Origin of the sequence: Hamadaea flava (assembly GCF_024172085.1) — a bacterium.
Taxonomy (GTDB): domain Bacteria; phylum Actinomycetota; class Actinomycetes; order Mycobacteriales; family Micromonosporaceae; genus Hamadaea; species Hamadaea flava.
On record NZ_JAMZDZ010000001.1, the window covers coordinates 6,283,502 to 7,192,762 of the forward strand.

Genomic DNA, 909,261 nt, shown 5'->3' on the forward strand with positions numbered 1-909,261 from the left:
GGCTGCCGGTGGACTCGGCGTACGCCGCCGAGTCGGCACGTCCGGACGTGGGGCCGCTTCCGGCGTACGACTTCGTGATCCGGGACGAGACCGGAGGGCTCGTCCTGGTCGACGTGGCCGGCGCCAATCCTCGCGGTCGGCAGGAGACGCTGCTGACGGTGCCGCACGCGGAGTTGCATATGACGGCGGCCGAGAGTGGATACGACTGGTGCCTCCTGCGGCCAGGGCGTGCGCACGTCCTTGTGGCCGGGCGAGCCGGCCAGGTGCTCGACGAGCGGCAGGCCGCAGCCTTGGCACAGGTCGGCTCGGCGAGTCTCGTCGGCGACCCGGCGCCGGGCGAGCTCGGCGCGACGGTGCTGGCCCAGCTTGCGATGACCGGTCTCGTCCTGCACACCCCTGAGCTGCCAAGCGATGTCCGTGCGCGCCTGCATCCCGAACTCCTCGGCTATTTCGACACCGGCCTGGACGGTTCGGACCCGTTCGATCGCGAGGTCCACGGCGTCGGTCAACGCCGGGCAGCTATGCGTCACCACGCCAGTGCCCTGCGGCTTCGCGAGATCGTGGCCGACCGGCACCCCTCCGTCGCGCGGCCGCCGTCGGTGTCGGCTGTGCTGGTCAGCCGTCGTCCAGAGCGCGCGGTGGCCGCCGCAGTCGCCCTGGCCGCCCAGACTTACGCCGAGTTCGAGCTGGTGGTAGGGCTGCACGGCATCGAGTTGACGCCCGAGCAGACCGCCCGGCTGACGAGCCTCCCGGTGCCGATACGCCTGGCTTCGTTCCCGCCCGAAACCGGATTCGGTGAGGTTCTGGCGGCCACCACCAGGATGGCCTCCGGCAGCCTGCTCACCAAGGTGGACGACGACGACCATTACGGCCGCGAACACATCTGGGACCTGGTCCTCGCCCGGCTCCACTCGGGTGCGGCCGTGGTCGGCAAAGGCGCCGAGTTCGTCTACCTGGAGCCGTTCGACGCTACGGTGCGTCGGCGGATGGGCAGCGAGCTCTACTCCGACGTGGTCGCGGGCGGCACGATGATGATCTCCCGCGGGGATCTGGAAGAGGTGGGTGGCTGGCGCCCAGTCGCTCGGTCGGTCGACCGCGCACTGCTCGATCGGGTCCTCGCCGCCGGCGGCCTCGTCTACCGCACACACGGCTTCGGATTCCTCTACACGCGGCACGACGACGGGCACACCTGGGATCCGGGCATCGAATACTTCCTCAACGACCCCGCTCGGCGCTGGCCGGGCCGGCCGCCCCATCGCGAGTTCGACGCACAATGACGATCGTGGGCAACGACTGGTCCGGGCTGGACACGCCGCCGTTGGGCGGCTGGCGGCCCGAGCTCACCGTGAGCGTCGTCATCCCCGCCTACGGCAGTCAGCAGCACCTCGACCTCACCCTGGCCGCGCTGAGCCGGCAGACCTACCCGGCCGAACTGCTCGAGGTGATCGTCGTCGACGACGGGTCGCCCAACCCGTTGCGCTTGCCGCAGCTGCGCCCGTCGCGTACACGGATCGTCCGCGCCGAGGGACCAGGCTGGGGTCCGGGACATGCGGTAGCCCGGGGCGTACGTGATGCGGCCGGAGAGATCATTCATCGGCTCGACGCCGACATGGTGCTCTTCCCGGACCATGTCGAGGCCCTGGCTCGCTGGCATCACCTCGTGCCGTACGCGGTATCGCTGGGAATGAAGCGGTTCGCCGACGTGGCGGCGTCGACCGTGACCGCCGCACAGGTCGCCGACGACGCCGCAGGACTGTTCACAACGGACGGAACCGAGCCCCACGACTACATAGAGGACATGTTCCGGCGGACGCGGGATCTGCGGGACGCGGGCTCCGCCGCATTCCTGGCGCATGTGGGCGCCACAGTGGCGGTGCGCCGGGAGCTTTACGAACGGGCCGGCGGATACGATCCGGACCTGCACCTTGGCGAGGATACGGAGTTCGGGTACCGACTGGCCCAAGCCGGCGCGCTGTTCATTCCGGACCGGCAGGCACGGGCCTGGCATGTGGGGCCGACCGCGATGACGAAGCGCGGTGAGCGGCTGCGGCGCTTCAACCGGCCGTTCCTCGCCACGCGCATGCCGGAACCCCGTTGGCTGCGCAAGAACGGCGGCACGTCCTGGGCGGTCCCACTCGTCACGGCCACGGTCGACGTCGACGGCCAGCCGTTGGAACTGGTCCGCGCCTGCGTCGACGGCCTGCTGACCGGAGACATCCAGGTGGTGCTGAGCGGGCCGTGGAATCGGCTTGCCGACGAGCGGCGCGACGTCCTGGACGACCCCGACCTCGATCTGCGCCTGATCAGGGAGACATATCGGGCCGACCAGCGGGTGCGCTTCGTCGTCGAACCGCCCCGGACGGCGTTCCCCGCACCCTTCCTGCTCCGCGTTCCGGCGTACGCCCGGCTGGCGGCGGACACCGTGCCGATGCTGATCGCCGAGGCCGAACGGCACGAGGCGGCGGTCGTGCTTGCCGGTGCGGTCGAGTTGCGGCGTACCGCCGCGGACTCCCGAGCCGCGTGGAGCGGCGCTTCACTCGAACACCGAAAGGTCAGCCCGGCGGCCGCCGGCATCACGGATCTGCGTCAACTCGCCGACGCGGCGCTTGCCGAACTTCTCGTCGACGCCCAGCTGTCAGCGCCCGAACGCTGGACCCCGATGGTCGTCGAAGTCGGTGGAGTACGCACGCTCCTGCGGGCGGCGGCCATGGTGGCTAAGCTCACCGCGATCCGGGCGGCCCGGCAGTTCGGGCGCCGGAACCAGGATCGAAGCTCGGCCGGGCGGGTCCATCACCCGTCCGGGCGTTAGGGAGACCAGATGCCTGTCGGCGACGTCCTGCTGCTACGCGACCAGACCTGGCCGGACGCCGCCGGCGTGTGCTGCTGGCGTAATGCCGTCCGCGCCGCGTTCACGGAGGCGGGAGCAGCCGTCAGCGAAATCGGTGTCGAACCGGCTCCGGCGGCCACCGCGGCCGTCGGTCCTCCGGGCGCCGGTCGCGCCGCTCGGCTGCCCCGCGTCGTACGCCGACCGGCCGGTCTCGCGTACCGAGGCGCCCAGCAGGTCACCAGGGCGGTGCGAGCTGAACTTCAGGCGTACACGGACGACGGGCGCCGGGCGAAGGCGAACCTTCGCCGGCTCGGCGCGGACACGAGCCGGACAGACGTGATCGTCGCGGAATCGGCCGAAGTCGCGGCGGCCGCGCTCGCCGCCGGCGCACCGGGCGGCCGCCTCTGGGTGGCGACGTGGCCTGCGGAACGGTTGCTCGCCGGGGTCGATTCCGGGCCGGCTGCTCAGATCGCCCGGCTCGCGGCGAACATCGCCGGAGTCCTGACCGACTCCGAACTCGCGCGGGAATCGGTCGAGCGCGCCGCGCACGCGACCAGGCTGCGGGTCGAGATCTTCCCGCCGATCGCTGTGGACCGGCCATGCGACGAGTGCTCGCCGGCGGCTGCGCTTCCAGCGCCGGCCGCCCCGTTGGCCGTCTGGCGAGATCTCCGCAATGGACAGACGCTCGGTTCCTACTCCTTCGTCGCGGCCCGCTGGGCTGGTCTGGGCGCCGGGTGGGAGCCGTCGCCGTTGCTCGACTGGGCGCAGGTCGGCCAAGGCGTTTCGCTGTCGGTTCCGGCCGCCGAGCCGCCGGACCCCTGGACAGCTGAGCGCCAGGTGGCCGCAGCTCGCCGAGTTCTGGCCGCGACGCTGCCGGTGCGGACCGGCTCGGGTCGCCGTCGTCGCGTCCTGGTCTCGGGCTACGACCTCAAATTCGCCCGCGAGCTGGCCGGGCGGCTGGCTGCCCATGACGACCTGGACCTGCGGTTAGACAGCTGGCCGTCCCTAGGGCAGCGCTCGCCTGCCACCAGTGGCCTGCTCGCGCAAGCGGACGCGGTGTTCGCCGAATGGGCACGGCCCAGCGCCGTCTGGCTCTCCCAGAACAAGCGGCCCGGCCAGACCCTCATCCTTCGTCTGCATCGTTACGAACTGGATGCTCCCTATCCCCGTGACATCGACATCGATCGGGTCGACGCCGTAGTCCACGTCTCGCCGCCGATCCGCGGCCGTATCCTCGGGGAACTGGGCTGGCCCGCGGACAAGCTGGTCTACATTCCCAACTACCTCGACGTCGATCTGTTCGACCGGCGGAAGGTGCCGGGCGCGCGGTTCGGCATCGGGTTCGTCGGGATGGAGTTCATGAACAAGCGGTTCGATCTCGCCCTCGACGTTCTGGCCGCGGTCCGCCGGGAAGACCCCCGCTTCACGCTCCACGTCCGCTCGGTCATGCCCTGGGACAACGCGTACGCCTGGCCACGCGCCGCCGAGCGGGAGTTCGTCGGCTGGTGCCTGGAGCGGATCGAACGCGATCCGCTGCTCCGGGGAGCGGTCGCTTTCGATCGCCCCGGCGGGGACATGGCCCGGTGGTATCGCAAGGTTGGCCATGTCCTGTCCATGAGCGACATCGAAAGCTTCCATCTGGCGGCCGCCGAAGGCATGGCATCCCGGGCGATCCCCGTGATCCGACCATGGCCGGGTTCCGCCGAGATCTACTCCGCCGAGTGGATTCAGCCGTCCGTCGAAGCGGCGGCCACCGCCATCCTCGCCTCTGCCGACGAGCAAAGCTGGGTCGACCGCGGGGAACGTGCGTACGCCGAGATCCGGGCGACGGCCGACCCGGCCAGGACCGTCGCCGCCTGGGCGGATCTGCTGCACGGCGACGTGGGCGCGGCCCGGCTCAGAGTCGCCCAGCCGGGCTGACCGAGCTGTCGGGCCGTCCGCGATCACCCGAGCCGGCTAGAAGATGCGCCGCACGTAAGGGATTCGCGAGCCGGCGAGGGCGATCACGAAGGACGTGCACAGGACCACGACGTACGTGATGAGCATGACCGCGAACGAGGTGCCCCGGTCCACAATGTCGAACCAGGTGCGCAGCAGGACGAGGACCAGCAGGTGCGTCAGGAAGACGCCGAACGTGGCCTCGGCGAGTCGGCGGAGCACCCTTGCCTGACCCGCGGACAGCTGAATCATGCCGCCGATGCTCAATCCGACCAGATAGACGCAGAACGCCAGCACCGCCGTGACCGGACCGGCGTACTCGACCGGCAGCAACGCCCAGAGCAGCGGAGCGTCCACCCCGGAACCGACCTGCCACGTCAGCTCGGCCGCTCCGAGCACACCGACAATGGTGGCGATCAGGAGTCCGCGTGGCCCGAGCCGCACGTTTCGCAGCGCCCAGCCCGCGAGGAAGTAACCCACGTAGGGCAGCCAGATGGTCAGACTGCCCAAATAGACCTCGTGCGGCGAGTCGGTCAACCGGGACATGTTCGGCACCATGATCAGTGCGATCGACCACAGCATGACGACGCCGGCGAAGATGTACGCCCGTCGCTCGCCACCGTCTCGGAGGAACGCGACCAGGATCGGGGCAAGCAGGTACAGCCCGAGAATCAGCCACAGGAAATAGAGCGCGGTGAAGAATCGGGACTCGATGAACATCGAGCCGAGCGAGGCCAGGGTCAGGTGTTCGCCGAAAATCCACATGCGAACGCCGACCACATAGACGAGATGCCAGGCGATCATCGCCGGCAGGATCTTCGTCAGCCGTCGGCGGTAGAAGGCACCCGGCCCGTCCTGATGCGCTCGCGGGTTCAGCACCAGCGCGCCACTGATCATGATGAACACAGGGACGGCCCAGAAGGAGGCGCGTTGAATCGCCGTCGCGACCCACCAATGCAGCGTGCCCTGGAGTGCCTCGTCCGGACCGAGAACATGGATTGCCACGACGCCGGCGATGGCGACGACCCGTAAGAGGTCCAGCCCCGGCTCGCGGCGGCGTCGGACGTCGTCGACCAAGCTGGTCGAGGCCGCGGAAGTCTTGCCGGTACGACTGCGCGGAACGTTTCCGGTCTCGCTCAGCTCAGCTGGTTGTGCCACGGTGGTCAGAGCCGGTGCGCGGCAGACGTCGTGGTGACCCCACGCGTGTCGAAGAAGCGCTGCGCCATCCCGGCCAGGCGATCGGCGTCGTATACGGCGTGGTTCTGCACCAGAATGACCAGGTCTGCCTGGGCGACGGCCGGCTCCAGCTCGTCTGCCTTCAGCACCTCGACGTCCGGCACCCGCCAGTCCTCGACGTGCGGGTCGTGGTAGGTGAGCTTGGCGCCCAGCCCGCTCAGCCGCTGGGCCAGTTGTACCGCCGGCGACTCTCGTTGGTCGGCGATGTTCGGCTTGTAGGTCACGCCCAGCAACAGCACCGAAGAGCCGTTCGTGGCCTTGCCCGCCTCGTTCAGGATGTTCTGCGCCCGCCGAGCCACATACGCGGGCATCGTCGCGTTGATCTCCTGAGCCAGCTCGACGAACCGGAAGGGGTAACCGAGCTTGGCCCGGACGTTGTGGCTCAAGTAGTTCGGGTCGATCGGGATGCAGTGACCGCCCACGCCAGGACCTGGGTAGAAGGCCTGGAAGCCGAACGGTTTGCTGGACGCCGCGTGGATCACGTCCCAGAGATCGATGTCGAGCTGGTGGCAGAACTTCGCCATCTCGTTCACGAGGGCGATGTTGACGTGGCGGTAGGTGTTCTCCAGGAGCTTGGCCATCTCGGCCTCCCGGGTTCCCTTCGTGCGTACGACCTCGGTCACGAAGGTGCCGTAGAACGCGGCCGCACGCTCGGTGCACGCGGGGGTGTGCCCGCCGACGACCTTCGGAGTGTTGTGCGCGCCGAAGGTGGCGTTGCCCGGATCGATGCGTTCGGGCGAGAACGCGAGGTTGAAGTCCTCGCCTACCCGCAGCCCATTCGCCTCGAGAATGGGACGGACGACGTCGTCGGTCGTCCCCGGGTAGGTCGTCGACTCCAGGATGACGAGCATGCCGGCGCGCAGATTCCGGGCGATCGAACCGGTCGCGGAGGTCACCGCCCGCAGGTCGGGTCCGCCTTCCTCGGAAAGCGGGGTGGGAACGCAGATGACCGCGGTGCCTGCGGTCGCGATCTCGCTCTCGTCGGACGTCGCGCGGAAGCCCTGGGCCACCATGTCTGCGATGTCGTCGTCCGAGAGGTCGTCCACGTGCGACCGGCCCTCGTTCAGGGACTTGACGACCCGGGTGTTCACGTCGAAGCCGAGTACGCGCAAGCCGGCGCGAGTCGCTTCGCGCGCGAGCGGCAACCCGACGTATCCGAGTCCGAGGATGACGACATCGACGGCCATTGGTGCCTCCTTGGACAGTGAATCGACGGCACGCCGTTGACGATTCCCCCGTGCCTGTCTTGCTTGCCTCTGTGAGAGACGCATGCTACCGGCTCCTGAGGGCGGCCGACGCACCCCCCGGGTTCCGGGCACGGCCACTGTGGCAACTGTACGCATTGCCCAATTCGCCCTAGTAGCAGCGGTTTTCTCGGCTTGCCAGTCAGAGCAGCGACTGATCGGAGCGGGCGGTGAAGGCGGCGTGGACCCACCGCCGGGCCCGGCGAATCGCGCGACCGGCACGACTACGGCCGGCCACCGTCCGGACCAGCTGCGCGCCCCGGTGTCGCCGCCGCAGGTCGTCGAGCTCGGCCGTCAGCACCTCGACACGGTCTCGCAAATCGGATTCGATTCGTGACCGCGCCTCGGCGAACCGGGCCTCGACCGAGGCGAGTTCCCGTCGTCGTTCCCGCTCACCTTGCTGGAACGCGGCTCCGGCAGTCAGCCATGCGGCGGTGAGGGCGCTCGTCACCAGGCTGCTGTCGCGTTCGGCGTACGGCCGGTCGGCAGCCGCGAGGAGGTGCAGGGCGGGCCTGCCCCCGACGAGACTCCAGCCCGACCAGGTGACCCCCACAGGCAAGCTGCCGAGCCAACGATGATCGGCGACGCCCGCCGAGTTCGGCAAGGCCGGGACCACGAGGGCGCAGCCGCCGTCCCGGAGGAGGCCGGACGCGCCGGGCAGCGTCCGCGCGAGCCAGCCGCCCGGATCGCCGGCCGGCTCGACGACCACCATGTCGAAGTCCCGGCGGCCGACGGAGTCGACGTCCCCTGCCAGCCATGCCTCGCCGAAAGGCAACCGGAGAGCCGCTGGGACCGACTGCGGGCGCTCCTGAAGAATCAAGAGGCGATCGGGGACGGGCACGGGAACCAGAAGGTCGTCACTCGCCGTCATCGTCGGCGATCCTTCCAGATGTCCTTGCTCGGTCATCTGGCTAGGATGCCGCACGATGCGGGTCACCACACGCCGGGCGGCCGCGAGCAGGCGAGCACGTGCACTGGGTCATCAGGATGCGGGGGAGCATGGAACTCGACAGCACGATGGGGGAGCGCTCGCATCGGGACGCCATTGCCCCTGGCCTGACCGTTGTGGTGACCGCCGTGGAAGCGGCATCGCCCATCCTGGCCGATCTCCGTCGACAGACGTTGGATCCGGCCTTGATCGAGACGATTCTGGTCCTGGCCGGACGACTCGACCCGGATTCGTGGACCGCTCATGCGGGAACCGACGGCGCCCCGGGGCTCCGGGTCCTGCACGCGCCCAACGCCGATCAACGTCACGCCGAGGAGCTCGGCCTGGCTGCCGCGACCAGGCAGTTCGTTGTCTTCGCCACGGGGGTCGATTCGGTCGGCGAGCGGTTTCTCGCCGCACTCTGGGAAGCCGCCGGGCCGGACCGGGTCGCAGCCGCTCCGATCACCCCGGCGGATGGGCCGGACATCCCGTACGGCAAATGCCTGCCGACCGCCTTGGCACGCGCGAGTGACCGGCCCGCCGATGCGACCGGTGCCGCACTCGTGCTCGCTGCCCTCCAGGTCGAACACGGCCTACCCGTCCGCGAGGTGGCCGGGGTCGATGCCGCGTACGCCCCCGCCACGTCCCGCACGAGCTTCGCGGATTCGGTCGTCGAACCGGTGCGAATCATCGAGCTGATCCAGGCGTACGGCGGGACCGATCGGCCGCGCCGGGACGCCGTCGCCCGAATGGCGGATCACGAAGGGACCCGCATCGGGGAGTATCTCCTCCGGCACCCCGACGATCGAGACAAGGTAGTCGCGCTCCTCGATGCCAGTACCGCGGCTGACATGCCGTACGCCGCCGTCAACCGGGTGCCGGCGGCGGCCCTGGCAGTCGCGTTCGCCTTCCCGCCGTACACCGAGACGAGCGCCGTCGTCGCGGCCAAGCGGTTGCGGGAGTCCGGCGAGGTGTACGACGTGATCAGCAACCGGATGCAGGGTGTGCGTCAGGTGGATCCCACGACGGTCCGGATCGCCGGCCCGTTCACGGCCCGGACGGCGGAACTGCCGACCCCGACGTATTTCGCGCCGTGGAGTTCGATGGAGGAGTTCGCCCGCCGGGGACTCGCCGTGATTCGGGAGTGGCGTACCGGCCTGGGGCCATACCGCACGGTCTACAGCCGGGCACACTTCGCGGCCTCCCACGTGCTCGCGGCGGCGTACAAGCTGACCTCGCCGGCTACCTTCTGGCGCGCGGAGTTCTCCGACCCGTTGTCGCGCGACGTCAACGGAGCGGAGCGGGGGGAGCGCGTCGGCCGTACCGCCTTCGCGCGGGCGCTGCTGAAGCGGCTGCGCGCGCAGGGACTTCCGATGCCTCGGGGCCGGAACGCCTTCGCGTGGTGCGAGCATCTGGCGTACGTCCTCGCCGACGAACTGGTCTTCACGAACGCGTATCAACTGGATTACATGCTCGGCTACTGCCCGGACCCCAGGACTGTGGCGCTGGTGCGGCGCAAGGCGGTCATCCGTCCACAGCCGACTCTGCCCGACGCCTTCTACCGGATGGTCGCCTGGCCTTATCCGCTGGCCGCCGACCGCGTACACATCGGGTACTTCGGCAATTTTTATGCTAATCGTGGCATTGACGACGTCCTTCGGGCGATGGCCGAGGCGGATGACGCCCAGAGCCGCCGGATCGTGCTCCATGTCTTCACGAAGAATCCAGACGAAGTCGCCCGTCGAGCACGGGCGCTCGATCTCGCCGACCGGGTGCACGCGAACGCGTACCTCCCCTATCTGGCGTTTCTGAACCTGGCCGTTCGGCTCGACTGTCTCCTGGTGAACGACGCCGACACAGTGCAGACGCACGGTGCGGTGAACCCCTATCTGCCCTCGAAATGGGCCGATTACGCCGGAAGCGGGCGCCCGGTTTGGGGCCTGGTCTCGCCCGGAAGCGCGCTGAGTGAGCAGAGCCTGATGTATCGGTCGCCGCTGGGCGACGCGGCTGCGGCGAGGGCGGTGCTGACCCGGATCGCGGCCGCAGGAAAGTGACCGCGAGACCTAGTTCGGGCCGGTTCGGTCGTGTTGACCTGGTGGTACGACCCGACTAGTCTTCGCTCGGCGTTTGCCGGGTTGAACGGGGTGGTAGGTAATGGCGGCGACGAATGCCCATGAGGACGCCGGAGCGTTGACCGATGTGGTGAAGGGATGGTTGACCTCCCATTTGCCCACCGGTGCCATCGTGCAGGTGGGCGGCGGGGACGCGGTCGTTCCACCCGGGCCGGGCACGAAGGTCGTCCAGGTCGATCAGCTGGCGAACGCTCTGGAATACGTCGCGATGTTCGATCACGCGGTGGTGACGGGGATCACCGAGCAGCACGGAGACCCGGTTGCGATGATGCGCCGGCTTCACACCGCGCTGAAGCCGGAAGCGGTTCTGTTGGCCGTCCTGCCGTTCGGGGCGACCGACGCGCCGACGCGTGTCCCGTTCTATCAAGGCTCCGTCCGCGGGCTCGTCGAGCCGTTGTTCCACATCAGCGAAATGGCGGTGCTGGACGGGCGGATCGTGCTCGTCGCCCAGCGGCGCGATCAACCTGACGGGGCGGTCGCGCTGACGCTGTCGGCCGATGAGATCGCCTTCCGGGACCACGAGAGGCGGCTAGCCGAGCGGATGCGCGGGCTCGCCGGACAGATCGTCCAGGCCGGTGCCCGTTATCGAGGCGCGATGGCCCGGGTGGAGAAGTCTCAGTCCGAACTGCAGCGGGTCACGCGAGAGCTGGCCCAGCTCCGGGCGCGGGTACGCCGGCTCCGCCCGATCTACGCACTGCCATTGGCGGCCTACCGCCGGGTGAAATCGCTCAAGACCACCGCCCAGAGCCGGCTCGCTCCGACCCTCCCGGCCCTGTCGTCGGCGAACTCGAGCCCAGCCGCGAAGTCAGTGTCCGGTTCGGCGGCGCCGGCCGGTGCCGCGTCCTGGATGGACACTCTGCGGGACGGGTTCGAGCAGTGGCTCGCCGCCGCCCGGTCGGCACCCGGTGACGAGGTCGTACTGATGTTCTCCGGGACCACCTTCGTCCAGGAGGCGCGAGCGAACCGGCCGATTCGCCTCACCCGCGTCTACCTGGAGCGCAACTGCCCGGTCTTTTTCAACTATTACCGGTGGAGCGAGAAGGACCCGCTGCCCGACCATCCCGATCCGCTTCTCTTCCAGAGCCCGATCGACGCGACGCCGAAATTGCTGGACGAGCTCATCACCGCGGACTTCGGCGGCAAAAAGAAGATCTTCTTCGCCTCGTTCCCGCACGAGGTCATGGTTCGCTATCTGACGCTGGCCGCTCAGCATGGCTGGGTGACGGTGTACGACGCCCGAGACGACTGGGAGGAGTTCGCCAAGGTCGGAATGGCGAAGTGGCACCACCCCGGCTACGAGCGATACATCGCCGCCCACGCCGACATCGTCTCGGCTGTTTCCCGGCCGCTTGCCCGTAAGATCTCCGCCCTTGCCGGCGGGCGCGAGGTGCACGTCAACGCCAACGCCCTGGATCCGAAGTTCCCGCGTCCGCGAGGCCGCCGTGATGCGAGCCGGACCACCGTCGGCTACTTCGGGCACCTCACGGACAAGTGGTTCGACTGGCCGTTGGTGATCGCAGCGGCGCAGCGGTATCCCGAGATCACCTTCGAGATCGCCGGGCATGGTGCGCCGACACTGGACCTGCCTCGCAACATCCGGATGCTCGGCCTCCTGGGCCACCAGGATCTAGCCGAACACAGCCTGCGATGGTCGGCCGCGCTGATCCCGTTCAAGAACAGCCCGCTGGCGGACGCGGTCGACCCGATCAAGATCTACGAGTACCTGCACCTCCGGCTGCCCGTGCTCGCCAGTTACTTCCCGCAGTGTCGGGACTATCCGGGCACAGTGATCACCGAAGGGCGGGACGAGTTCCTGGAGATGCTGCCCAAGGTCGCGGCGATGAGCGTAGCGGAGGACGAGATCGTAAGCTGGCTCGCCGAGAACACTTGGGAGAAGCGCGTCGACACCTATTCGGCCCAGGCCGGCGACGTCCGCCGACAAGGCCGCAAGGGCGCCATGGCACTGCTGGAGGACGTCAAGTGACCCGGCCCCGGATCGTCTTCTGCTATCGGTACGGACTGCTCGGCGGGGTCTCCGCGCAGCTTCTCAACCGGTATCCGGCCATGTCGCAGTTCTTCGACGTCACCGTGGTCTACGAACAGGACTACGGCATGGCGAGCCGATTCCCCGCGGGCGCGGCGGTGGTCGCGCCGACCCAACGTGATCGCGAGGCGGCCCTCGCCCAGGCGAACGCCGACATCGTCGTCGTTATCGACAGCCCAAGCTTCATCGACGCCTGGCGTACTGCGGGCAAGCCTGGCCGACTGGTGCTCGAGGTGCACACGACCACCGCCAACGTCAGCTACCTGCGCGATCGGGACCAATTCGCCGACGTCTCCCACATCATCACCGTCAGCCAGTACATGGACGAGCTGCTGCGGAGCCACCGCATGCAGGAGATCGCGCCGATCTCGATCGTGCCGAACTGCCTCGACGACATGTGGCGGCAGCCCACGGTGCCGACGATCATGGACGGGCACCCGCTGGTCTGGGTCGGCAAGCTCGACAGCCACAAGCGCTGGCGGACCGCTGTCGATCTCATGGATCAGGTCGCCGAAGGGGAGCGCGACGGGCTGATTCCGATGCTTGTCGGCGGGCTCACCTCGCCGGTGGCTGAGGTGGCCGCTCTCACGACGCGGCTGGCCACGTCGACGGGGCTGGCGAACGCGGTCTGGTGGCCGCGCGTGGAGTACGACCGGATGCCCGCTCTCTACACTTCGGTGGCCGCCAGTGGCGGTGTCCACATCTGCACCAGCATCAACGAGTCATTCGGCATGGCAGTCGCGGAGTCGGTCGTCCGCGGATGCCCGGTCATCGCGCCGGCCGTCGGCGCGCTTCCCGAAATTCTTCCGGCTGCCGCGCTTTACGAAGCCGAGGACTTCGGCGCCGCCCGCGAGAAGGTACGCCGTGCGCTTCACGACCAAGCGTTCCGGGCCGAGCTTCTCTCGACGGCCGACCGGTTGCGGGAGCTGACCGTGCCGGGCCGGGCGGCGGAACTGTATGCGCAGATCGTCGAGAAGATCCTCGGCAGCCCCGTGCCCAGCCGTTGATCAACCGCTCCTAAGGAGAAGCCGTGCGTTCCAAAGCGCTCATCCTCGTCGCCGCGCTGGCTTCGGGGGCTGTGGTGTTCGCCGTGCCGACCGACTGGCGTGCCCCGGTGCTCGTGGCCCTGGCCGTGCTGGCCTTCGGGCTGTACGCGGTGCGCGAGCGGGCTGCGCTGCGGGCGCTTCGTGATGTGGGGCAACGTCAGTCGGATCGGGTCAACCGGGATGCCGGCCAGTTGCGCATCGCGCTGGCTGAACAGGGGGAGAAGCTGGACGCGCAGGCCGTCCAAGCCGCCCGGATCGAGAAGGCGGTCGCCCAGACGACGGCGCTCGGCAAGGAGATCGCGTCCCTGCACGTGGCGGCGACCAACGAGACGCTTGCGGCGCTGCGCGGCCACGAGGAGGAGAACCGCAAGCGGCTGAACGGCTTCGAGGAGATCCTCGGCCGGTCGGAGAAGCAGCTGGCCGGCCTGCTGTCCAGCGCGGAGGCCCGGCGGCTCAACAGCGGCGTCCTGCAAGGGCTCGAACGTGAATTCCGACAGGTGGAGGCGCTGCTCAATCTCTACGCCACCGTGACGGTCCGGGAGCCGTTGCCGCCGTCACGCAAGTGGGCCATGTCGCCGGATCTGCTGGCCTATCTCGTCTCTCTCGTGCAGGTGCGCAAGCCTTCGCTCATCGTCGAGCTCGGCAGTGGGCTGTCGAGCGTGTGGCTCGGCTACGCGCTGGAGAAGAGCGGTCACGCCGGCCGCCTGATCTCGATCGAGCACGACGCGGAGTTCTTGGCGAAGACCCGCCGGATGCTGGCCGACCATGGACTCGACCACCTGGTGGAACTCCGGCACGCGCCCCTGTCCGAGCTGACCCTCGACGGCGAAAGCTGGCCGTGGTACGACCGTGCGGCCTTCGCGTCGCTCAGCGGTATCGACTTGCTCATCGTCGACGGACCGCCGGCCGCGACCCGAGACCATGCGCGCTACCCGGCGCTGCCCGTTCTCTCGGAGCAGTTGGCTTCGGACGCGGTCGTCATCATGGACGACTGTGTGCGCCAGGAGGAGACGGATATCGTGAGTCGCTGGCGCGACGCCTATCCCGGCTGGAACCTCGAGGTGCTCCCGCACGAGAAGATCACTTCAGTTCTCATCCGGTGAGTTGCCGCAGAAACGCGAATGGAGGCCGAGCGGCCTCCATTCGCTTGTGGATGTTCGGATCAGCTGGGCGCGGTCGTCACCTTCGCGGTGGCGGCGTGCGCCTGGCCCGCGGCCATCAGCTCCGAGACGGTCACGAACTCGTAGCCTTGCGCTTTGAGCTTCTCGATGATGTCCACAAGGCGGTTCAGGAAGGGCGGATCGATGCCCGGAGCCACCGCGTCGTGTGCGAGGAAGATCGTTCCCGGGACCATGTTGTCCACGACGAAGGGGATGACCGCGTCCGGCTTCTCGACGAAGTCTTTCTCCGTCACGCCCTGCGACCACATGATGAAGTCATAACCGAAACGGTCCGCTGCGCGCATTGTGAGGGTGCCGATGTGGCCGAACGGCGGGCGGAAGATCTTCGGCTCGATGCCGAGGTGCTTGACGATGCTTTGGTGGCTCTTGGAGATCTCGTCGAAGTTGCCCTGCCAGTCCAGGGTACTGAGATCCTTGTGCGACCAGGTGTGGTTGCCGACTTCGTGACGGTCGAGCCGACCTTCGATCAGCCCGGCGTTGGCTTCCAACCGTGAGCCCACGAGGAAGAAGGTCGCCGAGACGCCGGTCTTGTCCAGCGCGTCGAGTACGAGGGGCGTGGCGTTCGGAACAGGCCCGTCATCGAACGTGAGGGCCACCAGTTTCCGCGACGACTCCACCGACCAGATCAGCCTGGCCTGTCCGCTGATTTTTACGACGGTCGGGCTCAAGCTCGGCTCGGCGGTCGTCGCCGGATTCTGCTTGCGAAGCCGATCCCACAACATGACTCCCCCTGCTCCCGCTGCACCCGCGAAGGACAGCTTTCCCAGCTGTAGCAACGCCCCGCGGCGGCTGGTCGATGACGCAGACAACTTAACGCCTCCCGTGTAAGCGAACCACCCGCGGATCGCCGTACGTTCTCATCGCGCCGACGCCTCGGACATCAGTTCGTCCCGCAGGATCTTCGCGATTCGTGGCCCTGCTTGGCCGTCCCACAGCGGCGGGACGGTCCACGTCGTCGCCCGTCCCGTGGCCAGGACACCCGCCACCACCGCCGGCAGCTCCTCCCGGGTGACCAGGCGGTTGGTCCCGTGACTGATCGTCACGGGACGCTCGGTGTTGGGACGCAGGGTCAGGCAGGGGACGCCGAGCATGGTCGTCTCCTCCTGCACGCCCCCGGAGTCGGTGACCACCGCGTCCGCACCGCGGACCAGCCCGAGGAACTCCACATATCCCAGTGGGTCGACCACGCGGAGCCGGGGATGTGCCAAGAGGCCGGCCTCTTCTAGGCTGGCACGTCCACGGGGATGCAACGGCAAGATGATCTGCACTTGATCCGCCACCGAGTGCAAAGTCTTCACCAGGGCTTGCGCGTCCGCCGAATCGTCCACGTTGCCGGGCCGGTGGAGCGTTGCGACCACGTAGGACCCCGTCAGGTCGTGCGTCGTCCGCGCGGCCTCGGCGTCGAAGTTCTCCAGGTTGGCCAGCAAGGTGTCGATCATCGGGTTGCCGACCAGGTGGATCTTGCCTGGATCCACCCCTTCGTTGCCGAGGTGGGCCACCGCGTCCGGGCTGGTAGCGAAGAGCACGTCGCTCAGCCGGTCGGTGACCAGCCGGTTGACCTCCTCCGGCATCGTCATGTCGAAGCTGCGGAGGCCGGCCTCGACATGAGCCAGCCGTACGCCGAGCTTCGCGGCGACGAGGGCGGCGGCCAGAGTGGAGTTGACGTCGCCGTAGACGACCGCGAACGCCGGCTGGAGCTCGACGAAGAGGTCTTCCAGCGCGGTCAGCAGGGCGGCGGTCTGGCGTCCGTGGGAGCCGGAACCCACGCCGAGGTCGTAATCCGGACGGGGCAGGCCGAGCTGTCGAAAGAAGACCGCGGACATCTTGTCGTCATAGTGTTGTCCGGTGTGCACCAATCGCTGGTTGACACCGACCGCGCTCAACGCCCGGATCACCGGCGCGGCTTTGGGGAAATTCGGCCGCGCGCCGGTGATGTGCAACACAAGATCAGACATCGGTGACCTTTCAAACGGGGGCGGAGCAGTGACTGTGCCACCGCGTCCGGCTGCGAAGCATGCCAGACGACGTGCCTCGTTGTCATGCCCGGCAGACAAAGGCCACTAATACGGTCAGGTGCCCGTCCATTCGGACAAGCTGGGCTGGCCGGAAGTGTTACGTCGCCGGCAAGTGGTGGCGTTCGGTATCCGCCTTCTGGCACGCTCTAGCAACGTGAGGAGTCAGCAGCCGGGCGCGACGCTCTCCGTCGTCGTCCCCGTCTATCGAGTCGAGGCATATCTGGAGCAATGCCTCGATTCGGTGCTTTCTAATCCCACATCGGACATTGAAGTCATCGCCGTCGACGACGCGTCACCCGACGGCTGTGGTGCGATCCTCGACCGGTACGCCGAAGGCGACGATCGGCTGCGAGTGCTGCACCTGCCCGTGAATCGTGGCCTCGGGCAAGCCCGGAACGCCGGGATGGACGAAGCCCGTGGCCGCTATATCTGGTTCGTGGACTCCGACGATTGGCTGCCGGCTGGTGCCGTCGAGGCGGTCCTGGAGAAATTGCGCCGCAGTAGCCCGGATCTCCTCATCATCGACCACGCCGAGGTTCTTCCCGGCGGCCTGCTGGTCCGGCCGCGGCTGGCCGACGTCCTCGACGACGCCACGGCTCCGCTCCGGCTGTCGCAACGACCTGAACTGCTGCGGCTGGCCCAGTCGGCGTGCACGAAGATCGTCAGCGCCGATTTCGTGCGCTCGCAACGTCTACGGTTCCTGCCAGGCTGGTACGAGGACAGCTACTTCAGCCATCTGGCGCTCATCGCGGCGGGTGAGATCGACGTCCTCCCTGAGTACGCCTACTGCTACCGGCTGCAGACGCCGGGCAGCATCACGAACTCCTTGAGTGCACGGCATTTTGAGGTTTTCGACCAGTATGCGCAGCTTTTTGCGGCGGTGGACGCGCTTCCGAATGTGCCTGACCAGGTGCGGGCGGAGTTGTTCCGCGTCATGCTCAATCATTACCTGGTCATTCTCGGCAATCGCTGGCGGCTTCCACCGAGTGAGCGGCGGCGGTTCTTCGCGCGGATCGTCCATGAGTACGCCGCCCGCCTTCCCGCCAATGGCTATGCCCGTCCAGAGGGTGCGGACGCGATGAAGCACTGGCTCGTCCGGCGCGATGCGTTCTCGATCTACGAAAGCATGCGCCGCGCGAACGTCTTCCTCGCCCGGCAGGCCACGGGACGGCTTGATGAGAGTCCCCATCCCGAGTTGATGCCGGATACACGGCGCCGGCTCGAGGACGGGTCGTCCTCGATCATCCGAACGGCGGCACCTCGCCAACGATTGGATGATGGCCCGTGGTCGTCCCCTCTCGCGCATACGGGTCCTCGGGTTCCCGCACCTGACGAGCCACAGCGCGATCAGTAGTATGGCGCAGCGCCTACCTGGGACTCGTTGCTCGGGCAGGTGTTTGCCATCGCTCGACGGGGGTTATTGGTGAAGGTTCTCATCACCGGCGGAGCCGGTTACATAGGAAGCACCATCGCGTCGGCGCTGGTGGATCACGGCCTCGTGCCGGTCATATTGGACAACCTGACGACCGGCCGGGCCGACTACGTGCGCGATCGCCTGTTCTATCGGGGATGCATCTCCGACGGCGCGCTCGTCGACCAGATCTTCGCCGAGCATCCCGACATCTATGCCACCATCCACTGCGCCGGGCTCATCGTGGTGCCGGAGTCGGTCCTTCAGCCGCTGCGGTACTACCGCGAGAACGTCGCGAAGACGGTCCAGCTCGTGGACCATTTGCTGCGTAACGACTGCCGTCGATTGGTGTTCAGCTCGTCGGCCGCCTGTTATGGAGCTGCCAGCGGCGAGGCGGTCGACGAATGGTCGCCCACCGCCCCCAACAGCCCATACGCCCAGACCAAGGCGATGGCGGAGAGCATCCTCAGTGACCTCGCCGCGGCTGGAGCGCTGTCGGCGATCTCGCTGCGCTACTTCAACCCGATCGGCGCCGATCCACAGATGCGGACCGGTCTGCAGATCCGCAACCCGAGCCATGTGCTCGGGAACCTCATTCGCGCTTGGGAGCGGGGCGAGCGGTTCACCATCACCGGTATCGAGTGGCCCACCCGTGACGGCTCCGCGATTCGCGACTACGTCCACATCTGGGATCTGGCCGAAGCGCATGTGGCCGCCGTCCGGGAGTTCGACGCTGTCGCCGGCAAAGCCAACCGCGTACATCAAGTCATCAACCTCGGCAGCGGACGGGGCACCACGGTTCGTGAACTCCTCGCCGCATTCGAGCACGTCACCGGGGCACGGCTGACTCTGCGAGAGGACCGGCCCCGGCCGGGTGACACAGCCGGGTCCTTCAGCCGCAACGATCTCGCGCAGCGCCTGCTGGGCTGGCGGCCGAAGTTCACCACGGAGGAGGGCATCCGGCATTCGCTCGAGTGGCGTGCGATCGACGGCCATTTGAACCTGGGCGCCCCGGCGTGACGGTGGCCGACATCTAGCCTTGTCGGCAGGACATCCCCTCGGCCTGTGGACGGAAGATTGATGAGCGATCGGCTGACCCGCACACGACGCGTCTTCGCGCCTCGTGGTGGTTACTACCAAGGGGGCTCGCAGACATATCGCCCGGGCGACGGCCTCGGCAGCCTGCCAAAGCTGCTGCCGACGGAGATCTGGCGATGGGTTCGGTCGCATCGGTTGTTCGTGGCGCTGTTCGCGGTGGGGGCGTTTGTTCGCTTTCTGGCGATCATCGGCAATTATCCGATCCTCTGGTTCGGCGGAGACTCGGATCTCTACGTCCTCGTCGCGGCGAACGTCTATCCGCCGGCGGGTAACCCGGCCGGCTATGGCCTGGCACTGCGGCTGCTGAGGCCGTTCCACAGTTTCACCGTGGTCGCGTTGGCGCAGCATCTCGCCGGGCTGCTGGTCGGCCTGGCCATCTACCTCCCCCTGACCAGGCTTGAACGCATCGGCAGACGGCGGGTGTACCGCCTGCCCCGGTGGGCGGCCGCGCTGTTCGCCGCGCCCGCGATGCTCGACGCGTACCAGATTCAGCTCGAACATCTCATCATGTCGGAGGCCATGTTCGGCTTCTGCGTGGTCATCGGCGTGATCCTGGTGATGCAGGCGAGGATCGGGTCCTACTGGGCCGCCACGACCGGTCTTGTGCTGCTGTCCATCGCCTCCGTCACCCGCACGATCGGCCTGCCGATCCTCCTGCTCGCCATAGCGAGCCTCCTGCTCAAACGGGTGGGCGTCCGGGTTCTGGCGGTCGCCGCCCTGGCCGCCGCGCTGCCCCTCATCGGCTACGCCACCTGGTTCGACAACTATCACGGCCGATTCGCGCTGTCCGGAGTGGACGGACTGTACCTGTGGTCGCGGACCGCCGCCTTCGCGGACTGCGCACAGCTCAAGCTCTCCGACGCCGAGCGCCTGTTATGTCCGGATCACGTGCCGCAGGAGATCCGCGATCAACATCCACCGGCGTCGCTGTGGTTATGGAGCGACTGGTCGCCGCTTCGACAGCTGCCCTCGACGATGGACGAGGATGTTCGCAACGAACTCGCTCGACAGTTCGCCATCAAGGTGATCCAGCAGCAGCCGGTGGACTACGCCATCGCCGTCATCAAGGACTTCTCCCTCTCGTTCCACTGGGAACGAGCGCCTCATCCTGGCGAATCTACGCTGGTGTACTACCGTTTCACCCGAAACGACCAGCCGCTGCCGGTCGACCACTCGTCCGGCAGCCTGTCCGTACGCGAACTGGCGGAGCTCTACGCACCGATGGACGGCACTCATGTTCGCCAGCCGGTCGCGAACTGGCTTTACGCGTACCAGAGTATTTTCGCGACCCGCGGGCCGATGCTAGCCCTGCTGCTGGCGGCGGGCCTGGCCGGAATCGCCCGGCGATGGCGGCGGTGGGGCGGCGAGGCGTTGCTGCCCTGGGTCTGTTCGATGGCGCTGTTGGCAGTACCGGTGATGACAGCGGATTTCGACCACCGATACGTACTGCCGGCGATACCGCTTGCCTGCCTAGCGGCGGGGTTGGCGACCAGAGGCCGGCTGTCGGAACTCGCGTCGGCCAAAGCCGCCCACCCCGTCAAAGGCCCGGCCCTCACCCGGGCGAACCACGGGTAGGGCCGGGCAGTACGTCAACGCGCCGGTGGGGGAGCCCAGGGGTTGTCGTTGGTGGTCTTGGGTGAGTCGTCGTCATCGGGCCAGGCGAAGGCGGGTGGCGGGGCCGGCTGACCCGGTTGCGTCGGCTGACCCGGCTGACCCGGCTGGGCCGGATAGCCCGGCTGACCTGGTTGGGCCGGATAGCCTGGATAGCCCGGCTGGGCCGGATGACCCTGCTGGGCCGGATAGCCCGGCTGGGCGGGCTGACCCGGTTGGGCCGGCTGACCCGGTTGGGCCGGATAGCCCGGCTGGGCGGGGTAACCCGGTTGCGCCGGATGACCCGGCGGGCCGGGCGGCGCCACCTGCTGTCCGCCAGCACCGGGGAGGGTCGAGGGCAGCGGCGTCGGGTGTTGCTGGTTCTCCGGCCGGTTCTCGCTGGCTGAAGGACCACCCGGGCCGTTCGCCGTCGGCGGCGCGGATTCCGGCATGGGCGGAGCCGTCCTGGGCAGCTGCACCGGCGGATGTGGCACCGGTACGCCCGGGGGAGCCTGCTCGGGGATCTCCAGGATGGTGGGTGGCGGGGAGGGGCGGTTGGGCTCCGACGGTTCGACCGCCGGATACGCGGCCGTCGGATAATGCCCGTAGCCACCACCGCCCGAGACCGAGTAGGCGCCGGGGTCGGAGATCGGGGCGAACGGGTTCACCGAGACCGGCACCAGGAGTTCGGGCATCTGCTTGTTCGTGCGATCCCGGCGCCGCATCAGTATGACGGTGATGAGAATTCCGAGCAGCAGGCCGCCGACCGTGGTGATCGCGATGATGACCGTCGTCGACACGCCCGGGGTCTCGCCGCCTTCGATGGCAAGGCGGCTGACGGCGAGCGCCCGGTACCGGGTGGCCGTGGTGTTCGTCCGCTGAACCGCGGTCACGAGGTCGAACTTCTTGATGGCATCGCGATACCGGCCGGCAAAGTAGTCGTCCAGCGCCTCGCGGTAGACGCGATCGGTCTGGCGGAGGCTGTTGTGGATACCGAGCGCCGAGAGGGCGGTCGTGACCGCCGCGCCGTCGTTGGCGGTGTCGAACCAGAGCGTCTGCCCGATCATCTTCCCGTCGTTGTCGACGAGCGCGCCGCCCCGCATCTCCGCCGATGGCAGGTTGCTGTCGAAGGTGAAGGTCGGCGGCTCATGGTCACCCTCGGTGCCGGCGATGCGGACGGAATGCTCGGTGACGGCGAAGGACGGCCCGGTCCCAGAGGTCGGGGCGTACCCGACGGCCACCGCGGTCGAGCCGGGTTTGAACGAGGTCGGCGGCGCTCCGATCTCGATCGTGGGCATGTCGCCCCCGGGAATCGTGATCGAGGTCAGGCCGCTGTCCAGATCCTGCGGCGCGGGCGCCTCCATCTGGATGGCCGGCGTCGCGGTGAACCCCGCGGTCGCGGGGCCCGGCTGCACGAACAGCTGCCGGGCCGGGTCGGCGTTGACCGTCTGCTCGGCGGTGAACAGACGGGTGGCCATCATCTGGTCGATGTTGGTCGTGCGCCGCGACTCGGGCAGCTTGCCCGCAGCGATCAGCTCAAGCGTGTAAGTGTGAAACGCCAGGCGGGTGATGCGTTCGCGGGACGGTGTCAGACAGTATCTGGTCGAGACCGCGATGCCTGAGGGGTCGACTACGACCGCGCTGCAGATGATCGAGAACTTGACCGCTCCGTCGGCGATCGGCTTGCCTGCTTTGTCGCGGATCACGCCCTGGAGCGTCAACTCGGTGAAGACGATTGCCGGCTCGGCGATCGCCTGAGCGCGTTCCTCCAAGGTGTAGGCGGGCGTGGCATATGCGGCGCTGCGCGAGATGGGCATGGGAAGAACCACGCTGAGCAGTACAGCTGCCGCGGCGAGCATCGCGCCGGTACGGCGCGACGGTGCTCGGCTTGAAGGCATTCGAGCTCCCGGGGTGGGATGAGGCGATTGCGTCGCCGGTATTCTAGGCGTAGCCGCACCGTCGCTGCTCGTCGATGTCGCGTCGATCGAAGACGGGGAGGACGGCGACGAGTCAGTGGCCAGGAGCGACCGCGCTGATGATCGCACTCGCCAGCTGATCGAGATACGCCGGTTCGCCGGAGCCCCGCATGACGGCGGTCCGCCAGTAGACGGGGCCGACGAGGAGGTCGGTGACCAGATCGGGGTCTGTCCCGGTCGGCAGCTCCCCGCGCGCGATCGCCCGGTTCACCAGCAGATCGCTCGTCTTGTGCTGGTAGGACCGAATGACGTCGTGCAGGGTCTGGTGGACGCGCGGGTTCCGGGCGGCCTCCGCGAGGAGGTCGGGCACGATCTTGGCGGCCAAGGGATGGGTGAGGGCGCGGCCGACGAGCGTCACGACCAGCCGCACGTCGCCATGCAGCGTTCCCGTGTCCGGTAGCGCGATGTTCTGTTCGAGGGCGCTGGTGACCAGTTCCAGAACCATGTCTAGTTTGGAGTCCCAACGCCGGTAGACGGCCGATTTCGTCACGCCGGCCCGGCGAGCCACCCGCTCGATGGACAGGCGTCCGAAACCGACCTCGGAGAGCTCCTGGAGCAGCGCCGCGGTGACCGCCGCAGTGATCTCCGGGCGCAGTACGGCGGCCCCGGCGGGTGGGCGCTTGCTCGTGGTCACGCGGGGACTATACCGCTACGACGATACGGTTGCGTCGCGACGTAAGAGTGGCTAGTCTCCTCCCCGGCGCTCGTCGGGGCGAGCCGGAGCCGGACGATGGGGGATGAGATGGCCGATCTGGTGATAGCTCGGCAAGAGAACGATTCTCCACTCCGCGACTTCGCTGCGCGGCACGGCCTCCACGAGTCGGGTCTGCGACCGTCACTCCCGGCGTACGCCCGGGAGGTGTTCGCGTATCGGCACTTCATGGCGGTCTATGCCAACGCCAAGGTGGTCGCGGGGTTCGGGCAGACGCGGCTGGGCCGGTTGTGGCAGGTGATGACACCGGTGATCAACGCCGGCGTCTACTACCTGATCTTCGGCGTCGTGATCAACACTCGAGCCGGAGTGCCGAACTTCATCGCTTACCTGTGCGTGGGATTGTTCGTCTTCAACTTCAGCCAGACGGTGGTGCAGCAGGCAGCCCAGGCCATCTCCGGCAATCTGGGACTCCTGCGAGCGCTGCGGTTCCCGCGCGCCTCGTTGCCGATCGCCGCGGTCTTGTCGCAGATGCAGCACATGGCGGCGGCGATGGTGGTTCTCGCCGGAATCGTCCTGCTGAGCGGGGAGCCGCTTACGTGGCACTGGCTCCTGCTCGTCCCGACGCTGATCCTGCAGAGCCTGTTCAACACCGGGCTGGCCCTCGTCGTCGCCCGGCTCGGTGGCCGTACCGCCGACCTCAGGCAAGTCATCCCGTTCGTGATGCGGACCTGGATGTACGGTTCGGGGGTCTTCTACAGCGTCAACAACTTCGCCGAGAACCTGCCCGCGGCACTCGCGACGGCAGTGCGGGTGAATCCCCTGCTCGTCTATGTCGAGTTGGCGCGCGACGCGCTCGTCGAATCGTCGCCGCTCTCCTCGTCGAGGCCGGTGCTCTGGGCACTGGGCGTCGGCTGGGCGCTGGTGGTGGCGTTGGGCGGATTCATCTTCTTCTGGCACGGGGAGCAGACCTATGGCCGCGGTTGACATCTCCTCAGTGGAAACGGCGTACGCCCCGCCGCCGCTCGATCCCACCCGGAAACCGACGGTCATCGTCGATGACCTGCACGTCGTCTATCGGGTGAGCGCCGGTGCCAAGTACGACAGCAGTCCCGTCGCGGGGCTTCGGCGGCTCGTGAACCGTACGGCGTCGCCTTCGATGCGGGAGGTGCACGCGGTCAAGGGCGTCAGCTTCGTCGCCTACGAGGGCGAGGCGATCGGCCTCATCGGCACGAACGGCTCGGGCAAATCCACCCTTCTCCGGGCGATCGCCGGGCTCCTGCCGCCCGAGCGCGGTCAGGTGTACGCGAAGGGCCAGCCGTCCCTCCTCGGGGTGAACGCGGCGCTGCTGAACGAGCTGTCCGGCGAGCGCAACGTGGTCCTCGGCTGCCTCGCGATGGGAATGTCCCTTGCTGAGGTCCGCCGGCAGGTGCCGGAGATCATCGAATTCTCCGGCATCGACGACCGGGGCGACTTCTCCTCATTGCCGATGAGTACCTACTCGTCGGGAATGGCCGCCCGGTTGCGGTTCGCCATCGCGGCGGCCCGGAAGCACGACGTCCTCTTGATCGACGAGGCGCTCGCGACCGGCGACGCTGAGTTCCGGCAGCGCAGCGAGCAGCGAATGCAGGAACTGTGCGCCGGAGCGGGCACGATCTTCCTGGTCAGTCACCAACTCAGCACCATCCGGGCGATGTGCGACCGGACGCTCTGGCTCGACTCCGGTGTCCTGCGGATGGACGGTCCCACGGACGAGGTGACCGGCACTTACATGGATCTCTACGGTATTCCCCGCTGAGGGCCCACCTCGGCGGTGGTGTCCCGCTAACGGGTAGCGCCACCCGCTATTCTTGGCGTACAGGCTTCGACCCGGCCATCACCGGTGAGCCTCCGGAAGAACCGCCGGACCGCGACGAACGGGTCAGGCTCAGTAGAACCGGACGGGACGGCCCGTCACAGCCGACAACGAGCGGCCCGCGACATCCTGACCAGGGTGAAGCGGGCAAGCGAGGTGGTACCGCGGGCTGGGCGCGACCCAGTTCGTCCTCGCGGACAGGACCGACGGACTGTACGCGAGAGAGGACCACTCATGGCGTACCCCCTGCACCACCACGAGAGCGTGGCCGCCAGCCCGGATCTTCCGGCGGTCGAGCGGAACGTGCTCGACTACTGGGCGGCCGACAAGACCTTCCAGGCCAGCATCGAGGCCAGGCCCCAGGACGACGAATACGTCTTCTACGACGGCCCGCCGTTCGCCAACGGCCTGCCGCACTACGGCCACCTGCTGACCGGCTTCGTCAAGGACGTCGTGCCGCGCTACCAGACGATGCGCGGCAAGCGGGTCGAGCGCCGGTTCGGCTGGGACACCCATGGCATGCCGGCCGAGGTGGAGGCCGAGAAGCAGCTCGGCATCACGACCAAGGCCGAGATCGTCGCGCTCGGCGTCGACAAGTTCAACGAGTACTGCCGTGAGTCCGTGCTGCGTTACACCAGCGAGTGGGAGCGGTACGTCACCCGGCAGGCCCGGTGGGTCGACTTCGCCGACGACTACAAGACGCTCGACCTGCCCTACATGGAGTCGGTCATGTGGGCGTTCAAGTCGCTGCACGAGAAGGGCCTCATCTACGAGGGCTTCCGCGTGCTGGCGTACTGCTGGCGGTGTGAGACGCCGCTGTCCAACACCGAGACCCGGATGGACGACGTCTACAAGGACCGGCAGGACCCGGCCCTGCACGTGCTGTTCCAGCTGGAGACCGGCGAGAAGATCGCGGTCTGGACCACGACGCCGTGGACCCTGCCGTCCAACCTGGCCCTGGCCGTCGGCCCGGACCTGGAGTACGCAGTGCTCGCCTCCCCCCAAGGGGAGAAGGTGATCCTCGGCGCGACCCGGGTCGAGGCGTACGCGAAGGAGCTGGAGGGCTACGAGCGCGTCGGTACGCTCACCGGCGCCGACCTCGTCGGCCGGAAGTACACGCCGCTGTTCGACTACCTCGTCGAGCAGGCCGGCCCGAACGCGTTCCACGTGCTCGCGGCCGACTTCGTCAGCGACTCCGACGGCACCGGCGTGGTGCATCTCGCGCCCGCGTTCGGTGAGGACGACCAGAACGCCTGCAACGCGGCCGGGGTGCCGACGATCGTGACGGTGGACGCCCACACCCGGTTCACCTCGCTCGTGCCGACGTACGAGGGCCAGCAGGTCTTCGAGACGAACAAGCCGGTGATCCGGGAGCTGAAGGAGCGCGGGGTCGTGCTGCGTCACGACACCTACTCGCACTCCTACCCCCACTGCTGGCGGTGTGACACGCCGCTGGTCTACCTCGCCGTGTCCAGCTGGTTCGTGGCGGTGACCCAGTTCAAGGACCGGATGGTCGAGCTGAACCAGCAGATCGACTGGACGCCGGGGCACGTCAAGGACGGCTCGTTCGGCAAGTGGCTGGCCAACGCCCGCGACTGGTCGATCTCCCGGAACCGGTTCTGGGGTTCGCCGATCCCGGTGTGGAAGTCGGACGATCCGGCGTACCCGCGGGTGGACGTGTACGGCTCGCTGGCCCAGCTCCAGGAGGACTTCGGGGTCGAGGTCACGGATCTGCACCGGCCGTACATCGACTCGCTGACCCGGCCCAACCCGGACGATCCGACCGGGAAGTCGACCATGCGCCGGGTGCCGGAGGTGCTGGACTGCTGGTTCGAGTCCGGCTCGATGCCGTTCGCCCAGGTCCACTACCCGTTCGAGAACCGGGACTGGTTCGAGTCGCACTACCCGGGCGACTTCATCGTGGAGTACATCGGTCAGGTCCGCGGCTGGTTCTACACGCTGCACGTGCTGGCGACGGCGTTGTTCGACCGGCCCGCGTTCCGCAGTTGCGTGGTGCACGGCATCCTGCTGGGCGACGACACCCGGAAGATGTCGAAGAGCCTGCGCAACTACCCGGACGTCTACGAGATGTTCGACAAGTACGGCGCGGACGCGATGCGCTGGATGCTCGTCTCCTCCCCGGTGCTGCGGGGCGGGGACATGCCGGTCACCGAGACCGGCATCCGGGACGCGGTTCGCCAGGTGCTCCTGCCGCTGTGGAACGTGTACTACTTCTTCACGCTCTACGCCAACGCGTCGGGATATCAGGCGAAGCCGAGCACGGCGAGCTCGCACGTCCTCGACCGCTACGTGCTGGCCAAGACGCACTCGCTGGTCGCCGAGGTGACCGGCGCTATGGACGCGTACGACCTGTCCGGGGCGAGCACCGCGGTCCGGTCCTACCTGGACGCGCTGACCAACTGGTACGTCCGGCGTAGCCGGGACCGCTTCTGGGCCGGCGACCAGGAGGCGTTCGACACCCTGTACACCGTCCTGGAGACGGTGGCCCGGGTGGTCGCGCCGCTCGCCCCGCTCACGGCCGAAGAGGTCTGGCGCGGGCTCACCGGCGGCCGCTCGGTCCACCTGGCCGACTGGCCCGCGGCTGCCGCGCTGCCCACCGACGACGAGCTGGTCGCCACGATGGACCAGGTCCGCGAGGTCTGTTCCGCCGCGTTGTCCCTCCGCAAGTCGCAAGGGCTGCGGGTACGCCTGCCGCTGGCGAAGCTGACGGTGGCGGCCGAGGGGGCCGACCGGTTGGAGCCGTTCACGGAGTTGATCGCCGATGAGGTGAACGTGAAGGCCGTCGAGCTGACCGAGGACGTCTCGGCGCACTGCGAGCAGGTGCTGAACGTCGTGCCGCGGGTCCTCGGGCCGCGCGTCGGCGGGGCGGTGCAGTCGGTGATCAAGGCGGTCAAGGCGGGCGAGTGGTCGCTGGTCGACGGTGCTCCGGTGGCGGCCGGCGTGACCTTGGCCGAGGGCGAGTACGAGCTGAAGCTGGTCGCGGCGGCCGGCGAGTCGGCGGCTCCGATGACGGGCGGGGTCGTCCTGCTCGACACCGAGGTCACGCCGGAACTGGCCGCCGAGGGCCTGGCCCGGGACGTCGTACGCGCGGTGCAGCAGGCCCGACGGGACGCCGACCTGCACGTCTCCGACCGGATCGCGCTGCGGCTGGCGGGCTCGCCCGCGGTCGAGGCGGCGGTCCGGGCGCACGAGTCGTTCGTGGCGGGCGAGGTACTGGCCACCTCGGTGGCGTACGGCCCGGTCGAGGGCGGCTTCACCGGCGAGGCGGGTGACGGCGAGTCCGTCACCGTCTCCGTCGCCCGCGTCTGACAGTCCACGTTCGGCGGCGGATCAGGGACCCACATTCCTGATCCGCCGCTGATCTTGGGTGCACCTGGTGTGATCTGCGTTCCAGAAACGCGCGGACGCGTTCCGGCGGCGGTTTCGGCTTCAGCTGACTACGGTATGTTCAGCGGCGGTCTCGTGGGGACGAGCGGACGACGCAGGAGGCAAGCGGTGCCCGTGCTTTACACGGTGGGTCAGTGGACGGTCGCTCCACTCCTGAAGCTCGGCTGGGCGCCCGAGATCGAGGGCCGGGAGAACATTCCCGAGACGGGTGGGGCGATCTTCGCCGGCAACCATCTCTCGGTGGCGGACGAGTTCATGCTCGGCGCGGTCGTCAGCCCGCGGCGGGTCTCGTTCTGGGCGAAGTCCGACTACTTCACCGGCAAGGGCCCGTCCGGCCTCTTCTTCCGGACCCTGATGAACGGCCTGGGCGCGATCCCGGTCAACCGGGAGGGTGGCCGGGCGGCGCTGAGCGCCTTCGACTCGGCCATCCCGGTCCTGCAGGAGGGTGGCCTGGTCTGCGTCTACCCCGAAGGCACCCGGTCGCCCGACGGGCGGCTCTACCGGGGGCGTACGGGGGTGGCGCGGCTGGCGCTCGCGGCCGGGGTGCCGATCATCCCGGTGGGTTCGCAGGGCACCGACAAGATCCAGCCGACCGGCCAGGTGCTGCCGAAGCTCAGGCGCGGCGAGGTGACGATCAAGTTCGGCAAGCCGATCGTCGTCGACAAGTGGCAGGACGCCGAGAGCACCTCGTCGGCCGCCCGGGAGATCACCGACACCGTGATGTCCGCCATCCAGGCTCTGACCGGCCAGGAGTACGTGCCGCGGTACGCGCCCAAGCGGGTGGAGAGCTGACCGGGGCAGCCGGGTAGTCTCAATTCTTATGGGTTCGAACAGTCTGACCGCGGCACCGACCGTCTGGCCGCAGCTGGAGCGGCTGCTTCCGCTGATCTCCAAGCCGATCCAATACGTCGGCGGAGAGCTCGGCGCGACGGTGAAGGAGTGGGACTCCGTCACGGTGCGCTGGGCGCTGTCGTACCCGGACGCGTACGAGGTCGGCCTGCCCAACCAGGGCGTGCAGATCCTCTACGAGGTGCTGAACGAGCAGCCTGACGTGCTCGCCGAGCGGACCTACGCGGTCTGGCCGGACCTCGAGAAGCTGATGCGGGAGCGGGGCGTGCCCCAGTTCACCGTCGACGCCCACCGGCCGGTACGCGATTTCGACGTGTTCGGCATCTCGTTCGCGACCGAGCTGGGCTACACGAACATGCTCACCATGCTCGACCTGGCCGGGATTCCGCTGGACGCGGCCGCCCGGGACGAGTCGCACCCGGTGGTGGTCGCGGGCGGGCACGCCGCGTTCAACCCGGAGCCCATCGCCGACTTCATCGACGCCGCCGTGCTCGGTGACGGTGAGGAGGCGGTCCTCGAGATCACGCAGATCGTGCGCCAGTGGAAGTCCGAGGGCTCCCCGGGCGGCCGCGACGAGCTGCTGCTGCGCCTCGCTCGCACCGAGTCGGTGTACGTGCCCCGTTTCTACGACGTGGACTACCTGCCCGACGGGCGGATCCAGCGGGTCGTGCCGAACCGGGCGGACGTGCCGTTCCGGGTCCACAAGCGGACCACCATGGATCTGGACGCCTGGCCGTACCCCAAGAAGCCGCTCGTGCCGCTGGCCGAGACGGTGCACGAGCGGTTCGCCGTCGAGATCTTCCGCGGCTGTACGCGCGGCTGCCGGTTCTGCCAGGCGGGCATGATCACCCGGCCTGTCCGGGAGCGGTCGATCACCACTGTGGGGCAGATGGTGAAGGAGGGGCTGGAGTTCTCCGGCTTCCACGAGGTCGGTCTGCTGTCGCTGTCCAGCGCCGACCACAGCGAGATCGGCGACATCTGCTCCGGCCTCGCCGACCAGTACCAGGGCACCAACGTCTCCCTGTCGTTGCCGTCGACCCGGGTGGACGCCTTCAACGTGGATCTGGCCAAGGAGCTGTCCCGCAACGGGCGGCGTACCGGTCTGACGTTCGCTCCCGAGGGCGGCTCGGAGCGGATGCGCAAGGTCATCAACAAGATGGTCACCGAAGAGGACCTGATCCGGACGGTCGTGACGGCGTACACCAACGGCTGGCGGCAGGTGAAGCTCTACTTCATGTGCGGGCTGCCCACCGAGACCGACGAGGACGTGCTCCAGATCGCCCGGCTCGCGCACGAGGTGATCAAGGCCGGGCGGGCCGCCACCGGCACCCGGGACATCCGCTGCACCGTGTCCATCGGCGGGTTCGTGCCGAAGCCACACACCCCGTTCCAGTGGGCGTCCATGGAACGGCCGGAGGTCATCGACGACCGGCTGCGCCAGCTCAAGCAGGCGATCAACGCCGACAAGTCGGTCGGCCGGGCGATCGGGCTGCGCTACCACGACGGTGAGCCGTCCCTGATCGAGGGCCTGCTCGCACGGGGCGACCGCCGCGTCGGCGCGGTCATCCGGCGGGTCTGGGAGAACGGCGGCCGCTTCGACGGCTGGAGCGAGCACTTCGACTACCGGCGCTGGGTGGACTCGGCCGCCGAGGTCCTCCCGGCGTACGGGGTGGACCTGGACTGGTTCACCGTCCGGGAGCGTGACGAGCTGGAGGTCCTGCCCTGGGACCACCTCGACTCCGGGCTGGACAAGGACTGGCTCTGGCAGGACTGGCAGGACTCGCTGCGCGAGTACGAGCAGGACGACTGCCGGTGGACGCCCTGTTTCGACTGTGGTGTCTGCCCCGCGATGGACACCGAGATCCAGATCGGCCCGACCGGCCGCAAACTGCTCCCGCTGACGCCCGTCGGAGGACTCCGGCACGCCCACACATCGTGACGTCAGAGGAGTAGCCGCCAGGGGCGTACGCAGTGGTCACAGGGCTGGTAGCCTGACCTCCGCTCACACAGAATCCGGTGAAACCCTCGCCGCCGTACGGCGTGCCACCTTGTGACGGAACGGACGACATGCCTCGGTGGGTTATGGCCTGTGGCCTGCTTCTTTTGGCCTGGGCCCTGGGGTTCGGGCTGGTCGCGCTCCACGTGGCCTGGCTGCTCGTCCCGATCGCCTGGCTGAGCGTCGCCGCGCTGCTGCGCGTCGGGGAGTCACTGCTGGATCGGCTGATCGCCGGTGCGCTGGTGATCACCGGTTTCGTCATGGCGGCCGGTCTCGTCTTCTCGGTCTGGCCGTGGGGGCTCGACCCGGCACCGGTCGCGGGGGTGACGCTGAGCGCGGTCGTCCTCGCGGGCGTGCTCTCCGGCCGCCGCCCGCGCCTGCCCCGCCCGCAATGGCGGGATGCCGTTCCGGTCGGGGCCTCCCTGGTGATCACCACCCTGGCCGCGCTGCCGTACCTCCGGGCGACCGACTTCGCCGGCGTCCTCGGCGCGATGATGAGCGGCGAGGACTCGTCCCGGCATGCCAGCCTGGTCGATCAGATCCGCGACATCGGGGCGTACACCTTCATCCATCCTCGGATGACCAGCGACATCCTCAACCCCGGCATGTCGGACTATCCGCAGGGCTGGCACCTGGTCGCCGCGATCATCGAGAACCTGCTCACCTCGACGACGCGCCTGGGTTCCGGGGAGAACGGCATCGTCCTGCTCGTGGTCCTGATGCTGGCGACCTTCTTCGCGTTGATGCTGGTGGTCACGTGGGGCGCCGGCCGGGTGGCCGGGCCGCGCCGCAGCCCGGGGGCGTACCTGCTGATCGTGCTCGGGGCCGGCTGGCTCGCCGCCTGGTCCGAACTGGTCCGCACGATGGTCTACACCTATCCCGCGGAAATGGCCTGCCTGGCCTTCCTCGGCGCGCTGGTCGTCGCGGTCGTCCGCCCGGCGGTCAAGGTACGCGACCAGATCGTGCTGATCGCGGCGCTGACGATCGGCGTCGGGTCGACCTACTACCTCTTCCTACCGATCGCGGTCGTCATCGCCGTCGGCGGAGTGATCATGGATCGCCGGCGGATGCGGCGGGTGCCGTTCTCGGTCGCCGCCGGTGTCCTGGTCGCCGGCCTCTCAGCCGCACAGGCGGCGGCGGCGGTCGTGCTGGGCAAGCGGGACGAGCAGATCGCCGTGGGCGCGCTGGGCGACATCCGGCCGATCGAGATCGCCCTGTTCGCCCTGCTGATCATCGCCGGGGTGGTGCTCGGGCGCCGGCGGCCCGCCTGGCGCCGGTACGCCGTCCCGCTGGTGACCGCGCTGGCCGCGGCGGTGGGCATCCTCCTCTACCAGGTGCTGTCCGGCGGCGATCCCGGCTACTACTTCGGCAAGATGCTGCACGTCGTCGTGCTCGTGCTGATCCTCGGGGTGGCCGCCGTCGGCGAGGTCGCCGGCCCGGCGCTGCGTCGGCTGTCGAGCCGGCCCCGGGTACGCACGACGGCGGCGGTCGGCGTGCTGGCCGTGTTCGCGGTGGGCCAGATCGTCTTCGGCATTCCGTCGCTGACCGACTTCCCCTGGTTGACCAGTCAGGCCGCCGCGAAGACCGGGCTGCCCAGCCAGGCGCGGACGATCGTGGCGGTCCATCGGGCCTGCCCGACCGATCCGGACCGGCCGACCGTGGTCTTCTTCAGCGATCCCGAGCAGAGGTACGGCTACAGCGAGTCGATCTTCCTGGCCGCCCTGCAACGTCAAGCGGGCCGGGGCTACCGGGTGGCCTACTCGCTGCCGTGGAGTTCGGTGGAGAAGCGCGCCGACGCCATCGTCCGCCGGGCCACCAAGCCCGTCCGAATCGTCGTCGGTGACGAGGGCGCCCGTGCTGCCCTGGCCACCGCCCTGCGGGCGAGTCCGGAGCGGGCGGCCAACGTCGAATTGGTCGACCTCGCCGCGATCACGACGAGCGGGCAGTGCCAGACGGTCGCGCCCTGACGCGTCAGCCGCGCGGCACCTCGTAGATCAGGCAGTCGCCGCTGCTGTACCGCAGGGTCGCCACCCCGTCGAGCGGCCGGGGGTCCAGCCGCCGGTCGGCGAACAACCACCGGACCCCGTACGCCGAGACCAGGCGGTCGACGGCGGCCGCTGTGCCGGTGGTGAAGACGGCGTCGTTGTCGGCCAGCCGCTGCTGGTCCCAGAAGGGCAGCCGGGTGTAGTTCGCGCCCGTCTCCTCGGCGACCCGGTACGCCGTCGGCGTGTACGCCCAGCCTTCGACGAGCACCCGGCGCTCGGCGTACGCCGACACCCAGAAGCTGCGGTAGTCGCAGACCCCCGTGGGCAGCCGTACGCAGTGGACGTTGGTCGCGACGAGGTCGTCCGGCGAGGAGTGCTGCCGCAGCCACTTCCCGGCGTCGAGCGCGCCCGCCGGCACCTGCCCTGGGCGTACCGGATGGTGCCGGGCCTCCTGGAGCGTGGCCCGAGCTGGACCGAGGTAGCGGTGGGGGACCGTGATGAAGGTGAGCGCCATGACCGCGGCCAGGACGAGGCCGGCGACCCGCCAGAACCGGGACCGCAGGGTCAGCAGTCCGGTGACGCCGCAGACGGCGGCGATCGAGAGGTAGGGACGCGCGGATTGGAGGAAGTACGCCTGGCTGCCGCCGGGTTGGGTGGTGAGCAGCAGGGCCGCCATCCCGGCCAGGCCGAGACCGACGCAGAGCACGACCGGCGGGTCGGTCCGGCGGTCCCGGGCGATCGCGAGCCCGGCGAGCCCGGCCCACGCGGCGAGCCAGCCGACGGCGATCGTGCCCACTCTGGCGCCGGTCAGCGAGGTGAGGGGGACTACCCGGAGGCCGGTCGTGGAGCCCGCGAACAGCACGAGCGTCGCGCCGGCGAGGACGGCGACGGCGACGAGTCCGGCGATCAGCACCGGCCGGGTGATCCGCCGCCGCGTGACGAGCTGCACCGCCGCCACCAGGAGCAGCCCGCACACCAGCAGTGGTACGAAGGTGGCCTTCGCCCCGGCCACGGCGACGGCCAGCAGGACCACCAGAACCCAGTCGGCGCGGCGGTGCCGCCCCCGCAGGACGTCGCTCAGCACGAGCATCAGACCGGCGAAGATCATCGCCCCGAAGGTCTGCGTGGGGCTGTTCCAGAAATTGGTCAGGACCACCCCGGAACCGTCGAGGTGAAAGGGGCGGACGGCGAAGAGCGTGAGGGCCAGCGCGCCGGCTCCGGCCCACCAGCGGCCGGCGAGTTTCCAGCCCAGGACGGCGATGGCGACGGCGAAGACCAGGAGCGCCGGTAGCACGGCGAGCCGGTAGATCAGCGTCTGGACCTCGATGCCCGTCAGATTGCTCGCGGACGCCGTCGCGGCGTGGAAGAACCAGTGGTAGCGCAGGTCCTCGCCGGCGACGTAGGGCGTCACCGGGGGCACGTGGTGCTTCAGTTCGCCCGTCAACGCCATCTGGTAGGGCAGGTCCAGGTAAGGCGAGGAGTTGCCGGGGAAGCTCAGCCCCACCGTCCGGTAGAAGATCGCCGCCGTCCACGACAGCAGGAAGACCAGCCCGGCCGCCACCGACCAGCTCCAGGCCAAGGGCGCCGCGCGGCTCGAGCCCCGCCAGAACCGGCGGAAGCGTGGCACGATCGCGAAGACGATGGGTACGCCGATCGGCGCGGCGGCGAGCCGGGGGAGTCCGACCGCGACTGCCAGGAGCTGCGTACCGATGACGAGGGCGTAGCCGACCGCCAGTCCGCCCGCGACGTCCTCGGCTAGCAGCCCGGCCCGGCCGCGGAGGGCCCGCCAGACGAGCAGGCCGGGCAGGGCGACCACCAGCACCGTGTACGCGCCGAACAGCGCCGTCGTGCCGAGCGGGACGTCGTAGTACCAGAGCAGGGCGACGGCCAGCACGGTCACCACCAGCGCCGGAAGATATCCGGCGTACGCCGTGACAGTTCGGCGCTTTCCGTCCGCGCGGGACCGGATCGGCACCGCTCCCTCCAGCACGGCCCCCTGCGTCTGCACGTCCATTCGTCCGCCATCCGCCGACTGCCCTGATTGTTTCGATCGTACGGAACGGGAGAACGACTCGGGCGTCGGTCGGCCGAACGGGGCCGAGCGTTCCACCGCGCTGACATCGGGCGGAACCCACATCTATAGTACGGAGCGTGATGAGGCCGGACGCGGAGTCACCACCGAGGCTCTCGGTCGTGATCCCCATGTACAACGAGGAAGAGGTGCTGCCTCTCCTCGTCCAGCGGCTCCGGCCCGTCCTGGACGGCTTGGGCCGCACCTATGAGGTCGTCGCCGTCGACGACGGGAGCCGCGACGACACCGCCGCCATCGTGCACCTGCTGCGGGCGAAGTGGCCGCAACTGCGGCTGATCAAGCTGCGCCGCAACAGCGGGCACCAGGCGGCGTTGAGCGCCGGGCTGTTCCGGTCGCGCGGCGACTACGTGGTCAGCCTGGACGCCGACCTGCAGGATCCACCGGAGACGATCGCGGAGATGCTACAGGCGGCCGAGGACGGCGAGCTGGACATCGTCTACGGCGTACGCGCCGACCGCAGCACCGACACGTCGTTCAAGCGGATCACGGCCGGCTGGTACTACAAACTCATGCGCCGCATCGTCGGCAAGAAGATGCCGGACGGCGCGGGCGACTTCCGGCTGCTCAGCCGGGCCATGGTGGAAGCCCTGCGCGGGCTGCCCGAGCGGGCGCCGGTCTATCGGCTGCTGGTGCCGTGGCTCGGCTTCCCGAGCGGTCAGGTCGCCTATACGCGGGAGAAGCGGGCCGCCGGAGTCAGCAAATACCCCCTGACCCGGATGATCAAGCTGACCGCTGACAGCATTGTGAGCTTCACCGCTGCCCCGCTGCGCGTCGCCACCTGGCTCGGCGGGTTCGGCGTACTACTGGGACTGGCCCTGGTGGTGAAGACGCTGTGGGCGTACTTCGCCGGGGCCACCGTGCCCGGCTGGACGTCGATGTTCCTGGTCGTCATCTTCTTCGGCGCGTGCCAGCTGCTCTGCCTCGGGCTGCTCGGGGAGTACGTCGGGCGGATCTACGCGGCGAGCCAGGGGCGGCCGGCGTACTACGTCGGGTACGACTCCGACGGCGACGAGGAAACGGATGGCATGATCGACACGATTCGCGCGGCCGACCCCGGCCGCGTACGCGCGACGGCGGGAGAAGGGCGTGCCTAAGAAGCAGCCAGAAGGCGGGCAGGCCCCGGTCGTCCAGCGAGTCCGCGTCCGGTACGCCAAACGCGGCCCGCTGCGGTTCACCAGCCACCGCGACTTCGCGCGGGCCATCGAACGCGCGATCCACCGGGCGAACGTGCCCATCGCGTACTCGCAGGGGTTCACCCCGCATCCCAAGATCTCCTTCGCCTCCGCCGCGCCGACCGGCGTCGCCAGCGAGGCCGAGTACCTCGAACTCGGCCTCCAGGCCAGGGTGAGCCCGGACGAACTGCGTACCGCCCTGGATTCGGCGCTGTCGCCCGGCCTGGACGTGCTCGATGTGGTGGAGGCGGCCGCGCCGGGGAGCCTGGCCGACCGGATCGAGGCGTCGCGCTGGCGTGTCGAGTTGCCGGATGTCTCGTCAGCGGAGCTGGAGCGCGCGGTCGAGGCGTTTCGCGCCGCGCCGGAGGTGCTGGTCGAACGCCTGACCAAACAGGGCCGGCGCAGCCTGGACTGCCGTGCGGCAGTGCTGAACATCACGGTGATCTCGCCACCTGACGGGGTCCCGGACGCCCCGTATGCGATACTCGACCTTGTCGTACGGCAGGTGACACCGACCGTGCGACCCGACGACGTCCTCTCCGGGCTGCGTGTCGTGGCGGATCTGGCCCAGCCGGTCCCGCCGCGGGCCACCCGGCTCGCGCAGGGTTCCCTGAACGCGGCCGGAGAGATCGTGGATCCGCTGGACGCGGATCGCGAGGCTTCGTCGGTCGAGCGCTAGACCCCGGAAAGGTCCGGCACCCGACAGCTGACTTAGGAAGGGCGGTTCCCCTGGGGATCGCCGTCCGAGTGACTATGGAGCAAGTCCTGCGTGGCAGCGTGCGTCGCGCCCGGGGCCTGCTAGAACTGGAGAACGTCCGGATGCTCGACAACGAGCCCGCCGAGGCTGCGGACAACGAATCCGCGGCTGAGGCAGAGAACACCGCGCCACTGGCACGTCCCGAGGACGCCCCGGCCGAGGAAGCGCCGGCGCGTCGCCGGACGACTCGCCGCCGTGGCACGTCCGACCCCGACGACTCGTCCGGTGAGACCGGGCGAGTGACGCGTACGCGTCGCCGGTCGGCCGCCCCCGAGCCCGAGCCGGTGCCCCTCGTCGAGGACGCCGAGCCCGGCGAGGAGGAGCTGGCCGAGGAGGCCGAGTCGGCCGAGTCGGCCGAGGAGGCTGCGCCGGCCGAGATCGAGGCGGCCGCCGCCGACGAGGAGACTCCCGCGGAAGCGGAGACCCCGGAGGCCGTCGAGGAGCCGCCGGGCCGTCGCCGCCCGGCCGCGACCGTGCTGTTCATGGCCCCCGAGCCGCAGACGCCCCCGGCCCGCCCAGCGCGGGCCGAGCGGGCCGAGCGTGCCGACCGGGACACCTGGGACCGCGACACCCGGGGCGAGAGCCGTCCGGAGCGGGACGAACCGGTCCAGGAAGCCGAAACGGAGCAGGCGCCCGCCGAGTCCGGCCGCCGTCGCCGCCGCAAGAAGGCCGCTGCCGAGCCCGTCGAGGCCGCGGAGGCCGTGGAGACCGAGACCGAAGCCGAGGCCGAGGAAGACGAACTCGGCGCCGAGGCGGAGGGGGACGCCGACAGCGAGCACCGTCGTCGTCGCCGGGGCCGCCGGGGACGTGGCCGGGGCAAGGGCACCGCGGAGGACACCGGCGAGGAGGCCGAGGCCGCCGAGGAGCACGAGGCTGAGGAGGAAGAGGGCGAGGAGGACGAGAGCGGCGAGCCGCTGACCCGTCGCCGTCGCCGTCGCCGCCGCAAGGGCAGCGGTTCCGAGGTCGACGAGATCGACGAGGACGGCGTACCCACGATCGTCAAGATCCGGGACGGCCGTAAGCCCTCCGACGAGGTGCAGGGCGTCACCGGCTCGACCCGGCTCGAGGCCAAGCGCCAGCGCCGCCGGGACGGCCGTGAGCAGCGTCGCACCCGCCCCCCGATCCTCTCCGAGGCCGAGTTCCTGGCCCGCCGCGAGGCGGTCGACCGGGTCATGGTCGTACGCCAGAAGGGCGACCGGACGCAGATCGGCGTCCTCGAAGACGGCGTCCTCGTCGAGCACTACGTGACCCGGGCCAGCGCCGCGACCATGGTCGGCAACGTCTATCTCGGCCGGGTCCAGAACGTGCTGCCCAGCATGGAGGCGGCCTTCGTCGACCTCGGCCGGGGCCGCAACGCCGTGCTCTACGCCGGCGAGGTGAACTGGGACGCGGCCGGGCTCGAAGGCCGCTCGCGGTCCATCGAGCAGGCGCTGAAGAGCGGCGACTCGGTCCTCGTGCAGGTCACCAAGGACCCGATCGGGCACAAGGGCGCCCGGCTGTCGAGCCACATCGCGCTGTCCGGCCGCCACCTGGTGTACGTGCCGCACGGCACCGCCTCCGGCATCAGCCGCAAGCTGTCCGACGTCGAGCGCCGCCGGTTGCGCGACATCCTCAAGAAGCTCGTCCCCGAAGGCGCGGGCGTCATCGTGCGTACGGCGGCGGAGGGCGCCTCGGAGGAGGAGCTGGCCCGCGACGTCGCCCGCTTGCAGGCGCAGTGGGAGGAGATCCAGGCCAAGGCGGGCACCGGTGGCGCGCCCACGCTGCTCTACTCCGAGCCCGACCTGCTCGTGCGGGTCGTCCGGGACCTGTTCAACGAGGACTTCAAGGAACTGGTCATCGCCGGCTCCGACGCGTACGACACCGTCGAGGGATACCTCAAGCACGTGTCGCCCGACCTCGTCGAGCGGGTGCACCGCTACACCGGCTCGGTGGACGTCTTCGCGGCGTACCGGGTGGACGAGCAGCTCCTCAAGGGGCTGGACCGCAAGGTCTTCCTGCCGTCCGGCGGCCACCTGGTGATCGACCGGACCGAGGCGATGACGGTCATCGACGTCAACACCGGCAAGTACACCGGCGCGGGCGGCAACCTCGAGGAGACCGTCACCCGGAACAACCTCGAGGCGGCCGAGGAGATCGTGCGCCAGCTGCGGCTGCGCGACATCGGCGGCATCGTGGTCATCGACTTCATCGACATGGTGCTGGAGAGCAACCGCGAGCTGGTGCTGCGTCGGCTCACCGAGTGCCTGGGGCGCGACCGCACGAAGCACCAGGTCACCGAGGTCACCTCGCTCGGCCTGGTCCAGATGACGCGTAAGCGGATCGGCGCGGGCCTGCTCGAGGCGTTCAGTGAGACCTGTGAGCACTGCAAGGGCCGTGGGGTCGTCATCCACACCGAGCCGGTCGCCGAGCGGGGCTCCGGGCGTACCGGGGACAAGAGCCACGACAAGGCGGCGGGGGACAAGGTCAAGGAGGTCGCCGCCTCGGCGCACCGCGACGCGTCCGCCGACGACGAGGACGGCCCGGCCGAGCCGGACGATCCGTTCGCGGGTGAGGCCGAGGTCGTCGAGGACACCGAGGAGCTGAACGGCGACGAGGGCGACGGTCAGGAGGCCGACGAGCACGAGCGCGGCGGCCGGCGCCGGGGCCGGCGCGGTGGTGCCCGACGGCGTACGCGTCCCTGAGAATATGCGCCCCTGAGACTCTGCAGCCCTGAGACTCTGCAGCTGACAGCGGTTGATCGATAACGATCAACCGCTGTCGCGTTTGCCGGGATGGTCTCCGGGGAACGAAGTCCTCATGCGACACACCCCCACCGTCACGCGGATGACCTTGCTGTTCGCCGGGGTTCTCGCGGCCGCCACCGCCTGCGCCGGCACCGGTACGCCGTCGGCCGGCGGAAGCAGCACCGCGACCGCGACCACCGCCGCGAGCGCGCCCCCGACCGTCAGTGCCGCCCCGACCGATCTCGCCGGCAACACCAAGGCTGTCTGCGGGCAGATCCGGTCGGTGGCCGCCGACGGCGCCGCTCAGTTCACCCGGAAGCTCGCCGACGCCGTGGCCGCGGCCCAGAACGGCGGCGCGGCAGCGGATGCCGCGGTCGCCGACGTCAAGTCCCTGCTCGGCCAATGGGCGGCGGGACTACGCGGTCAGGCGTCGCTCGCACTCGACGCGAAACTGAAGTCGGCGCTGACGGCTGAGGCCGATGCGTTCGACCGGGCCGCCGCGCAGCTCACCAAGCCGGCCGACCTCCAGACCGCCGGATCGCTGCTGACCAGCCCCGACGTCACCCAGGCCGGGCAGACCATCCAGCAGACCTGCACCGTCTACTGGACGAGCTGAGCCGAAGCTCGGTTCGGCTCGGTTTGAAGCAGTTTGGAAGATCGCTTAAAGTGCGCCGCAGTGCCGCCTCCCGGGGAGGGGGCGGCGCTTGCCATTCCTCACGAGATTGAGACAGCGACATGCGACGTGCACTCGTGCTGGCCGCCCTCACCGGCGCCCTGCTCGCCTCGGCCGCCTGCGGCTCCTCCGACGACACGAACACGGGTAGCCCGTCGGCCGCCCCGACCACGGCCGCCAGTGTGGACGTGAAGGCGAACACCACCGCCGCCTGCACCGCGATCGACACCCTGTACGGCACTCTGCACACCACGGCCCAGCCGGAGCTGGCCAAGGCGATCGCCGCGATCACCTCCGGGGACTCGGCCACCGCGCTGAAGGCGTGGAACACGGCCAAGCCGCTGCTGGCGGCGGCCGCGGCCACGATCAAGGCGGAGGCCGACAAAGCCGCCGATCCGGCCGCCAAGCAGGCGCTGACCGACCTGGGTGCCAAGTACGAGAAGGTCGCCAACCTGTCCTCGCCGGCCGAGATCGAATCTGTCGCGACCGACCTGGACACCGCGTCGAGCAACGTGAAGAAGGTCTGCACCGACGCGGGCGTCACCCTCAAGAACTTCGAGTAGGGGGACGGTCGGCCTGGTCAGGCCGTCCGCTACAGTCACGACGCCGCCGGGGTCCGCCCCGGCGGCGTTTGTCGAGTCAACCCCCTCAAAGATTGCGATCCGACATGCGACGCGCACTTGCCCTGACCGTGCTGGGCGCCGCCCTGCTGACCGCGGCGGCCTGTGGTACCTCGACCGACAACGGCGCCTCCGGCAGCCCGTCGGCGGCGGCCACCAGCGCCAAGCCGGACTACACGGCGAACACCAAGACGGTGTGCACCGAGCTGAAGACCAAGCTCAGCACCATGCCGTCCGACACGACCCTGCAGACCGCCGTCACCGAGGCGATCAAGGGCAAGAAGACTCAGGCCGAGATCACCGCCGCCACCATCGTCGCGGTCAAGAAGGTTCTCGTGGACTGGGTCGGCCAGGTCAAGGACATCGCCGCTACGGCGGAGGACCCGGCGCTGAAGGCCGCCCTGCTGGCGACCGAGGCCGACATGGCGACCGCGATCAACGGTCTGACCAGCCTTGACGACATCGACAAGGAGCTGGCCGCGATCGACCAGAAGGACGGCTCGAAGACGGCCACCGCGCTTTGCAAGGCCGCCGGAGTTGATCTCGACTCGTGAGCCCTGTGGCCGGAGTCACTTGCTCGCAGCAGGCTGAAGCGGGTGACTCCGGCCACCGCTCAGCCCCACCGGGGCTCCCCGGTTTGGGGTCTGGGCGGCTCATGGCGTAATCTTTCCTGCGGTGCCCACTCGGGTGCCGGGTGCTGGCGTGCGCGCCAGCCGCAGGAGCACTGGCCGAGCCAGTGAACCCGGCGGCGGCAGCGGCCGCAGGCACACCCATCCGCCAGACAGCGCCGGCCGTACGCGATCGGCGTAGATCACTACGCAAGGGAGTCCGCGTCCCATGTACGCGATCGTCAAGACCGGCGGCAAGCAGTACAAGGTCGCCGAGGGCGACGTGATCGAGGTCGAGAAGCTGGCCGGCCAGCCCGGTGACGAGGTTGCCCTCAAGGCCGTTCTCGTCGTCGACGGCGCCGACCTCGTGACCGACGCGGCCAAGCTTGCCAAGGTTTCGGTCTCCGGTGAGGTCGTGGCCCACACCAAGGGCCCGAAGATCCGGATCCACAAGTTCAAGAACAAGACCGGCTACCACAAGCGCCAGGGTCACCGTCAGCCGCTGACCCAGGTCAAGGTAACCGGCATCTCCACCGGGAAGTAGGCGTTCCGATATGGCACACAAAAAGGGTGCGTCCAGCTCCCGTAACGGTCGTGACTCCAACGCCCAGCGCCTCGGCGTGAAGCGGTTCGGCGGTCAGGTCGTCAGCGCCGGCGAGATCCTGATCCGTCAGCGCGGCACCAAGTTCCACCCGGGCGACCTCGTCGGCCGGGGCGGCGACGACACGCTGTTCGCGCTCGCCGACGGCTCGGTGCAGTTCGGCACCAAGCGCGGCCGCAAGACCGTGTCGATCGTGCCGGCCGGAGCCTGAGGGCTTCGCAACAAGCGTCAGCTGGTGAGGCGGGTGGAGCGCGAGAAGCGCTCCACCCGCTCACTGTTTTGAGAGGATTGAACCGTGGCAACCTTTGTCGACCGAGTGGTGCTGCACCTGCAGGCCGGGGACGGCGGGCATGGCTGCGTGTCGATCCTGCGCGAGAAGTTCAAGCCGTTCGGCGGGCCGGACGGCGGTAACGGCGGCCACGGCGGCAGCGTCTTCCTGACCGTCGACCAGGGTGCGCACACCCTGCTGGACTTCCACTTCAAGCCGCGGATCAAGGCCCAGAACGGCAAGGGCGGGGCCGGCGGCAACCGGGACGGCGCCAACGGCGAGGACCTGGTGCTCAAGGTGCCCAACGGCACCGTCGTGCTCAGCCCGTCCGGTGAGGTGCTGGCCGACCTGGTCGGTATCGGGACCACCTTCGAGCTGGCCCGGGGCGGCCGGGGCGGGCGGGGCAACGCCGCGCTGGCCAGCTCCCGGCGCAAGGCGCCCGGCTTCGCCGAGTTCGGTGAGCCCGGCGACCGGCTCGACGCCGTCCTGGAGCTGAAGAGCGTCGCCGACGTGGGCCTCGTGGGCTTCCCGAGCGCTGGGAAGTCCTCCCTGATCGCGGTGATCTCGGCGGCCAAGCCGAAGATCGCCGACTACCCGTTCACGACGCTCGTGCCGAACCTGGGCGTCGTGCAGGCGGGGGAGCACACCTTCACCGTCGCCGACGTGCCGGGCCTGATCCCTGGCGCGGCCACGGGCAAGGGGCTCGGCTTGGAGTTCCTGCGGCACATCGAGCGTACGTCTGTGCTCGTGCACGTCGTCGACACCGCGACGCTGGAGCCCGGCCGGGACCCGCTCGCCGACATCGACGCCATCGAGGCCGAGCTGTCGGCGTACGGGGGCCTGGAGGATCGGCCGCGGCTGGTCGTGCTGAACAAGATCGACGTGCCCGACGGGCGGGACCTGGCCGAGATCGTCCGGCCCGACCTGGAGGAGCGGGGTTACCACGTCTACGAGATCAGCACCGCGACCCGGGAAGGGCTGAAGGAGCTGACCTACGCGATGGCCGAACTGGTCGAGCAGTCGCGGGCGGCCAAGCCGGTGCTGGAGCCCACGCGCATCGTCATCCGGCCCAAGGCGGTCGACGACGACGGGTTCACCATCGAGCTGGACGACGATGGCGTCTACGTGGTTCGCGGGACCAAGCCGGAGCGCTGGGTCCGCCAGACCAACTTCGACAACGACGAGGCCATCGGCTACCTGGCCGACCGGCTGGCCCGGCTGGGCGTCGAGGACGCGCTGGCGAAGGCGGGCGCGGAGCCCGGTGCGCCGGTCCGCATCGGCGAGCGCGAGTTCGACTGGCAGCCCACCGTGTACGCCGGTGCGGCGTACGTGCCAGGCAACCGGGGCACCGACATCCGGATCGACGAGGCGCTGACGACGCCGCGTACCGGCGCTTCCGAACGGTTGGCGGCCCGCAAGGCGCGCCGGGTTCATCAGGAGGTCGAGGGCGAGTGGACCGACGACGAGGGTGCCGGCAAGTAACGGATGAGTGATCGGGGAGTGATCACTCTCACGAACCGTTTGTGCGGAACCGGAAACAGCCCGGAAACGTGCCCTGGCTAGCGTCTCGCGAGTGTTGATCCAGAACCGCGAAGTCACTCACCCCGACGTCACCCTGCTCGTCCTCGCGGCCGAGAAGGAACTGCTCTCGCGGTACCCGGACGAGCACATCACGCCCGTCGACCCGCTGGCGCGCTTCGTGGTCGCGTACCAGATGAGCGAGCCCGTGGGCTGCGGCGCAGTGGCGACCGTGGCGCCGGGGGTCGCGGAGCTGACCCGTATGTGGGTCCGGCCCGCGAGCCGCCGCGGCGGCGTGGGGCGCCGGATCCTCGCGGGCCTCGAGCGCCGCGCGCAGGCGGAGGGCCACGACACGGTGATCTTGGAGACCGGGGTACGCCAACCGGAGGCGATCGCGCTCTACGAAGCCTCCGGCTATCACCGGATTCCGCCGTTCGGGGAGTACGTCGGCAACCCGTTGTCGGTGTGCTTCGAGAAGAAGCTGGCCTGAAGATCACCCCTCGCCTTCGACCGGTCGCCGGGGCGGGCATGATGGGGGGATGGCCAGCCTGACCTACGACGAGGCGAAGACGCGCGTCGGCGTCGTTCGCGACGTGAGCTACGAGCTCGACTTCGATCTGACGAGCACCGAGTCCTTCCGCACGACCACGGTCGTCCGCTTCGGCGTCGACGAACCGGGCGCGGAGACCTTCCTCGAACTCAGGCCGACGCGGCTGATCAGCGCCACGCTCAACGGCGCTCCGCTCACGGCGTACGCGGACGGCCGGCTGCCGCTGACCGGATTGGCCGCCCGCAACGAGGTCGTCGTCCTCGCCGAGTACGCCTATTCGCACGTCGGCGAGGGGTTGCATCGGTTCGTCGACCCGGCCGACGGTGAGGCGTACGTCTACGCGCAGCCGTCGATCGCCGAGGCGCCGCGGTTCATGGCCTGTTTCGACCAGCCCGATCTGAAGGCGCCCATCATCATCCGGGCGACCGCCGATCCGTCGTGGATCGTGCGCTCGAACGCCGCGGGCGTGCAGACCGAGCCGGGCCGCTGGGAGTTCGAGCAGACCAAGCCGGTCGGCACCTATCTGATCACCGTCATCGGCGGCCCGTACGCCGAGCTCCGCGACGAGCACGACGGCATCCCGCTCGCCCTGTACGCCCGCAAGTCGTACACGGAGGCGTTGGCGGAGAACGCGCCGGAGTTGTTCGAGCTGACCAAGCAGTGCCTCGACCGCTATCACGAGCTGTTCGGCATCCGGCTGCCGTTCGGCAAGTACGAGCAGGCTTTCGTCCCGGAGTTCACCTGGGGCGCGATGGAGTTCCCCGGCCTGGTGGTGTTCCGGGACGAGTACATCTACCGCGGCGCGGTCACCGACACCGAGCGGTCCCGGCGCGCGTCGATCGTCGCCCACGAGATGGCCCACATGTGGTTCGGCGACTTGGTGACGATGCGCTGGTGGGACGACATCTGGCTGAACGAGTCGTTCGCCACCTACATGGGCTACCGGGTCACCGCCGAGGCCACGCGCTACACCGACGCCTGGGCCGACTTCGCCAGCGAGCGCAAGATCTGGGGCTACGGCGCCGATCAGCGGCCGTCCACGCACCCGGTCGCCCCGGTGTTCGTCGCCGACACCGAGTCCGCGTTCGCCAATTTCGACGGCATCTCGTACGCCAAGGGCTGCGCCGCGCTCCGCCAACTGGTGGCGTGGTTGGGCGACGACGCGTTCTTCGCCGGGCTGCGGGCACATTTCGACAAGCACGCCTGGGGCAACGCCACCCTGGACGACCTGCTCGCGTCGCTGTCCGAGGCGTCCGGTCGCGACTTGTCCGGCTGGGCCGACAAGTGGCTGCGGTCGCCGCAGGTCAACACGTTGCGACCGGTGCTCACCGAGAACGGCTTCGCGGTGGAGCAGACCGCGCCGGCGGCGTACCCGACGCTTCGGCCGCATCGCATCGGCATCAGCTGGACCGAACCGGCCACCGGCGTACGGAAGCGGATCGAGACCGGTGTGGACGGTCCGGTGACCGAGGTCGCCGCGTTGCACGGCGTGACGATGGAAGACGTGCTGCTCAACGACGGTGACTTGACCTTCGCGAAGGTCAGGTTCGCCCGGGGCGCCGACCTCGCCCGCCTGCTCGGACAGCTGACGTCCCCGTTGGACCGGGCGGTCGTCTGGGGCGCGATCTGGGACGCCGTACGCGACGGCGAAGTCCCCGCGATGGACTTCCTCGACCTGATCCGCAGCTCGCTGGCGGCCGAGACGCACGTCGGCGTGGCCGAGCACATCCTCGGGTTCGCCCGGGGCATCGCGATCAGCCGGTTCCTCCCGGTCGGCCAGCGGGCGGCGGGGCAGGCGGCGGTGAACGACGCGTGCGAGGCGATCTTGGCGCAGGCCGCGCCGGGCGACAGCTTGCAGCTGGCGGCGTTCCGGACCTTGATCAGCGGTACGCCCGCCGAACCGGTCCGCGCCTGGCTCGCCGGCCGCGACCTGCCCGAGGGCTTGGCCGTCGACGACGAGGTGCGCTGGTCGATGCTGCTGCGGCTGGCCGTCCTCGGCGATCTGACCGAGGCCGAGCTGGACGCCGAGCAGTCCCGCGACGGGACCGCGCGGGGTGCGGTCGAAGCGGCTCGCTGTCGGGCCGCGCGGCCCGAGGCGGCGGCCAAGGCGACCGCGTTCGAGCAGATCGTCCGCGACCGTGAGCTGTCCAACCGGATGCTGGAGGCGATCGGCCAGGGCTTCTGGCGCGCCGAGCACTGGGAGCTGACCGACGAGTACGTCGAGCGGTACTTCACCGAGCTGCCCGCGTCGCAGGAATGGCGGTCCGGCTACCTGCTGGCGACCCTCGGCGGGGCGGCCTACCCGGTGACGGCGGCGTACGCCTCCACTGTGGAGCAAGCCGAGCGCATGCTCGCCCAGCCCGGCCTGAACACGCAGTTCGCGCGGGCGATCGCGGACTCCACCGACGACCTGCGCCGGGCGGTACGCCAACGGAACCTGCGATGAGCCGGCGTCGTATCGGCATCATGGGCGGGACGTTCGATCCCATCCACAACGGCCACCTCGTCGCCGCGAGCGAGGTGGCCGACCGGTTCGACCTGGACGAGGTCGTCTTCGTGCCGACCGGGAAGCCCTGGCAGAAGCCGGACAGCAAGGTCTCCGCGGCCGAGCACCGCTACCTCATGACGGTCATCGCGACCGCGTCGAACCCGCAGTTCACGGTCAGCCGGGTCGACCTCGATCGGGAGGGGCCGACCTACACCGTCGACACGCTGCGCGAACTCCGCGAGGTGTACGGCGCGCAGGCCGAGCTGTTCTTCATCACCGGCGCGGACGCGCTGGCGAAGATCCTTTCGTGGAAGGACGCCGATCAGCTCTTCGAGCTGGCTCACTTCGTCGGCGTCACCCGGCCGGGTTTCACCCTCAGCGACTCGCACCTGCCGTCGGAGGCGGTCACCCTCGTCCAGGTGCCCGCGCTGGCGATCTCGTCGAGCGACTGCCGCGCGCGGGTCGCCGCCGGGCAGCCGGTCTGGTATCTCGTGCCCGACGGTGTCGTGCAATACATCGCAAAACATCATTTGTACCGTTAAAAAGGACTGTATCCCCGCGCCGCCGGAGGGCGATAAGCGTCATATCTCGCGGGTGCGAAGGCCACCACCTGTGAGATCCTGGACGTCAGGGAAACGTCCCCGACGGAAGGAACCAGGTGCCAGCATCCGAGCGTGCTGTCGAGATGGCGCTGACCGCGGCTCAGGCCGCGGCGGACAAGAAGGCCGAAGACATCGTCCTGCTCGACGTGGCTGACCAGCTGATCATCACCGACGCCTTCGTTCTGGCGTCCGCGCCGAACGAGCGGCAGGTGCTCGCCATCGTCGACGCGATCGAGGAGAAGCTGCTGGAGCTGCCGGAGAAGGCCAAGCCGGTTCGGCGTGAAGGTGAGCGGTCGGGCCGCTGGGTGCTGCTCGACTACGTCGACATCGTGGTGCACGTCCAGCACTCCGAGGAGCGTGAGTTCTACGCGCTCGACCGGTTGTGGAAGGACTGCCCACGGATCGAGTTCGTCGATCGGGACCTGGCCGACAGCCCGTCATGACCAGCGCGGAGGGCCTGACGCCCGGCACCCGGATCATCCTCTGGCGGCACGGCAACACCGACTGGAACGCCGAGCACCGGGTGCAGGGCCAGACTGATGTGCCCCTCAACGACCTCGGCCGGGAGCAGGCGGCTCAGGCGGCGGCTCGGTTGGCCCCGCTGAAGCCGGATCTGCTCATCAGCAGCGACCTCCAGCGCGCCGCGCGTACGGCGGACGCGTTGGCCGAGCTGATCGAGATGCGGCCGGAACGAGACGCCCGCTTGCGGGAGCGTGGGTTCGGCTTGTGGGAGACGTTGCTGACGCCGGAGATCAAGGTGCGCTTCCCGGAGTCCCGGGCGCGGTGGGAGGCGGCCGACCCCGATCCGGGCGACGGCATCGAGCCCCTGTCCGACCTGGCCAAGCGGGTCGGCGAGGTGATCCGGGAGACGGCGGAACGCGTACCGGGCGGGTTGGCGGTGCTGACCACGCACGGCGGTTCGATCAAGTACGGCGTCGCCGCGTTCCTCGGATTGCCGGAGGAGTTCCTGCCGACCCTCGGCTCGATCGGCAACTGCCACTGGGTAGAGCTGCGTGTCGAGTCCAAGGGCCGCTGGCGGCTTCAGGCGTACAACGTGAATTAACCGCCGGGGAGGGCTTGCCCGAGCCGCCAGGAGTGCGATCAGTGGCCGGACTCCCCCCGTGAGAGTCCGGCCACCCGCGGGTCACGCGAGGCGCAGAGCTGCCGCCGCCGCGTGACCGTTGGCCCGGCTGGCCCCGAAGGTGTTCATGAACGCCTTCGCGCCCGCCGGCCGCCACTCCGCCGGCCAGCCCATCTCCACGACCACCGTGGGATGCGTGGCCGCGAGCGCCTCGGTGAGCCGGCGGGCCGGCTCGGTGCGGTGGATGTGCCGGCCCACGATCACGATCGGGCGGTCGCCCGCCTTCGCGATGAGCGCACCGGTCGAGGTCTCCGCCGCGTCCGTGGTGAGCTGCTCGGTGCCGCCCAGGTGCTGGGCCAGGCCCCACGGCACCGGCCCCTCGGCGATGCTGTAGCCCGCGACGAGCTGCACGACCAGCGGGTTCTCGACACCCTCGACCGAACCCTCGACGCGGATCGCCCGCGCAGCGGCCGCGTAGCCCAGGTCCGGCTCGATCTCGGTCGGGAACGCACCCTGCGTCCACGCCGCGAGCTGCGAGTTCCGCTCGGCGGCCTCGGTCAGGCGAGCCAGCGGCAGTTCGCCGCGCTCGACCGCTGTCGCGATCTCCGCGACGACCCGCTCGATCAGGTCCAGGTCCACGTCCGCGCCGATGCACAGCAGGTCGCTGCCCGCGTTCAGGGACAGCACCGCGGCCCGCTCGATGCCGCCGGCGGCCTGCGCCGCTCCGGCCATCTCCAGCGCGTCGGTCACTATCACGCCGGTGAAGCCGAATTCCGCCCGCAGGAGGTCGTGCAGCACGCGCCGGCTGAAGGTCGCGGGCAGATCGCCCGTCAGCACTGGTACGCGAATGTGCGCGGTCATGATGGACTTGACCCCGGCAGCGACCGCCGTCGCGAACGGAGGCAGTTCCCGTTCCCGCAGCACCTGCTCGCTGACGTCGACGGTCGGCAGCCCGAGGTGGGAGTCGCTGACCGTCGCGCCGTGTCCGGGGAAGTGCTTGGCGCAAGCGGCGACGCCGGTCGACTGAAGGCCGACGACGGCCGCGGCGGTGTGCGCGGCGACCTGCGTGGTGGCGGCGCCGAACGAGCGGGTGCCGATGACCGGGTTGTCGGTGGCGACGTTGACGTCGACGGTGGGCGCCAGGTTGAGGTTCACGCCGGCGGCCCGCAGATCCTGGCCGATCGCCTGGTAGATGCGGCTGGTGAGGCTGTAGTCGCCGATGAATCCCAGCGCGGCGTTGCCCGGGTACGGGCTGCCGCTGCGGTGGTAGAGCCGGGTGACGTCGCCACCCTCCTCGTCGAGGCTGATCAGAACGTCGGGGCGGGCCGCCCGCAGCTGCGAGGTGAGTCGGGCCAGCTGTTCGGGGGATTCGATGTTGTACCCGAACAGGCAGAATCCGGCCAGCCCTTCGGATACCAGGTCGACGGCCCATCGGGGGGCGGTGAGGGCTTCGGCGTCGAGCCGTCCGGCGCCGATGCCCACGCCCGATTCGGTCCGTCCACCGAAGGAGGGGAGCAGGGTCTGCAGGATGAGGCGCCGCAGCCCGGGGTCGATCGTCATCTCGTGTCCCACTGTTCGTCGTGTTCCGGGGTGGACCTCCGCCGGTGCGGCGGGGCCGTGTCGCTTGACCGGGGGGACGTCCCCACCTACTGAGACGTCGTACCCTAGCCGTTAGTGGTAAAGCATTGCCAATCTAATAAGAAACTTTACTAAACGCCAGAGGCTGCCGCCATGTCATCTGCTCGTCTCCCGGGAACCCCCCGTCTCCTGCGCGCTCTCAACGACCGAGCCGCACTCGAACTCTTGCTGGAGCATGGTCCCCTCACGCGTACCCAGCTCGGCGAACGCACCGGCCTGTCCAAGGTCACCGCATCCCAGCTGGTCGAACGCCTGGAGGAGCGCGGCCTGGTCCGGCGCGTCGGCGAGCAGGCCGGTGGGCGGGGTCCGAATGCCCAGCTCTACGCGGTGACACCGTCCAGTGCCTACGTCGTCGGCGTGGATGTCGGCCCGGACCACGTGGTCGCGGCCTGCGCCGACATCACAGGTTCGATAGTAGGCCGTGTCGAGCACTCCACTCGGGACACCGACGACCCCGTGGGCCTCGTGCACTCGGCCGTGCTGGAGGCGGCCGACCTCGGCGGCGCGGCGCTGAGCGACATCCGCCGGATCGTCCTCGGCACCCCCGGTCTGGTCGACCCGTCGACCGGCGACATCGCCTTCGCGTGGGACCTGCCGCGCTGGCATCGCGGTCTGCTCGCCAACCTGCGCGAGGACCTGATCCCCGACGTGTTCTTCGAGAACGACGTGAACCTGGCCGCCGTCACCGAGGCGCACGAAGGCGCCGCGCGCGGTGTCGGCGACTTCCTCCTCGTCTGGATCGACCGCGGCGTCGGCCTCGCCGTCATGCTCGGCGGGCGGCTGCACCGCGGCGCGACCGGTGCGGCGGGCGAGATCGGCTGGCTGCCCGTCCCCGGCGCGGACCTGCCTCGGGACGTCAGCAAGCGGGGGGCCAAGGGCGCGTTCCAGGCCATCGCCGGGGCCGACGCGGTGCTCGCCGTCGCGCGCGAGAACGGCTTCAAGGGACGTACGGCGGGCGAAGCGGTGCGGGCTGCCATCGCCGCCGGCACCAAGGGCGGTCCCGTCCTCGACGAGTTGGCCCGGCGACTGGCGCTCGGCGTCGCCTCCATCGGCGTCGTCCTCGACCCGTCGCTCGTCGTGCTCGCCGGCGAAGTCGGCCAGGCCGGCGGCACACCGCTCGCCGACCGGGTGCAGCACGAGGTCGCCGCGATCTCGGTGGTCTCGCCGCGCGTCGTCGTCTCCGAGGTCGGCGCCGAGCCGGTGCTGCGCGGGGCGCTGCTGACCGGCCTCGACGCCGTACGCGACCAGGTCTTCGGCTCCACCACCAACTAACGTTCCTTGCAGATCAGGGATGTGCGGCCTACCGGAGCCTCCGGAAGCCTGCACGTCCCTGATCTGCACCCGTAAAGGGCTAGGCGAGGTCGCGGCGGCGGAAGACGCCGAACGCGGTCGCCAGCACCACCGCGACGAGCGTCCCGAGCACAACCGCGCCCTGCCACCACTCGACGTGCCCGTACTCGTCGTACCTGATGTAGTACTGCAAGGAGCCGGTCATCCAGGTGCCGACGTAGGTCGACAGGAACCAGGGCTCCTGCGGCCGATAGCCGAGCACCTCCATGACCAGGCGCGCCCCGGCCTCCCAGACGACGGCGTACGCCGTGAGCAGGCCCAGGGCGGCGGCGGTGTGCCGGCCGACGGTGGCGACCCCGAAAGAGACCGCGGTGACCATCACGGCCAGCGCGACACCGCGAGCGACGAGGACGACGAGGTTGCCGACGAAGTCGGAGTCGATCCCGCCGACGTAGCCGGTCGCCTGGGCGATGCCGTAGAACGTCGCGACGTAGATCGCCGAGAACACGACCGAGAACAGGCCGACCGAGCCGAGCAGGACGGCCAGCTTCGCCCCGAGGACGCGTACGCGCTCCGGCCGCCACAGCAGCAGATTGGTCGCACCGCCGCTGGCCAGTTCGGCCCCGATGAAGGTGGCCCCGACGAGGAACCCGAACAACGCCAGGTACGCCGCCAGGAACCCGATCAGCGGCCGGATCGACGTCTTGAAGACGTAGGTGTCGTAGAGGAAGTCCTCGGGCTGTACGACGGTCAGCCGGCAGACGTTCGGGTACTTCGCCCGCTCGACGGCCGTCGAGTCGGGCGAATGCGCGGCCACGCACTCGTCGTAGAGCTGTCGGTGGATCTCGTTCTCGGAGTTGGCCTGCATGACCGCGCTCGCCCAGTCGGCGGCGGTCGGCTGGTGGCTGCCCGCCATGGTCACCGCGACGGTCACCCCGAACACGCCGATCATCACGGCCGTCAGGATCTGCACGAACCGCCGGGAGAACAGCCGTTGCAGCTCGGCCCGGAGCAGATTGCCCTTCACGCGACGACCTCCATCTCGCTGGACTGCACCCGCACCGCGTCGTCGACCTGCCGGTACGCCCCCGGCAGCGGGCGGGTCGCGGTCAGGTCCAGGAAGACGCTCTCCAGATCGGCCCCGATCGGGGTCAGCTCGGTCAGCCACACCTCGGCCCGGCCGAGCGCCTCGCTGATCTCGGCCGCGTCGGCGACCCCGGCCACGACCAGGTGGCCGTCGGTCGCCGAGACGGTCAGGCCCGCCCCTTCGAGGACTTCGCGAGCCCGGTCCAGCTGCTTCACGCGTACCAGATATTCGCCCTTGGAATGCTCGGCCAGCACGTCGCCGACGGGTCCCGCGACCACGCGGCGGCCGCGCGAGATGATCGTGACTGTGTCGCAGACCTGCTCGATCTCGCTCAGGATGTGGCTGGAGACCAGCACCGTGACGCCCTCCGCAGCGAGATCGCGCAGCAGCGTGCGCATCTCGTGGATGCCGCCCGGGTCGAGTCCGTTCGCCGGTTCGTCCAGAATGAGCAGCTCCGGGGCCTTGAGGAGGGCGGAGGCCACCGCGAGCCGCTGCTTCATGCCGAGCGAGAAGGTCTTCACCCGCTCGTCGGCCCGATCGCGCAGGCCGACCCGCTCGAGCACCTCGTCCACTCGCGGAGCCGCCACCCCGCCCGCCGTAGCGAGCAGCGCCAACGTCTTGCGCGCGGTGAAGTTCTCGAAGAACGCCGGGCTCTCCACGATCGCACCCACCCGGTGGGCCACCTGGGCGTAGTCTCCGCTCGGCCGGCCCAGCACGGTCATCTCTCCAGCGTCGGCGCGGACCAGCCCGAGCAGCGTCCGCAACGTCGTCGTCTTCCCCGAGCCGTTCGGCCCCAGGAAGCCGTGCACCTGGCCCGCCTCGACGGTCATGTCGAAGCCGTCCAGGGCGACCTTCCCGCCGCCGCGCAGCCTGCGGAAGGTCTTCCGCAATCCGCGTATCTCGATCACCGCTGTCATGCCCGCTATGACGTCGGCGGAGGCATCGCGAGTTTCCAACCGATCGGCTGATTTCTGTGGCTCGCTACGATGGCCGCGTGATCGAGCAGGTAAGACGGACCTCCGCGCTGCCCGAGGCCGCCGCGTCTGCGTCAGGCGGCGGTGCACGCCATGATCGTCGGTGGCCGCCGATCTCGGCGGTTCGGGGCTCCATGATCGTCGGTGGCCGCCATTCTTGGTGGCGAGGGCGGGCTGATCGTCGGTCGCCGCCGATCTTGTGATGGACCCCGGCGGGCGAGGCCCCGGGCGTACTCGCTCGCGGTGTAGCTGATTTGATAGCCCCGTGGCGCACGATCAGCTTCCCGACCCACCCGTCGTGGACGACCTTCCCGCCGCGGACGACCCGGATCTGGCCGTCGCGGCCGATCACGTGGTCGTCACGCGCTCCGGCCAGCACCTGCTGCGTGACCTGACCTGGCGGGTCGAGCTGGACGAACGCTGGGTCGTGCTCGGCCCCAACGGCGCCGGGAAGACCACCCTGATCAATCTGGCCGCCGGGCGTACGCACCCGACCAGTGGCACGATGCACGTCCTGGGCGAGCGGATCGGCCGGACCGACCTGCACGAGCTGCGTACGCGGGTGGGTCTGTCGACCGCGGCGCTGGCCGAGACCATCCCGGCCGACGAGATCGTCCGCAACGTGGTCGTCACCGCCGCCTGGTCGGTCATGGGCCGGTGGAAAGAGGACTACGACCCCGGGGACCTGGCCCGGGCGGAGGCGCTGATGGCGCAGTTCGGCGTCGGGCACCTGGCCGAGCGGCTCTACGGCACCCTCTCCGAGGGCGAGCGCAAGCGCGTGCAGATCTCGCGGGCGCTGATGACCGACCCCGAACTGCTGCTGCTCGACGAACCGGCCGCCGGTCTGGATCTGGGCGGTCGCGAGGACCTCGTCGGCCGGCTCGCCCGGGTCGCGGCGGATCCGGACTCTCCGGCGTTGGTGCTGGTCACGCACCATGTGGAGGAGATTCCGCCGAACTTCACCCATGCCATGCTGCTGCGCCAAGGCGGGGTCGTGGCGGCCGGGCTGCTGGACGAGGTGATCACCGGCGACAACTTGTCGGCGACTTTCGGCGTCCCCTTGAAGGTGAGTTACGAGGACGGGCGGTTCAGCGCCCGAGCGTCTTGACGCTCTTCCGCCCTGGGGACACCGTCGTACGCCGTGAGGTGATCCGGGGCGAACTGTGGTTCGCGTCGCCGTCGATCTGCGTACAGGACGACGGCGACCTGCTGGTGACCTATCAGCCACCCGGCAGCCCGTTCGCGTTCCCGGACGGCGAGTTCCCGGCCGGCCGGCATCCGTGGGACCTAGCCGGGCACCGTAGCTGGCAGGGCCACGGCCTGCTCTCGCTGCACTGGGCGGACGTCGACCACGCGATCTTCGTGTTCTGGACGGGCCCGGAGCGGCGGTTCACCGGGTGGTACTTCAACCTGCAGGACGCGCCACGGCGTACGCCCATCGGGTTCGACACCCTCGACCACGAGCTGGACATCGTCTGGCCCGCCGGCGCGCCCTCGTGGGAGTGGAAGGACGTCGAGGAGTTCGCCCGCACCGGCGAACTGCGCTACCCGGGCCGGGTCTCCGAGATCCAGGCCGAAGGCGACCGGATCGCCGCCCGGCTCGACGCGGGGGCGCGCTGGTGGGACGAGAGCTGGGCGACCTGGGAGCCGGACCCGTCCTGGACGCCCCGGGCGCTGCCTGACGGCTGGGAATCGGTTCCCTGGGCCAACCGCTGAACAACGCTTGCGCCCACGCGGGATGATCAGAGGATGCGGACCATCCTGAACATCCTTTGGTTCATCTTCGGGAGCGGCTTCCTGCTCGCTCTCGCGTACGCCTTCGCCGGTGTGCTGTGCTTCATCTTCATCGTGACGATCCCGTTCGGGGTCGCCTCGTTCCGGCTGGCCCGCTATGCGCTGTGGCCGTTCGGCTACACGATCACCGAGAAGCCGAGCGCGGGCATCGCCTCGACCATCGCCAACGTGGTGTGGCTGATCATCGCGGGCTGGTGGCTGGCCCTCACGCACGTCGTGACCGGTATCGCCCAGTGCCTGACCATCATCGGCATCCCGTTCGGCATCGCCAACTTCAAGCTCGTGCCCGCCGCGCTGTGGCCGCTCGGCCGCGAGATCGTCGCCAAGCCCTGACGCCCCGCCCGGACGCCCCCGTCTTAGGCGGCAGATCACGGTTATGCCTGCTAAAACCGCTCAAGATCGCAGGTGTAACCGTGATCTGCTGGGAATCCTGGCTAGGTGTGGCAGGGCAGGTGGCACGAGAACCGGCCGAACGGATGATGTTGCGGTCGCCACAACGTGAGGAAAGCTCCCGGGAAAGTTCGCCAAAAGTTTCCCGGAGGCGTCGCACGTGGGACGGAAACGTTTCCAACATGGGACTCACACCGGTCCGGCCACTGTCCGGACCGTCGCCGACCTGGCGGGAGTCTCGATCGCGTCCGCCAGCCGGGTGCTGAACGGACTAGGGGGCAGCCCTGAGCTGTCCGCCCGCGTCAAGGCGGCCGCCGAACGCGTGGGCTACGTGCCCAACGCCATCGCGCGATCGCTTCAGGCGCAGCGTACGGGGCTGATCGGGCTGGCCGTGGCCGACATCGGCAACCCGGTCTACGTGCAGATGATGCGCGCGATCGAGCAGGAGATCGCCGGGTCCGGCCGGCAGCTGCTCATCCAGGCCACCAACGCGCACACGGCGAACGAGACCGAGCTGTTGCGCGGGCTGGCCCGGCGCTACGTCGACGGCCTGATCATGTCGCCGCTGCGGGTCACCGAAGCGCATCTGCACGAGTTGGGGCGTACGGCGGTGCCGGTGGTCGTCGTCGGTCAGCTGCCCGACGAGACCCCGATCGACAACGTCCGCGCGGACTCCATCGCCGGCGTCGCCCTCGCCGTCGACCACCTCGTCGAGCTGGGGCGTACGCGGATCGTCCTGATCAACGGCGCCCCGGACACGGTGCCCGGAGCGCACCGTGACGCCGGATTCCGCGCCGCGCTCGCCCGGCACGGCCACGAACCGGTCGGCGTGGAGAACGGCGAGTTCACCTTCGACGCCGGACTTCAGGCGACCCGGCGGCTGCTCAACCGCACCCGACCGGACGCCATCTTCGCCGCCAACGATCTCATCGCCGCCGGCGCGCTGCACGCGCTGCTGGAGGCGGGCATTCGCGTACCTGAGGAGGTGGCGCTGGTCGGCATGGACAACACCGACATCGCCGAGCTCACGTTCCCCCGGCTGACCAGCGTCGACCTCGGCGCGGCGGCCCGTGGCCGCAAGGCGGCCCAACTTCTGCTGTCCCGTCTGGACGATCCGACGCTGCCCGCCCGCCGGGAGAGCATCGCCCCCGCCCTCGTCCGCCGGGAGTCCGCATGACGGCCACGCTCGAAGAGACCCCGCGCGCGACGCGTCAGCCATCGCGCGACCAGAACAAGCGCTTCGCGTATCTCCTGTTGTTGCCTGCCCTGCTCCCAGTCGTGATGCTGTCCGCGGCGCCGTTGCTCCGCGGTGTGTTCCTGGGTTTCACCGACGCGCGAGCCGGGCGGAACGTGGACATCAATTTCACGGGTCTGGAGAACTACCAGGAGCTGGTGCAGGACACGCAGTTCTGGGACGCCTTCAAGGTGGGCCTGATCTGGGCCTTCGCCGTGACGATCCTGCAGTTCGGGCTGGGCCTGGGCCTGGCCGGGCTGCTCAACCAGCCGCTGCGGCTGCGCTGGCTGGCGCGGACGCTGGCGCTGGTGCCGTGGGCGATGCCGCCGGTCGTGGTCGGCATCATGTGGAAGCTCGTCTACCACCCGGACGCGGGCATGCTGAACGAGGCGTTCTCGCGAGTGGGCCTGGACGGGTTGCGGCACAACTGGTTGGGCGACTTCAGCACCGCCCTGCCCGCGGTGATCCTGGTCGGGATCTGGGCCGGGCTGCCGCAGACGACGATCGTCCTGCTCGCCGGATTGCAAGGCGTGCCACGGGAGTTGCACGAGGCGGCCCAGATGGACGGAGCCGGGGCGTTCCGGCGCTTCCGGGCGGTCACCTGGCCCGCGCTCGCGCCGGTCGTGGTCGCGATCACCAGCCTGGACTTCATCTGGAACTTCAACTCGTTCGGCCTGGTCTACGTCCTGACCGCAGGCGGGCCGGGCGGCAAGACGATGCTGCCCATGCTGTTCGCCTACGAGGAGGCGTTCCGCTACGGCCACTACGGATACGCGGCCGCGCTGGGCAACGTCATGGTCCTCCTCATCGTCGCGCTCCTCGCGGTGTACCTGCGCCGCCGCCTCCGGGAGGCAAACTGATGGCCCGTTCCCGCACGGCTTCGGTGAAAACGTTTAAACGAGCCGCGCAGTACCTGACGCTCGGCTGCTACCTGGTCTTCCTCGGCTTCCCGCTGGTCTGGCTGCTGTCGATCAGCTTCAAGGAGCCGCGCGAGATGGTCGAGCTGCACCCGACCCTGATCCCGAAGCACCCGACGTTGCAGAACTACGTCACGGCGTTCACGGAGCAGGATCTGGCGCGCTCGGCGCTGAACAGCCTCATCGTCGCGTCCGCGTCGGCGGCGCTGACCGTGCTCCTGGCGCTGCCGGCGGCGTACTCGTTGGTGCGCTTCAAGACCCGGCTCAGCACGATCACCCTCGGCTGGGTGCTGGTCAGCCAGTTGTTCCCGTTCGTCCTGCTGGTCATCCCGCTGTTCCTGATCCTGCGGGAGGCCGGCCTGACCAACACCCGGTTCGGCCTGATCCTGGTGTACGTCACCTGGTCGCTGCCGTTCGCGTTGTGGATGCTCCAGGGCTTCGTCCGAGGCATCCCGCGCGAGCTGGAGGAGGCCGCGTCGGTCGACGGCGCGTCCCGGCTTCAAGTGCTCCGCCGGGTGGTGGCCCCGTTGCTCGCGCCGGGCCTGGTGGCGACCTCGCTGTTCGCCTTCATCAGCGCCTGGAACGAGTTCTTCTTCGCATTGGTGTTGCTCAAGAGCCCCGAACTGGCGACGTTGCCGGTGACGCTGGCTCGATTCGTCGGGGTGGAGGGGATCGCGCGGCTCGGGCCGCTGGCGGCGGGTTCGCTGCTGGCCACGCTGCCCAGCCTGGTCTTCTTCGCCGTGCTCCAGAAGCGTCTCGCCGAAGGCTCCCTGGCGGGCGCGGTCAAGGGTTAAACGGCTATGGATGGGAAAACCTCAATGGAGAGATCGCCCGTGAACATCAACAGAAGATCGCTGCTGGCCCTGCCCGGCCTGGTCGCGACGGCCGCCTTCCTCGCGGCGTGCGGTGACGACAAGGAGCCGGAGTCGACCGGCCCGGTCAAGCTGCGGTTCCTCAGCCTCGCCTGGCAGAAGGAGTCGCTGGCCGCGAACAAGCAGATCGTCGACGACTGGAACAAGGCCAACCCCGACATCCAGATCGAGTACGTGCAGGGTGACTGGAACTCCGTCCACGACCAGCTGCTGACCTCGTTCGAGGGCGGCGACGCGGCGGACATCATCCACTACGAGTCGGCCGCGCTCGGCGAGTTCGCCAAGCAGGGCTACCTCGCCGACCTCAGCTCGCTGCTGCCCGCCGACTTCAAGTCGGAGATCTCCGACAAGGTCTGGCAGACCGTGACCGTCGACGGCAAGGTCGTCGGCGTGCCGTTCCTGCTGGAGTCGCAGGTCGTGCTGGCCAACAAGAAGCTGCTCGACGCGGCCGGCGTCACGGTGCCCGCCGCCAACGCCCCGTGGACCTGGGACGAGTTCGCGGCCAACGCCAAGAAGCTGACCAAGCCGGGTCAGTACGGCGTGGCCTGGGCGCTGAAGTCGCCGACCAACCGCGTGATGAACCTCGCCCTCAACTACGACGGCGCCTTCTTCTACGAGGAGGGCGGCAAGTGGACCGTCAAGGTCGGCGACGGTGAGAAGGCGATCCCGCAGCGCATCCACGACATGGTCTACGTCGACAAGTCCGCGTCGCCCGAGGCGCTGTCGTTCGGCAGCACCGACCCGCTGCCGGGCTTCTTCGGCGGCAAGTACGCCATGCTCCCGGGCTCGATCTACCTGCGCCAGCAGATGATCGAGCAGGCGCCCAAGGACTTCGAGTGGGTGACCCTGCCGGCGCTCAAGGGCACCTCGCAGAACCAGGCGGCCAACCCGCAGACCATCTCGATCAGCGAGGACTCCAAGGCCAAGACCCAGGCCATGAAGTTCATCGCGAACTTCCTCAACGCCACCAACATGGCCAAGCTGGCCCACGGCGACTGGCTGGTGCCGACCGGCAAGGCGGCCGGCGCGCAGCTCGTCCAGTCCACTCAGGGCAAGCAGGGCTGGGACGTGGCCGTGGCCAGCGCCGACACCCTGGTGCAGGCGCCGTTCCAGCGGGCCGCCGGCTACTCCGAGTGGAAGTCGAAGATCGCCACCCCGGCGCTCCAGCAGTACTTCGCCAACAAGATCTCGATCGATCAGCTGGCGAAGACGCTGGAGGATGGCGGAAAGCAGGTCCTGAAGTAGTGCTCCTCGCCAAGAGCATCGGGTGCCTCGCCGGCGCCGCCGTGGGTGATGCCCTCGGCGGCGCCGTCGAGGGCCACTCGGCTGAAGAGATCCGGGCCCGCTACGGCGGGCCCGTCACGGGGATCGTCCCGCCGATGCGGGCGCCTGAAGACAAGCCGACCGCGCCCTACGCCAAGGGGCACGGCCGGATCACCGACGACACCCTGGTGACCCACGCGCTCGTCCGGGCGTACGCCCGCAAGCGGGACCACCTGGACGCGTACGACATGGCCGGGCTGCTCGTGCCCGATCTGCTGGAACACCTCGTGTGGGTGCCCGACCTGCAACGCGAAACCGTTGCGCTGCACCGGCTGGCGGCCGGCGAGCGGCACCTGATCACCCGGCTCCACTTCGCCCACGCCGACCCCCGCGAGGCGGGCACCGGCAACGCCGTCAACTGCGGCGCCGCCATGTACATCGCGCCGGTCGGCATCGTCAACGCGGGCGATCCGGTGGCGGCGTACCGGGAGGCCATCGAGCTGGCCGGGGCGCACCAGCACAGCTTCGGCCGCGAGGCCGCGGGGGTCATGGCCGCGTGCGTCGCGGCGGCCGTCGTTCCGTCGGCCACTGTGGACGATGTGCTCACGGCGGCCCTCGCGGTGGCCCGAGACGGCACCCGGGCCGCCATCTCCGCGGTGCTCACCGCCGCCAACGGGTACGCCTCTCGGTCTTGCTTGGATATGGCGACCGTTAAGGGGTTGCGGGCCGCGATGGCACCGTTCGACACGGTCGGAGAGGCGTACCGCGAACCCGGACTGGGCGCGCGCCGCGCGTCCCGGCTGCACGCGATCGAAGAACTGCCCATCGCACTCGGCATGCTCGCCGTCTCCGGCGGCGACGTACGCGACACGATCCTCGGCTCGGTCAACTACGGCCGTGACGCGGACTCGATCGCGAGCATGGCGGGGGCCATCGCGGGGGCTTTGCACGGGATCGACGGGGTGCCCGCTTCCTGGGTCGCTGAGGTGTCTGCGGAGTCTCGGCTGGACTTGGCCGCTGTCGGCTCCTCGCTGGCGCTCGTCGCCTCCGAGGTGCTCGCCTCCGACTTCGCGCGGGCTTCCGCCCGTGCTCAGTCTGTCGGCTCGCTCCTCTCCGCTCCCGCTGCCGCTCCGGCTCCCCGGGACCCGGTGGGTTGATCATGAACTTATGGTCGTTGTCGGCGGTGTGTCGCAGCCCCGGAGTTCATGATCATTCCCCTGGCGGACTTGTCGCCGGGGAAGCCCGCGATATCCGGGATAACGCGGTCTCACAGCGTCGTGAGGCCGCGATATCCCGGATGCCGCAACGATTCCCGGTTCGTTGTCAGTGGTCGGCGGTAGCTTGATGCCCATGCGATTGAGCTGGGTTCAGCCCGAAGACCTGCTCTCCCACGAGCTGGTGACCGCCCGTGACCTGGGCAAAGACGTCTCGAAGGTGACTTGGCGGTGGCTGGACGCAGGCGGATCGCTCACCGCGGGCAGCAGCGGCGCCTCGGCCACGCCCGCGACGCCTGAGCTGCACGCGCTCGCGGAGAAACTGATGGCCGCGCTCGACGAGCAGCCGATGCCGGTCCGCCCCGGCGAACCCGACGACTTCGCGGGCGTCAAAGCGTTGTGGCGCAATGTTCCGCGGCAGCAGCCGCGGCACGACCTGGAGCGGCTGCATGCCGCGTGGGTCGGGCGCGCGGCGGGTTGCGTACTCGGCAAGCCGGTCGAGAAGATTCCCCGGGAAGGCATCCGGGAGATCCTGCAGTCGAGCGGGCAGTGGCCGCTGACCGGTTACATCGCCGGCGATTCGGTGCCCGACGAGGTCACCCGGCGCTGGCCGTGGAACCGGCGATCCGCCCCGACGAGCCTCGCCGAGCCGCTCGCGGCGGGCGTCAGCGACGGGATGCCGGAGGACGACGACCTCAACTACACCCTCATCGCGCTGCGGCTTGTGGAGCGGTGCGGTCCGGGGTTCACCGCCGACGACGTCGCCCAGGCCTGGCTCGACGAGCTTCCGGGCGGGCGCGTCTTCACGGCCGAGCGGATCGCGTACCGGAATCTGCTGCTCGGCCACACGCCGCCGGAGACCGCGCTGCGCGGGAACCCGTTCCGGGAGTGGATCGGGGCACAGATCCGCACCGACCTCTACGGCTGGATCCATCCCGGACGACCGGATCTGGCGGCGGAGTGTGCGTACCGGGACGCTTCGGTGAGCCACGTCCGGGCCGGGATCTACGGCGCGATGTGGGTCGCCGCGATGAGCAGCGCCGCGCTCACCGCCGACAACATCGACGACGTGCTCGATGCCGGGGAATCCGTCGTGCCTCCGGTGAGCCGATTCGCCAACGCCATCATGGACGGCCGTGACCTGGCTACCCGGGGCGACAGTTGGGAAGGCGTGGTCGACGAGATCTACGCCCGCTACGGCAAGCGCCACTGGGTGCACGTTCTGCCCAACGCCGCCCTCGTCGCGGCCGCGCTGGAGTACCACGGCGGCGACTTCGCCGCGTCGGTCTGCGCTGTGGTGAGCGCGGGCTGCGACACCGACTCCAACGGCGCGACCGTGGGCGCGATCACCGCCGCCCTGGCCGGAGCCGTTCCCGACCACTGGGCCGCGCCGCTGCGCGACACCCTGCGGACCAGCATTCCCGGCAGCGACAAGGTGACCTTCACCGAGTTGGCCGAACGCACAATGAAGGTGAGCACATGAAGATCGTCGTCGTCGGCAGCGTGAATCTCGACCTCGTCGCGACCGCAGCCGTTCTGCCGCGGCCGGGTGAGACCGTCCTCGGGGAGAGCTTCACGACCGTCCCGGGCGGCAAGGGCGCCAACCAGGCGATCGCCGCGCAGTTCGCCGGGGCGGAGGTCACGTTCGTCGGCGCGGTCGGCCAGGACGCCTTCGCCCAGCAGGTACGCGACAACATGGCGCAGGCGGGGCTCGACCTGTCCCTGCTGCGGACCGAACCCGGCCCGTCCGGGGTGGCGCTCATCGCCGTGGACGACAACGGCGAGAACCTCATCGTGGTGGCGCCGGGCGCGAACTCGAAACTGACCGCTCTGACGGAAGCCGACCGGACGGCGATCGCGGCCGCCGACGCGCTCGTGATGCAGCTCGAGATTCCGCTGGAGACCGTGCAGGAGGCCGCTCAGGTCGCCCGGGACGCCGGTGTTCCGGTGCTCCTCAACGCCGCTCCGGCCCGGAGCCTGTCGGTCGAGTTGCTCTCGCTGGTCGACGTCCTGATCGTGAACCTCATCGAGGCCCAGATGGTCCTCGGCGACAAGATCGACAGTTCGGCCCGGCGGAGCCCGAGCGCCTCAGCCCGCGGCATGCACGCGTACTCGCTGATGGAGCGGTTGCGGCAGATCGCGCCGAAGGTCGTGCTCACCGTCGGCGCGGACGGGGCGTTCTACGCCGACCGCGAAGGCACCTGGATGCAGATCCCCGCGCCGAAGATCGACGCCGTCGACACGACCGCCGCCGGGGACGGCTTCGTCGGCGCGTTCGCCGTGGCGTACACGGAGGGTAAACCGATCGCCGACACGCTGGCCTGGGCCTGCGCGGCCGGTGCGATCGGCGCGACGCGGCTGGGCGCCTCCAGCTCGCTGGCGTTGCGGGAGGAGATCGACAAGCTGGCGGTCAAGCCGTGAATCCCTACGTGCCCCGGCCGATCGATCAGCCGACGACCGTTCCGTTGGACCTGGACGCCGACCTCTCCGTCCTCGACGAGGCGAAGATCTTCGCCGCCCCGGAGGACCCCGCGCAGTGGCCCGCCTGGCGTAACGCGCTCGCTCGCTGGCGTAAGTCCGCCCGCGAGCGCCTGGACTACGACGGATCGCGCTACGAGCAGGTGCCGCTGGACTGCTTCGCGGTCGCCCTCGTCTGGCTCTGGGACGAGTCGCTGTTCGACCACGCGACCGGTGAGTTCACCGTCGACGCGTTCGTCGACACGTCGATCGAGGAGTTCGGCGGCTTCGACGGGATCGTGCTGTGGCACGCATACCCGGTGATCGGACTGGACGATCGCGATCAGTTCGCCTTCTATCGCGACGTCCCCGGCCTGGCCGACGTCGTGCGGGCCTTCCAGGCTCGCGGCGTGAAAGTCTTCGTCGACTACAACCCGTGGGACGGCGGCTCGGCCGACGAGGTCGCCACACTGGTCGCCGACCTAGGGGTCGACGGGGTCTTCCTCGACACCTTGAAGTCCGCGGCCGAGCTGGTCGACGCGTTGCCCCCGCAGATCGTGCTCGCCGGGGAGTCGCGTGTGCCACTGGATCGGATCCAGGACCACACGATGTCCTGGGCGCAGTGGTTCGCCGATTCGGATGTTCCGGGCGTCCTGCGGGCGAAGTGGTTCGAGCCCCGGCACATGCTGCACCACACCCGCCGCTGGCATCGCGACCACCTCGAAGAGCTTCAATCGGCCTGGTTCAACGGCACCGGCCTGCTCGTCTGGGAATCGGTGTTCGGCGTCTGGGTCGGCTGGTCGGAGCGGGACAAGGCACTGCTGCGGTTCATGCGCCAGACGTGGTCGACGCACGCGCGGTTCTTCCGGGAAGCCGAGTGGACGCCGCTGGCCGGTCATCCCGCCGGGACGGCGGTGTACGCCTCCCGGTGGGACCTCGACGGCGAGACACTGTGGACGATCGTCAACCGGGGGCCGGACTATGACGGTCCCTGGATCGTCGACGGCGGTAGCGTCGTGGCCTCGGGGCAGCTGGCCGCCGGAGCCGTCGCCTGGGCGACGTCCTCGGGAGAACAGTCTTCGGCGACCATGGCCGAATCCGGCTTCCCGGCTCGCGCCGCGGTACGCGTACCGCACCGGGCGGCCGCGGTCGAGCGCCCGCCGAGCGGCTTCGTCGAGGTGCCGGCCGGTCGCGGGGACCTGATCGTGCGCCATCGCCGTCGTGAGACCGGCCTCTACGGTGAGGCACCGTTCGTCGACGAGTGGAAGCCGCTGCCGCCTCGCCTGCACGACACGGCGACGTTGCGACGCCGGGTCGACCTCGGCCGGTTCGCGATCGGTGAACTGGAGGTCAGCGCGGCTGAGTTCGCCGCGTACCGGGAGGCGGTCGGAGTCGGGCCGTGGCCGGTCGCCGATCCCGAGGCGCCGGTCACCAAGGTGACGCTCGCCGAGGCCCGGGCGTACGCCGCCTGGGCGGGCGCGCGTCTGCCGACCGAGGACGAATGGCAGGTGGCGGCCGAACTGGGTGTCATCGACCGGCGCGACCCGCTCGTGTGGAACCTGACCGAGAGCGAACACAGCGACGGGCGTACGCGGTTCGTGATCCTCAAGGGCGGCAGCGCCCATCGTGCCGAGGGCTCGATGTGGTACTTCGACGGCGGCCCGCAGCCGCCCGAGGTGAGCATCAAGCTGCTGCTCATGGGCCTGGGGCTGGACCGTTCGCCCAGCGTGGGCTTCCGGATCGCGGTGGACCTCCCGTGACCGGCCAGAGTTCTCGCCATCTGGTCGCTGACGGACGGGCGGTGGCCGCATGAAGCCGCTGGACGGCATCAAGGTCGTCGAGGTCGCGACCGTCATCGCCGGCCCGCTCGCGGGGGCGTTCCTCGGCGACTTCGGCGCCGACGTCGTGAAGATCGAGCATCCGAAGGTGCCCGACACCGCCCGTGGTCATGGCCCCGGCGGATTGTGGGGACGCGTCCTCATGCGCAACAAGCGGTGCGGCACGCTGAATCTGTCCACACCGGAGGGTGCGGAGCTGCTGAAGCGCCTGCTCGCCGACGCCGACGTCCTCGTGGAGAACTTCCGACCCGGCACCCTCGAACGCTGGGGACTCGGCCCGGAGGTGCTCCACGAGGTGAACCCGCGCCTGGTCATCGCCCGGATCAGCGGGTTCGGCCAGACCGGGCCCTACGCCTCGCGCGCCGGATTCGGCACGCTGGCCGAGGCGATGTCGGGGTTCGCGATGGCGACCGGCGAACCGGGTGGGCCGCCGACGCTGCCCCCGTTCGGGCTCGCCGACTCGGTCACCGGCCTGTCCGCGGCGTACGCCGTCCTCCTTGCACTGCGATCCCGGGACGTCACCGGCGCCGGGCAGGTCGTCGACCTCTCCCTGGTCGAGCCGATCATGGCGATGCTGGGCCCCCAGGTCACCTGGTGGAAGGAGCTGGGCTACGTCTCACCCCGGCTCGGCAACCGGTCGGCCAACAACGCGCCGCGGAACGCGTACCGGTGCTCGGACGGGCACTGGGTCGCGGTCTCGACCAGTGCGACGTCGGTCGCCGAGCGGGTGATGCGCCTGGTGGGGCTGCCCGAAGTCGTCGACGAACCGTGGTTCGCCACTGGTGCGGGGCGCGCCCAACATGTCGACCTGCTCGACAAGGCGGTCGCCGACTGGATCGCGGCCCGCCCCCGATCCCTGGTGCTGAAGGCGTTCGCGGAGGCCGACGCGGCCGTCGGCCCCGTCTACGAGGTCCCCGAACTCGCCGAGGATCCCCAGCTCGCCGCCCTCGGCACGTTCGTCGAGGTGCCCACGGCCGAAGGCGGTGAACTGCTCATGCAGAACGTCCCGTTCCGGCTCTCCGCCACCCCCGGCGAGATCCGTGAGGCCGGCCGCCCGCACGGCGCCGACACCGACGCGATCCTCGCCGACCTCGGCCTGACCGAACAGGAGATAGCCGGCCTGCGCGAACGAGGAGTGGTCTGATGCTGACCTGGCTTTACGTACCCGGCGACCGGCCCGAACGCTTCCGCAAGGCGCTCGCCTCCGGCGCCGACACGGTCATCGTCGACCTGGAGGACGCCGTTGCGCCCGCTCGGAAGGCGTACGCCCTGGACGCGGTGACCGACCTGCTCGGTTCCACCCACTCGGTGCCGGTCCAGGTACGCATCAGCGCGTTCGAACAGCTCGACACCTTGACGGGGCTGCCCGGCCTGGCCGGCGTACGCGTCCCGAAGGTGGAGACGCCCCAGGCGGTCCGGGCCGCCGCGGTCGCCGGAGTCCCGGTGCACGCGCTGATCGAGTCGGCCCGTGGTGTCGAGGCGGCGTTCGAGATCGCGACCGTTTGCGGGCCGGACGGCTCGATCGGGCTCGGCGAGGCCGACCTGAGCGCCGATCTGCACGTCTCCGCCGAGGCCGGGCTAGCCTGGCCCCGATCCCGCGTCGTCGTCGCCGCGCGGGCCGCCGGACTCGGCCCGCCAGCGATGTCGGTCTACCCGCACGTCTCCGACCTGGATGGGCTGGCTGCGTCCTGCGTCACCGGGCGTGGGCTCGGTCTGCTCGGGCGGGCCGCCATCCACCCCCGGCAACTGCCCGTCATCGTCGAGGCGTTCCGGCCGAGTGAACCCGAGGTGGAAAAGGCGGCAGAGTTGCTCTCCGCATTCGATCCGGATGCGGGGACTGCTGTCCTTTCCGACGGCCGATTCGTGGATATCGCAATGGTGGCGGCGGCGCGGCGTACGGTCGAATTGGCCGCCCGCTTCTCCTAGTTGCGCCGGCGATGCCGGTCGGCTAATCTGTCAGCACGTCGTAGGCGAAAGCCGAAAGCGCCCCCTGAATGCCACCGCGAGGTGGCCTTCAGCGTTTCCGGGGTCATGGGATCACGAGTACCGCCTTTCTTATCCACAGAATGCGGTAGCGTTATCCACAGATCAAATGCGGTATTGCTCTGTCCTTATCGGTGGGCCTATCGTCCACGGGTGCATCTGCTCTATCTCGACGAGTCAGGCGGCGTCGAGCCGCCCGACGGCCATCCGTCGGCCACGCCGGCCATGATCGTTCTCGGAGTGATCGTCGACGCCGACGTTCTCCGGTCGCTGACGTTCGCCTTCATGGACTTCAAGCGGGAGTACTTCCCGGCGAGGTTCCCCGGCGAGCCGTCTTATGACGACATCCTCAACGAGATCAAGGGCGCACGGCTTCTCCACCAGACGCGGAGCAATTCACGAGACAGCCGTCGGCATGCCGATCATGCGCGGACCGGGCTGCTGGAGCTGGTGAGTCGCTTCGGTTGTCAGGTGGTCGGCCGGGTGTGGATCAAGCGGCCGGGTGAGAGATTGGATCCCGACCGCACTTACACCGATTCGGTGTGGCACATCGCAAGCCAGTTCTCGCGCTATCTGGAGCGTTCGAGTTCGCTGGGGTTCATCTATGCGGATGGGCGAAGCGAACGTCAGGACAGGATGCTGGCGCATTCGATCTTCACGGCGAAACATGGAGCTGTCGACGATCCCTGCCGTCGAATTCCCGAGGTGCTTGCCTTTGCCGACAGCCGGAATCACGCGGGAATTCAGATCGCGGACATGCTCGCCTCCATGATCACGTTGCCTATCGTGACGGCGGCTTACGGCGCTTCGCCAGGCACGATCCACGACTCGCCTCGCTACGCCGAGGTACGCGAGAAACATGGGAACGCCTTGCAGGCGTTCCCGTTCCGCTACTTCGACGAAACCGGCCGGGCGCGGGGCGGGATCGTCGTGAGCGATGCGGTGGCCACTCGGCCGAGCGCGATGCTGTTCGGGGCGAGCGGATTCGGCGCGGAAGTGGTGAGCGAGGGGGAGTTGGAGATCACCATCCCGGTGCAGGCGGGCGCGGCGGCGACGGCTGGAAGCGTCAGCCCGGCCCGATAGGGTTGCTGAGGCGGTTGGGCTCGCGACGGCTCACAACGGCTCGGAACGGCTCGCGACGGAGGGGGATGCGGTGGGGGACAAGCGCATGCCGACCGAGCGCGAGATCGTGGAGCGGATCGTCGCTGAGGGCGTCTTCGCGTACGACGCGCGGCGGCCGGCTGAGCTGACCCGGGCGGTGCAGGCGCTGGCTGCGCGCCCTGGGGCGTCGGCGGCGGTGTTCGCGCTGATGCAGGCCGAGGTGCTGGCGGTGTGGCAGCGCGGGTGGCAGCCGTTCGAGCTGCACCGGTCGGTGAAGAAGGCGTTGACCGAGGAGCACGCCCGGCTCGCCGGGGCGGCCATGCTCGCGCAGACACGGGCCTATGCCCCGGCCACGGTCGACGAACGCTGGCAGGCGCAACTCGCGCAGATCACAGCGAAACCCCGCAGCGCCGCGAGCCCCGGCAAAGCGGCGGATCCTGGCGGCCCCGGCAAGGCTGCGGGCCCAGATGAACCGGCGAACCCGGGCGACGACGCGAACCGGGATGGCGCGGTCGGGCAGGCCGATCCGCAGCTCGTGATTCAGACCATCTGGCACCTCCGGCGGCTGCCGGGTCTGCCGTTCCAGGGCCCGTTGCCGGGCGAGGCGCGGCCGCAGCACGTCTCGCCGAAGACGGTGGACCAGAAGATGCTCGACCGCGTACGCGCGCTGCTGGCGAAGGCGGAGTCGACGACCTTCCCGGAGGAGGCGGAGGCGTACACGGCCAAGGCGCAGGAGTTGATGACCCGGCACAGCATCGACTTCGCGTTGCTGATGGCGCGGACGGGTGGCAAGGACGAGCCCGCTGTCCGGCGGATTCCGATCGACAACCCCTATGAGGCGGCGAAGACGCTGCTGCTTCAGGCGGTGGCCGAGGCGAACGGCTGCCGCTCGGTGTGGATGGAGTATTACGGGTTCGCCACTGTCACCGGGTTCCCCGGCGATCTGGACTCCGTCGAGCTGCTGTTCACGTCGTTGCTGGTGCAGGCCGTGGCGGCGATGACGCAGTCCGGCCCGAAGCAGGACCGGTTCGGGCGCAACAACACCCGGTCGTTCCGGCTGGCCTTCCTCACCGCGTACGCCCAGCGCATCGGCGAGCGGCTGCGGGGAGCGACCGAGACGGCGGTCAGCGAGACGATCCGGGACGTGGGGGAGAGCACGCTGTTGCCGGTGCTGAAGGCGCGGAGTGAGGAGGTCGCCGCGAAGTTCCAGGAGCTGTTCCCGGCGCTCAAGACCCGTTCGATCACCGTGTCGAACCGGCAGGGCTGGGCCGAGGGCCGGGCCGCCGCCGACCGCGCCGATCTCCACGGCCGCCGCGCCGTCCGCGAATAGCGCGCCGCCGTCCCCGGAAGCACGACGAGCCCCCCGAGAACCACGACGAGCCGCCCCCCGAGGGCCGGAGTAAGCCCTCCGCGAGTGGCCAAGGGCTGCGGGAAGCGGCTGGGCTGATCATGGCTGTCCATGATCATGGTCATTTCTGCGGTGCCATAGCGACATGGAATTGACCGTGATCATGCCGCATGCCCGCCGAGGCAGGTAAGCAGAGTGGCCTCGGCGCGGCGGAAGTAGAGTGATCTACGTGGCGCGCAGCGTGTACGTGACCGGCCTGGATGCGGGCGGCGGCAAGTCGGCCATCGCTCTCGGCGTGGCGGAGTTGTTGTCCCGACGCGTACGCCGGATCGGGGTGTTCCGGCCGTTCACGCGGAAGGACGACGATCCGATCGTGGCGCTGCTGCGAGATCATTACGGGATGCCACCGGCTGCTGCCGCGACCGGCGTCCGGTATGACGAGGCGGCGTTGATGCTGGCCCGGGGGCAGGTCGACGCCATGGTCGGGCTGATCCTCGAACGGTTCCACGAGGTCGAGCGCGGCTGTGACGCGGTGGTGATCGTCGGCACCGACTTCGGTGCGCCGGACGGTGGCGAGGGGGAGCCGACGTTCCCCGACGAGCTGGGCATGAATCTTCGGCTGGCCCGGGAGCTGGGTGCTCCGCTGCTGCCCGTGGTGGACGGCGACGGCCGGAGCGCGGCGGACCTCGACACTGCGATCCGGGGTGCTCGGCAGGCGGTGGCCGGTCATTCGGTGGTCGCGATCGTGGCCAATCGCGTCGCGCCTGAGCTGCGTTCTGGCGTACAAGCTGATCTTGATGGAACGCCGGTTTATGCCGTTCCGCGCGTCGCGGCCGTGAGCGCCCCGACGGTCGCGGAGGTTGTGCAGGTGCTGAACGCCACGCCGCTGCTGGGCAGTTCGCCGCAGGCGCTGGACCGGGACGTGCTGGACATCGTGGTCGGTGGCGCGACCGTGCCGACGTTCCTCGACCACGTGGGTGATGGCTGTCTGGTGGTCACTCCGGGTGACCGGTCCGACCTGATCGTCGCGGCCATGGCCGCGCATTTCGCGGGCCTCGCGTCGATCTCCGGGCTGGTGCTGACGCTGGGCATCGAGCCCGACCCGCGGGTGGTCTCGCTGGTCGGGAGGTTCCGGGGCGAGGTTCCGGTGATATCGGTACGCGAGGACAGCTTCGACACCGTCGGCCGGCTCACCGGGCTTGAGGGTGCGTTGACGGCGCAGAATCAGCGGAAGGTGACCGCCGCGATCGGCGCGTTCGAGGCGTCTGTGGACGTTCCCGAGTTGACGGCCCGGCTGGATGTGACCAGGTCCGACGGCGTGACGCCGCTCATGTTCGAGTTCGAGCTGATCGAACGGGCGCGGGAGGATCTGCGCCACGTCGTGCTGCCGGAGGGCACCGAGGAGCGGGTGCTGCGCGCGGCCGAGCAGCTGCTGCGGCGCGGCGTGTGCGAGCTGACGCTGCTCGGCCCGGTCGACGTCATCCGGGAAAAGGCCCGGGACCTGGGGCTGGACCTCCGGCTCGACGACTCCGGGGCGCGCATCGTCGACCCCAACGCGAGCCAGTGGCGCAACGAGTTCGCCGCCACGTACGCCAAACTGCGCGAGCACAAGGGCATGACCGTGGACAAGGCGTGGGACCAGGTCGGCGACGTGAACTACTTCGGCACGCTGATGGTCCAGAGCGGACGTGCCGACGCGATGGTCTCCGGCTGTGTGCATCCGACCGCCGACACGATCCGGCCCGCGTTCGAGATCATCAAGACTGCGGCGGGGGTGTCCATCGCGTCGAGCGTGTTCTTCATGTGCTTGGCGGATCGCGTACTGGTGTACGGGGACTGCGCGATCAATCCGGACCCCAACCCGGAGCAGCTCGCCGACATCGCGATCTCCAGCGCGGCGACGGCTGAGCGGTTCGGGGTCGAGCCCCGGGTCGCGATGTTGTCCTACTCGACCGGGATCAGCGGGTTCGGCGCGGACGTCGACAAGGTCGCGCACGCCACCGAGCTGGTGCGCAAGCGCCGGCCGGACCTGCCGGTGGTCGGCCCGATCCAGTACGACGCGGCGGTCGACCCCAGCGTGGCCGCCACGAAGATGCCGGGCAGCGAGGTCGCCGGGCACGCCACCGTGCTGATCTTCCCGGACCTGAACACGGGCAACAACACGTACAAGGCGGTGCAACGCTCGGCGGGCGCGGTCGCGGTCGGCCCGGTCATGCAGGGCCTGCGCAAGCCGGTCAACGACCTGTCGCGCGGCGCCACCGTCCGCGACATCGTCTCCACGGTCGCGATCACCGCCATCCAGGCGGCCTCGTGACCGGCCGGGTTCTCGTGCTGAACTGCGGGTCGTCGTCCGTGAAATACCGGCTCTTCGACGACGGCGAGACGCTCGCGAAAGGCATCGCGGAGCGCGTCACCGATCACGAGGCGGCGCTGCGCGACATCCTGGCGCAGCTCGACCTCACCGGCCTCGTCGCGGTCGGCCATCGCGTGGTTCACGGTGGTACGCGGTTCTCCGCGCCCAGTCTCGTCGACGACGAGCTGATCTCCGTGGTACGCGACCTGATCCCGTTGGCGCCGTTGCACAATCCGGCGAACCTGACCGGCATCGAAGTCGCCCGCAAGCTGCTGCCGGAGGTGCCGCAGGTGGCCGTCTTCGACACCGCGTTCCACCGGACCATGCCGCCCGCGGCGGCCACGTACGCCCTGGACTACGAGGTCGCCGAGCGCTTCGGCATTCACCGGTACGGGTTCCACGGGACGTCGCACGCGTACGTGTCCCGGCGTACGGGGGAGTTGCTCGGCAAACCCGAGGCGAACGTGATCACCTTGCACCTCGGCAATGGCGCGAGTGCGTGCGCGGTGCGGGCGGGCCGGAGCGTGACGACCTCGATGGGATTCACGCCGTTGCCCGGATTGGTCATGGGCACGCGGTCCGGCGACATCGATCCGGCCGTCGTCTTCCACCTGGTTCGCGTGGGAGGGATGGGTCTCGACGAGGTGGACGAGCTGCTCAATCAGCGATCCGGGTTGAAGGGCCTGAGCGGCGTCAACGACATGCGGGACGTGCTGTCCCGGGTCGCGGCGGGCGACGAACGTGCCCAGCTGGCCTTCGACGTCTACTGCACCCGGATCAAGTCCTATGTCGGCGCGTACTACGCCCAGCTCGGGGCGCTGGACGCGATCACCTTCACCGCCGGAGTCGGTGAGAACGCGCCGGTGGTCCGGGCGGCGTCGCTGGCCGGGCTGGAACGGCTGGGCATCGAGGTCGACCCCGTACGCAACGCGGCCGGGGAGACGGTCATCTCGCCGGACGGGGCGGACATCGCCGTCCTCGTCGTCCCGACCGAGGAGGAGCTGGAGATCGCCACGCAGACCCTCGCGGCGGTCAGCTGACGGTCAGGTGCCGTCCTCGGAGCCTTGGGCGAATTCGGCCGCTTCGAGCGCGCCCCCTTCGGTGTCTTCGAGTGCCCGTTCCAGCGCTCGATAGATCTTGCCGAACCGGTGGGTGTCGGCGATCCGGATCAGGCGGCGCTCCACGCCGTCGATCACCGCACAGATCTCGTGCACCTGATGGCCCTGGTCGACGCTGTGATCGACGCGGTGCAGAGCCATCTCCAGCAGCGGGCCGGCGAAGCCGATCAGCGCCACCACGCCGGCCAACGGCAGCAGGACGCGCCCGGCGCCGGCCGCCTGGCCCACGACCCCGGCGAACACGTAGAGCACGCCGATCAGGGCGAGCAGCGCGCCGACGATCAGTGCGAAACCGATCACGCCGCGCTGGGTCCGGCGAAGGCGTACGGCGGGCTCGGCCACACCTTCGCGATGCCAGACGTATTGCAGTCGCGCCAGGGGGATCCGGGATTCGCCGACGTGCAGCGCCTCGGAGGTGACCTGGACGTGCCGATCTCGATAGTAAACGATCAAGATTGACCCCCATCAACGTGGAACCATCCTCGCACGCCAAGCCCGTCCGCGCCCCATATGCTCGGCTCGAACGGGCGACCCGAGAATGACAAGGTGCCCGCCACGGTCCTAGCGGCTGACGCCGCTGCGAGCCGGGCGGCCAGCAGGAGTGGGTGACACAACATGGGCGAACTGGTACGCCTGGAGATCAACGACGGCATCGGCACGATCCGGCTGGAGCGGCCGCCGATGAACGCGTTGAACATCCAGGTCCAGGAGGAGCTGCGGGCGGTCGCCGCGCAGATCACGGCGGACGACTCGGTCCGGGCGGCGGTGATCTACGGCGGCGAGAAGGTGTTCGCGGCCGGCGCGGACATCAAGGAGATGGCCGACATGTCGTACGTCGACATGGCGAAGCGAGCGGGCGCGTTGAGCAGCGCCTTCGACGCCATCGCGCGGATCCCGAAGCCCGTGGTCGCCGCGATCACCGGGTACGCCCTCGGCGGTGGCTGCGAACTGGCGCTGGCCGCCGACTGGCGGGTCGTCGCCGAGGACGCCAAGCTCGGCCAGCCCGAGATCAAGCTGGGCATCATCCCCGGCGCGGGCGGTACGCAGCGCCTGTCCCGGTTGATCGGCCCGGCGAAGGCCAAGGACATCATCTTCACCGGCCGGATGGTGGACGCCGCGGAGGCGCTCGCCATCGGGCTGGCGGACCGGGTCGTCCCGGCCGACAAGGTCTACGACGAGGCGATCAACCTCGTCCGGGCGTATGTGGGCGGCCCCGCGCAGGCCATCGCGGCGGCGAAGGCGGCGATCGACGGCGGCCTCGACCGGGATCTGGCCGGCGGGCTCGCCTGGGAGTCGCAGCTGTTCGCGGCGCTCTTCGCGACCGACGACAAGCGCGAGGGCATGGCCGCGTTCGTCGGCAAGCGCCCGGCGGAGTTCACCGGCCGCTGACGCGCGAGACGTCCGGGAGGCCGCGTCATCCCCCATGACGCGGCCTCCGGCTCAACGGTGCGGCCCCGGCTCAACGGTGCGGCCCGGCTCAACGGTGCGGCCCGGCTCAACGGTGCGGCCCGGCTCAACGGCGTAGCCCAGTGGAACAGTCACGCCCAGGCCGAAGGGGCGACCGACAGAGGTTAAGGCGCTACCCGCCAGACGAGCACGTCGTCCACGGTCTCGGCCGGTCGCCCGACGAGCGCCGTCATAGCTGCTGACAACTGGGCGGCGTACTTCCAGTCGCGGGGCAGCATGACGACGCCGACCCGCCAGTTCCGAAGCGACGCGGCGAACGCCCGTCGGTCCGCGGGGCCGAAGGCCGCTGCCTTGCCCGTACGCGCGACGGTCGCGAGCCGCCAGACTTGCGGGGTCAGCTCGCTGGCGAACGTGGCGCGCCGGTCGGCCGAGTGTGGACGCGGTGCGACGAAGTAGCCACGGGTGATCGCGTACGCCAGGCCGTGCGCGGCGGACCAGCGCATCATGGCGATGTCTCCGGGTCGGGAGGTGTCGGCCAGCATGATCGATTGGCCGTCGCCGAGGTATTCGCGGTAGTCCGCACTGGCCAGGAAGCGTGGCGCGGTCGGGAACGGCTTGGTCTTCAGGGGAGCTGGAACCAACGGGAGAATCGCGCCGAGCAGCGCGGCGACAGCCACCCAGCGAAGCCCTTGTGGGCGTAGCCGGAGGAGCCGGTCCAGGCTTACCGCGAGGAGTACGCCGACGGCCGCGGTGACGACGAGGCCGAGCCGGGCCGGCACGACCGAGTTGAGCAGCGGCAGGTCGACCAGGTAGCGCCATGGTCCCGGGAAGGGCGCCGGTCGGCCGTGGATCTTCGGGGTGGCGCCCCAGGAGAGGACGGCGAAGACCACCGCGACGGTGACGCTGAGCCGGACGGCCAACGAGCGCCACTGCCACGCGGCCAGCATCGCGAGCACCACCAACAGCGGCCAGCCGAAGAAGGCGTTGGCTTCGCTGGGGTTGATCGCGAGCCGCTCCGCCGAGGGCGTCGTGAGGAAAAGCGTCCGTGCCGGAAACGAGGCGTACGCCGCGACGTCGATCGCGAATCCGGTGTTCACGATCTCGGGCAGGCCGTGATAGCTCTGCGGGCCGGCGAACTGGAAGTGGATCGGGTACGCGAGGACCACCGAGCTGACGGCCGCCGCCGTCCCGAGTCCCTTGAGGTAGGCCGCCCAGTTCCCGAGGATCGCCCGGGGCCGGCTGACCAGCACCACCGGTACGCACACCAGCAGCGTCAGCGCGCTGAGGAACAGGATCTCCTCGTTGAGGAAGAACTGCAGGACGATCAGCAGCGCCAGGATTCCGCCGCCCGTGCGTGCGCTCTGCTTCGGGAGCCGGACGACCTGCCAGAGGATCAGCGGGACGAGGAACTGGGCGACGAGGTTCGGATGGCCTTGTGCCTGCGAGGCGATCCCCGGCGCGAATCCGGCGAAGGCGGCGGCGATGGCGGCTGCGGCCCGACTGCCGACCAGGTGTCGCGAGAGGACGAAGTACCAGCTGGTGGCGGTGCCCGCGAGGGCGAGGATCAGGAAGACGGCGAAGCCGGCCGACGGGCCGGCCGCCAGTGTCAGCGGAGCCAACGGCACCGCGATCGTCAGCACCGAGGTGTTCGCCATCAGGTTCACGCCGTAGGGCGTGTTGATCTCTGATCCGAAAAGCGGCGACTCGCCGTGCTTGAGGGCGTCGGCGGCATGGGCCAGAACCCATTCGAAAAAGACATGATCATCCGGGTTGGCCGCGATGGCCGCATGCGCCGGATCACCCAGAATCCGCATTCCCATCGCGATTGCCGCCCCGAGAAAGACGATTGTCACTGCAATGTCGAGCCGGCCTGATCGATTGAGTCTTCGGCGCTCACGGCCACCATCGAGCGACTCCGCAATGGACACGGGTGGTTCGGGCAACACCGTCGACGACACGTCAACCTCCTCCGAGATTCGTTGGGCTTAACGTCGGAAGGAGACAACGGGGACTGTGTCCTTGATATACGTTCCCCGGCAGTCGACGGGGATTCTCATGCTTTGCCGGTGGCAGCTCAAGGAAAGTTGACACTCGAGGAAAGCCGACGCTCGAGGAAGGGCCGATGGCCACGGTGAGACCCGGTTCCACCCTCCCTTCGCCACAAGCCCCGAGCGCGACCGTCCACCCCTCCGTCCCGCCACGCCGACGTCCGGTAGACCTGCCCTGGGCTGCGCCGACGCTGCTGATGGCGGTGCTGGCCGCCTGGTATCTCGGCCGCCCGGCGCTCTGGGCCGACGAACTCGCCTCGGTCAACGCCGCGGTGCTGTCCTGGGGCGGGCTCCGGGAGCTGCTGAACGAGACCGATCTCGTGCTGGCGCCCTATTACGCGTTCCTGCACGTCTGGACGGCGATCGCCGGGACCTCCGAGGTCGCCGTCCGGCTGCCGTCCGCGGTGGCCGCCGTCGGCACGGTCGGCGTCACCGCGACCATCGGGGCTCGGCTCTGGGGCAATCGGGCCGGCGTACTGGCCGGACTCGTGCTGGCGGTGCTGCCCGTGTTCTCCCGTTTCGCTCAGGAGGCCCGGGGCTATTCACTGGCGATCTTCGGATTCGCGTTGGCGACGCTGCTATTGCTGCGCTGGGTCGAGCGACCGGGCCCGGCCCGGCTCGCGGCGTACGCGGTCGCCCTCGGCGTCGCCGTCCTGCTGCTGCCGTTCGGCGCGATGATCCTCGCCGCCCACGCCGTGCTCGCCTGGCCGGCGTACGCACGGTGGACTTGGCTGGTCAGTGCGGGTGCCGCCGTCCTTCCCGGCGTCGCACTGTTCACCGTCGCCGCGTCGACCCAGCGCGCGCAGATCTCCTGGATCCCGCTGCTCGGCTGGGCGGGCAAGAACGGCGTGGTGGAACGGGCGTTGACCGTCGCCGGGCCGATCGCCGTGACCGCGACGCTGGTCATCCTCGGGCTGCTCGGCGTACGCCGGGAGCGGCGGGTGCTGGCGATGGCGTGCTGGGGACTGCTCCCGATCGGTCTCCTGCTCGCGGCGGGGATGGTTGCCCCGATCTGGGTCTCCCGCTATGTCGCCTTCACCCTGCCGGGGCTCGCCCTGCTCGCCGCGTACGGGCTGAGCCGGTTGTCCGTACGCCAGGCGACGGCGGTCGTGGCGTTGCTGGCGGTCTTCGGCGCGGCCAACAACGTGATCATCCGGCGACCGGACGGGCACACCCAGGCCGGCCGCCGGATCGCCGAGATCATCGGTCCCCGGCTCCGGCTGGACGACGTGGCGGTCTACGGCGACAACCATCCGTCGATCCCGTGGTCGCCGCGCGACATCGTCGCCCGGTACCTGCCCGCCGGCCAGACGCCGCGCGACGCGCTGATGGTGAGTCCGCAGCGGACTGGCGGGCACCTCCTCGCGGTGGAGTGTGCCGACGTCGCCGGCTGTGTGGGCGCCGCGCCGCGCATCTGGGTCATCCGCGCGGACGATCCCAGCGATCCGCGCGACGGCCTGGACGGCGGCAAGACCCCGTTTCTCCTGGCCACCTACACCGTCGGCGAGGTCTGGCGGTACCCCTTGCTCACCGTCGCGCTGCTCGACCGCAAAGTAGGCGGCCGTGGACGCGAAACAAAGGCGAGAGTCCTTCACATTTCTGGAGAGCGTGGGTAGGCTGCGCCAATGACCGAGACCATCGAGGGCCACGGCGGCGCGCTCGCGCTGGCCGCGCTGCGACAGGCGGGCGTCCGGGAGTTGTTCACCCTCTCCGGCGGGCACATCTTCCCGTTCTACGATGCGGCGGTGCAGGCCGGCTTTCCGCTGTACGACGTGCGGCACGAGCAGACCGCGGTGTTCGCGGCCGAGGCGGTCGCCAAGCTGACCCGCCGGCCGGGCGTCGCCGCGCTCACCGCCGGCCCCGGCGTCACCAACGGCATCTCCGGGCTGACCAGCGCGTACTTCAACGCCGTGCCGGTGCTCGTGCTCGGTGGCCGGGCGCCGCAGTTCCGCTGGGGCTCGGGCAGCCTGCAGGAGATCGACCACATCCCGCTGGTCGCGCCGGTCACCAAGGTCGCGAAGACGGTCACCGATCCGGCGGAGATCGCCCGGGACGTCAAGCTTGCGCTGGAGGCGAGCCTCACCGCCCACAGGGGACCGTCGTTCCTGGACTTCCCGCTGGAGGTCGTGTTCAGCACCGGCGAAGCCGTCGTCGAGGCCCCCGAGGTCGCGGTGATCGAACCCGATCCCGACGATGTGGAGAAGGCGGCCCAGCTGCTCCGGAACGCCCAGCGACCGGTCATCGTCGCCGGGTCGGACGTCTACGCCGGGGACGCCGTCGAGGCGTTGCGAGCGGCGGCCGAGGCGTTGGGCGTACCAGTCTTCACCAATGGCATGGGCCGCGGCGCCTTGCCGCCGGAACACCCGCTGGCCTTCGCGAAGTCCCGGCGCGCGGCCTTGGACCGCGCGGACGTGGTGGCGGTGGTCGGCACGCCGCTGGACTTCCGGCTCGGCTTCGGCGACTTCGGGTCCGCGCAGGTCGTCCACATCGTCGACGCGCCGGCCCAGCGGGCCCAGCACGTCTCCGTGGCGGTCTCGCCCGCGGGCGACCTCCGGCTGATCCTCACCGCGTTCGCCCAAGGGGTACGCGCGACGCACGCGGACTGGGTCGGCGAGTTGCGAGCGGTGGAGACCGCGGCGGCCGAGAAGCACGCGGCGGAGATGGCGGCCGAGACCGAGCTGATCAAGCCCGCGCGCGTCTACGGCGAGCTGCGCAAGGTGCTGGCGCGCGACGCCATCACCATCGGCGACGGCGGCGACTTCGTCTCCTACGCGGGCCGCTACCTGGAGCCCGCGCAGCCCGGGACGTGGCTGGACCCCGGACCCTACGGGTGCCTGGGCACCGGCATGGGCTACGCGATGGGCGCCCGGGTGACCCACCCGGATCGGCAGATCTGCGTCCTGATGGGCGACGGCGCGTCCGGATTCTCGCTGATGGACGCCGAATCCCTGGTACGCCAGCAGCTGCCGGTCGTCATCGTGGTCGGCAACAACGGCATCTGGGGCCTGGAGAAGCACCCGATGCGGGCGGTCTACGGCTACGACGTGGCCGCCGACCTGCAGCCCGGGCTGCGGTACGACACGGTCGTCGAGGCGCTCGGCGGCGCGGGCGAAACGGTGTCCGACGCGGCCCAGCTCGGTCCGGCGCTGGGGCGCGCGTTCGACGCCGGAGTGCCCTACCTGGTGAATGTGCTGACCGACCCGGCGGACGCCTACCCCCGCTCCGCCAACCTCGCCTAGTTCTCCGGCCGGAAGCACCGGTCGGGCAGAATGGGCCGGTGGAGATCTCGCTGCTGGGGCCGTTGGAGGCGCGGGCCGACGACGGCACGCGTCTCGACCTCGGCGGCGTACGCCTGCGCCGGTTGCTGATCCGGCTCGCGCTCGATCCCGGCCGGGCTGTGAGCGCGGCCGGGTTGGTCGACGCGGTGTGGGCCGAGGACGTCCCGGCCAATGCCGCCAACGCGTTGCAGGCCCTGGTCAGCCGGCTGCGCCGGGCCGGTCTCCCGATCGAGGCCGCGCCCGGCGGCTATCTGCTGCGCGTACCGGCTGACGCGGTGGACGCGGTGCGATTCGAGCGGCTGGCGACGGCGGGCCGCGCCGAGGAAGCGCTCGCGTTGTGGCGGGGTGAGGCGCTGCCGGAGGCCGAGGGCGCCGAGTTCGCCCAGGCGACGCTCGCTCGCTGGGCCACCCTGCGCGACGAGGTACGCGAGACGCTGTTCGCGCGGCAGATCGAGGCGGGCACGGTCGAACTGGCCGCGTTGCAGGAATTGGCGGCCGCCCATCCGCTGCGGGACCGCCCGGTCGAGCTGCTGATGCGGGCGCTGCTGGCGACCGGGCGCGGCCCGGAGGCGCTGTCGGCGTACGAGCGTCATCGGGAGTTGCTGGCCGATCAGCTCGGCGCCGATCCCGGCCCGGCGCTGCGGCAGCTGCACGTCGAGATCTTGCGGGGCGACGGCGAACCCGTCCCGGCCAAGGGACCCCGGACGAACCTGCCCGCCCAACGCACGAGTTTCGTCGGCCGCGACGCCGACCTGCTCCGCGTACGCGAGACGCTCGACCGGTCGCGGCTGGTCACCCTGACCGGGCCCGGTGGTTCGGGCAAGACGCGGCTGGCGCTCGAAGTCGCGAGAGGACTGCTTCCGGCGTACCCGGAAGGGGTGTGGCTGGTCGAGCTGGCCACGGTGACCAAGCCGGAGGACGTCGCCCCGGCGGTCGTCTCCGCGCTCGGCGCCCGCGCTCGCGCCCTGCGTAAGGACGTCTTCTTCGACATCGCCGATCCGCTCGACCGGATCCTGTCGGTGCTGGCCGAGCATCGGACGCTGCTCGTCCTCGACAACTGCGAGCATGTGGTGGACGCCGCCGCCCGGCTCGTCGACGAACTGCTCGCCGCGTGCCCGCTGCTGCGCGTGCTCGCCACCAGCCGGGAGCCGCTGGGCGTACCGGGGGAGGCGTTGTGGCCGGTGGAGCCGCTGCGGCTGCCGCCGCCGGACGCGACGGTGGCACAGGCGCTGACCTTCCCGGTCGTACAACTGCTCCAGGAGCGCGCCCGCGCGGTCCGGCCGGACTTCGAGATCGACGAGGCGGGCGTGGAGATCTGCCGGGCGCTGGACGGCATGCCGCTGGCCATCGAATTGGCGGCGGCCCGCCTGCGCAGCATGCCGGCGCGACAACTGGCGGATCGGCTCGACGACAAGTTCCGGCTGCTGCGCGGCGGTTCCCGGACGGTGCTGCCCCGGCATCAGACGCTGCGCGCGGTCATCGACTGGAGCTGGGACCTGCTCGGCGACGACGAACGCCGGGGCTGGCAGCGGCTGGCGATGGCGACCTCGGTGGTCAGCGTCGAGCTGGCCGAGGCTCTGCTCGGCCCGGACGCTCTGGACGTCGTCGGAGCGCTGCTGGAGAAGTCGCTGATCCGGGCAGAGGGCATCGGCTACCGGATGCTGGAGACGATCCGGGAATACGGGCTGGAGCGGCTCGCCGAGTCCGGCGAGGAGGCCGACGCCCGCAAGGCCTGGACGGAGTACTTCGTCGGGCTGGCCGAGACGGCCGAGGCGCGGCTGCGTACCGCCGATCAGCTGCCCTGGCTGCGGCTGCTGGAGACCGAGCACGACAACCTGCTCTCGGTGCTGCGCTGGGCGGTCGCGCACGGGCAGAAGGAGACCGCCGTACGCCTCATCGCCGGCCTCGGCTGGTACTGGTGGCTGCGCAACTACCGCTCGGAGGCCACCGTTCTGGTGGAGGACGCGCTGAACCTGCCGGGCGAGGCGCCGGTGCGGTACCTCGCGCTGGCGAAGGTGTTCTCCGCGGTCATCTACGTCGAGACCTTCGGCGACTTCGAGCACGCCACCCGGGTCCTCCACGAGGCGGCCGAGATCGCCCGGGGCCATGAGTCGGAGCATCCGATGCTGCGGCTGGCCGAACCGATGCGGGCGTTGATGTCCAGCGGGATCAACGGGCTCGGCAGCGAGGCGGAGATCCTGGCCCGGTACTTCGAGGACCCGGACCCCTGGGTCGCGGCGACCGCTCGTGCGCTGCACGGGCACGCCGCCATCAACCTCGGGTGGGACCGGGAGATCGCCGTCCAGGACTTCGAGACGGCCCTGGACCGGTTCCGGCAGCTCGGCGACCGCTGGGGGCTGGCGCTCGTGCTCGACGCGCTCGGCACGATCGCCAACAACGCGGGCGACTACGCCGCGGCGGCCCGGTACGCCCGCGAGACCATCGGCCTGTCCGAGGAACTGGGCGCGCAGGAGGACCAGGTCCAGCAGTGGATGAACCTGGCCTGGGCGCTCTACCTGGCGCAGGAGCCGGACGCGGCGCGGGAGGCCATCGAGGAGGCCACCCGGTTGACCCAGGACGCCACGCAGCCGCACGTCCACGCGGTCGTCTCGTTCGGCCGGGGCAACATGGCGCGGCTCGACGGCGACCTACCCGCCGCCCGGCGGCTCATGGAGACGGCGCTGATCCAGTTGGGCCCGCAGATGTCCGCGCCCCAGTTCCGGGCGATGATCCGCAACGGGCTCGGCTACGTGCTGGCCGCCGAGGGCGAGTACGCCGCCGCCGCGGCCGAGCATCGGACGGCGCTGGAGGACGGGCTGTCCGCCGGGGACTCGCCGATCGTCGGCATGGTCCTCATCGGCCTGGCCGACCTCGCGTACCGGCAGGGCGACGCGACGAAGGCGGCGACCCAGTTGGGCGCCGCCGCCGCGATCGTCGGAGTCGAGGACCAGGCCGTCGTCGACCGGGTCCGGGTCGAGTCCGCGGTACGCGCCGCGCTCGACCCCACGGCGTTTGCCGAAGCGGTCGAGCGCGGTCGTGCGTACACGATGGAGAATGTGATCGAGCTGCTCTGACCGCCGGGTCAGACGCGGCGCTTGAAGCGCCAGACCGCGAGCGGAGCGAAGACCGCGAGGATCGCGGCCGCCCAGGCGAGCGACTGGAGCACGGGGGTCGCGACGTTTCCGCCGTTGAGCATGGCGCGGACCGCGTCGGCCAGGATGGTGACCGGGTTGATCTTCACCCAGGACTGCAACCAGCCCGGCATCGACTCGGTCGGGGCGAAGATGTTGCTGGTGAAGGTCAGCGGGAACATGAACGAGAACATGAAGATCTGCACCTTGTCCTCGGCCGACGCGACCACGCCGACGAGAACGGCGATCCAGGCGACGCAGAGGCAGAAGACCAGCATCAGCCCGAACGTGCCGAGCACGCCCCAGAAGCTGGTCTGCACCCGGAAACCGAGGATCAGCCCGAAGCCCAGCAGCAGCGCGACCGACCAGGCTTGCTTCACCGTGTCGGCGAGGATCCGCCCGGCCAGCGGCGACCACCGCGAGATCGGCAGCGAGCGCAGCCGGTCGAAGACGCCCTTGGTGAGGTCGTTGTTGAGCAGCAGGGCGATGTTCATCGTCGCGAAGATGGTGTTCTGCACGAGGATGCCCGGCAGGGCGAAGGCCAGGTACTTGTCCGTCGACCCGGCGATCGCGCCGCCCAGCGTGTAGGTGAACAACAGCAGGAACATCAGCGGCTGGATGCTGAGATCGATGATCTCGAACGGGTTGTGCTTGATGCTGACCAGGCTGCGCCAGGCCAGGGTCGCCGTGTTCTTCAGCCCGGTCAGCGGGCTCACGCGGCTGGGGACGGCGCTCGTGACGGACAGGGTGGTCACGCCGGGACTCCTTCTTGGTCGGTGCGGTGGCCGGTCAGGCTCAGGAAGACTTCGTCCAAGGTGGACGTGCGCAGGGTCAGCTCGGCCACGGCGACCTCGGCGTCGTCGAGTCGGCGGACCACGGCGGGCAGGGCCGCCGGGTCGGTCACCTGCGCGGTCACCACGCTGTCCGCGAGCTCCGGACTGGTACGCGCGACCTCGGCGACGACCTTGGTGACGATCTCCAGATCGGCCGGGTCGACTGGGCGTACGGCGAGGGTCTGCGCGCCGGTGCGGGACTTGAGCTCGGAGGGGGTGCCCCCGGCGATCACCTTCCCGTGGTCGACCACCACGATCTCGTCCGCCAACTGGTCGGCCTCCTCGAGATACTGCGTGGTGAGCAGCACGGTGACGCCGTCGGCGACCAGGTTCCGGACGATGTCCCACATCTCCAGGCGAGCCCGGGGATCGAGACCGGTGGTGGGCTCGTCCAGGTAGAGCAACCGCGGCCGGCCGACGAGGCTCGCGGCCAGGTCCAGCCGCCGCCGCATACCGCCGGAGTAGGTCTTCGCCGCCCGGTCGGCCGCATCGCTCAGGGAGAAGTCGGCGAGCAACTCGTTCGCCCTCGCCCGGGCGTCCCGGCGGCCGAGACCGAGCAACCGGCCGATCATCAGGAGGTTCTCGACACCGGTGAGGCTCTCGTCCACACTGGCGTACTGGCCGGTCAGCCCGATCAGGCCACGGACCTGGTGCGCCTGGCGTACGACGTCGAACCCCCCGACGACGGCCCGCCCCGCATCCGGCCCCAGCAGTGTGGCCAGAATGCGGACCAGCGTCGTCTTCCCCGCCCCGTTCGGACCCAGTACGCCGAGCACGGAGCCGGTCCGGACGGCGAGGTCGACGCCGTCCAGGGCTTTGGTCTCGCCGTAGTGCTTGACCAGCCCTTCCGCAACAATCGCGTTCGTCATGCCCCGGACTCTGCCGAGGGGCACTGACACCTCGCTGACAGGCGGCTGACGCCCCCTGACGCTTTAGATGCAGATCACGGTTACGCATGCCTCCGAGGCCGTCGGAAGCCTGCGTAACCGTGATCCGCAGGGGTCAGGCGGGGGTGGGGGTGGGTTCGGAGGAGGGGTCGGGGGTGTCGGGAGTGGGGTCTTCGGCGGGGGCGGCGGGCTCGGCGGCCGACTTGTCGCGGAGGAACAGCGACACGATGGCCGTCGGAATCCAGATCACCTCGAGGAGCACCCGGATGAGCGACGGGGCGACCGGGATGAACGGGATCATCACGACAGCCCGGTCCACCGCGCCCAGCAGGGCGAAGGCCGCGACGAGCAGGGTGAGCCAGCCGAGCGCGCCGCGGCCGACCCGGCGGAGCCGGAGGCCGAGGGCGAGCCAGCCCAGTCCGGCCAGGCCCAGTCCGATGCCTTCCAGCAGCGCGTTGTACTGGGCGGTGCCGATCACGCCGAGGACGAAGCCGGCCGCGACGAGACCGGCTCCCGCGGTGGCGACCGGCGACCGGCGCAGGCGGCGGTAGAAGGTCGCGAGGAAGAGCAGCCCCAGCACGACGGCTTCGCCGAACGCCCAGCGCACCTCGATGCGCTCCGACGTGGAGGCGGCGTACGCGCCCCACCAGTCGCAGTCGATCGGCATCTTCTGGCTCTGCAGGCTGTACTGCGCGCACGAGTACATCTTCAGCGTCCCGGCTGGCTCGCCGATGTACCGCTTGGCGCCCAGCGCCGTCGGCAGCTCGTCCGAGCCGCAGGACGGCAGCGGACCGATGTTGGACGACACGTCGACGCTGTCGGACGCGGTGGTCCAGCAGTTGTCCACACCCTGGCCGTCCCACCAGTAGTCGACGCCGTTCGGCTTCGCCTCGCCCTTCTCGCTGACGCCCATGTGGTTGTTGAGGTAGCGGTTGTGGTTCGAGGTGTCGAACTGGGCGGCGAAGGCGGTGTCGTTGCGGACGAAGCCCGGCACCCAACTGGTCACGAAGCCGGAGTACTTGTTGCCGTAGATGTAGTTGTCGCGCCAGATGTTGTAGTTGCCGCCCGGGTTGATCACGCCGTTGCCGACCGGTACGCCGACCACCGGGCAGACCACGCCGTTCTCGTAACCGCGCTGGTCGTACGGCTTCTGGCAGGTGCCGTCCTTGTGGTAGCGGTAGTAGTCGTTGTTGTTGTCGGCGATGACGTTCCGCTCGAACTTGGAGTGGTTCTGCGGCATGCCCGGGTGGTCGGGGAAGGCGCTGTCGGTCGAGATTCCGGTCGAATTGTGGGTGAACACGCTGTCGTGCACCCAGACCGAGTCACCGGCCGTGCCGGAGTACCCCAGCATGTTGTCGTGGCCGTAGCTGTTGCGGATCTCGACGGCGTACCGGGGCGGGGTGTAGCCCTCGTCCTTGTTGATGTTGGACGCGGCGCCCGGGTAGAACGCGGAGTCGCCGTTGCCGTAGCCCTCGGCCTCGGTGTACAGACCGTGGTCGACGGCGAAGGTCAGGAAGCCGTACTCATCGTTCCAGCGGCCGACCGTCTTCTCCAGGACGAACCCGTCGGTCTCCATGATGTAGAACGCGTTGAACTGGCTGCGCTCGGCCGTCATGTTCCGGAAGTAGACGCCGTCGGCGTTGTCCGCCCGGATCGTGTTGAGCTTCTGGTACTGCGCGTCGACGATCACGTCGGTCGGCTTGGCGCCGGTGCCCTCGATCTGCAGTCCGTGCTTGTTGATGATGGCCACCAGGTTCTGGTTGTGCGGGCAGTCCAGCTGCTGCTGCAGGGTCAGCACGTCGTACTTGTACAGCGCCGACTTGCGCAGCCCGCTGAGGTTCTCGCAGGCGCCCTGCGCCGGGGCCAGGCTCGGCTCCTCCTGGTATCGGCCGGGCAGCATCTTGATGATGGTGCCGGGGAGGTTCGCGGCGTCCACCGCCGCCTGCAGATGGCGGTAGCCGTTGGCCTGGCACTGCGTCCACAGCGCCTCGTTCTGCGCCTTCAGATCCGGGGCGAACCCCGTGATCGCCTGGTCGAACGCCGCCTTGTCGGTCTTGCAGACCAGCAGCGTCGGTCCCTCGGTCCGGTAGACCGGCACGCTCCCGCTGCCGTCGAGCGTCCGGGTGGGGCGCTCGTCGTGAGCGGCGGCGGGCGCCTGACCGAGTCCGATGACCAGGTACGCGCACAGCACGGCCGCGGTGCCGAGTGTGATCCTCCTCATGGTCGCGGAGCGTAGAGAAATTCTCGCGTTAACGCCAGAGCGGTAGCGGCCAAAGATCAACTGTCAGTGCGATGCCCACCAGAGCCATGGCCAAACAGGACACGGCGGCCAACGCCGGGGAGCGTACGGCGGCGTTGACGGGCGGCCGCTCGGGAGCGCCGTCCGGAGTGCTCTCCGCCGGCCGGGCCAGCGACCAGATGCGACGCTGCGCCACGATCAGGAAGAACACCCAGACGCCGCAGGCCCCGATGAGGGCGGCCGCGCGTACCGGGGTGATCCCGGGGTGCAGCGCGAGACGCACGGTCAGCAGCGACACGACGGTCACCGCCAACGCCGTACGCCGCCAGGCCAGCCGGGTCCGTTCGGCCTGCGCGCCTCGGTCGACCGGCGCGGCCGTCATACGACCAGGCCGATGAACAACAGGATGGAACCGGCCACCACCAGCAACGCCAGGATCGCCGGAAATCGGGAGGCCGGCAACGGCCTGCCCTTGCGCATCGCGATCTCGCAGCGTACCCAGTGATCGACCGCTCGCAGCGCGCATGCCGCGCCGACCAGGATCAGCCCGAGCGCGAAGATCTCGCGCAGGTGCGGGACGGCGAGCGGCGGCAGGAACTGGGCCACCGCGAGCCCGCCGCCGACCAGCGCCAGGCCGGTCCGGATCCAGGCGAGGAAGGTCCGCTCGTTGGCCAGGGAGAAGCGGTAGTCCGGAGTGGTGCCGACGTCGAGCACGTCGCGCGGGAAAAACCACATCCTGATCAGGCGGAGCACGTGCCTATTATCCCGACGTGAACGAAGCTTTGGACGCGGGACGCCTGCGTGAGATCTATGACGAACAGCTCAAGGCCCATGTGCCGGAGCGGCTGCCCGCCGGTGTGACGGTCGACCGGGACGGTCCGCTGGTGCGCTTCTTCGGGCTCAGCCGCAGCGGCTACCTGACCTATCGTGACCTCGGCGGACTCGACGGCGCCGAGCTGGACGACCTGATCCGTCGCCAGGTGGTCACGTTCACCGAGCGCGGCGAGGAGGTCGAGTGGAAGCTGCACGGCCATGACCAGCCCGCGGACCTCGCCGACCGGCTCGTCGCGCACGGTTTCACGCCCGAGGTGCAGGAGACCGTGGTGATCGGCCGGGTCGCGCCCATCGCGGCCGCGCCGCTGCGCGAGATCCCAGGGGTACGCGTGCGCGAGGTGACCAGCCGCGCCGACTTCGACCGCATCGCGGTGATGGAGGAGGAGGTCTGGGGCGACGGGTCCCGGGACCACCTCGCCGAGTCCCTGGCCGGTGAGCTGGCCGCCGACCCCGACGGGCTGCTGGTCGTGGTGGCCGAGGCCGGGGATCGGGTGGTTTCGGCCGGCTGGACCAGGTACATCCCGGGAACGGAGTTCGCCACGCTGTGGGGCGGCTCCACCCTGGCCGAGTACCGGGGCCGGGGCGTCTACAAGGCGATCGTCGAGCACCGGGCGCGCCGGGCGGCCGAGCGCGGGTTCTCGTTGCTGCAGGTCGACTGCTCGCCGGACAGCCGCCCGATCCTGGAGCGGGTCGGCCTGATCCCGATCACCACCACGACGCCGTACATGTTCCGTCCTGACCTGGCCGCTGAATGACCCGACCTGGCCGGTGAATGACCCGACCTGGTTGCTGAATGACCCGACCTGGCAGGTGAATGAACCGTCAGGGCTGTGATGACGGCATTTCTGGTTCTGCCACCGGAAGGCCGTCGTCCACAACCGGATCCCGGCTCGCCCGGTACGCCCTACCGTCGCAGACATGGCTGCTGAGGAGACGAGGGTCGATCCGGCGCGCGTGAGCCGGTTGGCGTCGGCGACGCTGGACCTGTCCACCGCATTGGCGGATGCGTGGCGTACGCACGGCCCGCTGCTGACCCCGGCGACTCCTCGGACGGCGCCCCGCCGCGCCGCCGAGGAGGCCGCCGTCCGGGCGGATCTCGCCGTACGCCGCATCGCGGAGGTGATGGCGGCCGACGCCGACCGGCTGTGGCAGACCGCGTTCGCGTACGAGGAGGCCGACGACCGGGCCGCCTGGCGCATGGGCGCACCGGGGCGGCGGTCGTGAGGCCCCGGGAGGTGCGCGTCGCCGACCACTGGTACCTCGCCGACGACGGCTACGCCCAGGCGGCCGCGGCCTGGCGTGGGCTGGCCGCCGGTCCGCAGCCCCAACGCCGGGACTGGTCCGGCCAGGCGACCGGCGTGCTCAGCGAGTGGTCGGGCGCGACCGCCTCGACCTACGCCGCCCATCGGGCGCGGCTGGCCGGCGGAGTGGACGGCTGCACGCGCCTGGCGGCGCGCGTCGCCGCCGCCCTGGAGGTCTGCGCCGAGGCATCGGCGACCACCCGCTTCCGGCTGTCGGCGCACTTCTCCGTCGTGTGCGACGTCTTCCAGGCCCGGCCCTACGCCGACGGGACGGTCAGCCTGACGGTCAGCGATCCGGCCGGGGCGGGCGCGGCCCGAGCGGCCGTCGCCCAGGCCGTGCGGCTGCGCGGCGATCTGGAGCAGACGCTGGCCTTGCAGGCCAAGGAGATCACCGCGACGCTGCCCGAGTGGGAGGCGCTGGCGAAGACCTGGCGGACGGCCGAGCCGGCGACCTTCGCCGTGCCGACGGAGGTCGCCGCGACGCAGGTGCTGCGCAGCGGGGACACCGTCGTGATCAGCACCGGTTCGGGTGACGACCGAGTCGAGGTTCGCGTGGATCCGGCCACCGGCGAACAGGTCGTCACCGGGCAGAGCGGTCAGTGGCGGTTTCCCGGCGATCTCCGGCTCGTCCTGCGTACCGGGGGCGGCGACGACACCGTCACGGTCGCGCCCGGCACCTCGGTGCGGCTGACGCTGGTGGGCGGCGACGGCGACGACGAACTGCACGGCGGCGACGGACACGACGTGCTCTACGGGCTGGCCGGCACGGACTACCTCGCCGGTGGCGCGGGTGACGACCGGATCTTCGGCGGCGACGGCAACGACACGGCGTACGGGCTGGCCGGAGCGGACGCGATCGACGGCGGCGACGGCCGGGACTACCTCGACGGCGGTCACGGTGCCGACGTGCTGTCCGGCGACGACGGCGGTGACGTGCTCGTCGGCGGTCCCGGGGCCGATCGCGTCTCCGGTGGGGCCGGCGCCGACGTCGTCTACACCGGTGGCGGGGCCGACGTGGTCGACGGAGGTGCGGGCGACGACATCGCGTATCACGACAAGGACGCGGCTCTGACCAGCGTCGACCGGGAGGTGGCCGTGCAACTGGCCGAGATCCCGGCGCAGATCCAGGTGGAGGGTTCGCCGGAGTTCACCGCGCGGGTCCGGTCGGACCTGGAGTTCCTGGCGGCGTCGCCGACCGGTCAGCAGATGCTGGCCGCGCTGGATGCCGGGCTGACCGGACGCGACACCCTGACCATCCGGGAGTGGAGCGAGCACAACGCGGCCGCGTCGGCCGACGTCTCCCTCGATCGTGGGCATCAGCGCGCCATCGACTACAACCCCGGGTTCAGCACGTTCCTCGGCTCGACGCCGCCGGTCGCGGTGCTCTACCACGAGATGGCGCACCAATACGACTTCGTCAACGAAACCGTCCTGCCGGGACGCCACGACGATCCCGGCGATCCGGACCGGATTCCGTCCGGTTCGGGCGGAGTGGGCGTGCCGAACGCCGAACGGCAGGCCACCGGGCTGCCCGTCGACGACGATCGCGACCCGCGTACGCCGATCCGGGTGGATCCCCGGCATCCGCTGGTCTTCACCGAGAACGGGCTGCGTACCGAGCTGACCTGGCCGCAGCGGCGGCACTACGGCTGACCGGCGGCGCTACGGCTGACCGAAGGGTCGGCGGGCCGGTCAGGTGCCGGGTGACCGCCACATCGCCCGGACGGCGTCCCGTACGCATTCCTCCCGCAGTCGACCGCACGTGCACAAATGCTCGTCCGGTGATTTCCGGGTGTGATGACGGACCTGCCCGTCCTTCCGAGGCCGCCTCGTGGTTGTCTTTTCCGTAGGCACTGACTTCTCAGTGGGCACGGTCTCGGCGACGGGCAGGGGAGCCATTTGTGTGGACATGTGCGACACCTCCTGCATAGAGGACTCTACCGGCCCGCGATCATTACGAGGTGAGTTGTGTCACTCGGTCCCGGGAGCAGCTGGCTGAGCACGGCAAGCTACTAGCGGGTAACATCCGAATCCGGTGTCACATGGCAGCATGAACGAACGTTCGGGCTGTGGCATAACAGGAGGCGTCGAAGCACGATGAAGATCGTCGTACTCGTCAAGCAGGTGCCGGATTCCGGCGCGGACCGCACGCTGCGTACTGACGACAACACCGTCGACCGAGCGTCGGCGAACAACGTGATCAACGAGATGGACGAGTACGCCATCGAGGAGGCCCTGCGCATCCGCGAGGCGAACGCCGGCTCGGAGGTCACGCTGCTGACCATGGGTCCCGACCGGGCGACCGAGTCGATCCGCAAGGCGCTGTCGATGGGGCCGGACAAGGCGGTCCACGTTGTGGACGACGCCCTGCACGGGTCGGACGCGCTGGGCACCTCCGCCGTGCTCGCCGCCGCGCTGCGGCAGTTGGAGCCCGACCTCGTGATCTGCGGGGCGGAGGCCACCGACGCGCGCGGCCAGGTGCTCCCGCACATGCTGGCCGAGCGGCTCGGCGTGGCCGCCCTCACCGGCGCGCGCAAGCTGACCGTCGAGGGCTCGACGTTGACCGCCGAGCGGCAGACCGAGGAGGGCTACGAGGTCGTCCGGGCCGCTACGCCCGCGATCGTGAGCGTCTGGGACACCATCAACGAGCCGCGCTACCCGTCGTTCAAGGGGATCATGGAGGCCAAGAAGAAGCCGGTCTCCAGCCTTGCCCTCGGCGACCTGGGCATCGACGCGGCCTCCGTCGGCGCGGCCGGCGCGTACAGCGCGGTCGTGGAGCACAGCAAGCGCCCGGCGCGCGCGGGCGGCGTCAAGGTGACCGACAACGGGGACGGCGGCTCGCAGCTCGTCGAGTTCCTCGCCACCGAGAAGTTCGTGTGAGGTTCAAGTGTCTGACGTTCTGGTTGTAGTGGAGTCCGCCGGCGGCGCCGTCAAGAAGGTGACGCTGGAGATGCTGACCCTCGCCCGTGACCTGGGCACCCCGGTCGCGGTGGTGCTCGGCGGCGCGGGCACGGCCGAGCCGCTGCTCGCCAAGCTCGGCGAGTACGGCGCGCAGAAGGTCCTCGTGGCCGAGGACGCCGACCTCGACGGCTACCTGGTCGCCCCGAAGGCCGCCGTGCTGGCCGAGATCGTGAAGTCGGCCGAGCCGGCCGCCGTGCTGATCGGCTCGACCCAGGAGGGCAAGGAGATCGCCGCCCGCCTCGCGGTCAAGCTGGACAACGGCATCCTCACCGATGTGGTGGCGCTGGGCGCGGACGGTGTGGCGACGCAGGTCGTCTTCGCCGGTTCGACGATCGTCAAGTCCAAGGTCACGAAGGGCTTCCCGCTCGTGACCGTCCGCGGCAACTCGCTGACGCCGACCCCGGCGCCGGCCGAGCCCGCCGTGGAGAACGTCGCGGTCGCCGTGCCGGACAACGCCAAGCTGGCCACCGTTGTGGAGCGGGTCGCCGAGGCCAAGGGCGCCCGCCCGGAGCTGGCCGAGGCGTCGGTCGTCGTCTCCGGCGGCCGCGGCGTCGGCAGCGCGGAGAACTTCAAGCTGGTCGAGGAGCTGGCCGACCTGCTCGGCGGCGCGGTCGGCGCGTCCCGGGCGGCCGTCGACTCCGGCTTCTACCCGCACGCCTTCCAGGTGGGCCAGACCGGTAAGACGGTCTCTCCGCAGCTGTACATCGCGCTGGGCATCTCCGGCGCGATCCAGCACCGGGCCGGCATGCAGACCTCGAAGACGATCGTCGCGGTGAACAAGGACGCCGAGGCGCCGATCTTCGAGCTGGCCGACTACGGCGTGGTGGGCGACCTCTTCCAGGTCGTGCCCCAGGCCGCAGAAGAGATCCGTAAGCGCAAGTAGGGCCCGCTCCGGCAAGCATGCAGATCAGGGATATGCGCCCTTCCCGAGGCTCGGGACGGCTGCATATCCCTGATCTGCATGAAGGGGGCAGTGGCGGATAGGCTGAGGGGCGATGGCATACCTCGATCACGCGGCGACCACGCCCATGCTCGCCGAAGCGCTCGACGCCTATGTCGCAGCCGCTCGCGACGTGGGCAACGCGTCCTCTCTCCACGGGCCAGGCCGCTGTGCCCGCCGCAAGGTCGAGGAGTCCCGGGAACGGATCGCGGCGGCGCTCGACGCGCGCCCGTCCGAGGTGATCTTCACCGGCGGTGGGACGGAATCCGACAACCTCGCTATCAAGGGCATCTTCTGGGCACAACGGCCCACCGGTCGCTGCCGCGTCGTCGCTTCCTCGATCGAGCACCACGCCGTCCTGGACACGGTGAACTGGCTGGAGCAGCACGAGGGGGCCAAGGTCACCTGGCTGCCGGTCGACGCCGAGGGGCGGATCGACCCCGGCGTGCTCGACGAGGCGCTCGACGACGATGTCGCCTTGGTCACCGCGATGTGGGCGAACAACGAAGTCGGCACCGTCCAGCCGGTCGCCGAGCTGGCGGCGCTGGCGAGCGCGCGGGGCGTACCGCTGCACACGGACGCGATTCAGGCGGTGGGCCAGATCCCGGTCGGCTTCGCCGCGTCCGGGGCGGCCGCCCTGACCTTGACCGGGCACAAGCTCGGCGGCCCGACCGGGGTCGGCGCGCTGCTGCTCGGCCGCGACGTCCCCTGCACCCCGCTGCTGCACGGCGGCGGGCAGGAGCGGGACGTGCGCTCCGGCACGCTGGATGTTCCCGGCATCGTGGCGTTCGCCACGGCGGTGGAGATCGCGGTCGCGACGCAGGCCGCGACGGCTGCCCACTTGGCGAGCCTGCGGGACGAGCTGATCGCCAAGGTACGCGCCGCCGTCCCCGAAGCCGTCCTGAACGGCGACCCGGTGAACCGGCTGCCGGGCAATGCCCACTTCGCCTTCCCAGGCTGTGAGGGCGACGCCCTGCTGATGCTGCTGGACGCGCAGGGGATCGCCTGCTCGACCGGATCGGCGTGCTCGGCGGGGATCGCCCAGCCCTCGCACGTGCTCCTGGCGATGGGGTGCGATCCGGTGGTGGCCCGCTCGTCGCTGCGCTTCTCGCTCGGCCACACGTCCACCTCGGCCGAGATCGACGAGCTGGTGGCCGCCCTGCCCGCCGTCGTCGAGCGCGCCCGCCGAGCCGGGAAACTCCGCAAGGACCGCGCGTAACCTCGCCCTGCCGCGAGACTGCCAAGCCGCGAAACGCCGTCGAGCCCGGCCAAGTCAGGCCAAGGAGCCGCGAAACGCTGTCGAGCCCGGCCAAGTCAGGCCAAGGAGTCGGAAACTCCGCAAGGGCCGCGCGTAGTCCCCGGGTAAGCTCGTCGGGTGCGAGTTCTTGCGGCGATGTCCGGTGGTGTCGACTCGGCGGTCGCGGCCGCCCGAGCGGTGGCGGCCGGGCACGACGTGACCGGAGTGCATCTGGCTCTGTCGAAGAATCCGCAGAGCTACCGGACCGGTGCCCGGGGCTGCTGCTCGCGGGAGGACTCCCACGACGCGCGGCGGGCCGCCGACGTGATCGGCATCCCGTTCTACGTCTGGGACATGGCCGAGGAGTTCCACGCCGACGTCGTGGAGGACTTCCTGAGCGAGTACGCGGCTGGGCGTACGCCTAATCCGTGCCTGCGCTGCAACGAGAAGATCAAGTTCGCCGCCGTCCTGGACCGGGCGCTGGCCCTGGGCTTCGACGCCGTGGTGACCGGGCACTACGCCCGGCTGGGCGACGACGGCGTGTTGCGGCGGGCCGCCGACGCCGAGAAGGACCAGTCCTACGTGCTCGGCGTACTCACGCAGGAGCAGCTGGATCACGCGATCTTCCCGCTGGGCGACTCGCTGAAGTCCGACGTACGCGCCGAGGCGGCCGAGCAGGGGCTGTCGGTCGCCGGAAAGCCCGACTCGCACGACATCTGCTTCATCGCCGACGGCGACACCCGCAAGTTCCTCCAGGAGCGGCTGGGTGAGGCGCCCGGCGACATCGTCGACTCGACCACCGGCGAGGTCGTCGGCTCCCACGACGGCGCGTACGCCTTCACGGTGGGCCAGCGGAAGGGGCTGGCCCTGGGCCGTCCCGCGCCGGATGGCAAGCCGCGCTACGTCCTGAGCATCACGCCGGTCACGAACACCGTCACCGTCGGCCCGGCCGAGGCGCTCGACGTCACCGTCGTCACCGCCACGCGCCCGATCGTCCTGGCTCCGCTGGAGCCGAAGACGGAGGCTCAGGTGCAGCTCCGGGCGCACGGCGAGCCGATCGACGCCGTGGTCGAGATCGTCGACGGCGTCCTGACGGCCAGCCTGCGCCGGCCGGCCCGGGGGATCGCGCCCGGTCAGGCGATCGTCGTCTACCGGCCCGACGCCGCCGGGGACGCCGTCCTCGCCAGCGCGACCATCACGAGTGCCAACGCCACCGACACCAGCGCCACCGACCGCAGCGCCACCGACCGCAGCGCCACCGACCGCAGCGCCACCGACCGCAGCGCGACCGACCGCAGCGCGACCGCCATGAGCACAGGCACCACGGCGGTCACCGCCGCCGCGGCCGTGGCGAGCGCCGCATGATCGAGCTGCCGCGCGGAAGCGCCACCGGAATCGGGTCGCTGCCCGGATCGGACCTGGTCGAGGCGGTCAAGTACAGCCTGGGCGAGCTGCCGGTGGCGTACCTGCCGGAGCTGCCGAATCGAGGTCCGGGCGCGGAGCTGATCGGGCGGGGCGCCGGGCTGCTCGTCGGTCTGCCGGTCGAGCTCTACACAGGACGGTGGCGGATCGCCTCCCGGGGCGGTCGTGACCTTCGGCGTACCCATGATCTCCTCGAACGAGACCTGGACCAGCTGACCGAGCAGGCGGACGGCTTCGCGGGACCGCTGAAGGTGCAGGCCGCGGGCCCGTGGACGCTGGCCGCGAGCATCGAGCTGGCGCTCGGGCAGGCGGTGCTGTCCGACCACGGCGCCGCACGCGACCTGAGCGAGTCGCTGGCGGAGGGGCTGCGCCTGCATGTGGCGGACATGCGTCGCCGCGTGCCGGGGGCGCAGGTGATTCTGCAGCTCGACGAGCCGTCGCTGCCCGCGGTCCTGGCCGGGCAGGTGCGCACCGCCAGTGGGCTGCACACCTATCGATCCGTCGCCGAGTCGGTCGCGCGCGAGGCGCTGACCCGCGTGATCGAGGCCGCCGACGCGCCGGTCGTGCTCCACTGCTGCGCGCCCGACGCGCCGCTCGCGCTGTTCCGCCAAGCCGGGGCGGCCGGCGTCGCGCTCGATCTCGACCAGGTGAAACAGCTCGATCCGGTGGGCGAACTGATCGACGCCGGGCTCACGCTCTTCGCGGGCGCGGCGGCCACGCGGGGCACTCGCGCGCCGTCGTCGGCTGCCGTCGCGGATAAGGTACGCACAACGTGGCGCACCCTCGGGTTCAGTGAGTCCCAGCTTCCCGAGCAGGTCGTGGTGACACCCGCCTGCGGCCTCGCCGGAGCGACACCCGCCTATGCGCGTGAGGTCCTGGCCGCGTGCCGGGAGGCTGGGCGGCGGCTCGCCGAGGTCTGAGCCGGACCGTGAACTGTCGTACCCAGCGGCTAGATTCCTCGTGTGAGCGAGAAGGACTTTGACTCCGCCCGGTCGCGGATCGCCGAGCTGACCAGCGAAATCGAGACACACCAGCAGCGTTACTACGAGCTGGACGCGCCGACCGTCTCCGACGCGGAATACGACGGTCTGCTGCGTGAGCTGGAGGGCCTGGAGCAGGACTTCCCGGAGCTGCGGTCGCTCGATTCGCCGACCCAGCGCGTCGGCGGGCAGGCCGCGGCCGGGTTCGCCACCGTCCAGCACGCGGCGCGGATGCTCAGCCTCGACAACGCCTTCTCCGACGAGGAGCTGACGGCCTGGGCCGATCGCGTGGTGCGCGACGCCGGCGGGCAGGTCGCGTTCCTGTGCGAGCTGAAGATCGACGGGCTCGCCATCAACCTGACCTATCGCAACGGCCGGCTGGTCCGGGCGGCGACCCGGGGCGACGGGCGGACCGGCGAGGACGTCACCGCCAACGTGCGTGCGCTGAAGGACATCCCCAAGACGCTCAAGGGGGACGACGTCCCCGCGCTCGTCGAGGTCCGGGGCGAGATCTTCTTCCCGACCTCCGGCTTCGCCGACCTCAACGCCAGCCTGGTCGCGGCCGGTCAGCGTCCGTTCGCGAATCCGCGCAACGCCGCCTCCGGCTCGCTGCGCCAGAAGGATCCCTCGATCACGGGCTCCCGGCCGCTGCGTCTGATCGTGCACGGCATCGGCGCGCACGAGGGCTTCGAGCCGCCCCGGCAATCCGAGGCGTACAAGCTGTTGCAGAGCTGGGGTCTGCCCACGTCGCTGCGCTGGAAGGTGGTGGACTCCCTCGACGAGGTCCGCGAGTTCATCGCCTACTACGCCGAGCACCGGCACGACGTCGAGCACGACATCGACGGCGTCGTGATCAAGGTCGACGACGTGGCGATCCAGGGCCGCCTGGGCAACACGAGCCGGGCGCCGCGCTGGGCGATCGCGTACAAGTATCCGCCGGAGGAGGCGAACACCAAGCTCGTCGACATCCTCGTCAACGTCGGCCGCACCGGCCGGGTCACCCCCTACGCCGTGCTCGAGGCCGTCCACGTCGCCGGCGTCACCGTCACCAGTGCGACCCTGCACAACCAAGAGGAAGTCAAGCGCAAGGGCGTCCTCATCGGCGACACGGTGACCATCCGGCGGGCGGGCGACGTCATCCCGGAGGTGCTCGGACCGGTCGTCGACCTGCGGGACGGCACCGAACGCGAGTTCGTGATGCCCACGCACTGCCCGGAGTGCGGCGCCGCGCTGGCTCCGGCGAAGGAGTCCGACGTCGACGTACGCTGCCCCAACACGCGCTATTGCGTCGCCCAGCTGCGTGAGCGCATGTTCTACCTCGGCGGCCGCGACGGCTTCGACATCGAGGGCCTGGGCTACAAGGCGGGCGTCGCCCTCATCAACGACAAGGTGATCGCCGACGAGGGCGACCTGTTCGGGCTGACCGCCGCGGACCTGACGCGGTCGCCGTTCTTCACGAAGAAGGACGGCACGCTCTCCGCGAACGCCGCCAAGCTCCTGGACAACCTCGAGAAGGCGAAGACGGTCCCGCTGTCGCGGGTCCTGGTGTCGTTCTCCATCCGGCACTGCGGCCCGACCGCGGCTGAGGCGCTGGCCAACGCGTTCGGCTCGGTCGAGGCGATCAGCAAGGCGAGCGTCGAGCGGATGTCTTCGGTGGAGGATGTCGGCGGCATCATCGCCGAGGCGGTCCGGGAGTGGTTCACCGTCGACTGGCACCGCGAGATCGTGGAGAAATGGCAGGCCGCCGGGGTCGTCATGGAGCAGGAGATGGGCGTCGACACCGGCCCGAAGCCACTGGACGGGCTGACCGTCGTGGTCACCGGCACGCTGACCGACTTCACCCGCGACGACGCGTCCGACGCGCTCACCGCGCAGGGCGCGAAGGTGACCGGATCGGTCTCGAAGAAGACCAGCTTCGTCGTCGTGGGGGAGAACCCGGGCTCGAAGTTCGACAAGGCGCAGAGTCTGGGTGTGCCGATCCTCGACGACGCGGGTCTCGCGATCCTGCTCGCCGACGGGCCGGAAGCAGCTCGGAGCCACGCCGCGTCGACTGCTGCCTGAATCTGCCCCTTACAACGACGTTCGCCGTTCCCCGCGACCCTCCGCGGTGTGGTTTCCTATGTCACATCGGTGACGGGGAGTCGCGGGACGCTCGCTCTGCGCCTGCGGAGGTCCTAGTCTGTAGGTTCGTGTGTCGGCGCTCGATCTAGGGCTCCGACCTGCGGATACGCGGGAAGGTGGGGGTCGCATGACGGCATCGGCGTCGCGCTCGGCCGCCGGTGGGGCGGAGACTCCGTCCATCACCGCTCCTCCCGAATCGCTGCGGAACGCCGCACCCGTCATGGGTTCCGGCCGTTTTATCGGGTATGTGGCGATTGTTGTCGTCCTCGCGGCCGCCGTCCTTGTTGTCGAACTCGCGACGCCGTTCGCCGGTTCCGGCCCCTGGGAGGCCGAGATCTGGTTGATGGCGGCGATGGCGCTGGTTGCGGACGCCTTTCCGATGAGCCCGCCGGGGCGTCGGATGAGTTCGGCGGTGTTCCCGTCGATCTGCTTCAGCTTCGCCATCCTCATCGATTCGAACCTCGCGGCGGCGTTGGTGGTCCAGGCGGCGGCGGTCGTCGTCTCGTCCTGGCGGATGAAGCACAAACCGTGGCGGGCGGTCTTCAACATCGCCCAGTACGCGATCGCGCTGTCGGCCGCGTCGGCGGTGATCCACCTCGGCGCGACGCTGCTGCCGATCGACGCCGCGGCCGGCTGGGCGGTGGCGGTGTGCGTACTGGCCGCCGTGGCCTGGTTCCTGTGCAAGTACACGACGACCTCGGTCGCGGTCTGGCTGCGCTTCGGCGGTCCACTGTGGCCGACCCTGCGCGCCCCGCTGGCCCCGGAGGCGCTGACCACCGGCGCGTTGCTCCTGCTCGGCGTGATCCTGGCCGCCGCGGCCGACCAGAGCGCGCTCTACGTCCCGCTGGCGATCATCCCGCTGATCGCCGTGCAGCGGTTGGCCGTGCTGTCCACCGAGCAGACCCGGCTGGCCCGGCTCGACTCGCTGACCGGGCTGGCCAACCGCAAGGTCCTGATCAGCGAGGTCGGCTCGATCGCCGCCGAGTACGCCCGCTCGCCCGCCAAGGCACGATTCGCTCTGCTGCTGCTGGACCTGGACCGGTTCAAGCACGTCAACGACGCGCTCGGGCACACCGTCGGCGACCGGCTGCTGGTCGCGGTGGCCGACCGGCTGGCGAAGAACATCCGCGAGGGCGACCTCGTGGCGCGGTTGGGCGGCGACGAGTTCGCCATCGTCTCCGGCCGCCTGACCAGCCCCGACGACGCCGTACGCCTCGCCGCCCGGATCACGCAGGCGCTGCAGGACCCGGTGACGCTGGACGGGCTGCCGCTCGACATCTCCGGCAGCATCGGCATCGCCCTCTACCCAGAGCACGGCACCGATTTCGCCACGCTGATGCGGCACGCCGACGTCGCGATGTACGACGCCAAACACCGGGGCGACGGCATCGCCCTGTACGCCGCGGAGTCGGACCACAACTCGCCCCGTCGCCTGAGCCTTGTCGCCGATCTCCGCAAGGCGCTGGAGGACCCCGAGGGCGGCGGGCTGAACGTCTTCTACCAGCCTCAGATCGAGATCTCGTCCGGTGAGGTCGTCGGCGTGGAGGCACTGCTGCGCTGGCACCATCCGGCGTACGGGCCGGTCGACCCGGAGGAGCTGATCAAGGCGGCCGAGCCGAGCGCGGTGATGCGCCAGCTCACCCGCTGGGTGCTGGCCGAGGTGGTCGCGCAGCTCGCCCGCTGGCGGCCGATGGCGTTGCGGCTGCGCTGCGCGGTCAACGTGAGCGTGCGGGACCTGCACAACGACGACATCGTCGAGCACGTCACCGACCTGCTCCGGGAGCACGGCGTCACCGCTGACCAGCTCCAGCTGGAGATCACCGAGGAAGGTCTGATGGCCGACCCCAACCGGGTCCTCGCCACCCTCGCCAAGCTGGACAAGCTCGGCGTGGCGATCGCGCTGGACGACTTCGGCACGGGGTACTCCTCGATGCAGCACCTGCGGCGGCTGCCGCTGGCCGAGGTGAAGATCGACCGCACGTTCGTCTTCGGGATGCGTGAGGACCCCGACGACGCCGCGATCGTCAGCTCGATCATCGAACTGGCCGGCGCGCTCGGCCTGCGCGTGGTGGCCGAAGGCGTCGAGGACGAGCCGACCTGGCGGATGTTGCACCAGCAGGGCTGCGAAGTGGCCCAGGGCTGGTTCTACGCCCGACCGATGCCGGCCGAGGACCTGCTGGCCTGGATCGCCCGAACGACGTTGCCGGGCGCGCGCCGGCTGGCCTCCCGCCTGCCTGCCGCCCACCCACACGCCGTCATCGTCCCCGCCCCCACCCCCGAATCCCCCTAACCCACCCCACCCCACCCCACCCCACCCCACCCCACCCCACCCCACCCCACCCCGTCGCACCCTGCCCCGTTGATCATGAACCTATCGCCATGATCGACCGGTGTGTCGTGTCCGCAGCGCCCTGATCAACTCCGTGGGCAGGTGATCGACTCGGGCAGGAGAACGCGGCGCGGACCCGGAGGCGATCTTGCCGAGCCGGGCAAATAGACTCGCTCGGGGCAGCCCGCCGATGGCAGGCTGAGCCCACCGAACCCGACGAACTCAGTCAAGGGGGCAGAGCATGGCCGCCATCTCCCGCGAAGAGGTAGCGCATCTGGCGCACCTGTCGCGGCTTGCCGTCACCGAGCAGGAACTGGACGTCTTCGCCGGTCAGCTCGACGTGATCCTGCAGGCCGTCGCCCGGGTCGGCGAGGTGGCCGCCGCGGACATCCCGCCCACGTCCCACTCGGTTCCGCTGGTCAACGTGCTGCGCGAGGACGTCGAGCAGCCGTGCCTGACCCCGGCCGAGGCGCTGGCCGGCGCGCCGGACGCGTACGAGGACCGGTTCCGGGTTCCTCGCATCTTGAGCGAAGAGGAGTGACCGGCGTGATCAAGAAGACCGCTGCTGAGCTGGGCGCACTCATCGCCAACCGTGAGGTCTCGGCCGTCGAGGTCGCCCGCGAGCACCTCGACCGCATCGCCGCCGTCGACGACCGCGTCCACGCCTTCCTCCACGTCGACACCGAGGGCGCGCTCGCCGCCGCCGCGGCGGTCGACGCCAGAATCGCCGCCGGGGAGCAGCTCGGGCCGCTGGCCGGTGTGCCGATCGCCGTCAAGGACGTGCTCGCCACGCGGGGCGTACCGACGACGGCGGGCTCGAAGATCCTCGAAGGTTGGCGTCCGCCGTACGACGCGACCCTGGTCGAGCGGCTGCGGGCGGCCGGCACCGTCATGCTCGGCAAGACCAACATGGACGAGTTCGCCATGGGCTCCTCGACGGAGTACTCGGCGTACGGTCCGACCTTCAACCCGTGGGACCTGGCCCGGATTCCGGGCGGATCCGGTGGTGGCTCGGCGGCGGCGCTCGCGGCGTACGAGGCTCCACTGTCGATCGGCACCGACACCGGCGGCTCGATCCGGCAGCCCGGCGCTGTGACGGGCACCGTCGGCGCGAAGCCCACTTACGGTGGCACCAGCCGATACGGGCTCCTCGCCTTCTCATCCTCACTGGACACGCCCGGCCCCTGTGCGCGTACCGTCGAAGACACCGCCTTGTTGCACGCGGTCATCGCGGGGCACGACCCGCGGGACTCGACCTCGATCGACGCGTCGGTCCCCGACGTGGTCGGGGCCGCGCGGCTCGGGGCGACCGGCGACCTGACCGGCGTGAAGGTCGGTCTGGTCCGCGAATTCTCGGGCGAGGGCGCCGAGCCCGGCGTGATGAGTGCGTTCCGCGAGACCGTCGAGGCCCTGACCAAGCTCGGCGCCGAGGTGGTCGAGGTCTCCTGCCCCAACTTCGTGTACGCGCTGCCGGCGTATTACCTGATCGCGCCGAGTGAGTGCTCCTCCAACCTGGCGCGGTACGACGGAGTGCGCTTCGGTCTGCGCGTCGGCGACGACGGCAACCGGTCGCTCGAAGAGGTCATGTCGATGACCCGCGAGGCGGGTTTTGGCCCGGAGGTCAAGCGCCGCATCATCATCGGCACGTACGCCTTGTCGTCCGGCTACTACGACGCCTACTACGGGCAGGCCCAGAAGGTGCGCACGCTCATCACCCGCGACTTCACCACGGCGTTCGAGCAGGTGGACGTGCTGGTCTCGCCGACCACGCCGTTCGTCGCGTTCGAACTGGGCTCCCGGACGTCCGACCCGTACCAGATGTACCTGGCGGACCTGTTCACCATCCCGACGAACCTCTACGGCGGCCCGGCGATCTCGGTGCCGTGCGGCCTGTCCGAGGGGCTGCCGGTCGGCTTCCAGGTGATGGCTCCGACCCTCGGCGACGACCGGATGTACCGGGTGGCCGCCGCGGTCGAGTCGGCCGTGGGCACGTTCGCGCCGCCCACGCTGTAACTGCCGCCGACCCTGTAACTGTTGTCGTACGCGGGCGGGAGGATGGTCGGATGCCTGGCATGCGCCGTCCTCTCCAACGCGACGACGCCATCGTGTTGCGTGTGCAGAAGCTGGGGGAGTCCGACCGGATCATCACCCTGCTGACCCGCCGGCATGGGCGGCTGCGCGCCGTGGCCCGGGGCGTACGCAAGATGACCTCGCGCTACGGCGCCCGGTTGGAACCCTTCGGCCACATCGACGTGCAGTGGGCCGAAGGGGCCGGGCTGCACACGATCTCCCAGGTCGAGGGGATCTCCCTGCTCGGCAAGCACTTCGTCGAGGACTATCCGCGCTACACCGCAGCGAGCGCGATCGCGGAGACGGCCGAGCGGTTGACCGCCGAGGAGGGCCAGCCTGCGCTGCGGCTGTTCCAGCTGACGCTGGGCGCGTTCCGGGCGCTGGCCGACGGCGAGCACTCCGGGACGCTCGTGCTCGACGCGTACCTGCTGCGGGCGATGGCGCATGAGGGCTGGGCGCCGGTGCTCGCCGAGTGCGCCGTCTGCTCCGCTCCCGGGCCGCACCGGGCGTTCTCCGTCGCGGCCGGCGGCAGCGTGTGCAGCCAGTGCCGGCCGCCGGGTGCGGCCCATCCGAACCCCGCCACGATCGAACTCATGCTGGCCCTGCTCAACGGCGACTGGAAGATCGCCGACGCGGCCGAGGAAGCCCAGCGCCGCCAGTGCAGTGGCCTGGTCGCAGCGCACCTGCAGTGGCATATGGAACGCGCGCTACGCTCGCTTCCTCTAGTGGATCGGGGAGAGCGCACGTGATCAGGAAAGTCAGCCTCGGCCGCAGGTCGGCGCCCATCGAGCCGACTCCGCATCCGTCGGGTGCCCGCCCGCCGGCGCTGCCCTCCGGAGCGCTGCCGCGCCACATCGCCGTCGTGATGGACGGCAACGGCCGTTGGGCGAAGGACCGCGGACTTCCTCGGACAGAAGGCCACAAACGGGGCGAATACTCCCTTTTCGACGCCGTCGAGGGTGCGCTGGAGATCGGCGTCCCGTTCCTGTCGGCGTACGCCTTCTCCACGGAGAACTGGAAGCGCTCGCCGGAAGAGGTGCGCTTCCTCATGGGCTTCAACCGCGACGTCATCCGGCGCCGCCGGGACCAGCTCGTCGACCTCGGCGTACGCGTCGTCTGGTCGGGTCGCCGAGGCCGGCTCTGGAAGAGCGTCATCGACGAGCTGGAGACGGCGGAGGAGATGAGCCGCCACAACTCGAAGCTGACCCTCCAGTTCTGCGTGAACTACGGCGGGCAGGCCGAGATCGCCGACGCGGCGGCCGCCATCGCCCGCGACGTCGCCGAGGGCCGGATCAGCCCGGACCGGGTGAGCGAGAAGCTGTTCGCCAAGTACCTGTACCACCCCGAGGTGCCCGACGTGGACCTCTTCCTGCGGCCGTCCGGCGAGCAGCGCACCTCCAACTTCCTGATCTGGCAGAGCGCGTACGCCGAGCTGATCTACATGGACGTGCTCTGGCCGGACTTCGACCGCCGGCACCTGTGGCACGCCTGCGAGCTGTACGCCCAGCGCGACCGGCGGTTCGGCGGGGCGCTGCCGAACCCGGTCCCGCCGCCGCCCGCTTCCGCCTGACGCGGCCCGGCTTCCTGAGCGCGGCCTGGTTTCCTGAATGCGGCCTGGCTTCCTGAGCGTGGCCTGGCTTCCTGAACGCGGCCTGCGTCCGCCCGACGGTGCTCGCGTCCGCCCGCCGCTGCCTTCTACCGCCTGAGGGCACCCGCCTCCGGGCGGCCGTCCGCCTCGGGCACGGCCTGTCTACCTGGGTGCGGCCGTCTTCCATCCTGGCGCGGCGTCCGCCGCCGACTCCACCCCGCGTGCTTTCGGCAAATGTTGATCAGGGCGCTAGGTAAGTGATCATGCCGTCCGGGACACGACACGCCGGTTGATCACGACCGTTAGTTCATGATCGCGCGGAAAGCCGGGGGGACGCGCGGAGGGGGAGTCAGCGGGCGATGACGAGGGCGGCGAGGGCGAGCGAAGCGAGCAGGAGGGCCCAGTCGGCGAGCCCGAAGGGCGAGGGCCGGGCGACGGTCCGGGGCGTACCGGAGTCGAACCCGCGAGCGTCCATGGCCTGGGCCAGCCGCGTTCCCCGGCGGATGGCCCCGACGAGCAGCCCGAACGCGGTGCCGGCGAACAGCCGTACCCACCGCAGGGGGTTGCCACCCGCGTCGATGCCTCGGGCGCGGCGGGCCATCGAGATGAGCCGCCATTCTTCGCCGAGCAGCCCGACCAGGCGGAACGCGGCCAGTGCGCCGATCGCGAAGCGGGCTGGGGCTTTGACGTGCTGGATCAGGGAGTCGGCGAGGTCGGTCGGGTCGGTGGTGGCGTACACGAGGACGGCGGGTAGGGCCAGCGCGAGCAGCCGCAGCGCGTAGCTCACCGACAGGGACAGGACCGAGGTGGTCACGAGGAACGGCCCGAAGTCCACCAGTACCGCACCCGACCGGTTGGCGGCGAACAGCGACAGCGAGATCACGACGCTCGCCGCGCCCAGCAGGGCGGGCCAGGCGCGCCGGAGCAAGCCCCAGGGCGTGAGCCCGAACAGCGGCGTGACCAGCAAGGTCAGCAGCACGATGCCGCCCAGGACGACCGCGTTCAACGTGGTCAGCGCGGCCAAGGACAGCAAGAGCGCGGCGCCGAGCTTCGCGACGGGGGCACGACGGGCCAGGATCACAGCGAGACCGTCCGATCGGCGAGCACGGAGACCAGCGAGGAGTCGTGGGTGACGGTCATGATCCCGTGCCCGGAGTCGCGGAGCGACGCCAGCAGCGAGACCAGCTCGATCCAGGTGCGACGATCCTGCCCGAAGGTCGGCTCGTCCAGGATCAGCAGTCGCGGTGCGGCGGCGAGCGCGGTCGCCACGCTCAGCCGCCGGGCCTGCCCGCCCGACAGCGTGAACGGGTTCGCCCGTGCCAGTTCGGCCAGGTGCAGCCGTTCCAGCAGCTCGTCGACCCGCGCGGGCGGCGTGCCGCCGAGGGCCAGCTCGTCGCGTACGGTCGAGGTCACGAACTGGTGCTCCGGATTCTGGAACACCGATCCGATCCGCGTCGCGAGCACCTTCGCCCGCCACTTGTGCGGCTTGCCGTCCGGCGTCACCACCGCACCGGCCGCCGGTCGCAGCAGGCCACCGAGGGCCAGGGCCAGCGTCGACTTGCCCACGCCGTTGGGGCCGGTCACGGCCACGGTTTCGCCCTCTCGAACGTGCACATCCTGGTACGCCATATGGCGTACCCGTAGCTCTTGAGTGGAGATCAAGGCGTGACCGGGTGACGCCGAGGCGCGCTGCGCGGGGACCGGATGGCCGGGGACCCACACGCCGGCGGCGGCCAGTTCGTCGCCGAGTGGACCGGTCAGCAGCGACGGGGGCCCGTCGGCACGGACTCCGCCGCCGGGGTCGAGGACGACGACCCGGGTGATGAGCGGCAGGACTTCGTCGATCCGATGTTCGACCAGCACCACCGTGACCTCGGCCTCGACCGCCTCGCGGAGCGTTTGGCGCACTTGGGCGGCGCCCTGCGGGTCGAGGTTGGCCGTGGGTTCGTCGAGCAGCAGCAGGTCCGGCCGGGGCGCGAGGGTCCCGGCCAGGACGAGCCGCTGTTGTTCACCGCCCGAGAGCTGGTCGGTACGCCGATCGCGGTCGTACGGGAAGCCGACCTCCCGCATCACCTCGTCGACCCGGGGCCAGATCCGGTCGACGGGCCAGCCGAGGTTCTCCAGCCCGAACGCGACCTCGTCGCCGGAGCGGCGCATGACCAGCTGCGAATGCGGGTCCTGGAAGACGATGCCGGGCCGGCCGTCGACCTTCAGGACGCCCTCCGCTTCGCCCGACGACGTCGGCAGGAGGCCGGCGATCGCCGCGAGCAGCGTGGACTTGCCCGCCCCGGACGGGCCGAGCAGCAACACCCGTTCGCCACGGTCGATCCGCAGGTCGACGCCGCGGACCGCCCATGCGCGGCGGCCGGCGTGCCGCCACCCGTACCCGTCCAGGGTCAGCATCAGACCAGCTCGCGCGTACGCCCGGAGGGGAACGGGTCCAGCACCCCGGTGCTGGACAGCCCCCGGGCCAGGGCGAACGAGCCCGCGCCCGCGATGAGGGCGCCGCTGGCGATCTGGATCAGGGCGTAGGTGATCTGCCACGCCGCCGACCATTCGCCGTACGAGGTGGTGGTCAGGTCGAGGACGGTCGCGGCGGCGCCGATGAGACCGCCGGTGAGCAGTGCGTTCGGCAGCCCCCAGCGCTTGTACGCGCCGATGGCGAAGCCGAGTTCGCCGGCCGCGCCCTGGGCGAGACCGTAGTAGAGGACGGTGACGCCCCAGGCCGAGCCGAGCAGGGCCGAGATGACGGCCGCGACCAGTTCGGCGAACAGGGCGGCACCCGGCTTGCGCACGATGAGCGGAGCGAGCACTGCGGGCAGGAACCACACGCCGGTGATGATCGCTCCGGCCGGCGGGAAGCCGGCGAAGGCGGCGCTGAACGGCCCGAACCACAGTTGGTTCCAGGCCCAGAAGACGACGCCGAAGGCGACGGCGACGACCGCGGTGACGACGATGTCTACGGTTCGCCACCGGTAAGCGGTGTTGTTCATGGACGACTCCTAGTTCGAGGGGGGAACCAGGAGAAGACGCACGCCATGCCTTCAGGATCCCAAGGAGGGATTGATGGCATGGCGCAAACGATGAGGTGAAGACCGAACTCCCTACGCTGGCATCGGCGGCCCTCCCCAGGGCGACGCCTTGTCCAGATCAGGTTCGAGGGTCTGCGGCCGCCTTGTCTGCCAAAGCGGGACGCACTCTCAGCGCTGTGCGCTCCCCTGTCCGTCTGATATTCAGTTGTGCCGGGTAGGTTACACCCTGTCCCGGCCGGTAGCGTACGGGTTCGTGACGACCGTCTCCCCGACCCGGCCCCGGCCGGCCGAAGAAGCGCCGGACGGACCGCGACGATGGCGGGTCGGCTCAGTCGAGGTGCTCGCCGTCCTCCTCGTCCTCCTGGTCCTGTTCCGTACGCAGGTCGCCGACCTGATCAACGGGCCCCGGATCAGCACCTGGACGACGGTCTTCGTCTCCGTGATGGTGCAGGCGACCCCGTTCCTGGTCTTCGGGGTGGTCCTCTCGGCCGTGATCGCGGTGTTCGTGCCCCGGAGCTTCTGGGCGAAGGCGTTGCCGAAGCACCCCGCGCTGGCGGTGCCGGTAGCCAGCTGTGCTGGGGTGGTGCTCCCGGGCTGTGAGTGCGGCTCCGTGCCGATCGCGGGCTCCCTGATGCGCCGCGGGGTCACCCCGGCCGCGGCGCTGGCCTTCCTGCTGGCCGCCCCGGCGGTCAACCCGATCGTGCTCACCGCGACGGCGGTCGCGTTCCCCGGCCGGCCGCAGATGGTCGTCCTCCGGGCGATCGGCAGCTTGATCGTGGCGACCGGGATGGGCTGGCTCTGGCTGCGGCTCGGCAAGGCGGACTGGATCAAGCTGCCGCACCGGCCCGAACTCGACGACCTGTCGAAGTCGCGGGCGTTCTGGGCGTCCTGCCGCCACGACATCATCCACGCGGGCGGCTTCCTCGCGCTCGGTGCGGGCGCGGCCGCCACGATCAACGTGCTCGTGCCGGAGAAGTGGCTGCTGGCGGTCGCGCAGCGGCCGGTGCTGAGCGTACTGGCGTTGGCGGTGCTGGCCGTGCTGCTGTCGATCTGCTCGGAGGCGGACGCCTTCGTCGCCGCGTCGCTGTCGCAGTTCTCGCTCACCGCCCGGCTGGCGTTCCTCCTGGTGGGGCCGATGGTCGACCTCAAGCTGATCTCGATGCAGGCCGGCGTCTTCGGGCGCCGGTTCGCCACCCGGTTCGCCCCGGCCACCTTCGTGATGGCGACCGGGGTGGCCGGCCTCCTGGGGGTGGTCTTCCTGTGAACCGGCAGGCGCAATCCGTCATCATGCTGCTGCTCGGCGGGGCAGTCCTCAAGATCAGCCTCGGCGACCTCTATCTCCGCTATGTCAAGGAGGGGCTGCGGCCGTTCCTCATCCTCTCCGGCGTGCTGCTGGTAGCCGCGGCGGTCATGACGTTGTGGCACGAGTACCGCTCGGCGGAAGTCGGGGAGGACGAGTCCGAGAACCATGATCGCGGGCACGCGCACGCGCACGGCGGGCCCCTCGTCGGCTGGCTGATCATCGCCCCGGTGCTGGGCCTGCTGCTCGTCGCGCCGCCCGCGATGGGGGCGTACGCCGCCGGCCAGTCCGGTACGGCACTGTCCACCGCGGCCGAGTCGGACTATCCGCCGTTGCCGCCGGGCGACGTCGTGCCGATCACCGTCCTCGACTACGCCTCCCGGGCCGTCTTCGACAAGGGCGTGTCCCTCGGCGACCGCAAGGTGAAGCTCGTGGGCTTCCTCGTCACCAGCACGGACGGCCAACAGGTGCTCGGCCGCATGATCCTGTCGTGCTGTGCCGCCGACGCCCGCCCGATCAAGGTCGCCTTCGCCGGTCAGGGCCCGACCGGGATGGCCGACGACGCCTGGGTGGAGATTGTCGGCACCTACACCGACCGGACCATGCGGGACGCGGTCAACGACGAGATCATCCCGTTCATCGTGGTGACCTCGTGGCGTCCGGTCGACCCGCCCAAACAGCAGTACGAGTAGCCCCATTCCCTGCAGATCACGGTTATGCAGGCATCCGATGCCGCAGGAGGCATGCATAACCGTGATCCGCAGGAGTTAACAGACACCTACCGGCGGGTAAGACTGGGCAGTAACGTATAGGGCGACACCACTTGATCCCGTCCCACCGGGGGTGTACGCGAATGACCGCGACCGATGCCAAGCCACAGGTGACCGCAGCCCAGGCCCGGGAGATCCTCGAGTCGAGCCGCGATGAGTGGAAGAAGCCGAGTTTCGGCAAGCAGTTGTTCCTGGGCCGGTTCCGGCTCGACCTGATCAGCCCGTGGCCGCAGCCCGATCCGGAGAAGGCGGCCCGTGCCGAGGCGTTCCTGCCGAAGCTGCGGGAGTACCTGGCGAACAACGTCGACGGCGCGCAGATCGAACGGGAGTCGTTCATCCCCGACGACGTCTTCGCCGGCCTCGCCGAGCTGGGCTGCTTCGGCATGAAGATCGATCCGGAGTACGGCGGGCTCGGTCTGTCCAATCTGCACTACTGCCGGGCCCTGATGCTGACCGGGTCGGCGAACCCGTCGCTGGGGGCGCTGCTGAGCGCGCACCAGTCGATCGGCGTACCGCAGCCGCTGAAGATGTTCGGCACCCCGGAGCAGAAGAAGCGCTTCCTGCCCCGGCTGGCCGCCGGCGAGGTGTCGGCGTTCCTGCTCACCGAGCCCGACGTCGGGTCGGACCCGGCCCGCATGCGGACCAGCGCCACCCCGGTCGAAGGCGGCTACAAGCTCAGTGGCGTCAAACTCTGGGCGACCAACGGGACGGTGGCGACGCTGCTGGTCGTGCTGGCGCGCGTACCGAAGTCCGAGGGGCGCAAGGGCGGCATCACCGCGTTCGTCGTCGAGAGCGAGTCGGCGGGGATAACCGTCGAACGCCGCAACGCCTTCATGGGCCTGCGCGGCCTGGAGAACAGCGTGACCCGGTTCGACGATGTCTTCGTCCCGGCGGAGAACCGGATCGGTGAGGAGGGCCGCGGCATGCGCGTCGCCCTCGGCACGCTCAACACCGGGCGGCTGTCCCTGCCCGCGTCCTGCGTCGGCGCGCTCAAGTGGTGCACCGGGGTCGCCCGCGGCTGGGTGAACGAACGCGTCCAGATGGGCGTGCCGATCGCCAAGCACGAGGCCATCGCGACCAAGATCGCGTTCATCGCGGCCACCACCTACGGCGTGGAGAGCATGCTCGACCTCTGCTGCATGCTGGCCGACGACGACCGCAACGACATCCGCATCGAGGCGGCGCTCATCAAGCTCTACGCCTCCGAACTGGCCTGGCAGGCCGCCGACGAACTCGTGCAGATCCGCGGCGGGCGCGGATTCGAGACCGCCGCGTCGCAGGAGGCCCGGGGCGAGCGCGGCATCGCGGCCGAGCAGATCCTGCGTGACCTGCGGATCAACCGCATCTTCGAGGGCTCGACCGAGATCATGCACCTGCTCATCGCGCGCGAGGCGGTCGACCAGCACCTCAGCGTCGCGGGGGACATCATCGACCCCAAGGCCCCGACCGGCCGCAAGGTCCGCGCGGGCCTGCGCGCCGCCGGGTTCTACGCCCGCTGGCTGCCCACTCTCGCGGTCGGCCGCGGTTCCTTCCACGGGTACGCCGAATACGGCGACCTGGGCCGGCATCTGCGGTACGTGGAGCGGTCGTCGCGCAAGCTGGCCCGGCAGACGTTCCGGGGGATGGCCCGCTGGCAGGGCAAGATGGAGTTCAAGCAGAGCTACCTGAGCCGGATCGTCGACATCGGAGCCGAGCTGTTCGCGATCGCGGCCACCTGCGTACGCGCCCAGGCGTCCGGCCGGGCCGAGGAGCGGGAACTGGCCGACCTGTTCTGCCGGCAGGCCCGGGATCGGGCCGAGCGGGCGTTCCGCCGGTTGCACCGCAACACCGACGCCGCCGACGTACGCGGTTCGACCCGGATCGTCGACGGCCGGTACGCCTTCCTCGAGGACGGCATCCTGCCGCCGCCGGAGTCGGGGGACTGGGTGGCGACCTGGGAGCCCGGACCGTCCAGCGAAACCGACGTACGCCGCCGCCTCCCCCACATCACCCGCTAACCCCACCGCGCCGCCCCACTTGCGGTCGGCCTAGCGCGAGCGCGGCCAGGGCGCCCGCCAAAGGGGTCAGCGCGAAGTGAGCCGCGTACGCAGGCCGAGGCGGCGTAGTTCCAAGGCGGCCAGGCTGTCCATTGTGCCCGGGTCACCGGCGCGCCACTGGCTGGCCGTGTCGTCGGGGAGGGTGGCGAGCCGACGCAGCGACGCACTCGTCAGTGCGCGTAACGCGAGCAGTTCGACGCCGCCCCGACGGCGGCGCAGCCGGGTCGCCGCGCTGGCCGCCCGCACCCACCGCACCCGCAACGGCAGCCAGAGCGCCAGGGCCAGCAGGATGGGGATGCCGCCGATCGCCCAGCCCAGGATCAGGGCGAGATCGTGGACGACGTCCTGCTGGCTTTGGCCGGCTTCGGCCAGCGACTTGGCGGCCTCGGCCGCCTTGCCGAACGGGACGCCGAGCTTGTCCCCGACCAGCGGGATGCCGTCCGCTTTGGACTGTGCGTCGGCCAGATTGTCGGCCAGGCCGTTGCCCGCGTCCTCGATCTTGCGGCCGGGCGTGGCCAGCTCCATGATCAGCTCGAACACTCGGTGGCCCAGCCAGATCCAGGCGGCGGTCCAGGCCGCCACGAAGACGTCGGCGAAGAGCTGGCGGGCGAACCGGAAGGGCTTTTCCGCGTAGAGCTTCGGCATACGTCCATAGTGCCCATTCCTGTCGATGAATAGGCGTTGCCGCGCGAGGTTGCTAGGCCGTCAGGGTCGCCGAGATCCCGTCGAGGAGGTAGCCGAGTCCGACGTCGAAGCTGGATCCGGTGGTGGGATCGAAGTCCGGGGCGGACACCGTGGCCAGCCGGGCGAAGTGCGGATACTCCTCGATCCGGCCGGACGCGACGATGTCGGCCGGGTCGACGGCGGGCCCGAGGCCGCCGGGCGCGGACAGTTGCGACGCCCCTCGCACGTACGCGTTGACGGCGAAGACCATGTCGAGGATCTGGTGGTCCGTTGCACCGGCGGTGGCCAGGATGTCCAGCGCCGCCTCGCCCCAGGCCAGCTCGTTCGGCCCGACCTCACGGGCCTGTCCGATGATCCCGATCGACCACGGGTGCCGGTGGAACACGTCCCGAGTGGCGTACGCCCAGCGTTGCAGGGCCGCTCGCCATTCGCCGTCGCGCAGTCCGGCCGGGGGAGCGCCGATGACGCTGTCGAGCATCAGGGCGACGAGTTCGTCCTTGCCGGGCAAATATCGGTAGAGCGACATCGTCCCCGCCCCGAGCCGGGTGGCCAGTGTCTTCATCGAGACCGCGGCCAGCCCTTCCGCGTCCGCCAGGCTGATCGCCTCGGCGACGATGCGCTCCAGGCTCAGCGCGGGCTTCGGTCCCCGCGCCGCCGACGGCCGACCGGTCCACAGCAGACTCACCACTTGCCACCCTTCTGCGTATGGCATACGCTTTTCTGCGTACGTCGCACGCAGTCACCCTAACAGAGGAGTCGCTATGAAGCGCCCCTGGATCGGTCCCCTCGCCTTCGTCGTCCTGGTGTTCCTCGCCTTCTCGTTGCCGCCCTACCTCAGCTTCACTCCCGACAACTCCCGGCTGCCGCTGGACCCGCGGTACCCGTGGCACTTTCCGCTGTTGGTCGGTCACATCTTGTTCGGCACCGTCGCGCTGATCGCGTGCTCGATGCAGATCTGGCCGTGGCTGCGGCAGAAGCGGCCGGCGTTGCATCGCTGGACCGGCCGGGTGTACGTGCTCGGCGGGGTGCTGCCGGCGGGCATCCTGGGGATCTTCGTCGGCGCGCTCGCCGTCACGCCGGGCTTCTCCGGCAAGGCCGGGAACGTCACGCTGGCGATCGTCTGGCTGTTCGTCACCTATCGCGGCTTCCGAGCCGCCCGCGCCGCCCGGTACGCCGAACACCGCCGCTGGATGATCCGCAGCTTCGCGCTCTGCACCTCGATCGTGGTCAATCGCTTGTGGACGGTGCTGCTCATCGTGGCGCTGTCCCCGATGCTGGACAGCCAGTTCGGCGGCGATCAGGACGCGCTGATCAAGCAGGCCGTCGAGGCCGGGATCTGGCTGAGCTGGATCGTCAACCTGCTGATCGCCGAGTGGTGGATCGAGCGTGCCCGCACGCCCAAGGGCCGCCGGCCGGCGCTCGCCCAGGCGTAACCTCACAGATCATTGCGCCCGCCATGTCGTTTCGCGCGGCGAGATGCCCGCCGAACAGCATGGCTGGCGCAATGATCACCTCAGCGGGCGGTGGCGCAGGCCGAGCACGTGCCGAACAGCTCCAGCGTGTGACTGACGTCGGAGTAGCCGTGCTCGGCCGCCACCTTGGACGTCCAGCTCTCCACCGCCGGCCCCTCGACCTCCACAGTCGCCCCGCACGACCGGCAGACCAGGTGGTGGTGATGGGTGTCGCTGCACCGCCGGTAGAGGTGCTCGCCGCCGGGCGGGCGCATGACGTCGATCTCCTCGGCGTCGGCGAGCGCCTGAAGCGTCCGGTAGACCGTGGTCAGCCCGATCGCGTCGCCGCGGTCGCGCAGCATCGAGTGCAGCTCTTGAGCGCTGTGAAACCCGTCGACCTCGCCGAGCAGGGCGGCGACGGCGGTGCGCTGACGGGTGTTACGCGGAGCGGTCATCAGCGATCCACTTTCAGGAGCACGTCGGGTGGGTCGCAGGCCGGATGGCCGGCCGGGATCGACCGTCGCCGCCAGGCCCGCAGGCCCGCCGATCCTACCGCCACGACCAGGAACAACGCGATCGCGAAGAGGGCGACCGTCGCCCCGACAGCGGTGTTCGACGGCCCGGCGATGACCACGCCGAGGACCGCGCTGGTCAGGCCCAGCGCCATCGACAACGCCATCGTGCTGCGGAAGCCCCGGGTGACCAGCTGCGCGGTCGCCACCGGCACGACCATCAGCGCGCTCACGAGCAACAGGCCGATCGAGCGCATGGCCGTGGTCACGGTCACGGCGGTGGTCACCGCGACGATCACATTGAGGGTACGCACGGGCAGGCCGGCGACTTTGGCGTACTCCTCGTCCTGGCAGACCGCGAACAACCAGGGGCGCAACCCGATCGAGACGATCAGGACGGCCACCCCGAGCACGACGATGGTCACCATGTCGGAGTTCCGGATGGTCAACGGCGAGCCGAAGAGGAACGCGTTGAGGCCCTGACTCGCGCCGCTGAGCCCGATCAGGAAGACGCCGCCGGAGATGCCGCCGTAGAAGAGGATGGCCAGCGCGATGTCGCCGGAGGTCTTGCTGCGCTCCCGGATGATCTCGACCGCGACCGCGCCGATGATCGCCACGACCGTCGCGACCAGCACCGGCGACTTGTGCATCAGTACGCCGATCCCGACGCCGGTCAGCGCTACGTGGCCGATGCCGTCGCCGATCAGCGACAGCCGCCGCTGTACGAGATAGACGCCGAGCGCGGGCGCGGTGAGCCCGGTGATCGCGGTGCCCAGCAGCGCGTACTGCATGAACTGGTAAGCGAAGATGCTCATGGGGCTTCCCAGAGGCTCGGCGAGGTTTGCGGCGCGTGCGGGTGCACGTGATCGTGCTCCGGATGGGCGTGGTGCTCGGCCGGTTCGGGCACCGGCCCGTCGTGCGCCACGAGCCCGTCGTGCAGGACCACCGCCCGGTCGATCAGCGGCGCCAGCGGACCCAGTTCGTGCGCGACCAGCGCCACCGAGCCGCCTTTGGCCACGAAGTCGCTCAGCGCCCCGGCGAAGGTCTCCTGGCTGGCCGCGTCCACCCCGGCGGTCGGTTCGTCGAGGATCAGCAGCTCCGGCTCTCCGGCCAGCGCGCGGGCGATCAGCGTACGCTGCTGCTGACCGCCGGACAGGGTCGCGACCGGATCGCGTACCCGATCGGCGAGACCGACCGCCTCGATGGCCGCCGTCACCGCAGCCTTGTCCGAAGCGGAGGCCGGGCGCCACCCTCGGCGGGCGAGCCGACCGGCCGCCACGACCTCGCCGACCGTCGCCGGTACGCCGCCGCCGGCCCCGAGCCGTTGCGGGACGTAGCCGATCCGGGGCCACTGGCGGAACCGGCGCAGCGGCGTGCCGAAGAGGCGGACCTCACCGGCGGTCAGTGGCACCAGCCCGAGGGCCGCCTTGATCAGCGTGGACTTGCCCGACCCGTTGGCGCCGAGCAGGGCGACGACCTCACCGCTGTGCACGGTCAGCTCGACGCCGCGCAGGACCGGGCGATCGCTGTACGCGACCACCCCGCGCCGGACTTGCAGGACCTCCGTCACGAACACCCCAGTGCGCTCTGCAACGCCGTCAAGTTCTGCCGCATCACCGAGAGGTAGTCGCCGGTAGATCCGGTGGGCAGCCCCTCGAGCGGGTCGAGGACCGCTGTCTTCGCCCCGACCTCTTTCGCGATCGTCTCAGAGATCTTCGGGCTCACCAGCGTCTCGGAGAAGATCGTAGTCGCGCCGTATTTCTTGGCCTCGGCCGCGATGTCCGCCAGCGACTGCGCGGTGGGCTCCTGCTCGGGGTCCAGCCCGGTCAGCGCGATCTGCGTGAGGTGGTAGCGGTCGGCGAGGTAGCCGAAGGCGGCGTGGCTGGTGAAGATCTCCTTGCGCTGGCAGGTCTTCAGGCCGGTCGCGAACTCCATGTCCAGTTCGGCCAGGTCGGCCGCGAGCTTCGCCGCGTTGTCGGCGAACTGCGCCTGGTGGGCCGGGTCGGCGGCGGTGAACTTGGCCGCGACGGTGGCGGCGATGGTCGACAGTCGGGTCGGGTCCAGCCAGACGTGCGGATCCTTGCCCTGGAGTTCCGGCGTCTCGCTGGCCTCCTCGCCGGTCGCGGTCAGCGTGGGTACCAGCGTGAGCACGTCGATCGCCTTGTCCTTGGCCTGCGCGTCGATGGCCTTGTCGACCTCGGGCTGGAAGCCCTTCAGGTAGAGGACGACCTTGGCCTCGGCGATCTGCATGAGCTGCTTGGGGCTCAGCTCGAGGTCGTGGGGCTCCGCGCCGGGCGCGGTCAGGTTGGTCACCTGGACGGCGTCGCCACCGATGCGCTGGGCGACGAACTGCAGGGGGTAGAAGGCGGCGACCACGGGCAGCTTGCCGTCGGCGCTCGCGCCGTCCTGCCCGCATGCGGCCAGGCCCCCGGCGAGCAGTACGCCCGCCGTCGCGACCGAGAGGAGGTGGCGAAGTCTCATGGTCACCACTCTCCTCTAGATGAGAATGATTGTCAAAAGCGTTTTCATGTTGTGACCCATTACGCTGTACAACCGGAGGAGGACGATCAGGATGCTGGTCTTCAACAGGTTCGTGGTCAGCCCCGAGTCCGGGGACGGCGTCGAGACCTTCGTCGAGCGCGCCCACGCGGCGCTGGCGGCGCTGGCGGCCCGGCCCGGCTATCTGCGGGGGGAGCTGACGCGGTCGCTGGACGAACCCGCGTCCTGGTGCCTGGTCACGGAATGGGCCAACGTCGGGGCGTACCGGCGGGCCCTGGGCGCCTTCGAGGTGAAGATGACCGCCACGCCGCTGCTGGCCGAGTCGCTGTACGAGCCCGTCGCGTACGAGTCGCTCGCGAGCGCGCCGCCCGGCGGCCCCGTCGAGCCGCGGACTAGCGACCGAGTTGTATAGAGTCGGTGACCGTGACGCAGCCCACGCTTGAGGGCGTCCCGCCCGGCCCCGGCGCCCGGCCGCCCTTCGTCGCGGCCCCGACCGAGGGGTCGTCCACGCGCCTCTGGTGGGGACTCGGCACCGGGGCGGTGGCCCTGCTGCTGTTCTGCGGTGGCGGCATCGCTCTGCTGGTCGGGCTTGCCATCACCGGCGTACGCGCGGTGGAGGATCAGGCGAACCAGACGGTCACGCGCTATCTCTCCGCCTTGGAGCGCGGCAAGCCCGCCGAGGCGTACGACCTGGTGTGCGCGGAGATGCGCAAGCACTATGACGTCGACGAGTTCGCGGCGCTGGAGCGGAACGTCACCACGAGCACCGGATACACCGTCGGTGAGGTGGATCTCAACACCCTCCAGGTGCCCGTCACCCTGGAGTACGCGTCCGGTCCGGACCGGAATGTGACGTACCAGCTGGCCCAGGACAGCTCGACCGGGCGCATCGAGGTCTGCGGCACGGCCTGACCCTCGGGCACGCGTCCGGGGCGCTCCAGTAGCGTTAATCGGGTGCCGGTCGCCGGACCGGCCCATATGGTCGTCTGGGTACACCCCCAGCGGCATCGCGCCGACAGCCAGCCGGCGCGCCGGGGAAGGCTTGCCTGAGCCGCAAGGAGTTCAGTCAGCCCTCCATGGAAGGAGCTATCTCTATGCCTGCGGATCGCATCGACAAGGTCGTCAATCTCGCCAAGAAGCGAGGCTTCGTCTTCCCGTCCAGCGAGATCTACGGCGGCACCCGATCGGCCTGGGACTACGGTCCGCTGGGCATCGAGCTGAAGGAGAACGTCCGCCGGCAGTGGTGGCGCTCGATGGTTCAGCTCCGTGACGACATCGTCGGCCTCGACTCGGCCGTGATCCTGGCCCGCCAGGTCTGGGAGGCGTCCGGCCACGTCCGGGAGTTCACCGACCCGCTGACCGAGTGCACCAAGTGCCACAAGCGGTTCCGGGCCGACCACCTCGAAGAGGCATTCCTGGCGAAGAAGCCGGACGCGGTCTTCGACCTGGCCGAGCTGAACTGCCCGAACTGTGGCAACAAGGGCACCTTCACCGAGCCGCGGATGTTCAACGGCATGATGAAGACCTACCTCGGCGCCGTCGACAGCGAAGAGGGCCTGCACTACCTGCGCCCCGAGACGGCCCAGGGCATCTTCGTGAACTACAACAACGTCTCGAACTCGGCCCGCAAGAAGCCGCCGTTCGGCATCGCCCAGGTCGGCAAGAGCTTCCGCAACGAGATCACGCCAGGCAACTTCATCTTCCGGACCCGTGAGTTCGAGCAGATGGAGATGGAGTACTTCGTCGAGCCGGGCACCGACGAGAAGTGGCACGAGTACTGGCTCGAAGAGCGCTGGAACTGGTACATCAGCCTCGGCATCAACCCCGAGAACCTGCGTTTCTTCGAACACCCCAAGGAGAAGCTCTCCCACTACGCCAAGCGTACGGTCGACATCGAGTACCGCTTCCAGTTCGGCGGCACCGAGTTCTCCGAGCTGGAGGGCATCGCCAACCGGACCGACTTCGACCTCTCGACGCACTCGCGGGAGTCCGGCGTCGACCTGTCCTACTTCGACCAGGACAAGGGCGAGCGCTGGTTCCCGTACGTCATCGAGCCGGCGGCCGGCCTCACCCGCGCGGTGCTGGCGTTCCTGCTCGACGCGTACGACGAGGACGAGGCGCCCAACACCAAGGGCGGCGTCGACGTGCGTACCGTGATGCGCTTCGACAAGCGCCTGGCGCCGGTCAAGGTGGCGGTGCTGCCGCTGTCACGGAACGAGAAGCTGTCGCCGAAGGCCCGGGAACTGGCCGCCACGCTCCGGCAGCGCTGGACTGTCGACTTCGACGACGCCCAGGCGATCGGCCGCCGCTACCGTCGTCAGGACGAGATCGGTACGCCGTACTGCGTCACCGTCGACTTCGACACGCTCGAGGACGACGCGGTCACGGTTCGCGACCGCGACACGATGACCCAGGAGCGCGTCCCCCTCGCCGAGGTCGAGAGCTACCTCGTCGAGCGCCTGCCCGGCTGCTAGCTCCTATCGTGCTACCGCGCCCCGTCGCCTTCCCTGGCGGCGGGGCGCTCGCCTTGCCGGCGGGCGCCGCATGGTCGTCGGCAGCCGACGATCTGCCACGCGAGAGCTTCATGATCGGCGGCTGCCGACATTCTCTGGGGTCCGCGCGTCCGTGATCGGCGGCTGCCGACGATTTAGCGGGCCGTGCGTCCGTGATCGGCGGCTGCCGACGACCTTGCAGGTCTGCGCCCCCTTGATCGGCGGCTGCCGACGATCACAGGCGGGAAAGCGGGCTGATCGTCGGCAGCCGCCGATCGTTCCGGGGCGGCCGGACCGATCCGTCCCGCGATAATCAAGGTGAGAGCGGGCGAGGGCAGCGGATACCCTGGCGGGTGACATGAGCACACCCGAGGAGAGCCGGCCCGAGCGCCCGACGCAGCGCCCCGCAGACGGACAGACGCCGCGAAAAGCCGCCAATCGCCGCCGCAGGCCGCGCCGACCCGAGACCCGGTCACCCCGACCGGAAGCCGCCCCCGAGGGCAGCCCCGAAGCCACCGGCAAAGGCCGCCTGGAGACCCGTGAGGGTCGTCCAGAAAAGCGGGCAAGCCGGGAGCGTAGGCCGGAGCGGCGGGAGCGCCGAGGGCGCACGCCCGAGCAGCTCCAGCGGCGGCGCGAGAGCGTACCGGTCATCCGGTATCCCGAAGAACTGCCGGTCAGCCAGCGGAAAGACGAGATCCTGGCGGCCATCCGCGATCACCAGGTGGTGATCGTCGCGGGTGAGACGGGGTCGGGTAAGACGACGCAGCTGCCCAAGATCTGCTTGGAGCTGGGCCGGGGTGTCGACGGCATGATCGGGCACACCCAGCCGCGGCGGCTCGCGGCGCGCACGGTGGCCGACCGGATCGCCGAGGAACTCGGGGTCGAGCTGGGCCAGCAGGTCGGCTTCCAGGTTCGGTTCGGCAGCAGCGTCGGCGAACAGACCCTGGTCAAGCTCATGACCGACGGCATCCTGCTGGCCGAGCTGGCCCACGACCGGCGGCTCACGGCGTACGACACGCTCATCATCGACGAGGCGCACGAGCGCAGCCTCAACATCGACTTCATCCTCGGCTACCTCAAGCAGCTGCTGCCCAGCCGGCCCGACCTCAAGGTCATCATCACCTCGGCGACGATCGAGACGGAGCGATTCGCCCAGCACTTCGCCGACGCCGACGGCAAGCCCGCCCCGATCATCGAGGTCTCCGGGCGGACCTACCCGGTCGAGATGCGCTATCGCCCGCTCGTCGTGGAGGGGGATGAGGAGGACACCGACGAGGTCCGCGACCAGGTCACCGCGATCTCGGACGCGGTCGACGAGCTGGCCGCCGAGGGCCCCGGCGACATCCTGGTCTTCCTCTCGGGCGAGCGCGAGATCCGCGACACCGCCGACGCCCTGACGCGCCGCCAGCTCCGCTTCACCGAGATCATCCCCTTGTACGCCAGACTCTCCACCGCCGAGCAGCATCGCGTCTTCTCGCCGCATACGGGGCGGCGAATCGTGCTCGCCACGAACGTCGCGGAGACGTCGCTGACGGTGCCCGGCATCAAATACGTCATCGACCCCGGCACCGCCCGGATCTCCCGGTACAGCCAGCGCCTGAAGGTGCAGCGGCTGCCGATCGAACCGGTGTCGCAGGCCAGCGCCAACCAGCGGGCCGGCCGATGTGGCCGGACGAGCGACGGCATCGCCGTCCGGCTCTACTCCGAGGAGGAGTACCAGTCGCGGCCGGAGTTCACCGATCCGGAGATCCTGCGGACCAACCTCGCCTCGGTCATCCTGCAGATGGTGGCGCTGCGGCTGGGCGAGGTCGAGGACTTCCCGTTCATCGATCCGCCGGACCGGCGCAACATCCGTGACGGCTACGACCTGCTGCACGAGCTGGGCGCGTTGACCGCCGAGGGCACGCTGACCCCGGTCGGGCGACGGCTGGCCCGCATCCCGGCCGACCCGCGACTGGGCCGGATGATCCTGGCGGCCGAGGGGACGGGCTGCCTGCGTGAGGTGCTCGTGATCGCGGCGGCTCTGTCCATTCAGGATCCTCGCGAACGCCCGCAGGACAAGCAGCAACAGGCGAGTCAGTCCCACGCCCGGTTCGCCGACAAGGAATCGGACTTCCTCGCGTACCTCAATCTCTGGAACTATCTGCACGAGCAGCAGCAGGAGTTGTCGGGCAATCAGTTCCGCCGGCTCTGTAAGTCCGAGTACCTGCACTATCTCCGCGTACGCGAATGGCAAGACCTGTTCGGGCAGCTGCGCCGGGCGGTGGGGGACAACGGCGACCAGCGTGTGGCGGTGAGCGCGGCGCCCGACCCGGACAAGTCGATCGACGGCGACGCGATCCACCAGGCGTTGCTGGCCGGGCTGCTGAGCCACATCGGTCTCTACGAGCAGGAGAAGCGCGAGTACGCCGGAGCGCGCGGCGCGAAGTTCGCGATCTTCCCCGGATCGGTGCTCTTCAAGCGGTCGCCGCGCTTCGTGATGGCGGCCGAACTTGTGGAGACGACGCGACTGTGGGCGCGGACGGTCGCCAAGATCGAGCCGGAGTGGGTCGAGCAGCTGGCCGGTCATCTGGTCAAGCGGTCCTACAGCGAGCCGCACTGGTCGCGGAAGGCCGCCGCCGTCCTCGCCTACGAGCGGGTCACCCTGTACGGCGTACCGCTGGTGGTGCAGCGCCGGGTGAACTTCGGGCAGATCGACGCGCCGCTGTCGCGGGAGCTGTTCATCCGGCACGCCCTGGTCGAGGGCGACTGGGACACCCGGCACGAGTTCTTCGCGAAGAACAAGGAGCTGCTGGGCGAGGTCGAGGAGCTGGAGAGCCGGGCCCGGCGTCGGGACATCCTGGTCGACGACCAGACGCTGTTCGACTTCTATGATGGCCGGATTCCCACTGACGTGGTGTCGGGGCGGCATTTCGACAGTTGGTGGAAGACCGTCCGGCGCCAGCAGCCCGACCTGCTCACCTTCGACCTGGACATGCTGGTCAACGCCGGAGCCGGCGGGGTCGCCGAGGCGGACTTCCCGGACGGGTGGCGTACCGGGGAGCACGAGTTCCCGCTGACCTATCAGTTCGAGCCGGGCGCCGCCGCCGACGGCGTGACCGTCCACATTCCTCTTCCCGCCCTCGCCGGGCTGACCACCGAAGGCTTCGACTGGCAGATTCCAGGGCTGCGGGAAGAACTCGTGACCGCGTTGCTGCGCGGGCTGCCCAAGGTGCTGCGGCGGCATTTCGTGCCCGTCCCGGATCACGCCAAGTACGCCCTGACGCAGCTCAAGCCGTACGACGGAACCCTGCTGGAGGCGCTCGGGCGGCATCTGCACCGGCTGGCCGCCGTCGAGATCCCGTACGACGCCTGGGATCTGTCGCGTGTCCCGGACTACCTGCGGATGACCTTCTCTGTCGAGGACGACGGCAAGGTGCTCGCGACCGGCAAGGATCTGGCCGCGATCCAGGAACAGCTGCGGCCGAAGACCAAGGAGGTCTTCCACGAGGCGGTCTCCGATGTGGAGCAATCGGGGCTCCGGGACTTCCCGGCGGCGGAGATCCCCCACTCGGTCGAGCGCAAACGCATGGGCTACACGGTCACGGCGTACCCGGCGGTGCACGACGAGGGCGACTCGGTCGGCGTACGCCTCTATGAGAGCGAGGCCGAGCAGCAGAAGGCGATGTGGCGGGGCACCCGCCGGCTGCTGATGCTGAACCTGCCGTTCTCGCCGGTCCGCTACCTGTCGAGCCGGTTGGACAACTCCGCCAAGCTGGCGCTGAGCCGGGGCCCGCACGGCAGTGTCGCAGCACTCCTCGACGACTGCGTCGCCTGTGCCGTCGACCGGGTCATCGCGGAGAGCGGCGGCCCGGCCTGGGACCCGTCCGCGTACGCGAAACTGTCGACCACCGTCCGCGAGCGCCTGTTCGACGCGTTCGAGGAGGTCGTCTCCAAAGTAGAGTTGATCCTCAAGGCGTCGTACGAGATCGAGCGGCGGTTGAAGGCGGTGTCCAACATCGCGTACGTGGCCGCCGTCAACGACATCCGCAAGCAGCTCAGCGGGCTGATCCGCCCCGGCTTCGTGGCCGAGACGGGCTGGTGGCTGCTGCCGCACCTGCAGCGCTATCTGAAGGCGATCGAGATCCGGCTGGAGAAGCTGCCCGGCAACATCCAGCGCGACCGTTCCCACACGGATCTGATCCACGAGATCCAGCAGGAGTACGCCGACGTCGTCGCCCAGCTTCCGCCCGCCCGCCGGGCGGCCGACGCCGTCACCCAGATCCCCTGGATGATCGAGGAGCTGCGGGTCAGCTACTTCGCGCAGAGCATGGGGACGGCGTACCCGATCTCCGACGTGCGGATCTTCCGCGCGATCGACGCCCTCTGACGCCAGACGCCGCTAGCGGAATCGGCTGGGGGAGAAGAGCGCGAGGTCGAAGGGCGGGACGGCGTCGGTCGCGAGGTCGGCCAGGATCTCACCGACGACGGGCACGAATTTGAACCCGTGCCCGGAGAATCCGGCGGCGACGGTCACCCGGTCGGAGACGGGTCCGATGACGAAGTTCTCGTCCGGCGTCAGCGTGTAGAGGCATTGCTTGCCCCCGGCGTACGGGGCGTCCGCGAGACCGGGGAGACGCGGGCGCAGCCAATCGCGTACCGGTAGCTCCTCGTCGGGACGCGGCGGCTCGGCGCCGGCGTCCGCGTCGACGGTCTCGGGCCTGGGCGGGGCGTGGAACGCGGCCTTGACCTGGCCCTCATACGCGGGCACCCCGTACGCCGTGAGCCCGCCCGCCTCCCAGATCCAGGCCGGGAACTCGGCGGGAGCGAAGCCGGGACCGGGCCGCCAGAAGTGCTGGACCCGGCGTTCCACGCGGAGCGGCAGGGCGCCGAGGAGGCCAGGCGCCCAGCCGCCGGGCGCGACGATCAGTCGCTCGGCTTCCAGCCGGCTGCCGTCGGCCAGCGAGACGGACACTCCGGCCAGCGTCTCGCTATATGAGACGGCGGCTGTGCCAAACCTCAGCGTCGCGCCCGCACGCTCGGCGAGGCCGAGGATCGTCGAGATCGCGATCTCGGGCGTGAGGAATCCGGCGGCCGTGTCGAGGACGGCTACCTCGTCCTCGGCCGGGTGGAACTGCGGGAAGCGGCGGCGGATCGCGTCCGCGTCGAGCAGTTCGTACGCCAATCCGTGCTCGCGCGCGCTGGTCAGCGCCCCGCTCACGGTGGGGCTGTCGGGCCGGCCGAGGTTCAGCCCGCCGGTCGGGGTGACGAGGCGAACTCCGGTGGCCCGCTCCAGCTCGGCCCAGAGCTGGTAGGTCCGCCGCAGGAGTGGGACGTAGGCCGCGCCTTCGGCGTAGGTCATGCGGATGATCCGGGTGCCGCCCGCGTGCGCGCCGCGTTCGTGCGGTGGCGTGAAGCGGTCGACGCCGACCACGTCGAGACCACGCGCGGCCAGCGTGTACGCCGCCGCGGAGCCCATGCTGCCCAACCCGAGAACGATCACTTCCGGCATCGGGACACGATAACGCCGCCCAGCCTTGGGAGCGTTCCCATACTGTGACATCTGCATTGCTGGATTCGTGATCACGTGATGCGCTTGCCGCACTGGGCCTCTCCCACGGCCCTGACGTCCCCGTGCTGATCACCTCCGAAGGGAGAACAAGGTGAAGATCAGACGCGCGACGGTGGGACACTCCATTGTGGTGGGATTGATCGCGGCGGTCGTCGCCGCGCTCATTCCAGCCACAACCTGGGCACATGGCGCGCTGCTGACCCCCGGCAGCCGCACCTATCTGTGCTACAAGGACGGTCTCACTTCCACGGGCGAGATCAGACCGACCAATGCCGCCTGCCAGAACGCCCTAGCGGTCGGCGGCGCCCAGCCGTTCTACGACTGGTTCGGCGTACTCCGGTCCGACGGCGCCGGGCGTACCACCGGGTTCATTCCCGACGGCGCGCTCTGCAGCGGCGGCTTCACGAAGTACGCGGGCTTCGACGCCCCGCGCAACGACTGGCCGCTCACCCACCTGACCTCAGGTGCGGCCTTCAACTGGACGTACGCCGCCTGGGCCGCCCACCCCGGCTGGTTCTACCTGTACGTCACGAAGGACGGCTACAACCCCAACCAGGCGCTGACCTGGGCCGACATGGAGTCGACGCCGTTCCTGTCGGTGGACCACCCGCCGCTCAACGGCTCCGCCCCGACCGGCAACTACTACTGGGGCGGCAACCTGCCGAACAAGACCGGACGGCACGTCATCTACTCCGTCTGGAAGCGGTCGGACAGCACCGAGACCTTCTACGGCTGCTCCGACGTCGTCTTCGACGGCGGCAACGGTGAGGTCACCGGCATCGGCGGGGGCACCAACCCGTCGCCGTCGCCGTCGGTCACGACGAGTTCGTCGCCGAGCGCTTCGGCTTCCCCGAGCGCCAGCGTGAGTCCCACCTCGTCCACCCCGGCGCCCACGGGGGCCTGCACGGCCACCTACTCGATCGTGAACACCTGGGGCGGCGGCTTCCAGGGTGAGGTGGTGGTCAAGGCCGGCTCAGCGGCCCTGAGCGGCTGGACGGTGAAGTGGACCTTCGCCAACGGCCAGACCATCAGTCAACTGTGGAACGGCACGCTGACCGCGTCCGGGTCCAGCATCACGGTCAAACCGGTGAGCTGGAACTCCTCGGTGCCGGCCGGCGGATCGGTCAGCGTGGGCTTCCTCGCCACGCAGACCGGCACGAACGCCGTACCCACCGTCACCTGCACCAGCCCCTAACCCTCACCCGTTAGGCGCAGATCACGGTTACGCAGGCCAAACCCGCAGGGGGAAGCCTGCGTAACCGTGATCTGCAACCAATCCGTCAGAGGGCGGAGCGGACGGCGTCGGCGAGCGGAGTCGTCGGGCGGCCGAGGAGCCGGGCGAGGTCGCCGCTGTCGGAGACGAGTTCGCCGCGCGCGATGCCGAGGTCGGCGTCGGCCAGGGCGGCGGCGTAGCCGGCGTCGAGCCCGAAGCCGGTCAGGGCCTCGGCGTACGCGTCGGCCGCCAGATCGGCGTAGGCGACCGGCTGCCCGGACACCGCGGCCAGCTCAGCGGCGTACTCGGCCATCGTGAACGGCTCGTCGGCGGCGAGTTCGTAGACCTTTCCGGCGTGCCCGTCCGTGGTGAGGACGGCAGCGGCCGCGGCGGCGTAGTCGGCCCGCGGCACCGCGCCGACCCGGCCCGTTCCGGTGCTGCCCAGCACGGTCCCGGCGGCGATGGCGGCGGCGGCCGAACCGGTGTAGTTCTCGGTGTACCAGCCGTTGCGCAGGAGCGCGTACGCCAGGCCGGAGGCGGCCAGGTGGGCCTCGGTCTCCTTGTGCTCCGTGGCCAGCGCGACGCCGGTCGTGTCGGCGTTCAGGATGCTCGTGTACGCCAGGAACGGCACACCGACAGCGACGGCGGCGTCGATGGCGTTCTTGTGCTGCGGCACCCGCTGCCCGACGACGGAGGCGGAGATCAGCAGCACCTTCTGCGCTCCGGCGAACGCGTCCTTGAGCGACTGCGGGTCGTCGTAGTCGGCCCGGCGTACTTCGACGCCCTGGGCGGCCAGGTCGGCGGCCTTCTCAGGGGTGCGGACGGCGGCGACGATCTGCCCCGCGGGTACGCCCCGCGCCAGCAGGTCTGCGACGACGAGGCGGCCGAGCTGCCCGGTGGCACCGGTGACGACGATCATGATGCGTTCTCCCTGGTCGAGATGAGTGATGCTCGCCAGCAATACTGCACTAACTTTTCGAAAGTGCAAACCGATGGTGAGCGCCGACATAGCGGATAGTGCTGCATGAGCGCGTACCGTGGAGGCATGACCGAGCGCATCCCCGAGATCGAGCCGAGCGACGAGCTGATCGCCGACGTGTTCGCCCGTGGCTGCGACTCCCGCAACGCGCTGGAGGACATCGCCGGCAAGTGGGGCATCCTCGCGTTGGTCGCGCTCGACGAGGGCGCGTACCGATTCAACGCGCTCCGTCGCCGGGTCGACGGGGTGAGCGAGAAGATGCTGGCCCAGACCCTTCAGACGCTCGAACGCGACGGCATGGTCAGCCGCGACGTGCAGGCCACCATCCCGCCCCGCGTCGAATACAGCCTCACGGCGCTCGGCAAGCAGGTCGCCGACCGGTTGCGCGGCCTCATCGACCTCCTCGAAGGCCGGCTGCCGACCGTCCTCGCCGCGCAGGCCGCGTACGACGCGAAGAAGCAAGGGTGACCGCGACCCGGCTCACCGAGGTGCCGCTGCTCCCGGAGATCCGGCTCTACCAGGCCGCCGAGCAGACCGGCCTGTTCGACGGCGGCTACTCCAGCGACCGCCCGCCGCCGTTCTGGGCGTTCGCCTGGCCCGGCGGCGTCGCCCTGGCCCGCCATCTGCTCGACCAGCCCCAGACCGTGCGCGGCCGCCGGGTGGTCGACCTCGGCTCCGGTTCCGGGGTGGTCGCGATCGCGGCCTGGCTCGCCCAAGCCCAAGGGGTACGCGCGGTGGACACCGACCCGGAAGCGGTGACCGCGATCGAGCGCAACGCCGTCGCCAACGGAGCCCAGGTCGAGGCGGTGCTCGGCGCGGCGGACCCGATGCGGATCGGCGACGCGGAAGTGGTCCTCGTCGGCGACGCCTTCTACACCGCGTCCGTCGGGGCCGCCATGACGAAGCTGCTCACCGCGACCGCTCGCCGGGGCGTCGAGGTGCTCGTCGGCGACCCCGGCCGAGGTTTCCTGCCGCGTCGCCTGCTGACCGAGGTCGGCCGCTACGACGTCCCGGTACGCCGGGCGCTGGAGGACACCGGCGTCAAACCGACCACGATCTGGCGCTTCACCTAGGCGGTTCCCAGACGGCGGAGTCGTGGGCGAACAGCACCCGCTTCGGGTCGAACTCCAGCAACCGTTCCAGCCACGGGCTGTGCGGCGCGGCGCCGACGGCGTACGCGAGGTGGTCGTGGGAGAACTCCGAGGCGAAGTCGTGTGCCTGCCCGGCCAGTACGACCGTGCCGTCGTCCAGGCGTACGACGAGGGACTGGTGGCCGTCGGTGTGCCCGGGAGTCGGAATGATCCACACCCCGGGCCAGATCTCCATCTCGCCGTCCAGGTCCTCGTAGCGAGCGCCGGTGAAGTCGACCAACTCGGGCAGGGTGTACTCGGTGGTACGCGCGGTGGTCAGCTCGGTCCGCTGGGCCAGGATCGGCGTACCGGGGAACAGCGGGTTGCCGCCGCAGTGGTCGAAGTGCAGGTGGCAGTTGACCACGAGGGAGACCTCGCCGAGGTCCACGCCCGCGTCCGCCAGCGCGGTCCGCAGATCGCGCCGATGCGGCTGGTAATGCTCGTCGACCTCCGGATGCGAGCCGATGCCGGTGTCGAACAGCAGCACGCCCTCCGGGCGGCGCACCACGTACGCCAGGATCGACTCCACCCGGGGATGCTCGGTGCCGGCTTCGGACGCGGGCCGGATGATGTGTCCGAGGTCGAGCCGTCGCAGCATTCGCGCACCCCTTAGGTTTGAGCCGTGCCCGACCTTCGCTTCGAATCCGTCGAGGAATCCGTCGAGTCTGCGGAAGTGCTGCTCGACTGGCAGCACGTCCACAATCTGATCATCCCCACCGACCCGCTGTCGGTCGAGGAGATCCGGGTACGCGCTCAGCGGAACCGGCTCGCCGTGGCGTACTCGGGTGACCTGCTGATCGGCAACTACACCGTCCGGCCGCCGGCCGGCGACCCGACCGCGGCGACCGTGATCGCCCGCGTCCTGCCCGAGCACCGGCGGCAGGGCTACGGCGAGCTGATCTACCGGCACGCCCTCGCCGTCGCCGCCGACCTCGGGGCGACCGCCGTCGAGACGGTCGTCTTGGAGTCCAATGCGGACGGACTGCGATTCGCGCTGCGGCACGGCTTCGCCGAGATCGACCGCTACGTCCTCGACGGGGCCACGATCGCGTTCGTGGACCTGCGGCGGGACAGCCTCACCGGCTGAGTCCCCGCAGCTTGTCCGGGTTCACCTGCATGCGTACGCCGGTGATCCGGCCGTCGGCGAAGTCGAAGCAGACGGCGCCGACCGGCTGCCCGGCCACCGTGCCGAGGATGCCCAGCTCCCCGTTGATCTGGACGAGTTCCAGCTCGGCGCCCTGCGACTCCGGCTTGGCGAAGACGCCGAGGAGCCAGCGCGCGACACCGTCGGCGCCCAGCAGCGGGCGGCGGGCCGCGGTGACCTTGCCGCCGCCGTCGGACCAGCAGACGACGTCGGGGGCCAGCAGTTCCATCATCGCGTTCAGGTCGCCCCCGACACAGGCCTGCCGGAACCGGTCCACTGCCTGATCGCGTACCCCTTGGTCGACGTCGAAGCGCGGCCGACGGGCCGCGACGTGCGCGCGAGCCCGAGTCGCGGTCTGGCGCACCGCGGGCTCGGACTTGTCGAGAATGGCCGCGATCTCGGCGTGGCTGTACCCGAAGACGTCATGGAGCAGGAAGATCGCGCGCTCGCCGGGGCTGAGCGTCTCCAGGACGACGAGCATGGCCACCGAGATCGACTCGGCCATCTCCACCTCCTGCCCGGCGTCTGGGGTCGTGAGAACCGGCTCGGGCAGCCACGGCCCGACGTAGGTCTCGCGGCGGGCGCGGGCGGAGGTGAGCTGGTTGAGGGAGAGGTTGGTGATCGTCTTGACCAGGTATGCACGCGGATTGGCGACCTGGCCGGCGTCCACCTCGCGACAACGCAGCCACGCCTCCTGCACGAGGTCCTCGGCATCGGCGACGCTCCCCGTCATCCGGTACGCGACGTCGAAGAGCAGCCGCCGATGCTCGGCGAAGACCTGGGTGTCGATCATGTCTCGAGGCTAGACCCGCAGCAGGGTCTGGGCCCCGAGCCCCTCCTCGATGGTGGCATACTCCGGCCGCCAGCCGAGTTCCTCGCGAGCCTTGTCGCTCGACACCCGCAGGTTGATGTGGAGCGCGCGGTACATGTACGGCGCGACCGCCATCATCCAGGTCGGCGCGGTGAACGGCTTGGGCGCCTCGAAGGCGTGCGCGATGGCCTTGATCATGTCACCGAAGCCCTTCTCGGCGTCCACGACGTTGTACGCCGGACTCGGCCGGTCCAGCTCGATCGCCTCGACGACGGCGTTCGCCGCGCTCGCGAGATGCGTCCACGGCAGTACGCGACCATGGTCGTTGAACGCCGGCATCTGCCGTTTGCGCAGCATCTGCACCATCGTCTCGGTCGCGCCCGGCCCGTAGAACAAGCCGTACCGGAGCGAGACGGCTTCCAGCCCCGATGCCAGAGCCAAGTTCTCCTTCTCCCGCATGGCCTCCAGATGACGGTTGAACCCGGCGTCCGGGTCGGTCACCCCGAACTCGTCCGCCTCGGTGAGCACCCGGTCGCCGAAGTCGCGGTAGCCGTAGCCGAAGACGATGTTCTCGCCGACGAATCGGCGTACGCCGGCCGGCTTGGCGGCTTCGAGCAGATTCGCGGTCCCCGCGATCCGCAGGTCGTCCGTGCCGTGCATGCCCTTGTGGGTCATCGGCGGCTTCTTCAACGCGGTCGCCGCGTGCACCACCGCGTCGGCTTGGACCCCCGCGAACGCCCGGAGCAGACCCTCCCGATCGAGCAGGTCGCCCCGGATCTCGTTGTGGTCGCCCCGGCCGAGCCCGAGCACCGTGTGCCCGGCGTCGGTGAGGGCATGGCGGATGTGACGGCCGAAGACGCCGCTGGCTCCGGCCACGATCACGGTCTGGTTCTTCATCTCGGTCATGCCCATGGGACAGGGCAGCCTCCTGAAAAGTGACATACCCCGGCGTGACCCCAGTCACCCTCTTCCGCCCGGCTTTCCGCACTCGCTTTTGGGCGCTGGATCAGGGTTCTCGGTCGAATCTTGGGCCAAGATCCGACGCGGATCCCTGATCCAGCGCGAACGCCGGGCGGCCCAACGGGCCCGTGAGCGCGAGCGGGGCGTGCGGACTCAGGCGGAGTCGACGGTGATGATCACCGAGGGTGACTCGTGCGGCTTGGTCAGCAGGATCCGCCCGTCGGGCGCGAGGGCGATCATCCAGCGCTCGTCCTGGCGGCCCGAGTCGGAGACGCCGAACCGGAGCGGGTCGCCGGGCCAGGTCGCCCGGTAGTCGCGTACCAGGGTCGTGACGTGGACGTAGCTTTCGCAGTCCGGGTCGGGGCAGCGGACCAGGCGGACGTCCAGCTCGTCCGGGCCGGCCGGATCGGTGATCACGGCGTAGTAGTCGCCGCCGGGCCGGGCCGCGACCACCGCCGGCATCAGCCCTCGGCAGGTGCCGAAGGAACATCGCGGTACGCCCGCCACCCGGGGAGCGCGGAGAAGATCGTCGGCTGTGGGGGCGTCGGCGTCGGTCTGCCCCTGCCTGATGAGCCGAGTCTCGGCGCAGTCGGTCCGGGTGCACCAGCCGAGCCAGCCCTGGCCGGCCAGGTCGCGGTAGACCGCGAAGAGCCGCCCGCTCCGGTCGACCCCGGCGACCAGCGTCTCCTCGGCGTCGCCGGTCGCCGGTGGGGTGACCAGCCCGAGATCTACGGTCGTGCCCGCGCGGCAGGACTCGTCCCGGCACCGGATCAGGGCGAGCCGACGGTCCCCGGCGCCGGCCGGGGTGGCCTTGGCAAGCACGATCTCGCCCGTCTCCGGCGCCGCGACGGCGAAAGCGCGGGCCTCGTTCAGCAATTCGATCCGGCCCGCGGCCTGGCCGCCGGAGCACTGCCGGCCGGGGTCACAGACGGTCAGCAGACGATTCGACAGGATGACCACCGTGCCGTCGCGCCGGAGGGCCACGCTCGCGGCCGACGTCATCGCCGGGATCTCGGTGCTTCGGAACTCCGAGCAGCGGTCGTCGAGGCAGTCCTCGATCCCGTCCAGCGTCACCAGGACTGGGTGGTGCGCCGCCGGCCACCCCACGGCGAGCACCGAACTGCCGAGGTACGGCTCGTGGCGTACCTCGGTGAGGCGGTGGCTCGACACGATCGCGCCGGCGACTGCGGTGGGCAGCAGGAGAAGGGCAGCCGTCGCGATCACTACCGCCCGGCTCGGCGGGATCGTCGAGCGTGGGGAGAGTTCCGGGATGATCCGCGTACGCCGATAGATCGTCAGCAGGGTGATCCCCGGGAGCACCACCGCCGTCCCCGCGATCAGGGTCAGCAGCAGGTGCACCGCCAACCCCGTCGGCACCGACGCCGGACGCAGGAACCGGTCCGGCAGCGCCAAGGCGGCGACGGGCGCGACGACGCCGAAGGCGAACAGGACGCCCATGTCCCAGCGCTTTCCCCGCAGTTCGGCGTACGTGGTGAAGGCGGCGAACCCGGCCTGTTCGACGACCGCGACGGTGGCGGACAGGGCGAAGTTGGTCGCGACTCCGATGAGGATGATCGCCACGAGGGTGACGACGAGGACGACGACCAGGGGTTCGCCCGGCAGCAGCAGTCCGGTCAGGAATCCGCAGACGACCAGCGGCACCACGTACGCCGCCACGGCGACCAGCGCGACGGGCAGCGCCCGGAGCGCGCGCCGCAGCGGCCGGGGTCCGCCGTCGAGCACGGCGACCCCGGTCAGCACCGTGATCGTCCAGCCGAGCCCGAGGACGATCGTGCTGAACCAGTCGTCCCGGCCGAAGGTCAGTACGCCGTCCGCCACCCGGGCGTCGGCATCGGTGAGCAGGTGCCATGCCGTACGCACCAACAGCAGCGCCACGGCGGCGGGGACGACCTTCAGCGCACGCATGGCCGTCAGCGTAGGTCCCCTCGGCGATAGGCGCAGATCACGGTTACGCATGCCGAAACCGCCGGGGCAGACATGCGTAACCGTGATCTGCAACAAAGGGACTAGGGGAGCGAGTTCAGGTAGGGCTCGTGGCTGTTCATGAATTCCCAGCCGTAGTAACGGTCCCAGTTGATCGACCAGGTCATGAGTCCCCGCAACGCCGGTGAGGTTCCGCCACGCAGGGTGTAACCGCCGCAGTTCGTTCCGCGTACCAGACAGTCCAAAGCCTGTTGGACCGCGGCGGGCGAGGTGAACCCGTTACCCGCGCTGACCGCGGCCGGGGTGCCGAAGGCGATCTGGTCCTCGCGCAGCGCGGGGAAGGTGAACCCGGTACCCGCGACCGTGAACCCGGCGGCGAGCATGTCCGTCATCGCGATGTGGAAGTCCGCGCCGCCCATGGTGTGGTACTGGCTGTCCAGGCCCATGATCGGGCCGGAGTTGTAGTCCTGCACGTGCAGCACCGTGAGGTCGTTGCGCAGCGCGTAGATCACCGGCAGGTAGGCGCCAGCGCGCCGGTCGCAGCCGCCGCAGTTGCCACCGTAGAACTGGTAGCCGAGCTGTACGAAGAACGTCTCCGGCGCCATGCTCAGCACGAAGCCGGAACCGTAGCGGCTCTTGAGCGTGCGCAACGCCGAGATGAGGTTGACGATGACCGGCGTGGTCGGGTTCGTCACGTCGTTGTCCCCCGCGTTGAGCGTGAGCGAGTGCCCCTCGAAGTCCACGTCGAGCCCGTCGAGGCCGTAGCGGTCGATGATGGCGCTCACCGAGCTGACGAAGGTGTCCCGCGCGCCGGTCGTGGTGAGCTGGACCTGGCCGTTCTGGCCGCCGATGGACAGCAGCACCTTCTTGCCCGCGGCCTGCTTGGCGCGGACCGCGGCGATGAACTGCGCCTCCGTCTCGACGCCCGGGCACTCGCTGACCGGGCACAGCTGGAAGCGGATGTCGCCGGAGGTCACCGAGGTCGGCTCGCCGAAGGCCAGGTTGATGATGTCCCAAGCGGCCGGCACGTCGGCCATCCTCAGGTAGCCGGACCCGTTCGCGAAGCTCGCGTGGAGATAGCCGATCAGCGCGTGTCGCGGCAGCCCCGTGGAACATCCAGTCGTCGTCCCGCTTGCGGTCGCGCTCTTCGCGCTCTCGCCATTCGAGTTGTACGCCGAGACGCTGTAACTGTGACTGCTGCAGGCGCCCAGGCTTCCCACGGTCGCAGTCGTGCCGCTGACGGTGGTGACGAGGGTGCTGCCCTCGTACACCCGGTATCCGGTAGCGCCGCTCGCGGCGGACCAGCCCAGCGAGATCGAGTTGGCCGTCGTGGCGGTGACCGACAGTCCACTGGGGACGGGCGGCGCCGTCGTGCAGCCGGTCGTCGTGGCACTCGTCCCGGCGCTCTTGGCGCTCTCGCCCACCGAGTTGTACGCCGCGACGGTGTAGGTGTGGCTCGTGCACTTGGTCAGCCCGCTGATCGTGGCGCTGGTCCCGGTGACCGTGGTGATCAGGGTGCTGCCCTCGTAGATCCGGTATCCGGTGACCGTGCCGGAGGCGGCGGCCCAGGACAGGGCGATCGAGGTGTCGGTTACCGTGCCCACGGCGGGCGCGCCGGGCGTACCCGGGACGCTGGACCCGCCTGGGCCGTCCAAGGACACGTCGTCGGCGTAATAGGTGCCCTGGCCGTACCAGCCGTGCGTGAACACCTGCACGCTCGTCTGCGTGGCAGTCGTCGTGAAGTTCACCGTGAGCTGCGTGTACGCCGCCGCGGCCGGCGTCCACGTCGACGCGCCCCCGACGATGCCGAGGTAGACGTAGTTGCCCCGGACCCAGCCCGTGAGCGAGTACGCCGTGTTGGGCAGCACGGCGACGGTCTGCGTGCACTGCGCGTTGTCCGAGGCCGAGGCCGCCCCGGCGAGCGCCTTGGTGCCACTGTGGACCGGGGTGCTCACCACCGAGCCGGTGCTGCCGGCGCACGTCCAGGGGGAGAGCGTTCCGGTCTCGAAGCCCGGGTTGCTCAGCAGATTCGCCGCGTACGCCGGCGTGCTCACCACCATCGCCGCCCCCAGGACGGCGAGGGCGCCTGCGGCAGCGATAAATCGAAGCTTCTTCATCCGATAATTATTAGTAAACCTTACTGAGAATGTAAATGCCTGTCTGATGCGGCCGTTCGGCTCCGAATGTCAGGGGGCCTCGGCAGAATGCCGTCACATGGGGCTTTCGATTCCAGACACATTCCGTGGCGAGGTGGTTCGGCCGTCCGACTCCGCATACGACGAGCTGCGGCAGGTCGTCGCGGGAGACGTCGACAAGCGACCCGCGGTGATCCTACGGCCGGTCGACGCGGCGGACGTGGCGACCGCCCTCGCGGTGGCCCGCGAGTCGGGGCTGCCGCTGGCGGTGCGCTGCGGGGGACACAGCGGGGCCGGGCACAGCGCCGTCGACGACGGCATCGTCCTCGACGTCCGCAATCTGAAGACTTTGGAGATCGACGCGACCGGGAAGACGGCGTGGGCCGGTTCGGGGGTGACCGCGGGGGAGTACACCGCGGCGGCCGGCGAGCACGGGCTGGCGACCGGGTTCGGCGATACCGGTTCGGTCGGCCTCGGCGGCCTCACCGTCGGTGGCGGGATCGGCTTCCTCGTCCGCAAGTTCGGCATGACCATCGACAATCTGCTCGCGGTCGAGGTGGTCACCGCCGATGGCCGGATCCACCAGGTCGACGCCGAGTCCGACCCGGACCTGTTCTGGGCGATCCGGGGTGGCGGCGGCAACTTCGGCGTCGTCACGAAGTTCCACTACCGCCTGCACGAGCTGGGCGACTTCGTCGGCGGCATGCTGATCCAGCCCGCGACACCGGAGGTGGTCGCGGGCGTGCTCCAGATCGCCTCGACCGCTCCGGAGGACCTGTCGGCGATCGTCAACGTGATGGCCGCCCCGCCCGCGCCGTTCATCCCCGAAGAAGCGCACGGCAAGCTCATCGTGATGACCCTCCTCGGGTACGCCGGCCCGGCCGCCGAGGCGGAGAAGATCCTCGGCCCGCTCCGGGCGCTGGCTACCCCGATCGCCGACACCATCCACCCGATGGCGTACGCCGAGATGTTCCCGCCGGAGGACGCGTCCTACCGCCCGACGGCGGTCGGCGAGAACATGTTCGTCGACTCGGTGGACGACGCGGCCGTCGAGACGATCCTCAAGCAGCTCACCGAGTGCGACGCGCCGATGCGGGTCGCCCAGATCCGGCCGCTCGGCGGGGCGATGGCCCGGATTCCGGCCGACGCCACCGCGTTCGCCCACCGGGATGCGGCGTACATGGTGAACCTGGCCGCCTTCTACACCAGCCCGGCCGACCGGATCGCCAAGCACGAGTGGGTCACGTCGTTCCGGGATCAGCTCGAAACCGGGACGCCTCGGGCGTACGTGGGGTTCGTCGGCGACGAGGACAACCCCGAGCGGGTGCGGGCGGCGTACCCGGGGGCGACCTATGACCGGCTGGCGGCGCTGAAGCGTCGGCACGACCCGGAGAACCTGTTCCGGCGCAACCAGAACATCCCACCCGCCTGACCCGTTCGGGCGCTGGATCAAGGATCCGGGTCGAATCTTGACCCATGATCCGACCCGGATCCTTGATCCAGCCCCTCGCTGGGCGTGGCCCCTGACGGGGCGAGGCCGGCGCGCGGGGTCAGCCCGGGTCAGCCGCCGGAGTCGTCGTGCTCGGCGTCCTCGGGCACGGCGTCGGAGTCGCGATCGTCGAGCCAGCCGTAGGGGAGCACCACCTTGGCGGGCGAGTTCGTCCGGCCGCGCGGCTGGCCGAGGTTGGCCTCGGGGAACGGCGCGGCGAAGTCGAGCTTGCCGAGCAGGTCGTCGAGTTCCATGAGCGACGACGACATCGCCATCGCCTGACGCAGCTGCGGCCCGACCGGGAACCCCTTGAGGTACCAGGCGACGTGCTTGCGGAAGTCGGTGATCGCCTCGCGTTCGGCGCCCCACCACTGGACGAGCAGCTCGGCGTGGCGGCGCATCACGTTCGCGACCTCACCGAGGTTCGGCATGACCCGTTCGGGGCGTCCCTCGAACGCGGCCTGGAGATCCGCGAACAACCACGGGCGGCCGAGGCAGCCCCGGCCGACGACGACGCCGTCACAGCCGGTCTCGCGCACCATCCGGAGTGCGTCGTCGCCCTCCCAGATGTCGCCGTTGCCGAGCACCGGGACGTCGAGCGCCTGCTTGAGGGTGGCGATCGCCTCCCAGTCGGCCTGGCCGGAGTAGCGCTGCGCGGCGGTACGCGCGTGCAGGGCGACCCATTTCGCCCCGGCTTCCTGGGCGATCAGCCCCGCCTCGACGTACGTGAGGTGGTCGTCGTCGATGCCCTTGCGCATCTTCACCGTGACCGGGATGCCGGCCGGCGCGGCGGCGTCGACGGCCGCCTTGACGATCGCGCCGAAGAGACGACGCTTCCACGGGATGGCCGAGCCACCGCCCTTGGACGTGATCTTCTTGACCGAGCAGCCGAAGTTGAGGTCGATGTGATCGGCCAGGTTCTCGTCGACCACCCGGCGGACGGCCTTGGCGGTGATCTCCGGGTCGACCCCGTAGAGCTGCATGCTGCGCGGATTCTCGTCCGGCGCGAACTCGATCATCTTCTCGGTCTTCGGGTTGCGCACCGCGAGCGCGACCGTGGTGATCATCTCGCAGACGTAGATCCCGCCGCCCTGCTCACGGCAAAGCTGGCGGAACGCCACGTTGGTGATTCCCGCCATCGGGGCGAGCACCACGGGCGGATCCACCGGGAAGGGGCCTAGCCGCAAGGTCACGCCACCAAGAATCCCACACGCGTACGCCTTCCCCGCAAGTGACGGCGCTTACGCTGGCGGCATGACATCGCTCGCATGCGACTTGGCGCAAGGGGTGATCCCGGCCGAGTCCGGCGACCGTACGCTCGTCGCGGTCTTCGCCACGCCGGTCGCCGAGTTCCTCCTGCATTTCGGCCAGGACCTGGGCTACCGGACCGTGCTGGTCGAGCCGGACCTGACCCGGATCGGCGGTACGCACCGGCTGGCGAGCAGCGTCGACCCGTCGTTCGCGGACCTGACCGCCGACATCGTGGTGACCGATCACGATCGCCCCGAACTGGGGGCGATCCTCAAGGCGGCGTTGGACACCCCGGCCCGCTGGATCGGGGTGATGGGCAGCGTTCACCATGTCGCCCAGCACGTCGCGGCGTTGACCGAGCTCGGCGTCGACCCGGCGCAGATCGCCCGCGTACGCCGCCCGATCGGGCTCAACATCGGGTCGAAGGCACCGGCCGAGATCGCCGTGTCGACGCTGGCCGGGCTGATCGCCGACCGCAACGGCCGCCCCGGCGGCTTCACTTTCTAACCCGCGCCAGCCCGCCCGCGCTCCGCTCCGCGCGCCCGCCCGCGCTCCGCTCCGCGCGCCCGCCTGCGCTTCGCGTAGGCGTCACAAGCAGATCAGGGATACGCAGGCTTCGGGTGCCGAAGTTTGCCTGCGTATCCCTGATCTGCAGCTCATCCACCCCGCGAGGCGGAACCGCCCCGGTGGGGGCGTGTCAGGCGGTCTTGATCGCCGAGAGCTCGAACTCCAGCGTGACCTTCTCACTGACGAGTACGCCACCGGCCTCGAGTGCGGCGTTCCAGTTCACGTTCCAGTCCTTGCGGTTGATCGTGACGGCGCCCTCGAAGCCGACTCGGGTGTTGCCCCACGGGTCCTTGACCGCGCCCTCGAACGAGAACGGGACGGTGACCGGCTTGGTCACGTCCTTGATCGTGAGGTCGCCGGTCAGCTCGAAGGTGCTGTCGTCCACCTGGCGCGCGGCGGTCGAGACGAACTTGATCTCCGGGTACGTCTCCATGTCGAAGAAGTCGTTGCTGCGCAGGTGGCCGTCGCGCTGCTCGTTCCGGGTGTCGATGCTCTTCGCCTGGATCGTCACGGCGACCTGGGACTTCTCGGGGTTGGACCCGTCCAGGAAGCCGGTGCCCTCGAACTCGTTGAACGCGCCGCGCACCTTGGTCACCATCGCGTGGCGAGCGGTGAAGCCGATGCGCGTGTGGGACGGGTCGAGGGCGTACTGTCCGGTCAGCTCGGCGAGGGAAGCGGTAGCGGTGGTCATCTGAATCTCCTAGGTAGTTGAACTCTCAACCAACGGGTTACAGCTTACCGAAGGTGTTTGAAGCGTCAACTATTCCCACGCGGTCGATCACATGTGAGCTACGCCACACTAACCCACTCAAACCGAGCGTCATCTGCGGGAACGGCCGAAAAGTCGTATCGCACGCCATCTTGCCGCAGCGCGACCAGCGACACCGAACTGCTTCCCCAGATCTCGTGCTCGCCGAACTCCTCGCCGAACTCCCGGCGTACGAGCAGCGCCCGCGAGTCCTCGCGCGCCAGCCCGTCGCCGGTGAACAGCGGCAACCACTCGCGCCACGCCGTCGCCACGGGTCCGTCGCCCGGCTCCGGCCGGGCCGCCGCCAGCCTCGGGCGGAAGTACTCCAGCCGCTGCCGGATGTCGGTGACGGCCTGCTCGGGCGCGTCCCGCTCCCGAATCCCGTCCAGACCCATGTTCGTCACGATGTGCAGGCCAGGGGAAAGCTCTTGACTGTCGAGCTCACGGCCGTCCCATGACCATATGCGTACGCCGAGAGCAGTGGCCCGGACCAGGTGAAACGGGTCGTAGTGGACCGGGTCCTCCAGAGGCGCCCCGAGCGGGAGGTCGCCGCGCGAGCGGCGGCCGTCCGTGCCGGCCGTCGGGCCGAAGCCGTTGAGCACGCAGGACACGGCCGGCTGCACGGGATCGACGGCCAGCCAGGTACCACCGGCCTGAAGATCCTGGCCGCCGAGGACTCCGGGCCGGTCCGGCCAGTGCGCTCCCGGGAACCGCCACGGCCGGGCGAGGAACTCGTCGCGTACGCCGACGACCAGCACGGGGATCGCAGAGCCGGGCTCGAAGCTGACGACGACGGTGCACATCAGAACGCCAGGAGCTGGTCGAAGCCGTCCTGGGCGATCCTCTCCAATGTGTCCAGAGCCTGCTCGGCCTGGGCGGCCGCGGCCGGATCCCGTTCGGCCAGGCCGCTGGCGGCGTACTCGTCCTCGTCGAGGCGCAGGATCTCGGTTCCGTCGGCGGACCGCCACAGGTCGAGGTCGAGGTCGTCGGCGATGACCGCACCGTCCTCGACCGTCACCGGCCGGGCGATGTCGCAATACCAGCCCTTGCGTACGCCGTCGGCGGCGACGATCTCCTTCACCGAGTACCACCGGTCACGCCAGTAGTGCTCCGTGAAGATGTCGCCGGGCTCGAACCAGATGTACCCCAGGTCCTTCGCCTCGTCCCCGGCGAACGGGGCGCGGACGGCGAGGTGGTTGCCGTCGTCGTCGACCACCGTCGCGGCGTACGACAGCTTCTCGCGCCCGTACTTGACCAATCGGACCATGACCTCGTGACCCGGAGTGAGCCTCATGATCCGAAGGCTACGCGCGATCCGGGAAACGTCACCGTTGGGTCGGCAGCCGCCCCGACCGCCGGAGGCACTTCTGGGCGGCGATCCGGGCCTCCTGCGCCTCCGCGGCTGCTTCGGCGGCCTCCTCCGTCAGAGCTCGGGCGGCGATCTGGGCGATCTCGTACGCCTGCCGAGCCGAGCGCTCCAGTATCGCGGCGGCGTCGTAGCGACGCCGTGCTTCGACGTCCTCCGCGCGCAGCCGGGTGAGCTCGTGCGACTGCTCCTCCTGGGTCGCGTCCCAGCCGTCGATCCGGTGCCAAAGGGTCTGCAACTGTTCCACCGAGATCGCCCCCTGCCGGTACGCCACCATCGCGGCCCGGGAGGCCTCGCCGACCGGCTCCCGAGACGGCGCGCTCTCCTCAATGGACACACGTTGCAGCCCGTCCGCCAGCGCGTGCGCCGCCCCGACCTGGTGGCGGTCGCACTCGTCCCGATGGTTCTCGGCGTTCTCCAGCTCGACGGTCGTACGCGCCGCCGTGTCGGCCGCCTCCAGCGCCTTGGTGAACGCCGCAGCCGCGATCTCCTCCAGCTCGCGGGCCTCCTCGACGAGCGGGCGGCAGTCGGGGGCGGACTTACGCGCGCCGGTGTTGCCGGAGACGAGCAGAGCCAGCGCGGCGACCGCGAGCACGGCGGCGGCGAACACGCCACCCCATACGGTGAACGCCGACTCCGACATCCGCTGAGCCTAGCGGGGGTATGCCGAAAGTTCGACCGTCAACTATGTCCGCAGCGTTGATCACTCCGTTAGGGAGTTGATCAGGGACTCCGGGACGCGCCACGCCGGTTGATCACGACCGTTAGTTCATGATCGCGCGGAAAGGGACGGGTGGGTTAGGGGCGGGTTAGGAGGGCTAGGCCATCGTCTTCGGCTTGGACCTGCCAGCCCAGCCGGGCGTAGAAGGCCATGGTGGCCGTCGCGGCGGTCCGGGTGACCAGCCAGGCGGGGGAGTCGTCGAGGACCGTGGTGAGCAGGGTCCGGCCGAGTCCACCGCCGCGGGCGTCCGGGCGTACGGCGAGTTCGACGACCTCGACGGCGCCGGCCAGGTCGTCGACGACCGCGCCGAACCGGTCGCGGAGCAGTCCGTAGAAGCCGTCGGACGGCACCGGGGACGGGGTGCGTACGCGGAAAGCGAAACCGGCGATCGCGTCGGGGTCCCGGGCCCAGGCGGCGAGGAATCCGTCCCGGGCGGTCCAGTCGGGCACCGACGCGACGAAGGTACGCACCTGGTCGGCGGATTCGTCCCAGGGCGGGCCGGAGAACGCGGCGCTGTACACGTCGGCGAGATCGTCGAGGGCGGCGAGGAACGGGGCGGGTTCGGCGTACTCCACCGGGGGGTGCGGCATCCAATGATCTTAAGAGTCGGAAAACACCGTTGCGGGGGTGAAGATCGCGTGGGTAGATTCGCAGTACACGGGAAAGGAGGTGGTCCAGCTGTATAGCAATGGGACTCGTGAGGTGGCTGTCCGCTAGCCGCTGTCCTTGACTGCTTCGTCAGGGCCGTGTGACAACGGTGTGGCGAATAACAGGCAGCTACCCGACCCCCAGGGCTTATCCGGCTCAGTCCAGCCGGTCCGCATCACGCGGAACCCTGGGGGTCGCACCATTTCCGGCGCACTTTCACCGGGCGGTCAGGTACCGGGCGGTCAGGCGGGCGGGCCGGGGATCAGGGCCGCCCTGGTGATCAGGTCGCGCAGCCACAATCCCCGTCGCCACTGGGTCAGGCGGCTGACCCGCCCGGCCGTGGCCGCGATCTTCTGCGTCGGCTTGCGGCGCAGCGCGTCGAACCGGGCCAGTCCAGCGGCGACGTCGCCAGAGCCCAGGCAGTCGGCCAGCGCCGCCGCGTCGATCAGCGTCTGGCACGCGCCCTGCCCGAGGTCCGGGGTCATCGCGTGGGCGGCGTCGCCGATCAGCACCACGTCGCCGGACACGTAGGACGGCAGGGGCGGGTCGAGATACGTGAGGTCGTGGCGCAGGACCTCGGTCTCCGCGTACCGGTTCAGGATGGCGGGAATCGGCTCGGGCCAGTCGCCGAAGACGCCGCGCAACTCGGCCAGGTCGTCTGCCGGCCGGTAGCCTTGGGGCACTGTCAGCACGGCGTACCAGTTGGTCTTGCCGGGCTCTTGCGGAGTGACGCCGAACTTCACGCCGCGCCCCCAGAACTCGCCACCCGCGGCCAGCTCGAGGTCCGTGACGCCGCGCCAGACCGTGGCCCCGGCGTAGCGCAACCGGTGGTCCGGGAAGAGGGCCGCGCGGGCCTTGCTGTTGGCGCCGTCCGCGACGACCACCAAGGGATACGCCTGGCGCAGCGCACCGAGATCGGTGACGGGGTCGCCGAAGCGGACCACGCCGTCCGGCACCGCCTCGGCCAACACGCGCAGCAGCGCCGGCCGCGACAGCAGGTAGACGGGTTCGCCCTGCTTGCGGGCGAGCCGTTCGACGTCGAGGGTGGCGATCAGGGAGCCGTCGTCCCGCCGGATGTGGCCGTTGGCCTGCGGACGGCCGGCGGCCCGAGCGGCCGCGCCGACGCCGAGCTGGTCGAGCGCCCGCATGGCCGACGGCCACATGCCGAGTCCGGTGCCGGTCTTGGGCAGGTCGTCGGCCCGCTCGAAGACGGTGACGGCCCAGCCTTCGCGGATCAGTCCGATCGCGGTGGCGAGGCCGCCGATGCCGCCGCCGACGATCGCTGCTGTTCTCCTCATGACTCGACCGTACTACACCTGTAGTGCTCATGACTACAGGTGTAGTGTGCTGACTGTGACTGATCGCCGTACGCTGCTGCTCGACGCCGCGATCGAAGTGCTGGGCACCCGGGGACTCCGGCAGCTGACCCACCGGACGGTGGACGCGGTGGCCGGGCTGCCCGAGGGATCGGCGTCCAACCACTTCCGTACGCGGGAAGCCCTGATCAGCGGGGTGCTCGGTCGCCTGGTCGACCGGGAGACCGAACTGTGGGGCCGCCTGGGTGGTGCGCAGCCGTTGGACGCGGAGCGATTCGCGACCGCGGCCGGCGCGATGATCACGGAGCTGGCCGGTCCCGGCCGGGCCGTCACGCTCGCCCGGTACGCGATCTTCCACGAAGCGGCGTTCAACCCCGATCTTCAGCGGCGGATCGCGGAGAACCGGGAACGGCTCGCCGCCTGGGGAGTGCCCCTGGTCGCGGCGTTGGGCTCGACCGAGCCGGAACGGCATTACCGGATGCTGCTGGACCTGATCGACGGGCTGCTGCTGAACCAGCTCGCCAGCCCGACCTCCTCCTTCGACCCCGCCACCACCATCCGCACCCTCCTGTCGGCCATCACCCCCACCCCCACCACCCCCGCCCCGTCTGCGCGATCATGAACTCATGTTCGTGATCGACCGGTGTGTCGTGTCCCGGAGACCCTGATCAACTCCTCTGCGGAATGATCAACGAGGCGGGGAGCGGCGTTGGTTTAGGCGGGGAGGCGTACGACGTTGTAGGTCACGTCCGGCGCCGGGTCGACGTCGAACCGGGCGTTCACGGCGTACAGGTAGGGGCCGAAGAGCGCGATCGTCGCCGGGACCTGCAGTCGCGGATCGGTGATCTCGTCGACCAGCACCGCCCGGTCCGTCCCGAGGGCGAACTTCGCGATGATGTTGTCGGAGTTGCGGCAGATGTAGAGCGTCCGGCCGCGGCGGATCATCCCGTCGCCGTTGAGGACGCCGGCCCCGCCGAGGTCGACCTGGGTGGCCTTGCCGCGCCGGGGGTCGAAGGCGAACAGCCGCCCGGCGACCATCTGCACGATGAGCAGCTGCCGCCCGTCCGGCGTGGTCTCGATGCCGTTGTTGAAGGCGTCCACTTCGCCGAGCCCGCCCGGCAGCGTGATCGCGTACGCCGCCGACGGGTCGGGCAGCCGGCCGCCCCGGCCGAGTGGCACCACGAAGAGCTGGTCGCTGGGGGAGTCGGTGAAATAGACGGCGTCCTCGGTCGCGATCGCGTCGTTCACAAAGCCGCCGCCGAACTGGTATTCGGCGAGTTTCGCGCCGGTGTTCCCGTCGTAGACGATCGCTCCGCCGTTCGGGCCGGTGCAGGCCCAGATCCGGTTGAAGCGGTCGATCTCCAGCCCGATCAGGTGGCCGTCGGCCGGTCCCGGGATGAACACGCCACCCCGTCCGGTCAGCAGGCTGCCCCGGTAGATCGAGCCGGTCGCGATGGAGCCGACGTAGAAGTGAGTACCCGAGACCGCGATCCCTTCGGGATTCCAGCCGTCGGGCAGGTCGATGACCTCCGGCAGGGTGGCGCCACCGGCCTGGGCGGGCGTCCCGCCGAGCAGTCCGGCCAGCGGCGCGGCCGCCAGCGCGGCCACCATCGTCCTTCTGCGCATGGATAGTCCTCCTTGGACGGCGGGCCCCGTGCCCGCCGGCAAGGAAACCGGGTGGAGCGGTGAAATGGTTGTCAGTCGCTGAAGACGAGCCCTTCGGCGTGCGCGGTGACCTCGGCCGGAGTCGGCGGGGTGAGCAGGTATCGGGTGATCACGTCGGCGCGGGGGTCGCCGGTGTCCACACACGCCTGGACCGCCGCCTGGACGTCGTACCGGGTGGACCGCAGGGCGACGTCCGGCCCGAGCAACGCCCAGTACGCCGTACCCGGCTTGCCGAGGTGGTAGGGCAGGCCCACGCTGCCGGAGTTGACGCTGCGCCGCCCGGCGACCGCCCGGTCGAACTGGAGGTGGGTGTGGCCGGTGACGATGACATGCTCGGGGACTCCGGCCGACAGCTCGGCGTACCGGGCTTCGGGGGTCTCCGGCGTCACGCATTCGGTGTCCTTGCGCGGCGAACCGTGGCAGAACCGCACGCCGCCCAGCCCTTCGACGTCGACGACGACGGTGAACGGGAAGGACTCCAGGAAGTCGATCGCCTCGGCCGAATGCTGCTGGGGCATCCAGAAGTCCCGCTCCCGTTCCGGCGTACGCCCCTGGCGGGCCAGTTCGTAGACCGCCCGATCGGCGTTCCCGCGTACGCACACCGCCCGGTCGCCGAGCGCCTGGACGAGGTCGACCGTCCGCTGCGGTTCCGGTCCCCAGGTGAGATCGCCGGGGAAGACCACCAGGTCGGCGGCTTGCACGTCCGGCTCTGCCAGCACCGCCCGGAGGGCGGGGACGTTGCCGTGGACGTCGGCGAGGACGGCGACTCGGCGTACCGGTCCGTAGCGGGGTGTCATAACGTGATGATGCCGTGTCACGGGCATTGACGGGAACCGGTCGGCGGAGCAGACTTCTGACCTCAGTGGACAGAGAGGCGGCCGCCGGAGCCATGCGTAAACGTTTGATGCTCAGCGCCGCCGCGGCGGTCACCGGCGTATTGCTGCTGACCGCGGCGGGTGTGGCGGCCTGTTCGGTGGCGACCCGGGAGGCGGCCTCCCTCGGCCAGGAGACCGGCGGGACGGGGACCGAGGCCGGGCTGGACGCGTCGGCGGACCCGAGCGCGAGTGCGAGTGCGAGCGCCAGTCCCAGCGTCGTCCCGGCGACCAACTGCGGCCGGTACGCCTTCACGAAGGCGTCCACGAGTACCCTGCGCGCGGCGAAGAAGAAGGCGTTCGCGTTCTACTTCCCGCCGTATCCGATCTCGATCGAGAACAAGGACCCGGGCAGCGACTACTGGGCGAAGTGGACGACCGAGGCGGACCGGCTCGCCAGCGGCACCAAGCAGGGCGAGGAGATGCTCGATCGGCCGCTGACCCGGGCGCCCTTGTCCGGCAACTGGCGGCAGAAGGACTTCGAGACCGAGATCCGCCAGGCGATCGACATGGGCCTGGACGGGTTCATCTGGGAGTACCACAGCGTCAGCTCGGACGCCCGGTGGACGCAGCTGCCCGCGATGCTGGCGGCGGCGAAGGCGGTGGATCCCGGGTTCCGCATCATGCTCAGCCCCGACCTGCAGCAGGGCGCCAACTCCACGCAGGCGTCGATCGTCAACGATGTGCTCAAGGTCAAGAGCGAGCCGGCGCTCTACAAGGTCGACGGGAAGATCGTGTTGGCCCCGTTCTATCCGGAGCGCGTCGCCGTCTCCTTCTGGGACGGCATCCGCACCACGTTGGCGGGTAGCGGTGTGCAGAGCGTCCTGGTGCCGATCTTCCTCTCGGGCTCGCCGAACGTGCGGGCAGCCGCCTGGAACAACAGCGTCTACGGGTACTCCCTCTGGGGCAACCGATGGGTCGGCGGCTCGGACTCGGTCCGCAAAGGCGCGGTCGAGGCGCACGCCAACGGGCGCAAGTACATGGCGCCGATCGCGTTCGAGGACACCCGGATCTACGACGGCCGCTATTGGGAGTCGTCCAACAGCGGCGCGCTGCGGGCCATGATGGAGAAGGCGATCGCCGGTGACGCCGACTGGCTCGCCCTGATCACCTGGAACGACTACACCGAGTCCTGGGTGGCGCCCTCGAAAGGCCGGGGATACGCCGTCGCCGATACGATCGCGTACTACACGTCGTGGTTCAAGACGGGCAAGCGGCCGGGCCTGGTCCGGGACGCGCTCTACTACTTCCACCGCAGCCACCGGACCGACGCGCCCTACGACACGAGCCTCCAGCAGATCGCGATGCACATCGCGAACGGCGACGGGGCGTCGAACAAGGTCGAACTGCTCGCCTTCCTCAGTGCGCCCGGCAAGCTCGTGATCAAGCAGGGCGGCTCGGTGTCCACGAAGGATGTCACGGCGGCGGGAATGGTGTCGTTCGCGGTCGCGATGGTGCCCGGCACCACGCCGTCGTTCGAGCTGCAGCGCGGCGGCAAGATCGTGCAGACCCTGCAAAGCAAGGTGCCGATCAAGGCCAAGGTCACCCACCAGGACATGATGTACCGGGCGGGCGGCGGCACCGCCTGCGGCGGAAAGGCTTAAGCCAGCAGGGCTTCGGCCCGGTCGGTCCGCAGGTGCAGCGCCGTGCGGCCGTCGCGGCTGGTCGACACCAGCCCGGCTCCGCGCAGCACGCCCAGGTGCTGGGAGATCGCCCCGGCTGTGACGCCCAGCCCGGGTGGCCAGATCCGTCGTCGTCGCGGGCTGCGCGAGGGTCGTCAAGATCTCCGCTCTGGTACGCCCGAGGAGCGCGGCCAGGGCGTCGGAAACGGGTTCGGGCCGCTCCCACAAGGTCGCCACACCGCGCGCGGGGTAGCGCAGGGTGCCGGCCGCGACCGGGCGGACCGACGCGGTGACGCGCGGCCAGCAGAACACACTCGGGCACAGGATCAGCCCGTTCCCGTTGAGTTGCACCGGTTTCTTGTCGTACGGCGGACGCCGCGGATGGACGTGGAGCACCCCGTCGAGGAAGCGCAGCTCGTCGTGCAGACCCGCGAAGAGCCCTTCGATGCCGCCCTGAGCCAGCAGCCCCGCCCGGAAGGCGATGTCGGCCTCCAACACGCGTCGCATCCGAGTCCAATGTGGTGCGATCAGGGCTTCGTAGCAGGCTTCGAGGGCGTCCGCCGCGGCGCGCAGGCCGTCTCGCGGCTGCTCCGCCAAGCGCCGGGTCCGCGGGGTGTCGACCTGCAGCGTCCGCAGCTCTTCGCGTACCCGTGAGGCCGAAACGGACTTGATCCGACGGAGCTCGTCGCTGAGCGCGGGCAGCCGGACGTCCGGCGCGGGCAGCAGGAACGCGGGCTTGAACCGGTCGTTCGCGGCCAGATCGAGCAGGAGATCCACCCCCGGACCGGCAGGCACGCGCGGCCGCGCCCACCGGGTCCACGGCAGGTGGACGGCGTGGACGCCAGGCCGGTGGAGCGCGGCGAGCGCGAAGACCGTCTCGTACGCGGGCGAGACGGCGAAGCGCACGCGGGCCAGTTCGAGCCCGTCCAGCGGGATGCGCAGAGCCATGGCCCCAATTTAGCGTTCGCTAAATCGTGGCCGCGTTCGACGAGTTCGCCGCAGCATCCCCGGCATGACGGCACTTCTCGAAACCCCCGTCCGGCGTGCCCGGCGCGACTGGCGCCTGCTGTGGAGCGCGGGCGCGATCTCCAGCCTCGGCGACGGCGCGTTCCTCGCCGCGTTGCCGCTGCTCGCGGCGACGATGACCACCGATCCGCGGCTGATCGCCGGGGTGACCGCCTGGGGCACGCTGCCCTGGCTGCTGGCGGCGCTGCCGGCCGGAGCGGTCGCCGACCGGCTGGACGCCCGGCGGACGCTCATGGTCGTCCAACTCGCCCAGGCGCTCCTGATCGGGGTGCTGGCCGTCCTCGTGACGGTGCGGTCCGGCGGCATCCTCGCCGTATACGCCGTCGCGTTCGCGGTCGGGCTGGCCGAGACGCTCGCGAAGGTGTCCGGTCAGCGGCTGCTTCCCGCGGTCGTCGACCCGGCCGACCTGGAGAAGGCCAACGGCCGGCAGAACGGGGCGCTCTTCGCCAACCGGCAGTTCCTCGGCCAGCCGCTGGGCGCGTTCCTGTTCTCGGTCGCCGCCGGGCTGCCGTTCTGGGTGGACGTCGCGTCGTTCCTGGTCTCGGCGATCCTGGTCCATCGCATCGGTCGCTCCTCCGGCGTTGCTTCTGGCGCTGCTTCTGGCGTTTCCTCCGGCGCTTCTCCCGGCTTGCCGTCGGGCGTCTCTTCGGGCGCTTCGTCCGGCCGGTCGGCTCAGCGGTCGGTCGGCCGGTCGCTTCAGCGGGAGATCGCCGCCGGTGTGCGGTGGCTGGCCTCGCATCGGCTGCTCCGGACCCTGTCCCTGCTGGCGGGCGTGGCGAACCTCGCCAACTTCCTGGCGATGGCCACCTTCGTGCTCTTCGTACGCGATCGGCTCGGCGTCTCGGACGCGGCGTACGGGGTGGTCGTGGCGCTGACCGGAATCGGCGGCGTGCTCGGCAGCTTCCTGAGTGGACGGATCGTCGGCCGGTTCGGCGGGCGGCGTACCGTGACGACGACGCTGTTCGTGACGCCGACGGCGATGATCGTCCTCGGCCTGTACGCCCACGACATCGTGACCCTGACCGCACTGGCCTCCGTCACGACGTTCAGCGCCTCGCTGTGGAACGTCGCCGTGATGTCGGTGCGTCAGCGCGCCGTCCCGGCCGACCTCATGGGCCGGGTCGCCAGCGTGGGCCTGCTCCTGGCCTTCGGTACGCAGCCGATCGGCGCGCTGCTCGGCGGCTACGTCGCACAGTGGTGGGGGCTGGCCGCCCCGTGGATCGTGGCCGGGGTTCTCCGTCTCGTCGCGGCCGTCGCTTCGCTCCGCCCGCTCGCCGCCTGGCCCCGCTCGTGACGCCCGCTCCGCCGCCCGCCCGCTTGCCCGCTCGGCACCTGCCCGCTCGGCACCCGCCCGCCGCGCATCCACTGCGTGCTCGCCTGCTTCCGCGCTTCCATGATCGTCGGCTGCCGCCGTTCTTGAGGCTCTCGCGATGGTGATCGTCGGCTGCCGCCGTTCTTGCGGGTCGGCGTGTCCTTGATCGGCGGCAGCCGCCGTTCTTGCGGGTCGGCGTGCCCTTGATCGGCGGCAGCCGACGATCAAGGGGCAGAAAGCGCCATGACTGTCGGCAGCCGACGATCATCCGCGCAGCAACGAAACGGGGGTAGATGCACAAAAGCGGCTGTCTGGCCGGGGACTGTGCCCGGGCCAGACAGCCGTTGTGCCCCTCCGGATGCCCCCGTCGCTCTGTTGAGCGTCATCCGGCTGGTCTCCCGGCGAATCCTGAGCTGCGCGCCGCATAAACTGGCGATATAGTCCTAGCCCAGGGCCTTCTCAACTTCAGTTGAAAACACGGAGCTTGAAGTATCGCGGGGGCGGCGCAACGTGTCAAGAGTTTATGTCGCAACGCATTGCCGTAAGCTGATGTTGAGAACGGGGGGTGGTGGTCAAGTGACCTTCGCCGATCGACTGGACCACTTGTTCCGCACCGTACGCCCGGCCGGCCGGGGTGAGTACACCTATGAGGAGGTCGCCGAGGCCATCCGGGGCACGGGCGTGATGATCTCCCACACCTATGTCTGGCAGCTGCGCAAAGGCAGGCGCGACAACCCGACCAAACGCCACCTGGAGGCGCTGGCCGAGTTCTTCGGGGTGCCGGCGGCATACTTCTTCGACGACTCGGTCGCCACGGCCACCAACGCCCAGCTCGACCTGCTCTCCGCGATGCGGGACAGCTCAGTGCGGGCGCTGGCGCTGCGCGCGGCGGGGCTGTCGCCGTCGAGTCTGCAAGCCATTCGGGGGATGATAGAGCAGGCCCGACGCATCGAAGGGTTACCAGCGGAACCGCCAGCTTGAGCGCCGAAAGGTTGACCCGCGCCGGGCGACTGCATGACGATGCACCAATGCGTCTACGCCGCCTGCGCAAGGAGTGCGAAGCGCGGTTGTCCGGGCTCGCGGTGCCGCGCCCGTTCGACGTGCGCGCCTTCTGCGAGCAGGTCGCGCAGTGGCGGGGCCGCCCGCTCCATCTGCACGAACTGCCGGTCGAGGACGCCGCCGACCTCCCGTGTGGCATGTGGATCGCGACCGACCGCGCCGACCACGTCTTCCACGTGCCGGGCGGCAGCAGTCTGCACCGCGATCACATCGTGCTGCACGAGCTCGGCCACATGCTCTTCGACCACGCGATCACGGCGGAGCCCGCCGGCGAGCCGGACGCGCTCGACCGGCTGTTGCCCGATCTCGATCCGGCGATGGTCCGCCGGGTGCTGCGGCGCGGCGGCTACTCCTCCGAGCAGGAGCAGGCGGCCGAGATGCTGGCCTCGCTGATCCTGCAGCGCGCTGCGACGCCGGCCCCGGGCGGTCTCGGCGACGTCTTCGGCCACGCCCGCCGGGTGGACGCGGGGCTCACCGAGCCCGCCGCCCAGCGGTGACCGGTCCCGATCTCGCCGTCCTCGCTCTGCTGTGGAGCGTGGGCCTCGTCCGGCTGGTCCGGCGACGGCCGTCGGCCCATCACCGGGTGATGACGTTCAGCCTGCTGGCGATCTCGCTCGCCGCGACGGCGCACGAGCCGGTGATCGCGTACGCCGTCGACTCGGCCACCGGTGTGGCCGACCTGGCCGCGTTGGTGCGTACGCTCAGCGGCGTCGCGGCGGTCGCCTCGGTCTGGGTGTTCGCCTCGGCGGTGACCGGTCCGGCCCAGCCGCGGCCGTATTGGCGACCGCGGCTCTATCTGGTGACGGCGACCGTCATGGCCGGTCTCACGCTGCTGTTCCTCGTCTCGACCCGGCCGCCCGGTCCGGGGACGTTCACCGACGACCGGGCCGGGCAGCTGTCGGTGGCGCTCTACGCCACGCTCTCCTACGTCGCGTACGCCGCGGGCGCGGGCCGCGGAGCGGCGCTCTTCTGGACGCAGGCCCGCCGGTCCGGCCGTACGCTGCTGCGTACCGGGCTGTTCGTGCTGTGTGCGGCGGCGTCACTGTTCCTGGGGTTCGTGGCGTTCCGGCTGCTCTGCCTCGCCGGCGAACTGGCCGGGCAGCGGACGCCCGGCTGGCTCGGCGCCGCCGGGCAGGGCGAACTGATGCTCGGATTCCTGCTGGTCGCCGTGGGCTGCGGGCTGCCGGGCATCGCCGTGGCGGGGGACTACATCGCCGACTACGCCGCCCTGAATCGGCTGCACCATCTGTGGCACACCCTCCAGCGGGCGGTGCCCGGGTTCGTCCTGGGGCGTACGCCGTCCCGGCTGGGCGATCACGTCAACCCGTTCAACGTCCGGATGCGCCTCTATCGGCGGGTCATCGAGATCCGGGACGCGCAGTGGAGCCTGGGCGCGCCGGTCGACGACGATCCGACGACCGAGGCGGCGTTGTTGCTCATGGCGTTGGCGGTGGCGGGGAAGTCGGCGGCGAAGGGCACCTCGAATGCCCGGGTACGGCGGACCTGGAGCCGTACGGGCGCTGATCCGGGTGACGCCGTCGACCGGGAGGTCACCCACCTGCTGCTGGTCGCGGAGTACTTCGCCAGCGCCTTCCCGCCGTTGCTCGTCCCGGCCGGACGGCTGGCCCCGTTAGAGGACGAGGACGGCGAACAGCCGCTCCAGCTCGAGCCCGGGATCCTCGGTGAGCCCGGTGTGCGCCGGACCGGGCTGCACGATGGTGCTGCGGGGTGAGGTGAGCCAGCGGAACCGCTCGCCCAGCGTCATCCGCCGCTCGTCGTCGCAGACCTGCTGGTAGCCGATGAGCACGGCGTCCACCGCGTCGAGGTCGGCGTCGGGGTCGAGCGCGCGCAGCCGGTCCGGGTCGACATGCGTACGCACGGCGAGGAAGTCGCGGCTGCGGCAGTAGACCACGAGGCCGACGTTCATCATCTCGCCGCGCTCGATCCGGGGGACCAGGCGGATCAGGGCGTACTCGAAGGCGACCCGCGTCACGACACACCCTCCAGCGACGGCAGCCAGGCCGCCGGCTGCTCCAGCCGCGCCAGCAGATGCGTGACGTACGCCGACCGCGCCTCGTCCGGCGTCTCGAAGTCGGCGGTCCATGAGTGCGGATCGACGAGCCAGCCGTCGGGGACCAGCCCGAGCACCTCGGTCAGCACGTCCGGCGTCACGAGCGGGGCCAGCGCCTCGTGCGCGCCCACGATCGAGGACGCCTGCCCGGCCAGCGCGTGGTCGGCCGCTTTGAACGGCCGGAGCACCGCATTCGCCGCGCTCGTCCAGTTGTGGTGGAAGTAGAGGCTCGCGCCGTGGTCGATGAGCCAGAGCGAACCGTGCCACATGAGCAGGTTCGGGTTACGCCAGGTGCGGTCGACGTTCTCCACCAGCGCGTCGAGCCACAGCACCCGGGCGGCGAGGCCGGGATCGACCTTGTGGACGCGCGGGTCGAAGCCGAGCGAACCGGGCAGGAAGTCCATCCCGAGGTTCAGTCCGGTGCTGTTGACCAGCAGTTCCTGCACCTCGGGGTCGGGTTCGGCCCGGCCGAGCACCTCGCCGAACTCGACCTGCGCCAGCTCGGGCATGGGCAGGCCGAGGCGGCGGGCCAGCTCGCCCACGACGACCTCGGCGATCAGCGCTTTCGGGCCCTGCCCGGCGCCCCGGAACTTGACGACGTACGTGCCGAGGTCGTCGGCCTCGACGACGCCGGGAAGCGAGCCGCCCTCGCGCAGCGGGGTCACGTACCGCAGCGCGGTGACCGAGGGAAGGTGCATGACCCACAGCGTACGGGTTGCGCGGTTCTGCCCGATGGAGCGTGCCCACGGACTAGTATGAACTGGACAAGTGTCAATCTATGTGCCATTTCTCACGAGCGGTTTCGACGCGCTCGGAACGAGGAATACCGTGCGGCCTAAGTGAACGTTCAGGTGCTACCGGCCGACCGGGAGGTCAGGGATGACCGATAAGTATGTCTATGCGTTCGCCGAAGGCAACAAGGACCTCAAAGATCTCCTCGGCGGCAAGGGAGCCAACCTCGCCGAGATGACGAACCTCGGGCTGCCCGTGCCACCGGGCTTCACGATCACCACCGAGGCCTGCCGGGCGTACCTGCGCGACGGCAAGACCCCGGCGTCCCTGGACGCCGAGATCTCCGCGCACCTCGCCGCGCTGGAGCAGGCCATGGCGAAGAAGCTCGGCGATCCCGAGGACCCGCTGCTCGTCTCGGTCCGCTCCGGCGCCAAGTTCTCCATGCCCGGCATGATGGAGACCGTCCTCAACGTGGGCCTCACCGACGCCAGCGTGCCCGGCCTCGCCCGGCAGTCGGGCAACATCCGGTTCGCCTGGGACTCGTATCGCCGCCTGATCCAGATGTTCGGCAAGACCGTCTGCGACGTCCCGGGCGAGGCCTTCGAACAGGCCCTCGACGCGGCCAAACGAGTAAAAGGCGCGCACGCGGACGTCGACCTCGACGCCGACGATCTCCAGGCGCTCGTCGACGCGTACAAGCAGATCTTCAAGCAGCACACGGGCCGTGACTTTCCCCAGGAGCCGCGCGAGCAGATGGAGCTGGCGATCCGGGCCGTGTTCGAGTCGTGGAACGCGGAGCGCGCGATCCTGTACCGCCGTCAGGAGCGGATCCCGGGCGACCTCGGCACCGCGGTGAACGTCGTGGCGATGGTCTTCGGCAACCTCGGCGACGACTCCGGGACCGGCGTGGCCTTCACCCGCGATCCGGCGACCGGCGAGCAGGGCGTCTACGGCGACTACCTGCCGAACGCGCAGGGCGAGGACGTGGTCGCGGGCATTCGCAACACGATCCCGCTGCAGGACCTGGAGGGTCTGGACCCGACGAGCTTCACCGAGCTGATGCGGATCATGTCGGTGCTCGAAGGCCACTACAAGGATCTCTGTGACATCGAGTTCACCATCGAACGCGGCAAGCTCTGGATGCTCCAGACCCGGGTCGGCAAGCGGACGGCCGCCGCGGCCTTCATCATCGCCGGGCAGCTGGTCGACGAGGGGGTGATCGACCCGGACGAGGCGTTGCGGCGGGTCACCGGGGCGCAGCTCATGCAGCTGATGTTCCCGACCTTCGCGAAGACCGACACGCAACCGCTGGCCAAGGGCATCGCCGCGTCGCCGGGCGCGGCCGTCGGCAAGGCGGTCTTCGACTCCGCCCGCGCCGCCGAGCGTGCGGCGACCGGGGACAAGGTCATCCTCGTCCGGCGGGAGACCAATCCCGACGACCTGCCCGGCATGATCGCCGCCGCCGGCATCCTGACAAGCCGCGGCGGCAAGACGAGCCACGCCGCCGTCGTCGCCCGGGGCATGGGGCGTACCTGTGTCTGCGGGGCGGAGGCGCTCGACGTCACCGACGACAGCTTCAAGGTCGGCACCACGACCGTCCGCGAGGGCGACGTCATCTCCATCGACGGCACCACCGGCAAGGTCTACCTCGGCGAGATCCCGGTCGAGCCCAGCCCGGTCGTGCAGTATTTCGAAGGGGATGCAGCGCACTCGGTCCCCGCTCGATCCGGCGTCAGCCGGGAGGACGGCGGACTGAATGCTTCTGGTGACACAGCACAGAGTCCGCTGGTGCGGGCGGTCGATCGGGCATTGCGGCACGCGGACGAAATGCGTCGCCTCGCAGTCTGGACGAACGCCGACAACGCCGCGGACGCCGGCCGCGCCCGCCGCTTCGGCGCGCAGGGCATCGGCCTGTGCCGGACCGAGCACATGTTCCTCGGCGACCGCCGGGAACTGGTCGAGGCGCTCATCCTCGCATCCACTTCGGACGAACAAGAGCAGGCGCTCGCCGCGTTGCTTCCGTTGCAGCGCGCGGACTTCGCCGAGATCCTCCAGGCGATGAACGGACTGCCGGTCACCGTCCGGCTCATCGACCCGCCGCTGCACGAGTTCCTGCCGTCGCTGGAGGAGCTGGCGGTCAAGGACGCTCAGGGGCGGCTCGGCTCACGCGAGAAGGAACTGCTTGCAGCAGTGCGCCGTACTCACGAGGAGAACCCCATGCTCGGGCTCCGCGGCGTACGGCTCGGCCTGGTGATCCCCGGCCTGTTCGCGATGCAGGTCCGCGCGATCGCCGAGGCCGCGCGCCAGGTCAAGCAGGCCGGTGGCGACCCCCGGCCCGAGGTCATGGTCCCGCTGGTCGGCGCGGTTCAGGAGCTCGAAGCGGTACGCACCCAGGCGCTGGACGTCATCCGGGACGTCGATCCGGGCGTACCGGTGCCGATCGGCACCATGATCGAGGTGCCGCGGGCGGCGCTCACCGCCGGTGAGATCGCCGGGTCGGCCGAGTTCTTCTCGTTCGGCACCAACGACTTGACCCAGATGGGCTGGGGCTTCTCCCGGGACGACGTCGAGAGCGCGTTCTTCGGCCGCTACCTGGAACTGGGCATCTTCGGGGTGTCGCCGTTCGAGACCCTCGACGCCGACGGCATCGGCCGCCTCGTCCGGATCGCCGTGGAGGAAGGCCGCGCGGCCCGCCCGGACCTGCAGATCGGCGTCTGCGGGGAACACGGGGGCGACCCCGATTCGGTGCACTTCTTCGACAGCGCCGGGCTGGACTACGTTTCGTGCTCGCCGTTCCGCGTACCGGTGGCACGGTTGGAAGCCGGCCGCGCGGCCCTGGAGGTGGGGGGTTCGGACACCCGGTGATGCCTTGCCGACTCTATGTTGGCGACGCCGGTCCACGTAGCCTGTATGGATGGGACTGCGGTGGTATGGCGTGGTTGTCGACGCGGCCGATCCGGCCCGGCTGGGCCGCTGGTGGGCCGAGGTGCTCGGCTACCCGATCCTCGACGAGCGTAACGGCGAGCTGACGATCGGGCCCGACATCGACATGCCGTGTCTCCATTTCACCCCGGCCCACAAGGGCAAGTCCGGGAAGAACCGGCTGCATCTGGACCTCGTCCCGGACGACCAGGACGCCCAGGTCGAGCGCCTGATCGACATGGGCGCCCGGCAGGTCGACATCGGTCAGGGCCAGGTCAGCTGGGTCGTGCTCGCGGACCCGGAAGGCAACGAGTTCTGCGTCATGCGGGAGAAGGCCGGAGAGTAGTGACCGCCCAGGAGATCGACGCCGAGCGCTGGATCGCCGAGGTCCGCAAGGACACCGGCGAGGAGCGGAACGCGTTCGAGCGGGACCGGGCCCGGGTGCTGCACTCGGCGGCGTTCCGCCGGCTGGCGGCCAAGACCCAGGTGCACACCGCCGGGTCGGACGACTTTCTGCGTACGCGGCTGACGCACTCGCTGGAGGTCGCTCAGATCGCTCGTGAGATGGGGGAGCGGCTCGGCTGCGATCCCGACGTGACCGACGTCGCCGGGCTGGCCCACGACCTCGGGCACCCGCCGTTCGGGCACAACGGCGAGGACGCGCTCGACGAGGTCGCCGCGGCCTGCGGCGGATTCGAGGGCAACGCCCAGACGCTGCGCGTACTGACCCGGCTGGAGGCGAAGATCCCGGGCGCGGGACTCAACCTGACCCGGGCCTCCCTCGACGCGACCTGCAAATACCCGTGGCCCCGGCGGCCGGGCAGCCGCAAATTCGGGGTGTACGCCGACGACGCGGCGGTCTTCGCCTGGCTGCGTACGTCTGCCCCCGACCCCGACCGGCGCTGCCTGGAGGCGCAGGTCATGGACTGGGCCGACGACGTGGCGTACTCGGTGCACGACGTCGAGGACGGGATCTTCTCCGGCTTCGTCCAGGTCGGCCTGCTCGTCGACGACGCCGACGAGCAAGCCGCCCTCTGCGCCGACGTGGCGGCGATCTACTCCGACGAACCGGCCGACGTCCTCCGGGAGGCGCTGGCCGAACTGCTCGCCGACCCCGTGCTGGCCCGGCTCTCGGCGTACGACGGCACCCATCGGGGGCAGGCGCTGCTCAAGGACAGCACCTCCGTGCTCACCGGGCGCTTCGTGGCCGCCGCGGTGACGGCCACGCGGGAGGCGTACCCGGGGAAGTCGAGCCGCTATGACGCGGACCTGATCGTGCCCCGCTCGGCCCGGATCCGGTGTGCCCTGCTGAAGGGCATAGCGCTGCGTTACGTGATGCGGCGGCGCGGCATGGAACCCTGGTACGCCCGCCAGCGCGAGATCCTCGCCGACCTCGTGCGGGTGCTGAGCGAACGCGCGCCGACCGAGCTGGACCCGGTCTTCGCTCCACTCTGGAAGGACGCGCCCGACGACGCGGCCCGGCTGCGCGTGATCGTCGACCAGGTGGCCTCGCTCACCGACCCGGCCGCCGTCGCCTGGCACGCCCGCCTCCTCGCCCCCTAACCCTCCCACCCTCACCCCCCCTGCTTTCGGCGCGATCATGAACTAATGGTCGTGATCAGCCGGTGTGTCGTGTCCTGGGGACCCTGATCGACTCCGCGCCGGCATGATCGATTCGAGCCCGGACCGGCGGTCTCGGGCGTGGTGAACGTCGTCGGTGGCTCGCCCTAGGATGTGGGTATGGCCGGACGGATCCGCGACGAGGACATCGCGCTAGTGCGTGAGCGCACCTCCGTCGTCGACGTGATCTCCGAGCACGTGACGTTGAAGGGCTCGGGTGGGCGCAACCTGAAGGGGTTGTGCCCGTTCCATGACGAGAAGACCCCTTCGTTCACCGTGGCCGGCGACCGTAATGTCTACTTCTGCCACGGTTGTGGCAAGGGCGGCGACGCGATCAACTTCGTCATGGAGATCGACCACCTGCGGTTCACCGAGGCGGTCGAGAAGCTGGCCGCCCGCGCCGGCATCCAGCTGCGCTACATCGAGGGCGGCTCGGCGCCGGTCCGCCAGCAGCACGGCCAGCGGCAGCGGCTGATCGCCGCGCACGCCGCGGCGGCGAAGTTCTACGCGGAGCAGCTGATGACCCCGGGCGCCCGCATCGCCCGGGAGTTCCTCGCTCAGCGGGGCTTCGACCGGGGCGCCGCCGAGACCTACGGCTGCGGCTTCGCCCCCGATTCGTGGGACGCGCTGACCAAGCACTTGCGGCAACTCGGCTTCACCGCCGAGGAGCTGACCGTCGGCGGGCTGGCCAAGCCGGCCCGGTCGGGCAGCCTCATCGACCGGTTCCGCCGCCGGTTGATCTGGCCCATCCGGGAGACCGGCGGCGACGTCATCGGGTTCGGCGCGCGGAAGCTGTTCGACGACGACGACGGCCCCAAATACCTGAACACCCCGGAGACCCCGCTCTACAAGAAGTCGACCGTGCTCTACGGCATCGACCTCGCCAAGCGGGAGATCGGCAAGCGCGGCCAGGCGGTCGTGGTCGAGGGCTACACCGATGTGATGGCCTGCCACCTGGCCGGAGTGCCGACGGCGGTGGCGACCTGCGGGACGGCCTTCGGCTCCGAGCACATCTCGGTGCTGCGCCGGATGCTCATGGACACCGACACGTTCAAGGGCGAGATCATCTTCACCTTCGACGGCGACGCCGCCGGGCAGAAGGCCGCGCTCCGCGCGTTCGCCGACGACCAGCGGTTCGTCGGGCAGACCTTCATCGCGGTCGGGCCGGACGGGATGGACCCCTGCGAGCTGCGGCTGGATCGCGGCGACACGGCCGTCCGCGACCTGGTGGCCAGCCGGGAGCGCCTGGTCTCGTTCGTTCTGCGTACGACGATCGCGGGGTTCGACCTCGACTCCGCCGAAGGCCGGGTGGGTGCGCTCCGGGCGACCGCCCCGCTGGTGGCGCAGATCAAGGACCGGTCGCTGCGCCCGGAATACGGCCGCATCCTCGCGGGCAAGCTCGGCATGGAGGTCGAGGTCGTCCAGCGCGCGGTGAACGCGTCCGTCAAGGGCCAGCCGGTCGACGCCCGCCCGCCCCGGCCGCGTACCAGTCCGGACGATCCGCAGATCCTGGTCGAGCGGGAGGCGCTCAAGCTCGCCATCCAGGTTCCGGCGCTGGCCGGGCCGGTCTTCGACAACGCCGAGGCCGACTGCTACTCCGACCCGCAGCACGTGCAGATCCGGCTGGCCATCGCGGCCGCCGGCGGCGCGGTGCGCGGGGTGTCCGGGCCGAACTGGATCGCCGCGATCACCGACGGCTGCGGTGACCTGATGGCGCAGTCGCTGGTGAACCAGCTCGCCGTGGAGGAGCTGCGCTATGACGGCGACGCCGATCCGCACTACGTGACGGTGACCCTCGCCCGGCTCCAGCTCGCGGCGGTCGACCGGCGGGTGCACAACGTCAAGTCCAAGCTCCAGCGGATCAATCCGGTCACGCAGAAGGACGAGTACTTCGGGCTGTTCAGCGACCTCGTGTCGCTGGAGACCACCGCTCGCGCCCTGCGCGACCAAGCATCGAGTGGGTTGTGATGGCGTTCTGGTCGCGGCGGATGCTGCCGAAGGCGTACCGGGAGTTGTTCTCCTCAGGCGAGCGGACCCTGGCCTGGGCCGCGCGGCCCGAGGGCGGTCTGGTCGTGGCCACCAACCTCGGGCTGTGGGTCGATCGGGCCCGCATCGGGTGGCACGAGATCACCAAGGCGGTGTGGGACGGCTCGACCCTGGTCGTCACGGTCAGCGAAGTCGTCGACGACACCGCGGATCCCGTGGTCGTCGCGGACTCCGCGCACCTGAAGCTGGTGCTGATCGACCCTGGTCATCTACCTCACCAGGTACGCCTCCGGGTGACCGGCTCGATCGTCAGCTCCGAGGAGCAGCCGGACGGCTCTCGCCTGGTCGGCCGGCGGATGCCGGGCGTCGACGGGGTCGCCTGGACGCGCTGGCTGTCCGCTCGCCCCTGAAGGTCTTGGCCGAAGGTGTCCCCCGGAGCAGGGGGAAGGCTCCGGGGGACGTTGGGTGTGAGGCTTAGTAGACGTGGACGCCGTACACGGACAGCGGTTCGGTCACGGGCTGGAAGAACGTCGTCCCACCCGAGGTGCAGTTGCCACTGCCGCCGGAGGTGAGGCCGAGCGCGATGCTGCCCGCGAAGAGCGAACCGCCGCTGTCGCCGCCTTCAGCGCAGACCGTGGTCCGGATGAGGCCGGTGACGGTGCCCTCGGCGTAGTTGACGGTCGCGTTCGTCGCCGTGACGCTGCCGCTGCGTACGCCGGTCGTGCTGCCGCTGCGCCGGACCGCCTGGCCGACGGAGGCGTTGCCCGCCGCCGTGATGTCCTGGCTGCCGCTGTATAGGTACACCGAACCGGGGTGGTTGGTGTAGCTCGTGGCGTAGCGCACGATGCCGTAGTCGTTGCCCGGGAAACTGGTCCCGGACCGGGTGCCGAGCAGCGTCGTCTTCGCCGAGTTGGCGTACCAGCTGCTGGCGATGTTGGTGCAGTGCCCGGCGGTGAGGAAGTAGTAGTTCCCGGCCGAGTCCTGCACGTTGAAGCCGAGCGAGCACCGGTACTGACCACCGTAGATGGCCTGGCCACCCGCGATCGTCTTGTGCAGCGCACCGGACAGGTACTCCACGCGTACGGCGTCGCCGTGGCGGGCGATGGCCGAGGTGACCTTGGCGAGCGCCTTGCCCGTGACGGTCGGGTCGATCGAGACGACGACCTGGCCGGTGGCGGGGTCGGTGGCCCACGCCGTCCCGGCTACCGCCGCGGTCGCGTCGAGGTCCGAGGTGACGGCGGCCAGCGCGGCCGAACCGTGCCGGACCAGTTGGGCGACGCCGCCGGATGCGCGTACCTGGGCGGCGGCCGCGGCGTCGGTGACGCTCACGACGCTCTTACCGGTGACCTGGTCGATGTACGCGCCGGCGCTGCGCGCACCCAGTCCGGTGGCGAGGGCTTCGGCGCGATCGGGGCCGAAAGCCTGGCTCGGTGGGGCGGCGTACGCCGACGGCGCGACGGCCAGGGCGAAGAGCAGGGCGGTTACCCCGCTCGCCAGGGCTGCCCGTCGGGTGGGGTGCCTGGAATTGATCACGATGACCTCCTGGGGGTCGGAGTTCGGTGATGCTCGATATTCTCATTCATCTGTTTGGAGGGCAAGGCATCCGGAGAAAGTCGTCGATGAATTCACGAAAAGACGGCAGCTCGTGGCCGTTCGGTCGGTAATCCGGTTCCGAATGTCAGACCCGGCGACTAGGGTCGGGCCGTGACTGATCAGTCTCTGATTCGTGCCCGCGGCCTGGTGAAACGCTTCGGCGACTTCACCGCGGTGGACGGCATCGACCTCGACGTCGCACCGGGTGAGGCCTTCGGCTTCCTCGGGCCGAACGGCGCCGGGAAGAGCTCGACGATGCGGATGATCGGCTGTGTCTCGACGCCGACCGCCGGTGAGCTGAGCATCCTCGGCCTGGACCCGGTCAAGGACGGCACCCGCATCCGCAGCCGCCTCGGCGTCTGCCCCCAGATGGACAACCTCGATCCCGACCTCACCGTCCGGGAGAACCTCACGACCTACGCCCGCTACTTCGGGATCTCCCGGGCGGCCGCCCGTGCGCGAGCCCTGGAGCTGCTGGAGTTCGTCCAGCTGGCCGACCGGGCCGAGAGCAAGGTCGAACCGCTGTCCGGCGGGATGAAGCGCCGCCTGACGATCGCCCGCGCGATGGTCAACGAACCCGAGCTGGTGCTGCTCGACGAGCCCACCACCGGTCTCGACCCACAGGCGCGGCACCTGCTCTGGGAGCGGCTGTTCCGGCTGAAGCAGCAGGGCGTGACGCTGGTGCTCACCACGCACTACATGGACGAGGCGGAACAGCTCTGCGACCGCCTCGTGGTGATGGACGCGGGCAAGATCGTGGCCGAGGGGTCGCCCCGGGCGCTCATCGAGACCTACTCCACCCGTGAGGTGGTCGAGCTGCGGTTCGGCGAGAGCCCGCTCGAAGGTTTCCGTGACAAGCTCGTGGGCATCGGCGAGCGCATCGACGTCCTGCCCGACCGCGTCCTGCTCTACGCCGACGACGGCGACGGCGCGATCAACGAGGTGCACCGGCGGGAGCTGGCACCGAGCGGCGTGCTGGTGCGGCGGTCCACCTTGGAGGACGTCTTCCTGCACCTGACCGGCCGGACGCTGGTGGACTGACGATGGCCCATCCGATGCTGGCCACGCTGGAGCGGGAGCTGACCCTCTACCGCCGCCTCTGGCAGGCCTCCGTGTTCTCCTCGTTCCTGCTGCCGTTGCTGTTCGTGCTGAGCATCGGCGTCGGCGTGGGCAGCTATGTCAACGCCAACGGCGGGCTGGGCGGCGTCGACTACCTGAGCTACATCGCCCCGGGCGTCGTCATCACCACCGCCTTCCAGATCGGCATCGGCGAGTCCACCTACCCGGTGCTCGGCGGGTTCAAGTGGACCCGGTCCTACCAGGCGATGCGGTCCGCGCCGGTGGAGCCGCAGCACATGGTCGGCGGCCACCTGCTCTACCTGATGTTCCGCGGGGTCATCGCCACGATCGCGTTCCTGATCATCGTGGGAGCGTTCGGCGCGATGCACTCCTGGTGGGCTCCGATGACCATCGTGATCGCCGCGATCGTCACCGTCGCGGTCGCCGGTCCGGTGACGGCCTTCGCCGCCTCGATCGAGAACGACAACTACTTCGCGCTGCTGTTCCGGTTCGGGGTCATCCCGGCGACGTTGTTCTCCGGCGTCTTCTTCCCGGTCGACCAGCTGCCCGCGCTGGTTCGTCCGTTGGCATACGCATCTCCGCTGTGGCATGGCGTCGTGCTGTCCCGGGAGGCGACCCTCGGCTGGCCGACACCGTGGCCGATCTGGATCCACGTCGGCTACCTGATCGTCTGGACGGCGATCGGCGTGGCCCTGGCGGTCTGGCGTTTCCGCAAGCGGCTGGAGGACTGAAGCGATGGTCACGACACTCGTCGCCGCGGCGGTCACCCGGCCCGGCGTCGCGCCGGTGCGGGTCGGCGCCGTGGTCAACCGCAACATGGGCGCGCTGCGCTCGGGCGCGTCCTACTGGCTGGTGCTCATCTCCGGCTTCTTCGAGCCGGTGTTCTACCTGCTGTCGATCGGCATCGGCGTCGGCGCACTGGTCGGCGACATCACGCTGATCGACGGGCAGGTCCTGCCCTACGCGACGTTCGTCGCCCCGGCGATGCTGGCGACGTCGGCGATGAACGGGGCCATGGCCGAGACCACGTTCAACTTCTTCTTCAAGTTCAAGTACGCCAAGACCTACGACGCCGTCCTCGCCACTCCGGTGCGGCCGGTGGAGATCGCGCTCGGTGAGCTGGTCTGGGCAATGATGCGGGGCTCGGTCTACACGGCGGTGTTCCTCGGCGTGATGGTCGTGATGAAGTTGACGACGATCGGCTGGGCGCTGGCCGCGTTCCCCGCGACCATCCTGGTCGGATTCGCGTTCGGCGCGGTCGGCATGATCTTCACGACGATGATGCGCGGCTGGCAGGACTTCGACCTGATGGCGACCGCTCAGTTCGCGCTGTTCCTGTTCTCGGCGACGTTCGCGCCGATCCAGAACTACCCGGTCGTGTTCCAGTGGATCATCCAGCTGACGCCGCTCTACCACGCCGTGGAGATGGTCCGGGACATCACGACCGGCCACCCCGACTGGGGGACGGCGGTGCACGCGCTCTACCTCGTCGTGATGATGGCGGTCGGGCTGTACTTCACCGGACGCCGTCTGGAGAGGATGCTCCTCAAGTAGCCGAGCCGCCGATGCGGCAGCCGAGCCCAGGGAACAACCGGCCGAGCCCACGGAACGACCGGCCGAGCCGACGGCACAAGCGGCGGAGCCCGGGGAACAAGCAGCGTAGCCGCCGAAACGAGCAGCCGAGCCGGCGAGACGCTGAGGACGGACCGGCCCGTGACAGCACCTGGCCGGACGGGCTACAACGAGTGGGCGGGCCTGCGATAACGTCGTCGTTGGCACGGCGAACTGTCGTTGATCCGACAGAAGACGGCGCCCGGCGTACGCGAGCATAAGATCTAGGGACCGGACGAACTAGACGATCCGAAATGGACGTTCAGTTGCGTTCCGGCCGCTCGCGACGGGTCCTGGGGGTGGCTGATGCGGTTGCAGCATCGGGACGGCCAGACGGTCCACCTCGCCTACGGCACGAACGTACGGCCGGCCACCGATCTCCGGAGCATTCTCGCTCAGCTGGATTCGGACGCCGTACCGGTGCGCAAGTTGCTGGGCGTCGACGTGCTCGGCCTCGGGCTGTGGCTCGCCGCCCCGGTGGCGTCCGCGCTCGCGGCCTCCTTCTCGATGCGCCGACGGCTGCGTTCCGAGCTTTCCCTGCGTGGCCTGGAAGTAGTGACCCTCAACGGGTTCCCCTACCGAGACCCGGCCGGGCCCCACGAAAGCCCGCCGCGAGGCGGCGTTCCCCCAGCAGCGGAGCCGGCCGACGCCGGCTCTTCGCGTAGCCGCCTCAGTCCGGCCAAGCGAGCCGTCTACCGGCCGGACTGGACTCAGCGAGAGCGCCTGGAATACACCTTGGACCTGGCCCGCGTGCTGTGCGACCTCATGCCGGACGACGCCGAGCGCGGCTCGGTCTCCACCGTGCCGGTCGCCTGGCGGGAACCGTGGGACTCCGACCGCGCCGACCGCGCCGACCGGCTGCTGGAGGACCTGGCCGACGGACTGGCCGAGATCACCTGGCACACCGGGCGGCTGGTCCGGGTCGGCTTCGAGCCCGAGCCGGGTTGCCTCATCGAGACGAGTGCCCAGGCGATCGAGCACCTCTCCGACGTCGACCCGACCTTCCTCGGGATCTGCCTCGACCTCGCCCACCTCGCATGCGCGTGGGAGTCACCGGCCGACGCCGTGCAAGCCCTGCGGGAACATCGGCTGCAGATCGTGAAGGTGCAGGTCTCGGCCGCGCTCGTCGCCCCGGATCCGACGGCCGCGTGGCCTGTCCTCGAGAGCTTCGCCGAACCCCGGTTCCCCCATCCGACGCGGACGCCGTCCGGCGCTGGAACCGATGATCTCCCCGAAGCCCTCGACGCTGACCTGACCGGTCCGTTGCGCGTACACGTGCATGTGCCCTTGCACTCGCGGCCGCCCGCGCCGCTGACGACGACCCTGCCCGTCGCGCGGGCGGCGTTGGCCGAACTCTTCGCGGGGCCTGAGGCGCTCACGGACCACGTGGAAGTGGAGACCGCGACCTGGGCCTATCGGCTGCCCGCCGGCGAGCACAGCGAGGACGCGGCGGCCGAGGTGGAGTTCGCGCACGCGGAACTGGGCGAGCTAGGGCTGCGCGGCCCGGCGCAAGCGCCGGACCGCGCGTCGCGGGCGCCTCGCCGAGCGGCGGACGACCCGCAGGTGACCCACTGCTGAGTCAGCTCGCCAGTCGGCTCTGCGCGTTGGCGAGCTTCCGGTTGGCCTTGTCTGCCGTCGTCTCGATCTTGTCGGCGGTCAGGCCCACCTTGTCCCGAGCGGTGTCCACGAGTCTGCCCGTCTGCGCCTGCACGACGCCGGCGGCCTCCTGAACGGTCGGGTTCTCCCAGATCTGCTTGGCGGTACGCGCGATCTGGTCGTAGGTCTCCCGACCCGCGCGGGCGCCGAGCACATAGCCGACGGCGAGGCCGGCGACGAACCACATCTTGCCCATTGGTGTGCTCCCTCCTCCAACTCCCGTAGACCATGCCCGCTTTTGCCCCCGAGTACACCTTCATCCGGATGACTGATCTCGCCGAGCACTGGTCGTCTGGGAAAATTGTCTCCTTTGACCGCTCTGGAAGGCCAGGCGACCCGCCCGTACGGGAGACACGGACGCGGCATGACATACCCGCTCGCGCGGTGGCCGGTGGGTTGTGTACTCTTGTGCAGTCGCCAGGGCGAGAGGAGATCCTCACCGCCCTGACCTGCGATCCCCGATAGCTCAATTGGCAGAGCAGCCGGCTGTTAACCGGCAGGTTCTTGGTTCGAGTCCAAGTCGGGGAGCCAGTTGGATCACGAAGCCGGTCGGTTCGCCGACCGGCTTTCTCGTCTTATTCCGCCGTTGTGGTCGCCCGACCCCTCTCCAGCAGGTTCAGTAGGGGAGGAAGGGGGAATCACCATGACCCAGACGATGGACGCCGATGCGCCCGTCCTTGAGAAAGTCCGCGAGGTAATCGATCACGCCAAGGCCGATCAGGTCTTCGGCGCGCCGATCTCGGAGAACGGCGTGACCATCCTGCCCGCGGCCAAGATGCGCGGTGGCGGTGGGGGAGGCGGCGGCACCGGACCCGAAGACCAGGGCAAAGGCAGCGGCGGTGGGGTCGGCGTATCGGCGAAGGCGCTCGGCGTCTTCGTCGTCCGAGAGGGCCAGGTCAGCTGGCGACCGGCCGTCGACGTCACCAAGATCGTGCTCGGCGGGCAGGTGGTGCTGATCACGGCCCTCCTGGTCGCTCGCGCGCTGATCGGCTCCCGGCGCCAGCGGTAAGCCGGGCGTCAGGGGTAGGCGCAGGCTGCTTTGCTCGCGGCGGCGTACTCGGCGGTGCTGAGCGTCGCCGACTGCGCCGCGCCCGGATAGCGCCTGGCATCGATCAACCCGGTCGGCCCGCCGCCGCCGAAACAGGCGGCGGCGGCCACCACGACCTGCTCGCCCGGCGTCATGGACACCGACGTCGTGAACTTCTCGGTCAGCCCGAGCGGACGCCAGGCGCCGGTCGAGCGGCGTACGGCGAACCCGACGATCTCCAGGTTGTGACCGCTCGCGGTGGCCTTCAGCCCGCCGGGCTTCGCGCTGTCGGCCGAGAGCACGAGCGCGATGCCGTCCGGCACCGGCCGGCCCTTCGCGCAGGCGACCGGGGTCAACGCGGCCGGCGGGTTGCCGTGCACCAACGCGGACGGGACGACCTTGCCGTCCGGCAACACGAACCAGCGAACGTCGGGCGTACCGCCGGTGGCGTCGTGCACCCGTTGTCCCACACAGAAACCGGTGAAGCCGAGCGTGCATCCACTCGGGACGGTGGAGAGCACGGGATCGGCGAGTGAGGCGGCTGCGCGTACCGGTGCGCCCTTGCCGTAGGTCACGGCCGTGAAGGTGCGATGCGACGGCATGGCCGGGCAGCCGTTCGCGTCGGCCTTCGGCGCCGGGTCGCCGAGCACCAGGACGATCGTGGTCGCCGCCACGATCAGGGCCAGCGCGCCGCCGGCCAGGATCGGCCACCGCAAGCTCCTCCGCCTGCCGGGCGCTGCGATGGGCCCTTCGTCCGGCCCCGCGTCGAGATCCGTGCCGGGTTCCGGATCAGGCTCCGCGATCTCGCGGTCCAACTGCTCCCAGCGGCGCCGCCAGGCCTCGACGTCGCCACCGCAGGCCCCCACGTACGCGAGGACGACGTCCAGCGACGGTTTGCGGAGTCCGGCCGCCGCCTCGGAAAGCGTGGTGGGACTGTAGCCCGCCGTTCTGGCCAGCGAGCGATAGGTCGGATTGCCCGCCTCGATCCGGACCTTGCGAAGGTCGTACGCGAAGGACTGGAGCGGGCCGGCGAAGGGATCGACAGGATTCTCCTGACGCGCCACGACATCCTCCCAGCGTTCGGAAGGGATCATCGTGCCGAGCCGCGAGCCTGTCGTCAAGCCGATGAGCAGCGCACTGTGGATAACCCGAGGACTATCCACAGTGCACTCACTTGGTTACGGACAGGTGCCGCCGGGCTTCGTCAGCCCAGGACCCGGACGACCGAGGCGTGCGAGCCGTACACCGAGGTCTGATGCACGCTCGACGAACCCCGCGGCGGCGCGGCCTCCAGCATCTGGTTGTTGCCGAGGTAGATCGCCACGTGGACGCTCACCCCGCCGGAGAACCAGAAGATGAGGTCGCCCGGCTTACGCTGGCTGTACGGCAGGATCCGGCCGGATCCCCACTGGCTGCCGGTGTTCGGGCCGATGTCGACGCCCGCCCCGACCCAGTACGCGTACAGCGTGTAACCGGAGCAGTCGAAGCCGTAGCGGTTGTAGTCGATGTGACCACCTGGGCTGGGCGAGCTGATGCCGCACGAGGGCCCGCCCTTGCCGCCGCCGCCCCACGAGTAGGACAGGCCCTTGCCCGTCATGGCCTTGGCCGCGGCGATGACCCGGGCGACCTTCTGCGCGGCGGTGCCGGCCGTCGAACCCTTCGCGCCGCCGATCCGGCCGTGCCCGTCCCGGCAGTCGCCGTAGTGCGAGCCCGTGCCGGTGCTCGTCGACGGCCCGCCGGTCGGCTTGTCGTCGTCGCAGCGCGCCAAGTCCGACACGAAGCCGTCGGTGCCCGTCTTCAGGTAGTAGTCGGCGACCCACAGCCCGTCGCTCGTCTTGTCCCAGATGTAGGACCCGTACGCGTATGCGCCGTACGCCTGGCAGACGACGCGCACCTTGCTGCCGGACGCGTACGTCTTGACCTCGGCCGACGACGTCGACTTCGACTTGCGTCCGGCGAGGTCCACCTTGGCTGGGAAGGTCGTGCCACCGGTCGCGGCGGCCGTCGGGCTGGGCGACGCCACCGGTGTGCCCGCACACTTCGGTACGCCCGGCGTGAAGTTGTCGAAGCCGGTCTTCAGGTAGTGGTCGGCGACCCAGAGGTTGTCGACCGTCTTGTCCCAGATGTTCGAGCCGTAGGCGTTGGCCCCGATCGTCTGGCAGGTGATGTAGACGGTGCTGCCCGCGGCGTACGTCTTGACCTCCTTGGCCGAGACGGACTTGGCGTCCCGCCCGGCGAGGTCCACGGAGGCCTTGAAGCCGAATCGCGCGGGCGCCGTGTCGGTGCAGCGGGCGATCCCGGGCGCGAAGTTCTTCTCGGTGCCCGTCTTCACGTACGCGTCGGGGACGTAGACCCCGTCGTCGGTCTTGTCCCAGATGGTCGACCCGTACGCGACGGAGCCGGCGATCTGGCAGACGATGACGACCTTCTCGCCCTTGCGGTACATGTTCTCCTCGACCACCCGGGCGGTGAGCGACGGCCCGGCCCGGCCGTTGAGATCGGCGGTCGCCGGGTACGCCTTGCCGCTCTGGGCGAGGTCGGTGCAGCGGGCGACGCCGGGGGCGAAGCCGTCGGCGCCCGTCTTGACGTACGCGTCCGGCACGTAGACGCCGTCGGACGTGCGATCCCAGATCGCCGACCCGTACGCCATGTCGCCGCGGTCCTGGCAGACGACCTTGATGGTCGCGCCCGCCTTGTACATGTCCTTCTTGACGACGTTGGCGTCCATCGAGGCGCCGTCGCGTCCGTTCAGCGTCTCCTTGGCGGTGAACGAGACCGCCGAATGCGTCGCGGCGGCGGCCTTGCCCTCGGCCACGAAGGTCATGTCGGCGGCGGCCTCGTCGGCCACCGCGCTCGGTTCGGCCGAGGTGGGGGTGAAGGTCGCCGGGTCCCCGCCCGATCTCAGCGCGACCGCCGTGCCGACGGCCACCGCGAGAACGGCGGCGGAACCGATGAGGAACCAGGGTTTCTTGAGCACATTTGCCACGCGTCGTTTGTAGACCGGGCGGCGGCGCGCAGGAAGCCCTTGACCTGCCGATCAATCAATTCCGAACAACGGACGCCCCCACCCTCACCGCGCCTCGCCTCACCGCGCCTCGCCTCGCCTCACCGCGCCGCGCCGCGCCGCGCCCCGGCTTCAGCGCTGGATCAGGGTTCTCGGTCGAATCTTGGCCCAAGATTCGACACAGATCCCTGATCCAGCGCGGAACGGGCGGTGGCAGCGCTGAGCGGGCGGCGACGCGGACTGCGGCCGCGTGCTGACGCCGGGATGCGATAACGATTCCGATAATTTCCGGAAGGTCATTGACGTGTTGTTCGGCACCCTCAATACTGGGGTCGCTTCCATTGATGCGCGCCTGTCCGCTCCTCGCTGACCAGCGCGAACGCCCCATCAACGCAGGGAGGAACAATGCCACTCCGTACCCGCCGGCTCGGTGCAGCGACGCTCGCGCTGACCGCGTTGGCCGGTTTCACCGTCAGCCTCTTGTCGGCTCAGCCCGCCGCGGCCGCCGACCCGTTGCGTACGCTCGCGGCGGCCAAGGGCAAGTTCATCGGGACCGCCGTCGCGACCAGTCCGCTGGCCAACGAGACGGCGTACCGGACGATCGCGGCTCAAGAGTTCAACCAGGTCACCGCCGAGAACGCGATGAAGTGGGACGCCACCGAGCCGAGTGACAACCAGTACAACTTCACCGGCGCCGATCAGGTGGTCGCCTTCGCCCAGGCGAACAACCAGATCGTCCACGGGCACACGCTCGTCTGGCATTCGCAGACGCCGAGCTGGGTGCAGAGCTTGTCGGCGACCGCGATGAAGGCGGCGATGCTGGACCACATCGCGACCGTGGTCGGCCACTTCGCCAACAACTCGGCTGTCCAGTCCTGGGACGTCGTCAACGAGGTGTTCGACGAGAGCGGCGGCTACCGGACCAGCTTCTGGTACAACACGCTGGGTTCGAGCTTCATCGCCGACGCCTTCCGGGCCGCGCGGGCCGCCGACCCCGACGCCAAGCTGTGCATCAACGACTACAACGTCGAGGGGATCAACGCCAAGTCGACGGCGATGTACAACCTGGTGTCGACGTTGAAGTCGCAGGGCGTCCCGATCGACTGCGTCGGATTCCAGTCGCATCTGGCCACCCAGTACGGCTTCCCGGGCCAGGTCACCGAGAACGTCGCCCGGTTCGCCGCGCTCGGGGTGCAGGTCCGCTTCACCGAGCTGGACGTCCGCATCGTCCTGCCGGCCGACGCCAGCGAGATCACCACGCAGAACCAGTACTACACGAACATCATCAACGCCTGCCTGGCGTCGACGGCCTGCCCCGGCGTGACGATCTGGGGCTTCACCGACAAGTACTCGTGGGTGCCCGACACCTTCCCCAGCGAGGGTCAGGCGCTCATCTACGACGCCGGCTACAACGCCAAGGCGGACTACACGGCGATCGCGACCGCGTTGGGCGGCACGCCCAGCGGTGACACCACCGCGCCGAGCGCGCCGACCAACCTCGCCGCGTCCGGCACCACTTCGAGCGGCACGACGCTGTCGTGGACGGCGTCCACGGACAACACCGCCGTCACCGGCTACGACATCCTTCGCGCGCCCGGCGCCAGCGGCGGCGCGTTCGCCGTCGTCGGCAGCTCGACGTCGACGTCCTATGCCGACAGCGGGCTCTCCGCGTCCTCGACCTACCGCTACCAGGTCCGGGCGAAGGACGCGGCCGGCAACCTGTCGGCCGTCTCGGCCACGGTCAGCGTCACCACGCTGGCCGGCGGCGGCGGACCCGGCGGCTGCTCGGCCGTGGGCACCACCCAGACGCAGTGGCAGGGCGGCTACGTGATCCAGCCGGTCACGGTGACCAACACCGGCTCGGGCCAGATCACCTCCTGGACCGTGACCTTCACGCTGCCCGCGGGCCACACGATCACCGGCTCGTGGAACGCGGTGCTCACGGTCAGCGGCCAGACCGTGACCGCCAAGAACGCGAACTACAACGGCACGCTGGGGGCCGGTGCGAGCACCTCCTTCGGCTTCCAGGTCGCGCGGCCCACGAGCAACACGGCATTGCCCAGCGGGTACGCCTGCGCAGCGCCCTGATCGGCAACGTGCCGACGGTGTCCCCGGGCGCCGTCGGCACGCTCGCCGACCGCTTGTCCCGCCGGCGTCGCCACGGATGCCGGCTCTCCACGGAAGAGGTGATCATGCAAACCCGCGTGAAAGCCCTACTCGCCCTCGTCACCGCCGCCCTGGTCGCGGTGACGGCGGCGATGATCAGCGCCCCGCCCGCCCAGGCGGCGACGCTCACCGAGGTCACCGGCTTCGGTACCAATCCCACCAACCTGCGGATGTACCTCTACGTCCCCGACACCGTGCGTACGCGGCCCGCCGTGCTGCTCGCCCTGCACTACTGCACCGGCACCGGACCGGCCTTCTACTCCGGTACGCAGTTCGCGTCCCTGGCCGACCAGTACGGCTTCATCGTCATCTACCCGTCGGCGACCCGCAGCGGCAGCTGCTGGGACGTCTCGTCGCCGCAGGCGTTGTCGCACAACGGCGGCAGCGACCCGGTCGGGCTGATGTCGATGGTCAACTACGTGCTCCAGAACCGTGGGGCCGACGCCAGCCGGGTCTACGTCACCGGGGCCTCCTCCGGCGGCATGATGACCAACGTCATGCTGGGCGACTACCCGGACGTCTTCAAGGCCGGGGCGTCGTTCATGGGCGTACCGTTCGGGTGTTTCGCCACCACCGACGGGTCCAGCTGGAACAGCGCCTGCGCCAACGGCACGATCACGAAGACGCCACAGCAGTGGGGCGACCTCGTACGCGCGGCGTACCCGGGCTATTCCGGGGCGCGCCCCCGGATGCAGATCTGGCACGGCACCGACGACACCACGCTGCGCTACCCGAACTTCGGGGAACAGGTCAAGCAGTGGACCAACGTCCTCGGCGTCAGCCAAACCCCCGTCTTGACCGACACTCCGCAGTCGGGCTGGACCCGGACGCGCTACGGGACCAACAGCGTCACGGCACCCGTCGAGGCGATCAGCGTGCAAGGCGTCGGGCACAGCCTGCCGCTGAGCGGGCAGGCCGCGATGGCGGTCGCCTTCTTCGGCCTGAACGTTCAGCCCACGTCCTCGCCGACGACGTCACCGTCCACCTCGCCGTCGACTTCACCCTCGACTTCGCCGTCCACGTCTCCGACGACTTCGCCGCAGCCCGGCGGGGGTTGCAAGGTCGTGGACACGGTCAACGCCTGGAACACCGGCCTGACCTCGGACATCGCGATCACCAACACCGGCACGACGGCGATCAGCGGCTGGACGCTGACCTTCACGTTGCCGTCCGGGCAGACCATCACCGGCGGCTGGAACGCGACCTACGCGCCGGCCAGCGGCGCAGTGACGGCCCGCAACGTTAGTTACAACGGGACCATCGCGCCGGGCGGCTCGACGAGCATCGGCTTCCAGGCCACCCACACAGGTAACACCGCCAAACCGGCGTCGTTCGCGCTCAACGGCGTGACCTGCACCGTCGGTTAGGCGTCGCGGACAGCGAGGTCCCGGGAAGCGTCCACCCGGGACCTCGCCTCGCGGCGTCGATCAGGTACGCGGCTACGGCTTGGCGGGCTTCTTCGTGCCGAACAGCCAGGCCTGGAACACCGAGTCGAGCTGCTTGCCGGAGACCTGCTCGGCGAGCGTGACGAACTCGTCCGTCGTCGCGACGCCGTCCGCCTTCTGCTCGGCCCACTTCTTCAGGATCTCGAAGAACGCCTTGTCGCCGACCGCCTTGCGCAGCGCGTGCAGTGCCATCGCGCCCCGGTCGTAGGGCGAGTCGCCGAACAGCTCCTTCTTGCCCGGCTTGGCCGGAGGCGTACGCCAGATCGACGCGTCGGAGTTCTTGTAGACGTTGTCGAAGATCGCCTGAGCGGTGGACTCGTGCTTGTGCTCGGCCCACAGCCACTCCGCGTACGAGGCGAACCCCTCGTTCAGCCAGATGTCCTGCCAGGTCTTGACCGAGACACTGTCGCCGAACCACTGGTGGGCCAGTTCGTGCACCACGACGCTGTCGTTCACGCCGCGCCGGAAGAACCCGGCCGAGTAGACCGGCCGGCTCTGGCATTCGAGCGCGAAGTGGAGGTCGTCGTCCTTCACCACCACGCCGCCGTAGGAGTCGAACGGGTACGCCCCGAAGACCGACTCGAGATAGTCGGCGATCGCGACGGTGTGGCTCATGGAGGTGTCCGCCGCCCCCTTGGCAAGCTGCTTCGTCACGCCGAGCACGACCGGCTTGCCCTTGTGGGTGGAGTTCACGACGCGGTAGTCGCCGATGGCGAGCGTGGTCAGATAGCTGGCCATCGGCTTGCTCTCCGACCATTTCCAGGTCGTCCAGCCCGCCTCGGTCTGCTGCGGCCCCTGTACGCCGTTGCTGATGGCGGTCAGCCCCGCCGGGACGGTGATCTGCACGTCGTAGGTGGCCTTGTCCTGCGGATGGTCGTTGACGGGGAACCACAGGCTGGCCGATTCGGGCTCACCGACCACGAACGCACCGTCGGCGGTGTGGAAGAAGCCCATCTTGCCGACCTCGGGATCGGTCACCGAGCCCGGTACGCCGTCGTAGACGACGCGTACGGTGAACTTCACGCCGGTCGCCAAGCCGTGGTCCGGGGTGATCACGAGCTCGTTGCCCGTGCGAGTCTGCGTCGCGGGCTTCTCGTCCACGGCGACCGACCGCACCGTCATACCGCGCAGATCGAGATTGAACGTCGACAGGTCGGCGGTCGCCGAAGCGGTCACCGTCACGTCGCCGTTCAGCCGATTCGTCTTCGGGTCGTACTTGACCTTGATCGCGTACGACGCGACGTCATAGCCGCCGTTGCCATAGGTCGGGTAGTAGGGATCCCCGATGCCGGCCGCACCCGCCTGGAAGTTCAGGCTCGGCGTCGGCGACGCGGCCGGCGCGGACGAGGCGGACGTCGGCGAACCCGTGTCGTGGCTGGTGCACCCGGTCGCGGTCGCGGCCAGTGCCGCCGCCGCGAGGGCAGCCCAAACCGTCTTCCCCCGTGTGTTCAACTCTTCCTCCTGGTCGAACGAAGTCCGCCGAGCATTCGGCGGACTTCGAGGAGGTTAAGCCGATGAGATCACACCCGGATCACGGTCACTGGCCAGCGCGGGTGGTGCTGTCCCGGACGACCAGTTCGGTGGCCAGTTCGACGCGCGGGCTCTCGACCTCCTCACCTCGGGCCAGCCGGAGCACGGTACGCGCGGCGAGCATCCCCATCTCGGCCAGCGGCTGCCGGACGGTGGTCAGCGGCGGCGACGCCCAGCGGGCCTCGGGCAGATCGTCGAAGCCGACCACGCTGATGTCGTCCGGCACGCGCAAACCCTTACGGCGTACGGCTTCGTAGACGCCGAACGCCATCTGGTCGCTCGACGCGAACACCGCCGTCGGCGGGTCCGGCAGTTCCAGGAGCGCGGTTCCGCTGGTGAAGCCGGACTCGTGGTAGAAGTCGCCCGGCTGGATCAGGGAGTCGTCCACCTCGATCCCGGCGGCCTCCAATCCGGCGCGGTAGCCGTCCAGCCGGGCGCGGCTGCACAGCAGGCGACGCGGTCCGGCGACGAAGCCGATCCGCCGGTGGCCCAGCGAGATCAGGTGCTCGGTCGCGGCCAGCCCGCCCGCCCAGTTGGTCGCGCCGATGGTGGGCACGTCGAACGACGGCACCCCGGCCGGGTCGATGACGACCAGGTGCACGTCGAGCCGCCGCAGTTCGGCCTGCACGGGCGGGTCGAGCACCGAGGTGACCAGGATGACGCCGTCGCTGGCCCGGGCGCGCAGGTTCTGCAGCCACTGCCGGGTCGACGAGGTACGCCGGTGGATGGCGGACACCACGGTGCCCGCCCCGCTGGTGTGGGCGACGTCCTCCACCCCGCGGATGATCTCGACCGCCCAGGGGCTGTCCAAGTCGTTGAAGACGAGGTCGATCAGGTCCGCCCGATCGCGCGTACGCCCGATGCGCCGCCGGTATCCGTGCCGCCGCAGCAAGTCCTCGACGCGCTGGCGCGTCTCGGGCGCCACATCCGCTCGCCCGTTCACCACCCGCGACACCGTCGGCACCGAGACGCCGGCCTCCCGTGCGATCGCGGTGATGGTGATCCTCTGCTCGTCCGCCGCCACTACCTGTCTCCTCATCATTCGTCGGTTCAGCGTACGACCGGAATGTTGCGGAAGGCCACGGCCGCCCCAGTGAGCCAAAGTTTCGGAGGACTATCGTTAATTTTCGGTCCCATGACGTACGCTATGTCGGCCCGTCGGTCCGTCACAAGCGTTGCCATGACGAAAACTCGGACCAAAAGTTCCGGAAGACAGGCAGGAGCCGCATGCTCACGGACAAGGCCACCGGCGACACCGCCCGCGAAATCTGGCAGGACGTCGCCCGACCGGCCGCCGACCGGGCCGCCGATCTGCTCGCCCGGATGACCCTCGAGGAGAAGGTCGCCCAGCTGGGCTCGGCCTGGGTGGCATCGTCGCCGAACCCGGGCGCCGAGGTCGCGCCGCACCAGTACGAGTTCGCCGAGTCGACCATCGACTGGGCCAAGCTGGTCCAGCATGGCCTCGGCCAGCTCACCCGGCCCTACGGCACCGCTCCGGTCGAGCCCGTCGAGGGCGCGCAGTGGCTGCGCCGCCGCCAGGCCGAGATCGTCGAGGCCAGCCGCTTCGGCATCCCCGCCCTCGTCCACGAGGAGTGCCTCGTCGGGTTCATGACCTGGCGGGCCACCGTCTTCCCGACGCCGCTCGCCTGGGGCGCCACCTTCGACCCGGCGCTGATCGAGCTGATGGCCACGCACATCGGCGCGACGATGCGATCCGCCGGAGTCCATCAAGGACTCGCACCGGTCCTCGACGTCGTCCGCGACCCCCGGTGGGGCCGGACCGAGGAGACCGTCGGCGAAGACCCGTACCTCGTCGCCACCGTCGGCTCGGCCTACGTGCGCGGCCTCCAGCAAGCCGGGATCATCGCCACCCTCAAGCATTTCGCGGCCTACTCGGCCTCGCGCGCCGGGCGCAACTTCGGGCCGGTCGCGGTCGGCCCCCGCGAACTCGCCGACGTGCTCCTGCCGCCGTTCGAACTCGCGTTGCGCGAGGGCGCCGGCTCCGTCATGCACTCGTACGCCGAAATCGACGGAGTGCCGGCCGCGGCCGACGTCCGCCTGCTCACCGGACTCCTTCGCGACGAGCTGGGGTTCACCGGCACCGTCGTCGCCGACTACTTCGGAGTGTCGTTCCTCCAGACCCTGCACGGTGTCGCCGCCGACCCGGCGGCCGCGGCCGCGCTCGCCCTGGCCGCCGGCGTCGACGTCGAACTGCCCGCCACCCGCTGCTACGGCGAACCGCTGCTGGACGCCGTACGCTCCGGCGCGATCTCCGAAACGCTGATCGACCGGGCCGCGGATCGCGTACTGCGGCAGAAGATCGACCTCGGCCTGCTCGACCGGCTGGACCCGCCCACCGCCGTCGACTTCGACCCGGCTGCCAGCCGAGACCTGGCCCGACGCGTCGCCGAGGAATCCGTCGTGCTGCTCGCCAACGACGGCACCCTCCCACTCCGGGCCGCCAAGATCGCCCTCGTCGGCCCGTACGCCGACGACGTGGCCGCGATGCTGGGCTGCTACTCGTTCGCCGCCCACCACGGCCTCCAAGCCGACCCGGGCGTGGACGTGCCGACGCTGCGGACGGCGTTGCCCGCCGAACTCCCGGCGGCGACCTTCACCGACGACATCGCCGACGCCGACGTCTGCGTAGCCGTCGTGGGGGACACCTCGGGACTCTTCGGCCGGGGCACCACCGGCGAAGGCTGCGACGTCGAAGACCTCAGCCTTCCCGGCGACCAAGACCGGTTCCTGAGCGAACTGCTCGACATCGGGACCCCGGTCGTCCTCGTCCTGCTGACCGGACGGCCCTACGCGCTCGGGGCGTACGCCGACCGCTGCGCGGCCATCGTGCAAGCCTTCCTCCCCGGCGAAGAAGGCGCCTCCGCCGTCGCCGGAGTGCTCAGCGGACGGGTCAACCCCTCCGGCCGCCTCCCGATCGGCATCCCGCGTGGCCCCGGCGGACAGCCTGCTGCGTACCTGGGACCTCGATTGGCCCACCGCACCGGCGTCAGCAGCGTCGACCCCACACCCCTGTACGCGTTCGGCCACGGTTTGGCGTACACGTCCTTCAGCTGGAGCGACGTGACCCCAGCCGAACCCACCGAGCTGGCCGCCGACGAGACGATCACGGTGTCCCTGACAGTGACCAACGATGGCGACCGGCCCGGCGCGGAGATCGTGCAGCTCTACCTCCACGACCCGGTGGCGCAGGTCACCCGGCCGGTCCAACGCCTCGTCGGGTACGCCCGCGTGCCCCTCGACGCCGGACGATCGACCCGAGTCAGCTTCCGCTTCCACCCCGACCTCGCCGCGTTCACCGGCCTGGACGGCCGCCGCATCGTCGAACCCGGCGACCTCGAACTCCGCCTCGCCGCCTCCAGCACCGATCTCCGGGCGACGATCCCGCTCCACCTCACCGGCCCCGAACGCGTGGTCGGCCACGATCGGGTCATGGTCGCCGACGTGACCCTGGGGGTTCGCTGACCCCCTCCCAGGGCCAGGGTTATCCATGCGATCTTGGGTCTGGATCGCATGGATAACCCTGATCCGCTGAAAAGCACGGGACGGTGGATGAAATCGGCTGGCCCCGACGGCTACTCTAGGGACCACGCGAAGGTCAACCGGCCCGCCCGGCCGACCGCCGTGCCAGGGGCCGTAGCTCAGCCGGTCAGAGCAGGGGACTCATAATCCCTCGGTCGCGGGTTCGAGCCCCGCCGGCCCCACACATTCGTCTTGAGCTGCCCGAGCGCGCGCGGCGTTGTGTCAGCATTCGAAATGCGCGTCAGTTGGAAGCCAGCCAGATCACACCGTCCGGGCCGGGCAGGTGCTTCTCCGCCAGCAGCGCTTCGAGAGCATCGCCCAGCCTGACGAGGCCGTTACTCGTACGCGGGAATCGTTGTGCGGACACGAAGACGATGCCGGCGTGGGCGGCCCCCTGTGCGGCGAGACGGGCGAAGTCGCTGACGTTCTCGGTTACGACGCATCGGTTGTTACGCGCGGCCCACGCCAGCACATCGTCGTCAGACCGGGAGGCTAAGCCAACCTCGACGTCCAGTGCGGCGAGCACATCGTGGCCTTTGTCGCGCAGTCGCTTCGCAAGAGCAGGCGGATACATCTCGTCAAGCAGTACGCCAGTCACGACTTCCGTCGCAGAAGCGCCTGTTGGGCCGCCCACAGCTGCTCCTCTCGCTCGGAGACCTCAGCGTTGCTGGCGATTCGTTCGTCGATCTCTCCCGGGTAGGCAGCGTAGTAGCGGAGTGCGACACCGACTCGAGCCGAGCTTAGGCCGGTAACGGCTGCGAGCTCGGAGGCGAGGGCGTTCCCGTCCAGGTCGGGACTCTCCGCGCGGATGGCGTTGAGCGCCGCGACGACCTCCCAGACATCCGGGCCACCCGCTAGTGCGGCTCGGCGGCCGGCTGGACCGGGGCGGAAGACGATGCCGGGATGTTCGTACGCACGCAGCGACTCGTCGATGAACATGTTGGCGACCGATGAGGAGGACGATCCCGGGTGCTCCTTGACGTACTTGTCCAGCCGGGAGAGCACCTCTTCATCGAACCGCACAGAACGCGGAGCAGTCATGACTACAGCGTAGTCGATCGTAGTCACGGAGGGAGGAGTTTCGCGGACCCAAGTCGCCGGCACCGGGGTGCCATGATCCTGTGGTGGCGCGCACGACCGACTCTTCGAATCATGGCCTGTCCCCGGTGGGGTACCTGGTCGCAGGTGCTCTGTGGTTCAGCCTGATCGGATGCTTCCGGGGTGTCTTGGGCGACGAGGGTGTCGCCGAGTCAGCAGCGGTCGGAGCTTTGACGGGACTTCCGATCGGCCTGTTGTGGTACGCGGAGGCGCGACGGGCACGGCGGTATCGCTCGTCAGTTGACCCGGACGCTCGATCACTACGCCCCCCTGAGCCGTCGGCTGTGGTGAGGCCCTGGCACGGAAGTCGCCGCTTTCGGCATTCGGTCGGGCTTCGCGCCTTCGTGATGACGAGTGCCTTGATCGGCTCGGCTGTCGCCGTCTGGGCCACCTTCGCGCCCGACGTCGCGCCCGCTGGCATCGCGGTCGGTCTTTGGGGCTTGGCGGCTGTCCCTGTCGCCTTCGCCTGGAGCCTCCACATGACGTTCACCGAAGTTGGCGCCGACGGTCTCGTTGTCCGTACACCGATCCGAAAGCAGGCGATCGGATGGAACGAACTGGACTTCGTCCGATGGCAGAGGGAGTCGAGCCATGACGTCCTGGTGTTTTGCGCCATCGACGGCCGGGAGGTCAAAGCTGCTGGTGTCGCGGTCGCTGTGGCCGGGCAGGGCGAGCGACGGATGCTGCGGCTGCGGGGCGCTGTGCAGATGGCGTGGGCTGCTGGTTCGGCGCCGCGGCAACGTCGCCGACTTGTGATCCGCCTGGCCGAGGCGCTGAGGGCGCGTCGGGCTCAGATGGCGCCGACCGAGTGCGAGGTGCCCGGCTCTCCATCCGGACTGGCAATGGATCACCTGTGATCATTGGTACGCGTTTCGCGTTCTGACGCTGCGGCCCCACCCGCAAACGGGAAATGTCCGATTAAGGAAAGCCCAGCTCATTAGTGAGCTGGGCTTTCGCTCGTCTGAGGCGGAGCCGACCTGCGAGGCCGGATGTGGGGTACGCGCGCCTAGGCCTTCGGCCGCCGCAGACGGGGCCACGAACGGGACAGTGGCGATTGTCGGGCCGTGGCACGATGCTTCCGCGATACCGCACATCGCGGTTGAGTTGTGCACGGGGAGTTCCCATGAGATTGCGTTTCCTGGCCGCTGGTGCCGCCGGCGGACTGCTGGCGGCATTGCTGCCACTCCTGCCCGCATCAGCGTCGGCCACTGCCGTCCCGCCGCCCGTAGTCAACGGCACTACGACGGCCAACGCCGCCACGCCGACGGCCAGCGCCGTTACCACGACAGCAGGCGCCGTTACCACGGCAGAGGTCGACACTTCCTCGACACGGTGCGAAGGCAACCTGGCCTTCGGCGCGGTTGTCGTGTGCCGCTCTATCACGGGCACACGCAAGGATCTTTTCAAGATCCATACAAGCGTGGCTAACGACACCCTGTACACCCTGCTCGGTCGGTCGTCGGGGGACGGGGTCAGCGCCTCGATCGCCGACTCGCATGGAACAGTCGTCTGCGGCGTCTCCACTGACGCAGGTTCGTGCCAGCTCGGTGCGGCCGGGCTCTACACGCTGACGGTCTGGCTCTACTCCGGCGGAAGCGGCAACTACACGATCTCGGTCGAGTCGATGCGTACGCCGTCGTCCTGCTCCGCGCTCGCGGACTCGTTCTTCTCCTTCGCCTCACCGGGCGTGGCCAGGACCTTGCCGACGGGTTCGGCGGGTCAGTGCTACGCGTTCGACCAGCCGCAGGGTTCGGTGCTCTACCTGTCCGCTCCGGGAGGCGGTGACGTTCAAGGGCCCATCTTGGACGCGCAGTACCAACCGGTCTGCTTCGTTCGGTACGCCGCGAACTGCACGCTGAGCCGGCCCGGCCCGTATCACTTGTTCCTGCACGAGTTCTACGGCAACCAGGCGGCGTACACGCTTTACCTGCCACGGATCTCGAACTCCGTCGGCTGCCCGGCGGCGACGGCCGGCCCCTTCGGCGACCAGGGCAGCGCCGTGGCCTCCGGAACCGTCACCAGCAGGATCGCCTGCCACCAGCTGAGCGTCGCGAACCCCGAAACCGTCGGCGTACGCTTCAGCCAGTTCGAGGACCAGTACCTGTGGTGGTGGATCTACGACAACGCCGGTCGGCAGGTCTGCGAGAAGTACAGCAACGCCGACGGCTGTCCGTTGTCGGCGGCCGGCCAGTACACGATGGTCGTGCTGAACCAGAGTTGGGAGCCCTCGCTCACCTACGAGCTGGGGATCACGAACCTGTCTGGAAGCGCCGGCTGCGGTTCGGCCACCGCCACGAACTGGGACCAGCCGGCACTGGTGCTCCATGTGACATCGCCGGTGCAGATCAATTGCGTACCGGTGACAGGACGGGCGGGCGACCGGATTCTCACCTACGTCGCCCCGACGGCGTACAACGAGGCGCGCGCACTGCTCGTCGACGGCTCCGGCACGCTTGTCTGCACGGGCTACTCCAGTGAGGACGGTTGTCAATTGCCGGCGGACGGGACCTACCGGGTGCTGTCCTACCTTCGCAACTGGGACAGCGGGAGCACCGATCTGACCTACAAACTGCAGGTACGCCGACTCAACGAGCCGATCGGATGCCCGACGGTGACACCGGGGGCCTACAACGCCGCTCCGGCAGGCTCACTGGCGGGCAACCGGTGCCGAGTTCTGCGGATCCCGGCGGCCGGCAGCTACCGGATCAAGCCCGTGGACGCCGGCGGTTATGAGGCGTACGGCCAGATCTACGACGCCGCGGGGATCAAGGTCTGTACCACGCAGATGTGTACCTTCCCGGCGGGGGGCAGCTACACCTTGGTCCTGAACGGTTCGGTGCCAAGCACTGTCCTCGACGAAGATTACAAGTACGCCCTGGCGGTGCTGCCGACGGTGCCGTTCGGCTGTCCCCAGGTCTCCGACGACTTGGGGTCGCTGGCGGCGTATCAGGGGCAGTTCGGTTCCCCGGCGCAGTTCGACTGCGTACAACTGGCCAGCCCGGCGGGCGCGAAGATTATGGAGGTGCTGCCGGGTAACGCGAGCGGTGCTGGACGGCCCTCGGTGACCGTTGTGGACGCGGACGGAAACTACGTGTGCGACTCCACCTACTCGCTCCGGCAGTACTCGTGTGAGCTCACCGGAGCCGCACCGTTCTACGCGGTCATGACTGGCGCCAACGGCAATCCGGCCAGTAGCTACACCGTGAGCTTCCCCCGGGTGAGCGGGACCAACTCCTGTGCCGTGCTGCCGCAGGGCGCCACGGGCGCGTCGATCACGACCAGCCATGACCACTTCGCGGCCTGCTTCTCGGTCCCGGCCGACCAGCATGGCGCAAAGGAGGTCTTCACCTACACCCGGACCTCGGGCACCGGTGACGCCGGCTTCACCGTGGTTGACGCCAACGGGGTTGTGTGGTGCGGGTACTTGGGCTCACCGTCGATCAACCGCAGCACCACGTGCACTCTGCCGGCCGGGCCGGTGACGGTGGTGCTGGAGGCCGACGCGGTCGATGCCACCTACCAGATCTCGCACGTGGCTGGGGCGTAGGCGACGGCGTATGAGACGAGATGCCCGGCCGGTCCGCGACCGGCCGGGCATCTCAGGTTCAGCGCCACCCAGACGCCGCCACGCTAGCCGCCACAGTTCGTCGGGCTTGTTCCATGTGGCGGTGGGCGTCATGCAGTATGTATCGGATCCCCCTACGGTCCGGCGGTGCTGGGGAAGCCGGTCCAGCGCAGGTCGGGTGGGAGGGTGGCTTTGGTCGTTGAATGTGATGATGGCTGGGGCAGGGCCGTTCGGTACTCGATGAGTGTCAGGGCGGTGTTGGCGCTGTTGAGGTCAAGCCAGCGGGTTGGGGGCGCGTCTAGTGCGTAGCGGACCAGCCAGGCGATCGGGTGGGCGTGGGTGACCAGGTCCTCGTGTGTGTCGAGGGAGGGCCTGGGCGCCGTTGCGAAACGGGCGGTCAAGGATTCAGCGAGCCTGCGGCCCGAGGCAGCCTCGGTGGCGTCGTAGCCGTCGAAGAATCCAGCCCCAGTGCGGGGGGCGTTTCGGCGGGGCTGAGGACGTATGGCATATGGTCGATGAGTTCGGCGGCCTCGCCCACGGGCACGTCCGGCAGATGCCGGGCGATCGTGCGGTGACCTCACCGATAAGGTCGCATCGACCGGCTACCCAGGGGGAGTCGCCTGGGGGTCGTCCTATTGGTGGGCACCGCCGTCGTCGGTGTGCTCGCCGTCGCGCGGGCGCGGCGGCTGTTCCAGCTTCGATGACAGCCCTCGAGGTCAGGCGGGCTCCGGGCCTGTGCCCGGGACTTGCCGGCCGCGGCCCACTCCATCATCCTGAGCCGTCAAACGAGGTGGCGCTTGTGTCTTTATGCGAAGCCCGCCGGTCCCTACTCAGCGCTTGACTGATTGCCCCCGCGTTTTGCGGCTAACGTACCGTTGAGGGGTACGGTAGCCGTAGGAATGATGGGTATCGAAGGAGTATCCGATGGTGGCGAGGCAGGCGGGGCTGCCGCCTGAGCTGACTCGGGCACCGATGCGGACGGTCCGCCCGCGGGATGTCACGGTCTATGCCCATGCACGCCCGCAGCTTGCCCGGCTGGCTGAAAGCGGGTTGCTCCACCGGCTCGCTCCTGGTTTCTACGCGATCGTTCCGCAAGACCGCGTCGGCGACAATTGGCTTCCTTCGCTTGAAGGGGCTGCGGCCGGAATCGCCGCCGCAGAGTTCGGCGTCGGCCGTTACGCGTTGATGGGGATGACCGCGGCTCGGCTACATCACGCCATCCCGCGTGCCGTCGCTGTCGCCAATGTGGCTGCTCCTCGACGGAGGGAGCCGCTGAGGCTCACCGATCGTCCGGCGACGATCCGGTTCTACGTTCGCGACGTCGAATCGATGCGAGTGGAGAGGCTTCAAACGGACATGGGCGCGTGTCTGGTGACGACGCCGGAGCAGACGGTGCTCGACCTCGTGCATCTCGCCGTCGGCGAAGGGTCAGGACAGGAGGCGGAGGCGGCGATCCGGATGCTGCTGCCGCGTTGTGATCGGCAGATGCTCGGCGAGATCGCTGCGGGTCAGCGACTGAAGCGGGCGTTGGATCGCGTGCTGGCGCTGGAGGTGACGTGGCGTTAGACGCCGACGTGGCGGAGGACGGCCAGGACCCGACGGTTGTCGCTATCCGAGGACGGCAACCTGAGTTTCGCGAAGATGTTCGCCACATGCTTCTCCACCACTCCGGGGGTGATGACAAGAGCCGCCGCGATCCCGGCGTTGGATCGTCCCTCGGCCATCAGCGAAAGCACCTCACGCTCCCGTGGGGTCAGCGACGCCAGCCCGGCCGTGTCCTGCCCGGCCCGCATCAGGTGGCCGACCACCTCCGGATCCAGTGCGGTACCACCGGATGCCACGCGGGTCAGTGCGTCCACGAAATCGGCGACGTCAGCGACGCGATCCTTGAGCAGGTATCCGACGCCGGTCGGTCGATCGGCGAGCAGGCGGGTCGCGTAGCGGGTCTCCACGTACTGCGAGAACACCAGCACACCGACGTCGGGATGGTCGCGTCGGATGTCGATGGCAGCGCGCAGTCCCTCGTCGGTGTGCGTCGGCGGCATCCGGATATCGATGATGGCCACATCCGGTACGACGGCGGCGATCGCGGAATGCAACGCGTCCGCGTCGGCCACCGCCGCACACACCTCGAAGCCGCGGTCGGTGAGCAGCCGGACCAACCCTTCGCGCATCATCGCGGCATCCTCCGCGATCACCACCCGCATGCTGTCGCCTCCGTTCACACCTGTGTGGGCAGCTCGATCTCGACCCGGGTCGGACCGCCGCTCGGACTGTGTACGCGCATTCGGCCATCCACGACGGCGATGCGGCGGGCGAGGCCGGACAGGCCGGGACCGTCCGGGTTCGCCCCGCCGATGCCGTCGTCCGCGACGGTCAGCGTCACGTGCTCGCCGGATCGAACTACGCCGAGCCGGATGCGAGTCGCCCGGCTGTGTTTGGCTGCGTTCGCGAGAAGCTCGGAGGCGCAGAAGTAGGCGATGGTCTCGATCGCGGGCGCCGGCCGCTCCGGCAGCTCGACGTCTGCCGTGACCGGGAGGGCGGTGCTCGTCGCGAGCGTGGCCAGCGCGTCGCCGAGCCCGTTGTCGAGGACCGGCGGGTGGATACCGCGGACCAGGTCGCGCAGGTCGGCGAGGGCATCCTTCGCTCCGGCGCGGGCGAGCGCGACCAGTTCGCGGGCTTGGGCGAGGTCGGGTGGCGGGCCGTCGACGCCGAGCTTCTCGGTCGCCATGCCGAGGTTCATCGCCACCGTAGCCAGCCGGATCTGCGCGCCGTCGTGCAGGTCCCGTTCCAGGCGGCGCATCATCGCGGCCGCGTCGTCGATCGCGTGGGCCCGGCTGACCTGCAGTTCGCGGACGCGCTCGGCGAGCCGGCGCGGACCGAGCAGGCGTCGCATCGCAGCAAGGTCCAGTGCCGTCCCGGCCCGCATCAACCATGGTGCGACCAGCAGCATGGCGAAGCCAGCCGCGGCGATGAGCAACGTCCCGGCGAACGTCCGCGTACTGATCATGCCGAACGGCGTCAGCGCCCGCACCGGCCCGAGCAGAGTGCCGGCCGGGTGGTTACGGAACAGCGGCCACCACACCGGGTAGCTGAGGTTGATCAGGCCGAACACATAGCAGAAGGCGCCGTAGCCCTCGGGGATGGCCAGTGGCACCTTGAGCAGGCCGTACCCGACGGCACGCCAACCCGGTCCGTCGGAGACCAGGGCACCGATCCGCTTGGAGGGCCGGGGCGGCGGGGCGTCCACCTGCACGGCGAGTAGCCGTTCCGCGAGTGAGCGCTGCACGGCTCCCATCGCGCGCCCGATCGGGGCGGCCAGGACGACCAGGAGCGCGATGGTGACCGTGAACAGGACTACGAACAACGGTGCGACGCCCGGTCCGGGCCGATGGGCCAAAGCCCCGGTCGCCCACAGGATGAGGACGCCCGCGGCCGGCACGACCGCCGGTACGGCCAGGATCGCGACGGCCCCGACCGCGCCGGCGACGCAGAACACCGCCTGGCGCAGGGCCAGCGTGGTGAACGGAGCGCGCAGCACGGTCATCAGCCCATTGTCGCTGGTCACGCGTCGCGAAGGCGGAGCAGCACGCCGCCGAACAGGACGGCCACCGCTGCGTACCCGAACATCAGCAGCGTGCTGATCCAGGCGGAGAACACCCCGGGTATCGGCGAGGTCACCGCGATCGAGTTGAGCAGCATCAGCAGCGGGACAAACCGCCCGACCGAGATTCCACTCTCGCCGAACAGCCCGGCCACGATCATCGGGACGAACATCAGACCGAACAGAATGCCGATCGCGGCGCCCGAGTGCCGCACGATCGTTCCGATCCCGACCCCAATCAGCGCGGTGGAGCCCAGGTACACGCCGGTCAGCAGGACCGCGCGCAGGACCGCCGGGTCACCGACGGAGGCGGCCGGGATCGCGGTGCCGCGGATCGCGAGTTGCCCGCTCAGGTAGCCAGCGAAGCTCGCGACCAGGCCGACGGTCAGCGCCGCGCCGCCGCACACGGCGACCTTCGCGGCCAGGACGATCCGACGTCGCGGCACCGCGGCGAACGTCGAGCGGATCATCCCGGTGCCGTATTCACCGGTCACCATCAGGACGCCGAGCGCTCCCAGGAGCAGCTGGGCCACAATGGCACCGCCGAGGCTGTTGTTCAGGATCTGGGCGACGGTGGCGAGCGGGGTGTGCGACCGGTACCCGAGGCCCACCCCGGCGCCGGTCGCGGCCATCGAGACCACCGCCGCGACGGCCAGCCACCACGTCGACCGGACGCTGCGCATCTTGATCCGCTCCATCCGGGCCGCGTGCCGGAATCCGTACCTGCTCATGGCGCTCCTACTCCGCGATAGTCGGTGGCCTGCGAGGTGAGCCGGAAGAACGCGTCCTCCAGGCTGTCTTCGCCGGCGGCGAGTTCGGCGACGGTTGTCTCGGCCAGCAGCCGGCCGCGCCCGATGACCACCAGCCGGTCGGCGTCAGCGCCATCTCGGCGATGAGGTGGCTGGACACGAACACCGTCCGGCCCTCGGCAGCGAGTCCGCGCAGCAGGTCCCGGATCCAGCGGATGCCCTCCGGGTCCAGCCCGTTGACCGGCTCGTCGAGCAGGAGGACACCCGGATCGCCGAGCAGAGCCACAGCGACGCCGAGCCGCTGGCGCATGCCGAGCGAGTAGGTGCCGGCGCGCCGCGTCGCCGCGTCGGACAGCCCGACGATGCGCAGCACCCGCTCGACCCGGGAAGCGGGAATGTCGTTGCTCGCGGCCAGCGCGGCCAGGTGCGCACGGGCGCTGCGGCCGGGATGGAACGCCCCGGCCTCCAGCAGCGCGCCGGCCGTCTTCAGCGGCCAGTTCAGCTCCGGGTACCGGACGCCGCCGATCAGTGCCTCGCCATGGTCCGGGGCATCCAGGCCGAGGATCATCCGCATCGTCGTGGACTTGCCGGATCCGTTCGGGCCGAGGAAGCCGGTCACCACCCCTGGCTGGACCCGGACGCTCAGCCCGTCGACGGCGACCTGGTCGCCGTAGCGTTTGGTCAGCTCACGTAGTTCGATCACACCATCGACGCTAGGCAACGCCGTCGGCGGTCGGAAGCCGGAAACCATCCGACTCCGCGTGGGGGTTTCCACCCCTATCGCGGCAGCTCGAGTTCGTCTCGTTCCTCAGCGCGAAGATCACGGACTTTCTCCGCGACCAGCGCCGCGCGGCTGAGGCGACGGACGCTCACCGACGAGCGGCCAGGGACCAGCTCAGCCCGTCGTGCGGGTGTCCGTCGCCACCCAGGTGAGCTCCCAGGTCTTGCCGCTGTCGGCGGAGTAGGACTGTTCGAAACGCGCCGAGTCGTCGCTGATCTTCAGGATGACGAAACGGACGAGGACCGCACGTCCGCGCAGCGTGTCGACGCCGAAGAACTCGCCTCGTTCGTCGGTGAACTCTCCGAATGTCGGTGGGGTGAGCAAGCCGTCGCCCATGTTGGCGAAGTTCAGGCTCCACTGTCGAGCCTCGGGGTTATAGAGCCGCAGCGAGACGCCCTGAATTCTGCCCGACGCGCCCGCGACGTCCAGCTCGACGAGATTGGAGCCGCCTTCGCAGAAGGAATGAACAACGGACGTCCCGTCGAACTCGATCCAAGTCGCCTCAGGTGAGAACGCACCCCGCAGCACTCTGACGTGGGTCGCCCAGGCGCCGATCTCCCAATCGAAATCCCGGCTGCCGTCGCGACTCACCGTCCACACCCGCCGATCCGATGGGCGGCATCGTCGGCTACGAGCCGGCCGCAATGGTCAAGCATCGGCATCAGCAGCCCATTCAGCACGTGCACCTCGGCTTGCAGTGGCAAACTCACTCGGCCACCCTAGCGGACCGGACTTCTGCCGGCGCACCATCTCGACTTGCGGTTTCGGACGCCTTCCGACCGATCTTCGTCGACCCGTCCTACCGGAATGCCGAGATGTGGTCGCGGACCCAGTCGGCGAAGGTGCGTGGTGCGCGGCCGAGTAACTGCTCGACAACAGGGCTGACCTCCCGCTCGGCCGGTGTCGGCTCGCCGAGGACGGCGAGCGTGGTCTCGACCGCCCACTCGGGCATGAACCGCAGCATCTGTGCGCGTGCCTCCTCGCGGGTCTGCTCGATGAACTGGACGGGCTCGCCGAGTGCGTCGGCAATCGCCTTGGCACGCTGTCGCGGCGTACTGACCGCCGGCCCGGTCAGCTCGTAGATCGCTCCGGCGTGTCCGTCGTCGCCTAACGCGATAGCGGCGACTTCAGCGATGTCGGAGGGATCTACCGTCGGCATGCCGACGTCACCGAACGGCGCGATGACCGTCCGTTGATGACGGATCGAATCCGCCCAGGCGTACGCGTTGGAGTTGAATCCGCCGGGCCGCAGAACGGTCCAGTCCAGGCCCGATTGCTGTACAGCGTCCTCGGTGGAGCGCATCAGGACGCCGTGGGAGTGAGAATCGGGGCGAGTGCGGACCCCTTGCGACGACAGCAACACGACCCTGGTCACTCCGGCGGACGTGGCCAGGCTCAGGATGTCCCGCGGCTTCAGCATCTCGGCGCTATTGCTGCCGTCGTGGAGAAAGAGCGCCTCGGCGTTGTCGAAGGCGGGCCGCAGGCCCCGCAGGTCGGTGAGGTCCGCGGCCACGACGCGTACGCCCTCCGGCACGGCATCTTCACGGATCTGGCGGGACACCGCGGTCACCTTGTGTCCTGCGGCTGTGAGTGCTCGGAGGAGCGGTCGGCCGACGTTGCCGGTCGCTCCTGTAACGACGATCATCGAAAGTTCTCCCTGGTCAGAGCGATCAGTTCTGGCCTGGCGGCCGGGACGGGATGACGCTAACACCGCCGATATAGTAGGTACCTAGGAGAAAGTGACTATGCCGAAGGGATATACATGCCAACCAAGCCGACCTGGACCGCACGGGCGTCGAACGTCCCCGAGGAGGCATGCCCGATCGGCCCGGTCGTAGACATCGTGTTCAGCCGGTGGACCACCCCGATCCTGTGGAGTCTGCATGAACACGGCCGCCAGCGCTTCGTCGAGCTGGAACGGCGGATCGGCACGATCACGCCGAAGGTGTTGACTCAGCGGCTGCGCCAACTCGAACGGGACGGCCTGATCGTGCGTACCTATCACCCCGAAGTCCCGCCCCGAGTCGAGTACGAGATCAGCGATCTCGGCCGTAGCCTCGCCCCCCTCTTCGCGCACCTGGCGACCTGGGCGAGCACCAACCTCGACACGGTGGAGCGGTCCCGGCACGACTACGACGCCAAGTCGGCCCGATAGCCGGAACACCGTCACCGCCGGGCCGGTTTCGGGCAGCGCGACCCGTTAGCATCTCGACATCCAAAGTCGACAGAGGGAATCGAGATGTCACGCCTGCGCCTGCTCCTCCCGCTGACGCTGCTGGCCGTCGTCGCGGCCGGATGCACGACGCCGGAACCGGAATCGGAGCCGACGCCGTCCGGACCGGCGGCCGAGGTGGTCGCGCCGGACTACGTCCGCATGGCCCAGAACTCGCCGAGCGAGGCCAGCCCGCTGCTGCGGCAGAAACATCCGCTGGCTTCGGCCGACGCGGCGATCATCGGTCCCGAGTACGCCGCGGCCTTCGACTGGACGGCGACGGCGCCGCGAATCGACGAGGACGACGCGACCCGGATGGGTCTGCCGGGGGCGATCGTCGCGCAGTCGGGCGCCGAGCTCTTCCTGGTTCACGTGGCGCAGCCGTCGCCGCGTCCCGTCGGCAAATCCGGCGCGTTGACGCCGGCGACGCAGGTGGTCGTCGCCGGACAGGCTCGATCGTCGTCCGTCCGCTTCGGCCGCAACGGCGTACTCGTCATCTCCGCTCCCATGGGCGCGCCGGTTCTGCTGAAGATGACCGACAAGGGGCGTACGCAGACTCTCGATCTGCGTACGGGGAAACGGGGTTCGGATGCGAATCCGTTGTTCTACACCCGCTATGCCATGAAGGACTTCGACGTCCGGACGAATATCCGGCCGCCGGAACCGGGCCGGATCGGGATGTCGGGCTCGCTGGCCCTGCTGCCTTGGTCCGAGGACCGTGGCTGGGCGCCCGCCGGGAAGGCGTGGCTGCGTTTCGAGGGGTCGCTGTATCAGATGCTCGCCGACACCGACGGCCAAGTGACCCTGGACCTGTCGCACAGCATCACGGTCACGGTGGGTGGGAAGGCGTACCCGGCTCCGGCGGAGAAGCGGCAGCTCTCCGAAGCGCTGAACGGCACCCCCACCTCCGAATCGCTGGACATCGAGGTGCCGGTCGGCTTCCGCACCGGCGTACTGCGACTGAAGCCCGTGGTGACCTGCGGTGACTGCCATCCCGGTACGCAGTCGAGCGTGCGCGTGACCTTGGTGGCGTCGCCCGTGCCGATGGAGCCGTGACGCCACGCTGGCCAATATGCCGATAACCGGCAGGATCTCGCATGAGCGGCCATTATGAGGGAATTGAGCAGCAATTGGCCTGACTGCCGAGGAAGGGAACGCCGACGATGTCAGTCACCCGAGTCCACAACTTCTCCATCTCGCTCGACGGGTTCGGGACCGGCGAGGGGCTGAGTCTGGACGCCCCGTTCGGTCACGCGGGCGAACGGCTGCACGAGTGGATGTTCGCCACCCGGTTCTGGGGCGAGATGGTCGGCCAACCCGGCGGTGGCCACGGCGTCGACAACGCCTTCGCCCAACAGCACGGTCCCGGTATCGGTGCCGAGATCATGGGCGCCGGAAAGTACGGTTACCCGGGATGGCACAAGGACCCGGAATGGCAGGGCTGGTGGGGCCCCAACCCGCCGTTCCACACGCCGACCTTCGTCCTCACCCACCACACGCGTGAGCCGATCGACATGGCGGGCGGCACGACGTTCTACTTCCTCGACACCTCGCCGGCCGAGGCGCTCAAGGCAGCCCGCGAGGCTGCGGGCGAGCTGGACATACGCATCGGCGGAGGCGTCACCGTGGTCCGCGATTTCCTCGCGGCCCGGTTGATCGACCACATGCACGTCGTGGTGGTCCCGATCCTGCTCGGGCGAGGCGTACGCCTCTGGGACGGGCTGGAAGGCATCGAGGAGGACTACCAGATCGAGGCCACGGCTTCGCCCAGCGGAGTCACTCACCTGACGTTCACGCGTTCGGTTCGCTGAACCGCGTCATTTCCGCCGGCCCGCACAGCGCCTCGTCACTCGTCGGTTCCGCCGGCGTCGGCTTGGCGGGCCGGCGGGTGAAGAAGCGGACGATGTCGTCGGCCGCGGTGGGGGACAGCATCATCGCCTGGATTCGGGCGGACCGCTCGGCGATCGGGTGGATTCTGGCGTACATCGCCTCCTCGTACGCCCGGATCGCCGAGTCGGGGTCGGCGGGGTTGGCGGCCAGTTCGGTGGCGAGTTCGGCGGCGTCGAGCATGGCTTGGTTGGCACCCTCGCCGACCGGCGGCATGAGGTGCGCGGCGTCGCCGATGAGGGTGATCCCCGGTTGGTTCGCCCAGCGCGTACCGGTGGGCGTCGCTTCGACCACGCGAGGCGTCGGCCCGCTGTCGCCCGCTTCGATGAGTGCGATGAGGCTGGGGTCCCAGCCGTCGAACAGGTCGAGCAGGGCGCCCTTGCTCCGGTACGCGTCGACGGTGCGATCTTCCGCGCGCAGTGAGATCCCGACTCGGATTGTGCCGTCGCCGAGGCGTTGCGCCGCCAGGATCTGGTTCACGCCGATGCTCCACAGGTTCCCGGGGCCGACCAGTTCGGCGATCGCCGGGTGGCGCCGATCGGCGTCGCTGATGCTCAGCTCCACCAGAGTAGCTACATAGGACAGTGGCGCGTCGGTCAACAGCCGCCGAACGACCGAGCGTGCGCCGTCGGCACCGATGAGGACGTCGCAGTCGACGCGCCGGGCACCTTCGAACTCCAGCCCGAAGCCCTCGCCCGATCGTGGCGTCGCCGCGACGAGCCGGTGCTGCCAGCGGACTGTGCCGAGGGGAAGTGAATCGAGCAGGAGATCACGCAGCGCGCTCCGGTCGATCTCGGGGCGTCCGGAGAACGAGCCGGGCGTGGGCATGTGGTGCACGAGGACGCGACCGGCCGGATCGAGGATGCGGTGCTCCTCGCCTTCCGGTCGCGCTTCAGCCTGAAACCGGACGGACAGGCCCGCCTCGGCCAGTGCCCGCTGCCCGGACTCCGGGTGCAGGTCGAGCATTCCGCCTTGTGACCGGGCGGATGGGTTCGCCTCGCGCTCGTACACCACCGCGTCGATGCCGTGCAGGTGCAGAATCCGGGCCAAGGTCAGGCCGCCGAGGCCGCCACCGGCGATCGCGATTCGCATCAGGGTCTCCCTTACCGTACGCTGTATCTTATGGATACGCCGTACGGTAGCGAATCAGTGCCCGTTTGGGAACGGCCGGAGCCGCAGCCCCGAGCGGCGCCAGTGCCGCTGAGCCGGGCGAAGATCGTCGCCACAGCGATTCACCTGGCCGACGACCAAAGCCTCGACGTGCTGTCGGTTCGCAAGATCGCCAAGGAACTCGGGGTCGGCCCGATGCGGCTCTACGACTACGTGGCCAGCCGATCCGAGCTGCTCGACCTGATGGTCGACGCCGTCTACGCCCAGATCGCCGAGGCTGCCCAGCACGCCGAGTGGCGGGCCACGGTGCTGGCCGTCGTGCACCGGACCCGTACTGCCGCCCTGGACCACGAGTGGTTCGCCGACCTGCTCGGCGGACGGCCACACCTGGGACCTCATGCGCTCGCGGTGGGCGAGACGACCGCGGCGGCGCTCGACCAGGCCCCCGGCATACGCGATGTCGACGGGCTTCAGCGGGCCTTGGGCGCCCTCAACTCCTTCATGATCGGAGCGATTCGCCGAGAGGTGACCGAGCGGCGTACCGCCCGGTCCACCGGCACCGAGTTGGCCGCGTGGCAAACCAGCCTCGGGCCCTACCTGACCCGCATGCTGAATACGGGCCGCTATCCCACCGTGGCTCGGCTAGTGATCGACGGCGCTCACCTCGACGCCGAGGAGACCTTCCACCACAACCTGACCACGATCTTGGACGGCATCACCAGCCATTCCGCCGTGTGACTCACCGTCCCAGGTCTCAAGCGGACGGTTGCCAATCGCGGCGGAGCAGGCCGAAGATCCACGAGTCGGAGACATCGCCGTTCACGATGCAGTCTTCCCGCAGCGTCCCCTCGCGCTCGAACCCGAGCTTCTCCAGGACACGCGCGGATGCCACGTTGCGCGTGTCGGTCTCGGCCTGGACCCGGTTCAGGTCCAGCGTGTCGTACGCCCATCGCAGCAAGGCGCGCGCTGCCTCCGTTGCGTAGCCGTGGCCCCAGGCCGCCTCGCTGAAGCAGTAGCCCAGCGACGCGCTGCGGAACTCCGGGTTCCATTGGTTCAGAGTGCACCAGCCGATGAATGCCCCATCGGATGCTCGATCCACGGCCAGCCGCGCCCCGGTGCCCTCTTCGGCCATCTGCCGGCAGGCCGCGATGAACCGCTCAGCGCGTACGCGCTCGCTCCACGGTGGCGAGTCCCAGAAGCGCAACACGTAGGCGTTGCTCTGGAGCGCGAAGATGTCGTCGGCGTCCGCGTCGTCGAAGGGCCGCAGCTTCAGGCGAGTCGTGTGCAGCGTGGGAGTGGGCAGCAACATGGCCCGATCAGACCCTTGATGTCGGTCGGTCGCAACGGGTTTTTACCGGAAGACAGTTTTGGGGCGGGCCGATGACGGCCCGCCCCATGTCGCACTACGCGATCAAGCGTCAGTGGCTGTAGCCCCGGGTGGCGATCCAGTTGGCCAGATCGGTGGTGTTGATCCAGTAGCTGGCGCTGTTCGGGTCGGCGGAGTCGGCGATCTCGACCTGACGACCGTCGTTGCGGTAGCCGTGGACGGCGATGTAGTGACCGCCCTCGTAGCTGTGGGCTCCGCCGTTGGCGTCCCTGGCGGTGCCGGCGACGTTGGCGACAACAGCCCGGTTGTCGTCGATGGTGGCGACGATGTCCTTCTTGAGGGTGTCGGCCTGCTTGCTCGTGGCCGACGACTTGGGGATCTCGGTGGTGCGGTACTTGTTGCCGCCCATGATCTTGTTGAGGGCGGAGGTGATCTCGTAGGCGCTGTCGGTACCGGCCTCAGTGGTGCCCATCGTCTTCGCGAGGCTGGCCATGGTGACGTTGTGCCCCATGGCGCTGAGGGCGTTACGGGTGGCGGCCGGGCCGCACCAGTAGAAGTTCGGCTGGGACTGGTAGTTGACCTTCAGCACCTTGTAGGTGGCGCGCTTCGTGGTGGAGGTGGCCGCCTTCTTGGTGTCGGCCTTCTTGCTGGGGGTGGACTGCTTGCTGGGGGCGGTCATCGCGGCGGTCGCTACGGAGGCCGCGGCCGCGGGGGTGGCTGCTTCGGTGGTAGCCGGGGCGGCGGACAGCGCGAGGGCTCCGGCGCCTACTACCGCGAGCAGGCCGTACGACGCTGCGCGTCGAGGGGACAGGATGTGGGCACGGACGAAGTTGAAGGCCTTGGCACGGATGGTGGTCATGGCATTGACGTCGTTGTCGTGTCGCATGCCGACAACGATAGGGGCCAGAAGTCCAGTGCCAACCAGGCAAGATAGAAATACTTCTCTGTGTCAGAGATTGACTTCGGAAATGATGGGCCGCCTGGGGTCTGTCGGGTTAAGTCCGGCAAACACCTCGTAGACTTCGCAATCAACGCTCAAAGCCGGAGTCGGGCATGAATCGGGCGGACAATCAGCCCGAAACCTCGCGATCGTCACGGCATGATCAACACGGTGATGTGGCCTCATGCGACCGTGACCTGGGTAACATCCAAAGTGGATCCAAGGAGCCGACAAGGCGCAATTCCGTTGCGTTACAAGGGGTTCACGAAGGGTAGCGTCATTTGCTCACTGGCCGTGTTGGCCCGATTGCGTACCGGAGTTGCGTGATGACGTGCTGACTGTCGGTGGTCGGCCAGGGCTTCGCGTCGAGCGGTCTAACCTCCGGTGATTTCGGCGAGATGGGGACCTGCTGTCCGGTTCGGCCGCTGCCGGATCTGCTGCGGCCGTGGCTCGACCTTTGCCACCGGAGGGCTCAGGAGGCGGTGGAGGCCGCTTCGACCTTGTCGGTCGCGGGCCCGTCGACGATGCCCTCGCGCGTCAGGAAGCGCTCAGCCATGCGTACCGACGGGTGGAACCCCGCCACCGCGAGCAGTGAGATGCCGGCGATCACCAGCCAGCCGGCGCTGGGCAGGCCGGCGGGATGCCACGACATGGCAAGGAACGTGTACAAGGCCGGTGCCCAGCGGCCGCCCAGCGTGCTGAACACCTCGGCGACGCCGCCGTACTCGCCGCGTCGGGCCGGATCCATGAGTTTGGCCTGGAACGCCCAGCCGGCGCCCGAGAAGTACAACTCCGCGCCGGTCACGGCCACGTGCCCCAGCCAGACCAAGAAGATGGTCAGCAAACCGGCTGTGTTGTGCGTGGCCATGGTGATCAGGCAGGAGGCGACGAAGAAGGCGCCGGAGATGCGTACGGAGCGCAGCGCGTCGGAGACTGTCTTGACCCCACGGGAGGTGTACGCGGGCAGGAAGATGCACAGGACCGTGTTGGTGCCGAACAACCAGGCCAGCAGCCAATGGGGCGCATCCGTCGCCTGCACCAGCCACAGTGGAATGACGACGTTGAGGAGCACCTGGTTAGTCCACATGGTGCCGCTGAAGAAACTGCTCAGCATCCAGCCGACGTTGTGCAGCGGTCCGCGCCCCGTCGGCCGTACGCCGGTGGACTTCCGGCCGGAGGACGACCGCGCGATGTCATGAGGCGCCCTCGGCAGCCGCGCGATGAACACGGCGTTGAACAAGCCGATGACCAGCGTGAACAGGGGCATCCACCGGATGAGGGTCAAGTCGTCGACGGCAAGCGCGATGCCGCCGATGATCGCGCCGAGGGTGAAGCCGACGTTCAGCGCCGAATACATGTACGCCTGCGTCGCCACCCGTTCCTCCTCGGGCATGACGTCGAGGATGTAGGCGTTCCGGCCGGCCCCGGCGGCGTTCTCGATGATCTCGAAGCAGATGACCATCGCGAGGTAGCCGGCGAAGCTGCCGATGAACGGCCAGGCGCCGAACAGGACGGCGGCCACCAACGCGCCGACAGCCCACATGCGTTTCGGCCCGATCCGGTCGGTCAGCTTGCCGGCGGGATAGGCCAGCAGGAACGACACGACGCCGGCCGCGGTGAGGCCAAGCCCCACCTGCGCCGCCCGCAGGCCCACGACCTGGGTGAAGAAGACTGCCGAACCGGTGAGGAACGTTCCCTCCGCGGTCGCGAACAACAGAGACTGGGTCGCCAGCCGCCGGGACAGCGGTGTCGGGGGGATCAGCCGGCGGAGGGACGCTCGGAGGTGAGACACGGGTCTATCTGACCAGGAACAGTCGCGGTCTTCACCTGATTATCACGCCCGGAGGTCACTCGGCGTTCGGTCGCCTCGTCCACGCGACGGCGTCTTCGTGTGACATCGGCCGGGCGAACAGAAAGCCCTGGCCGTAGCCGCAACCGATGGACATCGAGATGGCCCGCTGGCGCTCGGTCTCGATCCCTTCCGCCACCACCGTCAGGCCGAGCGTCCTGGTCAGCTGCACGATGCCCCGCACCAGTTCGCGTTGTCGCGTGGAGGTGGCCATCGTGCTGATGAAGATCCGATCGAGCTTGACGATGTCGAGCGGAACCTGGCGAAGGTAGCCCAGGGCGGAGTAGCCGGTGCCGAAGTCGTCGATCGCCATCCGGATGCCCCACTGCCGCAATCGCTTCAGGTCGTTCCAGACCTTGTCGTCGTCGCGCAGCAGGAGGCTCTCGGTGATCTCCAGGACGAGCCGGGCCGGGGGCAGGCCGGTCTCGGTCAGCAGACGGAGCACCGTGTCCACGAAACCGGTGGAGCGGAACTGTTGGACCGACACGTTGATGCTTATGTACGGGTACGTGTTGGACGCGGTTCGCGGCCACTCCAGGGCGTCGCGGATCGCCGTGGCGAGCACCCAGTCGCCGATCGGGGTGATCAGGCCGGACTCCTCGGCGATGTCGATGAACTCGCCCGGTGACAGTACGCCCCGGGTGGGGTGCCGCCAGCGGACCAGAGCCTCGAACCCGGCGGTGTGACCGGTGCCGAGCGCGATGATCGGCTGATACTCCACCATCAGCGCGTCGTCCTGAAGCGCCTGCCGAAGCGCCGTACGCAACTCCAGCCGGTAGCCGACGGCGGTCGACGTCGCGGGATCGTACCGTCGCCAGTTGCCCCGGCCCGTGGCCTTGGCCGAGTCGAGGGCGAGGTCGGCGTGCCGCAGCAGTTCCTCGGCCGTACCGGCGTTCATCGTCGTGGCCACTCCGATGCTCGCGGTGCACGACAACATGTCGGCGCTGTCGAGGATCGGGGTGGCGAAGGCGTCGATGAGCCTGGCCGCCAGCTCGTCGACGATCTCGACGCCCGAGACGTTCGCCGCGAGTACGGCGAACTCGTTTCCGCCGACCCTGGCGATGAGGCAGTCTTCGGCGGCGTCGCCCAGCCGTTTCGCCACCGCTTGCAGAACCGCGTCCCCCGTCTCGCGGCCGAGGGCCTCGTTGATCGCCCGGAAGTTGTCCAGATCGATGAGGAGGACGCCGGTGACGTCGAGGTCCGCGGCGATGGCCTCGCTGACCCGCTCGTCGAAGAACAGCCGATTCGGCAACCCGGTGAGCGCGTCCCGAAACAGCCGCCGGGTCAGCTCGTGCTCCAGGCGGCGTTGGTTGGTGACGTCCCGGAGCGTCACCACCACGCCGCGAATCGACTCGTCGGTACGCAGATCGCGACACGAAACCTCGACCCGGACGGTTCGGCCGTCATCGGCGCGCAGGGTCCAGTCGGCTCGGCTGCCCCCGGCGACGGCCCGGGGGTCGATCGATCGGGCATAACGCAGCAGATACCCGGCCTGTCGCCGCTCGGACGAATCAACCAGGTCGACGAGCGAAGCTCCGGACAGTGCCGAGGTGCCCAGCAGGACGCGGGCGGACGGGCTCGCGTACCGGATCCGGTCGTCGTCGTCGATGATCAGGATGACGTCGCTCGTCTGCTCCACCAGCGTGTTCAGCCGATCATGGTGGCGCTCCATGATCTCCTCGGTCAGGCGTACCCGCTCGAGTGCGAAGGTGGCTTGGGACGCGAGCACTTCGAGAGCGACCGAGAGGTCCGGCCGATCGGCCGTGTCGCGGTCGAGGACCAATGCCCCTCGACGCACGGCGGCGGTGGGAGGCGTCCTCGTGGGCGGGAAGAGATCTGCGAAGACGGCGGGCCCGTCGCGGCGCTCGGCCAGGCGTGCGACGGCGCGTGCGACGACTGTGGCGATATCTTTGCGGCTGGCAGCGGTCAGGAACTCCGCCCCGGCGTCGCGTAACACGTCCAGCACCGACATCGGCGCGACGGTTAGTTCGGCGACATCGCGTCCGCTGGGGCCGGCGACTCTGCGATCGAGCTGTCCATCCGGGCAAACGCCGCTGCGGCGGCGGCCGCAAGCTCTTCCAGTGCGGCGACTTCGTCGGCGGACGCGCGGTGCAGATCGGCCCAGTAGGCGCCAATCGCTCCGATCGGAGACTGCGGACGGATCGGCACCATCACCAGACTCCGCACGAAAGTGGGCCGGTACGCCTCCTGCGGGATGCGACCGTCGACGCGAATGTCCGGAACGACCACGGTCTGGCCGTGCATCATGGCCCACCCGCTGATGCACCGGTCGACCGGGAAGCGTTGCCCCTTCCACAGCGGGCTCATCGCGTCCTCGTCGGCGTAATGGCAGTGCCCGTCGTCGTCGAGCCGGACGATCGTGACACCCTGGGCGTTCACGCCGGCTCGGGCGCTGCCCTTGAGAATGTGCTGAACCTCCTCGACGCTCTCGGCGTCCTCAAGCATCTGGACCGCCCATCCGATCGTATGCATCTCCGGGCTCCCCTCCGCTGCGCTCGATCCGCCGATCGCCTGCTCACCACGGCCAGCACCGATAGCGGTCTCGCCATACTCGACCAAAGCCATCATATCAGACAAACCGAGTCATCCTCACGATCCGATCCCGCACCGAAGTGAGCGGTCCAGAGTGGGAATGCATCCAGCTCCCACGGGAATCCAGATGCCCGGCGGCGATGAGTTTCGCCGTCGCACTCGGTCTCTATCAATAACTTCCCAGGACGTCACAGATTCCCGGGGACGCACAGATTTCCAGGACGCATCGGAGGAAAGATCATCATGACCGCGACCTACACGTTCGACGTCTTCTCCAGCCTCGACGGCTTCGGTTCCGTCAACGGCGGAGACTGGGGTGGATACTGGGGCAAGCAAGGCCCCGAGCTGCTCGAACACCGTCTCGCCCTGTACGCGGGCGAGCAGCGGATGGTCTTCGGGGCCACCACGTATCGGGTCTTCACCCAACTACTCGCCGAGGGCGCCGAGGAGACCGTGCGTGACCCGTGGGTCACCCGGATGACGCACCTGCCGGCCGTCGTCGTGTCGAGCACGCTGGACGGCGCCCCCGACTGGCCGGACGCGACCGTGATGAGCGGCGACGCCGTCGACGTCGTCGCCCGGCTCAAGGCAGAGTCCGACGTGCCGTTGCGCTCGCACGGCAGTCTGTCGATGAACCGGGCACTCATGGCCGCCGGCCTGGTGGACCGGGTCCAGGTCACGATCTTCCCGGTGATCACCGGTCAGACCGGTGCGGAGCCCATCTTCCAAGGGGCGGCCGATTTCGATCTCGAACTGATCGAGAGCCGTACGCTCGACGGCAACATCCAGGAGCTGATCTACCACCCCGCCCTGCACGGCTGAGCACATGATCGAGCTGAGCCGTACCGCCCATCAACAGGTTCTCAGGCATTAGGCGGAGAGCGGGCGTGCGCGGTCGGCGAGCATCCGCACCGCCAAGACGCCCAGCACCGACGCCATCAGATAGCGCTGGACGCGTATCCACCTCGGCCGGGCCGCCAGGAATGTCGCGACCTTCCCGGCGGCCAGCACGATGAGCCCATTGCCGATCAGCGCGATCGCGATCTGTACCAGGCCCAACAGCACCGCCTGTACCGCGACGTGGCCGCGGGCGGGCTCGATGAACTGCGGCAGCAGCGCCACGTAGATCATCGCGATCTTCGGATTGAGCAGGTTGGTCAGTAAGCCCATCGTGAAAAGCCGCCAGGTGGGGTCATTCGGCAACTGCTGGGACTCGAACGGTGAACCCTTGCGACCCCGGAGCGCCTGAAAGGCCAGATACAACAGGTACGCCGCGCCGCTGACCTTGAGCGCTGTGTAGAGCACCGGAACGGCGGCGAAGACGGCGACGAGCCCGGCGGCCGTGGCGAGCAGGTAGACACCGAATCCGGCGGCCGTTCCGAGCAGCGAGGTCAGCCCGGCAGTACGCCCCTGGGCCAGGGTGCGCGAGACGAGATAGAACATGTTCGGCCCGGGGATCGCGACCATTGTGAGCTCGACGAGTGCGACGCCGAGGACGGCACCGGTGCTGATCATGAACAGAGCTTTTCAGCGAGCCCATGACCAGGCAAGTCAGTGCGATCCACGGCACCATACGGCCGACCTACGGCACCGGCCGGATCGGACGGTCGAGGCTTCGGCCCGCCCGCTTACCGGGCGTCGCCGTCGCCGTGGAGTACGCCGCGCGAGGCCCGGTCGGCGAGCTTGGCGATGTTCCGGGCGGCGACGTCCTCCAGCCGGATGTCTAGCCGGGTGCACAGCTCGGACAGGTACCACAGCACATCGCCCAGCTCCATGGTCAGCGCCTCCCGATCCGCGTCGGTGACCACGCCCTGCCGATCACGGAAGATCTTCTTCACCTTCCCGGCGACCTCGCCCGCCTCGTTGGCCAGGCCCAGCGTGGGATAGACGATGGGGTGGTCGGTCGCGATCGGCGCCCCGGTACGCGCGGCGGCCGCCTGGTAGGCGCTGAAGTCGAAGGCGTCTGAGCTGTTCTGGTCCGTCACGGTGCTTAGTGTGGCCCAAGCGAGCTGTCCCGGTTCCCGGCAGCCGGGACAGCCCTGCCGACAGCGGCCGAGGGTCAGTTCCAGACCCAGGCCGCGCCGTGCCGATGCTGCGACGGCGCGGGCTCGGCGTCCACCGGACCGCCGTCGCGATGCTCCTTGACCGCTTCGAGCAGCGTCAGGCGTACGGTCAAGCGCTGCCGGCTGGTCCAGTAGTCCCGGACGAACCACGCCGGCGGATGGTCCGGCCGCCAGGGCGCAGGCAGCCAACGGCACTCGGCGTACTTGCCGAACTGCCGATGTCTCGGGGGAGCGTCCGGCAGCGCGCATTCGCCGCGGCCGGACAGGCACTCCGGCGTGTGCCGGGGCTCCCGTTCGCGGCCCAGCCAGGCCGGGGCGTCCTTGTCGGTACGAGACACAATCGAACCCTGCTTCGAACCACGCGATGTGGCCCTAAGGAGGGTGAGAAGTCGAGGTCACGGCATCAGAGTAGCGATTCGGCCCGCTGTGTCAGCCGAGTATTTCGCGGCGTCGGCGCTCCGACTCCGGCGTGTCCAGTTCGAGCGTCGTCTCGCTGAAGACGTTGTAGAGCTGAAGTTTCCGGCCGTTGTCGAAGACCAGTTCGAGTCCGGCCAGCAACCACGCCTGGGCCCGTTGCCCGTCCACCCGATCGAGGTGGAAGTCGTTCTCCAGCACGGCGACCTGCTGGACCGCCGCGCCGAGGACGGCGTCCAGTTCCGGCCTGCCCGGGTCGGCCCAGGCCAGCGCCAGGTCCGGGTCCGGGTCGGCAGAGTCGGCGGGGTCGGCAGGATCTGCCGTGTCGATCGGTACGCCGGAGTCGATCGTGTTCCAGCTCAGGTACAGCTGGTCGAAGCCGTCGAAGACGAGCTCCAGGCGCGTACCGCCGAAGTCGAGGATGAGCGGATAGGTGCTGCACCATTGCCCGTCGACGGTGAAGCACAGGCCGAGTACGGAGTCGAGCCGTCGCCCGAGGAGCGCCCGCAGGTTCGGGCCGTGGGTGCTGAGCGTCGCGCCGACGGTGTCCGTCACGACGGGCCGGTAACCGGCGATTCCGAACATCGGGGCCTCCCCGCGAGGGTGGAACCAGGGGCCACCGGCAGTCGGTGGCCCCTGGCCAGAGCGGTCGATTCGGTTAGGATTCAGGTCGGCAGTTCCATCGTGCTCTGCTGTTGCGGGCGCGAACCTCGGGGAGGTGTTCCAGCACCTTCCCGGGGGCCCGTCCGATCATCCGGACGGCGTCTACTCGCAGAAGATGCGGACCTTGGCGTCCGGCTGGTCGACGTCGACCGTCAGCTCGTCCAGGTGCTCGATGAGGGTTTCGAGCTGGTCGGGCTTGAGCTGGGTCAGGTCGAACGGGATGCCCGACCGGGAGAGTTCCTTGTTGGCCTCGCCGAGCGCCTGCGGAGGGATCAACGCCGCGAGGCGTACGCCGGCGCGGAGCAGTTGCAGGGGAACCCGGATGTTGACCCGGCTGGGCGTGCCGTCGTCCGTCGCGTCGACGACGACGCGCAGATACTTCGGCTTCCCCTTCGGACGGACATCCGCGGCCGGGGCGGCCGGGGCGGGCTGATCGCGGTCGAGGGCGGCGAGGAGCTGGTCGGCCTCCTCCGCCGTGAGCTTGCCCTCGGCGAGCATCTGCAGAATGTCCTTGCGCTGTTCGTTCACGGTGCACTTCCTTTCCGGGTGACTAACTGATGGTCACGAGTACTGCCGTGCGCCCGTGCTCGACGTCGAGCCGGGTGCCGGGGAGGGCGGACACGATCCGCCAGCCGGAGCCGAGCGCCCGCAGCATGTTGATGCGGTACACCAGGCACGCGACCGCTGCCACGCCCACCGCCAGCACGATCAGCGGCGACAGGACGAGCAGAACGGGGAGCACCGGAATCCAGATCCGGATGGGGCGACGGTTGTGACGCGTGGTCTTCACCGTCAGAAGCTGTGGCATCATGGGCGACCCTCCAACTCGCGCAATGCCTGCTGGGCGTCGATCTCGCCGCGGCGCAGCCGATCGATGACATCGGCTCGCGACGGCGCCGGATCGGTCTCGACGAAGGCGAGTGTCTGCGTGATCCGGTTGAGCCGGGATTTGATCGTCGGGTAGCTCACCCCGAAGATCCGCTCCATCTCCTTGATGGAACCGTGGCACCGGACGAACGCCGTGACGAACACCTGGTCCTCCAGGCTGAGCTGGCCCAGTTGCGGGGGCTCGAACGCGCCTTCGATCGCCACGCCGCTGGCCAGGCGTACCCGCTCGACCACGAAGGGCTGGCCCCGGGTCAGGTTGGTGAGTTCTTGCCAGTCCATCGTCCGTGCTGTCATAACTAAAGTTGTACCTTGAGTATCTTGAACTTACAAGGAGCAGATCTTAATTTTCTGAAACCCGACATCATGTGAGACGGCGGGACACGGTCCGGGTGTCGAGGGCCTCGGGGACGGCGGACGTGCGCGCCATGGCGCCTGGGTGGCAGACATGCGGGACGATCGCCGAGTGGAACCCCAGGCGTTGCATGACACGGCCCGGCGCTACCTGACCGACCGGTACGCCGAACTGTGGGCCGACGACAGCCGGCCGTTCCCTCGGTACCACGTCGTCAACGCGATGCTGGCCGAGATCGAACGCCTCGACGCCGACGATCTGCCGCCCGCACCCGAGCTGGCGGTCCTGCTCCGGCGGGCGGCGTTCGAGGCCGATTCCCTGTTCACCCGCCCGTCCGACGAGACTCAGGCGCAAGCGATGGCCGACGAGCGCGGACTGTTCGCCACCCGCGTACGCGACTGGGCGGCGCAGCCGGATCTCCATGCCGAACCGGTCGGCTATCGGCGCGTGCTGACGAAGGACGAGTCCACGGAGTGGCGTGAACGGGTGGAGATCCGGTGGGGCGTGGCCAACCTCGTCTGGTACCCGATGCTCTTCTCCGACGTGCCACGTGACGTGCTGATCGTCCAGGGAAGCACGATGTGGGAGGAGCCGAAGGCCGAGCTGATCCGCCAGCTCCTCCGGGAACTCGGGGCGCAGCGGGTGATCGAACTACGCGAAGGCGGCCAGGACCTTGCGATCGAACTATCCCTGATGGCACCGCGCTATTACGGCGGCGAGGAAGCAGTCTGGGTCGACGAGTCACTGGCCTGGATCGCGTACGCCTCACACGAGGACACGGTGGCGTTCGGCGGCACGCTGGCCGACCGGCTCCGGCTGCCGTCGAACGAGCTATTGCTGGACGAGAGCCGTGACTACCGTTACTGGAATGGTCGCCATGCCGATGTCGTTGCTGACGATGAACATCCGGCGTGAGTCGTTGGAGTTCTCCCGGTTGTCGCCCATGACCCACAGCCGCCCGTCGGGGACGACGATGTCGAAGGGCCGCTCCGTGCCGGGCGTCTTGAGGTAGGGCTCGGCCAGCGGCTGCCCGCCGACGAGCCACCGCCCGGTGCTGTCGCAGCAGGACAGCCGGTCGCCCGGCAACCCGATCACCCGCTTCATGATCGTCTGGTTGGTGTCGCTGGAGAGCCAGCTCGCCGGAGCGGGGAACGCGATGATGTCGCCGCGCTTCGGCCGGTACTTTCCGGCGGCGACCTTCTCGGCGGTCACGGTCTGCCCGGCACGGATGGCCGGCTCCATGCTGATGCCGGTCGCCTTGAGCTGCATCGTGTCGGCGCCGAACACCGAGCTGCCGAGAACGACCGCCGCCACCACGACCAGGATCAGCGTCAGCCCGCCCGCGACGATGCCGACGACGGCGCCCGTGGACAAGCCGCGGCGGGGTGGGACGACTGGAGTGGTCACCGGGGCGTAGGTCACTGGACTGTCTCCACATTCGAACGCCGACGCTGGACTCGGGCACGGTACCCCAGCGGGCGGGGTGTCGCTCGGCCGCGACTCAGTCCATGACGACGACCAGCTTGCCGGTCTTGTGCGTACCGGCGAAGTCGGCGAGCGCCTGAACTGCCTGGTCCAGCGGATAACGACGGCTGATCGTCGCGGGCAGGCGACCGGCCGCGGCCAGCTCGGCGACCTTCGCCATGCCGCCGTGGACGCCCTCCATGTCCAGCACGAACCGCGTACGCACATCGGCCCGGCCGAGGGCCGCCGGATCGGGCACCGGCCCGGTGATGCTGATCAGGAGGCCACCCGGAATCAGGGTCGAAGCCAGTCCAGCCAGGGATTCGAGGCTCGGAACGGCGTTCACCACGAGGTCGACCCCCGCGGGATGGCGGCGCAGCACCTCCTCGACGGTGTCGACGGCGCGGTAATCGACGGTTTCCGCCGCGCCCAGCTTGAGGAGCAGCTCGGCCTCGGCCGAAGTGGTGGTCGCGACGACATGCGCGCCCGCCGCTGCCAGCAGCGGCACGACAGCGGTGCCCGCACCGCCCGAAGCGCCGACGACCAGGGCCGTCTGACCGGGGCGAAGATCGGCGACGGCGGCGACCGCGACGGCGGTGAACCCGGTCGTCGCCAGCGCAGCGGCGTCCACAGCAGTCAGCCCGGCCGGTCGGTGGGCGACCAGCGGGGTGTCCGCCTCGACCACCACGTACTCGGCCAGCGATCCGGTGCCTAGGGAAGGCCGCGTCGGCGAGGCCATCGAGCGCATCACCCGGGGCAAGGCCACTCCGAACACCTCGTCGCCCACGGCGTACCCGTTGGTGCCGAGGCCGACCTCGGTGATCTGGCCGGCGAAGTCGTTGCCTGGGATGTGCGGGAAGTCGAGCTCGACCATCGCGCGGAAGTCGCCGCGCGGGAGCAGGACGTCGGCGGGGTTGATCGAGGCCGCCTTGACGCGGACCTGGAGCTGGCCGGGGCCGGGCCGGGGGATCGGCATCTCGCGGACGGTGAGCTGGTCGACGGGGCGGTAGGCGGTGGCGACGACGGCCTTCATGAGGGTCCTCCCATTAAACGGACCGGATGGTCACGTTAGGTCGGACCGTAGCCTAACCGGACCGGGCGGTCAACTTAAGGTACGCTCGCGTGGTGACCCGACCGCTGCGCGCAGACGCCGCACGCAACCGCCGTGAGCTGCTGCGCGCCGCCGCCGAGGAGTTCCGCGAGCACGGGATCGGGGCGTCGATCGCCGACATCGCGCGCCGGGCGGGCATCGGCAAGGGCACGGTGTTCCGGCACTTCGCGACCAAGGAGCAACTGCTGGCCGCGATCGTCATCGACCGCCTGGACACCCTGAGTGAGCTGGGCGAATCGCTGGCCGGCGCGGCCGACGCCGAGGCGGCGCTGCACGAGTTCCTCGCGGCCAGCGTCGAGCAGCAGCAGGATCAGAACATCTCGTTCCTGTACGCCGCCAGCCCAGACGTCCTGGCGACCGCCGACGTGACCCGAGCGCGGCAACGCATGTTCGACTCGGTGTACGCGCTGGTCGAGCGAGCAAAACGGCAAGGCGCCATCCGGGCGGACGTCACGGGGCCGGACGTGGTGCTGCTGATGTGCGCGCCGGGACACGTAGCCGAGCCGCTGGCCCAGCAGTCGCCACAGCTGTGGCGGCGCTACCTCGCCGTGCTGCTCGACGGACTGCGCCCCGAAGGCGCGCGCGACCTGCCCCATCCGCCGCCCGCGCAGCCGATGCCGGTCTGAGGGGGCATCGCCGGCGATCATTGGCGCGTACCCTGACCGGATGTCGAGCGACTCCGTCCCCGTACGCGCGGTCTGGCCGGCGGCTGGACTTCCGTTGGCGGCGTGGCTGCCGACGATGTTCCTCTGTGTACTCCTCGCGCACGGCCTGCAGACCGAGTACGTCCCGATCGAGGCCGCGACCGTCGGGCTCTGGGCCGCCGGGATGGCGCTGACCGGCCTGCTGACGGTGTGGCTCCGCCGCCGAGCCCACCCGGTGCCGGCGGTCGTCGCACTGATCGCCGGGGCGCTCGTGTCGATCGACCTTGCGGTGATCCTCGACAGCCACCTCATCTACGGCGTCTACCACTATTGGACGCTCAACTACGACGCCGCCCTGCCGTACGCCTATGCCCCGATGTGGTTCCCGGCCTCGCTGATCCCGGTGGACACGTTCGGCTTCGCGACGCAGGCCCAGATCACCGCGGGCGACTTCGAATGGCAGGACGAGCACGTCCGGCCGGTCGCGGTCGTGCTGTCCCTCGCGTCGGCGGCGGTCGGCGTCCTGCTCTTCCGCGCCACGCGCCCCGCTGCGCCGCTCGTCGCTCCCCGCTGACTCGCTTCGCTCCCCGCTGACTCGCTTTCGCGCCGTGCTGCTGCGCGCCGCGCGTTCATTCGCGCCGCGCCGAGCGTTCAGTCGCGCCGCGCCGAGCGTTCAGTCGCGCCGCGCCGAGCGTTCAGTCGCGCCGCGCCGAGCGTTCAGTCGCGCCGCGCCGAGCGTTCAGTCGCGCCGCGCCGCGCGTTCATTCGCGCTGGATCAGGGATATAAGTCGAATCTTGGCTCAAGATTCGACTTATATCCCTGATCCAATGCCCAAGGCGGGGCGGCCGGAGCCGGGGGCGCGTGGCGGGCGGCGGGGGCACGCGGTGCGGGGGCACGCGGGGCGGGGGCGCGGAAAATCGCCTCCGCGTGGGTGGGTGGCGCGGGTAGGGTGCCGGGATGCGGATGCCGCCCTTGCCCGAGCCTTCGCCGGAGGTCACGGAGGAGTGGCTGCGCCAGCGCAACGCGGGCGGGGTGTTGCCGCGACCGGCCGGGGTCATCGAGATCCGGGACTACGATCCCGCCTGGCCGGAGATGTTCGCCGCGCATGAGAAGCGGCTGCGTGCCGCGCTCGGCCCGGCTGCGCTGCTGGTTGAGCACGTCGGCTCGACGTCCGTGCCGGGTCTGGCCGCGAAACCCCGGATCGACATCGACGTGATCGTGGCCGATCCGGCTGATGAGCCCGCGTACCTTCCGGCGTTGGAGGCAGCGGGCTATGTCCTGCGGGTACGCGAACCCGACTGGTACGAGCACCGTTGCCTGCACGGCTTCGATCCGACGGCGAACGTGCACGTCTTCGGCCCGGATTGTGACGAGTTCTTGCGGCATGTGATCTTCCGCGACTGGCTGCGCGATCACCCCGCCGACCGGGAGCGGTACGCCGCCGAGAAGCGCCGGATCGCCGCCGCCGGGGTCACCTTCATGGCCGAGTACGCGGCCCAGAAGTCGGGCGTCGTGATCGACACCCTGCGTAAAGCCGGGCTGACCGTATCGAATGAGGAGAAGCGCGCGTGACAAGCAGCGACCTGTGGGACCAGGCGGCGGCCGAGCGGTACGAGGAGACCTCCGCCGCGATGTACGCCCCGGAGGTCCTCGGACCAGCCGTGGACTTCCTCGCCGAGCTGGCCGGATCGGGTCCCGCGCTGGAGTTGGCGATCGGCACGGGGCGGGTCGCCGTGCCGCTCGCTGCGCGGGGCGTACGGGTGTCGGGGATCGAGCTGTCCCAGCCGATGGTCGACCAGCTGCGGAAGTCGGCTTCCGCCGAACAGATCCCGGTCGTGGTCGGCGACATGGCCTCGGCGACCGTCCCCGGCGAGTTCTCGCTCGTCTACGTCGTGTGGAACAGCATCGGCAATCTGCGTACGCAGGACGAACAGGTCGAGTGTTTCCGCAACGCGGCTCGGCACCTCGCGCCCGGCGGCCATTTCGTCATCGAGCTGTGGGTGCCGGGCATCCGCCGGTTCCCGCCGGGCCAGTCCGCGGTGCCGTTCGACGTCTCGGAGGAGCACGTCGGCTTCGACACCTACGACATGGTGACGCAGCAGGGCACCTCGCACCACTACTACCGGTACGCCGACGGCAGTGCCCGATACGGCGCCAGCAACTTCCGGTACATCTGGCCGGCCGAGTGCGACCTCATGGCGCGGCTCGCCGGGCTGGAGCCGGTACGCAGACTGGCCGACTGGCGTGGCGCGCCGTTCACCAATGACAGCGAAAGTCATGTCTCGGTCTGGCGTAAGCCCTGATTGTCGGCGGTCGCCGGTAGCCTCGCCGACATGGCTATCGCACGGTTTCCCAGCCTCGTGATCGACTGTCCGGACGCGGCCGCGCTCGGCGCGTTCTACGGGGCGATGCTGGATTGGAAGGTCGAAACCCGGGAGGACTGGGTCGAGATCCGGGCCGATTACGGCCAGTGCATCTGCTTCCAGCAGGTCGAGGACTACGTCGCGCCGAGGTGGCCCAGTCAGGAGGCGCCGCAGCAGATGCACCTCGACGTGGTCGTGGCGGATCTCGACGAGGCCGAGGCGGCGGTGATCGCCCTCGGCGCGACCAAGCCCGATCATCAGCCGGGCACCACGTTCCGCGTCTTCCTGGACCCGGCCGGTCACCCCTTCTGCGTCTGCCTCAGCTGACCCCGGGAAGCGTCTGCTCAGCTGACCCCGGGAAGCGTCTGCCTCAGCTGACCCCGGGAAGCGTCTGCCTCAGCTGACCCCGGGAAGCGTCTGCCTCAGCTGACAACCGGCACGTGAGGACTCAGAGTCGGGTCACCGCGGTCTCCTGGGAGACCCGGGAGAGCTTCTGGGGATTGCGGACGGCGTAAAGGCCGGTGATGCGCCCGTCGTCCACCCGCAGCCCGAGGACGGTGTCGACGTCGCCGTCCACGCGCAGGATCAGCGCCGGATAGCCGTTGATCTGGGCTGGGAGCAGCTTGGTGGTGGCGGAGATCTTCGTCATGCCGGTGAGGAAGACGCGCGCGATGCGGTCGGCGCCGATGATGGGCTGTGGCACCGCCTGCACGATTCCGCCGCCGTCGCCGAGGAAGACGACGTCGGGCGCCAGGATGTCGAGCAGGCTTTGGAGATCGCCGGTCTCCACCGCCCGATGAAAGGCGTCCAGCACCGTCCGAGCCTGCGTCGGGGTCACCTCGCCCCGGGGCCGGCGGGCGGCGACGTGTTCCCTCGCCCGGTGGGCGATCTGGCGTACGGCGGCTTGGGTCTTGCCGACGGCCTCCGCGATCTCCTCGTATTCCACGTCGAACACCTCCCGCAGCACGAACACCGCCCGTTCGGTCGGCGTGAGCGTCTCCAGGACCAGCAGCATCGCCATCGAGACGCTGTCGGCCAGCTCGACGTCCTCGGCCACGTCGGGCGCGGTCAGCAACGGCTCGGGCAGCCATGGGCCGACGTAGGACTCCTTGCGGCGGCGCAGCGTACGCAGCCTGGTCAGGGCGAGCCGGGTGGTGATCCGCACGAGGTACGCCCGTTGATCCTGGACGACGCCGAGGTCGACGCCCGACCAGCGCAGCCAGGTCTCCTGCAGGACGTCCTCGGCGTCCGCCGCCGAGCCGAGCATCTCGTACGCCACGGTGAACAGCAGGCTGCGGTAACTGACGAAGGCGTCGGTGGCGGTGTCGGTCATACGCATTCGACGCCGATCCCCGTGATCGTGTGACCTCGACGGGCGGTGGTCCTCGTCACGCCGCCCGCCCGTCACAAGCCCTGGAGCAGCGGCATCTCCAGGTCAGTAGGCGCCAGAAACGCTGGCCGAGAGAGCAGGGACTGACCATGGACAAGAAGATCGCACTGGTGACCGGGGCGAACAAGGGCATCGGCCGGGCCGTCGCCGAACAACTCGCCGAGGCGGGGATGACGGTGGTGATCGCCGCCCGGAGCGCGCAGCGGGGCGAGGAAGCCGCCGCCGCGCTGCGCGCGGCCGGTCGTGACGCGTACGCCGTCACGCTGGATGTCACCGATCCGGGAACCGTCACGGCGGCGGCTGCCGAGGTCGAGGCCCGGTTCGGCCACCTCGACGTGCTCGTCAACAACGCGGGGATCTCCGGGGCCGCCCCGGACGCGCCGATGGACGTCCGCGCTCAGCTCCCCAGCCTGGCCGACCTGGACGTCGTACGCGCGGTGTTCGAGACCAACGTCTTCGGCGTGATCATGGTGACCAACGCGCTGCTGCCGTTGCTGCGGCGGGCCGAGGCGGGGCGCATCGTGAACCTGAGCAGCGACGCGGCCTCGCTGACCTGGACGAGCGACCAGGAGGGCAAGTTCGGGTCGCTGCCCCCGGCGATCGCGTACGCCCCGTCGAAGACCGCGGTGAACGCGGTGACCGTCCAGTACGCCCATGAGCTGCGCGAGCATGGAATCCTCGTCAACGCGGCCGCGCCTGGGTTCTGCGCGACCGACATCAACGCCCACCTCGGGCACCGGACAGCCGCACAGGGTGCCGCCGTCGTCGTACGCCTGGCGACACTCGACGCGGACGGCCCCACCGGCGGCTTCTTCAGCGAAGACGGCCCGCTGCCCTGGTGACGGCCACTATGGACACAGCTACTGTGCCGGATCCGTGACCAGGGATGCGAGAAGGGAAGCGAGGACGGAAGCCAGCCGCTCCGCCGTCGCGCGATCGAATTCGGGCCGCGCCAGCGAGATCGGCGTACCACGGCGTAAAGCTGTGAGAGGCGCGGCTGGCGGGTCGGCGAGCAGATCCGCCAGCCGCCGGGCCATTGAGGTGACACTGGTGCCGAAGACTTTGGCCGCCCCGCCGACCAGTGCGCGGGTGGGCTGGCTGAAGTAGCGGTGTTGGCCGCTGTCGACGAAGAGCGGGTTGTAGAGGACGTAGCGGATGCGGCTGCCCGGGTCCTGCGCCGCGAAGTGCACGCCGAGCAGGTCGTTGGCCCGCGCGCCTTGCATGGTGGCCTGGAGCAGGCTGTAGCCCTGGGTGAGCTGGAGGTCGTCCCAGTGGAGGTGGCCTTGCCGGCCGCCGGTGCCGCAGAGGTTGAGGACGACGGGTTTCTCGGCCCGGTCGAGGGCGGGCCGGAGCCGTTCCGCGAGCAGATAGCGGGCGAGGACGTAGATGGCGAAGCTCTGCTCGAAGCCTTCTGCGGTCACGACGCGGCGCGGGGTGAACCGGCCCGCGGCGAACACGAGGGCGTCGATCCGGTCGGGGAGCCGATCGGCGAGGGCGGCGGTCTGGCGTACGGAGGTCAGGTCTGCGTCGGCGCTGCCGATCGCGATCACCTGGTCGCCGGCCGTTCGCAGCCGGGCCGCGAGGCCGCCGCCGATGCCGCGGGTGCCGCCGAGGATCACTACTGTGCGCATACTTGATCCTGTGCTGACGACTGCGTTGCCCGACAGAAGGCACATTGATGTGCCCTCCACTCCGGCCGACCGGGAGGTGTGCGCGGCGACCGAGGTGCTGCGGCGAGTCGGCGAGAAGTGGAGCGTCCTGTTGCTGGCGCTGCTCGACGAGCGGGCGTACGGCTTCAACGAGCTGGATCGGGCGGTCGACGGGCTGAGCCGCCGCATCCTCACGCGTACGCTGCGGACGCTGGCGGCGGACGGGCTCGTGGCCCGCGAGGAGAAGCTCGATCGGGTGGAGTACGCGCTGACCGGGTTGGGCCGCTCGTTCCTGCCCCTGGTCATCGCAATCGGCGAATGGGCCGAGGCGCACGCTCCGGAGATCGCCGAGGCGCGGGCGCGTACGCGGGTCGACGGTCGTACTTTGGGCGGATACGCAGTCTGATCCTCGCTCGTACCATCGGGCCGTGATGCACCTCCCACGCGCGATCTGGGCCGAGCCGCGGCCGCCGGACGCACCGCCGCGCGGCCGGCGCGACTGGGTGTTCGTCGGCCTGGTCGTCGTCTTGGCGGTCGTCGAGTTCGCGGCGCGGCCGAGTCTGCGCGGGCATCCGCTCGCGCTGCTGGTGACGCTCGGGCTCGCGCCCACCCTCCTCTGGCGACGGTCGCGTCCGCTCCTGGCGCTGGCTGCCGCGTTCGTGGTGTCCGGGCTGGTGGCGGCGCTCGCACCGGAGGTGCCGGACTCGTACGTCATGATCTACGTGCTGGTGCTGCCCTACGCCTTGTTCCGCTGGGGTTCCGGGCGCGAGATGGTCGCCGGGCTCGTCCTGATGGCGGCCAACCTGGCCGTCTCGGTGGCCGTCGACCGGCTGAGCCGCACCGACGCGTTCGGCGGGGCGGCGATCCTGTGCACGGCGCTCGCGCTCGGGGCCGCGCTGCGCTTCCGGGTCAAGGCCCGGACCCGGGAGCTGGAGCAGGTCCGGCTCGTGGAGCGCGAACGGCTCGCCCGGGACCTGCATGACACCGTCGCCCACCATTTCTCCGCGATCGTGATCCGCGCCCAGGCCGGGCTCGCGGTCGCGCCCGTCCAGCCGGAGGCGCCGATGGAAGCGTTGCGGATCATCGAGACCGAGGCCACCCGGGCGCTGGGGGAGATGCGGACCATCGTCCGCGTACTGCGCCGGGACGAGGCGGCCGAACTGGCGCCCAACCCCGGCATCGCCGACCTCCCCGGGCTCGCGGACCACCCCGGCCCGCCCGTGGCGATCACCGTCGAGGGAGACCTCCGCGAGCTGCCCACGGCCGTGGGCGCGGCGCTCTACCGGCTCGCGCAGGAGTCGGTCACCAACGCCCGCCGCCACGCGCGGCACGCCAGCCGCATCGAGGTCCAGCTCCACGCCGACGACCAGGTGGTACGCCTGACGGTGCGCGACGACGGGGAGATGGCTGGCGCGGCGTCGCCTGGATTCGGCGTACTGGGCATGATCGAGCGGGCCGAGCTGCTGGGCGGCGAATGCCAGGCTGGACCCGACGGGCAACGGGGTTGGGTCGTGTCCGCCGTGCTACCGAGGAGCGGGCGATGAGCGTACGCGTGATCGTGGCCGACGATCAGGAGATCGTCCGCACCGGACTGGTGATGATCCTCAACGCGCAGCCGGGCATCGAAGTCGTCGGGGAAGCGGCCGACGGCGTGGCCGCCGTGCGCCTGGCCCGCCGCGTACGCCCGGACGTGTGCCTGTTCGACATCCGGATGCCGGAACTGGACGGCATCTCGGCCACCCGGGCGCTGGCCGGGCCGGAGGTCGCCGATCCGCTCGCCGTCGTCGTCATCACGACGTTCGACCTCGACGAGTACGTCTACGCGGCGTTGCGCGCCGGGGCCAAGGGGTTCCTGCTCAAGGACGCCGGCGCCATGCTGTTGGCGCAGGCCGTGCACGCGGCGGCCGACGGCGACGCGCTCATCGCCCCGGCCGTCACCGCACGGCTGCTCAAGGCCTTCGCCGAGACCGGCCCCAGCGCCCCGCCCGCCCAGCCGATCGATCCGCTGACCGACCGGGAGGAGCAGGTGCTCGCGTCTGTCGCACGTGGACGGACGAACGCCGAGATCGCCGCCGAGCTGCGGATCACGCTCAGCACGGTGAAGAGCCACATCGCGAGCCTGATGACGAAGCTGGGCGTACGCAATCGCGTGGAGATCGCGATGTGGGCGTACGAGACGCAGCGCGTCCGCCCGAAGTAGCCGGAAGTACTACGGGCGAGCCGTTCCGGGGTACGCCTTCGTCGCGACCTGATTGCCGATGAGTCATCCGCCCGCCGTCGCGACCATCGAATCGTGACCTCTTCGTGGAAATCCCAGTGGCCGGCTCCGGCCGGACTGATCGTGCTCAGCCTCGTTCCGGTGATCGCGGCCTTCGTCCGCGGCGCCGAACTGGCCTCGCGTCCGGAGGTGACGCCGGACAACGCGCGCTTCGTCACCGCGCCATTGCCGATCGTGCTGCACATCGTCGGCAGCATCCTGTTCTCCGTGCTGGGAGCGCTGCAGTTCGCGCCGAGCCTGCGCCGCCGCCGCTGGCACCGGTACGCCGGACGCCTGGTCGTGCCGAGCGGCATCGCGGTGGCCGGCTCCGGCCTGTGGATGACGCTGACGTACGCGATGCCGCCGATCGAGGACTCCGGGCTGAGCGTCATCCGGGTGGTCGTCTCCACCGGGATGCTGCTCTGCCTCGTCCTCGGCTTCGTGGCCGTCCGGCGGCGCGACTTCACCACGCATCGCGCCTGGATGATGCGCGCGTACGCGCTCGGCCTCGGCGCGGGCACGCAGGCGTTCACCTTCGGGTTCTGGACGGTGGCCGTCGGTGAGCCCGGCGTCGGAGCGTACGCCCTCTTGATGCTGGCCGCCTGGCTGATCAATCTCGCCGTGGCGGAATGGTTCATCGCACGACGGAAGCCCCGCCGTCTGGCGGGGCTTTCCGGGTCGGGTGAGATCACCGGCGACGCAGGTGACGGGCGGCCAGTGCCGAGATCCACAGCATCGAGGGGATGACGCCGAGGGCGAGGGTCAGCGAGCCGGCCTTGCCGCCGGTCATCGCCCACAGGTTGCCCACGAGGGTGGCGGTTCCGGTGATCCGGGAGACGATCGCCCGGCCGCGGTCGCCGTCCCGGCTGAACTCCCGGCCCAGCACGTAGCAGGCCGCGATCAGGGCGGCGAACGCGATCGTGCCGGACGCGAAGTGACCGTAGCTGTGCCAGCTCAACGAGGCGGGGATGCCGGCCGGCGTACCGGCGGGGAAGCCGTCCGCCGGGTCCATCACGAAGACTCCGGCGGCCATCATCCCGAGGCCGTTGATCCGGACCAGGCGCGGCGCCCACTTGCTGCGGACGACCCGGCGCAGCCCGGCCGCGCCGATGACGGTGAGCAGCCCGGCGACGAGGAAGTTGGTGATCTGGAGCCAGCCGAGCGAGCCGGTGCTCAGCTGGCTCAGCGGGTGGCGGGTCAGGTCGAAGCCTGCCCGGGTGGCGGCCTGGATCAGGCTCACCGCCGCCCACAGCGGGGCGCTCACTGCCGCACAGATGAGCAGTACGCGAGTGCCGGCCGACGAGGCGGCGGCCGACGGGGCGACGGTGGCGGCGGTGGACGAGGCGGTGGTGACGCTGGCGGTCATGTCGGGCTCCTTCAGCCGTGAGGACTTGTTTCACTGACACGTCGATCGGATGATGTGACAGAGAACAAGGCAGTTACCTGTCACATCGGCCATCCGACGTCCTGTCAGACACGCCCTTTCACACCGGAATGGAGACCACGTCATGCGGTTCCTGATGACGGCCCTGGCCGACGACAACAAGCCCGACGAGAAGCTGTTCACCGAGATGGCGAAGTTCATCGACGAGACGACCGCGGCCGGCATCCTGCTGGCCACCGGCGGCCTCGAAGCCGGCGGGGTCCGGCTGACCTCGGCCGGCGACGAGATCACGGTCACCGACGGCCCGTTCACGGAGGCGAAGGAGGCGGTCGCCGGCTTCGCGCTGATCGAGGTGCGCTCGCGCGAGGAGGCGATCGAACTGGGCCGCCGGTTCCGGCAGATCGTCGGCGACGGCGTCAGCGTGATTCAGCAGGTCTACGGGCCGCAGGGCTGATCGCCCACCAGTGACCGCCGTACATCGGACGGTCGACGCCGTCTGGAAGCTGGAGTCGGCCCGGATCATCGCCGGGCTGACCCGGCTTGTCCACGACGTCGGACTCGCCGAGGAGTTCGCCCAGGACGCCCTGGTCGCGGCGTTGGAGCAGTGGCCGTCGGCCGGGGTGCCGGACAATCCGGGGGCCTGGCTGACGACGATCGCGAAGCGTCGCGCGATCGACCACATTCGACGGTCGGAGCGGCTCGACCGCAAGCACGAGGAACTGGCCCGGGACCTCGACCAGCAGCCGGATCAGCAGCCCGACGATGTCCTGCGGCTGATGTTCATCTCCTGCCACCCGGTGCTGCCCACCGCGGCCCGCGTCGCGTTGACGCTGCGGCTGATCGGCGGCCTGACGGCGACCGAGATCGCGCGCGCCTTCCTCACCACCGAGGCCCGGATCACCCAGCGCATCGCGGCGGCCAAGCAGACGCTGGCCGACGAGCGCGTCCCGTTCGAGCTGCCGGCCGGTCCGGAACTGGCCGGGCGGCTGTCCTCGGTCCTCGAGGTCGTCTATCTGATCTTCAACGAGGGCTACGCCGCCAGCGCCGGCGACGATCTGATCCGGGCCGACCTGTGTCTGGAAGCCCTCCGGCTCGGGCGGCAGCTGGCCGAGCTGGCCCCGGACGAGCCCGAGGTGCACGGGCTGGTGGCGCTGATGGAGATCCAGGCGTCCCGCAGCGCCGCCCGGATCGGCCCGAACGGGGAGCCGGTCCAGTTGCACGAGCAGAACCGGGGCCGCTGGGACCAGTTGCTCATCCGGCGTGGGTTCACCGCGATGCTGCGCGCCCGGGATCTCGGCCGCCCACCCGGTCCCTATGTGCTGCAGGCCGCGATCGCCGTCTGTCACGCGCAGGCACCGACGGCCGAGGACACCGACTGGCGGCAGATCGCCGCGCTCTACGGGGCGCTGGCCCGGCTGCTGCCGACGCCGATCGTCCAGCTGAACCGGGCCGTCGCCGTGGGCATGTCCGCCGGGCCGCAGGCGGGGCTGGACCTCGTCGACGCGCTGCTCACCGATCCGGCGTTGCAGAACTATCACCTGCTGCCGGGCGTACGCGGAGATCTGCTGGCCCGGCTCGGCCGGCCGGCTGAGGCCCGGCGGGAGTTCGAGCGGGCCGCCGCGTTGACGGCGAACTCCGCCGAGCGGGAGTTCCTCCGTCGCCGAGCCGAACGCCTCGCCGACGACGCACCGCCGTCTCTGTCGCTCGGCCAAGCGACGGCGGATTTCCTGCGCCGGGAGGATCTCGACGCGCAGACCCTTCGGGCGTACGCGCAAACGCTGCGACGCCTGTGCCTCGCCGTCGGGGAGAGTCTGCCGCTGGCCGAGCTGACCCCGGATCGGGTGGCGCAGACGTTCGAGCTGGCCTGGGCCGGGGCGGCGGCGCGTACCTGGAATCGGCATCGGGCGGCCGTCCGGTCGTTCAGCGCCTGGGCCGACCTCCCCGATCTCGCCCGTACGCTCGACCGCCGAACCGAGCCGCCGTCGCTGCGGCGTGGGCTCGATCTGGTCGAACTCTGGGCTCGCGAGTTGCCTCTGCGGGAACGCGTGCTGTGGCGGCTGCTGGCGGAGTCGTCGGCCGGGCCCCGGAGCGTGCTGGCGTTGAACGTCGACGACCTGGATCTCGACGAGCGCCGGGCGTGGACCGGGAAGACCTGGATCACCTGGCGGTCGCAGACCGCGTCGCTGCTGCCCGGCCTGATCGCCGGGCGGGAGCGGGGGCCGGTGTTCCTCGCCGATCGGCGGCGCGGGCCGGGCCGGCCGCCCGCTGCGGCCGACGTCTGCCCGCATACCGGCCGGACGCGGTTGTCCTACGAGCGCGCCGAGTACCTGTTCAAGCAGGCCACCGGGCACACGCTGCGGGACCTGCGAGAGTCCTGATCAGCGCTCGACGAGGGCGTGGAGCTGGCTGTACAGCTGCCGGTCGGTGACCGAGCTGTGGAGAACGATCTCGCCTTCGGCCGGGACGATCGCCGCGGCCGGGCAGTCCTTCTCCGCCCCCGTCAGCCGGACGTCGAGAAGCTTCCGTCCCGTCGCCACCTCGTACGCCGTCACCTTGTACACGCCTTCCGCGAAGGCCACGGTGGTGGGCTTGGGAGTGGTGAACTTGCACGTGCCGAGGGACTTCCCGGCGGCGGCGAAATCGACGCAGGCGACGATCTGCGTCTTCGTGAGATCGGCCGGCTGCCAGGCGGCCCGCAAGGACTTGGCGGTCCCGTCGGGCACCTCGATGGAGCTGGGCTGGTTGCGGGTCTTGAAGACCTCGTCCAGCACGGTGACCGTGATGGGGTGGGGCGCCGAACCCGTCAGGGCGGGCGATTGCGGGTAGTACCAGCCTCGGCAGACGCCGTCGAGGTCGGCCGCGGTCGCCACGGGAAAGTCCCGAGCCCAGGCGCTGCCGGGGCTGGCCACCGTGGTCGGCTCGGGGGGTAAGCCGCTACCGGGTGCCGGGTGCCTGCGCAGCTTCATCAGGCCGAGGCCCCCGCCGACCAAGAGCGCCACACTGGCCACGATCGCCAGAATGGGCAGCCACGCGGCACCCCGTGGCGGAGTCGAGCCCGGCGGCGCCAGCCAGTCCGCCAGCGGATCGTCCGCCGTGGACAGTGATTCGTCCGCATCGGGCAGTGAACCGTCCATGTTGAACAGTGGCTCGTGCCCAGAGTTGTTCTGCTCCACCGAACGCCCCCGTCGCGTCGAGTTTCGAGTTCCCGAGTCTACTGGCGAGGGCGTACGCGATGGGGCCGCGTTCAACGGGATGAACACGGCCCCAGCTCAGCAATCAGCTCAGCGAATCAGCGGATCAGGTCGCGGCACAGGTGAAGACGGGTGGCGCGTTGGTCGTGCCGGAGTTCGCGAGGAACCCGAACGTCGTGCCGGCCCCGGCGGCCAGACTGCCGTTCCAGCTGGCGTTCGTCACCGTGGTGACCGTGCCGGCCGTGGTGGCCGTCCCGTTCCACGCGCTGGTCACGACTTGGCCGTTGGGCCAGGTCATCGTGACCTTCCAGGTGCTGATGGCCGCGCCGCCGGCGGTCACCGCCACCTGACCTTGGAATCCGCCGGACCACTGGTTGACCACCGTGTACGCGGTCGAGCAGGACTTGGTTCCGCTCGACGAGGTGGGCGACGTGGACGCCGACGGGGAGGTGGAGGCGGACGGGGACGTGGACGCGGACGGCGAGGTGGACGCCGAAGCCGACGTGGACGGCGACGGCGACGACGAGCCGCCGAAGTTCACGTCCGCGCAGAAGTAGTAGGACTGGTCCATGTGGCTGGCCTGCCAGATGGTGTAGACCATGGCCCGGCCCGTACGCCCGGGGGCGCTCGCGCCGATCAGGGTCGACCAGCCGCCGGCCGACTCGGTGGTCCACTGCGACACGGGGGTGTTGCCCTTCTGCCCGACGAGTTCGAGGTCGGACCATTTCAGGGCTTGGGTGACCGGGTTGAAGCCCGGTTTGCTGACGTACACGTAGACGTAGTCGGCGCCGTGACCGGCCTGGTCGAACAGCTTCACGTTGAACGTGTTCGCGATCGACTGGGCCTTCCAGTCGCCGATCGTGTCCATCGCGTTGTACCGGCCGCTCTGCGTGTGACCGGCGCTGCACAACTGGCCGTCCGGGACGGCGGCCTGGTGGTTGCCGGCGACGCCCTCGCGGTAGAGGCCGTTCCAGTTCCACATGGCGTTGGTGTCGTACTGCCAGGCTTGCCAGCACATCGGGTCCTCGGTGGCCATCACCGGGTCCTGGAAGCGCGAGCCCCAGCGGAGCCAGCAACCGTAGTTGCGGGAGGCGGGATCGACGGTGGTGCCGTGGGCGTCGGCGACCTTCGCGAGGCCGGTGGTCAGGAGCACGACTGCGAGGGCGGCGACGATCGCCAGGGAGAGGGCGATGGACAGCCACCGCCGGTAGGTGTGGGCGGTCATGCGATGACTCCTTGTCCGTGGAGTGCCCGGAGCGACACTTGGGCGAGTGGGAGTCGCGGCCACGCCGGCCGCGCCCTTTGCTCCGGACGTATTCATCTATGGGAAACGATTCAACCGTCCCGCGCCGGTTTTGGGAAGAGGCGGCGGGACTGAGGCACACTACGAGGGTGAAAGACCTGGATGCGGTGGCCGCGCTGCACGACCCGGTGCGCCGGGCGCTCTACGAGTTCGTCGCGGCTTCCGGTCGCGACGTCGGGCGCAACGAGGCCGCCGAAGGGGTCGGCGTCTCGCGTACGCTGGCCGCTTTTCACCTCGACAAACTCGCCGAGGTCGGGCTTCTGGAGACCGGCTTCGCGCGCCTGGGCGAGCTTCGGCCAGGCCCGGGCGCAGGGCGACCGGCCAAGGTCTACCGCCGTGCGCGTACAAGTCGATCTGTCACGGTGCCCGAGCGGGACTACCGCGAGCTGGCGTCGCTGCTCGCGGAGGTGGTCCACGGACTGGACGCCGCCGACGGCGCGATCGCCGCGGCGGCGCGCGCGGGCAAGAGACTGCACGAGCCCGGCGGGTGGTTGGCCACGCTGCGTGAGCGCGGCTACGAGCCCTACGAGCAAGACCAGGTGGTACGCCTCAGGAACTGCCCGTTTCAGCAGGTCGCGGACGAGCAGCCGCTGTTGGTCTGCGCGATGAATCTGGCGTTGTGCCAAGGCGTCGCGGGCGACGACGCGACCGCCGAACTTGACCCGAAGCCGGGCGAGTGCTGCGTCTCGTTTTCTAAAAACAATTCTCATTGACATAGAAGTGCCCGGTCGGCCATGCTGCTGCCATGCATCTCGCGCAACTGAACGTCGGGCATCTCCTCGCCCCGGTCGAGGCGCCCGAGCTGGCCGAGTTCGTCGCCCTGCTGGAGCCGATCAACGCGCTGGCCGATGTCGCGCCCGGATTCGTCTGGCGGCTCAAGGAGTCGGAGACCGATCCGACCGCGACCGTCCAGCACGACTTCGGCGACGACCTACTGATCAACATGTCGGTGTGGCGGACGCGCGACGACCTCTGGAACTACGTCTACCGGTCGCGGCATCTGGGTGTGCTGCAACGGCGCCGTGAATGGTTCACCAAGGCGGTGGAGGTCTACAGCGTGATGTGGTGGATCCCCGAGGGGCACCTGCCGACGGCGGCCGAGGGGATGGCCCGGCTCGACCTTCTCCGGGAAAAGGGAGCCGGGCCGGAAGCCTTTACCTTCAAGGAGTTCTCCGAGTCTCCGGACACCTCTCCGGTCACCGTGGACGGCTGACCGGCCGCCAGTCCGCGGGCGGGTCCTCGCCGGTCCGCCCGTCCACCGCCTCCCGCAGCAGGTCGGCGTGCCCGGTGTGACGGCCGTACTCCTCGATCAGGTCGCACAGCAGCCTACGGAGGCTGGCCTTGCGCCCATCCGGCCAACCGGTGTGCACGGGCTGGTCGAGCCCGCCGTTCTGCAGGGCCGCGGCCAGCCGGGCCCGGGACCGGTCGACCGCCCCGTCCCAGTACGCGTACAGGGTCGCCGGGTCGTCCCTGGCGGCCGACGAGAACTCCCAGTCGTTGGTGCCGTCCCAGCCGGTGGCGTCCCATGGCGCACCGATCGGGTCGCCGGTCAGCTTCGCGGTGAACGTGTAGTCCTCCACGGCCGCCAGATGCTTCAGCAGACCGCCGAGGGTCAGCGTCGAAGCTCCGATCGAGGTACGCAGTCCCGCTTCGTCGAGGCCGTCGGCCTTGAACCGGAACGTCCAGCGCAATCGGTCCAACGCGCCAACCAGGTGTTCTTCCTCGGATCCGGCCAGCGGCGGCTCCCAGGGCGGAGCTGTCTTCTCACTCATGAAGCCCAAGCTAGCGGCTATTCCCGACATCCTTTGTCGGGTACGTCTTTTATTGTGGCCGGATGGAATTGGAGTTCACCGGCGAGATCTTCCACTGGCGCGGTCCCGCCCCGCATCACTTCGTGACCGTGCCGACGGACGTGTGCCAGGAGATCCAGGAGGTCGCCGCCCGGCTGACCTATGGCTGGGGCGTCATCCCGGTCGGCGTACGCGTCGGCGACACCGACTGGACGACGTCGTTGTTCCCGAAGAACGGTGGGTATCTGGTGCCCGTGCGGGCCGACGTACGCCGGGCCGAGAAGCTCGAACTGGGGGACACCGTGACGATCACGCTGATGCTCGATGCCGACTGACCCTGCCGCTCCAGTACGCCGTGCGCGAGTCGCCGACGCGGCCGTCGTAGCCGTGCTGCTGGACGACTTCAATCGGGAATTCGACACCTACACCCCGGGGGCCGAGTGGCTCACGGAGCGCCTGACCAGGCTACTTCCCGGCGACGACCTGGCAGTGTTCCTCATCGGGGAGCCCGCGGCCGGGCTGGCGGTGCTCTCGTTCCGGCCCAGCGTCTGGACGCCCGGCCCGGCGGTCGTGCTCGACGAACTCTACGTACGCCCGGAGCAGCGCAATCAGCGGCTCGGCCACGCTCTGCTGGAGGCGGCCTGCGCGCTGGCCGCGCAGCGGGGCGCGGAATCGCTGGAGGTCAACGTCGACGGGATCGACGTCGACGCCCGCCGGTTCTACGAGGCGCACGGGTTCAGCAACACCGAGCCGGGCGAGACCGAGCCGATGTACTTCTACTACCGGGAACTCGCGTAGATCTGTTCGGCTGATCCGATGACTTGACGCTTCATGTGATCATGCGCGCGTGGATTTCGCCGGAAAACGGCGAGGCATGGGCCTCGCGCTATACGTCATCGCCGCCGTCCTGGTCGTCTGGGGCGGATATCAGGTGATGCGCAGCTGGAACTGGGCCACCGCCGAGGGGAAGGTGGACCGGTGCCGGCTCCAGACCACCGGTAGTGGCAACGGCCGGACGTACACGCAGCACTGCGACGTGACGTGGACCGCCGACGGGGTGACGCACAAGGCCACCGTGGCCTTCGACGGCCGGCCGGACCGCACCGGTACGACGCAGAAGCTGCGGGTCAGCGGCGGTGAGGCGCAGGCGTACGAGGGGCGGCTGGGTTCGATGGCGACCGCCGGGCTGGGTGTGCTCCTCGCCGGGGTCGGGTCGCTGCTGCGCCGTCGTCTCGGGGACGCGACACGCATCGCCACCCAGGGCCGGTAGAACGCCTCAGGCCGCTGGTCCGACTTGGGCCGGGTTCGTCTCGGAGCTGGGGTAGTGCGCGGCCGCGGCGTGGATCTCGGCGGCGACCCGGTCGCGGACCGACGGCGGAGCCAGCACCTCGATCGCGGAGCCGAAGCTGAGCAGCCCTTCGACGGCCCACCACTCCTCGTCGAAGGGCACCGTCACCTCGACGGGCTCGGTGGCGGCCACCGGCACTCTGTGCTGGCCGCGTACGGGGATCATGCGCCGAAGGCGCGGCAGCGCCTGCGGCGTGGCCCGCACCGTCACCTCCACCGCGACGTGCTCGTCCTCCAACTCGGCTCGGGCCGCCGCCCACGCCTCGGCCAGGTCGAAGTCGGCGGGCCGGTGCGCCGCGTCGGCCAGCAGCTCGACCTCGCGTACGCGGGAAACCCGGTAAGTGCGGCGTACGCCGTCCCGCAATGCCAGCAGATACCAGTCGCCGGCCGCCAGCACCAGGCCCATCGGGTCGACGACGCGAGTCGACGCCTTCCCGCCGCGCACGTACTCCAGGCGTACGCGGCGGTCGAAGAAGGCCGCCTCGGCGAGCTGAGCCAGACAGGGCACCGGTTCGGGCGTGCTGTAGAACCGGACCGGGTCGAGGTGGAACCGTTCCGCCGTACGCCCCGCCCGCTGCCGCGCCTCGCCGGTGAGACTCGCCCAGACCTTGATCCGGGCGCCTTCGAGCAACTCGCCCAGGCCCAGCTGCTCGGCCGGGCCGGCGAGCCCGAGGAACGCCAGCGCGCCCGCCTCGTCCAGGCCCATCCCCGTCAGCCGGGTCCGATAGCCGCCGTCGAGGCGGTAGCCGCCGGCCGGGCCCCGGACCGAGCGGACGGGCACCCCGGCGGCGGCCAGCGCCTCGACGTCCCGCTGGACCGTACGCTCACTGACCTCCAGCAAGTCGGCCAGCTCCTGACCAGTGGCCCGGCCGCGTACCTGAAGGTGCAGGAGCAGGGTCATCATCCGGGAGGCGCGCATGCCCCCATCTTCGCGTCTCGTCGGTCCGGCGGATTGTGTCGGTGGGTGCTGCCACACTTCGGCTCATGACTCTCGTCGATTCCGCTCGCGCGTTCCTCGACCGGGAAGGGCGGCTGGTCGAACGCCGTCTCGCCGCCGTTCTGTTCGACGGGGCGGACCCGGCCGGAGCAGTCGCCGCCGTGGCGGCGTACCGCAACGCCGACGGCGGCTTCGGCCACGGCCTCGAACCCGACAAACGCTGCCCGGCCAGCCTGCCCATCGACGTCGAGTGCGCGCTCGACGTCCTCGTCACGGCCGGGGCGCCCGCGCCGGACTGGGTGCGGGCGGCCTGCGACTGGCTCGGCTCGGTGGCGACGCCCGAGGGTGCGGTGCCGTTGGCGTTCCCGGTCATCGAGCGCTATCCCCGCGCCGACCACTGGTCCGACTGGACCTACGCGCCCGGCCTCAACCCGACCGCCGGCCTGGCCGGACGGCTGCACCGGCTCGGCGTCACGCATCCGTGGCTCGACCAGGCCACCGAGTGGACCTTCGGCCGGCTCGAAGCCGGGTTCGCCGAAGACGCACACTCGCTGAGCGAAGTGCTCGTCTTCCTCGCGGCGGCACCCGATCGGGTACGCGCCGACGCGCTCGCCGCGCAGGTCGGCGGCTGGCTGGCGAAGCTCCAGTTCTTCCGCGCCGACCCGGACGATCCCGGCTACGGACTCACTCCGCTGCACTTCGCGCCCACGCCCGACAGCCCGTGGCGGCCGTTGTTCACCGACGCCGCCGTCGACGGGCACCTCGACCGGCTCGCCCGCGACCAGCAGCCCGACGGCGGCTGGCCGATCACCTGGGAGCCGCCGAGCCAGGCGTCTACTGTGGAGTGGCGGGGGATCGAGACGCTCCGGGCGATGCGGGTGCTCCGGGCGTATGGCCGCCGCTGACCGCCGAGCGAACGACAGCGGCGCCGCCCAGAGGGACGGCGCCGCTGTTCCGGTAAAGCTGCTCGGGGCTCAGATGTTGTTGTCCCAGCCCCGCTTGATCGCGCCCGACGACTGCGGCAGGCCGACGCGCAGCACGTCCCACCGGCGCGCGGGCTCCTCCGAAGACTTCAGAGTCACCTGGTCGCCGACGCGGACACGCGGCTCGACCCAGCAGGTGAGGTAGCGAGAGTCCGACCGAAGATCGACTTGAACCAGCATCGTCATGACGATCACGGTAAGCGCCCCCCACCCCCCACGTCACCCGACTTTCCCCACCCCCGTTCCGGGCGGGTGGCCGGCGGTGCGGGCCTGAGCTGGGATGATCGGGGAGTGGGGCACTCGTACGCCGTCACCGCCGAGTTCTACGACCTGCTGCAGGCCGCCGAGTTCAGCCGCCTCGCCGAGCGGCTGCTCGGGCGCTGGCTGGGTACGCCGACCGTCGGCATCCTCGATGTCGGGGCGGGGACCGGGCTGGCCACCGCGCTCCTGGCGGAGCGGGCCGGGGTCGTCGTGCACGCCGTCGAGCCCAGCGCTCCCATGCGCGCCGTCCTGCTCAGCCGGTTGGCCGGGATGCCGCACCTGCTGGACCGTATCCGGGTTCATGCGATGGGCGTACAAGACGTGGGATTGACGGCGGTCGCTGACTTCGCGTGGTGCGTGAACACCATGGCGTGCCTCGACCCGGTGGAGCGGGCCGAGGTGCTGGCGGCGATCCGCGTGGCGCTGGTGCCCGGCGGGCGGCTGGTGGTGCAGCGGCCGCCGCACCGCCTGGAACCGCCCTGGGAGCTGCCGTCCCGGCGGCTCGGCGACGACCGATACACCGGGCAGGTGACCTGCGCGGACGCCGGGCCGGACCGGGCGCGGTGGCGGTTCACCTATCGCGTGACCCACGACGACCGGCTCGTACGCGAGGCGCGCGAGAGCTTCGAGGTGTACCTCGCCGAGCCGGCGGCGTTCACCGGCGAGCTGCGGGCGGCCGGGTTCGACCCGATCGCGCAGGACGAGCCGGAGATCGTGATCGCCCGGGCCGGCTAGACCCCGGCGACGCTGCTGCGCCGTTCGAGGAGCAGGACGTCCCGCCACCCGCGTACGCCGTGCCGCCCGACCCGCTCCCGAGTGCCGATCACCCGGAAGCCGGCGCGTTCGTGCAGCCGGAGGCTGGCGGTGTTCTCGGGGAAGACCCCGGACTGGACGGTCCAGATCCCGGCCGCCTCGGTCGACTCGAACAACGCCGTGAGCAGTGCGATCCCGACGCCGTTGCCGCGCGCGGCGGAGTCGACGTAGACCGAGTGCTCCACGACTCCGGCGTACACCGGGCGGGCGGAGACCGCGGAGACGGCGACCCAGCCGACGATGCGCCCGGACAGCTCGGCCACGTGCCGGTGCTCAGGCAGTCGACTCGCGTCGAAACGCTCCCAGGTGGGTGCGTCGATCTCGAAGCTGGCCTCGCCGGTGTCCAGCCCCGCCTGGTAGATGCGCAGGACGTCGTCGGCGTCCGCCGGGGTCATGGCTCGGATCATGTGATCACCCATGTTCCCGCAGCCTGCCGCGTACGCGGTCGCGCTGTCAACGCGTTTGACGCGTGGATCACTGGGTAGACTCGGTCCGTGCCGTCGTCGCGGTCCGCTTCGGTTGAGGGGAAGCGCGAGAAGCTTGCGCCTTACCGCCGCAAGCGGGACTTCGCGCGTACGCCTGAGCCGTCGGGCGAGGCGCGCGGGCGCGATCAGGCCGCCGGTCTGCGGTTCGTCGTCCAGCGCCACCGGGCCCGCAACCTGCACTACGACTTCCGGCTGGAGATCGACGGAGTCGGCGTGAGCTGGGCCGTCCCCAAGGGACCGACGCAGGACCCGGGCGTACGCCGCGCCGCCTTCCACGTCGAGGACCACCCGCTGGAGTACTTCGACTTCGAGGGCGTCATCCCACGCGGGGAATACGGCGGCGGCGACGTGATCGTCTGGGACGCCGGCACCTGGGAGCCGGCCAAGGAGGAGAACCCGGGCCAGGCCGTAGCCGACGGAGAGCTGCACGTCGACCTCCACGGCGAGAAGCTGCACGGCCGGTTCGTGCTGGTGCGTACGAAGAGGGGCGCGTCGGGCAAGGAAGAGTGGCTGCTGCTGAAGAAGCGCGACGACGACGCGGTCAACGGCTGGAATCCCGAGGACCATCCGAAGTCGGTCCGCTCCGGACGGACGAACGACCAGGTCAAAGCCGATCCGGACAAGATGTGGCGGTCCGGTGAGCCGATCGCCCGGGCGGCCGTCCCGCTCAAGACATCACCGGTGACGGCGGACGAACTGGCCGCGTTGGACGCCCTGGGCTCGTCGGGCCAGTGGGACGTCTTCGGGCGTACGCTCAAAGTCACCAACCTGGACAAGGTCCTGTTCCCGGCGCTGGGGCGGCAGAAGCCGGTGACGAAGCGGGATCTGCTCCGCTATACCGCCGAGATCGCGCCGATCGCGTTGCCCTACCTCACCGGCCGGGCGATGAACCTCCATCGCTATCCCAACGGGGCCGACAGCAAAGGCTTCTGGCACAAGCAACTGCCCGATCACGCGCCGGAATGGCTGCCGCGCTGGGAGAACCCCGACGCCGATCCCGGTGAGACGACGACCTATCTCGTGGTGGACGAGGCGGCCGCGCTGGTCTGGGCGGCCAACTACGGCGGGCTCGAATGGCATGCCTGGACCTCCCGGGTCGACAGACCCGACCGGCCCACGTACGCCCTGATCGACCTCGACCCGGGCGAGAAGACGAGCTGGGCCGACCTGGTGATGCTGGCCAAGCTGCATCGGGACGCCCTGGAGCACCTCGGCGTGACCGGGCGCCCGAAACTCAGCGGCCGTCGCGGCATCCAGATCTGGGTGCCGATCCGCCCGGGGCCGACCTATGACGACACCCGGGCCTGGGTCGAGCAGCTCTCGAAGACCGTCGGCGCGCTCGTGCCCGACCTCGTCAGTTTCAGATGGCAGAAGGACGACCGGGGTGGGCTGGCCCGGCTGGACTACACCCAGAACGCGATCAACAAGACCCTGGTCGCGCCCTACAGCCCCCGTCCGGCGGCGGGAGCGCCGGTGTCGACCCCGATCGACTGGGACGAGCTGGACGACAAGCGGCTGCGGCCGGACAAGTTCACCATCCGGACGCTGCCGAAACGGCTGGCGGAGAAGGGCGACCTGTTCGCCGACGTGCTCACCTTCACCCAGCGACTGCCGAAGTTCCGCTGACGACCTTGCCGTAGCGGTGGCAGGCGACCGCGAGCGTCCCGGCCGCGACCTCGGCCTGGTAGGTGACCATGCCGTCGTCGCTCCAGCCGCATCGCTCGTAGAAGCGGCGAGCCCGGTGATTGCCGTCCACCACGGCGAGCCACGCCCGGTCGTGGCCGCCCGCGGCCACCTGGCGCTCGGCCTCGGCCAGCAGACTCGCGGCGACCCCGCCGCCACGATGGGTCGCGGCCACGTAGACCTGCTCCACCTCGTCGGCGACGACCATGACGAATCCGGCGATCTCGCCTGCCGCGTTCACCGCGACCGTCGTGGCAGCCACCCGATCGCCGGCCCGCCGGCGGAACGCGTCAGGAGTGCGTACGGCGACGAGTTCGTCGGGGACGTTGCCGAGATGGCCGTCGGCCCAGCCCTTGATCCAGATCTCCGCCACCGTGGCGGCGTCCTCGGCTCGGGCGGGTCGGATCGCGTACGCCGGCATCGACCGACCATAACAAGGAATGTCGGTGGTGGCCGGTAGCTTCGGATTCGTGAGCGCGCCTGGTGACGTCCCCGAGGAGATCCTGCTCCGGCTGCGGGCGATCTGCCGTGCCCTGCCCGAGGCCTACGAGGAACCGGCCTGGATCGGCGTCCGCTGGCGGATCCGGCAACGGACCGTCGCGCACGTCTACCTCCGGGACGCCGAGGACGATTGCGTGATGACCTTCCGGGCACCGGGCGAGGAGATCGTCGCCTTGGTCCAGAGTGGACAATCGTTCTATCGGGCGGACTGGGGCGACAACGTCGTGGGCATGATCTTCACCGACGACGTCGACTGGATCGAGGTCGCCGAGCTGCTCACCGAGAGCTACCGGCTCATGGCGCCGAAGCGGCTCGCCGCCCTCGTCGACGGGCCGCCGCTGCTCTCCGATTAGTCCGGCCGGGCCGGGGAAAGGGTGGCGCATGGATACCATCGCCACCCTCGCCCATGACCTCGACGTCACCACTGAGGACGTTCAGGCGTACGTGCAGGAGCTGATCCGCCGCGACGGCGAGCCGGCTGTCATCGCAGCGAAACGGGACGTCTCCACCGAGACCGCCCTCACCGACACCGCGGCCCACCAGGTCCGCGTCCAGCTGACGCACTGAGGACCCGAGCGCGGCACCTTACAGGTCGGTCGCCAGGGCGACGTGCTTCCACTGCTCCAGCTCGCGCCGGACCAGGTCGAGCTTCGCCTCGATCCGGGCGATCGCGTCGGCCCCGAGCTGCAGTCGCAACGGCGGCTCGGCCACCTCGGTCACGTCGATGATGGCGTTGGCCGCCTTCACCGGGTCGCCGGCCTGCTTGCCGTCGTTCGCGCCCATGCTCTGCCGGACCGGTCCCGCGCCCGCCTCGTAATCGGCGATCGTCGCGGGTTCGGTCCGCAGGCTCGCGGGGTTGAGGAAGTCGGTGCGGAAGCCGCCCGGTTCCACGATCGTCACGCGTACGCCGAGCGGGGCGAGCTCGCCCTGCAACGCCTCGGAGAGGGCTTCGACGGCGAACTTCGTCGCACCGTAGAGGCCGACGCCGGGCGCGGTGGCGAAGCCGCCGACCGAGCTGAGGTTGAGCACGTGCCCGGAGCGCTGCGCCCGGAGCACCGGCAGAGTCGCCTTGAGCGTGTTGATCACGCCGAACACGTTCACCTCGAAGAGGTCGCGGGCGGCCTCGTCGGAGACCTCCTCGACCGCGCCGACCAGGCCGTAGCCGGCGTTGTTGACGACGACGTCGAGGCGGCCGAAGCGCTCGACGGTCGCCTCGACGGCGGCCCGGAGCTGGGCGGGGTCGGTGACGTCGGCGGTCAGGGCCAGCAGGTTCGCCGGTTCCTCCGGGTACGCCTTAGCTACCGCGGCGGCGTCCCGGGCGGTCGCGGCGACCTGGTGTCCCCGCTCGAGGGCGGCGCGGACGATCTCGGCGCCGAGCCCGCGGGACGCACCGGTGACGAAGAAGACTTTGCTCATCTGCCGAAGGTAGAAGCTAGAGTCGGCTCTAGATCAAGCACGAATCGCCACCGATGTGACAGGGGTCGCAATGGATCTGACCATCGGCGAGGTCGCCGAGCGCAGCGGGCTCAGCGTCCACGCGCTGCGGTTCTACGAGAAGGAGGGGTTGTTCGCCAACCCCGTACGCCGCACGGCCACCGGCCGCCGTGTCTACCACTCCGAAGACGTGGAATGGCTCGCCGTATGCACGAAGCTGCGTTCCTCGGGGATGTCGCTGGCGGCGATCCGGCAGTACGTCGAGCTGGCCCGGCAGGGCGCGGGCAACGAGAAGGAGCGCCTCAGCCTGCTCCGGGCGCACGAGGAGCAGGTGCTGGCGCGGATCCGCGAGCTCCATGAGTGCCTGTCCGTCATCCGGTACAAGGTCGGGATCTACGAGTCCGCGCTCGATCGCGGCGAGGCGAACGAGCTGTGGAACCCTTCGCACACCGAGCCGGTCGGCCTCACCGGCACGACAGAAGACTGCCACCGCGCCGCTGTGTGAGCAGGAGCAGCCCCTAGAACCAGCCGCGCCAGAACTGGAAGATCTGGTAGCCGTAGTAGATGCCGTTGACCGGTGTGCCGGAGCTGTTGGTGATCCAGAGCGTCAGGTCGCCGAAGCCTTCGCGTACCGGGGGCAGGTAGAGCAGCAGGAAGACCACGAGTAGCCCGAACGGGCGGATCTTGCGGCCGATCTCCTGTACGCGTTCGGGCAGATAGTGCTCGATCATCCCGTACCCGTCGAGGCCCGGGATCGGCAGCAGGTTCAACGCCGCGCTCGCCACCTGCAGGTACGCCAGCAACGTCAGCCCGGCCCAGAAGACCGCGTGCGGCTCGCCGAGGTCGTAGATCCCGTCCGGGCCGAGCACCGCGAGCGCCGTGAGCAGCAGGCCGGCCGCGACGATGTTCACCGCCGGGCCCGCCATCGAGACCAGGGCGTCCCGGTGCCGGCTGCGCAGCCGGTCCGACTCGACCTGCACCGCCCCGCCCGGCAGTGGCAGACCGCCCGTGAGCAGCGCGAACAACGGCAGGAGGAAGGTCAGCACCGGGTGGCCGTACTTCAGCGGGTTCAGCCGCAGATAGCCCTTCTCCGCGATGGTGTCGTCGCCGCCCCGGTGAGCGACCAGGGCGTGGGCGTACTCGTGAAGGCACAGCGTGACGAGCCAGCCGGTCAGGATGAAAGTGAACACGGCGGCCTGGCGCGGCACGACGCCCGACCACATCGCCCAGCCGCTCGCCCCGGCCAACGCCACGAGCAGCAGGAACAGCCACGACACCCCGGCCCGCCGGCGGCGTACCCGGGGGATGCGGCGCAGCGCGCGCCGGCGCTCCCGGGCGACGTCCGCCTCGATGGCGCGGGCGCGTTCGTCCCAGCCGCCCTCGGCCGCGAGCCGCTGCAGCGGGTCGTCGAGCGGCTCGAGGTAGTCCTCCCCAGCGTCGGTCACGAGGCGTGAGGCTACCCCAAATGTCTGGGGTTCTGGTTACCCTCGGGGCATGGGCGAGGAGCGGGCCGGCGTCGCGCTGACCAACCTAAACCAGTCCCTGTTCGAGGGGGCCGAGGCGACCAAGCGCGACCTCGTGGACTACCTGGACGCCGTGCGCGAGCGCATTCTGCCGGTGCTGCGCGACCGGCCGCTGTCGGTGATCCGGGTGCTGCGCGGCCAGAAACCGTTCATGCAGAAGAACGTCCCCAAGTACACGCCCGACTGGGTGAAGACCGTGTCGCTGTGGGCGGAATCGTCGCATCGCGAGGTGTCCTACGCGCTCTGCAACGACCGCCAGACCCTGTTGTGGTTCGCCAATCAACGTGCGGTCGAATACCACCCGACGCTCGTCGTGGCGGAGCGCTGGGCGTACCCGTCGCATTTGATCCTGGATCTGGACCCGCCGGAAGGCGGCGGCTTCGCGCGGGCGGTGACCGCCGCGCACCTGGTCCGCGCGGTGCTTGAGCAGGCCGGGATGGCCGGCGCGGTGAAGACCAGCGGGGCCAAGGGGGTGCACGTGTTCGTGCCCCTCGACGGCGAGACGGGCGCGGAAGACGTCGCGGCGGCCACCCGGGCGGTCGCGGCCCGCGCGGAACGGCTCGACCCCGAGGTGGCGACGACCGCGTTCATCCGCGAGGACCGCGCGGGCAAGGTCTTCCTCGACTCGACCCGCGCGGGTGGGGCCACTGTGGTCGCGGCCTACAGTCCGCGACTTCGCCCAGGTACGCCGGTCTCGTTCCCGGTGCCCTGGGCCGACCTCGATCGGGTGACCCCGGCGGACTTCACGGTACGCACGGCGCTCCCGCTGCTGGCCGAAGCCGATCCGTGGGCCGAACTGATGCCGCCGCCGCAGAAGCTGGACCCGGGGCTGGTCGAGGAGGGGCACACCATTCCGATACCTCGTCTGTTGGCACTACAGTACGGTCGTGAGCGGAAAAAGCGCAAGCAGCAGAGCGGCGATTTACGGACGGAATAGCTCGGCCAAGCAGAAGTCGATCAATGACCAGCAGGCGGAGAACCGTGCCTTCGCTGAGGCGAACGGCTGGACGGTCGTGGCTGAGCTGGACGATCCGTCGTCAGCATCGCGGTACGCGACCAAGTCGCGCACGAACTGGGCTCGCCTGCTGGAGCTACTCCCTTCGATCGATGTCGTGGTCTTGTGGGAGCCAAGCAGGGGCGATAGAACGTTGGCGACCTGGGTGGCCTTCCTCGACGCATGCCGGGAGCACCAGGTGCGCGTCGCCGCCGTGTCGCACAGCCGGGTCTACGACCCGCGGAACCCGCGCGATTACCGCAGCCTTGCTGAGGACGGCGTGGATTCGGCGTACGAGTCGGACAAGACGTCGGGGCGCGTCCGGCGAGGCCACGCCACAGCGGCGTCTGCTGGCCGACCGCATGCGCCGACCACCTACGGCTACGTCCGCAGATACGACCCGGCCACCCGCGCGTTCCTGGAACAGTTGCCGCATCCGGAACACGCCGCCGTGGTGCGCGACATCATCGTCTCGGTGGGCAGGGGCGAACCGCTACACCAGGTCACCCACCGACTCAACGCCTCCCGCACGGCGACGCCGCGAGGCGGGGCAGCGTGGTACCACTCGACTATCCGCGGGATTGCGGGCAACCAGGCGTATCGACCTCACCCCGACGACCCGGCCCGCGGCGTACGGATGCACAACGGCGATCTCCATATCGGGCAGTGGCCGCCCCTGGTCACTGAATCCGAATGGCAGGCGGCACAGGCGGTTCTGGGCGGCAATAGTGAGACGGCCCGCCGGGCACGGAGGAACAGCGCGCCGGGCCAGATCAAGTACCTGTTGTCAGGCAACTCGGCCGTGATGACTGCAGCGTGCGGGTCCATGCTGTCCGGGTTCTGCGCGACCGACGGCCGCGGTGCGACCTACGGCTGCAAGATGGATCGCTGCGCCAGCGCGCCCATGCCGGAGGTGGACGAGTACGTGACCCGGCTGGTCGTCGCCAGGCTGGCCCGCCAGGACGCGAGAAGGCTTTGGGTGGTCGACGACGTCGCATCCCGCGCGGCGGAGGAGGAACTTAGCCAGCTGCGCGCAGAGCTTGAAGCGGCACGGCAGTCGTTCTACCGGCCAGGCGGAATCTCTGCGGAAGCTTTGGCGGGCAAAGAGGCGGCGATGGTGCCGGCAATCGAGGACGCCCGCCGCCGGGCTCAGCCGGCCGGAGCGCCGCTCGCCCTGCTTGAGTTGATAGAGGCGGGCAAGTTCGGCACGGAGCGCGTACAGGCCGCATGGGAGGCGTTCCCGTTGCCGGCCCGGCGCGAAGTCATCGCAGGACTGTTCGGGGCACTGACACTCGGGCCCGCCACGGTGCGGCTGACCCGCTGGACCCCGCCAGCGGAACGGCTTGCGGTCGTGGCCGACCGGATCAGCCACGAGTGGAGCCACGCGTGATGACGACCTATTGGTTTCCGTCCGAGGCGGGCGACGGATATAACCCGGTCGAGGCTGATGACGCTGACGTGACTTGGATCGATGTGCATTGCAAAGCCTGTGGCGCCGCAAGCACGCGCCGCCTTGCTCGGTTCGTCCAGCTCCATGAAGGTGGCCCGGTCGGGATCAAGCCGTTCACGGTGGACGGCCAACCGAGAGGCCCCTGGTTCAAGGTGGCGGGCAACGTGATCCGCTTCAGGCTCAAGTGCTCGCGCGGCCACGATACGAACTGCACCGTGGCGGAGGCGGCGGATCTCCTTGCAGCCCGGCGGCGAGGAGCCCTGCCGACCAGAGTTGCACGCTGACTCCCAGTTGGGTTTAGACTCAGCAACGAGCAAGGTCGCTGTGCCGACTGTGGGCACGCATCAACCGTTCGATAGCTGCGAATCGCGGCAGGACGGGTGGTCCGTGACGCCCAGGAGCGCCAGTGCCTCGCATCCAGGATCTGCCGACAGTCGAAGAGCGCCGGTCTGCGACCGAAGACGCCCGACGTAAGGCCCGTTTCAAGTTCGCTGAGCAGCGCATCCGCAAAATCGTCGACGCTGCGCCACCGCTAACCGAAGAGCAGCGCCGGCAGCTCGCCGCTCTGCTTGCGCTGCCAGCTGGCGGCGCGCGATGAACCGTGAGCCCGATGACCTGGCCGAGCGCCAGGCGCTAGACCGCGTCGAGGCGAAGATCGCCGCCGCCGTCAGGACGGCACCGCCGCTCCGCGATGACTTGGCCTCCCGATTGGCCACACTGATCCGCACCTCGCCCGCCATTGGGCAGACGGGGGCGGCCGCCTGATGCAGCAGATACGAGAAAGCCGCCCCAGCACCCATTCTGAGGCGGCCTCAAATTCGGTCAGCTCGACGACCACCGCCAGCGTAGCAGCGGCGGCCGACATCGCTTGGTGGGAATCGCCCGCGCTTGCGTACGCGAAAGGCATGGCCGACGGTGCCCAGTTGGCGCTGGAAGACATCGCGGCCGTGCTGATCGACACTCTCGGCGCGGGCCGGCAACCCCACGACACCGCCAAGCCGGTCGACGTCCTCATCCGCTACTGCGACCAGCTCGCGGCGCGCGAAGGCCGGGGGTGGGTCGCGTGAACCCGTTCCCTCCCAACACTTCCGAGCACGAAGCTTGGGAGCGCCAGTCCGTTGCGGGCACGGCCGCCGTCGACAAGGTCCACGAGGCGTTCAATCGCTGGCTGGGCAAGGAATACGACCTCGACGCCCTCGACGCGGTGCTGTGCACGGCCGCCGCGGAACGGCTCGACGGCGACCCCGTTTGGCTGCTGGTCGTGTCCGGCTCGGGCAACGCCAAGACCGAGACCGTCGGCGCACTGGCCGGCGCGGGAGCGGCCGTCACATCCACCGTCGCGAGCGAGGGCGCACTGCTGTCCGCGACCTCCCACAAGGACAAGGCCAAAGACGCGACCGGTGGGCTGCTGCGCAAGATCGGCGACGAGGGCCTGTTGGTCATCAAGGACTTCACGTCAATCCTGTCGATGAACCGTGACCTCCGGGCCACCGTCCTCGCCGCGCTGCGCGAGGTCTACGACGGCAAGTGGGAGCGCAACGTCGGCACCGACGGCGGGCGTACGTTGACGTGGGCCGGGCGGATCGTCCTCGTCGGTGCGGTCACCACGGCGTACGACCAAGCTCACGGTGTCATCGCCTCGATGGGCGACCGCTTCGCCTTGGTGCGTATGGACTCCACGGCTGGGCGGGCCTCCGCCGGGCGGCAGGCTCTGGCGAACGTCGGCCACGAGGTCGCGATGCGCAAAGAGCTCGCGGACGCCGTCTCCGAAGTGATGGCCGGGCTGTACGCCAGCGCTGCGGTACTCGGCGACGAGGACATGGACGTACTGCTCACTGCGGCGGATCTGGTGACGCTGTCGCGTACCGCCGTCGAGCGTGACTTCCGGGGCGACCCGATCGAGGCGCACGCCCCGGAGATGCCGACGCGGTTCGCGAAGATGCTCGGCCAGATCCTGCGCGGCGGCCTGGCGCTCGGGATGCGGCGGTGTTGCGCCCGCCGGATTGCGCTGCGGGTCGCACGGGACTCGGTGCCGCCGCTGCGGGCCGCGATCCTCGCCGACGTCGCGAAGCACCCTGTCACCCCGACCCGCGAAGTCGTCAAGCGCGTCCAGAGGCCACGCACGACCGTCGACCGCACCCTGCAGGAACTTCACCTGATCGGCCTGCTGCAGGTTGAGGACGGCGGCTACGACACGGCGTGGCACTACAGGCTCGCCGAGGGGGTCGAGGAGTCGGCCGTACGCAGGCTCCTCCTAAATGATCATGCTTACCAGGAATGTCACAAAGGGAGCGTCACTCTTCCCTACCCGAACACCCGGTGTAGTGACAAATCTGGTGAACAAGATCAGCTTCGGGAAGCGCGGGCACCGTGGTGACCCAAGATCAAAAGCAGCCGGTCGGCTACGCCTCCCTAGAGATTGAAGATCCAAATCTAGCGAGCGCAGCGAGCGGCGGGTCTGGGCGGAGCCCAGGGTCTGTGACCGAGGACCTCCGCGCCCGGCAGCTTGAGCATCGCCGACCGGAAGCCCGACGCGTAACGCCACTCGACGTGCCGCGTCACGCCCGCGTCACGCCGCGAGGGCATGGGGGGCGGTCACCGGACGCCGATCCTGACGCAGTCGCCACCCCGCCGCTACTGGCGGGCATCTCCCCCCGAGATCAGACATTCGGCGACCCCGCCGATCTTGCGGAGTTGCTGCGACTGCGCGCGCTCGAGCGCAGCGCAGATTTCCAGCGCCGCCGCGCCCAGGTACAGGCCGACCGGGCTGCGTTCGCCGTCGCCCGGGCCGCCGGCCTACGGCGCCGGCATGCCTCACGTGAAGGAAGGAAGTGACATGGCCACCTCGACTGAAGAGTTGCGTTTCCGGGCGACCGGGCAGGACGCCGGCGCGGGTCGGATGTTCGACAAACTCGGCGACAAGGCCGACGACGCCAAGGACGAGGTCAAGGGCTTCGACCGGCAGCTCGGCAAGCTGGACGAGCAGCTCGACCTGACGAAACTGCACCTTGCGGTGCTGCTGGACGAGTTCGACCGGACCGGCGACAAGACTCTGTTCAAGGACATCCGCAAAGACCGGTCGACGATCTCGTTCCTGGAGAAGCTGCGCAAGGAGATGCGCGGCGTCGGCGACGACGCTGAGGAAGTCGCGCCGGTCATCCGCCGCAACCTGCTCGGCAGCCTGCGCGACGCACTGTCCAGCCTGCCGTCGGAGCTGAAAGGCTCGCTGATCATTGGCGCGGCCGGCACGGGTGCCGTGATGGCACCGTTGCTGGGCGCGGCGATCGGCGGTGCAGTGCTCGGCGGTGTCGGGACGGGCGGCATCATCGGCGGGATCGCGCTCGCAGCGCAGGACGACCGGGTGGCTGCGGCCGGTAAGGAACTCGGCCAGCATCTACTCGGCCAGCTCCAGTCCAACGGTCAGTCGTTCGTCGCCCCGCTGCTCGTCGCTATCGGCGAGGTAGACGATGCCACCACTGGACTCCTCGCCGATGTCGGCGACGAATTCCGCGGCCTGTCCAAGCTCGTCGTACCGCTCTCCCAAGGTCTGGGCGGGCTCATCCGCAACCTCGGCCCCGGTCTGTCGGACGCCCTGGAAGCGTCAGAGCCCATCATTCGCGCCGTGTCTGAAGAGCTGCCCGAACTCGGCGATTCGATCTCCTACATGCTTCAGGCGATCTCCAGCCAGTCCGACGGCGCCACGTTGGGCTGGATCTCCCTGCTGAATATCGTCGAGGAAGGCGTCGAGGGCTTCGGCAACATCGTCGGGGCGTTGAGTGCGACCTACGAGTGGCTGGTCCGCACAACGCATGCGGTGGCCGAAGGCGAGGCCGGCTTCCTGGGGATCGCCGCAGCGATCGCGCCGTTCGGTCTGGCGACCGGCTGGGTGGACGACCAGACGCAGTCCCTGATCGAAGATCTGGACAAAGCCAAAGCGTCCAACGACACACTCGTGGGCGGCTTCGACGACCTGGCAAATTCGACCGACCGGGCGCGTCGGGCGATGGTCGACTTCTCGCAATCGGTCGAGGACCAATTCGATCCGACGGCGAACCTGATCCACCGGCTGCAAGACGTCAAGGACCGCCAGCGTGAGTACAGCGAGGCGGTCAGGGAGCACGGTAGGAACAGCCGCGAGGCGAAAGAGGCGAACCTCGCGCTTGCGCAGGCGATCCTGGCCGCCAGCTCCGCCAGCGCCGCGGCCGCGGGCACCTTCGACGGCAAGCTCACCCCGGCGCTGCGCGCCACGCTCAAGGCCGGCGGGTTGACCGACGCGCAGCTGGCCGACATTGAGAAGCAGGCTCTCGCGGCGCACCGCGCGCTCGACAAGTACGCCGACGTCTACAAGGCGCGGGCGATCCTCGAGTTCTCCGAGTACCGCGCCGGTGAGCGCAACCCCTCCGGACGGGCGTCCGGTGGCCCTGTAGAGGCAGGACGCACGTACCTGGTCGGGGAGAACGGGCCTGAGTTGGTGACGCCGACCGCGAGCGGCTACGTCCACACCGCCCAGCAGACGCAGGCGATGCTCAGCAGCGGCACCGGCGATGTGGGCGCCGGCAGCGGATCGGTTCAAGTTGCGGTCACCGTCTCGCTCGACCCATCCCTGATCGGCCACAGCCGCGACCTGGCCGCCTCACTTGTCCAGATGCTGCGGTACGAGACACGCACGACGGCCGGCGGCGACGTCCAGGTCATGTTCGGGCAGGCGCGATGACCGAGACCGACGGCGTGGCCGAGCTTGTGCAGAGGATCCAGAGCCGCGCCCAAGACATCGTCGCCGACTGCCTCAAGCGGCTCCCGGCGGACGACGTGATGCGACGGCTGCGCTGGTGCGACGCGAACCATTCGGCGGTGACGTTGCGCCCAGACGGCGAGGATTACGAGATCCACTGGGGCGGCGAGCGCATCGCCATCGTGCCAAAGCGAATCCTGACCGACCCAGACGTAACCACCTTCGCGATCACCGGCGAGCTGCCCACCGTTCCCGACGACCTCTCGGAGCTGACCGAATGACTGCCCTCGACCGCGTCGACGTCGACGCCATCCGCACCCGGGCCGCGCAGATCAACTTCCGCCGGCTGCTGTTGACCCTCATCGTCGGACTGTTCTGGCTGATCGGCTTCGCCGCCCGACGCGCCTTCGTCGCAGCCGCCTACCTCGCAGCCGCCGTCCAAGTCGGCTGGCGCGAAGCAGGACCACCCGACACAGACCAGCGGGAAATCCGCTGAAAGCCGCCCGGCCGGCGGTGCTCGCTGGACTCCCGAGCACGAACCTCCCGCCGGCCGGGCACACCTCCAAATGCCAGAGCTACGAAAGGAGCACCCATGAGAGCCACGTCAAGCACCGTCCGCCGGGTCACCGGCCAGTGCACGCGGTCGTACCAGTTCGAAACCGCCGCCACCGGTGACGGCCGCACCCTTGAGGGTTACGCGGCCGTGTTCAACTCGCCCACGCTGATCCGCGACGCGCAGGGTGACTTCTACGAGACGATCCTGCCCGGCGCGTTCACGCGGTCGCTGGCGCAGCGAACCCCTGTCCTGCAATGGGATCACGGCAAAGACCCGCGGATCGGCCAGGTGCCGATCGGGAAGATCGAGGAGATCCGCGAGGACGCTCGAGGCCTGTTCGTCCGCGCCCGCCTGTTCGCGCACCCCGACGTCGACCGCGTCCGCGAAGCCATCGCCGAGGGCGCCGTGACGGGCATGAGCTTCCGGTTCACCGTCCCCGACGGCGGCGACGACTGGACCCACTCCGACGGGTTCGAGCGCCGGGCGGTTCGCGACGCGACTGCCTACGAACTAGGCCCCGTCGTGTTCCCCGCATACGACACGACGTCGGTGTCCGTACGAGGGGCGCTGTCCACGATGCCGGAGGCGCGCCGGATGGACCGCAAGATCGAGGCGTACGTCGCCGTCTGGGGTGAGGTACGCAGCGGCGAACCGGACGGCGGCGCACTGTGGACGATCAAGGACGCCGACACGTTCCGAGACTGGCTGAAGCGCGGACCGCACCGTGTGCCGATCCTGGTCAACCACGGCCGGGACTACGCCGACGACCGGGCCTCGAGCGTGCTGTCGAAACCGTGCGGCTGGTGGCACCAGTTCACGGTCGACGAAACGGGGCTGCGGGCGACCGGCTACCTCGACGACACACCGCTCGGGGTGCAGGTTGCCGAGCGGATCCGCTCGGGCGAGCTGAGCAGCTGCTCGTATCGAGGCGGGATCCGGGACTGCGCGCCGGCGGGAGTACGCGACGGCGAGGAGCGCGTGCGGCTGCGCGCCGTCGACGTCTCCGAGGCGGGGCCGACGTCGAACCCCGCCGACCCTCGCGCGGTCATCCTCACGCTGGGCGGCCGCCCGGTTCGCGGCCGCGCCGCAACGGTTCGCGCCGCGTTCACCGAACCCGAACTGCGGGCAGTCCTCCGCGCCCTCGGCACGACCCTGGACAAGGAGCGCCGCCATGTCCAGGCCGACCGTGACCGGCGGCGTTTCTCGGCCGAGGACGGCGCAGCACGGGCCGAGCGAATCGCCCTCGTCCTGCGGCGCAAGCGACACGACGCCAACCTGCAGTTCCAGTACGCCCGCGGTGCCCTGGCCCAGTCCGGCGACTTCCGCAGGGCGCTGGACCTCCAGCGGGAAGCGGACGCCGTCGAGCGCGACCTCATGGAACAGCTCTACTACGACCGGGAAGCGTTCGCGATGCTGGCCGAACGGCTCGGCATCCCGCCGAAGGCGAACATCATCGGCGAGGCCCGGAAGCAGTGGTCGACGCGCCGCTGAGCCGGCCGGTACGCGTAACGCAACAGGGGTCCGCCGCAGTACGCGATGGACCCCTTTCGTCGAGTTGATCAAGTCCCAGACCCGTACACATTGCGAGAAGGGGGTCGGCGGGGTGGAGAGCCACGGCCAAGATTACGTCCCAGGGGTACCCCCGCCCTCCCGGCTACAGGTAGCCAGCGCGTACGCAGACGGTCTGCATCCGGATGGATTGAGTGGTCACGTCGAGGGTCCGTGCTACCTCGTCGGACGCGCCTCTCGCTGCCTCGGCCATCTCGAACGAGTCCCACAGCAGGTTCGCCGCGACGGTCACCGCGGAGTCGGATGACTGGCTGGCGGCGAAGACGATCTGCCGCAGCGTCTCGCGGTCACTGAGCTTGTCGTCGGTCTGGGCTTTGACGTTCCATTCGCACGCGTGGCGGGCGTTCAAGTCCCGGGTATCGGGCATGCCCCCCGTACTGGTCGCAGCAGCGGACGGCGTCCCTGTGGGCTGCGGTTCGGCAGTCGGCGAACCCGTGCGGCTGGTAGCGAAGATGACGCCTGTTGTCGCACCTGCAGCGATGACGGCGACGACCAGGAGCAGCAGCCACATCCGAGGGCGCCGCTTCGCTGCGGGGGTCTCGATCATCCGAGGACGGTACGTCCGGCGTCGCCGCCGCAGAGTCGGCTACCTGACCACGAAGGCGTCATCAGTGGGGTTACCGGGGTTCCGTCACGATCGCTGACGGAACCCCGCATCCGCCTTCTCGACGGCGGGCCGCAGCAGGGCCCGCAGGAGTTCACGACGTTCGGGGCTGAGTGGCGGGGCCTGGTCGACCATCCGCTTGACGTATTCGCGCAGGGTCTCGTCGCTGGTCATCGCCTGATCAACGACCTATCCGCCTGGTGACCCCGTCCATCCGCCGGGTGATCCCGGCCTGCGGTCACCTACTCGGAGGATCAGTTGAAGCTGAGCGTGATCGCGCTGTTCAGCTCGGCTCGCGGGTACTGGACCTTGCCTCGATGCGCCACCTCGACGGCGTAGAACTGGCTGCCCTCCGGCACGGCGGCGATGAGGAACACGAACTCGCATCGGGTGGATTCGGCCTTCGGCTCGCCCTTGCCGAGTTGTCCCACCGCCACGGTCTTGCCGTCGGCGTCGGTCACGACGACCTGGGTGCCCTCGCGAATGTCGTCGTATCCGCCGCGGCCCCAGCAGTTCCACGGGTCGCGGGTCCATCCGAACTCCGACGGGCTCAGCACCATCGTGCCGGCCAGCATGAAGGCCGTAGGCGCCGCGGGTGATGCCGACGCCTGCGGCGTTGCGGATCCAGCGAACTTAACGATGGCGAAGGCAATGCCGCCGGAGATCGCGAACAGCACGACCAGCGTGCCGACGATCAACGGCCACAGCGGCCGTGCGCGGCGGGTCGGCGTAGGCGGCGGGAAGACGGGCTCGGACGTCACTCGTGGCACGGTACGGAAGCGACGCATTGATCACCTTCGCCCGCTCGGCCGAACCCAGAAGGACGTTCGTTACTCGATCGGACCAAGTGTGGCCCCGGGGCCACACTTGGAGCGGATATCTATGGATGCCTCAGTGGCCCGCGTCGCGGACTTTCGCCCCGGGGCGAAAGTCGAATCACTCTCCGTAGGCTGGTGAATTCCCGCAGATCTGCGGGAATTTTCCTCCGTCGTTGGCCTGCGCGTCGGACCTAAATGCTTCGCGCCCCGGGGCGCGAAGCGATTCATCATCTTCCTTCGATCTTCTTGGTGCGGTATCGCCGTGCGCCTGACGCTGCACTGCGGCCTGTGCGTACATCGGTTCGCGTAACGGCGTCCGGGCGTAACGAAGCCCTGCCCAAATTTCTTCGGGGAGAGAAATGCCTGACTGGGCGGCGGGGTCAGCGTTTGCCCTGGTCACGTCCATGATCCACCCCCCGGGTACCCCCGATGCGCAGACGTCGGCGCGAGAGCGGAGACGCTTGCAGGCACATAGATGCGTTACGTCACGGGTTACGTCGGCACCTGAGTCAACCGCGGTTGACTCGCTGGAGAGACTGAGGGATTCCCCCCACCCCTTAGCTCACCAGGGAACAACCCGCACGCTTCGATCCCTCCAGCGGTACCAGCCCGCCCACCCGTAGGTGTGCAGGCTCCGCCAATGTGTCGACCGGGGTGATCAGACCAGGGTCGGGCCGCCCACGTCGGCCTGCTGTACGAGGGGCATGGCTGTTCGTCCACATGCCTGCGGACACGGAGACCATGCAAGGAACTCCGTAGAGCGTCGGTCGCTCAGGGCAGGGCTCTACCGATCGGGTAGAGCCCCACTCTCAACGGCCGCAAAGGGTGTCTGTCAGACCGACGCCCTTATGGGGTCGGTACTGCCAACGTCATGGCTTCTTCCCGCCGCCGGGAAGAAGGGGTCCTCGTCAAATGAGGACCCCCGCCAACAGCTAGGGCAGCGACTTTGCGGGTGCACGCAAAGTGGACTCGCCATGAAAGCCCTGGTCGCCCAGCTTGCCGGGGCCGGTAACCTGAGCGACCTGCGGTGACGTCAGTAGTGCTGACGTCATGTCCGTTTTCCCGACGCCGGGAAGGTTGTCGTAGTCGGGCCCGGCGAACAGCGGGAGTTGGGTACGCGTTGGATGCGTACCCCGGGCGATGCCTTTTCCGGGACGCGCCGGAAAAGGCTGGTCCCGGCTGCCCTCATTAGTAGTGACCCCAGGATCACTTTCGCGACGCCCCGAAAGTGATCTGGCCGTGCCGTCAGCACTGCCGGCGGCATCCTCAGAGCGCGGTGCCGGGAGGGGATGGGTGTCATCACTAATGACACCCTCAACCCCCGCTGTAACAACGGGGGTCGCCAGCGCAAGCCGCCCTTGCGCGACGAGCTGGCCGGCGCGCTGACGAGACATGCCGGGTAGCGCCCGGGCAATCTCCTCGTGCGTCATGTCGTACTGATCGGCCAGCAGTGCGGCCAGGCGGGCGCGGGTGAGGCGCGCGGCGGCAAGCTCGGCTTGCACGGTGCCAATGCGCTCTTGCGCGGCACGGAGCAGCGTCACCAGGATCTCGGCGTCCGTCATCGGTCCGCCTCCGCGCCCTGGTAGAGGTTGCCGTCGTTGTCGAGCGGAGCGATCCCCAAGGCGCGCAGCAGATCCGCCGCAGCCTGGTCTGCTGAGTCCTCGTCCATGTGGTAGTCCCAGCCCGCCTCGCGCGCCAGCCATATTGCGACGTGCGCGACGAGGTTGCTGACCTGGAAGGTGATGGGCTTCGCCGGGTGCTGGCCGAGCATCATGTTGGGGGCAGTACGCGGGCCGCGTACGCGGTGGTTGCGCGTCATCGGTCACCCCGCATGTGTGCGACGGCGACCCGCCGTGGTCGGCGCTCACGCTCGTTCGGCCGGGCCGGTGTGCGCTTGTCGACGACCGCCTCGACGCGCGGCAGCATGTCCATCCGGGCGGTCACGAGGACGGCCTTCGGGTCGCCGACGAGCATTGCCAGCGCGTCGTCAGCGCCGAACACGATCGAGGTCACGACGTAGCGGCGCTCGGCGCAGTAGTCGAGGCACAGGTCAATCCAGCGCTGGCGGTCGGCCGCCATCGGCACGAAGACGATCGCGTTCATGCCGCACCGCCAGCCAGCGCCACCAGGTCGCTGAGCCCCGTCGAGAGCATCGAGGTCTGGCGCACGGTCAGCAGCGCCGATCTGCCGTCCGCTTCCGCCGGCTCCTCGTAGGTCAGCAGCTCGACGGACGGCGGGAGCGTCCTGCCGTCGTGGATCTGGGCTACCAGGCGGGCCCTGACGATGTACAGCTCGACGTCGGCCGGGTCCTGACGAGGTGCGCCCGGGTCGGTGACGCGTAGCTGGATCTCGTCGCCTTCGACGGTGTTGGCGCGGACGTCGGCCGACCGGTGCTCGGCGCGCTCGGCGCAGCCTTGCCGGTCACACCACGCGGGGTGCTGACTCATGCGGCACCGCCGATTGCGAGCGCCGTGTCGACGTGAGACGCCCAACCGTGGTCGTCTCGACCATGGTTGGTATCTGCGTTGTCGCCCGAACCACGCAGATCGGTGCCGTCATGGGGCAGAGCCCCACGCAAGATCGAACCGTTGGGGTCGGGGGTACTCACGGGGCGAGTACCCGGCGTACCGCCGCAGCGGCCCTCAGGGCAGACCCGCGCCAGCGCCTTGCCGCAGACGACGCACCGGGGACGACTCGTGCCAGCCGCCATGAGGTAGCCGCCAGCGAACGCCGCGGCGCAGAGCAGGGCCAGAAGCCACCACGGGATCATCGGGCACCTCCCGGGCGCCGCCGGGTCGCGTGGCGGTACAGCTGGTCGGCCGCGTCGCGGAACAGGTCCCAGCTACCGCTGTCCAGGAAGCGGCGGACCTGATCCGCCAGCTGCTCCCCGCGCACGTCGAGACGTAGCCCGGGCTCGCGATCGGGGAAGATCTCCATCTCCGACCGGCAAACCCCACACGTGACCGCAGCCTTCTCGGTGCTCGTCGTCTCGCCGGCCGTGGCACCGCAGGACCACGGGTGGCCGTACGGGAAGTGGATGGGCGGCGTGGCCGCAGGCGGCGGTTCGGGCGCCCTCAGGGACGGTAGTCCCGGCTGGGTGTAGTCGTACCCGTCGCCGCAACGCTTGCCGCTCTGGGCCTGCCCGTCCCTGTGTGCCGTGAACCCGGCCTGCCGCAGAGTCGCGCTGACCGGTTCGACGTGGGCATCGCAGACGTTGACGGACACGTCAAGCGTGCCGTGCGCCAGGCCGTCGCGGGGCGAGTACGCCTCGATTCGGACGGTGGCGGGCTGCCCGCATGTGGGCAGGGTCGGTAGGGTGCTCACTAGCCGGACCTCGTTTCCGGTCAGGCCCCGGATTCACGGTGTTGGCGCACCGCCGGGGCCGCTTTATTGGGGTATCAGTCGGCTTGCTATTCCGATCGCCCGAGTGCAGGCGATGCACGAGGGAAAGCGGCGCGCCCGGGCCAAACGCGAGGCATCCTGAGCCTTTTCCGAGGTTGTAGGACTACAGTCCGGTTATGCCTCAGGAGGCGGACCTTCTCGCAGTGCGTACGCCCGCCCGCGCCGAGCGGGCCGACGCCGCCCGCAATCGCCGGGCGGTGCTCGACGCGGCCGCGGTCCTGTTCCGCGAACGCGGCGCGGAGTCCGTGACGATGGACGAGGTCGCCGCCAAGGCCGGCGTCGGCAAAGGCACCCTGTTCCGCCGGTTCGGCGACAAGTCCGGGCTGGCCATGGCGGTGCTGGACGAGGCGGAACGGGAGTTGCAGGAGCGCATCCTGTCCGGCCCCGCGCCGCTCGGCCCAGGTGCCGCGCCGGGTCCCCGGCTGGTCGCGTTCGCCGGGGCGTACCTGGACTTCCTGCTGGCCAACCTGGAGCTCGTCCGGATGTCGGAGACCGCCTCGCCGGGCGCCCGCTACCGCGTCGGGGCGTACCGCTTCTGGCATCTGCACGCCCGAATCCTGCTCGAAGGCACTCCGGATCCTGATTTCGCCGCGCACGCCCTGCTCGCGGCGTTGTCCGCCGTCCACGTGTCGGCGCTCCTCGCGGAGATCGGCGAAGGGCGCGTACGCGAAGGTGTGGCCAGACTCGCCCGCTCCCTCTTCCTGCGCTCGTAAGCTTCGGGTGTGGCGAAGTACTTCGACGTTCATCCGGACAACCCCCAACCACGGGCCATTCGGCAGGTCGTGGACCTGCTGAAGGAGGACGCGCTCATCGCGTACCCGACCGACTCGTGCTACGCGCTGGGCATTCAGCTCGGCAACCGGCCCGGCCTGGAGCGGATCAAGGAGATCCGGCGGCTCGACGACCGGCACCACTTCACCCTCATCTGCCGCGACTTCGCCCAGCTCGGCCAATTCGTGAAGATCAGCAACTCGGTGTTCCGCCTGGTCAAGGCGACCACCCCGGGCAGCTACACGTTCATCCTCCCGGCGACGAAGGAAGTGCCGCGGCGGCTCATGCACCCGAAGAAGCAGACCGTCGGCGTACGCATCCCGGACCACCGGGTCGCCCAGGCATTGCTGGAAGAGCTGGGCGAGCCGATCCTGTCCAGCACCCTGCTGCTGCCGGGCGAGGAGGAGCCGATGACGCAGGGCTGGGAGATCAAGGATCAGCTCGACCATCAGATCGACGCGATCATCGACTCCGGCGACTGCGGGACCGAACCGACCACAGTGGTGGATCTGTCCGGCGACGAGCCCGAGATCCTCCGGTACGGCGCCGGCGATCCGGCCCGCTTCGAATAGCTGTTCGGTTCTTACGAGAGCAGCTTTGGCTTAGGAGAGCAGCTTTGGCTTAGGAGAGCAGCGTGGTGACGGCCTTCGTCGCCGCGCTCTCGTGTTTGGCGTACGCGTCCGGGAACGCCGACACCTGAACCGCCTGGGCGGCGGCGGTGAGCGCCATCGTCGCCCAGCCGTCGAACCGCTGAAGCGCCTGATAGAACGCCTTCGCCGCGTACGCCGGGTCTCCTCGACGGCGGCGTCCCGTTGGGGGTTCTCCTCGATGGCGGCGGCCCGCTGAGGGTTCTCCCCGATGGCGGTGGCGCGGCCGGGCCGCGAGACTGAGGACGTGGCCAGTGCTGTCGATGACTACGTCCACGCGCTCGCCGGACGGCTCCGCGGCCCCGGGCGACTCCGGGACGGCATGCTCACCGAGGTACGCGAGGCGCTGACCGACGCGGCGGACGCCTACCGCGACGCCGGTCTTACCGGGACAGCGGCGGAGGACCGCGCGGTCGCCGAGTTCGGCCCGGTCCGGGCACTCGCCCCGCAGTTCCAGGAGGTGCTGGCAGCGGCCCGGGGACGGCGTACGGCGTGGCTGCTCCTGATCGTGCTGGGCGTCCACCATGGACTCGCCGAGCTGATCGGCCGGACCGGCGCTTGGCAACAGGACTGGGGTTCGGCCGAACCGAGCGCGCTCTACCTCGGATTCGCGCGATTCACCGACTTCTTCGTCCAGGCTGCGCTGGCGGCAGCGATCGCGGCGGTCGTCGCGATGGGCTGGGGCACTCGCCGCCTCGGCCTCCGGCCCACCCTCGTACGCACCACCGCAGCCGTGGCCGCGATCGCCGTCGTGGGCACCCTCACCGCCGGTACGCTGCTCACCCTGTCCGCCCCAGGCGGCTCGGCAGTGGGGGAGCTGCTGTGGGCCGCGCCGTTCGCGGCCGTGCTCGTGTCGGCCCGGCGCACCTGGTACGCCGCCCGCCTCGCCTCCTGACGCCGCCCCGCTCGCTCTCCCGGCGGCCGCCCCCTTCCGGCGGGCGCCTTCCTTTGCGCGCGGGCGACTTCGTTGGCGGCGTGCCTTCCTTGGCGGCGCGCTTTCTTTGGCGGCGCGCCTTCTTTGGCAGCGGATCAGGGATCTGCGTCGAATCTTGATCCAAGATCACAGGCATATCCCTGATCCAGCGCTCAACGCGTCCGGCGCTCAACGCGTCCGGCGCTCAACGCGTCCAGCGCTCAACGCGTCCGGCGTTCGACGCGTCCGGCGTTCGGGAACGACGAGCGCCGGGGGCGAGTGCGGTAGGGGTCAGGTGAGCCGGAGTACGGATTCGACCGCAGTCGTGAACTGCTGCCAGTCCTGTTTGTCGGCGGCGAGCGTACGCCGCCCCGCCGCGGTCAGTTCGTAGGTGCGCCGCTGCCGCCCGGAGTCGCCCGCCCACGCGCCTTGAACCAGGCCGGCCGTCTCCAGCCGGCGGAGCGCCGGATAGAGCGAACCGGTCGGATAGCTCAGTACGCCGCCGCTTCGCAGGGCGAGTTCCTGGCTGATGGCGTACCCGTGGCGTGGGCCGTCTTCGAGGACGGCCAACAGCAATGTTTCCAGATGGCCGCGAAAGAGGTCCTGACGCACGCAGACAGTCTACATGCGTAGGGTGTATGGTCATACCGTCTACATGTAGACCGCCTACATAAGGAGACGCTTTCATGCACCTCTTGCGCATCGCGCTGACCGCCGTCCTGCTATCCACCACGACGGCTACGACAGGTACATCCGCGGCAGCCGCGATCACGACGGCAGCGACGCCGACAATCGCGGCAGCCGCGACCACGACGGCGACAGGAACGACGACGGCGGCGATCAAAGCGACGACGGCAGCGACGACGACCTCGGCTGGAGTCACCCAGGCGACGGCGGAGACCGGGCTGACGGAGACCGGGCTGAACTGGACGACGTGCGGCCCGAAGACCGACCAGACCGCTCAGTGCGCGACGTTGCGCGTACCGCTGGACTGGTCGCGGCCGTCTGGCCGGAAGATCACCCTCGCCGTCGCTCGGCATCCGGCCACCGACCAGGCCCGCAAGATCGGCACGCTGTTCTTCCGGCCGGGCGCCGGAGTGCTGGCCGTCAACCAGGTCGCCACCCCGTCACACGGTGGCCTCGGCCTGCTGCCGGAGTTGGCCGAGCGATTCGACCTCGTCGGGATCGACTCCCGTGGCGGCGGGCTCGACTTGTCCTACGGGACCGCCGACGCGAACGTCCACAGTGCCTCGTTGGGCTGCGACCGCGCCTTCAACGACCCGGCGGTCAGCCGCTTCCCGGCTGACCCCGCCGGTTACGCAGAGCTCCGCCGGCACAACCAGGCGGCGGCAGCCAGCTGCGACCAGGATCTGATCCGTCATCTCGACGCGGAGACACAGGCCCGGGATGCCGAGGCGTTCCGGGTGGCGCTGGGGGAACCGCAGCTGACCTGGTTCGCCTGGACCTACGCGAGCCTCATCGCCCAGACCTACGCCCAGCTCTTCCCCGGCCGGATCCGGGCCTTGGTGCTGGACAGCCCCCTCGACCACACCGTGCCGACCGCGACCTACGTACGCACCCAGGTCCGTGAGACGGAGGCGGCGTTCAACCGATTCGTCGCGTGGTGTGGCAGCGATCCGAGCTGCGCCCTGTACGGGCAGGACATTCCCGCGATCTACGACGAGGTCGTCGAACGGGCGAATCGAGAGCCACTGCCGGTGGCCGGGCTCGATCACGCGATGACGGGTGAGGAGATCGGCTACATCGCGATGTACGTACTGGAGAACGGCACGGTTCCGGCCGGATACGGCGGCTGGTCCGATCTGGCGGCGGCGCTCGGAGCGCTGCGGACCGGGGACACCACCGGGTGGGCCGGCGCGTACGCGGGTACGCTCGCGCCCCCGTACTACCACCCGTATCGGGCCAGCGGCTGTGTCGACTTCCCGCGCGACATCACCGGGTACGCCGAATTCCAAGCACTGCGCCGGGAGATCCGCCGGCTCGCCCCGCATACCGGCGGCGTATCCGACTCATGGGACTACGTCAGCGGCTGCCAGGGCTGGCCGGTTCCGTCGGTCGCGCCGCGCCGGCCGGTCATCGTCCACAATGCACCGCCGACGTTGCTCGTGGTGACACGGCACAACCCGCTCGCGCCCTACGACCTCGCGATCCGGGTGGCCGGCCAGATCGAGGGCAGCTCGACGCTGACCTACGAAGGCGACGCGCACATCGCGTTCTTCAACTCGCACTGCGTACGCGACGCCGAGCTGGCGTTCCTCACCACTGCGACGCCGGGAGTCGCCGCCTGCGCCGACGGCGCCTAGCCGAGCGGAAGTTGATCAGGCCGGCGCGGAGTTGATCAGGGTGCTGTGGACACGACGCGCCGGTCGATCACGACCGTTAGTTCATGATCGCGCAGAAAAAACGGCGCGCAGAAAACGGCGCGCAGAAAAACGGGGGGAGAGAGAAAAGCAGGGGGTTAGGTGGGGCGCCAGGTGAGGGAGAGGGTGGTGGCGGCGCGGTCGGCGGTGATCTGCATCATGCTGCCGAGGATCGTCGCCCGGTCCGCCACCAGGGCCGTCCCGTCCGGCGTGTAGGTGATCCGGTCGCTGACCAGCACCGGCACGCCTTCGTCGTCGTCGAGGTGCCGGGCCACGTCCGCGTCCAGCGTCGCCGGCCGGATCGTCTCGGCGGCGCGGGCGACTGCGACCCCCTGGTCGGCCAGGGCCGCGTACAGGCTCACGCTGGTGAAATCCACGTCGCGCAAGCGGTCCGCCTGCGGCTCGCGTACCCAGGAGATCTGATGGATGGCGCGGCGGCCGGCGAATGCGCGGACCCGTTCCAGCCGCAGGCCGGTCTCGGTTTCGCGGATCCGCAGCCGCGCCGCGATGCGCGCGGGCACGCGGCGCTGCGCGCAGGAGATCACCGTCGTGCGGACCTCGTGGCCCTGGTCGCGCAGATCGTCGGCGAAGCTCCGCAAAGATCCCAACTGGTACGCCAAATGGGGCGGTGCGACAAAGGTGCCTTTGCCGGGCTGCTGGACGATGAGCCCTTCGGCGCTCAGTTCCCGCAGGGCCTGACGCAGCGTCATCAAGGTGACCCCGTACGCCTGGCTCAGTTCCCGTTGGGCGGGCAGCGCCTCGCCGGGGGAGTAGCGGCCGTCGCGGATCTTGGCGGCGAGGTCGCCTGCGATTTCCCGATACCGCGCCACGCCGCCCCCTTCGCCGTCCGTCGTCGGCAGCAGATCACGGGTACGCATGCCTCACCGAGCGGATTCGGCAGGCATAACCGTGATCTGCGGCTGTTGGGAGGATCATCGCACGTCGAGTGCGGCGCGCAGTGTTCCGACGAAGGCGCCGAGGGTGGCGGGACTGGCGCCGTCGAGGATTCGTCGCATGACGGCGGCTCCGACGATCACCCCGTCGGCGACCTCGGCGGCTTCGGCCGCCTGTTCCGGGCTGGAGATGCCGAAGCCGATCAGGATGGGCAGGTCGGTGATTTGCTTGAGCCGGGTGGCGAGGGTGGCGGCCGACGGGGCGAGGCGGTCGCGTTCGCCGGTGATGCCCATGACCGAGACGGCGTAGACGAAGCCCTGGCTGCGTTTGCCGATCTCGGCCAGCCGGTCGTCCGGGGTGGCGGGGGAGGCGAGCAGGCTGACCGCGATCCCGGGGACCTGCAACTGATCCAGTTCGTCGAGGGGGAGGTCGGGCACGATCAGCCCGGTGACCCCGGCGGCCGTCAGCGCGTCCCCGAACCCCGGCCGGAGGGCGAGGTTGGCGTACGTGCTGGCCACGAGGGGGATGGTCACCGGGTCGGCGGCCACCTCGGCCAGGATCGAGCCGGGCGTCGCGCCCCGGGCGAGCGCGGCGTCCGAGGCCTCCTGGATGGTCGGACCGTCCACTGTGGGGTCAGAGAACGGCAGACCGACCTCGATCAGATCGGCCCCGGCGTCCTCGAACGCCCGCAGGTACGCCGTCCAGCCCGCGACGACGCCGCCGGTGATGTAGGGCATGAGCAGCTTCGTCACAGGTCCGCCTCCGCGATCAGGGTGGTGATGTCCTTGTCGCCCCGGCCGGAGAGGGTGACCAGGACGGTCGAGCCGCTGGGGAGGTCGGGCGTACCGGCGGCGCGGGCGACCCAGGCGAGCGCGTGCGCCGACTCGATGGCGGGCAGGATGCCCTCGGCCCGGGCCATCCGGACGGCCGCCGCGATCGCCTCGGAGTCGGACACGGTGACATAGCGGGCGCGCCCGAGATCGCGCAGGTACGCGTGTTCCGGCCCGACGCCGGGGTAGTCCAGCCCGGCCGCGATCGAGTGCGCCTCCTGGATCTGCCCGTGCTCGTCCTGGAGGAACAGCGACTGGAACCCGTGCAGTACGCCGAGCGCCCCGTGCGAGGCGCCGGAGCCGCCTTCGGCCTCGACTCCGATCAGCCGGGCGGAGGTGTCGACGAATCCGGCGAACGTGCCGGCCGCATTGCTGCCGCCGCCGACGCAGGCGACGACGTAGTCCGGAACGGCGCTCGCCAGCTCGGCTGCGCACTGCCGCCGAGCCTCGTCGCCGATGACGCGTTGGAACTCGCGGACCATCGTCGGATAGGGGTGCGGGCCGATGACCGAGCCGACGCAGTAGTACGCCTCGTCGGTGTCGGTGACCCAGTGGCGCATCGCCTCACTGGTCGCGTCCTTCAGCGTACGGCTGCCGGTGGTGACCGGAATGACCTCGGCGCCCAGCAGCCGCATCCGGAAGACGTTGTGCGCCTGGCGTTCGACGTCCCGTTCGCCCATGAACACCTTCACCGGCAGACCCAGCAACGCCCCGGCGGTGGCGGTCGCGACGCCGTGCATGCCGGCCCCGGTCTCCGCGATCAGCCGCGTACGCCCCATGCGCCGGGCCAGCAACGCCTGACCGAGGACGTTGTTGATCTTGTGTGATCCGGTGTGCGTCAGGTCTTCCCGCTTGAGCAGCACGGTCACGCCGAGTTCGGCCGACAGCCGCAGGGCCGGCGTCAGCGGAGTGGGGCGGCCCGCGTACGCCGACAGCAGCGCACTGAGGCTGCCGCGGAAGCCGGGATCGGCCCACGCCTCGGCGAACGCCTCCGCCACCGCCTGGCAGGCGGGGATGAGGGATTCCGGGATGTAGCGCCCGCCGTATTGGCCGAATCGGCCGAGCACCCCGGTGCTCGGCGATACTGTTATAGAACTCATGGAACAGTTATAGAACAGTTGAGTGCGGCGGGGCAAGCCGGTAGGTTCTCGACGTGATCTATCGGCTGTACGCCCAGCGACTGCGCTCCCGGTTGCGTCCGGAGCAACTGCCCCGGCATGTCGCGATCGTGATGGACGGCAACCGCCGCTGGGCGCGGCAGCAGGGGTTCGAGAACCCCAACATCGGTCACCGCTACGGCGCCGAGCACGTGGACGAGGTGCTGGACTGGTGCGCCGGGCTGGGCATTCCGGCCGTCACGGTCTACGTCTGCTCCGGCGACAACCTGCGCAAGCGCGACTCGGACGAGGTCGCCCACCTGATGCGCATGATCGAGGAGGTCGTCGCCGAACGGCTGCGCCACCCGGAGGGCCAGTGGCGGCTGCACGTCGCCGGCCGGCTGGACGACGTGCCCGAGTCGACGCGCGCCGCGCTGAAGCGGGCGGTCGACGAGACCCGGGACCGGGACGCGCCGTTCGACTTGACGATCGCGATCGGCTACGACGGCCGCGAGGAGATCGTCGACGCGGTCCGGTCGCTGATCGACGTGCAGGCGCGGCTCGGCGTGACCCCCGAGGAACTCGCCGAGCGGATCAGCCCGGAGGACATCGCCGCCCACCTCTACACGAGCGGCCTGCCCGATCCCGACCTCGTCATCCGGACCAGCGGCGAGATCCGGCTCTCCGGCTTCCTGATCTGGCAGGCGGCGTACTCCGAGCTGTACTTCTGCGACGTGTACTGGCCCGGGTTCCGCTACATCGACTTCCTGCGGGCGCTGCGGTCGTACGCCCGGCGGCAGCGCCGATTCGGCGCCTGACCCGTCACGCGTACGCGCGGCGCAGGCGGGCGAAGGCGCGCTCGTCGCTCGGAGCGTCCACGAAGGACTTGATCCGCTCGGCGCAGTCGCGGGGGCTCAGCTCGCTGGTGTCGACCTCGACGTCGTACACGGCGTCGCGATGCACCAGCGGATAGTGCGACTCCGCCTTGCCGATCGCGCGGTCGCCGCGGGCCGCCTCGCGTCGCTGCAACTCCGGCAGCGGGCAGTAGACCTTGACGAACACGACGTCGGCTGGGAAAAGCTCCACACACTCCCGCAGCCACGACGGCTTCCGGAGCACATGGTCCAGCACCACGTCGTTGCCGCCCTCGGCCATTCCGGCCGCTGCCCGGTGGTAGCCCGCGGCCAGCCGCTGGAGCGTCGCCTCCAGCTCGTCCGCGCTCATCGGGCGCTGGTGGCGCATCGAGTTCAGGGCGTCCACCGGCATGAAGTAGTACGGCCGGTCGAGCAGCGGCAGCAGTTCGCGGGCGATGCTCGTCTTGCCCGCGCTCGAGGTGCCGTTGAGGAGGATGATCTGGCCGGTCCGCGGGCGTTCCATGATCACGACCTTACAACTGCTACTTTTCTTGAAGTCCGTCAAGGAAGGGGAACCGATGGCCGAGCAGCCCGTCGACCGCCGTGTACGCGTACTCGGCCAGCCGGTCGACGAGTATCCGGAGGTCCCGCCGGAGGCGGCGCGGGGCGAGGTGCTCCGGGTCACCGTCGTCGGCGAGGAGATCCTTCACCGGCCCTGCCAGGACGTGACCGAGTTCGGCACCCCGGAGCTGGCGAAGCTCGTCGACGACATGTTCGCCACACAGCTCGTCGCCCAGGGCGTCGGCCTGGCGGCGAACCAGGTCGACGTCGACCTGCGGCTGTTCGTCTACGACTGCCCCGACGACGACGGCGTACGCCACGTCGGGCACATCTGCAATCCTGTGCTGGACGAGCTGCCCCCGGCCGCGCGCCGGCTGGTCGAGCACGACGAGGGCTGCCTGTCCGTTCCCGGCCCGTACGCCCCGGTGTCGCGGCCGGACCGGGCGATCGTGCGTGGCCAGGACAAGGACGGCAATCCGCTGGTCATCGAGGGCTTCGGCTACTTCGCGCGGTGCCTTCAGCACGAGACCGACCACCTCAACGGCAAGCTCTACATCGACCGCCTCGGCAGCCGTCAGCGCAAGGGCGTCCTCAAGGAGATGGAGACCCGCAAGGACGAGGTCTTCGCGCGCCGCGCCGAGAAAGCCGCCGCCCTCGGCAAGTAGCCGTGTAGAGAACCGCGCCGCGGCTCCGACCCGCTCGTGACAGCCCCTCGAAAGGAGGGGACACGAGAGGGGGAACACGATGAACGAGCACCGCGCCGGCTGGCGGGAATGGGCCGGTCTCGGCGTACTCGCGCTGCCGACGCTGCTGGTCTCGATCGACGTCTTCGTCATGTTGCTGGCCCTGCCGCACATCTCGGAGGCGCTCGGCGCCACGAGCACCCAGCAGCTCTGGATCATGGACATCTACGGGTTCATGCTCTCCGGCTTCATGATCACCATGGGTACGCTCGGCGACCGCATCGGACGGCGCAAGCTGCTCCTGATCGGCTCGGCCGCGTTCGGCCTCGCCTCGGTGCTGGCCGCGTTCTCCACCAGCCCGCTGACCCTGATCGCCTCCCGCGCCCTGCTCGGCGTGGCCGGCTCGACCCTCGCGCCCTGCGCCCTGGCCCTGATCACGGCGATGTTCCGCGATCCGAAGCAGCGCGGTCTGGCGATCGGGCTGTGGCTGGTCTGCTTCATGGGCGGGGCGGCCGTCGGGCCGGTCGTCGGCGGCGTACTCCTGGAGAACTTCTGGTGGGGCTCGGTCTTCCTGCTGGGCGTGCCGGCGATGATCCTGCTGATGATCCTCGGGCCGCTGATCCTGCCCGAGCACCGCGACGAAAGCGCGGGCCGGCTGGACTTCCGCAGCGTGGCCCTCTCCCTCGCCGCGATCCTCCCGATCGTCTACGGCCTGAAGGAACTCGCGCGTGTGGGCCCCGAGCCGATCCCGTTCCTTGCGCTGGCCGGTGGGTTCGCCTTCGGCATCGCATTCGTACGCCGGCAGCGGCGCCTCGCCGACCCGCTGCTGGATCTGCGGCTGTTCGGCAATCGTGCGTTCAGCACGGCGCTGGGCTGCATGTTCGCCGGGACGATGCTGATGGGCGCGCTGATGATGTTCATCTCGCAGCACCTGCAGCTCGTCGGCGGCCTCTCGCCGTTGCGTGCCGGGCTGTGGATGCTGCCGGGCGTGGCCGCCTCGGGGATCGCGTTCTTCGTCTCGCCGCTGCTGGCCCGGCGCATCCGGCCGGCGTACCTGATCGGCGGGGGCATCGGGCTCTCGTGCGTCGGGCTGCTCGTCCTGACGCAGGTGCCTGCCCATGCCGCGCCTGCCCTGGTGGCGATCGGGTTCGCGTTGACCAATCTGGGCGCCGGGCCGTTCGTCACGCTCGGCACGGACCTGGTCGTCGGCAACGCCCCGCCGGCGAAGGCGGGCTCGGCGGCGGCGCTCAACGAGACCAGCGGCGAGTTCGGCTTCGCGCTCGGCATCGCCCTGCTCGGCAGCCTCGCGACCGCCGTCTACCGCTCGTCCACGCCGCCGGCCGCCGGGGAGACACTGGCCGATGCCGTGCTGGGCGGTGACGGTTCGGTGATCGCGGCGGCGCGGTCGGCGTTCGTGACCGGGATGCACCTGGCGGCCCTGGTGAGCGCCGTGATCCTCGCCGGGGTGGCGGTCGCCGTCGTCTTCCTGCTCCGCCCGACGACCTCCCACTAGTTTGCCGCAGATCACGGATACGCAGCCTTCCGAGGGCGTCGCAAGCCTGCGTATCCGTGATCTGCCGGAGTAGGGTGCGGTCGTGATCAGACTCGGTGCGGTCTTCCTTCCCCAGTGGGCGCCAGAACGGCTCCGCCCGGTCGCCGAGGCGGCCGATCAGGCCGGCCTGGACGAGCTGTGGCTGTGGGAGGACTGCTTCTGGGAGAGCGGCATCGCGACGGCGTCCGCCGCACTGGCCTGGACCTCCCGGCTGACGGTCGGCGTCGGGCTGCTGCCGGTGCCGCTGCGCAACGTCGCGATCACCGCGATGGAGGTCGCCACGCTGCACCGGTTGTTCCCGGGGCGCGTACAGGTCGGGATCGGGCACGGGGTGCAGGACTGGATGGCCCAGGTCGGCGCGAAGGTCGACTCTCCCGTGACCCTGTTGCGGGAGTACCTCGACGCGCTGAAAGCGTTGCTGCGCGGGGAGACCGTGACGACCCACGGGCGGTACGTCCACCTGGACGAGGTCACTCTCGTGTGGCCCCCGGCGGATGCCTCGATCTTCGTCGGCGCGGTCGGACCCCGGACGCTGCGACTGTCCGGTTCGGACGCCGACGGCACCATCCTCACCGGCGGGACGACGCCCACGCGTACGCGCGAGGCCCGGCAGCTGATCGGAGCCGACGACAAGCCGGCCGTGGTCTACCTGCACGCGGCGGCCGGACCGGATGCCGGCGTACGCCTAGAGGCCGAACGGGTCCGCTGGGGCTACGAGTCCCTGGACGACGTGGCGGTCTTCGGGGACGCCGCCACCGTCGCGGCGGGCGTACGCCGTTGGGCCGACGCCGGGGCGACCACCGTCGTGTTGCAGCCGACGCCGGACGACCCCGATCCCGAGGGGTTCATGCGGTTCGTCGCCCGGGACGTCAAGCCCCTGCTGTAGGCGCTTTCGCGGTCCACAGCAGCGCTTTCTCCACCGCCGCCCACATCCGGCGCTGCATCTCGGCGGGGTCGTCGAGTGCGCCCGGCTCGTCGAGGAGCATCTGCAGCGCAGCCGACACCGCGCCGATGAACGCGCCGACCGTCGCGGCGGCCTCCACCGGGTTCAGCTCGTCGGCGTACGCCTGGTGCAGGTGGCCGGCGATCTCCATGAGCGAGTCGAGCTGCACCTGCAACGCCCGGCCCCGGACGGCCGGGGTGGAGTGCATCAGCTGCAGCCGTAGCTGCGCCATCGTGCCGACCATCTCGGTGTTGCCGGTGTTGACCTCGTGCAGCGTCCGGACCAGCACCTCGACCGGGCGTTCGCCCGGCTGCCGGTTGTCGATGGCGGCGATCGCCGCGGCCACGCGCAGGTCGGCCTCCGGGAAGAGCAGCTCCTCCTTGCTGGCGAAGTAGCTGAAGAACGTCCGGGTGCCGATGTCGGCCGCCGCCGAGATGTCGGCGATCGTCGTGCCGTCGTATCCGCGCTCGCTGAACAGCTCGGTGGCGGCGTCGATGATCGCCTGCCGCGTCCGCGCGCGTTTGCGTTCCCGCAGCGTCTCCATGCCGACAGCGTACTGCACCCAACGCCGATCTGCACTGGTTGCAATTCTGCACTGAGTGCAGTTATGGTCGTGGCATGACGAACCGAACCGTTCTGATCTCGGGCGCCGGCGTGGCCGGCCCCACCCTTGCGTACTGGCTGGCCCGGCACGGCTTCCAGCCGACGGTCGTGGAGCGGGCGGGCGAGCTGCGCTCCAGCGGCAACCCGATCGACGTCCGTGGACCGGCGATGACGGTGGCGAAGCGGATGGGCGTCGTCCCGGCGCTCCAGGCGGCGTCGACCGCCGTCACCGAGCTGAGCTTCGTCAACGCGACCGGCCGCCAGGTCGGGCGGATGCCGATGCCGCCGAAGTCGGAGTCGATCGAACTGCCCCGCATGGATCTCGCGACGATCCTCCTGAATGCCGCCCGTGACGAGGCCGAGTTCGTCTTCGGCGACTCGATCAAGACCCTCCAGCCGGACGCCGACGGCGTCGAGGTCACCTTCGACAAGGGCGCACCGCGCCGGTTCGACCTGGTCGTCGGGGCCGACGGCGTGCACTCGTGGACTCGGCGGCTCGTCTTCGGCGACGAGAGCCGGTTCGTCGAGCAATTGGGCATGTGGGTGGCCACGCTGGCGATCGACGGCCTCGGCCTCGATCCCCGGCAGGTGGTGATGTACAACGAGCCCAACCGGTCCCTGTCGCTGCACCCCGGCAGCGGCAAGCCGATCGCCGCCTTCATCTGGCGCGCGCCCGCCGACCCCGGCTACGACTACCGGGACGCAGCCGATCACAAGCGCCGGGTCGTCGAGGCGTACGCCGGAGCCGGATGGCGGGTGCCGGAGCTGCTGCGGCACGTACGCGAGACCGACGACCTCTACTTCGACGCCGTCGGCCGGGTCCGGCTCGACCGCTGGTCGGCCGGCCGAGTGGTGCTGCTCGGTGACGCGGCTTCCTCGGTGTCCCTGTTCGGCGACGGTTCGACGCTGGCGATGGCGGGCGCGGCGACGCTGGCCGACTCGTTGGCGGCGAACCCGGCCGACCACGAGACGGCGTTCCGGGCGTACGAGGCCGAGCACCGCAAGCTGGTCGAGCCGAAGCAGAACGGGGTCGGCATGGCGTCTACCCTGCTCGTCCCGTCGACGCGGCTGGCCATCACCCTCCGCAACACCGCGTCCAAAGTTCTGGCCGCGGTGCGCCGTTGATCATGGTGTCTCCATCCTCGCCACGCCGTCGAGACCACGGTTAACTCCATGATCAACGAGAACGGCGGCGGGGGTGGGGTGGGTGGGTGGCAGGGGTGGGGCTTGGCGGGCGAGCCAGGCGGGGATCATGTCGCCGGGCATCGGCCGGGCCACCAGGAACCCCTGGGCCAGCGTGCACCCGGTGCCGGCCAGCATCTGCCGGGTGTACTCGTTCTCCACGCCCTCGGCCACCGCCCGCAGTCCGAGGGCCCGGGCGAGTTCCACAGTAGAGCGGACGATCGCCGCGTCGTCGCTGTTGCGGGCCATGCCGCCGACGAACGACTGGTCGATCTTGATCTCGGTCAGCGGCAGCTTCCGCAGGTGCTGCAACGAGGAGTAACCGGTGCCGAAGTCGTCGAGGGCCACCCCGACGCCCAGCGCGGCCAGCCGTTCCACTGTGGCGTGCGCGCGCGAGGCGTCCGACATGAGGGCGCTCTCGGTGATCTCCACCTGGATCAGCTCCGGCGGTACGCCGTGCAGCGCGAGCCGGCGGGCGAGCTGGTCGACGATCTCGCCGCCGTGCAGATCCCGGGCGCTGACGTTGAGCGACGCCCGCAGGTTCAGCCCGTCGGCCCGCCACTGGGCGACCTGCTGCACCACCTCGTCGATGACCCGTGTGGTCAGCAGCTGCATGACCGCGGTGTGCTCGGCGACCTGGAGGAGTTCGGCGGTGGGGACCGGGCCCCGCCCCGGGTGCCGCCAGCGCAGCAGCGCCTCGACGCCGATCGGCTCGCCGGTCGTCAGCGACACCTGCGGCTGGTAGTGCAGGGTCACCTGCTCGCGCTTGGTCTCCAGGGCCTGCCGGAAGTCGGTGAGCAGACCGAGCTGCTGCGGGCTGGTGTGCCCCGACGCCGGGTCGTAGACGGCGGCGGTGTCGCCGCGCCGCTTCGCCTCGTACATCGCGAGGTCGGCGTGCCGCATCAGGGTCGCGAAGTCCTCGCCGTGCTGCGGGTAGACCGCGATCCCGACCGACCCCGTGATATCGATCGGCAGCCCGTCCAGCCGCAGCGGCTCGGCGAGCGCGGCCAGCAGCCGCCCCGCGATCAGCTCGGCCTGGGTGACGTCGTGCAGGTTCGTGGCCAGTATCGCGAACTCGTCGCCACCGAGCCGCCCGATCACCCCGTCGACCGGCTCTTCGCGCTGGAGCCGCTGCGCGACCGACACCAGCAGCCGGTCGCCGACCTCGTGCCCCAGCGCGTCGTTGACGTGCTTGAACCGGTCGAGGTCCAGCATCAGCAGCGCGATGTGCGGTCCCTCGCGGGTGGCCACCATGTCGGTGAAGCGGCGCTGCAACGCCCGCCGGTTGGCCAGGCCGGTGAGCGGGTCGACCCGCGCCACCCGGGCACGCTCGGCCGACAGCCGCGCCATCCGCTGGACGGCGTACAGGGGGACGAAGATCAGCAGGACGAACGCCTCGTTGATGTGCGCCGCCACGGCCAGCACCGGGCTCAGCAACAACAGCGACGCCTTGAACAGGGTCTGATAAGGCAGGCTCTCGGTCACCCGGCGTGAGCGGGCCGGTCCCAGCCGCAGGCGGGCCGCGATCCAGACCATCAAGTTGTACGCCAAGAGCCAGGCCAGCGCCGATCCCGCGATGGTGACCGCGTCCCCGAGGCGTTCCGCCGTCGCGGTCTTGTGGAACGGGTCGGGATCGCCGATCACGATCACCAGGTACGCCGCTCCTAATGCGACGGCGTACTCCCCGGCGACCAGGGCCGCCTGGCCCATCGTGTGTTTGAGCTTGGTCGCCACCACGAAGACGGCGATCGACTGCGCGACGATCGCCGGTCCGAGTCCCCAGCACAGCAGGATCGCGAAGCTGAAACAGAGGCTGGGACACACGACCGCGGTGTAGAGCCGGTCGCCCGCGACGAACGCCGACGCGGCCGCGAGCACGCAGAGCCCGGTCATCAGCCAGCAGGCCGGCGTCGTCGCGTACGCGGAGACCGCTTGACCCACGTGTGTCGTGAGCAGAGCTGTCGCCGCCCCGACGACCACCACGACGAACCAGCCGTAGAGCCGGGGCCGCGCCGGACGCCGATTCCTGGGCATAGTCAGCGCTACCACCGAACCCCCTCAACCGGTGTGCCGCCCAACATGTCCGGAAAGCGTAGCTCAGACCATCCGTCGAGAATAGGGGTATTGATTCGGACATTGGCGCTTGTAACGCGACGGCGCCGGACCTTTCACCAAGGTCCGGCGCCGTACTCCTCCTCCCACCGGAGGGCTTCGTCACAAAGGAATCACTGACTGATCGCCGTGATCAGACCCTCGTGAGCCGAACCGCGTCGGCGATCACGTATCCGGTGCCCGAAGTCCACCGGCTGACGGCCACCGCGTTGTAATCGCCGGCGTTGAACGTGTACGTCCCCAGGTTGACCCAGGTTCCGCCGTTGGCCTGCTGGCTTATGTTGACGCTTTGATTACCCGACGCGGTCACCATGACGAACGGTGTGGAGTTGTTGTATCCGGATAGGGCTGGATAATAGGTCTCCACTTTGTACGTGGCGGTCGCCGGGATGTTGAACTTGTACCAGGCGGCGTCGGAGATCGCCTCCGGGTTGGCGAACCGGTAGTCCGCGCCGTACCGCTGCGCGGAGTAGGTCGAGGTGCCCCAGTTCGCCGAGGCGGTGAACCGGCCCGACGTGGTGTTGTCCACGACCTGCTGCCAGGACGGCGGCGTCGACCCGTTCACGTAGGACATGAACGTGGACCAGTTCCAGTAGGACCCGGGGTCGGTGTGCGTCGCGCCCGGCACCTCGTTGTGACCGATGATGTGCGCCCGGTCCTTCGGGATGCCGTACTTGTCGCAGAGGTAGCGCACCAGGTTCGCCGACGCCTGGTACATCGCGGCGCTGGTCCAGTTCGGGTCGTCGATGAAGCCCTCGTGCTCGATGCCGATCGACTGGGTGTTGTAGGTCCAGTTGCCGGCGTGCCAGGCGATGTCCTTGTCCCGGACCGTCTGGGTCACCGCGCCGCCCTTGGAAACGACGTAGTGCGCGCTGACGCCGGCCGACGCGTTCTGGAACCAGTTGATCGTGCCGGAGTAGGACCCCTGCGCGGTGTGGATGACGATGTAGTTGATCGGATAACTGGACTCACGGCTCGACGCGGTGTAGTTGCTCGTGCTCGCCGGAACCCAAGCCGCCGCTGGATAGTCGGTGCTCGCGTGCGCGACGCCGGGGGCCACCAGTACGGTGCCGAGCCCGACGGCGAGGGTGCCGACGGCGGTGGCCGCTCGGCGGAGAAGGGACAGCTGGGCCACAAGTCCTCCTGGGGGTAAGGCCGGAGCTTGCATGAGTGATGAGAAATACTCAGACATGTCGAAGTCTTCTGTCAAGGCTTAACGGGAACTTCTCCTGAGGCGTGAGTGATTAACCGCAGATTTCCCGGCGGTAAGGTGTCGAGGAAGCGGTCCCGGCTCCGACCCCCTCGTGAGACCGCCGAACCACGGCGTACGCGCGAACGAGGAGAGACCGTGAAGTATCTGCTGATCATCACCATGAACCCGACCGTGTTCGAGACGCTGTCGGAGGCCGACCGGGAAGCCGTCTTCGCCGGGCACGACGCCCTGATCAAGGAGCTGAACGAGACCGGGGAGATGGTCGGGTTCGCCGCGCTCGCCGATCCGTCGGCGACCAAGACCGTCCGCGTACGCGACGGCGTGCCGGCCGTCACCGACGGGCCGTACGTCGAGGCGAAGGAGTTCCTGGCCGGCTACTACATGGTCGACTGCGAATCGACCGAGCGGGCGGTCGAGCTGGCTGCCAAGATCCCCGACGCCACCTTCAACGCCATCGAGGTCCGGCCGCTCATGGAGCCCGGCGGGCTGGAGATGTGACGGTTCCCGCCGCCGCCGAGGACCTGCTGCGCCGGTTGACGCCGCAGGTCCTCGGCGTGGTCGCCCGCCGCTACGGCGACTTCGCCGAGGCCGAGGACGCCGTCCAGGAGGCGTTGCTGGCGGCCACGCTGCAATGGCCGGAGCAGGGCGTACCGGAGAATCCGAAGGCGTGGCTGGTGACGGTCGCGTCGCGCCGGATGACGGACCAGATTCGCAGTGAGTCGGCCCGGCGCCGCCGTGAGGAGGCCGTGTACGCCCAGTCGCCGCCGGACGAGCTGGTCGCGGCGGCCGCCGACGAGGTGACCGAGCACCGCGACGACACCCTCATGCTGCTGCTGTTGTGCTGCCATCCGGCGCTCTCCCCGCCGTCCCAGCTGGCCCTCACCCTCCGGGCGGTCGGCGGCCTGACCACGGCCGAGATCGCCGGGGCCTTCCTGGTGCCCGAGGCGACCATGGCGCAGCGCATCAGCCGGGCCAAACAGAAGATCAAGTCGGCCGGCAGCACCTTCCAGGCTCCGCCCGCCCACGAGGTGCCCGAGCGCATGCGGGTCGTCCTGCACGTGCTCTACCTGATGTTCAACGAGGGGTACGCCGCGACCTCCGGCCCGGACCTCCTGCGGGCCGAGCTGACCGGGGAGGCGATCCGGCTCACCCGGGCCTTGCACCAGATCCGGCCCGACGACGGCGAAGTCGCCGGGCTGCTCGCGTTGATGCTGCTCACCGAGGCTCGGCGCGGTGCGCGTACGGGGCCGGACGGGGATCTGATCCCGCTGGCCGAACAGGACCGGGGCAAGTGGGACGCCGAGCGCATCGCCGAGGGCGTCGACCTCGTCACGCGTACGCTCGCCGCCGCCCGGATCGGCCCGTATCAGGTGCAGGCGGCGATCGCGGCGGTCCACGACGAGGCGCCCCGGGCCGAGGACACCGATTGGAAGCAGATCCTGTCGCTGTACCAGCTGCTCGACGTGCTCGCCCCGAATCCGGTCGTCCTGCTCAACCAGGCGGTCGCGGCGGCCATGGTGCACGGTCCCGAAGCGGGCCTCGCCCTGCTCGACCGCCTCGCCGAGGACGAGCGGCTGACGGGCCACCACCGGCTGGCCGCCGTCCGGGCGCACCTGCTCGAAATGGCCGGCGACGACGACGGCGCGCGCTCGGCGTACCAGTTGGCGGCGAAACGCACGACGAGCCTGCCGGAGCGCCGCTATCTGGAGTCGCGCGTGGCTCGCCTGGGCGGCCGCTGACCGTGCGTTTCCCGTGTTCCGGCCCGGGTAATCCCGGACGGTGACCGATGTGCAGCCGCCACCGCCGGACGCCGGGCCGGCGGGGCCGACGAAACTGGGACGGGGTCGTCTGTTCGCCGCGCTGAAGCGCGTCGCGAAGGAGTTCTCCGACGACCACCTGACCGTGTGGGCTGCCGCCTTGACCTACTACGGCGTGCTGTCGTTGTTCCCGGGGCTGCTGGCATTGGTCGCCGGGCTGGGGCTGATCAGCGACTACGCCTTCCAGCGCATGCTGACCGAGGTGCTGCCGCTGGTGCCGGCGGGTGCGCGCGACATCGTCACAGGGGCCGCCGACACGGTACGCCAGGGGCAGGGCCGGGCCGGGCTCGCCGCCGTGCTGGGAGTCGGCATCGCGATCTGGTCGGCGTCGGGCTACATCGGCGCGTTCATGCAAGCCTCGAACGTCATCTACGACGTACGCGAGGGCCGGCCGATCTGGAAGACGCTGCCGATCCGGCTCGCCGTGACGATCGTGATCGGCGTCCTGCTCATCGCCAGCATCCTGATCGTGGTGCTCAGCGGCCAGGTCGCCACCCGGCTCGGCGAGGTGCTCGGGCTCGGCTCGGCCTCGGTGACCGCCTGGAACATCGCGAAGTGGCCGGTGCTGGTGGTCCTGGTCGCGCTGATGTTCGCGATCCTCTACTGGGCCTCGCCGAACGCCCGGCAAGGCGGGTTCCGGTGGATCAGCCCCGGCGGCTTCCTGGCGGTGCTCCTCTGGATTCTCGCATCTGTCCTGTTCGGACTGTATGCGGCGAACTTCGGCTCCTACAACAAGACGTACGGGGCATTGGGCGGCGTCGTGGTCTTCCTGATCTGGCTCTGGCTCAGCAATCTGGCCATCCTGATCGGCGCCGAGCTGGACGCCGAACTCGAGCGCGGCCGGGCCATCGCCGCCGGGCATCCTGCGGACAAGGAGCCCTACCTCCAGCTCCGGGACACCCGCAAACTTCGCTGACCTGCTTTCTTTATTGCTTATATTGACTGTCTTACGAAGTGGGCAATAGCCTTCAGTCGATCGTTCGGTTCCTGCCGTCCCACCGGAAGGATTCCCCCCAATGAACGTTCGGCTTCGACGCGGGCTGGCCACGGCGGCCACCGGCGTCTTGATTCTCGGACTGGCGCCCGCCACCCCGGCGGCCGCCGCACCCTCCTATCGCGACTCCCGGCTGCCGGTGAGCCAGCGCGTCAAGGACCTGCTGGCCCGCATGACGCTGGAGGAGAAGATCGGCCAGATGACGCAGGCCGAGCGGGCCGCCGTCGCGAGCGATCCGACGCTGGTCGCGCAGTGGCAGCTCGGCTCGGTCCTGTCCGGCGGTGGCTCGACGCCGGCCGGCAACACGCCCGAGGACTGGGTCGCGATGGTCAACGAGTTCCAGGCCCAGGCGCTGAGCACCCGGCTCGGCATCCCGATGATCTACGGCATCGACGCCGTGCACGGCCATGGCAACGTCTACGGCGCCACCGTCTTCCCGCACAACATCGGCCTCGGTGCGACCCGCGATCCCGCGCTGGTCGAGCGGATCGGGCACGCCAACGCCGAGGAGGTCCGGGCGACCGGCATCCCGTGGAGCTTCTCCCCGTGCATCTGCGTCACCCGGGACGAGCGCTGGGGCCGGTCCTACGAGTCCTTCGGCGAGGACCCGGCACTGGTCGTGCGGATGGGCACGATGATCGACGGCCAGCAGGGGCACAGCGTCTCCCAGCTCGCCAGCGACGATCGCGTACTGTCCACCGCCAAGCACTTCGCCGGTGACGGCGACACCGAGTACGACGCCGCCGTGGCCGCCGCGAACCTGGGCAAGCCGTGGTGGGAGCAGCGCTACACCATCGACCAAGGCGTCACGGTCACGAGCCGGTCCGACTTCGCCAAGATCGACCTCGCGCCCTACGTGGTCGCCGTCGGCAAGTACGACGTCGGCACGGTCATGCCGTCGTTCTCCAGTGTGGACTGGACTGAGGACGGCGTCGGCAATCCGCTGAAGATGCACGCCCACCAAGAGCTGCTCACCGGATACCTCAAGGGCAAGCTCGGCTTCGACGGGTTCGTGATCTCCGACTGGGAGGGCATCCACCAGATCCCCGACCCGGCCGAGCCGGCCAACGGCGGGCTCACCGCGTACAAGGTGCGTACGGGGGTCAACGCCGGCATCGACATGTTCATGGAGCCCAACTCGGCCCCGCAGTTCGAGCAGCTGCTGCTGGCCGAGGTCACCGCCGGGAACGTCAGCGTGGCTCGGATCGACGACGCGGTCTCCCGCATCCTGCGCAAGAAGTTCGAGCTGGGCCTGTTCGAGCACCCGTACGCGAGCCTCGACAACGTGGTGCGGGTCGGCAGCGCCGCACACCGGGCACTGGCCCGCCAGGCGGTCGCCGAGTCGCAGGTGCTGCTGAAGAACTCCGGCAGGGCGCTGCCGATCCGGAAGTCGGCCAAGGTCTACGTCGCCGGGCGCAACGCCGACGACATCGGCAACCAGGCCGGCGGCTGGACCATCAGCTGGCAGGGCAACTCCGGGGCCAACACGCCGGGCACCACCATCCTCGACGGCATCCGCTCGGTGGCGTCGGACGTGGCCTACAGCGCGGACGCCTCGGCCCCGACCGACGGCGCCGACGTCGGCATCGTGGTCGTCGGCGAGACCCCCTACGCCGAAGGCTACGGCGACGTCGGCGGCCCCGAATGCGGCTGGTGCACCGTTCCGCAGCAGGAGGAGAAGTCGCTGTCGTTGCAGCCCGCTGACAAGGCCGCGATCGACAAGGTGTGCGCCGCCATCGCCACCTGCGTCGTCGTGATCGTCTCCGGGCGTACGCAGCTCGTGACGGACCAGCTCGGCGAGATGGACGCACTGGTCGCCGGGTGGCTGCCGGGCAGCGAAGGCGGCGGCGTGGCGGACGTCCTGTTCGGCCGCAAGCCGTTCACCGGACGGCTCCCGGTGAGCTGGCCGGCCTCGGCCGACCAGGTGCCGATCAACGTCGGCGACGCGACCTATGAACCGCTCTTCCCGTACGGCTGGGGACTGCGTACGGCGACGCCGGGCGACTCGTTGGACGCGTTGCGGGCGGTCGCGCAGAACGCGGTGATCGCCGGGCGGGCCCGGCCGGGGTGGCAGAAGCTCATCGCCGACGCCGAGCACGCGGCTCAGTCCGGTGACACGGTGACGGCGGTGCGGCTGCTGGCGCGGGTTCCCCGCTAGCGGTTCCTGCAGATCGCGGATGTCCATGCCTTCGCGGCACTCGGAGGCATGGACATCCGTGATCTGCCGCTACAGCGAAGGACCGAGGAGGGAGTCGAGGAGGTCGTTGCGGAACTTGCCCCGCGGGTCCAGGTCTCGGGTCAGCGCGGCGAAGTCGCCGAGCCGCGGATACAGCTCGGCCAACCGCTCCGGCGGCGTGCGGTGCACCTTGCCCCAATGGGGGCGGGCGGCGTACGGGGCGAGGCGGTCCTCCAACCGGGCCAGGACCGGCTGAACCGCGGCGGCGTCCGGTTTCCAGGTGAAATGGAAAGCCACGGTGTCCCGGCCGGAGCTGGGGCTCAGCCACAGCTCGTCGGCGGCGATCGCGCGGATCTCCGCGATCAGCAGCACCGGCGCGATGTGCCCGCGGATCGCGGCGACCGCGTCCAGCGCCTCGACGGCGCGGTCGGCTGGGACGAAGTACTCCGACTGGAGTTCGTCGCCGTGGCTCGGAGTGAACTCGAGCCGGAAGTGCGGCAGCCGTTCGTGCCACGGACCCGGTACGCCGAGCTGTGGCGTACACCATTCAGCAGGGCCGCCCGGGATCGGATGCCGGGGCCCGTCGGCGGGCATCGCACCGAACAGCTCGGTGGGCGCACCGTTGACGGACTTCACCCAGACCTGGTCGACGTCCTCTCCGGTCCAGGAGGTGAACAGGCTGACGCTGTACGCCGAGCGCATGATCTCGGCGAAGTGCGCCCGGGCGACGGGACCGGGCAGGTTCTCGAAGACCGACTGGCTCACCTCGTACGCCGGGGAGATCCGCAAGGTGAGCGCCGAGACCACGCCCAGCGCGCCGAGGGCCACGACCGAACCGGGAAAGCGATCGTCCCCTTCGGACACCTCGACGATCGACCCGTCCGCGGTGACGATCTCGACCGCGGTCACCTCGGCCGACAGACTGCGATTGCCGGCCCCGGAGCCGTGCGTACCGGTCGAGACGGCGCCGGCGACCGAGATGTGGGGCAACGACGCCAGATTGCCTAAGGCGTACCCGTTGGTCCAAAGGTGTTGGGAGAGTTCGCCGTAGCGGACGCCGCCCGAGACGCGGATCTGATGCCCGGCGGAGTCGATCTCCATGAGGGCGGGCAGCGCGGCCGGGCTGATCAGCTCGCCGGACGTGTCGGCGAGGCGGTTGAACGAGTGGCCGGTGCCCAGCGGCCGTACGCGATCCGCCCGCGTGACCAGTGCCCGCAGTTCGTCGAGCGTGCTCGGCCGATGCACGGCGCGCGCGGCGTAGGTCACGTTGCCGGCCCAGTTGGTGATCATGCCGCCGAGCCTACCGACGCATATTGCGGGCATCCCGGGGTACGCCGCTCGACATGAAGACCACCTGGAAACCGCATACCAAACACGGCGACCTGACCAAGCGCTCCGACCTGCCCGAGTCGGTCTACGCCTTCCCCGACAAGCGGAAGGAGCCGTTGACCGACGCCGACCACGTACGCAACGCGCTGGCGCGGTTCGATCAGGTCGAGGACGTCAGCGACGACGACCGCGACCTGGCCTTCGCCAACATCAAGAAGGCCGCGCAGCACTATCACGTGGACATGGAGGAGACGGACTGGCACCAGCTGGGCAAGCCGCGGTAGTGCTCGCCCAACCGTGCCGTGGGTTCAGGCCGCGGTGCTCACTCGCGACTTGGCCAGTTCCACGCGGGCGGCCTGTTCTGCGGTGGCCGCCCGCAAATGGTCGGTGAGCCCGGCCAGTTCGAGCAGATACTCGGTGTCCGCCTCGGACGGCGGCGACAGCCGGGCCACCTCGTAAGCGGCGGTGATGTCCGGGACCTCGGCCCCCGCGAGCGCGGCGACCTGACGGGGCCGCCAGCCGTGGTGGGCGACCAGGTTCGCCCCGACGACGTCCCGCGCCGCCTCGGCGGTGTCGTGGAAGGTGCGTACCTGCTGCAGCCGACCCTCCTCCGCCATGAGCCGCTCCAGCGCGTCGCCTTCGTGGGCGAGCGGCTTCTCCTCAGAGTTCTGGATCTTGGCGGCGGCCAGGGAGTGCAGTTCGCGGAGTTCTTCGACCGTCTGCTGGGCCGGGTAGAGCAGGCGCTCCGCGTCCGGCACCGCGCCGGACGGCTCGGTCCAGGTCACGATGGTCTCCGCCCAGTCCGTGTGATGGCGTACGCCGCGGATCGCGTGGGCGACCTCGCTCAGCGTCCAGCCTTCCTCGCGGACGAGGTGGGCGGCGATGGCGTCTCGTTCAGTCAGCGACCGGCGGTACGCGCTGCGGATCTCGGTCAGCGAGCGGTAGCCGTCGGCGAGGGGGTCCTTCATCGTCAGCGTGGCCTGCCGGAGGGCTTCGATCTCCATTAGCCCACCGTAGCTACGTGCTTGCTCTCAGTAACACCCCTCGCCGCGGTGGCCTTTCTCACCGCCCCCACGCGGTTTCGGGCGCTGGGCTGCTTTGCGCGCTGGATCAGGGTTCTCGGCCGAATCTTGGCCCAAGATCCGACCCGGATCCCTGATCCAGCGCGCCGGGGAAGCGCGGAAACGGTCAGAGGAGGGCGGCGTCGGCGAGGAACTTGCCCACCCGGGCCACCTCGTCCGCGTCGAGCGGAATCTGGGGCAAAGCGGTCGTCGGGTGGTCGATGACGCCACGGAGGTGCAGAGCGGCCTTGAACGCCCCGAGCGCCGACGAACTGCGGCCCATGTGCGGACCGCCCACGGCGACCAGCCCGAACAGGCGGAACAGCCGCTCCTGCTCGGTTCGCGCCGCCACCCAGTCCCCGGCGCGGGCGTGCTGGTAGAGGCGTACGTAGCCGTGCGGGTCGACGTTGCCGAGGCCGGGCACCACGCCGTCGGCGCCCATCCAGAGCGCCGAGTCGACGGTCAGTTCCGAACCGGTGAACACGGCGAACCCGGGCAGGTCCCGGTCCCGGCGGCCGAGCAGCACCTGACGGAAGCCGCCCTCGTCGCCGCTGGAGTCCTTGAGCCCGGCGAGTACCCCCTCGGCGGCCAGCTCCAGCAGCAGGTCGGCGGTCAGCTTGCTGTGCACGGAGACGGGCAGGTCGTAGGCGTACACCGGGACGCCGGCCTGCGCGGAGATCGCCTTGAAGTGCCAGGCGATCTCGTTCGGGTGCGTACGCGTGTAGAACGGAGCGGTGGCGACCAGCGCGTCAGCGCCCGCCTCGACCGCCGTGCGTACGTGGTCGAGCACCCGCAGCGCCGTCATGTCGATGACCCCGGCGAGGACCGGGACCTGTCCGCCGACGTGGTTGATCACGGTGTCCAGGACGACCTTGCGGTGCCCGTCCGGCAGGAACGCCACCTCCGACGACGAGCCGAGAATGAACAACCCGTCCACGCCGCCGTCCATCAAGTGGTCGACGAGCCGGATCAACGACCCCTTGTCGACCTCGTAGTCGGGCGTGAGAGGGGTGCAGACCGGGGGGATGACGCCGGAGAGTGCCGTGGCGGCGGTGGTCATGAACGCTCCTGTGCTTGGCTGATCAATTCGAGGTCGGTCGCGCCGTTGAGAACCGGGTGATGGCAACGGAAGATGTGCCCATCTTCGTCCGAAGTGGATACAGAGGGCATCTCGGCCGCGCAGACGTCGGTGGCCTTCCAGCACCGGGTCCGGAACGGGCACCCGCTGGGCGGCCGGGTCGCCGAGGGCACCGGCCCGACCAGGGGGATCGGGTCGATGGGGGAGAGCAGTCCGGGCGTGGCCGAGAAGAGCGCCCGGGTATAGGGGTGCCGGGCGCCGCCGGGGACCGCCAGGGCCGGCGCCTCCTCGACGATGCGGCCGAGATACATCGTCACGACGCGGTCGCTCATCCGGCGTACGGTCGAGATGTCGTGCGAGACGAAGACCATGGCCAGGTTGAGCTGTTTCTTCAGATCCAGCAGGAGGTTGAGGATCTGGGCCCGGACCGAGACGTCCAGCGCGCTGGTCGGCTCGTCGGCGATGAGCAGCTTCGGTCCCAGCGCCAGGGCCCGGGCGATCGCCACCCGCTGCCGCTGGCCGCCGGAGACCTGGCTCGGCAGCACGTTCGCCACGCTCGCCGGGAGGCCGACGAGATCGAGCAGTTCGCTGACCCGCTTCTCGCGCTCGCGTACGGTGCCGACGCCGTGGACGTCCAGCGGGTCGCGGAGCACCTGCCGGATGGGCAGCCGCCGGTTCAACGCGGTCGACGGGTCCTGGAAGACCAACCCCGTCTGTCGCCCGACGGCGATGCGGCGGCGACCGGTCGGCAGCTTCCACAGGTCCTCGCCGCCGAAGGCCACAGTGCCCTGCGTCGGCTTCTGCAGACCCACGAGTACGCGGGCCAGCGTGGACTTGCCGCAGCCGGACTCGCCGACGACGCCGACCGTCTCCCCGGCCGAGACGGTCAGGTCCGCCGCGGTCAGCGCGTACACGCGATCGCGGGTGAACAGGCCGCCCGAGCGGGCCTTGTGCACGACGTGCACGTCCTTGAGGGCTACCAACGGTGTGCTCACAGCGCCTCCCCCGACAGGGCCGCGGCGCCGACCGAGGCGACCGCTGGATGGTGACAGGCGACCTCGTGGCCGGGTTCCCCGGTGAGGGTGGGTCGCTCGGCCCGGCAGATCTCGGTCGCCATCGGGCAGCGGTCGGCGAACCGGCAGCCGCTCGGGAAGTCGGCGGGCGACGGGACGACACCGCGGATCTGGGTCAGCCGTTCCGCACCGGCCTCCAGCGAGAGCACCGATCCGAGCAGGCCCCGGGCGTAGTGGTGAGCGGGTGCGCCGACCAGCCGCGCGGTCACCCCGGTCTCCACGATCTGCCCGCCGTACATCACGACCACCCGGTCGGTCACATCCGCGACCAACGCCAGGTCGTGCGACACCAGGATCAGGGCGAAGCCCAGCTCCGCGCGCAGACGCAGGAGCAACTGGATCACCTGAGCCTGCACGGTCACGTCCAGCGCCGTGGTGGGCTCGTCCGCGATGATCAGCTTCGGGTCGCGGGACAGCGCCATCGCGATCAGCACCCGCTGCCGCTGGCCGCCCGACAACTCGTGCGGATAGGACGAGAGGGTACGCGCGGGGTCCAGCCCCACCAGCTCCAGCAGCTCGGCGGGCGTACGCCGGCGTTGCTGTTCAGGTTGCCGACCCGCCGTCCTCCCAGCTGACGCCGGATCGAGCGGGGGTCGGCGCCAGCGCCGGACGACCTGCTTGAGTTGGGACTTGATCGTCATCGCCGGGTTGAGCGACGAGAGCGCGTCCTGGTAGATCATCGCGATGTCGTGGCCCATCAGCTTGCGGCGGGCCGACTTCGGCATCGTGAGCAGGTCGCGCCCGCCGAAGGAGACCGTCCCGCTGATCCGGGCGCCCCGGGGTTGCAGCCCCATGACGGTCAGCGCGGTCAGGGACTTGCCACAGCCGGACTCGCCGACCAAGCCGAGCACCTCACCCGGGCGTACGTCGAAGGAGATCCCGTCGACGATGTCGACCCCGTTGTGCCGCCCCTCGAAGCCGATCCGGAGATCGCGTACCTCGAGGACGGGTTCGCCGGTCGGCAGCGGCCGGGCGCGGGCGGCCAGTCGCTGGGCGGCCTCAGCCAAGCCGGGCAGCTCGACGACCTGGCCGCTGCCCGGCGTCGCCGCCTCCAGCCGGTCCACGTCGGACCGACCTTGGGTGGGGATCGACGGACGGGCGGCCGGCGCGGCCCAGGCGTCGGAGACGCCCTCAGCGAGGATGTTGAGCGCCAGCACGGTGATCAGGATCAGCAGACCCGGGAACACCGTCGCCCACCAGCCGCCGAGCAGCACCATGTTGCGGCCGTCGGCGATGACCGAACCCCACGACGGGTCCGGCGGGCGTACGCCGGCGCCGATGAACGACAGCGACGCCTCGAACACGATCGCGTCGGCCACCATGACGGTGCAGAAGACGAGGATCGGGGCGGCGCAGTTGATCGCCACGTGCTTGAGCAGGATGTGCGGCGTACGCGCTCCGATGACCCGTTCGGCGGCGACGTAGTCCTCGCCGTACTGGGCGAGCACGTTGGCACGGACGACCCGGGCGACCGACGGCGTGTAGAGGAACGCGATCGCCAGGACGAGTACGGGGATGCTGCCACCGAAGACGGCGACCAGGACCGCCGCGAGCGCGATGCCCGGGAAGGCCATGACGACGTCGAGCGTCCGCATGATGCCCTCGTCGAGCGCCCGCCGCGAGGTCGCCGCGATCGCGCCGATCAGCGCGCCGAGGACCAGGGCGATCGCGGTCGCGCCGAGGCCGATGATGAGCGACCAGCGGGCACCGTAGAGCAGTCGGGTGAAGATGTCCCGGTTGGCGCTGTCGAGACCCATCCAATGGTCCGCGGTGGGTCCGCCGCCGTCCGCCTCTTGCACATACGGCGAATGCGGGGCGAGCACCGGAGCCAGGATCGCGGCCAGCGCGATGAGGACGACGATCGCTACGGAGATCCAGGAGGGGAGACCGAGCCGGCGGAACTGGATTCCCGGCCGGGAGAGGCGTCTAGCCAGACCACTACGCATCAGCCGGCGCTCCTCAGTCGGGGGTTCACGAGCAGGTAGAGGATGTCGACGACGAGGTTCACGACCACGAAGCCGACCGCGATGGTGAGCACGACGCCCTGCACCACCGCCGGGTCGCCGTCGCGTACGCCGTTGATCATCAGCTGGCCCATGCCGGGCAGCGAGTAGATCGTCTCGATGACGACCGCGCCGCCGAGCAGGTAGCCGATTCGCAAACCGAGCACGGTCAGCGGATTGATCAGCGCGTTGCGCAGCACGTTGCGCCCGATGACCACGATCGGCGGCAGCCCGCTGCCGATCGCCGTACGCACATAGTCCTTGTCCAGCTCTTCCACCATCGAGGTGCGGATGGTCCGGGTGAGCTGGGCGGCGACCGGCAACGACAGCGACAACGCGGGCAGCGTCAGGGATTGCAGCCAGCCGCCGATCGAGTCGGCCGGGTTGATGTATCCGCTGGTCGGGAACCAGCCGCGGTCGACGGCCAGCCACTGGATCATCAGCAGCGCGAGCCAGAAGCCCGGCGCGGCCACCCCGACGAGGGAGACGAGCCGGATCAGCTGGTCCGGCCAGCGATCGCGGAAGATCGCCGCGACCACGCCGAAGACCGTCGCGAGCACGACGGCGATGGCCAGGCCGAGGAAGGTCAGTTGCAGGGTGAGCGGCAACGCCGTCATCACCGAGTCCAGGACCGGCGCCTTGGTCAGCACGCTCGTTCCCATGTCACCGTGCAGCAGGTCGCCGACGAACCGCAGATACCGCACCGGCATCGGGTCGAGCAGGCCGTTCTCCACCTGGAACTGGTGGATCTGGTCCTGCGTCGGGTTGGCGCCCTGGAAGTAGGCGTACTCCGGCTTGTTGTTGGAGAACCGCATGACGATGAACACGAATGCGATGACGCCGAGCAACAGCGGGATGAGGATCAGGATGCGGCGTACCAACATCCGGGCGATGACCGCCACCGCGGGCCTCCTTTCGTGTGGCGGTCACCGGCCGCGCGCCGTGGAGCGCTTGCGCGATACGCAAGAACTGCACTCAGCGCGCGACCGGTGACCGGCGAGCCTCCCCAGGTCCGCGTCTCAGCCCTGGCGAGTGGCCTGGAGCAGGTTGATCCCCGGGTACGCCTGCGGCCGGACGCCGCTCAGCTTCTTCGAGTCCCAAGCCGTCATCAGCTCGGTGTGCACGACCGGGTAGAGCACCGCCTGCTCGGCGATGATGTCGAGGTACGCGTGCACGAGGTCGAGCTTCTTGGTGGGGCTGGGCTCCTGCGTCGCGGCGTCCATCTTGGCGAAGAGATCCTTGGCGACCGGGCTCTGGTCCCACTTGGTGTACTTCATCCACGTCCCACCGGACGTGTAGTTGTATCGAAGGATCAGGTCGGCATCGAGACCGAACTGGTTCGGGTTCGACGCGGCCGCCACCACCTGGTAGCTCTGCGACTGGTCCATCTTCGTGAACAGCGCGGCCGTGTCCTGCGGCTCCAGCGTGGTCTTCACGCCGATCGCCTCCCAGGAGTTGGCGATCGTCGGCAGGCAGTCGGCGATCCAGCTGACGTTGACCGCCATCAGGGTCACCGTCAGGTTGGTGACGCCGGCCGCCTTCAGCAGCGCCTTCGCCTTGTCCGGGTCGTAGGCATAGACCGTCTTCGCCTTCGCGTACGACGGGTTCTGCTCGTTCAGGAAGCTCGACGAGGCCGCGCCGTGGCCCTTCAACGCGACGTCGATCATCTTCTTCGTGTCGATCGCGTAGAACAGCGCCTGGCGTACGCGGATGTCGTCGAACGGCTTCTGCGCGGTGTTGAACATCAAGAACATGTGGTTCATGCCCTTGCCGCCCTCGACCGTCAGACCGCCCTTCTGGAGCTGGTCGATGTTCGCGTACGGGATGTTGTCGGCGATCTGCGCCTCGGCGCTGCCGCCGGAGATCTTCGCGACCCGGGCCGGCGCGTCCACGATGGACAGCCAGTTCATCTTCTTGACGGTGGCCTTGCGCGGCCCGTTGTAGTCGGCGAACGCCTCGAAGGTGCTGTTCGACTTCGGGTTGTGCGCGGTCTGCTTGTAGGGGCCGGAGCCGACCGCCTTGCCGTTCTTGGCCGCGTCCCAGCCGCCGGCCGCGCCGAAGATGTGCTTCGGCATGATCTTGGCGATGGTGAGGCGGGGCAGCGCGTCCGGGAACGCGAACTTGAAGACCAGCTCGACGGTCTTGTCGTCGACCTTCTTGACCTCCTTCAACCAGGAGGCGAAGAAGGAGTAGATCAGCGTGGACTTGTCGAGCGCGCGCTCGAAGGTGAACAGCACGTCGTCGACGGTCACCGGCTGGCCGTCGTGCCACTTGGCGCCGTCGCGCAGGGTGAACTTCCAGCTCGTGGCGTTCACGTCGGCGGGCAGCGCGGTGGCCAGCGCCGGGTAGGGGTCACGGGTGATCGGGTCGGTGTCGACCAGACCCTCGTAGATGTGGTTGTTCGCGGCCATCGTGAAGGCCGAGGCCGTCATCGACGGGTCCCAGCTCTGGTTGTTGCCGTATCCGATGACCGCGGTGATGAGGTCCTTGTCGCCGCCGGCCCCGGCGGTGCTCGTCGAAGCGGGTCCACTGCATGCGCCGAGAGCGGCCGAGATGGCCGCGGCGGCGCTCACCGTCCCGCTGATACGCAGGAAGTCGCGGCGGTTGCCGCTGAGGTTGAGAGCTGGCCGAGAAACCGGGGCGCTCACGGTGCCTCCTATTGGGGGTGGGTTTCGGCTTATTGTGATCCTCGGACATTGGACGTCCCACATCCCATGTCCTGTAGAGTGCACGTTAGGGGTCGATCCCGTCCCCGGTCAAGAGGAGATGACCTGGAGATGTCCGCGATGTTTCAGGCCGATCGGAACGGGGACGGTCAGCCCACCAAGGTACCCGCGAATCGCGTTCCCGCTGCTAGGGGCCGTCGAAGCCGATCCGTCGAGGTGCAGGAGGCGGTGAAGGGGATCATCCTTCAGCGCGGCCTGAGCACCGGGGACCCGCTCCCGACCGAGTCCGAGTTGATGCAAGAACTAGGCATTGGGCGCAATTCCGTCCGAGAAGCCCTGAAAGTTCTGCAAGCCGTCGGGATTGTCGATATTCGGCACGGATTCGGGATGTTCGTCGGACGCATGTCGTTGAGCGGGCTGGTGGACGAGCTGGCCTTCCACAGCCGGATGACCATGCCCGAGGAACGCAACCACCTCGGTCACCTCATCGAGATCCGCGAGGTGCTGGAGAGCGGCCTGGTCGTGCTCCTGATCGAGCAGGGGACCACGGCGCCGCAGCTGACCGACGCGCTGGACGCCATCGTGCAGATGGAGGCCGAGGCGGCGGGCGGCGAGGCGATCGCGCCCGAGACGGACCGCCGGTTCCACGACGTCCTCTACCGGCCGCTCGCCAACCCGCTCGTGGGTCAGCTGCTCGGCGCGTTCTGGGAGGTCTACCACCAGCTCCGCGACGACCTCGGCGCGCCCGACGAGGCACCGGCCGACGTGGCCCGCAAACACCGGGACATCTACGAGGCCGTGCTGGCCGGCGACCCCTCCGCGGCGGCGGCCGCGATGCGGGCGCACTTCGCCGGCGTACGCTCCCGGCTCGCCCGCATCGCAGCCTGACGCTGCTACGAAAAGCGCTGGATCAGGGATCCGGGTCGAAATCTTGCGGAAAGATTCGACCGAGATCCCTGATCCAGCGCTTTCAGGTGATGCGGATGGGTGATGGGTCAGCGAAGGGACTGGACCGGGACGCGGTGGAACTCGATGCGCTCGTTCGCGCCGAAGTCACCGGTCTCGTACAGGACGCCGACGGTGTTGGCGTCGACCTGAACCAGATCCGAGTACGCCGCCGGCAGGCCCGACAGCGCCAGCGCCGGCGTGAAGGTGATGCCGGAGTCGTGGCTGATCCGGATCGTCAGCACCGCACGAGCGGCCGGGTCGGCCGGGCCGGCGTACAGCAAAGGCGCGTTCGGGCCGCGAAGTTGCAGCACCGTGCCCTCGACGACGGGTCCGGCGATGGTGCCCTGCGGGTGGAACGGCTTCACCAGTGTCGCGCCGCCGTCCGTGCTGTACGCGTCGGCACGCGTACCGGGGGCGGTGCCGTTGTGGTCACGGGTGTTGAAGTAGACCCGGCCGTCCGGCAACTGCGTCGCGGTGGTCTCGTTCACGTTGACGTAGTTGTCCGGGTTGTCGTCGACGTACCCGATCTGCCAGGTCGCGCCGTCGTCGTCGCTGTACAGCGAGTGCCCGCCGTAGTACTTCGCCTCGGCTCCGGTGTCGGCGGACCCCGCCGGGGGAGCGATCGAGTGGTTCGCCGGGACGACCAGGCGACCCTTGTGCGCCCCGACGGTCAGCCGGGTGGCGTGGCCGGGCGCCGTCGCGTACCAGCGCCAGTTGGTGAGCTTGGTCTGCGCGGTGATGTCGGTGGGCGCGGACCAGGTGGCCCCGTCGTCGTCACTGTGCTGGACGAAGACGCGCCGGGACTGCTCCGCGGTGACCTCGCCCCGCAGGATCATGGCCTCGGTCGCGGTGCCCGCGTTGAAGGTCGTGAGCAGGACGATCCGCCCGCCGGTGGTGACGACGGGGGCCGGGTTGCCCGCGGTGTTGCTCGCGTTGTCGTGCACCACCTGGAGCGGCCCCCACGTGCAGCCGCCGTCGGTGGAGCGCTTGAGGACGGTGTCGATGTTGCCCGCGTCGCCCAGGCCGCCGACGCGGCCCTCGGCGAACGCGAGGACGTCGCCGTTGGCGGCGGTGATCACGGCTGGGATGCGGAACGCGCTGTAGCCCTCGGTGTTCGCCGTGTACGGCGTCGAGGTGACGCATTTCGCCTGTTCAGAAGCGGTGGCTGGCATGACGCTCGCAGTCAGGGCACCGGCGGCGAGCAGGCCGGCCCCGGTGAGTTTCCAGAGACGCAAGGGTGGACTCCCTCCGAACGGGACATGGGATGTCCCACGTTCCAGGCACGTTAAGCCTGGATTTCGGAACGGTCAAGACCAACTCTGGTGGACATCCCACGTCGGACATAGGATGTCCGGCAATCCACTCCGTCTCCCGAAAGGCACGAGATGAGGTACGCACGCCGCGCGGCCGCCCTGGTCGGCGCGCTGGTGCTCCTGGCCACCGGGTTAGCGGCTCCGGCCGGCGCCCAGGATCAGAGCACACCCTTCTTCGACGAGCAGGTCGTCTATCCGCAGAAGAGCATGGGCTACTTCTGCTTCCGCATTCCCGCCCTGGTCCGGGCGGCCAACGGTGACGTCCTCGCGTTCGCCGAGGGTCGCGTCAAGGACTGCGGCGACGACGAGGACATCGACATCGTGTTGCGGCGGTCCACCGACAACGGGCAGACCTGGGGTCCGCTGCAGGTGGTGTCCGAGGGCAACGGCAGCACCCACGGCAACCCGGTCCCGATCGTGGACCAGAACACGGGCCGCGTCGTGCTCGTGAGTACGCACAACGGACCGGCCCCCTGCGCGAACGGTTGCCTGCGCCTGCCCTTCGTGCAGGTCAGCGACGACAACGGGGCCACCTGGTCGGGCGCCCGGGAGATGACCGAGGGCACGAAGCCGGAATGGAACTTCTGGTACGCCACCGGCCCGATGCACGGCATCCAGCTGACCCACGGCCCGCACGCGGGACGGCTGATCGTCGGCGCCAACCACGAGAGCTACGACGGGGTCGGCGACCACCTCTACGGCACGCACCTGCTCTACAGCGACGACAGCGGCGTGACCTGGCACATCGGGGCGACCAGCGCGTTCACCGACGGCACGATCATCGCCCAGGAGGTGACCGTCGCCGAACTGCCGGACGGCCGGATCTACGCGCTCGCCCGGGAACGCGGCACCGACCCCGGCCACCGCGCGGTGGCGTACAGCAGTGACGGGGGCGAGACCTTCGACCGCCCCTTCTCGACGATCGGGCTGTCGATGCCCGACGTGCAGGGCTCGGTCCTGCTCTCCGGCGATCGTCTGCTGCTGTCCGCGCCGGCCCATCCGGTCGCTCGCGAGGTCATGTCGGTACGCGCCTCGGACGACGGCGGGCGTACCTATCAGCCCTGGCAGGAAGGCAAGGTCTTCTGGTGGGGGCCGTCGGCGTACTCGGACCTGGTCGCGCTGGCCGGCGACCTGACCGGTCTCGCTTATGAGGCCGGAGCCGGGACCCCCTACGAATCCATCCGGTGGGCTCGGTTCAACGACGCGTACCTGGCGACGCCGAACGGGACACCGCCGGGGATTCCCGGGCCGCCGGCTCCCGGCCCGACGACGCCGGACGCGTCGCACTCGGCGAACGTCGCCTACGTCCGTGGCGGCGCGGCGACGGTGGCTGACGGCCGCTTCGGCGGCGGGCTCGCCCTGGACGGCGTGGACGACCGGATCGAGGTTCCGTTCGACGAGTCGATCGACCTCGGCGGGGACGACTTCACGCTGATGACCTGGTTCCGGTACAGCGACACCGCCGGCAACCACTCGCTGCTGTGGGCGTACCGGACGGGGAGCGGCACGACTCCGCAGATCTGGCTGCGGGCCGAACCGGGCTCCAACCGGATCCGGGCGCTCATCATGGTCGACCGCTTCAACGTCACCGTGCAGTCGGTCGGGGCATACAACGACGGGGCCTGGCACCACGTCGTGCTCCAGCGGGTGAACGGCCGGTTCGTGCTGGGGATCGACGGGACGACGGTCGCCTCGGCCGCCGTGCCGCCCGGCTCGGTGACCGACGGCAAGGAGTTCGGCGTCGTCGGCCTCCACGTCGGACAGCGGGTCGACGGGGCCGACCGGTTCCGCGGCACCCTCGACGAGGTACGCGTCTACCAGCGCGCCCTGTCGGCCACGGAACTCGACCTCATCCGTACGCGCAACCTGCCGATCGGCGGCCGACTGGGACTGCGCCTGACCCTCGACTGCGTCACTTCCGCCTGACAACCCCTGAATGAGCAGCAGATCAGGGATATGCGTGCTTCCGAGCGCCTCGGAAGGCTGCATATCCCTGATCTGCACCCCAAAGGGGTTAGGGGGTGGATTCGGCGCGGGCGATGCGCGCCTTCACTCCCCGGAAGTGCTGGCGCATCGCGTCGGACGCGGCGACCGGGTCCTGGGCGCGCAGCGCGTCGACGATGCGGCGGTGGTTGGCGACGATGTCCTCCATCACCGAGTCGGGCGCGCCGAGGATCGGCTCGACCTGGTGGTAGACCTGCCAGAACAGGTCGATGAGCTGGAGCACCAGTTCGTTGCCGCTGCTCTCGTAGAGCAGGGCGTGGAAGGCCCGGTCGGCCTCCAGGTCGGTCTGCATCGCGGTGACCAGGGCGTCCAATGCGGACAGCCGGGACGCGTTGGTGGAGCCGGCGACCCGGGCGATCAGGCCGGTCTCCAGGATCTCGCGGATCTCGACGAGATCGTGCAGCGCCTTGACCGCGCCCTGGGAGCCGGATCGGATCCGGAACTCCAGCGACGGGCTCAGGACGTCGAGGGAGGCCTTGCCGACGAACGTGCCGAAGCCGTGCCGGATCTCGACGATCCCGAGCGCCTGAAGGGCCCGGACCGCTTCGCGTACGCTGTTGCGGCTGGCCCCGAGCAGGTCCATGAGCTGCGGTTCGGTCGGCATCGCCTCGCCCGGCACGAGGCCGCGGTCGTGGATCAACGCCACGATCCGGTCCTGAACGGTTTCCCCGCTGCGCCTGGCCATCTGAATCCTCCCGACATCCCACCTTGTCGGTACAGCAATTTACACCGCGTACGCGCTTGACGGCGGGCCGTGGTTTACCTAGTTTCGACACGTGAGGCAGGACATCCCATGTCCTACGACCGCTACTTCGTTGAGGAATCATGAACCGAATCCATTACGGCGGCGACTACAACCCCGAGCAATGGTCGCCAGAGGTCTGGACCGAGGACATGAAGCTGATGACCGAGGCCGGGGTCTCCCTCGTCTCCGTCGGCATCTTCTCCTGGGCCACCGTCGAACCCGCCCCTGGCGCGTACGACTTCGGGTGGTTCGACCAGGTCATGGACAACCTGGCCCAGTACGGGGTCGGGGCGAGCCTGGCCACCATGACGGCTTCGCCGCCGCCGTGGCTGTCGGTGAAGCACCCGGAGATCCTTCCCGAGCGCGCCGACGGCACCCGGCTCTGGCCGGGCTCCCGGCAGCACTACTGCCCGTCCAGCCCGATCTATCGCGAGTACGCCGGCCGCCTGGTCGAGCAGCTCGCCCAGCGGTACGGCGACCATCCGGCGCTCAAGATCTGGCACATCGGCAACGAGTACGGCTGCCACACCCGGCAGTGCTTCTGCGACGTCTCGGCCGAGGACTTCCGGCGCTGGCTGCGTGACCGGTACGGCGACATCGACGCGCTCAACGAGAACTGGTCGACTACGTTCTGGTCGCAGCGCTACTCCGACTGGGCCGAGATCTTCCCGCCGCGGGCGATGCCGACCTTCGGCAACCCGGCGCACAAGCTGGACTTCGCTAGGTTCAGCGACGACGCGATCCTCCAGTGCTACCTGGTCGAACGCGACATCATCCGGGCGCACACGCCGGACGTGCCGGTCACCACGAACTTCATCGGCCTGGTGCACAAGCCGATCGACTCCTACAAGTGGGCCGCCGAGCAGGACGTCGTCAGCCTCGACAGCTACCCCGACCCCTACGACCGGCGGTCGCACGTCGAGGCCGCGTTCGGCTACGACCTCATCCGCTCGGTCAAGGGCGGGCAGCCGTGGCTGCTCATGGAGCAGGCTCCGAGCGCGGTCAACTGGCGGCCCCGCAACGCACCCAAGGCCCCCGGCGTCATGCGGCTGTGGAGCTGGCAGGCCATCGCCCAGGGCGCGGACGCGGTGCTCTTCTTCCAGTGGCGCCAGGCCGTCGGCGGCGCCGAGAAATTCCACTCGGCGATGGTCCCGCACGGTGGGGCGGACACCCGGACTCACCGGGAGGTCCAGGCCCTGGGCCGGGAACTCGCCGCGGCGTCCGAGATCGCGGACTCACGGGTACGCGCGGAGGCCGCGATCCTCCACGACTGGGACAACTGGCGCGCGGTCGAAGGAGACGCCCATCCCGGCGTCGTCGAGTTGCTCCCGGCACATCGGGCGCATTTCGACCCCCTCTTCGACGCGCACGTGACCGTCGACGTCGTGCATCCGGCGACGGATCTTTCGGCGTACAAGCTGGTCGTCGTCCCGAATCTGTATCTCCTGAGTCAGGTGACGGCCGCGGCGCTGACCCGCTATGTCGCGGCCGGCGGGACCCTCGTGGTCTCGTTCTTCACGGGGATCGTGGACGAGCAGGAGCGCGCCTACCTGGGCGGATATCCCGCGCCGCTGCGTGAGGTGCTGGGCCTGAAGATCGACGAGTTCTGGCCGTTGCCGGTCGGCGGCTCGATCGGCGTGGACGGCGGCAGCGGCACGATCTGGTCGGAGTGGATCGAGACCGAGGGCGCCGAGACCGTCGCGACGTTCACCGAGGGTGAGCTGGCCGGTCGGCCGGCGATCACGCGGCACCAGTACGGCGACGGCGTCGCCTGGTACCTCGGGACGCGGCCGAACCCGGCGCTGATGCGGACCCTGCTCGACCGGGTACGCGCCGAAGCCGGGGTCGAACCGGTCCTGCCGGGGCTGCCTGACGACGTGCAGGCGATCGTCCGGCACGGTGCGGAGGCCGATTACCTGTTCCTCCTCAACCATTCCGCGTCGGACGTGACCGTGACGTTGCCAGCACCGGCGGTCGACCTGCTCGGCTCGGACGCCTCGGTGACGTCGGTCTCGCTGACGGCTCACGGCGTCGCGGTGCTCCGGCACTGAGATCGCTTATCGCGCTGGATCACGGTTCGCTTATCGCGCTGGATCACGGTTCGCTTATCGCGCTGGATCGCGGTTCGCTTATCGCGTTGGATCACGGTTCCGGGTCGAATCTTGCACCATGATTCGACCCGGAACCCTGATCTGGTGAGGAAAGAACCCTGGTCGGGTGAGGAAAAAGAAGCCAGAAAAGGGCTCGCCCGCGTGGCCACGGGGGAAGCCATGCGGGCGAGCTACGCCGGAGACGTTACACCTATGCCGCGCTCTGCGCCACGCCTGGGAACGCAGATACCGTTTCCAATTCTCGCGTTGTGAGATCAACGGCGAACATCCCACGTTCGTCGGGCGTATGGCAGATGACCTGGCCCCGGGGATTCAGGCGATCATCGGCCGCAAAGCGTTCGGAAAGCTCGCTTTCAGCCGCTTCCGAGCCGGCGTCCGCGGCGATCAAGAGTGCGGCGATCTCGTCGGCCAGCGCCACTCGCGGATCCTCAGTGGACATCTCGTCCGCGAAGTCCCCACTCATCGCGCCGAACGCGTCCCACAGCAGGATCTCCTCACGCTGCCGGTGGGCCAGTTCGATAAGCACGTAGTCGAAGATGAACCAGGGACCGCCGACCGGCTGATCGGGCCCGATCCCGTAGTTCCACGGGTCGGCCTCGCCCTTCCGGAACGCCGTCCAGACCTCGGCCGCCGTGACGAACGGGGCGCCCGTGGCGGGTCGCGGCATGTCCTGAACGTCGAAGGGCCAGGTCGGCCCGGGGTCGAGCTGGCTGTCGGCCCAGACCCAGCGGTCGCCGTTCCAGTACTCCACGACGACGTGGTCATGGTGGTAGTTCTCGCGGAAGTAGTTCGCGAACCCGATCCGGCTGCGCGCCGGGATGCCGTGCTGCCGCAGGCCCGCCACGGTGAGCAGGGTGTAGTCGCGGCAGCAGCCGAGCACCCGATCGGTGACCTCGCGCGGCTCGGCGAGGGCGTACGGGTGACGCTCCTGGTCGGTCGCCAGAATCCGTTCGACCCAGCGATTGTTGATCTCCAGGAAGTGCTCGTCGGGCAGCGTCTCACCGGAGTGTCGATAGTGGATGACGGTGTTCCGGACGGCGGCGGTGAGCCCCGGGATGTCCGACGGCAGCGCGTCGAGCAGCGCGCCGAAGGGGCCGGGATCGGTGTACGCCGAATGGCGCGCGTACTCGTTCATGGGCGGATCCTCTCGATGGGCTGGGCGACGTACGCGAACGGGTCGTCGTCGCCGACGGAGTCCAGGCAGGTGAAGTAGACCTCGCGGGGTGGCCCGAACGGGCTCAGCTCGGTGTCGCGGACGAACCGCGTGACAGCGTCGTAGGCGTGCAGAATCCGGGGATACAGGCATTCGCGCTTCGTGACGGTGGCGTACGCCTGAATCTGGGCGGGCTCGACGCGAATGGTGATGTTCGCCGTCGGCTCGGCCGGCCCGGTGAACGGGATGCACACCTCGACCGGCGCCTCGCTATCCGGGGACACCGTGCCGTGGTAGATCCACCACTCCTCCCGGCCGAAGCCGAGCTGCTCGGTCTCGGTGCCGCTCGCCGTCAGGTGCCCGCGGATCTCGGCGGCGGCGGCACACATGGTGTCGACGAGGGCCGCCTGATCGACCTCGCGCCGAATCGCGGCGACCTTCGTCTCCGGGACCGACCGCGTCGCCACCCAGTACTCGGGTCGTTGCGGATCGGTGCTCAACCACTCCGACCGCAGATACTCGACCAGCTCCCGGCGTACGCGGTGCTGGTCCTCTTGGCTGTTCCACCAGCGCAGCACCCGGCGTTCGAGTCCGTCACGGGCGCCCTCGGCGACGCCGTCGAGCACCTCGGCGACGGTCGCCAACGGCATGTCGAGCCGTCGGAGCAGCGAGATCAGCTTCGCCCGGTCGAGCTGCTCCGGCGCGTACAGCCGATAGCCGTTGGCCGGGTCGACCTCGGCCGGCGGCAACAGGCCGGACAGGTCGTACAGGCGCAGCGCCTTGTGGGAGAGGCCGGTGCGGCGCCCGAACTCGCTGATCGTGAGGGCCGCACGGCGGGTGTCGCGGTGCATGCGCCAAGTCTGCACCCGGCCCTTGGGGCAGGGTGAAGCCCCGAGTTGACCTCAACTTCGGTCGAGGGTCCATGATCGGGCGGTGACGACCCTCGCCGAAGCCCCGACCAGCGTCTACCGCCGCGTTCTGGCCCGCCGCAGCCTGCGCCGCGTGCTGCCCGGCCTGGCGGTGTCCGCCCTCGGCGACGGGATGAGCATGGTGGCGGTCGCGTGGCTCGCCCTCCAGCTTGCGCCGCCCGCCCAGGCGGGCGTCTGGACCGGTCTCGCGGTCGCGGCCTACTCGCTGCCCGCGTCGGTCGGCGCCGTCGTCTTCAGCCGACTTGTACGCCGAATGAACGGAGCGGCACTGGTGGCGGTGGACGCCGCGGTCCGCGCCGTAGTGCTGGGCACGATCGCGGCGCTGGCGTTGGCCGGAGCGTTGAGCGCGCTGGGCTTCGTCGGTCTGCTCGCCGTCTCGTCGCTGTTGCACGCCTGGGGCAACGCCGGGGCGTATACGTTGGTGGCAGAGGTGCTGCCGGCTGAGGAGCAGATCGCCGGCAACGCTCTGATCTCGACGTTCACCCAGGCCGCGCTCGTCGCCGGACCGGCGCTGGCCGGCTTCCTCACCGCCGCCACCGGGCCGGCCTGGGTCATCCTCGCCGACGCCGGTTCGTTCCTCGTGCTCGCCCTGACGGCGCTGCCCCAAGCCGGCCGGTCGACGGCGGTGCGCTCGGGTGGTGGCGGCATCGCGTGGGGCGAACTGCTGCGGCGGCCGCAGTTGCTCGGACTGGTCGCGGTGACCTGCGTCCTCTACTTCCTCTACGGTCCGGTCGAGGTCGCCCTGCCCGTGTTCGTGGCCCGGGAGCTGGACGCGTCGCCCGGGGTGCTGGGCGCGTACTGGGCCGTGTTCAGCGTGGGCGCGGTCGTCGGCGGCCTGTCGGCCGGCCTCCTCCAGCGATGGTCACTGTGGACGGTCGTGGTCGGCGTCGTCATCGGCTGGGGCTTGGCGCTGCTGCCGATCGGCCTCGCCGCCGGCATCTGGCCCGGCCTCGTCGGGTTCGCCGTGGGCGGGGTGATCTACGGGCCGTTCAACGCCATCTGCACCGCGTTGTTCCAGCGCACTTCGCCGCCGGAGCTGCTGAGCGGCGTACTGGCGGCGCGGACGGCGTTGACCATTCCGTCGGTCGCCGCCGGAACGCTGCTCGGCGGACCGGTCGTGAGCGAGATCGGGGGCCAGCGGACGCTGTTGCTGTCCGGCGTGCTCACCGTGGTGCTCGGTGTCGCCGTCGCCGTGGTCGTCCGCCGGCCCCCGCGTGGGGACGGGTGAAGCTCAGTACGCCTCGCCGATCGCCTCTTCGGGGGTGTTCTCGGCGGTACGCGCGCCTGCGTTGAGCCGCGCCCAGAAGACGCGCTCGCCGATGCCGTGCGCCATCAGCTTGCCGAAGAGCAGGAAGGCCACTACGCCCACGGCCAGCACCGCCGCGCCGACCCAGAACGGGGACGCCGGCGTGGAGTGCTCGACCAGCAGCCCGGCCACGACCGGAGCCGGGGCGGCCGCACCCCACCGGACCAGGTTGAACGCGCCGGTGGCGACCCGGCGGTCGGCCGAGCCGAGGCCGAGGGCGAGGTCGGTGAGCAGAGCGTTGGCGACACCCATGCACAGACCGGAGAGCACCAGGATGACCAGCTTCTCCGGGGTGGTCGTCGACACCGCGAAACCGACCAGGCACAGCAGCAATCCGGTCAGCGCGATGCCGACCGTCTGCACCGCGCCGATCCGGTGGGCCAGCCGGTGCCCGATGCCGAGGATGCCCAGGGCGAGGCCGAGACCCCAGCCGGTGAAGGCCAGCCCCAGCGGGACGACGTCGAGGTGCAGCGCCAGTGGGGCGTACCCGAGGACGATGAAGAACGCGAAGTTGTAGGTGCCGGTGATCGCGCACAGCGCGATGAACGCCTTGCGCTTGAAGGTGCGGCCGATTTCGACCAGCTTCACGGGGGGCTGCGGGGCTGGTTCGCGGAGCCGGGTGGCGGCCACTCCGAGCGCGATCAGCATGAAGACGCCGCAGGCGAAGAACGGCAGTCGCCAGGAGACCTCGCCGAGCAGGCCGCCGATCAGCGGGCCGGTGGCGAAGCCGAGGCCGAGCGCGGTCTCGAAGAGCCCGACGACCCATTCGCGGGACTTGGCCAGGGCGATCATGATGACCATCGCGGTCGCGAAGAACATCGCGTTGCCCAGTCCCCAAACCCCGCGCAGGGTGGCGAGCTGGCCGATGTTCTGGCTGAACGCGGCCAGGATCGCGGCGACGCCCACGGTGGTGACCCCGGTGATGAGGATCTTCTTGAAGCCGAACTTCCCGGTCGCCAGCACGGCCGGGATCATGCCCAGCCCCATGACCGCGATGTACGCCGTGAACAGCAGTTCCACCTGCCAGGGCGACACTCCGATGGCCTCGCCGATGGCGGGCAGGATCGGGTCGACCACGGCGATCCCGGCGATCGCCAGGTACGCCGCGATGGCGGTGGCGTAGATCGCGCCACGATTGGGTTCGTTGCCGCGAGACATCGGCGGGCCTCCGAAGGATCTGTCGAAAAATATCTGTATCGTACAGCTAACTAACCTGTATCATACAGCTATGTCGGACCAGCGGGAACTCGAGACGATCGAGATGGAAGTGGCGTTGCTCATGCGACGCGCCGAGGCGACCCGGCGAGCAGGCGAACAAGCCCCGCACCGGGCACTCGATCGGGCGGCGTACCTGTTGTTGCGGCGGCTGGCCGAACACGGGCCGGCCCAGATCAATGCCCTCGCCGAAGCGCTCGGGCTGGACGGCTCGACAGTGACGCGGCAGGTCAGCGCGCTGGAGCGGGACGGGCTCGTGGAGCGGAGCAAGGGACCGCAGGACGGCCGCGTGATCCTGGTGAGCCCCACCCCGGCCGGGCTGGCCCGGGTCGAATCAGTACGCCAAGCCCGGGTCGCGCTCTACGAACAGATCCTCGCGAACTGGGACGACGCCGACCGGACGGCGCTCAGCCGGTTGCTGGCCCGGCTCAATCACGACATGGACGCGGTGATCCGCGCCCGAACCTGATCTCCTCCAGCGCTACCGGGTCCAGGCGGCTTTCGTCGCGCGTTATCGGGCGGGGTGGCTTTCTCGCGTTATCGCGCGCGGGGGCGGTCGTAGCCGTCGGGGACGGACAACGGCCAGGTCCAGTCCGGGTCGGGCCGGTAGTCCGTCCACGTCCCGTCGAACGGGAACTCAGCCGCCTCGATGACCTTCGTCAGGCGTACGCCCTCGGCCCGGACGGCGTCGGGATCGGGCACCCAGTAGTGCTCGGGGAAGGCGAGGCGCTCGGAGAACTCGTCCTCGTCCTTCCACGCCCAGGTGCGATCGGGCCACACCCAGATGTCGAGATCCTGGTCGGTGGTGTCCACGCCGGCGAGCTGGCCGTCGGACCACAGGACCGAGGGTTCCTCGAGGTTGCCGTACCAGCCGCCGAAGTTGTGGCGCCCGTCCCAGAAGAACCAGACCGAATGGGCCGAGGCGGCCCCGGCGGTCTGCGGCGGGATGAACATCAGCATGTCCGGCCCGTAGCGGACCATCTGCCGCAGCTCTTCGCGCCGGGTGATCCACTCCGCGTAAGGCATGTCCCGGATTCCCTCGCCGGCCTCGGAGAGGCTGATCAGGATGGGCGTGCCGTGGGCGATCCAGAGCAGGAGGCCGCGCTCGTCGTGCTGGACGACCCGGGCCAGTTTGAGGAACACCAGGCGCTCGCCGACGAAGCCGCGGTGGAGGAGGAGCTGACCCGGCGCGAACACTCGTCCAGCCTAGTCGATCTCGCCGGATGCGAGCTGCCGCGCCTGGTGTCCGTTTTCCCAGGTCAGAAGCCATTGCGGACTGAGACACATTTAGTAGTTGCCCCTGTACAACGCGTAATCGAATCGCCAGACTTGTCGGATGGATTCGCGGGAGACCATGACGCACCAGGGCGGATGGCGCTGGTTGAGCCGGGTGGCTCGCCGGGAACTGCCGGCCGTCCTGCAGATCCTCGCCGCCGGTGGGCTGGCGATCGTCGTCGCGCTGCTACTGGGCTTCGACAAACCGGTCGGTGCGCCGCTCTTCGCGATCACGACGCTGGAATTCGTCTGCGCCCGCCATCGGCGCTCCGTCGCCGTCTTCTTCTTCGGCATGGGCTTCGGCCTGGCCATCGCGGCCGTCGCGGCGGGATACCGATCGTTCGACCGGGTCGTGCTCGACTTCGTCGTGGGCGTCGCGGTCGCGATGGTCGTCGCGTTCCTCACCACGCCCCGCAACGCGACGCGACAGGTGAACGCGCAGTTGGAGCCGCTGCTCAACACTCTGACCGTGAACGTGCGGACGATCGCGGGCGCGCTGCGTACGCGGGACGCCGAATCGGCTCGGGGCGCCGTCTACGCCTTGGTCGACACGGAGAACGACCTACGCCGGTTGAACGAGGTGCTCCTGGCGACCCGGCGCTCGTCGGCGATCACGCTCTGGACGACCGGGCAGGACCTCGACGCGTACGCGGAGACCGCCCGCGAGATCGGGTACGCCGTCCGCAACATCCGGGTGATGGCTCGGCACGCCTGGTGGGGCGTCCTGCACGGTGGCGAGCCGGTGCCGGTCGCGTTGCCGCCGATGCTGGAGTCCCTCGCCGATGGTGTCGGTCTGCTGCGCGACGAACTCCGCCGGGACGGCCCGCTCCGGGTGGCGCAGCCGCAGCTCGTCTCGGCCGCGCGCTGGATCGACGTGATGCGCGACGAGCACCTCGGCCTGGCGAGCGCGGCGGTGGCGGCCGACGCCGACGCGGCGGTGCTGAACCTGCTCATCGCGACCGGCATCCCGCTGGCCAAAGCAGACGCCCTGCTCAACCACAGCCGGGCCGAGGCTGCCGCGGCCGACCGCCGCTTAGAGCCCGCCCTCGCCGCCTGACCCGGCGCCGGTCAGGCGAGGCCGTGGCGGACGGCGTACAGGGCCGCTTGGGTTCGGTCGTCGACCTCCAGCTTCATGAGGATCGCCGAGACGTGCGTCTTCACCGTCTTCTCGGCCAGGTGCAGTTCGCGGGCGATCTCCCGGTTCGACCGGCCGAGCGCCAACTGCTGGAGGACCTCCCGTTCGCGGGCGGTCAACTGATCCAGCCGGTCGCCGGAGACCCCGGTGCTCAGCGCGGCGGCGATGGCCGGCGGCAGCACGACGTGTCCAGCGTGGACGGTGCGGATGGCGTTCGCGAGCGCGGCCGGGTCGACATCCTTGGCGACGCAGCCCGCCGCGCCCGCCCGGATCGCCGGCAGGACCGAGGGTGCGTCGGTGAAGCTGGTGACCACGAGCACCTTCGCCGCGCTGCCCGCGTCGCGGAGCCGTTTGATGGCCTCGACGCCGTCCACGCCTGGCATCTTGAGATCGAGCAGGATCACGTCCGGCTGCGTCGCCAAGGCCTGCGCGACGCCCTCCGCGCCATCGCCCGCCTCGCCGACGACGGTTATGTCGTCATGAGTCTCCAGAAAGACTCGCAGCCCACGGCGTACCACTGCGTGATCGTCCGTGAGCAGGACGCGGATCTCAGCCACGGGGGACCTCCAGGGTGACCGTCGTGCCGCCGCCGGGCCGCGAGGCGACCGAGAGCGTGCCGCCCACGCGGCGCGCGCGCTCGCGCATGGACGACAGGCCGAGCCGGGCGTTCGCGGCGGCCGGGACGCTCGTGTCGAAGCCGGTGCCGTCGTCGGTGATCGTGCAGACCACGCCGCGCCCACCGTCGGCCAGGCGCACCTGGACCACCGAGGCGGACGCGTGCCGCAACGCGTTGTGCAGCGCCTCCTCGGCGACGCGCAGCACGACCTCCTCCACGGCCGCGGTGAGCTTGCCGGTCAGCTCCGCGACGAACTCGACCCGCGCCTCGTGCACCCGATCCAGGAGAGCCGCCCGCCGCCGCAGCGTCTCGACCAGACCCGTGTCGGCCAGCTCACGGGGCCGCAGCTCGGCGACGATCTGGCCCAGTTCTTCGGTCGCCTGCGCCGCCAGCCGCCGGATCTCCTGCAACTCGGTCTCGGCGCGGGCCGGGTCCTTGCGCACGTACGCCGCGGCGGCCTCGGTCGTCAGACGCAGACTGAACAGCTTCTGCGCCACCGCGTCGTGGAGTTCCCGGGCGACCCGCTGGCGCTCCTCGAGCAGGGTAAGCTCCCGGCCCTGCTCGTAGAGCCGGGCGTTGGTCAGCGCGATCGCGGCGTGGGCCGCCAGCACCGCCAGCAGACTCTCGTCCTCGGCGGTGAACTCGCCGCTCCGCCGGTTGGCCAGGAACAACGCGCCCAGGATCTCCTCGCCGTCGGTGATCGGCACCCCGAGGAAGTCCTTGAGCACCGGATGCGCCGCCGGCCACCAGCCGAACCGGGGATCGGAGCGCACGTCGGGCAGCCGTTGCGGCCGCATGTCGTGCAACATCGCGGCGAGCAGGCCGTGCTGGCGGGGGAGCGGGCCGATGGCGGCCCATTGCTCGTCGGACACCCCGTCGACCACGAACTCGGCGAAACCGCCCTGATCGTCCGGTACGCCCAGCGCGGCGTACTCGCAGTCGAGGAGCGAACGCGCCGCCTTCACGATCGTCTGCAGCACCTCGCGTACGGACCGGTGCCGGCTGACCGCCAGCACCGCGGTGCTCAGCTCGTCCAGGGTGCTGCGTTCGTCCACGTCCTCAACATAGCCGGGACCGGCGGAGTCGGGTCCTAGGTCCAAGGACCTAGGACGGCGGAGGCTCGGGACCGATTCGCGTGCGCCCAGCAGTCCATAGCGTCGAGACATGCCTACCGCGATCATCACCGGAGCCAGCCGCGGACTCGGCCTGGCCCTCACCCGTACGCTGTCGGCCGCCGGCTGGAGCGTCATCGCCGACGCCCGGCACGAAGCCGATCTGGTCGGCGCCACGAAGGCGCTGCCGAACGTGGTCGCCGTCGCCGGCGACGTCACCGACGCCGAACACCGGAGCGTCCTGATCGCTCAGGCCGAGCGACTGGGCGGGCTCGATCTGCTCGTCAACAACGCCGGAGCGCTCGGGCCGAGCCCGCTGCCGCCGGTGGGAGCCGTTGCCGGGCAGGCGTTGCGGGACCTGTTCGAGGTGAACGTCGTCGCGCCGGTGGCGCTGACCCAGGCCGCTCTGCCGCTGCTGCGTACGGGGCGGGGTGTGGTGCTCAACGTGACCTCGGACGCCGCCGTCGAGGCGTACGAGGGATGGGGCGCCTACGGCGCTTCGAAGGCCGCCCTGGAACACCTCGGCAAGGTTCTCGGCGTGGAGGAGTCGGCCGTCACCGTGTGGCAGGTCGACCCAGGCGATCTGCGTACGCGGATGCACCAGGACGCCTTCCCCGGCGAGGACATCTCCGACCGGCCGCTGCCGGAGTCGGTCGCGCCCGGCCTGCTCGGGCTGCTGGCCCAGCGTCCGTCGTCGGGCCGCCACAAGCTGGCCGACTGGATCCCGACCGGGGTGAACGCGTGAGCGCCTTGTGGGTTCCTTTCGAGGTCGCCGACTTCGAGCGCAGCGCGGATCACTACGGCCGGTTGCTGGCCCTGCCCGTCATCGACCATTGGAAGCGACCGGGGGAGCAGGGCGCGGTCTACGACGCGGGTGGCGGCCGGGTGGAGATAGTCCAGACCACGCGCCCGACCCGGCCGCCGGGCGTGGCCCTCGAACTGCCGGATCGGCCCAGCGTCGACGCCGTGCACCTGGCGGCCGGACCGGCGGCCGAGACGACCCCGGCGACCTTCCCCCGCGGGCACTACGGGTTCGTGCTCGCCGACCCCGACGGCAACCGCGTACTCGTTTGGACGGAAGCATGACGGCGACACTGGAGTTCACCCTCGCCCCCGAATTGGAGGCGCACGAGCCGCCCGAGGCTCGCGGCCTGGCGCGCGACGAGGTACGCCTGCTGGTCGGCTCGGCCGACGGCGTCAGCCACCATCGGTTCGCCGATCTGCCGTCGCTGTTGCGGGCCGGGGACGTGCTGGTGGTCAACACCTCGGCCACGATGGCCTCGGCAGTGGACACTGTGGACAAGGAATTCGTCGTGCACTTCTCCACCCGCCAGCCCGACGGGCGCTGGGTCGTGGAAGTGCGGCGTCCGGTCGGCGGCTCGACGCAGCCGTACTTCGACGCGTACTCCGGGCTGCGGCTCACGCTTTCCGGCGGCGTGGTCGTCAGGCTGGCCGAGGCGTACTCGGACCGGCTGTGGATCGCCGAGGTCTCCGTAGACTCGGTGCCGCGCTATCTGCGCGCCCATGGCCGCCCGATTCGCTACTCCTATGTGGAACGCGACTGGCCCCTGTGGGCGTACCGCAGCGTCTTCGCGATCAGCACCCCGGACGATCGCGAGGGCAGCGCGGAGATGCCGAGCGCGAGCCGGCCGTTCACCGAGGCGCTGGTGACGCGGTTGGCCAGCCGCGGCGTCGTCATCGCGCCGATCACCCTGCACACCGGCGTCGCCTCGCCCGAGGCGCACGAGCGGCCCTACCCCGAGCGGTTCGAGGTGCCCGAGACCACCGCACGCCTGGTCACCCAGGCTCGCGCCGCCGGTGGGCGGGTCATCGCCGTGGGCACGACCGCGGTCCGCGCGCTGGAGACCGCCGCGCGAGCGGACGGGTCGGTCCAGGCCGCGGCGGGGTGGACCGACGTCGTGGTCACGCCGGAGCGAGGCGTACGCGTCATCGACGGCCTGCTCACGGGGTTCCACGAGCCGAAGGCGTCCCACCTGCTGATGCTGTCCGCCATCGCCGGCGAGGATCTGCTGTCCACCTGCTATCGCGAGGCCGTCGAGCACGGATATCTCTGGCACGAGTTCGGCGATCTGAATCTCCTCGTCCCCTGAGCCTTGGTCAATGAGGAGGACGCCGCGGGCTGCGGCGTCCTCCTCATCCGTGCAACCGGTTCCGTGCAACCGGTTCCGTGCAACCGGTTCCGTGCAACCGGCTCGGTGCTACTTGTTCATGGCGTCCTTGGCCTTCTGGCCCATCTCCGACGCCTTGTCCTTGGCCTTCTGGCCCATGTTCTTGGCCTTGCCCGACATCTCCTCCGACTGGCCTTCGTCCTGCATTCGCTCGTCGTCGGTCATGTCGCCCATTTGTTCCTTGGCCTTGCCCTTCCACTCCTGGGCTTCATTGCGGATGTTGTCGTCCATACCCATGGCTCTGAGACCTCCTCGGGCTCGGTTATCCGAGCGGTACCCCCGTCGCGGCCCGCTAACCACCGTTATGGCGCGGATAAATCGGACATAACGGCACTGGTGGGGATGCCGTGGCGGAATGTCGGAGCACGGTGGCACGATCTCGGCATGAGCGTCCGAGACGACTACCTCGCCAGTGCTGCCGTGGCGGCGGCGTTCCTCGCCGAACCCGCCGTGGCGGCCCGCTGGGCCGAGCCGAGCGCGTTGGCCAAGCTGAGCGTCGGCGGGCTGGCCGGCCACCTCTCCCGGCAGATCGTGGTGATCCCGGGAGTCCTGGCCGCGCCACCGTCGGCCGCCGCGCCGATCGACCTCGTCGAGCACTACACCCAGGTCAAATGGCGTGGGGCGGAGCTGGACGAGGAGACGAACGCGGGGATCCGCGAAACGGGAGAGACCGCGGCCGCGCCCGGACCCGCCGCGATCAACGACGACGTCGCCGCGGCCCTCGCCGAGCTACCCGGAGTCGTGCTCGGGCGCTCGGACGGCGGCGTCCTCGTGCCCTGGACGGGCTGGACGCTCACCGTGGACGGCTTCCTCACGACGCGGCTGCTGGAGCTGATCGTGCACACCGACGATCTGGCCGTCAGCGTCGGCGCGGTGACGCCGGAGTTCCCGCCCTCGGCGGTGCAGACCGTGGTCGACCTGCTGTCGCGGTTGGCCGTGCAGCGGCACGGGGCGGTGAACATCCTCCGCGCGCTCAGCCGGGCCGAGCGCGCACCGGCGACGATCGCGGCGATCTGACGCTCGTCTCCGGTTTTCGCCCACGCGTGGGGCCCGCTGATGGCGTCGCTGTTGCTTGGCGCCGCCGGGTCAGAGGCCGAGGAGGGCGGCGAGCTGGGCGACGCCGGGTAGCCGCCGCGCGCCCTTCGGGTCAGCCTCCACTGTGGTCACATCGGCGACCACGACGGTGACGTTGTCCGGCGCGCCCGCCTGGAGCGCCAGCTTCACCAGCTGCTCGGCGGCCTGCTTGACCTCTGGGTGCGTCTGCAGCGCGTGGGCGATGCTGTGGTCGGTGACGATGTCGGAGAGCCCGTCGCTGCACAGCAGGAACCGGTCGCCCGGGCGGATCGAGACGGTGGAACACGCGGTGGTGAAGTCGAGCCCCTGCACGGACTGGGTGATGAGGGACTTCTGCGGGTGGTGGCGGGCGTCGTCCTCGGAGAGGACCCCGCGGTCGATCAGGGACTGCACGTAGGTGTCGTCCTTGGTCAGCCGGCGCAGCTCGCCCTCCCGCAGCAGGTACGCCCGGGAGTCGCCGACGTGCGCCACCAACACCTCGGCCGCGTCGTCGGCGTCGGCGGACAGCAGCACGGCCGTCATCGTGGTGCCCATGCCCTCCTTCAACGGGTCGTCGAGGGTGGCCTGGTAGATCCCCCGGTTCGCGGTCATGAGGTGGTCGAGGAGCACCCGCGCCGGTTCGTCGCCGAGGTCGGCGGTCTCCAGGGCGGCCAGCTCGCGGATCACGATCGCGCTCGCGTCCTCGCCCGCGGGAGCCCCGCCGACCCCGTCGGCGATCACGAGCAACCGGGACCCGGCGTACGCCGAATCCTCGTTGTTCGCCCGGATCAGCCCGAGGTCGGTGAGCAGAACGGAGCGGAGGGCGAGACTCATCCCTCAAGGGTGCAGGCAAGGATGGTCAGATGTCTCTAGGCATTAGTACGTAATTTCTCGCAGACCCCTCTCGGCCGTGAGAGAAATGTGGGGCAACCGTATCCTTTGGGCCGTGAACCCGGTGCCGATGGTTGGGCGCGCCGACGAACTGCGGGAGCTCGTCGGCCAATGGGAGCGGGTCGTATCGCCGGATTTGTCGAGTACCGGGGTGGTCGTCCTGACCGGCCAGCCAGGCGTCGGCAAGAGCCGCCTGGTCGCGACGGCGGTCGAGGCGTTCGCCCCTCGCCCGGCGACGGTGCTGACCGGCACCGCCCGGCTGCACTCGCCGGCCCCGTACGACTGGCTCGCCGCCGTGCTGAGCGGACGGGATACGCGTACGCTGCCCGTCCCGGCCGACGGACTGGGCTGGCTCGCCCAGGACCCCCAGGCTCCGACCGAGCGCTACGCGCCGGACGCGCTCCTGCGCCTCGCCGTACGCACCGTGCGCGCACTGGTCGGCGACGGGCCGGCCGTCCTGATCGTCGAAGACCTGCACGCCCTCGACCCGGCCAGCCTGAGCCTCATCGCCGAACTCGCGGCGGCCCCGAGACTCCCGGCGCTCCTCATCGTGACGAGCCAACCGGCCGAAGCGGCCGTCGCGCGGCACCTGGTCGCGCGTACGCTCGCCCGCCTGTCGGGCACGCCGAACGCCGTCCGGCAGCACCTCGGGCCGCTCGACCCGGAACGCGTGACCGAAATCCTCGCGGCGGCCCACCCCGAACTGCCGGACGCCGAACGAGTCGGGCTCGCCGTGTGGCGGCGTACCGGGGGGAATCCGTATCTCCTCAGCGAACTGCTGGCGACCACGGCCGGACGTGGCCTGGCCGCGCTCGAAGACGAACCCGTCGGGCCGGAGGCCGAACAGGTCGAACTGACCGCCCGGGAACTCCAAGTGCTGGAATGCCTCGCCGCCGGGATGTCCAACAAACAGGTCGCGAAGTCGCTCGACATCTCGATCCGGACGGTTGCCGTGCACGTGTCCAACCTGCTGCGGAAGACCGGTTCGTCGTCGCGTACCGAGGCGGCGCTGTGGGCCGTCAAACGCCCCTGACCCGCGCGCCCTCCCGTTCGCCGCTCCCGCATCGGGCGCTGGATCAGGGATCTGTGTCGAATCTTGCCCCAAGATTCGACCGGGAACCCTGATCCAGGCGCCGAATTCGCGGCCGCCGCGGGATGGTGGCGGATCAGCCGGCGCGGCCACGCGGCTTGAGCTGACCGGGCGGTAGCGCGGGAGCCGGCAGCCGGTCCCCGTCGTAGCCGTGCACTTCGCCGAAGCCGCCCGTCCCCGCGTTCCACGCCTCGCGGGCCTGTGCGACCTCGTCCCCGGTACGCGCCACGAAGTTCCACCACATCACGATCTCCTCCGCGAACGGTTCCCCGCCGAGGAGCAGCACTGCCGTGTCCACATCAGACTCCAGTTGGACGTCCGATCGGTGGGAACCCAGATACAGCAACGATCCCGGCTCCAGCAGTACGCCGTCCACCCGGGCGCCGCCGGACATCGTGAGCGCGGCGTACTCGAAGTCGGGTTCCAGCGGGAAGCGTGCGTCGGCACCGGCCGCCAGACTCAGGTCGGCCCCGACGAGCGGGGAGTACGTCGTCCCAGGGGACGCCGCGCCGTCGATCTCACCGAGCATCACGGTCGCCGTCACGCCGCCGCCGGTGACCACCGGAAGCGTGGGGTGGTGTTCGAAGGCCGGCTCGACATGCCGGTACTCGTCGGGCAGTGCCACCCAGAGCTGCGCGCCGTGCAGCAGCGGAAGATGTTCGCGAGGCGATTCCTCGGAGTGGGCGATGGCCCGGCCGGAGGTCATCACGCCCAGCTGACCCGGGCGCAGCGTCTGGAGGCTGCCGAGGCTGTCGCGGTGCAGCACCTCGCCCTCGTGCAGCCAGCTCACCGTCTGCAGACCCATGTGCGGATGCGGTGGCACCTGCATCCCGGGCTCGGCGGCGATGTCGTCCGGCCCGTAGTGGTCGATGAAGCACCACGCGCCGATCATGCGCCGGCCGAGGGTCGGCAACAGGCGGCGTACCTGGGTGCTCTCGCCGAGCTGCACGACTCGGCCCGGGATCAGGTCGCGTACCGGCTCGGCGGCGACACCGGCCCGGCCGCCGCAGGTGGACATCGCCGGGGCGCGGTCGAGGTTGCTCATGCGCTCAACCTACCCGCGCCCCGGCGCCCCCCGGACCCGAAACCAAGGGGTTAGACGAAGGCGGTGGTCCAGTAGCGGGCCTTGTAGAACTTCGCTCCCGTACGCTTGCCGGCTCCGCCGCTGGAGAAGCCGACCGACGTCGTCCAGTACTGGCTTTCGCTGGGCGCGTCGACGTAGAACCGCACGCCGTTCGGCAGGCTCCCGTACGCCTTGACGTAGGTGGAGGTGCTGATCCGCTTCTTGCCGCTGAACACCCAGCTCGATCCGGCGTACAGCAGGCTGACCTCCCAGACGCCGTGGTTCGCGCCGGTGCCGCCGACAGTGTAGAAGAACTTGCCGGAGGCGTAGTCGGGCTGCAGGTCGTGCCCGGTGCCGGAGAACGTCGTCTTGCAGGCGAGCTTCAGCCCGGTCAGGTGCCCGCTGCTGTTCACGACGAGGTGGTACGCCCGCAGCTCGCCCTTGCCGACGGCCAGCAGCAGCCCGCTGCTGGTGTCGTAGAGCACGCCGTGCGCGCCTTCGAAGCCGTATTTCACCGAGCCGCTGTAGGACGTGCCCGGCTTGCCGCCGTTGCTCGACGGGATGAACAGGCTCAGGCCGCCGCCGTCGACGAACGAGCTGCTGTACTGCCGGGCCCGCGAGGACGCCACGACGATCGCGCCGTAGTTCTTGATGCGCTCGACGGCGTGCGGGTTGCCCGGCACGGTGGCGCTCCAGACGACGCTCTTCGAACTCTGGTCGATCATCGCCGCCTTGCCGCCCGCCGAGGCGGTGCCGGACGCGGTCACCAGCACGACGTCGCCCCAGGCCGCGGTGGGGCGGCGCTTGACGTCGGACAGGTTCGTCCAGGTCGACCCGGACGGCGCCGACCAGCGCCAGCGCACGTTGGAGTCGGTCCACGAGGTGGTCGAGTGGCTGAACACGAGCACGTCGTTCGTCTTCTGCTCGGTCGTGGCCACCAGGTATTCCGCGGCGGCGGCCGGTTCGGCGGCGACGAGCGCGCCGGCCACCGTGCCGCCGGTCGCGGCGACGACTCCGGCCGCGGCGGTGCTGCCCAGCAGGGTCCTTCTGCGCATTGGTCTCCCCAGATCCGCGGGCCGCCGGTCGGGGGCCCGATCGGTCAAGATCCTGACACCGTGGGGCAACCTCGGCAAACACTGGATGTCCGCCCTGTGGATAACCTCAGGGCAAGAGTCGGATATCCGTGACTATCTGGGCGCTAGCCGCTTTCCGTGGGCACTCTGGCCAACGTGGACACCGTCATTATCGTAGGAGCGGGGCCGACGGGCCTGACGGCGGCACTGGAGCTGGCCAACCACGGCATCCCGACCATTCTCATCGACTCCGGCGACCTGAGTTCCGCGGCCGAGACCGGTTCACGGGCCATCGCCATCCATCGCACGGCGCTTTCCGTCTGGGAGCGCCTCGGGTGCGCGGGCCCGATGCTCGCGGAGGGCGTCGCGTGGCGGACGCGGCGTACCTTCCTCGGCACCCGCGAGATCCTCACCCAGGTTCTGCCCCCGGCCGAGGGCGGCCTGCCGACCTTCCTCAACCTTCAGCAGTACCGCACCGAACACCATCTGCTCGCGGCGGCCCGCGCGCACCCCCTGATCGAGCTGCGGCCCGGCCATCGCGTCACCGCGGTGCGCCAGGACCGCCGTCAGGTCACTGTTCAGATTCAGGATCGGACTGGTACGCACAGCGCAACGGCGGCGTACGTGCTGGCCTGCGACGGCGCGCGGAGTTCGGTCCGCCGGGCGTTGGGGCTGGACTTCCCGGGGCAGACCTTCCCGGACCGGTTCCTCATCGCGGACATCCGCGCCGAGCTGGACCTGCCGCCGGAGCCCCGGTTCTACTTCGATCATCCGGCGCATCCCGGCAGCACGGTGCTCATCCATCCGCAGCCGTTCGGGGTGTGGCGCATCGACTGGCAGCTCGGAGCGGACGTCGACGTCGACGCCGAGACCGCGCCGGACCGGATGGACGACCGCATCCGTACGCTGCTGACCGCGGTCGCCGGCCGGGACGTCGACTACGACCTCGTCTGGCTGAGCGACTACCGGTTCCATCAGCGGCTGCTGACCCGGCTGCGGCATCGGCGGGTCTTCTTCCTCGGCGACGCCGGTCATCTCGTGGCCCCGTTCGGGGCGCGCGGTATGAACGGCGCGGTGCAGGACGTCGAGAACCTCGGCTGGAAATTGGCCGCCGTGCTGCACGGCTACGCGCCGGAGTCGCTGCTGGAGTCCTATCAGGACGAAAGGTGGGCGGCGCAGGAGCACAATCGGCAGGTCGTCTCGGCGACCATGCGGTTCATGGCTCCGCGTACGCGGTGGCAGTGGCTGCGGCGGGAGACCGTCCTGCGATTGGCCGCCCGCTGGAAGCGCGCCGCCCGCTGGGTCGACAGCGGACGGATGAGCGAGCCCTACCGGTACGCCGTCTCCGCCATCGTGCTCGCCGACGACGGCCCGGCCCGGCAGTGGCGGGGCGCACCGGACCTGGGCGGCAAGGTGCCCGACGGCGACTGCGTCATTCAGGGCCGGGCCACCCGGCTTCGGCACCATGTAGGGCGCGACTGGGTGGCGCTGTGGTTCACCGGTGAACACCACGACGCCTGGCTGCCCGCCCGACCCGGGCAGGTCCCGTGCCGGCTGATCACGATCGACCCGGCCGACGCCGGCGACCTCGCTCAGGCGTACGCCGCCCGGCCGGGCTCGCTCTATCTCGTCCGGCCGGACGGGCACCTCGCCGCGCGCCGCCGGAAGGCGGGCCCCGGCGCTGTGCGTACCCTTCTGGAGATCATGGAGATGCGCGGACCGTCAGGGACGCACCTGGCCGACGTGCCACCGCACCTCCCGCAACAACGCGGCCAGGTCCGAGGCGACGTTGACGAACTGGAAGCCGGACTGGACCCGGTCGATCGCCGCCCGGGAGTCTGAGCAGTAGATGCCCACCGGCAGGCGGTGCCTGGCCGCCGCCTGCCGGATCGCCGCGAGCGGGCCGGCCAGCTCGGGATTCTCCGGCGCGGGCGTGAGCCCGAGCGAGACGGCCAGATCGACCGGGCCGACGAACAGGCCGTCGAGGCCCGGCACGGCGGCGATGGCCTCCACATTCGACAGAGCGGTGGCGCTCTCGATCTGAGCGATGACGAGGGTCTTCGTGTTGGCCTCCGCGAAGTACCCGGGCAACGTCGTGTCGAAGGCCAGTCCGGCCCACGCGCTGCCCAGACTGCGCCGCCCGATCGGCGGGAACTTGGCCGCGGCGACCAGTGCCGCTGCCTCCTCGGGGGTGTCGATCATCGGACCGATCACCGCCGCGGCTCCCGCGTCGAGGGCGCGTTTGACGTTCTCGGTGGTGTTCTCGGCGATCCGGACGACCGCGCAGCCGCCCGCGTCGGCGATGGCGGCGACCATCGCGGTCATCGTCTCGGCCCCCATGGGACCGTGCTCCGCGTCGACGACGAGGAAGTCGGCCCCGACGCGGGCGAGCTGACGGGCGGCGGCCGGACTGGGCAGGCTCAACCAGACCCCGTACGCCGGGCCGCCGGCCCGCAACCGGTCCTGAAAGATGTTGTCGCGCACCGCTTCGACTTTAGGGGGCGGCCGCCACGCCCCCGTTTGACGTAGCGACCTGCCCAGGCAGCGCGCGGCTGCCGAGGTCCATGGTGCCGAGCGCTCCTTTAACCTCGCTTTATCGGCCGGCGGTGGACTGCCACGAGGCCAGCCAGGCGTCGATCAGATCGGCTTCCGGCCGGCCGAGACTCGCGTAGATACCGCGAGCTTCTGCGGCGTGGAGCTGCGCGTCCTTCTCCGCGCCCTGCGCGAGCCGGGTCTTCGCCAACAGGAACAGGGCGCCGCCCAGACCCAGCACACCGGACGAACGCGACAGCTCGACGGCTAGCACGAGATGCTCCTCCGCCAGCTCGTAGTCGCCCCGGGCCAGCGCGATCTGACCCGATGAGCTGTACGCCTCGCGGAGCGCCCGGGGATGCTGCCCTTCGAGCGCGGCGCGCACCGACAACTCGGCCGCCACCGCTCCCGCGTCCAGCTCGCCGAGGTCGGCCAGGACCCGGACCAGGTATGCCCGCAGGATCGCCGCACCGGTGTTCGACCCGATCGTGGCGGCGAGCTCAGCCGCCTCCTCGAACCGCACCCGCGCCTCCGTGAGCCGGCCGTCCCGCCGCAGGAAGAGTCCGCTGATGCCCAGGATGTTCCCCGCGCCTTCGAGGTCGCCGCCCGCGTACGCCAGGCCCAGCGCGCGTTCGAGGTCGGCCTGCCCCACAGCCGAATCGCCGAAGGTCTCGAAGTGGTAATTCCCTTGGGACAGCAGGATCCGGGCGAGCTGCGCCGGGTACTGATGCGCCGGCAGCCGGGCCGTCGCCCATGCGTTGATCACCGGCACCGCGCGCCACTGTCCACGTCGTCGCAGCACGATGCCGTACTGACCGGCCGCGACCGCGGCCCGGGCCGGATCGCCCTGGGCCAGGTACCGCCGACGAGCCTGACGGAGCAGGGGCAGCGCGTCGTCGTAGCGTCCATGCGTCTGCGCGAGCATGCCCATCGCCAGCAGCAGATCGGTCCGGACCGGCTCGTCCGGCGGGATCGCGGACAGCACCCGCGCGGCGGCCGCCGGCCACTCGGACGCACCACGCAGGCTCACATAGTCCGTCATCGCGGTGAGTGTCCGGACCGCCACCTCCCACCAGCCCCGGTCGGCGGCGTCCTGGGCGACGCCGAGGAACAGCGCCTCGTTCCGCTCGAGCCAGGCCAGCGGAACGCTCGGCGATTCCTGCTGGTCCGGAGGCGCATCGTGCGGAAAGGAACGCACGGGTAACTGGACGCCGACCCGCAGCGCCTCCGCGGCGATGAGGTCGTACGCCTGTCGTAGCACCTGTCCGTCCTCATCGTCGCTCTGCTCACGGGCGTACAGGCGGACGAGGTCATGCAGGCGGTACCGGATGCCGTCCTCGTCATCGCGTTCGTTCAGCAACGAGGCACTCACCAGCGCCTGCGCCACCCGCTCGGCGGCCGGCAACGGAAGGTCCAGGAGCGATGCGGCCACCCAGGACGGCGTTTCCGGCACGGGCAGCAGGCCCAGCCGGCGCAACAGCACACCGGCGACCGGATCGAGCCGGCCGTGGCTGACCGAGAAAGCGGCTCGCACCTCCCGGTCGCCGAATGCCAGCTCGTCGAGGCGGGACTGCTCGTCGGCCAGCCGCGCGGCCAGTCGGCTGATCGGGGTCGACGGCCGGCGGGCGAGGCGTACGCCGGCGATCCGGACCGCCAGCGGCAGGCCACCGCAGAGCCGCACGAGCCGAGCCGCGTCGGTGGCCTCGGCCTCGATCCGGGTGGCCCCGGCCAGCCTTCCGAGGAGCCGCAGCGCGTCGTTTTCGGGCAGGACGTCGAGGTCCAGCAGATGCGCGCCGTCGATCCCGGCCAGCAGCCGGCGTCCGGTGACGAACAGGGCGCTGCCGCCGGTCGGCGGAATGAGCGATCGGACTTGGCCCTCGTCCCGGGCGTTGTCCATGACGAGCAGCAGCCTTCGGCTGGTCAGTTCGGCCCGCAGGCGGCCCGTACGCTCCTCGGCCTCGGCTGGGATGGCCTCGCCGGGGACTCCGAGGGCACGCAGGACCGCGGCCGTCACGTCGGTGGCCTCCGGCGGATGCGAGTCCGTCCCGCGCAGGTCGAAGAAGACGCAGCCGTCGGGGAAACGGCTCTGCAAACCGCGGGCGACGCGTACCGCGAGGGTGGTCTTGCCCATGCCGCCCAGTCCGGCCAGGCAGACCACCGCCGGATGATCATCCTCCGCGCGGAGGAGCGCGGAGATCCGGTCCACCTCCGCCGTCCGCCCGGTGAAGTCCGGGATGTCGGCCGGGACCTGCCACACCCCGGTGGGGGTCTCGGCCACCGGTCCGCGCAGCCACCGGCGTACCACTTCGGACGCCTCGTCGAGTCGGCCGTGCAGCACTCGTTGTTCCAGGTCGCGTAGGGCCGAACCCGGTTCGAGGCCCAGTTCGCGGACGAGCGTCCGGCGAGCCCGGTGGTATTCCTCGAGAGCCTGCGCCTGCCGGCCGCTGCGGGCGTGGCCGAGGATCAGCAGGTACCACAGCCGCTCTCGGAGCGGATCATCGGCGAGCAGTGCGGCGATGTGACCCGCGACCGGCCGATCGAGCAGGACCTCGACCGCGGCCAGTCGTTCGGCCGCGTCCCGCCGGTCCTCGGCCAGGCCGGACACCGCCTCGGCGAGATGAGCCGAGTCCACGTCTTGGCAGGCGTGGCCCTGCCAGATCTGCAGCGCGTCCTCGAAGTGCCGGGCGGAAACGGCCCAGTCGCCGAGGCCGGCCGCTTGCTCGGCGGACCGGACGAGCTGTCGGAACGTGAGGACGTCGGTACCCACGACCGAGCCGGCCAGCTGATAGCCGTTGGGATGGGTCACGATGGCGGCATGCGCGTCGGCCCCGGCGCCGACGAACGCCTGCCGGAGCCGGAAGATCGCGATCTGCACCTGATTGGCGGCCGTCCTGGGCGCTTTGCCACCCCACGCCGCCTCTACCAGTTCGTCGACCGAGACAACCTGATCGTGCCGCAAGGCGAGGGCAGCCAGCACAGTCCGCGCGCGCGGACTGCTGACAGGGTTCACCCCGTCGGCGCCGGCGATTCGCACCGGACCCAGAATCCGGACCTCAACCTGTTCCACGCAGCCGAGAGTAGCGAGGCCTGGCCGGTTGGTCACCGGAGATCTGGGATGCTGGAGCCGTGCAGCAGACGATCTCCGAATGGCTGGATGACCTGGCGTCCGGCGAGCCGACCCCGGGCGGTGGCGCGGCCGCCGCGCTGATGGCCGCCACGGGCGCCGCCCTCGTGGGCATGGTGACCGAGTTGACCATCGGCAATCCCCGGTACGCCGACCACGAAACCGTTATGACGGCCGCCCGCGAACGGGCTGCCCACCTGCGAAGACTTGCGACAGAGTTGGCCGACGCCGACGAGGCCGCCTTCGGCGCGGTCATCGAGGCATACCGGCTGCCCAAGGCGACCGAGGCGGAGAAGGCCGGCCGCAGCGCCGCGATCCAGCAGGCGCTCGGCGGGGCGGCCCGGGTGCCGCTGCGGCTCGCCGCCGTCGCGGCCGAGGTCGTCGAACTGGCCGAGTCCATCCTGGACGGAGCCAACGTCAACGTCCTCTCCGATGTGGCGGTCGCCGCCGACGCGGCCCGGGCCGCGCTCTCCTCGGCCGCCGTGAACGTCGAGGTCAACACGACGGCGCTGACCGACCGCTCGATGGCGGCGGCGCTCGACGGCGAACTGGCCGGGTACCTGAGCGCGGTCGGCCGCGCCGACCGGATCACCGCCGCCGTCCGCGCCCGGATCGGCGGGGCGGCGTCATGAGGCTGATCGACGGGAAGGCACACGCCGCCCGGTTGGGCGAGCAGGTCACCGCGCGGGCGGCCGAACTGCGGTCGCAGGGGGTCGACCCGACGCTCGCGGTCGTCGTCCCCACCGACGACGAGGCGACCGCCTGGTACGTGCGCAGCATCGCGCGTACCGCCGAGAAGGTGGGCGTGACCTGCCGGATCGTCACCCTCGACCGGCCGACCGGGTACGACGTCGCCGGTGCGCTGGCCGAACTGGGCGCCGATCCCGGCGTACACGGGTTGATCTGCCAGACCCCGTTGCCCGGCGGCGTGACGCTCGACCAGGTCGGCGAGCACATCCCGGTCGCGAAGGACGTCGACGGGGCCAACCCCGCGAGCCTCGGCCGGCTGGCGGCCGGGCTGCCCGCGTACGCCCCGGCGACGGCGCGTGCCGTGCTGGAGCTCCTGCTGGCGGAGAACGTGCCGCTGGAGGGCGTGGCCGCGACCGTCGTCGGACGCTCCACTGTGGTCGGTAAACCGGCCGCACTGCTGCTCCTCGCCCAGAACGCGACCGTCACGGTGGCCCATTCGCGTACGCGTGACCTGGCAGCCGTCTGTCGGCAGGCCGACGTGCTGGTGGCGGCGGTCGGCCGGGCGCACCTCATCGGAGCGGACCACATCAAGCCCGGTGCGGTGGTGATCGACGTCGGTACCAATCCGACCCCGGACGGCGGGCTGACCGGCGACGTGGACCCCGCGGTGACCACCGCCGGGGCGTTGACCCCGGTGCCGGGCGGCGTCGGCCCGGTCACCACGATGCTGCTACTCGCCCAAACCCTGGACGCGGCCACCTGACTGACCACGCGAAAGGGGGAAGGGCGTCACCACTCGGTGGGGTAGTAGTCCTTCAGGAAGCAGCCGTACACGTCCTCGCCGGCCTCGCCGCGCACGATCGGGTCGTACACCCGGGCCGCGCCGTCGACGAGGTCGAGCGGGGCGTGGAAGCCTTCGTCGGCGAGCCGCATCTTCTGCGGATGCGGCCGCTCGTCGGTGATCCAGCCGGTGTCCACACTGGTCATCAGGATGCCGTCGGACTGGAACATCTCCGACGCGCTCGTGCGGGTCAGCATGTTCAGGGCGGCCTTGGCCATGTTCGTGTGCGGGTGGCCGGGGCCCTTGTAGCCGCGGGTGAACTTGCCTTCCATCGCGGAGACGTTCACGACGTACTTCCGGCGGGCCGTGGACGCCGCCATCGCCGCCCGCAACCGGCTGATGAGGACGAACGGCGCGGTCACGTTGCACAGCTGCACTTCCAGCAGCTCGAGCGGACCGACCTCGTGGATGACCTGCGACCAGCTGTTCTCGCGGGCGAGGTCGGGGACCAGGCCGCCGGCGTCGATGGCGGTCCCGTCGGCGATCCGGGCCGGGGAGGCCGACCCGCTGAGCAGCGCCAGCGCGGCCACGTCCTCGCCGGTGAGCCTCTGCCGGCCGCTGGTGATCATGGCGGCGGGGTTGCGCTCCAGGCTGTGCCCGAAGGTGACCAGCTCGGGCAGCGGACCGGTCGGCAGCGGCTCCGACTCGGCCGCCACGAGCTGCGAGTACGACCCGGCGCTGCGGCGTACCGTCTGGGCGGCGTTGTTGATCAGGATTTCCAGCGGGCCCTGGGCGGCGACGTCGTCGGCGAGCGCGGCGACCTGGGCTGGGTCACGCAGGTCGATGCCGACGATCCGCAGCCGGTGCAGCCAGTCGGCGCTGTCGGGCATGGCCGAGAACCGGCGTACGGCGTCGGCTGGGAACCGGGTGGTGATGGTGGTGTGCGCACCGTCACGGAGCAGGCGCAGCGCGATGTACATGCCGATCTTCGCCCGGCCGCCGGTGAGCAGCGCGCGCTTGCCGGTCAGGTCGGCATGGGCGTCCCGGCGCTCCCGGTTGAGCTGGGCGCAGTTCGGGCAGAGCTGGTGATAGAACGAGTCCACCGTGGTGTACCGCTGCTTGCAGGTGTAGCAGGATCGCGCCCGCAACAACGTGCCGGCGGTGACGGAGTCCTGCGTCGGCGAGGTCAGCCCGAACACTCCGGCGGTCTCGTCGTCGATCCGGCCGGGCGCCCCGGTCGCGGTGGCCTCAGTGACGGCGCGGTCATTCGCGGTCACCGCGGCACGCCGATCTTGGCGCTTGCGTTGTTTCACCATCTTGTAGAGGCGGGCGGTCGCTCGGCGGGCCGCCTCCACGTCCGGGTGGTCGACGGGCAGCTCGTCGAGTTCGGCCAGCACCTCCAGCGCCAGCTTGAGGCGGTCGGGGTCGATCTGTGTCACCGGAGAACTGTAGCCGGACGACCCGCGGCGCGCGCCGGGCGTTGGCGCGCAGCGGGTGGAACGTCACGCACCCAACAACCCGCGGGATAGGTGCACTGCGTTCCACCGAGCGGCAGCCCCCAGCCCGCCCACCCCGAAGCGCCCGGGAAGCCCGCCCCGAAAGCGCGCCCGGGAAGCGTCAGCGGTGCCAGGGGACGGCGGCCCCGGCGTGGAGCCGGGCGGCGATGGCCGCACAGGCGTCGCCGAACGCGCGTACCTGGTCGGGGGTGAGGGCGTCGAAGACGGCGGCGCGGACCGCCTCGACGTGACCGGGCGCCGCCTTCTCGAGGAAGGCCATCCCCTCATCGGTCAGCCGGGCGATTTGACCCCGCTTGTCCGATGGGCAACTCGTCCGCACGACCCAGCCGCGCTCTTCGAGCCGCGAGATGGCGTGGGAGAGACGGCTTCGGGTGATCTTGGACTGCTCGGCCAGCTCGGTCATCCGCATCTGCCGGTCGGGCGCCTCGGAGAGCCAGGCGAGCAGGCTGTAGTAGACGTGCGGGATGCCGCTGTCGCGTTGGAGCTGCTGATCGAGGTGGTCCTCGAGCAGCTCGGAGGCCTGGAGCCAGGCACGCCAGGCTTGATCCTCCGCAGGGGTGAGCCACCGTGGTGTGGTGATCGTCATAGACCCCAGTCTACCTCGTCTTCTTGAAAGTTAAACAATCAGAGGTACGCTTCACGCCATGAGTTTGAAGGTTCAAGCACCGGCGGCCGAGATCCGGACCCAGGTGAGGGTGCCGTTCCGCTTCCCGGATGGTTACACCACCACGGCGGACGTCTTCACCTTCACCGGCCTGGTCGACGGCAAGGAGCACCTCGCGATCGGGCTCGGCGACTACCGGGACAACCCGATTCCGCTGGTCCGCCCGCACTCCGAGTGCCTGACCGGCGACGTCTTCGGCTCCGAGCGCTGCGACTGCGGTCCGCAGCTGCGAGAGGCGGTCGAGCACATCGCGCAGACCGGCGGATTCCTGCTCTACCTGCGGCAGGAGGGCCGGGGGATCGGCCTGTACGCCAAGCTCGACGCGTACGCGCTCCAGGACGCCGGCCTCGACACGTACGCCGCGAACCGGGCGCTCGGCCACGGCGACGACGAGCGCGACTACACCGCCGCCGCGCAGATGCTGGCGGCTCTGGACGCGACCAAGATCAAGCTGCTGACGAACAACCCCGACAAGGTCGCCCAGCTGGAGGAGGCGGGGATCACGGTCGACGAGACGCTGCCGACCCAGGTCCACCTGTCCACCTCGAACGCCCGCTACCTGCGCGCGAAGGTCGACCACACCAAGCACACCCTGGTCTTCTGATCGGGCGGCCTCAGGCGATGTTGAACGACGTGCGCGCGACGCTGGACGTGTAGCCGAGCCGTTCGTACAGCTTGATGGCCCGCGCGTTGTCCGACATGACTGCCAGCGAGACAATCGCGAACTCCGCGAAGAGGCGTCGAGTGGCGGCGACCGTGACCGCCGCACCCAGCCCCCGGCCCTGCTGGTCGGGGGCTACCGCGATACCCGCCAGCATGCCGAGCGAACCGCTGTAGTCCGCCGCCGCTGCCACCAGCCGATCCCCGTCCCGGATGCCGTACCAGCCACGCACGCCGGGCGAGCCAGGCCGCGCGCTGCTGTCCGGCAGCGCCTCGTCGAGCAGCTTGTCGATATCGGGAGTGGCCTCGGCCGGCAGCCACTCCACCAGTTCCTCGCCTCTCGTGGCGGACGGCGGCGTCGTCGACCACATCTGGTCCCACTCGCCGAAGTACTGCGCGGCGAACCGCTCCAGCACCGCCTCCCGCGCCACCCGCGGCGCGTGCAGCCGCCGACCCTCGGTCAAGCCCGCCGCGTGCAGCTCCGCGAGCAGTTCCAGCGCCGTGGCCCCGTCACCCAGGCCCGCGGTCACCGGCCCCCAGGGCCCGTCCGACACCCACACCCAGGCATTCTCCCGCTGGTACGCCGAAAGCCGTCCACTGGTGTGGAGGGCGACGAACGGGTGGTCTCCGGTGGCGGCCAGAAACTCGGAACGGCTGGTCAGGGTAGGGGTGATCATGAACTTGAGAGTAACTCGGCTCGGTTACCCTGACCGGGTGCCCCTGGAGTTCATCGACTTCCCCCGCGTCTTCAACCTGCGCGACCTCGGCGGGCTGACCACCCGCGACGGGCGCGCCATCCGGCCCGGTCTGCTCTACCGCAGCGACAATCTCGGCGTACTCGCCGACGCGGCGCTGCCCCCGGCCGACCGGGACCGATTCGGTACGCTCGGTGTGCGTACCATCATCGATCTGCGACAGCCCGCGGAGATCGAGCGACACGGCGGCCGCGCACCGGGCTGGTCCTGTTCGAGCTGGCACAACGTGCCGCTGAACAATCCCGCGTGGCGCGACGAAGACTATTCTGAAGTGGACGGACCGGCGGCCTACCTCATCGCGCGATACCACGAGGCGGCCAAAACGTCCGGTACGCACATCGCCCGCACGATCGGCCTGCTCGCGGATCCGGCGGCCGTCCCGGCGGCGGTCCACTGCCTGGGCGGGCGGGACCGGACGGGCATCATCATCGCGTTCGTCGAAGACCTGCTGGGCGTACCCGACGAGACGATCGCGGCGGACTACCACTTCACCGAGCAGGCGACGCGGCGGTTCATGACCTGGTTCCGCACCGTACGCCCGGACGCCAAGGATCTGCTGCCCTATCTGGACGTGACGCCGCCCGAGGTCATCCTGACCTTCCTGACCGAACTACGTGCGGAGTACGGTTCGGTGCAGTCCTATCTGGAGCTTCATGGCCTGACCGAGGGGCAGGTCCAGGCGTTGCGCTCGATCTACCTGACCTAGGGGCACCGAGGTAGCGGGATCCGCACGGGCGCCGGCCGGGCCCCGAGGACGCCCGGCAGCGCACTGCTTCCCTCCGCCCACCCTCGCATGGTCGGGCTGATGACGAACAGCATGTCCTCGTGATCGCGGACGAGGTCCCGTCCGTGCACCGGCTCAGGAGGCGAAGAGGATCGTCCACCCAGGGCTGCGTGAGCCCTCGGCGGAGGTGGTATTCCGTCAGCTGGTCGTGTACCGCGTTGCGTAGCGCGACTTCCACTCCCTGCAGCGTCGCGTAGCAGGCGGCGCTGACGGCCGTATTCCACTCGTACAGATCGAGGCTTCGGAAGGCGTCGTTCGCCGCCAGAAGATCATAGGGAGCAAGCCTCGGGACAGAGAAACCACGCCGGAGTTCGGCGAGCTGAATCGAGCTTGACCGGTCGAATGGCATGCGCTAATCTTTCTTCTCAGACGGCCCGGATGACCTCTGCCTTAGGCAAGCCACCGGGCCTTCAATATGGTCGAAGACCCCGGTGGCCCCTGCCTTTCGGCATACTGCCGGGGTTACGGCTTTCTAGGGGCACATTAGACCTTTGCTGGACCGCCATTCAAATGCGGTAATAGCAACCAGGGTGCTTGCTACGCAACGCATTCGAGCCCTCGGAGAATCGTCACTGATCCGATTATCCAATGTGGAAGTGCCGCATTCGGTCCCCGGAGGGTGCGGTCGGGCGAGCGCGCCGGCCCCGTGACCGGGACCTAGTTGGTTGGCACTCCAAACTATTGACACTCGTGCCCCGGGATTGTGAAATCTGGGTAACCGCGCCGTAGCCCCGGCGCGGGCGCCCACACCCGCGGCACGCGACGCTCCACGGACACGTGCCTCGGGCTGTGCCTTGCCTTTTCACGCCCTCGGCCGCCCCGGTCGCGGGCTAGGTCGAGAGAGGACAGCCCGTTCATGCTCAGGAAGCAGCGAAGTCTGGCCTCCGCTGTAGCCGCCGCGCTCGTCGCGGCCGGGCTCGCGGTGGTCACGCAGGTACTGCCCGGCACGCCGGCCGCCGCGGCCGGGTCGGACCCGTACTCGTTCCGCAACGCGCAGGTGGTCGGGGGCGGTTTCGTGCCCGGCATCATCTTCAATCAGTCCCAGGCCAACCTGATCTACGCCCGCACCGACATCGGTGGGGCGTACCGGTGGGACCAGGCCAACTCGAAGTGGATCCCGCTGCTCGACTGGGTCGGGTTCACCAACTGGGGCTACAACGGCGTGGTCAGCCTGGCCACCGACGCCGTCGACCCGAACCGGGTGTACGTCGCGGCCGGCATGTACACCAACAGCTGGGACCCCAACAACGGCGCGATCCTGCGGTCCACCGACAAGGGTGCGACCTGGGCGACCACCGCGCTGCCCTTCAAGCTGGGGGGGAACATGCCCGGCCGGGGCATGGGGGAGCGGCTGGCCATCGACCCCAACAAGAACAGCATCCTGTACCTCGGCGCGCCCAGCGGCAACGGGCTCTGGAAGAGCACCGACTACGGCGCGACCTGGGCGAAGGTGACCGCCTTCCCGAACCCGGGGAACTACGTCCAGTCGCCCGGTGACGCGTACCTCGGCGACAACCAGGGCATCGCCTGGGTGACCTTCGACAAGAGCACCGGGACCTCGGGCAACACCACCCAGGGCATCTATGTCGGCGTCGCGGACAAGGACAACACGGTCTACCGCAGCACCGACGGCGGCGTGACCTGGTCGCGCATCGCCGGGCAGCCCACCGGCTACATCGCGCACAAGGGCGTCCTGGACCCGGTGAACCACCTGCTATACATCGCGACCAGCGACACCGGCGGCCCGTACGACGGTGCCAAGGGCGACGTGTGGAAGTACAACATCACCACCGGCGCGTGGACGCAGATCAGCCCGGTCCTGTCCAGCAGCTCGGACGACTACTTCGGGTACGCCGGCTTGACCATCGACCGGCAGCACCCCGGGACCATCATGGTCGCGTCCCAGATCTCCTGGTGGCCCGACATGATCATGTGGCGCAGCACGGACTCCGGCGCGACCTGGACGAAGATCTGGGACTGGACCAGCTACCCGAGCCGCAGCTTCCGGTACACCCAGGACATCTCGGCCGCGCCCTGGCTGACCTTCGGCAACAGCCCGTCGTTGCCCGAGGTCTCGCCGAAGCTGGGCTGGATGAACGAGTCGGTGGAGATCGACCCGTTCAACTCCAACCGGTTGATGTACGGCACCGGCGCGACGATCTACGGCACGGAGAACCTGACCACCTGGGACTCCGGCGGTCAGATCAACATCAAGGTGATGGCCAAGGGCCTGGAGGAGACGGCCGTCCTCGACCTGATCAGCCCGCCGAGCGGGGCCAACCTGCTCAGCGGACTCGGTGACATCAACGGATTCCGGCACACGAACCTCGACGCCGTGCCGTCGATGATGTTCACCTCGCCGGTGTTCTCGTCCACGACGAGCCTGGACTTCGCCGAGCTGAACCCCAACTACGTGGTACGCGTGGGCAACGTCGACAAGACCGCCAACCCCAACGTCAACCGCATCGGCATCTCCAGCGACAACGGCGCGAGCTGGTACCAGGGCCAGGAGCCGTCCGGCGTGACCGGCGGCGGCTCGGTGGCGGTCGCCGCCAACGGCAACTCGATCGTGTGGGCGCCGGCCGGCGCGGCCGTCAGCTACGGCGGCGGCAGCTCGTGGTCGTCGTCGAGCGGGGTGCCCTCGGGCGCCCGGGTCGCCTCGGACCGGGTCAACTCCAGCAAGTTCTACGCCTTCGCCAACGGCACGTTCTACGTGAGCACCAACGGCGGGCAGTCGTTCGCCGCGACCGTCACCAGCGGTCTGCCCACTGTCGGCTCGGTACGCTTCAAGGCCGTCGCCGGGCGCGAGGGCGACATCTGGCTCGCCGGCGGCGACACGACCGGGGCGTACGGGTTGTGGCACTCCACCAACTCGGGGGCCAGCTTCACCAAGCTGTCCAACGTGCAGGAGGCGAACAACATCGGGTTCGGCAAGTCGGCCACGGCCACCGGCTACCCGACGCTGTTCACGGTCGCGAAGATCGACAACGTGCGGGGCATCTTCACCTCGTACGACGGCGGGGCGACCTGGCTGCGGATCAACGACGACCAGCACCAGTACGGCAACATCGGCGAGGCGCTGACGGGCGACCCGCGAGTCTTCGGCCGGGTCTACATCGGCACCAACGGCCGGGGCATCATCGTCGCCGACCGGGTCAGCACGACCTCTCCGTCGGTCTCGCCGACCTCGTCGACGTCACCGACCGCCTCCACCTCACCGAGTTCGAGCACCTCGCCGTCGCCGAGCGCGAGCACCTCACCGAGTTCGAGCGCGTCGCCAGCCTCGACGGCGGCCAAGGCCTGCTCGGCGAGCTACGCCATCTCGAGCCAGTGGCCAGGCGGCTTCGGGGCGAACGTCACGGTGACCAACACCGGCACGTCCGCCACCACCAGCTGGACGGTGAAGTGGACGTTCGCCAACGGGCAGACCATCAGCTCGTTGTGGAACGGCAACTACACCCAGTCCGGAGCCAACGTGACCGTGACGAACCTGAGTTACAACGGCGCGATCGGCGTCGGCGGCACCGCCGGCTTCGGCTTCAACGGGGCGTGGTCCAGCTCGAATGCCGTTCCGACGCTGACCTGCACCGCTACCTGAGACCTGACTGGGGGACGAAAATCGGTGGCCCGGCCGGCGCTCGCGCCGACCGGGCCACCCGCGTGTCCGCCCCCGAACCAGATCCTCCGTTCGGGCAAGCCGCCGGCGGCGATCATCCTGATCTGCTAAAAGAGAGATCTATCTATTGACACGATCTTCGATACATGGCTATGTAGGCGCCAACCTACCGGTTTTCCCCACCTGACCCCCGGAGGAAGACGATGACGACCCGAGTGAGATCCACCCGGACGCGGCGCCTGCTAGCAGTGCTCACGGCCGCTGCAGTGGCGGTGCTCGTCGTGCCGGCGACGGCCACCCCCGCACCACCCAGCCCCCTGCCGAGCGCCGCCGAGACGGCGTACTTCCGTGTCGTCGGCCCGAAGAACTTCGCCGACGTCAACGCGATCGCCGCGACCGGCGCAGCGATCGACGGCGTCGAGGACGGCAAGGTCTACGTGACCGCGACCCCCAGTGAGGTCGCGAAGATCCGAGCTATCGGCTACCTCGTGAGCCCCGACGTACGCGACGAGCCGACCTCGGCCGGTGGCGGCGTCACCACTCAGGACTTCCCGTCGGCGGACTCCGGCTACCACAACTACGCCGAGATGGTCGCCGAGATCAACACGCTGGTCGCGTCGAAGCCCGCGATCGCGAGCAAGAGCACGATCGGGACCTCGTATCAGGGCCGCGACATGCCGCTGATCAAGATCAGTGACAACGTCGGCGTCGACGAAGCCGAACCCGAGGTGCTGTTCAACGCCCATCAGCACGCCCGGGAGCACCTGACCGTCGAGATGGCGCTCTACCTGCTGCACCTGTTCATCGACAACTACGGCACCGACACGGAGATCACGAACTGGGTGAACACCCGCGAGATCTGGATCGTGCCGGACATGAACCCGGACGGCGGGGAGTACGACATCGCCAGCGGCTCCTACCGGTCGTGGCGCAAGAACCGCCAGCCCAACAGCGGTTCATCCAATGTGGGCACCGACCTCAACCGGAACTGGGCGTATCAGTGGGGCTGCTGCGGCGGCTCGTCCGGCAGCACGTCCTCGGCGACCTACCGCGGGCCGTCGGCGTTCTCCGCCCCGGAGACGGCGAACCTGCGCAACTTCGTGAACAGCCGGGTCGTGGGCGGCGTACAGCAGATCAAGGTGAACATCGACTTCCATACCTACTCGCAGCTGGTGCTGTGGCCGTACGGGTACACCACGACCGACGTCACCAACACCGTCACGACCGACGTGCGGAACACCTTCGCCACCCTCGGCCAGCAGATGGCCGCCCTCAACGGGTACACCCCGGAGCAGGCCAGCGACCTCTACATCGCCGACGGCATCATCATCGACTGGATGTGGAACGCGCACCACATCTTCTCGTACACCTTCGAGATGTATCCCGGCGCGTCGGGCAGCGGCGGCGGCTTCTACCCGCCGGACGAGCAGATCGTCACCCAGACGACCCGCAACCGGACGGCCGTGCTGCTCCTCGTCTCGTACGCCGACTGCCCCTACCGGGTCATCGGCAAGCAGGCGACCTACTGCTGACCTGAGTCAGGGCACGCCGACGGGCGCTGAATCAGGGTTCTGCGTCGAATCTTGACGCAAGATTCGACCGGGAACCCTGATCCAGCGCTGAAGGCCGGCGCGGAAATGACCGTCACGCGAGTTCGACCGTCGTCAGCCGTTGCGTGGCACGGGACAGGGCGACGTAGAGCGTCCGGGCGCCGGACACCTCCCGGAGCCGCCGGGGCTCCACCACCAGCACCCCGTCGTACTCCATGCCCTTGGCCGCCAACCCGGTGACGACCTGCAGCCGCACCGACTCCGGCAGCCAGGCCGCGACCGTGTCCCGAGTGGACGCCTCCGGCGTGATCACGCCGACCGTCCCGTCGACCTCGTCGAGCAGCTGGGCGACCGCGGCTTCGACCGTCGGCCGCAGCTCGTTTCGCGGCACGGTGACCTGGACGGGTATCACGCCCGTGGAACGGACCGCCTTGGGCAGCGGCAGATTCGGCGCGATCCGCCGGATCTCGGCCGCCGCCACGGCGAAGATCTCCGCCGGGTTCCGGTAGTTCGTGGTGAGGCTGAACGCGTGCCGCTGGCGGCTGCCCAACGCCGAGTCGCGGGCGCGAGCCGGTTCCGTGGCGTCGCCGGTCCAGGCGGTCTGCGCCGGGTCGCCGACGATCGTCCAGCTGGCCACCTGACCCCGCCGTCCGATCATCCGCCACTGCATCGGCGTCACGTCCTGCGACTCGTCCACGATGACGTGCGCGTAGTCGCGATAGTCCGACCGGTCCGCCAGACCGCGCTCGCCGCCCTGAGTGCGTACGCCCAGCACCCGGTAGCCCGTGGCGGCCTTGCGGCGGGCCACCGGCGGCCGGCCGATCAGCCCGTCGATCTCGTCCAGCAGCGCGACGTCGTCCACCGACAGGTCGTCCGGCCGGATCGAGGCGGCCAGCCGCGCCTGCTCGGACCGGCTCAGCGTGCCTTCGGCGTACCAGGCCAGGCGCTTGGGGTCGGCCAGCCAGGTCAGCACCTCGATCGGGCGTAGCCGGGGCCACCAGCGCTTGAGGAACGTGCGGAACTCCTCGTTCTCCGTCAGCTCCTCGTCGAACCGGGACTGCTCCCAGCCGGGCAGCCGAGACTTCGCCTGCTCCCAGAGCGTGTCGAGGATCGCCCCGAACGCCTTGGCCCGGATCTCGTTGCGTCGCTGGCCCCGGACGATCTGGCGACGCATCTGCTCGACCTGACGGGCGGGCACCTCGAGCCAGTCGCCCCGAAAGCGCATCCGCAGCCCCTGGGGCTGCCCCGGAACGGCGTCCTCGGTGGCGCGCCGCAGCACGCGTCGCATCCGCAGGGAGCCCTTGATCGCGTGGACCTCGGCGGTCTCCTCCCGCGTCGCGCGTACGCCCTCGACCAGCTCGCCGAGTGACTTCAGGGTGGCGCTCTCCTCACCGAGGGACGGCAGGACGGCGGAGATGTAGGAGACGAAGACGGGGGAGGGGCCGACGATCAGTACGCCGCCGCCGGCGAACCGGGCACGGTCGTAATAGAGCAGGTACGCCGCGCGGTGCAGGGCGACGGCGGTCTTGCCGGTGCCGGGGCCGCCCTCGACGACGGTGACCCCGCTGCCGGGCGCCCGGATGGCGACGTCCTGCTCCTGCTGGATGGTGGCGACGATGTCGCGCATGCCGGTGCCCTTGGCCTTGGCCAGGGCTGCCAGCAGGGCTCCGTCGCCGATGACCGTCATGCCGGGCGGCGCGCTCTCGGGGTCCAGCAGGTCGTCCTCGACGCCGGTGACCTTCTCGCCCGAGGACTGGATCATCCGGCGGCGGACGACGCCGAGCGGGTGCGCCGCGGTGGCCCGGTAGAACGGCTCGGCGGCCGGCGCCCGCCAGTCGATGACCAACGGCTCGACCTCGTCGGCGGGCTGCGGATCGAGGTCGGTGCTGCCGTCCTCGCGGATGCCGATGCGGCCCACGTAACGGGGGCGCGGCAGCTCGCGCAGATCGAGGCGGCCGAAGACCAGCCCCTCGTGCTCGGCGTCCAGGATCTGGCGCTGCCGGGCGGCGTGGAAGACCATCGCGTCCCGGTCGACCAGGGAACCGGGTACGCGTGCCCCGGCGAGGTCGTAGCCGCCCGCCTCCAGTCGCGCCATCGACTCGCGCATCCGGGCGAGCTGGGTGTAGACGCGATCGACGTGCCGCTGCTCGAGGGCGATCTCCTGTTCGAGCGGGCTGGCCTGCGTCTCCGTCATGCGGCTCCCCCCGGGCTGAAACTTCCTCACGCTCCCCAGCGCGAGGCGGCGTCCCGCGCTCGCGGCGCGCACCGGTGGTACCCCCTCGGCCAGGCGGTATCCGGCGCCGCGCGTTCCCCAGCGCGAAACAATGCCGTCAAAGCCTAGTGCCCCGGCGTACGCCTCGTCGCCGGGTGTGTCATGAGCGACACCGACGGTGTCGCGTCGGCGGCCTACGCGTCGGCGGTCTGCGGCTCGGGCTCGGTCTCGACCACGTCGGCCATCGCCCTGCGGGCGCGGCGCTTGAGCCAGAGCGTGGTGCCGACCCCGATCAGGACCGCCACTGCGAGACCTACCCAGGAAAGGCCCTTCATCCACCGCTCGACGACCGCGCCGAGGTGGTAGACCAGCAGGGCGGTGCCGAACGCCCAGACGATCCCGCCGGACGCGTTGGCGACCAGGAACCGCCCGTAGGGCACCCGCAACGCCCCGGCGAGGGGACCGGCCAGGATGCGCAGCAGGGCGATGAACCGCCCGAAGAAGACCGCCCACACGCCCCAGCGGCCGAACATCTGCTCCGCCCGAGCCAGGTGTGCCGGGCCGAAGTGCTTGGGGAATCGCCGGCCCACCCGTTCGAGGAGCGGACGGCCGCCGCGGCGGCCGATGGCGTACCCCAGCGAGTCGCCCACGATCGCGCCGACGGCGGCGGCCAGGCCGACGAGCCAGGGATCGCCGGTGCCGCTCGCGGTCAGCAGGGCCGCGCTGATCAGGGTGATCTCCCCGGGCAGCGGGATGCCCATGCTCTCCGCGCCGATGACGAGTCCTACCAGGAGGTAGATGACGAGCGGCGGGAAGGCCGAGAGCCATTCCTGCGCGTGTTCCATCTCGGACCTACCTGCGGATCGGGGGACGGGCCTCGACGATAGCCGATAACACGAAACCCCCGCGACAATGTCGCGGGGGTTTCGTCAAGAGCGTGGGCTGTCAGGCCTCGCCGAAGACACCGGCCTCGGCGAGCCGCTTCTCGGTGGCGTCCCAGCCGTGGTCCGGGTTCGCCGACTGCAGGGCGGTCAGCTCGGCGCGGATCTTGGCGCCGTGGCCGGCCGCGGTCAGCACGCGGATCTCCTCGACGAACGCATCCGAGATGGTGCTCAGGTGCGTGGTCTTGCCGTTGGTGAGGTTCCGCACGTACACGTGCTTGCCCTTGTTCAGCGGGATGAGGTACTTGAACTCACCCAGCACGCTGAGAGCGCCGCCCTTGGCCTCACCGGCCCGGACAGACGCGCGCGCGGTCTTCGAGGTACTGCTCGCCACGGAGTTACTCCCAGATGTCACGAGGTCTTCGGCAAGCCGACCGAGATCGGCTTGTCGGTCTAAAAGTGGGGCCTCAGTCAGAAAGGCCCGGCACATCATAGCCGCCGCCGTGGCCTTCCCACCAATCGCTGCCTGGTGGTCGCCTGAAGCGGCACATTCTCCGGACGACTTTGCCGATTCGCTGGCGCCCCGTCCGTCTCACCCGTCATCATGGACCCGTTGTCACCATCAGTTTCAGAACCCAATAAATCGGGCATACCGCCGTCGTTGGCCGCCAGGTCGTAGGGGAAGACGCACCTGTCGACACCGGGAGGTCGGAAGTGCCCACGCGAGGCGTCGTTTACGTCCACTCGACCCCGCTCGCCGTGTGTGCTCACGTCGAGTGGGCGATAGCTCGTGTCCTGGCCGCCCCGGTAAGTCTGGAATGGACGCTGCAGCCCGTCGACCCCGGGGCGCGGCGCGCCGAGTGCGGGTGGACCGGGCGTCCCGGCACGGGTGGCGAACTGGCCGCTGAGCTGCGGCAATGGAACATGCTCCGGTTCGAGGTGACCGAGGAGCCCAGCCCCGGCATGGACGGCGAGCGATACATGCACGTCCCCGGGCGTGGCCTGCACCGCGCCACCATCGGCGCGGCCGGCGATGCCCAGCTCGGCGAGGACCAGCTGCGCTCGATCATGACCCAGGCGCGTACGCCGGAAGCCCTCTCGCTGGCGCTGGACCGAGCGCTCGGCACCGCCTGGGACGCCGAACTGGAGCCCTACCGCTGGGCCGGCGACGGGGCCCCGTTCACGCTGCTCACACAGAGGGCGGGCTGAGTCACAAAGTCGGGCGTGCCCGGTGGCGGATCGGCCGAACGTGTGATGGGATGCCCGCCATGCGGCGGAATGCAGCAGCGATTCTGATCTTGTGCGCGCTGGCCCTGGCTGCCTGTGGCACGGCCCCGGCGACCCCCGAGAGCTCACCCAGTCCGACGACGCTCGCCGGGCAGGTCGCCCGGCTCAGTGACGAAGACCTCGCCGGTCAAGTGCTGATGCCGTACGCGTACGGCCAGGACGCGACGAAGGTGTCGGCCGGGGCGGCCAAGGCGAACCAGAAGCTGGCCGGCGTCACCACGCCGGCCGAGCTGGTGACGAAGCTGCGCCTCGGCGGAGTGATCCTGGTCGGCTTCGAGGCCGGGGATCCCACCGCGCAGGACACCGCCAACATCGACGATCCGGCGCAGGTCCGGAAGTTCACGGCGGGGTTGCAGGCCGCGGCGGCGAAGCTGCCCGCCGGGACGCCGCTGCTCATCGGCACGGATCAGGAGTACGGCGTGGTCACCCGGGTCAAGTCCGGCGTCACGCTGCTGCCGAGCGCGATGGCGCTGGGTGCGGCGAACCAGCCGGAGCTGACCGAGGCGGCGTGGCGTACGGCCGGAACCGAGCTGGCCGCGATGGGGATCAACGTCGACTTCGCGCCGGACGCGGACGTGCAGGGCGCGTCCTCGGTCATCGGCTCCAGGTCCTTCGGGTCCGACTCCAAGCTGGTCGCCGAGCAGGCCGCCGCCGCCGTTCGCGGGCTCCAGGCCGCCGGGGTGGCCGCGACCCTCAAGCACTTCCCCGGGCACGGCCGCCCGGCGGCGGACAGCCACGGCGACCTGCCGCAGCTCCAGCAGACCCGGCAGGAGCTGACCGAGATCGACCTGCCGCCGTTCCAGGCCGGCATCGCGGCCGGCGTCCAGCTGGTCATGTCCGGTCATCTCGACGTGCGCTCGATCGACCCGGGGATGCCCGCGAGCTTCTCGGCCAAGGTGCTGGAGGGCGTACTGCGGCAGCAGCTCGGCTTCGACGGCGTGGTGGTCACCGACGCGCTGAACATGGCCCCGGCCGAGCGCTGGCCCGCCGGGGAGGCCGCAGTCCGGGCCCTCCAGGCCGGCAACGACCTGCTGCTCATGCCGCCCGACCCCGTGGCCGCGTACAACGGGATCTTGACGGCCTTGAAGAACGGCAAGCTGTCGCGGGACCGCCTGCGCGCCTCGGTGACCCGCATCCTCACCCTCAAGCGCGCCGTGACCGACGACGACCAGCCGGGCCTGGACGTGCTCGCGGGCCAGGCGCACCAGAGCGCGGTGGCGGCGGCCGCGAGCGCCGCGGTGACCCAGCTGCGCGGCGCGTGTGGCGCGCCGCTGGTCACGGGCGCGGTCAGCGTGACGGCGGCGAAGGGCCGCGACGCCAGTCGGGATCGTCTGGTGAAGGCCCTGCAAGCCCAAGGGGTACGCGTAGAGCAGAGCACGCCGCCGGCGGATGCGAAGGTGGTGCACCTCGTCGGCTACGGCGACACGGCCGGGGATCTGAATCCGAAGGCGACGATCACGGTCGCCATGGACACGCCGTACGTGCTGACGAAGTCGGCGTCCCCGGTGCTGCTGGCGACCTACTCGTCCAGCCCGTTGTCGCTGGAGGCGCTGGCGAAGGTGCTCGCGGGGAAGGCGAAAGCGGAAGGCCGCTCACCGGTCGCGGTGAACGGCCTTCCGAAGAGTTCCTGCAGCTGAACCCGATCCCAACGCGTCTACGCGCGCGTGAAGATCAGCGCCACGTTGTGGCCGCCGAAGCCGAACGAGTTGTTCAGCGCCGCCGGGATGTCCAGCGACCGCGGCTTGTGGGCGGCGACCTCGAGCGTGAGGCCGTCGTCCGGGTCGTCGAGGTTGATCGTCGGCGGGATGATCGACTCGCGTACGGCCAGGATCGTCGCGATGGTCTCCACCGCGCCGGCCGCGCCGAGCAGGTGACCGGTCATCGACTTGGTGGCGGTCAGCACGGGGTGATCGCCGATGATCCGGCGGATGCCCACGATCTCCGCCATGTCGCCCACCGGGGTGGACGTGGCGTGCGCGTTGACGTGCTTGACCTCACTCGGGTCGAGGTCGGCGCTGCGGAGCGCCGCACGGATGGCCCGGGCGCCGCCCTCGCTCTCCGGGTGCGGCTGGACGATGTCGAAGCCGTCCGAGGTGAGCCCGGCCCCGGCGAGTACGGCGTGCACCCGCGCGCCGCGCGCGGCGGCGTGCTCGGCCGACTCCAGGACCACGATGCCCGCGCCCTCACCGAGGACGAAGCCGTCCCGGGCCTTGTCCCACGGGCGGGACGCGCGCTCGGGATCGTCGTTGCGGGTCGACATGGCCCGCATCGAGGCGAACCCGGCGATCGGCAGCGGGTGGATGACCGCCTCGGTGCCGCCGGCGATGACGACGTCGGCCCGGCCGGAGCGGATGATGTCCAGGCCCCAGGCGATCGCCTCGGCCCCGGTCGCACAGGCGCTCGTCGGCGCGTGTACGCCGGCCTTCGCCCTGTACTCCAGGCCGACGTAGGCGGCGGGACCGTTGGGCATCAGCATCGGGACCGTGTGCGGGCTGACCCGCCGCGGACCGGACGCCTCCAGGATGTCGTCCTGGGCCAGCAGGGTCTGTGCCCCGCCGATGCCGGAGCCGACCACCACTGCCAGCCGCTCGGGGTCCAGCCCCGAATCGCCCAGCCCGGAGTCCTTCCAGGCCTGGTCGGCGGCGATCAACGCGAGCGCCTCCGACCGGTCCAGCCGGCGCATGCGGACCCGGTCGAGCACCTCCGAGGGGTCGACGGCAACCTTCGCCGCGATCCGCACGGGCAGCTGCTCGGCCCAGTCGTCGGTCAGCGCGCTGACCCCGGACTTGCCGGCGAGCATGGCGTCCCAGGTGGTGGCCACGTCCCCGCCGAGCGGGGACGTGACACCGAGCCCGGTGACGACTACGTCACGACGAGACAAGGGGAAGATCAGCCCTTCAGGATGTAGGCGACGGCGTCGCCGACGGTCTTGAGGTTCTGCACCTCGTCGTCCGGGATCTTCACGCCGAACTTCTCCTCGGCCGCGACGACGACCTCGACCATCGACAGCGAGTCGACGTCCAGGTCCTCGGTGAACGACTTCTCCTCCGAGACGTCGTCGGGGTTCACCCCGGCGACCTCTTCGAGGATCTCGGCGAGGCCGGAGGTGATCTCTTCGCGGGTCATGTTCTTCCCTTCATGGTTGGTTCGCTGTGCCGCTGATGGATTCAGGGACGCAGTAGGAGGACTGGTCAGGGGCAGCGTACGACCTGACCGGCGTAGGTCAGGCCACCGCCGAAGCCGATCAGCAGCACGGGGCTGCCGGACTTCACCTCGCCGCGCTCGACCATCTTGGACAGGGCGAGCGGGATGCTCGCCGCCGACGTGTTGCCGGACTCCACGATGTCGCGCGCGATGATCGCGTTGACCACGCCGACCTTGCGCGCCACCGGTTCGATGATGCGCAGGTTCGCCTGGTGGGGGACGAAGGCGGCGATGTCGGCGGGGTCGTACCCGGCCTTCTCGCACACCTCGCGGGCCAGCGGCGGGATCGCCGTCGTGGCCCACCGGAAGACGGTCTGGCCGTCCTGCTGGATGTAGGGCCGCCAGGTCTCGATGCGGATCGCCTCGCTGGGCGCCGAGCCCCAGACGACCGGGCTGATGCCGGGCTCCTCGCCGTCGGCGGTCTTGCTGACCACTGCCGCACCCGCGCCGTCACCGAAGATGACGGCGGTCGAGCGGTCGGTCCAGTCGGTGATCTCGGAGAGCTTCTCGACGCCGACGACGATGGCGTGGGTCGCCGCACCGGCGTTGATCGCCTGGTCGGCCAGCGCGAGGGCGTACGAGAAACCTGAGCACGCGGTGTTGACGTCGAACGCCGCCGGGGTGCCCAGGCCCAGCTTCATCGCGATCCGGCAGGCCACGTTGGGGCTGCGGTCGGCCGATGAACAGGTGGCGACGATGACGAGGTCGATGTCGGAGGTGGCCAGCCCGCTGGCGGCCAGTGCCTTCTCGGCGGCGGCCGACCCCATGTCGGCGACGGTCTCGGTGTCGGCGATGCGCCGCTCCTTGATCCCGACCCGGGACTGGATCCACTCGTCGTTGGTGTCGACCATCTGAGCGAGGTCGTCGTTGGTCAGCACCCGCGCGGGCTGGTAGTGGCCGAGCGAAGCTATCTTGCTCCCCATCAGGCGCAGACTCCTTCAATAGCGGGGCTGCCGCCGTCGCGGTGGATAAGACCGTTGCTCCCCATCAGGCGGAGACTCCTTCAATAGCGGGGCTGCCGCCGTCGCGGTGGATAAGACCGTTGCTGCCCATCAGGCGATGACTCCTTCGGCGGTGGCGCCGTGGCGCTCGATGAGGTCGCGGGCGGCCGCCAGGTCGTCCGGGGTGTTCAGGGTGACGATCTCCAGGCCCTTGACAGCCCGTTTTACCAGGCCGGCCAGCGTACCGGCCGGGGGAAGCTCCAGGACTCCCGTCACGCCCAGCTCGGCGAGCCGCGCCATGACGAGGTCCCACCGGACGGGCGCGGTGACCTGCTGGACGAGCCGCGAAAGCAGCTCCGTCCCCGAGCTTACGGCGGCGCCGTCGGCGTTCTGCAGCAGCGTACGCGTCGGGTCGCTCGGCGTGATCTTCCCGGCGAACTCGGTCAGCACCGCCTCGGCCGGAGCCATGTACGGCGTGTGGAACGCCCCGGCGACCTGCAGCTTGATGACCCGGGCCTTCGTCGGGGGCTGCTCGGCGAGCTTGTCGACGCCGTCCAGGGAACCCGCGGCGACGATCTGCCCGGCCCCGTTGCGGTTGGCCGGGTACAGCCCGTTCGCGGCGATCGCGGCGAGTACCTCAGCCTCGTCGCCGCCGAGGACGGCGGCCATACCGGTGGGCTCCAGGGCGCAGGCGGCGGCCATCTCCTGACCGCGTACGCCCGCCAGAGCGATCGCGTCGGCCGGTGTGAGCGCGCCCGCGACGGCGGCGGCGCCCAGCTCGCCGACGCTGTGCCCGGCCACCACGGCGGCGGGCGGCAGCGGGAGCTGAGCGGCGGCGACCAGGGCGGCCGCGGTCAGCAGTGGCTGGGTCTTCGCGGTGTCCTTGATCTCCTCCGCGTCGGCGTCGGTGCCGAGGTGGACGAGATCCACGCCGGTCAGCGCCGACCACTGGCGAAGCTGGTCGGAGACGCCGTCGACGGCGAGCCACGGGGTCAGGAAGCCGGGTTTCTGGGCACCCTGGCCCGGAGAGAGTACGGCGAGCACTAATCCACCCTGCGGGATCGGCCGTAAGCTAGCCGTTGTCGCTCGCCACCAAATCCGCCTACCGCGTTTGTAGGGTCTCCACAAAGATTGACGTGCGATGTCGCCGCTGTGTCTGATCCGTGAATCCTCATGAGCTGTTCAGCTCGGCTGGCTGGGCTCCAGCCGGCCCAACGTGAGGGCGACTCGGAGGGTGAACGCATCTCTCGGATTGAGCGGGGCGTACCCGGTGATCTCGGCCACTCGGCGCATGCGATAGCGGACCGTGTTCGGGTGGACGAAGAGCGCCCGGGCGGTCGCCTCCAGCGCCCCGCCGTGGGTCAGGAAGGCGTCGAGCGTCTCCAGCAGCTCGCCGCCGGAACGCAGCACCGAGCCGTAGATGTCCTGCCGCAGCACCCGCCGTGCCTCGGCGTCCCCGGCCAGCGCCCGTTCGGGCAGCAGCGCCTCGGCGGCCACCGGCCGCGGTGCGGCGGGCCACGCGGCGGCGGCCCGGAAGCCGGCCAATGCCGACCGGGCGCTCGTGCTCGCCTCGTCCAGCGACGGCACCGCCGGGCCGACCACGATCGGGCCTTCGCCGAAGCCCGCGGCCAGCTTCTCCGCCGCCGCGAGCGGATCGGTCGCGCCGCCCAGGACGACCACGAGCCGGTCGCCGTGGACGCCGCCGAAGACCTCGACGCCCAGCCGCCGCGCGAGCCGGTGCACGGCGTGCAGGACGGCGGCCGCCTCGCCACCCGGGGACCGGCCCACGGCCACCGCCACCGGCGGGGCGTCCGACCACCCCAGCGCGGCGGCGCGGCTGGCCAGGACGTCGGAGGAGTCGCCGCGGAGCAGCGCGTCGACGAGGAGGGCCTGAAGGCGGGCGTCCCAAGCGCCCCGAGTCTCGGCCGCGCGGGCGTACACCCGGGCCGCGGAGAAGGCGACCTCCCGCGAATAGCGCAGGATCGCCTGCCGGAGCAGGTCCTCTTCGCCCTCGGCGGCCAGCGTCGGCACCTGCTCCTCGACGACGTCGATGGTGACCTTGATCAGCGCGACCGTCTGCTGGAGGCTGATGCTGCGGGCCAGCGCCCGGGGCGCGGCGTCGAAGATCTCGTCGGAGACCTCCTGGGTGCCCGCCCGATGATCGTCCTGACGCAGCCAGCCGACCAGCGACTGCACGCCGGACTGCGCGACGAGCATGACCCAGGCCCGCTGATCGGCTGGCATCCCCCGGAACCAGGGCAGCACCTCGTCCATCCGGGTCACGCTGGCGGTCGCCAGAGACCCGGCCGCGCGCTCGATCCGCTTGAGCGTCGCGGCCAGCGCCGGTGCCTTGGTCATGTCCTACAGCATGTCATGTGGGTATTCGACAAGCGTCGGCTCCTCGATCCGGCGCGGCCGGTTGCGGCGCGACAGGAGGAAGACGACGAGCACGGTGCCGACGGCGGCCAGCCCCACGCCGGCGGCGACGAGCGGGACCCACGGGACCGGGCCGTCCACCTTCGCCCGGGCCTGGAGCGTACGTATCTCGCCGGCCTTCGGCTGCCACGACACCGTCTTCCCGGAGAGCACTCCGTTGTGTTCGGTGACCTTGCCGGGGAACGTCACGGCGATCCGGAAGCTGAACTGATCGGCGAAGGCGCGGATCCCCGGATCGAGGAGGTTGACCGTACGCAGATCGACCGAGCCGGAGAAGGCGTACTCGTTGCCGGAGCGCACCAGGGTGAAGGCGTCCCGGCCGCTGACCCCGTTGAACTGGGCCAGTGGCGTCTTGGCATACGACACCCGTACGCCGACGAAGCCCGCGTCCTCGTATCGCTCGATGGTGGCCGTCGCGGGCAGCTTCTCCTTGTCCAGCCCGAGGGTGGCCACCAGGCGATCCTCGGACTGACCGGTGACGTTGGCGAGCCGGCGGTCCACCGCCAGCACGACGTCGCCGGAGACGGTGTCGTCGGAGTTCACCACCAGGGCGGCGTCGACCTTCATGCAACCAGCGAGGGCCAGACCGGCGATCAGCAGCGCCAGCGTCGCACGGGCCGCGGCGAGGGGGGTGCGCATGCCGAGCAGGATACGGCCTGGGCCGCCGTTCGGCGCCAAGACGCCGTCGTCGGCGCTCGGACCTCTCGGCGGCCCAGGTCCTTACCCGTGTTCAGACCTTGTCGGCGGCTCAGACCTTCCGGCGGATCAGGAAGGCGATGCCGAACAGACCCATCGCGATGACGATGACGATCGCGCCGTTGAGCGCGACGACTCGCCGCCACTCGCCCATGACCTCGCCGATGTCGGACGCGGCCTGTTTCGTCTGGGTCGCCACGCCCCCTCCGGCGCCGCCCGCGGGCGGCTGATAGGTCGTGCCCCCGCCCAGCGGTACGCCGGCCGCGCGCATCGTCGACGGCATGGTGAGTCGGCCATAGAACCAGCCTGCCGTCGTCTTCCGCTTGTCCGGCTGGGCTGCCGAGCGGAACGCGCGCGGACCGCCTGCCGCGAGCGGGTAGAGGTCGTACTGCGACTTGCCCACGCCGTCGACCGACAAGGTCACGGTGTACTTCGGACCGAGCTTGTCGGCCTTGGGCGACGAGGCGACCGCCACCCCCGTGGCGAGGAAGTCGACCTCGCCGAGCATCGACTCGAACCGGTCAGGTGTGTCCTTCGCCGAAATCGTCAGGGGCGTGTCGAGCCCCTCGCCCACGATCGTGATCTGGTTGGGCGCCGGGGCCGGTGCGGCCTGTGCCGAGGGGGCGTGCAGGCCGAACAGACCCATGGCGGCCAGCGCGAAACCGCCGATGAGTGCGCGTCGTGCCACCGTGCGTGACATATTCGGTCCCCGTTGAAGATGAATGCCGGTGCGGACGAAGGTGGGAACACCGAAGAAATTCCCGCCTTCGCACCAGAAGACACCTGGAACCTGAAGTCCGTTGCGGTAAGAAGGTCACGATTGCACAACGCTACGCGCTGTGACCATCCTCAGAGGAGAGTAGCGGTCGCCTGCCGTAGCCGGGCCAGCGTCTTCTCCTTGCCGAGCACCTCAAGGGACTCGAAGAGCGGCAGGCCGACCGTACGCCCGGTGACCGCTACGCGTACCGGTGCCTGCGCCTTGCCGAGCTTGAGCCCGGCGGCCTCGCCGACGGCGATCAGCGTCTCCTTCAGCGGCTCGGCCGACCAGTCCGCCAGTCCCTCGTACGCCTCGATGACGGCCGGCAGGATCGCGGCGTCCTTGGCTGCCTTGGCCCGCGCGCCCTCGTCGACGACGGGCTCGTCGAGGAAGAGGAAGTCGACGTACTCCACGATCTCGGCGAGCACCGCGATCCGCGTCTGCGCCAGCGGGGCGACCTGGGCGAAGACGGCCAAGTCGAAGGCGTTGAAGTCCCACGGCGGCGCGGTGATCCCGTATCCCCGCTCGGCCTTCTCCTCGGTCGTGAGGAACGGGCCGGTCAGCCAGGGCAGGCAGGCCTGGACGAAGTCCTCGACGGACAGTGCGCGGATGTACTCGCCGTTGAACGCGCGCAGCTTCTTCTCGTCGAAGAACGCCGGCGACGGGTTGACGTCCTCGAGCCGGAACTCGCCCTCGATCACCGACCACGGCACGATCTCCCGGTCGCCGGACGGCGCCCAGCCCAGGAGCATGAGGTAGTTGCGCATGGTGGCGGCGAGGTAGCCCTCGTCGCGGTACATCTCCAGCGCGACCTTGTCGCGGCGCTTGGACAGCTTCTGCCGCTTCTCGTTGACCACGATCGGCACGTGCGCCCAGACCGGCGGGATGTGCCCGAGCGCCTCCCACAGCATCTGCTGCTTGGGCGTGTTGGGCAGGTGCTCCTCCGCGCGGATCACGTGGGTGATCCCCATGGTCAGGTCGTCGACCACGTTGGCGAGCAGGAACACCGGCGAGCCGTCGCCCCGGGCGATCACGAAGTCCTCGATGAGCTTGTTCTCGAAGGTCGGCTCGCCGCGGATCAGGTCGACGACGACCGTCTCGCCCTCGTCCGGGGTGAGGAAGCGCAGCGCGCGGCCCTCGCCCGGGCCCAGCGCCCGGTCGCGGCAGTAGCCGTCGTAGCCGGAGTACTGGTTGCCCGTCCGCGCCTGGACCTGGTCGCGGGTGCAGTCGCAGTAGTACGCGCGGCCGGCGTCGTAGAGCCGCGTCGCGGCCTTCACGTGCTCGTCGGCGTAGGAGGACTGGAAGTAGGGGCCCTCGTAGGTGCCGCGCTCGATGCCGATCCAGTCCAGGGCGTTGAGGATGCCCTCGGTCCACTCCGGCCGGTTGCGCGCCGCGTCGGTGTCCTCGATCCGCAGGACGAACGCACCCTCGTGCTGCTTGGCGTAGATCCAGTTCTGCAGGGCCGATCGGGCCCCGCCGACGTGGAAGATACCGGTGGGAGAAGGGGCGAAGCGCACACGAACCGTCACCCCTACCAGGGTAGAGGACGACTAGCGCGCCTCGCGATGGCGTTCCCGGGCGGCGTCCAGGTGCGTACGCATCGCCGCTTCGGCCGCCTCAGGATCGCGCGCCCGGATCGCCTCCACGATGGCGTCGTGCTCCCGTTCGGTGGAGCCCACCCCGGGAAAGGCCACCCGGTGGACGTGCAGATGGGCGTGCAGCCGCACGATCGACTCCCGGAGCACCGGGTTGCCCGAAGCCACCGCGACGGCGTCGTGGAAGGCGGCGTCGGCCGAGGTGAACGCGGCGTGGCCGGCGTACCCGGGGTCGGTGGTCGGCGCGGGCATCCGGGGGAACTCGACGGCCGGGTCGCCGAACCGGGCCGCCCGGGCCGCGGCGGCGCACTCCAGCAGCGTCCGGACCTCGAAGAGCTGCTCGAACTCGGCCGGGGTCAGCAGCGGCGCGGTGGTGTATCCGGCCATCGGCCGCTTGACCACCAGCCCGTCCGACTCCAGCCGGGCCAGCGCCTCGCGTACGGGAGTGGGGGAGACGTCCAGTTGACGGCTGACCGCGTCGATGGTGACACGGCCGCCGGGCGGGATCACGTGATCCATGATCATGGCCTTGACGGCCTCGTAGACCTCGTCGCTGAGCGTCCGACCGCCCATTTCGCCCCCTTTCCCTGGCCCGGGTACATCCTATAGGATCGCCGAAGAATCCTATAGGATTTCCGAGCGGGAGGTGCCTGATGCAGGTGGAGCTGGGCCGGACCGGCCTGACGGTCACCCGGCTGGGGCTCGGGCTGGCACCGATCGGCGGGCTCTACGCCGACGTCAGTGAACACCAGGCGCGCCAAACCGTCGACCGGGCCTGGGACCGGGGCATACGCCTCTTCGACACCGCGCCGTTCTACGGCTACGGCCGCAGCGAACTCCGATCCGGCGAGGCGCTGCGCGATCGGGGCGCCCACGTGCTGTCGACCAAGGTCGGCCGGGTGCTCGAACGGCAGGACGACGGCGACACCGATCCGGACGTCTGGGTGGGCGTCGACCCGACGGTGCGGCCCGTCTTCGACTTCTCGGCCGCGGGCGTACGCCGATCGTTCGAGGACAGCCTGCGCCGGCTCGGCCGCGACCGGATGGACGTCGTGCACCTTCACGATCCCGACGACCACCTCGAACAGGCCGTCGCCGAGGCGTACCCGGAACTGGTCCGGCTGCGCGACGAAGGGCTCATCACCGCGATCGGGGCCGGCGCCAACAGCGTGGAGGTGCTGGCGTACCTGGTCGAGCGGGTCGATCTCGACGTGGTGCTGATGGCTGGTCGCTACACGCTGCTCGACCGCAGCGGCACGGATCTGCTCGACCGTGCGGCCGATCGCGGGGTCGCCGTCATCGCGGCGGGCGTGTTCAACTCCGGCATCCTCGCCGATCCCCAGCCGGGCTCGACCTTCAACTACGCGGCCGCCGACGAGGAACTGCTGAACCGGGCGCTGCGCCTGAAGCGGCTCGCCGAGGAGCACGGCGTACCGCTGCGGGCGGCGGCCGTGCAGTTCCCGTTGCGCCATCCAGCCATCGCGGCTGTCCTGGTCGGACTGCGCTCGCCGGAGGAGGTCGACGACGCCGCCGACATGATCGAGGCGGCCGTCCCGGACGAGCTGTGGGCGGTGATCGCGTGACCGAGGACGTGATCGACTCCCACCACCACCTCTGGACTTCCGGGTATGCCTGGCTCGCTGAGCCGGAGCTGGCCCCGATCCGCCGGGACTACACGGTCGACGACCTGCGGGCGCAGCTGTCCCGGGCCGGCGTCGCCAAGACGGTGCTGGTCGAGGCGGGTCGCGGCGACGACGCCGAGACGACCGAGTTCCTGGCCCTCGCCGCCGGCACGCCCGAGATCGCGGCCGTCGTCGGCTGGGCCGACCCGCTCGATCCGCGGCTCGCGGAGAAGCTCGCCGCCCATCGGGCCGGACCGGGCGGCGCCAAGCTGGCCGGCGTACGCAGCCAGATCCAGGCCGAATCCGACCCCGACTTCCTCGCCCGCCCGGACGTGATCGACGGGCTGGCCGTGATCGCCGACGCAGGGCTCGCCTTCGACCTCGTGATCCGGGCCGAGCAGCTGCCCGGCGCGGTCGTGGCGGCCCGGTCGCTGCCGCACGCCCGGCTCGTCCTCGACCACCTCGGCAAGCCGCGGATCCGCACCGGTGCGTTCAGCGCCTGGCGGACCGCTGTGGAGTATCTGGCCGCCTGCCCCACCGTGGTGGCGAAGCTGTCCGGCCTGGTGACCGAGGCGGACTGGACCGGTTGGCAGCTCGACGACCTGCGCCCGTACGCCCACGTGGCGCTGGAGTTCTTCGGCCCGGACCGGCTCCTGTGGGGGTCGGACTGGCCGGTGGTGGAGGTGGCCGGAGGCTACGAGCGCTGGCTGGCCGCCGCGCGCGACCTGGTTCCGGCCGACCTGCACCCGGCGGTCTTCGCCGCCAACGCCGCTCGCACGTATGGATTGGACTGAAACATGAAGTTCCTCAGGGTCGGCCCCGCCGGGGCCGAGATTCCGGTCGCCCTCGACGACTCGACGCCCGCCGTGCTCACCTGCTACGACCTGCGGTCGCTGACGGCTGACATCGACGGGGAGTTCCTGGCCCGGGTCGCGGCCGGGCTCCAGCTCACCGGGCTCCCGGAGATCGACATCGCCGGCCGGCGCCTCGGCGCGCCGCTGGCGCGCCCCGGCGTCATCCTCTGCATCGGGCAGAACTACGCCGCGCACGCCGCCGAGTCCGGGCAGGAGCCGCCGACCCAGCCGATCATGTTCTACAAGGCGCCGAACACGCTGTCCGGCCCGTACGACGACATCCTCATCCCCCGGGGCTCGGTGAAGACGGACTGGGAGGTCGAGCTGGCCGTCGTGATCGGCAAGCGGGCGCGCTACCTGTCCTCGCCCGAGGAGGGTCTGCGCTGCGTCGGCGCGTACGCCGTGTCGAACGACGTCTCCGAGCGGACCTTCCAGATCGAGGCCTCGGGCGGGCAGTGGTCGAAGGGCAAGAGCTGCGAGACGTTCAACCCGCTCGGTCCCTGGCTCGTGACGCCGGACGAGGTCGAGGCGCAGGGCGGGCCGCAGCAGCTCAGGCTGCGGAGCTGGGTCAACGGCGAGCCGCGGCAGGACTCCTCGACCGGCGACATGATCTTCGACGTCGGCACCCTCATCTGGCACCTGTCGCAGTTCACCGTGCTGGAGCCCGGCGACATCGTCAACACCGGTACGCCGCAGGGCGTCGCGCTGTCCGGCCGGTTCCCCTACCTCCAGCCGGGCGACCTGGTGGAGGTCGAGATCGACGGGATCGGGCATCAGCGTACGCGGATGGCGGCGGCGTGAAGATCACCGGTATGCGGGTGCACGACATCCGCTTCCCGACCTCACGGACGCTCGACGGCTCCGACGCGATGAACCCGGATCCGGACTATTCGGCGGCGTACGTCGAGCTGCTGACCGACGACGGGCTGACCGGATACGGGCTGACCTTCACCATCGGCCGGGGCAACGACGTCTGTGTGGCGGCGATCGAGGCGATGCGCTCCTATGTGGTCGGTCAAGCCGTGGACACCGTGGATCTCGGGGAGTTCGCGCGGCGGCTGACGCACGACTCCCAGCTGCGCTGGCTCGGCCCGGAGAAGGGCGTCATGCACCTGGCGGCCGCCGCCGTCATCAACGCCGTCTGGGATCTGACCGCGCGCCGGGCCGGGTTGCCACTGTGGCGGCTGCTTTCGGCGTACACGCCGGATCAAACGGTCGACCTGATCGACTGGCGGTATCTGACCGACGCCTTGACCCCCGCGGCGGCCGTGGATCTGCTCACAGACCGAGTGGCGGGGCGCGGGCAGCGCGCGGCGGAGATCTCCGTCGCCGGATATCCGGCCTACACCACGTCGGCGGGCTGGCTCGGCTATGACGACGCCAAGGTGACCCGGCTCGCGCAGGAGGCGGTGGCCGACGGCTTCGACATGATCAAGCTGAAGGTCGGCGCCGACATCGAGGATGACCTGCGCCGGTTCCGGGCCGCTCGGTCAGCCGTCGGTTCCGGGGTACGCATCGCCGTCGACGCCAACCAGCGCTGGGACGTGCCCGAGGCGATCGACTGGATGAAGCGGCTCGCCCCGCTCGACCCCTACTGGATCGAGGAGCCGACCAGCCCGGACGAGGTGCTCGGGCACGCCGCCATCCGCACCGGGCTGCGCGAGGCGGGGCCGGGCGGGCGGCCGATCCGGGTCGCGACCGGTGAGCACGTGCACAACCGGGTCATGTTCAAGCAACTGCTCCAGGCCGACGCTATCGACGTGGTCCAGATCGACGCGTGCCGGGTCGGCGGGGTCACCGAGAACCTCGCGATCCTGCTGCTGGCGGCGGCCTTCGGCAAGCCCGTCTGCCCGCATGCGGGCGGCGTCGGGCTGTGCGAGCTGGTGCAGCACTTCTCGTTCTACGACTACGTGGCGGTCTCCGGTTCGCTGGACGGCCGTCATCTCGAATACGTCGACCACCTCCACGAGCACTTCGTGGACCCGGTGGTCATCCGGGACGGGCGCTACCTTGCGCCTGAGCGGCCGGGCTTCTCGGCGCAGATGCGTTCGGACACCCTGACCCGGTACGCCTTCCCGGACGGTCCGGAGTGGAGGGTCCAATGAACGACTTCGCGGGCCGGGTGGCCGCCATCACGGGTGGCGCGTCCGGCATCGGGGCGGCCTGTGCGGCGCTCTTCGAGGCGCGCGGCGCGACCGTCGCCGTCGTCGATCTGCCGGACGGCGACGTCTCGCAGCCGTTGGAAGGGGTGTTCGAGCGGATCGCCGCCGAGCACGGCGGGGTCGACATCCTCGTCAACAGCGCCGGGATCAGCGCGGTCGGGCCGGTCGAGGCCAACTCCGACGAGGAGTGGCACCGTGTGCTGGACGTCAACGTCGTCGGGATCGTCCGGGCGAGCCGGGCGGCGCTGCCCTATCTGAAGGCGTCGCCGCACGGGGGCGTCATCGTCAACATGTCGTCGATCGCGGCCACCGCCGGGCTGGTCAACCGGGCGTTGTACAGCGCTTCCAAGGGCGCGGTCCACGCCCTCACCCTGGCGATGGCGGCCGACCTCGTCGGCGACGGCGTACGGGTGTGCTGTGTCGCGCCGGGAACGGTGGACACGCCCTGGGTCGCCCGGCTGCTCGCCAACGCGGCTGACCCGGCCGCCGAACGCACCCGGCTGGCGGCCAGGCAACCCACCGGGCGCCTGGTCACCGCGGACGAGGTCGCGGCGGCGATCGCGTACCTGGCCGGGCCGGGTGCCGGGGCGACTACCGGGACGTCGCTCGCCGTCGACGGCGGGATGAGCGGGCTCCGGCTCGTCCGCTGAGCCTCACCCTCCCCGGACGTTCCTGATCAGGGTCGTTTCCGTGCGCCATAGCGACATGGAAACGACCCTGATCAGGTTCGGTGTTTTCGGTCGGCTGAGGTCGGGTATCGGGCGTTCATGCCACCTGACCACGCTGCGGAGCTGGTCGCCGAGCGGTCCTTCCGGCTCGACGGTCTCTCCGCGGTCCGCGAGGTCGCGGCGGCCGCAACTCACCGGGCCGGCGCGGGAGCCGACCGGGCGGACGTGATGATGATCATCGTCAATGAACTAGCCACCAACGCGATCCTGTACGGCGGCGGGGCCGGTCGGCTGCGCGTGTGGCGTACGCCGGAGAAGGTGTTCTGCGAGGTCTCGGACGCGGGCGTCGGAATGCCCGATCCGTTCAGCGTGGGCTCGGAGCCGGCCACCCCGGACGCGCTCAGCGGCCGGGGGCTGTGGCTCGTCCGGCAGCTCGCCGACGGCGTGGAGATTCATTCCGGCGACGCCGGAACCACGGTGGTCGCCTGGCTGAACCTGACCGACCTGGCCCTGGCGCCGTCGCGTGCCCAGCACGCCGGCCATGCCGCCTCGCCCGGGTGAGATGTCCGCCGAAGCCGCATGACCGGCGCGAATGATCAGATCAGTACATCCTTGTAGTAGACGCTGGCCAGCTTCGCCGTGTCGGTCGGCGAGGTGGTCGACGCGAATCCGAAGGCCAGCCGGATCCCGGCCGGGTCCGACAGGTCGGGGACCTGGATCGCCATCCCCTCGGGCTCCCGGAACGCCAGGTCGGTGCCGTCGGAGACGAGCTGCCGGGCGACGACCGTCCCGGACGCCCACTCCACGCAGGTGAGATAGGTGTTGCCGACCGGCGCGGTCGAGCCGGAGCTGCCGTAGGACGTGCCCTCCAGCAGGTAGAGGTAGCCGCCGCTGGTGGCGTAGCCCTGGAAGGAGTAGGTCAGCGCGGGCTGGTCCACCTCGAAGATCGGGGTGAACTTGTTGCGCCGTACCTCGTCGAGGTCGTAAAGGGCGTACCGGAAGGTGCCGGCGATGCGGTGGCGCATGACGAGCCGGTTCAGCACCGGGTCGATCCCGCACGTCGTCCGGTCCGCGCCCGGGATGGGGGCGATCCGGCGTACCTCGGGGGAGTCCGGCGTGAGGATCGCGCCATCGGCGAACCGGAACCGGGCGAGCCGGCTGCCCCAGCCGTGCAGCCCGTCGTCGGAGATCGCGTCGGTCTCGGTCCAGAGGAAGGCCGACGAGCCGACCGGTTCCGCGCCGATCTGCACGCCGTGCCCGAAGCCCTTCAGGAACATGTAGCCCAGCTCGGTGCCGTCGAGGTCGAGCTGCGTCAGGCACAGGTCGCCGGCCAGATCCCGGTTGGCGCCGCTGATTGGGGCGGCCTCGTCGGCGAGCTGCTGTCCGCCGGCCATCAACTGCACGGTGTAGACGTGCCGGTTGACGTTGTCGAAGGCGAAGGACTGCAACACGGTCTTGTTGTGCAGCCGCTGCGTCCGGAACAGCGGCCGGCCGGGCGCGGCCAGGTCGAAGCGCGCCGGCCCGGCGGCTGCGGCCGTGGTGTCGGCGGCGGTCGTGCCGGTGGCCATGGCGGCCGTGCTCGGCAGGGCTGCGGCGAGCGCGCCGAGCCCGGCGGCCTGGAACAGCGTACGGCGGGCGAGGGACATGGAACCTCCAAAGGGGACGGTGGTGCTACTGGAACCGCTTCATCACCCCGTCGGCGAGGGCGTCGGCGGCCGCCGCGAGATGGGTTCCCGCGGCGTCCAACCGGTGAAGGAGCAGGGTCGCCTTCAGGACGTCGGCGGTGAGCGGCTGATCGAGCAGCCGGGACAGCGCGTGTTGGTACTCCGTACGCAGTCCCTGCTTCTTGGCGCGCAAGGCGAGTTCGGCCGCCTCGACCGGATTGCGGGGCAGGCGCAGCACCGCTTCGGCGAGTCCGGCGAGACCGCGCGCGAGCGCGTCGAGCACCGGCGGGCAGGCCGGCAGGGCGGTGAGACCGAAGAGGTCGGCCTCCCGGATGAAGTCGCGGACGGCGTCGAGCACGTCGTCCACGCTGCGAGACAGGCGGAACAGGTCTTCCCGGTCGACCGGGGAGGTGACGCTGCGGCGCAGGCGCTGGACCAGCCGCGCTCGCCCGTCGTCCCCGGCGTGCTCGATCTCCGCCGCACGCTGCCGGGCGGTCGAGGCGGCCACCTCGCCCCGGGCCAGGGCGGCGGCCAGACGGGTACCGTCGGCAGCGATCGCTATCTGGTCGGCGACCAGCTGGGCGAGCAGTTCGTCGCCGCGTCCGGACAGGTCGCGGAGCAGATCGCCGATACGGGCCGGCATCAGTGGACCGCCGTCCGAGCCAGGACGCCGCCGGCCTCGCCGACCGCGCACGCGCGGACGCGCAGACCGAGTCCCACCAGGGCACCGCCGTCGTCGAACCCGGGGAAGAGGGTGAAGACGGCGGCCAGTGCGAAGCCCAACCAGTTCATGAGGATGTTATTTAACACTCGTTCTCACGCAGTATCAATGCCTCTTTACCGCACGACGATGTTAAGTTAACATCCTCTCGTGATGATCAACCCCGCGGGCGAACTGTGGGCGGGCGTCGACGTCGGGACCCAGAGCCTGCGGGTGTACCTCGTGAACGGTGCGGGCTCGATCGCTGGACGCGGCTCGGGCCGGCTCACCAGTCACCGCGCGCTCGGCAGGGACGGCGCCCCACGGCACGTTCAAGACCCGGACCAGTGGTGGCAGGTGCTCGGCGAGGCGTTCCGCCAAGCGCTGTCCGGTGTGGACGCCGAGCGGGTGCGGGGCGTCGGGTTCTGCAGCACCTCCGGCACCTTCGTGCTGGCCGGACCGGACGGGCTCGCCCTGACCCCGGCCCTGATGTACGACGACGGGCGGGCGTACGCCGAAGCCGCCGAGGTCGCCGAGGCCGGTGCGGAGCTGTGGCTCTCCCTCGGCTATCCGATCCAGCCGAGCTGGGCACTGCCGAAACTGGTGCACCTGATCCGGTCGGGCCATCATGGGCGGCTGCAACACTGCGCCGACCACCTGGCCGGGCGGCTGGCGGGGGAGGCGGTCGCCACCGACTGGAGTCACGCCCTGAAGACCGGCTACGACGTCGAGGCCGGGACCTGGCCCACCCCCGTGCTCGATCGGCTCGGCGTACCGGCGGGCATGCTGCCGGACGTCGTCCGCCCGGGGCACCGGATCGGCAGCGTCGGCGCCGTGGGCGCGGAGCACACCGGGCTGCCCGTCGGCACCGCGCTGCACGCGGGACTGACCGACGGCTGCGCCGCCCAGGTCGCGGCGGGCGCGCTGACGCCGGGCGCGTGGAACTCCGTGCTCGGCACCACCCTCGTCCTCAAGGGCGTCACCCCCGAACGGCTGCGCGACCCGGGCGGCGCGGTCTACTCCCACCGGCATCCCGACGGCGGCTGGCTGCCCGGCGGCGCGTCCAACGTGGGCGCCGGAGCGCTGGAGGCCCGGTTCCCCGGGGCTGACCGGGCCGCGCTGGACGCCGCCGCAGCCGCCTTCGAACCGGCGTCCGGCCTGACCTATCCGCTGCTCACCCGGGGCGAGCGCTTCCCGTTCGTCGATCCGGCGGCGGAAGCCTTCGACACCGGCGACTTCACCGGTCCGGCCGACCGATACGCGGCACTGCTGCAGGGCGTCGCCTTCGTCGAGCGCCTCTGCTTCGCGTACCTCGAAGGGCTGGGCGCGGACGTCTCCGGCCCGATCAGCGTGACCGGCGGGGCGACCCGCAGTCCCTACTGGACGCAGCTGCGCGCGGACATCCTGGGCCGGGACGTGATCCTGCCCGCCCACGCCGAACCGGCCTTCGGCGCGGCGGCGGCCGCGGCGGCCGGCGACGGTTCCCTGACCGCCGCCGCGGAGAAGATGGCTGGGGCCGGGCGGGTCGTGCCGCACCGGCCGGAGGTGCATGAACGCTTCGCCGAGCCCTATGCGAGATTCGTCGGCGAACTGCGTGACCGCGGATATCTGGGGGACGACCGATGACGACCTTGGTGCTGGCCCGGCACGGGCGTACCGCTTGGCACTCGCCGAACCGGTACGCCGGCCGCAGCGACATCCCGCTCGACGAGCACGGCCGCCGGCAGGCCGATGCCCTGGCGAGCTGGGCGAGGTCGCAGGAGTTCACCGGGCTGGCCTGCTCGACGCTGCAACGCGCCCAGGCCACCGTCGCGCCCACCGCGTCATTGCTGAACATGACGCCGGTGGTCGACGCCCGGCTGCGGGAGCTGGACTTCGGCATCGCCGAGGGCAAGACCCTGCCGGAGGTACGCGAGATCGACCCGGCGGCGGTGGATCGGTTCGTCGCCGACCCGGTGGCGCATCACTTCCCGGGCGGGGAGGATCCGCGCGACGCCGTCGCCCGAACGCTGACCGCCCTCGCCGAACTGGCCGAGGGCCAGGAGAAGCTGCTGGTCGTCGCACACAACACGCTGCTGCGCCTGGTCACCTGCGCGGTGCTCGGCGTACCGCTGAGCGAGTATCGGCGACGGCTGCCCGAGCTGGACCCGGCGGCGACCGTGACCTTCCGGCTCACCGGCGACCAGTACGCCCTGCTGGCGTACAACGTGCCGCTGGCCGCAGGATAGTCCGCATGACCGCCTCCGAGACCGCCGACCGCGGCCGCCCGGCCCAGCGTCAGGCCGAGATCGCCGAGTACGTGATGCAGCAAGGGTCGGTGTCCGCCGCCGACCTGGCCGAGATGTTCCACGTCAGTCTGATGACGGTGCACCGCGACCTCGACGAGCTGGAGAAGCAGGGGGTCGTCCGGAAATTCCGCGGCGGCGTCAGCGCTCAGCCGTCCAGCGTCTTCGAGAGCAACGTCTCCTATCGGCTGCGGGCCGCCCGGACCGAGAAGCTGGCGCTGGCGCAACGCGCCCGGGAACTCGTCGAACCCGGGATGGCGGTGATGCTCGACGACTCGACGAGCACGCTGGAGCTGGCCCGGCTGCTCGTCGACGCCGGTCCGCTGACGGTCATCACGAACTTCCTCGAGACCATCAAGCTGCTGTCGGGCGTACGCGGCATCCGGTTGCTCTCGCTCGGCGGCGAGTACTACGCGACCCATGACTCGTTCCTCGGCGTGCCGTGCATGGAGGCGATCGAGGCGCTGCGAGTGGATCTGCTGTTCGCCTCGACCTCGGCCGTCTCCGGTTCGTACGCGTACCACCAGGAGCAGGAGATCGTGCTGGTCAAGCGGGCGATGATCCGCTGCGCCCAGCGCTCGGTCCTGCTCGTCGACCACACCAAGCTGGGCCGGGTCGCCTTGCACCGGGTCGCCCCGCTGCGCGACTTCGACCTGGTGCTGACCGACTCCGGCGCACCCGCCGAGACGTTACGAGAGATGCGGGAGAACGGTGTCGCGTACGAGATCGTCTGAGCCGGTCGTCGTCGGGGTCGACGCGGGCACCACGCTCACCAAGGCGGTGGCCTTCTCGGTCACCGGCGAGCCGCTGGCGCGCGCCGCCCGGCCGACCCGGGTCGATCGCGTCGGACCAGGCTGGTACGAGCAGGACGCCGACCTCGTGGTGGCCTCGGTCGAGGAGGTCCTGGCCGAGCTGCGGGAGTCGACCGGTCCGGTGCTGGCGATCGGCGTGACCGCGCAGGGCGACGGCCTCTGGCTGGTGGACGCCGACGGCCGTCCGGTGCGCCCGGCGATCTCGTGGATGGACGGCCGGGCGGCCGGGATCGTCCGCGACTGGGACGCGGCCGGGCTGCTCACGGCAGGTTTCCGCCGGACGGGGACGCTGATGTTCCCCGGTGCGCAGGCGCCACTGCTGGCCTGGCTCGCCGCCAACGAACCGGAGCAGCTCAAGCGGGCTGCCGGGGCGGCGTACTGCAAAGACGTGATCCTTCATCGGTTGACCGGCGTACGCGCGACCGACCCGACCGACCAACGGGATCTGCTCGACCTATGTGGACTCGGTGAGCACGAGCGCCTCCTGCTCCCGGCCCGGACCGCCCCTTCGGGCCGGCTGCCGGACGGTACGCCGGTCGTCGCCGCCCTCTACGACCTGCCCGCGTCCGCCCTGGGCGCCGGGGTGACCGCCGTCGGCGACGGCCTCCTCATCCTCGGCACGACGCTGGCCTGCCAGGTTCTCGTGGACGCCGTCGACACTGCCGCCGAACCGGCCGGGCTCAGTCTGCGTACCTGGGCGGAGGGCCGGTGGTTGCGGGCGCTGCCCGCGATGGTCGGCACCGCCGCGTTGGACTGGGCGCTGCGGCTGGTCTCGGCGACCGTGGCCGACCTGCCGGACCTGCTCGCCACCGGCGACTCGGCCGGGCTGAGTGTGCTGCCGTATTTCTCCGAGGCGGGCGAACGCGCCCCGTTCGTCGATCCCCGCGCGCGGGGTCGCCTCGACGGCCTGCATCTCGGCACCCGTCCCGCCGACGTCGTGCGGGCGGTGTGCGAGGCGATCGCGTACAGCGCCCGGCATTGCCTGACCGCCGCCGGGCTCTCCGGCGAGCTGACGGCCTGTGGCGGCGGGCTGGCCACCCCGGCCTGGGCGCAGATCTTCGCCGACGTGCTCGGCCGGCCGATCCGCGTACTCGCGGGGCAAGAGGTCGGGGCGCGCGGAGCCGCACTGGCCGCCGCCGCGGCGCTGCCCGGCGACGTCGTTTTCGCGCCCGTCCCGGGAATCGTTTACGAGCCGCAGACCTCCTACGAGGACCGGTACGCCCGGTATCTCGACCATGTCGAACAGGCCCGAAACACCTGGTGAAAGGAATACCCGTGCCACCCCTGAAGATCCTCGCCGCCGGCGATCACTTCGTCACCCCCGCCCTGCTCACGGCCGCGCTCCGCGACCGGGTCGGGACGGCCGAGATCCAGGAGCTGACGCTGCCCTGGCCGCTGGTCCCGTTCGGGCCGGTGGCCGAGGTGGACGAGGCCTCCGACGCCGAGGACGAGCTGATCGCCGCGCTGCCCGGGGTTCAGGTGCTGGTCACGCAGATGGCGCCGGTCACCGAGCGGGTCCTGGCCGCCGCGCCCGACCTGCGGCTCGTCGTCGTCTGCCGGGGTGGCCCGGTCAACGTCAACCTGGCGGCCGCGGACCGCCACGGGGTCACCGTCCGCACCACGCCCGGCCGCAACGCGATCGCCGCGGCGGAACATGCTGTGGCGCTGCTGCTGGCGGCGCTGCGCCAGATTCCCCAGATCCACCAAGGCGTACGCGACGGGCAGTGGCGTAGCGACCTGTACGCCCTCGACGAGGTGGGCAGCGAGCTGGCCGGGACGACGGCCGGGTTGATCGGATACGGGGCGATCGGCGCACGAGTCGCCAGGATTCTGCGCGCCTTCGAGGCGACGGTGCTGGTGTACGACCCGTTCGTGACGACCGCACCTGAGGGCGTCGACCTGGTCGGCTTGGACGAACTGCTCGCCCGGAGCACGGCGGTGAGCCTGCACGCCCGGCTGACCCCGGAGAACCGGCACATGATCGGTGCAGCGCAGATCGCGCGGATGCCGCGCGGATCGGTGCTGGTCAACACGGCCCGAGGCGGGCTGCTCGACTACGAGGCGGTCGTCGACGCGCTCGACTCCGGGCACCTCGGCGCGGCCGCCTTCGACGTGTACGACGCCGAGCCGATCCCGGCGGGGTCGCGGCTGCTCAAGGCTCCGCGTACGGTGTTGACGCCGCACCTGGCCGGGGCGACCCGGCAGACCGCCGAACGCGCCGCGACGCTCGCCGCGGCCGAGGTCGCCTCCCATTACGGCTTGTCATGACAGCGGCGTTACCGTCGGCGGACTTGCTGACCGCCGCGCAGGACGCCGTCGACCTCGCCGCCGGGATGCTGCGTACGCGGCTGCCAGGGGTGCTGACCGCCAAGGGCGACCGGGACATGGCGTCCGAGGTGGACTACGCGGTCGAACGCGCGGTGCGGTCGTTCCTGGCGGAGCGTACGCCCGACGTCGGGTTCCTCGGTGAGGAGGAAGGCGCAGCCGGCGCCGCCGACGGACTGACCTGGGTGCTGGATCCGGTCGACGGCACGGTGAACCTCGTGCACGGCATCCCGCTGGTGGCCGTCTCGTTGGGACTCGTCCTGGCGGGCACACCCATCCTCGGGGTGGTCGACACTCCGTTCCTGCACCGGCGATATCACGCCGTCCGGGGCGACGGTGCGTACGCCGACGGCCGGCCCATCCGGGCGAGCGGGGTGAGCAGGCTGGCCGACGCCGTGGTGGCCGTCGGGGACTACGCCGTCGGCGAGGACGCCGACGTGAAGAACGCCGACCGGCTGGCCGTCACCGGTCGCCTCGTGCCCCGGGTCCAGCGCGTACGCATGCTGGGCAGCGCCGCGATCGACCTGGTCTGGGTGGCCGAGGGCCGGCTGGACGCCCTGGTCATGCTCGCCAACAAACCCTGGGACACCGCTGCCGGCGTGGTCATCGCCCGCGAGGCGGGCGCCCAGGTCGTGGACCGGACGGGCGCCCCGCACACCATGGCCTCCGGCGAGACGCTCGCCGGTGCGCCGCAGTTGCTGGACGAGCTTCTCCCGCTCGTTGGTGTGCGTTAACGGCCTTCTTAACATCGCTTCTCACAGCGTTTCGCGCCGGTTGAGCGCATTAGGGCTTGCTCGCTTTGTGTCCGTCGTGTTAACTGCTTCCGTGATCAAAACGCTGTAGGGCGTTAAGTTGTGTGCTGTTAGGAGAGACCGTGTTCCTGACCATCGCGCACCGGGGTGACCCGTTGGTGCACCGCGAGAACACCATGCCGTCGTTCCGCTCGGCCGTCGACAAGGGCGCCAACACCGTCGAGTTCGACCTGCGCCTGACGCGCGACGGCCGGATCGCGCTCCTGCACGACGCGTCGTTGCAGCGGCTCTGGGGTGTGGACGCCCAGTTCGCCGACCTTACCCTGGCCGAGCTGCGCGCGATCGACGGCGAGGGCTACCAGGTGCCGGAGTTCGCCGAGCTGATCGACGAGTTCGACGACGTCACCTTCCTCGTCGACCTCAAGACCGACGACGTGGTGGCGCCGGCCGTCGAGGCGCTGCGCAAGAAGCCGGGCGCGTTCGAGCGGGCCATCTTCGTGGCGGCCCGGCGAGGCGGCCGGGAGGCGCTGATCAAGCTGCGGCAGGACGAGCCCGACGCGATCATCGGGCTGGACTGGACCGAGGAGAACCCGGCCCCGGCCGACCTCCTCGACGCGATGAAGCCGCAGTACTTCGGCCCACGTTGGGCCGTCGCCGACGCCGCCGAGGTGCCCCGCATGCGGGCCGAAGGCTACCGCGTCTGGGTCGGCCCGCTCGCCGACCCGGCGCAGGTCGCCGCCGCGGTCGCGTACGGGGTCGACGGGCTCGTCGCCGACGACATCGCCGAGCTGCTCTCCCTGCTGCCATGAGCACCCTGGAGACCGCGCGCCCGGCGACCCAGCAGCCGGATACCCCGGTACGCCGTCGCAAGCCGAAGCGTGCGCGGGAGTACCTGACGTTCCTCGCGCTCGTCGCGCCGAACTTCATCCTGCTCGCGGTCTTCTCGTACTGGCCGGTCATCTACAACGCGTACCTGAGCCTCACCGACTGGAACCTGATCGCGCCCATGCCGACCTTCGTCGGCCTGGAGAACTATCAGGAACTGCTGACCGGGCACGAGTTCCGCGAGGTGCTGCTGACGACGGTGATCTTCGTCGTCGGCATCGTCGGCGGCAGCCTCGTCCTCGGGCTGGGCGTGGCCCTGCTGCTGAACCAGAAGCTCAAGGGCCGCGGCGTCGTCCGCACAATGGTCTTCGCGCCGCACGTGCTGTCGGGCGCCGCGGTCGGTCTGGCCTGGGTCTTCATCTTCGACCCGAACTACGGGCTGTCCCGGGTGGCGTTCTCCGCCATCGGGCAGAGTTCCCCGTCCTGGCTGACCGACTCCGGATGGGCGTTGCCCGCCGTGATGATCGTGTACCTCTGGAAGAACGTCGGCTTCTCGGCCATCGTCTACCTGGCCGGGCTGCAGGGTATGCCGAAGGACCTCTACGAGTCGGCGTCGCTGGACGGCGCGGGCGCGTGGACCGTCTTCCGGCGGATCACCCTGCCGCTGCTCTCGCCGGTCACCTTCTTCCTGATGATCACCACGATCATCTCGTCGTTCCAGGCCTTCGACGTCATCGCCGTGATGACCGACGGCGGTCCGGGCGGCGCCACGACCATCCTCTCCTGGTACGTCTACGAGAAGGGCTTCAGCGACTTCGAGGCGGGCCCGGCCGGTGCCGGCGCCGTCGTCATGTTCGTGATCCTGCTGGTGATCACGCTGCTGCAGACCCGGTTCGTCGAGCGGAAGGTCCACTACCGATGACCGTCGCCCGCAAGTTCAGCCTGTACCTGTCGCTGACGGTGGTCGGCGTGATCATGGTCGGCCCGCTGTACTGGTTGTTCGCCTCGTCGCTCAAGCCGTCGGCCGACATCTACTCGTTCCCGCCGGCCTGGTGGCCGACCAGTTTCGAGTGGCACAACTACGTCGACGCGTGGAAGTCGGCCCCATTCGGCGACTTCTACCTCAACTCCATCATCACGACCGTGGCGGGAACGGCCCTGGAGGTCGCCAACGCCGTGCTCACGGCGTACGCCTTCGTGTTCCTGCGGTTCCCGTTCAAGCGGGTGCTGTTCGGCATCCTGCTCGCCGCCCTGATGGTGCCCGGCCATGTGGTGCTCCTCCCGAACTACCTCACCGTCTCCGAGCTGGGCTGGATCAACACCTACCAGGGCATCGTCATCCCCGGGGCGGCCTCGGCGTTCGGGGCGTTCCTACTGCGCCAGCACATGCTGACGCTGCCCGACGAGATCATCGACGCCGCCCGCGTCGACGGCGCCGGGCACCTGCGCCGGCTGTTCAGCGTCGTCCTGCCGCTGTCCAAGCCGATGGTGATCACCGTGACCATCGTGTCGATGGTCGGCAAGTGGAACGACTTCGTCTGGCCCCTCATCGTCACCAACACCAACAGCATGCGGACCCTCCCGGTCGGCCTGCTCCTGCTGAAGAACGCCGAAGGCTACGTGAACTGGGGCTCGGTCATGGCCGCCACCGTCTTCGTGGTCCTGCCCGTCCTCGTCGTGTTCTTCATCGCTCAGCGCCAGATCGTCGCCGGGTTGACCCAGGGCGCCGTCAAGGGCTGACACCCCTCCCTCGATCTGTCCAGAAAGGATCGTCAATGAAGACTTCCCTGAGCCGTCGCAGTCTGCTCGGCCTCGCCGGGGGCGCCCTGCTCGCCGGCCCGCTCGCCGCCTGCGGTGGTGGGTCCGGCGGTGGCGCCGGCGGCTTCTCCCAGCCTGAGGGAAAGGTCCCCGCGCAGTACGGCAAGCGGCAGCGCGTGGTCATCTGGTTCCCCTACACCGGCGCCACCGGTGACGCGTTCACCAAGCTCGTCGGCAAGTTCAACGACTCCCAGCAGAACATCTACCTGGAGGCGCAGTTCCAGGGCACCTACGACGAGGTCGCCCAGAAGCTCGCCGCCGGCATGCAGGCCCGGCAGGTGCCGGACATGTGCATCTTCTCCGAGGTCACCTGGCGGAAGTTCTACCTCAACGACGCCCTCGAACCCCTCAACGGCTACTTCGGCAACGGCCTGGCGACCACGGACTACGTGGACACCCTGATCGCGGAGGGCACCGTCAAGAACGACACCTGGTGGGTGCCCTTCGGCCGCAGCACGCCGCTCTTCTACTACAACAAGACGATGTTCGCCCAGGCCGGGCTGCCCGACCGGGGTCCGAAGACGTGGGCCGAACTGCGCGAGTGGGCGCCGGCGCTGCAGAAGGTGAAGGTCAACGGGCAGTCGCCGAAGCTGCACGCGTACCCGCAGGTGGACGGGGACTGGATGTTCCAGGGCGCGGTCTGGCAGTGGGACGGCAACTACTCGAAGAACCTGGACGTCACCATCGACCAGGGCGGGGCTGTCGAGGCGGGCGAGTTCCAGCGCACGCTGATCCACACCGACAAGCAGGCGTACATGGCGAAGAGCCCGAAGGTCGACTTCGCCAACGGCCTGATCGCCACCCTCCAGGAGTCCACCGGTACGCTCGGCAGCCTGCTCAAGGACGCCAAGTTCGAGGTCGGCGCGGCGTTCGTCCCGGAGCAGAAGAAGTTCGGCTGCCCGACCGGCGGCGGCGGTCTGTCCCTGCTGGCCGGCGTGCCGAAGGACCGTAAGCAGGCCGCGTTCGAGTTCATCAAGTTCGCCGCGCAGGCGGAGAACGCGGCGCAATGGTCGGTCGACACCGGGTACCTGCCGGCGACGAAGGCGGCCCTGACCGCCCCGGCGATGGCGCAGCGATTCACCGAGCGCCCGGCCTTCAAGGTGGCCGTCGACCAGCTGCCCAAGACGCAGGCCCAGGACATCGTGCGGCTGATGGTGCCCAACGCCAACAAGGTGATCTACGGCGGCCTGCAGAAGATCTACGCCGACAACAAGCCGGCCCAGGAGGTCTTCACCGAGGTGGCGACGGAGCTGCGCAAGAACACCGACAGCGTCCGCGACGCCATCTCCAAGCACATCTGATCGGCCCCAGCGGCAAAGCGGGATTCAGCCCGCGAGGAAGCTGAAGCGCACCTGGCGAGTCGGGTTGTCCCCGTTCGGATCGACGAGGCAGACCGACTGCCAGGTGCCCAGCGCGATGCGGCCGCCGAGCACCGGCAGCGTCGCGTACGGCGCGATGAACGCGGGCAGCACATGGTCGCGGCCGTGTCCGGGCGAGCCGTGCCGATGCCGCCAGCGGTCGTCGGTCGGCAGCAGATCGTCGAGGGCGGTCAGCAGATCGTCGTCGCTGCCCGCCCCGGTCTCGATGATCGCGATGCCGGCCGTGGCGTGCGGGGCGAAGACGTGCAGCAACCCGTCGCCCCGGCCGGCCACGAAATCGGCGGCCTGGCCGGTGAGGTCCACCACCGACGGCCGGCCGCCGGTGCGTACGGTGATCACAGTGCTCTCCACGAGCCCAGACTAGGCGAGCAGGGTCACCGGAATCCGGACGACGTCGGAATGCGAACTGTCGTTGGGTGAGATCCAGAAGACCTCGACGATCCCGGCCTGCGCCCGGCCGACCCGATAGGACACCCGTACGCTGAACGACCCCCGGCAGCCGGAACCGCAGGTGGCCGTGGTGAACGTGGTCGCGATCTGCTTTCCGGCGGCGTCGAGCACCCGGATGTTCACGGTGGCCTCGAAGACGTCGGCGGTTCCGGCGACCGTGATCGGGCTGCCGCGCCGCTGCCCGATGACCGGGTTGGTCACGACGATGGCGGGCAGCAGATCGGTGTAATCGGCCCGGCCGACCGGCGCGGCCAGTGCCGTGCCGTCGCGCTGGAACGCGACCTTGGTGACGGTGGAGAACTGGCTCAGCGTGTAGACCACCTGGGCCTGGCGCAGCCGCGCGGCGTCCCGGCCGCCGTCGTAGAACCCCGGGGAGAAGCTGACCGTCTCGACGCCGTCGCTGATGCCGACGATCCGGAACGTGGTCCCACCCGGGAATCCGGTGGTCAGCCCGGCCGAAGCCTCCACAGTGGTCGGTCCGGTGGCCAGCTCGGTGAGGGCCAGCTGCGACGTGCTCTGGGTGGTCGGCCGGGTCCGCTGCGTGTACGCGATCCGCCCGTTCCGGACCAGCCAGAGGCTGATGGTGATGGTCCCGGCCGGTCGGCTCGACGCGGTCGCGTCCGGGGTCGGCGCGCTGGACGGCGACTCGGTCGGTGGGACGGTCGGCGTGGCGGCGGCGCTGGTCGGCGGGGCGCCGGTAGGCGCGTCGCCCACCGTGCCCGACTTGGGCGTACACCCGGCGACGGTCGCCAGCACCACGATGGCAACGAAGAAACGCTTCATGACGGCGTACCCTCCTCGGCTTCGTCCGCAGCGGTTTCACTGCCGGGTAACCGTTGCGTAACAGGCAATTCCAGTCGTGCTTCAGTGCCCCGGCCCGGCTCGCTCGTGATCGTCACCCGGCCGCCGAGCAGGCGCGCGTTCTCCTGGGCGATGGCCAGACCGAGCCCGCTGCCCTGCCCGCTGCGCGCCGGGTCGGCCTTGAAGAACCGCCCGAAGACGTGCGGCAGATGCTCCGGCGCGATGCCCGGACCCGCGTCGCTCACGACGACGGTCACCTCCCGTGCGTCACCGCTGACGGTCGCGCGGATCGGCTCGGCTCCGTGCTCCACGGCGTTCGCGACAAGATTCGCGAGTACGCGCTCCAGCCGTCTCGGATCGGTGAAGAGGCCGACGGGGTCCCCGTCGACCGTCACGGGCCAGTCGTGGGCAGCGGCGAGCGCGCGAAGCAGCGCGAGCGGATCCACGGTCGCAGCGATCACCGGCTCCCGTCCGGCGTCCAACCGGGAGATCTCCATCAACTCCTCGATCAGCCGCCGCAGCCGGACGACGTCGCCGATGAGCAGCTCGGCCGGTCGGCGTACGCCGTCGGGCAGGTTCTCGACCTGCTCGGCGAGCAGCGACGCCGCCGCCACGAGCGAGGTGACCGGCGTACGCAGTTCGTGCGCCACGTCGGCGGTGAACCGGCGCTCCCATGCGATCTTGTTCTGGAGCGCCTCGGCCATCTCGTTGAACGATTCCGCCCACGCGCCGAACTCGTCGCGACCGCGGACGGGCAGCCGGGTCGCCAGCAGCCCTTCGGCGATCGCACGCGCGGCGTCGGAGGCCCGCGCCACCGGATCCAGGGTGCGCCGGGCGAGCAGGTGCCCGACCAGGGCGGCGAGCAGGACGACGGTCAGCCACCCGGCGATGAGCACCGCCCGCAGCTGATCGAGGTCGGAGTGGATGCGGTCCTCCGAGCGGACGACGTAGAGCTGCGCCGCCGAACCCGGGATACGCCCGCCGACCACCAGCAGCCCAGTGCTGTTTGGTCGGTCGTAACCGATGCGGCCCGCCGCCACCTCGCTTCGCAACTCGGGGCTGAGCGTCGGGGCGTACGCCGGATTCGAGGCGGTCGTCTCGCCGTCGGCGACCAGCACCACATGCCGCCCGCTGCTCTCGTACGCCGCGAGCAGGTTGTCCCGCCGTTCGCCGTCCAGTGGTAAGAACTGACGGGCGGCGACCAGCTGCGGGCGTACGTCGGACGCGGCCTGCTGGAGGGAGTCGTCCAGCCGCGCCTGGCGTACAAGGAGAAAGGAACCGGCCGCCAGCGCACCGGCGGAAATCCCCGCGACCAGGACGAACGCGATGGTGAGCCGGCGTCGGAGCCGGCCGGGCGGTACCGCGCGCGCCGCCACGACGCCCTACCCGAGCAGCTTGTAGCCGGCACCGCGGACCGTGCGCACCAGCTCGGGATGGGCCGGGTCGTCCTCGACCTTGGCCCGCAGGCGCTGGACCGCGACGTCGACGAGGCGTGAGTCGCCCAGGTACGGGTAGGACCAGACGCGGTCGAGCAGGATCTCGCGGGTGAAGACCTGACCGGGCCGCCGAGCCAGCTCCAGGAGCAGCCGGAACTCCGTCGCGGTCAGGGCCAGCTCGTGTCCTCCCTTGTGGACGGTGTAGCGCGCCGGGTCGATCTCCAGCCCGCCGACGGCCAGCACACCCTCCTCCGGCTGCGCCGACGCCCGTCGCAGCAGCGCGCGCACCCGGGCGACCAACTCCGGCAGGTCGAACGGCTTCTTCACGTAGTCGTCGGCACCGCACTCCAAGCCGACGACCACGTCGATGGTGTCCGTCCGGGCGGTCAGCATCAGGATCGGCACCTGGCTCGACTTGCGGATCTGCCGGCACACCTCGAGCCCGTCGACACCCGGCAACATGACGTCGAGGACGACGAGATCCGGCTCGTGCGCCCGCCACGCCGTCAGCGCCTGCGCGCCGTCGACGGCCGCGCCGACCCGGAACCCGGCCCGGCGCAGCCCCAGCACCGTCACCTCGCGGATGGCGGCGTCATCCTCGACGACCAGCAGGTCCGCCTCCATGTCTGGATGGTCTCACCACTGGTGGGCGACGTCGACGACTATCCGGCTGTGGGTGCCCGGCCCGTTCAGGGTGAACACCCGGTACGGCAGGCGTGCGCGGACGCCGATCGCGAAGGTCGTGTACCCCTCCGACGTGCCGCCCGCGACGACGTCCCGCAGGGTGTCGTACGGAACGACGGTCGCCACGTGCTCGCCCGTGGCGTACGCCGCCGGCTCCAGCAGCACGAGTTCGATGACCGCCCCGCCGGCGGTGTACGGCGACAGCGGAACCCCGGTGCCCTGCGTATACGCCTCCCCGTACGCCGCGCGATAACCGGTCGCGGCCCCCTCGAACTCGAACACGACCCGGTCGTAGCAGTCGTGCCGGCCCGTCCGCACCGTCAGCAACGGCGCCTGGGCCAGATCTCCGGCGGCCTTGTCTCCGCTGCCCCACGTGATTCCGCAGTACGGCGCGGCCGCCTCGGCGGTTCCCCCTACGCTAAGCCCGCTCGCGATCATGATCGCCGCGGCCAGCATCATCTTGATCCTCATACTCGCGAGAGTCGACGCTGTGCTGCACAGGAGGTTCGCAGCCGGGTAACCGTCGCGTAACCGCCAGCGGTGGTGCAGGGAGGGAGGCGTCGCGTAACCGCCAGGGGGTGCGGGGAGGGAGGCTCAGTGTTAGGCGCGGGCGATCTGCATCAGGAACTCGGCGTTGCTCGACGTCTTGCGCAGCCGCTCGACGAGCTGCTCGCCGGCCTGCTGCGCGTCGAGGTGATGCATCGCCTGCCGCAACCGGCGTACCAGGATCAGTTCCTCCGGCGGCAGCAGCACTTCCTCGCGACGCGTACCGGAGGACTCGACGTCGACCGCCGGGAAGATCCGGCGCTCGGCGAGCCCTCGCACCAGGCGCAGCTCGGCGTTCCCGGTGCTCTTGAACTCCTCGAAGATCACCGTGTCGCCGGTCGACCCGGTCTCGACCAGCGCGGTCGCGATGATCGTCAGCGAGCCGCCGCCTTCGAGGTTGCGTGCCGCGCCCAGGAACCGCTTAGGGGCGTGCAACGCGCCGGCTTCGATGCCGCCGGTCATGATGCGCCCGTTCGCCGGGGCGGCCAAGTTGTACGCGCGTCCCAGCCGGGTGATCGAGTCGAGCACGACGACGACGTCCCGCCCCAGCTCGACGAGCCGTTTCGCACGCTCGATCGCGAGCTCGGCGACCGCGATGTGATCCGACGGCGGACGGTCGAACGTGGACGCGATCACCTCTCCGCGTACCGTGCGGGCCATGTCGGTGACCTCCTCCGGGCGCTCGTCGACGAGCACCGCCATGAGGTGGGCGTCCGGGTGGTTGATCGACACCGCATGCGCGATCGCTTGCAGCACAATAGTTTTGCCCGCCTTCGGCGGCGAGACGACCAGCGCCCGCTGGCCCTTTCCGATCGGGGTCAGCAAGTCCACGATCCTCGTCGTGAGGATGTGCGGCTCGGTCTCCAGCCGCATCCGCTCGGTGGGGAAGAGCGGCGTCAGCGCGTAGAAGTCGGGCCGGTCGGGGGCGGAGCCCGCGGCGACACCGTTCACAGTGGTCACCTCGGTCACGGCCGGGCGGCGGGGACGCCGATCCCGGGCCTCGCCCAGCACGGTCACCGCCTCGACGTGGTCCCCCCGGCGCAGGCCGTGCTTCTGGATCACGCCCTTCGACAGGTACGCGTCCTCGGTGGTGGGCAGATAGCCGTCGACGCGGACGAAGCCGTGCCCGTCCGGACGGAGGTCGACGACTCCGATGATCTCGTTGGTCATGGAAAGCTCCTGAGCAGGATGAGTCGCACCGGGCACGGCTGTGCACCGATGGGGAAGCGCGACGCGTACGCTGCGCGAATCGCGCTGAAATGGAACGGTCGCCGCATCGCCGGACAAAGACGGAAAGCGGATCAGACCGGGAAATCGGCACCACTGGGGCGGGAAGTCCACGCCGGCATCAGCAAGTGCTACGCCGAAGGTAGCTCACGGCGTACGCCCGGCGCAAACACCTTCGCCCAGCCGTCGCCGCTGTGAATCACCAGTGTTCGGCGATCTCCCGGCGGTAGCGCTCCTCGTACTTCGCGAGCTCGGCGTCGACCGCCGCGGCCTGGACCTCGGTCAGCACGACGGCGGGCTCGCGATGCGGGGCGGCCTGGATCATGCGTACGCGCAGCCCCGGCTGCGGATGCGCGGCGAAGATCGAGGCGTCCTCGCGAATGGACAGCTGGCGCAGTTGTCCGGCCGAGGTCGCGTACTCGGCGCGGGTGTTCTCCACGGTCTCCCGCCAGCCGATCACCCCGGCCTTCTGCCGGGCACGAGTGCCGATCCGGGTCTTCAGCCGAGAGGTGAGGAGGAGGACGTCCAGCAGGCCGACGACGGCCGTCGACCCACCGGCCTGTGCGGCCAGGTCGTCGGCGTAATACTCGGCTCGCTGCGAGGACCGTGCCGCCAGCGCGTGCGTGCCCATGTGCAGCAGCAGGAGGGCACCACGGACGGTGTTCACGACGGGCAGCAGCACCAGGCCGGCGAGCAGTGCGGCGCTCGGCCGGACGTTGCCGTTGACGCGGTCCCGGACCTCGGCCAGGACCTGCCGAGGGTCGATCAGATCGGCGATCGTGCCGAACACGGTCACCGCCGGTTGGAGGGCCAGCCGCCGTGAGCCGTCGCCGTTGACGAAGTGCCCCAGCTCATGAGCGAGTACCGCGACTCGTTCCTGCGGGCGGAGCACCGTCCAGAACGGCAAGCCCAGCAGGAGGATCCGTCGCCGGCGAAGGCCCACCACGAGGGTGGACGCCTCCCAACGGCTCGTGGTCGCGATCGTGTGCGGCATGGGTGCGCCGACCTTGGCGGCGACCTCGCGCACGACTGCGAAGAGTGCCGGAGCCTGCGCCTCGGTGATCGTGTCGGCGTCGCTCAGCACCTTGCGGGCCGTGCCCAGTCGTGGCCGGAGCACCACCGCGACCGCGACGAGCAGGAGTCCGAGCGCCTTGCCGAGCAGGGACGCCGTGATCACCAGGTGAAGGCCGACCGCAGTCATACCGATGAGGAGCGCCAGGATCAGCGCGGTCATCCCGACGAGGGCGATCTCGCTGAGGCTGACCGTCGCGGGCTGCGCCTTCTTGCCGGCCAAGGTCCGGAAGAGCGTGGTACTGAGGTCGTAGCCCGCCTTGTGATCGAGCCGCCGGAGCGAGCGGTCGACCCGGCTCGGCGCGTTGGAGGCCGGTGCCGCGTCGAGGTTCCACTCGCAGCGGTCACACCAAGGCTCCCCGTCGTGTTCGGTCACCAGAGCGGAGTGGCACTCGGGGCATCGCCACGGGACGTCGGCCGAGGTCAGCGAGGGGATAGCAGGCACAGCGGCGGAGCGTACATGATCAAGGGCGGCCCGGGTCGCCCCGTGCCGCCCTTGTGGGACGCACTATTTCAGGAATCGCCGCCGGTCTCGCCCGCCGGGGCGGCCGTGACGTCCTCGATCGCGTACTTGCGGGAGGCGTCGGCGACCACGCTGGCCGGGATCTCGCCGCGGTGGGCGAGCTGGGACAGCGTCGCGACCACGATCGACTCGGCGTCGACGTGGAAGTGGCGGCGCAGCGCCGAGCGGGTGTCGGACAGCCCGAACCCGTCGGTGCCGAGCGAGGTGTAGTCGCCCGGGACCCAGCGGGAGATCAGGTCCGGGACGGCCCGCATCCAGTCGGAGACGGCCACCTTCGGGCCGGTCGAGCCGGCCAGCGCCTGGGCGACATACGGCGTACGCGGGGAGTCGGGGTTGAGCAGGTTGTGCTGCTCGCACTCGACCGCGTCGCGGCGCAGCTCGGTCCAGCTCGTCGCGGACCACACGTCGGCCGAGACGCCCCAGTCCTGGGCGAGCAGCTCCTGGGCGCGCATCGCCCACTGCATGCCGATGCCGGAGGCCAGGATGTGCGCCTTCGGCCCGTCGCCGGTCGCCGGGGAGTACCGGTAGAGGCCCTTGAGGAGGCCGTCGACGTCCACATTCTCCGGCTCGACCGGCTGCGAGATCGGCTCGTTGTAGATCGTCAGGTAGTAGTAGATGTCCTCCGGCTGGTCGCCGTACATCCGGCGCAGGCCGTCCTGCACGATGTGGGCGATCTCGAAGGCGAACGCCGGGTCGTACGTGACGGCGGCCGGGTTCGTCGCCGCGAGGAGCAGCGAGTGGCCGTCCTCGTGCTGGAGACCTTCCCCGTTCAGCGTGGTACGCCCAGCGGTCGCGCCGAGCAGGAAGCCGCGCGCCATCTGGTCAGCGGCCGCCCACAGCCCGTCGGCGGTGCGCTGGAAGCCGAACATCGAGTAGAAGATGTAGACCGGGATCATCGGCTCGTCGTGGATCGCGTACGAGCTGCCGGCCGCGGTGAACGAGCCGACCGAGCCGACCTCGTTGATGCCCTCGTGCAGGATCTGCCCGGCGGTCGACTCCTTGTAGGAGAGGAACAGCTCCCGGTCGACCGGCGTGTAGGTCTGCCCGTGCGGCGAGTAGATCTTCGCGGTCGGGAAGAGCGAGTCCATGCCGAAGGTGCGGGCCTCGTCCGGGATGATCGGCACCCAGCGCGAACCGATGTTCTTGTCCCGCATCAGGTCCTTGAAGAGCCGGACGAAGGCCATCGTGGTGGCGACCTTCTGCTTGCCCGAGCCCTTCTTGATGTCCTTGTAGAGGTCGTCGCCCGGCAGCACCAGCTTCTTGCTCTCGGTACGCCGGCTCGGCAGGCTGCCGCCGAGGGAGTTCCGCCGCTCCATCAGGTACTGGTACTCGGTGGAGTCCTTGCCCGGGTGGAAGTAGGGCGGCTCGTACGGGTTGGCCTCGAGGACCGAGTCGGGGATGTCCAGGTAGAGGCGGTCCCGGAAGGACTTGAGGTCGTCCAGGGTCAGCTTCTTCATCTGGTGCGTCGCGTTGCGGCCCTCGAAGTGGGAGCCCAGCGTCCAGCCCTTGATCGTCTTGGCGAGGATCACGGTCGGCTGGCCGGTGTGCTCGGTCGCCGCCTTGTAGGCCGCGTAGAGCTTGCGGTAGTCGTGCCCGCCGCGCTTGAGGCCCCAGACCTCGTCGTCGCTCATGTCCTCGACCATCTTGCGGGTCCGCGCGTCGCGGCCGAAGAAGTGCTCCCGCACGTACGCCCCGGACTCGGCCTTGTACGTCTGGTAGTCGCCGTCGGGCGTGGCGTTCATCAGGTTCACCAGCGCGCCGTCGGTGTCGGCGGCGAGCAGCGGGTCCCACTCACGACCCCAGATGACCTTGATGACGTTCCAGCCGGCGCCCCGGAAGAAGGCCTCCAGCTCCTGGATGACCTTGCCGTTGCCGCGGACCGGCCCGTCGAGGCGCTGCAGGTTGCAGTTGATGACGAAGGTGAGGTTGTCCAGTTCTTCGCGGGCGGCGACGCCGATCGCGCCCAGCGTCTCGGGCTCGTCCATCTCGCCGTCGCCGAGGAACGCCCATACTCGCTGGTCGGACGTGTCCTTGATGCCCCGGTGCTGGAGGTAGCGGTTGAACCGGGCCTGGTAGATGGCGTTGACGCCGCCGAGGCCCATGGAGACCGTCGGGAACTCCCAGAAGTCCGGCATGAGGCGCGGGTGCGGGTAGGACGGCAGGCCGCCGCCGGGGTGGCTCAGCTCCTGCCGGAAGCCGTCCATCTGCTGCTCGGTCAGCCGGCCTTCGAGGTACGCGCGCGCGTACATGCCGGGGGAGGCGTGACCCTGGTAGAAGATCTGGTCACCGCCGCCGGGGTGGTTCTTGCCCCGGAAGAAGTGGTTGAAACCCACCTCGTAGAGGCTCGCGCTGGAGGCGAAGGTCGAGATGTGCCCGCCGACGCCGATGCCGGGGCGCTGCGCGCGGTGCACGGCCATGGCGGCGTTCCAGCGGATGTACGCCCGCAGCCGGCGCTCGACGTGCTCGTCGCCGGGGAACCAGGGCTCCCGCTCCGGGGTGATGGTGTTGATGTAGTCGGTCGTGGTGAGCGGGGGTACGCCCACCTGGCGCTCGCGGGCTCGTTCGAGCAGGCGGAGCATGACATAGCGAGCGCGTTTGGCGCCGCGCTCGTCGATCACGCCGTCGAGCGACTCGACCCATTCAGCCGTTTCCTGCGGGTCGATGTCCGGCAGCTGGCTGGGCAGGCCGTCGCTGATGACCGGGCGCTTGCGTTCGGTGGACACAGGCGTTCCCTCGCGTTTGTGTGGAAGTAGACCTTGTTATTTGGTGTTTAGTGGCGCGGTGTGACTGTGGTACGTCACGTTCATCCTGCCTCGCCGACCCCGTCCTCGTCACGCCGAACGCGAACGGATGCGATCCGCGACACGCCTACTGACCAGTAACATCGCAAGATCACGCTCGGATGATCATGCCCGAGCCTGGAGTGCGGCGCGAATCTCACCCACCACGGCTGGGAAGTCGTCGTGCAGCCGGGCGGCCGTGACGTGGAGGACGAGCCAGCCCGCGCCGAGGACGCGGTTGAGCCGGGTTCGGTCGCGTTCGAGCTGCTCACGCGAGGGGTGCCAGGGCCCGGCGTACTCCACGGCGACCCGTGCGCCCGGCCAGGCGAGGCCGAGCCGGGCGATCACCCGGCCCTCGTGGGCCAGGACGAACTGGGTGACCGGCGGCGGCAGACCAGCCTGGACGAGGCGTACGCGCAGCCGGCTCGCCGGCGGGGACTCGGCGGCCGGGTCGGCGAGCGCGACGGTCTCGGACACACGCCGCCAGCCCGGCTCGTCCCGCTGCCCGGCCAGGTACGCCGTCAGCTCGGGCGCGCGCAGGACACCCCGGGCGAGGAGCACGTCGAGGTGGGCGACCGCCTCCTCGGCCGGATGCCACCGGCACAGATCCCAGCAGGTCCGCAGCGGCGTGGTGATCCGTACGCCGTCGCGTACGGCGAGCACCTGCGAGGGGGCCAGCGGGCCCCGGCGGATCCGCAGGCCCGTCACCGGCCCGAAGTCCCGGACGCTCAGCACCTCGACGGGGTCGTCCAACCCCGCCAGGGACGCCCCGTGCAGAGCGGCCGCGGACCGCCCGCCGATCGCGGCGCCGGGCGGAATCGCGTACCGTCCGGCGGCCCAGGCGCGTACCTCGTGAGTGAGTTGGATGTCGGCGTCGGCGTACACGTCCCGGAAGAGCCGGCGCCAGCCGGTCGAGCGCAGATCGCTCGGGGTGAGCAGGCCGAGCCTCCGGGCCTCGCTGCCACGGAAGATCCGGCGGCGCAGCTCGGGTGGACGGCGCGGTGGTCGGGGCATGCCGACGACGATGCGGCCGGACGCGGGCGAGCCGCCACCGCGGAATCGGCCGCGCTGTGGACGACGGCCGGATGTGGACAACTCCCGCCCGGCGGAGGCGGGAGCCCCGGAAAGGGCGATAGGCGTACGTGTCCGCCAGGCATAGTCTGCCCTCCATGCATACGCCGCGGTGGCTCGGAGTCCTGCTCGTCGGCTACTCGCTGGTGCCGCTGGTCAACGCGACCGTGCCGGCCGTCGCCCACCTGGCCGGGCAGCGGCTGACCGTCTCGCACGACGGCTCCGACTCCTACGAATGCCTCAGCGACCTCGGCGCGCCACCGCTCGCCGGGCTGTACGGCGGCTGCGACGCGTACGCCCGGCCGGCGGGCGGCGAGCTGCGCCCGGTCACGCTGCGCGGCCCGAGCGAGAAGACCTTCCTGCCGCCCAAGGCCCGCGACACCGCCTGGGGCTGGGGGCGTCAGGCGTACCTGTGGGAGGGGGCCTCGACCGCGGTGTTCGGCCTAGTCGGCCTGCTGCTGTTTCTGAGTGGCGTGACGTTGCTCATCCGCGGCACTCGGCGTACCGATGAGGTCCTAAAGTCGCCCGCATGAGCAAGGTGACGGTGGTGACCGGCGGCAGCCGGGGCATCGGCGCGGCGACCTGCCGCCTGCTCGCGGAGCGCGGCCACGATCTCGCGGTGGGCTATCGCCGCGATCAGGCCGCCGCCGACGAGGTGGTCCAGTCCGCGAGCAAGCTCGGCGTCCGGGCGATCGCGGTCCGATTGGACACAGTGGTACGCGATCAGGTGGTGCACCTGTTCGATCGGGCGGAGGCGGAGCTGGGCGAGATCACCGGCCTGGTCAACAACGCCGGGATCGGCAGCACGATCGGCCCGTTCGTGGACCTGACGGAGGCGGATCTCCGCCGCGTCGTGGACGTGAACGTGGTCGGCTACTTCCTGGTCGCGCAGGAGGCGGTCCGCCGGATGAGCGCGGGCGGCTCGATCGTCAACGTCTCGTCGGGCGCGGCCACGACCGGCAGCCCGAACGAATACGTCCATTACGCCGCGACGAAAGCGGCCGTCGACACGATGACCGTCGGACTGTCCAAAGAGCTGGGTCCGCGCGGCATCCGGATCAACACCGTCTCGCCCGGCGTGACGCATACGGAATTCCACGTGGGCAGCGGCGAACCGGGTCGGGCCGACCGGGTCGGGCCGAATCTGCCGCTGGGCCGCGCCGGCCGGCCCGAGGAGATCGCGTACGCGATCGCGTGGCTGCTCAGCGACGAGGCGTCCTACACGACCGGGGCGACGGTGCGGGTGGCCGGCGGCGGCTGACCGCTACGCTTCCGGGATGACCGCCCTCGACAAGGCCTTCGACGTGCTGGAAAGCCTCGCCGAGCACGAACGCGTGACCGACATCGCGACCGCGACCGGGCTGCCGAAGTCGACCGTGCACCGCATCCTGCGGGCGCTCGTCGACCGGGGTTTCGCGCGCAGCGACGGCAACGGCGGCTACCTGCCTGGACCCCGGATCTTCACGCTCGCGGGGAAGGTCACGCACCGGTTCGACCCCGCTCGGCAGGCCGGTCCGGCGCTGGCGCGGCTGCGCGACACCACCGGGCACACGGTGCACTTCGCGCTGCGTACGGGGGACGAGGCGGTCTACATCGAGAAGCTGATGGGACTACGCCCCTACCAGATGACCTCCCGGATCGGCATGACGATCGACCTCCACTCGACGGCGATCGGCAAGGCGATCCTGGCGGACCAGACCGACGACGAGGTCACGGCGTTCTGCGAACGTTCCGGGCTGCCCCGGCGTACGCCGAACACGCGCACCACGCCGGTCGCGTTGCTGGCCGACCTCGCCCAGGTACGCGTACGGGGTTATGCCGTGGACGACGAGGAGAACGAAGCCGGGATCGTCTGTGTCGGGGCGGCCGTCCACGACCACGCCGGCCGGCTCATCGGCGGGATCAGCGTGTCCACGCTGCGCCACGAGGTGTCCACATCAGACGCGTACGCCTTCGGCCCGACCGTCGTGGCGGCGGCGCGCGAGGCTTCCCAGTCCCTCGGCGCCCCCTGAGGCGCTTTGCTGCAGATCACGGTTGCGCATGCCATCTCGGGCGCCGGAGGCATGCACAACCGTGATCTGCATGGAACCAGCGTCAGCGAAAGCGTCAGCGGGGAGCGAGGAGGTCGGGGAGTTCGGTGAGCGAGTCGATGACCGTCGCCCGGTCGGCCTGCGGCCGGGTGGCGTGCAGGAAACCCCAGGGCCCCCGGCGAATCAGCACCGGCATCATCCCGGCATGCGCGGCGGGGAGCACGTCGTTGTCGAGCCGGTCGCCGACGTAGCAGATGGCCGCGGGCGCGGCCCGCGCCACCTCCGCGACCTTGGTGAAGAAGGCGGGTTCCGGCTTCTCCACGCCCCATTCGGCGGAGGTGAAGATCGCGTCGGCGGGCAGATCCATGCGCGCCAGCGCGTCTCGCGCCTGCGGCGGCTGGTTGCCCGCGATGACCACCCGCAGCCCTCGTCCGCGCAGCTCGCCGAGTGCGGCCCGGACGTCGGGGTAGAGGTCCTCGGCGTCGAAGTTCTCGCGCAGCCCGTCCGGGTCGTCCACGGCCCACCGGGAGACGGCGTCGTCCACATCGAACCCTGGCTCGAACATCTCGAAGATGTCCCGGTGCGGGCGGTCGAGGGCGGCCGCGCCGCCGAGCGCGCCGAGGAACGTGAACACCGGTACGCCCAGCCGCTGCGCCCAGCGCGTCCAGATCCGGGTCTCGTCGATGAGGGTCTCACCGACGTCGAAGACCACCGCCTTGATCATGCGTACAACTGTAGTCACCGGGTGAGGCGGCGTCGGGCCTTGTCCCGGAACCCCTCGGTGACCCCGTCGCCGGTGAGTAGCCGGGGCAGCAGGGCCGGTTCGAGGGTGACGGCCCGGAACGCCTCGCCGATGGTGACCCCGTCGGCCGGACGATCCAGGACCTCGATCGAGTCGCCGGCCCGGACCAGGCCGGGCGACACCACCCGCAGGTACGCACCCGGTCGTGCGACCTTCGTGAACGTCTTGACCCAGCCCTGTTCGGCCATCCAGGCGGCGAAGGTGCCGCATGGGATGCGCGGATCGGTGACCTCCAGGACGAGGTCGTCGCCGACGCGCCAGCGCTCGCCCATCAACGCCCCGGTGACGTCCAGGCCGGACGTCGTCAGGTTCTCGCCGAAGCAGCCGCCCGGCAGGTCCCGGCCCAGTTCACCGGACCACCAGTCGAGGTCCTCCCGGGCGTACGCGTAGACCGCCTGGACGTCGCCGCCGTGGTGGCGGCGGTCGCAGACGACGTCGCCGGTGAGCCCGCTGCCGATGCCCGTGTCGCGGGGGCCGGGCGCCTGCACGAAGACCGGCTCGAGGACCGGTCGCTTGTCGATGCCGGTGACCCCGACCTCGGAGGCCTCCGTCTCCCGCCGTACGCCCAGATTCACCGAGATCACATACGCCACCTCCCGATCCTAGCTAACCTGAGGTCATGCGCCGCTTGCTCGCAGTGGCCGCCAGCACCTTGGCCACCGGGCTGCTCATCGGGACACCAGCGTTCGCCGACGCGACCGTCACCGCTTCGCCCGAGACGGTTCGACCCGGCGGCACCACTACCGTCACCGCAGGTTCGCGGGACGGCGAGTACCAGGACAACGTGGTGGTCTTCGCCGTCTTGACCGGCGTCCGCTAGCTTCGGACCATGCGGATCAGGATCATCGACGCCTTCACCGAGGAGGCGTTCCGGGGCAACCAGGCGGGCGTGTGCGTGCTGCCCGACGGCGACTGGCCGGACGAGGGCTGGATGCAGCGGGTCGCAGCCGAGCTGAACTGCGCCGAGACGGCGTTCACCCGGCCCGCCGGGGAGCGGTGGGGACTGCGCTGGTTCACACCGGCCACCGAGGTCGCGATGTGCGGGCACGCGACGCTGGCGACCGCGCACGCGCTGCACGAGGACGGCCTCGCCGACGAGGTCCGGTTCGCCACGCTCAGCGGCGAGCTGCGTACCGCGGTCGGGCCGGACGGGCTGATCACGATGGACTTCCCGGTCAGCCCGCCCACGCCGGCCGACGCTCCGCCGTCGCTTGTGGACTCGCTCGGCGTCCGGCCGCTCGGCGTCTACGACACCGGCGACCTGGGCGACCTCCTCGTCGAGCTGCCGTCGGCGACCGCCGTGCGCGAGCTGCGCCCCGATCTGGCGGGTCTCGCCGGACTCGGCACCCGCTGCGTCATCGTCACGGCGCCCGCCGAACCCGGCTCCGGCCAGGACTTCGTCTCCCGCGTCTTCTGCCCCGGCGTGGGCGTACCGGAGGATCCGGTCACCGGCAGCGCGCATACCGCGCTCGCCCCGTTCTGGAGCATGCGATTCGGCGTGACGTCGCTCGTGGGCCTGCAGGCCTCGCCACGCTCCGGCCAGGTTCGCGTCGAGCTGCGCGGCTCGCGCGTGATTCTCCAGGGGTACGCCGTGACGGTGCTGGACGGAGTCCTGACGGAGCGGGCGGTGCGCTCGTGATCCGGCCGGCGACCCGCTCCGACGTCCCGGCGATCCTGGCGATGATCGCCGAGCTGGCCGAGTTCGAGAAGGCCCCACAGGAGGCGGTCGCCACCGCCGAGCAACTGGACGAGGCACTTTTCGGGCCGAATCCCGCCGCGTACGCCCACGTCGCGGTGGACTCGGCGGGCGAGACGGTCGGCTTCGCGCTCTGGTTCCTGAACTTCTCGACCTGGCGCGGTGTGCACGGCATCTACCTCGAAGACCTCTATGTACGCCCAGCCGCCCGGGGTGGTGGCCACGGCAAGGCGCTGCTCCGCGAGCTGGCCCGCATCTGCGTCGAGCGCGGGTATGCCCGCCTCGACTGGTGGGTGCTCGACTGGAACCCGGCTCGGTCGTTCTACGAGTCGCTGGGCGCGTCCGCCCTCACCGAATGGGTGCCCTACCGCCTCACGGATGACGCGCTCACCGCACTTGCCGCCGGCGAGTAAGCGCGTTTTGTTGATCTAGGCGAGAAATGGCTGCCCGGGCGACCGTTTCTCGCCTAGATCAACCGGGAACGAGCAGGGCATGAACGCGAACAAGATCATGTACAAGCCGGTGGGCCTCATCGGCGGCGCGTTGGCGGGCGTACTCGCCGGCATTGCGTTCAAGCAGGTCTGGCGGCTCGCCTCGGGCGAACCCGACGCGCCCAAGGCGACCGATGAGAGCAGCCACTGGCCGGAGATCCTGCTCGCGGCGGCGGTGCAGGGCGCGATCTTCGCTGTCGTCAAGGCGGCCGTCGACCGTGGGGGCGCGCAGAGCTTCCGCCGGCTCACCGGGAAATGGCCCGCCTGAACGCAATAGCACAATCGTCCGATATACGCCGGGTGAGCGCGCCGTTACCTTCGTGTCCATGAAGGAGGGCGCGGTCGTCTTCGTCGCCATTGGGTTGGGTCTGGGCATGCTCATGGGTGCCCGATGGGTTCGGCTGAAGGGGGCCCAGAGCGGCTGGCGTGGCGCCAAGGCGGGCGTACCCAAGGCGAAGGCGGCCAAGAAGGCCGCCTTCAGCGGATTCATGTCGCACACCCGGCAGGCGTTCCTCATGATCCTGGTGATCGCCGCCGTGTTCTTCGTCCTCATCCGGATCGCCCAGGCGAGCTGAGCCCCGGGCTAGTCCCGCCAGCCCGCGATCTCCACACCCTTGGCGGCCTCGACGCGTACGCCGAACCGGATCTTCGCCGTGCCCTGTGGGGCCAGGGCCAGCTTCCAGGTGAGCACGCCGAGGTCGGAGCGCTCGGCCGGGGCGGGCTCGGCGATCGTCTCCTTGACCGTGATCGCCCCGTCCCGGGTGACGGGGAGCTGGTCGAGGACGGTGACCGTGATCGCCCGGTCGGCATGGTTGGCCACCCGGATCTCGTACTCCGTCTCGGTCCGGCGAGTGCTGCCCAGGGTCGCTTTGGAGGCGCTGCGCTTGGTGAGCTCCCGCTCCACGCGTACGCGGTCGTCGACGCCCAGGGCCAGTTCGCGCTCCTCCTCCGGGGCCCACGGTTCCAGGGCGGTCGCGCCGACGAAGTCGCCGTCGTGGAAGAGGGAGGCGCGGCCCGGCGGCAGCGTATGCGTCGTGGAGTTGACCACGGTCGCGCGCAGCACCGCGTCCTCGGCGGTCACCGGCGCGGTCACGTAGTCGAGCCGCGCCTGCATCTCGAAGGTGCCGATGACGGTGCGGTGACCGGTCCCGTCGGCGGGCACGGCGATCGGCCGTTGTGGACGGTAGGTCGCCGCGACCGGCCCCTGGTCGACCGTCGCGACCGCCTCCTGCATCGGCGCGCGGGCCCGCTTGGCCGCCATGACCTGCGGTGCGGGCGCAGCGCCCGGAGCGCGTGGCGCGGCAGATCCGGCGACCGCGAAGTCCATCTCCGCCATGGCGTACGCGGCCGGCGCCGGGACCGCCCGGAGGATGTCGACGTACCACGGGTCCAGTTCGGGCACCGACAGCGCGCCCGCCGGACGGGCCGTCGACAGCCGCAGGTCGCATTCCGGCCAGTCCTCGCCGGTCTGCTGCGTGACGAGGGCGAACCAGCTCAGGTCGAGCCGTTCCCCGGTCAGCCGCAGGTCGAAGGTGCTGGTCCAGCTCGCGCCGGTGACGACGTAGCTGAGGTCGAGGTCCGCCTCGCCGGCTTCGGTCGCGGCCAGCGTGACGATCGCGAGCAGGCGGTCGGGCTGCCGGCGTCCCCGGAGGTCGGCCAGCCGGCGTTCGGTGGCCGCCCGGCGCTTGAGCAGATCGTCGCGCAGTCGTTCGCGCTCGCGGCGTGCCTTCAGCACCTCCGTGTGCTGCGCGTCCAGCCCGTCCGCGAAGGTGCCGACCCGGTCCATCTCGGCCGTGGACAGCGCACTCGCCGTGCGCATCGCCAGCCGCTCCAGGAAGGCGACGCGCGCGGTCGCGACCTGGTCGGCGTCGGCGAGCGCGGCGGTCTGCGCGTCGATCTCGCGGAGTTCGGCCTCCAACGCGGTCACGACGTCGTCGCTGGGTTCGGCGGCCCGCCGGGTGACGAGGTCGACGCCGAGGACGGTCGCCGGGCCGCGTCCGGTGACCCGGATCGAGTCACGCTGGAGTCCGAGCGGCAGCGGCCCGATCGCCACCTGCTGTTCGCCGGAACTCAGGGTGGCCGAACCGGACCGGGTGACCCGGGCCCGGTCGGGGAAGACGGTGACGGCGGTGATCGGGGCGGCGATCTCGACGGCGCTCATCCCGTGCACTGTAGCCGCCCGGGCACACCCTCAGTGGCAGGTTCCGGAGCCGGAGTCGGTGAACGACTTCCCGGTCACCGGCATGAACTGGTACGCGTACGAGTCGGGGCGCAGGGCCAGCTTCAGCACGCCGTAGGTGTCTTCGTTGCGCACCACCGAGTGGGGGCGTACGCGGTCGAAGCCGTAGTGCGAGGCGCCGCCCGTGCCCACCACGATCGGCAGCACACCCCGTTCGAGGTCCACCTCACCCGACCCGTCGAGCGGCTTGAACCGCTCGTAGTTGTGGTTGTGGCCGCTCAGGTTCAGCTCGACGCCGTGGGCGTACAGGACCTCGAAGAACGGGCTCATCCACTTCGCCGGGCGGTGATCGAGACCTGAGGTGAACAGCGGGTGGTGCCACATCGAGACGGTGCATTCGGCCTTCGACGCCGTCAGGTCGGCCGCCAGCCAGCGCAGCTGCCGGTCGCAGTCGACCTGGTCGCAGTTGGAGTTGACCACCACGACGTGCCAGCCGCCGAGGTCGTAGGAGTAGTAGCCCAGCTCGGGATCGCCCGCGCGCTCGCCGAAGTACGCGAAGTACGGCGCGGCCCCGTCGGTGCGGTAGTCGTGGTTGCCGACCGTCGGCCGGGTCCGGTCGCGGTGGCGGCCCCAGGTCGGGTCGTAGCAGCGGTCGAAATTGCGCGCGCTGCCGTCCGGGTAGACGTTGTCGCCGAGGGTGAACACCGTGCCCGGGATGTCGTCCAGCAGCTTCGCCGTACGCGCCGAGCCGCTGCCGCAGGCGGCGATGTCGCCCGCCCCGACCAGCACCGTGTCACCCGGAGCGGCGGACGCCGGTGTGCCGGGCGCTGGGGCGGCGTACGCCGGGGTGCTGAGGCCGACGAGCAGGAAGGTGCAGGCGAGCAGGCTCCAGCGCTTCACGGCCACCATTCTGGCGCTAAAACCGACAAACTGCGAGAACGCGGATAATCCGCGCGTCGTGGCACCCGGGGTGCTATTGCTGAGCGGCGACGGGCGTACGCGGCATCGCCACGACCGCCGCGCCCATGAGGATCGCGACCACCGCGACGGAGAGGAAGACGCGGCTGGACGCCGCGGCCAGGTCCGGCAGCACGAAGTTGGCGATGGCGCCGAACAACGCGACCCCGACCGCGCTGCCGACCGACCGGGAGAACATGTTGCCCGCGGTGACCACCCCACGCTCCGACCAGCCGACGGTCGTCTGCGCGGCGATGAGCGTCGGGGCGGCCGTCCAGCCCATGCCGAGGCCGACGACGAAGCACACCGCTCCGACCACCCACACCGGGGTGCGCGTACCCAGGAAGGCGGTCAGCAGGCAGCCGGTGATCGCCACCGAGCTTCCGATGATGGCCGTGGTGCGGAACCCGAACCGCATGTACGCCCGCCCGGACAGCGACGCGGCGAGCGGCCAGCCGAGGGTGAACGTGGCCAGCGCGAAGCCCGCGACGAGCGGCCCGGTCCCGAGTACGCCCTGCACGTAGGTGGGCACGTACGACGTCAATCCGATGAGGACGATGCCGACGCCCGCCGAGACCAGGCTGCTGGTGAGCAGGATCCGCCGACGGAACACCCACAGCGGAACCACCGGTTCGGCGGCCCGGCGTTCCACGAACACGAAGACGACGAGCAGCGCCAGTCCGGCCGCGGGAACGCCGATCCCGGCCGGCGACACCCAGGGCCACGCCTCCCCGCCTTCGAGCAGCCCCAGGATCAGCAGCGTCACGCCGGTGGTGAGCAGGACCGCGCCCCGATAGTCCAGGACCGGCTTCCGGCGTACGACGTCCTCGTGGAGGTGGCGCATGAGCATGACGCCGGCGAGCAGGCACAGCGGGATGTTGATGAAGAAGATCCACCGCCAGTCGACGAACTGGGAGAAGACGCCGCCGAGCGTCGGGCCGACCACCGACGAGATGGCCCACACGCTGGCGAGGTAGCCCTGGACCTTGCCTCGTTCGGCGGTCGTGTAGACGTCGCCGACGATCGTCATGCTCATCGGCTGGATGGCGCCGGCGCCCAGGCCCTGCACCGCCCGGAAGATGATCAAGGCGACCATGGACCAGGCGAAGCCGCACAGGATGGAGCCGACCAGGAAGAACCCGATGCCCAGCAGCATCATGGGCTTGCGGCCGAACAGGTCGGCGAGCTTGCCGTAGATGGGCACGGTGACGGCCTGCGCGAGCAGGTAGACCGAGAACAGCCACGGGAACTGGTGGAACCCGCCGAGACTCGCGACGACCGAGGGCACGGCCGTCGCGATGACGGTCGAGTCGATCGCCACCAGACCGATGGACAGCATCAGCGAGATGAGGAGTGGACCACGGGCCGACCGGAAGCCGACATCAGCTCGAGTAATGGGTGACTGGCCGGTCTGCTCGATACTCCGCACCCGCCGATCCTATGCCCGGACCGGTCGGTGGCTGGCTGATGTCGCATCCGTGCGCGATGCTGGCCAACGTGACGACTCCTCAAGATCTCGACGAGCGGTTCCGGAAGACGGTCGCGGGCCTGCCCGTTCCGGCCGAGCCCACGGCCGGGTGGGGTGAGCTGTCCCCGGACCGGGCGCTGCGGCTGTTCGACGCGCAGATGACCAGCCGCCACCTGGACCTGGCGGCACGCTGGCTGCGCGGATTCGGCGAGGGTTATTACACGATCGGGTCCTCCGGCCACGAAGGCAACGCCGCCGTCGCCGAGGCGCTGCGCTACAGCGACCCGGCCCTGCTCCACTACCGCTCGGGCGCGTTCTACTGCGTACGCGCGGGACAGCCGGCGGACTCCGGCGTCGACCCCGTCCGGGACGTGCTGCGGGGCATCGTCGCGTCGGCGCAGGAGCCCATCTCGGGCGGCCGGCACAAGGTGTTCGGCAACCGCGCCCTCAACGTCGTCCCGACGACGTCCACGATCGCGTCGCACCTGCCCCGGGCGGTCGGCATCGGGTACGCCATCGAGCGCGCTCGCGCCGCGGCCACCGCCCAGCGGAAGAAGAGCGCTGCGGCTCGCGTACCAGTCGGATCGTCGGAGCTGGAAGCGCACGTGGCCGGAACCCTCGGCACCTGGCCGGCCGACGCGGTGGTGGTGTGCTCGTTCGGCGACGCGTCGGTGAACCACGCGTCGGCGCAGGCCGCGTTCAACGCGGCCGGCTGGTGCGACCACAGCGGCCTGAAGCTGCCCGTGTTGTTCGTCTGCGAGGACAACGGGCTCGGGATCAGCGTGAAGTCGCCCGCGGGCTGGATCGAGGCGAGTCTGCGGTCCAAGCCGGGCCTGCGGTACTCGCAGGCGGACGGCACCGAGCTGGCCGAGACCTACGAGGCGGCGCGCGAGGCGGCCGACTGGGTGCGCCGCCACCGGCGACCGGCGGTGCTGCACCTGCGCACGGTACGCCTCATGGGGCATGCGGGCGCGGACGCCGAACTGGGCTACCGGACGTCGCGGGAGATCGAGGCCGACGCCGAGCGTGATCCGCTGCTGCTGACCGCGGCCCGGCTGGTGGCCTCGGGCCTGGCCACGCCCGACGAGCTGCTGGCCCGCTACGACGAGATCGGTTGGCAGGTACGCAAGACGGCCGAGGAGGTCATGGTCGAGCCGAAGCTGGCCACGGCGGCCGAGGTGATCGCGCCGCTGGCGCCGAAACGGCCGCTGCGGGTGGCCCGGGTGGTGTCCGAGGCGGGGGAGCGCGCGGCGGGGCCGCTGGCGGTCAAACGCGGACCCGCGCCGAACGGCCCGGTGACGCTGGCCCAGGCGATCAACGCGACGCTGGCCGACGCCCTGGTCACCAACCCCGCCGTCGTGCTGTTCGGCGAGGACGTCGCGGCCAAGGGCGGCGTCTACGGGGTGACGAAGGGACTGCGGGAGAAGTTCGGGCCGAGTCGGGTTTTCGACACGATGCTCGACGAGACGACCATCCTCGGCCTGGCCAACGGCGCGGGGCTCGGCGGGCTGCTGCCCGTCCCGGAGATCCAGTACCTCGCGTACCTGCACAACGCGGAGGACCAGCTGCGCGGCGAGGCCGCCAGCATGACGTTCTTCTCGACCGGCCGCTACCGGAACCCGATGGTCGTGCGGATCGCCGGGCTGGCGTACCAGGAGGGCTTCGGCGGCCACTTCCACAACGACAACTCCCTGGCCGTGCTGCGCGACATCCCCGGCCTGGTGGTCGCCTGCCCGGCCCGCGCCGACGACGCCGCCGCGATGCTGCGGACCTGCCTCGCGGCCGGGCAGGCGGACGGCACGGTCAGCGCCTTCATCGAGCCCATCGCCCTCTACCACACGCGTGACCTCTACGAATCCGGCGACGGCCAATGGCTCGCGGAATACCCGCCGCCCAACCGCTGGGGCGCCACGCACGTGCCGATCGGGCGCGCCCGCACCTACGGGGTCGGCGACGCCGACACGCTCACGATCATCACCTTCGGCAACGGCCTGCGCATGTCGCTCCGGGTCGCGGCCCAGCTCGCGGAACAGGGGGTGGGCACGCGGGTGGTCGACCTGCGCTGGCTGTCCCCGCTGCCCGAGGCAGATGTGGTACGCGAGGCGGCGGCGACGGGGCGCGTCCTGATCGTCGACGAGACCCGCCGATCCGGGGGAGTGGCCGAAGGCGTCCTCGCGGCGTTGGTCGACGCCGGCTATGTCGGAGCCGTCCGCCGGGTCGCCGCCGCGGACACGTACATCCCGCTCGGCCCGGCCGCCAGAACGGTGCTGGTGAACGAAGACATGATCATGGCGGCCGCGCGTAGTTTGCTCGCTGTCTGAGTTTGTCCGCGCCCCGATCGGTGCGCCACTTGCGCGACGAGCTAGAACTGTGTGAACTACCCGTTGACCGGTGTGCGCCGGTCGGCCCGTCCGGATGGACGAGGCGAAGCCGAAAGGGAGGCACTCTAACGTGAGCGCGACCGCTGGTCAGGCCGCCGATGGCGTACGCAGCCTGGCGGACCGGTTCGGTGTTGAGCCGGACATGGTGGTCATGGAGATGGGATACGACGAGGACGTCGACCACGATCTCCGTGACGCGCTGATTGACCGCTGCGGGGAGCTGGTCGACGAGGACACCGACGAGGTGGTCGACGCGGTACTGCTGTGGTACCGCGACGGCGACGGGGATCTGGTCGATCTGCTGGTCGACGCCCTTACTCCGCTGGCCGACAACGGGGTGGTCTGGTTGCTGACCCCCAAGGCCGGCCGAGACGGTCACGTCGAGCCCAGTGACATCAGCGAATCCGCACCGACTGCGGGTCTCGCCCAGACCACCACGCTGAGCGCGGGCAAGGACTGGGCCGCCGCCCGTCTCGTCGCGCCGAAGGCGGCGCGCTCGAAGCGTTAGGTCTTTCTTCTTGGGGAATCCCTGCCTTGTGAGGAGTTGCCATGGCGGGTCCGCTGGACGTGGGCTCAGTCGCGCCCGATTTCATCCTGAAAGACCAGAACAACCAGGAAGTTCGGCTTTCTGCCTTCCGGGGACGCCGTAACGTCCTGCTGGTCTTCTACCCGCTCGCCTTCAGCGGCACCTGCCAAGGCGAACTGGGCCACCTCCGGGACCGCCACGGCGACTACACCGACCTCGCCGAGGTGCTGACCGTCAGCGTCGACTCGGCGTACGCCCACAAAACCTGGGCCATCGACCAAGGCTACGAATTCCCGCTGCTCGCGGACTTCTGGCCACACGGCGCGGTGGCCCAGGCATACGGCGTGTTCAACCCCGACAAGGGGTACGCCAACCGCGGCACCTTCATCGTCGACATCGACGGCATCATCCGGTACGCCGAAATGAACGAACCCGGCGACGCCCGGGACCCAGACGCCTGGCTCAAAGCCCTCGCCGCCCTCTAGCGCTTCCCTCTTTCGCGCTTCTCTCTTTCGCGCTGGATCAGGGTTCTGGGTCGAATCTTGACCCAAGATTCGACCCAGAACCCTGATCCGCTTCCGGCCGACGATGATCCACATCCCGGTATGTGTCGCGAGACCGGCCTGCGGCGACACCGAACGGGATGTGGATCATCGCCACCAGCCCGGCGGCGCGAATGGCGTTCGCGCAAGATCACGCCGATCGGGTAGACTGCCCAGGTTCCCCGGGCCCGCGCGCCTGCGGACGGGCGCGTAGCTCAGCGGAAGAGCATCCGCCTTACAAGCGGAGGGTCGCTGGTTCGAACCCAGCCGTGCCCACACCGAAACGGGAGCGGCGCCCGGCGGAGCCGGGCGCCGCTTAGCAACGATCAGGGCTTGCCGTCGTACGCATCCTGCAGCGCCTGGACGTCCAGCTTCTGCATGCCGAACATGGCCTGGGTGGCCCGCTGCGCCCCGGCTGGGTCGGGTCCGCCGATGAGGCTGCTGAGCTGCTGCGGGATGATCTGCCAGGAGAGGCCGAACTTGTCCTTGAGCCAGCCGCACTGGCTCTCCTCGCCGCCGTCGGCGGTCATGGCGTCCCAGTAGTAGTCGACTTCCTTCTGGTCGGCGCAGTCGACCACGAACGAGACGGCTTCGGTGAACTTGAAGTCCGGGCCGCCGTTGAGGGCCTGGTAGCGCTGACCCGCGATCTCGAAGTCCACCACCATGGCGGTTCCGGCCGGCTTCGGCATCCCTTCGCCGTACCGGGAGACTTCCAGGATGCGGGCGTCCGGGAACAGGCCGACGTAGAACTCGGCCGCCTGCTCGGCTTCGTTGTCGAACCAGAGCATCGGAGTGATCTTCTGCGTCATCGTCTTCTCCTTACGCGATGTGCGTGATGAAGTGCGCTTACACCCAGGCGTCGAACGAGCGCGGGCGGATACGACAACCGCCGGGAAGTAATTTCCGGAGGACCTATTCTGGGGTGGGCGGGTGGTAGTCGATCGTCGTGGTGACTTCTGAGCCCAGTTCCACGGTGCGCGAGACCGTGCAGAGCCGGTCGTGGGACATCTTGACCAGGCGCGGCAGCATCTCTCGGGCGGCGTCGCCGGCGGGGCCTTCGGGGAAGCTCACCGTGAACTCGACGGCGAGGTTCGTCATGCGGTTGCCGCCGGTCTCGTCGCGGATCTTGTCGCCGGTGCCGCGTACGCGGAATTCGACGGGCTCGCCCCGGCGGCTGACGACGAGGTCCACGTCGATCGCCGTGCAGCCGGCGATGGCGGTGAGCAGCAGCTCGACCGGGGTGAAGTTGGGGTCGTCGCCGCCTTGGCCGACGCTGATCTCGCCGCCTCGGACGTTGCGAGCGGTGTACTTGCCCACGCTGGTGCGCTCGATCTCGATCGAGCGGAAGGTCTCGTCTGCCACGATCTCGACGGTACGTCACGGGGACGGCCGGCACGGGCACCTGGCGCATACCGAAGACCCCGGCGGGCTCTCGCGAACCCGCCGGGGCCAAAGAGCGGGCTCGACCGAGCCCACCGGGGAAAGGGATCAGGTGTGGGCCGCCGAGTTCCCGGCGAGCTTGGTCGTGGCGATGTCGTTGGCGAGGATCGCCGTCTCCACCGCGGCCACCGAGGAGGACGAGTCCACCCCGGGCAGCGTCGCGACGTTCAGGGCGTACAGCCGGAATTCGTAGAGGTGGCTGGTGCCGCCCGGGCAGGGCCCGAAGTACTGGAGCGCCTTGTCGCCGGTGCTCATGCCCTTCTGTTTGGCCCCGGAGATCCCTGGGACGCTGAAGCCGAGCCCGAGTCCTTCGGGCAGGAACGTACGCGATGCCGGGAGGTCCCAGATCACCCAGTGCTTGTTGCTGTTGGCCGTGTCGATCAGGACGATCGCGTAGCTCTTGGCGGCGGTCGTCCCCGGTCCCCAGGACATCGGGGGTGAGATGTCATTGCCCGACACACCGTCCTGCTGACAGGTGTACTTCGTCGGGATCGAACCGTTGTTGGCGAAGGCCGTGCTGGTCAGCGCGAACGGCGGCGTGGCGAATTTCAGCCGCACGATGACGTTGTCCAGTGTGCTCGGCGTACCGCCGTCCTTGTCGTTGTTGGTCGAGGTCAGCCACAGCCCGCCGTCGGGCGTCTTGACGATGGTCCGCAGCCGGCCCCAGGTGCCGTTGAAGAACGCCCGGGGCGTGTCGGTGGTGGAGCCGGTGATGTGCATGACCCACAGCCGTCCGCCGCGTACGGCGGCCATGTAGATCCAGTCGTTGACGATCTCCAGGCCACTCGGCGACGCCGAGGCGACGTCCCAGGTGCGTACCGGATTGGTCATGCCGCTGGTGCTGCAGCTGCCCTCGCAGGTCGGCCAGCCGTAGTTGGCGCCGGGTTTGATCAGGTTGAGCTCGTCGAACGTGCTGTCGCCGAACTCCGACTCCCAGAGCCGTCCGGCCGAGTCCCAGGCCAGGCCCTGCGGGTTGCGGTGGCCGTAGCTGTAGACCCGGGTGCCGAACGGGTTGCCGGGCGCGGCGGCGCCGGTCGGGGTGACGCGCAGGATCTTGCCGTTGAGGGAGCTGAGGTTCTGCGCCTTCGTCCCGTCCTGGGCGTCGCCGGTGGTGATGTAGAGGTAGCCGTCCGGCCCGAACTTGATGCGGCCGCCATTGTGGAACCGGTTCTTCGCGATGCCGGTCACCAGCGCCTCGCGGGCACCGATGGCGCCGTTCTCGTACTTGAACCGGACGACCCGGTTGTCCGACGCCGCGGTGTGCATGACGTAGACGTAGTGGTCGCTGGCGAAGGTCGGCGAGACAGCCAGTCCGAGCAGGCCGCCTTCGCCGCTGGTGGTGACCGCCTCGGTGATCTTGCCGATGACCGTGCGCTGCCCGGCCGAGGTCACCTTGACGATCTCGAACCGATCCCGTTCGGCGACGAGCGCGGTGCCGTCCGGCAGGAAGCCGATGCCCCACGGCAGATCCATCGCCGCGTTCACGGTGCGGTCCAGGACCGGGTCGCCGCCCGTGCCGCCGGTTCCGCCCGCGGTGGTCGTCACCGACAGTCCGGCGCTGCGCGCGGACACGTTGCCGTTCGCGTCGAAAGCCTCGACCGAGAACACGTACGTCGTGCTCGGGGTAAGGGAATCGGCGGTCGCCGTCAGATCCGGCACCGTCGCGAACTGCACGCCGTCTTTGAACACGTGATAACCCGTGACGCCGATGTCGTCGGTCGACGCGGTCCAGGCCAGGCTCACGCTGGTCGCGGCCACATTAGTGGTACGCACACCGCTGGGTTGGCTTGGGGGAGTGGTGTCGTCGCTGGGCGGCGTCGTGATGGGCACGTTGTTGCTCGCCTGCGAAGCGTTGCCCACCGCGTCGTACGCCAGCACGGTGATGACGTAGGTCGTGTTGGGCGTCAGGGCGAGCGTGGCCGTCGTGATGTTCCCGCCGACCACCTGGACGATGTTGCCGCCGTTGTAGACCTTGTACTGCGCGACGCCCACGTTGTCCGTGGCCGCGTCCCAGGCCAGGTCGACGCCGTAGGGACGGACCTCGCCGACCACACGCAGGTTCGCCGGCGCGGTTGGCGGCTGCGTGTCGGCGGGCGCGGTCACCCGGAGGCGGTCGAGGTTGGGCCCGCCGTTGACGGTCGTCGCGGCGGCTTTGATCTTGTTGGTGCCGGCGGTCAGGCTGAGGCTGACCGTGCGGTCGGCCCAGGTGTCCCAGTCCGTGGTGCTCGGGAAGCTGATCCCCGGGGCGGCGACCGTTCCGTTGACGCTGACGTCCATCGGCCGGTCCACGGTGGTCCCGTTGGAGTACCGCAGGGTCACCGGATAGATCCCCGCCGACGGTACGCCGACCGTCCATTCGACGCCGGAGCCGACGGCGTTGTCGCCGTTGACGAATCCGCTACCGGTGTATCCGGTGTGGTTGGACTCGACGACGCCCGACATGATGACGGCGTCCTCGGCCTGATAGTCGGTGAAGCTCGGCGGCGCCTCGAACTCCAGGTAGTCGATGTTCGCGTCGCCGTTGGCCGTGGTGGCGGCCAGTTTGATCGTGTTGGTGCCCGCCACGACCGGCACACTGACGGTCTTGGTGACCCAGGTGGTCCAGGCGCCGGTGCCCGCGAAGGACACCGCCGACGCCGCGGCCGTGCCGTTGACGAGGACGTCCGCCGGGCGATCGGTGGTGGTGCCGTTGGCGTACCGGAGGCTCAGGACGGCCGTGCCCGCGTTGGGCGAGCTGACCGTCCAGGTCACCGAGCCGCCGACGGCGTTGGCGGTGTTGCAGAACCCGGTTCCGGAGAACCCGGTCCAGTTCGAGTCGATCGTGCCGTCGCAGACGGCGGGGGCGTCCTCCGCCTCGAATCGGGTCGGGGCCGCAGCGGCCGGAATAGCCGGGGCCAGCGCCGTCATCAGTAGTCCGGCGGCCAGGGTGCTGCACACGCGCCGCGCTCTTCCGCGCATGCCTCCACTCCCTCCATTAGATAGGCAAACTTACTAACTGTTGCCCTGGATCAGAACGCATGGATGCGAGGCATGTCAATAGGTGAGAGCAAGTCGGGGCCACGAGCCGTTGACGCGTCGGTAGCACGTCTGTAACGTTTGGCCAATCCATTGCAAGATTCTTGCATCGGAATGTTCAATTTCTCGCTCATCTCCGCAACTTCAGCAGTGCACCTTTGGGGTCCTGCTGCGTTCCCACCCCCATCACGGAGAGGTTCCACAGTGAGGAAGAGTCCCCAGACGGCCCGCTTGGCGGTGCTGACGGCGATGGCCGTCGCGCTGGCCTGGGCCGCGCCGGTCACACCGGCCGCGGCGGCGGGCGGCCCCAACCTGTCGCTGGGCAAGTCCGCCTCGGCGAGCAGCACGAACGACGTCTACGCGGCGTCCAACCTGAACGACGGCAACCAGGCGACCTACTGGGAGAGCGCGAACAACGCGTTCCCGCAGTGGGGGCAGATCGATCTCGGCACCGCGACCAGCGTCGACCAGATCAAGCTGAAGCTCCCGACGGGGTGGGGGGCGCGTACCCAGACGCTGTCGGTGCAGGGGAGCACCGACGGTTCGTCGTTCGCCACGATCGTGGCCTCGGCCGGTCACACGTTCGACCCCGCGTCGAGCAACACGGTGACGATCAATTTCGGGGCGACGTCCACCCGGTACGTCCGGGTGACCATCACCGCCAACACCGGCTGGTCCGCCGGTCAGCTGTCCGAGCTGGAGGTCTACGGCGTCGCGTCCAGCTCGTCGAACCTGGCCTCGGGTAAGACGATGACGGAGAGCGGCCACAACCAGAACTACGCGGCGGCCAACGCCAACGACGGGAACCAGTCGACCTACTGGGAGAGCGCCAACAGCTCGTTCCCGCAGTGGTTGCAGGTCGACCTCGGATCGGCGGTGAGCGTCAACAAGATCGTGCTGAAGCTGCCCACCGGCTGGGAGGCGCGTACGCAGACGATCGAGGTGCAGTCGGGCACCGTCGCCGGCAGCCTGACCAGCCTCCTCGCGGCGACCGGGTACGCCTTCACGCCGAGCGGCAACACGGTGACGATCACGTTCAACGCCACGACCGCCCGCTATCTGCGCCTGGTGGTCACGGCGAACACGGTGTGGCCGGCCGCGCAGATCGCGGAGTTCGAGGTCTACGGACCGTCCACCGGGGACACCCAGGCGCCGACCGCGCCGGGGAGCCTCGCGTACACCGAACCGGCCACCGGGCAGATCAAGCTGACCTGGGCGGCGGCCACGGACAACGTCGGCGTCACGGCGTACGACGTGTTCGGAAACGGCACGCTGCTGACCAGCGTCGGCGGCACCACCCTGACCTACACGGACACCCAGTCGGCCAGTGCCACCGTCAGCTACTTCGTCCGGGCGCGCGACGCCGCCGGCAACCAGTCCGGCAACAGCAACACCGTGACGCGTACGGGGCAGAGCGGGGACACCACGCCGCCGAGCGCGCCGACGAGTCTCGCGTACACCCAGCCGGCCTCGGGCCAGATCAAGCTGACCTGGGCGGCGGCGAGCGACAACATCGGCGTCACCGGCTACGACGTGTACGCCAACGGCAGCGTCCGGGCCTCGGTGAACGGGTCGACGCTGACCTATACGGACAGTCAGGCCGACACGGCGACCGTCTCCTACTACGTCATCGCCAAGGACGCGGCGGGCAACCAGTCCGCGGCGAGCAACACGGTGACGCGTACCGGCAGCGGCACGGGTGCCAACCTGGCGGCGGGCAAGCCGATCACCGCCTCCAGCACGGTGTTCACCTTCGTCGCGGCCAACGCCGACGACAACGACGTCACCACCTACTGGGAGGGGGCCGGCGGGGCGTACCCGAGCACGCTGACCGTGCAGCTCGGGGCGAACGCGGCGGTCAGCTCGATCGTCGTCAAGCTGAACCCCGACGCGGCCTGGGCCACCCGTACGCAGACCTTCGAGGTGCTGGGCCGCGAGCAGAGCGCGAGCGGATTCAGCACGATCAAGGCGTCGGCGAGCTACACCTTCAACCCGTCGTCCGGCGGCAACACGGTGACGATCCCGGTCTCCGCGACCGTCGCCGACGTGCAGCTCAAGTTCACGGCCAACTCGGGCGCACCGAACGGGCAGGTGGCCGAGTTCCAGGTGATCGGAACCCCGGCGCCGAACCCGGACCTCACCCTCACGGGCGTCTCGTGGAGCCCGGCGTCGCCGATCGAGACGGACGCGGTCACCCTGTCCGCGACGGTGAAGAACAGCGGCACGGCGGCCTCCCCGGCGTCGAACGTGAACTTCTACCTCGGCACTACCAAGGTGGGCACGGCGACCGTCGGCGCACTGGCGGTCAACGGCACGGCCACCGTCACCGCGAACATCGGTGCCAAGGACGCGGGCACGTACGCCGTCTCGGCGAAGGTGGACGAGGCGAACACCGTCGTCGAACTGAACGACGCCAACAACGCGTACGCGTCCTCGACGAACCTGGTCGTGGCACCGGTCGCGACGTCGGACCTGCTGCCGGGGGCGGTCTCCTGGTCGCCGGGCAACCCGTCGGCGGGCAACACCGTGACGTTCTCGGTGTCGATCAAGAACCAGGGCAGCATCGCCTCGGCGAGCGGCGCTCACGGCATCACGGTGACCGTGAAGGACGCGAGCGGCGCGACGATCACGACCAAGACCGGTTCCTACTCGGGCACGATCGCGGCCGGGGCGACCACCAGCCCGGTCAGCCTCGGCACGTGGACCGCGGTGAACGGCAAGTACACCGTGACCACCACGATCGCGGTGGACGCCAACGAGCTGGCCGTCAAACAGGGCAACAACACCAGCACGACGTCCTTCTTCGTCGGCCGCGGGGCGAACCTGCCCTATGACATGTACGAGGCCGAGGACGGCACGACCGGCGGTGGCGCGACGGTGATCGGTCCTAACCGGACGATCGGCGATCTCGCCGGTGAGGCTTCCGGGCGCAAGGCCGTGACCCTCGGCAGTACCGGCTCGTACGTGCAGTGGACCACCAAGAACCCGACGAACACCCTGGTGACCCGGTTCTCGATGCCGGACTCGTCGGGCGGCGGCGGGCAGACGTCGTCGCTGAGCATCTACGTCGACGGGGTGTTCCACAAGTCGATCCCGCTGACCTCGCGCTACGCCTGGCTCTACGGCGCGGAGGCCGGCCCCGGCAACTCGCCGGGCTCGGGCAGCCCGCGGCACATCTACGACGAGGCCAACATCATGTTGGACACGACGGTGGCGGCCGGGCACACCATCCGGCTGCAGAAGGATTCGGGCAACCCGCTGACCTACACGATCGACTTCGTCAACCTGGAGCAGGTCTCCGCGTTGGCGAACCCCGATCCGGCCAAGTACGCCGTCCCGAACGGCTTCACGCACCAGGATGTGCAGAGCGCCCTGGACCGGGTGCGGATGGACACGACGGGCACCCTCGTCGGCGTCTACCTGCCGGCCGGCACCTACGAGACGGCACAGAAGTTCCAGATCTCCGGCAAGGCCGTCCAGGTGGTCGGCGCGGGCATCTGGTACACCCGATTCCAGACGCCGCAGGGCCAGGAGAACACCGACGCCGGATTCGCGGTGCAGAGCACGGCCAACGGCTCGTCCTTCAAGCACCTGGCCTTCTTCGGCAACTACACGTCGCGGATCGACGGTCCCGGCAAGGTCTGGGGCGAGCTGAAGGACGTCTCCAACCTGACCATCGACGACGTCTGGGTGGAGCACACAGTCTGCATGTACTGGGGCGTCCACAACGACCACGTCACCATCAAGAACGCGCGCATCCGCGACACGTTCGCCGACGGGGTCAACTTCACCAGCGACAGCACCGCGCTGTCGGTGAGCAACAGTGAGGGCCGGTCCAACGGCGACGACGCGTTCGCGCTGTTCTCGGCGATTGACGGCGGCGGCAGCGTCGGCAACCACGGCAACGTCTTCGAGAACCTCTCGGCGACGCTGACCTGGCGCGCGGCGGGCCTGGCCGTCTACGGCGGGTACGACAACGTCTTCCGCAACCTCTACATCGCGGACATGCTGACGTACTCCGGCATCACGGTCAGCTCGCTCGACTTCGGCTATCCGTTCGTCGGCTTCGGCTCGTCGCCGCCCACCCAGTTCCAGAGCATCAGCCTGGTACGCGCGGGCGGGCACTTCTGGGGCGCTCAGACCTTCGGGGCGATCTGGTGCTTCGCGGCGTCGAAGCAGTTCCGTGGCATCCGGTTCAGCGACATCGACATCGTGGACCCGACCTACTCGGGCATCATGTTCCAGTCGAAGTACCCGGAGGCCCAGCCGATCACGGACACCACGTTCACCAACGTCTCGATCAGCGGCGCGCAGCGCAGCGGCGACGCCTACGACGCCAAGTCGGGCTTCGGGATCTGGGTGAACGAGATGCCGGAGTCGGGCCAGGGTCCGGCGGTCGGGTCGGCCACCTTCACCAACCTCACGTTCAGCAACAACTACCAGAACATCAAGAACACCACGACCACGTTCACCCTCACGATCAACTGATCATGAGCCCGGAGGCCGTTCCTACTGAGCGGCCTCCGGGTCGGTGACATCGGCGTACGCCGCGTCGAGGGCCTCGACCGCCGCGTCGGCGGAGACCGCCACGGCGATGCCGTGCTCGCCCGCGCCGAGCGTGATCGTCCGGCCGCGCAGCCGCTCGTCGGCGATCACGGGCCAAGGCTTGGCCGAGCCGAACGGGGTGATCGTCCCGCGCTCGTATCCGGTCGCCTCCTTGGCGGTCGCCGCGTCCGGCATGGACAGCCGGCTGACGCCCAGCAGCGCCCGCAGCTTCGGCCAAGAGATCACCCGATCTCCAGGAACCAGGGCGAACAGGTAATCGTCGTCACCCCGGCGGACCACGATCGTCTTCACGACGTCCGGGATCTCCACGCCGCGCGCGGTGGCCGCCTCTGCCAGACTCCGGACGGGCCCGTGCTGGATCAGCCGGTGTTCCAGTTCGGCGGCGGCGAGCGCGTCGAGCGCAGGATTGCTCATAGTCGTCAGCCTATCGGCTGGGCGAGCCGGGCGAGGAAGTCATCGGCCAGCCGGGTCTGCCGGTCGGCCGGAAACCGGTCCGGATCGAAGAGCGCCTGCACGACCAGCCCGTGCGTGAACGCCAGTGCCGTCGCGGCCACCTCGTCGGGATCGCCGGGCGGCAGTTCGCCCCGCCGGTAAGCCTCCACGATGGACTCCCGCAGCGCCGTTCGAATCCTTTCGTAGCGCCGGGTCTGGGCAGCGAACAGGTCCAGATCGGCCAGGGCCACGTCCCAGGAACTCACCCAGATCCGGTTCATCGCCAGCCCGTCCGGGGTCAGCGGCAGGATGTTGCGGATGTGCGTACGCAGTGCGGGCAGCCCCGGTGCCGGGGCCGCCAATCTCGTGCGCTGCGCTGTGCGTATCTCCAAGATGTCGAGGGCGTGGGCGACCAGCTCGCGCTTGCCCGCGAAGTAGTGGGTGACGAGTCCGGTCGACGCCCCGAGTGCCGCCGCCACCGCGCGGAGGGTGAGTCCCGGGAAGCCGTGCTCGGCCAGGACCCGCCAGACGGCGGCCGAGACGTCTTCGCGACGGGCGTCATGATCAGCGCGGGCGGGAGGCATGTACGCTAGTGTACGTACCGAACGTTTGTTATGTACTCGCGGTTGTCCTGTAATCGGAGGTCGTATGTTCGCCCTGTCCCTCACCGACGACGCCGAGCTGCGCCCGCTGGAGCCCTGGGACGCGTCCGAGTTCGCCGAGCACATGGACCGCGCGCGTGAGCACATCCGGCCGTGGGTGGGCGCGGGGTTCGTCAACGACGACGCGCGGCTGGTCCTGCAGCGGTACGCCGACAAGCACGCGAAGGACGCTGGCGGCATCTGGGGCATCTGGTGGCACGGGAAGCTGGTCGGCGGGGTGCTGCTCGTGTCGTTCGACGCCGCCTCGGGGGTGAGCGAGGCGGGCTGCTGGCTGGAACCGGCCGCGGTCGGCAACGGCCTGATCACTCGCGCGGCGACCCACCTGCTGAACTGGGTGATCCTGGAGCGCGGCATCGAGCGCGTCGAGTGGCACTGCAACGCGCGCAACGCGCCCAGCATCGCCGTGGCGAAACGCCTGGGCATGCGCCTCGACGGGATCATTCGGTCGGCGGCTCCGGCACTCGGCGGCGGGCGGTCGGACATGCACATCTGGTCCGTGCTCGCCGACGAGTGGCGCGCCCGCCAAGGCGGAGCCGACCCCGACAAGGCGGCGGTCGACGCGCTGGCGACGGCGTTCTTCGCGCTGTTCACGAACACCGGCGGCGTCGTGCCGGACGTGAGCCGGATCCGTGACCTGTTCGTCCCGGACGGCGTCATCGCCAACGGCGGCCCCAAGGCCGGGCTCTATGACCTCGACGCGTTCGCCGCACCCCGGCAGGCCCTGCTCACCTCGGGCGAGCTGACCGACTTCGCCGAGGCGGAGACCTGGGAGCGGACCGAGTTCTTCGGCGACGTGGCGCACCGGCTCTGCGGCTATCGCAAGGAGGGGGTGCTCCGCGGGGAGCCGTTCACCGGGACGGGAACCAAGAGCATGCAGTTCCTGCGTACGCCGGACGGGTGGCGGCTGACTACCGTCAGCTGGGACGACGACCGGACGCCAACGCCGTGAGCAGGACCGTGCGGGCCTCCGCCAGACTCGGGCCGTACCAGGTCAGATGGCGCCCGGAGAGGAGCACCGACGGAGTCGGCGCGAAGAACTCCGGGCCGTCGGTCGCGGTGAAGGCGTACGGCTCGTCCGGCAGGATGGCCAGCTCGGGTTCCCGCGCCCGGATCAGTTCCAGCGACGGGCGCGGATAGCGCTCCGGATCGTCGCCGAACACGTTGACGATCCCCAGCCGTCGTAACAGGTCCCCGGCGAACGTGCCGCTGCCGAGGACCACCCAGGGCTTGCGCCAGACCGGAATCACCGCCCGAGTGGTCCGGTCCGGGGGTGGCGCGGTCCATGCGACCTCGGCGTCCGCCAGCCACGCCGGCCGGTCCGCGCCCAGCGCGGCCAGCAGGCGGGACAGGGAGGCGAAGGCGGCGTCGAGGTCGCGCGGATAGGTCACCCACACCGGTACGCCGGCCGCCCCGAGCGCCGCGACGTCCTCCTCCCGGTTCTCCTCGACGTTGGCCAGGACCAGGTCGGGCCGCAGTTCGAGGAGGCGATCGACCGACGGGTACTTCGTGCCGCCGACCCGGGGCAGGTCGAGCCCGGCGGGATGGGTGCAGTAGTCCGTCGCGCCGGCCAGGATGCCCGGCAGCGTCATGGCGACCGCCTCCGTCAGCGACGGGACGAGCGAAACCACGCGCCGGGGCGGATGGGGCAGGTCGACGTCGCGATCGAGATCGTCCCTCACAGCGGCTAGTGTTTCATCCCTTTTGCGCCGGGGTACCCCGACCTCATGCAGATCACGATCACCGCGGACGACGTGCGAGCGCTCGCCCAGTCGGGGGACGAGGATCCGGTGCTGGCGCTGATCGACGGCCAGCCCGCCATTCTGCCCGCCGCCGAGCTGGACGACCATGATCACGTCATCTGCACGCAGGTCGCCCTCATCCAGGCGCTCGGGATGGAGGTCACCGACGCCGAGGCGGAGGTCTTCGCCGGGCACCTGACCGCTGATCTGCCCCGGTAAGCCCCGGGTCGCAATCACCCCGGGGCGTCAGCCCACGAGGGAGGGCGAACATGGTTACCGTCACCCATCACGAGCACCATGGCGGAATCCTGCACTGGGACAACGCCATGCAGACCGTGGCCGGCCTCTTCGGGGCGGTCTTCCTGCTGGTCGGCGTCCTCGGGTTCATCCCGGGCATCACCACCAACTACGGGGACATGACCTTCGCCGGACACGACTCCGGCGCGGAGTTGCTCGGGATCTTCCAGGTCTCGGTGCTGCACAACATCGTCCACCTGCTGTTCGGCGTGGCCGGGCTGCTGATGGCGCGTACGCTCAGCGGCGCCCGGATCTTCCTGATCGGCGGCGGCGCGATCTACCTCGTGCTGTGGCTCTACGGGCTGATCGTGGACTCGGGCGGCGACGCCAACTTCGTTCCGCTGAACACCGCGGACAACTGGCTGCACTTCGGCCTCGGCGTCGCGATGATCGCGTTCGGCCTGGCCCTCATGCCCCGGAGGGGGATCACGGGCCGCCGCTCGGGCTGAGGTCCGGGCCTCCCGGCCGCCCGGGCCGCCACGCCTGGGCGCTGCGTGGCTGCTCTCGGCCGCTGCGGGCGCGGGCGGCGGGCCAAGATCGGCGGCTGCCGACAACCTTGGGCGTTTTACGGCGATGACTGGCGGCTGCCGACGATCTTGCCGGTCGCGAACTCGATCGGCGGCGCGAGGCGAGCGCTGGTGCGGGCGAGCGCAGGGAGGTGCGATGGGCGTCAGCGTCGTGGGGCGTGGCGCCAGGCCCGGATGCCTAGGACGCCCACGATCGTCCCGATGACGAGCGAGGCCGCGATGAGCAGGGCGTGCACCCAGAGGAAGCTGGTGGGCGGGCCCTCCCCGATCTGACCGGTCGACCAGGCGCGCGGATCCTTCCAGATGGCCAGCCCGAACCGGGGCCAGATGACCCAGGTCCAGACGCCGACCGCGACCAGGAACGCCGACCAACCACGTGTGATGACCACGAGCAGCGAGTATGCCACCGTCGGCTGAGCGAGGACGGCCGCGGCCGGGGGGCGGGGAGAGACAGCCGGGAATGCCCGGCCCTTTCGGAGTTGTTCTCAGCAACGACGGAAGGAGTGGAAGTGACCTTGTGGCCGGAGCTGGATCTGGCGGAGCGGTATCGGAAGGCTCAGGAGTTCTTCGACGCGCAGGACTACCGCACGGCGGAGAATCTGCTGGTCGAGGTGGTGACGGCCGAGCCGGCCCATCAGGCGTCGCGGCTGCTGCTCGCCCGGACCTACTACCACACCGCTCAGCTGCGCCGGGCCGAAGAGCAGCTGCGCGTGATCATCGAGCGGGAGCCCACGGAGGCGTACGCCCATCTCATGCTGGGCCGGACGCTTCAGCGGGCCAGCCGGCACGAAGAAGCCGTACCGCATCTGCGGATGGCCGCGATCATGATGGGCGAGGGGGCCTGAGCTGCCCGATGTTTGGCCATTGAGGACTGAGGGGCATGCAAGGGCATGCCTTTCCTCTTCCGCAAGATGACCAAGCTCGGACCGCTGCGGTTTCATTTCACCCAGCACGGGTTCTCGTCGTGGGGGCTGAAGATCGGCCGCTGGTCGTGGAACTCCAAGACCCGTTCGCATCGCGTCGACCTGCCGGGACCGCTGTCCTGGAAGCAGAAGCGCTCGAACTAGCGAGCTGGGCGCTCGCCGGGTGGGGCGGTGCGTTGCCTCACCCGGCGAGCCGGTCCGCGCGCCCCCGGCCGGGCGCACGCGGACCTGCCGGGCCCCTGCCTGCTCATCCGCAGGGCAGGCAAGGGCGGGTGGGACCGCACCCCATCGCTTCGGCACGGGGAGAAGCCAGTCCCATGCTGCGCGACGCCGGCGGCCAGCCGGATGCGGTGTGCGACCGGCATCCGCGGCCGGGGGACGGACTCGCCGATCCGTCGACCCGGGCCGAGGGCTCCACGAGCTGCTGGGCAGCCCGGCGGAGTCCACCGTTGACGCAGGCTACCGACGAGGACGTTGCAGGAAGGTTGCACCGTTCGGGGGCAGCCCGTACTCGGCGCGGAGACGGCGTACCTGGGTCTTGGCGAGAGCCTGCTGAGCCAGGTCGGCCCGCCGGGACGCGGCCAGCCGTTCCCAGATCTCCAAGTCGTCGTTCCCGTGTTTGGTGGCCCAGGCTTCCAGGATCGCCGGGTCGTCAGTGGACAGCACCGCGCACCGGACCCGCGCGTCGAGCAGGTCGCGGAGTTCGGCGACGCCCCGCGCTTCCGACATGGGCAGCAGCGGCCCGGCGTACGCCGCCACCGCGGCCGCGGGCTCGCCGCGTTCCAGCGCGTCCCGTACGTCGGCGTAGTCCGCGTCGAGTCCTTCGGCCAGGCGATAGGGCCGGGACTGGACGAGGTCGCCGACGGCCCGCCGCAGCCGGTTGATCTCCACGCGCAGGGTCGCCGGATTGGCGAAGTCCTCGTAGAGCGCGTCGGCGAGCTGGTCGCCGGTCATCCCCTCGGGGTTCTCCCGCAGCAGGACGAGGATCTCGGTGTGCCGCGGGCTGAGGCGTACGCGCCGTCCGTCGAGGAGGAGGACGCCCTCGGACCGATTCAGCGCCGACAGCCGGGCGACCGTGCGTTGTTCGGGCAGCCACAGGCCGTTCTCCGGGGCGCGTCGCCAGGACAGCTCCGCCTCGGCAGCCCGAGCCGCCGCCTTGACCAGGGCCAGGCTGTGCGGATGGGCGACGACGCTGCCGCCGGTGACGTCGATCATGCCGATGATCTCGCCGGTGGCCGGATCGTGGATCGGCGCGGCGGCGCAGGTCCACGGGTGCACCGGCACGCTGTAGTGCTCGGTCGCGAAGATCTGCACCGCTTCGTCCAGCGCCAGCGCGGTGCCGGGCGCGTTCGTCCCGGCGAACCGCTCGTCCCAGATCGCGCCCTCGACGAAGTGGATGCGTTCCCCGGTGTCGCGGACGGTCTTGTGCCCGTCGACCCAGAGCAGCCGGCCCTGGGCGTCGGCGATGGACATCAGGTGGCGGTCGGCCTCGGCCACCCGCCCGACGAGTTCACGCAGCACCGGCAGGACGGCCGAGAGCAGATGATCCTCCCGGTACGCGGCCAGCTCGTCGTCGGTGAGCACGATCGGCGGCGGCGTCTCAGGGTCGACGCGGGCCCGCTGCGACCGTTGCCAGGACTGAGCCACCACGGGTCGCACGTCGAGCTGGTCCGGGGCGGCTCCGGACAGAAACGCCTCGTGCGCGCGGGCTATCTCGCCCGCCCGTTGCTTGTGCTCGGTCCCCGGCTCCGCCAGGTACGGACTGTGCATTTCACCGCCACAGAGAGCTGATGGAACTGAGACTGACACCGCAGTTCCACTCGTGCAACATCCAACCTCGACATGGCCGACTGGGTGACGCTCTCGACCGGGCGACCGACGAAGGATATATTTGCACTCTCAATGCATCTAGTGAGCGGGAGTCGCGATGGGTTCACCCCCCACCACAGCGGACGAGGCGCGTGCGCTGGTCGAAGCCTTCCTCGCCCGGGGGGACCTGCCCACCGAGAAGACGGAGTTCCTCCGCGCCCGGTTCGACGCCGGTCTCGCGTGGCTGCACTACCCGGCCGGGCTGGGCGGTCTCGGGGCGTCCCGGGCTCTGCAACCCGTCGCGGACGAGGCGTTCGCCGCCGCCGGTACGCCGGACAACGAGCCGCGCCGGATCGCGGTCGGCCTCGGCATGGCCGCGCCGACGCTGCTCAAACACGGCACGGCCGAGCAACGGGAGCGCTACCTCCGGCCGCTCTGGACGGGCGAGGAGGTCTGGTGCCAACTTTTCAGCGAGCCCGGGGCGGGCTCGGATCTCGCCGGACTCGCCTGCGCGGCGAGTAAGGACGCCAATGGCTGGGTGATCACGGGACAGAAGGTGTGGACGTCCCAGGCCCACTACGCGCGTTGGGGCATCCTGCTCGCGCGTACCGATCCTGACCTGCCGAAACATCAAGGCATTACGTTCTTCGTCTGCGACATGCGCGCGCCCGGCGTGACCGTCCGCCCGCTGCGGCAGCTCACCGGGGAGGCCGAGTTCAACGAGGTGTTCCTCGACGAGGTCCGGCTCCCGGACGCGGCTCGGCTCGGCGAAGTCGGCGACGGCTGGAGCGTTGCGCGTACCACTCTGATGAATGAAAGGGTGAGCATCGGCGGCGACGCGCTGCCGCGGGAGGGTGGTGCGATCGGGCTGCTCGCGCGGACCTGGCGCGACCGGCCGGAGCTGCGCCGCCCCGGCCTGCACGACGCGGTCCTGCGGGCCTGGGTCCGCGCGGAGGCGGTGCGGCTCACCGGGCTGCGGCTGCGACAGCAGCTCGCGGTGGGCGAGCCGGGGCCGGAGGGCTCGGCGGTCAAGCTGGCCTTCGCCGGCCTCCTGCAGGAGATCACCGGCCTGGAGCTGGAGTTGCTCGCGGAGGCCGCGCTGCGGCACGACGAGTGGCGGCAGGATCGTGGGCCGCAGCCGGAGTTCCCGCTCCGCACCGCGACGCATCGATATCTCCGCGCGCGCGGCTCGTCGATCGAGGGCGGCACCTCGGAGATTCTGCGCACGATCATCGGTGAGCGGGTGCTCGGGCTGCCCGCCGAACCCCGCGCCGATCTGGCCGTCGCGTGGCGGGAGCTGCCGCGATGACCGGGCTGCTCTATTCCGAAGTGGAAAGTGCACTGCGTGCCGAGCTGCGCGCGATGCTGCGGCAGCACAGCGATCCGCCCGCTCGGATCGAGCGCGCCGACCCGGTGGACGTCGACCTCTGGCGCCGCCTCGCCGACATGGGCCTGGCTGGGCTGCTCGTCCCGGAGGAGCTGGGCGGCGCGGGCGCGAGTCCGCGGGAGGCCGCCGTGGTCCTCGAAGAACTGGGCCGGGCCGTCGCACCCGTGCCCTATCTGGGCTGCGCCGTGGTTGCGGGCACGGCGCTGCTCTCCTGCGGCGAGCCGGACCTCCTCGCCGGTCTCGCCGCAGGAGAGCGCCCGGTCGCGCTGGCGGTGCCGTTCGCCGGCCCGCCGTCCGGTGCCTGGTCGCCCACCGTCACGGCGGCGGGGGACCGGCTCACCGGCTCGGTCCGGGCCGTGGCGGACGCGATCACCGCGGAGATCCTGCTGGTCCCGGCGGGTGCCGGACTGTTCGCCGTCGAAGCTCGACGGGTACGCCGAGAGCAGTGCACGTCGTTGGACGAGACCCGCCGGCTGTGCGACCTGAGCTTCGACGGCACACCCGGACGGCTGCTGGCCGAAGGGGCCGACGCCGAGACGGCGGTCCGGGACGCGCTGCTCGCGGGGGCGGCCCTGCTGGCCAGCGAGCAGGTCGGCGTGGCGGAGTGGTGCTTGGACACGACGGTCGAGCACGCCCGCGGCAGGTACCAGTTCGGCCGGCCGATCGGGTCGTTCCAGGCGGTCAAGCATCGACTGGCCGACGTGTGGGTCGCGGTGACGCAGGCGCGGGCGGTCGCCCGGTACGCCGCCTCGGCCGTCGCGGAGAAGTCGGAGGTGGAGGTCGCCGCGGCGTTGGCTCAGGCGCACTGCTCCGGGGTCGCCGTCGAGGCGGCGGAGGCGTGCGTACAGCTGCACGGCGGGATCGGGATGACCTGGGAACACCCGGCGCACCTCTACCTCAAGCGCGCCCGTTCGGCGGCCTTGGCGTACGGGGCGGCCGACGTGCACCGGGCGCGCCTGGCCGAGCTGGTCGATCTGCCGCCCGCTTGACCGCTTGCTGAGCCTATTGACGTGGCGGCCGAGAAACGTACACTCCGAGTGTAAATACTTGCCGGTAACCCGGCGAAGGGACGGTGACGATGGACGAGGATCCGCACGGCCTCACGCTCGACGGCGTCACCGTCCAGTTCGGCGGGTTGACCGCCCTGGAGGACGTCCGGCTGACCGTGCCGCCCGGCAAGGTCGTCGGCGTGATCGGGCCCAACGGGGCGGGCAAGACCACGTTGTTCAACGTGATCTGCGGGTTCGTCCGGCCCACCCGCGGCGAACTGCGGTTCGGCGGGCGTACGCTGCGGCCGCGTCCGCACCGGCTGGCCGCGCTCGGCATCGGGCGCACCCTGCAGGGCGTCGGCCTGTTCGCCGGACTGTCCGTCGTGGAGAACGTGATGGCGGGCGCCACGCATACGGCGCGATCAGGTTTCACCAGCGCGCTGTTGGGGCTGCCCCGCAGCGACCGGGACGAGCGGCGGCTGCGCGACGAGGCCATGGCGCTGCTGACGCAGTTCGGCATCGCCGAGCACGCCCAGGCGGAGCCCGCCGCCCTGCCCTATCCGGTACGCAAGAAGGTCGCCCTCGCCCGCGCGCTCGCGGCCCGCCCCCGCCTGCTGCTGCTCGACGAACCAGCGGGCGGCCTCGGCGCGGAGGACATCGCCGAACTGGCGGAGCTGGTCGTGACCCTGCCCGGCCGGGACGACGGCGGCCACTCGGTGATGCTCGTCGAACACCACATGGACTTCGTGATGTCGGTCTGCGACGAGGTCGCCGTGCTCGACTTCGGCCGCCTCATCGCCGTCGGCCCGCCCGAGACGGTCCGCGACGACCCCGCAGTGGCCGAGGCGTACCTGGGTCCGACGCTGGAAGGCAGGACCGCATGACGCTGCTTCAGGTGGCGGGTCTCGTCGTCGGCTACGGCGCCGCGCCGGTGCTGCACGAGGTCGACCTGACCGTACCGCCCGCGACGATCGTGACGGTGCTCGGTGCCAACGGCGCGGGCAAGACGACGCTGCTGCGTACGCTGTCCGGCCTGCTGCGCCCGATCGGCGGGACCATCCGGTTCGACGGAGGCTCGCTCGCCGGAGTCCCGGTGGAACGGGTGGTACGCCTCGGTCTCGCCCACGTCCCCGAGGGCCGGGGCGTCGTGGCCGAGCTGACGGTCGAGGAGAATCTGCGGCTCGGCGGCGTATGGCAGGCCGACCGCCGCGACGCCCGGCTGGCCCAGGACGAGGTCTACGAGCTGTTCCCGGCCTTGGCGGCGCGTCGCCGGCACGCCGGGCACCAGCTGTCCGGCGGCGAACGGCAGATGCTGGCCCTCGGTCGGGCCCTGGTCGCCCGCCCCCGGCTGCTGCTCCTGGACGAGCCGTCGCTCGGCCTGGCGCCCCGGATCACCGCTCAGATCATGGCGCTGCTCCGGCGGCTCTGCGACGAGACCGGGCTGGCCGTGCTCCTCGTCGAGCAGAACGTCCGCAGCGCCTTGTCCGTCGCCGACCAGGGGGTCGTCCTGTCCCTCGGCCGGGTCGTCGCCGCGGCCGACGCCGCTCAGCTGCGCGACGACGCCGGGCTGCGGCACGCGTACTTGGGGTTCTGACATGGATCGTTTTCTGTTCCTGACCGTCGACGGCCTCGCCAAGGGCGCGGTCTACGCGGCGTTCGCGCTGGCGGTGGTGCTGATCTGGCGCGCCGCCCGGATCGTCAACTTCGCCCAGGGTGCGATGGCGGTCGCCACCGTGTACGCCGCCTACAGCGTGACCCAGGCGACCGGGTCGTACTGGCTGGGCTTCGCGGCCGCGCTCGCTTCCGGACTGGTCCTGGGGGCCGGGATCGAGCGCGTCGTGATGCGGTTCGTGCCGCACACCTCCCCGCTGAACTCGGTGATCGTGGCGCTCGGGCTGGTCCTGCTGTTGCAGGCGGTCCTCGGCGCGCTCTACGGCAACGAGTTCCGGCCGGTCGAGACCCCGTTCAGCCGGACGGGCATCACCGTCGGCGGGGTCGCCCTGCTCTCGCGGTACGACCTGTTCGTCCTCGGCGCGGTGCTGCTCCTGGTCGTGCTGCTGGCGCTGCTGTTCACGCGGACGTCGACCGGCCTGCGGATGCGCTCGGCGGCGTTCGCCCCGGAGGTCTCGCGGCTGCTCGGCGTCAACGTGGCCGGGCTGCTCACCTTCGGCTGGGCGCTGGCCGCCGCGGTCGGCGCGCTCGCCGGGATGCTCGTCGTCCCGACCGAACTCGGCCTGCACCCGAACACCATGGACATGGTCTTCGTCTCGTCGTTCACGGCCGCGGTCGTGGGCGGCCTGGACAGCCCGATCGGCGCGGTCGTCGGCGGCCTGGCCGTCGGGCTCGTCCTGTCCTACGCCGCCGGATACCTGGGCAGCGACGTCACGCCGATCGCGACGCTCGCCCTTTTGCTGGCCGTGCTCCTGATCCGTCCCGGCGGGCTGTTCGCCGGCGTCCGAACGAGGGCCGTATGACCACACTGGTCCGTCATCTGATGTGGACGGCGATCGCGGCGGCCGCGCTCCTCGCGGTCACCTACGCGCTGCCGCCGTTCCGGAACTACCAGCTCGCCACGGCGGCGGCGTACCTGTGCGCCACCGCCGGGCTGACCGTCCTGGTCGGACTGAGCGGGCAGTTGTCGCTCGGGCACGGTGCGGTGATGGCCGTCGGGGCGTACGCCGTCGCGCTGAGCCAGAACCGCCTCGCCGACGCCGGGCTCACCGGAAACGGCGTACTGGTGCTGTCGTTGGCGCTGGGCGTGCTGGCCGCGCTCGTCGGGGGCCTGATCGTGGGGCTGGCGGCCGCCCGGTTGCGGGGACCTTACCTGGCCGGCGTGACGCTGGCCGTCGCCGTCGCGCTGCCCGCTGTCACCACGGTGTGGGCTGGGGTCTTCCACAGCGACCAGGGCCTGAGCGTCTACCTCGACCCGCCGCCGGCCGGACTCGGCTACGACTTCCCGCTGGAACGCTGGCAGTCCTGGCTGGCCCTGGCCGGAGCGCTGCTCGTCATGCTGCTGCTGGCGAACCTGCTCCGCAGCCGATTCGGCCGCTCGCTGCGGGCCGTCCGGGACGACGAGGCGGCCGCCCGGCTGGCCGGGATCGACGTCGCGCGTACGCAGGTGCTCGCGTTCGTGGTGAGCGCGGGATGCGCCGGTCTCGGCGGCGGGCTCCTCGCGGTCCTCACCCAGAGCGTGTCACCGGGGGCGTACTCGCTGACCTTGTCGCTGTTCCTGCTCATGGCGGTGGTGGTCGGCGGCCTCGGCCGGCTCGCAGGCGCGGTCTGGGGAGCGTTGCTGCTCGTGGTGCTGCCCGACCTCACCCACACGATCGTCGCGAGCCTCACGCTCAGTCCGGCCGCCGCGCAGCGGCTGGAGGGCAACCTGCCGCTGGCCGTGTTCGGCCTGACCTTGATCGTCGTCATGATCGCCGCGCCCGGCGGTGTTCAGGGCGTCGTCCGCCGGCTCCTGCCGTAGCCGGTCCCTCGAAAAGTCCCCTTCGAAGATGAAAGGTCGGTGCCTCATGCATCGCATAGCACAGCGCGGTCTCGCTCTCGCCGTATGCGTCTCGCTGTTCGCCGCCACCGTCGCGTGCAGCTCCGACGACCAGGGCGGCGGGGGCAAAGCGGCGGTTCCCGGTGTGACCGACACCGAAATCGTCGTCGGTACGCACATGCCGCTGACCGGGCCCGCGTCGGCGGGCTACTCGAAGATCGCGCCGGCGAGCAAGGCGTACTTCGACTTCGTCAACGCCAACGGCGGGGTGAACGGCCGCAAGATCACCTACAAGGTCATGGACGACGGCTACAACCCGGCCAACACCCAGCAGGTCGTGCGGCAGCTCGTCTTGCAGGACAAGGTGTTCGCGATCCTCAACGGACTCGGCACGCCGACCCACTCGGGCGTGCTCGACTTCCTGAAGACCAACCGCGTGCCGGACCTGTTCGTGGCCTCCGGCAGCCGCAGCTGGGACCAGCCCGACAAGTATCCGGGCACGTTCGGCTTCAACCCCGACTACACCGTCGAGGGCAAGATCCTCGCGAACTACGTGAAGAGCAACTTCGCCGGGCAGAAGACGTGCTTCCTCGGGCAGAGCGACGACTTCGGCACGGACAGCCTGGCCGGCGTGGAGAAGGTGCTGGGCAAGGACGGCGTCACCGCCAAGGAGACCTACGTGGTCACCAACACCAACGTCGCCCCGCAGATCGGCGCGTTCAAGACGGCCGGCTGCCAGGTGGTCATCCTGGCCACGGTGCCCGGCTTCACCGCGCTCGCCCTCGGCACCGCCGCGCGGCTGTCCTACAAGCCGCAGTTCGTCGTCTCCAACGTCGGCGGCGACCTGCCCACCCTGGCCAAGCTGCTCGGCGAGGCCAAGGGCCTGACCGAAGGGCTGCTCGGCGCGAACTACCTGCCGCTGATGTTCGACGCGAACGACCCCTGGATCCAGCTGTTCCAGAAGGTCAACAAGGACTTCGGCGGCGGCGCCGAGTTCGACGGCAACGTCATCTACGGCATGTCGGTGGCGTACCTGTTCGTGCAGGTGCTCCAGGCCGCTGGGAAGGACCTCAGCCGGGAGTCGCTGCTCGCCGCGGTCGAGAAGGGCGGCTACCAGGGTCCTGGCCTCGCCCCGCTCCGGTACGCCAAGGGAGACCACTCCGGCTACGGCGGTGAGCGCATGGTGAAGGTGTCCGGTGGAGTGCAGCAGTTCTTCGGTCCCACCTATGAGACCGACGAGGCCGACGCCCCGGTGAAGGAGTACGCCGGAACGCCCGCCACCCCGCCCGCCAACGGCGTACCCACCGCCTGACGGGTTCGCTCGCCGGGATCCGGGCAGTGCCCTGGGTCCCGGCGCCGCCCGATCTAGACTGCACGGATGACCGGCGTCGGGACCACCACCGGCCGGGTCGACGGCCGGACGCTGCGGGCCGAGCGGACCCGGGCCGCGATCGTGGACGCCCACTTGGCCTTGATCGGCACGGGCGACCTTCGCCCGACCGGCGAGCGGATCGCCGAGCGGGCCGGGATCTCGCTCCGGGCGCTGTGGACGAACTTCAAGGACATGGAGGCGTTGTTCGCCGCGTCCGGGGAGAAGCTCGCCGAACGGCAGGCGGCCGCGCATCGGCCCATCGAATCGGGGCTGCCGCTGCCGCAGCGGATCGAGGCGTACTGCGAGCAGCGGGCGCGGATGCTGGAGATGCTCGCGCCGTGTGCGCGGGCGGCAGCGTTGCGCGAACCGTTCTCCGCTCAGCTGAAGGAGAACCGGGTCAAGGCCATCGCGCTGGTCCGGGCCGAGATCGAGGAGGTCTTCGCGACCGAGCTGGCCTTGGCCGGACCCGGTGACGGCCAGCTCCTCCAGGCCCTGGTCGTGGCGAGCACCTGGGCCTCCTGGTCGATGCTGCGCGACGAGCTGGGCCTCGACCTCGACGCCGCCCGGGGCGTACTGGCCCGGACGGTGTCGGCTCTGCTCGCCGCGGCGATCACCAACAGCCTGCGTTAGAACAGCACTACCGAGCGCGCGCCCTCGCCCCGGCCCAGCCGCTCCAGCGCGGTGGGGACCTCGTCGAGGCCGATCCGATGGCTGATCAGCGGCCGGAGATCCAGCTCGCCGGCCAGTACCGCGGCGGCCAGGCCCGGCAGGTCCCGATCGGGATCGGCTGAGCCGTAGACGGACGACCGCAGCGTCCGGGCCGAGTGGAAGATGTCCAATGCGGACAGTCCGACGACGTCGTCGCGCTTGCCGATGCCCACCACGGTCACCCGGCCACCTCGGCGGGTGCTCTTCCAGGCCGCGGTGATGCTCGCGGACCGGCCGACGCACTCGAAGGCGTGGTCCGCGCCCCGGCCGCCGGTGCGTACGCGGATCGCCTTGATCAACGCGTCGTCGCTCAGCAGGAAGTCGGTGGCCCCGGCCGCCAGCGCGAGCGAGCGCTTGGCCTCGGTGAGGTCGACGGCGATCACCGGATCGGCCCCGGCCGCTCGCGCGGCGAGGACGACGGACAAGCCGACGCCGCCCAGCCCCAGCACCACCACCGAATCGCCGGCCCGCACTCCGGCCGTGTTCTGGACCGCGCCGACCCCGGTCAACGCGGCGCACCCCAGCAACGCCGCCTGCTCCGCCGGCACCCCTTCCGGTACGCCGATCAGCGCCTCTTCGCGTACCACCACCTGCTCGGCGAAGGACCCGAGACCGAGCGTGAGGTTGAGCGGGGTGCCGTCGCCCGCGAAGCCGCCCGGGAAGGACGGGATGCCGGAGGTCTCGCAGATCCACGGCTCGCCGTGGGTGCAGTACCAGCAGGTGCGGCAGGCGGGCGACCAGTTGAGCACGACGTGATCGCCGGGCTTGGCCCGGGTGACGCCGGGGCCGACCTCCTCGACCACCCCGGCCGCTTCGTGCCCGAGGACCAGCGGGAAGGTCGGGGCGAGCGTGCCGTTGATCATCGAGAGGTCGGTGTGGCAGACGCCGGCCGCGGTGACGCGGACCCGGGCCAGGCCGGGACCGACCTCGGGCAGGGTGATCTCCTCGACCGTGATCTGGTCGCGGAAGACGACGGCCCGGGTCATCGCTGCACGGCCTTGACCTGCTGGAACTCCTCCAGGCCGAAGGCGCCGAGTTCGCGGCCGAGGCCGGACTGCTTGTAGCCGCCGAACGGGGCCAGCGGGTTGAACGAGGCGCCGTTGACGTCGACCGCACCGGTACGCATTCGCCGCGCGACCGCCAGTGCCCGGTCGGGGTCACTTGACCACACCGCACCGGCCAGGCCGTAGCGTGAGTCGTTGGCGATGGCGACCGCCTCGTCGTCGTCGCCGAACGGGATCACGGCGAGCACGGGGCCGAAGATCTCCTCCTGCGCGACCGTCGACTTCGGATCGACGTCGGCGAGCACGGTCGGCGCCACGAAATACCCCCGATCCGGTACGCCCTCCGGCGTTATCGCGGTCGCACCCTCCTCGCGGCCTTGCCGGAGGAAGCCGTGGACTCGTTGCCGCTGCGCCGCGCTGGCCAGCGGACCGAGCCGGGTCGTCTCCTCGAACGGATCGCCCATCGCGTACGCCGTCGCCGCCTGCGCGGCCAGGTCGAGCGCTTCGGCGTACCGGGTGGCCGGGACGAGCATCCGAGTCCACGCCGTGCACGTCTGACCGGCGTTGAGGAAGGCGTTGGCCACCCCGACCTTCACCGCGCGCCCCAGCTCGGCGTCGTCGAGGATCACGTTGGCGGACTTGCCGCCCAGTTCCAGGGAGACCTTGGCGATCCGGTCGGCGGCCAGGTGACTGATCCGGCGGCCGGTCGCGGTCGAGCCGGTGAACGACACCATGTCCACATCGGAGTGACCGGCGATCGCCGCGCCCACCTCCGATCCGGTGCCCGGGACGAGGTTGGCCACGCCCGGCGGCAGCCCGGCCTCGTGCACCGCGTCGAACAACAGGTACGCCACCAGCGGAGTCAGCTCGCTGGGCTTGAGCACGACGGTGCACCCGGCGGCGAGGGCGGCGGCCACCTTGGCCATGACCTGATGGAGCGGATAGTTCCACGGAGTGATCGCGCCGACGACGCCGACGGGTTCGCGCAGGATCAGGGAGTTCCCGACCTCCACCTCCGGCTCCGGGGTCGCGGCCATTCGCACGTACCCGTCCAGGACGGTCAGCGGCAGGCCGGTCTGCACCCGGGCGGACACCTTGATCGGCGTACCCAGTTCGCCGGTCACGGTGGTGGCGATCTCGTCCGCACGCTTGGCCAGGCTGTCGTGCAGCCTTCGCAGGTAGTCCGAGCGCTGTTGTGGGGACAGCGCGGCCCACGGCCCGAACGCGTTCCTGGCCGCTGCGACCGCTTCGTCCACGTCGGCGGGCGTACCCGCGGGGACGTGCGCGACGACCCGCTCGGTGAACGGATCCTCGACGGCGATGGACCCGCCGCCTTGAGCGGGTCGCCACCGCCCGCCGATGTACAGCTCGCCACGATCGGCCGGAGTGAAGTCCGCGCGCGCCATGTCGCCCCTCTTAACTATCAGTGGAAGTTTTACCGTAGCGGCGCGGTTTCCACCCGGCAACCCCTTGCGCTCGTCAGGTGCGGATCACGGTTACGCATGCTTCCGGCAGCCGAGATGGCCTGCGTAACCGTGATCCGCAGGGAATGCGATGGGGCCGGATGAGCGGGTCAGGGGTAGGTGGACAGGGGCGGGAGCGGGCCGATGATCCGCTCGTACTCCGCGCTCAGGCCGGTGAGCAACGCGTCGAGCCCCAGCGCGAAGGCGCCCTCGTCGACGCTCTTCTGGTGCTCGGCGAGCAGGTGCGCCTGGCTCAGGTGCGGGTATCGGCCGTCGTAGAACTCCGGGTCCTCGACGAAGCCCCGGGCGAACGAGCCCAGCGCGGAGCCGGCGACGAGATAGCGCATGAGCGCGCCGATGTGGGTCGCCCGCGCGTGCGGCCAGCCCGCGTCGACGAGGCCGCCGTAGACCGCGTCGGCCATGGCCAGGGCCGCCGGCCGCCGGCCCGGACCCTGGGCGAGGAACGGGACGATGTTCGGGTGGGCGGCCAGGGCGTCCCGATACGAGCGGCCCCACAGCCGCAGGGCGACCCGCCAGTCGTACCGCCCGAAGAAGGACGTGTCGACCTGCTCGATCACGGCGTCCGCAGCCGCGTCGAGGATCTCGTCCTTGGTGGGGAAGTGGTTGTACAGCGACGGACCGCGTACGCCCAGCTCGGTCGCGAGGCGGCGGGTGGAGAGCGCGTCGAGCCCCTCCGCGTCGACGAGCGCCAGCGCGGCGGCCACGATGCGTTCGCGGCTCAGCAGAGCCGTGCGGGGCCTGGCCATGGACGTCCTCCCGTGATCCGTTGGCTGAACTGTATCGGGCCGGGGTCTGGACGGCAGAAAACTTACAGCGCTAGTTTATCGCCATGGACTTCCGGCTCACCGCGGACCACGTCGATCTCCGGGACCTCGCCGCCCGCTTCGTCGACCGCGAGATCATCCCGAACGTGCGCGACTGGGATCGGCGCGAGGCCGTCGACCTCGCCATCGTCGGCGAACTGGGCGAACTCGGCTTCCTGGGGCTGACCGTCGGCGAGGAGCACGGCGGCTCCGGCGGCGACCATCTGGCGTACTGCCTGGTGATGGAGGAGCTGGGACGGGGGGACTCGTCCGTGCGGGGGATCGTCTCCGTGTCGCTGGGCCTCGTCGCCAAGACCGTCGACGCGTACGGGACGGCCGAGCAGAAGGCGCAGTGGCTGCCCCGGCTCTGCTCCGGCGAGGCCATCGGCTGCTTCGGCCTGACCGAACCGGACACCGGCTCCGACGCCGGCGCGCTGAGCACCCGGGCCGTCCGCGACGGCGGCGACTGGGTGTTGACCGGCGGCAAGACCTTCATCACCAACGGCACCTGGGCCGACGTCGCACTGGTCTTCGCCCGGACCGGCGAACCCGGCCGCAAGGGCATCACGGCGTTCCTCGTCGAGACGGGCCTGCCCGGGTTCGCCCGCCGGGAGATCCACGGCAAGCTCGGCCTTCGCGGCCAGGCCACCGCCGAACTGACCTTCGACGGCGTACGCGTCCCCGACGCCGCCCGGTTGGGCGACGAGGGCAAGGGCTTCGCGATCGCGATGGCGGCCCTGGCCAAGGGCCGGATGTCGTTGGGGGCCGGGTGCGTCGGCATCGCCCGGGGCTGCCTGGAGGCGGCCGTCGCGTACGCCCGCGACCGGCAGCAGTTCGGCCGCCCGATCGCCGGACACCAGCTCATCCAGCAGTTGCTCGCGCAGATCTCGATCGACGCCGACGCGGCCCGGCTGCTCGTGTGGCGAGTCGCCGACCTGATCGACCGCGGCGAGCCGTTCGAGACCGAGGCGTCGGCCGCGAAGCTGTTCGCCAGCGAGGCCGCAGTCCGGGCCGCCAACAACGCCTTGCAGGTCTTCGGCGGGTACGGCTACATCGACGAATACCCGGTCGCCAAGTACCTGCGCGACGCCCGGGTCACCACCCTCTACGAAGGCACCAGCCAGATCCAGCACCTCATCATCGGCCGGGCGCTGACCGGGGTCAGCGCGTTCTGATCGGAAAGGCCCATCCCATGACGTCCCTCTCATTGGCGAGCGTCCTCGCCGAGGCTTCCCGCCGCTATCCAGACAAGGTCGCCGTCGTCGACGGCCCGCACCGGGTCACCTACTCCCAGCTGTGGCGGGAGGCGCTCACGTACGCCGCCGCGCTGCGCGATCTCGGCATCGGCCCGGACAAGACCGTCGCCGTCGCCGTACCGAACACAGTGGACTTCCCGCGCGCGTACTACGGAGTGCTCGCGGCCGGTGCCGTGGTCGTCCCCGTGCACCTGCTGTTGAACGCCCAGGAGATCGCGTACGTGTTGCGCGACAGCGGCGCCGACCTGCTCATCTGCCACACGGCGTTGCTCGGCGTCGCGGCCGAGGCCGCCTGGGCGGCGGGTGTGCCCGTGGTGACGGTCGGATCCCCCTCGGCGAACCAGGACGCGCCGCGGCGGCTCGAGGAGCTGGCGACGGAGCCGCTGCCCACTTTCGTCTCGCGGCAGGCCGAGGACGTCGCGGTCGTCTTCTACACCAGCGGCACCACCGGATCGCCCAAGGGCGCCCTGCTCACGCACCTCAACCTGGTGATGAACGCGACGGTCAACGTGTTCGACGCCAACGACGCCCGGCCCACCGACGTGGTTCTCGGCTGCCTGCCCCTGTTCCACACGTACGGGCAGACCGTCGGCATGAACGGCACCTTCCGGCTCGGCGCGACCCTCGTCCTGCTGGCCCGGTTCAGCGGCGCGGCGGCGATCGACCTGATGCTGGCCGAGGACGTGACGGTGTTCCACGGCGTACCGACGATGTACATCGGGCTGCTGGAGGCGGCGGCCGGTCGCGAGCGCCTGCCGGAGTTGCGGATCACCGTGTCCGGCGGCGCTTCGCTGCCGGTAGCGGTGCTGGAGAAGTTCACGGAGGTCTTCCAGACCACCATCTACGAGGGATACGGACTGAGCGAGACCTCCCCGACGGCGACGACGAACCAGCCCCACTTCGGTACGCGCCCAGGCACGATCGGCCACCCGATCTGGGGCGTCGAGGTGGAGATCGCCCGCGCCGAGGTCGACGAGCGGATCGAGCTGCTGCCCACCGGTGAACTGGGCGAGATCGTGATCCGCGGGCACAACGTGTTCGCGGGCTACCTCGGCAAACCCGAGGAGACCGAACGGGCCGTGGTCGACGGCTGGCTCCGCAGCGGCGACCTCGGCACGAAGGACGAAGAAGGCTTCATCCGCGTGGTCGACCGGAAGAAGGACCTGATCATCCGGGGCGGGTTCAACGTCTACCCCCGCGAGGTCGAAGAGGTGCTGGCCCGGCATCCCGCCGTCGCTCAGGTCGCCGTGGTCGGCGTACCGGACGACGCGCTGGGCGAGGAGGTCGTGGCGGTCGTGGTCGCCGCGCCCGACGTGGCGGTCACCGAGGAAGACCTGCTCGCGTGGTCCCGGGAGCAGCTCGGCAAGCACAAGTACCCCCGCCGGGTACGGCTCGCGAGCGAGCTGCCGATGGGGCCGAGCCTCAAAGTGCTCAAGCGGGAGATCCGCCGGCAACTCACCGACGGCACCCTCTAGCCGGAGGCGGCGGGTTAGAGGCGGCGGTTGGCGAGGCTCGGCAGTTCCTGCCGGATCGCGGCCAGCCGGTCGAGGTCGAGGTCGGCGAAGGTCACCCCGACGACGTCGGGAGCCTGGGCGACCACGGTTCCCCACGGGTCCACCACCATGCTGCGCCCGTAGCAAGTGCGCCCGGGATCGTGGTCGCCGATCTGCCCGGCGGCCACGACGTAGCACTGGTTCTCGATGGCGCGCGCCCGCAGCAGCACTTCCCAGTGGTCGCGGCCGGTGTGTGCCATGAACGCCGCCGGGACCAGCAGCACCTGGGCTTCGCCTTCGGCGGCCAGCCGCCGGTACAGCTCGGGGAAGCGCAGGTCGTAGCAGATGGACAGGCCGACGCGTACGCCTTCGACCGGGACGACGACCGTCTGGCCGCCGGCCGCCACCGCTGCGGATTCCTGATAGGACACTCGACCGGGGATCTCCACGTCGTAGAGGTGGATCTTCCGGTACGCCGCCGCGAGCGCACCGGACCGGTCGAACAGCAGCGACGTGTTGTACGTGTGCTCGGGGTCCGGGCCGGTCTCGTGGAACGATCCGGCCAGCACCCACAGGTTGAGGCGCTGCGCGAGATCAGCGAAGTGCTGGGCGTACTCCCCGTCGACGGGTTCCGGCCGCGGCAGTCCGGCGGCCGGGCCGAGGTAGTCGGTGTACTCGGGCAGCACGGCCAGATCGGCGCCACCGGCGGCCGCGCGCTCCAGCAGTTCGGCGGCGAACTTCAGGTTGGCCGCACGGTCGGCCCGGGCGTTGAGCTGGCAGACGGCTACTCGCATCGCTTATTTCCCTTCCGAAGGGCGGAACGTCTCCGAAGGCCGGAACGTCGACAGGCGCGAGACGGCGTCGGACAAGACTTCCGGCCGCTTGCAGAAGGCGAATCGCACGAGGCCCTGCCCGCTCGCCGGGTCGTCGTAGAACACCTGCGTCGGGATCGCCACCACGCCGCCCTGCTCCGCGAGGTCCCGGCAGAGCGCGGCGCCGTCGGCGTACCCCCACGAGGCGGCGTCGGCCTGCAGGAAGTAGGTCCCCTGCGCCGGATAGGTGCGTACCCCGGCGGCGGTCAGCCCGGACCGCAGCAGGTCGCGCCGTTCCTGGAGGCTCTTGGTCAGCTCGGCGACCCAGTCCAGCTCGTGCGTCAGGGCGTGGGCCACCGCCGCCTGGAACGGGGTGCCGCTGGCGAAGGTCATGAACTGTTTCGCCTTGCGTACCGCGCCGACCAGCTCCGCCGGGCCCAGCGCCCAGCCGATCTTCCAGCCGGTGCAGCTGAACGTCTTGCCCGCCGAGGAGATGGTCACGGTCCGCTCGCGCATGCCCGGCAATCCGGCCAGCGGCACATGCTCCAGGCCGTCGTACGTCAGGTATTCGTACACCTCGTCGGTCACCGCGATCAGGTCGCGCTCCACGCAGACCTGCGCGATCAGCTCCAGCTCCGCGCGCGAGAACACCTTGCCCGTCGGGTTGTGCGGGCTGTTCAAGACGATCATTCTGGTACGCCCAGTGACCGCACGGCGTAGGTCATCGGGGTCGAAGGCGAAACCGTCATCCGTCGGGCGCAGCGGCACGGCCCGATGCGTCGCCCCGGCCATGGCGACGTTGGCCAGGTAGCTGTCGTAGTAGGGCTCGAACAGCACCACCTCGTCGCCGGGTTCGCACAGCGCGAGCAGCGCCGCCGCGACGGCCTCGGTCGCACCGGCGGTCGTCACGACCTCGGTGGCCGGGTCGTACGCCAGTCCGTAGCGGGCCAGCCGGGCCTGGACGATGGCCTCCTTCAGCGCGGGCAGCCCGTCGACCGGCGGGTACTGGTTGAGCCCGCCCACGATCGCCGCCTGGGCCGCCGCCAGCATCCCGGCCGGCCCGTCGGTGTCGGGGAACCCCTGCCCCAAGTTGACCGCGCCGGTGCGCTGGGCCAGCGCCGTCATCTCGGAGAAGATCGTCGTTCCGATGCCGCGCAGCGCCGTGCGTACTCCGAAGGTCATCGGCTCAGTATCGGGGCAGATCTGTCGAGGCGCAGCAAGGGCAGCGCGCGTCCGGTCGCCGAGGAGATCCGTTCACCGATCCGGACCGCGCCCATCCGCAGGTAGAACGCCTCTGCCTGGGGATCGGCCTCGATCAGCAGCGAGCCGAACCCCTCCTCGGCCGCAGCAGCCGTCGCGCGGTCGAGCAGGACGCGGCCGACGCCGTGGCCGATCGCCCACGGGTCGACGAACAGCAGGTCGACCTCGCCCTCTGGTGGTTCGCCGGTCACCGTCACCATCCCGGCAACCCTGCCGTCCAGCTCGGCGACCAGGGTCCGGTGCGCCTCGACCTGGTCCTCGCGCAGGGTCAGCGCTGGTCGGCAGAGGTCCAGGAATGCCTGGTCATACCCCCAGTACGCCTTCGACCGCAGCACCAGTTCGCTCAGCTCGGCGGCTTCGCCGGGACGGCCGCGCCGTACGGAGATCGCCATGAGCGCAACGTTACTCGGGGAAGTCCGCGGGCAGCGTCCACAGCGATCGGGGGAGGACCAGGTTCCCGGCCGTGAACACCAGGCACAGCATCGGCTGGTCGCCGGACATGGTCAGCGCGATCTTCGGCTTGCGGGCCTGGTTGAGCCCCTTGAGCCCGAACAGCGTCACCGGGCGGTCCGTCCGGGACCGGTCCGCCTCCGCCTGCCACGCCTCGTACGCGTTCGCGAACCGCCACGGCGCGGAGTCGGCCAGCTGCTCGTAGAGCCGGTTGACCCAGCGTTCGGCGTACTCGGCTCGGAAGGTGCGCGTCGGCGTCCCGGCGAGCAGCCGGGTCACCTGCTCGTCGGCGGTCACGCCGGTCATCTGCAGGGCACGCCGCACATCCCCGGCACGGAGCGCCTCCACGACCGGGCGTACGCGCTCCGGCTGCGACACCTGCCACCGATTCCGGCGGCTGGTGCGGGCGTACGACCGGTTCCACAGCCACGGGGTGAGATCCCAGCGGTGTTCCTGGTTGCCACCGATGAGTTCGTCGACCGAGACGGTGAGCCCGTCGCCCACCCGCCGGGCGGTCAACCAGGGGCCTCGTCGGTGCGACGGGGTGCCGCCGACCGGGGTCAGCGCGACGACCGCCGAGCGGTGGAACCGGCCGTCGTGGGCGCGAGGGAAGTTGGCGCACAGGGCGCGCGCGTCGAGCCGGGCGGCGATCGGCTCGGCCGCCTCCGGCAGCGCCATGAGGCGTACCGGTGGGGCTTGCCGAGTCTTGAGCCGATCCGCCTGGGCCCGTTCGCGGCGGCGGGCCGCCTTGGCGTGCGGGCCGGGCGGCGTGGTGTGGAAGAGCGCGGGCCGGCGCCACCAGAGGATCAGCGCGTCGGCGGCCGCCCGCTCGCCGTCGAGCAGTTCGAAGACGACCACCGGCCGCGGGGCGGGCCCGGCTGTCCGCACTTCTAGCGGCTCACGCAAGCGTTCCCCGGCTCCGTCGTCCTCCTCGGTGATCTGGAGTTCGAAGACCAGAGTGCCGGGGGAGCCCAGGTCATAGCCCTCGCGGGCGTCGCGGCCCCAGCGGCCGTTCCAGTCGTGGTACTGATCCGGCACCGGGCGCGCCCGGACGACCGTGAGGGCGGCGTCCCAGGTCCCGTCGGGCGCGGCGCAGGTCAGCGCCACCACCGACGCCTCACCCGGGTGCTCCAGGCGACCCATCCGCACCGGTACGCCCGCCTCCAGGCACAGGCGCGCCACCGGTGCCAGCAGGGCACGCCGCTGCGCCGCCTGGGCCTCGCTCTCCGTAGGCATGCCGGGCATTGTGCCGTGCCTTGCCCGAGAAAGCGACCGGGCGAGGGTTTAACCTGGCCGGATGCCGGAACTCGTCTATCCTCCCGTGATCGCGCTGGCTCGGACCATGTTCACCCTGCTGGACATGCGGGTGCGGGTCGAGGGCGGTGAACACGTCCCGCGTACTGGCGGCGCGGTGATCGCCTGCAACCACATCAGTTACCTGGATTTCATCTTCTGCGGCTTCGGCGCGCGCCCGTCGAAGCGGCTCGTCCGCTTCATGGCCAAGCAGGAGATCTTCGCCCACCCGGTCGGCGGTCCGCTCATGCGCGGCATGAAGCACATCCCGGTCGACCGCGAGGCCGGCATCGGCTCCTACAAGGCGGCGCTGGCCGCGCTCAAGGCGGGTGAGGTCGTCGGCATCTTCCCGGAGGCGACGATCAGCCAGTCGTTCACGGTGAAGGAGATCAAGAACGGCGCGGTACGCCTGGCCGCCGCGGCCGAGGTGCCGCTCATCCCGATGGCGTTGTGGGGTACGCAGCGGATGTGGACCAAGGGCCGGCCGCGCACCCTGACGAAGCGGAACCTGCCCATCAGCGTGCTCATCGGCGAGCCGATGCGGCCGGCGCGCCGGGACAAGTCCGACGAGGTCACGGCCGCGCTGCGGGCGCGCATGGCCGGGCTGCTCGACCGGGCGCAGACGGAGTACCCCGAGAAGCCCGAGGCCCCGGGCGACGACTGGTGGCTGCCCGCCCACCTGGGCGGCGGCGCTCCGCTGCCGGACGAGGTGGAGTGACGGACGAGGCCGGTGTGACGGACGAGATCGAGTAACGGGTGCCCTGCCAGGGACCTCTCAGCAGAGCAGGCTACGGTGGCGTAACCTACGCAACCGTAGCCTGATTTGAGGGAGCCCCGCGTGACTGCATCGCCCGACACCCTGACCCTGCTGCGGGAGCTGGAGCCGACGGTCGAGACCAATCTCAACCGGCATCTGGCGACGGCCAAGGAGTGGTTCCCGCACGAGTACGTGCCATGGAGCGAGGGCAGCGACTTCGACGGCGTCCTCGGCGGCCAAGCCTGGGACCCGGAGCAGTCCCGGCTGCCCGAGGTCGCGCGTACCTCGCTGATCGTGAACCTGCTGACCGAGGACAACCTGCCCAGCTATCACCACGAGATCGCGACGACGTTCGGCCGGGACGGCGCGTGGGGCACCTGGGTGCATCGGTGGACCGCCGAGGAGGGTCGCCACGGCATCGCCATCCGGGATTACCTCCTCGCCACCCGGGCGGTCGACCCGGTCGCCCTGGAGCGCGCCCGGATGCAGCACATGGCGGGCGGCTTCACCAACGGCCACGATGGCGTGCTGTCCTCGATCGCGTACGTCTCCTTCCAGGAACTCGCCACCCGCGTCGCGCACCGCAACACCGGCAAGGTCAGCGGCGACCCGATCTGCGACCAGCTGCTCGCCAAGGTCGCCGCGGACGAGAACCTGCACATGCTCTTCTACCGGAATCTGCTGACGGCCGCCTTCGAGCTGGCCCCGGACGCGGCCATGCGTGCGGTGTGCGACGTGGTCAAGGACTTCCAGATGCCCGGCCACACCATCGAGAACTTCGGCCGCAAGTCGGTCCAGATCGCCATGGCCGGCATCTACGACCTGCGGATCCACCACGACGAGGTGGTCACGCCGATCCTTCGGCAGCTGCGCGTCCTCGAGCGCGACGGCTTCTCCGGCGAGGGCGAGAAGGCCCGGGAGGAACTCGTCGAGTTCATGACCGGGCTGGACACGGCGGCGAGCCGGTTCGAGGCGAAGCGGGAGGCGGCCCTCGCCCGAGTAAAGTCCCGCGCGTGACCGACGCTGACGTGATCGTGGTCGGGGCCGGGCTCGCCGGCCTCGTCGCCACCGCCGAACTCGCCGCCGCGGGCCGCCGCGTGATCCTGCTCGACCAGGAGCCCGAGGCGTCGCTGGGCGGGCAGGCATTCTGGTCGTTCGGCGGGCTGTTCCTCGTGAACTCGCCCGAGCAGCGCCGGATGGGCATCCGCGACTCGGCTCAGCTCGCGTTGCAGGACTGGCTCGGCAGCGCCGGCTTCGACCGCGAGGAGGACCACTGGCCGCGCCGGTGGGCCGAGGCGTACGTGGACTTCGCGGCGGGGGAGAAGCGCTCCTGGCTGCACGCGCAGGGCGTACGGTGGTTCCCCGTCGTCGGCTGGGCCGAGCGCGGCGGCTATCTCGCCGACGGCCACGGCAACTCCGTGCCGCGGTTCCACGTCACCTGGGGCACCGGGCCGGGTGTCCTCGAACCCTTCCTCCGCCGCGTACGCGAGGCGCAGCGCCAGGGCCTGGTCCGCATCGGCTTCCGGCACCGCGTCGACGAGCTGACCAGCACCGGCGGCACGATCGACGGCGTACGCGGAAGCGTCCTCGCGCCGAGTGACGCCGCCCGGGGCGAGTCGAGCTCGCGGGAGGTCACCGGCGACTTCGCGTTCACCGCGCAGGCCGTGATCGTCACCTCGGGCGGGATCGGCGGCAATCACGACCTCGTCCGGCAGAACTGGCCGGCTCGCCTCGGTACGCCGCCCAAGCGCATGCTGTCCGGCGTACCGGCCCATGTGGACGGACGACTGCTGGGGATCGCCGAGGACGCCGGGGCGAACCTGATCAACCGCGATCGGATGTGGCACTACACCGAGGGCATCGCGAACTGGGCGCCGATCTGGCCGCAGCACGGCATTCGCATCCTGCCCGGCCCGTCGTCGCTCTGGCTGGACGCGACCGGTCACCGGCTGCCGGTGCCGCTGTTCCCGGGCTTCGACACGCTCGGGACGCTGGAGCACATCATGCGGACCGGGCACGAGTACACCTGGTTCATCCTGACCCAGAAGATCATCGAGAAGGAGTTCGCCCTCTCCGGCTCGGAGCAGAACCCCGATCTGACCGGCAAGAGCGTCAAGCAGGTGCTGAAGCGGGTCCTCCCGGGCGCGCCCGGTCCGGTGGAGGCGTTCAAGAAGCATGGCGCGGACTTCGCCGTGGCCGGCAAGCTCCCGGCGCTGGTCGAGCAGATGAACAAGCTCGCGGCCGAGATCGGCGGGCCCGCGTTGGCGTACGCCGACATCGAGCGCCAGGTCGTCGCGCGCGACCGGGAGATCCTGAACCCGTTCGCGAAGGACTTGCAGGTCACCGCGATTCGCGGGGCTCGGGCGTACCGGGGCGACAAGCTCGTCCGGGTGGCCTCGCCGCACCGTCTGTTGGATCCGAAGGCGGGTCCGCTGATCGCCGTACGCCTCAACATCCTCACCCGCAAGACGCTGGGCGGGCTGGAGACGGACCTGTCCGGCCGGGTCCTCCAGGCCGGCGGCGAGCCCCTGCCCGGCCTGTACGCGGCCGGCGAGGCGGCCGGCTTCGGCGGCGGTGGCATGCACGGCTACCGGTCGCTCGAGGGGACGTTCCTCGGCGGCTGCCTGTTCTCCGGCCGGGTGGCCGGGCGCGCGGCAGCCGCCGCCGTCAGCTGATCAGCCGACCGGGAACAGCAGGCACGACGAGGTCGCGTGGGCGACCAGCCGGCCGGCCTCGTCGGTCAGCGTCGCCTGGGCCAGCGCCGTCCGCCGTCCCTGCGACAGGACCGTGCCCTCGCAGGTGACCAGCCCGGATTCGACCGTCACCGGTCGCAGGTACTTCACGGTCAGATCCATGCTCGTGTAGCCGATCCCGGCGGGCAGCGTCGAGTGGACGGCGCAGCCTGCGCCGGTGTCGAGCAGCGTCGAGATCACGCCGCCGTGCACCGTGCCGAGTGGGTTGTAGTGGAACTCCTGGGCCTTCATGGTCACCACGACCCGCCCGAATTCGGCGGTGAAGTCCTGCATGTCCAGCAGGCGCATGATCGGCGGGGGCGGCAGCTCGCCGGCGACCATGAGCTGGAGCAGCTCCAGCCCGGTCAGTTCGGCCGGAGCCTGGGCGTATACACCGGGGTCGTCCCACTCGAACGTTCGCGTGCGCTGCTGCTGGGTCTGCGTCATGAACCCAGGCTGCCGACGCTTGCTGAGTCTGTCAAGAAGACTTAGGTTGTCTCACATGAGGCCGGCGGCGTTGGAATGGTCCGTGGAGAACTGCACGGTCGGGCGCGCCATGGCCGTCCTGGGCGAGCGGTGGACCTTCGTCGTGCTGCGCGAAGTCTTCAACGGCGTACGGCGGTTCGACGACATGCGGAGGCACACCGACATTCCCCGGCAGGTGCTCACCAACCGGCTCGCGACGCTGGTCGAGCAGGGGGTGCTGCGCCGCGAGCCCTACCGCGAGCCGGGCGAGCGGCTGCGCCACGAGTACCGGCTGACCGAGAAGGGCTTCGATCTCTATCCGGTCCTCGTCGCGGTCTGGGAATGGGGCGACCGCTATCTGGCCGACCCCGACGGCTCGCCCGTGACGGTCGCTCATCGCGACTGCGGCGCCACTGTCGGCGTACAACTCGTCTGTTCGGAGGGACACGTGCTGAAGTCGCCGCGCGAGGCCGCGACGCGCCCGGGACCGGGCGCGCGGCCGTTCGGAGCGCAAGCATGACGCATGAGGTCGTCAACCAGGCCCCGCCGCTGATCGGCCACGACGTCGCCGCGGACCCGGCGCTGCTGGAAGCACTGGTACGCGAGGGCGCGGAGTGGCATCGCGGCGACCTGCACGCGCTAGGACGCCTGGCGGGGAGCGAGGAGGCGCAGCGGTGGGCTGACGAGGCCAACCGCTACTCGCCGGTGCTGCGCACCCACGACCGGTACGGGCATCGGATCGACGAGGTGGAGTTCCATCCGTCCTGGCACGAGCTGATGGGTGTGGCGGTCGAGCACGGGCTCGCGGGCGCCCCCTGGGCCGATCCGCGCCCGGGCGCGCACGTCGCCCGGGCGGCGGACATGCTGGTCTGGGGCACTGTCGAGCAGGGGCACATCTGCCCGATCTCGATGACGTACGCCGTGATCCCGGCACTGCGGGCGCAACCTGACCTCGCCGCGGTCTACGAGCCGCTGCTGACCTCGCGGGTCTACGACCCGGGTCTGCGTGCGCCCCTCGGGAAGGCCGGGCTGCTCGCGGGCATGGGGATGACCGAGAAGCAGGGCGGCTCCGACGTCCGCGCCAACTCCACGGTCGCCGTCCCGGAGACCGACGGGACGTGGCGGCTCACGGGCCACAAGTGGTTCACCAGCGCGCCGATGAACGACCTGTTCCTGGTGCTGGCCCAGGCCCCGGGCGGGCTGTCGTGCTTCCTCGTGCCGCGAGTGCTGCCCGACGGGTCCCGCAATACGTTCCGCATCCAGCGGCTGAAGGACAAGCTCGGCAACCGCAGCAACGCGAGCAGCGAGCCGGAGTTCGACGGCACCGTCGCGTGGCTCGTCGGGCCGGAGGGCCGGGGCGTGCGCACCATCATCGAGATGGTCACGATGACCCGGCTGGACTGCGGACTCGGCTCCGCCGCCGGGATGCGTGCCGCCCTGATGCAGGCGGTGCACCACACCCGGCACCGGTCGGCGTTCGGCGGGCTGCTGATCGACAAGCCGCTGATGCGTACGGTGCTGGCCGATCTGGCGCTGGAATCCGAAGCGGCCACCTGTCTCATGATGCGCGTCGCGGGCGCGGTCGATCGTGCGTCGCACGGCGACTCCGGCGAGGCGGACTTCCAGCGGATCGCCACGGCGCTGGCCAAGTACTGGATCTGCAAGCGGCAGCCGATGATGGTCGCCGAGGCGCTGGAATGCCTGGGCGGCAACGGATACGTCGAGGAATCGGGGATGCCCCGGCTCTACCGGGAGGCTCCGCTCAACGGGATCTGGGAGGGCTCGGGCAACGTCACCGCACTCGACGTCCTGCGGGCATCGCGTACCTCGCCGTCGACTGTGGACGCGTTGGCCGCTGAGATCGCACCGGCGCTGGGCGCCTCGTCCTATCTGGACGTCGCCTGGGCCTCGGTGGCGAAGCTGCTGACCTCGCCGGACGAGGCGTCGGCCCGCCAGCTCGCCGAACGCGCCGCCCTTGTCCTGCAAGGAGCCCTGCTCGTCCGGTACGCCCCGGCCGCGGTCGCGGACGCCTTCTGCGCCGCGCGCCTCGGCGGCGAAGGCGGCCTGGCGTTCGGCACCCTGCCCGCCGGCGTGGACATCGACGGCATCCTCGCTCGCGTTCCTCCGCTCTCGCCGGTGGCGTGATCATCGCGCGCTTCACCGATGGCGTGATCGTTGCGTCAGCCATGCGGTTTCGCGGGGCGATTCGTCCGGTCAAACAACCTCTATGAGGCGACGATCATGGGTGGGCTACCGCCTCGGAAACGCGGCGATCATGGTCGGGCTGCGGTCGTAGCACCGCGCCGACGCCGTCGACGAGGTCGAGCGGACTCCCGTCGGTCCCGGCCGCGGTGACCATGAGCAGGTCGGCGTCGGCGGTGGCGGCCGCCCGGATCAGGGCGTCCTCGGCGAGCACCTGCCGGGCCGACGTCCCGTCGCCGGGCAGGTCGGCCTGGTCGTGGGCCAGTTGGCCGCTGGCCGGATCGAGCCAGAGCACCGTTCCCGCGAGGCCGATCGGGTCCAGCAGCAGCGTCTCGACCTGACTCAGGTTGAACGCCGCGAGGACGGGTGCGATGCCGATCACGGCGTCACCGTCGTCGCCTTGAAGCCGGTGCAGTACGCCGTCCGCGTGCTGACGCGCGGTCTGCGCGACGACCTGGGCCGTCACGGCGTCCAGCGCTGTCGGATCGTCCTCAGGTCCCGGCGCGCCGACGTCGGTCAGCACGGTCTTGCTGCGCCAGCGGGGTGGCAGTTGGTCGATCAGGAGCCGTCCGGCCTGGCCGTCGCCCGCGACGATGATCACTTCCGGGCCCATCGCGTCGGCGAGCCCGGCGAGCTCCCCGGCCACGTCCTGCGCGTGGTCCAGGCGATCACTCCGCCCGCCGGAGACGATCTTCCGGATCGGCTGGATCTCACTGCCCGAGACGTCGATGCTGCTGCTGTCGGCCGACTCGATGCTCCCACTGGCGGGGTCGACGACCACGCGGAGCCAGCTGATCCGCTGCCCCCGCTGAGCCAGCAGCGGAGCGACGTGGGGCAATACGCCGTACTCGGCGCTGTCGGCCGGCGGCGGAGCCGCCATCACCTCGGTGTGCACCAGATCGGGACCAGCCTGCACGCCGGGATCATCGCGGAGGCGCTCTCCGGCGTTGGCGAACACGGCCAGCCCGTGCTGACCGTTCTCCGGCGCCGTGACGCGTACGGCCTCCTCGACGGCGGCCACCATCGGCTCGGCCGCGCCCTGGCGGAGCAGCGCCTCCCGGAGCGCGCGCCAGCGCAGCCCGACGTCGGCTCGCCCGCGTTCGGTGCCGAGCGAGTCGTCCAGGTAGACGGTGGCCCACGGCCCCGGCGTGTCGTACAAGGGCCTCAGGAAGCGGAGATTCATGCCCGGCCGAGTACCCCGCCCCGGCTGGTCTATTCGAGCAGTTTCGCCCGAAGTCGCGCGATGTCGTCCGCGCTCAGCCCAGCCGCGGTGAGCAGCGCCTCGACCGACCCGTATGCCGCGTCCAGCTCACGCAGCGTCAACAGCATCGCCTCGGGTGGCGTCGAGACGTAATAAGGCACCGGAGGCTTCTCGGCGAACCCCGGCACATGCACGTTCGCCCACGCCACGTAGGCCGGGTCGGCCAGCTCGGTCAGGGCGTACTCGTGGGCGACGGTCTCCTGGTCGACACCGAGGAGGCGCAAGATCAGGGCGATGACGGTCCCGGTGCGATCCTTGCCGGCGACGCAGTGGACGACCGGCGTCCCGGAGTCGGCCTGGGCGACCAGCGAGATCACCCCGGCGATGTCGGCCGCGCCGTGCTTGATCAGTTCGGCGTAGCGGTCGGCGAGGAACCGCGCGACGCCTCGTTCGGCGTCGTAGTCCTCGGTCCGCCAATAGGGATGGTCGAGGTGCCGATGGTGGTACGCGGGCGCGGCCCAGTCCGGTGCGCGGCCGCCCGCACTGACCTCCTCGTGCCGCCGGAGGTCGATCACGGAGTCGACGCCCAGCTGGGCGAACGCCGTGCGGTCGGCGTCGCAGAGCCGCGACAGGGTGTCCGAGCGATACAACGCCTTGGTGCGTACGCGACTGCCGTCGGCGGCGGGCAGCCCGCCCACCTCCCGGAAGTTGAAGACGGCCTGGAAGGGGATGAAACTGCCGGTCGCCTCGATCGTCACGTCCCCGAGAGTAGCGGTCCCGGGCGACAATCCCACAAGAGGTTTCGCCCACATGGCGAGACGACGTTTCCACTTCTTGGCGCGTAGTGGCATAGTCACGCTCGTGACGCAGTTCGCCCTCATTATTGGCGACTAGCGCGCCGGCCAAATACGCAGGCCAGCGCGCAGACCTCCCGCATCCGCGGGGGGTCGTTTTGTTTTGTGGGAGAGAAGGCGCGATGCAGGTATACGACACGACGCTGCGCGACGGCGCACAGCGTGAGGGCCTCACATACTCGGTCGCCGACAAACTGGCGGTGGCCAAGCTGCTGGACGAGTTCGGCGTGGGCTTCATCGAGGGCGGCTGGCCCGGCGCGATGCCCAAGGACGTCGAGTTCTTCCGGCGTGCGCGCGAGGAGCTGGAGTTCCAGCACGCGATCCTGGTCGCCTTCGGGATGACCCGCAAGGCAGGCGTGCACGTCGAAGACGACGCCCTGATCAAGGGCCTGATCGACGCCCAGACTCCGGCGGTCGCCCTCGTCGCCAAGTCCGATCTCCGGCATGTGCTGCGGGCGCTGCGTACCACGCCGGAGGAGAACCTCGCGATGGTGGCCGACAGCGTCGCGTACTTCGTGGCCAACGGCCGCCGCGTCTTCCTCGACTGCGAGCACTTCTTCGACGGCTTCCGGTACGACCCCGACTACACGACTTCCGTGGTCAAGGCCGGGCTCGACGCCGGCGCCGAGATCGCGGTCATGTGCGACACCAACGGCGGGATGCTGCCCTCCCAGGTCACCAAGGCCGTCGCCGAGGTCTGCGCCCGGCTCGGGGTGAGCCCGGACCGGCTCGGCATCCACACCCAGAACGACACCTCTTGCGCCGTGGCCAACACGGTCGCCGCGGTGGAGGCCGGCGTACGCCACTTCCAGGGCACCGCCAACGGCTACGGCGAGCGGCCCGGCAACGCCGACCTGTTCGCCTGCGTCGCCAACCTCCAGTTGAAGCTGGGCCTGCCCGTCCTACCGGACGGCTGCCTGGAACAGATGGTGCGCGTCTCGCACGCCATCGCCGAGATCGCCAACATCGCACCCGACACCCACCAGGCGTACACGGGCAGCGCGGCTTTCGCTCACAAGGCGGGGCTGCACGCGAGCGCGATCAAGCACGACCCGGCCCTCTACAACCACATAGACCCGGCCGTGGTCGGCAACGATATGAAGATCCTGGTCACGGAGATGGCCGGCCGGGCCAGCATCGAGCTCAAGAGCAAGGAACTCGGGCTCGATCTGGCCGGGCGGCCGGACGTCGCGACCAAGGTCACGGAGGAGGTCAAGCAGCGCGAGGCGGCCGGCTGGTCCTATGAGGCCGCCGACGCCAGCTTCGAGCTGCTCGTCCGGGATGCCCTCGGCGGCGGCCCCGCCCCGTTCACCCTCGAGTCCTACCGGGTCATCGTGGAGCACCGCGAGGACGGCGCCGTCGTCTCCGAGGCCACGGTGAAGGTACGCGTGAAGGGCGAACGGGTCATCGCCACCGCCGAGGGCAACGGCCCGGTCAACGCCCTGGACGAGGCCCTGCGGCAGGCCCTGACCCGGCACTACGCGTCGCTGGCGACCCTGGAACTGGCCGATTACAAGGTCCGCATCCTGGAAGGCTCGCACGGCACGGGCGCGATCACCCGCGTCCTCGTGGAGACGGTCGACTCGCGGGGCGGCGACTGGACCACGGTCGGCGTCCACGAGAACGTCGTCGAGGCGAGCTGGCGGGCGCTCGTCGACGCGCTGACCTTCGGGCTGGTCCGCGTACCGGCTTGATCCGCGTACCGGCGTGAGCAGTTCGGACTCCGATGGAGCCGAGTGGTGGAGCGAACCGGGGGCGGCGAGCGTCTATCGTGACGTGCAGTCCCCGGTCCGCCCGGAATCATCGGAGTCGCCATGACGCAGCCACCACCGGAACCGCCGATCCGGCCTGAGTTCCGCGTGCCGCCGATGCGCCCGGTTCAGGCGCCGCCCGCGCTCGACGATCCGGCCGCCCGCAGGCGCCGGATGCGGCTCGGCATCATCGGCGCGGTCGTCGGCATCGGCATTCCGCTGCTCATCGTGGCCGTGGGCATCGTCATCGCGCTGAGCGCCTCGGGCACCGGGTCGGAGCGCTGGATCGGTCTGATGTTCGTGATGGCGGCCGGGCTGGTGCTCGTCGGGCCGGTCCAGATCGTCACCGGGATCGTGCTGACGGCGGTGCCGAACACCCGCCCGTTCGGGGTCGGCTTCCTGATCGGCTCGGCCATCGGTGTGATGGTCATGGCAGGCGCGTGCTTCGGCCCGATGCTGGGCAGCTCGTCGTTCTGATGCTGCGGCCGATTCTGTTCCACCTCGGGCCGTTCGGCGTGCCGACCCACGACTTCTTCGTCGGGCTCGGCGTGACGGCCGCCCTCAGCTGGTTCCTGTGGCAGTTGCGCGGGCGTGACCCGATCGACGAGCGGATCTGGGGCGTCATCGCCGGGGCGCTCGCGGGCGGGGCGCTGCTGTCCCGCCTCGGCACCTGGGCCCAGCACCTGGCGCCCAGCGCCAACGCCGGCCTGGCCGAGCAGTGGCTCTACGGCAGCCGGAGCATCCTGTCCGGACTCGTCGGGGCGTACGCCGGAGCGCTGATCGCCAAGCGGGTCACCAAGCTGAAGGTGAGCACCGGCGACCTGTTCGCCGCCCCGGTCGCGCTGGCCATGGCGATCGGCCGGATCGGCTGCCTGCTCACCGAACTCCCCGGTACGCCGACCGGCGGATCCTGGGGCGTGACGCTGTCCGCCGCCGAGGCCGCGGCCATCCCGCGCGCGGTCGCCGGAGTGCCGTTGCATCCGTCGTTCGCGTACGAGATCGTCTTCCAGCTCGCCGCCTTCGTCGTGCTCCTGCGCAGCCGCGAGCGGTTCGCCCAGCCCGGCGCGCTGTTCGCCGGCTACCTGCTCGCGTACGCCGTCTTCCGGTTCCTCGTGGAGTTCGTCCGCGGCAACGAGGTCGTCGCGCTGGGCCTGACCCGGCCGCAATGGTTCCTGCTGGCCTGCTCGCCGCTCGCCGTCTGGGCCGCCGTACGCCGAGTCCGCCGCGGCGGCTTCGCCCTCGCTCCCCGTGCCCTCCAGGATGGAGTCTCAGCATGACCGTCGGCATGTCCTTGCGGGGTGACCGGATTCACCGGTACGTCAACGCGTTCTGCCCGCACTGTCACGCGACCGATCCCGAGCTGGCCCAGGTCCGGCGGTTGTCGGGATGGCTGGCCGAACGCGACGGGCGGATCTGGCTCGAACGCGGCTGCCCGGAGCACGGCCTGGTGCGGACGCTCTACGACGAGAACCCCGAGATCCTGAGCTACCTGGAGGAGTGGACCGCGCCGACCAAGGCGCACGTGCCCGATCTGGCGGGGAACTTCGCGCCGGTGCCTTCGGCGTACCTGGACGGGTTGCCGGAGATGCAGACCCAGCACACCTGCATCCTGCTGGCCGATCTCACCGACCACTGCAACCTCAAGTGCCCGACCTGCTTCGCCAACTCGTCGCCGCAGATCAGCGGGGTCGTCCCGCTCGCCGATGTGTTGTCGAGTGTGGACACCCGGCTGTCGCGGGAGAACGACCGCATCGACGTCCTCATGCTGTCGGGCGGGGAGCCGACCCTCTACCCCCAGCTCGAAGAGCTGCTCGCCGAACTGATCGCCCGGCCCGTCACCCGCATCCTGATCAACACCAACGGAGTGAAGATCGCCCGCGAGCCGGAGCTGGTCGCGCTCCTGAAGAAACACCGCGAGCGCGTCGAGGTCTACCTGCAGTACGACGGCCCGTCGGCGGCCACCAGCCGGCACCATCGAGGCGCCGACCTCACCCGGCTCAAGGAACAGGCGATCGACGCGCTGTCGGCGGCCGGCATCTTCACCACCCTGACCATGACCTGCGCCCTCGGCGTGAACGACGACGAGATCGGCGCGGTCGTCAAACGCGCCCTCGACACTCCATACATCGGCGGGGTCTCCATCCAGCCCCAGTTCGGTTCCGGCCGCTCGGCGCCGATCGACTCACAGGACCGGTTGACGCACACCGGCGTACTCGCAAGATTGGAGCCGCAGACCGGCGGAATCGTCACGTGGCGCGATCTGACCGCACTGCCTTGCTCGCACCCGCATTGCTGTTCCGTCGGGTACCTGCTGAAGGACGATTCGAACGAGTGGCGGTCGTTGACCGCGCTGATCGGCCATGAGCGGCTGAAGGCGTTCCTGGAACTGTCGCCCGACCTCGTGGCGAACCGCATCGCGGACACCGAGCTGCCTGCGGTCATGCGGGGCGTGGTCAAGCAGTCGTTGCTGGACCTGCTCTCGGAGCAGTCGTCGCTGTCCCACCCGCGTGTCGGCGACCTGTGGAAGGACATCTGCGAGAACTGCGACCTGGGCATCTCGACACTGCTCACGCTGGCCTCGTCGGCGCTGCCCGGCGGCCGGGACCGGCTCCGCAAGCTGCTGGCCGAACGGGTCAAGCGGATCACGATCAAGCCGTTCATGGACATCAACACGATGATCGAGGAACGGCTCACACAGTGCTGCGTCCACGTCGCCACTCGCTCGTCGGCCGGCGCCGATCAGTGCGCGCCGTTCTGCGCGGTCCAAGCCTGGCCTGCGCTGTCGGCACAGCGGCTGCCCCGCGCGATGCTGCCGGTGATCTCGTGAACCAGCAGCCCTACGACCCACTGCGACTGTGCGTGTACGCGACGATCGCGCTCCTAGGCTGGCTGCTCGGCCCGGTCGCGCTGGTGATCTTCGCCGGGATCGGGTTCGCGGGATACTGGCGGGCGCGGCGGGCCGGGCTCACGCGATCGAAGTGCTTCCTGCGGGATACGCGGCTGGTGCTGGCGTACCTCGGTGTGCTGACGCTGGCGGGGCTCGGCGGCATCGTCTGGTGGATCCTCTAACCGTCGACCTTCGCCAGCTGACGGTCATGGACACGGCTCAGTGCGAGCGACGCCGTCATCGCGCCCCACCCACTCCATCAGCTCCCAGAACGCGCTGAACGCCAGGCATACGCAGAAGGTGAGCGGGTTCAACCATCGGCTTCCCGGTAGCCGATGGTTGGGTCAGGACTTCCCGCACGAGGATCGCCGGGGCGAATCCCTGGAGGAAATGGCCGATCCGGTCGTACGGGTTGCGATCCAGTGCGGTATCACGGTGTCACCCGCGCCCGGCCCACTCTGGACGGTGCGCCTTCGGTGGTCGACGCCGACCGTCGTGGTCGCGGAGACGTGCGTGTTGGTGGGCTTCGCTCCGCGCGAGCGTGGTGGTGAGGTTTCGCTCAGCGACGTGCGTGGTGGTGAGGTTTCGCTCAGCGACGTGCGTGGTGGTGAGGCTGCGCTCCGCGATGAGCGTGGCGGTGAGGGTTGGCGTCGCAACGAGCACGATCGTGTGATCTCCGGAGGCTCACGCACCCAACCGCCGCTCGGTGAGGTGCGTGGCGCTCCGGAGATCATCGCGGCGGTCGGCGATCCGCGTGGCGCGCGCACCGCTGGAACACCATCGACCCAACCGTCGACCGGTGAGGTATACGGCGTTCCACCGACGGGCGGCCGATCCGAATCTGGGTTTGCTGTGCCGGCATCATCATCGGCTCAGGCACAAGGGCGGCTTTACGCGAACTGGGCCGATTCCGCTGGACCAGCCCGAACGGCCGTTCTTACGAGGTATTCCCCGAACCGCCATAGCCGGCTGGGCGTACGTCGGGAGGATGAGGTGGTCCCGTCGGAGTATCCGAAGTAGACACAGCGGCGGACGACCGCCGGGGTTGCCCGCGCCTAGCGTCGCGGCATGACTCACCTCTCCCGTAGAAGCCTGATCCTGGGGAGCGCGGCCGTCGCCTCGGCGGCCCTGCTCCCGGCGACCGCTGCGTCGGCGACGTCCAGCCCGCTGCACCTGCTGCGCCCGACCGGCCCGTACGCGGTCGGCGCGACGGCCCGGTATGTGCGGGACACTTCGCGCTCCGATCCGTGGGTGCCCAGCGTGCCCGCGCGCGAACTCATGATCACCATCTGGTACCCGACGCGCGACCGGCGGGGCGGGCGGTGGGCGTACATGTCGGCCGAGGAGTCCCGGCTGTTCATCGAGGGCAAGCAGAACTTCGACCTGCCGCTGGACATCTTGAGCACGGTGCGGACGTTCGCGTACGCCGAGGCGAAGCCGATGGGCCGGCCCCGGAGCCTGCCGCTCGTGGTGCTCTCGCCGGGGTACACGCAGCCTCGCAATTCGCTGTCGGCCCTGGCCGAGGACCTGGCCAGCCACGGCTACGTCGTCGTGGCGATCGACCACACCTACGAGACGTACGCCGTGACCTTCCCGGACGGCCGGGTCGCCGGGTGCGACACCTGCGCGTTCGACGACGACCGGACGTTCTTCGCCCGCCTCTACGAGGTACGCGCCGCCGACGTCTCCTTCGTGCTCGACCAGCTTCTGGGTGCGCAGCCGGTGTGGTCGGGCGGCCACCTCATCGATCCGAGCCGGATCGGGATGTCGGGGCACTCGGCCGGCGGGGCGAGCGCGATTCCCGCGATTCTCGGCGACCGGCGGATCCGGGCCGGCGTCAACATGGACGGCAGCTCCACGGGGTACACGCCGCCCGCTCCGGTGACCCGGCCGTTCCTGCTGCTCGGTACGCAGTCCTTCCACTCCCCGAACGGCCCGGACGCCTCATGGCAGCTCGACTGGGACCTCATGACGGGCTGGAAGCGGTGGATCACCGTGGCCGGGACGGAACACGCCTCCTTCAACGACCTGGCGTTGTTCGGCGAGCAACTCGGCATCGACTTCGGGGCCACGACGACCGGTACACGATCTACGCAGATCACCCGGCGGCTCAATCGGGCGATGTTCGACCGGCATCTGCGGCACCGGGCGGAGCCGTTGCTCGACCGAGCGGACCCGCGCTACCCCGAGATCACGGTCGCTGCGACCGGCGGCTAGCAGACTCCACGGCGGACTCCGTGAACGCGTCGTAGGCGCGACACTGAGCGGATGCGAAATCGATCCGTCCTCCTCGACGCCGGCCGAGGCGCGCTGACCGGAGCCGCCGTGGTGGCCGGCGGTTTCGTGGCCTATCTCTTCGGCGACTGGTACGCCCGTGGCACGAGCAACAACTACACGAACAGCGCCGACGCCTTCGGCGACTTCGCGTTCGCGTTTCTGTTCGCGGCTGTCGTGTTGTGCGCGGCCGGGGCGTACCTCGCCGCATGGTTGTGCCACCTGCGTCGGCCACTGCTGATCGCCATCGGGGGCAATATCCTGAGTGTGGTCGCGATCGTCAGCGTGTTGAGCCGGAGCCCAAATCCAAGCCTGAGCCTCCGCCTCGTCGCGGAGATCGCGGTCCCGATCGTGATCTTCGCCATCGTCGGAGCGGCCTTCTCGACCCGTTCGACCCGAGAGGTCTCGGCGTCGCCGGCCGCGCCGCGCGGCTGAGCGGCTAAGGAGTGCGGGAGGTCAGGCAGTAGACGCCGCCCGCCGGATCTCGCATCACCGTCCACCGCGGACGCGTGTCCACCACGACCGCGCCCAGCGAGACGTGCCAGGCGACCGCGGCGGGGACGTCGGAGCACGCCAGGTCCAGGTGCATCGCCGGACGGTCGGCGGCGCTCCCGAGCCGCTGCACGAGGATGCGGACGGGCAGCGTCGGCGGCGGCACGACCCGGGAGAACTCGGGGAGGGTCGCCGCCTGCGACTCCCAGCCGGTGACCGCCGCCCAGAAGGCGTACTCGGTCTCGAAGCCGTCGGGGAGCGCGTCGACGCACATCTGATCGGCCCGGACGCGCACGCCTGACGGGCCGGTCACCGGGGCCGGTCGGGTCTGCTCCTTGTGCCACGGAACGGCGCAGAAGAAGTGACCGGCGGGGGAGCGCAGCACGGCCCAGTCGCCGTGGTCGGCCGTCATGGCGGCGCCCGCATCGAGCGCGCTGGTGATGAAGGCGCGGACGTCGGTGACGGCGAAGTCGAGGTGCCCGCCGCCAGGTCCGCCCACTGCCTGAAGCTTCAGGAAGGCGTCGCCGGTCACGGGCTGAAAGGTCGCGAACTCGCCGTTCTCGCCACGCCTCGGGGAGAGCGCCGTCTCCGTCGCCTGTGTCCAGAACTCGGCCGCCGTCTCGAACCGATCGGCGGGACGGTCGAGGAACGCGTACGCCCAGCGGATCATCGCAGCGCCGCCCAGACCTCGTCGAGCGACGGCGCGACGGTGACGGCCGCCAGGAGCGCCGGGTTGATCAGCGGCCGCGACCCCAGCCAGTCCACCAGGCCGGCGTAGAAGCCGTCCGCGTCGAGCAGCACGAGGGGCTTGCTGTGCAGGCGCAGCTGTGGACCGGTCGTCCACACCTCGAACAGTTCGTCCAGGGTGCCCAGGCCGCCCGGCAGCACCAGGAAGGCGTCAGCCTTGTCGATCATGATGGACTTCCGGGCGGCGAGATCCGGCGAGACGATCAGCTCGTCCACCTCCGGGCTCGCCCGTTCGAGGGTGACCAGGCCCTCGGGCATCACCCCGGTCACCGGTACGCCCGCTGCGTGGGCGGCCTTAGCCAGCTCGCCCATCATCCCCAGCCCGCCGCCGCCGTAGATCAGCGAATGGCCCTCGCGCGCGAGCCCACGGCCGGTCTCGCGGGCCAGGTCGAAGAAGGATTCGGGGGCGTCGGGCTTGCCCGAGCAGAAAACGCAGACGGCGGCCACGCGACCGATCCTAGACGGGACCGCCGCCCTGCTTGCCGGAGATCAAAGCCCACACGACGGCCGCCACACCACCGGCGGTCAGCAGCGAGCAGAGCGCCAGCCGGCCCTGTCGCCGGCGGTCGCGCAGCGGAAGCCGACTTCGGTGACTCTCGCCCCGAAGGGGTTCTCCCGGCTCAGTTCGCCGGTGACGATCCTGGTCGCCGGAGCACCCGGGGCCGGCAAGGACATGCTCTGCGACTCCTGGACGTCGGCGCAGCGCGGGGCGAACACGCCCGTCACCAGACTCCGAAGGGCCCGGGTGACCTGGCGAACCGGTCAGGCGCGTACGCGGAACGGGGCGAGGACCTCGCGCACATAGCCGACCGCGTCCCAGTCGTCGTCACCGTGCGCGATCGTGCTGAGCACCTCGCGCAGGTGCAGCACCCGCATGCGATCCGCCCAGCCGTCGACCAACGGCGCGATCTCGGCGTACGCCGAGAAGAAGCGCGCCGACGACGGCGGTCGCGGGGAGCACCACATCATGCTGAGGTCGACCTCGGCCCAGGCGTAGGAGACGGCCGGGTCGATGACGGCGACGCCGCCGTCGGGCGTGCCGAGGATGTTGCCGGTCCAGAGATCCCCGTGAGTGAGGCAGGCCGGCTGCGCGGGGATCAGCTCGGGCAGCCGCTCGCAGAGCCGTTCCAGGGCACGCCGGTCCTCGGCCGTGAACTTCGTGATGTCCGGCAGCCATCGGAGGATGCGGTGCTCGGCGAAGAATTCATGCCCGTCGGTGTGCCATGTGTTGACCTGCCGCATCCGGCCGAGCCAGCCGTCGGCGGGCCAGCCGAAGCGGTCGGCGGCCGTCGAGGTGTGCAGGCGTGCGAGCGCCCGGCCCAACGCCGCCCAGGCGTCGTCGGTGTCGGGGAACGCCGGGAACGGCGCGAGCACCAGCAGCTTGGGCGAGACGTGCAGGACGTCCGGCGTACGCAGCCCGGCGTCGCGCAACGCGGCGAGCCCGGCGGCCTCGACCTCGAAGACGTCCGGATCGTCCGTCCGAAGCGTCTTCGCGAAGACCTGCGTACCGGTGGAGAAGAGGGTGGCGACCCCGGCCTGTGCGATCACCCCGCCTCCGGCGGGCTGCACGGACTCCGCATCGAACCCGGCCAACCGCAGGCGCCAGCGCAGAAGCTCGGTCACGCACCAAGAATAAGCGCGGCCCCGCTAAGCTGCCGTCATGATCGATCCCGTCCGCCCGGCCGCCCTCGCCGCCGGTGACCTGGTGGCCCTGGTCTCGCCGTCCGGACCGGTCCGGTCCGTCCGCGCCGACGCCGCGGTCGGCGTGCTGACCGGATGGGAGCTGCGGACCCGGCTGGGCCGGCACGCCCTGGCCCGCACCGGGTACCTCGCCGGCACGGATGAGCAGCGGCTGGCCGACCTCAACGAGGCGTTCGCCGACCCCGAGGTGCGGGCCGTGCTCTGCCTCCGGGGTGGCTACGGCATGCAGCGCATCGTCGACGGGCTCGACCTCGACGCGGTCCGCGCCGATCCGAAGCTGGTCATGGGATTCTCCGACATCACCGCGTTGCACCTGGCGCTGTGGCAGGGCGCTCGGCTCGCGACCGTGCACGGTCCGGTGGCGGCGCAGCTGGACAAGGGCGCGCAGTCGCCGACCGCGCTGGGCGCGAAGACCGTCCTGATGTCGTCCGCGCCGGTGACGGTCAAGGCCGACGAGGCGGAGAGCACGTTCCGCGTACGCCGGGTGGGGCGCGCCGAGGGTGTGCTGATCGGCGGCAATCTCGCGATGCTGGCCAGCAGCGTCGGCACCCCGCACATGCCCGACCTGACCGGGGCGATCCTGCTGGTCGAGGACGTCAACGAGCAGCCCTACCGGATCGACCGGATGCTGACCCAACTGCTGCGCTCGGGCGCGCTCGACGGGCTGGCGGGTGTCGCGATCGGACAGTTCACCGACTGCGACGCCGAGGGCGGCCCGGCCGCGGAGGAGGTGCTGGAGGAACGGCTCGCGCCGTTGGGCGTACCACTCTTGGGCGGACTGCCGATCGGGCACGGCGATCAGCACGTGGCGATCGGGGTCGGAGTGCCCGCGGTCCTGGACGCCACAGCGGGCACGCTGCACGTCCAACCCGTAGGACGAGCGTAACGGGTGTGCGGGCCGGGGGGTCGTTAGTATAGGAAAGGAGTATGAGCCCCCGCATCGACCCCGACAGAAGCAAATCCTGGTTACGGCGGGCGCTCCCGCTGGTTCGCGCGCATCGCGGGATGCTGTTCACCTCGCTCGGCCTGTCGCTGGTCGGCCTGCTGGTTCAGGTGCAGATTCCGGATGCGCTACGGCGCGGGATCGACGACGCGCTGGTCGCGCGTACGTCTGATCTGAACACATATGTCTGGCTTGTCGCCGCGTTGGCGATCGCGCAGGGCGTGCTGAACTTCGGGGCGCGGAAGTATCTGCTGCGCACGGCGTACGAGATCGAGTACGACCTGCGGACCCTCATCTACTCGCACCTGGTCCGGCTGCCCTACGGGTTCTACGACCGCGTCCAGTCCGGCGAGCTGATGTCGCGGGCCGCCTCCGACGTCCGCGCGGTCCAGATGTACCTCGCCTTCGGCCCGTCGATCCTGGTCCAGTGCGGCATCGCGCTGGTCGCCTTCGGGCTGATGGTGTCGATCAACCCGCTGCTCGCGGTGGTCGCGATGGCGACCATGCCGCTCATCGCGCTGCTCGGCGTCTGGATGCGCAAGGCCATCTTCCCGGTGTCCTGGCTCATCCAGGCCCGCCTCGCCCGCGTCGCGACGATCGTGGACGAGAACACCCAAGGGGTACGCGTGGTGAAGGCGTTCGCGGCCGAACCCCGGCAGGTGCAGGCGCTCGCCGACGCCGCCGATCGGGTGCGGTGGGCGTACCGGCGCGACGCGCTGATCCGCAGCCGGTGGGCGCCCACTCTCGAGAGCCTGCCCCGGCTCGGGCTCGCCCTCGTGCTGCTGTTCGGCGGCTGGATGGTCATCGACGGGCAGACCACGATCGGCACGATCGTCGCGTTCAACTCCTACGTCCTCATGCTCCAGCCACCCTTCCGGATGCTCGGCATGATGATCATGCTCGGGCAGCGGGCCGCCGCGTCGGCACAGCGCATCTACGAGATCCTCGACACCGAGTCGGAGATCGTCGAGGCGGACCGCCCGATCGACGCCCGGCTGCGGGGCGAGCTGGAATTCCGCGGGGTCGGCTTCGCGTACGCCGACGGCACGGTCGCGCTGGCGGACCTGGATCTGCGGGTCGCGCCGGGGGAGACGGTGGCGCTCGTCGGCCGGACCGGCTCGGGCAAGTCGACGCTCGGCCGGCTGCTGGCCCGCTACTACGACGCCACGGCCGGGACGGTGCTGATCGACGGCCGCGACGTCCGTGAATACGGCCTGGCCGAGCTGCGCCGCCAGGTCGGCATCGTGCCGGAGGAGCCGTTCCTCTTCTCGGCCACGATCCGGGACAACATCGCGTTCGGCCGGCCCGACGCCGCCGACGAGGACGTGATCGCCGCCGCGCGGGCCGCCGGGGCGGACGAGTTCATCGGGCACCTGCCGGAGGCGTACGCGACGGTGGTCGGCGAGCGCGGTTACACGCTGTCCGGCGGCCAGCGGCAACGCGTCGCGATCGCGCGGGCGCTGCTGATGAACCCGCCGGTGCTCGTGCTCGACGACGCGACGAGCGCCGTGGACGTCTCCGTCGAGCAGCGGATTCACACCGCGCTACGGGATTTGATGGTCGGCAGGACAACCTTGATCGTGGCACATCGCCTCTCCACCATCGGGCTCGCCGATCGGGTGCTGCTCGTCGAGGACGGCCGCGTCGTCGCCGACGGCACTCATCGGGAGCTGCTCGACGACCCGCGGTACGCCGCGGTGCTGGCGAGCTACGACACCCCGACCGACACCGCGACTGACATCCCGACTGACACTGCGGCTCATGTCGCGAACGATGAGGTGACGACGGCATGACGATGTTCGGTGGCGGCTTCGGCGGGCCGGGCGCCGGCGGCGGCGGGGCCATGGGCGGCCCCGGTCGCGGCGGCCTCAACAAGTCGCCCGAGGGTCTGGCGTTCGCGGGCATCCCGCCCGAACTCCAAGCCGGGGTCGACCGGCTGGAGGCGATCGAGAGCCGGCGGCCGCAGCCGTCCGAGCCGGTCGAGTTCCGGCAGGCCGTCGCCGGCGAACGGCGGCTCACCCTGCCCGGCCTGCTGCTGGGCCGGTGGCGGCTGTTCGCCGTGGCCTGCGTCATGCTGCTCGGCGAGACGGTGCTGCTCCAGGCCGGTCCGCTGCTCGTGCAGGTCGGGATCGACCACGGCATCATGCGCGGCGATCTGCGTACGCTGCTGCTCGCGGCCGGCGCCTTCATCGGCTCGGTCGTGCTCTCCTGGGGCGCCTCGGTGGCGCGGATGCGGCAGACCGGGCGGCTGGCCGCCGATGCCGTCCGGGATCTGCGCGTACGCGTCTTCGCCCAACTGCAACGGATGTCGCTGGACTTCTTCACGACCGAGAAGGCGGGCGTGATCCTCACCCGGATGACGTCCGATGTGGAGGCTGTGCAGAGCCTGCTCTCCGACGGCCTGGCCCAGTTCGTCATCCAGGGCCTGACCATGGTCGTGGTCACCGTCGTGCTGTTCTCCTACGACGTCGAGCTGGCCCTGATCACGTTGCTGCTGGTGGTGCCGCTGCTGACGGCCGCCTCGCTGTGGTTCCGGCGCGCCGCCGACGACGGGTACCGCCGCCAGCGCGACACCATCGCCGCGATGTACTCCGACCTGTCGGAGAGCATCTACGGCGTCCGGGTCGTCACGGCGTACCACCGGCAGGACCGCAACGTCGCCGACCACGAGGCGGTGGTCGGCAGGTATCGCGACGCCAACAACTTCACCGGCCACATCAACGCCGTCTACGGGCCGGGCACGTCCGTCATCGGGCTGCTGGGCATGGCCGCGCTGCTCCTGATCGGCGGGGAACGCGTACTGCGCGGGGAGATCAGCGTGGGTGAGCTGACCGCCTTCGTCCTCTATCTGAACGCGTTCTTCGCCCCCGTGCAGCAGCTCGTCCAGCTCTACACGAGCTACCAGCAGGGGCGGGCGGCCGTGGTGAAACTGCGGGACCTGCTGTCGTCGCAGCCGACGGTGGCCGAGAAGCCGGATGCGGCGGCGCTGCCCCCGGTGCAGGGCGAGATCCGGTTCGACCGGGTCACCTTCGGCTACCTGCCGGGCCGGCCGGTGCTGCGCGACGTCGACCTCGTGATCGCGCCCGGGGAGACGGTCGCCTGCGTCGGTCCGACCGGTGCGGGCAAGTCGACCCTGGCCAAGCTGGTCACCCGGTTCTACGACCCGGAGTCCGGGCAGATCCTCATCGACGGGCACGACCTGCGGGACGTCACGCTGTCCTCGCTGCGCCGGCAGATCGGCGTCGTGCCGCAGGAGCCGTTCCTGTTCGCCGGGACGATCCGGGAGAACATCGCGTTCGCCCGGCCGGACGCGTCCGAGGCCGAGATCTGGGCCGCCGTCGACGCCGTCGGCCTGCGCGACCTCGTCGAGCGTACGCCGGACGGGCTGGACGCCCGGCTGCACGAGCGCGGTCAGAGCGTCTCGTCCGGACAGCGCCAGTTGCTGGCCCTGGCACGGGCGTTCCTCGCCGAACCCCGGGTGGTGGTGCTCGACGAGGCCACGTCCAACTTGGACCTTCAATCCGAGCTACGGGTGGAACGAGCGCTCGACCGGCTGCTGGAGGGCCGGACCGCGCTGCTGATCGCGCACCGGCTCAGCACCGCGATGCGGGCCGACCGGATCGTGGTCGTCGACGAGCACGGGATCCTCGAAAGCGGCTCGCACACCGAACTGCTGGCCCTCGACGGCCGGTACGCCCAGATGCACGCCACCTGGGCCGCCCATGCGTAAGGCGGGCATCGTCGCGGGCTGGGCCTTCGCCGTGGGGGTCGCCGTCTGGGCGGTAGTGCGACTCGTCGGGCTCGACGGGTGGTATCCGGCGGTGCAGGTAGTGGCCTTCACGCCCTATGCCGTCCTGGTCGCTGCGCTGGGCGTACCCGTGCTTGCCTGGTGGAAGAAGTGGCCGGAAGCCGCGGTCGCCGCCGTGAGCGCCGTGGTGCTCGCGGCCTGTGTGCTCCCGCGGGCGGTGACGGCGACGCGCTGGCCGGGGCGACCGGGCCGACCCTGCGGGTGGCGAGCGCGAATCTGCTGATCGGCGGGGCCGATCCGGCCGAGATCCTCCGGCGGGTACGCGAAGAGCAGGTGGACGTGCTGGCGGTGCAGGAGATGACGCCGGAGTGGCTCGCGGCGGCCGACGCCGCCGGGCTGGGCGACGTGCTGCCGCAGCGGTTCGTGGCGCCCGCGAGCCTGGCCGAGGGCTCGGCGGTCTTCTCGCGGCGGCCGCTGAGCGACGGCGGCTCGCACCTGATGGCCTTCGGCTGGTTCCAGCAGGTCCACGCGGTGATCACGGTCGACGGCGTGCCGGTCTTGCTGGAGTCGGCCCATCCGGCCTCGCCCTACAACGCCGACGTGACCCCGGCCTGGCGGTCGAACCTGCGCAAGGAGCCGCCCGCGACGCCGGACGGGCCGCTGCGGGTGCTGATGGGCGACTTCAACTCGACCCTCGACCACGGGCTGCTGCGCGACGTGATCGACAGCGGCTACCGGGACGCCGCCTCGGTGGTCGGCAAGGGGCTGGTCGGGACCTGGGGACCGTACAACGGCGACCCCGTGCCGCCGGTGACCATCGATCATGTGCTGGCCGACCGGCGGATCGGCGTACGCGCCTTCGCGGCGTTCACCATCCCCGGCAGCGACCACCGGATGATCGTCGCCACCCTGGTCCTCCCGGGCACTCACTAGACTGGGCGGCGTGAGTGCCGCCCTGGTGATCGAGAACGACCCGACCGACGACGCCCGCCGACTGGGTGACTGGCTCACCGACGCGGGCCTGGCGCTGGACGTACGCCGAGTGCACGCCGGTGATCCGCTGCCCGAGGAGCCGACGGAGCATTCCGCGCTCGTGGTGCTGGGTGGATCGCAGGACGCCTACCCCGAGGGGAACACCGCGCCGTGGTTCCCGCAGCTGGAGGCGTTGCTGCGCAAGGCGGTGCGGCATCGCGTACCCACGCTGGCGATCTGCCTCGGCGGTCAGCTGCTCGCCCAGGCCCACGGCGGCACCGTCGAGCGGTCCGCGTCCGGCCCGGAGGTCGGCCCCGGCCTCGTCGCCCGGCGGGACGCCGCCGAGAAGGACCCGCTCTGGGCGCCGGTGCCGTTCGTCCCGGACGTCCTGCAGTACCACTACGACGAGATCACCGAGCTGCCGCTGGGCGCGACCCTGCTGGCGACCTCCAGCCGCTACCCGAACCAGGCCTTCCGGATCGGCGACCTCGCCTGGGGCACGCAGTTCCACATCGAGTGCGACACCGAGCAGTACGCGGGCTGGCTGGAGTCGACCCGGGCGAGCCTGGCCGAGCTGGGCGTCGATGCCGACGAACTGATCGAGCGGGCGGACGGGCTGATGGACGACCTCTTCGAGGTCTGGCAGCCGTTCGCCCGGCGGTTCGCCGACATCGCGCTCGGGCGGCTGGAGCCGCCGGTGAGCGCCCGCACGACGCTTCCGCTGCTCGGCTGATCCGCGATGGCGGCGGGCATCGGGCGGCTGGCACGGTACGGCTTCACCGCGGTGCCGGGCCGGCCTGACCCGGTGGGACTGCTCGGCCCGCGCGGGATGAACCTCTGGGTCGCGGAGGAGCAGCGGCCGTACGACGAGGAGGCGGCGCTCATCCTCGACCAGCTGCGCCGGGTCGCGGACCCGAACCTGGCGCTGCGGCAGCTCGCCCGGCTGCACGAGCGGGATCCGGCCGTGGTCGAGGCCGTCGGCGCCGATCACGACCTGCGCGATCGGCTGATCACGGTGCTGGGCGCGTCCGAGGCGCTCGGTGACCATCTCGCGGCCCGGCCCGGCGAATGGCGGTGTCTGACGGACACCATGCCCGCCCGCTACGAGGTGCACGCCGGGATCGCCGACGTCGCGGCGCTGCGGCTGGCGTACCGGCGGGGGCTGCTGCGCGTGGCGGCGGCGGATCTGGCCGACCACGTCGACGTCGAGCAGACCATGGCCGAGTTGACCGCGCTCGCCGACGCCACCTTGCGGGTGGCGTACCGGCTGGCCTCGGCCCGGGTCGCCGGGAATCCCCGGCTGGCCGTCATCGCCATGGGCAAGTGCGGCGGCACCGAACTGAACTATGTGTCCGATGTGGATGTCATCTTCGTCGCCGCCGAGGACGAGGACCTGCCGGCCGCCACCGCCATCGCCACCAGGCTGATGGAGATCTGCGGCCAGGTCGCCTGGCCGGTCGACGCCGCGCTGCGGCCCGAGGGCGGGCGCGGGCCGCTGGTGCGCACACTCGCCAGCCATCTCGCGTACTACCAGCGCTGGGCGCGTACGTGGGAGTTCCAGGCGCTGCTCAAGGCGCGGGCGGTCGCCGGGGAGGTGGCGCTCGGCCGGTCGTGGCTGGTCGCGTTGCAACCGCTCATCTGGCACGCCGCGGAACGCCCTGAAGCGGTCGAGGACGTCCGCAAGATGCGCCGCCGCATCGTCGAGCAGATCCCTCGCAGCGAGATCGATCGCGAGATCAAGCGCGGCCCCGGCGGCCTGCGCGACATCGAGTTCGCCGTCCAGCTCCTCCAGCTCGTGCACGGCCGCGCCGACGAAACGCTGCGCTCGCCCAACACGCTCACCGCGCTGCGCGCGCTCGTCGCCGGCGGCTACGTCGGGCGGCACGACGGCGAGGCGCTCGTGCTCGCGTACCGGTTCCTGCGGGAGGTGGAGCATCGGCTCCAGCTGCAGAAACTGCGCCGCACGCACACCGTCCCGGCCGCCGACGGGGGCGCCGGTTCCGCGGCTCTGGTCTGGCTCGCGCAGTCCATGGGGTACGCCGGAAGCGGCACCCGGACAGCGGAAGAGATGTTCCGGGCGGACTGGGTCGCGCATGCCGCCGAAGTCCGGCGACTGCATGCGAAGTTGTTCTTCCGGCCGCTCCTGACGGCGGTCGCGCAGGTCTCCGCCGACCATCTCGCGCTGCGGACGGCACAGGCCCGGGAGCGTTTGGTGGTCCTCGGGTACGCCGACCCGGCCGGAGCGCTGCGGCACATCGAGGCGTTGAGCGGGGGAGTGTCCCGGACGGCGGCGATCCAGCGCACCCTGCTGCCGGTGCTGCTGGAAGAGCTGGCCGACGCGCCCGACCCCGACGCCGGGCTGCTGGCGTACCGGCAGGTGTCGGAGAAGCTGGGCGCGACGCCCTGGTACCTGCGCCTGCTGCGGGACGAGGGCCCGGTCGCGCTGCGGCTGGCCCGGCTGCTGGGCACCTCGCGGTACGCCGTCGACCTGCTCGCCCGCGACCCCGAGGCGCTGCGCCTGATGGCGTCCGACGGCGAGTTGGCACCTCGGGAAGGGCGCGCCCTGGTCGAGGCGATGTCCTCGGCCGCCGGCCGCTACCGGGTGCCCCAGGAGGCCATCCGGGCCGTCCGCGCGGTACGCCGTCGCGAGCTGTTCCGGACGGCTTGCGCCGACCTGTTCCTCCGGCCGACCGAGCTGGAGACCGGGCAGGCCCTCTCCGACGTCACCGACGCGACGCTGGCCGCCGCACTGGAGGTCGCCCGGGCGGCTGCCGGAGCGCCGGAGGACTTCGAGTTCTCGATCATCGGCATGGGCCGCCTCGGCGGGTACGAGATGAGCTACCCGTCCGACGCCGACGTGCTGTTCGTCTACGAACCCGGCTCGGGCATGCGGGACGACGAGGCGCAGGGCACGGCGCTGGCCGTCGCGGAGAATCTGCGTACGCTGCTGGCCGCGCCGGCTCAGGATCCGCCGCTCGGGGTGGACGCCGACCTGCGCCCGGAGGGACGGCAGGGGCCACTGGTCCGGTCGTTCACCGCGTACCAGCGCTACTACGCGAAGTGGAGCGCGATCTGGGAGGCGCAGGCGCTGCTGCGAGCGCGCCCGGTCGCCGGGTCCGAAGCCCTCGCCGCCCGGTTCATCGAGCTGATCGAGCCGATCCGCTATCCCGAGGGCGGCCTGACCCGGGAACAGGTCGTCGAGATCCGGCGGATCAAGGCCCGGGTCGAGAACGAACGGCTGCCCCGCGCGGCCGACCCGCTCACCCACACCAAGCTCGGGCGCGGCGGGATCGCGGATGTCGAATGGACCGTCCAGCTCTGGCAACTGCGCCACGCGTACGAGCTGGAAAAGCTGAAGACGACGCGGACCCTGACCGCGCTCGCCGCCGCGACCGAGGCGGGCCTCGCGTCTGCCGCGGACGCGGAGATCCTGCGGACGGCCTGGAGTTTCGCGGCCCGAGTACGCAACGCGCTGACCCTGGTCCGCGGCCGGGCGGCCGACCAGCTGCCCCGGCACGGCCCGGAGTTGGAGGGCATCGCACAGATCCTGGGCCAGGACGGCGAGCCGACCCTGGTGCTGGAGGAGTACCTGCGCGCGACCCGGCGCGCGCGGGCGGTCGTCGAGCGCCTCTTCTTCACCGACTGACCCCCCTCGCGCGCCCCCGGCCGCCCTCTTTCTGCGCGATCATGAACTATCGGTCATGATCGACCGGCGTGTCGTGTCCGCGCGACCATGATCGATCCCGCAGCGCGATGATCGACTACTCGTCAAGCGGGGACCGGAGTCAGCTCGAACGGTACGCACCGCGCCCCGAGCGCGATCCCGGTGTCGACCGACATGACCAGCCCGTCGGCGTAGACGACCGGGGCGTCGACCTCGGCCGGCGGGACCGCGAAGGTCTCGGGAATGGTCGAGTGGCCGTGCACGATCCGCCGCCCGCCGAGCCGGTCGAGCAGCTGACGGGCGCGGCCGGGCCCGGTGGCCCGGTCGAGGAACTCGAAGCGCCGGAAGATCAGCCGCATCTGGCCGCCGAAGGTCGCCGGATCGCGGTCGGCCATCATCTGCCGGACCGTCGCGTTGATCTCCTCGATGGTGTCCCCGAACTCCAGGTACGCCGTCGTGTCCGCGTGGATCAGCAGGTTGTCGTCGACGAGGGCGACCGCCGGCAGCGCCGCCAGCCAGGCCAGCTGGGCGTCGGTGAGACCCTCGAGGTCGGTGCCCTGGCCGCCGTTGAGCGCCCAGGACTGGATGATCGTGCGCTCGGCGGTGATCGGCGCGTCCGGGATGTATCGCGACCCGTAGATCAGCAGGTCGTGGTTGCCCAGCACGCAGCCCACCTCGCCGCCGGCCGCGGCCGCCTGCGGCTGGAGCGTCATGATCAAGTCGATGACGCCGATGCCGTCCGGCCCGCGATCGGTGAGGTCGCCGAGGAACCAGAGCCGGGCGTCGCCGCCCGCCCACGAGCCGCCCGCGTCGAGCAGGCCGGCCTCGCGGAGAGCCTCGGTGACCTGGGCGCGATGCCCATGGGTGTCGCCGATGACATAGAGCGCCACGGCGTCAGCTTATCCCTTCGGGCGATCTTGTGTGGTGAGGGTCAGGGTGTGCTCCGTGGCGGCGTCGATGGACGCCCGCGCGAAGCGGAACGGCAGCGTCTGACCGGTACGCCAGCGCTCGTACTGGTCGTCGTAGGTGGTCGCGAAGGCATGCCCGGAGTTGCCGGTCAGCTGAATCCACCGCGAGTCGTCCAGGTTGGACAAGTTGACGATCATTCGCATCGACGGGACCGCGTCGACCTCGTAGCCCTCGCCCGCGGTCCAGCCGGTCGCGTTGACGATCGAGTCGCCGCCGCTGACCCCGGTCTTCTCGTGGTTGAACAGCCACTCGATCGGGCCGATGCCGCTGGTGCCGAAGGTCGCGTGGGTCGCGGTGAGCGTGTGCATCGCGCCCCAGCGCCACTTCTTCGGGTCCTTGTCCTGGTCCTCGGTCAGCTCGGCGACCGCGTCCGCCTGTGCCTGGGCCAGGATCTGCTCACGGGTCTCGTGCCCGGCCGTCGACTTGACGTCCCACCAGGCCGCCTCGGGCTGGTCGAGCAGGTGCCGGACCACCTCGAACCAGCGGTCGCCGCCGTCGGCCGGATAGCCGTCGTCGCCGTAGCCCAGCTCGTCGAAGACCAGCCGGAGCAGGTTGCGCCAGACGGCGTTGTAGTACGCCGCCGCGGCCGAGTCCTCCGGCTGCTGGTAGTCCCAGCCGTCGAGCAGTCGCACGGCCTGCTTCGCCGCGTCGGGCGCGGTCCGGGCCAGCCACGGGACCAGCGTCGGGGCGAACCCGTTGCGGTTGTCGAACTGCATCTTCTGGACGTCGTCCAGGGTGATCTTGCCGGCCTTCGCGGTCGCCTGGATCATGTCGTTGATCCGCTGCGACCGGTAGCCGTAGCTCCAGTCGCTGGTCAGGAAGTGCTGGTACCGCGGGCCGATGACGGCCTGGTTCGCCGTCGCGACGTACCCCTGCTTGGGGTTCAGGACGGTCGGCAGTTCGGCGAACGGGAGATAGCCCGTCCAGTCGTACGCCGAGTCCCAGCCGGGCGCCGGCCAGCGGCCGTCGCCCTTGCCGCGTACCGGGATGCGGCCCGGCGACTGGTAGCCGATGTTGCCGTCGACGTCGGCGTAGACCATGTTCTGCGCGGGCACCTCGAACAGCGCGGCGGCCGCCCGGAACTCGGTCCAGTTGCCGGCCTTGTTCAGGGCGAACAACGCGTCGGCGGTCCGGCCCGGGTCGAGTGCGGTCCAGCGCAGCGCGACGGCGTACCCGTCCTTGCTGAGCTTCTTGAGGTCGTCGCTGGCGTCGGACAGCAGCGGCCCGTGGCCGGTCGAGCGGACGGTGATCGTCTTCCGCCCGCCGCCGGCGATCTTCAGCACCTCCTGCCGCGTGGCCAGCGGCTTGAGCTGCCCGTCCACCTCGTACTGATCGCCGGTGACCTTCTCGTAGTAGAGGTCGGTGACGTCCGGGTCGAGGTTGGTGAAGCCCCACGCGATCCGCGCGTTGTGCCCGATCACGACGCCGGGCACGCCGGAGAAGCTGAACCCGGCCACGTCCTGCGACTGGGCGTCGCAGGCGCAGTGCAGCCCGATCTGGTACCAGATCCCGGGCTGCGACGGGCTCAGGTGCGGGTCGTTGGCGAGGATCGGCTTGCCGGTCGCGGTCAGGTCGCCGCTGATCACCCACGAGTTCGAGCCGATGCCAGGCCCGCCGTCGCCCATCAGCTGCGGCATCCGGTCCAGGCCGTCGGCCAGCTCCCGGAGCAGGTCGCCCTGCGCGCTCGTCGGCTTCACGGCCGGCTGCGTCGGCGGCGTCCCGGTCGCCTCGCCGCCGGAAACGATCGGAACATTTCGATCATAGGGGTACGCCGGATAGAGCTGTTCGATCTGCTCGACGCTCAGCCCCTCGGCGAGCAGGGCGGCCCGCCGGATCTCCGTCTCCATGTTGCCGCGCAGATCCCAGGCCATCGCCTTCAGCCAGGCGAGCGAGTCGATCGGATCCCACTGCTCGATCTCGTAGCCGGAGTTCTGCAGACTCAGCAGCGTGTACTCCAGGCTGAGCTGGCCCGCCGAGTGGCCGGCCAGGTAGGCGTTGACGCCCTCGGCGTACGCGGTGAGGTTGGCGCGGGAGTCGGCCGAGATGAGGTCCCACTCCTGCTCGGCGACCCGCCGCCAGCCCATCGTCCGCAGGTACGCGTCGGTCTCGAGCTGGCTCTCGCCGAACAGTTCGGCGAGACGGCCGCCGGTGACGTGCCGCCGGAAGTCCATCTCCCAGAACCGGTCCTGGGCGTGCACATAGCCCTGCGCCCGGTAGAGGTCGGCCGTCGTGGTCGCGTAGATCTGCGGAACGCCATGCGCGTCCCGCTGGACTCGGACCTCGGCGGACAGGCCGGGCAGCGCGATCGTGCCGTCGAGTTGGGGCAGCGCCCGGCGGATGGACCAGACGAGGGTCCCCGCGCCGACGAGCCCGAGGACGATCACCACCGCGAGGGTCCACAGCGAGATCTTTCGGGCACGGCGCAGCCAAACGCGGGAACGGCTCATGTTTTCCGGCACGGCGTGCAGCATATTGGGCGGACCCGCTGGTCAGAAAAGGGGTTGCGGCCACTGGTAGACCTTCGGGTATGAGTGCACTCCTCCGTCCGGCCAATGGCGCCGCCGACGCGGCCGCGTTCAACACGCTGCGGCGGGTCGTCACCCCGTACCAGGTCTTCAGCGCCGAGCGGATCCTGCACTTCTGGGCGGTGACGCCGGAGCGGGCGTACGCGAAGGTGCTCGTCGCCGAGGTCGACGGCCAGATCGTGGCAGCCGGACGGGCCGGGTTCAACACCTGGACCTCCGAGCAGGGAGCGGCCTCGCTCTTCGTCATGGTCCACCCCGACCACCGCCGCCAAGGACTCGGCGCCCAGCTGTACGCCGTCCTCGAAGCCCACCTCGCCGAGCACGACGCACGCAAGATTCAGGTCTGGGGCACCGACGACGAGGACGTGGCCGGCTTCCTGGCGCGGCGAGGCTATGGGCGTACGGCGGAGCTGCGCTATTCCAAGCTCGACCTGACCGACGTCGCGAAGCTGCCGCCCGCGCCCGCCACCCCCGACGGAGTGGCCCTCGTGTCCGCCCGTGAGGCCGGCCCGGAGGCGCTCTACTCGGTCGACGCCGCGACAGTCGTCGACGAGCCGGGCGACACCGCGATGGACGCCGTCTCCTACGAAGACTGGTACGCCGAGATCTGGCAGAACCCTGCGACCGACCACGACGCCAGCGTCGTCGTCCTCGCCGACGGGGTCCCGGCCGCGTACACCCTGGTCGAGATGGACCGGGAAAGCGGCCGGATGTGGTCCGGCGGCACGGGGACGCTCCGGTCGCATCGCGGTCGCGGGCTGGCCAAGCTCGCCAAGTCCGACGCCGTGCGCCGCGCCGCAGCCGCGGGAGTGACGGCCGCGTACACCAGCAACGACGAGGTCAACCAGCCGATGCTGGCGGTCAACGAATGGCTCGGCTATCAGCCCTGCGCGGTCCAGTACTCCTACGTGCGTACGCTCTGAGCTTCCACCTGGGCCTGGAGGGTCCGGGGCTCGCCGAAGGCCGTGAGCTCCCGGGCGGTGTCGTCGATGAGGTGCGCGGAGGCGCGCCACCCGGAGATCGCCGTCCAATAGGTGTGGTCACCGCGACCGGCCCGGATTCCGACCGGCCACGGCCGACCGAAGCCGACCCGGAGGAGGAGCACGACCGGCAGGGCCGGGATCAATGCCAGCCACTCGCCGATCGTGAGCACGATCCCCAGCAGGATCGGGAGCACGAAGCTCAGGATCAGTCCCAGAACGCTCAGGATGAGCCCGAACAGGTCGTCACCGTCCAAGTCGACGTCGAAGTCGCCGTCGAACCAGTTGTGTGGACGCCACGGCAGCCAGCCACGGCCGACCCACCAGTCCGTTCCGCCTGGGGACGTCACACGCATGCGGCGAGCCTAGGCGGCGTACGCAAAAGGCCCCGGCGTTCAGCCGGGGCCTTCTGCGTGACTGCGACGTCGAATTTAGACGTCGAAGTAGAGCTGGAACTCGTGCGGCGTCGGGCGCAACCGGATCGGGTCGATCTCAGTGGAGCGCTTGTAGTCGATCCAGGTCTCGATGACGTCGCCGGTGAACACGCCGCCCGCCTGGAGGTACTCGTTGTCGGTCTCCAGGTTGGTCAGCACGTCGGCCAGCGAGCCGGGGACCTGCTGGACGCTCGCGGCCTCCTCCGGCGGGAGGTCGTAGAGGTCCTTGTCGATCGGTGCCGGCGGCTCGATCTTGTTCTTGATGCCGTCGAGGCCCGCCATCAGCATGGCCGAGAAGGCCAGGTACGGGTTGGACGACGGGTCGGGGCAGCGGAACTCGATGCGCTTGGCCTTCGCGTTCGTGCCGGTGACCGGGATACGCGTGCAGGCGGAGCGGTTGCGCTGCGAGTAGACCAGGTTGACCGGAGCCTCGTAGCCGGGCACCAGACGACGGTAGGAGTTCACCGACGGGTTGGTGAAGGCCAGCAGGGACGGCGCGTGGTGCAGCAGACCGCCGATGTACCAGCGGGCCAGGTCCGACAGGCCGCCGTAGCCGGTCTCGTCGTACATCAGGTTCTCGCCGCCGAGCCAGATGCTCTGGTGGGTGTGCATGCCGGAGCCGTTGTCGCCGAACAGCGGCTTGGGCATGAACGTCGCGGTCTTGCCGGCGTGCCAGGCGGTGTTCTTCACGACGTACTTGAACAGCTGCATCTGGTCGCCCGCCGCGAGCAGCGTGGCGAACCGGTAGTTGATCTCGGCCTGGCCGGCGGTGCCCACCTCGTGATGCGCACGCTCGACGGTGAAGCCGAGGTCCGCCAGGTTGGTGACCATCAGGTCACGCAGGTCGGCGTAGTGGTCGGTCGGCGCGACCGGGAAGTAGCCGCCCTTGTAGCCGGGCTTGTAGCCACGGTTCGCGCCGCCGTCGGCCTCGGCCGCCGCGCCGGTGTTCCACGCGCCCTCGATCGAGTCGATGTGGTAGAACGCCTGGTTGGCCTGGGTCGAGTAGCGGATCGAGTCGAAGATGTAGAACTCCGCCTCGGCGCCGAAATAGGCCGTGTCCGCGAAGCCGCTGCCCGCCAGGTAGGCCTCGGCCTTCTTGGCGATGTTGCGCGGGTCCCGGGAGTACGCCTCACGAGTGAACGGGTCGTGGATGAAGAAGTTCAGCGCGAGGGTCTTCTGGATCCGGAACGGGTCGATGAAGGCCGTCGTCACGTCGGGCAGGAGCAGCATGTCCGACTCATGGATGGCCTGGAAGCCGCGGATCGACGATCCGTCGAAGGCGAGACCTTCGGTGAAGGCGCTCTCGTCGAAGGATTCCACCGGAACGGTGAAGAACTGCATCACGCCGGGCAGGTCACAGAAACGGACGTCAACGAACTTGACGTCCTCGTCCTTGAGGTACCGAAGGAGTTCCTCGGGGTTGGCGAACAACACGTCCTCCTGGCAATGGCTCTAGATCGGTGCGCTCGCGGTCACTGGTCAAGGCGTTCGTCGACTTGCGCAGGTGGCCGTTGGCTGGTCGCGACGGTACGGAGGCGGCGTTGCCCAGCCGTGTCGGCTTTGTTTCGGCCGTGTTACATGGCACGTGCGCTGCGCCACCGTGCGTTCACCAAAGCCTAGGCGAGTACGCTGACGTCCGTGACCGAGACCTCGCAAGAAGCCGTTCCGACGCTCTTCCGCCGGTTCGTGGCGCTCTTCGTCGACTGGCTGCTGTGCTTGCTGGTCTCCGGCTTCTTCGTGCCCGATCTGCGTACCGCCACCTGGGAACCGGTCGCGGTGCTCATCCTGGAGTACGCCTTCTTCCTCGGCCTGTTCGGCCAGACCCCGGGCATGCGGCTGGCCCGCATCCGGTGCGTCAGCATCGACGGCGGTACGCGGATCGGCGTACCCCGGGCGGCGCTGCGGGGCCTGCTGCTGGCTCTCGTCGTCCCCGCGCTGATCATGGATCCTGAGCGCCGGGGCGTCCACGACCGTCTCGCCCGCAGTGTGATAACGCCTGCCTGAGCGGGCAGAGATCGAAGCCGTTAGGCTGCGATCTTGTGACATACCCCCCTCAGCCCCAAAATCCTCAGAATCCGCCACCCTACGGTCAGCCCCCGCAGCCGTACGGCGCGCCGCAGCCCCAGCCGCAGTACGAGCAGCCCCAATACGGGCAGCCCCAATACGGGCAGCCCCAATACGGGCAGCCCCAATACGGGCAGCCCCAATACGGGCAGCCTCAGCCGCAGTATGGGCAGCCTCAGTACGGCGCGCCGGGGCAACAGTTCCCGCCGCCCGGTTCGCAATGGGAGCCGCAGACCCCGCCGCCGTCGGGCACCAACGGCTTCGCCGTGGCGTCGCTGATCTTCGGCATCCTCGGCGGCATCCTGTTCGCCGTCATCTTCGGCTTCGTCGCCCTCAGTCAGATCAAGAAGCGCAACCAGAAGGGCCGGGGCATGGCGATCGCCGGTCTCGTGCTCTCCGTGGTGTGGCTGCTGGCCTGCGGCGCGGGCGTCGCGATCAGCGCGCTGAACCAGCCCGACCGGGACGCCGACGGCACGGTGACCGAGGAGGGCACGGTCAGCTCGGTCGAGCTGAAGCTCGGCGACTGCCTCAAGAAGCTGCCCGCCGAGGGCGTCGTGAAGGCCGTCGACGTGGTGCCCTGCTCGCAGGCGCACGGCGCCGAGGTGTACGCCGTGTTCAACCTGAGCGGCTCGACCTACCCGGGCAGCGACACCGTGATCAAGCAGTCCGAGGATGGCTGCACGGAGCGGGTCGACGCGCTGAGCGCCGAGGCGCAGAAGGACGACACCCTGGAGGTCTACTACCTCTACCCGCACACGTCGCTGGTCTGGAACAGCGGCGACCACTCGGTCTCGTGCCTGGTGGGCAGCGAGACCAAGCAGTACACCGGAAGCCTGCGGAAATAACCCGCGGTGGACTGTCCGCCGGTACCTACGGTCAGCGGCCACGCATCTGGCGCATGGCGCCCTTCGGGGGGCGGAACTCCTTCGGGAGTCCGCCCTTCGGCATCTGGGGCCGCGCCGTGAGCGCCGTCAGCGCCCGGTCCAAGGAGTTGATCTCCTTGCCGGAGAGGTTCTTCGGCAGCCGCAGCACGTGCGTACGCAGCTTGCGGATGGAGACCTGGCCCTCGTCGTTGCCGATGATGATGTCGTAGAGCGGGGTCTGGCCGATGACCTTGCCCAGCCGCCGCTTCTGCTCACCGAGCATCGGCTTGACCCGCTGCGGCTCGCCCTCGCCGATGAGCACCACGCCGGCCGGGCCGAGCACCAGGTGCACGAAGTCGTTGTTCACGGTGAACGCGAGCGGCTGCTCCTTGGTACGCCAGTTGCCGCGCAGCGACGACAGGATCTGGGTGGCCGCGCCGGGCTGGCCCTCGATCGCGTTCATCATCGCCGTGTTGCTGCGCAGATTGAGCACGACCAGGACGGCGAGGAGCGTCACGAGGACGCCCATGGGGATCCAGATCCAGCTGCTCGTCAGACCGACGACGAGCACCGTCACGGCGATCGGAATGAGCACGGCGGCCACCACAAGCGGAACGAACCATTTGTCCTGCTTTGCGGTGAACTTGAACACCATGCCGATCTGCTTCAGCCGTCCGCCGAAGGAGACCTTTTCCTCTGAGGGTTTCGCCATGACCTGAAGTCTAATCAGCTTCAGGCGGCGGCGAGCTTGCGGGCGTCCAGCGCCTGGCGGTAGAGCCGGCCGGCGCGGTACGACGAGCGCACCAGCGGCCCGGACATGACCCCGGCGAAGCCGATCTCCTCGGCCTCGGCCTTCAGCTCGATGAACTCCTCCGGCTTCACCCAGCGGTCGATCGGGTGGTGCCGCGGCGTCGGGCGCAGGTACTGGGTGATCGTGATCAGCTCGCAGCCGGCCTCGTGGAGGTCGCGCAGCGCCTGGGAGACCTCGGCGCGCTCCTCGCCCATGCCCAGGATCAGGTTGGACTTGGTGACCAGGCCGGCCTCACGGGCCCGGGTGATCACGTCGAGCGACCGCTCGTAGCGGAACGCCGGGCGGATGCGCTTGAAGATCCGGGGGACCGTCTCCAGGTTGTGTGCCAGCACCTCGGGCCGGCTGCCGAAGACCTCGGCCAGCTGGGCCGGCTCGGCGTTGAAGTCGGGGATCAGCAACTCGACACCGCACCCCGGGACGAGCGCGTGGATCTGTCGGACCGTCTCGGCGTACAGCCAGGCGCCGCCGTCGGGCAGGTCGTCGCGGGCGACACCGGTCACGGTGGCGTACTTGAGCTCCATCGAGGCGACCGACTCGGCCACCCGTCGCGGCTCGTCGGCGTCGAACTCGGCCGGCTTGCCGGTGTCGATCTGGCAGAAGTCACAGCGCCGGGTGCACTGGTCGCCGCCGATGAGGAAGGTCGCCTCCCGGTCCTCCCAGCACTCGTAGATGTTGGGACAGCCGGCTTCCTGGCAGACGGTGTGCAGCCCTTCGCGCTGGACGAGGCCGCGCAGCTGGGTGAACTCGGGGCCCATCTTCGCTTTGACCTTGATCCAGTCGGGCTTGCGCTCGATCGGGGTCTCGGCGTTTCGGGCCTCGATACGCAGCATGCGCCGGCCCTCGGGAGCAACCATGGTCACGAGGCAAAGACTACGCTCACTGGCCGCCCCCGGGCAGTCGAGGTAAGCACCGCCACAACCCGGTTGCGGCGTCTCTTCCCTCACGTTTACCCTGTTCGGCAACAGCGACGACGGGCCGAGTCACCGGTTGACGCCCGGGTGGACCGGTTCTGAGCTGCGGGGAAGAGGGCGCGTCAGCGCCGGTAGACCCCCGCCGGGATGATCTCCGTCAATCTGATCGAGAGGCCGCTCACCCCGAGCGGCGAAGGTGTGGTGGTACCGCGAGGCTTCCCGCTCGCCCGCACCTCCCTGGGGATCGCGTTGCGATTGATCGAGGAGGTTCACACCATGCAACGCATCCTGTCCGCTGAACTCGCCCGGCACGTCGGCGAGCAAGTGACGATCGCCGGCTGGATTCACCGCCGCCGAATGCTCAAGTCCGTCGCCTTCCTCATCCTCCGGGACCGCTCCGGGTTCGCCCAGGTCGTGACGACCTCGGCCGAGCTGGAGGCGCTCAGCGAGGAGACGGTGGTCCGCGTGACCGGCACCGTGACCGCGAACGAGGTCGCCCCCGGTGGAGTCGAACTCACCGGCCCGACCATCGAGGTGCTGTCCGACGAGGTCGAGGCCCTGCCGGTCGAGCTGTTCCGACCCAGCCTCACCGTGACCCTGCCGACACTGCTCGACCACGCGCCGCTGACGCTGCGGCATCCGGCCCGGCGCCCGTTGTTCGACCTGCGGGCGGCCGTGATCCGCGGCTTCCGGTCGACCCTCGACGGGCTCGGCTTCACCGAGGTGCACAGCCCGAAGATCGTCGGCATCGCCACCGAGTCCGGCTCGAACGTGTTCGAGCTGGACTACTTCGGGCGCAAGGCGTACCTGGCGCAGTCTCCGCAGCTCTACAAGCAGACGCTGGTCGGGGTGTTCGAACGGGTCTACGAGATCGGCCAGGCGTTCCGGGCCGAGCCGAGCGACACCGCTCGTCACCTGGCCGAATACGTCTCGCTCGACGCCGAACTGGGCTTCATCGAGAACCAGCGCGACGTCATGGCGGTGCTGCGCGACGTGGTCGCCGGGATGATCGCCGAGGCCAAGGCAGTGCCGTCGGTCGCCGGAGCCGGGTTCGACCTGCCGGAGGTTCCGGCGGAGATCCCGATCCTGCACTTCAGCGAGGCGCTGAAGATCGCGGGCGCGTCGCCGGACGAGGAGGACCTCGCCCCGGCGCACGAGCGGGCGGTCGGGGAGTGGGGTCTGCGTGAGCACGGTTCGGACTTCGTCTACGTCGAGGGCTATCCGACGCTGAAACGCGCCTTCTACACGCATCCGGAACCGGGCCGGGAACCCTACTCGCGGGCGTTCGACCTGATCTTCCGGGGCATCGAGATGGTCTCCGGCAGCCAGCGCCTGCACCGGTACGCCGACTATGTCTCGACGCTGACCGAACGCGGTGCGCAGCTCGGCCCGTATGAGTCGTTCCTGGAGGTCTTCAAGCTCGGGATGCCGCCGCACGGCGGGTTCGCGATCGGGCTGGAACGGTTCGTCGCGCAGCTGACCGGGATCGCCAACATCCGCGAGGTGACCTACTTCCCCCGCGACCTCCACCGGGTCACGCCCTGAGCCGGGCCTTCCCCTGCTGCGGGCCTACTCCTGCAGCAGGGGGAGGTTGCGCTCGACGAGCGGCAGCACCTCGGCGACGGTCACGTCCCGGCCCAGTTCCTGGCTGAGCGAGGTGACCCCGGCGTCGCGGATGCCGCACGCCACGATGCGGTCGTACCAGCTCATGTCGGGGTCGCAGTTGAGCGAGAAGCCGTGCTGCGTCACCGAGCGGGCGACCCGGATGCCGATGGCGGCGATCTTCCGGTCCGGGCCGCGGTGGTCTTCGCGTACCCAGACGCCGGAGCGGCCCTTGACCCGCTCGGTCGCCACGCCGAGGTCGGCGCAGACGGCGATCAGCATGCGCTCGACCCGCCGCACGTACGCCACGACGTCCATCGCGTGCCCACCGGGAACCCCGGCGAGCCGCATGATCGGGTAGCCGACGATCTGACCCGGTCCGTGCCAGGTGATCTGGCCGCCGCGGTCGACGTCGATCACCGGCGTCCCGTCGAACGGCCGCTCCCACGGCTGCGTACGCTTCCCGGCCGTGTAGACCGGCGGATGCTCCAGCAGCAGCACGGTGTCGGGTCGGGTGCCCTCGACCACCTTCTGGTGCAGCTCGCGCTGCAAGTCCCAGGCCGCCAGGTATTCGAGCTCGCCGAGCCACTGGACCGCGATGGCGGACGGGCCGGCGACGGTGGACGGTTCAGTCGTCGTCACGCTCCCAGCGTAGGCCGACGCGGACCCAGCGCTAGCCGCTGTGCCACGGCTCACGGCGGTCAGACCTGCCAGAGCCAGACGTCGTCGACTCGCTGCGGCTCGCCGAGCAGCCGCTTCATGACCTCCAACAGGGCGGGCTGATGCGTCTCCCAGTGCGCGCCCTGGACGTCGTCGGCGAGGACGACCGCCTCGGCGCCCCAGTACTTCAGGTCCGCCCGGAAGCGGGTGCGCTCGGAGTCGGTGATCGGCGGGGCGTATCCGGTCTTCGTCACGTCTTCGAGCAGGGTCTGGGCGTACGTGGGGACGGGGCCGATGCGTCCGGTGCCGTCGGGGCCGCCCGGCCCGAGGAAGAAGCCGGCCGGGATGCGGAAGACCGGGCCCCGGTCACCGGCCGACCGGGCGAGCGCGTCGGCCTGCCAGCGCTGACCGTCCGGCACGAGGTCGTTGGCGATCGGCACCGAGACCAGCACACCGCGGTCGCTCACATATCGCTCCCATGCGCCGGAGCTGATGAAGTGCGGCACCGGCGGCCGTTCGCGTACCAACAGGGGAGTGGGAACGAGCGGCAGCAGAGCCGCGACCAGCCCCGCGACCCAGACCCACCGCGGGCCTGGCACCACCCGGAGACGGCTCACCAGCAGCGCGAGCAGCGCGCCGACGACCGGTGAGACGACCAGGGCCAGCCGCGACGGCAGCGCCGCGTTGAACACCGGCAGCTTCACGAGCAGCGCGGCCGGCATCGGAACCGGGGTCAGCGAGCCCCACCAGCGCAGTTGCGGGCCAAGGGAGAGCACCGCGAAGACCACTCCGGTGACCGCGAGCGCCCGCACGATCGCACGGTCGGACACTCGGCGCAGCACCAGGTACGCGGCGATGCTGAGCAGCAGCAACGGCAGCCCGAAGAAGGAGTTCTCCTCGGTCGGGTTGGGCGCCAGGTTCAGGTTGAGTCCGAGCGCGCCGGCCAGCGATCGGACCGGCCACGTCCCGTACGCCGCCAGGTCCTCACTGTGGATCTTGGCGTCGAAGCCGGTGCCGTGGAAGCCGTAGGGGCCGGCGAAGTGCAGCCACAGCGGATACGCGAGCAGTACGCCGGACACCCCGGCGGCGACGGCCAGCCCCTTCAGCACCGGCGCGGCCATCGAGCGCACCTGCGCCCGTTCGGTGACGGCCCAGACGGCGACGAAGATCACCCCGGCGAGCGCCGCGAAGAAGAGCTGCTCGGCCGCGATCGAGAAGCAGGCCGCGATGAGCAGCCCGAGGATGATCCCGTCCCGGATCCAGCGCCGGTTCCGGCCCAGCCGTACGACCGTGCCGATCATGAGCGGCACCAGCCATTGCGCGGTCCAGTTGAGGTGGGCGTTCGCATGGGAGACCAGGGCCGGGGCGAAGCCGCAGAAGATGCCCCCGACAGCCGCGCCCGCCGCTGAGAGCTTGCTTGAAGCGCCAGGAGTGCGGTCAGTGGTCGTGCTGGGCAGATAGCGGCGGAACAGCCAGAACCAGCAGTACGCCGTCGCGGCGAGGTTCAGCGTCAGGATCACGGTGAAGGCGACGGCCGGGCCGAGCCAGATCGTCAGCGGCGCGAAGACCACCGCGTACGCCGTGATCGAGGTGTTGACCGCGAGGTTGACCCCGTCGGGAGCGTTGAGCCAGGTCGTCAGCAGCGGGTTCTCCCCGTGCGTGAGCGCATGCGCGCCGAGGCCCAGCAGCCACTCGAACAGCGCCTGGTCGCCGGAGTTGACGCCGATCGCCCGATGCGTCGGGCCCGCCCACAGCCCGCTCGTCAGGTAGACCGCCAGGGCCAGCGAGATCACCGCGACGGCGAGGTCAGGCTTCCTCGACAGTCGCGTCTGCGAAGGGGGCGGTGCCATAGCGGGAGGGTTCTCGACCTGCGTACGCGCCACCGGAGAACTTTAGCAATGACCGGAGTGTCGCCCTCGACAGGCTAAATGAAAACGACTACCACTATCAGTATGAAGACGGCATTCGTCGGCAAAGGCGGGTCGGGCAAGACCACGCTGGCCGCACTCTTCTCCCGGCATCTGGCCCAGCGCGGCAGTCCGCTGCTGGCCGTGGACGCCGACATCAACCAACACCTGGCGGCCGCTTTGGGCGCGCCCGAAGACGAGGCGGTCATGCTGCCCGCCCTCGGCGACCAGCTCCCGGCGATCAAGGAATACCTGCGCGGGACGAACCCGCGGATCTCCTCGGCGGCGGCCATGGTCAAGACGACGCCACCGGGGACGGGCTCCCGGCTGATCACGATCACCGGCGACAACCCGATCTACGACGCCGCCGTACGCGAGGTCGGCGGCGTCCGCCTCGCGGTCACCGGACCGTTCGCGACCGAGGACCTCGGCGTCGCCTGCTACCACTCGAAGGTCGGCGCGGTCGAACTGCTCCTCAACCACCTGGTCGACGGCCCAGGGGAGTACGCCGTGGTGGACATGACGGCCGGCGCGGACAGTTTCGCCTCCGGCCTGTTCACCCGATTCGACGCCACCTTCCTCGTCTGCGAGCCCACCGTACGCAGCGTCGGCGTCTACCGGCAGTACGTCGGCTACGCCCGCGAGTTCGGCGTCCGCGTGCACGTGGTCGGCAACAAGGTCGACGACGACTCCGACGTGGACTTCCTGCGGGAGCACGTCGGCGACGACCTGCTGACCTCGTTCAGGCGGTCGGCGTACGTGAAGGCGGCCGAACGGGGCGTCGCCCGGCCGCTCGCCGAGCTGGAACCGGCCAACGCCGCCGCGCTCGACCGGCTCCGGACCGCCCTCGACGGCTGCGTCCAGGACTGGGCCCGCTACACCGCCCAGGCCGTCGAGTTCCACCTGCGCAACGCCCAAGCCTGGGGCAACGCCAAGACCGGCGAAGACCTCGGCGCGCAGATCGATCCCACCTTCGTGCTCGGGCCGCAGGCGCTCGAGCCTTTCGGAAAGGAAGTACGCAATGTCCCTTGATGTGCCGACCGCGTTGCTGGAGCGAGCCGAGGCCGGTGCGGTCGACGACGCCGAGTTCGTCGACTGTGTCCGTCAATCCCTCCCGTATGCCTGGTCCGTCGTGAGCGCCGCCGCCGAAGACCTCGCGGCCGACCCGGATGCCGAATTCGGCCGGCACGAAGTCCCGCCGCCGAGCGAGGCCGAGCGTGGCCAGCTGCTGCGCGCCCTGGCCAGTGACGCGATCCGTGGCGGCCTCGGCCGCCACTTCGGCGTCACGTTCGCCTTCCAGAACTGCCATCGGGTAGCGGCGTTCCGGCCCTCGGCCGTCGGCGGCGCGACCTACCAAGCCTTCATCTCGCCGCGCGGCCAACTGCTGAACCAGTCGCCCGCTCTCCGCGACTGCTGACCCGGGACGGCGGGGCGGTTCGCGCCATAACTCGGTGCATCGAAATGTGTCGCCACACCATGTCGGGGGTGGGGTGAATCTCCCCATCCTGACGGGCATGAACCGTCCCCTGTCCGCCCTCGTGGCGGCGGCCGCCGGAGTCCTCGCCGCGGCCGCCCTCCTCGCCGCGCCCGCCCGCGCGGCCTCGCTGACTCAGGTCAGCAGCTTCGGGAGCAATCCCGGCAGCCTGGCCATGTACAGCTACCAGCCGGACAACCTGGCGTCCGGCGCCGCCCTGGTCGTCCTCCTGCATGGCTGTACGCAGGACGCCACCGGCTACTTCACCAATTCCGGCTGGCGCAAGTACGCCGACCAGGCCGGGTTCGCGTTGGTGTTGCCCCAGCAGAGCAGCTCGAACAACTCCTCCAAGTGTTTCAACTGGTTCCAGTCCGGCGACATCACCCGGGGTTCCGGGGAGGCCGCCTCGATCCGCAGCATGATCGCGTACGCCGTCTCGAACTATGGGGTCAGCGCCTCGCGGGTCTACGTCACCGGGCTGTCCGCCGGTGGGGCGATGAGCGCGGTCATGCTGGCCGCGTACCCGGACGTCTTCGCGGCGGGCTCGATCGTCGCGGGGCTGCCGTACGGCTGTGCCACCTCCCTGACCGAAGCCACGACCTGCCAGTACAGCCCGCCGACCAAGACCGCCCAGCAATGGGGCGATCTCGCTCGTGCCGGGTACTCCGGCTACTCCGGGCCGTACCCCCGGGTGGCGATCTGGCACGGCACCTCGGACACGACGGTGCAGCCGAAGAACGCCACGAACTCGCGGGACCAGTGGACGAACGTCCGCGGCGTCTCGCAGACGGCCACGTCGACGTCCACCTTGACCGGTGGCACCACACTGTCGGTCTACGGCTCCGACGACGTACGCCTCTATCAGATCAGCGGGATGGCCCATGGGCTGCCGGTCGACCCCGGCAGCGGCAGCGACCAATGCGGTTCGACGGCGGCGTACTTCCTGGACTACATCTGCTCGGCGTACTACGACGCGGTGTTCTTCGGGCTGCTCTCGGGCTCGTCGCCGTCCCCGACCGCCACGCCGACTGCCACTGCTTCGGCCTCACCCTCGCCGTCGGCGTCCGTGTCGCCGACTCCGTCCGCTTCCTCGGGCCCCTGCTACACCGCGAGCAACTACGCCCACACCGTGGCCGGGCGCGCGCACCAGACACTCGGGTACGCGTACGCGAACGGGTCCAACGACTACCTCGGACTGTGGAACACGTACGCCACGACGTCCCTGCGCCAGACCGGCACCAACTACTACGTCCTCGTCTCCGCCTGCTGACCCTGTGGCTGGCCCTGTGGCTGGCCCTGTGGCGGGCCCGCCAAGGCGGGCCCGCCACAGGGTTGGGGCTAGTGGAGGGTGCCTTGGAACTCGTCCTTGACGATGCCGCCGGCCACCGCGCACCACGTGGACAGGTCGACCTTGCCGTTGGCGGGCAGCCCGTGCAGCCGCTGCATCTCCTGGACGGCCTTCATCGTGTCGTGGTCGTACGCCCCGGTCACGGCGACCTGGTAGCCCTTGTTCGCCAGGACGAACTGCAGCCCGGCGACGTGCTCGCCGACCGCGTCCTTGTCGACGTCGACCGCCAGCGTCTCCCAGGTCGGGTCGGAGACGGTGCCGTCGCTCTCCACCGTGATGCCGTGCTTGCCCTGCCAGTCCTGGACCGCCGCGAGCAGGCCCGCGTCGAAGGTGCCGTTCGTGGTGAGCGTCGTGTAGCCCTGGTTGCGCAGCAGGTACTTGGTCAGCACCACGGTCTGCCCGGCCGAGCTGGTGAAGATGTCGGGCCAGGTCCGCTCCGGCACCTCCGACAGCGGCGTGCCGATCGCGACGGCCACCCGGCGCCGCAGCTCCGGGAAGAGCCGGTAGAACGCGATGCCGGGGCACTGCGTGCTGTTCCAGTCCCAGTGCCCGAACATGTTGTGCGCGTGGATCTTGTACTGCGTGCAGATCGTCGCCGACAGCTTCACCAGCGAGTCGAGCAGCGCCTCCGGCGGCGTCTCGTCGATGTAGGTGCCCTCGTTCTCGATGCCGATGCTCTGGGTGTTCTCACCCACGCAGTGCGCCGAGGTGACCTGGGCCTGGCCGGACTTCAGACCTTCGAAGCTGCGGTGCCGTCCTTCGAGGACGTACCCGCCGCGGCTGATGGTGAAGTGCTGACCGGTGTCGGACCAGCCGTTCTTGTCCATGTGCAGGTTCTGGCAGGACTTCGCGAGCGCCAGGGCGTGCTCCCGCGAGTAGTCGGTGACGTTCGGGAACGCCATGTGGTGAATGACGATCTTCCGGGTGGTCCCGGTACGCATGACCAGCGAGCCCGAGGGCGGCCGGGCGCCCCACGAGTCGCAGTCGATGATGAAGTCGAACGCGTCGTCGTCGGCGAACGCCGCGGTCGCCGCGGTGAGCGGGAGCAGCGCGCCCGCGCCCGCGACCAGGCCGCCCTTGAACAGGGAACGGCGGCTGGGGGTAAGTGCCATGGACGTTTCCTTCGGGGGAGGGGGCTCGTGAATGATTCACGAAGGTGATCAAGTCGCAGAATATTCTTAACACCCCGTCGGCACCAGACCCCCGAGTGGATCAATCGTGCAGCGCTGCGGTCAGCCCCTCCCGGATCGTCCGGTGCTCGAAGTCGAAACCGGTACGCCGCAACGCTTCCGGCACCATCCGGGTGCTCTTGAACGCCTCGTTCGCGAATTCGCCGACGAGGAGGCGTACGCCGAACTCCGGGATCGGCATGATCGTCGGCCGATGCAGCAGCCCACCCAGCGTGGTGGTGAACTCGGCGTTGGTGGCGGCCTCAGGCCCGGCCAGGTTCACCGGCCCGGCCAACTCCTGGGTCGCGATGATGTGGCCGATCGCGCGCAGCCAGTCCGTCCGCGAGATCCAGGGCAGCCACTGCCGGCCGCTGCCGAGCTTGCCGCCGACGCCGAGTTTGAAGGCCAGCAGCAACGGTTTCAGCAGACCGCCACTGCGGTGTAACGGAAGACCCGTACGCAGAATCGCGACGCGCGCCGGGGCAGCCGTCATCGCGGCGCCCTCCCAGTCCACGCTGAGATCGGCGAGGAAGTCGCCGGTGACCGTGGCCGAGTCGTCGGTGAGCACCTCGTCGCCGCGATCCCCGTACGCCGCCACGCCGGAGGCGTTGACCAGCAGCGGGACGTCCTGCTCCCGGACGGCCGTGGCAAGCGTGGTCGTCGGCACGATCCGGCTGCTGTAGATCAGCTCCTTGTACGCCGTCGACCACCGGTGGTCGCCGACACCCGCGCCGCAGAGGTTCACCACCGCACCCGTCTCGTCCGGGAGGCGTATCGGCTTGGTCGGGTCCCATCGCACTTGACCTGGCCGCTCGGGCTCTCGGCGTACCAGTTGAGTGACCTGATGACCCGCGGACCGCAAGTGCGCGATCAGCGGCTGGCCCAGGAAGCCCGAGGCCCCCGCGACGACGATCCTCATGAGACCAAGCTATAGAAAAGCCCCCGGCCGTAGTGGCCGGGGGCTGATCAGCGTGCGTCAGAGGCCGAGATCGGCTTCGAAGTTGCCCGCCTCCAGGCGCTCCTTGACCGTCGTCAGGTAGCGGGCCGCGTCGGCGCCGTCCACCAGCCGGTGGTCGTAGGAGAGGGCCAGGTAGACCATGTAGCGCGGGACGATCAGCTCGCCCAGGTCCGGGTCGTCGACGACGACCGCACGCTTGACCACCGAACCGGTGCCGAGGATGGCGACCTGCGGCTGGTTGATGATCGGCGTGTCGAACAGCGCGCCCCGGCTGCCGGTGTTGGTCAGCGTGAACGTGCCGCCCGAGATCTCGTCCGGGGTGAGCTTCTTGCTCCGGGTGCGCTCGGCGATGTCGCCGATGCGCTTGGCGAGCCCGGCCAGGTTGAGGTCACCCGCGTTGTGGATCACCGGCACCATGAGGCCATCCGGGGTGTCGACCGCCATGCCCAGGTGCTCGACGTCGAAGTAGGTGACCGTGCCGGCCTCCACGTCGACCTTCGCGTTGACCGACGGGTGCTGGCGCAGGGCCTCCACCGCGGCGAGCGCGAAGAACGGCAGGAAGGACAGCTTCACGCCGTGCCGGGCGAGGAAGTCCTTCTTGGCCTGCTCGCGGAGCTTGGCGACCTTGGTCACGTCGACCTCGACCACCGTGGTGAGCTGCGCCGAGACCTGCAGCGACTCGACCATGCGCTTGGCGATGACCTGGCGCATGCGGGTCAGCTTCTCGGTACGCCCCCGCAGCGGGCTCGGCTCGGCCTTCGGCTGCGCCTTCGCCGGGGCAGCCGCCGGAGCGCTCGCGGCCGGAGCCGCCGGAGCCTTGGCCTTCGCCGCCGCGTCCAGGACGTCCTGCTTGCGGATGCGGCCACCGACCCCGGTGCCGTTCAGGCTGCCCAGGTTGACGCCGTGCTCGGCGGCGAGCTTGCGGACCAGCGGGGTCACGTAGCCACCGGCGTCGCCGTTGACCTGCGTCCCAGCCGTGGGCCGGCCGTTCGCCGCGGGCTGGGCCGGCACCAGAGCCGCCGGAGCGGGCTGGGCCGGAGCGGGCTTCGGCGCCTCGGCCACCGGCTGCGGGGCCGGGGCGGCGGGCTTCGGGGCTTCCGCCACCGGCTGCGGGGCCGGGGCGGCCGGCTGTGTCGGAGCGGGAGCCGGGGCCGCGGGTGCGGGAGCGCCGCCGGCCGCACCGACGAGCGCGAGCACCGCGCCGACCGGAGCGGTCTCGTCCTCGGCGACCTTGATCTCCAGCAGCGTCCCGGCGACGGGCGACGGGATCTCCGTGTCGACCTTGTCCGTCGAGACCTCCAGCAGCGGCTCGTCGACCTCGACCGCGTCGCCGACGCTCTTCAGCCAGCGAGTGACCGTGCCCTCGGTGACGCTCTCGCCAAGCGCCGGGAGGGTCACCGGGGTGCCCTCGCCGCCACCCTGCGGAGCGGCCTGCGCGGCCGGCTGGGCCGGCTCCGGCTGAGCCGCGGGCGCGGCGGGCTGCTGCGGCGCGGGAGCCTCAGCAGCGGGCGCGGCGGCCGCCGGCTGCGCGGCCGGAGCGTCCTGCTGCGGCGCGGCCGCCTCCCCCTCGTCGGAGATGACGGCGAGCACCGCGCCGACCTCGGCGGTCTCATCCTCCGCCACCAGGATCTGCGTCACGACACCGGCGCTGGGCGACGGGATCTCCGTGTCCACCTTGTCGGTCGAGACCTCCAGCAGGGGTTCGTCGACCTCGACTCGGTCACCGACGCTCTTAAGCCACCGGGTGACCGTGCCCTCCGTGACGCTTTCCCCCAGTGCGGGAAGCGTGACCGATACCGGCATGAGTCCAGACTCCTCGTTATTCGATCTTCTCTGTGACGATCGTAGACAGCTCAGTTGTGGGCGTGCAGCGGCTTCCCGGCAAGAGCCAGGTGCGCTTCGCCGAGCGCCTCGTTCTGGCTGGGGTGCGCGTGGATCAGCTGCGCGACCTCGGCCGGGAACGCCTCCCAGTTGACGATGAGGGAAGCCTCGCCGACCTGCTCGCTCATCCGAGCGCCGATCATGTGCACGCCGACCACCGGGCCGTCCTTGACCCGGACGAGCTTCACGAAGCCCTGCGTACCGAGGATCTTGCTCTTGCCGTTGCCCGCGAGGTTGTAGTTGTAGGTCGCGACGTTGTCGGCGCCGTGCTTCTCCTTGGCCTGCGCCTCGGTGATGCCGACGGAGGCGATCTCCGGGTCGCAGTAGGTCGCGCGGGGGATGCCCGACTCGACGATCGCGACCGGGTTGAGGCCCGCGATCTCCTCGGCGACGAAGATGCCCTGGAGGAAGCCACGGTGCGCCAGCTGCAGGCCGGGGACGATGTCGCCGACCGCGAAGACGTTGGGGAGGTTGGTGCGCAGCCGGTCGTCGGTGAGGACGAACCCGCGCTCCATGCGTACGCCCTGCTCCTCGTAGCCGGTGTTCGCGGTGGCCGGGCCCCGGCCGACGGCGACCAGCAGCAGCTCGGCCTCCAGCGTCTCGCCCCCGGCGATGGTGACCTTCACGCCACCGTCGGTCTTCTCGACCTTCTCGAACGGCTTGCCGGTCTTGAACGCGATGCCGCGCTTGCGGAACGACCGCTCGAGCTGCTTGGAGATGTCCTCGTCCTCGGCGGCGACCAGGCGGGGCAGCGCCTCCACGATGGTCACGTCGGCGCCGAAGGACTTCCAGGCGCTGGCGAACTCGACGCCGATGACGCCGCCGCCGAGCACGATCGCGCTGGCCGGGACGCGGTCCATGGTCAGGGCGTGCTCGCTGGCGATCACGCGCTCGCCGTCCAGCTCCAGGCCGGGCAGCGTCTTCGAGTAGGAACCGGTGGCGAGCACGACGTGCCGGCCGGTGTAGCGCTGCCCGTTCACCTCGACAGTGTCGGCCGAGACGAGCTTGCCGGTGCCCTCGACGTAGGTCACCTTGGCGGCCTTGACGAGGCCCTGCAGACCCTTGTAGAGCCCGGCGACCACGCCGTCCTTGTACGCGTTGACGCCGCTCATGTCGACGCCGATCAGCTCGGCCTTCACGCCGAACGCGGCGGCCTCCCGAGTCTGGTCGGCGACCTCGCCGGCGTGCAGCAGCGCCTTCGTCGGAATGCATCCGCGGTGCAGGCAGGTGCCGCCCAGCTTGTCCTTCTCGATCAGGGCGACGCTCAGGCCCAGCTGAGCCGCGCGCAAAGCGGTCGCGTAACCACCGCTGCCGCCGCCGAGAATCACCACATCGAACGTGTCGCTCACGTCATCTCCCACCGAGTGCTTCGCTGCCGGCCGGGCGGCCCTTCGTGAGAGCACACCCCACGCCGGTCATCTTGTCACTCGGCGGCCCACCCCGCGCACAGAGGTGCCCAAGGACACGTTACCCCCGCGTACTCTGGGAACCTCTTCGACAACGGATGAGGAGCGTCAGTGGGATGGCTTCGGCGGCTTCTCGACGGCGACCAGACGCCTTCGGGGAGCACCACCCGGCAGCAGCCGGTGGATTTGTCGCACCTTGAGTGGTTTGCCCGGAACAAGTATGGCGTCGAGGCGTACATCGAGCCGCAGACGACGGTGACCCAGACCACGGTCATCCTCATCGCCCACGATGGAGAGTGGACCCGGCGGCGAATCGGCTCGCCGCAGGTCGCGTGGCGGTGGGGCCGGTCGCTGAACATCCCCGTCTACGACGTCCACCTCACCGGCTACCCGCAACGGATGCGCGACTACAACGCCCGGCAGCGCCAGGCGTCGTAGTCGCGGGCTCGCTTCGTCGGCGGGCGTCAGCCGTTGGCGGCGATGTCGTCCACGACGGACAGCAGCGTCCGCAGCGGCACCGCGGTGCCGCCCTTGGTGAGGTATCCGTTGGTGTCGCCGGAGAAAGACGGGCCCGCGATGTCGATGTGCGCCCAGTCGACGCCGTCGGCGACGAACTCGCGCAGGAAGATCCCGCCCTGCAGCATGTGCCCGGATCGCTCCATGCCGGCGCTGACCTGCAGGATGTCGGCGATCTCAGACTCCATCGTCTTGCGGATGTCGTCCGGCAGCGGCATCGCCCAGGAGGCCTCGCCGACGGAGTCGCCGGCCGCCTTGATCCGGGCGGTGAGCGACTCGGTGCCCATCAGGCCGGAGACACGCTTGCCGAGCGCGACGACCTGGCCGCCGGTCAGCGTCGAAGTCTCCAGCAGGTAGTCCGGGCCCTCCTCGCAGGCGCGCGCGATGGCGTCGCCCAGGATCATCCGGCCCTCGGCGTCGGTGTTGAGCACCTCGACCCGCTTGCCGCCGCGCATCGTGACGACGTCACCCGGCCGGTACGCCGAACCGGAGACCATGTTCTCCGCGATCGGGATGTAGGCGGTGACCTGGACGGCCGGGCGCAGGGCGGCGATGGCGACCATCGCGCTCGACACCGCGGCGGCGCCCGCCATGTCGCTCTTCATCTCCCACATGCCCTGACCGGGCTTGATCGAGACACCGCCGGTGTCGAACGTGATGCCCTTGCCGACGAGGGCCACCTTCACCGGGTCGGCGACCCCCTCGGGCCGGTACGCGATGCGTACCAGGCGGGGTTCGGCGTCCGAGCCCTGGCCGACGGCGAGGATGCCGCCGTAGCCGCCCTCGATCAGCGCGGCCTCGTCGAGCACCTCGACCTCGAGCCCGGCGTCCTTGGCCACGGCGGCGATCTGCTCGGCCAGCACCGGCGGGCGCAGCTGGTTGGCGGGCGTGTTCACCCAGTCGCGGGCGCGATAGACGGCGGCGGCCACGATCGCGGCCCGGTCCAGCTCGGCCTGGGCCGCCTCGTCCTTCGCGTCCGGCACCAGGACGGAGATCGCGTCCACCGGGTCCTTCCGCAGCGGCTGCGGCTTCGCCTTGTAACCAGCGAACTTGTACGCCCCCAGCTGTGCGCCCTCGACGACGGCGCGCAGGGACGGCGTGTGCGAGACCGAGTCGTCGTCCGACAGCGGCAGCGCGAACGCGACGGCGGTCGTCCCGGCCAGCGCGCGGGTGGCGTTGCCGGCGGCGCGCCGCAGGGTCTCCGCGGCCGGGGCGGCGCCGGTCGGCTCCGGGCCCAGCCCGACGGCGACCACGATCGGGGCGGTGATGGCGCCCAACGTGGCCAGCTTGGTGATCTCCCCGGCGGAGCCGGTCGCTCCGAGCAGGCTCAGCGTGGCGCTCAGCCGGCCGTCGAACGCCGCCGCGACGCTCTGCGCGCCCGAGGCCAGCAGGAGGTCACGGGACTCGGCGTCCTCGCCTGGGCTGTGGACGCCGATCACGACAGCGTCCACGGCCAGCTCAGCGGGATCGGTGTCGAACAAGCTCAGTGCGATAGAGGTGGTCACCCGGGTTCTCCGAATCACAGATAGATCCTGACCCTGCGACTCTAACCACATCAGGGGCACCGGGTAAGTTCGTCCCCATGTCTGACGTGACCAGCGCCGCTCACCAGCCTCTTCTCCGGTCGCCCGCACATGATCGTCACGTGGCGCTGGGCGCCAAGTTCGCCCCCTTCGGGGGCTGGGAGATGCCCCTCGAGTACGCCGGGGGCGGCGTGCTCAAGGAGCATGCCGCGGTCCGGGAGGCCGTCGGCGTGTTCGACGTGTCGCACCTGGGCAAGGCCCGGATCGCCGGACCGGGCGCGGCGGCGTTCGTCAACGCGTGCCTGACCAACGACCTCGACCGCATCAAGCCGGGCAAGGCGCAGTACACGTTGTGCTGCGACAACCTGACCGGCGGCGTCGTCGACGACATCATCGCGTACCTGTTCGCCGAGGATCACGTCTTCCTGATCCCGAACGCGGCGAACACCGCCGAGGTCGTCCGCCGGTTCACCGCCGCCGCGCCGGCCGGGGTGACCGTCACCAACGAGCACCCGGACCACGCCGTCTTCGCCGTCCAGGGGCCGAAGTCGGCCGAGCTGCTGGCCGCGCTGGGCCTGCCGACCGAGCACGACTACATGAGCTTCGAGCTGGCCACGCTCGCCGTCGGGGACGAGCCCGTCGAGTTGACCGTGTGCCGCACCGGATACACCGGCGAGCACGGCTACGAGCTGGTCGTCCCGGCCGCCCGGGCCGCCGAGGTGTGGGACGCCCTCTTCGGTACGCCGATCGAGGCCCGCGCCTGCGGTCTGGCCGCCCGGGACACCCTGCGGACCGAGATGGGCTACCCGCTGCACGGTCAGGACCTCTCGCCGGAGATCAGCCCGGTCGAGGGCCGCGCCGGGTGGGCGGTCGGCTGGAACAAGCCGGCCTTCTGGGGCCGGGACGTGCTGCTGGCCGAGAAGGACTCCGGCTCGGTGCGTACGCTCCGGGGCCTGGTGGCCAACGATCGGGGCATCCCGCGCCCGCACATGAGCGTCTACGTCGGCGACGACATCGTCGGCGAGATCACCAGCGGCACCTTCTCGCCCACCCGCAAGGTCGGCATCGCGCTCGCGCTCATCGACACCGCCGCCGGCCTGGTCGACGGCGACACCGTGGAGGTCGACATCCGGGGTCGCCGGTCGTCCATGACGCTGACCCGGCCGCCCTTCGTGACCCCCTCGGTCCGCTAGTTCTCCTTGCAGATCAGGGATACGCAGCCTTCCGGAGACCCCGGAAGCCTGCGTATCCCTGATCTGCGTCTAAAGGGAAGCCAGCCGGTCGAGGTCGGCCGCCAGGTTGGGTCGGACCCAGCTGAGCACCCGCTGCTCCTCGTCCGGCGGATAGAGCCGGACCGCGAGTTCGACCACGAGGATCAGCCACAAGTAGACCCGGTACAGGCACAGCCGCAGCTGCTCGTCGTCGGTCAGCGGCCGGCCGAGCCAGCCGTCGACGACCGCCGCCGCCTCCTCCGGCCCGCAGAACGTGATCAGCGAGACGAGTTCCAGGATCGGGTCGGCGTACAGCGCGCGCTCCCCGTCGATGATGCCCTCGATCGCCCATCCGCCCGCTTCGCGGCGGACGAAGATGTTGCCGTCCCACAGATCGAAGTGCACCAGCGCCGGCTCGGTCACCGCGTCCAGCACGGCCGCGTTCCGTTCGATCAAGGCCCGCACCTCGCTCACCGGCCGCGTCAGGTCCCGCTCGAACTCCTCCGCGTCGGCCAGGATGTCCGCGATGATCGCCAGGAACGCCTCCCGCCAGCTCGCCGATCTGGTACGCCCATCGCGGCGCGGATAACCGAAAAGCTCTCCGCGTACGCGATTGAGCCGCGCGCAGAGTTCGCCGATGTGCCGCCGGACCTGCTGGATCTCCTCGGCGCTCATCTCCTCCTTGGCCTTGGAGAAGAGGTTCCCGCCGAGCCGCTCCATGATCATGAAGCCGACGTCGGGGTCGGCGTGCCAGAGCCGGGGGAGCGGCACGCCCGCCGTCGCGGCCTTCTCGTAGAACTCGATCTCGGTCCGCATCAGGTCCACTTCGTACCGCAGCTGCCGCAGGGTCGGATCGGGGGCGACCTTGAGCACGACCTGCCGCCCGTCGGCGAGCGTCACCCCGTGCACGGCGGCGTAGAAGCCCTCGGTGAACTCCGAATGCGCGACGACTTCGGCGTCCGGCCCGAGTCCGGCCCGGATGAACTGCCGGATGTCGTCCGGCGTCAGCTTGCGCTTCGTGACGCTCTCCATGGCGGACATCATCGACTGAGAGCGCTCCCACCGGCAACCCCCGTCTCGTCTCGCGTGCTGAGATCACTAGGGTCGCCGGTATGGCGGTGACGTACGAGCAGCTCAAGCAGTGGGTTCTCGACCTGCCCGGCGGCGCGGAGGTCATGGTGGCCGAATGGGGTCACCCGACGCTCCGGGTCAACGGCAAGATGTTCGCCTCGGGTTCCCCGGACAGCCCGAGCTGCACGGTCAAGGCGAGCAAGGACGAGCAGGAACAGCTGCTCGCCACGCAGCCCGACGTGTACGCCTTCGCCGCGTACGTGGGCCGGTTCGGCTGGGTGCGGGTCGACCTCGCGAAGGTCGATCCCGACGAACTGCACGAGCTGGTCGTCGAGGCGTGGCGGCGTACCGCGCCGAAGAAGTTGGTCCGGCAGTTCGACGAGGCCCGATGACGGCGCGTCGCCCGGTGCTGGTGGGCATCGGCCTGCTCGCCGGCGTCATGTCCGCCTTGTTCGGCGTCGGCGGCGGCGCGGTCGTGGTGCCCGCCCTGGTCGCCTGGTGCGGCCGGGACCAGCGGCAGGCCGTTGCCACCTCGTTCATCGCGATCGGCCCGTTGTCGCTCGCCGCCATGATCGCGTACGCCCTGCACGGCGAGGTCGACGTCGTCGTGGCGCTCCCGTTGATCACCGGTTCCCTGATCGGGGCCTGGATCGGCACCCACCTGCTGACCCGGTTGCCGCTTGACGTCCTGCGCTGGATCTTCGGCATCTTCGCCCTCGGCATCGCCGTCCGGATGGCGTTCGGCACGGCCGAGGCCACCGGCACGGTCGACCACGGCTGGCGGCTGGTGTGGCTGATCCCGGCAGCGATTGCGATCGGCGTGCTGGCCGCGTTGACCGGCGTCGGCGGCGGGGCGGCCATGGTGCCGCTCATGCAACTCGGCTACGGCCTGTCCGCCGTCCTCGCCAAAGGGACGTCCCTGCTCGTGATCCTGCCGACCTCCGCCCTCGGCAGCTGGCGCAACCTCCGCAACGGACTGGGCTCGCTGCCCGAGGCGTTGTGGATCGGCTGTTCCGGGATGCTGGCCGCGCTCGCGACCGCTCAGCTGTCCGTACGCCTCCCGCAGGGGGTGGCGGACCGTCTCTTCGCCTGCTTTCTCGTCTTCGTCGGCGTACGCACGCTCTGGCCCCGGCGCGCCTGATCACGGCGCATTCAGCCTGATCGTCGGCCGCCGACGATCAAGGCGCTCTCGGCTCCACGAACGTCGGCGGCCGACGATCATGGACGCGGCGCAACGGTCAGGCGGTACGCAGCGGCGCGGGCGGCACGAGTCCGCAGCGCCGAGCGGCCGCCCGCACCCGCGCACTGATGACGCGCTGCTGGTCCTGACTCAGGTACGCCCGTGCGCCGTACAACGAACGGTAGTGCGGCAGCAGGTGGGGGTGGTTGCGGGCGAGCCAGGCCGCATACCACTCCTTGGCCCCCGTACGCAGATGCAGCGGGATCGGCATCACTCCGGCCGCTCCCGCGGCCGCGATCGCCGAGACGGTGGCGGAGATGGACTCCTCGGTGTCGGTCAACCCGGGCAGGATCGGCGCCATGAGGACGTTGACCTCGAAACCGGCGTCCGACAGCCGGCGCACCACGTCGAGGCGGCGCTGCGGGCTGGGCGTCCCGGGTTCGACGGCACGCCACAGCTCCTCGTCGACGAAGCCGATCGACATTGCCAGCCGGACCGAGGTGACCTCGGCCGCCTGCTGGAGCAGGTCGAGGTCGCGCAGGATCAGCGTGCCCTTGGTCAGGATGGAGAACGGGTTCGCGAAGTCGCGCAGGGCGGCCAGGATCTCCCGCATGAGCCCGTAACGGCCCTCGGCCCGCTGGTAACAGTCCACATTGGTGCCCATCGCGATCGGCGCGCCCGACCAGGACGGCCGGGCCAGCTCCCGGCGCAGCACCTGACCGGCGTTGACCTTGACGATTACCTTGCTGTCGAAGTCGTGCCCCGAGTCGAGGTCGAGGTACGTGTGGGTGTTGCGGGCGAAGCAGTTGTGGCTGACCACGCCGTTGGCGATGAAGTCGCCGCTGCCGGTCGTGATGTCGAACAGGTTCTGCCGCTTCTCCAGCGGCTCCACGTCCACGACGTCGAGGTCGGGCGCCACGCCCACGTACGCCCCCTCCAGCGGGCCGCTCGGCGGGGTCTGCCCGAACCCGGCGAGCCGATCGCCCTCGGCGACGTGCCGCCAGCCCTTGGCGGTCAGGAACCGGTGGTCGCCGCTCGCCACGAGCTGGGTGCCGTCGGCCAGGGTCACCCGGAAGGCCGGCTTGTACGTGATCCAGTGGTCGAGCACCTCGGTCACCGCGTAGCGGCGGCGTGACCCGAACCGGACGGTGCCGTAGATCTTGTCCCCGACCCGCAGCTCGGCCAGCGGGCGGGTGTGGCCGTCGGCCATCAGGATCTGGGTGTCGCCGCCGAGGCAGTAGACGCAGGCGTGCGAGCAGCCGCGATAGGGGTTGACGGTCCACTCGAACGGCACCTGCGACTGGCTGGGCACCCGGTTCAGCAGCGACTTGGCGTTGATCTCGTAGAACGTCATCCCGGCGAAGCCCGGCGTGTCGAACGTCCGTGCGACCGCGCCGGGGATGTCGAACAGTCCCGGCTGCGTCGGCGGCAGGGGTGGGGTCGCCGACGCAGCCGGGAAGTCAGTGGGGGGTACAGCTGAAGAAGCAGCTTGGCCGAGCCATCGCATACGTCGATTAGAACACGTGTTCTAGGACAGGGTCAAGCCGATCAGGACCAGCGTCACGACCGTCTCGGTCGCTGCTCCCAACACGTCTCCGGTGATGCCGCCCAGTCGGCGTACCAGATGGCGAAGGAGCAGGAGCAGCGCGAACAGGGCGAGGGCGACGACGGCCGGCCCCTGCCACGGGCGGCCTGGCACCGCGGGAATGGCAAGCGCCGCCACGGCGACCGCGCTGACCAGCGCGACCACCCGGGGAACCGAGCCCGCGACGAACGCGCCGAGCCCGTCGGGCCGCGCGGACGGGATGCCCCGCGCGCAGGCCAGCGTGATCGCGCAGCGCCCGGCCGCGAACGCCGCGACCACCGCCCAGACCGACGCCTGGGCCAGGGTGAGCGTCTGGAGCAGCAGGACCAGCACCAGCGCGACGACCCCGAACGGGCCGACCTCGGGCGACTTCATGATCCGCAGGGCGCGCTCACGGTCGCGATAGGACCCCAGCGCGTCCACAGTGTCCGCGAGCCCGTCCAGGTGCAGGCCACGAGTCAGCAGCGCGGCCAGCCCGACGGTCAGCGCGCCGGCGATCGGGGCCGCGGTCACCTCGCGCAGACCCGCGAGCACCGCGCCCAGCACCGCCCCGAGCAGCGCGCCCAGCCAGGGCGCCACCGCCATCGCCCGGCCGGCCGCGCGCCGGTCCAGGACAGCCGTCGCCGGGGAGGGCTTGCCCGAGCCGCCAGAAGTGCGGTCAGGCCAAGGCACGACCGTGAACGTGGTCAGCGCCAGGCGCAGCGCGTCACTCCAGACCGTCGGCGGCATCGAGATCCGCCTTTTCTTCCGTTTCCTCGACTGGTACGCCGTCAGCGGTCTCCGGCGCGGCGACGCGACCAGTCACTGACTGCACTCCTGGCGGCTCGGTCAAGCCCTCCCCGGCGTGCTCCGGCCCATCGGCGGCCTGGGCGAGGCTGATCGCCGACTGGATGAGCGGCAACGCAGCGAGTGCCGACGCCCCCTCGCCCAGGCCCAGTCGCAGGTCGAGGAAGGGCTCGAGGCCGAGGACGTCGGCGCCCTGCAGGGTGGCCGGATCGCCGCCCGCGTCGGGCAGCAGGCACCAGTGCCGCACCTGACCGGCCAGATCCCGGGCCAGCAGGGCGGAGGCGATCGCGACCGGGCCGTCCATCAGCACCGGCGTACGCCGGGCGGTCGCGCCCAGCAGGATGCCGACGGCGATGGCGAAGTCGACGCCGCCGATCCGGGCCAGCAGCATCTTCGGGGAGACCGTGTCCTCCCGCAGCCGGTTGAGCGCGTCCCGGGCGGCGGCACAGCGCAGCATCCAGGAGTTGTCGTCCACGCTGCCGTCGGCGCTGACGCGGCGGCCCAGCAGGGCGGCCAGTTCGGCCGAGGTCATGGCCGAGATGAGCGTCGCCGCCACGGTGTCGGCGCCCGCGCCGCAGGAGCCCAGCGCGATGAGGTCGACTCCGGCGTCCACCGCCTCCTCGGCCAGCCGCCAGCCGTGGCGCAGCCCGGCCTCCACCGCCTCCGGGGTCGCGGCGTCGACCCACTCGATGTCGCCCGCCGTCGCCGCGTCGACGACCTGGATCGTGGCCCCCGTACGCGCGGCCAACAGCCCGATCGGGCCCGCTCCGGCGCGCGCCTGCGCCGCCCAGTGCGCCGAGTCGCCGACGTCCACCCCGGCCGCGATGTTGCCCTCGTGGTCGGCGTACAGCAGCATCATGCGCACCGAACGCCACGGGTGCGGCGTCGCCGCCCGCTGGGTCGCCGCGGCGAACCGGATCGGCTTGGCGAGCTTGCCGAAGCCCGACCCGGGCAGGTCCAGTGCGCCGAGCCGGGCCTTGGCGTCGCGCTCGGCCTCCTCGTCCGGCAGCGGCAGCTCCATGTTGGCCTGGATGACCAGCCCGGTCGCGATCATCGGCAGAGCCATCGTCGGCTCGGTGAGCGCGCCGCCGGCGGTGTCCGGCTCGGCGACCGGCGTGATGACCTCCGGGACGTCCATCTCGACGGCCTGAGCGGGCTGCGAGGTGCTCACCGGGCGGGCCGGCGCACCGTCGGCCGACGGGCCGCCCGCCGGCTTCAGCCAGGACGTCTGCCCGGCGATGATCAGCGCGACCCGGTCGGCGGCGTCCGCGACGATCTGGTTGATCTCACCCACCAGGTCGGCGAAGTCCGCGCCGGACTCGGTCGCCGGGACGAGACTGAGCCCGACCTCCGGGCTGACCAGGACGACCTGGCCGGCGCACGCCGCGACCGAGCGCCCGAGCGCGTCGATCCGTTCTCGGCGCTCCTCCGCGGTCAACGGCAGCAGCCGCGTCGCCCAGCCGCCGAGGTCGTCCACGAGCAGAACCTCGCCCGCCTCCGCCGTACGCAGCGCGACCAGCAGATCGGTGGGATCTTCCAGTTCCTCGGTGGTCCACCCGGCCGGCCGGCGGGCGCGGTGCGCCTCGATGCGCTGCTGCCACACCTCGTCGGCGGGATCGGTCTGCGCGGTCGCCACATAGCGCACCACACCGCCGGCGGCGGCCTCGGTCGCGAGGCCCTCCGCGAAGTCCGACTTGCCGGAGCGGATGCCACCGAGCACCAGCGCGGCCGTCCACAGGTCTTGTGCCATGGCACGTAATCTAATGGCTTGTTGGTCTTGCCCGCAGCGAGGGAGGCACGGCGATGGCGTGGACATGGCGTTACGAGGACGCGGACGGCAAGCCGATCGAACACCCGGCCGAATCGTTCGGCGGTCAGGCCGACGCCGAATCATGGCTGGGGCAGACCTGGAAAGAGGCGGTCGCGGCCGGTGCGGTCACCGCGGTGCTGGTGGAGGACGACCGGATCGAGTACCGGATGAGCCTGCTCTCCCCGTAGCCGCGGCTCCGCTCGGCTTTGGGCTGGATCAGGGTTCTGGGTCGAATTCGCCGGGGAGCCTCTTGGGCGAGCCGCCAGGAGTGCATTCAGCGCATGATTCGACCGGGAACCCTGATCCAGCGCGTACTGGGTCAGGGGCGCTGAGCCGGCGACTGGGTCTGGCTCGGGTCACGCTCGATGACCGGCTCCAGCACGTCGTCGATCGCCTTGAGTAGATCCGCGCCCAGCTTCACGCCGGACGCCTTGACGGTGTCCCGGAGCTGCTCCGGCCGGGTCGCGCCGACGATGGCGCTGGACACGTTCGGGTTCTGCAGCACCCAGGCCACGGCCAGCTGGGCCAGCGTCAGGTCGGCCTGCGCCGCGATCGGCTTGAGCTGCTGCACCCGGGTCAGCACGTCGTCAGCGAGCCACTTCTGGATGAAGTGCGAGTTCGCCTCGTCGGTCGCCCGGGAGCCGGCGGGCGGCGGCTGCCCCGGCAGGTACTTGCCGGTCAGGACGCCCTGCGCCATCGGCGACCAGACGATCTGGCCGAGCCCCAACTCCTCGGAGGTGGGCACGACCTGGGCCTCGATCACGCGCCACAGCATGGAGTACTGCGGCTGCGACGAGACCAGCGGGATGCGCAGCTCGGTCGCCAGCGTGTGAGCCTGCCGGATCTGGTCGGCGGTCCACTCCGAAACGCCGATGTAATGCGCCTTCCCCGCGTGGACGATGTCGGCGAACGCCACCATCGTCTCCTCCAGCGGGGTGCTGTAGTCGAAACGGTGAGCCTGGTAAAGGTCGACGTAGTCGGTCTGCAGCCGGCGCAGCGACCCGTCGATCGACTCCATGACGTGCTTGCGGGACAGGCCACGGTCGTTGCGGCCCGGCCCGGTCGGCCAGTAGACCTTCGTGAAGATCTCCAGCCCCGCCCGGCGCTCGCCCTTGAGCGCCCGGCCCAGCACCTCCTCGGCGCGGGTCCCGGCGTACACGTCGGCGGTGTCGAAGGTGGTGATGCCGAGGTCCAGCGCCTCGCGTACGCACGCCTGCGCGGCCTCCTCCTCGACCTGCGAGCCGTGCGTGATCCAGTTGCCGTAGGAGATTTCACTGACGAGCAGGCCAGAGCGGCCGAGATGACGGAACTCCATGCAGCCGACCCTATCGGGTCAGTCACCGGGGAGCCGCTCGGGTGAGCCGTCAGGAATGCAGTCAGAGCACGGGTTTGGTGTCCGCCAGCAGTCGGTCGATCTCCTCGATGACGGCGATCCGGCTGCCCAGCTCCATGTCGATCAGTGGCCGGCCGCGCCGGTCGAGCGCACCCCACTTGCCCTGCGGGCTGGCCACCAGGAACGCCACGGGGTGAATCACCAGCGCCGGGTGCACCGGCGGGACGACCATCTTGCCGGACTTGTCGACCACGCCCTTGCGCCCGCCGTTGTCGACGATGGCCAGGCCCTCGTCGGTGAAACCGTCGACGTAACGGCCGTCGGTCAGCGCGGTGGCGAACGCCGCGAACTGCGTCGGCACCACGACCTTGCCGGCCTTGTCGACCGCGCCCCAGCCGCCGCGGCGTACCGCGGCGACCCCACGGCGGAACGGCCGGACGTCGTCGAAGCCGCCCGGGATCACGACGCGGTTCTTCTTGTCGATCGCGACCCAGCCACTGTGCCCGTCGCGGGACACCCAGGCCAGGCCCTCGCTGAACGAGCCGACCCCGAGCCAGCCCGCGTTCGCGTCGATCAGCCGCAGCCCGGCCTCGTCGATCAGCTCCCAGGTCTCCGACTCCGGGCGGCGTACCCAGGCGACCCCGTCGCGGAACGGCTGGACGTCGGCGAACGCCGGGGAGATCCCGGTCGTGCCGGACGGATCCACGTAACCCCAGCACTGCTTCTTGTCGTCGAACTGCGGCACCGGCGGCTTGTGCACCCGCAGGATCTCGTCCCGCGTACGCGGATAGGGGCCCCAGCCGTTCTCGGCGACCTTGCGGAAGACGGCGTCGAGGGCGATCTCGGTCCGGGCCATCAGCTCCGGGTCCTCGACCTTGCGCAGCTCGAGCGCCTTCTCGAAGTGGTTGCAGGCCTCGATGTAGCGGCCCTGGTCGTAGCAGGACTTGCCGGCGTGCTCATGCATCGTCGCGCGCAACCGGTCGGGCAGCTCCGGCGAGTTCGCCTCGGCGAACAACTGGTCGGCGTCGGCGAAGTCGCCCCGCCACTGCAACACGTGCGCCAACCGGGCCTGCGCGATCGCGATCCGGCGCAACTGACCGGTCGCCTCGGCGTGCATCAGCGCCATCTTGGCGTCCGACAGCGCCTTGCTCAGGTCGCCGAGAATTCGGGAGACCACGGCGCGCAGGCTCAGCAGCCGCGCGCGTACGGCGTTGTCGGTCGCCGGGGTGAGCTTGGTGGTCAGCCGATCCCGGATCTCCCGCAGCAGATCCGGATCGTCGACGAGCTCGCGCAGCGTGTCGTGGTGGAACCGCCACTCGACGGCGGCCAGCTCCTGCTCCGGGTCCGGCGTCTTCTCGTCGGCCGCCGGTTCCTCAGCCGCCTCGGGCTCGTCGCTCGCCTCCCCGACCGGCTTCGGCTCGACCTCGGTCGCCTGCTCCTCGGCCGCCGTGACGTCGGCCAGCGTCTTCGGGCGTACCAGGGGATGCAACATCGTGGGCGCGGACAGCGCGGGAGCCGCGCCGCTCGCGCTGGCGGCGACCGGAAGCACGGTGTCCGGCGTGGCCACGGCGGCGGGCGAGACCGGCGCGTCCGAGTGCTCCTGGTCGACCGGCGCAGGGCTCACCGGCGCAGGGCTCACCGGAACGCCGCTCGCGGGTACGGCACTGGTGGGTACGGCGCTGGTGGGCACAGCACTGGTTGGCACGGCGCTCACCGGAGCGGCGCTGACCGGGGCGGCACTGACCGGGGCCGCGCTCGCCGGAACGGCGCTCACGGGAGCCGCGCTCGACGGCGGAACGGCGCTCACTGGAGCTGCGCTCACTGGAGCCGCACTCGACGGCGGAACGGCGCTCATTGGACCGGCGCTCACTGGCGCCGCGCTTACCGGCGGAGCACTGAACGGGGCCGTTTGCGGCGCGGCTGGTGCCTGCGGTCCGGCAGCCGCCTGCGGGACGGCCGCCGAGCCGTGGGCGCCGCGGCCTTGTCCCTGCTGGCTTTGACCCTGCTGGCTTTGACCCTGCTGGCCCTGACCCTGCTGGTCGGGCTGACCCTGCGGACCGTGCTGGCCTTGCCCGTGCTGACCCTGCCCGTGCTGACCCTGCCCCGGCTGGCCTTGCTGCGGGCCGGGCTGGCCGTAGACCTGGCCGGGCGGGCCGAACTGCGGGCCGTGGCCCGGCTGGCCCTGCGGTCCCGGGCCGTGCTGTCCCGGCTGGCCCTGTCCAGGGTGGCCTTGCCCGGGCTGGCCGTGTCCTGGCTGCCCGTGCTGACCCTGCCCCGGCTGGCCTTGCTGCGGGCCGGGCTGGCCGTAGACCTGGCCGGGCGGGCCGAACTGCTGGCCCTGCGGCTGACCGTGCGGCGGCTGCGGGTGCCCCGGCTGGCCGTACCCCGGCTGGCCCTGCTGACCGTGTCCCTGCTGTCCCGGCTGTCCCGGCTGGCCGGGCTGGCCCTGCGGACCGTGCTGGCCCTGCTGCGGGCCGGGCTGGCCGTAGACCTGGCCGGGCGGGCCGTACTGCGGCTGACCGTGCGGTGCCTGCGGACCGCCCGGGTACTGCCCCGGGGGGAACTGGCCGGGCGGCGGACCGTAGCCGGGCTGCGCGTAACCCGCGCCCGGGTGCTGCGGCTGACCAGGGTGCTGTGGCTGGCCGGGGTGCTGCTGGTGGCCGTTGGGGCCCGGCGGCAGCGGCTGGCCGTTCGGCCCGAACTGCGGCTGCGCCATGCCGGTCGCACGGGGCGGGAACGGCCCCGGCGGCGTGGCTTGGCCGTGCTGCTGCGGATCGGGGTTGTCGTCGGCGGGCTGGCGCTGAGCAGGCACCTTCGACCACGGCGAGGTCGGCGTGCCAGCCCAAGCTGGGACGTCCGACCCGGGCCGGCCGCTGGTGCGCTCGATGGTCACGCCACACCTCGTGAAGATCGGGTCGCCGGTGTCCCGGCGAAAACGGTTGTCCCGCCGTTCCCTGACGACGATAGGGTCACCCCGGCCGGCAGAGAAGATGCGGTTGCAACGGGAGGGTACGGCGTGCCGAATGTCACCGCCACTGTGGCTCGGGTACCTTTCCGAAACTTCTCCGAAGTGGTGGGACGATTCGGGGCATTAGCCGCAATCGGCTTCCGTCGTTATGCCACCTATCGGCAGGCGGCCATCGCCTCGCTGGCGACCAACACGATGTTCGGGTTCCTGAGGTCGTACGTCCTGCTCGGAGTGGCCGCCGGAACGGGTGCGGCGGCCGGCTACTCCACCGAGCAACTGCTCACGTTCGTCTGGCTCGGCCAGGGGCTCATCGGCGTAGTCCAGCTCTGGGGTTGGACCGAGCTGTCCGACCGCATCCGCAGCGGCGACGTCGTGATGGACCTGCTGCGCCCCCAGCGGACCCTGACCACCTACCTCGCCCAGGACATGGGGCGAGCCGGGCTGGCGATGCTCATTCGGTTCGCCCCTCCGCTGATCGTCGCGAGCCTCGTCTTCGGCCTGGCCAAACCGCAGCACGTCTGGACCTATCCGCTCGGGCTGCTGTCCATCGTGCTGGCCGTGGTCGTCTGCTTCTGCTGCCGGTTCCTGGTCAACTGCTGCGCGTACTGGTTGCTCGACAACCGTGGGCCGTCCATGTTCTGGTTGTTCTGCTCCGGCCTGTTCGGCGGGCTGTTCTTCCCACTGCACTTCCTGCCCGAGCCGCTCACGTGGGCGCTGTGGCTGGCGACGCCCTTCCCCTCCCTGCTCCAGGCTCCGCTCGACGTCATCTCCGAGTACGCCGGCCGGCCCGGGCCGCTGGTGATCGTGGGCCTGCAACTGTTCTGGGCCGCAGTGCTGCTCGGGCTGTGCGAGCTGATCCAGCGCCGGGCCGAGCGGAAGCTGGTGGTGCAAGGTGGCTGACCGGCCCTACGTCGCGCTCGCCCTCGCCCAGGTACGCAGCCAGGCGTCCTACCGGGTGTCGTTCTGGCTGGACATGGCGGGCAACCTCGTGGTGCTCTCCGCCGACCTCATGGCGATGCTGGTCATGTTCCAGGTGACCGACGACCTCGGCGGCTTCAGCCGGCCGCAGGTGCTGCTGATGTTCGCGATCACCGCCGTCGCGTTCGCCCTGGCCGATCTGGCCGTCGGCAACATCGAGCGCATCCGCGTCTACGTCCGGACCGGGACGCTGGACACCGTGCTGGTGCGGCCGTTGGGCGTACTGGGGCAGCTGCTCGCGGTGGACTTCAGCATCCGGCGGCTGAGCCGGGTCCTGTACGCGGCGGTCATCCTCGCGGTCGCGCTGCACGCCGCGCACCTCGCCTGGACGGTACCGAAAGCGGTGTTGCTGCTGATCGCGATCGTGGCGGGGGCGCTCTTCTTCGCGGCGCTCTTCGTCGCCTCGGCGACCGTCGCGTTCTGGTGGATCGAGTCGGGCGAGCTGGGCAACATCGTCACCTACGGCGGGCGCGACTTCACGGCGTACCCGATGTCGCTGTATGGGGCGTGGTTCCGGCGGCTCTTCGGCTTCGTCCTGGGCCTCGGCTTCATCTCGTACTATCCGGCGCTGGCCCTGCTGGGCCGGCCGGACCCGATCGGGCTGCCGGACTGGACCGGCTGGGTCGCCCCGCTGGCCGGACCGATCGCCGCCACCGTCGCGGCCCTCATCTGGCGCACCGGGGTGCGGCATTACAGGAGCACGGGATCATGACTGTCATCGAGGTACGCGGCCTGCGCAAGCACTTCACCATCCGCAAGAAGGTGAGCCGGTTCCGCCGGGAGTCCACCGAGGTACGCGCGGTCGACGGCGTCGACCTGACGGTGGAACGCGGCGAACTGCTCGGCTACCTCGGCCCCAACGGCGCGGGGAAGTCCACCACGCTGAAGATGCTGACCGGCGTGCTCACCCCGAGCGGCGGCGAGCTGAGCGTCTGCGGGCTCACCCCGGTGCCGCAGCGGCGGCGGCTGGCCGCCCGGATCGGCGTGGTCTTCGGTCAACGGTCGGCGCTCCAATGGGACCTGCCGCTGCGGGAATCGTTCTCGTTGCTGCGTCACGTCTATCGCGTACCAGCGGGTGATCACGAGACGGCCTTGCGCCGGTGCCGGGACCTGCTGGACCTCGACGCTTTTCTGGACACCCCGGTCCGGCAGCTGTCGCTCGGCCAGCGGATGCGCGGCGAGCTGACCGCCGCGCTCCTGCACCGGCCCGAGGTGATCTTCCTCGACGAGCCGACCATCGGCCTCGACGTGCTCAGCAAGCAGGCGGTCCGGGGTTTCCTCGCCGAGCTGGGCGCCCGGGGCGATACGACGATCGTCCTGACCACGCATGACCTGGCCGACATCGAACGGCTCTGCCGACGGATCGTGGTCATCGACCACGGCCGGGTCGTCCACGACGGCTCGTTGCCCGAGCTGCACGCGCGCTACGGCTCGCGCCGCCGGGTCACGGTCGACTTCGCCGAACCCGTGACGGGGCTCTCCGTCGACGTGCCCGGCGTCACCCTCGAACGAGCCGAGGGCACCCGGCTGGAGTTCGCCCTGGAGAGCACGGCCGAGGTCGGCGACCTGCTGGCGCGGCTCGTCGCCGTCGGCGGCCTGCGCGACGTCACGATCGCCGAACCCGAGATCGAGGATGTGATCTCCCGCCTCTACACCTCCCAGGTCGCCGCCCCGGTCGACTAGACTTCACGGGTCCGCCTCGGTGGACATTTGCTCAGGGCCGTAAGGGGCGTACCGGTTGGGTGGGACGGTGCGCGAAGACTCTTACGCTGGAGCCCTCGCTTGTCTCGCTATCGCGCGGTCGTGCAGACCACCGGCCCGTTCTTCCTCGTCGTCGCTTTCCTGGCCCGGCTGCCCGCCGCGATGGGCCCGCTCGGCGTGGTCACCCTCGTCGCCGCCACCACCGGCAGCTTCGCCGTCGCCGGGGCGGTCGCTGCCGCCTACGGGGTGGGCGCGGCGGTGGGCGGCCCGGTCGTCGGGGCCCTGAGCGACCGGCACGGCCAGCGCCTCGTCGGCGTCACGACCGCGATGATCGACGCGGTGGCGCTGGCCGCGATCGTGCTCGCGGTCACCTCCGGCGCCCCGCCCGCGGCGGTCGCGCTGGTCGCCGCGCTCGCCGGCTTCGCGAATCCCCAGGTGGGCCCACTGGTACGCGTCAGGTGGGCGACCTTGTTCAGTGACCCGAGTCGCACCCGGCTGCTACCCACCGCGTTCTCCTACGAGGGGGCGGCCGACGAACTGTCCTACATGGCCGGTCCAGCCCTTGTCGGCATCGTCGCGTTGGCCGGACCGCCGACCCTGCCGTTGCTCGTGGCGGCCGTCCTCCTGCTGCTCGCGGCGATCCCGTTCGCGCTGCACCCCACCACCCCATCCGTACGCGGTTTCGTGCCGGCCCGCAGCCGCGACCGGCTGCCCGTCGGGGCGGTGTCGATGCTGGTCGCGGCGATGGCCGTGATCGGCGTCCTGTTCGGCGCCACACAGACCGGCGTGACGGCGTACGCGGAAGAGTCGGGCATGCCAGGCGCGGCCGGACTGATCTACGCGGTGCTCGGCATCGGCAGCGCGGCCGCCGGAGTCGCCACCGCCTGGCTGCCCGCCCGATGGGGCCCCATCCTCCGGTACGCCACCGCAGCAGTAGCCCTGGCCGTCGGAGCGATCGCGCTCGTCGTGCTGGGGACGTCGCTCGGCGGCGTACTGGCGGCGATGGCCGTCCTCGGCGTCGTCAGCGCGCCCTACCTGATCGCCGTCAACGCCCTGGCCAGCGCGATCGGCCCGACCCGGCGCGCGTCGGCAGTCATGACACTGGTCGCCTCCGGAGTCGTCGCCGGGGGTGCGATCGGCGGCGCCGTGGGCGGACGCCTCGCCGACGCGTACGGGTACGCCGGTGCTTTCGCCGTCCCCGCCGTCGCCTCGCTCGCCGGGGTCGCGCTCGCCGCCGCCTCCCGGCGCCTGCTCGCCCCCGCGCTCCGCTCCGCCGCCGCGTCGGCTGACGCCGCCGCTCCCGCGCCGGCTTCCACCGCCCACCGCGTCGGCTGACGCCGCCGCTCCCGCGCCGGCTTCCACCGCCCACCGCGTCGGCTGACGCCGCCGCTCCCGCACCCCAAAGCCCCGTCGATCATGAACCAACGGTCATGATCACTAGCGTTTTTACAGGTCACGGGCCCAGTTTCGCCATGATCGTTCCCCGAACCACGTGATCGCTCCGTCCGCGCCACCGTCGGAGTTGATCAGGCTCTTCGGGGAACGACCAGGGAGCTACGGACACGACACGCCGGTCGATCACGCACACAAGTTCATGATCAACGGGGCGGGGAGCGGGAGGCGAGCGGAGCGGAGCGAGCAAGGGGGAGGGGTGGTCACCGGCGGGGTGGCATGGTGAACTCGCCGACGTAGGTCGCCACCCACTCCACCAACGGGGCCAGGGCGTGCCAGTCCGCGCGTACGACCGCAGCCGCAGCGGCGGTGTGCAGCGACGGTGAGGGTTCGTGGTGGCGGCGGGCGACCAGGGATTCGTGTCGCATGAGCGCGAGTCGCGGGTGGTCGGCGGCCACCCCGCGGGGCCGCGTTTTGACTTGGTCGCCGGAAAGCTCGAAGCCGTTGTCCACAAGGGACGTGACGAGCTTGGCGAGCTGGGGTCCGGTGGCGGGGGAGTCGACGGCGGCCCGGTAGCGCGCGGTCTGCTCGCGAGTGTGGGCGTGGAAGCCGGCACCGGTGGTGAGTCCGTCGGCGTCGAGCTGCACGTAGTACCCGACACCGTCGAGGATCTCGCAGAACGCCCCTTGATGCGTCTTGTAGGGCGACTTGTCCGCGGAGAAGCGCACGTCCCGATACGGCCGGAACACCTTCGGCTCACCCCACGAGTCGCCCAGTTCGGCGATCAGCGCCAGCATCGGCGTCTTGATCGCGCGCTCGTAGACGTCCTTGTGCTCGGTCCAGTAGGTCTTCGAGTTGTCCGCGAGGAGTCCCTCGTAGAAGATCAGCGCCTCGTCCGGAAACCCGTCGAACCCCATACGGGCAGCCTAGAGCGCGGCGTCGACCTCGTCGCGCAGGGCCTCCGGGTCGATGCGTGCCCACCGTAGGACGTCCACCGCCGGTCCACCCTCGCGGATCAGCGCGAGCAGCAGGTGCCCGTCGCCGATGTGATCGTCCTTCCGCCGGATCGCCTCTCGCAGGCTCAGTTCCAGCACCTTCTTGCCCGCCGGCCCGAAGCCCACCCGTCCGCGTACCGGTCCCGGCTCGTCCAGCACGCCCGGCCCGAAGGTCGCCTCCAGCTTGTCGCGCACGGCCGCGAGGTCGATTCCGATGGCCTCGAGCGCCTGCGCGTCCAGGCCATTCCGTCGAATCATCTCGTACGCCGAAAGCCGGGTGAGCCCATGCCGGGCGAGGATGCGCCGCGCGACGCCGTCGGGGGAGTCGAGGAGGCCGAGCAGGAGATGCTCCGGCCCGACCCCGGTCCGCCCCGAGCTGGCGAGCGGCCTCCTGGGCGTGCACGACGGCCTGCCGGGCGTCGGTGTGGAACCTCTGGAACGGCATCGCCTACTTCTCCTTTCCGAACAGTCCGCGGCCGGCGCCGAACTTCTTGTGCACCGCCTGCCGGGTGACCCCGAGCTGGACGGCGATCTCCTGCCAGGTCCAGCCGAGGTTGCGGGCGTGCCGCACCTGGACGGCTTCGAGTCGCTCGGCCAGCTCACGCAGGGCGCGTACGGCGCGGAGGCCGACGGCCGGATCGGTGCTGCTCGCCGCGGCGGTCAGCCGTTCGGTGGCGGCGCGATCGGTCTCGCTCATGCTGTCAACTCTAGTTGACACGACGGGCGAAAACAAAGCCCGCACTCGGGCGGGCTTCGTTTCGTGTCAGACCGCTGTTCAGATGGCTTCGCCGAACTTCTTCCGGGCCTGCGGCATCCGCAGCCGCCGGAAGGTGATCGCGCGCATGAACGCGTAGAAGTAAAGGGACCGCATCGAGACGCTCGGCTTCGGGAACCGCTCGCGGACGAGGCGGCTCACCTTGCGGCAGATCAGTACGGTGTCGACCAGCGTCGCGAAGGCGATCGCGAACCAGATGAGCTGGGCGTACATGACGAAGGTCGGGTTGCCGGTGCCGGTGCCGAGCAGCACCACGAAGGCGCTGCCGAAGAACCACGTGCCGATCGTCCGACGGGTGTCGACGATGTCGCGGACCAGCTTGCGCTCCGGGCCCTTGTCCCGGGGCATCAGGTAGCGCTCCTCGCCCGCCTTCATGCCGGCCATCGCCTCGGCCCGCTCGCCGCGCTGCTTGTCCTTCATGCGCCGGTACGCCTCGCGCTTGTTGGCGGGCGGCGGTTCCGCCTTGCGGCGGCCGTCGGTGCGCTTCGGGGTGGCCTTGCCCTTGCTCGGCGTGTACGCCTTCGAGCTCGCCTCCTCCGAAGTCTCCTCAGCGGTCTCGGGAGCAGCGGTCACCGAGGTGACCGAGTCCTCGACGAGGTCGGCGGATTTGCGGCGGAAGAGCGTAGACACGCGACAAGAGTAGCTGACCGAAACCGTACTTACCCGCCGCCCGTCATGCCGCCTGGGTCACGGGCCGCTCGGTCCGCGCGCCGAGGCCGGCGAGCTTCGCCTCGAAGTCCTCGTAGCCGCGGTTGATCAGGTCGACGCCGTGGACCCGGGAGGTGCCCTCGGCGGCGAGCGCGGCGATCAGGTGGCTGAACCCGGCCCGCAGGTCGGGGATGACGAGGTCGTGGGCGTGCAGCTTGGCCGGGCCCGCGATGACCGCCGAGTGACGGAAGCCACGGCGGCCGAAGCGGCAGTCCGCGCCGCCGAGGCACTCGGCGTACACCTGGATCGTGGCGCCCATCTGGTTGAGCGCGTGGGTGTAGCCGAACCGGTTCTCGTAGACCGTCTCGTGCACCACCGACAGGCCGTTGGCCTGGGTGAGCGCCACCACCAGGGGCTGCTGCCAGTCGGTCATGAACCCGGGGTGGACGTCGGTCTCGATGACCACCGGTCGCAGGTCGCCGCCCGGGTGCCAGAACCGGATGCCGCCGCCCACCGGGTCGTCGTCGACCTCGTAGCTGCCGCCGATGGACCGGAAGACGTTGAGGTAGGTCATCATGTCGGCCTGCCGGGCGCCACGGACGAAGATGTCGCCCTTGGTCGCCAGCGCGGCCGAGGCCCAGCTGGCCGCCTCGATGCGGTCCGGGATCGGCCGGTGGGTGAACCCGGTCAGCCGGGACACGCCCTCGATCTCGATCACGCGGTTGGTGTGCACCTTGATGATCGCGCCCATCTTCTGCAGCACACAGATGAGGTCGACGATCTCGGGCTCGACGGCGGCGTTGGCCAGCTCGGTCACGCCTTCGGCGAGGACGGCGGTGAGCAGGATCTGCTCGGTCGCACCGACCGACGGGTAGTCGAGGGTGAACTTGATCCCGTGCAGCCCGTTCGGGGCGGACAGGTGCAGCCCTTCGGGCGTCTTGTCGACGATCGCGCCGAACTGCCGCAGCGCTTCGAGGTGGAAGTCGATCGGGCGCGGGCCGATGTGGCAGCCGCCCAGGTCGGGGATGAAGGCGTGGCCGAGCCGGTGCAGCAGCGGGCCGCACAGCAGGATCGGGATGCGGCTCGACCCGGCGTGCACGTTGATCTCGTCGATGCCGGCCCGCTCGACGTTCGAGGGGTCGAAGATCAGCTCGCCGTCGAGCTCGCCGTCGGTGACGCGTACGCCGTGCAGCTCCAGCAGGCCCCGGACGATCTCGACGTCGCGGATGCGGGGGACGTCGAACATGCGGCTGGGGGTATGCCCGAGGACCGCGGCCACCATCGCCTTGGAAACGAGGTTCTTCGCGCCCCGGACCCGGACTTCGCCGGTCAGGGGAGTGCCACCGGTCACGACGAGTACGTCAGACAACACGACCTCCATGGGCGCGAAGAGTTGGGCGGGCGTACGAACCGCCGAAGCATACTCCCGGAATCGGTCTGCGTCAGAGGAGTCACGCTGATTCGGGAATAGCCGGAATCGCTGGTCACGCACCGGAACTACATTGTTGCGCGCCGTGTCCTTTTCGGGCTTCTCCCGGGTCCTTTTGGTCCAGAGTGGACCTTGGTACTCCTCGATGTGGTGACGCCTCGGAGTCGGGCGATTACCGCAGTTCAGATGGCACCTGCAAAACATTGACGAGTGGCTTTCCGAGACCAACGATGTCCCCTGCGTGCGCAGTCGGAATCGCGCGATCCGCCTGATTTCTATTGAGGACAGGCGGCGAGCGCGACGTCTCCCCAAGGCAGGAGAAGACCGTGCGACGCAGACGAAGCCGCGCCCGATCATCCCGGCGCCTGATCATCGTCGGAGTGACCGTCGCCCTGCTCCTCGGCATCGTGCAGGTCGGGTACTCGATCGCCGACGCCCGCAAGCACAACCGGCCCAGCAGCATCGAGTCGTTCCTGTGCCGCTTCGAGGTGCACGCGCTCGACGGCGCGGGCGACAACAAGTCCCACCCGCGGCTCGAATGGCTGCGGGAGGGCGAGGTCGACGGCGACCTGAAAAACAACAGCGCGAAAATGCTGCTGCCCGACGGGTACCTGCCGCGCCGCGACGCTCATGGCGACTCGGCGACCGCTCCGCCGATGACCCTCGACGGGCGCCGACCCCGCCGACCCCCGTTGATCATGGAGTTCCGGTCCCGACACACCGGTCGATCACGACCGTTAGTTCATGATCGACGGGGAGGGGCGGGGGGTGGGCGGCGGGGGGAGGGTGGTGGGTTTAGGGGAGGGCGAGCATTTGGTCTAGGGCGACCCGGGCGTTGTGGGCCGTCTCAGGGTCGACCGTGATCTGGTTCGGCACCCGGCCGGCGACCAGTTCCTCCAGCGCCCAGACCAGGTGCGGAAGGTCGATCCGGTTCATCGTCGAGCAGTAGCAGACCGCCTTGTCCAGGAACATGATCTGCTTGTCCGGGTGGGCCAGCGCGAGCCGGCGGACCAGGTTCAGCTCGGTGCCGACGGCCCAGGCCGAGCCGGCCGGCGCCGCCTCGATGGCCTTGATGATGTATTCGGTCGAGCCCACGTAGTCGGCGTTCGTCACGACCTCGTGGCGGCACTCCGGGTGCACCAGGACGTTGACCCCCGGTACGCGTTCGCGCACGTCCTGCACGGAGTCGAGGGTGAACCGGCCGTGCACCGAGCAGTGCCCGCGCCAGAGGATCATCTTCGCGTCGCGCAGCTGCTGCTCGGTGAGCCCGCCGTTCGGCTTGTGCGGGTCGTAGAGGACGCAGTCGTCGAGGCTGTAACCCATCTCCAGCACGGCGGTGTTGCGCCCGAGGTGCTGGTCGGGCAGGAACAGCACCTTCTCACCCTGCTCAAAAGCCCAGTCGAGGGCACGCTTGGCGTTGGAAGAGGTGCAGACGACGCCGCCGTTGCGGCCGACGAAGCCCTTGATGTCGGCCGACGAGTTCATGTAGGTGACCGGCACGACCGACTCGGCGATGCCCAGGTCCTGCAGCAGATCCCAGCACTTCTCGACCTGGCTCAGCACGGCCATGTCGGCCATCGAGCAGCCGGCGGCCAGGTCGGGCAGGACGACCTGCTGCGCGTCCGTAGTGAGAATGTCGGCGGACTCCGCCATGAAGTGCACGCCGCAGAAGACGATGAACTCCGCGTCCGGCCGGGCGGCGGCCTCGCGGGCGAGTTTGAACGAGTCGCCGGTCACGTCGGCGAACTGGATCACCTCGTCGCGCTGGTAGTGGTGGCCGAGGACGAAGACCCGGTCGCCCAGCGCGGCCTTGGCGGCCTTGGCCCGCGAGACCAGATCGGGGTCGCTCGCGGGCGGCAGCTCGCCGGGGCATTCCACACCACGCTCGGAGGCAGGATCGCTGCCCCGGCCGAGCAGAAGCAGCGCGGTGGCGGTGTTGCTTGGTTCAACCCATGTGGTCGTCACAAGCCAATCGTCCCATGCAGCGTGTGGTGTGACAGAGGTCCGCGCGATGTGATAGGCACCGCACATGCGTCTGCTGATCTGCCCCGACAAGTTCGCCGGGACCCTGAGCGCGCCCGACGCCGCCGAAGCGGTGGCCGAGGGCTGGCGGTCGGTACGCCCGGACGACGATCTCGTGCTGCGTCCGCTGGCCGACGGCGGCCCTGGTTTCGTGGACGTCCTCGCGGCGGCACACCCTGAGGGAAAGCGCTTTCCGGTGTCGACGACCGATCCGCTCGGCCGACCGGTCACCGGCGAGATCCTGATCGTCGGAGACACGGCGTACGTGGAGAGCGCGCACGCGTGCGGGCTGCACCATCTGAGCCCGGCCGAACGGGATCCGCGGCGCGCCGGCTCGGCGGGGCTGCTGCCGTTGCTCACGGCAGCCGCTGAGGTGGACGGCGTACGCCGGACCGTGATCGGGCTCGGCGGCAGCGCCACCAACGACGCCGGCGTACGCGTCCTCGCCGGGTTCGGGCGGCCGGAGGCGCTGGCGGCGTACGCCGGGAACGGGGACGGCACGGAACCAGGCACGGCAACGGGCACGGCATCAGGCAGGACGCTGGAGACGGCGACGCTGGCCGGAATCGAACTGATCGGGGCCACCGACGTCGACAATCCGCTCACCGGCCCGCGCGGGGCCAGCCGGGTCTTCGGCCCGCAGAAGGGCGCCGATCCGGCGGCGGTCGAGGAATTGGAGGCCGCCCTGACGCGGGTCGCGAGCGTGCTCGCCGAGGGGATCGCCGAGACGCCCGGCGCCGGGGCGGCCGGGGGACTGGGCGCGGCCATCCTCGCCCTGGGCGGACGGCTCACCTCCGGCATCCAGCTCGTCCGCGACGCCATCGGCCTCGACGCCGAGCTGCGCCAAGCCGATCTGGTGATCACCGGCGAGGGCTCCTTCGACGAGCAGTCCTTGCACGGGAAGGTCATCGACGGCGTCGCCGGTGCGGGCGCTGCTCTCGGCGTACCAGTCGTCGTCATCGCGGGACGAGTCACCGCGAAGCCGGCGGCCTGGCACGCGGCCGGTGTGACAGATGCCCTGTCGCTGTCCGAGGAGTTCGGCCTGGAGCGGGCGTTGGGCGACGCGCGCGGCTGTGTGCGGGAGATGGCGGCGCGGGTGGCGGTCGGATAGCCGTCGGCAACCGACGCGCGGTGAGTGGCGTCTTCCCCATCGAAAGACTTCGAACGGGGGTTCGCCATGAAGTTGTTTCGCCGTGTTCTGTCGTTGCTCGTGATCGCTTTGCCGGTGGCCGCTTGCACCCCAGCGGCCGGGCCCGCCTCGACCTCGTCGTCCGCCGCCGTGGCGGTGACGCTGGGCCCGGCCGGATACGGGGAGCTGAAGCTGGGCATGACGCCGGACCAGGCCAAGGCCACGGGGCTGATCAGCGAACCGGCCGGGTCGGCCGGGACCACCTGCGGGCGGTACGCCTACCTGAAGGGCGCCGCCTCGAACGGAACCGAGGGGCGGCTGTATTTCTCGAAGAAACTCGGGCTCGCCGCGATCTACGGATACGCCGGCCTCGGCACTCCGGAGGGCGTCGCCGTCGGCATGTCCTACGGGAAGCTGCACGAGGCCTACCCGGGCTGGAAGCCCGTCGGCGGCGGCGAACGCGACGGCCGGGGCCAGATCGCGGTGCCGGGCAACCCGGCCGCCGTCTACCGGATCGAGGTGTACGGCGGCCGGGTCGTCCAGCTGGCGGTGCAGGTCAAGAACCAGGACTGTTACGAGTAGACCTCTTCCAGCTCCCGCTCGGCGGGGACCGAATCGACGGAGGGTTCCGGCTTCGCCGCGCCTTGGCGTACGCCGAGCAGCGCGACGAGCAGCCCGGCGAGGGTGACGGCGGTGATCACGGCGATGGCGGGGCCGAACGCCGACGGCACCCGGCCGGGCTGGATCACCTCGTTGCCGACGATCGCCGTGGTGATCGCGAGGACCATCGCGCCGCCGACCTGGAACGAGGTCTGCACCAGGCCGGAGGCCAGCCCCTGCTCCTCGTCGGCCACGCCGTTGGTGGCCTGCACGTTCATCGACGAGAAGGCGAGGGCGAAGCCGACGCCCAGCAGCAGCACCGTCGGGAGCATCCGCCAGTAGGAGGACGCCGTGTCGACGCCGAGGAACAAGGCGTACGCGAGCACGAACGCGCCCATGCCGCCCGCGATCAGCCGCCCGGTCCCATAGCGGGTGATCAGCCGGCCCATCAGGGAGCCCGACGAGGCGACCATGAGCCCGGCCGGGAGCAGGGCCAGCGCCATCTGCAACGGCGACCAGCCGAGGACGGCCTGCAGGAACAGTCCGAGCACGAACTGGAAGCTGATGTACGCCCCGGCGACGGTGATCGCCGCGACGTTGGCCCGGACGAGGGTGCGGTTGCGGAAGATGCCCAGCCGCACCAGCGGGTGCTTGATCCGTCGCTCGACGGCGATGAACGTGGCGAACAGCAGGGCCGCCACCGCGAACGAGCCGAGCGTACGCACCGAGCCCCAGCCCGCGGCCGGTGCGTTGACCACGGTGAACACCGTTAAGAGGAGGGCGGCCGTCGAGGTCACGGCACCGAGGATGTCGTGTCCACCGGCGGCGCGCTCGCTGTTCTTGGGGATGAGCTTGATCCCGGCCGCCAGCGCGATGAGCGCGAGGGGAGCGGGCAGGAGGAAGGTCGCCCGCCAGTTGATCTCGGTGAGCAGGCCGCCCAGGATCAGGCCAGAGGAGAAGCCGCTCGCGCCGAAGACCGTGTAGATGCCGAGGGCTCGGTTGCGTACCGGGCCTTCGGGGAACGTGGTGGTCAGGATGGACAGTCCGGCCGGTGCGGTGAACGCGGCGGCCAGCCCCTTGATGAACCGGGTGGCGATGAGCAGCCCGCCGTCGTCGACGAGCGCGCCGAGCAGGGACGCCGCCGCGAAGACCGCGAGCGCCACGAGCAACGCCCGCCGTCGCCCGAGCAGATCCGCCGTACGCCCGCCGAGCAGCAGCAGGCCGCCGTAACCGAGGACGTAGCCGCTGACGATCCACTGCAACGACGCGGTGGACAGGCCAAGGTCGGCCTGAATGGCGGGGAGTGCGACGCCGACCATCGAGACGTCGAGGCCGTCGAGGAAGAGGACGGTGCAGAGGACCAGCAGCGTGCCCCAGAGCTGCGGGGTCCAGCGGGTATCCGGAACGGGACCAGGCACACCTGCGTGCCGGCCGCGCTTGTTGTTGCGTTCTGCGGAGGTGCTGGCCGATGACTCGGTGACGATCATGCGGGGTAACGTACATGCATCCGCATTGAATGCGCAAACATAAAATGCTCTCGCATGTTGTGCAGGCGCATGCTAGGCTTCGGCCTTGTGAGCCTCGAGATCGTGGAACGGGAGGCGCCACCGCATGTCCGGCAGTGGCGCGACCTGGCACGCCTGTTCACATCGACCTCGTGCCAGCTCGACAAGGCCCTGCACGACAAGCACGGACTCGGGATGAGCGAGTTCGAGATCCTCGACCGGCTGGCGGAGGCGCGCGAGTGCCCCGGAGCGGCCCGGATGCAGGAGCTTGCCGACGAGGTTCACCTCAGCCAGAGCGCGCTGTCCCGCGCGGTCGACCGGCTGGAGCGGGAAGGTCTGGTGCTGCGCCAGTCGTGCGCCACCGACCGCCGGGGCGTCTTCGTGCACATCACCGACACCGGCCGGGAGCGCTGGCAGCAGGCCTGCCCGACGCAGCGGGCGGTGCTGGCGGAGACGCTTGAGGATTTCGGCCGTGATTTACCACCCCACGGCCGGGTCGCCGACCAGGAATCGTCGCCGGCGAGCTAGCGTTGGCTTTGAGACGACGATCGCAACAGATCAGGGAGCACTCGTGACCAGTCCTACCACCCAGTCGCAGGAGACCGCCGCGACCGGCATCCTCCTCACCGACGTCGCCGCCGGCAAGGTCAAGGCGCTGCTCGAGCAGGAGGGTCGCGACGACCTGCGGTTGCGCGTCGCCGTGCAGCCCGGTGGCTGCTCCGGCCTGCGCTACCAGCTCTTCTTCGACGAGCGTCAGCTCGACGGCGACGTGATCGCCGACTTCGACGGCGTCGAGGTCGTCGTCGACCGGATGAGCGCTCCGTACCTCTCGGGCGCCACGATCGACTTCGCCGACCGGATCGACGCCCAGGGCTTCACCATCGACAACCCCAACGCGCAGGGCTCGTGCGCGTGCGGTGACTCGTTCCACTGATTCACCTTCACCTCATGCGGTGACGGAGGGCCGCCACGTCGTCTTGGCGACGTGGCGGCCCTCTTCGCTGTCGGTTCCCGGTAGGCTGGCCCGGCGCTGGGCATGCCATGCGGTGTTCCCCGCCCGTTAACGTTCGCCGACCTATCGAGGGCAGCCAATGAAGATCGCCGTCACCGGCTCGATCGCCACCGATCACCTGATGCACTTTCCGGGCCGCTTCGCCGACCAGCTCATCGCCGACCAGCTCGACAAGGTCTCGCTGTCGTTCCTGGTCGACGACCTGGTCGTCCGGCGGGGCGGGGTGGCGGCCAACATCGCCTTCGGCATGGGGCAGCTCGGCCTGAGCCCCACGCTGGTCGGCGCGGTCGGCGCGGACTTCGCCGACTACCGCTCGTGGCTGGAGCGGCACGGCGTCGACTGCGGCTCGGTCCACATCAGCGAGGTGGCGCACACCGCGCGGTTCGTCTGCACCACCGACGAGGACCTGTGCCAGGTCGCCTCGTTCTACGCGGGCGCCATGAGCGAGGCCCGCAACATCGAGCTGGCCCCGGTCGCCGACCGGCTCGGCGGCATCGACCTCGTAGTGGTCGGCGCGAACGACCCCGCCGCGATGGTGCGCCACTCCCAGGAGTGCCGTGAGCGCGGCTACCGGTTCGCCGCCGACCCGTCCCAGCAGCTGGCCCGCATGCCGGGCGAGGACGTCCTGCACCTGATCGACGGCGCGGAGTTCCTGCTGACCAACGAGTACGAGAAGTCGCTGCTGGAGCAGAAGAGCGGGCTCACCGACGCGCAGATCCTCGACCGGGTGAAGATCCGGGTGACCACGCTCGGCAAGAACGGTGTGGAGATCACCGGCCGCGACATCACGCGCATCCACGTTCCCGTCGCCCGGGAGATCCACGCGTACGACCCGACGGGTGTCGGCGACGGCTTCCGGGCCGGCTTCTTCGCCGCCCTCTCCTGGGGTCTCGCTCTCGAGCGCGCGGCCCAGGTCGGTGCGCTGCTCGCCACGCTCGTGCTGGAGACCGTCGGCACCCAGGAGTACGAGGTGCGCTCGGACATGTTCGCCAAGCGCCTCGCCGAGTCCTACGGGGACGAGGCGGCCAACGAGGTCCGGCCCTTCCTCCCCGCCTAGTTCTTCATGTGCAGATCAGGGATGTGCCGCCTTCCGGGAGCCGCGGAAGCAGGCACATCCCTGATCTGCATCCAGGCTATGAGCAGGTGACGTTGTTCAGGGTGAACGCGGTCGGGCTGGTGTAGCTGCCCGTCCAGCGGCCGTTGAAGCCGATGCTGGTCGACCCGTTGGCCCCGATCGTCGAGTTGTAGGACAGGTTCGTCGCCGTCACGGCCTGGCCGCTCACGGCGTACGTGGCGTTCCAGCCGGACTGGGTCAGCGTCTGCCCGGACGGCAGGCTGAACCGCAGCGCCCAGCCGTTGATCGCGGTGGACGACGTGTTCGTGATGGTGATGCTCGCGGTGAAGCCGCCGACGCCGCTGCCCTCCGTCCACGGGTTGGCCGTGTAGACCACCTTGCAGCCGTTCTGCGGAGCCGGGGTGGACGGCGCGGGACTGGACGGCGACGGCGAGGTGGTGCTCACGATGCCGCCGAGCGCCTGATAGATCGCGGTGTACGCCGGTTTCTTGGCGAGGTTCTCGTCCCACGGCAGGGCCGCGCCCTGGCCGGAGAAGACCGACGGGACCCAGGAGTACTTGTCGGTGTAGTCCCAGATGGTGACGCCGACGCAGCGGGTGACGGCCACGCACGCGTTCACGACGTTGGTGTAGTAAGTGGACTGGGTGGCGTCCTTGGTCGCGTCCCGCGGCAGGATCATCCGGACGTCCAGCTCGGTGATCGCGACGTCCAGCCCGAGGTCGGCGAAGCGCTGGAGGTTCGCCTGCATGTTCGTCGGGAAGCCGTACTGGATCGCCAGGTGACCCTGGAAGCCGATGCCGTCGAGCGGCACTCCCTGCGCCTTGAGCGAGACGGCCAGGTTGTACATCGCGTCGGCCTTCGCGCCGGCGCCGTCGGTGTTGTAGTCGTTGATATACAGCTTCGCCGTCGGGTCGGCCGCCCGGGCCGCGCGTAGCGCGGTCGCGATGTATCCGCTGCCCATGGCGTTGTAGAAGACGCTCGTCCGGAAGGTGCCGTCCTCGTTGAACGGCTCGTTGACGACGTCCCAGGCGTACACCTGACCCGCGTAGTGAGTGGCGACCTGCGTGATGTGGTTCTCCATCGCCGCCTGCACCTCGGTGGCGGCCAGGCTGGAGACCCAGCTCGGCAGCTGGCTGTGCCAGACGAGGGTGTGCGCGCGGACGATCTGGTTGTGGCTCTTGGCGAAGCTCACGACCGCGTCGCCCTTGGTGAAGGCGAAGGTGTTCCTGGTCGGCTCGGTGGTGTCCCACTTCATCGAGTTGCCCGGGGTGATCTGGCCGAACTCGCTGCCGAGAATGGCGGTGTAGGCGGTGTCGGTCAGCTCCGGGTTGTCGGTGGCGGAGCCGAAATACTTGCCCTTGGCCGCCGCGAGCTGGTGCAGCGTCGGGTCGGCGGCACGGGCCGTGGACAGGCCGGCGATCAGGGACACCGCGGCCAGCGCGGTGGTCACTCCCATGATCAACAGCAGGCGGGTACGCGTGGAGAACGCACTCTGCGGGGATGAGGACATGTCAGAACCTCCGGGGCGGCCTCACTGGGCGGTGAGGCGGGCGTGTCTATGGAAGCGCTCCCAGAGATCGGTGTCAACCAATAGTCTTCGGCTAGCTGCTTCGCCGCACGTCGTAGACATATTCGGCTGGCGACCCAACGAACTCCTGACTTCGGAGCCGGCACCACGCCGGGATGTCGAGCGCCGCGGCCGGATCGTCGGCCAGCACCCGGATCACGTCGCCGACGGCGACCTGCGGCAGCCGGCGGGCCAGCGCGATCACCGGCAGGGGACAGCGCTGGCCGAGGCAGTCCAGCTCGTGCGTACTCATAGGCCGGTCACCCCCGCCTCCTCGCGCAGCCGGGCGATGATCTCCGGCAGCTCGGCCAGAAAGTGGCGTACCTGCTCCTCGGTCACGTCCCGATGCAAGGAGACGCGGACGTTGCCGTGGGACAGGGCGCCCATCGCGACCAGGACGTGGCTCGGCTCCAGCGTCGAGGAGGTGCACGAGGAGCCCGAGGAGACGGCGTAGCCCCGGCGGTCCAGCTCGCGCAGCAACGACTCGCCGTCGACATAGAGACAGGAGAAGGTGACCAGGTGCGGCGCCCGGTCGACGGGATCGCCGACCACTTCGACGTCCGGAATCGTCGCCGCGACCCGATCGCGGATGTGATCCACCAGCTTGCTCAGCCGCGCCGACTCCGCGGCCGCCTCGCTCCACGCGGCTCGCAGCGCGGCGGCGGCCGCCACGATCGCCGGAAGGTCGGGCGCACCCGGCCCGTGTCCGGCCGCCCGCTCCGGCTGCGACCAGTGCGCGCTCAGCGGCGGGTCGAACCGCGTACCGGTGCGGACGGCGAGCACACCGACCCCGGGTGGTCCGCCCCACTTGCGGGCACTCGCGGTCAGCATCGACCACCCGGTCGGCAGCGGCATCCGGCCCGCGATCACCGCCGCGTCGACCAGCAGCGGTACGCCGTGAGCAGCGCAAACTTCGGCAGCTCGATCGACCGGTTGCAGCGTGCCGACCTCATGACTGGCGGCGATGAGTGCGGCCAACGCCACACCATCGGCGCCGACCGCTGCCTGCCAGGCTTGCTCGTCGAGCCGGCCCATCCCGTCCACGGGGACGGAGACAGCCGTGCCACCAGCGGAAACGTGGTCCTCCCCGGCGTGCAGAACAGCCGAGTGCTCGATCGCCGAATGCACGAAGACCCGCCCCGACCGCCGCCGCCCGGCCAGTCCACCCAGGACGGCGAGGTGCGCTGCGGCCGTCCCGCCGGCGGTGAAGGTCAGCTCCGCTGGGCGTACCCCTAGAACTTCAGCGGTCGCGCCGCGCGCCGCGTCGAGCAGCCCGCGGGCCCGGCGGGCCTGCGTGTAGAGCCGTGACGGGTCCGCCCAGCCGTCCGCGAGCGACGCGATCATCGCCTCACGCGCGGCCGGATGCAGGGGAGACGCCGTCGCGGCATCGAAGTACGCGCCCTGCCTTGCCTGCTCAGACATGGCTCCAACCTACTGCCCCAGCCAGACACGCCGACCCCCAGACCGAAACGGGACGCATGGTCGAGTAGTGTGCGACGCGTCGACAGACGCTCCGCCGGTCAACGCCCGGAGCGGCGGCAAGGGAGGCAGATCTAGGTGGCAAAGGGTCGGTCACGGGCGCTCGGTCTGAGCGCACTCGCCGTGGGAACTCTGGCATTCCTGACCGGATGCGACGCCTATGACGTCGGCAAGCCGTTCGGCGGGTTCGGCTGGCCTGAGGGCGGCAAGACTCCGCAGGCCAACCAGATGTACGAGATGTGGATCTGGTCGGTGGTCGCGGCGCTGGCCGTCGGCTTCTTCGTGTGGGGCCTCATCTTCTGGTGCATCATCGTCTACCGGAAGCGCAAGGGCGACACCGAACTGCCCACGCAGACGCGGTTCAACCTGCCGATCGAGGTGCTCTACTCGGTCCTTCCGTTCCTCGTGATCGCGGTGCTCTTCTACTACACCGCGGTGATCCAGACGAACGTGAACAAGCTTTCGGCCAACCCCGACGTGACCGTCGAGGTCGTCGCGTTCAAGTGGAACTGGCAGTTCAACTACCGGACGGCGCCGGATACCCAGACCAACGCGACCACGGTCGCCACGACGACCGGGGCCAGCGACTACATCCCGGTGCTGGTCGTGCCGACGGGCCAGACGATCCGGATCGAGGAGACGAGCAAGGACGTCATCCACTCGTTCTGGGTGCCGGAGATGCTCTTCAAGCGCGACGTGTTCCCGGGCAACGTGCGGAACGTCTTCGAGGTGACCATCGACGAGGAAGGCTCCTACGTCGGGCGGTGCGCGGAACTCTGCGGCACCTACCACTCGATGATGAACTTCGAGGTCCGCGCGGTCTCGCCGGAGAACTACCAGAAGTTCCTCGCCGCGAAGAAGGCCGGCCAGACCACGCCGCAGGCGCTGACCGCGATCGGTTCCGCTCCGTACGCCACGACGACCACGCCGTTCGACCTCAAGAAGGACGCGCAGCAGGTCCCCGTGAACCTGGGCAACTAAGGAGTACGCACGATGAAGTCTGAATGGCGGATCTTCGGGGGCGTAGCGCTCTTCCTGGCCCTCTGCGCACCGGTGTACGGGTGGTGGACCAACCACTCGCTGGGTCACGTCGACTGGGTCGGCACCACCGCCCTGATCATGTCGACGCTGCTCTGCGCGATGTGCGGCGGATACTTCTGGTTCGTCTCGCGGCGCATCGACCTGCGCCCGGAGGACCGGGACGACGCCGAGATCGCCGAGGGCGCGGGGGAGATCGGCTTCTTCTCACCCGGCAGCTACTGGCCGTTCGGCATCGCGGCGTTCGCCACGACCGCCGGAGTCGGCATGGTCTTCTGGATGGTGTGGCTCATCGCCCTCGGCATGCTCGGCGTCATCTTCGCCGCCTGCGCGATGCTGTTCGAGTACTACACCGGCACTCGGCGTACCGCGGAGCACTGACGCACTGATCTGAAAGCGCCGCCCGGCAAGCCGGGCGGCGCTTTCGCATTATGCGGCGCTTCTCGTGCGCTGCCGTGGGGTGCTTCATGACCGGCTTCATGATCAGGGGAAGTTTCGCGTTGCTATAGCACCGTGGAATTGACCCTGATCATGTAACCGCCGAGCGGATCAGCGGGTGTTGGCCACCGCGACCCAGGTGTTCAGGACCTTCGCCGCCGCACCGGAGTCGATGGCCGCGGCGGCCCGCTCGATGCCCGCCCGCAACGCCACCCGCAGGTCGGTGTCGGGGTCGGCGAACGGGGGAGCGTCCACTCCGGCCACGGCCACCAGCGCCGCCGCCGAGTTGACCAGGACGGCGTCGCGTACGGGGCCGGTCTCACCGGCCAGGAGGCGCCGGGCCACGGCCGCGTTGAACGGGGCGTCGCCGCCGCGCAGGTCGCCGGGAGCGCTGCGGGCCAGGCCGAGGTCCACCGCGTCCACCGTCGTCGTGTGGATCGCGCCACCGCGTACGACGTGGACGGTGGTCGGGGCCGCCGTGGTGAACTCGTCGAGGCCGTCCTCGCCGTGCACCACCAGCACGGAATCACCGCGATCGCGGAAGACGCCCGCGACGGTCAGCGCCAGGCGGCTGTCCGCCACGCCGACCGCCCCGGCGCGCGGGCGGGCCGGGTTGGTCAGCGGGCCGAGCAGGTTGAACGCGGTCGGTACGCCCAGCTCCCGCCGGGTCGGACCGGCGTGCCGCAGACCCGGGTGGAACCGGCCGGCGAAGCAGAAGCCGATGCCCGCCTCCTCGACGCACCGCAGCACGTCGGCCGGGCCGAGGTCCAGCGGGATGCCGAAGTGCTCCAGCAGGTCCGCCCCACCGCACAGAGAGGACGCCGCCCGGTTGCCGTGCTTGACGACGGGCACCCCGGCACCGGCCACGACGAGCGCCGACATGGTGGAGATGTTGACCGTGTGCGCGCCGTCGCCGCCGGTGCCGACGATGTCGACCGCCTCGGCGCGCTGCGCCGCCGACAACGGGACGGCGGGCGCGATGCTCAGCATCGTCGCGGCGAGCCCGGCCAGCTCAGCCGGCGTCTCCCGCTTGGCCCGCAGCAGCAGCGCGAAGCCCGCGATCTGAGCCGAGGTGGCCGACCCGGCCATGATCTCCTCCATGGCCCAGGCCGCGTCGTCGGTGGAGATCTCTTGGGCGCGAGTCAACGCGGACAACAGACTGGGCCAGGTGCGTTCGCCCATGGCGGGTCCTCCAGACGAGGCAGGGGCCGACCCGGCTGCGCCGGCGGGTCGTGACGGGATCAGGCCGACGCCGAAGCCTTCTGACGAAGCAGGTCGGCGACGGTACGCCCGGTGGTCACCGGGTCGAGCGGGTGGGTCAAGGTCGCGGTCACCTTGGCGTACGCGGCAAGCCAGCGGTCGGCGGCGCGGGCGATGACGAGCACCGTCGGCGGGGTATCGGCGACCTCGTCGTGCAGCTGCCGGGCGATGCCCATGCCGCCGCCGGGAGACGCCTCCCCGTCCAGCACCAGCAGGTCGATCTCGTAGTCGTCGATCAGCTTGACGCACTCGGCGTACGTGGACGCGTCGACGAACTCGATGCTCAAGTCGGCGGCGGGGCGTACGCCGATGGCCTGGCGCATGCTCTCGCGGACCGCCGGATCGTCGCTGTAGAGCAGGACGGTGTGCCGTTGGGTCGGTGCTTCGGTCATGTCGAGGGCTCCCGCGCTGTGAGGTACGCGCGCAGCCGTGCTGCGCCGCTAGCTGGTTGCTGCCCGCTGATCGTACTCGGGGGCCTGATGTGGTGTGAGACTGGTCATGTCGGCCGGCTGAGCGGCCGGTGGCCCGCTCGGTTGCCCGGTGGCCTGCGCGGCCGCATGGCGGGCGGCCTCGGCCTCTTCCCGGTCCAGTTGGCGGTCGACCCGGGCGGCTTCCCGTTCCGAGGCCCGGATCCACTGCACCACCAGGACTGCGAGCATCGTCACGCTGACCAGCTCACCGCCGGCCCAGAGGATGCCGCCCGCGGTCACCTGGTCCGAAGCGGGGTTTGCCCAGGTCAGGCCCAGGGACGGGTAGTAGTCGCCGCCGAGGAGGTTCTTCTGCTGCATGATGGTCAGCCCGAGGACGGTGTGAAACGGCACACTCAGCACCATCAGCAGTGCCCGCCCCGGATACGGCCAGCGCCCCGGCAGCGGGTCCAGGCCCAGGAGCGGCCAGAAGAACAGGCACCCGGTGGCGATGAAGTGGGCGTGCATGAACTCGTGCAGCCACGGATGCTCCAGCGTCTGCCGGTAGAGGTCGCTGAAGTACAAGACGAACGGGTTCGCCACGAAGATGGCGTACGCGACCAGGGGAAACGCCAGGACGCGCGCCACCTTGCTGTGCACCGCGCCCAGCAGCAGCGCACGCGGCTTCTTGGGCAACGTCCGCAGGGCGAGGGTGACCGGGGCGCCGAGCGCGAGGAAGATCGGCGCGACCATGCCGAGCACCATGTGCTGCACCATGTGCACGCTGACCAGGGTGGTGTCGTACGCCCCGATGCCGGTCAGGGTGACCAGCGCGATCGAGCCGAGACCGAACCCGACGAACATGATCGTGCGGTTCACCGGCCACTTGTCGCCGCGCGCCTTCAGCCGATGGACGCCGTAGAGGTAGCAGCCGCCCGTGAGGAGCAGCATCGCGGCGAGCCATCCGTCTACTCTGGTCTGGCTGAGGATCGTGGCCGCCGTGAACGGGGGGAGTTCGCCCGTGACGGCGTCGATCAGGCTGGGGAACACCCCTTGAGGCTAGTCCCGCCGCAGGTGAGCGGCACGTCGGGGCGGTCCGCGGCGAGTGAGCGGATCACGACACGCCGCCTTAACAGGCACCCCGACGCCGTTCGATGCTGGTCGAGGATAATAATGACCGCGTGACTGCGGCCCCAGCTATCGCCAAGAGCGGGATCCACTCGTTGACCAGACCCAACATGGTCAGCGTAGGGACCATCGTCTGGCTCTCGAGTGAACTGATGTTCTTCGCGGCGCTGTTCGCGATGTACTTCTCCATCCGCGCGGCGGACTTCAGCATGTGGGAACACCACTTCCCAGTGCTGAACCTGCCTTACGCGCTCACCTTCACGATCATCCTGGTGCTCTCCTCGGTCACCTGCCAGATGGGCGTCTTCGCCGCCGAGCGCGGCGACGTGTACGCCCTGCGTCGCTGGTTCACGCTGACCTTCGTGATGGGCCTGGTGTTCGTGCTCGGGCAGGCGAACGAGTATCGCAACCTGGTGGCGGAGGGCATCAAGATCAACGGCGACGGCTACGGCTCGATGTTCTACCTCACGACGGGGTTCCACGGGCTGCACGTCATCGGCGGTCTGCTCGCCTTCGTCATCTACATGATCCGCACCACCCTGGGCCGGTTCACTCCGGCGCAGGCGACCTCGGCCATCGTCGTGTCGTACTACTGGCACTTCGTCGACGTCGTGTGGATCGCCCTCTTCTTCATGATCTATCTGCTGGAGCGCCTGGGCGGCCTGTCATGACCCGGCGTGCCTCGGATGCAGACGACAAAGGTATGGCCATGACAACTGAAACCGGCAAGGGCGGCGGACTCACCGCCCGAATGCGGCGGTTGGCGGCGCCGCGTCGGCGAGGCAAGGCCGCGCGGCGTACGGGTGCCACCATCCGCATGCTCGCGGCGCTGGTCCTCGCGGGCGGTCTGTACGTCGCCGTCGCGCCGGCCACGCAGGCCGCCGACGCCGCGACGCTGTCGCGCTCGGCCGAGGACGGCAAGGCGCTGTTCGACCAGAACTGCATCACCTGCCACGGCCGCAACGCGCAGGGCGTGGACGGCAAGGGCCCGAGCCTGATCGGCGTCGGGTCGGCGTCGGTCGAGTTCCAGGTGACCAGCGGCCGGATGCCGGCGGCTCGCCAGGAGGCCCAGATCCCGCGCAAGCGGCCGTTCTGGTCGGGCGAGGAACTGCAGCAGAACGCCGACTCGCTCGGGCAGTACATCCAGGAGCTCGGCGGCGGACCGCAGCTGCCCGCGACCATCGACGCCAGCCAGGGCGACGTCGCCAACGGCGGCGCGCTGTTCCGGGTCAACTGCGCCTCCTGCCACGCCTTCTCGGCCGGCGGTGGCGCGCTGTCGTCCGGCAAGTACGCCCCCGGCTTGGAAGAGGCGACCGATCGCCAGATGTACGCGGCGATGCTGACCGGACCGCAGAACATGCCGGTCTTCGGTGACAACCAGCTCAGCCCGCAGGAGAAGCTGGACATCATCGCGTACGTGCAGGGCATGAAGAGCGACCAGGACCCGGGCGGCTGGGGCCTCGGCCGGTTCGGCCCGGTGACCGAGGGCCTCGCCATCTTCCTGGTGGGCATCGTCGCGCTGGTCTTCGCCACCCTCTGGATTGCGGGGAAGTCATGAGCAACCACGAGACCACGGAGGTCCCGGGCGGCGCGAAGGCCGTCGACCCGACGGACCCCAACCTCACCTACCGGGAGGTCCTCGACGAGGGCCTGCGGCGGGACGAGATCGAGATCGTGCACTACGAGCCGCAGTTCCCGGTGCCGGGGACCAAGGCCGAGAAGCGGGTGGAGCGCCTCGTCGCCTTCCTGCTCCTGCTGTGCGGCTTGGCCGCGATCGCCTTCGTCGTGATCTACGTGTCGCCGCTGGGCCAGCCGAAGGAGTACCACTTCGGCACGACCGCGCAGGACTGGTTCACCCCGCTGCTGGGCTTCACCCTGGGGCTGTCGCTGTTCGCCATCGGCATGGCGATCCTCGTCTACGGCAAGAAGCTCCTGCCGCACGAGATCGCGATCCAGCAGCGGCACAACGACCCGTCGTCCCCCGAGGACCGGGCGCTGGCCGCGGGCACACTAGGCTTCATCGGCAGCGAGTTCAACATCCAGCGCCGGCCGCTCATCAAGGGCGCGCTCGGCCTGGGCGGCCTCGGACTCGGCGCGGCCGCGGTGGCGGTGCCGGTCGGCATGCTGCTGAAGGACCCGCACAAGGGCCCGGACGACACCGACCCGTACATGACCACCGGCTGGAACGCCCAGGTCTTCAACGACGGCAAGCCGGTGCGCATGGTCCTCGAGGACAACACCTACGTACGCCCGGAGGACATCAGCACCGGTGGCCAGATCACGGTCTTCCCGGGGCTGCCGGGCGGGATCGGCGTCACCAACGAGTTCGCCGACTCCCCGGTGCTGCTCATCCACCTGCGTGACGAAGACGCGCAGACGCTGCGCGACAACCTCTACAAGTACCCGGTGAACGCTGAGGACGGCGGGTCGATGTGGAACAACTTCGTGGCGTACTCGAAGATCTGCACGCACGCCGGCTGCCCGGCCAGCCTCTATGAGCAGCAGACCAACCGGCTGCTCTGCCCGTGCCACCAGTCGCAGTTCCTGATCACCGACAACGCCCGGCCGATCTTCGGCCCGGCCGCTCGCCGGTTGCCGATGCTCGCCATCGGCGTCGACGATGAGGGATACCTATTCGCGCGGCGCGACTTCGACGTCTCCGTCGGGCCCGCGTACTGGGAGAGGCCATCCAAATGAAGCGACGCAAAGTAGACCTCAAGGCCCTGCCGGGCGCGACGGCCAACGCCGTCGACGAGCGGTTCAAGGTCGCCGGTCCGATCCGGGGGATCCTCAACAAGGTCTTCCCCGACCACTGGTCGTTCCTGCTGGGCGAGATCGCGTTGTTCTCGTTCATCGTCCTGTTGCTGACCGGCACCTTCATGGCGCTGTTCTTCGACCCGTCGATGACCGAGGTGACCTACGACGGCTCCTACGTGCCGCTGCGCGGCCAGGAGATGTCCCACGCGTACGCCTCGTCGCTGGACCTGTCCTTCGACGTCCGCGGTGGTCTGATCATCCGGCAGATGCACCACTGGGCGGCGCTGCTGTTCGTGGCGGCGATCATCGTCCACATGTTCCGGATCTTCTTCAGCGGCGCGTACCGCAAGCCGCGTGAGACGAACTGGATCATCGGCCTCCTGCTGTTCTGGCTCGCCTTCCTGGAGGGCTTCGCCGGTTACTCGCTGCCGGACGACGCGCTGTCGGGCACCGGTCTGCGGATCGCCACGGGCATCATGCTGTCCATCCCGGTCATCGGCACCTGGGTGACCAGCTCGCTGTTCGGCGGGGAGTTCCCCGGGCACGTGATCCTGGACCGCCTGTACATCGTGCACGTGTTCCTGATCCCGCTGGTGCTGCTGGCCCTGATCACGGTCCACGTCACGCTGGTCTTCATCCAGAAGCACACGCAGTGGCCCGGCCCGGGCCGGACGAACAGCAACGTCGTCGGCGAGCGGTTCTTCCCGCGCTACGTGATGAAGCAGGGCGGGTTCTTCATGCTCGTCTTCGCGGTCATCGCGGCGATGGGCGGCCTGTTCCAGATCAACCCGATCTGGCTCTTCGGCCCCTACCGCGCGGCCGTCGTCTCCGCCGGCAGCCAGCCCGACTGGTACGTCATGTTCCTCGACGGCTCGACCCGGTTGATGCCCGCCTGGGAACTGACCTTCTCCATCGGCAGCCACCAGTACATGATCCCCGGCATCTTCTGGCCCACCGTCGTGCTGCCCGGCATCCTGACCGTCCTGCCGATGCTGTGGCCGTTCCTGGAGGCCCGGAAGAACAAGGACAAGTCGATCCACAACCTGGTGCAGCGGCCGCGGGACGCACCGCAGCGTACGGCGCTGGGCATGATGGCGATCTCGTTCTATGTCGTGCTGCTGATCTCCGGCGGCAACGACATCATCGCGGACAAGTTCCACATCAGCCTGAACGCGATGACCTGGGCCGGCCGGATCGGTCTGCTGGTGATCCCGCCGCTGGCGTACTACATCACCCACCGCATCGCGCTCGGTCTCCAGCAGCACGACCGGGAGGTGCTGGCGCATGGTGTCGAGACGGGCATCATCAAGCGCCTGCCGAACGGCGCCTTCGTCGAGGTCCACCAGCCGCTCGCGCCGCTGGACGACCACGGTCACCCGGAGGAGCTGCCATACATCGGCTGGACCGTGCCGAAGAAGATGAACCGGCTCGGGGCGCTCGGCCCGGCGATCCGGGGCTTCTTCCGGCCGATCGAGGTGCCGGTCAAGCCGCAGCTGCCGCCGGCTCCGGAGAAGGACCGCGAGAAGACCAGCGTCTGACCGCAGTACGCGAAGAGGCCCCCGCCGAATCCGGCGGGGGCCTCTCGCTATCCGTAATCCGTAGCGGATCAGGGCGGATCAGGGCTGGTCGGCGGCCAAGACGGCGGTGGGCAGCCAGGCGGTGACCCGGTCGACGATCGCGCCCGGCGCCTTGGCCCAGCGGAAGTGGTCGAGCGGAGCCCCGGCCTCGGCCTCGCTCACGTGTACGCGGGTCACCGTGGTCCCCGTGAGCTTGCCCACGAGCAGCTCGATCGTCGGCGGCGGGGTGTACTGGTCGGTGTCGACGCTGATCGCGAGGACCGGTACGGAGATGTCGCCGAGCCGGTCGGCCACGCCGAGGCGGGGTGCGAACTCGCCGCGCCGGGCGGTGTGCGCCCAGTCCTGGATGACGCCCCGGGACTGGCGGCCGCCGAAGCCCCAGCCCGGCCAGTGGCCGAGCAGAGCACTGATCGCGCGAATGCCGTTCGCGAACCCCAGTACGCCCAGCGACCGCGCCCCGAACAGGCGCCACAGCGGCAACCCGGACGCGATCAGGATCAGGCCGTCTACCGGATGCTCAGGGGCGTTCCGGGCGAGGTGGATGACGCTGGCATGCCCGCCGAGGGAGTGTGCGAACAGGAACGTGCGCCGTCCGGCCCGCAGCTCGGCGGTCGCGGCCAGCACGGCTCCCACGTCGTCGGCGAGGTCGGTCATCGCGTACCGGGAGGCTCGCGTGGCCCTCGGCCGGCTCTCGCCGGTGCCGCGCAGGTCGGCGACGGCCACTCCGCAGCCGTCGGCGGTCAGGCGTGCGACGAGCTGGCCGTAGTAGCGGGCGGGCACGCCCATCGCCGGGAAGACGACGAAGAAGGGCGCGTCAGGATCCGCCGCCGGGGAGACACTGACCGAGAGGCGGTCGCCGTCGCGGTCGAGGAACAACTGCATGGCGACCAGCCTAGCCGTCAGATGTTACCGACGGGTAGCCCGGTGGGACCGCTCGGCGTCGCCGGGCGGCCTCAGGCGGGGAAGCCGATCGAGAAGGTCTCCTCGAGGTCATGCCGCGAGAACGCCCGGAACGCGATGTGGGTGTCGGTGTTGAGCACACCGGGAGTCTTCGAGATGCTGCCGGCGATGACCTCGGCGATCTGATCGAACTCCTTCACCCGCACCACGGCGATGAGATCGACGCTGCCTGCCACCGAGTAGACCTCGCTCACCCCGGGCAGATCGGCCAGCGCCGTGGCGACCTCGGGGATCGAGTCGGTGGCACAGTCGATGAGAACAATCGCGGTGATCACGAGCGTGACTCTACTCGCACGGTGAGATCCTGCGCGCGTACTGCCCGGCTCAACTGCTCGCCCGCGGCCACCTGCGAGCCCGGCCAGATGACGCAGTCGTGGACGTCACCGTGGACGATCGCGCCCGCGCCGACGACGCTGCGCCGGACCTCACCGGTGACGACCGCGTCCGGGGCGATCAGGCTCTCCTCGACTTCGAGCAGATTCGCGTGCAGGTAACTGCGGGGAGTGCCGCAATCCAGGTAGAGGCCGTGCAGCCGGATCACGTCCAGTGTCCCGGCTGCCTCGGCCGGCCGCCACGCCAGGCGTACCAGATCGCCATGGTCGGCGGGCAGGGACGCCGCCGTCGCGGCCGGGAGCAGCGACATGCCCGCGAAGTCGTAGGCGCCGAACTCGCCCTCGCCGCCGACGTGGCGCTGGCCGAGCATGCGCAGGCGCTCGCCATCCCAGTCCTCGACGAGCGCGGCGATGGTGACGTCGGCGGAGAAGTACGCGTCGGCGTTCATCACCAGGACGGGTCGGCCGTCGACCCAGTCCCGCAGGTGGCCGACGCTCCCCGCGCTGCCGAGTAGGTCCTTCTCGACGCTGACGTGCGCGCGGTCGCCGACGTGCTCGGCGACCTGATCGCCCAGCCAGCAGGCGTTGACCGCGACCCGATCGGGCCCGGCGAGGCCGATCTCGTCCAGCAGCGCGAGCGCGCGGTCCAGCATGGGGATGTTGCCGACCGGGCAGAGCGCCTTCGGCCGCAGCGTCGTCAGTGGACGGAGGCGGCTGCCTTCGCCCGCGGCGAGCACGATCGCGGCCAGCTCAGCCATGGCCGGGCCGTCGCTCAGCCGAGCCGTGAGTGTGATCCGTGGGGCTGATGCCGTAGTGGCTCAGGAGGCGTCCAGTCGCGACGGTCAGCTTGGGCAGCTCGTCGAGCGGGTGCCAGGCGGCCTCCCAGACCTCGGCTCCGTCCACCGAGAGCTTGACCCGGTCGGCGTCGACCCGGGCGGTGAACACCGTGTCGACCCAGCGCCCGTTGGTGTGCACGACCGCGTTCGGCGTCGCCGGGACCAACTGCTCCGGGCGGAACTCGATGCCCGTCTCCTCGGCTGCTTCGCGTACCGCACCTTGGAGCGGGGTCTCGCCGCGGTCGAGCAGCCCGGCCGGCAACGTCCAGCCCCGGCCCGGGGGCTGCCGCAGCAGCAGAATGCGCTGGACGGGACCGTCGGGATCGGAGCCGACGTCGAGGATGAGGATCACCGCGCCGATCGTGTACTTCGGCGTGGCGAGGCGTACGAGGCGGAGCCGGAACTTGTGCGGCAGCCGGTAGAAGATCCCGTAGCCGAGCGCGGTCAGCCGGGTACGCAGGGCGGAACGGCGTGGGCTCACCTGGAGACTGTAGCGAATACCGGGCCGCGGCCTCAGCCGGTGGGACCGTGATCGACCAGCTGGATGAGCCGGTCGACGGCGGTGTCGGCGCTCATCCGGTGTTCGGCGATGGTCACCAGCATCGTGTCGAGGTCGGGATAGTCGAGTTGTTCGGCCAGCTTGACCAGCCATTCGTCGTCGGCGAGGCCGCGGGATCGGCGGCGCAGCGCCAGGCCGAGCGCGGCCCGGCCGATCGCGATCCGGTCGGTGATGGTGCCCGATGGCACGTCGTCGGCGGAGTAGGAGCGGAACCGGCGCCGGAGATGGACGCGGGCCTTCGGGGACTTGGCGAAGGTCAGCCAATCTTCGAACGGACCGCACGGCTGCCCGGGGGCGGCCTCGATGATCTCCACGACGTCGCCGTCGACCAGAGCGGTCGACAGTGCCGTCATCTCGCCGTTCACCGCCACCGACAGGATGCGGTCGCCGACGGTCGGCCCGAACTCGTACGCGACGTCGACCGGAGTCGAGCCGCTGGGCAGCACGACGGTACGCCCCCGGGCGATGATCTGGATCTGCGTCTCGGCGAGGTCGCTGCGCAGCGAGCGGACGAAGTGCGCGGCGTTGGAGGTGTCCTGTTCCAGGTCCAGTACGCGGCGCAGCCATTCGAGGTCGGCGGTCTCGGCTGCCTCGGCGGCGGCGGCGCGGGCGTCCTGGGCGTCGCCGGTCAGCTTGCCGAGCGCTCCGGCGAGCGGTCGGCGCAGGGCATCGGGCAGCCGCTTGCCGAGCGCGATGACCGGGGCACTGGTGAGGGCTTGCCCGATCGAGGCGCTGACCTTGTCGGAGAGTACGCGGTTCGGGGGGAACCGGAACCGGGAGATGATGCCGTATTCGACGTCGCGATGCATCTGCTGGGTCCGGATGAGCACCTCGACCGGCCGGGTGTCGGGGCCGAGCACCGTCGTGTGCAGCGAGCGGTAGAGATTGTTCTTCGGCGACGCGATGTAGTCCTTGAAGCGGCCGGGCACGGGCCGGAAGGTGCGGTGGATGGCGCCCAGCGCCGTGTAGCACTCGGTGTCCGGGCCGTCGACGAGGACGACGATGCGGGGCATGTCCAGCGGCTTGATGTTGTCCCCGACCGCCCGGGTGTCGCGCCAGATCGTGTAGTGGTGCCGGTGCCGGGACTGGACGTCGCCGCGGACCTCGTCGGCGCGCAGGGCGTGCTCGGTGGTCAGGATCATGTGGTCGAGGAAGTCCTTCCAGAGCGGACGTTCCTGGACGACCTTGTCGATCTCGGCGAACGTCTCCGGCTCCAGATGCTCCAGGACGACGTCCTCCAGTTCCCGCTTGAGGACCTGGATGCCGAGCCGGTCGCAGAGCGGAACGAGCACCTCACGGGTCGCGCCCGCGATGCGGGCGCGTGAGGCGGGGGAGCGGGCGTCGAGCGTTCGCATGTTGTGGAGGCGGTCGGCCAGCTTGATGACGAGGACCCGCACGTCGCGGCGGGCGGCCACCATCATCTTCCGGATCGTCTCGGCCTCGGCGATCGCTCCGAAATGGCCCTTGTCGAACTTGGTCACGCCGTCCACGAGGTGCGCCACCTCGTCGCCGAAGTCCTCGCGTAGCAGTTCGAGGGTGTAGGGCGTGTCCTCGACGGTGTCGTGGAGGAGCGCGGCGACCAGGGTCGTCGTGTCCATCCCGAGGTCGGCCAGGATCTGGGCGACGGCGACCGGGTGGGTGACGTAGGGCTCACCGCTCTTGCGGAACTGACCGTCGTGCGACCGCTTGGCCGTCACGTACGCCTTCCGCACGACCGTCGTGTCCGCGCCCGGGTGCACCTGGCGGTGCGCGCGCACCAGCGCGGCCATCGGGCTGATGCTCGGCACCGGCCGGCCCAACCGGTCCGGGGCCGCGAACCAGGACCGCACCCGGCCGGATATCGGCGTGGTGCCCAAGGTGGCATTGACATCCATAATGGACACCTCCCTTGTGGCGGACGGTGCTCATGCGTCCCCTAGGAACTGTGGTGAAGGTTCCTACGGAACGGGGGCTCCTCGCGTTCTTTAAGACTAGTAACGAACGTGTCGGACTTTCGGTCAATACCTCATGGGCTTTCGTTCACGATCCGTGTCGTGGAAGCCGCGTCGAGCCTCGCTAACAGGGGTTTTAGTCGCGCTGCGCCACCAATCGGTGACGCCCAGTCGGCGGAGACCTCGACGAGCCGAGTTTCCGGTCGCTCCAGCCAATCGAGGATCCGTTCCGTCTCCTCAGCCGTCGCGCACGGGACCGGACCGGCGACCGCGGGGCGTACGGTTTCGGCGGTCAGCCGGGCGGTCTCCAGGCTGATCCTCGGATGTGTCCCGACTGGAGCCGTGATGGCGGCGGCGAGCCGGCCGTGCCGGACGATCGCGATCTCCCAGCCGCCCTTGGCATCCCGCCGAGCCCCGACGAGTTCGCCGATCCGGGTCACCGCCGACAGCCGTTGCATGCGGATGACGGCCCGCAGGAACGCCGCCAGCCGGCCGCGCAGCGCCGCCGCCTCCTCGAACCGCTGCGCGTCGGCCAGCACCTTCAGCCGTGCCATCAAGCGGTCCACCACGGGAGCCGGGTCGCCGGTCACCGACGTGGCGAACGGATCGGCCGCCAGCTCGCCGTACTCGCCGGGGTCGACCCGCAGCTCGCACGGAGCGGGGCAGCGGCCCAACTCGGCCAGCGCACAGGTGGCCGACGGCTTGCGCGGCGACAGTTTCGCCGTGCACTGCCGGAGCGGCAACGCCTCGTGGCAGGCGTCCACCGCCGCCTGCGCGGCCTGCCGTCCGGAGAACGGACCCAGGCTGGTCCGGCCGCCGCCCGGCTCGCGTACGACGGACAAGCGGGGGAACGGCTCGTCGGTCAGCCGCACCCACCAGGCCCGCTCCGGGAACTTCGACCGCCGGTTGTAGGGCGGCGCGTGCGCGGCGATGAGCCGGAGTTCGCGTACTTGGGCTTCGAGGGCGTGCGCGCAGACGACCGCCTCCACCCGGTTCGCGATGTGGATCATCTCCGACATCCGGGCACGCTTCTCGGCGGCGGTGAAATATGTGCGTACGCGAGTCGCGATGTCGCCGGAGGTGCCGACGTAGAGCGGCCGGTCGTCGGCCGCCCGGAAGATGTAGACGCCGGGGGCGTGGGGCAGCCCGTCGGCGAGCCCGCGTTTGGCCCGCTGCGTCGGCGTGACCGCCTTCGTGAACTCGATGGCGTCGCCGAGCGTCCGCACCTTGAAGCTGCCCAGCCGGCCGATCAGGGCGTGCAGCACGTCCACCGTGGCCAGTGCGTCGTCGAACGCCCGGTGGTTGGGCTGGTGCTCGGTCCGCAGGTACGCCGCCAGCGTCCCCAGCTTCCGGTTGGGCACCTCGTCGCGGATCAGCACCCGGCGGGCGAGTGCGGCGGTGTCGAGCACCCGCGGGTTCGGCCAGGTGTAGCCGTGGCGCGCACAGGCCGCTTTGAGGAAGCCGACGTCGTAGGGGGCGTTGTGGGCGACGACCACCGCGTCCCGGAGGAATTCCAGCAACCCGGGCAGCACCGCCTCGATCTTGGGCGCCGGGGTCACCATGGCGGTCGTGATGCCGGTCAGCACCGTGATGAACGGTGGAATGGGTTGACCCGGATTGACCAGTGTGGCGAACCGGCCCAGCTCCTCGCCGCCCCGCACCTTGACCGCCCCGACCTCGGTGATCCCGTCGGCGTCGTGCGGGCTGCCCCCGGTCGTCTCGAGGTCGAGGACGACGAATGTGGTGTGGAGGAGATCCTGCGCGAACGGATCATCGAGGATAAGGTCGACGGTGAGCTGCTCGGGGATGGGGCGGCTCGTCCGACCCGACGGGTCGGCACGGGGGAGTCCGGACGGCACGCAGCGCACCATATGGGGCGGGTGTGACAGAAGTGCCTCGTCGTGCGGCCCGGCGAGGTGGGAGACTGGAGAGATGTCGGAGCCGGAGCTGACCGGCCGCCCGGATGTGGGCGGCGTCCCCGGCGTGCCCGCCGATCCGCTCGGCGGCGACACCACTGCCGACGACCTGGACTTTCAGCCTGAGCCGATTCTGCCTGAGCCGGTCCGGCAGCGGGTGATCACGCTCACCGCGGCGGTCCTCGCGAGCGTTCCGCAGGACGAGTTGTCGGTGCCGCTGCGCAAGGTGGCCAAGTTCGCGCCCAACCGGCGCGCCCGGATGGGCGGCCCGGTCATCGCGGCTCATCTGACCGCCGATCCGATCTTCCGCCAGCGCGTCAGCCAGCGGGTCGTCGCCGACGCCGGAGACCTGGGCGCCGCCGTGGTCGAGGGCGTCTCGCCCGCCGCGGCCGACCCCGTCGAGGTCGCCGCGCTGGCGTACCTGGCCCGCCCGGCCGGGTGGCGTGACCTGCTGGACGCCGCCGAGCACGCGGTACGCCTGGAGGCCGAGAGCGCGGCCGTCGGCGAGGTGCTGCAAGCGGCCGAGTCACGGGCCCAACGGGCCGAACACGATCGCGCCGTCGCCCGCGTCGAGGTGGAGAAGCTGCGCGACGAACTCGCCAAGGTCCACCAGGAGCTGAGCGGCGTACGCGAAGAGTCCCGCGGCACCGCGAAGGCGCTCCGGGAGGCGCAGGCGGCGCTGAAGAAGGCGACCGAGTCGCTGGCGGCCGAACGGGGCCGGTTGGCCAAGAACGCCACCGACCATGACGCCGAGCTGCGCCGGTTGCGGGCGAAGCTGGCCGAGGCCGAGGCGTCGACGTCCACCGCCCGGCAGGACGCCCGGCAGCAGCGCGCCGTCGACGAGGCGCGGCTCTGGCTGCTGCTGGAGACGATCGGGCAGGCCGCCGTCGGGCTGCGCCGCGAACTGGCCCTCGATCCGGCGACGATCCTGCCGGCGGACGCCACCGCCGAGCTGTACGCCGACCGCCCGGCGGACGCGGGCCCGTCAGCGCGCGCGCAGAGTCAGGACGATCCCGGCCGACTCGACCAGCTGCTGACGCTGCCGAAGGTGCACCTGATCGTCGACGGCTACAACGTGACGAAGCGCGGCTATCCCGAGATGTCGCTGGAGCAGCAGCGTACGCGGCTGATCACGGCTTTGGGCGCGCTCGCCGCGCAGACCCGGGCCGAGGTGACCGTGGTGTTCGACGGCGCCGAGAAGGTGCACGGGCTCCCGCCGAATCCGCGTGGGCTGCGAGTGCTGTTCTCGCGTAAGGGAGAGACCGCCGACGACCTGGTCCGGCGGCTCGTCCGGGCCGAACCGACGGGCCGCCCGATCGTGGTGGTCTCCTCCGACCGGGAGGTCGCCGACGGCGTACGCCGCCACGGGGCGTACCCCATGGCGGCGGATTCGCTGCTACGCCGGGTGGCGCGCGGTTAGGTCACCGGCCGCCGCGCGGCTGGTTGCCCCGCTTGAGGCGCATCGTGTTCGCCTGACCGGCCGACATCTTCGTCCGCATGGACTTCTCGCGGGCGGCCATCGCTGCCTGACGGGACTCCTCCCGCGCCTGCTCCCCGGCGTACCCGTGGTCGTCGGAGGGGTCTCGCAGGTCGAGGTCGAATGCCAATTCGTCCGACTTATGGTGGTTCTTCGAATTGCCGGCCTTCCTGGTATTACTCACGGCTTGCCTCCTTCGTTCCCCCTACGCTAGGACGAACTCCGGATCGCCGCAGCGCTTCAGCCCAGCCTTCGGCCGGCCGCGCCGCGTCTCGGCCCAGCAGTGCCCGCAAGTGACGGGAGGCCGAGCAACGGCGGAAAGTCAGCGTCCGAGCACGGAGCCGCCGTTGACCCCGATGATCTGCCCGGTGACGTAGCCGCCGGAATCGCCCGCCAGCCACCGAACGGCGGCGGCGATGTCGTCCGGCACCCCGGCCCGCCCGACGAGCGTCTGCCCGACCCGCAGGGCGTGGCCTTCGGGGGTCATCCGGGTGCCGAAGAACTCGGTCTCGGCGACATATCCGGGGGAGACGACGTTGGCGGTCACCCCGTCCGGGCCGAGCCGCGCGGCGAGGTCGAACATCCAGCCGTGCAGGGCCGCCTTCGCGGCGGAGTACGCCCCGGCACCGCCACGCTGGGCCGCGATCGAGCTGAGCAGGATCACCCGGCCGCCCGGCCGACGCAGGGCCGCCTCCAGCGTCGAGGTCAGCAGCACTGCCGTCAGCACGTTCACGTCGAACGTTCGCCGCCACTGCGCGGCCTCGTCGGCGAGCGAGTCCCCATCGGACATGACGAACCCGCCCGCGTTGTTGACGAGCACGTCGACCGCCCGCTCGCCGACCGCGTCGGCGACCCGTGTGACCTGGTCAGGATCGGCCAGATCGGCGACTACCGCGGTCACGCCCGAAACTTCGGCCGCCACCCTGGCCAGGGGCTCCTCGCGCCGCCCGGCGATGATCACCTCGTAGCCGTCCTCGGCCAGCGTCCGCGTGATCGCGGCTCCGATGCCCGTTCCGCCGCCACTCACCACAGCCAACTTCGCACTCATGATCGCGACCCTATCTCGGGTGCCCTGCGGCCCGTTGATCATGGTGCTAGGGGAGTGATCAGGGTGCTGCGGACACGCCACGCCGGTTGATCACGACCATTAGTTCATGATCGGGCGGGACGGGCGGGTCCCGCGGGACGGGCGGGTCCCGCGCGGGACGGGCGGGTCCCGCGCGGGACGGGCGGGTCCCGCGCGACGGGCGGGATAGGCGGGACGGGCGGGTCGCGCGGGACGGGCGGGTCGCGCGGGACGGGCGGGTCGCGCGGGACGGGCGGGACAGGCGGGACGGGCGGGGGCGGGGTGGGGAGATAGGGTGCGGTATGACGGTGCGTGGGTGGGCGTGGGTCACGCTCCTGGTGCTGGTGGCAGGACTCGTCGTCACGGCCGTGCTGCTCGTCCCGTGGCACCGGCCGCCGGCGCCCCGCTCGGACCAACTCGCGGCCCTGGCCGAGCTGCCCGCCGACAAGGTCGCCCGCGCCCGCCATTACCGCGCCGAACTGCGCCTCATCGCGTACCCGAGCATGATCTTGGGGATCGTCGTGGCCCTGATCCTGGGTCTGACGCCGCTCGGCGCGAAGATCGTCGATCTGGTGCCGGGACCGTGGTGGGCCAAGGCGGTCGGTGGCGGCCTGCTGGTGCTGTTCCTCGCGGACCTGGTGACGCTGCCGCTCGCGGCCGTGGGCCACCGGATCTCCGTGCGCTACGGGCTTTCGACGCAAGGCTGGGGCGCGTGGTCCATCGATCTCCTCAAGGGGTACGCGATCTCGGCGATCCTGGGAGCGATAGTCCTGTTCGTCTTCTTCGGCGTGACCCGGCTCGCCCCGAACTGGTGGTGGGCGTGGGCGGCGGCCGGCGCCGCAGGCCTGGTCGTGTTGCTGTCGTTCATCTTCCCGGTGCTGGTGGAGCCGGTGTTCAACAAGTTCACGCCGATGGCGGACGGCCCCTTGCGCACCCGGATCATCGCGATGGCCGACGCCGACGGCGTCCCGGTACGCGATGTGCTGGTGGCCGACGCGTCCCGCCGGACCCGGGCGGTCAACGCCTATGTCTCCGGCCTGGGGCCGACCCGGCGCGTGGTCGTCTACGACACGCTGCTGGCGGAGGCGCCCGAGGACGAGGTGGTCAGCGTGGTGGCGCACGAACTCGGCCACGCGAAGCGCAACGACGTCCTCACCGGTACGCTCATCGGCGCGCTCGGCTCTGCCGCGATGGTGGTGCTGTTGTTCCTCATCGGAGGGTGGACCGGGCTGTTGCATCGGGCGGGCGTGGAGTCGCTGACCGATCCCCAGGCCATCGGCCTCCTGCTGGCGTTGGGCACCGTGGCCGGCCTGCTCGGCGGACCCGTCCAGGCGTACGTCTCCCGGGCCGTCGAGGCGCGCGCGGACGAGCACGCGCTGACAGTGACCGGCGATCCGCGTACGTTCGAGCAGATGCAGCAGCGGCTGGCCCTGGTCAACCTCGGCGACCCCGACCCGCCCGCCTGGGAGCAGACGCTGTTCGGCAGCCACCCGTCTACTGTGGAACGCATCGCCGCCGCTCGAGCTTACGCGCGCCGCTAGGCCCCCACTCGTCGCGCCGCTTGCCCGCTGCGCCGCTCGCTGCGCCGTTGATTGGCTGCAGATCACGGTTACGCAGGCTTCCCGGGCACATGATCACATGGATATCCCTGATCTGCACCGAACGGGGGCCGCCCGACGCGGGCGAGCGGGCGAGCGCCGAGCCCGGAGCGCCCCGGGTAGGCTGCGAGGGGTGCGGACACTGCTGGTCACCAACGACTTTCCCCCTCGGCCGGGCGGAATCCAGCAGTTCGTGCACAACCTGGCGTTGCGTCTGCCGCCGGACGAGGTCGTCGTCTACGCGTCCTCGTGGAAGGGGCAGGCCGCGTTCGACGCGGAGCAGTCGTTCGAGGTGGTCCGCGAGAACACCGGGATGCTGCTGCCGACCCGGGCGGTCGCCAAGCGCGCCCAGGAACTCGCGCGCGCCAATGGCTGCGACCGGGTGCTGTTCGGGGCGACCGCGCCGCTGGGGCTGCTCTCCCACGGTCTCCGGGAGGAAGCCGGGATCGAGCGCGCCGTCGGCCTGACGCACGGCCACGAGGCGGGCTGGGCGGCTCTGCCCGGTGCGCGTACGGCGTTGAAGCGGATCGCTCGGGGCTGTGACGTCGTCACCTATCTCGGCGAGTACTTCCGGCAGCGGCTGGAACCCGCGATCGGTTCGCTGACCTCGTTGCGGCGGCTCGCGCCCGGGGTCGACGTGGACGCGTACCGGCCGGACGTGGACGGCACGGAGGTCCGCAAGCGCTACGACCTGCGGGACCGGCCGGTGATCGTGTGCGTCTCCCGGCTCGTGCCGCGCAAGGGCCAGGACAGCCTCATCCGGGCGTTGCCGCACGTGCTGAAGAAGGTCCCCGACGCCGCCCTGCTCATCGTCAGCGGGGGACCGCATCGGGCGGCGCTGGAACGGCTGGCCCGGGAGAACGGGGTCGAGCACGAGGTGGCCTTCACCGGCGGCGTCGAGTGGGAGGAACTGCCGGCGCACTTCGCGGCCGGGAACGTGTTCGCCATGCCCTGCCGTACGCGCTGGGGCGGGCTCGACGTCGAAGGGCTCGGCATCGTCTACCTGGAGGCTTCGGCGACCGGGCTGCCGGTGATCGCCGGCGATTCCGGCGGAGCGCCGGACGCGGTGCTCGAAGGCGAGACGGGGTACGTCGTCGGCGACCTCACCACGCTCGTCGACCGGCTGGTCGAACTGCTCACCGACGAGGCGCTGGCCCGGCGGATGGGCGAGGCGGGCCGGTCCTGGGTGGAACGGGAGTGGGGCTGGGAGCTCCAGGCCCGGAGGCTGCGGGAACTGCTCGACGCCTGACAGAATTCCGGGATGCTCCTCGAGGACGTCTGGCTGCGGTACCACCGTGGCGGCCCGTGGGTGCTCCAAGGGATCCAGCTGGAGACCCACCCCGGCGAGATCGTCACCGTCCAGGGCCGCAACGGCGCGGGCAAATCCACTCTCCTGCAGGTCGTCGCCGGGTTGCTCCGGCCGGGCAAGGGCCGCGTCCGCGGTCGCCCGCCGATCGTGGGCTGGGTGCCCGAACGGTTCCCCGCCGACCAGCCCTTCTCCGCGTACGACTATCTGATCGCGATGGGCGAGATCCGCGGCCTGCGCGCGTCGGCGGCGGCCCAGGCCGCGACCGGCTGGATCGAGCGCCTCGGGCTCGAGCCGTTCCGCGACGTCCGGCTGCCGGAACTGTCCAAAGGCACCGCGCAGAAGGTCGGCCTCGCCCAGGCCCTGCTCGTCCCGCCTCGGCTGCTGATCCTCGACGAGCCGTGGGAGGGTCTGGACGCCGCGGCCCGCGCGCTGGTGCCGGCGATCGTCGGCGAGGCCGCCGCGAACGGGGCCACGGTCCTGGTCAGCGACCATCGCGGGGAGACCGCCCGGCTGCCCGGCGCGACCCGCTGGACGGTCGCCGACGGCTCGGTCACGGCCGTTCCGGCCGATCCCGAGGAACAATGCGTCGTCGAGGTGGTCATGGCCGCGGGCGAGGTCACGGCCTTCCTGGCCCACCTGCATTCCCAAGGGGTACGCGCGCAGGTGCGGTCATGACGGCGTTGGCGAGGATGCGGCTGATCGCGTACCTCAAGACCGGACGGTTTCTGGCGCCGGGGATCACGGTGCTCCTGGCGCTCCTGCTGTTCCACGGCGGCGGGCGCAGTGAGGCGGCGGAGGCGTACGCGGTCTGCGCGCTCATCCTCTTCCCGGCGTACGCCTGGCAGACCCGGACGATCCTCGACGGCGACCCGGACGTGCAGCGGCGGCTGGCCCTGGTCGCGGTCGGCTCCGCCCGCCGGGAACAGCTCGCCGGGCTGCTCGCCGCGACCGTCGCCGGGTTGGTGGTCACCGGGGTGTCGCTGGTCCTGCCGTGGCTCATCGGCGCGGTGGAGGCCGAGGACGAGCCACTGGCGAAGCAGCTCGCGATCGGCGTCTGGGCGCACCTGCTGGCGTTGGCGGCCGGGCTGGCGCTGGGCGCGCTGAGCAGCCGGGCCGCGACCGAGTCGACCGGCAAAGGTGTCGCCGTGCTCGCCGTCGGCAGCGTGCTCGCCATCGTCCTCGGGCTGCCGGACTCGCCGCTCGCCCAGGTGATCCCGCCGATGACCGTCGTCGCCAAAACGGTGAGCCGACACGGGCTGACGCCCGCGAACACGCTCGGGTACACCGTGCTGGCGGCGGTCTGGGTCGCGATCGGACTGCTGGTCTACGCCCGGCTCCGGCGGAACCGGGCGTAGCCTCAGCGCTGCTTGAGCAGGCGGTGCAGTTCGGCGGTGATCGCCGTCCGCAGCTCGTCCAGCTCCTCCGCCTCGGGGGAGCTGAGCGGGTCGTGCTGCTCGGCGAACCGGTCCTCGTAGGCGTAGCGCCAGACCGGTCCCTTGCGGAACTCGGCCGGCTCCCAGGCGTACCGCGCGTGCACGTGAGCGTGCAGGTGGTGCAGGGAGTTGCCGAGGATCTCGTAGTTGAGCCGGCGGAACGCCGGATCGCGGCCGCCGCACACGGCGAAGACCGCGTCGCCGAGCAACGCCATGTCCTCGAGGAACTGCGTACGCTGAGCGCCGGTCAGATCCGTGAGGTGATCGGTGTCGTCGACGTCCGAGAGCAGTACGCAGTAGCCGGGCAGCTGCTGCGTGTCGCCGAAGACGACGTAGCCACTGGGAACCTTCGCCATGACCATCGGGTTCTCGCCCCGGCGGGCCGAGCCCACGCGGTCAGAGCGCCAGTCGACAGACAGCTCGTCGGCAGGCGTGGAGGAGTGCCGTCCCATGAATGAGGCTGACCTCTTCCTAGAACTTGGGTGCGTCGGGGGCCTCGAGCAGGCCCAGGCGCAGCGCGGTCATCAGAGCCTGCGCGCGGTTGGCCGCGCCCAGCTTCTCGTAGAGCTTGGAGATGTGCGTCTTGGCCGTCGACTCGCTGACGAACAGCTGCTTGGCGATTCCGTTGACGCTCATGCCGTCGGCCAGCAGCCGCAGCACCTGGCCCTCCCGCGGGCTCAGCTGCGGACCGGCCGGGGCCAGCCGGCGCTTCATCGCCTCGGCCAGGTCGGCCGCGGTGAACGCGCTGGGCGCGGACGCGGCGTGCCGGGCGGCCGCCACGACCTCGTCGGCCGGCGCGGTCTTCGGCACGAACGCCGACGCCCCAGCCTCCAGCGCGCCGAACAGCTGGTCGTCGCCGGCGTACATGGTGAGCACCACGATGCCCATGGTGGAGCTGGCCTTGCGCAGCGCGCGGGTGGCCTCCAGGCCGCTGCCGTCGGGCAGCCGCAGGTCCATGATCACCACGTCGGGCTGGAGGGCACCGGCCTGACGGACGGCCTCGGCCGCCGTCCCCGCCTCGCCGACGACCTCAAACTGCCGATCGCGCTCGAAGGCGTGCCGCAAACCTTTACGGATGAGGTCGTGATCGTCGACGAGTAGTACCTTGGTACGGCCCGCCGGTACGGTGCTGGTGGACATGCTCGGTGCTCTCCCCTTCAAGGCCGCCGGTTGTGACGGCGTGCTCACACGCTATCGCGCCGACCGGCCGGACCCAACACCACCGCGACCGTTGTGCCATGGGGGTGACGGGGCCGGATCTCCAGCCTGCCACGGATACGTTCCGCTCTCTCTGCCATGATCGCAAGACCGTACCGTCCGTCAACCCGCTGGTCAGCGATTCCCTGTCCGTCGTCCGACACTTCAATATGGGCGTTCGGGGGGTCGACCGAGCACGTGACCCACAGATTGCTGGCGCCGGCGTGCTTCCGGGCGTTGGTGATGGCCTCCTGCGCGATGCGCAGCAACTCCGCCTCGATGGCCGAGGGGAGCCGGCCGGGCGAGTCGTCCAAGGACAGGTGCACCCGGAGCCCGGCCGAAGCGCCGACTATCCGGGCGAACTCGGCGATCGCCGAGGTCAGGTTGCCGTGCCGGTCCACCTGGCTGCGCAGCTCGAACAGGCTCAGCCGCAGCTCGGTGACGACCCGCGTGATCTCCTCCCGGAGCGAGCGCAGCTCCTCGGCCGTCTCGGCGGCCTCCTCCGGCAGGCTGGCCAACGCGTTGTCCACGCCGTAACCGATGATCACCAGTTCCTGGGCCACCCCGTCGTGGATCTCCCGGGCCAGGCGCTGCCGCTCCTCGTTGGTGGCCAGGGAGCGTACTTCGTCGAACAGCAGCGCCGCTTCGAGCCGGAGCGCCGCCTGCTCGGCCGCGTGCCGGATGCGCGCGATCGCCGGGGAGGCGAAGCCGCCCGCGTCGTCGCGTTCCAGTACGAGCACGCCGACCGTGCGTACGCCCGCGACCAGGGGGATCAGCAGGGCGGTGACGTCGATGTCCCGGGGCGCGCCGCGTACCTGGGACCGGGTCGCGACGTGCGGGAGCTGGCTGGCCCACGCCTCGGCGATCCCGGTGTCGGTGTCGAGCATCGTCTCCCAGTCGTGCTGCTCGCTGCCGTCCTGGGCGAGCCCGGCCTGGGACAGCACCATCAGCCGGCCGCCGCCGCTGGCGGTCAGCACGGCCGACCGGTCGGACTTGGCGACCGTACGCGCCTCGTCCAGCAGGTGCTCGGCGATGCCACCCGGGTCGAGGGTCGCACCGGGAAGCTGCCGGGCGACCGTCCGGAGCTGGGTGAGCAGCCGAGTCGCCTCCACATAGGGCTGCGGTTCGCGGCGGGCCAGCACGGCTCGCTGGAGGGCGCCCGTGGTGACCGTGCCGAGGGCGACCAGGACGAGCCACTGCGCGCAGACGATGACGTAGCCGGACGAGGCCAGCAGCGGCCGGCCGTCCAGGTCGGTCACCAAGCCGGCGACCACGAGGGTCCCGGCCGTCACGGCGAGCAGCGTCGCCGCCTCGACCGAGCGGTTGTTCAGCGTCGCCGCGGTCAACGGAACGGCCAGGTACGGCAATATCGCGCCCGCGCCGAAGCCGCCCGTGACCGTTCCCGCGTCGACCGCGGCCAGCGCGATCGCGGTCGCGCCGACGCCGATGACGAGCACCTCGGCGAACCGGCCCAAGGTTCCGACGATGGGCCAGCGGTCGCTCGCCGGGACGGCGGCGGTGGCCAGGGCGAGCAGGCCGACCCAGACCAGTTGCTTGGGATCCCGGGTGGCGAGCAGGGTCAGGACCGCCACCAGAACCAGCAAGGTGACCCGCATCGCCATGGCGAGAAAGGCAGCACGCCCGCCGGCCGTCCGGCCGCCGGGCTGCTGTGCCGCGCCGAGCGCCGTCGACTCGGAACGGCTCCGCTCAGCGGAGGTAAATGGCGTCGATCTCGTCGGCGTACTCCTTCATCACGACCGCGCGCTTGACCTTCATGGACGGGGTCAGCTCGCCGGTGGCCTCGGTGAAGTCACGGGGCAGGATGCGGAAGACGCGGATCGCCTCGGCCTTGGAGACCGCCTTGTTCGCATCGTCCACAGCAGACTGTATCGCGGCCCGGACCGCCGGGTCGTCCCGCAGGTCGTCGAGGGTCTCCGCCACCCGGCCCTGCCCGGCGAGCCAGTCGGGCAACGACTCCTCGTCCAGTGTCACGAGCGCCGCGATGAAGGGCTTCTGGTCGCCGACGACCACGCACTGACTGACCAACGGATGCGCGCGTACGCGATCCTCCAGCACGGCCGGGGCGACGTTCTTGCCGCCCGCCGTCACGAGGATCTCCTTCTTGCGCCCGGTGATCCGCAGGTAGCCCTCGTCGTCCAGCTCGCCGAGGTCGCCGGTGTGGAACCAGCTGTCGGTAATGGCTTCGGCGGTGGCGGCCGGGTTGTTGAAGTACTCGCGGAAGATGATGTCGCCCTTGGCCAGGATCTCGCCGTCCTCGGCGATCCGGACGGTCACTCCGGGCAGTGGCCGACCGACCGTGCCGATCTTCTGCGCGCCCTCCCGGTTGAAGGTGATCGCAGGCGAGGTCTCGGTCAGCCCGTAGCCCTCCAGCACCAGCAGGCCGATGCCGCGGTAGAAGTGGCCCAGCCGCTCGCCGAGTGGGGCGCCGCCGGAGATCGCGGCGGTGCACCGGCCCCCCAGCGCGGCCCGGAGCTTGCCGTAGACGAGCCGGTCGAAGAGCGCGTGCTTGAGCTTCAGCCCGAGGCCGGGACCGCCGGTCTCCATCGCCCGGGAGTACGCGATCGCGGTGGCCTCGGCGGCGTCGAAGATCCGCCCCTTGCCGTCCCCGTGCGCCTTCTGCCGGGCGCTGTTGTAGACCTTCTCGAAGACCCGGGGCACGGCCAGCACGAAGGTCGGGCGTACGCGGGCCAGATCGGCGACGAGGTTCTTGACGTCGGGCGCGAACGCGGTCTGCACCCGGGCCGAGACCGCGCCGATCTGCAGCAGCCGGGCGAACGCATGGGCCAGCGGCAGGAACAGCAGGGTCGTCGAACCCTCGTGGAACAGGACGCTCAGCTCGGGCACGGCGTTGCCGATGTCGGCGAGCATGTTCCGGTGGCTCAGGACGCAGCCCTTGGGCCGGCCGGTGGTGCCACTGGTGTAGATGATGGTCGCGGTGTCGTCGGCGCGGATGCCCGCCCGGCGCTCGTCGACCGCGCCCGGCTCGACCGCTGACCCGCGTGTGGTCACCTCGGTGAGCGCACCCGCGTCGATCTGCCAGACCTCGGTCAGCAGCGGGGCGGCCTCCCGGACGGTCTCGCTGTGCGCGGCGGACTCGGTGACGCAGGCCACCGCGCCGGAGTCGGCGAGGATCCAGCGGACCTGTTCCGGGCTGGAGGTCTCGTAGATGGGGACGGTGACCCCGCCGACGGCCCAGATCGCGTAGTCGGTGAGCGTCCACTCGTAACGGGTCCGGCTCATCAGGCCGACCCGGTCGCCGGGGCCGACGCCGGCCGCGATCAGCCCCCGGGCCAGCGCCACGACCTCGTCCCGGAACTGGGCACAGGTCACCTGACGGTCGTCGAGGAGGAACTGCACGGCCTCCGGATGCCGGTCGGCGTTGGACCAGACGGGGTCGGTGAGGCTGTCGCCGTCGCCGATGGTCACGACCGCCGGTACCGCCATCTCCCGCACGGCGCCCTCCTTGGTGCTGCGGATGCGAGCCGCGGAACGCCACGACTCCGTGTATCGAAGCTACCTGCTCCACGGGAAATCCGGCTGGGCGGTAGCCTGCTCATCATGGCCGACTCTTCCATGCAGTCGATCGTGATCGACGCCACACCCGGCCGGATCGCCGAGGTGATCTGCGACTTCCCGGCGTACCCGGAGTGGATCCCGGCGATGAAACGAGTCGAGGTGCTCACCGAGTACGAGGACGGGTACGCCGCCGAGGTGACCTTCGCGCTCGACGCGGGCGTGGTCTCCGACGAGTACACCGTGCTCTACGAGTACGCCGAGGACCTGACCCGGATCGAATGGCGGCTGGTCCAGCCCTCCAAGATGCTGAAGGTGCAGAACGGCGCGTACGACCTCGTCGACAACGAGGACGGCACGACGACCGTGACCTACACCTTGGAGGTCGACCTCACGATGCCGGTGCTGGGCATGTTCAAGCGCAAGGCGGAGAAGGCGATCATGGACGCCGCGCTCGGCGGCCTGAAGAAGCGCGTCGAGAGCCGGGGGTGAACCGGTGTTCACCGAGCCCTCGACCGCCCGTCAGGAGGCCGAGCGGCTGGTCGCGGCGGCACTGGCCGTCGCCTCCCTGGCCGCCGGCAACCACCCTGAGCTGGCCACCGGCAGCGCCGCCTGCTGCGTCTGCCCCTTCTGCAAGCTGATCGAGGCGGTCCGCGACCCCGATCCGCAGTTCGTCGAGCGGCTGGCCACCGGCGCGGGCGACCTCGCCGTCGGCCTGGCCAGCCTGCTGCGCAACCTGTCGGCCCCCCGGGAGCAGACCGAGGCCGACCCGTGGCGCTCGGCGACCGCCGAGGAGCCCGCTGCCTCGTCGACCCCGCCGTCCCCGGAGCCGGACGCACCAGCGAGCCGGACAACACCGAAGAAAGTGGCGAAGAAGGCGATCGCGAAGAAGGCGGTCGCGCCCCGGAAGACCTCCGGCAAGTCGCCCGATGACCAGGAAGAACTCCCGCCGAAGAAGGCCGCCCCCAAGAAGGCCGCCAAGAAGGCCATGCCCAGGCCGCGTCCCGACGACAACGGATAAGGTGAACGCGCGTATTCGGGAAATGAGGGGTTTGGCGTGGGACTGACCATCGGCGTGGACATCGGCGGGACCAAGGTGCTCGGCGGCGTCGTCGACGAGACCGGCAAGGTGCTCGCGACGACTCGCCGTCCCACACCCGCCGACGACGTGGCGCGTACGCGGGACGTGATCGTCGAGGTCGTCCGGGAACTGGCCGAGGACCGCCAGATCGAGGCGGTCGGCATCGGCGCCGCCGGCTGGATCGACGCGGACCGCTCGACCGTGCTGTTCGCCCCGAACCTCGCCTGGCGCGACGAGCCGCTGCGCGAAGCGGTGAGCGCGGGCACCGGGCTCCCCGTCATCGTCGAGAACGACGCCAACGTGGCGGCCTGGGCTGAGTTCCGCTACGGCGCGGCCGAGGACGCCATCGACTCGATGGTGCTCTTCACCATCGGCACCGGTATCGGCGGCGGCATCGTCCTGGGCGGCCGGCTGATCCGCGGCGCGCACGGCATCGCCGCCGAACTCGGCCACGTGCAGGCGGTGCCGGACGGCCACCCGTGCGGCTGCGGCCGCCACGGCTGCATCGAGCAGTACGCCTCCGGCAGCGCCCTGGTCCGGTACGCCCAGACCGGCGTCAAGGACGACACCGCGGCCGGCGCCGCCCTGCTGGACAAGGCCGCGGGCGACGTCGGCGCGATCAACGGCCCGATGGTGACCGACGCCGCCCTGGCCGGCGACGCGCTCGCCATCGACGCCTTCCGGCAGGTCGGGACCTGGCTCGGCGTGGCGATGGCCGACATGGTCCAGATCCTCGACCCGCAGGTGATCGTGATCGGCGGCGGCGTCGTCGAGGCCGGCGACCTGCTCATGAAGCCGACCCTGATGTCCTATCAGGAGCAGCTGGCGCAGCGGGCCAAGTCGCCGATCGCCGAGGTACGCCCGGCGAGGATGGGCAACCTGGCCGGAATCGTCGGCGCGGCCGATTTGGCGCGAAGCTAGTAGGTCTTACGCTCCCGGGATGGCCGTCGATCTGCGCGTGGTCGCGTACAACATCCATTCGTCCCGGGACGATCGGGACGCGCTGGCCGCCGTCGTGCGCGGGCTGGAACCGGATGTCCTGATCATGCAGGAGGGACCGCGGCGCTTTCGCTGGCGCACGAAGGCCGCGGCGTTGGCGAGTTCGTTCGGGCTGGTGATGGTGGCGGGCGGCCAGCCCGCGCTCGGCAACGTCATCCTCACCAGCCTCCGCGTACGCCGCCGCGACTCGTGGGAGATCCGGTTCCCGCTGAAACCGGGGCGGCACATGCGTGGGGCGGCGTTCGCGCGCTGCGAGGTGGGCGGGGTGAGCTTCACCCTCGCCGGCTCGCATCTGTCCACTGACGACGAAGAGCGGCCGTCGCAGGCGGCGCTGTTGCGCGACGCCGTCGCCACGATCGACGGGCCGGTCATCCTGGGGGCCGACCTCAACGACGTGCCGGGCTCGCCCAGTTGGGACCTGGCCCATCAAGATCTGGTGGACGTCGGCGTGGAGGGCGGCGACACGTTCTCCTGCGCGGCACCGAACCGGCGGATCGACACCGTCGCGGTCAGCCCGTCGATCGGCGTGAAGTCCTACCGGGTGGAACGGGGAGCGCTGACGCTGCGGGCCTCCGACCACTTTCCGCTCGTCGCCGACCTTGTCCTGTGACGCCCTCCCCCTTCATCGGCGTGCCGGCTTTCCGCGCGCCGGCTTTCGGCGTGCCGGCTTTCCGCGCGTCCGCAGCGCCCCATGATCGTCGGCTGCCGCCGTTCTTCGCGGTTCGCGCCTGCATGATCGTCGGCTGCCGACGACCAAACCGCTATTTCGCCGCTGATCGTCGGCGGCCGACGATCATGCAGGGCGGGCCGACGATCATCCGGGGTCGCCGACGATCTCGGTCACCGACGATCTTGCGACGGTGGGCAGACATACGGGAAGCCCGGCTTTTCTGACTTTCCAGAAATGTCGGGCTTCACTTGTGAAATTACGCCTGACCTGCACCGCTGTCAAGGGGCGACTACCACCGGCTGGGTCGGGTCGGCTGCGCCCGCCGAGCCGGTTGGGGAAGTTGATCAGGCCGGCTGGGTGGGGGAAGTTGATCAGGCCGTTGCGGAGTCGATCAGGGTGCTGGGGAGTCGATCAGGGTGCCGCGGACACGACACGCCGGTCGATCACGACCGATAGTTCATGATCGCGCGGAAAGGGACGGCGCGGAAAGGGACGGCGCGGAAGGGACGGGGCGGGGACGGGGCGGAGTGGGAACGGAGAAGGAGCGGGGCCGATAGGGTGCCCCCGTGACGAGTGGTGTGGTCTTTCCGGTCAGCGACGACGCGGGCAACCGCAGCACGTCCGCGCTCGGCCGGGCGGTCGTGGCGGCCGCGTTGCGGGAGGTCGATCCGGTCGGCGCGCGGGCGGCCGAGCAGGAGACCGTCTGGCGGTCGCACTACATCGCCCACTTCCGGCGGCAGATCGAGGCCGGGTTGACGTCGGGGGAGGCGGCCCGGCGGAGTGCGTACGACGGGTTGCGGGAACTGCACGACCGCATGCGGGTGATCACGCCGGGCGGCGGGGAGATCGGACTCCGGGCGGCTTTCGACACACCGGGGACGGAGTTGACCACGGCCGTCCAGAGTGGCACAGGCGAGCGGGAGAAGGAGCTGACGCTGCCGTACCGGGGCGATCGGCTCGCCGGGGACGATCTGCGACGGCAGCTCGACAAGTGGGTCGAGGCGGGTGTCGTCGAGCCGTCCTGCGCCGAGGCGGTGCGTGCGGTGCTGGCGAATCCGGATTGGTTGGTCCTCGACGGCCGGCGGATCGCCGTGCTCGGCGCGGGTGCCGAGATGGGCCCGGTGCATTCGCTGCTGCGCTGGGGCGCCGACGTCGTCGCGGTGGATCTGCCGCGTCCGGCGATCTGGGAGCGTCTGGCCGCCACCGCCGACCGGTACGCCGGCCGCCTGTACACGCCGGTCGGGCCGGACGGGACCACCGGCGCCGATCTGCTGCACGACCTGCCCGCCGTGGCTCGGTGGCTGGTGGGGCAGGAGGGCGATCTCGTGCTCGGCAACTACGTGTACGCCGACGGTGCGACGAACGTACGCGTGTCGGTGGCCGTCGACGCGCTGACGGCGTATCTGCTCGACGAGCGGGACGACGTGGCATTGGCCTTCCTGGCGACGCCGACCGACGTGTTCGCGGCGCCGGGCGAAGCGGTCGCGCAGGCGGAACGGAACTATCAGAGGTCGTCGCTGCTCAAGACGCTGCGGCAGCCGGTGCGGCTGTTGTCGGCGGGCCGTCTGCTTCGCCGCAACTACGCCCCGGGAGCCGATCCCGGGATCTGCGACAGCCTTGTCGCGCAGCAGGGGCCGAACTATGCCTTGGCCAAACGCCTGCAACGGTGGCGGGCCGCCGTCGCCCGGGCGGAGGGGACCACGGTCAGCTTCACCGTCGCCCCGCCGACGCGTACGCGATCCGTGGTGAAGAACCGCGCACTGGCGGCGGCGTACGCCGGGGCACACGTCTTCGGCGTCGAGGTCTTCGAACCGGCGACCGCGAACACCCTGATGGCGGCGCTGCTGGCGTACGACCTGCACAATCCGCTGCCGCCGCAGGAGCACGTCTGGCAGGAGGAGGCGTACGCCGCCGCGCACGGCGGGCTCTGGCGGACGGCATACTCGCCGCGAAGCGCGCTGGGCCTGGCCGCCATGATCGGGATCGGCGGTGCTCGATAAGCCGAGCCCGCTAGCAAGCGCGATGGCATCCGATAGCCAAGGACCGGTTGATCATCTAATGTGCTGCCTCATGGCCGACGCGACGCTATGGCAGCGGATCAAGGACGATGGCTTCCGGCCGCCCGCCGGCCATCCGGTCGACGAGCTGATCGCCGAGTTGGAACACATGCTCACGTACGCCGACTCCCGCCAGCGGGACGACCTGGCCTTCGAGATCCTCGGCGAGTGGATCCAGCTCGGTCTCTGCGATCACGACCTGGGCGGGCTGGGCGACCGGATGGCGGCCGGGCTGTTGCGCGGCATCGGCGAGGTCGGCACCGACTCCGTCTTCGGGCGCAGCTTCTCCGCCGTGGTGCTCGGGCTCGTGGTGGAACGCGACAACGCGGTGCGCCTGCTCGGCCCGAACGATCTGAGTCGCTGGATCGGCGGCTTCACGATGTGGTGGGAGCTGGAGGGCGACCTGCGCGGCGCGGTCGACGCCCAGCGGGGCTGGGCGCACGCGCTGGCCCACGGAGCGGACGCGATCGCCTCGCTGGCCCGCAGCCGCCTCCTCGGCACCGCCCAGGCGCGGGCGCTCCTCGGCAGCGTGGTGATCCGGCTGCGGACGACCGACGGCTGGGCGCTGCTCGCCTCCGAGGACGACCGGCTGGCGTACGCGACGATGGCGCTCCTGCATCGGGGTGACCTGTCGGCGGCGGATCTCGACGGGGTCATCGCCCCGCTCCACATGCTCGGGCGGCAGCGCCTGCGGGTGGACCTCGATCCGGAGGCGTGTGCCTGGATCAACTCGCTGAACTGGCTGCGGGCGCTCTACCTCCAGCTCGGCCTCGGCGTCCAGGCGATGCCCTGGTACGCCCCCGACAACCACTTCGACCGGCCGATTCCCGAGCGCCAGCAGATGCTCGCCGTCGTCGAGAGCGCGCTCCGCGAGTACTCCAGCTGGTTCGCCGACCGCTGAGCCGACCGCTGAGCAGGCCGCTGAGCAGGCCGCTGAGCCCCGCCCAGCTGAGCAGGCCGCTGGAGCCTCGCTGAGCGACACGCTGGACAGTCCGTTGAGCACACCGGGGTTGCCCCGGCGCGCTACCGTTGCGCCCATGTCCGTCGTGGCCGCGTACCGGTGGGTCTTCGCCCTGCTGGGCTTCACCGTGGCCACCGCCGGACTCGCCGGGCCCAGCGCGTTCGGCGCGATCGTCGGCGGGCTGGCCGCGGCCGCCGTCGTCACGGTCGTCGCCGTCCAGCTCGCCCGCCGGTCCGTGCCCGTTCCCGTGCGTGCCCGCCAGACCCTGCGGCACTGGGAACGGCGGGAGACCCCGCTGCGCCTGACCGACCCCGACGCGCCCGGTCGCGCCCGTCCTCGAGCCCCGTCCGCCTGACGCCCGCTTCCGCGTCCACCGTCAGGCTTCTCTCTCCCGTCAAGGGGCTCACTCATGCATCCGCTCGACAGCGCGGCTCAGGCTGCGCAGACTCTGCTCGTCCAGCTCGCGGCCCTCCTCACCCCGGTGGGTGGCACGGTCGCCGCGATCATCGGAGCCACGGCCCTCCTCCGCCTCGCGTTGCATCCGCTCACTCGCTCAGCGGTACGCGTAGAGCGCGCGAAGGCAGCGCTCGCGCCGAAGCTCGCACCACTGCGCAAGAAGTACGCCGACGACCCGGCCACGTTGATGGAGAAGACCCTCGAACTGCACCGTGCTGAGGGGATCTCGCCGTTCGCCGGTTTCCTGCCGCTGCTGGCCCAGGCGCCCTTCTTCCTCGTCTTGTTCCATCTCTACAACAGTTCGAAGATCGGCGGCCGGCCGAACGCGCTGCTCTCGGACACCATGTTCGGGGCGCCCCTGAGCACCCGGTTCATCGGCGAACTCGGTGCTCTCGGCGTACCCATAGTGATTTTCGCGGGACTTTTCGCGGCGCTGGCGGCGGTCGCGTGGCTGATGTCGCGGCGGTCCGCGCGCCTGCTGGCGCTGACGGATCCGCCGCCCACCGGGGTGCTCGCGGCCTTGCCTCGCATCCTGCCGTTCACCGTGCTGATCAGCGCGATCTGGCTGCCACTGGCGGCCGTGCTGGCCCTGCTGACCACGACGGCCTGGACGGCGGCCGAGAACACACTGCTCAAACGAGGCATGCCAACAGCGCCTCCGGCGCGCCGGTAGGGGTGGACAAACAGGGCGCTCGCCCGCGAAAATGCCTCGCGTCGCGCAAACCGCGGCGGGGCGCGAGCGTCCTGCCCTCACCCCTGCCCGCGCGGCGAGAGGGAGCGAACCGGTGAGCGTGGACCAGGACTTCGGCGGCGATCACACCGGGACCACGCTGTGGCGGGACGGCTGGCCGGTCTACGACCGCGGGGAGACTGTCTGCGTCGTCGGGGCGGGGCCGAGCGGGCTGACCGCGATCAAGAACCTGAAGGAAGCCGGGTTCGGCGTCGACTGCTACGAACGGGAGACCGGGGTCGGCGGCGCGTGGAACTGGCGGCACGACCGCAGCCCGATGTACGCGAGCACGCACCTGATCTCGTCGAAGCCGCTCACCCAGTTCCCCGACTTCCCGATGCCGGACGACTGGCCCGACTATCCGCATCACGCGCTGGTGTTGTCCTATCTGGAGCGTTACGCCGACCACTTCGAGCTGCGGCCGCACATCTGGTTCGGCACCGAGGTCGTGAAGGTGGAGCCGGCCGACAACGGCAAGTGGGACGTCACCACTCGCAGCACCAGCAAATACGGTGGCGCCGAACGCATCCACCGGTACGCCGGGGTGATCGTGGCCAACGGGCACAACTGGTCGCCGAAGATGCCCACCTATGAGGGCATCGAGGACTACCGGGGCAACGTGCTGCACGCGAGCGCGTACAAGGACTCGGCGCAGCTGCGGGGCCGCCGGGTCCTCGTGGTGGGCGGCGGCAACACCGGATGCGACATCGCGGTGGAGGCGGCGCAGCAGGCGGCCCGCTGCTGGCACTCCACCCGCCGCGGCTACTGGTACGCCCCGAAATACGTCCTCGGCCGCCCGACCGACCAGGTCAACGACCAGCTGCTCGCGCTGCGCGCGCCGATGCGGCTGCGCCAGTGGTTCGCCCACCGGACGCTGAAGCTGGCGGTCGGCGACATGACCCGGTTCGGGCTGCCCAAGCCGGATCACAAGGTCTACCAGAGCCACCCGGTCGTCAACAGCCAGCTGCTCTACTACGTCGGCCACGGCGGCATCGCGCCGGTGCCGGAGATCGCCCGGTTCCACCGGAACTCCGTCGAGCTGACGGACGGCCGCCAGATCGAACCCGACCTGGTCGTGCTCGCCACCGGCTACCTGCCCCGGTTCGACTTCCTGGAGCCCGAGCTGCTCGGCATCGACCAGCGCGGCAAACCCACGCTCTACCTGCACACCTTCCCGCGCCGCCACCCGACCCTCGCGGTCGCCGGACTGGTGCAGCCGGACGCCGGGGTGTTCCCGCTCGCCCACTGGCAGTCCGTCGTGTTCGCCCGCTACCTGCGCGCCCGGCAGAACGCTCCGCAGCGCGCCGCCGAATTCGGCCGCCGGGTGGAGAAGGAAGCGGCCGGCACCTGGCACGAGGGGCGTACCACCGACTCGACCCGGCACTGGTTCGAGGTCAGCCACGGTCTCTATCTGCGCGAGCTGCAGCGGGCCATCGACACCCTGGAAGGATCGCGATGACCGTCTCGGTGCTGCGGCTCAAGGAGTGGGCCCACCCGGTCGCCCCGGTACGCCGGGAGGTGCTCAGCGCCACCCCGGAACTCGACGAGGGCCGGCCGCCGGTGCTGTTCGTGCCCGGATTCGGCCACGGCGCCTGGGCGTACGCCGAGCACTGGCTGGAACACACGGCGTCGCGCGGCTTCCCGGCGTACGCCGTGAGCCCGCGCGGGCACGGGGCGAGCGAAGCGGCCCCGAAGGCCGACCTCCGGGCGTACGCCCACGACGTCGTGCAGGTCGCGGCCAGTCTGCCCCGCAAAGCGGTCCTCGCCGGGCACGGCGCCGGGGCGCTCGTCGTCACGCACGCGCTGGCCCGGTACCCCGCCCGAGCGGCGGTCCTGCTCTCGCCGGTGCTGGGCGGTGTCTCCACCGCGCTGCGCAACCCCGGGCTGGTGCTGCCCGCCCTGTTCGGCGGGGGACTGCGGCTGCCCGCCGGTCAGCTGTTCAGCCGGGAACTCCCCGTCGCCGCCGCCCGCGCCTACGCCAAGCGCCTCGGCCGCGCCAGTACGCGCGCGCAATGGCAGCTGCTGCGCGGCGTCACCCCGGAACGCGCCGTCGGCGACCCGCCCGTGCTGGTCGTGGGCAGCCCCGACGACAAGATCGTCTCACCGTCCGCGTTGAAGGACGCCGCCCGGGCGTACGGGGGAGCGCCGCTGCTGTTCCCGGGCATGGGCCACGACCTGATGCTGGACGCCCGCTGGCGCGAACCGATCGACGCCACCCTCGACTGGCTCGAAAAATCCCACTAACTCGTTCTTTCCGCGTGCTCGTTCTTTCCGCGTGATCATGAACTAACGGTCGTGATCGACCGGTGTGTCGTGTTCGTGGCACCCTGATCGACTCCCTAGCGCTCTGATCGACTCGAACGCGGTGGGTGCCGTAGGTGATCATGCCCGCCGGGGAGTGATCAGGGTCTGGTGGACACGACACACCGGTCGATCACGCACATAAGTTCATGATCACGCGGAAAGGGGCGCGAGCGGAGCGAGCACGGGGCGGCGCGAGCGGAGCGAGCGGGCGCGGGGCGAGCGTCAGACGACGGCGCCGTCGTCGGGGAGGTCGGGTTCATCGGGGCCGCCCGGCCGGAGCCGCATGATCAGCAGCGCTGCCCCGCCGATGATGCCGAGCAGGCCGAGCACCATCCCGGACTGGTCGCCGAGCGGCAGGAGGCCGGGTTTGAAGAACAGCAGCACTCCGCCGATGATCGCGATGACCCCGATGATCGCCTGCGCGGAGATGCGCGGCAGTGGGGGCGGCGGTGGCGGGACGAAGGGTTCTTCGTCGTCTGGGAGGTCGGCGCCGAATGTGTCGAGCCCGTCGAGCAGGGAGGGCTCGGGCTGGTTCAGGATCGGCCCGTTGGCCGGGAACAGTGGTCCGGTGGGTCCGGCCGGAGCGGCCGGGGCCGGCTCGGCTGGGGTGGCGGGGGTGAGGTCTTCACTCTCCGGCCAGGTCACTTCGGCGGGCGCGGCGTCGTAACTCGCGACAATCTGCGCAAAAGCGGCATCCACCTGATCCGAGGAGCGCCCGTCAGGGTCGCCGACCACAGACATCAGGCCCTCCCTCAGGTCGAACATGGTCGCGCCGGACCGGCCGCGGGAAGACGGGGCGGTGGACGCGGGGACATTTCAGTGTGACACGGGGGGAGCGAGATTGTGCAGTGCGTTGTGGCGTGCCGCATCCGCTGCATAGGCTCTGACTGAACTCCCGGCGGCTCGCCCCGCGGGGCTCCCCGGCGGGAGGATCACTGAGGCACGCCGACGTCACGGAGAGGACCACGTGTTCTACTGGCTGCTCAAGTACGTCATCCTCGGCCCCGTGTTGCGGCTGATCTTCCGGCCGCAGGTCGAAGGGCTCGACAACGTGCCCAGGCAGGGCCCCGCGATTCTGGCCAGCAACCATCTGTCCTTCTCGGACTCGATCTTCATGCCGCTGGTCGTGCCGCGGAAGGTGACCTTCGTGGCCAAAGCGGAGTACTTCACGGAGAAGGGGATCAAGGGCCGGCTCAAGAAGATGTTCTTCGTGGGCACCGGCACCATCCCGGTCGACCGCTCCGGTGGGCGTGCCGCCCAGGCCGCCCTCGACACGCAGTTGCGCGTACTGAGGTCGGGGGAGATCGCCGGTATCTATCCGGAGGGCACCCGCTCGCCCGACGGGCGGCTCTACCGCGGTAAGACCGGCGTGGCCCGGCTCGCCCTGGAGAGCGGCGCTCCGGTGATCCCGGTGGCGATGCTCAACGCCGACGAGGTCCAGCCGCCTGGCAAGGTGCTGCCCAAGGTCATGCGGGTCAAGATCCGGTTCGGCGCGCCGCTGGACTTCAGCCGGTACGAGGGCATGGCGGGGGAGCGGTTCGTCGAACGGGCCGTCACCGACGAGATCATGTACGAGCTGATGGAACTCTCCGGCCGCGAATACGTCGATCTCTACGCCGCCAAGGTGAAGTCGCAGCCGGTCGCCGCCCCGATCCAGCCCGCCGTCGTCTAGCCAAGCCGGTGTGACGGCAAGACGGCCCGTCACGGCAGCAACCTGGGCGCGCCGTTACGCTCGGCGAAGGCGCGTACCTGCCGCTCGACGCCGTCGTGGCGGGCATCGGTGACGGGCAGGACGCGCAACGCCGCCGACAGGGCCAGCACCTCGTCGCTGGGCGTACCGATCTTGGCGTAGATCTCGGCCGCGGCCAGGTAGTGCCCGCCGGCCTCGGCCGGATCCTCGGCGAGCGCGCCGGCCATGGTCGACAACGCCGCCTCGATCCACGGCGTACGCCGAGTGGACCGTTCGAACATGGCCCGAGCCTGTCGTGCCCCGGCCGGGCCGAGCAAGGCGGCCGCGTGCGCCGCCCCGGCGGACCACTCGCAGAACGTCATCATCTCGGTCTGCGACCAGTCCTGCTCCAGTTCGTCGAGGAGCGCCTGCGCCTCCTCCGTCCGGTTCTGCAGGACCCGGCACAGGGCGGCGTGCGCGAGCGCCGAGCGCAGTACGCGGTGGAATCCCGAGCGCCGTGCCCCGATCAGGACGGTCTCGATCGGGTCCTCGCCGTCGATCTCCACCGGTTCCCCGCGCAGGACGCGCATCCAGGCGCCGATCGCGATGGCGTGGAGGTCCCACTCCTCGGTCGGGCGGCGCATCACGACGGCGGTCGCCCCGATCGCGTCGGTCCAATCGCCGGCCATGTAAGCGTTCTGGGCCTGCTCGTTGTAGCTGGGCGACAGGGCGTGCCCGCCACCGCGTACGCTCGCCCGCACCTCGCTGAGCAGTCGCAGGTTGGCCGAGACGTCGCCTTCCTCCAGATACACCCAGGCCAGGTTGCTCGCCGCGCGCCGCCAGCTGCTCAGCTGCGCGCGCCGGCAGTCCTCGGTCGTCTTGTGCAGCTCGTCGAGGGCGTCGGGCTCGCCGGCCATGTACCGCGCGACCTCGATCGTGATGCGCGCACTGGCTTCCGCCTCGGCGAGATGCAGGCTGCGGGCGGTGTCGGCGGCCCCGCGCGCGGCGGCGATCGCCGGCTCGAACTCGAAGTCCAGCATCCGGGCCCGTGCCAGCTCCAGCAGGGCCTCCATCATCTGCGGGCTGTCCGGCAGGCCTTCGAAATAGCCGACCGCGCGGCCCAGCCAGTGCAGCGTCTCGGCGCGGTCCGCGCGGGACCAGGCAGCCTGCCCCAGCAGGGTGCAGCCCCGCGCGGCCCCGGCCACGTCGCCCGCCGCCGCCAGCTGCTCGGTCAGCAGGATCAACCGCGCGACACCCCCGTCGTTCAGGAACGCGTCGCCGTCCCGGTAGAAGTCGATCTCGGCCGCGAGTAGCTCCAGCCCCGCGTCCGGGTCGAGCTTCATCCCGAGGGCGCGGGCCAGGAGGGTCTGCGCGGTCTCCAAAGCGTGCAAGTTGTACGCACGGCGCGCGGCGAGTTGCAGCGCCTCCCGAGCGGGCCGGGCGAACGGCGCCGGATCCTGGCCGAGCGTACGGGTGATCTCGTGAGCCGCCCAGCGATGGTTGGCCAGGACCTCGGCGACGTCGTGCAGCCGCCCGTCGGTCGTCCGCTCCAGCCAGTCCGCCGTACGCTGATGGCACTGCACCCGTTCCGACCGGGGCAGCCGCTGGTAGCAGACGTCCCGGACGAGGACGTGGCGGAAGGCGTACTCCGGCTCATCGGCCATTGTGGAACTGGCGGCCTCGACGACCAGGTCCCGTTGCTCCAGCCGGTGCAGGGCCCGGATCACCGGCTCGGTCGGCAGCCCCGAGGCGGCCGCGATGGCGCCCGGCCAGAACTGCGTCCCGACGACCGCCGCCGCCTGGAGGACCACGCGATCGGTCGGCTCCAGCAGGTCGAGGCGGTTGGCGATGACGGCCTGCACGGTCTGCGGCATCCGGGTGGCGGTGTCGCTCTCCAGCATCCAGGTCGGCCCGACCGGGCGCAGCTCGCCCCGGTCCACCAGCATCCGGACGTACTCGTGCGCGTACAACGGATTGCCGCCGGCCAGCTCGACCAGGGGATCGAGGCTGGCGCTGGGGAAGGCGGCGTGGCCGAACATCTGCGCGTACATGGTGGAGATGTCCATGTCGCGCATCGGACCGAGCGAGATGGACGCGGCGCCGGTGATGGCGCTGGTCCAACTGGGGTGTCGTTCGCGAAGCTCCGGCCGGGCCGTCGCGATGACCATGAGCGGCAGGCCCTTGCCCGCGCCGCAGAGCATCTCGACGAAGCGCAGCATCGCTTCGTCCGCCCAGTGCATGTCCTCGAAGACCAGCACGGTCGGGCCGGAGGCGGCTAGGACCTGGAGGAAGCGACGCCAGGCCGACTCGGTCTCGGACTGGGGCAGGCGCGACCCGGCGAGGCCGAGCAGCGGGCCCATGGCGTCGGCGAGGCGGTCGGCCTCGCCCTCGCCGCCGAGCCGGAGCAGGGCGGCCGACAGGCGTTCCCGCGCCGTGGCGTCGTCGTCGGTGTCCAGTACGCCCAGCTCGGCCTTGACGATCTCGGCGAGCGCCGCGTAAGTGACGTTCTCCCCGAACGGCGGACAGTGGCCGACCAGCCAGCGGATGTCCTGGCCGGGCAGCCGGGCCGCGTAGCGGGACAGTTCCCGCAGCAGGCGGCTCTTGCCGATGCCGGCCACCCCGAAGATGGTGACGAGCTGCGGCGCCCGGTCGGCGATCATCCGGTGCAGCGCAGTGGTGAGCATGCCGCGCTCGTGGTCGCGGTCGACCATCGGCGTCGACTCGTCCCGTTCGCCGACCCGCAGCCGCCCGGCCCCGGTCGCCAGCCAGATGTGGCTGGGGGAGCGCTTGCCCTTGAGGATCGCGGGCGGCTGGGCGGCGTATTCGATCTCGTTCTGGGTGGCGTCGTAGGTCAGCTCGTCGACGAGGACGCCGGTGGGCGGGCAGGCCGCCTGGAGCCGGGCGGCCGTGTTGACGACGTCGCCCGCGACGATGGCCTGGCCGCCGTCGCGCGCGGCGGTGACGTCGACGAGCGCTTGACCGGTGGCGACGCCGACCCGGAAGGACAGGTCGGCCACCGGCCCGGCCTGCTGGGTCAGCGCCCGCTGGACCTCCAGCCCGGCCCGGACCGCGCGGAGGGCGTCGTTCTCGGTCGCGACCGGGGCGCCGAAGATGGCCATGACCGCGTCCCCGATGTACTTCTCCAGGACGCCGCCGTGCTGCCTGACCACCCGGCGGACCACGCTGAAGTACTCGTGCTGAGTCCCCCTGACCTGCTCAGGATCGAGCTGCTCGGCGAACGGCGTGAAGTCCACCATGTCGACGAACAGCACGGTGACCATCCGCCGGTCCTCGCGCGGAGCGGCGGGCAGGGAGACACCGAGGCGCGCGCCACAGCCGGTGCAGAACGCCGCCAGCGGAGCCGCTTGACGTCCACACTGGAGACAGAAGACGGCCAGGCTCGCGCCACAGCCGCCGCAGAACTTGTCCTCCGGGCCGGCCGCACGCGAGCAGGTCGGGCACGTGACAGAAATCGTCTTCTCCAAGCTTGGGGTGTCCAGTATCGGCGAAAGCCCAGGCAGTACAAAGCCATGCTGTAGGGAAACCGACTCCACGCCGCCAAAGTTCGGCGCGATGGATACAGTTCTGCCAGCCTGATGGGCCAAGGCGCGAGGGAGGCGGCCGGTGCTGGTGCGACTTGCGGCGGAGTGGACCGATCCGTTCGGGGTTGATCACCACGCCGGTGACGTCGTGGACATCGATGTGATCACCCTCGCCGAACTTGAACAGAGAGGAGTGGTCCAAGCGATGAGTAACGAGCCCGAAGAGTGGTCTGGTCCCGGCGAGGAGTCCGAGGAGGCCGCGCAGGAGTGGTCGGGTCCCGGCGCCGCCGAGGAGACCGAGGTCGAGGAGTGGTCGGGCCCCGGCGCGGCCGAGGAGACCTCCGACGACGAGTGAGTCGTCACGAAGGCCCGGTGGCAGCTGCCACCGGGCCTTCGTTCGTTCTACGCCCTTGTTCCACGCCGGCGATGCCGGCGGCGGTCAGCGGTCGGCCATGCCGGCCCGGCGACGCAGCGACGCCAGGTCGGTCACCACGATCCGCCGGCCCTCGGTACGCAGCCAGCCGCGGCTGGCGAACGAGCCGATCGCCTGGTTGACGCTCTGCCGGGAACCACCGGCCATCTCGGCCAGCTGGCTCTGGTTCAGCTCGATGGTGATCATCGGCGCCTGACTCTCCCCGGCCAGTCGGACCAGCGTCTTGGCCACCCGACCCGGCAGGTCGAGGAAGACGTAGTCGGCGTTCTGGTCGGTCAGTCGCCGGATCAGCCCACCCAGCGACCGCATCACCGCGTCGAGGATGCGCGGATGCGTGTGGACCAGTTCCATGAAGGCGCCCCGGCTCAGCGCCAGGGCGGAACAGTCCTCAAGCGCCTCGGCCGAGGCCGAGCGGGCCGAACCGTCCAGAAGCGACACTTCACCGAAGACGTCCGGCGGCCGCATGACCGAGAGCACCGCGCGTTCCCCGGTCGGCGCGGTGCGGAACACGGCCACACTGCCCCGCTTGAGGACGATCAGCGACTCACCCGGGTCGTTCTCCACGAACAACAGTTGGCCGCGACGGTACGTACGCGGCACGGCGGCCGCGATGAGCCGCTGCCGCGCCTCCGGTTCCAGACCCGCGAACATCTCCACGCCGGTGAGCGCATCAGCCGGCTCTGGAAGCCGCATCTCCACGGCGCCACCCCTCCCCGCCGGCTTCAGCATTGCCGGTCTTTCCCCTCGGGCCACACCGATCCGGTGCGACCGCCCTCCCAGATCATCGTCTGCCGACCGGGTGTTGTACACCCCCAGGTGGCGGTCATGCATGCCACTCCCGGGTTATCGTCGGTGATGGATCTGCGGTGAGAGTGCCATAATCCGGCCCATGCGCGTACGCACGCGGTGCGACAACGCCCGCACGAAGCGCGACGGCCAAGGAATCCCCCATGGCCGCTGACGATACGGTGCGCGCTGCCTTGCGCGCGGCATGGCATCTTCCGCCGGACGGCTGCACTCGGTTGGCCGGAGGGATGACCTCAGCCACCTGGTCGGTGCGATCGGGCTCCCGCCGATACGTGGCCAAACTGGTCCCACCCGAGGCGCGTACCTCTTTCGAGGCCGGGCTGATGCTCGCCGAACGCCTCTGTGCGGCCGGAGTGGACGCCGGCCGGCCGGTACGCGCGGCGGACGGGTCGTTGTGCGTACCGGTGCCGGACGGGGCGCTGGCCTTGCTCGAACACATCGACGGCCGGCCGCTCGACGGCGCGGACCCGGTCGACCAGCGGTGGTGGGGCGACCGCCTCGGCTCCGTCCACCGGATACTCGTCGACGTCTCCCTACCCGGACTGACCCCGTGGCACTGGGTACGCGAGGACGCCCCGCACCTGAGCCTGGAGCCCTGGCTGCGCCCGGCCGTCGCCGACGCCGTCCACGCGTTGGCCCGGTTGCAGGTCACCGATCGGCTGACGGTCGGCGCCCTGCACGGCGACCCGTTCTTCGAGGCGTTCCTCCTCGATCGGGCGACGGGCCGGATCGGCGTCATCGACTGGGGATCGGCCTGCTGCGGGCCCTTCCTCTACGACGTCGCCAGCGCCGTCATGTACGCCGGCGGCCCCGATCGCGCCGCCGGCTTCCTGGAGGCGTACGCCGCCGCCGGTCCGGTGACGGCCGCTGAGCTGGAGTCGGCGCTGCCGGTGCTGCTGCGCTTCCGCTGGGCCGTGCAGGCCGACTGGTTCGCCGCCCGGATCGCGGCCGGCGACGTCACCGGCGCGGACGACGACGGCAACCGCAAGGGGCTGGCCGACGCACGCCGTGCGCTCGCCGGGTGGAGTTAGGACTTCGCGCTACGCCTTCTCACGCAGATGCGCCAGGACCAGCGGATCGATCCGGCCCGGGATCATGCGCTCCTCCAGGTTCTCGATCCCGGCCCAGTCCGCCAGCGCGACGTCGAGGTCGGCGTCGGTGTGGCCGCGATCGGCCAGCAGCGCGCGTACCTCCTCGGCCAGCTCGCCGGACAGGTCCAGCAGCGAGTCCGGGTCGGCCTTCTCGAACAGCAGCGCGTGGAGGTCGAGCAGCCGGGCCAGCTCGCCACAGGGATCGGGATGGTCGTCCACCCGCAGATCGACCGCGACATCACTGGTGCCGCCGTAACCGGCGCCCGGGGCGACGACGTAAACCGCCGCGCTCTGCCGGCCCCGGCGGTCGCCGCCCGCGGCGTCCCCCGCGCTCAGTGCGCGCACCAGCCGCCGGGCCAGCGCCATCGCCGAGTCGCCCGGCGTACCGTGATCGCTCGCGAGGAAGGCGTCCCGCATCGCGTCGACGACTTCCGGTCCGGTGAGGATGTTCCCCTGGACGGCGTACCCGTCGCCCGCGACGCCGCCCGCCCACTCGTGACACCCCGAGCCGGTGTAGGTCGCGCCCTCGCCGAACTTGCCGACCACGCCCAGCTGCCGTTGGTCCCGGCCCGGGTCGGCAGCCGTCAATCCGGCCACGACCTCCGCCGCCGCCACCTGCGTACCCAGTAGTGTGAGCCCCTGCGGGCGGTAGGCCAGGTTCGCGTAGGACTGGGTGGCGAGCGCGCCGACCCCGGCCTGAGCGGCCGGGACGACCGCCCCCGCGGCCAGGAACTTGCTGGCCACCGCGACACCGTGGGCCAGCCCGTCGCTGGAGCGCGCAACGATCGAGAAGGTCATGCCGGAACAGTAAGGGGACTCATGCCGTACCGCTACTTCTACGACTGTGAGTTCATCGAGGACGGGGTCACCATCGACCTCGTCTCGATCGGTGTCGTGGACGAGCACGGCCGCGAGTTCTACGCGATCTCCAGCCAGTTCGACCCGACCAAGGCGATCCCCTGGGTACGCAAGAACGTGCTCGACAAGCTGCCGTCACCGGGCAACCCGGCGTGGCGGTCCCGCGAACGGCTCCGGGACGACCTCCTGGCGTTCCTGACCGAGCCGCTGCGGACCGACCCGGACGGCGAACTCGAACTGTGGGCCTGGTACGCCGCCTACGATCATGTCGCGCTCGCCCAGCTTTGGGGCAACATGCAGGCTTTGCCGAGGATCATCCCGCGATTCACCAAGGATCTGCGTCAGCTGTGGGACGACGCCGGCCGCCCGCCACTGCCCTCGGCCGAAGCCGCCCGGCACGACGCGTTGGTCGACGCCCGCCACAACCTCGCACGGTGGCAGGCCATGACAGGTTTCCGGCAAGTTACCGGAAAGTAGCCACCAGTTCGCCCGGGGCGAGTGGAAACAGCCCAGCTAGGGGCGATACAGTGCGCAATTGCGGCCCGCCCCGGGCCGGCAGCGTCGCCGATCATGTTGCTCTGGGGCTCCACCACGGGCTTGGTATATGCACCCTCGAAAGGGATCGAGATGCGTATCGGTGTTCTCACCGGCGGGGGCGACTGCCCCGGTCTCAATGCAGTCATCCGCGCGGTCGTCCGCAAGGGTGTGGGAACCTACGGGCACGAGTTCGTCGGGTTCAAGGACGGCTGGAAGGGTCCGCTGGAGGGCCTGACCAAGCCGCTCGGCGTCCAGGAGGTGCGCGGCATCCTCCCGCGAGGCGGCACCATCCTCGGCTCGTCCCGGACCAACCCGTTCAAGATCGAGGGCGGCGTCGAGCAGATCAAGAAGAACCTCGCCGAGATGGGTGTGGACGCGCTCATCGCGATCGGCGGCGAAGACACCCTCGGGGTCGCGACGAAGCTCCACGAACTCGGCGTCCAGGTGGTCGGCGTACCGAAGACCATCGACAACGACCTCGGCGCCACCGACTACACGTTCGGCTTCGACACCGCCGTCAACATCGCGATGGAGGCGATCGACCGGCTCCACACGACGGCCGAATCCCACCACCGCACAGTCGTGGTCGAGGTCATGGGCCGCCACGCCGGCTGGATCGCCCTGCACTCGGGCCTCGCCGGCGGCGCCAACGTCATCCTCATCCCCGAGCGGCCGTTCGACCTGGAAAAGGTCGTCGACCACGTGGAGAACCGGTTCCGGACCAACTACTCGCCGATCATCGTGGTCTCCGAAGGCGCGGTCCCGGCCGAAGGCGACATGATCACCCTCGGCGGCGAACTCGACGCGTTCGGCCACGTCCGCCTCGGCGGCATCGGCACCTGGCTCGCCGAGCAGATCGAGAAGCGTACGGGCAAGGAAGCGCGGGCGGTCGTGCTCGGCCACACCCAGCGCGGCGGAACGCCGACGGCGTTCGACCGGGTCCTCGCGACCCGCTTCGGGCTCCACGCGATCGACGCGGCGCACGAGGGGGACTGGGGCAAGATGGTCGGCCTCGCGGGCACGGACATCGTCCGGGTTCCGCTGATCGAGGCTACTCGGGAGCTCAAGACTGTTCCGGTGGAGAAGTACTCCGAGGCTGAGGTTCTGTTCGGCTGAGGTTTCGCTCGCTCGTGAAGGCGGGGGCGGAGTAACCCACTCCAGGCGGTCAGGCTTGATCCTTCCGTGGGTTACTCCGCCCCCGTCGCGTTCGCCGTCGTGGGTGGTTGGGGCTAGTGGGGTTGGACGGGATGGGTATGCACACCGTTGCCGTAGTGGGTGCGGGGAAGATCGGTGAGGTTCTGCTCTCCGGTCTGGTGAAGGCGGGCTGGCCCGTTGACCGTTTGATCGCCACAGCCCGGCGTCCGGAACGAGCCGACGAGCTTCGGTCTCGGTACGGCGTTCGAGTGCTGGAGAATGCGGAGGCGGTCGCCTCGGCTGACGTCGTCGCGATCGCGGTGAAGCCGCAGGACGCCGGCGCTCTGATGGCTGAGCTTGGGCCGCTCATGAGTTCGGACAAGTTGCTCGTTTCGCTGTGTGCCGGCCTGCCCACGTCGTTCTTCGCGAAGTATCTCCGGGACGAGGTCCCCGTTGTTCGGGTCATGACGAACACGCCAGCGCTTGTCGATGAGGCTATGACGGCCATCTCGGCGGGGGCGCATGCGACTGCCGCGCATTTGTCGCTGGCGGAGGAGATGTTCAAGCCGCTGGGGCGGACTATACGGTTGCCTGAGTCTCAGCAGGACGCGGTTACCGCGTTGAGCGGGTCGGGGCCGGCTTACTTCTACTTCCTGGTCGAGGCGATGACGGATGCCGGGATTCTGCTCGGGTTGCCGCGGCAGGTGGCGCACGATCTGATCGTGCAGACCGCCATCGGCTCGGCGGTGATGCTGCGGGACTCGGGGGAGCACCCCGTCAAGCTGCGCGAGGCGGTCACCTCGCCGGCCGGCACGACGATCTCCGCGATCCGTGAGCTGGAGAACCACGGCGTACGCGCGGCGCTGCTCGCCGCGCTGGAGGCGGCCCGGGACCGGGCGCGCGAACTCGCCGCACAGAACACCTGACAGCCCGTCACCCTTGCGTGGGTGGGATGCCCGGATTGCGTGAATGAATCCGGTTCAGCCTTCCGTCTCGGTCTTGCGCCGCCTTACCGTCGGTTCAGGTCCGAACACAGTGGAGGCGATCATGCGTCGAGCAGTCATCTTCTCGGGCACGGTTCTCGCCGTACTCGCGGTATCTTCCCCCTCGTACGCGTTCGCTCACAACGCGGTGCGAAACCCGGTCTGGCACGCCGTTCTCGACGTCTTGACGCTCGCGGTGGTCAGCGCTCCACTGTGGACGGCGTACGCCTGGGGCGGCCGGCGGCGTGGCGCCCTCATGGCGTTGATCGGGCTCGTGCAACTCCCCGTCGCCGTGATCGGGTTCGTCCCGATCGCCAACCCAGTCCTGCACACGGTCCTCTTCGGATTCGCGCTGACGGTGACCGTGGCAGCCATCGTCTCCGTCCGCCGGCTGTCGCGAGCCGGCCAGGAGACGCCCGTACGCGCCGGACACTGACCCGCACGGGGTCCGGCGCACCTTCCCGCTGTCGGCCGCGACTGTGTGAGGGGCAGTCGTGGTCGACGGCGGCCGGCTGCGTTGATCAGGGAGCCGCGGAGTCGATCAGGGCGCTGTGGACACGACACGCCGGTCGACAACGACCGAAGGTTCATGATCAACCGGAAAGGGTGGGGGAAGGGCGGCGAGGACGAGGGTGGGGTCGGGGCAGCCGGGGTGGGGATCCGTCCAGGACCCGTCCGGCTGCCGATAGGCCGTCCAGCGACAGTGCGCTTCATCGGCGTACCCCCAGGCCATGAAGATCTCGCTGGCGCCGAAGCGATAGACGCCGACGGTCGCGACTCGCGCGGAGTCGGGGCGGCTGTAGTAGGTGGCGTGGAGACCGGGCACCGGGATGCCCTCGACGGTGACGTCGAAGGCCTCCCGGTGCGGTCGGTAGAGCGCGAGGTCGGGCCTCACGGGCAGGCCGAGCCCGTGCAGCGGCGGGCCGTGGCGAGTTTGTCGCGCAACGCGTCGCCCAGCTTGCGGTCGGCGTCGGAGACCTTGCCGTGCAGGACGTTCGTCAGCTCGCCGGGATCGATGTCCGTGTGGTACAGCTCGCGGAACGTGGTCTTGCCCTGCTCGTCGTAGTTCTCGAGGTAGTGCGTCTTGCCGTCCCACAGCGCGGCCCAGGTCGGCACCTTCGAGTTCTTGAGGTCGTACCAGTACTCCGTCAGAACCGGCCCGCTCCGCGCTGGGCCGAGCAGCGACCGCCCGTCCTGCTTGCCGCCGCTCACGCCGGCCGCCGCCAGAAGCGTCGGCATGATGTCCACACTGCTGGCCATCCGGTGGTCCGTGCTCGCGGTGACGTGCCCGTCCCAGCGCAGCAGCAGGGGTACGCGCACCGAGGGCAGGTAGCCGACGAACTTCTCGGTACGCCCATGCTCGCCCCAGAGGTAGCCGTTGTCGCTGGTGAAGATGACGATCGTGTTCTTCAGGACGCCCCGCGAGTTCAGGTCGCTCAGCATCCCGTCCACGGCGTCGTCGGCGCTGAGCAGCGTACGCAGCATCTTGTGGCAGATCTCGTCGTAGGCGGCCGGATCCGGCTTGGTCCACTTGAGCCAGATCGGCTTGTCGGAGACGTCGGACTCGCCGCTCTGCAGGCACTTGCCGACGTCGGACTCGGCGTACTTCGGCTCCGGAGTGGACGGCCGGTGCGGGGAGTAGGGCGCGTAGTAGGCGAACCACGGCTTGCCGCCCGCCTGGTCGAAGCCGCGCAGCCAGCCCTTCAGCTTGTTCGCGTACCAGGTCGTCGAGTACGCGTTCACCCACTCCAGCTTGCCGTCGGTGTACGTCTTGAAGCCCTGGTAGCCGCCGTGCATGGCGCTGTAATGGTCGAACCCGGGTGGCGCGGAGTCCAGCGGCCACGAGTTCAGGAACTTGCCCGCCATCGCCGTCCGGTAGCCCGCCTTGCGGAGCAGCACCGGCAACAGCTCGCCCTGGTGCACCTGCTGCCCGTCGGTCTGCAGGTGGACGTCGGTGTTGTGGGCGTACTGGCCGGTCAGCATGCTGGCCCGGCTCGGGCAGCAGGACGGGATGCTGACCGTGGCCCGGTCGAAGTTCCGGGCGCCCCGCAACCACTTCATGGTCTTGGGCATGACCCGCATGGTGTCCCAGCGCTGGTCGTCGGTGTTGATCAAGAGGATGTTGGGCTTGGCGACCTCTGCCGCCTCCGCCGCCGGTGCTTTTCCGGCGGCTGCGGCGGTTCCCGCGGTTCCGCCGCCTACGGCGGCTGCTGCTGCTGCGCCCGCGAGGGCGAGCGCTACTACGATAAGTGGACGAATACGCACAAATCACCAGTGTTCCGCGCGATCATGAACTTACGCGCGTGCTCGCTCGGCGTGTCGTGTGACCAGCACCATGATCGTTCCTTTTCGCAGGTGATCACCTGGCGGGATGCACCCGGGCGGTCACCGTGGTTCCCCATCGCCGCACTAGGCTGCTGGCATGCGTACGGCTTCCCGTCCCGAGTGGCACCAGCTCCGGCATCCGGGCTTCGAACAGAAGATCAGGACTACGGCTGACCCGGCCGAGGCGGCCGCCCTCGGCCTTGACGAATGGCGCAAGCTGCCCCGGGCGCAGATGCCGCCGTGGGCCGACTACTCCGAGGTCGAGCAGGTCTCGAAGGTGCTGGAGGGCGTACCGTCCATCGTCGCGCCCTATGAGGTCGACCAGCTGCGGATGCGCCTGGCCGAGGTGTGCGAGGGGCGCGCGTTCCTGCTTCAGGGCGGCGACTGCGCCGAGACCTTCGCCGACAACACCGAGGAGCATCTGCTCGCCAACGCCCGGACGCTGCTCCAGATGGCGGTCGTGCTGACCTATGGAGCGTCGCTGCCGGTCGTGAAGGTGGCCCGGGTCGCCGGGCAGTACACCAAGCCGCGGTCGTCGGACACCGACGCGCTGGGGCTTCCGGCGTACCGGGGCGACATGATCAACTCGCTGGAGGCGGGCGAGCAGGCGCGGGTCGCCGACCCCCAGCGCATGATCCGGGCGTACGCCAACGCCGCCGCCGCGATGAACATGCTCCGGGCGTACCTGGGCGGGGGCCTGGCCGACCTGCACGCGGTGCACGACTGGAACCGGGACTTCGTGCGTACCTCCGCCTTCGGCGAGCGGTACGAGGCGATCGCGCGCGAGATCGACCGTGCGCTGGCCTTCATCAACGCCTGCGGGATGACCGACGACGAGGCCCTGCGCACGGTCACCCTGTACGCCTCCCATGAGGCGCTGGCGCTGGAGTACGACCGGGCGCTGACCCGGATCTCGGACAACCGCGCGTTCGGGCTTTCCGGCCATCTGCTCTGGATCGGCAACCGGACCCGCCAGCTCGACAGCGCGCACCTCGACTTCGCCTCCCGGATCGCGAACCCGGTCGGCGTGAAGATCGACCACAAGATCCCCTCCGCGGAGCTGCTGGCGATCTGCGAGAAGCTGAACCCGGACAACATCCCGGGCCGCCTCACCCTGACCTGCCGGATGGGCAACCAGTTCGTCCGGGACGAGCTGCCGCGCATCGTCGAGGTCGTCCGCGACGCCGGGCACAAGGTGGTCTGGCAGTGCGACCCGATGCACGGCAACACCCACGAGTCGTCCAACGGCTACAAGACCCGGCACTTCGACCGGATCGTCGACGAGGTCCTCGGCTACTTCGAGGTGCACAAGATGCTGGGCACCCACCCGGGCGGCATCCACATCGAACTCACCGGTGAGGACGTCACCGAGTGCCTCGGCGGCGCGCAGGCGATCGAGGACGCCGACCTGGCCACCCGGTACGAGACCGCGTGCGACCCGCGGTTGAACACCCAGCAGTCGCTGGAGCTGGCCTTCCTCGTGGCGGAGATGCTCCGTGGCTGACGCGGTGGTGGATCTCCGGTCCGACACGGTCACCCGGCCGTCGGAGGGCATGCGCGAGGCGATGATGACGGCCGAGGTCGGCGACGACGTCTTCGGCGACGACCCCACCGTCATCGAGCTGGAGCGCCGGGTCGCCGAACTGCTCGGCCACGAGGCGGCACTGTTCGCCCCGTCCGGGACGATGGCCAACCAGATCGGTCTGCAGACCCTGGTGCCACCGACCTACGAGCTGCTCTGCGACGTCGGCGCGCACATCGTCACGTACGAGCTGGCGGCGGCGGCCATGTTCGGCGGGATCAGCACGCGTACGTGGACTCCGGGCGGCAGTTCGCTCGACCTGGACCTCATCGAGTCGCTGGTCATGCCGGAGGGCTTCCGGGCGGCCGTCACCCGAGCCGTGGCCGTCGAGCAGACCTACGGCCGCGACGGCGGCACGGTCATCCCGTTCGCCTCGCTCGAGGGGCTGCGCGGGATCGCCGACCGGGCCGGGATCGCGTTGCACTGCGACGGCGCCCGGATCTGGCACGCCTCGATCGCGACGGGCATCCCGCTCGCGGCGTACGGCCGGCTCTTCGACACGGTGAGCGTGTGCCTCTCCAAGGGCCTCGGCGCCCCGGTGGGCTCGGTGCTGGTCGGCACGGCGGAGAACATCGAGCGGGCGCGGCTGATCCGCAAGCGGCTGGGCGGCGGCATGCGCCAGGTCGGCATCCTCGCCGCCGCCGGCCTGTACGCCCTCGACCACAACCTGCCGCGGCTGGCCCTCGACCACGCGAAGGCGCAGCGGCTGGCGGAGGCGTTGGCGCCCTACGGCGTGTGCGACCCGGCGTCGGTCGAGACCAACATGGTCATGCTCGATCTGCGGGAAGCCGCGATCGACGGGCCGTCACTGGCTCGGGCCGCGACCGAGGAAGGCGTCCTGTGCGCGGCGGTCGGGCCGCGTACGGTGCGGCTGATCCCGCACCTGGACATCGACGACGCCGGGATCGACCGGGCGATCGAGGTCTTCACCACTCTGCTGAAGTGAACCCGCGATGATCTAGGCGAGAAACGGTCGCCCAGGCCGCCATTTCCCGCCTAGATCATCTGCGTTCCCGCTGATCTTGAATGGAAACCGTCGCCATGGCGACGCCAACGATTCAAGATCAACGTGCCCGCTCGGGCGGATCCGTGCGTGATGGTCGCAAAAGCCACCAGCGGTATGAGGCTGAGCGCCGCGAGCACCAGCGAGACCGTGCCCCAGGCCAAGGCGGCCACGGCGAGCGCCACAGTGAAGCCGCCGAGCGTCACGACGGGGGCCCAGCGCCAGCGCGTACGCCGTGCGACGAGCTCGCCGATCGCGACCGTCGGCAGCAGCACGGCCACGGTCAGGGCGACGCCCAGCAGGGCGGCCGCGAGGATCATGAACGGACCGGCGAGCGGCCCGCCGAGGCCGGCGTCGGTGATCGTGGCGAAGACGACCAACGCCAGATATGCGAGCGCGGCCGTCACCGGGTACAGGACCCAGGCGACGGCCGCGCCGAGCAGGTAACGCGCGAGCCACACGCGCGTGAGCCTAGCGAACGAGCCGGTCAGGGCTCGGGGTGCTCGGTGACGTTCTGGAGGTAGAGCTGCTCGCCGAGGGTCTCGATCAGGTCGAGCTGCGTCTCCAGGTAGTCGATGTGGTGCTCCTCGTCCTCGAGGATGTCCTCGAAGATGTTGGCCGAGGTGACGTCGCCGACCGAGCGCATGTACTCGATGCCGCGGCGGAGGCGTTCGATCGCCTCCTCCTCGATCTTCATGTCGCACTTGAACTGCTCTTTGACCGTCTCGCCGATGCGCAGCGGGAACAGCTTCTGGAAGTTCGGCAGGGCTTCGAGGAAGAGGATGCGCTCGGCGAGCCGGTCGGCGTGCTTCATCTCGTCGATCGACTCGTGCCGGGTGTACTTCGCCAGCTTCGTGAAGCCCCAGTTCTCCTGCATGCGGTAGTGCAGCCAGTACTGGTTGATGGCGGTCAGCTCCGCCGTGAGCTGTTCGTTGAGGAATTCGATGACGCGGGCGTCGCCTTGCATGGCCGTGTGAACCTCCCAGTGAGATATCCCGGAAGGCAATCTACGCGCGTATGTCCGAAACATCGCGCTAAGGCATGAAACGGCGCGCCGAGCGCGGTCGAGCCAGAGCGTCAAGCAGGCACTGCGGAGAAGTAGTCCTCGATCATGTCGCGCAGTCGGTCGTGGCAGGTGAAGCAGTTGGTGCCCGCTTCGCACTCGTCGCCGATCTTCTCCAGGTCGTGCGCGCCGCACTGGATGGCCGAGTGAACCTCTTCCTCACTCACTCGGTTGCAGATGCACGCGTACACCGGGGTCCTTCCTGAGGGGGGCGGTTAGCCTTGCCTCAGTAAGGGTGCCCTAAAACCCCAGCTCACGCAAGATGTGGTGACACACTGCGCAGTGCCGCGAGATCATCGGCGTGGGATTCGGCCGGGGTTTCGACGATCACGGGGAGGCCGGCGGCCGCCGGATGGGCCAGCAGCTCCCGGAACGGCTCCAGCCCGATCATGCCCTGCCCGATGGCCTCGTGGCGGTCGCGCGTCGACCCCACCGGGTCCTTGGAATCGTTGGCGTGCACCAGTTCCAGCCGCCCCGGGCCGACCGCCGTGACCAGCGCGTCGAGGGTGGCCGTCATGCCGCCGGGGGTGGCCAGGTCGTGCCCGGCCGCCCAGGCGTGACAGGTGTCGAAACAGACACCCAGGGCCGGGTGGTGGTCGACGGCGGCGAAGTACTCCGCGAGGTGCTCCACCCGGGCCGCCAGCGACCTCCCGCCGCCCGCCGAGGGCTCGACCAGCAACCGCGGCCAGCCCGCCGCCGACGACTTGTCCAGCAGCGGCAGGAGCGCCTCGCGTACCTGCTTCCAAGCCTGATCGGTGTGGCTGGGGTCGACCGAGCTGCCCGCGTGGAAGACCACGCCCCGTGCGCCGATGGCCTGACCCCGGATCAGGGCGTGCGAGATGGCGGCCTCCGACTGGGTGACCGTCGCGGGCGTGGGTGATCCCAGGTTGACCAGCAGGGGAGCGTGGATGAACGACGGGATCGCGCGCTCGGCGCAGCCGGCGAGGAAGGCCCCGTCCTGGACGGGATCCCCGGCCGACTGCCGCCAGCTGCGGGCGTTGCCGATGTAGACCTGCACAGAGCCCGCGCCGACCTGATCGACGTACGCCAAAGCCGTCTTCGCCAACCCGCCGGCCGAGTTGGAGTGCACTCCGAGCATCAGACGACCCGGCAGCGGATCACGACCTGCTGCCCCTGGTTGACCATCGTGCCCGGCTTGGGGTCCATGTCGCGCACCCAGCCGCTCTCGCCCATCTGCCCGTCCACCTGTACGCCCAGGTTCATGCTCTCGAGCTGCCGCTTGGCGTCGCCGCAGCCCCAGTTCATCACGTCGGGCATGGCGAACGAGGTCTGGTTCTCGCTGACCGTCAGGGTGATCGTCTGGCCCTTCTCCACGCCCGAGCCGTCCACCGGGTCCTGGGCGATGACCTGGCCGTTGGGCTTGTCTGACTTCTGGAAGGTGATGGCGACCTTCAGCCCCATGCCTTCCAGCGTGGTGCGGGCGACGCCCTGATCCTGGCCGACCAGGTTGGGCACGGTCAGCGGGGCCTTGCCCTTGCTCAGGATGAGCGTCACCTTGTCGCCGGGCTTCAGCTCGGTGCCCACGGTCGGCTGGACCGCGATGACGGTGTTGGCGGGGACGGTGTCGCTGTACTGCCCGGCGCCCTTGACCGGCTGGAGCTTCACCGCCGACAGGTCGACGACGGCCAGTTCCCAGGTCTTGCCGACGATGTCGGGCACCTGGTAGCGCTCCGGGCCCAGGGACAGGGTCAGGTCGATGTCGCTGCCCTTGACGACCTTTTCGCCGGGTGGAGGGTTCTGCTCCAGGACGGTGTCCTTGGCGATCTCCTCGCTGAACCGGCCCTGCTCGAAGTGTGCGGTGAAACCGGCCTTGCGCGCCAGCGCCTCGGCGGAGGCGCGGTCGAGCCCGGTCAGCTTCGGGGCGGCCTCGTAGCGGCCGAAGCCGAGCCACCAGCCACCGACCAGCACCAACAGGGCCAGCACGACGAGGCTGGCGGTCAGCGCCATCCGGCCGCGCGGCGAGCCCTTCACCCGCGCGTACGCGTCGCGGGCGCGCTCGACGAGCGTCGGGTCCTCGTCGGGGTACTGCTGCTGCTGTTGTGGGGCGGGACGGCCGCGGGTGGCCGGGCCGGGTGACGGCAGCCGGGCCCAGGACGGCCGGTCCGACGGCCTGACCTGCCCGACGACCATGGTCGGCTGAGCGGACGGCCGGGCGCGGGCGGCCGCGGCGATGATCACTTCGCGCGCCTGCTGCACCTCGGCGAGCATGGCGCCCGCGTCGGTGGGCCGCAGCGCGGGATCACGCCGGGTCGCGCGGGCCACGAGGTCGTCGGTCACCGGCGGCAGCCCCGGCACGAATCGCGACGGCGGCGGCACGTCCCGGTCGACGTGCTGCCAGGCGATGTCGACCGGCCGGTCCCCGTCGTAGGGAACCCGGCCCGTGAGCATCTCGAACAGGACGATGCCGGCCGCGTACACGTCGGACCGGGGGTCGGCGACACCGCTGGTCACCAGCTCGGGAGCCACGTACGCCACGGTCGCCATGAGCTGACCGGAACCGTCGTCGGCGCTGGCCGCGACCGCGCGGGCGAGCCCGAAGTCGGCCACCTTGACGACGGCGTCGACGAGTTCCGCCGAGCCGCCCGGAGCCTCGGCGATCAGCACGTTCTCCGGCTTGACGTCCCGATGCACCAGGCCCGCGCGGTGCGCGGTGGCGATCGCGGAGAGCATCTGCTCCAGCACGGCGAGCGCCTCGATCGGGCTGAGCCGGCGGCGTTCGGCGAGCAGATCGCGCAGCGTCCGGCCCCGGACGTATTCCATCACCAGGTAGGGCAGCCCGTTGTGGTTGCCCTGGTCGTAGACCGCGACTACGTTCGGATGGGTCAACCGGGCGACGGTCTTCGCCTCGTCGGTGAACCGTTCGACGAACTGCGGGTCAGTGGCGCGACCAGTGTGAATGATCTTGATCGCGACGGTTCGTTCGAGGCGCTCGTCGGTCGCGGTGTAGACAGTCGCCATCCCGCCGCGGGCGACGCGCCCGCGGATGCGGTAGCGGCCGTCCAGCAGCGACCCGAGGAGATTGTCGGCGACCTGAGTGTCCATCGGCGTGCAGTCTAAGTCAGTCTCGGCCGTCCAGACACCATTGGGCCGTTGTACTGGACTGGAGCGCGCCGCGCCGATGGGCTCGATCACCGGGTGGCCCCGGCTCCGGGGCTCTCCGTCGACCCTGGAGTCGCTGTGGGCGAAGTCACACCGGAGGGGGACGCGGTCGGCGTACCGGACGGGCTCGGGCTGGCCGACGTGCCGGGGCTCGGCGGCTGCGTACAGCTGCACGTGGGCACCGGCGCGGGCGTGGGGACCGGCGGCTTCGGGGTCTTCGTGGTCGCGTGCGGTCGCTTCGTCACCGCGACGGGCGTACCGGGCGCCGTGGTCATCACGACCGGCACGCGTACGCCCTCCGACGGCGTCGGCGACGGGGCGGGCGCGGCATGCGCGGGCAGTCCGGCCGGGGGCGCGCCCGGATCGAGCAACGCCCGCATTCCGGTGATCATCGCGAGGACTCCGCCGGCTGACAGCGCCAGCAGCACCAGTCCCGCCGCGGCCAGCGTCGTGCGCTGCCGGGCGGGGGAGCGTACCGGATCACCTGGGCGCGGGCCCTTGGGCCGGCGGCGGCGATGGCCCTTCGGCGGCGGCGGCGCGACGGCCCGCGGGGCGCGCAACTCCACCTCGGTCTCGGACCAGGAGTCGGCCCACGGATCGGCCGGGTTCTCCCCGTCGGCCGACGAGGAGCGCTTGCGCAGGTCGTATCGGACCGAGCGCCAGGCGCCGGCCACCTCTCGCTGGATCACACGCAGGGGGTTCACGTCGCGGTTCCTCGGGTGCGGGATCCCAGCCGGGCTGGTGGATCGGCCCGGCCGATGTGGGATCGTGTACGGGTGACTGAGAACGTCTCAACGTGGGTGAACCTCCCCGACGTGGCCGAACGCTTCGGCGTGCCGATCACGAAGGTCCACCAGTGGAGGAAGGAAGGCTCGCTGCTGGCGGTGCGCCGGGACGGCGTCCTGCGGGTGCCCGCGGAGCTGGTGGCGAACGACACCGTGCTCAAGCACCTCCCCGGCGTGCTGACGTTGCTGCGGGACGCCGGGTACAACGACGAAGAGGCGCTGCGGTGGCTCTACACCGCTGACGACACCCTTCCCGGCACGCCCGCGCAGGCACTCGGCGGAGACTTGGCGCGTGAGGTCAAGCGACGCGCGCAGGCGCTCGCGTTCTAGATCTCGCGTTCTCGATGGCGCTGACCTACCTCGCGGTCCTCGCGGGCTGCCTGATCTGCGCGATCTGGCTCGAACCCGTCCTGCACGTCGGGGTGCTGCGCCAGGTCCGGCGGCTGGCGCTCACCATCGCGCCGGTCGCGGCCCTGTTCCTGATCTGGGACCTGGCCGCGGTCCACTCCGGCTGGTGGTCCTTCGACCCCGCGCAGCTCCTAGGCGTACGCATACCGGGCGGGCTGCCGCTGGAGGAGGCGCTCTTCTTCGTGGTGGTGCCGCTGTGCGCCGTGCTCGGCTTCGAGGCGGTGCGGCAGGTCCTCAAGCGATGACGTACACGGTCTCGGTGGTCCTGGGGCTGCTGGCCGCCGTCGCGATCGACCTCTGGGTGCTGCGTACGCGGCTGGTGGCCGGGGTCGTGTTCTGGGCGACCTATCCGATCGTGCTGCTGTTCCAGTTGCTGTCCAACGGCGTGCTCACCGGGCGCGGCGTCGTCGTCTACGCCGACTGGACGATCCTGGGCCTGCGGATCGCGTACGCCCCGGTGGAGGATCTGCTGTTCGGCTTCGCCCTCGTGCTGCTCACCCTGTCGGTCTGGGTCTGGCTCGGACGGCGTACGCCAGCAGGGCGATGACGGCCGCGAGCGCGGCGAAGGCCCCCGGCCCCTTCGTCAGCACGGCCAGCCCCAATCCGTTGGGCAGGACCAGGAAACACAGCCCGACCGTGACGGCTATCCGCGTACGCGTCCACGCCTCGGTCCCGGCGGCGGCCAGGACGGCCAGCGGCGCCAAGGCGTACCAGGGGTAGAAGACTGGACCGAGGACGGCCAGCGCCGCCAGCACCCAGCCGCAGGCGGCGATCACCGTCGCGGCCGGCGCCCGCCAGGACTTCCTTATCGCGTACAAGCCGATGATGAGGAGGGCGATCAGGCCGAGCGCGCGCGCCACCGTGATGGACGCGGACATCGCGTCGATCCCGAACGCGCGGAGCAGGTAGCCGACCGCCATGCCCGCGCCGGTCGGCAGTGAGGTCCACTGCTGGAGGTCCCCGGTGTCGCGCAGGCCGTTCACCCAGCCGAGGCCGAGCCCCGACGCGAGGGTGAGCGCGGCGAACGTGCCGACGCTCGCCGCGAGCGCCGCCCAGCGCTGCCGCCACGGCGGGAGCAGCAGCAGCACGAACGGCAGCGCCACCAGGGCGGTGACCTTGATCGCCACCGCGCCGCCGATCAGCACCCCGGCGATGAGCCAATCGTTCTTGCGCTTGCTCGTGGCAGCCGCAAGCCCAGCCACGATGAGCCCGGCCAGCACCGCGTCGTTGTGCGCGCCGGAGACGGCGTGCAGCGCCACCAGCGGCGTGAGCAGGCCGAGCCACCAGCCTTTCCCGTTGCGACCCAAGGTTTTCAGACCCCAGCCGAGCAGCGCGAGTCCGCCCAGCGCGATCAGGCGGAGCACGGTGACCGCGATCGTCAGCTGCGTGTCCAGATCGGTGGCGACGAACTTCGCGATCGCCACCGCAGCTCCACTCAGGACGATCGCGAGCGGGCCGTACGGCGTCGGGGTGTGCCACCAGAGCTCCGGCACACTGGGCGTCCACAGACAACCGCCGTCGGCGACGCCGAGCTTGTAGGGATCCAACCCGGCGAGCCAGATGTCGCCCTGACACGCGTACGCATACACGTCCCGGCTGGCCAGCGGCGGCGCGAACAGCAACGGCGCGAACCAGAGCACACTCGGGTTCCTGCTCCGCCACCAGATCAAGCCCAGCGCCGCCGTCGCGACCAGCCACAACAGCAGGCCGAGCTGGAACCGGCCGCTCGTGGAACCCAAGCCCGCCAGGCGGAGCGTCGGCGCGGGATCACCCGACGGCAGCGCACCGGCCAGCCACGCCGCCACCGCCAGCACCGCTGACGCCGCCAGGCCCGCTGCCGCTGCTCGCCCCGCTCCCGCTGCTCGCACCGCTCGCCCCGCCCTCGCTCGCCGCTTTCCGCGCGATGCTTTCCGCGCGATCATGAACTAACGGTCGTGGTCGACCGGCGTGTCGTGTCCGCCCCACCATGATCGATCCCGCCCGCCCGTGATCGACAGCGGCGGGCCGACGGGGACATGGTCGCATCCGCGTCCGGCGCGTGAGCGCATGGCACACTGCCCGGATGGAGATCAGCCGGCGTCGCCTGCCCGTCCTCGTCGCCGTGGCGTCGGTGCTGATCGTGGTCCTCGCGACCGTGCTGGGCTTCTGCGCCGGCCGGTCGGCGGACACCCCGGCCGGCTCGCCGACGTCAGCGATGTCGGCCTCGGCAGCGAAGACCCCGGTCTCCGGCCTGCCCACCGTGGCCGTCGCGAAGTTGCCGCAGCAGGCCCGGGACACCCTCGTGCTGATCGACAAGGGTGGTCCCTACCCGTACGACCGGGACGGGATCGTCTTCGGCAACAACGAGCGCCTGCTGCCCCAACAGACCCGCGGCTACTACCACGAGTACACGGTCCCCACCCCGGGGTCACGAGATCGGGGCGCCCGGCGGCTGGTCGTCGGCCAGGGCGGCGACATCTACTACACCGACGATCACTACGCGTCGTTCCGGCAGGTGCTCAGGTAGCCCGCCGGGTGCTGGCCTCCGCGAGCCGCAACAACATCCGCTCGCCGTCGGCGTCCAATTCCGCGCCGCGCAACGCGTCCAGCGCCGCGCCGGTCAATTCCGCGATTCTCTCCTCGGTACGCGCGAGAGCGCCCGTGCCGACGATGATCTCGCGGAGGGTGGCGACGCCCGCGGCGTCGAGGTCCGGACTGCCGAGCCGGTCGAGCAGCGCCTCCCGCTCGGCGGGGGTGGCCCGGTCGAGGGTGGCCGCGATGAGATAGGTGCGCTTGCCTTCCCGCAGGTCGTCGCCCGCCGGTTTGCCGGTGACCAGCGGGTCGCCGAACACCCCGAGGATGTCGTCGCGCATCTGGAACGCCTCGCCCAGCGGCACCCCGAACCCCGAGTACGCCACCCGCAGCGCCACCGGGGCGTCCGCGATCGCCGCGCCGAGCAGCAACGGGCGCTCGACGGTGTACTTCGCCGACTTGTACCGGGCCACGGTCCCGGCCCGGCGCATCGAGGTGTCCCCGGTCGCCTGGGTGAGCACGTCGAGGTACTGCCCGGCGGTCACCTCGGTCCGCATCGCGTCGAAGACCGGGCGGCAGCGGGCCAGCGTCACCGGGTCCAGCCCGCCCGCGTGCAGCAGTTCGTCCGACCAGACCAGGCAGGCGTCGCCGAGCAGGATCGCGGCGGATGCGCCGAAGTCGGCCGATTCGCCGTGCCAGGCGTTCTTCAGGTGCAGTTCGCTGAACCGCCGGTGGGCCGCGGGCTCGCCGCGCCGGGTGTCGGAACGGTCGATGAGATCGTCGTGGATCAGGGCGCTGGCCTGCACCAACTCCAACGACGAGACGGCGGCCACGACGGCGTCCGAGTCCACGCCGCCGGCCGCCCGATATCCCCAGTACCCGAACGCCGGCCGAAGCCGCTTGCCGCCGCCCAGCACGAGCGCGTCGATCGCGTCGGAGAGCGGGGCCAGCTCAGGGTCGATCGCGACGAGCTGGGCCCGCCGATCGGTGAGGAACGCACGCAGCGCCCCGTCCACCCGACGGCGCAGATCGGCCTCGTCGGTGGGGTGGGGCACCGCCGATGAAGTCACTCGTCAGACTCTATAGGCGTACGCCGCCTTCCTTGATCCGGGCCGGTTCCCGGTGTCATACGTCTCGGGTAGGTTCCCTTTCGTGACTGTCATCGCTGATCACGGCAACGATCACCGGGCAGAGCAGCTCGAGCCCTATCGCGGCGAGCTGACGGGTTACTGCTATCGGATGCTCGGCTCCGGCTTCGAGGCCGAGGACGCCGTGCAGGAGACCATGGTGCGGGCCTGGAAGGCGTACGACCGGTTTGAGGGGCGTTCGGCCCTGCGGTCCTGGCTCTATCGCATCGCGACCAATGTCTGCCTCGACATGGTCGGCGGCGCGCAGCGCCGGGCCCGGCCGATGGACCTCGGCCCGGCCTCGACCGCGGCCGGCCTGCCCGACGCGCCGCTGCCCGAGCCGACCTGGCTGATGCCGGTGCCGGACAGCCAGGTGCTGCCGTCCAACGGCGACCCCGCCGACGTCGCGGTCGCGCGGGACAGCATCCGGCTCGCCTTCGTCGCCGCGTTGCAGCATCTCGCGCCCCGCCAGCGGGCCGTGCTCATCCTGCGCGAGGTGCTCCAGTGGTCGGCCGCCGAGACGGCCGAGCTGCTCGACACCACCGTCGCCTCGGTCAACAGCGCGCTTCAGCGGGCGCGGGCGACGCTCGCCACAGTCGACACCACCCGGTCTGACACCCTCGACGCGCTCGACGAGGCGCAGCAGGAGTTCCTCGGCAAATACGTCGCCGCCTTCGAGAGCTACGACCTCGACGCGCTGGCCAGACTGCTGCACGACGACGTCGTCCTGTCGATGCCGCCGCTGGAGATGTGGCTGCGCGGCCCAGTGGAGATCCGGGCCTGGATGCTCGGCACCGGCAACGGCTGCCGCGACTCCCGGCTGGTCCCGACGGCCGCCAACGGGAGCCCGGCGTTCGGGCAGTACCGGCCGGCGGCGAACGGCCAGGGGCACGAGCCGTGGGCGTTGATCATCCTGGAGATCGTCGACGGGAAGATCTCGCACGTGAACAACTTCCTGGACACCGAACGGCTGTTCCCCCTATTCGGGCTCCCGCCCCGGCTCGACTAGACGGCGCCCGCCGTCCTGGTGCGTTCGCCGGACGGGCGTCGGAGACGGGTCGGGCGTCGGGATGGACCGCAGCCAGGACGGAGGAGTCAGTCGAGGGGGAGGAGACCGTCGACGCCGATCAGCGAGACGAGCAGGAGGAGCCTCGGGCTCGCCCCGGTGATCACGATGCGGCGTCCGCGCCGCCGGGCGGTCAGCTGCAGGCGGGCCAGGGCGTCCACGGTCACCGCGTCCGGACGACAGACCGCGCTGACGTCGAAGACCACCACCCCGTCGACGGCGTCGAGCAGGGTCGTCAGCCGTTCGCAGAGCACCGGGATGTCGGCGCGGACCAGCACCGGGCCGAGCGTCCAGACGACCGGCTCGGGCGGCGGCGTCTCTGGGCTGAGCACGGTCGGCCTCCTGTCGTCGGGGTCACCACTACTGACGACTGGCAGGTCCGGAACTCATCGCCGCCGGCCCGATCCGTCGGAGGAAGGGCGTGCGGGCGGCCACCGATTGGGACGGATGCGGCCGTTTGTCCTGGTCGGCGCTAGAGTGACGGGCATGACCCTAGGCGCCCCCTCGACCTTGCCCGGCGACCGGCCGACCGTGGGACATCTGCTCGCCTCGGCGGAGCCGACGATCTCGTTCGAGTTCTTCGCGCCCAAGACGCCGGCCGGCGACGTGCTGCTCTGGCAGGCCATCCGCGAGCTGGAGGCGCTGCGCCCGGCGTACGTGTCGATCACCTATGGCGCGGGCGGCACGACCCGCGACACGACCGTGGCCTGGACCGAGCGGATCGCCGGGCAGACCACCCTGGTGCCGATGGGCCACCTCACGGCGGTCAACCACTCCGTCGCCGAGCTGCGCAACGTCATCGGGCATTACGCGGACAGCGGCGTACGCAACGTCCTGACGGTGCGCGGCGATCCGCCCGGCGATCCGCAGGCCGAGTGGATCGCGCATCCGAAGGGCCTGACCCACGCCGACGAGCTGGTCAAGCTGGTCCGCGAGAGCGGCGACTTCTGCGTGGGGGTGGCCGCGTTCGTCGAGCAGCACCCGCGCTCGCGGTCGCTGGCGGAGGACGTCGACACTCTGGTGCGCAAGTTCCAGCTCGGCGCCGACTTCGCGATCACCCAGATCTTCTTCAACTGGGAGGACTACGCCCGGCTGCGCGACGCGGTCGCGGCGCGCGGCTACGACAACCCGATCGTGCCCGGCGTCATGCCGGTTACGAACGTCTCGCAGATCGAGCGGTTCGCCCAGCTCACCGGCATGGTCTTCCCCGCGGATCTGGCCGTGCGGCTGCGCGAGGTCGCCGACGATCCCACGGCGGTACGCGCGATCGGCGTGGAGGTGGCGACCGCGCTGAGCGACCGACTTCTCGTCGAGGGCGCACCCGGATTGCACTTCATCACGTTGAACAGGTCGACATCCAGCCGGGAGGTCTGGCGCAACCTGCGAGAGGGTGCGCTCGTGTAGGAAGCGACAGCGGGGGATCATGATCGGCGACGGCGCGACGGACTGGACGGAGACCGAAGGCGAGGTACCCGCCGAGCCCGCCGTGAACCCGCGGGCGATCATGGACTGGCCGAGGTTCGTGACCGCCTGGGCCGCCGCCAACGACGGATTCGACCTGCGGCACGCCGGACCTGGGCAGCGCTGGTGGGCTCGGCTGGCGTACCGGTGTGGGATCGCACTGACCCGGATCGGGGGCACCGCCGCGGTGACGACCGCCGGAGCGGTGCTGGCCGCCCTGTTTGTCCCGCTGATCGCGGCGGGCGGCGGGCGCTGGCCGTTGCTGGCCGTCGTCCTCATGGCGATCGGGCTGCTGGCCGAGGGGGCCAGCCGGGCGGTGAGCGTACTGCTCGGCGGGCCGATGCGCCGGGAAGCGTTCTACCGCAGCCTCGCCGAACGGGCGGCCGAGCTCTGCTGGCTGTGGGCGGCCGCCGCGCTGGGCGCGGCCACGCTGCTCATCCTGATCTGTGGCGTGCTGATGGCAGCGCACGAGTACGTCCGCGCGCGAGCCATGGCCGGTGGCATGCGCCCGGCCGGCACGTCGACGGTAGGCGACCGTCCACTGCGGATCGCGTGCACGTTCGCCCTGCTGATCATCGCCGCCGTCGTTTCCCCGCTCGCCGAGGATCTGCCCGCCGGCACCAGCACTCTAGTGCTCGCCCTGTGGGCGTTGCTCGGTCTGTTCGGGTTCGTCCAGCTGCTGGCGGCCGCCCGCAAGGGACTCCGCTTCTGACCCGTCCCTCTCCCGGCTGCAGATCAGGGTTACGCATGCCTCCGGGGGCGATGTCGGCACGCGTAACCGTGATCCGCCCGCTTGAAGAGCGCCGGGGATCAGTCCAGCGGCAGCGGACGGCCCAGCACGGCGAACGGACGGAAGTCTCCCGGGAAGAGGAAATGACGCAGCACATCGGAGAAGCCGAACCGGCGGTAGAGCCGCCAGGCACGGGACTTCTGCTCGTCCGCCTCCGGTGTGGACAGCAGCGCGGTCTCCCCGGTCGCCATCTTCAGCAGGGCGCTGAGCTGCTGGGCGCCGATGCCGTGGCCCTGCGCCGCCGGGCGTACGTGCAGCTCGACGATCTCGAACGGATCGGTCATCCAGAGTTTGCGCTGGTCGGCGTCGAGCGCCGAGCTGACCTGGTCGTGCCACCACTGGCCGGGCCCGCCCGGATAGCCGTAGCCGAAGCCGAGCAACTGCCCGTCCGTCGTCAGGGTGGCGACGCCCCGCACGTCGGGACGGCGTACGTGGGCGGCGAAGCGCCCGGCCCGAGCCTGCAGGTCGGCGCCGGAGTGTCCCATCGCCTCCCCGTAGACCTCGATGACTTCGGACAGCCGCCGTTGCAGGTCTTCCGGAGTCCAGGCGATCAGCCGGATGCCCATGGGTCAGTTCACCTTCACAGGTACGCCGCCGGTGATCCGCAGCAGCTCGGCGTAGGTGGTGGGGAATACCGACTGGGGCACTCCGCCGGCCGCCCAGACCTCGGCGTACCCTTCGAGTGCCTGATCGACGATCGTGCGCACCGGCTTGGGATGACCGAGCGGCGCGACGCCGCCGATGGCTTGGCCCGTGTGCTCGCGGACGAACTCCGGCGTAGCTCGGTCTATACGCGACAGTTCGAGGGTCCGGGCGATCAGCTTGGTGTCCACGCGGTGCGCGCCCGAGGTGAGGACGAGGAGGGGATCGCCGTCGGCGGAGAAGATCAGCGAGTTGGCGATCTGGCCGACCTCGACGCCGAGCGCGGCCGCGGCCAGCGCCGCGGTGTGCACCGCCTCCGGGAGGATGCGGACGGTGCTGGGGCGGCCGCTGCCGTCCACCGCGTCGGCGCAGGCGAGGGCGTCCTGCACGGCGCGGACGTTGGGGTGGTCATGCATCCCGCGATTGTCCCACTTGGCGGCTGGAAGGGGGTCCGGCAGCGCGCCGCCGCGAGGTCGGTTTTTGTCGTACCTTCGCGGTAGACTTGCCCAAGAGTTCGAACGAGCGTTCTAGACTTTCGAACAGTGTTCGAATAGAGTGTCCTGCAGGGGGAGCGGTTCGCGGCCGTGACCCCGCAGGCGGCGCGCTTGCGCAGCGCGCCACTCCAGAACCGAAGGACATTCGCGGTGTTCGCGGTTCTGACAGGCGGGATCGCCATCCGCCGCCCACCCGACCCCCGGGTGGCGGATGGCGTACCCGATCGGTTGGCCGGTCGGGTGTGGTGTGGGGAAGCTCCACACCCCCCGGCCAGCCGGCGAGGCGGTGGCGGCGACGCCGACCACCGCCACGCCCCCGCCTTGCGTACGCGAGGTGTGGTGAAGCAGCCGCGAGCTGCTGCGTCTTCCCCCGCAGTGGTGTGTTCGACCAGACCGTCGACCGCCGAATGGAGACGCACAGATGACCACGCCATCGCTGATCGCGGGTGCCGCCCGTACCACCGTCTCCGCTCATCTGCTGCCGCATCGCACCCCCGTCGAGCTGATCGCGCTCGCTCGCCGCGGCCTGCTCGAAGCCTCCGCCGCGCCGTCGGCCGCCCAGCGATACGCCACCGCTCACCTGGCCGCCCTGCGCGCGGCCGCCGCCGTTCTCGCCATGCGCGCTCAGCCCGTCGCCGGTCGTCGCCGGTCCCGGGTGACCAGCGCCTGGCTCCTGCTCATCAAGGTCGCCCCGGAGCTGGCGGAGTGGGCCGAGTTCTTCGCCGTCGGCGCCGCCAAGCGGTCGGCCGCCGAGGCCGGCATCGCCAAGGTGACCACCCGGGAGGCCGACGACCTGGTGCGCGCCGCCGGCCAGTTCATCGACGTCGTCCAGGGCTCGCTGGGCCTGTCCCATCCCGCCCCGGTCGCCTGACACACCGAGCCGGGGGAGCAGCACAACCATGTCCAGCGCGCGGCGGGCGGCGGAACTCGCCGAGCTGGTGGCCTCGTCCGGGGCCGGGCCGATCACGGTCGCCTCGGCCGCACGGGGGCGACGGCTGACGCCCGGTTCCGGAGGCTCCGCCGGTTCGCCCGGCGGCGGGCCTAGAGCAGCGACCAGCGTGGCCGTCGCGGCCGAGTCCGTGACCACGGCCGGGGAGCTCGCCGGCGACGACGTCAGCCGCATGCTCCCGGTGACGGCCGCGTTGCAACCGCTGCTCCCCGGCGGTGGGCTGCGGCGGGGCAGCACGGTGACGATCACCCGGGCACTGCAGACCCCCGGCGGGGACGGCTCGCCGGGCGGGGCGCTGCGCGCGGCGGCGACCAGGGCAGCCGCCGCACGCAGCGCTCGAACCCCGAGGCTGACCCCGTTGCGGTCGGCCGAGCGGACGAGCTGGGGCGGGACCTCGGTGATGCTCGCGTTGCTCGCCGAGGCGTCGCGCGCGGGTTCCTGGTGCGCCATCGTGGGGCTGCCCGAACTCGGCGTGGCCGCCGCTGCCGAACTGGGCATCGTCCTCGAACGACTGGCCCTGGTGCCGCAGCCCGGCACCAAGTGGCCGGAAGTCGTCGCCACCCTGCTCGACGGGTTCGACCTGGTGGTCGTGGCCGTCCGCGAGCAGGTGACCCCGCAGAACGCCGCGCGGCTGTCCGCCCGCGCCCGGCTGCGGGGCAGCGTCCTGCTCCCGATGGGGCCCTGGGACTCCGCCGACCTGGTCCTTGAGCCAGTCGGCGCGCAGTGGCAGGGGCTGGGTCCCGGGCACGGCCGGCTGCGGTGCCGGCACCTGACGATCGCCGCCCGGGGCCGTGGAACGGCCGCCCGGCCCCGGGAGGTCGACGTCTGGCTGCCCACCGAGACGGGCGGGATCCGGCCCCACGTCACCGAGACCACAGTGGACCCCCGGTCTTCGCGCGGCCACCTGCGCGCGATCTCCGGTGGCTGACGCCGGGCGTACGGCGGTGGTGTGGTGTCCCGACTGGCCGGTGATCGCCGCCGAGATCATCGACGGAGTGGACGCGGCGGGACCCGTCATCGTCCTGCAGAACAACCGGGTGCTGGCCTGCTCGGCGGCGGCCCGGGCGGACGGCGTACGCCGGGGGATGCGCAAACGCGAAGCGCAGAGCACCTCGCCCCGGTCGGTGGCGGTCGACGACGACCCCGGACGTGACGCGCGCGCCTTCGAACCGGTGATCGCCGCCGCGGAGGAAGTGGTCGCGGGGGTCGCCGCGCTCCGCCCCGGGACGTGCGCGTTCGCCGTACGCGGTCCGGCCCGCTACTTCGGCGGTGAACAGATCGCCGCCGAACAGGTCGTCGAGCACATCGCCCAGGTCTGCGGCGTCGAAGCCCAGATCGGCATGGCCGAAGGCGTGTTCGCCGCCGGGATCGCCGCCCGGGCCGGCCGGCTCGTCCCCGCCGGGCAGACCGCTGCGTACCTGGCGGGACTGCCGATCGGCCTGCTCGACGGCTTCGGCGGCCGGGCCAAACTCATCGACCTCCTGCGTCGCCTCGGCGTACACACCCTGGGGGCGTACGCGGCCCTGCCGCCGTCGGACGTGCTGGCCCGGTTCGGTCTCGACGCCGCCGTCGCGCACAAGCTCGCGGCCGGACTCGACACCCGCCCGCTGGCGATCCGCAGCGCCCCGCCCGACCTGGCGATCGGCGAGGAGTTCGAAGAACCGATCGACCGGGTCGACGTGGCCGCCTTCGCCGCCCGATCACTCGCCGAACAGCTGCACGAACGGCTGGCCGCGTACGGGATGGCCTGCACGCGGCTGGCGATCGACGCGGTGACCGTGCACGGGGAGGAACTGCACCGGACCTGGCGGCACGACGGCATCCTGACCGCCGCCGGGATCGCCGACCGGGTCCGGTGGCAGTTGGAAGGCTGGCTGCTGCGCCCCGAACGGCCGACCGGCGGAGTGCTGCGGCTGACGCTGACGCCGGACGGCGTGTTGCGGCAGGTGGGGCTGCAGCCGGGGCTGTGGGGCGAGACCGGGCCGGAGCGGGACCGGGCGAACCGGGCGGCCACCCGGGTGCAGGGCCTGCTCGGCCCGGACGCGGTGCTCACCCCGGCGCTCGGCGGCCGCCAGTACGGGCGGCTCGTCCCGTGGGGGCTGATTCCTTGGGGAGACGAGCGACCGCCGCCGGACGACCGGCCCTGGCCAGGGCGTACGCCCGCCCCGTCGGGTGCGCTGCTGGCGGTCCCGCAACGGCCGGTGCGGGTCCTCGACGAACACGGCGAACCGGTGACGATCGACGGGCGACTACGGATGAGCGCGCCGCCCGCCGCCCTGCTCCTCGACGGGGCAGCCGTCCCGATCGTGGGCTGGAACGGACCCTGGCCGATCGACGACCACTGGTGGGACGGCCGGGTCGCCGAACGGTCGGCCCGGCTCCAGGTCCTGCTCGACGACCGCGCGGTGGTCGTCACGCTGCGCGGCGGCGAGTGGTACGCCGCAGTCGTCTTCGACTGACCGATCCGCCAGACCCCGAGCGGGTGACGGACGGGGCAGCGCGGGGGGCCATCGACAGGCATGCTGTGTGGCCGTGGAGATGGTGTTCCGGATTCTGTTCACGATCGGGGCGATGGAGTGCGTGGCGTACGTCGTCGCGGTTTCGCTCCGGGCACGGGGCAAGAGCGGCGACGCGTTGCGGCTGCTGGCTCACCCGCGCGTCCTCGCGACCGGGTTGGCCCTGGGCATCGGCGGGCTGGTCGTCGACTACCTCTGGACCATGTTCGCCTTCCCCTTCTGACCGTTCGCGTGCCGAGTTGATCATTGAGTTAGGGGAACGATCAGGGCGCTGCGGACACGACACGCCGGTTGATCACGACCGTTAGTTCATGATCGCGCGGAAAACCCGCGGGGGGTTAGTACAATTGTTCGGGTGAGTCGGTTCAATGGTGGTGAGGCGCTGCCGTGGAAGGAGCTGGAGCGGCGGCTGTCCGGGCCCGAGGCGGGCCGGGTGGTGGATCCGCTGGCCGAGGACGAGATCGGTCCGCAGAGCCGCAAGCGGGAGCGCCCGCAGGCGCCGGCGCTGGTCCGGCGGCAGGCCGAGGTCGCGTACGCCGAACTGCACTGCCACACGAATTTCAGTTTCCTCGACGGGGCGAGTCATCCGGAGGAACTGGTCCGGGAGGCTGTCCGCCTGGGGTTGACCGGGCTGGCGGTGACCGATCACGACGGGATGCCGGGCGTGGTGCGGTTCTCGGAGGAGGCCCGGGACTGGGGCCTGCCCACGATCTTCGGCTCCGAGTTGAGCCTGGATCTGCCGGGCGCCCAGGCGGGGGAGCCTGATCCGGCCGGCCGTCATCTGCTGTTGCTGGCCCGGGGCCAGCACGGGTACGCGAGGCTGTCCGCCGCGATCGCGGAGGCGCAGCTGGCCGGGGGTGAGAAGGGGCGCCCGAAGTACGACGTCGAGCAGATCGCCGCCGCCGTCAAGGATCACGCGGTGGTGCTGACCGGCTGCCGGAAGGGCCACGTTCCCCAGGCGCTCGCCCGGCAGGGGGAAAGCGCCGCGGAACGGGAGCTGGATCGGCTGGTCGACCTGTTCGGGCGGGAGAACGTCGTCGTCGAGCTGATCGACCACGGCGACCCGTTCGACGTCGACCGCAACGAGGCGCTCTTCGCGTTGGCGGAGAGCCGGAGGCTGACCGCGGTCGCCACCAACAACGTGCACTTTCACGCGCCGGGGCGACGGCGGCTGGCGACGACGCTGGCGGCGGTCCGGGCGCGGCGGTCGCTCGACGAGATCGATCCGTGGCTGCCCGCCGCGGGTACGGCGTACCTGCGGTCGGGGGAGGAGATGGCGGCGCGGTTCGCGTACTTCCCGGGGGTGGTCGCCAACGCCGCCCGGCTGGGCGAGGAACTCGCCTTCGACCTGCACCTGGTCGCGCCGAACCTGCCGCCCTATCCGGTCCCGCCGGGCTATGACGAGAACTCCTACCTGCGCAAGCTCGTCTACGAGGGGGCCGAGGCCCGCTACGGGCCGAACCATCCGGCGGCGTACGCCCAGATCGAGCACGAGCTGGCGCTGATCGCCAAGCTCAACTATCCGGGGTATTTCCTGATCGTCTACGACATAGTGAAGTTCTGCAAAGAGAACCGGATCTACTGCCAGGGCCGGGGCTCGGCGGCCAACAGCGCGGTCTGCTACGCCCTCTGGATCACCAATGTGGACTCCGTGGCGCATCGTCTGCTGTTCGAGCGGTTCCTCGCCGAGGAACGGGACGGCCCGCCGGACATCGACGTCGACATCGAGTCCGACCAGCGGGAGAAGGTCATCCAGTACGTCTACGAGAAATACGGGCGGCGGCACGCGGCCCAGGTCGCCAACGTCATCTCGTACCGGCCGCGGTCGGCGGTCCGCGACATGGCCCGCGCCTTCGGCTTCTCCCCGGGCCAGCAGGACGCCTGGTCCAAGCAGCTGGACCGGTGGTCGGGGATCGACGCCCAGGACGGCCGCAACGAGGGCATCCCCGACCACGTGGTGGAGTTCGCCAACCAGGTGATGACCTTTCCCCGGCACCTGGGCATCCACTCCGGCGGCATGGTGATCTGCGACCGTCCGGTGATCGAGGTGTGCCCGGTGGAGTGGGCGCGGATGCCCGGCCGGACCGTGCTCCAGTGGGACAAGGACGACTGCGCCGCCATCGGCCTGGTCAAGTTCGACCTGCTGGGGCTCGGCATGCTCTCGGCGCTGCGGTACGCCTTCGAGTTCCTCGGTGAGGAGATGGATCTCGCGAACATGCCGATGGACGACCCGGAGGTCTACGACATGCTGTGCCGGGCCGACTCGGTCGGCGTGTTCCAGGTGGAGAGCCGGGCGCAGATGTCCACCTTGCCCCGGCTGAAACCCCGCGAGTTCTACGACCTGGTGGTGGAGGTCGCGCTGATCCGCCCCGGCCCGATCCAGGGCGGTTCGGTGCATCCCTACATCCGCCGCAAGAACAAGCTGGAGGAGCCGACCTACCCGCATTCGCTGATGCGCAACGCGTTGGAGAAGACCCTGGGCGTACCGCTGTTCCAGGAGCAGATGATGCAGCTGGCCATCGACGTCGCGGGGTTCACCCCGAACGAGTCCGACCAGCTGCGCCGGGCGATGGGCGCCAAGCGGTCGGTCGAGAAGATGGCCCGGTTGCGCGATCGGCTCTACGCCGGGATGGCGGCCAACGGGATCACCGGCCCGGTCGCCGACGACGTCTACGCCAAGCTGGAGGCGTTCGCCTCCTACGGCTTCCCGGAGAGCCACGCGATGAGCTTCGCGTACCTCGTCTACGCCAGCTCCTGGCTCAAGCGGTACCACCCGGCCGCGTTCCTCGCCGCGCTGCTCAACGCGCAGCCGATGGGGTTCTACTCGCCGCAGTCGCTGACCGACGACGCCCGGCGCCACGGAGTCGAGGTACGCCGCCCGGACATCAACCGGAGCCACGCGAAGGCCACTTTGGAGAGTGAGGGGGCTGCCCGCTGGGGGTCGGTCGCCGGTGAGCCGCCGAGCCGCTGGGGACTGGGCGGCCCCGCTGTCCGGCTCGGGCTCGGCGCTGTGCGTAACCTTGGGGAGGAAGTGGCCGAGCGCATCGTGACGGAACGGGACCGCGGCGGCCCTTATCGCGATCTGGCGGACCTGGCGCGGCGTGCGGAACTGACCACCGCGCACCTGGAAGCCCTGGCCACCGCGGACGCCTTCGCCCCACTGGGCCTGGACCGGCGGGCCGCGCTGTGGGCCGCCGGGGCCGCCGCGCAGGACCGGCCGGACCGCCTGCCCGGGACCATCGCGGGCCTGGACGCGCCGGCGTTGCCCGGGATGGACGATGTGGACAAGCTGGTCGCGGACGTGTGGGCGACCGGGATGAGCCCGGACGACCACCCGATCCGGCTGGTCCGCGCGATGCTGGACGGGCGGGGCGCCATCCCGATCGCGCAGCTGGGCCGGGCGCCCGACGGCACCCGCGTGCTGGTCGGCGGGCTTGTCACGCACCGCCAGCGGCCCGGCACCGCCGGCGGCGTGACCTTCCTCAGCCTGGAGGACGAGACCGGCATGCTCAACGTGGTCTGCTCGCCGGGTCTGTGGGTGCGGCATCGCCGGGTCGCCCGCACCAGTGGCGCCCTGCTGATCCGGGGACGGCTGGAGGTCGCGAGCGGTGTCGTCAATCTGTCCGCGGAACGGCTGGAGCATCTCCCGATCGCGACAAGACCGTCCTCACGCGACTTCCGGTAGCCGATCTTGACCGGAACGTGACATCCGTCGGCACGGATGGGTCTTGCCCGCTGCGTCCACTCGCGACTACCTTGCGTTGCAAGTTGCACGGCAAGCGCGGGGAGGGCATACAGATGCGATCGAGGTCACTCACGGTGGCGGCCGTCGGGATCCTGGTCACGGCGCTGATGCCGCTGCCGGCCACGGCGGAGCCGGCCGCTTCGTCCTGTGTGGTCACCGGTGGGACGCCGGCCGTCGCCGCCGCACTGCGCACCGCGGCTCCCGACGAGGACGGGACATATCCGTATCAGGAATGGCTGGTGGGGGAGAAGGGCCAGCGCGCCACCGCGGCGCTCGTCGGGGTCGAGGACCGGATATTCGGGCACGTGCCCAGCTCCGCGACGGTCACGAAGAAGGTCACGCGCGGGCTCATCGGCTTCGCCCCGGACTACTCCAGCCAGTCGCTGGTCGCCGTCGTCACTCCCGAGTACGCGGGAACGCCCGAACTGGCGAAGCAACTGGCTGACGCGCAGTCCAGCCTTGGGGAAGGCGCGCCCGAACTGCGGGTGCAGACGGGGTGCTTCTCCGCGACCGCCATCGCCGACGCGTACGCGGTCCTGACGGGAACCGAATGGCGCAACGCCAACTCGAAATTCGCGTACGCCTTCCACCTGGACCCGGTGGACTCGAAGTTCCACGTCACGGTGGACGCCGCGCAGACCAAGGCGGCCGAGAAGCTCGCCGCCCTGCTCGGCGACCGGGGCGTGGTGGAGCTCGGCCCGGTCGGCCGCACCGGCCGGCTCAACGACGGCGAGCCCCACTTCGGCGGGGCCGGCATCCGGAAGAACTACAGCTCGAACACCGCGTCCAACACCTGCACCAGCGGGTTCATGGTGCGCAGCCGGAGCACCAACGGCATCGTCGGCATGACGACCGCCGGGCACTGCTTCGCCACCGGTGACTCGGTCTACTCCTCGACGCAGTACTACGGGGTATCGCAGGCCACGATCCAGGGCGAGTACCCGTCGACCGACGCCCGCCGCGTCTACTCCTCGGCCGAGACCTACGACAACGTCATCCACGTCGAGCCCTGCTCGCCCTGTACGCGTACGGTCACCTCGCGGACCTATGTGACGACCGGGAGCAGCGGCATCTGCTCCAGCGGCATGGTCACCACCGCGATCTGCAGCCTGACCGTCATCAGCGTCACCGGGCAGATCTGCGACGGCGTCGGCTGCACCGCCGGGCTGCTGGTCCTCTACCGCAACGGCGAGACCATCGTGCGGGCCGGCGACTCGGGCGGACCGGTCTACCTCCGCAACGGCAGCACCACCGCCTCGGCCGTCGGCCAGATCGTCGGCGGCGCGGGCACCCGCACCAACACCTCGACCTACATGTACGCCGAATCGTTCGACTCGATCGAGGCCGCCCTCGACGTGTACATCGCGACCAGCTGATTGTCTGTGGTTTTTCTGGCGCTGGATCAGGGTTCCCGGTCGAATCTTGAAGGAAGATTCGGCCCAGAACGCTGATCCAGCGCTCACGTGAGGTAGGGAGGACGCCGCCGATGCGACGCTCAATCGTGCTCGCCGCGCTCGTCACCGTCGCCGGCGTGGCCGCCGGTGGCTGCGCCCAGCCGGGGGTGCAAGCGGCCAACGGGCCGGCGCCGCAGGTGCGCCCGACCGACGACCCGGCCGACGGGGTGCGCGTCCCCGACGTCAAGGGCCAGTCGGCGCGGTACGCCCTCAAGCTCATCGCCGAGAGCCGGCTCGCCGCCGTCGTCCGGTACGCCCCGGAGGTCCTCGTCGACGCCGGCACGGTCATCCTGAGCGAACCGAAGGCGGGCGCCGGGCTCGGCGCGGGCGACGTCGTCGTCCTCGTGGTCGCCGGGAACCCGGCCAACGTCGGCGGGTTCGACGGGCACCCCGGCGCGAAGGCGCTCACCGACCTGGCCGCGGGCCGGTCCGACGTGTTCGTCGGGGCGGGCTGGGACGGCGGCGACCCGCGGAAGGCGTATGTCGTGGCCATCGGTCCGACCGCCGACCAGGCGGCCTGGGACGAGCGCATCGCCGTGGCAGCCGGGGCGCAGGCGTACCGGGTCGTGCGGTGCGACCACAGCCTGGCCCAGCTCAGCGGGGTCAAGGCCGAGCTGCCCGACGCCGGGCTCAGCGACTACTCCTCCTACATCGACCCCGTACGCTGCGCCGTCGTGGTCCAGGGCACGTTCACCCGCGACCAGGTCGAGCGCGTACGCCAGCGGTGGGGGACAGCCGTCGCCGTCTCCCCCGCCCACTGACCGCCCCGACCGCTCGCTCCCGCTCGCTCGCGCCCTCCGCTCCCGCTCCCTCCCGCGCTCGCGCCGTTGATCATCGAGTTAACTGTGGTGTCGCCGGTGTGTCATGACCGGAAACTCCATGATCAACGCCGGGCGGGCGCCGGACGGGCGGCGGGCGGTCGGCGGGACCGGGGACGGGCGGGCGGCGGGACGGGGGACGGGCGGGCGGCGGGCGGCCCGATCCGGCCGGGGTCCTTCTATGCTGAGGCGATGGAGGCTGTCCCGATGGAACGCACTCACCACCGCAGCGGCTCCGCGCGTACCGCCGTGATCTGGGCCGTGCTCCGCGGCGAGCTGGAGCGAGCCGGCGACCGGCAGTTGCGCGTGATCGACGTCGGCGGCGGGACCGGCGGTTTCGCCGTGCCGCTGGCCGAGGCGGGGCATCGGGTGACCGTGGTCGATCCGAGCCCGGACGCGCTGGCTGCGGCGATCCGCCGGGCGGCCGACGCCAACCTCAGCTCCCGGCTCACCGCCATCCAGGGCGACGCGGACGGGCTGGCCGACCTGATCGAGCCCGGCTCGGCGGACCTGGTGCTCTGCCACGCCGTGCTGGAGGTGGTCGACGATCCGGCGCGGGTCGCCGCGGCGCTCGCGACCACGTTGCGGCCCGGCGGCGCGGCCAGCGTCGTGGTCGCCAACCGGGCGGCCGCCGTGCTGGCCAAGGCCATGTCCGGGCGGATCGCCGAGGCCGAGTCGCTGCTCGCGCCGGGCGCGCTCGACGGCATCCGCCGTCGCTACGACGCCGAGGAGATCTCCGCGGTGCTGTCCGGCGCCGGGCTGGCCGTCGAGCAGATCCACGGGGTACGCGTCCTCGCCGACCTCGTCTCCGGCCCCATCGCCGACGCCGATCCCGAGGCTCTCGTGCAGTTCGAGCTGGCCGCCGCGGCCCGTTCGCCGTACCGGGACATCGCGACGCAGTTGCACGTCCTGGCGCGGGCATGAGCTTTCCGACCTTCGCCGAGGCAGGCGCCGGCGATGCCTACCTGTTCGACGAGATCGCGCCCGACTACGCCAGGGGCTGGCTGGGCGACGTCCTCCCCGGCGCGCTGACGGCGTTGGGCGTACCGGGGCTGGAGGATCCGCTCGGCCTCGCCGGGCGGCTGGCCGGCGTACGTCAGGTCGTGGTGCTGCTGCTCGACGGGCTGGGCTGGCATCAGCTCGCCCTCGGCCGGGAGCAGGCGCCCGCGCTGGCCGCGCTCACCGCCACTGGGCGGCCGATCACCTGTGGCTTCCCGTCGACCACGCCGACCAGCCTGATCAGCCTCGGCACCGGGGCGAAGTCGGGCGAGCACGGCGTACTGGCGTTCACGACGATCGTGCCGGGCTCCGACGAGGTCCTCGTCCACATCGCCTGGCGGGACGACCCGGACCCGCTCGTTTGGCAGCCGGTCACACCGCTGCTCGATCGTGTACGCGCCGGCGGAATGACGACCGCCGTGGTCAACAACCCGGTCTTCGAGGCGACCGGGCTGACCCGGCGCAGCACCGGCAATCTCGGCTACGTCGGCGCGACCGGTGCGGACGAGATGGTGGCCGGCGTCGCCGGCGCGCTGCGCTCCGGAGCCCGCTGCGTGTACGCGTACCTGCCCAACGTGGACAAGGCGGCGCACGAACACGGCGCGGGTTCGCCGGAGTGGCAGCTGGCCATGTCGGATGTGGACAAAGCCGTGGCCCGTCTGCAGGAGGAGCTGCCGCCGGACAGCGCCCTGCTCATCACCGCCGACCACGGCCATCTCATCTCGCCATGGGATCGGCGGATCGACCTGGACTCCGTGCCCGAGTTGTCGGCCGGGCTCCGGGCGGTCGCGGGCGAACCCCGCGTCCGGTACCTGCACACCGAACCCGGTGCGCTGCCGGACGTCCTCGCCGCCTGGCGAGACCTCGCCGGCCACGCCGCCTGGATCGGCGTACGCGAGGAGGCCGTCGCGACCGGCTGGTACGGCCCGATACCGCCGGCACACGCGGAGCGGCTCGGCGACATCGTGGTGGTCTGCCGGGAGGACTGGTCGATCCAGGCCAGCGCACACGAACCGGCCAGCATCCTTCAGCTCGTCGGGCTGCACGGGGCGCGGACGCGGGCCGAGATGGAGATTCCGCTGCTCGTCCACTCGACCCTCTAGCGCCGACCTTCTAGCGCCGACCCCCTAGTGGCTGACAGTGGGTGTCAGACCCGGGCGCTAACCTGCGGACATGGGGCGAGAGCGCGGGCGCGAGGAACGGGACTTCGGCCCCGGCGGCGACGACACCGACTGCTCCATCCTGCACGTCGACATGGACGCGTTCTTCGCCTCCGTGGAGGTGCGGCGGCATCCGGAGCTGCGGGGCAAGCCGGTCGTCGTCGGCGGCACCGGCGGCCGGGGCGTCGTCTCCTCGGCGAGCTACGAGGCCCGGGCTTTCGGCGTACGCAGCGCCATGCCGACCAGCCGGGCGCGGGCGCTCTGCCCTCAGGCCATCTTCATCCCGCCCGACTCCGGGGCGTACGGGGAGGCCTCCCGAGCGGTGATGGCGATCCTGCGTGACGTGACGCCGCTGGTCGAGCAGTTGAGCGTGGACGAGGCGTTCCTCGACGTGGCCGGGGCGCGGCGGCTGCTCGGGCCGCCCGCGCAGATCGCGATCGATCTCCGCGCCCGGATCGCGCGCGAGTTGCAGCTGCCCTGTTCGGTCGGGATCGCGCCGACGAAGTTCCTGGCCAAGCTCGGCTCGGCGCGCGCCAAGCCGGACGGCCTGCTGCTCATTCCCCGCGCCCGGGTGCTGGAGTTCCTGCATCCGCTGCCGGTCTCGACCCTCTGGGGCGTCGGCGAGCGGTCGGCCGAGCAGTTGCATCGGGTCGGCCTGCGGACGGTCGGCGACGTGGCGCAGGCCCCAATGGGTCTGCTGCGCTCGGCCGTCGGCGACGCGGCCGCCACCCACCTGCACGAACTTGCCTCCGGCCGGGACCCGCGCCCGGTCACCACCGGCCGGGAGGAGAAGTCGGTCGGCTCGGAGACCACCTACGACATCGACGTGTCCGATCACGAGCGGATCAAGCAGACCATGCTGGCGTTGTCCGGACAGGTCGGCGCGCGCCTGCGGGCAGCCGGCCAAAGCGGACGCACGATCGCGATCAAAGTCCGTTTCGCCGACTTCAAGACGATCAACCGGTCCCGGACGCTGCCGGTCGCCACCGACGTTTCCCAAGAGATCTTCCAGACGGCGTGGACGTTGTTCCGGGCGCTCGGGCCGACCGACCGCATCCGGCTCATCGGCGTCCGCGTCGAAGGCCTGGCCGGAGCCGAAGGCGCAGCTAGGCAGCTTGCCCTCGGCGAGCCCGAACGCGGCTGGCGGGAAGCGGAACGTGCCATCGACGCGGCGGCGAGCCGGTTCGGCCGGGCCGCCGTGAAGCCCGCCAGCCTGCTGAAAGCAGGGGACCGCCGGAGGCAGCCGGACAAACGCGCCGAGCCGGACCGACTCGACCCGCTTTCCGACGGCTTCACCGCCTCGTAGACTTGGGGTGCAGCGGCCACCTGGCTGCTGGGAGTCCGTCGACCCCCGCTCGTCGCCTCCGGAGGTGGGAACATCCCACCAACCGGCGTCGGTGTGAGTCGACCCGGGGATCACCGGGGAGGAGTGCCGTGCCGCTCTCCGAGCACGAGCAGCGTCTGTTCGAACAGATCGAACGCTCGCTGGCCGAGGACCCGAAGTTCGCCTCGGCGGTGCGCAGCACCGATCCGCGTTTCCACGCGCGTCGGCGCATGATCATCGCAGGCCTGGTGGTCGCCGCCGGGCTGGCCCTCGTCGTCTGGGGTGCGATCGACGGCAACACCCTGATCGGCGTGGCCGGCTTCGTGGTGATGCTCGCCGCGGCCGCCTTCGCCATCCAATCCCAACGCCGTGCGCACAACCGGGAGCTGCGCGCGGTCGACGGCACCGCCGCCCGACGCGTACGCAGCGGTGGCGGTCGCTCCTCCGGCGGCCTGCTCGGCCGCCTCGAGCAGCGCTGGCGGGATCGGCCCGAAGGCCGCTTCTAGCCCAGTCGCTGCACCGCGTGTGGCCCTCGTCCAGCGGGACGAGGGCTTTCGCGTACCCCGCCGGCCCTGGCTGTGTCCGCCGTCCGTCGCGCCCGCCGGCCCTGGCTGTGTCCGCCGTCCGTCGCGCCCGCCGGCCCTGGCTGTGTCCGCCGTCCGTCGCGCCCGCCGGCCCTGGCTGTGTCCGCCGTCCGTCGCGCCCGCCGGCCCTGGCTGTGTCCGCCGTCCGTCGCGCCCGCCACCCTCGCTGCGTCCGCCGTCCGTCGCGCCCGGCCCTCGCTGCGTCCGCCGTCGGCCGTCCGCCACCCTCGCTGCCGTCCGCCGTCCGCCGTCCGCCGTCCGCCGTCCGCCGTCCGCCGTCCGCCGCGGAGTTGATCATTGAGTTGGGGGAACGATCAGGGTGCCGGGGACACGACACGCCGGTCGATCACGACCGATAGTTCATGATCGCGCGGAAAGCGACGGGGGCGCGGAGAGCGACGGGGCGCGGAGAGCGACGGGGCGCGGAGAGCGACGGGCGCGCGGAGAGCGACGGGCGCGGAAAGCGACGGGCGTGCGGAGAGCGACGCGGGAAGCGAGCGGGCTCGGCGCCGGAGGCGCCGAGCCCGCGAGAGCCCGCGAGTGGAGCGAGCGTCATCGGGAGGCGAGTAGCCGCCGCGGATTGAACCGGAGGAGGAACTCGCGGAGCTGTCCCGTCCGCTGGACGCCACGGCTGAGCCCTTCCAAGAGTCCGATCCGCCACCGGGCCAGCACCGACGGCGGCATGAGCACGGCGAAGACGCGCGTACGCCGGTCGGAGGTGCTGGCGAGGTGCCGCCGGATGAGCCGTAGCGCGTCCGGCAGTGCTTGCGGGTCGAGCGGGTTGCGGGCGTACCGGGCGCGTTCTTCGGCGAGGGCGAGCCGTTGGGCTCCGTCGGCTGTCGCCTGGGGCAGTTCCTGTTCGGCGATGAGTCGCCGGGCCACCGCGCGCGGGGTTTCGGCGGGGTCGGCCGGCACCCGGAAGTCGACCAGGGTGTCGAGCAGTTCGTCCCAGGCGTCGTGGGCCAGGTTCCGGGCCCGGTCAGCGTTGGTGTCGGAGATGACCACCATCGTCCCGGTCGGGGTGACCTCCAGCGGGTCGGCGGGTATGCCGTCGGACCGGGATCTGCGGGTTCGCAGCATCCGGCGGCGTACGCCCGGCACGCTGAGCAGCAGCACCAGGGCCACCGCGCCGGCGAGCAGGTACCACGGCCACATCACGGTCTGTTCGATGGGCTGGCCGTCGGCGCCGAACTGTGCGTCCGGGTCGTTGGCCCCGAGGCCCTTGTCGGGCAGGTCGTCCCCGGCGTCTCCGCCCGGGCCGGGGCTGAACGACGGGTTCGCCGACGGCCCGGTGGTCTGGTTGGGGTCGGGAGCCCACGCGGAGGCGACCGAGCCCGCGACGTAGGTGCTCGGCGTCGCGTCGAACGGCACCCAGCCGAAGCCCTGGAAGTAGACCTCGGTCCAGGCGTGCAGGTTGCGGTTGGTCAGCGTGAACGTGTACTGCCCGTTCGCGACGCGCACGTTGTTGCCCCGGGCGAAGCCGAACGCGACCCGCGCCGGGATGCCCGCCGTACGCACGAGCCAGGCCATCGCGGCGGCGTACTGCTCGCAGAAGCCCGTCTTGTTGTTCAGGAAGTCGACGATCTTCTGGCCGGACGTGCCGGTCGGCACTTCGAGGCTGTACTTGAAGCCGTTCTTGGCGGAGAAGTAGTCGTAGATCGCACGGACCTTCTCGTACGGCGTCTTCGCGTCCTTCGTCAGTTCGTCGACCCGCTTGCGGACCTCGGCCACCAGGGGCACCGCGGTGAACTGCCGCCGCATCGCGTTCTCGGCCGACAGCTCGGGCGCCTCGTTGAGTTCCTGCGGCGTGTAGGTCGAGCGGACGTAGTCGAAGTCGTAGGTACGCCCGCCGGACCGGGATCGCAGTGAGAAGACGACCTGCATGTTCTGGTCGTAGGACCAGTCCGAGCCGATCTTGCGGGTCTGCACCGGTTCGGCGTACACCGGCAGCAGCGGCATGTCGAACGTCTTGGACACCTCGACATTGGCCGTGTACTTCTCCCGCGTCACGCCGAACGACGGCCGCTGGTACGGGTCGGGCAGCGGGTTGCCGATGCTCGTGCCGTTGGGCACCCGCGTGCCGAAGCCGCCCGCGCTCAGCTCGTCGGCCACCCCGAACCGCAGGTAGTAGGGGTTGGCGTCGGTCGTGGTGACCTTGACGAGGTCGATGACCTCCTTCTGGTTCAACCGGCCGCTGAGGTCGGCGAACAGGTTGGCCTGCAGGCCGCCCCGGCCGGAGCCGGTGCCGTTCCCGCCTTCGCCGTTCCCGCCGAACTGGTCGAAGAAACTGGAGCTGAGCTGGGGGATGAGCAGCGGGATGACGATCGCGACGATCACGCTGACCACGCCGAGCCGCCGGCCGGCCGAGGCCAGCGGGGACGGCTCCCACACGTCGACGTCGCGGCCCTCGCCGGTGAACCGCCGCCCGAATCGGCGTACGCGGTCCACATTGTCGCTGACCAGCAGCCACAGGTACGCGGCCGCGGCGAAGACGAACGGGACGACCGCGACCGAGTCGGGGTAGACCGCGATCGGCACGGCATAGATGGCCAGCATCGGCAGCCCGGTCAGAGCCGGCCGCCGCATCGCGACGGTGAGCAGGTCGTTGATGATCGCGACCAGCCCGATGCCGAACACCGTCAGGAACAGCAGCCCGTCCAGATCGGGCACGGGTACGCCGTTGTCCCGGATCTGGTCACCGGCGGTCGACAGCAGCGACGCGAAGTACTTGATCGTGTCCGGCGTCGGGATGATCCCGATCAGCGAGTGCCCGTTGGAGAACAGCAGGGTCAGGATCACCACCAGGGCGGCGAGCATGCCGAAGCCCTGCGCGGCGGCTCGGCCACGCAGGGCGCGTACCCCTGCCGCCGTGGCGGCCACGACCCCGACGGCGAACGCGGACTCGATCAGCCAGGTCCACGTCTGGAAGATCCCCGCGAGCGGCGTGGCCGCGAGCAGGGTGGCCGCCGCGGCGACGAAGCCGAGGTGACGACGGTTGGTCACGAGAGCACCAGCCTTTCTGCGGTCATCGTCGGCCCGTCGTGGGCAGGGCGGTCTCGGCGAGCGCGGCGCGCCAGGCGAACCCGGCCGAACCGCGGCCGGCGTGCGGCCAGAGCGCGGCGAGCTTGGCGCCGTGCTCCGCGCCGACCACCCGCCAGCCGTTGTGCATCAGGGCGAGCGCGGTGGCGGCCCGGTCGCGGTCGGCGGTCGCGCGGGCCTCGGGTGGCAGGTTGAGCCAGGTCGAGGCGTCGATCGCGAACGCGACACAGGTGGTGCCGCTGGCCCGCAACCCGGCGAGGATCTGCGTCTCCGGCTCGCCGAGCTGGCCCAGGATGGCGATGATCAGGCCGCCGTCGGACCGCCGCCGGGAGTGCTCGACCAGGGCGGCCAGCGTGCTCCGATTGCTGGTCTTGACCTCGGCCAGCCGGTCCATCAGGTGCGCCTCGCCGGCCGCGTCGTGCGCGTCGACGTCGATGTCTCCGTCGGAGACCAGCCGGATCCGGTATCCGGCGTCGCGCAGGTGCATCGCGATGCTGGCGGCGGCGGACACGGCCCACTCGAAGCTCGCCGTCGGCCCCTCGCCTCGGTGGGCGACCGCCCGGGAGTCGAGCAGGATCGTCGCCCGGCTCTCCCAGGGCTGCTCCTCACGGCGGACCATCAGCTCGCCGACGCGCGCGGTCGAGCGCCAGTGCACCCGCCGCAGGTCGTCGCCGTGCCGGTATTCGCGGGTCGCCGCGTCGTCCTCGCCGTGTACCGACACCGAGCGCGCCCGGGAGTCGCCCGACCCCGCGAACTCGCCCGCGAGGCGTACCGAGGGAAGCGGCACGACCTGCGGGATCACCACCAGATGGTCGGTGCTCGGGAAGGACCGGGTCAGCTCGCACAGCCCGAACGGGTCGGTCATGCGGATCGCGAGCGGGCCCACCTCGTACCGGCCGCGGGCGTCGGCGCGGACCGTGTAGGCGACCGAACTCGCCTGGCCCGCGCCGAGCCGTTCCAGCACCAGCCGCGGCCGGCTGCCCAGCGCGTACGGGAGGCGGTCCTCCAGCAGCAGCGTCCCGGTGGGCAGCCGGGACATGTTCGCCAGCCGGAGCACGACCCGGGAGCTGGAGCCGACCGGCACCCGGTGCGGCTCCAGGGTCCGCGTGCAGGACAGCTTGTAGCGCGACCGGCCCACATAGGCCGCCGCCAGCAAGGGCAGCACGGCCAGCAGGGCCGCCACGCGCATGAGGTCCCGCTCGCCGAGGATCAGGGACGCGAGCGCGGCAGCGGCAGCCGCGGCGAAGAACGCTCGCCCCCGCGTGGTCAGGCCGCTCAGCGCCTCGCGCACGGCGTCATCACCTCCGCTCGAAAGCCTGCGTGCCCTGCCGCCGCTCGCTCGGCACCGGCAGGCGGTGCACCAGATCCGAGACGATGGCATCAGTGGTACGCCGAGAAAGCTGAGCGTCGGCGGTCGGGATGATCCGGTGCGCCAGGACGGGCACCGCGAGCGCCTGAAGGTCGTCCGGCAGGACGTAGTCGCGGCCGTCCAGGGCGGCGATCGCCTTCGCCGTCCGCAGCAGTTGCAGCGTGGCCCGCGGCGAAGCGCCCAGCCGCAGGTCGCCCGACTCACGGGTGGCCGTCACCAGGGAGATCGCGTAGTTCTTCACGGCGTCGGAGACGTGCACCGCGCGTACGGTGGCGATCATCTCGCGGACGCGGGCCGCGTCGGAGACCGCGACCAGGTTCTCCAGCGGGTCCTGGGCCGAGTGCACGTCGAGCATCGCCAGCTCGGCGTTGGCGTCGGGGTAGCCCATGGCGATCCTGGCGGTGAACCGGTCGCGCTGCGCCTCGGGCAGCGGATAGGTCCCCTCCATCTCGATCGGGTTCTGGGTGGCGATGACCATGAACGGCGTCTGGAGCGGGTAGGTGACGCCGTCGACGGTGACCTGCCGCTCCTCCATGCACTCGAGCAGCGCGGACTGGGTCTTCGGCGAGGCCCGGTTGATCTCGTCGCCGACCACCAGGTTGGCGAAGACCGCGCCGGGCTTGAACTCGAAGTCGTGGTTCTCCTGGTTGTAGACGTTCACGCCGGTGACGTCGCTGGGGAGCAGGTCGGGGGTGAACTGGATGCGCCGCACGGAACAGTCGATCGACCGCGCGAGCGCCTTGGCGAGCTTCGTCTTGCCGACGCCGGGGACGTCCTCGATCAGCAGATGGCCCTCCGCGAGCAGCACGGCGAGCGCCAGCCGGACGGTGGCCGTCTTGCCCTCGATGACCTGCTCGATGTTGGCGACGATGGCTTCCGCCGCCGACTGGAACTCTTCGGCCGGTAGAGCTGGGTTGAGCTCCTCGCGGCCGCCGTCCCACGACCCAGGCGTCAGGGGGTTACGGGTGGTCAACGGGCCTCCTCAAGATCGTGACCTCCGGTGCGTCTGTTAGACGCCCCAGCCCCGCCCGTGGGTTGCAGGCCCGCCGTCGGCGAGGCGGCTCTCAGTGTGGGAGAAGTCTCCCCGAGTTACTTGCTCCCGGCAACAATCCGCGCTACCGGTTCGACGCTACCTCTTGCGCAGCGGTACACTGCGGTGCATGGGCCGGACTTTCGAGCTCCTTAGCGAGCCGTGCTAACGCCACTTCGAGCGTGAGCACGGCGACCCCTCCTGCGTGAGGGGTTTTTTTGTGGGCGCTTGCGCCCACAAACGGAATGTCAGCTGCCTGCTTTTGATCTTGATTTGAACTTTGCATCACCCGAGGGGACCTGACACATGAGCGAGGCGGACACCCCCGCGTTCCGCTACACGGCGGCGCTGGCGAACCAGATCGAGAAGCGCTGGCAGGACTATTGGGCGGCGAACGGCACGTTCCACTCGCCGAACCCGGTCGGCCCGCTCGCCGATCCCGCCCACCCCCGCTCCGGCGCTGACAAGAAGTTCGTGCTGGACATGTTCCCGTACCCGTCCGGGGCGGGCCTGCATGTCGGGCACCCGCTGGGCTTCATCGGCACCGACGTCTTCGCGCGGTTCAACCGCATGGCCGGGTTCAACGTGCTGCACACGATGGGCTTCGACGCCTTCGGCCTGCCCGCCGAGCAGTACGCCGTGCAGACCGGCACGCACCCCCGGGTGACCACCGAGCAGAACGTGGAGCGCTACCGCGCGCAGCTGCGGATGCTGGGCCTGGGCCACGACGACCGGCGCAGCGTCGCCACCACCGATGTGGCCTTCTACCGCTGGACCCAGTGGATCTTCCGGCAGGTCTTCAACGCCTGGTACGACGAGGAAGCCGGCAAGGCTCGCCCGATCGAGGAGCTGGAAGCCGCGTACGCCGCGGGCGAGCGCCCGACGCCGGACGGCCGCGCCTGGTCGGAGCTGTCCGTCCACGAGCGTCGGGCGGTGCTGAACCGGTCGCGGCTGGCGTACGCGTCGAACGCGCCGGTGAACTGGTGCCCCGGGCTGGGCACGGTGCTGGCGAACGAGGAGGTCACCGCCGACGGGCGCAGCGAGCGGGGCAACTTCCCGGTCTTCAAGGCCAACCTGAAGCAGTGGATGATGCGGATCACCGCGTACGGAGATCGGCTGATCGACGATCTGGACACGCTGAACTGGCCGGAACCGATCAAGCTGATGCAGCGCAACTGGATCGGCCGCTCGACCGGCGCCCATGTCGACTTCGGTGCCGACGCCGGCGTGATCAAGGTGTTCACCACCCGTCCCGACACCCTGTTCGGGGCGACCTACATGGTCCTGGCTCCGGAGCACGAGCTGGTTGACGCGCTGGCCCCGGCGGAGTGGCCGGCGGGCACGAACCCGAAGTGGACCGGCGGGCACGCGACGCCGGCCGCGGCGGTGGCGGCGTACCGGGCGTTCGCGGCGGCGAAGACCGATGTGGAGCGACAGGCCGACGCCAAGGAGAAGACGGGCGTCTTCACCGGGGCGTACGCGACGAACCCCGTCGACGGCCGCAGTGTCCCGGTCTTCATCGCCGACTACGTGCTGGCCGGTTACGGCACCGGTGCGATCATGGCGGTGCCCGGCCAGGACGAGCGCGACTGGGCCTTCGCCGAGGTGTTCGAGCTGCCCATCATCCGGACCGTGCAGGCGCCGGAAGGCTGGACGGGCAAGGCGTACACCGGCGACGGCCCGGCGATCAACAGCGCCTCCGAGGTCAGCACCAGCCTGGACGGGCTGGGCGTCACCGAGGCCAAGGCGAAGATCATCGAGTGGCTGGAGGCCGACGGCCACGGCACGGGGGCCATCACCTACCGGCTGCGGGACTGGCTGTTCAGCCGCCAGCGCTACTGGGGCGAGCCGTTCCCGATCGTCTACGAGGTGCTGCCGGACGGCACGGTCAGCGAGGAGCCGATCGCGCTGCCCGAGTCCATGCTGCCGCTGGAGCTGCCCGAGATCGACGACTTCTCCCCGAAGCTGTTCGACCCCAACGACGCGAACACCTCGCCGGAGACGCCGCTGTCGCGTACGCGGGAATGGGTCGAGGTGGAGCTGGACCTGGGCGATGGCCCGAAGCGCTACGTACGCGAGACGAACACGATGCCGCAGTGGGCCGGCTCCTGCTGGTACCAGCTGCGCTACCTGGATCCCACCAACGACCAGGCGTTCGTCGACCCGGCGAACGAGGCGTACTGGGTGGGCCCGCGGCCGGGGCAGGAGTCCGGCGGCGTCGACCTGTACGTCGGCGGCGTCGAGCACGCCGTCCTGCATCTGCTGTACGCCCGTTTCTGGCACAAGGTGCTGTTCGACCTGGGCAAGGTGTCCTCGTTCGAGCCCTACCACCGGCTGTTCAACCAGGGCTACATCCAGGCGTACGCCTACACCGACGAGCGCGGCGTCTACGTCCCGGCCGAGGAGGTGACCGAGGAGTCCAGCGGCGTCTACGTCTGGCAGGGCGAGAAGGTCGACCGCGAGTACGGGAAGATGGGCAAGTCCCTGAAGAACGTCGTGACTCCGGACGAGATGTGCGCGCAGTACGGTGCGGACACCTTCCGGGTCTACGAGATGTCGATGGGGCCGCTGGAGGTGTCCCGTCCGTGGGAGACCCGGGCGGTCATCGGCGCGCAGCGGTTCCTGCAGCGGGTCTGGCGGGCGATCGTCGACGAGGAGACCGGTCAGGCCGTCGTCGTCGACGAGGCCGCCGATGAGGCGACCCAGCGGCTGCTGCACAAGACCATCGCGGGCGTCCGTGAGGACATGTCGGAGCTGCGGTTCAACACCGCGGTGGCGAAGCTGATCGAGCTGACCAACGGCATCACCCGGCTGGGGCGCACGCCGCGGGCCACCGCGGAGGCACTGACGTTGATGGTCGCGCCGTTCGCCCCACACATCGCCGAGGAGCTGTGGCGCAAGCTGGGTCACGACGACTCGCTGACCTACGCCGACTTCCCGCAGGCCGACCCGGCCCTGCTGGTCGAGGACCAGGTCACCTACCCGGTCCAGATCAACGGCAAGGTCCGCGGCCGGATCGAGGTCGCGGCTTCCGCCGCGGAGGAAGTGGTACGCGCGGCGGCGCTGGACGCCGTCGCGGACTCGCTGGCCGGCAAGGAGCCGAGGAAGGTCATCGTCGTCCCGGGCCGGATGGTCAGCGTCGTCGTGTGACCTTCGAGCGTTAGATGACAACACTGTCATCCCAGGTGGCGGCCCGTCTACGTGAGGAGACGGGCCGTTCGCCGTCTATGGACGTACCCCGTGACAAAACTGGGGACATCGGTCGATGATCGCTTCCGGGCGGCGCGACGAAGCTGTGGCTCATGAAGCTATTGGCCACGCGACGTCGCAAGATAACCGCCGCCATCGCGGCCGTCCTGCTCGTCGGGGCCGGCGGGGCGGCGGCCGCCGGTGAGAAGTTCTGGGAAGAGATCGGGGTGCTCGACGAACCCGGCGCGGGCACGCCGTTCCAGCCGCACGAGTTCGCCGAGATGATGGCGGGGGAGGCCGGGGAGAATCCGGCCGACGAGGCGTTCGAGGCGCTGACCATCGCGCAGCAGTTCGCCGACGCCCGCACCTCGCCGGGCATCGTCGCGCCGGGCGCCTACAGCGCGGCGTACGCGCAACTCACCTCGATGCCGAAGACGGCGGGGACGTGGAGCGAGGTGACCAACAAGGTCTACGACGCCGACGATCCCCGGTATCGCGACTGGTACTCGAACTCCAGCGGCGGCGCGGGGAATGTGACGGGCCGGATCACCGGTCTCGTCGCCGACAACGCCGGGCACGTGTACGCCGCGGGCGCGGACGGCGGCGTCTGGCGCTCGTCCACCGGCGGCGGCCAGTGGACCCCGATCGCCGACCAGCTTCCGTCGCTGTCCAGCGGCACCCTCGTCCTCGCCGAGGACGGCTCGCTCTGGTACGGCACCGGCGAGGCCAACACCGGTGGGACGGCGTACGCCGGATCCGGGGTGTATCGCCTGGCGGATCCGGTGAGCGGCCAGTTCACTCCGGCCGGCCGGGTCGGCGGGACCGAGCTGGAGAGCAGCGTCATCTCCAAGCTGCGCTTCGCGGGCGGCACCGTGTGGGCGGCCACCAACCGCGGGGTCTACAGCCACTCCGCGACGACGGCGACCGGTGCCTGGACCCTCCAGTACGCCCCCAACCCGTCGTTTCTGCCGGGTGGAGCCGACGCGGGCAACGCGAACGCGGCGTACAAGAACATCGTGAACGACATCGCGCCGGACCCGAAGGACCCGAAGCACGTCGTGGCCGCGATCGCCTGGCGGTCGGGGGACACCTACAACGGGTTCTACGAGACCGCCGACTACACCCAGGGTTCGGCGAGCTGGCACAAGGTGAATCCGACCGGGGCGATCCCGGCGGACGACATCGGCCGGGTCACCTTCGCGTACGCCGCCGACGGCAGCGCCCTGTACGCGGTCAACCAGTCGCCCAAGCTGCTGAACAAGCTGGTCGGCACGGTCAACAGCTACCTCGACGGGGTCTACGTCTCGAACTCGGGTGACCCGGCCGGGCCGTGGTCGAAGATCGCGGAGTCGGAGAAGCTGGCGAACTCGGGCTCGGCGTTGAAGCAGTCGGTCGGCGGCAAGGGCTACGGTCCCGGCATCCAGTCCTGGTACAACCACTTCCTGCAGGTCGATCCGGCCAACCCCAAGCACGTGTGGCTGGGCCTGGAGGAGGTCTATGAGACCACGGACGCCGGGGCGACCTGGAAGACGATCGGCCCGTACTGGAACTTCTACTTCGGCTGCTGGGCGATCAGCGACAAGGACAACACCTGCCCGGACAGCACCCACCCGGACCAGCACTCCGTGGCGGTCGGCAGCTATCAGGGCAAGGCCTACGTCTACGTCGGCAACGACGGCGGCGTCTTCCGGCGCCCGGTGAACGGCGCGGTCAACCGCGACGGGCACGCGACCGACTGGCAGAGCCTCAACGACGGGACCATCGACGCCCTGCAGTACTACTCGGTCTCCGTCGGCAAGGACGGTTCCGGCGTCGGGGTGGCGGGCGGCCTGCAGGACAACGGCGCGTCCATCCTGCGGCCCGGCGACACCGTGATGGGCTCGCACTTCGGCGGCGACGGCGGCGACTCGCTGGCCAACCCGCAGAACTTCTGCCAGCAGGTCCAGGAGTACACCAACCTGGCGATGCGCTCGACCGAGAACTGCGCGGTGAACCCTGGCGCGGACACGATCGACAAGGCGACCTCGTACGACATCCAGCCGTACACGAACCGGCCGGGCGACGAGCCGGCCCGCTTCATCGCCCCGTTCTCGCCGGACGCGGGCAACCCGAATGTCTGGGTGGCCGGCGGCCAGCACGTGTGGGTCAACGACCTGGGCTTCGCCATCCGCACCGGCAAGCAGTGGAAGAGCGTGTTCGACCTGGGGGCCGGGCACACCGCCACCTCGGTCGCGGTGGCCGGCGGGACGGCGTACGTGGGCTGGTGCGGGCCGTGCAACAACGCCGGGTTCACCCGCGGCGTGGCCACGGGCAAGATCGGCGACCCGACCAGCTGGCACCAACTGGCCCTGCCGTCGACCGGCGTCGTGCCGAACCGGTTCGTGCAGGGCATCGAGGTCGACCCGACCGACGGCCAGCACGTGTTCCTCGCGATGAACGGGTTCTCCCGGCGCTTCACCGAGGGACCGGGCGCGGGATTCGGCCACGTCTTCGAGTCGCACAACGGCGGGGCCGACTGGACGGACGTCTCGGCGAACCTTCCGGACGTTCCGGCCAGCTCGATCAAGCTGCTGCCCGGTGGCGCGCTGGTGCTCACCACCGACCTGGCCACCTTCTACCGGCCGGGCGGCACGGCGACCTGGCAGCGGCTCGGGTCCGGGCTGCCGCTGACCGTCGGGATGGACGTGGAGTACTCGACTGTGGACAACTCCGTCTACGTCGCCACCCACGGCCGGGGCATCTGGCGGCTCAGTCTGGGACAGCTGTGACCCTGGCCGGCCCGGCCGGCCGGTGATTCCACCCGGTGAGGGCGGCTTCGCACCGCCGCCCTCACCGGGTCACGGCTGCAGGACGATCGAGTCGCCGTTGACCGTCACGTTCTTCGCCGGCAGCCCCATGGTGGCCGGTCCCTGTTTGACCGCCCCGTCGGTGATCGAGTACTGGCTGCCGTGGCAGGGGCAGTTGATGGTGCCGTTGGCCACCGTGCCGACCGTGCAATGCATGTGGGTGCAGATGGCGCTGAATCCCTTGAACGAGCCCGCGGTCGGTTGCGTCACCACCACCTCCTGAGTCGCGAAGATCTTGCCGCCGCCGACCGGGATGTCCGCCGTCTTGCCCAGCGTGGTCGGGGCGGTCACCTCGGTCGTGGCCTGCGCCGTCGGCGTGGCGGTCGAACCGCCGCCGTTGCTGCTGCCGCACGCGGCGGCCAATCCGGTCGCGGCGACCCCCGCGGCTCCGGCGATCCCGGACACGAAGGCCCGGCGAGTGGATGTCATGTACGCCCCCACACTGATTCGGCGCCGGAGTCCCCGGTACGCACGACGTAATAGGCCGTGACGACGGCCAGCACCAGCACCACCACCTGTGCTCCGGTCCGCAGCCAGGGTGTCTGCGGGGTGCGCTGAAGCACCCAGAACAGCAGCCCCACGGCCAGACCCAGGGCCAGCGTCCACCAGAAGGTGGCGGTGCCGAACGAGCGATGCTGCAGCACCTTCAGCGGCTTCTGGGCGGGAAAGCGAGCGGCGATGAACTTGTCGCCGGACAGCTTCGCGGCCAGCGCGGCCAGCGGCGCGAGCACCGCCAGCCCGGCGGTCAGCCACCCCGTCTTCGCCCGCCAGCGTGGGACGAAGGCGTACACGATGGCGAACAGCGCCAGCAGAGGCACGAAGACGACCGCCGCATGCACGAAGAGCGGATGGGCCGGTATGCCCAGAATGTCACTGAACATGACGCCAGTCTGGTAGATCCCACCTGACCGTGCTGGGCTTTCGCTCAGATCACGAGCGGCGGGACGTCACTCGCCAGTAGACGGCCGCACTCGCGCTGACGAGCGCGCCCAGGGCGGCGGGCAGATAGGTGAGCAGGGTGACGCCGTCCGGTGAGACGACCGCGGCCCCGATGGCGGCGTACGCGAACGCGCTGGGCGCGCCGCCGAGCGCCGTTCCCGCCAGGTAATGCCGGAAACGCGTCGCCGAGCTGCCGTACGCGTACCCGACGAGGCCGAACGGTGCGATCGGCAGGAGGCGGACGACCACCACGGCGAGCGTGCCGCGCTGGGCCAGCCACTCGTCCAACCGCGCGATGCGCCCGCGCAACCGCCGTCGCACGGTTTCCCGGCCCGCCCAGCGACCCAGCCAGAACGTCGCGATGGCAGCGCCGACCGCCGCGACCAGGGCCACGCCCGCCCCGGCCGTCGCACCGAACAACAAGCCGCAGGCCAACGAGATCGCCGTACGCGGAACGAGCGCCATGAGCAGGGCGGCTCCGGCGACGACGGCGGCGGCGGGGCCGAACGCGCCGAGCTCGCGTACCTCGTCGGGCACCGAGCCCAGGGGAACTCGACTGGCTAGCAACGCCACCGCGCCCACACCGAGAGCGAGGGCGCCGGCACGGATCAGCGCCCGGCGCCGGAAGTCCGCCGCCGGGGTGTCAGCAGTCGTCATCGGCCGACGGCGGTGAGCCGCTCGGCCCGGAGCCGATCCGGCCAGGTGTCGTCCAGCGGCCCCAGCGACTGTTCGCCGGTCGCCCAGCAGAGCAGGAGATCTGCGAGCGCAGGGTTACGAGCCAGGGCCGGGCCGTGTGCGTACGTCCCGAGAATCGTCTCGGACCAGGCCCCCTCCGTGACGCCGTCGTTGCCGACGCCCGTGGTGACGCGGAGCAGGGGCTTGACGCCGGGGCCGAGATGCGTGCGACCGCCGTGGTTCTCGAAGCCGGTCAGCGGCGGGAGGCCGAGCGTGGGGTCGACGTCGCCCGCCAGTTCGCCGACGGCGCGCGAGGGGCCGCGGTCCGAACTGATGTCGATCATGTCGAGGCCGGGGCACTTGTCGCCCTTGGCGAAGAAGCTGCTGCCGAGGAGCTGGTAGCCGGCGCAGACGGCGAAGACCACGGCGCGGTTCGCCGCCGCGCGGGCCAGCCCGCCGTCGTTGAGCAGCCGTTGCGCGGCGAGCGCCTGCGGGCCGTCCTCGCCGCCGCCGAGCAGGTAGATGTCGCCCTGCTCGGGCAGCCGCTGGTCGGAGCGGACCTCGACGGTCTGGGCGGGGATGCCGCGGGCGCGGGCGCGGTGAGCCAGGATCAGCATGTTGCCGCGGTCGCCGTAGGTGGAGAGCAGGTCGGGGTAGACCCAGACGATCTGCAGGCCACCGTTCACCTCAGAGGCTGGGCTATCAAAGGACACGATCCAACTCCGCTCGGATGTCTTGGAAAGCGGTGTAGTTGGCGATGACCTCCAGGCGGCCCTGCGGCACCGCACCGACCGCGTCGGCGAAGGTCTTGACGTGCGTGAACGGCACATCGTTGATCTCCAGCCGGACCGCCAGGTCCATCGCCCGATCGCCGCTCACGAGGACCTGACGCCCCCGGAGCGGGCTGAAGTCCACGTCGTAGAGCCAGCTCGTGTCCAGCCCGTCGGGGTCGCGGGCGTTGATCGCCAGCAGCGTCGGCGCGACGTCGGCCATCTCGAACGCCTCGAGCCAGCTCGCCGGGTTCTTCGCCAGCAGCAGCCGGACCAGGCGGCCCTCGCGCTCCACCTGGGCGTAGCGGCCGGCCACGCTGGCCACCGAGCCGAGCCGGGGGATGGCGTCCACCGGATTCACCCCGAACCGGGCGGCCACGGCCAGCGCGGTCGCGGCGTTGCCCAGGTTGACCGTGCCGGGAAGCTGGAGCTTCACCTCGTGCGGCTGGCCCTCGGGGTCGACGACCTCGCCGTCGAGCAACGTCCACTGCGGAGTCGGCCGACGCAGGTCGCCGTTGGCGCAGGCCCAGCCGCCCGCCTCGCCGCGCTGGATGTGGCCGCCGCACGCCGGGCAGACGTGCGAGTCGTCCTGCCAGCGCTGACCGGCCGAGAACCAGGTGACCTCGGCGACGGGGTGGGCGCCGGCGGCGTAGACCACCATCGGGTCGTCGGCGTTGGCCACGATGTGCACCGCCGGGTGCGACGCGAGCGCCTGCCGCCAGAGGTCGGCCATCATGGCGACCTCCTTGGCCCGGTCGAGCTGGTCGCGCGACAGGTTGAGCAGCGCCACCACCCGGGGCTGGGTCGCCTGGATGACCTGGGCCAGGTAGTGCTCGTCGACTTCGAGCACCGCGTAACGGGTGGTCCCGGCGCGGGCGAGCGCGGAGGTGTGCCCGGTCGGCATGTTCGCGCCGAACGAGTTCGTCGCGACGTCGCCGAGGACGCCCAGCGCCGCGGCGGTGAACCGGGTCGTGGTCGTCTTGCCGTTGGTGCCGGAGACCAGCGCGATCTGCCGGCCCGCCGCCAGATGGGCGAGCAGGTCGGGGTCGATCATCATGCCGAGCCGGCCGCCGATGACCGAACCGTCGCCTCGCCCGGTAGCGCGCGACAGCGCGGCCGCCGTCTTCGAGACGGAAACGGCGAAGGCCGTACGCAGCGGCAGCTTCTTCTCGTCCGACACGCGGCTAGAGTACGCGATCTGCCTTCGTGATTGGTTGTGTGGCCTGAATCACGGACATCTCGGGCAATCTGCCGGGACAATCCGGGCGCTCGTCGCGGCTGCGGGACATCTTGGCTGCTCAGCGGCCCTGCGGCGGGTTTGGCTGGGCGTCGAGGATGCACTAGAAAAAGGACGCCGGTCGATGACCGGTGGACGTTCCGGTCCCGTCGAACCCTGCCCGGCCGGACGTCGACCCCCAGAACAGCATCGGGCAGGGGTGGGGGACCCACTTTCGCCTCGCGACTCACGCGGCCGGCCTCGCTTCCCCAGGAGCCGGTCTCGCCGCGCGCGGGGCTCGGGGTGTAGCCGCGCTCAGCGGCCGGGCAACCCTTCCGCGCCCGAACCCGACAGCTCACCTCACAGGCGTGCTGAAGGGACCCCTATGGCCATCTTCCGTATGGTCGCCTCCCGCTGGGAGCGTGCTCGAAATCTCCTGCTCGGCGGCCATCGTCGTCTGTTCGGCAGCTGGCGTCTTCTGTTCGGTAGCCGGCGGCGGGGCTTGGTCACCGCTGGGGCCGCGGCGATCGCAGCGGCTGCGGTCGGCCTCCCGGCGCTCGCCGCCGGACCCGGAGGTTCTCCGGCCCCGTCCGAGCTTTCGCTGTCGATCGCGCCCTCGGCGTACGCCTCGGTCTCAGCGTCGGCGTCTGGTGCGGCGTCCGCGTCCTCTTCGGCGTCGATGTCAGCTTCGGGCACGGCGGGCTTGGGTTCGGCGGCGTCGGCCGCCGCGTCCGCTGCGACCGCTGCTGCGGCCAAGGCTGCGGCACCGGCCAGGGCTGCTGCTGCGTCGGCGGCGAAGAGAGCAGCGTCCGCTGCCGCCGCCTCGACGAAGGCGGCGATCGTCCTGCGCGAGGTGGCGAAGCTCAAGGGCTCGCCCTACGTGTTCGGCGCGACCGGACCGCGGACCTTCGACTGCTCCGGGCTGACCCAGTTCGTGTACGCCAAGATCGGCGTCAAGCTCGTCAACTATGTGCCGACGCAGCTCAACAAGGCGAAGGTCGTCCCGCATGCGAAGCAGCGTCCGGGCGACCTGATCTTCTTCCTGAGCGGCGACTTCGCCTACCACGTCGGCATCTATGCGGGGAACCACAAGATGTGGGACGCCCCGACCGAGGGGCAGACCGTCGGCCTGCACGAGATCTGGGACGACTCCTACGTCGTCGGCCAGTTCTACTGAGTCCTCTACTAAGTGTTCGGCTGAGTCCGGCTCGTCCGATCGGGGGATCTCCCGGGTCGGCCGAGCCGGACGACTTCTGTGGGCTGCGTCACCAACTGAACCGGACATCCCGGCAGGCAATATCGGACATCGATGTCTTGACCACTCGCCAAGGGTAGTTTTCCCAGCTCTCAGACCTTCTTCAGGTTCTTGGCCAATTCGCAGGTTCTCGGTAGAAACGATCCGCCGACCGGGTTCACCTGGGCGGCGGCGCCGCGGATACGCCGAATCCCGCCCGTTCGCGGTGCCCACCCCACGCAGCAGTGGATGGGCGGGAGTGGGGGAACCACCTTCGCCGGATCTGGTCGCGGACCCGGCTCGGGGTGAAGCCACCGGCGTCCGCTCAGGACACCCGCCCCCGGTGGACCTCCGTCCTGAATGGATGCCGTGGCCGGGCCGCCTTCCCGCCCGAACCCGACAGCTCACTTCGCAGGCGTGCCGGAAGGACGACGATGAAGTCTCAGATCAGGCGGCGTACCGCCAGACTCCTGCTGGCCGTCGGCGCGGGCGTCCTGGCGGCGACGCTGACGGGGACCCCCACCCAAGCCTCCTCGGTGGACTCGGCTGCCGCGGCGCTCGCCTCGGCTCCGGCTGCGATCGTCGTGACCGGAGTCGGCGCGGCCGACACGGTCGTGACGGAGAACGCGGCCGTCGCCACGACCGCCGTCGCCACCAACGTGACTGCCTCGGCCTTCACCGCCGCTCCCACCGCTGTCAGCTCCCGGGCGGCCAAGGCGGCGAAGGTGATCGCGCTGGCGAAGCAGTACAGCGGCCGTCCCTACCGCTGGAGCGCCGCGGGACCCAAGCGGTTCGACTGCACCGGGTACACGAAGTTCATCTACAAGAAGGTCGGCGTCAAGCTCCCCCACAGCGGCGCCCAGGGCAAGAAGGGGAAGAAGGTCTCCCGGGCCAAGGCGCTTCCCGGTGACCTGGTGATCTTCCGCGACTCCGGCGGTCGCGTCTACCACGTCGGCATCTACGCCGGCGGCAACAAGATGTACGACGCCCCGACATACGGCAAGAAGACCGGACTGCACCGCATCTGGAGCAAGAAGGTCGAGTTCCGCCGGGTGCTCGGCTAAAGCCCGATCACCCATCCCCCTAAAGACCTCTCACCCATCCCCGTAATGCAGCGGGCCCGCACCTGATGGTGCGGGCCTTGCTGTTTCGGCGATCGGCTGTGCGGTGATCGCTTAACTCGTGCTTAACGAGCGGTAATGGCATCGGTGACGGTGATGTCGGAAACCGGACGATGTTGATCTTCATTGCCCCCCTCCACCCGAACGTACCTGTTGTGACCTGGCCAAATGGGGAGGGCTCGGGGCGTCGGGGCGGTCGATTTTGGTTGACGGTGGAGGGAAGTGGAGTAAAGTGGGGCCCACTGGTGGGGCTGGGAGGCCCGGCCGGCCGGGGGAGCGGCTCGCCGCGAACGAGCTGATCCCGTCTGCGTCATCGGGGGGTGGGGCCGATGTTTCTCGGCACGCATACCCCCCGCCTGGACGACAAAGGCCGGTTGATTCTTCCGGCGAAGTTCCGGGACGAGCTGGCGGGAGGTGTCGTGATCACTAAAGGGCAGGAGCGCTGTCTCTACGTGTTCCCGGTCGCCGAGTTCCAGCGATACGCCGCCGAGCAGTCGGCCCGTCCGATGAGTGACAAGGCGGCCCGGGCGTACACCCGGGTGCTGTTCTCCGGCGCTCACGACGAGGTCCCCGACAAGCAGGGCCGGGTCACCATTCCGCCGACGCTCCGAGCGTACGCGGGACTGGAGCGAGACCTGGTGGTGATCGGCGCGAGCACTCGTGTCGAGATCTGGGACAACGCCGCCTGGGAGGCGTACCTCGCCGAAAGCGAGGAATCCTTCTCGGACGTCGACACCGCCGGCTACGCCGGCCTGCCGACGGAGGCGGGGTGACGCCGGCCCGACGGTGAGCGCCAGGCGCCTGGAAGCGATGCCGCGAACATCGCAGCACCGGGCACGAAACCGGCGTACCGCGAGATCTCCAGCCGCTTGTCGGCTCCTGGCGCCACTTCCCCGGCGCCAGGCGTACTGCTCTCTCGAACCCCTTGGGAACGGGGAACAAGAGGTGCGAGAAGCGGATGGGGATCTGGCGGTACGCCGGGATCAACGAGAGCAGAACAGCAGGGGGTCGAGATGCAGCAGCCGCGGGGCAAGCACGTGCCCGTCCTGCTTGAACGCTGCCTCGACCTGCTGGCTCCCGCGCTCACCGTCGACCGCGCCGAGCAGGCCGGCGGCCGGACGTATCACGTCGACGCGACCCTCGGCCTGGGCGGCCACGCCGAAGCCGTGCTCCAACGCCACCCCGAGACGGTCCTCATCGGGCTCGACCGGGACACCGAGGCGCTGGAGCACTCCCGGCGACGGCTGGCTCCCTTCGCCGACCGCATTCATCTGGTGCACGCCGTCTATGACGAGCTTCCGCGCGTACTGCGGGACCTCCGGATCGACCGAATCGACTCGATCCTGTTCGACCTGGGCGTCTCCTCGTTGCAGCTGGACGAGGCGGACCGGGGCTTCGCGTACGCGCAGGACGCCCCGCTCGACATGCGGATGGACCAGACCCGGGGCATGACGGCCGAGCAGGTGATCAACACCTACGACGCCGGCCAGCTGGCCCGGGTGCTGCGGGTCTACGGCGAGGAGAAGTTCGCGTCCCGGATCGCGGCGTCGATCCTCAAGGAACGGGCGAAAGGTCCGCTCACCAGCTCGGCGCGGTTGGCTGAACTGGTTCGCGACGCCATCCCGGCGGCCACCCGGCGTACCGGGGGACATCCGGCGAAGCGGACCTTCCAGGCATTGCGCATCGAGGTGAATCGGGAACTGGTGGTGCTGGAAGCGGCACTGCCGGCGGCCCTGGACGTTTTAACGCCTGGCGGCCGGATCGTGGTCATGTCCTACCACTCGCTGGAGGACCGGATCACCAAGCAAGCGTTCGCAGCGCGGGCGCGGTCCACCGGGCCGATCGACCTTCCGGTCGAACTTCCCGGCACCGGACCGACCCTGCGGCTGCTGACCAGGGGGGCGGAGCTGCCCAGCGAGTCCGAGGTCGCGGAGAACCCGCGAGCCGCCTCGGTTCGCCTGCGGGCGGCAGAGAAGATCGGGGGCGAGGCATGAGCAACTCCAACGCGGCGCGTGCGCCGCGCGACGACGACCGTCGCTTCGACCGGGCTCGTGGGGGCGAGCTGCGGAGCGACGCGCGTACCGAGGCTCGTGGTGAGACGGGCCGGACCACACCGGAGCGGCCGAAGCTGCGGCTGGCGCCGCCGATGCCGGTGTCCGGCCCGCGGGTGCCGTTCGTCGTGATGATCGTGGTCCTGGTGATGGCCGGGGTCGTGGGCATCCTGGCGCTCAACCAGAAGATCAACGAGAACGCGTTCAAGCTCGACAAGCTGCGGGCGGAGCAGGCCAAGCTGGACCGGCAGGAGCAGGACCTCAACCAGCAGATCGCCGAGAAGGAGGCGCCGGGCAACCTGGCGGCTCAGGCTCGCAAGCTGGGCCTGGTCCCGGCGGGCGCGCCGGCCTTCATCCGGCTGCCGGACGGCCGTGTCGTCGGCGTACCGCAGCCGGCCAACGGCGAGCCGGCCATCACCAGCCAGGGGGGCTGATGCCGCAGCGGCGTGGCTCCGACGGACGGGGGTCGGACGGGCAGGGCTTCGGCGACCGTGGGCGTACCGGCAAGTCCGGTGCGCCCACCGGCCGTTCCTCCGGGCAGAACTCGTCCGGGCAGGACTCGCCGGGCCGGAACCGGAGCGAACTGGGCCGCGCGCGCGCCTACACCCCCCGCGGCCGCACCGTACGCGAGCAGTCGTCGCTGCGCGTCGTGCCGCCGATCGATCACGAAGAAGCGGAGTCGATCAGGGACTCCCGGACACGACACACCGGTGGATCACGACCGAAAGTTCATGATCGCGCGGACAAGGGGGGCGCGAGCGAGCGGGCGGCCCGAGCGGGAGCGAGAGGCCGGGGAGCGAGCGGGCGCGGAGCGCCGGCGAAGCCGGGGCGGCCGAAGGCGGTCAAGGTGCCGAAGCCGCCCCGTCCGGCGAATCCCCAGCGACGGCTGCGGCTGGCGGCCGGTCTCGCGCTGCTGATGTTCGCGGCGGTCGGCGTACGCCTTGTCGAGTTGCAGTTCGAGGGCGCGCCCGCGGCGGCCGCTCAGGGTTTGCAGTCGCGCCTGGCGCACGATGTGCTCTACGCCTCGCGTGGATCCATTTTGGACCGCAATGGCGCGATCATGGTGCACAGCGTCGAGGCCCGGATGGTGTACGCCGACCCGACCCAGGTCAAGGATCCGGCTGCGGCGGCGGCCCGGCTCGCGCCGTTGCTGGGCCGGCCCGTGTCGGAGTTGCTGCCGCTGTTGTCCCCGCACACTCAGCCGAACAGCACCGAGCAGCAGCGCTATGAGGTGCTCGCGCAGGGGGTGAAGATCGAGACCGGGGACGCGGTGCAGGGCCTGCGTCTCGACGGCGTCGAGGTGGAGCGCAGCGATCTGCGGGACGTGCTGAGCCAGGACGTCGCGGCCAACCTCATCGGCTTCACCAACGCCGACGGCGGCCTCGTCGGCCTGGAGGCGCGCTTCGACGACCTGCTCGCCGGGAAGAACGGGCTGCGCACATACGAGGTGGGCCGGGGGGATCAGCTCGACAAGGAGATCCCCGGCGGTTACCACAACACGGTCGCCGCGCGGAACGGCTCGACCTTGCAGCTCACTGTCGACCGGGATCTCCAGTACGAGGTCCAGCGCATCCTCACCGCGAAGATGCAGCAGGTCAAGGCGACCTTCGGCAGCGCGACGGTGATCGACGTGAAGACCGGCGAGGTGGTGGCGCAGGCGAGCTGGCCGACCTACGACGCGGCCAACCCGCTGGCGAGCCGGCCGCAGGACCGGGGCGACGTCGCGAGCAACGAGCTGGTCGACCCGGGTTCGGTGCACAAGGCGATCGTGCTGGCCGGGGCGCTGGAGGAGGGCGTGATCACGCCGGACTCGACCGTGACGATCGCGCCGACGATCAAGGTCGCCGACAAGACCTATGAGGACACTCACCCGTTCCCGAGCGGTACGAAGATCACCATGCCGGGGCTGATGGCGTACTCGTCGAACGTGGGCACCATCAAGATCTCGCAGCAGCTGGGCGCGGAGAACCTCTACAAGTACCAGCGGCTGTTCGGGCTCGGGCAGCCCACCGGGATCTCCATCCCCGGCGAGGCCTCCGGCGTCGCCCGGCCGCCGTCGGAGTGGCAGGGGTCCGACTTCGGCTCGATCCCGATCGGCAACGGCGTCTCGGTGACCCCGTTGCAGATGACCGCGGCGTACGCGGCGATCGCGAACGACGGCGTCTGGGTCCAGCCGCACCTGGTCAAGAACATCATCAGCCCGGACGGCAAGGTGCAGGCGGCCGAGGCCGCGCCCAGTCACCGGGTGATCAGCGCCGAGCACGCCGCCCAGTTGCGGCAGATCATGGAGCCGGTGACGACGGCGCCGGGCGCGACCGCGCGCAGCGCCGCGATCGCCGGATACCGGGTCGCCGGCAAGACGGGCACCGGGCGCTATTACGCCACGAACGGGTACGGCAAGGGCGAGGTCGCGTCGTTCATCGGGATGGCGCCGGCCGAGTCGCCCCGCTACGTGATCGGCGTGTTCGCGTACACACCGGGGGGCAACGGCGGCGCGGTCTGCGGACCGGCGTTCCGGGACATGATGTCGTTCGCGCTCAAGCACTTCGGCGTCGCCCCGAGCGGCGAGAAGCCCCCGACCTTCGTGGCCACCCGCTGACCTCCGGTAGGGTGCTCAAGCGTGCCTGTCAGTCTCCGACCCGCGTCCGGCGAGCCCGTGGCGCTGGCCACCCTGGGCGCCCTGTTCGCGGTCCCGACGCCCGAGCCCGGACCGCTGGTGAGCGGGGTGACGCACGCGAGCGACGAGGTGCTTCCGGGCGATCTCTACGCCGCGCTGCCGGGATCGCGGCGGCACGGCGCCGAGTTCATCGGCCAGGCCGCGGCGGCGGGAGCGGTCGCCGTCCTGACCGATCCGGCTGGGGCCGCGGCGGCCGCGGCGGCCGGGCTGCCCGCGCTCATCGTCGACGATCCCCGGGCCGTCCTCGGGCTGGTCGCCGACCAGATCTACGGCGAACCCAGCCGTGATCTCGTGCTCATCGGCATCACCGGCACCGCCGGGAAGACGTCGACGGCGTACCTGATCGAGGCGGGGCTGCGGGCCGGCGGGCACGTCACCGGCATCATCGGCACCGTCGAGACCCGGCTCGGCGACCTGCGGGTCGTCAGCAAGCGCACCACCCCAGAGGCGACCGACCTGCACGCGCTGCTCGCGGTGGCCCGGGAGAGCGGTGTCACGGCCGTGGTCATGGAGGTCTCCAGCCACGCGCTGGCCCTCGGCCGGGTCGGTGGCGTCCGGTTCGCGGTGGCGGGCTGGACCAACTTCGGGCTCGACCATCTCGACTTCCACGCCAGCACCGAGGAGTACTTCGCCGCCAAGGCGTCGCTCTTCGACGGCCGGGCGCGAGCCGAGGTGCTCAACCTCGACGACCCCGCGCTCACCGCGCTGATCAAGCCCACGACGATCACTTACTCCGCGTCGGGCGACACCAGCGCCATATGGTACGCACAAGGCATATCCGGCGGATACGACCAGAAGTTCACGGCGTACGGGCCGGGGAGTGTGTCGGTGCGGGCAGGGGTCGCCCTGGCCGGCCGCCACAACGTGGCCAACGCGCTGCTCGCCCTGGCCAGCCTGACCGCCGTCGGAGTGGATCCGCAGACGGCCGCCGACGGCGTGGCCGCCTGTCCGGGCGTACCGGGGCGGCTGGAGCGCGTGCCGAGTCCAGCGAACGCCCGGCTGGACGTCGTCGGGGTGGTCGACTACGCGCACAAGCCCGACGCGATCGTGGCCGCGCTGAAGGCGCTGCGTGAACTGGCGGACTACCGGAACGGGCGGCTCATCTGCGTCATCGGCGCGGGCGGCGACCGCGACCGGGGCAAGCGCCCGATCATGGGCAAGGCCGCCGCCGACGGCGCCGATCTGCTCATCGTCACCGACGACAACCCGCGTACGGAGGACCCGGCGCAGATCCGCGCCGAGGTCATCGCGGGCGTGCCCGATCCGGCCGACGTCGTCGAGATCGCGGGGCGGCGTACGGCGATCGACGAAGCGGTCCGGCGAGCCCGTCCGGGCGATGTGATCGCCGTGCTCGGCAAGGGCCACGAGACCGGTCAGGAGGTCGGGGGCGAGGTGCTGCCGTTCGACGACCGGGTCGAACTGGCCGACGCGCTCACCGCGGCCGCCTTGGCGGATCGCGCGAACTCGGATCGCGGGAACGAGGAGTCGGCATGATCCAGATGACCCTGGCCGAGATCGCCGAGGCGGTCGGCGGCACGCTCAGCGAGGCCGACCCGGAGACCAGGGTGACCGGCCCGGTCGAGTACGACACTCGCCGCGACCTGACCGGCGGCCTGTTCGTCGCGTTCCCGGGAGCCAACGTCGACGGCCACGACTTCGCCGCCCGCGCGGTGGCCGACGGAGCCGCCGCGGTGCTGGGTACGCGGGCCGTCCCGGGTGTGCCGATGGTGCTGGTCGACGACGCGCTGAGCGCGATCGGACGGCTCGCCCGCGCGGTGCTCGACCGGCTGCCGCAGCTGACCGTCATCGGCATCACCGGCTCGTCCGGCAAGACGAGCACCAAGGACATGATCGGCCAGCTGCTGTCGCGGCTCGGCCCGACGGTCGCCCCGCCCGGCACGTTCAACAACGAACTGGGCCTGCCGCACACCGCGCTCATGGCGGACGAGCAGACCCGGTTCCTCGTTCTGGAGATGGGTGCGCGGGGCGCCGGTCACCTGACCTACCTGTGCGGCATCGCCCCGCCGAAGATCGGCGTCGTGATCAACGTCGGCGTGGCGCACATCGGCGAGTTCGGGTCGCAGGAGAAGATCGCCGAGGCCAAGGGCGAACTCGTCGAGGCTTTGCCGGCCGACGGCGTGGCGATCCTCAACGCCGACGACCCATTGGTGGCCGCGATGGCGTCCCGCACCCGCGCTCAGGTCGTCGCGGTGGGCACCTCGGCGGGCCGGGGAGGCGCTCGCGCCGAGACGCCAGGAGTGCAGTCAGTCGACGTACGCGCCGACGACGTCACCCTCGACGGGCTCGGGCGTCCGGCGTACAAGCTGGTCTGGCCGGAAGGCGAGACGGCCGTGACCCTGACCGTGGCCGGTGCCCACCAGGTGGGCAACTCGCTGGCCGCGGCGGCCGTGGCGCGAGCGGCCGGGATGACCGTGACCGAGTGTGGCGAAGGGCTGTCCACGTTGCGCGCGGTCTCCAGCCGAAGGATGGATGTCTTCAACCGTGCCGACGGTGTCACGGTGATCGACGATTCGTACAACGCCAATCCGGCCTCGACCGCCGCCGCGCTGCGCGCGCTGGCCGCCCTGGGCAGCGCCCCGGACGGACCGGCTCGCCGCACGGTGGCGGTGCTGGGTTATCACGCCGAACTCGGCGAGCACGAGCGGTCCGGGCACGAGGAAGTGGGCCGGATCGCCGCCGAGTCGGGCGTGAGCCTGCTGGTCGTGGTGGGCGACAACGCCGCGCCGATTCGCGACGGAGCGACGGCGATGGCGCGATGGGGAGGAGACTCGGTGCTGGTCAGCGATCAGGACGCGGCCGTCGCGGTGCTCGGGGAGCGGCTGCGCCCCGGCGACGTCGTGCTGGTGAAGGGCTCGCGCTATCGGACCTGGCAGGTCGTCGACGCGCTGCGCGCCACCGCGGGGGCCGTTGCATGAGGGCGGTCTTTGTCGCGATCGTCGTAGCGTTCGCGGTGTCTCTGTTCGGTACGCCGCTGGCGATCCGCGCGTTCACCCGGCTCAAGGCGGGTCAGCCGATCCGTGCCGACGGCCCGCAGATGCACCAGGGCAAGAAGGGCACCCCGACGATGGGCGGGGTCGTCTTCATCGTCTCCACCGTCATCGCCTACGTCGCCGGGCACGTCGCCTTGGTGACGCTGCCCAAGGCGCAGATCGGCCAGGTGCGGCCGACGATCACCGGCCTGGTCCTGCTCGGCCTGTTCGTGTTCTGCGGCGCGGTCGGGTTCATCGACGACTTCCTCAAGGTCCGCAAGCGCAACAGCGAGGGCCTCACGGAGCGGGGCAAGCTGCTCGGCCAGCTGATCGTGGGCGCTGTCTTCGGCGTCATCGCGATCTGGCCGATCGACGCCTTCAAGAGCACCAACCAGCAGACGGTGGCCTCGACGAAGCTCTCCTTCATCCGGGACATCGACTGGCTGGAGCTGGGCCGGATCGGCGCGATCATCGTCTTCGTCCTGGTCATCATGGCGGCCAGCAACGGCGTGAACCTGACCGACGGGCTCGACGGGCTCGCCACCGGCGCCTCGTTCATGGTGCTGTCGGCGTACTCGTTCATCGGGTTCTGGCAGTACCGGCACTGGTGCGCCGACCCGGCGTACAACACGTCCAAGGCGACCTACTGCTACGTGGTCCGAGATCCCCTGGAGATAGCGATGATCGGGGCGGCCGCCGCGGCGGCCTGCGTCGGCTTCCTCTGGTGGAACGCGTACCCGGCCCGGATCTTCATGGGCGACACCGGCGCGCTCGGCCTCGGCGGCCTGATCGGCGGCCTGGCCGTCTCCACTCGGACGACGCTGCTGCTGCCGGTCCTCGGCTCGCTGTTCGTCATCGTCACGATGAGCGTCATCATCCAGCGGATCTCCTACAAGACCACCGGTAAACGGGTCTTCCGCATGTCACCCCTCCAACACCATTTCGAGTTAGTGGGCTGGAGCGAGGTCAACATCGTGATCCGGTTCTGGATCATCGCCGGGGTCGGGGTGGCGGTCGCCCTGGGCATCTTCTACGCCGACTTCCTGAGCGCGGTCAGCTGATGACCTCGTACGACGGTCGTGCCGTGCTGGTCGTCGGCTCCGGCACGGCCGGCGCGGCCAGCGCCCGGGCGCTGCTGAAGCACGGCGCCCGGGTCACCGTCGTCGATCAGAAGCAGACCGACGCGCTGACCGCCCTCGGGGACCTCGGGGCGCGGATCGTCGTCGCTTCAGGCTCAGACTTCGACTATTTGGGGCTTTTGTCCGGTATTTCGGACGTGGTGGTGTCGCCGGGCGTACCGCCGTATCACCCGTTGGCCGCCGCGGCGGTCGCCGCCGGGATCGACGTCTACTCCGAGCCCGAGCTGGCCTGGCGGCTACGGGGTCCGGACGCACCCGCCTGGCTCGCCCTGACCGGCACCAACGGCAAGACGACCACGGTCACCATGCTGACCGCGATCCTGCGGGCCGCCGGGTACCGGACCGGCGCGTTCGGCAACATCGGCGTACCGCTGGTGGAGCTGCCGGACGGGCTCGACGTGCTCGCCGTCGAACTGTCCAGCTTCCAGCTGCACTGGTCGTCGCGGCTCGCGCCGGAGGCGGGTGCGATCCTCAACCTCGCCGACGACCACCTCGAATGGCACGGCGACTTCGCGGCGTACGCGGGCGCGAAGGAAGCCGTCTGGCGGTCGGCCCGGGCCGGGACCGGAGTCGCCGTGGGCAACGCCGACGACCCACGCGTCTTCGCCGCGCTGAACCGGGCGGGCGGGCCGTCGCCCGTCTCGATCACGCTGGGCGCCCCATCGGCTTCGTCCTTCGGTGTGGCCGAGGGCTGGCTGACCACTCCGGACGGGCAGCCGATCATCGAGGCCGCCCGGATCAAGCCGGCCGGTACGCACAACGTGGCGAACGCGCTCGCCGCCGCCGCGCTCGCCGTCGCGTACGGGGTGCCGGTCGAGGCCATCCGCGACGGGCTCGCCGGTTACGTGCCCGAGCCGCACCGGAACGCGTACGTGACGACCGTGGCGGGGGTGGACTATGTGGACGACAGCAAGGCCACCAACCCGCACGCGGCGCTGGCTTCGCTGACCGCGTACCCCCGGATCGTGTGGGTCGCGGGCGGGCAGTTGAAGGGCGTCGACGTGGACGAGTTGGTCCGCGCGGTCGCCGATCGGCTGTCGGGCGCGGTGTTGCTCGGCGTCGACCGGGAGGAGATCGCGATCGCGTTGGCGCGACACGCGCCCGCGCTCCCCGTCGTCCAGGTCGCCAGGACGGATGATGGAGCGATGGGGGAGGTCGTCGCCGCCGCCGCGCGGCTCGCGCAACCGGGTGACACCGTGCTGCTCGCGCCGGCCGCCGCCAGCAAGGACATGTTCCACGGCTACGACCACCGAGGTTCGGCGTACGCCGCCGCCGTCCGGGCGCTGACCGGCGGGCACGGCGGCTGAGGGGCGGGCATGACGCAGGGGACCGGCACACCCGATCCGCCCCCGGCCGGGTCCGCTCGAGCCGAGCGTGAGGACGTGAGCCGGCCGCATGTGGCAGCCGGGTCCGCTCGAGCCGAGGAGTCCGCTTCGCGGCCGGCGCGGCCGGCGTTCGATCCGCAGCGCACCGTGGTGGCCTTCGTGTCCGCGCTGCGCGGCCTGCTGGACCGCCCGCTCGCCTCGTACTACCTCCTGCTGGCCTGTGTCGGGCTGCTGCTGATCATCGGCCTGACGATGGTCTTCTCGGCGACCGCCGTCACGAACTACAGCAAGGGCCTCAGCCCGTACGGCTCGCTGATCCAGCAGCTCGCCGCGGCGGCGGTCGGCCTGGTCGCGTTCTGGGTCTGCCAGCGGCTGCCCCGGCGTACCTACCGGGCGGTCGCGCGGCTGATGCTGATGATCGCCATCGCGCTGCTGGGCCTGCTGGACCTGATCAACCTCATCGCGTCGCTGCGGAACCAGTCCACCGCCCAGTGGGGACCGGTCGAGGCGAGCGGCCTGTGGCTGTCCATCGGCTCGGTCGTCCTCCAGCCCTCGGAGCTGGCCAAGTTCGCGCTGGTCGTATGGGGCGCCGACGTGCTGGTCCGCAAGGGCGACCGCATCCTGCAATGGCGGGAGCTGTGGACGCCGCTCTTCCCGGCGGTCGGCCTGCTCTTCGTCCTCGTCGGGTACGCCGACCTCGGCACCATGCTCGTGCTGCTGGCGATCTTCGTCGGCATGCTCTTCGTCGCCGGCGTACGCGGCCGGGTGTTCGCCGGGATGCTGGGCGTGGCCTTGCTCGGTGTCCTCCTGCTCGTCTTCGCCCCGGGCAAGGATTACCGGAAGGATCGGTTCACCGCCTTCCTCGACCCGACGAGCACCAACTGCACCGACAACTGTTTCCAGATCAAGCAGGGCTGGTACGCCATCGCCGACGGCAGCTGGTTCGGCGTCGGCCTCGGCAACGGCTCGCTGAAGTGGAACTGGCTGCCCGAGGCGCACAACGACTTCATCTTCGCCGTGATCGCGGAGGAACTCGGGGTCGTCGGCTGCCTGATGGTGGTCACGTTGTTCGCCGTGCTCGCGTACACCGGGCTACGGATCGCCCGCCGGGTGCCCGACGCGTTCCGCCGGATCGCGGCGGCCGCCGTGACGATCTGGTTCATCAGCCAAGCATTGATCAACATCGGCGGCGTGATCCGGTTGCTGCCGGTCACCGGCCTGGTGCTGCCGTTCATCTCACACGGCGGCAGTGCGCTGGTGGTCTCCCTCGCCGCGGTCGGCATGCTGGCCTCGTTCGCGCGTACGGAACCCGCGGCGGCGGCGGCCCTGCACGCCCGTCCGAGCGGGAAGTGGGTACAGCTACTCTGGGCCCCGTTGCCCGCGATCGCCCGGCGGCACCGGCCCCCGGACGCCGCCACGCCAACGGCGCCCACCCCCCGGGCGCCCTCCCGCGCCGAGGCGGGAGCCGGAAAGGGACGGCGAGGCGGCCGCGGGCCGGTCGAGGACTGAGGAGGACAGCGGTGAGTCAGTTGCGTTCGGTGGTGCTGGCCGGTGGAGGCACAGGCGGTCACATCTACCCGCTGCTCGCCTTCGCCGACTGCCTGCGGCGGCACGACCCGGGGATCCGGATCACCTGCCTGGGCACCCCGAAGGGGCTGGAAACCGAGCTGATCCCGCCGGCCGGCTACGACCTGCGGCACATCCCGGCCTATCAGCTGCCGCGGTCGATCAACATGAACCTGCTGCGTACGCCGGACCGCATGTTCCGCTCGTCGCGGGCGGCGCGGGCGGTGCTCGACGAGGTCGACGCGCAGGTCGTCGTGGGCTTCGGCGGTTACGTCAGCGTCCCGGCGTACCTGGCGGCCTGGCGGCGGCACACGCCGATCGTCATCCACGAGGTGAACGTCCCGCCGGGTGTGGCGAACAAGCTGGGCATGCGGTTCACGGAGAACGTCGCGGTCGGCTTCCCGCACCAGGTGGTCCAGGCGGAGTCGCTGCAGGACGCGACCGTCGTCGGCGTACCGCTGCGCCGCTCGATCACCACGCTGGACCGCGCGGCCACGCAGGCCGCCGCCCGCAAGCACTTCGGCCTCGACCTCGACCGGCCGACCCTGTTCGTCTTCGGCGCCTCGCAGGGCGCGCGCTCGATCAACCTGGCGATGGCCGGAGCCGCCCGCGCGATCACCAACGCCGGCATTCAGGTGCTGCACGTCATCGGGGCCCGCAACGACGACGTCGAGATCCCGGCCGGGCTGGCGGCGCCCTACGTCACCGTCAAGTTCATCAACGAGATGGAACTCGGGTACGCCGCCGCCGACTTCGTGCTGTGCCGGGGCGGGGCGCTGACCTGCGCCGAGACCGCCGCGCTCGGGGTGCCGGCCGCGTACGTCCCGCTGCCCTACGGCAACGGCGAGCAGCGGCGTAACGCGCTGCCGGTCGTTGAGGCCGGTGGCGGCCTGATCGTCGACGACGCCGAGTTGAGTCCAGAGTGGATCGCGCGGACACTCGTCCCGCTCGTCACCGATCGCTACCGGGTGGCGGCGATGGGGGCGGCCGCGGCGGCGTACGGGCGGCGCGACGGCGACGAGGCCCTGCGGGAGTTCGTCCTGAAGGCGGCGGGAGTGAGGGGCTGATGGCAGCAGTGGAGACCGCGAACATGACCCCGGCCGGTGTGCTCACGGCCGAGGAGCTCGGCACCGTGCACATGATCGGGGTCGGTGGCGTCGGGATGAGCGGCCTGGCGCGGCTGCTGCTGACCCGGGGCATCCCGGTGACCGGCAGCGAGCTGCGCGAGTGGCCCTCGCTGGCCGGCCTGCGGGCGCTCGGCGGCGTCATCCACATGACGCACGAGGCGTCCAACTTGGATGGTGTGGACACCGTCGTCTACTCGACGGCCATCCCGGCCGACCATCTGGAGCTGGTCGAGGCCCGCAAGCGCGGGCTGCGCGTACTGCACCGGTCGGAGGCGCTGGCCGCGGCGATGACCGGGCGGCGCACCATCGCCGTCGCGGGCACCCACGGCAAGACCACCACGACCTCGATGGCGACGCTGATCCTCCAGCACGCCGGGCTCGACCCGTCGTTCTTCATCGGCGGCGAGGTCGGCGAGGTCGGCTCCAACGGCCATCACGGCTCGGGCGAGTACTTCGTCGCCGAGGCCGACGAGCACGACCGGTCGTTCCTGGTCTACCGGCCGCACGTCGCCATCGTCACCAACATCGACGTCGACCACCTCAACACCTACGGCGACATGGACGGGCTGCGGGCCGGCTTCGCCGAGTTCGCGCGGCTGACCGACGCCGACGGGTTCGTGGTCACCTGCGCCGACGACCCGTACACCCGGGACATGGCCGAGGTGCTGCGGGGCGAGGGCCGGACCGTCTACACCTACGGCGAGGCCGAGGACGCGGACTTCCGGCTCACCGAGATCGCCTCCGGTGTCGCGGGCGTGCGCTACTTCGGGTCCCTCGACGGCGAGCCGCTGGGCGAGTTCTCGCTGCCGACGCCCGGCCGCCATCTGGGCCTCAACAGCGCGGCCGCGGCGCTCACCGCGCTCAAGCTCGGGGTGCCCGCCAAGACGGTCATCGACGCGCTCGCGGCCTTCCCGGGCGTACGCCGCCGGTTCGAGCTCAAGGGCATCGTCAGCGGCGTACGCGTCTACGACGAGTACGCGTACCACCCGACCTCCATGACCGCCGCGCTGAGCACGTTGCGCGAGGTCGCCGGGGCGGGCCGGTTGCTCGTGGTGTTCCAGCCGTACCGGGTCTACCGCACCCGCGACCTCCAGGAGGAGATCGCCACCGCGCTGGCCATCGCCGATGAGGCGATCGTGCTGGAGGTGTTCGGCCCCGGCGAGGTACGCGAGCCGGGCCAAGGGGGAGTGGCGCTGACCGGGGCGATCCCGTTGGCGGACGAGGCGAAGGTCTTCGTTCCGTCGTGGGAGGACGTTCCGGCCGAGGTGGTCCGCCGGGCCCGGGTCGGCGACGTCGTGGTCACCATGGGCGCGCCGCCGATCTCGTTGATGGGCGACGAGCTGATCGCCGCGTTGCGGGGCGACTCCGACGACGAGTCGCTCGACGGCGACGGCGACGGCGACGGTGGCGGCGGTGGCGGTGGCGGTACGCCTTACCAGGCCCGCCATTCGCGCGCCGACGTCTGACGGACGGATGGGGGACTGACGGGGGATGTCGCAGACGCCGGACGGGCCACGCCGCTGGCGGCTGGTCCGGGCTTCCCGGGACGCGGTGCCGGCCTCGGTACGCCGATTCATGGCTCGTGCCCGGCGTCGCCGGTTGCGGGCGGTCGCGCCGTGGGGGATCGGCGGGCTGATCCTGGTGCTGGGCGGGGCCTTGGTCTGGCTGGCGTTGCAGACCTCGGTGCTCGGCGTGGACCTGATCCGGGTCACCGGGGTGCAGATCCTGACGCCGGACGAGGTACGCGCCGCCGCCGAGGTGCCGACGGGCACGCCGTTGGCCCGCGTGGACACGAAGTCGGTGGCCCGCCGGATCGGCGAGCTGGCTCCGGTCGAGTCCGTCGACATCGGCCGCAGCTGGCCTAACACCCTGACCATCCGGGTGGTGGAGCGTACGCCGGTCGCCGTGGTGCCGCAGGACAAGAAGTTCGCGATGGTCGACCGGTCCGGCGTCGTGTTTCTCACAGTGGACGACCGCCCCAGTGATCTGCCCGAGCTGAAGCTGGCTCGGCCCGGCCCGGACAGCCCGGAGACCGTCGCCGGGCTGCAAGTGCTGGCGGCCCTGACGCCGCAACTGAAGGCGGAATTGGTGCGAGTAGTCGTGGACGCGCCCGCGCGCATCCGCCTGGAGCTGCGCAAAGGCCGTACCGTCATATGGGGCGACGCGACTCAGGGCGAACTGAAGGCGCGCGTCGCGACCGCTCTGCTGACCCGATCGGGTAGGCAGATCGACGTGAGCGCGCCCGAGGTGGTGACGATCTCCTAGCCCCGTCGGGGAGACAGTCCATAATGGAGCGCTTCCGACACGCCGTACCGGGTCCTTGGATCGCGGCGCGTAGACGCCTACTTTTTCGTCAGAGCCACATAGTTGACAAAACTGTAAGGCTCAACTAGAGGGTGAGGGTTTGCCCGAGGAGCCTCCCGGGTGAGCCGCCGGAAGCGCGGTCGGACCTCGCCCTCGCCGCACAGCAGGACCAGCACCACCGCCTTCGGGGAAACGGCCGGACCCGGGGCGATCCGACCTCGAAAGGAAGGCCCGATGACACCTCCGCATAACTACCTCGCGGTCATCAAGGTCGTCGGCATCGGCGGCGGCGGTGTCAACGCCGTCAACCGAATGATCGAGGTGGGACTCAAGGGCGTCGAGTTCATCGCGATCAACACCGACGCGCAGGCGCTGCTGATGAGCGACGCCGACGTCAAGCTCGACGTAGGCCGGGAACTGACCCGCGGCCTCGGCGCCGGGGCCAACCCCGAAGTCGGCAAGAACGCCGCCGAGGACCACCGGGACGAGATCGAGGAGGTCCTCAAGGGGGCCGACATGGTCTTCGTGACGTGTGGCGAGGGCGGCGGCACCGGCACCGGCGGCGCGCCCGTGGTCGCCAACATCGCCCGCAAGCTCGGCGCGCTCACCATCGGTGTGGTCACCCGGCCGTTCTCGTTCGAGGGCAAGCGCCGTCAGGTGCAGGCCGAGTCGGGCATCGAGGAGCTGCGCAACCAGTGCGACACGCTCATCGTGATCCCGAACGACCGGCTGCTGGCCCTGGGCGACCGCGGCATCACCATGATGGACGCGTTCCGCCAGGCCGACCAGGTCCTGCTGTCCGGTGTTCAGGGCATCACCGACCTGATCACCACGCCGGGTCTGATCAACCTGGACTTCGCCGACGTCAAGTCGGTCATGAGCGGGGCCGGCAGCGCGCTCATGGGCATCGGCAGCGCGCGCGGCGACAACCGGGCGGTCGAGGCGGCCGAGCGGGCCATCTCCAGCCCCCTGCTGGAGCAGAGCATGGACGGCGCGCGCGGCGTGCTGCTGTCCATCGCGGGCGGTTCCGACCTCGGTCTGTTCGAGATCAACGACGCTGCCCAGCTCGTCACGGACGCGGCCCATCCCGAGGCGAACATCATCTTCGGCGCGGTCATCGACGACGCGCTCGGCGACGAGGTCCGGGTGACCGTGATCGCGGCCGGGTTCGACGGCGGTACGCCGACCTACAAGCCGGCCGAGCTGAAGCGGCCGGTCCCGGTCACCGAGACGGTCATCCGCAACCCGGTGCCGACCACCGAACCGCCGCGGCAGCCGCAGCGCAAGGTCCTCTTCGACGACGTCGACGTGCCGGACTTCTTGAAAAATGGGTCCTGACCCAGAGGTCCGGCGGTCGGAGATAGCGGCCAATCTGGCGGCGGTGCGCGAGCGCATCGCCGCCGCTTGCGCTGCCGCTGGGCGTACGCCGGACGAGATCACCCTCGTCGCCGTCACGAAGACCTATCCCGCGTCCGATGTGGTGCACCTGGCCGCGCTCGGCGTACGCGAGGTGGGGGAGAACCGGGATCAGGAAGCGGCCGGAAAGGCGGCTGAGGTCCGGGCGGCCGGTGCCGACGTGCATTGGCACTTCGTGGGCCAGCTTCAGCGGAACAAGGCCCGGTCGGTCGCGTCCTACGCGGACCTCGTCCATTCGGTGGACCGCCCGGCGTTGGCGGGCGCCTTGGCCGAGGCCGCGGCCAAGGTGCGCGACCGTCCGCTGGACGTCTTGATCCAGGTGAACCTGGATCCCGGCGCCCCCGAACTGTCGGATCCGCTACACCGGGGCGGCGTGTCCCCGGCGTCGGTGGCTGCATTGGCCGAGCTGATCGGTAAAGATGAGGCGTTGCGACTGCGGGGCGTGATGGCGGTGGCACCGGTGGACGACGCCGGAGCCGCGTTCGCACGGCTGGCCTTGGTCGCGGCAGGACTTCGGGCCGACCATCCGAACGCGACGGTCGTCTCGGCCGGGATGAGCGGTGACCTGGAAGAGGCGATCGCGCACGGCGCGACACACGTACGCGTCGGCACCGCGTTGCTCGGAAAGCGTGCGCTGCTCGGGTAGCCTGACGGCGGGCGAAACTACATCTGTGTGGTTTGCCCGACCGGCACCCGCGGCGGGCGGAGGCCGCAGGGGTGACGCGCCGCGAACGCTCGCCCCGACGACACAAGGGGGCGGTTGCTGATGAGCGCATTGCGTAAGGCGGGTGTGTGGCTCGGCCTCGTCGAGGACGACGACGAGCGCGACTACGACGACCGCGGTTACGGCTCGGCCAGCTACCGCGACCGGGGCGGCTACCGGGATTCCCGCCGGACCGCCACCCGTGACTCGGAGTACGACGAGTTCGACGACGAGGAGGACGAGGACGACCTCCCGGCGGTGCCGCGTTCGCGCTACTCGGAGCGCCTACGCGAGGACCGTGGCCGGGCGGACGACCGTGGCCGCGAGCCGCTGTCGCGCTCGGGTGAGTCCCGGTACGACACCGGCCGCTCGTCCGGTTCAGGTTCCACGGTCCGGCCGATCACTCGTCCGGTGAGTTCCGCCGCTCCGGCCCAGCCGGCCGCCCCGGCTACGCCGAGCAGCGGGTCCGGCCGTTCCGGCGGGCTCTTCGGTACGCGCGAGAACCTGGCGCTGGCGCCGGAGGCGGAGACCGCCGCTCAGGTCCAGCCGCGCTCAGCGGTGCCCGCGACCGAGGAGGACCGCCGGTACCAGATCACCACGCTGCACCCCACCACCTACAACGAGGCACGCACGATCGGGGAGCACTTCCGCGACGGCACGCCGGTCATCATGAACCTCACCGAAATGGACGAGGCCGACGCCAAGCGGCTCGTGGACTTCGCAGCCGGTCTCGCGTTCGGGCTGCGCGGTACGATCGAGCGCGTTACCCACCGGGTGTTCCTCCTCTCTCCAGCCAACGTCCAGGTGACGGCGGAGGAGAAGGCGAAGATCGCCGAAGGTGGGTATCACCACACTTAACCCGCGCGAGGGATCCCACTGTCGTGTTTTCGATCGTCTGGCAAGTCGTATATCTCCTGCTGTACGCCTTCCTGTTGACCCTTTTAGCACGATTCGTGCTCGGGGTGATCCTCCAGTACGGGCGTTGGTGGCACCCCGGTCGAGGCTCGGCGGCGACGCTGGAACTTATCTGGAGCGTCACTGATCCACCCCTCAAGGCGTTGAGGCGTGTGATCCCACCGTTGCGGATTGGTACCGTTAGCGTCGACCTGGCGGCGATGATTCTGTTGGTTATTCTGTGGGTTCTGATGCTGATCGCACAGAAGCTGTACCGATAGATTCGTCAGACGCCGATGACCACCGCCCGACGCGGCCGCAACTGACCCGAGGAGTTTCGATGCCGCTCACCCCGGCCGACGTGCACAACGTGGCCTTCAAGAAGCCCCCGATCGGCAAGCGGGGGTACGACGAGGAGGAGGTCGACGCCTTCCTGGACGAGGTCGAGCGCGAACTCGCCCGTCTGATCGAGGAGAACAACGAGCTGCGCGCCCAGGCCGAGCGTGGCGGCGGCGGTCGTCCTCCGGCCGGCCCCGGCGCCGACCCGCGCCTCGCGGCCGAACTCAACGAGCTCAAGATGCAGCTCGACCGGAGCCAGCGGGAGAAGGGCGAAGCCGACCGCGCCGCGCGCGCGATGCAGGCCGAGCTCGACCAGGTGCGAGCCGGCGGCCCCGCCGGTGTCGGCCCGGTCGGCCCCGACGGCGAGCAGCAGGCGCTGCGCGTTCTCATGATGGCCCAGCGCACCGCGGACGACCACGTCTCGGACGCTCGCCGGGAGGCCGACAAGGTCCTCTCCGAGGCGCGCGCCAAGGCGGAGGAGGTCACCCGCGACGCCCGGGCCAAGGCCGACGCGCTCGAACGTGACGCGCGCCAGCGGCACCAGGAGGCGATGGGCGGGCTCGACGCCAAGCGCACCGCTCTCTCCAAGCACATCGAAGAACTCAAGCAGTTCGAGCGCGAGTACCGTACCCGGCTCAAGGCGTACCTGGAGAGCCAGCTGCGCGACCTCGAAGGTCGTGGGCAGGGTCTCGAGGCGGAGATCGCCCGGTCCGAGAACGGTCGCGCGGTCACGGCCGGAGTCACCTCCGGCGCTGGCTTCGGCGCCAGCCGCTAGTCCCTCGCGAACTCCGGTGCGGACCCCCGTCCGCGTCGGCCCCTCTTGACGGCCGTGACCCCTCCTCGTGGCCGAGACCTCCTGGCGGCCGGTTCGCCGAAGACCCCCGTCTTCGGCGAGCCGCCGGAAGGAGCACGCACCACCGAACCACCCCGACACCCTGTGAGAGACCCGGCGCGGGACCCCGTGCCGGGATGACACCTGGATGCCGATATCGGCGGGGGTGAGCTGTGTGATTGTCGCAAGTCTGCTGCTCATCGTCGTCGCGGTCGTACTGCTGGTCACTGGCCTGATCAACGGGTCGAGCGGAATGCTCGTCGGTTCGATCGGGACCAGCCTCCTGGCCGCGGTCGCCCTCGTGGTGGGCGCACGGCAGGCCGCCGCAGCCCGCGCTGAGGCGGACTACGACGAGGACGAGCAGGACGAGAGCGACGCGTACGAGGAGCCGGTCAGCCGGTCCCGGGCCACGCGAGACAGCGGTGGCAGGGAGACGACCCGGGAGCCGGAGCAGCCGGTTCGCGGCCGGGTCGCCGACCGGACCGGCGAGCGTCTCGACCAGACCGGGGTCACGATCCCGGCCCAGTCGGGCGGGACCGCGCTCGGAGAGATCGACGACGACGAGGATCCACCGGACGAGCCGGTCGCGCAGCGGGTGCCGCCCGCCGACGCGGCCCGGATCGCCCGGATGAGCACCGAGGTGCTGGTCATCGACGGTCGGCCGCGTTATCACGTGGCGGGCTGCGTGCATCTGCTCGGCCGTCCACACGAGCCGCTGCCCGTGAACGAGGCGGTGGAACTCGGGTTCAGCCCGTGTGGACTCTGCGAGCCGGACAGCGCGTTGCTGGCCGACGCCCGTCGCGTCTGACGGACAGATTCAGTGTCAGGGGATCCCGGTCGGGGTCCCCTGACACTGTGTCAGCTAGTTGATCACCCTGGCCTAGGATGAGGCATGGCGCAGAGCGTGACGGTCGCGGTGCGAGTCAAGCCAGGCGCCTCGCGGGCCAAGGTCGGCGGGCGCTATGACGGCTCGCTCGGCCCCGCGCTCGTCGTCGCGGTCACGGCGCCGCCGGTCGACGGCCGGGCGACCGAGGCGGTACGCCGGGCGCTGGCGGTCGCGTTGGGCGTACCGGTGTCCTCGGTGAGCCTGCGCAGCGGAGCGACCGGCCGGGACAAACTCTTCGCCGTCGCCGATCCGCCCGAGGATCTGACCGTCCGCCTCGACACCCTGCGAGACGGCGCTTGAGCGGCGCGTACTCCTTCGAGGTGGCCCTGCTGATCGGCACGGGCGTGCTGCTCGCCGCCGTCGCCGCGGTCCGCTTCTCCAGTCGCATCGGCCTGCCCAGCCTGCTGGTCTATCTGGCGCTGGGCATGCTGATCGGCGAATCGGGCTTCGGCATCGAGTTCGAGAACGCCACCCTGACGCGTACGCTCGGCCTCTGCGCGCTCGTCCTGATCATCGCCGAGGGTGGGCTGAGCGCCCGGTGGAGCACGCTGAAGCCGGTTCTCCCGGCGGCGATCGCCTTGTCGACGGTGGGCGTCTTCGTCAGCACCGCCGTCGTCGGGCTGGTCGTCCATCTACTCCTCGGCGTCTCGTTGCACGCCGGGCTGCTGCTGGGCGCGGTGCTGTCGTCGACCGACGCCGCCGCCGTCTTCGCCACCCTGCGCTGGCTGCGGCTCAAGCCGAAACTCATGGCCACGCTGGAGGCCGAGTCCGGGATGAACGACGCCCCGGCCGTCATCCTGGTCGTCCTCCTGGCGACGCCCAGCCTCGCCGGCGTCCACTGGTCGACCGAGGCCGGCCTCATCGCGTACGAGTTGGTCGTGGGTGCGGCCCTGGGCCTGCTCGTGGGCCTGGCCGGAGCGTGGACCCTGCGGCGCGCGGCGTTGCCCGCGGCGGGTCTCTACCCGCTGGCGGCGGTCGGGTTGACGGTGCTCGCGTATGCCGCGGGTGTGGTGGTGCACGCCTCCGGCTTCCTTGCCGTGTATGTGGCGGGGGTGATCCTCGGCAATTCGCGGCTGCCGCACCGCCAGGCCATCCTCGGCTTCGCCGACGGCCTGGCCTGGCTGGCCCAGATCGGCCTGTTCGTCATGCTGGGCCTGCTGGTGTCGCCCGCCCGGCTGACGGACGCGCTGATTCCGGCGCTGGTGATCGGGCTGACCTTGTTGTTGCTGGCCCGGCCCATCTCGGTGGCCGTCTCGCTGCTGCCGTTCACCGGGCGCGGCCGCCGGAGGCGATCGCGGTACGAGCGGTTCGGCCGCCGGGACCTGGCCTTCCTGAGCTGGGCGGGGCTGCGCGGCGCGGTCCCGATCGTGCTGGCCACCATCCCGTTGTCCGAGGCGGTCCCCGGGGCGACCGCCTTGTTCGACGCGGTCTTCGTCCTTGTGGTGATCTTCACGCTGGCCCAGACGGGCACGCTCGCGCCGGTGGCGCGCTGGCTTCGGGTGACCTCCCCGGCGGAGCCGACCGAGCTGCGCGTGGAGACCGCGCCGCTTGAGCGCATGCAGGCTGACCTGCTCCAACTGGAGATCCCGGTGGGCTCGCAGCTCGCCGGAGTCCACCTCGACGAGCTGCGGCTGCCGGTCGGGGCGGTGGTCACGCTGGTCCTGCGCGACGGCGAGGGCTTCGTCCCGCACGAGCAGACCCGGCTGCGCGCCGGGGACAGCATGTTGATCGTCGCGACCGACGAAGTACGCGATGCGACGTTAAGAAGGCTTCGCGAAGTGGGTAAGGCCGGAAGACTCGCACGTTGGATTGCCGGAAATTCGGGTAAGGCGGACGATTAGCGGCTAATGTCCGGTACTTGAGTGACCGGCAGTGTTGAATCAGACACTGTCCGGTTTCGGCAACCACGAGTGGCATGTTTGTCGGAAACCTGTGGCTTCCGTATTCTTGCCAACCTACTCCGAGTGCGCGGCACCCGCCGCGCGCCCGTTTTGCATGTGGGGGTATCCCATGGCCGAACCCGCAGGGCGCAAGGCGACCGCGAAGGCCACGGCGGGCGCCGCCGGAAGGACGACCGCGGCCCGGTCGGCGCGTACGCCGTCCACGGCCGCCGCGGCGAAGAAGGCCGCCTCCGCCCGGAAGGTTCCCACCCCGAAGCCCGCGCCCGCTCGTGCGAACGCGTCGTCCGCCCGATCCGCCAAATCGGCAGGTCAGAAGGCGGCTCCAGCGAAGAAGACGGCCGCGGCCACGAAGGCGACGGCGGCGGAGAAGGCGGCTGAGCAGGCGGCGGTCGAGCAGGCCGAGCCGGCGAAGACGGCAGAGCCCGCCAAGGCGCCGAAGAAGACGACGAAGGCAGCCGCCGCGGCTAAGGCAACTCCGGCAGCCGAGAAGCCGGTCAGGAAGGTGGCGGCGAAGGCGACTTCAGCCGCTGAGCCGACGGCCGAGCCGGCTGCGGCCAAGAAGACAGCGCCTGCCAAGAAGACGGCGGCCAAGACGGCGCCGGCGAAGAAGACGGCGGCGGCCCAGACGACGGCGGCCCAGACGACGGCCAAGAAGACGACGGCGAAGAAGACAGCCGGGAAGGCGAGCGCGGCCGCTGAGGCGGAGCCGGTCGCGACGGAGAAGCCGGTCAGGTCGACGGCGAAGAAGGCGCCGGCCAAGGCCGCGCAGCAGCCGGTCACCGCGACGGCGCACCCCCCTGTCCAGGAAGTTGAGACCGCCGCGGACTCCGCGGCCGAGGGAGCGATGATGGCGAAGCAGACCACACCCAAGACCGCCGCCGCAGGCACCGCCACCACCGCGAAGACCGCGACCGTGGTGAGGGGTACGCGGAGCGCCGCGGACACCGAGAAGATCCGTACCGCGTTGTCGGGGCGGCTGGATGAGTTGCGGACGGAGTACGACCAGACCCTGGTCGACATCACCGAACTGCAGCGCGACCGGTTGACCGACTCGGCCGGCGACGACCAGGCCGACACCGGGACCAAGACGTTCGAGCGCGAGCAGGAGATCACCCTCGCGAACAACATCCTGGAGCGGATCAACCAGGTGGAGCGCGCATTGGAGCGTCTCGATGAGGGAAGCTATGGGTGGTGTGAGCGGTGCGGCAACCCGATCCCGGTCGAGCGGCTGGCCGCCTTCCCGTCCGCCACACTGTGCGTGACGTGTAAGCAACTGGAGGAGCGGCGCTGAGCATGAGCGAACTGGGGAGCGTGGCGGTGTCCGACGAAGACGGCGAGACGAGACCGCTCCCCGAGGCGGTTCCCGCGACCGCGATCAGCGTACGCCGCTCGGTGCTGACGCTGGTCGCGGTCGCTGTCGTGATCATCGGGCTCGACGCGGCGACGAAGGAGTGGGCGACCAACACCCTGGAGGGCGCCGATCCCATGCGCCTGCTCGGCGGTCTGGTCTACTTCTCCTTCACCCGCAACAGCGGGGCCGCCTGGAGCATGGGCAGCAACTACACCTTCGTCTTCCCGTTCATCGCGTTCGCGGTGGCGGCGTGGATCGGCTGGACCGCCCGCAAGCTGCGGTCGCTGCCCTGGGCGATCGCGCTGGGACTGGTCCTCGGGGGTGCCCTGGGCAACCTCGTCGACCGCGTCTTCCGCTATCCCGGGGGGATCTCCGGTCACGTCGTCGACTTCATCAGCCTCTTCGGGCCGTACGGCGAGCGTTTCCCGATCTTCAACATCGCCGACATGGCGCTGAGCTTCGGCGTATGCCTGGCGATCCTGCTGGAGTTCACCGGACGCCAGCGGGACGGCACCCGGCTGCGCCGCGAGTCGAAGGACGACGCCGGCAAGGCGCAGCGCGAGGAAACGCGGTGAGCCGGGAGCAACGCTCGATGCCAGTGCCGGACGGATTGGACGGGATGCGTCTCGACCAGGCCGTCTCGCGGCTGTTCGGGTTCTCCCGGACGCTCGCCGCCGATCTCGTCGAGTCCGGTGACGTCCTGATCGACGGGGCGGCCCGGGCCAAGTCCGAGAAGGTGTCCGGCGGCTCGTGGCTGGAGGTCACCATGCCGGCGCCGCCGACGGCGGTCGAGGTGGTCGCCGAGCCGGTCGACGGCCTCCAGATCCTCCACAGCGACGACGACATCGTGGTGGTGGACAAGCCGGTCGGCGTCGCGGCCCACCCCAGCCCCGGCTGGACCGGGCCGACCGTGATCGGCGGGCTGGCCGCGATGGGCCAGCGGGTGGCCACCAGCGGCGCGGCCGAACGGCAAGGCGTCGTGCACCGGCTCGACGTCGGCACGACGGGCGTCATGGTCGTCGCGAAGAGCGAACACGCGTACAGCTTCCTCAAGCGCGCCTTCAAGGCCCGGGAGGTGGACAAGCGCTACCACGCGGTGGTGCAGGGCCATCTCGATCCGCTGCGCGGCACGATCGACGCGCCGATCGATCGGCATCCGCATCACGACTACCGGTTCGCGGTCATGTCGAGCGGCAAGGCCAGCGTCACGCACTACGACACCGCCGAGGCGTTCCCAGCGGCCAGCCTGGTCGACGTGCGGCTGGAAACCGGGCGTACGCACCAGATCCGGGTGCACTTCTCGGCCATGCGGCACCCGTGCGTCGGCGACCTCACCTATGGCGCGGACCCGACCCTGGCGGCCCGGCTGGGGCTCACCCGGCAATGGCTGCACGCCCGGGAACTCAGCTTCGAACACCCGTCGACCGGCGAGGAGGTCCGGTTCGTCTCGGCGTACCCGGCCGACCTGGCCCACGCGCTCGAGGTGCTCCGGGCGGCCGGATGACCCGGTCGCTGGGCGAACGGCTCGGCGCGGTCGACGAACTGCTGCTCGCCCCGATCGCACGCGGCTACCGGCGGATCCTCGCCGGTCGCCGCCGCCCCAACTCGCTCACCGTCGCCGCCTGCCTGGTCGCGGGCGCGGTGCTCGCGGTCGCCGTCTGGCAGGCGGATCGTGCCGCGCCGGCCACCGACATGTCGGTCGGCCAGGTGGTCAAGGTGGGCGTCGAGCCCAACGGCTCCATCCCCGGATACGCCGAAAGCAGCCGGGCGGAGCTGGACAAGCTGGCGGCCGAGGGTGCACCGGAGGCGTACGCCCTGGTGACGCTCACGGAGTATCTGCCGCCGGAGTCGCTGACCCCGATTCTGGCGGGCGTCGCGGTGTCGGCGGTCTACGTCCGGGTGCCGCTGGCCGGCGAGCAGACCGAGATCGTCCGCATCCCGGTGACGAAGGTGCCGGTCGACGTGGTGACCGGGATGGGACAGATCGCCGACCGGAAGAGCCGCGAGGCCGCCGAGTACGCCGCGAAGCTGACCGCGAGCCCCGCTGCCGACCTGGTCGCCGTGTACGAATCCGGGCAGCGGGTCGCCGCCGCCGAACGCGACGCGTACGCCCAGCACTGCGCTTGCGCGTACGCGGCGGTGGTCCGGGCGACCCCGGCGGCGCTGGAACCGCTCGCGCACCGCGCGGGCGTGCGAGTGGTGGACGTCGCCCCCGAGATCCGGCGGCTGGACCGGGCGGTCTTCTGGCCACCCCTGCCCGAACAGCGGACGATCGCGATCCCACCGGGGGATACCCAGGGCTGAGGGCCGGTCGTTGTACCCGTGACGCGATGCCCGGCTTGCCAGATCGGCACGCAATCGGCCGACGGCGGGATGGCAGGTTGCTCCGTACCGCCTAAGGTTGATCCGGTATCCCGTAGGCGGCCCCGGCGATCGCCGACAAGCCGGGGACCACGGGCGGCGCTGGGAGGTCGAAGCGTGGAGCGCACACCACCGCAGGAGGACCACAACCCGCGTTGGCGTGTCCTGCTCGACCGCGGCCGCGCGCCGCGGCAGGAACAACGCGAGTATCCCCAGCAACGGGGCGTCGCGCCGATGCCATCGAATCCGATCGAGTGGCGGCCCACGCCCACCGCCAACAACTCCGCGGACGCGGAGGTCAACCTGCTGCGGCGGGATCTCGGCGGACCTCGGGTACTGGCGTTCGCCAACCCCAAGGGCGGCGTGCACAAGACGACCGCCACCGTGCTGGCCGCCGCCACGATCGGCAGCGTACGCGGCCGGGGCGTGCTGGCCTGGGACGACAACGAGCTGCGGGGCACCCTCGGCTTGCGGGCGGGCAGCGCCCGGCACGCCCGGACGATCCGGCATCTGCTGGCCGACCTGGTCACCATCGAGAACGCACCGTCTTACGAGATGGCCGACCTGCTCGACGGATACCTGCGGCACGCCTCCGACGGCTCCTACGACGTGCTCGCCGGGGAGGAGAGCCCCCGGTTCGCCCAGCGCCTGGACTCGCACACGGTCCGGCGGGTGCTGGACCTGCTGGGCCGGACCCACGACGTGATCTGCGTCGACACCGGCAACAACGTGGAGAGCGCCAACTGGCAGACCGTCCTGCAGGCGGCCGACCAGCTCGTGATCACGACCGTGCCCCGGGAGGACGCGGCGTTCACCGCCGACTGGATGATCGACCTGTTGCACGAGGTCGGCCTGGGCCGGCTCGCCGACAACGCGGTGACGCTGCTGTCCTGCCCGACGCCGGGGCCGTCGGCCCTGCTGGAGGACCTGCGGGCGCACTTCGCCACGCGTACGCGGGCGGTGGCGGTCGTGCCCTATGACGCCGCGCTGGAGCCGGGGTCGTCGATCGAGTACACGGCGTTGCAGCCGTCGACTCGGCGCGCCTGGCTGACCGCCACGGCGATGATGCTGGAGCCGTTCGCGCGCTGAGTTGATCATGAGATGCCGGTCTCTCCGGGGGTGTCGGCAGATGCTTGTTGTCCGCCCCGGGGACTAGGCTGTCCCAGGCTGGCGATCGGTGGTTGGGGGTTCTGGTGGCTGACAACTTCGTTCACCTGCATGTGCACACCGAGTACTCGATTCTCGACGGTGCGGCGCGCATCAAAGAAGTCATGGCAGAGGCATCCCGACTGGGAATGCCCGCGGTGGCGATCACCGATCACGGCAACCTGCACGGTCTGGCCGACTTCTACAAGGCGGCCAAAGGGGTCGGGTTGACGCCCGTCCTGGGCATCGAAGCGTACCTGGCACCCGGCAGCCGGTTCGATCGCAAGCCGGTGCGGTGGGGTACCGCGGATCAGCGCAGCGACGACGTCTCCGGAGCCGGTCGCTACACCCACGCGACGATGTGGGCGCAGAACAACACCGGCCTGCACAACCTGTTTCGGTTGTCGTCCCGGGCCTCCCTCGAGGGGCAGTACGGCAAGCCCCGGATGGACGCCGACCTGCTGGCCGAATATGCCGACGGGCTCATGGCGACCACCGGCTGTCCTTCCGGCGAGGTGCAGACACGGCTGCGGCTCGGCCACGAGGAGGAGGCGTTCAAGGCCGCGGCGAGGTATCGGGACATCTTCGGCCCGGACAACTACTTCGTCGAGATCATGGACCACGGTCTGGAGATCGAGCGCCGGGTGCGAGACGGGCTGCTGGACATCGCCCGCCGGTTGAGCTTGCGGCCCGTGGTCACCAACGACCTGCACTACTCACGGCCCGATCAGGCGGCCGCGCACGACGCCCTGCTCTGTGTGCAGACCCAGGCGAACATCTCGGACACGAACCGGTTCCGGTTCGACGGTCAGGGCTACTACGTCAAGAGTGCCGAGGAGATGTATGCCGTCGACGCCTCGGATGTGTGGCAGGAGGGCTGCCGCAACACGCTGCTGATCGCCGAGCGGGTGGATCTGACGGGGATGTTCGAGGCGAGGAACCTCATGCCTCGCTTCCCCGTTCCGGACGGCCAGACCGAGCAGAGCTGGTTCGAGGAAGAGGTCTGGCGCGGGATGCAGCGCCGGTTCCCCGAGGGCATCCCCGACGACCGGCGCAAGCAGTGTGAGTACGAGATCGGCGTCATCCAGCAGATGGGGTTCCCGGGCTACTTCCTCATCGTCGCCGACTTCGTCATGTGGGCCAAGGAGAACGGCGGCGCCACCAGGGTGGGTCCCGGCCGTGGGTCTGCCGCGGGGTCGATGGTCGCCTATGCGCTGGGCATCACCGAACTTGATCCGATCAGCCATGGTCTGATCTTCGAGCGCTTCCTCAATCCCGAGCGTGTGTCGATGCCCGATATCGACATGGACTTCGACGAGCGTTTGCGCGTCGAGGCCATTCGGTACGTGACGGAGAAGTACGGCAACGACCGGGTGTCGATGATCGGCACCTTCGGCACGATCAAGGCGAAGGCCGCGATCAAGGATGCCGCGCGGGTGCTGGGTTATCCGTACGCGGTCGGCGACCGGATCACCAAAGCGATGCCGCCGGCGGTGATGGGTAAAGACATTCCCCTGTCCGGGATCTTCGACCCGAACCATCAACGGTATGCCGAGGCCGCCGAGATCCGGGCGCTGCACGATTCCGACGCCGACGTCGCCAAGGTGATGGAGGTGGCTCGCGGGCTGGAGGGTCTGGTCCGGCAGACAGGTGTGCACGCCGCGGGCATCCTCATGTCGGCTGAACCGCTGATCGACCACGTTCCGCTGCAACGGCGTGAGGACGACGGGGCGATCATCACCCAGTGGGACTATCCCACATGCGAGTCCATCGGCCTGATCAAGATGGACTTCCTTGGCTTGCGGAACCTGTCGATCCTCGACGACGCGTTGAAGAACCTGGAAGCCACTACCGGGCGCACGATCGACCTCAACTCGCTGCCGTTGGCGGACGCGGCCACCTTCGAGCTGCTGGCCCGTGGCGACACCCTAGGCGTGTTCCAGCTTGACGGCGGCCCGATGCGGGACCTGCTCCGGTTGATGCGTCCCGACAGTTTCGAGGACATCTCCGCCGCCCTGGCCTTGTACCGGCCGGGTCCGATGGGTGCCAACAGCCACACCAACTATGCGTTGCGCAAGACCGGCCAGCAGCCCGTGGTTCCGATCCACCCGGAGCTGGCCGAGCCGCTGGAGGAGATCCTCGGCCCGACCTACGGCCTGATCGTCTATCAGGAGCAGGTCCAGATGGCCGCCGTGAAGCTGGCCGGCTACAGCCTCGGCAAGGCCGACAATCTGCGCAAGGCCATGGGTAAGAAGATCAAGGCCGTCCTTGATAAGGAGTTCGCGCCGTTCCGTGACGGCATGCGTGCGAACGGCTACTCCGATGAGGCGATCCAAACCCTGTGGGACATCCTGGTCCCGTTCGCCGACTACGCCTTCAACAAGGCCCACACGGCTTCCTATGGGCTGGTGTCGTTCTGGACGGCGTACCTGAAGGCGAACTATCCGGCTGAATACATGGCGGCGCTGCTGACCTCGGTCGGCGACGACAAGGACAAGATGGCCGTCTACCTCGCCGAATGTAAGCGGATGGGCATTCAGGTCATGTTGCCCGACGTCAACAGCTCGGTCGGCCCGTTCGCCCCGGTGGACGGCGACATTCGGTTCGGCCTGTCCGCCGTGCGTAACGTCGGCACCAACGTCGTCGACGCGATCGTGCGAGCCCGTACGGAGAAGGGGGCCTTCACCTCCTTCGCCGACTTCATGTCCAAGGTCGATCTCGTGGTCTGCAACAAGCGGACCATCGAGTCTTTGATCAAGGCGGGGGCGTTCGACAGCCTGGGCCATCCCCGCCGAGGGCTGCTCGATGTCCATGAGCAGGCGGTGGAAGCCGTCACCGGGATCAAACGGCAGGAAGCCAACGGCCAGTTCGATCTGTTCGGTGCGGTCATGCCGGCCGAGGACACCGTCGTCGGCCTGGATCTGACGGTCCGCGAAGGCGAATGGGACCGGAAGACACTGCTCAGCTTCGAGCGGGAGATGCTCGGCCTGTACGTCTCCTCGCACCCGCTGGCCGGCACCGAACGGATCTTGCGTGCGCACGCGGACCGGACGATCAGCGATCTGTTGTCCGACGAGCCCAACGACGGGACGAATGTCAGCATCGCCGGGATGCTGGTCAACATCACCCGGCGGACGACCAAGCAGGGCAAGCTGTGGGCGTCTGCCACGCTGGAAGACCTCGCCGGGTCGATCGAGGTGCTGTTCTTCCCGAACACCTACGAAATGGTCGGTCCGCAGCTGGCCGAAGACCTGATCGTGGCGGTCAAGGGCCGGATCAATCGGCGTGACACCGGGTCGATGTCCGTGTTCGCCACCGACCTGGCGATCCTGCAGGTTTCCGACGCCGACCTGGACGCTCACCCGCCGGTCACGCTCAACGTGGCCGGCGAACGCATCCCTCAGCTTCACGACGAGCTGTTTCGGATCGTGGCCTCGCACCCGGGCGAGCACCCGTTGCTGCTGCGGATTCGGTGGGCCGGCGGTGGCGGCATCTTCGAGGTCGGTCCGGAGCGGGTCAATCCGGACGGCGCTTTCCGATCCGAGATCAAGCAGCTCCTGGGGGCGGGCTCGCTCGGCTGAGCTGTCTGGAGGTCCGCTAGTAGCGGGTGACGTTTTACCGCATAGCCCGAATTATCGATTTTATGATTTTGCCGCACGGGCGACACGCGAACGCCGGCGAATGACCCGTCCCCAGTCGGCGCTCAGACGGATCTGAGAGGATCACCCGGTGGTGGATGAGTCGGAGTACGCCTGGGTCCCCGAGCCCGCGCCGGAGCCCCGCCGGCCCGTGCTGGTCCTGCTCCAGTCCCTCGCCGTGCTGCTGGCCGGCGTACTGGGGTTCCCGCTCGGGCTGCTCTGGCAGCAGCTGGCCCCGAACGTGCCGGTGCTGATCGTCCAGGACGGGGCCGTCTACAACGATCCGCAGCCCGAGCAGTTCATGTCCGGCGACGGCTGGTTCGCCGTGCTCGGCTTCTCGTTCGGCGTGGTTCTCGCCGTCGTCACCTGGATCCTCTTCCGGCGGCTGCGCGGTCCGTTGCTGATCGTGCTGCTCGCGGTGGCGGGCACGGTCGCGGCCGTGATCGCCTGGAAGTTCGGCCGCCAGCTCGGCCTCGACGCGTACCTCAAGGAGCTGCACTCCGCGCCCGCGGGCACGGAGCTGGGCAAGCCCAACGATCTGCGCGTTCAACTGCTGCGGTGGTGGCCGCCCGCCGTCGAGGGCGTGCTGTTGCTGCCCGCGCTCGGCTCCACGCTCACCGTCACCCTGCTCGCGGCCTGGTCACGATGGCCGTCCCTGCGGGCTCCCCGATCCACTGGTACGCCGGAAGCAGCGCCCGGGATCGGCCCGGAGGAGGCGGGCGGCCCCGCGTTCAGTTGAGCGACGGCGGCTTGTGCAGCTCCGACGGCGGCATCGGCACCGCCCGGACCTGCCGGAGCAGGGCCGATTCGCGGTGCAGGATCTTGATCTCCAGGCGCATCCGGGTAGTGGTGTCCGGCGCGGCGAGCAGGGCTTGCCGGTCGGCCACGGTCAGCGCTGTGCTGGCCGCCACCAGGTGGGAGAGCACCTTCGGATCGTCGGGCAGTTGGTCGTCGGGTCCGCCGCGCAGCGCCGACAGATAGTCCCGGAAGATGGACAGCACTTGGGGGGCCAGTTCGTCGGCCTCCGCGTCGGCGTCCGGCTCCGGGTACCACTCGACGTGTGCGACGGGGTAGGGGGCGTCGTCGGCGGCGATTCCGGTGATCTTGAACCGGCGGTCGCCGACCGCGACGATGTCGAAGTGCCCGTCCGGATGTTCGGTGACCTGACGCAACTGCGCCACGCACCCGATGTCGTGCAGGCTGAGCTCGGTGACGTCCGAGCCCGGATTGGGCGGCAGAACCTCCAGCCCCTGATCGATGGCGACCACGCCGAACTCGCGCGGAGTCCCGTCGGGCAGGTCGATCAGCTGGCGGATCAGCTGGCGGTAGCGCTCCTCGAAGATGTGCAGGGGCAGAACCAGTCCCGGGAACAACACCGTCCCGAGCGGAAACAGCGGCAACCGAGGCGACATCTGTCCACGGTACCCGCGGGATGTTACACATCAACCTTTCCGCACGGTTCGGCCCGCCGAGACGTCGCCGGGACACCCCTGGGCTCCTCGCGAGCAGGGGCGTGGGTCACAGTGATCCCATCCGGTGGTAACGCCGCGCGGTTCCGGACTTCCCGCTCGGTAGACTTGCCCGCGTGTTGACCCGTATCGACCTGCGCGGACGGGATGTCGACCCGCGCAGTCTCCTGCCTCGTGCCCAGCTCGACGTGTCTCAGGCCGTCGAGCAGATCCGTCCGGTCATCGACGGGGTGCGACACCATGGGGTCGACGCGATCCAGGAGGCCACCGAACGCTTCGACGGTATCCGGCCCGCCCGTCTCCGCGTACCAGTGGAGGCTTTGAAGGAGGCCGAGGAGCGGCTCGACCCGGAGGTGCGCGCGGCCCTGCTGGAGGCGATCGCGCGGACCCGGAAGGTCCACGCGGACCAGCGGCGCACGGACGTGACCACGCAGGTCGTGCCGGGCGGCACGGTGACCGAGCGCTGGCTGCCGGTCCGCCGGGTCGGCCTGTACGTGCCGGGCGGCCTCGCGATGTACCCGTCCACGGTGGTGATGAACGTGGTTCCGGCTCAGGCGGCCGGGGTCGAGGCGCTGGTCGTGGCCAGCCCGCCGCAGAAGGAGGCCGGCGGCCTGCCGGACGAGCGGGTGCTGGCGGCGTGCTCGCTGCTGGGCGTCGACGAGGTGTACGCCGTCGGCGGCTCGCAGGCGATCGCGATGCTCGCCTATGGCAGCCGGGGCTCGGACCTGGAGCGGGAGCTGGACCCGGCGGACGACTGCGAGCCGGTCGACCTGATCACCGGGCCGGGCAACGTCTGGGTGACCGCGGCCAAGCGGCTCGTCCGGGGCGTCGTCGGGATCGACGCCGAGGCGGGCCCGACCGAGATCGCCGTCCTGGCCGACGACACCGCCGACCCGCGCCACGTGGCCGCCGACCTGATCAGTCAGGCCGAGCACGACCCGCTGGCAGCGAGCGTCCTGGTCACCACCTCGGCCGAGCTGGCCGACGCGGTGGACGCCGAACTGGTCCGGCAGGTCTCGCTCACCAAGCACATGGAGCGGATTCGCATCGCGCTGACCGGCGAGCAGTCCGGAGTGGTCCTCGTCGGCTCGTTGGACCAGGGGCTGCGCGTCGTCGACGCGTACGCCGCGGAGCACCTGGAGATCCAGACGCGGGACGCCCGTGACATCGCGATGCGCGTACGCAACGCCGGGGCGATCTTCGTCGGCCCCTGGGCGCCGGTGAGCCTCGGCGACTACTGCGCCGGCTCCAACCACGTGCTGCCCACCGGCGGCTGCGCCCGGCACTCCAGCGGACTGTCGGTGCAGTCGTTCCTTCGCGGCGTCCACGTCGTGGAGTACACCGAGGAGGCACTGCGGGACGTGGCGCACCACGTCGTCACCCTCGCCACCGTCGAGGACCTGCCCGCACACGGCCAGGCCGTCACGGCGCGCTTCCCCGGGGACGGTGCCGCGTGACCTCCGAGATCCGTGCGCTGCTTCGCGAGGAGCTGCAAGGGCTGTCGGCGTACGGGGCGCCACAGCTGGACGTGGCCGTCCGGCTCAACGTCAACGAGAACTCCTACGCCCCGCCCACCGAAGTCGTCCGCGCGGTGGCACGGGCGCTCGAAGGCGAGATCGCGACGCTCAACCGCTACCCCGACCGGGACGCGCTCAAGCTGCGCGCCGATCTGGCGGCCTATCTGGGCCACGGGCTGACCGCCGAGCAGGTGTACGCCGCCAACGGCTCCAACGAGGTCCAGCAGCAACTGCTGCAGGCGTTCGGTGGCCCCGGGCGGACGGCGCTCGGCTTCGGCCCGGCGTACTCGATGCACCCGTTGCTCGCCGCGGGCACCGCGACCGGGTGGGTCGACGGCGGCCGGGGGCCGGACTTCGGGCTCACCGCTTCGCACGTCGAGGCGGTGCTTCGCGAGTACCGACCGGCCATCACGTTCCTGTGCTCGCCGAACAACCCGACCGGCACCGCGCTCTCGCTGGACGTGGTCCGGGCGGCGCTGGCGGCCACCTCGGGGATCGTCGTCGTGGACGAGGCGTACGCCGAATTCGCCCGCCCCGGTACGCCGAGCGCCCTGACCCTGCTGGAGGCGAACCCGCGCCTGGTCGTCACCCGCACGATGAGCAAGGCGTTCGCGTTCGCCGGAGCCCGGGTCGGCTATCTCGCCGCCGGCCCCGAGATCGTCGAAGCCGTGCAGCTCGTCCGGCTGCCGTACCACCTCTCGGCGCTGACCCAGGCGGCCGCCCGCGCCGCGTTGGCCCACGCCGACGTGCTCCTCTCCACAGTGGAGCAGATCAAGATCCAGCGTGATCGGATCGTCGCCGAACTGCGGGAGCGGGGCCACCAGGTCGCCGACTCGGACGCGAACTTCGTGCTCTACCGCGTCGCGCGGGACGGCAGCGCGGACGAGACCGATCAGAAGGTCGTCTGGCGGCGGATCCTCGACGCCGGAGTGCTCGTCCGGGACGTCGGGCTGCCGGGGTGGCTGCGAGTGACCGCCGGTACGCCCGCCGAGACCTCCGCCTTCCTGGCCGCTGTCGAAACCTCGGACAGCCTCCCGGCCGCCGTCGAAACCTTGGAGAACTGATGGGTACCGCGACCGTTGAGCACAGTGCCCGCAGGGCACTCGTCGAGCGCATCACGGCCGAGACGAAGGTCGTCGTCGACCTGGACCTGGACGGCACCGGCCAGGCCGACATCGCGACCGGCGTCGGCTTCTTCGACCACATGCTGCACCAGATCGCCCGGCACGGCGGCTTCGACGTGCGGGTGAAGACCGACGGCGATCTGGTCATCGACGCGCACCACACCATCGAGGACACCGCGCTGGCCCTCGGCACGGCGCTCGACAAGGCGCTCGGCGACCGCAAGGGCATCCGCCGCTACGGCGACGCGACGGTGCCGATGGACGAGGTGCTCGTCCGCGCCGCGCTCGACCTGTCCGGCCGCCCGTACGTGGTGCACGACGAGCCCGAGCTGGCCCCGATGATCGGGCCGATCTACCCGACCAGCATGACCCGGCACATCTGGGAGTCGTTCGCGCAGACCGCCCGGATGACGCTGCACGTGGACGTGCTGCGCGCGGCCCGCCCCGGCGGCCGTCCCGACGCCCACCACGTGGTGGAGGGCCAGTTCAAGGCGGTTGCCCGCGCGCTGCGCGACGCCGTCGCCATCGACCCCCGGTTCGCCGGCGTCCTGCCGTCCACAAAGGAGGCACTCTGATGGGTGGCGTCGCTCCTATCCTGCTGTTCGCGGTCGCGGGCATCCTCCTGGGCGGCACCTGGTCGCTCTACAAGCAGGGCGCGCACAAGGGAGTGGTGATCGTCGCGGGCGTACTCGCGCTGCTGTCGGCGGCCGGCGGCGTGGCGTGGCTGATGCCCGGGGAGGCGTGATGGCCCCCTCGGTCACCATCCTCGACTACGGCTCCGGCAACCTCCGCTCGGCCGAACGCGCGGTCGCGGCGACCGGCGCCCGGGTGACCGTCACCGACGACCTGACCGCGGCGGCGGACGCCGACGGCCTGGTGGTGCCCGGCGTCGGCGCGTTCGCCGCCTGCATGGCCGGGATCGAGGAGGCCAAGGCGGGGCCGGTGATCGCCGAGCGGGTCGCCGCCGGCCGCCCGGTCCTCGGCATCTGCGTCGGCGCCCAGGTGATGTTCACCGAAGGCGACGAACACGGGGTCATCACCCCGGGGCTGGGCCTGCTGCCCGGCCGGGTCACCCGGCTGCCCGTACGCCGAGTCCCGCACATCGGCTGGAACACGGTCTCGCCACCGGTCGGCTCGACGTTGTTCCCGTCGCCGGAGGAGCGCTTCTACTTCGTGCACTCGTTCGCCGCCTCGCCGGCCGACTTCGCCGACTCGGACGCGCTCGTCACGACGACCGAACACGAAGGCGCGGTCTTCGTCGCCGCGGTGGAGGCCGGGCCGCTCAGCGTCACCCAGTTCCACCCCGAGAAGTCCGGCGCGGCCGGGGCGGGCCTGCTGCGCGCCTGGGTCGCCACGCTATGAACGCCGGTCGCCACGCCGCGAGCGCCGGTCGTCGAGCCGTGCGGGTCGCCAGATGAGCAAGGAACGGGCGCGGCGGCGGGCCGAGCGAGAGGCCGAGCAGCTCAAACAGCGCGAGAAGCGGGCGCGTACCGAGGCTCGCCGGGCGAAACGACGCCGGATCACCGCCCGGGTCCGGGAACTACGGCCGGGCCGGACCGGGCGGATCGCCCGCTGGAACCGGGGTCAGCGGTCGGTCATCGGGCTCGTGCTGGCGCTCGGCCTCGTCCTGATCTGGACGATGACCGGGTCGGTCGCGCTCAGCATCGCGCTGTCGCTGCTGCTGATCCTGGTGCTGCCGGTGCTCGCCGTACTGGCCTTCGACAAGTGACCTCGTCCTGCGGATCACGGATGCGCAGGCTACAACCGCTCATGATCACATGCGTATCCGTGATCTGCGGCGAATACCGGGAGAGTGAGAGAGCATGACACTGGAGCTGCTGCCGGCCGTCGACGTCGCCGGGGGCCAGGCCGTACGCCTGGTGCAGGGCGCCGCGGGCACGGAGACGGCGTACGGCGATCCGCTGGAGGCGGCGCTGGACTTCGCCCGGCAGGGGGCGCAGTGGATTCATCTCGTCGACCTGGACGCCGCGTTCGGCCGGGGCTCCAACGCCGAGCAGCTGGCCGCCGTCGTCCGTGCCTTGGACTGCAGGGTCGAGCTGTCCGGGGGCATTCGCGACGACGAGTCGCTGCGGCGGGCGCTGGGCACCGGGGCCGCCCGGGTCAACATCGGCACGGCGGCGCTGGAGGACCCGGAGTGGTGCGATCGCGTCGTCGGCGAGTACGCCGACCGCGTCGCCATCGGGTTGGACGTCCGTGGGCGTACCCTCTCGGCGAGAGGCTGGACCCGCGACGGCGGTGACCTGTTCGACGTGCTGGCGCGTCTGGAGCGCGCGGGCTGTGCCCGGTACGTCGTGACGGACGTGCACCGCGACGGCACGATGACCGGGCCGAACCTGCAGCTGCTGCGCGACGTCTGCGGCGCGACCGACAAGCCGGTGGTGGCCAGCGGCGGTGTCTCCACTCTGGACGATCTGCGGGCGCTGGCGACGCTGGAGAAGGAGGGCGTCGAGGGCGTGATCGCCGGAAAGGCCCTGTACGCCGGGGCGTTCACGGTCGCCGAGGCGCTCGCCGCCCTGGAGGAAGCGTGACCGAGGTCGTGATCCCGGGGTCGAAGTCGGTGATGGCGCGCGCGCTGTTCCTGGCGGCGGCGGCGGACGGGGTGAGCACCCTGCGTCAGCCGCTCGCCTCCGACGACACCGAGGCGTTCGCCTACGGCCTGCGCGATCTCGGATACGAGGTCGACCTGCGGCCGGACGTGTGGACGGTCACCGGGCTGCCGCACGGTCCGTCAGCCGGGGAGCGCTCGCGCGAGACGCCAGGAGTGCGGTCAGCCAGTGCGAGCGTCTACACGAGGGACGCCGGCACGGCCTCTCGCTTCCTGCCCGCGCTGGTCGCGGCCGGGCACGGCACGTTCCGTTTCGACGCCTCGGCGCAGATGCGCCGCCGTCCGGTCGCCCCGCTGGTCGACGCGCTGCGGCAGCTCGGCGTCGAGGTCTCGTGCGACGAGACCGAGGGGCACCTGCCGCTCACCGTCCACGCCGACGGCGTCAAGGGCGGCACGCTCACCCTCGACGCCTCGCTGTCCTCGCAGTTCCTCACCGCACTGCTCATGCTCGGTCCACTCACGACGGACGGGCTCGTGATCCGCGTGGGCGAACTGGTCTCGGTGCCGTACATCGAGATCACGCTCGCGATGATGCGCCGCTTCGGCGCCACCGTCGACTGGTCCGGCGACACCTTCACCGTCGCGCCGGGCGGCTACCAGGCCCGCGACTACCTGATCGAACCCGACGCGTCCAGCGCCAGCTACTTCTTCGCCGCCGCCGCGGTCACCGGCCGCGAGGTCACGGTCCACGGCCTGGGCAGCGAAAGCTTGCAGGGTGACGTGCGGTTCGTCGACGTCCTGGCCCGGATGGGCGCGACGGTACGCGTAGCGCCCGAGTCGGTGACGGTGATCGGCCCCGAGAACGGGCGGCTCGACGGGGTGACCGTGAACATGCGCGACATCTCCGACACGATGCCGACGCTGGCCGCGATCGCCCCGTACGCCTCGTCGCCGGTCCGCATCGAAGACGTCTACAACACCCGGGTCAAGGAGTGCGACCGGCTGGAGACGTCGGCCGTGAACCTGCGCCGTCTCGGGATCGCCGTCGAGACGGGCCGGGACTGGATCGAGATCCAGCCGGGGCAGCCGCAGGCCGCCGAGATCCTGACCGAACGGGATCACCGGATCGCGATGAGCTTCAGCGTCACCGGACTGCGTACGCCGGGGATCACCCTGGACGACCCGGACTGCGTCAAGAAGACCTTCCCGACGTTCCACTCCGTCTTCCACTCCGCGTTCCCCGGGCTCCGTTGAGCGCTGGATCAGGGATCTGCCTGTGATCTTGGTCCAAGCTCGCAGGCATATCCCTGATCTGCTGAAAGCAGTACGCTCAAGGTCCATGGACTTCACCACAGCGGTCGTCTCGTTCGCCGTCGTCGCCGGACTGCTGACCATCATCCCGGGAGTGGACACCGCTCTCGTTCTGCGTACGGCGGTCGTGCAAGGACGCCGGCACGCCTTCGCCACCGCCTTCGGGATCTGCACCGGCGCGCTCGTCTGGGGCGCCGCGGCCGCGGCCGGAATCTCCGTGCTGTTGACGGCGTCGCGGACGGCGTACACCGTGATGCGGGTGGCGGGCGCGATCTATCTGATCTACCTCGGCGTCATGATGCTCCGGGACGCCCGGCGGCCCAAGACCGCGGCCGACGTCGACGTCGCGCTGGTCTCACCGTGGCGCGCGTTCGCCCGGGGCCTGACCACGAACCTGCTCAACCCCAAGGTCGGCGTCTTCTACGTCGCCATGCTCCCGCAGTTCCTCCCGGCCGACGTCCCGGCGCTGCCGATGGGCGTACTGCTGGCGCTGGTGCACGACCTGGAGGCGATGGTGTGGTTCACCCTCATCATCGGCGGCGTCGGGCTGGCCCGCCGCTGGCTCACCGGCAGCGCGGCAGCCGCCGTCCGCATCCGCCGGGTGACCGACGCGATCGCGGGAACGGCTCTGGTCGCGCTGGGGATCCGGCTGGCCGCCGACTGATGACCGAGTTCGCGAGGCGCGGGCCACTGCCGGTGTCGGCGGCAACGCAGAAGTTGCTGGACCGGTACGCGGGCGCCTCGCACTCGGGGCGGTGGGATTCGGCAGCCGTCGGCGTGATCCTCCGGCACGGCTCACCCTCCGACGCAGACGCGCTCCTCCCGGTGTTCCTGGCGCAGCCCGATGCAGGCCGGCATCTGGTACCCGTGCTCGCCAAGCACGGCGATCAGTCGACTGCCGGGCGTCTGCTGGCGGAGTTGACGGATGACGGACGGCTGCGCGACGGCGTGCCGGCTGAGGTCTTGCACGCGGTCGGCTTGCTGGGCTACGAACCCGCCGAGCAGATGCTGTGGCAGTACGCCGAAGGTCCGTACGACGAGGCGATGAACGCGTCCCTGGGGCTGCTGCACCTGCCCTGCCGTGGCGTACGCGCGGAGGTCGCCGCGGCGCTCGAGCGTCACCAGGGCGCGGCGTTGTTCCCGGAGTTCCTGCCGGCGCTGGCGGCGAAGACTGGTGACCCGTCGTGGCTGGGCAGGCTCGCCGCATGGGGCGAGGACGCCGCCTCTACCGACTGCAATGGTGGACTGATCCTGGGCATCGCGCTCCACGGCGACCGGGCTCGCGCCACGTTCACGCGGTTGCTCTGGGACCCGAGGTGGGAGGCGAACGGCGGCGGAACCGGCTCCGATCGCTGGGCGTACGCGGGAGCCCGGGTGCTGGGCCTGACGATGTCGGACCTGTACACCGGCCTCCGCGCCCGCCTGGATGGCGACCTGGCCCAGGAGGAGATGCGGCACTGCCTGGAGACCTTCACCGCGCTTCTCGGCGGTTGGGTCGGCCGACCCTGGCTCGGCCTGACCAGCGCGCCTGATCCGGCCGAGACTCCTGACATGCTCCTTGACCTGTTGTTCGAATGGTCGACGCCAGATCGGGACGATTCGGTGATCGGATTGGCGAGCAGCGTCCTCGATCCCGATGACGGCGTGCTGGCCCGCCTCTACGAGCTGGAGAACGAACTGCGCGTGCGGGCTGAGCACGACCTGGAGATCCAGACGCTCATGTCTCGACGCCTGCACGACCGGTGACGCCGATCTGCCGGAGGATCGACTGGTCGGTGATCTTGCCGTCGGCGGCGAGCAGGAACGCCTTGCTCAGGATGAGGGCCAGCCGATCGTCGGTGAACGGCAGATACACCTGATCCGCCTTCCCGCGGGCCGGCACGATGCACAGGTACGCGTCGTCCGGCTCCATGAGAATGTTGCCGCTGCCCAGGTGGATCTTGTAGGTGCGCAGACTGCCCCGCACGTACAGCCAGCGATCCCGAAGCTCGCAGCGGTCGGCGATGTTCAGCCGGGGCAGGACGCGGGCCAACGCGTCCCGGCGGCTCTGTGCGGTCTCGGTGAGATCGCCGAAACCCGTCTCCCACCAGTACGCGTGGTGCTGCTCCCGCCGTAGCGTCCACTCCGGATCAGCGGCGACCGAGGTGACGCCGACGAAGAGGTCGACGTCCCGCATGGCCTCGCTGAACAGCATCGGCGGCACCTCGGTCACGCCGGCGGACCGGAAACTGCCGTCGACCCGGCGATCGAACCGGATCCGGCCGGTGACCGCGCATTCGTTGTCGGCGTCGGCGTACTCCTGGTCCAGAACGACTCGCCACTGGCCGCCGGGCAGGACCCGTACGGCTTCGGCGAAGTCGCCTCCGTCCCAGGGGCCGAGCATCGGCGTACTCCAGCCGCGGCCCTTGACCAGGGCGTAGAACTGCTTGTACCGCACGATGTGCGCGGCGAACCGGAGCGACTCGGTCCCGGCCTGCTCCTCGGCCGGGGTCAGCAGATAGATCTCGCGGAAGGCCTGCTTGAACGGCTGGCGGAGGCCGGCGGCGAGGAACCGCTCGCGCCAGGCCTGGATCTCGTCGACGGTCGACCGGATCGGATGCCACAGCCGGATGCCCGCGTCGCCGACCGGCTTGACCACGACCCCGTCCGGGCCGACGAAGTCGCCACCCTCGGGCATCACCGACTGCCATCGGCCGGGGGAGACCTCGACCTCCCAGATCAGCCCGCGCGCCACGGCGAGGCCGAGCCCGGTGCCGCCCAGCTCGGCCCGCCATCGGTCCACGGTCTGCTCGGCCGGTGCCGCGATGCCGCTCTCCAACGCCCGGACGAGCGAACGATGGTGCGCCCTCGCCCGTTTGAGCAGATCCCGGGCCGCCGCCACGACCTCCTTGTGGTCGCGTTTGACCACGGCGGACGGGGTCGCGGAGACCTTGCCGCCGTCGGCGCGCCAGCTGAGCGTGACCTCCTCGGCCGTCGCCACGAGCACCGCGGCCTGCGGCCCGGCCGCGACCTCCAGCGTGCCGTCGGCCTCGAAACCCAGGTCGGGCAGCCTGGTCGCGACCTCCGGCCGATCGGCCAGTGCCAGCTCGATCATCTTCAGCTTTCGATCCAGCTGCTTGGGTACGCCCTTGTGCCGTACGCGGGACCGTGCCTCCCGCAGGATGGTCAGCACCTCCGGCGTGGGGAAGTCGATGGCGGCGCGCGCGATCTCGTAGAGCAGCGCCTGAGAGGGGAGCGTCTTGGCCGCTGTCGGCGCCACGCTGACCTGGAACACCAAGGGCCGCAGCAGCTCGGGCAGCTCCCGCTCGTCCAGCAGCAGCAGGACGCGGGCCGCCCGGCCGAGCGTGGCGACCTCCAGATGGTCGAACGCCTTGTCCGCGACGAACGGCAGCTCGCCACTGTGGATGCGAGCCGCCCGGTCGGCCGCCGTACGCAACGCGGCCCAGCAGTACGCCCGGTACTCCTCGGTGTCGGCCAGCCGTCGCCACTGACCCGACGACGGCGGTGGCAGGTCGTAACCGCGATCCGAGCTCAACTCGGCGATCGGCAGCAGGCTGGGCGGCCCGATCTTCGTCAGCACGGCTAGTTCCTCCTGGGCGATGGGCGGGAGGGTGTTCTTGAAGACCTGCCGGATGAGCACCCCGGTCAGACCACCGGAGACCGCAGCGAGCGCGACCATCGCGTACGGCGCGGTGAACCGAGCGTTCTTGATCAGCGACCGCAGCAGCGAACCGATGCTCTTGGCGGCGCTCGGCGGCCACGGGCCGTCACAGTGGAGCAGCGCGTTGACGGCGAGCGTCGGATGGCCGCCGAGGTCCCGTGCCGCCCGGCCCGCGACCGCGTCGAGGAAGTCGGCGCAGGTCTGCGTCGTGAACCTCGGCTGCCGCGTACGCAGCACCACGTCCAGCGAGTACATGAGCGTGGAATAGCCGAAGCCGGGCAGCCGCCGCTGCGCTGCGACCGCGAGCGCGCCGAGGTCGTGATCGGACAGCCGCGCCTCGTCCACCGACCGGTGCGCGAGCGGGTCGTCTTGGGCCGCCATGGGATCGGAGACGACCCGCATGAGGTCGGCCGCGTACGCCGAAAGCTCCACGCCGCCGGAGTCTAAACACCCCCTCCGACACCCACCAGGTGCGTCAGGGGAGGAGCGGGGCGAGGTCGTGCTGGATGACGTCCAGGTGGTCCAGGTCGGACAGGTCCAGTACCTGCAGGAACATCCGGGTCGCGCCCACCTCGGCGAACCGCCCGATCTGCTCGGCGACCTGGGTGGGCGTACCGAACAGCGGCGGCTGCCGGCCGATGGCGTCGGCCCGCTCGCGGGCCTCGGCTTCGGTCCGGCCGACCGCGATCGTCTGCGCCGCCGAGAACACCGGCGCTTCCCGGCCCGCCGCCGCGCAGGCTTCGCGCACCCGGGCGTACGCCTCGCCGGTGCCCTCGACCGTGCCGAACGGAACGTTGAACTCGTCGGCGAAGCGGGCCGCGAGTTCCGGCGTACGCCGTTTGCCGTGCCCGCCGACGATGACGGGCGGCCGCGGCGACTGCGTCGGCTTGGGCAGCGCGGGGGAGTCCGTCAGCTCATAGTGCTTGCCCTGGAAGGAGAAGCGCTCGCCGTCCGGCGTCGTCCACAGTCCGGTGACGATCGCGAGCTGCTCCTCCAGCCGCTCGAACCGTTCCCGCACCGGGGGGAAGGGCACCCCGTACGCCGTGTGCTCCGCCTCGAACCAGCCGGCCCCGAGGCCCAGCTCGACCCGGCCGTGGCTCATCTGATCGACCTGCGCGACCGTGATCGCCAGCAGGCCCGGGAACCGGAAGGTCGCCGACGTCAGCAGCGTCCCCAGCCGAATCCGCGACGTCTGTACGGCGATCGCCGCGAGCGTCGCCCACGAGTCGGTCGGGCCGGGCACCCCGCTGTTGCTTCCCATGGTGAGAAAGTGGTCGGACCGGAAGAACGCCTCGAAGCCGAGTTCCTCGGCGTGCTGGGCGATCCGGAGCTGGTCGTCGTAGGAGGCCCCGAGCTGGGGTTCGATGAAGACAGCAAGCCGCATGCCCCCACCTTGCCACGCGAGATCGCCCACGGCACCGCCATCCCCCGCGGCTCGCGGCCACCCAGGCGTCGACCGTCCGGCCGCGCACCTCAGCGCACCACTGCGAGCCGCGGGCTCGCCTGCGCAGAATGCCATTGCAGCACGCCACAAATCCCGCGCGACAAATCGGCGAACCACAACCGAGCGGCGGTCAGTCGAGGGGAAGGTCGTCGGCCCAGCGCGCCAGCATCGTGACCAATCCGGTCAGCCTCGCCAATTCCTCTTCGGCCGTTCCGCGTACGCCATAGGAGGCATGCCCGACCGTTCCCTCGGCGATGCACCGGCCGAGCACGGCCGGGGCGAACCACGAGTATTTGGCCGCGCCGTACGCGCGGATGAATGAGGGAATCGAGGAGACCGGCCCGGTGTAGCCGCCGGCCCGCAGCCCGGTGATGTATCCGGAGGTGACCGCGGCGTCGATCTCGGGGAGCAGTGAGACGGGGAGGTAGCCGTCGGTGACGCTGTCGACGATGAGGTTCGCGGGGTCTTCGCCGAGGCCGCCTTCGCCGACGAACGCCCAGTCCAGCAGGGTGAACCCGGTGGGCGAGGAGAACAGGTTCATGATCCAGACGTCGAGGTGGGCCAGGGTGCGTGGGGCTGCGACCGCGCGGTCTACCTGCGACAGCCGGGCAGACCACAGCGCGGCGAGTCGGCGCCGGACGGCGACCGGCCAGACTTGGGCGAGCGGGTGGTCCCAGTCGACGTCCCACTTGGCCCAGATCGGCGTACGCTCCACATAGGAACGAAGCCAGCCGCGGGACAGCCAGGGCATCGGTGGGACACGTCCGACGAACGATCCCTGCGCCGCGCCCAGCCGCTCGGCGAAGGACTGGAAGTCGGCGGGCTTCCATGAGGTGCCGGGCGTACCGGTGACGACGTCGAGCCACAGGGCGACCGAGCCGTCCGGCAGCTCCGACGACGACAGCAGCGACGGGGCGGCCACTCCGAAGTCGGCGTACGAGTCGGAAATCCCGGAGCGGTAGGCGAACGGCTCGCGACGGTAGTAGTTCCAGTGTCCGGGGTCGTCGCTGGTCGGCCAGGCGGGATTACCCGACGGCGGGTCCGTCGGCGGGCGGGCGATCTTCAGGACCGCCGAACCGGCGGAGCCTTCGACGAGCCAGATCCCGCCCGTGGCCGCATTGCCCTGATTGTGGGTGGGCTGGACGGCTTCGACGACGGTGCCGAGGGCCTCGGGCACCGGGACCGGAAGATCACTCACTGGGCAAGTATGCCCTCGTTAATGTGGTTCGACGGGTGCCCAGCCGCGAGTAGAGTCGGCGGCACCGCATGCGACTATGAGAGGGAGCGCGTTAGATGCTGCCGGCCGATAATCCGTTCGCCACCCCCAGCGACCTGCCTTACGAGGTTCCGCCGTTCGACCGGATCGCCGAGGAGCACTACCTCCCGGCACTGCGGGCGGGCATGGCCGAGCAGCGCGCCGAGGTCGAGGCCATCGCCGTCCAGGCCGACGAGCCGACCTTCGAGAACACGCTGGTCGCCTTGGAGCGGACGGGCCGGCTGTTGCAGCGGGTCTCGCTCGCCTTCTACAACGTCACCGGTGCCGACACCACGCCTGGCCTGCAGGAGATCGAGGCCGAGATCGCGCCTGAGACGGCGGCCCACAGCGACGCCATCTTCCTCGACAAGCGGCTCTACGCCCGGATCAGCTCGCTCTACGAGCGCCGTGACTCGCTCGGGCTCGACCCCGAGTCGGCGTGGCTGCTCGAGCGCTATCACACCGAGTTCGTCCGGGCGGGCGCGCAACTGTCCGATGAGGACGCAGAGCGGCTGCGGGCGTACAACGCCGAGCTGGCCACGCTGTGCACGGCGTTCGGCAACCAGCTGCTGGCCGACACCAACGACAGCGCCGTCGTGGTCTCCGACGCCGCCGAGCTGGCCGGGCTCTCCGACGACGCGATCGCGTCGGCCCACGAGGCGGCCAAGGCCCGCGACCTCGACGGTTACGCGCTCACCCTCATCCTCCCGACCGCTCAGCCGCCGCTCGCGTCGCTCCACGACCGCGGCTTGCGCCAGCGGATCCATCAGACCTCGGTGGTACGCGGAGCGCAGAGCAACGACAACGACACGTCCGATCTCGTACGCCGGATCGTCAGGTTGCGCGCCGAACGGGCGCGACTGCTGGGGTATCCGCATCACGCGGCGTACCAGATCGAGGACAACACCGCGCGGACCGCGGACGCCGCGCTGGGCATGCTGGCGAAGCTGGCGCCGGCGGCGGTGGCCAACGCGGAGGCCGAGCTGGCCGACCTGCAGGCGGTCGTGGACGCGGAGGGCGGCGGCTTCGCGGTCGAGGCCTGGGACTGGGCCTATTACACCGAGAAGGTCCGCAAGCAGCGCTACGACATCGACGAGAGCGAGCTGCGGCCGTACTTCGAGTTGGAGCGCGTGCTGGTCGACGGGGTCTTCCACGCCGCCGGCAAGCTCTACGGCCTGGGCTTCAGCGAGCGCCACGACCTGCCCGGCTACCACCCGGACGTGCGCGTCTTCGAGGTGTTCAACTCCGACGGGACGGCGCTCGGCCTGTTCTACGGCGACTTCTACACCCGCGACTCCAAGCGGGGCGGCGCCTGGATGAACAGCCTGGTGACCCAGTCGCACCTGTTCGGCTCCAAGCCGGTCGTGGTGAACAACCTCAACATCAGCAAGCCGCCGGCCGGTGAGCCGACGCTGCTCACGCTGGACGAGGTGCGGACGATGTTCCACGAGTTCGGGCACGCGCTGCACGGGCTCTTCTCCAACGTCCGGTACCCCAAGTTCACCGGTACGCGTGTCCCGCGCGACTTCGTGGAGTTCCCCTCACAGGTGAACGAGGTCTGGATGCTGTGGCCGGAGGTGCTGAGCAACTACGCGACGCACTACCAGACCGGCGAGCGGCTGCCGCAGGAGATCGTCGACCGGTTGCAGGCTGCGGCGAAGTTCAATGAGGGCTTCGCCACGACCGAGTACCTCGCGGCGGCGTTGCTGGACTTGGCGTACCACACGCTGACCGTGGAGGACCTGGAAGCGCCGGGGCTGCTCGACGACGTGGTGGCGTTCGAGGCCGACGCGCTGACGAAGGCCGGAGTGAACGTGCCGGCGGTGCCGCCGCGCTACCGGACGACCTACTTCGCGCACATCTTCACCGGGTCGGCGTACAGCGCCGGGTACTACTCCTACATCTGGAGCGAGGTGCTCGACGCCGACACCGTCGAGTGGTTCAAGGAGCAGGGCGGCCTGCTCCGGAGCAGCGGCGACACGTTCCGCACCGAGCTGCTGTCGCGGGGCGGCACGGCGGACGCGCTCAGCTTCTTCCGGGGCTTCCGGGGCCGTGATCCGCAGATCGAGCCGCTGCTGACGCGACGGGGCCTCGACCGCGCCTGACGCGGACGCCCTCTCCCTACGCGTACGCCCTCTCTGGGCGGATCAGGGTTCTGCATGCTTCCGAGGGACTCGGAAGCATGCAGAACCCTGATCCGCACCGGACGGTGACCGTTTATCCGGGTACGCCCACCGGGGGCAGCGCGAACCAGTGACCAGGCCCTAAGCTCCGCCGGTGTCCTCCGCTGATCTTGACTCCTCGACGCCGTACCCGGTGACCGCGCGACGCTCGACCGCCCGCCGCCTAGTGCTGTTGCTGGTCGCGTTCGCCCTGATCGTGGGTCTGCCAGGGGCCGCTGCCGCCGCGTACGCGTTCCGGTCGGACCGGCACTCCATCGTGCTGCCGCCCATGCCGACGCCGTCCCCGAAGCCGACGATCCCCACCTCCGTCGGGGACACGACTGCGTTGCGGATGCTGGTGGTCCGTGACGGCGTGGCGGCGGCCTTGACCAAGCTCGCCGGGGCGTTGCTGGCCCACGACCAGGAGACGTACCTGCAGGTCGCGACGTCGCCGGGGGCGACGGCGATGCTGCGGCGGCAGTACCGCAACCTGACGGCGATGAGGGCCTCGGTGTACCGGGTCAACGCTGGGGCGCTGCTCGGCGGCGACAAACCGGGGCAGTGGAAGGTCGCGCTGAACATCGACGTGTGCTTCGTCCGGCCGGACTGCGTCGCTGTACGCGTCGTCGAGCCGTCGGTCTGGCAGGACACCGCGGACGGGCCTCGGCTGATCGCCCTGAGTCCCAGCAAGACCGGCAGCCACGCGTACGAGAACACGCATCCGTGGGAGTTGGCCGATCTGTACGTGGCGATCGGGCCGCGGACGATGGTCGCCGCGACCGCCTCGCTCCGCGGGCGGCTGCCGGCCGCCCTGGCCGCCGCCGAGCAGGGCGCGGCCAAAGCCGACCAGTACGCCGTCGGTGGCCGGATGCCGGACCGGTATCGGGTCTACCTCGCGAGCAAGGGCGAGTGGAAGACCTGGTTCGGCGGGCAGCGCGCGAAATGGGCCATCGGCTACTCGATCTCGACCGGCCCGTTCAGCGCCGAGGTCGTGCTGAACAGCGCCGAGATCAGCGCGTCCTATCTGCCCGGCGTGATGCGCCACGAATTGACCCACACCGCGTCGGCGTACGGGACGTACTACTGGTCGAACAACTGGTGGCTGATCGAGGGCTACGCGGAGGCGGCTGAACATGGTCTGACCTGGGACGCGACCTCGGTGACCCGGCGCTTCGTGGACTCGGGCTGGAACGGGAAGCTGCCCGGGATCTCCCCGGCGGACAACGCCTCGGTCGCCGCGGCCAACGGCCGCTACGGCGTCGCCTTCCTGGCCGTCTACCGGCTGGAACAGCGATTCGGCCGGGCTGCGCTGGTCGATTTCGTCAATCGTGTCCTCCGCACCGGGCAGACCCCCGCCAGCGCGGCGCCCCTGTCGTTCCACGCCGGGTGGGCGACGGTGCAGGCCGACTTGATCCGGTTCATCAAACGGTACTGACCTGGGCCGACCGCCCCACCATGATCAGTCGGCTACATTGGCGGGGCACGACCGCGCACCACCTCGCAAAACGGGAGCTCCAGTGGCGTACCACCAGGTCATCTCGCCCGGCGCCGGCGGCCTCACGCCGCGCGCGCACGTCGTCTCCGACGCGCCCCGGTTGAGTTTGAACGGGACCTGGCGGTTCCGTTGGCATCCGCGGGCGGGCGCGCCCGAGGATTTCGCGGACCCGGGGTTCGACGACGCGAGCTGGGCCGATCTGCCGGTGCCGTCGCACTGGCCGTTGCACGGTGACGGTGCGTGGGGTCGCCCGATCTACACGAACGTGCGCTTTCCCATCCCGATCGACCCGCCGTTCGTGCCGGACGAGAACCCCACCGGCGACCATCGGCTCAGCTTCGACCTGCCGGCGGACTGGCCAGGCGGTGACGCGGTGCTGCGGTTCGACGGCATCGAGTCGTGCGGCAAGGTCTGGCTGAACGGCGTCGAGCTGGGCATCACGTTCGGCTCGCGGCTGCCGGTCGAGTTCGCCGTCGGCCACCTGCTGCGGCCGACCGGCAACGTGGTCGCGGTCCGCGTGCACCAGTGGTCCGCGGGGACGTATGTCGAGGATCAGGACATGTGGTGGCTTCCGGGGATCTTCCGTGACGTCACCCTGATCGCCCGGCCGCCGGCTGGTCTGCCCGACATTCGCATCACCAGCTTGTACGCCGAGAGCACCGGCCTGGGCACGCTGGTGGTCGAGGGGCCGGCCGGCGACGCCCGGGTGACCTGCGCCGAACTGGGCATCGACGTCGCGGCAGGGGAGTCGGTGAGCCGCCCGGTGCAGCCGTGGACGGCCGAGACGCCCCGGCTGTACCGGGTCGAGGTGGCGACCGCGACCGAGCGGGCCGTGGTGCGGGTCGGCTTCCGCACCGTGTCCATCGTGGATGGCGTACTGCGGGTGAACGGGCGGCGGATCCTGCTCCGGGGGGTCAACCGGCACGAGTTCGACCCCGATCACGGCCGCGTCATGAGCGAGGAGCTGATGCGGGCCGACCTGCTGCTCATGAAGCGGCACAACATCAACGCCGTCCGGACCAGCCACTACCCGCCGCATCCGCGGTTCCTGGACCTGTGCGACGAACTCGGCTTGTGGGTGATCGACGAGTGCGACCTCGAGACGCACGGCTTCGAGGAGACCGGCTGGCGGCGTAATCCGACCGACGATCCGGCCTGGCGGGAGGCCCTGGTCGACCGGGCGGTCCGAATGGTCGCGCGGGATCGGAACCATCCCTCGATCATCCTGTGGTCGCTCGGCAACGAGGCGGGCGTCGGCGAGAACCTCGGGCACATGGCCACGGCGATCCGGGGGCTGGACCCGACCCGTCCACTGCACTACGAAGGCGACTGGTCCTGCCGGTACGTCGACGTCTACTCCCGCATGTACGCCCACCAGGACGAAGTCGCCCTGATCGGGCAGGGCGCCGAGGCGCCGCTCGACGACGCGGAGCTGGACGCGCGGCGGCGCCGGATGCCGTTCATCCTGTGCGAGTACGGTCACGCCATGGGCAACGGCCCGGGCGGCATCCTGGAGTACCAGCAGCTCTTCGAGCAGCACGACCGCCTCCAGGGCGGGTTCATCTGGGAGTGGATCGACCACGGGCTGCGTACGCGGGACGCCGAGGGCCGGGAGATCTACGGCTACGGCGGCGACTTCGGCGAGGAGTTGCACGACGGGAACTTCGTCTGCGACGGGCTGGTCTTCCCGGACCGTACGCCGTCGCCGGGGCTCCTGGAGTTCAAGAAGGTCGTCGAGCCGATCCGGCTGACGCGGGCCCCTTCGGGCGACGCCGTACGCGTCACGAACCGGTACGACTTCGCCGAGCTGACCGACATCCGGCTGCGCTGGTCGTACCAGGTGCAGGGGGTGGTCCTGGGCGCGGGCGAGCTGACCTGCCCGCCGCTCGCCGCCGGGGCGTACGCGGATCTGCCGCTGCCGCCCGCGCCGAAGGGCACGCCGGCGGGCGAGGCCTACTGGACGGTGCGGGCGGTGCTCGCCAAGGACACCCCGTGGGCCCCGGCCGAGCACGAGATCGCGTGGGGTCAGTGGCAGGCGGTCGCCTGGTCTCCTAGGCCGCTCAACGCGACGCGACGGCAGCCCTCGGTGCAGCGGGTCGGCCCCGGGCGGTTCACCGACGGGCGGCTCACCGGCATCGGCGGTGTCACGTTCCACCCGCCCCGGTTGGACGTCTGGCGTGCGCCGACCGACAACGACGAAGGGTTCAACGGCAGACTGGCCGAGGCGTGGCGGCAGCACGGGCTGGACCGCGTACGGGAGCGACTGATCTCGTCCACTCTGGATGGTGACGCGCTCGTGGTGCGTACGCGGGCCGCGGCGGCCGCTGCGGACTTCGGGCTGTTCGCGACCTACCGGTGGACGGGTGACGACGAGCGGCTGCGCCTGGAGCTGTCGGTCGAGCCGGACGGGGACTGGCCGGTCGTGCTGCCCCGGCTCGGGCTGCGGTTCGGCCTGCCGGGCCTGATCGACGCGGTGACCTGGTACGGCGGCGGCCCCGGTGAGGCGTACGCCGACGTCCGGCAGGCGGCCCGGATCGGCCGCTTCGAGTCGACCGTCGACAAGCTGCAGACGCCGTACGTCATGCCGCAGGAGAACGGCTCCCGCATCGACGTCCGCTGGGCGGAGCTGACCGACTTCTCCGGGCTCGGCCTGCGTATCGAGGGCGACCCGGTCTTCCAGCTCACCGCCCGGCGGTGGACGTCGGAGCAGTTGGCGGCGGCCAAGCACGCGCCCGACCTCGTCGCCGGGGAGCGGGTATGGGTCAACGTCGACCTCGCGCAGCACGGCATCGGGTCGGCCTCGTGCGGCCCGAAGACGCTGCCGGCGTACGACCTGACGGCGGGTCCGATGTCGTTCGCGGTGACGTTCAGCGCGCTCGCGCTGGCCTGATTCGGAGGCGTACGCATTAGAATGCGCCAATGCTTGAGTGGCTGCGGCGTAACGGCTTCTGGCTCCGGGTCGAGGCCGGGCTGACCGTCCTGGGGCTGCTCGCCGTGGGCGTGGCCGGGCCGTTGCGCGTACCGTCCGAACAGGACGTTCTGGCCGCGCTCGCGCCCCAGGTGGTCGCGGCGTTGGAACGGGTGTCGCCGGCTGAGCATCACAATCACGGGCACGAGGTGACCGCCGGTGACCGGGTGCTGTGCGCCGCCGAGCCGTTCGGCTTCGAACCTCCGGACGCCCAGAGCGTTTCCGAGGTGCGCGTGGCGTACGCGTATTACCTGTGCGCGGCCGCGCCACCCGGTACGCCGTGGGACCAGTCCGCGCGGATCTCCGGTCCGGTGGCCGTGCGGCTGAGCCAGCCGCCGGTGGTACGCATCGCGCAGGCCGGGGCGGGCTATCCCGAGCGGGTCAAGGCGCTGATCCCGGCGCGGTATCAGGCCCGGGTGAACGGGTTCGCCGACAGTGCGGTGCCGGCTCGGCTGCGGCAGCGCTACGAGGAGCAGGTGGCGGCTCAGGCCTGAGTACGCCAGCTGTGCTCGGGTTCGTAGCCGAGCACCTTGCGAGCCTTGTCGATGCTGAGCAGCGTCTCGGTGCCGGCGACCTCCCGGGTCACCGTGACGTCGGGGAAGACCTCGGCGGCCAGCTCCGCTGACGCGCGGCTCATCACGGTGTCGGCGTTGGCGATGATGAAGACCTCCAGGCCGGGCGTGGTGTATTCGAGCGCCTTGCGGACCGCCTGGGCGCCGTCGCGGGCGTCGATGTAGCCCCAGAGGTTCCACTTGCGCAGCCGCGCGTCGGCGTCGAACCCGGGGAAGCGGGGGTAGTCGCCGGGCTCCATGACGTTGGAGAACCGCAGCCCGATCATCTTCAGCCGGGGGTCCCAACGGCAGAACTGCCCCGCGATGGTCTCGTCGACGAGCTTGCCCAGCGAGTACGCCGACTCCGGCCGGGGCGGATGCGTCTCGTCGATGGGGATGGCGAGCGGCGGGGTGTCCAGCGGCAGGCCGAGCAACGTCTCGCTGGACGCCCAGACGATGTTGCGGATGCCGGCCACCCGCGCCGCCTCGAAGATGTTGTAGCTGGCCGTCACGTTGTTGTGGAAGATCACCGCGTTCGGGGCGACGCCGGGCGCGGGCAGGGCCGCCAGGTGCACCACCGCGTCGAGCTGGGCGTACCGGTCGTCGACGCCGCTCAGCGCGCCCGCGACCTGCCCGTAGTCGGTCAGGTCCACCCGGGTGAACCGGGCTCTGGGGTCGCTCGGCGGCACGATGTCCAGGACGTGTACCTCGTAGCCGTGGGCGAGCAGATCCGCCACGACTGCCCGGCCCAGCTTTCCGCTTCCTCCGGTTACCGCCACATGCGTCATGCCCTTATCCTGCCCGTACGCCGTCCGTGCCGACAAATCGCCGTTTTTCTGCGAACCGCCCAGAGTGGCCGCTAGGTTGATCCGCGGGACCAAGGGAGGATCTCGGGAAGGGGACGTGCCCAAGATGCCCAGTAAGAAGACGTACATCGCGGCCGGCGTCATCGCCGCGGGTTCGGCGGCCGCAGTCACGGCGTACGCGGTGCGCCGTAAGCGCAGCCGGGACAAGGCTGTCGACGAAGAACTCGCCGTCCTGATCGACGAGGTCGAGGCCGAGCTGAGCGACTCGCCGCAGGCCGGCGACTCCGCGAAGAAGGCCGCCGCCACCGCGAAGGACGACTTGCTCGGCGCGAAGCCGTCCTTCGACGCCTGATCACCCGGCCGGGTGACACCGCTGGATCAGGGATGTGCGTGCTTGCGAGGCGCTCGGACAGCTGCATGTCCCTGATCTGCGGCGGATCAGGTTTTCGTGAGGGCGGCGGTGACGCGTACCGCCTTGACGATGGCGGGGATCGAGCCGATGAGCAGCACGATGCCCCACACGATCCCGGTGACGGCGAAGATGATCGCGCCGATGTCGTCCAGGATGCTGACGAAGATCAGCGGCAGCAGGCCGTGCAGGAACTCCAGGCACAGCGTGCAGACCAGCGAGGTCAGGATCAGCAGCACGAGCCCCTTGTTCTGCAGGAACCGCGGCTGGGCCAGGATCAGCAGGAGCGCCCAGGCCAGCTTGAGGAACATCAGCAGGCCGACGATGACCGAGGCCTTCGCGACCGGGAAGAATCCCCAGATCGCCAGGTACGCCATCGTCCCGAAGGGGAACGCGAAGACCAGCGAGATCATCACCATCAGCTCGATGAACGCGATGATGAGCATGACGATCGAGACGATGATCAGGATGATCGAGCCGATCAGCGTCGCGATGCCCTGCACTCGGCCCTGCACCCGGTCGGGCACGACCAGGCTCAGGGTGAACAGGCCGGTCGTGTAGAGCGCGATGATGTCGATGAAGGCCAGGTACATGATTCCCCGGCCGGGCGGCTCCGAGACGTTGCCGATGTCGCCGAGGTCGACGTCCATGCCGTCGGCGGTGTGGGCCAGCGCGCCGGAGGCGTCGAGCCCGCCGAGCATGAGCCCGGAGCCGAGTTCGACCAGCACGACGAGCGTGACCGCCAGGAAGGCCAGGAGCAGGAACGGTTTGCGTAGTTCGCCCATGTCTCCTCCCGGTCATCCGGCCGTCGCGACGACGGTGCACTGGGTGCCGAGACCCGGGCAGGTCAGCTCGATCTCGGTTCGGGTGTCGACGGCGATCTGGGCGACCGCCTGATCGGGGGTCGGCGACGGCTGCGGGGACGGGTCGACGGTGTCCTTGACGCGTACGTCGGCTCCGCCGGGCGCAGGCGCCTTGACCGTGAACGTCTTCGAACTGCGCAGTGTCAGGGTCTTCAATCCGCCCGGGTCGGCGACGGTCAGCGTGCACGAGCCGGTGAACGTGAAGGTGGCGGGTCTGCCGTCGACCGCGCAGGGCGCGGTGACCGTCGTCGGGTCCACCGCGGACTGCTTGGCCCCGAACTTGCCGAGCCAGCTCAGGAAGTCGGGCGGATCGGCGGCGTCGCCGTCCCCGCGCCGGCCGCCGAGCCCGACAGCCAGCACGAAGAGGACGATCAGCACGACGGCGAGGCCGATCAGCAGCACCTTCTGCTTCGTGCTCACGGCTTCAGCAACGGGATCTTCGTGATGAGCACGAGGTCTCCCGGATTGATGAAGATGCCGCTGGAGGTGATCACGATCTGGTCGACACCGGCGAAGTAGCCGCCGCTCGCCGCGTTCTTGCCGACGATGCGCAGGGTTAGCGTGTGGTTGCCGGCGGCCAGTTTGAACGAGCCGACGGTCAGCAGCCCGGTTTTGCGGACGTCCGCGGTGTAACCCGCGAACGTGCCGCCGACGAGCTGACCGTCCACCGTCCACACCGTGTCGGCGTAGTCGAACGAGGTCGTGCGTACGGTGCGCAGGGCGAGCGTGGCCTCGTGGTCGGTCTGGAAGGTGACCGACAACGTCTCGTCCACGGCGTGCGCCTGGAACCACAGCTGCCGGTTGCCGCTCCAGGCGAAGCCGCAGCAGTTGTCCTGCACGACGACGGCGGTGGTGGCGTTCTTGCGGAACAGTTGCGCGCTGGGGACCAGGCTCTCGGCCTCCCAGGTGAGGTTGATCGGGGTGACCGGAGTGGGCGAGGCCGACGGCGACGGGCTGGTGCTCGGCAGCACCTCCGGCTTGCCCTTGTTCGACACGATCAGCCAGGTCACGATGCTGCCGACGAGCAGCACGAGGGCCACCGCGGCGGCGATCCACGGCCACATCGGTTTGGGCTTCTCCTTCGGCTTCCACTCGAAGGCGACCCGGCCGCTGGTCCGCGACGACTCCTCCGGCGCGGTGTTCGCCGAGTACGCCAGCCCGACGACGTCGGCGCGGGCGGGCGCGGTGCCGGCCGGAACCTTGAGCTTGACCAGGAATTCGACGGATTCGTTGGGGCCGACCCGCCGTTGCGGCTCGGCGACGGAGAACCAGTCCCGCTGCGCGCCGTCACCGGGGATCACGTCGAAGACCACGGTGTCGGCGGCCGCGCCCGGATTGGTGACGCTGAACTTCAGTTCGCCGGCGTTCTCGGCGTTCAGAGTGAACTGCTCGGCGAGGGGGACCACGGCCCACTCGGTCGTCATGAGGGTGCTCCTAAGCGGTAGGAATGGGGGGCAGGGCAGGTTCGACGACCACCTCGAAGGTGGTGGCGGCCGGTTTCTCCACGGAGACCAGGCGGGTGACCAGGGCCAGCCGGTCGGCGGCGGCCGGGGGTACGCGGACGATCAGGTGGAAGGGACGATCGGCGGGCTCGACCACGGTGAACCCCGGTACGCCGGTCGCGACCTCCAGGGCGCGGCGCATCCCGTAGGGCGTACCGCGCCATTGGGCCAGGTGTGCCCCGATGGCGACCAGGTTGCGCAGGTCGCCGGGGCGGATCGGCAGCCGGGCCCCGGACGGCGAGGTGATCACCTGATCCAGGGCGACCCACCGGGTGAGGTACGCGGCCAGCGCCTCCGACGTCCGGTACGCCGAGAAGAGCGAGTCGACGTCGGCGAGCAGCCGTTCGTCCGGCTCGTGCAGGGTCTCCATCGCGTCGAGCAGCGCGCTGAGCACGCTGCCGGGGACGGCGGCCCGCTGATACGCGGCTGGGAGCAGCCGCTCAATCGCCGCTCGGCGCATCCTGCTGCACCACCTTGATGTCGTGCTCGCCGGAGCAGAGCAGCCAGGTGTCGGGGACGGTGACGACGTCGGCGGTGGACTGGTTGGCGCTGGGCGTCCACTCCACCGCGGTCGAGCTGCGGAAGACGCCGTTCGCGCCGCCCGCCAGGATCAGCCGTTCGACGGCGGAGGTGCCGCCGGTGCCGGCCGCGCCGACGGTGGCCCGGCCGACGGCGGGTGCTGCCGAGGTGGCCGGGACGACGGCCGCGGCGACCGCGTCGACCGGGACGAATCGCGTACGGTCGCGCAACGGCAGGCCGCAGTTCACCGACACGGTCTTCCAGCTGGGCTCGCTGGCCAGGGTGTCGAGGCTCAGCACGCCGCCGCTCTGGGTCGCCGCGACGGCCAGCCCGCCGGCGAAGTCGAGCCCCCGGCAGGTGCCGCCGGTCCACCCGTTCGCCAGGCCCTGCCATTTGACGTCGGTCTCGAACAGCCGGGTCCGGTAGCAGCCGTGCCCCGGTTTCTTCGGATCGGCCTCACCGGTGCCGGTCCACAGCAGCGTCGCCGGTCCGTCGTACTGGACGGCCAGCACCCGGCAGTCGCTGTTGGCCAGCCCGACGTTGGCGTACGAGCCGCTGCGGCCGGCGTTGACCGACAGGTAGACGCCGAAGTTGGCCATCGACGCCAGTGCGACTCCGGCCACGCCGCGTTCGGAGACGAAGGTGCGTACGGAGTAGAAGCCGCGGTCGGCGTCGGTGGCGTCGACCTGGATCGGCAGCGGCACCGAGCCGGGCAGCAGCGGCACCTCGTAGAGCCCGGTGTCGGTCGCCACGAGCAGGATGCCGACGCCGTCCCGGTCGAGCCACGCCAGGTCCTGCGCCTGGGAGTCCAGCCCGGACAGCTGGGTCCAGGTCTCGCCCAGGTCGGTCGTCAGGTGCACCCGGGAACCGGTTTCGCGTTGGGTCAGCACCGCGACCGAACCGGGCCGGGGCACGATGCCGGGGCGGGCGGGCGCCGGGGCGGGCACGACGCGGACGACCGTCTCGTCGTCGAACCGGCCGACCGCCTCCCAGCCCGCGCCGCCGTTGGTCGACCGGAACAGCACCCCGCCGGTCCCCGCATACCAGGTACGCGGCTGGTACTGGTCGGCCGCGAGGCAGCGTACGGTGGCGTCGGGGGCTTCGGCGACCACGAAGCGGACGTCGTCGACGTAACGCACACCCGGCTCGGCCTGCTCCAACATTCGGTACACATTGGAGGCGCGGAGCGGTTCGCCGAACGCCCACCCGGTCGGGTTCAACGCCGTCGGCAATGGGCTGAGCGTCTGGTACAGCCGGTCGTGGATACGACGGGCCACCGCCTCGGCGTCCTCCTCTCGGCGTACCACCACGGTGGCCTGGATGGAGACGGCCTTGTAGCGCGCCCAGGTGGCCCGGCAGCTCGTGCCCAGGGATCGGCGCCGTTCGAGGTCGGCCTCGGCGCGATCGCGCGCCTCCTCGACCTCGTGGTCGTGCAGCACCGCGACCGGCAGGCGACCGCCGGGCCGGGCCTCGTCCGGAACCGACGGGACCAGCACCACCTCGACCTCGCCGGGCCGCGCGAAGCTGTAGACGTCGGCGCGGGTGAAGGCCCGGGCGCGGGCGATCGCGCCGGACTTGGCCGCCAGGATCTCGTAGTCGCGCGCGGTCACCGCGCGCTGCTGGGCGAAGAACTCGTACGGCCCGCGCAGCATCGCGGAGTCCATCGACTCCATCGCCCGGCCGCCGCGCGCGGGCTGCGGGTTGGTCGTCTTCACCCCGGGCAGCGGGTCGCGCAGCCCGGTCAGGGTGTCCGCGGCGACGTTGCCCGCCGGGCCGCCGCCGGCGCGGTACCAGGCTCGCACCTGTCGGCCCGCGGGCGGCACCGCGCCGAGGGCGGCCAGGCCGGTGGAGTTCTCCGGGGTACGCAGATCGACGGCGGGCGCGAAGGTGAAGGTGCCGGTGGAGCGGTCGACGACGTAGACCTTCGACGCCGGGCCCGCCTCGGCGAAGTTGGCGACCGGCCGCCAGATCTCGAAGGTACGCCCGTCGTGTTCGCGGGCGGCCGCACCGAGTTCCACCGAACCGGCGGGGACCTCGACCCCGAGCAGCAGGTCCAGCGACTCGGCGGTATGCGCCAGCGGTGCGCGCGCCGCTCGTAGGACCTGACCGGGTTCGCCGGTGCCGGTGCCGATGAGTTCGGCCTCGACCAGCTCGCAGTGGTGCATGCGGACGGTGACCTCGGCCTGGCCGGCGGCCAGCAGCGCGGGTTCGGTGGTGACGAAGACGACCGGCTGCGGGTCGGCGCCCCGGGCCGCCGCCACGCGGATGCCGGCCGGAATCCGGATCGTGCCCTGGTCGGACCCGGTACGCGTGAAGGTCACGTCGGCCCAGGCGGCGGCCGGGGCGTGTCGGCTGACGCCGAGCAGGTTCAGGAACGCCACGTACGCCTTCTCCGGCAACTGGTTCAGCCGGTAGACCATCACCTCGGTGAGGTGGGCGAACGCCTCGACGAGCGCGATGCCGGGATCGTGGACCGACAGATCCCAGTCCGGGTGCGTACGCCGGATCCGGTCGCGCGCCTCGGTCACGAGGTCGAGGAAGGTGCGGTCGTCGAGGTTGGGCACGGGCAGGGTCATCGGAGGTCTCCCGCGTCTTCGGAGCCGGGCTGGGCATAGGGGTCGAGATCCACCGAGAAGGCCAGGACACCCGGCGACAGGCTCGCCTTCACCCGGTAGTCGAGCCGGATGAGCAGCCGCCACGGCGCGTCCGGATCCGGGTGGGCGTCGACGTCGAGCACGTCCACGCGCGGCTCCCAGCGGGCGATCGCCTGGCGTACGTAGTGGATGGCCAGCCCGGCGGTGGTGTCGTCGTTGGGCGCGAAGACCAGCCGGTGCAGCCGGGAGCCGTAGCCGGGGCGCATCAGCCGCTCGCCCGGCGTCGTCGACAACAGCAGGAACAGGGCCTGCCGCACGGTCTCGTCGCCCTCGGTCATCGCCAACGTCCCGGCCGAGGTCAGGCCGAGCCCGCCGGTGACGGCCGCGTCGAACCCGGCGCCCAGGAACCGGATCGCCTTCATAGGTCGGACCTCACGTACGTCTGCTTCGGATCACGGACCTTGTAGTGCACGAAACCGGGCGGAGTGCCGTCGGTCAGGCCGTCCAGGTGCGACAGCACGACCTGGTGGCCGTCGATCTTCAGGCGTTCGCTGTAGCCGACGGCGACCTTCAAGGTCTTGGCGCACGGCTTGACGGTGGGGCCGTAGTTGGGGCAGGCGACGATGTCGCGCCCCTCCGGATCGGTGGCGACCAGCACCGGAACACCGCCGATCGTGACCCACTGTTGCGACGCCAGGTTGGTCACCCGGCCGTCGTGGTCGCACTTGATCACCGACTCGAGGTCGATCCACTCCATCGCCGTGCCTCCCCTCAGCCGCTCTGCTTCGCTGCGGCGGCCGCCTGATCGGCCGCCGCCTGCGGGTCCTCGGGCGCGTCGGCGTGCTGGAAGTCGACGGTCCGGGCCCGGATGACCATCGCCTTGCCGGGCGCCTGGAGCACCATCGGCGTCGCGGCGTGCAGCGTGGTCAGGTCCGGGGTCAGCTCCAGGTAGCTGCCCACCTCGGTCTCCAGCCGGAGGCTGCGGCCACCGTCGTCGACCACGATCTTCTGCCCGTACGCCGTGCGCATCGACCAGCGCTGAGCCTTGCCGTCGTTGATCCCGGCGTCGTAAGGCTCGACAGCGCCGAACAACGAGCCGAGCACGATCCCGGCCGCCGGTTCGCCGCCCGGCAACGCCACGAGCACGGTGTCCGCCGGGTCGGGCAGTGCCACGATGCCCTTGCCCCGGCCCGCGCCCGGCAGCGCGACGGCGAGCCAGCCCGCGTCGAGACCCCCGTACGCGGGCAGGTCGATCCGCACTCGGCCCAGCCGATCGGGATCGTCCACATCGGTCACCGTGCCCAGGGTCAGCACCGCGGCCGACGACTGCGCGGGAACCGGTGGCGGCACGGTCGAGAACCGGGTCAGCTGTCCGGCGGCGTCCAGCGTGTGCACCACCTCGGTCAGCACGTACACCCCGCAGAACCGTTCGGCGACGCCGCCGACCGCGATCCGCCGCCCCGGCCGCAGCCGCCCGTCGCCGTCGGCCGTGCCGGTCGCGGTCGCCCAGGCGGCCGTCCGGGTGTCCAGCCAAGCCTGTGCGAGGGCGGCCAGCTCGTCGTCGCTGCGACCGGGCTGGTTGACCGCGGTACGCGTACCGTCGGCCCCGACGTCGCCGGGATCGGGGCGCAGTGGGATCTTGCGGCCCGACCGTGCCGAAGCGGCCGATTGCTCGATCAGTTCGGCCCGCTGCGGATGCCAGCCGAGCGCCGTGCTGTCGCCGGCCGCCTGGTCGAGATTGGCCTCGACGCGTACGCCGATCAGCGAGGAGCCGAGGTCCAGCGGCACCGGGACGCCGTAACCGTCCAAAGTGATCAGACGCAGGGTGCCGCCGTCGACCGCCAGGTGCAGCCCGGCCCGCCCGGCGACCTCGACGAGCAGTTCCAGATCGGTCTGCCGGTGTTGCAGCAGCCGCTCGATCCGGGGACCGTCGACTGACCGCACTCCTGGCGGCTCGCCCGAGAGGCTCCCCGGCGCCGCGTCGACGCTCAGACCGGCCTTCCCGGCCAGCTCACGGGCGAGGTCGGCGACCGTCACCGACTCGAAGACCCGCAGCTCCTGATGCTTGCGCAGGCGGTGCAACAGGTCGTACGCCCGCACTCGCAGCAGCGCCGCGCCGTCGGCTGCGTACTCGATCTCGACGGCCGTCACCTCACCGGAGAACAGGTCGTCGGTCGTGTCGTCCAGGCGTACGGCCAGCGCGGCGCCGAACGGGAACATCGCCGGGTCGGCGCCCGCACCGGGATCGGCGGTGAAGGTCAGCTCGCACTGACCGGGCTGGTCGAGCCGGGCCGAGACGCGTACGCCGACCAGCCGGGTCAGCGCCGACGGCGGCAACGGCATCCCCTTCACCTGCACCGACAGCGCCCGGGGGGTCACGGCGGTCACGGGACATCACCGGCCTTGCCCGTGATCGGCGGTACGGCCAGCGCGGTGCCCGCCTCGACCTCGAACGGATTGGTGATGCGGTTGTGCTCGGCCAGCAGCCGCCACCGCAGCGGCGACCCCAGCGCGTCGTGGGCCAGCAGGTCGAACCGCACCCCGGTGCCGCCCTGGACGCCGTTGTCGCCGGTGGCCCGGCCGTCGCCGGTCGCCACGATCGCTGTGCCGGGTGGGGCGGGCGTACTGGCCGCGGCCAGCTCCTCCTCGAAACCGGCCTGCGCCTGGTCGGCCGACTCCGCCACGCGGACCAGCTTCAACCGCAGCCAGGAGCGTTTGGGCGTACCGGTGAGGGTGAACGCGTCGAACCGCTCGGCGATGGCCACGATGATCCCGGGCACCAGCCACGCTTTGCCCCACGCGAAGAACACCTTCGGTGGGCGTACCCAGCCGTGCTCGGTCGCCGAGTTCTCCGCGAGCATCCACAGCGGACGGGTCAGGGCGCGTACGTCGGAGGGACGGGTCTGCGACTCCACGAAGTCGATGTCGAACAACAGGTCCAGGGTCAGCTCGGTACGCCCCCCGCCGGTGAACACCAGCGGATCGTCGGCCAGCCCCTGCCCGGTGATCTGCCCGGCCGCCGACGACCGTGGGCGTACCCCGGCCAGCCGGGTGACCTGGACGGTCTCCGGATTGAGCAGGCAGTCCACGCGTACTCCGGTCTCGTCGATGAGGAAGGCGACCCGTTCCATCAGGCACCCGCCTGTTCCTTGTCGAGCCGGGCCAGCCGGTCGGTGGTGAACAACGGCGGCACGGCGCTCCACAGTTCGGTGTCGTCCGGCAACTGCGGCCACGGGTCCGCCACCGGCTCCGGCCCGCTCACCTCCGGCGGGTGGTACGCCCGCCACGCCGGCGCCACCGCCGCCCCCGGTCGGGTCGGCGTCACCACCGGATCAGGGATCTGGGTCGAATCTTGGGCCCGGGAAGCAGGCGTATCCGTGATCCGCTGCCCAAGGGGAGCGCGGGACGGTGGCCGGATCGGGGACGACGGTCGGATCGGGGGCGGCACCGGTAGCGGCGGTGTCGTCGTGACCCTTGCCGGCGGCACTTCGCCTGCGGCGCTGCCGGACCGCCGAGCCGGTGCGACGGGGGGCTCGCCCGGCAACGACGGCCACCGCGCTGGAGCCACCGGCGCGTCCCTCCCCGGCGTCACCACCGCAGCCGCCACCGGCGTCCCCGCTCGGGCCGCCGTTACCACCGGATCAGGGATATCCCTGGAATCTTGGGCACGGGAAGCATGCATATCCGTGATCTGCTGCCAACGACGGGATGGCGGGAGGACGGCGGGAGGGGCGGTGGGTGGGCGGGAGGCGGCGGTGGACGGCGGGTTCGAGGCGGGCGTCGGGGGGTCGGACGGAACCGGCGACTCCGGGTACGCCGTTGTGCGTATCCCTTCGTCTGGAGCGGGACCGTCGCGGAGCAGGCCGGGCGCATGTGCCGTGACCAGCGCGAGCCAGTGCTCGGGAGGCTGGCCGGGCCGACGCGGCGCGGGCGGCTGGACCGGCGGCTCCAGGGCCGACGCGGCCCGTTGCAGCCGCGTGGCCGCCGCCAGCAGCACCCGCGCGAGGCTGACTGCACTCCTGGCGGCTCCCGCGAGCACTCCCCGGCTAGGAAGTGGGCTTCGCCGCCGTGCCACTGCCGGTCTCCAGTTCCAGGCTTTCGTAGGCGAGGGCGATCGACTCGATCGCGATCTCCTGCGCGAGCGTGTTGAGGTGCGCCCCACGCCACCGGGTCGGCCACGCGTTGATGACGTTCCAGCGCAGCACCTCGGTGGTGCCGGCCGCGTCGTACAGGGCGATGGACACGTTGCGGCGGCTGACCGTGCCCTTGGCCGCGCCGTTCACCCAGTCCCAGATCTCGCGAGACGACGTGAGTCCGAAGTGGAGAGTGATCGGCTCGTAGTCGACCTGGCCGGGCACGTAGCGGATGCGGTCGTTGCCCGCCTCCCGGTACGCCAGCCGCTGGATGGTGAACTCGAGCCCGGAGACCTCGGTGAAATGCCCGTTGGTGACGCCGTTGATGAGCAGCTTGAAGTTGTACGCGCGGTAGGGGTCGACCGGCGCGCCCGGCTGCGGGGTGGCCTGTGCCATTGTCAGCTCCCAATCGTCTCGGTCTCGGTGCCGCCGGCCCACTGGCTCAGCTTGAACACCACGAACTCGGCCGGCTTGACCACCGCGATGCCGATGTGCGCGACCACCATGCCGGCGTCACGGACGTCGACCGGGTTGGTCTCCTCGTCGCACTTGACGAAGAACGCCTCTTCCGGCGTACGCCCCAGCAGCGCCCCGTCGCGCCAGACCCGGGTCAGGAAAGCGCCGATGTCTCGCCGGATCGACCGCCACAGCGTGAAGTCGTTGGGCTCGAACACCATCCACCGGGTGCCGTTGGCGATGGCCTGCTCCAGCGAGATCGTCAGCCGGCGTACGTTGAGGTAGCGCCACTCGCTCGCCTCGGCGGCCAGGGTCCGGGCGCCCCAGACGCGGATGCCCTCCCCGGCGAACGACCGGATGCAGTTGACCCCTTTGGGGTTGAGCACGTCCTGCTCCGAGCGGGTCAGCTGACGGGCGAGGTCGACCGCGCCCCGGACCGGCTCGTTGGCCGGCGCCTTGTGCACCCCGCGCAGCGCGTCGGTACGCGCCCAGACCCCGGCGATGTGCCCGGACGGTGGGGTGTCGACGAGTTCCCCGGTCAGCGGGTCGCGCACGGTGATCCACGGGTAGTAGAAGGTGCCGAACTCCGACTGGCGCGGCCGGTTGCCGACGTCCTCCGGCGACGGAGCGGCCGGGGCGGGGTCGTCGGGCTTCGGCGGCTTGGCCGGCTTGTCGGTGGGCGTGCCGACCCGGGTCAGGCTGGCGATGTCGTCGACGTCCGGCGCGGGGTCGCAGATCGCGACCATGGTGCGCAGCCGCTCGGCCAGGCTCAGCAGGGCCTCGGTGGCGACCGCGCCGTGGAACCCGGGCGCGGCCACGATCGACAGCTCGTCGACCGTCTCCAGCAGTTGCAGCCCGGCCCGCTTGCGGCCGGTGCCGCTGATCTGGCCGTTCGCTCCGACGTTGACCACCCAGCACCGGGTGCCCCCGTTGTCGAAGAAGCCGAAGACCGCCCGGGACAACGGGGTGCCCTGCGGGTTGTCCACACCCGAGGCGAAGACGTTCAGGAACTCGGTCCAGTTGTTGACCGGGACCGCGCGGTCGGAGACGGCGTTCGGGTCGGGGGCGACGCCGACGAAGCCCGCCGTGCTGGTGCCCACCGCGCCGATCGGCCGCGCGCCACTGGGCACCTCCTCGACGTAGATGCCGGGGGAGAAGTAGTTGGGCATGTGAACTCCTCAGTCGTGAGGCTTTAGCGGGTAGGCAGGTCGCAGCGGAGGACGAGGTCCGGCTCGCCGGGATCGACGGCCGCGACGAAGATCCGGCCCCGGCCGACCAGGCGGAGGCGTACCTCGCCGCTGTCGGGCACGCCCGCGACGGTGAACCGTCCCTGGGCGTCGGTGACGGTGGCGAGCGTCGTGCCGAGCACCTCGACGCGGACGGCCGCCAGCGGGACGTCGCCAGGACCGGCGACGGTTCCGGCCAGCGTCCGCCGGGCGACGTGCTCGATCTTCAACGGGTGGAGCACCGGCGGGGCCGGCTGCTCGGCGTACGCGACGATCGCCGGGAGGTCGACGAGCAGCGCCGGTCGCGGCGGTACGCCCAACGCCTGCCACAGGGCCGGATCGCCGGCCGTCAGCAGGATCTCGGGTTCCCCGGCGTGGACGGCGGCGGTCAGCACCCGGTCGAGGCTGCGTACGGCGTCGTTCCCGGACGCCGTCACGAGGAAGCGCACGGTGAACCGGTACGGCTCGCGGGGACCGGTGCCGCGCGTCTGGCGCGCCGGGCGTACTTCCAGGAGGTAGACGGTGACGCTGCCAGGCTTTGGGCTGCCGTGGTGATCGCCGCCGCCTGGAGCGCTGTCCACAATAGACACGATAGGAGCGGGCGCGTCCGGGTCGGACAGGCGCGCGGTAACACCGGCCGTCCGCCCCAGCCAGTCGAGCAGCCGGGCGGTGGCCGCCTCGATGGGGCCGGGCCCGGGGTCGGTCATGCGGAGCATTCTGTGACGAGGCGATCACTATTCACAGTCGCCGATCCGTCACATGGGTGTCGCCGATCTAACGACAGCGAAGTCGCATTTGGGTGACGACATGTTGACGTTGTGTAGCTAGGCTGAGGGGTTGTCCTCAGTCAGGTGATCGTCCGTCAGTTCTTGGAGTTCGTGCTGCTTAGGCACGTCGCGCAGAGGCAGATACGGTTCGGCTCGCGGGGGCAGCCCGGCCGCGATCGCCCGCGCGCGGCCGAGTTCGGCATCGAACTCCGCGCCCAGCAGAACCGCCACATTGGTCAGCCACAGCCAGACGAGGAAGACGATCACCCCGCCGAGGGTTCCGTATGTCTTGTTGTACGACCCGAAATGGGCGACGTAGAAGGCGAACCCGGCGGACACCGCGATCCACAGCACCACGGCGAACAGACTCCCCGGCGTGATCCAGCGGAAGCCGCCCTGCCGCGCATTCGGGGTAGCCCAGTAAAGCAAGGCGAGCATCATCGTCACGCCGAGGATCAGCGCGGGCCATTTCACCACGTCGAAGACGCGGATGCTCGCCTCCTCGAAGCCGAGCGCCTTGCCGGCCTGCGCGGCCAGCCGTCCGGTGAAGACGACGACCAGCGCGCTGACCGCGAGGAAGACGCCGGTGATCGCGGTGATGGCCAGCTGCACCGGCACCGTCTTCCAGAACGGACGGCCCTCGGGCACGTCGAAGATCCGGTTCGCCGCCCGCATGAACGATCCGATGTAGCCGGTCGCCGACCAGAACGCGATCACCAGACCGGCGACCGCCAGCAGCCCGGCGGTCTGGCGGCTCTCCCGCAGGTTGTCGATGCTGTCAGCGATGATCTGCTGGGCCGGTCCGGGCGTCAGCTCGCGGATGTTCGCCTCCACAGCGCTCGCGGTCGAGTCGCCCAGCAGGCCCACCGCGGCCACGAGGACCAGCAGACCCGGGAAGATCGACAGGATGCCGTAGTAGGTCAGGGCTGCGGCCATGTCGCCCAGGTCGTCGGCCACGAATTCGGCGATGGTACGCCGGAAGACGCGGACCCAGGCCCGGAAACCGAGGTCGGCGGGGCGACGCGGAGCGCGTTTGAGCAGCCGGAGCAGGCGGTCGCGATGCAGCCGGCCGGGTTCGGCGCTGCGCGGCGTCTTGGGGGCCATGACCGTCCATATTCCCCGATGCAGATCACGGATATGCATGCTTTCCGACGCCTCGGAAGCGTGAATATCCGTGATCTGGTGCGAATGGCTAGGCGGTGGCGCGGTCGGACCACGCGGTACGCAGGGCCGCGACGGTCGCGCCGAGCGCTGGGCGTACCTCGGTCGCCTTGCGCCAGGCGACGACGACGCGCCGCGTCGGCACGGGGTCGACGGCGACGACGGCCGTGCCCGGGACGGTGTGCGTACGCGCCAGCCGGGGCACCAAGGCGACGCCGAGTCCCGCCGCGACCAGGGTCTGCTGGGTCTCGAACTCGCCGACGAGGAAGTCCGGGCGTACGCCGGGCAGCACCCGGAGCAGCCAGTCGTGGCAGATCGTGCCGGGCGGCGAGGCGATCCAGCGTTCGCCGACCGCTCGGGCCAGCGGGCCGGCCGGTGCACCGGCCAACCGGTGTCCACTGGGGACGATGAGATCGGCGCGGTCGTGGCCGAGGGTCACGTGGGCCACGCCGTCGGGCAGGACCAGGCCGATCTCCGGCCAGTCGTCGGCCACCGCCACGTCGGCCCGGCCCCGGGTCAGCGCGTCCATCGCCTCGTACGGGTTGGTCTCGGCGATCCGCGTGGTCAGCTGCGGATGCTTGCCCGCCAGCTCGGCCAGCGCGCGGGGGAGCAGCCCCCGGCACGCGGTCGCGAACGCCGCGATGGTCACCGTGCCCGTGACGTCCTGGTGGTACGCCGCCAGCGCGGACTCGGCCTCGTCGACGGCGGCGAGCACCCGGGCGGCGTGGTCGGCGAGGATGTGCCCGGCGTCGGTCAGCCGCAGTCCGCGCCCGTCTCGTTCGAGCAGCCGGGTCCCGGTCTCGCGGTCGAGCTTGGCGAGCTGCTGGCTGACCGCCGACGGGGTGATGTGCAGGGCGTCGGCGGCGGCGAGCACGCTGCCGTAGGTCGCGACCGCGTCGAGCGCACGGAGCCGTCCCAGATCCATGTAGCGCAGCTTAACTCAGCATGAAGAACAATTCGCTGGTGCTACATCGTGCGGTGAGCTGGGATAAGGCCATGCGACCGCGCGACATTCTGCTGGCCGTCGGCATCGCCGCCGTCTGGGGCCTGAACTTCATCTCGATCAAACTCGGCCTCGACCGGATGCCCGCGCTGCTGTTCTGCGCGTTGCGGCTGCTCGCGGTCGGCCTGCCGCTACTCGTACTGCGCCGCGGACCGGGCGTGCCGTGGCGCTGGGTGGCCGCCTCCGCGCTGACGTTGGGCGTACTGCACTTCTCGCTGTTCTTCTGGGGCATCGCCGAGGGCATGCCGGCCGGACTGACCTCGCTGGTCCTGCAGAGCCAGGCGATCTTCACCGTCCTGCTGGCCGTGCCCCTGCTACGGGAACGCCCCGGGCCCCGGCAGCTCGCCGGGCTGGCGCTGGCGACCGGTGGCATGGCGGTGGTCGCCGCCGGGGTGGGCGGAGAACGGCCGCCGCTCGCCTTCGCCCTGGTCCTCGGATCGGCGGTGTTCTGGGGGCTGAACAACGTCATCATGCGCCGGGCGGCCCCGCCCGACATGGCGCGCTTCATGATGTGGGTCGGCGCGGTCGGCGGCCTGCCGCTGCTCGGGATCTCCTTCGCCGTCGAAGGGTTCGACGCCGACCTCGCGGCGGTGCGCGGGATCGACGGCACCGCGATCGGGGCGATCGCGTACACCAGCGCGTTGTCGACCATCGTGGGCTTCGGGCTGTGGGGCGTGCTCATCCGCCGGTACGGCGCGGCAACCGTCGCGCCGTTCTCGATGCTCGTCCCCTTCTTCGGGATGTCCAGCGCCGCGCTCTTCCTCGGCGAGCGGCTCGAACCCACCGACATCCTCGGCGGACTGCTCGTGGTCGGCGGCATCCTGCTCGGGGCGCTGCGGCGGATGACGCGTTCGTCTCAGCCGCCGGACTCGGACCGGGCCGCAGCGCCGGAGCCTGTACTTTCGAGGACATGACGGTTGCCGTACGGGTCATCCCCTGCCTCGACGTCGACGCCGGCCGGGTGGTGAAGGGCGTCAACTTCACCGACCTCCGGGACGCCGGCGACCCGGTCGAGCTGGCCGCCGCGTACGACGCGGCCGGGGCCGACGAGGTGACCTTCCTCGACGTGAGCGCCAGCTCCGAGGGGCGCGGCACGATGCTGGAGGTCGTCCGGCGTACGGCGGAGACGGTGTTCATCCCACTCACCGTCGGCGGCGGCGTCCGCAGCGTCGCCGATGTCGACGTGCTGCTGCGCGCGGGCGCGGACAAGGTCGGCGTGAACACCGCGGCACTGGCCCGGCCGGAACTGATCGGCGAGATCGCCGAGCGGTTCGGCAACCAGGTGCTCGTGCTGTCCCTCGACGTCCGGCGTACGCTCGACCGCCTGCCGCACGCGCCGAGCGGCTTCGAGGTCACCACCCACGGCGGGCGCAAACCGGCCGGGGTCGACGCCGTCGAGTGGGCGCGCCGGGCCGAGGAACTGGGTGCGGGGGAGATCCTGCTCAACTCGATGGACGCCGACGGCACCAAGGGCGGGTTCGATCTCGAACTGATCTCCGCCGTCCGGGCGGCGGTCGACATCCCGGTGATCGCCAGCGGCGGTGCCGGGCGCGCGGAGGACTTCCCGCCCGCGATCGACGCCGGCGCCGACGCCGTTCTCGCGGCGAGCGTCTTCCACTTCGGCGAGGTCACCATCGCCGAGGTCAAGGGCGCGCTCACGGCGGCCGGACATCCGGTCAGAATCTGACGTTCTCCGATCTCTCCTGGTGCGGTAGCGTCCCGGACGTGACCCAGACGAACACCGTGCTGCGGCCACCGGCGCCCGGACCTCGCCCGCAGACGCTGCTGTGGGTGCTGCTGGGCGCGTTGCCCCTGCTGATCGCGGTCGGGTACGCCGCTGGCGTACTGCTGGCCAAGCGGGCCAACGCGATCGACGCCGCGGCGCTGGTACGCCCGTCGGCCGCCGCGCTCGCCCCGTCGCCGTCGTCGTCGGCGTCGCGTACGCCGAGCCCCGCTCCCGCGCCGACCTGGCTCACCGCGACGAAGCAGCCCTCGTTGCGGCAGGTCGCCGGCAAGCCGGTGCTGGGACCGGTCTACGTCGCCCGGGACACCACCTACACGGCCGCCTTCCCCGGCTGGCCCTTCGCCTTCCGGCTGCCCGAGGGGTGGAACTGCGTCAACGGCGACACTCTCCCGGCCGCCCCTACGGCGTACCGCAAGGTGTGCGTGGACGAGAAGTCCGTGGCGAGCAAGCAGGCGGTGGTCCTGAGCCTGGTGCGCTGCGAGCGTGACTGCACCACGGCGCGGATGCGCGAGTGGGCCTTGAGCTGGCTCGCGCAGGCCGGCACCCCGGTACGCGACACCGCCCGGACCTGGCACGTCGAGACGCCCCAGGACGCGCGGGGCTTGTGGGTGCTCGACCTCGCGCACGTGTTCAGCCGGTCCGGCGAGGATTACCTCGTGGTCCTGTACGCCCAGTCCCCGTCGGCCGACCGCGCCGTCCCCCTGAAGATCGTCAACGACATCGTCACCCAAGCGGGTTGATCACGCCGCCGTGAGCGGAGCGGTGGCGGGTTCCGCAGCGGGCTCGGCAGGGGCTGCGACCGTGGGGGTGCTGCGGACGGCGAACAGCGGGATGAAGACCTGGGCGAGCGGCCCGATGGTGAGCGCGTAGAGCACCGTCCCGACGCCGAACGTGCCGCCGAGCAGGAAACCGATCACCACGACCACGACCTCGATCGAGGTCCGGGCGACCCGGATGGACAGGCCGCGCTTGGCCAGGCCGGTCATCAGCCCGTCGCGCGGGCCGGGGCCGAAGTGGGCCCCGATGTAGAGGCCAGTCGCGACCGCGTTGAGCAGTACGCCCCCGAGCAGGTAGCCGATGCGTACCCACATCGCCCGGGGTTCGGGGAGCACGAGCGCGGTCAGGTCGACGAACGGCCCGATCAGCAGCATGTTGGCGATGGTGCCCAGACCGGGCTTCTGCCGGAGTGGGATCCAGCACAGCAGCACGACCGCCGCGACGAGGACGACGATGGTGCCGATCGTCAGCCCGGTCTTGGTGTGCAGGCCCTGGTCGAGGACGCTCCACGGCTGGTTGCCGAGGTGTGCCGCGATCATGAGCTGGATGCTCACGCCGTACAACGCCAGGCCGGTCACGAGGCGGATCAGCCGGCTGACGGTCTTGTCACCAAAGCGCATGCGTGCAACTCTAGGGCCGAGTGGCCTGGCGTAAAGTGGCCAATTGGCGGGAGGTGGCCTCATGAGTGGCTTGGTACGCGGTGGCCAGCTGGCTCGTCTGCTCGGCGAATGGCACGCGCTGCCGGCCCGTCGGCGCAGCCCCGACTACCTGGCGCTCGCCGGAGCCGTGCGCGGCCTGCTCACCGACGGCCGGCTGGCCCTGGGCGTACGCCTCCCGGCCGAGCGCGAACTGGCCGAAGCACTGGGGATCTCCCGGACCACGATCTCGGCCGCGTACCGGGAACTGCGTGATTCCGGCCACCTCGCGAGCCGGCGCGGCTCGGGCAGCTGGACGACGCTCCCCGAAGGCATGCGCGTCGGGGCCAGCGGGCTCTGGGGACCGGCTCCCCAAGCCGAGGCGGGCATCATCGATCTGAGCTGCGCCGCCCCGTCCGCCCCGCCCGAGCTGGTGGAGGCGGCGCGGGCCGCCGTCGACGACCTGCCGGCGTACCTGGGTCAGGTCGGCTACTGGCCGTGCGGCCTCGACGTGCTGCGCGAGGTGGTCGCCGATCGGTACACCGCCCGCGGCCTGCCGACCCGGCCCGAACAGATCCTCATCACCAACGGCACCCAGCACGCGCTCGACCTGGTCATCCGGTTGCACGTACACCCCGGGGCAGCGGTGCTCACCGAGTCGCCGACCTACCCGGGGGCGCTCGCCGCGCTCGCCGGGGCCCGGGCGCGCATCGCGACGTACGGGCTCGGCCACGACGGCTGGGACGGCGAGCTGCTGCTCGACACCCTGCGGCAGACCCGGCCGCGGCTGGCGTACCTGGTGCCCGAGTTCCAGAACCCGACCGGTCATCTGATGCCGGTCAAGCTGCGCGAACAGCTTCCCGCAGTGGCGCACAGCGCCGGGGTCGACCTCGTCATCGACGAGTCCTTCGTGGACATGCACCTGTTCGACGACGGCGCCACGATGCCCCCGCCGGTGGCCGCGTTCGACCGGCACAGCCGGGTGATGACGATCGGCGGACTGTCCAAACCGTACTGGGGCGGCATGCGGATCGGCTGGATCCGGGCGGCCGCGCCACTGGTTCAGCGGCTCGCCGCGGTCCGGGTCGGCGTCGACATGGCCAGCCCCGTGCTCGACCAGCTCGTGGCGGTGCGGCTCCTGGCGTACGGCCCGGAAGTGGTCGACGCCCGCCGGCCCGGTCTGCGCGCCCGGCGCGACACCCTGCTCAAGGCGCTCGCGGAGCGGCTGCCGGAATGGCGGGTCAGCGTCCCGGACGGCGGACTGACCCTGTGGGCCGAACTCGACGCGCCCGTCTCCAGCGCGTTGGCGCGCGCTGCCGAGAGCCATGGCGTACGCCTGGCGCCGGGGCCCCGGTTCGGCGTGGACGGCACGCTGGAGCGCTTCCTGCGCCTCCCGTTCACGCTGCCCGAACAGGATCTGGTGGACGCGGTGGACCGGATCGCCGCCGCGCGCTTCGACCTCGACCGCGCCCCGGACCGGGTGATCTACGCCGCCGAACAGGCCCTCATCGCCTGACCCCGCCCCGCGGCTCGCTACGCTCGCCCGCCCCCGCTCGCCGGCCTCGCTTCTGGGCGCGATCATGAACTATCGGTCGTGATCGACCGGTGTGTCATGTCCGCAGCACCCTGATCAACTCCCCGGCGGCCTGATCACCACGGCCATCGCGGGGAACGTGGCGACGGGATCGAATCCCCCGCGGCCTGATCACCACGGGGGAATCGGCCACGGGGGAGTCGAGGGCTGTCAGACTTCGGCGAGGCTGCCGGCGTACATGGCCTCGATCTCGTCCTTGAAGTTGGCTTCGATCACCCGGCGCTTGAGCTTCAGCGACGGAGTGATCTCGCCGTCCTCGATGGTGAGGTCGCGCGGCAGGATCGTGAACTTCTTGATGGTCTCCCACCGGTTCAGCCGGCCGTTGAGGTCGGCGACAGCGGCCGCCACCACCTCGTTGGCCTCCTTCGACGCGACGATCTCGGCGTACCCCTTGCCTTCCAGCGGGCCGCCGTGCGACCAGGACGTGACCGCGTCCGGGTCGAGGGTGACGACCATCGTGCAGTAGTTGCGGGACTGGCCGATGACGAGCACCTGGGAGACCAGCGGGCACAGCGCCTTGAACACGCCCTCGATGTGGCTGGGCGCGATGTACTTGCCGCCGGAGGTCTTGACGAGGTCCTTCTTCCGGTCGGTGATCTTCAGGAAGCCGGCCTCGTCGAGTTCGCCGATGTCGCCGGTCCGGAAGTAGCCGTCCTCGGTGAACGCGGCGGCGGTCTCGTCGGGCAGGTTGTGGTAGCCGCGCATGATCGGCGCGCCGCGCAGCAGCACCTCGCCGTCGGTGTCGATCTTGATCTCCAGGTCGCCGAGGGCCGGGCCGACCGTGCCGATCCGCAGCGCGCCGGGCCGGTTGACGCAGTTGCCCGCGCTCGACTCGGTCAGGCCGTAGCCCTCCGAGATGGGCAGGCTCGCGGCGGCGAAGAACTCCGCGATCGGGACCGACAGCGGAGCCGAGCCGGAGACGAGGTAGCGGATCCGGCCGCCCAGCCGGGCCTGGAGCTTGCTGAAGACCAGCCGCTCGGCGACCTTGTACTTCAGGGCCAGCCCACCGGGGACGGGCTTGCCCGCCTGCTCCAGTTCGACCTTCTGCTTGCCGACGCGGACGGCCCAGCCGAAGATCTTCAGCTTCGCGCCGCCGTCCTCCTGTACGCCGGTGACGACCCGGTTGTAGACCTTCTCGAAGATGCGGGGGGCGGCCGCCATCAGCGTCGGGCGGACGATGCCGAGGTTCTCGACGATCTTGTCGACCCGGCCGTCCACATAGGTCTTCACGCCGACGTGGATGATGCCGCAGATCAGCGTCTTGCCGAAGGAGTGCGACAGCGGCAGCCAGAGGAACTGGAGGTCCTCCGGGATCAGTACGCCGACCTCGCCCTGCACGACGCCTTCCCAGCACCAGCCGCGGTGCAGCAGTTCGACGCCCTTGGGCCGGCCGGTCGTGCCGGACGTGTAGATCAGCGTCGCGAGGTGATCGGGCTCGATGCCCGCGACGATGTCGTCGATGAGGCCGGGGTTCTCGGCGAGCGCCTGCGCGCCCTTGAGCTCCAGGTCGGCCAGGGTCAGTTGCGGTACGCCCGCCGCCGGGTCGGCTTCGCCGTCGATCAGCACGACGTGGGTGATCGACGGGGCCGGGGCGGCGGTGAGCTTCGCCGCCTGCGCCGGGTTCTCCGCGATCAGCACCTTCGAGCCGGAGTCGGCGATGATGTAGCAGGCGTCCTCCGCCTCGGTGGTGGGGTAGACCGTGGTGGTCGCGCCGCCGGCGCACATGATCCCGAGGTCGGCCAGGATCCACTCCAGCCGGGTGCCCGCCAGGATCGCGACCCGGTCCTCCTGCCCGATGCCGAGCGTGGTCAGGCCGGCCGCGATCTGCCGGGCCTGGTCGCCGACCTGGGCCCAGGTGAGGTAGTGCGGCTCGCCGTCGGGGCCGGGGCCGCCGAAGGCCTCCTTGTCCGGGGTGGCGGCCACCCGGCTCAAGAACATCTCCGGAATCGACCGGTAGGGAACCTGGGTCGTGGTCATGGCCGAGCTGCCCTCCGAAGCGCTATCGCTGCTGTGAATGTGTCGTTGCCCTGTTATTGCTGTGCCATCACGGGGTGACGTGCGCCACGTTTCTCTAGCGTTACCGAAGGGTAGCCGCACGCCTCCGGTGAAGCCATACCCGCCCGTATCGTTTCGGCTGCGTTGTGTGTTCGGAGGAGCCTTCTCTGGCCGGATTGTGACGGCACCCACAGCGGATTCCGGATAGCTTCGGCGCGCACTCTCAGTAAGGATGAACACCGGGTTAGGAACTTACGAGGGACAAGCGGGGCGTGGTGGCCGAGAGCGCGGCAGGCAGAGGCACAACCGAGGATGGCCGAAAAGAGATCACAGGACGCGACGTCATCGGTCGTGGCCTGCGAGTTCTCTGGGCCGGCGTCCAGCATGAACCGAAGATCTTCACGATCGCGACGATCGGGAGCGTGCTGTTCGGGCTGCTGACCATCGGGACGGCGTACGCCCTGGGCTACGTGGTCGGTCACGTGGTCGAGCCGGCCTTCGCCACCGAGCGTTACGAGTGGGGCACGCTCCTGCTCGCGGCGGGTCTCGTCCTCGCGGTCAGCGCCGGGAAGGTGATCGGCATCTTCGGCCGGCGGCTCGGCTCGGGGTTCATGCAGTTCCGGCTGCAGGCGCTGTATCGGCGCAAGGTGACCCGGCGCTACCTGGAGCTGCCGCCCGCCTGGCACGCCCGGCACTCGACCGGATCGCTGCTCTCCAACGCCAACTCCGACGTCGAGGCGACCTGGTGGCCGATCGCGCCGCTGCCGTTCGCCATCGGCAGCATCGTGATGATGGTCGCGGCGGTCGTCGTCCTCTTCTTCACCGACTGGGTCCTCGCCCTGGTCGGGCTGGCCGTCTTCCCCGCGCTGTTCAGCCTCAACGTCGTCTACTCCCGCCGGATGGCCCCTCGCCAGGCCAAGGCGCAGTCGCTGCGGGCCTCGGTCAGCGGGATCGCCCACGAGAGCTTCGACGGCGCGCTCGTCGTCAAGACGATGGGCCGGGAGCAGGCCGAGACCGAGCGGTTCGCGGCCAAGGCCGCCGAGCTGCGGGACGCGCTCATCCGGGTCGGCCGTCTGCGCGGCGTCTTCGACCCGTCGCTGGAGAGCCTGCCCAGCGTCGGCACCCTCGCCGTGCTCGTGGCCGGCGCCTGGCGGGTGCAGTCGGGGGCGATCTCGCTGCAGGACCTCATCTCGGTCACCCTGCTGTTCACGGTCATGGCCTTCCCGGTCCGCTCGATCGGCTGGGTGCTCGGCGAACTTCCGCGTTCGGTCGCGGGCTGGGACCGGGTGCAGCGCGTGCTGACCGCTACCGGCGAGATGGCGTACGGGGAAAGCGGTGTCCCGGGCGACGGCCCGGCCGAGATCGCCTTCGACCGCGTCGACTTCTCCTATGTCGACGGCGAGCGCGTCCTGCACGACGTGACGTTCAAGGTGAAGCCGGGCAAGACGGTGGCCCTGGTCGGGCCGACCGGCTCCGGCAAGTCGACCGTCGCCACGCTGGCCTCGCGGCTGCTCGACCCCGACTCCGGCGAGATCAAGCTGGGCGGCGTACCGGCGACCGATCTGGCCGCGGCCGACCTGGCCGCGGCGGTGGCACTCGTCCCGCAGCTCTCGTTCGCCTTCGACGACACCGTCCGGGCCAACGTCACCCTCGACCGGCTGCGCCCCGACGGCACGCCGATCAGCGACGACGAGACCTGGGCCGCGCTGGCCACCGCTCAGGTCAAGCCGTTCGTCGAACGGCTGCCGGACGGGCTCGACACCGAACTCGGCGAACGCGGCACGACCCTCTCCGGTGGACAGCGGCAGCGCCTGGTGCTGGCTCGCGCCCTGGCCGGGCAGCCACGCGTCCTGATCCTCGATGACGCGACCAGCGCCGTCGACCCCCGCGTCGAGGCGGCCATCCTCCGGTCGCTCCGATCGACCTCGGGCGGGGCGACGATCCTCGTCGTCGCGTACCGGCGGGCGACCATCGCCCTAGCGGATGAAGTCATCTATCTGGAACAAGGCCGGGTTGTCGCGCACGGCACCCACACGCAACTCTTGGAGAGCGTCCCCGGGTACGCGGGCCTCGTGACCGCGTACGAGAAGGCGGAAGCCGAACGGGACCGGTCCTATGACGCGGAGGAGCCCGAAGACGACCTCGAGGAGCCCGACACAGCGATGGAGATCGTCCGATGAGCACGGCGGCCGTTACTGATTCGACCGCGACGACCGCGACGACGTGGCAGACCCTCAAACGCGGGCTGTCGCTCTCGCCGGAGCTGCGGACCGGCCTGCTCGGCACGCTCGGGCTCGCCATCCTGTCGATGGTCGGCCGAGTCGCCGTGCCGATCGCGATCCAGCAGGGCATCGACGAAGGGCTGCAAGCGCCGGGCGGTCCCGATCTGGGCCGCATCACCATCGGGGCGCTGCTGACGGTGGCCATCCTGGTCTGCACGACCGCCTGCGGCTACCTGATGATGAAGCGGCTGTTCACCGTCTCGGAGACCGCGCTGGCGTCGTTGCGCGTACGCACCTTCCGGCACATCCACGATCTGTCGATGCTGCACCAGCAGACGCAGCGCCGGGGCGTCCTGGTCGCCCGGGTCACCTCCGACGTGGACTCGATCACCCAGTTCCTCCAGTGGGGCGGCGTGATCCTGCTTGTCAACAGCGGCCAGATCCTGGTCACCACGGCCGTGATGGCGTTCTACTCGTGGGAGCTGACGCTGGTGGTGCTCGCCGCGTTCGTGCCCTCGGCGTACCTGATCAAGAAGTTCCAGCCGGTCCTGTCCACGTTCTACGTCGAGGTCCGCAAGCGGGTCGGCATGCTCTACGGCGCGGTCTCCGAGGCGGTCGTCGGCTCGGCGGTCATCCGCGCCTACGGCGTCGGCGCGCGTACGCAGGAGAAGCTCGACGAGACGATCGGCAGCTACGAGAAGGCCCAGAAGCGCGCCTTGCGGATGAGCGTCACCAGCTTCTCCACCGGAGAGCTGGCCGCCGGCTTGGCGATGTCGGCGGTGGTGATCGTCGGTGTGCTGCTGGGCGTCGGCAAGCAGCTGGAGCTGGGCGAGCTGGTCGCCTTCCTGTTCCTGGTCACCCTGTTCATCCAGCCGGTGCAGATCGCGACCGAGGTGCTCAACGAGGCGCAGAACGCGATCTCGGGCTGGCGGCGGGTGCTGGACGTCCTCGACGAGAAGCCGGACGTCGCCGACCCGGCGCACGACGGCGTCGACCTGCCGTCCGGCGCGCTCGACCTCACCTTCGAGCAGGTGAGCTTCAACTATCCGGAGGGGCCGCGCGTCCTGCACGACGTGCACCTGGAGATCCCGGCCAAGACCAAGGTCGCGGTCGTCGGCGAGACGGGCAGCGGCAAGACCACCTTCGCCAAGCTGCTCACCCGGCTGATGGACCCGACCGAGGGCCGGGTCCTGCTGTCCGGTGTGGACCTGGCGACCGTGCGGTTCGAGTCGCTGCGGTCGCATGTCGTGATGGTGCCGCAGGACGGCTTCCTCTTCGACGACACCGTCGGCGCGAACGTGCGCTTCGCCCGGCCGGCGCTGACCGACGACGATCTGACCGCCGCCTTCGAGGAACTCGGGCTCGGCGACTGGCTCGCCGGACTGCCGGACGGGCTCGCGACCTCGGTCGGCGAACGGGGCGAGTCGCTCAGCGTCGGCGAACGGCAGCTCGTCGCACTCGCGCGGGCCTACGTGGCCGACCCCGACCTGCTCGTCCTCGACGAGGCGACCAGCGCGGTCGACCCGGCCACCGAGGTCCGCCTCCAGCGCACGCTCGACGCGGTCACCCGCGGCCGGACGACCGTCGCCATCGCCCACCGGCTGTCCACCGCGCAGGCCGCCGACGAGGTGATCGTCGTGGACAAGGGCGTCATCGTCCAGCGTGGACCTCACGAGGACCTGGTGGCGCAGGAGGGCTCGGTCTACGCCCGCCTCTATGCGAGCTGGCTCGAACAAACCCGATAACCGACAGGTCGGAATCTCGCGGGGGTGCAGCCCGTCCCTCCCGTGACGCCGTCACCCCCGCGCATGGACCTGCCGCGCCGCCGCGCAACGGCGCAGCGTCCGCGCGGGGCTAGGCGAGGGGGTCGGCCAGGAGTTGCTCGAAGGCCAGTTCGGCTGCGCCGAGCAGCGCCGCGTCGTCGCCGAGCTGGGGCGTACGCAACCGGACGTGCTCCCGGCAGGCGGCGAGCGCGTTGTGGTTGAGGCGGCTGCGTACCTGGGCGGCGGAGGCGAGATAGACGTCGCGGAGTGTGCCGCCGAAGACGACCAGCTCCGGGTTGAAGATGTTGACGAGGTTGGCCACGCCGAACCCGAGCCAGTCGCCGACGTGGCGGACGGCCGCCTGGGCTTCGGCGTCACCGCGGGCGGCGGCGTCCACCACGGCCAGCACGGCGTCCCGCCCGAGCTGGCCCGAGCGGCCCGCGTGTCGCAGCAGTGACTCCTCGCCGATCTCGGTCTCCCAGCAGCCCCGGGAACCGCAGCCGCAGGGGCGGCCGTTCGGGTTGACCACCATGTGGCCGACCTCGCCGCCGTAGCCGCCGTGGCCGGTGACGCGGCGGCCGCCGGCGATGATCCCCGCGCCGATGCCGACGTCGCTGTAGACGTAGATGATGTTCGAGCAGCCCTGCGCGGAGCCCCGGGTGTGCTCGGCCAGCGCCGACAGGTCGGCCACGTTGCCGACGACCACGCTGGGCAGCAGGTCGGGCAGCTTCTCGGCCAGCGCCTCGCCGACCGGCTGGTCGAGCCAGCCGAGATGCGGGCCGAGCCGGACGACGCCGTCCTCCCGGCGGACGAGGCCGCAGACGGCGACCCCGGCGCCGATGCAGCGGGCGCCCGGCCCGACGCTCGCCTCCATCGACTCGATGAACTCCCGCAACGGGGTGACGACGTCCTCGGCCGGACGTTCGGCCTCGCGGCGATCCATGATCACGCCGCCGAGCCCGATCCGGGCCGCGCTGATCCGGTCGACGCCGACGCTCGCGGCGTACGCGTAGATCAGCTCGGAGGACGCGCGGACCACAAGGGACGGCCGGCCCGCGCGCCCGGTCTCCCGAGGCGCCTCTTCGCTGACGAGGCCGACGGCCGCGAGTTCCGCGGTCAGCGCGCCGATGGTGGAGCGGTTGAGACCGAGTTCGGAGGTGAGTTCGGCGCGGGAGATCTGGCCGCGCACGTGCACGAATCGCAGCAGCGCCCCGAGGTTCTGGCGCCGGATCTCCTCCTGGCTCGGTCCCGCCCGCATTCTCAGCGTCCCTTCCGGACAGTCTTGTCGACGCTCGTCAGGAGGTCGCCGAACGACGGCGGAACAACGCGTCCACGCCCGCGGCGGCCAACAGCACCGAGCCGGTGAAAACGTACTTCACCCAGGAACTCAGGCCCAGCAGCCCCAGACCGTTGACGATGACCGCCACGACGAGGCCGCCGAGAATGGCGTCGAGGATTCGGCCCCGGCCACCGAAGAGGCTGGTACCGCCGATGACCGCCGCGCCGACGGCGTACAGCAGGACGTTGGAGCCGCCCGTGTTCGGGTCGACCGACCGCGCCTGGCTGACCGCGACGATGCCGCCGATCGCCGCCATCGACGAGCAGATGACGAACGCCGCGATGCGGATGGTGTCCACCCGGATGCCGGCCCGGCGGGCCGCTTCCATGTTGCCGCCGACCGCGTACACGTGCCGGCCGAACCGGGTGCGGCGCAACACGATCGTCCAGAAGACGAGCAGGACGGTGATGATCGGCACGATGATCGGCAGACCCTTGAGGGAGCCGAAGATCGCGGGGTTGCGGGACCGCTCCTCGTTGAGCACCGCGACCGCGACGCCGAGCAGGACGGCGAGGCTGCCGATGCGCAGCGCGACGATCTCCCACGGGTCCGAGGCGAGGCCGCGGTTCATGCGCTTGAGCTTCGTGACGATCTGGACGGCGGCCAGGCCGAGCACGGCGACGGCCACGAACGCCCAGCCGAGCATCGGCGACAGGTATTCGTTCTCCAGCGCGATGATGACCGTCTGGTTGTCCCGGATGGAGATGTTGGTGCCCTCTTTGAGCAGCCGGAGCACGACGCCCTGGAAGGCGAGGAAGGCCGCGAGGGTCACCACGAACGACGGGATGCCGACCTTGGCGACCAGGAAGCCGAGCAGCACCCCGATCGCGGCGCCGGTGACGATCGCGATTCCGCAGGCCGCGTACCAGGGCCAGCCCTCGTTGGTCAGCAGGATCGCGAGCACCGCCGCGCACACACCTGAGGTGAAGCCGGCCGACAGGTCGATCTCGCCCAGGAGCAGGACGAAGACCAGGCCCATCGCGATGACCGTGATCGGCGCGGCCTGGGTGAACAGGTTCGCGATGTTGAGCGGCGCGAGGAACGCCGGGTTCAGGATGGTGAACAGGGCACAGAGGAAGACCAGCCCGGCCACGGCGGGCAGCGCGCCCAGGTCGCCGCCGCGCAACTTCCGGCCGTAGTTCTTCGCGTACGCGATGAGCGGGCTTTCGGCGCGCTCGGGCGTGGCCACCGTCGGGGTGGTCGTCGCGGTGCTCACAGTGCCTCCTCCGGCTGCAGTCCGAGGCTGCCGCTGCGTCCGGCGGTGATCAGCTCTACGACTTGGGCGTGGGTGACGTCGGTCGTCTTGACCTGGGCCGCCATTCGTCCCAAGTAGAGGGCGGCGATCCGGTCGGAGACGGCGAAGACGTCGTTCATGTTGTGCGAGATGAGCACGACGGCTAGGCCGTTGTCGGCCAGCCGGCGTACCAGTTCGAGGACCTGGGCGGTCTGTGCGACGCCGAGCGCGGCGGTGGGCTCGTCGAGGATGACCAGGCGGCTGTTCCACAGCACCGCCTTGGCGATGGCGACGGTCTGGCGCTGCCCGCCGGAGAGGCTGGAGACCAGCTGGCGGACCGATCGCACAGTACGCACCGACAGCCCGGCCAGCGTCTGCGTGGCGAGCTGCTCCATGGTGGGCTCGTCGAGGATGAGCCCGCTGCGCCTCTCCCGGCCGAGGAACATGTTCTGGACGATGTCGAGGTTGTCGCAGAGCGCGAGATCCTGGTAGACGATCTCGATGCCGTGGTGGGCGGCGTCCCGCGGGCCGTGGATGTGCACGCGCTCACCGCCGACCAGCACCTCGCCGGTGTCCGTGGTGTAGATGCCGCTGATGCACTTGACCAGGGTGGACTTGCCGGCGCCGTTGTCGCCGACGAGTGCGGTGACCTCGCCGGCCCGCACGACGAAGTCGACGTCCCGCAGCACGTGCACGGGGCCGAAGCTCTTGTTCACGCCCCGTAGCTCCAACAGGGGAGGGGCGGTGGTCTCGCTCACGGGTGGTTCTCCTCGGGGTGGGGCGCCGCGACGGGGGGACGGGCGGAGGAAAGGCTCGCCGACGTCAGCCGACGCCGGCGAGCCGTCCAGTCTTCCAGCGGAAGATCAGCTGATTCCAGCCTCGGCGCACTTGGCCGCGAACTCGGCCGTGCACAGCTCGGCCTTGGTGACGTAGCCGTCGGTGACGACGTCCTTGACGTTGGCGAAGGTGATCGCCTGCGGGTCGAGCAGAACCGAGGGGACCTCGACGTTGGTCGTCGGGTCCTTGACCGTCTTGCCGGTCTCCTTCTTCTCACCCTTGGCCAGCGAGATCGCGAGGGCGGCCGCGTTGTCGGCCTCCTTCTTGACCGCCTTGTAGACCGTCATGCACTGGTCGCCGGCGAGGATGTTCTGCAGGCCCTGCACGGTCGCGTCCTGGCCGGTGACCGGGACCTTCCCGTTCAGCTTGTTCTTCTTCAGGATGGTGATCGCCGCGTTGCCGAGACCGTCGTTGGCCGCGAGGACACCGTCGATCTTGCCCTTCTGGCGGGTCAGCATCTGCTCGAACATCGTGCCGCCGGTGGCGTTGTCCCACTCCGGAACGGACTCGTCCGGGCCCTTGACGTAGTCGCCGCTGTCGTACTTCGGCTTGAGGATCGAGTCGTAGCCGTTCTTGAAGAGCGTCGCGTTGTTGTCCGTCGGCGAGCCGTTCAGCTCGGCGATGACCGGCTTGGTGACGTTCTTCTTGGTCAGGCAGTCGACCAGGCCCTGGCCCTGCAGCTTGCCGACGGCCTCGTTGTCGAAGCTGACGTAGTACTGCGCGCCGCCGCCGAGCGTCAGGCGGTCGTAGTCGATGGTCGCCACGCCCTGCTGGCGCGCCTTGTCGATGACGGCCTTGCCGGTGCCGGAGTCCAGGTTGACGATCATCAGGACGGTCGCGCCGTTGGTGATCATCTGGTCGGCGATCGTCTGGAACGCCGCCTTGTCGTTCTGGGCGTTCTGGATGTCGTACTTCACGCCGGCGGCCTTGAAGGCGGCTTCGAGGTACTTGCGGTCCGCCGTCTCCCAGCGGGCCGAGGACTTGCTGTCCGGAAGGATGACGCCGATCTTCGGCTCTTTCGTGCTGCCCGATCCGGTCTTGTCGTCGTTGCCGCCGCAGGCGGCGAGGGTGCCGACCGTCAGCACGCCGACGGCGGTCAGGGCAAGGAGGCTCCTGCGCATCTTCGCTCGGTTTCCTCTCAGGGGGGTGGGCGGGGCGCGGGTTAGGGACTGACCCGACCGAGATCCGGAGCCCGGCCGGGCCAAACGTGTGACCGGTCACACGATGGTTTGTTGTGCCCGGCAACGTATGTTGTCGCGAGGCGTCCGCGCAAGAGCGAGGTTTGTTGCTGGCGATAACAATTCAGTCACGCAGTTTTAACCTGCGAAGAAACGCAGCTCCCACCACGTGCAGATCATGGTTACGCCGGTAACCCGGGCGCGGAGAAGCACGCGTAACCGTGATCTGCACCTGAATGGAGCGCGGGCGAGGGCGTCGCTAGAGGGAGCGGGCGAGGGCGTCGCCGAGAGGCGTACGCCCATAGAGGACGGACCGGCCGTCCCGGGCCCGCCGCACGAGCCCCGCTCGCAGCAGGACGGCCAGGTGATCGCCGACCGCCCCGGTGGCCAGGCCGAGGGAGCGGGCGAGCTGGGTGGTGCTGGCCGGGTCGTCGAGGGCCAGCAACAACCGGGCCCGCGACCGTCCTAAGAGGTCGGCCAGCGCGTCTGGAGCGGTCGGCGGCTGCCGCTCCCACAGTGCGGCGACACCTCGAGCCGGATAGATGAGCGCTTTGGGCCACGGCGAGTCCGAGTACGCCGCCAGCCCAGGCCAGATGTGCGCGGACGGGATCAGCAACAGGCCGTCGCCGTCGAGGCTGATCCGGCCCGAGTCGAGCGGCCGGACGTCGATCCCGCCGTCGCGCCAGGCCACCTCGGGATGCAGTCCGTCGAGGGCGGCCGCCCAGCCGGATCGGGCGAGCAGCCCCGCCCGGTGGACCACGTCGCGTTCGCAGATCGCCCGCAGCTGCGGCCAGTCCGGCGCGATCAGCTCGTGCCAGGCCGCGTCCAGGGCGACGGCGACCCGCTCGACGACGGTCCGGCTGCGCAGGATCGCCAGCGCCCGGGGATCGTCGGTCGGCCGCCGCCGCAGACAGTCGGCGATCTCCGCGCGGGCCTGCCGCAGCGAGGTCGCCCGGGTGGCGGCGAGGTCGTCGGCCCACGTCTGGGCCAGTCCCAGCGGTGGCAGCGCGATGAAGTTCGGGCCGCCGCGTGCGTACTGGAGAGCGAGGACGGCGTCGAGCTCGGTCTCCCGCCGCAGACGCTCGAAGGCCGGGCGCAACCGGTCCAGCGAGGGACGCGTACCGGGGTGGCGGTCGAACCCGGCCAGCCGGCGCAGCACGCTGGCCAGGTCCATCGCGGGGGACAGGGCGAACCGGCTGTGCAGCAGGTCGTCCGGCCCGACCTCGAAACGCAGCACCCGTCGACCTTACGCCCCTGGGCGAATCATTCGAATCCAGCCGCCGGTCTGCGCAGGCTGTCCACGTGACCACACTGCTCGAACCCGAGGCCCAGCGCGCCACGTACCGCGAGGTCCTCGCGGATCCGATCTACCGGCTGCTGTTCGTGACCCGCTCGCTGGCGATCGCGGCCGACTCGCTGCGCATCCTCGCGCTGTCCGTGCTCATCTACACGACCACCTCGTCGCCGCTGCTGGGCGCGCTTGCATTCGGCGCGGGCTTCCTGCCCCAGCTCTTCGGCTCCACGCTCTTCGGTTCGCTCGCGGACCGCGTCCGCCCCCGCTTCGTGATCTTCCTCGGGTACGCCGTGGAATGCGTGTCGGCGGTGCTCCTGGCGACGGTCCCGCTCCCGGCATGGGCCTGTCTCGTGCTGGTAGCCGTGATCGCCACGTTCGTGCCCGTCTTCGGCGGCGCCTCGGCGCGGGTCATCGCCGAGACGCTGACCGGGGACGCGTACGTGCTGGGGCGGGCGCTGTCGTCGATGTCGGCCTCGGCGGCGCAGCTCGTGGGCCTGGCCGGCGGTGGGGCGGCGATCGCCGCGCTCGGCAGCCCGCAGCACGCGCTGCTGGTCAGCGCGGTGCTCCACGCGATCGCGGCGGTCGTGATCCGGCTGCGGATGCCGAACCTGGCCGCCGTCCCCGCAGCCGCGGGCAGCGTGCTGAAGCACAGCTGGCAGGCCAATCGCACCCTGCTCGGGGATCAGGCGATACGCCGGTTGATGTTCGCGCAATGGCTCCCGCCCGCGTTCTCGGTCGGCGCCGAGGGACTGCTCGTCGCGTACGCGGCTGAGCGGGACTTCCCGGCCGGGACGGCCGGGTATCTGCTGGCCTGCCTGCCCGTCGGGATGTTCGCCGGTGACCTCGTCGTCGGGCGGTTCGTCACCCCGCGTACGCGCGAACGGCTGGCCGCGCCGCTCGTTCTGCTGCTGGGAGTGCCCCTGGCTCTGCTCGGCTTCGAGGTGTCCGTGGCGGTCGCCGCCGCTTTGCTCTTCCTGTCCGGCGCCGGATTCGCGTACACGTTGGGGCTGCAGCGCAGCTTCGTCGACGCGTTGCCGGAAGCGATGCGGGGTCAGGCGTTCGGGATGCTGTCCTCGGGCCTGATGACCGCGCAGGGCCTGGGACCGGCGGTGTTCGGTGCGGTCGCGCTGGCCACCGGCGCGACCGCGGCCGTCGCGCTGGCGGGCGCGGCGGCCGCGGGTTGTGCGGTGATCGTCAGCGTGAGTAGAACTCGACCACCAGCTGTCCGTCACACATGACCGGAACCTCCGCCCGCGCGTGCTGTCCGCGCGTGCTGTCCGCGCGTGCTGTCCGCCCGCGCTGTCCGCGCGCTGTCCGCGCGATCATGAACTATCGGCCATGATCGACCGGCGTGTCGTGTCCCCAGCGCCCTGATCAACTCCGCGAGTACGTGATCAACTGACCCCAGGCGGGTCGCGCTGCTTGTCCCGGGCGGTGCTGGCGCATTGCCGTGTGATCTCCGGACGGTGGCGTACGTATCAGGGTCAAGATCAGGTAGCTGGCGTTCCGGAGATCACCCAGGCCCACCGTCGGCGCGGCGAAGGTTCGGTCGCCAGCGGGGCGCAGGCGGCATGCAGCGTGATGAAGGGCGAAGCGTCGCTGGTCGGCCGGTAGCGCGAAGCGGGCGGCGGACTCCCGGCGAACGCGTCGTCGAGTAGAGCGCGTGATGCGGGCGGCGGACTCCCGGCGGACGCGTCGTCGAGTAGAGCGCGCGTGAAGCGGCGCGGCGAGGGAAGGCGCGGCGGGGGACGACGCGGCGTGATGCAAGACGAGGCGCGGAGCAGGAGAGCGCGACGCGACGCGGCGTGCGGGGGAGCGGAGTGAGCGACCGCTAGCGGGGAGCGGGGAGCGGGCCCGTGGCGTACCGCTGGATCGTGGGGGCGAACATCCCGACGAGGTCGTCGACCGCAGCACTCGCGAGGGGTTCGAGCTTGATGATGTACCGCATCATGGCCAGCCCGGCGAGTTGCGAGGCGATCAGGGCGGCCCGGATCGGCGCTTCGGCCGGGTCGAGGTCGAGCTGTTTGACGACTCGTCGCAGGATCTGCGTCTGGAGGAATTCCCGCAGCAGGCGCGCGCCCATCTCGTTGGTCACCCCGGAACGGATCAGCGCCACTCCGATGCCGCCGGCGGGGGAGTCCCATACTCGCAGGAAGGCCCTGATCAGCGTCTCGCCGACGTGGTCGACTCCCGCCGTCGTGATTCCGTCGATGAGCGTACGCGGGTCGATGGGGACTTTCATGGTGTCGAGGAACAGTTGTTCCTTGGAGCCGAAGTAGTGGTGCACCAGCGCCGGATCGACTTCGGCTCCGGCGGCGATCTGGCGTACGGTCGCGCCGTCGAAGCCGCGTTCGGCGAACGCCTGCCGCGCCGACGCGAGAATGGCCTCTCGCGTGTCCGGGCTGCCCGGGCGGCGGCCCGTCCTCTTCGCCATCACGATGATCCACCTTAGGCCGGGCCGCGCGACCACCCATCGGGAGGCCGCGCGGCCGATCCGGTCAGGGCGTACGCCGCCGCAGGGTCATCGAGGCGAGCACGAGGGCCAGCACCACGACTCCGGCGACGATGCCGAGGTCACGCCACATCGTCGAGGTGGCGTCGGCGTTCGCGCCCACCTCTTGGAGCGCTTCGACGGCGTACGTCAGCGGCATGACGTCGCTGATCGCCTGAAGCCAGCCCGCCATCTGATCCCGAGGGACGAACAGTCCACACAGGAGGATCTGGGGCAGGGCGACGACCGGCATGAACTGGACGGCTTGGAACTCCGTCTGGGCGAACGCGCTGGCCAGCAGGCCGAGCGCCACGCCGAGGACGGCGTTGGTGACCGCGATGAGGATGACCAGCGCCGGGCTGCCCGCGGTGTCGAGATCGAGCAGCCAGTACGCCAGCGCGCTGGCGATCGTCGCCTGGATCGCGGCGGCGACGCCGAACGCGATCCCGTAGCCGAACAGCAGGTCCGTTCGGCGCAGCGGGGTGGTCAGGAGCCGTTCCAGCGTCCCGGTGGTCCGTTCCCGGAGCATCGCGATGCTGGTGACCAGGAACATGATGATGAAGGGGAACAGCCCCAGCATGATCAGCGCCACCCGGTCGAAGACCGCCTGCTGGTTGTCGTACATGAAGTACAGCAACGTGAGCAGCAGCGTCGGCACCACGACGAGCAGACCGATCGTGCGCTTGTCGTGGCGCAGCTGGCGGAGGATCCGAGCGGTGGTGTGCAGCAGCGTCATCGCTCTTCTCCTGCCGGTAGACCGCCCTGTTCCAGCGCGTCACCGTGGCGGCGGATGAGCGTCAGGAACGCCTGGTCGAGGTCCTCGGTGCCGGCGGATGCCTTGACCGCCGCCGGGGTGTCGTCGGCGATCAGCTCGCCCCGCCGGATCAGCAGCAGGCGGTCGCACCGGTTGGCCTCGTCCATGACGTGACTGGAGACCAGCACGGTGGCCCCGTCGACGGCCAGTTGCCGGAACCGGGCCCACAGTTCGTCCCGCAGCACCGGGTCCTGCCCGACCGTGGGTTCGTCGAGCACCAGGATCTCCGGCTTGCCGACCAGCGCGCACGCCAGGGAGGCGCGGCTGCGCTGGCCGCCGGAGAGGTCGCCGACGAGCTGGGTCGCTGCGCCGCCCAGGCCGACGTCGACCACGACCTGATCGGCGTGCGCGCTGTCGAGCCCGTGCAGGGCGGCGAAGTACCGCGCGTTCTCCCGGACGGTCAGGTCGGCGTACACGCTGGGCGCTTGGGTGAGGTAGCCGATCTTGTGCCGGAGCGTGGCCGACCCGGCGGGCTGGCCGAGCACGGTCACCGTGCCGCTCCGCACGAGCTGTACGCCGACGACGGCCCGCATCAGCGTGGTCTTCCCCGAGCCGCTCGGGCCGAGCAGCCCGGTGATGCTGCCGGTCGGGACCGAGCAGCTGAAGCCGTCGAGCACCCGAAGTTTGCCGCGGTCCACCACCAGGTCTTTGACCTCGATCATCGTTCCTCCCAGATTTCATTGTCCGTTGAATTCAACGCTAGATGAGTTCTGCGGAGTGGTCAACCCAACCCACCCCTGTCGCGGATCGCCGACACGGCGCGGGAGAATCGTGGGATGCCCGACTCGACCCTCGACCCAGCCATCGCCCAGCAGCTCAAACGCGACGAGCACGGGCTGGTCGCCGCGATCGCCCGGCGGCACGACACCGGTGAGGTCCTGATGCTGGCCTGGATGGACGACGAGGCGTTGGCGCGTACGCTCCGGACCGGCCGAGCCACCTATTGGTCGCGCAGCCGGCAGGCGTACTGGGTCAAGGGGGAGACCTCCGGGCACGTGCAGCACGTCAAGGCCGTCCGGCTCGACTGCGACGGCGACGCGCTGCTGCTCGACGTCGAGCAGGTCGGGGCGGCCTGCCACACCGGTGCGCCGACGTGTTTCTTCACCGAACTGCCGTTGGGGGCCTGATGCTGTCTGGTGCCGTTACCCCGGATCTCGACGACTTCGAGAAGCGGGCACAGGGAAGACGGGTGCTCCCCGTCGCCCGGCGGCTGCTCGCCGACGGCGAGACCCCCGTCGGCGTCTACCAGAAGCTCGGCGGCGGCCCCGGCACCTTCCTGCTCGAATCGGCCGAGCCCGCCGCCGGTGCGGCCTGGTCGCGCTACAGCTTCATCGGCGTACGCTCGCTGGCCACGCTCACCGAACGGGACGGCGAAGCCGTCTGGCTCGGTACGCCCCCGGCCGACCTGCCCAGCGAAGGCGATCCGCTCGACGTCCTGCGGGCCACCCTGGCCGCGTTGAGCCACGATCACCTCGACGACGATCTCCCGCCGCTGACCGGTGGGCTCGTCGGCTACCTCGGCTACGACTTCGTCCGGCGGCTCGAACGGCTGCCCAGTCTCGCCGAGGACGACCTGCACCTGCCCGAGCTGGGCCTGATGCTCGCGACCGACCTGGTGGTGCTCGACCATTACGCCGGAGCCGCGATTCTCATCGCGAACGCGGTTCTCCCCGCGGACGGCACCGAAGCGGACGTGCGGGCGGCGTACCACATGGCGGTGGGCCGGCTGGACGCGATGACGACGGCTTTGTCGCGGCCGACACCACCCCTGGTCTCGACCGTGCGCGGCGTGGGCGCGCCCGCGTTGCGCAGCCGTACGCCCGACGGTGAGTTCCCGAAGGCGGTCGAGGCCGCCAAGGAGGCGATCCGCGCGGGCGACTGCTTCCAGATCGTGGTGGCGCAACGGTTCGAGGCCGAGTGCGAGGCCGACGCGCTGGACGTCTACCGGGTGTTGCGGACGACGAACCCGAGCCCCTACATGTACCTGCTGCGGTACGACGGCTTCGACATCGTCGGGTCGTCCCCGGAGGCGCACCTGAAGGTCACCGCGACCGGCAAGGCGATGCTGCACCCCATTGCGGGCACGCGGCCCCGGGGCGTGTCCGCCGAGGACGACGCGCGGTTGGCGAACGAGCTGATCGCCGACCCCAAGGAACGGTCCGAGCACGTCATGCTCGTCGACCTAGGGCGCAACGACCTGGGCCGGGTCTGCCGGCCGGGCACGGTCGAGGTGCCGGAGTTCGCCACGATCGAGTTCTACAGTCACGTCATGCATATCGTCTCGACGGTCACCGGCGAGCTGCGCCCCGAACAGTCGGCTTTCGACGCGCTGTGCGCGACCTTCCCGGCCGGCACGCTGTCCGGTGCGCCGAAGGTCCGCGCGATGGAGATCATCGAAGACCTCGAACCAACGCGGCGCGGCCTCTATGGCGGCACGGTCGGCTACTTCGGCTTCGGCGGCGACCTCGACATGGCCATCGCCATCCGCACCGCGCTCATCCGGGAACAGCGGGCGTACGTCCAGGCCGGGGCGGGCATCGTCGCCGACTCGGACCCGGCCGCCGAGGAACAGGAGACCCGCAACAAGGCTATGGCGGTCCTGTCGGCCATCGCCGCCGCGCAGACCCTGCGGGCCGCGCGATGAAGAACCGCGTACTTCTCGTTCTGGTCATCGCCGCGGGCGTCGTCTGGCTCGCCGGGGACAAGATCGCTTCATGGGTACGCCCAGTGGCGCTGGCGGTGTTCGCCGGTTCGTTGGCCCTGCTCCTGTGGCCGCGCATCCGGCCATCGGGCCGGTCGTCCTCGTCGCCTTCATCCGCTACGTCGCCTTCGTCCGACCCGTCGAAGCCGGAATCGACGAAGGACCTGTGGGACGCCGTCGACCGAGGCGAAGACCCCACCGCCCGCTAACGCCGTCTCTTTCGCGGGGTTCCGGCTCGTGCCCTGTCCGGGTCGGGCTCGCGCCCTGTCCGGGTCGGGCTCGCGCCCTGTCTGGGTCGGGCTCGTGCCCTGTCTGGGTCGGGCTCGCGCCCTGTCCGGGTCGGGCTCGCGCCCTGTCTGGGTCGGGCTCGTGCCCTGTCTGGACGATCATGAACTTATGGTCATGATCAGCTGCGGATCAGCCGCCATTCATGATCAAGTGCCCGTGGTCAGCGATCGAAGGGCAGTTTTGAAGATCAAGTTCCGGTGGTATGCGGAAATGAGCACTGTCGCGCATACCTGGGGACATGATCTCCGTTTCCAGCCGTACAACGCAGCTGTAGGGCACTGGACCAAGCTCGGCCCAACGTCCGGCCCTGACGGCCTGTTGATCATGGAGTCGGGGGATCGATCAGGGTGCTGCGGACGCGACACGCCGGTCGATCACGACCGATAGTTCATGATCGCGCGGAAAGCCGGCGGGCGAGCGGGCGAGCGCGGCGAGCGGGGGAGCGCGGCGAGCGGGCGAGCGCGGCGGCGCGCGGGAGTAGCGGCGCGCGGGAGTAGCGCGGGGGCTAGGGGCGGCGGAGGCGGGCGCGCAGGTCGGCCCGTTCGGCCGCGCGGGCCCGGTCGGCGCACACGGCGTCCCAGGCGTTGCTCTGTGCGGTGGCGACTGCCTTCTCGTCGGTCAGCGCGCGCTGAAGCTGGCCCAGCAGCCGGGCGCTGAACGTGATGACGGCGCGCGGAACCGCGGTGATGTCCCGTTCGGGTGCGATTGTGGACATGACGACCGCCTCCTGACGAATGCCCGTCGACCATTCTGGTCACCCGAGGCCATGAACGCATCTCAACGTGCCGGGCGTCTCAAGTGTTCTGGGACATACCTTCTACGCTGCGGATTTCCGATTCGTGTCACCGCCGTGACAAGTGGCTCGCTCGATCGGCCGAGCGCCGCTGTCGCAGTCAAGTAGTTAAGTTTCTTTCCATGAGAAGGTTGCTCGCATTCGTCCTCGCGGTAGCCGTGGGGATGCTGGCCGCGCCGGTCCCGGCTCAGGCGGCCGGCACCCCGCCGCAGATCTACGGGGCTTGGCACTGCAGCGACGACGCCTGCATCTGGGGCACTGTCCGCACGGTCGCCGAGTTCGATTCGAAGAACCATTGGCTGATCGACCGGGGAGACGGGCGGCCCAGCGTCAACCTGGTGGTCCTGAGCTTCGTCGAGCCGCTCAAGCTCCTGCATCAGACGACCGACACGGCCACGCTGAACGGCGTACCTCGGGGGATGACGCCGGAGATCGTCAACTACTTCACCTCGCGCGGCGTACGCGTGATGCTGTCCATCGGCGGGATCACCTACACCGACGAATGGGACGCGGCGCTGGCCGAGAACGGCACGCTGCTCGGGCAGCGGGCGGCGGCGGTGGCGACCCAGCTCGGCGTCGGCATCGAGATCGACTACGAGCAGAACTCCAACCCGAACCTCAGCCAGCTGCAGAACTTCATCACGGCGTACCGGGCGGTGCATCCGTACAACGCGGCCGGGACCGATCCGACCGCCCGGCTGACCATCGACACGGCCGCTGGGGACCGCTGGCTGATCGACATCAACCGCAAGGCGACCGCGGACTGGCTGCGGACCGACACTCCAGTGCTGGACTACGCCAACGCCATGGTGCCGGCCCGTCAGCCGTCGACCTCCAGCGCGATCGCCAACTGGCAGGAGCACCTCGACGGCAAGCCGACCTATTCGCCGCCGGTGCTCCCGCTGGCTCCGGCGAAGTTCACCGGTGGTCTCTACGTCGCCGAGGGGAGCAAGGTCCGGCCGGAGTGCACCAACTTCGCCGGCTCGCTGCAGAACAGCACCGGCTCGTGGCTGACCGCGGCCGCCCCGAACGGGGCCGGAACGACCGCCGGTCTCCTCGGGTACATGTTCTGGGCCGCCGAGAAGCCATCGACGCGGGGCGTCACGACTCAGCCGCCGAACACGTGCGAGGGCGGGATGGGCGCGGGGGCGACCTTCTATGCGATCCCGATCCCTATGCCAGCCCTGCGACAGAGTTGAGCTGGGAGTTCTCGCCGGGCCGTCACGGGGGCGGCCCGGCATTATGCACCATTCCATTCGGTGGTGCGCGCCATACCCCCGAGTCCGAGGCCGACATCTCGCCGCCTAGCATCCACCCATGGCACCTGGAGATGGGAAAACGCAGGTGACGGGGAGCGTTCTCGACGAGATCATCGCCGGCGTCCGGGAGGACGTCGAGGCACGTCAGCATGAGGTTCCGCTGGAGGAGATCCGGCGGCGGGCGGAAGCGGCACGGGCGCCGCTCGACGCGTACGCCGCACTCCGCCGACCCGGCGTGGGCGTCATCGCGGAGGTGAAGCGGTCGTCGCCGTCCAAGGGGGCGCTCGCTGAGATCCCCGACCCGGCCGAGCTGGCCGGTGAGTACGCCGCCGGCGGCGCACGCTGTGTCAGCGTGCTCACCGAGGGCCGCTGGTTCGGCGGTTCGCTGGACGACTTGGCGGCCGTCCGGGCCACGATCGACATCCCGGTGCTGCGCAAGGACTTCATCGTCTCCACGTACCAGGTGCACGAGGCGCGGGCGTTCGGCGCCGACCTCGTCCTGCTGATCGTGGCCGCGCTGGACCAGAAGGTGCTGGTCGGGCTGCTGGAGCGGATCGAGTCTCTCGGGATGACCGCCCTCGTGGAGGTGCACACCGAGGAGGAGGCCGACCGCGCGCTCGAAGCCGGGGCCCGCGTCATCGGTGTCAACGCCCGGGACCTGCGTACGCTGGAGGTCGACCGTTCGGTGTTCGAGCGGATCGCGCCCGGCCTGCCGAATCACGTCGTCAAGATCGCCGAGTCGGGCGTACGCGGCCCGCTGGACCTGATCCGATACGCGAGCGCCGGCGCCGATGCCGTCCTCGTCGGGGAGGGCCTCGTCACGCAGAAGAGCCCGCGGGAAGCGGTGGCCGAACTGGTCAACGCCGGTAACCACCCGGCGACGCCGCGCCCCGCCCGCTAACCGGCAGACCTGCGTTGGTCATGGAGTTTCCGGTGTCGACACGCCGTCCACACCACAGTCAACTCCATGATCAACGGGATGGGGGTAAGTAGAGATGCAGCCCGATGAGCGGGGGCACTTCGGCCCGTATGGCGGCCGTTTCGTGCCGGAGGCGCTGGTCGCCGCCCTGGACGAACTGGACGCGCACTATCGCAAGGCGATGGCCGACCCTGAGTTCACCGGGGAGTTCGACCGGATGCTCCGCGAGTACGCCGGCACGCCGTCGCTGTTGTTCGACGCCACCCGGCTGTCGAAGCAGGCGGGCGCCCGCATCCTGCTCAAGCGGGAGGACCTCAACCACACCGGCGCGCACAAGGTACGCAACGTGCTCGGGCAGGCGCTGCTCACCAAGCGGATGGGCAAGCCACGGGTGATCGCGGAGACGGGCGCGGGCCAGCACGGCGTCGCGAGCGCCACCGCGGCGGCGTACCTCGATCTCGAATGCGTCGTCTACATGGGCGAGGTCGACACCGAGCGGCAGGCGCTGAACGTCGCGCGGATGAAGATGCTCGGCGCGACCGTCATCCCGGTGACGCACGGGTCGCGGACGCTCAAGGACGCCATCAACGAGGCGCTGCGCGACTGGGTGACCAATGTGGACTCCACCCACTACCTGCTCGGCACGGCCGCCGGGCCGCATCCGTTCCCCGCGATGGTGCGTGACTTCGTCAGCGGCATCGGCGTCGAGGCCCGGGAGCAGTGCCTCGCACTGACCGGTGCGCTGCCGGACGCGGTCGCGGCCTGCATCGGCGGCGGCTCGAACGCCATCGGCGCGTTCCACGCGTTCATCCCGGACGAGTCGGTCCGCCTCTACGGCTTCGAGGCCGGCGGCGACGGGTTCGAGACGGGGCGGCACGCGGCGAGCATCACCGCCGGCGAGACCGGCGTCCTGCACGGCGCCCGCACCTACCTGCTGCAGGACGAGGACGGGCAGACCATCGAGTCGCACTCGATCTCGGCCGGGCTGGACTACCCGGCGGTCGGGCCGGAGCACGCCTGGCTGAACGACACCGGCCGGGCGATCTACGAGCCGGTGACCGACGCCGAGGCGATGGACGCGTTCGCGCTGCTCTGCCGGACCGAGGGGATCATCCCGGCGATCGAGAGCGCGCACGCGCTCGCCGGTGCGCTGCGGATCGCCCCCACCTTGTCGGCCGAGCTGGGCCGGCCCGCCACGATCGTCGTCAACCTCTCCGGACGCGGCGACAAGGACATGCACACCGCCGGGGCGTACTTCGGCCTGTTCACCGGGGAGACGGTGTGAGCCTCTTCGACAAGGCCCTGGCTGAGGGTCGCCCGGCGCTCGTCGGCTACCTGCCGGCGGGCTTCCCGACGGTCCAGGGCGGCATCGACGCCGTCCACGCCCTGATCGACTCCGGCGTGGACCTCGTCGAGGTCGGCCTGCCCTACTCCGATCCGGTCATGGACGGACCGGTGATCCAGCGGGCCACCGAGCGAGCGCTCGCGAGCGGTGTGCGTACCAAAGATGTGCTGGCCACGGTCGAGGCCGTGACCGGCAAGGGCGTGCCGGTGGTCGTGATGACCTACTGGAACCCCGTGGATCGATACGGCGTCGACGCCTTCGCGCGCGACCTGGCCGCGGCGGGCGGCGCGGGCCTGATCACCCCGGACCTGATCCCGGACGAGGCCGAGGACTGGCTGGCCGCCTCCGACGAGCACAAGCTCGACCGGATCTTCCTGGTCTCGCCCTCGTCGACCGACGCGCGCATCGCGATGACCGTCGCCCACTGCCGTGGGTTCGTCTACGCCACCGCGGTCATGGGCGTCACGGGGGCGCGCGACGCCGTCTCGGACGCGGCTCCCGAGCTGGTCGCGCGGGTCAAGGCGGCCAACTCTCCGGTGCCGGTCGGGGTGGGCCTGGGGGTACGCGACGGGGCGCAGGCCGCGCAGGTCGGCCGGTACGCCGACGGCGTGATCGTGGGCAGCGCCCTGGTGAAGGCGGTGGCCGACGACCCGACCCTGGCTTCGCTGCGCGCCCTGACCGTGGAGCTGGCGGCAGGCGTCCGGTCCGCACGCGCGTCGTGAGCCGCCGTGGGCTCGGCGAGCCGTTGCCGGTTCACGACCTGGCCGACCGGTACGCCAAATGGCACGCCGAGAAGGTCTACGAGTGGGAGGCCGGGCGGCCGACGTATCGGCTGACCGGCCCGGACGACTCCGTCCGGTACGTCAAGCTCACCCCTTCGACGGGGCGGCTGCACGACGAGGCCCTGCGTACGCGCTGGGCCCTGCCGTGGGTCCGGGTCCCCGAAGTGGTGGAGTTCGGCAGCGACGGCGACCACGACTGGCTCATGACCACCGAACTGTCCGGAGTGGACGCTTCGACGCATCCGCTGCGGGCGGCCGACCCGGTCGCGTTGGTGACGGCGTTCGCCCAGGGCCTACGGTTCTTCCACGACACCGTGCCGGTGGACGAGTGCCCGTTCTGGTTCCCCGACCTGCCGCCCGACGCCGACCTCGTCGTCTGCCACGGGGACTACGTCCTGCCGAACGCGTTCCTCACCGGCGACGTCGTCACCGGGTACATCGACCTCGGCGACCTCTGCGTCGCCGACCGGTGGCTGGACCTGGCCGTCGCGCTGAACAGCCTGGAACAGCCGTACAACATGGGGCCCGGGTACGCCGACGCCTTCCTCTCGGCGTACGGGGTCTCGCCGGACCCTGAGCGGGCCGCTCGGTACCTCGCTCTCTACGACGCTCGCTGACCGCTCGCCTACCCCGCGTTCTCTGCCTTCTCTGCGCGATCATGAACTATCGGTCGTGATCAACCGGTGTGTCGTGTCCCCAGCACCCTGATCGACTCCGTCCGGCCCTGATCAACTCGGCGCGGCCGGATGGGCGTGACCGGATCAAGTCAGCGCGGCCGGATGGGCGCGACCGGATCAAGTCAGCGCGGCCGGATCTGCTCAGCGCGCCGGGTCGGGCTCGGACGCCGAGCGTCCGGCTGGATGGCAGGCTGGGGGCGTGGCCCGTCTGCTCGTCGTGCATCATACGACCTCACCCGTCCTGCAGGAGATGCTCGAAGCCGTGCTCGGCGGGGCGCGTACGGATGAGATCGAGGGCGTCGAGGTGGTGACCCGGCCGGCGTTGGCCGCGACCGTCCCCGATCTGCTGGCCGCTGACGCGGTGCTGCTCGGCACCCCGGCGAACATCGGGTACATGTCGGGTGCGCTCAAGCATTTCTTCGACACGGTCTACTACCCGTGCCTCACCGACAAGGTCGGGCTGGCGTACGGGCTCTATGTGCACGGCAACAACGACACCTCCGGAGCGGTGCGGGCGGTGGAGACCATCGCAGGCGGCATGTCCTGGGCGCGTACGCGGGAACCGGTGGCCGTCGTGGGTGCGCTCGGACCGGCCGATCGGGAGGCGCTGTGGGACCTCGGCGCGGTCACGGCGTACTCCGCGAGTTTGACCTCAACCTGACTTGACGTGGTCTGATCGGCCCATGGGGTTCGAAGGGATGCGGGTCGTGCTCACCGGCGGTGGACGTGGACTGGGACGACGGCTGGCGGGGGAGTTCGCTCAGCGGGGCGCGCACGTGTTCGTGTCGGCGCGGGACGAGGCGGCGGCGAAGGAGACCGTCCGCGGGATCGAATGGGCGGCCGTGGGCTCGGCGTCGGCGTACGCCTGCGATCTGGCGCAGCCGGCCTCGGTCGCCGAGTTCGCCCAGACGGTGTCGGCTCGGACCGATCGGGTCGACGTGCTGATCAACAACGGGGCGGCGTATCTGGAGGGCCCGGCGGACGACGAGCGGATCGCCGAGACGGTGCAGGGTGCGGCGACCGGAACGATCCTGCTCACGGAGAAGTTGCTGCCGCTCCTTCGGCGGTCCGACCGGCCGGACGTCGTGAACGTCGTGTCCGCCGCCGGGGAACCTGGCCACCATCGGTCGCCCGCCCATCCCGCGTTCTACGCCGCCAAGCACGCCCAGGCCGGGTACGCCGAGATCCTCTCCCATCGCCTGCGGCCCGAGGGGATTCGGGTTGTTTCCCTTTTCCCACCCGATTTCGTGCAGGACGGCCCGCGTACGGCGGGTTCTCCGCTGACCGCGGCGTCCGTCGCCGATTGCGTGCTTTTCGCGGTGGGCCCGCCCAGGGACTGCTTCCTGCGTGAGTTCCGCTTCGAGCAACTCTGAGCCGCTATGTATTTCGGCGCACGGACGGTAGCGTGTGCCCGTGAACCTCGCCGCTGAGCTGACCCAGAGCCTGTCGAGTCAGGTGCTGGCGTCGATCCCGAGCCCTTCCGTCGCCGTGTGGAAGGTCGGGCCGATCCCGATCCGGGCCTACGCGCTGTGCATCATCGTGGGCATCATCGCCGCCGCGGTCATCTCCGACTACCGCATGCGGCGTCGCGGCGCTCCGCGCTGGGCGATCCTCGACATCGCGGTCTACGCCGTCCCGTTCGGCATCATCGGCGGCCGGATCTACCACGTGATCACCTCGCCGGAGGCGTACTTCGGCGACGGCGGTGAGCCGATCAAGGCGCTCTACATCTGGGAGGGCGGCCTCGGCATCTGGGGCGCGATCGCGCTGGGCGCGCTCGGGGCCTGGCTGGCCTGCAAGCAGATGGGCCTGCCGCTGGCCCTGGTCGCCGACAGCATGGCGGTGGGTCTGCCGGTCGGACAGGCGATCGGCCGCCTCGGCAACTGGTTCAACAACGAGCTTTACGGCGGCCCCACCGACACTCCGTGGGGTCTGGAAGTCCACAAGATGGACCCGAACAACCAGGGGCACGCCCTCGTCGGGCCGGACGGCAAGCCGGTCCTGCTGGAGGGCCTCTACCAGCCGACGTTCCTCTACGAGCTGATCTGGAACCTGCTGGTCGCGGTCTTCGTCTACCTCGCCGACCGCCGGTTCAAGTTCGGCCGCGGCCGGGCGTTCGCGCTCTACGTGATGGCGTACACGGCCGGCCGGGGCGTCATCGAGACGATCCGCACCGACGAGGCGAACCACTTCTACGGCATCCGCCTCAACGTCTGGACCTCGATCATCGTCTTCCTCGGCGCGCTGATCTTCTTCCTGCTGCGCAAGGGCCCGCAGGAGTTCGTGATCCCGGCGGCCGACGGCGGCAAGGGCTTCCAGGTCGTGACCGAGGCCGAGTACGACGCCTTCACCGCCTCCGGCGCCCGCCCGGACGCGCCCGCCCAGCCGGACGCCGAATCCGACGACGCGGACGGACCTGACGACGCGGACAGACCCGACGACGCCGACGAAGCCGCGGAGGCAGACTCGGCAACGGCCCAGGAGAAGCAGGAACAAAAGCAGAAGGGCTGAGGTCCGCATGGGGCAGGCGGTGGTGGTCGGAGCCGGCGTTGGCGGGCTCGCCGCCGCCGGAGCGCTGGCTCGCAACGGGTGGCGCGTCACCCTGCTGGAACGCAACGATCGGCTGCGCGCTGATCCGGCCGCGGTGTTGTTGTGGCCCAACGGCGTACGGGCGCTGCGGGCGCTCGGCCTCGCCGACGGGCTCGACTCCATCGCGACCCCGGTCCCGCCCAGCGGCATCCGGCGCGCCGACGGCAGCTGGCTCGTCCAGCCGGGGGCGGCGGCCGCGCTTTCACCCCGGTCTGCGCCGGTCGTGGTGCACAGCGAAGACCTGCACGACGCGCTGATCGCGCGGCTCACCGCCACGGTCGACGTGCGTACCGGGATCTCGGTGCGGCAGGCCCGCGTCACGCCCAGGGACCGGCCCAGCGTCACCGACGGTCGCGCCACGTGGGAGGCCGATCTGCTCGTCGGCGCCGACGGGGTCCAGTCCGTCGTCCGGCGCGCGGTCTCGCCGGAGTCCAGCGTGATCAGCAGCGGGTACGCCGCCTGGCGGGCCGTCATCCCCTGGTATCGAGCGCCCCACCTGGCCACGGATGTGGCCCTGGGTGCGGAGATCCTCGGCGGCGACTACCGGTTCTTCGCGGCGTCCCTCGGCGAGCGAGGGTCGGCCGGGGCGTCCACCCGCGGCGGCATCTACTGGCAGGCCACCGTCGCCGGAGCGGCCCGGCCGGAGGCTCCGGCCACCCAGCTGGCCCTGTTGCGGCGCTGGTTCGAGCGGTGGCCGGCGCCGGTCGGCGACCTGCTCGGCGCGACCGAGCCCGACGACCTCGTGCAACACGACGTACGCGAGATCAACCCGGCGCTGACCGAGTTCGGCACGCCCAGCACCACCGGTGGTGTGGCGCTCATCGGTGACGCCGCCCACGGCATGGCTCACCACCTGGCGCAGGGCGCCTGTCTGGCCTTCGAGGACGTGGCGACGCTGGTCGCCCTGGCCAACCAGACGCAACCGGGGGACGGCCTGCGGGCTGCTGTGCTGGCGTATTCGAAGGCCCGGGTGCCGCGGTCGGCGGCCGTGGCCCGGCAGACCAAGCGGGTGGCCGCCGTGCTCGCGCCGCGCGGCCGGTTCGGTACGCGAGCCCGGGACGCCGCGTTCGGCGTGCTCTCGACGCGGGTGCTGGATCGCGCCCGGGCCGAGGCCGCCAACTGGTTCCCGCCCAACTGAGACTCGTCCCGCACGAATGAGCGCTGGATCAGGGTTCTCGGTCGAAGCTTGCCTGACCGCACTCCTGGCGGCTCGCCCAAGAGGCTCCCCGGCAAGATTCGACCCGGATCCCTGATCCAGCGCCTTAGGAGCGTGCGAGGTCAGACGGACGGGGTCTGCGGCGGTTCGCCCTTGAGGTGGGTCGAGACCTTCGTCATCTCGGCCTCGCCCTTGGTGAGCATCCGCTCCCAGCGTTCGCGCATCGGCTGGATGAGACCGCCGCCGACGCCGACCACCAGGATGCCGCCGATCGTCGCCAGGATCGTGATGAGCACCGGCATCGTGACGGTGGTCGCGACCCCGATCTGGTTGAGCGCGGCGATCGCGCCGAGGACGATGATCGCGATCTGGGCCGCCCGGCCCAGGCCCCTGCCGTAGGAGAGCTGCGACAGGGCGTTGCGGATGATGTCGTAGACCGCGCCCGCGATGGCGATCGCCACGACCAGGATCACGCAGGCCACGATGAGGCGCGGGATCCAGGCGATGATCGAGTCGATCAGGTCGCTGATCGCGTTCGGCCCGAAGACGCCGAAGGCCAGCTGCAGTGTGATCAGCAGCAGGATGTACCGGACGATCCGGCCGACCAGCGCGCTCGGCGCGTACTTGCCGGTCCAGCGGCGCAACCCGGTCCGCTCGGCGAGCCGGTCGAAGCCGACCTTCGCCAGCAGCCGGCTCACCGCGGAGTCGACCGCGCGGGCGATGAGCCAGCCGACGAACAGAATGACCAGGAACACAATGCACTTCAGCGCTGCGTTGCCGACGGTCGCCAGCCATTGCTGCAGGGTGTCGGAAATGCTCGTGCTCGTCCCGGCTACGCCGCTCAGCGGTGCACCGGCGCGGATGATGCTCCCCATCGCGTCCTGCCTTCCTCCAGATGGACAGTGGACGGCAATGACGCACCAGAGCTGCCGTCAATCGCACATTAATCCGGAATATGGCATTTGTTTGGCAAAAGACGTGAATAACCTGCCATCTCAGCTTGTGGACATGTGATCTATCTGTGTCTGGCGGAATGACGGGGGAGTTAACGTAGACTCACTTTCACTCCCCGTACGGGGCGAGCAACACTTGCCACAGGTGGCAACCTTGCCGCATGGCTGACCGGCGATCCCGGTCGGCGACCGTAACGGGATTCTTCCCCCAGGGCCGATGTCGTCCCGATGACCCACATGAGCGAGCGGGCGTTTCACGCATCCAGATCTCGCGACGACGACAGGAGGCCGGTGTGGCATACCCGTACCCCCAGGGCCTTTACGATCCGGCCAACGAGAAGGACGCCTGCGGCGTCGCCTTCGTCGCCGACCTCCATGGCCGCCGCGCACACGACGTCGTGGCCAAGGGCTTGGCCGCCCTGTGCCGGCTGGATCATCGAGGAGCCCGCGGCGCCGAGCCGGAGACGGGGGACGGCGCCGGGATCATGATCCAGATCCCGGACGAGTTCTACCGGGCGGTGCTCGCCGACGAGGGCGCCGCGTTCGAACTGCCCCCCGCCGGGCAGTACGTCACCGGTCTCGTCTTCCTGCCGACCAACGGCGCGGACGAGGCACGCGCACTGACCGTGCTGGAGAAGTACGCCCTCGTTGAGGGCGCGGAGATCATCGGCTGGCGCGACGTCCCGGTACGCCCCCGTGGCCTGGGCGCGACAGCCGAGCGGGCCCGGCCCCGGATCCGCCAGGTGTTCCTGAAGGCGCACAGCCTCGCCGCGCCGCACCGGCCGCTGGACGGGCTGGAGCTGGAGCGCGTCGCGTACTGCGTGCGCAAGCAGACCGAGCGCGAGTCGTTCGAGCGCGGCGTCCCGCTGTACTTCCCGTCGCTGTCCGGCCGGACCGTGGTCTACAAGGGCATGCTCACGCCCGAGCAGCTCACGACGTTCTTCCCGGACCTCGCCGACGAGCGGGTGATCAGCGCCATCGCGCTGGTGCACTCGCGCTTCTCGACGAACACCTTCCCGAGCTGGCCGTTGGCGCACCCGTACCGGTTCATCGCGCACAACGGTGAGATCAACACCATCCGGGGCAACAAGAACTGGATGCAGGCCCGGGAGTCGCTGCTGGCCAGCCCGTTGATCCCGGGCAACCTCAAGCGCCTGTTCCCGATCTGCACGCCCGACGGCTCGGACTCGGCGAACTTCGACGAGGTCTTGGAGCTGCTGCACCTGACCGGGCGCAGCCTGCCGCACGCCGTGCTGATGATGATCCCCGAGGCGTGGGAGAACGACGCCAACCTCGCGGGCACCCCGGAGGGCGCCGCCCGCAAGGCGTTCTACCAGTTCCACGCGAGCCTGATGGAGCCGTGGGACGGCCCGGCCGACGTGGCCTTCTGCGACGGCACGGTGGTCGGCTCGGTGCTGGACCGCAACGGCCTGCGCCCCGGCCGCTGGTCGCTGACCAGCGACGGACTGGTGGTGCTGGGCAGCGAGTCCGGCATGCTCGACCTCGACCCGGCGACCGTGGTCGCCAAGGGCCGCGTGCAGCCGGGCCGGATGTTCCTGGTGGACACCGCGGCCGGCCGGATCATCGGCGACGAGGAGATCAAGAGCGAGCTGGCCGCGGCCGCCCCGTACGCGGAGTGGCTGCACGGCGGCCTGATCCACCTGGAGTCGCTGCCCGAGCGGGCGCACATCGTCTACACGCACGACTCGGTGCAGCGCCGCCAGCAGACCTTCGGCTACACCGAGGAGGAGCTGAAGATCCTCATCGGGCCGATGTCGCGGGCCGGGGCCGAGCCGCTGGGCTCGATGGGCACCGACACCCCGATCTCGCCGCTGTCGACCCGGCCGCGACTGCTCTACGACTACTTCCACCAGCTGTTCGCGCAGGTGACGAACCCGCCGCTGGACGCCATCCGCGAGGAGATGGTGACCAGCCTGGCCGGCACCATCGGGCCGGAGGGCAACCTGCTCGATCCGGGCCCGGCGAGCTGTCGCCAGATCGTGCTGCCGTTCCCGGTCATCGATAACGACGAGCTGGCCAAGATCCTGTCCATCGACGAGGACGGGGACATGCCGGGCTACAAGGCCGTCCGGGTGTCCGGCCTCTACCCGCTGCGGGACGGCGCGGCCGGGCTCAAGGCGCGGCTGACCGAGATCTGCCGCCACGTCTCGGAGGCGATCGAGGACGGCGTACGCATCCTCGTGCTGTCCGACCGGGACTCCACCGCCGATCTCGCGCCCATCCCGTCGCTGCTGCTCACGGCGGCCGTGCATCAGCACCTGATCCGGGAGCAGACGCGTACGCAGGTCGCGCTGATCATCGAGTCCGGCGACTGCCGCGAGGTGCACCACGCCGCGGTGCTGATCGGCTACGGCGCGGCGGCGGTCAACCCGTACCTGGCGTTCGAGAGCGCCGAGGACCTGATCCGCGAGGGCGCCCTGCCGGGTGTCACGCCGGAGAAGGCGATCCGCAACTACGTCAAGGCGCTCGGCAAGGGCGTCCAGAAGATCATGTCGAAGATGGGCATCTCGACGGTCTCGTCCTACTGCGGCGCCCAGGTCTTCGAGGCGGTCGGCCTCGACTCCCGGCTGGTCGACCGCTATTTCACCAGCACCTCGTCGAAGATCGGCGGCATCGGGCTCGCCGAGATCCACGCCGAGGTCGCCGCCCGCCACTCGGTCGCGTACCCGTTGAACGTCGCGGAGCAGGCGCACCGCCGACTGGAAGTGGGCGGCGAGTATCAGTGGCGGCGCGAGGGTGAGCTGCACCTGTTCAACCCGGAGACCGTCTTCTTGCTTCAACATGCCACTCGCTCGAAGCAAGAAGACGTCTTCCGTGACTACACCCGGAAAGTGGACGAGCTCGCGACCCAAGGAGGCTCGTTGCGTGGGCTGTTCGCCTTCGCCGAGCGGCAGCCGATCCCGATCGAGGAGGTCGAGCCGGTCGAGGCGATCGTGAAGCGGTTCGCCACCGGCGCGATGAGCTACGGCTCGATCTCGGCCGAGGCGCACGAGACGCTCGCGATCGCGATGAACAACCTCGGCGCCAAGTCCAACACGGGCGAGGGCGGCGAGGACGTCGAGCGGCTCTACGACCCGGCCCGGCGCTCGTCGGTCAAGCAGATCGCCTCCGGCCGGTTCGGCGTGACCACCGAGTACCTGGTCAACGCGGACGACCTGCAGATCAAGATGGCGCAGGGGGCCAAGCCCGGCGAGGGCGGCCAGCTGCCCGGCAACAAGGTGTGGCCGTGGATCGCCAAGACCCGGCACGCCACCGCGGGCGTCGGGCTGATCTCGCCGCCGCCGCACCACGACATCTACTCGATCGAAGACCTCGCGCAGCTCGTCTTCGACCTCAAGAGCGTCAACCCGGCCTCGCGGGTCCACGTCAAGCTGGTCAGCGAGAGCGGCGTCGGCACCGTCGCCGCGGGCGTCGCCAAGCTCAAGGCCGACGTCATCCTCATCTCGGGCCACGACGGCGGCACCGGCGCGTCACCGCTCAACAGCCTCAAACACGCTGGTACGCCATGGGAGCTGGGCCTCGCGGAGACGCAGCAGACGCTGCTCCTGAACGGGCTGCGCGACCGGGTGACGGTGCAGGTCGACGGCCAGCTGAAGACCGGCCGTGACGTGGTGGTCGCCGCGCTGCTCGGGGCGGAGGAGTTCGGCTTCGCGACCGCGCCGCTGATCGTCGCGGGCTGCGTGATGATGCGCGTCTGCCACCTGGACACCTGCCCGGTCGGCATCGCGACGCAGAACCCGCGGCTGCGCGAGCGGTTCACCGGCAAGCCGGAGTTCGTCGAGAACTTCTTCCTGTTCCTCGCCCAGGAGGTCCGGGAGCACCTGGCCGCGCTGGGCCTGCGCAGCGTCGACGAGGCCGTCGGCCGGGTCGACCTGCTGAACTTCACCCCGGCGGTGGACCACTGGAAGGGGCACGGTCTCGACCTGACCGCCGTCCTGCACCAGCCGTCGCTTCCGGTCGGGGCCGCCCTGCGCAAGACCCGCGACCAGGACCACCAGCTGGAGAAGTCGCTGGACAACGCGTTGCTGGAACTCGCGGCGCCGGCGTTGGAGAGCGGCGCGCCGGTCGAGGCGACCGTCACCGTCCGCAACGAGCACCGCAGTGTCGGCGCGATGCTGGGCGGCGAGGTGGTCCGGCGGTACCGGGGCAAGGGCCTGCCCGACGGCACCATCGACTTCACCCTGGTCGGCACGGCCGGGCAGTCGTTCGGCGCGTTCGTGCCCCGCGGGGTGACCTTGCGGCTGCTCGGCGACGCCAACGACTACGTCGGCAAGGGCCTGTCCGGCGGTCGCCTGATCGTCCGGCCGCACTCGTCGGCGCCGTTCGCCGCCGAGGCCAACGTCATCGCGGGCAACACCGTGCTCTATGGCGCGACCTCGGGTGAGGTGTTCCTGCGCGGGCAGGCCGGCCAGCGATTCGCCGTACGCAACTCCGGCGCGACCGCCGTGGTCGAGGGCGTCGGCGACCACGGCTGCGAGTACATGACCGGCGGCACGGTCGTCGTGCTCGGCCCGACCGGGCGCAACTTCGCCGCCGGCATGAGCGGCGGGCAGGCGTACCTGCTCGACCTGGACACCGACCTGGTCAACCGGGATCTGGTCGACCTCGACCCGGTGACCGGGGCGGCGGCCGCCACGCTGCGGGACGTCGTCGCGAAGCACTACGCGGAGACCGGGTCGACGGTGGCCGAGAAGCTGCTGGGCGACTGGGACGCCGCGATCACCCGGTTCACCGCGGTGATCCCCCGGGACTACAAGAAGGTATTGGAAGTCATGCGGGCCGCCGAGGCTGCCGGTCGCGACGTGGATGCGGCTGTCATGGAGGTCTCCCGTGCCTGATCCCAATGGTTTCCTGCGATACGGCCGGCGGCTGCCGGCCCGTCGCCCCGTCCCGGTCCGGATCATGGACTGGCGGGAGGTCTACCCGCCGGCCGGCGAGGAGCTGGTCCGCGAGCAGGCCACCCGCTGCATGGACTGCGGCATCCCGTTCTGCCACGACGGCTGCCCGCTCGGCAACCGGATCCCCGACTGGAACGACCTGGTCCGGACGGGATCGTGGGCGTCGGCGATCGAGTCCCTGCACGCCACCAACAACTTCCCGGAGTTCACCGGGCGGCTGTGCCCCGCTCCGTGCGAGGCGGCGTGCGTACTCGGGATCGGGGATGCCCCCGTCGCGATCAAGCAGGTCGAGGTGTCCATCATCGACCAGGCGTTCGCCGACGGCACGGTCGTCGCGCAGCCGGCGCCGGTGTCGTCGGGCAAGTCGGTCGCGGTGGTCGGCTCCGGCCCGGCCGGGCTGGCCGCCGCTCAGCAGCTCGCCCGCGCCGGACACCAGGTGACCGTCTACGAGCGGGACGAGAAGGTCGGCGGCCTGCTGCGATTCGGCATCCCGGACTTCAAGCTGGAGAAGCACCACATCGACCGCCGCGCCGCGCAGCTGGCCGAGGAAGGCGTCGAGTTCCGGACCGGGGTGAACGTCGGCGTCGACGTCTCGGCCGCCGACCTGCGCGCGCAGCACGACGCGGTCCTGCTGGCGACGGGCGCGCTGGCCGGGCGGGACACCCCGGAGACGCCGGGGCGGGCGCTGCGTGGCGTGCACCTCGCGATGGATCACCTGGTGCAGAGCAACCGGTTGGTCGAGGGCGGAACCGTGCCGGAGATCACCGCCGAGGGCAAGCACGTGATCATCATCGGTGGCGGCGACACCGGTGCGGACTGCCTCGGCGTCGCGCACCGGCAGAACGCCGCCTCGGTGACCCAGCTCGACCGGTACCCGCTGCCGCCGAACTCCCGCGAGGACGAGCGGGACCCGTGGCCGACCTGGCCCTGGATCCTGCGGAACTACCCGGCTCACGAGGAGGGCGGCGAGCGCGTCTTCTCCGTGGCGGTCCAGCGGTTCGTCGACGACGGCCAGGGCAATGTCCGCGCCATCGTGCTCACCGACGTGACGGTGCAGCGGATCAACGGGCGCGGTGTCGTGACGGTCGTCCCGGGCAGCGAACGGGAGATCCCGGCCGACCTGGTGCTGCTCGCGATCGGCTTCGAGGGCACCGACGCGTACGCCGCGTTGGAGCAGCTGGAACTGCCGGCGCGGGGGACCGTCGCGGTCGACGCCGCCTGGCAGACCAGTACGCCCGGCGTCTTCGCCGCCGGTGACGTGCACAAGGGAGCGTCGCTGATCGTGTGGGCCATCGCGGAAGGGCGCTCCGCCGCCGCCGCGATCCACGCCTACCTGGGAGCCGAGGGCGCCCTGCCGGCCCCGGTACGCCCGTCGTCCCGGCCGCTCGCCGCCGCCTGAACAGCAGAAGAGGGGGTCCCGGCGCCGGGACCCCCTCTCTCCTGTTCTGGTTATAACAGGGCTGGCCAGTCGATCGACGTGTCGCCGGCCCCGACGGCCGGTCGGACGACATGTTTGCCGACGGTCGGCTCGACGATCGTCTTCTTGATCACCCAGTTGGTGGCCATCAGCTGGAAGCCCGCGCCGGTGGCGAACCGGGCCTTCGTCCAGTTGCCCACGCCGGTCTTCATGATCTTCGTCAGCTTGTACGCCTTCGCGAAGTCGCTCATCTTCTTGAGGAACGCCTCGGCTGTCCGCAGCAGCTTGGCCAGCTTGGCGGCGACCGTGGCACACCGGCCGGCGGCGACCGCGGACTCGGCCCATCCAGCGGCGGTGCCGGCCGCGACCGACGCGCCGAGGGTGATCCACGAGGAGGCCAGCGCCACGATGATCGTGACGATCAGCCAGGCGATCAACTCCTTGACGATGTCGACCACCAGCTCCTCGGCCTGCTCCGCGCCGATCGCGCACTGCTCGAGCATCTCGGCCGTGCCGTTGAAGTGCTCGACGATCTGGGCGAGGCTGGTCGCCAGCTCGCCGATCTCCCGGTTGAACGCGTTCGCGGCGTCACCCTCCCAGGCGGCGATCAGCCGGGCTCGCGCATCGGCCTCCTGGGTGATGAGCCCGTCGACCGTGGTCGCGGCCTGCTTCCACGCCTGGGCCTTGGCCCGCAACCCTTCGGGGTCGCCGGTGACCTGGTCGAGCGGGTGCGACAGGAAGTCGACGATCGGCTTGACGATGTGCAGCGCCGCCCCGGCCGGTGCCAGCCAGCCGTCGATGCGCATCGCACCGGATTCGGAACGCGCCATGATCACTTACCTCCGTATCGCTGGGCGGCGGCCAGGTCGGCCGAGCGGTAGGCGTCGCGAACCGCCTCCATCGCGTCGGCCAGCGCGTCGAAGACGGTCCGGCCGTCGGTCAGCACCTGGAGGCCGTCCTCACAGCGCTCGCTGTACTTCCCGGCGATGCCTTGCGACTCCTGGAGCAGCCCGAAGCTGTCACCGCTCACGTCGGCGTCGTTCAGCCCCTGCTTGGCCCGGTCGAACCCGTCGGCGATCTGCGTCGCCGCCTGCCGGTAGCCGTCCAGGGCCTGTAAGGCGATCTTGGTGGTATCCACTCCTGCGTTCCCTCCCCATGGAACCCCGCCTGGCGGCGCGTCACCCTCCCAGTGCGCGCAGCACGACGGACGATTGTTTCTTCAGCAGATTGACGACGCCGGTGGAGCCGTCGGCGTAACGCAGCTCCAGGCGGCCCCGCCGCATCAGGCCCTTCGGCGCCGGTCGGGCGCCCACGACAGCGGTCCGCGGCAGCGACCCGACCAGATCGAACTTGTAGCTGCCGGGGCCGAGCAGCTCACCGCGCGCGATGATGACGCGCTTGTCGGTGAGCACCAGCTTGGCCCAGCTCGCCTCGTGGATCAGGTCGTGCAGCGTGTGCGCCAGCGAGTTGGGCGGCCCCGAGACCGAGCGGCCCCAGAACGCGCGCCGCATCAGCTGGGTGTTCTCGCCGACCAGCCCGAGAGTGAGCAGCCGGATGACGAAGTTGCCCAGCTCCGGGCCGACCCGGACCGGTCCGGTGGCTCCGGGGTCGGAGGACGTGATGATCGCGGCGACCGCCAACTCCTCGCCCGGCGCGAGGATCGGAGCCACGTCACGGGCCATCGTCGCGGTGATGTCGTCGGGCACAACGGGAATCTTGGCATGGTTCGGCCCGGGTGGCTATGGTGCCTCCGCGCCCTGTGGATAACTCTGGGGCGGGTTTGGACACCGGGGAGGCGGCCATGGCCGGCATGAACAATTTGGATGGTCTCGCGCACTACGCACTGGACCAGGTGGACCGGCTGCGCCGGGCCCAGGAGCGGCTCGAGCAGGCCAGCGCCGAGGGCCGGTCGCCCGACGGACTGGTCGTCGCGCGTACCGGGGCCGGCGGGATGCTGCGCGATCTGCGGATCGACGAGTCGGCCCTGCGCAGCGGCGCCGATCGGCTCTCGCATGCGGTGACGGCGGCGATCACGGCCGCTCAGGCGGCGTACAACGAGCAGGCCGAGGACATCATGGGCGGCGAGATGGGCATGCGGCCCAGCGAGGGCAGCGAGTTCGACCGCGGGATCGCCCGCATCGACGAGCTGACCGAGCAGCTCGAAGACCTGACGCGCCGGATGGACCGCTGACGTCGCCGGCGGCGGCGCTCATGATGCGGGCGGGTTGAGCGTGTGCTCGTGCCCGACCACTTCGAACCCGGCCGCTCGGTACACGCCGACGGCCGGTTCGTTGTCGGCGGGCGGCAGCACGGCGACGGCGCTCGCGCCCAACCGGCGTAGTTCCTCGGCGGTGGCCAGGACGACGGCCCGCCCGTAACCGCGACGGCGGTAGCGGGGATGGGTGCCGACCGGTTCGAGCACGGCGCACCGGCCGGGCCCGGCGAACCAGCCGATGGCGGCCGCCGCAGCCGACCCGCCGGGCGTACGCACCAGAACGTCGACGGCGTAGCGACCGGCGGGCGAGGCATGCAGCTGCCGCCAGCGCGCCACCGTGAAGGTCGACCGCTGGAACGCGGAGCGCTGCACGTCCACCCGGGCCGCCGCGTCGGCCTCGCCGACGAGGACGTACGGGACGTCGACGGCGATCGGGCCCGACAGCGGCAGGACGAAGTGGGCCGCCGGCGACGGATCCTCCGTCCAGCCCGCCTGGAGCAGTGCGGTACGCACCCCCGACTCGGGCGCGAGCTCGACCGGCCCGCCGTCGCGGCGGATCTCGTCGACCACGGCGGTCAGCAGCTCCGGCTCGGCTTCCACCCGCGGCGCGAGCGTGATTCGGCGTCCCGGATCGTCGAAGAGTTCGACGGCGACCGGCCCGGTGGCGTCCGACCACAGCGCCAGCGCGGAGCGGACGGTGTCCTCCTCGAAGCGCAGGAACCAGCCGACGTCGCCGACGTGGAGCGAACTGGACGACCGGCCGGGCTTGGCCCACGCGCGCAGCGCGTCGAGCGCGAGGCCGCAGTCGTCGCGGCCCAGGGGTGTGCGCATCATGCCGCCGACGCTAGAAGGCGTGGGCAACGGACCGCATGCGAATATTCGATCTCTCTGCCCGGTTAGGCGCAGCGGACAACTAAGAATGCCGCAGGTGAACTAGCGTTAAAGGGTGTATCCCGGCTTCGTGGTTCGGGGGGTTGAGGGCTAGGCTCAGTCAACGTGACACGCCGCGCGAAAATCGTCTGCACCCTTGGCCCCGCGACCAGTAGCCCCGAGCGGCTCAAGGGCCTCATCGACGCGGGCATGAACGTCGCCCGCCTCAACTTCAGCCACGGCGACCACGCCGACCACGAGGCCGTCTACGAGCAGGTACGCCGCCAGGCGCGGGCCGCCGGCGCGGCGGTGGCCATCCTCGCCGACCTCCAGGGCCCGAAGATCCGGCTCGGCCGGTTCATCGACGGACCGCACGAGTGGCGTACCGGTGACACGGTCACGATCACCAGCGAGGAGATCGAGGGCACCGCCGACCGGGTCTCGTGCACCTACAAGAAGCTGCCCGAGGAAGTGCGGCCGGGCGACAAGCTGCTCATCGACGACGGCAAGGTGGCCGTCGAGGTGATCGCCGTCGACGGGCCCGACATCAAGTGCCGCGTCGTCGAGGGCGGCATGGTCTCCAACAACAAGGGCGTCTCGCTGCCGAACGTCGCGATCAGCGTCCCGGCACTGTCCGAGAAGGACACCGAGGACCTGCGGTTCGCGCTGCGGCTCGGCGTCGACTGGATCGCCCTGTCCTTCGTGCGTTCGCCCGAGGACATCAAGCTCGTCCACCAGATCATGGCGGAGGAGGACATCCACCGCCCGGTCATCGCGAAGGTGGAGAAGCCGGAAGCGGTCGCCAACCTCGAGGCGATCGTGGACGCGTTCGACGGCGTGATGGTGGCGCGCGGCGATCTCGGCGTGGAGATGCCGCTCGACCAGGTCCCGCTGGTGCAGAAGAAGGCCGTCCAGCTGTGCCGGGAGTTCGCCAAGCCGGTCATCGTGGCGACCCAGATGCTCGACTCGATGATCGAGAACTCGCGCCCGACCCGCGCCGAGGCCAGCGACGTCGCCAACGCCGTCCTCGACGGCGCGGACGCGGTGATGCTGTCCGGCGAGACCAGCGTCGGCAAGTACCCGGTGCTCACCGTCAGCACGATGGCGAAGATCATCACGACCACCGAGGCCGGCCAGGTCGGCGTGCCCCGGCTCCAGCACGACCCGCGTACGCGGGGTGGCGCGCTCACCGTGGCCGCCTCCAACATCGCCACCGCCGTCGGCGCCCGGGCCCTGGTCGCGTTCACGCAGACCGGCGACACCGTCCGCCGCCTCGCCCGGCTGCACTGCACGCTGCCGCTGCTGGCGTTCACGCCGGAGGAGCACGTCCGCAACCAGATGGCGCTGTCCTGGGGTGTCGAGACGTTCCTGGTGCCGTTCGTGCACCACACCGACGACATGTTCCGCCAGGTCGACCAGGCGCTGCTGGGCCTCGGCCGGGCCAAGCCGGGCGACATCGTCGTGATCGTGGCGGGCAGCCCGCCCGGCACCCCGGGCTCGACGAACACCCTGCGGGTGCACGAGCTGGGCTCCCTCACGCCCGCGCTGGCCGGTTACCGGTGACCTCGGACGCCGACGGTGGCCCGCTCATGGGGCAGGCCGCCGTCGACGACCTGATTCGGCTGCTCGACCTGGAGCAGCACGACGAGCTCCGGTTCCGTGGGCACAGCACGAGTCACCTGCCGATGCGGGTCTACGGAGGTCAGGTCGCCGCGCAGGCGCTGTCGGCCGCCGGGCGTACCGTCGACCCGGCCCGGCATGTGCACTCGCTGCACGGCTACTTCGTCCGCCCCGGCGATCCGCAGGAGCCGATCGACTACGCCGTCGAGGTCATCCGCGACGGCCGGTCGTTCTCGGTCCGGCGGTCGGTCGCGTTGCAGGGTGGCAAGCCGATCTTCCTGATGTCGGCCTCGTTCCAGATCGAGGAGCAGGGCCTCGACCATCACGCGCCGGGCCCGTCGGACGTGCCCGGCCCGGACGAGCTGCCGACGATGCTCGACCGGCTCGCGAAGTACCCGGAGCGCGTGGCGATCTGGACGCAGATCCCGCGCCCGCTCGACGTCCGCTACGTCGGCGAGCCCGGCTGGGTCCGCCCCGGCGACCGTACGCCCGACCCGCATCAGCGCGTCTGGATGCGCATCGACGGCAAACTGCCGACCGACCCGCTCGTGCACGCCTGCGCGCTGACGTACGCGTCCGACCTGACGCTGCTCGACTCGGTCCTGTCCTACCACGGCGAGGTCTGGGGACCCGGCGGCGTCATCGGGGCGAGCCTCGACCACGCGCTGTGGTTCCACCGGCCGTTCCGCGCCGACGAGTGGTTCCTCTACGACTCCTGGTCCCCGTCGGCCTCGGGCGCGCGCGGTCTGGCCGCGGGCCGGATGCTCGACGCGTCCGGCCGTCACATCGCGACCGCCGTCCAAGAGGGCCTGCTCCGCAAGGTCTGATCCTTCGCCGGTCTGATCTTCCGCGAGGTCTTGTCCCGGCTCCGCCGAGCGGCAGCCCGTCGCTCCCGCCGGGCACCGGCCGGTCCGGGCCCGCATCCGCGCGGTGTCTACCCGTCGCCCGGCCCGGCCTGCCAGCCTCGCGGGCCGGGCAGTATGCCGCGCGGCCGGCTACCGGGCTCGTCCGGGCTGCCGCTCCGCGCGCCGGGCGTCACGATCTACGTTCGTCGCCCCGCCCACCTTCCCGAGCACTTCGTAGTTGGCGCGCTGCCACCCCCCATGATCGTCGTCGGCCGACGTTCATCGCGGTTCGTGTGGCCATGATCGGCGGTGGCCGACGAGTTGCGCGGTAGGACGCCCTTGATCGTCGGCCGCCGACGATCTCCGCGGTTCGTGTGGCCATGATCGGCGGTGGCCGACGAGTTGTGCGGTAGGACGCCCTTGATCGTCGGCTGCCGACGATCTCCGCGGTTCGTGTGGCCATGATCGGCGGTGGCCGACGAAGAGCGCGGTAGGACGCCCCTGATTGTCGGCTGCCGCCGATCTCCGCCGCGCGCGTGGGGCCCCGTCCGGGGGAGCTAGACGGCGGGTTCCAGCTCCGGCTCGGCTACCGGCGACGGTTGCCGCGTTGTGCGTACTCGTCGGTGGATGCGGATCGCGATCGTGATCGCACTGACCCACACGAGCCCGAGCAGCGGATAGAGCCACGGGCCCACGGAGCTTTCGAGGTCGGACACGCGCAACAGGGTGCGGGTGTTGGTGAGGATGATGAGCCCGCCGACCGCGGCCCCGATGACCTGGCCCGGGACCGCGCGGACGAGCCAAGCGGCCAGGGGCGCGCCGACGACGCCGCCCGCGAGTAGGGCGATGACCGTGGGCAGGACGAAGCCGGAGGTGCCGAGGCCGATCAGGAAGCCGGCGCTGGCGGCCGCCGCGACCAGGAACTCCGCGGTGTTGACCGAGCCGATCACCTTGCGCGGTTCCATGCGGCCCGAGGCGAGCAGCGTGGGTGTCGCGATCGGACCCCAGCCGCCTCCGCCGGTGGCGTCGACGAAGCCTGCGACCAGCCCGAGTGGGGCCAGGAACCGGGTACGCACCGGCCGTGGCCGAGCCGGGCGCAGTGGGCGGGTGAACCGGGCGACCAGGAAGACGCCCAGCGCGAGCAGTACGCCCGAGGTCCACGGCGCGGCCGTCGACGTCGAGATGGTGCTCAGCACGGTCGCGCCGAGGAAGGAGCCGACCGCGCCCGGAACGGCGATCCGGGTGACGACCCGCCAGTCGACGTTGCCGAAGCGCCAGTGCGCTATGCCGGAGGCGAGGGTCGTGCCGATCTCGGAGAGGTGGACCGACGCGCTGGCGGAGGCCGGCGCGACCCCGGCGAGCAGCAGCAACGTCGTCGACGTGACGCCGTACGCCATGCCGAGCGCGCCGTCGACGAGCTGAGCCGCCAGGCCGACGAGGGCGAGCAGGACGAGCCGGGTCATGGTCACCTCCAATTCCGGTCAAGAAGATTTAACCTATCGGCATAGTAGGATAACGACAATGGCCTGGTCGAGCCCTGCCCCTGGCGTCCCAAGGACCGGACGAGGAGTGTGATAATTACTCGCATGCGCCTCTCCGCCCGCGTCGACTATGCGATCCGCGCCGTCATCGAACTGGCGACGATCGAACCTGTCGTAGCGGGGAAACCTCCAGGCGAGTTCCCGATCACCTCGGAGCGGATCGCGAAGGCGCAGGAGATCCCGCCGAAGTTCCTGGAGAGCATCCTGCTGCAGCTGCGGCGTGGAGGAGTGGTGAACGCCCAGCGCGGCCCCGAAGGCGGCTACTGGCTCGCCCGGCCCGCCGCGCAGATCAGCCTCGCCGAAGTCATCGAGATCATCGACGGACCGCTGTCCCAAGTGCGCGGCCACATCCCGGCCGACCTCGACTACCAGGGCCCCGCGCGTACGCTGCAGAACGTCTGGGTCGCCGTCGAAGCCCAGGAGCGGCGCATGCTGGAGCAGGTGACGTTCGCGCACCTGGCCAGCGGCCAGCTCCCCTTCTAGCTCCGGTGTTCTCGGCGTGACCCTTCGCCGGTGTTCTCGGCGTGACCCTTCGCCGGTGTTTTCGGCGTGATCATGAACTATCGGTCGTGATCGACCGGCGTGTCATGTCCCTAGCGCCCTGATCGTTCCCCCAGCGGCATGATCGCTGCCAGCGCCAGCCGGGAAGTTGCCAGCGCTTGCCGGGCAGCTGCGAGCGCTGGCCGGGGAGCTGCCAGCGCCGGGAGCTGCCGGCGCTTGCCGGGGGGAGCCGTCAGCCCTGCGCCGGGAGGGCCACCGGCACTCGCCGAACGAGCCACCCGGCGTGCCCAGCGGGTGACTGGGGTCACCCGAAAGTGCCTCTTCCCATCGTTGGTCGACCATGGCAAACTCAAAACCCATCAAGTCAGTAGGAAAACTATGGATGATGGGATTAGTAGGAATGGTCACCAGAAGGCAGAGCATCCGACTCGCCGCCGGGATCGCGGCGACCGTACTGGCGACGGCTGCGCTCACGGCATGCGGCGACGGCGACTCCGGTAGCGGGGACAAGGCCGAGGTGACGCTCTCGCTGGTGGCGTACTCCACTCCGCAGGCGGCATATGAGGCGCTGATCAAGGCCTTCCAGAAGACCGACGCCGGCAAGAACGTCAAGTTCAAGACGTCCTTCGGCGCCTCCGGCGATCAGAGCCGGGCGGTCGCGGCCGGTCTCAAGGCCGACATCGCGGCGTTCTCCCTGGAGCCCGACCTGACCCGGCTCGTCACCGCCGGCCTGGTCGCCGAGGACTGGAACAGCGGCCCGACCAAGGGCTTCATCACCGACTCGGTCGTCGTCATCGCCACCCGCAAGGGCAACCCGAAGGGCCTGAAGACCTGGGACGACCTGATCAAGCCGGGTGTCGAGGTCATCACCCCGAACCCGTTCACCTCCGGCGGCGCCCGGTGGAACATCCTGGCGGCGTACGGGGCCAAGGCGAACAAGGGAGCGGACAAGGCGACCGGGCTGGCGTACATCGACAGCCTGATCGGCAACGTGCCGGTGCAGGACGCGTCGGCGCGGGCCTCGCTCCAGACGTTCACCGGCGGCAAGGGCGACGCGATCCTCTCCTACGAGAACGAGGCGATCTTCGCCCAGCAGCACAACCAGGAGCTCGACTACACCGTGCCGGACTCGACCATCCTGATCGAGAACCCGATCGCGGTCACCAAGAACTCCGAGCACCCGGCTGAGGCCAAAGCGTTCCTCGACTTCCTCTACTCGGCCGAAGGGCAGAAGATCTTCGCGCAGAACGGCTACCGGCCCACCGTGTCCGGAGTGGACACCGGCGTGACCTTCCCGACCCCGTCCGGCCTGTTCACGATCCAGGACCTAGGCGGCTGGCCGGCCGTGACCAAGGAGTTCTTCGACGCCAAGACCGGTTCGATCGCCCTGATCGAGGCCAAGCACGGCGTCGCGACCGTGGCGACCAGCCCCAGCGCGAGCCCGAGCAAGTGATGTCCGCCCCCGTTCTCACCGAGGCCGGTGCTCCCGCTCCCGCGGGCGTGCCGGCCTCGGTCCGTCGCAAACCACGCGTCGGCCCCGGCCTCGGGCTGGGCCTCGCGGTGCTCTACCTCAGCCTGATCGTGCTGTTCCCGCTGACTGTCGTCGCGTGGAAGGGCGTCGAGGGCGGGTTCGGCACGTTCTGGTCAGCGGTCACCACCCCGGACTCATGGGCGGCGCTCAAGCTGACCCTCGGGGCTTCCGCGCTGGTCGCGGTCATCAACGTGCTCATGGGTACGCTCATCGCCTGGGTGCTGGTCCGCGACCGGTTCCCCGGCAAGGCCATCGTCGACACCCTGATCGACCTGCCGTTCGCCCTGCCCACCATCGTCGCCGGCCTCGTCCTCCTCGCCCTGTATGGGGTGAAGAGCCCACTGCACCTGAACCTGGCGTACACCCGGGCCGGGGTGGTCATCGCGCTGCTGTTCGTCACGCTGCCGTTCGTCGTGCGTACGGTGCAGCCCGTCCTCCAGGAACTCGACCGGGACATGGAGCAGGCGGCGTTCTCCCTCGGCGCCGGCCCGTGGCTGACCTTCCGCCGGATCATCCTGCCCAACCTGGTCCCGGCCATGGTCTCCGGCGCGGGGCTGGCGTTCACCCGCGCCATCGCCGAGTTCGGCTCCACCGTCCTGCTGTCGGGCAACCTGCCCTTCAAGACCCAGGTCGCCGCGGTCAACATCTTCGGCCGCATCGAGAGCGACGACACCGCGTCGGCGGCCGCCGTCTCGACGGCGCTGCTCGTCGTGGCCTTCGTCGTCCTCATCGGACTGGATCTCGTCCAGCGTTGGGGGTCCCGCCGTGGCTAAGTACCTGCTCCGCGCGATCGCCCTGGTCTACCTGCTGTTCCTGCTGATCCTGCCGGTGGGTCTGATCGTCTGGCAGACCTTCGGCGACGGACTGCAGAACGTGATCGACGCGCTGACCACCGAGGAGGCGATCCACGCCTTCCAGGTGACACTCCAGGTCGCCGTGTGGGCCGTCGTCCTGAACACCGTCTTCGGTGTCGGGGTCGCCCTGCTGCTCACGCGGACGAACTTCCCCGGCAAACGACTGCTCAACGCGCTCATCGATCTCCCGCTGGCGGTCTCCCCGGTCGTCGTCGGGCTCGCGCTGATCCTGGCGTACGGGCGGTATTCGACGGTCGGCGGCTGGCTGGAGAGCGCCGGAATCCACGTCATCTTCTCCCTCCCCGGCATGGTCCTGGCCACCGTCTTCGTCTCCCTGCCGCTCGTCGTCCGGGCGATCGTGCCGGTGCTCGAAGAGATGGGCGACGACCAGGAACAAGCCGCCCGGACCCTCGGCGCGGGCGCGTGGCAGACGTTCCGCCGGATCACCCTGCCCGGCATCCGCAGCGCGCTCGGCTACGGAATCGTGCTGTGCCTGGCTCGCGCGCTCGGCGAGTACGGCGCGGTGGCGGTCGTCTCCGGCAAAGTCGTCGGCGAGACCCAGACCCTGACGCTGTTCGTCGAGGAGCGCTACCTCAACTACGAGGTGCCCGCCGCGTTCGCCGCCGCCACCGTACTGGCCCTGCTGGCCGTCGGCTCCCTGCTCCTGACCACCCTTTTGCGCCCGAAGGACGGCAACTGATGGCCATCGAAGTACGCGGCGTCTCGAAGTCGTTCGGCCGCACCCCGGTGCTCAAGGACGTCTCGGTCGACATCGCCTCCGGTTCGCTGACCGCCCTGCTGGGTCCGAGCGGCGGCGGCAAGTCCACCCTGCTGCGCGTCATCGCCGGACTGGAGACCCCGGACGCCGGAGCGGTGCTCATCTCCGGCGTGGACGCCACCCGGCTGTCGCCGCAGCGCCGCAACGTCGGGTTCGTGTTCCAGCACTACGCGGCGTTCAAGCACATGAGCGTCCGCCGCAACGTCGCCTTCGGGCTGGAGATCCGCAAGCGGCCGAAGGCCGAGATCCAGGCCCGGGTCGACGAGCTGCTGCAGCTGGTCCACCTCGAACAGTTCGCCGACCGTTACCCGGCGCAGCTGTCCGGCGGCCAGCGGCAGCGCATGGCGCTGGCCCGCGCGCTCGCCGTCGAACCGCAGGTGCTGCTGCTCGACGAGCCGTTCGGCGCGCTCGACGCCCAGGTACGCAAAGAGCTGCGGACCTGGCTGCGCCGCCTGCACGACGAGGTGCACGTGACGACCGTCTTCGTCACCCATGACCAGGAGGAGGCGATGGACGTCGCCGACGAGATCGTGGTGCTCGCCGACGGCGAGGTGAAACAGGCCGGCCGACCGCAGGACCTCTACGACAACCCGGCCAGCCCGTTCGTCATGAGCTTCCTCGGCCCGGTGACCGAGCTGGACGGCCGTCTGGTCCGGCCGCACGACATCGACGTCACCGCCGAGCCCGCCGACGGCTCGACGGCGGCCGTCGTCAACCGGATCGTGCACCTCGGCTTCGAGGTACGCGTCGAGCTGACCGCCGGCGACCGCGACGTCTGGGCGCAGATCACCCGCGGCGCGGCGAGCCGGCTCGGCCTGGCACCCGGCGACACCGTCCACCTCAGAGCCGTTCCGGCCGCGAAGTCCCTGGCGGTCGCCGACGCCTGACCGGGCACCCGGGCCGGGCTGCCGGCTGACACAATCGCGGCGTGGAACTGGCCCGCCGGCTCGGCCCGGCCGACGCGGTCGTCATCGGGCTCGGCTCGATGATCGGAGCCGGCGTCTTCGCGGCGTTCGCCCCCGCCGCGCGAGCCGCCGGCAGCCTGCTGCTCGCCGGACTGACCGTGGCCGCCGTCGTCGCGTACTGCAACGCCACGGCGTCGGCCCAGCTCGCCGCGCAGTACCCGACCTCCGGCGGCACCTACGTCTACGGCCGCGAACGGCTGGGGGAGTGGTGGGGCTACGTCGCGGGCTGGGGGTTCGTCGTCGGCAAGACCGCCTCCTGCGCGGCCATGGCCTTGACGTTCGCCGCCTACGCCGTACCCGCGCCCTGGCAGCGCCCGGCCGCCGTCGTCGCGGTCCTCGCCCTGGCCGCGGTCAACTACCGCGGCGTCACGCGTACCGCCCGGCTTGCGATGATCATCGTCGTCGCGGTCCTGGCCGTGCTCGCGGTGGTCGCCACCGCGGGCCTGCTGGGGCCCCCGGGCCCAGCAGCTTCGCGCGGCGCGTCACCCTACGGGGTCCTGCAATCGGCCGGTCTGCTGTTCTTCGCCTTCGCCGGGTACGCGCGGATCGCGACCATGGGAGAAGAGGTACGCGAGCCGCAGCGCACGATTCCGCGAGCCATTCTGACCGCACTGGCCCTGGCCGTCGGCGTCTACGCCGTCATCGGCGTAGCGCTCCTGCACGTCCTCGGCCCGGAGAAGCTGGCCGCGTCGGTCGCCCCGTTGGCCGACGCCGTGCACGCCGCCGGCTGGAACTGGGCCGCGCCCCTCGTCCGCGTCGGAGCCGCCCTCGCCAGCCTCGGCGCACTGCTGGCCCTCATCGCGGGGATCGGCCGCACCGCACTGGCCATGGCCCGCCACGACGACCTGCCCCGCTGGCTCTCCGCCGTGCACCCCCGGTACGCCGTCCCCCACCGAGCCGAGATCGCCCTCGCCGTCGTGGTCTGCGCGCTCGTGCTCACCGTCGACCTCCGCGGCGCGATCGGCTTCTCATCCTTCGGCGTCCTGGTGTACTACCTGATCGCCAACCTGGCCGCCTGGACCCAGACCGGCGCCGACCGGCGCTACCCGCGGATCCTCCAGGCACTCGGCGCCCTCGGCTGCGTGGTGCTCGTCGCCACACTGCCCTGGCCGGCGGTCGTCGGCGGGCTCGCCGTCTTCGGCGTCGGCCTGCTCTACCGCGCCCTCCGCCTCCGCCTCGCCTAACCCGCGCCCTCCCCTCGGGCTATCCGCGCGATCATGAACCTTCGGTCATGATCGACCGGCGTGTCGTGTCCGAAAGTTCATGATCGCGCCCTGGAGGGCGGGGGAGGGAGGGTGAGGGGGTTAGGCGGGGCGGATTTGGTCGGCGAGGCGTACGGCGGCCTCCTCGACCGGCACCTCGACGGTGTCCCCGGTCGACCGGCGCGTCACCTCGACGATGCCCCGGGCCAGCCCACGCGCACCGACAGTCACCCGCAACGGGATGCCCACCAACTCGGCGTCGCTGAACTTCACGCCCGGCCGCTCCTCGCGGTCGTCCCAGACGACCTCGATACCGTTGTTACCCAAGCGCTCGTACAGCTCACGGGCCGCCAACGCGGTCGCCTCATCGGTACCGAGCTGCACGATGACAACCTGGAACGGCGCCACCGCCATCGGCCACACGATGCCCTTGTCATCGTGATGCGTCTCGACGATCGCCGCGATGGCCCGCTCCACCCCGATGCCGTACGAACCCATGATCGGCGCGACCCGAGTCCCGTCCGCCATCAGCACGCTGACACCCATCGACTCGCTGTACTTACGCCCCAGCTTGAAGATGTGCCCGACCTCGACGGTCTTCGTCGCCTCCAACGGCGTGCCACAGCGTACGCACGGCTCCCCGGCGACCACCTCTCGCAGATCGGCCCAGCGCCCGACCACGATGTCCCGATCGACCTCGACCCCACGCAAGTGCACGTCGTCCACGTTGGCGCCGGTCGCCATCCCACGCCGCCCGCGCAACGCCTCATCCGCCACGATCGGCAACTCGCTGACGCCGACCGCCCCCAGACTGCCGGGCAACGCACCGAGCGCCGAACGGATCTCCTCCGCCTGCGCCGGCCGAATCGCGATCGCCCCGAGCGCGTCCACCAGTTTCTGCTCCACCAGCGCGTGGTCGCCCCGCAACAACACCAGCGTCAACTGATCGTCCACGACATACACCAGCGTCTTGATCTGACGATCCCCGGCGAAGCCATGCCCGACCGCGAGATCCTCGATGGTGCGTACGCCCGGGGTGGCGAACCGCTCCGGCGCGTCCAGCAGATCCACGTCCTCGACAGCCGTCAGCGCCGCCTGCGCAGCCTCCACATTCGCCGCGTACCCACACCCCGGACAGACGATCGTGATGTCCTCACCGGCACCCGACGGGCACATGAACTCCCGCGAATCACTGCCGCCCATCGTCCCGTTCGACGCCTCGACCGCCACGACCGGAATCCCCAGCCGCTCGAAAATCCGCCGATACGCCTCGTAATGCCGATCGAACGCGGTATCCAGCCCGGCCTCATCCACATCGAACGTGTACGAGTCCTTCATCGTGAACTCGCGAACGCGCATCAGACCACTCTTCGGCCGCGGCTCATCCCGGAACTTCGTCTGGAACTGATACCACGCCTGCGGCAACTCCCGATAGGACCGCAACTCCGAAGCGACCGTCGCGAAGATCTCCTCATGCGTCATCCCCAACGCCAGATCAGCGCCCCGCCGATCACGCAGCCGGAACATCTCCTGCCCCATGACATCCCAGCGCCCCGACTTGTGCCAGATCTCGGCCGGATGCATCGCCGGCAACAGGAACTCCTGCGCCCCGATCCGATCCATCTCCTCCCGGATCACCGTCATGATCTTCGCGCGTACGCGGATCGCCAACGGCAGCAGGCTGTAATGCCCCGCCATGAGCTGCCGGATGAACCCGGCCCGGAGCAACAGTCGATGGCTCACGGCGTCGGCGTCCGCCGGATCCTGCCGCAAAGTAGGGACAAACATCTGTGACCAGCGCATAGCCGCCCAGCCTACCGGCCACGCCCAGCCCGGTCGCGCGAGTTATCCGTCCTTCGGGCCGACGTCTTATCCGTCCTTCGGGCCGACGTCGCGATCCAACCGCTCCACCGCCGTACGCCGCGCGACGCTGAGCGAATCCGGCCGCGCCATCCGCCACTCGACCCCGAGCCGGTTCAACGCCACCTGACACATCCGCATGATGTCCGGCGACTTGTTGCTGAAGAAATAGCGCGGGTACTCGTAGTCGCGGCCGCCCCTGTGCACGCGGTTGACCACGCGGCAGCCGTCCGAGTGGAACAGGCCGCGCAGGAAACGGCCCGGATGGGCGGCCACGATCTCCTCCTGCCACAGTTCGAGGACGATCGGGCGGTTGTGCTTCTTCCCGGGACCGGCCTGCGGAAGCAGACACGGCCAATGCTTCGCGTAGGACTGGAGATACGAGCATCCGATGGACTGCACTCGCCCGACCTTGTAGGCGAGCGTAGCGAGCATCGCCGCTTCGGCCTCGTCCTTGATCGCGGGGTACTTGTCGTCGCAGGCGATCCTGAGCACCGGTGTCTTCGAGGTCAGCACGAGATGACCGTCGCCGAGGTAGACACCTAGCAGATAGGCATACGCCTCAAGATCGGGCGGCGGGGCTGGCGGGTCTTGGCAACGAGGACAGCGGGTCGCCGATTCGGAGGTGAGGTCCAGGCGTCCCTGGCCGACGCACCAGTACCAGACTGTGTGACGTGGCACCCCCATCGCACGCCCGATCGCTGCGATGCTGCGTCCCAAGGCGTATTGCGCCCGTGCTTCACGCCGACGCTCGACGGGATGCCGATCAGCCATGCGACGCATTCTCGTACGAACGTACGACAAGGCGTCTGACCTGCGATGGTGCCCCCGGTGGGATTCGAACCCACACTGTCGGAGGTTTGAGCTCCGCTTCTCTGCCAGTTGGAATACGGGGACGGTGGCCCGTCTAGAGTACCCACTAGGCTTATGGAGGTTGCACCCGGATATCGGGTGTTCGAGGATTTCGCTGTTGGGGGTTGGGTTCGTGACCGAGGGCGCGGCGCGCAAGCGGGTGCTGATCGCGGAGGACGAGGCGCTCATTCGGCTCGACCTCGCCGAGATGCTGGGCGAGGAGGGCTACGAGGTCGTCGGCGAGGCCGGGGACGGTGAGACCGCGGTACGCCTGGCCGAGGAGCTGAAGCCCGATCTGTGCATCTTCGACATCAAGATGCCGATCATGGATGGTTTGGCGGCGGCGGAGAAGGTCGCCGGCGCGCGGCTGGCTCCGGTGATCATTCTGACGGCGTTCAGTCAGCGGGATCTGGTGGAGCGGGCGCGGGCGGCCGGTGCGATGGCGTACTTGGTGAAGCCGTTCCAGAAGTCGGATCTGGTGCCGGCGATCGAGATCGCGTTGTCGCGGCATGCCGAGGTGGCGGCGTTGGAGGCTGAGGTCGCCGGGTTGTCCGACCGGCTGGAGACTCGTAAGGCGGTGGAGCGCGCGAAGGGTGCGCTCATGACGCAGTACGGGATGACGGAGCCGCAGTCGTTCAAGTGGATTCAGCGGACGGCGATGGATCATCGGATGACGATGCGTGAGGTCGCTGAGCGGATCATCGAGGAGGCGGCGGCCGAAGCGGCCGAGTAGCTTCGGAAAGCACCCACCCGCAGGTCTCTGACCTGCGGGTTTTTGCTTTCATCTATTAAGTCGATCATGTTTCGGCCATGTGATCGCATCGCGTTGGCCACCGTTGGGTCACGGCTTGGTCGCCAATGTCGGCGTGTGCGTGTCCCAAGCCTTGACATGGCTCCTCGCGAACACCTACGTTCGCGCCACCGGTGTCACGCATCACAGCCATGAGCACGCAATTGGCTGTTGTGCGTCAGGCAACCGACCGTCTGCGGGTCGCCCGAAGGCGGACATGGGTTGAGGAGTCGAGAGGAATAGGATGAACAGGCGCATCAAGGCACTCACCGTGCTTGCCGCCGCAGCCGCCACCGCGGTCGCGGCGACGGCGTGCGACAGCTCCGGCGGCGATAGCGGCTCGGGCACCACCGAGGTCGTCGTCGGCGTGGACCTTCCCTTCCAGGGTTCGTCGAAGGACGCCTCCGACTCGACCTGGAACGCGATGTCGCTCTACCTCGAGCAGTCCGGCAACAAGGCCGGCAAGTACAAGGTGACGCTCAAGAAGTACGACGACTCGACCGCGGCGGCCGGCAAGTGGGACGCGGCGCAGTGCACCAAGAACGCGAACGACCACGTGGCCAACACGAGTGAGGTCGCGGTCATGGGCACGTACAACTCCGGTTGCGCGCAGCTGCAGATCCCGGTGCTGAACCAGGACCCGAGTGGCCCGATGCTGATGGTCTCGCACGCGAACACCAACCCTGGCCTCACCAAGACCTGGGACACCGGCGAGCCTGGCAAGTGGTACCCGACCAACAAGCGCAACTACGCGCGTGTGGTCACCACCGACGACTACCAGGGCAAGGCCGCCGCGCAGATGGCGATCAAGGACCTGGGTGTGAAGAACTGCCTCGTCCTCGACGACACCGAGACCTACGGCAAGGGCGTCGCGAAGCAGTTCGCCGACGAGGCCACCAAGCAGGGCATCAAGGTCAGCACCGCGGCGTGGGACGCCAAGGCGACCAACTACAACGCCCTGTTCAACAAGGCCAAGACCGACGCCGTCGATTGTGTCTTCACCGGTGGCGTGTTCGACAACAACGGCGGCCAGCTGGTCAAGGACAAGGTCAAGATCCTGGGCGACAACAAGACCGTCAAGCTGATCGGCCCGGACGGCATGGTCGGCTACCCGGAGTTCGACAAGATGCCCGAGGCTGAGGGCGCGTACCAGACCTTCCCGGGTCTGGGTCTGTCGGACCTCGCGAAGTCCCCGGTCACCGGCAAGTTCCTGACCGACTACAAGGCCAAGTATGGCGCCGACCCGGCCAGCCCCTACGCGCTCTACGGTGTGCAGGCGCTTCAGGTGATCCTCGCCGCGATCGAGAAGTCCGACGGTACGCGTAAGGGCGTCACCGAGCAGGTGCTGAGCGGCACCGGGGTATCGATCCCGGCCTCGACGGCGATCCTGGGCAAGGACATCAAGATCGACCCGGCCACCGGTGACGTCAACGCGATCGACATGACGATCCAGACCATCACCGGCGGCAAGGAGACCACCGTCAAGGCCTGGCCGGTCGCCTGACCAGGTAGGTGACGGCACCTAACGGATGAGCTGGGGAGGGAGCCGCTGCGGCCCGGCGTCGCACGGCTCCCTCCGCGCATCCAGGGGCACGTCCACGACGGACATACCGATCGCCCTTCCAAGGAGCACCATGGCACAGTCCACGACAGCTGCCGGGACCTTGCCCCGTACGCGGCTGAATCTGTCGGCGTACGGCGAGCGAATCGCCGGCTACACGATCCTCGCCGCCGTCGCGGTGTGGCTCGGGATCAACTTCATTGACAATCCGCAGCAGTTCATGACCGCTTCGGTCATCGGCATCAGCAACGGCGCGCTGTATGCGCTGATCGCGCTGGGCTACTCGCTCGTGTACGGCATCATCGAGCTGATCAACTTCGCGCACGGCGACCTGTTCATGCTCGGCACCTTGTTCAGCGCGTCCGTTGTCGCCGCTGCCTTCGGTCTCCTCAACGAGCCGGTCGCGATGGGCCCGCTCGGCTGGGTGGTCTTCGCGGCGTCACTGGCGCTCGCGGCGGCCTTCTGCGCCTCGATCAACGTGGCGATCGAGTTCCTGGCATACCGGCGGCTTCGGCACGCGCCGAAGCTGGCGCCGCTGATCACGGCGGTGGGCATGAGCTTCATCCTGCAGTTCATCGGTCTGAAGTGGAACCACTCGGGTCAGCGGGACCAGCCGAGCGTGCTGCCGCAGGGTTCGATCAGCCTCGGCGGGGTCGAGATCGACACCAGCTTCTTCGTGGTGCTGGCGGTCGTCGTCCCGGTCCTGGTCCTGATGACCTGGATCGTGACCAAGACCCGGGCCGGCAAGGCGATGCGCGCGACCGCGCAGGACCCCGACGCCGCCCGGCTGATGGGCGTCAACGTCAACCGGATCATTTCCTTCACCTTCGCCATGGGCGGCGCGCTGGCGGGCGTCGCCGGGCTCATGTACGAGCAGGTGGTCACCACGACCCGGTACGACGTGGGTCTGCAGCTCGGCCTGATCGCGTTCACGGCCGCGGTGCTCGGTGGCATCGGCAGTCTCCCCGGCGCGGTGCTGGGCGGTGTGCTCATCGGCCTGATCCAGGGTCTGAACGAGGGTGTCAAATACGGTGCCGGGCAGCGGTGGACGCAGAGCGTCGTCTTCTCGATCCTCATCCTGATGCTGGTCTTCCGGCCGGCCGGCCTGCTGGGCAAGGCCACGAGGGAGAAGGTGTGACCATGAGCCAGCCGACTATCGCGGTTCCCACACCGAAGCGACCGCAGAGCATCGACCGGACCCGGCTCGGGTGGCCGCTCGGGTTCACCATCGCGGCCGTCGTCGTGGTCGTCTTCTACGGTTTCATCCTGCCGTTCCTGGTGCCCGGCGTTCGGGTCTGGGTTCAGGACTGGCTGCCGATCAGCGAGATCAACGTCGCACTCATCTGGGCGATGAGCGCCCTGGGCCTGAACATCGTGGTCGGCTACGCCGGCCTGCTCGACCTCGGGTATGTGGCGTTCTGGGCGCTGGGCGGCTACACCACCGCCTGGTTGATGTCCGACTTCGGTTTCGGTGGCAAGGTCAACTTCAACATCTTCGGCAGCCCCGGAGCGGCCAGCACGGGCGGCATCCATCTGAACGTCGTGCTGGTGTTCCTGGCCGCGGCGGCGGTCTGCGCCTTGTTCGGCGTGATCATCGGCGCGCCGACGTTGCGCTTGCGCAGCGACTATCTGGCGCTCGTGACGCTCGGCTTCGGTGAGATCATTCCGCAGATCTTCCGCAACGGCGACCCGGACGGTCTCGGGTTCAACCTGAGCAACGCCACGCTCGGCATCGGGCCGATCGACTCGATGACGTTCGTCCGGATCAACAAGGGCGAGGTCGCGGTCGGGCAGATGAACGTGTTCGACCACGTCGGCCGGTTCATTTTGTTCTCCCTGCTCACCGCGCTGATCATCTTCGTCTCGCTGCGGCTGCGGCAGGGCCGGCTCGGCCGGGCTTGGCTGGCCATCCGGGAGGACGAGCTGGCGGCGAGCGCGATGGGCGTGCCGCTGATGCGGGCGAAGCTGTCGGCGTACGCCGTCGGCGCCATCGCCGGTGGCATCGGTGGTGTGGCATACGCGCTGCACCTGGGCCGGATGCTGCCCGACCCGTTCACCTTCGCGGTCTCGATCACGCTGCTGGCGATGGTTGTGCTGGGCGGCATGGGCAACGTGTGGGGCGTGCTGCTCGGCGCGCTGGTGATCTCCTGGTTCAACTCGACGGGTCTGCCGCAGATCGGCGACTCGTTCAACTCCACGTTCGGCACGAACGTCGACTTCCCGTCGTTCAACTTCCTGATCTTCGGCGGGGTGCTCGTGCTGATGATGTTGTTCCGCCGCGAGGGCTTCCTGCCCGAGTCGCGTACACGTCTGGTCCTGCACGAGGGCGAGGCGGGCGACACTCAGGCGGAGGAGCCGGAGCAGGAGCTGGTCGACGAGACCACGGTCAAGTCGGGAGACGTGAAGTGAGCGAGAACGCGACTCTGACGACCGTGCCGGCGCTGCAGGCCGACGACGTCTCGGTGGTCTTCGGCGGTCTGGTGGCCGTCAACAAGGTCAGTTTCACGGTGCCCGATCAGAGCATCGTGAGCCTCATCGGCCCGAACGGCGCCGGCAAGACCACGTTCTTCAACGTGCTCACGGGGTTGTATCCGACCGAGCGCGGCGGGCAGGTGCTCCTCGGCGGCCGGGACGTCACCGGCATGGCGCCGCACAAGATCGCGTCGCTCGGCCTGGCCCGGACGTTCCAGAACATCCGGCTGTTCAACCTGATGACGGCGGAGGAGAACGTCAAGGTCGCGATGCACTCGCACCTGAAGTCGGGCGTCTTCGGCACCGTCATCCGGGCGCCGTGGCAGCGCCGGGAGGAGCACGAGGCGCACGAGTTCGCGTTGGATCTGCTCAAGTTCGTGGGCATCGGGAAGTCGGCGTACGAGTACGCCCGCAACCTGTCCTACGGCGACCAGCGGCGGCTGGAGGTGGCTCGGGCGCTCGCGCTCAAGCCGCGGGTGCTGCTGCTCGACGAGCCCACCGCGGGTATGAACCCGCGCGAGTCCGCCGAGTTCGTGGACTTCGTCCACCGCGTACGCGACGAGCGGAAGGTGTCGGTGCTGCTCATCGAGCACGACATGAGCGTCGTCATGCGGGTGTCGGAGCGGATCACGGTGCTCGACCGGGGCGAGAAGATCGCCGAGGGCACCGCCGAGGAGGTCCGCACCAACCCGCGGGTCGTCGAGGCGTACCTGGGCAGCGCGGCGAACGACAACCACGTGACCATCGACGACGGTGAGGAGGCCGGGTCGTGACGATGCTGGACGTGAGCGGCATCTCCGTCTACTACGGCAACATCGCCGCGGTGAAGGACCTGTCGCTCCAGGTGGAGCAGGGTGAGATCGTGACCCTGATCGGCTCCAACGGCGCGGGGAAGTCCACCACGCTGCGGACGATCTCCGGGCTGCTCAAGCCGCGGTCGGGGAACATCGTGTTCGACGGTCGCAAGATCGAGGGCATGCCGGCGCACGACATCGTCCGGCTGGGTCTGGCCCAGTCGCCCGAGGGCCGGCGGATCTTCCCGCGGATGAGCGTCGCGGAGAACCTGGACCTGGGTGCGTACCTCCGCAACGACAAGGAGGGCATCGCCGAGGACCAGGAGCGGATGCTCGAACTGTTCCCGCGGCTGCGGGAGCGGATCGCGCAGAAGGCCGGCACCTTGTCCGGCGGCGAGCAGCAGATGCTGGCCGTCGCGCGGGCGCTGATGGCCCGGCCGAAGCTCCTGCTGCTCGACGAGCCGTCGATGGGTCTGGCGCCGGTGCTGGTGGACGTCATCTTCGCGACCATCAAGCGGATCCGCGAGGCGGGCACCACGGTGCTGGTGGTCGAGCAGAACGCGCGGGCCGCGTTGAGCGTCGCCGACCGGGCGTATGTTCTGGAGTCGGGGTCGATCAAGCTCAGCGGTGAGGCTCGGGCGCTGCGCAACGACCCGGAGATCGCCAAGGCATACCTGGGCGGCTAGCCGGCCCCGCTGGGCGGTGAGTGGTGACAGCCAGATCAGGGATATCCATGGAATCTTGTCCCAAGATCACATGGATATCCCTGATCTGCATCTCTGGGGCGTACGGATGTCGTAACCTACCTTCGTGCGAATTGTCCAGATTGTGACGGCTGCGCTGCTGGTCGCCGCCGGAGCCACCGCCTGCAGCAACGACGACAACGGCGGAGGCGGTGGCGCGGCCACCCCGATGCCGAGCGTGACCGCCGACGCGGCGCTGGCGGCGAAGGTGCCCGCGGCGATCAAGTCCGACGGGAAGATCACCGTCGGCACGGAGGCGACGTACGCCCCGGCGGAGTTCCTCGACACCGACGGCAAGACGGTGATCGGCTTCGACATCGACCTGTTCAAGGCGGTCGCGGCGCGGCTGGGACTGACCGCCGACTTCCAGCAGAGCACCTTCGGCGCCATCATCCCCGGCGTCGGCACGGGCAAGTACGAGGCCGGCGTCTCGGCGTTCACGATCAACAAGGAACGCCTGCAGCAGGCCAACATGACCAGCTACTTCAACGCCGGTACGCAGTGGGCGGTGAAGAAGGGCAACCCGCAGGGCGTCTCCATCGACGAGCCGTGCGGCAAGCGGATCGCCGTGCAGAAGGACACCGTCCAGGTCGACGACATCACGGTCCGGTCGACCGCGTGCACCTCGGCCGGAAAGGCCGCGGTCACCATCAACCCGTACCCGGGGCAGGACGCGGTGGCCAACTCGGTGGCCTCCGGCAAGGACGACGCGATGCTGGCCGACTCGCCGGTCACGGCGTACGCCGTCAAGCAGTCCAACGGCGAGCTGGAGACGCTCGGCGACATCTACGACTCGGCGCCCTACGGATACGTGACCGCCAAGGCGCAGACCGACTTCGCCGAGGCGCTGCGCGGGGCCGTCCAGTCGCTCATCGACGACGGCAGCTACCTGAAGATCCTCCAGGCCTGGGGCGTGGAGAGCGGCGCGATCAAGACCTCCCAGGTCAACCCGGCGTGACCGGGACACGGTACGTGACGGGGAGACGGGAGAGGTGACCCAGCAGCCGGAGCCGCTGACGGCGGTGCCGGTCCGGCATCCGGGCCGGTGGGTGGCGGTCGGCGTGATCGTCGTGCTCGCCGCGATGTTCGCCCACCTGCTCATCACGAACGACTCGTTCCACTGGTCGTTCATGGTCCACAACATGTTCACCCCCGCCGTGCTCCGCGGTCTGCAAGGCACCCTGCTGATGACCGTGCTGGCCATGTTCTTCGGCATCGCGCTGGGCATCCTGGTGGCGATCGCCCGGCTCTCGCCCAATCCGGTGCTGCGCGGCGTGGCCTGGGTCTACACCTGGTTCTTCCGGGCGATACCCCGGCTGGTGCTGCTGGCTCTGCTGGGCAATCTGAACATCCTGTGGCCGCAGATCTCGTTCGGCGTGCCGTTCGACACCTACATCGGGAAGATCTTCGGCATCACCGACCTGCACATGCGGGTCTTCGAGGGGGAGACGCGCGACCTGCTGTCGGGATTCATCGCCGGGCTCATCGGCCTGGCGCTCTCGGAGGCGGCGTACATGGCCGAGATCGTGCGGGCCGGCATGCAGTCGATCGACCCCGGGCAGGAGGAGGCCGCGACCGCGCTCGGCATGCGGCGCTCGCAGACACTGCGCCGGATCGTGCTGCCGCAGGCGATGCGCGTCATCATCCCGCCCACCGGCAACGAGACCATCGCCATGCTCAAGGACACCTCGCTGCTGATCTACGTGCCGGTCACCGCCGAGCTGTTCTTCCAGCTCTCCGCGATCGGCAGCCGCACCTTCCTGCCGTTCCCGATGTATGTCGCGGCCAGCCTGTGGTACCTGGCCATCGTCAGCGTCCTGCTGATCGGCCAGCACTTCCTGGAGCGCCACTTCGCCCGGGGCCACCGGACGGAACAGGCCCGGATCCGGCTGGCCGGCATCGCCGGGGAGCAGGGCGGCACGCTGTGACCGTCCCGGACGCCCCGCCGCCGGACGTCATGGTCCAGGCCGACCAGGTCCACAAGTACTTCGGCCGGCTGGAAGTGTTGCGGGGCATCGACCTGACCGTCCCCGCCGGGCAGGTGTGCGTCCTGCTGGGACCGTCGGGCTCCGGCAAGTCCACCTTCCTGCGCTGCATCAACCACCTGGAGAAGGTGACCAGCGGCCGGATCTGGGTCGGCGGCGAGCTGATCGGCTACCGCCAGCGCGGCGACAAGCTCTACGAGCTGCACGACAAGCAGATCGCCGAACAGCGCCGCGACATCGGCATGGTGTTCCAGCGGTTCAACCTGTTCCCGCACATGACGGCGCTGCAGAACGTGATGGAGGCGCCCCAGCGGGTCAAGGGCGAGTCCAAAGAGGAAGTCCGCGAGCGCGCCAAGGCGCTGATGAACCGCGTCGGACTGGCCGACAAACAGGACAGCTACCCCGCGCAGCTGTCCGGCGGCCAGCAGCAACGCGTGGCCATCGCCCGGGCGCTCGCGATGCGGCCCAAGCTCATGCTGTTCGACGAGCCCACCAGTGCGCTGGACCCCGAACTGGTCGGCGAGGTCCTCGACGTCATGCAGGGCCTGGCCGGCGAGGGGATGACCATGATCGTGGTCACCCACGAGATCGGATTCGCCCGCGAGGTCGGCAATCAGGTCGTCTTCATGGACGCCGGGGTGGTCGTCGAGTCCGGCCGGCCGCGCGACGTGCTGGAGAATCCCCAGCACGAACGCACCCGCGCCTTCCTCGCCAAAGTCCTCTAACGCGGGGCACCGGGCAACGCCGCCAAGCCCGCGAGAAACTCGAGACGCTCCGCCGGGGTCAAGGCCCGCCACGGGGCGGCGGCTCCGCGGTTCGTCTCGGCTTCCACACTGATACGCACAGCGGAGTGCCCTGGCAGGGCGACGATGCCGGCGGCGGTCAGCCCGGCGGCCTGCCAGGCGGCGGCGTGCGCGTCGGCTCGGTGGTAGCGCAGCGTTCCCAACCCGGTCAACAAGGTCGCGCCGGTGTGCGTACCGAGGGAAGGCAGCGGGAGCACCGCGGACAGGGCGTGGCCGTCGGTCGTGACCGCCCAGGTGGCTGGATCTTGCGCGACGGCGAGCGCGCGGCCGGCGAGGTCGGCGAGGCGCGCGACCGGCTGCCCGGCCCAGAGCGTGTCCGTGACCTTCGCATGCAGCTCAACGAGCGCCGCCAGGAATTCGCGTCCGCGGTCGGTGGCCCGGAACGTGCCGTCTTCGGCGATGCTGAGCATCCCGCGTTCGGCCTGGCCGGCGAGGATCTCGCGGGCCTTCGCGAGGTCGCCGTAGCGGCGGATCGCGGCGAACTGTCCCGGAGTGACCGCTTCGCCCGCCCCGAGTCGAGTACGCAGGTCGATCAGGTAGCCGACGGCGGACACGCCGCCGAACGACTCGCTCAGTTCGCGACCGCCCATCGACCGCGTGGCCAGCATCGTCTCGGCGAAGACCCGGTCGATCGCGGGCGCCGCCAACGCCGCGAATGCCTCAGGTGCGAGTTCGTCCACTGCGCGAGCGTAGCGGTGCGCCGGATTGTCGGACGCCTGCAATAGGCTTCCGGGGTGACTGACGCTCGACTGTTGCTGCTGGACGGACATTCGCTCGCATACCGGGCCTTTTTCGCGCTGCCCGCCGAGAACTTCTCGACCACCACCGGGCAGACGACCAACGCCGTCTACGGCTTCACCTCGATGCTGATCAACGTGATCAAGGACGAGCGGCCGACCCACATCGCGGTCGCGTTCGACGTCTCCCGGCAGTCGTTCCGCACCGAGCAATACGCGGAGTACAAGGCGGGCCGGTCGGAGACGCCGGAACAGTTCAAGGGCCAGGTCAGCCTGGTGCACGAGGTGCTCGACGCGCTCAAGATCAGCCACGTGCAGCTGGAGGGCTACGAGGCCGACGACGTCATCGCGACCATGGCCCGGCAGGGCCGCGAAGCCGGGATGAAGGTGTTCATCTGCACCGGCGATCGCGACGCGTTCCAGCTGATCACCGACGACGTCACCGTGCTCTACCCGCGCAAGGGCGTCTCCGACCTGGCGCGGATGGACCCGGCGGCGGTGCTCGAGCGCTACGGCGTCGGCCCCGACCGCTACCGCGACCTGGCCGCGCTGGTCGGCGAGTCCAGCGACAACCTGCCCGGCGTGCCCGGGGTCGGGCCGAAGACCGCCGCCAAGTGGATCGACCTCTACGGCGGCATCGACGGGGTCGTGGAGCACGCCGACCAGATCAAGGGCAAGGCCGGCGACAGCCTGCGCGAGCACCTGGCCGGGGTGATGCGCAACCACCAGCTCAACTACCTGCTCGACGACCTCACGCTGCCGCTCGCGGTGGACCAGACCGGCTGGACCGGCTGGGACCGCGAGGAGGTGCACCGAGTCTTCGACGCACTGGAGTTCCGGGTCCTGCGCGAGCGGCTCTACCAATACCTGGAGATCACCGACGAGCCCGAGGCGCAGGCCGGCTTCGACGTCACCGGCGAGGTCATGCGGGCCTCCGGCGCGCTCACCGACTGGCTCATCGCCCAGGCGGGCAAGCCGACCGGCGTCGCGGTCAGCGGCACGTTCGGTCGTGGCACCGGCAACCTGACCGGCATCGCGCTGGCCACCGACGAATCCGCCGCCTGGTTCGACCCGTCGGAGGTCGACCAGGTCGACGACGAGTCGTTCGCCCGCTGGCTCGGCGACCCCGACCAGCCCAAGGTGCTGCACGACGAGAAACCCGCGCTGCTGGCGTTCGCCGCCCGAGGCTGGGCGCTGGCCGGGGTCACCCGCGACACCGCGCTCGCGGCGTACCTGGTCCGGCCGGACCAGCGCAGCTATGACCTGGCCGACCTGTCGGTCCGCTACCTGCACCGGGAACTGCGGGCCGAGGCGCCCGACGACGGCGGGCAGCTGGCCCTCGACTTCGGCGACAGCACCGCGGCCGACAGCGCCGCCGAGGCGTTGATGCTGCGCGCCAGGGCCACTCTCGACCTGGTCGACGCCCTTGGTGCCGAACTCGACAAGGGCGACCCCGAGGCGCACGGCTCCCGGCTGCTCGCCGAGGTCGAACTGCCCCTGGTCAAGGTGCTCGCCCGGATGGAGCAGACCGGCATCGCCGCCGACACCGACTACCTCAGCGAGCTGGAGGCGTTCTTCGCCGGCGAGGTCAAGTCGTCCGCTCAGTCGGCGTACGGGGTGATCGGGCGTGAGTTCAACCTCGGCTCGCCCAAGCAGCTGCAGGAGATCCTGTTCGCCGAGCTGAACCTGCCGAAGACCAAGAAGATCAAGACCGGTTACACCACCGACGCCGACTCCCTGCAATGGCTGTACGCCGAAACCGGCCACCCGGTGCTGGAGCACCTGCTGCGCCACCGCGACGTCGCCAAGCTGAAGTCGACCGTGGACGGCCTGCTCAAGTCGGTCAGCGAGGACGGCCGCATCCACACGACGTTCTACCAGACCGTCGCGGCCACCGGCCGGCTGTCGAGCACCGACCCCAACCTGCAGAACGTGCCGATCCGCACCGAGGAGGGCCGGCGCATCCGCCGTGCCTTCATCGTCGGGCCGGACTACGAGTCGCTGATGACGGCCGACTACTCGCAGATCGAGATGCGGATCATGGCCGACCTCTCCGGCGACGAGGGCCTCATCCGGGCCTTCACCTCCGGCGAGGACCTGCACACCTGGGTGGCCTCCCAGGTCTTCGAGACCGACCAGATCACCCCCGACCACCGCCGCAAGATCAAAGCGATGTCCTACGGGCTGGCCTACGGACTGTCCGCCTTCGGGCTGGCACAGCAGCTGGGCATCTCCACCCAAGAGGCCAACGGCTTGATGGAGGACTACTTCGCCCGGTTCGGCGGCGTACGCGACTATCTGCAGCGCGTGGTCAGGCGGGCTGGTGCGGACGGCTACACGGCGACGATCCTCGGCCGTCGCCGCTACCTGCCCGATCTGCGGAGCGACAACCGGCAGCGCCGCGAGATGGCCGAGCGGATGGCGCTCAACGCCCCGATCCAGGGCTCGGCGGCCGACATCATCAAGATCGCCATGCTCCGCGTCGACGCCGCCCTTCGGGACGAGCAGCTCGCCTCGCGCCTGCTGCTCCAGGTACACGACGAACTCGTCCTCGAGATCGCACCGGGGGAGCGGGAACAGGTGGAAACGTTGCTGCGCCGCGAAATGGGCGGCGCGCACCAGCTCTCGGTGCCGCTGGAGGTGTCGGTCGGCGTCGGCCGCGACTGGAACGCCGCCGACCACTGACCCATCCGCCCCGGCCGCTCGCCCGTCCGGCGGGCCGCTCGTCCGCCCGGCGGGCCGCTCGCCCGCCCGGCGGGCCGCTCGCCCGTCCGGCGGGCCGCTCGCCCGCCCGGCGGGCCGCTCGTCCGCCCGGCGGGCCGCTCGTCCGCCCGGCGGGCCGCTCGTCCGCCCGGCGGGCCGCTCGTCCGCCCGGCGGGCCGCTCGTCCGCCCGGCGGGCCGCGCGGCCACCCCCGTGGGCTTTCCGCGCGATCATGAACTATCGGTCGTGATCAACCGGCGTGTCGTGTCCCGGCGGCCCTGATCAACTCCGCAGGTGCCTGATCAACTCGGCAGGGTGGCGGTGAAGATCGCCGTACCGGGGATGATGTCCCCGCGATGTGGACTCCAGCCGCCCCAGACCTGTTCGTTGCCGACCGTCCACTCCGGTTCGACCAGGTCGGTCAGGTGGAATCCGGCTCCGGTGATCAGGCGTACCCAGTCGCCGACCGTCCGGTGATGCTCCACGTAGACCGCCGTGCCGTCGGCGTCCTCCTCGACGTACGGGCGGCGGTCGAAGTAGGAACTGACCGCGTACAGGCCCTCTTCGCCAGGCTCGTCGAGGAAGCACCACCGGATCGGGTGCGAGACGGAGAACACGAAGCGGCCGCCGGGGCGCAGCACCCGGGCCACCTCGGCGAGCACGCCGCCGGCGTCGGCGACGAACGGCATCGCCCCGTACGCCGAACACACGAGGTCGAAGGAGCCCGGGGCGAACGGCAGGTGCACCGCGTCGGCCTGCACCACCGGCAGGCGTACGCCGGACCGCGCGTCCAGTTCCCGCGAGTGAGCCAGTTGGCGGCCGGACAGTTCGAGCCCGATCGCCGTCGCGCCCTGCGTGAGCAGCCAGCGACCGCACTGCCCGGCGCCGCAGCCGATCTCCAGGACGTGCCTGCCTTCGACGTCGCCGAGCAGCCGGGCCCACGCCTCGTCCAGGCCCTCGGGTCCCCAGATGAATCGGGCGTCGCCGAGGAACTCGCCGTGTTCGGCCTGGTACGCGTCGGCGGCGCCGTCCCACCAGTGGCGGCTGGCGCGCATCGTCTCGTCGGCGGCGACGGGCCGCCGGTTCGGCCGGGCCCCTTGATCGGGATAAGTCACCTGATCATTGTCACGGGCACACCGAACGCCATGCGTCCAGGTCCAGGTGCTTGCGCATCGAGGCGAACCGCAGCTTTCTCGTGGCTGGGCAGAACTGGGCGGGGGACAGGTCGTACTCGACGTGGAACACCGGTTTGCCCGCGGTGACGAACACGCTCAGCCGGGCGCATTCGGCGTACTGGGCGCACTCCTCGTTCACTGCGAAGTCGAACGACGGCTGCAACTGTTTGGCCTGGTCGACGTCGTTCTTGAGGCCCACCGCCAGCCCGTGCCGGTGTGCCAGGTCGGCCACCCGGCGGTTGAAGGCGAGCTGATCCGCGGCGGTCAGGGAGAACCCGCTGTCATTCGCGTACGCCTCCAGGTTGTCCGGCTCGACGCCGTCGAAGCCCTTGTCCCGGCACATCTTCATCCGGTCGGTGAGGATGGGGGACAGCAGGTCCCAGCGCCGGATGTCGACCCAGTGCTCGCCGGGCCAGCCGTCCAGCTCCTTGCCGAGCACCGACTTCGGGTACCGGCCGGAGTCTGTGCGGAAGTCCTCCTGCGCGCCCGCGTTCAGGTAGCAGATCACCTTCCGGCCGGCCTTGTGGAGGGCAGCGACCTGGGCTGCCGTCGTCGTGAACAGGTCGACGTCGTACACCTCGGCCGGCACGGTGAGGTCGAGTCTCCCGGACAGCTGCCATTGCCAGGTCTGCCCGACCCGGGGCTTCCATCGGGCGGTGCTCGCACTCTCCGTCGGCGCGGCCGTGGCCGTCGCGGCGGCCGGGGACGAAGACGCCGTCGCGGACGCGGGTTCTGCTGTCGGCGTACCACTGGGGGAAGTTGATGCCGAATGGGCCGCGACCGACGGGCCGGACGCGGACCCGCAGCCGGCGGTCGCGAGCGTGAGGGCTAGCATGATTGTTATCCACAGAGGACGCACGGCGTCATGATGCCCGACGAGGCATCTCGAGGCGAATAGTGACCTGGGCCACATGATCGACTGCGGCTCGGCCGATCAGTGTGATCAGACACACGTTCGGTCGCGAAGCGTGCCCGACCCGGGACTTGCGAGCGGAAGTCTTCTTCTCAAAGCTGATGGGGTTGCGACGTGTGCTAGTGGGCACGGTAAGCTGTTCAATGCACTTACGCCGCCGCGTGCCTCGGTAGGGAGAAGGTTCGCAGCCGTCGATGCGACCTCGTTGGAGGGAGCGTCCTCGGCGGGCGTCGAGGGGTGCACCTGTCTTACCTGACACCATCCGACCGGAGCAACAGTCCACATGACGAGCAGCATCGAGGCCACCTCGAGCGTCACCAGGGTCACTCACGACGATCTGGGTTCTGAGGAAGCTTTCCTCGCCGCGATCGACGAGACCATCAAGTACTTCAACGACGGCGACATTGTCGAAGGCACCGTCGTCAAGGTCGATCGGGACGAGGTCCTGCTCGACATCGGCTACAAGACCGAGGGCGTCATCCCCTCGCGCGAGTTGTCGATCAAGCACGACGTGGACCCCTCCGAGGTCGTCTCCGTTGGTGACCACATCGAGGCCCTTGTTCTCCAGAAGGAGGACAAGGAGGGTCGCCTGATCCTCTCGAAGAAGCGTGCGCAGTACGAGCGGGCGTGGGGCACCATCGAGAAGATCAAGGACGAGGACGGCGTCGTCCGCGGCTCCGTCATCGAGGTCGTCAAGGGTGGTCTCATCCTGGACATCGGCCTGCGGGGCTTCCTGCCCGCGTCTCTCGTCGAGATGCGCCGGGTGCGCGACCTGCAGCCGTACGTCGGCCGCGAGCTCGAGGCGAAGATCATCGAGCTGGACAAGAACCGCAACAACGTGGTCCTGTCCCGTCGCGCCTACCTCGAGCAGACGCAGTCCGAGGTCCGGACCGAGTTCCTCAACAAGCTCGGCAAGGGTCAGGTCCGCAAGGGTGTCGTGTCCTCGATCGTGAACTTCGGCGCGTTCGTCGACCTCGGTGGGGTCGACGGCCTGGTGCACGTCTCCGAGCTGTCCTGGAAGCACATCGACCACCCGTCCGAGGTCGTCGAGGTCGGCCAGGAGGTCGAGGTCGAGGTTCTCGACGTCGACCTGGACCGCGAGCGGGTCTCGCTGTCGCTCAAGGCGACGCAGGAGGACCCGTGGCGTCAGTTCGCCCGGACCCACGCGATCAACAACATCGTGCCGGGTAAGGTCACCAAGCTGGTTCCGTTCGGCGCGTTCGTCCGCGTCGAGGACGGCATCGAGGGCCTGGTCCACATCTCCGAGCTGGCCGAGCGCCACGTCGAGATCCCGGAGCAGGTCGTCCAGGTCGGCAGCGAGGTCATGGTCAAGGTCATCGACATCGACCTCGAGCGTCGCCGCATCTCGCTGTCGCTGAAGCAGGCCAACGAGGGCTTCGTCGAGGGCGAGGAGCACTTCGACCCGACGCTCTACGGCATGTCGGCGTCCTACGACGCCGAGGGCAACTACATCTACCCCGACGGCTTCGACCCCGACACGGGCGAGTGGCTCGAGGGCTACGACAAGCAGCGCGAGGCGTGGGAGACGCAGTACGCCGAGGCCCGCACGCGCTGGGAGGCCCACACCAAGCAGGTCCAGACCTCGCGGGCGGCGGACGCTGCCGCCGTCAACGAGGCTCCGTCCGGCAACGTCTCGACGTCGACCCCGGCGAAGGCCACCGAGGAGCCCACGGGCACCCTGGCCACCGACGAGGCGCTCGCGGCGCTGAAGGAGAAGCTGGCCGGCGGCAAGTGAGTCGCTAGTTCCGCTACAGAAGCCCCGCTCGGCATCGCCGGGCGGGGCTTCTGCCTTTCCGCCTCCGCCATCCCGGCTTTCCGTGCAGATCACGGTTATGCATGCTTCCGGTGCCCAAGATCGCATGCAGATCCGTGATCTGGCGGGAAAGGGGGCCGCAGTGGAACCGGCCGCGGTGCAAAAAAGGGTTCAGGGGGCGAAGATCGCCGCTATCGCCATCGCGCCCGCCGCCGTGGCGTACCCGCTGATCATGAGCAGGGTGGCGCTGAGCGCGAGCGTCACGCCGAGCGCACGGGGCGCGGCGATCCGGCCCGTGCGGCGAAGATGGCGTGGGGGAGCGGCGCGGACGGTGAGCGGGCGGCGTGTGCCGCTGCGGTGCCGTCCTGTCATGGAACCGGACCTTATGTCGGATAAATGCGGCAGGCCGCACGCCACGCCGCGTCGTACGCTGTCGGCATGCTTTTCGTAGGGCTGACCGGCGGCATCGGGTCGGGTAAGAGTTCGGTCGCGGCGCGGCTGCGGGAGCTGGGCGCGGTCGTCATCGACTCCGACCGGCTCGCCCGCGAGGTCGTCGAACCAGGCACCGACGGGCATGCCGAGGTCGTGGCGCGATTCGGGACCGGGGTGCTGGCGGCGGACGGATCGATCGACCGCGCGGCCCTGGCAGCCAAGATCTTCGGCGACGCCGACGCGCGCAAGGCACTCGAAGGCATCATCCATCCGCGGGTGCGGGCGCGTACCGCCGAACTCGCGATGGCTGCCTCATCGGACGCGGTCGTGGTCAACGACGTCCCGCTCCTCGTCGAGGCCGGATTGGCTGGGACGTACCAGATGGTCGTGGTGGTGCTGGCGAGCGAGGAGATCCGCGTCGCCCGGCTCGTCGCCACACGCGGCATGACCGAGGCGGAGGCGCACTCGCGGATCGCCGCCCAGGCCACCGACGAGCAGCGCAAGGCGGTCGCCGACGCGCTGATCGTCAACGAAGGCACGCTCGAGGACCTGCGCGCGCAAGTGGATCAGGCGTGGCCTTCGCTCGCCGACCGCGCACGGCAGGGCGCTTCAGACGACTGAGCCCTTCAGACGCGTGCGGGCAAGGTGGGCAGCGGCTTGCTGAAGTCGATGTCGAGCTGGGCGAACCCCAACGGCGTCCGGATCTCCAGCCGCCGGACGACGCCGGTCGGGTCGACCCAGTAGCGCATCAGCGCCGCCCCCGGCGGGCTCGCCGCGTCCGCCGCCGTGTGGATCTCGAACACCGCGACCGGCCGGCCCTTCAGCTCGTCCAGGCGCAGCCGGTAGGCGCTCTTGGCCAGTTCCTTCGGGTCGTCGCGCCCCGACAGGCCCACCGACAGCGCCTCGTGCAGCAACACGTCCAGCTCGGTCGCGGGCACCCGCACGCCCAGGTCGTTCCAGGACCGCCGCTCCCACTTGCCGCGCGGCGCGGGAAGCGGCGGCTGCTTGTCGGTGCTCGCTCTCATCGCCACAGTGGTACGCCCAGCGTGCACGAGCACGTTCCGCGCGTCATCATCCAGATCATGTGCCAGGGCGTACGCGACTCCGCCCCGCCAGTCGAGCCAGCCGTCGACGAAGATCATCCGGGCCGGCGGGAGGGGCAGATTCACGGTGAACTGCCCGCCCCGGGCGGCTCGGGTGCGCGTACGCATGACGGACAGGGCCTTCGCCTCGGCCGCGGTGACCCTGCGGGGATTGACGACGCCGCCACCGAACGCCGCGACCGCGGTCAGCTCCGGCCGTCGCGTCCGGTCGAAGTCCACGCGGGCCCGGATGCCGTCGGACAGCAGCGCCTCCATTCGGCGTACGCGGGCGGTTCCGTCCACCCAGTAGCCCACCGGACCACCGTGCGCCAGCAGGGAACGCGGATCCGGCGACGGGCTGGCGCTCGGCGCCTGCGCCGATTGCGTCTTTGCGGTTGGAGTCTTCGCGGTCGGAGTCGGCGGCTTGACTCCGGTGGGGTTCAGGCCCGGCTTTCTCGTCGCACTGGCACTGGCACTGGCACTGCTGCTTGTGTCGGGGCGGGTGCTCGGGCCGGCGCTCGTGCTGGGGCTGGTTGTGGACGCGATCTTCTGCGTCGGGATGACGGCCGGGCCGAGCAGCACCTCGACCGGCGTTCCGTCGACTGTGTCGCTGCGAAGCCATTGCGTCTGCAGATCGCGCAAGAGATCCGGATCATCGGCGTTGGCGGAGCCCAACTGAAGCAACACCGCGATCAGCCCGTCCAGCGGATCCGGCTTCTCCGGCACCGGCAAACCCAGCGGGCGTACGCGCCAGCTCCCGGTCGGCGGCTCGGTCGGCGGCTCTGCGGTGGCCGACGGCGTGTCCTCGGCCCGAATCGCGATGATGCCGGGCATCGCCTGGATCAGCAGGCCCGGCATGCCCTTCCGCTCCGCCGTACGCACATACAGCAGCGACCGCCGCCAGTCGATCCACCCCGCGAACCGGACGTCCTTCGGCTTGCCATCGGGATCCTTCCCGGCCACGACACCGGAGATCGTGGCACGCTGATCCTCATAGTTGTGCAGCCGGACGTCGGCGAGCTTGCCGGCCTCGACCGCGGTCAGCGGCCTGGCCTTCGGGGCGTCCGCGGCCTCATCCGGGCCGGAACAGGACGTCATGCCCTGGCTGAGCCCGGCTACGGCGCCTACAACGAGACACCCGGCGAGGAGAACAGTGGCGATCTTGCGGCGGCGATTCGGTCGGGCAGACTCCACGGCATGCTGAACGCGAGAGGGGCGCGCGAGTAACGGCCGTCACCCGCTTTGCACTGCTCGCCCAGCTCACCCGCTCCGCCCGGCTCGGCCCCGCTCCGCCCCGCTTCGCTCGCGTCACGCCGCGCTGCCGCCGGGCCGCGCTGCCGCCGGGCCGCCGCCGCGCCGCCGCATCGCTTGGCGTCCACCGCCCGGCGGCGCGTCCGCCCGGCGGCCCGGACGCCGCTCCGTTTGCGGCAGATCACGGATATGCATGCTTAAACCGCCCAAGATCGCATGTACATCCCTGATCTGCTCCTAACGGAGCGGCGTGCGAACGAGCGGGGCGCTCCGCCCCGCTCCGCCCCGCTCCGCCCCGCTTCGCTCGCGTCACGCCGCGCTGCCGCCGGGCCGCCGCCGCGCCGCCGCATCGCTTGGCGTCCACCGCCCGGCGGCGCGTCCGCCCGGCGGCCCGCACGCCGCTCCGTTTGCGGCAGATCACGGATATGCATGCTTAAACCGCCCAAGATCGCATGTACATCCCTGATCTGCTCCTAACGGAGCGGCGTGCGAGCGCGCGGGACGGAGCGGCGTGCGAGCGCGCGGGGCTAGCGCGCGGGGCGGCACGGCCCGTAGGGCGGGAGGGTGCGTAGGGCGGCGGCCCGTAGGGCGGGGCGAGCGCGGAGCGGGGCATGGCGGCAGCGCGGGGCGGGGAGGGTGCGCAGGGCGCGGGAGGGTGTGGCCGCAACAAGGGGGGAGTGGTGGGAACAGGGAGACGGGTTGCCGCGTTGCCAGCAGGTGAGACTAGGCGCAAAGGAAGCCGCAGAACGTAAGGACGCCCGCGGCGGCCGGTCAGCGCGCTAGGCGCGCGACCACAGGGGTGCGCTCACCGGGCCCGCGACGCCCTCGCCGTTTGGGACAGCGGTGACGTCGCCGCGGGAGCAGCGACCCAGCGCCGAGGGGATCGGCCGGTGTGGAGGTCCGATCACAGCCCCGGTCGGCCGCCGCGAGCGGCCTACGGCTATTGACGGTACTCGGATGGTTCACGTCACACAATCGCAATATCGACCCGGATCGCCCCTCTGGGCGAGGTCGATCAAGGTGCGATGTCATACGCAGGCGTTAGGTTGGATGGCATGGGTTTGGAGATTCCCCGCATCGACGGCACGTTCGAGGTCATCAGTGACTACGTCCCCTCGGGCGACCAGCCGACGGCGATCGCCGACCTCGAGCGGCGGGTCCGGGCGGGGGAGAAGCACGTCGTCCTGATGGGCGCGACCGGCACGGGCAAGAGTGCGACGACCGCGTGGCTCGTCGAGAAGCTGCAACGGCCGACGTTGGTGCTGGCCCCCAACAAGACGCTGTGCGCCCAGCTCGCCAAGGAGTTCCGCGAGCTGATGCCCAACAACGCCGTCGAATACTTCGTGAGCTATTACGACTACTACCAGCCTGAGGCGTACATCCCGCAGACGGACACCTACATCGAGAAGGACTCCTCGATCAACGAGGAGGTCGAGCGGCTGCGCCACTCGGCGACGATGTCGCTGCTGACCCGGCGGGACGTGGTCGTGGTGGCCACCGTCAGCGCCATCTACGGCCTCGGGACGCCGCAGGAATACCTCGACCGCACGGTGAAGATCGTCAAGGGCGAGGAGCTGGACCGCGACCAGCTGCTGCGGCGGTTGGTCGACATTCAATACGCGCGTAACGACATCGCGTTCAACCGTGGCACTTTCCGCGTACGCGGGGACACGCTGGAGATCATCCCGGCTTATGAGGAGCTGGCGATCCGCATCGAGATGTTCGGTGACGAGGTCGAGCGACTGTCCTATCTGCACCCGTTGACCGGTGACGTGGTCCGCGAGGTCGACCAGCTGCTGGTCTTCCCGGCGACGCACTACACCGCCGGGCCGGAGCGGATGGAGCGCGCGCTGATCGGCATCGAGAAGGAGCTGGAGGAGCGGCTGGCCGAGTTGGAGCGGCAGGGCAAGCTCCTGGAGGCGCAGCGGCTGCGGATGCGGACCAGCTACGACATCGAGATGATGCGCCAGGTCGGGTTCTGCTCGGGCATCGAGAACTACTCCCGGCACATCGACTGGCGCGAGGCGGGCAGCCCACCGCACTGCCTGCTCGACTACTTCCCCGACGACTTTCTGACCGTCATCGACGAGTCGCATGTGACGGTGCCCCAGATCGGCGGCATGTACGAGGGCGACGCCTCCCGCAAGCGCGTCCTGGTGGAGCACGGCTTCCGGCTGCCGTCGGCGATGGACAACCGCCCGCTGCGGTTCGACGAGTTCCTGGAACGGGTCGGTCAGCAGGTCTTCCTCTCCGCCACCCCGGGCCCCTGGGAGCTGCGGCAGAGCGGCGGCGAGTTCGTCGAGCAGGTCATCCGCCCGACCGGCCTGGTCGACCCGCAGGTGGTGGTCAAGAAGACCAAGGGTCAGATCGACGATCTGATGCACGAGATCAACCTGCGGACCGCCAAGGACGAGCGCGTACTGGTGACGACGCTGACCAAGAAGATGGCCGAGGATCTCACCGACTATCTGCTGGAGCACGGCATCCGGGTGCGGTACCTGCACTCCGAGGTCGACACCCTGCGCCGGGTCGAGCTGCTCAAAGAGCTGCGCAAGGGCGACTACGACGTCCTCGTCGGCATCAACCTGCTCCGCGAGGGTCTCGACCTCCCCGAGGTCTCGCTGGTCGCGATCCTCGACGCCGACAAGGAGGGCTTCCTGCGCTCCGGCACGTCGCTGATCCAGACCATCGGCCGCGCGGCGCGAAACGTCTCCGGCGAGGTCCACATGTACGCGGACAAGATCACCCCGTCGATGGCGAACGCGATCGAGGAGACCAACCGGCGTCGGGCGAAGCAGGTCGCGTACAACGAGGCGAACGGGGTCGACCCGCAACCGTTGCGGAAGAAGATCCACGACATCCTCGACGACATCTACCGGGAGGCCGAGGAGACCGAGAGCGCCCTGGCCGGGCACGGCCCGGGTGGCGCGGTCGTCACCAGTTCGGGGATGGGCAGCGGCCGGGCGCAGAGCCGGGGCAAGACGCCGACGCCGACCGCGTCCAGCCGCAACAAGGGCCGGATCGAGGCGAAGACGCAGGGCATGGCGCGCGAGGAGCTGGCGCGGCTCATCACCGATCTCAACGGGCAGATGCTCGCCGCTGCCGGGGAGTTGCAGTTCGAGCTGGCCGCCCGGATCCGGGACGAGATGCAGGAACTGAAGAAGGAGTTGCGGACCATGGAGGTCGCGCTCTGAGCTGCGTCTTGTTTGGACACCGCGACTGGATGGGAATCTGCGCGCGGTGTTCGAGGGATTCCAGCAGCGACGGGTGGACGTCGGCGGCGGCCTGATTCTGCGAGCCTGGACCGGCGGTTCGGGTCCGCCGGTCCTGCTGCTGCCCGGCCGGCCGAACAGCGGCGGTCGGCTGAACAGCGGCGGTCGGCTGAACATGCCTGGCCGTCCGCGTACGCCGAGGCTGCCGCGTACGCCGAAGACGTGGCACGAGGTGGCGCCGATGCTGTCCGTCGGCTTCACCGTCGTGTGCCCGGATCTGTCGCCCTTCGGTGAACCCGCCCAGCAGGCCGCAGACTGCGTACGCCTGATGGCGCAGCTCGGGCACCGGAACTTCGCCGTCGTCGGACCGGATCGTGGGGCGTACGTGGCGCAGCGGCTTGCCACGGATCATCCGGAGCTGGTGAGTCACCTCGTGGTGATCGACGCGCTGCCGTTGGAGGCTCCGGCGCGGATCACGTGCCCGACGCTGGTGCTGTGGAGCACCGAGGGCGCCGATCTGGTCGCCCGCTGGCAGGTCTGGGCCGACGCCGTACGCGGTGTCGCCCTGGGTTCGGGTCCGGGGCCGATCGCGGCCGCACCCGATCAGGTCGCGCTGGTGTTGCGGGACTTCCTCGGCGGCCCGGCCGGCCCGATGCCGCCCGCGACGGCCGAGGTCAGGAGCGCATGACCCACTGGGCGATGCGTTCCAGCAACTCGGGCGGCGCCGCGTTCTCGGCGTGGCCGAAGCCGTGCTCGATCCAAAGCTCCTTGGGTTCGGCGGCGGCGTCGAAGAGCTGGTGTGCGTGCTCCAACGGGAAGTACGCGTCCTGGTCGCCGTGCACGACGAGCAACGGCGTCGGCGTGACCTTGCCGACCACCTCGAAGGGCGCGGGCGGCACCGGACTCCAGCCTTCGCTGGCGATCCGCGTACGCAGCACGACCCGGCTCACGAGCCGTCCCGTCGGCTTCTCGATCACCCAGTGGACCCGCCGCATCGGCACGGTGCCCCGGTAGTACCACCGCGCCGGCCCGCTGACCGCGGCGACCGCGTCGACCCCACGGATCAACGCGGCGTGCCGGATCGCGACGGACGCGCCCATGGAGAAGCCGATCGTGGCGATCCTGCCGTAGCCCAGCTCGCGCGCCCACGCCACGGCGGCTTCGAGATCGTCGATCTCCCGATCGCCCACCGTCGACCGGCCCCCGGACCGGCCGTGCCCTCGGAAATCGAAGGACACCACACCCCCGTGCCGGGCGAAGACCGCCCCCGCCCGGCGTACCGCCGGCTTGTTCCAGGCCCCCGTGAAGCCATGAGCCAGCACGAAGGCCAGGTCCCGCGGGCCTGGGTCATGATGTGCATCGATTTGTACGCCGTCCGCGGCGACCAGTTTCACGGCAGGTACGCGAAGTGCTCGACCACCGGAGGCTCGGCGAAGTGCGGGCCGATGAGCGCGCGCCAGGCCGGGAAGCGGTCGGAACCGCGGAAGCCGACCTCATGGGCCTCGACGGTGTCCCACTCGACAAGCAGGACGAAACGGGACGGGGACTCGACGCCGCGCGTCATGCGCGCGTCGCGGAAGCCCGGCGTCTGCGCGAGGAGCGCCCGGCCCTCGACGTACGCGGCCTCGAACGCCTCCTCCGCACCCGGCGTGATCTCGAATTGTGCGATCTCCAACACCATGACGGCATCCTGCCACGGCGTGCCGCCCACCCCTGTTGGGCCTGGGGGGACTTCGTGAGCAACAATGGAGCCCGACTGGGAGGGGAGTATCCCCCGCGGCGGCTTCGTCAGCACGGTTCGCACATCGGAACCCGGGGCCGCCGGTCACGAGCGTCAGCACGTGGCGGGAGAGACCTCCGGGGCATCACGCTGCCGACCGGAGGATCTCTGCATGAACGTGTCCACGCTGGAATGGACCATCACCCTGGTAGCCCTGGTGGCTCTACTGGTCGTCGATCTCATGATCGTCGGCCGGAGACCCCACGAGCCGTCATTCAAGGAATCGTCGCTGTGGGTCACGTTCTACGTGGGCCTGGCGGTGCTGTTCGGCGTCTGGGTCTACATCTCGCACGGCGCACAGTACGGCGGTGAGTTCTTCGCCGGCTGGCTGACCGAATACAGCCTCTCCGTCGACAACCTCTTCGTCTTCGTGATCATCATGGCCCGCTTCGCGGTGCCGCGCATCTACCAGCAGAAGGTCTTGCTGGTCGGCATCGTGATAGCGCTCGTCATGCGTGGCGCGTTCATCGCGGCCGGCGCGGCCGTGGTGAGCCGGTTCTCCTGGGTCTTCTACATCTTCGGCGCCTTCCTGATCTACACCGCTTGGGGCCTGGTCAAGCACGGCGAGGACGACGAAGGCGACTACAAGGAGAACATCATGATCCGGACGGCGCGCCGGATCCTGCCGATGAGCAAGCAGTCCGACGGTGCGAAGCTCACCACCCGGGTCAACGGCAGACTCCTGTTCACCCCGATGCTCATCGTGATGATCGCGATCGGCACCACCGACCTGATCTTCGCGCTCGACTCCATCCCGGCGATCTTCGGCCTGACGAAGGAGCCGTACCTGGTCTTCACCGCGAACGTGTTCGCGCTGATGGGTCTGCGCCAGCTGTACTTCCTGCTCGGCGGACTACTCGACCGGCTCGTCTACCTGTCGATCGGGCTGTCGGTCGTCCTCGCGTTCATCGGCGTGAAGCTGTTCCTCGAAGCGCTCGCCACGAACAACGTGCCGTTCATCAACGGCGGCGAGCCCGTCAGCTGGGCGCCCCACGTGCCGATCTGGCTCTCGCTCACCGTGATCATCGGTACGCTCGTCATCGCGACGATCGCCAGCCTGATCAAATCCAGCCGAGATGCTCGGAAGGAGGCGGCGCTCGCCTCCGCAGCGCAGTCCTCCGCCGGCACCTCTTCTGGTTCCTCGGCCGATCCGTCGGCTCCGTCGACTGGTCCGTCGGCCGGCTCGGGGGATGCTCGGCCGGAGTCCTCTCGCGATCAGCCGACCTCTTCGCGTGACGAGTCGCACCGGGTACGCGGCCAGGGCTGACGCTCCCCGCGCGGGTGCGCGGCGAACGTCGTATGCCCGCACTCGGGCGCGGCCGGGGCGTCGCGCTCGTGATCTCCGGAAGCCCACGTACCTGATCTTGGCGTCGTGGGGTGCGTGGCCTTCCGGAGATCGTTTCGGAGCTCGGGTGAACGCCGTTTCGGGGTCGGGCGAGCGCGGCTTCGGCGCGCGGGTGAACGCCGCTTCGGGCTCGGGTGAACGCCGCGCGAGTCCAGCGGAGATCCGGCACCGAGTGCGGCGGAGCCGACCAAGGTGCGGCAGGAGCCGTTCGGGTGCCGGGGAACCCAGTGCCTCGGAGTTGATCAGGGTGCCGCGGAGTTGATCAGGGTGCACGGCACACGACACGCCGGTCGATCATGACCGAAAGTCCATGATCAACGGGAAAGGGCGGGGCGAGCGGGAGCGTCAGAGCGGGACGCGATGAGCAGCGACGAGCGTGTCCGCCCGCTTTCCGCGTACCTCTTCGATCACGACTTCCCGTTGTTCGGAGCACGCGTGCAGCATGATCCGGGTGTCGCCGCGTGGTGCCGAGGCGACGAATCCGACGTGGTGCACCCGCTGCCCCGGGCGCGCGAAGAAGTAGAGGTCGCCGGGCCGTTCGGTGCCGAACGGGATGGGTGTGGTGTAGGCCGCCTGGTTGTACGCGTCCCGGGGCAGGGTGACCCCGTGCCGTCGCCAGGAGAGGTGGACGAGGCCGGAGCAGTCGATGCCGAACGGCGACAGCCCACCCCACACGTACGGCGTCTCGCGCAGCATCGCCGCGGTTTTGAGCACTTCTCGGGGGGTCACGGTGGTGGGCGCGGGAGCCAGGTCGAGGCTGCGCGCCCACAACGGTTCCGGGTGGCCGGGCACGTCCACGGCGCACCAGCCGCTGGCGGAGGTGGTGGAGCGGCCCGGTCCGGTGAGCGGCGCTCGGCGGAGTCGCGTACCGAGGACGACGGCGGGCAGCACGAGGTCGCCGTCGGGCACGTCGCGCAGCGTCGTCGCGGTCACGGCGACCACGAGGTCCGCACCAGCCGAGGAGTCCGTCAGACCGGAAGCCGCCAAGGAAGCCGCGGAGGCGGCAACGGATGGAGCGAGCTGGCAGGACGGCAGCCACCCCGGATAGCCGCGCGGATCGAGGTCGGTCGCGGGCTGCCCGGTGAGCACCACCTTGGACCAGCCGTCGACAGTGGAGTCGACGATCGCGGGTTCGCCCAGCAGCGCCTGACTGACCACGGCGGTCCGCAGCCGTTCGGCCGGTTCCAGCGACGCGACCCATTTGCGTACGTCGGTGACCGGGGCGAGGGCGGGGGCATCCAGCGGCCGGTCGGTCGTCGGTTCGCGGAACAAAGTCGCGGTGGCGACCCCGATCCGGGCCGTCACAGCGAGACGCCCAGTCCTGGCGCGTCCGGCAGGACGACGGCCGAACCCTCGTACCGGATGCCGCCGGTCACGGGGGACGAGGCCAGCCACCACGCGGCGTCGAGGTCGCTGACCGCGGTGGTCGGGTAGGCGGCGACCAGCGAGGCGGCCGCGCCGATGCCGATCGGGCCTTCCATCATCGAGCCGACGACCGTGCCGAGGCCGTGTGCGCGGGCCAGTTCCAGCAGCGTCCTGGCGTTCGTCAGGCCGCCGCACTTGGCCAGCTTGACGTTGACGAGATCGGCCGCGCGCCGCCGGATCACCTCGACCAGGTCCCGCACGCCGAACACCGACTCGTCGGCCATGATCGGGGTGTCGACCCGCTCGCTCACCCAGGCCAGGCCCTCGAGGTCCCAACGCGGCACCGGCTGCTCCACGAACTCGATGCCCAGCCGGGCGTCCTCCAGACCGTGGATGATCTTCACCGCGTCCCGCGCGGTCCAACCCTGGTTGGCGTCCAGGCGGATCGTCACGCCCGGCCCGGCGGCTTCGCGTACCGCTTGGATCCGGGCCAGGTCGCCGACGGCGTCGGTGCCCACCTTCAGCTTCAGGGTGGTGAAACCCTCCTTGACCCGCGCGGTGGCGGCTTCGCGCAGGCCGTCGGCTTCACCGGCCGACAGGGTCACATCAGTTTGTACGCTCAGCGCAGCGCCGCCCAGCGTGCGTACCAGGGGAAGTCCGGTGCGGCGAGCGGCCAGATCGTGCAGCGCGCAGTCGATGGCCGTCTTGGCCGCCTCGTTCCCGACGACCGCCCGTTCGACGGCCCGGCTGAGCCCGACGACCTCGGCCGGGTCGGCGCCGGTGACCAGCGGCCCGAGGATCTGCTCGACGCAGGCCCGCGAGCCGTCGATGCTGTCCCCGGTGACCTGCCAGACTTGCGGCGCCTCGCCGAAGCCCGACCGGCCGTCTTCGTCGACGAGTTCGACGATCAGGCTCGCGACGTGCGTCGTCCGCCGCAGCGCGGTGACGAACGGGGTGTGCAGGGGAGCGGTGAGGCGGTGCGTGCGCACTTCGACGATCGGCACCAGGCCACTTTATGTGAAGGCTTTTCGGTCCCGCCAGGCCGCCGCCGCGATCCGGGCCACCAGGGCGGCCCCTTCGGTCTCGCCGAGCAGCGTCGTCGTGCACACCACGAGGGTGAACGGCGGCTCGCCGGCGGGCAGAACGACCCCCGCCCCGTGGCGTACGCCGGTCACCCAGCCGTTCTTCGCGGCGACCGGGGTGCCCGGCGGCAACCCCGCCGGCAGGTCCTCGCGGTACTCCTGGGCCTGCAGAGTGCGCAGCATCGCCGTGCAGCTGTCGGCCGAGGCGGCGCTCCCGTCGGCGATCGCGGAGAACAGGGCGGCCAGGTCGGCCGCGGTGACCAGGTTCGTCACGCCCTCGGCGCGGGCGGCCGCGTCCTCGATGCCCCGGCCGGTGACGGAGTGCCGGGCGCCGACCGATCGCCAGACCTCGGCCACGGGCGCGACGCCTACTCGGGAGATCACGAGGTTGGTGGCCAGGTTGCTCGACCGCACGATCATGCGCTCGGCCAGCCAGCCGAGGGTGGTCCGCTGCCCGAGCCGGTCGGTGACCTCGTCGTCGTTGTCGTCGGTGACGTCGATCGAGAAGTCGCCCGCCCCCGGCCAGACCGAGGGGAACTCGTTGCGGATCTCGATCTCGTCGTCGAGGCTCAGCTCGCCCGCCTCCGCCAGGCGGTACAAGGCGACCAGCACCGCGGCCTTCATCGTGCTCGCCGCGTAGTGGGTCGCGTCGGCGTCGCGGGCGTACGCGGGCGGCCCCCCGACGGGCCCGGCCCAGATCGAGATGGTGCCGTTTCCGTCGGCGACCAGCGAATCCAGCTCCGGGGTGAGGGCGTCGAGTTCGGGCGTCATGGTCCAGCACGCTACCTGGTCGGGAATCGATTCCCCGTCCCGAGTGGCCGCCATCGGCCTAGACGGGTACGGTTCCGAGGTTCGTACTGGAGCACGGGGAGGAACACCAGTATGCGTAAATCGTGGTTCGCTGTCCCACTCGCCGTGACCTTGGCGGGCGTCAGCCTGGCCGGACTGGCCGCATGGGGTTTCGCCGACGTCGCGACGTCGTCGTCCACGTCGGCCGAGGCCACTCCGGCCGCCGCCGACGAGCCGGCCGTCGCTCCGGCGGGCCAGGTGGCAGCTCCGTCGGCGACACCGTCGTCCGGGGCGGCCGTCGCGGCCTCACCCTCCACGTCGACCTCGGCCGGTACGCCGAAAGTGCGCCGCAGCAACGCCGGAGTGCCCTTGCCGCGCCGTTCCGACATCTCCGAGGCCCTCCCGCCGACCCTGCCCCGGCGAAGCGGTCTGCACCCGGGGACCGGCTGCCCCTTCCATGAGGGTGTCGACGCCGCCAAGGCGGACGTCCGGGTCGCGCTCGAAACCGCCGCGCAGAAGCCGTTCTGGGCGAACGACCCCCGATATGCGAGCGTGACTCTCCCACCGGCCCTGATCAAAGCGGTTGCCTGGATGGAGAGCGGCTGGCAGTCGACGATCGTCGCCTGCGACGGCGGCATCGGGACGATGCAGATCATGCCGGACACCGCCACCTGGATGAACCAGCGCTTCGGCACCAGCTACGACCTGCACACCCTCGGCGGCAACACGATGATCGGCGCGGAGTATCTCCAGTGGCTCATCGCGTACTTCGGCTCCGCGTACTTCGGCAGCGACTACACCCTCGACGCGGCCGACTGCGTGAGCACCGATCCCGCAGTGCCCGACTATCAGACGCCGTGCCTGCTCAACGCGGTGATCGCGGCCTACAACTACGGGCCGGGCAACGTTGAGGTCGGCGACCACATCGTCATCCCGAATCCGGACTACGTCCGGCCGGTCCGGGCGCTGATGGTCAGCTGCCCCTGCTCGCAGTACTGATCGCCGGCCGAACGGCGGTGAAAACGGGGCGGCGCGACGCGCGTCGCCCCGCTACGCTCCTGCATCCGTGACTGATCTTTTCCCGCCGAACCTGTCGGACCGGCCGGCGGCTCCAGTGCCACACGCTCCGGCGCTGGACATCAGCTGCCGATACTGCGGCAGCCGTCCCGCGGTCGACGTGACCTTCAAGCGCCACACCGGCATGTTCATCATGCGGCAGACCGTGACCTACCCCGGCCCGTTCTGCCGCGACTGCGGTCTGAGCGTCTTCCGGTCGGCCACCGCACATACCGTGGGCGTCGGCTGGGCCGGCCTGCTGTCGCTGTTCATCTTCCCGTTCGTCGTGCTCGGCAACCTGCTCAGCCGGCGGAAGCTGACCGGCCTGGCCGAGCCGACCCCGCCCGTCGACGCGCCGGTACGCCCGGCGCACCCAGGCAAGCCGCTGCTCCTGCGGCCGCTGGCGTACGTGCTGCTGGTGCCGATCCTCATCCTCGGGCTGGGGGCGTGGGCCGCCGCCAAGGACACCGCGGAGAACCAGGTCGGCCGGTGCGTCACCGTGCTCACCGACACCGACGTGGACATCGTCGACTGCGCGCAACGGCATGACGGGGTGATCGTCTCGGTGGTCGACCGGGACGCGTCCTGCCCGGCGTCGGCGATCGGCGAGGTCGAGCGCATGTCCGGCGATCTCAACCGGGACGGCGGCAAGAAGCTCTGCGTCGGCGAGGGCTGATCCCCTCGGAGGAAACACGAACGGGGCGGTCCGAATCGGACCGCCCCGTTGTGCGTATCAGTCAGTTCTGGTGCTTGCGCCGCGCGGTCTCGCGCGCCCGCTGGGTCTGGTCGAGCGTGACCTTGCGGATGCGCACGGCGGCCGGAGTGACCTCGACGCACTCGTCCTCGCGGCAGAACTCGAGCGCCTGCTCGAGCGACAGCTTGCGCGGCGGGATGAGCTTCTCGGTCTCGTCCGCCGTGGAGGAGCGCATGTTGGTGAGCTTCTTCTCCTTGGTGATGTTGACGTCCATGTCGTCGGAGCGCGAGTTCTCGCCGACGATCATGCCCTCGTAGACCTCGGTGCCGGGCTCCACGAACAGGGTGCCGCGCTCCTGGAGGTTGGTCATCGCGAAGGCGGTCACCGGGCCGGACCGGTCGGCGACCAGCGACCCGTTGTTGCGGGTACGCAGCTCGCCGAACCACGGCTCGTACTTCTCGAAGACGTGGTGCAGGATGCCGGTGCCCCGGGTGTCGGTGAGGAACTCGGTGCGGAAGCCGATCAGGCCGCGCGCCGGGACCAGCCACTCCATCCGGATCCAGCCGGTGCCGTGGTTGACCATCTGCTCCATGCGGCCCTTGCGGGTGGCCAGCAGCTGGGTGATCGCGCCGAGGTGCTCCTCGGGGGCGTCGATGGTGAGCCGCTCGACCGGCTCGCAGATCTTGCCGTCGATCTCCCTGGTGACGACCTGCGGCTTGCCGACGGTCAGTTCGTAGGACTCGCGCTTCATCTGCTCGACGAGGATGGCCAGCGCCAGCTCACCACGGCCCTGCACCTCCCAGGAGTCCGGGCGGTCCGTCGGCAGTACGCGCAGCGACACGTTGCCGACGAGTTCCTTGTCCAGCCGGTCCTTGACCATGCGGGCGGTGACCTTCGCGCCCTTGACCCGGCCGACCAGCGGCGAGGTGTTGGTGCCGATGGTCATCGAGATGGCCGGCTCGTCCACCGTGATCAGCGGCAGCGGAATCGGGTTCTCGGCGTCGGCCAGCGTCTCACCGATCATGATCTCCGGGATGCCGGCGACGGCGATGATGTCGCCCGGCCCGGCCTGTTCGGCCGGCTTGCGCTCCAGACCTTCCGTCATGAGCAGCTCGGAGATGCGTACGCGGTCGGTCGAGCCGTCGGTCTTGCACCACGCGACGGACTGCCCCTTGCGGATGACGCCCTCCCGTACGCGGCACAGCGCGAGCCGGCCCAGGAACGGCGAGGCGTCGAGGTTGGTCACGTGCGCCTGCAGCGGCGCGTCCTCGGTGTACGTCGGCGCGGGGATGGTGTCGAGCAGCGTCTGGAACAGCGGCTGCAGCGTCTCCGAGTCGGCCGGGATCTTGCCGTCCTCCGGCTGGTTCAGCGACGCGATGCCGTCGCGGGCGCAGGCGTAGACAATCGGGAAGTCGATCTGCGTCTCGTCCGCGTCCAGGTCGAGGAACAGCTCGTAGGTGTCGTCCACGACCTCCTTGATCCGGGCGTCGGGACGGTCCACCTTGTTGATCACGAGGATGATCGGAAGCTTGGCCTTGAGCGCCTTGCGCAGCACGAAGCGGGTCTGCGGCAGCGGTCCCTCGGACGCGTCCACGAGCAGCACCACGCCGTCGACCATGGTCAGACCGCGCTCGACCTCGCCGCCGAAGTCGGCGTGGCCCGGCGTGTCGATGATGTTGATCGTGACGGAGTCGCCGTCCGCGCCCTGGTAGTGGACCGCGGTGTTCTTCGCGAGAATGGTGATGCCCTTCTCGCGTTCGAGATCCATCGAGTCCATCACCCGGTCGGCCATCTCGCCGCGGGTGTGGATCGCCCCGCCCTGCTTGAGCATGGCGTCGACGAGCGTGGTCTTGCCGTGGTCGACGTGCGCGACGATCGCGACGTTACGGAGATCCGGGCGGGTCAGCATACCGACCATTGTTCCGGGTGGACCGCCATGATCCGGCATCGGGGGCGGGGGTAGCGGCGAAGATCACGCCGTTCTCGCACTTTATAGGTATTAACGGGTTATCGTCGATTTATGGCAAGTCTGCGAAGGTTTGCCGCGATTGCGCTCGGTGTCGGGCTTTCGCTGTCGCTCGCTCCGCCGGTTTTCGCGGCATTTTCTCCTGGTGCTGGGCGCGCGGTGGTCCAGTCCAAGGTCGGGCTCAACGTCCGCTCCGGCCCGCGTCTCGCCGACCGCGTCCAGTCGCGCCTCGCGCATCGCCAGCCTGTCTCGGTCACCTGCCGGGTACGCGGACAGCAGATCGTCGGCTCGATCCGCACCACGACGACCTGGGTACGCCTGACGAGCGGCGGATACGCCTCCGACGCGTTCCTGTCGTGGACCACCCGGCGCGCGGCGACGCCGTCCTGCTCCGCGCTCGCTGTGCCAGCCGGCACGGCAGTGGTGAACCTGCCGTTCCCGTTGAACGTGCGATCCGGCCCGGCCACCTCGCACGCCATCGTGTCCACAGTGACCGGATCACTCCGGCCGCTGTGCCAGGCCTGGTCGCAGGCGGTCAACGGCAATCCCGTCTGGTACCAGCTCGGCGTACGCCGCTTCGTCACCGCGGCCTTCGTGCGCTGGCCCAACGGCCAACCGCGGCTGCGCTGGTGCGGCGCGGCGGCCCCGTCGACCCCGGCGTCGAACCAGGCCTTCCTGGCGTCCGTGATCGGGCCGGCCCAGGCCAGCGCCCGTAAATGGAAGGTGCCCGCCTCGGTCACCATCGCCCAGGCCATCCTCGAATCCGGCTGGGGCCGCAGCCCGCTCGCCGTCACCGAGCACAATCTCTTCGGCATGAAATGCTTCGGCGACCCCGGCGCGGTCGCGCTCGGCTGCACGACGTACGCCACCCGCGAATGCGCTGCCTCCCGGTGCTACTCCACTCGGGACTCGTTCCGGGCGTACCGGCGGGTGGGGGACTCCTTCGAAGACCACGGACGGGCGCTGGCTCGGCTGCCGTACTACAAGACGGCCATGAGGTACGCGGCCACCCCGAACCGGTTCGCCCTGGAGCTGCAACGCGCCGGGTACGCGACCGCTCCGGCGTACGCCGCTCACCTTGTCGGGGTGATGCGGGACTTCAACCTCTATCGGTACGACCTCCGGCCCCTCGCCTGACCAGGCGCCCCTGTGCGCCCGCCCTTGTGCGCCCGCCCTTGCGCGTCGCTAGGCTGCCGCGGTGTCCTCCCTCGCCAGCCTTTTCCTCCTGCCCGTCGATCGCCTGCCCGCGCTGGCCACCGAGGCGACCGCGCCCTACGACTTCCTCGACACGGCCGCCGAGGAAGTCGATCCCGACCTCTTCCTCTGGCCCGGTCACGGCCTGGTGTTGACCGTGTTGTACCTGGACGAGCAGGGCGTCGATCTGGCCGACACCCGGCACCGCGCGGAACAGGACCGGCTCTGCGACGACTGGGGCTACACGCTGGTGCTGCCCGACGAGCACAAGCGGCATCTCCCGGCGCTCGCCGTGGCCCGGTATCCCGCCGACGAGCTGCGGCAGTACTTCGCGACGATGGGCCTTGACCTGGACCCCGAGGAGTTCGAGGAGTTCATCGACGACGCTTTCGGTCGCCTCGACGGAGGGCCATGGCTGGTGCCATCTTGGATGGTTTCCGTCGCTGGGGCGACGTTTTCCGTTCAAGATCACGGCGTCGGAGTCGATCTAGGCGGGATGGGGCGGCCTGGGCGACCATTTCCCGCCTAGATCACCTCGACGATCACCTCGACGCCGGGGTTGGTGGGGATCAGCGGACGTAGGAGGGGTTGGCCAGCGCCCAGGTCGGCACGGTGTCGTTGCCGACCGACTCCCACAGCTCGGTCGCCTTCGCGGTGTCGGACTTGACCACGCTCTGCCCGTCGATGGTCGGCGTACTGCCGGTGGGGTTGGTCAGGAAGGTGACGTCCGAGCTGCCGATCGCCCGCAGCGCCCAGGCCAGGTTGAGCGGCGACAGGGTGTCGTCGACGGTGATCGCGCTCGCGGTGGCGCTGAGGAACGAGGTCAGCTTGGTCAGGTCGGTGACCGTCCCGGTGCTGGTGGCCTTGTCCATGACCGCCTTGATGATCTGGTGCTGGTGGGCGATCCGGGCGAAGTCGCCATCGGGGAACTGCTTGCGCTGGCGGGCGTAGTCGAGCGCGGTCGCGCCGTCCATGTGGGTGGTGGTGCCCGCCTTGTTCTTCGTGAACTTCCGGTACGGCGAGTGGATCGAGGTGAACGTCTTGTCCACCTTGATGTCGATGCCCCCGACGGCGTCGATGATCTCCTTGAAGCCCGCGAAGTCGATCATCATCACGTGGTCGAGCTGGAGACCGGTGAACTTCTCGACGGTCTGCACCATCAGGTCGGCGCCGCCCCAGGCGTACGCGCTGTTGATCTTGGCATATTCGCCGCCCTCGCCGTCGCTGGACTGGGGAACGTAGACCCAGGTGTCGCGGGGGATCGAGACGAGCTGGACGTCTTTGTGGTCCGCGCTGATGTGGGCCACCATGATCGTGTCCGTACGCGAGCCGCTGGTCTTGTCAGGGTCCCGGGAGTCGCTGCCGAGCAGCAGGATGTTCATCGCGCCGGCGGCGACGCCTTCGGGGGTGCTGGACTTCTTGCTGTCGCTCAACGCGGCGACCGAGATGCGGTCCACCTTCTTGTCGACGCCGCGCAGGTAGAGCCAGCCGCCGACGCCGGCCGCCCCGAGCAGCACCACGACGGCGAGCCCGCCGGCGATGATGTACCGCCGCACCCGTCGCCGGGTCCGTGATCTGGACGTATAGACCGATCCATCTGCCATGGGGCGTAACGCTAGCCGGGTTGCCTCGGGGCGACCATGAATGTTGCTGAGACCAACGCCACTGTCCGGACTTATCGTGCAGTGACGGTAACTTCGGAATTGCGTTGAATGGGTATGAAGTTCTTCGGTGTCGTCGGGCTCGGCCTGCTCCTCGGTACGTTTGCCCTGGCCAGCCCCACGAGCGCCGCCGCGCCCCGGGATCAGGCGATGCCGCTCGACCGAGCGGTCGCCAAGGCCGGCGTGGAGGCGATCGTGCGTGCCCCCGGTGGTCTCAACGTCCGATCCGGCGCGGCGACCGATCGGTCGATCTTGGGAACCGTCGACGACGGCTCCCGGGTCCGAGTCGTCTGCCAGGTCTGGGGCCAGCAGGTGAAGGGGACGCAGCGTACGGCCGCTCTCTGGGATCGGCTGGACTGGGGCCACGGCCACGTCGCCGACGGTTTCCTCCAGTGGCCGTCCGGCCGCCCGGCCCTGCCGTGGTGCGGCGACCCGCCTGTGGACGCGACGTCGTCGGCGGTCGACATCACGTCCGGAAGTCTCAACGTCCGCTCCGGGCCGAGCACCAAACACTCCACTGTCGGCTCGCTCGGCGACGCGGCCGGGCTGCGCGTCGAATGCCGCAGCTGGGGCAGCACGGTCGACGGCAACGCCGTCTGGGATCGCATCGGCCCGGGTCGCTACGTCGCCGACAAGTACGTCCACTGGGCCCCGACGACGCCGCGATACCCCTGGTGCGGTCAGGCGCCGGCGACCGTACCGGCGGCGACCAAGGACGGCTTCCTCGCCCGGGTGGCCGGGGCGGCCCAGGCGAGCGCCCGCACCTGGAAGGTGCCCGCCTCGGTCACCATCGCCCAGGCCATCCTCGAATCCGGCTGGGGTCGCAGCACCCTCACCCGGGTCGACCACAGCTACTTCGGCATGAAGTGCTTCGGCGGGCCCGGTCCGATCGCGGTCGGCTGCTCGACTTATGTCACGCAGGAATGCTCCAACGGCAAGTGCCGCAGCACCCGGGCGTCCTTTCGGGCGTACCGGGCGACGGGGGATTCGTTCGACGACCACGGGCGGCAGCTCGCGACGCTGCCCCGCTACCAGACCGCGATGAAGTACACCAACGACCCCGAGCGGTTCGCCCGCGAGATCCACAAGGCCGGGTACGCCACCTCACCCACGTACGCGAACAACCTCATCGACCTGATGCGCCGCTTCGACCTGACCAAGTACGACCGGAGGTCCTAAGCGGGATCGGGGACGGGCTGGGGCGGCGGCGGTCCGACGTACCGCGAGTCCGGCCGGATGATCTTCGAGTCCTCGGCCTGCTCCAGCACGTTGGCGCACCATCCGATGACCCGGCTGGTGGCGAAGGTCGGCGTGAACATCTCGCGCGGAAGACCGCACAGCTCCATGACGACGCCGGCGTAGTACTCCACGTTGGTGTGCAGTTCCCGGCCCGGCTTCAGCTCGGCGAGCAAGGCCAGCACTCGTGCTTCGACGGCGACCGCGAAGTCCACCAGGTCCCCGCCGAGCGACTGGGCGACGCCCTTCAGCATGCGCGAACGGGGGTCTTCGGTGCGGTAGATCGGGTGGCCGAAGCCCATGATCCGGTCGCCGTTGAGGATTCGCTCTCGAAGCCAGCCGTCCGCCCGGGAAACCGAGCCGATCGCGTCCAATGTATCCAGTGCTCGGCTCGGGGCGCCGCCGTGCAGGGGGCCCGACAGGGCGCCGAGCGCGCCGCCGATGCAGGCGTACAGGTCGGCGCCGGTAGAGGCGATGACGCGGGCGGTGAAGGTGGACGCGTTGAAGCCGTGGTCGACGGTCGCGATCAGGTACTTCTGGATCGCGCTGACCTGTTCCGTCGAGGGAACCGAACCGGTGATCATGTAGAGATAGTTGGCCGTGTGCGACAGGTCGTCCCGTGGCGCGATCGGGTCGAGGCCGGACGACAGGCGGTACAACGCCGCCAACAGTGATGGGGTCAGCGCACAGAGGCGCATCGCCTGCGAGCGCCGCTCATCGGGAGACGTGTCGTACAGCGGGCGAGCCCCGGCGGCCAGGCCGGCGACGGCGAGCGCTGCGCGCAGTCCGCCCATGGGATCGGCGGTGGTGGAGGCGGCGGCGATCGAGGGGAGGGCTGCGGCGACCGCCGGTGGGATGTGGCGCAACGGTGCGATCTCGGCCGAGAGCGAGCCGGCCGACGCGCTGGAAACGGGCAGCGCGCCGTCGATCAACAGCGCCCAGACGTCTTCGAGCGAACGACGCTCGGCGAGGTCGATCGCCGAGTACTGCCGGTAGTGGTAGAAGCCTTCGCGGCCGCGTACGTGGCCGATCGTGGTGTCGGTGACCACGACTCCGGCGAGTCCGCGCGGGACGGTGACGAGTTCAGGCATGCCGCGAGCGTCGCTCCGACGAACCGCCTCAGTCAACGTTGATTCAGTCAATGTGAGATCATGGCCACATGGCCGACGATCAGCTGCTGACCACCGCCGAAGTCGCCCAGCGGCTGCGGATCAAGCCGGAGACCATTTACGCGTACGTGAGCCGGGGGCTGTTGACTCGCGTCAAGGTTCCGGGCGAGCGGATCAGCCGGTTCCGGCTCTCGGACGTGGAACGGCTGGCCTCGCGTACGCAGGGAACCAGGCCGGAGCGGGATGCCGCACCGGCCATGCGGACGGCGATCACGCTCATTGCGTACAACCGGCTCTTTTATCGAGGCCGGGAGGCCGCGAGCCTGGTGGACACCCCGTTCGAGCAAGTGGCCACGTGGCTGTGGGGTGGTGGCGCGACCGAGTTCGCGGCACCGGGCGAGGCGCTGGAGCGGGCGCGGAGCGCGAGCGCGCACCTGCCGCCGCACGCGCGGCTGGCCGACCGGCTGCCGGTGATCGTCGCGGTGGTGGCGGCGACGGACCCGCTGCGGTTCGATCTGTCTCCGTCCACTGTGGTTACCCGCGCGCCAGAGCTGGTCGCGACCATGGTCGACGCGTTGCCCGCGCGAGGCGAGCCGGCCGATCGCACCGTCGCGGCCCGCCTGTGGTCGCGACTGACCGAACGCGCACCCTCCGCGCGGGACCTTCGGGCCATCAACGCGGCACTCGTTCTGCTCGCGGACCATGACTTAGCCGCTTCGACCATCGCGGTACGCGTCGCCGCATCGACCCGAGCCCACCCGTACGCCGTGGTGTCGGCCGGATTAGGCGCGTTGGACGGGCCGATGCACGGCGCGGTCGGAGCCGGCGTCTACCGGCTGATCGAGACCGCCGCCCGGGACGGAGCGGCGTCCGCGATCGCCGAGCACCTGCGGAGTGGTGGACTACCGGGGTTCGGGCACTCGCTCTATCCGGACGGCGATCCCCGAGCGCGGGCGCTGCTCGACCTCGTGCCGATCCCCGACGACCTCCAAGTGACGCTTGACGACCTCGTCCGGACGGCGAACGCGAAGCCGAACATCGACTTCGCGGTGGCGGCGCTCGCGCACTCGGCCGGGATGGGCGCGGGGGCGGCCGAGGTGATCTTCGCTGTCGCCCGGACCGCGGGCTGGATCGCGCACGCCATCGAGGAGTACGCCCAGCCGCCCCACCGGTTCCGCTGGAGCAGCGGCTACACCGGCCCGACGCCGGAGGCGTGACCGCCTTCCCTCCGAAGGCGTGACCGCCTTCCCTCCGAAGGCGTGACCGCCGGAGTTGATCAGGGTGCTGGGGAGTTGATCAGGGTGCCCGGGACACGACACGCCGGTCGATCATGGCCGAAGGTTCATGATCGCGCCCCCAAGGCGCACGCGAGGGGGAGTCTCCATCAAGCGATTGACGGAGCGGCGGGCGGGCCGTTAGCCTGCGGGGATGCCGGAGGAGAAGGCCAGCCGGGACCGCGTACTCGAGGCCGCGACGCGCTTGTTCGCCGAGCGCGGCTATGACGGCACCAGCACGCGGGAGATCGGCCGGGCGAGTGGACTGAACATCGCCACCGTGGCGTACCACGTGGGTGCCAAGGCGGATCTGTATCGCGAGGTCATGCGGCACGCGTACGAGTTGGAACGCGAAGCGCTCGACAGCGCGATCCGGGACTTGCGCGCGGAGCGGGACCCGATGCTGGGCGTGCAGGTGCTCGTGCGGCGCTATCTGGACTTCTGCCTGGCCAATTCGTATGTGCCCGCGCTGTGGATGCGGCGGTGGCTCGCGGACGCCGCCGATGTGACCGGCCTGGAGCAGGAGTACGCCTGGCCGCTGATCGACCTGGTCCGGGACGCGATCGGAATTGACGACGACATGACACTCTGGACCGTCATGTGGAGCATCCACGGCTTCGTCCAGGCCGGCGTGCTGGACGCCGACGGCAAGCGGCACGTGCACGATCTCGCCACGGTGGACCGCTACCGGGCGCATCTGGACACCCTCGTAGCGAAGTGGATGGCGGCGTGAACAAGGGCCGACTCGCCGGGTACGGCGTGGGATCGATCGGCACCGGGGTCTTCTCGACTGTTCCGGGGCTGCTCCTGCTGTTCTTCCTGACCGATGTGCTGGCCGTGCCGGCGGCGCTGGCCGGGGTCGTGGTGGTGGCGCCGAAGGCGCTGGACGTGCTGTTCAATCCGATCATCGGGGCGGCCAGCGACCGGGAGGCGGTCCGCACGGCGCGCCGCACGAAGCTGTTGCTGACCGGGGCGCTCCTGATGCCGGTGGCGTTCGCGACGATGTTCCTGAGCCCGTCGAGCGGGTACGCCGGCGCGGTCTGGGTGACGCTGGCGTTCATCGGCGCCTCGGTGGCGTTCGCCGCCTTCCAGGTGCCGTACGTCGCGTTGCCCGCCGAGATGTCCGACGAACCCGATACGCGGCTGCGCGTGATGACCTGGCGGATCGTCTTCCTGACCTTGGGCATTCTGATCGCCGGTGGGCTCGCCCCCGCTGTCGTGGACCTCGGTGGCGGCGGTCGTCCCGGGTACGCCCTGATGGGAGCGGTCGTCGGGGCGATCGTCCTCGCGGCCTGCGTGACGGCGACGCTGTCGACGCGGTGGGTGCGGTCGCGGCCGGGCGGCGAGGTGCTGGGCCTGGTGGCGGCGTTCCGGACGGCCCGGGGGAACCGGCCGTTCTTCCTGCTCATGGCGGCCTTCGTGACACAGGCCGTGGGCATCGCGATCATGCTCGCCGCCGTGCCGTACGTGGCGACGTATTGGCTCGGCGACTACAGCCTCACCTCGATCCTGTTCGTCTGCGTCGTCGGCCCGAGCGCGCTCGCCGTACCGGTGTGGTCGGCGCTCGCCAGGCGGTTCGGCCGGCTGCGCTGCTTCACCGTGGCCATGATCGTTTTCACGGTGGCGGCGGCGCTCAACTACCCGCTCGGCCGGGCGTCCGTCACGGCCGGAGTGCTGTCCGCCGCCGCCGTGCTCGGGCTCTGCTACGCGGCGTTGCAGGTGCTGCCGCTGGCGATGATGCCGGACGCCATCGTCGCCGACGCGGCGCGTACGGGGCAGGTTCAGGCCGGGGCGTTCACCGGCGCCTGGACCGCGGGGGAGACGGCCGGACTCGCCGTCGGCCCCGGCCTCTACGCCCTGATGCTCGCGGCGGGCGGCTTCCTGTCCTCCACCTTCGACGCGCCGGTCACCCAGCCCGGCTCGGCGAAAACGGCTCTGCTGCTGGGGTTCACCGTTGTACCGGCGCTGCTCATGCTGGCGTCGCTGCCCATCCTGCGTGCCTACGGGCGCGCCCGCACCACGGGAAATTGAACATGTTGCCTGAACACGGCCGATCCTCGGCTGAGCTGCTGGACGAATTGCGGCAGCTGCGCGCTGCCGACCTGCCCACCCAAGGCGGCCGCACGACGGCGTACGTCTATGACAGCGGCCGTCCCGAGGTCCGCGCGGCCGCGCAGGCGGCGTACCTGGAGATGCTGGAGGTCAACGGGCTCGATCCGACCGCCTTCCCCAGCATCGTCCGGCTGGAGCGCGAGGTGGTCGCGGCGGTCGCGAGCCGGCTCGGCGGCGACGACGCCACCCCCGGGATCTTCACCAGCGGCGGCACGGAGTCGATCATCCTGGCGGTCAAGGCCGCGCGCGACTCGCGTCCCGACGTGGCCGAGCCGGAGATCGTGGTCCCGACCACGGTCCACGCGGCCTTTCACAAGGCCGGTCACTACCTAGGGGTACGCGTAAAGCAGGTCCCGGTCTCGCCGTCTTCCTTTCGGGCTGACGCGGCGGCGACAGCCGACGCGATCACGGAGAACACCGTCCTCGTGGTCGCGTCCGCACCGTCCTACGCGCACGGTGTGATCGATCCCGTCACCGAGATCGCCGCCGTCGCGCTGGAGCGCGGGATCGCGTGCCACGTCGACGCGTGTGTCGGCGGCTGGCTGCTGCCCTGGCTGGCCGACGCCGGAGCCGACGTGTCGCCGTTCGATCTCAGCGTTCCCGGCGTGACCTCGCTGTCGGTCGACCTCCACAAGTTCGGGTACGCCCCCAAGGGCGCCTCGGTCCTGTTGTTCCGCGACTCGGAGCTGCGGCTGGCGGCGTACTTCGCGTGCGCGGAGTGGCCCGGCTACACCGTGATCAACTCGACGATCCAGAGCAGCAAGGGCGCCGGTCCGCTGGCGGGCGCCTGGGCGACCTTGCAGGCCCTGGGCACCTCCGGCTACCGGCAGCTCGGGGCGTCGGCCTTGGCGGCCACTCGCCAGGTTGTGCGCGGCATCGCGGACATTCCCGGCTTGAAGGTGCTCGGCTCGCCGGATGCGACCCTGGTGGCGTTCACCGTGGACGACGATCCCGGCTTGGACCTGTTCACGATCGCCGACGAGGCCCGGGCCCGGGGCTTCTTTCTCCAACCCCAGCTCAGCTACGCCGGGATGCCCGCCAGCCTGCACCTGACCCTGACCGGAGTCAGCGCGGAAGGCGTCGACGCGCTGCTGGCCACGCTCACGATCGCGGTGGAAGCGGCGCGGGCGATCGGGCCGGCGCCGACGGCCGGGCTCGCCGAGATGATCGGCGGGCTGGACTTCGCCGCGCTCGACGACGCCACGTTCGCCTCGTTGCTGCCGGCCGTGGGGGTTTCCTTCGCCGAGGGCACGCCCCGGATGGCCGCCGTCAACGGGGTGCTCGACGGGCTGCCGCCCGCCGCGCGCGAGGCGTTGCTGACGCGGTTCCTCTCGGCGCTCTACAGCCCCGCCCTCTAGCTGCAGATCACGGTTACGCAGGCCAAAACCGCCGGTTTTGGCCTGCGTAACCGTGATCTGTCGGGAACGCTGTCACCAGTGGTGGGGGACGTAGGTGTACTCCATGCCGTAGAGGCAGAGCGCCGCCGTCGCCAGGTACGCCGCTCCGATGGCCCAGCGCGTACTGGCGGGGACGTCGAAGAAGGCGCTGGTCCGCCCGGCTTTGCGATCCTTCCAACGGCGGTAGGTCTCGATGCCGCCCATGATCAGGACGAAGATCAGGATCGGGTTGGGCCGCAGGATGAGGAAGACTGCCGCGCCTACCAGTCCGGCGATCCAGATGGCGGGGTGCAGTGCGCCCGCGACCCGGCCGCCGTCCAGTGGCAGCACCGGGAACAGGTTGAACAGGTTGATCAGGAAGCCGGAGTACGCCAACGCCGTCAACAGCGGGGATCCGCTCGACTGGGCTGCGGCGAGGACGGCGATCGTGCCGACCACTCCGGCGATCGGCCCGGCGAGTGCTGAGGCCGCCTCCTGCGCCACCGAGCGCTGTTCGCCCTCGATCTTGACGAACGCGCCCAGGAATGGGACGAACATCGGCGCGCTGGCCTTCACACCCTGGAACCGCAGCACGATGACGTGCCCGATCTCGTGGACGAAGATCAGCAGGACGAAGCCGATCGCGAACCACCAGCCGTAGAAGATGGCGTACCCGACGACCGACAGCAGCATGGTGAAGGCCGTCTTGAAGTGGGCGAACAGCCAGACGCCCTTGAGCAGGCCGACGAGTTTGCCCGCGCCCGCGACCTTGGTGGCGCCGGCCGCCACGGCGACGCCCGCGCCCGCTTTGCCCGCACGATCCCGCCAGGTCTTCTTCTTCTGCATGACCTGGGACTCGACCTGCGACACCGTCGGTGGAGGCTGGGTAACAGTTTGCGGCGGAGGGGAGGGTTCCACGACCGCCAAAGTAGCGCAAGACTGCACCTTATGGCGTTCCCCGAAGAACCTCCGCGGCCTCATCGTGCCTACCGGCACGGGCGGTACCAGATGATCATCATCGGGGGAGGGCACAACGGCTTGGTGGCCGCCGCCTACCTGGCGCGGGCCGGGCAGCGGGTGCTGGTGCTGGAGCGGCGCGAGGTCGTGGGCGGTGCGGCCGTGACCGAGCGGCCGTTCGGGCCGGACTTCGCGGTGACCTCGTTGTCCTATGTGGTCAGTCTGCTCGATCCCGGGATGGTGCGCGACCTGCGGCTTGCCGAGCACGGTTATCACGTGTACCCGCAGGGGCCCTATTTCGCGCCGCGCCGCGACGGCCGAGCGCTGCGGCTGGCCGACGACCCGGCCGACCGGTACGCGGAGATCGCGAAATTCTCGCCGCGCGACGCCGACGCCTACGAGCAGTGGGACGCCTGGATGAGCCGGCTCGGCGGCCTGGTCGGGCCGCTGCTGAAGGAGATACCGCCGAAGGTCGGCTCGAAGCGGCCCGGTGACCTGCTTGGGCTGGCCCGGATCGGGGCGAAACTGCGCAAGGTCGACGTACGCGCGGCGTTCGACCTCACGCGGCTGTTCACGGCCAGCGTCGCCGATCTGGTCGAGGAGCGGTTCGAGTCGGACGCGATGCGGGGGCTGCTCAGCGTCTCCGGAGTGATCGGCGGCTGGGCCGGTCCGCGCAGTGCCGGGACGGCGTACGTGCTGCTCCATCACCATGTCGGGGAGGCCGTCGACGGGCAGACCGGCGCGTGGGGCTTCCCTCGGGGCGGGATGGGCGCGGTGACGCAGGCGCTCGCAGCCGCCGCCCGCGGCTTCGGAGCCGAGATCCGCACGTCGGCCCCGGTCGCCCGGATCTCGACCCGCGACGGTCGCGTCACCGGCGTCGTCCTGGCCGACGGCGAGGAGATCGCGGCACCCGTCGTCATCACGACGGCGCATCCGAAGATCTCGTTCCTGCGGTTGCTGGACCGAGCCGAGTTGCCGCCGGACTTCGTGGCCGACATCGAGTCCTATCAGACCCGGTCCGGCACGGTGAAGGTGAACTTCGCGGTCGATCGGCTGCCGGAGTTCGCGGCGCACCCGTCCTACGACCCGGCGGTGCACGGCGGCACGATCGTGCTGTCGGAGTCGCTCGACGACGTGGAGACCGCGTTCCAGGAGGCGGTCGCGGGCCGGCCGGCCACTCTGCCGTTCGCCGACGTCTGCATACCCAGCGTCTTCGACCCGACGCTGGCTCCGGAAGGCAAGCACGTCGTCTCGATGTTCACCCAATGGGTTCCGCACACCTTCGCCTCCGCTCCGTTCGACGACGAGCTGTCGGCGTACGCCGATCGGCTGACCGAGCGCATGGAGCTGGTCGCGCCCGGGTTCACGGCGTCGATCCTGAGCCGTCAGGTGATCGGACCGCACCGCATGCAGGAGGAGTACGGACTCGTCGGCGGCAACATCTTCCACGGCGAGCTGACCGCCGGCCAGATGTTCCACTGCCGCCCGGCCGCCGGATACGCCGATCTGCGTACGCCGATCCGAGGGCTGTATCAAGCCGGTTCGGCGACCCATGGCGGGGGAGGCGTGACGGGTGTTCCGGGCCGGAACGTGGTCCGGCAGATCCGGCGTGATCTGCGGTTCCGTCGCAGGTGAGCATGGTTGTGGTGTGAGCCACGTCACGAAGATCTCTGAGCTAACCGCCGCGTAATGCTGGGATAGACGATCACCGGCGTCTACGGTTGTCGGACCGCCCCCCGATAACGCCGCATTCGAGGAGCTGCTGTGCAACCCCTCCTGCATGATCTCGTGAGCGTCGTTCACGCCCCCGCTTCGGCTCTCGGCGGCGCCGACGGCCAGCTCCGGCCGACCGGTGCGCAGGGTCTGTTCCACGCCGACTACCGGGTGATCTCCGAAGCCGTGCTGCGAGTGGACGGTCGAGAACCGGTGGCGGTCGCGCACAGCCTGACCGGGCCGGGCGCCGCCGTCTTCGTCGGGCTGCTGCCCTGGCTGGGCGATCTGTCACCCGACCCGACCGTACGCGTCGAGCGCCGTCGCCGGCTGACCGCCGACGGGATGACGGAGCACGTCACGTTCGCCAACACCTCCCACGAGCCCGTGACTCTCGGCCTCACCATCGACCTGGCCTGCGATCTCGCCGCCATCGAGACGGTGAAGTCGGGCGGCTTGACCGCTCCGGTCGCGGTGCACCTGGACGGCGACCACCCGGTCTGGCGGCAGGGCGGACTGGCGGTCGGCGTCGCCGCACCGGACGCCCGGGTCGACGCCGCCGACACGACGGTCCAGCTGAGCTGGGCGATCACGGTCGAGTCGGGGTCGACGACCGAGGTGAGCTGGGCGGCGACGGTCAGCGATCCGCGCGCCGTCCTGATCGAGCCGGCCGGCCCGGTCGAATGGGAGCGCCCCGAGCTGGTCGCCGACGACCGGCGGCTGACCCGGCTGCTGGAGCAGTCGCTCGACGACCTGGAATCGCTGCGCCTGGCCGAAGCCGGTACGCCCGAGGACGTCTTCCTCGGCGCCGGAGTGCCCTGGTACCTGACGTTGTTCGGACGCGACAGCCTGTGGGCGGCCCGGATGCTGCTGCCCCTCGGCACCGAGCTGGCCGCCGGGACACTGCGTACGCTGGCGCGCCGCCAGGGCCGGGCATTGGATCCGAGGTCGGGGGAGGCCCCGGGGAAGATCCTGCACGAGCTGCGGCGGCACGAGTTCCATGTGGCGCTCGACGGCGAGGAGCTGTCGCTGCCCCCGGCGTACTACGGGACGGTCGACGCGACCACGTTGTGGATCAGCCTCCTGCACGACGCCTGGCGCTGGGGGCTGGCCGAGGACGTCGTCGAGGAGCTGCTGCCCACCCTGGAAGCCGCGCTGACCTGGCTCGACGAGTACGCCGACCCGGACCGCGACGGCTTCCTGGAGTACCTCGACACCAGTGGGCTCGGCCTGGCCAACCAGGGCTGGAAGGACTCCGGCGACGCAGTGCGGTTCGCCGACGGCCGGCTCGCCGAAGCCCCGATCGCGCTCGCCGAGGTCCAGGCGTACGCCTGCCAGGCGGCGACGAACGCGGCCGCGCTGCTCGACGCGTTCGGCCGGCCCGCCGCCGACAAGTGGCGCACGTACGCCGTCGAGCTGTCCAAGCGCTTCCGGTCGGCGTTCTGGGTGGACGGCCCGCGCGGGGCGTACCCGGCGATGGCGCTCGACCGGGCCAAGCGGCCGGTCGACGCCCTGACGAGCAACATCGGCCACCTGCTCGGCACCGGGATGCTGACCGCCGAGGAGTCGGCCCGGGTCGCCGAGCTGCTGGCGTCGCCGGAACTGGCGGGCGGCTACGGGCTGCGGACGATGTCCGACCGGGACGGCGGCTACAACCCGCTGTCGTACCACTGTGGATCGATCTGGGCGCATGACACCGCGATCGCCGTGACGGGGCTGGCCGCGGAGGGCCACGCGGACGCGGTCGCAGTGCTCACGGAGGGCCTGCTCATCGCGGCGGAAGCCGTCGGCTATCGGCTGCCCGAGCTGCACGGCGGCGACGCCCGGACCGACCTTCGCCGCCCGACGCCGTACCCGGCTGCGTGCCAGCCGCAGGCCTGGTCGGCGGCGAGCGCCGTCGCGATCGTGCACGCGGCGTCGGGCCTGCGCCCGGACGTGCCCGGCGGTCAGATCACCCTGCGTCCGCTCGCGGGCGCGCCGCTCGGCGGCTTCACGGTCCGCGGTCTGCGCGTCGCCGGTCGCCGCGTCTCGGTCACCGTCGGCCGTGACGGCTCAGCTTCCCTCACCGGTACGCCGAGCGCCCTCACCATCCTCCCCTAACCTCCTTCCCGCCCGCTTTCCGTTGATCATGGAGTTAACCGTGGTCTCGACGGTGTGTCGCGACCGGAAGCTCCATGATCAACGGCGGTGGAGGGTCAGGCGATCTCGTTGACGACGCCGGTCATCACGTCGCCGAGCGGCAGCCCGAGCCGGGAGCCGGCCAGGTCGGCCAGGTCGGCGCCGCGGGTCGGGTCGTCCCGGAAGCACGGCGTGATGGCCCGCCAGACGCGTACGCGAGTCTCGGGCTCGCTGAGGTCGAGCGCACCCAGGTCGAGCCGGTCGAGGATGCGGTCGAGCCGGGCCAGCTGCGCCGGCCGCCGCGCGCCCAGGACGATCCGCAGCGCTTGCTCAGGGCCGTGCCGAACCAGGAGCTCGGCGGGGTCGGTGCCGTCGGGCAGGGTGGCGATGTCGACCGGCCCCGCCCACGTACGCAGCAGCGGCAGCCAGCGTTCGAAGGCGTCCCGCCCGGCGTCGTCGCCGTCGAGCAGGAGGCTGAGCGAGGCGGTCGGGCCGATCGCCTTCCGCAGCAGCCGCAGGTGATGCTCGGTGAGGACGATCCCGCACAACGCCACCGGCAGCAGCTGCTCCGGCGCGTGGTCGTGGACCATGCGGTGCACCGCGATGGCGTCGGCCGCGCCTTCCACGACGAAGACCCGGATCGGCCGCCGATCGCGCCGCCGCCGGTGTGCCAGCTGGAGGCTGAGGCCGAACAGCGCCTCGCCCTTGTGGTAGATCGTGGTCGTCGGGGTGTTGAGATACTTCGGGGCGTCCGTTCGGCCGGACAGGTCCCGGCCGGTGAAGCCGATGACGTTGCCGCGCTGGTCGTGGATGGGGAAGACGACCCGCTGCCGCAGATAGTCGATGAGCCGTCCGGTCCGCGATCGCCGGACCAGACCCGCGGCCAGCAGCTCTTCCGGGGTGAAGCCGAGCCCGGTCAGCCGGTCGAGGACGGCGGTCCAGGTGGCCGGGGCGAAGCCGGGCTGCCACCACGATCCCGCGGCCGCCTCGATGCCGCGTTCTCGCAGGTACCGCCGGGCGGCCGGGACCTGCCGGAGCTGGGCGGCATAGAACGCCGCGGCGGCCCGGTTGGCCGCCAGCAGACGGGATGTCGCGGGTACGAACTCCATGGCACCTTCCATGTTCGCACACGTGTACGAACACGGAAAGTGGTCAAGCCGGGGAGGCTCTCGGGCGAGCCGCCAGGAGTGCGTTCAGTCCACTGAGCGACGCATCGAGTAGGTGACGGCGTACAGGCGGTGCGGCTCGCCGTGGTGATAGACCGGGCTGCGGTCGTACGACTGCCAGCCTTCGGCGCCGGCGCGGTTGAGGTGACGCAGGTCGTCGAAGCGCTCGTCGGTGCCCCAACGCTGCACCCCGCCTGGGTGATAGAACACGGCGTCCCAGTCCAGGAACCGGTCGTTGCCGAGCGTTCCCGCCGAGCGGTACTCCAGCCGTGCGTACTCCCAGAGCCTCATGGCGTCCATTGTGCCCATCGGGTCCGAGACCCGCACTCCCGCCCTTTACCGCTTATCCGGACAGAGCGCGCTGGAACGCAGTCGACCCTACGGGCGACCAGTGAGGTAGCTGGTGTTCCACCGGCGGACGGCCGACCCGGAATCCGCCTACCCACCGACGGAACGGCCAACGACTGCGAGGCCCACGACCGGGAGGCCCACGACCGCGAGGTGCCGGCGGGTGAACGGCCCGACTTCCGGATGGTCACGCACCGAACCGGTGCGGGGAAAGGTATCCGGGCTTCCGGAGATCGTTCAGGGCGCACCTACGAAGCGCTCCCCGAGCCGCCCTGAAGCCCCCATGGCGGTAGCTCAGCACGGTAGATGTTCTGGTGGTGCCACCGGAGATACGCAGCGCCGGGCAGTGTCGCGCCCTGCGGTAGAACGATCCGATCCCGTAACGGTGGCCGACCGAAGACGGCGGCGACCGCCGGATCTTGGCGCGCCGCCTTCAGCTGTTCCGGCTTCACATGGATGCGCAGTCCGCCGTTGACTGTGATCAGGCCGGTATCGAAGGCAACGTCATGGGTCGGGCATGCGGCGAGGCCGTTGGCCGGGTCCAGCCGTTCCTCCGCGGTGCTGGCCCGCCACGGTTTGATGTGACTGGCGACGAGCATGCGGCGAGCGCGGACGCCCCCCGCGGTGACGGCGAGTCCGCAGAAACCGCACCGGTGACCATGGTTCCGCAGCACGGCGCCGGCGAACACGTGCTGCCCCACTCTTGCCTTCGCGACCAGCAGCTGTTCGGTGACCCGACTCTCCAGGCCAGAGATGGCCGCCAGCGTACGGGACTGTTCCTGGACCGATTTCTCGACCTCGTTGTGATCCAGTTCGTCCTGCCCGAGAAGGTCGCCAGCCGTCGCTTCCAGGCCGAGGAAGTCGGGCAGCTCTACGGGTCCGATCCCAACGTCGCGAGCCGCCTCGAGCAGACGACAGTAGATATGAGCCAGCAGCCCAGGCGTCCCCATCAGGTGCCGTGTGACGTCGAGATCGTGGCGGCCGCCGTGCGACCGGCTGCCGTCCAGGTTGGCCATCTTCGCGAGGATGCTGCTGTTCGGGCGATGGAACAGCGCGGCAAGTTGCGGCACGGGAAACGGTGCGCGCGGTGCTGAGCTGCTGCCGAACGTGCTGTGATCGACCAGAAAGCCGGCGGCCAGGCACATGATCGTCTCTACCGGGCTGAAGACGACCTGCCTCCCGGAGGGGGCGTCGGAGCGGTGCGCGATTGCTTCCCATTGCTGTCGAGCAGACTGCGGCGACGGCTCCAGATACTCGGCGGCATCAGCCACAGGCTCCTCATCCCGCTTGCCTCGAACGGAATCGCGATCACATCGGACAGACGGCGATCGTACCGCTGCCGCTCGTTGCTGGCGGGTTCGTTCCGCGACCAGGAGCCGACGGGATGAGGATGCATGCGGTCACGAGTTGAAGGTGTCGCAGACCTTGGGATCGCCGCCTTCGTACCCGGTGCTGAACCAGTGCTGCCGCTGCGCCGCCGAACCGTGCGTGAACTTCGATTCGTCGACGTGCCCGGTCGTCTTGCGCTGGATCGTGTCGTCGCCGACGGCTGCCGCCGCGTCCAGGGCGGACTGGATGTCGGCCTGCGACAGGCTTTTGATCAGGGGACGGCCGCTGGCGTCGGTGGTCTGCGTCGCGTGTTTGGCCCAGACCCCGGAGTAGCAGTCGGCCTGTAGCTCGACGGGAACCGAGTCGCCCTGGCCGCCGACTCCGACGCCGAGGAGGTTCTGCACGTGGTGGCCGTACTCATGGGCCAGCACATACGCCTGCGCGAATACACCCCGGGCGCCGAACCGCGATTCCAGCTCGTCGTAGAACGACAGGTCGATGTAGACCTTGCCGTCCGGCGGGCAGTAGAACGGGCCGACCGACGAGTCGGCCTGGCCGCAGCCGGTGCTCACCGCTTGGCTGAAGAAGACCGTCTTGGCCTGCTGGTACTGCTTGCCGGCGGTCGCGGGCAGCGCGTCCTGCCAATAGTCCTGAATGGACGTGACGAAGAGCGCGCTGCGGCAGTCGGGCTCGTCGAGCCGGTTGGGGTTAGACGCCGCACACTTCGCCGCGAGGTCGCCGGAGTCGCCGCCGTCGCTGAGCATGTTGCCGCCCAGCACGCCGCCGCCCGCGAGGGCGACGAGGAGGAAGACGATGGTGACGATCCAGCCGCCGCGTCCGCTCGGCAGGGGGATGCCGCTCAACCCACCGCCACCCGCGCCGCGCCGATCCTCGATCTGACCGGTGTCGATCTGAGCGTCTTTGTTGAGGTCCACGCCGGACCTCTACCCAGGACGCGCGATCGTCTACCGTGCCAAGCTCAGCACCTCGGTCGCGGTGGTCGCGTCGGCCAGCGCGTCCGGGTCCGGGTCGACGCCGATCCCCGGCCCGGTGGGGACCGCGAGATGCCCGTCTTCCAGGACGAACGGCCGCGTGATGTCGCGCGCGTAGTAGCGGCTCGACGCGGACGTGTCGCCAGGCAGGGTGAAGTCCGGCAACGCGGCCAGCGCGACGTTCGCGGCCCGGCCCAGGCCCGTCTCCAGCATGCCGCCGGCCCACACCGCCACGCCGTTGGCCGCGCACACGTCGTGGATGCGCCGTGCTTCCAGATATCCGCCGACCCGCCCCGGCTTGATGTTCACGATCGAGCACGCGCCCAGCGCGATGGCATCGGCCGCAGCACGCGCCGAGATGATCGACTCGTCCAGACAGATAGGGGTACGCACAACGCGCGCCAGTTCGGCGTGACCGCGTACGTCGTCTTCCGGGAGCGGCTGTTCGATGAGCAGCAGATCGAACGGGTCGAGCCGGGCCAGGTGCCGGGCGTCGGCCAGGGTGTACGCCGTGTTGGCGTCGACCTGCAGCAGGATGTCGTCGCCGAACCGTTCGCGGACGGCCCGGACCGCCTCGACGTCCCAGCCCGGTTCGATCTTCAGCTTGATCCGCAGGTACCCCTCGGCGAGGTAGCCGGCGACCGCGTCCAGCAGTTCGGGGATCGAGTCCATGATGCCGACCGAGACGCCGGACGGGACGGCTGGGCGTACGGCGCCGAGGTAGGAGCCCAGCGACATGCCGGAGGCGCGCAGTTGCGCGTCGAGGACGGCGGTCAGCACTGCGGCCTTCGCCATCGGATGCCCCTTGATCGGGGCGAAGGCACGCTCGACGGTGTGTGCCTCCATGGTGTCCAGTCCGGCCAGCGCCGGGACGAGGAAGCGGCGGATCACGTCGGCCGCGCCTTCGACGTACTCGGAGGAGTAGAGCGGCTCGTCCATCGCGACGCATTCGCCCCAGCCCTCGGCGTCCGGCCCGTACGCCCGGACCAGCAGCACGTCTCGGGCGTACTCGACGCCGAACGAGGTGCGGAACGGGGCGACCAGGGGCATCGCGACCCGGCGCAGTTCGATTCCGGTCAGCTTCATGCGGGCTCCTTCAACGCGTACGCCCCGTCGTCGGTGAATCCGGCGATGGTCCAACCGGCCGCCATCGGCCCTTGCAGTCCCTCGCGGACGGCGTACCGCCAGCTCGCCGCCGCAGCCGGGTCGGCCGAGCGCAGACCCTCGATGTCGGCAGGCGTGGCCACGAATCGGGTCGCCGCGGCCAGATCGGGGTCGGCGACCGGCTGCTCCAGCTCCCAGCAGATGTAGAGCCGGTCGCTCGGATCGCCGACGTTGATGCCGTCGGTCAGCGCGCCGTAGAAGTCTTCGAGGTACTCGGTCGCCCCGGCGCCCAGCTTCCGCAGATTGAAATACGCGTTCCGGCGTACCAGTGGGTCGAAGGTCCACCGGATGCGTGCGATGCCGTGGTGCCGTGACCAGTCGCGTTGATGGAGCTTGAGGGCGTGACCGACGCCCGCGCCTTGACCACCGGGGACCACGCCGGTGACGTGCGAGTGGAGGTGGTCGTCGCCGCGGAAGGCGACGCTGGCCCCGACCAGCTGCCCGTCCCGGTACGCCCCCACGACGTAGTTTCCGGCGTGGGCGAGGGCGCGCAAGGTGGACAGGTTGAGGATCTGGTCGGGCGAGTCCGCGCCCCAGACACGTTGCAGCAGCTCGCCGACGTCTGTGAGGCGGGCGACGTCGTCCAGCTCGATGATCTCCAGCTCCGCCATGCCGGGAGTCTAGGCCGTCAGCCAGTCCCGGCACTCGGCCAATCCGTCGATCTTGACGGCCGGCCCGCCATGCTGCTCGCGCCAGGCTTCGACCGGCAGCCGCAGTCGGACCATGTCGTCGGCCCCGTCGCCGTCGGCGTGGCGGTAGACGCCGTTGGGCAGGTAGCCGAGGCTGCGCGAGACGCCGACCGAGGCGGTGTTGTGGTGCCAGGCCTCGGTCTCCGCGACCAGCGCGTCGAGGTGATCGAAGGCGAGCGCCAAGACAGCCCGCCGCATGCGTTTGCCGATGCCCTGCCCGCGTGCCCCGGTGACCAGCCAGGACGCCGTCTCGACGGTACGCAGCCTGCCGAACTCCCGGGCCTCGAGCGTCTGCTCGCCGAGGATGCGGCCGTCGCGGAGCACCACGAACGGCAGTGTCCAGGTGCCCGGCCTGGAGTCGGCCCGATTCCGCCAGTACTGCTGGTAGACCCGCGCCGTGCGGTCGAGCCGGGGGTCGCCGTCGGCACCTGGCAGGGCCGGATTGAGTTCGACGTCGTCGGGGAGCGTCGCGGCCAGCGCCGGGAGGTCGGCCTCGGTCGTCGCCCGCAGGGTGAGGTCGTCGGCGGTCAGCTGGAGGTGAAGGAGCGCCTGCATGACCGTCATTGTGCGACCGGCCCCGGATTGCCGCGCGGGCTTTTCGGCAGGCCGGTCAGCGCGGGTTTCCGCCAGGCGGGCGGTGTTCGGCGGTGAGCCCGAACTGGCGCCGGGTCGGCGTGGCCTCCGATGCGCTCGCGGTGTCGCTGGTCAGCCGGATCAGCGGCTGGTCGGCCGCCTCCAGCCGGTCCAGGTCCTCCGCGGAGACGAGGGCGACGATCGGCTTGCCGTGGCGCGTCACGACCACCCGCTCGCCGCCGTAGACGACGCGGTTGACGAGGTCGGCGAACTCGGCGCGGGCCTGCGTCACCGGGACTTCATGGGTCACCCTTCAGATGGTACGCTCTGTACAGAACTTACGTCCTGTACAAATTAGGAGTCGTTCCCATGAGCCACCTCCCGATGATCAATGAACGGACCGCCCGCTCCGAGTACCAGCTGGACCCGTACTCCAAGGCCTTCGGCGACCGGGTGGTCTTCCTCGGCACCGCGCTGGACGACCAGACCGCCAACGACGTCCTCGTCCAGCTGCTCTACCTCGACGCCGACAACCCTGGCCGGGACATCGGGGTGTACATCAACTCGCCTGGCGGCTCGCTGACCGCGATGCTCGCCGTGTACGACACGATCCGCAGCCTGGCCAGCGACGTGCAGACGGTGTGCGTGGGCCAGTGCGGCCCGGAGGCGGCGATGCTGCTCGCCGCGGGCGCGAAGGGCAAGCGGATGATGCTGCCGAACGCGCGGGTCATCCTCCATCAGCCGTCGCTCGACGTTCAGCAGGGCGCGACCCAGGATCTCCGGGTGCAGGCCCAGGAACTGCTCCGGCAGCGGGCGGCGCTGGAGGCGATCCTCGCCGAGCACACCGGCCGGACCGCCGAGCAGATCCGGGACGACCTGTCTCGCCCGCAGGTGCTGGACGGCCCGGCCGCGATCGCGTACGGGCTCGTCGACGTGGTGCTGGGCGATCGCAAGAACCTCGCGACGGCGGCCTGACGATGGACGAGATGCTGCGCATGCCCGCCCTGACCCGGGCGGAGGCCGACGTCGTCGACAGCTACAGCGCGCTGCTGGAGAATCTGGCCCGCGTCAACCCGGCCCGGCAGGACGAGACCTACCGCGCGCTGCGCGCCGCGCAAGCCCTGGTCAGCCAGGCCACCGCGCTTCGCGACGCGCTCGCGCTGATGTTCCAGCGCGGCGAGACCACCATCCATTCCTCCACATTGGTACGCGCACTGCTGATCCTCGACGCCGACAAGGCGGTCGACCGGCTGACCCTTGCGGGCCGCTGAGCCGAAGGCGTATGAACGGCTGCACCACTCCCGTCATCAAAGGAGATGCGTGTGACCCCCGCCCGGACAGCGCGCGTCGTGCTGGCGATCGTGGCGGTGACCGGCCTCGTCCTGGCCGGTCCCGCCGCCGCCGCTCAACCGCCCCAGCACCCCGCCGCCTGCGACCCCTACGACGACACCGCCTGCCTGCTGCCGTTCCCGAACGACCTGTTCACCGTCCGCGACCCGAGCAGCGCCACCGGACGCCGGGTCAATCTCACCGCCGAGCAGATGCCGGCCTCCGTCGCCGGTACGCACATCGACCCGGCCGAGTGGAACCGCCAGGACGGTTTCAGTCCCGGTACGCCCATCCTGGTCCGCGTACCGGGCGTGGACGTCGTTCGCAGCGGCATCCCGCCGGTGACCGACATCGGCCGCTCGCTGGACCGCGACGCCCCGATCGTGCTGCTGAACACCCGGACCGGCGAGCGTACGCCGTTCTGGGCCGAGCTGGACGCGCACTCGGCGGCCCGACCGGACAGGCAGGTGCTGATCATCCGGCCGGCCGTCGCGCTGGCCGAAGGCACCCGGTACGTCGTGGCGCTGCGGAACCTGCGCGACAGCGCCGGAGCCCGGATCCCGGCGCCCGAGGCGTTCGCGTCCTATGTCACCGGCAACGGCCCGGAACCCCGCGATCCCCGTAAGCAGGACGTCAAACGTGTCCTCGCCGAGCTGACCACGGCCGGGGTGAAGCGGCACGACCTGTTCCTCGCGTGGGACTTCACCGTCGCGAGCGGGGAGAACCTGACCGGACGCCTGCTCGCGATGCGCGACAGCGCGTTCGCCGCGCTCGGCTCGGCCGCGCCGGCGTACCAGGTCACGGGGGTCACCGAGTTCACCCCGGCGCAGGACGCCCGCATCGCCCGGCAGATCCGCGGCACGGTCAGCGTGCCCAGCTACCTGACCGGAACCGGCGGACCCGGATCACGGCTGCACTACGACTCGGCCGAGCCGGACGCCGTGCCGACGCCGTCGGGCGGCACGATCGCCGCGGACTTCGTCTGCAACCTGCCCCGCAGCGCGACCGCCGCCAGCCCAGCCCACCTGTCGCTCTACGGCCACGGACTGCTCGGCGCGCCGACCGAGATCAACGCGGGCAACGTCAAGGACATGGCGTACGGGCAGGACTTCCTGTTCTGCGCCACGAGCTGGATCGGGATGGCCGCGGCCGACGTGCCGTTCGTGGCGAGCGTCTTCGGCGACCTGACCCGGTTCGCCGCGGTCGCCGACCGGCTCCAGCAGAGCTACCTCGACTTCCTGTTCCTCGGGCGGCTCATGGCCCACCCGGCCGGGTTCGCAGTGAACCCCGCGTTCCAGGACGGGACCGGGAACTCGCTGCTGGACCTCGCCGGGGGGATGCACTACGACGGCAACAGCCAGGGCGGCATCAACGGCGGCGCGCTGACCGCAGTCGCCCAGGACTGGACGCGCTCGGTGCTCGGCGTACCGGCGATGAACTACAGCACGCTGCTCCAGCGCAGTGTGGACTTCGCGCCGTTCCAGCAGATCATGGACTCGGCGTACCCGGACCCGGCCGACCAGCAGCTCATCTTCGGGCTGCTGCAGATGCTCTGGGACCGGGCCGAGGCCAACGGCTACGCCCAGCACCTGACGCGCGACCCGATGCCCGGTACGCCCGTCCACCAGGTGTTGATGCACGTGGCCTTCGGCGATCATCAGGTGTCCCCGGCGGCGGCCGAGGTGGAGGCGCGGACGATCGGTGCCCGGCTGCACGTCCCGGCGCTGGCCGACGGCTGGTCGGACGAGGTCGAGCCGTTCTGGGGCATCCGGCCCATCCGGAGCTACCCGTACGCCGGCTCCGCGATCGTCGTGTGGAACAGCGGTCTCGCCGCCGCCCTGCCGCCGACGAACCTCGCGCCGTCCGGGCCGGAGTACGGCCAGGATCCGCACTCGTTCCCGCGCTCGCAGCCGGAGGCGCAGCAGCAGAAGGCCACCTTCCTGCTCACCGGCCAGGTCGTCGACGTCTGCGAAGGTACGCCGTGTAGCTGACGGTGTCGGCAACCAGGCAGCGATCTAGGAGTCGACGGCGGCCAATGGAGGCATGACCGACTCCGACCTTCCCGTCTGGAAGCTTCGCCGCGCCGACCTCTGGTGGTTGCTGGGATACCCGGTCTACCAGATTCTCGGGACGATTCGCCACGAGGGCAGCCATGCCCTCGTGGCGAAACTCGAAGGCGCCGACGTCACGAACTTCGTGTTCTGGCCGCAGACCGATCTCGGCCGGTTCACCTGGGGTTACACCCAGTGGACCGGCGACACCGGCTGGGCCACCGACGCCGCGCCCTACCTCTGCGACCTGCTCTGGTTCGTGGGCTTCTTCTTCCTGCTGACCCGGCTGCCGATCCGCAACCACCTCGTCTGGCTGAACCTCGCGATCATCGGGCTGCTCTCGCCCGCGGTGAACTCGTTCTGGCAGTGGCTGGCCGGGATCTTCGGCAGCGACGAGACCGACGTGGCGAAATGGCTCGACGCCTGGCCCGATGTCGTCGTCCACCTCTACTTCGTGGTGACCGTGACGGCGTACGTGATCGGAATCGTCGCCGTGACCCTCCGGGTGCCCAAGCAACTGCTGCCGGAACCGGCCGTCGCCTGATCCGCTCGGACTCGCCGACCCGGCATGATTCAGAGGTGAGGATTCTGCCGGTCGGCCTGACCGGGTGGCTGGTCGAGACGGAGTCTCCCGAGGAGTCTCCCGAGGAGTTGTACGCCTACCTGCGGGACCGGGCGCTGCCGGAGGTCGCCGACCTCGTCCCGGGCGCCCGGACCGTGCTGCTCGACTGTGCCGGGCTGGCCGAGGCCGCCCTCCGGGCGGTGCTCGACGGCTTCACGCCGGGCGGGACGCCGGCGACCATCGGCGAGATCGTGGAGATCCCGGTGCGCTACGACGGGCCGGACCTCGACGACGTCGCCCGGTACGCGGGCTGCACGCCGGACGAGGTCGTCGCCCTGCACACCGGGGCCGATCTCCGGGTCGCCTTCTGCGGCTTCGCGCCCGGGTTCGCGTACCTGACCGGGGTGCCCGAACGGCTGCACGTACCGCGGCTGAGCAGTCCGCGTACGGCGGTGGCGGCGGGGAGCGTCGCCCTCGCGGGCGGCTACGCGGCCGTCTACCCGCGTCGCTCGCCCGGCGGCTGGCGCGTCGTCGGCCACACCTCGGTACGCCTCTGGGACGAACGGCGTACGCCGCCCGCCCGGCTCGTTCCCGGAACGCGCGTCCGCTTCGTGGTGGCGTCGTGATCCAGGTCCTGCGGCCGGGTCTGCTCAGCACGATCCAGGACCTTGGGCGTACCGGGCTGGCGAGCCTGGCGGTGCCCCGCTCGGGCGCGGCGGACCGGACCGCCCTGCGGCTGGCCAACCGCCTCGTCGGCAATCCCGAGGGACTGGCCGGGATCGAGACCACGCTGCTCGGCGTCGATCTCCGCTTCACCGAGGCACGCTGGGTCGCGGTCACCGGCGCGTTGTGCCCCGTACGCGTCGACGGCCGACCATCGACTATGGACCGGCCAGTCCACATCCCGGCTGGGGGAGTGCTGTCGCTTGGGGCGGCGGCGGAAGGCGTACGCAGCTATCTCGCCGTGGCCGGCGGGATAGCGGTCGAACCCGTGCTCGGCAGCCGATCCACCGACACCATGTCCGGGCTCGGCCCGCCCCGGCTGGCCGCCGGCGACCTACTGCCCTTGGGCACGCCGTTGGGCGTACCAGCTGAAGTGGATTGGGCGCCGCGGAGCCCTGCGCCCGCCACGGCCCTGGTACGCCTCCTGCCCGGGCCGCGCGACGACTGGTTCGAGTTGACCGCCCTGGTCGAGTACGCCGTGGACCCGGCGAGTGACCGCGTGGGTGTGCGGCTGCGCGGACCGGCGCTCGCGCGGGTCCGGGACGGCGAGCTCCCGAGTGAGGGGATGCTGCCCGGCGCGGTGCAGGTGCCGCCGGACGGCCAGCCGGTGATCATGCTCGCGGACCACCCGACGACGGGCGGCTATCCCGTCGTCGGCGTGGTCCACCCGGACGACCTGAGCCTCGTCGCTCAGGCCCGCCCGGGTACGGCGATCCGGTTCGCGGTCAGCCCGCGATCGCGGCCCTGACCAGCTGGAACGCCTCGTACTCGTCCTTCTGGTCGACCGGCAGCTGGTAGAACGCGGCGGTGATCTTCGGCACCGACGGGATCACCGACAGCCGGAACTTCTGTCCGTCCTTCGTCGACACGACGAAGCGGCCTTGCAGATCCCGCTTCTTCACAGCGCCCCGGTTCTCGTCGGTGATCGTCACCGGCTGGCCGGCCGTGACCTGGCCGCCGTCCTCGTCGACCGGCACGATGACCAGCTCGGTCCCGCCCGGCTTGAAGCCGACCGCGTAGTTGTAGACCGTGGTGCTCTGGTAGACGATGAAGTTCCGCTGCTTCATGTCCGAGGCGTAGACCTTGGTGTAGCTCGAGCCGTCCGGCACGACCTGGTCGAACGCCGCGTGGATCGCCGCCTTCAGCTCTTCCTTGCTCGCCACTGCTCCTCCGTCGATTGCTAGGCAACCGGCGGATCCTAATTGGAGCTTATGGTGTTAGTCCACTTTGGAAATGAACGGCTGAACTGCGCGTATCCGTGTGGCCGAGCGGTAACGGCCCGACTGGTCAGCGCTAGCCGGCGAGGGCTCGGAGCATGACGCGCCGGGCGGGCTCGTCCTCGGTCGGCAGCCAGGCGCCGGGGTCGGCCAGCGTCGCCTGGATCTCGGCCTCGGTCAGCGGCTGGGCGGCGTCCCAGTCGCCGTCGTCGGCTTCGCGGATCTCGATCATCTCGCGTTCGATCAGGTCGGCCACGATGGTGGCGAAATGCGGAACCAGCACGCGAAGCGCATCGGTGTCCGCCTCCCGGAGGAAGTCGGGGATGACCTCGGTGAGGTAGCCCTCCTCCAGCGCGTTCGTCATCACGCAGCGTTCCTCCGGCGTCAGGAAATCCCAGAAGCTGCTGGATTCCAGCTGACCCTCGAACGGCTCGCCCCGGAACTCGGTCACCACGGACGCCCCGTGGTGCTCGCGAAGGAACGCCGTGAGCTGCTCCCGGTCACCGGATTCCAGGGTGGCCAGGTCGCCGCGGCGAGGCTGGAACGCCGCCAGGATCGCAGCCGTCAGGTCATCGTCGAGCAGGGATTGCGTCGAGGACACCACCTCGGACACCCGCCGGGCCGGACTGCCCGACTCGGAATCGGCGCTACTCTTCGCCACATGCCCGAGGCGTACGGCGGGCGAGTCGGGCTGTTGGTTCGCGACCAGCCAGGACTCGTGAATCCAGGAGGTCGTTCGATTGGGCATCAAGTCACCATCCACAGGCGTACGCCGGTCATCCGAGCACATTGGACTCCATATCAGACCATGAGGGGAAAACGCCGAGTTATCGGGGTCGTCCCGAGGTCCGCGGGCTTCATGATCTCGGCCTGAATAAGATCACGCCCGTGACGACGCCCGCGCCCGCCCGGCCGAAGACCCGGCTCGACTTCGCCAGGGAGCACGCCGAACAACTGCTGGGGCCGAAGACGGCCAAGCGCCTCAGCACCTTCCGCGACGGCACCATCTTTATCAAGGCCGGTGAGGGCAAGCGGTTCCTCGCCTGGCTCATCGACGTCATCGCGTACGCCGTGATCGCCTGCCTCGGTCTGGCCGTCGTCGCCGTCATGTACTCGACGGGAAAGATCTCCGCCGGGCTGCTCTTGGGTCTGATGGCGGCGGTCGTCGTGGGCGTACCCGTGCTCTATGGGTCGTTCTTCGGCGACGGCCGGGCCCTCGGCGGCGTGCTGACCGGCACGCACCTCGTGCGGAACGCCGACGGCAGTCGCGTCGGCTACCGGGCCTGCTGGGCCATGACGGTCCGCATCCTGCTTCTGCCGTTGCTGCTGCTCGCCGTGGTGGCGGCCGCATTCGCGGGAGGTAGTGGCGGCGGTGGTGGCGGCGGCTCGGAGGTCCGGGTGTGCGTGGACCGCGCGGCCACCAAACGACTGCACGCGGCGGGCATCATCCGGTAGCGGCTGCTACCAGCCGCGGGCGCGCCACTCGGGGAGCGAGGAACGTTCGGCGCCGAGCGTCGTCGGCTTGCCGTGACCAGGCCAGACGACGGTCTCGTCGGGCAGCCGATCGAAGATCTTGGTGGTGACGTCGTCGATCAGGGTGGCGAAAGCGGCCGAGTCACCCCAGGTGTTGCCGACGCCACCGGGGAAGAGGCTGTCGCCGGTGAAGATCTGCGGCGGGTCGCCCCGGTACAGCAGCGCGATCGAGCCGGGCGTATGCCCGACGAGGTGGATCACCTCGAGATCCACTGCGCCGACCGTGATCACGTCGCCGTCGTGGACGGAATCGGTGGGGACCGGCAGCGCGGCAGCGTCCAGCGGATGCGCGAGCAGGCGCGCCCCGGTCCTCGTGGCGAGGGCGGCCAGCGCCCGCCAGTGGTCGGCATGGCGATGAGTGGTCACTATGGTGGCCAGGCCGCCGTCGCCGACCAGGTCGAACAGGCGGGTGGGCTCGTCGGCCGCGTCGATCAGCAACTGCTCGCCGGTCGACTCGCACGTCAGCAGGTACGCGATGTTGTCGGCGGGGCCGACGGAGCGGCTCCGGACCCGAAGAGCGGCCATTCGCCGAGCGTACGCGGCTGGGCCGGGGAAATTGGGGTGCGCCGGAGCCGGGCGCACTTGACCATGGGGGTAATGGCTGAAAAGGAAACGAGGCAGATGAGAGCGCTCGGGTGGGACGACCACTTCGCGGCGGCGTACGCGCCGTTCGACCGGATCGACGCGCGCCCGGGTCGGGTGCTGCGGGTGGATCGCGGTGTGTGCACGGTGCTGACGACGCAGGGCGCCGACCGGGCCAGTCTCGGCGGGGGCGTGATGGCCCAGGCCGCGGCGGACTCGGTGCAGCTGCCGTGCACCGGCGACTGGGTGGTGGTGCGGGACTGGCCGGACCGGCGTACCACCATCGAGGCGGTGCTGCCGCGGCGTACCCAGATTGTGCGAAGGACCGCGGACAAGGACGCGAGCGGGCAGGTCCTGGCCGCGAACATGGACACGGCCGCGGTGATAGAGCCGCTGGACAGCGGCCCGGACCTGGGCCGTATCGAGCGTCTGCTGGCGCTGGCCTGGGATTCGGAGGCCGAGCCGATGGTGGTGCTGACCAAGGCGGACGTGACGCGGTATCCCGACGCGATCGTGGACCAGGTGCGGGAGATCGCGCCGGGTGTGGTGGTGCTCGCGGTCAGCGCGGACACCGGCGCGGGGCTGGACGAGCTGCGGCCGCAGGTGGCGGAGGGCCGGACCATGGCGCTGCTCGGGCGCTCCGGCGCGGGCAAGTCGACGTTGGTCAACGCGTTGGCCGGGACGACCGTCATGACCACGCAAGCGGTACGCCGAGTGGACGGCAAGGGCCGGCACACCACGACGCATCGGGCGCTGATTCCGGTTCCGGGCGGCGGCGCGATCATCGACACGCCGGGGCTGCGGGGCGTCGGCCTGCTCGATGGCTCGGAAGGCCTGGTGGCGGCGTTCTCCGACGTCGACGAGCTGGCGCTGCGCTGCAAGTTCGCGGACTGTTCGCACACGACGGAGCCGGGCTGTGCGGTGCAGGCGGCGCTCGACGACGGCGAGCTGACCGGTCGCCGGTGGGCGAGCTGGCTGCGGCTGCAACGTGAGCTGGCGCACGAGAGCAAGCGGAAGGCGGTACGCCTCCGGGAGGAGCAGCGGGCCGCCCGGCAGCGGGCGCGGGAACGACACGCCTGAGGACAGGCGGGAGCGGGTGGCTTCGGACAGGTGTCCGAAGCCACCCGCTATTGTTTTAGCCTGGTGGCGCGGGTCGGACTAATCTTTGGCTCGTTCTTGTCATACCTCCCGGATACAGTCCGCTCGCAGCGGGACCCTGCCTGCCATCACCTGTCCGATCTAGGAGCTTTTGCGGTGACTGACCGTTTGATCATCCGTGGTGCGCGTGAGCACAACCTGCGTGACGTCAGCCTGGATCTGCCCCGCGACGCGATGATCGTCTTCACCGGGCTGTCCGGGTCGGGCAAGTCGAGCCTCGCCTTCGACACGATCTTCGCCGAGGGCCAGCGGCGCTACGTCGAGTCGCTGTCGAGCTACGCCCGGCAGTTCCTCGGCCAGATGGACAAGCCCGACGTCGACTTCATCGAGGGCCTGTCCCCGGCGGTCTCCATCGACCAGAAGTCGACCTCCCGCAACCCGCGGTCGACGGTCGGCACGATCACCGAGGTCTACGACTACCTCCGCCTGCTGTACGCCCGGGTCGGCGAGCCGCACTGCCCGGTCTGCGGGGAGGCGATCACCAAGCAGTCGCCGCAGCAGATCGTGGACCGTGTGCTGGCGATGCCGGACGGGACCCGGTTCCAGGTGCTCGCCCCGGTCGTTCGCGGCCGGAAGGGGGAGTACCTCGACCTGTTCTCCGAGCTGCAGGCCAAGGGCTTCGCCCGGGCCCGGGTCGACGGCGTGGTGCATCCGCTGGTCGAGGCGCCGAAGCTGAAGAAGCAGGAGAAGCACACCATCGAGGTGGTGGTCGACCGGCTCGCCGTGAAGGCCGGTGCCAAGCAGCGGCTGACCGACTCGATCGAGACGGCGCTCGGCCTGGCGGCCGGCATCGTCGTGCTGGACTTCGTGGACCTCCCCGAGGACGACGAGCACCGCGAGCGCAAGTTCTCCGAGCACCTGGCCTGCCCCAACGAGCACCCGCTGGCGATCGAGGACCTGGAGCCGCGGGTGTTCTCGTTCAACGCGCCCTACGGCGCCTGCCCCGAGTGCACCGGCCTCGGCCAGAAGAAGGAGGTCGACCCGGAGCTGCTCGTCCCCGACGACGAGAAGTCCATCCGGGACGGCGCGATCGCGCCGTGGGCGAGCGGGCACACCTTCGACTACTTCATCCAGGTGCTGGGCTCCCTCGGCGAAGAGCAGGGATTCGACCTGGACACGCCCTGGCGGGCGCTGTCGGCCAAGGCGCAGAAGCTGATCCTGCACGGCGTGGAGAACCAGGTCCACGTCCGCTACCGGAACAAGTACGGGCGCGAGCGCTCCTACTACGCGGGCTACGAAGGCGTCGTCCCGTGGCTGGAGCGGCGGCACGCCGACACCGAGAGCGAGTGGAGCCGCGAGAAGTACGAGGGCTACATGCGCGAGGTGCCCTGCGCGGCCTGCGGCGGCACCCGGCTCAAGCCCGAGGTGCTCGCGGTCACCATCGCCGGGCACAGCATCGCCGAGGTCTGCAACCTGTCCGTGGGGGAGGCCGCGCAGCTGCTCGTGGACCTGGAGCTGACCGACCGGCAGAAGATGATCGCCGAGCGCGTGCTCAAGGAGATCAACGCCCGGCTGCAGTTCCTGCTCGACGTCGGTCTGGACTACTTGTCACTCGACCGCCCGGCCGGCTCGCTGTCCGGCGGCGAGGCGCAGCGCATCCGGCTCGCCACCCAGATCGGGTCGGGCCTGGTGGGCGTGCTCTACGTGCTGGACGAGCCGTCGATCGGCCTGCACCAGCGCGACAACCACCGGCTCATCGAGACGCTCGTCCGGCTGCGAGGTCTGGGCAACACGCTGATCGTCGTCGAGCACGACGAGGACACGATCAAGACGGCCGACTGGGTGGTCGACATCGGCCCGGGCGCGGGGGAGCACGGCGGGTTCATCGTGCACTCCGGCACGTACGACGATCTGCTCAAGAACGAGGAGTCGATCACCGGTGACTTCCTCTCCGGGCGGCGGTTCATCCCGGTCCCGACCCGGCGGCGGCCGCAGACGAAGGGCCGCGAGCTGACCGTCGTCGGGGCGCGGGAGCACAACCTGCACAACGTCACGGTGTCGTTCCCGCTCGGCCAGCTGATCTCGGTTACCGGCGTCTCCGGGTCGGGCAAGTCGACGCTGGTCAACGACATCCTGCACGCGGTGCTCGCCAACCAGATCAACGGCGCTCGGCTGGTGCCCGGCCGGCATACGCGGGTCACCGGGCTCGATCACGTGGACAAGGTCGTCGGGGTGGACCAGTCGCCGATCGGGCGTACGCCCCGGTCGAACCCCGCGACCTACACCGGAGTGTTCGACAACATCCGCAAGCTGTTCGCCGAGACCACGGAGGCGAAGGTACGCGGCTACGGGCCGGGCCGGTTCTCCTTCAACGTCAAGGGCGGCCGCTGCGAGAACTGCGCGGGCGACGGCACGATCAAGATCGAGATGAACTTCCTCCCGGACGTGTACGTCCCGTGCGAGGTCTGCAAGGGTGACCGGTACAACCGGGAGACCCTGGAGGTTCACTACAAGGGCCGGACGATCGCCGAGGTCCTGCAGATGCCGATCGAGGAGGCGTCCGGGTTCTTCGAGGCGATCCCGGCGATCCACCGGCACCTCAAGACGCTGGTCGACGTCGGGCTCGGGTACGTCCGGCTGGGTCAGCCGGCGCCGACCCTGTCCGGCGGTGAGGCGCAGCGCGTCAAGCTCGCGGCCGAGCTGCAGAAGCGGTCGACCGGGCGGACGGTCTACGTGCTGGACGAGCCGACCACCGGTCTGCACTTCGAAGACATCCGCAAGCTGCTGCTGGTCCTCCAGGGTCTGGTCGACAAGGGCAACACGGTGATCGTGATCGAGCACAACCTCGACGTGATCAAGAGCTCGGACTGGATCATCGACATGGGCCCCGAGGGCGGGCACCGCGGCGGCACGGTGGTCGGCGAGGGTACGCCCGAGCAGATCGCCGCGATGCCCGAGTCGCACACCGGTGCCTTCCTGCGACACCTCGTCACGGAGGTCCCGGTGCAGGCGACGCCGAAGAAGCGGGCGACGAGCCGGGCCAAGGCGAAGGTCTGACGCCTGGGTCACAGCTTGGGGCGCTGGCCGCGTTTGCCGGGGGGCTTGGCGTTTGCGGGGGGCTTGGCGTTTGCGGGGGGCTTGGCGTCTGCGGGGGGCTTGGCGTCTGCGGGGGCTTGGCCCGCGCGGGCGCGGCCATGGGCCGGGGCGCTAGCTGTGATCTTGGACGGCTTCCGTCGTCATGGCGACATTTTCTGTTCAAGATCGCCAGACCGCGAGTTGATCTACGCGGGAAATGGTGGCCCGGGCGACCCTTGCCCGCCTAGATCAACACGGTCCCGGACGACGCTTGCCCGCCCTAGATCAACACGGTCCCGGGCGACCCTTGCCCGCCTAGATCGACACGGTATTGAAGCTAGGCGCCGAAACGTTCCCTGGCCCGGTCCCGGGCGGCCTTGCGAAGCCGGGTGAGCTCGTCGGGGTCGTCGGCAAGCTGCCGGAGCGCCGCGGAGAGGGCGGCCGGGTCGCCGGCCGGGACGAGCACGGCGGCGTCGCCGAAGGCCGCCCGCTGCGGGGCGGTGTCGGAGGTGACGACCGCGCAGCCCGCGGCGGCCGCTTGGTAGACCTCGGTCGGCACGACCGACAGCGCGCGCCGGGACGTGCCGAAGATGCCCAGGCAGACGTCGTGCCCGGCGATCAGGCCGGGCAGCTCGTGCGCGGCCACCCACTCGCGCCAGGTGACCCAGGCGTTCGGGGCGGCCGCCGTACGCGTGGCAGGTAGGTCGGGGCCGGACCCGACGACGGTGAAGACGAAACGCGGGTCGCCGGAGAGCGCCGCGATCGCCGTGCCGACGACCGGCGCGCCCTGGACCGGGGTGAACCGGCCGAAGAAGGCGACGTGGACCAGCTCGGTGTCGCGGGCCGGCCGGGCCGAGAACCAGGGCGCGGTCGCCTGCCGTAGCGCCTGGTCGGGCGAGGTGATCAGGTTCATCACGTCCTCCAACGAGCCCGCCGGTGTGACGTGATCGTCATGTCTGCGGTGCGAGACCGGGCCACAGGAAATTGTGATGGTTCAACTACTTACAACGCGTTTTCTGGCCGCTAGCCTGTCTGAAATGACCGAGCGGACCGAGAACACCCCATCCACCTCCCGCCGTACGCTGTTCGCCTCGGCGGGCGCAGTCGGCGCGGCGGCCCTGCTCACCGCCTGTTCGGCCGACGAGACGCCGGCTGCCGCCCCGACCACCGCCGCGGGCGGCGGCTCGACGGGCGCGACTGCCGGAGCCACCGGCGGCAGCACCGGCAACACTGGTGGCGGCGGCGCGGCGATCGCGAAGACCAGCGACATCCCGGTCGGCGGTGGCAAGGTCATCACCGCCGCCGGCGTGGTCGTCACCCAGCCCACCGCCGGCACCTTCAAGGCCTTCGACAGCATGTGCACCCACCAGCAGTGCCCGCTGTCCGGGGTGTCGAACGGCACGATCAACTGCGACTGCCACTTCAGCAAGTTCTCCATCACGGACGGCTCAGTGGTGAGCCCGCCCGCGACCAAGGCACTGGCCGAGAAGACGATCGTCGTCGACGGCGCCGACATCAAGCTCTCGTGATCCCCGCCGGTGGCGGGGCAGCGAAGCGATCTTGTCAGCCGTCCTGAGTAGGCTTGCGGCGTGGCCGATCCTTCGACGTACCGCCCCGCCACCGGCACCATTCCGGAGTCGCCGGGGGTCTATCGGTTCCGCGATCCGAGCGGCCGGGTGATCTACGTCGGCAAGGCCAAGAGCCTGCGCCAACGACTCAACTCGTACTTCGCCGACCTGTGGTCGCTGCATCCACGGACGCAGCAGATGGTCACCACCGCCTCCTCAGTGGACTGGGTGACGGTCGGCACCGAGGTCGAGGCGCTCCAGCTCGAATACGCCTGGATCAAGGAGTTCGACCCGCGGTTCAACGTCAAGTACCGCGACGACAAGTCGTACCCGTTCCTGGCGGTCACCCTCGACGAGGAATATCCGCGCCTGCAGGTGATGCGGGGCGCGAAGCGCAAAGGCGTGCGCTACTTCGGTCCTTACTCGCACGCCTGGGCCATCCGCGAGACGCTCGACCTGCTGCTGCGGGTCTTCCCGGCCCGCACGTGCAGCGCCGGGGTGTTCAAACGGGCGAACCAGATCGACCGGCCCTGCCTGCTCGGCTACATCGGCAAATGTTCGGCGCCCTGCGTGGGCCGGGTGTCCGCGGCCGAGCACCGGGCGATCGTCGACGAGTTCTGCGACTTCATGGCGGGCGGCACCGACAAGCTGCTCAAGCGGCTGGAACGGGAGATGTTCGGCGCTTCGTCCGAGATGGACTACGAACGCGCCGCCCGGCTCCGCGACGACCTGAGCGCCGCCCGCAAGGCACTGGAGAAGCAGGCGGTCGTGCTCGGCGACGGCACCGACGCCGACGTGGTGGCGTTCGCCGAGGACCAGCTCGAAGCCGCGGTTCAGGTCTTCCACGTGCGGGGCGGCCGGGTGCGGGGCCAGCGCGGCTGGGTCGTCGAGAAGACCGAGCAGCTCACCACGGGCGACCTGGTGCACCACTTCTGCTCGCAGATCTACGGCGACACCGCCGAGGGCGCCGACGTGCCCCGGGAGGTGCTCGTCCCCGAGCTGCCCGCCGACGCCGACGCGTTGGAGGCGTGGCTCGCCGACCGGCGCGGATCGCGGGTGTCGTTGCGCGTACCGCAGCGGGGAGACAAGAAGACGCTGATGGAGACGGTCGCCCGCAACGCGGCCGAGGCGCTGACCCGGCACAAGCTGCGGCGGGCCACCGACCTGACGGCGCGCAGCGCCGCGCTGGAGGAGATCGCCGAGGCGCTCGCCCTGCCGACCGCGCCGCTGCGCGTGGAGTGCTTCGACATCTCCCAGATCCAGGGCACCGACGTGGTCGCCAGCATGGTCGTGTTCGAGGACGGACTCGCCCGAAAGAGTGAGTACCGGCGGTTCATCATCAAGGGCGCGACGGACGACGTCTCGGCGATCTCCGAGGTCATCCGGCGGCGCTTCGCGGCGTACCTGGCCGAACGGGACGCCGAGCCGTCGCTGGAGGACGACGGACGGGCGAAGAAGTTCGCGTACCCGCCGCAGCTGGTCGTCGTCGACGGCGGTCAGCCCCAGGTCAACGCGGCCGCGTCGGTGCTGGCCGAACTGGGCGTCGTCGACGTCGCCGTCTGCGGTCTGGCCAAGCGACTGGAGGAGGTCTGGCTGCCCGACGACGACCTGCCGGTCATCCTGTCGCGCAGCTCGGAGGGGCTCTACCTGCTCCAACGCGTACGCGATGAGGCCCACCGGTTCGCCATCACGTTCCACCGGCAGCGGCGCTCGAAGCGGATGACCACCTCGGCGCTCGACGAGGTGCCCGGCCTCGGCGAGGTACGCCGTAAGGCGCTCCTGCGCCATTTCGGCTCGGTGAAGAAGCTGGGTGCGGCGTCGTTGGCCGAGATCGCGGCGGTGCCCGGGATGGGCCCGCGGACGGCGGCGGCGGTGCTGGCGGCCCTGCACGGCGAGGCCAAAGCCGACAGCGACCCCAAAGGCACCGATCAGACCCCCGAACCACCTCGGTAGACTCTGCGGCGGGGCGCCGCGGCCTGCCTGGTCGTGCGCGGGGATGCTGGGCAGGGGAGTGGCGAGCGGTGACGGAAGCCGAGACCTCGGCCGTGGAGGCGGCCTCGCGGTCGAAGACCGACCTGGTGATCGTGACGGGGGTGTCCGGCGGGGGTAGGTCGACGGTCGCGCGGGCGTTGGAGAACGTCGGCTACTACGTCGTCGACAACCTTCCGCAGGCGTTGATGGTGCAGATGGCGGAGCTGGCCCATGAGGCCGGCGGCGCGGCCCGGCAGACGGCGATGGTGCTCGACGTCCGCAGCCGGGCCTTCTCGACGGATCTCGCCGGTGCGGTGAAGGCGTTGCGCGAGCGCGGGTTCGCCCCGCGCGTGGTCTTCGTCGACGCCGATGACGACGTGTTGATCCGCCGGTTCGAGAACGTCCGCCGGTCGCATCCGCTGCAGGGCAACGGACGGCTGTCCGACGGGATCGCGGCCGAGCGGGAGCTGCTGGCCGAGGCCCGGGATCTGGCCGACGTCGTGATCGACACCAGTCACCTGAACGTGAACCAGCTACGCAGCCGGGTCGAGGAGCTGTTCGCCGGCGAGGACGCGCTGAAGCTGCGGGTGACGGTGCTGTCGTTCGGGTTCAAGTACGGCTTGCCGCCGGACGCGGATTTCGTGCTGGACGCGCGGTTCCTGCCGAACCCGTTCTGGGTGCCGGAGCTGCGCGACCACACCGGTCGCGACAGCGACGTGAGCCGTTACGTGCTGGGCCAGCGGGGCGCGGCGACCTTCGTCGAGACGTACGCCCGCCTGATCAACGCGACCGCGCCGGGCTTCGAACGGGAGGGCAAGCGCTACCTCACCGTCGCCGTCGGCTGCACCGGCGGTAAGCACCGCAGTGTGGCGATCGCCGAGGAGCTGGCGCGTCGGCTGCGGGAGCTGCGGGTGGTGGCGAGCGCGCAGCACCGGGACTTGGGGCGCGAGTGAGGATCGTCGCCTTCGGAGGCGGGACCGGCCTGTCGGCGTCGTTGCGGGCGCTGCGGGCGATCCCCGCGTCACTCGACATCACCGCGATCGTCACGGTCGGCGACAACGGCGGCTCCAGCGGCCGGCTGCGCCTCGACCGCGGGGCGCTGCCGCCCGGCGATCTGCGTCAGGCGCTGGCGGCGCTGGCCGACGACGACCCGGTCAGCCGCCGGTCGGCTGACCTGTTCCAGCACCGGTTCGCCGGAACGGACGCGCTGGCGGGTCATCCGGTCGGCAACATCGTGCTGCTGGGCCTGATGGAGCAGTTCGGCGACCCGGTGGTCGCTCTGGAGCACGCGGCGGCCATGGTCCGCGCGCAGGGTCGAGTGCTGCCGATGTGCCGGCTGCCGGTCACCCTCGAAGCCGACATCCGCGGTGGCGACCCCGCCCGGCCGGACGACATCGTCACCGTTCAGGGGCAGCACGAGATCGCGGTGTCGCCTGGTGACATCGAGGTGGTGCGGTTGCTCCCGCCCGCGCCGGAGGCCTGCCCGGAGGCGGTCGCGGCCGTACTGTCGGCCGATTGGCTCCTGTTCGGTCCGGGCAGCTGGTACACCAGTGTCATCCCGCATCTGCTGGTACCGGAATTGGCGGCGGCCGTCGTCAAAACCCGGGCAAAGCGGTTGATCACCCTGAATCTGGCGGCTGAGGGCGAAACCGGTGGTTTGTCGCTCGCCGACCATCTCGGGGCGTTGACCCGTTACTTGCCAGATTTCCGGGCAGATATTGTTCTTGCCGACGGGGACGCCGTCGAGGACCCGGCAACCGTCGGGGCCGCGGCGCGGTCGATGGGCGCGCGGCTCGCCCTCGGCCGGCTCGCCGTCGGCCGGACGGTGCCGCGACACGACCCGCCCGCCCTGGCCACGGCGTTGGAGCCACTGCTCAAGGCGGGGAAGGCGTGACAAACGCCGAGTGTTGGCGGAGAAAGGCAGTGCGGAGCCGCCGCACCGCTCGTTAAGCACTGACGACCGGCGCGCAGGAGCGCGGCGCCGGACGAGGCCTGAGCGCCCGAGGCGACCCGAAGCACGAGGCATGAGGTGGAGTGACACGATGGCGATGACCGCGGCGGTCAAGGACGAGCTCAGCCGGGTGGACGTGCCGAAGCCGTGCTGCCGGCGGGCCGAGATGGCCGCGCTGCTGCGCTTCGCGGGCGGTTTGCACATCGTCTCCGGCCGGGTCGTCGTGGAGGCGGAACTGGACACCGGGGCGGTTGCCCGGCGGCTGCGGGCCACCGTCGCCGACCTGTACGGCTACCCGAGCGAGATCCACATCCTCGCCTCCGGCGGGCTGCGGAAGGGCAGTCATTACATCGTGCGCGTCGTCAAGGACGGCGAGGCGCTGGCCCGGCAGACCGGGCTGCTCGACGTGCGCGGCCGCCCGGTGCGCGGCCTGCCGCCGCACGTCGTCTCAGGCAACATGTGCTGCCAGGTCGCGGCGTGGCGGGGCGCGTTCCTCGCGCACGGCTCGCTGACCGAGCCGGGCCGTTCCTGCGCGCTGGAGATCACCTGCCCCGGGCCGGAGTCGGCGCTAGCGCTGGTCGGCTCGGCGCGGCGACTGGGCATCAGCACCGCCAAGGCCCGCGAGGTCCGCGGGGTGGACCGGGTCGTGGTCAAGGACGGCGACGCGATCGCCGCGCTGCTCGCCCGGGTCGGCGCGCACGCGAGTGTGCTCGCCTGGGAGGAGCGACGGGTACGCCGAGAGGTGCGGGCGACGGCCAACCGGTTGGCCAACTTCGACGACGCGAACCTGCGGCGCTCCGCGCGGGCGGCGGTCGCGGCAGCGGCCCGGGTGACCCGAGCGCTCGAGATCCTCGCCGACGACGCCCCCGGGCACCTGACGAGCGCCGGCCGTCTGCGGCTCGAGCACCGGCAGGCGTCGCTGGAGGAGCTGGGCGCGCTGGCCGACCCGCCGCTGACCAAGGACGCGATCGCCGGCCGGATCCGCCGTCTGCTGGCGCTGGCCGACAAGCGAGCCCGCGACCTGGGCATCCCAGACACTGAAGCCGCCGTAACCCCCGACATGCTCTCCGTCTGACCCACCTTTCCCGCATCAAGATCGGCGGCAGCCGACGATCAGCGCGCTATTCCGTCGCAGATCGTCGGCTGCCGCCGATCATGGGACCGTGCGTACGCAAGATCGGCGGCGACCGACGATCAAGGCGTTGTGGGGTCCAAGATCGTCGGCGGCCGACGATCTTCGCGGGAGCGGAGCGTGACCCCCGCGATGCGCGAGTTGACCACGCTGCGCGATGCGAAGCCTGCGGAGCCGGCAGGGAGGGCCGCCTTGCGGCCCGACCGGTGCCCGACGGGAGCGACGGTCTGTCAGCCCCGCGGACCTGGGACACAGTCGTTGGGATAGGGTCGGAACGGAAGGCGACGCTGCCGGACAGAAATATCGGCCGCCGGCCGTCAGCGCCGGCGCTAGCGAGGAGATGGGACACGTGACCATCCGGGTTGGCATCAACGGGTTCGGCCGTATCGGCCGGAACTTCTACCGGGCGCTGCTGCAGTCGGGCGCGGACATCGAGCTGGTCGCCGCCAACGACCTGACCGACAACGCGACCCTGGCGCACCTGCTGAAGTACGACAGCATTCTGGGCCGGCTGCCGTACGAGGTGAAGGCGACCGACGAGGACATCACCGTCAACGGCAAGTCGTTCAAGGTGTTCTCCGAGCGGGACCCGGGCAAGCTGCCGTGGGGCGACCTGGGCGCGGACGTCGTCATCGAGTCGACCGGCCTGTTCACCGACGCCGCCAAGGCGAAGGTGCACGCCGACAACGGCGCGAAGAAGGTCATCATCTCGGCGCCGGCCAAGGGCGAGGACATCACCCTCGTCATGGGCGTGAACCAGGACAAGTACGACCCGGCCGCGCACACGATCATCTCGAATGCCTCGTGCACGACGAACTGCCTGGCCCCGATGGCCAAGGCGCTCAACGACGCGATCGGCATCGAGAAGGGTCTGATGACCACGATCCACGCGTACACCCAGGACCAGAACCTGCAGGACGGCCCGCACAAGGACCTGCGTCGCGCCCGCGCCGCCGCGGTGAACGTCGTTCCGACGTCGACCGGCGCCGCCAAGGCGATCGGCCTGGTGCTGCCGGAGCTGAAGGGCAAGCTCGACGGTTTCGCGATGCGCGTGCCGATCCCGACCGGCTCGGCGACCGACCTGACCTTCACCGCCGCCCGTGAGACCACGGTCGAAGAGGTCAACGCCGCCGTCAAGGCCGCGGCCGAGGGCGCGCTCAAGGGCTACCTGACCTACACCGAGGACGACATCGTCTCCTCGGACATCGTCACCGACCCGGCGTCCTGCATCTTCGACGCCGGCCTGACCAAGGTCACCGGCGGCAACCTGGTGAAGGTCGTCGGCTGGTACGACAACGAGTGGGGCTACTCGAACCGCCTGGTCGACCTCGTGAAGTTCGTGGGCGCCTCGCTGTGACGATCGAATCCCTCGATCAGCTCCTGAGCGAGGGTGTTTCAGGTCGGCGCGTGCTCGTGCGCGCCGACCTGAACGTGCCCTTCGTCAAGGGATCCGACCCGGCGCAGATCGCCGACGACGGCCGTATCCGGGCCGTCCTGCCGACCATCGTGGCCCTGCGGGAAGCGGGTGCGAAGGTCGTCGTCATGTCGCACCTCGGTCGCCCGAAGGGCGCTCCCGACCCTGTTTTCACGCTGCAGCCGGTCGCGGAGCGGCTCGGGGAGCTGCTCGGCTCGCCCGTAGCCTTCGCGACGGACACGGTCGGCGAGTCCGCTCAGGCGGCCGTCGCCGCACTGGCCGACGGGCAGGTCGCGCTGCTGGAGAACCTGCGCTTCAACGCCGGTGAGACCAGCAAGGACGCCGCCGAGCGGGGCGCGTTCGCCGACCAGCTCGCCGCGTTCGGCGACGCCTACGTGGACGACGCGTTCGGCGCGGTGCACCGCAAGCACGCCAGCGTCTACGACGTCCCGGCGCGCCTGCCGCACTACGCGGGCGGTCTCGTCCTTCGTGAGGTCGAGGTGCTGCGTACGCTCACCGGCGACCCGGCCCGGCCGTATGTCGTGGTGCTCGGCGGCTCGAAGGTCTCCGACAAGCTGGCCGTCATCGAGGCGCTGCTGCCGAAGGTGGACCGGCTGCTCATCGGCGGCGGCATGTGCTTCACCTTCCTCAAGGCCCAGGGCCACGAGGTCGGCGCCTCGCTGCTGCAGGACGAGATGGTCGGGACCTGCCGTGAGCTGCTGGAGCGGGCGGACGGCAAGATCCTGCTGCCGTCCGACGTCGTCGTGGCGGACAAGTTCGCCGCCGACGCCGCCACGCGGACCGTGTCCGCGACCGAGATCCCGGCCGGCTGGCTCGGCCTGGACATCGGCCCGGCCTCGGTCGCCGAGTTCGCCGATGCCCTGTCCGGCGCGAAGACGGTCTTCTGGAACGGCCCGATGGGCGTGTTCGAGCTGGCCCCGTTCGCGGCCGGGACGCGGGGCGTGGCGGAGGCGATCACCAAGGTCGACGGGCTCACCGTCGTCGGCGGTGGCGACTCGGCGGCTGCGGTTCGCGCGCTCGGCATCGACGAGAGCGGCTTCGGCCACATCTCGACCGGCGGCGGCGCCTCCTTGGAGTTCCTGGAGGGCAAGGACCTCCCGGGCATCGAAGCACTGGAGCAGTGAATGGCTGAGGCGAAGCGCCGGCCCCTGATGGCCGGCAACTGGAAGATGAACCTCAACCACCTCGAGGCCATCGCGCTGGTGCAGAAGCTGGCTCACACGCTGACCGAGAAGGAGCTGACCGACGTCGAGGTCGTCGTGCTGCCGCCGTTCACGGACATCCGCAGCGTGCAGACCGCGATCGACGGTGACAAGTGGCTCATCGGCTACGGCGCGCAGGACGTCTCGGCGCACGTGTCCGGGGCGTACACCGGGGAGATCTCCGGCGCGATGCTGGCCAAGCTCGGCTGCCAGTACGTCGCCGTCGGCCACTCCGAGCGGCGTGAGTACCACAACGAGGACGACGCGCTGGTCAACGCCAAGGTCAAGGCGGCGCTGGCCAACGAGATCGCGCCGATCCTCTGCGTCGGCGAGGGCCTGGAGATCCGCGAGCGCGGCGAGCACGTGACGCACACCCTCGCCCAGCTCGACGGGGGCCTGGACGGCCTCAAGGCCGAGCAGGTCGAGAAGGTCGTCGTCGCGTACGAGCCGGTCTGGGCGATCGGCACCGGCAAGACCTGCGGCGCGGAGGACGCGCAGGAGGTCATCGGCGCGATCCGGGGCCGGATCGCCGAGGTCTTCGGCGCCGACGTCGCGCAGAAGGTGCGCATCCTCTACGGCGGCTCGGTGAAGGCGGCGAACGCGGCCGGCATCATGGCGCAGCCCGATGTGGACGGCACCCTGGTCGGCGGGGCCAGCCTGGTCCTGGAGGAGTTCGCCGGGATCGTCCGGTACGCCAAGGCGGCCTGATCCGCCCGGCTTAGAACCGAGTTCGGCGCGATGTCCCAGCGGGGCGTCGCGCCGAACTGCTTCATGGAAAACTCTCGCTGTCGCGATCGGCGGATCGCGAGGTCACGGTCCACTTCGGACCGACTTCACGGGAGGAACCATGAAACGAGTCATCGCGGTGGCGACCGCGCTCGTAGCGTGTGCGACGGTCCTGCTGCCGGCGTCCCCGGCCGCGGCGGCGACGCCGGTCTGCACCAGCTCCGTCCTGCAGCCCACCACGGGCATCGACCCCTACACCGGCGCCCGGCTGTCCGCCAGCGTCCCCTCGGCCAGCGGCAGCACGAACTGCCACCTCCAGTCGGGGATCGCCAACGCGGCGGTGAAGGTGCTCCAGCGGGAGCTGAACGACTGCTACCAGACCGGCCTGACGGTCGACGGGATCTACGGCTCGGCCACCAAGGCGAAGGTCGCGTCGATCCAGGACGCGTACAACATCAACGCCGACGGGATCTACGGCCCCACCACCCGCTCGGTGATGTACTGGGCGACCCGGAACGACTTCGCCCAGCTGCGCTGCTTCCGGCTCCAGTGATCCGGAGCCGGCCGGTGACGCGCTGAGTCATCGACTCCTGACCTTGCGTCAGGTCAAGGTCAGGAGTTGATTGCGAAAGGCCGCCCGGGTTCCCGCGCGTGCGGCGCAAACCATAGAGTGTCTGGCGTCCCATCCCCACCCCCCATGAGGACGAGCATGCACCGCCATGTCACCGCCCCAGCCTGGCGTCGCCGGGCCGCGTACGGGGTCACCGCCGCGCTGGTCCTGAGCGGCGTCGCCGCCTGCGACTCGGCCGCCAGCACGGAGGCCGACGCCCCCGCGAAGGGCGGCACCCTCACCGTCTTCGTCGGGGCCCTGCCCGATCACCTCGATCCGCAGATCATCAACGCCGCGCTCGAGGTCAACATCAGTCGCCTGATCACCCGGACGCTGACGACGACCAAGGCGGAGCCGGGTGACGCGGCCAGCGAGATCGTGCCCGACCTGGCCACCGACACCGGGCGGCCGTCCGACGGGAACAAGACCTGGGAGTTCAAGCTCCGCGACGGGGTGAAGTGGCAGGACGGGACCCCGGTCACCTGCAAGGACCTCAAGTACGGCGCCGAGCGCAACTTCTCCGATCTGATGCAGGACGGGCTGCCCTACGTCCGCAACTACCTGGACGCGCCGAAGGACTACAAGGGCCCGTTCCTCAACGGCAACAACGGCGGCCAGGGCATCAAGGCCGTCGAGTGCGTCGACGAGAAGACGGTCCAGTACCACCTGAAGCAGGCGGTCGGCGACTTCGGCTACGTCGCCGCGCTCACCGGGCTGGCCCCGGTCCGGCAGGAGATCGAGGGCAAGGACCGGCCGGCGTACGACGAGCAGCCGTTCTCCTCCGGCCCCTACAAGATCACCGACCGGACCGACGCCGCGCTGACCCTGGTCCGCAACGACAACTGGGACGCGGGCACCGACTCGGTGCGCAAGGCGTACCCGGACAAGATCATGATCCAGGCCGCCAACGACTCGGCCGAGGAGACCAACAAGCTCATCGCCGACCAGGGCCCGGAGCACTCCGGGATCATGATCGACCAGGATGTCGCCCCGAACTTCCTCCAGCAGGTCGTCAACGACCCCGAGCTGGCCGCCCGGACCGCCACCGGCACCACGGGCGCGGTGCGCTTCTTCGCGATCAACACCCGCAAGATCAAGGACGTGAAGTGCCGGCAGGCCCTGTCGTACGCCTTCGACAAGCGCAAGCTGCGTACGGCGTTGGGCGGCTCGATCTCCGGTGAGCTGGCGACCTCGTTCATCCCGCCGTCGCTGGCGGCGCACAAGGACTTCGACGTCTACGGCACCAACACCCGGCCGGACGGCGACATCGACCGGGCCGCCGAGCTGCTGAAGCAGGCCAAGGACTGCCCGAAGAAGCTGCGAGTGGCGTACCGGGACAGCCCGGCGATCAAGCGGCTGATGAAGCCGGTCGTGGAGATGTACCTGCGGATCGGCGTCCAGGTCGAGGCGGTGCCGGTGACCTACAAGACGTACTACCACGACGTCTCGGACTCCAGCCTCAACTTCGACCTGATCTTCGCCGGCTGGGTGCCGGACTACCCGAACGGCTCGGCCGTGCTGCCGGCCCTGTTCGACGGCCGCAACCTACCCGCGCCGGGGGAGACGGGGACGAACAACTACTCGTTCTTCGACGACGACGAGATCAACCGGCTGATCGACGAGGCGGTCGCCGAGCCCGACCTGGAGCGTCAGTACAAGCTCTGGGGCGAGCTGGACCAGAAGATCATGGAGAAGGCGGCCGCCATCCCGGTGGTCTACAGCGTGGCCCAGCGGATCTACGGGTCGAACGTGTCGAACGTCTTCATTTCCCCCATGTTCGCCCAGCCGGACATCAGCGCGATCGGCTTGAAGAACCCGAGCCAGTCCGGCGCCTCCTGACCGGCGACCGGGCGGAGTCTTCGCGGGAGCATGCCCACCGGGGTGTGCTCCCGCGCCTTCGTCCGGCTATTCTGATCCCCGACAACGCCCTCTGAGAGGACCTCCCGTGCCGATTTGGTTCGCCTACACGCTGATCGTGATCCTGCTCCTCACGAGCGGCCTGTTGACCCTGCTGGTCCTGCTCCACCGGGGCAAGGGCGGCGGCCTGTCGAGCATGTTCGGCGGCGGGGTCTCCTCCAACCTGGCCGGTTCGTCCGTCGCCGAGAAGAACCTGGACCGATACACCGTTCTGGTCGGTGTCATCTGGTTCGCGTGCATCGTCGGTCTCGGCCTCTGGCTCAAGCTCGAAGTCAAGTAATCATCCACTCGTTCGGCGTGTTCCGGCCCACCGTGCACCCATAGGTCGCGGGGATGCGCTAGGCTGATGGCATCTTTTTGCGTACGAGGTTCACTCGCGCTGCTTGACCAGCACTTTTGGGAAGGCTTCGCGTGCTCCGCAGCTAAAAGGTCACGATGCAGACGCACGTGGAAGAACCCACCAAGGGAGTTAGGCGCAGCATGGCACAGGGAACCGTCAAGTGGTTCAACGCGGACAAGGGCTTCGGCTTCATCTCGGTCGACAACGGCGGCCCGGATGTGTTCGTTCACTTCTCGGCCATCCAGAGCAGCGGGTATCGCAGCCTGGAGGAGAACCAGCGGGTTGAGTTCGAGATCGCTCAGGGAGCCAAGGGCCCCCAGGCCGAGCAGGTCCGCCCGCTCTGATCAGACTCACGCAAAGGCCCCCGCACTTCGGTGCGGGGGCCTTTCGCGGTCATCGGGCCGAATACCGCGTCCGTCAGGAGCGCAGGCTGACCGCCTTGGCCGGCAGCTGAGCCGCGGCGGCCCGGTCCAGCAGCCACAACGTACGCCCGACACCCTCCACGCCACCGGCGGGCACCTGTACTGCGCCGGCGCCGGAGACGGCCATCCCGATGGCGGCGGCCTTGCCCGGACCGGTGGCGATCAGCCACACCTCGTCGGCGGTGTTGATCGCCGGGAGGGTGAGGGTGATCCGCACCGGCGGCGGCTTCGGCGCTCCGCGTACGGCGGCCACCGGACGCGTCTCGTAGGCGGCCGGCTGCTCCGGGAAGACCGACGCGACGTGGCCGTCCTCGCCCACCCCGAGCAACACCAGGTCGAAGTACGGCAGATCCGCCGAACCCTCCGCGACCCGGGCCAGCTGAGCGGCGTACCGGGCGGCGGCGGCCTCCGGATCGTCCCCGTCCGGCCCGTCCGACGGCGCCATCGGGCGTACCCGTGCGGGATCGAGCGGAACCAGGTCGAGAAGCGCCTGGCGCGCCTGGGTCTCGTTGCGATCAGGGTGGCCGGCCGGCAGGAAGCGCTCGTCGCCCCACCAGACGTCCACCCGTGACCAGTCGACGGCCCCGAGGGCCGGGCTGGCGGCCACGGCCCGGTAGACCGCGGCGGCGACCCGCCCACCCGTGAGCACGACGCTCGCGCTGCCGCGGGCCGACTGGGCGTCGATCAGCTTGACCGTCAACCGCGCCGCGACCGCCTCAGCCAGCAGGTCGGCGTCGGCGTGGACGATGACGGCGTGCTCCGCGCTCACACGTTCACCAGGTCCTTCACCCCGACGCGCTGGCCGATGCGGTCGTTGAGCCCCTCGGTGCCGGTGGCGGCCTCCAGCGCGGCGGCGTAGATCTGGTCGGCGTCGAGCCGACGCAGCTCCTCGGCCAGTTCCTCGCCGAGCCGACGGTGCACCAACGGCAGCACCCGGTCGTGCGAGCCGCTCCGCGACAGCACCGCCGTGCCCTCGTTGCGGGTCAGCGACAACTCGGAGCCGTCGCCGAGGGTCACCGCGACCTGATCCAGCCGCGATCCGGGCTTGAGCGTCGGAGTGACGCCGAGCCGGGCGCAGAGCCACCCCGACAGCAACGCGGCCACCGGGTCATCGCCGGGCGCGGTCACCGAGACCGCCGTCGCCGGTTCAGTCACGGTGTCGAACGCGCCCGCCAGAAGGGTCCGCCACGGCGTCGTACGCGTCCAGGCCAGGTCGGTGTCCCCCGGGGCGTAGTCGACCGCTCGCTGGCGCAGTGAGGCCATCGGATCGGCGGCCTGTGCGACGTCGGTGATGCGCCGCTCGGCGACGACCCCCAGCGGGTCCTCGGCGATGCGATCCGGGGGAGCGCCGTGCCACCAGGTCACCACCGGGACGTCCGGGGCGAGCAGCGGGATGACGACGCTCTCGGCGTGCTGGGCGACGCCGCCGTGCATCCGCAGCACGACCGCCTCGGCCGGGCCGAGGCGCCCGCCGACGATGATCTCGGCGTCGAGCCGGTCCTTGGCCGGGTCGACGCCGGGCCGGGTCGCCCCGGCGGTCGGCGAGATCCGGCTGACCACGATGAGGCGGCAGGGGTGCGACGCGGCGGCGATCGTCGCCGCGTCCTCGACCGCGCGTACGCGTGCCTCTTCGACCACGACGACCAGCGTCAAGGCCAGTCCGCTCGCGACGCCGCCGGCGGAGTGCCGTTCGGCGGCGAGCTTGCGGACGACCTCGGCCCCGGTAGTGTCCCAGAGAGCCAGCATTGTTCAGTCCTCCTATGCCCGGCGCCAGGTGCGGCCCTCGCGGGCCAGCATCTCGTCCGCCTCGATCGGCCCCCAGGTACCGGCCCGGTAGGGGTCGGGTTTGGTGCCGGCCCACGCCTCTTCGAGCGGGTCGACCACCCGCCAGCTCTCCTCGACCTCGTCGGCGGTCGGGAACAGCGTCCGGTCGCCGATGAGGACGTCCAGGACGAGCCGCTCGTACGCCTCCGGGCTGGCCTCGGTGAAGGCCTCGCCGTAGGAGAAGTCCATCGCGATGTCGCGCAGCTCCATCGCGGTGCCGGGGACCTTCGAGCCGAACTTGAGCACGACGCCCTCGTCCGGCTGCACCCGGATGACCAGCTGGTTGTTGCCGAGCAGTTCCACGTCGTCGGGGTTGAACGGCAGGTGCGGCGCCTTCTTGAACAGGATCGCCACCTCGGTGACCCGGCGCGGCATGCGCTTGCCGCAGCGGATGTAGAACGGGACCTCGGCCCAGCGCCGGTTCTGGATGCCCAGTTCGACGGCCACGTAGGTCTCGGTCGTCGAGGTCGCGGGGACGTCGGACTCCTCCAGATACCCGGCCACCGGCTCGCCGGCCACCCAGCCCGCGGTGTACTGGCCGCGGACGGTGCCGGTGGCGATGTCGCTGGGCAGCTTGATGGCCCGCAGCACCTTCAGCTTCTCCGCCCGGATCTCGCTCGCGTCGAAGCTCGTCGGCTCCTCCATCGCCACCAGTGCGAGCAGCTGCAACAGGTGGTTCTGCAGCACGTCCCGCGCGGTGCCGACCGAGTCGTAGAACGCCGCCCGGGTGCCGATGCCGACGTCCTCGGCCATCGTGATCTGCACGGAGTCGACGTACTTGGTGTTCCAGACCGGCTCGAACAGCGCGTTGGCGAACCGCAGCGCCAGGATGTTCTGGACGGTCTCCTTGCCGAGGTAGTGGTCGATGCGGAAGACGTCCGGCGCGGTGAACACGTCGTCGACGAGGTCGTTGAGCTTCTTCGCCGACTCCAGGTCGTTGCCGAACGGCTTCTCCACGACCACCCGGCGCCAGCCGCCGGACTTCTCGTTGCTCGCCATGCCGGTCCGCTCGAGCTGCTTGAGCACGGTCGGGAAGGCGGCGGGCGGGATGGAGAAGTAGAACGCGGCGTTGCCCTTGATGCCGTGCGTCTCCCGCAGGTCGTCCAGCGTGGCGGCGAGATGGTCGAACCCGGCGTCGTCGTCGAACGCGCCGGCCACGAACTTGATGTTGCCGACCAGCCGCTGCCACACCTCCTCCCGCCACGGCGTACGCGCGTGCTCCTGGGCGTGCTGGCGGGCGAAGTCCTCGAAGTCGCCGTCACCCCAGTCCCGCCGGGCGTACCCCAGGACGACGAAGCCGGGCGGCAACATCCCCCGGTTCGCCAGGTCGTAGATCGCGGGAATGAGCTTCTTGCGGGACAGGTCGCCGGTCACGCCGAAGATGACCAGGGCGCAAGGTTCGGGAATGCGGGGCAGTCGCCGGTCCTGCGGATCGCGCAGGGGGTTGCGCGGCCCCGTCTCTTCCTTTCTCCGGGCGAGGGACACGTCAGGCTCCCAAGATGCGGGCGGCGTCGAGGAGGCGGGCCACCCCGGCGCGCCGGTCGTTCAAGTGCAGGTGCAGCAGCGGACGGCCCCGCCCGGCCAGCGCCTGCCGGTCGCCGGCGGCCTGTGCCGCCTGCAGCTCGCCGAAGGTGTAGGGGCGCCCCGGAACCGGGAGGTCGTCGGTGACCGCGCCGGTGATCTGGAGGAACGCGCCGACCTGCGGGCCGCCCTTGTGGAACTGGCCGGTCGAGTGCAGGAAGCGCGGCCCCCAGCCGAACGTGACCGGCCGGCCGGTAGCGGTGGCCAGCAGTGGGCGTACCTCGGCGGCCTGGGCGTCGGCGACCCGGTCCAGGTAGGCCATGACGGCCACGTAGCCGTCCGGGCCGACCTGCTCGGTCAGCCACCGCAGGGCGGACTCCACATCGGACACCTCGGCCGAGGAGTAGCCGGCGACCGGGCCGTCGGTGAAGGTGGCCGCCACCATCGGCGTACCGGACTCCAGGATCTTCTTGGTGTTCTCCTTGGACTCCGTCACATTCGGCTGGTCGAACGGGTCGATCCCGATGACCCGGCCGGCGATGGCGGTGGCGTACTCCCAGGCGAGGAACTGCGCGCCGAGCGGGCCGTTGACCGCCACGGTGCCCGGCGTCGCCGGAGCGGTGACGTCCTGCGGCCCGCCGACCAGCACGGTCAGCACGTCGTCGCCGGTGGCGCCGGGCGCGGTCGGCGACTCCACCACGACAGGCAGGATGCCGAGGCCCTGCTTGCCGGTGGACTCGGCGATCAGCTGCTCGGCCCAGTCGCCGAGGCCGACGATGCCGCTGCCGTCCTCGGCCAGGCTCACCTTGTCCCGGCCGGCCTGCGCGGCCGCTCCGAGCAGGGTGCCGAGCGCCAGCGCGGGATTGCCGTCCGCCTCGGCCAGGCTCGGCGTCAACGCCTGCGCCTGGTCGAGCAGGTCGGCCACGTCGACCCCGGCCAGCGCGGTGGGCACCAGGCCGAACGCGGTCAGCGCCGAGTAGCGGCCGCCCACGTTCGGGTCGGCGAGGACGACGAACGCGCCCATCTCGCGCGCGGTCTGCTCCAACGGGGAGCCCGGATCGGTCACGATGACGAACCGGCGGCCCGCCTCGGCCTCGCTGAGCCCGGCGTCCAGGAACGCCTGCCAGTACGCCCGCCGGTGGCTGTCGGTCTCGACGGTCGACCCCGACTTGCTCGCCACGACGACGACGGTCCGGTCCAGCCGGTCGGCGATGGCCGCGCGTACCTGATGGGGGTCGGTCGTGTCGAGGACGGTGAGCGGACGGCCGAGCGTACGCGAGATGACCTCCGGGGCCAGCGACGAGCCGCCCATGCCGGCCAGCACGACGTGATCCAGGTCGGCCAGTTCCGTGGCCAGCTCGGCGAGCTGGGGGAGCAGGGCACGGCTGATCTCGGCGGCGTTCAGCCAGCCGAGCCGGACGGACGCCTCAGCCTCGGCGGCCGGACCCCACAGCGAGGGGTCCTGAGCCGCCAGTTTCGCCGGTACGCCCGCCGCGACCAACTCGTCCCGGGCCTGGGTCGCGACCGGGGTGTCGACGCTGTCCGCCCGGACCGCCAAGCCCGCCGCGAATTCGACCTCACTCATGCCTGCTCCAGCTTCGCCGCGATCCCGTCGAGCAGCTCGGTCCAGCTGGTCTCGAACTTCTCCACACCTTCGGTCTCGAGCACCTCGACGACGTCGTCCATGTCGACGCCGACCGCACGCAGATCGTCGAGGACCTGCTGGGCCTCGACGAAGTGGGTCGTGATGGTGTCGGCCGAGACGGCCGAGTGGTCGTCGGCGGCCCGCATCGTCTTCTCGGGCATCGTGTTGACGGTCCCCGGCGCGATCAACTCGTCGACGTAGAGCACGTCGGAGTAGTCCGGGTTCTTCGTGCCCGTCGACGCCCACAGCGGACGCTGCGGCCGTGCTCCGGCCGCCTTCAGCGCCGCCCAGCGCTCGCCGCCGGCCACCTCCAGGAACGCCTGGTACGCCAGCCGGGCGTTGGCCACGGCGGCCTTGCCTCGCAGCGCCAGTGCCTCGGGCGTACCGATCTTCTCCAGGCGTTTGTCGACCTCGGTGTCCACCCGGGACACGAAGAACGACGCGACCGACTCCAGCTTGGTCAGGTCGTGCCCGTTGGCCTTGGCCTGCTCCAGCCCGGTCAGCCAGGCGTCCATGACGGCCCGGTAGCGCTCCAGCGAGAAGATCAGCGTCACGTTCACGCTGATCCCGTGGGCGAGGGTCTGGGTGATCGCCGGCAGACCGGGTTCGGTCGCCGGGATCTTGATGAAGAGGTTCTCCCGGTCCACCAGCCACCACAGCTGCTTCGCCTCGGCGACGGTCGCGTCGGTCGCCATGGCCAGCCGTGGGTCGACCTCGATCGAGACGCGGCCGTCGGTGCCCTCGGACGCGTCGTACGCCGGACGCATGACGTCACAGGCCCAGCGCACGTCGTACGTCGTGATCATCCGGGCTGCCTCGTCCACCGTCACCTTGCGTACGGCGAGGTCGTGCAGCTGCTCGGCGTACAGCTCGGAGCCCGCCAGCGCGGCGGCGAAGATGGTCGGGTTGCTCGTGACGCCGACGACGTGCTGCTCGGTACGCAGCTTGTCCAGCCCGCCGCCTGCGCCACTGTGGTCGGTCCCGGCCGTCCTCCGGTCCTCCGGGCTCACGCCCTTCGGCCCGATCGAGCGACCGGAACCAACAAGCCGTTCCCGCGAGATGTCGTCCAGCCACACCGCTACCCCAGCGGCGGAGAGCTTCGCAAGGTTGCCTGCCATCACCAGTCTCCTCAGTTCCCGGTCGTCTCACCCTTGATGGCGCCGATGCGCGACAGGCTCGCGCGCGCGGCCGCCACCACGTTGTCCGGCGTGAAGCCGAACTTCTCGAACAGCACCTGGTAGGGCGCGGACGCGCCGTAGTGCTCGATGCTCACCGACTCGCCGTCCGGGCCGACCAGGTCGCGCCACGACATCTCGACGGCCGCCTCGACGCTGACCCGGGCCCTCACGCTCGGCGGCAGGATCAGGTCGCGGTACTCCCGGTCCTGCGCCCGGAACCACTCCTGGCACGGCACCGAGACGACCCGGGTGGCCAGCCCATCGGCCTCCAGGCGCTCGCGCGCGGTCAGCGCGATCGGCACCTCGGAGCCGGTGGCCATGATGATCACCTGCGGCTTGCCGTTGCCCGCCTCGGCCAGGACGTACGCGCCCTTCGTGAAGTCCTCGTAGGACACGCTGGCCGGGTCGAGCACCGGCAGCGCCTGCCGGGTCAGCACCAGGCCGGTCGGCCGGTCGACGTGCTCCAGCGCGGCGCGCCACGCGTACGCGGTCTCGTTGGCGTCGGCGGGGCGGACGACGTCCAGCCCCGGGATCGCCCGCAGCGCCGAGAGGTGCTCGATCGGCTGGTGCGTCGGGCCGTCCTCGCCGAGGCCGATGGAGTCGTGCGTCCACACGTAGGTCACCGGCAGGCCCATCAGCGACGCGAGGCGTACCGAGGGCCGCATGTAGTCGCTGAAGACCAGGAAGGTGCCGCCGTAGGGCCGCGTCTTGCCGTGCAGGGCGATGCCGTTCAGGATGCCGCCCATGGCGTGCTCGCGGATGCCGAAGTGCAGCGTCCGGCCGTACTCGTGACCGGGGAACTCCTTGGTCGCGAACTCGGCGGGGATGAACGACGGCTCGCCCTTCATCGTCGTGTTGTTGCTCTCCGCGAGGTCGGCCGAACCGCCCCACAGCTCCGGCAGGACCGGCGCCAGCTTGTTCAGCACCTCGCCCGAGGCGGCCCGGGTCGCGATCGCCTTGCTGCCCGCGGGCCACTCCGGCAACGACGCGGTCCAGCCTTCCGGGAGCGTACGCGCGAGGAGGCGCTTGAGCAGCGCCGCGCGCTCCGGGTTGGCCGTGCTCCAGGCGTCGAACCGCTGCTGCCAGGCGGCGTGGAGGTCGCCGCCCCGGTCGCCGACCGCGCGGGCGTGCGCGAGTACTTCGTCGTTGACGTCGAAGCTGGCGTCGGGGTTGAAGCCGAGGATCTTCTTCGTCGCGGCGACCTCGTCGGCGCCCAGGGCGGAACCGTGGATCTTGCCGGTGTTCTGCTTGTTCGGCGCGGGCCAGCCGATGATCGTGCGCAGCGCGATGAAACTCGGCCGGTCGGTCTCGGCCCTGGCGTCCTGCACGGCCTGCCAGAGCGCCTCGACGTCCTCCTCGTACTTGCCCGTACGCGTCCAGTCGACGCGGGCGGTGTGCCACCCGTACGCGGCGTATCGCGCGACTACGTCCTCGGACTTGGCGATGCGGGTGTCGTCCTCGATCGAGATCTCGTTGTCGTCGTAGATCATGATGAGGTTGCCGAGCTTCTGGTGGCCGGCGATGGCGCTGGCCTCGTGGCTGATGCCCTCCTCGATGTCGCCGTCGGAGGCGAAGACGAAGATGTTGTGGTCGAAGATGCTCTGGCCGACGGCGGGCTCCGGGTCGAGCAGGCCGCGCTCGCGGCGGGCCGCCATCGCCATGCCGACCGCGTTGGCGATGCCCTGGCCGAGCGGGCCGGTGGTGGTCTCGACGCCGCGAGTGTGCTTGTACTCGGGGTGACCGGGAGTCAGCGAGCCCCACTGCCGCAACTGCTGCAGATCCGACAGCTGAAGGCCGTAGCCGCTCAGGTAGAGCTGAATGTAGAGGGTCAGGCTGCTGTGCCCGCAGGACAGCACGAACCGGTCCCGGCCCAGCCAGTGCGGATCGGCCGGATCATGCCGCATCACCTTCTGGAAGAGGAGGTACGCCGCCGGCGCCAGGCTCATCGCGGTGCCGGGATGCCCGTTGCCGGACTTCTCGACCGCGTCCATGGCCAGCACCCGGATCGTGTCGACGGCGCGCTTATCAAGATCAGACCAACTCAACTCGGCCACGGTGCTTCCTGCTCCCTGCATATGTGATGGTCCGGCCAGCGCTCGCGGCTGTTCGCCAGATGTGCAGGAACAGCGTGAGCTTCCGGCCGGAGTGTGTCTCGGGCGGCCACGGTGTCGCCTTTCCCCTCAGACCCTACAGATCGTGTGCACGGTGCGTACGCGATCTCCCTCACTTCCCCCGGGCGCGCCGTGCTATGCGGATCGCGGCCCGGCAGGGTGCCGTTGGTTCCGGTCGAGCCCGGTCCTCGCGGCTGACCACGCCGCGTCGAGCCGGACCGGCCGGTGGTGTGATCGGTCGCACCTCGGCGGGGCTGAAAAGGTCTGCGCTGGTGCTTGGCTTACCCTCTAGCGGTGAGCACGCTCGCCGCTGAGCCGGCCTCTCCCGTAGATCTCCCCCCACGCGACTCCGCCACCGACGAACCCGCGGTCATCGAGGGTTCGCACGCGCGACGTTCCGTGCGTGCCGTCGTCTCGGCGTACGTGGCGCTGACCAAGCCCCGCATCGTCGAGCTGCTGCTCGTCACGACCGTCCCGGCGATGATGCTCGCGGCCGGCGGCGTGCCCTCGATCGGGCTGATGCTGGTCGTGCTCGTCGGCGGATCGCTGGCGGCCGGGGCGGCCAACGCGCTCAACTGCTACATCGACCGCGACATCGACCAGCTGATGCGGCGTACGTCGCGGCGGCCGCTGCCGCGGCACACCGTGTCGCCGCGGTCGGCGCTCGTCTTCGGGCTGGTCCTGGCGGCGGTGTCGACCCTGCTGATGGCGGTCTTCACGAACTGGCTGGCGACCGCGCTGACCGTCGCGGCGGTCGTCTACTACGACGTCGTCTACACCCTGTGGCTGAAGCGCACCACCTGGCAGAACACGGTGTGGGGCGGCGCCTGTGGGGCGGCCCCGGTGCTGATCGGCTGGGCGGCCGTGACCGGCTCGCTGTCGTGGGCGGCCTGGCTGATGTTCGCCATCGTGTTCCTGTGGCAGCCGCCGCACTTCTACGCGCTGGCCATCAAGTTCAAAGACGATTACGCGCGGGCGGGCATCCCGATGCTGCCGGTGGTCCGCTCGCTCCAGCGTGTCGGCCTGGAGAGCGTCGTCTACACGGCGCTGACCCTGGTGGCGTCGGTGGCGTTGTGGCCGTTCGGGATGAGCTTCATCTATGGCGTTCCCGCGATCGTGCTCGGCGTGCTGTTCCTCAAGCAGGCCTGGGACCTGTACGGTCAGGCCCGCCGGGGCGAGAAGGTGCGACCGATGAAGATGTTCCACTGGTCCACGACGTACCTCACGTTGCTCTTTGTGGCAATCGCCATCGATGCCGTAATCTGACGTAGCTGTCCGGACACGCCCGATTTGCTGGGGGCGAAAGAATCATGCCAGTTTGATGGTGTGCTATGTCCGGTATTGGCCGGGATGAAAGTGGACATTCCCCGTTAACCCCGCTGACCCCGCGTCGTAACACGTGTCACAGAAGGCCCTCGAACGCGCCGCGGTCCGTGACGTTCTGCTTATCGTCATGGCATGGCAGATGGTTCCGATACGACTCTCACCCTCGAATCTCCGGCCCTGGAGAAGACCCTCGTCTCCGGGATCAAGGGATTCGCCGGTGAGCACGGCGGGGCGAAGGCGGTCATCGAATTTCTCGGGCGGCGCGGCGCGCGCGTCGTACTCGTCGGCAACGACGGCGGCTGGGGAGACCTGGTCGCGCCGAGCACCGATGTCGCGCGAGCCGCGTGCGAGGAGGCCGGGGTGCCGGTGGAAAACGGCTGGGAGCGCGAGCTCGTCGAGCTGATGCGGCCGAGCAACGACCTGTGGCGTTCGATGGGCCGGCGGCAACTCGCCCGCTGATCGTTCGGCACAGCCCCTCTTGTAATCTTTGCAGCGTGAATAACCCCTTACTCGTAGGCGACGCGACCCGGGCCCAGGCCCGGGTCGCTCTCGTTACCTGCCGGGATCTTCCGGCGCTGGAGGACGACGACCGCCTCCTGCTCGCCCCGCTGGCCGAGCGCGGCGTGACCGCGGAACCGGTGAGCTGGGACGACGCCGAGGCCGACTGGGCCGCCTACGATCTGATCGTCCTCCGCTCGCCGTGGGACTACTTCTACCGCTACGCCGAGTTCCTGGAGTGGATCGGGCGGCTGCCCGCCGGCCGGGTGCTGAACCCCGCCGGCGTCGTGCGATGGAACACCGACAAGCGGTACCTGCGCGAGCTGGCCGAGGCCGGGGTGCCGGTCGTGCCGACGCAGTGGATCGACGCGGGGGACACGTTCACCCCGCCCGCCGGGGAGTACGTCGTCAAGCCGGCCGTCAGCGCCGGCAGCAAGGACACCGGCCGGTACGGACCGGACGACACCGACCTGGCCCGGGCCCACGTCCAGCGGCTCCAGCAGGCCGGCCGGCTGGTCATGGTGCAGCCCTACCTGCCCGCCGTCGACACGTACGGCGAGACCGCGCTGCTGCACTTCTCCTCGCCGGAGAGCGGAGAGCTGGAGTTCAGCCACGCCATCCGCAAGGGACCGATGCTGGCCGGGCCGGACACCGGGACCGACGGCCTCTACGTGCCCGAGGCGATCACCGCCCGGGACCCGTCCGAGGCGGAGTTCGCGCTGGCCAAGCAGGTGCTGGCAGCTGCTCCGACAGGGCTGCTCTACGCTCGCGTGGACGTCATCCCCGGCATCGACGGGTCGCCCGTCCTGGTGGAACTGGAGCTGACCGAGCCCAGCGTCTTCCTCGCGTACGCGGATGGAGCCGCGGAGCGGTTCGCCGACGCGATCGTGGCGCGCCTGAGCTGATCAGGCAGGGGAATCGCCGAAGGCGCGGGCCTCGTCGAGACCGTCGCGCAGCCGCCGCTGGAGATCCTCCAGGCAGCCGGCCGTGTCGTCGGCCTTCTCCTGGGCCACCGCGAGCAGCTCGGCCGCGCGCTCGAACAGCGGCGCGGCCTTGGCCGGTTCACCCTGCCGGACCAGGGCCGCGATCGACTCGACGACCTGCCCGGCGGCTTCGGCGTACCTGATCGCGCCCCAATAGTCGAGATCCGCCTCGGCGCTGAACGCCGTTTCGACCGCGCCAGCCAGCGCCGCGGGGTCGATCACGGCACGCCGGCGCAGAGAGGGGGACACGCCGCACATCATGCACCGCCCGGTGCCTGCGGTCACGACCTTTCTCGGGCACCGGTCGCGTTTGCAACCGTCAAGTTATCTTCCAGTGACCGACCGGCTGACTGACGGACCAATGGCACGGGTCGGGCCGGGAGCACCGCCCACCACACGCGCAGCGCGGCGATCCAGACCAGACTCGCGCCGAACATGTGCACGCCGACGAGCACCGGCTGCAGATGCGTGAAGTACTGGACGAACCCGATGACGCCCTGTCCGGCCAGGACGCCCAGCAGGACCAGGGTCGCGGCCGCGGCGGCGGTCGCGCGGACCGCCCGCAGGGCCAGCCAGGCCGCGGCGGCCAGGCCGAACAACAGGAACACCAGGTCCGCGTGGACCTGCGAGATCTGGGCCGGATCGAGGCCGTTGCGGGCCGCGCCCTGGTCGCCCGCGTGCGGTCCGCTGCCGGTCACCATCGTGCCGATCACGAGTACGCCCACCGCGGCGGCCTGGATCAGGCCGACCAGCCAGCGCAGTTCCCGGGCGACGGTCACGCGGGTCGGCGCGAGGTGCGGGTCGGCGTCCAGTGTGCTGCGCCAGAACCCGAAGGCGGCGAAGATGATTCCGATGCTGACCATGAAGTGCAGCCCCACGATCCAGGGGTTCAGGTTGGTCAGCACGGTCAGGCCGCCCCAAGCGGCCTGGGCCGGGATGCTCAGCGCGGTCCAGAACGACCAGCGCACCATCGACCGGGCCTGACCGGGGTCGCCGCCGGTCGCGCGGATCCGCTTGGCCGCCTGGCGGGCCAGCAGGAAGCCGAGGACGGCGAGGATGGCGACGACGAAGGTCAGCAGCCGGTTGCCGAACTCGATGGCGCCGTTGACGCCCATCTCGCGGGTGGCGACCAGGGATTCGCCGGTGCACTTGGGCCAGGTCGGGCAGCCGAGCCCGGATCCGGTCAGGCGGACGGCTCCGCCGGTGACGACGATGCCGACGTTCGCCGCGAGGCTGGCCAGGGCGGTGCCCCGCAGCAGCTTCGGCGCCGCCCATACCTCACGCAGCTCACCCACGCCGCCGAGCATAGCCAGCGCACGGATGTGGGCTGCCTCACCGTGCCGTGTCCGGCTGCCGGAACGGTCACACCCTGTTCACCGGCGATCTTCGACGTGGTCTCTATGCTGCGTTCCATGTTCCGCCGACTTGCTCCGGCCACCCTGGCCGCCGCCCTTCTTTCCGCCGCCGCGCTGACCGCGTGCGCGCCCGCCGACGAGACCCCGTCGTCGTCGGCCTCCGCCTCCGGAGCCGCCTGCACCAAGGACTCCCTCAAGACGCTCGCCGCCGGGAAGCTGACCATCGGCACCGACGAGCCGGTCTACGAGCCGTGGTTCGTGGACAACAAGCCCGACAACCAGAAGGGGTTCGAGGGCGCGGTCGCGTACGCCGTGGCCACCAAGCTCGGCTATGCCCCCGGTGACGTCGTCTGGACCCGCGTGACGTTCAACAACGCCATCGCGCCCGGGGCGAAGCCGTACGACTTCGACGTCAACGAGTTCTCGATCACCGAGGACCGCAAGAAGGCGGTGGACTTCTCCTCGCCGTACTACGACGTCCGGCAGACCGTCATCGCGCTGAAGTCGTCGAAGATCGCCGGGGCGAAGTCGATCGCCGACCTCCAGGCGGCCAAGCTGGGCGCTCAGGTCGGCACGAGCAGCTACACCGCGATCGCCGAGGTGATCAAGCCGACCGGGCAGCCGTCGGTGTTCAACAACAACGACGACGCGAAGAAGGCCCTGCAGAACGGTCAGATCGACGGCCTGGTCGTCGACCTGCCGACGGCGTTCTACATGACCGGCGCGGAGATCGAGAACTCGCTCATCGTCGGCCAGCTGCCGGCGACGACCGGCCAGGCCGAGCAGTTCGGCCTGGTGCTGGACAAGGGTTCGGCGCTGACCTCCTGCGTCAGCCAGGCGGTCGACGCCCTGCGCGCCGACGGCACGCTGACCAAGCTGCAGCAGACGTGGCTCGCGCAGTCCGCGGGCGCGCCCGAACTGTCGTGACCGATCCGGTCCTTCTCTCGGCTGCCACGGCCCCCGCGCCGTGGCAGCCCAGCGCGGTCGAACGCGGACGGATGGCGTACCGGCGGCGGCGGGCGATCCTGTCCGTCCTGATCGCGGCGGTCTCGACGGCCGTCGTCGGGGTGCTGCTGGCCGTCGCGGTCACCGGCGCACCCGGCTGGGACCGGGTCAAGTCGTCCTTTCTGGACTGGAATGTCGCCGAGGACGCCCTGCCGGAGATCCTGCACGGCCTGCTGCTGAACCTTGAGCTGCTGGTCTTCTGCGCCGTCGGGGCGCTGCTGCTCGGGCTGGTCGTCGCCATCCTGCGTACGCTGCGGGGTCCGGTCGCCTTCCCGGTCCGCGCGCTGGCCACCGGCTACACGTACACCTTCCGGGGTGTGCCGCTGATCATCGTGTTGTACGTCATGACCCTCGGCGTACCGGGACTGCGCTTGCAGGGCATGCCCTCGACGCTGGTCCTGGGCGGGGTCGCGCTGGTCATCACGTACGGGGCGTACCTGGCCGAGGTGTTCCGGGCCGGGATCGAGTCCATCCATCCGAGCCAGATCGCCGCCGCCCGGTCGCTGGGCCTGACGTATCGGCAGGCGATGCGGCACGTGGTGCTGCCGCAGGCCGTCCGCCGGGTCGCGCCGCCGCTGCTCAACGACACCGTCGCCCTGCAGAAGGACGTCGGCCTGGTGTCGCTGGCCGGTCCCATCGACGCCGTACGCGCGGCGCAGATCCAGGTCGCCGAGACCTACAACTTCACCCCTTACATCGTCGCCGGAGTGCTGTTCGTGTTGCTCGCCCTGCCGCTGATCGGCGTGACCGACTGGGTGACCCTGCGGGCCGCCCGCCGCCAGGGAGCCCGGGGATGACGCCCGTGCTGCGCTGCGAGAACCTGCGCAAGTCGTTCCGGGGCAATCTCGTGCTCGACGACCTCAGCCTGGACGTCGCCGAGCACGAGGTCGTGGCGCTCATCGGGGCGTCCGGCTCGGGCAAGTCGACCCTGCTGCGCTGCGTCAACCTGCTGGAGCAGATCGACGACGGGCTGATCCACCTCGACGGCGAGCACATCACCGATCCCCGGGTGGACCCCGACCGCGTACGCCGCAAGATCGGGATCGTCTTCCAGGCGTACAACTTGTTTCCGCATATGACGGTGCTGGACAACATCACCCTCGCGCCGACCCGCGTGCATCGCCGGGTCCGGGCCGAGGCGCGGGAGCAGGCGATGTCCTGGCTGGCCCGGGTGGGTCTGGCGGACAAGGCGGGGGAGTACCCCGATCGGCTGTCCGGTGGGCAGCAGCAGCGCGTCGCGATCGTGCGGGCGTTGGTGAACTCGCCGCGCCTGCTGCTGCTGGACGAGGTGACCTCGGCGCTGGACCCGGAGCTGGTGGGGGAGGTGCTGACCATGATCCGCGAGCTGAAGGGCGAGGGGATGACCATGGTCCTGGCCACTCATGAGATGGGTTTCGCCCGGCAGGTCGCCGACCGGATCGTGTTCCTCGACGGCGGCCGGGTGCTGGAGCAGGGGCCGCCCGAGGAGGTCTTCGGTGCCCCCCGGCAACCCCGTACGCAGCAGTTCCTGCGCCGAATCGTGGAGGCGGGCCGGCTGTGAACGGACATTCGGGGCCGGGGAGCCTCTTGCCGGGGAGGCTCTTGCCGGGGAGGCTCTCGGCCGAGCCGCCAGGAGTGCGGTCGGGCGAGCCGCCGGAGGCAGACAGTAGGCTAGGCTAACTTTCGGTGCTGTGGATCACCGGAGGCGTGGTTTGCGCACCTGAACGTAAATAAGTCACACTGGTGTAGTGGAAATCGCGGCGGCCCGATCCTCCGGGCTTCAGTACGCCCCAGCGGAGGGCGCCGATCGGCGTACCCGCGACCGGGTGCTGGAGTTGCTGGGGCTCGGCGGCGCGACCGCGGCCCAGCTGGGCGACGCGCTCGGGCTGAAGCCCGCAGCCATCCGCCGGCACCTGGACGCGCTGCTCTGCGACGGTCTGGTGACCGGCCGGGACCAGCCGGCGAAGGGCCGGGGCCGGCCCGCGAAGATCTTCTCGCTGACCCGTGAGGGACGTGAGGGGCTCGGCGGCCACACCTACGACGACCTGGCCGCCGCCGCGCTGCGGTGGATCGCGGCCCAGAACGGCGACTCCGGTGTCACCGAGTTCGCCCGCGCACAGGTCGCACAGCTGGAGACCCGCTGCCGCGAGGCCATGACGTCGGCGGGCGAGGACCCGTTGGCCCGGGCGGAGGCGCTGGCTCAAGCGCTGACCGCCGAGGGATACGCTGCCAGCGCCTCCGTGATCGCCAGCGGTGGCCAACTGTGCCAGCACCATTGCCCGGTGGCGCACGTCGCCGCCGAGTTCCCGCAGCTCTGCGAGGCCGAGACCCAGGTGATCGCCCGCCTGGTCGGCTCGCACGTGCAGCGGCTGGCGACGATCGCCCACGGGGACGGCGTCTGTACGACGCACATCCCTGGACAACTACACCAAGTCACGGTGAGGGATAACTGATGACCGAGATCACGCAGGAAGAGCATCTTGCTGCCCTGGGGAAGTACGAGTACGGCTGGGCCGACTCCGACATCGCGGGCGCGTCGGCGCAGCGCGGCCTGAACGAGGCCGTCGTACGCGACATCTCGGCGAAGAAGAACGAACCCGAGTGGATGCTCGACCTCCGGCTGAAGGGCCTGCGCCTGTTCGGCCGCAAGCCGATGCCGTCCTGGGGCGCGGATCTGTCCACGATCGACTTCGACAACATCAAGTACTTCGTCCGCTCGACCGAGAAGCAGGCGGCGAGCTGGGACGAGCTGCCCGAGGACATCAAGAACACCTACGACAAGCTGGGCATCCCCGAGGCGGAGAAGCAGCGCCTCGTCGCCGGTGTCGCGGCGCAGTACGAGTCCGAGGTGGTCTACCACAAGATCCGTGAGGACCTTGAGGAGCAGGGCGTCATCTTCCTCGACACCGACACCGGCCTCAAGGAGCACCCGGAGCTGTTCCAGGAGTACTTCGGCACGGTGATCCCGGTCGGGGACAACAAGTTCGCCGCGCTCAACACCTCGGTGTGGTCCGGCGGCTCGTTCATCTACGTGCCGAAGGGCGTGCACGTGGAGATCCCGCTCCAGGCGTACTTCCGGATCAACACCGAGAACATGGGCCAGTTCGAGCGGACCCTGATCATCGTGGACGAGGACGCGTACGTCCACTATGTCGAGGGCTGCACCGCGCCGATCTACTCGTCCGACTCGCTGCACAGCGCGGTCGTCGAGATCATCGTGAAGAAGGGCGGCCGCTGCCGCTACACCACGATCCAGAACTGGTCGAACAACGTCTACAACCTGGTGACCAAGCGCGCCGTCGCGCACGAGGGCGCGACCATGGAGTGGATCGACGGCAACATCGGTTCCAAGGTCACCATGAAGTACCCGGCCGTCTACATGGTCGGCGAACACGCCAAGGGCGAGGTGCTCAGCGTCGCGATGGCCGGCGAGGGCCAGCACCAGGACGCCGGCGCGAAGATGGTGCACGCCGCGCCGCACACCAGCTCGACCATCGTCTCCAAGTCGATCGCCCGGGGCGGCGGCCGCACCTCCTACCGCGGTCTCGTCCAGGTGCTCGAGGGCTCCAGCCACAGCAAGTCCACAGTCAAGTGCGACGCGCTGCTGGTCGACACCATCTCCCGGTCGGACACCTATCCGTACGTCGACATCCGCGAGGACGACGTGGCGATGGGGCACGAGGCCACCGTCTCCAAGGTCAGCGAGGACCAGCTCTTCTACCTGATGAGCCGCGGGCTGTCCGAGGACGAGGCCATGGCGATGATCGTGCGCGGCTTCATCGAGCCGATCGCCAAGGAGCTCCCGATGGAGTACGCCCTGGAACTGAACCGCCTGATCGAACTGCAGATGGAAGGTGCCGTCGGCTGATGACGACCCTGGAGACCAGCGCACCGCCGAAGACGAAGTCCCAAGCCCTGCGCTCCTACGACGTCGCGGACTTCCCGGCCCTCACGGGGCTGGAGGAGGAGTGGCGGTTCACCCCGCTGAAGAGGCTGCGCGACCTGGCCACCACCGGGTCGGGCGCAGTCGCGACGGGGGCGGCGCCGAAGTGGGAGATCCCGGCGCTGCCCACCGGGGTCACCGTGACCACCGTCGGCCGGGAGGACGCCCGGCTCGGCAGCGTGCTCACGCCGTTCGACCGGATCAGCGCGCTCGCGTACGGGGCCTTCGAGAGCGCCACGCTGATCAGCGTCGCGAACGAGGCCACCCCGGCCGAGCCCATCCAGGTACGCCTGGTGGGCGGCGGCGCGGAGGCGATCGCGTACGGGCACACCTTCATCGAGATCGGCGCGCTCGCCGAGGCGACGCTGATCCTGGAACACACGGGCAGCGCCACGCTGGCCGACAACGTGGAGATCTCGGTCGGCCCCGGCGCGCACCTGACCCTGGTCACCGTGACCGACTGGGCGCGGGACGCCGTGCAGGCGCAGCACCTGAAGTTCCGGCTGGGCCGCGACGCCAAGGTCCTGCACGTGCAGGTCTCCCTCGGCGGCGACCTGGTCCGCCAGTACACCTCGGTCGAGTACGCCGACCGCGGCGGCGACATGAGCGCCTACGGGCTGTACTTCGCGACCGAGGGCCAGCACCTCGAACACCGCCTGCTCGTTGACCACGCCGTGCCGGACTGCCGTTCGTACGTGGGTTACCGGGGCGCGCTGCAGGGTGAGCAGGCGCACACGGTGTGGGTCGGCGATGTGCTGATCCGGGCCGAGGCGACCGGCACCGACACCTACGAGATCAACCGGAACCTGCTGCTGTCCGACGGCGCGCGGGCCGACTCGGTGCCGAACCTGGAGATCGAGACCGGCGAGGTGGCCGGGGCGGGGCACGCCAGCGCCACCGGCCGGTTCGACGACGAGCACCTGTTCTACCTGATGGCCCGGGGCATCCCCGAGGACGAGGCGCGCAAGCTGGTCGTCCGCGGCTTCTTCGCCGAACTGCTCGCGAAGATCCCCGTACCGGAGCTGCACGACCGGCTCGGCGATGTGATCGAGGCGCGGCTGCATGCCGGGGAAGGCTTGCCTGAGCCGCCAGAAGTGCAGTCAGGGGCCTCGGCATGAGTTTCCGCCAGGCCTGTTCCACCGACGACGTCGCCAAGGGCTCGGCCCTGCACGTCGAGGTGGAGGGCGTCGAGATCGCCATCGTGCACGCGGAGGACGACCGGTTCTACGCGATCCACGACGAGTGCTCGCACGCCTCGATCCCGCTGTCCGACGGCGAGGTCGACGGCTGCACCCTGGAATGCTGGCTGCACGGCTCGCGTTTCGACCTTCGGACCGGAGAGCCGACCGGGCTGCCCGCGACCGAACCCGTTCCCGTCTATCCCGTCGAAGTCCGCGACGGTTCTGTCTACGTCAGCCTGGCGTCGAGTAATGGAGTTACCCCATGAGCGTTCTGGAGATCCGTGACCTGCAGGTGTCGGTCAAGCTGCCCGAGGGCGAGCTGAAGCCGATCCTCGCGGGCGTCACCCTGACCGTGCGGTCGGGCGAGACCCACGCGATCATGGGCCCCAACGGCTCGGGCAAGTCGACGCTGGCGTACTCGATCGCCGGGCACCCGAAGTACGAGATCACCGGCGGCACCGTCACCCTCGACGGTCAGGACGTCCTGGCCATGGCGGTGGACGAGCGCGCCCGTGCCGGGCTCTTCCTCGCCATGCAGTACCCCGTCGAGGTCCCCGGCGTCTCGGTGGCCAACTTCCTGCGTACCGCCAAGACCGCCATCGACGGTGAGGCCCCCAAGCTGCGCACGTGGGGCGCGGACCTGAAGGGCGCGATGGAGCGCCTGGGCATGGACCCGGCGTTCGCGCAGCGCAACGTGAACGAGGGCTTCTCCGGCGGCGAGAAGAAGCGGCACGAGATCGTGCAGCTGGAGCTGCTCCGGCCGAAGATCGCGATCCTGGACGAGACCGACTCGGGCCTCGACGTGGACGCGCTGCGGGTGGTCAGCGAGGGCGTCAACCGGGTCAAGGAGACCACCGGCATCGGCACGCTGCTGATCACGCACTACACCCGGATCCTGCGCTACATCAAGCCTGACTTCGTGCACGTCTTCGTCGCCGGGAAGATCGTCGAGGAGGGCGGCCCGGAGCTGGCGGAGAAGCTGGAAGCCGAAGGCTACGAGCGCTACGTCACGGGTGCGGCGGCCTGAGGAGGCGTCATGTCGGTGATCACCATTCCTGAGGGGATGCCCCAGTACGCGGAGAAGCCGCGCCTGGACGTCGAGGCGATCCGGGCGGACTTCCCGATCCTGTCCCGCACCGTCAACGGCCACCCGCTGGTCTACCTGGACTCGGCCGCGACCTCGCAGAAGCCGCGTCAGGTGATCGAGGCGATCGCCGACCATTACCTCCACCACAACGCCAACGTCTCCCGGTCGGTCCACACGCTGGGCACCGAGGCGACCGAGGCGTTCGAGGGAGCACGGGCCACGGTCGCCGGGTTCATCGGGGCGCCGCGGGCCGAGGAGATCGTCTTCACGAAGAACTCGACGGAGTCGATCAACCTGGTGGCGCACGCCTTCTCCGGCACGGCGGCCGATCCGCGCTTCCGCCTCGGGCCGGGCGACGAGATCGTCATCACCGAGATGGAGCACCACTCCAACCTCGTGCCGTGGCAGCTGCTCTGTGAGCGCACCGGGGCGACGTTGAAGTGGCTCGGCGTGACCGACCAGGGCCGGCTCGACGAGTCCAACCTGGACGAGCTGATCACCGAGCGGACCAAGCTCGTCTCGATGGTGCACTACTCGAACATCCTCGGCACGATCAACGCCACCTCGCGCGTCACCAAGCGCGCGAAGGAGGTCGGCGCGCTGGTGCTGCTGGACTGCTCGCAGTCCATCCCGCACCTGCCGTTCGACGCTGTCGACTACGGCGTGGACTTCGTCGCCTTCACCGGGCACAAGATGCTCGGCCCGACCGGGATCGGCGCCCTGTGGGGCCGCTACGAGCTGCTGGAGGCGATGCCTCCGTTCCTCGGCGGCGGTTCCATGGTGGAGACGGTGACCATGCCGCGTACCACGTTCGCGCCGCCGCCGGCCCGGTTCGAGGCGGGCACCCCGCCGATCGCCGAGGCCGTCGGGCTGGCCGCCGCCGTCCGCTACCTCCAAGAGGTGGGGATGGAGGCGATCCAGTGGCACGAGAAGGAGCTGACGGCGTACGCGCTCGACGCGCTGGCCACCGTGCCCGGACTGCACGTCTTCGGTCCCACGGTGCCCGTCGGCCGGGGTGGGACGATCTCGTTCTCGCTGGCCGCCCCGGACGGCATCCCGATCCACCCGCACGACGTCGGTCAGGTTCTCGACAGCCTCGGCGTGCAGGTCCGGGTCGGACACCACTGCGCCCGGCCGACCTGCGTACGCTTCGGCGTCGCGGCGATGACCCGCGCCTCCTTCTACCTCTACACGACGACCGACGAGGTCGACGCCCTGGTGCGCGGCCTGGCTCAGGTCCGGAAGGTGTTCGCGTAGCCATGCAGCTCGATCAGCTCTACCAAGAGATCATCCTCGATCACTACAAGCGCCCGCTCGGCCGAGGGCTCCGTGAGCCCTACGGTGCGGAGGCGCACCACGTGAACCCCACCTGCGGGGACGAGATCACCCTGCGGGTCAACGCCGGCGACGGCAAGATCGTCGACGTGTCGTGGGAGGGGCAGGGCTGCTCGATCAGCCAAGCCTCGGCGAGCATCCTGCACGAACTGCTCACCGGTTCGGCCGTGAGCGAGGCGCTGAAGGTGCACGAGACGTTCGTGGAGCTGATGCAGAGCAAGGGCCAGATCGAGCCCGACGAGGAGGTCCTCGGCGACGCGGTCGCGTTCGCCGGGGTGGCGAAGTATCCGGCGCGGGTGAAATGCGCGCTGCTTTCCTGGATGGCGTTCAAGGACGCGCTGGCGCGGGCCGGCGCGATGGAGGTTCCCTCATGAGCGAAGTGGTTTCTTCGGACACGTCGGCTGTCACGGAGGCCGAGGTCTCGGCTGACACGCGGGCGACCGAGGCCGAGGTCTCGACTGTCTCGCGGGCGACGGAGGCCGAGGTCGAGGAGGCGATGAAGGACGTCGTCGACCCCGAGCTGGGGATCAACGTCGTGGACCTCGGCCTGATCTACGGCGTCCACGTCGACGACGACAACGTCGTCACCCTCGACATGACGCTGACCTCGGCGGCCTGCCCGCTGACCGACGTCATCGAGGACCAGGCGCGGTCGGCTGTCTGTGGCGGCCCCGGTGGCGGTCTCGCCTCCGACATCCGCATCAACTGGGTGTGGCTGCCGCCGTGGGGCCCGGACAAGATCACCGACGAGGGCCGGGATCAGCTCCGGGCGCTCGGCTTCAACGTCTGACCGCATCGCGCCGCCCGGCCGCCGGCGCGGCCCGCGCGGCTTCGCGTGTCGATCTAGGCGAGAAATGGTTGCCCTGGCCGCCATTTCTCGCCTAGATCGTTTTCGGCCCCGTGAGGCGTCCGTGATCTTGAATAGAAAACGCTGCCGGGACGCCGTTTTCTATTCAAGATCACCAAGTGCGGCCCGAATCGCGGCACCGAGAGCGGCGATCTCCGCAGTATGCAGCGTCGAACGGGGTCATGCGAGCATTGCCAGGTAGTGGTCGGGGGCGGTGTGGAACGGCTCGTCGAAGTTCGCAACAGCCGACAGAAGCCACGAAGCCGACGACCGAGCCGCAGCGACGACGGCCTCCGGGTAGGCGTACTTGGCCGTGTGAAGAAGGAACTCGTCTTCGTCGAGCAGCGACACTTCGCCGGTCGTCCGGAGCCGGATGACGTCGAGGTCCAGGTCGACGATGGTCAGCTCGTCGGTGCCGGTCCATTCCGGGATCGCGGTGACGTCGCAGTAGATGGCCGTCCGCGAGTCGGACTCGCTGTTGAATCGGGCGGTCCACCAGCGATCTCGGGGAGCGACCATGAGCCGGGGTCCGTGCACGGTGACCCAATGTCCGCCGTCGCGCCGCCAGGTTCCGCCGGGTGGGGAGCCCAGCCAGACGCCGTGTTCGTCCTCGCCGAGCCGGCGCAGCGTCGTCTCCCAGTGCAGTCGCCCGTCGAATTTCCGATACAGCACCCGTACGTCGCTCACGTAGGCCACCGTAGAGGGCAGCGCACCGCAAACGGGTAAGGGACCGACATGTACCTGGACGATGAGACGCTGGACACCGTCGACGCCTGGTGGCGGGCGGCGAACTATCTGACCGTCGGGCAGATCTACCTGATGGACAATCCGCTGTTGCGGGAGCCGCTGACGGCCGAGCAGATCAAACCCCGGCTGCTGGGGCATTGGGGCACCAGCCCCGGGTTGAACCTGGTCTGGGCCCATCTGAACCGGGCGATCATCGCCCGCGATCTCGACGCGCTGTTCATCGCCGGCCCTGGGCACGGCGGCCCGGCGATGGTGGCGAACACCTGGCTGGAGGGGGCGTACAGCGAGCGGTATCCGGCGGTCGGGCGGGACGAGGCGGGGATGGCTCGGCTGTTCCGGCAGTTCTCCTTCCCGGGCGGTATTCCGAGCCACGCCGCGCCCGAGGTACCCGGGTCGATCCACGAGGGCGGCGAGCTGGGCTATTCGCTGATGCACGCCTACGGGGCGGTGTTCGACAATCCGGATCTGGTGGTCGCCTGCGTCATCGGCGACGGCGAGGCCGAGACCGGCCCGCTGTCGGCGTCGTGGCTGGGCAACATGTTCTGCGATCCGGTGACCGACGGCGCGGTGCTGCCGATCCTGCACCTCAACGGCTACAAGATCGCCAACCCGACGCTGTTCGCCCGGATCCCGGAGGACGATCTCCGCGAGGTCATGCATGGGTACGGCTATGAGCCGTTCGTGGTGGCCGGGGACGATCCGGTCAAGGTCCACCACGAGCTGGCTCGGACGATGGACGAGGCGTTGGACGAGATCAAGCGGATTCAGCAGGCGGCGCGGTCGTCCAAGGACGGCAGCCGTCCCCGCTGGCCGATGATCATTCTGCGTACGCCGAAGGGCTGGACCGGTCCGGCGGAGGTGGACGGGGTGCAGGTCGAGGGCACCTTCCGGGCGCATCAGGTGCCGCTGCCCGGCGTACGCGAGAACGCCGAGCACCGGGCCCAGCTGGAGCAGTGGTTGCGCTCGTATCGGCCGGAGGAGTTGTTCGACGCGACCGGCGTACCCGTGGCGGCCCTGGCGGGCAACGCGCCCACCGGAGCGCGGCGCATGTCGGCCAACCCGCACACCAACGGGGGAGCGCTGCTCCGGGATCTGGCACTGCCCGAGATCGACGAGTACGCCGCCGACGTCCCGATGCCGGGTGCCACGACGGCGGAGGCGACCCGGTTCACCGGGGCCTGGCTGGCGGAGGTGATCCGGGCCAACCCGGACCGGTTCCGCCTGTTCGGCCCGGACGAAGTCGCCTCGAACCGGCTGACCGCCGTGTTCGACGTGACCGACCGGGCGTTCACGGGCCGGATCATCCGTGGTGACGATCATCTGGCGCCGAGTGGGCGGGTGATCGAGGTGCTGTCGGAGCATCTGTGCCAGGGGTTCCTGGAGGGCTACCTGCTCACCGGTCGGCACGGGCTGCTCACCTCCTACGAGGCGTTCATCCACATCGTCGATTCGATGGTCAACCAGCACGCGAAATGGCTCAAGACCACGCGCGAGATCGGCTGGCGGCAGCCCCTGGCGTCGCTGACCTACCTGCTGTCCAGCCACGTGTGGCGGCAGGACCACAACGGGTTCTCCCACCAGGACCCCGGGTTCATCGACCACGTCGTGAACAAGAAGGCCACCGTCGTCCGCGTCTACCTGCCGCCGGACACCAACACCTTGCTGTCCACCATGGATCATTGCCTGCGCAGCCGGCACTACGTCAACGTCATCGTCGCCGGCAAACAACCCGCGCCGAACTGGCTGACCATGGACGACGCCAAGCTGCACTGCCGCCGTGGCCTCGGCATCTGGGACTGGGCCTCGACCGCCGGCGACGACGAACCCGACGTCGTCCTGGCCTGCGCCGGTGACGTGCCCACCTTGGAAACCCTGGCCGCCGCCGACCTGCTACGCCAGCACCTGCCCGACCTGAAGGTCCGCGTCGTCAACGTCGTGGACCTCATGCGCCTGCAGCCGGACACCGAACACCCGCACGGGCTGCCCGACGGGCAGTTCGACGCGATCTTCACCCACGACAAGCCGGTCGTGTTCGCCTACCACGGCTATCCGACCCTGATCCACCGGCTGACCTACCGCCGCAACAACCACGACAACATCCACGTGCGCGGCTATAAGGAGGAAGGCACGACCACCACGCCGTTCGACATGGTCATGCTCAACGACCTCGACCGGTTCCACCTGGTCATCGACGTCATCGACCGGGTGCCCGGCCTGGCCGTCGGCGCCGCGGCCCTACGCCAGCAGATGACCGACGCCCGCCAGATCTGCCGCGATTACACGCGCCGCGTCGGCGAGGACCACCCCTGGGTCCGCGACTGGAAATGGCCGGCCGAGCCCGACCGACCGGCCTGATCAGGCCTTCGCGGCGAGTTCGGTCCGCAGTTCCCGCAGCACCACCACGGTGTACGCGGCCAGCAGCGCAGGGAACACGAAACCGGCGATCATCGCGCCCGTCTCCGTGCCGGAGACCGCGATGGTGGCCCCGAGGGAGGCGAGCACCCGCACGACCGCCACCCCGATGACGCCGCGGGTCATCCAGGTCGGAGGCTGGGCCGTGATGGAGACCACGTAGATCCCGCTCGCGGTGAGGATGGCCAGCACCGCGCTCGGCATGAAGACCGTCCCGGCCGTGTTGACCAGCCCGAAGACACCCGAGACGAACATGATCGCCGCGAGCAGCTTCATCCGCGTGCGTGCGCTGGACTTCTCCAAGATCGTTCTTCCGTTCCGGTCGCTGGTTTGGCGTGAAGCGTACCCGGTTATCCTCGATCCGTGTCAGGTCAATGGTGGCGGCATGCCGCGATCTATCAGATCTATCCCCGTAGCTTCGCCGACGGCACCGCGGACGGGATCGGCGACGTCGCGGGCATCCGCGCTCGGCTCGGCTACCTGAAGGAGCTGGGGATCGACGCCCTGTGGCTGAGTCCCTGGTACACCTCGCCGATGGCCGACGCCGGCTACGACGTGGCCGACTACCGGGACATCGACCCCCTGTTCGGCACGCTGGCCGACGCGGAGGCGTTCCTGGCCGAAGCGCACCAGCTGGGCATCCGCGTGATCGTGGACATCGTCCCGAACCACTGCTCGGACCAGCACCCCTGGTTCCAGGCCGCCTTGGCGGCCGGGCCGGGCTCGCCTGAGCGGGACCTGTTCTGGTTCCGGCCCGGCCGCGGTGAGCACGGGGAACTGCCGCCCAACGACTGGCAGTCGAACTTCGGCGGCCCGGCGTGGACCCAGGTTGCCGGGGAGGGCTCGCCCGAGACGCCAGGAGTGCAGTCAGGCGGGGAGTGGTACCTGCACCTGTTCGCCCCGGAACAACCGGACTGGAACTGGGATCATCCCGACGTCCGCGAGGACTTCACGCGTACGCTGCGGTTCTGGCTCGACCGGGGCGTCGACGGCTTCCGCATCGACGTCGCCGAGGCGCTGGTGAAGGATCCGGCGCTGCCCGACTTCGCGGACATGCCGCTCGGCGTACCGGCGCCCTGGGTCGACCAGGACGGCGTGCACGAGATCTACCGCGAATGGCGCAAGATCGCCGACTCCTACCCGCAGGAGGCGATCTTCGTCGGCGAACTGTGGATCACCGACCCCGAGCGCTTCGCCCGCTACCTGCGGCCGGACGAGCTGCACACCGGGTTCAACTTCCCGTTCCTGTCAGCCGCCTGGGACGCGGGCGACCTGCGTACCGTCATCGACCAGACCTTGGCCACCCACGAGCCGATCGGCGCCCCCGCGACCTGGGTGTTGTCGAACCATGACGTCACCCGCGTGGTGACGCGGTACGGCCGGGCGGACACCCGCCACACCTGGGACCTGACGCGGGAGGCGCATCCGGCCGACCTGGAGCTGGGGACCCGCCGGGCGCGGGCGGCCGCGTTGCTGTCGCTCAGCCTGCCCGGGACGGTCTACGTGTACCAGGGCGAGGAACTGGGCCTGCCGGAGGTGCAGGATCTGCCCGAGGAGGTGCTGGCCGATCCGCGCTGGGTGCGGTCCGGGCACACCGACCGCGGCCGGGACGGCTGCCGGGTGCCGCTGCCGTGGAGTGGCGACGCGGCGCCGTTCGGATTCAGCCCCACCGGCGTACGCACGTGGCTGCCGCAGCCGCCGGAGTGGAAGGCCTTGACGGCGGAGGCGGAGAGCGGCGACCCGGGTTCGATGCTGTCGCTGTACCGCACGGCGCTGCGGCTGCGTCACGAGATGGCTGAGCTGCTCGACGAAGGTCTGCGCTGGTTGCCGGCCGAGCCCGGCGTTCTCGCGTACGCCCGCGGCGAGACGTTCGTCTGCGTGGTCAACACCGGCGCCGAGCCGGCGGAGTTGCCCGCGTACGCCGAGATTCTGCTGGCCAGCGGCGATCTCGTGGCCGGAAAACTGCCCGCCGACACGGCGGTCTGGCTGCGCATCGCCTGACCTGCGCGCCGGTACGCTCCCGGCATGTCGGATCCGGTGCAGGCGGTGGCTTTGCCGCACGCCGTGGACGTCGCGTCGGTCGTGCTGGGGGCGGCTCAGGGCGCGTTGTTCGCGTCGCAGGTGGCCAAGGAACGCAAGATCGACCTCGTCGGCATCGCGATGGTCGCGATCGCGACCGGGCTCGGCGGCGGCATCGCCCGGGATCTGCTGCTGAACCAGGTTCCCGCCGCGTTGCAGAGCAACGAGTACGTCAGCTCGGCGCTGGTCGCCGCGGTCGTGGCGGTCGGGCTGAGCGGCGCGATCAGCCGCCTCGACCCGCTGGTGGTGGCGTTCGACGCGCTGTCGCTCGGGCTCTACCTCGTCGTCGGTCTGTCGAAGGCGAGCAGCTTGGGGCTGGGGTCGGTGCCGTCGATCTTCATCGGCATCCTGTCCTGCACCGCCGGCGGCGTCGTCCGCGACCTGCTGCTGCGGACCGAGGTCGCGATGGTCACCGTCGGATCGTTCTACGCCTTCGCGGCGTTCAGCGGCGCGCTCGTCTACATGGGACTTCTCCAGGTCGCCAATCAGGGCGTCGCGACCTGGATGGCTGTGCTCGTGACGTTCAGCGTACGCATGCTGTCGATCTGGTTCGGCTGGAGCACGCCGCACGCGAGCGCGCTGCGGATGGAGCGGCTGGACGCGAGCGTCGAGTCGATGGAACGGATGGCGCGGTCCGGAGTGGACGTCATCCTGCGCGGGGGCAAGGGTTTCATGCGGAGCGACCGGACGGAGTCCGACGGCCGGACCTCCGAGGAATAGGCGACGCCCCGGCCTGGGCAGGCCGGGGCGTACCGAATTCAGCGGGGGTCGTCAGCCGACGCTTCGCCGGCCCATGGCTCCGGAGACCAGGACCACCCCGATCGCCGCGAGGACGACTTGGATGATGATCTCCAGCCAGTCGACGCCGTCCGTGGTGGCCCAGCCCGCCGCGCGGGCGATGGCCGTGCCGATCAGGGCGGCGACGATGCCGACGATGATGGTCAGCCAGATGGGAATCGACTGCGGGCCCGGCACCACCAGCCGGCCCAGCGCACCGATGATCAGTCCGACGATGATCGCCGAGATGATGCCGGTTACGGTCATGGTCCCCTCCTTAGGATTGATGCCTAAGAGCTTCCCCGCTGGGCCATCGACCAAACACCACGTCTGGCCAGGGACGGTGAAAGCTTGGCAGTATGGGGGGCGTGATCGTGAATGACGTCCCGGAACTCGCTCGCTTCGAAGGCCGACTGGAGGGCCGCCCCGAGGATCCCGCCGGTGCCGGTGACCTCGCCGGATACCTTGAGTACCACCGCTTCGACGGCGTCTGGGCGTTGAATCACGCGTTCACCTTCCCGGCGTACCGGGGTCGTGGGGTAGCGGCGGAGATCACACGCGCGGCGTTGGACGCGGCTCGGGAGGCGGGCGCGCAGGTTCGTCCGATCTGTCCGTTCGTTGCGGATTACCTCGACACCCATCCGGAGTACGCCGACCTGGCCGCCCCGGAAAAGGCGGAGCAGTGACGAATCCGCAACGTGACCACCTGCCCTGATGGCGGGTGGCAATGGCAGGATGAGCGCATGCTCCCCCCGCGTGCGCTTCTCCTGGACTTCGGCGGCGTCGTGGCCGAGGCCGTCGACGACACCGCTGACGTCGGCTTCCCGACGCGGGTGCACGAGCTGATCGGCCGTTCGCTGCCGCTGGACCGGATCGAGGCCGACCTGGCCGCCGCCGACGCCGCCCGGGACCGATGGCGGTCGAACCCGGAGAATCCGGAACTGAGCCACGTCCAGCTCTGGGCGGACTTCGTGGCCAAGGACTGGCCGGAGCAGGCCCGCGAGATGGCGGTCGGCTGGGCCGACGAGCTGACGAGCGCCTGGGCGCGGCGGAAGTGGGCGGTCGTCGAGGGGATGACCGAAGTCCTGGAGTTCACCGTAGGCCGGGGTCTGCCGGTGTCGATCGTCAGCAACACCCGCAGCGGCGAGGCGTACCGGGGGTTTCTCGAGCGCGCCGGGCTGACCGGCGCGTTCGCCGCCCAGATCTACAGTGACGAGGCAGGCGTCTTCAAGCCCAACCCCGGCATGATCCGGGCCGCGACGCAGGCCTTGGACGTGCCCGCCGGCCAGTGCTGGTTCGTCGGCGACTCGCTCAGCCGCGACATCGAGTGCGGCCGCCGGGCGGGCGTCGGCGCGGCCATCCTGCGGCCCAGCCGGTCCTGGACCAACGACCGCTGGCAGGCCGAGCCGGACGCGGTCGTCGCCGACGGGCACGAGCTGCTCAAGCTGCTGAAGCGCGCCCTCGACGTCTGACCGTTCTACATCTCTCGTTCCGCGCTGGATCACGGATCTCGGTCGAATCTCGACCCATGATTCGACGCGGATCCCTGATCCAGCTCGAAAATCTAAGCGGCGGCGCGGGCGGCGCGAGCGCGTACGGTCAGTTCCCCGGCCAGCTCGTAGGCCTCGGCGAGGTCGCGCTCCGGCGCGGAGGCCGGCGGAGCGCCGGCGACGTCGACGTGCACGGTGGCCAGCCCGAGGCGGCGCTGCACCGGCCCCTGCTGGACGCGGACCGATTGGATTCGCGCGTACGGCACCAGGCGCAGCCGGCGGGTGAGCAGACCGTCGACGGTCGCGAAGACGTGCGGCGTGAGCCCGGCCGCGAGCACCGTGCGGGCCAGCGGCGCGAGCCACACCGCCCGCTCCGGCACTCCGCTCAGCGGCAGCGCCGCGATGTCCACCGAGGCCAGCTCGCCGTCGACACGCGGCAGCAGCCACGGCACGACCGCGCGCGCCTCGTCCAGCGTCGCGACCGGCAGCAGGGTGGTCGCCTCGTGGTCGTCCGGGTCGGCGCCCTGCGAGCCCTGCGCGGCGATGTCCACAGTGGCCTTCAGCCAGCGTTTCGGCCGCCAGATCAGCGGCCAGGTGACGGTCACCCCCTGCACCCGCTGCACCGGCACGGTCTGGCTGTGCGTCTCGGTCAGGCCCCGCCGGATGTGCAGCCGCGTCTCACGCTCGGTCAGCGTGCAGCGCCAGTTGCGGGTCACGCGGCGTACCGGGCGGATCAGGACGCCGATCAACGCCGTGATCATGCTCGCGATCGCGATGAACCCGAAGCTCCCGGCCAGGGCGAACTGCACGACGACGAACGCGGCGGCGATCGGCAGGAAGATCACCTCGGGGGTCATCGCCTGGCTGAGCAGCAGGTCCTCGTCACGCGCCGCGTACAGAACCGGCTCCGGTCCGCGCGGCTCGTTCTCCGCGGGCGCCGCCGAGCCGCCGCGGGCCAGCTCCAGCAGCTGGGTACGCAGAGAGCCGGCCTCGGCGACGGTCAAGTAGGCCAGCGGGGCTTCCGCCTTCCCACCGCCGACCACTTCGAGGCGGAGTTCGGCGAGCCCGGTGAGCTGCGCGAGGAACGGCCGGACGACTTCGACCGACTGCAGGCGCTCCAGCGGGATCGTGCGTACGCGGCGGGAGAAGGTGCCCTCGTAGATCCGCAGTTCCCGGCCGGTCACCTCGTAGCCGGTGAACCGCCAGGTGATCACGGAGTAGATGACCGCGCCGATCAGGATGAGCACGACGACGCCGAGGAAGCGGGCCACCCCGAGGTTGGCGAAGCCCTGCCAGGAGATGACGGCGACGAGCGCGATGAGTTGACGGATGCTGTGCAGGAACGGCGAGAGCGGGTGCAGCCTGCGCCGCGGCAGGTCCGTCACAGCCCTTCCTTCCGGATCTCGCCGAGCGCCGTCAGCCGGTCCCGCAGCCGGGCGGCCTCGGCCGGCAGCAAGCCCGGCACCCGGGCGTCGCTGGCCGCGGCGGCGGTGTGCAGCTGAACCGTGGCCAGTCCGAACAGCCGTTCCAGCGGACCGGCGCTGACGTCGACGAACTGCATCCGGGCGTACGGGACGATGCTCAGGTGCCGCACGATCCGGCCGTGCCGGACGAGCAGGTCGTCGTCGCGTTCGGCGTAGCCCCACGAGCGCACGCTCCGCCCGATCAGCACGATGCGGACGAGCGTCGCGGCGACGAGGACCGCGCCGATGACGAGGGCCCAGATCCACTGCCAGATCAGGTAGACGGCGATCGTCGCGGCCAGCGGCACGATCAGGCCGAGCAGCAGCTCGACGCGCTTGAGCGTGGCCAGGCGGGGGGAGACGGGATGCCAGTCGACCGTGTCGGGCCACGGCTGGAGGGCGTCGGCCACGGGATGCGTCACGGTTGAGAATCTACGCGAGCGGGTCGACGGCGCGTAGGAAGCCGCGGGCGTCGAGGAACGCGGCCAGCGAATCTCGGTGGGCGGGGCAGGCCAACCAGACTTTTCGCCGCTCGGGCTCGTGTAGCTTGGGGTTGTTCCAGCTCAACGCGTAGGCCGCGGCCTGTCGGCAGCCCTTGGCGGAGCAGATGCGATCCGGCTGATCGCTCGAATGAGTAGTCATAGCAGTAGAGATAAAGCGCCGGACGACCACGGGGGAAGTCGTCCGGCGACGCGCAAATACTAACCACATTTGCGGGGTGCGTGTCCAGTCCCGCGGTGTGCCTGATCGGCCGGACCCGGCCGTCGTTCAGGGAGCCCGCGCGGCGGTCCTGGTGGCAATTGTTCCCTTATGACACTCTTATGCGGGTAGTTGCGTCACTCTCTGGAGGCGATCAGTGACGGAGAAGAGTCTCGGTTCCGATCTCGATCTCGCCGAGGGCGTGCTCGTCACCGAAAACGGCACATCTGATGCGGGCCTCGCCGGCCCGGAAGCGCTCAACGGGCATCCGATACCGCCGGCTCAGGACGCGTCGCTGCTCGAACGGGCGCTCTTCGAGGTCAAGAAGGTCATCGTCGGCCAGGATCTGCTGCTCGAGCGGATGTTCGTGGCGCTGCTCGCTCGGGGGCACTGCCTGCTGGAGGGCGTACCGGGGGTGGCGAAGACGCTCGCGGTGGAGACGCTCGCCGAGACCGTCGGCGGCACCTTCGCCCGTATCCAGTTCACGCCGGACCTGGTCCCGGCCGACATCGTCGGCACCCGGATCTACCGGCAGTCGACCGAGTCCTTCGACGTGGAACTCGGTCCGGTCTTCGTGAACTTCCTGCTCGCCGACGAGATCAACCGGGCTCCGGCCAAGGTGCAGTCGGCGCTGCTGGAGGTGATGGCCGAGCGGCACGTCTCGCTCGGCGGCGCCCGGCACGACGTGCCGAACCCGTTCCTGGTGATGGCCACCCAGAACCCGATCGAGCAGGAGGGGGTCTACCCGCTACCCGAGGCGCAGCGCGACCGGTTCCTGCTGAAGGTGCTCGTCGGATACCCGTCGGACCTGGAGGAGCGCGAGATCGTCTACCGGATGGGGGTGGCCCCGCCGTCGGCGGCGCAGGTGCTCAACCCGGTCGACCTGATCGGGTTGCAGACCCGGGCCGACCACGTGTTCGTCCACAATGCTCTGGTCGACTACGCGGTACGCCTGGTGACCGCCACCCGGGCGCCGGCCGAGCAGGGCATGGAAGACGTCGCGCAGCTGATCCAATACGGCGCGAGCCCCCGAGCCTCGCTCGGCCTGGTACGGGCGGCCCGGGCGCTGGCGTTGCTGCGCGGGCGCGACTACGTCCTGCCGCAGGACATCCAGGAGCTGACTCCGGACGTACTGCGGCACCGGCTGGTCCTCAGCTACGACGCGCTCGCCGACGACGTGCCGCCGGACCGCATCGTCGAGCGCATCCTCGAGACCGTCCCGCTGCCCTCGGTGGCGCCCCGGCAGCAGGCCGACCGACGGTGATCTCACCGGCCCAGACCGCTGTGCTGGCGCGGCTGCACCTGCAGGTGACCCGCCGGCTCGACGGCCTGCTCCAAGGCGACTACCTCGGCCTGTTGCCCGGACCGGGCAGCGAGGCGGGGGAGTCCCGCGAATACCGCGCCGGCGACGACGTACGCCGCATGGACTGGCCCGTCACCGCGCGTACCACCGTGCCCCATGTGCGCTTGACCGAAGCGGACCGGGAACTGGAGACGTGGCTGGCGATCGACGCGTCGGCGAGCCTGGACTTCGGCACCGCCCGGATGCGCAAGTGGGACGTGGCGCTGGCCGCGGCGGCGGCCATGACTCACCTGACCGTGCGTGGCGGCAACCGTGCGGGCGCTCTGGTCTGCACGGGCGACGGCGTACGCCGCATTCCGGCTCGGGGCGGCCGCCGGGGCGCACAGTCGCTCATGCACGCGATCGCCGGGCTGGAGATGCGTCCGGGGCGGGCCGATCTCGGCGAGCTGTTCGACGGGCTGATGCGGCCGCCGCGGCGACGCGGGCTGGTCGTGATCATCTCCGACTTCCTGGGCGACGCCCGGTCATGGCAGCGTCCGCTCTCCCGATTGGCGGTACGCCACGACATCCTGGCCGTCGAGATCGTCGATCCGCGTGAGCTGGAACTGCCCGCCGTCGGCGTGATCGAGGTGGCCGACCCGGAGAGCGGTCAGGTGCATGAGGTCGACGTGACCGAGCGCCTGGCCGGGGCGTACGCCGCCGCCGCGGCCGAGCAGCGGGCCGAGGTGTCCGGGACGCTCCGGTCGGCGGGCGCGGCGCATCTGCGGTTGAGCACCGACCGCGATTGGCTGCTGGACATCGTGAACTTCGTCGCGGCGCGTCGGCATCGGCACAACCGGCGAGCCGAGGTTCGCTGAGGAGCGGGGTTGGCTACATGGTGAGTTTCCTGCAGCCGTGGGCGCTGCTGTTCCTCCTGCCGGTGGTGGCCGTCGCCGGAGGTTACGTCTATCGGCAGTACCGAAAGCGCGTCAACGCCGTGCGCTTCTCCAACGTGGACCTGCTGAAGACGTTGGCGCCCAAGGGGATCGGCTACAAGCGCCACGTCACGGCGGCGGCGCTGCTGCTGTGCCTGCTGACGCTGGCGCTGACGACCGCCCGCCCGGCCCTGGCCATGCAGGTGCCGCTGGAACGGGCGACCATCGTGCTGGCCATCGACGTGTCGCTGTCGATGGAGTCCAAGGACGTCGAGCCCTCGCGGATCCAGGCCGCCCAGGAGGCCGCGATCAGCTTCGCGCGCGAGGTGCCGGCCGCGTACAACCTGGGTCTGGTGTCCTTCGCGAAGTCCGCGAACGTGCTGGTCTCCCCGGGCAAGGATCGCGATCAGGTGGTGAACGCGATCCAGAGCCTGCAGCTCGACGAGGCGACCGCGACCGGCGAGGCGGTCTTCACCGCGCTCGACGCGATCCGCACGGTGCCGCCGGACGGAGCACAGGGCGCGCCGCCGGCGCGAATCCTGCTGCTCTCCGACGGCTACCGGACCGCCGGCCGGCCCACCGAGGACGCAGCCGCGGCGGCGACCGAGGCGGACGTGCCGGTCTCCACGATCGCGTTCGGCACCGACGACGGCATGGTCGACATCGGCGGCATGCCGCAGCGCGTCCCGGTGGACCGGGAGGCGCTGGCGCAGCTGGCCGAGTCGACCGGCGGCTACTTCGCCGAGGCCGCGAGCGCGCGCGAACTCAAGCAGGTGTACGAAGACCTCGGCTCGTCCGTAGGCCATCGCAAGCAGACGCGCGAGGTCACGGCCTGGGCCGCCGGGGCAGCTCTGCTCTTCGGCCTCTGCGCGGCCGGCCTGTCCCTGCTCTGGGGCTCCCGCCTCCCCTGACTTTTCTGCAACGCGACGCCGCCGCGACGCTGCTGAGCATGATCAGGGTCACTGCCACGTCACCATAGCAACGCAAAATTGACCCTGATCTTTCTTGATGTTTCGTCTTAGGGATCGAGAACGGCTGATATTTGGTTCCTGGCAAGGCGCACGACGCCGCCGTTGCCTGGGGGCAACAAGGTGGCGAGCAACGCCGCCAGGGGCCAAATAGCGGCCGTTATCGAGAAGCCAGCACGAACAAGGTGAAGACCCAGAGGCAGGCGAGGGTGAATCCGAGTGGTGCGAGGAAACGGCTCATGGTGAACTCCAGCGGGTTCCGGATCGGGCACAGATCGGGTTACCTGCGCGAAGCAGGCCGCTGAACGTCATGGCTGGACAAGGTCCCGGCCAGCACACATGTAGCCCCGCCAACGGCGGAGCGGATGCTGGGCGGGTGGGCGCGAGGCGCGGAGTTATCCGCGGAAAGCAGCCCAGCCACGACTGGAAGGATCGCTATTTCGCACAGCGATCACCTCCTGTAGGCCAGGCGCCGAAGGGCGCGTCCTTGTCGGAAACGGACGAAAGTCCCGAGGCAGATGATAGCTCCTGTCTCGGGGCCGGTTCCACTTGGGTCACCCGACTCGCCGCAAAGATCACCCGACCGGACGGGCGGGGCTGGGCCCCTCAGCCACATTGTGGGAAACCTACAAGATCTGTAGGTGGTTTTCTGCGTCGCCCTCGCCACGGCGTCCCGTTCGGCGACCTCTAGGCTCATCGCGGAAGCTCATCGGACTCGCACTAGGGAGCAGGCGTGGCTCGCACCGTACTGGTCACCGGCGGCAATCGCGGCATCGGCTTGGCCATCGCCCAGGCGTTCGCCAAGCAGGGCGACCGGGTGGCGATCACCCACCGTGGCTCGTGGGACACGGCGACGGCGCCGGACCTGTTCCCGGTGACCTGCGACATCACCGACCCGGCTGCGGTCGATGCCGCGTTCGCCACGGTCGAGCAGGAGCTCGGCCCGGTCGAGGTGCTGGTCGCCAACGCCGGGATCACCGACGACACGCTGCTGATGCGGATGTCGGAGGAGCAGTTCGGCCGGGTGCTGGAGACCAACCTCACCGGGGCCTGGCGCTGCGCCAAGCGCGCGTCGACCAAGATGGTCCGCGGCCGCTGGGGCCGGATGATCTTCATCTCGTCGGTGGTGGGCCTCTACGGCGGCGTCGGCCAGGTGAACTACGCGGCTAGCAAGGCCGGCCTGGTCGGCATGGCCCGGTCGATCACGCGAGAGCTGGGCAGCCGCAACATCACGGCGAATGTGGTCGCGCCCGGGTTCATCGAGACCGACATGACCGCGAAGCTCCCCGAGGAGCGGCAGGCGGAGTACAAGAAGGCCATTCCGCTGGGCCGGTTCGCCACGCCCGACGAGGTCGCCGGGGTGTGCACCTGGCTGGCCGGGGAGAGCGCCGGTTACGTCACCGGGGCGGTCATCCCGGTCGACGGCGGCCTCGGCATGGGCCACTGACTTTCACCACCCCGTACGGAGTTAGGGAGACAGCGTGCTGCTCGAAGGCAAGAAGATCCTGGTCACCGGCGTCATCACCGATCAGTCCATCGCGTTCAGCGTGGCGAGGGTGGCTCAGGAGCAGGGCGCCGAGATCGTGCTGACGGCGTACCCGCGGCCGACGCTCGTGGAGCGGATCGCCAAGCGGCTGCCCAAACAGGCCCCGGTCATCCCGCTCGACGTGACCAACGCCGAGGAGCTCGCCGGCATCGCCGACAAGGTACGTGAACACCTGCCGACCCTCGACGGCATCGTGCACTCGATCGGGTTCGCGCCGCAGACCGCGCTGGGCGGCAACTTCCTGGAGACGAAGTGGGAGGACGTGGCGGCCGCCGTGCACGCCTCGACGTACTCCTACAAGTCGCTGGCCACGGCGTTGCTGCCGCTCATGAAGCCGGGCGGGTCGATCGTCGGGCTCACCTTCGACGCGACCGTGGCGTACCCGGTCTACGACTGGATGGGCGTGGCCAAGGCCGGTCTGGAGTCGGCGAGCCGCTACCTCGCGCAGTACCTCGGCCCGCAGGGCATCCGCAGCAACCTCGTCTCGGCCGGTCCGCTGCGCAGCATGGCGGCCAAGTCGATCCCGGGCTTCGAGAAGTTCGAGGAGTCGTGGGCCAACCGTGCCCCGCTCGGCTGGGAGCTGACCAACGCCGAGCCGGCCGCCAAGGCCGTCGTGGCGCTGCTGTCGGACTGGTTCCCGGCCACCACGGGTGAGATCGTCCACGTCGATGGGGGCTATCACGCGATGGCTGGCTAATCTGGCTTCGTGCCAGTAGACGCCTTTTTGCTGCTGTCGTTCGGCGGTCCCGAGGGCCCCGACGACGTGATGCCGTTCTTGCGCAACGTGACCGCCGGGCGCGGTGTCCCGGAGGAGCGGCTGCTCGAAGTCGCCGAGCACTACCAGCACTTCGGCGGCGTCTCGCCGATCAACGAGCAGAACCGGGCGCTCCTGCGGGCGATCGAGGCCGACTTCCGGGATCAGGGTGTCGGCCTGCCCCTCTACTGGGGCAACCGCAACTGGCAGCCGATGCTCGCCGACACCCTGGCGCAGATGCGCGATGACGGCGTCGAGTTCGCGGTCGGGCTCGCGACGAGCGCGTACGCCGGATATTCGTCGTGCCGGCAGTATCTGGAGGACATCGCGGCGGCCCGGGCCAAGGTCGGTCCGGGCGCGCCCGAGGTCGTCAAGCTGCCCCACTTCTACGACCGTCCCGGGTTCGTCGAGCCACACGTGGACGCCGTCCGGGCGGCGCTGGCGAAGGTCGGGCCCGGCCCGGCTCGGATCGTCTTCACCGCGCACTCGATCCCGCTGTCCATGGCGCGTACGGCGGGCCCGGGAGCCGGGGAGGGCTCGGCCGAGCCGTCAGGAGTGCAGTCGGTCGGTCTGTACGAGGCTCAGCTGAGGGAGGTCGCCCGGCTGGTCGCCGAGCGCGCCGCGCCCGGCCTCGCCTGGGACCTCGTCTGGCAGTCCCGGTCCGGCCCGCCGCAGGTGCCGTGGCTGGAGCCGGACGTCAACGACCACCTCCGGACGGTGGCGGAGAAGGCGGTGGTAGTGAGCCCGATCGGGTTCGTCTCCGACCATCTCGAAGTCATCTGGGACCTGGACAACGAGGCGGCCGCGACGGCGGCCGAGCTGAGTCTGGCGTACGCCCGCGCGGCGACCCCGGGCACCGATCCTCGCTTCGTGCGGATGATCACCGATCTCGTACGCGAGGCGATGGCCGCACCGCAGGCAACAGCGCCGTCCGATACACGGCCGACACCCGGGCTCGGTAGGCTTTCGGCGATACAGACGTGCGGGGCCGGGTGTTGTCCGGCGCCCGCGAGGCGCGGATAGGTGTGGGCGGATGACCGAACGGAAGCCGATCGAGAGCTGGCTGACCGACATGGACGGCGTGCTCGTGCACGAGGGCGTGCCGGTGCCGGGAGCGACCGAGTTCATCGGGCGGCTGCGCGCCTCCGGTAAGCCGTTCCTCGTCCTGACGAACAACTCGATCTACACGCCCCGGGATCTGCACGCCCGGCTGACCCGGCTCGGGTTCGACCTGCCGGAGGACGCCATCTGGACGTCGGCGCTGGCGACCGCGCAGTTCCTGGCCGACCAGCGGCCCGGCGGGACGGCGTACGTGATCGGCGAGGCGGGCCTGACGACCGCGATGCACAACGCCGGTTACATCCTCACCGACTACAAGCCCGACTACGTGGTGCTGGGCGAGACCCGCAACTACAGCTTCGAGGCGATCACGATGATGATCCGCCTGATCAACAACGGGTCGCGGTTCATCTGCACCAACCCCGACGCGACCGGCCCGTCGAACGAGGGTGCGCTGCCGGCCGCCGGCTCGGTCGCGGCGCTCGTCACGAAGGCGACCGGCATCGAGCCGTACTTCGTGGGCAAGCCCAACCCGATGATGATGCGCTCGGCGCTCAACAAGATCGGCGCGCACTCGGAGTCGGCGGCGATGATCGGCGACCGGATGGACACCGACATCCTGTGTGGACTGGAGGCGGGCCTCCAGACGTTCCTCGTGCTGACCGGCATCAGCACCAAGGAGGACATGGAGCGCTATCCGTTCCGGCCCTCGCGCGTGGTCGGCTCGGTCGCCGACCTCATCGCCGAGGTCTGACCGGGTTTCTGATCGCGTTCTACAGCACCAGATCGGAGTTGATCGCGGCCGCGACGCCCCGCCGGCAGGCGGTGGCCAGCGGCCGCAACGCCTCATCCCGTTGCTGCGCCTCGAAACTGTTCAGCGCGCCACCGGGCGCTTCCTGACCGGCCAGGATCAGTACGCGCTCCAGCAGCAACGTCCGCGCGTACAGCCGCCGGGCGGGGACGTCGTAGCCCGGGGGCAGATCGGCCTCGGTCGGTCGCCGGAGGGCGCTGATCGCCCCGGCCAACTCCGGCCGCCACCGCGCGACGTCGAGTTTGGCGAGTTTGGCGGTGGTGTCCTGGACGGCCAGCGACAGCTCGCCTTCGGCCTGCCGGACCGTCGGCTTCGGACCGGTGACAGGCATCGGCGGGAGCTGGTACGCCGTCCACCGGATCGTCAGGAAGACGTCGCCGGAGCCGGAGACGTGTTCCTGTGCCTGGGGCGCCAAGCCGAGCATCCCGGCCAGTACGCCTTCCCCGGCGACCAGCGCCGCGCCGGTGAAGTCGCCGGGACCGAGCCCGTCGGGGTCGCCCGGCGCGGGCAGGGTCAGCCGGATCTCGTCCGGATGCAACTGCCGCAAATGCGGGAGTGCCTCCCGTAGCGGCAGGTCGGACCAGGTGCCCGGCAGGTCTGCCGCGACGTGTTCCTCGGTCGTGCCGTCGGGCGGCGACTCGATCGCGTCGATCGCGTCGTCGAAGGACGTGAGGCCCGCGCGCCAGGCTCGGCACCACGCGACGAAGCGGGCCGAGCGGCGTTCGGCGAGGGCGACCGAGTGCGCCGCAGCAGACATGCTGCTCAGAATACGCTCCCCACCGCCCCGGACAGATATCACCTACGATGTGCTCCCGTGGTAGACACCCCGACGCCGGTGCGGCGTACGCCCTTGCTCGGCCTCCTCCTCACGATTCCCGCGCTCCTGCTGCTGTGTTCGGGCTATGTGGTACCGACTGTGCGGCTGTTCTGGACGAGCCTGCACAACGCCCGGTTCCTCAAGGAGAACTCGGAATTCGTCGGGCTGGAAAACTATGGCCACCTTGATCGGTTCTACGGCACCGGCACGCTGATCGCCGTCGGGCTGGGACTCGCCGCCGCCGCGGTCGCCATCGTCGTCGGCGGCGGAATCGCGTACCTCGCGCATCGGTCCGGGCGTGTCGGCCGTCGTCTGGTGTGGATCGGCTTCGCGCTGCCGTTGTCGGCGTTGGCGTCGACCGCCGTCGCGGTCGCCTGGTTCCTCACGCTGACCGGCGACTCGGCGCGCACCTACTTCGAACACCCGGTGGCTGGGAACTTCGTCGTCGCGCTGCTCGCCGCTTTCGGGCTGCTGAGCGGGGTCGGCGCGGTGGCGTACCTGCTGGTGCTGCGGGCGGGCCGCCGGGTCGCGGTCACCGGTGGCCTGGTCGCGCTGATCCTCGGCGCGTCGTCGATCGCGCTGGTTCTGCAGTCTGCAGCGTTCCCGCTGCTGTTGCGCAGCCCGCGCGCCGACGCGCCGCCGGTCCTCCAGATCTACACCGAGGCGTTCCAGACCGCGCGGTTCGGGCTCGCCGCGGCGGGCAGCGTCGTCCTGCTCGTGGTGCTGGCGATCCTCGGAGTTCTGGTCACGGCTGCGGTGGTTGCGATGCAAGCCCGACTGGTACGCGTGGAGAACGCCGAATCGGGGTCGAAACCGGGCTGGACGGTCGCGACCGCCGTCGTGGGCGGCGGGGTGCTCCTGTTCGGTCTGTTCGGCCTCGGTCCGTGGCTGCTGCGGCTGGCCGACTTCGGTGAGCTGCCCGACGGTGTGGCCGGGCCGATCTTCTTCACCTGGGCGCCGCCGCTGGTCTCCACGGTGGTGGGCGTGGGCGCGGCCGTGCTGGCCGGGTTCGGCATCGGCGGGCTGCGTCCCCTCGGTACGCGGAGTCACCTGCTGCTCCTGCCGTTCGCGCCGTGGCTGTTCGTCGGATTGGCTCCGCTGATGGTCGACGCGTACGCCCACCTGTGGCGGCCGGACAGCGGTGACAACATCGCGTTGGCGTTCCTGCGGGCGATCCCGCCGTCGTCGCTGAGTATCCCGGCCCTGGTGCTGTCCGCCGTCCTGTTCCGTGGACTGTCGACTCAGGACCGTCCGTGGCGCGCGTGGCGTACAGCGGCTCCGACGATCGGCCTGGTCGCCCTGGTGACCTGGGTGATCCAGGCGCAGGATCTGCTCTGGACGCTGCTGGTGACCGTCGACGCCGACTACGGCAGCCTGCAATATTGGGCGGTCCGCCAGACCTCCCAGTACGCCTTCAGCCGCGACATGGACTCGATGGTCGGCTGGATGTACCCGATCCCGGGCTGGCTGCTCGTCGCGGCCGCGGTCGCAGTGGTGGGCGTGTTCGTCCTCGACCGGCTGGCGCTGCACACCGGACCGGAGGAGCAGCCGCCAGTAGCATGATCCCTCGTGGGACGCTATGACGATGTACTCGCCGGGGGACGACGCCCCCGGCGGGTGATCCCGGTGCACGAGGCCGAAATCGAGCTGGTCGTGGAGGACGCCGACTCGGGGTTCTGCGGAGCCGTGATCGGCTTCGAGGGCCAGGCCGTCATCCTGGAGGACCGGCACGGCAATCGCCGGCTGTTCCCGCTGGAACCGGCGGCGTTCCTGCTCGACGGGGTCACCGTCACGCTGACCCGCCCGGCTCGGTCCACTGCGGACAGCGGCTTGAAGCTGACCGCGTCGGGCTCCGTCGCGGTGGGACCACAGCGCGCCCGGGTCGCCCGCGCGGGCCGGATCTGGGTCGAAGGACTGCACGACGCCGCTCTGGTCGAACGGGTCTGGGGTGACGACCTGCGGGTCGAGGGCGTCGTCGTGGAACCCCTCGACGGCGTGGACGACTTGCAGCGCCGGGTCGCCGAGTTCTCGCCGGGGCCGGACGCGCGTCTCGGCGTACTCGTGGATCATCTGGTGACCGGGAGCAAGGAAAGCCGGATCGTGGCCGCGGTGACCGACCCCCACGTGCTGGTGACCGGGCATCCCTACGTGGACGTCTGGCAGGCCGTGAAGCCGGCGTCGGTGGGCATCGCCGCGTGGCCGCAGGTGCCGCGCGGCACCCCCTGGAAGGAGGGGGTGTGCGCGGCGCTGGGCGTGGCCGAGCCCGCGGACCTGTGGCGGCTGATCCTGAGCCGCGTGAACAGCTACCGCGACCTGGAGACGCCGCTGATCGGGGCGGTCGAACGCCTCATCGACTTCGTCACCACCCCTCCCGACTAGCCCCCGCCCACCCGCCTTTCCCCGCGATCATGAACTATCGGTCATGATCAAGCTGGAATCGTGTGGGTGGGCGGGCGGTGGTGTCGTGTCCCTGCGACCCTGATCGACTCCGTAAGCGGGTGATCGACAGTCAGTCGCCGAGCAGCGGCGCGCGGCGGAACACGAAGGTGGCGATGTCCAACGCCTCCGGTACGCCGTCCCCGTCGCGCAGGACGGCCAGGATCTCGCCGTCGTGCTCGCCGGAGATCCCGCGCCAGAGATCCTTGCCCTCGGGGCGGAAGCGGACCTCGGGGCGGGGCCGGGTCACCGAGCCGAGCACGAGCTGACCGGTCGTCAGGTCGTGGCGGACCTCGTACTCGCGGCCCATCCACCACCAGCGGCCCAGGAGGTCGGCCACGTCGGACGGCGGTTGCGCGGCGGGCCGCCAGGGGGCGATCGCCTCGGGCTCGCCGTCCAGGACGGTAGCCATCATGTCGAAGGCGAGCCGGCCCAGGGACTTGCCGTGCAGGGTGTACGCGTTGGCGTAGGCGACGACGCCGGTGCGGCTGGGCCGGTGGACGACGAGCGCTGCCAGGTAGCCCGGCATCGATCCGCCGTGGCCGAGGTACACGCGCTCGCCCTCGCGGTACAGCTCGATGCCGAGGCCGTGCCCGCCGCTCCAGGTGTCCAGGTCGTTCATCACCACGGGCGCGGACATCTCGCGGAGCGTGGCCGGGTCGAGGATGGCCGGGTCCGGATCGGCCAGGAACGCCGCCCACTTCGTCAGGTCGACCGGCGTGGACCACAGCTGCCCGGCGGGGGCCATCGCGCCGGTGTCCGAGCGGGGCTCCTCCCGCAGCGTGTCCAGCCAGGGGTGCACGACGTAGCCGGGCGCGAACGGGTCGGCCGGGTGGTAGCTGGTCCGGGTCATCCCGAGCGGCGTGAGCAGGCGCTGCTGGAGCAGTTCGGCCCAGGTGAGCCCGGTGACCCGGTGCAGGACCGCCCCGAGCAGCCCGTAGGCCAGGTTCGAGTAGTGATAGCCGTGGTGCGGCGCCAGGGCCAGCTTCTCCGGGGTCAGCGCGGCCAGCAGGTCCTCGATGTCACCGCCGTCGGTGCGCTCCCACCAGGCCCCGTCCGGCTCCCGCTGCAGCCCCGCCGAGTGCGCCAGCAGCTGCCGGAGCGTCACGTTGCTGCCGACCGGCGTACCGGGCAGGTGCCGGTAGAGCAGGTCGTCCAGGGACAGCAGACCTTGATCGCGCAGCTGAAGGAGCAGGACAGCGGTCATCGTCTTGGAAATCGAGCCGATCCGGAACTGGACGTTCGCCACGGAGGCGCCGTCGCCCGGCCGATCCAGCACCGTCCCGGCCCCGGCCACATGGGCCAGTTCTCCAGCCCGCACGACGGCGGCGGCCACGCACGGGGCGCGTCCCGCCGCCTGAGCGCGGGCCACGAGCTGGTCGAGGGCGAGCGAGGTCTGCGGCAGCAACGGGCACCTCCGGGTTCGACGGGTTGTGCAAGGTTCGTCCGATCAACGCCGCGCCGACGCTAGCCGTTATCGCGATCGCCGAAACGGCCGGGTGGGGTGAGCCCGAACGGCCCACCCCGGGCAGTAGATGCGGGCCGGGCTTACACGACTTGCCCCGACGTGCCACGATCATGCTGTGGAGAGTTGGGGATGGTGGCTGATCGCCGCCGGAGCGCTCGTCGTCGGCGAGCTCTTCATGGGAGACTTTGTGCTGCTCATGCTGGCCGCTGGCGCGGCCGCCGCGGCCCTGGCCGGCGTGCTGGGGCTCGGCATCGTGGGCGAACTGCTGGTTTTCGCGGTCGTTTCGGGGCTCGCGCTGTTCTTCGTGCGGCCGTGGATCAAGAACCGGTTCTATCGCAACTCACACCAGGTCAAGATCGGCGTCTCGACCATCCTCGGCTCCGAAGCGGTCGTCATGGAGCGGGTCGACGTCGAGAACGGCCAGGTCAACCTGAGCGGTGAGCTGTGGCGGGCGCGGCCCTACGACGCCTCTCGGGCGTACGAGCCGGGAGAGCGCGTCCGTGTGATCGAGGTAGACGGAGCCACCTTGAAGGTGGGGAAGGACTGACATGGACAACCCAGTCACGGTGTTTCTGTATCTCGTCATCGGGATCGTCGCGCTGATCGTGGTCATCACGCTGCTGCGCTCGGTGCGCCAGGTGCCGCAGCAGCGCAACGACGTCGTCGAGCGGCTCGGCAAGTACCACCGGACCCTGACGCCCGGCCTGAACATCCTGGTGCCGTTCGTCGACGCCGTACGCACCAAGGTGGACCTGCGCGAGCAGGTGGTCAGCTTCCCGCCGCAGCCGGTGATCACCTCGGACAACCTCGTGGTCTCCATCGACACGGTGCTGTACTTCAAGGTCGTCGACCCGGTGAAGGCGACCTACGAGATCGCCAACTTCCTGCAGGCGATCGAGCAGCTGACCGTCACGACGCTGCGTAACGTCATCGGCTCGATGGACCTGGAGCGCGCGCTGACCAGCCGCGAGGAGGTCAACCGGCACCTGTCGGTGGTGCTCGACGAGACCACCGGCCGCTGGGGCGTCAAGGTGACCCGGGTCGAGATCAAGGCGATCGAGCCGCCGCCCAGCATCCGCGACTCGATGGAGAAGCAGATGCGGGCCGAGCGAGACCGCCGTGCGGCGATCCTGACCGCCGAGGGCGTCAAGCAGTCCCAGATCCTCACGGCCGAGGGTGACAAGCAGGCCGCCGTGCTCCGCGCCGATGGTGACCGGCAGGCCCGGATCCTGCAGGCAGCCGGTCAGGCCAAGGCGATCGAGACGGTCGTCAGCGCCATCCACGCCGCCGACATGGACAGCACCGTCATGGCGTACCAGTACCTGCAGGCGCTGCCGCAGATCGCCCAGGGCGCCTCGAACAAGCTGTGGATCGTCCCGGCCGAGCTGAGCCGCGCCCTGGAGGGCATCAGCAACGCCTTCGGCGGCCTGCACCCGCCCGCGCCGGCGTCGGAGCGCCCGAAGCGCCCAGCGACCAGCGTGGACACCACCGAGGTCGTCGAGGCTGCCCAGAAGGCGGCGGACGAGGTCGCCAAGATCGAGGGCGAGGCTAAGGCGGCCGGCGAGGCGGCCTCCGGCCAGCTCCCGCCGACCGACAAAGCCTGAGCCTCTCAGTGGGGGCGGGCCCGCCACGGCGGGCCCGCCACGGCGGGCCCGCCCCGCGCTGGGCGTGTTCCTGGGCGTGATCATGAACTAACGGTCGTGATCGACCGGCGTGTCGTGCCCGCAGCGCCCTGATCAACCCCCTCTGGCCGTGATCGACAACGAAGTCCGGGCAGAATGGCGGCGTGGAGCTGATCACCGACCCGGCGGACGAGCGCATCGCCGACTACCGGGCGCTGACCGATCTGGAGCTGCGGACGCGCTGGGAGCCGCCGAACGGGCTGTTCATCGCCGAGGGCGAGCTGGTGCTGCGCCGGGCCTTGGCGGCCGGGTATCGGCCACGGAGCGTACTGATCGAGGCTAAGCGGGCGGGGCAGCTGGCCGATCTGGCTCAGGGCGGGCTGGGGGAGGCCGCCGTCTACGGGGCCGACGCCGCTCTGCTGCAGCAGATCACCGGCTTCCACGTGCATCGGGGCGTCCTGGCCAGCTTCCATCGCAAGACCCTGCCGAGCGTCACCGAGGTGTTGGCCCAGGCCAGGCGGGTGGTGGTGCTGGAAGACATCAACAACCACACGAACATCGGGGCGATCTTCCGGGGCGTCGCCGCGCTCGGCATGGACGCCGTGCTGCTCTCGCCGACCTGCGCCGACCCGTTGTACCGCCGCAGCGTCCGGGTCAGCATGGGCGAGGTCTTCGCCATCCCGTACGCCACGCTCGACCCCTGGCCGGAAGGGCTCGACGTGCTGCGGGAGGCCGGCTTCACGGTGCTGGCGATGACTCCCGCGCCGGACGCGATCTCGTTGCATGAGCTGTCTGCCGACCAGCGGAGACGACCGGCCTTGCTGATGGGTGCGGAGGGGCCGGGGCTGACCGCGGGGGCGCTCAAGTCGAGCGATGCCCGGGTGGTCATTCCGATGCACCGTGGGGTCGACTCGCTCAATGTGGCGGCCGCGACGGCTGTGGCCTGCTGGGAGCTGACGCGGCCATGACGCGACGGGCCCAGCCGTGACCGCGCCCGGTTACCCGACCATACGCGAGGTCGTGGCGCTCGACGCGATGCAGGTCGGGTCGCCGCGCGTGGTCGCCGGCGCCGAGCACCTCGACCGGGCGGTCCGTTGGGTGCACTCGTCGGAGGTGCCTGACATCGCCAGCCTGCTCCGGGGCGGGGAGCTCGTGCTGACCACCGGGATCGGCCTGCCCGCCGACGACGACGGCATCCGGGCGTTCGTCCGGGAGCTGGCCGAGGTCGGCGTGTCCGGGCTGGTCGTCGAGCTGGGCCGGCGCTACCCGTCGACGGTGCCCCGGGTGATGGCGGTGGCCGCCGAGAAGCTCGGGCTGCCCCTGGTGGAGCTGCGGCGGCCGACCCCGTTCGTGCAGATCACCGAGGCGGTGCACGCCCGCATCGTCGATGCGCAGCTGACCGAGCTGCGGGCGACCGAGGAGATCCACCAGCGGTTCACCGAGCTGAGCGTGGAGGGCGCCGAACCGGCCGAGGTCGTGCACCAGGCGGCGCAGTTGTCGGGGTGCCCGGTGGTCTTGGAGAACCTGGGCCGCAAGGTGCTCGCCTTCGACGCGGCCGGGGGCCGGGCCGAACCGCTCCTGGACGGCTGGGAGCAGCATTCCCGCCAGGTACGCGTCACCGGCCGGACCGGTTACGACCCGGACGCGGGCTGGCTGGTCACCATGGTCGGGGCCCGGGGGCAGGACTGGGGCCGGTTGCTGCTGCGCTGGCCGTCGGACGGGCCGCCGCCGACCCGGCTGACGATCCTGGTGGAGCGGGCCGCCTCGACGCTGGCCCTGGGCCGGTTGATCCAGCGGGACGAGGAGGGGCTGGAACGGCAGCTGCACGGCACGCTGCTGGCCGCCCTACTCGATCACAGCCTGCCGGTGGACGAGGTCGCCCTGCGGGCGCGGGCGCTGGGGGTGACCGTCGATCGGCGGCGACTCGTCGGGGTCGTGATCCGGCCGCTGTCCCGCCGGGCTGACCGCGACAAGAGCCAGGCCGACCACGCTCAGAGCCGGGACGAGCGCGACAGTGCCCGGGGCGACCGCGACAGCGCGGACGGCCGGCGCCGCGACGGTGACAAGAGCGAGGTCACCGCCATGCAGGCCCGGATGCGGGACCTCGCCGACGCGGCGACCCAGGGCGTACGCGAGGCGAAGCTGACCGGGTTGACCGGGGTGCTCGACGACCACGTGGTCGGCGTGCTGCTGGCGGTGAAGTCAGCCGCCGACGAGGACGCCGCGCTGGAACGGTTCGCCGCGGCGTTGCGCCGGGGTCGGGAGGAGGTCCTCGTCGCAGCGGGGTCCGGTGTGGACAGTCTGCGGGAGGCGCGCCGGTCGCTCGTCGAGGCGCGTCAGGTCGCCGATGCCGCCCGGCACGACACCCCCAGCGCCGTCCCGGTGCTGCGGCTGCCGAACGTCGGGCTCGCCGGGCTGCTGCACCTGCTGCGCGACGAGCCCCGCTTACAGACCTTCGTCGAACGGCAGCTCGGCGGGCTGCTCGCGTACGACGCGAAGCATCCGCGTGATCCGTTGCTGCCGACGCTGCGGATCTATCTGGAGTCTGGGCGCAACAAGTCGATCGCGGCGGCCGCGGCGCACTTGTCCCGGCCGGCCTTCTACGAGCGGCTGGCCCGGATCGGGCGGGTCCTCGACGTCGACCTCGACTCCGTGCCGGCGTGCTTGTCGCTGCACGTCGCCTTGCTTGCCTGGGAGGCCATCCGCTCGGAATAGGGGAGTTACAGGTCCCGGGCCATCCACTCGATCCGCAGGTCGGGGTGCGAGTGCAGCGGCTCGAACTCGCCGAGCGAGCTGAATCCGTGGCGCAGGTAGAGCTTGCGGGCGGTCTCGTTGCCCTCGGTGACGCCGAGGCGGATGCGGGTGAAGCCCTTGGCCCGCGCCCACTCCAGGGTGTCGTCGACCAGCGCGCCGGCGATCCCGGTGCCGCGCATGCTCTCCTCGACCCACATCGCGAGGATCAGCGGCTCGGGGAACTCCGGAACCTCGGCGCAGGCGATCTGACCCGCCGGTACGCCGTCGAGGTAGCCGATGCTGCGCAGGGCGTCGTCGCCGCGCTCGAGCCACCAGCGGTGCCAGTAGTGATCGTCGGCGTCGACGGCGTTGGCGTACGTCTCGCCGTAGGCCGTGGGGGCCAGCCGCAAGGCGTTGAGCCGCAGGGCTTTCCAGGATTGCCAGTCGTCAAGGGTGGTACGCCGGATCTCGATCACGGTCCGACACTATCCGCAGGTGATTGGAGCAGACGAACGGGTTATCGCCACCGATTGTCCGCCCAACGCTGTGTCATTCATCACCGCGTACGCCTGACAGCCTGTTCGTTGTGTTCGACCGGAGCCGATGGGACGCTGTGGCATGGCAACCACCGACGATCTGCTGGCCCGCCACCGGGCCGTCCTGCCCGCCTGGGTCAGCCCGTTGTACGCCGAACCGATCGAGCTGGTGACGGGATCGGGCTGCCGCGTCACCGACGCCGGCGGGCGTACCTATCTGGACTTCTTCGGCGGCGTGCTGACGACGTCCATCGGCTATGACGTCGCCGAGATCTCCGACGCCGTACGCCGTCAGGTCGGCACCGGCATCGCGCACTCCTCGACGCTGTACCTGATCCGGCAGCAGGTCGAGCTGGCCGAGAAGATCGCCCGGGTCTCCGGCATCCCGGACGCGAAGGTGTTCCTGGCCAACTCCGGCACCGAGGCGACCGAGACGGCGTTGCTGCTGGCGACCCAGGTCCGCCGCAGCAACCAGATCCTGGCGATGCGCAACTCGTACCACGGGCGCAGCTTCGGCGCGCTCGGCGTCACGGGCAACCGCGGCTGGGCGGCGTCCTCGCTGACCCCGGTCAACGTCAGCTACCTGCACTCCGGCGACCGGCTGCGGGGACTGTTCGCCGGGCTCTCCGACGCCGACTACATCGGCAAGGCGGTCGAGGATCTGCGCGAGGTGCTGGCCACCACGACCAGCGGTGACGTCGCCTGCCTGATCGCGGAGCCGATTCAGGGCGTCGGCGGGTTCGTCGCCCCGCCCGACGGATTCTTCGGCGCGCTCAAGGAAGTCCTCGACGAGTACGGCATCCTCTGGGTCTCCGACGAGGTGCAGACCGGCTGGGGGCGTACGGGGGAGCACTTCTGGGGTTATCAGGCCCATGGCGCCGTGCCGGACATGCTGACCTTCGCCAAGGGCATCGGCAACGGGTACGCCCTCGGCGGGGTGGTGGCCCGCCCCGAGGTGATGGACTGCCTGACCGCGACCTCGTTCAACACCTTCGGCGGCAACCCGATCTCCAGCGCCGCCGGCTCGGCGGTCCTCGACTACATCCTCGACCACGACCTGCAGGGCAACGCCGCCCGCGTCGGCGAGGTGCTGCACCGGGGACTCCGCGAGATCGCGGCCGCGTCGCCGATCGTCGCCGACGTCCGGGGCAAGGGCCTGATGCTGGCCGTCGAATTCGTGGAACCCGGGACGCTGACCCCGTCGCCGCGCGCGACGTTGGGCGTACTGGAGGAGTGCAAGGCGGCCGGGCTGCTGGTCGGCAAGGGCGGTCTCTACGGCAACGTGATCCGAATGGGTCCGCCGCTCACGCTGACCGAGGCGGAGGCCAAGGAAGGGCTGGGCATCCTGGCCCACGCCATCGAGACGGTCGGAGCGGCCCAGTGAAGAGCGGCCTTCTGAAGCACGTCAAGCACTACGTCGCGGGCAAGGACTGGGAGCAGCCAGGCGGCGCGGCCCGCCGGGGCGATCTCTACGACCCGGCCACGGGCGAAGTCACCGGGCACGTCGACTTCGCGTCTTCGGCGGACGTCGGCACCGTGGTCACGGCCGCGGCCGCGGCCTTCCCCGCCTGGCGCGACGCCTCGCTCGCCAAGCGCACCGCCGTCATGTTCGCGCTGCGCCAGCTCGTCCACGAGCGGCGCGACGAACTCGCCGCCGCCATCACCGCCGAACACGGCAAGGTCCTCTCCGACGCCGCCGGCGAGGTGCAACGCGGCCTTGAGGTCATCGAGTACGCCTGTGGCATCCCGACCGCCCTGAAGGGCGGCTTCAGCGAGAACGTCTCGACCGGAGTGGATTCGTACTCGATCCGTCAGCCGCTGGGCGTCGCCGCCGTGATCTCGCCGTTCAACTTCCCCGCGATGGTGCCGTTGTGGTTCGTGCCGATCGCGATCGCGGCGGGCAACACGGTCGTCCTGAAGCCGTCGGAGAAGGACCCGACGGCGTCGACGCTGCTCGCGGCGTGGTTCAGCGAGGCCGGGCTGCCCGACGGCGTCCTGAACGTCGTGCACGGCGACAAGGAGGCCGTCGACGCGCTCCTCGACCATCCGGACGTGAAGTCGGTGTCGTTCGTCGGCTCGACCCCGATCGCCCGGTACGTCTACGAGCGCGGCACCGCCAACGGCAAGCGCGTACAGGCGCTGGGCGGGGCGAAGAACCACATGGTGGTGCTGCCCGACGCCGACCTCGACCTGGCCGCCGACGCGGCGGTCAGCGCCGGATTCGGCTCGGCCGGCGAACGGTGCATGGCGATCTCGGTCGTCGTCGCGGTCGAGCCGGTGGCCGACGAGCTGATCACGCGGATCACCGAGCGGATGGCCCGGATTCGCACCGGCGACGGCCGCCGCGGCTGCGACATGGGGCCGCTGGTCACCCGGGAGCACCGCGACAAGGTCGCCGGCTACCTGGCGGCAGGGGTACGCGAGGGCGCGAAGCTGGTGGTGGACGGCCGGACCGTCGAGCCCGACGGCGACCAGGCCGGGTTCTGGCTCGGCCCCACCCTGTTCGACGACGTCCGGCCGGAGATGACCGTCTACACGGACGAGATCTTCGGGCCGGTTCTCTCGATCGTGCGGGTCCGGACGTATGAGGAGGCAGTCGACCTGGTCAACGCGGGTCGCTACGGCAACGGCACGGCGATCTTCACCAACGACGGCGGGGCCGCGCGGCGGTACCAGCACGAGGTGGAGGTCGGCATGATCGGGGTGAACGTCCCGATTCCGGTGCCGATGGCGTACTACTCCTTCGGTGGGTGGAAGGCGTCGCTGTTCGGTGACACGCACGCGCACGGCGCCGAGGGCGTCCACTTCTTCACCCGCGGCAAAGTGGTTACCAGCCGTTGGCTCGACCCCTCGCATGGTGGGGTGAATCTGGGGTTCCCCACCCAAAACTGATCATCATCCCGATCATCCTCGGCGTCTGGTTCGCCCCCATTTGTGGGCACCAGGCGCCGTTTTCATGGGCGATATTCTTACCAAACGCGTGTCCGAATCATCCGATTACCAATTCGGGACCCCGGCCGCCCCGATCGGCCGACCGATCGACGGCAGTGACCTTGGTCTCGCGCATCCGCCCTGGTAGGCGTGGTCGTGGCCAGTGTCACTGTGGCATTATCGGCCGGGCCAACCCCGGCGTCGGCTAGATAACGGGTTGGAAAACTTCCCCCAACTACTTGACAAGGTAGCGGTTTTAGTAAGAACTTTTACCAACAACAGTAAACACTCCTGCGTATTAGTTGGGCTTCGAGCCGAAGGGGAATGCCGCTCATGGATGGCGAGGTGACGGTCAGCACGGGACAGCCCGTGTCGGCCACCGCCGTACCTGCGGCCCGGAGCGCCGACGGCGAAACCGAGAGCCTGCTGACGCGCATCCGCGCGCAGCTCCCGGAGTTCACGGGGGCGTTGCGTCGGGTCGCTGATCATGTTCTGGCGGATCCGGCGGCGGCGGCGCGGGCGACGATCGTGGAGTTGGCGGAGCGTAGTGGGACCTCGCCGGCGACGGTGACCCGGTTCTGCCGGGCGTTGGGTTTCGACGGGTACGCGGATCTGCGGTTGGGGATCGCGGGGGAGACCGGCCGGTTGGCTCGGTCGGCCGGGTGGCAGGTCGACATCGGGCGGGAGATTCAGCCGACCGATCCGCTGGAGCGGGTGTTGTCGCAGTTGATGGCGGCGGACACCCTGGCGATGCGGGATACGGCGGCGCGGATCGATCTGTCGGCGGTGGAGCGGGCGGCGGATGCGATCGCGGCGGCGTCGCGGGTGGACATCTACGGGGCGTCGGGTAGTGCCCTGGTGGGTGAGGAGCTGCAGTTCTCGTTGCATCGGATCGGGATCGCGGCGTGGGCGTGGACCGACATCCACAACGGTCTGGCTTCGGCGGCTTTGCTGGGGCCGGGGGATGTGGCGTTGGGGATCTCGCACTCGGGGCAGACGCGGGAGACGATCGAGATGATCGCCGAGGCGGGCAGTCACGGTGCGACCACGATCGCGTTGACCAGCTTCCCCCGCTCCCCGCTGGCGGACGTCGCCGACTTCGTGCTGTTGACGGCGACGCAGGCCACGACCTTCCGGCCGGACGCGTTGTCGGCGCGGCATCCGCAGCTGGTGGTGCTGGACCTGTTGTACATCGCGGTAGCGCAGCGCACGCATGAGCGCTCGCACGCGGCCTTTCAGCGTACGGCTCGTGCGGTGGAGGCCCATCGGATCAAGGAGGTCGCCGAATGAAGGACCTCCGCTCAGTCTTCGACGCGGCGCCGACGCCGCACCGCGTCGAGGTCCCTTCGGGGATGTGTTTCATGACCGTCCTCTTGGGGACGAACGCCAACCCTTACCTCGAGTCGCGGTGTGCCGGACGTCTCCGGCCCATCGCCTGACCCGTACCGAGGAGACAAAGATGTCCAACTCCCCCTCTGAGCTGAGCCGCCGCACGGTTCTGCGCCGTGCCGCGGTGGCCGGCGCGCTCGCCGTGCCCGCCGTCAGCTTCCTGGCCGCCTGCAGTGACGACGACAAGGGCGGCGACACCGGCGGCACGGCCAAGACCCCGACCAACCCGTTCGGCATGAAGGAAGACGCGACCGTCGAGGTCGTCATCTTCGATGGTGGCTACGGTCAGAAGTACGCGACCGACGGCCTCGAGCCGAACTTCAAGACCGCGTGGCCGAAGGCGACCGTCAAGCACACCGCCACCCAGGACATCACGGCGCTGGTGCAGCCGCGGTTCCAGGGCGGCAACCCGCCGGAGTTCGTGAACAACTCCGGCACGAAGTCGATGGACTTCGGTGCCCTGGTCGCCGACGAGCAGCTCGCCGACCTGACCGAGCTGTGGGACGCGCCGTCGGTCGACGACCCGAACAAGAAGGTCCGCGACACCGTGTTCGCCGGCACCGTCGACGCGGGTTCGTTCAACGGCAAGCCGTTCGTGCTGTACTACGTGTCGACCGTGTTCGGCATCTGGCACTCCGGCAAGTTGTTCAAGGACAACGGCTGGGAGGCCCCGAAGGACTGGGCCGGCTTCCTCGCGCTGTGCGAGAAGATCAAGGCCAAGGGCATCACGCCGTACGGCTACGCGGGCGCCAACGCCGCGTACTACCAGTGGAACGTGATCCTGGTCCAGGCCGCGAAGATCGGCGGCGGCGACATCCTGAAGAACATCGACAACCTCGAAGACGGCGCGTGGACCAACGAGGCCGTCGTCAAGGCGGCTTCCGCGTGGGGCACCCTGGCGTCGAAGGGTTACATCAACCCGGCGTTCGAGGGCCTCAAGCACACCGAGGTGCAGCTCCAGCAGAACCAGTACAAGCTGGCGATGTACCCGTCGGGCGACTGGCTGGAGGGCGAGCAGGCCGCCACCACGCCGAAGGACTTCGAGTACCAGCTGGCGCCGGTTCCGGCGTACGACGGCTCCGACAAGCTGTCGCCGGGTGCCGTTCGCTCGGCGGCCGGTGAGGGCTACTTCGTCTCGAAGTCCTCGGCCAACAAGGCGGCGGGCCTGGAGTTCATGCGCCAGATGCTGTCCAAGAAGAGCGCCCGCGCGTTCACCGAGATCACCGAGGCGCACGCGCCGACCGTGGTCGCGGGCGCGTCGGACGGCTTCGCCTTCCCGGCCGGTGTCAAGAGCTCGCAGGCTGCTCTTGCCGCGGCGGGCAAGGATGTCGTTACCCTCTTCTTCGACGGCTGGTACCAGGACCTCGACAAGGAGGCCCGCGCCGCCACCAACGAGCTCATGTTCGGCCGCATCGACGGCAAGGCGTGGGCCGAGCGGATCCAGAAGAAGGCGGACGCCATCAAGAAGGACGCGTCCATCACCAAGTTCAAGCGCTGATTTAGGAGCGTTGGGATCATGCGGCACGGCAAGTACCCGTTCGTGGCGGGCTTCCTGTTCCTGCCGGTCCTCTTGTATGTAACGTTCGTCATCTATCCGACGTTGCGAACGTTCTACATCTCGATGACCGCGTGGCGGGGCTTCTCGGTTGCGCCGAAGTGGATCGGTTTCGACAACTACAAGCAGTTGTTCGACGACGACCGCTTCTGGCAGGCCATCAAGCACCACCTTGAACTGTTGGTTGCCCTGCCGCTGATCACCATCGCGGTCGCCCTGTTCTTCGCGTTCCTGTTGAACGTGGGCGGCGGCTCCAAGGGCGGAGTACGGACCGGGGTCTGGGGGTCGAAGTTCTACCGGGTGGTGTTCTTCCTCCCCCAGGTCCTGGCCATCGCCATCGTCGGCGTGATGTTCCAGACGGTCTACCGTCCGGACAACACCGGCCTGGTGAACGGGGTGCTCACCAAGCTCGGGTTCGATCCGGTCGCCCTGCTGGTCAACAAGAACACCGCGCTGTGGGCGATCATGTTCGTCGCCATCTGGCAGGCGATCGGCTTCTACGTGGTGCTGTTCTCGGCCGGGATGGCCAGCATCCCCGCCGAGATCTACGAGGCCGCCGAACTCGACGGAGCCTCCCGCTTCTCGCTGTTCTTCCGGGTCACGCTGCCGCTGCTGTGGGACACGATCCAGGTCGCCTGGGTCTATCTGGGCATCGCCGCCTTCGACTTCTTCGCGCTCGTCAACGTGCTGGCGCAGGACGGCGGCTACGGTGGCCCGGACGGTGCGACCACGACACTGGCGACCGAGCTGTATTACGCGGCGTCGAAGAGCAAGCTCGGCTACGCGTCGGCGATCGGTGTCGTCCTCTTCTTCTTGACGCTGACCTTCGCCGCACTGACACTGCGTGTCACCAAGCGCGAAACCATCGAGTACTGATCGGGAACCGCGATGACGACGAACACCACCCCTGCGCAGGACCGTCTTCCGGCCTCCGCAAGCCCGGCCGCTCGTGCGGCGGCGGGCCGCCAGAAGCGGGAGATCCGCTTCTTCTCCCGGCTCAGCAGCATCTCGCTGATGGTCTGGTCGGTCATCATCCTGGGCCCGCTCATCTGGGTCTTCCTCTCCTCCTTCAAGTCGCCGGAGGAGATCTTCAGCAGCCCGTGGACGCTGCCGGCGGAGCTGCGGTGGGACAACTGGGGGCGCGCCTGGAACACCGCGCACATCGGCACCTACATGATCAACAGTGTGATCGTGGTGGGCATCAGCACCATCGGCACGATGCTGCTCGGCTCGATGGCCGCCTACGTGCTCGCGCGGTACAAGTTCTTCGGCAACCGTTTCATCTACTACCTGTTCGTCTCGGGCCTGGCCTTCCCGGTCTTCCTCGCGCTCGTGCCGCTCTTCTTCGTCGTACGCGACCTGGGCCTGCTGGGCACGAAGACCGGCCTGATCCTGGTCTACATCTCCTACTCGCTGCCGTTCACGGTCTTCTTCCTCAGCGCCTTCTTCAAGACGCTGCCGACCTCGGTGGCCGAGGCGGCGATGATCGACGGCGCCGGGCACGTGAAGCTGTTCTTCCGGGTCATGATGCCGATGGCGAAGTCCGGCTTGATCAGCGTGGGCATCTTCAACGTCATCGGGCAGTGGGCGCAGTACCTCCTGCCGGTCTACCTGGTGCCCGGCGGTTACGAGAAGAACTGGGTGCTCACCCAGGGCATCGCCGAGATCTCGACCCAGGCCGGCTTCAAGTCCGACTGGGGCGCGCTGTTCGCGGCGATCACCATCGCGATCCTCCCGATGATCATCGTCTACGCCGTCATGCAGCGGCAGATCCAGGCGGGCCTCACCGCCGGCGCGGTCAAGTAGACCACCTGTCCCCTCGAACGAGCCGATCTCCGCGTGGAGGTCGGCTCGTTTGTCGTACGGGGAACGCAGAATGAGCAGCGTGATCGTCGCCGTCGCACCGGACCAGTCGGGGGGTGCCGTCGTCCAGCCGCTCGGGCCGGACGGCGCTCCGACGGCGGAGCCACGCCGCGTCACCGAGCTGGCCGCCGAGCTTCGCGCCCAGCCCGAGGCACGCTGGGTGTGGCCGAGTTCGGAGACGAGCTACCCGGCGATCCTGGACGCTGCGGTGCGCGTACCACGGTGTCATGACCTGGAGATGACCGAAGCCCTGCTGGTCGGCGCGGAGGGTGAGTGGGGCGCGCCCCGGTCGATGGCGGCCGCGTGGGCGCGCCTGACCGGCGGACCGGTGCCTCCCGATCCTCCGGTACGCCAAGCCGCACCGCCCGGCGAAGCGCAAGGGACCCTGTTCGGCGAGCCCAGCGCGGTCGCCGAGGCCACCATCGAGCAGGTCACCGGGGTGTACGCCGCCCAGGTGAAGCGGATGGCGGCCACGGCCGACCCGGCGCGGTTCCGCATGCTGGTGGCGGCCGAGTCGGCCAGCGCGCTGATCGCCGTCGAGATGGCCCGGGCGGGGCTGCCGTGGCACGCGCCGACTCACGACCAACTGCTCACCGACCTGCTGGGCGCGCGCCGACCGGCCGGTGGGCCGCCGCAGAAGCTGGTCGAGCTGACCGAGCAGATCTGCGAGTCGCTGGCGAGCCCGGGGCTGCGTCCCGATTCGCCGGCCGAGCTGCGGCGCGCGCTGCGCAAGGCGGGCATCGACGTGCCGAACACCCGGGCGTGGGTGCTCAAGCAGGTCGAGCACCCGGCGATCGAGCCGATCCTGCACTACAAGGAGCTGTACCGGATCTGGACCGCGCACGGCTGGTCGTGGCGGCAACAGTGGGTTCGGGAGGGCCGGTTCCATCCGGCGTACGTGCCGGGCGGGGTGGTCAGCGGTCGCTGGGCGACCCGGGGCGGCGGCGCGCTCCAGATCCCGGCCGTGCTGCGCGGGGCGGTACGCGCCGATCCCGGCCGTCGCCTGGTCGTCGCCGACGCTGGTCAGCTCGAACCACGCATCCTCGCGGCGGTGTCCCGCGATCCCGGGCTGTGCAAGGCGGCCGGGCCGGGCGACATCTACACCGGGCTGGAGGGATTCGCCGACCGCGCCACTGCGAAGATCGCCCTCCTGGGCGCGATGTACGGGCAGACCGGCGGCCAGGCGGCCCCGGCACTCGCCGTCCTCAAAGGACGCTATCCGCGCGCCTGGGCGGTCGTGGAAGACGCCGCGCGTACGGGGGAGAGCGGGGGTCTCGTGCGCTCCTGGCTCGGCCGCACGTGTCCGCGACCCGGGGCCGCCCCCGAATCCGAGGGTGACTGGTTCAACAGCCGCGACGGGGACCTGCGTACGTCGGCGGGTCAGCGCGCCCGGGGCCGGTTCACCCGCAACTTCGTGATCCAGGCGACCGCCGCCGAATGGGCCGCGACCCTGCTCGCCCTCGTCCGCTCCCGGCTCTGGGACGTCGACGCCGAACTCGTGTTCTTCCAGCACGACGAGGTGATCCTCGACTGCTCCACCGCCTGTGCCGACGACGTCGCCGTGGTGCTGCAGGAGTGCGCCGACGAGGCCGGGCGGTTGCTGTTCGGGTCGACGGGCGTCCACTTCGTCATGGACGCCAAGGTCGTCGGGGCGTACTCGGACGCCAAGCCTTCATAAGGCGGCTCCACAAGCCGCGCTCACGCTCGGCTCACGCTCGGCGCATCCTCCGCGTTCACGCTCGGCTCACGCTCGGCGGTCAGCCCGCCGCGCGGTGATCTTGAACGAAAACTGCTGCTATGGCGACGTTTTCTGTTCAAGATCACGCCGCACTTGTCGATCTAGGCGATGAATGGCGGCTATGGCGACCTTTTCTCGCCTAGATCATCCCGCCGCAACGCAACGCGACGCGACGCTGCGCACGACGATGCCGGCCGCGCACGACGATGCCCGCCGCGACGCGACGCTGCGCACGACGATGCCCGCCGCGACGCGACGCTACGCACGGCGAGGCCGGCCGCGCACGACGATGCCCGCCGCGACGCGACAACGATGCCCGCCGCAGACGACGATGCCCGCCGCGACAGCGACGGGCATCATTCGGACGAAACGTCAGATGTCGACGCCGAATCTTCGCAGGATCGCGCCGCCGGCCAGCCAAGCCCCCGCGCCGAACGAGACGATAATGAAGATTGTGGAGAGCACTAGCGTCTCGACCTTGCCGCCGACCTCGACCGAGATGGAGTTCGGCACACCGATCATCCGCCACAGCCGAATCTTCTTGAAGCCGGTCGGGATGGGCCACAGGATCGGTACGCCGGCGCTGGTCACGATGTCGCCCATGAGGTGCACGAAACAGCCGACGCCGACGGCGAACCCGATGAGCGGATAGCCTCGGCCCGAGTCGAGGTTCTCGAAGGTGTACCAGGAGGCGGCAGCCGCGACAGCGGTCGTGATGACCCAGCCGGCCCGCTTCGCCCAGTGCTCGAAGACGCCGCGCAGGGCCAGCCCGATCATGAAGAACAGGATCGGCAGCACGGCCCACTTGCCGAACCGCTGGCACAGGAAGCTCGCGCCCCAGCCCATCAGCAGGACGAACGGTAGCGTGTGGGTGAACGTGCGGTGCCCGTAGTCCCGCTTGGGGTCGTGGCTGAGCCGCGTCGCGGTGTAGATGCCGAGGGAGAGCTTCTCGATGACCTCGGAGATGAACATGGAGACCGGGCCGAACGTGTGCGCCACGGTCGCGCCGCCCTGGTTGGTGGTCACCTTGCCGGAGAGGTCCAGGTCGGGCAGGAGCGCGCCGCCGGCGCACATCGCGGTGCCGAGGGCCAGATAGAGCGGCGACTGGTGTGGATAGTCGAAGACCTGCTCCATCACCACGGATCCGGCGAGCCAGGTGGCGGCGCCGGAAAGCGCGTGCGAACGCCCCATCATGGTGGCTGATTCCTCCCCATTGGATGACCCCGAGATCACGGGTCGCGCACACTTTGCCAGAACACTTGTCCCAACGCAATCAGCCGGACCTCCAAGGTGGATGTCCGGCTGACGACGGTGGATTTCTAGCGCACGGGCTCCACTGCCAGCAGATCGGCGATCAGCGACGTGAGAATGCCCGGTCCGTCCTCGGTCAGCACCGACTCCGGATGGAATTGGACTCCGGCGTACCGGGGTGCGCGGAGCGCGTGCACGAATCCGTCCGGTCCGGCGGCCAGCTCGACACCGTCCACATCGGAGGCAAGGGCGGTGAACGTCGAGTAATAGCCGACTCGGCGTACCGTGCCGAACAGGTCGGCGTCGACCGGCAGGCCCTGCGCCGGCAGCTCGCGCCGATGCAGGGTCAGCCCCAGTTCCTGGGCCAGCACCTGATGCCCCAGGCACACGGCGAGCAGCGGCTTGCGGTCCGCGAGCCGCCGCCGGATCACCCGGCGCAGCGCGGCCGCGTTGGCCAGCGCCGGGTCCGCGGGATCGCCCGGTCCGGGCCCGGCCACGACCAGGTCCGCGTCGATGCTCTCCACGACCGACTTGTACGCCTGAAGCGTGACCGTCATCCCCAGCGAGCGGAGCATGTGGGCGAGCATGCCGGTGAAGGTGTCCTCGGCGTCCACGACGACGCAGGTACGCCCCTCGAACGGGCGCGCGAACGTCGCCTGGGTCCGGTCGGCGAGCCAGAACGGCGAGAGCCGGTCGTTGCGGGCGGCCAGCGTACGGATGACCGCGGGATCGTCGGCGAACCGGGTCGGCGCCCCCGCCGGGGTGGCCTTCGCGGGCACGAGACCCAGCGCGGCCAGTACGCCGGCCGCCTTGGCGTGCGTCTCGGCCACCTCGCCGTCCGGCGTGGAATCGCGTACCAAAGTGGCCCCCACCGGAACCCGCACGAGACCGCCGCCGATCCGCGCGGTCCGGATGAGGATCGTGGAGTCGAGCCGGGGCGTGCCGGTGTCGTCGTGGTCGAGCAGCGCGACGACACCGCCGTAGTAGCCGCGGCCGCGCTGCTCGTGGCGGGCGATGACGCGGCAGGCGTTCTCGATGGGGCTGCCGGTGACCGTCGGCGCGAACATGGTCTCGCGCAGCACCTCGCGGATGTCGAGCGAACCGCGCCCGGCCAGCAGGTACTCGGTGTGGGCCAGGTGCGCCATCTCCTTGAGGTACGGGCCGACGACCTGGCCGCCGCCGTCGGCGACGACGGCCATCATCTTCAGTTCCTCGTCGAGCACCATCGCCAGCTCGTTGACCTCCTTCGGATCGGCGAGGAACCGGAGCAGGCCGGCCCGGTCGGGTCCGGTGGCGGGATGGCGGTAGGTGCCGGAGATGGGATTCATCATGACCATCCCGGCATCGCTGGAGACGTGCCGCTCGGGGCTGGCCCCGACGAAGAACTCGGTTCCGGTGAACACCAGGAACGTCCAGTACGCCCCCGTCTCCGTGCGCAGCAACCGGCGCAGGCACGCCAACGCCGTACGCCGTTCGTCGGCCACCCTCGCCTGACGCGTGCGGTGGATGACGAAGTTGGAGCCCTCGCCCCGGCCGATCTCCTCGTCGAGGACGCGTCCGACGATCTGGGCGTACTCGTCGTCGGCGATGTCGAATCCGAGGTCGTCGACGACGCCGATGTCGTCAGGGAGAGCGGCCAGCACGTCCGGCAGGGTGGCGCGCCCCCGTTCGGCGGCCACGAGACACAGCAGGGGCTCACCGTCGTCCAGCGCGGCGAAGCCGCGTTCGGCGATCTGCCGGTGCGGCAGGAGGGCGAGGGTCGGCGTACCGGGGTCGAGCGGGATCAGGCCGGTGGACGGCGCGGTCTGAATCTTTCCGATGAGGACTTCGACGTGGTCGGCGCCTTCGCGGCGCAGCAGGGCGTACGGGCGGGCGCCGTGGAGCAGCTCAGGCAGGTCGGGCAGGTCGGTCATGCGGGTCTCCCAGGCTGTGGGCCGCCCGGTCCGGCGGTCTGCCCCGGAAACACCGACGGCCGCCTCACCGAGGCGGCCGCATCGTGGATGCGCGAGCTTCAGGCCGCCGGAATGGCGGGCCACCAGCTCTGTCGCGCGAACATGCCAGAAAGCTAGCAGAAAGATGATCGTGACCGCGACATCTTCCGTCGTTTTATGTCAGATGGTTGGCTCATCGTCGGCTTTTCGGCCGATGAGGGTTACCATACCGGCATCCTGCGAGCCCTGGGGCGGCGCTCGTGGGGTGGGCGCCTGCCGGCCGGGTGGCGCCGTTGCGCAGACACGACAACCGGAGGGGCGGCGGTCATGTTGGGGAGGTTGCGCAGTAGGCGATCCGACGCGCCCGCGTCCGATGAGGACAGCGGGGGGGCGGTCAGCCAGGGGCACGTGAACGACATCGTCGTCAACCTCGCGCGGCGCAGTCAGTCGCTGGTGGAACGACAGCTCAAGGTGGTCGAGGAACTCGAACGCGACGAACGCGACCCGGAGCGCCTGGCGGCGCTGTTCCGGCTGGAGCGACTGACCGCCCGGATGCGGCGGACGAACGAGAACCTGCTCGTCCTCGCCGGCGGTTCGGCCCGGCGGCGTGGCCGGGAACCGGTGCCGCTGGCGGCGCTGGTGCTCGCGGCGGTCTCGGAGAACGAGCAGTACCAGCGGGTAAGGGCCGAGGTCGAGGACGGCGTACAGGTCTCGGGTGTGGTCGCGGCCGATCTGGTCCATCTGCTCGCCGAGCTGCTGGAGAACGCGGTCGGCTACTCGCCGCCGACCAGCGTCGTCCGGGTGACGGGGGAGCGGTCCACGCGGGGCGCCCGGGTGATCATCACCGATCAGGGCATCGGCATGCGCGCCGAGGTCCGGGATGAGCTGAACGAGTTGCTCGCCGACCCACCCGAAGTGGACGCCTCGGTCACCGAACGCATGGGGCTGGTCGTCATCGGCCACCTCGCCGCACGGCACGATCTGCGGGTGACCCTCGCGGAGGCGGCCGGGGGCATCCGCGCCACCGTCGATCTGCCGGAGGCCGTCCTGGAACCCCGCAAACACGACCTGACGGCCGCCGTCCGGCTCACCACCGGCGAGCCGTTCGACGTCGATACGACCATGCGCCTGCCCGCGGGCGAGCCGGTCGAGGAACACACCATTCTGCTGCCGTCCCGGGTGCCGATGGCGAGCCTGCCGCCGTCGACCGGACAGCCGGAGCCCGTGGAGCAGCCCATCGCGGCCGACCCCGCGACCGAGCGCGTGCTCACCCGGCTCTATGACGGCCTGCGCGACACTTGATCGATCGGAGCACTTGATGGTGGTCGACACATTGAGCCCGTCGGCCCAGCGGCTGCATTGGCTCATCAGCGGATTCGTGGACCGGACCGCGGGCGTGGCGCACGCCGCCGTGGTCTCGGCCGACGGGCTTCCGCTGGTCGCCGCGCAGTCGCTGGCGCACGACCGCGCGCTGGAGCTGGCGGCGATCACGGCCGGACTGCACAGCATCGCGCGCGGCGCGGCGGAACTCACGCTCTCCTGCGCGGTGTCGCAGACCGTGGTCGAGATGGACCGGGGCTATCTGCTCATCATGTCGGTCAGCGAATCGGCCGTCCTGGTGGTGCTCGCGGTGCGGGCGGCCGACCTCGGGGTCATCGGCTTCGAGATGGTCCGGCTGGTGAAGGCGGCCGGCGACATGCTCACCCCGCAGCTGCACGACGAACTCGGCGCCACCTGGTGAGCCGGGTCAGCCGGCCTTCTCCGCCTTCTCCACATCGTCGGCGGCGGCCAGCAGGGCGGTGGCGCGGTCTGCGGTGACGTCGCCGCTCCGCCCGCCGAGGTTGACCCGATTGCGGAAGGCCTGGAGCTTACCGGTGATCTTCTTTCCCAGCCGCGCGTCGATGAGCATGTCGCCGATCTGAGAATCCAGCTTCTGCGCGAACTCCGCCGTGATCTCGCCGAGCGAGCGACCGGCCGTCACGCTGTCGCGCAATGCGCCCAGCGCAGTCTTGACGACAGCCGGATCCGGCGTCGGCGACGTGGAGGTGCTCGGGCTCGGTGAGGTGCTCTGCCCGGGGCTGGTGACCCCCGGTGAGACCGGCGACGTGGAGCCGATAGGTCGTGGGGATTCGGTGCCGCCACTGGGAATCGTGTAGGCGCTGCTGCGCGGCGACGACCCCGGGGTGGACCCCGCCCACTCGCTCGGCTCGGCACCGGTGGGCAGCAGCGAGGGCAGGGCCCCGGCGGTCACCCCGCCGACCCCGGCCGCGACGACAGCCCCGGCCAGGCCGACGGCGGCCAGCCCGACGCGGCGGCGGCTGGGTGCGTACCGGGGGCGGACGGCCGGTGTGGGGGCGGCCGTGGTCAGGGCGGCGTACGCCGTGGCCAGGTCGCCGGCGGTCTGACCGACGCGGGTGGCTCTTTCGCAGACGGCGGCCAGCGCAGCCGGCACTTCGCGGACGCTCGACTCCACGAGCTGGCCGAGGGCGCGGACGTCGTCGTATTCGCTGGCTGCCTCGGTGTCCCAGCCGAGCTGGGCCGAACCGACCACGCCCAGCAGCACGGCACCGGTCGCGGTGAGCATGACGTTGCCGGCGTCCACTTCGCCATGAGTGAGGCCGCGTCGGTGCAGCGCGGTCAGCGCCTGGCCGACGTGGGCGCCGATCTGCGCGGCTTCGGTCGCCGACAGCGACTCGGCGGTCAACCGGTCGCCGAGCAGCTCGCCGTCGACCAGGCTCAGCACGACGAACGGCGTGGGCGCGCCGTCCACGGTGAACGCCTCGCCCACGTCGAGGACGCCGACCAGGTGCGGATGGCTGACCCGGGCGGCCGCGCGAGCCCGGGCTCGCAGCGCGATGAGGCTGTGCTCGTCACCGGCGGCGGTCGGGAAGAACTTGACCGCGACCGGACGACCCAGCACGTCATCGAAGGCCGACCAGATCTGCGCACCAGGCGACGCCGCTAGACGCTCCACGAGGAGGTAGCGGCCTGCTATCGGGGTACCCGCGGCGAACCCGAGCATGAGAGGAGTCTGCCTTATCCTCGCCGGTGCCACCGAAGTGGCCCCGGATGAATGGACCAGATGAGACGCCGCCACCACGAGCGGCGGGAGCGAAGCTCGCCGACATATGCCGTCGCGCTCGCCCGAGCCCGGTGCGCGTCGTCCTCGGCGAGCCGGCCCGCGCTGAACTCGGCCGCGTTGACCAACCAGGCCAGGTCGTCGAGCCGGGGCGCCGGCAACCGGACGTGTTTGCGGCCCGGTGGGGCCGCCGCCTCCCCGGCGAAGGTCACGACCTCGGCCGCGGTCAGGTGCCGGGGACTGCCCTGACCGGCCAGGCGTAGCGCGTCGGAGACCTCGAGCCAGGCCCCGGCCACCCGGTCGGCCGGGCTGCCCTCGTCGAGCCGCCGGCGTCGCAGGGCACGGCGGGCGATCAGCAACGCGAGCACCAGACCGACCAGCACCAGGACGAACAGGCCACCCGCACCCGCTCCGACCATCGGCAGCACCGAACCGGCGGCGGCAGCCGAGCCACCCGAACCGGACGGGGCGGCGGCCGAGGCGGAGACCGACTCGGTCGGCAGCGGCTCCTGCGACGGCGGCTCGGTGGACGGCTCCGGCTTCGGCTTGAACTGCTCCTCCAGCGGTTCAGGCTGCTGACCCGGGCGGGGCAGTGGATCGAACGCCACCCAGCCGACGCCCGCGAACAGGACCTCCGGCCAGGCGTACGCGTCGGAGGCGAGCACCTTCGAGGCGCCCTTCTTCGCGTGGAACCCGACGACCACCCGGGCGGGCAGGCCCATCATCCGGGCGAGGACGGCGTACGCCGCGGCGAACTGCTCGGCGGTCCCCTTCCCGCCGCCGTAGCCGGTCTTGTCGCCGAACAGGAAGTAGTCGAGGTTGGGCAGGGCATGCCCGCTCGGCGCCCCGCCGTCGAGGCGGTAGTGGTCGGCCAGGAACTGCTCGATCGCCGACGCGCGGGAGTACGCCGCGGAGTTGTCGGCGGACAGCCGCTGGACGAGCTGCTGCATCCGCTCCGGCAGGGTGCCGCTGCCGACGGTCAGGTAGCGGCTGACCTCCGGTCCGGTCGGCACGTCCGCGGTGGGCAGCGTGTTCTCGTCCGGCTGCGCCTGCACCGACGTCACGGCGTACGACATGCCTGGCGTGAGACCGGTGGGCAGCATGAGCGTGCCGCTTTCGACGTCGACGCTGACCCGCAGGCCGTCGACGCGGCGCGCGCTGGCGACCGCGGGCAGCAGCTTGCCGGCGAGGCCGACCACGGTGATCTCCTGGGTGACCGTGGCGTCCTTGACGAGGGTCTGCTCCGCCCCGGCGGCCGCGGCCGGTGGGGCGGGCGGCGACGGCAGCGTACGCGCGGCGGGCCGGTACTCGCCGGAGACGTGCCAGGTCACGCCGTCGTAGTCGGGGAGCACCGCGAGCCGGATGGCGCTGTCGGCGCTGAGGTTCGTGTCGAGCAGGTGCTCGGTCGGGTTCACCGCCCAGCCGGAGAGCCGGATCAGCGGGTTCTGGTCGAGCGCGTCGAGTTGCGGCGGCGTCACGTACGCGCGGGGGTCGACCGGCGCTTTGTCGACCACCCCGGCCAGCCCCGGTCCCAGCAGGGCGGCGACAGCGACGATCACGGTGACTCCGGCCAACGCGGCGACTGCGGCCCGGACCTGCAACGCGCGCCGGGTGACGGAGTCGATGCGGTCGGTCCGCACCGGATCAGGCGCGGCGGCCCGCGCGGCGCTGGTGCCGGTGAGGGCCAGGGCGGCGATCGCCAGCCCGCCGAAGATCAGGCCGGTGCTCAGCCCGCCGCGATGCGGCCCGACGAGGAACAGCGCTCCGCCGTAGAGCAGCGTCGGCGGGAGCAGGCTCAGCAGCGTGCGCCGGGCCCGTCCGGCGAGTTCGGCCGAGGTGAGCCCGGCCAGCCAGGCGGCGATGACGGGGATGACCACGGTGTCGGGCTGCGGTTCGATCGGCACGAGCGCGGTCAGCAGCCGGGGTACGCCGTTGGCCACGGCGTCGGCGGCGACCTCGGGCAGGCTGCCGGGGACCTCGGCCTGCTTCGCCGACAGCCACACCGCCAGCGCCAGGTACGCCAGCAGCCCGAGCACCGACAGGGGAGCGTCGGTGTAGGACGGCAGCCGCCGCACCGTCACGGCGAGCAGCACACTGGCCACGCCGGCTCCGGCGACGAGCTGGAACAGCAGCGGACCGTCGTAGATGCCGCCAAGCGTCCATCCGGCCAGCACGATCATCGCCGCCAGCAACACCGGTACGCCGAGCGCGCGGACCAGCCTCACCATCGGCCGACCCCCTCCCACTCGGCGGCGAACTCGACGCCGTCCTCGGCGCGTAGGAACAGCATCCCCGCACCACCTGGTTGCGGCTCGTCGGGTCCGATCGGGCCGAGAATCCCAGTAACGACGGTGGCGAAGGCGCCGCGCAATGCTCCGACCAGCCCGAGATCCGCCACTCCGCCGATGCCCGTGAGGTAGACGAGCGTGTCACCGGGCCGATGCTGGCGCAGTCGATTGGCCGCGTTGGCGAGCCGACTGTCCACAGTGTCTGACTCATCGGCGGTAGCCGATGGTGCGACCTCCGCGAGGGCGTCGAGCTGCGGTTGCGCGCTGCCCCGGTGCCCGGCGACGGCCCGCCCGCCGACGGTGTGCAACACGACGGGCAGGTCCTCGCGGACCGCGGCCGCGATGACCGACGCGGCCGCCTCGCAGGCCCCTTCGAACGCGGCGATCTCGCCGTCCGGCTCGGCCGGCGCGGTCCACGATTCGGCCCGGTCGTCCAGCAGCACGACGATCCGGGGCAGGCTCGTGTCGAGGTGCTCGCGCACCATCAGCTCGCCGACCTTGGCGCTGGTCCGCCAGTGCACGTGCCGCAACTCGTCGCCCATCACGTATTCGCGCAGCGTGTCGAACGTGATGCTGCCGTGCGGAACCCGGTCGATGCGGCCGTCCATGCTGCGGCTGACGCCGGCCGGGACCGCCTGCAGCGGATGGATGCGCGGATGCACCCAGATCGAGGCGGAACCGCCGTGGTCGCGACCCAGCGAGAGCAGACCCAGCGGGTCACGCCGGGTCACCCGCAGCGGGCCGACCTGAATCACGCCCCGCCGCCCGGTCGGCACCGGATAGCCGACGTCCATGGTCGCCCCGGCGCGCAGCCGCAGCACCGGCACGGCGACCGCGACCTTGTCGTGGACCGTCTGCCCATCCGCACCCAGGCGACCGCAGGAATCCTCGGCGACCAGGCTCGCCGCGAGCAGCCGACTGGAATTGCGGACCGTCAGGACGACATGGCTGCCCTCGCCGCGGCCGACCCGGTCGGGGTCGACCGAACGGTCCACCTCCAGCCGAGGCCGCCACACGCCGTAGGTGAGCGCGCAGCCGATCGCGACGAGCGCGGTCGCGCCGACCACCACCAGCTCGGGATAGCCGAATCGGATCCCGGCCAACGCCAGCAGCACCCCGCCGACGCCCAGGCCGAGGCCACGCGGCGTGATCGGCAGGCGAGCCGCGAACCTCATCGGGACCGCGAGTCAGCCTGACCGGGCAACGGCACCGGCACCGACTCGATCGCGTCCTGCAGCACCTCGGCGGCGGTCACCCCGCGCAGCTGCGCGTCCGGGGTGAGCAGGATGCGGTGCGCGAACACCGGCTCCACCAGAGCCTTGAAGTCCTCCGGCAGAACGAAGCCGCGGCCCTCGGTCAAGGCGTACGCCGCCGCCGCTCGCGTCAACGCGATCACGCCACGAGGGCTGACCCCGACCCGGACATGCTTGTGGTCGCGGGTCGCGGCGGCCAGGCGCACCGCGTACGCGTAGAGCGGGTCGGCGGTGTGCACACGCTGGGCCAGCCGGATCGCCTCGGCGACCGTGTCGGTGGAGCAGATCGGTTCGATGGCCTCGGGCGAGCGGATGTTGGCCCCGCGCAGAACCTCGATCTCGACCAGCTCGCTCGGATAGCCGACGGACAGCTTCATCAGGAACCGGTCGAGCTGCGCCTCAGGCAGTCGGTAGGTGCCGTCCATCTCGACGGGGTTCTGCGTGGCGACCACGAGGAACGGGCGCGGCACCGCGTGGCGTACGCCGTCGACGGTGACCGTGCGCTCCTCCATCACCTCCAGCAGCGCCGACTGCGTCTTCGGCGAGGCGCGGTTGATCTCGTCGGCGATCACGATGTTGGCGAAGATCGGGCCCGGGTGGAACTCGAATCCACGCGACGCCTGGTTGAAGATCGTGACGCCGGTGACGTCGGAGGGCAGCAGGTCCGGCGTGAACTGCACCCGCCGCCACTGCCCCTGCACGGCGCTGGCCATGGCGCGGGCCAGCGTCGTCTTGCCCACGCCGGGCACGTCCTCCAGCAGGACGTGCCCCTGCGCGAACAGGCAGATCAGCCCCAGCCGCACCACCTCGGGCTTGCCGAGGACGACCGTTCCGACGGCTCCGGTGAGCCGGGCGGCCAGGTCGGCGAACGCGGTGACCTGCGCGGGGGTCAGCGGCGGCTGGGGCTGGTTCACGTCATCCCTCGTGTGTCGTCGTGGTCGGGGCTAGGTCAACAGGCTGGTAGATTGCCGAACTCTCCGTCGGAGATGTCGGTGTACGCGAGCGGGATGTAGTACGGGTCGTTGACCATGACCCAACCGGTGCTGCGCCGGTTGTTGTTCTCCCCGGCGGCGTTGATGCTCACGCCCGAGCCCCGGCAGATCGGGTTGATCGACTGACCGTCCCGATGGTAGACGCCGTTGGCACAGCAGCCGTTGGTCTGCTCGAGGTAGCCGTCGCCGTTGTCCTTGTACTCGTAGACGCCCTCGGAACAGCCGTTGCACTGCGACGTGGCGGACAGCTTGGTCGTCCGGGCGGTGCCGGAGGCGGTGTAGGAGCCGGCCGCGTTGCTGACCACCAGCGTCCACGAGTACGCCTTGTCCGCCCGGTTCACGCCGACGCTGAGCTTGCTGCCGTTGGCGCAGGAGGTGTCGGTGACCGACGACTGCCCGGCGATCGTCAGCTTGCAGGTGACGGCGTCGCCGGTGAACGTCGCGGCGATCGCCACCGCCGAGTACGTGGTGCTGGCGCTCTCGGCGCTGCGCACCGGCGCGGCCAGCGTCTTGGCCGTGTCCTTCGCGGCCGGACCGCTCCCGGCCTCGTTGACCGCCACCACGGAGACCTGGACGGTCGCGCCGTCGGCAAGCCCGTTCCAGGTGAGGCTCAGCCCGGTCGTGGACTTCGTCGTGCCGTTCACGGTCACCTGGTACTCGGTGATCGGGCGGCCGTTGTCCGAACCCGGCGTCCAGCTCACCTTGATGGTGCCCTTGGCGCTGGTGACGGTCGTGGCGGCAAGGCTCTTCACGGCGGCCGGCTTGGCGAACGGGACGACCGTGTTGCTGACGACCGACGCCTTCGACGCGACCCCGATGTCGTTGACGGTGATCACGCTGAACGTGTACTGGGTGCCGTATTCGAGGTCGCCGGCCTTGACGGTCAGGGCGTTCGTGGTGGAGGTGCCGATCGGCGCGTTGACGCCGTTGGACACCGCGGTCACCTCGTAGCGCGCGACGTTGTGCCCCTGACCGTTGGCCTTGTCCCAGGTCACCGCCACGGTGCCGTCCGGCTTCTCGACCGCCTTGACGGTCAGCGGCGGGTCAGGGACCTCGAAGCTCGGCGTGACCGTGTTGCTCGTCCGCTTGGGCCCGGTGCCCTTGGCGTTGACCGCCCACACCGTGAAGCTGTACTTCTGGCCGTTGACCAGCCCGGTGATCACCAGCGACCGCTGGTCCGCGCCCACCTGGAAGGTCTGGCCGTTGCCCTCCACGATGTACTTGAGGATCGGCGAGCCGTTCTCCGACGCCCGGCTCCAGGTGACCCGGGCCTGCGTGTTGCCCGCGACCGCCTTGAGGTTCTTGACCGCGCCCGGCTTGCCGACCGGCGGGGTGGGCGGCGGAGGCGGCGGCAGTTTCGGCGGCTCGCCGCCGAGGACGTCGTTGACGAACTTGTCGACGACCTTCACGTCGCCGTTGTCGTCGACCACCCGCGCCGACGCGGCGTTGGGCGCGTTGATGAACAGCCGGTTCTCCCGGACCTCCAGGTCGATCGGCCCGTTGGCCTCCTTGAAGGCGATCGTGTCCAGCAGCTTGCCGTCGCGGTCGAGGACGTAGATCGCGCCGTTGGTCTCGTCGGCGACGTAGAACCGGCCCGACCAGGCGACCGCCGGCTTGAGCTTCGCGCCGGCGCCCGGCACGGTGAAGTCGGTGACCTTCTCCCCGGCGACGACGAAGACGTGCTTGCCGTCGACCACGGTGACGGGCACGTCGGGGCCGTTGGTCCGGGTCGGCAGCGCGCCGGTGCCCTGCAGGTCGAGGCCGACCTGGCGCTGCTGCTCGTCGATGACCGTGGTCAGTTTGCCGTTGGTGCGGTCGAGCACCGCCACGCCGCTGTCCAGAGTGGAAACGACGAGGTCGTGGCTGCGGTCGGCCACGGTCACGGTCTTCACGGTCGTCGGCGAGGCGCCGCCGCCGGTGCCGCCCGCCGTGGGAGCCGGCCCGGTCGGCTCGATCGCGGCGATCGTCCCCTCCTCGGGGATCGCGATCCAGAGTCGGCCCTTGCCGTCGAAGGTGCCGCCGGTGATGCCCGGCGGGAAGTGGATGGGCTCGCCGACCCCGGCCAGCGTCCGCGGATCGATCTGGCGGACCACGCCCTGCGCCGGGTCGATCAGGAACGCGGCGTCGCCGTTGAGCGCCACCGTCACCCCGAGACCGGACGTGCTGCCGGCAGTGCCGGACGACTGCAGAGTGGCGAGGTCGAAGGCGTCGAGCTTGCCGGTGTTGACGTCACGCAGCACGAGGAAGCGGTCGGTCTGGCTGACCTGCATGGTGTGACCGGCCGAGTTCGGCACGCCCATCCGGGTGTCGACCCGTCCGGTGACGCCGTTGACCCGGGCCATCTCGCCCTTGAGCGAACTCCACAGCCAGGAGCTCGAGTCGTAGTTCGCCGCGGCGTGGTCTTTCGCCCCCAGCCCGAACCACGTCAACGCCACCCCCGCGACCAGGGCCAGCACCGTCGCGATCGTGACGATGCCACCCTTGGTGCGGGCACGGCGTCCGATGGCGCCGGGTGACAGATCCACCATGGTTCGCCCTCCCCCTTCGCGAGCCGGCTCGGCCGGCGCGCTCGTATGGCGTTCCTCGCTGAAGCCGGTCGTCATCATAGGTCCCCGCGCCGACATCGAAAAGGCGCGGTTGTCCGTCTGTGGACAATGTCGTCCGGACTGACCGAGTGCTCATCCCGAGCGGCGAAACCGATGCTCAGCTGGGCTTCGCGCTGCCTCGCGTCGTGCATACGGGCGTCGATTCATAGATCTCCGCGCCCGAGTAAATCGTCACGACGCTGAAACAATAGGAGAACTTGGCATTGAGTCCAGTGATCGTGAACGTGGGCTTCGCCCCGAGGTTGCCGGTCACGAGCTTCATCGCGTCGCGGCTGGCGCCCATCTTCACGGCGAACCCAGCCGAACCCCCCGCCGGATCGGTCCAGCGCAACGTGATGGAATCGCCCCGGTCGCTGATCGTCAGGTTGGTGGCCGCACCGCGCGGCGCACCCGTCGACTGCTGCGACTCGGTGGTCTGCGGCCCGGTGCCGGACGGCGTAGTGCCCCGGCTGAGCATCAGGACCACGACGACGCCCGCGGCCACCACGGCGACCAGCGCGGCCGCGACCGCCGCCGCCATCGCGCCCCGGCCGCGTTTCTCCACGATGACCGACGGAGCGGCGGTGAAGACCTGCGACGGCTGGGCCACCGGGATCGGTGGCGGCGCGATCGGCTGGAGGTCGGCCGACTCGTCGACCGGGTTCTGCGCGTAGCGTACGGGGCCGCTCAGGGACGGCAGGGGAGCGTGCTGCACCGGCACGGGCAGCATGTCGGTCCGCTCCACCAACGCGGCGCTCGGCGCCTGATCGGCCATCGTCGGGCGGTCCTGCGGCGCGCGCTGCGGCAACCCCGGCTGGCCGGGGTGAACCGGCTGCCCCGGCTGTCCGGAGTGGACGGCCTGACCCAGCTGTCCCGAGTGAGCGGGCTGGCCCGGCTGTCCGGGGTGCACATCCGGGCCCGGGTACGCGGCCTGGCCCGGCTGTCCGGGGTGAACGGGCTGCCCCGCCTGGCCCGGGTTGGCCGTCGGCGGCACGGCCAGCACACCCGGCGCCGGGCTGTACGGCTGCCCCGGCACCGGCTGCCCCGGCACCGGCTGCCCACCGCCAGGCTGCCCACCGCCGGGCTGCCCACCGCCGGGCTGCCCAACACCATGCTGCCCAACACCATGCTGCCCAACACCATGCTGCCCACCGCCGGGCTGGCCGGGCAGGGGCTGCCCCGGCATAGGTTGGCCGAGCATGGGCGGACCGACGACAGGCTGGCTCATGCCGGGCTGGGCGTACGCGGGGTGCGCCGGGGCCGGCGGGCTCTGCGGGCCGAGCCAGGCGATCGCCTCGCGTACCTGGTCCTCGAGTCCTTCGACGCCTCCGCCGTGCGTCGCCACCCGTGCGTAGTGCTTGCGCGCCTCGTGCTTGTTGCCGAGCGCGTCGGCCACGTTCGCCAGTTCGAAACTGATTCGCAGCAGCACCGGCTCGGACTCGTCGAGCCGGAGCAGACCGGCCTGCAACGCCTCCTCCAGTACGCGCCGCGCCGTGGAGGGGTCGCCGGCCCGCCGATGCAGCGTCGCCAGCAGCAGCGCCGTGGCGAGAATGTCCGGATGGTCCTCGCCGTACTGGAAGGTCGCGCTGTCGAGGCTGTCCTCCAGCAGCATGCGGGCCGAAGCGAGGTCGCCTCGGTCGCGCAGGGCACGGGCCTGCGCCCAGACGTCGGGGAGGTGGGTCGGCTGCGGCACGCGTACATGCTGCCGCGTCTGCGCAAGATTCACCAGCCCGTCGTCCACAGGCGGGACGGACTAAGCTGGCGGACGATGAAGCTCGTATTGGACCTGCACGACATCTTTAACAAGGGCGGCGAAATCGATCGCGCGCTCAACGGCATCGTGCGCGAGGCGATCGCGAAGAAGGCCACCCTGGTGGAGATCATCCCGGGGAAGGGTTCTGGCCAGCTCAAGAAGAAGGTCCTGCGCTTCCTCGACCAGAAGGAGATCAAGGCGCTCTACCACCGGGTGGAGAAGGACTCCAAGAACTTCGGCCGCATCTTCGTGCACTTCCGCCACAAATAGGACCGCCGCCGCGCGTAATTCCCGCCGCGATAGGCGCCAGATCAGGGTTATGTCTGGAATCTTGGCCCAAGATCGCAGGCATAACCCTGATCCGCCGGAAACCCACCGCCCGTGGTCGGGAGACCCGCGGCGTTACGAAGGGGCGAGGAGCCAGCACCGAGCGGAGTGCGACTCCGACCCGGCGACGCCGAAGGTCGGCACCGATTCCGAGCACTGCGGCATGGCGTGCGGGCACCGGTTGCGGAACAGGCAGCCGGTCGCGGGCGGTTTGCCGCCGCGTACGACCAGGGATTCCCGGGCCGGCCGCACGGTCGACGGGTCGGGCGCGGCCGCCGCGAGCAGCTGGGTGTAGGGGTGGGCGGGACGCAGGATGACGTCGTCGCTCGGCCCGCTCTCGACGATCTGGCCCCGGTACATGACCATGATCGACGTCGCGAAGTAGCGCGCGGTGGCGAGGTCGTGCGTGACGTAGAGGACGGCCAGGTCCTCCTCACGTTTCAGCTCGTCGATCAGGTGCAGGATCTCCAGCCGGATCGACACGTCGAGCATCGAGACCGGCTCGTCGGCGAGCAGGATGCGCGGCCCGGGGGCGAGCGCGCGGGCGATGGCGACCCGCTGCCGCTGGCCGCCCGACAGCTCGTGCGGGTAGCGGTGGGCGACCTGGTCCGGTGGGGTCAGGTTGACGCGGCGTAGCAGGTCGACCGCGCCCTCGGCGGCGGTGCCTCGGTGGGCACGCCCGTGCAGGAGCAGCGGCCGGCGCAGGTGGTAGCCGATGGAGTGGGCCGGGTTCAGGGAGGCGAACGGGTCCTGGAACACCATCTGCACCTGCCCGCGATAGGCGCGTTTCGGCCCCGGCGGCTGCCCGTCGAGCAGGATGCGGCCGGAGGTCGGCCGGGTGAGCCGGGCCAGCATCCGCGCGATGGTCGACTTGCCGCTGCCGCTCTCCCCGACTAGCGCGACGGTCTCGCCGGAACGCAAGGCGAAGGAGACGTCGTCCACGGCCGTGAGCCGAGCGCGTCTGCCATGATCGCGCACGGTGAAGACCTTGCTCACGTTCTGGACTTCCAGGCTGGTCACGCCGTCACCCTCTCGTCTACGAAGTGGCACGCCACACCGTCCAGCAGCGCCGGCTCGGTGGAGCAGGGCTCGAAGGCGTGCGGGCAGCGCGGGGCGAACGGGCAGCCGCCCGTGAGCCGGGCCAGGTCGGGCGGCGTACCGGGGATGCCGCGCAGCGCTTCGCGATCGCCGCGCAGGCTCGGGAACGACCGCAACAGGCCCTGGGTGTAAGGGTGGTGCGGATTGTCGAGGATCTCCCGCGACGTCCCGGTCTCCACGAACCGGCCCGCGTACATGACGGCCAGCCGGTCGCTGATCTCCAGCAACAGCGACAGATCGTGGGTGATGAAGACGACCGCGAAGCCGAACAGCTCGCGCAGGCGATCGATCTCATCCAAGATGTCGCGCTGCACGACCACGTCCAGCGCCGTCGTGGGCTCGTCCATGACGATCACATCCGGTCGCAGAGCCAGTGCCATCGCGATGGTCACGCGCTGCCGCATCCCGCCCGAAAGTTCATGCGGGTACGCCGAAAGCCGTGCCCGGTCGATGCCGACGAGGTCGAGGAGTTCTTCGCAGCGCTCCTCGACCGCCTTGCGGGGCAGGTCGGGTTCATGGGCCGCGAAGACGTCGGCGAGCTGTTTGCGTACCGTCACCACGGGGTTCAGCGAGTTCATCGCCGACTGGAACACCATCGCGATGCGCCGCCAGCGGAAGGCACGCAAGGCGTCGCCCGCCAGCCCCAGGACGTCGACGGGATCCTCACCGGGTCCGGTGAAGGTGACCGAGCCGCCGGTCAGCCGGGCGGGCGGACGCAGCAGCCGGGTGATCGCGTACGCCAATGTGGACTTGCCGCAGCCGCTCTCCCCGGCGATGCCGAGCACTTCGCCGCGGGCGAGGTCGAAGCTGACCTGGCGGACCGCCCGGACCGGAGTGTGCCGTCCATAGTCGACGGTCAGATCCTTCACGCTGAGCACGACGTCGCTCATCGGGCCTCCTTGCGCAGCCGCGGGTTGACCCGCTCGTCGATGGCGAAGTTGATCAGAGACAGCCCGGTGCCGAGCAGCGCGCAGAACAGGCCGGGCGGCACGAACCACCACCAGGCGCCCCGGGGCAGCGCCGAGGCGGAGAGCGCGTAGTAGAGCATCCCGCCCCAGGAGCCGGAGGCCCCGCCGGCCAGGCCGAGGAAGGCGAGCCCGACCTCGACGAGTACGCCGCCGAGCACCGCGAAGACGAACTGGGCGGCCACGATGGGGGCGAGGTTGGGCAGGATCTCGAAGGCGACGATGCGCCAGCCGGGCTCCCCGGCGACCCGGGCGGCGTCGACGTAGTCCCGGTTGCGCAACGACAGCGTCTGCGCCCGCAGGACGCGAGCCGGTCCGGCCCAGGCGGTGACGCTGATGATCGCCGCGATCATCAGCAGGCCCTTGGTCTCGGTGTAGTCGGTGATCAGGATGACCAGCGGCAGCCCGGGCAGCACCAGGAAGACGTTGCTGAGCAGGGAGAACGACTCGTCGAGCCAGCCGCCCAGGTAGCCGCCGACGACGCCGACGATCAGCGAGAAGGCAGTGGCGAACACCCCGACCAGTACGCCGATCGTCAGTGAGCCGCGGGTGGCCGACATCAGCTGGGCGAGCACGTCCTGCCCGGTGTTGGTGGTGCCGAGCCAGTGCGCGCCCGACGGCGCTTGGAGCTGGTCGTAGCTCAGTCCTTCGGGGTCGCCGGTGAGCAGGGGACCGAGGACGGACAGCAGCACGAAGGCTGCGGCGATGCCCAGTCCCGCCAGCAGTTTGCCGGACGGTCGGCGACGCGTACGCGGAACGTCGGTCACCGGCGCGGTGGGAGTGGCGAGCACAGCGGTCACGCGCGGGCCTCCTGTCGCGTACGCGGGTCGATGACGCCGTAGAGCAGGTCGACCAGCAGATTCGCCCCGAGCACGGCGAGCGAGATGATCAGGAAGATGCCCTGCATCAGCGGGTAGTCGGCGCTGTTGACCGCCTGGATGAGGGCGAAGCCGATGCCGGGGTAGTTGAAGACGATCTCGGTGGCGATCTGGCCGCTGACGACGAAGCCGAGCGAGATGGCGAACCCGGCGACGCTCGGCAGGACGGCGTTGCGGGCGGCGTAGGAGAGCATCACCCGGCGCGGCGACAGGCCCTTGGCCTCGGCCATGACCACGTAGTCCTCGGCCATGGTGGAGACCATCATGTTGCGCATGCCGAGCATCCAGCCCGCGACGCCGGACAGCACGATGGTCAACGCGGGCAGCGTCCCGTGATAGATCGCGCTGCTCAGGAAGGCCCCGCTCGCCTCCGGTCCGGCGAAGGTGGCGACGTCGTAGCCGAAGTTCAGCGGGAACCAGCCGAGCGTGGAGCCGAGCAGGAAGAGCAGGATGAGCGCCAGCCAGAAGTACGGGATGGCGGCGAGGAAGGTGGTCGACGGGATCAGGCCGTCGATCCAGGTGCCGCGCTTCCAGCCGGCGAGCGCGCCGAGCCCGACGCCCAGGGCGACGGTGATGGTCAGGCTGACGCCGACCAGGACCAGCGTCCACGGCAGCGACTGCGCGATGACCGTGCTCACCGGCACCGGATAGTTCGCGATCGACAGGCCGAAGTTGCCGTGCGCGAGGTTCTTCAGGTAGCCGAAGTACTGCACCCACAGCGGGTCGTCGGTCACCCCGAACTGGAGCTCCAGTGCGCGGCGGTACTCCGGCGGCGGCGGTGAGGTGGCCTGCACCCGGGACAGGAACAGGTCGACCGGGTTGCCCTTGATCAGCCGGGGGATGAAGAAGTTGAGGGTGACCGCCGCCCAGGCCGCGATCGCGTAGAACCCCAGTTTGCGCAGGACGAATCGCATCCATGCCTCCTTTCAGGCGCCCTGATACGGGCCGGCTCCGGGCGCCTGGAGCCGGCCCGAACTCATCAGGCGGGGTTCAGGTTCTTCGCGACGATGCCGCAGTCGGGCTCGGAGAACGGCAGCGCGAGCGCGTACGGGTTCTCCTCCGACGGCCAGCCGGTGGCGTGCAGGGTGCGGAACTCGGCCAGCGAACTGGACTGCTGGATCGGGATGTACGGGGTGTCGGCCACGATCTCGTCCTGGATCGCGTAGATCTGCTGCTTGATCGCGTCGGTCTGGTCCGGCGGGGTGGCGGCGATGGCGGCCAGGGCCGCGTCCACCTTCGCGTTCTTCCAGCGGGCGTTGTTCTGGTTCGCCGGCGGGATGCTCTTGGTGCTGCAGATGTTGTAGTACATGAAGTACGGGCTCGGCCCGCCCCACGCGTTGTAGATCGCCATGTCGAAGTCGCCGCTCTGCAACGCGGCGATGAAGGCGTTGTAGGACAAGGCGTTCGGCTTGAACTCGATGCCGACCTCCTTGAGCAGCTGCTGCACCACCTGCATGGTGGCCTCGTAGTCGGTCCAGCCGGTCACCAGGCTGCACGTGAAGGAGAGCTTCTTGCCGTTCTTGGCGTAGATTCCGTCGGCGCCCTTGGCCCAGCCCGCGCCCTCCAGCAGCTGCTTGGCCTTGTCGGGGTTGTACTCGACCTTGGCCTCGGCGTGCTTGGGCGAGACGTAGCCGGCGAACGTCGGCACCACCAGCTGCAACGGGCTGGGGATCGCCCCGAGGTCGGCGAAGGCCAGCTTGATGATCTTCTGGCGGTCCAGCGCCACGTTGATCGCCTGCCGGACGGCCGGGTCGGCGAACAGCGGCTTGGTCAGGTTGGGGATCAGGTTGGTGACGTAGAGGAAGGACTCGTTCTTGAACTTGTTGTGCGCGGAGTCCTTGCTGATGAACTGGCCCTGGATGTCCGGGATGAAGATGCCGGCCCAGTCGAGTTGCCCGGAGGCCAGCGCGGTGGTGGCCGCGTCGTTGCCGGTGAAGGACCAGAAGCGCAGCCCGGCGATCTTCGGCTTACCGCTGTCCCAGTACTTCGGGTTCTTCTTGAGCACGTAGCTCTGCGAGGCGAAGGAGTCCTTGACGAACGGGCCGGTTCCGACCGGGTTCGCGTTGACCTCCTTGGTCGGGTCGGCGATCGGCTCCCAGATGTGCTTGGGCACCATGTAGGTGCGGCCGGCGATGTTCCACAGCTCGGTGTAGACCGCGTCCTTGAAGGTGATCTTCACGGTCTTCGCGTCGACCACGGTGGCGTCGACGATGTTGGTGCCGTTGGCGTTCAGCGCCGGGTTGTTCTTGCGGTAGAGGAAGTTGAAGGCCACGTCCTCGGCGGTGAACGGCTTGCCGTCGTTCCACTGCACGCCTTCGCGCAGGGTGAAGGTCAGCGTCTTGCCGCCGTCGCCGAACTCGTACTTGGTGGCCAGCAGCGGCTGGACGTCGTCGGCCTTGGCCTGGTTGAAGAAGAAGAGCGGCTCGTAGATGAGGCCGCGGGTGCCGTTCAGCGGGGTCGGCGCGAACTGGTTGTAGTTCTCGGTGAACTGGCCCGAGGCGCCGGCGAACACGTTGAGGATGCGCTCGGCCGGGGGCTTGGCCGACTCCTCCGCGCACGCGGCGAGGAAGGCCGCGATGCCGGCGCCGGCGGTGGTGCCGAGGAACTGCCTTCTGCTCAGACTCATGGCGTCTCCAGTGAGGGGTCTGGGAAGCGCTCCCAGAAATCGGCGGATGTTTCGCGGAGATGACCGTCAGGTGTCTGCGATCACAGCACTGAACCGTTTAAGTGTCAATAGCTCATGACAGATAGGCATTGACCGCTGATCGTAAGCCTGTTTGCCTTAACCGGTTCTTGGCCGCAAGATGGAGCGATGCACAGCGGCAGCTCCAGCCCGGCCCGAGTCGGCGCACCCCGGAAGACCATCGGCGACATCGCCAAGGCGGCCGGCGTCTCCAAAGGCGCGGTCTCCTACGCGCTGAACGGCAAGCCCGGCGTGTCCGACGCGACCCGACAACGGATCCTCACCATCGCCCGGGACCTGGGCTGGCATCCCAGCAGTGCGGCGCGTGCGCTCTCGGACGGGCGGACCGGCGTACTCGGGCTGATCGTCGACCGGCCGGCCCGGACGCTCGGCATCGAGTCCTTCTTCATGCAGCTCATCTCCGGCATCGAGGCGACGTTGTCGGCCCGCGACGTCGGACTGCTGCTCCAGGTCACCGACGACCAGGAGAAGGAGATGGCGGCCTACCGGCATTGGTGGGCGCAGCGCCGGGTCGACGGCGTCATCCTGGTCGACCTGCGCCGCGACGACCCGCGTGTGCCACTGCTGGAGGAGCTCGGGATGCCATGCGTGGTGATCGGCGGGCCGGAGGGACTGGGCACGCTGCCCGGCATCTGGAGCGACGACACCGGTGCCGTCACCGAGGTCGTGGAGTACCTGGCGGCGCTCGGCCATCGGCGCATCGCCCGGGTCGCCGGGCTGCCGGGGCTCTACCACACCGCGCTGCGCGATCGCGGGGTCGCGGCCACCGCCGAACGGCTCGGCCTGCCCGAGGTCGCCACCGTGTACGCCGACTACACCGGTGAGGAGGGCGCCCGCATGACCCGGGCGCTGCTGTCGCGGCGGCCCATGCCGACCGCGGTGATCTACGACAACGATGTGATGGCGGTGGCCGGCGTCGCGGTGGCGCACGAGATGGGCGTCGACATCCCGCGTGAGCTGTCCGTCGTCGCCTGGGACGACTCGCCGCTGTGTCAGCTCGTGCATCCGCAGCTGTCGGCGGTCAGCCGCGACATCGCAGCCTACGGGTCGCATGCGGCGGAACGCCTCCTGGAGATCATCGACGGCACTACCTCGGCCACCGCGCAGGACGCGACACCGAGGTTGGTGCCCCGGGGCAGTACTGCTCCACCCAGTGGGCAGGACTAGGTCCGGCCCACTGGGCGGAGCAGTGCACCGCTCTGCCATCAACGGGGGCCTGAACCCATCCGGTTCACGCCGCGTCAGCCATCACCGCGCCGCGTCGCGGAGAACGCGTACCCCAAAGGCTTGCAGCTCGACCTCGGCCACCTCGTGACCGGCGGCGAGATCGCGCAGCGCGGCCGGGGTGCCGTCGGCGCGGACCGGCGCGACCGTGACCGGCTCGTCCGCCGCGTTGATCAGCCAGACGAAGCGGTCGCCGTCCGCGTGACGCAAGGCGTCCACGAACACGCGCGGGTCCGCCACGCGGACCGCGGGCCGCACGCCCGCCAGCTCGGCCAGCGCGGCATAGAGCCGGCCGGTGGCGTCCGGGTTGACGTGCGGCGTCGCGGCCGCCATGGCTTCCAAGGGGTACGCGCAGAAGACGATCCCGCCGTCGCCGACCGCCCGGCGCAGCAGAGCCGGCCGGCCGTTGGGATCCACCGCGAGCACCTCGGCGTCGACCGCCTGCACCGGCAGGTACGCCCGCACGTGCTCGTTGCCGCCCACCACGAAGTCCAGCGCGTCCCCGGTCCGCAGCCCGCCGAAGTCCCGGGTGACGGTGAACCGGACCGAAGGGCCCTCGACCCGGTCGACCAGGCCGTAGCGCAGTTCGTGGCGGACGCCGAAGATCCGGTCGACGCCGGCGTACCAGGGGCCGCGCTGGTTGTCGGTGCCACCGTCGCAGTAGGACACGAAAACCGTCGCGCCCGCCTCGGCCAGCTGCTCCAGCCGACGCCAGCCGGGCGCGGTGAGCTGCTTGAGGCTGGGCAGGACGTAGAGCCGGCAGCCGTCGGCGATCCCGCCGGGCGCGTCCTTCGAGCTCTGCCGGATCAGCGCGGGCGGCAGGTCGGCCGACCGCAGCCCCAGGTACGCCTGCTCGACCGCGCCGAACGCGACGCGCCGTTCCCGCTCGTCGGTGAACTGGTACGCCGTGTCGGCGTGCGAGGTGAGCACGAGCCCGACCTGGCTGTCCTCCCGTACGCAGTGCGGCAGGTCGACGGCGTCGAGGATCTGCCGGAACGCCGCCATCTCCCGCAGCGACGCCTTGGGCTGCCCGTGCACGTCGGTGACCCCGAAATGCAGTTCGAACGGATGATGCGAGTACGGCGCCTCGTCGAACAGGTCGTCGAAGTCGGTGTTGTTCCAGCCGACCCAGCCGGTCGAGCCGGCCAGCAGTGACGTGTGCAGCAGCTGGCGGTACCAGTGCCCGACGTTGTCGTCGGAGACGAAGTCGCTGGACGCGCCGAACTCCTCCAGCACCACCGGCTTGCCCGCCACGTGCGCCAGTTCGCACGTGTACGCCGCCCGCCAGTGCTGGCGTACCTGGTCGTCGCCCATCGGGTAGACGTGCGGGCCGATCCAGTCCTGCAGCGGACCGAGTTCGGCCAGCCGGAAGCCGCTCTCGACGCCGCTCAGCTCGATCGTCCAGGCGCCGTCGCCGATCGAGACCGGCTGCGTCGCGCCGCCGGCGCGCAACCCGGCGACGAGGAGCTGCGCCCAGGTCGACACGGTCTCGACGGTGCCCCGCCCGCCGTAGAGCGGCATCTCGTTGGACAGCAGCCAGCCGCTGACCGCCGGATGCCCGGCGAACCGGCGGGCGACCTGCTCGGCGAACCACGCCTGGCGGCCGACGAACCACACGTCGCCGTAGAGGTCGCGACCGCCGCGCCAGGCCGGGTCCCAGTTCTCCCCGGACATGTGGCCCACGATCAGGGTCGGGATCGTGCTCAGCCCGTACGCCGTGTGCTGGTCCAGGAAGTCGCCGAAGCGCGCCATGACGTCCTCGTCGAGCCGGTCCGGCGTGGGCATGGCGTCCGGCCAGAAGAAGAAGCTCCGGGTGACGGTGAGCCCGTGGTCGGCGAGGACCTGCAGCTCCTTGGCCACGACCGCCGGGTCGTAACGGGTCCACATGCGGGGTCCGCCGACTCGGGACCAGAAGTTGACGCCGAGCAGCGGCTCACCGGTGAGGACCTGGAGGGGACGGTGCATGGAGGGCTCCCGTGATCGTGGGGATGGGCGTGCCTGCGATCACAGCACTGAACCGTTTAAGTGTCAACACGCTAGCCATCCAGCAGCTTGTTGGGGCGGCTCGGCTTAACCGGTTAGTCACGCTGGTTCGCGGCGATGTCAGACATCTGCGGTATCTTTCGCGACTGACGACAAGGGACGGTCCTGGGGAGAGAAGCGGTCGTGGGCTGGGAATCGGAGGAGGAGCAGCCACTGTGGAGGCTGGCTCCGATGCATCCGTCCTGGGTGCGCTGGCTGCCCTGCGCCGTCGCCAGCCTGCGGGTCGTCCCCGACGACGACGGGCCGCCGCGATTCCCCCGGTCCTGGTACGACCGCGCGGAACTCGGCCTGCCCTGGGACGAGCCGGTGTGGTGCGATCCCGGCCCGGTGGAGGAGTGGTTCGAGCAGTCGCCCGGGCACTCCGAGGACGAGGTCCGCTCCCACTACGACCAGGTCGTCGAAGCGCGTACGCGGCGGATCGAGACGTTCACCGAATGCTGCTCACGGGCGGGCATCCCGGTGCCGCTGACGCTGCGCCAGCTCGTGGACTGCCTCGTCGCCCTCGGCGTGCTCGACGAGCTGACCGGCCCGGGCGGGGAAGCCTGGCTGGTCACCCAGTTCGCGGCCAACCCCCTCGACGTCCTGCCGCTCACCCCGCAGGAGGCCGCCGAGGAAGCCGCCGCGCAGATGCTCGAACGCGGCGTCCTAGCCGGGATCGGGTTACGCCGGCTCGCCGAGGAACAGGCCCCGGACGGCGGCGGCAAGACGGTCTGGCTCACGTTGCGACGGCTGGGCGACGAGATCGGCCTGACGCCGGCCGCGACCCGGCTGGCTTTGGACCTGATCGCCGCCGAGGAGTCGTGGATCGCGGTGGAGTCGGGAGTCGACCTGCTGACGGTCGGGCTCGACGAGGCATTCGTGATCCGGGCCGACCACTCGCGACTGGCCCAGGTCTACGACATGGACGAGCTGATCGCCCCCGAACACATGATCTGACCCGCCTTTTCCACGCTTTTCCGCGCGATCATGAACTTATGGTCGTGCTCGACCGGCGTGTCGTGTCCCGAGCGCCCTGATCAACTCCGCGCGCCCCTGATCGACTCCGCGAGCGCATGATCGACGGCGTGTCCCGTCGGTGACCCAGGAGTGATCCCTTAGCGTGACGACTTGATCACCTTCAGTGTCCATTTGATCCCGTTCAGTGTCCCCGGGGAGAGTCATGCTGGTTCGTCGGCTCGGTGCGGTCGCGCTCGCGTTCATCCTGCTCCCGGCGGTTGCCGCGCACGCGGCAAGAGAGGCTCCGCCGGTCCCGTCGTCGATGGCGGCGCTCGGCGACTCCATCACCCGTGGCCGCAACGCCTGCGGTCCGTTCATCGCCTGTGTCGCGCGGTCGTGGAGCACCGGCTGGTCGGCCGGTGTGCACAGCCACTTCCGGATGATCGAGTCGGAGAACCCGGCGATCGACGGGCACAACCACAACGACGCGGCCGACAAGGCTCGCGCGGCGGACCTGCCCGGTCAGGCGACGACGGCCGTCGGCCAGGGCGTCGACTATGTCACCGTCCTGATCGGAGCCAACGACGCGTGTACGCGTACCGAGGCGGGCATGACGAGCGTGGCCGACTATCGGGCGGCGATCGACCAGGCGCTGGCGGTGCTGCGTACGGGGTTGCCGGAGGCGCGGATCGCCGTCGTCTCCGTTCCGGATCTCTTCCGGCTCTGGCAGGTCGGTCACGTCGACCCCGACGCCGTACGCCTCTGGAACCGCAACCTGACCTGCCAGTCCATGCTGGCGAACGCCACCTCCGCCGACCGGGCCGACGTCGATCGGCGGTCCCGCGTACGCGATCGGGTGATCGGCTACAACGAGCAGCTGGCCGCAGCGTGCGCGGCGTACGGGCCGCTGTGCGACTTCGACGACGACGCCGTGTTCGGCTACCCGTTCACCCTCGACCAGCTGTCCATGCTGGACCGGTTCCACCCGAACGGGGCCGGTCAGGACGCGCTCGGCCTGGTGAGCTACGCGTCGGGCTTCGACTGGTGAATTCATGGGTGTAACTCTTGTGATGGAGGCCACACCGAGGTTACTGTCTGGTAACCCCCGTCCCGACAGGAAAGGCAGGCCCCCGATGCGCGTACCGCGCAAGTTCCTCGCCCTTTTCGCCGGCCTCGTCGCGGCCGTCCTGCTCGCCTCGCCCGCCGCCGCAGACCCCGGCCCGCCGCCCAACTCGATCGCGAGCATGGGCGACTCCATCACCCGTGGGTTCAACGCCTGCGGCTGGTACGTCGACTGCCCGGCGCGGTCCTGGAGCACCGGCAACTATTCATCCGTCAACAGCCAGTACTCCCGGATCCTGGCCAAGAACTCCGCGATCTCCGGGAAGAACTACAACGACGCGAAGTCGGGGGCCAAGGTCGCCGACATGTACGGCCAGGCCGGCACGGCGGTCGGCCAGGGTGTCCAGTACGTCACGATCCTGATCGGCGCGAACGACGCCTGCACCGGCAGCGAGTCGTCGATGACCTCGGTGGCGGCGTTCCGGACGTCGATCGACTCGGCGCTCAACCGGATCAAGGCCGGGCTGCCCGCCGCCAAGGTCGCCGTGATCTCCATCCCGAACGTCTGGCAGCTCTGGAACGTCGGGCACGTCAGCGGCTCCGCCGTGAGCACCTGGAACCTGTTCGGCATCTGCCAGTCGCTGCTGGCCAACCCGACCTCGACCGCGCAGGCCGACGTCGACCGTCGGGCGCGCGTACGCCAGCGGGTCGTCGACTTCAACGCCCAGCTCGCCGACGCGTGCGCGGCGTACGGGACGAACTGCGACTTCGACGACAACGCGGTGTTCAACTACCCGTTCCAGCTGTCCCAGGTCTCCGGCTGGGACTACTTCCACCCGAACACCGCCGGGCAGGCCGTGCTGGCGAGCGTCACGTACGCCGCCGGATTCGGCTGGTGACCGTCTGGTGATCATTCGGTAGCAGGCCGGGGTATGGACTCCGGCCTGCTTGCGGTAGGAATGATCCATGACGAACGTCGTGGACCTGTGCAGCAACCTGATCCGGATCGACTCGACCAACACCGGCGACCTCGACACGAGCGCGGGTGAGCGCAAGGCGGCCGAGTACGTCGCGACCGTGCTGAGCGAGGCCGGGATCGAGCCGACGGTCCTGGAGTCGGCGCCGGGCCGGACGAACCTGGTCGCCCGCATTCCCGGCCGGGACTCCTCGCGCGGTGCGCTGCTGGTCCACGGGCACCTCGACGTCGTGCCGTCCGACCCGGGCGAATGGTCGGTCCACCCGCTCAGCGGCGAGGTCAAGGACGGCTACGTCTGGGGCCGGGGCGCGATCGACATGAAGGACTTCGACGCGATGGTCCTGGCGACGGTCAGCGGCTGGCAGGCGGAGGGCTATGTGCCGCCGCGCGACATCGTGCTGGCGTTCACCGCCGACGAAGAGGCCGGCGGCGACTACGGCGCCCACTTCCTCGTGCAGCGGTATCCCGAGCTGTTCGAGGGCTGCACCGAGGCGATCGGCGAGGTCGGCGGCTATTCCGTGACGGTCGCGCCGGACCTGCGTCTCTACCTGATCCAGACGGCCGAGAAGGGGATCGACTGGCTGCGGCTGCACGCCGCCGGGCGCCCCGGGCACGGCTCCTTCGTCAACGACGACAACGCGGTGACCGCGCTGTGCGAGGCCGTCGCCAAGCTGGGGCGTACGCAGTTCCCGGTCGTGGTGACGCCGACCGTGCGGGCGTTCCTCGATCACGTCTCCGAGGTGCTGGGCGTCGAGCTGGACCCCGACCCGGAGAAGGCGATCGCGAAGCTGGGCCCGATCGCCCGGATCGTCGGCGCGACCATCCGTAACACCGCCAACCCGACACGTCTCGCGGCCGGATACAAGGACAACGTCATCCCCGGCAAGGCCAGCGCGACGATCGACTGCCGTACGCTGCCCGGCTTCGCGGACGAGTTCCAGGAGCAGCTCCGGTCGATCGTCGGCGAGCAGATCGAGATCGAGACGGTGCACCACCAGGAGGCGTTGGAGACGACCTTCGACGGTCCGCTGGTCGACGCGATGGCGGCGGCGCTGCGCGCCGAGGACGCCGGGGCGCGCCCGGTGCCGTACATGCTTTCGGGTGGCACCGACGCCAAGGCGTTCGCGACCCTGGGTATGCGCTGCTTCGGATTCTCCCCGTTGAAGCTGCCCGCTGACCTCGACTTCGCCGCGCTGTTCCACGGCATTGACGAGCGCGTCCCGACGGAGGGACTAGAGTTCGGCGTGAGAGTGCTGGACCGCCTGCTCCGTAGCAGCTGACCGCCGCCGAGAACCCGTTGAGAGTCCGAAGGGGACAAGCCCATGAGCTACACCGACGCCCAGGTCGACGCCGCCCTGGAGGCGGTCATCACCGCGGCGCGTGAACACCTCGCGGCGGTTCGCGCCGCCGGTGGCAAGATCGACGACGACGAGGTCTGGCGCACCTACGTCGCCCTGAACAATTCCTCGGTGGCGTACGACGACGCGTTGCTGGACGTGTTCGGCGAGGTCACGCCGTGGAACGTCGACAGCATCGACGCGGACAAGGCGGACCAGTTCTTCGGCGAGGAGACGGCCGCCGGCGACGACCCGCACCCCCGGGTGATCTCGGTGCGGCAGCGGCGTGACTATCGCGTACCCAGTGTGACCGCTTTGCTGAAGGCGGGCCAGGAGGCGCGGGACACCGCGATGGGCGAGGACTCCGGCGCGGTCGAGTCGGTCAGCGAGGCGCTGGTCGAACTCCTCCAGGCGGGCGACGGCTCACTGTCGGCCCTGGACATTCCGGAGCTGGAGCCGCTGGACGGCCTGGTGGCGGTGGCCGAGGTGGACGAGCCGCTGGACCCGGAGACGTTCGAGGAGAGCGACGGCGCGGGCCCGTTCACTCTGTCGGGTTCTGACCGGCTCATCGGCCGGATGGACGAGCACCTGCACGCCGAGGACGACGACCACGACCACGAGCACTGAGGTTGGAGTCACCGTCTGTCACTGCCGTCTGAACGGACGGCAGTGACGCGACGCGCCCGGAGCGAATATCGTTCACCTCATGCAGCAGCGTCCGCTCGGCCGCAGCGGGCTGTCGGTCTCCCGGCTGGCCCTCGGCACGATGACTTGGGGTCACGACACCGACCCCGATGACGCCGGCGCGCAGCTGAAGTCCTTTGTGGACGCCGGAGGAACCCTGGTCGACACGGCCGACGTGTACGCCGACGGCGAGGCCGAGGCGGTCCTGGGCACCCTCTTGGACGCGATGGTGCCCCGGGACGAGCTGCTGATCGTGGGCAAGGCGGGCGTACGCTCGCACGGCGCCCGCCGCCGGGACAGTTCCCGCGGCCACCTGCTGCGCAGCCTCGACGTGACCCTGCGCCGGCTCGGCACCGACTACCTGGACATCTGGCAGGTGCACGGTTACGACCCGGCGACCCCGTTCGAGGAGACGATGGCGGCGGTCGACCACGCCGTGTCGACCGGCAAGGTCCGGTACGCCGGGGTGGCCAACTTCGCGGGCTGGCAGATCGCCCGGGCGGCGACGTGGCAGCAGGCCTGGCCGCAGCGCGCGCCGATCGTGGCGGCCGGGTTCGAGTACTCCTTGCTCGAGCGCAGCGCCGAACGGGAGGCGCTGGCGGCCTGCGAGGCGCTCGGCGTCGGCGTGATGCCTTGGTCGCCGTTGGGCCGAGGCGTGCTGACCGGCAAGTACCGCAATGGGCGGCCGGCCGACTCCCGGGCTGCTTCGGCGCAATATGAGCAGTTCGTGCTCGCCTACCTGGATCCGCGGTGCTCGGCGGTGGTCGAGGCGGTGCTCACCGCCGCCCACGGCCTCGGGGTGTCACCCGCTCAGGTGGCGCTGGCCTGGCTGCGGGATCGGCCCGGCGTGACCGCTCCGGTGCTGGGCGCGCGTACGGCGGATCAGCTGGGCGAAGCGCTGCGCTGCGAGGAGCTGGAGCTGCCGCCACAGATCAGCCGGGCGCTCGACGACGTCTCGGCGATCGAACCGGCTTGAGGTACTTGTCGCTTTCGCCCAGCAGGCGCAGGATCGGGCTATGGACTACGAATACGCACCGCTGCGGTTGCCACCGGATGTCGACAGGATGACCGCCGCGGTGCGGCTGACGTTGCAGGCGGAGTACAACGGCTGGGAGCTGGACCGGCTTCAGCTGCTCAAAGACGGCACGCGCCGGGTCGTGCTGCGCCGGCCGACCATCGGCGGCCTGATGCCCGGCCTGTCCACCTGACATCCGAACAACCGGCTGTCGACCTGACATCCGAACAACCGGGCGTCCGCCCGACAAGACGCGCCGGGTGGCTTCGCCCTGAGGCTACTCACCAGTAGCATGTCGGCATGAAGCTTGGACTCAGCCTCGGCTACCAGACCGCGTGGTCCACCCCGGCGGATCACCTCGCCCTCGCCCAGGAGGCCGACCGGCTCGGCTACGCCGTCGTGTGGGCGGCGGAGGCGTACGGCTCGGACTCGCCCAGCATGCTGGCCTGGATCGCGGGGCAGACCGAGCGGATCGACGTCGGCACCGCCGTCATGCAGATCCCGGCGCGTACGCCGGCCGCGACCGCGATGACCGCCGCGACCATCGACGCGTTGAGCCGCGGCCGATTCCGGCTGGGCCTGGGCGTCTCCGGCCCGCAGGTCTCCGAGGGCTGGCACGGCGTCCGCTACGGCAAGCCGCTGGCGCGTACGCGTGAGTTCGTCGACATCGTGAAGCTGGCGCTCGGCCGGAAGACCGTCGAGTACCACGGCGCGCACTATGAGCTCCCCCTGCCGGACGGCCCCGGCAAGGCGTTGAAGCTCAGTTTCCACCCGCCGCGCGACCACGTGCCGATCTACCTCGCCGCGATCGGCCCCAAGAACCTCGAACTCGCGGGCGAGATCGCCGACGGCTGGCTGGCCATCTTCCTCGCCCCCGAGTACGCCGAGGAGCAGCTGGCCTCCATCGCCAAGGGCCGGGCGAAGGTGGGCAAGACGCTGGACGGCTTCGACGTCGTGCCCAGCGTCCCGGTGGTGGTCGGCGACGACGACTCGCCTGAGGGCCTGGCCAACTGCGCCGAGCTGATCCGTTGGTACGCCGCCCTTTACGTCGGCGGCATGGGCAGCCGCGAGCAGAACTTCTACAACCAGCTCGCGACCCGGATGGGCTACGGCGAGGCCGCGGCCGAGGTCCAGGACCTGTATCTGGCCAAGCGCCATCGTGATGCGGCGGCGGCGATCCCGTTCGAATTCATCGACCGGACCAGTTTGATCGGTCCGAAGGAGAGGATCGCCGCCCGGCTGCGTGACTACGCCGCCGCCGGGGTGACTACGCTCTCGGTGTCGCTCTTCGCCGCGGACGCGGAATCCGGGATGGCGACACTGCGTACCCTCGCAGAGGCGTTGGAGCTTTCGGGAGTGGGAGAGTAGATGTCGGAGATCGAGGTCTGGCAGTCGGTGGTGCTCGGCGTCGTGGAGGGGATCACCGAATTCCTTCCGGTGTCGTCGACCGGTCACCTGACCATCACCGAGCAACTGCTGGGGCTCGACATCAAGGACGAGGCGGTGACCGCGTACACCGCGGTCATCCAGATCGGCGCGATCTTCGCCGCCATCATCTACTTCTTCAAGGACATCGCCCGGCTGATCAAGGCCTGGGTGGCGGGGCTGTTCTCGTCGTCGGCCCGGCAGGAGCCCGACTGGCGGTTCGCCTGGTACGTCATCGTGGGGTCGATCCCGGTGGGGATCGTCGGTTTCCTCGCCCAGGATCTGATCAAGGGCGGCCTGCGCAGCCTCTGGGTCGTCGCGGCCGCCCTGATCCTGTGGAGCATCCCGATGGCGTTCGCCGAGCACGCGGCCACGCAGGTCAAGGGTGAGCAGGGCCTGACGATGAAGGACTCGATCATCATCGGGTTCACGCAGTGCCTGTCGCTGATCCCCGGCGTCTCCCGGTCCGGTGCGACGATCACCGCCGGTCTGCTGCGTGACCTCGATCGGGTGACGGCGACCCGGCTGTCGTTCCTGCTCGGCATCCCGGCCCTGACCGCCGCCGGCCTCTACGAGCTCAAGGACGCGATCTCCGGCCCGTCGGTGTCCACCGTCGCGTTGGTGGTCGGCACGCTGGTGAGCTTCGTGGTGGCGTACGCGGCGATCGCGTGGTTGCTCAAGTACGTCGCCCACCACTCGATCATGGTGTTCGTCTGGTACCGCGTCGCGCTCGGATTCGGCATCATGGCGTTGCTCATCACCGGGGCGATCACGGCGTACTGAGAAAAACTAGACTTCTGCCGTGACCATCGTTCTGCTGCTGAGGCACGGGCGTACGACGGCGAACGCCGACGGCGTCCTGGCCGGCGACCTGCCCGTGGAGCTGGACGAGCGGGGCCGTCAGCAGGCCGAGGCGGTCGGGCGGCGGCTCGCGGGGCTGCCGCTGGCGGCCGTCGTGACCAGCCCGCTCAAACGCTGCCGCCAGACGCTCGAACTCGCGCTGCCCGGCGTCGCCCCGGTCGTCGAGGCCGGGCTGACCGAGTGCGGCTACGGCGCCTGGGTCGGCCGCAAACTGTCGGAGCTGGCCAAGGACCCCTTGTGGGCCACGGTCCAGCAGCATCCGGCGGCGGTGACCTTCCCCGGCGGCGAGTCGATGGCGGCGATGGCGACCCGGGCCGTGGCCGCGGTACGCAGCTGGGACGCCCGCGTCGAGGCGGAGCACGGCGCGGAGGCGGTCTGGGTCGCGTCCAGCCACGGCGATGTCATCAAGGCGATCGTCGCCGACGCGCTCGGCCTGCATCTGGACCTGTTCCAGCGGATCTCGGTGGACCCCGGGTCGATCACCGCGATCCGCTACACCCCGAGCCGGCCGTTCGTGCTGCGGCTGTCGGACACCGGTGGGGATCTTCAGGGTCTGGTACCGGCTAAGCGTCCGGCCGCCGGCGAAGTCCCGGCCGGGGACGCCTCGGTCGGCGGCGGCGCCTGAGCGCTTTTCGCTGTCGGCGGACAGCCGGACGATCCGCGCCGCCGCAGACGTTCCTCGATGCATGGATGCTGACAACCGTGAGACGGACGCGCTGGACGCGTACTCCCGGATCGTGACCACGGTGGCGGCCACCGTCCTACCCAGCGTCGCCAGCCTCACCGTGCGCACGCCCCGGGGCGAAGGCGCCGGGTCGGCCGTCCTGTTCACCGCCGACGGATTCCTGCTGACCAGCGCGCACGTGGTCGCGGGCGCGCAGGCGGGCACGGCCGAGTTCGGCGACGGCGAGGAGACCCGGTTCGACGTGGTCGGCGCGGACCCGCTCGCCGACCTGGCCGTGGTCCGGGTCGGCAGCACCGCCTCGCCGCCGGCCACGCTCGGCGACGCGAACGAGCTGCGCGTCGGCCAGCTGGTGGTCGCCGTCGGCAATCCGCTCGGCCTGGCCGGTTCGGTCACGGCCGGGGTGGTCAGCGCGCTCGGCCGGTCGCTGCCCGTCTACGACGGGCGCCGCAACCGGCTCATCGACGACGTGATCCAGACCGACGCCGCGCTCAACCCCGGCAACTCCGGGGGCGCGCTCGCCGACGCGCGCGGGCGGGTCGTGGGCGTCAACACGGCGGTCGCGGGGATCGGCGTCGGCCTCGCCGTGCCGATCAACGGCAACACCCGCCAGATCATCGCCGATCTCGTCAGCCATGGAAAGGTACGCCGAGCGTGGCTGGGCGTAGCCGGTGTGCCGGTTCCGCTGCCTCCGCCGATCGCCGAGCGCCTGGGTCAGCGCCGGGGACTGCGGGTGGTCGAGGTCGTGCCGGGCAGCCCGGCCGGGGTCGCCGGGATCTACCTCGGCGACATCCTCGTCACCGCGGGCGGCAGACCGGTGCAGGGCGTCCAGGACGTCCAGCGGCTCATGCTCGGTCCGGCGATCGGCCAGCGCCTGTCGCTGACCGTGCTGCGCCGGGGCGCCTTCGTCGACGTCGTCGCGGTCCCGACCGAGCTCAGCTGACGGTCACCTCGTCGCCGACCCGCAGGACACCGCCGGTGAGCGGGATGAGGCGTACGCCGAACCAGGTCTTGCCGTCCCGTTTGCGGAACCGCGACAGGGTACGGATGGGCTCCTTGCCCGTCCGGTAGGTGGCCGCGTCGATCGTGGTGAGCACGCAGCGGTCGCAGATCTCGGCGAACCGGAAGTCCACCGTCCCGACCCGTACGCGCTGCCAGTCGTCTTCGGCGAACGGTTCGGCCGGTGCGCCGGGGGAATCGTCGACGACGAGGTTCGGCCGGAATCGGCTGATCGGCAGCGGCTCGGGCACCTCCTCGCCCCGTTCGACCGCGCCTTCGGCGATCCAGTCGTTGAGCCGGCGCATCGAGGCGGTGGTGGCGACGAGCAGCGGACCGGCGTCGGAGAGGTTGAGCGGGTCGCCCGGCAATCCGCCGTGGTCTTCGGCGACCGGGCGGCGGTGCGGGTCGTCGAGCCAGCCCAGCCGCAGCGATCGTCCGAACTGGACGGACAGCCAGTCGTGCGCCTCGGGCGGCGCGAGGCGGATCTGGGCCAGCCGCGACATCGTGGTCGGGACGAGGTCGCCGTCGGCCGGCTCGGCGACGGCGAGCCGGCTGCCGTCCAATCCGGTCAGCGTCAACGATCCGGCAGCCGGGACCGCTGTCACGCCGAGCATGCGGTGCTCGTCGCGGGCGGTGAGATACGTGCCGTCCGGGTTGAGCACGAGCCAGCGCCGGTCGTGCCGCAGCCCCCACGGCTCGACCGCGGCCTCGTCGACGGCCACGCCGCCCAGGGACTTCACCGGATAGAGGTGGATGCTCGCCAGCCGCATGATCACGAGGATAGGGCGTCGAACAACTGCGTGAACACCAGCATTTCGACCGGTTCGGCGGCGTCGGGGCGCTGATCCGGGTCGCGGGCCCGGTCGGCGTACCGGCTTAGGACGGTGCGCAGGTCTTCGACCAGCTGCCGGGTCTCGTCCGGCGTCGCGTACACGATGGTCTGCGAACCGCCCAGGGCCTCCTGCCATTCGGCGGGCAGCGAGTGGCGGCGGGCCTGGACGGCGCGGACGCGGGTGAGCCAGTGGTCGAGCATGACGTCGGCGAGCGCGCCCGCGGCCTCCCCGTCGGCGTCGGAGAACCGGATGTCGGCCTGTTTGATCCGCCACGGTCGGCGGCGGCCCGGACCGGTGTCGATCTCCTCGACGAACCCGTAGCGGCCGAGAGTGCGCAGATGGAAGGCGCAGTTGGTGGGGGAGATCCCGATCAGCTCGCTCGCCTCGGTCGCGGTGAGGCTGGGGTGGATGTTGAGCACCTCCAGCAGGGCGAGGCGGGTCGGATGGGCGAGCGCGCGCATCGTCCGGGCGTCCATGTCGGAAAGTCTACCCTTTCGAGCGTAGTGTTTCGAGCGTACTCTTTCGAACATGGATATCGATGTAGAGCTTCGTGAGCTGACCCCCGCCGACGCCGAGCAGTTCCACGCCTTCGCGGCCCATCCGCTTGTCCAGCCGACCATCAACGCCACCCAGGTGCCGACGGTGGCGGAGGTCCGCACCTTCCTGACCCAACTCGCCGCGAACAACGACGGAGTTCGCCGCGAGCGCGCCATCGTCGTCGACGGCAAGGTGATCGGCTCCATCGGTCTGACGCTCGAAGGTTCGTCGGCCGAACTCGGCTACGTCGTCCGCCCGGACTACTGGGGCCGGGGAGTGGCGACCCAGGCGGCGCTCCTGATGGTGCGCCTCGGATTCGACGAGCTCGGCCTGACCCGGATCTACGCCGTGTTCTCCATGGACAACCCCGCGTCCGTGCGGGTGGTGGAGAAAGCGGGGCTACGCCAGGTCGACGCCAAGACCTGGGAGATCGTCAGATCGGCGGCCAGGGGATGACCCGGCGGTCCGGGTCAGGCTGCGGGAAGACGCCCAGCGTCGTCAGCGCCCCGATCCGGTCGGCCAGCGCCGAGATCTCCGTGACGGTCAGGTGATCGTCGAGCAGCCCATCGAGGCTCAGGCCCTTCAGGTCGGCCCGGAGGTCGTCGGGGATCTCGCGCCCGGCGAACCCCCACAACACGGTGCGCAGCTTCGGCTCGCTGTGGAAGCAGATCCCGTGGTCCACGCCGTACACCCGGTCGCCGGCAGCGAGCACGTGGCCGCCCTTGCGATCGGCGTTGTTGACGACCGCGTCGAACAACGCCATCCGCGCCAAAGCCGGCAGATCCGCGTGCGCCAACAGGAACGCGTCGCCGTCCTCGTCCCGGGCGCTCGCGATCGGGAACCAGCCCTCGGGCAGGGCGTACGCGGGGATGAAACCGACCGGCGGCTCGTCGAGCTCGTCGATCCACAGCTGGCACATGCCGGGGCCGAGCGGCCCGTCACGCAGCACCGTCGGGGGCACGACGTTCCAGCCGAGCGCCTCGCTCACCAGGTACGCGGCCACTTCGCGACCGGCGAGCGTACCGTCCGGGAAGTCCCAGAGCGGGGCCTCGCCGCGTACCGGCTTGTAAACCGCGCGCGCCTCGGTGCCCTCATGAACGAGGATCACGCGGAGCGTGGTGTTGGAGGCGTCGACCAGGCGGCCCTCGATCTCCATCTCACCGTCGGCGAGAAGGCTCAGGTCACCTGCGGTGGTAGCCATTGTTCCGGGGGCAGAGATGGCCGGCGGGGTCAAGTGGCTGGCCGCACAGCGGGCACGGCGGGCGGCCGGCGGCCAGCACCCGCTTCGCGCGGTCCACGAAGTCCCGTACGCCTTGCGGCGTCAGGCGAACCCGCAGCCGGTCGAGATGGTCGGGGATCTCGGCGACCTCGTCCTCGGGGGAGTCGGTCTCGGCGTCGGCGTCGAACTCGGCCTCCTCGACGGCGATCGCCTCGATGATGACCGAACTCTCCTCGACGTCGTACGCCAGACCGAGCGTGCCGACCCGGAACTCCTCCTCGACCGGGGAGTCCAGCGGCTCGTTGTCGACCATCGCCGACGAGTCGGGCAGCTTGAGCCCGAATCGGCTGTGTGCCTCGGCGAGCAGCTCCTCGAGCTTCTCGGCGAGCAACGACACCTGCACCTTTTCCAGCGCGACACTGACCACCCGGCCCCCGCCGCGCGCCTGCAGATAGAAAGTCCGCTCCCCGGGCGGACCCACGGTGCCGGCCACGAACCGCTCGGGCGGGTCGAACGCGAACACCTGATGAGTCATGCTCCGACCTTAGCCTCCCGAATTCCCAACCGTGCACCCGGCGCGCTTGTTCCCGACGCACCCAGGTGGGGCCTCTCCGGAGGCCGGTTAGGCTGGCGGGATGGAATCGTGGTCCGCTCCCGAGGTCCCCCGCCTGCCCGGCGCGGGCCAGCCGCTGTATCTGTTCGATTCGGCCCGCCGCGACAAGTTCCCGAGTCAGCCGAACGGCCGCGCCGGGCTCTATGTCTGCGGCATCACGCCGTACGACGCGACGCACCTCGGGCATGCCGCCACGATGATCACCTTCGACCTGGTGAACCGCCTCTGGCGCGACGCCGGGCACGAGGTCGTCTACGTCCAGAACGTCACCGACATCGACGATCCGTTGCTGGAGCGGGCCGCCCGCGACCACGAGGACTGGGTCGTGCTGGCGATGCGGGAGACGGCGCTGTTCCGCGAGGACATGGAAGCGCTGCGGATCATCCCGCCGGAGCACTACGTCGGCGCGGTCGAGTCCATCCCGGTCATCGCCGAGCGCGTACAGGAACTGCTTGAGCGCGGAGTGGCGTACCGGCTCGAGGACGGCACCGGCGACGTCTACTTCGACATCAGCGCCGCGCCCCGATTCGGCTACGAGTCCAACCTGTCGCGTGAGCAGATGCTCGTCTTCTTCGCCGAGCGCGGCGGCGATCCGGAGCGCGCGGGCAAGCGCGACGCCCTCGACCCGTTGTTGTGGCGCGGCGTACGCCCCGACGAGCCGTCGTGGCCGGGTGGCGTGCTGGGCCCGGGCCGGCCCGGCTGGCACATCGAATGCGCCGTCATCGCGATGACCCTGATCGGTGACACCATCGAGGTCCAGGGCGGCGGAAACGACCTGCTGTTCCCGCATCACGAGTGCTCGGCCGCGCACGCCGAGGTGCTCTCCGGAGCCGAGCCGTTCGCCCAGCACTACGTGCACGCCGGGATGATCGGGCTGCACGGCGAGAAGATGAGCAAGTCCCGGGGCAACCTGGTGTTCGTGTCCCGCCTGCGCGCCGACCACATCGACTCGAACGCGGTGCGGCTCGCGCTGGTCGCCGACCACTACCGCGCCGACCGCCAGTGGACCGACGACCTGCTCAAGGCGGCGGAACAGCGCCTGGCCCGCTGGCGTGCGGCCGCGTCGGCGCCGTCCGGCCCGTCGGGCGCCGCTCTGCTGGCAGGCGTACGCGCGGCGCTGACCGACGACCTGGACACCCCGAAGGCGCTGGCGCTGATCGACGAATGGGTCGACGGGGCACTGAGCGGCGAGGGTAGCGATCCGGACGCGCCGGAGCTGATGTCGTCGACCGTCGACGCCCTCCTAGGCGTCTACCTATAAACCCTCCCTCCCTCCCTCCCTCCCTCCCTCCCTCCCCCCTCCGCCCGCCACCCTTTCCGCGCGATCATGAACTTATGGTCGTGATCGACCGGCGTGGCGTGTCCGCGCGACCATGATCGATCCCGTCGGCCAATGATCAACGGGGCTGACCGCGGTTGCCGCTGCCTTCTACGCTCCCGCCATGGATTCGACAGCGGGGGAATCGACAGCGGGGGATTCGACAGCGGGGGAGCCGGTGAAGGCCGGTCGCGGCGGAGGAACGGCGATAGTGGTGGCGGTCGTGGCCGCCGTGCTCGCCGCGGTGGCGGCGTACGCGTGGCTCGGGCGCGACGCCCAGCCCGCGGCGGTGCCGTCACCGACGTCTGGTCCGCAGATCGGCTGCGAATGGACCGGGCAGCCGACCGGCGCCACGCGTACGCCTGCCGCACCTCCACCGGCGAGTGCGGGCGCGGCCGGCATCGCCACGATCCGGATGACCACGAATCGGGGCGACATCGAGATCCAGGCCGACCGCAGTCAAGCCGGCTGCGTGATCGCTGGGATCGCCCACCTCGCCGGGTCGGGCTACTACACCGAGGTCGCGTGCCATCGGCTGCTCGCTGAAGGCTTCTATTTCGTGCAGTGCGGTGATCCGTCCGGAGTCGGTGGCGGCGGCCCGGGTTACCAGTACGCCGTGCGGACGTCGCCGAGCCCGGCCGCCTCGGGCTGTGCCCTCCCGTCGGGCTTCCCGACCGCACTGCCCACCGATATTCCGACGGAGCTGCTCCCGTCGGGTGTGGTGCCCACGCGGTACGGCGGCATCATCATCGCGCCGATGCCGTCCGGAAAGCTGCCGCCGGGACTGCTGCCGTCCGGTCTGATTCCGCCCGGCGAGCTGCCGTCGGGACTGCTCCCGGAGTTCGGCGACGGGCGCTGTGTCGAGCTACGCCATTTCGCACGAGGAGCAGTGGTCGCCGCGGTGACTCCCGACAACCAGTGGGGCGGCCAGTTCTTCCTGGTCTACCGCGACAGCGATATCGTCTCGGACGTGCCTGAGTTCGGGCGGGTCACGAAGGGCCTGGAGATCCTCGACGCCGTGGCGGCGGGGGGAGCGGACGCCCAGGACAAGCCGCGTACGCCCCTGGTCATCCAGGCTATCGCCGTGACCTGAGCCACAGCTGTCCCATATGTCGGGATAGCTGTCTTGACTTGTGGGACGACGGGCATAGCGTCGGATCATGAGCTCAGCCCCCCGCCCCGACTGCACTCCCGGCGGCTCACGCAAGCGTTCCCCGGCTTGGTCCATGCTGGCCTTAGGCATGGCGGCGCAAGGCGCCAGCTGTGTCTTCATGTACGGGCTGCCGGTGCTCGTGCCGGTCCTCCGGGGGCACGGGCTCAGTCTCGGCGAGGCCGGGCTCATCGTCGGGGCGCCCAGCGCGGGCATGCTGTTCACGCTGGTGGCCTGGGGCTGGATCGCCGACCGGTTCGGCGAGCGGATCACCATGTCGCTGGGGCAGGGGCTGGCCGGCGTCGTCCTGGCGATCGCCGCGCTGACCCACCCGTCGATCCCCGTCACCGGGGTGCTGCTGGGCCTGGCCGGGGCGCTCGGTTCGTCGGCCAACTCGGCCAGCGGCAAAGTGGTCCTGGGCTGGTTCCCGCCCGAGCGCCGGGGTGTGGCGATGGCGTTCCGGCAGGCCGCGCAGCCGCTCGGCATCGCGGTCGCGGCGCTGGCGCTGCCGCCGGTAGCCGCCGCGCACGGCCTGCCGGGGGCATTGGGCGTACTGGCAGCGGTGTGCCTGGTGACCTCGGTGGTAGTGGCGATCTTCGTCGTCGACCCGCCTCGCGGTGCGGCGGCGGGCCCGGCCGATGGGCGCAACCCGTACCGGCTGCCGGATCTGTGGCGCATCCACGGCGCCGCCATGCTGCTCGTCGTGCCGCAGTTCACCACCGCGGCGTTCACCTACGACTATCTCGTCGCCGAGCGCGGCTGGGACGCCGCGGTCGCCGGTCAGCTACTGGCGGGCGTACAGATCTTCGGGGCACTGTGCCGGGTCGCGTGTGGACGATGGTCGGACGCCGTCGGCAGCCGGCTGCGCCCGATGCGCCAGCTGGCGGTGGTCAACGGACTGGTCGGGCTGCAGGCGGCGGTCGCCATCAAACTGGACGCGGGGATCAGTCCCGGCCTGCTGATCAGCGCGCTCGTCCTGGCCATGGCGGGCAACGGCTTCGCCTTCACCGCCGTCGCCGAACTGGCCGGGTCGGCGTGGGCCGGGCGGGCGCTCGGCGTACACAACATGGTGCAGAACATCGTCGGTGCGCTCACGCCCGGCCTGATCGGCGCGCTCATCGCAGGCAACGGCTACGCCGTGGGCATCGGCCTCGCCGCGCTGTTCGCGGTGCTGTCCGTGCCGATCACCCCGGCCGACCGGCGTCCGGTCGCCGAGCCCGCCGCCGCCTGACTACCAGACGGGTACGCCGGCGGCCATGTTCTTGCCGGTGGCGTCCTCGCCGGTGGGGTAGCCGCCAGCCGGTTCGCGGGCCTGGTCGAGCTGCTCGTCGGCGGTTTTGATCTGGCCCGGGATCGGCTCGGGGAGCGTCTCCGATCGCGGCAGCCGCACGGTGAGCAGCCCGTGGTCCATCGTCGCGTCCACGTGGTCCGGGTCCACGTCGCCGGGCAATCTCACCCGGTGGTCGAGGGCGGCCGGCGTGGTGTCGTCCTCGGACGCCACGACGATGCGCAGTTCACGGTCGGCCACCTCGACGGCGACTTCCTCCGGCGCGACCCCGGGCAGGGCGGCCACCACCTCCCAGCCGCGCTCGGTCGGGCGTACCTCCACGGTCTCGTTCGTCATCGTTCCCACCTCCTTCAGGGCCCTGTACCCGGCGGGCGGGAAGCCGTAACTCAGCCCAGGACCAGGCCGGGATCGTCGTCGGGCTCCGGGCGGGGCGCCGGGATCTGGTAGTCCTCGGTCAGCGTCGTCATCGGTCCGGGCCAGGTCGACTGGGCGACCTCGATCGGGCGGTGCTTGTCGTCGTACGCGATGTGCAGCAGGTGCAGCACCGGCGTATCGGGCCGCATCGCCAGCAGCTCCGACTCGTCCCGGGTGGGCAGCCGCGCGCTGAGCACGTCGGTGGCGGTGGCGTACCGCCGCCCGGTGACCTCCTCGACCTCCTGGTAGAGGGGACGGCCGAAGGCCTCCGCGCGCTCGATCCCGGAGCCGTCGACATCGGACGGCAGGAACCAGGACGCGCCGACCTCGACGGTCACCTGCGACACCGTGGTGTCCAGCGTACGGACGAGATAACGGCGTACCACCAGGATCGTGCCGTCGGGGACCCCGAACGCGTCGGTGACCTCGGCCGGCGCGGCCTCGCGGCCGACCGACACGAGTTGCTGGCGGTACCGCGCGGCCAGGTCGGCGTGGTAGCCGCGGTGCGCGCCGTAGCGGCCGCGCGCGAGGCGGTTGAGCCGGCGGCGCGTGCCCCGGACGTAGGTGCCGGAGCCGGGCTTGGTGATGAGCAGCCCTTCGACACGCAGCTGGTCGACGGTGCGCTGGATGGTCTGCTTCGCCACGCCGAACATCGTCGCCATGGCGGGGATGCTGGGCAGCCGTTCGCCGGCGGCCCAGTCACCGCGGCGGATGCGGGCGCGCAACGTGTCGGCGATCTGCCGATGCGGGTACTCGGCGACGCCCGGATTGATTCCGGAAGTGCTCACCTCTGTCACAACCGGATTGTGCCGCACGAATGTCCGAATACCTAGATTCCTAGGATTCTTTAGGCGTGGCGTTCTAAAGCACGCAATTCGCCCAACGGCGAGCACGCACTTTAGAACGGATGTTCAGAACAGTCCGGCGGTGGGGCCGGCCGGGCCCGAGTTGCCGCCGCCGCGGCGACGCAGATACTTCTCGAACTCGCTGGCGATCTCGTCACCCGACAGCGGCTGCAGGCCGGCGTCGCCGGCGCGTTCCTCCAGCTCCCGCAGGTATTCGCCCAGCTCGGCGTCCTGCTCACCGGCGGCGCGCACCTTGTCCTCCCACTCGGCTGCCTCCTCGGCGAGGTCGCCGACCGGCACCGGCAGGTCGAGCACCTCCTCGATGCGGTGCAGCAGCGCGAGGGTCGCCTTGGGGCAGGGCGGATTGTTGGCGTAGTGGGGGACGTGCACCCAGAACGACAGCGACTCCAGCTCAGCCGTCTGCGCGGCGTCGTGCATCACCCCGACGATGCCCGTCGGGCCCTCGTACCGGGTGGGCAGCAGGTTGTAGCGCTCCATGGCCTCGGCGTTGGGCGAGCTCCCGCTGATCGGCAGGGGCCGGCTGTAGGGCACGTCGGCCAGCAGCGCGCCGAGCAGCACGATCCGGCTGACCTCCAGGCTGTGGCACAGCTCCAGCACGTCGGCGCAGAAGCCGCGCCAGCGCATGTTGGGTTCGATCCCGCGGATCAGGACGACGTCGCGGTCGGCCCCGGGCGGGCTGGCCACGAGGAATCGGGTGGTCGGCCACTCGATGCGCCGGGTGTCGCCGTCGATCAGGCTGATGTGCGGCCGGGTGACCTGGAAGTCGTAGTAGTCCTCGGGGTCGATCGCCGCCACCTCCTTGGCGTCCCAGACCTGTTCGAGGTGGTCGAGGGCGCTGCTGGCCGCGTCGGCCGCGTCGTTCCACCCCTCGAAGGCGGCCAGTGCCACCGGGTTGCGCAGGGTCGGCAGTCCGTCGAACTCGCTCACACCTACACCCTAGTCCGCGGGACCGACGCGGCACCCTGTCGTGATCGTGTCGCGGGCTGCTCGCTCTGTGGGAGCGTCCTGTGCCGTGCTCGGAGTCGTCTGGACGGTTGGCTAGGCTTGCCGGGTGACCAACGCCTTCCTTGCTGCTCTGCGTGATCGGATTCTCATCGCCGACGGTGCGATGGGGACCATGCTGCAGGCGGCCAACCCGACGCTGGACGACTTCTCCGGGTTCGAGGGCTGCAACGAGGTGCTCAACGTGACCCGGCCTGACATCGTCCGGTCGGTGCACGAGGCGTACTTCGCGGCGGGCTCGGACTGCGTCGAGACGAACACGTTCGGGGCGAACTTCGCGGCGTTGGGCGAGTACGGGATCAGCGAGCGGATCTACGAGTACTCGCTGACCGGGGCGCAGATCGCCAAGGAGGTGGCGCACGGGTTCAGCACCCCCGGCCGCCCCCGCTTCGTGATCGGCTCCGTCGGACCGGGCACGAAGCTGCCCACCCTCGGCCACGTGCCGTACGCGACGCTGCGGGACGCGTACCAGGAGAATGTGCGCGGACTGGTGGACGGCGGCGCGGACGCGATCCTCGTGGAGACGTGCCAGGACCTGTTGCAGACGAAGGCCGCGGTGATCGGCGCGAAGCGGGCGATCGCCGCGAGCGGGCGTGCGGTCGCGCTGGTCTGTCAGGTGACGGTCGAGACGACCGGGACCATGCTGCTGGGCAGTGAGATCGGCGCGGCGTTGACCGCGTTGGAGCCGCTGGGCATCGATCTGATCGGCCTGAACTGCGCGACGGGCCCGGCTGAGATGACCGAGCACCTGCGGTACCTGGCGCAGCACTCGCGGGTGCCGCTGTCGGTGATGCCGAACGCGGGACTGCCCGAGCTGACCGCGGACGGCGCTCGCTATCCGCTGACCCCGGCGGAGCTGACCGAGGCGCTGGGCCGGTTCGTCAACGACTACGGCGCGCGGCTGATCGGCGGCTGCTGCGGCACGACCCCGGAGCACCTGGCGGCGGTCGTGGACGAGCTGCACGGCACGGCGCCGGCCGAGCGCGGCCAGCAGCCGGAGGGCGGCCTGGCCAGCCTCTACCACCACGTGCCGTTCCAGCAGGACGCGAGCGTGCTGATGGTGGGGGAGCGGACGAACGCGAACGGCTCCAAGGCGTTCCGTGAGGCGATGCTCGCCGGTGACTACAACGCGTGCATCGAGATCGCGCGGCAGCAGGCCCGCGACGGGTCGCACCTGCTCGACCTGTGCGTCGACTATGTCGGCCGCGACGGCGCGGTGGACATGCGGGAGCTGGCGGGCCGGTTCGCCACCGCGTCGACGCTGCCGATCATGCTGGACTCGACCGAGCCGGCGGTGCTCGAGGCGGGTCTGGAGATGCTGGGCGGCCGCTCGATCATCAACTCGGTGAACTTCGAGGACGGCGACGGCCCGACCTCCCGCTACGCCCGGGTCATGCCGGTGGTCCGGGAGCACGGCGCCGCCGTGGTCGCGCTGACCATCGACGAGGAGGGCCAGGCGCGTACGCGGGACTGGAAGGTCCGGATCGCGGCGCGGCTCATCGACGACCTGACCGGCCAGTGGGGACTGCGCCGTGAGGACATCTTCATCGACGCGCTCACCTTCCCGATCGCGACCGGTCAGGAGGAGACCCGCCGCGACGGCATCGAGACGATCGAGGCGATCAAGGAAATCGCGGCCCGGTATCCCGGGGTGAACTTCACGCTGGGCATCTCGAACGTGTCGTTCGGTCTCAACCCGGCGGCCCGTCAGGTGCTGAACTCGGTGTTCCTCAACGAATGCCAGCAGGCCGGGTTGACCAGCGCGATCGTGCACGCGTCGAAGATCCTGCCGATCGCCCGCATCCCGGAGGAGCAGCTCCAGGTCGCGCTGGACCTGGTCTACGACCGCCGCCGCTTCGCCGCCGACGGTTCGGTGGAGTACGACCCGCTCCAGCGCTACATCGACCTGTTCGAGGGAGTGGACGCCGCCTCGGCCCGCGCGACCCGCGCGGAGGAGCTGGCGGCGCTGCCGCTGGAGGAGCGCCTGCAGCGCCGGATCGTCGACGGCGAGCGCAACGGTCTGGAAGCCGACCTCGACGCCGCGCTGGCGAACAAGTCCGCATTGGACATCGTCAACGAGATCCTGCTCGAAGGCATGAAGACCGTCGGCGACCTGTTCGGCTCCGGCCAGATGCAGCTGCCGTTCGTGTTGCAGTCGGCCGAGGTCATGAAGAACGCCGTGGCGTACCTGGAACCGCACATGGAGAAGTCGGACTCGTCCGGCAAGGGCACGATCGTGCTCGCGACCGTGCGCGGCGACGTCCACGACATCGGCAAGAACCTCGTCGACATCATCTTGTCCAACAACGGCTACACGGTCGTCAACCTCGGCATCAAGCAGCCGATCAACGCGATCCTCGACGCCGCCGAGCAGCACGGCGCCGACGTCATCGGCATGTCCGGGCTGCTGGTCAAGAGCACGGTCATCATGAAGGAGAACCTCGCCGAGATGCTCGCCCGCGGCCTGCACAGCCGTTGGCCGGTCATGCTCGGCGGAGCGGCGCTGACCCGCTCCTACGTCGAGGACGACCTGCGCGACCTGTTCGACGGCGGCGAGGTCCACTACGCCCGCGACGCCTTCGAAGGGCTCGCCCTCATGGACCGGGTGATGACCGCCAAGCGTACGGGGACCGCCGTGGTGGACCCGGCCCGCGAAGCCGCGCTGGCGGCCCGCCGGGAACGCCGGGCCAAGCACCGCGCGGTGGTCACGTCCGAGCTGCCCGGTCTCGACGACGACACGGTACGCAGTGACGTCGCGACCGACGTGGACGTCCCGAAGCCGCCGTTCTTCGGCACCCGGGTCGTCAAGGGCATCCCGGTCGCCGACTACGCGTCGATGCTGGACGAGCGAGCACTGTTCCTCGGCCAGTGGGGCCTGCGGGGCGCCCGCGCCGGCCAAGGCCCGTCCTACGAAGAACTCGTCGAAACCGAAGGCCGGCCCCGGCTGCGCTACTGGCTGGAGCGCTTCGCCACCGAACAGGTCCTGGAATCCGCCGTCGTGTACGGCTACTTCCCGGCGTACTCGGAAGGCAACGACCTGATCGTCTTGGACGAGAACGGGCACAGCGAACGCGCCCGCTTCACGTTCCCGCGCCAGCGCCAAGAACGCCGCCTGTGCCTGGCCGACTTCTTCCGCCCGCGCGACCTCGGCCTCGACGTCCTGGCGCTGCAACTGGTGACGGTCGGCCACACCATCAGCGAGTACGCCAACAAGCTGTTCGCCGGCAACCAATACCGCGACTACCTCGAAGTCCACGGCCTGTCCGTGCAGCTGACCGAGGCGCTCGCGGAATACTGGCACGCCCGGATCCGCGCCGAACTGGTGCTGCCCTCCGGCGACACGGTCGGCTCGTCCGACCCGGCCGACCTGGCTGGCGTGTTGCGCAACGACTACCGCGGCTGCCGGTACGCCTTCGGCTACCCGGCCTGCCCGGACCTTGAGGACCGCGCGAAGATCGTGTCGCTTTTGGACGCCGGCCGGATCGGGGTGGAGTTGTCCGAGGAGTTCCAGCTGCACCCGGAGCAGGCAACGGACGCGATCATCGTGCACCACCCGGAGGCGAACTACTACAACGCCAAGTGACGGGTTCGCTATCCTGTTGATGGTTCGTTTTGCGAGCGGGGCACGGTCAGCGTCAGGACGGCATGGACACTGGAGTCGTGAAGCATCATGCTGCGGTCCGTGCCGTCGTGCGGCGTCTCATCGAGGACCAGACGTTCGACGGGCGCGAGGAGCTGCTGCCGACCGAACTACCTAACGTCGAGCAGATCTACTACTAAGGCGGAGAAGGTAGGCGGCGTCCGTCACTCAAGGAGCGCTGGGCCTTTCGAGCGGGTGATGTCACGCCGTGATCGTGTGGCGGCCTGGCGCGTTCCGGCCGGCGATGCTGCTGCGGGGACGGCCTCGATCGGGGTGCCGATCTCCGGAGCGCCGGATACTCTTCCCCACGCCGGATCGGTACGCGGCCGTCCGGAAGTTCCGCAGTTCGTGGCGGTTTACTGATTTGGCTCACAACAGATCGTTCAAGGCGATCAGTCCACGGGTTTGCAAGCCGTCGACCAGCCGACTAGCAAGAAGGTCGGCGGCGTCTCGGTTCGGACAGCGGATCTTGATCGGGTCCCGGCCGGGTGCGTCGACATGCACGGTCCAACCACCGCGGTAGATCAACCTGTGCGCAAGCCATCGCCCGAGGACGCTTTGCCACGGTGCGGCCCGTGAAGCTGTGGTTGGCTTGCGGTGACTGTTCGATCAGGACGACACCCGACAGCTCAGGTTGCTCCGGTGCGTCGACGGGTGGTCCGGAGGGAGCATGAACGTCAATCCGGCCGAGCTGCGCGACGTTTGTACTCTCCGGACATGGATCAGCAGGAGTACAAGCTTGTCGAAGCGCGGGAGCAGGCCAAATGGGTTGCCTTCCTAGCCACGGGTGTCGCGATCGTCGGCTGGATCTTCGTGGGCCGGAGCCTCAACGCTGTGCTGGTTGGCGCTTCGGGCCGCGGACTGGGTTACGTGCTCGCCGGTTGGCTGGCACTGGCGATCCTCGCGACGGTCATGGCGGGGGCTGGTTTCGTCGTATCTTGGGTCGTGTCAGCTTTTGCTCGCTACGAGAGAAGATGACCTCTTCGTTATGGAGCCGTATGGCTGAGCAGATGCCGCGACGGCGAGTAGTCGATCTTCCAGTCGGAAGCTCTTGCCGCTGCACTTGCGGCACAGGAGTTCATCGGTGTGGCGTACGGGGTAGCCGCCAGCTTGGAAGTCACGCAGATAGTCGGTGAGGTCGGTGAAATCTTCGCCTCGCCAATGCCGGCCGGTCTTGTCGATCACGCAAATAGCTTGCCTCGGCTGGAAAGTGCGCAGCAAAGTGGTGGGCGGACCGGTGGCAGAGTCTGGACGATTGCGACGCCTTGTGTCGAGAAGCCTGCGTACAGGTGGCACGAGGCGTGTGGGGCTTCGGGCGTACGCGCCTGCCCTACCAGGGGTTCGAATCCCCTTCGGTCCGCGAGGACGATTCGTGCCGATGGGCTATCGCCGGCTTGTGGCGTACTCGGCGAAGAGGCCGTCGAGGATGCGTTTGGCGGTCACGGCGTCTTCGTCGTCGGGGTCGTCGTAGCACCAGGAATAGGTGGCGAGCGTCTTCCACAGCGCCCAGCCGCGTCCACGTGCCCAGGTCGCGTCGTCGACGGACAGGCGCTCGCGGAACTCCTGGCTGCCCTCGGTGGTCAACAGTGTCCAGGCGATCGCGAGGTCGCAGGCGGGATCGCCGACACCGCACGTGCCGAAGTCGATGACGGCGGCGAGCTGCCCGCCGTCGAGCAGGAGGTTGCCACGGGCTACGTCGCCGTGGAACCACGTCGGCTTGCCGTTCCAGGGCGCGTCCAGCGCGTTCTTCCAGATCTCGCGGGCCAGTGCGACATCGAGGTGGCCGTCGAGTGCGGTCAGCGATCGGTCGACTTCCGGCTGGTAGGTGCGCAGCGTTCCGCCTCGGTACCAGTTGTGCAGTCCTGGGCCGGGGCCGTCGGTCGGATCGACGCGCTGGAGGGCCACCAGGAACTCGGCCAGGTCGATGGCGAACCGGATGGGATCGGCGATGTCCTCCGGGTTCGACTGTGAGCCGTCGAGCCAGGGATAGATCGACCAGGAGAACGGGTAGCCGGCGTCCGGGCGGCCCATCGCCAGCGGGACCGGGATGGGCAGCGGAAGCTGCGGGGCGAGTTCCGGCAGCCAGCGGTGCTCCTTGTCGACTGCTAGGGCGTACTCGGCTGCGCTGGGCATTCGCACCGACCTCCCGGAGCCGAGGTGGAACGTCCAGTTGTCCCATCCGCCGTTGGCTACCGGCTCGACGGGGAGGTCAGCCCATTCGGGGAACTGGTTCGCTACGAGATGGCGTACCACATCTGTCTCGATGGTGATGCGTTGCGGTACGGGCCCGAGATCCGGTGTGTCGCTCACGGGGGAATGCAAGCCGACCAGGGTGACTGTCGGCAAGGTGTTTTCGTCAGGCTGCGCGGCGCCCTGTCGGCGAGCGATGTGGCGGATGGCCGGGGTTGTTCTGGTGCAATTGCCAGACATGGCGTCGGGCTTCGGGCGTATCGAGGAGTAGGCCGCGGATCGCCCAATCACGCAGGGATTCGTCATCGTTGTGCGATTCGGCGTGAGGAGCGGGAGCGCCAACGCGGCCAGGCCAATCCGCCGGTGGATGCGGCGGTCGAGGCGGCGGGGGGCGTGGTCGCGCCGCAGCCGACGATCCAGTGGCGTTACCGGGTCCATGACGACGACGGCACTCTGCTGTTTCGCGGTGTCACCCGCGCCCGACCAGCCCTGCACTCTGCTCCGGTGGCTGGCGTGGACGCTGCGCGGGAAAGCGACTCGCACGCTGGATCGGCGGCTGGCCAGCGCGGTGCGAGCTGCTGGATCGGCCGCTGGCCTGTGTGGTGCGAGCGTCGCTGGAACGCCGTCGACCCTACGGGCGACCGGTGAGGTAGCTGGTGTTCCACCGGCGGACGGCCGACCCGGAATCCGCCTACCCACCGACGGATCGGCCACCGACCGCGAGGCCACCGACAGGGAGGCCACCGACCGCGAGACCCACGACCGCGAGACCCACGACCGCGAGACCCACGACAGGGAGGCCCACGACCGTGAGACCCGCGGCGGCGCCCCGCTGTTTCACGGTGTCACCGGAGTCCGGCCTATCTCGCACGCCGCACCGGTGGTCGGTCCGAGCCGTGGGCACCGCTGACCGCTGGCGAGTGAACGGCTCGACTTCCGGATGGTCACGCACCGAACCGGTGCGGGGAAAGGTATCCGGGCTTCCGGAGATCGTTCCAGCGGACGATGCGGTGTCGATCCGTCCGGCTCGCCCGACCAACGCCGGGCCCAGGCGCGAAACCGGGCCACTCCAGCGCAAGCGGGCAGGCCGACCGAACCCCTGCCCTCCCACGCAGGACGACGAAGCCGCACGCTTCCCCAACGCGAAACTGCGCAGCTGGGTCGTCAACGCCCGAGACGTCACCTGCTGAGCGCATCCTCCCCCATGATCGTCTGCGAGCGGGACGATAGCAGGATCGGGGCGTACGCGGGGACCGTAGTCTGCGATGTTGGCGAGGTGACGATCTACAAGCTTCTGCGCCCGGCTGAGTGGACGGAGTTCCAGGCTGCGGGGGAGTTCGACGGTACGCCGTTCGATCACGAGAGCGGCTTCATCCACTGCTCTTCGCGTACGCAGGCGCAGTCGACGGCGTTGCGGGTCTTCGGCTCTGGTACGCCGCTGGTCGTTCTCGCCGTCGATGAGGAGTCCTTGGGCGACGCGGTGAAGTGGGAGTTGGCGCCCAACCGAGGTGAGGAGTTTCCGCACGTCTACGGGACGTTGCCGTTGGCCGCGGTGACCGGTGTCTACGAAGTGGACGACGCGGGCGTACTGGACGACGTGCTGCCGAGCTAATCCTTCTCGCAGGCGATCCTGTCGTGGTCGCGGTCGAGGTCGTAGATGTCGCTGCCGACGACTCGGGCCGTGCCGGTGAGGTATGCCGGGCCGTCGCCGCTCCCGCCCGCGCAGTCGACGTCGGAGGCGATCGGCACACAGGCACCGGCGTAGTTCGGGTCGCACGACCGCTTGGGAGAAGCCGAGCGCTTGGGTGAAGCCGAGCGCTTGGGTGCAGCCGAGGTCCGCGAGGGACTAGGGGAGGGACGCAGCGTCGGCGGCGCGGCTGCCGAGGGGGCGACCGCCGACTGGATCGCAGCAGGGCTCTGCGTATTGGCGGGCTTGGAGTTGGTCGGCGCCGCAACGGGATCGGCGGCCAGCGCGGACACGATGAGGCCGATGCCGCAGATCCCGCCGATCACCGCGGCGGTGACGCCGACAATCAAGGCACCGTTCGCCTGTGAGGATTTGCTGGACGACATGGGTGGAACTCTGCTCTCCTGGTAGAGGCTCGTGAAAGCGGGAGTTCGGTCACTGCCCGCGAAGAGATCGGCCCAGGCCACGCCCGCCGAAGATGCCCGGCGAAGGACCGAAGATGCCTGGTCAAACCGCCGAAGATGCCCGGCGGAGCGCTGAAGATGCGTACCCGCAGGAGTGAGGAAGTCAGAAGGACGTCAGCGCAGGATCTCCTGGACTCGGGCGGTGGCGCGGGACAACTCCCGGCTGCCCTGGGTCATCTCGTCGTTCGACTTGAGCAGCAGCCGGCTGTCGGCCTTCTCGGCTCCGGCGACGCAGTCGAGCGCTGCTTTCTCGTAGAGGTCTAGGGAGGCTGCCCAGAACTTCTGGGCTTGCGCGTCGGGCAGCGGGGCGTACGCCTGCGCCGCGTCCACGTCGGACTTCAGGGTGCTGCAGCCGGCCTTCACGGCGGGTAGATCCGTTGCGGTGGCGGCCTTCGCGATCGCTTCGAAGTCGTTTTGCAGCGCGGTGAGCCGCTTGTCGCCGCCGTGGGTGAACCAGTCGGCGATGGCCTGCTGCTTCTGCGGGTCTCCGGAAGGCCCGGCTGCGGAAGTGCCGGCCGCCGAAGCATCCGCTGTGGAAGAACCGGCCACGGAAGAACCGGCCACGGAAGAACCGGCCACGGAAGAAGCGGCCACGGATGAACTGGCCATGGAAGAACCGGCCACGGATGAAGCGGCCACGGATGAACCGGCCATGGAAGAACGGGCTGAGGATGGACCGGCCGCGGAAGAACCGGCCGTGGAGGGTCCGGCTGAGGACGGACTCGCTGAGGACGTACCAGCCAAGGAGGCGGTGGCGGGGCCGACGAGCAGGGCGGCGCCGGCGATCAGCGTGACGAGAAGACTCACAACACACCCCCCGAATACGCCTACCCCCGAATATGCGAACCTCTGAAAACGCGCACCCCAAGGGCGAAGAATCCCCAGAATACGCCTATTTCAACGGGTCCAACCGCGACTCCAACCGCGACTGCTACAGCGACTCCAACCGTGCACGAGAAAGTGCCGCCGCCAATGCGGAGGAGTCGAAGGCGAGACCGTGCAGGTCGCCGAGTGCCTGTTCGACGAGGGCGTACAGGGCGCCGGGGGCGGCGGACAGCGCGTGTTCGAGGGTGGCGGCGGCGAGGTGGGCGCGCGGATCGTCGGGTGGGGCGGCGACCAGTGCCGTGTGCGCGCGGAGGGCGGATGTCCGGAGGGCGGCGATCAAGTCTGTGTCAACGGGGCGTTGACGATCAAGCAAGCCACATAGTCTCAGGTACCGCTGTTCGGCCGCCTGGCGGGAGCCGACGCCGATCGTTGTGGCGATCCGGCTCCAGGAGACGCCGGCCGAGCGCAGGTCGGCGATCAGTCCTCGTTCCAGCGAGTCGAGGTCTTTGCGGGCCGCCGCGAGTCGGCCGAGCGCGGCCAGCCGGTCGGCCACGGAGGCGTCGTCGCGGGTCACGGCCGCGGTCACGGAGTCGTAGGCGCGCGTCATTGCCGCAGCGTACCGCAGTCAACGGAAAGTTGACCTTGGCGGCCAGCAAAACGGCCGCTAGCTTGAGCGCATGTCACTCAAGGTACGACGCAATAGGAACGTGCCGCTGTTCATCGGCGTCTCGATCGCCTCCGGCTTCGGTGGGTCGGCGATGTCGTTGACGGCCACGGTGTGGGTGCTCGCGTTGAGCGGCTCGAGCGAGCTGGCGGCGCTGGCCGGGTTGTGCGTCTACCTGCCGACGCTGTTCGGGCCGCTGCTGGGGTCGCTTGTGGACCGGATGCCGCGGCGGCGGTTGCTGATCTGGACCAGTCTGGTGCTGGCGGCCGGGCTGTTCAGCCTGCTGTTGGTACGCGAGCGCGGTGACCTGTGGCTGCTCTACGCGGTGATGCTCGCGTACGGGGTGAATTATGTGCTCAACGACGCGGCCGAGTCGGCTTTGCTGCCGAGCGCGGTGGAGCCGGCGGTGCTGGGCCGGTTGAACGGCTGGCGGATGAGCGCGCAGGAGAGCATGAAGATCATCGCTCCGCTGGCCGGCGCGGGCCTGTTCGCGTGGCAGGGCGGCGGCGCGGTCGCGGTGATCTGCGCGGCGACGCTGGTGCTCTCGTCCGGGCTCTATGCGCTGATCAGGGCCGATGAGCCGCCGCGCCGCCCCCGGACTCGGGTTCGGCTGACCGCGTTGGCCGGTCCGGTCAAGCGAACCGTGGGCATCGCGGCCACGGCGGTGGCGATGTCCGGCTTCGTCACCGCCGCCCAGTTGGAGGTGGTGACCGTCCAGCTCGGGCGGCCCGCGAGCTTCGTCGGCGTACTGGCGTCGTTGCAGGGCGCGGGCGCCATCGTCGGCGGGCTGCTCGCGGGCCGCTTCCTGGATCGGCTGTCGGAGATCCGGTTCGGCGCGCTGGGGGCTGCGCTGTTCACCGTCGGGCTCGTCCTGCGCGGCCTGCCGTGGCTGCCGGGCGTGGTCGCCGGGGCGGTGATCGCGGGCGTCGGTCTGCCGTGGACGGTGGTCGCCGCGATGACCGCCGTCCAGCGTCACACCCCCGGCGAGATGCTCGGCCGCGTCTCGGCCACGGCCACGACGCTCACCTTCGCGCCGCTGGCCGCGGCCATCCCGGCCGGTTCGGGCCTGGTCGCCGTCGCCGGCACCCTGCCCGCGCTGGTCATTGCCGCATTACTCCTCTTGTACGCCGTGCGCAGCGCTCGCCCATTCATGGGCGGAACCGGCGTGCAGCGCGGCGTAGACGCGGTCCCGCAACAGATTCGCGTCGGCGGCGGTGAGGGTGCGGGACGGGTGCCGGAGGATCAGGCGTAGGAGCACGTTCTTCTGCCCGGGGGTCAGACCCATCCGGTCGCGCGCCGACGGGGGCAGTTCGTCGTAGGGGGTGGCGGAGACGACGGACACCTCCTCGACGGCGTCGGACGCCGGGCCCAGCGTTGTGCGTACGACATCGCCTAGAAGTTCGGCGTCGAGTTCGTCGCCGACGGCGAGTGACAGATCGCGGCGCGTGGGCGGATGGTTCGAGACGGCGCGGTAGGGCCGCAGGTCGAGCATCTGCCCGGCCACCCGCGGGTCGGGGTCGCGCAGCAGCCGGATGTCCGGTACGCCCTTGGCGAGCATGGTGAGCCGGTCGAGACCGAGCCCCATCGCGAGGCCGGACCCGGCGGGCAGCCCGGCCGCTGCGAGCACCTCGGGGTGGGCCAGCCCGCATTCGCCGATCTCGACGTCGCCGTCAGCGGTCCGCACGTAGATCTCGCAGCCCTCCACCGTGTACGGATGGACGCTCGGCGGGGTGTGCCAGGTGCGGCCCGGCAGCACCGCCTCGACGACCGCGCGGACCATGGTGGTCAGATCGTCCGAGGTCAGCGGCGGTCCGGCAGGCCGGATCAGCCACAGGTCGTGCTGGTGCGGCTGGCCGACGTGGTGCCGGTCGATGACGTCGCGGCGGTAGCAGATCCCCGGCACGCTGAGCAGCACGTCGCCGGTGGTCTGCTGGAGCAGGGCCGGGATCCGGGCGGTGGTGTGCGAGCGGAGCATGCGGCCGTCGCCGGCGTAGTGGCTGTACCGGCGGTCGCGGGTCACGTCGTCCGGCCGATAGCGCAGCCGGTCGTAGTTGTCGGCGACAGTGACGATCCGGGGGCCTGGGTCTCGGCGGACCGGGACCGGCCAGGTCGCGGCCAGGGCGTCTTCGAGCCGGCGGACGACTTCTTGCACGGCGTGCGGGCCGGCGTCGGGGTCGGTGAGGTCGCGAACGGCGAGCAGCCGCTCCAGCGGAGTGGTCATGAGTGTCCTCCATCGATGCGCGAACGTGCGCGCCGTCGACGAGAAGGCTGTTACCGAACGCGGCGCGCGAACGTCGGCCCACCGGAGAACCGGGGGCACGTAAATCGCGGCGTGCTCGCACTCATGCACATATTCTCGGCCGTCATCCAGGACTTTCGCAACCGCGTTCCTTTGGCGCGACCGGCGAATCGGGCATACCGTCGAGTGGTGCGGGATCCGATCCATGACGATGCGATCCGCGAGGACCTGGACGACCTGGGCCTGCGGCACTTCCTCGACGTCCGCGCGACGGTCCGGCCGATGCTGGCCGGTCTCGCCGGGCGGCAGCGTACGGCGTTCGCGGCAGCGGTGGCCGACCGGTTGCAGCACGAGCATCACCAGCTGCCCGACCAGGAGCGGGCGGCGATCGTGTGCCACTGGCGGCCGGTCCTCGAAGTCGTCTGGGACGGCCTGTGCGGCCGCCGGGACGGCAAGCAGTCGGTCGCCGAGGTGGCTGAGGCGGTTGGCGCGTTCTATCTGAGCCCGGCGTACCAGAAACCGCATGACAATCCGGCCGACGCGGTCGACCACGCGGCGATGGCCGCCTTCTACGCCGCCGAGTGCTACCTGCACGGCTGCGCCGAGTTCGCGATGTGGGCGGGCTGGCGCGGCTTCGACTACGCCTCCGTGCTGGCGGGGGACGACCGGGACTGGCCGCACCGCAAACCGCCCCGCGTACGCCTGGAGAGCTGGGAACTGGCCCATCCGGCGATCCAGGCCGAGCTGGATCGGCAGCTGACCGACCTCGAACTGCTCGACGAACAGGGCTGGACTCTCGACGACACCGCTGACGGCTGCCGGGATTTGGTGGACAAACTTCGCGGAGAGGCGTAAATCTCCGCGGCGCTCTTGCGTACGCTCCCCAGACTTGATGTCATCGATATCAGAGGATGTCGAAGGTGACGGAGCCATGACCGAGCGGCTGAGGGTGATCCTGGGAGTGCACGACTCCCTGTCGGGGTTGCGGGCGCTACGCCGGGCGGTCGGCGAAGCGCGGATCCGCGCCGCCGAACTGCACGCGGTGCGTGCCTGGATGCCGACCGCGGGCGGCTACTACGCCCCCACGGTACGGATCTGGGAGTCCGAACTGGACGCGGCCGCCAAAGCGGAGATCCGGCACGCGTTCGACACGGCGATGGGCGGTCTGCCCCGTGATGTCGACCTGCGCCTGGTGACCGTCCAGGCCCTGCCCGGCCCGGCGCTGGTCGAGTACGCGTACCGCGACGACGACCTGCTCGTGGTGGGCGTCGGGCGGCCGGGGCGGCTGGCCCGGCTGGCCGGTCGCGGCGGCACCTCGAAATACTGCCTGAACCGGGCGTTGTGCCCCGTCCTGATGGTGCCGCCGGACCGGTTCGCCACCGAGTGCACGCGGGTGACCGCGACCGACCTCACGCGCTCGCTCCAGGCTTAGTCCTCGAGCCACGCCTGGAAGGCGTCGAAGCGGTAGTCGCGTCCGAGGAAGTCCCGGATCAGCTCGGCCGCCGGCGCCGATCCGCCGCGCCCGATGACGGTCTGCCGGTAGCGGCCCGCCGGGCCGGTCGCGAGCAGGTCGTCGGGGTCGAAGGCGGTGAACAGGTCCTTGGCGATCACCAGCGACCACATGTACGTGTAGTACATCGCGGAGTAGCCGTTGAGGTGGCCGAAGGAGAGGTGGAACTTCGACCCCGCCGGGTGCCGGAACGGGGTGTGCAGCTCCATCAGTTCCTTCTCCACCGCCGGAATGTCGAGTGTGGACGGATCGCGGCGGTGCAGTTCCAGGCTGAGCGCGGCGTAGAACATCTGCTGGCGTACGGACATGCCCTTGCCGAACTCCTCGGCCGCCCGCATCGCCACTACCGTCTCGGCCGGCAGGATCTCGCCGGTGTCGGCGTGCCGGGCGAACCGGGCCAGCACGCCGTGGTCGCGTACCCACTCCTCGAGCAGCTGCGACGGGGCCTCGACGAAGTCCCACTCCACGCTGACCCCGCCGACGCCGCTCCAGCGGCCGGCACTGGCGAAGATCTGGTGCAGCAGGTGGCCGAACTCGTGGAAGAACGTCCGCACGTCGGTCGGCTGCAACAGGGCGCGGCCGTTGGCCGGGTTGGGCAGGTTGCACAACAGCGTGCACTCGGGCGTACGCCCCCGCTTGCCGACGACCATCGTGAACATCGCGGCGTGGCTGAACTTGTCGGCCCGCGGGTGCATGTCGAGGTAGATGCGGCCCAGCACCGCGTCGTTCTCGACGACGTCGTACGCCTCGACCTCCGGATGCCACACCGGCTGCTCGACCGGGCGGAACTCGACGCCGAACATCTGCGCCGCGACCGCCATCAGCCCGTCCTTGACGGCGGTGTACTCCAGGTACGGCCGGACCGTCTGGGAGTCGAAGGCGAACTGCTCCGCGCGTACGCGGTCGGTCAGGTAGTTGTTGTCCCACGGCTCGACGGTGTCGGCGGTGGGGTCGTCGGCGCGCTTGCGCTCCAGCAGCACGGCGTAGTCGCGGCCGCTGCGGTCGCGGGCGGCGTCGGAGATGCGGGCCACGAAGTCGGCGATCGCCTGCTCCGAGCCGATCATCTTGTTGGCCGTGACGAAGTCGGCCCAGGTCGCGAAGCCGAGCAGGCCGGCCAGCTCGCGCCGCAGTTCCAGCAGGCGCCGCAGGTTGGCCTCGTTGTCGGGGAAGCCGCGCATCGTGTTGAGCCGCCACAGCTGCTCGCGGGCGGCCGCGTCGCGGGAGTACGTCATGAACGGGATGTAGTCCGGATAGTCGGTGGTGATCCGGACCAGGCCGTCGTCGCCGGCCGGGTGGGCGGCCACGTAGTCGTCGGGCAGCCCGTCCAGCGCGCTCGGCGGGACTTCGGCGGTACGCGTGTCGGAGGCGATCGTCCGTTCGAACGCCTGACCGGTGGCGGTCAGCTCGTCCTGCAGCGCGCGTACGCGAGCCCGGGTCTCGTCGTCCCGGTCGACGCCGGCCAGGCGCATGTCGCGCAGCACCCGGCCGACCCAGTGGCGCGTGGCCGCGTCCTCGGCGGTCAGGTCGAGCCCAGCGAGCGTCTGGTACACCGCCGGGTCGAGGGAGATCTCGGTGAGCCGTTTGTCGATGTCCTGCTGGACGGTGGCGGCGGTGGCGCGGACGTCCGCGTCCGGGTGGGCCATCTGGGCCAGCTTGGCCAGGTTGCGTACCCGGCTCAGGGACGACACGGCCTCGTCGTACGCGGTCAGCGTGCCGGTGGCGAGGAAGTCGCCGAGGTGGCCGGCGGCGGTGGCCGCCGTTTCGTCGGCGGCGGTGGTGAGCGCGTCGGAGCCGCCCGCCACGAGGGCGGCGGCAGCGGAGGTGTCCTGCATATCCGCAACCGTAGCGTTCCGCCAGACCGCACCGCCGCCCCGCGCGCCGGTGGTAGAACTAGCACGTGGGCATCGTGTCGCCGGGGTTCTCCGGCCGCCGCCAGACGTCCGGGCCGAAGCTGCCGCCCGGCCAGTACCTCACCCAGGACTTTCCCGTGCTCTCGGCCGGGCCGACGCCCCGCGTCGCGCTCGACTCGTGGGAGTTCGCGGTGATCACCGAGACGGGTGAACGGCACACCTGGTCGTGGGCCGAGCTTCAAGAGCTGCCCGCCGAGGAGTTCACCGTCGACATCCACTGCGTCACGAAGTGGTCGAAGCTGGGCACGCGGTGGCGCGGGGTGGCGATCGAGACGCTGCTGGAGGACGTCGAGACGGCGGCCGACTTCACGCTCGCGCACAGCTACGGCGGCTACACCACCAACGTGCCGCTGGACGACCTGCTCGACGGGCAGGCGTGGATCGCGTACGAGTTCGAGGGCGAGCCGCTGGCTCCCGAGCACGGCGGCCCGGCGCGGCTAGTGGTGCCGCATCTGTACTTCTGGAAGTCGGCCAAGTGGGTGCGCGGTCTGCAACTGCTGCTGGAGGACGAGCCCGGATTCTGGGAGACGGCCGGGTATCACGACTACGGAGACCCATGGCGCGAACAGCGGTATCAAGGCGACTGACCTGGCGCGCGGCCGAGCTGCGTGAGGTGCGCGGCGAGACGTCCAGCGCGCACTCGCTGATCTTCGAGGTGCCCGGCTGGCCCGGTCATCTGCCCGGTCAGCACGTCGACGTGCGGCTGACCGCCGAGGACGGCTACTCGACCGAACGTAGCTACTCGATCGCGTCGGCGTTCACCGATCACCACGATCTCGTCGAGCTGACGGTGCAGCGCATTCCCGACGGCGAGGTGTCGCCGTACCTGGTCGACGTGCTCCAACCTGGGATGCGGGTCGAGCTGCGCGGCCCGGTCGGCGGCTGGTTCGTGTGGCGCCCCGCCGACACCGCGCCGGTGCTGCTGGTCGCCGGCGGCTCCGGGGTGGTCCCGCTCATGGCCATGATCAGGGCCCGCGCCCAGGCCTCCGTCCGCGTTCCGTTCCGGCTCGTCTACTCCACGCGTACGCCGGAAGACGTGCTCTATGCCGACGAGTTGCGCCGCCGTGCCCTGGAGGACCGTGGGCTCGACGTGACGATCGTCTATACGCGGCGCGTGCCGGACGGCCACGGCCGCCCGCCGGGCCGATTGACCGCCGCCGACCTGGCCGAATGGGGCTGGCCGCCGGACTTCGAACCGGCCGTGTTCGTCTGCGGGCCGACCGGGTTCGTCGAGGCGGCCGCCGACCTGCTGATCGACGCCGGGCACGAGCCCGCACGGATCAAGACCGAACGCTTCGGAGGAACCGATGCTTGACTACGTTGACGGCAGCTCATTGGCCGGGCCGATGCGGGAGCTGTTCGCGGTCGACGTCACCGCGGTCGAGGGCCGCTGCGCCGCGTGCGGGCTGACCGGTCCGATCGCCGCCCTGCACGTCTACGGCCATGATCACGGTCCGGGCCTGGTCGGCCGCTGCCCCGGATGTGACGAGATCGTCCTGCGGCTGGTGCGTACGCCGACGGACGCTTGGCTCGACGTGCGAGGGGCGGTGAGCCTGCGATTCTCGCTGTGAAAACCTGGGAAATCCAGGAAAACCTGGTTCGCGGCATAGACACGCGATAGGCGGCTTTGAGTCCGCTTCAAGGTTTGAGTAGGTTACTGGTACGGGTAGACCGGAAATCAGGCCGGCCATGACGGGCTGGCTGGGGTCTACGCGGATCAGCAAAGCGAGGCAACGCACTGTGAATCGCAGCGGTGACGAGCAGGCCGTGGACCCCCAGACCAAGACCACCCGCCCCCGCAGCCGATATGTCGACACGCTGCGTGCAGTCGCGATCACTCGGGTGTTTCTTCATCACACGCTGTGGATCAGCTGGCTGGCGGTGTTGTTCCCGTCGATGTTCGTGATGTTCGGGCTGGCCGGGGCGATGACCGCGGCGTCGCTCGAACGCAAGGGACCCGCCCCGACGGTACGCTCCCGGCTGCGCCGGACCCTGCCCCCGCTGTGGGCGCTCGCGGCGGTGGCGATCCCGTTGATGCTGATCAACGGCTGGCAGCACGACACGACCAACCCGCTGCGCTGGCAGGACCTGCTGTACTGGGTGCTGCCGCTGGCCAACCCGCCCGCGAGTTCCTGGGGCGGCGCGTTCACGCTGGCCCTGTGGTACATCCGGGCGTACATCTGGTTCGTCCTGCTGTCGCCGATCTTCTGGTGGTTCTTCCAGCGCTGGCCGGTCAAGACCCTGGTCGCCCCGCTGACCGGCGCGGTCCTGCTGTACTCGCCGCTGGTCCCGCTGCCGGTCAACCGGGTCGGCGACGTCATGTGGTCGACGGCGTCCTACGGCACAGCGTGGATGCTCGGGTTCGCGCGGCACACCCGGCTGCTGGACCGGATCCCGGTCTGGGTGTGCGCGGCGGCGGCCGGCGTACTCGGTGTCGCGGGCTACTTCTGGGGCGCGGGGCAGGGCGGCTTCCCGTTCGCCGACCCGATCGCGGAAACCTTGTGGGGCACCGGTTTCGTGCTGCTGGCGTTGCGCGCCCGGCCGACCCTGGCCTGGCTGGACCGGTTCCCGAGACTGGCACGCCTGGTCAGCGCGTTCAACGCGCGCGCGATCACGATCTACGTCTGGCAGCTGCCGGTGCTGTTCCTGACCGGCGCGCTGCTCCAGTACGCCGGGATCACCCCGCTGACGACCGAGATGAAGATCGCGTCGTTGCTGGTCGGGGCCCCGCTGACGGCGTTGGCCGTGCTGGCCGTCGGCTGGGTCGAGGACATCGCCGCCCGGCGACGCCCGGCCCTGGTGCCCGCCGTCCCCTCGCCGCGCTCGGCTCCCGCTGGGCAGCCCGCGCCGGCTGCCGCCTCCGCCTGACCCTGTTTCCCGCAGATCACGGGTACGCATGCTTTCCCGGCCGGCGGAAGCATGCGTACCCGTGATCTGCATCGAACCGGCGGGCGTCGGGAAGGCGACTGACCGCCGCCGCCGCATGGCCGAGCATGATCGGCATGCGACGCTTCCTCGCCTCCGCGCTCGCCGTCGGTTCGACGGCCGCCGTCCTGCTCGTGAGCCCGGCCGCACAGGCGGCGGTCCAGGTGGACGGGTACGTGTGGGCGTACCAGCCGTCGTCGGCGAGCTACACCGCGGCCAGCGGGTACGAACGCAACTCCACCGGCGGCGCGGTCGCGATCACCCGTAGTTCCGCCGGGGTCTACTCGGTGCGGTTCGCCGGGATGGCCGTCGGCGGGGGAGTCGCCCAGGTCCGCCCGTACGGCTCGGGCAATACAGCGATCTGCACGCTCGCGAGCTGGCTGGCGATCGGTGCCGACGAGGTCCTCAGCGTCCGCTGCTTCACCGCCGCCGGGGTGCCGGCCGACTCGTACTTCGTCGCGCACTTCACCAACCGGACCGCGGCGTACGGGACGTTCGCGTACTTCTGGGCGCACGACGCGTACTCCGCGACGCCGTACACGCCGAGCACCGCGTACTCCTACGACTCCACCGGCGGGTCGCCGCTGGCGTGGCGGCAGTCGCAAGGCGTGTACATGGTGCAGATCCCGACCGTCGACGCGCACTATCCGGCCGACAACGACGACGGGCACTACCAGATCACCGCGTACGGGACGACCGCGGTGCGCTGCGAGGTCCACGGCGAGAACGACGAGACGCCCACCCCGATCGGCGTCTTCTGCGTCGACGCCAACGGCAACCCCGCCGACACGCGCTTCTCGGTCAGCTACTCGCGCGGGGTCAACGTCCTGGGCACGACGACCACGCGCGGCAACGCGTACTTCCGGCATTCCTGGGGCGATCCCGCCTCGTACTACGCGACGGGCTTCTGGAACACCGGCGGCACGCCCACGGTCACCTACCTCGCCGTCGGCCGCTACCGGGTCACCTTCCCCGGCCTTTCCATTCCCTACGGGTACGCCCAGAGCGGCTCGCGGGGCGA

850 protein-coding genes, 5 tRNA genes, 13 pseudogenes and 2 riboswitches (2 of these 870 only partly in view) are annotated in these 909,261 nt (G+C 70.2%); of the genes and pseudogenes, 504 read left to right on the forward strand and 364 right to left on the reverse strand.

All coding sequences use genetic code 11. The features are described from left to right. The 3 genes in view from HDA40_RS29465 to HDA40_RS29475 are tightly spaced (at most 9 nt apart) and all read left to right on the forward strand, a layout consistent with a single transcriptional unit that may run on beyond the window. Positions 1–1,277, forward strand: partial view of a hypothetical protein gene (locus HDA40_RS29465; protein ID WP_253761057.1) — the 3' portion only. The gene continues 505 nt to the left of window position 1, outside the view; only the last 1,277 of its 1,782 coding nucleotides appear in the window; its start codon lies beyond the left edge, outside the window; the stop codon is at positions 1,275–1,277. Positions 1,278–1,282: 5 nt separating this feature from the next. Continuing rightward, a complete protein-coding gene (locus tag HDA40_RS29470; protein WP_253761058.1) occupies positions 1,283–2,809 on the forward strand; it encodes a glycosyltransferase in 1,527 nt (508 codons plus the stop codon). A gap of 9 nt (positions 2,810–2,818) precedes the next feature. Next, positions 2,819–4,747 carry a glycosyltransferase family protein gene (locus HDA40_RS29475; protein ID WP_253761059.1) on the forward strand — a complete coding sequence of 643 codons (1,929 nt, stop codon included), beginning with the start codon at positions 2,819–2,821 and terminating at the stop codon, positions 4,745–4,747. A 36-nt stretch (positions 4,748–4,783) separates the two neighbouring features. Here the strand turns inward: HDA40_RS29475 and HDA40_RS29480 are convergent, their stop codons facing one another. The 3 genes from HDA40_RS29480 to HDA40_RS29490 form a co-directional block, all read right to left on the reverse strand. After that, positions 4,784–5,923, reverse strand: coding sequence for an acyltransferase (locus tag HDA40_RS29480; RefSeq protein ID WP_253761060.1), 1,140 nt, complete (start codon positions 5,921–5,923; stop codon positions 4,784–4,786). A gap of 5 nt (positions 5,924–5,928) precedes the next feature. Continuing rightward, positions 5,929–7,188: a nucleotide sugar dehydrogenase gene (locus HDA40_RS29485; protein WP_253761061.1), complete on the reverse strand. Its 1,260-nt coding sequence runs from the start codon at positions 7,186–7,188 to the stop codon at positions 5,929–5,931. Positions 7,189–7,387: 199 nt separating this feature from the next. Continuing rightward, positions 7,388–8,152 carry a hypothetical protein gene (locus tag HDA40_RS29490; RefSeq protein WP_253761062.1) on the reverse strand — a complete coding sequence of 255 codons (765 nt, stop codon included), beginning with the start codon at positions 8,150–8,152 and terminating at the stop codon, positions 7,388–7,390. A gap of 92 nt (positions 8,153–8,244) precedes the next feature. On the opposite strand from HDA40_RS29490, the gene HDA40_RS29495 reads away from it, so the two are divergent. From HDA40_RS29495 to HDA40_RS42265, 4 genes are all read left to right on the forward strand, one after another. Beyond that, the gene (locus HDA40_RS29495; RefSeq protein WP_253761063.1) at positions 8,245–10,227 is read left to right on the forward strand and encodes a hypothetical protein; all 1,983 of its coding nucleotides are present in this window, start codon (positions 8,245–8,247) and stop codon (positions 10,225–10,227) included. A 100-nt stretch (positions 10,228–10,327) separates the two neighbouring features. Continuing rightward, positions 10,328–12,289, forward strand: a complete 1,962-nt coding sequence (locus tag HDA40_RS29500) for a glycosyltransferase family protein (RefSeq protein WP_253761064.1) — start codon at positions 10,328–10,330, stop codon at positions 12,287–12,289. Continuing rightward, the gene (locus HDA40_RS42260; protein WP_253761065.1) at positions 12,286–13,356 is read left to right on the forward strand and encodes a glycosyltransferase family 4 protein; all 1,071 of its coding nucleotides are present in this window, start codon (positions 12,286–12,288) and stop codon (positions 13,354–13,356) included. Before HDA40_RS29500 ends, HDA40_RS42260 begins: the two co-directional genes overlap by 4 nt. 23 nt (positions 13,357–13,379) lie before the next feature. Beyond that, positions 13,380–14,498 (forward strand): class I SAM-dependent methyltransferase, encoded by a 1,119-nt coding sequence (locus HDA40_RS42265; protein WP_253761066.1) that lies wholly within the window; start codon positions 13,380–13,382, stop codon positions 14,496–14,498. Positions 14,499–14,557: 59 nt separating this feature from the next. Here HDA40_RS42265 and HDA40_RS29515 read toward each other — a convergent pair whose 3' ends face one another. Together HDA40_RS29515 and wecB are read right to left on the reverse strand one after the other, a co-directional pair. Next, positions 14,558–15,244 (reverse strand): polysaccharide deacetylase family protein, encoded by a 687-nt coding sequence (locus HDA40_RS29515; RefSeq protein ID WP_253761067.1) that lies wholly within the window; start codon positions 15,242–15,244, stop codon positions 14,558–14,560. Positions 15,245–15,433: 189 nt separating this feature from the next. Continuing rightward, positions 15,434–16,531: a non-hydrolyzing UDP-N-acetylglucosamine 2-epimerase gene (wecB, locus tag HDA40_RS29520; protein WP_253761068.1), complete on the reverse strand. Its 1,098-nt coding sequence runs from the start codon at positions 16,529–16,531 to the stop codon at positions 15,434–15,436. A 118-nt stretch (positions 16,532–16,649) separates the two neighbouring features. Here wecB and HDA40_RS29525 point away from each other — a divergent pair, with 118 nt between their 5' ends. From HDA40_RS29525 to HDA40_RS29535, 3 genes are all read left to right on the forward strand, one after another. Next, entirely contained in the window at positions 16,650–17,945 is a 1,296-nt protein-coding gene (locus tag HDA40_RS29525) for a glycosyltransferase family 2 protein (protein WP_253761069.1), read from the forward strand. Positions 17,946–18,014: 69 nt separating this feature from the next. After that, positions 18,015–19,022 carry a UDP-glucose 4-epimerase GalE gene (gene galE, locus HDA40_RS29530; RefSeq protein WP_253761070.1) on the forward strand — a complete coding sequence of 336 codons (1,008 nt, stop codon included), beginning with the start codon at positions 18,015–18,017 and terminating at the stop codon, positions 19,020–19,022. A 60-nt stretch (positions 19,023–19,082) separates the two neighbouring features. Continuing rightward, positions 19,083–20,675, forward strand: a complete 1,593-nt coding sequence (locus HDA40_RS29535) for a hypothetical protein (protein ID WP_253761071.1) — start codon at positions 19,083–19,085, stop codon at positions 20,673–20,675. Between the two features lie 14 nt (positions 20,676–20,689). Here the strand turns inward: HDA40_RS29535 and HDA40_RS29540 are convergent, their stop codons facing one another. Together HDA40_RS29540 and HDA40_RS29545 are read right to left on the reverse strand one after the other, a co-directional pair. Further along, positions 20,690–22,507 (reverse strand): hypothetical protein, encoded by a 1,818-nt coding sequence (locus HDA40_RS29540; RefSeq protein ID WP_253763973.1) that lies wholly within the window; start codon positions 22,505–22,507, stop codon positions 20,690–20,692. A 193-nt stretch (positions 22,508–22,700) separates the two neighbouring features. Then, on the reverse strand, positions 22,701–23,300 hold the full coding sequence (locus HDA40_RS29545; RefSeq protein WP_253761072.1) for a TetR/AcrR family transcriptional regulator: 600 nt from the start codon (positions 23,298–23,300) through the stop codon (positions 22,701–22,703). 108 nt (positions 23,301–23,408) lie between these two features. Between HDA40_RS29545 and HDA40_RS29550 the strand changes: the two genes are divergently transcribed. The 6 genes from HDA40_RS29550 to HDA40_RS29575 all read left to right on the forward strand — a co-directional run bounded on the left by HDA40_RS29550 (position 23,409) and on the right by HDA40_RS29575 (position 33,393). Beyond that, positions 23,409–24,305, forward strand: a complete 897-nt coding sequence (locus HDA40_RS29550) for an ABC transporter permease (RefSeq protein ID WP_253761073.1) — start codon at positions 23,409–23,411, stop codon at positions 24,303–24,305. Then, the gene (locus HDA40_RS29555) at positions 24,292–25,116 is read left to right on the forward strand and encodes an ABC transporter ATP-binding protein (RefSeq protein ID WP_253761074.1); all 825 of its coding nucleotides are present in this window, start codon (positions 24,292–24,294) and stop codon (positions 25,114–25,116) included. Before HDA40_RS29550 ends, HDA40_RS29555 begins: the two co-directional genes overlap by 14 nt. Before the next feature lie 291 nt (positions 25,117–25,407). Continuing rightward, positions 25,408–28,503: an isoleucine--tRNA ligase gene (ileS, locus tag HDA40_RS29560; RefSeq protein WP_253761075.1), complete on the forward strand. Its 3,096-nt coding sequence runs from the start codon at positions 25,408–25,410 to the stop codon at positions 28,501–28,503. 186 nt (positions 28,504–28,689) lie between these two features. Then, a complete protein-coding gene (locus tag HDA40_RS29565; protein WP_253761076.1) occupies positions 28,690–29,373 on the forward strand; it encodes a lysophospholipid acyltransferase family protein in 684 nt (227 codons plus the stop codon). 28 nt (positions 29,374–29,401) lie between these two features. Further along, complete coding sequence (locus HDA40_RS29570; protein ID WP_253761077.1) at positions 29,402–31,369, forward strand: TIGR03960 family B12-binding radical SAM protein; 1,968 nt, start codon at positions 29,402–29,404, stop codon at positions 31,367–31,369. A gap of 128 nt (positions 31,370–31,497) precedes the next feature. Beyond that, positions 31,498–33,393, forward strand: coding sequence for a DUF6541 family protein (locus HDA40_RS29575; RefSeq protein WP_253761078.1), 1,896 nt, complete (start codon positions 31,498–31,500; stop codon positions 33,391–33,393). A gap of 4 nt (positions 33,394–33,397) precedes the next feature. On the opposite strand, the gene HDA40_RS29580 is transcribed toward HDA40_RS29575, so the two are convergent. Then, entirely contained in the window at positions 33,398–35,419 is a 2,022-nt protein-coding gene (locus HDA40_RS29580) for a hypothetical protein (protein WP_253761079.1), read from the reverse strand. A gap of 185 nt (positions 35,420–35,604) precedes the next feature. On the opposite strand from HDA40_RS29580, the gene HDA40_RS29585 reads away from it, so the two are divergent. From HDA40_RS29585 to HDA40_RS29650, 14 genes are all read left to right on the forward strand, one after another. Next, a complete protein-coding gene (locus HDA40_RS29585; protein ID WP_372503009.1) occupies positions 35,605–36,597 on the forward strand; it encodes a glycosyltransferase family 2 protein in 993 nt (330 codons plus the stop codon). Further along, positions 36,590–37,354 carry a TIGR03936 family radical SAM-associated protein gene (locus HDA40_RS29590; protein WP_308197777.1) on the forward strand — a complete coding sequence of 255 codons (765 nt, stop codon included), beginning with the start codon at positions 36,590–36,592 and terminating at the stop codon, positions 37,352–37,354. Before HDA40_RS29585 ends, HDA40_RS29590 begins: the two co-directional genes overlap by 8 nt. A gap of 50 nt (positions 37,355–37,404) precedes the next feature. Continuing rightward, a complete protein-coding gene (locus HDA40_RS29595) occupies positions 37,405–40,113 on the forward strand; it encodes an Rne/Rng family ribonuclease (protein WP_443671307.1) in 2,709 nt (902 codons plus the stop codon). Between the two features lie 115 nt (positions 40,114–40,228). Next, complete coding sequence (locus HDA40_RS29600; protein ID WP_253761080.1) at positions 40,229–40,771, forward strand: hypothetical protein; 543 nt, start codon at positions 40,229–40,231, stop codon at positions 40,769–40,771. Positions 40,772–40,890: 119 nt separating this feature from the next. Continuing rightward, positions 40,891–41,391: a hypothetical protein gene (locus tag HDA40_RS29605; RefSeq protein WP_253761081.1), complete on the forward strand. Its 501-nt coding sequence runs from the start codon at positions 40,891–40,893 to the stop codon at positions 41,389–41,391. Positions 41,392–41,495: 104 nt separating this feature from the next. Beyond that, on the forward strand, positions 41,496–42,002 hold the full coding sequence (locus tag HDA40_RS29610) for a hypothetical protein (RefSeq protein WP_253761082.1): 507 nt from the start codon (positions 41,496–41,498) through the stop codon (positions 42,000–42,002). A gap of 283 nt (positions 42,003–42,285) precedes the next feature. Beyond that, positions 42,286–42,600: a 50S ribosomal protein L21 gene (gene rplU, locus HDA40_RS29615; RefSeq protein WP_253761083.1), complete on the forward strand. Its 315-nt coding sequence runs from the start codon at positions 42,286–42,288 to the stop codon at positions 42,598–42,600. A gap of 10 nt (positions 42,601–42,610) precedes the next feature. Next, positions 42,611–42,868: a 50S ribosomal protein L27 gene (gene rpmA / locus HDA40_RS29620; RefSeq protein ID WP_253761084.1), complete on the forward strand. Its 258-nt coding sequence runs from the start codon at positions 42,611–42,613 to the stop codon at positions 42,866–42,868. An 84-nt stretch (positions 42,869–42,952) separates the two neighbouring features. Further along, a complete protein-coding gene (gene obgE, locus HDA40_RS29625) occupies positions 42,953–44,407 on the forward strand; it encodes a GTPase ObgE (protein WP_253761085.1) in 1,455 nt (484 codons plus the stop codon). A gap of 91 nt (positions 44,408–44,498) precedes the next feature. After that, entirely contained in the window at positions 44,499–44,933 is a 435-nt protein-coding gene (locus HDA40_RS29630) for a GNAT family N-acetyltransferase (RefSeq protein ID WP_253761086.1), read from the forward strand. 49 nt (positions 44,934–44,982) lie between these two features. Beyond that, the gene (gene pepN / locus HDA40_RS29635) at positions 44,983–47,439 is read left to right on the forward strand and encodes an aminopeptidase N (RefSeq protein WP_253761087.1); all 2,457 of its coding nucleotides are present in this window, start codon (positions 44,983–44,985) and stop codon (positions 47,437–47,439) included. Beyond that, on the forward strand, positions 47,436–48,023 hold the full coding sequence (gene nadD / locus HDA40_RS29640) for a nicotinate-nucleotide adenylyltransferase (RefSeq protein ID WP_253761088.1): 588 nt from the start codon (positions 47,436–47,438) through the stop codon (positions 48,021–48,023). The genes pepN and nadD overlap by 4 nt, the downstream gene beginning before the upstream one ends. Positions 48,024–48,139: 116 nt before the next feature. Then, positions 48,140–48,526 (forward strand): ribosome silencing factor, encoded by a 387-nt coding sequence (rsfS, locus tag HDA40_RS29645; RefSeq protein WP_253761089.1) that lies wholly within the window; start codon positions 48,140–48,142, stop codon positions 48,524–48,526. Beyond that, complete coding sequence (locus HDA40_RS29650) at positions 48,523–49,146, forward strand: histidine phosphatase family protein (protein ID WP_253761090.1); 624 nt, start codon at positions 48,523–48,525, stop codon at positions 49,144–49,146. The genes rsfS and HDA40_RS29650 overlap by 4 nt, the downstream gene beginning before the upstream one ends. Before the next feature lie 81 nt (positions 49,147–49,227). On the opposite strand, the gene HDA40_RS29655 is transcribed toward HDA40_RS29650, so the two are convergent. Continuing rightward, positions 49,228–50,724: a glycoside hydrolase family 3 protein gene (locus HDA40_RS29655; protein WP_253761091.1), complete on the reverse strand. Its 1,497-nt coding sequence runs from the start codon at positions 50,722–50,724 to the stop codon at positions 49,228–49,230. A gap of 171 nt (positions 50,725–50,895) precedes the next feature. Between HDA40_RS29655 and HDA40_RS29660 the strand changes: the two genes are divergently transcribed. Next, positions 50,896–52,074 (forward strand): ROK family transcriptional regulator, encoded by a 1,179-nt coding sequence (locus tag HDA40_RS29660; RefSeq protein ID WP_253761092.1) that lies wholly within the window; start codon positions 50,896–50,898, stop codon positions 52,072–52,074. A gap of 79 nt (positions 52,075–52,153) precedes the next feature. Here HDA40_RS29660 and HDA40_RS29665 read toward each other — a convergent pair whose 3' ends face one another. Then, the gene (locus HDA40_RS29665) at positions 52,154–53,119 is read right to left on the reverse strand and encodes an ABC transporter permease subunit (protein ID WP_253761093.1); all 966 of its coding nucleotides are present in this window, start codon (positions 53,117–53,119) and stop codon (positions 52,154–52,156) included. Next, positions 53,116–54,096: an ATP-binding cassette domain-containing protein gene (locus HDA40_RS29670; protein WP_253761094.1), complete on the reverse strand. Its 981-nt coding sequence runs from the start codon at positions 54,094–54,096 to the stop codon at positions 53,116–53,118. Before HDA40_RS29670 ends, HDA40_RS29665 begins: the two co-directional genes overlap by 4 nt. 322 nt (positions 54,097–54,418) lie before the next feature. Between HDA40_RS29670 and HDA40_RS29675 the strand changes: the two genes are divergently transcribed. From HDA40_RS29675 to HDA40_RS29755, 17 genes are all read left to right on the forward strand, one after another. Beyond that, entirely contained in the window at positions 54,419–55,261 is an 843-nt protein-coding gene (locus tag HDA40_RS29675) for an ABC transporter ATP-binding protein (RefSeq protein ID WP_253761095.1), read from the forward strand. Then, positions 55,258–55,869, forward strand: coding sequence for a ribonuclease FAU-1 family protein (locus HDA40_RS29680; RefSeq protein ID WP_253761096.1), 612 nt, complete (start codon positions 55,258–55,260; stop codon positions 55,867–55,869). The genes HDA40_RS29675 and HDA40_RS29680 overlap by 4 nt, the downstream gene beginning before the upstream one ends. Positions 55,870–55,902: 33 nt before the next feature. Then, a complete protein-coding gene (locus HDA40_RS29685) occupies positions 55,903–56,280 on the forward strand; it encodes a YccF domain-containing protein (RefSeq protein ID WP_253761097.1) in 378 nt (125 codons plus the stop codon). Between the two features lie 217 nt (positions 56,281–56,497). Beyond that, positions 56,498–57,514 (forward strand): LacI family DNA-binding transcriptional regulator, encoded by a 1,017-nt coding sequence (locus tag HDA40_RS29690; protein ID WP_253761098.1) that lies wholly within the window; start codon positions 56,498–56,500, stop codon positions 57,512–57,514. Continuing rightward, entirely contained in the window at positions 57,511–58,431 is a 921-nt protein-coding gene (locus HDA40_RS29695; RefSeq protein WP_253761099.1) for a carbohydrate ABC transporter permease, read from the forward strand. The genes HDA40_RS29690 and HDA40_RS29695 overlap by 4 nt, the downstream gene beginning before the upstream one ends. Then, a complete protein-coding gene (locus HDA40_RS29700) occupies positions 58,431–59,282 on the forward strand; it encodes a carbohydrate ABC transporter permease (protein WP_253761100.1) in 852 nt (283 codons plus the stop codon). The genes HDA40_RS29695 and HDA40_RS29700 overlap by 1 nt, the downstream gene beginning before the upstream one ends. Before the next feature lie 24 nt (positions 59,283–59,306). After that, entirely contained in the window at positions 59,307–60,605 is a 1,299-nt protein-coding gene (locus HDA40_RS29705; protein ID WP_253761101.1) for an ABC transporter substrate-binding protein, read from the forward strand. Beyond that, on the forward strand, positions 60,605–61,780 hold the full coding sequence (locus HDA40_RS29710; protein WP_253761102.1) for an ADP-ribosylglycohydrolase family protein: 1,176 nt from the start codon (positions 60,605–60,607) through the stop codon (positions 61,778–61,780). The genes HDA40_RS29705 and HDA40_RS29710 overlap by 1 nt, the downstream gene beginning before the upstream one ends. A gap of 193 nt (positions 61,781–61,973) precedes the next feature. Next, entirely contained in the window at positions 61,974–63,320 is a 1,347-nt protein-coding gene (locus tag HDA40_RS29715; protein WP_253761103.1) for an ADP-ribosylglycohydrolase family protein, read from the forward strand. Continuing rightward, positions 63,317–64,258 carry a ribokinase gene (locus HDA40_RS29720; protein WP_253761104.1) on the forward strand — a complete coding sequence of 314 codons (942 nt, stop codon included), beginning with the start codon at positions 63,317–63,319 and terminating at the stop codon, positions 64,256–64,258. The genes HDA40_RS29715 and HDA40_RS29720 overlap by 4 nt, the downstream gene beginning before the upstream one ends. Then, positions 64,255–66,054: an SUMF1/EgtB/PvdO family nonheme iron enzyme gene (locus HDA40_RS42270; RefSeq protein WP_253761105.1), complete on the forward strand. Its 1,800-nt coding sequence runs from the start codon at positions 64,255–64,257 to the stop codon at positions 66,052–66,054. Before HDA40_RS29720 ends, HDA40_RS42270 begins: the two co-directional genes overlap by 4 nt. A 49-nt stretch (positions 66,055–66,103) precedes the next feature. Then, positions 66,104–67,276 (forward strand): CaiB/BaiF CoA transferase family protein, encoded by a 1,173-nt coding sequence (locus tag HDA40_RS29730; protein WP_253761106.1) that lies wholly within the window; start codon positions 66,104–66,106, stop codon positions 67,274–67,276. Further along, on the forward strand, positions 67,276–68,058 hold the full coding sequence (locus HDA40_RS29735) for an HpcH/HpaI aldolase/citrate lyase family protein (protein ID WP_253761107.1): 783 nt from the start codon (positions 67,276–67,278) through the stop codon (positions 68,056–68,058). The genes HDA40_RS29730 and HDA40_RS29735 overlap by 1 nt, the downstream gene beginning before the upstream one ends. A 210-nt stretch (positions 68,059–68,268) precedes the next feature. Next, positions 68,269–69,198 carry a DUF3800 domain-containing protein gene (locus tag HDA40_RS29740; protein ID WP_253761108.1) on the forward strand — a complete coding sequence of 310 codons (930 nt, stop codon included), beginning with the start codon at positions 68,269–68,271 and terminating at the stop codon, positions 69,196–69,198. 70 nt (positions 69,199–69,268) lie between these two features. After that, positions 69,269–70,546, forward strand: a complete 1,278-nt coding sequence (locus HDA40_RS29745) for a DUF2786 domain-containing protein (protein ID WP_253761109.1) — start codon at positions 69,269–69,271, stop codon at positions 70,544–70,546. A 238-nt stretch (positions 70,547–70,784) separates the two neighbouring features. Next, positions 70,785–72,878, forward strand: coding sequence for a phosphate acetyltransferase (pta, locus tag HDA40_RS29750; RefSeq protein WP_253761110.1), 2,094 nt, complete (start codon positions 70,785–70,787; stop codon positions 72,876–72,878). Next, entirely contained in the window at positions 72,875–73,957 is a 1,083-nt protein-coding gene (locus HDA40_RS29755) for an acetate/propionate family kinase (RefSeq protein WP_253761111.1), read from the forward strand. The genes pta and HDA40_RS29755 overlap by 4 nt, the downstream gene beginning before the upstream one ends. Positions 73,958–73,960: 3 nt before the next feature. On the opposite strand, the gene HDA40_RS29760 is transcribed toward HDA40_RS29755, so the two are convergent. Next, positions 73,961–74,488, reverse strand: a complete 528-nt coding sequence (locus HDA40_RS29760) for a DUF6232 family protein (RefSeq protein WP_253761112.1) — start codon at positions 74,486–74,488, stop codon at positions 73,961–73,963. Positions 74,489–74,650: 162 nt separating this feature from the next. Between HDA40_RS29760 and HDA40_RS29765 the strand changes: the two genes are divergently transcribed. Beyond that, positions 74,651–75,424, forward strand: coding sequence for an enoyl-CoA hydratase-related protein (locus HDA40_RS29765; protein ID WP_253761113.1), 774 nt, complete (start codon positions 74,651–74,653; stop codon positions 75,422–75,424). A gap of 182 nt (positions 75,425–75,606) precedes the next feature. On the opposite strand, the gene HDA40_RS29770 is transcribed toward HDA40_RS29765, so the two are convergent. Then, positions 75,607–77,256, reverse strand: coding sequence for a hypothetical protein (locus HDA40_RS29770; RefSeq protein WP_253761114.1), 1,650 nt, complete (start codon positions 77,254–77,256; stop codon positions 75,607–75,609). A 308-nt stretch (positions 77,257–77,564) separates the two neighbouring features. Here HDA40_RS29770 and HDA40_RS29775 point away from each other — a divergent pair, with 308 nt between their 5' ends. The 3 genes from HDA40_RS29775 to HDA40_RS29785 are packed head-to-tail and all read left to right on the forward strand — an operon-like array spanning position 77,565 to position 83,842. Then, on the forward strand, positions 77,565–79,106 hold the full coding sequence (locus HDA40_RS29775; protein WP_253761115.1) for a glycosyltransferase family 39 protein: 1,542 nt from the start codon (positions 77,565–77,567) through the stop codon (positions 79,104–79,106). A 9-nt stretch (positions 79,107–79,115) separates the two neighbouring features. Continuing rightward, positions 79,116–80,729, forward strand: coding sequence for an acetolactate synthase (locus tag HDA40_RS29780; RefSeq protein WP_253761116.1), 1,614 nt, complete (start codon positions 79,116–79,118; stop codon positions 80,727–80,729). A 38-nt stretch (positions 80,730–80,767) separates the two neighbouring features. Continuing rightward, on the forward strand, positions 80,768–83,842 hold the full coding sequence (locus tag HDA40_RS29785) for an ATP-binding protein (protein WP_253761117.1): 3,075 nt from the start codon (positions 80,768–80,770) through the stop codon (positions 83,840–83,842). An 8-nt stretch (positions 83,843–83,850) separates the two neighbouring features. Here HDA40_RS29785 and HDA40_RS29790 read toward each other — a convergent pair whose 3' ends face one another. The 5 genes from HDA40_RS29790 to HDA40_RS29810 form a co-directional block, all read right to left on the reverse strand. Continuing rightward, positions 83,851–84,654 (reverse strand): ABC transporter permease, encoded by an 804-nt coding sequence (locus HDA40_RS29790; RefSeq protein WP_253761118.1) that lies wholly within the window; start codon positions 84,652–84,654, stop codon positions 83,851–83,853. Further along, positions 84,651–85,601 (reverse strand): ATP-binding cassette domain-containing protein, encoded by a 951-nt coding sequence (locus HDA40_RS29795; protein ID WP_253761119.1) that lies wholly within the window; start codon positions 85,599–85,601, stop codon positions 84,651–84,653. The genes HDA40_RS29790 and HDA40_RS29795 overlap by 4 nt, the downstream gene beginning before the upstream one ends. Positions 85,602–85,734: 133 nt before the next feature. Next, on the reverse strand, positions 85,735–87,840 hold the full coding sequence (locus HDA40_RS29800; protein ID WP_253761120.1) for a hypothetical protein: 2,106 nt from the start codon (positions 87,838–87,840) through the stop codon (positions 85,735–85,737). A 28-nt stretch (positions 87,841–87,868) separates the two neighbouring features. Beyond that, complete coding sequence (locus HDA40_RS29805; RefSeq protein ID WP_253761121.1) at positions 87,869–88,240, reverse strand: DUF202 domain-containing protein; 372 nt, start codon at positions 88,238–88,240, stop codon at positions 87,869–87,871. Then, positions 88,237–88,611 carry a YidH family protein gene (locus tag HDA40_RS29810; RefSeq protein WP_253761122.1) on the reverse strand — a complete coding sequence of 125 codons (375 nt, stop codon included), beginning with the start codon at positions 88,609–88,611 and terminating at the stop codon, positions 88,237–88,239. The genes HDA40_RS29805 and HDA40_RS29810 overlap by 4 nt, the downstream gene beginning before the upstream one ends. Before the next feature lie 17 nt (positions 88,612–88,628). Between HDA40_RS29810 and HDA40_RS29815 the strand changes: the two genes are divergently transcribed. From HDA40_RS29815 to HDA40_RS29885, 14 genes are all read left to right on the forward strand, one after another. Then, positions 88,629–89,447, forward strand: a complete 819-nt coding sequence (locus HDA40_RS29815) for a GNAT family N-acetyltransferase (RefSeq protein WP_253761123.1) — start codon at positions 88,629–88,631, stop codon at positions 89,445–89,447. Between the two features lie 163 nt (positions 89,448–89,610). Beyond that, positions 89,611–89,916: a hypothetical protein gene (locus HDA40_RS29820; RefSeq protein WP_253761124.1), complete on the forward strand. Its 306-nt coding sequence runs from the start codon at positions 89,611–89,613 to the stop codon at positions 89,914–89,916. After that, positions 89,913–91,646, forward strand: coding sequence for a M91 family zinc metallopeptidase (locus HDA40_RS41715; protein WP_308197778.1), 1,734 nt, complete (start codon positions 89,913–89,915; stop codon positions 91,644–91,646). The genes HDA40_RS29820 and HDA40_RS41715 overlap by 4 nt, the downstream gene beginning before the upstream one ends. A 444-nt stretch (positions 91,647–92,090) precedes the next feature. Then, positions 92,091–92,873: an electron transfer flavoprotein subunit beta/FixA family protein gene (locus tag HDA40_RS29835; RefSeq protein ID WP_253761125.1), complete on the forward strand. Its 783-nt coding sequence runs from the start codon at positions 92,091–92,093 to the stop codon at positions 92,871–92,873. 7 nt (positions 92,874–92,880) lie between these two features. Beyond that, a complete protein-coding gene (locus tag HDA40_RS29840) occupies positions 92,881–93,837 on the forward strand; it encodes an electron transfer flavoprotein subunit alpha/FixB family protein (protein ID WP_253761126.1) in 957 nt (318 codons plus the stop codon). 112 nt (positions 93,838–93,949) lie between these two features. Further along, positions 93,950–95,113, forward strand: a complete 1,164-nt coding sequence (locus tag HDA40_RS29845; RefSeq protein ID WP_253761127.1) for a cysteine desulfurase family protein — start codon at positions 93,950–93,952, stop codon at positions 95,111–95,113. 156 nt (positions 95,114–95,269) lie between these two features. After that, complete coding sequence (mnmA, locus tag HDA40_RS29850; RefSeq protein WP_253761128.1) at positions 95,270–96,496, forward strand: tRNA 2-thiouridine(34) synthase MnmA; 1,227 nt, start codon at positions 95,270–95,272, stop codon at positions 96,494–96,496. Beyond that, complete coding sequence (locus HDA40_RS29855; protein WP_253761129.1) at positions 96,493–97,473, forward strand: uroporphyrinogen decarboxylase/cobalamine-independent methonine synthase family protein; 981 nt, start codon at positions 96,493–96,495, stop codon at positions 97,471–97,473. The genes mnmA and HDA40_RS29855 overlap by 4 nt, the downstream gene beginning before the upstream one ends. A 42-nt stretch (positions 97,474–97,515) precedes the next feature. Then, the gene (gene ligA, locus HDA40_RS29860; protein WP_253761130.1) at positions 97,516–99,594 is read left to right on the forward strand and encodes an NAD-dependent DNA ligase LigA; all 2,079 of its coding nucleotides are present in this window, start codon (positions 97,516–97,518) and stop codon (positions 99,592–99,594) included. A gap of 280 nt (positions 99,595–99,874) precedes the next feature. After that, positions 99,875–101,944: a putative bifunctional diguanylate cyclase/phosphodiesterase gene (locus HDA40_RS29865; protein WP_372503192.1), complete on the forward strand. Its 2,070-nt coding sequence runs from the start codon at positions 99,875–99,877 to the stop codon at positions 101,942–101,944. Positions 101,945–102,224: 280 nt separating this feature from the next. Further along, the gene (gatC, locus tag HDA40_RS29870) at positions 102,225–102,524 is read left to right on the forward strand and encodes an Asp-tRNA(Asn)/Glu-tRNA(Gln) amidotransferase subunit GatC (RefSeq protein ID WP_253761131.1); all 300 of its coding nucleotides are present in this window, start codon (positions 102,225–102,227) and stop codon (positions 102,522–102,524) included. Continuing rightward, positions 102,521–103,996 (forward strand): Asp-tRNA(Asn)/Glu-tRNA(Gln) amidotransferase subunit GatA, encoded by a 1,476-nt coding sequence (gatA, locus tag HDA40_RS29875; protein ID WP_253761132.1) that lies wholly within the window; start codon positions 102,521–102,523, stop codon positions 103,994–103,996. The genes gatC and gatA overlap by 4 nt, the downstream gene beginning before the upstream one ends. A 50-nt stretch (positions 103,997–104,046) precedes the next feature. Further along, a complete protein-coding gene (gene recO, locus HDA40_RS29880) occupies positions 104,047–104,802 on the forward strand; it encodes a DNA repair protein RecO (RefSeq protein WP_253761133.1) in 756 nt (251 codons plus the stop codon). Between the two features lie 35 nt (positions 104,803–104,837). Then, the gene (locus HDA40_RS29885) at positions 104,838–105,623 is read left to right on the forward strand and encodes an isoprenyl transferase (protein ID WP_253763859.1); all 786 of its coding nucleotides are present in this window, start codon (positions 104,838–104,840) and stop codon (positions 105,621–105,623) included. Between the two features lie 367 nt (positions 105,624–105,990). Here HDA40_RS29885 and HDA40_RS29890 read toward each other — a convergent pair whose 3' ends face one another. From HDA40_RS29890 to HDA40_RS29900, 3 genes are read right to left on the reverse strand one after another with little or no spacing between them, the layout of a single operon-like run. After that, positions 105,991–106,722 carry an energy-coupling factor transporter transmembrane component T family protein gene (locus HDA40_RS29890; protein WP_253761134.1) on the reverse strand — a complete coding sequence of 244 codons (732 nt, stop codon included), beginning with the start codon at positions 106,720–106,722 and terminating at the stop codon, positions 105,991–105,993. Then, positions 106,719–108,044, reverse strand: coding sequence for an ABC transporter ATP-binding protein (locus HDA40_RS29895; RefSeq protein WP_253761135.1), 1,326 nt, complete (start codon positions 108,042–108,044; stop codon positions 106,719–106,721). The genes HDA40_RS29890 and HDA40_RS29895 overlap by 4 nt, the downstream gene beginning before the upstream one ends. After that, entirely contained in the window at positions 108,044–108,634 is a 591-nt protein-coding gene (locus HDA40_RS29900; RefSeq protein WP_253761136.1) for an ECF transporter S component, read from the reverse strand. The genes HDA40_RS29895 and HDA40_RS29900 overlap by 1 nt, the downstream gene beginning before the upstream one ends. 292 nt (positions 108,635–108,926) lie before the next feature. Between HDA40_RS29900 and HDA40_RS29905 the strand changes: the two genes are divergently transcribed. The 3 genes from HDA40_RS29905 (at position 108,927) to HDA40_RS29915 (ending at position 112,740) form a co-directional block, all read left to right on the forward strand. Then, the gene (locus tag HDA40_RS29905) at positions 108,927–109,937 is read left to right on the forward strand and encodes a permease (protein WP_253761137.1); all 1,011 of its coding nucleotides are present in this window, start codon (positions 108,927–108,929) and stop codon (positions 109,935–109,937) included. Then, entirely contained in the window at positions 109,934–110,665 is a 732-nt protein-coding gene (locus HDA40_RS29910) for a TIGR03943 family putative permease subunit (protein ID WP_253761138.1), read from the forward strand. Before HDA40_RS29905 ends, HDA40_RS29910 begins: the two co-directional genes overlap by 4 nt. A gap of 161 nt (positions 110,666–110,826) precedes the next feature. Beyond that, the gene (locus tag HDA40_RS29915; RefSeq protein WP_253761139.1) at positions 110,827–112,740 is read left to right on the forward strand and encodes an acyl-CoA dehydrogenase family protein; all 1,914 of its coding nucleotides are present in this window, start codon (positions 110,827–110,829) and stop codon (positions 112,738–112,740) included. A 66-nt stretch (positions 112,741–112,806) separates the two neighbouring features. Here HDA40_RS29915 and HDA40_RS29920 read toward each other — a convergent pair whose 3' ends face one another. Both HDA40_RS29920 and HDA40_RS29925 read right to left on the reverse strand, forming a co-directional pair. Further along, complete coding sequence (locus HDA40_RS29920; protein WP_253761140.1) at positions 112,807–113,424, reverse strand: hypothetical protein; 618 nt, start codon at positions 113,422–113,424, stop codon at positions 112,807–112,809. A 52-nt stretch (positions 113,425–113,476) separates the two neighbouring features. Then, positions 113,477–114,148, reverse strand: a complete 672-nt coding sequence (locus HDA40_RS29925) for a TetR/AcrR family transcriptional regulator (protein ID WP_253761141.1) — start codon at positions 114,146–114,148, stop codon at positions 113,477–113,479. Positions 114,149–114,224: 76 nt separating this feature from the next. Between HDA40_RS29925 and HDA40_RS29930 the strand changes: the two genes are divergently transcribed. Continuing rightward, complete coding sequence (locus HDA40_RS29930) at positions 114,225–114,896, forward strand: DUF2306 domain-containing protein (protein WP_253761142.1); 672 nt, start codon at positions 114,225–114,227, stop codon at positions 114,894–114,896. 80 nt (positions 114,897–114,976) lie between these two features. On the opposite strand, the gene HDA40_RS29935 is transcribed toward HDA40_RS29930, so the two are convergent. Genes HDA40_RS29935 through HDA40_RS29950 form a run of 4 tightly spaced genes read right to left on the reverse strand, consistent with a single transcriptional unit; the run spans position 114,977 to position 117,907 of the window. After that, on the reverse strand, positions 114,977–115,369 hold the full coding sequence (locus HDA40_RS29935) for a Fur family transcriptional regulator (protein ID WP_253761143.1): 393 nt from the start codon (positions 115,367–115,369) through the stop codon (positions 114,977–114,979). After that, positions 115,369–116,241, reverse strand: coding sequence for a metal ABC transporter permease (locus HDA40_RS29940; RefSeq protein ID WP_253761144.1), 873 nt, complete (start codon positions 116,239–116,241; stop codon positions 115,369–115,371). The genes HDA40_RS29935 and HDA40_RS29940 overlap by 1 nt, the downstream gene beginning before the upstream one ends. Then, positions 116,238–116,996 carry a metal ABC transporter ATP-binding protein gene (locus HDA40_RS29945; protein ID WP_253761145.1) on the reverse strand — a complete coding sequence of 253 codons (759 nt, stop codon included), beginning with the start codon at positions 116,994–116,996 and terminating at the stop codon, positions 116,238–116,240. The genes HDA40_RS29940 and HDA40_RS29945 overlap by 4 nt, the downstream gene beginning before the upstream one ends. Next, complete coding sequence (locus tag HDA40_RS29950; RefSeq protein WP_253761146.1) at positions 116,993–117,907, reverse strand: metal ABC transporter substrate-binding protein; 915 nt, start codon at positions 117,905–117,907, stop codon at positions 116,993–116,995. The genes HDA40_RS29945 and HDA40_RS29950 overlap by 4 nt, the downstream gene beginning before the upstream one ends. A 91-nt stretch (positions 117,908–117,998) precedes the next feature. Between HDA40_RS29950 and HDA40_RS29955 the strand changes: the two genes are divergently transcribed. From HDA40_RS29955 to hrpA, 4 genes are all read left to right on the forward strand, one after another. Then, positions 117,999–118,337: an antibiotic biosynthesis monooxygenase family protein gene (locus HDA40_RS29955; RefSeq protein ID WP_253761147.1), complete on the forward strand. Its 339-nt coding sequence runs from the start codon at positions 117,999–118,001 to the stop codon at positions 118,335–118,337. A gap of 11 nt (positions 118,338–118,348) precedes the next feature. Next, positions 118,349–118,837 (forward strand): Rv0361 family membrane protein, encoded by a 489-nt coding sequence (locus HDA40_RS29960; protein ID WP_253761148.1) that lies wholly within the window; start codon positions 118,349–118,351, stop codon positions 118,835–118,837. 182 nt (positions 118,838–119,019) lie between these two features. Continuing rightward, on the forward strand, positions 119,020–120,399 hold the full coding sequence (locus HDA40_RS29965; RefSeq protein WP_253761149.1) for a glycine--tRNA ligase: 1,380 nt from the start codon (positions 119,020–119,022) through the stop codon (positions 120,397–120,399). 376 nt (positions 120,400–120,775) lie between these two features. Continuing rightward, positions 120,776–124,786: an ATP-dependent RNA helicase HrpA gene (gene hrpA, locus HDA40_RS29970; RefSeq protein ID WP_253761150.1), complete on the forward strand. Its 4,011-nt coding sequence runs from the start codon at positions 120,776–120,778 to the stop codon at positions 124,784–124,786. Between the two features lie 12 nt (positions 124,787–124,798). On the opposite strand, the gene solA is transcribed toward hrpA, so the two are convergent. Beyond that, positions 124,799–125,908, reverse strand: coding sequence for an N-methyl-L-tryptophan oxidase (gene solA / locus HDA40_RS29975; RefSeq protein ID WP_253761151.1), 1,110 nt, complete (start codon positions 125,906–125,908; stop codon positions 124,799–124,801). 151 nt (positions 125,909–126,059) lie between these two features. Between solA and HDA40_RS29980 the strand changes: the two genes are divergently transcribed. After that, the gene (locus HDA40_RS29980) at positions 126,060–127,163 is read left to right on the forward strand and encodes a lytic polysaccharide monooxygenase auxiliary activity family 9 protein (RefSeq protein ID WP_253761152.1); all 1,104 of its coding nucleotides are present in this window, start codon (positions 126,060–126,062) and stop codon (positions 127,161–127,163) included. Between the two features lie 85 nt (positions 127,164–127,248). Here the strand turns inward: HDA40_RS29980 and HDA40_RS29985 are convergent, their stop codons facing one another. Further along, positions 127,249–128,100, reverse strand: coding sequence for an SDR family oxidoreductase (locus tag HDA40_RS29985; protein WP_253761153.1), 852 nt, complete (start codon positions 128,098–128,100; stop codon positions 127,249–127,251). A gap of 126 nt (positions 128,101–128,226) precedes the next feature. Here HDA40_RS29985 and HDA40_RS29990 point away from each other — a divergent pair, with 126 nt between their 5' ends. Together HDA40_RS29990 and HDA40_RS29995 are read left to right on the forward strand one after the other, a co-directional pair. Beyond that, positions 128,227–128,628, forward strand: coding sequence for a winged helix-turn-helix transcriptional regulator (locus tag HDA40_RS29990; RefSeq protein ID WP_253761154.1), 402 nt, complete (start codon positions 128,227–128,229; stop codon positions 128,626–128,628). Continuing rightward, complete coding sequence (locus tag HDA40_RS29995) at positions 128,625–129,233, forward strand: class I SAM-dependent methyltransferase (RefSeq protein WP_253761155.1); 609 nt, start codon at positions 128,625–128,627, stop codon at positions 129,231–129,233. The genes HDA40_RS29990 and HDA40_RS29995 overlap by 4 nt, the downstream gene beginning before the upstream one ends. Here HDA40_RS29995 and HDA40_RS30000 read toward each other — a convergent pair. After that, complete coding sequence (locus HDA40_RS30000; RefSeq protein ID WP_253761156.1) at positions 129,226–129,888, reverse strand: N-acyl homoserine lactonase family protein; 663 nt, start codon at positions 129,886–129,888, stop codon at positions 129,226–129,228. The two genes, HDA40_RS29995 and HDA40_RS30000, sit on opposite strands and share 8 nt — an antisense overlap. A 24-nt stretch (positions 129,889–129,912) precedes the next feature. On the opposite strand from HDA40_RS30000, the gene HDA40_RS30005 reads away from it, so the two are divergent. Next, on the forward strand, positions 129,913–130,377 hold the full coding sequence (locus tag HDA40_RS30005) for a GNAT family N-acetyltransferase (protein WP_253761157.1): 465 nt from the start codon (positions 129,913–129,915) through the stop codon (positions 130,375–130,377). Here the strand turns inward: HDA40_RS30005 and HDA40_RS30010 are convergent. The 5 genes and pseudogenes from HDA40_RS30010 to HDA40_RS42610 form a co-directional block, all read right to left on the reverse strand. Beyond that, entirely contained in the window at positions 130,367–131,227 is an 861-nt protein-coding gene (locus HDA40_RS30010; protein ID WP_253761158.1) for an RNA polymerase sigma-70 factor, read from the reverse strand. The two genes, HDA40_RS30005 and HDA40_RS30010, sit on opposite strands and share 11 nt — an antisense overlap. Positions 131,228–131,236: 9 nt before the next feature. Beyond that, positions 131,237–132,151 (reverse strand): NAD-dependent epimerase/dehydratase family protein, encoded by a 915-nt coding sequence (locus tag HDA40_RS30015; protein WP_253761159.1) that lies wholly within the window; start codon positions 132,149–132,151, stop codon positions 131,237–131,239. 207 nt (positions 132,152–132,358) lie between these two features. Further along, complete coding sequence (locus tag HDA40_RS30020; protein WP_253761160.1) at positions 132,359–134,131, reverse strand: hypothetical protein; 1,773 nt, start codon at positions 134,129–134,131, stop codon at positions 132,359–132,361. A gap of 101 nt (positions 134,132–134,232) precedes the next feature. Next, complete coding sequence (locus tag HDA40_RS30025) at positions 134,233–135,573, reverse strand: chitinase (RefSeq protein WP_372503194.1); 1,341 nt, start codon at positions 135,571–135,573, stop codon at positions 134,233–134,235. A gap of 27 nt (positions 135,574–135,600) precedes the next feature. After that, positions 135,601–136,266, reverse strand: a pseudogene (locus HDA40_RS42610) (carbohydrate binding domain-containing protein); the annotation flags it as partial. Positions 136,267–136,399: 133 nt separating this feature from the next. Between HDA40_RS42610 and HDA40_RS30030 the strand changes: the two are divergent. Beyond that, complete coding sequence (locus HDA40_RS30030; RefSeq protein WP_253761162.1) at positions 136,400–137,716, forward strand: FAD-binding oxidoreductase; 1,317 nt, start codon at positions 136,400–136,402, stop codon at positions 137,714–137,716. 128 nt (positions 137,717–137,844) lie between these two features. On the opposite strand, the gene dusB is transcribed toward HDA40_RS30030, so the two are convergent. Further along, on the reverse strand, positions 137,845–138,966 hold the full coding sequence (gene dusB / locus HDA40_RS30035; RefSeq protein WP_308197780.1) for a tRNA dihydrouridine synthase DusB: 1,122 nt from the start codon (positions 138,964–138,966) through the stop codon (positions 137,845–137,847). A 61-nt stretch (positions 138,967–139,027) separates the two neighbouring features. Here dusB and HDA40_RS30040 point away from each other — a divergent pair, with 61 nt between their 5' ends. Further along, positions 139,028–139,531: an XdhC family protein gene (locus HDA40_RS30040; protein WP_253761163.1), complete on the forward strand. Its 504-nt coding sequence runs from the start codon at positions 139,028–139,030 to the stop codon at positions 139,529–139,531. Positions 139,532–139,721: 190 nt separating this feature from the next. Here HDA40_RS30040 and HDA40_RS30045 read toward each other — a convergent pair whose 3' ends face one another. From HDA40_RS30045 to HDA40_RS30070, 6 genes are all read right to left on the reverse strand, one after another. Continuing rightward, positions 139,722–140,282 (reverse strand): YceI family protein, encoded by a 561-nt coding sequence (locus tag HDA40_RS30045; RefSeq protein ID WP_253761164.1) that lies wholly within the window; start codon positions 140,280–140,282, stop codon positions 139,722–139,724. Between the two features lie 98 nt (positions 140,283–140,380). After that, on the reverse strand, positions 140,381–141,142 hold the full coding sequence (locus HDA40_RS30050; protein WP_253761165.1) for an NRDE family protein: 762 nt from the start codon (positions 141,140–141,142) through the stop codon (positions 140,381–140,383). Continuing rightward, the gene (locus tag HDA40_RS30055) at positions 141,142–141,633 is read right to left on the reverse strand and encodes a ribonuclease FAU-1 family protein (protein ID WP_253761166.1); all 492 of its coding nucleotides are present in this window, start codon (positions 141,631–141,633) and stop codon (positions 141,142–141,144) included. The genes HDA40_RS30050 and HDA40_RS30055 overlap by 1 nt, the downstream gene beginning before the upstream one ends. Positions 141,634–141,664: 31 nt before the next feature. Further along, complete coding sequence (locus HDA40_RS30060) at positions 141,665–142,348, reverse strand: hypothetical protein (RefSeq protein ID WP_253761167.1); 684 nt, start codon at positions 142,346–142,348, stop codon at positions 141,665–141,667. A 155-nt stretch (positions 142,349–142,503) separates the two neighbouring features. Then, positions 142,504–143,016, reverse strand: a complete 513-nt coding sequence (locus HDA40_RS30065; protein WP_253761168.1) for a GNAT family N-acetyltransferase — start codon at positions 143,014–143,016, stop codon at positions 142,504–142,506. Positions 143,017–143,316: 300 nt separating this feature from the next. Next, positions 143,317–144,372, reverse strand: a complete 1,056-nt coding sequence (locus tag HDA40_RS30070) for an FAD-dependent oxidoreductase (RefSeq protein ID WP_253761169.1) — start codon at positions 144,370–144,372, stop codon at positions 143,317–143,319. Positions 144,373–144,427: 55 nt separating this feature from the next. Here HDA40_RS30070 and HDA40_RS30075 point away from each other — a divergent pair, with 55 nt between their 5' ends. Then, positions 144,428–145,012 carry a TetR/AcrR family transcriptional regulator gene (locus HDA40_RS30075; RefSeq protein WP_253761170.1) on the forward strand — a complete coding sequence of 195 codons (585 nt, stop codon included), beginning with the start codon at positions 144,428–144,430 and terminating at the stop codon, positions 145,010–145,012. 92 nt (positions 145,013–145,104) lie between these two features. Here HDA40_RS30075 and HDA40_RS30080 read toward each other — a convergent pair whose 3' ends face one another. Both HDA40_RS30080 and HDA40_RS30085 read right to left on the reverse strand, forming a co-directional pair. Next, positions 145,105–146,016 (reverse strand): SMP-30/gluconolactonase/LRE family protein, encoded by a 912-nt coding sequence (locus HDA40_RS30080; RefSeq protein ID WP_253761171.1) that lies wholly within the window; start codon positions 146,014–146,016, stop codon positions 145,105–145,107. Between the two features lie 71 nt (positions 146,017–146,087). After that, positions 146,088–146,852 (reverse strand): metallophosphoesterase family protein, encoded by a 765-nt coding sequence (locus HDA40_RS30085; RefSeq protein ID WP_253761172.1) that lies wholly within the window; start codon positions 146,850–146,852, stop codon positions 146,088–146,090. Positions 146,853–146,944: 92 nt separating this feature from the next. On the opposite strand from HDA40_RS30085, the gene HDA40_RS30090 reads away from it, so the two are divergent. Beyond that, positions 146,945–148,531: a glycoside hydrolase family 71 protein gene (locus tag HDA40_RS30090; protein WP_253761173.1), complete on the forward strand. Its 1,587-nt coding sequence runs from the start codon at positions 146,945–146,947 to the stop codon at positions 148,529–148,531. On the opposite strand, the gene HDA40_RS41720 is transcribed toward HDA40_RS30090, so the two are convergent. Together HDA40_RS41720 and HDA40_RS42615 are read right to left on the reverse strand one after the other, a co-directional pair. Continuing rightward, complete coding sequence (locus HDA40_RS41720; RefSeq protein WP_308197841.1) at positions 148,528–148,674, reverse strand: ArsR/SmtB family transcription factor; 147 nt, start codon at positions 148,672–148,674, stop codon at positions 148,528–148,530. The genes HDA40_RS30090 and HDA40_RS41720 overlap by 4 nt on opposite strands. Positions 148,675–148,849: 175 nt before the next feature. Beyond that, positions 148,850–149,497, reverse strand: a pseudogene (locus HDA40_RS42615) (hypothetical protein); the annotation flags it as partial. Between the two features lie 64 nt (positions 149,498–149,561). On the opposite strand from HDA40_RS42615, the gene HDA40_RS30100 reads away from it, so the two are divergent. The 4 genes from HDA40_RS30100 (at position 149,562) to HDA40_RS30115 (ending at position 153,678) form a co-directional block, all read left to right on the forward strand. Then, positions 149,562–150,869 carry an MFS transporter gene (locus tag HDA40_RS30100; protein WP_253761175.1) on the forward strand — a complete coding sequence of 436 codons (1,308 nt, stop codon included), beginning with the start codon at positions 149,562–149,564 and terminating at the stop codon, positions 150,867–150,869. A gap of 594 nt (positions 150,870–151,463) precedes the next feature. After that, a complete protein-coding gene (locus HDA40_RS30105) occupies positions 151,464–151,868 on the forward strand; it encodes a helix-turn-helix domain-containing protein (RefSeq protein ID WP_253761176.1) in 405 nt (134 codons plus the stop codon). A 47-nt stretch (positions 151,869–151,915) separates the two neighbouring features. Then, complete coding sequence (locus tag HDA40_RS30110) at positions 151,916–152,443, forward strand: hypothetical protein (protein WP_253761177.1); 528 nt, start codon at positions 151,916–151,918, stop codon at positions 152,441–152,443. Further along, positions 152,440–153,678 (forward strand): MAB_1171c family putative transporter, encoded by a 1,239-nt coding sequence (locus HDA40_RS30115; protein ID WP_253761178.1) that lies wholly within the window; start codon positions 152,440–152,442, stop codon positions 153,676–153,678. The genes HDA40_RS30110 and HDA40_RS30115 overlap by 4 nt, the downstream gene beginning before the upstream one ends. On the opposite strand, the gene HDA40_RS30120 is transcribed toward HDA40_RS30115, so the two are convergent. Next, positions 153,577–153,939 carry a DUF3037 domain-containing protein gene (locus tag HDA40_RS30120; RefSeq protein ID WP_253761179.1) on the reverse strand — a complete coding sequence of 121 codons (363 nt, stop codon included), beginning with the start codon at positions 153,937–153,939 and terminating at the stop codon, positions 153,577–153,579. The two genes, HDA40_RS30115 and HDA40_RS30120, sit on opposite strands and share 102 nt — an antisense overlap. Continuing rightward, positions 153,936–154,715 (reverse strand): HipA family kinase, encoded by a 780-nt coding sequence (locus HDA40_RS30125; protein WP_253761180.1) that lies wholly within the window; start codon positions 154,713–154,715, stop codon positions 153,936–153,938. The genes HDA40_RS30120 and HDA40_RS30125 overlap by 4 nt, the downstream gene beginning before the upstream one ends. A 181-nt stretch (positions 154,716–154,896) precedes the next feature. On the opposite strand from HDA40_RS30125, the gene ppdK reads away from it, so the two are divergent. The 5 genes from ppdK (at position 154,897) to HDA40_RS30150 (ending at position 161,687) form a co-directional block, all read left to right on the forward strand. Further along, positions 154,897–157,614 carry a pyruvate, phosphate dikinase gene (gene ppdK, locus HDA40_RS30130; protein WP_253761181.1) on the forward strand — a complete coding sequence of 906 codons (2,718 nt, stop codon included), beginning with the start codon at positions 154,897–154,899 and terminating at the stop codon, positions 157,612–157,614. 49 nt (positions 157,615–157,663) lie between these two features. After that, positions 157,664–158,017 (forward strand): VOC family protein, encoded by a 354-nt coding sequence (locus HDA40_RS30135; protein ID WP_253761182.1) that lies wholly within the window; start codon positions 157,664–157,666, stop codon positions 158,015–158,017. After that, positions 158,017–159,234, forward strand: a complete 1,218-nt coding sequence (locus HDA40_RS30140; protein ID WP_253761183.1) for a deoxyguanosinetriphosphate triphosphohydrolase — start codon at positions 158,017–158,019, stop codon at positions 159,232–159,234. Before HDA40_RS30135 ends, HDA40_RS30140 begins: the two co-directional genes overlap by 1 nt. Before the next feature lie 177 nt (positions 159,235–159,411). Beyond that, the gene (gene dnaG, locus HDA40_RS30145) at positions 159,412–161,259 is read left to right on the forward strand and encodes a DNA primase (RefSeq protein WP_253761184.1); all 1,848 of its coding nucleotides are present in this window, start codon (positions 159,412–159,414) and stop codon (positions 161,257–161,259) included. Then, complete coding sequence (locus HDA40_RS30150; RefSeq protein ID WP_253761185.1) at positions 161,259–161,687, forward strand: hypothetical protein; 429 nt, start codon at positions 161,259–161,261, stop codon at positions 161,685–161,687. The genes dnaG and HDA40_RS30150 overlap by 1 nt, the downstream gene beginning before the upstream one ends. A gap of 64 nt (positions 161,688–161,751) precedes the next feature. Here HDA40_RS30150 and HDA40_RS30155 read toward each other — a convergent pair whose 3' ends face one another. After that, positions 161,752–162,810: a S1 family peptidase gene (locus HDA40_RS30155; protein WP_253761186.1), complete on the reverse strand. Its 1,059-nt coding sequence runs from the start codon at positions 162,808–162,810 to the stop codon at positions 161,752–161,754. Between the two features lie 171 nt (positions 162,811–162,981). On the opposite strand from HDA40_RS30155, the gene HDA40_RS30160 reads away from it, so the two are divergent. From HDA40_RS30160 to HDA40_RS30175, 4 genes are all read left to right on the forward strand, one after another. Continuing rightward, complete coding sequence (locus HDA40_RS30160; RefSeq protein WP_253761187.1) at positions 162,982–163,911, forward strand: ABC transporter ATP-binding protein; 930 nt, start codon at positions 162,982–162,984, stop codon at positions 163,909–163,911. 2 nt (positions 163,912–163,913) lie between these two features. Continuing rightward, the gene (locus HDA40_RS30165; RefSeq protein ID WP_253761188.1) at positions 163,914–164,681 is read left to right on the forward strand and encodes an ABC transporter permease; all 768 of its coding nucleotides are present in this window, start codon (positions 163,914–163,916) and stop codon (positions 164,679–164,681) included. A 4-nt stretch (positions 164,682–164,685) separates the two neighbouring features. Further along, complete coding sequence (locus HDA40_RS30170) at positions 164,686–165,504, forward strand: ABC transporter permease (protein ID WP_253761189.1); 819 nt, start codon at positions 164,686–164,688, stop codon at positions 165,502–165,504. A gap of 363 nt (positions 165,505–165,867) precedes the next feature. Continuing rightward, positions 165,868–167,139, forward strand: a complete 1,272-nt coding sequence (locus HDA40_RS30175) for a TIM barrel protein (protein WP_253761190.1) — start codon at positions 165,868–165,870, stop codon at positions 167,137–167,139. Between the two features lies 1 nt (position 167,140). Here HDA40_RS30175 and HDA40_RS30180 read toward each other — a convergent pair whose 3' ends face one another. Beyond that, positions 167,141–167,413 carry a YtxH domain-containing protein gene (locus HDA40_RS30180; protein WP_253761191.1) on the reverse strand — a complete coding sequence of 91 codons (273 nt, stop codon included), beginning with the start codon at positions 167,411–167,413 and terminating at the stop codon, positions 167,141–167,143. A 259-nt stretch (positions 167,414–167,672) separates the two neighbouring features. On the opposite strand from HDA40_RS30180, the gene HDA40_RS30185 reads away from it, so the two are divergent. Further along, positions 167,673–167,748, forward strand: a tRNA-Asn gene (locus HDA40_RS30185). Between the two features lie 112 nt (positions 167,749–167,860). Beyond that, a complete protein-coding gene (locus HDA40_RS30190; protein WP_253761192.1) occupies positions 167,861–168,226 on the forward strand; it encodes a spore germination protein GerW family protein in 366 nt (121 codons plus the stop codon). 8 nt (positions 168,227–168,234) lie between these two features. Here the strand turns inward: HDA40_RS30190 and HDA40_RS30195 are convergent, their stop codons facing one another. Continuing rightward, positions 168,235–169,308, reverse strand: coding sequence for a helix-turn-helix domain-containing protein (locus tag HDA40_RS30195; protein ID WP_253761193.1), 1,074 nt, complete (start codon positions 169,306–169,308; stop codon positions 168,235–168,237). A 140-nt stretch (positions 169,309–169,448) separates the two neighbouring features. Beyond that, positions 169,449–171,230, reverse strand: a complete 1,782-nt coding sequence (locus tag HDA40_RS42275) for an NlpC/P60 family protein (RefSeq protein WP_253761194.1) — start codon at positions 171,228–171,230, stop codon at positions 169,449–169,451. Positions 171,231–171,653: 423 nt separating this feature from the next. On the opposite strand from HDA40_RS42275, the gene HDA40_RS30205 reads away from it, so the two are divergent. Both HDA40_RS30205 and HDA40_RS30210 read left to right on the forward strand, forming a co-directional pair. Beyond that, entirely contained in the window at positions 171,654–173,336 is a 1,683-nt protein-coding gene (locus HDA40_RS30205; RefSeq protein WP_253761195.1) for a glycoside hydrolase family 10 protein, read from the forward strand. 104 nt (positions 173,337–173,440) lie between these two features. After that, the gene (locus tag HDA40_RS30210) at positions 173,441–174,781 is read left to right on the forward strand and encodes an extracellular catalytic domain type 1 short-chain-length polyhydroxyalkanoate depolymerase (RefSeq protein WP_253761196.1); all 1,341 of its coding nucleotides are present in this window, start codon (positions 173,441–173,443) and stop codon (positions 174,779–174,781) included. Between the two features lie 72 nt (positions 174,782–174,853). Here HDA40_RS30210 and HDA40_RS30215 read toward each other — a convergent pair whose 3' ends face one another. Continuing rightward, complete coding sequence (locus tag HDA40_RS30215; RefSeq protein WP_253761197.1) at positions 174,854–176,311, reverse strand: M1 family metallopeptidase; 1,458 nt, start codon at positions 176,309–176,311, stop codon at positions 174,854–174,856. Between the two features lie 85 nt (positions 176,312–176,396). After that, complete coding sequence (locus HDA40_RS30220) at positions 176,397–177,428, reverse strand: LacI family DNA-binding transcriptional regulator (protein ID WP_253761198.1); 1,032 nt, start codon at positions 177,426–177,428, stop codon at positions 176,397–176,399. A 188-nt stretch (positions 177,429–177,616) separates the two neighbouring features. Here HDA40_RS30220 and HDA40_RS30225 point away from each other — a divergent pair, with 188 nt between their 5' ends. Together HDA40_RS30225 and HDA40_RS30230 are read left to right on the forward strand one after the other, a co-directional pair. Further along, entirely contained in the window at positions 177,617–179,872 is a 2,256-nt protein-coding gene (locus HDA40_RS30225; RefSeq protein WP_253761199.1) for a beta-glucosidase, read from the forward strand. 165 nt (positions 179,873–180,037) lie between these two features. Then, positions 180,038–180,111, forward strand: a tRNA-Ile gene (locus tag HDA40_RS30230). A 59-nt stretch (positions 180,112–180,170) separates the two neighbouring features. On the opposite strand, the gene HDA40_RS30235 is transcribed toward HDA40_RS30230, so the two are convergent. Continuing rightward, positions 180,171–180,527, reverse strand: coding sequence for a DUF5615 family PIN-like protein (locus HDA40_RS30235; RefSeq protein ID WP_253761200.1), 357 nt, complete (start codon positions 180,525–180,527; stop codon positions 180,171–180,173). Beyond that, positions 180,524–180,970, reverse strand: coding sequence for a hypothetical protein (locus HDA40_RS30240; RefSeq protein ID WP_253761201.1), 447 nt, complete (start codon positions 180,968–180,970; stop codon positions 180,524–180,526). The genes HDA40_RS30235 and HDA40_RS30240 overlap by 4 nt, the downstream gene beginning before the upstream one ends. A gap of 536 nt (positions 180,971–181,506) precedes the next feature. Here HDA40_RS30240 and HDA40_RS30245 point away from each other — a divergent pair. Both HDA40_RS30245 and HDA40_RS30250 read left to right on the forward strand, forming a co-directional pair. After that, the gene (locus HDA40_RS30245; protein ID WP_253761202.1) at positions 181,507–181,884 is read left to right on the forward strand and encodes a hypothetical protein; all 378 of its coding nucleotides are present in this window, start codon (positions 181,507–181,509) and stop codon (positions 181,882–181,884) included. A gap of 563 nt (positions 181,885–182,447) precedes the next feature. Continuing rightward, the gene (locus tag HDA40_RS30250; RefSeq protein WP_253761203.1) at positions 182,448–184,574 is read left to right on the forward strand and encodes a hypothetical protein; all 2,127 of its coding nucleotides are present in this window, start codon (positions 182,448–182,450) and stop codon (positions 184,572–184,574) included. Between the two features lie 152 nt (positions 184,575–184,726). On the opposite strand, the gene HDA40_RS42280 is transcribed toward HDA40_RS30250, so the two are convergent. After that, positions 184,727–185,173, reverse strand: a complete 447-nt coding sequence (locus HDA40_RS42280; protein WP_253761204.1) for a histidine phosphatase family protein — start codon at positions 185,171–185,173, stop codon at positions 184,727–184,729. A 343-nt stretch (positions 185,174–185,516) separates the two neighbouring features. Here HDA40_RS42280 and HDA40_RS30260 point away from each other — a divergent pair, with 343 nt between their 5' ends. Next, on the forward strand, positions 185,517–186,158 hold the full coding sequence (locus tag HDA40_RS30260; protein WP_253761205.1) for a type IV toxin-antitoxin system AbiEi family antitoxin domain-containing protein: 642 nt from the start codon (positions 185,517–185,519) through the stop codon (positions 186,156–186,158). Here HDA40_RS30260 and HDA40_RS30265 read toward each other — a convergent pair. From HDA40_RS30265 to HDA40_RS30290, 6 genes are all read right to left on the reverse strand, one after another. Further along, positions 186,155–186,799: a response regulator transcription factor gene (locus HDA40_RS30265; protein WP_253761206.1), complete on the reverse strand. Its 645-nt coding sequence runs from the start codon at positions 186,797–186,799 to the stop codon at positions 186,155–186,157. The genes HDA40_RS30260 and HDA40_RS30265 overlap by 4 nt on opposite strands. A 14-nt stretch (positions 186,800–186,813) precedes the next feature. Beyond that, positions 186,814–188,139: a sensor histidine kinase gene (locus tag HDA40_RS30270; protein ID WP_253761207.1), complete on the reverse strand. Its 1,326-nt coding sequence runs from the start codon at positions 188,137–188,139 to the stop codon at positions 186,814–186,816. Between the two features lie 17 nt (positions 188,140–188,156). Beyond that, the gene (locus HDA40_RS30275) at positions 188,157–188,927 is read right to left on the reverse strand and encodes an ABC-2 transporter permease (RefSeq protein WP_253761208.1); all 771 of its coding nucleotides are present in this window, start codon (positions 188,925–188,927) and stop codon (positions 188,157–188,159) included. Between the two features lie 7 nt (positions 188,928–188,934). Beyond that, on the reverse strand, positions 188,935–189,648 hold the full coding sequence (locus tag HDA40_RS30280) for an ATP-binding cassette domain-containing protein (protein ID WP_253761209.1): 714 nt from the start codon (positions 189,646–189,648) through the stop codon (positions 188,935–188,937). Between the two features lie 192 nt (positions 189,649–189,840). Then, entirely contained in the window at positions 189,841–190,326 is a 486-nt protein-coding gene (locus tag HDA40_RS30285; RefSeq protein WP_253761210.1) for a hypothetical protein, read from the reverse strand. A 199-nt stretch (positions 190,327–190,525) separates the two neighbouring features. Next, positions 190,526–191,371 (reverse strand): SDR family oxidoreductase, encoded by an 846-nt coding sequence (locus tag HDA40_RS30290; RefSeq protein ID WP_253761211.1) that lies wholly within the window; start codon positions 191,369–191,371, stop codon positions 190,526–190,528. 117 nt (positions 191,372–191,488) lie between these two features. On the opposite strand from HDA40_RS30290, the gene HDA40_RS30295 reads away from it, so the two are divergent. The 3 genes from HDA40_RS30295 (at position 191,489) to HDA40_RS30305 (ending at position 193,749) form a co-directional block, all read left to right on the forward strand. Next, positions 191,489–191,881, forward strand: a complete 393-nt coding sequence (locus HDA40_RS30295) for a winged helix-turn-helix transcriptional regulator (RefSeq protein WP_253761212.1) — start codon at positions 191,489–191,491, stop codon at positions 191,879–191,881. A gap of 84 nt (positions 191,882–191,965) precedes the next feature. Then, complete coding sequence (locus HDA40_RS30300) at positions 191,966–192,994, forward strand: hypothetical protein (RefSeq protein ID WP_253761213.1); 1,029 nt, start codon at positions 191,966–191,968, stop codon at positions 192,992–192,994. Between the two features lie 107 nt (positions 192,995–193,101). Then, positions 193,102–193,749: a dihydrofolate reductase family protein gene (locus tag HDA40_RS30305; protein WP_253761214.1), complete on the forward strand. Its 648-nt coding sequence runs from the start codon at positions 193,102–193,104 to the stop codon at positions 193,747–193,749. On the opposite strand, the gene HDA40_RS30310 is transcribed toward HDA40_RS30305, so the two are convergent. Beyond that, positions 193,730–194,917 (reverse strand): FAD-dependent oxidoreductase, encoded by a 1,188-nt coding sequence (locus HDA40_RS30310; RefSeq protein ID WP_253761215.1) that lies wholly within the window; start codon positions 194,915–194,917, stop codon positions 193,730–193,732. The genes HDA40_RS30305 and HDA40_RS30310 overlap by 20 nt on opposite strands. Positions 194,918–194,974: 57 nt before the next feature. On the opposite strand from HDA40_RS30310, the gene HDA40_RS30315 reads away from it, so the two are divergent. Beyond that, positions 194,975–195,673 carry a TetR/AcrR family transcriptional regulator gene (locus tag HDA40_RS30315; protein ID WP_253761216.1) on the forward strand — a complete coding sequence of 233 codons (699 nt, stop codon included), beginning with the start codon at positions 194,975–194,977 and terminating at the stop codon, positions 195,671–195,673. 16 nt (positions 195,674–195,689) lie between these two features. On the opposite strand, the gene HDA40_RS30320 is transcribed toward HDA40_RS30315, so the two are convergent. The 5 genes from HDA40_RS30320 to HDA40_RS30340 form a co-directional block, all read right to left on the reverse strand. After that, positions 195,690–196,244 (reverse strand): GNAT family N-acetyltransferase, encoded by a 555-nt coding sequence (locus HDA40_RS30320; RefSeq protein WP_253761217.1) that lies wholly within the window; start codon positions 196,242–196,244, stop codon positions 195,690–195,692. A gap of 109 nt (positions 196,245–196,353) precedes the next feature. Then, complete coding sequence (locus tag HDA40_RS30325; RefSeq protein WP_372503195.1) at positions 196,354–196,941, reverse strand: C39 family peptidase; 588 nt, start codon at positions 196,939–196,941, stop codon at positions 196,354–196,356. Positions 196,942–197,674: 733 nt separating this feature from the next. Further along, on the reverse strand, positions 197,675–198,994 hold the full coding sequence (locus HDA40_RS30330; RefSeq protein WP_253761219.1) for an MFS transporter: 1,320 nt from the start codon (positions 198,992–198,994) through the stop codon (positions 197,675–197,677). 55 nt (positions 198,995–199,049) lie between these two features. After that, the gene (locus tag HDA40_RS30335; RefSeq protein WP_253761220.1) at positions 199,050–201,023 is read right to left on the reverse strand and encodes a putative bifunctional diguanylate cyclase/phosphodiesterase; all 1,974 of its coding nucleotides are present in this window, start codon (positions 201,021–201,023) and stop codon (positions 199,050–199,052) included. 11 nt (positions 201,024–201,034) lie between these two features. Beyond that, entirely contained in the window at positions 201,035–201,637 is a 603-nt protein-coding gene (locus HDA40_RS30340; protein WP_253761221.1) for a GAF domain-containing protein, read from the reverse strand. A 210-nt stretch (positions 201,638–201,847) separates the two neighbouring features. Here HDA40_RS30340 and HDA40_RS30345 point away from each other — a divergent pair, with 210 nt between their 5' ends. Then, positions 201,848–202,426: a dihydrofolate reductase family protein gene (locus tag HDA40_RS30345; RefSeq protein ID WP_253761222.1), complete on the forward strand. Its 579-nt coding sequence runs from the start codon at positions 201,848–201,850 to the stop codon at positions 202,424–202,426. Between the two features lie 48 nt (positions 202,427–202,474). Here HDA40_RS30345 and HDA40_RS30350 read toward each other — a convergent pair whose 3' ends face one another. The 7 genes from HDA40_RS30350 to HDA40_RS30380 form a co-directional block, all read right to left on the reverse strand. Then, positions 202,475–203,119 carry a LysE family translocator gene (locus HDA40_RS30350; protein ID WP_253761223.1) on the reverse strand — a complete coding sequence of 215 codons (645 nt, stop codon included), beginning with the start codon at positions 203,117–203,119 and terminating at the stop codon, positions 202,475–202,477. A gap of 113 nt (positions 203,120–203,232) precedes the next feature. After that, on the reverse strand, positions 203,233–203,589 hold the full coding sequence (locus tag HDA40_RS42285; RefSeq protein ID WP_253761224.1) for a nucleoside triphosphate pyrophosphohydrolase family protein: 357 nt from the start codon (positions 203,587–203,589) through the stop codon (positions 203,233–203,235). A 74-nt stretch (positions 203,590–203,663) separates the two neighbouring features. Then, positions 203,664–204,005, reverse strand: a complete 342-nt coding sequence (locus HDA40_RS42290) for a hypothetical protein (protein ID WP_253761225.1) — start codon at positions 204,003–204,005, stop codon at positions 203,664–203,666. 91 nt (positions 204,006–204,096) lie between these two features. Further along, complete coding sequence (locus tag HDA40_RS30365) at positions 204,097–204,666, reverse strand: hypothetical protein (RefSeq protein WP_253761226.1); 570 nt, start codon at positions 204,664–204,666, stop codon at positions 204,097–204,099. 180 nt (positions 204,667–204,846) lie between these two features. Then, positions 204,847–205,272 (reverse strand): SHOCT-like domain-containing protein, encoded by a 426-nt coding sequence (locus HDA40_RS30370; RefSeq protein WP_253761227.1) that lies wholly within the window; start codon positions 205,270–205,272, stop codon positions 204,847–204,849. 22 nt (positions 205,273–205,294) lie between these two features. After that, the gene (locus HDA40_RS30375; protein ID WP_253761228.1) at positions 205,295–205,555 is read right to left on the reverse strand and encodes a hypothetical protein; all 261 of its coding nucleotides are present in this window, start codon (positions 205,553–205,555) and stop codon (positions 205,295–205,297) included. After that, a complete protein-coding gene (locus HDA40_RS30380; protein WP_253761229.1) occupies positions 205,552–205,926 on the reverse strand; it encodes a DUF2089 domain-containing protein in 375 nt (124 codons plus the stop codon). Before HDA40_RS30380 ends, HDA40_RS30375 begins: the two co-directional genes overlap by 4 nt. Before the next feature lie 151 nt (positions 205,927–206,077). Between HDA40_RS30380 and HDA40_RS30385 the strand changes: the two genes are divergently transcribed. Then, on the forward strand, positions 206,078–206,899 hold the full coding sequence (locus HDA40_RS30385) for a hypothetical protein (protein WP_253761230.1): 822 nt from the start codon (positions 206,078–206,080) through the stop codon (positions 206,897–206,899). Here the strand turns inward: HDA40_RS30385 and lepB are convergent. Next, positions 206,816–207,406, reverse strand: a complete 591-nt coding sequence (lepB, locus tag HDA40_RS30390) for a signal peptidase I (protein ID WP_253761231.1) — start codon at positions 207,404–207,406, stop codon at positions 206,816–206,818. The genes HDA40_RS30385 and lepB overlap by 84 nt on opposite strands. Positions 207,407–207,485: 79 nt before the next feature. Further along, positions 207,486–208,481 carry an NADP-dependent oxidoreductase gene (locus HDA40_RS30395; RefSeq protein ID WP_253761232.1) on the reverse strand — a complete coding sequence of 332 codons (996 nt, stop codon included), beginning with the start codon at positions 208,479–208,481 and terminating at the stop codon, positions 207,486–207,488. A 92-nt stretch (positions 208,482–208,573) separates the two neighbouring features. Between HDA40_RS30395 and HDA40_RS30400 the strand changes: the two genes are divergently transcribed. The 5 genes from HDA40_RS30400 to HDA40_RS30420 all read left to right on the forward strand — a co-directional run bounded on the left by HDA40_RS30400 (position 208,574) and on the right by HDA40_RS30420 (position 211,894). Next, on the forward strand, positions 208,574–209,185 hold the full coding sequence (locus HDA40_RS30400; protein ID WP_253761233.1) for a TetR/AcrR family transcriptional regulator: 612 nt from the start codon (positions 208,574–208,576) through the stop codon (positions 209,183–209,185). Between the two features lie 40 nt (positions 209,186–209,225). Next, positions 209,226–209,777, forward strand: coding sequence for a hypothetical protein (locus tag HDA40_RS30405; RefSeq protein ID WP_253761234.1), 552 nt, complete (start codon positions 209,226–209,228; stop codon positions 209,775–209,777). Between the two features lie 384 nt (positions 209,778–210,161). Then, a complete protein-coding gene (locus HDA40_RS30410) occupies positions 210,162–210,776 on the forward strand; it encodes a GrpB family protein (RefSeq protein ID WP_253761235.1) in 615 nt (204 codons plus the stop codon). Further along, positions 210,773–211,507 carry a class I SAM-dependent DNA methyltransferase gene (locus tag HDA40_RS30415; protein ID WP_253761236.1) on the forward strand — a complete coding sequence of 245 codons (735 nt, stop codon included), beginning with the start codon at positions 210,773–210,775 and terminating at the stop codon, positions 211,505–211,507. Before HDA40_RS30410 ends, HDA40_RS30415 begins: the two co-directional genes overlap by 4 nt. 30 nt (positions 211,508–211,537) lie before the next feature. Continuing rightward, positions 211,538–211,894, forward strand: coding sequence for a VOC family protein (locus HDA40_RS30420; protein WP_253761237.1), 357 nt, complete (start codon positions 211,538–211,540; stop codon positions 211,892–211,894). A 121-nt stretch (positions 211,895–212,015) separates the two neighbouring features. Here HDA40_RS30420 and HDA40_RS30425 read toward each other — a convergent pair whose 3' ends face one another. Further along, on the reverse strand, positions 212,016–212,900 hold the full coding sequence (locus HDA40_RS30425; protein ID WP_253763861.1) for an RNA polymerase sigma-70 factor: 885 nt from the start codon (positions 212,898–212,900) through the stop codon (positions 212,016–212,018). Positions 212,901–213,046: 146 nt separating this feature from the next. On the opposite strand from HDA40_RS30425, the gene HDA40_RS30430 reads away from it, so the two are divergent. Beyond that, a complete protein-coding gene (locus HDA40_RS30430) occupies positions 213,047–213,799 on the forward strand; it encodes an SDR family NAD(P)-dependent oxidoreductase (RefSeq protein ID WP_253761238.1) in 753 nt (250 codons plus the stop codon). A gap of 18 nt (positions 213,800–213,817) precedes the next feature. On the opposite strand, the gene HDA40_RS30435 is transcribed toward HDA40_RS30430, so the two are convergent. Further along, the gene (locus tag HDA40_RS30435) at positions 213,818–214,588 is read right to left on the reverse strand and encodes a Rossmann-fold NAD(P)-binding domain-containing protein (protein ID WP_253761239.1); all 771 of its coding nucleotides are present in this window, start codon (positions 214,586–214,588) and stop codon (positions 213,818–213,820) included. Positions 214,589–214,637: 49 nt separating this feature from the next. Here HDA40_RS30435 and HDA40_RS30440 point away from each other — a divergent pair, with 49 nt between their 5' ends. The 4 genes from HDA40_RS30440 to HDA40_RS30455 all read left to right on the forward strand — a co-directional run bounded on the left by HDA40_RS30440 (position 214,638) and on the right by HDA40_RS30455 (position 217,610). After that, a complete protein-coding gene (locus HDA40_RS30440; RefSeq protein ID WP_253761240.1) occupies positions 214,638–215,012 on the forward strand; it encodes a winged helix-turn-helix transcriptional regulator in 375 nt (124 codons plus the stop codon). Positions 215,013–215,037: 25 nt separating this feature from the next. After that, entirely contained in the window at positions 215,038–216,150 is a 1,113-nt protein-coding gene (locus tag HDA40_RS30445; protein WP_253763862.1) for a sensor histidine kinase, read from the forward strand. After that, a complete protein-coding gene (locus HDA40_RS30450; protein ID WP_253761241.1) occupies positions 216,147–216,806 on the forward strand; it encodes a response regulator in 660 nt (219 codons plus the stop codon). Before HDA40_RS30445 ends, HDA40_RS30450 begins: the two co-directional genes overlap by 4 nt. A gap of 93 nt (positions 216,807–216,899) precedes the next feature. Next, on the forward strand, positions 216,900–217,610 hold the full coding sequence (locus HDA40_RS30455; protein WP_253761242.1) for a DUF2306 domain-containing protein: 711 nt from the start codon (positions 216,900–216,902) through the stop codon (positions 217,608–217,610). Here the strand turns inward: HDA40_RS30455 and HDA40_RS30460 are convergent. Further along, a complete protein-coding gene (locus HDA40_RS30460) occupies positions 217,552–218,229 on the reverse strand; it encodes a DUF998 domain-containing protein (RefSeq protein ID WP_253761243.1) in 678 nt (225 codons plus the stop codon). The genes HDA40_RS30455 and HDA40_RS30460 overlap by 59 nt on opposite strands. A 142-nt stretch (positions 218,230–218,371) precedes the next feature. Between HDA40_RS30460 and HDA40_RS30465 the strand changes: the two genes are divergently transcribed. Both HDA40_RS30465 and HDA40_RS42295 read left to right on the forward strand, forming a co-directional pair. Continuing rightward, the gene (locus HDA40_RS30465) at positions 218,372–218,701 is read left to right on the forward strand and encodes a YciI family protein (RefSeq protein WP_253761244.1); all 330 of its coding nucleotides are present in this window, start codon (positions 218,372–218,374) and stop codon (positions 218,699–218,701) included. A gap of 10 nt (positions 218,702–218,711) precedes the next feature. Beyond that, the gene (locus HDA40_RS42295) at positions 218,712–220,625 is read left to right on the forward strand and encodes a sigma-70 family RNA polymerase sigma factor (protein WP_308197782.1); all 1,914 of its coding nucleotides are present in this window, start codon (positions 218,712–218,714) and stop codon (positions 220,623–220,625) included. Here the strand turns inward: HDA40_RS42295 and HDA40_RS30480 are convergent, their stop codons facing one another. Both HDA40_RS30480 and HDA40_RS30485 read right to left on the reverse strand, forming a co-directional pair. Further along, entirely contained in the window at positions 220,626–221,420 is a 795-nt protein-coding gene (locus tag HDA40_RS30480; protein ID WP_253761245.1) for a hypothetical protein, read from the reverse strand. A 124-nt stretch (positions 221,421–221,544) separates the two neighbouring features. Next, on the reverse strand, positions 221,545–222,663 hold the full coding sequence (locus HDA40_RS30485) for a lytic polysaccharide monooxygenase (protein ID WP_253761246.1): 1,119 nt from the start codon (positions 222,661–222,663) through the stop codon (positions 221,545–221,547). A gap of 167 nt (positions 222,664–222,830) precedes the next feature. Between HDA40_RS30485 and HDA40_RS30490 the strand changes: the two genes are divergently transcribed. After that, on the forward strand, positions 222,831–223,454 hold the full coding sequence (locus HDA40_RS30490) for a helix-turn-helix transcriptional regulator (RefSeq protein ID WP_253761247.1): 624 nt from the start codon (positions 222,831–222,833) through the stop codon (positions 223,452–223,454). 32 nt (positions 223,455–223,486) lie between these two features. Then, positions 223,487–223,954 carry a DUF3291 domain-containing protein gene (locus tag HDA40_RS30495; protein ID WP_253761248.1) on the forward strand — a complete coding sequence of 156 codons (468 nt, stop codon included), beginning with the start codon at positions 223,487–223,489 and terminating at the stop codon, positions 223,952–223,954. Here HDA40_RS30495 and HDA40_RS30500 read toward each other — a convergent pair. Further along, positions 223,938–224,513, reverse strand: a complete 576-nt coding sequence (locus tag HDA40_RS30500) for a mycothiol transferase (RefSeq protein ID WP_253761249.1) — start codon at positions 224,511–224,513, stop codon at positions 223,938–223,940. The two genes, HDA40_RS30495 and HDA40_RS30500, sit on opposite strands and share 17 nt — an antisense overlap. Positions 224,514–224,575: 62 nt before the next feature. Between HDA40_RS30500 and HDA40_RS30505 the strand changes: the two genes are divergently transcribed. The 3 genes from HDA40_RS30505 to HDA40_RS30515 are packed head-to-tail and all read left to right on the forward strand — an operon-like array spanning position 224,576 to position 225,801. Further along, positions 224,576–224,866 carry a DUF1905 domain-containing protein gene (locus HDA40_RS30505; protein ID WP_253761250.1) on the forward strand — a complete coding sequence of 97 codons (291 nt, stop codon included), beginning with the start codon at positions 224,576–224,578 and terminating at the stop codon, positions 224,864–224,866. Beyond that, complete coding sequence (locus tag HDA40_RS30510) at positions 224,856–225,329, forward strand: GNAT family N-acetyltransferase (RefSeq protein WP_253761251.1); 474 nt, start codon at positions 224,856–224,858, stop codon at positions 225,327–225,329. The genes HDA40_RS30505 and HDA40_RS30510 overlap by 11 nt, the downstream gene beginning before the upstream one ends. A 49-nt stretch (positions 225,330–225,378) precedes the next feature. Further along, positions 225,379–225,801 carry a hypothetical protein gene (locus tag HDA40_RS30515; RefSeq protein WP_253761252.1) on the forward strand — a complete coding sequence of 141 codons (423 nt, stop codon included), beginning with the start codon at positions 225,379–225,381 and terminating at the stop codon, positions 225,799–225,801. A 6-nt stretch (positions 225,802–225,807) separates the two neighbouring features. Here HDA40_RS30515 and HDA40_RS30520 read toward each other — a convergent pair whose 3' ends face one another. Then, positions 225,808–226,797 (reverse strand): helix-turn-helix transcriptional regulator, encoded by a 990-nt coding sequence (locus HDA40_RS30520; RefSeq protein WP_253761253.1) that lies wholly within the window; start codon positions 226,795–226,797, stop codon positions 225,808–225,810. 65 nt (positions 226,798–226,862) lie between these two features. Between HDA40_RS30520 and HDA40_RS30525 the strand changes: the two genes are divergently transcribed. Then, a complete protein-coding gene (locus HDA40_RS30525) occupies positions 226,863–227,720 on the forward strand; it encodes a hypothetical protein (protein WP_253761254.1) in 858 nt (285 codons plus the stop codon). A gap of 69 nt (positions 227,721–227,789) precedes the next feature. Here the strand turns inward: HDA40_RS30525 and HDA40_RS30530 are convergent, their stop codons facing one another. Then, positions 227,790–227,984 carry a hypothetical protein gene (locus tag HDA40_RS30530; protein ID WP_253761255.1) on the reverse strand — a complete coding sequence of 65 codons (195 nt, stop codon included), beginning with the start codon at positions 227,982–227,984 and terminating at the stop codon, positions 227,790–227,792. A gap of 105 nt (positions 227,985–228,089) precedes the next feature. On the opposite strand from HDA40_RS30530, the gene HDA40_RS30535 reads away from it, so the two are divergent. Further along, entirely contained in the window at positions 228,090–228,794 is a 705-nt protein-coding gene (locus HDA40_RS30535) for a class I SAM-dependent methyltransferase (RefSeq protein ID WP_253761256.1), read from the forward strand. Here the strand turns inward: HDA40_RS30535 and HDA40_RS30540 are convergent. Then, positions 228,791–229,291: a GNAT family N-acetyltransferase gene (locus HDA40_RS30540; RefSeq protein ID WP_253761257.1), complete on the reverse strand. Its 501-nt coding sequence runs from the start codon at positions 229,289–229,291 to the stop codon at positions 228,791–228,793. The genes HDA40_RS30535 and HDA40_RS30540 overlap by 4 nt on opposite strands. Before the next feature lie 75 nt (positions 229,292–229,366). Between HDA40_RS30540 and ligD the strand changes: the two genes are divergently transcribed. Then, complete coding sequence (ligD, locus tag HDA40_RS42300) at positions 229,367–230,983, forward strand: non-homologous end-joining DNA ligase (protein ID WP_253761258.1); 1,617 nt, start codon at positions 229,367–229,369, stop codon at positions 230,981–230,983. On the opposite strand, the gene HDA40_RS30550 is transcribed toward ligD, so the two are convergent. After that, a complete protein-coding gene (locus HDA40_RS30550) occupies positions 230,955–231,461 on the reverse strand; it encodes a GNAT family N-acetyltransferase (protein ID WP_253761259.1) in 507 nt (168 codons plus the stop codon). The genes ligD and HDA40_RS30550 overlap by 29 nt on opposite strands. A gap of 49 nt (positions 231,462–231,510) precedes the next feature. Here HDA40_RS30550 and HDA40_RS30555 point away from each other — a divergent pair, with 49 nt between their 5' ends. Continuing rightward, entirely contained in the window at positions 231,511–231,894 is a 384-nt protein-coding gene (locus HDA40_RS30555) for an MmcQ/YjbR family DNA-binding protein (protein ID WP_253761260.1), read from the forward strand. 28 nt (positions 231,895–231,922) lie between these two features. Continuing rightward, the gene (locus tag HDA40_RS30560; protein WP_253761261.1) at positions 231,923–232,108 is read left to right on the forward strand and encodes a hypothetical protein; all 186 of its coding nucleotides are present in this window, start codon (positions 231,923–231,925) and stop codon (positions 232,106–232,108) included. An 18-nt stretch (positions 232,109–232,126) separates the two neighbouring features. On the opposite strand, the gene HDA40_RS30565 is transcribed toward HDA40_RS30560, so the two are convergent. Then, entirely contained in the window at positions 232,127–232,957 is an 831-nt protein-coding gene (locus HDA40_RS30565; protein ID WP_253761262.1) for an oxidoreductase, read from the reverse strand. A gap of 70 nt (positions 232,958–233,027) precedes the next feature. Between HDA40_RS30565 and HDA40_RS30570 the strand changes: the two genes are divergently transcribed. Then, on the forward strand, positions 233,028–233,480 hold the full coding sequence (locus HDA40_RS30570) for a MerR family transcriptional regulator (protein ID WP_253761263.1): 453 nt from the start codon (positions 233,028–233,030) through the stop codon (positions 233,478–233,480). Between the two features lie 13 nt (positions 233,481–233,493). Here HDA40_RS30570 and HDA40_RS30575 read toward each other — a convergent pair whose 3' ends face one another. Next, positions 233,494–234,420, reverse strand: a complete 927-nt coding sequence (locus HDA40_RS30575) for a site-2 protease family protein (RefSeq protein WP_253761264.1) — start codon at positions 234,418–234,420, stop codon at positions 233,494–233,496. Positions 234,421–234,469: 49 nt separating this feature from the next. Here HDA40_RS30575 and HDA40_RS30580 point away from each other — a divergent pair, with 49 nt between their 5' ends. From HDA40_RS30580 to HDA40_RS30620, 9 genes are all read left to right on the forward strand, one after another. Then, on the forward strand, positions 234,470–235,435 hold the full coding sequence (locus HDA40_RS30580; RefSeq protein ID WP_253761265.1) for a DNA polymerase domain-containing protein: 966 nt from the start codon (positions 234,470–234,472) through the stop codon (positions 235,433–235,435). Next, a complete protein-coding gene (locus HDA40_RS42305; RefSeq protein ID WP_253761266.1) occupies positions 235,386–236,882 on the forward strand; it encodes a recombinase family protein in 1,497 nt (498 codons plus the stop codon). Before HDA40_RS30580 ends, HDA40_RS42305 begins: the two co-directional genes overlap by 50 nt. Then, positions 236,879–237,226, forward strand: coding sequence for a hypothetical protein (locus HDA40_RS30590; protein WP_253761267.1), 348 nt, complete (start codon positions 236,879–236,881; stop codon positions 237,224–237,226). Before HDA40_RS42305 ends, HDA40_RS30590 begins: the two co-directional genes overlap by 4 nt. Positions 237,227–237,847: 621 nt before the next feature. Next, a complete protein-coding gene (locus HDA40_RS30595; RefSeq protein WP_253761268.1) occupies positions 237,848–238,009 on the forward strand; it encodes a hypothetical protein in 162 nt (53 codons plus the stop codon). Then, entirely contained in the window at positions 238,006–239,319 is a 1,314-nt protein-coding gene (locus tag HDA40_RS30600; protein WP_253761269.1) for a hypothetical protein, read from the forward strand. The genes HDA40_RS30595 and HDA40_RS30600 overlap by 4 nt, the downstream gene beginning before the upstream one ends. A gap of 207 nt (positions 239,320–239,526) precedes the next feature. Further along, positions 239,527–241,656: a hypothetical protein gene (locus HDA40_RS30605; protein WP_253761270.1), complete on the forward strand. Its 2,130-nt coding sequence runs from the start codon at positions 239,527–239,529 to the stop codon at positions 241,654–241,656. Beyond that, positions 241,653–241,955: a hypothetical protein gene (locus HDA40_RS30610; protein WP_253761271.1), complete on the forward strand. Its 303-nt coding sequence runs from the start codon at positions 241,653–241,655 to the stop codon at positions 241,953–241,955. Before HDA40_RS30605 ends, HDA40_RS30610 begins: the two co-directional genes overlap by 4 nt. Next, the gene (locus HDA40_RS30615) at positions 241,952–242,170 is read left to right on the forward strand and encodes a hypothetical protein (RefSeq protein ID WP_253761272.1); all 219 of its coding nucleotides are present in this window, start codon (positions 241,952–241,954) and stop codon (positions 242,168–242,170) included. The genes HDA40_RS30610 and HDA40_RS30615 overlap by 4 nt, the downstream gene beginning before the upstream one ends. 96 nt (positions 242,171–242,266) lie before the next feature. Beyond that, a complete protein-coding gene (locus HDA40_RS30620) occupies positions 242,267–243,721 on the forward strand; it encodes an HK97 family phage prohead protease (protein ID WP_253761273.1) in 1,455 nt (484 codons plus the stop codon). Positions 243,722–243,884: 163 nt separating this feature from the next. Here HDA40_RS30620 and HDA40_RS30625 read toward each other — a convergent pair whose 3' ends face one another. From HDA40_RS30625 to HDA40_RS30665, 9 genes are all read right to left on the reverse strand, one after another. Continuing rightward, positions 243,885–244,346, reverse strand: a complete 462-nt coding sequence (locus HDA40_RS30625) for a flagellar basal body-associated FliL family protein (RefSeq protein WP_253761274.1) — start codon at positions 244,344–244,346, stop codon at positions 243,885–243,887. A gap of 84 nt (positions 244,347–244,430) precedes the next feature. Beyond that, positions 244,431–244,577 carry a hypothetical protein gene (locus HDA40_RS30630; protein WP_253761275.1) on the reverse strand — a complete coding sequence of 49 codons (147 nt, stop codon included), beginning with the start codon at positions 244,575–244,577 and terminating at the stop codon, positions 244,431–244,433. A gap of 80 nt (positions 244,578–244,657) precedes the next feature. Further along, complete coding sequence (locus HDA40_RS30635) at positions 244,658–245,164, reverse strand: hypothetical protein (protein WP_253761276.1); 507 nt, start codon at positions 245,162–245,164, stop codon at positions 244,658–244,660. Positions 245,165–245,339: 175 nt separating this feature from the next. After that, complete coding sequence (locus HDA40_RS30640) at positions 245,340–245,627, reverse strand: hypothetical protein (RefSeq protein WP_253761277.1); 288 nt, start codon at positions 245,625–245,627, stop codon at positions 245,340–245,342. A gap of 526 nt (positions 245,628–246,153) precedes the next feature. Continuing rightward, complete coding sequence (locus HDA40_RS30645; RefSeq protein WP_253761278.1) at positions 246,154–246,783, reverse strand: cyclic nucleotide-binding domain-containing protein; 630 nt, start codon at positions 246,781–246,783, stop codon at positions 246,154–246,156. After that, entirely contained in the window at positions 246,780–247,040 is a 261-nt protein-coding gene (locus HDA40_RS30650; RefSeq protein ID WP_253761279.1) for a hypothetical protein, read from the reverse strand. The genes HDA40_RS30645 and HDA40_RS30650 overlap by 4 nt, the downstream gene beginning before the upstream one ends. After that, positions 247,037–247,324, reverse strand: coding sequence for a hypothetical protein (locus HDA40_RS30655; RefSeq protein ID WP_253761280.1), 288 nt, complete (start codon positions 247,322–247,324; stop codon positions 247,037–247,039). Before HDA40_RS30655 ends, HDA40_RS30650 begins: the two co-directional genes overlap by 4 nt. Continuing rightward, complete coding sequence (locus HDA40_RS30660; protein ID WP_253761281.1) at positions 247,321–247,668, reverse strand: hypothetical protein; 348 nt, start codon at positions 247,666–247,668, stop codon at positions 247,321–247,323. The genes HDA40_RS30655 and HDA40_RS30660 overlap by 4 nt, the downstream gene beginning before the upstream one ends. 319 nt (positions 247,669–247,987) lie before the next feature. Next, complete coding sequence (locus HDA40_RS30665) at positions 247,988–248,545, reverse strand: hypothetical protein (protein ID WP_253761282.1); 558 nt, start codon at positions 248,543–248,545, stop codon at positions 247,988–247,990. Between the two features lie 194 nt (positions 248,546–248,739). On the opposite strand from HDA40_RS30665, the gene HDA40_RS30670 reads away from it, so the two are divergent. The 3 genes from HDA40_RS30670 (at position 248,740) to HDA40_RS30680 (ending at position 250,936) form a co-directional block, all read left to right on the forward strand. Then, positions 248,740–249,336 carry a TetR/AcrR family transcriptional regulator gene (locus HDA40_RS30670; protein ID WP_253761283.1) on the forward strand — a complete coding sequence of 199 codons (597 nt, stop codon included), beginning with the start codon at positions 248,740–248,742 and terminating at the stop codon, positions 249,334–249,336. A gap of 9 nt (positions 249,337–249,345) precedes the next feature. Continuing rightward, a complete protein-coding gene (locus tag HDA40_RS30675; RefSeq protein ID WP_253761284.1) occupies positions 249,346–249,966 on the forward strand; it encodes an L-threonylcarbamoyladenylate synthase in 621 nt (206 codons plus the stop codon). Between the two features lie 322 nt (positions 249,967–250,288). After that, the gene (locus HDA40_RS30680) at positions 250,289–250,936 is read left to right on the forward strand and encodes a permease prefix domain 1-containing protein (RefSeq protein ID WP_253761285.1); all 648 of its coding nucleotides are present in this window, start codon (positions 250,289–250,291) and stop codon (positions 250,934–250,936) included. A 309-nt stretch (positions 250,937–251,245) separates the two neighbouring features. Here HDA40_RS30680 and HDA40_RS30685 read toward each other — a convergent pair whose 3' ends face one another. Beyond that, positions 251,246–251,566, reverse strand: a complete 321-nt coding sequence (locus HDA40_RS30685; RefSeq protein ID WP_253761286.1) for a PadR family transcriptional regulator — start codon at positions 251,564–251,566, stop codon at positions 251,246–251,248. Positions 251,567–251,640: 74 nt separating this feature from the next. Between HDA40_RS30685 and HDA40_RS30690 the strand changes: the two genes are divergently transcribed. Continuing rightward, complete coding sequence (locus tag HDA40_RS30690) at positions 251,641–253,278, forward strand: alpha/beta fold hydrolase (protein ID WP_253761287.1); 1,638 nt, start codon at positions 251,641–251,643, stop codon at positions 253,276–253,278. A 155-nt stretch (positions 253,279–253,433) separates the two neighbouring features. Here the strand turns inward: HDA40_RS30690 and HDA40_RS30695 are convergent, their stop codons facing one another. From HDA40_RS30695 to trpB (HDA40_RS30705), 3 genes are read right to left on the reverse strand one after another with little or no spacing between them, the layout of a single operon-like run. Continuing rightward, positions 253,434–254,213 (reverse strand): GntR family transcriptional regulator, encoded by a 780-nt coding sequence (locus HDA40_RS30695; protein ID WP_253761288.1) that lies wholly within the window; start codon positions 254,211–254,213, stop codon positions 253,434–253,436. Between the two features lie 54 nt (positions 254,214–254,267). Then, complete coding sequence (gene trpA / locus HDA40_RS30700; RefSeq protein WP_308197783.1) at positions 254,268–254,981, reverse strand: tryptophan synthase subunit alpha; 714 nt, start codon at positions 254,979–254,981, stop codon at positions 254,268–254,270. Further along, positions 254,978–256,159 carry a tryptophan synthase subunit beta gene (trpB, locus tag HDA40_RS30705; RefSeq protein WP_253761289.1) on the reverse strand — a complete coding sequence of 394 codons (1,182 nt, stop codon included), beginning with the start codon at positions 256,157–256,159 and terminating at the stop codon, positions 254,978–254,980. The genes trpA (HDA40_RS30700) and trpB (HDA40_RS30705) overlap by 4 nt, the downstream gene beginning before the upstream one ends. A gap of 53 nt (positions 256,160–256,212) precedes the next feature. On the opposite strand from trpB (HDA40_RS30705), the gene uppS reads away from it, so the two are divergent. Beyond that, positions 256,213–256,974 carry a polyprenyl diphosphate synthase gene (uppS, locus tag HDA40_RS30710; RefSeq protein WP_253761290.1) on the forward strand — a complete coding sequence of 254 codons (762 nt, stop codon included), beginning with the start codon at positions 256,213–256,215 and terminating at the stop codon, positions 256,972–256,974. A 4-nt stretch (positions 256,975–256,978) separates the two neighbouring features. Here uppS and HDA40_RS30715 read toward each other — a convergent pair whose 3' ends face one another. Next, positions 256,979–257,533 (reverse strand): chloramphenicol phosphotransferase CPT family protein, encoded by a 555-nt coding sequence (locus tag HDA40_RS30715; protein ID WP_253761291.1) that lies wholly within the window; start codon positions 257,531–257,533, stop codon positions 256,979–256,981. 55 nt (positions 257,534–257,588) lie between these two features. Between HDA40_RS30715 and def the strand changes: the two genes are divergently transcribed. From def to HDA40_RS30730, 3 genes are all read left to right on the forward strand, one after another. After that, the gene (gene def, locus HDA40_RS30720; RefSeq protein WP_253761292.1) at positions 257,589–258,236 is read left to right on the forward strand and encodes a peptide deformylase; all 648 of its coding nucleotides are present in this window, start codon (positions 257,589–257,591) and stop codon (positions 258,234–258,236) included. Positions 258,237–258,315: 79 nt separating this feature from the next. Continuing rightward, positions 258,316–259,767, forward strand: coding sequence for an MFS transporter (locus HDA40_RS30725; protein ID WP_253761293.1), 1,452 nt, complete (start codon positions 258,316–258,318; stop codon positions 259,765–259,767). A gap of 82 nt (positions 259,768–259,849) precedes the next feature. Beyond that, positions 259,850–260,692 carry an LLM class flavin-dependent oxidoreductase gene (locus HDA40_RS30730; RefSeq protein WP_253761294.1) on the forward strand — a complete coding sequence of 281 codons (843 nt, stop codon included), beginning with the start codon at positions 259,850–259,852 and terminating at the stop codon, positions 260,690–260,692. Here HDA40_RS30730 and HDA40_RS30735 read toward each other — a convergent pair. Beyond that, positions 260,676–261,293: a TetR/AcrR family transcriptional regulator gene (locus tag HDA40_RS30735; protein WP_253761295.1), complete on the reverse strand. Its 618-nt coding sequence runs from the start codon at positions 261,291–261,293 to the stop codon at positions 260,676–260,678. The two genes, HDA40_RS30730 and HDA40_RS30735, sit on opposite strands and share 17 nt — an antisense overlap. Before the next feature lie 74 nt (positions 261,294–261,367). Between HDA40_RS30735 and HDA40_RS30740 the strand changes: the two genes are divergently transcribed. Beyond that, a complete protein-coding gene (locus tag HDA40_RS30740; protein WP_253761296.1) occupies positions 261,368–262,477 on the forward strand; it encodes an FAD-dependent monooxygenase in 1,110 nt (369 codons plus the stop codon). Here the strand turns inward: HDA40_RS30740 and HDA40_RS30745 are convergent, their stop codons facing one another. Together HDA40_RS30745 and HDA40_RS30750 are read right to left on the reverse strand one after the other, a co-directional pair. Beyond that, positions 262,478–264,583, reverse strand: coding sequence for a putative bifunctional diguanylate cyclase/phosphodiesterase (locus HDA40_RS30745; protein WP_253761297.1), 2,106 nt, complete (start codon positions 264,581–264,583; stop codon positions 262,478–262,480). A gap of 196 nt (positions 264,584–264,779) precedes the next feature. Further along, positions 264,780–265,781 (reverse strand): golvesin C-terminal-like domain-containing protein, encoded by a 1,002-nt coding sequence (locus HDA40_RS30750; RefSeq protein WP_253761298.1) that lies wholly within the window; start codon positions 265,779–265,781, stop codon positions 264,780–264,782. 213 nt (positions 265,782–265,994) lie between these two features. Here HDA40_RS30750 and HDA40_RS30755 point away from each other — a divergent pair, with 213 nt between their 5' ends. The 4 genes from HDA40_RS30755 (at position 265,995) to HDA40_RS30770 (ending at position 270,828) form a co-directional block, all read left to right on the forward strand. Then, complete coding sequence (locus tag HDA40_RS30755) at positions 265,995–266,357, forward strand: YciI family protein (protein ID WP_253761299.1); 363 nt, start codon at positions 265,995–265,997, stop codon at positions 266,355–266,357. After that, complete coding sequence (locus HDA40_RS30760) at positions 266,354–267,598, forward strand: RNA polymerase sigma factor (RefSeq protein WP_253761300.1); 1,245 nt, start codon at positions 266,354–266,356, stop codon at positions 267,596–267,598. Before HDA40_RS30755 ends, HDA40_RS30760 begins: the two co-directional genes overlap by 4 nt. Before the next feature lie 40 nt (positions 267,599–267,638). Further along, positions 267,639–268,592 carry a YihY/virulence factor BrkB family protein gene (locus tag HDA40_RS30765; RefSeq protein WP_253761301.1) on the forward strand — a complete coding sequence of 318 codons (954 nt, stop codon included), beginning with the start codon at positions 267,639–267,641 and terminating at the stop codon, positions 268,590–268,592. A 100-nt stretch (positions 268,593–268,692) separates the two neighbouring features. Further along, entirely contained in the window at positions 268,693–270,828 is a 2,136-nt protein-coding gene (locus HDA40_RS30770) for a glycoside hydrolase family 3 protein (protein ID WP_253761302.1), read from the forward strand. A 69-nt stretch (positions 270,829–270,897) separates the two neighbouring features. Here HDA40_RS30770 and HDA40_RS30775 read toward each other — a convergent pair whose 3' ends face one another. Continuing rightward, a complete protein-coding gene (locus HDA40_RS30775) occupies positions 270,898–272,136 on the reverse strand; it encodes an FAD-binding protein (RefSeq protein ID WP_253761303.1) in 1,239 nt (412 codons plus the stop codon). Positions 272,137–272,189: 53 nt separating this feature from the next. On the opposite strand from HDA40_RS30775, the gene HDA40_RS30780 reads away from it, so the two are divergent. After that, positions 272,190–272,459 (forward strand): DUF6582 domain-containing protein, encoded by a 270-nt coding sequence (locus HDA40_RS30780; protein WP_253761304.1) that lies wholly within the window; start codon positions 272,190–272,192, stop codon positions 272,457–272,459. 24 nt (positions 272,460–272,483) lie between these two features. On the opposite strand, the gene HDA40_RS30785 is transcribed toward HDA40_RS30780, so the two are convergent. From HDA40_RS30785 to HDA40_RS30810, 6 genes are all read right to left on the reverse strand, one after another. After that, positions 272,484–273,179 carry a hypothetical protein gene (locus tag HDA40_RS30785; protein WP_253761305.1) on the reverse strand — a complete coding sequence of 232 codons (696 nt, stop codon included), beginning with the start codon at positions 273,177–273,179 and terminating at the stop codon, positions 272,484–272,486. Between the two features lie 184 nt (positions 273,180–273,363). Next, positions 273,364–274,296, reverse strand: a complete 933-nt coding sequence (locus tag HDA40_RS30790; protein WP_253761306.1) for a dihydrodipicolinate synthase family protein — start codon at positions 274,294–274,296, stop codon at positions 273,364–273,366. Continuing rightward, complete coding sequence (locus HDA40_RS30795; protein ID WP_253761307.1) at positions 274,293–275,309, reverse strand: oligopeptide/dipeptide ABC transporter ATP-binding protein; 1,017 nt, start codon at positions 275,307–275,309, stop codon at positions 274,293–274,295. Before HDA40_RS30795 ends, HDA40_RS30790 begins: the two co-directional genes overlap by 4 nt. Further along, on the reverse strand, positions 275,306–277,333 hold the full coding sequence (locus HDA40_RS30800; RefSeq protein ID WP_253761308.1) for a dipeptide/oligopeptide/nickel ABC transporter permease/ATP-binding protein: 2,028 nt from the start codon (positions 277,331–277,333) through the stop codon (positions 275,306–275,308). Before HDA40_RS30800 ends, HDA40_RS30795 begins: the two co-directional genes overlap by 4 nt. After that, positions 277,333–278,292 carry an ABC transporter permease gene (locus tag HDA40_RS30805; RefSeq protein ID WP_253761309.1) on the reverse strand — a complete coding sequence of 320 codons (960 nt, stop codon included), beginning with the start codon at positions 278,290–278,292 and terminating at the stop codon, positions 277,333–277,335. The genes HDA40_RS30800 and HDA40_RS30805 overlap by 1 nt, the downstream gene beginning before the upstream one ends. A 117-nt stretch (positions 278,293–278,409) precedes the next feature. Continuing rightward, the gene (locus HDA40_RS30810; RefSeq protein WP_253761310.1) at positions 278,410–280,038 is read right to left on the reverse strand and encodes an ABC transporter substrate-binding protein; all 1,629 of its coding nucleotides are present in this window, start codon (positions 280,036–280,038) and stop codon (positions 278,410–278,412) included. Between the two features lie 138 nt (positions 280,039–280,176). On the opposite strand from HDA40_RS30810, the pseudogene HDA40_RS42620 reads away from it, so the two are divergent. Both HDA40_RS42620 and HDA40_RS30815 read left to right on the forward strand, forming a co-directional pair. Then, a pseudogene (locus HDA40_RS42620) lies at positions 280,177–280,440 on the forward strand (FadR/GntR family transcriptional regulator); the annotation flags it as partial. A gap of 3 nt (positions 280,441–280,443) precedes the next feature. Then, a complete protein-coding gene (locus tag HDA40_RS30815) occupies positions 280,444–280,944 on the forward strand; it encodes a FadR/GntR family transcriptional regulator (RefSeq protein ID WP_253761311.1) in 501 nt (166 codons plus the stop codon). A 107-nt stretch (positions 280,945–281,051) separates the two neighbouring features. On the opposite strand, the gene HDA40_RS30820 is transcribed toward HDA40_RS30815, so the two are convergent. Beyond that, positions 281,052–282,239 (reverse strand): sialidase family protein, encoded by a 1,188-nt coding sequence (locus tag HDA40_RS30820; RefSeq protein WP_253761312.1) that lies wholly within the window; start codon positions 282,237–282,239, stop codon positions 281,052–281,054. Between the two features lie 150 nt (positions 282,240–282,389). Between HDA40_RS30820 and HDA40_RS30825 the strand changes: the two genes are divergently transcribed. After that, on the forward strand, positions 282,390–284,243 hold the full coding sequence (locus HDA40_RS30825) for a sialidase family protein (protein ID WP_253761313.1): 1,854 nt from the start codon (positions 282,390–282,392) through the stop codon (positions 284,241–284,243). A gap of 88 nt (positions 284,244–284,331) precedes the next feature. Here HDA40_RS30825 and HDA40_RS30830 read toward each other — a convergent pair whose 3' ends face one another. Beyond that, positions 284,332–285,006 carry a FadR/GntR family transcriptional regulator gene (locus tag HDA40_RS30830; protein WP_253761314.1) on the reverse strand — a complete coding sequence of 225 codons (675 nt, stop codon included), beginning with the start codon at positions 285,004–285,006 and terminating at the stop codon, positions 284,332–284,334. 140 nt (positions 285,007–285,146) lie between these two features. Between HDA40_RS30830 and HDA40_RS30835 the strand changes: the two genes are divergently transcribed. Then, complete coding sequence (locus HDA40_RS30835) at positions 285,147–287,117, forward strand: beta-galactosidase (RefSeq protein ID WP_253761315.1); 1,971 nt, start codon at positions 285,147–285,149, stop codon at positions 287,115–287,117. A gap of 250 nt (positions 287,118–287,367) precedes the next feature. Here the strand turns inward: HDA40_RS30835 and HDA40_RS30840 are convergent, their stop codons facing one another. Beyond that, a complete protein-coding gene (locus tag HDA40_RS30840) occupies positions 287,368–288,312 on the reverse strand; it encodes a transglutaminase domain-containing protein (RefSeq protein WP_253761316.1) in 945 nt (314 codons plus the stop codon). Continuing rightward, positions 288,309–289,181, reverse strand: coding sequence for a MerR family transcriptional regulator (locus HDA40_RS30845; protein WP_253761317.1), 873 nt, complete (start codon positions 289,179–289,181; stop codon positions 288,309–288,311). The genes HDA40_RS30840 and HDA40_RS30845 overlap by 4 nt, the downstream gene beginning before the upstream one ends. Positions 289,182–289,263: 82 nt before the next feature. Here HDA40_RS30845 and HDA40_RS30850 point away from each other — a divergent pair, with 82 nt between their 5' ends. Next, positions 289,264–290,487, forward strand: coding sequence for an MFS transporter (locus HDA40_RS30850; RefSeq protein WP_253761318.1), 1,224 nt, complete (start codon positions 289,264–289,266; stop codon positions 290,485–290,487). 3 nt (positions 290,488–290,490) lie between these two features. On the opposite strand, the gene HDA40_RS30855 is transcribed toward HDA40_RS30850, so the two are convergent. Then, a complete protein-coding gene (locus tag HDA40_RS30855) occupies positions 290,491–291,723 on the reverse strand; it encodes an MFS transporter (RefSeq protein WP_253761319.1) in 1,233 nt (410 codons plus the stop codon). 70 nt (positions 291,724–291,793) lie between these two features. Here HDA40_RS30855 and HDA40_RS30860 point away from each other — a divergent pair, with 70 nt between their 5' ends. Next, positions 291,794–292,249, forward strand: a complete 456-nt coding sequence (locus HDA40_RS30860; RefSeq protein WP_253761320.1) for a MarR family winged helix-turn-helix transcriptional regulator — start codon at positions 291,794–291,796, stop codon at positions 292,247–292,249. Positions 292,250–292,317: 68 nt separating this feature from the next. On the opposite strand, the gene HDA40_RS30865 is transcribed toward HDA40_RS30860, so the two are convergent. After that, complete coding sequence (locus HDA40_RS30865; RefSeq protein WP_253761321.1) at positions 292,318–292,977, reverse strand: ribonuclease FAU-1 family protein; 660 nt, start codon at positions 292,975–292,977, stop codon at positions 292,318–292,320. A 139-nt stretch (positions 292,978–293,116) separates the two neighbouring features. On the opposite strand from HDA40_RS30865, the gene HDA40_RS30870 reads away from it, so the two are divergent. Then, positions 293,117–294,112 (forward strand): hypothetical protein, encoded by a 996-nt coding sequence (locus tag HDA40_RS30870; protein ID WP_253761322.1) that lies wholly within the window; start codon positions 293,117–293,119, stop codon positions 294,110–294,112. Positions 294,113–294,123: 11 nt separating this feature from the next. Here the strand turns inward: HDA40_RS30870 and HDA40_RS30875 are convergent, their stop codons facing one another. Continuing rightward, the gene (locus HDA40_RS30875; protein ID WP_253761323.1) at positions 294,124–294,747 is read right to left on the reverse strand and encodes a response regulator; all 624 of its coding nucleotides are present in this window, start codon (positions 294,745–294,747) and stop codon (positions 294,124–294,126) included. After that, positions 294,740–295,861: a GAF domain-containing sensor histidine kinase gene (locus HDA40_RS30880; RefSeq protein WP_253761324.1), complete on the reverse strand. Its 1,122-nt coding sequence runs from the start codon at positions 295,859–295,861 to the stop codon at positions 294,740–294,742. Before HDA40_RS30880 ends, HDA40_RS30875 begins: the two co-directional genes overlap by 8 nt. Before the next feature lie 109 nt (positions 295,862–295,970). Here HDA40_RS30880 and HDA40_RS30885 point away from each other — a divergent pair, with 109 nt between their 5' ends. Genes HDA40_RS30885 through HDA40_RS30895 form a run of 3 tightly spaced genes read left to right on the forward strand, consistent with a single transcriptional unit; the run spans position 295,971 to position 298,029 of the window. After that, entirely contained in the window at positions 295,971–296,663 is a 693-nt protein-coding gene (locus HDA40_RS30885) for an SDR family NAD(P)-dependent oxidoreductase (RefSeq protein WP_253761325.1), read from the forward strand. Next, complete coding sequence (locus HDA40_RS30890; RefSeq protein ID WP_253761326.1) at positions 296,660–297,004, forward strand: VOC family protein; 345 nt, start codon at positions 296,660–296,662, stop codon at positions 297,002–297,004. Before HDA40_RS30885 ends, HDA40_RS30890 begins: the two co-directional genes overlap by 4 nt. Next, positions 297,001–298,029, forward strand: coding sequence for an S-adenosylmethionine:tRNA ribosyltransferase-isomerase (locus HDA40_RS30895; RefSeq protein WP_253761327.1), 1,029 nt, complete (start codon positions 297,001–297,003; stop codon positions 298,027–298,029). Before HDA40_RS30890 ends, HDA40_RS30895 begins: the two co-directional genes overlap by 4 nt. 108 nt (positions 298,030–298,137) lie before the next feature. Here HDA40_RS30895 and HDA40_RS30900 read toward each other — a convergent pair whose 3' ends face one another. Further along, positions 298,138–298,338 carry a CsbD family protein gene (locus HDA40_RS30900; protein WP_253761328.1) on the reverse strand — a complete coding sequence of 67 codons (201 nt, stop codon included), beginning with the start codon at positions 298,336–298,338 and terminating at the stop codon, positions 298,138–298,140. Positions 298,339–298,491: 153 nt separating this feature from the next. Here HDA40_RS30900 and HDA40_RS30905 point away from each other — a divergent pair, with 153 nt between their 5' ends. After that, a complete protein-coding gene (locus HDA40_RS30905) occupies positions 298,492–299,124 on the forward strand; it encodes a maleylpyruvate isomerase N-terminal domain-containing protein (protein WP_253761329.1) in 633 nt (210 codons plus the stop codon). A 69-nt stretch (positions 299,125–299,193) separates the two neighbouring features. Here HDA40_RS30905 and HDA40_RS30910 read toward each other — a convergent pair whose 3' ends face one another. Continuing rightward, the gene (locus tag HDA40_RS30910) at positions 299,194–299,994 is read right to left on the reverse strand and encodes a PP2C family protein-serine/threonine phosphatase (RefSeq protein ID WP_253761330.1); all 801 of its coding nucleotides are present in this window, start codon (positions 299,992–299,994) and stop codon (positions 299,194–299,196) included. Positions 299,995–300,106: 112 nt separating this feature from the next. Between HDA40_RS30910 and HDA40_RS30915 the strand changes: the two genes are divergently transcribed. Then, positions 300,107–301,084, forward strand: coding sequence for a helix-turn-helix transcriptional regulator (locus HDA40_RS30915; RefSeq protein WP_253761331.1), 978 nt, complete (start codon positions 300,107–300,109; stop codon positions 301,082–301,084). A gap of 133 nt (positions 301,085–301,217) precedes the next feature. Here HDA40_RS30915 and HDA40_RS30920 read toward each other — a convergent pair whose 3' ends face one another. Further along, positions 301,218–302,186 carry a pirin family protein gene (locus HDA40_RS30920; RefSeq protein ID WP_253761332.1) on the reverse strand — a complete coding sequence of 323 codons (969 nt, stop codon included), beginning with the start codon at positions 302,184–302,186 and terminating at the stop codon, positions 301,218–301,220. A gap of 50 nt (positions 302,187–302,236) precedes the next feature. Continuing rightward, positions 302,237–303,259: a hypothetical protein gene (locus tag HDA40_RS30925; RefSeq protein WP_253761333.1), complete on the reverse strand. Its 1,023-nt coding sequence runs from the start codon at positions 303,257–303,259 to the stop codon at positions 302,237–302,239. 174 nt (positions 303,260–303,433) lie between these two features. On the opposite strand from HDA40_RS30925, the gene HDA40_RS30930 reads away from it, so the two are divergent. Further along, a complete protein-coding gene (locus tag HDA40_RS30930) occupies positions 303,434–305,119 on the forward strand; it encodes an FAD-dependent monooxygenase (RefSeq protein ID WP_253761334.1) in 1,686 nt (561 codons plus the stop codon). On the opposite strand, the gene HDA40_RS30935 is transcribed toward HDA40_RS30930, so the two are convergent. Beyond that, positions 305,000–305,761 (reverse strand): HpcH/HpaI aldolase family protein, encoded by a 762-nt coding sequence (locus HDA40_RS30935; RefSeq protein ID WP_253761335.1) that lies wholly within the window; start codon positions 305,759–305,761, stop codon positions 305,000–305,002. The genes HDA40_RS30930 and HDA40_RS30935 overlap by 120 nt on opposite strands. A 109-nt stretch (positions 305,762–305,870) precedes the next feature. Next, complete coding sequence (locus HDA40_RS30940) at positions 305,871–308,876, reverse strand: AfsR/SARP family transcriptional regulator (RefSeq protein ID WP_253761336.1); 3,006 nt, start codon at positions 308,874–308,876, stop codon at positions 305,871–305,873. Between the two features lie 59 nt (positions 308,877–308,935). On the opposite strand from HDA40_RS30940, the gene HDA40_RS30945 reads away from it, so the two are divergent. After that, entirely contained in the window at positions 308,936–309,565 is a 630-nt protein-coding gene (locus HDA40_RS30945; protein WP_253761337.1) for a cyclodeaminase/cyclohydrolase family protein, read from the forward strand. Then, on the forward strand, positions 309,562–310,386 hold the full coding sequence (locus tag HDA40_RS30950; RefSeq protein WP_253761338.1) for a bifunctional 5,10-methylenetetrahydrofolate dehydrogenase/5,10-methenyltetrahydrofolate cyclohydrolase: 825 nt from the start codon (positions 309,562–309,564) through the stop codon (positions 310,384–310,386). The genes HDA40_RS30945 and HDA40_RS30950 overlap by 4 nt, the downstream gene beginning before the upstream one ends. A gap of 26 nt (positions 310,387–310,412) precedes the next feature. On the opposite strand, the gene HDA40_RS30955 is transcribed toward HDA40_RS30950, so the two are convergent. Next, positions 310,413–311,843 (reverse strand): SDR family NAD(P)-dependent oxidoreductase, encoded by a 1,431-nt coding sequence (locus tag HDA40_RS30955; protein WP_253761339.1) that lies wholly within the window; start codon positions 311,841–311,843, stop codon positions 310,413–310,415. A 178-nt stretch (positions 311,844–312,021) separates the two neighbouring features. Beyond that, on the reverse strand, positions 312,022–312,507 hold the full coding sequence (locus HDA40_RS30960) for a MarR family winged helix-turn-helix transcriptional regulator (protein ID WP_253761340.1): 486 nt from the start codon (positions 312,505–312,507) through the stop codon (positions 312,022–312,024). 58 nt (positions 312,508–312,565) lie between these two features. Between HDA40_RS30960 and HDA40_RS30965 the strand changes: the two genes are divergently transcribed. Then, positions 312,566–313,189 (forward strand): GTP cyclohydrolase II, encoded by a 624-nt coding sequence (locus tag HDA40_RS30965; protein WP_253761341.1) that lies wholly within the window; start codon positions 312,566–312,568, stop codon positions 313,187–313,189. Between the two features lie 10 nt (positions 313,190–313,199). Here the strand turns inward: HDA40_RS30965 and HDA40_RS30970 are convergent, their stop codons facing one another. Further along, complete coding sequence (locus HDA40_RS30970) at positions 313,200–313,922, reverse strand: GNAT family N-acetyltransferase (protein WP_253761342.1); 723 nt, start codon at positions 313,920–313,922, stop codon at positions 313,200–313,202. A 37-nt stretch (positions 313,923–313,959) separates the two neighbouring features. Here HDA40_RS30970 and HDA40_RS30975 point away from each other — a divergent pair, with 37 nt between their 5' ends. The 3 genes and pseudogenes from HDA40_RS30975 to HDA40_RS30985 form a co-directional block, all read left to right on the forward strand. Beyond that, the gene (locus HDA40_RS30975) at positions 313,960–314,706 is read left to right on the forward strand and encodes a tyrosine-protein phosphatase (protein WP_253761343.1); all 747 of its coding nucleotides are present in this window, start codon (positions 313,960–313,962) and stop codon (positions 314,704–314,706) included. Positions 314,707–315,640: 934 nt separating this feature from the next. Continuing rightward, a complete protein-coding gene (locus HDA40_RS30980; protein WP_253761344.1) occupies positions 315,641–318,382 on the forward strand; it encodes a cellulose binding domain-containing protein in 2,742 nt (913 codons plus the stop codon). Positions 318,383–318,603: 221 nt separating this feature from the next. Then, positions 318,604–319,929, forward strand: a pseudogene (locus HDA40_RS30985) (M14 family metallopeptidase); the annotation flags it as partial. A gap of 115 nt (positions 319,930–320,044) precedes the next feature. On the opposite strand, the gene HDA40_RS30990 reads toward HDA40_RS30985, so the two are convergent. The 3 genes from HDA40_RS30990 to HDA40_RS31000 all read right to left on the reverse strand — a co-directional run bounded on the left by HDA40_RS30990 (position 320,045) and on the right by HDA40_RS31000 (position 323,437). After that, positions 320,045–322,144, reverse strand: coding sequence for a HelD family protein (locus tag HDA40_RS30990; protein ID WP_253761345.1), 2,100 nt, complete (start codon positions 322,142–322,144; stop codon positions 320,045–320,047). Positions 322,145–322,356: 212 nt separating this feature from the next. Then, complete coding sequence (locus HDA40_RS30995; RefSeq protein WP_253761346.1) at positions 322,357–323,007, reverse strand: DedA family protein; 651 nt, start codon at positions 323,005–323,007, stop codon at positions 322,357–322,359. A gap of 100 nt (positions 323,008–323,107) precedes the next feature. Beyond that, on the reverse strand, positions 323,108–323,437 hold the full coding sequence (locus HDA40_RS31000) for a hypothetical protein (RefSeq protein ID WP_253761347.1): 330 nt from the start codon (positions 323,435–323,437) through the stop codon (positions 323,108–323,110). Between the two features lie 320 nt (positions 323,438–323,757). Here HDA40_RS31000 and HDA40_RS31005 point away from each other — a divergent pair, with 320 nt between their 5' ends. Both HDA40_RS31005 and HDA40_RS31010 read left to right on the forward strand, forming a co-directional pair. Further along, the gene (locus HDA40_RS31005; RefSeq protein WP_253761348.1) at positions 323,758–324,252 is read left to right on the forward strand and encodes a DUF3145 domain-containing protein; all 495 of its coding nucleotides are present in this window, start codon (positions 323,758–323,760) and stop codon (positions 324,250–324,252) included. Positions 324,253–324,302: 50 nt separating this feature from the next. Then, positions 324,303–325,967 carry a glycoside hydrolase family 3 protein gene (locus HDA40_RS31010; protein ID WP_372503024.1) on the forward strand — a complete coding sequence of 555 codons (1,665 nt, stop codon included), beginning with the start codon at positions 324,303–324,305 and terminating at the stop codon, positions 325,965–325,967. A 17-nt stretch (positions 325,968–325,984) separates the two neighbouring features. On the opposite strand, the gene fabF is transcribed toward HDA40_RS31010, so the two are convergent. The 9 genes and pseudogenes from fabF to HDA40_RS31055 all read right to left on the reverse strand — a co-directional run bounded on the left by fabF (position 325,985) and on the right by HDA40_RS31055 (position 334,532). Continuing rightward, entirely contained in the window at positions 325,985–327,211 is a 1,227-nt protein-coding gene (gene fabF, locus HDA40_RS31015; protein ID WP_253761350.1) for a beta-ketoacyl-ACP synthase II, read from the reverse strand. 8 nt (positions 327,212–327,219) lie between these two features. After that, on the reverse strand, positions 327,220–327,456 hold the full coding sequence (locus tag HDA40_RS31020; RefSeq protein WP_253761351.1) for an acyl carrier protein: 237 nt from the start codon (positions 327,454–327,456) through the stop codon (positions 327,220–327,222). Between the two features lie 65 nt (positions 327,457–327,521). Further along, complete coding sequence (locus HDA40_RS31025) at positions 327,522–328,460, reverse strand: beta-ketoacyl-ACP synthase III (protein WP_253763865.1); 939 nt, start codon at positions 328,458–328,460, stop codon at positions 327,522–327,524. A 144-nt stretch (positions 328,461–328,604) separates the two neighbouring features. Continuing rightward, positions 328,605–329,519: pseudogene (locus HDA40_RS31030) on the reverse strand (ACP S-malonyltransferase); the annotation flags it as partial. 138 nt (positions 329,520–329,657) lie between these two features. Then, positions 329,658–330,833, reverse strand: a complete 1,176-nt coding sequence (locus tag HDA40_RS31035; protein WP_253761353.1) for a PucR family transcriptional regulator — start codon at positions 330,831–330,833, stop codon at positions 329,658–329,660. Positions 330,834–330,836: 3 nt separating this feature from the next. Continuing rightward, positions 330,837–331,550, reverse strand: coding sequence for an LppM family (lipo)protein (locus HDA40_RS31040; protein WP_253761354.1), 714 nt, complete (start codon positions 331,548–331,550; stop codon positions 330,837–330,839). A 109-nt stretch (positions 331,551–331,659) separates the two neighbouring features. Next, positions 331,660–332,295 carry a hypothetical protein gene (locus HDA40_RS31045; protein WP_253761355.1) on the reverse strand — a complete coding sequence of 212 codons (636 nt, stop codon included), beginning with the start codon at positions 332,293–332,295 and terminating at the stop codon, positions 331,660–331,662. Positions 332,296–332,456: 161 nt separating this feature from the next. Continuing rightward, the gene (gene gltX, locus HDA40_RS31050) at positions 332,457–333,893 is read right to left on the reverse strand and encodes a glutamate--tRNA ligase (RefSeq protein ID WP_253761356.1); all 1,437 of its coding nucleotides are present in this window, start codon (positions 333,891–333,893) and stop codon (positions 332,457–332,459) included. A gap of 21 nt (positions 333,894–333,914) precedes the next feature. Next, complete coding sequence (locus tag HDA40_RS31055; protein WP_253761357.1) at positions 333,915–334,532, reverse strand: GntR family transcriptional regulator; 618 nt, start codon at positions 334,530–334,532, stop codon at positions 333,915–333,917. A gap of 80 nt (positions 334,533–334,612) precedes the next feature. Between HDA40_RS31055 and HDA40_RS31060 the strand changes: the two genes are divergently transcribed. The 6 genes from HDA40_RS31060 to HDA40_RS31085 all read left to right on the forward strand — a co-directional run bounded on the left by HDA40_RS31060 (position 334,613) and on the right by HDA40_RS31085 (position 339,826). Continuing rightward, the gene (locus HDA40_RS31060; RefSeq protein ID WP_253761358.1) at positions 334,613–335,542 is read left to right on the forward strand and encodes an aldo/keto reductase; all 930 of its coding nucleotides are present in this window, start codon (positions 334,613–334,615) and stop codon (positions 335,540–335,542) included. Further along, positions 335,539–336,375 (forward strand): amidohydrolase family protein, encoded by an 837-nt coding sequence (locus HDA40_RS31065; protein ID WP_253761359.1) that lies wholly within the window; start codon positions 335,539–335,541, stop codon positions 336,373–336,375. Before HDA40_RS31060 ends, HDA40_RS31065 begins: the two co-directional genes overlap by 4 nt. Positions 336,376–336,378: 3 nt before the next feature. Beyond that, positions 336,379–337,236 carry a fumarylacetoacetate hydrolase family protein gene (locus HDA40_RS31070; RefSeq protein ID WP_253761360.1) on the forward strand — a complete coding sequence of 286 codons (858 nt, stop codon included), beginning with the start codon at positions 336,379–336,381 and terminating at the stop codon, positions 337,234–337,236. Continuing rightward, the gene (locus HDA40_RS31075) at positions 337,233–338,540 is read left to right on the forward strand and encodes an enolase C-terminal domain-like protein (protein WP_253761361.1); all 1,308 of its coding nucleotides are present in this window, start codon (positions 337,233–337,235) and stop codon (positions 338,538–338,540) included. Before HDA40_RS31070 ends, HDA40_RS31075 begins: the two co-directional genes overlap by 4 nt. Next, positions 338,537–339,247: an SDR family NAD(P)-dependent oxidoreductase gene (locus tag HDA40_RS31080; RefSeq protein ID WP_253761362.1), complete on the forward strand. Its 711-nt coding sequence runs from the start codon at positions 338,537–338,539 to the stop codon at positions 339,245–339,247. The genes HDA40_RS31075 and HDA40_RS31080 overlap by 4 nt, the downstream gene beginning before the upstream one ends. A 117-nt stretch (positions 339,248–339,364) precedes the next feature. After that, positions 339,365–339,826 carry an ATP-binding protein gene (locus HDA40_RS31085; RefSeq protein WP_253761363.1) on the forward strand — a complete coding sequence of 154 codons (462 nt, stop codon included), beginning with the start codon at positions 339,365–339,367 and terminating at the stop codon, positions 339,824–339,826. A gap of 35 nt (positions 339,827–339,861) precedes the next feature. On the opposite strand, the gene HDA40_RS31090 is transcribed toward HDA40_RS31085, so the two are convergent. Genes HDA40_RS31090 through HDA40_RS31100 form a run of 3 tightly spaced genes read right to left on the reverse strand, consistent with a single transcriptional unit; the run spans position 339,862 to position 341,721 of the window. Further along, entirely contained in the window at positions 339,862–340,911 is a 1,050-nt protein-coding gene (locus tag HDA40_RS31090) for a phage baseplate protein (RefSeq protein WP_253761364.1), read from the reverse strand. A gap of 25 nt (positions 340,912–340,936) precedes the next feature. Continuing rightward, positions 340,937–341,572, reverse strand: a complete 636-nt coding sequence (locus HDA40_RS31095) for a DUF47 domain-containing protein (protein ID WP_253761365.1) — start codon at positions 341,570–341,572, stop codon at positions 340,937–340,939. Beyond that, the gene (locus tag HDA40_RS31100; RefSeq protein ID WP_253761366.1) at positions 341,572–341,721 is read right to left on the reverse strand and encodes a hypothetical protein; all 150 of its coding nucleotides are present in this window, start codon (positions 341,719–341,721) and stop codon (positions 341,572–341,574) included. Before HDA40_RS31100 ends, HDA40_RS31095 begins: the two co-directional genes overlap by 1 nt. Positions 341,722–341,803: 82 nt before the next feature. Here HDA40_RS31100 and HDA40_RS31105 point away from each other — a divergent pair, with 82 nt between their 5' ends. The 10 genes from HDA40_RS31105 (at position 341,804) to HDA40_RS31150 (ending at position 351,747) form a co-directional block, all read left to right on the forward strand. Beyond that, complete coding sequence (locus HDA40_RS31105) at positions 341,804–343,255, forward strand: FGGY-family carbohydrate kinase (RefSeq protein ID WP_253763866.1); 1,452 nt, start codon at positions 341,804–341,806, stop codon at positions 343,253–343,255. Continuing rightward, positions 343,252–343,857, forward strand: coding sequence for a histidine phosphatase family protein (locus tag HDA40_RS31110; protein ID WP_253761367.1), 606 nt, complete (start codon positions 343,252–343,254; stop codon positions 343,855–343,857). Before HDA40_RS31105 ends, HDA40_RS31110 begins: the two co-directional genes overlap by 4 nt. 5 nt (positions 343,858–343,862) lie before the next feature. Then, on the forward strand, positions 343,863–344,648 hold the full coding sequence (locus HDA40_RS31115) for a DeoR/GlpR family DNA-binding transcription regulator (protein ID WP_253761368.1): 786 nt from the start codon (positions 343,863–343,865) through the stop codon (positions 344,646–344,648). Further along, complete coding sequence (locus HDA40_RS42310) at positions 344,626–345,990, forward strand: FGGY-family carbohydrate kinase (RefSeq protein ID WP_253761369.1); 1,365 nt, start codon at positions 344,626–344,628, stop codon at positions 345,988–345,990. Before HDA40_RS31115 ends, HDA40_RS42310 begins: the two co-directional genes overlap by 23 nt. Before the next feature lie 11 nt (positions 345,991–346,001). Further along, positions 346,002–346,994, forward strand: a complete 993-nt coding sequence (locus HDA40_RS31125; RefSeq protein WP_253761370.1) for an NAD(P)-dependent oxidoreductase — start codon at positions 346,002–346,004, stop codon at positions 346,992–346,994. 23 nt (positions 346,995–347,017) lie between these two features. Then, positions 347,018–347,785, forward strand: coding sequence for an inositol monophosphatase family protein (locus HDA40_RS31130; RefSeq protein ID WP_253761371.1), 768 nt, complete (start codon positions 347,018–347,020; stop codon positions 347,783–347,785). Between the two features lie 140 nt (positions 347,786–347,925). Further along, positions 347,926–348,612, forward strand: coding sequence for a glycerophosphodiester phosphodiesterase (locus tag HDA40_RS31135; protein ID WP_253761372.1), 687 nt, complete (start codon positions 347,926–347,928; stop codon positions 348,610–348,612). Further along, positions 348,609–349,550 (forward strand): carbohydrate ABC transporter permease, encoded by a 942-nt coding sequence (locus tag HDA40_RS31140; RefSeq protein WP_253761373.1) that lies wholly within the window; start codon positions 348,609–348,611, stop codon positions 349,548–349,550. The genes HDA40_RS31135 and HDA40_RS31140 overlap by 4 nt, the downstream gene beginning before the upstream one ends. Then, positions 349,547–350,368, forward strand: a complete 822-nt coding sequence (locus tag HDA40_RS31145; protein ID WP_253761374.1) for a carbohydrate ABC transporter permease — start codon at positions 349,547–349,549, stop codon at positions 350,366–350,368. The genes HDA40_RS31140 and HDA40_RS31145 overlap by 4 nt, the downstream gene beginning before the upstream one ends. Before the next feature lie 35 nt (positions 350,369–350,403). Further along, positions 350,404–351,747 (forward strand): ABC transporter substrate-binding protein, encoded by a 1,344-nt coding sequence (locus HDA40_RS31150; RefSeq protein WP_253761375.1) that lies wholly within the window; start codon positions 350,404–350,406, stop codon positions 351,745–351,747. Between the two features lie 24 nt (positions 351,748–351,771). On the opposite strand, the gene HDA40_RS31155 is transcribed toward HDA40_RS31150, so the two are convergent. The 9 genes from HDA40_RS31155 to HDA40_RS31195 all read right to left on the reverse strand — a co-directional run bounded on the left by HDA40_RS31155 (position 351,772) and on the right by HDA40_RS31195 (position 362,357). After that, complete coding sequence (locus HDA40_RS31155; RefSeq protein ID WP_253761376.1) at positions 351,772–352,176, reverse strand: YjbQ family protein; 405 nt, start codon at positions 352,174–352,176, stop codon at positions 351,772–351,774. Positions 352,177–352,185: 9 nt separating this feature from the next. Next, positions 352,186–353,058, reverse strand: coding sequence for a Gmad2 immunoglobulin-like domain-containing protein (locus HDA40_RS31160; RefSeq protein WP_253761377.1), 873 nt, complete (start codon positions 353,056–353,058; stop codon positions 352,186–352,188). Next, positions 353,055–354,452: an ATP-binding protein gene (locus HDA40_RS31165; RefSeq protein WP_253761378.1), complete on the reverse strand. Its 1,398-nt coding sequence runs from the start codon at positions 354,450–354,452 to the stop codon at positions 353,055–353,057. The genes HDA40_RS31160 and HDA40_RS31165 overlap by 4 nt, the downstream gene beginning before the upstream one ends. 6 nt (positions 354,453–354,458) lie before the next feature. Next, a complete protein-coding gene (locus HDA40_RS31170; RefSeq protein WP_253761379.1) occupies positions 354,459–355,136 on the reverse strand; it encodes a response regulator in 678 nt (225 codons plus the stop codon). Positions 355,137–355,148: 12 nt separating this feature from the next. Then, a complete protein-coding gene (locus tag HDA40_RS31175) occupies positions 355,149–355,667 on the reverse strand; it encodes an AMIN-like domain-containing (lipo)protein (RefSeq protein WP_253761380.1) in 519 nt (172 codons plus the stop codon). Between the two features lie 129 nt (positions 355,668–355,796). After that, positions 355,797–356,912 (reverse strand): transcription termination factor Rho, encoded by a 1,116-nt coding sequence (gene rho / locus HDA40_RS31180; protein WP_308197784.1) that lies wholly within the window; start codon positions 356,910–356,912, stop codon positions 355,797–355,799. A gap of 256 nt (positions 356,913–357,168) precedes the next feature. Then, a complete protein-coding gene (locus tag HDA40_RS31185; protein WP_253761381.1) occupies positions 357,169–358,485 on the reverse strand; it encodes a M48 family metalloprotease in 1,317 nt (438 codons plus the stop codon). A gap of 68 nt (positions 358,486–358,553) precedes the next feature. Next, on the reverse strand, positions 358,554–361,286 hold the full coding sequence (gene aceE, locus HDA40_RS31190; protein WP_308197785.1) for a pyruvate dehydrogenase (acetyl-transferring), homodimeric type: 2,733 nt from the start codon (positions 361,284–361,286) through the stop codon (positions 358,554–358,556). Positions 361,287–361,469: 183 nt separating this feature from the next. Then, the gene (locus HDA40_RS31195; protein ID WP_253761382.1) at positions 361,470–362,357 is read right to left on the reverse strand and encodes an endonuclease domain-containing protein; all 888 of its coding nucleotides are present in this window, start codon (positions 362,355–362,357) and stop codon (positions 361,470–361,472) included. A 155-nt stretch (positions 362,358–362,512) separates the two neighbouring features. On the opposite strand from HDA40_RS31195, the gene HDA40_RS31200 reads away from it, so the two are divergent. Genes HDA40_RS31200 through HDA40_RS31210 form a run of 3 tightly spaced genes read left to right on the forward strand, consistent with a single transcriptional unit; the run spans position 362,513 to position 364,426 of the window. Next, positions 362,513–362,947, forward strand: a complete 435-nt coding sequence (locus HDA40_RS31200; RefSeq protein ID WP_253761383.1) for a hypothetical protein — start codon at positions 362,513–362,515, stop codon at positions 362,945–362,947. Next, positions 362,944–363,675: an SDR family oxidoreductase gene (locus HDA40_RS31205; protein ID WP_253761384.1), complete on the forward strand. Its 732-nt coding sequence runs from the start codon at positions 362,944–362,946 to the stop codon at positions 363,673–363,675. Before HDA40_RS31200 ends, HDA40_RS31205 begins: the two co-directional genes overlap by 4 nt. Before the next feature lie 16 nt (positions 363,676–363,691). Then, positions 363,692–364,426, forward strand: a complete 735-nt coding sequence (locus HDA40_RS31210) for an IclR family transcriptional regulator (RefSeq protein ID WP_253761385.1) — start codon at positions 363,692–363,694, stop codon at positions 364,424–364,426. Between the two features lie 94 nt (positions 364,427–364,520). On the opposite strand, the gene HDA40_RS31215 is transcribed toward HDA40_RS31210, so the two are convergent. Further along, complete coding sequence (locus HDA40_RS31215) at positions 364,521–365,168, reverse strand: HAD family hydrolase (RefSeq protein WP_253761386.1); 648 nt, start codon at positions 365,166–365,168, stop codon at positions 364,521–364,523. 14 nt (positions 365,169–365,182) lie between these two features. Then, the gene (locus tag HDA40_RS31220; protein ID WP_253761387.1) at positions 365,183–365,839 is read right to left on the reverse strand and encodes an MOSC domain-containing protein; all 657 of its coding nucleotides are present in this window, start codon (positions 365,837–365,839) and stop codon (positions 365,183–365,185) included. Positions 365,840–365,865: 26 nt separating this feature from the next. On the opposite strand from HDA40_RS31220, the gene HDA40_RS31225 reads away from it, so the two are divergent. The 5 genes from HDA40_RS31225 (at position 365,866) to HDA40_RS31245 (ending at position 368,008) form a co-directional block, all read left to right on the forward strand. Next, positions 365,866–366,066 carry a hypothetical protein gene (locus tag HDA40_RS31225; RefSeq protein ID WP_253761388.1) on the forward strand — a complete coding sequence of 67 codons (201 nt, stop codon included), beginning with the start codon at positions 365,866–365,868 and terminating at the stop codon, positions 366,064–366,066. Between the two features lie 9 nt (positions 366,067–366,075). Further along, positions 366,076–366,885 carry a PhzF family phenazine biosynthesis protein gene (locus tag HDA40_RS31230; protein ID WP_253761389.1) on the forward strand — a complete coding sequence of 270 codons (810 nt, stop codon included), beginning with the start codon at positions 366,076–366,078 and terminating at the stop codon, positions 366,883–366,885. Continuing rightward, the gene (locus tag HDA40_RS31235) at positions 366,882–367,355 is read left to right on the forward strand and encodes a GNAT family N-acetyltransferase (RefSeq protein WP_253761390.1); all 474 of its coding nucleotides are present in this window, start codon (positions 366,882–366,884) and stop codon (positions 367,353–367,355) included. The genes HDA40_RS31230 and HDA40_RS31235 overlap by 4 nt, the downstream gene beginning before the upstream one ends. Positions 367,356–367,434: 79 nt before the next feature. Next, complete coding sequence (locus HDA40_RS31240) at positions 367,435–367,701, forward strand: DUF4235 domain-containing protein (protein WP_253761391.1); 267 nt, start codon at positions 367,435–367,437, stop codon at positions 367,699–367,701. Between the two features lie 58 nt (positions 367,702–367,759). Next, positions 367,760–368,008 carry a hypothetical protein gene (locus HDA40_RS31245; RefSeq protein ID WP_253761392.1) on the forward strand — a complete coding sequence of 83 codons (249 nt, stop codon included), beginning with the start codon at positions 367,760–367,762 and terminating at the stop codon, positions 368,006–368,008. Positions 368,009–368,016: 8 nt separating this feature from the next. On the opposite strand, the gene HDA40_RS31250 is transcribed toward HDA40_RS31245, so the two are convergent. The 3 genes from HDA40_RS31250 to HDA40_RS31260 form a co-directional block, all read right to left on the reverse strand. Next, positions 368,017–369,594 (reverse strand): DUF4139 domain-containing protein, encoded by a 1,578-nt coding sequence (locus HDA40_RS31250; RefSeq protein ID WP_253761393.1) that lies wholly within the window; start codon positions 369,592–369,594, stop codon positions 368,017–368,019. 30 nt (positions 369,595–369,624) lie between these two features. After that, entirely contained in the window at positions 369,625–370,512 is an 888-nt protein-coding gene (locus HDA40_RS31255) for a metallophosphoesterase (RefSeq protein WP_253761394.1), read from the reverse strand. A 73-nt stretch (positions 370,513–370,585) separates the two neighbouring features. Further along, positions 370,586–371,998, reverse strand: coding sequence for an MDR family MFS transporter (locus tag HDA40_RS31260; RefSeq protein ID WP_253761395.1), 1,413 nt, complete (start codon positions 371,996–371,998; stop codon positions 370,586–370,588). Between the two features lie 56 nt (positions 371,999–372,054). On the opposite strand from HDA40_RS31260, the gene HDA40_RS31265 reads away from it, so the two are divergent. The 4 genes from HDA40_RS31265 to HDA40_RS31280 all read left to right on the forward strand — a co-directional run bounded on the left by HDA40_RS31265 (position 372,055) and on the right by HDA40_RS31280 (position 375,762). Next, positions 372,055–374,358, forward strand: coding sequence for a thiamine pyrophosphate-dependent enzyme (locus HDA40_RS31265; RefSeq protein WP_253763868.1), 2,304 nt, complete (start codon positions 372,055–372,057; stop codon positions 374,356–374,358). A 130-nt stretch (positions 374,359–374,488) separates the two neighbouring features. Further along, the gene (locus HDA40_RS31270) at positions 374,489–374,926 is read left to right on the forward strand and encodes a DUF3052 domain-containing protein (protein ID WP_253761396.1); all 438 of its coding nucleotides are present in this window, start codon (positions 374,489–374,491) and stop codon (positions 374,924–374,926) included. A 41-nt stretch (positions 374,927–374,967) separates the two neighbouring features. Continuing rightward, positions 374,968–375,429, forward strand: coding sequence for a peroxiredoxin (locus HDA40_RS31275; protein WP_253761397.1), 462 nt, complete (start codon positions 374,968–374,970; stop codon positions 375,427–375,429). A 261-nt stretch (positions 375,430–375,690) separates the two neighbouring features. Next, positions 375,691–375,762, forward strand: a tRNA-Val gene (locus tag HDA40_RS31280). 50 nt (positions 375,763–375,812) lie between these two features. Here HDA40_RS31280 and HDA40_RS31285 read toward each other — a convergent pair. The 3 genes from HDA40_RS31285 to HDA40_RS31295 all read right to left on the reverse strand — a co-directional run bounded on the left by HDA40_RS31285 (position 375,813) and on the right by HDA40_RS31295 (position 379,884). Further along, complete coding sequence (locus HDA40_RS31285) at positions 375,813–376,295, reverse strand: VOC family protein (protein WP_253761398.1); 483 nt, start codon at positions 376,293–376,295, stop codon at positions 375,813–375,815. A gap of 103 nt (positions 376,296–376,398) precedes the next feature. Next, entirely contained in the window at positions 376,399–376,848 is a 450-nt protein-coding gene (locus HDA40_RS31290; RefSeq protein WP_253761399.1) for an OsmC family protein, read from the reverse strand. 126 nt (positions 376,849–376,974) lie between these two features. Then, on the reverse strand, positions 376,975–379,884 hold the full coding sequence (locus HDA40_RS31295; RefSeq protein ID WP_253761400.1) for a YbhB/YbcL family Raf kinase inhibitor-like protein: 2,910 nt from the start codon (positions 379,882–379,884) through the stop codon (positions 376,975–376,977). A gap of 306 nt (positions 379,885–380,190) precedes the next feature. Between HDA40_RS31295 and HDA40_RS31300 the strand changes: the two genes are divergently transcribed. Beyond that, positions 380,191–384,429: a discoidin domain-containing protein gene (locus tag HDA40_RS31300; RefSeq protein ID WP_253763869.1), complete on the forward strand. Its 4,239-nt coding sequence runs from the start codon at positions 380,191–380,193 to the stop codon at positions 384,427–384,429. Positions 384,430–384,450: 21 nt separating this feature from the next. Here HDA40_RS31300 and HDA40_RS31305 read toward each other — a convergent pair whose 3' ends face one another. Together HDA40_RS31305 and HDA40_RS31310 are read right to left on the reverse strand one after the other, a co-directional pair. Continuing rightward, positions 384,451–384,921 carry an aminoacyl-tRNA deacylase gene (locus HDA40_RS31305; RefSeq protein ID WP_253761401.1) on the reverse strand — a complete coding sequence of 157 codons (471 nt, stop codon included), beginning with the start codon at positions 384,919–384,921 and terminating at the stop codon, positions 384,451–384,453. Positions 384,922–384,926: 5 nt separating this feature from the next. Next, positions 384,927–385,523: a TetR/AcrR family transcriptional regulator gene (locus HDA40_RS31310; RefSeq protein ID WP_253761402.1), complete on the reverse strand. Its 597-nt coding sequence runs from the start codon at positions 385,521–385,523 to the stop codon at positions 384,927–384,929. Positions 385,524–385,587: 64 nt separating this feature from the next. Between HDA40_RS31310 and HDA40_RS31315 the strand changes: the two are divergent. Continuing rightward, positions 385,588–386,127, forward strand: a pseudogene (locus HDA40_RS31315) (GNAT family N-acetyltransferase); the annotation flags it as partial. A gap of 388 nt (positions 386,128–386,515) precedes the next feature. Here the strand turns inward: HDA40_RS31315 and HDA40_RS31320 are convergent. Further along, positions 386,516–387,280 carry a helical backbone metal receptor gene (locus tag HDA40_RS31320; protein WP_308197786.1) on the reverse strand — a complete coding sequence of 255 codons (765 nt, stop codon included), beginning with the start codon at positions 387,278–387,280 and terminating at the stop codon, positions 386,516–386,518. 45 nt (positions 387,281–387,325) lie between these two features. Between HDA40_RS31320 and HDA40_RS31325 the strand changes: the two genes are divergently transcribed. Together HDA40_RS31325 and HDA40_RS31330 are read left to right on the forward strand one after the other, a co-directional pair. After that, complete coding sequence (locus HDA40_RS31325; protein ID WP_253761403.1) at positions 387,326–387,559, forward strand: hypothetical protein; 234 nt, start codon at positions 387,326–387,328, stop codon at positions 387,557–387,559. Between the two features lie 107 nt (positions 387,560–387,666). Continuing rightward, a complete protein-coding gene (locus tag HDA40_RS31330) occupies positions 387,667–388,086 on the forward strand; it encodes a DUF4383 domain-containing protein (protein WP_253763871.1) in 420 nt (139 codons plus the stop codon). A 221-nt stretch (positions 388,087–388,307) separates the two neighbouring features. Here HDA40_RS31330 and HDA40_RS31335 read toward each other — a convergent pair whose 3' ends face one another. Next, positions 388,308–388,553 carry an SCO4848 family membrane protein gene (locus HDA40_RS31335; protein WP_253761404.1) on the reverse strand — a complete coding sequence of 82 codons (246 nt, stop codon included), beginning with the start codon at positions 388,551–388,553 and terminating at the stop codon, positions 388,308–388,310. 120 nt (positions 388,554–388,673) lie between these two features. Here HDA40_RS31335 and HDA40_RS31340 point away from each other — a divergent pair, with 120 nt between their 5' ends. Continuing rightward, a complete protein-coding gene (locus HDA40_RS31340; RefSeq protein WP_253761405.1) occupies positions 388,674–389,009 on the forward strand; it encodes a tetratricopeptide repeat protein in 336 nt (111 codons plus the stop codon). Between the two features lie 45 nt (positions 389,010–389,054). After that, complete coding sequence (locus HDA40_RS31345; RefSeq protein WP_253761406.1) at positions 389,055–389,231, forward strand: DUF4236 domain-containing protein; 177 nt, start codon at positions 389,055–389,057, stop codon at positions 389,229–389,231. 315 nt (positions 389,232–389,546) lie between these two features. Here HDA40_RS31345 and HDA40_RS31350 read toward each other — a convergent pair whose 3' ends face one another. Next, on the reverse strand, positions 389,547–390,857 hold the full coding sequence (locus tag HDA40_RS31350) for a GAF domain-containing protein (RefSeq protein WP_253761407.1): 1,311 nt from the start codon (positions 390,855–390,857) through the stop codon (positions 389,547–389,549). A 157-nt stretch (positions 390,858–391,014) separates the two neighbouring features. Here HDA40_RS31350 and HDA40_RS31355 point away from each other — a divergent pair, with 157 nt between their 5' ends. The 8 genes from HDA40_RS31355 (at position 391,015) to HDA40_RS31390 (ending at position 398,764) form a co-directional block, all read left to right on the forward strand. Beyond that, positions 391,015–392,205 (forward strand): acyl-CoA dehydrogenase family protein, encoded by a 1,191-nt coding sequence (locus HDA40_RS31355; RefSeq protein ID WP_253761408.1) that lies wholly within the window; start codon positions 391,015–391,017, stop codon positions 392,203–392,205. Further along, positions 392,202–393,272, forward strand: coding sequence for an acyl-CoA dehydrogenase family protein (locus HDA40_RS31360; protein ID WP_253761409.1), 1,071 nt, complete (start codon positions 392,202–392,204; stop codon positions 393,270–393,272). The genes HDA40_RS31355 and HDA40_RS31360 overlap by 4 nt, the downstream gene beginning before the upstream one ends. 89 nt (positions 393,273–393,361) lie before the next feature. After that, complete coding sequence (locus HDA40_RS31365) at positions 393,362–394,156, forward strand: ABC transporter ATP-binding protein (RefSeq protein ID WP_253761410.1); 795 nt, start codon at positions 393,362–393,364, stop codon at positions 394,154–394,156. Continuing rightward, on the forward strand, positions 394,153–394,866 hold the full coding sequence (locus tag HDA40_RS31370; protein ID WP_253761411.1) for an ABC transporter ATP-binding protein: 714 nt from the start codon (positions 394,153–394,155) through the stop codon (positions 394,864–394,866). Before HDA40_RS31365 ends, HDA40_RS31370 begins: the two co-directional genes overlap by 4 nt. Before the next feature lies 1 nt (position 394,867). Beyond that, positions 394,868–395,746 carry a branched-chain amino acid ABC transporter permease gene (locus HDA40_RS31375; RefSeq protein ID WP_253761412.1) on the forward strand — a complete coding sequence of 293 codons (879 nt, stop codon included), beginning with the start codon at positions 394,868–394,870 and terminating at the stop codon, positions 395,744–395,746. Continuing rightward, positions 395,743–396,744, forward strand: a complete 1,002-nt coding sequence (locus HDA40_RS31380; protein WP_253761413.1) for a branched-chain amino acid ABC transporter permease — start codon at positions 395,743–395,745, stop codon at positions 396,742–396,744. The genes HDA40_RS31375 and HDA40_RS31380 overlap by 4 nt, the downstream gene beginning before the upstream one ends. Before the next feature lie 46 nt (positions 396,745–396,790). Beyond that, entirely contained in the window at positions 396,791–398,074 is a 1,284-nt protein-coding gene (locus HDA40_RS31385; RefSeq protein WP_253761414.1) for an ABC transporter substrate-binding protein, read from the forward strand. Positions 398,075–398,140: 66 nt separating this feature from the next. Continuing rightward, complete coding sequence (locus HDA40_RS31390; protein WP_253761415.1) at positions 398,141–398,764, forward strand: TetR/AcrR family transcriptional regulator; 624 nt, start codon at positions 398,141–398,143, stop codon at positions 398,762–398,764. Here the strand turns inward: HDA40_RS31390 and HDA40_RS31395 are convergent. From HDA40_RS31395 to HDA40_RS31405, 3 genes are all read right to left on the reverse strand, one after another. After that, positions 398,761–399,828: an alcohol dehydrogenase catalytic domain-containing protein gene (locus HDA40_RS31395; RefSeq protein ID WP_253761416.1), complete on the reverse strand. Its 1,068-nt coding sequence runs from the start codon at positions 399,826–399,828 to the stop codon at positions 398,761–398,763. The two genes, HDA40_RS31390 and HDA40_RS31395, sit on opposite strands and share 4 nt — an antisense overlap. Further along, positions 399,825–401,252, reverse strand: a complete 1,428-nt coding sequence (locus HDA40_RS31400; RefSeq protein WP_253761417.1) for an aldehyde dehydrogenase family protein — start codon at positions 401,250–401,252, stop codon at positions 399,825–399,827. The genes HDA40_RS31395 and HDA40_RS31400 overlap by 4 nt, the downstream gene beginning before the upstream one ends. A 167-nt stretch (positions 401,253–401,419) precedes the next feature. Further along, positions 401,420–402,076 (reverse strand): TetR/AcrR family transcriptional regulator, encoded by a 657-nt coding sequence (locus tag HDA40_RS31405; protein WP_253761418.1) that lies wholly within the window; start codon positions 402,074–402,076, stop codon positions 401,420–401,422. A gap of 83 nt (positions 402,077–402,159) precedes the next feature. Between HDA40_RS31405 and HDA40_RS31410 the strand changes: the two genes are divergently transcribed. Together HDA40_RS31410 and HDA40_RS31415 are read left to right on the forward strand one after the other, a co-directional pair. Further along, the gene (locus tag HDA40_RS31410) at positions 402,160–403,308 is read left to right on the forward strand and encodes an acyl-CoA dehydrogenase family protein (RefSeq protein WP_253761419.1); all 1,149 of its coding nucleotides are present in this window, start codon (positions 402,160–402,162) and stop codon (positions 403,306–403,308) included. 17 nt (positions 403,309–403,325) lie between these two features. Then, on the forward strand, positions 403,326–404,864 hold the full coding sequence (locus HDA40_RS31415) for a long-chain-fatty-acid--CoA ligase (RefSeq protein WP_253761420.1): 1,539 nt from the start codon (positions 403,326–403,328) through the stop codon (positions 404,862–404,864). A gap of 14 nt (positions 404,865–404,878) precedes the next feature. Here HDA40_RS31415 and HDA40_RS31420 read toward each other — a convergent pair whose 3' ends face one another. From HDA40_RS31420 to HDA40_RS31435, 4 genes are read right to left on the reverse strand one after another with little or no spacing between them, the layout of a single operon-like run. Continuing rightward, positions 404,879–405,676 carry a carbon-nitrogen hydrolase family protein gene (locus HDA40_RS31420; protein WP_253761421.1) on the reverse strand — a complete coding sequence of 266 codons (798 nt, stop codon included), beginning with the start codon at positions 405,674–405,676 and terminating at the stop codon, positions 404,879–404,881. Between the two features lie 3 nt (positions 405,677–405,679). After that, on the reverse strand, positions 405,680–406,876 hold the full coding sequence (locus tag HDA40_RS31425) for a pyridoxal phosphate-dependent aminotransferase (RefSeq protein ID WP_253761422.1): 1,197 nt from the start codon (positions 406,874–406,876) through the stop codon (positions 405,680–405,682). Then, positions 406,873–407,346: a GNAT family N-acetyltransferase gene (locus HDA40_RS31430; RefSeq protein WP_253761423.1), complete on the reverse strand. Its 474-nt coding sequence runs from the start codon at positions 407,344–407,346 to the stop codon at positions 406,873–406,875. The genes HDA40_RS31425 and HDA40_RS31430 overlap by 4 nt, the downstream gene beginning before the upstream one ends. A gap of 10 nt (positions 407,347–407,356) precedes the next feature. Then, on the reverse strand, positions 407,357–408,640 hold the full coding sequence (locus HDA40_RS31435; RefSeq protein WP_253761424.1) for a hypothetical protein: 1,284 nt from the start codon (positions 408,638–408,640) through the stop codon (positions 407,357–407,359). Positions 408,641–408,701: 61 nt separating this feature from the next. On the opposite strand from HDA40_RS31435, the gene HDA40_RS31440 reads away from it, so the two are divergent. The 3 genes from HDA40_RS31440 (at position 408,702) to HDA40_RS31450 (ending at position 412,129) form a co-directional block, all read left to right on the forward strand. After that, a complete protein-coding gene (locus tag HDA40_RS31440; protein ID WP_253761425.1) occupies positions 408,702–409,415 on the forward strand; it encodes a lysophospholipid acyltransferase family protein in 714 nt (237 codons plus the stop codon). Between the two features lie 120 nt (positions 409,416–409,535). Next, positions 409,536–410,471 (forward strand): acyl-ACP desaturase, encoded by a 936-nt coding sequence (locus tag HDA40_RS31445; protein ID WP_253761426.1) that lies wholly within the window; start codon positions 409,536–409,538, stop codon positions 410,469–410,471. Continuing rightward, a complete protein-coding gene (locus HDA40_RS31450) occupies positions 410,468–412,129 on the forward strand; it encodes an FAD-binding dehydrogenase (RefSeq protein WP_253761427.1) in 1,662 nt (553 codons plus the stop codon). Before HDA40_RS31445 ends, HDA40_RS31450 begins: the two co-directional genes overlap by 4 nt. On the opposite strand, the gene HDA40_RS31455 is transcribed toward HDA40_RS31450, so the two are convergent. Next, the gene (locus tag HDA40_RS31455; protein WP_253761428.1) at positions 412,130–412,633 is read right to left on the reverse strand and encodes a PaaI family thioesterase; all 504 of its coding nucleotides are present in this window, start codon (positions 412,631–412,633) and stop codon (positions 412,130–412,132) included. It abuts the gene before it with no gap. Positions 412,634–412,688: 55 nt separating this feature from the next. Between HDA40_RS31455 and HDA40_RS31460 the strand changes: the two genes are divergently transcribed. Both HDA40_RS31460 and HDA40_RS31465 read left to right on the forward strand, forming a co-directional pair. Then, positions 412,689–413,171: a winged helix-turn-helix transcriptional regulator gene (locus tag HDA40_RS31460; protein WP_253761429.1), complete on the forward strand. Its 483-nt coding sequence runs from the start codon at positions 412,689–412,691 to the stop codon at positions 413,169–413,171. Further along, a complete protein-coding gene (locus HDA40_RS31465; protein WP_253761430.1) occupies positions 413,168–414,796 on the forward strand; it encodes an acyl-CoA dehydrogenase family protein in 1,629 nt (542 codons plus the stop codon). The genes HDA40_RS31460 and HDA40_RS31465 overlap by 4 nt, the downstream gene beginning before the upstream one ends. A 94-nt stretch (positions 414,797–414,890) precedes the next feature. On the opposite strand, the gene HDA40_RS31470 is transcribed toward HDA40_RS31465, so the two are convergent. Further along, on the reverse strand, positions 414,891–416,036 hold the full coding sequence (locus HDA40_RS31470) for a baeRF2 domain-containing protein (protein ID WP_253761431.1): 1,146 nt from the start codon (positions 416,034–416,036) through the stop codon (positions 414,891–414,893). Positions 416,037–416,065: 29 nt separating this feature from the next. Further along, positions 416,066–416,812 carry a tyrosine-protein phosphatase gene (locus tag HDA40_RS31475; protein ID WP_253761432.1) on the reverse strand — a complete coding sequence of 249 codons (747 nt, stop codon included), beginning with the start codon at positions 416,810–416,812 and terminating at the stop codon, positions 416,066–416,068. A 218-nt stretch (positions 416,813–417,030) separates the two neighbouring features. Here HDA40_RS31475 and cimA point away from each other — a divergent pair, with 218 nt between their 5' ends. From cimA to HDA40_RS31500, 5 genes are all read left to right on the forward strand, one after another. Beyond that, positions 417,031–418,602 carry a citramalate synthase gene (gene cimA, locus HDA40_RS31480; RefSeq protein WP_253761433.1) on the forward strand — a complete coding sequence of 524 codons (1,572 nt, stop codon included), beginning with the start codon at positions 417,031–417,033 and terminating at the stop codon, positions 418,600–418,602. 120 nt (positions 418,603–418,722) lie between these two features. Beyond that, a complete protein-coding gene (locus tag HDA40_RS31485; protein WP_253761434.1) occupies positions 418,723–419,136 on the forward strand; it encodes a hypothetical protein in 414 nt (137 codons plus the stop codon). After that, positions 419,136–419,936, forward strand: coding sequence for a prolipoprotein diacylglyceryl transferase (locus HDA40_RS31490; RefSeq protein WP_253761435.1), 801 nt, complete (start codon positions 419,136–419,138; stop codon positions 419,934–419,936). The genes HDA40_RS31485 and HDA40_RS31490 overlap by 1 nt, the downstream gene beginning before the upstream one ends. Beyond that, a complete protein-coding gene (locus HDA40_RS31495) occupies positions 419,933–421,486 on the forward strand; it encodes a radical SAM protein (protein ID WP_253761436.1) in 1,554 nt (517 codons plus the stop codon). Before HDA40_RS31490 ends, HDA40_RS31495 begins: the two co-directional genes overlap by 4 nt. Next, positions 421,483–421,728 carry a hypothetical protein gene (locus HDA40_RS31500; RefSeq protein WP_253761437.1) on the forward strand — a complete coding sequence of 82 codons (246 nt, stop codon included), beginning with the start codon at positions 421,483–421,485 and terminating at the stop codon, positions 421,726–421,728. The genes HDA40_RS31495 and HDA40_RS31500 overlap by 4 nt, the downstream gene beginning before the upstream one ends. 24 nt (positions 421,729–421,752) lie before the next feature. Here the strand turns inward: HDA40_RS31500 and HDA40_RS42725 are convergent, their stop codons facing one another. After that, complete coding sequence (locus HDA40_RS42725; RefSeq protein ID WP_504928324.1) at positions 421,753–421,860, reverse strand: hypothetical protein; 108 nt, start codon at positions 421,858–421,860, stop codon at positions 421,753–421,755. 58 nt (positions 421,861–421,918) lie between these two features. After that, positions 421,919–421,969: pseudogene (locus tag HDA40_RS42730) on the reverse strand (hypothetical protein); the annotation flags it as partial. Between the two features lie 645 nt (positions 421,970–422,614). Here HDA40_RS42730 and HDA40_RS31510 point away from each other — a divergent pair. Continuing rightward, positions 422,615–423,763: an alpha/beta hydrolase family protein gene (locus tag HDA40_RS31510; RefSeq protein WP_253761438.1), complete on the forward strand. Its 1,149-nt coding sequence runs from the start codon at positions 422,615–422,617 to the stop codon at positions 423,761–423,763. 51 nt (positions 423,764–423,814) lie between these two features. Beyond that, positions 423,815–424,255 (forward strand): hypothetical protein, encoded by a 441-nt coding sequence (locus HDA40_RS31515; RefSeq protein WP_253761439.1) that lies wholly within the window; start codon positions 423,815–423,817, stop codon positions 424,253–424,255. A gap of 4 nt (positions 424,256–424,259) precedes the next feature. Here the strand turns inward: HDA40_RS31515 and HDA40_RS31520 are convergent, their stop codons facing one another. The 3 genes from HDA40_RS31520 to HDA40_RS31530 all read right to left on the reverse strand — a co-directional run bounded on the left by HDA40_RS31520 (position 424,260) and on the right by HDA40_RS31530 (position 426,682). Continuing rightward, on the reverse strand, positions 424,260–424,982 hold the full coding sequence (locus HDA40_RS31520) for a VOC family protein (RefSeq protein ID WP_253761440.1): 723 nt from the start codon (positions 424,980–424,982) through the stop codon (positions 424,260–424,262). After that, positions 424,979–425,506, reverse strand: coding sequence for an LOG family protein (locus HDA40_RS31525; RefSeq protein WP_253761441.1), 528 nt, complete (start codon positions 425,504–425,506; stop codon positions 424,979–424,981). The genes HDA40_RS31520 and HDA40_RS31525 overlap by 4 nt, the downstream gene beginning before the upstream one ends. A gap of 315 nt (positions 425,507–425,821) precedes the next feature. Next, positions 425,822–426,682, reverse strand: coding sequence for a fructosamine kinase family protein (locus HDA40_RS31530; protein WP_253761442.1), 861 nt, complete (start codon positions 426,680–426,682; stop codon positions 425,822–425,824). 37 nt (positions 426,683–426,719) lie between these two features. Here HDA40_RS31530 and HDA40_RS31535 point away from each other — a divergent pair, with 37 nt between their 5' ends. The 7 genes from HDA40_RS31535 to HDA40_RS31565 are packed head-to-tail and all read left to right on the forward strand — an operon-like array spanning position 426,720 to position 436,069. Continuing rightward, a complete protein-coding gene (locus HDA40_RS31535; RefSeq protein WP_253761443.1) occupies positions 426,720–427,646 on the forward strand; it encodes a S66 peptidase family protein in 927 nt (308 codons plus the stop codon). A 41-nt stretch (positions 427,647–427,687) separates the two neighbouring features. Then, entirely contained in the window at positions 427,688–429,496 is a 1,809-nt protein-coding gene (locus tag HDA40_RS31540) for an ABC transporter ATP-binding protein (RefSeq protein ID WP_253761444.1), read from the forward strand. Then, positions 429,493–431,433: an ABC transporter ATP-binding protein gene (locus HDA40_RS31545; protein WP_253761445.1), complete on the forward strand. Its 1,941-nt coding sequence runs from the start codon at positions 429,493–429,495 to the stop codon at positions 431,431–431,433. The genes HDA40_RS31540 and HDA40_RS31545 overlap by 4 nt, the downstream gene beginning before the upstream one ends. After that, positions 431,426–431,734 carry a hypothetical protein gene (locus HDA40_RS31550; protein ID WP_253761446.1) on the forward strand — a complete coding sequence of 103 codons (309 nt, stop codon included), beginning with the start codon at positions 431,426–431,428 and terminating at the stop codon, positions 431,732–431,734. Before HDA40_RS31545 ends, HDA40_RS31550 begins: the two co-directional genes overlap by 8 nt. Then, a complete protein-coding gene (locus HDA40_RS31555) occupies positions 431,713–432,384 on the forward strand; it encodes an endonuclease/exonuclease/phosphatase family protein (RefSeq protein WP_253761447.1) in 672 nt (223 codons plus the stop codon). The genes HDA40_RS31550 and HDA40_RS31555 overlap by 22 nt, the downstream gene beginning before the upstream one ends. A 10-nt stretch (positions 432,385–432,394) precedes the next feature. Further along, complete coding sequence (locus HDA40_RS31560) at positions 432,395–433,156, forward strand: type 1 glutamine amidotransferase (protein WP_253761448.1); 762 nt, start codon at positions 432,395–432,397, stop codon at positions 433,154–433,156. A gap of 6 nt (positions 433,157–433,162) precedes the next feature. Continuing rightward, entirely contained in the window at positions 433,163–436,069 is a 2,907-nt protein-coding gene (locus HDA40_RS31565; protein WP_253761449.1) for a bifunctional [glutamine synthetase] adenylyltransferase/[glutamine synthetase]-adenylyl-L-tyrosine phosphorylase, read from the forward strand. Between the two features lie 122 nt (positions 436,070–436,191). Here the strand turns inward: HDA40_RS31565 and HDA40_RS31570 are convergent, their stop codons facing one another. Then, positions 436,192–436,977 carry a metallophosphoesterase gene (locus HDA40_RS31570; protein ID WP_253761450.1) on the reverse strand — a complete coding sequence of 262 codons (786 nt, stop codon included), beginning with the start codon at positions 436,975–436,977 and terminating at the stop codon, positions 436,192–436,194. Positions 436,978–436,986: 9 nt separating this feature from the next. Then, positions 436,987–439,503, reverse strand: a complete 2,517-nt coding sequence (locus HDA40_RS31575; RefSeq protein WP_253763873.1) for a penicillin acylase family protein — start codon at positions 439,501–439,503, stop codon at positions 436,987–436,989. Between the two features lie 80 nt (positions 439,504–439,583). Between HDA40_RS31575 and HDA40_RS31580 the strand changes: the two genes are divergently transcribed. Further along, entirely contained in the window at positions 439,584–440,504 is a 921-nt protein-coding gene (locus tag HDA40_RS31580; protein ID WP_253761451.1) for a GNAT family N-acetyltransferase, read from the forward strand. Here the strand turns inward: HDA40_RS31580 and HDA40_RS31585 are convergent. Together HDA40_RS31585 and glnA are read right to left on the reverse strand one after the other, a co-directional pair. Then, positions 440,486–440,917 (reverse strand): hypothetical protein, encoded by a 432-nt coding sequence (locus tag HDA40_RS31585; RefSeq protein WP_253761452.1) that lies wholly within the window; start codon positions 440,915–440,917, stop codon positions 440,486–440,488. The two genes, HDA40_RS31580 and HDA40_RS31585, sit on opposite strands and share 19 nt — an antisense overlap. 75 nt (positions 440,918–440,992) lie before the next feature. Beyond that, positions 440,993–442,426 carry a type I glutamate--ammonia ligase gene (gene glnA / locus HDA40_RS31590; RefSeq protein ID WP_253761453.1) on the reverse strand — a complete coding sequence of 478 codons (1,434 nt, stop codon included), beginning with the start codon at positions 442,424–442,426 and terminating at the stop codon, positions 440,993–440,995. A gap of 207 nt (positions 442,427–442,633) precedes the next feature. On the opposite strand from glnA, the gene HDA40_RS31595 reads away from it, so the two are divergent. Both HDA40_RS31595 and HDA40_RS31600 read left to right on the forward strand, forming a co-directional pair. Further along, positions 442,634–442,999, forward strand: a complete 366-nt coding sequence (locus tag HDA40_RS31595; RefSeq protein WP_253761454.1) for an RDD family protein — start codon at positions 442,634–442,636, stop codon at positions 442,997–442,999. Positions 443,000–443,034: 35 nt separating this feature from the next. Beyond that, complete coding sequence (locus HDA40_RS31600) at positions 443,035–443,904, forward strand: DUF4190 domain-containing protein (protein ID WP_253761455.1); 870 nt, start codon at positions 443,035–443,037, stop codon at positions 443,902–443,904. Between the two features lie 31 nt (positions 443,905–443,935). Here the strand turns inward: HDA40_RS31600 and HDA40_RS31605 are convergent, their stop codons facing one another. After that, the gene (locus HDA40_RS31605) at positions 443,936–444,634 is read right to left on the reverse strand and encodes a DUF4191 domain-containing protein (RefSeq protein ID WP_253761456.1); all 699 of its coding nucleotides are present in this window, start codon (positions 444,632–444,634) and stop codon (positions 443,936–443,938) included. A gap of 20 nt (positions 444,635–444,654) precedes the next feature. Then, a complete protein-coding gene (lipA, locus tag HDA40_RS31610; protein ID WP_253763874.1) occupies positions 444,655–445,587 on the reverse strand; it encodes a lipoyl synthase in 933 nt (310 codons plus the stop codon). Between the two features lie 333 nt (positions 445,588–445,920). Between lipA and aspS the strand changes: the two genes are divergently transcribed. After that, on the forward strand, positions 445,921–447,189 hold the full coding sequence (gene aspS, locus HDA40_RS31615) for an aspartate--tRNA(Asn) ligase (protein WP_253761457.1): 1,269 nt from the start codon (positions 445,921–445,923) through the stop codon (positions 447,187–447,189). Between the two features lie 24 nt (positions 447,190–447,213). Here the strand turns inward: aspS and lipB are convergent, their stop codons facing one another. Together lipB and HDA40_RS31625 are read right to left on the reverse strand one after the other, a co-directional pair. Beyond that, positions 447,214–447,888, reverse strand: coding sequence for a lipoyl(octanoyl) transferase LipB (gene lipB, locus HDA40_RS31620; protein ID WP_308197787.1), 675 nt, complete (start codon positions 447,886–447,888; stop codon positions 447,214–447,216). 59 nt (positions 447,889–447,947) lie between these two features. Continuing rightward, positions 447,948–449,756 carry a DUF6311 domain-containing protein gene (locus HDA40_RS31625; protein WP_253761458.1) on the reverse strand — a complete coding sequence of 603 codons (1,809 nt, stop codon included), beginning with the start codon at positions 449,754–449,756 and terminating at the stop codon, positions 447,948–447,950. Between the two features lie 102 nt (positions 449,757–449,858). Between HDA40_RS31625 and HDA40_RS31630 the strand changes: the two genes are divergently transcribed. The 3 genes from HDA40_RS31630 (at position 449,859) to HDA40_RS31640 (ending at position 452,557) form a co-directional block, all read left to right on the forward strand. After that, complete coding sequence (locus HDA40_RS31630) at positions 449,859–450,845, forward strand: ATP-binding protein (protein ID WP_253761459.1); 987 nt, start codon at positions 449,859–449,861, stop codon at positions 450,843–450,845. Beyond that, complete coding sequence (locus HDA40_RS31635; RefSeq protein ID WP_253761460.1) at positions 450,835–451,230, forward strand: SCO5389 family protein; 396 nt, start codon at positions 450,835–450,837, stop codon at positions 451,228–451,230. The genes HDA40_RS31630 and HDA40_RS31635 overlap by 11 nt, the downstream gene beginning before the upstream one ends. Before the next feature lie 97 nt (positions 451,231–451,327). After that, entirely contained in the window at positions 451,328–452,557 is a 1,230-nt protein-coding gene (locus HDA40_RS31640) for an extracellular catalytic domain type 1 short-chain-length polyhydroxyalkanoate depolymerase (protein WP_253761461.1), read from the forward strand. Between the two features lie 68 nt (positions 452,558–452,625). Here HDA40_RS31640 and HDA40_RS31645 read toward each other — a convergent pair whose 3' ends face one another. From HDA40_RS31645 to lpdA, 4 genes are all read right to left on the reverse strand, one after another. Further along, complete coding sequence (locus HDA40_RS31645; protein WP_253761462.1) at positions 452,626–453,747, reverse strand: peptidoglycan recognition protein family protein; 1,122 nt, start codon at positions 453,745–453,747, stop codon at positions 452,626–452,628. Positions 453,748–453,847: 100 nt separating this feature from the next. Further along, positions 453,848–454,723, reverse strand: coding sequence for a TIGR01777 family oxidoreductase (locus HDA40_RS31650; protein ID WP_253761463.1), 876 nt, complete (start codon positions 454,721–454,723; stop codon positions 453,848–453,850). A gap of 57 nt (positions 454,724–454,780) precedes the next feature. Further along, complete coding sequence (gene sucB / locus HDA40_RS31655) at positions 454,781–456,565, reverse strand: 2-oxoglutarate dehydrogenase, E2 component, dihydrolipoamide succinyltransferase (protein WP_253761464.1); 1,785 nt, start codon at positions 456,563–456,565, stop codon at positions 454,781–454,783. A gap of 50 nt (positions 456,566–456,615) precedes the next feature. Further along, positions 456,616–457,992, reverse strand: a complete 1,377-nt coding sequence (lpdA, locus tag HDA40_RS31660) for a dihydrolipoyl dehydrogenase (RefSeq protein WP_253761465.1) — start codon at positions 457,990–457,992, stop codon at positions 456,616–456,618. Positions 457,993–458,229: 237 nt separating this feature from the next. On the opposite strand from lpdA, the gene HDA40_RS31665 reads away from it, so the two are divergent. Further along, a complete protein-coding gene (locus HDA40_RS31665) occupies positions 458,230–458,487 on the forward strand; it encodes a hypothetical protein (protein WP_253763876.1) in 258 nt (85 codons plus the stop codon). 26 nt (positions 458,488–458,513) lie between these two features. On the opposite strand, the gene HDA40_RS31670 is transcribed toward HDA40_RS31665, so the two are convergent. After that, on the reverse strand, positions 458,514–460,121 hold the full coding sequence (locus tag HDA40_RS31670) for a leucyl aminopeptidase (RefSeq protein WP_372503032.1): 1,608 nt from the start codon (positions 460,119–460,121) through the stop codon (positions 458,514–458,516). Positions 460,122–460,147: 26 nt separating this feature from the next. Between HDA40_RS31670 and gcvT the strand changes: the two genes are divergently transcribed. Next, the gene (gene gcvT, locus HDA40_RS31675; protein ID WP_253761467.1) at positions 460,148–461,281 is read left to right on the forward strand and encodes a glycine cleavage system aminomethyltransferase GcvT; all 1,134 of its coding nucleotides are present in this window, start codon (positions 460,148–460,150) and stop codon (positions 461,279–461,281) included. A 69-nt stretch (positions 461,282–461,350) separates the two neighbouring features. Here gcvT and HDA40_RS31680 read toward each other — a convergent pair whose 3' ends face one another. After that, a complete protein-coding gene (locus HDA40_RS31680; protein WP_253761468.1) occupies positions 461,351–462,331 on the reverse strand; it encodes a phosphotransferase family protein in 981 nt (326 codons plus the stop codon). A gap of 80 nt (positions 462,332–462,411) precedes the next feature. Here HDA40_RS31680 and HDA40_RS31685 point away from each other — a divergent pair, with 80 nt between their 5' ends. Then, entirely contained in the window at positions 462,412–462,762 is a 351-nt protein-coding gene (locus HDA40_RS31685) for an MmcQ/YjbR family DNA-binding protein (RefSeq protein ID WP_253761469.1), read from the forward strand. Further along, positions 462,759–463,511 carry a sulfite exporter TauE/SafE family protein gene (locus HDA40_RS31690; protein ID WP_253761470.1) on the forward strand — a complete coding sequence of 251 codons (753 nt, stop codon included), beginning with the start codon at positions 462,759–462,761 and terminating at the stop codon, positions 463,509–463,511. The genes HDA40_RS31685 and HDA40_RS31690 overlap by 4 nt, the downstream gene beginning before the upstream one ends. Before the next feature lie 97 nt (positions 463,512–463,608). Here the strand turns inward: HDA40_RS31690 and HDA40_RS31695 are convergent, their stop codons facing one another. The 3 genes from HDA40_RS31695 to HDA40_RS31705 are packed head-to-tail and all read right to left on the reverse strand — an operon-like array spanning position 463,609 to position 467,671. Then, positions 463,609–465,057 (reverse strand): Rv2578c family radical SAM protein, encoded by a 1,449-nt coding sequence (locus HDA40_RS31695; protein WP_253761471.1) that lies wholly within the window; start codon positions 465,055–465,057, stop codon positions 463,609–463,611. A 21-nt stretch (positions 465,058–465,078) separates the two neighbouring features. Further along, entirely contained in the window at positions 465,079–465,864 is a 786-nt protein-coding gene (locus HDA40_RS31700) for an adenosylcobinamide-GDP ribazoletransferase (RefSeq protein WP_253761472.1), read from the reverse strand. Next, positions 465,842–467,671, reverse strand: coding sequence for a bifunctional adenosylcobinamide kinase/adenosylcobinamide-phosphate guanylyltransferase (locus HDA40_RS31705; RefSeq protein ID WP_253761473.1), 1,830 nt, complete (start codon positions 467,669–467,671; stop codon positions 465,842–465,844). Before HDA40_RS31705 ends, HDA40_RS31700 begins: the two co-directional genes overlap by 23 nt. Before the next feature lie 53 nt (positions 467,672–467,724). On the opposite strand from HDA40_RS31705, the gene HDA40_RS31710 reads away from it, so the two are divergent. Beyond that, entirely contained in the window at positions 467,725–467,919 is a 195-nt protein-coding gene (locus HDA40_RS31710) for a hypothetical protein (RefSeq protein WP_253761474.1), read from the forward strand. Positions 467,920–468,050: 131 nt separating this feature from the next. Here the strand turns inward: HDA40_RS31710 and HDA40_RS31715 are convergent, their stop codons facing one another. Then, a complete protein-coding gene (locus HDA40_RS31715) occupies positions 468,051–469,046 on the reverse strand; it encodes an aldo/keto reductase family protein (protein ID WP_253761475.1) in 996 nt (331 codons plus the stop codon). A 61-nt stretch (positions 469,047–469,107) separates the two neighbouring features. Continuing rightward, positions 469,108–470,556 (reverse strand): WG repeat-containing protein, encoded by a 1,449-nt coding sequence (locus HDA40_RS31720; protein ID WP_253761476.1) that lies wholly within the window; start codon positions 470,554–470,556, stop codon positions 469,108–469,110. A 1-nt stretch (position 470,557) separates the two neighbouring features. Between HDA40_RS31720 and HDA40_RS31725 the strand changes: the two genes are divergently transcribed. The 5 genes from HDA40_RS31725 to HDA40_RS31745 all read left to right on the forward strand — a co-directional run bounded on the left by HDA40_RS31725 (position 470,558) and on the right by HDA40_RS31745 (position 476,046). Continuing rightward, positions 470,558–471,064, forward strand: a complete 507-nt coding sequence (locus tag HDA40_RS31725; protein WP_253761477.1) for a pentapeptide repeat-containing protein — start codon at positions 470,558–470,560, stop codon at positions 471,062–471,064. Next, positions 471,046–472,932, forward strand: a complete 1,887-nt coding sequence (locus HDA40_RS31730) for an ABC-2 family transporter protein (RefSeq protein WP_253761478.1) — start codon at positions 471,046–471,048, stop codon at positions 472,930–472,932. Before HDA40_RS31725 ends, HDA40_RS31730 begins: the two co-directional genes overlap by 19 nt. Further along, positions 472,925–473,722: an ABC transporter permease gene (locus HDA40_RS31735; protein ID WP_253761479.1), complete on the forward strand. Its 798-nt coding sequence runs from the start codon at positions 472,925–472,927 to the stop codon at positions 473,720–473,722. Before HDA40_RS31730 ends, HDA40_RS31735 begins: the two co-directional genes overlap by 8 nt. After that, the gene (locus HDA40_RS31740; RefSeq protein WP_253761480.1) at positions 473,719–474,693 is read left to right on the forward strand and encodes an ABC transporter ATP-binding protein; all 975 of its coding nucleotides are present in this window, start codon (positions 473,719–473,721) and stop codon (positions 474,691–474,693) included. The genes HDA40_RS31735 and HDA40_RS31740 overlap by 4 nt, the downstream gene beginning before the upstream one ends. A gap of 99 nt (positions 474,694–474,792) precedes the next feature. After that, the gene (locus HDA40_RS31745; protein ID WP_253761481.1) at positions 474,793–476,046 is read left to right on the forward strand and encodes an MFS transporter; all 1,254 of its coding nucleotides are present in this window, start codon (positions 474,793–474,795) and stop codon (positions 476,044–476,046) included. A gap of 320 nt (positions 476,047–476,366) precedes the next feature. Here the strand turns inward: HDA40_RS31745 and HDA40_RS31750 are convergent, their stop codons facing one another. The 7 genes from HDA40_RS31750 to nadA all read right to left on the reverse strand — a co-directional run bounded on the left by HDA40_RS31750 (position 476,367) and on the right by nadA (position 481,915). Further along, complete coding sequence (locus HDA40_RS31750) at positions 476,367–477,020, reverse strand: DUF2461 domain-containing protein (protein WP_253761482.1); 654 nt, start codon at positions 477,018–477,020, stop codon at positions 476,367–476,369. A 9-nt stretch (positions 477,021–477,029) separates the two neighbouring features. Beyond that, positions 477,030–477,356, reverse strand: coding sequence for a Clp protease N-terminal domain-containing protein (locus HDA40_RS31755; RefSeq protein WP_253763877.1), 327 nt, complete (start codon positions 477,354–477,356; stop codon positions 477,030–477,032). A gap of 190 nt (positions 477,357–477,546) precedes the next feature. Further along, positions 477,547–477,795: a helix-turn-helix domain-containing protein gene (locus HDA40_RS31760; protein WP_253761483.1), complete on the reverse strand. Its 249-nt coding sequence runs from the start codon at positions 477,793–477,795 to the stop codon at positions 477,547–477,549. A gap of 78 nt (positions 477,796–477,873) precedes the next feature. Further along, a complete protein-coding gene (locus HDA40_RS31765) occupies positions 477,874–478,503 on the reverse strand; it encodes a DUF3043 domain-containing protein (RefSeq protein ID WP_253761484.1) in 630 nt (209 codons plus the stop codon). Positions 478,504–478,546: 43 nt separating this feature from the next. Further along, entirely contained in the window at positions 478,547–479,902 is a 1,356-nt protein-coding gene (gene murA / locus HDA40_RS31770; RefSeq protein WP_275978344.1) for a UDP-N-acetylglucosamine 1-carboxyvinyltransferase, read from the reverse strand. 401 nt (positions 479,903–480,303) lie between these two features. After that, a complete protein-coding gene (locus HDA40_RS31775) occupies positions 480,304–480,582 on the reverse strand; it encodes a hypothetical protein (protein WP_253761485.1) in 279 nt (92 codons plus the stop codon). Positions 480,583–480,745: 163 nt separating this feature from the next. Continuing rightward, positions 480,746–481,915 (reverse strand): quinolinate synthase NadA, encoded by a 1,170-nt coding sequence (nadA, locus tag HDA40_RS31780; RefSeq protein WP_253761486.1) that lies wholly within the window; start codon positions 481,913–481,915, stop codon positions 480,746–480,748. Positions 481,916–481,979: 64 nt separating this feature from the next. Here nadA and HDA40_RS31785 point away from each other — a divergent pair, with 64 nt between their 5' ends. Further along, on the forward strand, positions 481,980–483,083 hold the full coding sequence (locus HDA40_RS31785; RefSeq protein WP_253761487.1) for a glycerate kinase family protein: 1,104 nt from the start codon (positions 481,980–481,982) through the stop codon (positions 483,081–483,083). A 66-nt stretch (positions 483,084–483,149) separates the two neighbouring features. Then, positions 483,150–483,683 carry a hypothetical protein gene (locus tag HDA40_RS31790; protein ID WP_253761488.1) on the forward strand — a complete coding sequence of 178 codons (534 nt, stop codon included), beginning with the start codon at positions 483,150–483,152 and terminating at the stop codon, positions 483,681–483,683. On the opposite strand, the gene HDA40_RS31795 is transcribed toward HDA40_RS31790, so the two are convergent. Next, on the reverse strand, positions 483,674–485,188 hold the full coding sequence (locus HDA40_RS31795) for an MFS transporter (protein WP_253761489.1): 1,515 nt from the start codon (positions 485,186–485,188) through the stop codon (positions 483,674–483,676). The two genes, HDA40_RS31790 and HDA40_RS31795, sit on opposite strands and share 10 nt — an antisense overlap. Positions 485,189–485,275: 87 nt before the next feature. Here HDA40_RS31795 and HDA40_RS31800 point away from each other — a divergent pair, with 87 nt between their 5' ends. The 3 genes from HDA40_RS31800 to HDA40_RS31810 all read left to right on the forward strand — a co-directional run bounded on the left by HDA40_RS31800 (position 485,276) and on the right by HDA40_RS31810 (position 487,275). Continuing rightward, positions 485,276–485,734, forward strand: coding sequence for a MarR family winged helix-turn-helix transcriptional regulator (locus tag HDA40_RS31800; protein WP_253761490.1), 459 nt, complete (start codon positions 485,276–485,278; stop codon positions 485,732–485,734). 43 nt (positions 485,735–485,777) lie between these two features. Continuing rightward, positions 485,778–486,140, forward strand: a complete 363-nt coding sequence (gene erpA / locus HDA40_RS31805) for an iron-sulfur cluster insertion protein ErpA (RefSeq protein ID WP_253761491.1) — start codon at positions 485,778–485,780, stop codon at positions 486,138–486,140. 157 nt (positions 486,141–486,297) lie between these two features. After that, entirely contained in the window at positions 486,298–487,275 is a 978-nt protein-coding gene (locus HDA40_RS31810) for a carbohydrate kinase family protein (RefSeq protein ID WP_253761492.1), read from the forward strand. A 76-nt stretch (positions 487,276–487,351) separates the two neighbouring features. Here HDA40_RS31810 and HDA40_RS31815 read toward each other — a convergent pair whose 3' ends face one another. The 3 genes from HDA40_RS31815 to HDA40_RS31825 all read right to left on the reverse strand — a co-directional run bounded on the left by HDA40_RS31815 (position 487,352) and on the right by HDA40_RS31825 (position 490,282). Then, positions 487,352–488,803: a glycoside hydrolase family 10 protein gene (locus HDA40_RS31815; protein WP_253761493.1), complete on the reverse strand. Its 1,452-nt coding sequence runs from the start codon at positions 488,801–488,803 to the stop codon at positions 487,352–487,354. A 91-nt stretch (positions 488,804–488,894) separates the two neighbouring features. Then, positions 488,895–489,113 carry a sulfurtransferase TusA family protein gene (locus HDA40_RS31820; RefSeq protein WP_253761494.1) on the reverse strand — a complete coding sequence of 73 codons (219 nt, stop codon included), beginning with the start codon at positions 489,111–489,113 and terminating at the stop codon, positions 488,895–488,897. Further along, positions 489,110–490,282 carry a cysteine desulfurase family protein gene (locus HDA40_RS31825; RefSeq protein ID WP_253761495.1) on the reverse strand — a complete coding sequence of 391 codons (1,173 nt, stop codon included), beginning with the start codon at positions 490,280–490,282 and terminating at the stop codon, positions 489,110–489,112. Before HDA40_RS31825 ends, HDA40_RS31820 begins: the two co-directional genes overlap by 4 nt. A gap of 135 nt (positions 490,283–490,417) precedes the next feature. Between HDA40_RS31825 and ctaC the strand changes: the two genes are divergently transcribed. Next, on the forward strand, positions 490,418–491,320 hold the full coding sequence (gene ctaC / locus HDA40_RS31830; protein ID WP_372503034.1) for an aa3-type cytochrome oxidase subunit II: 903 nt from the start codon (positions 490,418–490,420) through the stop codon (positions 491,318–491,320). A gap of 12 nt (positions 491,321–491,332) precedes the next feature. Further along, positions 491,333–491,758: a cytochrome c oxidase subunit 4 gene (locus HDA40_RS31835; protein ID WP_253761496.1), complete on the forward strand. Its 426-nt coding sequence runs from the start codon at positions 491,333–491,335 to the stop codon at positions 491,756–491,758. Between the two features lie 168 nt (positions 491,759–491,926). Here the strand turns inward: HDA40_RS31835 and trpD are convergent, their stop codons facing one another. The 3 genes from trpD to HDA40_RS31850 are packed head-to-tail and all read right to left on the reverse strand — an operon-like array spanning position 491,927 to position 494,532. Continuing rightward, a complete protein-coding gene (gene trpD / locus HDA40_RS31840; protein WP_253761497.1) occupies positions 491,927–492,997 on the reverse strand; it encodes an anthranilate phosphoribosyltransferase in 1,071 nt (356 codons plus the stop codon). Positions 492,998–493,056: 59 nt separating this feature from the next. Further along, complete coding sequence (locus HDA40_RS31845; RefSeq protein ID WP_253761498.1) at positions 493,057–493,467, reverse strand: response regulator; 411 nt, start codon at positions 493,465–493,467, stop codon at positions 493,057–493,059. A 48-nt stretch (positions 493,468–493,515) separates the two neighbouring features. Next, positions 493,516–494,532, reverse strand: coding sequence for a cytochrome c oxidase assembly protein (locus HDA40_RS31850; protein WP_253761499.1), 1,017 nt, complete (start codon positions 494,530–494,532; stop codon positions 493,516–493,518). 131 nt (positions 494,533–494,663) lie between these two features. Here HDA40_RS31850 and ctaE point away from each other — a divergent pair, with 131 nt between their 5' ends. Genes ctaE through qcrB form a run of 4 tightly spaced genes read left to right on the forward strand, consistent with a single transcriptional unit; the run spans position 494,664 to position 498,905 of the window. Further along, the gene (ctaE, locus tag HDA40_RS31855) at positions 494,664–495,281 is read left to right on the forward strand and encodes an aa3-type cytochrome oxidase subunit III (RefSeq protein ID WP_253761500.1); all 618 of its coding nucleotides are present in this window, start codon (positions 494,664–494,666) and stop codon (positions 495,279–495,281) included. Positions 495,282–495,319: 38 nt separating this feature from the next. Beyond that, a complete protein-coding gene (gene qcrC / locus HDA40_RS31860; RefSeq protein WP_253761501.1) occupies positions 495,320–496,168 on the forward strand; it encodes a cytochrome bc1 complex diheme cytochrome c subunit in 849 nt (282 codons plus the stop codon). After that, positions 496,165–497,307, forward strand: a complete 1,143-nt coding sequence (gene qcrA, locus HDA40_RS31865) for a cytochrome bc1 complex Rieske iron-sulfur subunit (protein ID WP_253761502.1) — start codon at positions 496,165–496,167, stop codon at positions 497,305–497,307. Before qcrC ends, qcrA begins: the two co-directional genes overlap by 4 nt. Further along, positions 497,304–498,905 carry a cytochrome bc1 complex cytochrome b subunit gene (gene qcrB, locus HDA40_RS31870; protein WP_253761503.1) on the forward strand — a complete coding sequence of 534 codons (1,602 nt, stop codon included), beginning with the start codon at positions 497,304–497,306 and terminating at the stop codon, positions 498,903–498,905. The genes qcrA and qcrB overlap by 4 nt, the downstream gene beginning before the upstream one ends. A 78-nt stretch (positions 498,906–498,983) precedes the next feature. Here the strand turns inward: qcrB and HDA40_RS31875 are convergent, their stop codons facing one another. The 6 genes from HDA40_RS31875 to HDA40_RS31900 all read right to left on the reverse strand — a co-directional run bounded on the left by HDA40_RS31875 (position 498,984) and on the right by HDA40_RS31900 (position 505,370). Next, positions 498,984–499,826 carry an alpha/beta hydrolase family protein gene (locus HDA40_RS31875; protein WP_253761504.1) on the reverse strand — a complete coding sequence of 281 codons (843 nt, stop codon included), beginning with the start codon at positions 499,824–499,826 and terminating at the stop codon, positions 498,984–498,986. Positions 499,827–499,897: 71 nt separating this feature from the next. Continuing rightward, positions 499,898–500,179, reverse strand: a complete 282-nt coding sequence (locus HDA40_RS31880; protein WP_253761505.1) for an Lrp/AsnC family transcriptional regulator — start codon at positions 500,177–500,179, stop codon at positions 499,898–499,900. Further along, complete coding sequence (locus HDA40_RS31885; RefSeq protein WP_253761506.1) at positions 500,176–500,994, reverse strand: nucleotidyltransferase family protein; 819 nt, start codon at positions 500,992–500,994, stop codon at positions 500,176–500,178. The genes HDA40_RS31880 and HDA40_RS31885 overlap by 4 nt, the downstream gene beginning before the upstream one ends. After that, positions 500,987–501,553 (reverse strand): NUDIX hydrolase, encoded by a 567-nt coding sequence (locus HDA40_RS31890; RefSeq protein ID WP_253761507.1) that lies wholly within the window; start codon positions 501,551–501,553, stop codon positions 500,987–500,989. Before HDA40_RS31890 ends, HDA40_RS31885 begins: the two co-directional genes overlap by 8 nt. A 32-nt stretch (positions 501,554–501,585) precedes the next feature. Then, the gene (locus HDA40_RS31895; protein ID WP_253761508.1) at positions 501,586–503,505 is read right to left on the reverse strand and encodes a RelA/SpoT family protein; all 1,920 of its coding nucleotides are present in this window, start codon (positions 503,503–503,505) and stop codon (positions 501,586–501,588) included. Positions 503,506–503,636: 131 nt separating this feature from the next. Then, positions 503,637–505,370, reverse strand: coding sequence for a DEDD exonuclease domain-containing protein (locus tag HDA40_RS31900; protein WP_372503200.1), 1,734 nt, complete (start codon positions 505,368–505,370; stop codon positions 503,637–503,639). Positions 505,371–505,494: 124 nt separating this feature from the next. Here HDA40_RS31900 and HDA40_RS31905 point away from each other — a divergent pair, with 124 nt between their 5' ends. After that, entirely contained in the window at positions 505,495–506,898 is a 1,404-nt protein-coding gene (locus HDA40_RS31905; RefSeq protein ID WP_253761509.1) for an NYN domain-containing protein, read from the forward strand. Position 506,899: 1 nt separating this feature from the next. Here the strand turns inward: HDA40_RS31905 and HDA40_RS31910 are convergent, their stop codons facing one another. Both HDA40_RS31910 and HDA40_RS31915 read right to left on the reverse strand, forming a co-directional pair. After that, positions 506,900–507,139, reverse strand: a complete 240-nt coding sequence (locus HDA40_RS31910; RefSeq protein ID WP_253761510.1) for a hypothetical protein — start codon at positions 507,137–507,139, stop codon at positions 506,900–506,902. Between the two features lie 138 nt (positions 507,140–507,277). Beyond that, positions 507,278–508,003: an SDR family NAD(P)-dependent oxidoreductase gene (locus HDA40_RS31915; RefSeq protein ID WP_253761511.1), complete on the reverse strand. Its 726-nt coding sequence runs from the start codon at positions 508,001–508,003 to the stop codon at positions 507,278–507,280. 320 nt (positions 508,004–508,323) lie between these two features. On the opposite strand from HDA40_RS31915, the gene HDA40_RS31920 reads away from it, so the two are divergent. The 4 genes from HDA40_RS31920 (at position 508,324) to HDA40_RS31935 (ending at position 512,283) form a co-directional block, all read left to right on the forward strand. Further along, positions 508,324–509,562, forward strand: a complete 1,239-nt coding sequence (locus tag HDA40_RS31920) for a M48 family metallopeptidase (RefSeq protein ID WP_253761512.1) — start codon at positions 508,324–508,326, stop codon at positions 509,560–509,562. 190 nt (positions 509,563–509,752) lie between these two features. Continuing rightward, on the forward strand, positions 509,753–510,868 hold the full coding sequence (locus tag HDA40_RS31925) for a glycosyltransferase family 4 protein (RefSeq protein WP_372503036.1): 1,116 nt from the start codon (positions 509,753–509,755) through the stop codon (positions 510,866–510,868). Between the two features lie 12 nt (positions 510,869–510,880). Then, positions 510,881–511,603 (forward strand): ATP-binding cassette domain-containing protein, encoded by a 723-nt coding sequence (locus HDA40_RS31930; RefSeq protein WP_253761513.1) that lies wholly within the window; start codon positions 510,881–510,883, stop codon positions 511,601–511,603. After that, on the forward strand, positions 511,600–512,283 hold the full coding sequence (locus HDA40_RS31935; protein WP_253761514.1) for a hypothetical protein: 684 nt from the start codon (positions 511,600–511,602) through the stop codon (positions 512,281–512,283). The genes HDA40_RS31930 and HDA40_RS31935 overlap by 4 nt, the downstream gene beginning before the upstream one ends. A 2-nt stretch (positions 512,284–512,285) precedes the next feature. Here the strand turns inward: HDA40_RS31935 and HDA40_RS31940 are convergent, their stop codons facing one another. The 4 genes from HDA40_RS31940 to HDA40_RS31955 form a co-directional block, all read right to left on the reverse strand. Further along, positions 512,286–512,813, reverse strand: coding sequence for a diadenosine tetraphosphate hydrolase (locus tag HDA40_RS31940; protein ID WP_253761515.1), 528 nt, complete (start codon positions 512,811–512,813; stop codon positions 512,286–512,288). Between the two features lie 19 nt (positions 512,814–512,832). Continuing rightward, positions 512,833–513,501, reverse strand: a complete 669-nt coding sequence (locus HDA40_RS31945) for a response regulator transcription factor (protein WP_253761516.1) — start codon at positions 513,499–513,501, stop codon at positions 512,833–512,835. A gap of 44 nt (positions 513,502–513,545) precedes the next feature. After that, positions 513,546–515,180, reverse strand: a complete 1,635-nt coding sequence (locus HDA40_RS31950) for a sensor histidine kinase (protein WP_253761517.1) — start codon at positions 515,178–515,180, stop codon at positions 513,546–513,548. Positions 515,181–515,265: 85 nt separating this feature from the next. Beyond that, positions 515,266–517,032 (reverse strand): AMP-dependent synthetase/ligase, encoded by a 1,767-nt coding sequence (locus HDA40_RS31955; protein ID WP_253761518.1) that lies wholly within the window; start codon positions 517,030–517,032, stop codon positions 515,266–515,268. A gap of 105 nt (positions 517,033–517,137) precedes the next feature. Here HDA40_RS31955 and HDA40_RS31960 point away from each other — a divergent pair, with 105 nt between their 5' ends. The 10 genes from HDA40_RS31960 to HDA40_RS32005 all read left to right on the forward strand — a co-directional run bounded on the left by HDA40_RS31960 (position 517,138) and on the right by HDA40_RS32005 (position 526,290). Then, positions 517,138–517,584: an SRPBCC family protein gene (locus tag HDA40_RS31960; protein ID WP_253761519.1), complete on the forward strand. Its 447-nt coding sequence runs from the start codon at positions 517,138–517,140 to the stop codon at positions 517,582–517,584. Between the two features lie 4 nt (positions 517,585–517,588). Next, entirely contained in the window at positions 517,589–518,113 is a 525-nt protein-coding gene (locus HDA40_RS31965; protein WP_253761520.1) for a hypothetical protein, read from the forward strand. A gap of 36 nt (positions 518,114–518,149) precedes the next feature. Further along, positions 518,150–519,094 (forward strand): ROK family glucokinase, encoded by a 945-nt coding sequence (locus tag HDA40_RS31970; RefSeq protein ID WP_253761521.1) that lies wholly within the window; start codon positions 518,150–518,152, stop codon positions 519,092–519,094. Positions 519,095–519,113: 19 nt separating this feature from the next. Beyond that, complete coding sequence (locus HDA40_RS31975) at positions 519,114–519,782, forward strand: endonuclease/exonuclease/phosphatase family protein (RefSeq protein ID WP_253761522.1); 669 nt, start codon at positions 519,114–519,116, stop codon at positions 519,780–519,782. Between the two features lie 626 nt (positions 519,783–520,408). Continuing rightward, positions 520,409–521,842: a hypothetical protein gene (locus HDA40_RS31980; RefSeq protein WP_253761523.1), complete on the forward strand. Its 1,434-nt coding sequence runs from the start codon at positions 520,409–520,411 to the stop codon at positions 521,840–521,842. Positions 521,843–521,912: 70 nt separating this feature from the next. Then, a complete protein-coding gene (locus tag HDA40_RS31985; protein WP_253761524.1) occupies positions 521,913–522,800 on the forward strand; it encodes a DUF2785 domain-containing protein in 888 nt (295 codons plus the stop codon). A 136-nt stretch (positions 522,801–522,936) separates the two neighbouring features. Beyond that, on the forward strand, positions 522,937–523,215 hold the full coding sequence (locus tag HDA40_RS31990; protein ID WP_253761525.1) for a DUF6412 domain-containing protein: 279 nt from the start codon (positions 522,937–522,939) through the stop codon (positions 523,213–523,215). 54 nt (positions 523,216–523,269) lie between these two features. Then, positions 523,270–523,989 (forward strand): membrane protein insertase YidC, encoded by a 720-nt coding sequence (gene yidC, locus HDA40_RS31995; protein WP_253761526.1) that lies wholly within the window; start codon positions 523,270–523,272, stop codon positions 523,987–523,989. Positions 523,990–524,101: 112 nt separating this feature from the next. After that, the gene (locus tag HDA40_RS32000; RefSeq protein ID WP_372503037.1) at positions 524,102–525,505 is read left to right on the forward strand and encodes a flavin-containing monooxygenase; all 1,404 of its coding nucleotides are present in this window, start codon (positions 524,102–524,104) and stop codon (positions 525,503–525,505) included. Next, positions 525,502–526,290 carry an alpha/beta hydrolase gene (locus tag HDA40_RS32005; protein ID WP_275978347.1) on the forward strand — a complete coding sequence of 263 codons (789 nt, stop codon included), beginning with the start codon at positions 525,502–525,504 and terminating at the stop codon, positions 526,288–526,290. Before HDA40_RS32000 ends, HDA40_RS32005 begins: the two co-directional genes overlap by 4 nt. A 282-nt stretch (positions 526,291–526,572) precedes the next feature. Here HDA40_RS32005 and HDA40_RS32010 read toward each other — a convergent pair whose 3' ends face one another. Continuing rightward, positions 526,573–527,091: a hypothetical protein gene (locus tag HDA40_RS32010; RefSeq protein WP_253761527.1), complete on the reverse strand. Its 519-nt coding sequence runs from the start codon at positions 527,089–527,091 to the stop codon at positions 526,573–526,575. Between the two features lie 226 nt (positions 527,092–527,317). Between HDA40_RS32010 and HDA40_RS32015 the strand changes: the two genes are divergently transcribed. After that, a complete protein-coding gene (locus HDA40_RS32015; protein WP_253761528.1) occupies positions 527,318–528,022 on the forward strand; it encodes a lysophospholipid acyltransferase family protein in 705 nt (234 codons plus the stop codon). A 29-nt stretch (positions 528,023–528,051) separates the two neighbouring features. On the opposite strand, the gene HDA40_RS32020 is transcribed toward HDA40_RS32015, so the two are convergent. Beyond that, a complete protein-coding gene (locus HDA40_RS32020; protein WP_253761529.1) occupies positions 528,052–531,504 on the reverse strand; it encodes an ATP-binding protein in 3,453 nt (1,150 codons plus the stop codon). Positions 531,505–531,643: 139 nt separating this feature from the next. Here HDA40_RS32020 and HDA40_RS32025 point away from each other — a divergent pair, with 139 nt between their 5' ends. Next, the gene (locus HDA40_RS32025) at positions 531,644–531,916 is read left to right on the forward strand and encodes a hypothetical protein (protein WP_253761530.1); all 273 of its coding nucleotides are present in this window, start codon (positions 531,644–531,646) and stop codon (positions 531,914–531,916) included. A gap of 84 nt (positions 531,917–532,000) precedes the next feature. On the opposite strand, the gene HDA40_RS32030 is transcribed toward HDA40_RS32025, so the two are convergent. Further along, positions 532,001–532,693, reverse strand: coding sequence for a Crp/Fnr family transcriptional regulator (locus HDA40_RS32030; protein WP_253761531.1), 693 nt, complete (start codon positions 532,691–532,693; stop codon positions 532,001–532,003). Positions 532,694–532,944: 251 nt separating this feature from the next. On the opposite strand from HDA40_RS32030, the gene HDA40_RS32035 reads away from it, so the two are divergent. Continuing rightward, entirely contained in the window at positions 532,945–533,832 is an 888-nt protein-coding gene (locus tag HDA40_RS32035) for a phosphotransferase enzyme family protein (RefSeq protein WP_253761532.1), read from the forward strand. A 9-nt stretch (positions 533,833–533,841) separates the two neighbouring features. Here HDA40_RS32035 and HDA40_RS32040 read toward each other — a convergent pair whose 3' ends face one another. Beyond that, on the reverse strand, positions 533,842–534,690 hold the full coding sequence (locus HDA40_RS32040) for a DUF1028 domain-containing protein (RefSeq protein WP_253761533.1): 849 nt from the start codon (positions 534,688–534,690) through the stop codon (positions 533,842–533,844). Between the two features lie 21 nt (positions 534,691–534,711). On the opposite strand from HDA40_RS32040, the gene HDA40_RS32045 reads away from it, so the two are divergent. From HDA40_RS32045 to HDA40_RS32060, 4 genes are all read left to right on the forward strand, one after another. Next, the gene (locus HDA40_RS32045) at positions 534,712–535,227 is read left to right on the forward strand and encodes a polyadenylate-specific 3'-exoribonuclease AS (protein WP_253761534.1); all 516 of its coding nucleotides are present in this window, start codon (positions 534,712–534,714) and stop codon (positions 535,225–535,227) included. A gap of 150 nt (positions 535,228–535,377) precedes the next feature. Then, positions 535,378–536,403: a 6-phosphofructokinase gene (locus tag HDA40_RS32050; protein ID WP_253761535.1), complete on the forward strand. Its 1,026-nt coding sequence runs from the start codon at positions 535,378–535,380 to the stop codon at positions 536,401–536,403. A gap of 131 nt (positions 536,404–536,534) precedes the next feature. Beyond that, complete coding sequence (gene proC / locus HDA40_RS32055; RefSeq protein WP_253761536.1) at positions 536,535–537,347, forward strand: pyrroline-5-carboxylate reductase; 813 nt, start codon at positions 536,535–536,537, stop codon at positions 537,345–537,347. A 121-nt stretch (positions 537,348–537,468) separates the two neighbouring features. After that, positions 537,469–537,840, forward strand: coding sequence for a hypothetical protein (locus HDA40_RS32060; protein ID WP_253761537.1), 372 nt, complete (start codon positions 537,469–537,471; stop codon positions 537,838–537,840). 105 nt (positions 537,841–537,945) lie between these two features. Here HDA40_RS32060 and HDA40_RS32065 read toward each other — a convergent pair whose 3' ends face one another. Both HDA40_RS32065 and HDA40_RS32070 read right to left on the reverse strand, forming a co-directional pair. Next, positions 537,946–538,299, reverse strand: a complete 354-nt coding sequence (locus HDA40_RS32065; protein WP_253761538.1) for a hypothetical protein — start codon at positions 538,297–538,299, stop codon at positions 537,946–537,948. After that, positions 538,296–539,669, reverse strand: coding sequence for a sulfatase family protein (locus HDA40_RS32070; protein WP_253761539.1), 1,374 nt, complete (start codon positions 539,667–539,669; stop codon positions 538,296–538,298). Before HDA40_RS32070 ends, HDA40_RS32065 begins: the two co-directional genes overlap by 4 nt. A gap of 157 nt (positions 539,670–539,826) precedes the next feature. Here HDA40_RS32070 and HDA40_RS32075 point away from each other — a divergent pair, with 157 nt between their 5' ends. Together HDA40_RS32075 and HDA40_RS32080 are read left to right on the forward strand one after the other, a co-directional pair. After that, the gene (locus HDA40_RS32075) at positions 539,827–541,233 is read left to right on the forward strand and encodes a class II 3-deoxy-7-phosphoheptulonate synthase (protein WP_253761540.1); all 1,407 of its coding nucleotides are present in this window, start codon (positions 539,827–539,829) and stop codon (positions 541,231–541,233) included. Positions 541,234–541,237: 4 nt separating this feature from the next. Further along, a complete protein-coding gene (locus HDA40_RS32080; RefSeq protein WP_253763884.1) occupies positions 541,238–542,257 on the forward strand; it encodes a threonine aldolase family protein in 1,020 nt (339 codons plus the stop codon). Between the two features lie 50 nt (positions 542,258–542,307). Here HDA40_RS32080 and HDA40_RS32085 read toward each other — a convergent pair whose 3' ends face one another. The 6 genes from HDA40_RS32085 to HDA40_RS41770 all read right to left on the reverse strand — a co-directional run bounded on the left by HDA40_RS32085 (position 542,308) and on the right by HDA40_RS41770 (position 547,201). Beyond that, entirely contained in the window at positions 542,308–542,775 is a 468-nt protein-coding gene (locus HDA40_RS32085; protein WP_253761541.1) for a hypothetical protein, read from the reverse strand. Positions 542,776–542,801: 26 nt separating this feature from the next. Continuing rightward, on the reverse strand, positions 542,802–543,281 hold the full coding sequence (bfr, locus tag HDA40_RS32090) for a bacterioferritin (protein ID WP_253761542.1): 480 nt from the start codon (positions 543,279–543,281) through the stop codon (positions 542,802–542,804). A gap of 110 nt (positions 543,282–543,391) precedes the next feature. Then, positions 543,392–543,568, reverse strand: a complete 177-nt coding sequence (locus tag HDA40_RS32095) for a (2Fe-2S)-binding protein (RefSeq protein WP_290865628.1) — start codon at positions 543,566–543,568, stop codon at positions 543,392–543,394. 62 nt (positions 543,569–543,630) lie between these two features. Further along, entirely contained in the window at positions 543,631–544,476 is an 846-nt protein-coding gene (locus tag HDA40_RS32100) for a deoxyribonuclease IV (RefSeq protein ID WP_253761544.1), read from the reverse strand. Then, the gene (gene pknB / locus HDA40_RS32105) at positions 544,476–546,440 is read right to left on the reverse strand and encodes a Stk1 family PASTA domain-containing Ser/Thr kinase (RefSeq protein WP_253761545.1); all 1,965 of its coding nucleotides are present in this window, start codon (positions 546,438–546,440) and stop codon (positions 544,476–544,478) included. Before pknB ends, HDA40_RS32100 begins: the two co-directional genes overlap by 1 nt. A gap of 86 nt (positions 546,441–546,526) precedes the next feature. Further along, the gene (locus HDA40_RS41770) at positions 546,527–547,201 is read right to left on the reverse strand and encodes a hypothetical protein (protein ID WP_275978348.1); all 675 of its coding nucleotides are present in this window, start codon (positions 547,199–547,201) and stop codon (positions 546,527–546,529) included. 54 nt (positions 547,202–547,255) lie between these two features. Here HDA40_RS41770 and HDA40_RS32115 point away from each other — a divergent pair, with 54 nt between their 5' ends. The 3 genes from HDA40_RS32115 to HDA40_RS32125 are packed head-to-tail and all read left to right on the forward strand — an operon-like array spanning position 547,256 to position 548,237. Next, positions 547,256–547,612 carry an Rv2175c family DNA-binding protein gene (locus tag HDA40_RS32115; RefSeq protein WP_253761546.1) on the forward strand — a complete coding sequence of 119 codons (357 nt, stop codon included), beginning with the start codon at positions 547,256–547,258 and terminating at the stop codon, positions 547,610–547,612. Between the two features lie 14 nt (positions 547,613–547,626). Further along, on the forward strand, positions 547,627–547,935 hold the full coding sequence (locus HDA40_RS32120; RefSeq protein WP_253761547.1) for a lycopene cyclase domain-containing protein: 309 nt from the start codon (positions 547,627–547,629) through the stop codon (positions 547,933–547,935). Continuing rightward, positions 547,932–548,237, forward strand: coding sequence for a lycopene cyclase domain-containing protein (locus HDA40_RS32125; protein WP_253761548.1), 306 nt, complete (start codon positions 547,932–547,934; stop codon positions 548,235–548,237). Before HDA40_RS32120 ends, HDA40_RS32125 begins: the two co-directional genes overlap by 4 nt. Here the strand turns inward: HDA40_RS32125 and mptB are convergent. Further along, positions 548,185–549,558, reverse strand: a complete 1,374-nt coding sequence (mptB, locus tag HDA40_RS32130; RefSeq protein ID WP_253761549.1) for a polyprenol phosphomannose-dependent alpha 1,6 mannosyltransferase MptB — start codon at positions 549,556–549,558, stop codon at positions 548,185–548,187. The two genes, HDA40_RS32125 and mptB, sit on opposite strands and share 53 nt — an antisense overlap. A 194-nt stretch (positions 549,559–549,752) precedes the next feature. On the opposite strand from mptB, the gene HDA40_RS32135 reads away from it, so the two are divergent. Next, positions 549,753–550,196, forward strand: coding sequence for a guanyl-specific ribonuclease (locus tag HDA40_RS32135; protein WP_253761550.1), 444 nt, complete (start codon positions 549,753–549,755; stop codon positions 550,194–550,196). Here HDA40_RS32135 and HDA40_RS32140 read toward each other — a convergent pair. Beyond that, positions 550,189–551,271 carry a polyprenyl synthetase family protein gene (locus HDA40_RS32140; RefSeq protein WP_253761551.1) on the reverse strand — a complete coding sequence of 361 codons (1,083 nt, stop codon included), beginning with the start codon at positions 551,269–551,271 and terminating at the stop codon, positions 550,189–550,191. The two genes, HDA40_RS32135 and HDA40_RS32140, sit on opposite strands and share 8 nt — an antisense overlap. Positions 551,272–551,353: 82 nt before the next feature. Between HDA40_RS32140 and HDA40_RS32145 the strand changes: the two genes are divergently transcribed. Then, positions 551,354–552,337, forward strand: a complete 984-nt coding sequence (locus HDA40_RS32145) for a sigma-70 family RNA polymerase sigma factor (RefSeq protein WP_253761552.1) — start codon at positions 551,354–551,356, stop codon at positions 552,335–552,337. Positions 552,338–552,423: 86 nt separating this feature from the next. Here HDA40_RS32145 and HDA40_RS32150 read toward each other — a convergent pair whose 3' ends face one another. Next, positions 552,424–552,726 carry an STAS domain-containing protein gene (locus HDA40_RS32150; protein WP_253761553.1) on the reverse strand — a complete coding sequence of 101 codons (303 nt, stop codon included), beginning with the start codon at positions 552,724–552,726 and terminating at the stop codon, positions 552,424–552,426. Between the two features lie 154 nt (positions 552,727–552,880). Between HDA40_RS32150 and HDA40_RS32155 the strand changes: the two genes are divergently transcribed. Then, positions 552,881–553,798 carry a methylenetetrahydrofolate reductase gene (locus HDA40_RS32155; protein ID WP_253761554.1) on the forward strand — a complete coding sequence of 306 codons (918 nt, stop codon included), beginning with the start codon at positions 552,881–552,883 and terminating at the stop codon, positions 553,796–553,798. A gap of 19 nt (positions 553,799–553,817) precedes the next feature. Next, positions 553,818–554,567, forward strand: a complete 750-nt coding sequence (locus tag HDA40_RS32160) for a CDP-alcohol phosphatidyltransferase family protein (RefSeq protein WP_253761555.1) — start codon at positions 553,818–553,820, stop codon at positions 554,565–554,567. Positions 554,568–554,665: 98 nt separating this feature from the next. Here the strand turns inward: HDA40_RS32160 and HDA40_RS32165 are convergent, their stop codons facing one another. Both HDA40_RS32165 and HDA40_RS32170 read right to left on the reverse strand, forming a co-directional pair. Next, complete coding sequence (locus tag HDA40_RS32165; protein ID WP_253763885.1) at positions 554,666–555,205, reverse strand: GNAT family N-acetyltransferase; 540 nt, start codon at positions 555,203–555,205, stop codon at positions 554,666–554,668. 9 nt (positions 555,206–555,214) lie between these two features. After that, on the reverse strand, positions 555,215–555,703 hold the full coding sequence (locus tag HDA40_RS32170) for a YbaK/EbsC family protein (protein WP_253761556.1): 489 nt from the start codon (positions 555,701–555,703) through the stop codon (positions 555,215–555,217). 499 nt (positions 555,704–556,202) lie between these two features. Between HDA40_RS32170 and HDA40_RS32175 the strand changes: the two genes are divergently transcribed. The 11 genes from HDA40_RS32175 (at position 556,203) to HDA40_RS32225 (ending at position 569,252) form a co-directional block, all read left to right on the forward strand. Further along, positions 556,203–556,652, forward strand: coding sequence for an SAV_6107 family HEPN domain-containing protein (locus HDA40_RS32175; RefSeq protein ID WP_253761557.1), 450 nt, complete (start codon positions 556,203–556,205; stop codon positions 556,650–556,652). Positions 556,653–556,680: 28 nt separating this feature from the next. Further along, positions 556,681–557,658: a DnaE2-dependent mutagenesis accessory factor ImuA' gene (gene imuA' / locus HDA40_RS32180; RefSeq protein WP_253761558.1), complete on the forward strand. Its 978-nt coding sequence runs from the start codon at positions 556,681–556,683 to the stop codon at positions 557,656–557,658. Further along, positions 557,651–559,189 carry a DNA polymerase Y family protein gene (locus tag HDA40_RS32185; protein ID WP_253761559.1) on the forward strand — a complete coding sequence of 513 codons (1,539 nt, stop codon included), beginning with the start codon at positions 557,651–557,653 and terminating at the stop codon, positions 559,187–559,189. The genes imuA' and HDA40_RS32185 overlap by 8 nt, the downstream gene beginning before the upstream one ends. Positions 559,190–559,262: 73 nt before the next feature. After that, positions 559,263–559,469, forward strand: coding sequence for a hypothetical protein (locus HDA40_RS32190; protein ID WP_253761560.1), 207 nt, complete (start codon positions 559,263–559,265; stop codon positions 559,467–559,469). A 132-nt stretch (positions 559,470–559,601) separates the two neighbouring features. After that, positions 559,602–562,931, forward strand: coding sequence for an error-prone DNA polymerase (locus tag HDA40_RS32195; RefSeq protein ID WP_308197789.1), 3,330 nt, complete (start codon positions 559,602–559,604; stop codon positions 562,929–562,931). Positions 562,932–563,044: 113 nt separating this feature from the next. Continuing rightward, positions 563,045–564,367 carry a chymotrypsin family serine protease gene (locus HDA40_RS32200; RefSeq protein ID WP_253761561.1) on the forward strand — a complete coding sequence of 441 codons (1,323 nt, stop codon included), beginning with the start codon at positions 563,045–563,047 and terminating at the stop codon, positions 564,365–564,367. 110 nt (positions 564,368–564,477) lie between these two features. Then, the gene (locus tag HDA40_RS32205; RefSeq protein WP_253761562.1) at positions 564,478–565,206 is read left to right on the forward strand and encodes a PASTA domain-containing protein; all 729 of its coding nucleotides are present in this window, start codon (positions 564,478–564,480) and stop codon (positions 565,204–565,206) included. 264 nt (positions 565,207–565,470) lie between these two features. After that, the gene (locus HDA40_RS32210) at positions 565,471–566,187 is read left to right on the forward strand and encodes a methyltransferase domain-containing protein (RefSeq protein ID WP_253761563.1); all 717 of its coding nucleotides are present in this window, start codon (positions 565,471–565,473) and stop codon (positions 566,185–566,187) included. Further along, positions 566,184–567,365, forward strand: a complete 1,182-nt coding sequence (locus HDA40_RS32215; RefSeq protein ID WP_253761564.1) for an alkaline phosphatase family protein — start codon at positions 566,184–566,186, stop codon at positions 567,363–567,365. The genes HDA40_RS32210 and HDA40_RS32215 overlap by 4 nt, the downstream gene beginning before the upstream one ends. Before the next feature lie 70 nt (positions 567,366–567,435). Next, entirely contained in the window at positions 567,436–568,728 is a 1,293-nt protein-coding gene (locus HDA40_RS32220; protein ID WP_253761565.1) for a DNA polymerase IV, read from the forward strand. A 128-nt stretch (positions 568,729–568,856) separates the two neighbouring features. Further along, complete coding sequence (locus tag HDA40_RS32225; protein ID WP_253761566.1) at positions 568,857–569,252, forward strand: SCO2097 family morphological protein; 396 nt, start codon at positions 568,857–568,859, stop codon at positions 569,250–569,252. A 630-nt stretch (positions 569,253–569,882) separates the two neighbouring features. Here HDA40_RS32225 and HDA40_RS32230 read toward each other — a convergent pair. From HDA40_RS32230 to HDA40_RS32240, 3 genes are read right to left on the reverse strand one after another with little or no spacing between them, the layout of a single operon-like run. Continuing rightward, positions 569,883–572,333 carry a transglutaminase TgpA family protein gene (locus tag HDA40_RS32230; RefSeq protein WP_253761567.1) on the reverse strand — a complete coding sequence of 817 codons (2,451 nt, stop codon included), beginning with the start codon at positions 572,331–572,333 and terminating at the stop codon, positions 569,883–569,885. A 22-nt stretch (positions 572,334–572,355) separates the two neighbouring features. Next, positions 572,356–573,660, reverse strand: a complete 1,305-nt coding sequence (locus tag HDA40_RS32235; protein ID WP_253761568.1) for a DUF58 domain-containing protein — start codon at positions 573,658–573,660, stop codon at positions 572,356–572,358. Positions 573,661–573,667: 7 nt separating this feature from the next. Further along, the gene (locus tag HDA40_RS32240) at positions 573,668–574,693 is read right to left on the reverse strand and encodes an AAA family ATPase (RefSeq protein WP_253763887.1); all 1,026 of its coding nucleotides are present in this window, start codon (positions 574,691–574,693) and stop codon (positions 573,668–573,670) included. A gap of 381 nt (positions 574,694–575,074) precedes the next feature. Between HDA40_RS32240 and leuS the strand changes: the two genes are divergently transcribed. Together leuS and HDA40_RS32250 are read left to right on the forward strand one after the other, a co-directional pair. Continuing rightward, the gene (leuS, locus tag HDA40_RS32245; RefSeq protein WP_253761569.1) at positions 575,075–577,918 is read left to right on the forward strand and encodes a leucine--tRNA ligase; all 2,844 of its coding nucleotides are present in this window, start codon (positions 575,075–575,077) and stop codon (positions 577,916–577,918) included. Positions 577,919–578,070: 152 nt separating this feature from the next. Then, positions 578,071–580,725, forward strand: a complete 2,655-nt coding sequence (locus tag HDA40_RS32250) for a beta propeller repeat protein (RefSeq protein ID WP_253761570.1) — start codon at positions 578,071–578,073, stop codon at positions 580,723–580,725. A 69-nt stretch (positions 580,726–580,794) separates the two neighbouring features. Here the strand turns inward: HDA40_RS32250 and HDA40_RS32255 are convergent, their stop codons facing one another. Genes HDA40_RS32255 through HDA40_RS32275 form a run of 5 tightly spaced genes read right to left on the reverse strand, consistent with a single transcriptional unit; the run spans position 580,795 to position 584,349 of the window. Then, positions 580,795–581,232: a Rieske (2Fe-2S) protein gene (locus tag HDA40_RS32255; RefSeq protein WP_253761571.1), complete on the reverse strand. Its 438-nt coding sequence runs from the start codon at positions 581,230–581,232 to the stop codon at positions 580,795–580,797. Continuing rightward, entirely contained in the window at positions 581,229–581,684 is a 456-nt protein-coding gene (locus HDA40_RS32260; RefSeq protein ID WP_253761572.1) for a DUF2231 domain-containing protein, read from the reverse strand. Before HDA40_RS32260 ends, HDA40_RS32255 begins: the two co-directional genes overlap by 4 nt. 49 nt (positions 581,685–581,733) lie before the next feature. Then, positions 581,734–582,399 (reverse strand): TVP38/TMEM64 family protein, encoded by a 666-nt coding sequence (locus HDA40_RS32265; RefSeq protein ID WP_253761573.1) that lies wholly within the window; start codon positions 582,397–582,399, stop codon positions 581,734–581,736. Continuing rightward, the gene (locus HDA40_RS32270) at positions 582,396–583,103 is read right to left on the reverse strand and encodes a type 1 glutamine amidotransferase (RefSeq protein ID WP_253761574.1); all 708 of its coding nucleotides are present in this window, start codon (positions 583,101–583,103) and stop codon (positions 582,396–582,398) included. Before HDA40_RS32270 ends, HDA40_RS32265 begins: the two co-directional genes overlap by 4 nt. Before the next feature lie 16 nt (positions 583,104–583,119). Continuing rightward, positions 583,120–584,349 (reverse strand): MurT ligase domain-containing protein, encoded by a 1,230-nt coding sequence (locus tag HDA40_RS32275; RefSeq protein ID WP_253763888.1) that lies wholly within the window; start codon positions 584,347–584,349, stop codon positions 583,120–583,122. Positions 584,350–584,676: 327 nt separating this feature from the next. Further along, positions 584,677–584,786: riboswitch (cyclic di-AMP (ydaO/yuaA leader) on the forward strand. A gap of 2 nt (positions 584,787–584,788) precedes the next feature. On the opposite strand from HDA40_RS32275, the gene HDA40_RS32280 reads away from it, so the two are divergent. The 29 genes and pseudogenes from HDA40_RS32280 (at position 584,789) to HDA40_RS32420 (ending at position 618,143) form a co-directional block, all read left to right on the forward strand. Then, a complete protein-coding gene (locus HDA40_RS32280) occupies positions 584,789–585,580 on the forward strand; it encodes a C40 family peptidase (protein WP_253761575.1) in 792 nt (263 codons plus the stop codon). 322 nt (positions 585,581–585,902) lie between these two features. Beyond that, a riboswitch (cyclic di-AMP (ydaO/yuaA leader) is annotated at positions 585,903–586,069 on the forward strand. A gap of 2 nt (positions 586,070–586,071) precedes the next feature. Further along, positions 586,072–586,701, forward strand: coding sequence for a C40 family peptidase (locus tag HDA40_RS32285; RefSeq protein WP_253761576.1), 630 nt, complete (start codon positions 586,072–586,074; stop codon positions 586,699–586,701). Between the two features lie 386 nt (positions 586,702–587,087). Beyond that, entirely contained in the window at positions 587,088–587,531 is a 444-nt protein-coding gene (mraZ, locus tag HDA40_RS32290) for a division/cell wall cluster transcriptional repressor MraZ (RefSeq protein ID WP_253761577.1), read from the forward strand. A gap of 240 nt (positions 587,532–587,771) precedes the next feature. After that, a pseudogene (gene rsmH, locus HDA40_RS32295) lies at positions 587,772–588,737 on the forward strand (16S rRNA (cytosine(1402)-N(4))-methyltransferase RsmH); the annotation flags it as partial. 11 nt (positions 588,738–588,748) lie between these two features. Then, on the forward strand, positions 588,749–589,243 hold the full coding sequence (gene ftsL / locus HDA40_RS32300) for a cell division protein FtsL (protein WP_253761578.1): 495 nt from the start codon (positions 588,749–588,751) through the stop codon (positions 589,241–589,243). Further along, positions 589,243–591,408, forward strand: a complete 2,166-nt coding sequence (locus tag HDA40_RS32305; protein WP_253761579.1) for a peptidoglycan D,D-transpeptidase FtsI family protein — start codon at positions 589,243–589,245, stop codon at positions 591,406–591,408. The genes ftsL and HDA40_RS32305 overlap by 1 nt, the downstream gene beginning before the upstream one ends. 57 nt (positions 591,409–591,465) lie before the next feature. Further along, positions 591,466–592,980 (forward strand): UDP-N-acetylmuramoyl-L-alanyl-D-glutamate--2,6-diaminopimelate ligase, encoded by a 1,515-nt coding sequence (locus HDA40_RS32310; RefSeq protein WP_253763889.1) that lies wholly within the window; start codon positions 591,466–591,468, stop codon positions 592,978–592,980. Beyond that, a complete protein-coding gene (locus HDA40_RS32315) occupies positions 592,977–594,422 on the forward strand; it encodes a UDP-N-acetylmuramoyl-tripeptide--D-alanyl-D-alanine ligase (RefSeq protein ID WP_253761580.1) in 1,446 nt (481 codons plus the stop codon). Before HDA40_RS32310 ends, HDA40_RS32315 begins: the two co-directional genes overlap by 4 nt. Beyond that, positions 594,419–595,537 carry a phospho-N-acetylmuramoyl-pentapeptide-transferase gene (gene mraY, locus HDA40_RS32320; protein ID WP_253761581.1) on the forward strand — a complete coding sequence of 373 codons (1,119 nt, stop codon included), beginning with the start codon at positions 594,419–594,421 and terminating at the stop codon, positions 595,535–595,537. Before HDA40_RS32315 ends, mraY begins: the two co-directional genes overlap by 4 nt. Further along, a complete protein-coding gene (murD, locus tag HDA40_RS32325) occupies positions 595,537–596,922 on the forward strand; it encodes a UDP-N-acetylmuramoyl-L-alanine--D-glutamate ligase (RefSeq protein WP_253761582.1) in 1,386 nt (461 codons plus the stop codon). The genes mraY and murD overlap by 1 nt, the downstream gene beginning before the upstream one ends. A gap of 177 nt (positions 596,923–597,099) precedes the next feature. After that, positions 597,100–598,449 (forward strand): FtsW/RodA/SpoVE family cell cycle protein, encoded by a 1,350-nt coding sequence (locus HDA40_RS32330; RefSeq protein WP_253763890.1) that lies wholly within the window; start codon positions 597,100–597,102, stop codon positions 598,447–598,449. A gap of 11 nt (positions 598,450–598,460) precedes the next feature. Then, a complete protein-coding gene (gene murG, locus HDA40_RS32335) occupies positions 598,461–599,573 on the forward strand; it encodes an undecaprenyldiphospho-muramoylpentapeptide beta-N-acetylglucosaminyltransferase (RefSeq protein WP_253761583.1) in 1,113 nt (370 codons plus the stop codon). After that, positions 599,573–601,099: a UDP-N-acetylmuramate--L-alanine ligase gene (gene murC, locus HDA40_RS32340; RefSeq protein WP_253761584.1), complete on the forward strand. Its 1,527-nt coding sequence runs from the start codon at positions 599,573–599,575 to the stop codon at positions 601,097–601,099. Before murG ends, murC begins: the two co-directional genes overlap by 1 nt. A gap of 25 nt (positions 601,100–601,124) precedes the next feature. Then, a complete protein-coding gene (locus tag HDA40_RS32345; RefSeq protein ID WP_308197790.1) occupies positions 601,125–601,898 on the forward strand; it encodes a cell division protein FtsQ/DivIB in 774 nt (257 codons plus the stop codon). A 273-nt stretch (positions 601,899–602,171) separates the two neighbouring features. Further along, positions 602,172–603,275, forward strand: coding sequence for a cell division protein FtsZ (gene ftsZ, locus HDA40_RS32350; protein WP_253761585.1), 1,104 nt, complete (start codon positions 602,172–602,174; stop codon positions 603,273–603,275). After that, positions 603,265–603,999 carry a YggS family pyridoxal phosphate-dependent enzyme gene (locus HDA40_RS32355; RefSeq protein WP_253761586.1) on the forward strand — a complete coding sequence of 245 codons (735 nt, stop codon included), beginning with the start codon at positions 603,265–603,267 and terminating at the stop codon, positions 603,997–603,999. Before ftsZ ends, HDA40_RS32355 begins: the two co-directional genes overlap by 11 nt. 120 nt (positions 604,000–604,119) lie before the next feature. Then, positions 604,120–604,914, forward strand: a complete 795-nt coding sequence (locus tag HDA40_RS32360; protein ID WP_253761587.1) for a cell division protein SepF — start codon at positions 604,120–604,122, stop codon at positions 604,912–604,914. Between the two features lie 23 nt (positions 604,915–604,937). Next, entirely contained in the window at positions 604,938–605,231 is a 294-nt protein-coding gene (locus tag HDA40_RS32365; protein WP_253761588.1) for a YggT family protein, read from the forward strand. Between the two features lie 59 nt (positions 605,232–605,290). Then, on the forward strand, positions 605,291–606,064 hold the full coding sequence (locus tag HDA40_RS32370) for a DivIVA domain-containing protein (RefSeq protein ID WP_275978352.1): 774 nt from the start codon (positions 605,291–605,293) through the stop codon (positions 606,062–606,064). Between the two features lie 232 nt (positions 606,065–606,296). Next, a complete protein-coding gene (locus HDA40_RS32375; RefSeq protein WP_253761589.1) occupies positions 606,297–606,929 on the forward strand; it encodes a hypothetical protein in 633 nt (210 codons plus the stop codon). 84 nt (positions 606,930–607,013) lie between these two features. After that, positions 607,014–607,307: a DUF167 domain-containing protein gene (locus HDA40_RS32380; protein ID WP_253761590.1), complete on the forward strand. Its 294-nt coding sequence runs from the start codon at positions 607,014–607,016 to the stop codon at positions 607,305–607,307. Then, positions 607,304–608,848: a potassium/proton antiporter gene (locus HDA40_RS32385; RefSeq protein ID WP_253761591.1), complete on the forward strand. Its 1,545-nt coding sequence runs from the start codon at positions 607,304–607,306 to the stop codon at positions 608,846–608,848. Before HDA40_RS32380 ends, HDA40_RS32385 begins: the two co-directional genes overlap by 4 nt. A gap of 907 nt (positions 608,849–609,755) precedes the next feature. Next, complete coding sequence (locus HDA40_RS32390; RefSeq protein ID WP_253763891.1) at positions 609,756–610,199, forward strand: TraR/DksA family transcriptional regulator; 444 nt, start codon at positions 609,756–609,758, stop codon at positions 610,197–610,199. A 2-nt stretch (positions 610,200–610,201) separates the two neighbouring features. After that, positions 610,202–610,834 carry a signal peptidase II gene (gene lspA / locus HDA40_RS32395; RefSeq protein ID WP_253761592.1) on the forward strand — a complete coding sequence of 211 codons (633 nt, stop codon included), beginning with the start codon at positions 610,202–610,204 and terminating at the stop codon, positions 610,832–610,834. A 17-nt stretch (positions 610,835–610,851) separates the two neighbouring features. Next, complete coding sequence (locus HDA40_RS32400; RefSeq protein ID WP_253763892.1) at positions 610,852–611,763, forward strand: RluA family pseudouridine synthase; 912 nt, start codon at positions 610,852–610,854, stop codon at positions 611,761–611,763. Beyond that, entirely contained in the window at positions 611,760–612,563 is an 804-nt protein-coding gene (locus tag HDA40_RS42700) for a hypothetical protein (RefSeq protein ID WP_253761593.1), read from the forward strand. The genes HDA40_RS32400 and HDA40_RS42700 overlap by 4 nt, the downstream gene beginning before the upstream one ends. Positions 612,564–612,869: 306 nt before the next feature. Continuing rightward, positions 612,870–613,709: pseudogene (locus HDA40_RS42705) on the forward strand (MinD/ParA family ATP-binding protein); the annotation flags it as partial. Between the two features lie 104 nt (positions 613,710–613,813). Continuing rightward, entirely contained in the window at positions 613,814–617,347 is a 3,534-nt protein-coding gene (gene dnaE, locus HDA40_RS32415; RefSeq protein ID WP_253761594.1) for a DNA polymerase III subunit alpha, read from the forward strand. Between the two features lie 148 nt (positions 617,348–617,495). Beyond that, on the forward strand, positions 617,496–618,143 hold the full coding sequence (locus HDA40_RS32420) for a DUF2567 domain-containing protein (RefSeq protein WP_253761595.1): 648 nt from the start codon (positions 617,496–617,498) through the stop codon (positions 618,141–618,143). Here the strand turns inward: HDA40_RS32420 and HDA40_RS32425 are convergent. After that, positions 618,136–618,816 carry an LON peptidase substrate-binding domain-containing protein gene (locus HDA40_RS32425; RefSeq protein ID WP_253761596.1) on the reverse strand — a complete coding sequence of 227 codons (681 nt, stop codon included), beginning with the start codon at positions 618,814–618,816 and terminating at the stop codon, positions 618,136–618,138. The genes HDA40_RS32420 and HDA40_RS32425 overlap by 8 nt on opposite strands. A gap of 173 nt (positions 618,817–618,989) precedes the next feature. Between HDA40_RS32425 and hisD the strand changes: the two genes are divergently transcribed. The 10 genes from hisD to HDA40_RS32475 all read left to right on the forward strand — a co-directional run bounded on the left by hisD (position 618,990) and on the right by HDA40_RS32475 (position 627,137). Continuing rightward, the gene (hisD, locus tag HDA40_RS32430; RefSeq protein WP_253761597.1) at positions 618,990–620,330 is read left to right on the forward strand and encodes a histidinol dehydrogenase; all 1,341 of its coding nucleotides are present in this window, start codon (positions 618,990–618,992) and stop codon (positions 620,328–620,330) included. Next, positions 620,327–621,454, forward strand: a complete 1,128-nt coding sequence (locus HDA40_RS32435) for a histidinol-phosphate transaminase (protein ID WP_253761598.1) — start codon at positions 620,327–620,329, stop codon at positions 621,452–621,454. Before hisD ends, HDA40_RS32435 begins: the two co-directional genes overlap by 4 nt. Further along, positions 621,454–622,089: an imidazoleglycerol-phosphate dehydratase HisB gene (gene hisB / locus HDA40_RS32440; protein WP_253761599.1), complete on the forward strand. Its 636-nt coding sequence runs from the start codon at positions 621,454–621,456 to the stop codon at positions 622,087–622,089. Before HDA40_RS32435 ends, hisB begins: the two co-directional genes overlap by 1 nt. Next, positions 622,089–622,259 carry a CG2302 family histidine operon protein gene (locus HDA40_RS32445; protein WP_253761600.1) on the forward strand — a complete coding sequence of 57 codons (171 nt, stop codon included), beginning with the start codon at positions 622,089–622,091 and terminating at the stop codon, positions 622,257–622,259. The genes hisB and HDA40_RS32445 overlap by 1 nt, the downstream gene beginning before the upstream one ends. After that, positions 622,259–622,876: an imidazole glycerol phosphate synthase subunit HisH gene (gene hisH / locus HDA40_RS32450; protein WP_253761601.1), complete on the forward strand. Its 618-nt coding sequence runs from the start codon at positions 622,259–622,261 to the stop codon at positions 622,874–622,876. The genes HDA40_RS32445 and hisH overlap by 1 nt, the downstream gene beginning before the upstream one ends. Positions 622,877–622,928: 52 nt before the next feature. Then, positions 622,929–623,243: a hypothetical protein gene (locus tag HDA40_RS32455; protein ID WP_253761602.1), complete on the forward strand. Its 315-nt coding sequence runs from the start codon at positions 622,929–622,931 to the stop codon at positions 623,241–623,243. A 94-nt stretch (positions 623,244–623,337) separates the two neighbouring features. Continuing rightward, positions 623,338–624,063, forward strand: coding sequence for a bifunctional 1-(5-phosphoribosyl)-5-((5-phosphoribosylamino)methylideneamino)imidazole-4-carboxamide isomerase/phosphoribosylanthranilate isomerase PriA (gene priA / locus HDA40_RS32460; protein ID WP_253761603.1), 726 nt, complete (start codon positions 623,338–623,340; stop codon positions 624,061–624,063). Continuing rightward, positions 624,060–625,334, forward strand: a complete 1,275-nt coding sequence (gene aroA, locus HDA40_RS32465; protein WP_253761604.1) for a 3-phosphoshikimate 1-carboxyvinyltransferase — start codon at positions 624,060–624,062, stop codon at positions 625,332–625,334. Before priA ends, aroA begins: the two co-directional genes overlap by 4 nt. 85 nt (positions 625,335–625,419) lie before the next feature. Next, the gene (locus tag HDA40_RS32470; protein WP_253761605.1) at positions 625,420–626,055 is read left to right on the forward strand and encodes a LysE family translocator; all 636 of its coding nucleotides are present in this window, start codon (positions 625,420–625,422) and stop codon (positions 626,053–626,055) included. Beyond that, entirely contained in the window at positions 626,055–627,137 is a 1,083-nt protein-coding gene (locus HDA40_RS32475) for a hypothetical protein (protein ID WP_253761606.1), read from the forward strand. The genes HDA40_RS32470 and HDA40_RS32475 overlap by 1 nt, the downstream gene beginning before the upstream one ends. On the opposite strand, the gene HDA40_RS42315 is transcribed toward HDA40_RS32475, so the two are convergent. The 3 genes from HDA40_RS42315 to HDA40_RS32490 all read right to left on the reverse strand — a co-directional run bounded on the left by HDA40_RS42315 (position 627,109) and on the right by HDA40_RS32490 (position 631,694). Then, positions 627,109–629,484 (reverse strand): DUF4132 domain-containing protein, encoded by a 2,376-nt coding sequence (locus HDA40_RS42315; RefSeq protein WP_253761607.1) that lies wholly within the window; start codon positions 629,482–629,484, stop codon positions 627,109–627,111. The genes HDA40_RS32475 and HDA40_RS42315 overlap by 29 nt on opposite strands. A 43-nt stretch (positions 629,485–629,527) precedes the next feature. Continuing rightward, the gene (locus HDA40_RS32485) at positions 629,528–630,436 is read right to left on the reverse strand and encodes an LLM class F420-dependent oxidoreductase (protein ID WP_253761608.1); all 909 of its coding nucleotides are present in this window, start codon (positions 630,434–630,436) and stop codon (positions 629,528–629,530) included. A gap of 190 nt (positions 630,437–630,626) precedes the next feature. Continuing rightward, positions 630,627–631,694, reverse strand: coding sequence for an aminoglycoside phosphotransferase family protein (locus tag HDA40_RS32490; RefSeq protein ID WP_253761609.1), 1,068 nt, complete (start codon positions 631,692–631,694; stop codon positions 630,627–630,629). 95 nt (positions 631,695–631,789) lie between these two features. On the opposite strand from HDA40_RS32490, the gene HDA40_RS32495 reads away from it, so the two are divergent. The 4 genes from HDA40_RS32495 to HDA40_RS32515 all read left to right on the forward strand — a co-directional run bounded on the left by HDA40_RS32495 (position 631,790) and on the right by HDA40_RS32515 (position 638,870). Then, positions 631,790–633,856, forward strand: a complete 2,067-nt coding sequence (locus HDA40_RS32495) for a M3 family metallopeptidase (protein ID WP_253761610.1) — start codon at positions 631,790–631,792, stop codon at positions 633,854–633,856. A gap of 172 nt (positions 633,857–634,028) precedes the next feature. Then, positions 634,029–635,348, forward strand: coding sequence for a hypothetical protein (locus HDA40_RS32500; RefSeq protein WP_253761611.1), 1,320 nt, complete (start codon positions 634,029–634,031; stop codon positions 635,346–635,348). Between the two features lie 82 nt (positions 635,349–635,430). Then, positions 635,431–638,298, forward strand: coding sequence for a glycoside hydrolase family 2 TIM barrel-domain containing protein (locus HDA40_RS41780; RefSeq protein WP_308197792.1), 2,868 nt, complete (start codon positions 635,431–635,433; stop codon positions 638,296–638,298). 29 nt (positions 638,299–638,327) lie between these two features. Continuing rightward, entirely contained in the window at positions 638,328–638,870 is a 543-nt protein-coding gene (locus tag HDA40_RS32515) for a hypothetical protein (RefSeq protein ID WP_253761612.1), read from the forward strand. On the opposite strand, the gene HDA40_RS32520 is transcribed toward HDA40_RS32515, so the two are convergent. Continuing rightward, positions 638,861–639,715, reverse strand: coding sequence for an NAD-dependent epimerase/dehydratase family protein (locus HDA40_RS32520; RefSeq protein ID WP_253761613.1), 855 nt, complete (start codon positions 639,713–639,715; stop codon positions 638,861–638,863). The genes HDA40_RS32515 and HDA40_RS32520 overlap by 10 nt on opposite strands. A 124-nt stretch (positions 639,716–639,839) precedes the next feature. Here HDA40_RS32520 and HDA40_RS32525 point away from each other — a divergent pair, with 124 nt between their 5' ends. Continuing rightward, positions 639,840–640,085 carry a hypothetical protein gene (locus HDA40_RS32525; protein WP_253761614.1) on the forward strand — a complete coding sequence of 82 codons (246 nt, stop codon included), beginning with the start codon at positions 639,840–639,842 and terminating at the stop codon, positions 640,083–640,085. Between the two features lie 86 nt (positions 640,086–640,171). Here HDA40_RS32525 and HDA40_RS32530 read toward each other — a convergent pair whose 3' ends face one another. The 15 genes from HDA40_RS32530 to HDA40_RS32600 all read right to left on the reverse strand — a co-directional run bounded on the left by HDA40_RS32530 (position 640,172) and on the right by HDA40_RS32600 (position 654,288). Continuing rightward, positions 640,172–640,927: a hypothetical protein gene (locus tag HDA40_RS32530; RefSeq protein ID WP_253761615.1), complete on the reverse strand. Its 756-nt coding sequence runs from the start codon at positions 640,925–640,927 to the stop codon at positions 640,172–640,174. Between the two features lie 12 nt (positions 640,928–640,939). Further along, positions 640,940–641,425 (reverse strand): hypothetical protein, encoded by a 486-nt coding sequence (locus HDA40_RS32535; RefSeq protein WP_253761616.1) that lies wholly within the window; start codon positions 641,423–641,425, stop codon positions 640,940–640,942. Further along, positions 641,422–642,429, reverse strand: coding sequence for a hypothetical protein (locus tag HDA40_RS32540; protein ID WP_253761617.1), 1,008 nt, complete (start codon positions 642,427–642,429; stop codon positions 641,422–641,424). The genes HDA40_RS32535 and HDA40_RS32540 overlap by 4 nt, the downstream gene beginning before the upstream one ends. A 10-nt stretch (positions 642,430–642,439) precedes the next feature. Then, on the reverse strand, positions 642,440–642,967 hold the full coding sequence (locus HDA40_RS32545) for a phage tail protein (protein ID WP_253761618.1): 528 nt from the start codon (positions 642,965–642,967) through the stop codon (positions 642,440–642,442). Then, positions 642,948–645,602 (reverse strand): putative baseplate assembly protein, encoded by a 2,655-nt coding sequence (locus HDA40_RS32550; protein WP_253761619.1) that lies wholly within the window; start codon positions 645,600–645,602, stop codon positions 642,948–642,950. The genes HDA40_RS32545 and HDA40_RS32550 overlap by 20 nt, the downstream gene beginning before the upstream one ends. Further along, on the reverse strand, positions 645,599–646,042 hold the full coding sequence (locus HDA40_RS32555; RefSeq protein ID WP_253761620.1) for a GPW/gp25 family protein: 444 nt from the start codon (positions 646,040–646,042) through the stop codon (positions 645,599–645,601). The genes HDA40_RS32550 and HDA40_RS32555 overlap by 4 nt, the downstream gene beginning before the upstream one ends. Continuing rightward, complete coding sequence (locus tag HDA40_RS32560) at positions 646,039–646,377, reverse strand: hypothetical protein (protein ID WP_253761621.1); 339 nt, start codon at positions 646,375–646,377, stop codon at positions 646,039–646,041. The genes HDA40_RS32555 and HDA40_RS32560 overlap by 4 nt, the downstream gene beginning before the upstream one ends. Positions 646,378–646,391: 14 nt before the next feature. Then, positions 646,392–648,008 carry a phage baseplate assembly protein V gene (locus HDA40_RS32565; RefSeq protein ID WP_253761622.1) on the reverse strand — a complete coding sequence of 539 codons (1,617 nt, stop codon included), beginning with the start codon at positions 648,006–648,008 and terminating at the stop codon, positions 646,392–646,394. Continuing rightward, a complete protein-coding gene (locus HDA40_RS32570; RefSeq protein WP_253761623.1) occupies positions 648,005–648,751 on the reverse strand; it encodes a CIS tube protein in 747 nt (248 codons plus the stop codon). Before HDA40_RS32570 ends, HDA40_RS32565 begins: the two co-directional genes overlap by 4 nt. Next, entirely contained in the window at positions 648,751–648,945 is a 195-nt protein-coding gene (locus HDA40_RS32575; protein WP_253761624.1) for a hypothetical protein, read from the reverse strand. The genes HDA40_RS32570 and HDA40_RS32575 overlap by 1 nt, the downstream gene beginning before the upstream one ends. Before the next feature lie 721 nt (positions 648,946–649,666). Beyond that, entirely contained in the window at positions 649,667–650,149 is a 483-nt protein-coding gene (locus tag HDA40_RS32580; RefSeq protein WP_253761625.1) for a phage tail protein, read from the reverse strand. A gap of 2 nt (positions 650,150–650,151) precedes the next feature. Next, positions 650,152–651,378, reverse strand: coding sequence for a phage tail sheath family protein (locus HDA40_RS32585; RefSeq protein WP_253761626.1), 1,227 nt, complete (start codon positions 651,376–651,378; stop codon positions 650,152–650,154). Between the two features lie 23 nt (positions 651,379–651,401). Beyond that, entirely contained in the window at positions 651,402–652,142 is a 741-nt protein-coding gene (locus HDA40_RS32590; protein ID WP_253761627.1) for a peptidase associated/transthyretin-like domain-containing protein, read from the reverse strand. A 117-nt stretch (positions 652,143–652,259) separates the two neighbouring features. Continuing rightward, the gene (locus HDA40_RS32595) at positions 652,260–653,345 is read right to left on the reverse strand and encodes a YihY/virulence factor BrkB family protein (protein WP_253761628.1); all 1,086 of its coding nucleotides are present in this window, start codon (positions 653,343–653,345) and stop codon (positions 652,260–652,262) included. Positions 653,346–653,394: 49 nt separating this feature from the next. Continuing rightward, positions 653,395–654,288 carry a LysR family transcriptional regulator gene (locus tag HDA40_RS32600; protein ID WP_253761629.1) on the reverse strand — a complete coding sequence of 298 codons (894 nt, stop codon included), beginning with the start codon at positions 654,286–654,288 and terminating at the stop codon, positions 653,395–653,397. A gap of 71 nt (positions 654,289–654,359) precedes the next feature. Between HDA40_RS32600 and HDA40_RS32605 the strand changes: the two genes are divergently transcribed. Genes HDA40_RS32605 through HDA40_RS32615 form a run of 3 tightly spaced genes read left to right on the forward strand, consistent with a single transcriptional unit; the run spans position 654,360 to position 656,850 of the window. Further along, positions 654,360–655,280, forward strand: coding sequence for an EamA family transporter (locus tag HDA40_RS32605; RefSeq protein ID WP_253761630.1), 921 nt, complete (start codon positions 654,360–654,362; stop codon positions 655,278–655,280). Continuing rightward, positions 655,277–656,053 carry an imidazole glycerol phosphate synthase subunit HisF gene (gene hisF, locus HDA40_RS32610; RefSeq protein WP_253761631.1) on the forward strand — a complete coding sequence of 259 codons (777 nt, stop codon included), beginning with the start codon at positions 655,277–655,279 and terminating at the stop codon, positions 656,051–656,053. Before HDA40_RS32605 ends, hisF begins: the two co-directional genes overlap by 4 nt. A gap of 38 nt (positions 656,054–656,091) precedes the next feature. Beyond that, positions 656,092–656,850 carry a hypothetical protein gene (locus HDA40_RS32615; RefSeq protein WP_253761632.1) on the forward strand — a complete coding sequence of 253 codons (759 nt, stop codon included), beginning with the start codon at positions 656,092–656,094 and terminating at the stop codon, positions 656,848–656,850. Here HDA40_RS32615 and yczE read toward each other — a convergent pair whose 3' ends face one another. Then, entirely contained in the window at positions 656,851–657,507 is a 657-nt protein-coding gene (gene yczE, locus HDA40_RS32620; protein ID WP_253761633.1) for a membrane protein YczE, read from the reverse strand. It lies immediately after the preceding gene. 61 nt (positions 657,508–657,568) lie between these two features. On the opposite strand from yczE, the gene yczR reads away from it, so the two are divergent. Continuing rightward, positions 657,569–659,038, forward strand: coding sequence for a MocR-like transcription factor YczR (gene yczR, locus HDA40_RS32625; RefSeq protein WP_253761634.1), 1,470 nt, complete (start codon positions 657,569–657,571; stop codon positions 659,036–659,038). Between the two features lie 228 nt (positions 659,039–659,266). Here yczR and HDA40_RS32630 read toward each other — a convergent pair whose 3' ends face one another. Further along, positions 659,267–661,093 (reverse strand): AMP-dependent synthetase/ligase, encoded by a 1,827-nt coding sequence (locus HDA40_RS32630; RefSeq protein WP_253761635.1) that lies wholly within the window; start codon positions 661,091–661,093, stop codon positions 659,267–659,269. A gap of 344 nt (positions 661,094–661,437) precedes the next feature. Here HDA40_RS32630 and HDA40_RS32635 point away from each other — a divergent pair, with 344 nt between their 5' ends. Together HDA40_RS32635 and HDA40_RS32640 are read left to right on the forward strand one after the other, a co-directional pair. Continuing rightward, on the forward strand, positions 661,438–663,291 hold the full coding sequence (locus HDA40_RS32635) for an ABC transporter ATP-binding protein (protein WP_253763894.1): 1,854 nt from the start codon (positions 661,438–661,440) through the stop codon (positions 663,289–663,291). Beyond that, complete coding sequence (locus tag HDA40_RS32640) at positions 663,288–665,078, forward strand: ABC transporter ATP-binding protein (protein WP_253761636.1); 1,791 nt, start codon at positions 663,288–663,290, stop codon at positions 665,076–665,078. Before HDA40_RS32635 ends, HDA40_RS32640 begins: the two co-directional genes overlap by 4 nt. A gap of 109 nt (positions 665,079–665,187) precedes the next feature. Here the strand turns inward: HDA40_RS32640 and HDA40_RS32645 are convergent, their stop codons facing one another. From HDA40_RS32645 to HDA40_RS32665, 5 genes are all read right to left on the reverse strand, one after another. Continuing rightward, positions 665,188–666,354 (reverse strand): ROK family transcriptional regulator, encoded by a 1,167-nt coding sequence (locus tag HDA40_RS32645; protein ID WP_253761637.1) that lies wholly within the window; start codon positions 666,352–666,354, stop codon positions 665,188–665,190. Between the two features lie 37 nt (positions 666,355–666,391). Then, the gene (locus HDA40_RS32650; protein ID WP_253761638.1) at positions 666,392–667,651 is read right to left on the reverse strand and encodes a sugar ABC transporter permease; all 1,260 of its coding nucleotides are present in this window, start codon (positions 667,649–667,651) and stop codon (positions 666,392–666,394) included. Further along, on the reverse strand, positions 667,648–668,427 hold the full coding sequence (locus tag HDA40_RS32655) for an ATP-binding cassette domain-containing protein (RefSeq protein WP_253761639.1): 780 nt from the start codon (positions 668,425–668,427) through the stop codon (positions 667,648–667,650). Before HDA40_RS32655 ends, HDA40_RS32650 begins: the two co-directional genes overlap by 4 nt. Positions 668,428–668,532: 105 nt before the next feature. Further along, the gene (locus HDA40_RS32660; protein ID WP_253761640.1) at positions 668,533–669,627 is read right to left on the reverse strand and encodes a sugar ABC transporter substrate-binding protein; all 1,095 of its coding nucleotides are present in this window, start codon (positions 669,625–669,627) and stop codon (positions 668,533–668,535) included. Between the two features lie 316 nt (positions 669,628–669,943). Then, positions 669,944–670,921 (reverse strand): DUF5937 family protein, encoded by a 978-nt coding sequence (locus HDA40_RS32665; RefSeq protein WP_253761641.1) that lies wholly within the window; start codon positions 670,919–670,921, stop codon positions 669,944–669,946. Between the two features lie 65 nt (positions 670,922–670,986). On the opposite strand from HDA40_RS32665, the gene HDA40_RS32670 reads away from it, so the two are divergent. Next, the gene (locus HDA40_RS32670; protein WP_253761642.1) at positions 670,987–672,216 is read left to right on the forward strand and encodes an MFS transporter; all 1,230 of its coding nucleotides are present in this window, start codon (positions 670,987–670,989) and stop codon (positions 672,214–672,216) included. A gap of 593 nt (positions 672,217–672,809) precedes the next feature. Here the strand turns inward: HDA40_RS32670 and HDA40_RS32675 are convergent. The 3 genes from HDA40_RS32675 to HDA40_RS32685 form a co-directional block, all read right to left on the reverse strand. After that, entirely contained in the window at positions 672,810–673,412 is a 603-nt protein-coding gene (locus tag HDA40_RS32675; protein ID WP_253761643.1) for a TetR/AcrR family transcriptional regulator, read from the reverse strand. 64 nt (positions 673,413–673,476) lie between these two features. Beyond that, positions 673,477–674,205, reverse strand: coding sequence for an ABC transporter permease (locus HDA40_RS32680; RefSeq protein ID WP_253761644.1), 729 nt, complete (start codon positions 674,203–674,205; stop codon positions 673,477–673,479). Further along, on the reverse strand, positions 674,202–674,945 hold the full coding sequence (locus tag HDA40_RS32685; RefSeq protein WP_253761645.1) for an ABC transporter ATP-binding protein: 744 nt from the start codon (positions 674,943–674,945) through the stop codon (positions 674,202–674,204). Before HDA40_RS32685 ends, HDA40_RS32680 begins: the two co-directional genes overlap by 4 nt. A 114-nt stretch (positions 674,946–675,059) precedes the next feature. Here HDA40_RS32685 and hisI point away from each other — a divergent pair, with 114 nt between their 5' ends. The 3 genes from hisI to HDA40_RS32700 are packed head-to-tail and all read left to right on the forward strand — an operon-like array spanning position 675,060 to position 677,193. Further along, complete coding sequence (gene hisI, locus HDA40_RS32690) at positions 675,060–675,410, forward strand: phosphoribosyl-AMP cyclohydrolase (protein ID WP_253761646.1); 351 nt, start codon at positions 675,060–675,062, stop codon at positions 675,408–675,410. Further along, positions 675,410–676,927, forward strand: a complete 1,518-nt coding sequence (locus tag HDA40_RS32695; protein ID WP_253761647.1) for an anthranilate synthase component I — start codon at positions 675,410–675,412, stop codon at positions 676,925–676,927. Before hisI ends, HDA40_RS32695 begins: the two co-directional genes overlap by 1 nt. Then, a complete protein-coding gene (locus HDA40_RS32700) occupies positions 676,924–677,193 on the forward strand; it encodes a hypothetical protein (protein ID WP_253761648.1) in 270 nt (89 codons plus the stop codon). Before HDA40_RS32695 ends, HDA40_RS32700 begins: the two co-directional genes overlap by 4 nt. A 584-nt stretch (positions 677,194–677,777) precedes the next feature. On the opposite strand, the gene HDA40_RS32705 is transcribed toward HDA40_RS32700, so the two are convergent. Continuing rightward, on the reverse strand, positions 677,778–677,987 hold the full coding sequence (locus HDA40_RS32705; protein WP_253761649.1) for a hypothetical protein: 210 nt from the start codon (positions 677,985–677,987) through the stop codon (positions 677,778–677,780). Between the two features lie 200 nt (positions 677,988–678,187). Here HDA40_RS32705 and HDA40_RS32710 point away from each other — a divergent pair, with 200 nt between their 5' ends. The 9 genes from HDA40_RS32710 to HDA40_RS32750 all read left to right on the forward strand — a co-directional run bounded on the left by HDA40_RS32710 (position 678,188) and on the right by HDA40_RS32750 (position 686,774). Next, a complete protein-coding gene (locus HDA40_RS32710) occupies positions 678,188–679,264 on the forward strand; it encodes a glycoside hydrolase family 18 protein (RefSeq protein WP_253761650.1) in 1,077 nt (358 codons plus the stop codon). Positions 679,265–679,382: 118 nt separating this feature from the next. Continuing rightward, positions 679,383–680,225: an indole-3-glycerol phosphate synthase TrpC gene (gene trpC, locus HDA40_RS32715; RefSeq protein WP_253761651.1), complete on the forward strand. Its 843-nt coding sequence runs from the start codon at positions 679,383–679,385 to the stop codon at positions 680,223–680,225. A gap of 94 nt (positions 680,226–680,319) precedes the next feature. Then, positions 680,320–681,528 (forward strand): tryptophan synthase subunit beta, encoded by a 1,209-nt coding sequence (gene trpB, locus HDA40_RS32720; protein WP_253761652.1) that lies wholly within the window; start codon positions 680,320–680,322, stop codon positions 681,526–681,528. Beyond that, positions 681,525–682,310, forward strand: coding sequence for a tryptophan synthase subunit alpha (gene trpA / locus HDA40_RS32725; RefSeq protein ID WP_253761653.1), 786 nt, complete (start codon positions 681,525–681,527; stop codon positions 682,308–682,310). Before trpB (HDA40_RS32720) ends, trpA (HDA40_RS32725) begins: the two co-directional genes overlap by 4 nt. Continuing rightward, entirely contained in the window at positions 682,307–682,987 is a 681-nt protein-coding gene (locus tag HDA40_RS42320) for a phosphotransferase (protein ID WP_253761654.1), read from the forward strand. The genes trpA (HDA40_RS32725) and HDA40_RS42320 overlap by 4 nt, the downstream gene beginning before the upstream one ends. A 259-nt stretch (positions 682,988–683,246) precedes the next feature. Then, positions 683,247–683,708 (forward strand): flavodoxin family protein, encoded by a 462-nt coding sequence (locus tag HDA40_RS32735; protein ID WP_253761655.1) that lies wholly within the window; start codon positions 683,247–683,249, stop codon positions 683,706–683,708. A gap of 22 nt (positions 683,709–683,730) precedes the next feature. Beyond that, positions 683,731–684,420 carry an SDR family oxidoreductase gene (locus HDA40_RS32740; RefSeq protein ID WP_253761656.1) on the forward strand — a complete coding sequence of 230 codons (690 nt, stop codon included), beginning with the start codon at positions 683,731–683,733 and terminating at the stop codon, positions 684,418–684,420. Between the two features lie 40 nt (positions 684,421–684,460). Next, positions 684,461–685,558 (forward strand): prolipoprotein diacylglyceryl transferase, encoded by a 1,098-nt coding sequence (gene lgt, locus HDA40_RS32745; RefSeq protein ID WP_253761657.1) that lies wholly within the window; start codon positions 684,461–684,463, stop codon positions 685,556–685,558. A 7-nt stretch (positions 685,559–685,565) separates the two neighbouring features. Continuing rightward, positions 685,566–686,774, forward strand: a complete 1,209-nt coding sequence (locus HDA40_RS32750; protein ID WP_253761658.1) for an FAD-dependent oxidoreductase — start codon at positions 685,566–685,568, stop codon at positions 686,772–686,774. A 140-nt stretch (positions 686,775–686,914) separates the two neighbouring features. Here the strand turns inward: HDA40_RS32750 and HDA40_RS32755 are convergent, their stop codons facing one another. Beyond that, entirely contained in the window at positions 686,915–687,667 is a 753-nt protein-coding gene (locus HDA40_RS32755) for a mechanosensitive ion channel family protein (protein ID WP_253761659.1), read from the reverse strand. Positions 687,668–688,038: 371 nt separating this feature from the next. Here HDA40_RS32755 and gltB point away from each other — a divergent pair, with 371 nt between their 5' ends. Both gltB and HDA40_RS32765 read left to right on the forward strand, forming a co-directional pair. Next, on the forward strand, positions 688,039–692,604 hold the full coding sequence (gene gltB, locus HDA40_RS32760; RefSeq protein WP_253761660.1) for a glutamate synthase large subunit: 4,566 nt from the start codon (positions 688,039–688,041) through the stop codon (positions 692,602–692,604). Further along, on the forward strand, positions 692,597–694,063 hold the full coding sequence (locus tag HDA40_RS32765; RefSeq protein ID WP_253761662.1) for a glutamate synthase subunit beta: 1,467 nt from the start codon (positions 692,597–692,599) through the stop codon (positions 694,061–694,063). The genes gltB and HDA40_RS32765 overlap by 8 nt, the downstream gene beginning before the upstream one ends. Before the next feature lie 50 nt (positions 694,064–694,113). On the opposite strand, the gene HDA40_RS32770 is transcribed toward HDA40_RS32765, so the two are convergent. The 3 genes from HDA40_RS32770 to HDA40_RS32780 are packed head-to-tail and all read right to left on the reverse strand — an operon-like array spanning position 694,114 to position 695,787. Further along, entirely contained in the window at positions 694,114–694,911 is a 798-nt protein-coding gene (locus HDA40_RS32770; RefSeq protein WP_253761663.1) for a WXG100 family type VII secretion target, read from the reverse strand. Between the two features lie 2 nt (positions 694,912–694,913). Next, positions 694,914–695,219, reverse strand: a complete 306-nt coding sequence (locus HDA40_RS32775; protein WP_253761664.1) for a hypothetical protein — start codon at positions 695,217–695,219, stop codon at positions 694,914–694,916. Between the two features lie 40 nt (positions 695,220–695,259). Then, the gene (locus tag HDA40_RS32780; protein WP_253761665.1) at positions 695,260–695,787 is read right to left on the reverse strand and encodes a hypothetical protein; all 528 of its coding nucleotides are present in this window, start codon (positions 695,785–695,787) and stop codon (positions 695,260–695,262) included. A gap of 104 nt (positions 695,788–695,891) precedes the next feature. On the opposite strand from HDA40_RS32780, the gene HDA40_RS32785 reads away from it, so the two are divergent. Continuing rightward, on the forward strand, positions 695,892–696,272 hold the full coding sequence (locus HDA40_RS32785) for a YbaB/EbfC family nucleoid-associated protein (protein WP_253761666.1): 381 nt from the start codon (positions 695,892–695,894) through the stop codon (positions 696,270–696,272). A gap of 18 nt (positions 696,273–696,290) precedes the next feature. Here HDA40_RS32785 and HDA40_RS32790 read toward each other — a convergent pair whose 3' ends face one another. Then, positions 696,291–697,130 (reverse strand): GNAT family N-acetyltransferase, encoded by an 840-nt coding sequence (locus HDA40_RS32790; protein WP_253761667.1) that lies wholly within the window; start codon positions 697,128–697,130, stop codon positions 696,291–696,293. 162 nt (positions 697,131–697,292) lie between these two features. Between HDA40_RS32790 and pyk the strand changes: the two genes are divergently transcribed. Together pyk and HDA40_RS32800 are read left to right on the forward strand one after the other, a co-directional pair. After that, positions 697,293–698,729, forward strand: coding sequence for a pyruvate kinase (gene pyk, locus HDA40_RS32795; RefSeq protein ID WP_253761668.1), 1,437 nt, complete (start codon positions 697,293–697,295; stop codon positions 698,727–698,729). Positions 698,730–698,755: 26 nt separating this feature from the next. Next, positions 698,756–699,613 carry an acyl-CoA thioesterase gene (locus tag HDA40_RS32800; RefSeq protein WP_253763895.1) on the forward strand — a complete coding sequence of 286 codons (858 nt, stop codon included), beginning with the start codon at positions 698,756–698,758 and terminating at the stop codon, positions 699,611–699,613. Between the two features lie 575 nt (positions 699,614–700,188). On the opposite strand, the gene HDA40_RS32805 is transcribed toward HDA40_RS32800, so the two are convergent. Then, complete coding sequence (locus HDA40_RS32805; protein ID WP_253761669.1) at positions 700,189–701,094, reverse strand: sulfite exporter TauE/SafE family protein; 906 nt, start codon at positions 701,092–701,094, stop codon at positions 700,189–700,191. Between the two features lie 123 nt (positions 701,095–701,217). Between HDA40_RS32805 and HDA40_RS32810 the strand changes: the two genes are divergently transcribed. From HDA40_RS32810 to HDA40_RS32835, 6 genes are all read left to right on the forward strand, one after another. Next, positions 701,218–701,655, forward strand: a complete 438-nt coding sequence (locus tag HDA40_RS32810; RefSeq protein WP_253761670.1) for an RrF2 family transcriptional regulator — start codon at positions 701,218–701,220, stop codon at positions 701,653–701,655. A 418-nt stretch (positions 701,656–702,073) separates the two neighbouring features. Then, a complete protein-coding gene (locus tag HDA40_RS32815; RefSeq protein WP_253761671.1) occupies positions 702,074–703,126 on the forward strand; it encodes a sulfate ABC transporter substrate-binding protein in 1,053 nt (350 codons plus the stop codon). Then, entirely contained in the window at positions 703,126–703,977 is an 852-nt protein-coding gene (gene cysT / locus HDA40_RS32820) for a sulfate ABC transporter permease subunit CysT (protein WP_253761672.1), read from the forward strand. The genes HDA40_RS32815 and cysT overlap by 1 nt, the downstream gene beginning before the upstream one ends. Next, positions 703,970–704,758, forward strand: a complete 789-nt coding sequence (locus HDA40_RS32825) for a sulfate ABC transporter permease subunit (RefSeq protein WP_253761673.1) — start codon at positions 703,970–703,972, stop codon at positions 704,756–704,758. The genes cysT and HDA40_RS32825 overlap by 8 nt, the downstream gene beginning before the upstream one ends. Continuing rightward, on the forward strand, positions 704,758–705,723 hold the full coding sequence (locus tag HDA40_RS32830) for a sulfate/molybdate ABC transporter ATP-binding protein (RefSeq protein WP_253761674.1): 966 nt from the start codon (positions 704,758–704,760) through the stop codon (positions 705,721–705,723). Before HDA40_RS32825 ends, HDA40_RS32830 begins: the two co-directional genes overlap by 1 nt. Positions 705,724–705,764: 41 nt before the next feature. Further along, positions 705,765–706,985 carry an APC family permease gene (locus HDA40_RS32835; RefSeq protein WP_308197793.1) on the forward strand — a complete coding sequence of 407 codons (1,221 nt, stop codon included), beginning with the start codon at positions 705,765–705,767 and terminating at the stop codon, positions 706,983–706,985. A 120-nt stretch (positions 706,986–707,105) separates the two neighbouring features. On the opposite strand, the gene HDA40_RS32840 is transcribed toward HDA40_RS32835, so the two are convergent. From HDA40_RS32840 to HDA40_RS32850, 3 genes are all read right to left on the reverse strand, one after another. Next, positions 707,106–708,806 carry a proline--tRNA ligase gene (locus HDA40_RS32840; RefSeq protein WP_275978353.1) on the reverse strand — a complete coding sequence of 567 codons (1,701 nt, stop codon included), beginning with the start codon at positions 708,804–708,806 and terminating at the stop codon, positions 707,106–707,108. 66 nt (positions 708,807–708,872) lie between these two features. After that, a complete protein-coding gene (locus HDA40_RS32845; RefSeq protein WP_253761676.1) occupies positions 708,873–709,637 on the reverse strand; it encodes an LAGLIDADG family homing endonuclease in 765 nt (254 codons plus the stop codon). Positions 709,638–709,683: 46 nt separating this feature from the next. Further along, a tRNA-Leu gene (locus tag HDA40_RS32850) sits at positions 709,684–709,760 on the reverse strand. Between the two features lie 88 nt (positions 709,761–709,848). Here HDA40_RS32850 and HDA40_RS32855 point away from each other — a divergent pair. From HDA40_RS32855 to HDA40_RS32895, 9 genes are all read left to right on the forward strand, one after another. Next, the gene (locus HDA40_RS32855; RefSeq protein ID WP_253763897.1) at positions 709,849–710,448 is read left to right on the forward strand and encodes an ANTAR domain-containing response regulator; all 600 of its coding nucleotides are present in this window, start codon (positions 709,849–709,851) and stop codon (positions 710,446–710,448) included. A 301-nt stretch (positions 710,449–710,749) separates the two neighbouring features. Next, entirely contained in the window at positions 710,750–712,009 is a 1,260-nt protein-coding gene (locus tag HDA40_RS32860; RefSeq protein ID WP_253761677.1) for a branched-chain amino acid ABC transporter substrate-binding protein, read from the forward strand. A gap of 130 nt (positions 712,010–712,139) precedes the next feature. Beyond that, positions 712,140–713,204 (forward strand): branched-chain amino acid ABC transporter permease, encoded by a 1,065-nt coding sequence (locus HDA40_RS32865; protein ID WP_253761678.1) that lies wholly within the window; start codon positions 712,140–712,142, stop codon positions 713,202–713,204. A 2-nt stretch (positions 713,205–713,206) separates the two neighbouring features. Next, a complete protein-coding gene (locus tag HDA40_RS32870; protein ID WP_253761679.1) occupies positions 713,207–714,475 on the forward strand; it encodes a branched-chain amino acid ABC transporter permease in 1,269 nt (422 codons plus the stop codon). Continuing rightward, a complete protein-coding gene (locus HDA40_RS32875; protein ID WP_253761680.1) occupies positions 714,472–715,311 on the forward strand; it encodes an ABC transporter ATP-binding protein in 840 nt (279 codons plus the stop codon). Before HDA40_RS32870 ends, HDA40_RS32875 begins: the two co-directional genes overlap by 4 nt. Before the next feature lie 2 nt (positions 715,312–715,313). Beyond that, the gene (locus HDA40_RS32880) at positions 715,314–716,018 is read left to right on the forward strand and encodes an ABC transporter ATP-binding protein (protein WP_253763898.1); all 705 of its coding nucleotides are present in this window, start codon (positions 715,314–715,316) and stop codon (positions 716,016–716,018) included. A gap of 124 nt (positions 716,019–716,142) precedes the next feature. Further along, positions 716,143–717,033, forward strand: coding sequence for an ABC transporter substrate-binding protein (locus tag HDA40_RS32885; protein WP_253761681.1), 891 nt, complete (start codon positions 716,143–716,145; stop codon positions 717,031–717,033). A gap of 34 nt (positions 717,034–717,067) precedes the next feature. Then, positions 717,068–718,003, forward strand: a complete 936-nt coding sequence (locus tag HDA40_RS32890) for an amino acid ABC transporter permease (RefSeq protein ID WP_253761682.1) — start codon at positions 717,068–717,070, stop codon at positions 718,001–718,003. A 29-nt stretch (positions 718,004–718,032) separates the two neighbouring features. Next, a complete protein-coding gene (locus tag HDA40_RS32895; RefSeq protein ID WP_253763899.1) occupies positions 718,033–718,785 on the forward strand; it encodes an amino acid ABC transporter ATP-binding protein in 753 nt (250 codons plus the stop codon). Here HDA40_RS32895 and HDA40_RS32900 read toward each other — a convergent pair. After that, complete coding sequence (locus tag HDA40_RS32900) at positions 718,782–719,543, reverse strand: hypothetical protein (protein ID WP_253761683.1); 762 nt, start codon at positions 719,541–719,543, stop codon at positions 718,782–718,784. The two genes, HDA40_RS32895 and HDA40_RS32900, sit on opposite strands and share 4 nt — an antisense overlap. A gap of 54 nt (positions 719,544–719,597) precedes the next feature. Here HDA40_RS32900 and polA point away from each other — a divergent pair, with 54 nt between their 5' ends. Beyond that, a complete protein-coding gene (gene polA, locus HDA40_RS32905; protein WP_253761684.1) occupies positions 719,598–722,285 on the forward strand; it encodes a DNA polymerase I in 2,688 nt (895 codons plus the stop codon). A gap of 319 nt (positions 722,286–722,604) precedes the next feature. Here the strand turns inward: polA and HDA40_RS32910 are convergent, their stop codons facing one another. Together HDA40_RS32910 and HDA40_RS32915 are read right to left on the reverse strand one after the other, a co-directional pair. After that, positions 722,605–723,357, reverse strand: a complete 753-nt coding sequence (locus HDA40_RS32910; protein WP_253763900.1) for a class I SAM-dependent methyltransferase — start codon at positions 723,355–723,357, stop codon at positions 722,605–722,607. A 70-nt stretch (positions 723,358–723,427) separates the two neighbouring features. After that, positions 723,428–724,312, reverse strand: coding sequence for an endo alpha-1,4 polygalactosaminidase (locus HDA40_RS32915; protein ID WP_253761685.1), 885 nt, complete (start codon positions 724,310–724,312; stop codon positions 723,428–723,430). Positions 724,313–724,673: 361 nt separating this feature from the next. Between HDA40_RS32915 and rpsA the strand changes: the two genes are divergently transcribed. Then, positions 724,674–726,146 (forward strand): 30S ribosomal protein S1, encoded by a 1,473-nt coding sequence (gene rpsA, locus HDA40_RS32920; RefSeq protein ID WP_253761686.1) that lies wholly within the window; start codon positions 724,674–724,676, stop codon positions 726,144–726,146. Positions 726,147–726,335: 189 nt separating this feature from the next. Here the strand turns inward: rpsA and HDA40_RS32925 are convergent, their stop codons facing one another. Next, positions 726,336–726,536, reverse strand: a complete 201-nt coding sequence (locus HDA40_RS32925; protein WP_253761687.1) for a hypothetical protein — start codon at positions 726,534–726,536, stop codon at positions 726,336–726,338. 66 nt (positions 726,537–726,602) lie between these two features. On the opposite strand from HDA40_RS32925, the pseudogene coaE reads away from it, so the two are divergent. Continuing rightward, positions 726,603–727,181, forward strand: a pseudogene (gene coaE, locus HDA40_RS32930) (dephospho-CoA kinase); the annotation flags it as partial. A gap of 41 nt (positions 727,182–727,222) precedes the next feature. Here the strand turns inward: coaE and HDA40_RS32935 are convergent. Further along, on the reverse strand, positions 727,223–728,872 hold the full coding sequence (locus HDA40_RS32935) for a hypothetical protein (RefSeq protein ID WP_253761688.1): 1,650 nt from the start codon (positions 728,870–728,872) through the stop codon (positions 727,223–727,225). A 1,112-nt stretch (positions 728,873–729,984) separates the two neighbouring features. On the opposite strand from HDA40_RS32935, the gene uvrB reads away from it, so the two are divergent. Next, positions 729,985–732,123 carry an excinuclease ABC subunit UvrB gene (gene uvrB / locus HDA40_RS32940; protein ID WP_253761689.1) on the forward strand — a complete coding sequence of 713 codons (2,139 nt, stop codon included), beginning with the start codon at positions 729,985–729,987 and terminating at the stop codon, positions 732,121–732,123. A gap of 46 nt (positions 732,124–732,169) precedes the next feature. Next, positions 732,170–732,829 carry an alpha/beta fold hydrolase gene (locus HDA40_RS32945; protein ID WP_253761690.1) on the forward strand — a complete coding sequence of 220 codons (660 nt, stop codon included), beginning with the start codon at positions 732,170–732,172 and terminating at the stop codon, positions 732,827–732,829. Here HDA40_RS32945 and HDA40_RS32950 read toward each other — a convergent pair. Together HDA40_RS32950 and HDA40_RS32955 are read right to left on the reverse strand one after the other, a co-directional pair. Further along, positions 732,816–733,535, reverse strand: a complete 720-nt coding sequence (locus tag HDA40_RS32950; protein ID WP_253761691.1) for an alpha/beta hydrolase — start codon at positions 733,533–733,535, stop codon at positions 732,816–732,818. The two genes, HDA40_RS32945 and HDA40_RS32950, sit on opposite strands and share 14 nt — an antisense overlap. Further along, positions 733,532–733,822, reverse strand: a complete 291-nt coding sequence (locus tag HDA40_RS32955; protein WP_253761692.1) for an antibiotic biosynthesis monooxygenase family protein — start codon at positions 733,820–733,822, stop codon at positions 733,532–733,534. The genes HDA40_RS32950 and HDA40_RS32955 overlap by 4 nt, the downstream gene beginning before the upstream one ends. Positions 733,823–734,033: 211 nt before the next feature. Between HDA40_RS32955 and HDA40_RS32960 the strand changes: the two are divergent. After that, positions 734,034–735,023, forward strand: a pseudogene (locus HDA40_RS32960) (TerC family protein); the annotation flags it as partial. A 588-nt stretch (positions 735,024–735,611) separates the two neighbouring features. On the opposite strand, the gene HDA40_RS32965 reads toward HDA40_RS32960, so the two are convergent. The 3 genes from HDA40_RS32965 to HDA40_RS32975 are packed head-to-tail and all read right to left on the reverse strand — an operon-like array spanning position 735,612 to position 738,484. After that, entirely contained in the window at positions 735,612–736,571 is a 960-nt protein-coding gene (locus tag HDA40_RS32965; RefSeq protein WP_253761693.1) for a C40 family peptidase, read from the reverse strand. Next, positions 736,568–737,635: a mandelate racemase/muconate lactonizing enzyme family protein gene (locus HDA40_RS32970; RefSeq protein WP_253761694.1), complete on the reverse strand. Its 1,068-nt coding sequence runs from the start codon at positions 737,633–737,635 to the stop codon at positions 736,568–736,570. Before HDA40_RS32970 ends, HDA40_RS32965 begins: the two co-directional genes overlap by 4 nt. 9 nt (positions 737,636–737,644) lie before the next feature. Further along, positions 737,645–738,484: a serine hydrolase gene (locus HDA40_RS32975; RefSeq protein WP_253761695.1), complete on the reverse strand. Its 840-nt coding sequence runs from the start codon at positions 738,482–738,484 to the stop codon at positions 737,645–737,647. 111 nt (positions 738,485–738,595) lie between these two features. On the opposite strand from HDA40_RS32975, the gene HDA40_RS32980 reads away from it, so the two are divergent. After that, on the forward strand, positions 738,596–739,501 hold the full coding sequence (locus HDA40_RS32980) for a transglycosylase SLT domain-containing protein (RefSeq protein ID WP_253761696.1): 906 nt from the start codon (positions 738,596–738,598) through the stop codon (positions 739,499–739,501). 67 nt (positions 739,502–739,568) lie between these two features. Beyond that, a complete protein-coding gene (locus HDA40_RS32985) occupies positions 739,569–740,234 on the forward strand; it encodes a hypothetical protein (RefSeq protein WP_253761697.1) in 666 nt (221 codons plus the stop codon). 61 nt (positions 740,235–740,295) lie between these two features. Here HDA40_RS32985 and typA read toward each other — a convergent pair whose 3' ends face one another. Then, a complete protein-coding gene (gene typA, locus HDA40_RS32990; protein ID WP_253761698.1) occupies positions 740,296–742,161 on the reverse strand; it encodes a translational GTPase TypA in 1,866 nt (621 codons plus the stop codon). Between the two features lie 216 nt (positions 742,162–742,377). Here typA and gsmA (HDA40_RS32995) point away from each other — a divergent pair, with 216 nt between their 5' ends. After that, positions 742,378–743,355 carry a sporangiospore maturation cell wall hydrolase GsmA gene (gene gsmA / locus HDA40_RS32995; protein ID WP_253761699.1) on the forward strand — a complete coding sequence of 326 codons (978 nt, stop codon included), beginning with the start codon at positions 742,378–742,380 and terminating at the stop codon, positions 743,353–743,355. A 61-nt stretch (positions 743,356–743,416) separates the two neighbouring features. Beyond that, positions 743,417–743,941, forward strand: coding sequence for a hypothetical protein (locus HDA40_RS33000; RefSeq protein ID WP_253761700.1), 525 nt, complete (start codon positions 743,417–743,419; stop codon positions 743,939–743,941). Positions 743,942–743,981: 40 nt separating this feature from the next. On the opposite strand, the gene HDA40_RS33005 is transcribed toward HDA40_RS33000, so the two are convergent. Next, positions 743,982–744,968, reverse strand: coding sequence for an LCP family protein (locus HDA40_RS33005; protein WP_253761701.1), 987 nt, complete (start codon positions 744,966–744,968; stop codon positions 743,982–743,984). 162 nt (positions 744,969–745,130) lie between these two features. Between HDA40_RS33005 and gsmA (HDA40_RS33010) the strand changes: the two genes are divergently transcribed. Then, positions 745,131–746,252: a sporangiospore maturation cell wall hydrolase GsmA gene (gene gsmA, locus HDA40_RS33010; protein WP_253761702.1), complete on the forward strand. Its 1,122-nt coding sequence runs from the start codon at positions 745,131–745,133 to the stop codon at positions 746,250–746,252. Here the strand turns inward: gsmA (HDA40_RS33010) and HDA40_RS33015 are convergent. Next, complete coding sequence (locus HDA40_RS33015) at positions 746,249–747,400, reverse strand: citrate synthase (protein WP_253761703.1); 1,152 nt, start codon at positions 747,398–747,400, stop codon at positions 746,249–746,251. The two genes, gsmA (HDA40_RS33010) and HDA40_RS33015, sit on opposite strands and share 4 nt — an antisense overlap. Before the next feature lie 68 nt (positions 747,401–747,468). Here HDA40_RS33015 and HDA40_RS33020 point away from each other — a divergent pair, with 68 nt between their 5' ends. From HDA40_RS33020 to HDA40_RS33035, 4 genes are all read left to right on the forward strand, one after another. Beyond that, the gene (locus tag HDA40_RS33020; RefSeq protein ID WP_253761704.1) at positions 747,469–748,635 is read left to right on the forward strand and encodes a citrate synthase; all 1,167 of its coding nucleotides are present in this window, start codon (positions 747,469–747,471) and stop codon (positions 748,633–748,635) included. Positions 748,636–748,846: 211 nt separating this feature from the next. Beyond that, positions 748,847–749,425 (forward strand): TetR/AcrR family transcriptional regulator, encoded by a 579-nt coding sequence (locus HDA40_RS33025; RefSeq protein WP_253761705.1) that lies wholly within the window; start codon positions 748,847–748,849, stop codon positions 749,423–749,425. Continuing rightward, positions 749,422–750,723: an MFS transporter gene (locus tag HDA40_RS33030; RefSeq protein WP_253761706.1), complete on the forward strand. Its 1,302-nt coding sequence runs from the start codon at positions 749,422–749,424 to the stop codon at positions 750,721–750,723. The genes HDA40_RS33025 and HDA40_RS33030 overlap by 4 nt, the downstream gene beginning before the upstream one ends. Before the next feature lie 2 nt (positions 750,724–750,725). Then, the gene (locus tag HDA40_RS33035) at positions 750,726–752,162 is read left to right on the forward strand and encodes a pyridoxal phosphate-dependent decarboxylase family protein (RefSeq protein WP_253761707.1); all 1,437 of its coding nucleotides are present in this window, start codon (positions 750,726–750,728) and stop codon (positions 752,160–752,162) included. Positions 752,163–752,234: 72 nt separating this feature from the next. Here HDA40_RS33035 and HDA40_RS33040 read toward each other — a convergent pair whose 3' ends face one another. Further along, positions 752,235–753,098 (reverse strand): site-2 protease family protein, encoded by an 864-nt coding sequence (locus HDA40_RS33040; RefSeq protein ID WP_253761708.1) that lies wholly within the window; start codon positions 753,096–753,098, stop codon positions 752,235–752,237. 90 nt (positions 753,099–753,188) lie between these two features. Here HDA40_RS33040 and HDA40_RS33045 point away from each other — a divergent pair, with 90 nt between their 5' ends. Continuing rightward, positions 753,189–754,772 carry a phytoene desaturase family protein gene (locus HDA40_RS33045; protein WP_253761709.1) on the forward strand — a complete coding sequence of 528 codons (1,584 nt, stop codon included), beginning with the start codon at positions 753,189–753,191 and terminating at the stop codon, positions 754,770–754,772. A gap of 153 nt (positions 754,773–754,925) precedes the next feature. Further along, complete coding sequence (locus tag HDA40_RS33050) at positions 754,926–756,947, forward strand: amylo-alpha-1,6-glucosidase (RefSeq protein WP_253761710.1); 2,022 nt, start codon at positions 754,926–754,928, stop codon at positions 756,945–756,947. 95 nt (positions 756,948–757,042) lie between these two features. Here the strand turns inward: HDA40_RS33050 and HDA40_RS33055 are convergent, their stop codons facing one another. The 8 genes from HDA40_RS33055 to HDA40_RS33090 all read right to left on the reverse strand — a co-directional run bounded on the left by HDA40_RS33055 (position 757,043) and on the right by HDA40_RS33090 (position 763,536). Beyond that, the gene (locus HDA40_RS33055; protein WP_253761711.1) at positions 757,043–758,074 is read right to left on the reverse strand and encodes a toprim domain-containing protein; all 1,032 of its coding nucleotides are present in this window, start codon (positions 758,072–758,074) and stop codon (positions 757,043–757,045) included. A gap of 84 nt (positions 758,075–758,158) precedes the next feature. Next, complete coding sequence (locus tag HDA40_RS33060) at positions 758,159–758,422, reverse strand: hypothetical protein (RefSeq protein WP_253761712.1); 264 nt, start codon at positions 758,420–758,422, stop codon at positions 758,159–758,161. Positions 758,423–758,727: 305 nt separating this feature from the next. Then, positions 758,728–759,750 carry an HNH endonuclease gene (locus tag HDA40_RS33065; protein WP_253761713.1) on the reverse strand — a complete coding sequence of 341 codons (1,023 nt, stop codon included), beginning with the start codon at positions 759,748–759,750 and terminating at the stop codon, positions 758,728–758,730. A gap of 129 nt (positions 759,751–759,879) precedes the next feature. Further along, on the reverse strand, positions 759,880–760,743 hold the full coding sequence (gene ypfJ, locus HDA40_RS33070; RefSeq protein ID WP_253761714.1) for a KPN_02809 family neutral zinc metallopeptidase: 864 nt from the start codon (positions 760,741–760,743) through the stop codon (positions 759,880–759,882). 30 nt (positions 760,744–760,773) lie between these two features. Next, positions 760,774–761,886: an o-succinylbenzoate synthase gene (gene menC, locus HDA40_RS33075; protein WP_253761715.1), complete on the reverse strand. Its 1,113-nt coding sequence runs from the start codon at positions 761,884–761,886 to the stop codon at positions 760,774–760,776. Next, entirely contained in the window at positions 761,883–762,575 is a 693-nt protein-coding gene (locus HDA40_RS33080; RefSeq protein ID WP_253761716.1) for a GNAT family N-acetyltransferase, read from the reverse strand. The genes menC and HDA40_RS33080 overlap by 4 nt, the downstream gene beginning before the upstream one ends. A gap of 9 nt (positions 762,576–762,584) precedes the next feature. After that, positions 762,585–763,208 (reverse strand): GNAT family N-acetyltransferase, encoded by a 624-nt coding sequence (locus HDA40_RS33085; RefSeq protein WP_253761717.1) that lies wholly within the window; start codon positions 763,206–763,208, stop codon positions 762,585–762,587. Between the two features lie 55 nt (positions 763,209–763,263). Beyond that, positions 763,264–763,536 (reverse strand): type II toxin-antitoxin system Phd/YefM family antitoxin, encoded by a 273-nt coding sequence (locus HDA40_RS33090; protein ID WP_253761718.1) that lies wholly within the window; start codon positions 763,534–763,536, stop codon positions 763,264–763,266. 59 nt (positions 763,537–763,595) lie between these two features. Between HDA40_RS33090 and HDA40_RS33095 the strand changes: the two genes are divergently transcribed. From HDA40_RS33095 to HDA40_RS33120, 6 genes are read left to right on the forward strand one after another with little or no spacing between them, the layout of a single operon-like run. Then, complete coding sequence (locus HDA40_RS33095) at positions 763,596–764,201, forward strand: ClpP family protease (protein ID WP_253761719.1); 606 nt, start codon at positions 763,596–763,598, stop codon at positions 764,199–764,201. 11 nt (positions 764,202–764,212) lie between these two features. Then, positions 764,213–764,497, forward strand: coding sequence for a hypothetical protein (locus HDA40_RS33100; protein WP_253761720.1), 285 nt, complete (start codon positions 764,213–764,215; stop codon positions 764,495–764,497). A 45-nt stretch (positions 764,498–764,542) separates the two neighbouring features. Further along, positions 764,543–766,546, forward strand: coding sequence for a hypothetical protein (locus HDA40_RS33105; protein WP_372503051.1), 2,004 nt, complete (start codon positions 764,543–764,545; stop codon positions 766,544–766,546). A gap of 52 nt (positions 766,547–766,598) precedes the next feature. Further along, complete coding sequence (locus HDA40_RS33110) at positions 766,599–767,150, forward strand: M50 family metallopeptidase (RefSeq protein ID WP_253761722.1); 552 nt, start codon at positions 766,599–766,601, stop codon at positions 767,148–767,150. Positions 767,151–767,185: 35 nt separating this feature from the next. Beyond that, positions 767,186–767,794 carry a 5-oxoprolinase subunit B family protein gene (locus HDA40_RS33115; protein WP_253761723.1) on the forward strand — a complete coding sequence of 203 codons (609 nt, stop codon included), beginning with the start codon at positions 767,186–767,188 and terminating at the stop codon, positions 767,792–767,794. Then, positions 767,722–768,639, forward strand: coding sequence for a 5-oxoprolinase subunit C family protein (locus HDA40_RS33120; protein WP_372503201.1), 918 nt, complete (start codon positions 767,722–767,724; stop codon positions 768,637–768,639). The genes HDA40_RS33115 and HDA40_RS33120 overlap by 73 nt, the downstream gene beginning before the upstream one ends. Here HDA40_RS33120 and HDA40_RS33125 read toward each other — a convergent pair. Both HDA40_RS33125 and HDA40_RS33130 read right to left on the reverse strand, forming a co-directional pair. Then, positions 768,617–769,054, reverse strand: a complete 438-nt coding sequence (locus tag HDA40_RS33125; RefSeq protein WP_253761725.1) for a hypothetical protein — start codon at positions 769,052–769,054, stop codon at positions 768,617–768,619. The genes HDA40_RS33120 and HDA40_RS33125 overlap by 23 nt on opposite strands. 130 nt (positions 769,055–769,184) lie before the next feature. Beyond that, on the reverse strand, positions 769,185–769,856 hold the full coding sequence (locus HDA40_RS33130; protein ID WP_253761726.1) for a hypothetical protein: 672 nt from the start codon (positions 769,854–769,856) through the stop codon (positions 769,185–769,187). Positions 769,857–769,996: 140 nt separating this feature from the next. Here HDA40_RS33130 and HDA40_RS33135 point away from each other — a divergent pair, with 140 nt between their 5' ends. Continuing rightward, complete coding sequence (locus tag HDA40_RS33135; protein ID WP_253761727.1) at positions 769,997–770,563, forward strand: RDD family protein; 567 nt, start codon at positions 769,997–769,999, stop codon at positions 770,561–770,563. Between the two features lie 6 nt (positions 770,564–770,569). Here HDA40_RS33135 and HDA40_RS33140 read toward each other — a convergent pair whose 3' ends face one another. After that, entirely contained in the window at positions 770,570–771,166 is a 597-nt protein-coding gene (locus HDA40_RS33140; protein WP_253761728.1) for an MBL fold metallo-hydrolase, read from the reverse strand. A gap of 96 nt (positions 771,167–771,262) precedes the next feature. Between HDA40_RS33140 and rsgA the strand changes: the two genes are divergently transcribed. Then, complete coding sequence (gene rsgA / locus HDA40_RS33145) at positions 771,263–772,303, forward strand: ribosome small subunit-dependent GTPase A (RefSeq protein ID WP_253761729.1); 1,041 nt, start codon at positions 771,263–771,265, stop codon at positions 772,301–772,303. A gap of 174 nt (positions 772,304–772,477) precedes the next feature. Beyond that, positions 772,478–775,378 (forward strand): excinuclease ABC subunit UvrA, encoded by a 2,901-nt coding sequence (uvrA, locus tag HDA40_RS33150; protein WP_253761730.1) that lies wholly within the window; start codon positions 772,478–772,480, stop codon positions 775,376–775,378. Positions 775,379–775,733: 355 nt separating this feature from the next. Here the strand turns inward: uvrA and HDA40_RS33155 are convergent, their stop codons facing one another. After that, positions 775,734–776,309, reverse strand: coding sequence for a glycosyltransferase family 4 protein (locus HDA40_RS33155; RefSeq protein ID WP_253761731.1), 576 nt, complete (start codon positions 776,307–776,309; stop codon positions 775,734–775,736). A gap of 124 nt (positions 776,310–776,433) precedes the next feature. Here HDA40_RS33155 and HDA40_RS33160 point away from each other — a divergent pair, with 124 nt between their 5' ends. The 12 genes from HDA40_RS33160 (at position 776,434) to HDA40_RS33215 (ending at position 788,592) form a co-directional block, all read left to right on the forward strand. Next, positions 776,434–776,925 (forward strand): Rieske (2Fe-2S) protein, encoded by a 492-nt coding sequence (locus HDA40_RS33160; protein WP_253761732.1) that lies wholly within the window; start codon positions 776,434–776,436, stop codon positions 776,923–776,925. 60 nt (positions 776,926–776,985) lie between these two features. Then, positions 776,986–778,917, forward strand: a complete 1,932-nt coding sequence (gene uvrC / locus HDA40_RS33165; RefSeq protein WP_253761733.1) for an excinuclease ABC subunit UvrC — start codon at positions 776,986–776,988, stop codon at positions 778,915–778,917. Positions 778,918–778,985: 68 nt separating this feature from the next. Then, a complete protein-coding gene (rapZ, locus tag HDA40_RS33170) occupies positions 778,986–779,888 on the forward strand; it encodes an RNase adapter RapZ (protein ID WP_253761734.1) in 903 nt (300 codons plus the stop codon). Then, positions 779,885–780,829 (forward strand): gluconeogenesis factor YvcK family protein, encoded by a 945-nt coding sequence (locus HDA40_RS33175; protein WP_253761735.1) that lies wholly within the window; start codon positions 779,885–779,887, stop codon positions 780,827–780,829. Before rapZ ends, HDA40_RS33175 begins: the two co-directional genes overlap by 4 nt. 148 nt (positions 780,830–780,977) lie before the next feature. After that, positions 780,978–781,961, forward strand: coding sequence for a DNA-binding protein WhiA (gene whiA, locus HDA40_RS33180; RefSeq protein ID WP_253761736.1), 984 nt, complete (start codon positions 780,978–780,980; stop codon positions 781,959–781,961). A gap of 406 nt (positions 781,962–782,367) precedes the next feature. Then, positions 782,368–783,375, forward strand: a complete 1,008-nt coding sequence (gene gap / locus HDA40_RS33185) for a type I glyceraldehyde-3-phosphate dehydrogenase (protein ID WP_253761737.1) — start codon at positions 782,368–782,370, stop codon at positions 783,373–783,375. Further along, on the forward strand, positions 783,372–784,577 hold the full coding sequence (locus tag HDA40_RS33190; protein ID WP_253761738.1) for a phosphoglycerate kinase: 1,206 nt from the start codon (positions 783,372–783,374) through the stop codon (positions 784,575–784,577). Before gap ends, HDA40_RS33190 begins: the two co-directional genes overlap by 4 nt. After that, positions 784,578–785,363: a triose-phosphate isomerase gene (gene tpiA, locus HDA40_RS33195; protein WP_253761739.1), complete on the forward strand. Its 786-nt coding sequence runs from the start codon at positions 784,578–784,580 to the stop codon at positions 785,361–785,363. It abuts the gene before it with no gap. Between the two features lie 139 nt (positions 785,364–785,502). Beyond that, positions 785,503–785,934, forward strand: coding sequence for a peptidoglycan-binding domain-containing protein (locus HDA40_RS33200; RefSeq protein WP_253761740.1), 432 nt, complete (start codon positions 785,503–785,505; stop codon positions 785,932–785,934). A gap of 156 nt (positions 785,935–786,090) precedes the next feature. Then, positions 786,091–787,830 carry an ABC transporter substrate-binding protein gene (locus HDA40_RS33205; RefSeq protein ID WP_253761741.1) on the forward strand — a complete coding sequence of 580 codons (1,740 nt, stop codon included), beginning with the start codon at positions 786,091–786,093 and terminating at the stop codon, positions 787,828–787,830. 106 nt (positions 787,831–787,936) lie between these two features. Then, positions 787,937–788,188, forward strand: a complete 252-nt coding sequence (secG, locus tag HDA40_RS33210; protein WP_253761742.1) for a preprotein translocase subunit SecG — start codon at positions 787,937–787,939, stop codon at positions 788,186–788,188. A gap of 200 nt (positions 788,189–788,388) precedes the next feature. Then, a complete protein-coding gene (locus HDA40_RS33215; protein ID WP_027347011.1) occupies positions 788,389–788,592 on the forward strand; it encodes a cold-shock protein in 204 nt (67 codons plus the stop codon). Positions 788,593–788,665: 73 nt separating this feature from the next. Here the strand turns inward: HDA40_RS33215 and pgl are convergent, their stop codons facing one another. From pgl to tkt, 6 genes are read right to left on the reverse strand one after another with little or no spacing between them, the layout of a single operon-like run. Beyond that, complete coding sequence (pgl, locus tag HDA40_RS33220) at positions 788,666–789,439, reverse strand: 6-phosphogluconolactonase (RefSeq protein WP_253761743.1); 774 nt, start codon at positions 789,437–789,439, stop codon at positions 788,666–788,668. Then, a complete protein-coding gene (locus HDA40_RS33225; RefSeq protein WP_253761744.1) occupies positions 789,436–790,416 on the reverse strand; it encodes a glucose-6-phosphate dehydrogenase assembly protein OpcA in 981 nt (326 codons plus the stop codon). Before HDA40_RS33225 ends, pgl begins: the two co-directional genes overlap by 4 nt. Positions 790,417–790,428: 12 nt before the next feature. Then, the gene (zwf, locus tag HDA40_RS33230; protein ID WP_253761745.1) at positions 790,429–791,979 is read right to left on the reverse strand and encodes a glucose-6-phosphate dehydrogenase; all 1,551 of its coding nucleotides are present in this window, start codon (positions 791,977–791,979) and stop codon (positions 790,429–790,431) included. Between the two features lies 1 nt (position 791,980). Further along, on the reverse strand, positions 791,981–793,600 hold the full coding sequence (locus tag HDA40_RS33235; protein WP_253761746.1) for a phosphoglucose isomerase-related protein: 1,620 nt from the start codon (positions 793,598–793,600) through the stop codon (positions 791,981–791,983). Further along, positions 793,597–794,778 (reverse strand): transaldolase, encoded by a 1,182-nt coding sequence (gene tal / locus HDA40_RS33240; RefSeq protein WP_253761747.1) that lies wholly within the window; start codon positions 794,776–794,778, stop codon positions 793,597–793,599. Before tal ends, HDA40_RS33235 begins: the two co-directional genes overlap by 4 nt. Before the next feature lie 11 nt (positions 794,779–794,789). Then, entirely contained in the window at positions 794,790–796,892 is a 2,103-nt protein-coding gene (tkt, locus tag HDA40_RS33245) for a transketolase (protein WP_308197794.1), read from the reverse strand. A gap of 429 nt (positions 796,893–797,321) precedes the next feature. Here tkt and HDA40_RS33250 point away from each other — a divergent pair, with 429 nt between their 5' ends. From HDA40_RS33250 to HDA40_RS33260, 3 genes are all read left to right on the forward strand, one after another. After that, positions 797,322–798,215 carry a heme o synthase gene (locus HDA40_RS33250; RefSeq protein WP_253763902.1) on the forward strand — a complete coding sequence of 298 codons (894 nt, stop codon included), beginning with the start codon at positions 797,322–797,324 and terminating at the stop codon, positions 798,213–798,215. A gap of 192 nt (positions 798,216–798,407) precedes the next feature. After that, positions 798,408–798,734 (forward strand): hypothetical protein, encoded by a 327-nt coding sequence (locus HDA40_RS33255; protein ID WP_253761748.1) that lies wholly within the window; start codon positions 798,408–798,410, stop codon positions 798,732–798,734. A 35-nt stretch (positions 798,735–798,769) separates the two neighbouring features. Next, complete coding sequence (locus tag HDA40_RS33260; protein ID WP_253761749.1) at positions 798,770–799,678, forward strand: ATP-grasp domain-containing protein; 909 nt, start codon at positions 798,770–798,772, stop codon at positions 799,676–799,678. Here the strand turns inward: HDA40_RS33260 and HDA40_RS33265 are convergent, their stop codons facing one another. Further along, complete coding sequence (locus tag HDA40_RS33265; protein WP_253761750.1) at positions 799,679–800,005, reverse strand: hypothetical protein; 327 nt, start codon at positions 800,003–800,005, stop codon at positions 799,679–799,681. Between the two features lie 32 nt (positions 800,006–800,037). Next, the gene (locus HDA40_RS33270; RefSeq protein WP_253761751.1) at positions 800,038–801,051 is read right to left on the reverse strand and encodes a COX15/CtaA family protein; all 1,014 of its coding nucleotides are present in this window, start codon (positions 801,049–801,051) and stop codon (positions 800,038–800,040) included. Between the two features lie 117 nt (positions 801,052–801,168). On the opposite strand from HDA40_RS33270, the gene HDA40_RS33275 reads away from it, so the two are divergent. The 11 genes from HDA40_RS33275 to HDA40_RS33325 all read left to right on the forward strand — a co-directional run bounded on the left by HDA40_RS33275 (position 801,169) and on the right by HDA40_RS33325 (position 810,431). Then, positions 801,169–802,038, forward strand: coding sequence for an ABC transporter substrate-binding protein (locus HDA40_RS33275; RefSeq protein WP_253761752.1), 870 nt, complete (start codon positions 801,169–801,171; stop codon positions 802,036–802,038). 71 nt (positions 802,039–802,109) lie between these two features. After that, positions 802,110–802,913, forward strand: coding sequence for an amino acid ABC transporter permease (locus HDA40_RS33280; RefSeq protein ID WP_253763903.1), 804 nt, complete (start codon positions 802,110–802,112; stop codon positions 802,911–802,913). Beyond that, positions 802,910–803,656 (forward strand): amino acid ABC transporter ATP-binding protein, encoded by a 747-nt coding sequence (locus tag HDA40_RS33285; protein WP_275978359.1) that lies wholly within the window; start codon positions 802,910–802,912, stop codon positions 803,654–803,656. Before HDA40_RS33280 ends, HDA40_RS33285 begins: the two co-directional genes overlap by 4 nt. Positions 803,657–803,849: 193 nt before the next feature. Next, on the forward strand, positions 803,850–804,548 hold the full coding sequence (locus HDA40_RS33290; RefSeq protein ID WP_253763905.1) for a helix-turn-helix transcriptional regulator: 699 nt from the start codon (positions 803,850–803,852) through the stop codon (positions 804,546–804,548). Continuing rightward, a complete protein-coding gene (gene sufB / locus HDA40_RS33295; RefSeq protein WP_253761753.1) occupies positions 804,548–805,963 on the forward strand; it encodes a Fe-S cluster assembly protein SufB in 1,416 nt (471 codons plus the stop codon). Before HDA40_RS33290 ends, sufB begins: the two co-directional genes overlap by 1 nt. Beyond that, positions 805,963–807,156, forward strand: a complete 1,194-nt coding sequence (gene sufD / locus HDA40_RS33300) for a Fe-S cluster assembly protein SufD (protein ID WP_253761754.1) — start codon at positions 805,963–805,965, stop codon at positions 807,154–807,156. The genes sufB and sufD overlap by 1 nt, the downstream gene beginning before the upstream one ends. After that, positions 807,153–807,485 (forward strand): non-heme iron oxygenase ferredoxin subunit, encoded by a 333-nt coding sequence (locus HDA40_RS33305; protein ID WP_253761755.1) that lies wholly within the window; start codon positions 807,153–807,155, stop codon positions 807,483–807,485. The genes sufD and HDA40_RS33305 overlap by 4 nt, the downstream gene beginning before the upstream one ends. Next, a complete protein-coding gene (gene sufC / locus HDA40_RS33310; RefSeq protein WP_253761756.1) occupies positions 807,482–808,246 on the forward strand; it encodes a Fe-S cluster assembly ATPase SufC in 765 nt (254 codons plus the stop codon). The genes HDA40_RS33305 and sufC overlap by 4 nt, the downstream gene beginning before the upstream one ends. A 9-nt stretch (positions 808,247–808,255) precedes the next feature. Further along, positions 808,256–809,563, forward strand: a complete 1,308-nt coding sequence (locus tag HDA40_RS33315) for a cysteine desulfurase (RefSeq protein ID WP_253761757.1) — start codon at positions 808,256–808,258, stop codon at positions 809,561–809,563. 2 nt (positions 809,564–809,565) lie between these two features. After that, entirely contained in the window at positions 809,566–810,015 is a 450-nt protein-coding gene (sufU, locus tag HDA40_RS33320) for a Fe-S cluster assembly sulfur transfer protein SufU (RefSeq protein ID WP_253761758.1), read from the forward strand. Further along, complete coding sequence (locus tag HDA40_RS33325; protein WP_253761759.1) at positions 810,012–810,431, forward strand: metal-sulfur cluster assembly factor; 420 nt, start codon at positions 810,012–810,014, stop codon at positions 810,429–810,431. The genes sufU and HDA40_RS33325 overlap by 4 nt, the downstream gene beginning before the upstream one ends. A 237-nt stretch (positions 810,432–810,668) precedes the next feature. Here HDA40_RS33325 and HDA40_RS33330 read toward each other — a convergent pair whose 3' ends face one another. Beyond that, positions 810,669–811,175: a DUF402 domain-containing protein gene (locus HDA40_RS33330; protein WP_253761760.1), complete on the reverse strand. Its 507-nt coding sequence runs from the start codon at positions 811,173–811,175 to the stop codon at positions 810,669–810,671. Positions 811,176–811,223: 48 nt separating this feature from the next. Between HDA40_RS33330 and HDA40_RS33335 the strand changes: the two genes are divergently transcribed. Continuing rightward, entirely contained in the window at positions 811,224–813,590 is a 2,367-nt protein-coding gene (locus HDA40_RS33335) for a phosphoketolase family protein (protein ID WP_253761761.1), read from the forward strand. Here HDA40_RS33335 and HDA40_RS33340 read toward each other — a convergent pair whose 3' ends face one another. Further along, positions 813,591–813,950, reverse strand: coding sequence for a hypothetical protein (locus HDA40_RS33340; RefSeq protein WP_253761762.1), 360 nt, complete (start codon positions 813,948–813,950; stop codon positions 813,591–813,593). It abuts the gene before it with no gap. Between the two features lie 60 nt (positions 813,951–814,010). Here HDA40_RS33340 and HDA40_RS33345 point away from each other — a divergent pair, with 60 nt between their 5' ends. Both HDA40_RS33345 and HDA40_RS33350 read left to right on the forward strand, forming a co-directional pair. Next, positions 814,011–815,648 carry a glycoside hydrolase family 13 protein gene (locus tag HDA40_RS33345; protein WP_253761763.1) on the forward strand — a complete coding sequence of 546 codons (1,638 nt, stop codon included), beginning with the start codon at positions 814,011–814,013 and terminating at the stop codon, positions 815,646–815,648. A gap of 24 nt (positions 815,649–815,672) precedes the next feature. Beyond that, positions 815,673–816,446 carry a trimeric intracellular cation channel family protein gene (locus tag HDA40_RS33350; RefSeq protein WP_253761764.1) on the forward strand — a complete coding sequence of 258 codons (774 nt, stop codon included), beginning with the start codon at positions 815,673–815,675 and terminating at the stop codon, positions 816,444–816,446. 51 nt (positions 816,447–816,497) lie between these two features. Here HDA40_RS33350 and HDA40_RS33355 read toward each other — a convergent pair whose 3' ends face one another. Further along, positions 816,498–816,770, reverse strand: coding sequence for a GlsB/YeaQ/YmgE family stress response membrane protein (locus HDA40_RS33355; RefSeq protein WP_253761765.1), 273 nt, complete (start codon positions 816,768–816,770; stop codon positions 816,498–816,500). Positions 816,771–816,871: 101 nt separating this feature from the next. Between HDA40_RS33355 and HDA40_RS33360 the strand changes: the two genes are divergently transcribed. Both HDA40_RS33360 and HDA40_RS33365 read left to right on the forward strand, forming a co-directional pair. Continuing rightward, on the forward strand, positions 816,872–817,189 hold the full coding sequence (locus HDA40_RS33360) for a GNAT family N-acetyltransferase (protein WP_253761766.1): 318 nt from the start codon (positions 816,872–816,874) through the stop codon (positions 817,187–817,189). Positions 817,190–817,246: 57 nt separating this feature from the next. Then, a complete protein-coding gene (locus HDA40_RS33365; RefSeq protein WP_253761767.1) occupies positions 817,247–817,975 on the forward strand; it encodes an HAD family hydrolase in 729 nt (242 codons plus the stop codon). A 92-nt stretch (positions 817,976–818,067) separates the two neighbouring features. Here the strand turns inward: HDA40_RS33365 and HDA40_RS33370 are convergent, their stop codons facing one another. From HDA40_RS33370 to HDA40_RS33380, 3 genes are read right to left on the reverse strand one after another with little or no spacing between them, the layout of a single operon-like run. Next, a complete protein-coding gene (locus HDA40_RS33370) occupies positions 818,068–819,378 on the reverse strand; it encodes a PH domain-containing protein (RefSeq protein WP_253761768.1) in 1,311 nt (436 codons plus the stop codon). Further along, the gene (locus HDA40_RS33375; protein WP_253761769.1) at positions 819,375–819,878 is read right to left on the reverse strand and encodes a PH domain-containing protein; all 504 of its coding nucleotides are present in this window, start codon (positions 819,876–819,878) and stop codon (positions 819,375–819,377) included. Before HDA40_RS33375 ends, HDA40_RS33370 begins: the two co-directional genes overlap by 4 nt. Positions 819,879–819,888: 10 nt before the next feature. After that, positions 819,889–820,098, reverse strand: a complete 210-nt coding sequence (locus tag HDA40_RS33380; protein WP_253761770.1) for a hypothetical protein — start codon at positions 820,096–820,098, stop codon at positions 819,889–819,891. Between the two features lie 259 nt (positions 820,099–820,357). Between HDA40_RS33380 and HDA40_RS33385 the strand changes: the two genes are divergently transcribed. The 7 genes from HDA40_RS33385 to HDA40_RS33415 all read left to right on the forward strand — a co-directional run bounded on the left by HDA40_RS33385 (position 820,358) and on the right by HDA40_RS33415 (position 827,453). Next, positions 820,358–821,419: an AAA family ATPase gene (locus tag HDA40_RS33385; RefSeq protein ID WP_372503203.1), complete on the forward strand. Its 1,062-nt coding sequence runs from the start codon at positions 820,358–820,360 to the stop codon at positions 821,417–821,419. Next, positions 821,416–822,315, forward strand: coding sequence for a DUF58 domain-containing protein (locus HDA40_RS33390; protein WP_253761771.1), 900 nt, complete (start codon positions 821,416–821,418; stop codon positions 822,313–822,315). Before HDA40_RS33385 ends, HDA40_RS33390 begins: the two co-directional genes overlap by 4 nt. A gap of 17 nt (positions 822,316–822,332) precedes the next feature. Further along, complete coding sequence (locus tag HDA40_RS33395; protein WP_253761772.1) at positions 822,333–823,283, forward strand: VWA domain-containing protein; 951 nt, start codon at positions 822,333–822,335, stop codon at positions 823,281–823,283. A 790-nt stretch (positions 823,284–824,073) separates the two neighbouring features. Beyond that, positions 824,074–824,787: a beta-ketoacyl-ACP reductase gene (gene fabG, locus HDA40_RS33400; RefSeq protein WP_253761773.1), complete on the forward strand. Its 714-nt coding sequence runs from the start codon at positions 824,074–824,076 to the stop codon at positions 824,785–824,787. A 34-nt stretch (positions 824,788–824,821) separates the two neighbouring features. Then, entirely contained in the window at positions 824,822–825,583 is a 762-nt protein-coding gene (fabI, locus tag HDA40_RS33405; RefSeq protein WP_253761774.1) for an enoyl-ACP reductase FabI, read from the forward strand. A 9-nt stretch (positions 825,584–825,592) separates the two neighbouring features. After that, on the forward strand, positions 825,593–826,663 hold the full coding sequence (locus tag HDA40_RS33410; protein WP_253761775.1) for a ferrochelatase: 1,071 nt from the start codon (positions 825,593–825,595) through the stop codon (positions 826,661–826,663). Positions 826,664–826,673: 10 nt separating this feature from the next. After that, positions 826,674–827,453: an HAD-IIA family hydrolase gene (locus tag HDA40_RS33415; protein ID WP_253761776.1), complete on the forward strand. Its 780-nt coding sequence runs from the start codon at positions 826,674–826,676 to the stop codon at positions 827,451–827,453. A 19-nt stretch (positions 827,454–827,472) separates the two neighbouring features. Here the strand turns inward: HDA40_RS33415 and HDA40_RS33420 are convergent, their stop codons facing one another. After that, the gene (locus tag HDA40_RS33420) at positions 827,473–828,267 is read right to left on the reverse strand and encodes an Rv1486c family protein (protein ID WP_253761777.1); all 795 of its coding nucleotides are present in this window, start codon (positions 828,265–828,267) and stop codon (positions 827,473–827,475) included. A 57-nt stretch (positions 828,268–828,324) separates the two neighbouring features. Between HDA40_RS33420 and HDA40_RS33425 the strand changes: the two genes are divergently transcribed. Both HDA40_RS33425 and HDA40_RS33430 read left to right on the forward strand, forming a co-directional pair. Beyond that, positions 828,325–829,890: a hypothetical protein gene (locus HDA40_RS33425; RefSeq protein WP_253761778.1), complete on the forward strand. Its 1,566-nt coding sequence runs from the start codon at positions 828,325–828,327 to the stop codon at positions 829,888–829,890. Positions 829,891–829,896: 6 nt separating this feature from the next. Then, a complete protein-coding gene (locus tag HDA40_RS33430; RefSeq protein WP_253761779.1) occupies positions 829,897–830,706 on the forward strand; it encodes a DUF3097 domain-containing protein in 810 nt (269 codons plus the stop codon). Between the two features lie 130 nt (positions 830,707–830,836). On the opposite strand, the gene HDA40_RS33435 is transcribed toward HDA40_RS33430, so the two are convergent. Next, on the reverse strand, positions 830,837–832,171 hold the full coding sequence (locus tag HDA40_RS33435) for a serine hydrolase domain-containing protein (RefSeq protein ID WP_253761780.1): 1,335 nt from the start codon (positions 832,169–832,171) through the stop codon (positions 830,837–830,839). A 175-nt stretch (positions 832,172–832,346) separates the two neighbouring features. Here HDA40_RS33435 and HDA40_RS33440 point away from each other — a divergent pair, with 175 nt between their 5' ends. The 4 genes from HDA40_RS33440 to HDA40_RS33455 all read left to right on the forward strand — a co-directional run bounded on the left by HDA40_RS33440 (position 832,347) and on the right by HDA40_RS33455 (position 836,568). Further along, the gene (locus HDA40_RS33440; RefSeq protein WP_253761781.1) at positions 832,347–832,778 is read left to right on the forward strand and encodes an NfeD family protein; all 432 of its coding nucleotides are present in this window, start codon (positions 832,347–832,349) and stop codon (positions 832,776–832,778) included. A 1-nt stretch (position 832,779) separates the two neighbouring features. Further along, positions 832,780–833,835, forward strand: a complete 1,056-nt coding sequence (locus HDA40_RS33445) for an SPFH domain-containing protein (RefSeq protein ID WP_308197795.1) — start codon at positions 832,780–832,782, stop codon at positions 833,833–833,835. Between the two features lie 182 nt (positions 833,836–834,017). Next, positions 834,018–834,821: a TrmH family RNA methyltransferase gene (locus tag HDA40_RS33450; protein WP_253761782.1), complete on the forward strand. Its 804-nt coding sequence runs from the start codon at positions 834,018–834,020 to the stop codon at positions 834,819–834,821. Between the two features lie 16 nt (positions 834,822–834,837). After that, positions 834,838–836,568, forward strand: a complete 1,731-nt coding sequence (locus tag HDA40_RS33455; protein WP_308197796.1) for a PucR family transcriptional regulator — start codon at positions 834,838–834,840, stop codon at positions 836,566–836,568. A gap of 5 nt (positions 836,569–836,573) precedes the next feature. Here HDA40_RS33455 and HDA40_RS33460 read toward each other — a convergent pair whose 3' ends face one another. After that, the gene (locus HDA40_RS33460; RefSeq protein ID WP_253761783.1) at positions 836,574–837,062 is read right to left on the reverse strand and encodes a GNAT family N-acetyltransferase; all 489 of its coding nucleotides are present in this window, start codon (positions 837,060–837,062) and stop codon (positions 836,574–836,576) included. Positions 837,063–837,204: 142 nt separating this feature from the next. Here HDA40_RS33460 and HDA40_RS33465 point away from each other — a divergent pair, with 142 nt between their 5' ends. The 7 genes from HDA40_RS33465 (at position 837,205) to HDA40_RS33495 (ending at position 846,538) form a co-directional block, all read left to right on the forward strand. Beyond that, positions 837,205–838,506, forward strand: a complete 1,302-nt coding sequence (locus HDA40_RS33465; protein WP_253761784.1) for an aspartate aminotransferase family protein — start codon at positions 837,205–837,207, stop codon at positions 838,504–838,506. Between the two features lie 11 nt (positions 838,507–838,517). Further along, positions 838,518–840,014, forward strand: a complete 1,497-nt coding sequence (locus tag HDA40_RS33470) for a CoA-acylating methylmalonate-semialdehyde dehydrogenase (protein WP_253763908.1) — start codon at positions 838,518–838,520, stop codon at positions 840,012–840,014. A 408-nt stretch (positions 840,015–840,422) separates the two neighbouring features. Beyond that, positions 840,423–841,343, forward strand: coding sequence for a MurR/RpiR family transcriptional regulator (locus tag HDA40_RS33475; RefSeq protein WP_253763909.1), 921 nt, complete (start codon positions 840,423–840,425; stop codon positions 841,341–841,343). A gap of 169 nt (positions 841,344–841,512) precedes the next feature. Then, positions 841,513–842,940, forward strand: coding sequence for an N-acetylglucosamine/diacetylchitobiose ABC transporter substrate-binding protein (gene ngcE, locus HDA40_RS33480; RefSeq protein WP_253761785.1), 1,428 nt, complete (start codon positions 841,513–841,515; stop codon positions 842,938–842,940). A gap of 18 nt (positions 842,941–842,958) precedes the next feature. Further along, positions 842,959–843,873 carry a carbohydrate ABC transporter permease gene (locus HDA40_RS33485; RefSeq protein WP_253761786.1) on the forward strand — a complete coding sequence of 305 codons (915 nt, stop codon included), beginning with the start codon at positions 842,959–842,961 and terminating at the stop codon, positions 843,871–843,873. A gap of 12 nt (positions 843,874–843,885) precedes the next feature. Further along, the gene (locus tag HDA40_RS33490; protein WP_253761787.1) at positions 843,886–844,803 is read left to right on the forward strand and encodes a carbohydrate ABC transporter permease; all 918 of its coding nucleotides are present in this window, start codon (positions 843,886–843,888) and stop codon (positions 844,801–844,803) included. A gap of 49 nt (positions 844,804–844,852) precedes the next feature. Beyond that, the gene (locus tag HDA40_RS33495; protein ID WP_372503054.1) at positions 844,853–846,538 is read left to right on the forward strand and encodes a bifunctional 3'-5' exonuclease/DNA polymerase; all 1,686 of its coding nucleotides are present in this window, start codon (positions 844,853–844,855) and stop codon (positions 846,536–846,538) included. 432 nt (positions 846,539–846,970) lie between these two features. Here HDA40_RS33495 and HDA40_RS33500 read toward each other — a convergent pair whose 3' ends face one another. Together HDA40_RS33500 and HDA40_RS33505 are read right to left on the reverse strand one after the other, a co-directional pair. Next, positions 846,971–847,792, reverse strand: a complete 822-nt coding sequence (locus HDA40_RS33500; RefSeq protein WP_253761789.1) for a metal-dependent hydrolase — start codon at positions 847,790–847,792, stop codon at positions 846,971–846,973. Positions 847,793–847,917: 125 nt separating this feature from the next. Further along, on the reverse strand, positions 847,918–849,762 hold the full coding sequence (locus tag HDA40_RS33505; RefSeq protein WP_253761790.1) for a chorismate-binding protein: 1,845 nt from the start codon (positions 849,760–849,762) through the stop codon (positions 847,918–847,920). Between the two features lie 426 nt (positions 849,763–850,188). Here HDA40_RS33505 and HDA40_RS33510 point away from each other — a divergent pair, with 426 nt between their 5' ends. Together HDA40_RS33510 and HDA40_RS33515 are read left to right on the forward strand one after the other, a co-directional pair. Next, positions 850,189–851,082, forward strand: a complete 894-nt coding sequence (locus HDA40_RS33510; RefSeq protein ID WP_253761791.1) for a sensor histidine kinase — start codon at positions 850,189–850,191, stop codon at positions 851,080–851,082. Positions 851,083–851,098: 16 nt separating this feature from the next. Next, positions 851,099–851,521, forward strand: coding sequence for a roadblock/LC7 domain-containing protein (locus tag HDA40_RS33515; RefSeq protein ID WP_253761792.1), 423 nt, complete (start codon positions 851,099–851,101; stop codon positions 851,519–851,521). Positions 851,522–851,527: 6 nt separating this feature from the next. On the opposite strand, the gene HDA40_RS33520 is transcribed toward HDA40_RS33515, so the two are convergent. The 6 genes from HDA40_RS33520 to HDA40_RS41790 form a co-directional block, all read right to left on the reverse strand. Beyond that, the gene (locus HDA40_RS33520) at positions 851,528–852,802 is read right to left on the reverse strand and encodes a protein kinase (RefSeq protein ID WP_253761793.1); all 1,275 of its coding nucleotides are present in this window, start codon (positions 852,800–852,802) and stop codon (positions 851,528–851,530) included. A gap of 14 nt (positions 852,803–852,816) precedes the next feature. Next, the gene (locus HDA40_RS33525) at positions 852,817–855,087 is read right to left on the reverse strand and encodes a transglutaminase TgpA family protein (RefSeq protein WP_253761794.1); all 2,271 of its coding nucleotides are present in this window, start codon (positions 855,085–855,087) and stop codon (positions 852,817–852,819) included. Then, positions 855,081–856,304: a DUF58 domain-containing protein gene (locus HDA40_RS33530; protein ID WP_253763910.1), complete on the reverse strand. Its 1,224-nt coding sequence runs from the start codon at positions 856,302–856,304 to the stop codon at positions 855,081–855,083. Before HDA40_RS33530 ends, HDA40_RS33525 begins: the two co-directional genes overlap by 7 nt. A 14-nt stretch (positions 856,305–856,318) precedes the next feature. Then, the gene (locus HDA40_RS33535; RefSeq protein WP_253761795.1) at positions 856,319–857,314 is read right to left on the reverse strand and encodes an AAA family ATPase; all 996 of its coding nucleotides are present in this window, start codon (positions 857,312–857,314) and stop codon (positions 856,319–856,321) included. A 35-nt stretch (positions 857,315–857,349) separates the two neighbouring features. Continuing rightward, on the reverse strand, positions 857,350–859,920 hold the full coding sequence (locus tag HDA40_RS33540; RefSeq protein ID WP_253761796.1) for a fibronectin type III domain-containing protein: 2,571 nt from the start codon (positions 859,918–859,920) through the stop codon (positions 857,350–857,352). A gap of 175 nt (positions 859,921–860,095) precedes the next feature. Beyond that, positions 860,096–861,670, reverse strand: a complete 1,575-nt coding sequence (locus HDA40_RS41790; RefSeq protein WP_308197797.1) for a tetratricopeptide repeat protein — start codon at positions 861,668–861,670, stop codon at positions 860,096–860,098. 75 nt (positions 861,671–861,745) lie between these two features. On the opposite strand from HDA40_RS41790, the gene HDA40_RS33550 reads away from it, so the two are divergent. Beyond that, positions 861,746–862,000, forward strand: coding sequence for a Smr/MutS family protein (locus HDA40_RS33550; RefSeq protein WP_253763911.1), 255 nt, complete (start codon positions 861,746–861,748; stop codon positions 861,998–862,000). A gap of 132 nt (positions 862,001–862,132) precedes the next feature. Here HDA40_RS33550 and HDA40_RS33555 read toward each other — a convergent pair whose 3' ends face one another. The 5 genes from HDA40_RS33555 to HDA40_RS33575 form a co-directional block, all read right to left on the reverse strand. Beyond that, positions 862,133–863,077, reverse strand: a complete 945-nt coding sequence (locus HDA40_RS33555) for an ABC transporter ATP-binding protein (protein WP_253761797.1) — start codon at positions 863,075–863,077, stop codon at positions 862,133–862,135. Continuing rightward, positions 863,074–864,045 (reverse strand): ABC transporter ATP-binding protein, encoded by a 972-nt coding sequence (locus HDA40_RS33560; protein WP_253761798.1) that lies wholly within the window; start codon positions 864,043–864,045, stop codon positions 863,074–863,076. Before HDA40_RS33560 ends, HDA40_RS33555 begins: the two co-directional genes overlap by 4 nt. Further along, the gene (locus HDA40_RS33565) at positions 864,042–864,920 is read right to left on the reverse strand and encodes an ABC transporter permease (protein ID WP_253761799.1); all 879 of its coding nucleotides are present in this window, start codon (positions 864,918–864,920) and stop codon (positions 864,042–864,044) included. The genes HDA40_RS33560 and HDA40_RS33565 overlap by 4 nt, the downstream gene beginning before the upstream one ends. After that, complete coding sequence (locus HDA40_RS33570; protein WP_253761800.1) at positions 864,917–865,912, reverse strand: ABC transporter permease; 996 nt, start codon at positions 865,910–865,912, stop codon at positions 864,917–864,919. Before HDA40_RS33570 ends, HDA40_RS33565 begins: the two co-directional genes overlap by 4 nt. 65 nt (positions 865,913–865,977) lie before the next feature. Further along, complete coding sequence (locus HDA40_RS33575; RefSeq protein WP_253761801.1) at positions 865,978–867,624, reverse strand: ABC transporter substrate-binding protein; 1,647 nt, start codon at positions 867,622–867,624, stop codon at positions 865,978–865,980. 186 nt (positions 867,625–867,810) lie between these two features. On the opposite strand from HDA40_RS33575, the gene HDA40_RS33580 reads away from it, so the two are divergent. Continuing rightward, positions 867,811–868,869 (forward strand): LacI family DNA-binding transcriptional regulator, encoded by a 1,059-nt coding sequence (locus tag HDA40_RS33580; protein ID WP_253761802.1) that lies wholly within the window; start codon positions 867,811–867,813, stop codon positions 868,867–868,869. A gap of 81 nt (positions 868,870–868,950) precedes the next feature. On the opposite strand, the gene HDA40_RS33585 is transcribed toward HDA40_RS33580, so the two are convergent. Further along, positions 868,951–870,891, reverse strand: a complete 1,941-nt coding sequence (locus HDA40_RS33585) for a cellulase family glycosylhydrolase (RefSeq protein WP_253761803.1) — start codon at positions 870,889–870,891, stop codon at positions 868,951–868,953. Between the two features lie 249 nt (positions 870,892–871,140). On the opposite strand from HDA40_RS33585, the gene HDA40_RS33590 reads away from it, so the two are divergent. The 11 genes from HDA40_RS33590 to HDA40_RS33640 all read left to right on the forward strand — a co-directional run bounded on the left by HDA40_RS33590 (position 871,141) and on the right by HDA40_RS33640 (position 880,890). Beyond that, on the forward strand, positions 871,141–871,905 hold the full coding sequence (locus HDA40_RS33590) for a DUF6042 family protein (RefSeq protein ID WP_253761804.1): 765 nt from the start codon (positions 871,141–871,143) through the stop codon (positions 871,903–871,905). A 223-nt stretch (positions 871,906–872,128) separates the two neighbouring features. Next, on the forward strand, positions 872,129–872,953 hold the full coding sequence (locus tag HDA40_RS33595) for a GDSL-type esterase/lipase family protein (RefSeq protein ID WP_253761805.1): 825 nt from the start codon (positions 872,129–872,131) through the stop codon (positions 872,951–872,953). 85 nt (positions 872,954–873,038) lie between these two features. Continuing rightward, positions 873,039–873,866: an SGNH/GDSL hydrolase family protein gene (locus tag HDA40_RS33600; protein WP_253761806.1), complete on the forward strand. Its 828-nt coding sequence runs from the start codon at positions 873,039–873,041 to the stop codon at positions 873,864–873,866. Between the two features lie 67 nt (positions 873,867–873,933). Continuing rightward, complete coding sequence (locus tag HDA40_RS33605; protein ID WP_253761807.1) at positions 873,934–875,223, forward strand: M20/M25/M40 family metallo-hydrolase; 1,290 nt, start codon at positions 873,934–873,936, stop codon at positions 875,221–875,223. A 42-nt stretch (positions 875,224–875,265) separates the two neighbouring features. Next, entirely contained in the window at positions 875,266–875,907 is a 642-nt protein-coding gene (locus HDA40_RS33610; protein ID WP_253761808.1) for a hypothetical protein, read from the forward strand. Positions 875,908–875,986: 79 nt separating this feature from the next. After that, positions 875,987–876,940 (forward strand): aldo/keto reductase, encoded by a 954-nt coding sequence (locus HDA40_RS33615; RefSeq protein ID WP_253761809.1) that lies wholly within the window; start codon positions 875,987–875,989, stop codon positions 876,938–876,940. Positions 876,941–876,980: 40 nt separating this feature from the next. Then, positions 876,981–877,172, forward strand: a complete 192-nt coding sequence (locus tag HDA40_RS33620) for a DUF5703 family protein (RefSeq protein WP_253761810.1) — start codon at positions 876,981–876,983, stop codon at positions 877,170–877,172. Positions 877,173–877,279: 107 nt separating this feature from the next. After that, positions 877,280–878,347 (forward strand): LLM class F420-dependent oxidoreductase, encoded by a 1,068-nt coding sequence (locus HDA40_RS33625; protein ID WP_253761811.1) that lies wholly within the window; start codon positions 877,280–877,282, stop codon positions 878,345–878,347. Next, positions 878,348–879,187: an undecaprenyl-diphosphate phosphatase gene (locus HDA40_RS33630; RefSeq protein WP_253761812.1), complete on the forward strand. Its 840-nt coding sequence runs from the start codon at positions 878,348–878,350 to the stop codon at positions 879,185–879,187. Between the two features lie 19 nt (positions 879,188–879,206). Then, positions 879,207–879,890 (forward strand): MSMEG_4193 family putative phosphomutase, encoded by a 684-nt coding sequence (locus HDA40_RS33635; protein ID WP_253761813.1) that lies wholly within the window; start codon positions 879,207–879,209, stop codon positions 879,888–879,890. A gap of 61 nt (positions 879,891–879,951) precedes the next feature. Next, positions 879,952–880,890 carry a S1C family serine protease gene (locus HDA40_RS33640; RefSeq protein ID WP_253761814.1) on the forward strand — a complete coding sequence of 313 codons (939 nt, stop codon included), beginning with the start codon at positions 879,952–879,954 and terminating at the stop codon, positions 880,888–880,890. On the opposite strand, the gene HDA40_RS33645 is transcribed toward HDA40_RS33640, so the two are convergent. After that, complete coding sequence (locus tag HDA40_RS33645) at positions 880,883–881,716, reverse strand: MOSC domain-containing protein (protein ID WP_253761815.1); 834 nt, start codon at positions 881,714–881,716, stop codon at positions 880,883–880,885. The genes HDA40_RS33640 and HDA40_RS33645 overlap by 8 nt on opposite strands. A gap of 2 nt (positions 881,717–881,718) precedes the next feature. Beyond that, complete coding sequence (locus tag HDA40_RS33650; protein WP_253761816.1) at positions 881,719–882,255, reverse strand: winged helix-turn-helix domain-containing protein; 537 nt, start codon at positions 882,253–882,255, stop codon at positions 881,719–881,721. Between the two features lie 52 nt (positions 882,256–882,307). On the opposite strand from HDA40_RS33650, the gene HDA40_RS33655 reads away from it, so the two are divergent. After that, positions 882,308–882,772 (forward strand): GNAT family N-acetyltransferase, encoded by a 465-nt coding sequence (locus HDA40_RS33655; protein WP_253761817.1) that lies wholly within the window; start codon positions 882,308–882,310, stop codon positions 882,770–882,772. Here the strand turns inward: HDA40_RS33655 and HDA40_RS33660 are convergent. Together HDA40_RS33660 and HDA40_RS33665 are read right to left on the reverse strand one after the other, a co-directional pair. Next, on the reverse strand, positions 882,750–883,517 hold the full coding sequence (locus tag HDA40_RS33660; RefSeq protein ID WP_253761818.1) for an SCO1664 family protein: 768 nt from the start codon (positions 883,515–883,517) through the stop codon (positions 882,750–882,752). The genes HDA40_RS33655 and HDA40_RS33660 overlap by 23 nt on opposite strands. Next, entirely contained in the window at positions 883,498–884,070 is a 573-nt protein-coding gene (locus HDA40_RS33665; RefSeq protein ID WP_253761819.1) for a DUF3090 domain-containing protein, read from the reverse strand. The genes HDA40_RS33660 and HDA40_RS33665 overlap by 20 nt, the downstream gene beginning before the upstream one ends. 100 nt (positions 884,071–884,170) lie before the next feature. Here HDA40_RS33665 and mshC point away from each other — a divergent pair, with 100 nt between their 5' ends. The 3 genes from mshC to HDA40_RS33680 all read left to right on the forward strand — a co-directional run bounded on the left by mshC (position 884,171) and on the right by HDA40_RS33680 (position 887,847). Then, positions 884,171–885,409: a cysteine--1-D-myo-inosityl 2-amino-2-deoxy-alpha-D-glucopyranoside ligase gene (gene mshC / locus HDA40_RS33670; protein WP_253761820.1), complete on the forward strand. Its 1,239-nt coding sequence runs from the start codon at positions 884,171–884,173 to the stop codon at positions 885,407–885,409. Positions 885,410–885,590: 181 nt separating this feature from the next. Next, a complete protein-coding gene (locus HDA40_RS33675; protein ID WP_253761821.1) occupies positions 885,591–886,559 on the forward strand; it encodes a peptidylprolyl isomerase in 969 nt (322 codons plus the stop codon). Between the two features lie 67 nt (positions 886,560–886,626). Continuing rightward, a complete protein-coding gene (locus HDA40_RS33680) occupies positions 886,627–887,847 on the forward strand; it encodes an MFS transporter (protein ID WP_253761822.1) in 1,221 nt (406 codons plus the stop codon). Between the two features lie 144 nt (positions 887,848–887,991). Here the strand turns inward: HDA40_RS33680 and HDA40_RS42635 are convergent. From HDA40_RS42635 to HDA40_RS33695, 3 genes and pseudogenes are all read right to left on the reverse strand, one after another. Beyond that, positions 887,992–888,210: pseudogene (locus HDA40_RS42635) on the reverse strand (Hsp20/alpha crystallin family protein); the annotation flags it as partial. An 80-nt stretch (positions 888,211–888,290) separates the two neighbouring features. Further along, complete coding sequence (locus HDA40_RS33690; RefSeq protein WP_253761824.1) at positions 888,291–889,115, reverse strand: GntR family transcriptional regulator; 825 nt, start codon at positions 889,113–889,115, stop codon at positions 888,291–888,293. 114 nt (positions 889,116–889,229) lie between these two features. Next, positions 889,230–890,111 (reverse strand): PAC2 family protein, encoded by an 882-nt coding sequence (locus HDA40_RS33695; protein WP_253761825.1) that lies wholly within the window; start codon positions 890,109–890,111, stop codon positions 889,230–889,232. A 124-nt stretch (positions 890,112–890,235) separates the two neighbouring features. Here HDA40_RS33695 and metH point away from each other — a divergent pair, with 124 nt between their 5' ends. Together metH and HDA40_RS33705 are read left to right on the forward strand one after the other, a co-directional pair. After that, positions 890,236–893,769, forward strand: coding sequence for a methionine synthase (metH, locus tag HDA40_RS33700; RefSeq protein ID WP_253761826.1), 3,534 nt, complete (start codon positions 890,236–890,238; stop codon positions 893,767–893,769). A gap of 774 nt (positions 893,770–894,543) precedes the next feature. Continuing rightward, a complete protein-coding gene (locus HDA40_RS33705) occupies positions 894,544–894,804 on the forward strand; it encodes a hypothetical protein (RefSeq protein WP_253761827.1) in 261 nt (86 codons plus the stop codon). On the opposite strand, the gene HDA40_RS33710 is transcribed toward HDA40_RS33705, so the two are convergent. Further along, positions 894,775–895,011 carry a hypothetical protein gene (locus HDA40_RS33710; RefSeq protein WP_253761828.1) on the reverse strand — a complete coding sequence of 79 codons (237 nt, stop codon included), beginning with the start codon at positions 895,009–895,011 and terminating at the stop codon, positions 894,775–894,777. The genes HDA40_RS33705 and HDA40_RS33710 overlap by 30 nt on opposite strands. A gap of 46 nt (positions 895,012–895,057) precedes the next feature. Between HDA40_RS33710 and HDA40_RS33715 the strand changes: the two genes are divergently transcribed. Then, positions 895,058–895,186 (forward strand) — tRNA-OTHER (locus HDA40_RS33715). Positions 895,187–895,209: 23 nt separating this feature from the next. Here HDA40_RS33715 and HDA40_RS33720 read toward each other — a convergent pair. Next, entirely contained in the window at positions 895,210–896,136 is a 927-nt protein-coding gene (locus HDA40_RS33720) for an aminoglycoside phosphotransferase family protein (RefSeq protein ID WP_253761829.1), read from the reverse strand. Positions 896,137–897,292: 1,156 nt separating this feature from the next. Between HDA40_RS33720 and HDA40_RS33725 the strand changes: the two genes are divergently transcribed. Beyond that, the gene (locus tag HDA40_RS33725; protein WP_253761830.1) at positions 897,293–897,628 is read left to right on the forward strand and encodes a DUF952 domain-containing protein; all 336 of its coding nucleotides are present in this window, start codon (positions 897,293–897,295) and stop codon (positions 897,626–897,628) included. Here the strand turns inward: HDA40_RS33725 and HDA40_RS33730 are convergent. Continuing rightward, a complete protein-coding gene (locus tag HDA40_RS33730; RefSeq protein ID WP_253761831.1) occupies positions 897,625–898,089 on the reverse strand; it encodes a hypothetical protein in 465 nt (154 codons plus the stop codon). The two genes, HDA40_RS33725 and HDA40_RS33730, sit on opposite strands and share 4 nt — an antisense overlap. Before the next feature lie 192 nt (positions 898,090–898,281). Beyond that, positions 898,282–898,716, reverse strand: a complete 435-nt coding sequence (locus HDA40_RS33735) for a hypothetical protein (protein ID WP_253761832.1) — start codon at positions 898,714–898,716, stop codon at positions 898,282–898,284. Between HDA40_RS33735 and HDA40_RS33740 the strand changes: the two genes are divergently transcribed. Beyond that, positions 898,700–899,020 carry a hypothetical protein gene (locus tag HDA40_RS33740; RefSeq protein WP_253761833.1) on the forward strand — a complete coding sequence of 107 codons (321 nt, stop codon included), beginning with the start codon at positions 898,700–898,702 and terminating at the stop codon, positions 899,018–899,020. The two genes, HDA40_RS33735 and HDA40_RS33740, sit on opposite strands and share 17 nt — an antisense overlap. Positions 899,021–899,098: 78 nt before the next feature. Here HDA40_RS33740 and HDA40_RS33745 read toward each other — a convergent pair whose 3' ends face one another. Further along, a complete protein-coding gene (locus HDA40_RS33745) occupies positions 899,099–899,599 on the reverse strand; it encodes a hypothetical protein (protein WP_253761834.1) in 501 nt (166 codons plus the stop codon). Positions 899,600–899,669: 70 nt separating this feature from the next. On the opposite strand from HDA40_RS33745, the gene HDA40_RS42640 reads away from it, so the two are divergent. Continuing rightward, a complete protein-coding gene (locus HDA40_RS42640; protein ID WP_372503056.1) occupies positions 899,670–900,908 on the forward strand; it encodes an MFS transporter in 1,239 nt (412 codons plus the stop codon). Here the strand turns inward: HDA40_RS42640 and srmL are convergent. Continuing rightward, positions 900,876–902,102, reverse strand: a pseudogene (gene srmL / locus HDA40_RS42645) (PheS-related mystery ligase SrmL); the annotation flags it as partial. The gene HDA40_RS42640 and the pseudogene srmL sit on opposite strands and share 33 nt — an antisense overlap. Here srmL and HDA40_RS33760 point away from each other — a divergent pair. Together HDA40_RS33760 and HDA40_RS33765 are read left to right on the forward strand one after the other, a co-directional pair. Continuing rightward, the gene (locus HDA40_RS33760; protein ID WP_253761836.1) at positions 902,085–902,750 is read left to right on the forward strand and encodes a hypothetical protein; all 666 of its coding nucleotides are present in this window, start codon (positions 902,085–902,087) and stop codon (positions 902,748–902,750) included. The pseudogene srmL and the gene HDA40_RS33760 overlap by 18 nt on opposite strands. Before the next feature lie 76 nt (positions 902,751–902,826). Continuing rightward, the gene (locus HDA40_RS33765) at positions 902,827–903,327 is read left to right on the forward strand and encodes a universal stress protein (protein WP_253761837.1); all 501 of its coding nucleotides are present in this window, start codon (positions 902,827–902,829) and stop codon (positions 903,325–903,327) included. Here the strand turns inward: HDA40_RS33765 and HDA40_RS33770 are convergent. Continuing rightward, on the reverse strand, positions 903,324–905,237 hold the full coding sequence (locus tag HDA40_RS33770; protein WP_253761838.1) for a M3 family metallopeptidase: 1,914 nt from the start codon (positions 905,235–905,237) through the stop codon (positions 903,324–903,326). The two genes, HDA40_RS33765 and HDA40_RS33770, sit on opposite strands and share 4 nt — an antisense overlap. A gap of 65 nt (positions 905,238–905,302) precedes the next feature. Between HDA40_RS33770 and HDA40_RS33775 the strand changes: the two genes are divergently transcribed. From HDA40_RS33775 to HDA40_RS33795, 5 genes are all read left to right on the forward strand, one after another. Continuing rightward, complete coding sequence (locus HDA40_RS33775; RefSeq protein WP_253761839.1) at positions 905,303–905,902, forward strand: sulfite oxidase-like oxidoreductase; 600 nt, start codon at positions 905,303–905,305, stop codon at positions 905,900–905,902. Beyond that, entirely contained in the window at positions 905,872–906,630 is a 759-nt protein-coding gene (locus tag HDA40_RS33780) for a ferredoxin reductase (RefSeq protein WP_253761840.1), read from the forward strand. Before HDA40_RS33775 ends, HDA40_RS33780 begins: the two co-directional genes overlap by 31 nt. Further along, positions 906,623–906,886, forward strand: a complete 264-nt coding sequence (locus HDA40_RS33785) for a DUF6510 family protein (RefSeq protein ID WP_253761841.1) — start codon at positions 906,623–906,625, stop codon at positions 906,884–906,886. Before HDA40_RS33780 ends, HDA40_RS33785 begins: the two co-directional genes overlap by 8 nt. 196 nt (positions 906,887–907,082) lie before the next feature. After that, complete coding sequence (locus tag HDA40_RS33790) at positions 907,083–908,183, forward strand: acyltransferase family protein (protein ID WP_253761842.1); 1,101 nt, start codon at positions 907,083–907,085, stop codon at positions 908,181–908,183. A 134-nt stretch (positions 908,184–908,317) separates the two neighbouring features. Then, a protein-coding gene (locus tag HDA40_RS33795; protein ID WP_253761843.1) for a hypothetical protein crosses the window boundary here: on the forward strand, positions 908,318–909,261 show its 5' portion. It continues 118 nt past the right edge of the window; the window shows 944 of its 1,062 coding nt (coding positions 1–944); the start codon lies at positions 908,318–908,320; the stop codon falls past the right edge of the window.

What these genes read in the sequence shown, in the direction of transcription:
- HDA40_RS29475 (WP_253761059.1), top strand. Translation starts at nt 2,819, where the DNA reads ATGCCTGTCGGCGACGTCCTGCTGCTACGCGACCAGACCTGGCCGGAC.
- HDA40_RS29485 (WP_253761061.1), bottom strand. Translation starts at nt 7,188, where the DNA reads ATGGCCGTCGATGTCGTCATCCTCGGACTCGGATACGTCGGGTTGCCG.
- HDA40_RS29490 (WP_253761062.1), bottom strand. Translation starts at nt 8,152, where the DNA reads ATGACCGAGCAAGGACATCTGGAAGGATCGCCGACGATGACGGCGAGT.
- HDA40_RS29495 (WP_253761063.1), top strand. Translation starts at nt 8,245, where the DNA reads ATGGAACTCGACAGCACGATGGGGGAGCGCTCGCATCGGGACGCCATT.
- HDA40_RS29500 (WP_253761064.1), top strand. Translation starts at nt 10,328, where the DNA reads ATGGCGGCGACGAATGCCCATGAGGACGCCGGAGCGTTGACCGATGTG.
- wecB (WP_253761068.1), bottom strand. Translation starts at nt 16,531, where the DNA reads ATGTCTGATCTTGTGTTGCACATCACCGGCGCGCGGCCGAATTTCCCC.
- HDA40_RS29535 (WP_253761071.1), top strand. Translation starts at nt 19,083, where the DNA reads ATGAGCGATCGGCTGACCCGCACACGACGCGTCTTCGCGCCTCGTGGT.
- HDA40_RS29540 (WP_253763973.1), bottom strand. Translation starts at nt 22,507, where the DNA reads ATGCCCATCTCGCGCAGCGCCGCATATGCCACGCCCGCCTACACCTTG.
- HDA40_RS29550 (WP_253761073.1), top strand. Translation starts at nt 23,409, where the DNA reads ATGGCCGATCTGGTGATAGCTCGGCAAGAGAACGATTCTCCACTCCGC.
- HDA40_RS29555 (WP_253761074.1), top strand. Translation starts at nt 24,292, where the DNA reads ATGGCCGCGGTTGACATCTCCTCAGTGGAAACGGCGTACGCCCCGCCG.
- ileS (WP_253761075.1), top strand. Translation starts at nt 25,408, where the DNA reads ATGGCGTACCCCCTGCACCACCACGAGAGCGTGGCCGCCAGCCCGGAT.
- HDA40_RS29570 (WP_253761077.1), top strand. Translation starts at nt 29,402, where the DNA reads ATGGGTTCGAACAGTCTGACCGCGGCACCGACCGTCTGGCCGCAGCTG.
- HDA40_RS29575 (WP_253761078.1), top strand. Translation starts at nt 31,498, where the DNA reads ATGCCTCGGTGGGTTATGGCCTGTGGCCTGCTTCTTTTGGCCTGGGCC.
- HDA40_RS29600 (WP_253761080.1), top strand. Translation starts at nt 40,229, where the DNA reads ATGCGACACACCCCCACCGTCACGCGGATGACCTTGCTGTTCGCCGGG.
- HDA40_RS29605 (WP_253761081.1), top strand. Translation starts at nt 40,891, where the DNA reads ATGCGACGTGCACTCGTGCTGGCCGCCCTCACCGGCGCCCTGCTCGCC.
- HDA40_RS29610 (WP_253761082.1), top strand. Translation starts at nt 41,496, where the DNA reads ATGCGACGCGCACTTGCCCTGACCGTGCTGGGCGCCGCCCTGCTGACC.
- rplU (WP_253761083.1), top strand. Translation starts at nt 42,286, where the DNA reads ATGTACGCGATCGTCAAGACCGGCGGCAAGCAGTACAAGGTCGCCGAG.
- rpmA (WP_253761084.1), top strand. Translation starts at nt 42,611, where the DNA reads ATGGCACACAAAAAGGGTGCGTCCAGCTCCCGTAACGGTCGTGACTCC.
- pepN (WP_253761087.1), top strand. Translation starts at nt 44,983, where the DNA reads ATGGCCAGCCTGACCTACGACGAGGCGAAGACGCGCGTCGGCGTCGTT.
- nadD (WP_253761088.1), top strand. Translation starts at nt 47,436, where the DNA reads ATGAGCCGGCGTCGTATCGGCATCATGGGCGGGACGTTCGATCCCATC.
- HDA40_RS29650 (WP_253761090.1), top strand. Translation starts at nt 48,523, where the DNA reads ATGACCAGCGCGGAGGGCCTGACGCCCGGCACCCGGATCATCCTCTGG.
- HDA40_RS29655 (WP_253761091.1), bottom strand. Translation starts at nt 50,724, where the DNA reads ATGACGATCGACCCCGGGCTGCGGCGCCTCATCCTGCAGACCCTGCTC.
- HDA40_RS29660 (WP_253761092.1), top strand. Translation starts at nt 50,896, where the DNA reads ATGTCATCTGCTCGTCTCCCGGGAACCCCCCGTCTCCTGCGCGCTCTC.
- HDA40_RS29670 (WP_253761094.1), bottom strand. Translation starts at nt 54,096, where the DNA reads ATGACAGCGGTGATCGAGATACGCGGATTGCGGAAGACCTTCCGCAGG.
- HDA40_RS29685 (WP_253761097.1), top strand. Translation starts at nt 55,903, where the DNA reads ATGCGGACCATCCTGAACATCCTTTGGTTCATCTTCGGGAGCGGCTTC.
- HDA40_RS29695 (WP_253761099.1), top strand. Translation starts at nt 57,511, where the DNA reads ATGACGGCCACGCTCGAAGAGACCCCGCGCGCGACGCGTCAGCCATCG.
- HDA40_RS29700 (WP_253761100.1), top strand. Translation starts at nt 58,431, where the DNA reads ATGGCCCGTTCCCGCACGGCTTCGGTGAAAACGTTTAAACGAGCCGCG.
- HDA40_RS29705 (WP_253761101.1), top strand. Translation starts at nt 59,307, where the DNA reads ATGGAGAGATCGCCCGTGAACATCAACAGAAGATCGCTGCTGGCCCTG.
- HDA40_RS29715 (WP_253761103.1), top strand. Translation starts at nt 61,974, where the DNA reads ATGCGATTGAGCTGGGTTCAGCCCGAAGACCTGCTCTCCCACGAGCTG.
- HDA40_RS29720 (WP_253761104.1), top strand. Translation starts at nt 63,317, where the DNA reads ATGAAGATCGTCGTCGTCGGCAGCGTGAATCTCGACCTCGTCGCGACC.
- HDA40_RS29730 (WP_253761106.1), top strand. Translation starts at nt 66,104, where the DNA reads ATGAAGCCGCTGGACGGCATCAAGGTCGTCGAGGTCGCGACCGTCATC.
- HDA40_RS29735 (WP_253761107.1), top strand. Translation starts at nt 67,276, where the DNA reads ATGCTGACCTGGCTTTACGTACCCGGCGACCGGCCCGAACGCTTCCGC.
- HDA40_RS29765 (WP_253761113.1), top strand. Translation starts at nt 74,651, where the DNA reads ATGGGCGAACTGGTACGCCTGGAGATCAACGACGGCATCGGCACGATC.
- HDA40_RS29770 (WP_253761114.1), bottom strand. Translation starts at nt 77,256, where the DNA reads ATGCGGATTCTGGGTGATCCGGCGCATGCGGCCATCGCGGCCAACCCG.
- HDA40_RS29775 (WP_253761115.1), top strand. Translation starts at nt 77,565, where the DNA reads ATGGCCACGGTGAGACCCGGTTCCACCCTCCCTTCGCCACAAGCCCCG.
- HDA40_RS29780 (WP_253761116.1), top strand. Translation starts at nt 79,116, where the DNA reads ATGACCGAGACCATCGAGGGCCACGGCGGCGCGCTCGCGCTGGCCGCG.
- HDA40_RS29795 (WP_253761119.1), bottom strand. Translation starts at nt 85,601, where the DNA reads ATGACGAACGCGATTGTTGCGGAAGGGCTGGTCAAGCACTACGGCGAG.
- HDA40_RS29800 (WP_253761120.1), bottom strand. Translation starts at nt 87,840, where the DNA reads ATGAGGAGGATCACACTCGGCACCGCGGCCGTGCTGTGCGCGTACCTG.
- HDA40_RS29805 (WP_253761121.1), bottom strand. Translation starts at nt 88,240, where the DNA reads ATGACGGCCGCGCCGGTCGACCGAGGCGCGCAGGCCGAACGGACCCGG.
- HDA40_RS29820 (WP_253761124.1), top strand. Translation starts at nt 89,611, where the DNA reads ATGGCTGCTGAGGAGACGAGGGTCGATCCGGCGCGCGTGAGCCGGTTG.
- HDA40_RS29835 (WP_253761125.1), top strand. Translation starts at nt 92,091, where the DNA reads ATGAAGATCGTCGTACTCGTCAAGCAGGTGCCGGATTCCGGCGCGGAC.
- HDA40_RS29845 (WP_253761127.1), top strand. Translation starts at nt 93,950, where the DNA reads ATGGCATACCTCGATCACGCGGCGACCACGCCCATGCTCGCCGAAGCG.
- HDA40_RS29855 (WP_253761129.1), top strand. Translation starts at nt 96,493, where the DNA reads ATGATCGAGCTGCCGCGCGGAAGCGCCACCGGAATCGGGTCGCTGCCC.
- HDA40_RS29865 (WP_372503192.1), top strand. Translation starts at nt 99,875, where the DNA reads ATGGGTTCCGGCCGTTTTATCGGGTATGTGGCGATTGTTGTCGTCCTC.
- gatC (WP_253761131.1), top strand. Translation starts at nt 102,225, where the DNA reads ATGGCCGCCATCTCCCGCGAAGAGGTAGCGCATCTGGCGCACCTGTCG.
- recO (WP_253761133.1), top strand. Translation starts at nt 104,047, where the DNA reads ATGCCTGGCATGCGCCGTCCTCTCCAACGCGACGACGCCATCGTGTTG.
- HDA40_RS29895 (WP_253761135.1), bottom strand. Translation starts at nt 108,044, where the DNA reads ATGCTGACCCTGGACGGGTACGGGTGGCGGCACGCCGGCCGCCGCGCA.
- HDA40_RS29900 (WP_253761136.1), bottom strand. Translation starts at nt 108,634, where the DNA reads ATGAACAACACCGCTTACCGGTGGCGAACCGTAGACATCGTCGTCACC.
- HDA40_RS29915 (WP_253761139.1), top strand. Translation starts at nt 110,827, where the DNA reads ATGACCGCGACCGATGCCAAGCCACAGGTGACCGCAGCCCAGGCCCGG.
- HDA40_RS29920 (WP_253761140.1), bottom strand. Translation starts at nt 113,424, where the DNA reads ATGCCGAAGCTCTACGCGGAAAAGCCCTTCCGGTTCGCCCGCCAGCTC.
- HDA40_RS29930 (WP_253761142.1), top strand. Translation starts at nt 114,225, where the DNA reads ATGAAGCGCCCCTGGATCGGTCCCCTCGCCTTCGTCGTCCTGGTGTTC.
- HDA40_RS29935 (WP_253761143.1), bottom strand. Translation starts at nt 115,369, where the DNA reads ATGACCGCTCCGCGTAACACCCGTCAGCGCACCGCCGTCGCCGCCCTG.
- HDA40_RS29940 (WP_253761144.1), bottom strand. Translation starts at nt 116,241, where the DNA reads ATGAGCATCTTCGCTTACCAGTTCATGCAGTACGCGCTGCTGGGCACC.
- HDA40_RS29950 (WP_253761146.1), bottom strand. Translation starts at nt 117,907, where the DNA reads ATGAGACTTCGCCACCTCCTCTCGGTCGCGACGGCGGGCGTACTGCTC.
- HDA40_RS29955 (WP_253761147.1), top strand. Translation starts at nt 117,999, where the DNA reads ATGCTGGTCTTCAACAGGTTCGTGGTCAGCCCCGAGTCCGGGGACGGC.
- HDA40_RS29965 (WP_253761149.1), top strand. Translation starts at nt 119,020, where the DNA reads ATGCCTGCGGATCGCATCGACAAGGTCGTCAATCTCGCCAAGAAGCGA.
- hrpA (WP_253761150.1), top strand. Translation starts at nt 120,776, where the DNA reads ATGAGCACACCCGAGGAGAGCCGGCCCGAGCGCCCGACGCAGCGCCCC.
- solA (WP_253761151.1), bottom strand. Translation starts at nt 125,908, where the DNA reads ATGCCGGAAGTGATCGTTCTCGGGTTGGGCAGCATGGGCTCCGCGGCG.
- HDA40_RS29985 (WP_253761153.1), bottom strand. Translation starts at nt 128,100, where the DNA reads ATGATCGTCGTCACCGGTGCCACCGGGCAGCTCGGCCGCCTCGTCGTC.
- HDA40_RS29990 (WP_253761154.1), top strand. Translation starts at nt 128,227, where the DNA reads ATGACCGAGCGCATCCCCGAGATCGAGCCGAGCGACGAGCTGATCGCC.
- HDA40_RS30000 (WP_253761156.1), bottom strand. Translation starts at nt 129,888, where the DNA reads ATGCTGCGACGGCTCGACCTCGGACACATCATCCGGCCCGCGTCCGAA.
- HDA40_RS30010 (WP_253761158.1), bottom strand. Translation starts at nt 131,227, where the DNA reads ATGATCGACACCCAGGTCTTCGCCGAGCATCGGCGGCTGCTCTTCGAC.
- HDA40_RS30015 (WP_253761159.1), bottom strand. Translation starts at nt 132,151, where the DNA reads ATGACCGAGATGAAGAACCAGACCGTGATCGTGGCCGGAGCCAGCGGC.
- HDA40_RS30020 (WP_253761160.1), bottom strand. Translation starts at nt 134,131, where the DNA reads ATGCGTGCGCTGAAGGTCGTCCCCGCCGCCGTGGCGCTGCTGTTGGTG.
- HDA40_RS30040 (WP_253761163.1), top strand. Translation starts at nt 139,028, where the DNA reads ATGACATCGCTCGCATGCGACTTGGCGCAAGGGGTGATCCCGGCCGAG.
- HDA40_RS30045 (WP_253761164.1), bottom strand. Translation starts at nt 140,282, where the DNA reads ATGACCACCGCTACCGCTTCCCTCGCCGAGCTGACCGGACAGTACGCC.
- HDA40_RS30050 (WP_253761165.1), bottom strand. Translation starts at nt 141,142, where the DNA reads ATGTGCACCGTCGTCGTCAGCTTCGAGCCCGGCTCTGCGATCCCCGTG.
- HDA40_RS30055 (WP_253761166.1), bottom strand. Translation starts at nt 141,633, where the DNA reads ATGAGGCTCACTCCGGGTCACGAGGTCATGGTCCGATTGGTCAAGTAC.
- HDA40_RS30060 (WP_253761167.1), bottom strand. Translation starts at nt 142,348, where the DNA reads ATGTCGGAGTCGGCGTTCACCGTATGGGGTGGCGTGTTCGCCGCCGCC.
- HDA40_RS30065 (WP_253761168.1), bottom strand. Translation starts at nt 143,016, where the DNA reads ATGCCGCACCCCCCGGTGGAGTACGCCGAACCCGCCCCGTTCCTCGCC.
- HDA40_RS30070 (WP_253761169.1), bottom strand. Translation starts at nt 144,372, where the DNA reads ATGAGGAGAACAGCAGCGATCGTCGGCGGCGGCATCGGCGGCCTCGCC.
- HDA40_RS30080 (WP_253761171.1), bottom strand. Translation starts at nt 146,016, where the DNA reads ATGCGCAGAAGGACGATGGTGGCCGCGCTGGCGGCCGCGCCGCTGGCC.
- HDA40_RS30085 (WP_253761172.1), bottom strand. Translation starts at nt 146,852, where the DNA reads ATGACACCCCGCTACGGACCGGTACGCCGAGTCGCCGTCCTCGCCGAC.
- HDA40_RS30090 (WP_253761173.1), top strand. Translation starts at nt 146,945, where the DNA reads ATGCGTAAACGTTTGATGCTCAGCGCCGCCGCGGCGGTCACCGGCGTA.
- HDA40_RS30100 (WP_253761175.1), top strand. Translation starts at nt 149,562, where the DNA reads ATGACGGCACTTCTCGAAACCCCCGTCCGGCGTGCCCGGCGCGACTGG.
- HDA40_RS30110 (WP_253761177.1), top strand. Translation starts at nt 151,916, where the DNA reads ATGCGTCTACGCCGCCTGCGCAAGGAGTGCGAAGCGCGGTTGTCCGGG.
- HDA40_RS30125 (WP_253761180.1), bottom strand. Translation starts at nt 154,715, where the DNA reads ATGCACCTTCCCTCGGTCACCGCGCTGCGGTACGTGACCCCGCTGCGC.
- ppdK (WP_253761181.1), top strand. Translation starts at nt 154,897, where the DNA reads ATGACCGATAAGTATGTCTATGCGTTCGCCGAAGGCAACAAGGACCTC.
- HDA40_RS30135 (WP_253761182.1), top strand. Translation starts at nt 157,664, where the DNA reads ATGGGACTGCGGTGGTATGGCGTGGTTGTCGACGCGGCCGATCCGGCC.
- dnaG (WP_253761184.1), top strand. Translation starts at nt 159,412, where the DNA reads ATGGCCGGACGGATCCGCGACGAGGACATCGCGCTAGTGCGTGAGCGC.
- HDA40_RS30150 (WP_253761185.1), top strand. Translation starts at nt 161,259, where the DNA reads ATGGCGTTCTGGTCGCGGCGGATGCTGCCGAAGGCGTACCGGGAGTTG.
- HDA40_RS30165 (WP_253761188.1), top strand. Translation starts at nt 163,914, where the DNA reads ATGGCCCATCCGATGCTGGCCACGCTGGAGCGGGAGCTGACCCTCTAC.
- HDA40_RS30170 (WP_253761189.1), top strand. Translation starts at nt 164,686, where the DNA reads ATGGTCACGACACTCGTCGCCGCGGCGGTCACCCGGCCCGGCGTCGCG.
- HDA40_RS30175 (WP_253761190.1), top strand. Translation starts at nt 165,868, where the DNA reads ATGCGGTTGCAGCATCGGGACGGCCAGACGGTCCACCTCGCCTACGGC.
- HDA40_RS30180 (WP_253761191.1), bottom strand. Translation starts at nt 167,413, where the DNA reads ATGGGCAAGATGTGGTTCGTCGCCGGCCTCGCCGTCGGCTATGTGCTC.
- HDA40_RS30190 (WP_253761192.1), top strand. Translation starts at nt 167,861, where the DNA reads ATGACCCAGACGATGGACGCCGATGCGCCCGTCCTTGAGAAAGTCCGC.
- HDA40_RS30205 (WP_253761195.1), top strand. Translation starts at nt 171,654, where the DNA reads ATGCCACTCCGTACCCGCCGGCTCGGTGCAGCGACGCTCGCGCTGACC.
- HDA40_RS30210 (WP_253761196.1), top strand. Translation starts at nt 173,441, where the DNA reads ATGCAAACCCGCGTGAAAGCCCTACTCGCCCTCGTCACCGCCGCCCTG.
- HDA40_RS30220 (WP_253761198.1), bottom strand. Translation starts at nt 177,428, where the DNA reads ATGAGGAGACAGGTAGTGGCGGCGGACGAGCAGAGGATCACCATCACC.
- HDA40_RS30225 (WP_253761199.1), top strand. Translation starts at nt 177,617, where the DNA reads ATGCTCACGGACAAGGCCACCGGCGACACCGCCCGCGAAATCTGGCAG.
- HDA40_RS30240 (WP_253761201.1), bottom strand. Translation starts at nt 180,970, where the DNA reads ATGACTGCTCCGCGTTCTGTGCGGTTCGATGAAGAGGTGCTCTCCCGG.
- HDA40_RS30245 (WP_253761202.1), top strand. Translation starts at nt 181,507, where the DNA reads ATGACGTTCACCGAAGTTGGCGCCGACGGTCTCGTTGTCCGTACACCG.
- HDA40_RS30260 (WP_253761205.1), top strand. Translation starts at nt 185,517, where the DNA reads ATGGTGGCGAGGCAGGCGGGGCTGCCGCCTGAGCTGACTCGGGCACCG.
- HDA40_RS30265 (WP_253761206.1), bottom strand. Translation starts at nt 186,799, where the DNA reads ATGCGGGTGGTGATCGCGGAGGATGCCGCGATGATGCGCGAAGGGTTG.
- HDA40_RS30270 (WP_253761207.1), bottom strand. Translation starts at nt 188,139, where the DNA reads ATGACCGTGCTGCGCGCTCCGTTCACCACGCTGGCCCTGCGCCAGGCG.
- HDA40_RS30275 (WP_253761208.1), bottom strand. Translation starts at nt 188,927, where the DNA reads ATGAGCAGGTACGGATTCCGGCACGCGGCCCGGATGGAGCGGATCAAG.
- HDA40_RS30290 (WP_253761211.1), bottom strand. Translation starts at nt 191,371, where the DNA reads ATGATCGTCGTTACAGGAGCGACCGGCAACGTCGGCCGACCGCTCCTC.
- HDA40_RS30295 (WP_253761212.1), top strand. Translation starts at nt 191,489, where the DNA reads ATGCCAACCAAGCCGACCTGGACCGCACGGGCGTCGAACGTCCCCGAG.
- HDA40_RS30300 (WP_253761213.1), top strand. Translation starts at nt 191,966, where the DNA reads ATGTCACGCCTGCGCCTGCTCCTCCCGCTGACGCTGCTGGCCGTCGTC.
- HDA40_RS30305 (WP_253761214.1), top strand. Translation starts at nt 193,102, where the DNA reads ATGTCAGTCACCCGAGTCCACAACTTCTCCATCTCGCTCGACGGGTTC.
- HDA40_RS30310 (WP_253761215.1), bottom strand. Translation starts at nt 194,917, where the DNA reads ATGCGAATCGCGATCGCCGGTGGCGGCCTCGGCGGCCTGACCTTGGCC.
- HDA40_RS30320 (WP_253761217.1), bottom strand. Translation starts at nt 196,244, where the DNA reads ATGTTGCTGCCCACTCCCACGCTGCACACGACTCGCCTGAAGCTGCGG.
- HDA40_RS30325 (WP_372503195.1), bottom strand. Translation starts at nt 196,941, where the DNA reads ATGACCGCCCCCAGCAAGCAGTCCACCCCCAGCAAGAAGGCCGACACC.
- HDA40_RS30335 (WP_253761220.1), bottom strand. Translation starts at nt 201,023, where the DNA reads ATGTCGGTGCTGGACGTGTTACGCGACGCCGGGGCGGAGTTCCTGACC.
- HDA40_RS30340 (WP_253761221.1), bottom strand. Translation starts at nt 201,637, where the DNA reads ATGGCTTTGGTCGAGTATGGCGAGACCGCTATCGGTGCTGGCCGTGGT.
- HDA40_RS30345 (WP_253761222.1), top strand. Translation starts at nt 201,848, where the DNA reads ATGACCGCGACCTACACGTTCGACGTCTTCTCCAGCCTCGACGGCTTC.
- HDA40_RS30350 (WP_253761223.1), bottom strand. Translation starts at nt 203,119, where the DNA reads ATGATCAGCACCGGTGCCGTCCTCGGCGTCGCACTCGTCGAGCTCACA.
- HDA40_RS30365 (WP_253761226.1), bottom strand. Translation starts at nt 204,666, where the DNA reads ATGTTCGGAATCGCCGGTTACCGGCCCGTCGTGACGGACACCGTCGGC.
- HDA40_RS30375 (WP_253761228.1), bottom strand. Translation starts at nt 205,555, where the DNA reads ATGATGCCACAGCTTCTGACGGTGAAGACCACGCGTCACAACCGTCGC.
- HDA40_RS30380 (WP_253761229.1), bottom strand. Translation starts at nt 205,926, where the DNA reads ATGACAGCACGGACGATGGACTGGCAAGAACTCACCAACCTGACCCGG.
- HDA40_RS30385 (WP_253761230.1), top strand. Translation starts at nt 206,078, where the DNA reads ATGCGGGACGATCGCCGAGTGGAACCCCAGGCGTTGCATGACACGGCC.
- HDA40_RS30395 (WP_253761232.1), bottom strand. Translation starts at nt 208,481, where the DNA reads ATGAAGGCCGTCGTCGCCACCGCCTACCGCCCCGTCGACCAGCTCACC.
- HDA40_RS30405 (WP_253761234.1), top strand. Translation starts at nt 209,226, where the DNA reads ATGTCGAGCGACTCCGTCCCCGTACGCGCGGTCTGGCCGGCGGCTGGA.
- HDA40_RS30410 (WP_253761235.1), top strand. Translation starts at nt 210,162, where the DNA reads ATGCGGATGCCGCCCTTGCCCGAGCCTTCGCCGGAGGTCACGGAGGAG.
- HDA40_RS30420 (WP_253761237.1), top strand. Translation starts at nt 211,538, where the DNA reads ATGGCTATCGCACGGTTTCCCAGCCTCGTGATCGACTGTCCGGACGCG.
- HDA40_RS30425 (WP_253763861.1), bottom strand. Translation starts at nt 212,900, where the DNA reads ATGACCGACACCGCCACCGACGCCTTCGTCAGTTACCGCAGCCTGCTG.
- HDA40_RS30430 (WP_253761238.1), top strand. Translation starts at nt 213,047, where the DNA reads ATGGACAAGAAGATCGCACTGGTGACCGGGGCGAACAAGGGCATCGGC.
- HDA40_RS30435 (WP_253761239.1), bottom strand. Translation starts at nt 214,588, where the DNA reads ATGCGCACAGTAGTGATCCTCGGCGGCACCCGCGGCATCGGCGGCGGC.
- HDA40_RS30445 (WP_253763862.1), top strand. Translation starts at nt 215,038, where the DNA reads ATGCACCTCCCACGCGCGATCTGGGCCGAGCCGCGGCCGCCGGACGCA.
- HDA40_RS30450 (WP_253761241.1), top strand. Translation starts at nt 216,147, where the DNA reads ATGAGCGTACGCGTGATCGTGGCCGACGATCAGGAGATCGTCCGCACC.
- HDA40_RS30460 (WP_253761243.1), bottom strand. Translation starts at nt 218,229, where the DNA reads ATGACCGCCAGCGTCACCACCGCCTCGTCCACCGCCGCCACCGTCGCC.
- HDA40_RS30465 (WP_253761244.1), top strand. Translation starts at nt 218,372, where the DNA reads ATGCGGTTCCTGATGACGGCCCTGGCCGACGACAACAAGCCCGACGAG.
- HDA40_RS30485 (WP_253761246.1), bottom strand. Translation starts at nt 222,663, where the DNA reads ATGACCGCCCACACCTACCGGCGGTGGCTGTCCATCGCCCTCTCCCTG.
- HDA40_RS30495 (WP_253761248.1), top strand. Translation starts at nt 223,487, where the DNA reads ATGCATCTCGCGCAACTGAACGTCGGGCATCTCCTCGCCCCGGTCGAG.
- HDA40_RS30500 (WP_253761249.1), bottom strand. Translation starts at nt 224,513, where the DNA reads ATGAGTGAGAAGACAGCTCCGCCCTGGGAGCCGCCGCTGGCCGGATCC.
- HDA40_RS30505 (WP_253761250.1), top strand. Translation starts at nt 224,576, where the DNA reads ATGGAATTGGAGTTCACCGGCGAGATCTTCCACTGGCGCGGTCCCGCC.
- HDA40_RS30510 (WP_253761251.1), top strand. Translation starts at nt 224,856, where the DNA reads ATGCCGACTGACCCTGCCGCTCCAGTACGCCGTGCGCGAGTCGCCGAC.
- HDA40_RS30520 (WP_253761253.1), bottom strand. Translation starts at nt 226,797, where the DNA reads ATGCGCGCCTCCCGGATGATGACCCTGCTCCTGCACCTTCAGGTACGC.
- HDA40_RS30525 (WP_253761254.1), top strand. Translation starts at nt 226,863, where the DNA reads ATGACTCTCGTCGATTCCGCTCGCGCGTTCCTCGACCGGGAAGGGCGG.
- HDA40_RS30530 (WP_253761255.1), bottom strand. Translation starts at nt 227,984, where the DNA reads ATGACGATGCTGGTTCAAGTCGATCTTCGGTCGGACTCTCGCTACCTC.
- HDA40_RS30540 (WP_253761257.1), bottom strand. Translation starts at nt 229,291, where the DNA reads ATGGGTGATCACATGATCCGAGCCATGACCCCGGCGGACGCCGACGAC.
- HDA40_RS30550 (WP_253761259.1), bottom strand. Translation starts at nt 231,461, where the DNA reads ATGCCGGCGTACGCGATCCGACCCGCCCGAGCCGAGGACGCCGCCACG.
- HDA40_RS30560 (WP_253761261.1), top strand. Translation starts at nt 231,923, where the DNA reads ATGGATACCATCGCCACCCTCGCCCATGACCTCGACGTCACCACTGAG.
- HDA40_RS30565 (WP_253761262.1), bottom strand. Translation starts at nt 232,957, where the DNA reads ATGAGCAAAGTCTTCTTCGTCACCGGTGCGTCCCGCGGGCTCGGCGCC.
- HDA40_RS30570 (WP_253761263.1), top strand. Translation starts at nt 233,028, where the DNA reads ATGGATCTGACCATCGGCGAGGTCGCCGAGCGCAGCGGGCTCAGCGTC.
- HDA40_RS30580 (WP_253761265.1), top strand. Translation starts at nt 234,470, where the DNA reads ATGGGCGAGGAGCGGGCCGGCGTCGCGCTGACCAACCTAAACCAGTCC.
- HDA40_RS30595 (WP_253761268.1), top strand. Translation starts at nt 237,848, where the DNA reads ATGGCCGACGGTGCCCAGTTGGCGCTGGAAGACATCGCGGCCGTGCTG.
- HDA40_RS30605 (WP_253761270.1), top strand. Translation starts at nt 239,527, where the DNA reads ATGGGGGGCGGTCACCGGACGCCGATCCTGACGCAGTCGCCACCCCGC.
- HDA40_RS30610 (WP_253761271.1), top strand. Translation starts at nt 241,653, where the DNA reads ATGACCGAGACCGACGGCGTGGCCGAGCTTGTGCAGAGGATCCAGAGC.
- HDA40_RS30615 (WP_253761272.1), top strand. Translation starts at nt 241,952, where the DNA reads ATGACTGCCCTCGACCGCGTCGACGTCGACGCCATCCGCACCCGGGCC.
- HDA40_RS30620 (WP_253761273.1), top strand. Translation starts at nt 242,267, where the DNA reads ATGAGAGCCACGTCAAGCACCGTCCGCCGGGTCACCGGCCAGTGCACG.
- HDA40_RS30625 (WP_253761274.1), bottom strand. Translation starts at nt 244,346, where the DNA reads ATGATCGAGACCCCCGCAGCGAAGCGGCGCCCTCGGATGTGGCTGCTG.
- HDA40_RS30630 (WP_253761275.1), bottom strand. Translation starts at nt 244,577, where the DNA reads ATGACCAGCGACGAGACCCTGCGCGAATACGTCAAGCGGATGGTCGAC.
- HDA40_RS30640 (WP_253761277.1), bottom strand. Translation starts at nt 245,627, where the DNA reads ATGGACGTGACCAGGGCAAACGCTGACCCCGCCGCCCAGTCAGGCATT.
- HDA40_RS30645 (WP_253761278.1), bottom strand. Translation starts at nt 246,783, where the DNA reads ATGACGGACGCCGAGATCCTGGTGACGCTGCTCCGTGCCGCGCAAGAG.
- HDA40_RS30650 (WP_253761279.1), bottom strand. Translation starts at nt 247,040, where the DNA reads ATGACGCGCAACCACCGCGTACGCGGCCCGCGTACTGCCCCCAACATG.
- HDA40_RS30655 (WP_253761280.1), bottom strand. Translation starts at nt 247,324, where the DNA reads ATGAACGCGATCGTCTTCGTGCCGATGGCGGCCGACCGCCAGCGCTGG.
- HDA40_RS30660 (WP_253761281.1), bottom strand. Translation starts at nt 247,668, where the DNA reads ATGAGTCAGCACCCCGCGTGGTGTGACCGGCAAGGCTGCGCCGAGCGC.
- HDA40_RS30670 (WP_253761283.1), top strand. Translation starts at nt 248,740, where the DNA reads ATGCCTCAGGAGGCGGACCTTCTCGCAGTGCGTACGCCCGCCCGCGCC.
- HDA40_RS30690 (WP_253761287.1), top strand. Translation starts at nt 251,641, where the DNA reads ATGCACCTCTTGCGCATCGCGCTGACCGCCGTCCTGCTATCCACCACG.
- HDA40_RS30695 (WP_253761288.1), bottom strand. Translation starts at nt 254,213, where the DNA reads ATGCGTACCCGTGATCTGCTGCCGACGACGGACGGCGAAGGGGGCGGC.
- trpB (WP_253761289.1), bottom strand. Translation starts at nt 256,159, where the DNA reads ATGAGTTCTATAACAGTATCGCCGAGCACCGGGGTGCTCGGCCGATTC.
- HDA40_RS30715 (WP_253761291.1), bottom strand. Translation starts at nt 257,533, where the DNA reads ATGGAACGCCCGCGGACCGGCCAGATCATCCTCCTCAACGGCACCTCG.
- def (WP_253761292.1), top strand. Translation starts at nt 257,589, where the DNA reads ATGGCCGAGCAGCCCGTCGACCGCCGTGTACGCGTACTCGGCCAGCCG.
- HDA40_RS30725 (WP_253761293.1), top strand. Translation starts at nt 258,316, where the DNA reads ATGAACGAGCACCGCGCCGGCTGGCGGGAATGGGCCGGTCTCGGCGTA.
- HDA40_RS30735 (WP_253761295.1), bottom strand. Translation starts at nt 261,293, where the DNA reads ATGGAGACGCTGCGGGAACGCAAACGCGCGCGGACGCGGCAGGCGATC.
- HDA40_RS30740 (WP_253761296.1), top strand. Translation starts at nt 261,368, where the DNA reads ATGACGAACCGAACCGTTCTGATCTCGGGCGCCGGCGTGGCCGGCCCC.
- HDA40_RS30770 (WP_253761302.1), top strand. Translation starts at nt 268,693, where the DNA reads ATGAACGTTCGGCTTCGACGCGGGCTGGCCACGGCGGCCACCGGCGTC.
- HDA40_RS30775 (WP_253761303.1), bottom strand. Translation starts at nt 272,136, where the DNA reads ATGATCACCAACTGGGCCGGCAACGTGACCTACGCCGCGCGCGCCGTG.
- HDA40_RS30780 (WP_253761304.1), top strand. Translation starts at nt 272,190, where the DNA reads ATGAAGACCACCTGGAAACCGCATACCAAACACGGCGACCTGACCAAG.
- HDA40_RS30785 (WP_253761305.1), bottom strand. Translation starts at nt 273,179, where the DNA reads ATGGAGATCGAAGCCCTCCGGCAGGCCACGCTGACGATGAAGGACCCC.
- HDA40_RS30790 (WP_253761306.1), bottom strand. Translation starts at nt 274,296, where the DNA reads ATGACCACCGCCGCCACGGCACTCTCCGGCGTCATCCCCCCGGTCTGC.
- HDA40_RS30800 (WP_253761308.1), bottom strand. Translation starts at nt 277,333, where the DNA reads ATGCGTAGTGGTCTGGCTAGACGCCTCTCCCGGCCGGGAATCCAGTTC.
- HDA40_RS30815 (WP_253761311.1), top strand. Translation starts at nt 280,444, where the DNA reads ATGTTCGTCGGACGCATGTCGTTGAGCGGGCTGGTGGACGAGCTGGCC.
- HDA40_RS30825 (WP_253761313.1), top strand. Translation starts at nt 282,390, where the DNA reads ATGAGGTACGCACGCCGCGCGGCCGCCCTGGTCGGCGCGCTGGTGCTC.
- HDA40_RS30830 (WP_253761314.1), bottom strand. Translation starts at nt 285,006, where the DNA reads ATGGCCAGGCGCAGCGGGGAAACCGTTCAGGACCGGATCGTGGCGTTG.
- HDA40_RS30835 (WP_253761315.1), top strand. Translation starts at nt 285,147, where the DNA reads ATGAACCGAATCCATTACGGCGGCGACTACAACCCCGAGCAATGGTCG.
- HDA40_RS30840 (WP_253761316.1), bottom strand. Translation starts at nt 288,312, where the DNA reads ATGAACGAGTACGCGCGCCATTCGGCGTACACCGATCCCGGCCCCTTC.
- HDA40_RS30845 (WP_253761317.1), bottom strand. Translation starts at nt 289,181, where the DNA reads ATGCACCGCGACACCCGCCGTGCGGCCCTCACGATCAGCGAGTTCGGG.
- HDA40_RS30855 (WP_253761319.1), bottom strand. Translation starts at nt 291,723, where the DNA reads ATGTCTCGCGGCAACGAACCCAATCGTGGCGCGATCTACGCCACCGCC.
- HDA40_RS30860 (WP_253761320.1), top strand. Translation starts at nt 291,794, where the DNA reads ATGTCGGACCAGCGGGAACTCGAGACGATCGAGATGGAAGTGGCGTTG.
- HDA40_RS30870 (WP_253761322.1), top strand. Translation starts at nt 293,117, where the DNA reads ATGGATTCGCGGGAGACCATGACGCACCAGGGCGGATGGCGCTGGTTG.
- HDA40_RS30885 (WP_253761325.1), top strand. Translation starts at nt 295,971, where the DNA reads ATGCCTACCGCGATCATCACCGGAGCCAGCCGCGGACTCGGCCTGGCC.
- HDA40_RS30895 (WP_253761327.1), top strand. Translation starts at nt 297,001, where the DNA reads ATGACGGCGACACTGGAGTTCACCCTCGCCCCCGAATTGGAGGCGCAC.
- HDA40_RS30900 (WP_253761328.1), bottom strand. Translation starts at nt 298,338, where the DNA reads ATGGACGACAACATCCGCAATGAAGCCCAGGAGTGGAAGGGCAAGGCC.
- HDA40_RS30905 (WP_253761329.1), top strand. Translation starts at nt 298,492, where the DNA reads ATGAGCGTCCGAGACGACTACCTCGCCAGTGCTGCCGTGGCGGCGGCG.
- HDA40_RS30910 (WP_253761330.1), bottom strand. Translation starts at nt 299,994, where the DNA reads ATGAGTCTCGCCCTCCGCTCCGTTCTGCTCACCGACCTCGGGCTGATC.
- HDA40_RS30920 (WP_253761332.1), bottom strand. Translation starts at nt 302,186, where the DNA reads ATGAGCAACCTCGACCGCGCCCCGGCGATGTCCACCTGCGGCGGCCGG.
- HDA40_RS30925 (WP_253761333.1), bottom strand. Translation starts at nt 303,259, where the DNA reads ATGCGCAGAAGGACCCTGCTGGGCAGCACCGCCGCGGCCGGAGTCGTC.
- HDA40_RS30950 (WP_253761338.1), top strand. Translation starts at nt 309,562, where the DNA reads ATGAGGCTGATCGACGGGAAGGCACACGCCGCCCGGTTGGGCGAGCAG.
- HDA40_RS30960 (WP_253761340.1), bottom strand. Translation starts at nt 312,507, where the DNA reads ATGACGATCACCACACCACGGTGGCTCACCCCTGCGGAGGATCAAGCC.
- HDA40_RS30965 (WP_253761341.1), top strand. Translation starts at nt 312,566, where the DNA reads ATGAGTTTGAAGGTTCAAGCACCGGCGGCCGAGATCCGGACCCAGGTG.
- HDA40_RS30970 (WP_253761342.1), bottom strand. Translation starts at nt 313,922, where the DNA reads ATGATCACCCCTACCCTGACCAGCCGTTCCGAGTTTCTGGCCGCCACC.
- HDA40_RS30980 (WP_253761344.1), top strand. Translation starts at nt 315,641, where the DNA reads ATGCTCAGGAAGCAGCGAAGTCTGGCCTCCGCTGTAGCCGCCGCGCTC.
- HDA40_RS30990 (WP_253761345.1), bottom strand. Translation starts at nt 322,144, where the DNA reads ATGACGGAGACGCAGGCCAGCCCGCTCGAACAGGAGATCGCCCTCGAG.
- HDA40_RS30995 (WP_253761346.1), bottom strand. Translation starts at nt 323,007, where the DNA reads ATGGAACACGCGCAGGAATGGCTCTCGGCCTTCCCGCCGCTCGTCATC.
- HDA40_RS31010 (WP_372503024.1), top strand. Translation starts at nt 324,303, where the DNA reads ATGCCCGCCATGCGGCGGAATGCAGCAGCGATTCTGATCTTGTGCGCG.
- HDA40_RS31020 (WP_253761351.1), bottom strand. Translation starts at nt 327,456, where the DNA reads ATGACCCGCGAAGAGATCACCTCCGGCCTCGCCGAGATCCTCGAAGAG.
- HDA40_RS31035 (WP_253761353.1), bottom strand. Translation starts at nt 330,833, where the DNA reads ATGACCAAGGCACCGGCGCTGGCCGCGACGCTCAAGCGGATCGAGCGC.
- HDA40_RS31040 (WP_253761354.1), bottom strand. Translation starts at nt 331,550, where the DNA reads ATGCGCACCCCCCTCGCCGCGGCCCGTGCGACGCTGGCGCTGCTGATC.
- HDA40_RS31055 (WP_253761357.1), bottom strand. Translation starts at nt 334,532, where the DNA reads ATGGGCGGTCGGACGCTCAGCGACGAGGTCTACGAGGCCGTCAAGGCC.
- HDA40_RS31060 (WP_253761358.1), top strand. Translation starts at nt 334,613, where the DNA reads ATGCAGGTGGAGCTGGGCCGGACCGGCCTGACGGTCACCCGGCTGGGG.
- HDA40_RS31070 (WP_253761360.1), top strand. Translation starts at nt 336,379, where the DNA reads ATGAAGTTCCTCAGGGTCGGCCCCGCCGGGGCCGAGATTCCGGTCGCC.
- HDA40_RS31080 (WP_253761362.1), top strand. Translation starts at nt 338,537, where the DNA reads ATGAACGACTTCGCGGGCCGGGTGGCCGCCATCACGGGTGGCGCGTCC.
- HDA40_RS31085 (WP_253761363.1), top strand. Translation starts at nt 339,365, where the DNA reads ATGCCACCTGACCACGCTGCGGAGCTGGTCGCCGAGCGGTCCTTCCGG.
- HDA40_RS31090 (WP_253761364.1), bottom strand. Translation starts at nt 340,911, where the DNA reads ATGTCCCTCGCCCGCCGTACGCTGTTCCAGGCCGCCGGGCTCGGCGCG.
- HDA40_RS31095 (WP_253761365.1), bottom strand. Translation starts at nt 341,572, where the DNA reads ATGCCGGCCCGTATCGGCGATCTGCTCCGCGACCTGTCCGGACGCGGC.
- HDA40_RS31100 (WP_253761366.1), bottom strand. Translation starts at nt 341,721, where the DNA reads ATGAACTGGTTGGGCTTCGCACTGGCCGCCGTCTTCACCCTCTTCCCC.
- HDA40_RS31105 (WP_253763866.1), top strand. Translation starts at nt 341,804, where the DNA reads ATGATCAACCCCGCGGGCGAACTGTGGGCGGGCGTCGACGTCGGGACC.
- HDA40_RS31110 (WP_253761367.1), top strand. Translation starts at nt 343,252, where the DNA reads ATGACGACCTTGGTGCTGGCCCGGCACGGGCGTACCGCTTGGCACTCG.
- HDA40_RS31115 (WP_253761368.1), top strand. Translation starts at nt 343,863, where the DNA reads ATGACCGCCTCCGAGACCGCCGACCGCGGCCGCCCGGCCCAGCGTCAG.
- HDA40_RS31140 (WP_253761373.1), top strand. Translation starts at nt 348,609, where the DNA reads ATGAGCACCCTGGAGACCGCGCGCCCGGCGACCCAGCAGCCGGATACC.
- HDA40_RS31145 (WP_253761374.1), top strand. Translation starts at nt 349,547, where the DNA reads ATGACCGTCGCCCGCAAGTTCAGCCTGTACCTGTCGCTGACGGTGGTC.
- HDA40_RS31150 (WP_253761375.1), top strand. Translation starts at nt 350,404, where the DNA reads ATGAAGACTTCCCTGAGCCGTCGCAGTCTGCTCGGCCTCGCCGGGGGC.
- HDA40_RS31160 (WP_253761377.1), bottom strand. Translation starts at nt 353,058, where the DNA reads ATGAAGCGTTTCTTCGTTGCCATCGTGGTGCTGGCGACCGTCGCCGGG.
- HDA40_RS31170 (WP_253761379.1), bottom strand. Translation starts at nt 355,136, where the DNA reads ATGGAGGCGGACCTGCTGGTCGTCGAGGATGACGCCGCCATCCGCGAG.
- HDA40_RS31175 (WP_253761380.1), bottom strand. Translation starts at nt 355,667, where the DNA reads ATGAGGATCAAGATGATGCTGGCCGCGGCGATCATGATCGCGAGCGGG.
- rho (WP_308197784.1), bottom strand. Translation starts at nt 356,912, where the DNA reads ATGACCAACGAGATCATCGGAGTCGTCGACCTCCGTCCGGACGGGCAC.
- HDA40_RS31195 (WP_253761382.1), bottom strand. Translation starts at nt 362,357, where the DNA reads ATGCCCCGACCACCGCGCCGTCCACCCGAGCTGCGCCGCCGGATCTTC.
- HDA40_RS31200 (WP_253761383.1), top strand. Translation starts at nt 362,513, where the DNA reads ATGCATACGCCGCGGTGGCTCGGAGTCCTGCTCGTCGGCTACTCGCTG.
- HDA40_RS31205 (WP_253761384.1), top strand. Translation starts at nt 362,944, where the DNA reads ATGAGCAAGGTGACGGTGGTGACCGGCGGCAGCCGGGGCATCGGCGCG.
- HDA40_RS31210 (WP_253761385.1), top strand. Translation starts at nt 363,692, where the DNA reads ATGACCGCCCTCGACAAGGCCTTCGACGTGCTGGAAAGCCTCGCCGAG.
- HDA40_RS31215 (WP_253761386.1), bottom strand. Translation starts at nt 365,168, where the DNA reads ATGATCAAGGCGGTGGTCTTCGACGTCGGTGAGACCCTCATCGACGAG.
- HDA40_RS31225 (WP_253761388.1), top strand. Translation starts at nt 365,866, where the DNA reads ATGCGCCGCTTGCTCGCAGTGGCCGCCAGCACCTTGGCCACCGGGCTG.
- HDA40_RS31230 (WP_253761389.1), top strand. Translation starts at nt 366,076, where the DNA reads ATGCGGATCAGGATCATCGACGCCTTCACCGAGGAGGCGTTCCGGGGC.
- HDA40_RS31240 (WP_253761391.1), top strand. Translation starts at nt 367,435, where the DNA reads ATGAACGCGAACAAGATCATGTACAAGCCGGTGGGCCTCATCGGCGGC.
- HDA40_RS31245 (WP_253761392.1), top strand. Translation starts at nt 367,760, where the DNA reads ATGAAGGAGGGCGCGGTCGTCTTCGTCGCCATTGGGTTGGGTCTGGGC.
- HDA40_RS31250 (WP_253761393.1), bottom strand. Translation starts at nt 369,594, where the DNA reads ATGAGCGCCGTCGAGATCGCCGCCCCGATCACCGCCGTCACCGTCTTC.
- HDA40_RS31265 (WP_253763868.1), top strand. Translation starts at nt 372,055, where the DNA reads ATGCTGGCCAACGTGACGACTCCTCAAGATCTCGACGAGCGGTTCCGG.
- HDA40_RS31275 (WP_253761397.1), top strand. Translation starts at nt 374,968, where the DNA reads ATGGCGGGTCCGCTGGACGTGGGCTCAGTCGCGCCCGATTTCATCCTG.
- HDA40_RS31285 (WP_253761398.1), bottom strand. Translation starts at nt 376,295, where the DNA reads ATGACGCAGAAGATCACTCCGATGCTCTGGTTCGACAACGAAGCCGAG.
- HDA40_RS31295 (WP_253761400.1), bottom strand. Translation starts at nt 379,884, where the DNA reads ATGCGCGGAAGAGCGCGGCGCGTGTGCAGCACCCTGGCCGCCGGACTA.
- HDA40_RS31300 (WP_253763869.1), top strand. Translation starts at nt 380,191, where the DNA reads ATGGCCGTCGCGCTGGCCTGGGCCGCGCCGGTCACACCGGCCGCGGCG.
- HDA40_RS31305 (WP_253761401.1), bottom strand. Translation starts at nt 384,921, where the DNA reads ATGAGCAATCCTGCGCTCGACGCGCTCGCCGCCGCCGAACTGGAACAC.
- HDA40_RS31310 (WP_253761402.1), bottom strand. Translation starts at nt 385,523, where the DNA reads ATGCCTCCCGCCCGCGCTGATCATGACGCCCGTCGCGAAGACGTCTCG.
- HDA40_RS31325 (WP_253761403.1), top strand. Translation starts at nt 387,326, where the DNA reads ATGCAGATCACGATCACCGCGGACGACGTGCGAGCGCTCGCCCAGTCG.
- HDA40_RS31330 (WP_253763871.1), top strand. Translation starts at nt 387,667, where the DNA reads ATGCAGACCGTGGCCGGCCTCTTCGGGGCGGTCTTCCTGCTGGTCGGC.
- HDA40_RS31345 (WP_253761406.1), top strand. Translation starts at nt 389,055, where the DNA reads ATGCCTTTCCTCTTCCGCAAGATGACCAAGCTCGGACCGCTGCGGTTT.
- HDA40_RS31350 (WP_253761407.1), bottom strand. Translation starts at nt 390,857, where the DNA reads ATGCACAGTCCGTACCTGGCGGAGCCGGGGACCGAGCACAAGCAACGG.
- HDA40_RS31355 (WP_253761408.1), top strand. Translation starts at nt 391,015, where the DNA reads ATGGGTTCACCCCCCACCACAGCGGACGAGGCGCGTGCGCTGGTCGAA.
- HDA40_RS31360 (WP_253761409.1), top strand. Translation starts at nt 392,202, where the DNA reads ATGACCGGGCTGCTCTATTCCGAAGTGGAAAGTGCACTGCGTGCCGAG.
- HDA40_RS31365 (WP_253761410.1), top strand. Translation starts at nt 393,362, where the DNA reads ATGGACGAGGATCCGCACGGCCTCACGCTCGACGGCGTCACCGTCCAG.
- HDA40_RS31370 (WP_253761411.1), top strand. Translation starts at nt 394,153, where the DNA reads ATGACGCTGCTTCAGGTGGCGGGTCTCGTCGTCGGCTACGGCGCCGCG.
- HDA40_RS31375 (WP_253761412.1), top strand. Translation starts at nt 394,868, where the DNA reads ATGGATCGTTTTCTGTTCCTGACCGTCGACGGCCTCGCCAAGGGCGCG.
- HDA40_RS31380 (WP_253761413.1), top strand. Translation starts at nt 395,743, where the DNA reads ATGACCACACTGGTCCGTCATCTGATGTGGACGGCGATCGCGGCGGCC.
- HDA40_RS31385 (WP_253761414.1), top strand. Translation starts at nt 396,791, where the DNA reads ATGCATCGCATAGCACAGCGCGGTCTCGCTCTCGCCGTATGCGTCTCG.
- HDA40_RS31390 (WP_253761415.1), top strand. Translation starts at nt 398,141, where the DNA reads ATGACCGGCGTCGGGACCACCACCGGCCGGGTCGACGGCCGGACGCTG.
- HDA40_RS31395 (WP_253761416.1), bottom strand. Translation starts at nt 399,828, where the DNA reads ATGACCCGGGCCGTCGTCTTCCGCGACCAGATCACGGTCGAGGAGATC.
- HDA40_RS31400 (WP_253761417.1), bottom strand. Translation starts at nt 401,252, where the DNA reads ATGGCGCGCGCGGACTTCACTCCGGCCGATCGTGGCGAGCTGTACATC.
- HDA40_RS31405 (WP_253761418.1), bottom strand. Translation starts at nt 402,076, where the DNA reads ATGGCCAGGCCCCGCACGGCTCTGCTGAGCCGCGAACGCATCGTGGCC.
- HDA40_RS31410 (WP_253761419.1), top strand. Translation starts at nt 402,160, where the DNA reads ATGGACTTCCGGCTCACCGCGGACCACGTCGATCTCCGGGACCTCGCC.
- HDA40_RS31415 (WP_253761420.1), top strand. Translation starts at nt 403,326, where the DNA reads ATGACGTCCCTCTCATTGGCGAGCGTCCTCGCCGAGGCTTCCCGCCGC.
- HDA40_RS31420 (WP_253761421.1), bottom strand. Translation starts at nt 405,676, where the DNA reads ATGCGAGTAGCCGTCTGCCAGCTCAACGCCCGGGCCGACCGTGCGGCC.
- HDA40_RS31425 (WP_253761422.1), bottom strand. Translation starts at nt 406,876, where the DNA reads ATGACCTTCGGAGTACGCACGGCGCTGCGCGGCATCGGAACGACGATC.
- HDA40_RS31430 (WP_253761423.1), bottom strand. Translation starts at nt 407,346, where the DNA reads ATGGCGATCTCCGTACGGCGCGGCCGTCCCGGCGAAGCCGCCGAGCTG.
- HDA40_RS31435 (WP_253761424.1), bottom strand. Translation starts at nt 408,640, where the DNA reads ATGCCTACGGAGAGCGAGGCCCAGGCGGCGCAGCGGCGTGCCCTGCTG.
- HDA40_RS31440 (WP_253761425.1), top strand. Translation starts at nt 408,702, where the DNA reads ATGCCGGAACTCGTCTATCCTCCCGTGATCGCGCTGGCTCGGACCATG.
- HDA40_RS31455 (WP_253761428.1), bottom strand. Translation starts at nt 412,633, where the DNA reads ATGACGCAGACCCAGCAGCAGCGCACGCGAACGTTCGAGTGGGACGAC.
- HDA40_RS31460 (WP_253761429.1), top strand. Translation starts at nt 412,689, where the DNA reads ATGAGGCCGGCGGCGTTGGAATGGTCCGTGGAGAACTGCACGGTCGGG.
- HDA40_RS31465 (WP_253761430.1), top strand. Translation starts at nt 413,168, where the DNA reads ATGACGCATGAGGTCGTCAACCAGGCCCCGCCGCTGATCGGCCACGAC.
- HDA40_RS31470 (WP_253761431.1), bottom strand. Translation starts at nt 416,036, where the DNA reads ATGAATCTCCGCTTCCTGAGGCCCTTGTACGACACGCCGGGGCCGTGG.
- cimA (WP_253761433.1), top strand. Translation starts at nt 417,031, where the DNA reads ATGCAGGTATACGACACGACGCTGCGCGACGGCGCACAGCGTGAGGGC.
- HDA40_RS31485 (WP_253761434.1), top strand. Translation starts at nt 418,723, where the DNA reads ATGACGCAGCCACCACCGGAACCGCCGATCCGGCCTGAGTTCCGCGTG.
- HDA40_RS31490 (WP_253761435.1), top strand. Translation starts at nt 419,136, where the DNA reads ATGCTGCGGCCGATTCTGTTCCACCTCGGGCCGTTCGGCGTGCCGACC.
- HDA40_RS31495 (WP_253761436.1), top strand. Translation starts at nt 419,933, where the DNA reads ATGACCGTCGGCATGTCCTTGCGGGGTGACCGGATTCACCGGTACGTC.
- HDA40_RS31510 (WP_253761438.1), top strand. Translation starts at nt 422,615, where the DNA reads ATGACTCACCTCTCCCGTAGAAGCCTGATCCTGGGGAGCGCGGCCGTC.
- HDA40_RS31515 (WP_253761439.1), top strand. Translation starts at nt 423,815, where the DNA reads ATGCGAAATCGATCCGTCCTCCTCGACGCCGGCCGAGGCGCGCTGACC.
- HDA40_RS31520 (WP_253761440.1), bottom strand. Translation starts at nt 424,982, where the DNA reads ATGATCCGCTGGGCGTACGCGTTCCTCGACCGTCCCGCCGATCGGTTC.
- HDA40_RS31535 (WP_253761443.1), top strand. Translation starts at nt 426,720, where the DNA reads ATGATCGATCCCGTCCGCCCGGCCGCCCTCGCCGCCGGTGACCTGGTG.
- HDA40_RS31540 (WP_253761444.1), top strand. Translation starts at nt 427,688, where the DNA reads ATGAGCCCCCGCATCGACCCCGACAGAAGCAAATCCTGGTTACGGCGG.
- HDA40_RS31545 (WP_253761445.1), top strand. Translation starts at nt 429,493, where the DNA reads ATGACGATGTTCGGTGGCGGCTTCGGCGGGCCGGGCGCCGGCGGCGGC.
- HDA40_RS31550 (WP_253761446.1), top strand. Translation starts at nt 431,426, where the DNA reads ATGCGTAAGGCGGGCATCGTCGCGGGCTGGGCCTTCGCCGTGGGGGTC.
- HDA40_RS31565 (WP_253761449.1), top strand. Translation starts at nt 433,163, where the DNA reads ATGGCGGCGGGCATCGGGCGGCTGGCACGGTACGGCTTCACCGCGGTG.
- HDA40_RS31575 (WP_253763873.1), bottom strand. Translation starts at nt 439,503, where the DNA reads ATGAGCCGTTCCCGCGTTTGGCTGCGCCGTGCCCGAAAGATCTCGCTG.
- HDA40_RS31580 (WP_253761451.1), top strand. Translation starts at nt 439,584, where the DNA reads ATGAGTGCACTCCTCCGTCCGGCCAATGGCGCCGCCGACGCGGCCGCG.
- HDA40_RS31585 (WP_253761452.1), bottom strand. Translation starts at nt 440,917, where the DNA reads ATGCGTGTGACGTCCCCAGGCGGAACGGACTGGTGGGTCGGCCGTGGC.
- HDA40_RS31605 (WP_253761456.1), bottom strand. Translation starts at nt 444,634, where the DNA reads ATGGCGAAACCCTCAGAGGAAAAGGTCTCCTTCGGCGGACGGCTGAAG.
- lipA (WP_253763874.1), bottom strand. Translation starts at nt 445,587, where the DNA reads ATGGTTGCTCCCGAGGGCCGGCGCATGCTGCGTATCGAGGCCCGAAAC.
- aspS (WP_253761457.1), top strand. Translation starts at nt 445,921, where the DNA reads ATGCAACGCATCCTGTCCGCTGAACTCGCCCGGCACGTCGGCGAGCAA.
- HDA40_RS31625 (WP_253761458.1), bottom strand. Translation starts at nt 449,756, where the DNA reads ATGGCACCGCCCCCTTCGCAGACGCGACTGTCGAGGAAGCCTGACCTC.
- HDA40_RS31630 (WP_253761459.1), top strand. Translation starts at nt 449,859, where the DNA reads ATGAAGACGGCATTCGTCGGCAAAGGCGGGTCGGGCAAGACCACGCTG.
- HDA40_RS31635 (WP_253761460.1), top strand. Translation starts at nt 450,835, where the DNA reads ATGTCCCTTGATGTGCCGACCGCGTTGCTGGAGCGAGCCGAGGCCGGT.
- HDA40_RS31640 (WP_253761461.1), top strand. Translation starts at nt 451,328, where the DNA reads ATGAACCGTCCCCTGTCCGCCCTCGTGGCGGCGGCCGCCGGAGTCCTC.
- HDA40_RS31645 (WP_253761462.1), bottom strand. Translation starts at nt 453,747, where the DNA reads ATGGCACTTACCCCCAGCCGCCGTTCCCTGTTCAAGGGCGGCCTGGTC.
- HDA40_RS31650 (WP_253761463.1), bottom strand. Translation starts at nt 454,723, where the DNA reads ATGAGGATCGTCGTCGCGGGGGCCTCGGGCTTCCTGGGCCAGCCGCTG.
- sucB (WP_253761464.1), bottom strand. Translation starts at nt 456,565, where the DNA reads ATGCCGGTATCGGTCACGCTTCCCGCACTGGGGGAAAGCGTCACGGAG.
- HDA40_RS31670 (WP_372503032.1), bottom strand. Translation starts at nt 460,121, where the DNA reads ATGTGGTTAGAGTCGCAGGGTCAGGATCTATCTGTGATTCGGAGAACC.
- gcvT (WP_253761467.1), top strand. Translation starts at nt 460,148, where the DNA reads ATGTCTGACGTGACCAGCGCCGCTCACCAGCCTCTTCTCCGGTCGCCC.
- HDA40_RS31680 (WP_253761468.1), bottom strand. Translation starts at nt 462,331, where the DNA reads ATGGAGAGCGTCACGAAGCGCAAGCTGACGCCGGACGACATCCGGCAG.
- HDA40_RS31685 (WP_253761469.1), top strand. Translation starts at nt 462,412, where the DNA reads ATGGCGGTGACGTACGAGCAGCTCAAGCAGTGGGTTCTCGACCTGCCC.
- HDA40_RS31690 (WP_253761470.1), top strand. Translation starts at nt 462,759, where the DNA reads ATGACGGCGCGTCGCCCGGTGCTGGTGGGCATCGGCCTGCTCGCCGGC.
- HDA40_RS31695 (WP_253761471.1), bottom strand. Translation starts at nt 465,057, where the DNA reads ATGCGATGGCTCGGCCAAGCTGCTTCTTCAGCTGTACCCCCCACTGAC.
- HDA40_RS31700 (WP_253761472.1), bottom strand. Translation starts at nt 465,864, where the DNA reads ATGCCGCCGACGGTCTGGAGTGACGCGCTGCGCCTGGCGCTGACCACG.
- HDA40_RS31705 (WP_253761473.1), bottom strand. Translation starts at nt 467,671, where the DNA reads ATGGCACAAGACCTGTGGACGGCCGCGCTGGTGCTCGGTGGCATCCGC.
- HDA40_RS31710 (WP_253761474.1), top strand. Translation starts at nt 467,725, where the DNA reads ATGGCGTGGACATGGCGTTACGAGGACGCGGACGGCAAGCCGATCGAA.
- HDA40_RS31715 (WP_253761475.1), bottom strand. Translation starts at nt 469,046, where the DNA reads ATGGAGTTCCGTCATCTCGGCCGCTCTGGCCTGCTCGTCAGTGAAATC.
- HDA40_RS31720 (WP_253761476.1), bottom strand. Translation starts at nt 470,556, where the DNA reads ATGTTGCATCCCCTGGTACGCCCGAAGACGCTGGCCGACGTCACGGCG.
- HDA40_RS31740 (WP_253761480.1), top strand. Translation starts at nt 473,719, where the DNA reads ATGACTGTCATCGAGGTACGCGGCCTGCGCAAGCACTTCACCATCCGC.
- HDA40_RS31750 (WP_253761482.1), bottom strand. Translation starts at nt 477,020, where the DNA reads ATGGGGTTCGACGGGTTTCCGGACGAGGCGCTGATCTTCTACGAGGGA.
- HDA40_RS31755 (WP_253763877.1), bottom strand. Translation starts at nt 477,356, where the DNA reads ATGATTCGACGGAATGGCCTGGACGCGCAGGCGCTCGAGGCCATCGGA.
- HDA40_RS31760 (WP_253761483.1), bottom strand. Translation starts at nt 477,795, where the DNA reads ATGAGCGAGACCGATCGCGCCGCCACCGAACGGCTGACCGCCGCGGCG.
- murA (WP_275978344.1), bottom strand. Translation starts at nt 479,902, where the DNA reads ATGGAGGTCGTGTTGTCTGACGTACTCGTCGTGACCGGTGGCACTCCC.
- HDA40_RS31775 (WP_253761485.1), bottom strand. Translation starts at nt 480,582, where the DNA reads ATGAGCGTCGCGGCGCGGCAGGTACCCGTCGGGCAGCAGCATTTTCGC.
- HDA40_RS31785 (WP_253761487.1), top strand. Translation starts at nt 481,980, where the DNA reads ATGCGTCTGCTGATCTGCCCCGACAAGTTCGCCGGGACCCTGAGCGCG.
- HDA40_RS31790 (WP_253761488.1), top strand. Translation starts at nt 483,150, where the DNA reads ATGAAGTTGTTTCGCCGTGTTCTGTCGTTGCTCGTGATCGCTTTGCCG.
- HDA40_RS31795 (WP_253761489.1), bottom strand. Translation starts at nt 485,188, where the DNA reads ATGATCGTCACCGAGTCATCGGCCAGCACCTCCGCAGAACGCAACAAC.
- HDA40_RS31810 (WP_253761492.1), top strand. Translation starts at nt 486,298, where the DNA reads ATGAAGATCGCCGTCACCGGCTCGATCGCCACCGATCACCTGATGCAC.
- HDA40_RS31815 (WP_253761493.1), bottom strand. Translation starts at nt 488,803, where the DNA reads ATGTCCTCATCCCCGCAGAGTGCGTTCTCCACGCGTACCCGCCTGCTG.
- HDA40_RS31820 (WP_253761494.1), bottom strand. Translation starts at nt 489,113, where the DNA reads ATGAGTACGCACGAGCTGGACTGCCTCGGCCAGCGCTGTCCCCTGCCG.
- HDA40_RS31825 (WP_253761495.1), bottom strand. Translation starts at nt 490,282, where the DNA reads ATGTCTGAGCAGGCAAGGCAGGGCGCGTACTTCGATGCCGCGACGGCG.
- HDA40_RS31835 (WP_253761496.1), top strand. Translation starts at nt 491,333, where the DNA reads ATGAAGTCTGAATGGCGGATCTTCGGGGGCGTAGCGCTCTTCCTGGCC.
- trpD (WP_253761497.1), bottom strand. Translation starts at nt 492,997, where the DNA reads ATGGGCGAACGCACCTGGCCCAGTCTGTTGTCCGCGTTGACTCGCGCC.
- HDA40_RS31845 (WP_253761498.1), bottom strand. Translation starts at nt 493,467, where the DNA reads ATGACCGAAGCACCGACCCAACGGCACACCGTCCTGCTCTACAGCGAC.
- qcrC (WP_253761501.1), top strand. Translation starts at nt 495,320, where the DNA reads ATGACAACTGAAACCGGCAAGGGCGGCGGACTCACCGCCCGAATGCGG.
- qcrA (WP_253761502.1), top strand. Translation starts at nt 496,165, where the DNA reads ATGAGCAACCACGAGACCACGGAGGTCCCGGGCGGCGCGAAGGCCGTC.
- qcrB (WP_253761503.1), top strand. Translation starts at nt 497,304, where the DNA reads ATGAAGCGACGCAAAGTAGACCTCAAGGCCCTGCCGGGCGCGACGGCC.
- HDA40_RS31875 (WP_253761504.1), bottom strand. Translation starts at nt 499,826, where the DNA reads ATGCAGTTGTTCCTCGACCGCGACGGCGACCGCCTCTCGGTCAGTGTC.
- HDA40_RS31885 (WP_253761506.1), bottom strand. Translation starts at nt 500,994, where the DNA reads ATGGCTGAGCTGGCCGCGATCGTGCTCGCCGCGGGCGAAGGCAGCCGC.
- HDA40_RS31895 (WP_253761508.1), bottom strand. Translation starts at nt 503,505, where the DNA reads ATGGATGTCAATGCCACCTTGGGCACCACGCCGATATCCGGCCGGGTG.
- HDA40_RS31905 (WP_253761509.1), top strand. Translation starts at nt 505,495, where the DNA reads ATGTCGGAGCCGGAGCTGACCGGCCGCCCGGATGTGGGCGGCGTCCCC.
- HDA40_RS31915 (WP_253761511.1), bottom strand. Translation starts at nt 508,003, where the DNA reads ATGAGTGCGAAGTTGGCTGTGGTGAGTGGCGGCGGAACGGGCATCGGA.
- HDA40_RS31920 (WP_253761512.1), top strand. Translation starts at nt 508,324, where the DNA reads ATGACGGTGCGTGGGTGGGCGTGGGTCACGCTCCTGGTGCTGGTGGCA.
- HDA40_RS31930 (WP_253761513.1), top strand. Translation starts at nt 510,881, where the DNA reads ATGCTCCTCGAGGACGTCTGGCTGCGGTACCACCGTGGCGGCCCGTGG.
- HDA40_RS31935 (WP_253761514.1), top strand. Translation starts at nt 511,600, where the DNA reads ATGACGGCGTTGGCGAGGATGCGGCTGATCGCGTACCTCAAGACCGGA.
- HDA40_RS31940 (WP_253761515.1), bottom strand. Translation starts at nt 512,813, where the DNA reads ATGGGACGGCACTCCTCCACGCCTGCCGACGAGCTGTCTGTCGACTGG.
- HDA40_RS31945 (WP_253761516.1), bottom strand. Translation starts at nt 513,501, where the DNA reads ATGTCCACCAGCACCGTACCGGCGGGCCGTACCAAGGTACTACTCGTC.
- HDA40_RS31950 (WP_253761517.1), bottom strand. Translation starts at nt 515,180, where the DNA reads ATGGCGATGCGGGTCACCTTGCTGGTTCTGGTGGCGGTCCTGACCCTG.
- HDA40_RS31960 (WP_253761519.1), top strand. Translation starts at nt 517,138, where the DNA reads ATGGCCGACTCTTCCATGCAGTCGATCGTGATCGACGCCACACCCGGC.
- HDA40_RS31975 (WP_253761522.1), top strand. Translation starts at nt 519,114, where the DNA reads ATGGCCGTCGATCTGCGCGTGGTCGCGTACAACATCCATTCGTCCCGG.
- HDA40_RS31985 (WP_253761524.1), top strand. Translation starts at nt 521,913, where the DNA reads ATGGCCGACGCGACGCTATGGCAGCGGATCAAGGACGATGGCTTCCGG.
- HDA40_RS31990 (WP_253761525.1), top strand. Translation starts at nt 522,937, where the DNA reads ATGTCCGTCGTGGCCGCGTACCGGTGGGTCTTCGCCCTGCTGGGCTTC.
- yidC (WP_253761526.1), top strand. Translation starts at nt 523,270, where the DNA reads ATGCATCCGCTCGACAGCGCGGCTCAGGCTGCGCAGACTCTGCTCGTC.
- HDA40_RS32005 (WP_275978347.1), top strand. Translation starts at nt 525,502, where the DNA reads ATGACCGTCTCGGTGCTGCGGCTCAAGGAGTGGGCCCACCCGGTCGCC.
- HDA40_RS32010 (WP_253761527.1), bottom strand. Translation starts at nt 527,091, where the DNA reads ATGTCTGTGGTCGGCGACCCTGACGGGCGCTCCTCGGATCAGGTGGAT.
- HDA40_RS32035 (WP_253761532.1), top strand. Translation starts at nt 532,945, where the DNA reads ATGGCCGCTGACGATACGGTGCGCGCTGCCTTGCGCGCGGCATGGCAT.
- HDA40_RS32040 (WP_253761533.1), bottom strand. Translation starts at nt 534,690, where the DNA reads ATGACCTTCTCGATCGTTGCGCGCTCCAGCGACGGGCTGGCCCACGGT.
- HDA40_RS32045 (WP_253761534.1), top strand. Translation starts at nt 534,712, where the DNA reads ATGCCGTACCGCTACTTCTACGACTGTGAGTTCATCGAGGACGGGGTC.
- HDA40_RS32050 (WP_253761535.1), top strand. Translation starts at nt 535,378, where the DNA reads ATGCGTATCGGTGTTCTCACCGGCGGGGGCGACTGCCCCGGTCTCAAT.
- proC (WP_253761536.1), top strand. Translation starts at nt 536,535, where the DNA reads ATGGGTATGCACACCGTTGCCGTAGTGGGTGCGGGGAAGATCGGTGAG.
- HDA40_RS32060 (WP_253761537.1), top strand. Translation starts at nt 537,469, where the DNA reads ATGCGTCGAGCAGTCATCTTCTCGGGCACGGTTCTCGCCGTACTCGCG.
- HDA40_RS32075 (WP_253761540.1), top strand. Translation starts at nt 539,827, where the DNA reads ATGCGTACGGCTTCCCGTCCCGAGTGGCACCAGCTCCGGCATCCGGGC.
- bfr (WP_253761542.1), bottom strand. Translation starts at nt 543,281, where the DNA reads ATGCAAGGCGACGCCCGCGTCATCGAATTCCTCAACGAACAGCTCACG.
- HDA40_RS32100 (WP_253761544.1), bottom strand. Translation starts at nt 544,476, where the DNA reads ATGCTCGGAGTGCACTCCAACTCGGCCGGCGGGTTGGCGAAGACGGCT.
- pknB (WP_253761545.1), bottom strand. Translation starts at nt 546,440, where the DNA reads ATGGACACTCAGGTCGCCGACAATCTCCTCGGGTCGCTGCTGGACGGC.
- HDA40_RS32115 (WP_253761546.1), top strand. Translation starts at nt 547,256, where the DNA reads ATGTGGGATCGTGTACGGGTGACTGAGAACGTCTCAACGTGGGTGAAC.
- HDA40_RS32120 (WP_253761547.1), top strand. Translation starts at nt 547,627, where the DNA reads ATGGCGCTGACCTACCTCGCGGTCCTCGCGGGCTGCCTGATCTGCGCG.
- HDA40_RS32125 (WP_253761548.1), top strand. Translation starts at nt 547,932, where the DNA reads ATGACGTACACGGTCTCGGTGGTCCTGGGGCTGCTGGCCGCCGTCGCG.
- HDA40_RS32135 (WP_253761550.1), top strand. Translation starts at nt 549,753, where the DNA reads ATGGAGATCAGCCGGCGTCGCCTGCCCGTCCTCGTCGCCGTGGCGTCG.
- HDA40_RS32155 (WP_253761554.1), top strand. Translation starts at nt 552,881, where the DNA reads ATGACCCTAGGCGCCCCCTCGACCTTGCCCGGCGACCGGCCGACCGTG.
- HDA40_RS32160 (WP_253761555.1), top strand. Translation starts at nt 553,818, where the DNA reads ATGATCGGCGACGGCGCGACGGACTGGACGGAGACCGAAGGCGAGGTA.
- HDA40_RS32170 (WP_253761556.1), bottom strand. Translation starts at nt 555,703, where the DNA reads ATGCATGACCACCCCAACGTCCGCGCCGTGCAGGACGCCCTCGCCTGC.
- HDA40_RS32175 (WP_253761557.1), top strand. Translation starts at nt 556,203, where the DNA reads ATGACCACGCCATCGCTGATCGCGGGTGCCGCCCGTACCACCGTCTCC.
- imuA' (WP_253761558.1), top strand. Translation starts at nt 556,681, where the DNA reads ATGTCCAGCGCGCGGCGGGCGGCGGAACTCGCCGAGCTGGTGGCCTCG.
- HDA40_RS32200 (WP_253761561.1), top strand. Translation starts at nt 563,045, where the DNA reads ATGCGATCGAGGTCACTCACGGTGGCGGCCGTCGGGATCCTGGTCACG.
- HDA40_RS32205 (WP_253761562.1), top strand. Translation starts at nt 564,478, where the DNA reads ATGCGACGCTCAATCGTGCTCGCCGCGCTCGTCACCGTCGCCGGCGTG.
- HDA40_RS32210 (WP_253761563.1), top strand. Translation starts at nt 565,471, where the DNA reads ATGGAACGCACTCACCACCGCAGCGGCTCCGCGCGTACCGCCGTGATC.
- HDA40_RS32215 (WP_253761564.1), top strand. Translation starts at nt 566,184, where the DNA reads ATGAGCTTTCCGACCTTCGCCGAGGCAGGCGCCGGCGATGCCTACCTG.
- HDA40_RS32220 (WP_253761565.1), top strand. Translation starts at nt 567,436, where the DNA reads ATGGGGCGAGAGCGCGGGCGCGAGGAACGGGACTTCGGCCCCGGCGGC.
- leuS (WP_253761569.1), top strand. Translation starts at nt 575,075, where the DNA reads ATGAGCGAGGCGGACACCCCCGCGTTCCGCTACACGGCGGCGCTGGCG.
- HDA40_RS32250 (WP_253761570.1), top strand. Translation starts at nt 578,071, where the DNA reads ATGAAGCTATTGGCCACGCGACGTCGCAAGATAACCGCCGCCATCGCG.
- HDA40_RS32255 (WP_253761571.1), bottom strand. Translation starts at nt 581,232, where the DNA reads ATGACATCCACTCGCCGGGCCTTCGTGTCCGGGATCGCCGGAGCCGCG.
- HDA40_RS32260 (WP_253761572.1), bottom strand. Translation starts at nt 581,684, where the DNA reads ATGTTCAGTGACATTCTGGGCATACCGGCCCATCCGCTCTTCGTGCAT.
- HDA40_RS32265 (WP_253761573.1), bottom strand. Translation starts at nt 582,399, where the DNA reads ATGACGACTGCTGACACCCCGGCGGCGGACTTCCGGCGCCGGGCGCTG.
- HDA40_RS32280 (WP_253761575.1), top strand. Translation starts at nt 584,789, where the DNA reads ATGGCCATCTTCCGTATGGTCGCCTCCCGCTGGGAGCGTGCTCGAAAT.
- HDA40_RS32285 (WP_253761576.1), top strand. Translation starts at nt 586,072, where the DNA reads ATGAAGTCTCAGATCAGGCGGCGTACCGCCAGACTCCTGCTGGCCGTC.
- mraZ (WP_253761577.1), top strand. Translation starts at nt 587,088, where the DNA reads ATGTTTCTCGGCACGCATACCCCCCGCCTGGACGACAAAGGCCGGTTG.
- ftsL (WP_253761578.1), top strand. Translation starts at nt 588,749, where the DNA reads ATGAGCAACTCCAACGCGGCGCGTGCGCCGCGCGACGACGACCGTCGC.
- HDA40_RS32305 (WP_253761579.1), top strand. Translation starts at nt 589,243, where the DNA reads ATGCCGCAGCGGCGTGGCTCCGACGGACGGGGGTCGGACGGGCAGGGC.
- HDA40_RS32315 (WP_253761580.1), top strand. Translation starts at nt 592,977, where the DNA reads ATGATCCAGATGACCCTGGCCGAGATCGCCGAGGCGGTCGGCGGCACG.
- mraY (WP_253761581.1), top strand. Translation starts at nt 594,419, where the DNA reads ATGAGGGCGGTCTTTGTCGCGATCGTCGTAGCGTTCGCGGTGTCTCTG.
- murD (WP_253761582.1), top strand. Translation starts at nt 595,537, where the DNA reads ATGACCTCGTACGACGGTCGTGCCGTGCTGGTCGTCGGCTCCGGCACG.
- murC (WP_253761584.1), top strand. Translation starts at nt 599,573, where the DNA reads ATGGCAGCAGTGGAGACCGCGAACATGACCCCGGCCGGTGTGCTCACG.
- HDA40_RS32345 (WP_308197790.1), top strand. Translation starts at nt 601,125, where the DNA reads ATGTCGCAGACGCCGGACGGGCCACGCCGCTGGCGGCTGGTCCGGGCT.
- ftsZ (WP_253761585.1), top strand. Translation starts at nt 602,172, where the DNA reads ATGACACCTCCGCATAACTACCTCGCGGTCATCAAGGTCGTCGGCATC.
- HDA40_RS32355 (WP_253761586.1), top strand. Translation starts at nt 603,265, where the DNA reads ATGGGTCCTGACCCAGAGGTCCGGCGGTCGGAGATAGCGGCCAATCTG.
- HDA40_RS32360 (WP_253761587.1), top strand. Translation starts at nt 604,120, where the DNA reads ATGAGCGCATTGCGTAAGGCGGGTGTGTGGCTCGGCCTCGTCGAGGAC.
- HDA40_RS32370 (WP_275978352.1), top strand. Translation starts at nt 605,291, where the DNA reads ATGCCGCTCACCCCGGCCGACGTGCACAACGTGGCCTTCAAGAAGCCC.
- HDA40_RS32380 (WP_253761590.1), top strand. Translation starts at nt 607,014, where the DNA reads ATGGCGCAGAGCGTGACGGTCGCGGTGCGAGTCAAGCCAGGCGCCTCG.
- HDA40_RS32390 (WP_253763891.1), top strand. Translation starts at nt 609,756, where the DNA reads ATGGCGAAGCAGACCACACCCAAGACCGCCGCCGCAGGCACCGCCACC.
- lspA (WP_253761592.1), top strand. Translation starts at nt 610,202, where the DNA reads ATGAGCGAACTGGGGAGCGTGGCGGTGTCCGACGAAGACGGCGAGACG.
- HDA40_RS32400 (WP_253763892.1), top strand. Translation starts at nt 610,852, where the DNA reads ATGCCAGTGCCGGACGGATTGGACGGGATGCGTCTCGACCAGGCCGTC.
- HDA40_RS42700 (WP_253761593.1), top strand. Translation starts at nt 611,760, where the DNA reads ATGACCCGGTCGCTGGGCGAACGGCTCGGCGCGGTCGACGAACTGCTG.
- HDA40_RS32425 (WP_253761596.1), bottom strand. Translation starts at nt 618,816, where the DNA reads ATGTCGCCTCGGTTGCCGCTGTTTCCGCTCGGGACGGTGTTGTTCCCG.
- hisB (WP_253761599.1), top strand. Translation starts at nt 621,454, where the DNA reads ATGGGTACCGCGACCGTTGAGCACAGTGCCCGCAGGGCACTCGTCGAG.
- HDA40_RS32445 (WP_253761600.1), top strand. Translation starts at nt 622,089, where the DNA reads ATGGGTGGCGTCGCTCCTATCCTGCTGTTCGCGGTCGCGGGCATCCTC.
- hisH (WP_253761601.1), top strand. Translation starts at nt 622,259, where the DNA reads ATGGCCCCCTCGGTCACCATCCTCGACTACGGCTCCGGCAACCTCCGC.
- HDA40_RS32455 (WP_253761602.1), top strand. Translation starts at nt 622,929, where the DNA reads ATGAGCAAGGAACGGGCGCGGCGGCGGGCCGAGCGAGAGGCCGAGCAG.
- priA (WP_253761603.1), top strand. Translation starts at nt 623,338, where the DNA reads ATGACACTGGAGCTGCTGCCGGCCGTCGACGTCGCCGGGGGCCAGGCC.
- HDA40_RS32470 (WP_253761605.1), top strand. Translation starts at nt 625,420, where the DNA reads ATGGACTTCACCACAGCGGTCGTCTCGTTCGCCGTCGTCGCCGGACTG.
- HDA40_RS32475 (WP_253761606.1), top strand. Translation starts at nt 626,055, where the DNA reads ATGACCGAGTTCGCGAGGCGCGGGCCACTGCCGGTGTCGGCGGCAACG.
- HDA40_RS32485 (WP_253761608.1), bottom strand. Translation starts at nt 630,436, where the DNA reads ATGCGGCTTGCTGTCTTCATCGAACCCCAGCTCGGGGCCTCCTACGAC.
- HDA40_RS32495 (WP_253761610.1), top strand. Translation starts at nt 631,790, where the DNA reads ATGCTGCCGGCCGATAATCCGTTCGCCACCCCCAGCGACCTGCCTTAC.
- HDA40_RS32515 (WP_253761612.1), top strand. Translation starts at nt 638,328, where the DNA reads ATGCTTGAGTGGCTGCGGCGTAACGGCTTCTGGCTCCGGGTCGAGGCC.
- HDA40_RS32520 (WP_253761613.1), bottom strand. Translation starts at nt 639,715, where the DNA reads ATGACGCATGTGGCGGTAACCGGAGGAAGCGGAAAGCTGGGCCGGGCA.
- HDA40_RS32525 (WP_253761614.1), top strand. Translation starts at nt 639,840, where the DNA reads ATGCCCAGTAAGAAGACGTACATCGCGGCCGGCGTCATCGCCGCGGGT.
- HDA40_RS32530 (WP_253761615.1), bottom strand. Translation starts at nt 640,927, where the DNA reads ATGGGCGAACTACGCAAACCGTTCCTGCTCCTGGCCTTCCTGGCGGTC.
- HDA40_RS32540 (WP_253761617.1), bottom strand. Translation starts at nt 642,429, where the DNA reads ATGACGACCGAGTGGGCCGTGGTCCCCCTCGCCGAGCAGTTCACTCTG.
- HDA40_RS32545 (WP_253761618.1), bottom strand. Translation starts at nt 642,967, where the DNA reads ATGCGCCGAGCGGCGATTGAGCGGCTGCTCCCAGCCGCGTATCAGCGG.
- HDA40_RS32550 (WP_253761619.1), bottom strand. Translation starts at nt 645,602, where the DNA reads ATGACCCTGCCCGTGCCCAACCTCGACGACCGCACCTTCCTCGACCTC.
- HDA40_RS32555 (WP_253761620.1), bottom strand. Translation starts at nt 646,042, where the DNA reads ATGAAGGCGATCCGGTTCCTGGGCGCCGGGTTCGACGCGGCCGTCACC.
- HDA40_RS32560 (WP_253761621.1), bottom strand. Translation starts at nt 646,377, where the DNA reads ATGGAGTGGATCGACCTCGAGTCGGTGATCAAGTGCGACCACGACGGC.
- HDA40_RS32570 (WP_253761623.1), bottom strand. Translation starts at nt 648,751, where the DNA reads ATGGAACGGGTCGCCTTCCTCATCGACGAGACCGGAGTACGCGTGGAC.
- HDA40_RS32580 (WP_253761625.1), bottom strand. Translation starts at nt 650,149, where the DNA reads ATGGCACAGGCCACCCCGCAGCCGGGCGCGCCGGTCGACCCCTACCGC.
- HDA40_RS32585 (WP_253761626.1), bottom strand. Translation starts at nt 651,378, where the DNA reads ATGCCCAACTACTTCTCCCCCGGCATCTACGTCGAGGAGGTGCCCAGT.
- HDA40_RS32590 (WP_253761627.1), bottom strand. Translation starts at nt 652,142, where the DNA reads ATGACCGACCCCGGGCCCGGCCCCATCGAGGCGGCCACCGCCCGGCTG.
- HDA40_RS32595 (WP_253761628.1), bottom strand. Translation starts at nt 653,345, where the DNA reads ATGCATATCCGTGATCTGCATCGGGGAATATGGACGGTCATGGCCCCC.
- HDA40_RS32600 (WP_253761629.1), bottom strand. Translation starts at nt 654,288, where the DNA reads ATGGATCTGGGACGGCTCCGTGCGCTCGACGCGGTCGCGACCTACGGC.
- HDA40_RS32605 (WP_253761630.1), top strand. Translation starts at nt 654,360, where the DNA reads ATGCGACCGCGCGACATTCTGCTGGCCGTCGGCATCGCCGCCGTCTGG.
- hisF (WP_253761631.1), top strand. Translation starts at nt 655,277, where the DNA reads ATGACGGTTGCCGTACGGGTCATCCCCTGCCTCGACGTCGACGCCGGC.
- yczE (WP_253761633.1), bottom strand. Translation starts at nt 657,507, where the DNA reads ATGCGCTTTGGTGACAAGACCGTCAGCCGGCTGATCCGCCTCGTGACC.
- yczR (WP_253761634.1), top strand. Translation starts at nt 657,569, where the DNA reads ATGAGTGGCTTGGTACGCGGTGGCCAGCTGGCTCGTCTGCTCGGCGAA.
- HDA40_RS32630 (WP_253761635.1), bottom strand. Translation starts at nt 661,093, where the DNA reads ATGACCACGACCCAGGTTCCCTACCGGTCGATTCCGGAGATGTTCTTG.
- HDA40_RS32640 (WP_253761636.1), top strand. Translation starts at nt 663,288, where the DNA reads ATGAGCACGGCGGCCGTTACTGATTCGACCGCGACGACCGCGACGACG.
- HDA40_RS32645 (WP_253761637.1), bottom strand. Translation starts at nt 666,354, where the DNA reads ATGCGGGCGGGACCGAGCCAGGAGGAGATCCGGCGCCAGAACCTCGGG.
- HDA40_RS32660 (WP_253761640.1), bottom strand. Translation starts at nt 669,627, where the DNA reads ATGCGCAGGAGCCTCCTTGCCCTGACCGCCGTCGGCGTGCTGACGGTC.
- HDA40_RS32675 (WP_253761643.1), bottom strand. Translation starts at nt 673,412, where the DNA reads ATGGCGAAGAGGACGGGCCGCCGCCCGGGCAGCCCGGACACGCGAGAG.
- HDA40_RS32680 (WP_253761644.1), bottom strand. Translation starts at nt 674,205, where the DNA reads ATGACGCTGCTGCACACCACCGCTCGGATCCTCCGCCAGCTGCGCCAC.
- HDA40_RS32685 (WP_253761645.1), bottom strand. Translation starts at nt 674,945, where the DNA reads ATGATCGAGGTCAAAGACCTGGTGGTGGACCGCGGCAAACTTCGGGTG.
- hisI (WP_253761646.1), top strand. Translation starts at nt 675,060, where the DNA reads ATGCCCGACTCGACCCTCGACCCAGCCATCGCCCAGCAGCTCAAACGC.
- HDA40_RS32695 (WP_253761647.1), top strand. Translation starts at nt 675,410, where the DNA reads ATGCTGTCTGGTGCCGTTACCCCGGATCTCGACGACTTCGAGAAGCGG.
- HDA40_RS32700 (WP_253761648.1), top strand. Translation starts at nt 676,924, where the DNA reads ATGAAGAACCGCGTACTTCTCGTTCTGGTCATCGCCGCGGGCGTCGTC.
- HDA40_RS32705 (WP_253761649.1), bottom strand. Translation starts at nt 677,987, where the DNA reads ATGTCCACAATCGCACCCGAACGGGACATCACCGCGGTTCCGCGCGCC.
- HDA40_RS32710 (WP_253761650.1), top strand. Translation starts at nt 678,188, where the DNA reads ATGAGAAGGTTGCTCGCATTCGTCCTCGCGGTAGCCGTGGGGATGCTG.
- trpC (WP_253761651.1), top strand. Translation starts at nt 679,383, where the DNA reads ATGGCACCTGGAGATGGGAAAACGCAGGTGACGGGGAGCGTTCTCGAC.
- trpB (WP_253761652.1), top strand. Translation starts at nt 680,320, where the DNA reads ATGCAGCCCGATGAGCGGGGGCACTTCGGCCCGTATGGCGGCCGTTTC.
- HDA40_RS32740 (WP_253761656.1), top strand. Translation starts at nt 683,731, where the DNA reads ATGGGGTTCGAAGGGATGCGGGTCGTGCTCACCGGCGGTGGACGTGGA.
- HDA40_RS32750 (WP_253761658.1), top strand. Translation starts at nt 685,566, where the DNA reads ATGGGGCAGGCGGTGGTGGTCGGAGCCGGCGTTGGCGGGCTCGCCGCC.
- HDA40_RS32755 (WP_253761659.1), bottom strand. Translation starts at nt 687,667, where the DNA reads ATGGGGAGCATCATCCGCGCCGGTGCACCGCTGAGCGGCGTAGCCGGG.
- HDA40_RS32770 (WP_253761663.1), bottom strand. Translation starts at nt 694,911, where the DNA reads ATGGCGCGTTCCGAATCCGGTGCGATGCGCATCGACGGCTGGCTGGCA.
- HDA40_RS32785 (WP_253761666.1), top strand. Translation starts at nt 695,892, where the DNA reads ATGAACAATTTGGATGGTCTCGCGCACTACGCACTGGACCAGGTGGAC.
- HDA40_RS32790 (WP_253761667.1), bottom strand. Translation starts at nt 697,130, where the DNA reads ATGATGCGCACACCCCTGGGCCGCGACGACTGCGGCCTCGCGCTCGAC.
- HDA40_RS32800 (WP_253763895.1), top strand. Translation starts at nt 698,756, where the DNA reads ATGGGGCAGGCCGCCGTCGACGACCTGATTCGGCTGCTCGACCTGGAG.
- HDA40_RS32805 (WP_253761669.1), bottom strand. Translation starts at nt 701,094, where the DNA reads ATGACCCGGCTCGTCCTGCTCGCCCTCGTCGGCCTGGCGGCTCAGCTC.
- HDA40_RS32810 (WP_253761670.1), top strand. Translation starts at nt 701,218, where the DNA reads ATGCGCCTCTCCGCCCGCGTCGACTATGCGATCCGCGCCGTCATCGAA.
- HDA40_RS32815 (WP_253761671.1), top strand. Translation starts at nt 702,074, where the DNA reads ATGGTCACCAGAAGGCAGAGCATCCGACTCGCCGCCGGGATCGCGGCG.
- cysT (WP_253761672.1), top strand. Translation starts at nt 703,126, where the DNA reads ATGTCCGCCCCCGTTCTCACCGAGGCCGGTGCTCCCGCTCCCGCGGGC.
- HDA40_RS32830 (WP_253761674.1), top strand. Translation starts at nt 704,758, where the DNA reads ATGGCCATCGAAGTACGCGGCGTCTCGAAGTCGTTCGGCCGCACCCCG.
- HDA40_RS32840 (WP_275978353.1), bottom strand. Translation starts at nt 708,806, where the DNA reads ATGCGCTGGTCACAGATGTTTGTCCCTACTTTGCGGCAGGATCCGGCG.
- HDA40_RS32845 (WP_253761676.1), bottom strand. Translation starts at nt 709,637, where the DNA reads ATGGCTGATCGGCATCCCGTCGAGCGTCGGCGTGAAGCACGGGCGCAA.
- HDA40_RS32860 (WP_253761677.1), top strand. Translation starts at nt 710,750, where the DNA reads ATGAACAGGCGCATCAAGGCACTCACCGTGCTTGCCGCCGCAGCCGCC.
- HDA40_RS32865 (WP_253761678.1), top strand. Translation starts at nt 712,140, where the DNA reads ATGGCACAGTCCACGACAGCTGCCGGGACCTTGCCCCGTACGCGGCTG.
- HDA40_RS32870 (WP_253761679.1), top strand. Translation starts at nt 713,207, where the DNA reads ATGAGCCAGCCGACTATCGCGGTTCCCACACCGAAGCGACCGCAGAGC.
- HDA40_RS32880 (WP_253763898.1), top strand. Translation starts at nt 715,314, where the DNA reads ATGCTGGACGTGAGCGGCATCTCCGTCTACTACGGCAACATCGCCGCG.
- HDA40_RS32895 (WP_253763899.1), top strand. Translation starts at nt 718,033, where the DNA reads ATGGTCCAGGCCGACCAGGTCCACAAGTACTTCGGCCGGCTGGAAGTG.
- HDA40_RS32910 (WP_253763900.1), bottom strand. Translation starts at nt 723,357, where the DNA reads ATGCGCGCCAGCCGCCACTGGTGGGACGGCGCCGCCGACGCGTACCAG.
- HDA40_RS32915 (WP_253761685.1), bottom strand. Translation starts at nt 724,312, where the DNA reads ATGCTAGCCCTCACGCTCGCGACCGCCGGCTGCGGGTCCGCGTCCGGC.
- rpsA (WP_253761686.1), top strand. Translation starts at nt 724,674, where the DNA reads ATGACGAGCAGCATCGAGGCCACCTCGAGCGTCACCAGGGTCACTCAC.
- HDA40_RS32925 (WP_253761687.1), bottom strand. Translation starts at nt 726,536, where the DNA reads ATGACAGGACGGCACCGCAGCGGCACACGCCGCCCGCTCACCGTCCGC.
- uvrB (WP_253761689.1), top strand. Translation starts at nt 729,985, where the DNA reads ATGGGTTTGGAGATTCCCCGCATCGACGGCACGTTCGAGGTCATCAGT.
- HDA40_RS32955 (WP_253761692.1), bottom strand. Translation starts at nt 733,822, where the DNA reads ATGGTGTTGGAGATCGCACAATTCGAGATCACGCCGGGTGCGGAGGAG.
- HDA40_RS32975 (WP_253761695.1), bottom strand. Translation starts at nt 738,484, where the DNA reads ATGACGCCCGAACTCGACGCCCTCACCCCGGAGCTGGATTCGCTGGTC.
- HDA40_RS32980 (WP_253761696.1), top strand. Translation starts at nt 738,596, where the DNA reads ATGCGTAAATCGTGGTTCGCTGTCCCACTCGCCGTGACCTTGGCGGGC.
- typA (WP_253761698.1), bottom strand. Translation starts at nt 742,161, where the DNA reads ATGCTGACCCGCCCGGATCTCCGTAACGTCGCGATCGTCGCGCACGTC.
- gsmA (WP_253761702.1), top strand. Translation starts at nt 745,131, where the DNA reads ATGAAGTTCTTCGGTGTCGTCGGGCTCGGCCTGCTCCTCGGTACGTTT.
- HDA40_RS33015 (WP_253761703.1), bottom strand. Translation starts at nt 747,400, where the DNA reads ATGCCTGAACTCGTCACCGTCCCGCGCGGACTCGCCGGAGTCGTGGTC.
- HDA40_RS33020 (WP_253761704.1), top strand. Translation starts at nt 747,469, where the DNA reads ATGGCCGACGATCAGCTGCTGACCACCGCCGAAGTCGCCCAGCGGCTG.
- HDA40_RS33025 (WP_253761705.1), top strand. Translation starts at nt 748,847, where the DNA reads ATGCCGGAGGAGAAGGCCAGCCGGGACCGCGTACTCGAGGCCGCGACG.
- HDA40_RS33035 (WP_253761707.1), top strand. Translation starts at nt 750,726, where the DNA reads ATGTTGCCTGAACACGGCCGATCCTCGGCTGAGCTGCTGGACGAATTG.
- HDA40_RS33045 (WP_253761709.1), top strand. Translation starts at nt 753,189, where the DNA reads ATGATCATCATCGGGGGAGGGCACAACGGCTTGGTGGCCGCCGCCTAC.
- HDA40_RS33055 (WP_253761711.1), bottom strand. Translation starts at nt 758,074, where the DNA reads ATGGAGTTCGTACCCGCGACATCCCGTCTGCTGGCGGCCAACCGGGCC.
- HDA40_RS33060 (WP_253761712.1), bottom strand. Translation starts at nt 758,422, where the DNA reads ATGAGGCTCTGGGAGTACGCACGGCTGGAGTACCGCTCGGCGGGAACG.
- menC (WP_253761715.1), bottom strand. Translation starts at nt 761,886, where the DNA reads ATGAAGCTGACCGGAATCGAACTGCGCCGGGTCGCGATGCCCCTGGTC.
- HDA40_RS33080 (WP_253761716.1), bottom strand. Translation starts at nt 762,575, where the DNA reads ATGGCGGAGCTGGAGATCATCGAGCTGGACGACGTCGCCCGCCTCACA.
- HDA40_RS33085 (WP_253761717.1), bottom strand. Translation starts at nt 763,208, where the DNA reads ATGCAGGCGCTCCTTCACCTCCAGCTGACCGCCGACGACCTCACCCTG.
- HDA40_RS33095 (WP_253761719.1), top strand. Translation starts at nt 763,596, where the DNA reads ATGAGCCACCTCCCGATGATCAATGAACGGACCGCCCGCTCCGAGTAC.
- HDA40_RS33100 (WP_253761720.1), top strand. Translation starts at nt 764,213, where the DNA reads ATGCTGCGCATGCCCGCCCTGACCCGGGCGGAGGCCGACGTCGTCGAC.
- HDA40_RS33105 (WP_372503051.1), top strand. Translation starts at nt 764,543, where the DNA reads ATGCGTGTGACCCCCGCCCGGACAGCGCGCGTCGTGCTGGCGATCGTG.
- HDA40_RS33110 (WP_253761722.1), top strand. Translation starts at nt 766,599, where the DNA reads ATGACCGACTCCGACCTTCCCGTCTGGAAGCTTCGCCGCGCCGACCTC.
- HDA40_RS33130 (WP_253761726.1), bottom strand. Translation starts at nt 769,856, where the DNA reads ATGCCCAATCGAACGACCTCCTGGATTCACGAGTCCTGGCTGGTCGCG.
- HDA40_RS33140 (WP_253761728.1), bottom strand. Translation starts at nt 771,166, where the DNA reads ATGGCCGCTCTTCGGGTCCGGAGCCGCTCCGTCGGCCCCGCCGACAAC.
- rsgA (WP_253761729.1), top strand. Translation starts at nt 771,263, where the DNA reads ATGAGAGCGCTCGGGTGGGACGACCACTTCGCGGCGGCGTACGCGCCG.
- HDA40_RS33155 (WP_253761731.1), bottom strand. Translation starts at nt 776,309, where the DNA reads ATGAACCTGATCACCTCGCCCGACCAGGCGCTACGGCAGGCGACCGCG.
- HDA40_RS33160 (WP_253761732.1), top strand. Translation starts at nt 776,434, where the DNA reads ATGACCGAGCGGACCGAGAACACCCCATCCACCTCCCGCCGTACGCTG.
- whiA (WP_253761736.1), top strand. Translation starts at nt 780,978, where the DNA reads ATGGCGATGACCGCGGCGGTCAAGGACGAGCTCAGCCGGGTGGACGTG.
- tpiA (WP_253761739.1), top strand. Translation starts at nt 784,578, where the DNA reads ATGGCTGAGGCGAAGCGCCGGCCCCTGATGGCCGGCAACTGGAAGATG.
- HDA40_RS33200 (WP_253761740.1), top strand. Translation starts at nt 785,503, where the DNA reads ATGAAACGAGTCATCGCGGTGGCGACCGCGCTCGTAGCGTGTGCGACG.
- HDA40_RS33205 (WP_253761741.1), top strand. Translation starts at nt 786,091, where the DNA reads ATGCACCGCCATGTCACCGCCCCAGCCTGGCGTCGCCGGGCCGCGTAC.
- HDA40_RS33215 (WP_027347011.1), top strand. Translation starts at nt 788,389, where the DNA reads ATGGCACAGGGAACCGTCAAGTGGTTCAACGCGGACAAGGGCTTCGGC.
- HDA40_RS33225 (WP_253761744.1), bottom strand. Translation starts at nt 790,416, where the DNA reads ATGCTGGCTCTCTGGGACACTACCGGGGCCGAGGTCGTCCGCAAGCTC.
- HDA40_RS33235 (WP_253761746.1), bottom strand. Translation starts at nt 793,600, where the DNA reads ATGAGTGAGGTCGAATTCGCGGCGGGCTTGGCGGTCCGGGCGGACAGC.
- tal (WP_253761747.1), bottom strand. Translation starts at nt 794,778, where the DNA reads ATGGCAGGCAACCTTGCGAAGCTCTCCGCCGCTGGGGTAGCGGTGTGG.
- HDA40_RS33255 (WP_253761748.1), top strand. Translation starts at nt 798,408, where the DNA reads ATGGCAGATGGTTCCGATACGACTCTCACCCTCGAATCTCCGGCCCTG.
- HDA40_RS33275 (WP_253761752.1), top strand. Translation starts at nt 801,169, where the DNA reads ATGTTCCGCCGACTTGCTCCGGCCACCCTGGCCGCCGCCCTTCTTTCC.
- HDA40_RS33280 (WP_253763903.1), top strand. Translation starts at nt 802,110, where the DNA reads ATGGCGTACCGGCGGCGGCGGGCGATCCTGTCCGTCCTGATCGCGGCG.
- HDA40_RS33285 (WP_275978359.1), top strand. Translation starts at nt 802,910, where the DNA reads ATGACGCCCGTGCTGCGCTGCGAGAACCTGCGCAAGTCGTTCCGGGGC.
- sufB (WP_253761753.1), top strand. Translation starts at nt 804,548, where the DNA reads ATGACCGAGATCACGCAGGAAGAGCATCTTGCTGCCCTGGGGAAGTAC.
- sufD (WP_253761754.1), top strand. Translation starts at nt 805,963, where the DNA reads ATGACGACCCTGGAGACCAGCGCACCGCCGAAGACGAAGTCCCAAGCC.
- HDA40_RS33305 (WP_253761755.1), top strand. Translation starts at nt 807,153, where the DNA reads ATGAGTTTCCGCCAGGCCTGTTCCACCGACGACGTCGCCAAGGGCTCG.
- sufC (WP_253761756.1), top strand. Translation starts at nt 807,482, where the DNA reads ATGAGCGTTCTGGAGATCCGTGACCTGCAGGTGTCGGTCAAGCTGCCC.
- HDA40_RS33315 (WP_253761757.1), top strand. Translation starts at nt 808,256, where the DNA reads ATGTCGGTGATCACCATTCCTGAGGGGATGCCCCAGTACGCGGAGAAG.
- sufU (WP_253761758.1), top strand. Translation starts at nt 809,566, where the DNA reads ATGCAGCTCGATCAGCTCTACCAAGAGATCATCCTCGATCACTACAAG.
- HDA40_RS33325 (WP_253761759.1), top strand. Translation starts at nt 810,012, where the DNA reads ATGAGCGAAGTGGTTTCTTCGGACACGTCGGCTGTCACGGAGGCCGAG.
- HDA40_RS33335 (WP_253761761.1), top strand. Translation starts at nt 811,224, where the DNA reads ATGTACCTGGACGATGAGACGCTGGACACCGTCGACGCCTGGTGGCGG.
- HDA40_RS33350 (WP_253761764.1), top strand. Translation starts at nt 815,673, where the DNA reads ATGTCGGATCCGGTGCAGGCGGTGGCTTTGCCGCACGCCGTGGACGTC.
- HDA40_RS33355 (WP_253761765.1), bottom strand. Translation starts at nt 816,770, where the DNA reads ATGACCGTAACCGGCATCATCTCGGCGATCATCGTCGGACTGATCATC.
- HDA40_RS33365 (WP_253761767.1), top strand. Translation starts at nt 817,247, where the DNA reads ATGCTCCCCCCGCGTGCGCTTCTCCTGGACTTCGGCGGCGTCGTGGCC.
- HDA40_RS33380 (WP_253761770.1), bottom strand. Translation starts at nt 820,098, where the DNA reads ATGACTACTCATTCGAGCGATCAGCCGGATCGCATCTGCTCCGCCAAG.
- HDA40_RS33395 (WP_253761772.1), top strand. Translation starts at nt 822,333, where the DNA reads ATGGTGAGTTTCCTGCAGCCGTGGGCGCTGCTGTTCCTCCTGCCGGTG.
- HDA40_RS33415 (WP_253761776.1), top strand. Translation starts at nt 826,674, where the DNA reads ATGACCGAACGGAAGCCGATCGAGAGCTGGCTGACCGACATGGACGGC.
- HDA40_RS33420 (WP_253761777.1), bottom strand. Translation starts at nt 828,267, where the DNA reads ATGTCTGCTGCGGCGCACTCGGTCGCCCTCGCCGAACGCCGCTCGGCC.
- HDA40_RS33445 (WP_308197795.1), top strand. Translation starts at nt 832,780, where the DNA reads ATGGACAACCCAGTCACGGTGTTTCTGTATCTCGTCATCGGGATCGTC.
- HDA40_RS33465 (WP_253761784.1), top strand. Translation starts at nt 837,205, where the DNA reads ATGGCAACCACCGACGATCTGCTGGCCCGCCACCGGGCCGTCCTGCCC.
- ngcE (WP_253761785.1), top strand. Translation starts at nt 841,513, where the DNA reads ATGTCCAACTCCCCCTCTGAGCTGAGCCGCCGCACGGTTCTGCGCCGT.
- HDA40_RS33485 (WP_253761786.1), top strand. Translation starts at nt 842,959, where the DNA reads ATGCGGCACGGCAAGTACCCGTTCGTGGCGGGCTTCCTGTTCCTGCCG.
- HDA40_RS33490 (WP_253761787.1), top strand. Translation starts at nt 843,886, where the DNA reads ATGACGACGAACACCACCCCTGCGCAGGACCGTCTTCCGGCCTCCGCA.
- HDA40_RS33500 (WP_253761789.1), bottom strand. Translation starts at nt 847,792, where the DNA reads ATGATGGGGCGTTCGCACGCGCTTTCCGGCGCCGCCACCTGGCTCGCC.
- HDA40_RS33505 (WP_253761790.1), bottom strand. Translation starts at nt 849,762, where the DNA reads ATGACCGACCTGCCCGACCTGCCTGAGCTGCTCCACGGCGCCCGCCCG.
- HDA40_RS33515 (WP_253761792.1), top strand. Translation starts at nt 851,099, where the DNA reads ATGGTGGTCGACACATTGAGCCCGTCGGCCCAGCGGCTGCATTGGCTC.
- HDA40_RS33520 (WP_253761793.1), bottom strand. Translation starts at nt 852,802, where the DNA reads ATGCTCGGGTTCGCCGCGGGTACCCCGATAGCAGGCCGCTACCTCCTC.
- HDA40_RS33525 (WP_253761794.1), bottom strand. Translation starts at nt 855,087, where the DNA reads ATGGTGAGGCTGGTCCGCGCGCTCGGCGTACCGGTGTTGCTGGCGGCG.
- HDA40_RS33540 (WP_253761796.1), bottom strand. Translation starts at nt 859,920, where the DNA reads ATGGTGGATCTGTCACCCGGCGCCATCGGACGCCGTGCCCGCACCAAG.
- HDA40_RS33550 (WP_253763911.1), top strand. Translation starts at nt 861,746, where the DNA reads ATGAAGCTCGTATTGGACCTGCACGACATCTTTAACAAGGGCGGCGAA.
- HDA40_RS33560 (WP_253761798.1), bottom strand. Translation starts at nt 864,045, where the DNA reads ATGAGCGACGTCGTGCTCAGCGTGAAGGATCTGACCGTCGACTATGGA.
- HDA40_RS33570 (WP_253761800.1), bottom strand. Translation starts at nt 865,912, where the DNA reads ATGCGATTCGTCCTGCGCAAACTGGGGTTCTACGCGATCGCGGCCTGG.
- HDA40_RS33575 (WP_253761801.1), bottom strand. Translation starts at nt 867,624, where the DNA reads ATGAGTCTGAGCAGAAGGCAGTTCCTCGGCACCACCGCCGGCGCCGGC.
- HDA40_RS33580 (WP_253761802.1), top strand. Translation starts at nt 867,811, where the DNA reads ATGCACAGCGGCAGCTCCAGCCCGGCCCGAGTCGGCGCACCCCGGAAG.
- HDA40_RS33585 (WP_253761803.1), bottom strand. Translation starts at nt 870,891, where the DNA reads ATGCACCGTCCCCTCCAGGTCCTCACCGGTGAGCCGCTGCTCGGCGTC.
- HDA40_RS33590 (WP_253761804.1), top strand. Translation starts at nt 871,141, where the DNA reads ATGCATCCGTCCTGGGTGCGCTGGCTGCCCTGCGCCGTCGCCAGCCTG.
- HDA40_RS33595 (WP_253761805.1), top strand. Translation starts at nt 872,129, where the DNA reads ATGCTGGTTCGTCGGCTCGGTGCGGTCGCGCTCGCGTTCATCCTGCTC.
- HDA40_RS33600 (WP_253761806.1), top strand. Translation starts at nt 873,039, where the DNA reads ATGCGCGTACCGCGCAAGTTCCTCGCCCTTTTCGCCGGCCTCGTCGCG.
- HDA40_RS33605 (WP_253761807.1), top strand. Translation starts at nt 873,934, where the DNA reads ATGACGAACGTCGTGGACCTGTGCAGCAACCTGATCCGGATCGACTCG.
- HDA40_RS33610 (WP_253761808.1), top strand. Translation starts at nt 875,266, where the DNA reads ATGAGCTACACCGACGCCCAGGTCGACGCCGCCCTGGAGGCGGTCATC.
- HDA40_RS33615 (WP_253761809.1), top strand. Translation starts at nt 875,987, where the DNA reads ATGCAGCAGCGTCCGCTCGGCCGCAGCGGGCTGTCGGTCTCCCGGCTG.
- HDA40_RS33620 (WP_253761810.1), top strand. Translation starts at nt 876,981, where the DNA reads ATGGACTACGAATACGCACCGCTGCGGTTGCCACCGGATGTCGACAGG.
- HDA40_RS33625 (WP_253761811.1), top strand. Translation starts at nt 877,280, where the DNA reads ATGAAGCTTGGACTCAGCCTCGGCTACCAGACCGCGTGGTCCACCCCG.
- HDA40_RS33630 (WP_253761812.1), top strand. Translation starts at nt 878,348, where the DNA reads ATGTCGGAGATCGAGGTCTGGCAGTCGGTGGTGCTCGGCGTCGTGGAG.
- HDA40_RS33640 (WP_253761814.1), top strand. Translation starts at nt 879,952, where the DNA reads ATGGATGCTGACAACCGTGAGACGGACGCGCTGGACGCGTACTCCCGG.
- HDA40_RS33645 (WP_253761815.1), bottom strand. Translation starts at nt 881,716, where the DNA reads ATGCGGCTGGCGAGCATCCACCTCTATCCGGTGAAGTCCCTGGGCGGC.
- HDA40_RS33650 (WP_253761816.1), bottom strand. Translation starts at nt 882,255, where the DNA reads ATGGACGCCCGGACGATGCGCGCGCTCGCCCATCCGACCCGCCTCGCC.
- HDA40_RS33655 (WP_253761817.1), top strand. Translation starts at nt 882,308, where the DNA reads ATGGATATCGATGTAGAGCTTCGTGAGCTGACCCCCGCCGACGCCGAG.
- HDA40_RS33660 (WP_253761818.1), bottom strand. Translation starts at nt 883,517, where the DNA reads ATGGCTACCACCGCAGGTGACCTGAGCCTTCTCGCCGACGGTGAGATG.
- HDA40_RS33665 (WP_253761819.1), bottom strand. Translation starts at nt 884,070, where the DNA reads ATGACTCATCAGGTGTTCGCGTTCGACCCGCCCGAGCGGTTCGTGGCC.
- mshC (WP_253761820.1), top strand. Translation starts at nt 884,171, where the DNA reads ATGGAATCGTGGTCCGCTCCCGAGGTCCCCCGCCTGCCCGGCGCGGGC.
- HDA40_RS33675 (WP_253761821.1), top strand. Translation starts at nt 885,591, where the DNA reads ATGGATTCGACAGCGGGGGAATCGACAGCGGGGGATTCGACAGCGGGG.
- HDA40_RS33680 (WP_253761822.1), top strand. Translation starts at nt 886,627, where the DNA reads ATGAGCTCAGCCCCCCGCCCCGACTGCACTCCCGGCGGCTCACGCAAG.
- HDA40_RS33705 (WP_253761827.1), top strand. Translation starts at nt 894,544, where the DNA reads ATGGATCAGCAGGAGTACAAGCTTGTCGAAGCGCGGGAGCAGGCCAAA.
- HDA40_RS33730 (WP_253761831.1), bottom strand. Translation starts at nt 898,089, where the DNA reads ATGTCGTCCAGCAAATCCTCACAGGCGAACGGTGCCTTGATTGTCGGC.
- HDA40_RS33745 (WP_253761834.1), bottom strand. Translation starts at nt 899,599, where the DNA reads ATGACGCGCGCCTACGACTCCGTGACCGCGGCCGTGACCCGCGACGAC.
- HDA40_RS42640 (WP_372503056.1), top strand. Translation starts at nt 899,670, where the DNA reads ATGTCACTCAAGGTACGACGCAATAGGAACGTGCCGCTGTTCATCGGC.
- HDA40_RS33765 (WP_253761837.1), top strand. Translation starts at nt 902,827, where the DNA reads ATGACCGAGCGGCTGAGGGTGATCCTGGGAGTGCACGACTCCCTGTCG.
- HDA40_RS33770 (WP_253761838.1), bottom strand. Translation starts at nt 905,237, where the DNA reads ATGCAGGACACCTCCGCTGCCGCCGCCCTCGTGGCGGGCGGCTCCGAC.
- HDA40_RS33780 (WP_253761840.1), top strand. Translation starts at nt 905,872, where the DNA reads ATGGCGCGAACAGCGGTATCAAGGCGACTGACCTGGCGCGCGGCCGAG.
- HDA40_RS33785 (WP_253761841.1), top strand. Translation starts at nt 906,623, where the DNA reads ATGCTTGACTACGTTGACGGCAGCTCATTGGCCGGGCCGATGCGGGAG.